The organism is Pontibaca methylaminivorans, assembly GCF_900156525.1.
GTDB classification, from domain to species: Bacteria; Pseudomonadota; Alphaproteobacteria; order Rhodobacterales; family Rhodobacteraceae; genus Pontibaca; species Pontibaca methylaminivorans.
Map to the genome: position 1 here is coordinate 782,371 of NZ_FTPS01000001.1, position 888,283 is coordinate 1,670,653.

Genomic DNA, 888,283 nt, shown 5'->3' on the forward strand with positions numbered 1-888,283 from the left:
GGGTTCTCGCCATAGCGCCCGTCGGTCGGGCGGCGCGAGGGCTGCACATAGGCCGCAGCCCAGGGGCGCGGCCCGAGACTGCGCAGCGTGGTGGCGGGGTGAAAGGTGCCGGCGCCGACCTCCATGTCATAGGGTTGCAGGATCGCGCAGCCGCGCGCGGCCCAATAATCCTGCAACCGCAGCAGGATGTCCTGAAACGAGCGCGGCGCGCCGCTGTTGCTGCTGCTCATCTGGAGTAACCCCCGTTGGATTGTCCGCCGGACCGGGCCGGAACCGGCAGGCCGGGCAAAGGCCCGCCGTGCCTGCGTTTACCTACGCAAGGGCGCGAAAAGGGTCAACGGCGCAACAGGGCCACGCGGTCCGCATCAACGGCCATGGCCAAGGTCCGGCTTTCCTGTTTATCTGCGGCGCGATCCGCCGTCACAACAGGAACCCAGAGGGCCGATGAAATCCGTTCTTGCTTGCCTGATCGTGGCGCTCATGGCGCTGTCGCTTCCGGCCGCGGCGCAGGACAGCCGCGAGATGTCATGGGTGCAGATCGAGGCGCGCCCCACCCTCAGCGAAGCCGAGGCCCGCGCCCGCGACTGGGGGCGCAACCTTGCCGATGTGAACGGTTTTGCGCTGGGATCGGGGTGGTATGCGATCGTGCTTGGCCCCTATTCGCGCGCCGATGCGGAACGCGTGCTGCAGGTCTATCGCACCGAGTCGCAGATCCCGGCCGATTCCTTCATCGCCCGGCCCGGCAGCCTTGGCCAGCGGTTCTGGCCGGTCGGCGCCGCCATGAACAGCGCCACCCTGCCCGACAGTCTCCGCCCCGATCCGGACGCGGCGCAAAGGGATGCGGCGCAACCCGGCGCAACCGCAACCCCGCAGGACCCCGGCGAGACCCCCGAACAGGCCCGTGCCGCAGAGCGGCTCCTGAGCGGCAAGGAGCGGCAGACGCTCCAGCAGGCCCTGCGTGCGGGCGGGTTCTACGCCGGCGCGATCGACGGTGCCTTCGGGGCCGGGACGCGGCGCTCGATGGCCGACTGGCAGGGCGCGAACGGCTATCCGGCGACCGGGGTGCTGACCACGCGCGAGCGCGAGGCGCTGATCGCGCAATACGAGGCGCCGCTGACCGAGGCCGGGATGGAACTGGTCCATGACCGGGAGGCCGGCATCGAAATGCGCATCCCCGGCAATCTGGTCGCCTTCACCCGCCACGAATCGCCTTTCGCGGTTTACGGGCCGGCCGGGGATTCGGGGGTGCAGGTGCTCCTGATCAGCCAGGCCGGCAACGAGGCCACGCTCGCCGCGCTTTACGAGGTGCTCCAGAGCCTGACCATCATCCCGACCACCGGGCCGCGCGACAACAGCGGCAGCCGCTTCGTGATCGAGGGGCGCGATGATGCCTCGGTCGCCCATGCCGAGGCGACACTGGACGACAGAGAGATCAAGGGATTCGTTCTGGTCTGGCCCGCGGGGGACGACATGCGCCGCACCCGCGTTCTGGCGGCGATGCAGGAAAGCTTTACCCGCCGCGACGGGGTGCTCGATTCCGCCATGGCTGCGCCCCTGCCCGAGGATCTGGACCTTGTGGCGGGGCTGGAGACGCGCAAGCCGCGGGTGGGGCATTCGGGATTCTACGTCGATCATGAAGGGCGCGTCCTCACCACCGCCGATGTGGCGGCGAGTTGCTCGCGCCTGACCATCGACGGCCATGAGGCGCGGCTGCTTGCGCAGGACGAGACGCTCGGGCTCGCGCTGATCGAGGCGGAAGAACCGCGCGTCCCCATGGGTTTTGCCCGGCTACGCAGCAGCCCGCTGCCGCTTCGCTCCGACGTGACGCTTTCCGGCTATTCCTATGGCGGGGCGCTGGATGCGCCGGTGCTCACGCATGGGGAACTGGCCGATAACGGGGGGCTCGAGGGCGAGCGCGAGCAACTGCGCCTGTCGCTCAAGACCACGCCGGGCGACGAGGGCGGGCCGATCCTCGATGCCGGGGGCGAGGTCGTCGCCATGCTGCTGCCCTGGGGCGATGCGTCGCGCGAATTGCCCGAAGGCGTGAGCCTGGGCCTCGGGGCCGGGGCGCTGCGCGGATTCCTCGACCGGCATTCGGGCGATACGCAAGAGACCGCCCCGGAGTCGGCGCCCGGGCCGCTCACCCCGGCGGGGTTTGCCCGGCTCGCGAACGGGATGACCGTATTCGTGAACTGCTGGGAATAGCGGGCGGGCGCGCCGCACAACCTTTCAGGCGCGCCAGAAGGCCGGCGTCAGCATGACATAGACGGTCATGAGCTCGAGCCGCCCGACCAGCATGGCGAGGATCAGGATCCCTTTCGCCGAATCGTTCAGCCCGGCGAAATTGCCGCTCGGCCCGATCAGTTGCCCAAGCCCGGGCCCGGTATTCGTCATGGCCGTCGCCGCCCCGGAAAGCGCGGTCACGAAATCGAGCCCGGTCAGCGACAGCGCCACCGAGAACAACCCGAGCGACACGAAAAAGAACACGAAGAACACCATGACCGAATTCAGCGTCTCGGGCGGCACCGGCTTTCCCTCGTAACGCGGGGTGAACAGGCCATGCGGGGTGCGAATGCGCTGCAACTGCACCCGGATCGACGAAAACAGAAGCTGATACCGGAAAATCTTGATCGAACAGGTGGTCGAACCGGCACAGCCGCCGATCAGCGCGACGAAAAAGAACAACGCGATGAAGAACGGCCCCCAGCGCATGTAATCCGCGCTCGCATAGCCGGTGCCGGTGATAATCGAGGTCAGGTTGAACAGCGATTCGCGCAGCGCCTGCTCAAAAGGGTGCGAGTGGCTGCGCATCAGGGCAAAGACCACGACCGCGACCAGAACCGCCAGCATGCCGACAAACACCCGCACCTGGCTGTCGCGCAGCAGCGGCCGGCCATTGCCGTTCACAAGCTGCACGTAACGCACGAAGGGAAGCACGGCGAGGATCATGAACAGCACCGCGACATATTCCGCCGGGCCCGTGAACCTGCCGAAGGACATATCGTAATTCGAGAACCCGCCGGTCGAGATGGTGGTGAAGGAATGCACCGTCGCGTCGAAGAACGACATGCCGATCAGGACATAGCAAAGCATGCAGGCCAGCGTCAGAAAGATGTAGATCACCGAGATCTGCGCCGCGATCTCGGTCGCCCTCGGCAGGATCTTTCCCATCGTGTCGAAGGCCTCGGCCCGGAAGATCTGCATCCCCCCGACCCTGAGTTCCGGCAGGAAGACCATGGCCATGACCACGATCCCGATGCCGCCGAGCCATTGCAGGATGCCCCGCCACAGCAGGATCCCGCGCGCCATGCCGTCAAGCCCGGTGATCACCGTCGATCCCGTGGTGGTGAGCCCCGACATGGCCTCGAAATAGGCGTCGAGCAGGCGCAGTTCGCTCTCGCCCAGCATCAGGGGCAGCGCCCCGAACAGCGGCAGGACGACCCAGACCCCGCTGGTCAGCAGGATGGTTTCCGGAATGTTCAGCCCGGCCCGCAATCCGTTCGAACAGGACAGCGCGATCAGCCCGCCCGAAAGCATGGTTATGACGCTGCTTTCCAGAAAGACGCTCCAGTGTCCGCGCCCCTCCGCCAGATCGACCAGCATGGGCAGGATCATGGTCGCGCCCAGGATCGCGATCAGCAGGCCGATGACATAGCCGATGGGGCGCAGATCAAACATGACGCGCAGCGTTGGCGCCCCGGTGCGAAGCTGTCAAGCCGCACGGGCGGCGCGCGCCGGGTGGGCCCGCGTCCGCCCGATGGTCAGCCGACGTGGAACATGCTCGGGAAAAGGCGCGGGTCGATGCTGCCCGAGGCGAAGGTATCGCCCTGCACCAGCATGCTCACCGCGTCGTGGCTGTGCAGGCTTTCCTGGTGGCTGGCCACCACGCGGAAATCGCCGATCCGGGGATCCCGCTGAAGCTGTTCGCAGAACAGCCGCACCGCATCCTCGACAAAGATCGGATTGGCCGCGTTCAGTTCCGCGAATGCCTGCTCGTCCTCGCGCTTGACCATGACCTGGGTTTCGGTCGGAACCGCGCGGCGGCAGGCCTCGATCAGATCCTCGAACCACATGCAGGGCCCGTCCGGCACCAGCGCAACCGAGACCCGCGCCACCGACCGCTGCGAATGCGGCGTCGCAAGCTGTCCGCGGGCCGAGCGCGCATGTTCCGAAAGCTCGAGCGAACAGGGGCAGGTCGAGGAATAGACGTAATCCAGGTGCATGATCTTCTGGCGCTGCCCGTCGCTTTCAACAAGTTCGAGCGCGATATCGTAATACTGATACCCCTCGAGCCCCGACCGCAGGCTGGTCATCTTGACCGGAAACGAAAACCGCATCTGGATCCGCGCATCCAGGCTTTCGAGATCGGATTTGTAGTCGTCCAGCGCCCCCTCGATCACCTCGAAGCTGAAGGTGCGCTCGCTATGGGTATAAAAGCTGCGCATGATCCGGGACATGTTGATGCCCTTCTTCTCGGCCTCGAGGCTCACCGTGCCGGTGACCGAGGTCTCGAGCGTCAGATCCGCCCCGTCGCGGCGGTGAAAGCGGATCGGCAGGCGGAAATTCGATATTCCCACGTGCTGAATCTGTTCGCGCGCGCCCAGAATAAGGCTCGCCGGGCCGTTCTGCAGATCGGGAAGCTCGGCCCGGTATTCGGGATCGACGATGAAGTCGGCCGGATACTCCCGGGAAAAGGCCGGGTAAGGCGAGGCCGGATCCGGCTCCGCAAGGCTGCGGAGCGCGGGATCGAGTCCCGCCAGCTGTTCGGCGCTCGCCCGCCGCGCCCAGGCGCGCAGCAGTTCGAGCGCCGCCCTCGCCTCGGTATCTTCCGGAGCCCGGTCCAAGGTCGGATTCTGGATGTTCATCAAAGATCCCCCTTCTGGCATCTGGCGCCTATGTAGGCAGTCCGGCAGGGGATTGCCATGACCGCCCCCCGGCGGCAAGCCCCCTGCCCGCCCGGCCTCTCAGCCCGCCGCGTTCCGTGCCGCCGCAAGGCCCGTCCGCATGTCCTCGATCAGATCGGCCGCATCCTCGATTCCGGCCGAAAGGCGCAGCAGCCCCGGCGTGATTCCCATCCGCTCGCGCTCGCCGTCACTCAGCCGCTGGTGGGTCGTGGTGGCGGGGTGCGTGACGATGGTCTTGGCATCACCGAGGTTGTTCGAAATGGTCGCGATCTTCAGCGCGTCGAGAAAGGCGAATGCCGCCGCCTTCCCCCCCGCAAGGTCAAGCGTCACGATCGTGCCCCCCGATCCCATCTGCGCCATGGTCAGATCATGCTGGGGATGGTCCGCAAGCCCCGGATAGACTACCCGCGCAAGCCCCGGCTGTCCCTGCAGCGCCTCGGCCAGCGCGAGCGCATTCTCGGCCTGGCGCCGCACCCTGAGGTCGAGCGTCTCGAGCCCCTTCAGCATGATCCAGGCGGTAAACGGGTTCATCGCCCCGCCGGTGTGCTTCATGTAGGGTTCGACCACGTCGTGAATGAACTCCCGCCGCCCGAGGATCACGCCGCCAAGGCTGCGCCCCTGGCCGTCGATATGCTTGGTCGTGGAATAGGCCACCACATCCGCCCCCTGCGCGATCGCCCTGGAGAACACCGGCGAGGCAAACACATTGTCCACGATCACCACGGCCCCCGCGGCATGGGCCAGTTCCGACACCGCGGCGATGTCGACCACCTCCAACGTCGGGTTGGACACCGCCTCGAAAAACACCGCCTGCGCGCCGCCCGCAAGCGCCTCGCGCCACTGGTCCAGATCGGTGCCGTCGACCAGCACGATCTCGACCCCGAACCGGCCGAGCACGTTTTCCAGCACATAAAGACAGGAACCGAACAGCGCCCGCGCGGCCACCACCCGATCCCCAGCCTTCAGCATGGCAAGCAGTGCCCCGCTGACCGCCGCCATGCCGCTTGCCGTGGCAAAGGCGGCCTCGGCCCCCTCGATCAGCGCGATCCGCTCCTCGAACATGCGCACCGTCGGGTTGTTGTAGCGCGCATAGACGAAATCCTCCGGCCCCGGAGATTCAAACCGCGCCTCCGCCGCTGCGGCGCTCGGATAGGCAAAGCTCTGCGTCAGAAAGATCGCCTCGCTCAACTCGCCATACTGGCTGCGGCGGATGCCGCCGTGAACCGCCTTCGTGCGCACGCTCCATTTTTCGTCCATCATTCTCTCCATTCATCATCACCCGGGCGCGCGCGAACAAAAAACCCCGGCGCGGTCAAGCGAGCGGGGTTCTCTCCTGACCTTTTAGCGGAGTCATTTAACGTGGCCCGCAATCCGTCACAAATCGCCACGACAGAATCTGCTTAGCGCGCTGCGCGCCCCGTGGTCAACACACCGCCGGCCCGGTGCTCTTCCCATGCCTTCTTCTGGGCGGAAATATCCCGGGGGTGCGGGGGCAGCGCCCCCGCCGGCCCCCCGCCGGCCCGGTGTCACGTGTCATCCCCGGACTCGATCATGTAGGGCTGCAGCGCCATGATCTGCCACCATAGAAAGACGAACAGGATCAGCGGAAAGCCGAAGGTCTCGACCTTGACCCAGAGATCGGTGGACACGGAGCGCCAGAGCACCTCGTTGCCGACCGCGAGCAGCGCAAAGACGAGGCAGAGCCGCCGGGTCAGGATCATCCACCCCTCGCGGCGCATGGGCAGGGCCTCGGCCATCACATAGGCAAGCCAGCTCTGCCCGCGCAAAAGCCCGATCCCGAGCAACAGCGCCATCAGGCCGAAAACGATCGTGGTCTTCATCTTGAAGAACCGCTCGTCGTTCAGCCAGGCGGTCAGCCCGCCGAAGACCACGACCAGCACGGCGGTCAGGATCTGCATGCGGCTCAAGGTTCCGGACAGGCGCCAGAGCAGGGCCATCGCCAGAAGGAGGATCGGAATGAACGCGACCGTGGCCACGATGAAGCCGGAATATTCCGTTCCGGCAAAGACATAGCTTTCGTCGCGCAGCCAGATGTAAAGCACGAAGAACAGCAGGGGCGGGCCAAGTTCCAGCACCTGTTTCAGCACCGGGCTGATCTTTCCCGGCCGCTCTTCCGATCCGTCACCCTGTGTCATCCTGCCTCCTGTCCGCCGAATCCTACTATCATCGCCCCCAGGGCGATCAAGCCCATCAGCACGAGCCGGCGCATCCCCACCGGTTCGCGCAGCACCAGCCAGCCGATCAGCGCCGCAAGGACGCTCGAGGTCTCGCGCAGGACCGCCGCCTGTCCCACCTTGTCGAACCGCGTCGCGAGCATGATCGCCCCGAAGCTCAGCAGCGCCACCGCACCACCCGACACCCCGCGCAGAAACAGCGGGCCGAGCGCGGGGCGCGGCTCGAGGGCAGGCCAGCGCAACGCCGCGATCACCGGCATGGCAAACCCGTCGATCATGAAGAACCAGGCCAGGAACGTGAAGGGATCGCGGGGCGACCGCACCCCATGCGCATCCCATGTCGTATAAAGCGCCACGAAAAACCCGGTCGCCAGCGCCAGCAGGATCGCGGCCAAAAGCGTGCTGCGCGCCGCCCGCTCATGGCGCAGGTTGTAAAGCGCAAGCCCGAAAATCCCGGCCAGCAGCCCCATGACCCCGAGCCACTGCAGGGCTGTGAAGGTCTCGGAAAACAGTACCCAGGCACCCGCCACCGCGAACAGCGCCCCGGTGCCGCGGGTGATCGGATAGACCACCGTATAGGCGCCGCGCACATAGGCCCCGGCTTGCAGGAGCTTGTAAACCGTGTGGATGACGAAGGCGACGCCAAGGATGGGCCAGAGATGCGGCTCCGGCCGGGGCACCAGAAACAGCGCAACCGGCGCGGCCATCAACCCATAGCAGAGGTCGATCGCCCCGCGCGACAGCCAGGGGTCGTGGCGCCCCTTCTGCAGCGCACCGAACACGGCATGAAGAAACGCCGCCGCCAGCGCGAGCCCGAGCGCCAGCCAATGCCCGGCCGGCGTGCCCTCGAAGGAAACGAGCCAATCACCCATGGCGGCGGCTTCGCAGCCCCTCGGCATCTGCGCAAGTGGAAAACACGGGCGGGAGAACGGTCGGAACGACAGGCAGGACAGCGGGCGGGCGGTGCGGTCAGGCGGCCTCGAGTTCGAGCCCGGTCAGCGCGGCGGCGAATTCGGCCGGATCGAAAGGCGCAAGGTCGTCGATCTGTTCGCCCACGCCGATCGCATGGATCGGCAGGCCGAACCGGTCGGCCAGCGCCACCAGAACCCCGCCGCGCGCGGTGCCGTCGAGCTTGGTCATGACCAGCCCCGTCACATCGGAAATTTTCGCGAAGATCTCGACCTGGCTCAGCGCGTTCTGCCCGGTGGTGGCGTCGAGCACGAGCAGGGTGTTATGCGGCGCGGTTTCGTCCTTCTTGCGGATCACGCGGACGATCTTGGCCAGTTCCTCCATCAGATCCGCCCGGTTCTGGAGCCGCCCGGCCGTGTCGATCATGAGAAGGTCGACGCCCTCGGCCTCGGCCCGCGTCATGGCATCGAAGGCAAGGCTGGCCGGATCCGACCCTTCCGGCGCGGTCAGCACCGGCACCCCGGCGCGCTCTCCCCAGACCTGAAGCTGTTCGACCGCCGCCGCGCGGAAGGTGTCGCCGGCCGCGATCATCACGCTCTTTCCGGCCGCGCGGAACTGGCTCGCGAGCTTGCCGATGGTGGTGGTCTTGCCCGATCCGTTCACCCCGACCACCAGCACCACCTGCGGGCGCCTGGGGTAAAGCGGCATGGGGCGGGCCACGGGTTCCATGATGCGGGTGATCTCGTCCGCGAGCAGCGTCTTGATCTCCTGCGCGGACAGCTTCCGTCCAAGCCGCCCCTCGGCCATGTTCGCGGTGACGCGCAGCGCCGTCTCGACCCCCATGTCGGCGCTGATCAGCAGCTCCTCGAGCTGTTCGAGCATGGCATCGTCGAGCGTGCGGCGCGCGACCTCGCCGGTGCCCCGGCGCAGCAGGCGGTCGAGCAGGCCCTTTCCGCCCGCCGGATCCGGTTGTTCCGGCGGAATCGGCAGCGGCTCGGGCGTGGGCTGCGGATCGGGCTGCGGCGGCACGCCGACCGGCTCGGGATCGGGTTTCGTATCGGGCGGCTGCGGAACCGGGGTCGGTTCGGGCGCCGGCACCGGATCGGGGGCCGGCTCGGGCGCCGGCGGGATTTCGGGCGGGATCCCGTTGGCGCCGTTGCCTTCATCCTCCCCGCCCTCGCCGACGATGGCGTCAAGGCCCTCCTCGAGGCGCGATGAGGACTTGAACAGCCGGTCCTTCAGCTTGCGGAAAAAGGCCATGTCGCTCCTTTTCGGCGCGCCGTGGCGCGCCGATGTTCCTGCGGTCAGACTTCGTCGGGGAAGTACTTCATGACCAGCTTGATCGGGTTCGGCGCCGCCTGTCCGAGCCCGCAGATGCTGGCATCAATCATCACCTTGCCCAGATCGTCGAGCAGGTCCCTGTCCCACTTGTCGGCCTTCATCAGCTTCACCGACTTTTCGCAGCCGACCCGGCAGGGCGTGCACTGGCCGCAGCTTTCGTCCTCGAAGAACCGCAGCATGTTGAGCGCCGCATCACGCACGCTGTCCTTGTCGGACAGCACCACGATCGCCGCCGAGCCGATGAAGGTGCCGTATTCCTGCAGCACGTCGAAATCCATCGGCACGTCGCCAAGCGACGCGGGCAGGAGCCCGGCCGAGGGGCCGCCCGGCTGGAACGCCTTGAATTCGTGCCCGTCGAGCATGCCGCCGGCAGCCTCGATGATGTCGTGCATGGTGCTGCCGGCGGGCAGGACATGGACACCCGGATTCTTCACCCGGCCCGAAACCGAGAAGCTGCGCAGCCCCTTGCGGCCGTTCTTCTCGATCGAGTTCAGGATCTCCGGGCCCTCGCGGCAGATGCGCGTGACCCAGTGCAGCGTCTCGACGTTATGCGCAAGCGTCGGGCGGCCGAAGATGCCGACCTGCGCCACATAGGGCGGGCGGTTGCGGGGATAGCCGCGCTTGCCCTCGATGCTTTCGATCATCGCGCTTTCCTCGCCGCAGATATAGGCGCCCGCGCCGCGGCGCAGGTCGATATATCCGGGCTCGACGATGCCGGCTTCCTCAAGCTTCCTGATCTCGACCTCGAGCAGCTGGATCACCGCCGGATATTCGTCGCGCATGTAGATGAAGCAGGTCTCGGCCTCCATCGCCCAGGAGGCGATGAGCGCGCCTTCGAGGAAATAATGCGGCTCGCGTTCAAGGTAATAGCGGTCCTTGATGGTGCCGGGTTCGCCCTCGTCCCCGTTCACGGCCACGTAGCGCGGCCCGGGTTCGGCCCGCACAAAGCCCCATTTCCGCCCCGACGGGAAGCCCGCGCCGCCAAGCCCGCGCAATCCGGCCTCGAGCAGCGTTTCCTGCACCTGTTCCCAGTTGCCCTCCCGGCGCAGCCGTTCGAGTGCCTCATAGCCGCCCCTGGAGCGGTAGGTCTCGAAGGTTTCGTAATCGGGAACATGGGCGTGGATGTCGCCGGCCTTGATGGCCGCCTGCACCTTTTCAACGGTGGCATGGTCGATGTGATTCTTGCCGAGTTCGAGCGTCGGCGCCACGTCGCAGCGGCCCATGCAGGGCGCGCGCAGCACGCGGACCTCGCTCGGGTCCATGTCGCGTTCGAGCGCGGCCTGAAGTTCGGCCGACCCGGCCATTTCACAGGCGAGCGAATCGCAGACCCGGATGGTCAGCGCCGGCGGCGGCGTCTCGTCTTCCTTCACCGGATCGAAATGGGCATAGAAGCTTGCGACTTCCCAGACCTCGATCATGGGCACGTTCATCTCGTCGGCGAGGGCGCGCATGTGGGCGGCAGAAAGATGGCCGTACTTGTCCTGAATGAGATGCAGGTATTCGATCATGTAATCGCGACGCCGGCTCCGGTCGCCAAGCAGTGCACGGACCTCTTCGAGCGCCTCCGGATCAAGCTGCCGCCCCTTGGGCGTTCCGCGCCCCTTGCCGCGAGCCGATTTCCATACGCCCGGTTCTTTCGTTTCTGCACTCATCGCGGTGCCTCCTAATCCTCGTCGCCTTGGTCTATAGCTACATTTTCGCGCGGCGTCAGGGTGAAAAGGCGAAAACCCGCTTTGCCTCATACATCGCTGGCGCGCTGGCGCCTGTCTCGGATCTGTCGCGAGCGGCCCATGCTGTCAACAGGCTGGCGCAGCAGGTCCGATTCTGCCAGAGTTCCCTCCATGTTCAAAGCAATTTGCCGCACCCTGCCGCTGCTTGCCCTGCTTGCCGTCCCGGCGGTGCCCCCGGCGGCCGCGCAGGAGGCCATGACCGGCGCGGGCTTCGACAGCTACACCCGCGGCAAGACGCTGTTCTATGGCCTCGCCGGCGAAATCTACGGGGCGGAGCGCTACCTCGAGGGGCAAAGGGTGGTCTGGTCCTTCCTCGACGGCCACTGCAAGGCGGGGCGCTGGTATGAACGGGGCCGGCAGATCTGCTTTGTCTATGACGACCAGCCCGAGCCGCAATGCTGGAGCTTCCGCCGCAGCGCCGGCGGGCTGAGCGCGCGTTACGAGAACGACGCCGCCGCCCCCGAACTTTACGAGGCCGAGAACACCGGGCGGGACATGGTCTGCACCGGCCCCGACGTGGGCGTCTGACGCGATCCGCGCCGGTCACCGGCCCTGCGCCGTGCGCCCGCCATCGCCCTCAGAACAGCGAACCCTGATCGGGCGGCGGTTTCTTCGGCGCGGCCGCGGCCGCCGGGCCCGGATCCGGGGCCGGGGCCGGATCGGGCGCGACCTCGAGCCGGCCATCGGCGAACTGAAGCTCGAGCCGGCGCGCGCCTTTCGCCGCCGCCAGCGTGGTGACGGGCCGGCCCTCGCGCCGCACCACCGCGTAGCCGCGCCGCAGCGTCGCCTCGTAGCCGAGCGTGGCCAGAAGCCGCCCGTGGGACTCGATCCGGGCGTGCAGGCTGGCAAGCCGCGCCGCGCGGTCGCGGGCAAGGCGCAGCTCGATCACGGTCAGGCGCTCGCGCTGCCGGGCGATCCGCTCGGTAAGCGGGCGGGGCACCAGCCGCGCGGACAACCGCCCCCATGCCTCGCGCTGCCGGCAAAGGCCGCGCCCGAGCGCCGGCGACAGGCGCCCGCCAAGATCGTCAAGCCGCGCGCGCCGATGCGCGATCCGCCCCGCCAGAACTGCCGGGCGCAGGCTGCCGGAAAGCTCGAACAGGCGCAGGCGGCGACGCTCGACCGCGCGGATCAGCGCCCTTGGCAGGCGTTCGGACAGGATGTCGAGGCGCTGGCGCGGCCCGTCGAGCAGCGTCTCCCGCCGCGGCAGCCCGCGCGCGAGATCGCCAAGCCGCTGCCGGCGATGGCCCAGCGCATTGCGCAGGCAAAGACGGATCCGCGCCTCCTGCGCCTCGATCGCGGACAGCAGGTCGAGCCGCACAGGCACGGCAAGCTCTGCCGCCGCGCTCGGGGTCGGGGCGCGCCGGTCGGCCGCGTAGTCGATCAATGTCGTGTCGGTCTCGTGCCCGACGGCGGAGATCAGCGGGATCGCGCTTTCGGCGGCGGCGCGGACCACGATTTCCTCGTTGAAGCCCCAGAGATCCTCGATCGAGCCGCCGCCGCGCGCGACGATGATCAGGTCGGGGCGCGGCAGCGCGCCGCCCGGGGTGAGCGCGTTGAAGCCGCGGATCGCCCGCGCGACCTCCGCGGCACAGGCAGCGCCCTGCACCGCCGCCGGCCAGACCAGAACCCGGCGCGGAAAACGGTCGCGCAGGCGGTGCAGGATGTCGCGGATCACCGCCCCCGAGGGCGAGGTCACGACCCCGATCACCCCGGGCAGGAACGGCAGCGGCCGCTTGCGGGCGGCATCGAACAGCCCCTCGGCGGCCAGCGCCTGCCTGCGCTTTTCAAGCAGCGCCATCAGCGCCCCCTGCCCGGCCACCGCGACCTCGTCCACGTTCAGGTTGTATTTCGACTGCCCGCCGAAGGCGGTGAGCCGCCCGGTCACCACCACTTCGAGCCCCTCTTCGGGTTCGACCGAAAGCGCGCCGACCTGCCCCCGCCAGGTGGTGCAGGCCAGCACGTTGCGCTCGTCCTTGACGTCGAAATAGAGATGGCCCGAGCGCGCCCGGAACACGCGCCCGACCTCTCCGCGCACGCGCACCCGGCCGAATTCGCCCTCGAGCGTGCGCTTCACCGCACCGGAAATCTCGGAAACGGTGTATTCGGGGAGGTTCCGCCCCGGGGCGGGCTCGTCGATCAGGTCGGACATCACGGCACCTTGTTTCGCCAATCCGCGCAGCCTAGAACGCCGCGAAGGCAAGGCCAAGCAGATCGGAGCGCCAGCATGAACATCCTGATCCTCGGTGGCGGCGGGCGCGAGCATGCGCTGGCCTGGGCGGTGTTGCAGAACCCGAAATGCGACCGGCTGATCGTCGCCCCCGGCAACGCCGGCATCGCGCAGATCGCCACCTGCGCCGCGCTCGACATCGAGGATTGCGGCGCCGTGGCGACATTTGCCGAGGCAAACGCGGTCGACCTCGTGATCGTCGGGCCCGAAGCGCCGCTTGCCGCGGGGGTGGCCGACCGGCTGCGGGCCGCCGGGATACCGGTGCTCGGCCCGTCGGCAGCGGCGGCGCGGCTTGAATCCTCCAAGCGCTTCACCAAGGAAGTCTGCGATGCCTGCGGCGCGCCGACTGCGTCTTACGCCCATTTCACCGATGCCGATGCGGCCCGCGCCCATGTCCGTGCAAAAGGCGCCCCCATCGTGATCAAGGCCGATGGTCTTGCCGCCGGAAAGGGGGTGGTCGTCGCCACCACGTCGGCCGAGGCCGAGGCCGCGATCGATTCCATGTTCTCGGGCGATTTCGGCGCCGCCGGGGCCGAGGTGGTGATCGAGGAGTTCATGGAGGGCGAGGAAGCCTCGTTCTTCGTGCTCTGCGACGGGACGGACGTGCTGCCGATCGGTTCGGCGCAGGATCACAAGCGCGCCGGCGAGGGCGACACCGGCCCCAACACCGGCGGCATGGGCGCCTATTCCCCGGCGCCGGTCCTGACCCCCGACATCACCCGGCAGGTGATCGCCGAGATCGTCGAACCTGTCGTGGCCGAGATGGCGCGACGTGGCACGCCCTATCAGGGGGTGCTGTATGTCGGGCTGATGATCCAGGAGGGCCGCGCCCGGCTGGTCGAATTCAACGCCCGCTTCGGCGACCCGGAGGCGCAGGTTCTGATGATGCGGCTCGGCGCGCAGGCGCTCGACCTCATGCAGGCCGCGGCCGAGGGGCGGCTGGGCGCGATGCGGGTGAACTGGGCCGCCGACCACGCGCTGACGGTGGTGATGGCGGCGCGGGGCTATCCCGGCGCCTATGAAAAGGGCGGCGAGATCCGCGGGCTCGAACACCTGCCCGAGACCGCCGCCGAGATCTGCTTTCACGCCGGAACCCTGCGCCGCGACGGCCGCTTTGTCGCCAACGGCGGGCGGGTGCTGAATTTCACCGCCCGCGGCGATACGCTGGCCGAGGCCAGGGCGCGCGCCTATGCCATGGCCGATGCCGTGGACTGGCCCGGGGGCTTTTATCGTCGCGATATCGGCTGGCGGGCCCTGTCGGAATGATCGTCGGGCGGCGCAAGAAAAGTTCGATCGAACTGCTGTTTTCGCTGCGCGGCTCGGTCGTCCCGCACATCCTGCCCTGGATCGCGGTGATGACGCTGGCCGCGGCGCTGGTCGTCCTGGTGGACACCACGCTGTTTACGCTGCCGCTGGCCAATGCCGGCGCCTTTGCCGTGTTCGGGATCGCGCTCTCGCTGTTCCTGGGCTTTCGCAACAACGCCGCCTATGAGCGCTGGTGGGAGGGTCGCAAGCTCTGGGGGCAACTGATTGCCGACAGCCGTGCACTCGCGCGCGAACTCGAACTGTTCCTGCCCGACGACCGCGAGACCCGCGACCAAATCATCCGCCTGATGCTGGCCTTCGTGCATCTGCATCGCGCCAACCTGCGCGAGATGCCCCCGGACGAAGCCGCCCGCACCTGGGCCGGCCCCGAACTGGGCGAGGCGCTGATCGCATCGCCCCAGCCCGCCTGCGCGGCGCTGAACCGGATCGCCGCCCTGCTGACGGAGGCCCGGAGCGCGGGGAAGCTGGACGGGTTCGGCGCCCGCGCCCTGGCCCGGCGGCTTGACGAGATCACCCGGGCGCAAGCCGGCTGCGAGCGGATCGCGACCACGCCCCTGCCCTTTGTCTATTCCCTGCTGATCTACCGGACTTCGGTGCTTTACTGCCTGCTGGTGCCCTTCGGGATGGTCGAGGTCGCCGGCTGGATGACGCCGCTCCTTGTCGCGGTGATCACCTATGTGTTCTTCGGCCTGGCCGAAGTGACCGAGGAGCTGGACCGGCCGTTCCTGGTGTCCGCGAACGGGCTGCCGCTCGACGCGCTGTGCCGGGTGATCGAGATCAGCATGAGCACGCATCTGGGACAGAAAGCGCCGCCACCGCTGCTGGCGGTCGATTCCTATCTGAGCTGATTTGACCTGATCGGGATCGCCCGCCGGATCAGAGCTGTTTCTCCGGCATGGTGACGACCAGCCCGTCGAGTTCATCCGATACCCGAAGCTGGCAGGTCAGGCGCGACAGCACCGGATCGGGCTCATAGGCGAAATCCAGCATGTCCTCTTCCATCTCTTCCTTGGGCGGAAGCCTGTCGATCCAGGCCGCATCCACATAGACATGACAGGTCGAACAGGCGCAGGCGCCGCCGCAGTCGGCCTCGATCCCGGGGATGCCGTTGTCGCGCGCCCCTTCCATCACGGTGAGCCCGGTCGGGACATCGACCACATGCTTTGTGCCGTTATGCTCGATATAGGTGATCCTTGCCATGTTCCGCCCCTGTTCCTGCGATGCCGACTCTCTAGCCAACGTGCCGGAAAGGCGCCACCAGTATTTTCACGCGCCGCCTTCCCTGCCCCTTCGCCCCGGGAACCGGCACCGGGGGCGAATGGTTCTGCCATGGATATGACTGAATGAGGTAGCGTCATGGGAAAATTCAAGGTGGGCGATCACGTGACCTGGAATTCCGAGGCCGGTCACGTCAGCGGCCGGATCATCAAGGTCCATACGCAGGATTTCGACTATAAGGGACACACGCATCGCGCGTCGAAGGAGTCGCCGCAATACGAAATCAAAAGCGACAAGACCGACCATATCGCCGCGCACAAGGAAAGCGCCCTCAGCCACAAGTGACGCCGCAAGTGACCACGCAACCGACGCCGCCGCCGTTTTTCACCATCGGCCATTCGAACCGCCCGCTGTCGGAGTTTCTGTCCATGCTGACGGACGCCGGAGTGCGCAACGTGGCGGACGTGCGCCGCTTCCCGGCATCGCGGACTTTTCCGGCCTATAACGGCGAGGCCCTGCGCGCGGCGCTCGGAGCGGCGGGCATCGGCTATGCCCATTGTCCCGAGCTTGGCGGGCGGCGATCCAAACAGGGGGCGGAGCGCGACCCGAGGAACGGCTGGTGGGAGAACACGAGCTTTCACAATTATGCCGATTACGCGCTCGGCGACGGGTTCCAGCGGGCGCTCGGGCAACTCATCAAGCGCGGACAAGCTGACGGGCCGCTCGCGCTCATGTGTTCCGAGGCGGTCTGGTGGCGCTGCCATCGGCGCATCATCAGCGATTACCTGCTCGATCGCGGCTGCCGGGTCGTGCATCTCATGGGCGTTGGCCACCAGGAAGAGGCGCATCCGACCAGGGGGGCCCTATCCGCAAGCGACGGGCGGCTGATCTATCCGCCGCAGACGTAAAGCCACGGATCGGAAATCCACCGGACCGGCCCCACGACATGCAGATGCGGCCCCGGAGAGCCCCGCGCGCCGCCTATCTGTCGCCCGGGCCGGGCGGCGGAACGGCATTTGCGTCCGTATCGGGGTCGGGCAGCGGGCCCTCGTCATCCCTGAGGATCGAGCGTTTGGCCCGCGTGAAGCGACCGCGGTTATGCGGCAGGAACGCATAGATGCAGATCCCGACCGACAGGGCGATCAGCACGATCAGCCCGATCATCCTGGTCAGTCCGAAAGCCGTCTCCTGAACAACTGCGACGATCATGTTCCGGTCTCCCTCTCTCGCTGTCTGTCCCGTTGCGCCGGTGATTTTCTCTCCGGGTTCCTGCTACATAGGTATGCCGGCAACGACGCGCGGCAAGCTCGGGCACGGTCGGGCGGCGGACGGGGACATGAAACGGACAGCGCAGGCAGAGCAGATGCAAAAGGGGCAGGCGATGCTGCCGGCGGGCGGCGGGGCCGGATCGAATCCGGCCGGGACGACGCCGGCGGGGCCGGCCGACCTGCTGGTGATCGGCGGCGGCGCGAACGGCTGCGGCATCGCCCGGGACGCCGCCGGCCGCGGAATGTCGGTCACGCTTGCCGAGATGGGCGACCTCGCCTCGGCGACCTCCTCGGCCTCGACCAAGCTGTTTCACGGGGGCCTGCGCTATCTCGAATATCTCGACCTGCCGCTGGTGCGCGAGGCGCTGGCCGAACGCGACATCCTGCTGCGCTCCATGCCGCATGTGAGCTGGCCGCTGCGCTTCGTCATGCCGCTCGGGGCGGACATGCGCTTTGCCGCGGAATCTCCGGTCTCGCGCATTCTCGGCCGCGTCATGCCCTGGACGCGGGGCCGCCGGCCGGAATGGCTGATCCGAAGCGGGCTCTGGCTTTACGACCATCTTGGCGGGCGGCGCCCCGTCCTGCCGCGGACAAGGGCGCTCGACCTGAAACACGAGGCGGCCGGCATCCCGCTCAGGGACGGAATCACGCGGGGATTTGAATATTCCGACTGCTGGGTCGATGATTCGCGCATGGTGGCGCTTTGCGCGCGTGACGCGGCCATGCGCGGGGCGCGGATCCTGACCCGCACGAAAGTGACCGGCGCGCGGCGTGAAGGCGGGCTCTGGCAGGTGGAACTGACCGATATCGCCACGGGACAGGTCAGCCGCCATGCGGCACGCGCCCTGGTGAACGCCGCCGGCCCCTGGGTCGAACAGGTGCTGCGCCGGGTCACCGCGACCCCGGGCCCTGAGGGCGTGCGGCTGGTGCGGGGCAGCCATATCGTGACCCGGCGCCTGTTCGATCACGACCGCTGCTACATCCTGCAGGGATCGGACGGGCGCATCGTCTTCGCGATTCCCTATGAGCAGGATTTCACCCTGATCGGCACCACCGACGAGGATCACCCCTCGCCCGATATCGCTCCCGAATGCACCCGCACCGAATCCGATTATCTGCGCAGCGCCGTCAACGCCTGGTTCCGCAGTCCCGTGGCGCATGAGGATGTTGTCTGGAGCTTTTCGGGGCTGCGCCCGCTTCATGACGATCATGCGGCCTCGGCCACGGCGGTGACGCGGGATTATGCGCTGGTGCTTGACGCGCCCGCCGGCCTTGCGCCGCTGCTCAGCGTCTTCGGCGGCAAGATCACGACCCATCGCCATCTGGCCGAAGAGGCGCTGCACCGGCTCGCGCCGCTCATCGGCAACAGCGCCCCCGACTGGACCCGGCGCGCGCATCTTCCCGGCGGGAATTTCCCGCTTGACGGATTTGCCGATCTCGATGCGGCCTTGCGGGCGCGCCATCCGTTCCTTGACGACCCATGGCGGCGGCGGCTTCTGCGGGCCTATGGCACCGATGCGGAAAAGATGCTGGCCGGCGCAGAAAGCGCCGAAGATCTGGGAGAGCATTTCGGCGCGACCCTGACCGCGCGCGAGGTGGACTGGATGACGCGCCACGAATTCGCCCGGACCGCCGATGATGTGCTCTGGCGGCGTTCAAAGCTCGGGCTGCGGCTGTCCGGCGACCAGGTGGCGCGGCTTGCGGCCCATATGGGCGGGCGCGGGTGAGCGGTCAGGTCAGGTATTGAACAGGAAGTGCATCACGTCCCCGTCCTGCACCACATATCCCTTGCCCTCGGCGCGCATGCGCCCGGCCTCTTTCGCGCCCTGTTCGCCGCCCAGCGCGATGAAATCGTCATAGGCGATCGTCTCGGCCCGGATGAAGCCCTTTTCGAAATCGCCGTGAATCACCCCGGCGGCCGCGGGGGCAAACGTGCCTGCCGGGACCGTCCAGGCGCGGGCCTCCTTGGGGCCGACGGTGAAATAGGTCTCGAGATGCAGCAATTCGTAGCCGGCGCGGATCAGCCGGTCGAGCCCGGCCTCGGCCAGCCCCATTTCCTCGAGGAACAGCGCCGCCTCCTCGGGGTCGAGCTGGGCGATCTCCTCCTCGATCCGGGCGCTGATGACCACATGGGCGTTGCCCTGCTCTGCCGCCATTTCGGCGACCCGCGCGGTCATGGCATTGCCCTGCGCCGCGTCCTCTTCGGCGACGTTGCAGACGTAAAGCACCGGTTTCGTGGTCAGAAGCTGGAGCATCCGCCAGGCCTTCGCATCCTCCGGCGCGACGCTGACCGACCGCGCCGGGCGCCCCTCGGCCAGGGCCTCCTGCGCGGCCGCCAGCAGGCGGTCCTGGTCCTTCGCCTCGCGGTCGTTGCCCTTGAGCTTGCGCACCAGATTCGCGCGCCGCCGCTCGATCGATTCGAGATCGGCAAGCATCAGTTCGGTTTCGATGGTCTCGGCATCGGCCACCGGGTCGATCTGCCCCTCGACATGGGTGATGTCGTCGTCCTCGAAACAGCGCAGCACATGGGCGATGGCATCGACCTCGCGGATATTGGCAAGGAACTGGTTGCCGAGCCCCTCGCCCCGGCTCGCGCCGCGCACGAGCCCGGCGATATCGACGAATGTCATGCGGGTCGGGATGACCTGCCGGCTTCCGGCGATTTCGGCCAGACGGTCGAGCCGCGCATCGGGCACCGCCACCTCGCCCACGTTGGGTTCGATGGTGCAGAAGGGAAAATTCGCCGCCTGCGCCGAAGCGGTGCGGGTCAGCGCATTGAACAGGGTGGATTTCCCCACGTTGGGCAGGCCCACGATGCCCATTCTGAAACCCATGACGTTCTCCATTGCCGCAGCCTGATATGCCTGACTGCGGCTTCTACTGGTCAGCGTCCGCCCCCGCAAGCCACGAGCGGGCGAGCTTTGCGTTGCCCGCCGGCGGCAGGCCCGCTATGACGATGCAGACGCATTTCAACAGGCATCCCGATGAAACCGATCCGAGACTTTCCGCTCGTCGCCGCGCTGCTTGCCGCGCTCCTGGTCCCGTTTGCGGCGCCTTCCGCGGCGCGGGCGCAGGAACTGGTCCTTGGCCTTGGCTACACCAGCTATTCGGACGAGCACACGCGCGACGCGCCGCTGTTGACGCTCGATTACAATTTCCGTCCGTTCCATTCGCAGGGGCGGTTCGAGATCGGCTGGGGTGCCGCGCTTGAAATCGACACCCGGGGCGACGCCTTCGCCGGTGCCGGCCTCGTGCTCACGCAAGGGCTTGGCGATCAGTGGTTCGTGAATGCAAGCGTCATGCCCGGTCTCTACCGCCATGCCGGATCGTATAACGATCTGGGCAGCACCTTCGAGATCCGCAGCCTTGTCGGCATCGGCTATCGGCTTTACGACGGCAGCAGCATCGCGCTGGCCCTCAGCCACAAGTCGAACGCGTCAACGGCAAGCCGCAACCCGGGTATGAATGCGCTTACGCTGCGCTGGCACAAGCCGTTCTGATCACCGTTCCTGACCGTCGTTTCCGACCGTCGTTCTCTCACCGGCAAGGAGAGCCCCATGTCCCGCATCGACGCCCAATTCGCCAAGCTCAAGGCCAGCGGCCGCAAGGCTTTCGTATCCTATACCATGGCCGGCGACCCGGATTACGACACCTCGCTGGAAATCCTGCGCGGCCTGCCGGGCGCGGGGGTGGACATCATCGAACTCGGCCTGCCGTTCACCGACCCGATGGCTGACGGGCCGACGATCCAGCTGGCCGGTCAGCGCGCGCTCGAGGCCGGCATGACGCTGCGGCGCACGCTCGATCTTGCGCGCACGTTCCGCGAACAGGACGATGCGACGCCGATCGTGCTCATGGGCTATTACAACCCGATCTACAGCTACGGGGTGGAGCGTTTCCTCACGGATGCGAAAGACGCCGGGATCGACGGGCTGATCGTGGTCGATCTGCCCCCCGAAGAGGATGACGAGCTTTGCATTCCCGCGCAGGCCGCCGGGATCAGTTTCATCCGCCTCGCTACGCCCACCACCGATGACGCCCGCCTGCCCCGCGTGATGCAGAACACCTCGGGCTTTGTCTATTATGTCTCGATCACCGGGATCACCGGCGCTGCCGAGGCCGAGGCCGGGGATGTCGCGCCCGAAGTCGCGCGGATCAAGGCTGCGGGCGATCTGCCCGTCGTGGTCGGCTTCGGCATCCGCACCCCCGAGCGCGCAAGGGCGATCGCCTCGGTCGCCGATGGTGCGGTGGTCGGCTCTGCCATCGTGTCGCGCATTGCCGAGGGCGCATCGGTCGCTGAGGTGCTTTCCTTCGTGCGCGATCTTGCCGGGGGCGCCCATTCGGCCTGAGGCGCCGCCCGCCGGCACCGCGATTGATCGGTGTTCGCGGCAACGCTGATCCGGGCATGCCACAGGCGCAAAAAAGGCCGGAAGGCATGCCCGTCACCACCAGGCCCATCATCATCGAGATCGCGGATCTCCAATGCCTCTGTCACCGCCGCGTGCCGCGGATGTTCGACGATTGATTATACGGAAAGCGGCGATCCGCGGCATCCGCTCGGGGCAGGACATGCTGAAGGCGCTTGCCATGGGGGCGAAGGGCACGTTCATCGGGCGCGCCCTTGTCTGCGGGCTCGGCGCCATGGGCGAATCGGGGGTGACATGCGCGTTCGAGGTGATCCGGCGCGAGCTTGACCTGACCATGGCGCTTTGTGGCGAGCTTGACCACGCCGCGCTCGAGCGGCGCAACCTGCTGATCCCGAGGATTTCGAGGGCCACTGGCAGCCGGCATAGGCGCGCGCCCTCTTTTCAAGCGCGCAGAGCTGTTCTATAGGCTCGGACCTCATGCGGGGTTACAGCCTTGGAGGAGCCCCGCCCCATCAGAATCGGAGACTATCATGGCCAAGGAGATCGACGATCTTCATGCCCAGGAACGGACGGGGACAGGCAAGGGCGCCGCTCGTCATGCACGCCGCGACGGCATGGTTCCGGGTATCGTTTTCGGTGGCGAGCAAGACCCGCTGCCCATCAACATTCCCTTCAACGAACTGTTCAAGCGGCTGAAGGCCGGACGGTTCAAATCGACCCTGTTCAACCTCAAGGTCGATGGCCATGAGGACGTGCGGGTGATCTGCCGCGACGTGCAGCGCGACGTGGTCAAGGATCTGCCGATCCACGTCGATCTCATGCGCCTGCGCCGCGCGACGCGCATCAACCTGTTCATCCATGTGAACGTCGAGGGCGAAGAGGTCTCGCCCGGGCTGAAGCGCGGTGGCGTGCTGAACCTTGTGCGCCCCGAGGTGGAGCTCGTCGTGACCGCGGGGGACATTCCCGATCACATCACCATCGACGTGTCCAAGCTCAATATCCATGACAGCGTGACGATTTCGGACGTGACCCTGCCGGCGGGTGCCAAGCCCACGATCGACCGGGATTTCGTCATCGCCACCCTGACCGCGCCGTCGAGCCTGCGCTCCGCCGGGGAGGATGAAGAGGACGAGGCCGCCGCCGACGAGGTGCCGACCACCGCCGGGGAAGAGGGCGCCGAAAAGCAGGAATGACCGCGCAGCCGGATCATTCGCCAGCATCATCGGACAGGGCCCCGCGCGGGCCCTGTTTTCGTTCCGGCCGATGCCGGCCGATACCCGCAGCACCACAGGCGCCGCTTTCATTCCCGTCGGGTTGCGGGCATGTAGGGACCGCAGCAAGGACCAGAAGCGAGGTGCGCCATGAGGCTCTTTGTCGGACTGGGCAACCCGGGTGCGCAATATGCACATAACCGGCACAATATCGGCTTCATGGTGCTGGACCGGATCGCCGCGGACCACGGCTTCACCCCCTGGCGGGAAAAATTCCAGGGAAAGATCGCCAGTGGCACGCTTGGCGGCGAAAAGACCCTGCTGCTGAAACCGGAAACCTACATGAACCGGTCGGGTCAGTCGGTGGGCGAGGCCATGCGCTTTTACAAGCTCGGGCCCGGGGACGTCACCGTGTTCCATGACGAGCTTGACCTTGCCCCCGGAAAGCTCCGGGTGAAGCAGGGCGGCGGCCATGCCGGGCATAACGGGCTGCGCTCGCTCCACTCCCATATCGGGGAGACCTATGCGCGGGTGCGGCTCGGCATCGGGCACCCGGGCCACAAGGACCGGGTCACGGCGCATGTTCTCGGCGATTTTTCAGGCAGCGATCAGGGCTGGCTCGACGATCTGATGCGCGCGGTATCAGGCGCTGCGCCGCATCTCGCCGGCAATGATCCGCAGCGGTTCATGAGCGCGGTCGCGCAGGCCATGCCCCCCGGGGACGAGCGCGCAGCGGCGCCGCGCGGCGAAAAGGCCGGCGGCAGCGCGAAGGCTGCGGGCACAAGGGAACAGCCGGGCGCAACGGACCCTGCGGCACCGGATGAACGCAGCCCCCTGCAGCGGCTCGTGGACCGTTTCCGCTGACGGCAGCCGGGGCGACATGAAAGACAGAAGGAATAACCATGACACCGGATGAAAGCGTCAATGTTCTGGGCACCGCGCTCGCGCCCTGTTCGCGCCGGCCGCTGACCGGGTTCTTTCGCGACGGGCATTGCAACACCTGCGATCAGGATCCGGGCAGCCATACGGTCTGCGCGGTGATGACCGACGAATTCCTCGCCTTCTCGAAATATGTCGGCAATGACCTGACCACGCCGCGCCCGGAGTATTACTTTCCGGGACTGAAGGCGGGCGACCGCTGGTGCCTCTGCGCGGCACGGTTCCTTCAGGCGCATGACGAGGGCTGCGCACCCCGCGTCATGCTGGCCGCAACCCATGCCCGCGCGCTCGAGACCGTGCCGCTTGAAATCCTGCGTGCCTGCGCAATCGACGCGGAAAGCGACTGAAGGGACGGACCCGAGCGGCCCGGTCAGACCGCGTCGCTCATGTCAAATCCCAGCGCCCGTGCCACGGTGAAGATATCCTTGTCGCCGCGCCCGCACATGTTCATGCAGATCAGGTGATCCTTTGGCAGATCGGGCGCGATCTTGATCACATGCGCCAGCGCGTGACAGGGTTCGAGCGCGGGAATGATCCCTTCGAGCTTGCAGCAGATCTGGAACGACTCGAGCGCCTCTGCATCGGTGGCATAGACATATTCCGCCCGGCCGGTTTCGTGCAGCCAGGAATGTTCGGGGCCGACCCCCGGGTAATCGAGCCCGGCCGAGATCGAAAAGCCTTCGAGGATCTGCCCGTCGTCATCCTGCAGCAGATATGTGCGGTTGCCATGGAGCACGCCCGGCCGGCCGCCGGTGAGGCTCGCGCAATGTTCGATCCGCTCGTCCACGCCCTTGCCGCCAGCTTCGACGCCGATGATCCGCACCGACGTGTCGTCGAGGAAGGGGTGGAACAGCCCCATGGCATTGCTGCCGCCGCCGATCGCCGCAATCACCGTATCGGGCAGACGGCCTTCGGCGGCCTGCATCTGCTCGCGCACTTCCTTGCCGATGATGCTCTGGAAATCGCGCACCATGGCCGGATAGGGGTGCGGCCCGGCCACCGTGCCGATGCAGTAATAGGTGTCGCGCACGTTGGTCACCCAGTCGCGCAGCGCCTCGTTCATCGCATCCTTGAGCGTGCCGCGCCCGGCAGTGACCGGCACCACCTCGGCCCCCAGAAGCCGCATGCGGAACACGTTCGGCGCCTGGCGCTTCACGTCATGGGCGCCCATGTAGACGATGCATTTCATCCCGAACTTGGCACAGACCGTGGCGGTCGCGACCCCGTGCTGGCCGGCGCCGGTCTCGGCGATGATGCGGGTCTTGCCCATGCGCCGCGCAAGGATGATCTGGCCCAGCACGTTGTTGATCTTGTGCGCGCCGGTGTGGTTCAGCTCGTCACGCTTGAAATAGATCCTGGCGCCGCCCAGGTGCTCGGACAGGCGCTCGGCATGGTAAAGCGGGCTCGGGCGGCCGACATAATGCGTCCAGAGATCGTGCATCTCGGCCCAGAAGCTGTCGTCGCTTTTGGCGGTTTCATATTCCTTTTCAAGGCTCAGGATCAGCGGCATCAACGTCTCGGACACGAAGCGCCCGCCGAAATCGCCGAACCGGCCGCGTTCATCCGGGCCGGTCATGAAGGAATTGATCAAGTCTTGCGCCATGGCATCCTCCGCATGGGGTCGGGATGGTTATAGCCTGTCGCGGTCCGGGGTAAACCCGGCCTGCGCATTCCCGGCATCGTGCGCGGCCCTGACAAAGGCATGGATCCGTGCGGGATCCTTGACGCCGGGGCTGCTTTCGACCCCGGACGAGACATCGACCATGCGCGCCCCGGTCAATTGCAGCGCGCTCGCCACATTCGCGGGATCGAGCCCCCCGGCCAGCATCCAGGGCAAGCCCCACTCGCGCCCGGCGATCAGGTCCCAGTCGAAGGCCAGCCCGTTGCCCCCCGGCAGCGCCGCGCCCGGCAGGGGTTTTGCATCCACCAGAATGCGATCGGCAACCGCCAGATAGGCATCGAGCCCGGCCAGATCATCGGCGGTGGCGATGCCGACCGCCTTCATCACCGGCAGGCCGAAACGCGCGCGAATCGCCGCGACGCGCCCGGGGCTCTCCTGTCCGTGCAACTGGAGCATGTCGAGCGGCACGCTCTCCACCAGCCGCGCCAGACTTTCGTCATCGGCATCGACCACGAGCCCGACGCGGGTGATACCTTCGGGGGTCGCCCCGGCCAGCGCCGCGCCTTCCGCAAGCGTGACATTGCGGGGCGAGCGCGGGAAGAACACGAAGCCGACATAGGCCGCCCCGGCTGCGGTTGCCGCCTCGACATCCTCGATCCGCCGCAATCCGCAGATCTTGACCTCAACCATGTTCGATACGCGCCGGCACCGTGTCGTCGAGTATTGCAAGAACCTCGTCCTTGCCGCGGTGCTTTTCTTCCTTGAGCTGCCCGACCTCCTGTTCAAGCTGGCGCAGCTCGCGTTCGCGCGTGCTGGCCCGGCGCCGGTGCTTGTATTCGCGCATCCACTCCCAGAAGAACCCGAGGATCAGCCCGATCATGATGCCGCAGAGGATGGCAAGAAACAGCGGCAGGGTCAGCGAGGGATTGAACCCGATCAGCCCGCCCAGCGCATCGGGCAGCAGGCGGACCGTGACCAGATCGCGGTTCGCGATGGAGATCGACACGATGACGACTGCGAGCAGCACGAGCAAGGCATAGCGAAGGTAGCGCATTCTTCTACTTTCCGTTCAGGCGGTCGCGCAGCAGCTTGCCGGTCTTGAAGAAGGGAACGTGCTTTTCCTCGACCTGGACGGTCTCGCCGGTGCGGGGATTGCGCCCGGTTCTTGCGTCGCGTTTCTTGACCGAGAAGGCACCGAAGCCGCGCAATTCGACACGATCGCCGCGCGCCATGGCGCTGGTGATCTCTTCAAAGATCGTGTTCACGATCCTTTCGACATCGCGCTGATAGAGATGCGGGTTCTCATCGGCGATCTTCTGGATCAGTTCGGAACGGATCATGGTCAGGCTCCTCCCGTGGCGGCTCTTATGCCGGCCAGCAAAGGGATTATAGGAGGAATTTCGCCGCTCGGAAACCGGAACCATCGGAGTTGGCAGGATATTTCCTGCACCGGCCCGGGGTTGCGCGGGTTGACAGGCAGAACGGCCCCGCATCGTTCATGCGGGGCCGCCATTGGTGATCGGAAATCAGCGGGTCAGAATGACCCGATCAATCCCGCTCTTTCAGCGCAGCGCCAAGGATGTCGCCAAGGCTCGCGCCCGAATCCGAGCTGCCGTATTGTTCGACCGCTTCCTTTTCCTCGGCGATCTCGCGGGCCTTGATCGACATGCCGAGGCGGCGGGTCTTGCTGTCCACGTTGGTCACGCGCACATCGACCTTGTCGCCGACGCTGAAGCGCTCGGGGCGCTGTTCGGCACGGTCGCGCGACAGGTCCGAACGCCGGATGAAGGATTTCATCCCCTCGTATTCGACCTCGATGCCGCCGTCCTCGATCGCGCTCACGCTCACGGTCACGACCGAGCCGCGCTTGATGCCGCCGACCGCTTCGGAGAACTTGTCGCCGCCGAGCGCCTTGATCGAAAGCGAGATACGCTCCTTCTCGACATCGACCTCGGTCACGACCGCCTGCACGATGTCGCCCTTGCGATAGTCCTGGATCGCCTCTTCGCCGCGCTGGTCCCAGCTCAGGTCGGAAAGGTGAACCATGCCGTCGATGTCACCCTCGAGCCCGATGAACAGGCCGAATTCGGTGATGTTCTTGACCTCGCCCTCGACTTCGGTGCCGGAGGGATGGGTTTCGGCAAAGACTTCCCACGGATTGCGCATGGTCTGCTTGAGGCCGAGGCTGACGCGGCGACGCGTCGGGTCGATCTCGAGCACCATGACCTCGACTTCCTGGCTGGTCGAGACGATCTTGCCGGGATGCACGTTCTTCTTGGTCCAGGACATCTCGGAGACGTGAACCAGGCCCTCGACACCGGGTTCGAGCTCCACGAAGGCGCCGTAGTCGGTGATGTTGGTCACACGGCCCTTGTGGACGCTGCTCAGCGGATATTTCGCGCCGACCAGTTCCCACGGGTCTTCCTGAAGCTGCTTCAGGCCGAGGCTGATGCGGTGCGATTCCTTGTTGATCTTGATGACCTGCACCTTGATCGTCTCGCCGATCGAAACGATTTCGGAGGGGTGGTTCACCCGCCGCCATGCCATGTCGGTGACATGAAGCAGCCCGTCAACGCCGCCCAGATCGACGAAGGCACCGTATTCGGTGATGTTCTTGACCACGCCGTCGACGGTCTGGCCCTCCTGCAGGTGGGCAATGACCTCGGCGCGCTGCTCGGCACGCGATTCTTCGAGAATGGCACGGCGCGAGACGACGATATTGCCGCGGCGGCGGTCCATCTTGAGGATCTGGAACGGCTGCTTGAGGCCCATCAGCGGGCCGGCATCGCGCACCGGGCGCACATCGACCTGACTGCCGGGCAGGAAAGCCACGGCACCGCCCAGATCGACGGTGAACCCGCCCTTGACGCGGCCGAAGATCGCGCCCTCGACACGTTCCTCGTCGGCATAGGCTTTTTCAAGCCGGTCCCAGGCCGCTTCGCGGCGGGCCATTTCGCGGCTGATCACGGCTTCGCCGCGCGCGCTTTCGGCGGCGCGCAGATAAACCTCGACCTCGTCGCCCACGTCGATGTCGGGGGCTTCGCCGGGGTTTGCAAATTCCTTGAGATCGACGCGGCCTTCCATCTTGTAGCCGACGTCGATGATGGCCTGGCCCGCCTCGATGGCGATCACCTTGCCCTTGACGACAGAGCCTTCTTCCGGCGTGTCGATTTCGAAGCTTTCGTTCAGGAGCGCTTCGAACTCCTCCATGGATGCGTTAGCGGTCATATATCGGTCATGTCCTATTCTTCACTTGCATTTTCCGGCCACGCGGTTGTCTCCGCCGGTCTTTCAGGATGCTGTCATGATGGGCGCAAAACAAAGAGGGCCGGATGTTCCGACCCTGCCCGACCTCTGCCCCGCGGTGTTGCCCACCTGTTTGACGCGCTGCATATAACGCGTTCACGTGTTCGGCACAAGTCCCCGTTGCGCCGCAGCCCTTGCCACAGCCCTTGCCGCAGCCCTTGCCACGGGCCCGCGGTCGTGGGACCACACCGGACGACCCTGAAGGAGCACGGACATGCAGACAACCCCGGCCCTCGCGCTCGGCGTCGTGCTGATCGGCGGCATGATGATCGCATTCCAGGCGCCGATCAACGCAATGCTGGGGCGCGGTCTCGGCAGCGCGCTCGGCGCGGCGGCGGTTTCGTTCCTGGTCGGGACCGTGGCGCTGGTCGCGCTGGTCCTGCTGCGCGGCGAAGGGGGCGCGTTCCTGCGGATCGACGACATCCGGCCCTGGCTGCTGATCGGCGGCGCGCTCGGGGCGTTCTATGTCTGGGCCGCGCTCTGGGCCGTGCCGGTGCTTGGCGCGCTCACCACCATGTCGGCGGTCATCTTCGGGCAGTTGCTCGCGGCGCTCGTGATCGACCATTTCGGCCTGCTCGGCCTGCCGGTGCGCGAAATCGGCCTGACGCGGATCGCGGCGGCGGCGCTGGTGGCGGCTGGACTCGTGCTGTCGCGTTACTGATTGCCGTCCTGCTGGCCCGAGGGCAGCGGATAGCCGCGTGCGCGCATGCGCTGCTCAACCGCTTCGGTCGCGGCGGCGACGGCCTCGGCAATGCTCATCGCGGAGGTGTCGATCATCACCGCATCCGGGGCCGGCCGCAGCGGTGCCTCGGCGCGCGACATGTCGCGCTCGTCCCGGGCGTGGATTTCGGCGAGCACCGCATCAAGCGTCGCGCCCTGCCCGCGCTCCAGAAGCTCGGCGTGACGGCGCTCCGCGCGCACTTCGGGGCTTGCGGTGATGAACAGCTTGGCCTCGGCCTCGGGGCAGATCACCGTGCCGATGTCACGTCCGTCAACCACCGCCCCGCCCGACCGAAGCGCGAAGGCGCGCTGGAAATCGACCAGCGCGGCACGGACATCTGCGATCACCGCGACCTTGCTCGCCGCATCGGCCACCGCCTGCCCGCGCAGCGCCCCGGCGTCGAGATCGGCCGCCACCAGCGCCCGCGCGGCGGCGATCGGGTCGGTCCCGTCCAGCGTGCGCGCCCCGACCGCCCGATACAGCAGCCCCGTATCGAGATGGGCAAACCCGAAATGGTCGGCCACGGCCCGGCTGATCGTTCCCTTGCCGGCAGCCGCCGGCCCGTCGATTGCGATGGTAAATGCCATTCTGCCTCCCCGCCCTGCTCCGCTCCTATTGTACATCCTCGCGCCGCATGTTCGCGCCGAGCCCCGTCATCAGCGCCTCGAACTGCGGGAACGAGGTGGCGATGGGGCTGCCGTCATCGACGCGGACCGGCTCCTGCGCCGCAAGCCCGAGCACCAGGAACGACATGGCGATACGGTGGTCGAGATGGCTTTTGCAAAGCCCGCCGCCACGAACGCCACCCGGCCCGCGACCCTCGACCGCGAACCAGTCGGCCCCTTCCTCGACCATCACGCCGCAATCGCGCAGCCCCGTCGCCATGGCGTCGATCCGGTCGCATTCCTTGACGCGGAGCTCGGCCACGCCACGCATCATGGTGCGCCCGCGTGCATTGGCCGCAACCACCGAAAGGACGGGATATTCGTCGATCATGCTCGCCGCGCGCGCCGGGGGCACCTCGATCCCGGTCATGTCGGGCGAATAGCGCGCGCGCAGATCCGCGACCGGCTCCCCCCCCTCTTCGCGCATGTTCTCATAGGTCAGTTCCGCGCCCATCTCGCGCAGCGTCTCGTAAAGCCCGGCGCGGGTCGGGTTGAGCCCGATGCCCGGCACAAGGATATCCGACCCCGGCACGATCAGCGCGGCGCAGACCGGAAAGGCGGCGCTTGACGGGTCGCGCGGAACGGTGATCGCCTGCGGGCGCAGTTCGGGGCGCCCCTTGAGGGTGAGGATGCGACCGCCTCCCGTTTCCTCGATGGTCAGGTCGGCGCCGAAAGCCTCGAGCATCCGCTCGGTGTGATCGCGCGTCGCCACCGGCTCGACCACCACGGTTTCACCGGGCGCGTTCAACCCCGCGAGAAGCACCGCCGACTTGACCTGCGCCGACGGCATGGGCAGTTCATAGCGCACCGGCAGCGGATCGCGTGCCCCGATCAGCGTCATGGGAAGCCGCCCGCCGCTGCGCCCGACCGCCTGACAGCCGAACAGCGCCAGCGGGTCGGTGATGCGGCCCATGGGGCGCGAATTCAGGCTCGCATCGCCGGTAAAGGTCGCGGTGATGGGCGTGGTCGCCATGGCCCCCATGATGAGCCGCACCCCGGTGCCCGAATTGCCGCAGTCGATCACCCGGTCCGGTTCGGCAAAACCGCCGGTGCCGACGCCGTGGACCGTCCATTCGCCGCCGCCGAGGTGGTTCACCTCGGCCCCGAAGGCGCGCATGGCGCGGGCGGTGTCGATCACGTCCTCGCCCTCCAGCAGCCCGCTGATGCGCGTCTCGCCGACCGTGAGTGCCCCGAGAATGAGCGCCCGGTGCGAGATCGACTTGTCGCCCGGAATCCCGGCAGTGCCGGACAGCGGCGCCCCGGCCTCAGAGCGCATCGGGATCACGGCGGGCTGTGTCGGCATGGGTTTTCCTTTCTCGCAAGCCCTCCTGCGCTTAGCCAATTGCCGCCCGCCGGTCCAGTCGCAAAACTGTGCGAAAGCCGGCGCACCGGCGGGGCATCGACCCGTCCGCCCCGTCACTCAAGGCGGCGGAAGGTCAGGTAGTGAGGAACGCGACCTTCGCGCAGCGCTTTCTGCTCGTAACGTGTGGACAGCCAGTCGTCCCAGGGCTCGCGCCAGTCACGAGGGCGCTCGGCCAGCCACTCGAACCCGGCGGTCGGCACCTGTTCAAGCGTCTGGCGCACATAGTCGGGAATATCGGTCGCGACCCGAAGCACCGCCCCCGGCGCCATGGCGCGCGCAAGCGGGCCAAGATGTTCCGGCGTGACAAAGCGGCGGCGGTGGTGGCGCCGTTTGGGCCAGGGGTCCGGGTAAAGCAGGAACGCACGCGCAATCGACGCCTCGGGCAGCACATCCATGAGGTCGCGCGCGTCGCCCGGATGCACGGCAAGATTCGTGACCCCGGCGCGCTGGATCTTGCCCAAAAGCGCCGCGACACCGTTGATATAGGGCTCGGCGCCGATGATGCCGACATCGGGATTGCGCGCGGCCTGGTGCACCAGATGTTCGCCGCTGCCGAATCCGATCTCGAGCCAGACCGGCCGCCCCGCGAACAGCGCCCCGAGATCGAGCGGGCGGCGCTGCGGGTTTTCCTCCCAGCCGACCGCGCCGGGCGAGAGGCCCGCAAGTTCGTGATCCAGCCGCGTCTTCTGCGCCGGGCGAAGCTGCTTGCCCTTGAAGCGGCCATAGAAATTGCGATGGGGGCGGTCGCGCGTTTCGCTCATCGGTGGTGTCGCCTGTCGCTCTGGAATGGTCCCGCGCGGCGGGTCATGGCCGGCACGGCCTGCCCGGGTTCCGGGCCATGGCGGCGATGGAGCGTGCCGCCGGAACGCTGCGCGCCGGCCGCCCCGCTGAGGGGCGCCCGGCGCGCATGATCATCCCGCGATCAGCCCGGCAGGGGCGTGTTCGACGACAGGCGGATATGATCGCCGACCGCGACCATGTCGGCCAGCACCTTGACCGCGCTGTCGATCACGTCGGGTTCATCGGCCGCGTTCTCGCGCGCCGTCTCGACCGCGGCCTGCGCCTCGGCGATCATCTCGTCGAGGTGCTCGCGGGTCATCTCGTCAACCGGGATTGCCCGCTCGGCCAGAACAGTGACGCCACTGGCATTGATCTCGGCAAAGCCGCCGCTCACCACATATTCGGTGGTGCTGCCGGCCCATTCGGCCCGGAGCACGCCGGGGCGCAGGATGGTAAGGGTGGGCGCGTGGCCCGCCATTACCGTCATGTCGCCCTCGGCCCCCGGAACCTGCACCGAAACGGCCTCGTCGCTCGAGGCGAGCCGCCGCTCGGGGCTGACCAGGTCGAATTGCATCGCATCTGCCATCGGATTCTCCTCAGGCGGCGTCCGCCGCCATGCGCTCGGCCTTGGCCTTCACGTCCTCGATGCCGCCGACCATGTAGAACGCCCCTTCGGGCAGGTGGTCGTATTCGCCGGCCGCCACCGCCTTGAAGCTGGCGATGGTTTCCTCGAGCGGCACCTGAACGCCGTCAGAACCGGTGAACACCTTGGCCACGTCGAAAGGCTGGCTGAGGAAGCGCTGGATCTTGCGGGCCCGCGCCACGGTCAGCTTGTCCTCCTCCGAAAGCTCGTCCATGCCGAGAATGGCGATGATGTCCTGCAGCGACTTGTAGCGCTGGAGGATCTCCTGCACCTGGGTGGCGACGCGGTAATGCTCTTCGCCGACGATCGCCGGGTCGAGCAGGCGCGAGGTCGAACCGAGCGGGTCCACCGCCGGGTAGATGCCGAGTTCGGAAATCGCGCGGTCAAGCACCGTGGTCGCATCAAGGTGGGCAAAGGACGTGGCCGGCGCCGGGTCGGTCAGGTCGTCCGCAGGCACATAGATCGCCTGCACCGAGGTGATCGAGCCCGAGCGGGTCGAGGTGATGCGCTCCTGCAGCGCGCCCATGTCGGTCGCGAGCGTCGGCTGATAGCCCACCGCCGAGGGGATGCGCCCGAGCAGCGCCGAAACCTCGGAACCGGCCTGGGTGAAGCGGAAGATGTTGTCCACGAAGAACAGCACATCGGTGCCCGACTGGTCGCGGAACTGCTCGGCCAGGGTAAGGCCGGTCAGCGCCACGCGCGCCCGCGCCCCCGGCGGTTCGTTCATCTGGCCATAGACCAGCGCCACCTGCGATTCCGACAGGTTGTCGGGGTTGATCACGCCGGATTCGATCATCTCGTGGTAAAGGTCGTTGCCCTCGCGGGTCCGTTCGCCCACGCCGGCAAAGACGGAATAGCCCGAGTGCACCTTGGCGATGTTGTTGATCAGCTCCATGATCAGAACCGTCTTGCCGACGCCCGCACCGCCAAAGAGGCCGATCTTGCCGCCCTTGGAATAGGGAGCCAGCAGGTCGATCACCTTGATGCCGGTGACGAGAACCTCGCTTTCGGTGGACTGTTCGGCGAATTCGGGAGCCTCGCCGTGGATCGGACGGGTCTCGGACGCGTCCACAGCGCCCTTTTCGTCCACCGGCTCGCCCACCACGTTCAGGATCCGCCCGAGCGTCGCATCGCCGACCGGAACCTGGATCATGCCGCCGGTGTCGGTGACTTCCTGCCCCCGCACGAGCCCCTCGGTCGCGTCCATCGCGATGGTGCGCACGGTGTTCTCGCCAAGGTGCTGCGCGACCTCGAGCACGAGGCGCTTGCCGTTGTTGTCGGTTTCGAGCGCGTTCAGGATCGCGGGCAGGTCGCCCTCGAACTGAACGTCCACCACGGCGCCGATGACCTGCGTCACCTTGCCTTTCGCTTGTGCCATGTTTCTGTCTCCGGTTCCCTCTAGAGCGCCTCGGCGCCCGAAATGATTTCGATCAGCTCGTTGGTGATGACGGCCTGGCGCGAACGGTTGTACTGGATCGTCAGCTTGTCGATCATCTCGCCGGCGTTGCGGGTGGCGCTGTCCATGGCGGACATGCGCGCGCCCTGCTCCGAGGCGCCGTTCTCGAGCAGCGCCGCGAAAATCTGCGTCGCCACCCCGCGCGGCAGGAGATCGGCAAGGATGCGCTCCTCTCCCGGTTCGTAGTCGTAGATCGCGCCCGCATCCGCCGCGCCCTCCCCGGTTGCCTCATAGGCGGCGGGGATGATCTGCTGCGCCTGCGGCTCCTGCGTGATCACGTTCACGAAGCGCGAATAGAAGATCGTCGCCACGTCGAACTCGCCCGCGTCGAAACGGGCGATGATGTCGGCGGCGATCGCCCGGGCGTCCGCATAGGCGACGTTCTTGACCCCGCTCAGATCCACGTGGTCGATGAAATGGTCGCCATAGTCACGCCGCAGCGCGTCGCGCCCCTTCTTGCCGACGGTGATGATCTTGACGGTCTTGCCGGCGGCGAGCAGTTCCTCGGCGCGCCGGCGCGCGAGTTTGGCGATATTGGCGTTGAAGCCGCCGGCCAGCCCGCGTTCCGATGTCATCACCACCAGAAGGTGGGTCTGGTCGCTGCCGGTGCCGGTGAGCAGCCGCGGCGCCGAGGTCGAATCACCGACCGACGCCGCAAGCTGCGCCATCACCGCGTTGAACCGTTCGGCAAAGGGGCGCGAATGCTCGGCCGATTCCTGGGCGCGGCGCAGTTTCGCCGCCGCGACCATCTGCATCGCCTTGGTGATCTTGCGCGTGTTCTTTACGCTGTCGATCCGGTTCTTGAGATCCTTGAGGCTTGGCATCGGTCAAACCCCTCTCAAGCGAAATCGGTGGCGAATTCGTCGATTGCCGCCTTCAGCCTGGCTTCGGCCTCGCCGGCGATCTTGGGGTCTTCCTCGGTGATGAATTCAAGAATATCGGCTCGCTTGTTGCGCAGATGCGCCAGCAGCCCCGCCTCGAAGCGCCCCACATCGGCCACCGCCAGCGAGTCGAGATAGCCATGCGTCCCGGCATAGATGATGCAGACGATCTCGGCATTGGTGAGCGGCGAATACTGCGGCTGCTTCATCAGTTCGGTCAGACGCGCGCCGCGGTTCAGCAGGCGCTGCGTCGCGGCATCGAGGTCCGAGCCGAACTGCGCGAAGGCGGCCATCTCGCGGTATTGCGCAAGCTCGAGCTTGACCGGCCCGGCGACGGATTTCATCGCCTTGGTCTGCGCCGAGGACCCCACGCGGCTGACCGACAGCCCGGTGTTCACGGCCGGGCGGATACCCTGGTAGAACAGCTCGGTCTCGAGGAAGATCTGCCCGTCGGTGATCGAGATCACGTTGGTCGGGATATAGGCGGACACGTCGCCGGCCTGGGTCTCGATGATCGGCAGCGCGGTAAGCGAACCCGAGCCGAAGTCCTCGTTCAGCTTGGCCGAACGCTCGAGCAGGCGGGAGTGCAGGTAGAACACGTCGCCCGGATAGGCCTCGCGCCCCGGCGGACGGCGCAGCAGCAGCGACATCTGGCGATAGGCCACGGCCTGTTTCGAAAGGTCGTCATAGACCACGAGCGCATGGCGGCCGTTGTCGCGGAAATGCTCGGCCATGGCGGTCGCGGTATAGGGCGCGAGATACTGCAGCGGTGCGGGCTCGGAAGCGGTCGCGGCGACGACGATGGAATAGCCCATCGCGCCGTTTTCCTCGAGCTTCTTGACCAGCTGCGCCACGGTCGAACGTTTCTGGCCGACGGCGACATAGACGCAATAGAGCTTCTTGCTTTCGTCGTCGCCCGCGGCCTCGTTATAGGTTTTCTGGTTCAGGATCGTGTCGAGCGCGAGCGCGGTCTTGCCGGTCTGGCGGTCGCCGATGATCAACTCGCGCTGGCCGCGCCCGATCGGGATCATCGAATCGACGGCCTTCATGCCGGTGGCCATGGGTTCATGCACCGACTTGCGCGGGATGATGCCCGGCGCCTTGACGTCGGCGATGCCGCGCTCCGAGGTCTCGATCGGTCCCTTGCCGTCGATCGGATTGCCGAGCCCGTCCACCACGCGACCAAGCAGCGCATCCCCGATCGGCACGTCGACGATCGAATTGGTGCGCTTGACGATATCGCCTTCGGTGATGCCGCGGTCGGAGCCGAAGATCACGACGCCGACGTTGTCGCTTTCGAGGTTCAGCGCCATGCCGACGATACCGCCCGGGAACTCCACCATCTCCCCGGCCTGCACGTTGTCGAGCCCGTAGACGCGGGCGATCCCGTCACCGACGCTGAGGACCCGGCCGACCTCGGCCACTTCGGCCTCCTGGCCGTAGTTCTGGATCTGGTCCTTCAGGATGGCAGATATCTCTGCTGCTTGGATACCCATTTATCCGACCTCTTTCATTGCATTCTGGAGGGACGCGAGCCGCGCGCGAATCGATGTGTCGATCATCTTGCTGCCCATCTTGACGACAAGACCACCGATGAGTTCCTCGTCGGTGGTCGCATGGATGGTAACGGTCTTGCCCATGTTCCGGCTGAGCGCCGCGGCAAGCTTTTCGGTCTGTTCGGACGAAAGCGCGCGGGCGCTCGTGACCTCGGCCACGACCTCGCCGCGGTGGTCCGCCAGCAGGTCGCGCAGCGCGGCGAGCAGCGCCGGCATGGCGAAGAGGCGGCGCTTGTCCGCCATCAGCGCCAGCGTGTCGCGCAGCACCGGTGCCACCTTCATCGCCTCGGCCACGGCCCTGATGGCATCGCGCTGTTCACGCCGGGCCAGCAGCGGCGAGGCGATCAGCTTGCGCAGATCCTCGCTTTCATCGAGCGCGGCACCCAGGTCCGCGACACCCTTTTCGAGCGCGTCCAGTTCACCGGAGTCCTCTGCTATCTCGAAAACCGCAGTTGCATAGCGCGCGGCAATACTTCTTGAGATCGAAGCTGTCTCTGACACGTCCGCCCTTCCGCTCTTGGCCCGATGCGCTGCGAAACTGCAATCCCCGGGCGTATTGGACAACCCCGCAAGACGGCGGAGCATGGAAATCTGCGCCGATGTAGCAAAGGTGTTCCGATACCGCAACATACTCTGGTGCATTGGAACACCTTGGGGAACATCCCGGTTTTGGCGGCACATACCGGCATGTTCTGTCAGGCCGGGCGCGTCACGCCCTTGAGCGCTCCGACCGGCTGGCGCCGCCGCTCGGCCCGGATCCGCCCCCCCGGCGCCGGCAGGCGCTTCATCGCCTCGACCATCACGACGCCGCCGGCGAGCATCGACGGCAGGCAGCGCCCGAGCCGCTCCATCAGCCCCTGCGACCGCAACCAGAATCGCCGGCCGGTGGGCGGCAGGAACAGCGCCGAACGTGCGGTTCCAAGGGTAAACCCGTGGCGCTTCAGCAGGATCTCGAGCTGCCCGGGCGTGTAGGGCTGGCCATAGCCGAACGGCGTCGCATCGCTGCGCGACCAGAGCCCGCCGCGGCTCGGCACGATAAACACCGCCCGCCCCCCCGGGCCCAGCGCGCGCCAGCATTCGGCCAGCAGATCGGAGGGATGTTCAGACCCCTCGAGCCCGTGCAGCAGCACCAGCTTGTCGAGGCGCCCGGTCTCGATCGGCCAGCGCGTCTCTTCGGCCAGGACCGAGACATTCGGCAGCCCCGCGGGCCAGTGCATGACGCCCTGCGGCGCGGGCATGAGTGCGATCACCCGCCGCGCCTCGGACAGATAGGGCGTGAGCAGCGGCACGGCAAAACCGAATCCGGCGACGGTCTGGCCCTTGGCCTCGGGCCAGATCTCCAGCAGCCGGTCGCGAATCGAGACCTGCGCCGCCCGCCCGAGCGTGCTGCGGTAGTAGAAGCTGCGAAGATCCTGCACATCCTGATGCATTGCGCACGCCTGCCCGTTGCGCCAGTCTCGACCGGCGAAGTCTATCAGCGAAAGGACGAAACGCCATGCCCTTGCAGGTTCTGACGATTCCCTGCCTGTCCGACAACTATGCCTTTGTCGCCCATGATCCCGAAAGCGGCGAAACCGCCGTGATCGACGTGCCCGAGGCCGCGCCGATTCTCGCGGCCCTGCAGGACCGGGGCTGGCGGGCGGATCACGTGTTGCTGACCCATCACCACGCGGACCATGTGCAGGGGCTGGACGAACTGCTCGCGGCCCATCCGGCCCGTGTTGTCGGGGCGCGCGCCGATGTCCACCGCCTGCCGCCGCTCGACCTTGCGGTGTCCGAGGGCGACGAGGTAATGATCGGCGCGCAGCGGGGCACGGTGATCGCGGTGCCGGGCCATACACTCGGCCATGTCGCCTTTCATTTTCCGCAGAGCCGCGTGGCCTTTACCGGCGACAGCCTCATGGCGCTCGGCTGCGGGCGCGTCTTCGAGGGCACCATGGCGCAGATGTGGGAGAGCCTGTCCAAACTCGCCGCCCTGCCCGCGGATACGCTGATCTGTTCGGGTCATGAATACACGGCCGCCAACGGCAGGTTCGCGCTTTCGGTCGAACCGGGGAATGCGGCGCTGCAAGCCCGTGTGGGGGACATCACCCGGGCCCGCGAAGATGGCCGCCCGACCGTGCCGTCGGAGCTTGCGCTCGAACTGGCGACCAACCCGTTCCTGCGGGCCGCAGAGCCGGCGCTTGCCGGCGCGGTCGGGCTCGGCGCGGGCACGCCGGCGGCCGAGGTGTTTGCGGAGCTGCGCGGGCGCAAGGATCGCTTCTGATCCGCAGCCCCGGCGGATGCGGCACGCAGGATGCGGAACAGGGTGCGGAGCAGGATATATTGGCGATAACGGCAAATGTGACCGGTTCGGGAAAGAAAACACTTGAAGACGCGGCCCGATCAACCAAACTCTAATTCATATAAGATCAAGTTGGCCGCGGAGCTGGCCAAGAAGGGTCCATCCCTTTCCACGCCCTCCCCCAACGCAGAAGAGAGGAGCACGCCGTGCCTTCATTTTCGAGCACACTTGAACAGGCGATCCACGCCGCGCTCGCACAGGCGAACGAGCGGCGGCACGAATTCGCAACGCTGGAGCATCTGCTTCTGGCGCTGCTGGACGAGCCCGATGCAACCCGCGTGATGAAAGCCTGCAGCGTCGATCTCGGCGCGCTCCGCACCGTGCTGAGCGAGTTCGTCGAGGACGATCTCGGCAATCTCGTGACCGACATCGACGGCTCCGAAGCGGTGCCGACCGCCGCCTTCCAGCGCGTGATCCAGCGCGCCGCGATCCATGTGCAATCCTCCGGCCGCACCGAAGTGACCGGGGCCAATGTGCTGGTCGCGATCTTTGCCGAACGCGAGAGCAACGCCGCCTATTTCCTGCAGGAACAGGGCATGACCCGCTATGACGCGGTGAATTTCATCGCCCATGGCGTCGCCAAGGATCCCGCCTATGGCGAAAGCCGCACGGTGAAGGGAGCCGAGGAGATCGAGGAAGAAGAGGCCGAGGTTTCAGCCGTGAGCGACGACAAGGAAAGCGCGCTTGGCAAATACTGCGTCAACCTGAACGCCAAGTCGCGCACCGGCGACATCGACCCGCTGATCGGGCGCGAGGCCGAAGTCGAGCGCTGCATCCAGGTGCTGTGCCGGCGGCGCAAGAACAACCCGCTGCTGGTCGGGGATCCGGGCGTCGGCAAGACCGCCATCGCCGAGGGGCTGGCGCGCAAGATCATCGCCGGCGAAACCCCCGAGGTGCTGTCCAAGACCACGATCTATTCGCTCGACATGGGGGCGCTGCTGGCCGGCACCCGCTATCGCGGCGATTTCGAGGAACGGCTGAAGGCCGTCGTGACCGAGCTCGAGGCGCATCCCGACGCGGTGCTCTTCATCGACGAGATTCACACCGTGATCGGCGCCGGCGCGACCTCGGGCGGGGCGATGGATGCCTCGAACCTGCTGAAACCCGCGCTGCAGGGCGGCAAGCTGCGCTGCATGGGTTCAACCACCTACAAGGAGTTCCGACAGCATTTCGAAAAGGATCGCGCCCTGTCGCGCCGGTTCCAGAAAATCGACGTGAACGAGCCCTCGATCCCGGATTCGATCAAGATCCTGAAGGGGCTGAAACCCTATTTCGAGGATCACCACCGCGTGCGTTATACCGCCGATGCGGTGCGTTCCGCGGTCGAGCTTTCGGCGCGCTACATCAACGACCGCAAGCTGCCCGACAAGGCCATCGACGTGATCGACGAGGCCGGCGCGGCACAGCATCTGGTGGCCGAATCCAAGCGCCGCAAGACCATCGGCACCCGCGAGATCGAGGCCGTCGTGGCCAAGATCGCCCGCATCCCGCCGAAGAACGTCAACAAGGACGATGCCGCGGTGCTGAAGGATCTGGAAGGGTCGCTGAAGCGCGTGGTGTTTGGCCAGGACAAGGCGATCGAGGCGCTTGCGAGCGCGATCAAGCTGTCGCGCGCGGGTCTGCGCGAGCCGGAAAAGCCGATCGGCAACTACCTGTTCGCCGGCCCGACCGGCGTCGGCAAGACCGAGGTCGCACGCCAGCTTGCGGATACGCTCGGGGTGGAGCTTCTGCGGTTCGACATGTCGGAATACATGGAGAAACACGCGGTTTCGCGCCTGATCGGCGCGCCTCCGGGTTATGTCGGCTTCGATCAGGGCGGCATGCTGACGGATGGTGTCGATCAGCATCCACACTGCGTGCTGCTGCTGGACGAGATCGAAAAGGCGCACCCCGATGTCTACAACATCCTGCTGCAGGTGATGGACCACGGCCGCCTGACCGATCACAACGGGCGCACGGTCGATTTCCGCAATGTGGTGCTCATCATGACCTCGAACGCCGGCGCGGCAGAACTGGCCAAGGCGGCGATCGGTTTTGGCCGCAACCAGCGCGAGGGCGAGGACATGGCAGCGATCGAGCGCACCTTCACGCCCGAGTTCCGCAACCGTCTGGATGCGATCATCTCTTTCGCGCCGCTGCCGCGCGAGGTGATCCTGCAGGTGGTCGAGAAATTCGTGCTCCAGCTCGAGGCGCAGCTCATGGATCGCGGCGTCAGTATCGAACTGAGCGACGAGGCTGCGGAATGGCTGGCCGACAAGGGCTATGACGACCGGATGGGCGCGCGCCCGCTGGGCCGCGTGATCCAGGAATACATCAAGAAGCCGCTTGCCGAAGAACTCCTGTTCGGCAAGCTCGCCAAGGGCGGTGTGGTCAAGGTGGCGGTCGAGAACGGCGAACTCGTTCTGCAGATCGACGGCAAGGACCAGCCGCGGCTCGCCGGGCACAAGCCCCCGCTCCTGACCGCGGAGTGATCCGGGCCTTTTGAACCGAACCCCGCCGTGAACATCACGGCGGGGTTTTTCATGTCATGTTTTGCGTGTCATGTTCGGTCGTGCCGCTTCCGGTGTTCCCCCGCTGCCCGGGGGGGGCGATTCACTTCTCGGTCAGCTTGAGTTCGATCCGGCGGTTCTGTGCCCGGGCCTCCGCCGTGTTCGACGAATCAACCGGCTGGAATTCCCCGAACCCGTTGGCCGACAGCCGGCCGGGCGGCAGGCCCAGCGGGCCGCTCAGATAGCGCACGACCGAAAGCGCCCGCGCCTGGCTCAGTTCCCAGTTGTCGGAATAGCGCCCGCTGCCGCTCAGCGGCGTGGTGTCGGTATGGCCATCGACGCGGATCACCCAGTTCAGGTCGGAGGGGATGTCGTCGATGATGCCGCGCAGGATGCCGGCCACCCGCGCCACCTGCTCGCGCCCTTTTTCCGACAGGTCCGCGCTCCCCGAGGGGAACAGGACTTCGGACGAGAACACGAAACGGTCGCCCTCGATGCGCACGCCTTCCTGACCGCTCAGCAGTTCGCGCAACTGGCCGAAGAACTCCGATCGGTAGCGCTCCAGATCCTCGGCCTGGCGGCGCAGTTCCTCGGCCTCCTTCGCCAGCCGTTCGCGCTCGGATTCCTCGAGCATGCGGCGCCGGCGTTCTTCCGATGCCGCGCGGGCCAGCGCCGCGTTCAGATCCTGCCCGAGGTTTTCGATCTGCGCCTGCGCCTCCTGGTCGCGCTCTTTCGAATCGTCGAGCAGCGCCTGCAACTGGCCAAGCTGGCGGCGCAGCGCCGCGACCTGCTGGCCAAGCTGCAGCCGGCGCGCCTCGGCCCTGGTGGCGATCCCTTGCTGTTCGGCCAGCCGGGCCTGCGCCTCGACCTCGCTTTCGCGCTGCGCCTCGTCCGCCGCCTGCAGGGCCTGTTCCTGCCTTGCGCTCAACTCCTCGGCGAGGGCAAGCCGGTCGAGGGCCCGCGCCAGATCGGTCTCGAGCTCTTCCTGCGTGGCCTCGGCGAGCGCCACCTGCCCGGCGAGTTCGTCCTCCAGCGCCTGCGCGCGGTCCTCGGCTGCCGTGCGCAGCGCCTGCAGGCTGACAAGTTGGCTGTCCTGCTGTTCAAGCTTCCCCTCCGCCAGCGCCAGCGAATCAGCCAGCGTGCCGAGCCGCGCCTCGAGATCGCTTGCCCGCCTGCGTTCGAGCCCGAGCGCCTCGGACAGCGTGCCAAGCTCGCCGCTCAGGGCATCCAGTTCGCTTTCCTGCCCGCTCACCGTTTCACGCAGGACGAAATGCGCCACCATGAAGATCGTCAGTAGAAAGATCAGCACCAGGAGAAGCCCGGTCATGGCATCCACGAAACCCGGCCAGATCGACGTCTGGAAACGCTGGCCGCTGCGCCGCTGGAGCGCCATGGTCTAGCGCACCTCTTCCCGCCCCGGGATGACGGGGCGGGATTGCGCGACCACGCGCAGCATGTGTTCGATATCCTTGCGCATCTCGGCCAGGCTTTCCTGCCGCCCGACGGCGATTTCCTCGAGGATGCGCAGCATCTGCACGTCGATCGAACGCAAACGCATCCGGCTTTCGGCATCGAGCCCCTCACCGGTGGAGCGTTCCTGCAGCAGGTCGAGCAACTGTTCCTGCGACAGCGCAATCCGCATGAGCGCATCCGCCGTCCCCCGGGCGGCCGTATCGTCGTGACGGGGCGACATGGCGGCCAGCGATTCGCTGATCGCGCCCAGCCGGTTCACGAGTTCGGCCCGGTCGGCCGTGGCCTGCGCCGCCATGGAGTCGATCCGGCCGGCGATCTGGTCGAGCAGGAAAACCATCACCTCGCCGCTGCCGGTCCCTTCCTCGCCGGCGGCGATCCCGACACGGGTGAAAGACGACAGCCATTCCTCGAGTTCGCGATAGAACCGGTTCTGCCCGTGCCCCGCGAACAGTTCGAGCAGCCCGACGATCAGCGAACCGGCAAGCCCCATCAGCGACGAGGCAAAGGCGATGCCCATGCCGCCAAGCTGGGATTCGAGCCCGCCCATCAAACGGTTGAACACCGCGAGCGCCTCTTCCCCCTCCTGCGGAGAAAGGTTGCGTATGGTATCGACCACGGCGGGCACGGTGGTCGCGAGCCCGTAAAACGTGCCGAGCAGCCCGAGAAAGATCAGGACATTGACGATATAGCGGGTGATCTCGCGTTCCTCGTCGATCCGCGTGGCGACGGAATCGAGAATCGAGCGGGCCGAGGCGGCACCAAGCTGCGTCGCCTCCGAGCGCTGCCCCAGCAGGGCCGCAAGCGGCGCCAGAAGCTGCGGAACCGCGCGCTGTTCGTCGCGATAGCCCTCCACGAACCTTTCGATCCAGGACACCGAGCGCGCAAGCTGGCTCACCTGCCAGAAACAGGCAAAGACCCCGATGACAAAGACGAAAAAGATGAATCCGTTGAGATAGGGGTTGGCCTCGAACACCGGCAGGATACGCGGCAGCACGAGGGTGATCGCACCGCCGGCAAGAAGGAGGACGAGGATCATCGACAGGATCTGCCGGACCGGCTGAGTGAAATGTGCCCCGTTCCTGTGGTGTGTTTGCGCCATGTGGCTTTTCCCGACAGGTTTCTGCTCGCGCGCAGCCTATCGGAAACGGGACGTTGCGGCCATGGGTTTATCCGGGCTGCGCGGGTATGAGCAGGCGCACGCGCTCGCTCAGCCAGTCGAGGTCGGGATCGCTGAGCCCCGCCTCGGCCAGATGGGACGCGGTATTGAACAGGTATTCGGTGTTCGGGCCGCTCTTGCCGACGGCACGGGCGATGATATGCGCCTGCTCTTCGAGCGTCAGATCCCGGCAGTATTGCTGGTGATCGGGGTCGATCACATAGGTGACGGCCCGCACCTCGCGCCCGTCGGCAAGCGTCACGTCGAGATCGCGCTCGAGATACGCCGAGGAGATCAGTTCGCGCTCGCGCAGCATGTCGAGCGTCGCCGCCTCATGGCCCTGCGCGACCGCGAGCGCCATGCCCCTGCATTCCGCCCCCGCCGCCGCTTCAAGCGCGAGCACGAGCCCCGGATCATCCGTGGTGCCGCGGTAGTGGATCGAGCGCATGCAGAAGGAACGGCGGTACCCCGCAAGCCGCGCGACCTCGCGCGCCGCAACCGGGAACCCCGGCCGCCACAGCAGCGAACCATACCCGAAAACCCACATGGTCATCTCATCCGCCCTCGTCCTGCCCTCTGTCCGGTCCGGCGGCCTTTTGCCGGGACACGCTCCTGTAAAACGCAAGCTCCGCCGGAAGAAAAGAGGTTGGCGGGAAAACCGCAGGCCACCGCGCCGTTGCGGGCGGAAACCGGCGCCGGTATTCCCGCGCCGGCCGTCATGCGGTCAACAAGCCCGAGCTGCCCGTTCAGCCAGGGAGCTTCACCTTGCGCAGATAGGGCAGGACGGTTTCGACCTCACCGTATTTCCGCTTTGCGTCCTCGTCGCTCAGGGTGCCGGGAATCACCACGGAGTCGCCCGGGTTCCAGTTCACCGGAATCGACACGCCTTCGCCGGTCGCGGTCTGCAGCGCGATCAGCGCACGCAGAACCTCGTTGAAGTTGCGCCCGACATTCATCGGATAGACCATGATCAGCTTGAGCTTCTTGTCCGGCCCGATGATGAAGACGTTGCGCACGGTCGCGCTGTCGGCGGGGGTGCGCCCGTCGGGCAGATAAGCGTCGGCGGGCAGCATGTCGAACGCCTTGGCGATCTTCAGATCCTCGTCGGCGATGATCGGGAAATCGGCCTTGCAGCCCGCGACCTTCTCGATATCGGTCTTCCAGCCCTTGTGTTCCTCGACACCATCCACGCTGATGCCGATCACCTTGGTGTTGTATTTCGCCCAGTCACCGGCCATCTGCGCCGTGGCGCCGAATTCGGTGGTGCAGATCGGCGTGAAATCCTTGGGATGGGAAAACAGGATTGCCCAGTTGTCCCCGATCCAGTCGTGAAAGCGGATCTCGCCCTGATCCGTCTGGGCGGTGAAATCGGGCACCACATCGTTGATGCGCAGGCTCATGGCACATTCCTTCCATTCTTGATTGTTCGACTCGATATCTGCGGCCAATCTAAACCTTTGACGAAAGCCTTTCATCCCCTCCGCTTGTCCGGGGGGTGGGTCAATGGCATATTGTTCCTGCTTCACAGCCGGTGGCGGAACATCATTCCAGATACGGAGATTGCGCTCCATGATCGAGAAACGCTCTTTCTACATAAACGGGAAATGGGTCTCGCCGCTCGACGGGAAGGAGCATCACGTGATCGACCCGAGCCGGGAAGAGCCCTGCGCCGTGATCATGCTTGGCGGGCAGGCCGATACCGATGCGGCCGTCGCCGCCGCGCGCGCGGCGCTGCCGGACTGGATGGCGACGCCGCCGCAGGAGCGGCTCCGCCTGCTCGAGCGGCTGATCGACATCTATCGCACACGCGGCGAGGATCTGGCGCAGGCGATCAGCACCGAAATGGGCGCGCCGATCGAGTTGTCCCGCAGGTCGCAGGTGGCGGCCGGGCTCTTTCACCTGACGAACTATCTGCGTGCGGCGCAGGGTTTCGTCTTTGACGGGCCGCTCGGCGACTGGGCGCCCGATGACCGCATCCTGCACGAGGCGATCGGCGTCACCGCGCTCATCACCCCGTGGAACTGGCCCATGAACCAGATCACGCTCAAGGTCGGCGCGGCGGTGGTGGCGGGCTGCACCATGGTGCTGAAACCGTCCGAGGAAAGCCCGCTGAGTGCGCTCATCTTTGCCGAATGCATGGACGAGGCGGGCTTTCCGCCCGGTGTGTTCAACCTCGTGAACGGCGACGGAACGGGCGTCGGCACGCAGCTTGCCGAACATCCGGGGGTGGATATGGTGAGCTTCACCGGATCGACCCGCGCCGGGCGCGACATCTGCCGCAACGCCGCGCAATCGCTGAAAAAGGTGCATCTGGAGCTTGGCGGCAAGGGTGCGAACCTGATCTTTGCCGACGCCGATCAGGAGGCGGTGAAGCGCGGGGTCTGCGACGTGATGTCGAATTCGGGCCAGTCCTGCAGCGCGCCGACGCGGATGCTGGTGCAGCGCGACATCTATGACAGGACGGTCGAATCTGCCGGGCTGCTTGCCGGTGCGGTCGCGGTCGGCAGTGCGCACGAGGGCGGAAACCACATCGGCCCGGTGGTGAACGAGCGGCAATGGGACCGTATCCAGACTCTGATTCAAGCCGGTATCGACGAGGGCGCGCGCCTTGTGACCGGCGGCACGGGGCGCCCCGAGGGGCTGAACAAGGGCTATTTCGTGCGCCCGACCGTATTCGCCGACGTGACCAACGACATGACCATCGCGCGCGAGGAAATCTTCGGCCCGGTGCTTTCGATCCTTCCCTTCGAGACCGAAGACGAGGCGCTTTCGATCGCGAATGACACCGATTACGGGCTCACGAACTATGTACAGACGCAGGATCCCGAACGCGCCCGGCGGCTGGCGCGCGGCCTGCGCTCGGGCATGGTCGAGATGAACGGGTATGACCGCGCCCCCGGCGCGCCTTTCGGCGGCATCAAGCACTCCGGCACCGGGCGCGAAGGCGGCGTCTGGGGCATTCGCGAATTTCTCGAGGTGAAATCGGTCTCGGGCTGGCCGCGCGGCTGAACGCCCGCGCCGGCGCGGAAGTCAGAACGGGGCGGGCCGGCTGAACTCGCAGGGTGCGCCCCCGTCCGGGTGACGGAAGCCGAGCGATTGCGCATGCAGCATGAGACGGGGCGCCCCGGCCGCGGCGCCGGTCGCATAAAGCGGATCGCCCAGGATCGGATGGCCGAGCGCGCGCATGTGCAGGCGCAACTGGTGACTGCGCCCGGTCGCCGGGTGCAGCCGCACGAGGCTGCTGCCGTGGTCCGCGGCAAGCACCCGCCACGCGGTCTGCGCCGCGCGCCCCGTGGCAAGGCAGATCTTCTGGCGCGGGCGGTCACTCAGGTCGGCGATCATCGGCAGGTCGATCCGCCCGGAGGACAGCCCCGGCCGCCCGGCGATCCGCGCGACATAGGTCTTTTCCACCCGCCGCTTTTCGAACTGGCGGCCAAGGTGGCGCTGGGCGCGGCGGTTGCGCGCAAAAACCATCACCCCCGACGTGTCGCGATCGAGCCGATGCACGAGCAATATATCGGGAAACAGCGCCCGCAGCCGCCCGATCAGGCAATCAGACAGCGCCGGCCCCTTTCCCGGCACGCACAGCAACCCCGAGGGCTTGTTCACCACGACAAGGCTGTCATCCACATGCAGCAGATGCACCGGCCCCGCGGGCGGTGCGTAATCCGCCCCGGGAAGGACAAGGCGCGGCTTTGCCATCGTTATGTCAGGCTCTGCCACGGTTCAGCCATGTCTGCGCCACGTTTTCGCCATTTTGTCGCCATGCCTCAGCCCCGCATGCGCCGCGAAGCCGGATCATAGAAGGGCCGCAAGGACGCCATCGCCGCCACGCGCCGGCCCGCCACGTCGATTTCATAGCTCGAGGCCAGCAGATCGGCCGCGCTTTCGCCCCCAGCGGGCACATAGCCCATTCCAAGCGCCGCGCCGAGGTGATGGCCATAGGCGCCCGAGGTCAGATAGCCGACGATGTCGCCATCGCGCAGAATCGGCTCGTGGTGGTAGAGCAGCGGCTCGGAATCCTCGAGGCGGAACAGCATGAGGCGGCGTTCGAGCCCCGTCTCGCACTTGCGCAGCACTGCGTCGCGGCCGATGAAATCCGGCTTGTCCATGGCGACGGCAAAGCCGAGCCCCGCCTCGAGCACATGGTCCTCGCAGGTGATGTCATGGCCGAAATGGCGGAAGCCCTTTTCCATGCGCGCACAATCCATCATGTGCATCCCGGCGAGTGTCAGCCCGAGGCCCTGCCCCGCCTCCCACAGTGTTTCAAAGACATGCACGGCCATGTCGGCGCTGACGTAGATTTCCCAGCCGAGCTCCCCGACATAGGACATCCGGTGCGCCCGGGCGATCGCAAGGCCAAGCTCGATCTCGCGCGCGGTGCCGAAGGGAAAGCCGACGTTCGAGAAATCGTCAGGCGACACCGCCTGCATGAGTTCACGCGCCCCCGGGCCCATCACCGCCAGCACCCCCTCGCCCGCAGTCACATCGGTGATGGTGGCCCGGTGTTCGCCCAGATGACGGCGCAGCCAGGTTTCATCCGCAAGCCGGGTCGCCGCCGGGGTGACGACGAGAAAGGCCGATTCGGACATGCGCGTGACGGTCACGTCCGCCTCGATCCCGCCGCGATGGTTCAGGAACTGCGTATAGAGGATCCGCCCGACCGGAACCGCCACATCGGCCCCGCAGACGCGATCGAGGAACCGCTCCGCCTCCGGCCCTTCGACGCGCAGCTTGCCGAAGGAGGACATGTCGTAGATGACCACCCCGCTGCGCAGCGCGGCATGTTCCCGCGCGACGTTGTCAAAGAAATTCTGCCGCCGCCAGCTATAGCGGTATTCGCGCGCCTGCCCATCGCGGGCAAACCAGTTCGCGCGCTCCCAGCCCGCGACCTCGCCGAACACCGCGCCGCGTGCGGAGAGTTCGGCATGAAAGGGGCTGCGCCGGATGCCGCGCGCGCTCTGCTTCTGGCGGAACGGGAAGTGATCGGCATAAAGCAGGCCGAGCGTCTCGCTCGCGCGTTCGCGCAGATAGCGGCGGTTGCGCTGGAACGGCTGCGCCCGCGCGATGTCCACGTCGCTCAGGTCAAAAGGCTTTTCCCCGTCCTCCATCCATTGCGCGAGCGCCATGCCGGCCCCGCCTGCGGACTGGATCCCGACCGAGTTGAACCCCGCCGCGATCCAGACGTTGTCGGCCTCGGGCGCAAGCCCCAGGTGATAGGCATTGTCGGGCGTAAAGCTTTCGGGTCCGTTAAAGAACGTGTGGATTCCGGCCTCCCCCAGCATCGGCATCCGGTTGACCGCCATTTCGAGGATCGGCTCGAAATGGTCGAAATCCTCGGGCAGCTGGTCAAACTCGAAATCCGGCGGGATCGGCCCCCAGGGCTTGGCATGGGGCTCGAAAGCGCCGAGCATGATCTTGCCCGCGTCCTCCTTGTAATAGGCGCATTCGTCCGGCACCCGCAACACCGGCAGCGCGCCGAGCCCGGGGATGGGTTCGGAAACGATGTAGAAATGTTCGCATGCCTGCAGCGGCACGTTCACCCCAGCCATGCGCCCGACATCGCGCCCCCACATGCCGGCACAGTTCACGAGTGCCTCGCAGGCGATGTGCCCGCGCTCGCCCCCCGGCCGCTGCCAGTCGATGCCGCTCACGCGCCGCCCCTTGCGGGTGATCCCGGTCACTTCGGTCTGCTCAAAGATCACGGCGCCGCGCTGGCGCGCGCCCTTTGCCAGCGCGAGGGCGATATTCCCGGGATCCCCCTGCCCGTCCCGGGGCAGGAACACGCCGCCCCGCACGCCGTCGCGGTTCAGGTGCGGATAACGCGCGCCGATCTCGTCCGGCGTGATTTCCTCGATCTCGACGCCGAAACTGCGCGCCATCGCCGCCTGGCGCTGGAGTTCCTCGAGCCGCTCCGCGGTCAGCGCCACGGTGATCGAACCGACGCGGCGAAAGCCGGTCGCAAGCCCGGTTTCGGCCTCGAGTTCGCCATAAAGTTCCTGACTGTAGCGGGCGAGCCGGGTCATGTTGTCGGTCGCCCGAAGCTGCGCGATCAGCCCGGCGGCATGCCATGTGGTGCCGCTGGTCAGCCTCCGGCGCTCGAACAGCACCACCTCGCGCCAGCCAAGCCGGCACAGGTGATAGGCAAGCGAACAGCCGATGATGCCGCCGCCGATGATGACGACCCGGGCGGTTTCGGGGACTGGCTTCATGGGGTCTTCCTCGTGTCTCGTTCGGTCCGGCGCGGAGTCCGGGACGATCCTGCCCCATCGGCCGCGGATATGGCAGGTCCGATATGGCCGAAAACGCGGCGGCATGTCCGCGGACACCTTCCGGTAAGATTCTCGCGCTAGGCTTTTCGCGAACCATCACGCAAGAGGAGCATCGCAGTGCCTTTAAGCAGTATCGACCGGGGCGGGATCCGCATCGTGCGGGTCGAATCCACGCGAATCGATGCCGCCGGCGTGATCCGCTTCAAGGAAGCGATGCGGGCCTGTATCGGCGATGCACCGGATCTGGTGATCCTCGACCTGGAGCAGGTCGAATTCATCGATTCGAGCGGGCTCGGCGCGATCATCGCGACGATGAAACAGCTTGGCGAAACGCAGATGGCGCTGGCCGGGCTTGGCACGCTCGTCGAAAAGGTGTTCCGCCTGACGCGCATGGACAGCGTCTTTGCGATTTACCCGACCGTGAACGATGCCCTGCGTGCCGCCGGAAAGTGACCTGCGGGCGCGTGCCCGGGGCGGTTTTGCCATGACGATTCCGCCGACCGCGCCCGATGCGCGCCGATTGCTCGTGCAGCTTGCGCTGTGGCTGCCCCGGGCGGGGGTCGGGGCCGATGACGGCGATGCGCTTCAGATCGTGCTTGCCGAGGCGGTGAACAACATCGTGGAACACGGCTGCTGCGGCATGGGGGAGGCGATTTCGGTGCGGATCGCCCCGGTCGGGCGAAGGCGGCTTTTCATCGACATTCACGACCGCGGCCGGAAAATACCGCAGGCCGCCCTTGCCTGCCGCCCCGCTCCGCCCTGCGCGTCGGGCGGGCCGGACGGCCGGCTTTCGGAGGGGGGATTCGGCTGGCAACTGATCCGGGCCCTGGTGCGGGGCGTGCATTACGGGCAGGACGGGACCGGCAACAGGCTTTGTCTCATTCTCGAAATCCGGGGCACCGGCCGTCGGAGGGCCTCGCCAATGTCATGAAAGCGCCATGGAATGCGCCGATAACAATCCTGTTGCCACGGGCTGGCGGCTCTCCCGGCATCGCGCGCAACAGTCCCCAGCGGTGCGATGCCGGGTTCGAGCGCCCGGAATTTTGCGAGTTGCGGCACAACACACGTCTGGCGCGAATCGGACCTCCGCCATAACCTGCACCCGACCGCCCCGGCACCAGGGGACCGCGGCGCGCCGCAGGCAAGGTGGAACCCGGGAAACGGTTATACCGCAAGCCGGTAGGGGCCGCCGGAAACCCCGTGCCGCCGGGCGGGCGAAGCGGGGGCTTGGAGAACGCGCCGCGATAATGCCCGAACGGCCCGCAAACGAGAGGCCGCAACAGCAACCGATCCGGTGCGGCAATCGGCCCGATATGAATATTCAAGGAGCGCGAGATGAGCGAGACATGGCTGGAAACCCTGATCACCCCCGATCCGCAGGCGGGGTATGACCTTGCGGTCAAGCTGGCGCGTGTCGCGGTCAAGCTGACCCAGGGCGATGCCCGGGTTCGCGACGAGTTGCGCAAGGATTACGAAGCGAATGCCGATTCGCTGATCGCGGTGTCCGCCGTGGTGGCCACGCATTTCCAGACCGTCGCCGCCGCGAACAACTACTGGCGCTGACCGTTCCTGCAGGCGCTGTTTTGCGCAGGAGCGGGTTCCGCCGGCTGCCTGTCGCCTGTCGCGCCACGTGCGATCGGGAACGACCGATGCCGGGCTGTCCCGTTTTCCGGCAGCGGCGCCCTCGCCGAAACCATCGGACCTGCCGCCCCCGGTCGAGCGCCGCTTTCACCGGACCGGCCGACATCGCGCGGTGCACCGCGACGCGCGCCTGGCGTAAGGGCGGGAGCGGCACAGGCTTCCCCCTCGCGCAAATCCCGCATCATATCACCCGAGCGTCGCTACCGCGAACAACGTGTCGTCGCGCAGGGAACGCATTACATTTCCGTCACATGACCGCCGGCACATACAGCCCGCGCAATCGCCGGTTCAGCGGGTGTCACGCCCCCTGCCGGTCTTGCCGTCCGCAGCCGCACCAAAGCCGCCCGCGCTCGCGAAGCCCGCAAACAGCACTCCGCTGCAGCGGGCGAGCAGTTCGCCATATTCGCGCGCATCGGTCGTCATCCGCTCGAGCGAACCGCGCTGCCATTCGGACAGCACCTCGATCACGTTCTGCGGGTTGCCCGATCCGCTGCCGGCCAGCTTCTCGCAGGCATGAACCGCGGCCTGCGTGGCCTCGTTGCGGCGACGGAACCAGGCTCTGGCGAAGGTCTCGGATTCGGCCAGGATCCGTTCCTGCCGCTCCCAGAACTCGCGCGCCTGAATCCCCGCGGCCGGCGTCGCTTCCATCATGTCGCGGGTGCTTTGAAACAGTTCCGCAATGCCCTGCGGCCTGCGGTCATCGTCTTTTCGGGCCATCCTTCTCTCCTTGTCCGATGTCCCCCGCCCCGTACGAGATCCGTTCAGGTTCCTTTGCCTCATTCCTGCAGGACATAGCTGCCCGGCGCATCCATGAGCGGCGGCAAGGCCCGGCTGCCCATGGGTGGCGGCGCGACGGGAGCGCCGCTCCGGCGGGCCAGCCAGTCGCCCCATGCCGTCCACCAGGAGCCCTCGTTGCGCTCGGCGGCAAGCAGCCAGTTTTCGGGATCGAGATAGGGCTCGCTGCGCAGGGTTTCCCTGATCCGGTAGTGGCGTCGCGGGTGGCCGGGCTCGGACACGATCCCGGCGTTATGCCCTCCGCTGGTCAGCACGAAGGTCACGTCGCTTTCGGTCAGCAACTGCACCTTGTAGGCCGACCGCCAAGGCGCAACATGGTCGGTTTCGGTGCCGACGGCAAAGATCGGCATGCGGATGTCGCTCAGCGCCACGGCGCGGCCATCGACATGATAATTGCCCATCGACAGGTCGTTGTCGAGGAACAGGCGGCGCAGATATTCGCTGTGCATGCGATAGGGCATGCGGGTCGCATCGGCGTTCCAGGCCATGAGATCGAACATCGGCGCCTTTTCACCCAGCAGGTATTCGCGCTGGAGCCGCGACCAGATCAGGTCGTTCGAACGCAGCAACTGGAAGGCGCCCGCCATCTGCTCCGAAGCGAGGTAGCCCTCGCTCCACATCATGTCCTCAAGGAAGGCGACCTGGCTTTCGTTGATGAAAAGCATGAGCTCGCCCGCCTCGCTGAAATCGGCCTGCGCGGCCAGCAGTGTCATGGTGGCGAGGCGGTCATCGCCATCGCGCGCCATCGCCGCGGCCGCGATCTGCAGCAGCGTGCCGCCAAGGCAGTAGCCGACCCCGTGCAGCCGGTCCGCGCCGGTGATCTCCTGCACCGCGTCGAGCGCCTCCATCACGCCGAGCCTGCGGTAATCCGCCATGCCCAGGTCGCGATCATCGCCATCGGGATTCTTCCAGGACACCATGAACACCGTGTAGCCCTGCGAGACCAGCCAACGCACCAGCGAATTCTGCGCGCCAAGATCAAGGATATAGTATTTCATGATCCAGGCCGGCACGATCAGCACCGGTTCGGGGTGCACGGTGCCGGTCGTGGGCTCGTACTGGATCAGTTCGATCAGACGGTTCTGCAGCACGACCTTGCCCGGAGTGGTGGCAAGGTTCTCTCCCACGCGGAAACCCTCGGTCCCGGCGGGCGGCTGGCCGACCAGCGCGCGTTGCCAGTCATCCAGAAACGCCTGCCCGCCGCGCAGCAGGTTGGCGCCCCGTTCCTCGACCGTGCGTTCCAGAACCTCGGGATTGGTCGCGAGGTAATTCGACGGCGAAAACATGTCGAGAATCTGGCGCGCGGCAAAGGACACCGCGTTTTCATGCTGCCGTGAAAGGCCGCTGATTCCGGTCGTGGCGTTGTGCCACCATTGCTGGGTCAGCAGGAAATTCTGATAGATCAGGTTATAGGGCGGGCGCTGCCAGGCCTCGCCCGAAAAGCGGCGGTCCTGCGCCAGCGGCTCGATACAGGCCGGGGTGTGCCGGTGCCCGACGGCCCCGCAGCGGGTCGCATAGTGCCAGAGCCGCGCCTGTTTGCGCGCGGCCTTCGCGGCCAGTTCCATCTGCTTGCCCGGCGATGCGGCGAGGTGCAGCCCCCAGTCGGACCAGGCGCTCCAGAGCGCGGCGGGCGACAGCCCGAGCGTCATGCGGGCCAGCGCGGCATGGGCGGTGCGGTCGATGAGACGGGCGAGATCCCCGGCCTCCAGCCGGTCGTGGGCCGCGTCGTCGGTCTCCGCCCCCGCCTTGAACGACCGGGCGCAGGAACCGCCCGCAGCGTTCGAATCGCGCTGCTTCGCTTCCTTCGAGACGCTGTCCTTCGCCATTCATGTCCTCCGGCTGGCGGATCGGCTCCCCTGTTCAAAGATCGGGTCCGCGAGGCGAGAGTTCAAGCCCGCCCCGGCCGGCCGTGACCGAGTCGCGGGACCGGCTGAAAAATCGCCGAATAAGGATCTCCATGTCGCGCCGGCGTGAATTTCGGAATGTTGTTCTCTATTTCCCGCCCCAACGAAACGCACGCCCTTCCGGCATTTCGGGCGCGGAACGGCGTTCCCGTATCCGCATCGCGTCAGACCGGCACCGCCCTTGTTTCGGGGCCTGCCGGGTGGCACTTCGCGTCACGTATATCACGGAGGATTTCTTCCATGACCTTTCCGTTCAGCCTCACCGCCGCCGCTGTCGCGCTCGCCCTTGGGCCGACCCTTGCCGCAGCAGCGGATTTCGGGCCGCTCGTCACCCCGCAGGAGCTTTCCGCGCTGGTCGGGAAAGACGCGGCGCCACTCGTGCTCGATATCCGCGGCGAAGGTGAGGACGGCTATGGCGGCGGCCATATCGCGGGTGCGGTGAACGCGCCCTATCAACTGTTCCGCGGCCCGGCCGAAAATCCGGGTGCCGTGCCCGATGACGCGACGCTGACCAGCAGGTTCCGCGAACTCGGCATCAGCCGCGAACAGCCGGTGGTCGTGGTCCACCAGGGCAGCGACGACACCGATTTCGGCGCTGCAGCGCGGGTATACTGGACGCTGAAATCAAGCGGCGTGAGCCAGCTTGCAATCCTGAACGGCGGCGTCAACGGCTGGAAGGAAGCGGGATTGCCGCTCAGCACCGAGGCCGTGACCCCGAACCCGAGCGACATCGAGGTGACCCTTTCCGACCAATGGCTTGCCGATGCGGGCGATGTGCAGGCGGCGATCGACGGCGAGTCCGGCGCGCTGCTGCTTGACGCGCGCCCCGAAAGCTTCTGGAAGGGCGAGGAGGCCCACCCCGCCGCCGCGCGTCCGGGCACGCTGCCCGATTCGCGCGATCTGCCCCATTCCAGCTGGTTTCAGGGCGATGGCGCGCTCATCGATGCTTCGGCCGCCGCAGGAATCGCGCAGGACGGAGGCATCGCCCCGGACACCGAGGTCGTTTCCTTCTGCAACACCGGCCATTGGGCCGCGACCAACTGGTTTGCCCTGAGCGAGCTTGCCGGGGTCGAAGGCGTGAAGCTTTATCCCGAATCCATGGTCGGCTGGTCGCAGGATGAAAACCATGCCATGAGCAACGTGCCGGGGCGGCTCCAGAACCTCTGGAACCAGATCAAGGGCAACTGATTTCTGAGGCAGGCATGAGCGACCAAACGCTTTCGGCGCCCGTATCCGGTGGTTTTCTCAAGCGCACGGCCCTGATCGGGGCCGCGCTTTTCGTCTGCCTCGCGGTCGCCCTGTTCGCGGGCGCGCGATTCGGGCTGCTGCTGGCGGTCGGGCTCGGCTTCGGCATCACGCTCGAAGCGTGTCGCTTCGGCTTTGCCGGGCCGTGGCGGGCGATGATCCTTCGCCGCGAACCGGCCGGCATTCTGGCGCAACTGGTGGCCATCGCGCTGGTCGCGATCATCGCCTTTCCGCTGCTCGATTCGCGCCCGGACGAGATGATCGGCGCCATCGCACCGGTCGGCTGGGCCATGGTCGGCGGCGCCTTCGTGTTCGGCGCAGCCATGCAGGTCGTGCTCGGCTGCGGTTCGGGAACGCTGGTCAACGCCGGCAGCGGCAACCCGATCGGGTTTCTTTCGCTGCCCTTCTTCGCCATCGGGAGCTTTTTCGGCGCCAGCCATCTGCTGTGGTGGACCTCGCTCGGCTCGGCGCCGGTGGTGGCCTTTACCGGGACAAGCGGGCTTGTCGTCACGCTTCTTGCGCTTGCGGCGGTGGCGGCGCTGCTGCTGGCCATCGCCGCCCCCGGGACGCGCCGGATTCCGCGCCGGATGTGGATCGCGGCCGTCCTGATTGCCGTGTTCGCGCTGGCCAACCTCGCGATCGCGGGCCAGCCCTGGGGCGTGGTCTACGGGCTCGGCCTCTGGGCTGCGAAGGGGGCGGTCGCGCTTGGCGCCGACCTCAGCCAGAACGCGTTCTGGGGAACTGCGGGCAACAGTGAGCGGCTCGGGGCGAGCATCCTGACCGACGTGACCTCGCTCACCAATCTCGGCATCATCGCGGGCGCGCTGCTGGTCGCCGCATGGCGCGGCGGGCTTGCGCAGAAGCTGCCGCACCTGCCGCTGCGCGCCTGGGTCGCGGTGATCGTCTCGGGTTTTCTGCTCGGCTATTCCTCGCGCCTTGCCTTCGGCTGCAACGTGGGTGCCTTTTTCAGCGGCATTTCAACCGGATCGCTGCATGGCTGGGCGTGGTTCGCCGCCGCTTTCGCCGGCAGCGCGGCGGGCCTCCGGCTGCGGCCCCTGCTCGGGCTCGAACGCCGATGATGCGCGGGAGCCGATACCTCGTCGCGCTCGCGATGCTGCTTTTCATCGGTGGGCTGATGCTGCTCGACGTCGCGACGAGCGCCGCGCCGAACCCGTTCCAGGCGCCGCCCATGCTCGCGCTTGGCTCGGGGCAGGCATCGGGCGGCGCACATTGCGCAAGCCTGCCGACCGACTGAGCCCGCCCGACGCCCACTTGCCATTGCCCGGGCAAAGATGTTGTCCTTCGCCGGCCTGATCCCGCCCGGAGGCCCGCACCCGTGCCGCCATTCCGCCGCTACGCCGTCTATGTCCTGCCCGATCCCGCGCGCGCGCCTTGGGCGCGGCTGGCCACTGCCTGGCTTGGCCGCGACGTTCTGCAGGACGTGTCGCTTGCGCATCCCGACTGGCCCGCCCTGCCCCGCCCGCCGGCCGAAATCACCGCCCGCCCGCGCCGTTACGGCCTGCACGCGACCATCAGGGCGCCATTCCGCCCGGCCCGGGGCGTGGACGAAACCACCCTCTGCGCGGACCTCCGGGCGCTCGCGGCCCGGCTTGCCCCGGTCGGCGTTCAGGGGCTGCGGCTTGCGCCGCTGGGGCGGTTCCTCGCCCTTGTGCCCGGCCCCGAGGGCGGGACACAGGCCACCGCGCTTTCCGATCTTGCCGCCGAGGTGGTGCGCGGGTTTGACCATCTTCGCGCGCCTGAGGACGCGGCGGACCTTGCGCGCCGGCGCGGCGCCGGGCTCGACGCGCGGGGCGAGGAGCTGTTGCAGCGGTGGGGCTATCCGCATGTGATGGAGCGGTTCCGCTTTCACATCACGCTGACCGAACGCCTTGCGCGGAACGATCTCGCCGCGGTCCATGAGGTTCTCTCCGCCCGGCTCGGCCCGCTTCTGCCGGCGCGGTTCACCGTCGATACGCTCTGGCTGCTGGGCGAGGACAGTGCCGGGCTGTTCCACCCGGTCTGCCCGGCCCCGCTCGGCAGGCCGCGCGCGTCACTCGACTGAGCGCGCCTCGATCGCCTCGGCCATGGCATCGGCCTGTTTCAGCATCCTGACTACCAGCGGCACCACAAGCGCGACCAGATTGCGATCAAGACCGCGCGCCCGCTGCGCCTGCCGGACCTCTTCGGCAACGCTGTTCACCAGCGGGATGAACCGCAGGCTGAGTGAAATCACCAGCGCGATACGCTCCTTCGGCACGAAGGCCGGCGCATGTTTCAGCGCCGCCTCGATCCCCTCGACGAATTCGCCCGCCGTGGTGGTCAGGGTGACGAGCGCCGCCGCAAGGATCATGAGCGCAAAGCGGGAGATGACGAAGGCGGCCTCCTGCGGACCGGCCAGCCAGACCTGGGCGGCAAAGATCGCGGCCAGCACCCAGAGCACCGGGCGCAGCACCGCGAAAACCGCGCGCAGCGGCAGGCGCGCGGTGACGATGCCGGCCGCGACCAGAGCCGCAGCCGCCGCAATGACCGCCCAGTGGCTGATCAGGAACACCGTGGTGCAGAACACCACGAGCGCCGCGATCTTGACCAGCGGCCGCGCCCGGTGCAGCGGGCTGTCGCCAAAGACATAAAGACCGCCGCCTAGCATTTCGCCCCCGCGACGTACTCCGCGATCACCGCCGCGGGCGGACCGTCGGCCCGGATGCCGCCCTCCGCGATCAGCAGCACGCGGTCGAAATCGGCCAGAAGATCGAGGTCATGGGACACCATCACCACCTGCTGATCAAGCGCCCGGATCGCCTCCATGAAGCGGCGCTTGTTGCAGAGATCAAGCAGCGTCGTCGGCTCGTCGAGCACGATCACCCGCGGATCCATGACCATGACGCCCGCAAGCGCGATCATCTGCTTTTCGCCCCCGCTCAGTTCATGGGTCAGGCGGTTGCGCAGATGACTGATGCCGAAACGGTCAAGCACCGCGTCGATCCGCGCCCGCACCTCTTCGGCGCCAAGCCGCAGCCCCTTGAGGCCAAAGGCCAGATCTTCATGCACGATCGGATAGACGATCTGGTTGTCGGGATTCTGGAACACGAATCCCACCTGTCGCCGCAGCGCCTTGCCGCCGGCCTTCCCGTCGAGCGTGACCCGGCCCCGCGTTGGCGCCTCGAGCCCGTTCAGAAGCCGCGCGAGCGTGCTCTTGCCCGAACCGTTGCGCCCGATGATGCCGATGCGCCGCTCGGCCAGAGCAAGGTCGATGCCCGAAAGGATTTCGCGCTCGCCCCGGGTTACGCCAACGCCCTGCAATTCGATCATGGGGCGCCCCTTCAGCGCGAAATCACCGGATACGACCGGCGCACGGTCATGATCACGCTCGCCGCGATCAGGCATTTCACGATGTCGCCCGGAATGAACACGAGCGATCCGGTGAGCGCCGCAAGCGGAGAGATCCGCGCCGAAACCGCGATCCACGGAACACCGAACGCATACAGCACGAGCACCCCGCCGCCAAAGCACAGAAGCGCCGCCAGCGGAAAACCGAGCCGGTTCCAGAACCGCTCGACCAGCAGGCCGGTGACGAAGGCCGCCGGAACGAATCCGATGAGGAACCCCGCGGTCGGCCCGAAAAAGACGCCAAAGCCCCCGTGCCCCCCGGGCAGCAGCGGCAGGCCGATCGCGACAAGGCCAAGAAACAGCAGAATCGCCGCCGCCCCCCGCCAGGCGCCAAGCACCCCGCCCGCGAGCATCACACCCATGGACTGCGCCGTGATCGGAACGCCGATCATCGGCAGGGTGACCGGCGGAAACACGGCAAGCGCGCCCATGATCGCCGCGAACAATGCGATGAAAACCATGTCACGGGTGGTCATGGCGGTTCCCTCTGGTTCTGCTTCGTCCAGACCCCTTACGCCGGAACGGACCCTTTTTCCAGCTTGCTCATGGTGAAGGGATCGGGGCGTCGTCAAGCGATGCTGGGGACCGCCCTCGCGAACATCGGTCGTTTCTCGGCATGGCTCATGTGCAGGTTTCGCGCGGCAGGCCTCCCCGCATGATCCGGAGTGGCCGCCGGCTCATGCCGGGGCCGAGAGCAGCTTGCGATTGCGCCAGCCGAGCCAGACAAGGGCGAGAGCGGCCAGGCCGAGCCAGGGCAGCAACAGCAGGTTCATCATTTGCCAGCCAAAGACCTGGAGCAACGCGGCGGCGCCGAAGGAACAGACAAGGCCGACAACGAAGATGGTCATGTCGTTGGTCGCCTGCGCCTTGCCGCGCTCAATCGGCGCATATGTTGTCGTCAGCAGCGCCGTGCCCCCGATATAAAGAAAGTTCCAGCCCACCCCAAGCAGGACCAGCGCACCGGCAAAAGAGCCGAAGCCGGTGCCGGTCAAGGTCAGCACGACATGGCCGGCCAGGACAAGGACGCCGATCAGCATCACCTGAAGCACGCCAAAGCGGGCAATCAGCGCCCCGGTGAAGAAGGACGGCAGGAACATTCCCAGCACATGGAGCTGGATGACCGTCGCGGCCGCCGACAGGTCGTGATGGTGGTGCACCATAGCAAGCGGCGTCGCGGTCATGGCGAGGATCATGATGCCATAACCGGTCGCCGCGCCGAACAGCGCTACCAGATAGGCCGGCTGCAGGACGATCGCCGGCAGGGGGCGGCCGGCCCCTGCGGCTGCGGTCTCCGCTTTCGGAGCCGGGATGCGAAGCCCGAGCAGCACGCCCGCCCCGCCCATCGACACCAGCGCCACGAGCAGGAAAGAGCCGGCATATTCGGCGGAAAGCAGGTTCGCGCCATAGCGGCCGACCAGCGGCCCGGCGAGCGCCGCCACGACGCCCCCGCCATCACCAGCGAGATCGCGCGCGGCCGGAAGGCGTCATCCGCTACCTCGCCCGCGGCGAAACGATAGAATTGCGCGAATGCCTGGTAGGCGCCGACAAGGAAAGCACCAAAAGACAGGAGCAGCAACGAACCGGCCCAGATGCCGGCCGCGCCGGACATGCCACCGACCACCCCGAGCAGCGCGCCGAGCACGAAGCCGGCCCGCCGCCCGACGCGCGTCATCCACATCGAGGCCGGGAAGGTCACGACGGCAGTGCCGAGGAACATGGCCGCAATCGGCAGCGTCGCAAGCTCCGGCCGCGCGGCGATCTTGGCGCCGGCAAGCGCCCCCACCGTCATGACGAGCACCGATACCGTCTGAAACAGCGCCTGCGCGCTGGCGAGCAGGAAGACCTGTCCATGCATCGAGGCGCGCGCCATCAGACGACCGGCCCCCTGGCGGCGATCATGGGGGCGGCGGCCGGGTCGCCCATGGCTCCGCGCCGGGCGCAGCTTGTCATGGTGGCATCCGGCGCTGTCCGGCCTGCCCCGCATGCACGGGCCGGCTGCGGGACGTCGCGGCAACGCCCGGTCTTGCGGGGCGGATCATTGAGAACGCGGCGCGTGGTCACGATGGCGTTGCCCCTCCCCGGGGCGTCGTGCTATTTTACATTCAATAATTTCATTGAGCGAACTAGCGTCGATCCCTCCACCATGTCAATCCGCAACCCGAAGCACACCCTCTACGACCAGTTCGCTATCGTGGCGAAGGCGTTCGGCAATCCCCTGCGGCTGGAACTGGTCGAACACCTGGCGCAGGGGCCGCGCAGCGTCGATGCGCTGGCGACCAGGCTCGGCCTGCCGATCGCCAATGTTTCGCAGCATCTCCAGGCGATGCGGCGGGCGGGACTCGTGAGGTCGCAACGCGATGGCAAGTTCGTCAACTATCATCTGGCGGACGACAGCGTGCTTGCCGCATTCGCCGCGATTCGCACGGTCGCCGAGCGCCATTCGGCCGAAGTGGACCATGTGATCCGCGACTGGTTCGACCGCCGCGACGATATGGAGCCGGTCTCGCGCGAGGAACTGGCCGCACGCATGGAGGACGGCATCGTCACCGTCATCGACCTGCGGCCCCCGGACGAATTCGCGCTCGGCCATCTGCCCGGGGCGATCAACGTGCCGCTGTCCGAACTCGACAGTCGCGTGGCCGAACTCCGCACCGGCCGCGAAATCGTCGCCTATTGCCGCGGTCCCTGGTGCATCATGTCGTACGAGGCCGTCGCGCAACTGCGCAAACGGGGCCTGGCCGCACGCCGCCTGGCAGACGGCCTGCCCGAGTGGCAAGCGGCGGGAATGACGGTGGAGCGATCCTGAACGCGGCTGGCCTGCCCCGGCAGAGGGAGCAACGATTTGGCATTGGAAACCCAAAAATCAGCCAGTCAATCAAAGGGGGTTGGAGTAAATGGCGCGCCGCGCTGGGTGAAGATGACAGCTACATCTACGCTATAGCCCTATAAAATAGATGGTCGAAGGCCAGCCGGAATCCATTGAAATCACGCCGGATTTCCGACCGTTTCCATTTCGTGGCGCCTTTCCAAGGTTCAGACGGTCCCGGCGCTTTCGCGCCGGGGCTTTGTCACTGGCGGCCCTCCGGCTCACTACAGCGCAATGTGGAAGCGCGTTCGCCTCCAGGCCGGCGCGGCTGCTGCCGCGTTACCTCTCCTTGTTCGATAGATATCTAAAGACCGCCTCGCGGGGCCAACAGCAGTTGGTCGGTATAGCTGCGCGTCTGGCCGAAATGCACGACCGCTTCTTGACCGCGATCGCAGGGATGCGGGCTGAGCACAGGGGACACGGGCGTCATCAACAATGCTCTCAGGGTTCACTCGATATATCGACAGCGGTTTTGGCCTACCGTGATAAGGTTTTCTAAGTTGAATCATTGAGCAAGCGTCTGTGGGAAAACATGTCCAGAATTGGTGTCATTGACGAAGCGCGTTTACGTCATCTGCCTGAGAAATATCATGCAGCACATGAGTTTTGCTTTCATCTGCATGACCAGATGGCTGCCCTTCTGGTCGAGATGGAATCTACGGGAGCAAACGAGGTTTCGGTTTCGCTATCAGACGAATCCGAAAGGGACCTCCTTGAGTCAAGCGAGAGCGTCATCGATTTTCTGAATAGCACTGGGCGATCTAAATTCGCAGATCGTGCAATACTAAATACCATTAACATGGTTCTATTTTCTGACATGCTTCATTTTCTTTATGAAGCTCTGATATCTCTAGAAAAGAAGAAATTCACAGTAGCATTGTCGCTTATGCGAAAGCCTCTCAAAGAGGGTTTCATATTGGCTTCGTGGATTTGTGCTGACGAAGCTGAATTCCTCGAAAATCTGAAGTTGGACCCCGCAAAGACGTTTGATCAAGGAGAAATCTCCCCCGAAAAGAAGATTTCTCTAATTGAAGGAGCGAAGGGAAAATGCAAGGGATCCGATTTCATTGCTTCTGATCAGATATATAGCATCATCTATGATCGGAAGAACGAATATGGGCTGGCACCTCTGTTTGATAAGGCAACTCACCTTGTCACAAGAAACCCACACATAGCGACTGAACAGCTAAATATAAATTTTATATTTAAGAATCCTCTTGATAATGATATATATGAGAATATTTATGCCGATTTGGCAAAAACACTCATGTTTATGAATCTCATTCAGATCGAACTCTACAGCCGAATGGGTGCGGTTAAAGAAAAATATAAGAATTGGTTATTGCTTACATCATTGGGAGTTTATGGAGCTATTTTCCTTAAAGGAAGACCTCCGCTTTTGAGATTCGTAAATTCGACGATGAAGGAATTTATGAATTGTCCGGGATGCGACACGGCTTTTAAGATCAGGAAAGCCGAGGCACCTAGCTTCTTTATTCGAGAGACTGTTACCTGTCGGGAATACGGGATGGAACATCATTTTCCACTCGGCTGGCTACTCTCAAAGGTTGAGTGGACTTTAGAATAGGCGGATATGGCGAGAGCGAAGGATCGAACCCTTGCCCGAATCTCGCTAGTCGATCCCTAAGCCTTCAGCGAATTAACGCGGCCGACGACAGTTTCATTCCGCCCGATTAGTCGGTGCGGCGCGAGGTAATGCATTACGTGTTCGCGGGCCTAAGCTGCATCAAATATGCGTCAGATCGGCGCCAATCCGGTAGCCGTTTTGCAGAGCGACAGCCGCAACTATGCGCCTTTAGCGGAGGATTTCTCAGCAGCGTTCATGCGAGAAATGGGCGTGTTCAGTGTAAAATCGGGAACCGGCCTTATGGGCGAAAGAGACGGATTTTACGAGGGCAAGATTACAGAAGACGGCACCATATCGGGCCGCTTCTGGAAATTATTGTTGTCTGCACACTGGTTAGGCGACCGATTTCGGCACCATGGTTTTGAGGGGCGGCGTGCCGCGATTTTGCGCAAAGCTCTGGCTTTGCTGGGTTTTGAGCGGCACCATAGGCCCATATTGGCCTGTTTTCGGTGGTTTTGGCCAAAACCTCATATAAGCGCCAACGTCGATACGGAGATGATGGAGAGCAAGACGCCGCCGTTGCGCGCCGCCACGGACGGCGAGAACGTCAGCGGCAAGTTCGCCGTGGTCGTGAAATCCCATGAGTTCACCCTTGTCCCTTAGCGGCTGGTCAATGCCGCGAGGTTATGGGCATCGTGCGAGGTGGTGGCGTGGCAGTTGTGGCGGCAGAGGGGCTGGGCATCTAAGTGACACCCTCATGCCTCAAACCTCGACGAGATAGTTCACACTCATTTCGGTCTTGCCGGAGGGAACAATCTCTGGCCTGGCGTCACCCACCTGTTCAAATCCCGCGTTGAGAAGAACCCTCTCCGATGCAGGGTTTTCTTGAACCGTTCGAGCACGGAGCTTTCTCAGGCCCAGCTTACGGGCCATTTCTACGGCCAGCGTGAGGGCGCGGCCCGATACCTTTCGGCCACGATGCTCAGGCGCGACCCAATAGCCAACTTCCGCATCATCCGGCTTCACGTCAAAGATCACTAGACTTCCGAGAAACGAATTCGAGCTTGCGTCCGAGATCGTCAGGACGGCCAAGGTTCCGTCGCGCAATCCGTCTGCAATCACGCCTTGGATCATGTCACGAACGATCTGCGGCGTATATTCTGTCAATGGCAGATGCGCGAACTGCCTGACCAGTGCATCGGTCGTTCCGGTAGCATAGGCTTCTGCGTCCGCGTCCGACATGGCCCGGATCGTCACCACGCCGTCTGAGATCGGCAAAACTGCAAGGAAACTTCGATCTACGGAACTGCCGAGGGCATCGTTTGGATTGCTCATTCTTGCTTCCGTTGTTGTGTCGATTACTTCCATCTGCGGCACGATGCGGCGTCGGCTATCGTGGCGCGGCGTTCCGACAGACTCGCCATACCGCACTATAGATCAATGGCCTTTGACTCGAACAGTGTTTGAGTGATAGAGTAGTGCACTAGGACGCGCTCGACTGTCAAGTTTACGGGAGGCGGGAATGGCAAAGAACGGGCGATCAGGAACGGATCGCGGTTCCTCAACGATCTGGCTGAAACCGGCCAAACGTGCGCGCGACGTTCCGGCGCTGACGCGGGATCGTATCGTCCAAGCCGCTGTCGAGATTCTGGACATGCTGGGCCAAGACGGCTTGACGATCCGCAAACTAGCGGAACATCTGAACGCTGGCGCCGCATCCCTCTACTGGCATGTCGAGACACGCGACGATGTGCTCGAACTCGCACTGGACAGCGTCCTTGGTGAAATCCCCCTGCCAACAGAGCCGTTGGAATGGGAGAAGGAGGTGGCCCGCTTCCTGACCGAATGGCGGCAGACGCTTTTACGGCATCCTTGGTCAACTAGTCTGTTTGGCTTCCGACCGCTGCTCGGCCCCAATGCCTTGGCCCGATCTGAGCATCTTCGTGCGACCCTCAAAAGGACAGGTTTGCCGGAGGTCGATGTTGTCCATGCGGGATATACATTGTCAAACTTCATGCTCGGTTCGGTTGCTACGCAGGTAGCGTGGCAAGCCGGAAATGAAGCAGAAACGCGGGCGCGCGTTACCTCCTTCCTTCGGGAAAATGCGGCAGAATATCCAGCCCTTTCATCCCAGATCGAGAGTGAACCCGATGACTGGGACGAGAGCTTTTCTCGCGGGCTAGGCTGGATAATTCGCTCCCTCGCTATCTTATAGGTGGCGGGAAGATGCGGCGGCGACATTCAGCACCAATGATCGACCGTCAACGGGGAGTGCCAACCGCGCTCGGTTCACGCATCCCGCCCGTATCCTTGATTCAGACGTTGGCAGTCGCCGAATATCTGAACTTCCGCCACGCCGCCAACGCGCTCGGCGTAGCGCAATCCAGCGTCAGCGCCCGCGTGAAGGCGCTGGAAGAAGACCTTGGCATCCTCCTGTTCGAGCGCCACGCTCGGGGCGTCCGATTAACCGAAGCCGGATGTCAATTCGTTGAGCGGATATCTCCAAGCCAGCGCCCTTCGATATTGTCGTGGTGCATAGCTTCTCGCGTTTCTTCCGCGATCACTTCGAGATGGAGTCTATGTCCGGAAGCTCGCGAAGAATGGCGTCAAGCTCGTGTCCATCACGCACAAGATGCCACTGGCGGCATAAAGCGAATGTTCTGCTTGGGCTTCTGGTCGGTGGCAAAAGCGAGAATGCCCATAAGCTCGCCGCGCAGTTCGGCATGAACCTCGCCCCGCTTTGGGCCGGGGGTCAGAACGATCTCGCCGATGAGCGAGCGCAGCGCCTCGGCTGCTTCCCTGCCGCCATCGGGATCGTTGAGGGCTTCGGTGAACCGCTCCACGTTCCTGCGATAGACGTTGGCGATGTTGGGATGCACGTCCGGCACATCGGCGGGTGCCTGCGCCATGCGGGCGATGATCTCGGCCTTATCGCGCTCAAGCTCGTTCATCCGCGCTTTCATCGACGGCTGATACAGCCCGTCCTCGATAGCCGCCATGATGCCGGCAATGGCGCGCTCGATCTTCTGTAGCGCCTTCTGGCCCACGTCCGCCTGCGCGCGGCGGTCACGATTGAGCCGGTTGGTTTCCTTGGCATAGGCGCACACCGCTTCCGCGACGGCTTCGGACGACACCAGTTTCTCTTTCAGCCCCGCCAGCACGCGCGCCTCGATCTCGTCGCGCCGAATGGTGCGTGCGTTGTCGCAAATGCCTTTGCGCAGATGGTTGCGGCAGGCATAGCGGTCGGTCATCACCATGCTGATCCTGCCGCCGCAGCAGCCGCAGGTGAGCAGGCCGGAAAGAAGGGTGACGGGCCGGTTGGTCAGATGCAGCCGCTTGGCGCGGCCCTCGCGGGTGTTGGCAAGGTTGGGGCCGAACAGGGCCGATATGCCGCGCTGGCGCTCGCGTACCGCCTGCCAGAGCGCATCGTCCACGATCCGCAGATGCGGAACCTCGGCCCTGATCCATTCGCTTTCGGGATTGATGCGCGATATGCGCGTGCCGGTCTCGGGGTTCTTGATGAAGCGCTGCCGGTTCCATGCGAGAACCCCGGCATAAAGCTCGTTGTTGAGGATGCCGGTCCCGGCGACGGGATTGCCCCGGATCATTGCGTCGATCCACGGGCGTTTCTTGGGACCGGGGACGCCCTCGCGGTTCAACTGAAACGCGATCTCCTTGGGGCTTCGGCCGCTGGCGTATTCGCGGAAGATGCGGCGCACCACCTCGGCCTCGTCCTCCACGATAGCGCGTTCGCCCCGGATCGGCTCGCCGTTGGCGTCAAGCTGGTGGACGACGCGATAGCCATAAGCGGCCTTGCCGCTGCCCGCCTTTCCGGCCTCCACGCGCCCGCGCTGACCGCGATGGGTCTTGATGGCGAGGTCTTTGATAAACAGGGCGTTCATGGTGCCTTTGAGGCCGACATGAAGCTCGTTGATCTCGCCTTCGGACAAGGTGACGATGGAGACGCCGGCGAAGCGCAGGCGTTTATAGACGGCGGCCACGTCCTCCTGATCGCGGCTGATGCGGTTCAGCGCCTCGGACAGCACCATATCGAATCGCCCCGCCTGCGCGTCGGCCAGCAGCGCCCGGATGCCGGCGCGGAACATGGACGACCCGGAAATGGCCCGGTCGGAATAGCTCTCCACCACGGTCCAGCCCTCGCGCTCGGCGCGTTCGCGGCACTGGCGCAACTGGTCCTCGATGGAGGCGTCACGCTGGTTCTCGGACGAATAACGGGCGTAAAGGGCAATGCGGATCATTCTTGTTGTTCCTTCTACTGATCGGTCATTCGCTCTGCGCGGTATCCAGAGCGTCGATAATGGTCTTGAATGGCAGGATCAGGCTAAGCGGGCTGCTGTCGAGCAACGGCATTGCGCCAAAACGCTCGTACCAGTGCGCGGCCTTCTCGTCCTTGGCGTCGATAGCCAGCGCCACCCCGCCGACCTGTGCCGCCACGGCAAGCGCCCTTGCGCCCGCCGCCAGCAAAAGATCGCCGCCAAGTCCCTGACCTTGCATCGGAAGCGATACCGCCAGACGGGCGAGCCGATACACGGCAACCTCGTAGCGCCCTAATCCCTTCGTGAGCGTGGCGGGGACTTTCGCGAAGGCAATCGAGGCCGGACTGATGGAATAGTAGCCGAGAATGGCTTCGGGCGCTGTCGGGGACACCGCCACGAAGGTCTTGGAGCCCCCGCCCTCATGGTTCTGGCGGGCGTGCCGGCGCAGATATTCATTCAGTTCCGGCGTGCCGCAATCGAACGCCTTGCGGTCATGGTGGCGTCCGATGGCTTCTTCCCGCCAGTCAAGCACTCTTGCCGCCTCGGGCGATACGGCGGCGCGCGGCGGCAAGCAGGGCCGGCGTCGGGGCCGGCGGGTTTTCCAGAAGATCAAGCACGCGCAGGGAATCCCGCTCCGAAAGCGAGATGCGTTCGGCGTTCTCGACCACATCGCGCGCGGCCGGCAGGACAGCGCGCATGATGAAGCTGGTCACGTCTAGCCGCTCATGGGCGGCGGCGGCGGTGAGAAGCCGCTTTTCGTCGCGCGTGGTGCGCAACTCGATGCGGTCGTCACGATTGGGAAGTATCTGGGCCATAGCTGCCTCCTTCATGTACGGATATTACCCGTACCAATTAGGAAGATCAAGATGGCTCCTGCTCGTTGTCGGATTTCGGCTTGTTGTCATTGGCAGCGCGCATGGCCTTCTCGAAGTCCTCGCGGGCCATGCGCCTGCCGATCAGGCGGGCGATGGACAGCACCACCGCGTCCAGCCGCTCCGACGCATCGACCTCGCGCCCGGCCTCCTGTCCATCGGGCGGGCGGTTGTCGTTCGCCGGTCTTTGCTTCTCCCTGTCGTCCCTGCGATCAGAAGTCATAGAAGTCGAACTCGCCGCGCGGCTTCCACCCGGCAGGGTAGGCGATCCAGCGATTAATGTCGGATTCATGCCAGCCCGCGCCGTTGGCGCTGATCTTCATCTGGCGTGGGAAGGTGCCTTCGGCGATCTTGCGGTAGATGGTGGACCGGGACAGGCCAGTTCGGGCAAGAACGGTTTTCATGCGGATGATGCGGTCTGGCTGGCGCATGGTCCTGCTGCCTCCTACTGGTTGTTTCTGACGATTGCAGAGACCAGTGAGCGCAACGAATTATCGTTGTGCAACAATTATTTAGGTGCCTTAGTAGTATAGCGTAGAAACGGCGGTAAATAGGATGGTTTTACGCTCTACAATCCGATGCCTCGGCCTCTGCCAAGGCCGTGACTGAGGGCAAGTTGACGCCCGAGCCTCATACCTGAGTCGAAATCCATGTCGATGCCGAGCTGCTTCTTGCGAATTTCAAGCAGGGATTCCATCTGCGGATCGCGTTCAAGGCTCATCGCCATTTTGCCCATTTCAGCGCGGGCAGCCCTGTAGCCGGAATAGTTGCCCGCCGCATATTGGCGTTCGCTGGCCCGGTCGAGCTTGTTGAAGCGTTCCACGAAATGGTCCGCGCGCAGGTCGGGGTTCCTGCGCATTTCGGCTTCCATGCAAATGGCTCGCTTGACAGGCGCGGCGCGGTCGGGATCGCCGGATGCCGCCTCCATCGCAAGCTGGGGATTCCGCTTGTAAACAGCCTCGGCATCGCGCGCGCCGTCTGGCCTCAGGTCATTGAAGGCCGCGCGGGCTTCGTGCAGGTCTTGCACCTGCTGGGGCGTTTCGGCCCTGCCCTGATCCTGGGCCATGAAGATCGCGTCCACCACACGGGCATGGCGGATAAACGCCTGCTCCTTGCGCATGCGGTGCAGGAGCTCCTCCGGTTCCATCCCGGCCTCCTGCGCAACCTTCTCGACATTCCGCTGCACCTCCTGCCGCGCCGCCTCCCGTTCCGGCCCAGCCACGAGTGCAGGTTCGCCGGGCGCGCGCAGGCTGTCGATGAAGCCGTCCAATGCATCGCGCACGCGCTCGGGCATCAGCTTGCGCATGATCTCGGCGACACGGGCGCGGAAGGGGATGCCGCGCCGCTCGGCATAATCCTGCGCCGGGTCGATCTGTTCGTAGTCAGTCGCCATGTCCTTGGCCCGATCACGCGACAGGGTGTTGATGAGCTTGTCCTGATTGGCGAAGTCGTCGCGGCCGTAATGCAGGTCCATGCCGTCGCGGTGGCGGGACAGGGCGACATAGCTGCCGTGCGTGTCCATGCCGGGAGTCGCCAGAACATGCGTGCGATCCACGGTCATGCCCTGCGCCTTGTGGATGGTCACCGCATAGCCGTGGTCGATGCGGTTGTAGTCCTTGAGGTCGAAGGCAATGGAGCGGCCATCGTCGGTCTGCACGGTCATGCTTTGCGCGCTGACCTGTTCGATAGTGCCGAGGGTGCCGTTCTTCACGCCAAGGTCGCGTTCGTTTTGCAGAAACATGACGCGATCCCCGGTAGCGAAGCTGCGTTCGCCGCGTTCGACCGTCACACGCACGTCCTCGCCAAGATCGCCAGCATCCCGCATCCTGTCGCGGGCGGCTTCGTTGAGTTCCCGCACCTCGGCATTGGTGTGGGTGAGGATAATGCGGCTCGCGTCCGGTGACGCCTGCCGGTCTCGGTCCCAGCGGTCGATCAGATCGTCGCGGGCCTGCTCGCGGGTCTGGGATTCATGCACCATGTCATGACTGTCATAGGCGCTGATCGCATCGCCGGTCCTGCCGGTCGCCAGATCGCGCGTGGCGTTCCGCTGCCAGTCCTCACGCTGGCGGCGAACCTCGCCGATTTCCGCGCCGCCGTGGCGCTCGTGAATCGAGCGGAACGCCGCGCCTGCTTCGATGGATTGAAGCTGCTGCGGATCGCCGACTAATACGACCTTTGCGCCAGCCTCGGCGGCATGAGACAGCACACGCTCCAACTGCCGCGTGCCGACCATGCCCGCTTCGTCGATAACAAGCACATCGCGGCTGGTGAGCATGTCGCGGCCATTCTTCCAGCCGTGTTCCATGCTGGCGATGGTGCGGGACGCGATGCCCGATCCGCTTTCCAGATTCTCCGCCGCGATGCCGGATAGCGCCACGCCTCGGACTTCAAAGCCGGACGCCTCCCAAGCCTCGCGCGCCACGCCCAACATGGCGCTCTTTCCCGTTCCGGCGTAACCGACGACAATGCCAAGGTCGCGCCCGTCCGTGACATGCGCCAGCGCATCGGCCTGCTCGCCGGACAGGACAAGGCCGCGCTGCTCGGCGCGGGCAAGGGCGTCGAGTCTGTCTTTCTCGCTGACTTCGTGCCGCTCCTTTTCGGCCATTATTTCCGCCGCGCGATGCAGGCGCTGTTCCGCCTCGATCATGTCGCGGGTGGTGAACCGATCCTCGCCGCGTCCGTCCTACCCAAGCTCGACCAGATCGGGCGAACCACGCATCGCGCCCACCACCTCGTTGAACTGGTCGATGCCGTCGCTGTGCCGGTGCGAACATCGCCATGTCGCGCCGCGTGAAGGTGGATTGTTGATGTGTGATCGCGTCCAGCGCCACCGATGGGTCGGCGATGATGCGCTCGCCGTTGTTGCGGGCGATCTCGCGGTGCATTTCCGCGCGGTCGGCGGCCTCGATCCCTTCACCCTCGATCCGCTGCGCAGGTGCGCCGATCTGGCTTTGCGGCTCCAAGGCGATGCCCTGCGCCTCAAGGCTGCGATGGTCGATGCGGGCGTCAATGTCGAGTTCGGCCAGACGTTCGTTGACATGCTCGGCCCAGCGTTCGCGCCACCGCTCCACCATCTCCGTGCGGTTCCAGTCCCGCACCTTCTGGCCGAAGCCGTTCTCGTCCACGCTGCGCATGGTGAGCATGACATGGGCATGGGGCTTCGGCATCCCGTCCTCGCCGATGTCCCAATGCACATTGAGGTCGGCGATCATGCCCTGATCGACAAACTCCGACTGTGCGAAGTCGCGGGCAAGTTCGATCCCCTGCGCCTGCGTCATCTCGCGCGGAATGGCGAACTCCACCTCGCGGGCAAGCTGGGCATCCTTCCTGACCTCGAAGGCTTCAACATCGTTCCAGAGCCGTTCGCGGTCGCCAAGGTGTTCGGGCGCATTGTCCGGCAGCAATACCTCGGAATGAACGACGCCGCGCTTGGCGGAAAAGTCCTGAACGCGGTCGATGCGCTCATCGCGCATGCTGGCAAGCCCGGCCCATGCGCAATTCGGCTTCGGCCGCATCGTCTATGACCCGAGCAACTATGCGCAGAACGTGCTCACGGCAGCGCGCACGCTGGAGCAGATCAATAACCAGATCACCAGCCTTCAGAACGAAGCGCAGATGCTCATCAACCAGGCGCGCAATCTGGCGAGCCTGCCATATTCCTCGCTCCAGCAACTCCAGCAGAATGTCAGCCGGACGCAACAGCTTCTCGGGCAGGCGCAGAATATCGCCTTCGAGGTCGGCCAGATCGACCAGGCGTTCCAGAGCCAATACGGCAACGTCTCGCTTTCGACCACCGACGCCCAACTTGTCGCCGATGCGCGCAGCCGTTGGGAGAACACGGTCGGCGGCTTGCAGGACGCCATGCGCGTTCAGGCGGGCGCGGTCGGCAATATCGACAGCAACCGTGCCGAGATGGCGGCGCTGGTCGGCCAGAGCCAGGGCGCGACCGGCGCATTGCAGGCCACGCAGGCGGGCAACCAGCTTCTCGCGCTGTAAAGCCAGCAGCTTTCGGACTTGATCGCGGTCATCTCGGCCAATGGCCGGGCAAACGCCTTGTCGGAGGCAGAGCGCGCGACCGCCGCCGAACAGGGCCGCATCCAGCGCGAGCGGTTCCTGACACCCGGCGCCGGCTACCAGCCGGGCAATGCCCAGATGTTCAACAACGGCAACAACTGACCGGGAGGCTCGCCATGGACGGCAAGATGCTGGCCCGCCTCGGGGCCGTGGTGTTCGTCGCCATTGCCGTCACGGCGACCGCAATCGACATGGCGCGGAAGGACGAACCTTCCGCGCCGCCCCCGGCGTCGGTCTTCCAGTCCCCGGCCGATCCCCTGCGCGCAACCCTGCGCCGCTGCCAGCAGCTCGGCGAGGCAGCCGCCAGCGATGCCGGCTGCCTCGCCGCCTGGGCTGAATCCCGCGAACGCTTCCTCGGCCGTGACAGCAGCGCCCGCCACACCGCAATCCAGCGAAGGGCGCTGAGATGGGGAACACCGGCGTCATCGACAGTTTCCTTGGGGTCTTCACCTCCTACATCGACTCGGGGTTCGGCCTGCTCGGCGGCGAAGTCGCCTTCATTGCCACCACGTTGATCGTCATCGACGTGACGCTCGCCGCGCTGTTCTGGGCCTGGGGCGCGGATGACGATATTATCGCCCGGCTGGTGAAAAAGACCCTGTTCGTGGGCGTCTTCGCCTACATCATCGGCAACTGGAACAACCTCGCCCGGATCGTCTTCGAGAGCTTCGCCGGCCTCGGCCTCATGGCGTCGGGCACCGGCCTTCATGGCCGAAAAGGTGCTTGGCAACGTGGTGTCTTCCGGCATCAAGGTTCTGGTGCTCGCCGTCATCATCGGCATCGGCTCGACGCTGTTCTCACAGTTCACGGCCGGGTTCGGCGGGGCAACCCCGACCATCGACGACGCCATGGCGATTGTGCTCGCCGCGCTGTCGCTGCTCGGCCTCGGCATCTTCGGCCCCGGCATAGCAAACGGCATCGTTTCGGGCGGCCCGCAGCTCGGCGCGGGTGCTGCCGTGGGAACCGGCCTCGCTGCGGGCGGCATGGTGCTTGCGGGCGGTGCGGCGGCTGGCGGTGGGGCCATGCTTGCCGCGAAGGGCGGCGCTGCTGCCCTGCCCGGTGGAGCCGCGGCCGTTCGGGGAGGCGCGACCGCCGCGGGCGCGGCGACCGCTGCCTATAGCCTCGGCTCGCTCGGCCAGACCGGGGCGGCGGGCGTTGCCTCCGGCCTCGGCGGCGTCGCCCGAGCGGCAGGCTCGGCCGCCGTCTCGCCGCTCAAACGTGCAGCCTCCAGCGCAACATCCCAAGCAAGCGAAAGCATCAAATCCAGCTTTTCCGCTGGCGCAAAGGCCGGCTTCGGCGCGTCGGGTGGCTGCTCGACCATGGGCACGGTCGGCGGCGCAAGCGCCGATCCCGCAGCCGCGCCGTCCAGCCCGGCCGGCAGCCCTCCGGCTTGGGCGCAGCGAATGCAGCGCCGGCAGGCCATGAACCACGGCACCACCATGACCGCACATGCCGTCCGCTCCGGCGACAGCCACGGCTCCGGTTCCTCCGTCAACCTTTCCGAAAGTGACCGCTCATGAGCATCTTCAAACGACCAGCAACCCATTACGGCAAGACGCCGGAATCCGATGATGACGCCCGCGCGTGTCTCCAGCGGCCCGACCCTGCTGACCGGCATTTGCTTCTGCGCCAAATGCGGGGGCGCGATGACGCTTCGCACCGGCCGAGGTAGCGCAGGGCAGACATACCGCTATTACACCTGCTCGACCAAAGCGCGGCAGGGCAAGACTGGTTGCAAGGGCCGCACGATCCCGATGGACAAGCTGGACCATCTGGTCGCCGATCATATCGGGGAACGTCTGCTCCAGCCCAAGCGGCTGGAAACCGTGCTCGCCAGCGTCATCGACCGGCGGCAGGAGCGCACCGAACGTCGCCGAGAGCATCTTGCCGAGCTTCAAAGGCGAATCGCGGAAGCCGACCAACGGCTCGGCCGTCTCTTTGACGCCATCGAAGCCGGCATGGTGGACAAGGACGATGCGATGGCGAAGGAACGCATGGCGAGCCTCAAGGCGTTGCGGGATCAAGCCGCCGCCGAGGCGGAGCGCACGCAGCTCGCCCTCGACAGTTCAGGCAATCAGGGCGTCAGCCCCGACATGCTCAAGGGGTTCGCCCGCAAGGCTCGTGAGCGGATACGCCTCGACGGTGGAGGCTACCGCCGCGACCACCTGCGCGCGCTGGCGCAGCGCGTCGAGGTCGCGGATGACGAGGTTCGCATCATGGGATCGAAGTCGGAGTTGCTGCGAACGCTGGTTGCCGCTTCAAGCGGGAAACCGGCGGCGTTCGGCGTTCAGAGTTCTGTTCTGAAATGGCGCACCCGACAGGATTCGAACCTGTGACCTTCGGCTTCGGAGGCCGACACTCTATCCAGCTGAGCTACGGGTGCCCGGCCCGCGCGACGGGTCGCGGGGCATGAACGCGTCGTCCGGCCTGCCGGCCCTGCGTCGGGGCCGGATGGTCGTGGCAACGGTCATGGGGGCGGGGTATAGCCGCAAGCTGGGGGCGGTGCAATCGTCAATGCGCTCAGCCCAGCAGATCATTGGCCAGTTCGAGCGCATCGACCAGCGCATCGACCTCCTCGCGCGTATTGTAAAGCCCGAAGGAGGCGCGGCAGGTCGCGTTCAGCCCGAGGAAGGCCATCAGCGGCTCGGCACAGTGATGCCCGGCACGCACGGCAACGCCCTTCTTGTCGAGGATCGTCGAAATGTCATGGGCATGGGCGGCGCCGTTCAGGGTAAAGGAAAAGATCGCCGCCTTGTCGGGCGTCGTTCCCTGCTGGTTGAGCCAGTTCAGCCCGTCCAGGCGCTCGCGGGCATAGTCACGCAGGCCGCCTTCGTGCGCGGCGATATTGTGCATGCCCAGATCCATCAGATATTCGAGCGCCGCGCCAAGCCCGATGATCTGCACGATTCCCGGGGTCCCGGCTTCGAACTTTAGCGGTGGATCGGCATAGGTCACGCGCTCTTTCGTGACTTCGCGGATCATGTCGCCGCCGCCGATGAAGGGGCGCATCTCGGCCATGCGTTCCGATTTCACATAGATCGCGCCCGACCCCGACGGGCCATAAAGCTTGTGCCCGGTGATGGCGTAGAAATCGCAGCCGATGTCGGCCACGTCGACCGGCAGGTGAACCGCGCCCTGACTGCCGTCGACCAGCACCGGCACGCCCGTTGCATGGGCGCCTTCGGTGATCGCCTTCACGTCGACGACGGTGCCGAGCACGTTCGAACAATGGGTCACCGCAACCAGTTTCGTGCGCGGCCCGATGGCGTCGATCACCTTTTCCGGGTCGAGCGCCCCGGTCGCATCCGCATCCACCCATTTCAGCACCACGCCCTGACGTTCGCGCAGGAAATGCCAGGGCACGATATTGGCGTGGTGTTCCATCACCGACAGCACGATCTCGTCGCCCGCCTGCATGCGCGGCATGGCCCAGCCATAGGCGATCATGTTGATCCCCTCGGTCGAGCCCGAATTCATGACGATCTCGTGTTCGTCCGGGGCCTTCAGGAACCGCGCGATGGTGCCGCGCACGGCTTCGTATTTCTCGGTCGCGATGTTGGAAAGGTGATGCAGCCCGCGATGGACGTTGGAATATTCCTCGGCATAGCCGCGCAACACGGCGTCGATGACCGCCTGCGGCTTCTGGGCCGAGGCCCCGTTGTCGAGATAGACCAGCGGCCTGCCGTTGATCTCGCGCGACAGGATCGGGAAATCGGAACGGATCTTGTCGATGTCATACATGAACCGGGGCCTCCAGAATCGAGCTGCCAACCACGCTGAGAAGCAGGGACACCGCCAGAAGGCCGACGAGGGCCGACACGATCAGCACTCCGGCCGCCCGCAGCAGCGAGCCGAATCCATGGGCCTGGTTGATGAAATGCAGCATGATGAAGATGCCGTAGAACAGCGCGGCAAAGACCACCAGCGCCGAAAGCGGCGGAACCGCCAGCGCCAGCACCAGCGCCAGCACCTGCACCCCGAGGCGGAGCGCCTGAAGCCAGACCACGAGCACGAGAATATCCTCGAGCGTGCCCGTTCCCCCGATCATCCGCCCGGCGCGATGCACCGCCACCACGCTCAGCACCAGCGTAACGGTGACGATCAGCAGGAAAAAGAACGGTGACGGCAGCATTGCCGCGAATTCCGGCGGCGGCGGCAACAGCACCCCCGACAGGGCAAACAGGAAGGCATTCAGCACCGCGACGAGGAACAGCGCCGTCCACAGCACCATTGGCGCAAGGCGCAGCCCGATCAATGCCTTCGCCGCCTCGGCCGGGCGGGCGAGCGTCTGCAGGATCAGCATGTTCCAGTTGATCGCGATCATCACGCCGCCCCTTTGTCAGTCCGCCGTTCCGCCTCGACCAGCGACGAAATCCAGAACCACGCAAACACCAGCCACCAGAGAATGCCAACCCCCGAAAGCGCGGGGCCGGGGCCGATGAACCCCGCCACCAGCCCGTGCAGCAGCAGCAGCGGCGTCGAGGCGAGCAGCGACCAGAACAGCGCGAGCCGCGCTCCGAACCAGCTTCCCCTGCCGCCGATGACGCGTGCCACCACATGCGAGAGCGCCGCCACGCCGTAAAGCGCAAGCGGGGCGATGAACACGAGCCCGAGCAGCGCGCTGCCCATCAGCATGTTCAGATCCTCGCCGCCAAGATGGGCCTCGCGGGCAAGACGCGGCATCTGCGCGACAAAGACCAGGACGCAGGCGCCCATGAGAAAGACGAGCGCGCGATCCTCGCGCTCGCCCATCGCAAGCAGCCGCCCCATCACGCGGCGCGGCGCGCCGTAAGTGGCGACAATATCGCGCGTGACCGCCATTCAGCGGCGCCGGTCGAGCCAACCTTCGAGACACGTGACCACGTCCTCGGAGAGACGCTCGTCCTCGATCTCGTCGACCGCCTCGCCCAGGAAGGCCAGCGTCAGAAGATCGACCGCCCGCGCCTCGGGCACCCCGCGCGACCGCAGGTAGAACAGCCCCACCTCGTCGATGGCGCCGCTCGTGCAGCCGTGGGAACAGGCCACGTCATCGGCGTGGATCTCGAGCTCCGGCTTGGCCAGGAACTGGCTGTCGTGATCCAGCATCAGCGACTGGCTGAGCTGATAGGCGTCGGTCTTCTGCGCATCGGGCCGCACCAGGATCTTGCCCTGGAAGACGCCCACGGCACCGTTGCGCAGCACCTTCTTGAACACCTGGCGGCTTTCGCAATGGGGCGCGCTATGGGTGATGAACACCGTGTCGTCGTGGTGAAAATCGCCATCACCCACACAGGCCCCGGCGATATGGGTCAGCGCATCGCGTCCGGTCAGTTCCACCACCGTCTCGTTGCGGATCAGATGCCCGTTCAGCGTCATGGTGAAGGACTTGAAGACCGATCCCGTGCCCAGTTGCGCAAAGACATGGGTGGCGGCGCTGCGGTCGTGATCGCGCCCCTGCGCGCGCACATGGTGCAGTTTGCCCCCGTCGGCGATGTCGATCTCGGTGCAGGAACTGAACCGCGCCCCGCCGGCCCCGTTTTCGAGCACGGTCACCTCGGCCCCGGCATCCACCCGCACGATATGATGCAGCATCGGGTCGGAGCTTTCGGATTCATGGCGATAGATGATTCCGATCGGCTTTGACGGGGTCGCCATCACATGGATCAGGGCACCGTCGGTTGCAAAAGCGGTGTTCAGCGCCGCGAGCGGACGGGCGACGGGGCTCTGACCGCGCTCTTCGAGCGTGCCGTAAATGTCCCGTGCCCAGTGAATATCCGCTGCGGCGGTCTCGGCCAGGCGTTCGATCCGCACGCCCTCAAGCGCAAGGTCATCCGAAGCCTCGGCATCGAACACCCCGTCCACGAAGACGATGCGAAGCTGGTCGATCTCCTCGAAGGGCATGGCGTCGGCGCCGGCAAATGCGGCCGCCGCGGGCGGCGTCGGCTGCACCAACTGTTCGGGCCGCGTGAAGCGCCAGTATTCGTCGCGCCGCCAGGGCATCCCCATCCGCTGCACCCGCTCGAGCGCGGCCCGCCGTGCAGGCGCGCTCCAGCCGCCTTCGGGTAAGGTGAGCGCGGCAAGCCGCGCGTCGGTCGCGTTCTGCTTGATCTCGGGAAGTGCCATGTCACGCCACCTCGGCCAGGATATCGGCGTAACCGTTGTTCTCGACCTCGATCGCGAGTTCCGGCCCGCCCGATTTCACGATCCGCCCGTCGGCCATGATATGCACCACGTCGGGCTGGATGTGATTGAGCAGCCGCTGATAATGGGTGATCAGAAGAAAGCCGCGCTCGGGGCTGCGCAGGCTGTTCACGCCATCCGCAACCAGCTTCATCGCGTCCACATCAAGCCCCGAATCGGTCTCGTCGAGGATGCACATGCGCGGCGCGAGCATGGCCATCTGCAGGATTTCGTTGCGCTTTTTCTCGCCTCCCGAAAATCCGACATTGACCGGGCGCTTGAGCATCTCGGCGTCGATCTTCAGATCCTTCGCATGTTCGCGCACCAGCTTGAGGAAATCGGCCGAACTGAGCTCCGCCTCGCCGCGTGCCTTGCGCTGTGCATTCAGCGCGGTGCGCAGGAATGTCATGTTGCCGACGCCCGGGATTTCGACCGGATACTGGAAGGCAAGGAACAGCCCCGCCGCGGCGCGGTCCTCGGGATCGAGGTCCAGAAGATCGGTCCCGTCGAGCGTCGCGCTGCCCGACATCACCTCGTAACCCGGCCGCCCCGAAAGCACATAGGCGAGCGTCGATTTACCGGACCCGTTCGGCCCCATGATCGCATGCACTTCGCCGGCCCCGACATCAAGGCTCAGCCCCTTGAGGATGGCCTTGTCCTGCTCGGCAAGCTCGACGTGCAAATCCCTGATTTCAAGCATAATCCCGTTCCTTCCTGCAACGCCAGAGGCGTCGTTTCCATTCATCCGCACATCCGTGCGCTCATCTATCTGCCCGCCGGAGTCAGCCTGCGGGCGGGTCTTCCGGCTCCGCCGCCCCGTCGCGCCCGGCGCTTTCCGCACCCGCTCGCACCGCGGCGGTGCGGCGCAGCTCCCGCGCCTCGACCAGCCACACCACCAGCGCCGCCACAAGCCGCCCCGCAAGCGCACCGAGCCCGATCCCGAGAATCGGCGAGGCATGGGCGCTCGCATTGACCCAGAAGATCCCGAGCAGCCCGCCGAGCCCGGTCAGCCCATAGACCGGCAGCGCCCGGCTCCAGCGAGACCGGTCCGCTGTCCCGTCAGCCAACCGACCCCTCCAGCGAGATCGCCACCAGTTGCTGCGCCTCCATGGCGAACTCCATCGGCAGGGCCTGAAGCACATCCTTGCAGAAGCCGTTCACCACCAGCGCCACCGCGTCTTCCTCGCTGACGCCCCGGGCGCGGCAATAGAACAGCTGGTCCTCGTCCACCTTCGAGGCGGTCGCCTCGTGCTCGATCCGGGCCGAGTTGTTCTTCGCCTCGATATAGGGCACCGCATGGGCACCGCATTTGTCGCCGATCAGCAGGCTGTCGCACTGGGTATAGTTGCGCGCATTCTCGGCCTTGGGATGAACCGACACCAGCCCGCGATAGGTGTTCTGCGACTGTCCGGCGCTGATCCCCTTCGAGACGATGCGCGAGCGGGTGTTCTTGCCAAGATGCTGCATCTTGGTGCCGGTATCCGCCTGCTGCCTGTTGTTGGTGATCGCCACCGAATAGAATTCGCCCTGGCTGCCGTCACCGCGCAGGATGCAGGAGGGGTATTTCCAGGTGATCGCCGATCCGGTCTCGACCTGCGTCCACATCATCTTGGCCCGGTCGCCCCGGCAGTCGGCGCGCTTGGTGACGAAGTTGTAGATCCCGCCCCGGCCCTCTTCGTCGCCCGGATACCAGTTCTGGACCGTGGAATATTTCACCTCGGCGTCTTCCTCGACGATGATCTCGACCACCGCCGCATGCAGCTGCGCCGTGTCGCGTTTGGGCGCGGTGCAGCCCTCCAGATAGCTGACGTAAGAGCCCTTGTCGGCGATGATCAGCGTGCGCTCGAACTGTCCGGTGTTTTCCGCGTTGATGCGGAAATAGGTCGAAAGCTCCATCGGGCAGCGCACGCCCGGCGGCACATAGACGAAGGATCCGTCCGTGAACACGGCCGAGTTCAGCGTCGCATAATAGTTGTCCGACATCGGCACCACAGATCCGAGGTATTTCTTCACCAGTTCCGGGTGCTCGCGGATCGCCTCGCTGATCGGGCAGAAGATCACGCCCGCCTTTTTCAGGTCTTCCTGAAAGGTGGTGCCGATCGACACGCTGTCGAAAACCGCGTCCACCGCGACCCGGCGCCCGTCGGCCGGCACCGCCTCGGCCCCCTCGACCCCGGCCAGAATCTTCTGTTCCTCGAGCGGAATGCCGAGCTTGGCATAGGTCGCCAGCAGCTTGGGATCGACCTCGTCGAGCGACTTCGGCTTGACCATCATGCTCTTGGGACGGGCATAGTAATACTGATCCTGAAAGTCGATCTCGGGATAGTTCAGCATCGCCCAGGCCGGCTCTTCCTTGGTGAGCCAGCGCTCATAAGCCTTGAGCCGCCACTCGGTCATCCACTCCGGCTCGTCGTTCTTCTCGCTGATCAGGCGCACGATATCGGCATTCAGGCCCTTGGGCGCGAATTCCATCTCGATCTCGGTTTCCCAGCCGTGCTTGTAGGTGCCGGCATAGTCCTGGACCGCCTTCACCGTGTCCTGATCGACGCCTTCCTTGACCTGAATATCCTGGTCCAGTGCGGTCATTTGATCCTCCTTGCAATCGCGCCCTGCGGCGCCTACGCCACCCGGGCGCGGTATCTGCTTTCACACGCCAGCCAGCTTTCGGCAAAGCGCATCACGTCATCTTCATCCGTATCGAGCCCGAGCGAGATTCGCAGCGCGCTGCGCGCCACGTCCTCCCCGAGCCCCATCGCCCGCAGCACGGCGCTCTCGCGCACCTTGCCGCTCGAACAGGCCGAGCCGGCGCTGACGGCAAAACCGGCAAGATCCATCTGCATCACCTGTGTCTCGGACTTCCAGCCCGGCCGGGCGACACAAAGCGTGTTCGGAAGCCGGCGCAAACCTTTCCCGATAGAAATAGTCAGCTTCGAGCCGCCGACAAGGGCCTCCTCCAGCCGATCGCGCAGGAAAGACACTCTGTCCCACCTGCCCGCCGCAAGATCCCGCGCCGCCGCCTCGGCCGCGGCCCCGAATCCCGCGATTCCGATCAGGTTCTCGGTCCCCGCACGGCGCCCCATCTCCTGCCCGCCGCCGCGCAGCCGTGCCGCCGGATCGCTGCCGCGCCGCATCACCAGCGCCCCCACGCCCTTGGGCCCGCCGAGCTTGTGTGCGGAGACCAGCATCATCCCGGCCCCCGCCCAGTTGAAGGCAAAGGGCAGCTTGCCGAACGCCTGCGTCGCATCGCAGACCGCCAGCCCCTCCGGCAGTTCCTGGATGATGCCGGTCTCCGAATTCGCAAGCTGCAGCACCGAACGCGCCGGATCCCCGATCCGCACCCGGCCCTGCGCATCCACAGCAAGCGTCGTGTCGACCCAGGCGGCCACCGCCGGATGTTCGATCATCGCACCCGAAAGCCCGCGCCCCGCACAGGCAAGCGCCGCCGCCTCGGTAGCGCCGGAAGTAAACACCACATCCGCCCCGTCCGCGCCAAGCGCCGCCGCCACCTGGGCACGGGCCCGCTCGATCAGCCCCCGCGCCGCCCGTCCCTCGGCATGGACCGACGAGGGATTGCCGACCACATCCATCGCCGCGATCATCGCCGCGCGCGCCTCGGCCCGCAGCGGGGTGGTGGCATTGTGATCGAGATAGACCCGTCCCATCACATACCCTTTCCCGGGCCCTGTCCCCGGTCATTCTTCTGGCGAGAAATATCCCGGGGGGACTCGCCGCAGGCGAGGGGGGGCAGCGCCCCCCTTGTGGTCCTCCTGCCGCCCCGCTCACTCATCGTCCACCACCGCGAACAGGTGCGGCACCGCCGGACAGGGCGCCAATTGGTTGCCCACCACGTCGGACAGGCGCGCCTGGTGCAGGTAGACATAGACATGGGCGCTCAGCCCTTCCCACAGACGGTTGGTCAGCGACTGCGCCCGGCTCCCCGAGGAGCCCCCCGAGACGCCCGCGCCACGGTGCATCGCATCCACGGTCTCGTCCACCGCGGTCAGCACCTCGACCACGCGGATCTCGGTCGAGGGCCGCGCCAGGCGATAGCCCCCGCCGGGGCCGCGCACCGATGTCACGAGGTCAGCCCGGCGCAGCTTGACGAACAGCTGCTCGAGATAGGGCAGCGACACATTCTGCCGCTGTGCGATCTCGCCAAGCGTCACGAGGCTCCCCTCCGGCTGCAGCGCAAGATCCGCGAGCGCGACCATGGCATAGCGCCCTTTCGTCGACAGTTTCATTGCACGCCTCCCGGCCGTCCCGCCCGCACGACGCGGTTCCCGGCGCAAATCATTGACGTTTTTCGCGCCAATCCCTATGTGCCAGATCAGCGCGGTCCCCCGCCACCACCCGTTTAGAAAGCTTCTAAGGTGTCTTACCGAACTCGTCAAGATTGTTCCGGCACACCGCTGCACAGGATTTGTCGCATCCATGCCCGAGGTCATTTTCCCCGGTCCCGAAGGTCGGCTCGAAGGCCGCTATCACCCGCAGAAGGAACGTAACGCCCCGATTGCCATCGTCCTGCATCCGCATCCGCAATTCGGCGGGACGATGAACAACAAGGTCGTCTACAACCTGCATTACGCCTTTCACAACCTCGGCTTCACCGTGCTGCGGTTCAATTTCCGCGGCGTCGGGCGCAGCCAGGGCGAATACGATCAGGGCGTGGGCGAACTGTCCGATGCGGCCGCCGCGCTGGATTATCTCCAGTCCATGAACAACAGCTTCAAGCACTGCTGGGTCGCGGGGTTTTCCTTCGGCGCCTGGATCGGCATGCAGCTTCTGATGCGCCGCCCCGAGATCACCGGTTTCGTCAGCGTCTCGCCGCCGGCGAACATGTATGATTTCTCGTTCCTCGCCCCCTGCCCTTCCTCGGGCCTCATCATCAACGGCGACGCCGACCGGGTGGCGCCGCCCGCCGATACCCGCGCGCTCGTGACCAAGCTGCACGAGCAGAAGGGCATCACCATCACCCACGAGGAACGCGAGGGCGCCGACCACTTCTTCCAGGATCCGCATATGGAGCCGATGATCGCGACCGTGAGCGATTACGTGAAGCGCCGCCTGACCGAGACCACCCGTTAAGGCGATCCGCGCCGCGCCGGGATGCGCGCTTCCAAGCCCCGGCGAGACAGGCTAATGAACGCCACAGGCCAGGTTTCGGGCCAAATTTCGGGCCAGGTCTCGCAGCAGGACAGGAAAAGGGAGCGTCTCATGACAGCCGTGACATCAAGGATCAAGGTCGAGAATCCGGTCGTCGAACTCGACGGTGACGAGATGACGCGGATCATCTGGTCGTTCATCAAGCAGAAGCTGATTCTGCCCTATCTCGACGTCGATCTGAAATATTACGACCTCGGCATCGAATCCCGCGACGCGACCGATGACCAGATCACGGTGGACGCGGCCGAGGCGATCCGGGAACACGGCGTCGGCGTGAAATGCGCGACCATCACCCCCGACGAGGCACGGGTCGAGGAATTCGGCTTGAAGCGCATGTATCGCAGCCCGAACGGCACCATCCGCAACATTCTGGGCGGGGTGATCTTTCGCGAACCGATCATCTGCCGGAACGTGCCGCGCCTCGTGCCCGGCTGGACCCGGCCGATCGTCGTCGGGCGCCACGCCTTCGGCGACCAGTATCGCGCCACCGACTTCCGCTTTCCGGGCAAGGGCAGGTTGACCATCCGGTTCGTCGGCGAGGATGGCGAGACCATCGAACACGAGGTGTTCCAGTCGCCCGGCGCGGGCGTCGCGATGGCGATGTACAACCTTGACGACTCGATCCGCGATTTCGCGCGCGCCAGTTTCAACTACGGGCTCCAGCGCGGCTATCCGGTCTACCTGTCCACCAAGAACACGATCCTCAAGGCCTATGACGGCCGCTTCAAGGATCTGTTCCAGGAGGTGTTCGACGCGGAATTTTCCGATTCGTTCAAAAAAGCCGGGCTCACTTACGAACACCGGCTGATCGACGACATGGTGGCCAGCGCGCTCAAGTGGTCGGGCGGCTATGTCTGGGCCTGCAAGAACTATGACGGCGACGTGCAGTCCGACACCGTGGCGCAGGGATTCGGCAGCCTCGGCCTCATGACCAGCCAGTTGATGACGCCGGACGGGCGAATCGTCGAGGCCGAGGCCGCCCATGGCACCGTCACGCGCCATTACCGCCAGCACCAGCGCGGCGAAGAGACCTCGACCAACTCGATCGCCTCGATCTTTGCCTGGACCGGGGGCCTGCGCCACCGTGCCAAGCTCGATGAAAACGAGGCGCTGATGACCTTTGCCGCGACCCTTGAGCGGGTCGTGGTCGAAACGGTCGAGTCGGGCTTCATGACCAAGGATCTGGCGCTGCTGGTCGGCCCCGATCAGAAGTGGCTGACGACGATGGGTTTTCTGGAAAAGGTGGACGAAAACCTCGGCCGCGCGCTGGCCGGATAAGGCGCGGGCCTGCGCATCCGGTACGCCTCCGGGCCCGCGGGCCAGCGTCACAGGCCGCTTCCTGCCGATGTGTCGAAACGGCCACGACCCCCATGATTTGCGCGACCGCACGTTGCCGGAAAAATGAGGTCGCGCTATATCCGATTTCACGTCTTTCGATCGCAACAAAGGGCATGACAGCAGTGAACCAGAATGCCCGTCATAAATTGGAGCATAACATGAAGCATCTCCGCTATGCGGCCGCCATCCCGGCCCTTCTCCTCGCGGCGCCCGCTTTCGCCGGCAACCTCGAAGAGCCCGTTGTCGAGCCCATCATCGCGCAGCCCGTCCAGGTGCAGCCGATCTCCGACTGGACCGGCTTCTACCTCGGTGCCCAGGCCGGCTATGGCACCTCGGACATCGACAATGTCGATGTGGAACCCGATGGGGCTCTTGGCGGTGTCCATGCCGGTTACCTTTATGACCTCGGCCAGTGGGTCGTCGGCGGTGAGCTCGACTACGACTGGGCCAACATGAAGGAAAGCGTTGGTGGCGACGAAGCCAAGATCGACAATATCGCCCGCGCCAAGGCGCTGGTCGGTTATGACCTTGGCGACGGCCTGCTCTATGGTACCGTTGGTGCATTCCGCGCCGAGACCAGCGTATCCGGCGCTGTCTCCGCCGACGACACCGACAACGGCTGGCTGGCCGGCATCGGCTACAAGCACAAGTTCACCGAAAACTGGATCGGTGGTGTTGAAGCCCTCTACCACAGCGGCGTCGACTTCCTTGGCATCGACGGCCTCGACACCGATATCACCACGATCACCGCACGGATCTCCTACAAGTTCTGATCCTCGCAGATTGTGACACCAAAGAAACGCGGCGGCTCTGCCCGCCGCGTTTTTCTTTGCGGAACAGGGTTTTCAAAGGCGCGAATCCCCCTTCCGCCGGACGGCGCGTAACGATGTGACATGTTTGCAACCACCCTGTGCCCTTTATCCCCGTTCGGTTGCTCTGACCGCCCTTCGCTTTTACAAGAAACCCGAGCGCAACAATCATTGCCATTCAAACTCTGAAGGAGAATCCCATGAAACACCTTCGTTACGCAGCCGCAATTCCGGCTCTCCTCCTCGCGGCTCCGGCATTCGCCGGCAACCTCGAAGAGCCGGTTGTCGAGCCCGTGATTGCCGCGCCCGTCGAGGTGCAGCCGATCTCTGACTGGACCGGTTTCTACCTTGGTGCCCAGGCCGGTTATGGCGACAACTCGAAGACCAGCGCGGTTGGTCTGGCCCCGGGTGACCGACTCAGCCCCGAGGGCGGCTTTGCCGGTATCCACGGCGGATACCTCTATGACCTCGGCCAGTGGGTCGTGGGTGGCGAGCTTGACTATGACCGCACCAACATCAGCGACGATGGCGGCCCCTTCGGCAAGATGAAGCTCAAGAACATGGCCCGCGCAAAGGCGCTGGTCGGTTATGACCTTGGCGACGGCCTGGTATACGGCACGGTCGGTGCGTTCCGCGGCGAACTGCGGGACAATGGCGCCGGCTGGCTCGGCACCCCCGATGAAAAGCACACCGACAACGGCTGGCTGGCCGGCCTCGGCTACAAGCACAAGTTCACCGAGAACTGGATCGGTGGCGTCGAGGCGCTGTACCACAAGAAGAGCGATTTCGATGACACCGGCTTCGACATGAAGCTGACCACCATCAGCGCGCGGATCTCCTACAAGTTCTGATCCCCGGCAGATCGTGACACCAAAGAAACGCGGCGGCATTGTCCGCTGCGTTTTTCGTCGCTCATGGCTGCGCAAAGACCGGATCGCGAACGGGGTTTCCGCAGTGACCGGCTTCGGCTAGAACGGATCGCAACATGCAGTGCACGCACCCGCGCGCCCTGCTCCTATTACAGCCGCGGAGCCCGCCCATGTCGTCCCATTACCTCTTTCTCATGATCGCGGTGCTGTTCGAAACCATCGGGACCAGCGCGCTCGAGGCAAGCCAGCAATTCACGCGGCCCTGGCCCTCGGCCCTCGTGATCGTGGCCTATGCCATTGCCTTCTACATGCTGTCGATGACGCTGCGGGTGATGCCGGTCGGCATCGTCTATGCGCTCTGGTCCGGGTTCGGGATCATCTTCATCGCGCTGATCGGCTTCGTGGTGTTCAAGCAGCGGCTCGACCTGCCGGCGATCCTGGGGCTTGCGCTCATCATCATCGGCATCGTGGTGATCAACGTCTTTTCCAAATCGACCACGCATTGATCGCCTTTATCGACGCCGGCTCTGGTCGCGGGCGTCCACATGCCTTATGCGCATGTCCGGGGCGTTCCGTCCCGCCATCCCAAATCCGAGGCAAGACATGGATCTGCGCAATATCGCAATCATCGCTCACGTCGATCATGGCAAGACCACGCTCGTCGACGGGCTGCTGAAACAGTCCGGCACCTTTCGCGACAATCAGGAAACCGCTGATCGCGCGATGGATTCGGGCGATATCGAGCGCGAACGCGGCATCACGATCCTGGCCAAGGCCACATCGGTCGAATGGCAGGGCGCGCGCATCAACATCGTCGATACGCCGGGCCACGCCGATTTCGGCGGCGAGGTCGAACGGATCCTGTCAATGGTCGATGGTGTGGTGCTGCTGGTCGATGCGGCCGAGGGGCCGATGCCGCAGACCAAGTTCGTCACCCAGAAGGCGCTTGCGCTCGGGCTGCGCCCCATCGTGGTGGTGAACAAGGTGGACAAGCCCGACGCCGAGCCCGACCGCGCGCTCGACGAGGTGTTCGACCTGTTCGCAAGCCTCGACGCGAGCGACGAGCAGCTTGATTTCCCCCATCTCTACGCGTCGGGGCGCGCGGGCTGGGCGGACCCGTCGCTCGAGGGGCCGCGCGAGAACCTGGATGCGCTGTTTCGCCTGATCCTCGACCACGTCCCTGCCCCGGCCCAGCTTGCCGCGCGCGACGAGCCCTTCCGCATGCTGGCGACCACCCTTGCCGCCGATCCGTTCCTCGGGCGCATCCTGACGGGCCGGGTGGAAAGCGGCACGCTCAAGGCCGGCACCACGCTCAAGGCGCTCTCGCGCGAGGGCAAGCCGGTCGAGACCTTCCGCGTCAGCCGCGTGCTGGCCTTTCGCGGCCTGACCCGCCAGCCGATCGACCTGGCCGAGGCCGGCGACATCGTGTCGCTTGCCGGCATGTCGAAAGCCACCGTCGCCGACAGCCTGGTCGCGCCCGAGGTCGAAGAGCCGCTCCAGGCCAAGCCGATCGACCCGCCGACCATCAGCGTGACCTTCGGCATCAACGACAGCCCGCTGGCCGGCCGCGATGGCAAGAAGGTGCAGTCGCGGGTGATTCGCGAACGCCTGATGAAAGAGGCCGAAAGCAACGTCGCGATCCGCGTCTCCGACACACCGGGGGGCGAGGCCTTCGAGGTCAAGGGCCGCGGCGAACTGCAGATGGGCGTGCTGATCGAGAACATGCGCCGCGAGGGGTTCGAGCTTTCGATCTCGCGCCCGCGGGTGCTGCTGCGCGAGGAAAGCGGCGAGACGCTCGAACCCATCGAGGAGGTCGTGATCGACGTCGATGACGACCACGCCGGCGTCGTGATCGAAAAGCTGACCGGCACGCGCCGGGGCGATCTGGCGGAAATGAAACCCTCGGGCCAGGGCAAGACCCGGATCATCGCCCTTGTGCCCTCGCGCGGGCTGATAGGTTATCACGGCGAGTTCCTGACCGACACGCGCGGCACCGGCATCCTGAACCGCGTCTTCCACGGCTGGGCTCCCCACAAGGGCACCATCGAAGGACGGCGCGAAGGCGTGCTGATTTCAATGGAGAACGGCGTGTCGGTTGCCTATGCGCTCTGGAATCTCGAAGAGCGCGGCCGCCTGTTCATCGGCGCGCAGGAACAGGTCTATACCGGCATGATCATCGGCGAGCACAGCCGCGAGAACGACCTTGAGGTGAACCCGCTCAAGGGCAAGAAGCTGACCAATATCCGTGCCTCCGGCTCCGACGAGGCGGTCCGCCTCACGCCACCGGTGCGCATGTCGCTGGAAGAGGCGATCGCCTATATCAACGACGACGAACTGGTCGAGGTCACGCCGAACGCGATCCGCCTGCGCAAGCGTCACCTGGATCCGCATGAACGCAAGCGCGCCGCGCGCAGCACCTGACCCGGACGGGCGGGGTGTGGCCACGCACCCCGCTCCCGCATTGCAGATCTCCGCGCGGGGTCAGTCCGCGGTCTCGACGATGACGAGGTCGCGTTCGGAGGCGCCGCGTGCGTGGGACAGCGCCTGCTGGTAAAGATCAGAGCGGTAGCAGGCTTCGGCCGTTTCCAGATCGGGGAAACGCACGACCACATGGCGTGGGCGCTCCTGCCCCTCGAGCTGGACATAACGCCCCCCGCGCACGACGAATTCACCGCCATGGGCGGCGATCGCCTCGACCGCGAGCCTTGCATATTCGCGGTAGGGGGCCTCGTTGCTGACCGAAACCTGTGAAATCCAGAGTGCGCCCATCTTTCAACCTTTCAGAATCGCCTGCGCCGCGCTGATCGCAGCCTCGGCATTGGCAATGTCGCGCCCGCCCCCCTGCGCCAGGTCGGGGCGGCCGCCGCCACCCTTGCCGCCAAGCGCCGGCACCGCAGCCCGCACCAGATCGACGGCCGAAACCCGGTCAATAAGGTCGCCCGTCACCCCGGCCGCAACGGCGGCCTTGCCGTTCGCATCCGCAATCAGCAGCACCGCACCACTGCCGAGCCGCGCCTTGTGTTCGTCGACAAGGCCGGGCAGATCCTTGCCGCTGACGCCGCTCAGAACCTGCGCGATCATGCGGATCCCGTTGATCTCGACCGGCTCCGGCCCGGCGCTGCCGCCGCCCGACATGGCCAGTTCGCGACGAAGCTGCGCAACCTCGTTGGCCAGCGCCCGCCGCTCCTCCATCAGCGCCCCGAGCCGCCCGGGCAGATCCTCGGCCCGGACCTTCAGCAGCCGCGCCGATTCGGCCAGCAGGTGATGCTCGCCGGCCAGATGATCGAGCGCCGCCTGCCCGGTCAGCGCCTCGACCCGCCGCACCCCGGCGCTCGACGCGCTGTCGCCCAGCAGGACGAAAACCCCGATATCGCCGGTGCGGCGCACATGCGTGCCCCCGCACAGCTCGATCGAATAGGTATCGCCGCCGGCGCCGCGGTTCGCCCCCTCCTGGCGACCCATGGACACCACGCGCACCTCGTCGCCGTATTTCTCGCCAAACAGCGCCTGCGCGCCGATGGAGCGCGCATCATCCGGCGTCATGATCCGGGTTTTGACCGGCGCGTTCTGGCGGATCATGGCGTTCACGTCCGCCTGCAGCTGTACAAGATCGGCCTCGCTCAGCGCCGCGTTGTGGCTGAAGTCGAAACGAAGCCGCTCGGCATCGTTGAGCGAACCGCGCTGCGCCACATGCGCCCCCAGCCGCTCGCGCAGCGCCTGGTGCAGCAGGTGGGTGGCCGAGTGATTGGCGCGGATCGCGCTGCGGCGCGCGTGATCGACCTCGAGTTGCGCCGCGCTGCCTTTCGCGATCTCGCCCTCGGTCACGTCGGCGATATGGATGAAAACCCCGGCGCTCTTGCGCGTATCCACCACCCTTGCGGTGCCGGTATCGGTGCGGATCAGGCCGCTGTCGCCGACCTGCCCGCCGGATTCGGCATAGAACGGCGTCTGGTTCAACGCGATCTGGACGGTGTCGCCGCGCCGGGCGGTTTCGATTTCTGCACCATCACGGACCAGCGTCACGATCTGCCCTTCGGCGGTTTCGGTGTCATGGCCCAGAAACTCGGTCGTGCCGTTTTCCTCTGCCACATCGAACCAGACCGTGGCATCGGCCGCGTCGCCCGACCCGGCCCAGGCGGCACGCGCGGTGGCCTTCTGCCCGGCCATGGCGGCATCGAACCCGGCGACATCGACGCCGCGGCCCTGTTCGCGCAGCGCATCCTGCGTGAGATCGAGCGGAAACCCATAGGTGTCGTAAAGCCGGAATGCCGCCTCGCCCGGGAGAACCGCCCCCTCGGGCAGGGCAGAGAGTTCGTCCTCGAGCAGGCGCAGGCCGCGGTCGAGCGTCTGGCGGAACCGCGTTTCCTCGAGCCGCAGCGTTTCCTCGATCAGCGCCTGCGCGCGGGAGAGTTCGGGATAGGCCGCCCCCATCTGCTGCACGAGCGCCGGCACCAGGCGATACATCAGCGGATCCGCCGCGCCGAGCAGATGGGCGTGTCGCATGGCGCGGCGCATGATGCGGCGCAGCACATAGCCCCGCCCCTCGTTCGAGGGCATGACCCCGTCCGCAATCAGGAACGAGGTCGAGCGCAGGTGGTCGGCGATCACCCGGTGATGCAGCCGCCCCGGCCCGTCCGGCTCGGTGCTGGTGGCATTGGCGCTCGCCTCGATCAGGGCGCGCATGAGGTCGGTTGCGTAATTGTCGTTCGTGCCCTGCAGCAGCGCCGCAACGCGTTCGATCCCCATGCCGGTGTCGATGCTGCGCGCCTCGAGGTCGCGGCGCGTCCCGTCGGCCATCTGTTCGTACTGCATGAACACGAGGTTCCAGATCTCGACGAAACGGTCGCCGTCTTCCTCCGGGCTGCCCGGAGGGCCGCCCCAGTATTTCTCGCCATGGTCGAAGAAGATCTCGGAACAGGGGCCGCAGGGGCCGGTCGGGCCCATGGTCCAGAAATTGTCGTCGGTGGCGATGCGCAGGATCCGCTCGTCCGGCAGGCCGCTCACCTTTTTCCAGATTGCGGCGGCCTCGTCGTCGGTGTGGAAGACCGTCACCCAGAGCCGGTCGGCGGGAATCCCGAATTCGCGCGTTATGAGTTCCCAGGCGAAGGGAATCGCCTGTTCCTTGAAATAATCGCCAAAGCTGAAATTGCCCAGCATCTCGAAAAACGTGTGATGCCGGGCCGTATAGCCCACGTTGTCGAGATCGTTGTGCTTGCCGCCGGCCCGCACGCATTTCTGCGCTGTGGTGGCGCGGCTGTAATCGCGGTGCTCGACCCCGGTGAACAGGTTCTTGAACTGCACCATGCCCGAATTCGTGAACATGAGGGTCGGGTCGTTTCGCGGCACGAGCGGGCTCGAATCGACGACCTCGTGCCCCTGCCTCGCGAAATATCCGAGAAATTGCGAGCGGATTTCATTCAGCGTCAGCATGGGCCTGCCCCGGGTGTTGGAGATCGGATCGGATGCCGCTCACATATCCACGCGGCGCCCCCCTGTCCACCGGGAGCGCGCGCCGCGCCGCGTGCAGAGCTCGGGGTGCCGCGGCTGGCGGGCCCGGGTCTATGCGGCGATGGCCGGAATCTTCCGGGGGTCGAACGTGATCGCCCGACCGTCCTTTGGGGGCAAAGCCCGGTGCGCGCGGGCTGCGCCGGCTCATCGCTGCTTTCCTGTCCGCGCTGAAACCCGGTGCCGCGTGGCCGGCGGACCCCGGCGCGCGGGGCTCAGGCTTCGAGAATATCCTCGGAACCACCCTCGTCGGGGGCCGAGAATTCCAGCCCGTGAGCGGCGCGGATCCGGTCCTCGATTTCAAGCGCGAGGGCAGTGTTTTCGCGCAGGAACTGCTTGGCATTCTCGCGTCCCTGGCCGATGCGCTCGTCGCCATAACTGAACCATGCGCCAGCCTTGTCCACGACACCGGCCTTGACCCCGAGATCAAGCAGTTCGCCCATCTTCGAGATCCCCTCGCCGAACATGATGTCGAATTCCACCTGCTTGAAGGGCGGCGCGACCTTGTTCTTGACGATCTTCACCCGCGTCGCGTTCCCCACCACCTCGTCGCGGTCCTTGATCGAACCGATCCGGCGGATATCGAGCCGCACCGAGGAATAGAATTTCAGCGCATTCCCGCCCGAGGTGGTCTCGGGGCTGCCGAACATCACGCCGATCTTCATGCGGATCTGGTTGATGAAGATCACCATGCAGTTCGAGCGGCTGATGGAACCGGTCAGCTTGCGCATGGCCTGGCTCATGAGCCGCGCCTGCACGCCGACGCTGCTGTCGCCCATGTCGCCCTCGAGTTCCGATTTCGGGGTGAGCGCGGCGACCGAATCGACCACCACCATGTTCACCGCCCCCGACCGCACCAGCGTGTCGGTGATCTCGAGCGCCTGCTCGCCCGTGTCGGGCTGGCTGATCAGCAATTCGTCCACATCGACGCCCAGCTTGCGCGCGTAATGCGGGTCGAGCGCATGTTCCGCATCGACAAAGGCGCAGACACCGCCGCGTTTCTGCTGCTCGGCGATGCAATGCAGCGTGAGCGTGGTCTTGCCCGAACTTTCCGGGCCGTAGATCTCGACGATGCGCCCCATGGGCAATCCGCCGATGCCAAGCGCGATGTCGAGGCCGAGCGAGCCGGTCGAACTGGCCTCGACCTGCTGGATCGAGCCCTCATCGCCAAGCTTCATGATCGAGCCCTTGCCGAACTGGCGCTCGATCTGGGCCAGCGCGCTCTCGAGCGCCTTCTGCTTGTCAGCGTTCTTCTTCGTGTCCATCATCAAGAGATCCGCCATATCCTGTCTGCCCTTCTTCTTGACACAGCCGCGCATTCCCGGCAATTGCCACTTTGTTCTCCTGATGTTCCATATTGGGGAGAATCGAGAACATTGCAATGGCTTTTCGTCCACCCCATGATCGGGCGGAACAGGTTAAGAAGTTGCTGACGCCGGCAGGCTGCTCAGCGGAGGTTGCGGAACATGCTCGTATTTTTCAGGGAACGGCTGGTATTCCTTGCCGTGCCCAAGACCGGGACCACCGCCTATCAGAGGGCGCTTGCGGGTCGGGCAGACATGGTGATCACCGACCCGCCGGAACTGAAGCACGCGCCGCTCTACCGCTACAACCGCTTCTTCCGGCCCATGTTCCAGAAGGTCTGCAACGCCGAGATGGAAACGCTCGCGGTGATGCGCGAGCCCATAAGCTGGCTCGGAAGCTGGTATCGCTATCGACGCCGCCCCTTCATGAAGGGCCAGCCGAACGCCACCCACGGCGTCAGTTTCGACGAGTTCGTCCGCGCCTACCTGGAAACCCCGACGCCGGGATTCGCCAATGTCGGCAGTCAGGCCCGGTTCCTTGAGCCGCGCCCGAACGGGACCGCCATCACGCATCTGTTCCGCTATGAGGAACCGCATCGGCTCGATGCCTTTCTCGAGGAACGGCTCGGTGTGACGCTTGCCCTGACGCGGGAAAACGTGTCACCGGTGATGGAGCTTGCGCTTTCGCCCGAACTGGCGCGCGCCTGTCGCCGCCACTGCGCGCCCGAATTCGAGCTTTACGAATCAATTTCCGCGGGCGGGCTCAATTCAACTGCTGGTGCACCGTCTCGGTCAACTGGTTGAGCGAAAACGGCTTGGGCAGGAACACCGAATTGGGCAGGGTCGGGCCGCATTCCTCGAAGGCGCCCTCGGCATAGCCCGACATGAACACCACCCGCACGTCGGGGCGCGTCACCAGCGCCTTGCGCACCCAGCTCGGCCCGTCGAGCCCCGGCATGACCACATCGGTGACAAAGGCGTCGATTTCGAGTTCGGGCTCGTCCAGCATGCGCAGCGCCTCCTCGCCGGATTCGGCCTCGAGCACGGTATATCCGCGCAGGCGCAGCGCCCGGGCGGCAAAGGCGCGCACCGGCGCCTCGTCCTCGACCAGGAGCACGACACCTTCGCCATGGCGGGGCGCAGGCAGCGCGGCGGGCTCTTCGCGGCTGCCCCGGACTTCGCCGCCGTTGTCATGGGCCGGGAAATAAAGGGTAAACACCGTGCCGTTGCCTTCGGTGCTGTCCACGAAAATGAAACCGCCGGTCTGCTTGATGATGCCGTAGACCGTCGAAAGGCCAAGCCCGGTGCCCTCGCCGGTGCGCTTGGTGGTAAAGAACGGCTCGAAGATCTTCGACATCTGGTCGGCGGGAATCCCGACACCCTGATCGGCGACCTTCACCACCACGTATTCGCCCGGCGCGACCGTGGCACGATCCCGCTGCAGGGGCGCATCAAGGCGGCGAACCGCGGTCTCGATGCGGATCTCGCCGCCACCCGGCATGGCATCGCGCGCATTCACCACGAGATTCATCAGCACCTGCTCAAGCTGGCGCTTGTCGGCCTTTATGTGCCGCAAGAGCGGTTCATGGCTCAGCGTGAGCGAGACCCGCTCGCCCACCAGACGGTTCAGCAGATGGGTAAGGTCGGACAGCGTATCGCGCAGGTCCACCGGCTCGGGGCGCAGGGTCTGCTTGCGTGAAAACGCCAGAAGCTGGCTCACCAGGGCCGCGGCGCGGTTTGCGTTCTGGCTGATCTGGATCAGGTCGCCGTAATCCTGATCGCCCTGATCGTGGCGCAGCAGCAGCAGGTCGCAATGGCCGGAAATCGCCGTCAGCAGGTTGTTGAAATCATGGGCGATGCCCCCGGCAAGCTGCCCGATCGCCTGCATCTTCTGGCTCTGGACGAATTGCGCCTCGAGCGTCTTGAGCTCGGTCGCATCGTTCAGCACGCCGATCAGGCACCGCTGCCCGCCGTCGGTGATGGTGCTGAGCGTGACCTGCACGAACACCTCGCGATCGGGACGGGCAAGGCGCAGAAACTCCGAACGCTGCGCCATCCGCCCGCCCAGCGCCTCGCGCAGCCATTCGGCCACCGGACGGCCAAGCCCCTGCATCACGCTTTCCAGCGGCACCCCGGGCCGCAGCCGCTCCCCGGCAAGGCGGCGGGCCTCGCGGTTCGCCAGCAGGATGTCGCCGTCCGGGGCGATCTTGACCAGCGCGACCGGCAGGCGGTCGAACAGCGCCTGCTGGCGCGCCGCGCCCGCCGGCCCGAGCGGAAGAAAGAGGATCTCCCGCTGCCGCGCAACGGTATCGCGTTCGGCAACGATCACCTCGACCGGGCCGGTCCTCGCGTGCAGCACATTGACGACCCCCGTCACCAGCGGCAGTTCCGCGAACAGATCTTCCAGCCTCCGGCTGCGAAGATCGAGCAGCCCGCGCGCTGTCGCGTTCATCTGAAGGATGGTGCCGGTCCGACCCAGGGTGAGGGCGCCGAAGGGAAAGTCGCCCTCCTCATTGCTCGCCTGCGGCTGGTCGGGCATCCGCTCGACCCGCCAGAGGCAACGCTGCCCGTCCAGCCAGCGGGCCGAGATCCGCATGTGCCCGCCGCGCGCCACCACGTCCTCCTGGGCGACACCATCGAGCCGCGCGCGCCACTGCAGCCGGTAAAGCACCGCCGAGGGATTGGCGAACAGGCTCCGCAGCACTTCGGAGAGCGTGGGCGCGTCGCTGCCGGCGAATTGTTCCCGCGCGGTGACATTCGCGGCCTTGATCATGCCCTCGGTATCGGTCACGAAACTTGGCGTTGCATCGGCCCCGATCAGCCCGGTGACGGCCGTGTCGAGCCGACGGCGCAGATGATGCGCATAGGCAAGGCGCAGCCCGTGGAACGCTGCCACCAGCAGGATGGCAAGCCCGGAAACGATCAGCATCCGCACCCCGATGCCGCCGGGCGCCAGCAGCACCCCGGCCCCCATCATGACGGCGCCAAAGACGATCAGGGTGCAGAAACGCACTTTCCCCGAGATCGGGGGCAGTATCTGATGGGGCAGATCGGCGGTCCGGTCCGACATGAACATTTCGACTCGTGAAACAAACGCTGGGCCTCGGCGCCGATTTTAAACCCGAGTCAAGCGCAAAATGCACGCATAAGTTGTTCAGTCTGTGGTTTTTCGGTCAAACTGTGCGAGAAAAAACCCATCTGTCCCGTCGAGCAGCGACCAGGACCGGCAGGAGAGTCGCCGCCAACCGGAGTTCTCGTTCAGAAAACGGTCGGCCTGCGCGCTGTTTTCGCAGTCGAGAACCGAACAGGTCATATAGGCCAGCACCCCGTCCGGCGCCGTGAGCGACGCCGCCTCGCGCAGGATCGTGGCCTGGATGTCGCCAAGCTCCGCCAGCCGTTCGGGCGTGAGCATCCATTTCCCCTCGGGGCTGCGCCGCCAGGCACCACTCCCCGAACAGGGAACATCGCACAGCACGAGGTCGAAGGGTCCGTGCTCACCGGCCCGGCCCGGTGCAAGCAGGTCAACCTCGAGTCGCGCCCGCCTGGCCCGTTCCGGCAGATCGCGCATCCTTGCCGCATCCGCATCGTGGGCGAACAGGGCAACCCGCGCCCGCGCGCCCATGGCCAGCGTCTTGCCGCCGCCACCGGCGCAGAAATCGAGCACCCGCATGCCGTCGCGCAGCGGCAGCGCCTCCACCGCCGCCTGGCTGGCACCGTCCTGCAGTTCCACCAGTCCTTCGCGATAGGCGCGCGTGCCGCGGATGCGGCGGGCGCCCTCGTGCACCTCGAGCGCCGTATCGGCAGCCGGGTGCGGCGTGGTCAGGATGCCCTCGTCGCGCAGCAGCCGCTCGGCGGCCTCACGATCCGCAAGCAGCGTATTCACGCGCAGATGAACCGGCGCGCGCTGCTTGAGGATCCGCGCCACGGACGCGGCCTGCGCCCCGAGCGAGCGCTCCATCAACGGCAGCAGCCAGTCCGGCAGGTCGAGTTCCTCTGCCCCGGGCGCGGGCGGGCGGCCGCCCGCGCGTTCCTGCCCGGACAGGGGCGGCGGGGCATGGCGCGCGCCGGTGAACAGCGCCTCCGGATCCTGTTGCGCCGCCCGCAGCGCGCCGAGCATCAGCGCGCGCCCGCTCATCGTCCCGCCCAGCGCCGCGAATGAGCGCAGATTGCGCAGGGCGCTGAACACGTGGTCGCGCACCGCCGCACGATCGCCCGAACCCGCGTAGCGGCTGCGCCGCGCCCAGCCGGTCAGCAGCGGCTCGACCGCACCGCCGGCAAGGTAGTCGTCCAGAATCTCGATCGCCGTCTGGACCCGGGCCGCCGGGGTCATGCGCGCCCCCGCTGGCCCAAGGCCGGCCATGCGGCGGCAAAACGGCCGGCAGCGGCGCTCGCCGCGGGACTGAATACCGCCGCAGTCACGCCCGCCGGCGCCTTGCTCCGCTGCGCCCGGCGCGGCGAACGGTGTCTTCTCCCGGCAGCGCGGGCGGCTTGTTGAACCGGATCCAGGCCGAGCCATGGGGGTCGTTGTCGGTCAGGAAATTCGCGGCCCGGATCGCCTCCATCTCGCTGCCGGCACGCGCCTTGGTCGAGCCCATGCCGAACAGGGTGACGAAGGTTTCGTCATCCATGTCATCGGGCAGGATCACGCCCGCCGCAGCGATCGCCTCGCGCCGGGCGGCGATCACCGAAGGCTTCACCGGCAGGGCGATCGGGTTCATGATCGCGCTGGTCATGCCGGCGGCGATCGCCATGGGCAGGAACGCATTGTTGATCCCGTGCCGGTTCGGCAGGCCGAAGCTGATGTTCGAGGCGCCGCAGGTCGTGTTGACCCCGAGTTCCTGACGCAGGCGCCGCACCAGCGCAAAGACCTGTAGCGCCGCCGTGCCCATGGCCCCGACCGGCATCACCAGCGGATCGACCACGATGTCATGGGGCGGGATGCCGTAATCGGCGGCGCGCTGCACGATCTTCTTCGCCACCTCGAAGCGCACGTCCGGGTCTTCGGAAATGCCGCTGTCATCGTTGCTGATCGCCACCACCGGGACGTTGTACTTCCTGACCAGCGGCAGGATCTTTTCAAGCCGCTCCTCCTCGCCCGTGACCGAGTTCAGAAGCGGGCGCCCCTCGCAGACCTCGAGCCCCGCCTCGAGCGCCGCCGGAACCGAGGAATCGATGCAGATCGGCGCATCCACGGTTTCCTGCACAAGCCTGATCAGCTTGACCATCAATGGCGGTTCGGTCTGGTTCGGGTCGGGGTTCGAGTTGTAGACCACCCCCGCATTCACATCGAGCACATTGGCCCCGGCGGCGACCTGCGCCAGGGCGTCCTCGCGCACGCTGCCGAATTCGCCGGCCTCAAGCTCGGTCGCGAGCTTCTTGCGGCCGGTCGGATTGATGCGCTCGCCGATCACGCAGAACGGATGATCGAAGCCGATGATCTCGGTCCGGCTGCGGCTTTCGACTGTGGTCCGGGTCATGGCGTGCGGTCTCCTGCGGCGGCAGCAGCGGGTTGAGCGGAATCTCCGCCATGGGCACTGGCCCAGCGGGCCGCGGCGGCAATGCCGCCGAGCGGAAAGAAATGCAGCCGCGCGATATTGCTGTCGGGATGCGCGGCCCGGTAGGCGGCGAGCGCCTCGACCACCTCGGTCGGCTCGTAGGGCTTGACCAGCCGCGTCACGTCCATGGCGCGTTTCTGCAGCACCTTGAGCGACGGCCCGACGCCGCAGGCCATGGCATAGCGGATCAGGGTCTGGAGCTTGGCCGAACCGGCGATACCGACATGCACCGGAAGGGTGATTCCCGCCTCGCGCAGCCCCTCGGCCCAGGAAATCACCGGCGCGGCGTCAAAGACGAACTGGGTGGTGATCGCCATCTCGGCGTCGGTGCGCTCGGAAAACGCCTGTTTCCAGCGCAGCGCCTCGTCGACAAGGGCCGTGCCGCCATCGGGGTCGATGTCCCGGTTGCCCTCCGGGTGGCCTGCCACATGCAGATGCGTGAAGCCCGCCTTGTCGAACAGGCCGCTTTCCATCAGTTGCATGGAGCTGTCGAAATCGCCCAGCGGAGTTGTCACGCCGCCCGCCAGCAAAAGCGCCTGCTTCACGCCCGCCTCGCCCTGATAGCGCGCGATCCAGTCGTCGAACATGGCCCGGTCAGCGATGATCCGGGCCGGGAAATGCGGCATGACGGCGAAACCTTCGCTGGCCAGACGTTTCGCCGTGGCCACCATGTCCTCGATCGGGGTGCCCTCGATATGGGCGATATAGACGCGCGTGCCTTCGGGCAGCAGGGCGCGGAAATCCTCGACCTTGGCCGCGGTGCGCGGCATCACCTCGATCGAAAAGCCGTCGAGCAGCGCCTCGACCTCGGTGCCCGCGCCGGCCCCGGTGCCGCGCGCCGGGTCCTGCCCCGGGTCGCGCCTGCGGAAATTCAACAATGCCATGAGGCCCTCCCAGCCAGATCTGAAACTCACGCCCAACCTTCGTTTGCTATGAGCGCCTTGAGGCGCGTGCGGTCATATTCGGCCTCGAGGCGGGCGGCCTCGGCCGCGGCGATTTCGTCGGCCGTTCCCGCGCCTTCCCCCGCCGGAACCGTGTCGCGACGCCACTCCGCCAGATAGGATTCGGTGTCGCGGGCCTGGCATTTCATCGCCGCGCGCCCGATGGCCTGTTCGAACCGGTCCGGCAGTTCGCGCTTGGCGCGGTTGCGCCCCCGCCCGACGATGACCTGGGCCGGAATATCACGCCAATAGACGATCGTGACCTCGGTCATGGGCGTTCCTCCTTCTCGGATTCAGATGTAGCCGATCCGCATGGGTGCAAGCGGCCTGATATCGACAGAACGCGCTCCGTCCGCGACGCGCCGCCGGCCGGGCGGCCGGCATCACGGCCCCGTTCCCGCCCTGCTACCGCCGGGCAAAGGCGGACGCAACGTCACCTTCCGCGATCCATTGCGGGGCATCTTGCGATATCGGAGCAGCGCCCCTATTCTCGGTCCAACTCGAAATCGGAGGGCGTGGTCATGGCGCCCAGGCGTCCCAGAGGTGCGGGCGCGTTTCCGAAAACGGTCGAACAGCCCGTGCCAACCCTGCCCGATCCGGGCACGCTTTATGCGGCGCTGGATCTCGGCACGAACTGCTGTCGCATGCTGATTGCCCAGCCAAAGGGCAACGGATTCAAGGTCGTGGACAGCTTTTCCAAGACGGTGCAGCTCGGCTCGGGGCTCGAGCGGACGGGCCGGCTGTCGCGCGCCTCCATGGCGCGCACGGTGCATGCCATGCATATCTGCCAGCAGAAGCTGCGCCGCAACAACGTGAAACGCATGCGCCTCGTCGCGACCGAGGCCTGCCGGCGCGCCGGCAACAGCCGGGAACTGCTCCAGCAGGTGCGCCGCGAGACCGGGTTGCGCCTCGATATCATCCAGCCCGAGGAAGAGGCCCGGCTCGCGGTCATTTCCTGCGCCTCGCTGGTCAGCCCGCAGACCGAGCAGCTTCTGGTGGTGGACATCGGCGGCGGCTCGACCGAACTGGTCTGGATCGACATTTCGGCCGTGCCGGCGGCCGAGCGCCCGCGCGCGATCATGCGGCTGGAACAGGGGTTCCTGACCGGCTGCACCGGCGTTTCCGCGGCGCGGGTGGTGGACTGGATCAGCGTGCCGCTCGGGGTGGCGACACTGCGCGACCAGTTCGTCGACGTAGAGGACGATTCGGCGCGCTACGCGCTGATGAGCTGGTTCTTCGAGGAAAACCTGGCCAGCTTCGCCCCCTACCGGGACGGCACGCTGCGCAACGGGTTCCAGATCGTCGGCACCTCGGGCACCGTCACCACGGTGGCGGCCAGCCACCTCGGGCTTCGGCGCTATGACCGCACCAAGGTGGACGGGCTGCGCATGACCAGCAAGGAAATCGACCTGGTGATCCGGCGCTATCTGGAACTCGGCCCGGCCGGGCGGCGGCGCGACCCCCGCATCGGGGCCGACCGCCACGCGCTCATCATGTCGGGTGCGGCGATCCTGCAGGCGTTGCTGCGCTGCTGGCCGACCGACCGGGTCTCGGTCGCCGACCGCGGGCTGCGCGAGGGGCTGCTTTATACGCAGATGAGCGCGGATGGCGTTCTGCAGGACGCGCCCTGCTGACGGGCTGACGGGGGTGCGGGGTCGTCGTGGCGCCGAACCGACGCGGGGCAAGATATGAGAACAGACGGGCGAAAGGAGCCAACGAGTGGCACGAAACACTTCCGGGCGCGGACAGCGCGATCTGAAGGTGAAGGTGCGGACCGCCCGCGGGCGCAAGGCGAGCTCCACCCGCTGGCTGCAACGGCAGTTGAACGACCCCTACGTCAAGCGCGCCCGCAGCGAAGGCTATCGCGGCCGCGCCGCCTTCAAGCTGATCGAGCTTGACGACCGATTCCGCTTTCTCGTGCCGGGCGCCCGCGTAGTCGATCTCGGCTGCGCGCCCGGGGGATGGCTGCAGGTTGCGGTGCAGCGGGTGAATGCGCTCGACGAGCGGCCGGGCAAACCCGCAGGAAGGGTGCTCGGCATCGACCTGCAGACGGTCGAGCCCATTGCAGGAGCCGAGATTCACCAGCTCGACTTTCTGGACGACGGGGCGGACAGGCAGTTGCGCGACTGGCTCGGCGGGCGGGCCGATGTGGTGATGTCGGATATGGCCGCGGCCTCGACCGGGCACAAGCAGACCGACCACCTGCGCATCATGGCGCTGTGCGAGGCGGCGGCGCATTTCGCCTTCGATGTGCTGGAACAGGGGGGCACCTTCGTCGCCAAGGTGCTGGCCGGCGGCGCCGAAAGCGGGTTGCAGACGCTGCTGAAACAGCAATTCGCCCATGTCGCCAACGTGAAACCCCCCGCCTCGCGCGCCGACAGTTCCGAAAAATACGTGATCGCCACCGGATTCCGCGGCCCAGGCGGCGCCGAGGACACCACCCAAATGCCCTGACCGCCGCCCAGGGGCGCCCAAAGACCGGCAGACCGGCGAAGAAGATTTCCCCAAGCGGTTGCGCAGACCGCGCGAGAAATGCAACATCGCGACGCCCGCCATCGCGGGCAGGACCGCGACACCACAGCCGAAAGGGCCGTTCATGCCGCCGCCGACACCCGGCTCCGAGCCCGGCCCACACAAGGGGGCCGGCCCATGAGCCCCAAGCACGAAGAGCCGGGCCCCGCGACCATGGTCCGGGCCATCCGCGACGGTCTGATGGTCGGTGTGCTGGCGGTGAGCCTGCTGTATTTCGGGGCCGGTTTCCTGATCCCGCTGGCGCTGGCGTTTTTCCTCTATGTTCTGATCATCGCCGTCAGCAACCGGTTCAGCGCGCTGCCGCTGGTCGGCCCCTACCTGCCGGGGTGGCTCACGCTTGCGCTCGGCATCGTGGTCGTCATGGCCGGCATGTTCGCGGTGATGTATGTGCTGGCCGACCAGGCGACGCGGTTCCTGTTGAAGCTGCCCGGATACGGGGACCGGCTCGAACAGATCCTGACCCGGGTCGCGGAACTGGTCGGCAGCCAGATTCCGGACGTGATCCGCGATCAGCTCGCGTCGCTCGACGTGTCACTGATCGCCTACAGCGCCTTCGGCGGCGCGCGCTCGTTCCTCAGCACCTTCCTGCTGATCAGCCTCTATGTGATCTTCATGCTGGCGGAGCGCGGCGTCATCGCCCGCAAGATCGAACTGGCCGCGACCGATCCCGAGCTCAGCCGCGAGTTGCGCCGGATCATGTCCGACATCTCACTCAGCCTGCAACGCTATGTGGGGGTCAAGACCTTCATCAGCCTGCTGACCGCGATCGTCTGCTACGGCGTCTACCGCGCGCTCAACCTCGAGTTCGCCGAGACCTGGGCGGTGCTGACCTTTGCGCTGAATTTCATCCCCGCGATCGGCTCGATCATCGCGGTGCTCCTGCCGGCGCTGGCGGCGCTCGTTCAGTTCGACACGCTCGGCCCGTTCCTCGTGGTTCTGCTCGGCACCGGGATCGTGCAGTTCTCCATCGGCAATTTCCTTGATCCGGCGCTGATCGGGCGCAGCCTCAACCTCTCGACCCTCATGGTCATTCTCGCCCTGACCTTCTGGGCCGGCATCTGGGGAATCATCGGCGCGTTTCTCAGCGTGCCGCTGACGGTCTGCCTGCTGATCGTGTTCTCGAACATCCCCGCCGCGCGGCCGATCGCCATCCTCATGTCGAAGGAAGGCACGCTGATGAGCGGGCAGAGCACGCGCGCGCCGGACGACGCGGCCCGGCCGGAAACCGCCCCGGATCATCCGGGCGAGGACCGGAAACCCACGGTTTCATCCGTGCCGCCGCGAACCTAGACTCCCCGGCCAGTTCTGCCCGACCACGAGGACAAGACACCATGTGGGTTTTCCTGAGCAGTCTTTTTGCAACCTCGCTCTATGCGGCGGCCGTGTTCTTTGCCTGGCGGGCGGCGGCGACGGCGCGCACGCCGCAGGGCTCGGTCGCCTGGGTCGTGTTCCTGCTCGCCCTGCCCTTCGTCGCCGTGCCGCTTTACCTTTATTTCGGCGACCACCGGTTTCACGGCTACCGCACCGCGCGGCGCGAGGCAAAGCAGGTCATCGCGCGGATCCGCAGCGAGGCCATCCTTCACGCGCCGGTCGGCGACAGCAGCAGCATCAATTTCGCCCCCTTCGAATATTGCGCGCACCTCAAGGTCATGCGCGGCAACGACATGCGCCTGCTGATCGACGGACCGGAGAGTTTCGAGGCCATCTTCGAGGCGGTGGATACGGCGCAGTACTACATTCTTGCCCAGTTCTACATCCTGCGCAACGACGGGCTCGGGCGCGAGTTCCAGCGCCGGCTCTGTGCCGCCGCGCGGCGCGGCGTGCATGTGCGCCTGCTGATCGACGCGGTGGGCAGCATCGGCCTGCCCGAGCATTACTGCGACCTGATGCGCAAGGAAGGGATCGAGGTGATCGACCGCCGCACCGCGCGCGGCCCCCGCTTCCGATTTCAGCTGAATTTCCGCAATCACCGCAAGACGGTCATCGTCGACGGGCACAGGGGCTTTACCGGCGGGGTGAACGTGGGCGACGAATACATGGGCCGCTCGCCCTCCTTCGGCTACTGGCGCGATACCTTCGTCGAGCTGTCCGGCCCCGTGGTGCCGCAATTGCAGCTGATCTTTGCGGAGGACTGGCACTGGGCCACCGGCAAGCCGTTGATCAACGCGCTCAACTGGACCACCCCGCCGGCGGGCCGCGATGCGAACGGGCTGATCGTGGCCACCGGGCCGGGCGACCTGAGCGAGACCGGCAACCTGCTTTATTTCTCGGCCATCGCCGCCGCGCGCGAGCGGATCTGGATCGCCACGCCCTATCACGTTCCGGGAATCGACATCGTCACCGCGCTGTCCCATGCGGCGCTGCGCGGCGTGGATGTGCGCATCATCGTCACCGACGCCTTTGACCACATCATCCCCTGGCTCGCCGCCTTCGCCTATTTCGACGAGTTGCGCGAGGTCGGCGTGCGGTTCTATCGCTACACGCAGGGATTCATGCACCAGAAGGTGTTCCTGGTCGATGACGAGCTTGCCGCGGTCGGAACGATGAATTTCGACAACCGCTCCTTCCTGCTGAACTTCGAGACCATGGCGCTGTTCTTCGACCGCGACTTCGCGGGCGAGGTGGCGGAGATGCTGGAGCGCGATCTTGCGGACAGCTACGAGATGGTGATGAGCCTGCGCGAGCAGCCGGCCTATATCCGCTTTGGCGCGCCGCTCGCGCGGCTGCTGTCACCGCTGCTCTGAACGTCCCGTTTGCGCATTCCCCATGCAGCGCTCGTAATACGCCCGATAGCGGTCGAAACGGCGCTGCTCGTCACCGCCGCGCGGGCCGCCGCCCCAATGGCCATGGGTCGATGATCCGTTCAGCCCGTGGCTGACGCCGAATGCGGCCGAGCCGCTCAGGCGGAAAGTGACATTGCCGACCGTTCCCATGACCGGGGGCGCCCCGCGATAGCCGCTCTTGCGCGCGGCCTGCGTGTGGCAGACGTCCCTGACCGGATCGGCCCGCAGGGATCCGGGCACCGTCACTGTGAGCGCAAGCGCAAGTGCGAATGCGAGTGCCGCCGGACTCGCCGCAAGCGCCATGTTCAATCGCTGTTGCAATCGCTCTCTCCCTCTCGTGCCGATACAGCCTATCAGATCCCGCGCCCGCCGCCACCCCGGAGCCTGCGCTTTCGTCCCACCGCGCAACGAGGTAACAGGGCCTGACACAGGTTGATCGCGAGGCCGGCCCCGATGCTGCTTGAGATCCAGTCCCTCACCAAGCGCTATCCCGGCAGCGACGGCGCCCGCCCGGTGCTGCGGGATGTGTCCCTGTCGCTCGACGCGGGCGAGACGCTTGCGCTGACCGGCGAAAGCGGCAGCGGCAAAAGCACGCTTCTGCACCTGATCGGGGCGCTTGACGACTTTGACGCGGGCGAGATCCGGCTTGCCGGTCAGGCCCTGTCCGGGCTGGGCGAATCCGCGCGCGCGGCGCTTCGGCGCGATGTGGTGGCGCTGGTATTCCAGCAGTTCAACCTTGTGCCGTCGCTGACCGTGGCACAGAACCTCGCCTTTCACGCACGGCTCGCCGGGCGGCTCGATGCGGCCTGGGTCCGGGAACTGACCGGGCGGCTCGGGCTCGATGGGCTGGAAACGCGCTGGCCCGAGCAGCTTTCGGGTGGACAGCAGCAGCGGGTGGCGATCGGGCGCGCGCTGGCCATGCGCCCCCGGCTCCTGCTTGCGGATGAACCGACGGGCAACCTCGACGAGGCCACGAGCGACATGGTGCTTTCGCTCATGCTCGATCTGGTGGAGCAAAGCGGCGCGGCGCTGTTTCTCGTCACCCATTCCGAACGTATCGCGGGCCGGGTCAGGCGGCGGGCGCATCTCTCGAACGGCACGATTGCATGAATGCTGCGGGTTTCATGGCGCTATTGTCGCACTGGCGCCGCCAGCCGGTTCAGCTTCTGACGCTGCTTGTCGGGCTCGCGCTCGCGACCGGGCTCTGGTCGGCGGTGCAGGCGATCAATGCCGAGGCCCGCGCGAGCTATGCGGCAGCCGATGCGCAGCTCGGCCGCGCCGACTACCCGGCGCTGACCTCTGCCCGCGACCCGATTTCGCGCGATACCTATGTTGCCCTGCGCCGCGCGGGATGGAAGCTCGCCCCGGTGCTCGAAGGCCGGGTGCGGCTCGGAGCGGAGCGCGTCACGCTGGTCGGGGTCGATTTCCTGTCCTACCCGGTCCCGCCCGAGGCCGAGCCCGGCACGCCCGATATCACGCCCGAGCAGGTCTTTGCCGGCCCGGGCGTCCTGTTCGCGGCACCCGAAACCGCCGCACGACTTGCCGGCGCGCCGCAACTGCCGCCGCTCGTCCGCAGCGATGACCTGCCCGCCGGCATCGTCATGACCGACATCGCGGTGGCCGAGCGCCGGCTTGACCGCATAGGCGAAATCGACCGGATTCTCGTGCTGCCCGACCAGCCCATGGGGCTTGTGCCGCTGGCGGATCTTGCACCGGACCTCACCCTTTCACCGCCCAGACAGCAGACCGACATGGGGCAGCTGACCGACAGCTTTCACCTCAACCTCACCGCGTTCGGGCTGCTGGCGTTCGTGGTCGGGCTGTTCATCGTCCACGGCACCGTCGGGCTGGCCTTCGAACAGCGCCGCGCCATGTTCCGCACCCTGCGCGCGCTCGGCCTGCCGGTGTCGCGGCTGATGGTGCTGCTGCTGGCCGAACTGGGGCTGATCGCGCTCGTCGCCGGCGGGCTCGGCCTTGTGCTTGGCTATGTCGTCGCGGCAGCCCTTCTGCCCGATGTGGCCGCCACCTTGCGCGGGCTTTACGGCGCATCCGTGAGCGGGAGCCTGACGCTGCGCCCGCTCTGGGCGATAAGCGGCCTTGCCATCGCCGCGCTCGGGGCGGGCGTGGCCGGGGCACAGGGGGTCTGGCAGCTTCGCTCCATGCCGCTGCTGGCGGGCGGCCAGATCCGGGCCTGGGCCGGGCTTTCGGCGCGGCATGCCCGGCTGCTGGCCGGTGCCGGTGCCGCGCTGCTGCTCGCGGGGCTCGGAATGTTCCGGCTTTTCCCCGGCCTCATCGCCGGATTTGCGCTCATGGCAGGGATGATGCTCGGCGCGGCGCTGATGCTCCCGGTGCTGCTCGACGCGGCGCTCGCGCTTGCGCTGCGGCGCGCGCGCGGTCCCCTTGCACAGTGGTTCTGGGCCGACATGCGCGCCCAGCTTCCGGGGCTGTCGCTTGCGCTCATGGCGCTGCTGCTGGCGCTTGCGACCAACATCGGCGTTGGCACCATGGTGTCGAGCTTTCGCCTCACCTTCGTCGACTGGCTGGACCAGCGCCTGACGGCCGAGCTTTACGTCACCGCCCGCAACGATGAACAGGGCGCGGCCATCGAGCGCTGGCTGGCCGACCATACCGACCGCGTGCTGCCCATTCCGGGGATCGAAACCACGGTCGCGGGCCGCAAGGGCGAGGTGTTCGGCATGCGGGTCGATGACACCTATCGCGACAACTGGCCCCTCATCGCCGCGATGCCGGAACTCTGGGAGCGGCTCGAATCGGGCGCGGGCGTCATGATCAACGAACAGCTTGCGCGGCGCGAAAATCTCTGGCCGGGCGCGCGCATCCCGATCGGGCCGGACTGGTCGCCAAGGGTCGCCGGCGTCTATGCCGATTACGGCAATCCCGAAGGGCAGGTCGTGGTCGGGCTCGACACCTTGCGCAGCCGCTTCGACGACGTGCCCCGCCGCGCGCTGAGCGTAAGGGTCGCGCCCGAACGTGTCGCCGAGGTGATCCGCGAGATTCATGACAGTTTCGATCTCCCCGCGGGCGCGGTGATCGACCAGAGCGGGGTCAAGGCGCGCTCGCTCGGCATCTTTGAAAAGACCTTCGTGATCACCGGGGCGCTCAATGTGCTGACGCTCGGCGTCGCCGCATTTGCGATCCTCACGAGCCTGCTCACACTCTGGCGGATGCGCCTGCCCCATCTGGCCCCGGTCTGGGCGCTCGGGGTGACGCGGCGGCGCCTTGCGGCGCTTGAAATCCTGCGCTCGGCCGCATTGTCGGGCATGGTGGCGCTGATCGCGCTGCCGCTCGGGCTCATGCTTGCCTGGGTGCTGCTTGCGGTGATCAACACGCGTGCCTTCGGCTGGCGCCTGCCGATGTATCTGTTCCCCGGGCAATGGCTGCTGCTTGGCGTGCTCGCCGTCCTTGCCGGTGCCCTGGCCGCGGTCCTGCCCGCACGCCGGTTGCACCGTTTCCCGCCCGCCGATCTGGTCAAGGTCTTTGTCAATGAACGCTAGGTTTCTTTCGCTGCTGCTCTGCCTGCTTGCAGGCGCGGCCCAGGGTCAGGGTTTCGCCGGGCTCGGCACCACGGCCGAGGGCTTCGCCATTCCGCAGCGGGGTCACATGCTGACCTTTCCGACGGACCACGGCGCCCACCCCGAATTCCGCATCGAGTGGTGGTATCTGACCGCGACGCTCGACGGCGAGGACGGGCGGCAATACGGTGTGCAATGGACCCTGTTCCGCTCGGCCCTTGCGCCGGATCCGGGTGACAACGGCTGGGCGACGCCGCAGCTCTGGATGGCGCATGCGGCGCTGACCACACCCGAAACCCACCATTTCGACGAGCGCCTCGCCCGCGGCGGCATCGGCGAGGCCGGGGTGACGGCGGCCCCCTTCCATGCCTTCATCGACAACTGGGACATGAAGGGCGAGGCCGGCAAGGGCATCTCGACCCTTGACCTGCGCGCAAGCGGTCCCGATTTCGCCTATGACCTGCAGCTTTCGGCCACGCTCCCGCTCGTCCTCCATGGCGAGGGGGGCTATTCGGTGAAATCCCCCGCCGGACAGGCCAGCCACTACTATTCGCAACCCTCCTACGAGGTCACCGGCACGATCACCCTGCCCGACGAACGGGTCGTGGCGGTTACCGGGCAGGGCTGGCTCGACCGCGAATGGTCCAGCCAGCCGCTCGCCGAGGATCAGAGCGGCTGGGACTGGTTCTCGCTTTCCTTCGAGTCGGGGGCGCGCATGATGGGCTTCCGGCTGCGGGACCGGGGCGCGGGCTTTACCGCCGCCACATGGATCGCGGCGGACGGGACGGCAAGCACGCTTGACGACAACTCCCTGCGCCTCACACCGCTCGCGACGGCGGAGGTGGCCGGGCGCAAGGTGCCGGTGCGCTGGCGGGTCGAACTGCCCGCGCGGAACCTCGACGTGACCGTAAGCGCACTCAATCCCGACGCCTGGATGGGAACGTCGTTTCCCTACTGGGAGGGGCCGGTCAACGTCACCGGCAGCCACGGGGGCCGCGGCTACCTGGAAATGACCGGTTATTGAACGCCCTCAGCCGCGCCGGTAATTGGGGCTTTCGCGCGTGATCTGGACGTCATGCACATGGCTTTCACGCAGCCCGGCGCCGGTGATGCGCACGAAACGGCAGTTGCGGCGCATCTCTTCGACCGTGGCGCAGCCCGTGTATCCCATGGCCGCGCGCAAGCCCCCGACCAACTGGTGCAGGATCGCGGTCACGCTGCCGGCATAGGGCACCTGACCCTCGATCCCCTCGGGCACGAGCTTGTCGCTCGCCGCGTCCTTCTGGAAATAGCGGTCGGCGCTGCCGCGCGCCATGGCGCCAAGGCTGCCCATGCCGCGATAATGCTTGAAGCTGCGGCCCTGATAAAGGATCACCTCGCCCGGGCTCTCGTCGGTGCCGGCGATCATGCTGCCGACCATGGCGCAGGACGCCCCGGCCGCGATCGCCTTGGCGAAATCGCCCGAAAACTTGATGCCGCCATCGGCGATTACCGGCACATCGCCCGCGGCCTGCGCAGAATCCATGATCGCCGAAAGCTGCGGCACGCCGACGCCCGCGACCACCCGCGTCGTGCAGATGCTGCCCGGCCCGATCCCGACCTTGATCGCATCCGCCCCGGCCCCGATCAGGGCGCGCGTCGCCTCGGCGGTCGCGACATTGCCGGCGACGACCTGCACCTCGTTCGACAGTTTCTTGACCCGTTCGACCGCCGCCGCGACACTCTCCGAATGCCCATGCGCCGTGTCGATCACCAGCAGGTCGACCCCGGCGTCGATCAGGGCCTCGGCGCGCTCGAACCCGGCATCGCCGACAGTGCTCGCCGCGGCCGCCCGCAGCCGCCCGAGCCGGTCCTTGCAGGCGGTCGGGTTGAGCACCGCCTGCTCCATGTCCTTCAGCGTCAGCAGCCCGGTCAGCCGCCCCCCGTCATCAGTGATCAGCAGCTTCTCGATCCGCCGCGCCTTCATGAGCGACAGCGCCTCGTCCCGGTCCGCGGGCTCGTGCAGGATCGCCAGGTCGTCCGAGGTCATCATCGTCCGCACCGGGGTCGAATCGGCGCTCGCAAACCGCATGTCGCGATTGGTGACGATGCCGACCACGCGCCCCGCATCGTCGACCACCGGAAAGCCCGTCACCTGGTAGCGCACCGCCAGGGCCTTGGCATCCGCAAGGGTCTGGTCCGGGCGCAATGTCACGGGATTGTAGACGATGCCGCTCTCGAAGCGCTTGACCTTGCGCACTTCCTCGGCCTGCTCCTCGACATCAAGGTTGCGGTGAATGACGCCGATGCCGCCGGCCTGCGCCATGGCGATGGCCATGTCCGATTCGGTGACCGTATCCATCGCGCTCGACAGGAGCGGAATGTTCATGGTGATCTCACGGGTCACACGGGTGCTCGTGTCGGCCGTGGAGGGGAGCACCGACGAAGCCGCCGGAACCAGCAGAACATCATCAAAGGTCAGTGCTTCGCGAATTTCCATACCCGTCCTCACGCCCGTATTCCCATGCCCGTCCGGCAGCCACCCTATCGCATCAAAATCAGGCCGATGAAAGCGCACATCAACCACCCCTCCCGCATTTTCGCGCCCGTGCCGTCTTCTGGCCGGAAATATCCCCGCCGGAGGCCCCCGCCCGCCCAGGCAAAGCAGCCGCCCGAAAAAGGGGCGCGGGCGCCGCAATGACGCCGGCGGCGACAGACCCGTCGCTTACCGTCCGGCGCGCCGCCCCGCAGGCGCCTAGACTGGACGTGCGAAAACGGTCACAAGGCGGGCATCATGGGCAAGGATCCCCTCGTCATCTTCACCCCTTCCGGCCGGCGCGGGCATGTCGCGCCCGGAACGCCGGTGCTGACGGCGGCGCGCCAGCTCGGCGTCGATCTCGATTCGGTCTGCGGCGGGCGCGGCATCTGCTCGCGCTGCCAGATCACCCCCGCCTACGGAGAGTTTCCCAAACACGGCATCACCGTGCATGACGACGCGCTCTCGGAGTGGAACGCGGTGGAGCAGCGCTACGAGGACAAGCGCGGGCTGAAACCCGGGCGCCGCCTCGGCTGCCAGGCGCAGGTCATGGGCGATGTGGTGATCGATGTGCCCCCCGAAAGCCAGGTGCACCGCCAGGTCGTGCGCAAACGCGCCGAGGCCCGCGATATCGTCATGAACCCGGCGGTGCGGCTTTATTATGTCGAGGTGGCCGAACCCGACATGGCGCACCCCTCGGGCGATTTCGAACGTCTGCGCTCGGCGCTGGCGGAACAGTGGGATCTGCCCGGCGTGCATATCGACCTGCCGGTGCTCAGCGACATGCAGCCGATCCTGCGCAAGGGCGAGTGGAAGGTCACCTGCGCGGTGCATCTCGGCGACGCGGCCGCCCCGCCCCGGATCATGCGGATCTGGCCCGGGTTCCACGAAGACCGCATCTTCGGACTCGCGGTCGATATCGGCTCGACCACCATCGCCGCCCATCTCTGCGACCTGCAAAGCGGAGAGGTCGTCGCCTCCTCGGGCATGATGAACCCGCAGATTCGCTTCGGCGAGGATCTGATGAGCCGGGTCAGCTACGGCATGCTGAACAAGGGCGGCGCAGGCGAGATGACCGCTGCCCTGCGCGAGGGGCTGAACGCCCTGTTCACAGAGGTCGCAAGGGAAGGCGGCGCCGAGACCGATCACATTCTCGATGCCGTCTTCGTCTGCAACCCGGTGATCCACCATCTGTTCCTCGGCATCGACCCGGTCGAGCTCGGCCAGGCGCCCTTCGCTCTTGCCTCCGCCGGCGCGATGAATCTCATGGCGCGCGACCTTGACCTGACGGTGCTGCCACCGGCGGCACGGGTCTATGTCCTGCCCTGCATCGCCGGACATGTGGGCGCGGATGCGGCGGCGGTCACCCTGTCCGAGGCGCCGGACAAGTCCGAGGACCTGGTGCTCCTGGTCGATGTCGGCACCAATGCCGAGATCCAGCTTGGCAACCGCACCCGCGTGCTGGCCTGTTCCTCCCCGACCGGCCCGGCTTTCGAGGGGGCGCAGATCTCGTCGGGCCAGCGCGCCGCGCCGGGCGCGATCGAACGGGTCGAGATCGACCCGGCCACCAAGGAGCCCCGCTTCAAGGTGATCGGCTGCGATCTCTGGTCGGACGATCCGGGCTTTGCCGCCGCGACCCGCGCAAGCGGCATCACCGGGATCTGCGGCTCCGGCATCATCGAGATCATCGCCGAGATGCGCGCGGCCGGGATCGTCGATGCCTCGGGCCTGATCGGATCGGCCGAACAGACCGGCAGCAGCCGCTGCTTTCTCGACGGGCGCACCCATTCCTACCTGGTCTGGGACGACAGCGCCCAGGGCGGCCCCCGCATCACCGTCACCAACCGCGACATCCGCGCAATCCAGATGGCCAAGGCGGCGCTGTTTTCCGGGGCGCGGCTGCTCATGGACCGTTTCGGCGTGGACCGCGTGGACCGGATCGTGCTGGCCGGGGCCTTCGGCGCCCATATCAGCCCGAAACACGCCATGATCCTCGGCATGATCCCGGATGCCCCGCTCGACAAGGTGACTTCGGCCGGGAACGCCGCCGGGACCGGCGCCCGCATCGCCCTGCTGAACCGCGACGCCCGGGCCGAAATCGAACGCACCGTGCACGAGATCCACAAGGTGGAAACCGCCGTCGAGCCCCGCTTTCAGGAGCATTTCGTCAATGCCTCGGCCATCCCGAACGCGGTCGAAGCCTTCCCCGAACTGGCGAAAATCGTGACCCTGCCCGACGTATCCTTCAACCAGCAGGACGAAGAAGCGGGCGAGGGCGCGCATCGCCGGCGGCGCCGGCGGCGCTGACCGTCACCTGCGGGCGGCGCCGCGCCCGAAATCGGGCGAATCCGTATCCTGCCCGGCCTCGATGATTCCGCGGCGGATCGCCCGGGTGCGGGTGAAATAGGCATGCAGGTGGTCGCCGTCGCCGGTGCGGATCGCCCGCTGCAGCGCAAAAAGCTCTTCGGTGAAACGCCCGAGAATCTCGAGCGTCGCATCCTTGTTGGCCAGGAACACGTCACGCCACATGGTCGGATCGCTTGCGGCGATGCGGGTGAAATCGCGGAATCCGGCCGCCGAATACTTGATTACCTCGCTGTCGGTTACCCGACGCAGATCATCCGCGACCCCGACCATCGTATAGGCGATGAGATGGGGCGCATGGCTCGTCACCGCGAGCACAAGGTCATGATGCTCGGCGCTCATGCAGTCCACATTCGCCCCGAGCGCCTCCCAGAAGGCGCGCAGACGCGCAACCGGCTCGGGGTCCGTGTCTTGGGTCGGCACGATCAGGCACCAGCGATTGTCGAACAGCTCGGCAAAGCCGCTTTCGGGGCCCGAATGCTCGGTCCCGGCAAGCGGATGGGCGGGAACGAAATGCACCGCCCCGGGCAGATGCGGCGCGACCGCCGCGATCACCGCCCCCTTGACCGAACCGACATCGGTGAGCGTGGCGCCCGCCTTCAGCACCGGCGCGATCTCGGCCGCGACCAGTCCCATCGCCCCGACCGGAACGCAGAGCACCACGAGATCGGCCCCTTCGGCCGCCTCGGCCGCGCTCTCGCAGATGTGATCGCAAAGCCCGATCCGGCGCGCGGTCTCGCGCGTGGCTCGCGTGCGGGCGTAGCCCGTGACCTCGCCCGCCACCCCGGCCCGGCGCATGGCCCAGAACATCGACGAGGCGATCAGCCCGAGCCCGATCAGCGCCACCCGCCCGTAGATCGGGCCGCTCATGCGCTCCACTCTCCACCGGTCTCCCTGAATTCCCGGATCGCGACGGCAATCCGACGGCAGGCGCTCTCGTCCCCGATGGTGATGCGCAGCGCCGCGGGCAGACCGTAGCCCGCCACCCGGCGCACGATCAGCCCCCGGCTCTGCAGATGCAGGTCGCAGGCCTCGGCCTCGGCCCGGCTGCCGAAACGCGCAAGGATGAAATTCGCGCGCGATTCATCCGAAGGCACCCCGATCTCCGCCAGCGCCTCCGACAGCCAGCCGCGCCAGCGCGCATTCTCCGCCCGGCAATGCTCCGTATACTCCACATCCGCAAGCGCCGCCTGCGCCGCCGCAAGCGCGACTGACGAGACGTTGAACGGACCCCGCAGCCGGTTCAGCACGTCGATGACGGCCTCCGGCGCATAGGCCCAGCCGATCCGCAGCCCGCCAAGCCCGTAAAGCTTGGAAAAGCTGCGCGTCATGACCACGTTCCCGCGCCCGGACACGAGCGAGGCCCCGCCGTCGAACCCTTCGACATATTCCGCATAGGCCCCGTCCAGAACCAGGAGCGCCTGCGCCGGAATCCCCTCCGCCAGCCGCGCCACCTCCTCCTCGCCGATCATCGTGCCGGTCGGGTTGTTCGGATTGGCGATGAACACAAGGCGCGTGCGCGGCGTGCACCCGGCCAGCAGCGCATCGACGTCGGTCACCCGCTCGCGCTCGGTCACCTCGACCGGGCGCGCCCCGACCGCCTGGGCCGATATGCGATACATGGAAAACCCGTGCTCGGTGAACAGGACCTCGTCGCCCGGCCCGGCATAGGCGCGGCAGAGCAGCGAAATGATCTCGTCGCTTCCCGCGCCGCAGATGATCCGCCCGGGTTCGAGCCCATGGGCCGCGCCCAGCGCCGCGCGCAGCGGCGCATGGTCGCTCGAGGGATAGCGATGGCTCTGCGGCGCCAGGTCCCGCATCGCCTCGATGGCGCGCGGGCTCGGCCCGAACGGGTTCTCGTTCGACGAAAGCTTGACCGCATCCTCGACCCCGGCCACCCGGGCCGCGCCGCCCTGGTAGGGCGCAATATCCATGATCCCGGAGCGGGGCATTATCCTGTTCATCGCATGCTCTCCTTGCCCGCGCCTTCATAGCCGTGCCGGCCGGCGCTGAAAAGCATTCATGGCCATTCCCCGGCCAGAGGTCTTCTTCTGGCGGGAAATATCCCGGGGGTGTGGGGGCAGCGCCCCCACAAGGAAGACCACAAGAAAGGCCCGGCAAATCCTTGCCGGGCCGGCCTGCGGCGGCGGCGGCGGCGCCCCGGGGCGGAGCCGTCACCTCTTCAGGCGCGAAACAGGGCTCAGTTCACCGACCCCGCGAGCGCCGGGCGCTCGCCGCTCGTGATCTCGATACGGCGCGGCTTCAACGCCTCGGGCACTTCGCGTTTCAGGTCGATATGCAGCATGCCGTCCAGGTGGCTGGCGCCCATGACCCGGATGTGATCGGCAAGCTGGAACCGGCGCTCGAAGGCGCGGGTCGCGATGCCGCGGTGAAGATAGCTGCGCCCGTCCTCTTCCTCGGCCTTGCGGGCCGACACGACGAGGCTGTTTTCCTTCACCTCGACCGACAGGTCCGATTCGGCAAAGCCCGCGACGGCGATCGAGATGCGATAGGCATCGTCGGCGGTCTTTTCGATATTATAGGGCGGATAACCCGACTGATGGCCGTCATTCGCCATCACCCGGTCCAGCATCTCGGCAATCTGGTCGAATCCGACGGTGGCCCGGTGCAGCGGGGAAAGATCAAAGCTTCGCATGTTCGTCATCCTCATCTGAGCGATTTACGAGTGTTTTGCCCTCCGCCATGCGGACGGGCGGCTCCGAACCGGGCCCCATGTCGTCATCGGCGGCCCGGCAAGGCTGAAATGGGAAGGAAGCGGATGGTTTCAAGATCCGCCGCATCCGCCGAAGCGCCTCACGGCCGCGAGCCGGAAATCCCGCTCCCGGATCAGTTGCGGTGATAGGGTGTCCCCGCCAGGATCGTCGCGGCGCGGTAAAGCTGTTCGGACAGCATGACCCGCACCAGCATGTGCGGCCAGACCATCGCCCCGAGCGAAAGGGAGAAATCCGCGCCGTCGCGCAGCGCCGGGTCGAGCCCGTCGGCGCCGCCGATCAGCAGCGCAAGCTCCCCCCGCCCCTGATCGCGCCAGTCCGCGAGCCGCCCGGCAAGTGCCGGGGAGTCAAGCGTCCGGCCGCGTTCGTCCAGCACCATAATCAGCGCGCCGTCGGGAATCGCCCGCCGCAGCAGCGCGGCCTCGCCCGCCATGCCGCCGCCCTTGCGCTCGTCGACCTCGACCACCCGCGCCGGGCCAAGCCCGAGCAGACGGCCGGTGCGTTCAAAACGGGCCAGATAATCGTCAACAAGGGCCTTTTCCGGCCCGGCCCGCAGCCTGCCGACCGCGCAGATCGTGACCCGCACCGGCCGGGCTCAGGTATCGGTCCCGGCGCTTTCCGCCGGCATCCACATCTTTTCCAGCTGATAGAACTCGCGCACCTCGGGGCGGAAGACATGCACGATCACGTCGCCGGTGTCGATCAGCACCCAGTCGCCCGCATCCCGGCCCTCGACCCGCGAAAGACGCCCGTGGTCCTGCTTGAGCCGTTCGGTCAGCTTGTCGGCGATGGCGCTTACCTGCCGGCTCGACCGGCCGGAGGCGATCAACATGTAATCGCCGATCGCGCTGCGCCCGCGCAGGTCGATCCCGACGACATTCTCGGCCTTTTCGGCCTCGAGCACGGAAACGATGTAATCCCGCAGCGTTTCGCTGTCCGGTTGCGGGCGGGCCCCGTCATGACGCATGCGGTCATGGGCGGCGAGTGCCGTTTCGGCGTCAGATACCAGGACGAAATCCTCCTTGCTGTCATATGTCCGCGCGGCTACGATTGCCGTCACGTCTCTCGTCAAAGTTAGCAACTGCTGATCGGTATTTCAATTCACAGCCGGCGGATGTTCCAGAAACCCTGGGGACCTCGCGCACGGTTGACCCGGAGAGCTGCGCCAGCATCCCCGAAAACACCACCAGCTCGCCAGAGCTCCGCTCCGAACAGGAAATGATGCCGAAGATCTTCTATACCGCGGGTCCGGGAGACGCTTTCCAGTCGTTCAACGAATGGAAAGCCGGTCGTCGCGATCTCATCAATTCCCATGTCGGATACTCGCGTCAGGTGATGGATGCCTGCGCCCGGCATGATGCCGAAGCCCTTATCACCTGCTCGCACCACCGCACCGCCGACCAGAGTCACGACGGCATCTCGCTCGTGTATCGCCCGGATCTTTCCGAGGGAAAGTCCGGCCTGGGCTTCTATCGCAGCTTTCGGGAAAAGGCCAAAGCGAACATGCGGGACGCGCTGGATTTCGGCGCCGATCTCGTCATTGTCGGCGAAGACAACATCCCGATGCTCTATGAGCCGCTTCGCCGGCGCGGAATAACCGTGGTGCAGGCATTGCACTCCAGGTTGTGGCAGGAAGGCCGCCCGCTGCGCATCATGCAGCGGTTGCGGCTGCATGATTTCCGCAAGAGTTACGCCAGCGGCAGCACACCGGTGCTGAGCGCGTCCCACGCCGTCACCGCACAGGTCGAGCAGCTTGCGGGAAAGGGCCGCACGCCCATCCTCGAATTTCTTCCGCTCTACGAACAGGAACATTACGGCGGCCTGCCTCCCGCAGATACGAGTTGTGACGTCCTGAACATTGCGTTCATTGGCCGGATCGAGGCCGACAAGGGGGCGCTGGACCTGATCGCCATCGCCGATGCCCTGCGCTCCATGAAAGAGGCGGTCCGGTTCCAGATTTGCGGCGTCGGCGGAGCGTTCGACCAGATGGTGGCGATGGCGCAAGAGGCCGGACTCGGCGATCAGTTCGTCTTTCATGGATGGTGCGACCGCAGCAAGCTGCGACAGGTATTGACGTCGTGCCAGATCTCGATCGTGCCGACCCGTCCCGAATTCATGGAGGGCTTCAATCAGGTCGTCATCGAATCGGCGCTTGCCGGTCGTCCGCCGGTCGCATCGGATGCCTGTCCGGCGGTTGCCTACGCAGGCGACGCGGTCGAGGTCGTGCAGGCGGGCGATCTGCAGGGCTATGTTGCGGCGATCGCCGCGCTTGCCCGGGACAAGGAACGCCTTGCCCGCCGGATTGCTGCCTGCGCGGGGATCGGGCAGCGGTTCACCGATGACGGAAATTCGTTCGGAGCGGCCCTGAACGAGATATTCGCAGCGCAGCGTGAAAAGCGGCCGGTTCATGACCGCCGCATCGCGCTCAGCGAGCCCGCGCCATAGGGGGACTGTCCGGCCTCCGGGCGGGATGCGTTAGCGCAAGAGCCTTGAAACCCTTGCCGGCGCCGACCGCCATGCCTTTTTCGGGATTGTCCAAAGCATCCTTGCAGGAGCGCGGCAGGCGCTATATCTCATCTCCATGACCCGCGTTTTCGACATGGACGATCATGCGCGCCTCCCGTGGCGGTTCCACGGGATGATTCTGACGGTGACCGCCCGTCTATGATGCGCCTTTCCCGCGCAGCTGCCCCTTACATTTCACGCCATTGACCCCGGGAGAGGACCATGTCCCCCAAGACGCTCTATGACAGGATCTGGGATGCCCATATCGCCCACGAGGCCGAGGACGGCACCACCCTTCTCTATATCGACCGCCACCTCGTCCACGAAGTGACAAGCCCGCAGGCTTTCGAGGGGCTGCGCATGGCCGGCCGCAAGGTTCACGCGCCGGACAAGACCATCGCCGTTCCCGATCACAACGTGCCCACCACATGGGACCGCGAAAAGGGCATCGAGAACGAGGAATCGCGCATCCAGGTCGATGAACTCGACCGCAACGCGCGCGAATCCGGCATCCATTATTATCCGGTGAATGATATCCGCCAGGGCATCGTGCATATCGTCGGCCCCGAACAGGGCTGGACCCTGCCGGGCATGACCGTGGTCTGCGGCGACAGCCATACCGCCACCCACGGCGCCTTCGGCGCGCTCGCCCACGGGATCGGCACGTCCGAGGTCGAACATGTGCTGGCCACGCAGACGCTCGTGCAGAAGAAATCGAAGAACATGAGGGTCGAGGTCACCGGCCGCCTCGCACCCGGCGTCACCGCCAAGGACGTGGTGCTGGCAATCATCGCCCGGACCGGCACCGCCGGCGGCACCGGCCATGTGATCGAATACTGCGGCGAGGTCATCCGCAACCTGTCCATGGAAGGGCGCATGACCATCTGCAACATGGCCATCGAGGGCGGCGCGCGCGCCGGGCTCATCGCCCCGGACGAGACCACCTTCGCCTATGTGAAAGGCCGCACCCACGCCCCAAAGGGCGACCAGTGGGAAACCGCGCTCGCCTGGTGGAAGACGCTGAAATCCGACGACGATGCCCATTGGGACAAGGTCGTGACGATCCGCGGCGAGGACATCGCCCCGACCGTCACCTGGGGCACGAGCCCCGAGGACGCGCTGCCCATCACCGCATCGGTGCCCGACCCGGACAGCTTTGCAGGCGGCAAGGTGACGGCGGCGCAGCGGAGCCTCGATTACATGGGGCTGACGCCGGGCACGAAGTTCACCGATATCCCGATCGACGTGGTTTTCATCGGTTCCTGCACCAACGGGCGGATCGAGGATCTGCGTGCCGCCGCCGAGGTGCTGAAGGGGCGGAAGCTGGCCGAAGGCGTGCGCGGCATGGTGGTGCCGGGCTCGGGCCTCGTGCGGCTGCAGGCCGAGGAAGAGGGGCTCGACCGGATCTTCCGCGATGCGGGATTCGACTGGCGCCTTGCGGGCTGTTCCATGTGCCTTGGCATGAACCCGGACCAGCTCGCCCCGGGCGAGCGCTGCGCGGCGACCAGCAACCGAAACTTTGAAGGGCGGCAGGGCTACAAGGGGCGCACCCACCTCATGAGCCCGGCGATGGCCGCCGCCGCGGGGATCGCGGGCCACCTTGCGGATGTGCGCGACTTTATGGCGCAGCCGGCGTAACATCGAACGACGCGCAGCAGACCGCGCGGCGATCCGGCATGTCCGCCGAAAGAGAGGCAGAAACGATGAGACCCTGGCTGAAATGGCTGATACTCGGCATCCTTTCGGTGCTGTTCGGGATTTTCGCGCTCGGCAACGCGGTGGCGGCCTCGCTCGCCGTCACCACCGTCACCGGGGTGATCTTCGTGGTGATCGGGATCATCCAGATCGTCGCCGCGTTTTCCGAGACCCGCACCGCCAGCAAGGTGCTGTCGATCCTGCTCGGGGCGCTGATCGCGCTGATCGGCCTGTCGTTCCTGATCAACCCGATCGAAGGCACGGTTTCGCTGGCGCTGCTGGTCACGGTTCTGGTCGCGGCCAGCGGCATCGTCCGGCTCGTCTTTGCCTGGCGCATGCGCGAGACGCGGTTCTTCTGGCCGATGCTGGTGACGGGCGCGCTTTCGATCCTGCTTGCCGTCTATATCCTTGCGAATTTCTCGGTCGCCTCGATCACGCTGCTTGGCATCCTTCTCGGGATCGAGCTGCTGTTCAACGGCGCGGGACTGATCGCATTCGCCCTGTCATTACGTGCCCACCTGCGCGGGGACCGCTGAGCCCCGGCCCGTGCGCAGAGACATCGCATTTTTCAGGAGGTCCGCACCCATGGACAAGTTCGAGAAGCTGACCGGCATCGCCGCGCCGCTGCCCATGATTAACGTCGATACGGACATGATCATCCCCAAGCAGTTCCTCAAGACGATCAAGCGCACCGGCCTGGGCATCAACCTGTTCGACGAGATGCGCTATGACCGCGACGGCAACGAGATGCCCGATTTCGTGCTGAACCGCCCCCCCTATCGCGAGGCCGAGATTCTCGTGACCGGGGAAAACTTCGGCTGCGGATCGTCGCGCGAACATGCCCCCTGGGCGATCAAGGATTTCGGCATCCGCTGCATCATCGCGCCGAGCTTTGCCGACATCTTCCACAACAACTGTTTCAAGAACGGGATCCTGCCCATTTCCCTGCCGCAGGAACAGGTGGACGTGCTGATGAAGGATGCCGAAAAGGGCGGCAATGCGCGCATCAGCGTCGATCTCGAGGCGCAGACCGTGACCGGCGCCGAGGGCGACGTGTTCCATTTCGAGATCGACCCGTTCCGCAAGCACTGCCTGCTCGAGGGGCTCGACGATATTGCGCTCTCCATGCAGCAGATGCCGGCCATCGAAAGCTATGAGGCACGGCTTGCGCAGGATCGTCCCTGGGTCTGAGCCGGGCACGCGGATGCCCCGGCGCGGCAGGCGGCCGGTGTTTTCGGCCGCTGCGCTTTTGCTGCTGGGCTTTCTGCTTCTCGGGCCGCTCCCCGGCGGGGCCGAAACCATCCGCGTCGCCACGTTCAACACCGATCTGACCCGCGCGGGGCCGGGGCTGATGCTGCGCGACATAGCCGGGGGCAAGGACGCGCAGGTCGCCGCCGTGATCGAAGTGATCAGCACCATCGCCCCGGACATCCTCGCGCTGCAGGGGGTGGACTGGGATCACGACGGCGCGGGGCTCGGGGCGCTCGCAAAGGCGCTCGCGGCCGCGGGCATGGATTACCCGCATCGCTTTTCGGCCCGGCCCAACAGCGGCTGGGCCACCGACCTCGATCTTGACGGCGACGGGCGGCGCGGCGGGCCGGGCGATGCGCAGGGATACGGCGACTTTACGGGGCAGAAAGCCATGGCGGTGCTGTCGCGCCACCCGATCCGCGAAAGCGAACTGCGCGATTTCTCGGCCCTGCTCTGGCGCGATCTGCCGGGCGCGGTGCTGCCGCAGCACGAGGACGGCTCGCCCTTTCCCTCGGCCGGGGCGCAGGCGATCCAGCGCCTTTCGGACACCGCTCACTGGGTGGTGCCGGTCGAGCTTCCCGGCGGCCGGGTGCTGTCGCTGCTGACCTTCTATGCGACGCCCCCTGTGTTTGACGGGCCGGAGCGGCGCAACGCCCTGCGCAACCGCGACGAGATCGCGCTCTGGCTGCGGCTGCTCGACGGCCGGCTTGGCGAGGTGCCGCAGAACGTGGTGCTGGCCGGGGCGGCGAACCTTGATCCCATGACCAGCGACGGGGATCGCGGCGCAATCCGGGCGCTGCTCGACCACCCCCGCCTGCAGGATCCGCGGCCCCGCAGCACGGGCGCGGCCCCCGGCGGCGGGGAGCGCGCCGGTGCGGAGGCGCTTGCCACGGTGGACTGGCCGCGCGTCGGGCGGCGGCGTGTCGATTACGTCCTGCCGGGGCGCGAATGGCGGGTGCGCGGTGCCGGTGTGTTCTGGCCCGCAGAAGGCGAGGCGGGCCATGACACCGCCCTTGCCGCAAGCCGGCACCGTCTGGTCTGGGTCGATCTGGAGCCCGCGCCGGCCGGGGCACCGGGCGATATTGACGCCCCTGCCCCCGCGCGCTAGGCGAAACCGCATTCCCACCGAACGGAGTCCCGTCATGTCCAATCCCTCGCTCCTCATTCTGCCCGGCGACGGGATCGGTCCCGAAGTCATGGCCGAGGTGCGCCGCATCATCGACTGGTTCGGCGCCCGGCGCGGGCTGACCTTCGACGTCTCCGAAGACCTGGTCGGCGGTGCGGCCTATGACCGGCACGGCACGCCGCTGCATGATGACACCATGGCCCGCGCGCAGGCGGTGGACGCGGTTCTGCTCGGCGCCGTCGGCGGGCCGCGATACGACGGGCTCGATTTCTCGGTAAAGCCCGAGCGCGGCCTCCTGCGGCTGCGCAAGGAGATGGACCTGTTCGCCAACCTGCGGCCGGCACAGTGTTTCGATGCGCTTGCGGATTTCTCGTCGCTGAAACGCGAGGTGGTCGCCGGGCTCGACATCATGATCGTGCGCGAACTGACCAGCGGCATCTATTTCGGCGAACCGCGGGGCATCTTCGAGGAAGGTGGCGAGCGTGTCGGCATCAACACCCAGCGCTATACCGAGCGCGAGATCGACCGGGTGGCCCGCGCGGCTTTTGATCTGGCCCGCAAGCGCGGCGGCCGGGTCTGTTCGATGGAAAAGGCCAATGTGATGGAAAGCGGCATCCTCTGGCGCGAGGTGGTGCAGGCGGTGCGCGATGCGGATTACACCGATATCGAGCTTTCGCACATGTATGCCGACGCGGGCGCCATGCAGCTTTGCCGCTGGCCCAAACAGTTCGACGTGATCCTGACCGACAACCTGTTCGGCGACCTGCTGAGCGACGCGGCGGCGATGCTGACCGGGAGCCTCGGCATGCTGCCCTCGGCCAGCCTCGGCGCGCCGATGGCCAACGGCCGCCCAAAGGCGCTTTACGAGCCCGTCCACGGCTCTGCCCCCGACATCGCGGGCCAGGGCAAGGCCAACCCGATCGCCTGCATCCTGAGCTTTGCCATGGCGCTGCGCTATTCCTTCGATGAAGGAGCCGAGGCGGACCGGCTCGAGGCGGCGGTGGAACAGGTGCTGGCCGAAGGGCTGCGCACGCCCGATCTTCTGGGCGAGGACGGGCGCGGTCCGGTCTCGACCCGCGGCATGGCCGATGCGATTCTCGTCGCGCTCGACGCCAGCCTCTGACGCCGGCGCGGGCCGGGTGTCCTTGGGCGCGGCGGGCGAGCGCGATTTTCGCAAATGCCCCTTGCGCCCGCGCGCCCGACGGCCTAATTAGCCCGCGCGTTGGGGTGTAGCCAAGCGGTAAGGCAGCGGTTTTTGGTACCGTGTACCGTAGGTTCGAATCCTACCACCCCAGCCATTCCATTCCCCCTGTCCGGCCGTTGACCTGGCCCGCGATGCGCGGGCGATCCACCCTGCTCCGCGACATCCGAAAACAACGGGTCGCGCCGGCGCCCGGACCGGGCGACTGATCCCATGGGGCGGGAATCCCGGAATAATATGGCGGCCCGCCCTGTTTCGGGCGGGCCGCCATGTGGCCACGGGTCCGGCGGTCAGGATGCCGGGATCTGGTTGTCGCGGATCAGCGCCTTCCGCTCGTTGATCAGTCCCGTGATGATCGCCCAGCAGGCGCCCAGCAGCACGATCGTGAAGGGCAGCCCGGTCGACACCGCCATCGCCTGCAGCGACGTCAGCCCGCCGCCGAGCAAGAGCGCGATCGCGACCAGCCCCTCGAAGCTGCACCAGAAGACGCGCTGCGGCAGCGGCGAGTGGACCTTGCCGCCGGAGGCCACCGTGTCGATCACCAGCGACCCGGAATCCGACGAGGTCACGAAGAAGACGATGACCAGCACGATGCCCACGAAACTCGCGATTCCGGTCAGCGGCAGTTGCGACAGCATCTGGAACAGCTGCAGTTCCAGCGCCGCATCCGCAATGCCCGAGAACCCGCCGAGCGTGGCCGAAATGGCGGTGCCGCCGAAGGTGGTCATCCACAGGACCGAGATGATCGACGGCACCAGCAGCACCGCGACCAGGAACTGCCGCACCGTGCGCCCCCGGCTCACCCGTGCGATGAACATGCCGACAAAGGGCGACCAGCTGATCCACCAGGCCCAGTAGAACGTCGTCCAGCCGTGCCGGAAATTGTCGTCGGTGCGCCCGAAGGGATTGGACAGCGGAACGATATTTTCAACGTAGGAGCCCAGATTGCCGAAGAACCCGGTGATGATCTGCCATGTCGGCCCGAACGCGATCACAAAAAGCAGCAGGAGAAGCGCCAGACCCATGTTGAGTTCGGAAAGCCGCTTGACGCCCTTCTCGACGCCCAGAATGACCGAACCGGTCGCGACGGCCGTGATGGCGACGATCAGGATGACCTTCGAGGTCGCGGAGGCCTCCCAGCCGAACAGGAAATTGAATCCGGCCGACGCCTGCTCGGCCCCGATGCCGAGCGAAGTGGCCAGCCCGAACAGCGTCGCCATCACCGCCAGCACGTCGATGACATGACCGGGCCAGCCCCAGATCCGTTCGCCGAACAGCGGATAGAACACCGAGCGCAACGTCAGCGGCAGGCCCTTGCTGAAGGAAAACAGCGCCAGCGCCAGCGCGACCACCGCATAGATCGCCCAGGGGTGCAGCCCCCAGTGAAAGATCGTCGCGGCCATGGCCAGACGGCGTGAGGCAAGTTCGTCACCGGCCGCACCGTTCAGCGGCGCCCAGTCGGTCCGCACGCCGTTTTCAAGAACCGGTCCATCCATGGCGGCGGTGAAATGCCCGAGCGGCTCGCTCACGCCGTAGAACATCAGTCCGATGCCCATGCCGGCGGCGAACAGCATCGCGAACCAGCCCATCAGGTTGAAATCCGGCGTGGCATCCGGCCCCCCGAGCCGGATCGAGCCCAGCGGCGACAGGATCAGCCCGATGGCGACCAGGACAAAGATGTTCCCGGCAAGCAGGAAAAACCAGTCGAACCTGCTCGTGACCAGGCCGAGCAGAGCATCGAACAGCGGCCCGAGCTGGGTCGGAAACAGCAGCGTGACCGCCGTGAACAGCACGACGACGCTTGCCGAAATCATGAAGACGGGGTTGTGGATGTCGAACGCCACCGGGTGGGCGCGTTCGATATTGTCCTGCCCCACCGAATAGCTGGTCTTGATGACATCGGTACAGCCTTCTGGCTCTGGCAGGGCCTCGACACTCGTTTCCGGATCCTGGTGTCCGGCCAACGCCTCGCGGGCCGGATCCCTGTGCTTTGCATTCTCGGGGGTCCGGTCGTCAGGATCCTCCGGCGGGGATGTTTGTGACATATGTCCCTCCCATTGGTCGTTGTCAGGCGCCTGGCCTGGATATGCTTGAGGGAGGAATAGTTTCACATTCTCGTCAGAATTGCCACCGCTGCGGCGGAACGGCCACGAAACCCGTCGATCGGGCGCGCCTCAGCGCAGGAAGCCGCGGAACCGGCGCAGCGCCAGCCGGAACAGCACCGTGCCGATCACGGCGAGCGCCAGAAACTGCGGCCAGACGGTTTCGATCCCCGCGCCCCGGAACAGGATCGCTTGCGAAAGCAGGATGAAATGCGTGTTCGGCGCGGCCAGCATGATGGTCTGGATGATCTCGGGCATGGATTCGCGCGGTGTCATCGCCCCGGACAGCACCTGCAGCGGCATCAGCACCAGCATCATCAGCAGCGCGAATTGCGGCATGGTCCCGGCCACCGTCGCCATGAAGATGCCGAGCGCCGTCATCGCAAAAAGCATCAGCACCGCCCCGGCCAGGAACAGCAGCACCGAGCCCTGCACCGGCACCGCCAGCAGCCCCTGAACCACCACCACCAGCGCAAAGCCCGACCCGAGCAGCACCACAAGCCCCATCGACCAGATCTTGGAGAGCATGATCTCTGCCGCCGTGACCGGCATGACCAGCAGGTGTTCGACCGTGCCATGTTCCTTTTCACGGATCAGCGCCGCCCCGGTCAGCACCAGCGACAGCATGGTGATCGACTGGATCACGCTGGTGATGGCGCCGAACCAGCCCGGATCGAGCGACGGGTTGTAGCGCGCCCTGAGCGCAAGCTCCACCGGCGGGTCCGGCGCGCTGCGATATCCCGCGACGTATTCCGACACTTCGGCGGTCACGATCTGCTGGATATAGCCGCCGCCGGTGAAGGCCTGGCTCATCCGGGTGGCGTCGATGCTCAACTGGACCGCCGGGGTCTTTCCGGCCAGAACGTCGCGCTCGAAATCCGGAGGAATGTGCAGCGCGAAGGTGTCCTGCCCGGCGTCCATCCGGCTGTCGATCTCGGCCGCGGTGATCATCGTCGGCGGCACGAACCAGGGCGGATAAAAGGATGACACGATGCGCGAGGACAGGTGCGACTGATCCTCGTCCACGATCGAAAGCGCGGCATTAGCCAGCGCCTCGGGTGCGGCGTTGGACGACGTCCAGATCGACAGCGAAAAGGAATAGACGATCAGCACCAGCATGATCGGGTCGCGCAGAAGCCCGCGCAGTTCCTTGATTCCGAGGATCAGGACGGTCCTGGCATTCATGGATCACACCGCCTGTTTGCGCAGGAACAGGGCGGCGGCGCCGATGATGGCCGGCACCGCGATTCCCATCGCCAGCATGGGCCCGACCATCTCGGCGATGCCGAACGCCTTGGAGAACGCGCCCCGCGCCGCGGTCATGAACCACGACGTCGGATAGATCGCGCCCATCACCCGGCCGAACCCCGAGAGCGACGAGACCGGGTCGATCAGCCCCGAATAAGACACCGCCGGGATCATGGTCAGCAGCGCCGTGGCGAACAGCGCCGCCACCTGGCTGGCGATGAAGACCGAAATCAGCAGCCCGAGTGCCGTGGCGGCGCTCACATAGATCAGCGCCGCGAGGCTCAGCCCCGGAAAACTGCCGGTAAAGGGCACGGCGAACAGCGTCACGGCCACGGCCATCATCAGCAGGTAGTTCAGCATCGCCAGCGCAACATAGGGCAGTTGCTTGCCCAGCAGGAATTCCAGCCGCGTCACCGGCGTGACATAGAAATTGATGATCGAGCCCAGTTCCTTTTCACGCGTCACCGACAGCGTGGTCAGGATTGCGGGGATCATCATCAGCAGCATGGGGATGATTGCCGGCACCATGGCGATGATGCTTTTCACGTCCGGATTGTATCGGTAGCGGGTGACCAGCTCGAAACTGCCGGCAGGGACCGCGCCGGAGGTCTCGCGCCCCTTGCGCATGATCCAGTCGGCGTGCATCCCCTGCACATAGCCCTGCACGGTACCGGCCCGGCTGGGATTGGCCCCGTCGAACCAGGCCCCGACCTCCGCCGCGCGGCCGCGCGCGGCATCCGCGGCAAAGCCGGGCGGAATCTCGATCGCTAGGCTCAGCTCGCCCGAGCGCATCCGCGCATCCAGATCGGCATGACCCGCAAGCGGCGGATGTTCGGTGAAATACCGCGAACCGGCGATGTCCTGCACGTAATCGCGGCTGGTGGTGGTCTGGTCATGGTCGAGCACGGCGAAACTCAGATCCTCCACATCCATGTTGATGCCCAGCCCCATCACCACCATCAGCAGCAGCGACCCGACCAGCGCCATGGTCAGCCGGATCGGGTCGCGGCGCAGTTGCAGGCTTTCCAGCCGCGAATAGCTGAGCAGGCGTTGCCAGCTGAACCCGGCCCGCTGCACGGGCGCGGCCACATGCGCCGCGGGGGGCGCGGTGACAGGTTCGGGCGGCCCCTCCTCGATGGCTTCTTCCAGATAGGCGATGAAGGCGTCCTCCAGCGTTGCGCAACCGCGGGATGCCTTGATCGCCTCTGCCGTGTCGCTGACCAGAACCCGGCCGGCATGCATCAGGGAGATGCGGTCGCACCATTCGGCCTCGTTCATGAAATGGGTCGAGACGAAGATGGTGACGCCATCCTTGCGCGACAGTTCCCCGAGAATGCGCCAGAACTCCCTGCGCGCGACCGGATCGACGCCCGAGGTCGGCTCGTCGAGGATCAGGATTTCCGGGCCGTGGATCATCGCCACCGCCAGCGACAGGCGCTGCCGGATACCAAGCGGCAATGCGGCGGGCAGGCTGTCCATCGCATCGCCAAGCCCGAACCGCGCCACCATCGCCGCGACGCGGGGCGCGATCGCGGCTTCCTCCATCGCGAACAGGCGCGCGTGCAGTTCCAGGTTCTGCCGCACCGTCAGTTCGGAATAGAGCGAAAACGCCTGCGTCATGAAGCCCACGCGCCGCCGCACCGCCATGTCGCTTGCGTCGACCTCCTTTCCGAACAGGCGCGCGCGGCCCTCGGTCGGTTCGAGCAGCCCGGTCAGCATCTTCATGGTCGTGGTCTTGCCGCAGCCGTTCGAGCCGAGGAAGCCGAAGATTTCCCCGCGCCGGATGCGGAAACTGACGTTATCGACGGCGGTGAAATCTCCGAACCGCTGGGTCAGGCCCTCGGCCTCGATGGCAATGTCGCGGTCGCCCGTCTCGCGCGGCGGGATCGCCAGCGGCTCGGCGACGGTCCCGGCCTGCCCCGGCAGCAGCGCGATGAAGGCATCGTCCAGATTGGCCGTGCCGGTGCGTTCAAGCAGCGCCGCCGGCGTGCCGGTGGCCAGCACCCGGCCCGCATCCATCGCCACCAGCCAGTCGAACCGCGCGGCCTCCTCCATATAGGCGGTTGCGGTGATCACGCTCATCTGCGGGCGGGCATGGCGGATGCGGTCGATCAGATCCCAGAACTGGCGCCGCGCCAGCGGGTCGACACCGGTGGTCGGCTCGTCGAGAATGAGCAGGTCGGGGTCGTGGATCAGCGCGCAGCAGAGGCCCAGCTTCTGTTTCATCCCGCCCGAAAGCTTGGCCGCCGGGCGGTCGCGAAACGGAAGCATCCCGGTCGCCGCCAGCAATTCGGTGCCGCGCCGGTCGCGCTCCGCCCGGTCATGGCCAAAGAGCGCGCCGAAGAAATCGAGGTTCTCCTGCACTGACAGCGTGGGATAAAGGTTCCGGCCCAGCCCCTGCGGCATATAGGCGATGCGCGGACAGACCCGCCCGCGATGGGCCGCATCGCGCATGTCGCCGCCAAGGACGCGGATATCGCCCGCCTGCATCACCCGCGCCCCGGCAAGCAGCGACAGCAGGCTGGACTTGCCGACACCATCCGGCCCGATCAGCCCGACCATGCGACCGGCGGGAATGTCCAGCGTCACGTCATCGAGCGCCGTGACGCGGCCGTAACGCAGCCCCAGCCCTGCAACGCTGGCGACCGGCGCCGCCGCCCCGGTCATTTCACCACATTGCCCAGAAAGGCCGGCCATTCCGCATCCGGGTCCAGCCGGATATAGGCCATGCCCGGCAAGCCGGTCTTGACGTATTCGAGATAGCGCGTGAGCAGGGCGGGGTCGATGCGGGTGCGGATGCGGAACATCAGCTTTTCGCGCTCGTCGGCGGTCTCCACCGTTTTCGGCGTGAACTGCGCCACATCGGCGACATAGGACACGGTGGCGGGCAGCACGAAACCGGGCGCGGCATCCATCACCAGCCGCGCCTCGGACCCGACCTGCACCCGCCCGGCCTGCGAGGTCGGCAGGAAGATCGTCATATAGACATCGCCCAGATCGACGAGACTGAGGATGCGCCCGCCCGAGCCGACGACCTCGCCCTCCTGCGCAATGAGATACTGGATGCGCCCATCGCGCGTGGCCGTCAGGGTGGCATCGTCGATCGAAGCCTCTATCGCGTCGATCATGGCCGCTGCCGCTTCGACCGCAGCCTCGGCATCGACGACCTGCGCCCTTGCCGAACTGATCCCGGCGACAGCCGCCGCATGCGAGGCCTCGGCCGAAGCGACGCCCGCCCTGCCCTGCCGGGCCCGGGCGCGATCATCGTCGAGAACCTGCTGCGAGACCGCATTGCTCCCGGCAAGCTGCTCGGATCGGGCCAGCCGCTGCGCCGCCGCTTCCGCCACCGACGCGGCCTGATCCACCGCCGCCAGAGCGGCACGTTCCTGCGCCTCGGCCTGGGTGACCAGTGCCTGCGCGGTCTCGACACCGATCCGCGCGCGACTGAGCTGTGCCTCGGCCTGACGTTTCTGGGCATTCAGCTGCGCCAGATCCATCTGCACCAGAACATCGCCGGCCCGGACGAAATCGCCCTCGGCAACGGTGATCTTCGCGATCCGGCCGCCGGTGAGCGCGGCCACGTCGATCTCGGTCGCCTCGATACGGCCATTGCCGGCGGCGAATCCCTCGGGCAGGCCGGGCGCCTGCATCCGGGTCCAGCCGTAGTATCCGGCCAGCGCAATGAGCAGGATGATGACCGGCAGGACCTTCTTCGCCCTCGATTTCCACATACCCGACTCCCGCCCCGCAACAATGTCCGCACATGATGGTCATGCGGAGGAAAACCGGTGCCCTGCGAACAGGTGGCACGGCACATCGCGATCAATGCAACGCGGGTTCGGGATGTCAACAGAGGCCGGGCAGCAAGTTGTCGCACAGGGGCAGGACGACCGCGGCGCACCGCTACTTCGCGCCCCCCTAGCGGGCGGCGGCATGCCGGCGCAGATTTGCGGGCATGCGTACAGGGATCACCCGCGGCGGGGGCGGCAGCACCGTTTTCGCTTTGGTGCTGCCGGTTCTCCTGCCTTCAGATCACCACCACGTCCAGCGGCGGAAAGCCGTTGAACCCGACCGAGGCATAGGTCGATGTATAGGCGCCGCAGCTTCGGATCACGACGCGGTCGCCGGCCCGCAGCCCGAGCGGAAGCGCCACCGGGCGGCGCTCGTACAGCACATCAGCGCTGTCGCAGGACGGCCCGGCGAGGATGCAGGGGCCGGTTTCCTCGTGGTCGCGGCCAGTCAGGAACTGGTAGCGGATCGATTCATCCATCGTTTCGGCGAGCCCCGAGAACTTGCCGATGTCGAGATAGACCCAGCGGCACAGATCGCTGTCGGACTTGCGCGCGACCAGAAGAACCTCGGCCGCGATCATCCCGGCCTCGGCCACGAGGCCCCGGCCGGGCTCGGCCATGACATGGGGCACGTCGCCGAAGCGGGCGCGCACCATTTCCATGACGTTTGCGGCATAGGCAGTCGGCGCCTCGATCTCTTCCTCGTAGAAGGCCGGGAAACCGCCGCCGATGTTCAGCAGGGTGAGGTCGTTGCCGGCCTCCTGCGCCGTCCACCAGATGTCGGCCACCTGATCGAGCGTCTGTTCCCACATGCCGGCGTGGCGCGTCTGGCTGCCGACATGGAACGAGAAACCGACCGGATCGAGCCCGAGCGCGTGCGCGAGGTCAAGAAGCCGCAGCGCCTTGTCGGGCGCGCAGCCGAACTTGCGCGACAGCGGCCAGTCCGCCCCGGTCGCGTCGACCAGAAGCCGGACATAGACCTGCGCACCGGGGGCGTTATCCGCGATCTTTTCCAGCTCTTCCTCGGAATCGGCCGCGAACAGCCGCAGGCCGACCTGATGCGCGAAGGCGATGTCGGCGGTACGCTTGATCGTGTTGCCGAAGGAAATGTCCTCGGGCCGGGCCCCGAGCGAGAGGCAAAGCTCGATCTCGGCACGCGAGGCGGCGTCGAAACCGGACCCGAGCCGGACGAGTTCCTCGATGATGGCGCGTTCGGGGTTGGCCTTCACCGCATAGTGAATCCGCGCCGGGCCGAGCCCGGCGGCAAGCGCGCGATACTGCTGCGTGACGCCGGCAAGGTCGATCACCAGCGTCGGGCGGTCGAAATGCGCCGACTGCAGAAAGGTCAGGATGCGGTTTTCAGCGGTTCCGGCGGGCGCAATGCTGCCTGCCGCCGAGAGGCCGGTTACGTAGGCGTTCATTGGTCATCTCCAAAAGACCCGGCCATTCAAGGCCGTCGATACCATCAGAGACGTTACCGTCGCTACATAACCAGGGGTTCGAGCCCTTGGGGTAGAGGCGCGTACGTTGGCGTCTTGGCCGCGCATCTGGGGCAAATCGCTTCGGCTTTCAAGAGGGAAATGTTCTCTTGGGCGCGAAATCAGGATTTGTTGATCGGTGCCCGCCGTTCAGATGGGGACATGGAAACACCGCTTCGGCCGCTGTCCGCGCGGCGCCCTGGTCTCGGCACCGCATGTGACGCAATGCCAGCGGCTTTGCCCGGAATCATCGGGAAATTCGCGCCAGCGGCAGGCGCGTGTCGCGGGACGGGAAAAGACCATCACGAGAATCAGGGCGACCCCGATGGCGATGACCGCGATCATCCCGAATGCTCCCTCCTCCTGCCGTGCAGGTCAGTCAGCCGGACACGGCACCCGGCGGACAGGGCGGCCGCGTCGCCGCCATGTCCCGAACCCTCGTCCGGCACTCGCCGGGATGTTCAGTCCTCGGCCCGGCTGCGGGGCCGGCCGGTCTTGTCCCGCGTGGAACCTGCGCTGCCATCGCGGATCTGGGTCACGCCCTGGGTGAAATAGGCCAGCGATTCGGTGAGGATGCGCAGGGCTTCCTCGGCGCTGATCCTGGAGGGGCGGGCATATGCAGTCGTCATGTCGTGCCTTCTTTCTGCTGCTCTTGTCTTGCTGCAACAGATGGGGGCAAAGGGCCGCGATGACATCCCCCGTTTCCTGCAAGGGGATATGCACGTGCCACAAGGGAAGTAACGTCAAGGTAAAGCAACGGCCATCACCGGCGGGCACCGCCCGGGCGGAATCCGCCGCCGGGGCCGGCCTTCACATGGCTGCCGTCACATGGCTGCCGTCACACCTGCCGGTCCACCAGCATCCGCTTGATCTCAGCGATCGCCAGTGCCGGGTTCAGCCCCTTGGGACAGGTCTTGGTGCAGTTCATGATGGTATGGCAGCGGTACAGCTTGAACGGATCTTCGAGGTAATCGAGCCGCTCGCCCGTCGCTTCGTCCCGGCTGTCGATGATCCAGCGATAGGCATGCAGCAGCGTCGCCGGCCCGAGATAGCGATCCGGGTTCCACCAGTAGGACGGACAGGCGGTCGAGCAGCAGGCACACATCACGCATTCGTACAGACCGTCGAGCTTGTGACGGTCCTCGATCGACTGCAGCCATTCCTTCTGCGGCGGGTTGCTCTCGGTTTCGAGCCAGGGCTTGATGCTGGCGTGCTGGGCATACCAGTGCGTCAGGTCGGGGATCAGATCCTTGACCACCGGCATGTGCGGCAGCGGATAGACGCGGACGTCGCCCTTGACCTCGTCGATGCCGTAGATGCAGGCAAGATGATTGCCGCCGTCGATGTTCATCGCGCAGGACCCGCAGATCCCCTCGCGGCAGGAACGGCGGAAGGTCAGGGTCGGGTCGATATCGGTCTTGATCTTGATGAGCGCATCCAGAACCATCGGGCCGCAGTCATCCATATCGACGAAATAGGTATCGACCCGCGGATTCTCGCCCGTGTCCGGATCCCAGCGATAGATGCTGAACTTGCGCAGATTGGTTGCGCCTTCGGGCTTGGGCCATGTCTTGCCGACGCGGATCTTCGAATTCCTGGGCAGGGTCATCTGGACCATGGTTTTGCCTCCTCGGGCAGTTGGGCTTTCGGCGCGGGCCCGGGTGTTGTCCGGGCCGCGCCCCGTTCGGGAACGGAAATCAGTAGACGCGCGCGCGCGGGGCGATCTTTTCGGGATCGACACCGCCCTCCGCGGGGCTCGTGAGCGGATCGATGACCACCGGCCGGTAGCTGAGCGCAACCGAGTTGCCATCGACCCGGGCGAGCGTATGGACACGCCAGTTCTCGTCGTCGCGGTCAGTGAAATCCTCGCGCGCATGGGCGCCCCGGCTTTCCTTGCGGGCCTCGGCACCGACGATCGTCGCAAGCGCATTCGGCATGAGGTTGGTCAGCTCGAGCGTCTCCATCAGATCGGTGTTCCAGATCAGGCTGCGGTCGGTGACGTGGAGATCATCGAGCTTGCCCGCGACCGCGGTCATGTTGGTCACGCCCTCGGACAGCGTTTCCGCGGTGCGGAACACCGCCGCGTCGGCCTGCATGGTCTTTTGCATCTCGAGCCGCAGCTCGGCCGTCGGCGTGCCGCCGCTCGCGTGGCGCAGCGCATCGAAACGCGCAAGCGCGCGGTCCACCTGTTCGCGGTTGGTCGCGGGCACCGGCGCGTCGCGGTCGATCACCTCGCCAGCGCGGATCGCGGCGGCGCGGCCGAACACCACGAGGTCGATCAGGCTGTTCGAGCCAAGCCGGTTCGCCCCGTGCACGCTGGCGCAGCCGGCCTCTCCGACCGCCATGAGCCCGGGATAGACCCGCTGCGGATCGTCCTCCGACGGGTCGAGCACCTCGCCAAGGTAATTGGTCGGAATGCCGCCCATGTTGTAATGCACCGTGGGCAGCACCGGGATCGGATCGCGCGTCACATCGACGCCGGCAAAGACGCGCGCGGATTCGCTGATGCCGGGCAGGCGCTCGTGCAGCGCCTCGGGCGGCAGGTGCATGAGGTTCAGATGGATGTGATCCTTGTCCCTGCCGACGCCGCGTCCCTCGCGGATCTCCATGGTGATGCAGCGCGACACCACATCGCGCGACGCCAGATCCTTGTAATGGGGCGCATAGCGCTCCATGAACCGCTCGCCCTCGGAGTTGGTCAGATACCCCCCCTCCCCGCGCGCGCCCTCGGTGATCAGGCAGCCCGAACCATAGATGCCGGTCGGGTGGAACTGCACGAATTCCATGTCCTGGAGCGGCAGGCCGGCCCGGGCCGCCATGCCGCCGCCGTCGCCGGTGCAGGTATGGGCCGAGGTGCAGCTGAAATAGGCGCGCCCGTAGCCGCCGGTCGCCAGCACCACCATCTTGGCATTGAAGACATGGATCGTGCCGTCGTCGAGCTTCCAGCACACCACGCCGGTGCAGGCGCCGTCGGTGATCACGAGGTCGATCGCGAAATATTCGATGTAGAATTCGGCCTTCTGCTTCAGGCTCTGACCGTAGAGCGTATGCAGGATCGCATGCCCCGTGCGGTCGGCCGCGGCGCAGGTGCGCTGCACCGGCGGGCCTTCGCCGAATTCGGTGGTGTGGCCGCCGAAGGGGCGCTGATAGATCTTGCCTTCTTCGGTGCGCGAAAACGGCACGCCGTAATGTTCAAGCTCGTAAACCGCCTCGGGCGCGGCGCGGGCGAGATATTCCATCGCGTCCATGTCGCCGAGCCAGTCGCTGCCCTTCACCGTGTCGAACATGTGCCACTGCCAGTTGTCCGGGCCCATGTTCGACAGGCTTGCGGCAATGCCGCCCTGCGCGGCCACCGTGTGGCTGCGGGTCGGGAACACCTTGGTCACGCAGGCCGTGCGCAACCCCTGTTCGGCCATGCCGAGCGTTGCCCGCAACCCCGCGCCGCCGGCGCCCACCACCACGACATCGAATTCGTGGGTTTCGTATTCATAAGCTGCCATGGGTTCCCTTCCTCAAAGCGCGATTCTGACCAGCGCGAACAGCCCGGCGGCGATCAGCGCGTAGGCAATGGCCGTCACGCTCATGATCATCACCTTGGCGGTCACGCCCTGCCAGTAATCCTGAATCATCATCTGGGCGCCCTTGCGGAAATGCACGAGCCCCACCACCAGCACCAGCGCCGTGAGGATCGCGACCAGCGGGTTGGAAAAGGTCGCAAGCACCTCGTCGTGGCTTTTCCCCAGAGAGCTGCCGACGATATAGACAAAGGCCGGCACGATGAGGGCAAGGCCGAAGGCACTGACCTGCATGAACCAGTGATGCGCGGTGCCCGAGCGGGCCGAACCGTCGTGCAGCGCGCGCTTGCGGTCGGTAAGATAACGCATGGTCTGCCCCTTTCTCAGATCACGATAATGGTCAGGACGGTCAGCAGGACCGAACCGATCACGACCGCCCATCCCAGCCGCTCGGCGGCGCGCAATTCCATTCCGCGACCGGTATCCCAGTAGAGATGCCGCAGCCCGGCCAGGTAGTGATACCAGAGCCCCCAGGCCGTGAGCGTCATCACCACATCCCCGATGATGCCGGTCAGGATGCCGTCCGCGCGGGCAAAGGCCTCGGGCGAGGTCGCCGCCGCCAGCAGCCACCAGACGAACAGGATCGCGCTGATCCCGAGCGCATTGCCGGTGATCCGCGTCACGATCGAGGAGAACGACGTCATCTGGATCCGGTAGGCGCTGCCGAGCATGAACGGCGAGAGCGGGCGTTCAACCCTTTTGGCTTCGGACATTGAAAGCTCCTTTCGCTGGGATTGACCCCGGGTTAAGCATTTTTCCGGGCCCTGTCACGCAGGATCCGGCGCCCGGGGCGCGGCCGATCAGCGCTCTGTTCCGGGCGGGCCGGCGCGCAGCGCACTTGCCCTGCGTGCCCTTGACGTCTAGCTGATGAAAGGCACGAACCGGGGACCAGGGCGGCGCGAACCGCCCGTGTATCGCCCCGGCGCACGGACCGAAAACGGGAGGGAGACCGTCATGCGCACCACCAGAGACCGCATTCGCCATGCCATCCTCTTCGAGGTGATCGGGCTTTTCGCCTTCACCCTCTTCGGCATGGTGGTCTTTGGCCATTCGGTCGATGAAATGGGCGTGCTCGCCATCGTAGGGGCCACCATGGCCATGGCGTGGAACTATCTTTACAATCTTGCCTTCGATCATGCCAAGCTGCGCCTCACCGGTACGGTTGCCAAGACGGTCCGGGTCCGCGTGCTGCATGCGATCCTGTTCGAACTCAGCCTCATGCTGGTGCTGCTTCCCTTCATCATGTGGTATCTCGGCCTCGGCCCGATCGAGGCGATCGTGCTCGACGCGGGCTATGCGATGTTCTTTGTCTGCTATGCCTTCGTCTTCAACTGGGGCTATGACATCGTCTTTCCGATTCCCGGCCAGCGCAAACGCGGTCAGAGCGGGATCAACGCCCAGTAATCGAGATCGAGCAGCACCTCGGGCAGGTATTTCCCGTTCTCGCCGCGCAGGCGGAACGGCGCGCCCCCCTTGGTCGCCACCAGCCGCAGGCGCAGCGCCCCGACGCCCGGCGCCGCGGTCTCGGCCTTGTCGAGCACCTCGGACCAGGCCCGGATCGTGTCGCCCGCGAAGCAGGGGTTCGCATGGGCGCCCCCGTTCAGCGCCACCACCACCTGCGCATTGGCCAGCCCGTTGAACGACAGCGCCCGCGCCATGCTGATGACATGGCCGCCATAGATCAGCCGGCGGCCGTCCTCGCGCTGGGTGGCGTCGAAATGCACCTTGGCGGTGTTCTGCCAGAGGCGGGTCGCCAGCATGTGCTCGGCCTCTTCCACCGTGACCCCGTCCACATGGTCGATGGTCTCGCCGATCTCGTAATCGCCGAACCGGTGCGGCTCGCCGGCCAGCGCAAAGTCATAGCCGGAGAAATCGAGCCCCTCGGGGATCACGAGCTGATCGGGAGTGACGGCCTCCTGAAGGTCCGGGATCACGGGCTCGGGCGCGGGGCGTTCGAGGTCGCGCTTGCGCACCATGGCCCAGCGCACATATTCGATCACCACGTCGTCGTGCTGGTTGAACCCTCTCGTGCGCACCCAGACCACGCCGGATTTCCCGTTCGAGTTCTGCTTGAGGCCGATCACCTCGGATTCCGACCGCAGCGTGTCGCCGGGCCAGACCGGGCGCAGCCAGTGCCCCTCGGCATAGCCGAGATTGGCCAGCGCATTCAGCGAAATATCCGGCACCGTCTTGCCGAACACCACGTGAAAGGCCGCGATGTCGTCGAGCGGGCTGGCCGGCAACCCGCAGGACTGCGCAAAGGCATCCGAAGACGCAAGCGCATGGCGCGCCGGATAAAGCGCGTGATAAAGCGCCCGCTCGCCCCCCGATACGGTGCGCGGCACCGCGTGGACGATCACTTCGCCCAGCGTGTAATCCTCGAAGAAACGGCCCGGATTGGTTTTTGCCATCACTGTTCCCCCAGCTTCATGTCGGGGCTGTAGCTGCCCGCGATTTCCTTAGTCACCGCCTGACCGCAGCGCATCACGCCGGCCCCGGCATCATAGGCATAGGCGGGACTGCCGTGCAGGTCCCAGCCCTTGCTCAGCGCATCGCTGACCTTGTGGCAGAAAGCCGAGGTGTCTTCGGCGCTCAGGAAACGGTAGATTTTCATGGTGTCATCCGAACGGGTCATAACCAAGCCAGCCATGCAGCCAGGCGATCAGGGCATAGACGACGAGCGTCGCGATCACGGCGGCGATCTCGCGGTGGCGCGGCGCGGGCGGAAGAACGTTGCGCGGTCCGGCACGGTTGATCACGATCACCGACACCACGGCCCAGGCCAGCAGCCCGCCGAACAGGACGAAGGACGGCAGATCGCCGTTCACCAGCAGATGCGCAACCGCCCATGTCTTGACCGCCGTCAGCTGCGGATGGCGGATCACCCGCGCGAGTCCGGTGCGCAGATGGCTCACCGCGAACAGATAAACCGCGAAAAGCATCAAAAGGTCGGCGATGCCGGTGGTGGCCGGGTGGCGCCCCCAGTAGATCGTGCCGGGATCGGCGGCGCGGTAGCCGATCACCATCAGTACCAGCCCGGCCAGCACCCCGAGCGCGACCAGCCCCTTGCCCGGCATCCCGAGCGCCTGGCGCTGCCGGGGCAGTATCCGCCCGAACAGATGCGCGCCGCTCCAGAGCAGAAGACCAAGGATCAGATACAGCATATCGTCACATTCTCCGGTAAGGAGCCTCCAAATCCTCGCCACCCGTCGCCGCCGCCCCAGATGCGGCCGGTGTGGTCGCTGCGGGTCCGGGACATTCGCAACAAACCCGGCCGCGGCCCGATCAATCGGCGCGGCGCCGACATGATCTTGCCCTGCAAAGGCCATTTCTGGCAGAAAAGTTCAAGCGGAAAAGCCTGCAGGCCCCTTTGGGCCGCCCTTGCAAGGCTGCCCGGCGCACACTACGCATGAGAAACAGTTTCACCGGATCGGAGACCAACCCATGGCCAGACCCAGGATCGCGCTGATCGGCGCCGGCCAGATCGGCGGCACGCTCGCCCATCTCGCCGCCATGAAGGAACTCGGCGATGTCGTACTGTTCGACATTGCCGAAGGCACCCCCGAGGGCAAGGCGCTCGACATCGCCGAGAGCGGCCCCGTCGCCGGGTTCGACGCGGCGCTCAAGGGCACGCAATCCTATGCCGACATCGCGGGCGCGGATGTCTGCATCGTCACCGCCGGCGTTCCCCGCAAGCCGGGCATGAGCCGCGACGACCTGCTGGGCATCAACCTCAAGGTCATGAAGGCGGTGGGCGAAGGTATCCGCGACCATGCGCCCGATGCCTTCGTGATCTGCATCACCAATCCGCTCGACGCCATGGTCTGGGCGCTGCGCGAGTTTTCCGGCCTGCCGCATGAAAAGGTCTGCGGCATGGCCGGGGTGCTGGATTCGGCGCGGTTCCGCCATTTTCTCAGCCTCGAATTCGGCGTCTCCATGCGTGACGTCTCGGCTTTCGTGCTGGGCGGGCATGGCGACACGATGGTGCCGCTCGTGCGCTATTCGACGGTTGCGGGGATTCCGCTTCCCGATCTGGTGGAGATGGGCTGGACCACGCAGGACCGCCTTGATCACATCGTTCAGCGCACCCGCGACGGCGGCGCCGAGATCGTCGGCCTGCTCAAGACCGGCAGTGCGTTCTACGCTCCGGCGACCTCGGCGATCGAGATGGCCGAAGCCTATCTCAAGGATCAGAAGCGCGTCCTGCCCTGCGCCGCCTGGGTGGACGGGGCGCTCGGCCTCGACGGGCTTTACGTGGGCGTGCCGACCGTGATCGGCAGCAAGGGGATCGAGCGCGTCGTCGAAATCCGCATGGCGGGCGAGGAACAGGCGATGTTCGACCAGTCGGTCGAAGCGGTCCGAAGCCTGGTCGCGGCCTGCCGCGAGATCGACCCCACGCTGGCCTGAGGGCTGCGCGGGGGAATCACCGGCGATCCGGCGGGAAATCCGTCAGGAAACCCGACCGGCAACAGGGGCGCGCTGCGGTGCGCCCTTTTCGTTGCTGCATTGCAGCAACAGTCGATGCCAATTTGTGATCACAGCATGAAACTGCGTGATCACAAATCCCGCGTTATCGGCTGCAATCCGTCGATCCGCGAAGTTTCCGTTTAACTTGCCCTGTGGCGGGCCATATATTCCGGTCTGGCAGGTTGAACGACAGGCGGAGCGCGGCAGGATGAACATTCACGAATATCAGGCAAAGGCGCTGCTGCGCAGTTTCGGGGTGCCGGCGCCTGCCGGACGGGTGGTGCTGCGGGCCGAGGACGCCAAGGCCGCGGCGAGCGAGATCGACGGCCCCCTCTGGGTGGTCAAGGCGCAGATCCACGCCGGCGGACGCGGCAAGGGCCGCTTCAAGGAGACCGACGCAGGCGAAAAGGGCGGCGTGCGCCTGGCAAGCTCGGTGAGCGAAGCCGCCGCCGAAACGCGCCGGATGCTCGGGCGCACTCTTGTCACCCGGCAGACCGGAGAGGCCGGAAAGCGCGTGCACCGGGTCTATATCGAGGAAGGCAGCCGTGCCGAGCGCGAATTTTACCTTGCGCTGCTGGTCGACCGGCAAAGCAGCCGCATTTCCTTTGTCTGCTCGACCGAGGGCGGCACCGACATCGAGGAGGTCGCCGCAACCACGCCGGAAAAGATCCTCACCTTCGCCGTCAATCCGGTGACCGGCTACCAGCCCTTCCACGGCCGCCGCATCGCCCGCGCGCTTGACCTTTCGGGCAAGCAGGTCAAGCAATGCGTCACGCTGATGGACCAGCTTTACCGCGCCTTCATCGCCAAGGACATGGAACTTCTGGAGATCAACCCGCTGATCGTCACCGAAGCGGGCGACCTGCGCGTGCTCGACGCCAAGATCGGTTTCGACGACAACGCGCTTTACCGGCACGGCGACATCGTGGACCTGCGCGACGAGACCGAGGAAGACCCCAAGGAACTCGAAGCCGGCAAATACGACCTGAACTATATCGCGCTCGACGGCGAGATCGGTTGCATGGTGAACGGCGCCGGGCTGGCCATGGCGACCATGGACATCATCCAGCTTTGCGGTGCGAAGCCGGCGAATTTCCTGGACGTGGGGGGCGGCGCGACGAAGGAAAAGGTCGCCGCCGCCTTCAAGATCATCACCTCGGATCCCAACGTGAAGGGCATTCTCGTCAATATCTTCGGCGGCATCATGCGCTGCGACGTGATTGCCGAAGGGGTCGTTTCGGCGGTGCGCGAAGTCGGGCTCAAGGTGCCGCTCGTGGTGCGGCTCGAGGGCACCAATGTCGAGAAGGGCAAGGAAATCATCAACAGCTCCGGCCTCGATGTGATCGCCGCGACCGACCTGCGGGACGGGGCGGAAAAGATCGTCGCGGCGGTGAAGGCATGATGCAACAACTTGCTCAAGGTGATATCGTGGCGCATCGGTTTGGATTTAATGACTTGATGTCGGCCGAAGATGCTCGCCGTGCAGCTATTCAGCACGGAATCTCTATCATAGGAATCCACGGTGCAATATGGCCCGCACAAGATCAGGGCTTTTGCGAGATGATATGTAAAAGACTTATAGATGAGTTAGTTGCATTCTCAATTTATGCACGCCGATTCATGGAAATCAGCAACGAAAAAGTTGAAATTTCTGGTTCTCTACACAAGCCTAAACCGAATGTATCCGCGTATGAATTTGAAACCGACCTTTGGAAAGCCTTAAATCTAATCTTGCACTCTCGCTATCTCCAAGCGCTGATGTTTGATGCGGATCCAGCAACCAGATTTTCAAACCTCGGTGACCGATATATTTCATTCGTTGAAGTGCGCTCAGATAAAGAGCCGGAAAAGCTCAGCTATATCTGCCCAACGGGCCTAGTTGTAGCTTTCTTTTCCACCGACAGACACTTCCCCACTATTGGCGTAGGAGAAGCTGATGGCCATTCTCGTTGACAGCAACACCCGCGTGATCTGCCAAGGGCTGACCGGCTCGCAGGGGACGTTTCACACCGAACAGGCGATCGCCTATGGCACGCGGATGGTCGGGGGCGTAACGCCGGGAAAGGGCGGCAGCGAACATCTGGGCCTGCCGGTGTTCGAATCGGTGCACGAAGCGCGCGAGGCGACCGGGGCGGATGCCACCGTGATCTATGTGCCCCCGCCCTTTGCCGCGGATTCGATCCTCGAGGCGATCGACGCCGAGATCCCGCTCATCGTCTGCATCACCGAAGGCATTCCCGTGCTCGAGATGATGAAGGTGAAGGGCGCGCTCGCCACCGGAAAATCGCGTCTGATCGGCCCGAACTGTCCCGGTGTCATCACCCCCGAGGCCTGCAAGATCGGCATCATGCCGGGCTCGATCTTCCGGCGCGGATCGGTCGGGGTCGTGTCGCGCTCGGGCACGCTGACCTATGAGGGCGTCAAGCAGACCAGCGAGGCCGGGCTTGGCCAGTCCACGGCGGTCGGCATCGGCGGCGATCCGATCAAGGGGATGGAACATATCGACGTGCTGGAAATGCTGCTGGCCGATGACGAGACGAAAAGCATCCTCATGATCGGCGAGATCGGCGGCACGGCCGAGGAAGACGCGGCGCAGTTTCTGGCCGACGAACGCCGGCGCGGCCGCTGGAAGCCGACCGCCGCCTTCATCGCCGGACGAACCGCGCCGCCGGGCCGGCGCATGGGGCACGCGGGCGCCATCGTCTCGGGCGGACAGGGCAGCGCGGAGGCCAAGATCGAGGCGCTGAAATCCGCCGGCATCACCATCGCCGACAGCCCCGCCGGGCTTGGCGAGGCGATGCTCGAGGCGATCGGATGATGCGTCCCCGTCCCCTTTCCGTCCTCCAGCGCTCCCGTTCCGGTCCCATTTTCCGCGAGGTAGCGAGATGACCGACCAGTCCCCCAACAACGACCAGTTCCGCGCTTCATCCTTCATGCAGGGGCAGAATGCCGAATATCTTGAACGGCTCTATGCCCGCTATGCCGGCAACCCCGAGACGGTCGACGAGAACTGGGCCGCGTTCTTCCGCAGCCTCGGCGACAGCGAACGGCAGATCCGGCGCGAGGCCGCCGGGCCCTCCTGGGCGCGGCGCGACTGGCCGCCGCTTCCCGACGACGAACTGACCGCCGCCCTGACCGGCAACTGGCCGGCGGACGAGGCCCACGCGGTGGCCGAGGTGATTGCCGACAAGGCCGACACCGCGGGGGTCGCGCTCGACGCGGAGGATGTGAAACGCGCCGTTCTCGACAGTGTGCGCGCGCTCATGCTGATCCGTGCCTACCGGATCCGCGGACATCTGATCGCCGATCTCGATCCCCTGCAGATGCGCGACGAATCGCATCACCCGGAGCTGGACCCGAAAAGCTATGGCTTTACCGAGGCCGACATGGATCGGCCGATCTTCATCGACAATGTGCTCGGGCTGGAATTCGCCTCGCTGCGCGAGATCATGGAGATCGTCAAGCGCACCTATTGCGGCACGTTCGCGCTCCAGTTCATGCATATTTCCGACCCCGATCAGGTCGCCTGGCTGAAGGAGCGCATCGAGGGCTACGGCAAGGAAATCCAGTTCACCCGCGAGGGGCGCCGCGCGATCCTGAACAAGCTCGTGCAGGCCGAGGGGCTGGAGAAGTTCCTTCATGTCAAATACATGGGCACCAAGCGCTTCGGGCTCGACGGGGGCGAGGCGCTGATTCCGGCGCTGGAACAGATCATCAAGCGCGGCGGTGCGCTCGGCGTCACCGACATGGTGATCGGCATGCCGCACCGCGGCCGGCTGGCGGTGCTCGCCACCGTGATGAACAAACCCTATCGTGCGATCTTCAACGAATTCCAGGGCGGGAGCTTCAAGCCCGACGACGTGGAGGGCTCGGGCGATGTGAAATATCACCTGGGCTCGAGCTCCGACCGTGAATTCGACGGCAACGTGGTTCACCTTTCGCTCACCGCGAACCCGAGCCACCTCGAAGCGGTGAACCCGGTCGTCCTGGGCAAGGCCCGCGCCAAGCAGGACCAGAACCACGACAGCGATCGCACCACGGTGCTGCCGGTGCTGCTGCACGGCGACGCGGCCTTTGCCGGACAAGGAGTCGTCGCCGAATGTTTCCAGCTTTCGGGGATCCGCGGCCACCGCACCGGGGGCACCATCCATATCGTGGTGAACAACCAGATCGGCTTTACCACCACGCCCCATCTCAGCCGCACCTCGCCCTATCCGACCGACATCGCACTGATGGTCGAGGCGCCGATCTTTCACGTGAACGGCGACGATCCCGAAGCCGTGGTCCACGCCGCCCGCGTCGCCATCGAATTTCGCCAGAAATTCAACAAGGACGTGGTCATCGACATGTTCTGCTATCGTCGCTTCGGCCATAACGAGGGCGACGAGCCAATGTTCACGAACCCCCTGATGTACAAGAACATCAAGTCCCACAAGACCACGCTCAGCCTTTACACGGAACGGCTGGTGGCCGACGGGCTGATCCCCGAGGGCGAGATCGAGGACATGAAGGCCGCGTTTCAAGCGCATCTGAACGACGAGTTCGAGGCCGGCCGGAACTATCGCCCGAACAAGGCCGACTGGCTCGACGGGCGCTGGTCGCATATCGGCTGGCAGGCCGACGAAGACCACGCCCGGGGCGAAACCGCGATCCGCCCCGAGACGTTTCAGGAAATCGGCGAGGCCCTGACCCGCGTCCCCGAGGGCTTTCCGCTTCATCATACGGTCGAACGTCTGCTGAAGGCCAAGCGCGCGATGTTCGAGACCGGCGAAGGCTTCGACTGGGCGACCGGAGAGGCGCTTGCCTTCGGCAGCCTGCTGACCGAGGGTTTTCCCGTGCGCCTGTCGGGTCAGGACAGCACGCGCGGAACCTTCAGCCAGCGCCATTCCGCCTTTGTCGATCAGGAAACCGAAGAACGTTACCACCCGCTCAACAATATCCGCCCCGGACAGGCCCATTTCGAGGTGATCGATTCGATGCTGTCGGAATATGCGGTGCTCGGTTTCGAATACGGCTATTCGCTGGCCGAACCCAATGCGCTCACGCTCTGGGAGGCGCAGTTCGGCGATTTCGCCAATGGCGGGCAGATCATGTTCGACCAGTTCATCTCGGCCGGCGAGAGCAAATGGCTGCGCATGTCGGGTCTCGTCTGCCTGCTCCCGCATGGCTACGAGGGCCAGGGGCCGGAACATTCGAGCGCGCGGCTCGAACGGTTCCTGCAACTCTGCGGGCAGGACAACTGGATCGTCGCCAACTGCACCACTCCGGCGAACTATTTCCATATCCTGCGCCGCCAGCTGCACCGCGACTTCCGCAAGCCGCTCATGCTGATGACGCCGAAATCGCTGCTGCGTCACAAGCTGGCCGTCAGCCGCGCCGAAGAATTCACCACCGGCTCGGCCTTCTACCGGGTGCTCTGGGACGATGCGGAGCTTGGCAATTCAACGACCCGGCTCCAGCCCGACGCGCGGATCCGGCGCGTGGTGCTCTGCTCGGGCAAGGTCTATTTCGACCTGCTCGAGGAACGCGACGCGCGGGGCATCGACGACATCTATCTGCTGCGCGTCGAACAGTTCTATCCCTTCCCCGCGCTCAGCCTCGTCAAGGAACTCGACCGCTTCAAGCAGGCCGAATTCATCTGGTGCCAGGAAGAACCCAAGAACCAGGGCGGCTGGAGCTTCATCGAGCCGAACATCGAATGGGTGCTGAACCGGATCGAGGCCGACCACCGCCGCCCGCGCTATGTCGGCCGCGCCACCTCGGCTTCGCCGGCCACGGGGCTCGCGAGCCAGCACAAGGCGCAGCAGGATGCGCTTGTCGACGAGGCGCTGAGTTTTGGAGAAGACTGACATGACCACCGAAGTCCGCGTGCCCGCCCTGGGCGAATCCGTGACCGAAGCGACCATCGCCACCTGGTTCAAGAAACCGGGCGATGCGGTGGCCGTCGATGAAATGATCTGCGAGCTTGAAACCGACAAGGTAACCGTCGAGGTGCCAAGCCCGGTCGCCGGACAACTGGCCGAGATCATCGCCGCCGAGGGCCAGACGGTGGAGGTCGGCGCCTTGCTCGCGACGATCTCCGATGCCGCCGCCGATGCCCCCGCGCAGCCGGACCGGGGGAACGCAGCAGAGCCCGCACAGCCGGCCCCCGCCGCCGCCCCGCCGTCGGAGCGCGAAAACCTGACCGCCGTCACCGTGCCCGCGCTGGGCGAAAGCGTGACCGAGGCAACCGTGGCCAACTGGTTCAAGAAGGTCGGCGATGACGTGAAGCAGGATGAAATGCTCTGCGAACTCGAAACCGACAAGGTGAGCCTCGAGGTGCCCGCCCCCGCCGGCGGCGTCCTGCGCGAAATCAGCGCCGCCGAGGGCGCGACCGTCGCACCGGGCGACCGGATCGCCATGATCAGCGGCAGTGCCGACGGCATGGTCGAACCCGCGCTGCGCCCGCAGGAAAGCACCAAACCCGATCCCGCGGAAGCCGCCGCCAGCCGCCGCGACACCGAGGATTCCCCCGCCGCCCGCAAGGCCATGGCCGAGGCGGGGATTTCCCGCGATTCCGTGACCGGCAGCGGGCGCGACGGGCGCATCATGAAGGAAGACCTGGCGCGGTCCTCGCCGGCCGCGCCGGAGCCCGCGCCGCCAGCCGCGGATTCCGCGCCGCCCGCCGCCCCCGCGCGCGCGCCCTCTCCGGCCGAGGATGCGGCACGCGAGGAACGCGTGCAGATGACCCGCCTGCGCCAGACCATCGCCCGGCGCCTCAAGGAGGCGCAGAACACCGCCGCCATGCTTACCACCTACAACGAGGTGGACATGAGCGCGGTCATGGATCTGCGCGAGCAGTACAAGACCCTGTTCGAGCGCAAGCACGGGGTGCGGCTCGGCTTCATGTCGTTCTTCACCCGGGCCTGCTGCCACGCGCTGAAGGAGGTGCCCGAGGTCAATGCCGAAATCGACGGCACCGAGGTGATCTACAAGAATTTCGTGCATATGGGCATCGCCACGGGCACTCCCTCGGGGCTGGTCGTGCCGGTGATCCGCGACGCCGATTCGCTCTCCTTCGCCGAAATCGAAAAGGCGATCGCGGAAAAAAGCCTGCGCGCCCGCGACGGCAAGCTGTCCATGGGGGAACTCCAGGGCGGCACCTTCACCATCTCGAACGGCGGCGTCTATGGTTCGCTCATGTCCTCGCCGATCCTGAACCCGCCGCAATCGGGCATTCTCGGCATGCACAAGATCGAACAGCGCCCGGTGGTGGTCGGGGGCGAGATCGTGATCCGCCCGATGATGTATCTCGCGCTCAGCTACGATCACCGCATCGTCGATGGCAAGGGGGCGGTCACCTTCCTCGTGCGCGTGAAGGAGGCACTCGAGGATCCGCGCCGCCTGCTGATGGATCTGTGACCCGAAGGGGGAGGATCGCGATGCAATCGCCCGCCGAAGGACTGGCCCGCTGCCGGCAGGCGGATGCGCTCGGCATCGCCCCGCCTGCCCCGGGCAATGCACGCCAAACGCATTGCCGCGCGGCCCCGACACCGGCCTTCCGGCACCGTCCCGCCAGCGCCCCGCAACGCAAGGGGCCGCCACATGAAGGACGGTGTCGCGAGAACGTTTCCCCCATCCCCTCCACCGCGATGCCCGCCGCACCGACCACCCGGGCCGGCAGTTCCATCGCCCCGACCCGCGGAGCCCGCGCCGCATCATGACCCCCGAACTTGCTGTCCTCGCTCTTGCCGCGCTGCTCCAGATGCTGCAACTCGCGCTCTATGCGCCCGTTGTCACCCGCGATCTCGGCGCCGGCTACACCATGTCCGCCCGCGACCTGCCGCCGCCGCGGCCGGTTTCGCCGCTCGCAGGCCGGCTCAAACGCGCGCTCGACAACCATTTCGAGGGGCTCATCCTCTTCACCATCGCCTGCCTGGTCACGGTGCTTGCCGGCAAATCGACGGCCTTCACCGCCGGCTGCGCCTGGACCTACCTGGGCGCGCGCATCCTCTATATCCCCGCCTATGCCCTTGCGCTCGCACCGGCGCGCTCGATCATATGGGGCATCGGCTTCCTCGCCACCCTGCTCATGCTGCTCTCCGCCCTCGTCTGACTTCTTCTGGCGGAAATATCCCGGGGGAGTCGCGCGCCCCGCGCGACGGGGGCAGAGCCCCCTCCCCGGCCCAAAACAAGGGACAATGACCATGGCCAAATATGACGTCATCATCATCGGTTCGGGCCCCGGCGGCTATGTCTGCGCGATCCGCTGCGCGCAGCTTGGCCTCAGAACCGCCTGCGTCGAGGGGCGCGAGACGCTGGGCGGCACCTGCCTGAACGTGGGCTGCATCCCCTCCAAGGCCCTGCTTCACGCCTCGCAGATGCTGCGCGAATCCGAAACCACCTTCGCCGCCATGGGGCTCGAGGGCGCGGCGCCCGTGGTGAACTGGGAAAAGATGCTCGCTTACAAGGCCGACACCATCGCCGCCAACACCAGGGGCATCGAATTCCTGTTCAAGAAAAACGGGATCGACTGGCTGAAGGGCTGGGCCAGCATCCCCGAGCCGGGCAAGGTCAAGGTGAGCGACGAAATCCACGAGGCCGCGCATATCGTCATCGCCTCGGGGTCGGAAAGCGCCACGCTCCCCGGTATTGTCATCGACGAAAAGACCATCGTCACCTCGACCGGGGCGCTGGAACTCGGCCGCATCCCGACATCCATGGTCGTGATCGGCGCGGGGGTGATCGGGCTGGAACTCGGCAGCGTCTATTCCCGCCTCGGCAGCAAGGTCACGGTGCTCGAATATCTCGACCAGATCACCCCCGGCATGGATGGCGAGGTGCAAAAGACCTTCCAGCGCACGCTCAAGAAACAGGGGCTCTCTTTCACCCTCGGGGCGGCAGTCCAGTCGGCCGAAGCGACCGATGGCGGTGTGCGGGTCGCCTACAAGCGCCGCAAGGACGACAGCGACCACGCGATCGAGGCCGAAGTGGTGCTGGTCGCGACCGGGCGCAGGCCCTTTACCGAAGGACTCGGGCTCGAACCGCTCGGGGTCGGGCTGTCGGAGCGCGGCCAGGTTCTGGTGAACGAGCGCTGGGAAACCGCCGTGGCAGGCATTCATGCGATCGGCGACTGCATCGAGGGGCCGATGCTTGCCCACAAGGCCGAGGACGAGGGCATGGCCGTGGCCGAGGTGATCGCCGGCAAGAGCGGGCGGGTGAACTATGGCGTGATCCCCTCGGTGATCTACACTCATCCGGAGGTCGCCGCCCTGGGCGAGACCGAGGAATCGCTGAAACAGCAGGGTCGCGCCTACAAGGCCGGCAAGTTCTCCTTCATGGGCAACGGCCGCGCCAAGGCCAATTTCGCCGCCGACGGATTCGTCAAGATCCTGGCGGACAAGGACACCGACCGCATTCTCGGCGCCCATATCATCGGTCCCTCGGCGGGCGAACTGATCCACGAGATCTGCGTCGCCATGGAATTCGGCGCCTCGGCCGAGGATCTGGCGCTGACCTGTCACGCGCACCCGACCTATTCCGAAGCGGTGCGCGAGGCGGCGCTCGCCTGTGGCGACGGGGCAATCCACGCCTGACGGGATGCCGACGCGGGACACGCAAGCGCGCCCCCCTTAATCAGCCTTCGGGGGCGCGCCCGCCGCGCGCTTCCTCCAGCAGCGCATCGCTTTGCGCCTCGATGCGCTGTTCAAGGGTGGCCATGAAAGCCGCCCGCTCCATCCCCGGCGGGATCGGTTCCAGAAATTCGACCACCGCCGTTCCGGCGTGGCGCGTGATGCCCCTGCGTGGCCAGAACAGCCCGACATTGGTCGCCGCCGGCACGCAGGGCTGGCCAAGCTCGCCATAAAGCACCGCGCTGCCGCCCTTGTAGGGACGCCGTTCGCCGGGGGGCACCCGGGTGCCCTGCGGATAGATCACGAGCTGCCCCGGGTCGGCGGCGCCCCGCAGCACCTCGTCGACCATGCGGGCAAGCGCCGCGCCCCGCTTGCTGCGATCGACCGGCACGCAGCCCACCCGGCGCGCATAGAGCCCGAGAAACGGGGTCCAGAGCAGTTCCTTCTTCATGATGAATTTCGGGCGCGGCAAGGCGTCGAAGAGAATGAGAATATCAAGGAACGACTGGTGCTTGGCCGCCACCAGGACCTCGCCCTCGGGCACCTTGCCGCGAACCTCGCAGCGCAGGCCGAGCATGACCCGGGCGCTGAACAGCACCCAGCCCGAATAAAGCTTTGCCGCGCGCAGCGCGCCCGCGGATGACACCAGCGCCCAGGGCGCAAAGGCGATCCCGAGCAGCGCCATGGCAAGATACATCTGCAGGATGAACAGCAGCGAAAGGATCCAGCGCAGGCCCCGCCGCATCAGCCGAGTTCCCGCAGGCGCCGCCGGGCGGCGGACCGGGTCGCCGCCCAGGCAACCGCCCCGGCCAGCAGCGGGATCAGCAGCGGCAACAGCCAGCCCGCCCCCCGAAAGCCGAGCCCGGTCAGAAATCCGCCCTCCTCCGAGGCAGGCGGCAGCGCCAGGATCGCCAGAACCCCGAGCACCGTTCCGGCCGCTGCCCCGGCCGCCGCGCGCAGGGTAAAGCGGCGCACGAACGCCTGCGCGATATAGCCGTCCCTCGCCCCGACCAGCCGCAACACGGCGATCAGCTGCGCATTGGCCGCAAGCGCCGCGTTGGCGGCAAGCGTGATCATGGCTGCGGTCGTGCCTGTGATCAACAGGATCGACAGCCAGCCGAGCCGGCGCAGCGCCTGCGCCGCATCGACCAGCGGGCGGCGAAAGCGCGAATGATCATCAAGCACCGCTCCCGGCACCTCGGCTTCAAGCCGCAGCCGCAGCCCCTCGATGTCATAGGGCGGATCGGCGGCGATGATCTCGATCAGTCGCGGCACCGGCAGCATTTCGAGCGAGACCTCTTCCCCGAACCAGGGCGCCAGCAACTCCGCCTGCTCTTCTGCGGTCAGCGCGCGCGCCTCGGCCACGCCGGGCGTCTGGTCGAGCACGGCAAGCGCGGTGCCGACCCGCGCCCCGAGTTCCTCGGCCGGGCCGCTGATGCGCAGCGTGGCCGCCCCGGCGAGTTCCTCCCCCCAGCGGTCCGCAAGCCGCCCCGAAGCCAGCGAAAGCGCGAGCGCAAAGACCGCAAGGAACGCCATCGCCCCGGCCGCGAACACCGTGAGATGCGCGGTAAATCCGCTTGGCGGCACCATCCGCGCCGCCTGGACATCGCCGAGAACCAGCCGGCGCAGCGAGATCGTCTTCACAGGTCGGCCCCCGCAAGGTGCAGTTCACGGTTCGAGATCCTGAGCACCCGCGCCTGCACCTGGCTTTTGGCGGCGCGGATCAGCGCAAGGTCATGGGTCGCGACCAGCACCGTCTTGCCCATGCGGTTGAGTTCGATCAGCAGATGCAGCAGGCGTTGCGACATTTCCCAGTCCACGTTGCCGGTGGGTTCGTCCGCAAGGATCATGTCGGGCGACAGGATCACCGCCCGCGCCAGCGCCGCGCGCTGCCTCTCGCCCCCGGAAAGTTCGGGCGGCAGGGCGCCGGCGCGTTCGGACAGGCCGACCCACGAAATCAGTTCGTCAAGGTTCGCGCGTTCCTGCGTCATGTCGAAACCGGACACGGTAAGCGGCAGCGCGATGTTGTCGAGCAGCGGCAGATGATCGATGAAACGGCAGTCCTGGTGCACCACCCCCACACGCCGGCGCATCAGCGCCAGTTGATCGCGGTCGAGTTCGCCCATCTCGCAATCGAACAGCCGCACCTGCCCGCCGGTCGGCAGCAGCGCCCCGTAACAGAGCCGGATCAGCGTGGTCTTGCCCGCCCCCGACGGGCCGGTCAGGAAATGGAACGACCCCGGCGACAGGCGCAGGGAGACGTCGCTGAACAACTTGTCGCCACCGTAGCTGTAGGCGACATTTTCGAACTCGATCACAGGCACCCCCCGGTCACGCCGGATCTTCTTTGCCCGACACGGAATGCAGTTTCAATGGCGCCCGCATCGGTGCCGGGCGATGTTCATTGTTTCTTTGCGCTTTTTGCATAAACGCATAGGGTGACGGAAAACAGACCCGACGAGTGAACGGGAACGGATAGGGCCTGATGCGACTGATTTGCCCCAAGTGCCCGGCGCAATACGAGGTGCCGGAGGATGCGATTCCGCCCGCGGGCCGGGATGTGCAGTGCTCGAATTGCGGCCATATGTGGTTTCAGCGCCCCGCCGACGATACAGTGGAAAGCACCGCTCCCGCCACGGCCTCGACCAACACCCCCGCTCGTCCGCGACGGCCGCTCGACCGGGCGGTGGCCGATATATTGCAGGAAGAGGCGGCACTTGAAACGCGGCTGCGGCGCGCCGAGGAACAGGGCGTTCTGGAAACCCAGCCGGATCTCGGGCTCGACGCGGCGCCGCCCATGCCGGCGCGGGCGGCATCCGCTTCCGGTGACACGACCCCGGCCGCACCCGCCCCGGCCGCGCCCGAATCCGATGTCGCCGAACCCATTGCCGCCGGCCCCGCTCCCGCCGATCCCGGCCAATCCGATCCCGTCCAGCCCGATTCCGCTCGCCCCGAACCGCGTTCGGCAGAGCCGCCGGTGCCCGCGCATCGGCGCAACCTTCTGCCCGCACGCCGGCCCGCTCCGGGGCATAACCTCGTGCCCGATCAGGAAGAAGTGCGGCTCAGCCTCGGCACGCCCATCGTGCTCTATTCCGCCCCCGTGCCGCAGACGCCGGAAAAGCAGCCGGGTCACAGCGGTTTCCTGCTGGGTCTGGCGGCCGCCGTCCTGCTGGCGGCCGGGCTTTTCCTGATCTACGGTCAGGCCGGCCCGATCGCGCGGGCCCTGCCGCAGGCCGCACCGGTGCTCGACAGCTATACCACCGCCGTCAACAGCACCCGGGACTGGATCGGCGCGCTTGCCGCCGACCTTGCGCGGGACTGACCGCCCGCCGCGGATTTCCGCAATCACCGGAATCTCCCGTCAGAACTGATCCAGCAGCCGGTCGAGATAATCCCGCTCGGCCTTCGGGCGCTCTCCCTCGCCCGAGCGGCGACGGATTTCGTCAAGAAGCTCGCGCGCCCGATCGTAAAGGTTCTCGCGCCCGAGCATCGGCCGGTCGCTGTTCGCCGCGCCGCGCCCACCGATGTCGCGGCCAAGCGGATCACGGTTTGCACGCCGTTCTCCGCCTGCCTCGCCGCCCTCTTGCGGATCCTGCTCTCCCGAGCGGGCGTTTCGGTTGTCGTCAAGCGCGCGCATCCCCTCCCGCAGGGCTTCCATCGCCTCGGACTGGCGGTCGATCGCGCGGCCGAAATCCTCGCTCCGCAGCGCCTCTTCGGCTTCGCGCATGGCCTGCTCCGCGCGCCCGAGCGCATCGCCCGCGCTCTCGCCCTCCCCGTCTTCCTCGCCACCTTCGCCGCGCCGCTGCGCCGGCATGTCGTTGCGCTGGCCGCCAAGGCGTTCGCGCAAGTCGCGCTGTTCGTCGGCCAGCCCGCCGCGCGCGTCGCTTTCGCCCTCCCGCCCGCTGCCCGTTTCGCCCCGCTCGCCGCGCGGATCGAAACGGTCCTGGAAATCGCGGAAGGCACGGTCCGACAGGCGCTGCTGATCGCGCAGCGTCTCTGCCAGCCCCTCCATCGCGCCCTGCCCGCCGGTTCCATCGCCCGGCGCACGGCTCACACGCATGTTTTCCATGAGCCGCTGCAGATCCTGCAGCGCCTGTTCGGCCTCGGCCATGCGCCCCTGTTCCATCAATTCCTGGATACGGTCCATCATCGCCTGCAGGTCACCCTCTTCCATCCGCAGGCTGTCTTCTTCGCTGAGTTGTTCGCCATCATCGCTGTCCTGCTCGGCCAACTGGCGCAGGTAGTCCCGCGTCGCATCGCGCAGGTCCTGCATCAGATCCGCGATCTCGCGATCCGAGGCGCCGTTCTTCATCGCCTCGCTCAACCGCTCGCGCGCCCGGTTCAGCCGCTCGAGCACATCGCCAAGCTCGCCCTCCTCGATCATGACCGCCAGATCCCAGAGCGCCGCCGCGATGCTGTCGCGCCCGGAATCGTCAAGCCCCCCGCCCATCGCGGTTTCAAGCCGGTGCAGCACGGCGCGCAGGCGCAGGTAGCTCGCCGGCGAGGGGAACAGATCGTCATCGGGGCGGTGCGACACGGCGCGCAGGATCTGCGCGACGCGCGGGGCGTTTTCGCGGTTCCACAACAGGTCGCGGCGCTGCTCGGCCAGTGCGGCGGCCATCGGATCAAAGAAACGCCGCCCCGGCAGACGGGTCGAAAGCGGCGCGCTTTCGCCGCTGTTGCCGGCCGCATCCCGGACGCGCAGGGTGATCGTGACCGGCAGATGCGCGAACAGATGGCGCGAGAGATCCTCGACCAGGGTTTCGGTGAACTCGGCCCGCCCGCCGCTGATCGGGAGCGGCAGCGGCAGGATGACCGGCGCCTGCGGCTCGGGATCGGCGGCAAGCCCGTGGCGGCGCTCGACCGCATCGAGGTCAAGCTCGATCCGCGCCTCGCCCCCGGTCACGCCGTAATCGTCCCGGGCCGTGAACGCCAGGGCCATGGCCCCCCCGGCCCCGTCGCGCGGCGGGCCGTCGATCGTGACCTGCGGGGCGTGGTCGGGGATCATCCGCACCTGCCAGCTTTGCCCCTGCGGCCCTTCGACGGCCAGTTCTCCACCCTGCACGACGGTGATTTCCGGGGCGGTTGCATCGCCCGTTTCTGCGCCACCCGAGACGGATTCGGCGAGGCTCAGCGCCCCGGGATCGCCATAGAACCGAAGCAGGATCCGGCTGCCTTCGGGCAGCACGAGCTCGGGGCCCTTCTGGTCCGCAAGGTAAAGCGCCGGGCGCCCGGTATATCGCGGCGGCTCGATCCAGCCTTCCCATGCCGGGCCGCCCGCGACCGCATTGCCGCCACCTGCGTTCAGAAAACCCGTATCATTGATCCGCCCCGGCGTGCCGAGCGCGACCCCGAGCAGCAGGACCAGCAGCGCCATGAAACGCAGCGCGAAAGGATCCTGCCGCGAAAGCCGCAGGTCCGGGCGCACCGCCCGGGCCGAGACGGCGCGCGCGGCCATGCGTCGGCGGTGCGCCTGCCAGAGCGCCTCCGACCCGCTGTCGCCGCCGCCGATCGCCTGCGCATCCATAAGCGCCGCGATGGGCCGCCCGGGCAGCGTCGCATCCAGCCGCGAAAGCGCCTCGGCCCGCGCCGGCCAGCGCAGGCGGCGCAGGCCATGGAGAAAGGCGGCGAACAGAAGCACCGCACCCGCCCCCAAGGCAATCCGGCCGGGCAGGTGGTCGAGAACGCCGAGCATCACCGCCCCGAGCAGCGCCATGACAAGCGTCATCAGCGGCCAGAAGGCCCGCAAAAGCCGCTCGGCCACCATTCCGGCCCGGGTGAGGGCAATCACCCGGCGCAGGGAATGCAGGCTGGTGGATGCGTTGCCCGGATCGGCCATCAGCTTTCTCCGTCCGGCTGCTTGCGGTTCCGCACCCGGCGAGGAAGCGCCGGGGCCTACAGCCACGCGGGCATGGTATCGCGTTTCAGCATTTCGTCAAAGCTCGGGCGCGCGCGGATCACGGCGAAGCGATCACCTTTGACCAGCACCTCGGGGATGAGCGGGCGCGAATTGTATTCGCTGGCCATGACCGCCCCATAGGCCCCGGCACTGCGGAAGGCGACCAGATCGCCCGCCGCCAGCGGCGGCAACGGCACGGCGCGCGCGAATGTATCGCCGGTTTCGCAGACCGGGCCGACCACGTCGAGGGGGGCGCGCTCGATCCCGGGGCGGGGCTCGGTCACGGGGACGATCTCGTGCAGGGCGTCATACATGGCCGGGCGCACGAGGTCGTTCATCGCCGCGTCCACGATCAGGAAATCGCGCCCCTCGCCCTGTTTCAGATAGATCACGCGCGAGACCATGATGCCCGCATTGCCGGCAATAAGGCGTCCGGGCTCGATCTGGATTTCGCAGCCGAGATCCCCGACCACGCGCTTGACCATGGCCCCATATTCGACCGGCAGCGGCGGCGCCTCGTTGGTGCGGTCATAGGGAATGCCGAGCCCCCCGCCGAGGTCGAGCCGGCGGATGTCATGCCCCTCGGCGCGCAGCTTGCGGGCCAGCGCGGCGACCTTGGCATAGGCCTGCTCGAAAGGGGCAAGATCGGTCAGCTGGCTGCCGATATGCACGTCGATCCCGACCACATCGAGCCCCTTGAGCGCGGCGGCCCGGGCATAGACGGCGCTGGCGCGCGCGATCGGAATGCCGAACTTGTTTTCCGCCTTGCCGGTCGAGATCTTGGCATGGGTGCGCGCATCCACATCGGGGTTCACCCGCACCGTGACCGGCGCCACCTTGCCCATCTCGAGCGCGACGGCGTTCAGCGCCTCCATCTCGGGTTCCGATTCCAGGTTGAACTGGCGGATTCCCCCGGCAAGGGCCACGCGCATTTCATCAGCGGTCTTGCCGACGCCCGAAAACACGATCCGTTCGCCCGGAACACCGGCGGCGCGGGCGCGCAGATATTCGCCCTGGCTGACCACGTCCATCCCCGCCCCGGCATCGCCCAGCGTCTTGAGAATCGCGATATTGCTGGCCGCCTTGACCGCATAGCAGACAAGGTGGTCGGTGCCGGAAAGCGCCTCTTCGAACAGGCGGTAATGGCGCAGCAGCGTCGCCGTCGAATACAGGTAGAACGGCGTGCCGATCTCGGCCGCGATCTCGGCAACGGGCACGTCCTCGGCATGAAGCGCGCCGTTCTGATACAGAAAATGATCCATGAGCCGGAGTTAAGAGAAAGCCCGCGGCGGATCAAACGGAATCACGCGGCGGGCGTGTGCGCAGGAACAGGTAAAGCGGCAGCGCCGCGCCGGGCCCGAACAGGATCAGCACCGGAATGGCCGTGAGCGCCTCCCAGTTGCGGCGCACCGCGACCTCGGCACCGCACCAGAGCGCAAGCACAAGCCCGAGCATCACGAAATCGGCCCCAAACGGCCCCCGCGGCCATGCCCAGTTCAACATCTGCAGGTCATGGCCCGACGCAAGCCGCAGAAAGCGGTAGAGCGGCGGCAGCGCGCCGAGCAGCGCCAGCGCCAGATACGCCCGGCGCAGATGCGACATCAGACGCCGAGATGCAGCGACACCGGCGAGCGATGCAGCCCGATGCTGCCGCCGGTATGGATGCGCCCGCCCGAAGAGATGCCGACCCCCGCGCCCACGCTCGGGCGCACCGGCTCGCCATCCACCCCGCAGGCGGCAAGCGCAAGCGCGGCAAGCACCAGCAGGACGAGCTTGTTCATGGCATGGCCTCCTGCCGCATCATGCGCTCAACCGAGGCGCTCGCGCCAGCGCGCGATCTGCTCGCGCACCCGCACCGGCGCCGTTCCGCCGTAGGACAGCCGCGAATTGACCGAGTTCTCAACGCCGAGCACCTCGAACACGGTGTCGTCTATGCCGCCGTGGACCGCGCGCATGTCCGCAAGCGAAAGATCGGGCAGGTCGCACCCCCTCTTTTCGGCCAGCGCCACCAGCGCACCGGTGACGTGATGCGCCTCGCGGAACGGCAGGCCGGGCACCCGCACCAGCCAGTCGGCAAGGTCGGTCGCGGTGGAAAACCCGGCCCCCGCCGCCGTCGCCAGCGATTCGCGATTCGCGCTCATGTCGCGCACCATGCCATCCATCGCCGCCAGCGCCAGCATGAGCGAATCGGCGGCGTCAAAGACCTGTTCCTTGTCTTCCTGCATGTCCTTGGAATAGGCGAGCGGCAGCCCCTTCATCACCATCATGAGCGCCGTATTGGCGCCAAAGATGCGCCCGATTTTCGCACGGATCAGCTCCGCCGCATCCGGGTTCTTCTTCTGCGGCATGATGCTCGAACCGGTCGAGAACCGGTCCGACAGCGCGACAAAGCGGAACTGCGCGCTCGACCAGATCACGAGTTCCTCGGACAGGCGCGACAGATGCATGGCGCAGATGCTGGCGGCGGACAGGAATTCGAGCGCGAAATCGCGATCGCTCACCGCATCAAGGCTGTTTGCCGCCGGCCGCACAAAACCGAGCGCGCGCGCGGTCATGTCGCGGTCGATGGGAAAGGAAGTGCCGGCCAGGGCGGCCGCGCCGAGCGGGGATTCGTTCATCCGCGCCCGCGCATCGCGCATCCGCGACAGATCCCGGCCGAACATCTCGACATAGGCCATCATGTGATGCCCCCAGGTGACCGGCTGTGCCACCTGCAGATGGGTAAAGCCGGGCATCACCCAGTCGGCCCCGGCCTCGGCCTGGGTCAGCAGCGCGCGGATGAGCGCGACAAGCCCCGCATCCGCCGCGTCGAGCTGGTCGCGCACCCAGAGCCGGAAATCGGTCGCCACCTGGTCGTTGCGCGACCGCGCCGTGTGCAGCCGCCCGGCCGGTTCGCCGATCAACTCGCGCAGCCGCGCCTCGACGTTCATGTGGATGTCCTCGAGCGCGGCGGAAAAGGCGAATCGGCCCGCCTCGATCTCTGACAAGACCGTGACCAACCCTTCCCTTATCGCGTCGGCGTCGCTATCGCTGATGATGCCCGTCGCGGCGAGCATCGCCGCATGGGCCTTCGAGCCCGCGATGTCCTGGGCCGCCATCCGCTGGTCATAGTCGATCGAGGCGTTGATCTTTTCCATGATCGCGTCCGGGCCTGCGGCGAAACGGCCCCCCCACATCTGGTTCGAGGTTTTTTCTGCCATGTTCTGCCCCCGGGAGAATGGAATGCGCCTGTTTCGACTTCTGACCCTTTATATTGCGCTTGCGCTCGGTGCAAATGCTGCGCTTGCCGACACCGCCATGCTGGCCGGCCTGCGCGAAGGCGACATGAAAAAGCTGGTCCTGCACGACAGCCCCAAGCCGGTCTCGGAAAAGACCTTCACGCTGGCCGATGACGGTGGCGAGGCGACGCTTGCCGACTGGCAGGGCAAATGGGTGCTGCTGAACTTCTGGGCCACGTGGTGCGCGCCCTGCCGCAAGGAAATGCCCGAGCTTGCCGCCCTGCAGGATGCCTTTGGCGGCAATGATTTCGAGGTTCTGACCCTCGCCAGCGGGCCCAACAACTCGACCCCGGCCATTCGGAAATTCTTTGGCGAGATCGGCGTCGACAACCTGCCCGGCCATCAGGATCCGAACCAGGCCGTGTCGCGCGACATGGGAGTTCTCGGCCTGCCGGTGACGGTGATCCTGAACCCCGAGGGCGAGGAAATCGCGCGCCTGACCGGCGATGCCGAGTGGAATTCCGAAAGCGCGCAGGCGATCATTTCCGCGTTGCTCGACGACGCGGACGAATGACGCGGCCAGAGGAGGCGGGCGCACTTCCGGCGGCGACGCGCCGGAACCGCCGCGCCTGCTCATGCGTTGTTCGCAGTTGTGCCGGATTCGGCGGAGTTCTGCTCACCGGCGCGGCCCCCAGCGTTTTTCATTGAACGAACACGCCCGAATCCCGGATACCCACGGTCATTCTGACAAGGAAAGCACGAGGGGCCGATGTTTCCGAGATTGCTGACATTCGTCGTTGTCACGCTGATGGGGATGGGCTGCGCCACCGCCTATGCGTCGATCAGTTCGACCGTGGATGCGCAGGGGTATCTGCGCGAACCCTTCTTCCTGATCCCGCTCGGCTACCTGTTCCTGCTGGCCGGGCTCGGCGGCATCGTCTTTACCCTGCTGCGGGCGGCGATCCTGCGGCTGGTGGAACCCCACCCCAATTCCTGACCCGCTTCACCAGTGAGCGCCCTCTCGGGGGCCGCGATCCCGGTGCGTCCTGGGACGTGCCGGGTCTTGTCATGCCGGATCGGGTCATGCCGCGGCGTGCCCTCTGCCCTGCGGCGCCCTTTCGGTTGCTGACCTCGCGGCATTCCAGTAATCAGGAAATTGCGATCAGCGCATCAGCGCCTGCATCTTTCGATCTCAGCCGGCAGAAGGACAATCTTCATGACGAACGTAGTTATCGCTTCCGCAGCCCGAACCGGGGTCGGAAGTTTCCTCGGCAGTTTCGCCAATACCCCCGCCCATGACCTTGGCGCGGCGATGCTCGAAGCGGTGGTCGCACGCGCCGGCATCGACAAATCCGAAGTCAGCGAGACCATCCTCGGGCAGGTGCTGACCGCGGCGCAGGGGCAGAACCCGGCGCGCCAGGCGCATATCAAGGCCGGCCTGCCGCAGGAAAGCGCCGCCTGGCTGGTCAATCAGGTCTGCGGCTCGGGGCTGCGCTCGATCGCGCTGGCCGCCCAGCACATCCAGCTTGGCGATGCCGAAATCGTCGCCGCCGGCGGGCAGGAAAACATGTCGATGGCCCCCCATGCCGCCAATCTGCGGCAGGGCCAGAAGATGGGCGACCTGAAATATATCGACACGATGATTCGCGACGGGCTCTGGGACGCTTTCAACGGCTATCACATGGGCAACACCGCCGAGAACGTGGCCGGCCAGTGGCAAATCAGCCGCGAACAGCAGGACGAATTCGCCGTCGCCAGCCAGAACAAGGCCGAAGCCGCCCAGAGCGCCGGCAAGTTCAAGGACGAGATCGTCCCCTTCACCATCAAGACCCGCAAGGGCGACGTGGTGATGGAAAGCGACGAATATATCCGTCACGGCGCCAATATCGAGGCCATGCAGAAGCTGCGCCCGGCCTTCACCAAGGAAGGCACCGTCACTGCCGGCAACGCCAGCGGCATCAACGACGGCGCGGCCGGAGTGCTGCTGATGAGTGCCGACAACGCCGAAAAGCGCGGGATCGAACCGCTGGCGCGGATCGTGTCCTACGCCACGGTCGGGCTCGACCCCTCGATCATGGGCGTCGGTCCGATCGGTGCCAGCCGCAAGGCGCTGGAAAAGGCCGGCTGGAAAGCCTCGGACCTCGACCTGGTCGAAGCCAACGAAGCCTTTGCCGCGCAGGCCTGCGCCGTCAACAAGGACATGGGCTGGGATCCCGAGATCGTGAATGTGAACGGCGGTTCGATCGCCATCGGGCACCCGATCGGCGCCTCGGGCGCGCGCATCCTGAACACGCTGCTGTTCGAACTGAAGCGGCGCAACGCCAAGCGCGGCCTCGCCACGCTCTGCATCGGCGGCGGCATGGGCATCGCCCTGTGCGTCGAGCGCCCCTGATCCCGACCGAGACCGGCATCTGTCCGTCCGATCCGGGGCCCCGCGCCCCGGATCGGGCAGGCAAGGTGCCCGCAACATTGTTGCGCATCCCTGGGCGTGTCGGTAACGTCCTTGCGAATCCCTGACCCTTACCTGGAGAGTAACATGGCACGAACAGCACTCGTCACCGGCGGCAGCCGCGGCATCGGTGCGGCGATCTCGAAGGCATTGAAGGCAGCCGGCTACAACGTAGCGGCCACCTATGCCGGCAATGACGAGGCCGCTGCTGCATTTACCAGCGAAACCGGCATCAAGACCTACAAATGGAACGTCGCCGACTACGATGAAAGCAAGGCCGGGATCGAAAAGGTCGAAGCCGAGGTCGGCCAGATCGACATCGTGGTGGCGAATGCCGGCATCACCCGCGACGCGCCGTTCCACAAGATGACCCCGGAGCAGTGGAAGGATGTCGTCGACACCAACCTGACCGGTGTCTTCAACACCGTTCACCCCGTCTGGCCCGGCATGCGCGAGCGCAAGTTCGGCCGCGTCATCGTCATCAGCTCGATCAACGGGCAGAAGGGACAGTTCGCCCAGGTCAACTATGCGGCGACCAAGGCCGGCGATCTCGGGATCGTGAAGTCGCTTGCCCAGGAAGGCGCGCGCGCCGGCATCACCGCCAACGCGGTCTGCCCGGGCTATATCGCCACCGACATGGTGATGGCGGTTCCGGAAAAGGTCCGCGAAAGCATCATCGCGCAGATTCCGGCCGGGCGCCTTGGCGAACCCGAGGAAATCGCCCGTTGCGTGGTGTTCCTCGCCTCTGATGACGCGGGCTTCATCAACGGCTCGACCATCAGCGCGAACGGCGCGCAGTTCTTCGTCTGATCCGCGCCGGAACGCGACAGGTTCAATCAGGGCCGGCCATCCCAGGCCGGTCCTTTTGCTGCGGGGCTTTCGATGGAGCAACAGCGCGCCACCATGATCGGCTTCGGAGCGGTCCTGCTCTGGTCGCTGCTGGCGCTGCTCACCGTCTGGTCGGCCCCGGTGCCGCCGCTCCTGCTGAACGCAATCTGCTTTGCGATCGGCGGGACGATCGGCATCCTCTGGTGCCGCGCCACCAATTCGCTGGCCGAGCTGCGCCGGGTGTCATGGCGGGTCTATGTCTTCGGCACGCTCGGGCTGTTTGGCTACCACGCGCTCTATTTCTCGGCCCTGCGGCTTGCCCCGGCGGCCGAGGCCGGACTCATTGCCTATCTCTGGCCGCTGCTGATCGTGCTGTTCTCGGGCCTGCTGCCCGGCGAATCCCTGCGTCCCGGGCATCTTGCGGGTGCCCTGCTCAGCTTTGCCGGGGCGGCGCTGATCCTGACCGGCGCCGGTGATCTCGGCTTCAGGGCGCAATATCTGCCGGGCTATGGGCTCGCGCTGCTCTGCGCTCTCACCTGGTCGGGTTACTCGGTGCTTTCGCGGCTCGTCGGCCATGCGCCGACCAGTTCGGTCGCGGTGTTCTGCCTGCTGAGCGCATTGCTGTCGCTGCTGCTGCATCTCGTCTTCGAGCCGACCCGCTGGCCCGACGGCGCAACCGGGTGGCTTGCCACGCTCGGCCTCGGGCTCGGCCCGGTCGGGCTTGCGTTCTATCTCTGGGATGTGGGGGTGAAACGCGGGGATATTCAGCTTCTCGGCACCAGTTCCTATGCGGCGCCGCTGCTGTCCACGCTCATTCTGGTTCTCGCGGGCGTTGCCAGCGCCTCGTGGACGCTGGCTGTCGCCGCGCTGCTGATAACCGCCGGCGCCGTGGTCGCGGCCCGCGCCCGCCGGCGGGATTGATCTGGCGGCCGTCCTAGTGGGACAGGCGCTCGATCTCTTCCTTGAGCTTCAGCTTTTGCTTCTTGAGTTCAGTCACATACAGCCCATCCGTGCCCGGCGATCGTTCGGCCTGCTCGACCTCGTTGCTCAGCAGGCGATGCTTACGCTTCAGTTCCGTCAGATGCGCGTTCAGGCTCATGGCAAACCTCCTTCTGAACCAGATGCAGACTCAGTTGAACACATCTTCCCGAGTCTGTCACCAGCGATCCGGATCACATGGCTGACAACGTATGAATCCCGCCGCGGGTCCTCATGCCGGCCAGGGCAACGGCGCGCCGTCCCGCAGCACCGCCGCGATGTCCGGGCGGTAATCCTCGCGGCTCGTGCGGTGCGTGCCCTCGTGCAGTACGAGCGGCCAATGCTGGCGGAATGCCGCCCGTCCGCCCTTGCGGGCCCGCAGGATGGCCAGTTCGGGCTCCCGCCCCGCGCGCGCCGAAAGCGGCAGCAGTTCGACCGACCCGAGCCGCGCCTGCGCACAGGCCGCAAGCAGTTCGGGCAGCCGCGCAACCCGCTGGATCACGTGGAAACAGCCCCGCGCCGCCAGCCGCCGTGCCGCCGCCGCGACCCAGGCGCCAAGCTCCTCCCCGCCGCCGAGCGCCAGCGCCCGCCCCTCGTCGCGCGCACGGCTGTGGGCACCTGCCCTGAAATACGGCGGATTGGCGATCACATGGTCGAACTCCGCCTGCCGCAGCGGCGCGGGCAGGGCCGAAAGGTCAGCGACATGGACCATGGCGGGAATGCCGTTTTCTGCGGCATTGCGTCGCGCAAGCGCGGCATAGGCCGGCTGGATCTCGACCCCGACAAGGCAGAGATCCGGAACGCGCGCCCCAAGGCACAGCATCGCCGCCCCGGCCCCGCAGCCGAGGTCAAGCACCCGCTCTCCGCTCCGCGCCGGGATGCTGGCCGCCAGCAGGACCGGATCAGCCCCCGCGCGATAGCCCTTGCACGGCTGCCGCAGCCGCAGCCGGCCGCCAAGGAAACCATCACGGCTCAGCGCGTCCTCGGCAAAACTTTCGATCATCATCCGGCGGGCAGGATGTCATTGTCGCGCAGCACCGAAAGCGCGCGGTCGAAATCGGCCTCGCGCACCATCATGCGCCGGGGCAGAATTCCGATGCCACCTTCGAGGATGCTCATGTTTACGTCGAATTCAAAGCAGTCTATATCCTCGCCCCGAAGGAGAACGGATGCAAAGGCCATGACCGTCGGATCGGTGCTGCGCAGAAGTTCCTTCATGACTTCAGGATGTAAGGGCAAGTCAGCCGAAATGTCGAGCCGGGAAACGGACGCATGATGGACAGTATTCTCTCTCCGACGCCGCTTGACCGTCTCGCCGCCGAACTCGGCAGCGACATGGAAGCGGTCAGCACCCTGATCCGCAAGCGGATGGTGTCGCGCCATGCGCCGCGCATCCCCGAAGTGACCGCCCACCTGGTCGAGGCCGGCGGCAAGCGGCTGCGGCCCATGCTGACTCTCGCCGCGGCCCGGATCTGCGGCTACGAGGGGCCCTGGCATGTCCACCTCGCCGCAACGGTCGAATTCATCCATACCGCGACGCTGCTGCACGACGACGTGGTCGATGAAAGCGCCCAGCGCCGGGGCCGCCCCACCGCGAACCTGCTCTGGGACAACAAGTCGAGCGTGCTGGTCGGCGACTACCTGTTCGCCCGCAGCTTCCAGCTCATGGTCGAGCCCGGGAACCTGCGCGTGCTCGGGATCCTTTCGAACGCCGCCGCCACCATCGCCGAAGGCGAGGTGCTGCAGCTTTCCGCCGCGCGCGATCTCGCCACCGGCGAGGATACCTATCTCCAGATCGTCCGCGGCAAGACCGCGGCGCTGTTCTCGGCCGCGACCGAATCGGGCGCGGTGATCGCCGGCGCGCCGGAGGACCACGCCCGCGCGCTGTTCGAATACGGCGACGCCCTCGGCATCGCCTTCCAGATCGCGGACGACCTGCTCGACTACCAGGGTAACAGCAGCGCCACCGGCAAGAACATCGGCGACGATTTCCGCGACCGGAAACTCACCCTTCCCCTGATCAAGGCGATCGCCGCCGCAAGCCCCGAAGAACGCAGCTTCTGGAAACGGGTGATCGAGACCAGCCGGCAGGAAGAGGGCGACATCGACACCGCACTTGCGCTGATGGAGCGTCACGGCGCCCTTGCCGCGACCCGCGAGGACGCCCTTCGCTGGGCCGAACGCGCGCGCGACGCGCTCCGCACGCTCCCCGACCATCCGGTGCGCCACATTCTCCACGATCTAGCGGATTACGTCGTCGCCCGCCTCCTCTAGCCGAAGGCCAGGGCGGCAAATCCCGCGCCAAAGCCTTCTTCTGGCTCTAAATATCCCCGCCGGAGGCCCCCCGCCGCCGCAATCAGGCGCCAAGCTTGGCGTGGAGTTCCTCAAGGTCGATCTCGCCCACCGGCATCTTGTTGCCCGGATTTCCGGCATCGTAACGGAACAGCTCGAAATCCTGCTTGTAGATCTCGTAAACCAGATGCATCGAAAGGTCGTCGAAATACGCCTCGACCGGATGGGCACGCGTCGGCCCGTGGCCCTCGCTTTCGTTGAAGCGCGGAACCGCCGCCAGATCGACCGGGTGGCGCATCTCCATATTGGCCAGCACCTGCGTCATGCCCTCCTCGAAGGCTTCGGTCCAGATCACGCGGTCATAGGTGCCGCCATTGGCGATGAACGTGCCCACATGGCCCGACATTGCCGACCAGTGGATATCGGGCTCCATCGGGCGGCGGAAGCGGATCGTGTCACGGGCAAACAGCAGAAAGCGGCGGAACGAGCGGATCTGGTCGAACTCCTCCTGCCCGTCCTCGCCGCCGACCTCGATCCCGTAATTATAGATCAGTGACGGCACCAGATTGCCGCGATAGCGCCGCCCGTTGCGCTGGATACCGCAGATCTTGTCGAAGAACGACGAAAGGATCCGCGTATAGGGGTTGCGCACACAGGTAAAGCTGTAGCTCTCGTGCCCCAGCACATTGCGCCGGATCGGCTCCTGGCTGGTTTCGAAGGCCCATTTGTGCAGGCCCGTGTCGGCGTCGTGGATATCCCCGTCGAAGAACCGGCCGTGATCCGAATAATAGAGAATCTGGCCGATGGTCGAACAGGCGCATTTCGGCACGACCCGATAAACGACGCTGCCGCTTTCGGTCATCCAGGTACCGGGAAAATTCATACTGCACTCCTTGTGCGGCGCCACAGCACAGGCGCACCGCTCCAATCGAGAGAAAGCAGAGAAAGCCGGTTTATTCAATCGGCCATGGGCACTATCAAGCCCCTGTGTGTCGTTGAACAGTGTCGTTTTTTTCCATGGCTCGAATTGCCTATATCCTGCTCTGCCACAAGGATCCCGATACCGTCATCCGCCGGGCCCGGCAGCTGACCGCCGCCGGCGACTGCATGGCGATCCATTTCGATGCCCGCGCCAGCCGGTCCGATTACCGCCGCATCCGGGCCGCGCTCGACGGTGATCCGAACGTGAGCTTCGTGCGCCGGCCCGTGAAATGCGGCTGGGGCGAATGGTCGCTGGTCGAGGCGACGCTGCGGGCCACCGCCGCCGCGCTCGACGCCTTCCCCCGCGCCACGCATGTCTACATGCTCTCGGGCGACTGCATGGCGATCAAGTCGGCGCAATACGCCCATCGCTTCCTTGACGACATTGATGCCGACTTCATCGAAAGCTTCGACTTCTTCGAAAGCGACTGGATCAAGACCGGCATCCGCGAGGAACGGCTGATCTACCGCCATTTCCTCAACGAACGCCGCCACAAGCGCCTGTTCTATGCCTCGCTCGCGCTGCAGCAGGCGCTCGGCCTGCGGCGGCGGATCCCGGCCGATCTCGATATCCGGATCGGAAGCCAGTGGTGGTGCCTGCGGCGCCGCACGGTCGAAAGAATCATCGCCATGACGCAGGAGCGCCGCGACGTGATGCGCTTCTTCCGCACCACCTGGATCCCGGACGAGACCTTCTTCCAGACCCTCGTGCATCACCTGGTGCCCGAGGAGGAGATCCGCAGCCGCACCCTCACCTTCCTGATGTTTTCCGACTACGGGATGCCGGTCACCTTCTACAACGATCACTATAACCTGCTGCTGTCCCAGGATTATCTCTTCGCCCGCAAGATCAGCCCCGAGGCGCATGACCTGCACGAACGGCTCGGGACGCTCTATGCCGCACGCGACGCGGCGTTCCAGATCTCGAACGAGGGAACCAGCATCTATCGTTTCCTGACCGGGCGCGGCCGCATGGGGCGCCGCTTCGCCCCCCGGTTCTGGGAAACCGAAAGCTCGCTCGGGCGCGAGCGGGAACTGATGATCATCGCCTGCAAGAAATGGCATGTGGCCAAGCGCCTGGTGGGGCGGATCCGCACAACGGCCGGCCTGCCGGCGGTCGATTACCTCTTCAACGAGGAAACCACCCCCCTGCCCGACCTCGGCGGCATCCAGAAGACGCTCGAGAAACGCACCCGCCACCGCCGCGCATTGATGCGGATGCTGTTCGACTGGTTCGGGACCGACCGGCTCGTCATCTGCATGGATACGGCCAGTCTCGATCTCATGCATGATTTCTTTTCCGACCGCTCCGTCACCCGCCTGCTCGAGATCGAATGCCTCTATTCCGACGATTTCCTGAGCGGCCACGCAAAACGCATCGGGCTAGCCGGCGAACAGACCGATGCCGAGGCGCTCGACCGGCTGTTGCCGACGATCCGCAACGCCATCAATGACGAGGCCGACCTGATACGCGACGCCGGCTTCGCCCGCCACGGGCGCATCAGCGAAACCGCCTCGGTCGCGGCCAACGCGGCGGTGCTTGCCGAATTCCTGACCATTCCCGAGGCCACCGCGCTGGACCTCCTGCAGGGCGGCGACCTGTTCGACTGAGCGGCCCCGGGCGCAGGGCCCGGGAATCCTCCTTGCCCGGCGGCGCCAAAGCCATACCTTGAGAACAGTCCACGAGAGAACCCCCATGATCGCAAGAACCACCGATCTCGCCGCGCTGCTCGCCGACCCCGACCTGCTGGCGGACTGCGCCTATATCGACGGGCAATGGGTCGAAGGCGACGACGGCCGCTTCGACGTGCAGAACCCGGCCCGCGGCGATGTCATCGCCCGCGTCGCCGACCTGAGCCGCAGCCAGGTTGCGGGCGCCATCGCCCAGGCCGAGGCGGCACAGAAGGAATGGGCGCGCTGGACCGGAAAGGAGCGCGCCTCGGCGCTGCGCCGCTGGTTCGACCTCATGACGCGCCACCAGGACGATCTCGCCACGATTCTCACCGCCGAACAGGGCAAACCCCTTGCCGAGGCGAAAGGAGAAATCGCCTATGGCGCCGGTTTCGTCGAATTCTTCGCCGAAGAGGCCAAGCGCATCCGCGGCGAGATCCTGCCCGCCCATGCGCGTGACAAGCGCATCTCGGTGATCCGCCAGCCGATCGGCGTCGCCGCCGCGATCACGCCCTGGAATTTCCCGAACGCGATGATCGCGCGCAAGGCCGCGCCGGCGCTGGCCGCCGGCTGTTCCTTCATCGCCCGGCCCGCAGGCGCGACCCCGCTGTCGGCCCTTGCCATGGCCGTTCTGGCCGACCGCGCCGGCATCCCGGCCGGGATCTTCAACGTCGTGACCTCCTCCGCCGCCGGCGAGATCGGCAAGGAATTCTGCCGCAACCCATCCGTGCGCAAACTGAGCTTCACAGGCAGCACCGAGGTCGGGCGCATCCTGCTGCGCCAGGCGGCGGAACAGGTCAAGAAATGCTCGATGGAGCTTGGCGGCAATGCCCCCTTCATCGTCTTCGACGATGCCGACGTCGATGCCGCGGTCGAGGGGGCGATCCTCTGCAAGTTCCGCGCCAGCGGTCAGACCTGTGTCTGCGCCAACCGGATCTATGTGCAGGAGGGCATCCACGACAGCTTCGTGGAACGGCTGACGGCCCGGGTCGCAGAACTCAGGATCGGCGACGGGCTCGACCCGGGGGTCGACCTCGGCCCGCTGATCGACAGGGCGGCGGTCGAAAAGCTGCAGGGCCACATCGCCGATGCCCGGGAAAAGGGTGGCGAAGTGATCCTGGGCGGGGACACCGCCGACACCTCCGGCAGCTTCTTCCCCCCCACCATCCTCACCGGCGCCACCTCCGACATGCTGTTCGCGCAGGAGGAAATCTTCGGCCCGCTCGCCCCGATCTTCCGCTTCAGGGACGAAGACGAGGTGATCGCGCTCGCCAATGACACGATCTTCGGCCTCGCCTCATATTTCTACGCCCGCGACCTCGGGCGGGTGACACGGGTGGCCGAAGCCCTCGAATACGGGATCGTCGGCATCAACACCGGCCTCATCAGCACCGAGCTCGCCCCTTTCGGCGGCATCAAGCAATCCGGCCTCGGGCGCGAAGGCAGCCATCACGGCATCGACGAATATCTTGAACTGAAATACATCTGCACCTCGGTCTAGGGCCCGCACTCCGCCATCCCCTGCAGTTTCCGCATTCCACGCCTTCTTCTGGCCGGAAATATCCCGGGGGTGCGGGGGCAGCGCCCCCGCCAGCCACGCCACAATCGTCATGGCGGAAAAAAACAGGGCCATGCGCCGGCATGACCCTGTTGCTGTCTCCATCCCCGCGAGGGGTGGCGCGACCGGTTCCCCGATCAGTTCTTGGCGTAGAATTCGACGACCAGATGCGGCTCCATGATCGCCGCATAGGGCACGTCGCCCAGCGAAGGCGTGCGCACGAACCGCGCGGTCATCTTGCTGTGGTCCGCCTCGACGTAATCCGGCACGTCGCGCTCGGCGAGTTGCACCGCCTCGAGCAGCACGGCAAGCTGCCTGGACTTTTCGCGCACCTCGATCACGTCGCCCTCGCTCACCCGGTAGGAGGCGATATTGACGCGCTGCCCGTTCACCAGAACATGGCCGTGGTTCACGAACTGGCGGGCGGCAAAGATGGTCGGCACGAACTTGGCGCGATAGACCACCGCGTCCAGGCGCCGCTCCAGCAGGCCGATCAGGTTTTCACCGGTGTCGCCGCGCATGCGCTCGGCCTCGGCAAAGATGCGGCGGAACTGCTTTTCCGGCACGTCGCCGTAATATCCCTTGAGCTTCTGCTTCGCGCGCAGCTGGGTGCCGAAGTCGCTCATCTTGCCGCGGCGGCGCTGCCCGTGCTGGCCGGGGCCGTATTCGCGGCGGTTCACCGGGGACTTGGGGCGTCCCCAGATGTTTTCGCCCATGCGGCGATCGATCTTGTATTTGGCAGACGTGCGTCTGGTCACGGCTGATCTCCTTCAATATGGTCCCGTGCATCCGGCACGGGAGTGAAGGGCGTTGTCCTCTGGCACCGCGCGGGCCGACAGCACCATGTGATCCACTTGCATCACGTGACGCGGCAGCGTGCGGAACCTGACAGGAATCCCCTTGCGGGGGCCACCAACACCAAGTGGTCCGCGCTTACAGGCAGGCCCGGCAACTGTCAACGGCAAGCCGGCAGATGACGCCGTCAGATCGCCTGCATGAGTCGCAGCGCATCATGGATCGCGGCATGGATATTGCGCGAGGACACGGCATCGCCGATGCGGAACAGCCGGAAAGTGCCCTCCGGGTTCCGGACCATCCGCTGCGCCCGGCCCGAAAGCAGTGCCTCGTGATCCACCGCGCCGCCGTTCACGGACAGCGGCTTCAGCTCGAAATACAGCTCGTCCAGCGGCTGCGTGCCGTAATTCAGCACCACCATGTCATAGGTGGCCCGCTCGACCGCGCCGCCATAGTCGCTGCCGATCACCGCCTCGATCCGGTTGCCGGCCCGCGCAACCCCCAGCAGGCGGCGCCCGAGCGTGAAACGCACCTCCCGCCCCTGCAGCGCCCGCATGTAGGGTACGAGGTTCATCCCCATCACCTCGGGCGCAAGCGTGCGGTCGGGGGTCATCAGTTCGACCCGCGCCCCGGCCTCTGCCGCGATTTCGGCGGCCTGAAGCGCGGGCGGATCGCCGCTTTCGTCATGGATCAGCACATCGCCCGCCGGTTTCACGTCGCCGGCGATGATATCCCAGCAGGTGACAAGCTCCGCCTGCTCGCTGCGCTGCTCGAACAGCCGCGTCTGCGGCATCCCGCCCGTCGCCACAATCACCACGTCCGGGGCGCAGGCGGTCACGTCATCCGCTTCCGCCCAGGTGGAAAAGCGGAACTCCACGTCCCGTGCGGTGCATTGCTCCATGCGCCAGTCGATGATGCCGATCATCTCGCGCCGGCGCGGGCTCTGCGCCAGCAGCCGCACCTGGCCGCCCGGCGCGGGCGCGGCCTCGAACACGGTCACCTCATGCCCCCGGCAGGCCGCGACCCGCGCCGCCTCGAGCCCGCCGGGCCCGGCGCCCACAATGACGATGCGCAAAGGGTCGGACGCCGGGCCGATCACATGCGGAAGCGACAGCTCCCGCCCCGTCGCGGCATTATGGATGCAAAGCGCCTCGCCCCCCTGATAGATGCGGTCGAGACAGTAATTCGCGCCGACACAGGGGCGGATGTCCGCTTCATGCCCGCCGATGATCTTCGCGACGATATGGGGGTCGGCGATATGGGCCCGCGTCATGCCCACCATGTCAAGCAGCCCCTCGCCCACCGCGTGGCGCGCGGTCGCCACATCCTGAATCCGCGCGGCATGGAACACCGGCAGGGCCGTCTCGCGCCGGATCCGGCCGGCAAAGTCCAGATGCGGGGCGCTTTTCATCCCCTGGATCGGGATCACCTCCGTCAGGGCCGGATCGGTATGGATGCGCCCGCGAATCACGTTCAGGAAATCGACCAGCCCCGATGCGGACAGGCGGCGGACGATCTCGAGCCCCTCGGCCGCGTCGATCCCGCCCGGCGCGGCCTCGTCCGCCACATGGCGGATGCCGACGATGAAATCCTTTCCCACACGGGCGCGGATCGCTTCCAGAACCTCGACCGAAAACCGCATCCGGTTGTCAAGCGCATCACCGCCGTAAGCACCGTCCAGATCGTTGGTCAGCGGCGACCAGAACTGATCGAGCAGGTGGCCGTAGGCTTCGATTTCGATGCCGTCCATGCCGCCCTGCTGCATGCGCTCGGCCGCGTCCGCGAAATCGGCCTTGATGCGCTCCATGTCCCAATCCTCGATCAACTTGGGAAAGGCGCGATGCGCGGGTTCGCGGTGGCGGGACGGGGACAGCGAGGGCAGCCAGTCGCCGGTGTCCCAGCGCGTGCGCCGCCCCAGATGCGTAAGCTGGATCATCACCGCCGCGCCGTGCTCGTGACAGGCATCCGCAAGCCGGCGGATCCAGGGCACCACCTCGTCGCGATAGGCCAGGATATTGTTGAAGGCCGGCGGGCTGTCGCGGCTGACCGAGGTCGATCCCGCCGTCATGGCAAGGGCGATGCCACCCCGCGCGCGTTCGGCGTGATAGGCGATGTAACGCTCCATCGGCAGGCCGCCCTCGGCATAGGCGGGCTCATGCGCGGTGGTCATGATCCGGTTCCTGAGCGTCAGATGCTTCAGCCGGAACGGCTGCAACAGCGGATCCCCCGTCATCGGGCCCTCCCCGGATTCGTCGCTCTCATGCAGGCTCTCATGCCGGACAGTCTGCCCCGTAGCCCCCGGGCGGCGTCAAGCGGGTTTGCGGCGCCGGAGATAGGAAATGCGACCGCAACGCTCCCTTGCCTGCGGGGTCAGAGCCGCGCGCCGGGCGCCACCGGAAAGCCGCGCAGGAAATCCCCGGCTGCCTGCGGCCCCTTCCCGGCACGTTGCAGCCGGGTCAGCGCAAGCGCGCCGCTCCCGCAAGCGACGATCAGTTCGTCGCCCCCCGCCAGCACCTCGCCCGGCGCCGCGCCGCGTTGCGCGTGATCCGAAACATGCGCCGCAAGCAGCTTGACCCGCTGTTCCCCGATCATGCACCAGGCGCCCGGGAACGGCGACAGCCCGCGGATCCGCTGCCCGACCTCGTCGGCCGGCCGGGTCCAGTCCACGCGGGCCTCGGCCTTGTCGATCTTTTCGGCATAGGTGACGCTCGCCTCGGGCTGCGCCATCGGCACAAGCCGGTCGAGCCCGGCCAGCGCCGTCACGATCAGCCGCGCCCCGAGCGCGGCCAGCCGGTCATGCAGGCTGCCGGTCGTGTCATCCGCACGGATCGGCACTGCCTCGGTCAGCAGGACAGGTCCGGTATCGAGCCCCGCCTCCATCTGCATGATGGAAACGCCGGTTTCGCTGTCGCCGGCCATGATCGCGCGATGAATCGGCGCGGCCCCCCGCCAGCGCGGCAGAAGGCTTGCGTGGATATTGAGACACCCGAACGCCGGCGCGGCCAGCAGTTCGGGCGGCAGGAGCAACCCATAGGCCACAACCACCGCCACATCGGCGCCCAGCGCGACGAAATCATGCTGGACGGTGGCGTCCTTCAGCGACGGGGGATGGCGCACGCAAAGCCCGAGCACCTCGGCACGCTCATGCACCGGGCTCTTGCGGTCGCGCTTGCCGCGGCCGGCCGGGCGGGGCGGCTGGCAATAGACGGCAACGATCTCGTGCCCGTCCTCCGCCAGCGCATCGAGCGCCGGCACGGAGAAATCGGGCGTCCCCATGAAGATGACGCGCATCAGCCGCCTGCCCCGGCGCGGGCCCGTTCAGGCACGGGCCTGTTCACGCTTCAGCTTCTGCATCTTGCGGGTGATCATCTGCCGCCGCATCGGCGTCAGGTAGTCGATGAACAGCCGCCCGTTCAGGTGGTCGATCTCGTGCTGGACGCAGGTCGCCCAAAGCCCGTCGAAACCGGCCCTCCGCTCGCGCCCGTCGCGGTCGATCCATGTCACCTCGACCTCGGCCGGGCGGGTGATCTCGGCATATTGCTCGGGGATCGAAAGGCAGCCTTCCTCGTACACGCTCGTTTCCTCGGACGTGGCCGTCACCTCTGGGTTGAACATGATCAGCGGGCGCGGCTCCGCGCCCTCTTCCTTCACGCAGTCCAGAACGATCAGCCGCGAAAGCACCCCGACCTGCGGCGCGGCAAGCCCGATGCCCGGCGCGTCATACATGGTTTCAAGCATCTCGTCGGCAAGCCGGCGCAGCTCGTCGTCAAGATCGGCAACCGGCGCACAGAGCTTTTTCAGGCGCGGGTCCGGGTGGATCAGGATGGGGCGTATCATGGGGTTGATTTAAGAGATCGCCGCGCAGCCTTCAACGCCCCTTTGCCCCGCCGCGGGCCTGCGTTAGCTTCGCGCCCGGAAGCGGAAGGAACAGACCATGGATTTCGACACTCCGATCGAGCGGCGCGGCAGCCATTGCATCAAATGGGACCAGATGGAGGCGCGCTATGGCGTGCCCGCTGATGATGGCCTAGCGATGTGGGTTGCGGACATGGATTTCCACATGGCCGGGGTGGTGCAGCGGGCGCTGCGCGAACAGGTCGATCACGGCATCCTCGGCTATCCCGATCTCGATACGCGCTACCGCGAGGCGATCTGCTGGTGGATGAAGCACCGCCATGGCTGGCAGGTCGCGCCGGAGTCGATCTTCACCACCACCGGGCTCGTCGCCGGGGTGGCGCTGTGTCTTGATGCCTACACCGAACCGGGCGACGGGGTGGTGCTGTTCACGCCGGTCTATCACGCTTTTGCCCGTGCCATCAGGAGCGCCGGGCGACGGGTGGTCGAATGTCCGCTGATCAACGACGCCGGGCGTTACGAGATGGATTTCGCCGCGGCCGATGCGGCCATGGACGGGTCGGAGCGCATGGTGATTCTCTGCTCGCCCCACAATCCCGGCGGGCGGGTCTGGACGCGCGAGGAATTGCGGGGGCTTGCCGATTTCGCCCGCCGTCACGACCTGATCCTGATCTCGGACGAGGTTCATCACGATCTGGTCTATCCGGGCCATGTCCACCTGCCGATGGCGAATGCCGCGCCCGAGATCGAAGAGCGCCTGCTCATGCTGACCGCGCCCTCCAAGACCTTCAACATCGCCGGGCTGCACAGCGGCAACGTGATCATCCCCGACCCCGGCCTGCGGGCGCGTTTCGCCGCGCGGATGGAGGCGCTCGCGATCTCGCCGAATTCTCCCGGCCAGGTCGCGACCATCGCCGCCTATTCGCCCGAAGGGGCTGAGTGGGTTGACGGGCTGATGCGCTATCTCGACGGCAACCGGCAGGTTTTTGACGCGGCCGTCAATGCGGTTCCGGGGCTTGCGTCGATGCCGCTCGAGGCGACCTATCTGTCCTGGGTGGATTTCTCGGGCACCGGGATGGCGCCGGCCGAGTTCATTGCCCGGGTCGAAAAAGGCGCGCGCATCGCCGCCAATCACGGCGAGTCCTTCGGTGCGGGAGGCGGAAATTTCCTGCGCTTCAACATCGCCATGCCGCGCCGGCGGATCGAGGAAGCCGCCGCCCGGCTGCAGGAGGCTTTCGCCGACCTGCAATGACCCTGCCCGGCGGGCACGGACAACCCATAGCCGGGCCTGTTCTTACCCTCGCGTCAGGAGCCCCGCCGGGGCCTCTTCGGCGCGGCAGAAATCCGCGGGGGCGTGATCGGACACGGCGGTGCTGCGCTTGAATTCATAGCGCATCTCGCCGTCTTCGGCCTCGGCGGCGATGACGAGGCACTGATAGATCGGGCGCGCGCCCTCCAGCAGTTCCACGAGGCCGCGCAGCGGCGGCGTGGTTTCATCCTCTACCGCGAAACCGTTGCGCCAGAGCCGCAGCACCGGATAGCTTGCGCCGTCGGCCTGCACGCGCAGGCGGCTTTTCTTCTTGAGCCCGGCACGCCGGGCGGCGTGGAGCCGCTCCTGCAGCTCCTCGGGCAGATAGGTGGTCATGCTGCTCCCCCCATTTGGCAGATCATGATCGCAGACAAATGAAAGGATGGCCCATGGCGCCATGGAATCAAGAGATTCGATGCAAGCGCCCGCAGATTTCCGCCGCCCCGCGCGATGCCTGCGGCATTCAGCGCTGGGTCGCGTAATGTTCCACCATGGCCGCCAGATCCTCGGGCGGGGTGCGGCTCTGGACATAGGCACAGGCGTTGGCGCTGTGGGCAAAGATCGAGCCGTCGGAAAAGAAGCTGGTGTTGGTGACGAAGATCACCCGCGCCTCGGGGCGGCGGTAGCTGGCGAAATCCGAAATCGCGAGCGCGCTGCCGTCGCCAAGCACGAGGTCGAGCACGATGATTTCGAAATCGCTGCGGCACAGCGCCAGAATCGCCGCTTCCTGATCGTGGACAAGCGTCACCAGCGCGCCCTGCCGCTCCAGGTGGCGTTGCCACAGCCGCCCAAGTTCGGGCTCGCTTTCGACGATCAGGACCTGCATCACATCACCCGGGTCACGGCCGTCTGACTGCCGGCTCTCTCTCACCTTATATGGTGAGGCGGAGATAATCGCTAATCATTTCTCAAGCTAGGTAAACGGCTCTGCCGCTTTCATCGGGCTATTGCAGATCGGTTTACGATCCGCTTGAACCGCACGGGATTGTTAGCCGGAGTTCGCTGCCATGCCGCCTGTCCGCCCCGTTCCGCGCCCCCTGCCGCCGGTGCCGCGATGAGCACCGGCCTGCCGCTGTTCCTTGCGCTGATTCTCGACGCCATGTTCGGAGAACCGGCCTGGCTCTGGAGCCGCGTGCCGCATCCGGCGGTGCTGCTCGGGCGGCTGGTCGGGGCGCTCGAACGGGCGCTGAACCGCGGCGCGGGGCGGCGCGGCAAAGGTGTCCTCGCGGTGGCGGCGCTTGGCGCGGGGGCGGTGCTTGCCGGGCTGCTGATCGCGCAGGCCGGGCCAGTGGTCGAGGCGCTGGCCGCCGCGATCCTGCTGGCGCAGCGCTCGCTGGTTCAGCACGTGCAGGACGTGAGCGCGGCGCTGCGGCGCTCGACCGCGGAGGGGCGCACCATGGTTGCGCGAATCGTGAGCCGCGACTGCAGCGCCATGGATGATGCAGAGGTTGCCCGCGCGGCCATCGAAAGCGCGGCCGAAAACCTTTCCGACGGAATCGTGGCGCCGGCCTTCTGGTTCCTGATCGGCGGCTTGCCGGGAATGCTGCTCTACAAGGCGGTGAACACGGCCGACAGCATGATCGGCTATCGCAACGAGCGTTTCGAGCGGTTCGGCTGGGCGGCGGCGCGGCTTGACGATCTGCTGAACCTGATCCCTGCCCGGCTGACGGGGTTCATGCTGGCCGCCCTGTCGGGGCAACTGCGGCACTGGCGCGCCATCGCCGCAGATGCGGGTGTGCAGCGCTCGCCCAATGCCGGCTGGCCCGAGGCGGCGATGGCGCGCGCGCTTGGCGTCGCGCTCGCCGGGCCGCGCAGCTATGACGGGCAGAAGCGCGACCTGCCCTGGGTGAACGGCGGCGGGCGGCGCGAGATCGGCGCGGCGGATATCGACCGCGCCGTTGCCCTGCTCTGGCGTCCCTGGGGCCTGCTGCTCGTGTTTGCGCTGGTGGTCGGCCTGACCGACTGGTTCTGAGCCAGGTGTCAGGCGCCGGCGAAGAAGCGCGCGCCGACCGGACCTGAAAGATACGTGAGGACGCCCCCCGCCATCACCGCCGCGACCCGGCGCGTTTCGCGATCCAGCACCAGCAGATCGGCCCGTTTCCCCGGCTCGAGGCTGCCCCGGTCCCCGAGCCCCAGAACCCGCGCCGGCCCGGCCGAGACGAGGCTCCAGGCCTGCTCCAGACCGCAAAGCCCCAGATCGGCAAGCAGGAGCGCCGCGCGGCGGGGCGAGGGATAGTGGTAATCCGACGCCAGCGCATCGCAAAGCCCGGCCGCGACAAGGTCGCGCGCGCTCACGTTGCCCTCGTGCGAGGCACCGCGCACCACATTGGGGGCGCCAAGAACGATGGAATCGCCGCCTGTGCGGGCGGCCTCGGCCGCATGGCGGGTTTCGGGAAACTCCGCGATGCGCACACCGCGCCGGCGCCATTGCTCGCGCGTTGCGGCGTCGGCGTCGTCATGGCTTCCCATCCGCACCCCCTGCGCCACCAGCCGCGCCGTCAGGCGGTCGAGCGCGTCCGGCACCTCGGCACGTCGGGCATGAAGCGCCTGCATCAGGGCAAGATGGCGCTCGGGGTTGCGCCCGGCCTTCAGCGCCTGCCCGGCAAGGCGCGCGGGGCGGCGCCCATCCGCGAGGCGCGCATGTGGCAGATGATCGTTGAAAACAAGGTAGCGCACTCCGAAACCGGCAAGCAGGTCGGGAAGGCGCTCGAAATCGTCGAGCATATGCGTCTCGAAACGCAGCTGCGGGATCAGGTCGGTTGCAAGCCTGGGGCGGGCCTCGTGGATCGCCCGCAGGATGGTGGCGGCGAATTCCGGGCTGCGCAGCCCGCCTTCCCAGCTGTGGAACTGCGCCAGCACGGCCGTGGTGATGCCGTTCGCGGCAAGCTCGGCCTCGGTTGCGACGATGCCGGCGCGGGGGTCGTTCATCGCGCCCCGGCGTGGCGCCACGTGGCGCTCGAACCCGTCGCCATGAAGATCGACAATGCCGGGCAGGATCAGATATCCGGAAAGATCGACGCGCCGCCCTGCGCGTTCGCTCTGGATCACGCCATCGGCGATCGACATCCGCCCGCGTTGCAGTCCCCCGCCCGGGCGGAGAACCTCCGCCCCCTCGAGGTCAAGCGCGAGCGCGCTCACGGGCCGCGCCCCGGAAAACGGGTTTTGCATGTGTCGCACATGGGGAATGTCGCGGGCCGTGGTCGCATGACCCGGGCATAGGCCGTTTGCACACGGCTGGAAAGAGCCGCCATCCGCCCCCGCCAAGGATGAAACGGCCGCCAAAAGAAAGGGGCCGCCCCGAAAGGACGGCCCCCGATGTCGCGACAGGCGTAGCGGATTACATCATGCCGCCCATGCCGCCCATGTCACCCATGCCGCCGGCACCGGCACCGGCGCCATCCTTCTGCGGCTTGTCGGCGACCATGGCTTCGGTGGTGATCAGCAGGCCGGCGATCGAGGCCGCGTCCTGCAGTGCGTGGCGCACCACTTTGGCCGGGTCGATCACGCCGAACTTGAACATGTCGCCATATTCTTCGGTCTGCGCGTTGAAGCCGAACTTCGGATCGTTGCTTTCGTGGATCTTGCCCACGACCACCGAACCATCGACGCCGGCGTTTTCGGCGATCTGGCGCAGCGGCGCCTCGAGCGCCTTGCGCACGATGCCGATACCGACGTTCTGGTCGTTGTTCTCGCCCTTCAGGCTTTCAAGCGCCTTGCCGGCCTGGATCAGCGCCACGCCGCCGCCGACGACGATGCCTTCCTGCACGGCCGCGCGGGTGGCGTTCAGCGCGTCATCGACGCGGTCCTTGCGCTCTTTCACCTCGACCTCGGTCATGCCGCCGACGCGGATCACGGCCACACCGCCGGCGAGCTTGGCGACGCGCTCCTGCAGCTTCTCGCGGTCGTAGTCGCTGGTGGTGTCCTCGATCTGCTGGCGGATCTGGGCGACGCGGGCCTCGATCTCCGACTTGGCGCCGGCACCGTCGACCACGGTGGTCTCGTCCTTGGTGATCGACACTTTCTTGGCCTGGCCGAGCATGTCCATGGTGACATTCTCGAGCTTCATGCCCAGCTCTTCGCTGATCACCTGGCCGCCGGTCAGGATGGCGAGATCCTGCAGCATGGCCTTGCGGCGGTCACCAAAGCCCGGCGCCTTGACCGCTGCGATCTTGAGACCGCCGCGCAGCTTGTTGACCACGAGGGTCGCGAGCGCCTCGCCCTCGACATCCTCGGCGATGATCAGGAGCGGTTTCTGGCTCTGGATCACGGATTCAAGCAGCGGAACCATGGGCTGCAGGCTCGAGAGCTTCTTCTCGTGCAGCAGGATCATGCAATCCTCGAGCTCGACGGTCATCTTGTCGGCGTTGGTGACGAAATAGGGCGAAAGATAGCCGCGATCGAACTGCATGCCCTCGACCACTTCGGTCTCGGTCTCGAGGCCCTTGTTCTCCTCGACGGTGATCACACCCTCGTTGCCGACCTTCTGCATCGCGTCGGCGATCTGACGGCCGATCTCGGCCTCGCCGTTGGCGGAAATGGTGCCGACCTGCGCGACTTCGGCGCTGTCGGACACGTCGCGGGCAGCCGTCTTGATCTGCTCGACCACGGCGGTGGTGGCAAGGTCGATGCCGCGCTTCAGATCCATCGGGTTCATGCCGGCGGCAACCGATTTCAGCCCTTCGCGGACGATCGCCTGGGCAAGAACGGTGGCGGTGGTGGTGCCGTCGCCGGCCTCGTCATTGGTGCGCGAGGCGACTTCCTTCACCATCTGCGCGCCCATGTTCTCGAACTTGTCCTCGAGTTCGATCTCCTTGGCGACCGAAACGCCGTCCTTGGTGATGCGCGGCGCGCCGAAGGAACGGTCGATCACCACGTTGCGGCCCTTGGGGCCGAGCGTGACCTTGACCGCATCGGCCAGGATGTTGACGCCTTTCAGCATCCGGTTGCGGGCGTCGGTATCAAATCTTACGTCTTTTGCAGCCATTTTCGATATGCTCCTCGAATTCAGCCGAAGGTTGAGGGATCAGGAAAGGGGCAGTGTTCAGGCAGCTTTCGCAGCCTTGCCGCCACCGATGATTCCCATGATGTCGCTTTCCTTCATGATGAGCAGTTCTTCACCATCAAGGTTGATCTCCGTGCCCGACCACTTGCCGAACAGGACGCGATCGCCTTCCTTGACATCAGGCGTGATGCGCTTGCCGCTTTCGTCGCGGGCACCTTCGCCCACGGCAACCACGACGCCCTCGGCGGGCTTTTCCTTGGCGGTGTCGGGAATGATCAGCCCGCCGGAGGTCTTTTCTTCGCTTTCCACGCGACGGACCAGCACACGGTCATGAAGGGGAGTGAATGCCATCTTTGCAGCTCCTTGGCTCAAAGGTTGTTAATCTCCTGGCGCCCTGTTTCCAGCGGCGCTGTTAGCACTCTCCGCATCAGAGTGATAACAGGTTTTCGCTTACGCAAGATCACCGCTCCTGTCAAGCATCCGGTCGGGCAATTTGCCCCTGTTTTCCGCATGAAGCGCGCCCGCCGCCCCTGCCCGCATGTTGCCTGCCCGCAACGACCGGTGACGACCCCGTGACAAGGCGCCCGTGACAAGGCGGCGGCGGCTTTCTATAAGGCGCAGAGTTTCAGTCACGAGGGAAACCCGCCCATGACAATCCTGGTTTTCGGCCACAAGGCACCCGACACCGATTCCACCGGTTCGCCGCTGATCTGGGCCTGGTATCTGACCGAGGTGAAAGGCACCCCGGCCCGCGCCGTGCTGCTTGGCGCGCCGAATACCGAGGCGGCCTTCATGCTGGATCACTGGGGGCTCGAAAAACCGGAAATCGTCACGGATGTGGCGGATGGCGCTGCCTGCGTGGTGGTCGATACCAACAATCCGGGGGAACTTCCCGACAACATCAACAACGCCGACGTGCAGGCGATCATCGACCATCACAAGCTGGCCGGCGGGCTGGTGACGAAGGGGCCGATCGACATCACCATGCGCCCGCTCGCCTGCACCGCGACCATCATGCACGACCTGATCGGCCCCGGGGACATGGCGCGGATGCCGGATGCGCTCAAGGGCGCGATGCTGAGCTGCATCCTCTCGGACACGATGCATTACCGCTCGCCCACCACCACCGATCACGACAGGACGGTGGCCGAATCGCTCGCCGCGGATCTCGGCATCGACGTCGATGATTACGTGGCGCGGATGTTCGCTGCGAAATCCGACGTGTCGCGCTTTTCGGATGCCGATCTGCTGAAGATGGATTCCAAGAAATACGAGGTCGGCGGCAAGACGTTCCGGGTCTCGGTTCTGGAAACCACATCGCCCGACACGGTGCTGGCGCGCAAGGCCGGGCTGATCGGCGCCATGGGCGCGGTGGCGGCGGATGACGGCGCCGACGAGGTGCTGCTGTTCGTGGTCGATATCCTGAACGAGCAGGCCACGCTCCTGATCCCGAACGACGTCGTGCGCGGCTGTGCGGAAAAGAGCTTTGGCGTGCAGGTCGAGGGCGACGCCGTGCTGCTGCCCGGAATTGTCAGCCGCAAGAAGCAGATCGTTCCCGTTCTCGCGCTCTGAGGAACCGGCTCAGGCCGCGGCCCTGCCCTGCGCCCGGCCGCGGCGCGACAGGCGGTTTTCAAGCTGTACGAAGGCGTCGTGGATCAGCACCGCGAACAGCCCGACGATCAGCCCGCCCTGAAGCACATAGGCCGTGTTGTTGGTCAGCAGCCCGGCGATGATCGGCTCGCCCAGGGTGCGCGCGGCCACGGTCGATCCGATGGTCGCCGTGCCGAGCGAAATCATCACCGACACGCGCACCCCGGCCAGGATCACCGGCGCGGCAAGCGGCAGCTCCACCTGAAAAAGCCGCTGCATCCGGTCCAGCCCCATGCCGCGCGCGGCCTCCATGGTGCGGGGCGGCAGCGTCGTGAACGCGGTCAGCGAATTTTCAAAGATCGGCAACAGCCCGTAGAGGAACAGCGCCACCAGCGTCGGCCACGCGCCAAAGCCGAGCGCCGGGACCGCAAGCGCCAGCACCGCCACCGGCGGAAAGGACTGGCCGATATTGGTGATGGTGCGCGACAGCGGGCGGAAGGCGGCACCCGACGGGCGGGTCACGAACACCGCGAGCGAAACCGCGACAAGCGTCGCCGCAAGGCTTGCCAGCGCGACCAGCAGCAGGTGGTTCAGCGACAGCGACAGGATCGAGGTGCGGGCATAGATCGCCGCCTCGGGCCGGGGCGCGAAGGGCGCGAACAGCCAGGTGAACCCGTCCGGCGCCAGCACGAGCCCGAGCAGGAACACAACCAGCGCCATGCGCAGGATATTCGCCGGGCGCAGCAGTCGGCGCGGCGGCGCGGGGGCGGCGGTTGCGGGCTCAGACATGCTGTTCGACCCGGTGGCGGATCGCCTCGAGCGTGACCCGCCCGACGCAGCGCCCGTCGCGCTCGACCGGCACGGCGCTGCGCCCCGACCAGAGGCAGGCGGACAGCGCATCGCGCAGGCTTGCGGTTTCGGGCAGGGTGTCGCCCTCGGCCCGGCCGGGCTCGGTCAGGTCGGCGACCGGGATCAGCGACAGCAGGCGCATCGGCCGTTCGGCATCGCCCACCATGTCGGCGACAAAACCGGTTGCGGGGCGGGCGACGATCTCTTCGGGCGTGCCGTATTGCACGAGCCGCCCCTGATCCATGACGCCAACGCGGTCGCCAAGGCGGATCGCCTCGTCCATGTCATGGGTCACCAGCACGATGGTCGAGCCGAGATGGCGCTGGATGCCCCGAAGATCCTCCTGCGCGCGGGTGCGGATGATCGGATCGAGCGCGCCGAAGGGTTCGTCCATGAGCAGCAGATCGGGCCGCGAGGCCAGCGCGCGCGCCACCCCCACGCGCTGCGCCTGCCCGCCCGAAAGCTCCTGCGGATAGCGGTCGCGGAACCCGGCCGGGTCCATGCCGAACAAGGTCAGAAGCTCATCCACCCGCGCCTCGATCCGGGCTGCCGGCCAGCCGAGCAGGCGCGGCACGGCGGCGATGTTGCGCGCCACCGTCTGATGCGGAAACAGCCCGTGGCCCTGGATCACGTAACCGATGCGCCGGCGCAGCAGATGCGGGGCGATGGCGCGCGTCGGCTCGCCGTTGATGCGCACCTCGCCCGCGCTGGGCTCGACCAATCGGTTGATCATGCGCAGAAGCGTGGTCTTGCCCGACCCCGAAGTGCCGACAATGGCCGTGATGGTGCCGGAGTCGATCACCATGGAAACGGAATCCACGGCTTTCACGGCGCCGTAAACCCTGGTGATGCGGTCGATCTCGATCCGGCTCATGTCGGCCTCACTCCCGTTTCATCCGCGGCTGCGCAAGCTCCACGACGATATCCATGACCACCGCCGCCACCAGCGCCATGAGCACCGTCGGCAGCGCCCCGAGCAGGATAAGGTCGGTCGCGCTCTGGTTCAGGCCCTGAAAGACGAAGGTGCCGTAACCGCCGCCGCCGATCAGCCCGGCGATGACCGCAAGGCCGATGTTCTGCACCAGCACGATGCGCAGCCCCGCGAGGATCACCGGCAGCGCGAGCGGGAATTCGATGATGCGGAACCGCTGCCAGCGGGTCATGCCCATGCCGCGCGCGGCCTCGATGCTGGCCGGCGGCACCGCGCCGAGCCCGGCGACCGTATTCGCCGCGACCGGCAGCAATGAATACAGCAGCAGCGCAAAGAAGGCGGGGGCGAAACCGATGCCCGAAATCCCGAACTGGCGTGCACCGGGAATGCTGAGCGCGACCCAGCCAAGCACCGGGATCATGATCCCGAACATGGCAAGCGAGGGAATCGTCTGCAGAAAGCTGAGCAGCGGGAGCACCATGGCCCGCAGCCGCGCGTGGCGGAATGAAAGCGCGCCAAGGGGAAAGCCGATCAGCGCCGCCGCCGCGAGCGAACCAAGCGAAAGCTCTGCATGGCGCAGGGTCGCGCGGCGGAAATCATCGGCCCGGCCCTGATATTCCTGCATCGGCGACAACTGGTCGAGCGCCCCGGACCAAAGCAGCGCCCCGAGCGTCCCGAGCACGGCACCGAGGATGACAAGCCGCGGCCAGGGCCCGGGCCGCATCGCGGCAAGCGCATCCGCCATGAGCAGCACCGCCGCCGCCAGAAGGCACCAGAACCCGGCCGCCGGCGACACCCGCGCAAGGTCATCCGCCCCGTCAAGCAGCCCCCGCGTCCCCGCGACCAGCAGCAGCACGAGCCCGGCAAGGGCGACAAGGCTCGCCCCGAGCCGCAGCGAAGCCGGGCGCGGCAGCACTCCGCCGAGCAGCCCGGCGCCGATCCCCAGCAGCGACAGCGCAACCGGCAGCGATCCGGCGACATCCCAGGGGGCAACGCCCTCGCCCGCGACGATACGGTTCGCGCGCAGGGTCAGGAACGGCAGCAGCAGCGCCCCGGCACCGAACAGGGCAAACAGCACCCCCGGCGGCGAAAGCGCGGACGCGCGCCCCTCCGCGCCGGCGGCGGGGGCGGCGTCAGTCAAGAACCCCGATCTGAACGAGATGGTCCCGCGCCACCGCCTCGGCCCCCTCGCCACCGACCTGGATACGCCCGTTCAGCTCCTGCAGCACTTCCATGTCGAGCGTCTCGAACACCTGGCCGAGCACATCGGCAATCGCGGGATATTCCTCGAGCACCTCGGCCCGCACGACCGGGGCCGGCGCATAGACCGGCTGCACGCCCTTGTCGTCCTCCATCACCACGAGCCCGGCCGGCGCAATCCCTCCGTCGGTGCCGTAGACCATCGCCGCATTGACACCGGAAGTGCCCTGCGCCGCTGCCTTGATGGTTGCGGCCGTATCGCCGCCCGAAAGGATCACGACCTGATTTTCGCCCAGATCAAAGCCATAGACCTCCTGCATGGCGGGCAGAACCGCGGGCGAGGAGACGAACTCGGCCGAGGCCGCAAGCCGCACGTCGCCCCCGTCGGTCACCCATTTGCCGAAATCGCTCATGGTCGAGAGCCCGTTTTCCTCGGCGACCGCTCCGGTCGTCGCGATGGCCCAGGTGTTGTTCGCCGGGGCCGGCGTCAGCCAGACGATGGCGTTCTGCTCCCCGTCCAGATCGCGGACACGTTCATAGCCCTTGGCCGCATCCTTCCAGATATCGCTGTCGTCTTCGTTGAAAAAGAAAGCGCCGTTGCCGGTATATTCGGGATAGATGTCGATCTGGTCGGCAAGGATCGCCTCGCGCACCACCTGCGTGCCGCCAAGCTGCAGCCGGCGCTCGACCGGCAGATCGGCATTCTCGAGCGCAAGCGCGATCATGTTGCCAAGCAACCCGCCTTCGGTGTCGATCTTCGAGGATACGGTGATGTCGGCCTGCGCGGCCGTCGCGGTGACGACGACAAGGCCGAAGGCGGCGGCGATTCTGGATCGGGTCATGGGTGCTCCTCTATCTCGATCTGATCCGGCGCTCGGAGACGACGGGTTCCCGGATCCGATGGTGCGCGCGCGGCCTCCAAAAGAAAACCCCAAATCCCGGCCCCCGGTTCCCTCGGGGGTTGTCCGCGCCGACAACCGGAAATGCCGGCCCGGATCCGGGTTGGCCCGGAACAGGTATTTACAATACCGGTTATCGGCCCTACTATCCGGCACAGGAGCATTGCTCCGGCCCGCAAAGGCGCCAAGTCCGAGCGGGCGCAGGAAAGCCGTCGTGCCCGCTGGTGAGCAAGAAGGGCGCGGCGGCTTTCGTTACCCGCAACCCGGCAGGAGAGTGATCGGTGGCAGCGCAGACAGTCAAGGCAGTTCATGGCTACAGCGCCGAAAAGCGGGCCCAAATCCGCGAATCTGCTGCGGAAATCGGGATTGACGAGCCCTATCTTTCGACGCTGGTTGACGAATTCTATACCCGCATCCGCGCCGATGCCCGGCTCGGCCCGATCTTCGACGGTGAAATCGGCGACGGCTGGGATGCCCATCTCGTGCAGATGAAGGCGTTCTGGGCCTCGGTGGCGCTGAATGCGGGGATCTATTCCGGCCAGCCCATGCCCGCGCATCTGAAACTGGTGGGCGTCGGGGTGACGCCGGAGGATTTCCGCATCTGGCTCGGCCTGTTCCGGGCCACGCTCGAAGACACCGCGCCGACGCCGCAGGCGGTCGATTATCTGATGATCCGGGCCGAGCGGATCGCGCGCAGCCTGCAGATGGCTATGTTCGGGCGCGACCCGGCCGGGGTGCCAGCCTTCGGCTGACGGCCACGCATGCCCCGCCCCTTCCCGCGCCCCCCCGGGCCAGGTCCAGCATCGCCCGCCTTGGGGACGCCGACGTTTCACGCTAAGCCATTATCATGAAACCCAAGATCCTGACCACGCTGGCCCGCTATGACGGCCGCCAGTTCGGCGCCGACCTGATCGCCGGGTTCACGGTCGCCATGGTCGCGCTGCCGCTCAGCCTGGCCATCGCCATCGCCTCGGGGGCCGAGCCGGCCGACGGGCTCATGACGGCGATCATTGCCGGGTTCCTGATCTCGCTGCTCGGTGGCAGCCGGGTGCAGATCGGCGGGCCGACGGGTGCCTTCATCGTCGTCGTCTTTGGCGTGATCCAGCAGCACGGTTACGACGGGCTGGTGCTCGCGACCTTCATGGCCGGAGGCATCCTGCTGCTGGCCGGGTTCCTGCGCGCCGGGAACCTGATCGCCTATGTGCCAGAGCCGGTGGTGAACGGCTTTACCATCGGCATCGCCATCATCATCGCCGCCAGCCAGATCGAGGATCTGTTCGGCTTCACCCTGGCCGAGGCGCCGGCGAATTTCCTCGAAACCGTCACCGGGCTCTGGGCCGCGCGCGCGACCTGGAGCGGGCCGGCAACCGCCATCGGCCTTTCCACGCTGGTGCTGATCGTCGTCCTGCGCCGCGTCGCGCCGCGATTTCCGGGGCTGATCCTCGCCATCGCGGCGACCTCGCTCATGGTGGCGCTGGCCGGGCTGCCGGTGGACACGATCATGAGCCGCTTCGGCGCGCTGCCCTCGCGCCTGCCGATGCCCGCCCTGCCCGCGCTTTCACCCGGCCGGATGATCGAACTGCTGCCCTCGGCGCTGGTCATCGCCTTCCTCGCCGGGGTCGAATCGCTGCTGTCGGCCATGGTCGCCGACCGCATGATCGCGGGCCACCACCGCCCCAATGCCGAGGTGCTGGCGCAAGGGGCGGCCAATATCGGCTCGGCCCTGTTCGGCGGGCTGCCGGCGACCGGGGCCATTGCCCGCACCGCGACCAATATCCGCGCCGGGGGGCTGACGCCCGTGGCCGGGATCACCCATGCGCTGGTGATCCTGCTGGTGATGCTGTTCGGGGCGGATCTTGCCGGGCACCTTGCCATGCCCGCGCTTGCCGCGCTGCTTGTGCTGACCGCCTGGAACATGAGCGAGCCCGGCAAATGGGGCCGCCACCTTCGGGCGCGGCGTTCGGATCAGGTGCTGCTCGGGCTGACGCTCGTGCTGACGGTGCTTGCGGATCTGACCGTGGCCATCGGCGTCGGGGTCGGGCTCGGGCTTGCACTGCGGCTGCGCCGGCGGGACGAGCGTCCCCCGGAATGGAGCCCGCCCGAGCGTTGAACCGAATATGCGACGGCGCCGCTTGAGCAGGCTAGAGCGGCGGGCGTTTCGTGTAATCCACGGCGCTGCAGCTCAACACATTTCCCGCCTGGTCGGCAGTGATGCGCAACCGGCGCCGGGGTGAAAAGAACGTCACACGCAGGCGGCCCTTATCCTCGCCCTCGCCCCGCTCGAAGCGGCTCGTGATGGTGCCCTCGCGCATCCCCTCGCGGAGCGCCTCGGCGTCGATATGCAGCCCCTGGGCGACGGTTTCGGCATCGACCTCGATCCGTCCGTCGGAAATTGCGATCCGGGTCATGGCTGTCTCCTTCTTGCTGCCGGTCAGGCGGGCTCCGCGCTCCAGGCGCAATCGCTGATGGTGCCGCGGTCCAGTTCGTCGAAGAACGCCTCGCGGGCCGCGGCAAGACGGGCCCGCAGGCGGCAGCCGGAGCGCAGCACGCATTCGCCACCGTCAGCGCGGAAACATTCGACCAGCGCGAAGCGGCGCTCGAGATGCCGCGCCACCTCGCCCAGCCGGATGCTCTGCGCATCCCGCGCCAGCATCAGCCCGCCGCCGCTGCCCCGCTGCGTGGTGACGAAGCCGCCCCGGGCGAGGTCCTGCGCGACCTTGGTCAGATGATGCTGCGACACCTGGAACTCGGCGGCGAGCTCGGCGGTGCTGAAGCGCCGCTCCGGCGAATGGGCAAGCCGCATGAGGATGCGCAGACCGTAATCCGTGAAAGCCGCAAGACGCATGACCGATCCTCGAAACATTGACGTGACCAATCATAAGATGTGAAATCGGTGTTGCAAATACCTATTCGAAGCGCCGCCCCCCGGATCCTTGCACCCATGCTTGCGCGGCAATGCTTGCACGGCAATGCTTGCATGGTGCCGGCCGCGTGGCCGCGATCGTCCGGGCGGCATCAGCCGGAGGCATCCCCCGTATTGCCCGCTGTGGCCCCCCTGTCCCGGACCGGCAGCCCGCGCACCAGTTCGATGCGCTGGCAGGGCCCGGCGCGGCCGGTTTCGCGCAGGGCGGCGTCGATCAGGCCATAGACCTCGTCCCGGCAATCCGTGTCCCGCTCGAACCGTGTCAGCCAGTAGCGCACGGCATAGGTGATGCCATCGCCGTCATAGGCACGCACGCGCACGTCGGGCGGCGGATCCTGTTCGATCAGTTTCGCCTCCCGCAGCGCCTCGAGCATCAGGCGGCGGGCCTCGGCGATCGCCAGCGCGTGATCCAGGGTGATTTCGATCTGCGCGCGGTATTTCGGCTTCGGGGCGGAATAGTTGGTGATGCGCTGGCGCGCGATCTGGCTGTTGGGCAGGATCGCATAGACCGAGTTCCGGGTCAGGATGCGCGTCGTGCGCCAGCCGATCTCGATCACGCGCCCCCGCACCACGCCGTCGATCTCGATCCAGTCGCCGATGCGGAACGGCCCCTCGACGCCCAGCGCGATCCCCGAAAGCGTGTCCGCCACCACGTTGCGGATCGCGAAACCCAGCATGGCGATGACCAGACCCGAACCGGCCAGCGCCCCGAAGCCGCCCTTTCCCAGGAACAGCGAAATGGTGGCGACGAGCGCAATGAAGAACAGGATCGCCGCGATCAGATCGGTCAGCAGGCGCGGGTAACGCTTGGCCCGGATCGGGGTCTGGTCGAAGACCAGCGCGAGAATCCGGCTGAGCAGCCAGGCCGCGGCGAAATAGGACAGCGCGGTGATGCCGAGCATCACGAATTCGCCCTGCTCGAACGGATGCGCCAGCCGCTCGCGGTTGAACATGAGCCCGATCGCAAGCACCATGAGAGCACCGGGCCAGGCCAGTCGGCGAAGATTTTCCTTGGCGCTCATCGGGATCCTCCTGTAACCGGCCGGGCACGACCGCCCGCGAAGGCGGAACGCGCGATGGTCCCCGCCTTATCTCATTTCCTTCCGCGATGGTGCAGAATCTTTCCTGTGGCAGGGCCGCGAAAGGCGCTGTCGGCGCACGGCCGCGCCCGATCCGCAGGCCGCCGGGTGCAGCGGTTGAGACGGGCCCCGGGGGCTTGCCTCCTGCGGGTGAAAGATCTTTGGGGAAACCAGCTTGACCTGCTATTCTAACGGATACTCCAGGCGTCGCAAGCCCGCTCCATTCCGGCTCCGGGAACGGCGTCCTGCAACAGGAGGGAACATCACAATGACCCGGAACACGACAAACCGGAACAGACCCGAAGATCCGAAACGGCGCCAGTTCATGCAGACCGCAGGGGCGGCCGGCGGCCTTGTCACGCTCAGCACGACATTCGGCACCCCGCTCTGGGCGCAGAGCGCGCCGCCGCAGGTGCCGATCGGCCAGGTGGTGGCCTTTACCGGCTCGGCCGCCGAATACGGGAATTTCTATCGCGATGCGGTCGGGCTTGCGCTGATGCAGGTGAACGAGGCCGCGAAAGAGGTCTTCGGCGGGCCGATCGTCTCGAAACACATCGCCGAGGATTCCAACACCCTGCCGACCCCGGCGATCGAGGCCGCGCGCAAGCTGGTCGAGGCCGACGGCGTGCCGGCGATCGTCGCCGCCTGGTCGAGCGGCGTCACCGTGGCGGTGGCGACCTCGGTCACGATTCCGTCGGGGGTGCTGCAGGTCGGCAACGGCACCACGTCGCCGCTGGTTTCGGTGCTGCCCGAGGATGAGGGCGCCGACCTTCTGTTCCGCACGAGTCCCTCCGACCTCTTGCAGGGTGTGGTTGCCGCCGATCTGGCCGCAGGCAACGTCATGGAGGATTACAAGTTCGCGACGGCCGCGACGATCTATATCAACAACCCCTATGGGCAGGGGCTGTCCAACGCCTTCGCGGATGCGTTCGAAAAGCGCGGCGGCAAGGTTCTGGCGCAGGTTGCCCACCCCGAAGAGGTGCAGCCGACCTATCGTTCGCAGCTCTCCGCCGCCCTGAAGGACAAGCCCGACCTCTTGTTCCTGCCGACCTATCCGGCACATACGGCCGCGATCCTCAAGGAAAGCCGCGACATCTTCCAGTTCACGAGTTGGCAGTTCACCGATGCGAACCGCTCGAGCGAAGTTCTGGATGCCGTGGGCGGCGCGGAACTGGCCGGCAAGCTCGGCACGGTGCCTTCGGCCGACCCGGAATCGGAAAGCTACAAGAGCTTCGTCGACTCCTACAAGGCGGCGTTCAGCCACGACCGTATCCCGCCCTTTACCGAAACCACCTATGATGCCGGCATGGTGATCGGGCTGGCACTCGCCAAGGCCATCGCCGACGGGATCACCGATGCGTCCGAGATCACCGGTAGGGTGCTCGCCGACCAGTTGCGCCCGATCGCGAATCCGCCGGGCGAGCGGATCATCGGCGGCAGCCAGGCGGAAATCACCAAGGCGCTGCAGATGATCAGGGACGGGCAGGACATCGACTATGTGGGCGCCGGCGGCTCGGTCGATTTCGACCAGAACGGCGACGTGAAGACCCCCGTCGCGATCTGGAAGTTCACCGAGGACGGCGACGAGACGGTGATGATCGTCAAGGCGGAAGACATCCCCGAGGAATAGGCCACGGGTGGGCAATCGTCCGTATCAGGATCGGGAAAGGGCGCTCTGGATCGGGGCGCCCTTTCCATGTCGGCGGCTGCGCCGGCCATCTGCCCGCATCAGTCGCGGGGGATGAAATCCGAGACCCGCTTGCGTTCGCGCAGGATCCCCTGCGGGCGGAACAGGACGATGGCCGCAAGCATGATCGCCACCAGGATCCAGCGCAGATAGGCGCCGCGCGACGGCAGATCGGGCGAGATCGCCTGCAATGCCGGGCTCGCCATGTCGATCATGAAGGCCGCGCCGCTCCAGACACCCCAGACCGCAAAGGCCCCGAGGATCGCGCCCTTGTTGTTGCCGCTGCCACCAAGCATCAGCATCACCCAGATGATGAAGGTCGCAAACAGCGGGTTGAAATGGCTGTAGTCGATGCTGACCACGAAATGCGCGTAGACGGCGCCGCCCACCCCCATGATGAAGCTGCCGACGACAAAGGATTCGATGCGCCGCAGCGTCACGTTCTTGCCGTTCATGGCGGCGGAGGCTTCCTCGTCGCGCACGGCGCGCAGCATCCGCCCCCAGGGCGCGCGCGAGATCCGCTCGAGCGCGAGATAGGTCACGGTGACGACGAGCGCCACGACGACCAGATAGAAAAACACGTAATCGCGCGGGCTGAGCGGTGACAGCCACTCGGCCACACGGCCCGGCAGCCAGGAACAGACCGGATCCGTGAACAGGCAGTCGAGCGGGCGTGGAATGCCGCGCATGGGCTGGGGACCGTTCGCGAGCCAGCGCTCGTTCTGAAAGATGAACCGGATCACCTCGGCGATGCCGAGCGTGGCGATGGCCAGGAAATCGGTGCGCAGCCGCAGCACGGGAATCGCGATCAGGAACCCGACCACCGCCGACACCGCTCCGCCCATGAGAACCCCGGCCAGGAACGGCCATTCCAGCCCGAAGGCCTGCTGCGAATAGGCCGCAAGCGCCCCCTCCGGCATCGAGGTCGTGAACAGGGCCGAGGTGAAGGCGCCGACCGCGAAAAAGCCGGCGATGCCGAAGTTCACATGCCCCGTCAGCCCCCACTGGCTGTTCAGGCCAAGACTGAGGATCGCGTAGATCCCCGCCATGGTCGAAAAGGATGCAAGATAGGTCAGCATCCCCCGCGGCACGGCCATCGGCAGGATCAGCGCCACGGCGGCGGCCAGGATCACCGCGATCACGAAACGCACGACCGGGCGCCCCGGGATCACGAGAATGGCAAACAGCAGCAGCGGCAGGAAGAGGAAGGCGGCGCGGGCAAGGTCGATCGGCTCCATGTCAGATCCCTCCCCGCCCGAACAGGCCGCGCGGCTGCAGCACCAGCACCACCACCAGCAGCACGAAGGCGACCCCGGGCCCGTAGGCCGGGTTGATGAAGGACGATGAGACCTGCTGGGCAATGCCGATGATCACCGCCCCCGCGATCGCGCCCATGGGGCTCCCCAGTCCGCCCATGATCGCGGCGGCGAACATGGGCAGCAGCAGCCAGAAGCCCATCTCGGGGCGCAGTTGCGAGGCAAGCCCGTACATGACACCGCCAGCCGCGGCGAGGCTTGCTCCCAGGATCCAGGTCCAGGCGATCACCCGCTCGGTGTTGATGCCGCGCACCTGCGCAAGGTCGGGGTTGTTCGATGTGGCGCGCATCGCCTTGCCCATGCGGGTGCGTTCGAGCAGGAACCAGGTGAGCGCGACCAGGATCATGGCCAGGACGAAAACGAAGATCTGATCCGCCTGCAGCCGCAGCCCGAAGGGCAGATGCAGCGCCGGGTTCGAGCGCCCGGGATAATAGAACAGGAAATCGGGCCCCCAGATCAGATAGATTGCGCTGCGCAGAAAGAACATCGCCGCCAGCGAGGCCATGGCCAGCAGCACGAGCGAGGCATCGCGGCGGCGCAGCGGACGGAACAGCACCCGGTCGACCGCAAGCGCGATCAGCGACACCACCGGCATGGCCAGAACCATCGCGGCCAGAAGTTCCCAGCCAAAGGAAAACGGCAGCAGGATCGGCCCCTGCGGCAGGTAGGATGCGATGGTAAAGGCCGCATAGGCGCCAAGCGTGACCAGCGCCCCGTGGGAAAAGTTCGGGAATTTCAGCACCCCGTAAACCAGCGTGAGCCCGATCGCCCCGAGCGCGATGATCCCGCCAAGCATCACGCCCCAGACCGTGAGCGACAGCAGGTCCGCCCCGGATGCGCCCTGCCGCCATCCCAGCAACCAGAACAGGACGAGGGTGAGCGCCAGCACCACGGCAAGCGTGGCGCGGCTGCGCAGCATCGAGCCGATGCGCTCCCCAAGGGAGCGGTCGTCGGCAGAGCGGTGCAGCGCGCTGTCCGGCGTGTTCTCCATGCTCATCCTTGCTCCTCCCTTCTGGTCATGTCCGCCCGTGCATGTCCCGCCCCGCGTCAGCCGCCGAGATAGAGCCGCGCCACCTCGGGATCGCTCAGCAGTTCCTGGCCCGTGCCCTCGAAGCGGTTCTCTCCGCTTGCCAGCACATAGCCGCGATCCGACATCCTGAGTGAAAGCTGCGCGTTCTGCTCGACGATCAGGATCGCCGGGCCGGAATCATTGATCTGGCGGATCTGTTCGAAGATCACGCCGACCATCTTGGGCGAAAGCCCGGCCGAGGGTTCGTCCATCAGCACGAGTTTCGGGTCGAGCATGAGCGCGCTGCCCATGGCGACCATCTGGCGCTCGCCCCCCGACATCTTGCCTGCCCGCTGGTGGCGGCGTTCCCTCAGACGCGGGAAATAGTCGTAGATACGCTCCTTGCGGGCCTCGATATCGCCCTTTTTCGCGAGGAACGCCCCCATCTCGAGATTTTCGGAAACGCTGAGTTCCGTGAACACGTTGGCCACCTGCGGCACATAGCACATGCCGCGCTCGACGATGCGATAGGGCGGCAGCGCCGAGACATCCTCGCCATCGAAAACGACCTTGCCCCGGCGCGGGTGCAGCAGGCCGAACACCGTCTTCATCAGGGTCGATTTACCGGCACCGTTCGGGCCGATGATCGAGACGATCTCGCCCGCGCGCACCTCCATCGACACATCGCGCAGGATCTCGGTGTCGCCATAGCCCGCCGTGATCGACTGGACCTCAAGCAGCGCCATGGCGCCCTCCGTTCCCCCCGCCGTCGCGGGCCCCGTACTGGCCGCCGAGATAGGCTTCGAGCACGCGGGGATCGCTGCGCACGTCTTCGGGATGGCCCTGCATCAGGTGGCGGCCTTCGCTCATCACGATCACCGGATCGCAGAGATGCATCACCAGATCCATGTCATGTTCGATCAGGAGAAAGGTGATGCCCCGCTCGCGGCGGAGATATTCGATGTTCTCGGCCAGCTTTTTCATCAGCGTGCGGTTCACCCCCGCCGCCGGTTCGTCCAGCAGCACGAGACGCGGCCGGGCCATGAGCGTGCGGGCAAGCTCCAGCAGCTTTTTCTGCCCGCCCGACAGCCGCCCGGCATATTCGTCCGAGAGCCGGGCGAGATCGACGAATTCGAGCACCTCCATGGCGCGGTCGCGGATTTCACGCTCCTGCCTGCGCACGAGCCCGGGGCGGAACCAGCAGTTCCAGAACCGCTCTCCGGCCTGGTCGGGGGCGACCAGCATCAGGTTTTCGAGCACCGTCATGGTGCCGTGTTCACGCGGGATCTGGAACGTCCGGCAGATGCCGCGCCGGAACACCCGGTGCGGCGGCAGGCTGGTGATGTCGTGCCCGTCCGTCAGAACGCGCCCGGAGTCGGGGCGGAAGAACCCGGTGATCGCATTGAAAAGCGTGGTCTTGCCAGCCCCGTTGGGACCGATCAGCCCGGTGATCGTGCCTTCCTCCACGGACAGGGAACAGCCGTCGAGCGCGCGCAGACCCCCGAATTTCTTGCGGAGATCCCGGACCTCGAGAACCGGCGGACGAGCGCCTGCGTGTTGGTTGGCCGTCTCGTGCTGCATGGCTCTCCCCGTTTGAAACATCTTGACCGGGCGATTTTTCAAAATCAATAGCGAGCACCCGCTGACGCAGCGACAGGGGTGCCGGCACCGGGCGGAGGGAAAGCGGTGGCCGTCACCGTCGGCCCGGCCGCCGGCATTGACGGTCCCCGGGCAAGCCGCTAGGCGAAGGGGCGCCTGCCCGCTTCCCATTGTCCAGCCAGGATTCCGCAGCCGATGGAGATCGTCTTTCACCCCGGCGTTCATCACACCGAAGAAGATCGGCTGATGAAATCCCTGCTGCGCAACAAGGATGATTTCCACCGCGCGGGTATCTCCGTTCCGGGGCCCGGACGTTATCGCACGCTGCTGAAAGAAACCTTCCGCGCGCTCGAGACCGGGCCGCTGGCCGAGGGGGCGCGCGAGGTGCTGCTGGATGCGATCCTGGACCAGGACCAGCCCCGCCGGCTCGTGCTTTCCAACCCGCATTTCTTCGGCTCGCCGCGCCTGACGCTCGATCAGGGCCGGCTTTATCCGCTGGCGGCGCAACGTATGGCGCAGATGCGCGCGGCGTTCGGCCCCGACCGCATCCTGCTGTTCATGGCCATCCGCAACCCGGCGGCGCTGCTGCCCGCGCTGCTCGGGAAATGCCCGGACGACGAGATCGAGGCGCGGCTCGGCGGGCGCGATCCGCGCGAACTGCGCTGGTCGGACACGGTGATGCGGATCCGGGACGCGGCGCCGGATGTGGCGATCACGCTCTGGTGTTCCGAGGACGCGCCGCTGATCTGGGGCCGGATCCTGCGGGCCTTTGCCGGGCTCCCGGATGATGCGATGGTCGCGGGGGAGACGGACCTGCTCGGCGCCATCATCTCGGAAGCGGGGACGACGGAGGTGCGCAGCCGCCTGCGCGCAGCGCCGGCAGCCGAGCGGGAGGGCATCATGGCCGGGATCATGGAGCGCCATGCGCTCGAGGACAGGTTTCACGAGGAGCTCGACCTGCCCGGCTGGACCCCCATGCTGGTCGAGGAGATGAGCGCGCTTTACGAGGCGGACATGGAGCGCCTGCAGCGGATGCCCGATCTGCAGATCATCGCGCCCCGTCCCATCGCGGCCTGACTCATCGCACCCTGACTCATCGCGCGCTGACCGTATGGCGGCCGCGGGCGGGACCTGTGTGGATGGCGGGACGGATCGGACCGGCGCGGCCGGGGCTCTGCCCCGGACCCCGGGATATTTCCGGCCAGAAGACAGACCCGGGCGGGGTCAGGATGCGGTTCGGGGTCGGGAAGAGGCGAGACAGGTCGGCGCAGGGACGGGCCGGAGCCTTACTTGATCTTGCCTTCCTTGTATTCCACGTGCTTGCGGACGACCGGGTCGAATTTGCGGACCGTCATCTTTTCGGTCATCGTGCGCGCGTTCTTCTTGGTCACGTAGAAATGTCCGGTACCCGCGGTCGAGTTCAGACGGATCTTGATTGTGGTCGGCTTCGCCATGGTTGCTCTCCTGCGTCGAAAGGCCGGCGCTGGAGGGCATGGCCCCGGACGACTGGTCTTTCGTGAATTCCCTCGGGGGGCTTGTAACCGGCGCAAGGCGCGAGTCAAGGACGATTCATGATGCGCGGAGGGCCTGTAAGCCGGATTCTGTCCAGGGGGCGAACCCCTCTGGGCGACCATTCCTCTAGGGCGCGCGTTGCCGCGGGCCTCTGGCTGCCAACCCGATCCCCCGGCTGAAGCGGGCCCTGCGGCGCGGGCCGCGCGGGGATCCTATTTGGCATTGCTCCCGGTGGGGCTTGCCGTGCCGCCCCTGTTGCCAGGGGCGCGGTGGGCTCTTGCCCCACCGTTTCACCCTTGCCCCGAAGGCTGCCCCCGGGGCGGTCTGTTTTCTGTGGCGCTTTCCGTCGGGTTGCCCCGCCCGGGCGTTACCCGGCACCGCTGCTTCAGGGAGTCCGGACTTTCCTCTCGTGCGCAATTGCGCACCAGCGGCCGCCCGGCCCTCCGCGCATCAGGGATATGCGATGCCGCTTGCGCCGCGTCAATGGGTGCGCGCGTCCCGCTTGCCGGCGGAAACGCTTTCGTGTCAGGCTGGCACGTTCAAGGCATCTCCGCTCATGAGGACCGCGATGGCCAGGCGCTCCGCAATACCGCGCAGGGGCCGCTTTCACAGCGGCAGCTACCGGCCCGGCGCACCACCGGGGTCGCTGGCGGCGCCGCCCGGGGACGCCCGGGCGCCGATGCCCCCGGCGCGCGTCGACATGCTGAGCTACGGGGCCGACATGCTGCGCGAGGACCGCGATACCCGGCTTGCCGATTGCCCCATGCCGCCGGCGGATGCGGCCGGGGTCAGGTGGATTCATCTTCGCGGGCTGCCGACGCCGGCGCAGCTTGAGACGCTGGGGCGCGATTTCGGCCTGCATCCGCTGGCGCTCGAGGATGTCCTGCATCGCGAGGGGCGGGCCAAGGCCGAATCCTACGGCGCGCAGCAGTTCGTGGTGCTGGACCATGTCCACCGGGCGGACGGGACCGGGCTTCGGGCCGATCCGGTCAGTTTCTTTCTCGGGCCGAATTACCTCATCAGCATCGACACCATTGGCGCGGATCTGTTCGAGCCGGTGCGCCAGCGCATCCGCAGCGGCAGCCGGATCCGCACGCTCGGTTCCGATTACCTGCTTTACGCGCTGCTCGACGTGATCGTGGACGAGGGTTTTCCGCTGCTCGAACAACTGGGCGGAGAGCTTGAGGAACTGGAAGATGCGATCCTCGACAACCCGGATGCCGAAACCCGCAACCGCATCCATTACATCAAGCGCGAGCTTCTGCTCATGCGCCGCGCCTGGTGGCCGCAGCGCGAGATGATCGCCGAACTCATGCGCCACGACGGGACATTCGTCTCGGAGATCACCCGCCTGCATCTGCGCGACTGCCATGAACATGGCGTGATCGCCCTCGAACTGGTGGAAACCTATCGCGAGATGGCCTCGAGCCTGCTCGATACCTATCTCTCGGCGGTGAGCCAGCGCATGAACGACATCATGAAGACGCTCACCATCATCGCCACGATCTTCATGCCGCTGTCCTTCGTGGCCGGGCTTTACGGGATGAATTTCGACACCGAAAGCCCGTGGAACATGCCCGAATTGCACTGGCGGTTCGGCTATCCCTATGCGCTCGGACTGATGGTGGCGGTGGTGGTCGGGATGCTGGCCTATTTCCGTCACAAGCGTTGGTGGTAAGGGCAGCGGTCAGATCTGCGATGAAGGCAGGGCGCGGGCGAAACCGTCGATCGCCGCCATGTCGGCGATGGCAAGCGGGCCGCGAGCCGAGGGGCGCAGACGCAGGCGCACCGCCGCGAGCAAATCCGCATCCGCCGCCGGGGCGGTGAATCCCGCGCTCTGCGCAATATCGCGAAACCGCGCCGGATCGGGCGGCAGCGCCCGGCCGGCACGGGGCGCAAGCGCGAGCCCGCGGCGCGCAAGCCGGGCCCAGTCGAAGCGCGGGCCCGGATCCTGCTTGCGCCCGGGCGCCATGTCGGAGTGACCGATCACGCCCGCAGGCGGAATGGAATGGCGCCGCATCACCCCGGCCAGCAGATCTTCCAGCGTCGTCATCAGCGGTTCGCTGAACGGGTGATCACCGCCGTTGTCGAGTTCGATCCCGATCGAGCGCGAGTTGACGTCGCCCTGCCCGGACCATTCCCCCTGCCCCGCGTGCCAGGCGCGGGCGGCTTCATCGACCAGCGGCCAGAGCCGTCCGTCACGACCGATCAGGTAATGCGCCGAAACCTCGGCGGCCGGGTCGCAAAGCCGGGCACGGGCGGCTTCGGCGCTTTGCATCGCGGTGTAATGCAGCACGACGAGATGCGCCCGGAGCCCGTCGCGGCGCGCGCCGAAATTCGGCGAGGCCGGCCGACAGGGCGCGCATGGGGCCTCAGTCACTCTGTGCGTGCACGGCCTGCCGGAACGGGCCCGGATCCCAGTCGCAGGCGAAACCGTCGCCGTCGGGGTCGAGCCCGAGCTTGTCGCGCTCCGGGCCGCCCTTGGCGAGGAAGGCAATCTGCGCCTGATCCGCCGAAGGATAGGCAGCGCAGCGCGATTCGACCTTGGCACCCAGACGGATTGGCGAGCGCGGATACATCTTGGTGCCGCGCTGATGCCGGGTGTTCAGGGCATAGCGCACGATGTCGGGCTGGGCCTCGCTCGGGCGGGGCTGGAGCGGGGTCGGCTCCACCACCTGGTACTGGGCGCGGGTGCGGGCGATGCGTTCGGCGTCGCTTTCGATGGTGCGGCTTTCCGACACCGCGTCAAAGTCGTTCTCGCGCGAGATGCCGAACTGGTTGACGCTCGGCACCGGAAGGGTCTGCGACGCGCCGGGCGCCATGATCGAAGAACCCGGAACGGCCGAGGGGGGCTCGCCGGTTTCGATCGGATTGATCCCTGCGCCGCCTGCTCCCGCGCCCGAGCTCGCGGCGAGCGCGGCAGCGGTCTGGGCAGCGATGTCGGAGGGAGAATCGCTCCCCCCCGGCAGCGGCGCGGTCGAAACCTGCGGCAGTTGCATCGACTGGGTGCCGGTCAGTTCCTGCTCGCGCGCGGAATTGGGGCCGCCGAAGCCCGCGCCGCGATCATCCGGATAATCACAGGCGGCCAGGAGCCCGAGGGCCAGAATGCAGATGGCTGCACGCATGGGTGATGTCCTGTTTCTCATACGAGTTGGCAGTGAATTTACCACCATCTTTCCGGCTTGGCCACAAATCCCGCCCCGGCCTCGAGCACGAAGGCGAGATTCAGCAGATCGTCCTCGGCCCAGGGGCGGCCGATCAGTTGCAGCCCGAGCGGCAGCCCTGCGCCATCCTGTCCCCCCGGCAGCGAGATCGCGGGCAGGCCGGCGAGGTTCGCGGGCACGGTGAACAGATCGTTCTCGAACATCTGCACCGGATCGTCGCCCGTATGCGCGCCAAGCGCAAAGGCCGCCGAAGCGGCGGTCGGGGTCAGGATCGCATCGACACCGCCGGCAAAGGCCGAATCGAAATCCCCGCGCACGAGGCGGCGCAGTTTTCGCGCGCGCTCGTAATGGGAGTCATAGCATTCGGCGCTCAGCATATAGGTGCCGAACATGAGGCGGCGCTGCACCTCGTGACCGAATCCTTCGGCGCGGGTCTTGTCATACATGTCGTTCACGCTGTCGCCGGGGGCGAGCCTTGCGCGATAGCCAAAGCGCACCCCGTCGTAACGCGCGAGGTTCGACGAGGCCTCGGCCGGGGCGATCACGTGATAGGCGGGCAGCGCATATTGCGTATGGGGAAGCGAAATCTCGACCACCTTCGCGCCCGCATCCCGCAAAATCGCCGCACCTTTCTGCCAGAGCTCGTCAACCTCGCCGGTCAGGGAATCGGTGCGATATTCGCGCGGAATGCCGATTGTGCGGCCAGCGACCGAGGCGCCGAGCGCGGCTTCGTAATCGGGCACCGCGCGGTCGGAACTCGTGCTGTCCTTGGGATCGTGCCCGGCCATGGCCGCAAGCATGATCGCCGCATCGCGCACGGATTTGACCATCGGCCCGGCCTGGTCGAGGCTCGAGGCGAGCGCGATCATCCCCCAGCGCGAGCAGCGCCCCCAGGTCGGCTTGAGCCCGGTAATGCCGCAGAACGCCGCCGGCAGGCGGATCGACCCCGCCGTGTCGGTGCCGGTCGCCGCCAGGCAGAGATCCGCCGCGACCGCCGCCGCCGAACCGCCCGAGGATCCCCCGGGCGACAGCGCCTCTGTGTCGCCGCCGCGCCGCCAGGGACTGACGACCGGTCCGTGCACGCTCGTCTCGTTCGAGGCGCCCATGGCGAATTCATCCATGTTCAGCTTGCCGAGCATCACCGCGCCCGCATCGGCGAGCTTCTGCGTGACGGTGGATTCGTAATCGGGGACGAATCCTTCAAGGATGCGGCTGGCCGCCTGCGTCGGCACGCCCTTCGTGCAGAACATGTCCTTGACCCCGATCGGCACGCCGCAGAGGTCGGGCGCGTCGCCCTGTGCAAGCCGCGCGTCGGCGGCGCGGGCACGGTCCAGCGCGATTTCGGCACTGAGATGGGCAACCGCGTTCAGCGCGCCCGCCGCCTCGATGGCGGCAAGGCAGGACCGGGTCAGATCAACCGCGGTCGCATCGCCGCGCTTCAGGGTATCGCGGGCCTCAGAAAGCCCGAGCCGGTTCAGATCGTTCATCATTCCACCATTTTCGGAACGGCAAAAAAGCCCTCGCGGGCATCGGGGGCATGGGCGAGAACCGCCGTCTGGCTGTCACCCTCCGTCACCTCGTCGGCGCGCATCGCAAGGCGCTGCACCTCGGGCGCCGTCATCGGCTCGACACCGTCCACATCGGCGCTGTTCATCCGGCTGACGAAGTCGAGAACCCGGTTGAATTCGGCAAGCAGCAATGGCGCGGATTCTTCGGTGACGCGGATCCTTGCGAGCGCAGCCACCCGTGCAAGCGTGTTCTGGTCGATCGCCATGGGTGCACCCCCTGATTTCACCTGTTCCGGTCCTGCCTGTGCGTTTATCCCTCTCGCGGGAACCCCGCAAGTCTTGGCCACGCAGGTTTTCGCCCGCCGGCCCGCATTTTCGGCGGTGTGAATCCCGGGACCGGGCGTGCTACGCTGCGCCGAAATCCTGCATGTGGAGGACATGACACATGAAACTGACCTGGCTCGGCCATTCGGGCTTTCGCCTCGAGACCGGCGACCTCGTGATCCTGATCGACCCCTGGCTTTCGGGCAATCCGATGCTGCCGGACAACCAGCACGAGGCGGCGGTGCACGGCGCGACCCATATCCTGCTGACCCATGCCCATTTCGACCACATGAGCGACACCCTGCGCCTTGCGCGCGAGAACGGCATCCCGGTGATCGGGCAGTTCGATCTCATGAATCTGTGGAGCGAAACCGAAAAGATCGAAACCATCGGCTTCAACAAGGGCGGCACGATCACGCTCGACGGGATCCGGATCTCGATGGTGACGGCGCAGCATTCCTCGACCATCCAGGACGAAACCGGGCTGCGTCCGGCCGGGTCCGAGGTCGGTTACATGATCGCGGCCGAGGGGCAGACGATCTATGTGAGCGGCGACACCGACATCATGGCCGACATGGAATGGTTTGCGGATTACTACAAACCCGATATCGGTATCCTCTGCGCGGGCGGCCATTTCACCATGGACATGGACAAGGTCGCCTATATCGCCCGGCGCTGGTTCAATTTCCGCACCATCATCCCCTGCCATTACCGCACCTTCCCGGTGCTCGAACAATCCGCCGCGGAACTGGTCAAGAGCCTGCCCGGAATTGCGGTGATCGAACCGGACGTGATGCGGCCGATTCCGCTCTGAGGCCGCAATGCTGGTGCTCGAGAACATCATCAGCGACCGGGGCTCGAAATACGCGGTCGCCGGGGCGCCCTGCGAATCGGAAGACCAGGCGCGCGCCCTTCTGGGGGAACTGCGCCGGCGCAAGAAATTCGCCCGCGCCACGCACAACAGCTGGGGCCTGCTGCTGAGCGGGGCCGGACCGGTCAAGAACGACGATGGCGAAAGCGGCGCCGGGCAGGTGATCCTGCGCATGCTGGAACGCGAGGATCTGCGCGATCACCTGATCGTCGTCACCCGCTGGTTCGGCGGCAGGAACCTGGGCGGCGACCGCTTCCGCCACATCCAGGAGGCGGTGCGCATCTACCTTGAGGAACTGCGCCACTAGACGTCCGCGCGGCGACCGGCAAAGAAATCCCGCAACAGCCGTTCCGATTCGACGGCTGCGATACCGTCGTAGATCTCGGGGCGGTGATGGGCCTGCGGATGTGCAAACACCCGCGCCCCATGGGCCACCCCGCCCGATTTCGGATCCGCCGCCCCGTAATAGAGCCGCGCGATCCGGGCCGCCGCGATCGCCGCCGCGCACATGGCGCAGGGTTCGAGCGTGACATAAAGGTCATGCCCGCCAAGCCGCTCGGACCCGACCATCGCGCAGGCCATGCGAATCGCCAGAATCTCGGCATGGGCGGTCGGATCGGCCAGTTCGCGCGTGCGGTTTCCGGCCGCCGCGACCGGATGCCCGCCGGGCGAAATGATGACCGCGCCGACGGGAACCTCGCCGCGCTCTGCCGCCGCCCGCGCCTCGTCAAGCGCCGCCTGCATGTGGGACCGGAACACCATTTCGGGACGGTGCCCCGCCATGGCGGCTTTCGCAAGCCATGCGCTTGGGTTATCGCAGAGCCATGAGCACCCCTCCCCCTCCCGGCGAGCGTATCGCCAAGGTTCTGTCGCGCGCGGGCGTCGCCTCGCGCCGCGAGGCCGAACGCATGATCGAGGCCGGCCGCGTGCAGGTGAACGGGCAGCGGATCGGCAGCCCGGCGCTCAACGTCACCGGCGCGGACCGCATCACCGTGGACGGCAAGCCGCTTGCGCCGCCCGATCCGCCGCGGCTCTGGCTTTATCACAAGCCGGCGGGGCTCGTGACCAGCGCGCAGGACGAAAAGGGGCGCCCCACGGTGTTCGACAACCTGCCCGAAGGCCTGCCGCGGGTGATGAGCATCGGGCGGCTCGACCTGACATCCGAGGGGCTTTTGCTGCTGACGAATGATGGCGCGATCAAGCGGCGGCTCGAGCTTCCCTCGACCGGCTGGGTGCGCAAATACCGCGCCCGCGTGAACGGCCGCCCGCAGGACGCGGATTTCGCCCCGCTGCGCGCGGGGCTTGTGATCGGCGACGAGAAATTCCAGCCGATGCAGGTCACGCTGGAGCGCCAGCAGGGCGCGAATGCCTGGGTCACGGTCGCGCTGCGCGAGGGGCGAAACCGCGAGGTGCGCCGCGCCATGGAGGCGGTGGGCCTCGTGGTGAACCGGCTGATCCGCATTTCCTACGGGCCGTTCCAGCTTGGCGATCTGGGGCCCGGGGCGGTGCGCGAACTGCCCCGCCGGGTGCTGCGCGACCAGCTTGGCGAGGATGCGGTTCCCCGCGCCGAACCGGGCGGCCAGCGCGCGGGCACGAAGCGCCCCGGCGGGCCCCCGAACCCCCCGCCCGGCAAGGGTGGAAAGGCCCGCGCGGGCGGCACCGCACCCGGTCCGGCCCCGGCGCCGCGCGGCAAGCGGCGCACCTGATGCGATGGGCATTCTTGCATCCGCCTCTGGCAAGCGGCGGACATATCCCCTAGATCTCCCCGATATCCACGGCGGGGAGACTCATGCCATGCTTGGGCCCACGGTCCGCAAGATTGCCTATGCCGGCCTCGTCATCCTGCTGTTTGGCGTGACCAGCGGCCTCATGGGAGTCTGATCCAATGGCCGAACGATACGGCGGAAAATACAGCCCCGGACCCGCAGGTGACGATCCCCGGCCCCGCCCCCTGGCAAGGCAGCGCGATCCGGTTGGCTTTGCCGCGAATCTCATGTTTGCGCCACCCGTTCTGCTGTTCTTCGTCTCGCTGTTCCGGGGTCCGGTCGGGCTCCTGTTCGGGATCGGCGGTGCGGCGCTGCTCGGGCTCGCGGCGTGGCTTTTGCGCGGCGGGCTGCGGGCCGAGGCCGCGTTCGATGCGCGCAAGGTCGCACGCCGGCCGGCGCTCCCGCGCAAGATCATGGCCGCCGCGCTCACCGGGCTCGGGGTCTGCGCCGCCGTCGTCGCGCAGAGCGGCGGACATCTGCCCGGGGCGGCGCTTTACGGGGTCGCGGCCGGGGTGCTGCATCTTGCGGCCTTCGGCATCGACCCGTTGCGCAGCAAGACCGGCGCGGGCGGGGACGCCTTTCAGCAGGCCCGGGTTTCGCGCGCGGTCGACGAGGGCGAAGCCTACCTCGACGCCATGGGGCGCGAGATCCTGCGCGCCAATGATCGCCGGCTGGTGGCGCGGGTCGGGCGTTTTCAGGCGGCGGCGCGCGACCTTTTCCGCAGTGTCGAGGACGATCCGCGCGACCTTTCGGGGGTGCGCCGCTACATGACCGTCTATCTCATGGGGGCGCGGGATGCGACCGCGCGCTTTGCCGACATCTATGCCCGCAGCCGCGATTCGCAGGCGCGCGAGGATTATCTTGCCCTGCTCGATGATCTGGAACAGAATTTCGCCGCGCGCACGCGCCGGATGCTGAGCGAGGACCGCAGCGATCTCGGCATCGAGATCGACGTGCTGCGCGAGCGCCTGAAGCGCGAAGGCGTGGAGCCGGACTGAAACCGCCGGCGGCGGGCTGGAGAAACCCCGGGCAGGTCGATACCCGAACGAGCAAAGGACCAATGATGTCTGAAGAAATGTCCAGGGAGGCGCGACGGAGTTCCGCCGAGATCGAAGAGATCGCCGCGAAGGCTCTGCCCGAACCCGAGCCCGAGGTTCCCTCGCTGCAGGATACCGATACGGAAAAGAGCGCCGAAATCCGCCGCCGCATGAATGAAATCGACCTGCGCGACAGCGGCTCGATCATGGGTTTCGGGGCCGGGGCGCAGACCGAGCTGCAGGCGATCAGCCAGTCCATGCTGGCGGACGTGCGCAACAAGGATGCCGGTCCGGCGGGAAATTCGCTGCGCGAGATCGTGACCACGCTGCGCGGCTTTTCGGGGGCGGAGCTGGACCTGAACCGCGACCGCTCCTGGTGGGAGCGGCTCATCGGCCGCGCCACGCCGATCGCGAAGTTCACCGCCCGGTACGAAGAGGTGCAAAGCCAGATCGACCGCGTGAGCGACGAGCTTCTGAAACATGAGCACACCCTGCTCAAGGACGTGAAGGCGCTCGACCTGCTTTATGAAAAGACGCTCGGGTTCTACGACGAACTCGGGCTTTACATCGCCGCCGGGGCGGAGCGGCTGCGGATTCTGGACGCAGAGGAGATCCCGGTGCTGGCCGCCGAGGCCGATGCCGCACCCGAGGACGCGAAGGTGCTGAAGGCGCAGGCGCTGCGCGATCTGCGCGCGACGCGCGACGACCTCGAACGGCGCGTGCATGATCTGCGCCTGACCCGGCAGGTCACCATGCAGGCGCTGCCAAGCATCCGCCTCGTGCAGGAAAACGACAAGGCGCTGGTGGCGCGGATCAACTCCACCCTGGTGAACACGGTGCCGCTCTGGGAAACCCAGCTTGCCCAGGCCGTCACCATCCAGCGCAGCGCCGAGGCAGCCGGCGCGGTGCGCGCCGCGAGCGATCTCACCAACGAACTGCTGACGCAGAACGCCGCCAATCTGCGCGAAAGCAACCGCATGATCCGCGAGGAAAGCGAACGCGGCATTTTCGATATCGAAGCAGTGAAACAGGCCAATGCCGACCTTATCGGCACGATCGAGGACAGCCTTCGCATCGCCGACGAGGGGAAGGCGCGGCGCGCCGCTGCCGAACAGGATCTGGCCGCGCTCGAAGCCGAGCTTCGCGACACCCTTGCAGCGGCCAAGGGGCGCACGCAGCAGGCGGCGAACCCGCCGGGCAATTGAACCCGCGACAATGGAAAGGGCCTGCCAACCATCGTGGTTCCTGACCCGGCTCCTGCCGCCGCTCCTGCTGCTGGGCGCCTGCAGCCCGCAGCCGTCGGGGCCGTCGGTGACATCGCCGCCGACCCGGCCCGACGGGCTTGCGCAACTGGCCCGGCCCGCGGTGACCGAGCCTTCGGAGAAAAGCCGCGAGTTGCAGGATTACTATCTGCAGGTGCAGGACGACCTGCTCGCGCGGGGGTTGCTGCGCATTGACGGGGGTGGTGCGGATACGTCGTTCTCGCCCCGCGACCTCGTGCGCAATTTCGAGGAAATCGCCTTTTCCGGGGAATATTCGCGCGGCGGCGGATATTCCGCGTCGGGGGCCGGGCGCGGGCTCAGCCGCTGGTCGGAGCCGGTGCGCATCAGCACCGTGTTCGGCGCCAGCGTCCCGCTCGATCAGCGCCGCCGCGACCAGGCGGCCATCAACGGATATGCACAGCGGCTGGCGGCGATCACCGGCCATCCGGTCCAGAGCGTGCCTTCGGGGGGCAATTTCCACATTTTCATCGTCGGCGAGGACGATCGCGAACACCTCCTGTCGCGACTCGACCGGGAGGCGCCGATGATCGGCGCGACCGAACGGGGAATCCTGCGCAATCTGCCCCGATCGTTCTATTGTCTGATGCTCGCGGTCTCGAAACAGGACGATCCCCACGACTACGCCCGGGCGATCGCCCTGATCCGCTCGGAACATCCCGACCTCGTCCGCCTCGCCTGCATCCACGAGGAAATCGCCCAGGGGCTCGGCCTGCCCAACGACAGCCTTTCGGCGCGCCCGTCGATCTTCAACGACGACGACGAATTCGCCCTGCTCACGCGCCATGATGAAATGCTGCTCCGAATGCTTTATGATCCGCGTCTCAGACCGGGCATGACCGTCGAGGAGGCGCACCCGATCGCGCTCCGCATCGCGCATGAGCTCATGGATGCCACATCGTGACCGCCTTTCGCTGAAGGATCTGCATATGGGAATTCTGGACTTTCTTTCCGGCCAGTTCATCGATGTCATTCACTGGACCGACGACACCCAGGACACGATGGTCTGGCGGTTCGAGCGCTATGGCTACGAAATCAAATACGGCGCCAAGCTCACCGTGCGCGAGGGGCAGATGGCCATCTTCGTGCATGAAGGACAGATCGCCGACGTGTTCGCACCGGGGCTTTACATCCTAGAAACCAACAACATGCCGGTGATGACGTCGCTCCAGCACTGGGATCACGGATTCCGCAGCCCGTTCAAATCCGAGATCTATTTCGTCAGCACGACCCGGTTCAACGATCTGAAATGGGGCACCCGCAACCCGATCATCTGCCGCGACCCGGAATTCGGCATGGTGCGGCTGCGGGCCTTCGGAACCTATTCGGTGCGCGTGACCGATGCGGCGCGGTTCATGCGCGAAATCGTCGGCACCGACGGCGAATTCACCATGGACGAGATCAGCAACCAGTTGCGCAACATCATCGTGCAGGAGTTTTCGCGCGCGGTGGCGGCGTCGGAAATCCCGGTGCTCGACATGGCCGCGAATACCGGCGAACTCGGCAAGCTGGTGGCCGGGCGTATCGCGCCGACGCTCGAGGCCTACGGCATCACCGCGCCCGAGCTTTACATCGAGAACATCTCGCTTCCCCCGGCGGTCGAGGAGGCGATGGACAAGCGCACCTCGATGGGAATCGCGGGCGATCTCGCGGCCTATACGCAATATTCCGCCGCCGAGGCGATGACGGCGGCCGCAAGGAACCCGTCGGGCGGCGGCATGGCGGCGGGGCTGGGCGCCGGGATGGGCATGGCGATGGGCGCGCAGATGGCACAGGCCGGCCCCTGGGGCGCGGCCCCCGCCCAGGGCGCGGGGCAGAGCGCGCCGCCGCCGGCACCCCCTGCAGCATCCGGCGGCGCCGCGGCGACCCCGCCGCCTCCACCGCCCGGCGGCGATCCCGTCTGGCACCTGGCCGAGAACGGCGAGACGAAAGGCCCGTTTTCCGAAACCGACCTTGCCGGAATGGCGGCTCGGGGCGGCTTCGGGCGCGAAAGCTGGGTCTGGAAGGCCGGGCAGGACGGCTGGAAGCGCGCGGCTGAGATCGACGAGCTCGCGCCCCTGCTTGCGACGCTTCCGCCACCGCCGCCGGAAGGATAAGCGCGGATGCCCGATGTCACCATCCGGGCGGCGCAGCATCGCCGGCCGCCGCTCTCTGCACCCGATCCTGCCCGAGCGACGACCGACTGATGGCCGAGACAAGCGCCCCGCCTGCCCCGCTGGAACACCGTTTTCCCTGCACGAACTGCGGCGCCGATTACCGTTTCGATCCCGCGACCGGGATGCTGCGCTGCGATCACTGCGGCCAGACCGAGGCCATCACCGCCACCACCTGGGAAAGCGCCGGGCTGCGCGAGCTTGACCTCGAACGCGCCCTTTCGCAGGAACTGCCGGCACCCGAACTGGTCGAGGTCCGGCTGGTGTCCTGCCCGAACTGCGGCGCGCAGATCGAATTCGCCCCCGACAGCCATGCCAGCGAATGCCCGTTCTGCGCCACCCCCGTGGTCACCGACACCGGTGCCCAGCGGCGGATCAAGCCGCGCGGGGTCATGGCCTTCGCGCTTGACGAGCCGTCGGCGCGCCAGGCCATGACCGGTTGGCTCGGGCGGCTCTGGTTCGCGCCGAACGGGTTGCGCGAATTTGCCCGCAGCGGGCGGCGGATGCAGGGCGTCTATGTGCCGTACTGGACATTCGACGCCGACACGCGATCCTTCTACGACGGCGAGCGCGGGACGGTTTATTACACCACCCGCACCGTGACGCGGAACGGTCGCCGGGTCGAGGAGCGGGTCGCCAATGTGCGCTGGAGCCCCGCCTCGGGGACCGTCACGCGGTTCTTCGACGATGTGCTGGTGCTCGCCTCGCACAGCCTGCCGAAACGCTATACCGACGCGCTTGAGCCATGGGATCTGGAGGCGCTTGCGCCCTACCGGCCGCAGTATCTCGCCGGGTTCCACGCCGAGGGCTATACGGTCGATCTGGGCGACGGCTACAGCGAGGCGCGGGCGAGAATGCAGCAGGTCATCGAAAGCGACGTGCGCCACGACATCGGCGGCGACCGCCAGCGGGTGCACCGCATCGAAACGCAGATTTCCGACGCGACCTTCAAGCATGTGCTGCTGCCGGTCTGGATGGCGGCCTACAAATACCGGGGAAAGACCTATCGCCTGGTGGTGAACGGCCAGTCCGGCCGGGTGCAGGGCGAACGCCCCTGGTCGGTGGTCAAGATCCTGTTCGCACTGCTTGCGGGGGCGATCCTGCTCGGGATTTTCGCCTATTTCGGCAACCAGTAGACGGGATTCGGCAAGAAAGCGGAGAAACCATGCGTGCCCTCATCCAGCGTGTCCAGAGCGCAAGCGTCAGCGTCAGCGGCGAAACGATCGCCGGGATCGGCAGCGGCGCGCTGATTCTCGTCTGCGCCATGGCCGGCGACGACGAGGCGCGGGCCGCGCAACTGGCGGCGCGGATTGCCAAGCTGCGCATCTTCCGCGACGAGGCGGACAAGATGAACCGCTCGCTGCTCGATCTGGGCGGCGAGGCGCTGGTGGTCAGCCAGTTCACACTGGCCGCGGATACATCGCGCGGCAACCGTCCCGGCTTTTCCGGCGCCGCTCCGCCCGCGCTTGCCGAGCGGCTTTACCTGCACCTGGCAGAGCAGCTTCGCGCCGCCGGGCTGAAGGTGCAGACCGGGCGATTCGGGGCCGATATGGCGGTTTCCCTGATCAATGACGGGCCGGTCACGATCTGGCTCGATCACTGACAGGTGACGTTGCGTTGACTGCCCGGTTCAACCTTTCGGGTTGTCAGACGGGCCGAAATAGGCAACCCTTTGGGCAACAAGATCAGAAATGACGCAAAGTCACCAAGGGGGGAACTCACATGAAACAACGGATCAAGCATTACGCCCGAGCGGTGGTGCGCGGCGGCATGAGCCGGCGCGAATTCATGGGCCGCACGGCCGCGCTCGGGGTGTCGGCCACCGCGGCGAGCGCTCTTCTGGGCTCTGCCGTCCACGCCGAGGGGCCCAAGAAGGGCGGTCACCTCAAGATGGGGCTCGGCGGGGGTGAAAGCTCGAATTCGCTCGATCCGGCCCTGACGCTGAGCCAGGCGCCCTACAACGTGCTCGCGCAGATCGGCGAGACGCTGCTCCAGGTGGATTTCGACGGCGGGCTCGAGCACCGCATCGCCGAAGAGTTCAGTTCGACCCCCGATGCGAAGGTCTGGTCCTTCAAGATCCGCAAGGGCATCAAGTTCCACGACGGCAGCGACCTGACGGCCGAGGACGTCATGAGGACGATGCAGCGCCACTCGGACGAGAAGGCCACTTCGGGCGCGCTCGGCCTGATGAAGGGCATCGAGGAGATGCGCGCCGAGGGTGACGTGTTCGAGGTCACGCTGGACGAGCCGAACGCCGACCTGCCCTATCTGTTGACCGACCCGCATCTGCGCATCCAGCCGGGCGGCGGTTTCGACGATCCGGCTGGCGGCATCTTTTCCGGCCCCTACCGCATCGTGGTCAACGAACCCGGCGTGCGCCACATGATGGAGCGTTTCGAGGATTACTGGGACGATTCGCGGGGCCATTTCGACAGCACCGAAGTGCTCATCATCAATGACGTGACCGCCCGCGTCTCGGCGCTGCAGTCCGGACAGGTCGACATGGCGAACCTGATCAGCCCCAGGCTGGCCGACCTGCTGGACCGTGCGCCGGGCATGGTGCTGGAACGGACCCAGGGGCGCGGCCAGAACGTCTTTGTGATGATGGTGGACCAGGCGCCCTTCGACAACAACGACCTGCGGCTGGCGCTGAAACACGCGCTCGACCGCGAGGAAATGGTCGAAAAGATCCTGCGGGGCTATGGGACCGTCGGCAACGACATCCCGGTGAACGCCACCTATCCGCTGTTCGACGGCAGCCTGCCGCAGCGGGAATTCGATCTCGACAAGGCGGCGGAATATTACAAGAAATCCGGCCATGACGGCAGCCCGATCGTACTGCGCTGTTCGGACGTGGCCTTCCCCGGCGCCGTGGATGCGGCGCAGTTGTTCCAGCAGAGCGCACGCAAGGCCGGCATCCCGCTCGAGCTCAGGCGTGAACCGGGTGACGGCTACTGGTCGGAGGTCTGGAACAAGAGGCCCTTCTGCGCCTCCTACTGGACCGGGCGGCCGACCCAGGACCAGATGTATGCCACCGCCTATCTGTCGACCGCGGACTGGAACGACACCCGTTTCAGCAACGAGAAGTTCGACAATCTGCTGAAAGAGGCCCGCGCCACGCTGGACGATGCCAAGCGCACCGAGATGTACAATGAAATGAGCATGATCGTGCGCGACGAGGGCGGGCTGATCATGCCCATGTTCAACGATTTCCTCGATGCGCGCTCGGAACGCATCGCCGGCTGGAAGCCCCACCCCAACGCCGACATGATGGACAACTCGGCGGCGGTCTTCTGCTGGATGGCGTAAGGTGCTGCCGGTCGTCAAACTCGTTGCCCAGCGCGTCGCCCTCGGCCTGCTCCTGCTGCTGGCCACATCGCTCCTGATCTTCGGCGGCACGCTGCTGCTGCCGGGCGACGTGGCGCAGGCGATCCTCGGGCAGTCGGCGACGCCGCAGGCGCTGGCCAACCTGCGCGAGGAAATGGGGCTGAACGATCCGGCCTGGCAACGCTATCTGCAATGGCTGCTCGGCATCCTGCAGGGCGATCTCGGCACGTCGCTTTCCAACGGGCGCGATATCGCGACGCAGATCGGCGCGCGGCTCGGCAATACGCTGTTCCTCGCTTTCTGGGCGGCACTGGTGGCGGTGCCGCTCGCGATCTTTCTGGGTCTCCTGTCGGTGCGGTATCGCGACCGCTGGCCCGACAAGCTGATCTCGGCCTTCTCGCTCGCCTCGATCTCCTTCCCCGAATTCTTCCTCGGCTATGTGCTGATCTACTTCTTCGCCGTGCAACTGCACTGGTTCCCGTCGATCTCGACCATCTATGACAGCATGAGCTTCGGCCAGAAACTGCAGGCCATCGTGCTGCCGGCGGCGGTGCTGACCATGGTGATCCTGGCCCACATGATGCGCATGACCCGGGCCGCGATCCTGAACGTCATGCAGTCGGCCTATATCGAGACCGCGGAGCTGAAGGGGCTGACCACCTTCCGGGTGATCTGGAAGCATGCCTTCCCGAACGCGATCGCGCCGGTGGTGAACGTGGTCATGCTGAACCTCGCCTATCTGGTGGTCGGGGTCGTGGTGGTCGAAGTGGTCTTTGTCTATCCCGGCATGGGGCAGTATCTCGTCGATCACGTCAGCAAGCGCGACATCCCCGTGGTGCAGGCCTGCGGGCTGATCTTCGCCGCGGTCTATATCGGGCTGAACATGGTGGCCGACATCGTCTCGATCCTTGCCAACCCGAGGCTGAGGCATCCGCGATGACCAGAGCGACCCCATATCCCCCTGCCGCCGCCCGTCGCAAGGAGGGCCCCGCGTGAGGAACATCCCCATCTCCGCCCTGATCGGGATCTTTCTGACCGGGCTTTTCTTTCTGGCCGCCATATTCGCACCGCTGATCGCCCCCTACGGGATGGCCGAGATCGTCGGCGACGTCTGGGCGCCCATGTCGGCCGAACACTGGCTCGGCACCGACAGTATCGGCCGCGATCTGCTCAGCCGGATGATCTATGGCGGGCGCATGACGATCTTCATCGCCACGCTCGCGACGCTGCTCAGCTTTTTCACCGGGGCGGTGCTCGGGCTCATCGCCGCGGTGATGGGCGGCTGGATCGACCAGATCCTGAGCCGCTTCATCGACCTCATCATGTCGATCCCGACGCTGATCTTCGCGCTGGTGGTGCTGTCGGTGATGCCGGTCACGATCCCGATCCTGATCCTGGTGATGGGGCTGCTCGATTCGACGCGGGTCTTCCGCCTCGCCCGTGCCGTGGCCGTGGACATCAACGTCATGGATTTCGTCGAGGCCGCCCGCCTGCGCGGCGAAGGCCGCATCTGGGTGATCTTCCGCGAGATCCTCCCCAATGCGCTCTCGCCGCTCGTGGCCGAGATGGGCCTGCGCTTCATCTTCGCGGTGCTGTTCGTCTCGACCCTCTCCTTCCTCGGCCTCGGGGTGCAGCCGCCGCAGGCCGACTGGGGCGGGATCGTCAAGGAAAACAAGGATGGCATCGTCTATGGCGTCCCGGCGGCGCTGCTGCCGGCGCTCGCGATCTCGCTGCTGGCGATTTCGGTCAACCTCGTGGCCGACTGGGTGCTGAACCGCACCACCAGCCTGAAAGGAGGCCGCGGATGAGCGACGACACCCCCTTCCTGCGGGTGCGCGACCTCAAGATCGGCGCCACCGCCTATGCCCCCGGAGAGCCGCCGCGCTGGGTCGAGATCGTGCATGGCGTGTCCTTCGACCTGGAAAAGGGCAAGGTGCTCGGCCTGATCGGCGAAAGCGGCGCCGGGAAATCGACGATCGGGCTTGCGACGCTTGCCTATGGACGCGGCAGCATCCGCATTTCGGGCGGCGAAGTCTGGCTCAACGGACGCGATATCCTCGCCTGCTCGCGCCGCCAGTTGCGCCGGCTGCGGGGAAACGAGGTCACCTATGTCTCGCAATCCGCCGCCGCCTCGTTCAACCCGGCGAAGAAGCTCATGGAGCAGGTGGTCGAAAGCACCGTGCGCCACGGCCGCAGTTCGCGCCGCGAGGCCGAAAAACGCGCGATCGGCCTGTTCCGCAAGCTCGGCCTGCCCGATCCCGAACATATCGGCAACCGCTACCCGCACCAGGTCTCGGGCGGGCAGCTGCAGCGGGTGATGACCGCCATGGCGCTCTGCCCAGAGCCCGACCTCGTGATCTTCGACGAGCCGACCACCGCGCTTGACGTGACCACCCAGATCGACGTGCTGAAGGCGATCAAGGAAGCCATCGCCGATACCGGCGTCGCCGCGCTCTACATCACCCACGACCTCGCGGTGGTGGCGCAGGTGGCGGATGACATCATGGTGCTGCGCATGGGCGAGATGGTCGAGTACGGCACCACCGACCGGATCATCAACGCCCCCGAACAGGATTACACCCGCGCGCTGGTCTCGGTGCGCTCCATCGACCACGAGGAAAAGGCGCCCGCCGGCGATCCGGTGCTGAGCGCAAGCAACATCACCGCGCGCTACAGCGGGACGAACTTCGACGTGCTGCATGACATCAGCGTCGATGTCTATCCCGGCCAGACGCTCGCCGTGGTCGGGGAAAGCGGTTCGGGAAAATCGACGCTGGCGCGGGTCATCACCGGGCTGCTGCCGCCACGCGAAGGGCGGATCGACTTTTCCGGGCGCAGCCTTTCGCGGGATCTGAAGGGGCGCAAACGCGAGGATCTGCGCGAATTGCAGATGATCTACCAGATGGCCGACGTGGCGATGAACCCGCGCCACACCATCGGCACCATCATCGGCCGGCCGCTCGAGTTCTACTTCGGCCTCAGGGGCGCGGCCCGGCGCAAGCGGGTGAAGGAACTGCTCGACCAGATCGAAATGGGCAAGGGCTTCATCGACCGCTACCCGGCCGAGCTTTCCGGCGGACAGAAACAGCGCGTCTGCATCGCCCGCGCCCTCGCCGCCGACCCGAAGCTCATCATCTGCGACGAGGTGACCAGCGCGCTCGACCCGCTGGTCGCGGATGGTATCCTCAAGCTCCTGCTCGACCTGCAGAAAGCCGAGAACGTCGCCTATCTCTTCATCACCCATGATCTGGCGACCGTGCGGGCGATCGCCGATTCCATCGCGGTCATGTATCAGGGCGGGCTGCAGCGCTACGGGGTGAAATCGACGGTGCTCTCGCCGCCCTTCGACGATTACACCGACCTGCTGCTGGCATCGGCACCGGAGATGCGGCTCGGCTGGCTCGAAGAGGTGATCGAAAGCCGGCGCATGACCAGCGCCGGGAACTGACACCCCGCTTGCTTCCCGGAAACCGGCCGCGCCTTCTTCTGGCAGAAATATCCCCGCCGGAGGCATGAAGAGTCTTCGCCACGGCGCCCGGATGCGGCGGGCCGGCCGCCACGGGACCACCGCCAATCCGCGCGCATCACTCCGCCCAGGTCCAGTGCGTGGTGAAGCTGTCGAGCACGGCGGCAACCTTCCCCGCATCCGCGCCGCTGCGCCGGACCCGCGCCACGAGCCCCCGGCCCGGGTCTTCCTCGACCACATCGACCCGCGCCGCGAGGTCCGCGGCCATGAGCGCCTCGTCATAGACCCGCATGATCGCGCGCTTGCGCAGGGCCGGCTTGTAGATCTTGCCGACGGCGGTCTTGGGCAGATCCTCCAGGATCTCGATATGCCGGGGACGCGCCGCGCGCTCAGGCACCGTGGTCTCGCAATGCGCCATGAGCTCCTCCGCCGTGACCGAGGCATCGCGCACAAGCTCCACATAGGCACAGGGCACCTCGCCCGAATAGTCATCGGGCTGGCCGACCGCGCCGGCAAAGGCCACCGCCTCGTGGGCCAGCAGCGCCTCTTCGATCTCGGCCGGGTCGATGTTGTGCCCGCCGCGGATGATCAGATCCTTGGCGCGGCCGGTGATCCAGAGATAGCCATCCGCATCGATGCAGCCGAGGTCACCGGTGCGCAGGAACCGCCCGTCGACGATCAGGTCGCGGTTGCGCTCCGCCTCGCTGTAGACGCCGGCAAGGTTCACTCCCGGATTGGCGACACAGATCTCGCCGACCGCGCCGACCGGCATGTCGCGCGGCCCCTCCGCCTCCATGCGGATGATCCGCAGATCGGTATAGGGAAACGGGATACCGACCGAGCCCACCTTCTTTTCGCCCTCGACCGGGTTGCAGGACACAAGGCAGGTCGCCTCGGTCAGGCCGTAGCCTTCGATGATGGTGACGCCGGTCGCCTTTTCGAAGCGGCGGAACAGCTCCAGCGGCAGCGGCGCCGAGCCCGAGAACAGCTTTTTCACGCTCGACACATCCGCATCCACCCGGTGCTGCATGGTGGCGGCGATGGCGGTCGGGACGCTGATGATGAAATTGGTCTTCCAGCGTTCGTTCAGCTTCCAGAAATTGTCGATCACTCCCTCGCCGCGATACCCGGCCGGCGTCGGAAAGATCACATGCGCCCCGCCGTAGACCGCCGACATCAGGATCACGTGGCAGGCGAAGACATGGAACAGCGGCAACGGGCACATGATATTGTCGCCCGCCCGCAAAAGCAGCGTTCCGCCAAGCCAGCCGTTATAGACCACGCCGCCATAGGTGTGGCGCGCGAGTTTTGGCATGCCGGTGGTGCCGCCGGTGTGGAAATGAAACGCCACGCGGTCGCGCCCGCCGTCGTCGAAATCAAGCCCGGTCCGCTGCCGCGCGAGCATGCGGTTGAAATTGTGATAGGCCACCCCCGCCGGGCGGCGCAGGCGCGGACGGATCAGCGGAACGAGCCAGGATTTCGGCGCATCGAGATAGCGCCTGAAATCGACCTCGAGCACGGTATGCACATCCGGCGCCCCGGCCAGCGCCTGCGCGAGTTTCTGTGCGATGTCGGTCCTGGGAAAGGAACCCAGCGTCACCACCACCCGCGCGCCGGTCTCGCGCAGGATCGAGGCGATCTGTTCGGGGGCAAGCAGCGGATTGATCGGGCTGACGATGCCCGCGACCGCACCACCGAGGACGGCAAGGACCATTTCGCTGCAATTGGGCAGGACACAGGCCACGACGTCACCTTCGGTGATGCCGAGCGCGCGGAACAGGTTGGCCGCCTGGTTGACCCGGACAAGCAGTTCGGCCCAGGTGAAGGTCTCGGCCTTTCCGTCGGGCGTTGCAAACATCTGGAAGCTGATCGCCGCATGATCGGAACAGGTCCTGGCCGTGCGTGACAGCATCTCGTGCAGGGTTGCCGGAACGTCGCGTTCGCTCCACGGCATTTCATTCTCGATCGCATCGCGCCCGGCGCGGTTCACATAGGACATGGGGCCGCTCCCTTACCTTGCGTCAGAGAATGGGCAGAAATGCCGGTGCGCGCAAGCGGCCTGAGCGTTTTCGCAGACAGGACAGATGGTTATTCGGCGGCGATGCCATCCGTGAACTGAAGCCGGGCCAGACGCGCATAAAGCCCGCCCTGCGCGACCAGATCCTCATGCGTGCCGGTCGCGATGATGCGCCCGTTTTCGAGCACGACGATGCGGTCGGCCTTCTTCACGGTGGCAAGGCGGTGCGCGACGATCAGCGTGGTGCGGTCCGAACTCAGCCGGTCCACCGCCTGCTGCACGGCGCGTTCGCTTTCGGCGTCAAGCGCGCTCGTCGCCTCGTCAAGCAGCAGCACCGGCGCATTGCGCAGGATCGCGCGGGCGATGGCGATTCGCTGTTTCTGCCCGCCGGAAAGCATCACGCCGCGTTCGCCGACGTAGCTGTCATAGCCCTGCGGCAGGGCCATGATGAAGTCATGGGCAGCGGCGGCGCGCGCGGCCGCCTCGACCTCGGCATCCGACGCGTCCGGCCGGCCGAAGCGGATATTGTCGCGCGCGCTGGCGCCGAAGATCACCGGATCCTGCGGCACGAGCGCCATTTCGGAGCGGAAATCGCGCCGCGCCATCTGCCCGAGCGGCACCCCGTCCAGCAGGATCTCGCCCCGGTCGGGATCATAGAACCGCTGCAGAAGCTGGATGATCGTGGTCTTGCCGGCTCCCGAGGGCCCGACAAAGGCCACCGTTTCGCCGGGACGGATATCGAGGCTCACCCCGTCGAGCGCGGCGATTTCGGGGCGGGCCGGATAATGGAAGGCCACGTCGCGGAAGGCGATCTCGCCGCGCACCGGGCGCGGCAGCGCCACGGGCTGCGCCGGGTCGCGCACCGTGTCTTCGGCCTGCAGCAGTTCGACCAGGCGTTCGGTCGCCCCGGCAGCGCGTTGCAATTCGCCCCAGATCTCGGACAGTGTCCCGACCGATCCGGCCACCAGCACCGCATAGATCACGAACTGGACCAGCGCGCCTTCGGACATGCTGCCGCCGCGCACGTCGTTCGCCCCCATCCAGAGGATGCCGACGATCCCCGTAAAGACGAGAAAGATCACGATCACCGTCATCACCGCGCGGGTAAAGATGCGGCGGCGCGACACGTCATAGGCGGTCTCGGTCATGGTGCCGAAATTCCGGCGGCTGACGGATTCGTGGGTGAAGGCCTGCACCGTCTGCGCCGCCATCAGCGCCTCGGACGCATTGCCCGACGAGGTGGCGATCCAGTCCTGGTTCTCGCGGCTCAGCACCCGCAGGCGGCGCCCCATGGTCAGGATCGGCACGATCACCACCGGCACCAGCAGCAGCACGAGCCCCGTCAGCTTGGGCGAGGTCAGCAGCATGAGCCCGAGGCCGCCGATGAAAAGCAGCGCGTTGCGCAGCGCCAGCGAGATGGAGGACCCCAGCAGCGACTGGATCAGCGTCGTATCGGTGGTGATCCGGCTCAGCACTTCCCCGGTCATGATCTTTTCGAAGAATTCGGGGCTCATGCCGATCATGCGGTCGAACACCGCCTTGCGGATATCGGCCACCACCCGCTCGCCGAGCTTCGTGACCAGCGCATAGCGAAGCCCGGTCCCGATCGCCAGCAGCGCCGCGATCACCAGCGCGACAAGGAAATAACGGTTGAGCAGCGCGGCATCATCGGTGCGGAAATTGTCCACCACCTCGCGCACGGCAAGCGGAAGCGCCAGCGACACCGCCGCTGTCAGCACCAGCGCCAGGGTGGCAAGGATCATCAGCGACCGATAGGGGCGCATGAAGGGCCACAGCGCCACGAAGTTGCTCATCCGGCGCGAGGTCGGCCGCTCCTTCGAGTTGCCGGCCGCAATGACATCGGCCTCTTGTCGAAAGCTCGCCATCTGCTGAAGTCCTTCGCTGCCGCCAGGGATGTCGCCCTGACGCCGCTTATTCGCAATGCAGCGCTGCGGGGTCAAGCGTCGCATTGCCACGCGGGGGGATGGGACCACCGCCGGCACCACACAGTCCCGTTACCCGCAAGCCCGTCACCGCCAAAGAAGCCCTGCTACCGGGAACGGCTGGAGCGGGCGACGGGAATCGAACCCGTATCATCAGCTTGGAAGGCTGAGGTCTTACCATTACACAACGCCCGCATGCCGCGCATGAATAAGCGAGCATGCGGTCATGGTCAACATCCCGTAACGTCCGCAGGAAGCGGTTGCACGAGGGGCGGCGCGGATGCAGGCTGTATGGCGGGCACCCTGCAGGACCGGACGGATGACGGAAAGCCCCGACACCGAAGACCACGACATCATCGTCGTCGGCGCCGGCATGGCCGGGGCCTCGGTCGCGGCCGAGCTTGCCGATGCCGGGCTGCGCGTCGCCCTGCTCGAGCGTGAAAGCCAGCCGGGCTATCATTCGACCGGGCGTTCCGCCGCGCTGTACAGCCAGACTTACGGGCCGCCGCTGATCCGGGCGCTGAGCCGGGCGTCCTCCGCCTGGCTGCACGAGCCGCGGCCCGGAGCGGCCCCGGCGCCGTTCCTTCATCCCCGCGACGTGATCTATATCGCCCGCGCGGACCAGACCGGGGCGCTTGATGCGCTGCGGCGCGCCCTCGGCCCCGCGGTCGCGCCCATGGCGGTGGCGGACCTTGAATCCCGGGTGCCGCTGCTGCGCCCGGGCCACGTGGCCGCGGCGCTGGCCGAGGCATCGGCCGCCGACATCGACGTTCACGCGCTGCATCAGTTCTATCTGCGCCGCTTTCGGGCCGCCGGGGGCACCCTGCACGGCAATGCCGGGGTGCTCGGCCTTGCGCGCCACAGCGGGCGCTGGCGGGCCGACACCCCGCGCGGCGCGTTTTCGGCGCCGGTCGTCGTGAATGCCGCGGGCGCCTGGGCCGATGAACTGGCCGCCCTGGCCGGTGTGCGGCGGATCGGGCTCACCCCCCGGCGCCGCACGGCGGTTCTGGTCGAGCCGCCCCGCGGCTGCGACGTCTCCGGCTGGCCCATGATCATCGACGCCGAAGAGCAGTTCTATACCAAGCCCGAGGCCGGGCAGCTGCTGATCTCTCCCGCCGACGAAACGCCGTGCCCGCCCTGCGACGCCCAGCCCGAAGAGCTGGACGTGGCCATCGCGATCGACCGTTTCCAGGCGGCCTTTGCCATGGATCTGCGCCGGATCGAACATAAATGGGCCGGCCTGCGCAGCTTTGTGACCGACGGCGAACCGGTCGCCGGCTATGCGCCCGACTCGGAGGGGTTCTTCTGGCTGGCCGGACAGGGCGGTTATGGCATCCAGTCGGCCCCGGCCCTGGCCCGCAGTGCGGCGGCGCTGATCCGGCACCGGCCCCTGCCCGGCGACGTGCTTGACGAAGGCGCAAGCGTGGCCGCCCTGTCGCCCGCCCGCCCATCGCTCGCCGGCGGGGACGGGCCGGGGTGACGGACTCCGCTTCCCTCTCGCAAGCCCCGGACAGGCGCGCTATAGGCAGGGGAGAAACGCCCCGGAACAGACAGACGGTTGCTTCATGTCCCAGTTGTCGCCCCAATATCAGGAAATCGCGCGCTCCTCGCTGCTGCTGCGCAGCCTGCCGGCCGAACTGACCGAGGAACTTCTCGGGCAGGCCGCGTTCCGCACCGCCGAGCGGGGCGAGACCCTGTTCCTGCAAAGCGAGACCGCACAGACGATTCACGTCGTCCTGGACGGCTGGATCAAGCTTTACCGGATCGCCTCGAACGGGAACGAAGCGGTGGTGAACGTGTTCACCCGCGGCTCGAGCTTTGGCGAGGCGGTGGCGCTGCGGAACATGGAATATCCCGTCTCGGCCGAGGCGGTCACCGATTGCGCCCTGCTGCAGATCCCCTCGGCGGGATTCGTCTCGATGATGAAGCAGAACCCCGAAATGGCGGTGTCGATCGTGGCTTCGACCTTTCAGCACCTGCATGCGCTCGTGTCGCAGATCGAACAGATCAAGGCCCAGACCGGCGCACAGCGGGTTGCGGAATTCCTGCTCGACCTCTGCAGCGCGCCAAGCGGAAGCTGCGTCGTCACCCTGCCCTATGACAAGGTGCTGATCGCCGGGCGTCTCGGGATGAAGCCCGAAAGCCTGTCGCGCGCCTTTGCCCGGCTGCGCAACTCCGGCGTGCGCATCGCCCGCAATCACGCGCTGATCGAGGATGTGGAGCGGCTGCGCGATTACGCCGAAGAGGATTCGGCCGCACCCTGGAACCGCGCGCTGTGAGCCGCCTCGACGCCGTGCTTGCGGCCATCGACGCCGCCAATGCCGCCGACCCGGACCGTTCAGAAGGCGAACCGGCCGCGCGGCTTTACGGGCTCCGCATGAGCGATGAACTGTCCCGGCTTTATCCCGGCGCCGGCGAAACCCTGCGGATCGCAGCGCGCGGCCAGCATATAGAACGCTGGGTGCTTGCCCGTGCCGATTATCCCGAAGGGCGCACGGGTTACCTCACATGGCGGCGCGACCTTGCCCGGCACCACGCGAATCGGGTGGGCGAGATCATGCGCGCCCATGACTATGACGAGGACGCGATCCATGCGGCCGGGCGGATGCTGCGCAAGGAGGGGATCAAGCGCGACCCCGATGTGCAGGCGCTGGAAGATACCGCCTGTTTCGTGTTCCTGCGCCATTATTTCGCGCCGTTTTCAACGACCCAGACGCCGGACAAGCTGCGCACCATCGTCGAACGCACCGCGCGCAAGATGTCGGAACCGGCCCGCGCCCGGGTGCTTGCGGAATTCGACCTGCCAGAAGACCTCGCCGCCGGCTTCCGGGTGTGATTGCGTCCGGTCAGAGCATGACCGGAACAAGGTAAAGCCCAAGGAACAGCAGGCAGGACAGGGCCAGCCCGATGTTGAATCCGCGCGCCCAGAACGGCGCCTGCGCCAGCCCGAGATAGCGTTGCAGGATGATGCGCGCCTTGAGCCAGGCCAGGGTAAGGATCGCGACGCCGGCCGCGGCCTTCCAGTCGGGCGCGATGCCCCGGAGCGACAGCAGCGTCGAGCCGGCGCTGAACACCAGCAGGACGATCCAGGCCCGCAGCAGAAGCGCCGGTTGGCTCATCGCGCTCTTTCCGCTCATCGCCCGCCCTCTTTCCTTGCACCGTTCATTGCAGCAGATAGACCACCGGGAACAGGATCACCCAGACCAGATCGACCATATGCCAGAACATGGCGCCGGCCTCGATGTTGCGGGTGTCGTCGCGCCAGGCCACGAGCAGCAGAAGCAGAATCCCCGCCGCCACATGGGCCGCATGGAACCCGGTCAGCATGTAATAGAACGTGAAGAACGGGTGGGTTTCCCAGTTGATCCCGGCCTGCGCCTTTTCGACATATTCCGCGATCTTGATCGCCATGAACACGACGCCGAGCAGCGCCGCGCCAAGCAGCGCGAGGCGGGCGCGCAGGCGCTGGCTGTTCTCGCGCCACCAGAGCGCCATCGCCGCAAGGAATCCGCTGCTGACCAGCACCGCCGTGTTCACCGCAGCCGCGGTGCGGTTCAGTTCGTTCTGCGCCGCAAGAAATCCTTCCGGGTCGCCGATGCGCAGCGACAGGAACACCGCAAGCCCGGCGCCGAACACCAGCAGTTCGCTCACGATCAGAACCCACATCAGGAGTTCACCGGGAAGTTCGTCGAAGGCGGACGTGTCGCTCATGCCCCCACCAGTTCGCGATAAATCTGCGGCAGCGCCACGGTCAGCTTGTCCGGATGCGGGATGACCTGAAAGGCGCCGCGCCCGAACAAGCGGGGGAACCAGCTTTTCGAATGGCGGTCGATCGTGACCCCGAACACCGCGTGACCCATCCGGCGCGCCTCGCGCACCGCCATGGCGGTATCCTCGATCCCGTGGCGGCCCTCGTAATGGTCAAGGTCGTTCGGCTTGCCATCGGTGATGACAAGCAGCAGGCGCCGCTTCTTGCCCTGCTGCGCGAGCCCGGCCGAAGCATGGCGGATCGCGGCGCCGAGCCTGGTGTAGAACCCGGGGCGCAGGGCGCCGATGCGATCCTCGACAAGGCTGGTCATGGGCTCGCCGTAATCCTTGCAGGTCTGGATATAGACGCGGTCACGCTTGAGCGAGGAAAAGGCATGGATCGCAAAATCGTCGCCGCAGGCATCAAGCCCCCAGGCGAGTGCCGCGAGCGCCTCGCGTTCGATGTCGATCACCGCGCGCCCCGTGACCGCGCTTTCGGTCGAGCGTGATATGTCGAGCAGGATCGACACCGCCAGATCGCGCGCCTGCGGCTGGCTCTGCCGCCAGATGCGGTTGCTGGCGCTGCCGTTGGCGCGGATATCGACCTGCGCGCGCACCAGCGCCTCCATGTCGAGCTCCTCGCCGTCAAGGCAGGCCGGAACGATCACGCGCCCCGGGCGAAGCGCCTCGAACTGGCGCCTGACCTGCCGGATGCGGCGCAGGGCCGCCGGATCCTCGCGGAACGAGGGGATGTCCTCGCCCGGCTCGACCATGGTGGAAAGCACGCGCACGTGATCCGGGAGGTAGCTCCCGGCACGGGCGTCCCATTCGGGATAGGTGCTGACCCCGGCGAGGCGTTCGCGGTCCACGTCCTCGGGCGCGAGGTCGAGATGCAGCTTGAGCCGCGTCGCCGGCGCCTTGGAGATCTGGCCAAGCCCGATCTCGTCGTGATCATCCACCGCCTTGCGGGCGCTGTCGTCCTCGTCATCCTCGATGCGGCGGTTCAGGTTCAGGAATTCGGCCCAGCTCAGCATTCCCTCGAAGACATGGAGGATCAGGCTGTCGCGGCGGTCGGCCTGATCGGCCTTGCGGCGGCGGGCCCGCACCATGCGGGCATCCTCGGCGCCGCTCTCTTCGGGCGGGCCCTCGGTGTCGCGGCTCTCGACCGCATCGGGTGCGCTGAAGGTGAGCGCGCGCAGATCGGGCCAGAGCGGAACCGGCAGGAACGGGCGGTAATCGCGCGGCGCGACCAGTGCCGCAAGGTCGGCGCGGGCAAGCCCTTCGGCCGCCGCGGAAAGCGGCGCCGGATCGCCCAGCGCATGGCGCACCAGCCGCTCGACCAGCGCTTCCTGTCCCGAAAGACGGGCGGTCCGGCGGAAATGCAGCAGCGCCGCGCAGAGCGTCTCGTAAAGCCCGGCAAGACCGGGCGCGGATTCGAGTGTCGCCGCCACCATCGCCTGCGCGCGGCGCAGCATGGCCAGATCGGCGCGCAGCGGGTCGCGCTCGGCAAGGATCGCCGGGTCTTCGGCCGGGGCGTGGGCCGCCGCCGCCGTCAGCCAGAGATAAAGCGCGCCATTCGCCTCGCGCGTCGGAAACACGGCGAGCTTCTGCGGCAGGCGCAGCACCTCGCCGTCGAAACTGGCGCGCGGCAGGGTCTCGGCATCGGCCACCAGCCGACGGCGCCAGGACAGGCGGTGATGGCTGGTTTCGCCGCCGGTGCCGCGGATCTCGACCGCGTGGGCGCCGCCGAGACCGCGGAAAAACACTGCCAGCCGCCCCGCGATCTCGGAGAGATCGACGCTGGCCCCTTCATGCGCCTGTGGCGCACCGAGACGGCTGGCAAATTCGTGCCAGAGTTTCCCGACGGTTTCCTCGGGTTCCCATGGCTCGAATTCGATCCTGCCCATGCCGTGCCTCACCCGAAGACGGCAGTGACAAGATCAAGGAGCCCGCGTTTCACATCCGCATCGTCGGTCAGCGGTTCGATCATCGCCGCCTCGACCGCGCGGTCGACCTTCATGCCCTGGGCGATCAGCGTCGCCGCATAGACGATGAGCCGGGTCGAGACACCCTCTTCCAGATCCTGCCCCTTGAGCGCGCGCAGCTTGCCGCCAAGCCGCACCAGCGGCCGGACCCGCTCGGCATCGAGGCCGCTTTCGCGGGCGACGATCTCGACCTCGGCCTCGGGCGGCGGAAAGTCGAATTCGAGCGCAAGGAACCGCTGCCGGGTCGATGGCTTCAGGGTTTTCAGGATATTCTGGTAACCGGGGTTGTAAGAGGCCACCAGCATGAAGCCCGGCGCCGCCTCGATCTCTTCTCCGGTGCGGTCGATCGGCAGGATCCGGCGGTCGTCGGTCAAGGGGTGCAGGACGACGGTCACGTCCTTGCGGGCCTCGACCACCTCGTCGAGATAGCAGACCGCGCCTTCGCGCACCGCGCGGGTCAATGGGCCGTCGACCCAGACCGTCTCGCCGCCCTTGAGCAGGTAGCGCCCGATCAGATCGGCCGCGGTCAGGTCGTCATGGCAGGCCACCGTATAGAGCGGCCGGCCGAGCCGCGCCGCCATATGGGCGACGAACCGTGTCTTGCCGCAGCCGGTCGGCCCCTTGAGCAGCACCGGCAGGTCATTGGCGGCGGCGGCCTCGAACAGGGCGATCTCGTCGCCCTGCTCGATGTAGAAGGGGGCGGCTGCCGCCCCCTCCTTGGCTATCGTGGCGGAGCGGTTCATTCGGCGGCCACCGATGCGTCATGCGAGATGATCTCGCGCCGCGGAAGCAGCACGGCATAGAGATACATCAGCACCCCGAGCAGCACCGCGACGCCGGACCCGAAACGCATCCAGTAGAACACGCCGAGCGCATCCTGCACATCCATGTAGTAGTCGCCGATCACCCGCTGCATGTGGGTTTGGACCGTGCCGGCGAAGGTCAGGGTAAAGGTCATGAAGGCCATGCCCCCCGCCATCAGCCAGAAGGACGCCATGCTGAGCACCTGGTTATAGGGCTCGCGGTTGCGCAGGAGCGGCATCGCATAGGCGATCATCGCCAGGTTCAGGCAGACATAGGCGCCGAAGAACGACAGGTGCCCGTGCGCGGCGGTGATCTGCGTGCCGTGGGTATAATAGTTCACCCCGTGCAGCGTGTGCATGAAGCCCCAGACGCCGGCACCGAAGAAGGCGAGCACGGTGCAGCCGAGGCTCCACAGCAGCGCGGCCTGGTTCGGATGCTCGCGCCGTCCCTTCCACACCATGATGAAGGCAAAGGACATCATGGCGAAGAACGGCACCACCTCGAACACCGAAAAGAGCGAACCGACCCATTTCCAGTAACCCGGCGCACCGATCCAGAAATAATGGTGCCCGGTGCCGAGAAGCCCCGAAAACAGCGCGGTGGCGATGATGACGTAAAGCCATTTCTCGACGATCTCGCGGTCGACGCCGGTGAGCTTGAGCATCAGGAACGCGAGGATCGAGGCCATCACCAGTTCCCAGACGCCCTCCACCCAGAGGTGCACGACATACCACCAGTAAAGCTTGTCCAGCGACAGGTTCGCCGGGTTGTAGAAGGCGAACAGGAACAGCAGCGCCAGCGCCCAGAGTCCGATCAGCAAGACGTTGGTGATCGCGGTCTTGCGCCCCTGCAGCACAGTCATGGTGATGTTGTAAAGGAATATGAGCGCCCCGACCACGATGCCGATCTTGACCCAGGTGGGCTGTTCGAGGAACTCGCGCCCCTGCATGCCAAGCAGCCAGTGCCCGTGGAACAGGTCGAACACATAGGTCACGACCGCCCCGAGCGTGCCCACCACGAAGATGATGAGCTGCAGATAGGCCAGCATGGGCGAATGGATCTCGCGCTCGGCCTCCTCGGGGATCAGGAAATAGGCGGCGCCGAAGAACCCGAGCAGCAGCCAGATGATCAGCGCATTGGTGTGGACCATGCGAATGATGTTGAACGGCGCAAGCTCGGACAGCGTGTTGGGCATCACATAGACCCAGCCGGCCAGCAGCCCGATGAGGACCTGCACCGCGAACAATGCCAGCGCGACCCCGAAATAGGAAAGCGCGATTTTCTGTGTCTGGTATTTCATCTCTCTGTCATCCTCTCCGGCTCAGCCGGCCTCGTTGGGCGGCCAGCCCTGGGCATCGGTCCTGTTGACCCACAGCAGGAAATCCGAAAGGCCGCGGTATTCCTCGTCCGTCAGGTCGAAATAGGGCATCTGGCGCCGCCCCTCGATGCCGGTCGGCATGGCTTCCATCCAGCCCTTGAGAACCTCGAAGGCGGCATCGGGATCGTCCTCGATACCCCAGCGGGCCATGACGTTCATGAGCTCCGGGGCGTAATAGGCGCCCTCTCCCATGATCGTGTGACAGTTGACGCAGGCGTTGCGCTCCCACACATGCTTGCCGAGGACGACGCTTTCGGTCAGCCCCTCGTGGTCGGTGGACGTATTGACCATATAGCTGTGCGTATGCGCGGTCAGCCCGATGAAGATGACGATGAAAAACAACGAGCCGCCGAAAAAGATGTTCCGGGCCATGCTCTTTGTCATGACTTCGCGCATTGCGCTCTCCTTTGCGCTGCGTTGCAGATAGTATCGTGAATGCGTCATGAGCGTTCCGCCTGCCTTAACAAAAGTCAAGGGAAGCCGCCGAGGCCGGACGGATATTCTTCCGCCGCGTCACCTTTGGCGCGGATTTTCACCTCGCACCGTCCGCTCCGGCCGGGTGGTCGCAAGCACCGGCCCGAGCGACACCGTGAACAGGGCAAAGGCCACGGTCCAGCAGGCGCCGGACAGCAGCATGGCGCCCCATTGCCCGGCGGGCGGCAGCAGCATCGCGGCCCAGCGCAGGATCGCCGCCCCCGCGACCAGCCCGTAGGCGGCAGCAACCGGCGCAGGCGCGATCTGCTCGCGCCCGGCATGGCCCAGGATCGTGCGGCTCATGACCGCAAGCGTCATGCCTCCGATCGCCCCGATCCCGAGGACATGAAGCGCCGCGATCTCGTCGCCCAGCCCGAGCAGCGCCAGCCCCCAGAGCACGAAACCCGCGCCGAGCATGGTGACACCCATGTGCAGCGCCCAGAGAATCGGCTCGTGCCGGCTGGCGAGGGGACGCCAGAACCAGGACAGCCGCAGATGCGCGACCCCCGCCGCGACCGCGAGCGTCCCCAGCACCGAATCAGGCAGAAACAGAAGCTGCCCCGCCGGAAGGGCTGCGACCAGAAACAGCGCGGGGCGTTCGATCCAGGCCGGGCTGCGCGGCCAGAGCCGGGCACCGGCACCCGTGCGTTTCATGCTGTTGCGGGTGAAACCGGGCGTGAGCCGCCCGCCCAGCACCGCGATCAGCGCGCAGAGGCCGAGAATACCGAGCCTCAGCCCGCCAAGGGCGGTGATCGCCACCCCGTTCCACTCAAGATGAACCAGCAGATTCCCGATCCAGATCGTGGCGATCGCGGCCAGGAACACCCGGTTCTGGCCCTTGGGCCGACGGATGTCACGGGCGATGATGACCCCGGCCAGCAGCAGCAGAAAGGCAAGATCCGCAGCCGCCACCAGAACCGGCGACAGCAGCGGCGAGAACCACAGCGAAATCCGCCCGAGCAGCCAGAGCGCGAAGGCAAGCGCAAGAAACCCCTGCGGCGCGCCCCGCACGAAAGGGGGCGGCGCCATCAGGAGATAACCGCCCAGCGCGGCCACCCCGTAGCCGAACACCATCTCGTGCCCGTGCCAGAGCGGCGGCAGCGCGATCCCGTTTCCGAAGGCGGCGCTCCCGAGCATCGCCTCCGCAAGATGCAGCTCCCAGACCAGCATGGCGAAAGTGCCGAACAGGCCGGCGGCCAGGAAGAACACGCGATGACCCGCGCCGAACAGGTTCCAGAGCGGCGTCAACCTGCCACGCCGGGGGGTGCAGGTGCTGCTGCCGGCGGCTTCTGCGGGGTGCGGCTGCGGCGGCGACGGATCAGCACGGGGCAGGTGTTGTCGTCAAGCATGATGACCTGACAGCGCAGGCAAAGCACGCATTCGTTCGGGTTGATCCGCCCGAGCGGGTCGATCGCACCGACCGGGCATCTGGTCTCGCACAGCCGGCATTCGCGCCCGCATTGCGGCCGGCGGCGCAGCCAGTCGAAGATCTTGAGCTTGGCCGGAATCGCAAGCCCCGCCCCCAGCGGGCAGAGATAGCGGCAGTAGAACCGTTCGATGAACAGCCCGGCGCCGACCAGGATCAGGACGAAAAGAACGAACGGCCATGCGCGTATCATACGCATGGAAATCGCGGTCTTGAAGGGCTCCGCCTCGGCCAGGACGAGCGCGTCCTTCATCGAATAGAACGACAGGGCAAGGATGGCCACGAAAAGCGTGTATTTGATGATCCAGAGCCGTTCATGCAGCGGCGCCGGCAGGGCGATCTGGCGCAGTCCGAAACGGCGGGCGAGAAGGTTGCTCAGTTCCTGCAACGCCCCGAAGGGACAAAGCCAGCCGCAGAACACGCCCCGCCCCCAGAACAGCAGGCCAAGCGCCACGCCCGACCAGAGGGTGAAGATCACCGGCTCGATCAGAAAGGTCTCCCAGCGGAAATCCGTAAGCAGCGCATGGGCAAAGGCCACCACCTGCACCACCGAAAGCTGTCCGTTGAGCAGCCAGCCGAGCCAGACCAGCGTGAGCGACAGGAAGGCGATCCGCACCCCCATGTAAAGGCGCGCCCGGCGCACGAGCCATTCCTGCGCCAGCAGGATCAGGGTGAGCGTGCCCATCATCGCCGCCACCGTGGCGACGGCGAACCATTTGCGCTCCCAGGCCCGGACCCAGAGCGGCTCGGCCTCGGCGGGCGGGGCGAGGATGAAACCCTCCGGCAGTTCGTAAGGCAGGCGGAAGGTCAGGCCCTGTTCGCCGTCCCCGGTCGGGCGGGTTGCGGTCAGTTCCAGCGTGAAAGGAAGCGTCGGATCGAAGGCCGCGCCGCCCTCGCCTGCGCCGATCACGAACAGGCTGCGCTCCTTGAGGTCGGGCGCCTGCGGCGCGGCCAGCCGGTCGAGCCGGGTATAACCCGATTCGGCAAAATGGAAGCGCTCACCCTCCTGCACCAGGGTCAGGCGCTCGAAGACACCGCTTTTGCGCCATTCAAGCCCGCGATGCGACTGCAGTCCGCGCGAGCCGACAAACAACAGCGCCTCGCCCGGGGCAAGCGCTCCGGCCGCGATGGTATATTCCTGCTGGCCAAGGATATTGCGGCCGATGGTCGGCGGATCGGCAAGCGCGGCGAAAAGTTCGACGAAGGGCGCATCGCCCTCGGGGATGGGCGGCACCGCATCCGGCATCTGTTCGCGCGCCTGCGACAGCGTGACCTCGCCGCGCCGGATCGCCCCGGATGCCAGCAGTTCGGGCCAGTCGGCGGATTCATAGCCGACCCGGTCGATCCCCCCGCCCGCCAGCAGCCCGCGCCCCATGGCAAGCGTGCGCGCGGTGCGCAGGATCGAATCGCGAATCACCCCGGTCGAGACCGTCGCGCGCGAGATCACATCGGGGAGATCCGCTTCGGCGGCGGAACCTGCCGCCAGATCGACATCGGAAAATCCTCCCACGTAGCGAGCGATGTCGCTGTCCGAAATTCCGAGCGTCAGGATCGGTTCCGAATGCTGCATGAGCCGCGCCCCGATGATGCGCGCCTGCGGGTCGATCGCGACCAGCACGTCGAGCGGCTGGCCGGAATAGCCGGTGGAGCGCGAAAGCTCCCAGGTCGAGGCGATATGGCCGACAAGCTGTCCGCCGCGCTCGACCGACCAGCCGGGCACCGGCCCCTCCTCGCGCATGAGCACCGGCATCGGGCCGGGGCCGAACAGCGCCTCGGCAATGGCGACGGTCGGCGGGTTGGGCCGGGCCTCTTCCCCGCCCACGAAGCGCAGGTCGCGCGCCGCGAGCGGCAGCGCCGCCAGCACCAGCAGCGCGGCGGCGAACAGGAGGGCAAGACCGGAAAGGCTGCGGCGTGTCATGGGCCCGATCCTTGGCAGCGGCCGGGGATGGCGGCATTGACACAAGTCAAGGATTCGTGAGCGCGTTCCTGACAATGTTCCGATGCCTCACCAGCAAACGGAGTATATCTACATGAGACCCAAATTCGCCAGCCGGCGGATATCGCTTCTGGCAAGTGCCGCCGTTGTGCTCGGCCTTGCGGGAGGCGGTGTCTGGGCCCAGGACGATGCGACGGAGCAGGACGAATCCTCACAATCGGTCGAGGAGCAGGCCCGCGAAGACGCGCTGAAAGAGCACGCGACCACCGCCGGGGGCATGTATGTGCCTTCGATGACGACGCTTGCGGAAATCGACGTCGAGATCCCCGGGCGCAGGCCCGACGATCCGGTGATGTCCGACGAGGAATTCCAGGCTTCCACCAAGATCTACTTCGAGCGCTGCGCCGGCTGTCACGGCGTGCTGCGCAAGGGTGCGACCGGCAAGGCGCTGACCCCCGACATCACCCGCGAAAACGGTTTCGAGTATCTGCGCGACTTCATCACCTACGGTTCGCCCGCCGGCATGCCGAACTGGGGCACCTCGGGCGACCTGACCGAGGACGAAGTGGACATGATGGCGCGCTATGTGCTGCTCGAACCCCCTGCCCCGCCGGAATTCGGCATGAAGGAGATGCAGGAGACATGGGTGGTCCATGTCGCGCCCGAGGACCGTCCCACCGAAAAGATGAACGACTGGGACATCGACAACCTGTTCTCGGTCACCCTGCGCGATTCGGGCGAGATCGCCCTGATCGACGGCGCCACCTACGAGATCAAGAAGATCCTGGAGACCGGCTATGCCGTGCACATCAGCCGGATCTCGGCCTCGGGGCGCTATCTTTTCGTGATCGGGCGTGACGCCAAGATCAACATGATCGACCTCTGGATGGAGGATCCCGATACTGTTGCCGAAATCAAGATCGGCTCCGAGGCGCGCTCGGTCGAGACGTCGAAGATGGAGGGTTTCGAGGACAGATACGCCATTGCCGGGGGCTACTGGCCGCCGCAATACGTGATCATGGACGGCGCCACGCTCGAACCGCTGCGGATCCAGTCCACCCGCGGCATGACCTATGACGAGCAGGAATATCACCCGGAGCCGCGCGTCGCCGCGATCCTGGGCTCGCACTACAACCCCGAATTCGTCGTCAACATCAAGGAAACCGGCAAGATCCACCTGGTGGATTACTCGGATCTGGACAGCCTCAAGATCACCGAGGTGAACGCCGAACGCTTCCTGCATGACGGCGGGCTTGATGCGAGCAAGCGCTATTTCCTGACCGCGGCCAACGCCCGCAACAAGATTGTGGTGCTCGACACGAAGGAAGGCACGGTCGACGCGATCGTGGAAAGCGAGGGACTGACCCCGCACCCCGGGCGCGGCGCCAACATCAACCATCCGACCTACGGGCCGGTCTGGGCAACCTCGCACATGGGTGACGAGACCGTGGCGCTGATCGGCACCGATCCCGAAGGGCACCCGGACAGCGCCTGGAAGGTGGTGCAGCAGCTCGAGGCGCTGGGCGGCGGATCGCTCTTCGTCAAGACGCACCCCGAGTCCGAGCATCTTTACGTCGATGCGACGCTGAACCCCGATGCGGAAATCTCGGGTTCGGTCGCGGTGTTCAAGGTTCCGGACCTGGCCGGGGAAGAGCCCGAATTCACGACCCTTCCGATCGTCGAATGGGCCGGCATCGCCGAAGGGCAGCCGCGCATCGTCCAAGGCGAGTTCAACAAGGACGGGAACGAAATCTGGTTCTCGGTCTGGAACGCCAAGGATCTGGAATCCGCCATCGTGGTCGTGGACGACAAGACGCTCGAGATGAAGCACGTGATCAAGGACGAGCGCCTGGTCACGCCGACGGGCAAGTTCAACGTCTATAACACCCGCGCCGACGTCTATTGACGCAAAGGCACCGGCCCCGGAGGCGGCAGCCCGCCTCCGGGACTCCGATCCACCCCGAGTTCATGAAGCCCGAGGGGCCCCGAAGGAGCCAGCACATGACCCGAGGCAAGGTATATCTGATCGGCGCCGGCCCCGGCAGTGCCGATCTCATGACGCTGCGCGCGCTGCGCATGCTGAACGCGGCCGAAGCGGTGGTCCATGACCGGCTGGTGTCGCCCGAAATCCTCGCGCTCGCGCCGCGGGGGGCGCGGATGATCCCGGTCGGAAAGGCGCCGGGACATCACAGCGTTCCGCAGGAGCGCATCAACGAAATCCTTTTCGAACTGGCCACGCAGGGCCTCGCGGTGGCGCGGCTCAAGGGGGGCGATCCGCTGATCTTCGGCCGCGGCAGCGAAGAGGCCGCCTATCTCGCTGAGCGCGGCATCACGGTCGAATACGCGCCCGGCATCACCGCCGCGCAGGGCATGGCCGCCTCCTGCGGCGTGCCGCTCACCCATCGCGGACTGGCCACCGGTGTGCGCTACGTCACCGGCCACCGCGCCGCCGACCAGAGCCTGGACCTCGACTGGGACAGCCTCGCCGATCCGGAAACCACGCTCGTGGTCTATATGGGCGCGGCCAATATGCCTGAAATCGCATTGAAACTGATCCGCGCCGGCATGCCGCCCGACCTGCCGGTGATGGCCGTTGCCTCGGCCACCACACCGCGCGAAAGGCGGCTCCTGTCCCGCCTCGACCGGATCGGGCTCGATATCCGCGCGACCCCGCTCAAGGCGCCGGTCCTGTTCGTAATCGGCCATGTGGTGTCGCTCCATGCCGAATATGCAGACGTCTCCGGCGCGGTGCAGCCGGAGGGGATGGCGGCCGTTGCCGGTGAATAGGCTGCTTGTGATACTGGCGCTGCTTGGCGGCGCGGCCCGGGCGGGAGAGCCCGTTTCCGATGCGGTCGCGCTGGAACGGCTGGTGCGGCAGGACTGCGGATCCTGCCACGGCCTTACCCTCAAGGGCGGGCTCGGCCCCGACATCCGGCCGCAGGCGCTCCGGCATTACGACACCGAAACCCTGTCCGAGGTGGTGCTCGACGGCATTCCGGGCACGGCCATGCCGCCCTGGCGCCCGCTGCTTTCCGAATCCGATGCGGAATGGATCGCCGATTATCTGCTGAACGGAGAACCCGAATGAAGTTCCTTGCTCTCGCTGCCGCGCTCCTGCTCGCCCCGCCTCTGGCGGCCGAGCCGACCGGGGCGCTCGGCCTTGTGGTGGAACGCGCGAACGGCTCGCTGCTGGTGGTCGATCAGGGCAAGCGTGCCAGCCTCGGGCGCATCACCGGACTTGGCGATCTCTCCCATGCGTCGCTCGTCTATTCGCCCGACCAGCGCTTCGCCTATGTGTTCGGGCGCGACGGCGGGCTCACCAAGGTCGATATCCTCGCAAGGGAGGTCGTGAACCGCGTGATGCAGGCCGGTAATTCGATCGGCGGGGCCATCTCCGACGATGGCACGCTGGTTGCCGTGTCGAATTACGAACCGGGCGGGGTGCGCGTCTTCGATGCCGGCACGCTCGAAATGGTGGCCGACATTCCGGCCGAATCGAAAACCGTGGGCCTTGTGGACATTCCGGGGCGGCGCTTCGTCTTCAGCCTCTGGGACAAGGGCGAGACATGGATTGCCGATTTCTCCGGCGATGAGCCCGAAATCACCCGCATCCCCGGCATGGGCGAGAACCCCTATGACGCGCTCGTGACCGCCAACGGGCGTACCTATATCGCCGGGCTGTTCGGTGCCGACCACCTGAGCGCGCTCGACCTCTGGGAGGACGAACCGCAGCCGCGTGCGATTCTCGACGGCTATGCCGAGGAGCGCGATAAGCTTCCGGTCTACAAGATGCCGCATCTCGAAGGCTGGGCGCTCACCGGCGAGGAATTCGTGCTCCCCGCGGTCGGCCAGCACGAAGTGCTCTGGGTCGATGCCCGCGACTTCACCGAAACCGGGCGCACGAAAACCCACGGCCAGCCGATCTTTGCCATTGCCCGCCCCGACGGGCGGCAGGTCTGGGTGAATTTCGCGCCCCCCGACAATGACACGCTGCAGGTGATCGACACGGCCACCAAGGAGGTCATCCACGAACTCAAGCCTGGCCCCGGCGTGCTGCATATGGAATTCACCCCGCGCGGGCATGAGGTCTGGGTTTCGGTGCGCGATGCCGGCAAGGTGGTGGTCTATGACACCCAGACCCTGGAACCCCTGCGCGAAATCGAGGCCGACAACCCCTCGGGCATCTTCTTTACCGCCCGCGCGCACCGGCTGGGGCTCTGAGCGATGGAACGGATCTCCGACCCCCTCGCACAGGCGCTTCTGGACGACTGGCAGCGCGATTTCCCGCTGGTGGCCCGGCCCTTCGCCCATATGGCGGAGCGGCTTGGCGTGACCGAATCCGAGGTGATCGCCGGGCTCGGGCGGCAGATGGGCGCGGGGCGCATTTCGCGCATCGGCGCCACATGCGCCCCGAATACCGTCTCGGCCAGCACCCTCGCCGCGATCGCCGCGCCCGATGATCGCATCGAAGAGGTCGCGGCGGTCATCGGGGCCGAGCCGGGCGTGAACCACTCCTACCTGCGCGAGCACGACTGGAATCTCTGGTTCGTCGCCACCGGCCCCGATCGCGCCCATGTCGATGCGGCCCTTGCCCGTATCGGGCACCGCACCGGGCTCCGGGTGCTCGATCTGCGCCTTGTGCGCCCGTTCAACGTCGATCTCGGCTTTGCCCTGCGTTCGGGCGGAGAAAGCGCCCGGCCGGCACGCGGCCCGGTCGATCGCAGCGCATTCCGTGATTCGGATCGCCCGCTTCTGCAGGCGCTGCTGCGGGGGCTCGAACTTGTGCCGCGTCCCTGGCTTGCCCTGGCCGGTCTGCTCGGCTGCGCGGAGGAAGAGGTGCTCGCCCGCACCGCCACGCTCGTGCGCGCCGGAATCATCGCCCGGCTCGGGGTGATCGTGCGCCACCGCGCGCTCGGCTGGCGGGCGAATGCCATGGTGGTCTGGGACATGTCGCATGAGGCGATCACCACCGCCGGCCCGCTGCTGGCGCGGCAGCCCGGCATCACGCTCTGTTACGAGCGCACGACCGTAGCCGGGTTCTGGCCTTACCGGCTTTATTCCATGATCCATGCGCGCAGCCGCCCGGATGCCATGGCCGTGCTCGACCGGGTCTGCGCCCTGCCTGAATTCGGCGACATTCCGCATGTGCCGCTGTTTTCGCTGCGCTGTTTCAAACAGACCGGCGCCACGGTGCTTGCCTCGCAAAAGGAAACCGCATGATGCTCGATTCCACCGACCGCGCCATCCTGAACCGCCTGCAGGACGGATTCCCCATTGCGGCCGAACCCTTTGCCGAGGTCGCCCGCGAACTCGGCATCGCCGAAGCCGACCTGATCGCGCGCCTTCAGGCGATGAAGGACGCCGGCGTGATCACCCGGTTCGGCCCGTTCCTTGATGCGGCGGCCATGGGCGGGGCCTTCTGTCTGTGTGCCATGGCGGTGCCCGAGGCCGATTTCGACCGGGTGGCGGAGATCGTGAACGCCCGCGCGGAGGTTGCACATAATTACCGCCGCAGCCACGCGCTCAACATGTGGTTCGTGCTCGCGACCGAGACCGAGCCCGAGATCGCCCGCGTCGCCGCCGAACTGACGCAGGCCAGCGGCCACGAGGTGCTCTGCTTTCCGAAACTGCAGGAATTCTTTGTCGGCTTCCGGGTGGCGGCATGAGGGTCGACGCAACCGATCGGCGCATCATCAAGGCAACGCAGGCCGGCCTGCCGCTGGCGCCGCGCCCCTATGCGGCGGTCGCCGCCCGGCTCGGCATGGAGGAGGCAGAACTGCACGAACGCCTGCGCGCGCTCAAGGCGCGCGGCGTGATCCGGCGCATCGCGGTTGCGCCCAATCACTACCGGCTAGGTCTTGTCGCGAACGGTATGTCGGTCTGGGACGTGGACGACCAGCGCATCACGGAGCTCGGGCAGCGGATCGGTGCGCTTGATTTCGTCAGCCACTGCTATGAACGCCCGCGCGCCCTGCCGCACTGGCCCTACAACCTGTTCGCGATGCTGCACGGCACGACCCGCGAGGAGGTCGAGGCCCTGCGTGGCGAAGTCGCGGCGATTCTGGGCGACGCCTGCCGCGGCAACGACATTCTTTATTCGACCGAGATCCTGAAAAAGACCGGGCTGCGCCTGCGGCCCGAGAAAGGATGAACCGATGTTCCGCCTCTCCGAATACATGGAGCAACTGACGCACCCGACCCCGGTGCGCACACGTCGCGGCAAGGGGCCGGTCAAGCCGGTGGTGATCTGGAACCTGACGCGCCGCTGCAACCTGCGCTGCCGGCACTGCTACACCGTGTCGTCGGATGTGCATTTTCCCGGCGAACTCAGCCACGAACAGGCCATGGCGACGCTCGACGATCTCGGCGCGTTCGGTATCCCGGCGCTGATCCTCTCGGGCGGAGAGCCGCTCGACCGTTTCGACCTGTTCGAGATCGCGGCCCGCGCCCGGTCCATGGTCCGGATGCTGGCGCTGTCCACCAACGGCACCAAGATCCAGGGTGAAAATGCCGACCGGGTGGCCGAGGCCGGTTTCGATTACGTCGGCATCTCGATCGACGGGATCGGCGCCACCAATGACTGGTTCCGCGGTGTTGACGGTGCGTTCAACGACGCGTTGCGGGGCGTACGCGAATGCAAGGCACGCGGCATCAAGGTCGGGCTGCGCTTTACCGTAACGCGCGACAATCACGCGCAACTCCCGGATCTGATCCGGCTTTGCGACGACGAGGGAGTGGACAAATTCTATCTTTCGCACCTGGTCTATGCCGGGCGCGGCGACAAGCACCGCGGCGAAGACAGCGAACATGATCACACCCGCGCCGCGCTCGACCTGCTGATTGCCCGCGCCTGGGACAGCGCGCGCGGCGCCGCGCGGCGCCTCGACATCGTGACCGGCAACAACGACGCCGATGCGGTCTATTTCCTGCGCTGGGCCGAGCGGAATTTCGACGCCGCCCGCGTTGCCCATCTGCGCGACCATCTGGAGGCATGGGGCGGCAATTCATCGGGGCTGGGCGTGGCCAATATCGACACGCAGGGCAATGTGCATCCCGACACCTACTGGTCCGACTATACCATCGGTTCGGTCAAGGAGACCCCGTTTTCCGCACTGTGGACCGGAAATGACCCGATGCTTGCGCAGTTGCGCCGCCGGCCCCGGCCGCTCAAGGGGCGCTGCGGTGCCTGTGCGTTCCAGGCGGTCTGCGGCGGCAATACGCGCATCCGCGCCCTGCAACTGACCGGCGACCCCTGGGCCGAAGACCCGGCCTGTTACCTCGACAACGACGAAATCGGCATCGACGAGGCGGGCGAACGCCTGACGGTCACGCCCTTCCGCGGGAAATCCCATGATCCGGCCCATCGCTTTTTCTAGCCTGCTGCTTCTCGCCCCTGCTGCCCTTGCCGATCCCGCGCAGGATTACGGCGAACACTGCGCCACCTGCCACGGCGAGACCCGCCTTGGCGGCAGCGGTCCCGCGCTCATTCCCGAAACGCTCGGGCGGATGCGCGGCCCCGATCTGGAAGCCGTGATTGCAGAGGGGCGCGGCGCGACCCAGATGGAGGGTTTCGCGGATCGGCTGACCCCCGAAGACATCGCGGCGCTGGCCGGCTGGCTTGAACAGCCGCTCGATACGGTGCCCGACTGGACCGAGGCCGAAATCGCTGAAACCCGCGAAATGAACCCGGATTACGTTCCCACTGATGCCCCGGTGTTCGGCGGCGATCCGATGAACATCACGCTTGTGGTGGAAACCGGCGATCATCACGTCAGCGTTCTGGATGGCGACAGTTTCGATGTGCTCGACCGGTTCGAGACGCCCTTCGCCGTGCATGGGGGCCCTAAATTCTCGCCGGACGGGCGCTTTGTCTTCATCATGTCGCGCGATGGCTGGGTGCAGAAATACGACATCTGGACATTGCAGGAGGTCGGTCGCGCGCGCGCCGGGCTCAACAGCCGCAATATCGCGCTGAGCAAGGACGGCAGGCATCTGGCGGTCGCGAATTACCTGCCGATGACGCTGACCATCCTCGCCACCGATGACCTGAGCGTCGAGCGGGTCGTTCCCGTTGTCTCGCTCGGCGGGGAAACAAGCCGCGTCTCGGCCGTCTATCAGGCCCCTGAACGCAACAGTTTCATCCTCGCGCTGAAGGACGCCCCCGAAATCTGGGAGGTCATGACCGATCCCGACGCGCCCCCGATCGAAGAAGGCGACGCCGAAGAACGCGGCCTGATCCGTCGCGGCCCGCCCGAAGAGGGGCTGTTCGCGCGCCGGCGCATCGAGATTGCCGAGCCGCTCGACGATTTCTTCTTCACCCCCGATTACCGCTTCCTGATCGGCGCCGCCCGCGACGGCGGGCGCGGCGTCGTGGTCAACCTGAATGTCGGGCGCGAGGTGGCGGAACTGCCCCTGCCCGGCATGCCGCATCTCGGTTCGGGGATCTCGTGGATGCGCGACGGGCGGCGGGTCATGGCCACGCCGCATCTGCAGGAGGCACGGCTTTCCGTGATCGACACGCAGGACTGGTCGGTGCTGCGCACCATCGACACCGCCGGCCCCGGTTTCTTTCTGCGCAGCCATGAAAATTCGCCCTATTTCTGGGCCGACGTGTTCTTCGGGCCGAACAAGGACGCGGTGCATGTGATCGACAAGGAAAGTCTTGAAATCGTCAGGACATTGCGCCCGGTTCCCGATGCCACGGCGGCGCATGTGGAATTCACCCGCGACGGGCGCCATGCGCTGCTGTCGATCTGGGAGGACGAGGGCGCGGTCATCGTCTATGATGCCGAGACACTTGAAGAAATCCGCCGCCTGCCGATGCGCAAACCTTCGGGAAAATACAATGTCTGGAACAAGATCACCTTTTCCGAAGGCACCAGCCACTGACCGCCGCACCGATATGGTGCTGGTCAGCCACGGCCAGCCCTCCGATCCCGCACCGGCCGAGCAGGAGCTTGCGGCGCTGGCCGCAGAGGTCGCGGCGCTCCTGCCCGGCCACCGGGTGCTGAGCGCAACGCTCGCGGCACCGGGGACGCTGGAGGCGGTGCTTGAAACCTGCGCGGGGGTGCCGTTGGTCTATCCGGTCTTCATGACCGATGGCTGGTTCACGCAGGCCCGGCTGCCGGAGCGCATCGGCGCCCGTGCAGCGCGGCTCCTGGCGCCGCTCGGGCGCGAGGCGGGACTGCCGCGCCTGGCCCGCGACCATCTGGCCGGGGTGCTTGAGGCAAAAGGCTGGGAGGCCGCCGAAACCACGCTGCTGATCGCGGCCCACGGTTCGGGTCGCAGCCGCAAATCGGCCGAGGCGACCCATGCCTTTGCCGAGGCGCTCGGGCAGCTTGCCGGGTTCCGGGACATCCGGGCCGGATTCATCGAGGAGCCGCCCTATATCGGCGATCTGGCCTTCGAGGTGCCACCGCAGAGCATCTGCCTGCCGTTCTTTGCGGCAAGCGGCGAACATGTTACCGATGATGTCCCCGAGGCGCTCGACCTTGCCGGATTTCAGGGGCCGCGCCTTGCGCCGCTGGGCACCCTTTCCGGCATCGCGGCGCTGATCGCCGAGCGGCTGGGCACGGAACTTTCCGAGAGGAGCACGACCTGAATGGCTGAAGATCGCGCGGTGCCACGGTTCGAGCGGCTTTATGCGCTCCTGTTCATCCCCACGGCAGGGGCGGTCGCGATCAACCTTTTCATGCTGGCGCTGATTGCACGGGCTTTCGGCTGGCCATCGCTGTCGCCCAACATGACGCTGCTGCTGTCGGTGCCGATCGCCTTGCCGGTCAACTGGGTGGCCACGCGCTGGATTCGGGGCCTGATCCGCAAGGCCGAGGAAACCCGCTGATCCCGCAGGCACCCGAAAGGAAAACGCCCCGCCATTCGGGCGGGGCGCGGTATCAGGTACCGGATAGGGTCACTCTTCCGAATCGGAATTGTCGTCTGCGCCGTCGGGCTCATCGCCCGAATGGTCCGCTTTCACGGCGGCGGGGTCGGAAAACTGTTCGAGGTAGGCGATCACGTCGTCACGGTCTTCTTCTTTCTTGAGCCCGGCAAAGGCCATCCTGTTCTTGGGGACATAGCCCTTCGGATCCGCAAGATATTCGTGCAGATGCTCGTCGTTCCAGACCATCCCCTCCTCGCCGGCTTCCGTCATGGCGGCGGAGTATTTGAAGCCCTCCACGGTGCCGGCGGTGCGGCCGATGATGTCGTTCAGAACCGGGCCAGTGGGGGTGCTCCGGGCATCGTCCCCGACCTGGTGACAGGCCTGGCATTTCTTGAAGACTTTCTCGCCCTTGTCCGCGTCGCCGGCGGCAAGAGCGGGCGTCGCCAGCGCAGCCAGCGCGACAACCCCGATGAAAGACCGTTTGAACATGGTTTCCTCCTCATTTTCGGTCCGGCACAACGCCGGACGAGCAACACCCGTCATCATATCCCGGCGAAGCTGGGGCCGGGATATGCATACACGTTATGGTCATGCAGAACACCTCTGACGGCGGGATATTTGGTTCAACAGCCGCCACTGTCCAGTGGTTTTCGCGTAACCGGCGGCAGGCGTGGCCATTTTACGCAGTCTGCCCGCCGGCTCAAGACCCATGGCCGACATCCGCCATCAGGCGCGCGACATCGAGCATGCGGCACGAGAAACCCCATTCGTTGTCATACCAGCCGAACACCCGCAGCAGCCCCCCGGCGGCCAGCGAGGTTTCGCGCCCGCACATGATGACCGACTCGGGCCGGGCGCGCAGATCGGTCGAGACGAGCGGCTCCGTCGTCCAGCCGAACACCGGGCTTTGCCGGGCTGCCTCGCGCAGCAGGTCGTTCGTCGCCTCGACACTGGCCGGCTCGCGCGTCCGGATGATGAGGTCCACCGCCGAAACGCTCGCGGTCGGCACCCGCACCGCATGGGCCGCGATACGCCCTTTCAGCGCGGGCAGGATCCGCCCCAGGAGCTTGTCGGCGCTGGTGGTGGTCGGCACCATGGACAGGGCCGCCGCGCGGCTGCGTTCGAGCGGCCCGCGCGGCTTGTCCACCGTCGGCTGGCTGCCGGTGTAGCAATGCACCGTGGTGATGTGACCGCTTTCGATCCCGAAGGCGTCGTCCAGCAGCCGCGCCAGCGGCGCCAGCGCATTGGTGGTGCAGGAGGCGTTCGAAACGATGCGCTGCCCGGCGAGTTCGCCCTCATTCGCCCCGAGCACGATGGTCCGGTCCGCCTCGGAGGACGGCCCCGAAACCAGCACCGACTGCGCCCCGGCAATCAGCCCCCGCTCGGCCACGGCACGCTTTCCGGCCATGCCGGTGCATTCGAGCACGACATCGACGCCGCCGAGGTCGAGCGCGGACAGATCCTCGACACCGTGGAAGGGAATCGCGCGGCCATCGACCACAAGCGCGCCCTCGCGCGTCTCGACCGTTCCGGGCCAGGGGCCATAGATGCTGTCGTAATGGAACAGATAGGCGCAGGTTTCGAGCGTCTCGATCTCGTTGATCAGCACCAGCTCGAAATCATCGCGCTTGAGAAGCAGGCGCAGGATGGTGCGCCCGATCCGTCCGAATCCGTTGATCGCCACCCGGGGTCTGATTGCCTGTGTCATGGGCCGCTCTCCTTGTTAGCTGCGCCTTCCTGCGCGCGCCGGGCGGGGCGATGCAACCGCAATCGGCACGACGCAACACCGCCGGCGGGCCGGCGCGGGCGCAGATTCGCGATCCGTTTCAATGCTGGGCGCGCAGATAATCCATGACCGCCGGGCGCACCGAGGTCTCGCCCGCGTCGCGCGCCGCCTCCATCACCGCCCGCAATTCGCCAAGGTCGGTGCGCAGCAGCAGGCTCTTGACCGGGCCGATCGAGGACGGGCGCATGGACAGGGCGCGGAAGCCGATGGCGGCAAGGCAGATCGCCTCGATCGGGCGGCCGGCATCCTCGCCGCAGAAGGACAACGGCGTATTGCTGCGCAGGCAGCGCCCCACGATCATCTCCAGGAAATCCAGATAGGCGACGCTCAGCGTGTCGTAGCGGCGGCGCACCCGCTCGTTCTCGCGGTCGGCGGCAAAGAAGAACTGCTTGAGATCATTGCCCCCGATCGAGAGGAATTCGACCTCCTGGAAGAAACGCTCGGGCGCCCAGGCCAGCGAGGGGGTTTCGAGCATGGCGCCGACCTCGACCGAGGCCGGCAGCGCGTGGCCGAGGCGGCGTTCGATGGCGAGGGTTTTCTCGACCTCGCCGCGCGCGTCGCGATATTCCTCGTACTGGCTGATGAAAGGGAACATGATCGCCAGCGGCCGCCCACGGGCACCACGGATCAGCGCCTGAAGCTGCATCCGCATGACGCCGCGCTTGTCGAGTCCGATGCGGATCGCGCGCCAGCCGAGCGCCGGGTTCGGCTCGTCGGCGGGCTTCATGTAGGCCAGCACCTTGTCCGAGCCGATGTCGAGCGTGCGGAACACCACCCGTCGGCCCAGCGCCGCGTCAAGCACATGGGAATAGGCGCGGGCAAGCTCGGTGCGGCGCGGCATCGTGTTGCGCGCAAGATACTGAAGCTCGGTGCGGAAAAGGCCGACCCCCTCGGCGCCCGAACTCTCGAGCGAGGGCAGATCCGCCATCAGCCCGGCGTTCATGGTCAGGGCAATCCGCGCCCCGCAGCGCGTGACCGCCGGCTTGTCGCGGATCGAGCGATAGCGTTCCTGCGCCTTGGCGTTCATCGCGATCTTGTCGCGAAGCGCATTGACCACGGTTTCCTCGGGCCGCAGATGCACGACCCCCTGGTCGCCATCAATCATGATCTGGTCGCCGTTAATCGCCTCGACGACGATGCCTTCGGCCCGCACGACGAGCGGAATGGCCAGCGCCCGGGCAACGATGGCCGCGTGACTGCCGACCGATCCTTCCTCGAGCACGATGCCCCGCAGCGACCGGCCATATTCCAGAAGCTCGGCCGGGCCGATATTGCGCGCCACGAGAATGGCATCCGCCGGGATCTCGGCATCGCTGTCGACTCGGCTCTGCCCCGTCAGCAGGCGCAGCAGCCGGTTCGAAAGGTCGTCAAGATCGCTCAGCCGCTCGCGCAGATAGGCGTCCTGCACCTGCCGCATGCGCGCGCGGGCCTCGGTCTGTTCCTTTTCGACCGCCCCTTCGGCGCTCAGCCCGGCGGCGATGTCGGCCTCCATCCGCCGCAGCCAGCCCTTGGAGTTCGCGAACATGCGATAGGCTTCGAGCACCTGGATCTGTTCCTGGTCGCCGCTGCGGTTGCGGGCCAGAAGCTGGTCGACGCTGACCCGCAGCTTGTCGACCGCCGCGTTCAGCCGTTCGATCTCGGCGGCCGGATCCTCGGCGATCAGATTGGTCACCACCACGCGGGGCTCATGCAGCCAGACATGGCCCTCGGCCGTGCCCTCCTGCCCCGAGAGGCCGCGAATCAGAACCGCCTGCTTGTGGCGCGCGGGCAGTCCCGTGCCATCGCCGACAAAGGCGCCAAGCTCGGTCATCTCGGCCAGGAGCATGGCCACGATTTCCAGCGCATAGACCTCGTCGGCGGTGAACTGCCGCGCCTCGCGCGACTGCACCACCAGCACCCCGAGCCGCTCGCCCACCCGCTGGATCGGGATGCCGAGAAAGGCGCGGAACGCTTCCTCGCCGGTTTCGGGAACATGCCGGAAACCCCAGACCGATTGCGCATCAAGGGTGTTGATCGGCTTGCCGCTGCGCGCGACCCGCCCCACGAGCCCCTCGCCGATGCGCAGCCGGGTGCGATGCACCGCCTCGCGGTCGAGCCCGACCGTGGCGCAGAGTTCGAGCGTCTCGTTGTCGCGGAACAGATAGATCGCGCAGACCTCGGCACCCATGCTGTCGGCAATCAGCGCCGTGATCTGGTCAAGCCGCGCCTGCCCGGCCACTTCATGCGCCATGACATCTCGCAGGCGCACAAGCAGCTTGCGACTTTCACTTTCAGTGCTTTGCGGCATGGCCCCCGATCGCGGTTCTTGCAGCGGCACCGGACCGGAGCTCAGGCAGCCTTGTCCAGTTCGAAGGCATCATGCAGCGCCTGAACCGCAAGTTCCATGTATTTCCGTTCGATCAGGACGGAAATCTTGATTTCCGACGTGGTGATCACCCGGATATTGATGCCCTCGTCCGCCAGCACCCGGAACATCTTGGCAGCCACCCCCGATTGGCTGCGCATGCCGATGCCGACCACCGAGACCTTGGCCACGTCACGGTCGAGCGCGAGTTCGCTGAAATTCACCGCGCCGCCGTCCCGCAGGGAAAGCATGGCCTTCTCGGCCCGTTCGACCTGGGCGATCGGGCAGGAAAAGGTCAGGTCGGTGCGGCCGTCGGCGCTGATGTTCTGCACGATCATGTCGACGTTCACGCCCGCTTCGGACAGCGCGTTGAAGATCGCCGCGGCCACGCCGGGGCGGTCGGCCACCGAAAGCAGCGTGACCTTGGCCTCGTCGCGCGAACAGGCGACACCGGCGACAACATTCGATTCCATGATTTCCTCCTCGTCGCAGACCAGTGTTCCGGCGCTGTCGCCCGGCTCGTCGAAACTGCTCAGCACCCGCAGCCGCACCTTGTTGCGCATGGCAAGCTCGACCGAGCGGGTCTGGAGCACCTTGGCCCCGAGGCTCGCAAGCTCCAGCATCTCCTCGAAGGCGATGCGTTCGAGCTTGCGCGCCTTCGACGTGATGCGCGGATCGGTGGTGTAAATCCCGTCGACATCGGTATAGATGTCGCAGCGTTCGGCCTCGAAACAGGCGGCGAAGGCGACGGCCGTGGTATCGCTGCCGCCGCGCCCCAGCGTCGTGATGCGCCCCTCGGCGCTCACCCCCTGGAAACCGGCGATCACCGCGACCTGCATGCCCTCGTCGAATTTCGCCATGAGGTTGTCGGTCGGAATGTCCTCGATCCGGGCGGCGGAGTGAACCCCGGAGGTGCGCACCGGCACCTGCCAGCCCTGCCAGCTTCGCGCGGGGACTCCCATCTCCTGCAGGGTGAGCGCGAGCAGCCCCGCGGTCACGTTCTCTCCCGAGGACACCACGGCGTCGTATTCGCGCGCGTCGAACATGGGCGAGATTTCCTCGACCCAGCCGACCAGCTCGTTGGTGCGCCCGGCCATGGCCGAGACGATCACGATCACCTTGTAACCCTTGGCGACCTCGACCCCGACCCGCTTGGCGGCCCGGCGGATCCGGTCGGGATCGGCGACCGAGGTGCCGCCGAATTTCATCACGAGTATGGGCACGCGGGCTTTGCTCCCTCAAGGCGGCATTCCGCCCCGCGTCATAAGCGAGCACCCCGCCAAGAGCAAGCGAGTCGCGCGCTGCGGTCAGTTCGCGTCGCGGTGGATACGGAACGGAAGCGGGGCGATCTCGACCCCGTCCTCGATCAACTGGCGGGCGTCATCGGGACGCGCCTCGCCATAGATGGCGCGCGAGGGGGCAGAGCCCTCGTGGATCGCGCGCGCCTCGGCGGCAAAGGACAGGCCGACGTAATCGGCGTTTTCCTCGACCCGGCGGCGAAGTTCCGCAAGCGCCTTTTCGCGCTCATTCGCAGGTTCGCTCAGCGGGCGCTCGATCTCCCGCGCGGCGGGTGCGGTGCTGACCCTTGGGGCCATGATCGCCTTCTCCACCGATCCGCCACCGCAGACGGCGCAGGAAATGCGCCCGCTCCGCGCCAGCCGTTCATAGGCCTCGGCAGACTGGAACCAGCTTTCGAACGCGTGGCCGTCGGAGCATTTCAGGGCATATCGGATCATGAAGGGTTCGCCTGTTCTGACTGTTCAGGATATTGCAAAGCACCCGGAGTTCAACGGCTCACGACAGGGCACCCGGATCGAACCCGCCGATGATCTGCGCCAGCGCCGCTTCCCTGACCCGCAAGGCGGCCTCCGGCAGAGAAAACCAGTCACGCCGGCGCTGGCCCTTTTCGGGGAAATCCTCCCGCAACTCGCCGACCCGCACCGGATAGACCATCACGAGGCAGGGCACCGCCGCCCCGTCCGCGACCTTCTTGGTATAGGAATAAAGCCCGAGGCATTCCTCTGCGGGCGTGCCGATCACGCCGGCTTCTTCCCAGGCCTCCTGCGCGGCAGAGGCGGCCGGCGTCATCCCGTCCATGGGCCAGCCCTTGGGCACGATCCAGCGCCCGGTGCCGCGCGTGGTGATGAGCAGGATCTCCGGCGCATCGCCCTGCAGCCGCCAGCAGAGCGCGGCGAACTGGCTGCGCACGTCGCTCTTGTGACAGGCATTCAGAGAAATGGGCAACTGCCGGATCATCGGATCATAACCCTTCGGGGCGTTTCGTGCCACAGACCGGTAAATATTCAATATATTCGGGAAACCGGGCCCGGGCAACGGTCCGGCCGCTTCGGCATCTATCTGAGCGCCGGGCGCATCCGCATTTCGAGCCGGGCGACAAGCTCGTCATGCGGGACGCCGGAGTTGATCGCAAGCTGGCGCAGGCCGAAATGCACATGCGCAACCTGCTGGTAATAATTCGTATAGACATAGTTGGACGTCGCCCCGGCGAGCGCCCCGAGCACCGGCACCGACTGCGCCGCGAGCTTCTGGCCAAGCACCGCGGCAAGGCGCGGCGCGACCGTGGCGATCATGCGCTGGATATTGCCGCCCGTGAGCGCAAGGCGCAACGACAGGAACCCCGTGTCCGCCCCGTCATCCATCGCAAGCGGGCCGGCCGCCGCAAAGACGCGCATGCAATCGAATTTCACGTCTTCGGCACCCGGGTCGAACCCGTATTCACAGGCCACGCCCTGAATCGCACGCAGCAGCACCGTGGTCGTGACAGGAAGCTCAACCAGCGCCGCCGGAAAGCCGCCAAAGCCGCCCGCCGCGCCGAAAGCGGTGGTCACGGCCGTATTCACCCAGGGCCGCTGATCGGGCAGCCGCTGCCGCGACCGGTCGGCCGTGTGCATGGCCAGCCGCAACGCCTGTTCGGTGGCGCGGTCGAGCTGCGCATGCACGCGCTCCGGCAGCCGCTCGAGAAGGCCCTCCGCCTTGGAGCCAAGCAGGTTCAGCAGTTGCAGGCCGATCCCCGAGGCACCCCGGTAACGCGCCGCCAGAAGGTCGAGTTCGGCCTCGATATCGACGGGCTCGACGGTGGTGATGTCGTTCATCTGCCTCTCCTCATGCGGCTCAAGGCAAGATTGGTCCGCCGGCCCGGAATTTCAATGACAAGATGAATCCCAGCGCTCGACCGGACCCGCGATCCCGTCCCAGCCACCCTTGGCAAGGGCAAGGCCAAGCACCCGTTCCGGGTTCGTCGGCGGCGGCATGAGCACCCCGTCGAGGCGCGTGAAACCGAAGCGGCTGTAATAGGGGGCATCGCCCACCAGCATGACCCGGGTCCAGCCAAGCCGGCGCGCCACGCCCAGCGCATGGCGGATCAGCGCCCCGCCAAGCCCCTCGCCCTGCCGGGTCGGATGCACCGCGACCGGACCGAGCAGCAGCACCGGGCGGCCCGCGACCCGCACCGGCCAGAAACGGATCGCCCCCGCCAGCACCCCGCCCGCGTCGCGCGCCACCAGCGAAAGCTCGGCCAGCGGCTCGATCCCGTCGCGCAGGCGATAGGAGGACAGCGCCTCGCGGCCCGGCGCAAAGCAGAGGTCGAACAGCGCTTCGACCTCCCACCAATCAGCGGCTGTTTCCGGCTGCAGCTCGACCACCTGCCCGCGCATCCCTGCATGTCACCAGACGCGCCTAGCACGGGTGCGCCGCCACGGCAAACCGCTGACCGGCAGGCGCCGCATCACCGCAACACCGCGCCCGGATTCATGATGCCCATGGGGTCGAGCGCCGCCTTGATCGCGCGCATGGCATCAAGGCGCACGGGGTCGCCATAACGCTCCAGCTCGCGCACCTTCAGCCGCCCGATCCCGTGTTCGGCGCTGATCGAGCCCCCCATCTCATGCACGAGATCATGCACCGCATGCATGATCTCTTCGCGCCTTGAATCGTATTCCGCCCGGACATGTCCTGGTGGCGGGAACACGTTGTAATGCAGGTTGCCGTCGCCGAGATGACCGAAGCAGTTGATCCGGTAGGCGCCCGGCCGCCCGATCCGCGCGGGTGCCGCGGCAATGAACCCGGCCACCGCCCCGAGCGGCAGGGAAATGTCATGGCTCGAGATCGAACCGATCCGCCGATTCGCTTCCGGGATCGCCTCGCGCAGCGCCCAGAGCCCGGCCCGCTGCGCCTCGCTCCGGGCGATCACCCCGTCGCTCACGAGCCCACGCGCCTGCGCGGCAGCGAACAGGTCCTCGAGCGCCAGTTGCGGATCATGCCCGGCGGCAAGTCCGAGATCAACGAGCACCGACCATTCCGGCGGCGGCGCGATCGGCTGGCGCAAGTCGGGGAGCGTCTCGGCCAGGAACGCGAGGCTCTGGCGATGGATCAGTTCAAACGCGCTCACCCCCTCGCCCAGCCGCTCCCGCGCGAGCCCGAGAAGGTCGAGCGCCGCTTCGGGCGAGGCCACCACCAGAAGCGCGGTGCCCTGCCCCGACGGGATCGGCGCAAGCTTCAGCGTCGCCGCGGTGATCACCCCGAGCGTGCCCTCGGCCCCGATCAGCAGGCCGCGCAGATCATAACCCGTGTTGTCCTTGCGCAACCGGCTGAGCCCGTTCCAGACCCGCCCGTCCGGCAACACCGCCTCGAGCCCGAGACAAAGATCACGCGCATTGCCGTAACGCAGCACATTCACCCCACCCGCATTGGTGGACAGGATCCCGCCGAGCCGCGCCGATCCGCCCGAGGCAAGCGACAGCGGAAACAGCCGCTGCGCCGCCGCGGCGGCCGCGCGCAGATCGTCAAGGATCACCCCTGCCTCGGCAATCAGCACGTTTTCGAGCGGACAGACCCGGCGGATCCGGTTCATGCGCTCAAGCGACAGGATCAGGGGCGCCGGCGCATCGGGCTTCACCTGGCCACCGACAAGCCCGGTGCCGCCGCCATAGGGCACGACCCCGACCCGCGCCTGCGCCGCCGCGGCAATGATCGCGGCGACCTCGCCGCTCTCGCGCGGGCGCGCGACCAGGCCGCCGCGGCCGTGAAACCGCCCGCGCGGCTCTTCCAGGATCGCCCCTTCGGCCGGGCGAAGATCGAGCCGGGGCAGCCGGGCCCGTAAAGCGTCGGCAAAATCCCGGTCGGCATCCCTCAGTGTCATGTCGGCTCCTTTCCGCCCCCGGTCCTTCTTCTGGCCAAAAATATCCCCAGGGGGAATCGCCGCAAGGCGATCGGGGGCGGGACGCCCCCGGGCAAGGAGTCATCCGACGGCCATCGCCTGCGTTGCCGGGCCGGTCACCGCTCCTGCCCGCTCGTGGTCCGGCCGCGGCGGTCGTGGCGCAGCGCCGCGTAAAGCACGTGATTGCGCCAGCGCCCGGCGATCTGAAGATAGGCCTGCGCGACGCCCTCGTATTTGAACCCCGTGCTTTCCAGCAACCCGCGCGAGGCCACATTCTCGGGCAGGCAGGCGGCCTCGATACGGCTCAGGTCCAGCCGCTCGAACGCATGATGAACCAGCGCATTGATCGCCTCGCGCATGAATCCCTGCCGGGCATGGGTCTGGCCGGTCCAGTAGCCAAGCGTTCCCGCCTGCGCCGGGCCGCGGCGGATATTGTCGAGCGTGATCGCACCGATCAGCACGTCATCCTCGCGGCGCAGCAGGAAAAGCGGCACCGCCGTGCCGTTGCTGATCGACCGATGCGCCCAGTAGACCCGGTTGGCAAAGGCCTTGCGGTGCAGGTGATCGTCCGACCACGCCGGTTCCCAGGGCACGAGGAAATCGCGGCTCTGTTCGCGCAGCGCGCTCCAGGGGCGGAAATCCGAATGGACCGGCGGGCGCAGCGTCAGCCGTTCGGTCTCGATCCGGAACCTGCGGCGCCCGAGGATCATCGCACCGCCATCAGGCCGCCCGCCGCCGCTGCAAGGCGGCGAAATCCGGCGCGCCCGACACGGGCCCGTAAAGGGCAAGCGCCGCCGGGGCCTCGGCAGCGAGGCGGGCGGCGAATTCGCGCACGTCGCCCGTGGTCACCGCGTCGATCCGCGCGATGATGTCCTCAAGCGGCTGCACCTCGCCCCAGATCTGCACGAGCCGCGCCAGCCGTTCGGCGCGGTTGCTCGGGCTCTCGAGCCCCATGAGCAGCCCGGCCTTCATCTGCGCCCGCGCCCGCGCGACTTCCTCGGGGGAAATATCATCCGCCGCGCGTTTCATCTCGTCGATGGTCACATCCACGAGTTCCGAAATTCCCTCGGCGCTGCTGCCGGCATAGATCGTCGTGGCGCCCGTGTCGTCATAGGATCCGGCTTGGGCAAAGATCGTATAGCAGAGCCCGCGGCGCTCGCGGATCTCCTGGAACAGCCGGCTCGACATGCCCCCGCCGAGCACGCAGGCATGGATCTGCGCCGTATAGACCGATTCATCGCGATAACCCGGCCCCTCGAGCGCCAGCGCGAAATGCGCCTGTTCCAGCGCCTTCTCGCGCCGGATCTCGCCGCCGGTGAACCGCGCCGGCAGCATGATACCGCGCGGGCGCGGGGCCATGTGGCCGAATATCTCCTCGGCGGCGCGCACCAGCGCATCGTGATCGACCGCACCCGCCGCCGACAGGATAAGTTCACCCGGTCCGTAATGTTCGGCCACGAATTCCAGCAGATCCTCACGCCCGAACCCGGCAACCCGCGCCGGCGGGCCGAGAATGGGGCGCCCGAGCGGCTGGTCGCCGTAGCTCTGCTCCTGCAGCCAGTCGAAGATGACATCGTCGGGCGTGTCGGCGCTCTGGCCGATTTCCTGCAGGATCACGCCGCGCTCCACCTCGATGTCACTGGGCGTAAAAACCGGGTTGAGGATGATGTCGCCCAGCACGTCGAGCGCGAGCGGCACGTCTTCCTCCAGCACGCGGGCATAATAGGCGGTGGTCTCGCGGCTGGTATAGGCGTTGATATAGCCGCCCACATCCTCGATTAGTTCGGCGATCTGCAGGGCGCTGCGCTTTTCCGTGCCCTTGAAGGCCATGTGCTCCAGGAAATGGGCGACCCCGTTCTGTTCGGGGCGCTCGTGGCGCCCGCCGGCGGCGATCCAGATGCCGATGGCCGCCGAGCGCAGACCCGGCATCGGTTCGGACACGACCCGGAAGCCGTTCGCAAGTTCGGTGACCTCCACACTCACCTCTGCACATGCTCCCTGATATGGGCCTTGAGCGCCCCGAGATCGTTGCCGATCCGGGTGACCCGCTCGGGCCGCTCGAAAAGATCCTGCATATGTGCGGGCAGCGGCGGGCGGATACCGCTTGCCTGCTCGACCGCATCGGGAAACTTGGCCGGATGCGCGGTGGCAAGGGTGATCATCGGCACATCGGGATCGCGCAGTTCCTCGGCGACCTTCACCCCGACCGCGGAATGAGGGCAAAGCAGTTCGCCGCTTTCCTCGCGCACACGCCGGATCGTGGCGAGGGTCTCCTGCTCGCTCGCGCGGCCCGAATCGAACTGCTCGCGCAGATATTCGAGCGCCCCCTGGCTGACGTCGAAACCACCCAGCGAAAGCTCTTCCATGAGCTGCGCCACCGCTTTTCCGTCGCGGCCATAGGCATCGAACAGCGCCCGCTCGAAGTTCGAGCTTACCTGAATATCCATCGAGGGGCTGATCGAGGGCACGACCTGCCCCTTGTGATAGCCCTGCCCCGAAAGGCAGCGATGCAGGATGTCGTTCTGGTTCGTCGCCGCCACCAGCCGGTCGATCGGGAGCCCCATGCACCGCGCCACGTGGCCGGCAAAGATGTCGCCGAAATTCCCCGTCGGCACGGTGAAGGACACCGGGCGATGCGGCGCACCAAGCGAGAGCGCGGAAGAGAAATAATAGACCACCTGCGCCAGCACCCGCGCCCAGTTGATGCTGTTCACCCCGGCAAGGCGCACCTCGTCGCGGAAGGCGAAATCGTTGAACATGGCCTTGAGCGCGCCCTGGCAGTCGTCGAAATCGCCATCGACGGCGAGGGCGTGCACATTGGCCTCGGCGGGCGTGGTCATCTGGCGGCGCTGCACCTCGGAGACGCGCCCGTGCGGAAAGAGGATGAACACATCCACGTTGTCGAGCCCGCGGAACGCCTCGATCGCCGCCGAACCGGTGTCGCCGCTGGTGGCGCCGACAATGGTGACGCGTTCGCCGCGCCGCGCCAGCACCGCCTGGAAAAGCTGGCCGATCAGCTGCATGGCGAAATCCTTGAACGCCAGCGTCGGCCCGTGAAAGAGTTCGAGCAGGAAATGATTTGTATCAAGCTGCACCAGCGGCGCCCGGGCCACATGATCGAAACCGCTGTAGGCGCGGGCAATGAGGTCGGTGAGTTCGGATTCGCCAAAGCTGTCGCCGATGAACGGCGTCATGACCCGCAGCGCCAGATCCTCGTAGGACAGCCCGCCAAGGGCCGCGATTTCGGCAGACGTTAGCTGTGGGATCGCGGCCGGGACGTAAAGCCCGCCATCCCGGGCCAGCCCGGTCAGCATGGTGTCGTCAAAGGGGAGTTCCGGCGCGGCGCCGCGTGTCGAGATATATCTCATCGCCTCAACCTGTCTTGCGGGCGCGGCTGCGCCACAGAAGAAGAATGCTCATTCCGGCCCAGATCGCTGCCAGCGAAAACCAGGTGACGGCATATTGCAGATGATCGTTCGGAATGCCATGCGCATCCACCGGCAATGGCCGGATTCCGGGATCGGTCGCGCTGCGGGCCACCAGCAGAACCGGCTCGGTATCAAGCGCGCTGGCCATCGCCGGCACGTCCCGCGCATACCAGATATTGGCGTCGATCTCGGCCTCGGGCGTGAAGCTGTCGGTCTCCTGGGGCCAGTGCAGGTTGCCGGTGACGGTTGCCGGGCCCGGTTGGCGCGGCTGGTCCCTGTTTTCGCTGCGCACGAATCCGCGGTCGATCAGGATGCGCCGGCCGCCGCGGGCCGCATCATCGGTCGCGGCATCGACCAGAAAGGGCGCGATGATCCGATAACCCGCGCCGGCATCCCGGGTCGAGACCAGCACGTGAATCTCGCCCGCCTCGATGGTGCCGGACAGCCTGACCGGCAGATACCTGTCGCGCTCCGGGTCGGGATCGGCCGGCAAGGCGGCGGGCGGCGCGGCGATCCGGCTTTCGATCTCGGCCAGGATCTCCTGTTTCCAGGCCAGCCGCCGGACCTGCCAGACCCCGAGCCCGGCCAGCAACGCGGTGCCGACGGTGCCGAAAATGATGAGGATAAGGATGCGCCGCATGGATCAGCCGGATTCCCCGCGGAAATTCATGAAAAAGGCGCGCGGCAATCCGCGCGCCTGTTCTCGTGTTACGTCCCGGACGCGGTTTTTCAACCGGAATCGTCCGGGTCAGGTCAGCATGGCCGACGCCCAGATGTAGATCGAGAAGAACAGGAACAGCCAGACCACATCGACGAAATGCCAGTACCAGGCCGCGGCCTCGAGCCCGATATGGCGCTCCGGCGTGAAATCGCCCTTGATCGCGCGCACCAGGCAGACCGCAAGGAAAATCGTGCCGACGATCACGTGAAAGCCGTGGAAACCGGTGATCATGAAGAAGTTCGAGAAATACTCGCCCCCGCCGAAGGTCCAGCCGTGATGCAGCAGAAGCTCGCCGTATTCATAGGCTTGCAGCCCGGTGAAGGCGATCCCGAGCACGATCGCGATCGCCAGCCCGGTGATCAGCCCGCGCCGGTCGTTTTCATGCGCAAGCGCGTGGTGCGCCCAGGTCACGGCACAGCCCGACAGCAGCAGCACCAGCGTGTTGATCAGCGGCAGGTGAAAGGCATCGACGGCAAAGATCTCGGGCTGTTCGTATTCGGTGCCCGGATAGGTCCACATCGGGTAAAGCGCATGTTTGAAGAACGACCAGAACCAGGCCGCGAAGAACATGACCTCCGACGCGATGAAGAGAATCATCCCGTAGCGCAGGCCGATGCGCACGACCGGCGTGTGATCGTTGGTGCGGCTTTCGCGCACCACGTCGGCCCACCAGCCATACATCGTGTAAAGCACGCCGACCACGCCCGCCCAGAACACCCAGGGTGTTATCGAGTGCATGTAGAGCACACCGCCGAGCAGCATGACAAAGCCGGTGACCGCGCCGAGAAACGGCCAGATCGACGGCGGCAGGATGTGGTAGTCGTGGGTTTTCGCGTGTGCCATGTTCAGTTGTCCCTCACCTTTCGGCGCATCTTATTTCAAAGCGATCCCTTGTCGTCCTGCACCGCGGCGTAATCGTCGGGCAGGTCGATTTCGTAGAATGTATAGGAAAGAGTGATCTTGTGAACGTATTTTCCCTTGCGGTCGGTGACGATCTCCGGGTCGACGTAGAATGTCACCGGCATCTCCACCCGCTCTCCCGGCTGGAGAACCTGTTCGGTGAAGCAGAAACATTCGATCTTGTTGAAGAATCCGCCGGCCTCGTAGGGAAAGACGTTATAGCTGGCCTGCCCCGCGACGGGATGATCGGTCGGGTTGTAGGCCTCGTAGAAGGCAAGCCCCGTCTCGCCGATCTTCAACTCCATCTCGCGCTGCATGGGGCGGAAGGTCCAGGGCATGTTGCGGTCAAGCGATCCGTCGAAGCGGACCTTGATGGTCTGATCCAGCACCTCTTCCGACCCCGCCTCGACCTTGGCGGTGGTTCCGGCAAATCCCGTGGTGCGGCAGAACCAGTCGTAGAAGGGAATGGCCACCCAGGCCATGGCCGCCATGAAGACGACAGCGCCGACAAGCATGAGCGCGGTCTTTTTTGGTCCCTGCATGGTTACTCCGTCACCTGTTCTTCTGCCGGCACGTCCGCCGAAATATCCGCCGGCGCCTCGTCGAAACCGCCGGTTGCGATCTTGACCACCGTCATGCCGAAGATGATCACGATAAAGGCGGCCAGCACCAGCCCCAGCCCCATATTGCGGCCGCGCCGGCGGCGATGCAACTCGTGCGTGACTTTCGGAAGGCTCATCCCCAGCCCCCCAGCCCCCAGTGCGCGAGCAGGGCCTCGGCGAGAATCGCCCCGAAATGAAGGAACAGATAAAGGAGCGACAGGCGGAAGAATCCCCGTTCGACCGCGAAGTTGTCGCCTTCGGACATGGTCTCGTCGCGGCGCCAGATGCGGAATGCCCCGCGCAGGAAGGCAAGGTTCAGCACCAGCGCAAGCGCCATGTAGACCGGCCCGCCGATCGCCGTGAACCCGGCGGCAATGGAGAGCGCGGCCAGCAGCACCGTATAGATCAGGATATGCCGCCGGGTGGCCCGGCGCCCGTGGGTCACGGTCAGCATCGGCACCCCGGCATCGTCGTAGTCGTTGCGCATGAACAGCGCGAGCGCCCAGAAATGCGGCGGTGTCCACATGAAGATGATCGCGAACATGAGCCAGGGCTCGACCGCCATGGTGCCGGTCGCCGCCAGCCAGCCGATCACCGGCGGAAAAGCCCCCGCAGCGCCGCCGATCACGATGTTCTGGGGCGTGATGCGCTTGAGCCAGATCGTGTAGATCACGACATAGAAGAAGATGGTGAAGGCGAGCATCGCCCCGGCCAGAAGGTTCGTCGCAAGACTCAGCATCAGGACCGAGATGCCGGCCAGTGCGAAGCCGAGCGCGCGCGTGTCCTCCTCGCTGATCTTGCCGGCGGGAATGGGGCGCTTGCGGGTGCGGCGCATGAGGCGGTCGATATCCGCATCCCACCACATGTTGAGCGCCCCCGAGGCGCCGCCGCCAAGGGCAATGAACAGGATCGCGCAGAAGCCGATCACCGGGTGCACCGGGACGGGTGCGGCCAGCATGCCGACCAGCGCCGTGAACACCACCAGCGACATGACGCGGGGCTTCAGCAGTTCAAGGAAATCCCCGAACTGCGCCTCGCCCTCCTGGGGGCGGGCATCGACGCCCGAATCATAGCCGATGTCGCTCATCGTCTGCTCCTGCAGGGGCGGGCGGCGCCGGAACGCGCCGCGCCGGTCCCGTTCCTATCGTGCGGCCACCTGGAAATCGCGCGGCTGGCCGGCGAATTCTTCCTGGGCCTCGTCGAGCCAGCGCTCGTATTCCTCTTCGCTCACCGCCCGGACCGTGATCGGCATATAGGCGTGATCCTTGCCGCAGAGCTCGGAACACTGGCCGAAATACAGCCCCTCGTCATCGACCTTGAACCACAGTTCGGCAAGGCGCCCCGGAACGCCGTCCTGCTTGACCCCGAAGGAGGGCACGGCCCAGGAGTGGATCACGTCGGAGGCCGTCACCTGCATGACCACCACCTTGCCGACCGGAACAACCACCGCGTTGTCGGTCGCCAGCAGGTATTCGTCGTCCTCATAGCCGTTCTCGGCTAGTTCGTCCCGGCCGAGCATGAAACTGTCGAAGCCGAAGTCGTGATCGACGTATTCGTAGCTCCAGTACCACTGGTTCCCGGTCACCTTGATGGTGATGTCGCCGTCGGGAATCTCCTGCTGCTTGAACAGGACCGGCAGCGAGAAGGTGCCGATGAACATCAGGATCAGGATCGGAACCACCGTCCAGGTGATCTCGAGCGGGGCGTTATGTGCGAACCGTGCCGGCACCGGGTTGGAGCGGCTGTTGTAGCGCAGGATCGCATAGATCAGGAGCACCGTGACCAGCACGCAGATCCCGGTGATGATCACGAGGATCAGCCAGTCGAGCCATTGCTGATCGCGCGCAAGTTCGGTCGCCGCATGGGGAAAACCCATTGCGCCGGACATGGGCTTGCCGATGATTTCGGGTCGCTCCTGCGCAAAGGCCGGCAGCCCGCCCAGAGCGGCGAAGAGCGCGGTAAATGTGAAAGTCTTCTTCATTTCATGTCCTGACCGATTGATCTCTGTCCCGTGTCTGGCCCGTATGGCGGGCGGGGCCGACACGCAATTTGCGCCGCCCCGTTGTCATCGGCTCCATTAGTAATCATGTTCGTTACGTCAAATAAAGGCTTCTGATGATGTCACCATGACGTTTTTTTGATCTGCATCAAGTCCCGAGGCTGCTTCCCATGGCCGAATCGCCGTTCCGACCCTTTGAACACGACCTTCCGCTGGACGAGGCTCTCGCGGTGCTGCGCGATGCCACGAGCGGCGCCGATGACGGGGAGATCTTTGCCGAGCGGCAGCGCTCCGAACTGCTGAGCTTTGACGACGGGCGGCTGCGCAGCGCCAGCTACAACGCCGCCGAGGGGTTCGGGCTGCGCGCCGTGCGCGGCGAGGTGTCTGGTTACGCGCATTCGACCGAACTGTCGCTGCCGGCGCTGCGCCGCGCCGCCGAAACCGCGCGCCTTGCCGTCGGCGACGGGGGCGGAACATGGGCCGATGCCCCCCGCGCCACCAACCAGCACCGCTATGGCGATGCGGATCCGATCGACGGCATCGCCTTTCCGGTCAAGATCGACACGCTGCGCGAGATCGACGCCTTTGCCCGCGCACTCGATCCGCGTATCGTGCAGGTCTCGGCAACCATCGCCGCATCGCTGCAGGAGGTCGCGATCCTGCGCCCCGACGGGGTGCATCTGCGCGACACCCGCCCGATGAGCCGGGTCAACGTCTCGGTCATCGTCGAGGAAAACGGCCGGCGCGAAAGCGGTCACGCGGGTGGCGGCGGGCGCATCGGGCTCGGGGGGCCGATCTCGGCCGGCGACTGGCAGGACAAGGCGCGCGAGGCGCTGCGCATCGCGCTCGTCAACCTGCGCGCCGAGCCCGCACCGGCCGGCGTGATGGAGGTCGCGCTCGGCCCCGGCTGGCCCGGCATCCTGCTGCACGAGGCGGTCGGGCACGGGCTCGAGGGCGATTTCAACCGCAAGGGTTCGAGCGTCTTTGCCGGGCTCATGGGACAGCGCGTCGCCGCGCCCGGCGTCACGGTGGTGGACGACGGCACCATTGCGGACCGGCGCGGCTCGCTCACTTTCGACGATGAGGGCACGCCCTCGCGGCGCAACGTGCTGATCGAGGACGGCATTCTCGTCGGGCTGATGCAGGACCGCCAGAACGCGCGCCTGATGGGGACCGAGCCCACCGGCAACGGGCGGCGCGAAAGCTTTGCCCATGCGCCCATGCCCAGGATGACGAATACCATCATGCTCGGCGGCGATGCCGATCCGGGCGACATCGTGGCCGGGATTGGCGACGGGATCTGGGCGGTCGGATTCGGCGGGGGGCAGGTGGACATCACCAACGGCAAGTTCGTCTTTTCCTGCACCGAGGCCTATCGCGTCAGGAACGGCCGGATCGGCGCCCCGGTGAAGGGCGCGACGCTGATCGGCGACGGGGCGACCGCGCTTCGGCATATCCGCGCGCTCGGCAATGACATGGCGCTCGATCCGGGAATGGGCAACTGCGGCAAGGCCGGCCAGTGGGTGCCGGTCGGGGTCGGCCAGCCCACGGTGCTGATCGACGGGCTGACGGTCGGCGGTTCCGCCACCTGACCGCGCCGCCTGGAGCCGGGGATTGGGCGAACGGGGCCGGCCGCGGCACGGCGCGCCGCGCCTTCCCGTTCGGGTTCACGATCCGTTAACCTTTCCCGCGCTAGACAGGTCCGGCAATCAGGCGGAGTTACGGATGATCGAGGGACAGTTTTCTTCCAGGCCCCCCCCACTCCCACCGATGGCCGACGAAGAAAGGTTTTCGTGGCTTCGCCTGTTGCGCTCCCGCCGCGTGGGGGTGGCCACGTTCCACCGCCTGCTGGCCGAATACGGCAGCGCAGAACAGGCACTTGCCGCTTTGCCCGAAATCGCCCGCGCGGCGGGAGTCCCCAATTACGAGATCTGTCCCCCGGGCGTGATCGAGGCCGAAATCAGGGCCGCGCGCGCCGCCGGGGCGCGGCTTCTGTGCCTGAACGACCCGTTTTATCCCGCCGCGCTTGCCGGCATTGACGAGGCCCCGCCCCTGCTCTGGGCGATCGGCCGGATCGACCTGCTGGGGCGGGCTATGCTTGCGATCGTGGGGGCGCGCAACGCCTCTTCGCTCGGCACGCGGATGGCGCGCGGCCTTGCGCGTGAACTTGGCGTGCAGGGCTTCGTCACCGTCTCGGGGCTGGCGCGCGGCATCGACGCCGCCGCCCATGGCGCAAGCCTCGACAGCGGAACCATCGCCGTGGTGGCGGGCGGGGTCGATACGGTCTATCCGGCAGAAAATGCCAGGCTGCGCGAGGACATCGCGCGCGAGGGGCTCATCCTGTCCGAACAGCCCATGGGCATGGCGCCGCAGGCGCGTCATTTCCCGCGCCGCAACCGGATCATCTCGGGGCTCGCGCAGGGGGTGGTGGTGGTCGAGGCGGCGGCGAAGTCCGGCAGCCTCATCACCGCGCGCGATGCGCTGGATCAGGGGCGCGAGGTGCTGGCGGTGCCCGGCCACCCCTTCGACGCCCGTGCCGCGGGCTGCAACATGCTGATTCGCGACGGTGCGCAACTGGTCCGCAACGCCGCCGACGTGATCGCCGCCGTGGCCGTGCAGCCGGCGGCGCCCGCCGCCGCCGAAGCCCCGCAGGAAGAAACCCCGCAGGAAAAGACCGCAATTCCTGCGCCCCCGCCGCCACGGCGCAGCCTGCGGGAAACCGCGGCCCTGCACCGCGCGATTCTTGCCCGGCTCAGCCCCTCGCCCCTGGCCGAGGATCAGTTGATCCGCGACATGGCCATGACCGCCGGCGAACTTGGCGTGACGCTTGTCGATCTCGAGATCGAGGGGCGGATCCAGCGCCAGCCGGGCGGGCTCATCTCGCTTGGGCGATAGCCACCCGCCTGCCCGGCGCGGATGATTGCGGCCCGGCGGGCGCCGGGCGCAGCGACCACCCCGAGAAAGATCCGGGGCGATCCGGGCCGAAAATACGGCGCATTGACATTCCCGCCAGCGCTCCACACATGTGGGGCAAAATTGCTCGCGGTATGTCCACCGCAGGAGGTCAGCCACTAAATGCCCGTCGTCATTGTCGAATCTCCGGCCAAGGCCAAGACGATCAGCAAATATCTCGGCCCGGGCTATACGGTTCTGGCATCCTACGGCCATGTGCGCGACCTGCCGGCCAAGGACGGCTCGGTCGAGCCGGACCAGGATTTCGACATGAAATGGGAGGTCGCGGGCGACAGCCGCAAGCATGTGAAGGCGATCGCCGATGCGCTGGCCGAGGACGGCGAACTGATCCTCGCCACCGACCCCGACCGAGAGGGCGAGGCGATCAGCTGGCACCTGCAGGAGGCGCTGACCAAGCGGCGCGCGCTGAAGAAGGACACGCCCGTTTCGCGCGTCACCTTCAACGCCATCACCAGGGATGCGGTGACGCGGGCGATGGAGAATCCCCGCCAGGTGGACATGCCGCTGGTCGAGGCCTATCTCGCCCGGCGCGCGCTTGACTATCTGGTCGGCTTCAACCTGAGCCCGGTGCTCTGGCGCAAGCTTCCCGGCGCGAAATCGGCGGGGCGGGTGCAATCGGTGGCGCTGCGCCTGATCGTCGAGCGCGAGATGGAGATCGAGGCCTTCCGCGCCCGCGAATACTGGAGCGTGAAGGCACTGCTTTCGACGCCGCGCGGCCAGGAATACGAGGCCCGGCTCACGGTTCTCGCCGGCCGGAAGCTCGACCGCTACGACATCGAAAACGCGACCCAGGCCGAGCTGGCCGTGCAGGCCATCACCAGCCGCGACCTTGCGGTGAAATCGGTCGAGGCGAAACCCGCAAGCCGCAACCCGGCCGCGCCCTTCATGACCTCGACGCTCCAGCAGGAGGCCAGCCGCAAGTTCGGCATGGGCGCACGCCAGACCATGAGCGCCGCCCAGCGCCTCTACGAGGCCGGGCACATCACCTATATGCGGACCGACGGCATCGACATGGCGCCCGAAGCCGTCCATGCGGCGCGCGATGCGATCCGGGCGCGCTTTGGCGACGATTACGTTCCGAAATCGCCGCGGATGTACAAGAACAAGGCCAAGAACGCCCAGGAAGCGCATGAATGTATCCGCCCGACCGTGATGGAAAAGGATGCGGCGGCCTTGCGCCTGTCCGACCCCGACCAGCGCCGGCTTTACGATCTGATCTGGAAGCGCACGCTGGCCTGCCAGATGCAGAGCGCCCGGATCGAGCGCACCACCGTCGATATCGCCAGTGGCGACGGCGAGGTGGAACTGCGCGCAACCGGGCAGGTGATGCTGTTCGACGGGTTTCTGCGCATCTACGAAGAGGGGCGCGACGACAGCGACGGCGCAGAGGATGAAAAACGCCTGCCCCAGATCGCCGAGGGCGAGCCGGCCGAAAAGCGCGGCATCACGCCGGAGCAGCATTTCACCCAGCCGCCGCCGCGCTTTACCGAGGCGACGCTGGTCAAGCGCATGGAGGAGCTCGGCATCGGCCGGCCCTCGACCTATGCCAGCATCGTCACCACGATTCAGGATCGCGGCTATGTCCGCAAGGACAAGAACCGCCTGTTCCCCGAGGACAAGGGGCGGCTGGTGACGGCATTTCTGGAAAACTACTTCCGCCGCTATGTCGGTTACGATTTCACCGCCGCGCTCGAGGATCAGCTGGATCACATCAGCGCCGGCGACGCCGATTACAAGGAAGTGCTCGCGAGCTTCTGGCGCGATTTCTCGGCCGCGATCGCGGAAACCAGCGAATTGCGCATCACCGAGGTGCTGGAAAAGATCAACGAGGTGCTGGAGCCGCACCTGTTCCCCCCGACCGGGGACGGCAGCGATCCCCGCCTCTGCCCGCATTGCGGCAAGGGGCGGCTGTCCATGCGCACCGCGCGGTCGGGCGGGGCCTTCATCGGCTGCTCGAACTACCCCGAATGCCGCTATACCCGCCCCTTCGGCCCGCCGGGCATGGAAGAAGACAGCGCGATCCCGCCCGAAGGCAAGCTTCTTGGCCATGACGAGGGCGATGCGATCCGCGTCTTCAAGGGCCGTTTCGGCCCCTATGTGCAGCGCGGCGAGGCGACCGAGGACAACAAGAAACCCCCGCGCCAGTCGATTCCCAAGGACTGGTCGCCCGAGGAGATCGAGCTTGACCGCGCGCTCATGCTGCTGTCGCTGCCGCGCCCCATCGGGCCGCATCCCGACGACGGGGTGATGATCTGGGCCAATATCGGCCGTTACGGTCCCTATCTCAAACATGCCGAAAGCACATCGGAACGCGGCGGAACGAATGCCAATCTCGAAAACATCGACGAGGTGTTCACCGTCGGCATGAACCGCGCCGTGCAGCTTCTGGCCGAGAAGGTCGCAAGCCGCGGCGCGCGCGGACGGGGCGGCAAGACGCTGCGCGAACTGGGCGAACACCCCGAGGCCGGCGGCGCCATCAGCCTCATGGATGGCCGCTATGGCCCTTATGTCAAATGGGGCAAGATCAACGCGACCCTGCCCAAGGACACCGCACCCGAGGCCGTGACCGTGGAGATGGCGGTCGAACTGATCGCGGAAAAGGCGGCGAAATCGGGCAAGAAGGCCCCTGCGGCGAAAAAGGCCCCGGCCAAGCGCGCCTCGACCCGCAAGACGGCGGCCCCGAAAAAAACGGCGGCGAAAACGGCGGCAAAAAAGACCCCGGCCAAGCAGACGGCGGCCAAGGCCACGACGAAGAAGGCTGCGGCCGGTTCGGGCGAGGGCTGAACCGGCCGCCGCGCCCGGCATCCGGTTGACACCGTTCCATGGCGGCGGCACGATCACCGTGACCGCATTTCCAGGGGGTGATCCATGAAGAAGGTCTATGATACCGCGGCCGAGGCGCTCGACGGGCTGTTGCATGACGGCATGCTGATCGCGGCCGGCGGCTTCGGCCTTTGCGGTATTCCCGAACTGCTGATCGCGGCGATCCGCGATGCGGGCACAAAGGATCTGACGGTTGCCTCGAACAACGCCGGGGTGGATGATTTCGGCCTCGGCGTGCTGCTCCAGTCGCGCCAGATCCGGAAGATGATTTCCTCCTACGTTGGCGAAAACGCCGAATTCATGCGCCAGTATCTGAGCGGCGAGCTTGAACTCGAATTCAACCCGCAGGGCACGCTGGCCGAACGCATGCGCGCCGGCGGCTCCGGCATTCCCGGTTTCTATACCAGGACCGGCGTCGGCACGGTGATCGCCGAGGGCAAGGAGCACAAGGAATTCGACGGCGAGACCTATGTGATGGAACGCGGCATCGTTGCCGACCTTTCCATCGTCAAGGCATGGAAGGCCGACGACACCGGCAATCTGGTGTTCCGCAAGACCGCGCGCAATTTCAACCCGCCGGCGGCCATGTGCGGGCGCGTCTGCGTGGCCGAGGTCGAGGAAATTGTGCCCCGCGGCAGCCTTGACCCCGACCATATCCACCTGCCGGGCATCTATGTGCACCGCCTGATCCAGGGCGAACACGAAAAGCGCATCGAACAGCGCACCACCCGCAAGCGTGAGGAGGCGTGACCATGGCAAAGGATGCCACCGTTGCCGGCAAGGGCTGGGACCGCAACCAGATGGCCGCCCGCGCCGCCGAAGAGCTTGAGGACGGCTGGTATGTGAACCTCGGCATCGGCATTCCGACGCTGGTCGCGAATTACGTCGGCGACAAGGACATCACCCTGCAATCCGAGAACGGCATGCTCGGCATGGGGCCCTTCCCCTACGAGGGCGAGGAAGACCCCGACCTCATCAACGCCGGCAAGCAGACAATCACCGAACTGAACCGCACCGCCTATTTCGACAGCGCCACCAGTTTCGGCATGATCCGGGGCGGCAAGATCGCGGCGGCGATCCTCGGCGCGATGGAAGTGTCCGAAAGCGGCGACCTCGCCAACTGGATGATTCCGGGCAAGCTGGTCAAGGGCATGGGCGGGGCGATGGACCTGGTTGCCGGCGTGCCGCGCGTGATCATCGTCATGGACCATACCAACAAGCACGGCGAGCCGAAACTGCTCAGGACATGCACGCTGCCGCTCACCGGCGTCGGCGTGGTCAGCCGCATCATCACGAACCTCGGCGTGCTCGACGTGGTCGAGGGCGGGCTGAAGATCGTCGAGACGGCCGAAGGCGTGACCGAAGACGAAATCCGCGCCGCCACCGAGGCGACGATTGTCTGAGGCGTTCACCATCCGCCATCAGGCGGACGATGCGCGGGGGCGCTATTCGATCGACCTCGGCCCCGCGCAGGCGGAACTCACCTATCGGGTTCTCGCGCCCGACCTGATCTCGGCCGATCACACCTTCGTGCCGCCGGCCATGCGCGGAACCGGGGCCGCGGCGGCCCTTGTGGAACGGCTGGTCGCGGATGCCCGCGCCGATGGCCGGCGCATCCGTCCGCGCTGTTCCTATGTCGAGGCCATGCGCAGGCGTCGCCCCGAATGGGCGGATGTGTTCGCACCCTGACCCGGGGGCATCAGTTCATCGCCACGAAGACGCAGCCATCGCTCACCAGTTGCGGGCGCGTCTGGCACAGCCCGCTTGCCACCCGGAACGCCGCCAGAACCTTCGGCACGTAATCGCGCGTTTCGGCAAAGGGCGGCACGCCACCGTAACTGCGCACGCTCCCCTCGCCCGCGTTGTAGCCCGCAAGCGCAAGGATGGGGTCGTTGTCGAACTCCCCCAGCAGCCAGTCGAGGTATTTGACCCCGCCGGCGATATTGGATTCGGGCACGAAGCTGTCGGCGACGCCGAACCGCCTGGCCGTCGCCGGCATCAGCTGCATGAGACCCTGCGCCCCCGCATGGCTGACCGCATCGCTGCGCCCCCCCGATTCGACCGCGATCACCGCCAGCACGAGCGCCGGTGAAACTCGCGTGCCGATGGTCGAGCGCAGGATGTCCCCCCCGCGGGTCCGCGCGATATCCTGTAACTGCTGCAGGCGCGGCGCCCTGACCCGGTCGGACGCGGCGAGCACCGAAAGCGCCGCATCAAGCCGCCCCGCCCCGGCCCTCGCACGCCCCGGCGGAATCTGTTCCCAGAACCATGCGTAATGCCCGATGGGGGTTTCGCTCAGCGGCCCGAGGGGCGATTCGACCCATGGCTCGGGCTCCGGGCGCGGGATGATGGGCCCGGGCTTTTCGTTCGGGTCGATCTGCACCGTGATTCGCCTTGTCGTTCCCGGCGCGGGGGGCTTGATGCGTTTTGCCGAAAAGTCGCGGTACACCACCGGCTCCGCCCGCGGACGGTCAGGCGCCGCGGCCGGTGCGCTGCTGACCGGGGCCGGTTTTTCGTCCGACACGTCCACCATGACGAGGCGCTGCACCTCGGCCCTGGCCCCCGGCTGCGGGACAACCATCAGGGGAATCACCAGAGCCCAGAGCGCCGCCCTGCGCAGATACCGCTGCATACTCGATACTCACTGCCCGTTCTTTTGGTCGAGCCTTTCCCGAATCGGGGCGCATGACCAGTGCAGAGCGATGATTCATGGCAGATTTGCCGCAATTGCGGCCCTGCGGCCTCGCCATTCCTGCGTTATTGGTAAAATCCGGGTCAATTCCCGCAGGGAATCGGCCTGTTCCCGATCAGTATTACCAAAAAGTTAAAATTGGGCAGCGAAATCCTTTTTCTGCCCAATTTCTGCCACCGCTCGCCGGCTAGATGCACTCATACCGCACAGGCCACGGCCCATTCGGAACATGAGGGTTCGCAGGCAGCGCGGTCGGCAAGGCAGTTTCATTATCTGGAAAGGAAAATATCATGATCAAGTTCTTCAAGCGCTTCGGCAAGGACGAAGACGGCGCCGTCACGGTCGATTGGGTGGTGCTGACCGCCGCCGTGATCGCCCTCGGTGGTGTGGCTTATACCGGCATCAGCCGGGGCACGAACTCGCTTTCGGGTGCTGTCGGGGACTCGCTCGACAATGCAACGGTCGCAATGCCCTATAACAACTGATTTCGGACCATGATCGAAATCCGCACAAGGCCGCGCCGTGTTCCGGCGCGGCCTCATTCTTTGGTGGCCCGTGACCCGCAAAATTTGCCCGGTCTTAATCTTTCGCCTGCATGACTCGAATCCGAAGACCACGAACCCGATGGAAATGACCCTATGCGTGCAATTTTCGGCCTGGTGCTGATCGTCGGTATCGCCCTTGCAGGCGGTGCGGTGGTGATGGCGAAAAACTATCTCGCCGGCATGGAACAGGCCCTGCAGGCGGAACGGCAGAAGGATTCGGTTCCCACCACCACCGTCATGGTCGCGACCCGGGCGCTGCGCTATGGCGAGCCGCTGACGCAGGACGCGGTGCGAATGGTGCGCTGGCCCGTGGATGCCATCCCCGAAGGCGCCTATCCCGATCCGGGGACGCTTTTCCCCGCCGATGAAAGCCGCGAAAGGATCGTGCTGCGCGCCATCGAAAAGGACGAAGCCGTCCTTGCGCCAAAGGTCACGGCGCCGGGAGAAGATGCGGGAATCACCTCGCGCCTTGCGAGCGGGACGCGCGCGCTTGCGATTCGCGTTGACGTGACCTCGGGCGTTTCCGGCTTTCTGCGCCCGGGCGACCGGGTCGATGTCTACTGGACCGGGACGCCGCGCGATTCCGAGGGCGACGTGACCCGCATGATCGAGCCCGGCGTGCAGATCGTGGCCGTGGACCAGAGCGCGAACAGCGACATCGACACGACCATCGCCCGCACGATCACCGTGGCCGTGCGGCCGGAACAGGTGGCCGCGCTCACCCTCGCGCAGAACACCGGAAAGCTGACGCTCGCGCTGGTCGGCATCGACGACGGCAACCCGGCCGAGGGCGGCCCGATCGAGATAAACCAGCGCGCCCTGCTCGGCCGCGGCGCCGCAGAGCCCGCACCACTGCCCCGCAGCGAAAAGACCTGCACCATCCGCACCAGAAAGGGGACAGAGATCACCGACGTGACCATTCCCTGCACCAACTGACCACCCCCCGCCCGCCCCGCCCCACCGGTATCGGCCCCGAGGGAAGGCCGGCTTCGGCCCCGCGGCGCGGAGCGGTCTTGTTGCCGATTATCCACAGGGACCGGAGGTTGAGCATCCCGCCGGCTTGGCAGGCGTGCGGAGAGCGCGCAGTATGCATTCAATTGGGCGAAAAGACCCCAAGTGTAATGCGTATGCGAGAAGGCAGGTTTGATGAGTGTGGGTATTTTCGTGAGGACGGCCCTCGCGGGCTGGGTATTGGCGCTTTTCGCGATGTCGGGAGCAGCCGGCGCACAGGGCCTACGGGAAGTGAAGCAGGGCATCGCCTCCACCCTGGAGGTGCCGATGAACCGGGCCGTGGTGGTGGAAAGCGACACGCCCTTTGCCGAACTGACCATCGCCAATCCGGGCATCGCCGATATTTCGTCGCTTTCCGACCGCAGTATCTACGTGCTCGGCAAATCGCCCGGCCTGACGACCATGACCCTGCTTGATGAATCGGGCACGCTGATCACCAATGTCGATGTGCGGGTGGCCGCCGATGTCACCGAATTCAAGGAACGCCTGCGCCAGATCCTGCCCGGCGAACAGATCGAGGTGCGCACCGCCAATGACGGGATCGTGCTGTCGGGCGTGGTCTCCAGCAGCTCTCACCTGCAGCGCGCGCTCGATCTGGCCGAACGCTATGCGCCGGATCGCGTCTCGAACCTCATGAGCGTCGGCGGGGTGCAGCAGGTGATGCTGAAGGTCCGCTTTGCCGAGATGCAGCGTTCCGTCTCGAAATCGTTGAGTTCCTCGATCGGGCTCAACCATTCGCCGCATGGTTCGGGGCTGAGCGGCAGCGCCGGCACCGGCACCACGAACACCTCGGGCGGGGTTGCGAACAGCCTCTCCGGCAACATTCCCGGCAGCAACGAAAACGTCGGCGCGGTGCTGTTCGGTTTCAATGTCGGGGCGGTGCAGGTCGGGCTGCTGCTCGAGGCGCTCGAACGCAAGGGGGTCGTGCGCACCCTGGCCGAGCCGAATCTCACCGCCCTCTCCGGCCAGGAGGCCAAGTTCCTCGCCGGCGGCGAGTACCCGGTGCCGGTGGCGCAGGAAGGCGGGGTTTATTCGGTCGATTTCAAACCCTTCGGCATCCAGTTGAATTTCGTTCCCCGCGTGGTCGACAAGGATTTGATCAATCTGGAACTGAACGCGGCCGTGTCGGCCATCGACCGCAGCAACGAAAGCACCGTGAACGGCGCCAGCATCGTCTCTTTCACCCGGCGCGAGACCTCGACCACGGTCGAGATGCGCGACGGCGAGAGCTTCGCCATCGCCGGGCTGATCGAGGACCAGTTTCTCGACAATGCGTCGCAACTGCCGTGGCTTGGCGACGTGCCGGTCCTCGGCGCACTGTTCCGCAGTTCGGATTACCGCCGCAGCCAGACCGAACTCGTGATCATCGTTACCGCCCATCTCGTGACCCCGACCCGCGGCGAGGCCTTCATGCTCCCCACCGACCGGATCAGCCCACCAAGCGAAGCGGACCTGTTCCTGTTCGGCAAGACGAGCCGCAACCGCTCGGCAGCGGCGGGAGAGGTCGCGCGGCAGGGATTCAGCGGCTCCTACGGCTATGTAATGGATTGAGGACCGGTCAGATGTCGAAAGTTTTCGCAATCCTGAAATCGGCCACCGCCACCGCCATCGCGGCGACGATTACGGCGGCCCTGCTGGCGGGCTGCGCGCAGGAGGCCGGCCAGATGCTGGACGGGGGGTCCTTTGGTGATGCCACGCTGAACAACACCGAGATGATGAACGGCGAGCGGCAGTATACCGTGCAACTCGCCCGGCGCTTCGCGCAGGAAGTGCCGGCGACCGTGCATTTCGCCTTTGACAGCGCCGCACTCGATGCCGAGGCGCGCCGGATTCTCACTCTCCAGTCGGGCTGGATCCGCCAGTTTCCCGAGGCCCGCTTCCGCGTCTACGGCTTTACCGATCTCGTCGGCAGCGACGCCTACAATCGCCGCCTTGGCCAGCGCCGCGCCGATGCGGTGGTCGCTTTCCTCACGTCGCAGGGCATCAGCCGCGCGCGGCTCGAGGGGGTGGTGTCGCTGGGCAAGACACGCCCGGTCGTGAACACGCCCGGCCCGGAACGGGCCAACCGCCGCGCCATCACCGAAGTGACCGGCTTTGTCGCGCGCCATCCGACCCTGCTCGACGGGAAATATGCCGAGGTGATCTATCGCGAATATATCGCGAGCGCCGTTCCCGCCGGAGCCGTCGAAGAAGCCAGCCCGCAGGATCTGGCAACGCAGTGAGCGGCGCGGGCGGGATCCGCTGATCGTTCGCGTTTTCCCCACAATCGGAGCTTTTCAGCCCCAATATTGCCGCAGTTCCCCGGGAGATTTCCTCGCACGGGCCAGGCGCCGGTTTCTTGGCGCAGTCCGCTCAGGCAATTTCCACTATCGCCGCGGGGCATCGCCCGGGGCGACGCTCACGGCCGGGGACAAGGCAATGGACGAACAGCAGCCTCAGGCGGATCCGGATCCGTTCCTCGCCTGCACGATCAGCCGCGATATCCGGCGATTCGATCTTCTGATCGAGGATATGGAGTCCGTCATGGGGCCGCGCTGGGGCGAGCTCGGCTTTACCGAGGCGCTGTCGTTCCTCGACCAGCCGGAGGCCGGCAACCTGCAGTTCGTCGCGATCGCGGTCGGCCGGGAGGACGAGGCCGACCTTTCTCTCGCCGGCGCCGTCGCGGCCCGCGCCCGGGCCCGCGGCATCGGCGTGATCCTGATCGCGGCCGAGCTTTCGCCCGCCGCGCTCCACCGGCTTCTGCGCAACGGGGCCGCCGAATTCATCCCCTATCCGCTTCCCGAGGGAGAATTGCAGGACGCGGTTGCGCGCCTGCGGACGGCAGCGCCGCAGGCGCCGCATGACACCGCCAACCCCCACAGCCTGCACCCCGGTTCCACCCGCGAAGGGGCGGTGATCGTGGCGCAGGGGCTGGCCGGCGGCGTGGGCGCGACGACGCTCGCCACCAACCTCGCCTGGGAGCTTGCCCTGCTGTCACCGGAGGATGCGCCGCGGGTCTGCCTTGTCGATCTCGGGCTGCAGTTCGGCTCGGTCTCGACCTATCTAGACCTGCCGCGGCGCGAGGCCGTTCTCGACGTGCTGATGGACATGGCCCAGATCGACGAGGACAGCCTCGGCGCTGCGCTGACGAATTACGGGGATCGCCTGCAGGTGCTGACCGCCCCCGCCGATCTGGTGCCGCTCGACCTCATCACGCCCAATGATGTGCAGCGGCTGATCGACATGGCCCGGCAGCATTTCGATTACGTCGTCATCGACATGCCGCAGACGCTCATGCAGTGGTCCGAAACCGTGCTGCACGCGGCCCATGTCCATTTCGCGCTGATCGAGCTCGACATGCGCTCGGCCCAGAACGTGTTGCGGCTGAAACAGGCGCTGCAGGCCGAGGATCTGCCGTTCCACAAGCTGCGCTTCGCCCTGAACCGGGCCCCGCGGTTCACCGATCTGAACGGCCGCAGCCGGGTCCGTCGCATGACCGAATCACTTGGCATCAACATCGACCTGCTGCTCCCCGACGGCGGAAAACAGGTCGCGCAGGGCTGCGACAACGGCACGCCGCTGGCCCGCTCGGCAGCCCGCAACCCGCTGCGCCGGGAAATCATGAAACTCGCCCGTTCGCTCCATGCCATCGGGCAGGGTGCCGAAAAGGCCGCATGAAGAAAGGGGCAGGCCGTGTTCTCGCGCTACAGGAAACCGACGCCGCAACAGCCGGCAGCAGCACCTCCGGCGGAGCCGCCGACGGGGCCGACCGCGACGGGCGGCCCGCAGGCGGGTGCAGCGGCCATGCGGCCGCGCACCCCCTCGCCCGAGGCGGCAATGGGCCCGGCCCGCACGGCAGAGCCCTTTGCCGCGGACAAGGGGCGCCGGCGGCGGGAGCGCATGGCCGAACTCAAGCTCGATCTGCACCGCGCCCTGCTCGACAACCTGAACCTCGCCGCGCTGGAACATGCGAGCGAAAAGGATCTGCGCGCCGAGATCGCGGCCATCGCCGGTGAAATCCTCGACGAAAAGGGCATCACACTCGGCCGCGAAGACCGCCAGCAGCTCAACAGCGAACTTTATGACGAGGTCACGGGGCTCGGTCCGCTGGAGACGCTGCTCAAGGACGATTCCATCAGCGACATTCTCGTGAACGGGCCGCATCAGGTCTTTGTCGAGCGCGGCGGGCGGCTCGAACTCAGCGACATCGGCTTCAAGGACGAACGCCACCTGCTGCGCATCATCGACAAGATCGTCTCGGCGGTGGGGCGGCGGGTGGATGAATCCAACCCCTATGTCGACGCCCGCCTCGCAGACGGGTCGCGGTTCAATGCCATGGTTCCCCCGGTCGCGGTGGACGGCAGCCTGGTTTCGATCCGCAAGTTCCGCAAGGACAAGCTCGGCATCACGGACCTCGTGCGCTTCGGGGCGTTTTCGGAGGCCATGGCCGCCTATCTTGAGGCCGCTGTCGCCACCCGGCTCAACATCATCGTCTCGGGCGGAACCGGTTCGGGCAAGACGACGACGCTCAATGCGCTTTCCTCGTTCATCGACCACACCGAACGGATCCTGACCATCGAGGACACGGCCGAACTGCAGTTGCAGCAGATTCACGTGGGCCGCATGGAAAGCCGCCCGCCGAACGTCGAGGGCAAGGGCGAGGTGAGCGCGCGCGATTGCCTCAAGAACGCGCTGCGGATGCGCCCCGACCGCATCATCGTCGGCGAAACCCGGGGCGAAGAGGTGATCGACATGCTTCAGGCCATGAACACCGGGCATGACGGTTCCATGACCACGATCCACGCCAACAGCGCCCGCGATGCGGTGTCGCGCCTTGAAAACATGATCGCCATGGCCGGGATCGAGATGCCGATCAAGGCGATGCGCAGCCAGATCGCAAGCGCCGTGCACCTGGTGGTCCAGGCCAGCCGGCTTCAGGACGGAACGCGCCGCATGACCTCGATCACGGAAATCACCGGCATGGAGGGCGACATCATATCCATGCAGGAGATTTTCCGCTTTCAGCGCACCGGCCTTGCGCCCGACAACCGGATCATCGGGCATTTCACCGGCACCGGCGTGCGCAGCCATTTCTCCGAACGCTTCCGCATGTGGGGCCATGACCTTCCGGGTTCGATCTATGATCCGGTCCAGCCGGGGCAGTTCTGATGCAGATCGGTTTCGGACCCGTCCTCTACGGATTGATCTTTGTCAGCGTGCTGGTGCTGGTCGAGGGCATCTATCTTGTCGCCTTCGGCCGCTCGATCAGCCTTAACAGCCGGATCAACCGCCGCCTTGAAATGCTCGACAAGGGGGCGCGGCGCGAAGAGGTGCTGGAACAGCTGCGCAAGGAGATCGGCCGGCATTCCCGCGCCCGCACCATCCCGTTCTATTCCCTGCTCGCCGAGCGGGCGCAGAAGGCCGCGATCGCCTTTTCACCGCGGCAGCTCATCCTGATCATGGCGGGGCTGAGCGCGGTGGCCATGATCGGGCTCAGCCTGCTGACAGGGGCCGAACTGCCGGTTCGCGTCGCGACGGCGCTGGCAATGGGTATCGGCGGCGTCTTTGTCTGGGTCAGCTTCCGGGCGAAAAAGCGCATGGCCCTCATCGAGGAACAGTTGCCCGATGCGATCGAACTGATCGTGCGCAGCCTGCGGGTCGGGCATCCGTTTTCTTCGGCCATCGCCATCGTCGCCGACGAGATCGAGGATCCGCTCGCCACGGAATTCGGCGTGATTGCCGACGAAAGCGCCTACGGGCGCGACGTGGGCGAGGCGCTCAAGGAAATGGCCGAGCGGCTCGACATGCAGGACATGCGCTTTCTCGCCGTCGCGGTCACGATCCAGCAGCAGTCGGGCGGCAACCTGGCCGAGATCCTGGCCGGCCTGGCCAAGGTCATCCGCGCACGGTTCCGCCTGTTGCGGCGGGTCCGCGCCATCACCGCCGAGGCCAAGTGGTCCGGCAAGTTCCTGTCGGCCTTTCCGTTGTTGTGCCTGCTGTTCATCACCGTGAAGGATCCGCATTACTATGACGAGGTGATCGACCATCCCTGGTTCATCCCCGCCTGCTTCGTGGTCGGGATCCTGCTCTGCCTCAACCTGGTCGTCATGCGGGTTCTGACCAACATCCGCGTTTGAGGGGAATGCCATGGACCTTGCGAACCGCGTCTCTGCCCTGCTGACGGATCTGCTCGGGCCGCTTGGGCCGTTGATCGCGCTTGGCGGATTCGGGGCGCTGCTGATATTCGTCACGCTGCCGCTCATGCTGCTGCTCCGGCGCGAGGATCCGCTGAAGAAGCTGCAGCGCACCACCCGCGAAGCCGCGCCGCGGCGCCCGCAAAAGGAATCCCTGCGCCAGAACGGCCGCAGCGAGCAATTGCAGCGCTTTGCCGGGTTTCTCGAGCCGAAGAACGAAAAGGAACTCAGCGCGATCCAGCTTAAGCTGCGCCAGGCCGGGTACCAGTCCCGCGATTCGGTGCGCCTGTTCCATTTTTCGCAGTTCGCGCTGGGGATCGCCGGGCTCGGGCTCGGGCTGCTCTACGCCTTCGGCCTGTCCGAGGCGGCGGGCCATGACATGCAGATGCGCCTGCTTTATGTCGTCTTTCTGGCTGGCGCCGGGTATTTCCTGCCGCGGTACTGGATCACGCGCCGGATCGCCACCCGCAAGGACCAGATCATCCGCGGCTTTCCCGATGCGCTCGACATGCTGCTGGTCTGCATCGAGGCCGGGCAGTCGCTGGATCAGGCCATCGTCCGCGTGGCGGCCGAACTGCGCACCGCCTATTCCGCGCTTGCGGAAGAATTCGAGATCGTCGCCTACGAGATGAAAGCCGGAAAGGACAAGGCCACGGTGCTGCGCGACATGGGCGCGCGCTGCGGCGTCCCGGATATTTCCTCCTTCGTCACGGTGCTGATCCAGTCGGCGAGCTTTGGCACCTCGATCGCCGATGCGCTGCGCGTCTATGCGGCGGAAATGCGCGACAAGCGGGTGATGCGCGCGGAAGAGGCGGCAAACAAGTTGCCAACCAAGATGACCCTCGCCACAATGATGCTGACGGTGCCGCCTCTGCTGATCATCCTGGTCGGGCCGTCGGCCAACAGCATCGCCAATCTGGGTAACATGGGCAACTGACAGGATGTTTCGGCGTGACCGGGGCGGAAATCGGCGGGTTGGCCGGCTGGCATGGCCGCTGCTGACCCTATGCCTCGCGGCATCGGGCTGCGGAGCCGGCTTTTTCCCGGGCAATGCCGGGCGTTTTGCCGATACCGGCCCTTTCGCGCCCGGCACGGATCCGAAAGGCGCCGCCGTTGATGGCGTTACGGTGGGCAACCGCCTGATGGCTGCGGGCGAGCACGAACTTGCGCTGCGGGCCTTTACCCGCGCGGCGCTCGATCAGGGGATGACCGCCGAGATCACGGGCGGGCTCGGCACCGCCAATCTCGGGCTCGGGCGGCTCGGCCAGGCCGAACCGCTGCTGCGCCGCGCGGTCGAGATGGAACCCGACTGGCCCGAGGCGTGGAACAACCTCGGGGTTCTGCTGATGGAACGCGGCGCGACGGGCGAGGCGGCGCTGACCCTGCGCAAGGCCTATGCGCTCGACAGCGGCCGGACCGATTCGATCCGCGAAAACCTGCGCCTTGCGCTCGCAAAGCGCGACGCATCTGATAAGACCGGGCCGGAGGCGGCCGGCTATATATTGATGCGGCAGGGCAGCAGCCAGTATCGTATCAGCCGGGCGCCGTGACGGGGACAGCGTGAAAAGCGCAAAGCGCTGAATGTTTGACGAGTGGAGTTGTTGATATGTTTCGGTTGTTCACGGGCCCGCTGGCCCTCGGCTGTCTCCTGATCCTCGCCGCCTGCGCCGACAAGGGGGAACGGGCGGTCGACGAGGCATTCGCCGACCTCAATGTGATCGACGAAAGCAACCTGAGCGATGTCATGCTGACCGTTGCCGATCCCTCCGAGGCGGTCAGCTATTTCCAGCGCGCCACCCGTGAAAAGCCCGACCGCATCGACCTGCAGCGGGGGCTCGCCCGCTCGCTGACCCGCGCCAGGCGCAACGCCGAGGCGGTCTCGGCCTGGAGCAGGGTCACCGCGATGCCGGGCGCGAACGAACAGGATTCGGTCGACCTTGCCGATGCGCTGATCCGCGGCGGCGACTGGGACCGGGCAAAAAGCACCCTGAACGGCATCGCCCCGACCTTCGAGACCTTTCAACGCTACCGGCTCGAAGCCATGGTCGCCGATGCGAACAAGGAATGGGCCAAGGCCGACAGCTTTTACGAAACCGCCGTCGGGCTGACCACGCAAAGCGCCGGAGTGCTGAACAACTGGGGTTATTCCAAGCTGACACGCGGCGCCTATGGCGATGCCGAACGCCTGTTCGCCGACGCGCTGCGCCAGGATCCGACCCTGTTCACCGCAAAGAACAACCTGATCCTCGCACGCGGCGCCCAGCGCAACTATACCATGCCGGTGTTTCCCACCACCCAGACCGAGCGGGCACAGCTTTTGCAGACGCTTGCGCTCACGGCGGTGAAACAGGGCGATGTGGAGACCGGCAAGGGGCTCCTGCGCGAGGCCATCGCCACGCATCCGCAGCATTTCGAAGAGGCGGTGCGCGCCCTGCGCGCGCTCGAGGCCGGCTGATCCATGCTGGTCGAGGCCAAGGCCGCGTTCTGGTTCCTGCCCTTCGTGCTGCCGATCTGCTGGCATGCCGCCTATACGGATCTGCGCGAGATGCGCATCTCCAACCGCTCGGTGCTGCTGCTTGCCGGGGTGTTCCTGCTGATCGGGCCCGTGGTGCTGCCGCTGGCGGATTACGGACAGGGGCTGGTGCAGATGGCCGCGATCCTCGCCATCGGCTTTGCGCTCAACGCGGCGGGGGCGGTCGGGGCGGGCGATGCGAAATTTGCGGCTGCCGCCGCCGGATTCATCGCGCCCGGCGATCTGCGGTTCCTGCTGGCGCTGCTCGCCGCCATGCTGCTTGCCGGCGTCGCCACCCACCGCCTTGTCCGCAGCACGGGGCTGCGCGATCTGGCACCCGGCTGGACCAGCTGGGAGCGGAAGCGAAAGTTCCCGATGGGGCTCAGTCTCGGGGGAACGCTGGCACTTTACCTGATCCTCGGGGCGCTGCTCGGACAGTGATATCCGCGCGCCTTTACCGGATCGAAAGACCCATGCGCGAGCATCAAGACGATTCGCAGCTACAGGGCTCGTCCGATGAATCTCCCGCTCGGTCCGTCTCTGGCCCCTTCCCCGCCGCGCAAGCTGGCGGAGATGCGCCTTTCGACAGTTCTCATGCGCGACATCGTTCTCAAGACGATGTTCCGCAAGAACATCGAATCCGTTGCCATACTCGCCCGGGCGATCTGCCTGCCCCTGCCGATCACGCAGGAACTTCTGGACATTGCCCGCGGTCAGAAGCTGATCGAGGCAATCGGCCATCGCGGCGGCGAAACGACCCGGGAAATGGGCTATCGCCTGACCGAATCGGGCCGGGCACGGGCCCATGATGCACTGGCGCAGTCGGCCTATTTCGGCGCCATGCCCGTGCCGCTCGGCCAGTATTGCGATCAGGTCAAGCGGCAGTCGATCCGCCGCCTTCAGATGAGCCGGTCCCGGCTGGAACAGGCGATGGCGCATCTCGTCCTGCCGCCCGGGCTGCTCGACCAGCTTGGCCCGGCGGTGGGGGCCGGGCGTTCGGTGCTGCTGTACGGCCCGCCCGGCAACGGCAAGTCCAGCATTTCGAACGCGATCCGCGATGCGCTCGGCGATCACATCCATGTTCCGCGCGCCATCGAACATGCCGGGCAGGTGATCCCGATTCATGATCCGATCGTACATGACCAAGTGCCGGAGGCCCCGGACGACCCGCTGGCGCTGCGCCTGAGCCGGCATCGCGACAGCCGTTACCTGCTTTGCAAGCGGCCCTGCGTGATTACCGGCGGCGAACTGACCCTGTCGATGCTCGACCTGACCTATGATCCGATCGCACGCACCTACCAGGCGCCGCTGCAACTGAAATCGACCGGCGGCATCTTCATCGTCGATGATCTGGGCCGCCAGGCCGATTCTCCGCAGGCGCTGATCAACCGCTGGATCGTACCGCTCGAGGAGGGGCGCGATATCCTCACCTTCCAGTCGGGCGAAAAGTTCGAGGTGCCCTTCGACACGCTGGTGATCTTTTCCACCAACCAGCACCCGGGCGCGATCTTCGATCAGGCGGCATTGCGGCGCATCTTTTTCAAGATCCGCATCGACGGACCGGGGCGGGCGGATTTTCTCAGGATCTTCTCGCAGATCGCGCGGCAGAAGGGGCTGCCGCTCGACGAGGTGTCGCTTCTGCATCTGCTCAAGGTGAAATATCCTATGATCGGCAACGTCTATGCCAGCTACCAGCCGGGCTTCCTGATCGACCAAGTGATCTCGATCTGCGATTTCGAGGGCATCCCGCGGCAGATGAGCCCCGAACTGCTGGACCGCGCATGGAGCAACATGTTTGTCCAGGGCAATGATGCTCCGCCCTGACGGCCACCGCCGCGCCGGAGCGGCGCCAGCAAAGGGGATGTTTGCGCGAAAGCGGCCCTGCACTCTTTCGTTCGCCGGCGAATCCCCTATGCTCGGCGGCAAACATGCAGAGGCTCGGAATGACGCGCGAGATCGACTACGGAAACCTGATGCACAGGGCCATGCGCGGCCTGATACGATCCGTGCTGGAGGATATCGCCGCCCATGGCCTGCCCGGCGCACATCATTTCTTCATCACCTTCGACACGGGCCATCCCGACGCGGCGCTCGCCGACTGGCTGGCCGAGCGTTACCCCGGCGAGATGACCGTCGTGCTGCAGCACTGGTACGACAATCTCGATGTCGGGGAAGACGGGTTCGCTGTAACGCTGAATTTCGGCGATTCGCCCGAGCCGCTCTATATTCCCTATGATGCCATCAAGACCTTCGTCGATCCCTCGGTCGAGTTCGGCCTGCGCTTCGAGAGCACCACGGACGACGACGAGGACGACGACGAAGAACCGGCCGAGGCGATCAACACCGACCATGCCCGCGACAGCGACGAGGACGGCAACAAGCCCGAGGCCGAGATCGTCTCGCTGGACAGCTTCCGGAAATAATCCCCTTTCCAACCCTGTGCCGACACGCCCGATTGCCCTGAGCGGCGCCGGGCGCTAGAGCGTTATGCAACGCAGCGACAGAACGGAGATCAGAGATGGCAGCGACCCGGACGGAAACCGACAGTTTCGGCCCGCTGGAGGTGCCGGCGGACAGATACTGGGGCGCGCAGACGCAACGCTCCCTGCAGAATTTTCCGATCGGCTGGGAGCGCCAGCCCGTCGCCGTCTTCCGCGCGCTCGGCGTCATCAAGAAAGCCTGCGCCCAGGCCAACATGGAGCTTGGCCGGCTTGACGAAACCCGGGGCAAGGCGATCATCGAGGCCGCGGGCGAAGTGATCGAGGGCCGGCTCGACGATCATTTCCCGCTGGTGGTCTGGCAGACCGGATCGGGCACGCAGTCGAACATGAACGCGAACGAGGTGATCTCGAACCGCGCGATCGAGATCCTGGGCGGCCGGCTCGGCTCGAAGGATCCGGTGCATCCGAACGACCATGTGAACATGGGCCAGTCCAGCAACGACACCTTCCCGACCGCCATGCATATCGCCACCGCCACCACCGCGCGCGATGTCCTGCTGCCGGGGCTGGAAAAGCTGAAGGCCGGGCTCGAAGCGAGGATCCGCGATTTCGACGGCATCATCAAGATCGGCCGCACTCATACGCAGGACGCCACGCCGCTGACCCTTTCGCAGGAATTTTCGGGCTACGTTCACCAGGTCGACATGGGAATCGCGCGCGTGCGGGACGGGCTCGGGCGGATATACGAGCTTGCGCAAGGCGGGACCGCCGTGGGCACCGGGCTCAACACCCCGCCGGGCTGGGCGGAAAAGGTCGCCGCCAACATGGCCGCGATCACCGGCCTGCCCTTCGTCACCGCGCCGAACAAGTTCGAGGCGCTGGCCGCCCATGACGCGATGGTGGAAATCTCGGGGCATCTCAGGACCGTTGCGGTCAGCCTCTACAAGATCGCGAACGACATCCGCCTGCTCGGCTCCGGGCCGCGCTGCGGGCTGGGCGAACTGATCCTGCCCGAGAACGAGCCGGGCAGTTCGATCATGCCGGGCAAGGTGAACCCGACGCAATGCGAGGCACTGACCCAGGTCTGCGTCCATGTCATGGGCAATGATGCGGCGGTCGGCTTCGCCGGCTCGCAAGGGCAGTTCGAGCTCAATACCTACAAGCCGATGATGGCCTATAACGTGTTGCAATCCATGCAGCTTCTGGGGGACGCGGCGAGCGCCTTCACCGACAACCTGATTGCGGGGCTGCGCGCCGACCGCGACCGCATCGAACGCCTGCTGCATGAATCGCTCATGCTGGTGACGGCGCTTGCCCCCGAGATCGGCTATGACAAGGCGACCGAGGTGGCAAAGACCGCCCACAGGAACGGCACCACCCTGCGCGAAGAGGCGATCCGCCTCGGTTTTGTCGATGGCGAGACATTCGATCGCGTGGTGCGCCCCGAACTGATGGTTGGCCCCCGCTGATGGCCGAGGTCGTGAACCTCAACCGCGCCCGCAAGCAGCGGGCGCGGGCGGCGCGAAAGCAGCGTGGTGACGAAAACGCCATGCGTTTCGGGCGCGGCAAGGCCGGGCGTGCGCTCGACCATGCGCTGCAGGACCGCGCGGCGCGGGCGCTTGACGGGCATCGGCTTGAGCAGGATCACGCCGGCGATCACCCTGCCCGGCGCCGGTCCGGCGAGGAACGGCCCGAAGAATGAGCCGGCCCCGCAAACGTTCGCTCACCCTGCGCGGCCACCGGACCTCGGTTTCGCTCGAGGATGAATTCTGGACCGCGTTTCGTGAAATCGCCGCCAAGGACGGCCGGGCGATAAACGACCTTGCGGCCGAGATCGACGCCGCGCGCTCGCCCCACTGCGGCCTTGCCTCGGCAATCCGCCTCTTTGTCCTGAGCCGGCTGCGCAACTGACAGGTTCGCCGCCCGCCGGTCTCAGGCGATATGTTCGAGCCGCGCCCCCTTATGCAGCGCAAGGGCGCGGTCGATCGCCGTTTGATCCGTCATGCTGCAGAAGGCGGTCGAGAGCGCATCGGCAAGTGCGGCCGTGCCTGCGCTGACCGAAACCAGCCGGCGCGCCGTGGTCGGCCGGCCGGTTGCCGGGTCGATGATATGGCCGACCCGCCCCTCGGAATCGAGTGTCGTGCCAAGCGGCGCCGATGTCGCCAGCGCACGGTCATCCAGCACGAGACGCCCGACGAGTTCGCCCTCCGGTGTGGCGATGCCGGCCTCCCACGGCCCGCCGCCCGGGCGCTCGCCGCGCGCCACGATTTCGCCCATGTCGATCAGTACATCGCCCAATCCCTGCGCCCGCAGCAGCGCCGCGATCCGGTCGGTGATATAGCCCTGCGCGATACCGTTCAGCGTGAGCCCCATGCCGGGCCTGGAAAATTCGACCAGATCCGGCGCGAGGCGCAGATCCGCCCAGCCGACATGCGCGCGCGCCGCTTCGCGCGCCCCCTCCTCCGGCCGGCCCCGGCTTTCCGCATAGGCCGCCCAGAGCGGCTGGACGGTCGGATCGAAGGCGCCATCGGTGCTGGCATGGACCGCGCCGGCGAGCGTCAGCAGTTCCAGCATCTCCGCCGGCGGTTGGGCGAGGTGCCCGTCGCGGTTCAGCCGCACCAGCGCTGAATCGGGGCGGTAAAGGCTGAAGATCGCCTCGAGCCGCGCAACCTCTGCCTCGACCTTGCGGAACACATCCTGCGCGGCGGCGCCTTCGAGCCCGGCCAGCTTCATCGTCGCCCCGGCGCCCAGCGCCGTTCCGCGCCATTCGGCCACCGGAAGCTGTGCCTGTGCAAACCGCGGCATCAGCGGCAGGACCAGCGCGCTTGCGGAAATCGTCAGAAAGCGGCGGCGGTTCAGGGGGCGTGTCATGACGGCTCCTCCAGTTGCATGTCCAGATCGACGGGGGCGAAAGCCGCCTCGGGCGGAACCTCGTCGAGCGGCATCGCTCCGCCCCCGTAACGGGCGATGAAGGCCTCCGCATCCTCGACCTTGGCAAAGGGCACGATCTCGGGCGCGCCCATGCCGCCGCGCACCGGGGCGCCGACGACAAAGACGGCATCGGTGGCGTCGATCCAGTTCATCGCGCCGGGTTCGCTCCATGCCTTGGCCGCGCCCATATCGCTGACATAGGTGGCGGTGATCCGCGCGTCGCGTTCGGGTGCCTTGAGATAGGCAACCATGTCGCGCACCTGCGCAAAGAACAGCGGATCGGGATAACCCTCAAGGTGGATCTGCCCCTTGGGCCCGCCATGTTCGGCGATGTTCATCTGGCAGAAATGGGCAATCGTTTCCTCGTTGAAGGCAACCGGATCCGGCATCTCCGCGTCGTCTTCGCGGCAGGCGGCCAGCAGGAGGACCAGCAGCAGCGCACGCTTCATGGTTCGACCCTCGCCAGTGCAAGCCGCGCAAGCCCGAGCCCGATCAGCGGCCAGAGCAGCGCCGAGAGCGGCGCCGCCCAGACCGGCAGGCCCTTGGCCGCTCCCGCCATGCCCGAGGCAAGCGCAAGGTTTTCTGACGCGGCGAAGTTCCAGAGCCGGAACGCATCCGCCGGATTCGCCATCATGAGCCAGGGGAAAACCCGCTGCGTGAACGTCCCGCCCGCATCCAGCACCACCGCCCCGAGCAGGCCGAGGTCGTAAAGCACCACCAGGACCAGCCAGGCCCCCGCGGCAAGGCCGGCCGCGACGGTGGCGCTGCCCGAAAGCGCCGAAAGCGCATAGCCGATGGCAAGGAACCCCGCGCCAAGGATCACGGATGTCACGATCAGCCGCAGGAGCGCGATCAGGCTTTCACCGCTCGCATCGCCCATGGCCGCGGCCACAGCGCCCGCGGTGCCGAAACCGACGGTCATGGCAAAGGCCAGCGCGCCGGTATGGGCAAGGAATTTTCCAAGCAGCAGTTCGGCGCGGCTGACCGGATAGGACAGCAGAAGCGCGAGGCTGCCGCGCTCGGCCTCGCCCGCGACGGCGTCGAACGCGATCATGAGCGCCAGCAGCGGCGCGAGATAGACCGAAAGCGTGGTCATCGACGCCACCGCGACCGTCAGCAGATCGACCCCGAGCGTTCCCGTCGGCGCGCTGCCGGCAAAGGTGAGCGCGAGCGCGAACAGCACCATGATCAGCGTCGCCACGAACACCCAGCGGTTGCGCAGCGCGATCCGCGCCTCGGTCGCGGCCACGGCGAGGATACGGGTGATCATTGCGCCTCTCCCTCTGAATAATGGCGGTAGAGTTCTTCAAGGCGCGGCGCGATCACATCGACATCGAGCACCCCATCGCCCAGCGCCGCGATCCGGCGCAGTTGTTCCATCTTCTGCGACGGCGGGCAGACCAGATCCACCCGCGCTCCGTTCATCCGCGTGCCGTCGAGCTTGGTCGCGATCAGGTCGGCGCTCTCCCGCGCCGCCTCGACCCGGATGCGGATCGGCAGGCGGGCGGTTTCGGTCAAGCGCGCAAGCGTGTCGTCCGCGACCACTTCGCCCCGGCGCATGATGGCGATGCGATCGGTGCGGGCCTCGACCTCGGTCAGGGAATGGCTGGCGATCAGCACCGCCGTGCCCTGCCCGGCCAGTTCGTCGATGATGGCGTAAAGGTCGTGGCGCGAAATGGGATCAAGTCCGCTGGTCGGCTCGTCGAGCAGCGCAAGCTTCGGGCGCCCGAGCAGCACCTGCGCAAGCCCGAGCCGCTGGCGCATCCCCTTGGAATAGGTGCCGATGCGCCGGTCGGCCGCCCCGGCCAGCCCGACCCGTTCCAGCAGCGCGGCGCAGTCGTTGCGGCCGACACCGGCAAGGCGCGCAAACAGCACGAGCTGTTCGCGCCCGGTCAGGGATTTGTGAAAGGCAACCGATTCCGGCAGATAGGCGATCTTGCGGCGTGCCTGTGCGCTTCCCGGCGCGGCGCCGTCGATACTGATCCGCCCCCCGCCGGTGCGGGTCAGACCAAGGATCGCCTTCATCAGCGTGGTCTTGCCCGCGCCGTTGTGGCCAAGCAGGGCAACGCGCTCTCCCGCCGCCACGTTCAGGTTCACGCCGCGCAGCACCTGCGCTTTGCCGCGCCATTTGTCGATGTGTTCGATGGTCAGGATGTCGCACATTATCCCTGGCCTCCACCTTCGGGGATCACGGCTGCCGGCGGGCGCATCAGCGGCGCGCTGTCCTGCACCCCGCCCGGCAGCAGCGCCGGAAAGGCCGACTGCGACCAGCGGACAAGCTGCATCGCCGGCGAGCCGAGCAGCAATTTCGCCGCCGGCTGGGTCCAGAGCACGTGATCCATGCTGTCATTGGGACGATACGGCATGTCGGCGATGCCGTCGCCATCCACGTCATAAGCGGCGAAATCGCTCCAGTAGTTGCCGCGCCCGTCCTCGGACCACTCGACCCAGGTGGTCGCCACATATTTCACCTGGTTGCGATTGCCGATGAACGCGTTTTCCGTGACCGTGTTGCGCTCGGACCCGGCGGTGAAATGGATGCCGATGCCGCAGCCTTCAAAGCGGTTTCCCGAAATCAGGTTCTTGTGGGCGTTATAGACGAACAGGCATTTTTCCTGCACGTTCTGCACGATATTCCCGGTGATCTCGGCATGGTTGGCATAGTTCAGCAGCACCCCGTGTTCGCGGTCGTTCCGCGAAAGGTTGTCGCGCACCCGCACCCGGTCCGAGAACATGATCGCATAACCAAGGTCATTGCCGATCGAGCGGTTTCCCGAGACCTCGGAATTGTTGGCGTACATGTAATGGACGGCAAAGCGCAGGTCGCGGAATGTGTTGTCGCGGAAGCTGTTCTGCTTCGACGTGTTGATGAAGATCCCGTCGCGCCCCCACATGATGTCATTGCCGACCACCTGCGCGCCCGGCGCGTTCCAGACATAGACACCGTTGCCGCGCCGGTTCATGTGCCGGTCGCGCCGGCCGCGGATGATGTTGTCCTGCACGATCGACTCCTTCGCGCCGTGAATATCGACGCCATAGAGATTGCCGAGCAGGACGTTGTTCTCGACCACCGCACGATCCGCGGTCTTGGTCAGTTGCACACCGGAATCAATGGTTTCGTGGCTCGATCCCGAGCCGCTGATGATCAGCCCGCGCACGACCACATCGGGGCCGGTCACCGTGATGGTGCTGCCGTCGCCGGTTCCCTGCAGCGTGGCGCGGCCGCCCCCGTCGAGCGTCACGGGGTGATCGAGCACAAGCGATTCACGGTAAATACCGGGGCCGAGGCGCAGCGTATCGCCCTCGTCGGCCCCGGCAAGCGCCGCCGCGATGGCCCCCTCGCCCGGACTCACGTCGATCACCGCCGCCGCCCCGAAGGACGGCAGCAGGACCAGCGCACCAAGAGCAAGAAGGCCGCGCATCGGCTCAGGCCTCCGCCGGTTCGACCAGCATGCGGCCGCGCATTTCCATGTGCAGCGCATGGCAGAACCACTGGCAGTAATACCAGTGCACGCCCGGACGGTCGGCGGTGAAGGTGACCGAGGCGGTCGCCTGCGGCCCGACCTCCATGGCGACACCATAGTTGTTGATGGTGAAACCGTGGGTCAGGTCGTCGATGTCGTCCATGTTGGTGATATAGACGGTCACTTCGTCGCCCTGTTTCACCGTGAACTTTTCAAGGCTGAACTGCGGCGCCACCGAGGACATGTAGACCCGCACCTTGTTGCCGTCGCGGATCAGCTCGTCATGGCCCCAGTCAAGGTCGACCCCGTCGGCCTCGGCCTGCTTGCGGGCCTCCTCGAACATCGGATCCTCGCGGTCCCAGACATCCACGGGGTTGATGATGTCGGCACGCACGATGGTGACGTCATGGGGCTCGGCAAAGGACGGCCCGTCATGCACGAGCTTCATCTCGTCGCCCGAAATGTCGATCAGCTGGTCGTTCTCGGGCTTGAGCGGCCCCACGTTCAGGAACCGGTCTTTCGAGAACTTGTTGAGCGACAGCAGCCACTTGCCATCGGCATCCTTGGTTTCGCCCATGGAACTGTGGTTGTGGCCCGGCTGATAATGCACGTCGAGCTTCTGGATGATCGGATCCACGTCCTCGCCTGCATGGGCACGGATCGCGGCGTCGATGTTCCATTTGACGATCTGGCTGTCGATGAACAGCGTCGTGTAGGCGTTGCCGCGGCCGTCAAACGCGGTGTGAAGCGGCCCGAGCCCAAGCTGGGGTTCGGCGACGATGGCGCTGCTCGGGTCGGCGTCTTCCTCGAACAGCGCATCGAGCTTGCGCACGTCGATCACCGAACAGGTGGGCGAAAGCTTGCCTGCGGCGATGACGTAATTGCCGTCGGGCGAGGTGTTGCAGCCATGCGGGCTGTTGGGAACCGGAATATAACGGGTGTATTTCTTGTTCTGCCCCTTGCGCCCGTCGATCACCGGCACGCCGTTCAGCACCTCGACATCGCCGGATTCGACACCTTTCTCGATCTCCTTGACGTTGAAAACGACGACGTGGTTCACCTCCTGCTCCGACATCTCGGCCAGGTTCATCCCGTTCTGGTCGTTATAGCTGGTCGAGAAGAAGTATTTTCCCTGATAATCGGTCGAGGTGTTGTCGAGGTTGCCCGAGACGATCACCTGCCAGGCGACCTTCATCTCGTCACCGTCCACGGCGGTGAAGAAGCTCACGTATTTTTCCGGCTCGTCCAGCACCGAACCGTCGTTGACGATCGGCGTCTCGAATTCGCCGTTGCCGATGACATAGCCGGTGCGCGGGTAGCGCTGCACCCGCAGGCCGTGGATGGTGGCGGCGTTCGGGATCTCGATGATCTTGTCGCATTTCATCACGTCGCAGCGGATCCGCGCGATACGCGTGTTCGCCTTGTCGTTCACGAAGATGTAACGCCCGTCATAGACGCCGTCGGTAAAGGACATGTGCGGGTGGTGCAGGTCACCGTTGTCGTAGGTTTTCTTGCCCTGCTTGGCGAGGAACTCGCGGGTCTCGGGCAGCAGGCCTTCGGTCAGCACCTTGAGCGATTCATTGGTCTGGCCCCAGCCCGTGGCCGAGCAGCGGTTGAACACCGGAATGCGCACGAGTTCCCGCATGGTGGGGAATCCGAGAATCCGCACCTCGCCGGTCTGGCCGGACGAGGCGATGCAGTAGTAATCGTCAAGCTCTCCGGGGGCGAGCTCGAATTTCTGGCCGTTCGCCTGCGCGCTGGCGCTGCGGGCGCCGAGCATGGTGCTTCCGACTCCGGTCGAGGCCAGCACCGCTCCTGTGGCGGTTGCGCCGAGCATGCCGCGTCGCGTCATGACCAGCTTCTTGAACTTTTCGGACATTGGTTTGACTCTCCTATTCCTGGTCGGGCTTGTGAAGCGGCTCAACCGGCCGCCCCTTTCTGAAGTAAATCGTCGCTCACCTTTCCGACCGAGGCGCGGCGGCGCAGCCGTCGGATGACCACCGGGCATTTGACCGGCGACTGATAAAGCACCTGGCAATGCAGGCAGTGGATACATTCGTTGGGGTTGATCTCGCCCGTGGGGTGGATCGCCTGCACCGGGCATTCGTTGGCGCAGGTCTGGCAGGGATTGCCGCATTCCTTGTAGCGGCGCAGCCAGTCGAACATGCGGATCCGGGCCGGAATGGCCAGAGCCGCGCCCAGCGGACACAGATAGCGGCAGTAGAACCGTTCGATGAACAGGCCGATCACCAGCAGCACCAGCGCATAGACGACGAAGGGCCAGTCGCGCAGGAACTTGAGGATGATCGCCGTCTTGAAGGGTTCGACCTCGGCCAGCCGCTCCGAAAGCGTGACCGAATAGAGCGAGGCCCCGAACAGCCCGAGGAACAGGATGTATTTCACCGGCCAGAGCCGCTCGTGCAGGCTCCAGGGCAGGGTCCATTGCGGCACCTTGAGCGCCCGGGCGATCTGGTTGCTGAGTTCCTGCAGCGCCCCGAACGGGCAGAGCCATCCGCAATAGGCCCCCCGGCCCCAGAAGATCAGCGAGGCGGCGACCGCGAACCACTGGATGAACACCAGCGGGTCGAGCAGGAACGCATCCCAGGTAAAACCGCTGCGCAGCGAAGCGCCTAGCGCGATCAGGTTCACCACCGAAAGCTGCGCCGTCGCATACCAGCCGATGAAGAACAGCGTCATGGTCAGGAACGACATGCGCAGCCAGTAGAACAGCCGCTCGTGCCGGGTGATCTGGAACTGGAAGAAAAAGCCCCCCGTCAGCGCCAGGAGCATCGCCACCAGCACGCCGATCTCGACCGCGCGATCCTTCCAGATGCGCTGCCAGAGCGCGCGCTTGGCGGCGGCCTCTTCCTCGCTGACCTCGAGCGCGGTGGCCGGGGTCTCGACCGTGACCGGCGTCAGATAGTCCTCGGGCAGGCCATAGCCCAGATTGAAGGTCAGGAATGACTTGTCGACGGGTCCGACCTCGCGCGATACCAGAAGCTCGATCTCGAACGGCTCGGTCGGGTCGAACCCCTCGTCGGCGCGGATCTTGAACAGGTCCATCTCGCGGAAGCGCGGCGCATCCGCCGGCGCGAGCCGGCTAACCCGGCGGTGCTGCCGGTCATGGAAGCGGATCGTCTGGTCGCCCTGGTGCAGGCTGATGCGATCGAAAATGCCCCCGCGCACATAGCCCGAGCCCTTGAAGGAATACCGCCCGCTTCCGGTCACGAGTATCGCCTGCTCGCCCTCCTCCAGCCAGTTGGCAAGGTTGCGATAGTCGTTTTCCGAAAGCAGCGCCTTGCCGATCGCCGGCACGCTGACCAGCGCCACATTCATGTCGACAAAGCTGTCGTCCGGCTCGCCCCGCTCGGGCCGGGCGGCGGCGCGCTCGTCGCCGGTTTCCTCGAAGGCCTCATTGATCTGTCCGACATCGAGCGTGAGACGGCGAACGGTGCCGTCGCCAAGAAGCTCTTCCCAACTGTCGGGGGCCTCGGCGGAAAGGTCGATTTCACGCTCCGGCCCCGCGGCGGTGCCCGATGTCGAAAGCCCGCCCAGCCCCAGCGTCCGCGCAACCCTGACCCCGGCCCGCAGAAGCGAATCGTCGATCACCCGCACCGTTACGGTCGCACCCGAGATGATATCAAGGTCATGGGCCACCTCGCCCGCCGCCTGCGCCTTCAGATCGGTGCCGGTGTAGCCCCGGATCATCGTCACGACCTTCGATTCCGGGATGCCGATCAGCACGATGGGTTCACCATGTTCGACAAGCTGGGCGCCGGTGATGACCGCATCGGGCGACACGGCAGCGGCGACATGGATCGGCCGCCCCGAATAGCCGGTGGTGCCGACGAAATCGGACGTGACGAAGACCCAGCCGATGGTGTCGCTGCCCTTGAGCAGCGGCGCGACCGGGGCGTCCTTGCTGACCGGGCCGATCCCCGTCGCATCGGGTGCGAGTTCGGTCGGGTCGATACGCGGCATCAGCCGCTCGAGTTCGCTCGCGCCAGCCGGCAGCATCGACAGCAGCAGAAGCGCGAGGACCGCGATGCAGTAACGAATGGCCGGAATCGGTTCTCGCAAGTGAGCTTCTCCAATCTTCTTGCCGGTGCGGCTTGTCGTTGGCGTCTTCCTAGTTGTCGTGCCCCGCTGTCGCCTTGACCGAAATCAACCCTGCGCCCTCCTGCCGCAGCCGCACGTCAACGTGACCCCGGCCGGGTTCCCGCATCGCCCCGAGCACAGGGAACGCACCTCAAAGCGCGCTGCGTCTCAGGTGATCGGCTCGCGGCTCGCGCCGAGCGGCAGAATGATGCGAAAGACCGTACCAGTCTCGCTCGTGCGTTCAAGTTCCAGCCGCCCGCCATGTCCGCGCACGAGTTCCGCCGCGATCGCGAGGCCAAGCCCGGTGCCCCCCTTGCGCGCACCGCCCTGAAACGGGGTGAACAGGTTTTCCTGCGCCTTGCGCGGCAGCCCGGGGCCGGTATCGGCGATGCGGATCACGCAGTTTTCGCCCTCCTCGCGCGCGGTGATGGTGATCATGCCCCCGGTTCCACCCTGTTCGATCGCTTGCCGGGCATTGCGCACCAGATTGGCAAGCACCCGCAGCAACTGTTCGGGATCGGCGCGCAGCATCATCCCGACGGGGACATCGGCAACAAGACGGATGTCGGATTGTTCCGACATCGCAAGGCGTTCGCTGTCGAAAACGTCATCGACGATCTCGCCCAGGTGCAGCCGCAGCAGACGCGGCGGCGGTTCTTCGGCCCGGCCATAGGCCAGCGTCGCCTCGGTCAGGTTCACCGCGCGGGTGATCGAATGGACCAGCTTGGGCGCAAGGCGGCGCACCGCCGGATCCTCGCTGCTGCCGATGCGGTCGACGATCAACTGCGCGCTGCTGAGGATGTTGCGCAGATCATGGCTGATCTTCGCCACCGCCGCGCCAAGCTGGGCCAGCCGGTCCTTCTGCCGCAGCGCCTGGGTGATCCGGGTCTGCATGGCCAGCATCGCCTCTTCGACCTCGCGCAGTTCGGTCAGGCTCGAACTCGGCTGCACCAGTCCGCGGATGTCCTCGGGGGCGGCGGCATAGCGGCGCATGGTCTCGACGCCGCCCCGGATCGGGCGCAGCAGGAACCGGCGCACGGCGATGAACAAAAGCAGCGCGGTAAAGAACGACGTGACCGCCGAAAGCAGCAGGATGCGCAGCCCGTATTCGATCATCGCCCGGCGCAGGGGCGCGGTCTCCATGGTGATCTCGATCAGAAGGCCCGCCTGCCGCACCGGCGCGTCGATGACCCGGATAATGCGGTTTTCCGGCGTCATCAGCACCAGCATGGCATCGCGGATCAGCGAAAGGGTGCCCGGATCGCGCAGGTCATAGGTGGCCGAGATCGGCTTGGGCAGCGGCGAATCAAGCGCAAGCTGGCGCACCTCGTTGCGGCGGAGTACGACATTGAACACCTCGGCGTTCTTCAGCAGCTCGGCCTCGAGCGAACTGTCCAGTTCAAGCTGCGGATCGGCCAGCAGCGCAAGCGAGGCGATCTGCGCCCGCTCGAGCCGGCTGCGCAGGTAATCCTCGCGAAAGCGCGACACCGACGGCACGAAGATCAGCACCTCGGCCAGCACCACGAAAACCGTGGTCAGGATCAGGAACCGGCCCGAAAGGGTGTTCAGCATGTCGCCTCTTATCAGGTTGTTCCCCGCGCGCGGCTGATCACAGAGGTAGCAGACTGCGGCACCGGATTACAGAGTCCGCCGCATCGCCCATGGCCGCGGGGTGGCGTCCGCCTGCCGCGATCGGCGCCCGTGGCGCGCCGCGGCGATCAGGGCCCCGAAAGACGCCGGAAACATGGCACAGGGTTTGACTTGCGCCCGGCGGCGGCGTAAGTGACGGGACTCGAAACACCCTCATTCCGGGAGGCGGATCCGCCGTTCCCGGTCGAACCATTGGAGACGGAGCGATGAAACGCACCTATCAGCCCTCGAATCTGGTCCGCAAGCGCCGTCACGGTTTTCGCGCGCGCATGGCCACCAAGGCCGGGCGCAAGATTCTGGCCGCCCGCCGCGCCCGTGGCCGGAAGGTTCTGAGCGCCTGAGCCGGACGGCCGGGACATGACCCATCAGCCGGCAGCAGAGGCAACCGCGACCGCCCCGGCGGCGATCGCGCCGTTCCGTGCTGCGGCACACCCGACCATCACCGTGCTGACCCGGCGCGCCGATTTCCTGCGCGCCGCACGCGCCCGGCACCATGCCCGCCCCGGCATGATCGTGCAGGGCCGCAAGCGTCGCGCGCAAGAGCCGGCGACCGGCATCCGGGTCGGGTTCACCTGTTCGAAAAAGGTCGGCAATGCGGTGGCCCGCAACCGGGCCAAACGGCGCCTGCGCGAGGCCGCCCGGCAGATCCTGCCCGAAGCCGGCAGATGCGGCTGGGATTATGTCCTGATCGGACGGCGCGACGTGACCGCGACGCGCGCTTTCGAGGCGTTGCTTGACGATCTGCGCCGGGCGCTCGCGTCCCTGCACGGAAGCGACCCGCGCGAGCCGCACGAGGACAGCCCGGCCGGGTCCGCTTGATGAGCCCGCTGGCCCGGATACTCGCCCTGCCGGTGCGGGCCTATCGGCTGCTGCTTTCGCCATGGGTCGGGTTCAACTGCCGCTATCAGCCGACCTGCAGCGCCTATGCGCTCGAAGCACTTGAAACCCACGGTGCGTTCCGGGGCGGCTGGCTGGCGCTGCGGCGCATTGCCCGCTGTCATCCGCTCGGCGGCTGCGGCCACGATCCGGTGCCGCCGCCCGCGCCCGCGCGCGCATCCCTGCAATCGCACCCCGACAAAGGAGCAAAGCGATGACATCCGCCTATGTCCCCCCCGAAGTCTGGACCTGGGAGCAGGAAAAGGACTCGGGCGGGCGGTTCGCCAGCATCAACCGCCCGGTTGCCGGGCCGACCCATGTCAAGGCGCTCCCGGTCGGGACGCATCGTTTCCAGCTGTATTCGCTTGCCACCCCGAACGGCAACAAGGCCGCGATCATGTTCGAGGAACTGCTCTCCGCCGGCCATTCCGCAGCCGAATATGACGCCTGGCTGATCCAGATCGGCGACGGCGACCAGTTCTCCAGCGGCTTTGTCGAGGTCAATCCGAACTCGAAGATCCCGGCGCTCATGGATCACGGCACCGAACCCCCGACGCGGGTGTTCGAATCCGGCGCGATCCTGGTTTACCTTGCCGAGCAGTTCGGGGCCTTTCTGCCGCAGGACGCTCCCGCCCGCACCGAATGCCTGTCGTGGCTGTTCTGGCAGATGGGCAGCGCCCCGTTCCTGGGCGGCGGTTTCGGCCATTTCTATTCCTATGCGCCGGAAAAGCTCGAATATCCGATCAACCGCTATGCGATGGAAGCCAAGCGCCAGCTTGACGTGCTCGACCGGCATCTGGCCGGCAGCGCATATCTCGCGGGCGATGCCTACACCATCGCCGACATTGCCACATGGCCCTGGTACGGGCAGCTTGTGCTTGGCCGGCTTTACGATGCCGCTACCTTCCTTGATGTGGAAAGCTATGAAAACGTGCTGCGCTGGGCGCAGGAGATCGACGCCCGCCCGGCCGTGAGGCGCGGCTGCATGGTGAACCGCACCTCGGGCGATCCGGCGGAGCAGTTGCATGAGCGTCACGATGCCTCGGATTTCGAGCTGCGCACCGAAGACAAGCGCGACGGCGGCAAAGCCTGACGCAACGGGAACCAGCACAACCGGACGGAAAGATCATGCAGCGCAGGCCGGAAGATTCCGCCATCCATCCGCTTTTCGAGGGGGCGCCGGCCACCACCGAATTCCGCAAGCTGCGCAAGCGCATCGTGCGCCAGACCCGCGAGGCGATCGACCAGTATGCCATGGTCGATCGCGCCGCGGACGCGCCCCGCGCGCGCTGGCTGGTCTGCCTTTCGGGCGGCAAGGACAGCTATACGCTGCTTGCGGTGCTGCATGAACTGCAATGGCGCGGCCTGCTGCCGGTGGACCTGCTGGCCTGCAACCTGGATCAGGGTCAGCCCGGATTCCCGGCCACGGTGCTGCCCGATTTCCTGCGCAAGACGGGCGTCCCGCACCGGATCGAATATCAGGACACCTATTCGGTGGTGGTCGACAAGGTGCCGCAGGGGCGCACCTATTGTGCGCTCTGCTCGCGGCTGCGGCGCGGGAATCTTTACCGGATCGCGCGCGAGGAAGGCTGTTGCGCGGTGGTGCTCGGGCATCATCGCGACGACATCCTTGAAACGTTCTTCATGAATCTTTTTCACGGCGGGCGGCTGGCCACCATGCCACCCAAGCTGTTGAACGAGGCCGGCGATCTTTTCGTCTTTCGGCCGCTCGCCCATGTGGCCGAGGCCGACTGCGACCGCTTCGCCCGCGCCATGGGCTATCCGATCATCCCCTGCGATCTCTGCGGCAGTCAGGACGGGTTGCAGCGCCAGCAGGTAAAGGCGCTGATCGACCAGTGGGAAGCGAACCGCCCCGGCCGCCGGCAGATCATGTTCCACGCGCTCATGAACATCCGGCCAAGCCATATGCTGGACCCCGGCCTGTTCGATTTTGCCGGCCTCATGCGCCAGGCAGAAACGGGGGATACGGGAGATACGGGGCAAATTAATGAAAATGCTGCGGAAATTCCGGTCTTGCGTTAAGATCCCGGTGACGATCGGATCCTAGCCTCGTCCCCGACACCCATGTTGTCGAGGAAAGGTGCCGCCATGACGTTCTTCGCCGGTCCGATGACCAGCAATCGGTTGCGGCCCCTGTCGTTTCTTGCGGATCCGCTGCTGCTCGCCTTTCTGCCGGCGCTGATCCTCGGCGCCTACTGGATCGGCGGCGAACGGGCGCTGCTGCTCAGCGCGCTCGGCGCTCCGCTGATCGTCGCCGTGCGGCTTGCCCTGCGGCCGCCCGGGACACTGATCCTCCGCGACCGGGTGACGGGTTTCCTCCTTGAGGACGGGTTCGATGCGGCCTTGCGCGATCTTTACGCCGAAACCGGGGAGAGCGGGCTGCGTTCCGCCTGTTTCGCGCTGGAACTCGGCGATCTTTCCGATCTTCGCGCCCTCCACGGCGAGGCGGCGGTCGATCTCGCGCTCGCGCGTTCGGGGGAACGGATCCTCTCGGCGCTGCGCGACGGCGATCTGATCGCGCGGCTCGGGGACAACCGCTTTGCCATCGCGCTCATGCCCGGGCATCAGCTTGACCTTGAACTCTGCATCCAGCTTGCCGGCCGGCTCCAGACCGCGGTGGAAGAGGCGATCGCGCTCGATGGCTGTTCGATCCACCTGTCCTGTTCGATCGGCTTCTGCCTGCGCAGCCGCGCCCCGAGGGGCGATGCCGACGACTGGTTTGACGCGGCAACCGCCGCGCTGGAGGAGGCCCGGCAGGGGGGCAACTCGGCGATCCGGGCCTATGCGCCGGACATCCAGCGCAGCACCCGCCTGCGGCACGACATGCAGAATGAGGTGACCCATGCCCTCATGAACGGACAGATCCTGGCCTGGTTCCAGCCCCAGATCTCGACCGACACCGGCCATATCACCGGTTTCGAGGCGCTCGCCCGCTGGCAGCACCCGTTGCGCGGCATGATTGCGCCCGACCGTTTCCTGCCGGTCCTGCTGGAAACCGGCCAGATCGAGCGGCTTGGCCACATGATGCTGCGCCATGCGCTCATGGCGCTGCGCGGCTGGGACCGCGCCGGGCTGAACATCGCGCGGGTCGGGGTGAATTTCACCAGCCGGGAGTTGCGCAATCCCGACCTGGCCGACCGCATCGCCTGGGAACTCGACCGCTTCGATCTGGCCCCCGACCGGCTCGCGGTGGAGATCGTCGAGACCGTCGCCAGCTATGCGCCGGACGAGGTCGTGATCCGCAACATCGCCCGTCTCGCCGAACTCGGCTGCGCGATCGATCTTGACGATTTCGGCACCGGCCATGCCTCGATCCGCCGGCTTGCGATCTCGCGGATCAAGATCGACCGCAGCTTTGTTTCCCGCATCGACCGCGACAGCGGGCAGCGCCGTCTTGTCGCGGCGATCCTCTCCATGGCGCAGCAGCTGGAGCTCGAAACCCTGGCCGAAGGGGTGGAGACGCCGGGCGAACATGCGCTGCTTGCGCAAATGGGCTGCGACCATGTGCAGGGCTTCGGCATCGGCCGCCCCATGCCGTTCGAGCAGACCTTCGACTGGATCGCCGCGCATGAACGCTCGATCGTCGCCGTGCCCGCGATCAGGACCATGGCCGGCCCGGAGCCGCGCGGGCCGGATCCGTTCCGGGCCGCACCCCCATAAGCCCGCAAAAGGGGGAATCTGCTTGACGTTTGGGGCCACACTCGTTTGAACCCCATCTGTCATTGCATGCACCAGGTGGCCGTTCCCTCATGGACGACAAGAACAAGAACCTCATCCTCGCGACAGCGCTCTGCCTTCTCGTGATCATCGGCTGGTATTTTCTTTTCCCGCCCGAGAAGCAGGCTCCGTCACCCGAGCCGGCCACGAACACGCAGCCCCTGGCGGACCCGACCCCCACAGCCGAGGAACCCGCCCCCGAAACCGTGACCGCGACCGGAACGCCGGATTCGCAGCAGCCCGGGCGCAACCCGGCGGACGAACCCCGCGTAAAGGTCGATACCCCCAATCTCGTCGGGTCGATGTCGCTGATCGGCGGACGCATCGACGACATATCGCTGCGCAAATACCACACCGGTCTCGACGACAGTTCCCCGATCGTCGCGCTGTTCGAACCGACGGGAAGCGATGCGCCCTATTACGCGGTGCACGGATGGGCGCCCGGCGGCGGCCTGACCGCGGCGGACGTGCCGGGGTCCGACACCGAATGGCAGGTTGAAAAGGGCGAGGTCCTGGGCGTTGACAGCCCGGTCACGCTGGTTTGGGACAATGGCAAGGGGCTGACCTTCCGCCGGGAGATCTCGGTGGACCGCAACTTCATGCTCACCATCACCCAGTCGGTCGAGAACAATTCCGGCGCCACCGCAAGCCTGGCCCCCTATGGCCTGCTGCGCCGCCACGGGAAGCCGACGGAACTCAAGAATTTCTTCATCCTGCACGAGGGCATGATCGGCGTCGCCGACGGCAAGCTTTCGGAAGTCAGCTACAAGAAGATGGCCGACCTGCCGGAAAGTGGGGGCGACATCCGCTCCGAAACCACCCGCGTCGAAAGCAATGGCTGGATCGGCTTTACCGATCATTACTGGATGTCGACGCTGATCCCGCAGCCGGGCGCGTCCTTCCGCTCGGTCGCCCGCTACGATCCGGGCCGCGACATCTATCAGACCGAAGCGGTGCTGCCCACGGTCAGCGTCGGCGACGGCGCGACCGAAACGGTCACCACCCGGCTGTTCGTCGGCGCCAAGCAGTGGGAAACCCTGCGCGACTATGAACGCGACGGGATCGCGGATTTCATCAACAGCATCGACTGGGGCTGGTTCTTCTTCCTGACCAAGCCGATTTTCTGGCTGCTGCACCACCTGCACCAGCTGATCGGCAACATGGGCATCGCCATCATCAGCCTGACCCTCATCATCAAGGCGCTGCTGTTCCCGCTGGCCTACAAGTCCTACGTGTCGATGGCGCGGATGAAGGAACTCCAGCCGCAGATGCAGAAGCTGAAAGAAGCCGCCGGCGACGACCGCCAGAAGCTGCAGCAGGGCATGATGGAGCTCTACAAGAAGGAAAAGGTCAATCCGGCGGCCGGCTGCCTGCCGATCCTGATGCAGGTTCCGATCTTCTTTTCGCTCTACAAGGTGATCTTCGTCGCCTTCGAACTGCGCCACGCGCCGTTTTTCGGCCCGTTCCAGGATCTGAGCGCCCCGGACCCGACCTCGATCTTCAACTTCTTCGGCCTGTTGCCCTGGGGCGCGCCGGAGCCCGGCACGCTGATGGCGACGATCTTCATCGGCATCCTGCCGCTTCTGCTCGGGATTTCCATGTGGCTGCAGCAAAAGCTGAACCCGGCCCCCGCGGACCCGACGCAGCAGATGATCATGGCCTGGATGCCCTGGGTGTTCATGTTCATGCTGGGAACCTTTGCCAGCGGGCTGGTCCTTTACTGGATCACGAACAACACGATCACCTTCTCGCAGCAATACGCCATCATGCGGCTTCAGGGCTACAAACCGAACGTTTTGGGCAATATCCGGACCGGCTTTTCGCGCAAGGCCAAGGCTGAAAAGAAATGATCATCGCACAGCGCCCGGGCGCGGCACCGGGCCGGGGCGCTCGTGATCGCAGCGCATGGACAACGCCATGGTGATGCCCTTTCCGCTTGCCGAAGACCCCGACGAGGCGATGCTTGCGGCCGGAAGCCGGATGTTCGCGGGACCGGTCGATTTCCTCAAGGGCGTGGTGGCCATGGACGGCCTGCCCGCTGCCGACCGGGTCGAGGTCTGTTTTGCCGGGCGCTCAAACGTGGGCAAGTCGAGCCTGATCAACGCACTCACCGGGCGCAAGAGCCTCGCGCGGGCCTCGAACACGCCGGGGCGGACGCAGGAGATCAACTTTTTCACCGTTGGCGACAGCCATTACATCGTCGATCTGCCGGGATACGGCTATGCCAGTGCGCCCTTGCCCGTGGTGGAGAAATGGCAGCGTCTGCTGCGGCGCTACCTTTCCGGGCGGCCGACCCTGCGGCGCGTCTTTGTCCTGATCGATTCCCGCCACGGCATAAAGAAGGTCGATCAGGAGATACTCGCCCTGCTCGACAGTTCGGCCGTCACCTTCCAGGTCGTCCTGACCAAGATCGACAAGCTCCGCAACGATGCGGAGCGCGAGCGCGTCCTCACCCAGGTGCGCGGGGCGCTGGCGCCGCATCCGGCGGCCTTTCCCGAACTCGTGCTGACCTCCTCCGAAAGGGGGGATGGAATCGCGACATTGCGCAGTATAATCGCGAGCCTCGCCTGACAGCGGCCGCCCGCCGCATCTGCCACCGCCCGAAACCCGAACGGACCCCGCATGAAGACCAGAGACCAGAGCCGCAACTGGATCGCCGCCGCCAAGACCCTGTCGAGCGCCCTTCCCTATCTGCAGCGCTATGATGGCGCCACGGTGGTGATCAAGCTTGGCGGCCATGCCATGTCGAGCGACGAGGCGATGGACCTTTTCGCGCGCGACGTGGTGCTGATGCAGCAGGTCGGCGTGAACCCGGTGATCGTTCACGGTGGCGGCCCCGCGATCAATGCCATGCTGGAGCGGCAGGGGGTCACCTCGCAATTCGTGAACGGGCGGCGCGTGACCGACGCGGCCACGATCGAGGTGGTGGAGATGGTGCTCTCGGGCCTCGTCAACAAGCGCATCGTGCAGGCGGTGAACCGTCAGGGCGGAACGGCGGTCGGGATCTCGGGCAAGGACGGGGGGCTGATGACCGGTGTGATCACCGATCCCGCGCTCGGATTCGTCGGCACGCCGGTCGAGATGAACCCCCGGCTGCTGCATACGCTGTTTGCCAGCGACATGATCCCGGTGATCGCGCCGGTCGGCGCCGGCCCCAATGGCGAGACGCTGAACATCAACGGCGACAGCGCCGCCGGCGCCATTGCCGCCACGCTCAAGGCCGATCGCCTGTTGCTGCTGACCGATGTCGCCGGCGTCAAGAATGCCGACGGCGAGGTGCTGACCGAACTCACGGCCGATCATATCCGCCAGTTGACCGAGCAAGGCGTGATCACCGGCGGCATGATCCCCAAGACCGAGACCGCGCTCGAGGCGATTGCGGGCGGCGTGCGGGCCGTGGTGATCCTGGACGGGCGCGCGCCGAATGCCTGCCTGCTCGAACTTTATACCGAGCACGGGGCGGGAACGCTTATCCGCCCCGACACGCGATGAGCACCGCCCCGCTTTACGACGACATCGAGCGGACCGCCCTGGCCGAGGGGCTGATCGTGATGGGGGCCCTGCATCCTGCCCGCGTGGAAGCCCGCGGCGTGGATCACGGCACGCTGATCCTGCTTGGCGCCGGCCGGGACTTCTGGACAGCCTTTTCCGCCGCGCCGGAGGCCGGTGACGGCGCGCCCGATCCGGTCGATCGCTGGTCGCTGCGGGTGGTCGGGGCGCTTGCGCGGCGTTTCGGCGGACAGGCGCTGTTTCCCTTCGGCGGGCCGCCCTATTCGCCCTTCATCGACTGGGCGCTGCGGTCGGGGCGCGCCTTTTCAAGCCCGGTCGGAATGCTCGTGCACGATACGGTCGGGCTCATGATCTCGTATCGCGGTGCCCTGCATTTCGGAGACGAGATCGCGTTCCCCGCGCCGCCCGCCGGGTCGCCCTGCACGACCTGCGTCGAAAAGCCCTGCCTTGACGCCTGCCCGGTCGGCGCCCTGGGCGCAGGGCACGGCTACGACCTTGACGCCTGTCACGGCTATCTGGACAGCGACCCGGGCCGCGACTGCATGGAGCGGGGCTGCGCGGTGCGCCGTGCCTGCCCGCTGAGCGCCGGCGCCGGACGATCCGAGGCGCAGTCGGCGCTCCATATGCGGGCGTTTCACAAACCGCCCGCTCAGCGGAACGGCGGCGCGTAAAGCAGCCCGCCATCCTTCCACTGCGCGTTCAGCCCGCGCGGCAGGCCAACCGGGGTTTCCTCGCCGATGTTCTTGGCGAAAATCTCGCCATAGTTGCCGTTGACCTTGATCGCACGCACGGCCCAGTCCGCATCCAGATCGAGCATCCTGCCAAGGTCGCCCGCATTGCCCAGCAGGCGATTGATCTCGGGGTTGTCGGTGCCTTCGGCCATTTCCCTGATATTGGCCGAGGTGATTCCGTATTCCTCGGCAGCGATCAGCGCGAAAAGCGTCCAGCGCACCAGATCGCCCCATTCGCCGCCGTCATGGCGGATCATCGGGCCGCGGGGCTCTTTCGAGATCAGTTCGGGCAGCAGGACGTGATCCGGCGAATTGCGGAACGTCGCCCGCGTTGCGGCAAGGATCGAGGCGTTGCCGGTATAGGCCTCGCATTCGCCGTCGAGATATTTCTTCTGGGCGTCAAGGCTGCTTTCGGCAAGGACCTTGTCATAGTCCATGTCGTTCAGATGAAAATAATCGTCGAGCGCAAGCGCATCCGCCGTGCCGGAGCGCACGCAGATCCGCGCGCCCTCGAGATCGCGGACCGAGGAAAACCCGCGCTCCTTCGGCACCATGAACCCTTGCCCGTCGTAATAGGTGACGCCCGCGAAATCGAACTTGTCGCCGACATCCCGGGCGAACGACCAGGAGGTGGTGCCGACCAGCAGGTCGATCCGGCCGTCGGCCAGTTCGCCGAAACGGTTTTCCGCCGAGGTCGGAATGAAGTTCACCGCCATCGGATCATCAAGAATGGCCGCCGCCAGCGCGCGACAAAGCGCCACGTCGAACCCCTGCCAGACGCCATTGGTGTCGGGAGCGGCAAAGCCCGGGATACCGGGCGCGGTCTCTCCGGTGCCTCCCTGCACAACGCCGCAGTTCAGCGCAGCCCGCTCGCGAACCCGGTCCAGCGTGGCGGCTTCCGGCGCGTCGGCATCTTCCGAAAGTCCGCCCTTTTCCAGCAGGCCAGTCACGAAAGACGTGTCGGATTCGCCCGGGGTGCTTTCGGCAGAAGCATTCGTAACCAGCAAGGCCACGAAAACCGCGCCCATGAGTGCGGATCGTCCCATCTTGACCTCATACACCGGCCCCGTTTCCCGGAGCACTCTGCTCGGCGCATTTCCGGTTCGAGCCGGATTATGCCACGCCTCATGATATTATTCGCCAGAGTGTGGTCGGATTCATCAAGCAAGGTCAAGGCTTAGATCATCGGCGAATGCCCTCTGCGACGCTTTTGCAGGGCATTTGCGGCGCAGGTTCAGCACATGTCGAAGAAATCCCGTGCGTGCCGGAATGCCGCCTCCCGCATGGCTTCGCGCGCGATCTCCTCGGAATCGGCGCCCCATTGCGCCTGCTGCCAGTGTTCATCCACGAGCGAGCGGCGCCAGATATCATCGGCATCGCGCCAGTCGAGCGCCGCCGCCAGGCCGAGCACCAGCGATCCGGTGAGGCTGACAAGATCGTGAAGCGCCGCCAGCCGGAACGCATCATAGCCGTGCACCCGCCCCGAAAGCGCATCGAGCGCCGCCTGCGGCTGCGGCGCATGGATGACGCCCGTCCGGGGTTCAAGCGCGGCGCCAAGCGTCTCGGCCGCCCAGAACAGCGGCGGATCCCATGCCTCGCTCTGACGGCGGACCAGTTCCTCGGGCGCCTCGGCGCGGTAACAGAGAAGATCCGCATCGCCATACGCGGCGATGAGCGCGGCCACCTCCTCGCGCTGCACCGCCACCTTGTCGATGGCGGCATTGGCGCTTCGGGTGACCGGCATGGTCAGCGGCGCGATGATATCGCCCTGCGCCGCCCATTCGCCGGCGATCGCCAAGGCCATGCGCCGGGTCGGCACCAGCAGCGGGCGTTTCGCCGGCGTGTTCACCCGTCGCCCGTCAAGCTCGATCAGATAGCCGTCCGGCGCCCCGGTCACGGTCGCGTTGTCCCAGAACCGCTTGCGCGTCCAGCCGCCGCTCATGACTCGTCCGCCGCGAAGGGATCCTCGGGCACGTCCTGCTCGTCCCACTGGAACAGCTGCCATGTGCGGCGCATATGATCGGGAAGCGGCGCCACGACATGGAGCGGCGCTCCCGTCACCGGATGTTCGAGGCTGATCGCCCGGGCATGGAGATGCAGCTTGCGGCTGACCTCGCCGCCCAGTTGCGCCCCCCAGCCATCGCCCGGGTTGTCCTGCCCGGAGCCGCCGTATTTGCCATCCCCGATGATCGGATGCCCCAGTTCCGCCATATGCGCGCGCAACTGGTGGGTGCGGCCGGTGACCGGCACCAGCGCCATCCAGGCGCAGCGGCGCGCCGCCGCCGTCAGCACCGCGTAATCGGTCACCGCATGTTTCGCACCCTCCGTAGCGGGCACCATGTCGGGAAGGATGCAGCGCATCTTTTCGCCCTCGCCGCCCGGCCCGTGCCCGCCGGCCTTGACCAGACCATAACGGATCGTTCCCATTCGCGGCATCGGCACCCCGGCGACGAGCGCCCAGTAGATCTTGCGCGTGCGGCGATCGCGGAACCGCTGCATCAGGGCGGCGGCGCTCATCCGGCTGCGCGCGAGCAGAAGCACGCCTGAGGTATCCTTGTCGAGCCGATGCACGAGGCGCGGCGGTTCGTCCCGGTCGAACTGCAGCGCCGGAAGCAGCCCGTCCACATGAATCTCCTGCCCGCTGCCCCCCTGCACCGCAAGCCCCGCCGGCTTGTTCAGCGCGATCACGTGGTCGTCGCGATGGATCACGCAGGCGCGGATCATCTCCGCATCGGCCTCGCGGATCCGCATCGTCGCCGGCGCCGGCGCCGGGCGGCGGTCGGCGGCGGGGAGCGGCGGGATGCGCACTTCCTGCCCCTCTGCGAGGCGGGTCGCCGGCTTGACGCGGCCGCCATCGACCCGCAGTTCGCCCTTGCGGCAAAGTTTCTCGATACGCCCCTGGGTCACATGCGGAAACATCCGCCGCAGCCAGCGGTCGAGCCGCTGATCGCTCTCGCCCGCGCGGACCCTGATCCGCTGCACCCCACCGCTCATGACAGCACCCCGCGCGACAGCACAAGGCCAAGCGCCAGCGCGCCCAGCGACAACCCGACCGAAAGAAGAACGTAAGCCATGGCCTCGAACAGGGCGCCGCGCTCGATCAGGGTGATGGTTTCCAGCGAGAACGACGAAAACGTGGTGAACCCGCCAAGCAACCCGACCGCCACCAGCGGGCCGAGATGGGTCAGGCCCCGCTGCGCCGCCAGCACGACGAACACGCCCATCAGGAACGAGCCGAGGATGTTCACCCCCATGACGGCAAGCGGAAAGTCCTGCGGCCCGGTCAACCGGAACACGGCGACCCCGGCAAGATAGCGCAGCATTGCGCCGACGGCGCCGCCAAGCGCAACGGAAGCGAGCGAAATCATCATGGCGAGGATGTCGCGCGGGCGCCGCATCGAGTCAAGATGCCGCGCACCCGTATCAGGTATCGCGCTGGCTGCGCAGCCTTGCGAAATACTCCACCCGCTTCTTCAGTTCGCGCTCGAATCCGCGTTCGACCGGGGAATAGAGCACCGGGCGTTTCACGTCCTCGGGGAAATAGTTCTGCCCCGAAAAACCGTCCTCGGCATCGTGGTCATAGGCATAGTCCTTGCCATAACCCTGGTCCTTCATGAGCGAGGTCGGCGCGTTCAGGATATGCTTGGGCGGCGGCGCGCTGCCGGTCTTGCGGGCAAGTTTCCGTGCCGCCTTGTAGGCGACGTAACCCGCGTTCGACTTGGGTGCGAGGGCCAGATAGGCCACCGCCTGCGCCAGCGCCAGTTCACCCTCCGGGCTGCCGAGGCGCTCGAACACTTCCCAGGCATGAAGGCAGAGCGTCTGCGCCTGCGGATCGGCAAGGCCGATGTCCTCGATCGCGATCCGCGTGATGCGGCGGGCCAGATAGCGCGGATCCTCGCCGCCTTCGAGCATGCGCGCCAGCCAGTAAAGCGCCGCGTCCGGGTCCGAGCCGCGCACCGATTTGTGCAGGGCCGAAATCAGGTTGTAATGTTCGTCGCCCGACTTGTCGTATTTCGCCGCGCGCCGCATCAGCCGCGTGGCCAATGCCTCGGCGTCAAGGGGGGCGTCGGTTTTCCAGGCCATGACCTGCTCGATCAGGTTGAGCAGCGCCCGCCCGTCGCCGTCGGCCATCTCCTGCAGGGCCTCGCGCGCCTCGCCGGTGAGGGGCAGCGCACGGTCCAGTTCCCGTTCGGCACGCTGCGTCATGAGTTCGAGATCGGCCAGCCCGAGCCGCTCGAGCACCAGCACCTGCGACCGGCTGAGCAGCGCGGCATTCAGCTCGAAAGACGGGTTTTCGGTGGTGGCCCCGACCAGCAGGATCGTGCCATCCTCCATATAGGGCAGGAATCCGTCCTGCTGCGCCTTGTTGAACCGGTGGATCTCGTCAACGAAAAGCAGCGTTCCCTGCCCGTTCTGCACCCGGATCCGGGCCGCATCAAACACTTTCTTGAGGTCGGCAACGCCGCTGAAAATGGCACTGATCTGCACGAAGTGAAGGTCGCTCGCGTTCGCAAGCAGCCGCGCGATGGTGGTCTTTCCAACCCCGGGCGGCCCCCAGAAGATCAGATTGCCAAGCTGCCCCGCCGCAAGCATGGCGCCAAGCGGCGCCTCGGGGCCAAGCACCTGCTGCTGGCCGATCACCTGTTCGATGCTCCGGGGCCGCAGCCGGTCGGCAAGCGGGCGATTGGGCGCCGGCGGCGCGGCCTTCGGGTCGCTGTCGAACAGATCGGCCATCAGAGTCGGAACCGCAGTTGCAGCGGCTGGCCGCGGCGCAGCACGTCCATCACCATCCAGCGCCCGCGCGCCTCAAGGGCCCGGGCTGCGGCCGCGCTGGTCTCGACCGGGGCCCCGTTCACCCGGGCAATCACATCGCCCGTGCGCAGGCCGGCCCGGGCACCATAGGGGCCGGGCTCGGTCACGATCACGCCCTGCGTCGAAAGTGGCAGGTCGAGCCGCGCGATCAGCGCCGGATTGACCCGGGCGAGCGCAAGCCCCGGCAAGGCACTGTCGCGCGGCAGGCGGCGCTCGTCCGCCTCCGGCGTCTCGGGCGGGCGGATCATGGCCACATCGGCCACCTGTTCCCTGCCCTCGCGCATATAGGCGACATGCGCGCTGGCGCCGACCCCCGCCACCGACATGCGGAACAGCATCTCGGAGGGCGAATCGACCGGCTGCCCGTCCACATGGGTGACGACGTCGCCAACCTGCAGGCCGGCACCGGCAAAGGGGCTTTCCGCGTGCAGATCCGAGACCAGCACACCGCCCGGCACGGAAAGGCCGAGCGAGGCGGCCATGTCGGCCTCGACCGGCTGGCCCGTCATCCCGGCCCAGGGCCGCTCAAACCGTTCGTTCCCGGCGCGCGCCTGCTCCACGAATTGCCCGACAAGGTTCGAGGGAATGGCGAAGCCGATCCCGTTCGACCCGCCCGAACGGCTCAGGATCGACGTGTTGATGCCGATCAGCGCCCCGTTCACATCGACCAGCGCGCCACCGGAATTGCCGGGGTTGATCGGCGCATCGGTCTGAAGAAAATATCCCCGCACCTGCCCCGTCAGCACGCCGGATCGCGCAAGCCCGGAAATGATGCCGCTGCTTACGGTCTGTCCGACGCCGAAGGGATTGCCGATCGCAAGCACAAGCTCACCCACCTCGACCCGGTCGGAATCGCGCAGCGCGAGATGCGGCAGTTCCTCCGGCACGTCGAGCTTGAGCACCGCAAGGTCCGATTCCTCGTCGCCCAGAATGACGCGCGCGCCGAATTCGCGCCGGTCCTTCAGCACCACGCGGATGTCGGTCGCGGCGCCGATCACGTGATAATTGGTCACGACGATTCCGTCGCCCGAAAGGATTACGCCCGAGCCAAGCGAATTCTGCACCTGCGGCCGCATCTGGCCGATATCGCCGAAAAATTCGCGAAAGAACGGGTCGTCCATGAAGGGGCTCTGACGCGTGGCAATGATGCGGCGGGCGTAGATGCTGACCACCGCCGGCGCGACCTCCTTGACCACCGGGGCAAAGCCAAGCCCGATCTCGGCCCGGTCCCGCGGCACGCGCGCCTCCGCATGGGCCGGCACGGCGGGCACGGCAAGGCCAAGCATGAGCGCGGCGGTCAAAGGGCGGATCAGGCGGGTCATGGTCAAGAGATATGCGAGGCGACCCCGCAGATTGCAAGCGGTCGCGCAGCCGGACCGCAAGAATGAAAACCCCGCCCGGATGGGGCGGGGCTGACGCTCCGTGCCGCTCTGGCGCGGGCTCATTCGTCGGCGTCGGCCTCTTCGGCAGCGACGCGGGCCTTGTCGGCCGCGCCCTTGGCGTCGCGGTCGCGGTCCACGAATTCGATGATCGCCATCGGCGCCATGTCGCCGTAGCGGAACCCGGCCTTGAGCACGCGCACATAGCCGCCGTTGCGCTCCTTGTAGCGGGGGCCCAGCACCTCGAACAGCTTGGCCACATGCTGATCCTGCTTGAGCCGCGATGCGGCCTGACGGCGCGCATGCAGGTCGCCGCGCTTGGCCAGGGTGATCAGCTTGTCGGCGATCCGGCGCAGTTCCTTGGCCTTGGGCAGGGTGGTCTTGATCTGTTCGTGTTCGATCAACGACCCGGCCATGTTGGCGAACAGCGCGCGGCGATGTTCATGGGTGCGGTTGAGGCGGCGGTATCCGCTTGCGTGACGCATGATGTCGTTCCTTTTGCAGGGTTATGCTTTGTCTGGCGGCCGATGCGCGCCGGCCGCTCTCCTTGGGGCAGATGCCCGGTTGTTCCCCGGATCAGCCGGGCATTGTTTCCAGGAATGCGCTGTTCAGAACGCATCCTCGAATTTCTTGGCCAGTTCCTCGATATTCTCGGGCGGCCAGTCCTCGACCTCCATGCCGAGGTGCAGCCCCATGCTCGAAAGCACTTCCTTGATCTCGTTCAGCGACTTGCGGCCAAAGTTCGGCGTGCGCAGCATTTCGGCGTCGGTCTTCTGGATCAGATCGCCGATATAGACGATGTTGTCGTTCTTGAGGCAGTTGGCCGAGCGCACCGAAAGTTCAAGCTCGTCCACCTTCTTGAGCAGCAGCGGGTTGAATTCGAGCCCGTCGTCCTCTTCCTGGCGCGTGGCGCTTTCCGGCTCCTCGAAGTTGACGAAGATGCTCAGCTGATCCTGCAGGATGCGCGCGGCAAAGGCCACGGCATCGTCGGGCTTGATCGAGCCGTCGGTCTCGACCTTGAGCGTGAGCCGGTCGTAATCCAGCACCTGCCCTTCGCGGGTCGGCTGCACGTCATAGCTGACCTTGCGGACCGGCGAAAAGATGGCGTCGATCGGGATAAGGCCGATCGGCGCATCCTCGGTGCGGTTGTTTTCGGCGGCGACATAGCCCTTGCCGCTGGTCACGGTCAGTTCCATGAACAGTTCGGCGCCGTCATCAAGGTGGCAGATCACGTGTTCGCGGTTCAGGATCTCGATGCCGTTGCTTTCGCTGATGTCGCCCGCGGTCACGACGGCCGGTCCCTTGGCGCTGATCGAAAGGCGCTTGGGCCCCTCGACTTCCATGCGCAGCGCCACTTCCTTCAGGTTCAGGATGATGTCGGTGACATCCTCGCGGACCCCGGCGACGCTCGAGAATTCGTGCAGCACGTTGTCGATCTGCACGGCGGTGATGGCCGCACCCTGCAGGCTGCTCATGAGCACGCGGCGCAGCGCGTTGCCAAGCGTAAGGCCGAAGCCGCGCTCCAGCGGTTCGGCCACCAGCGTCGCCTGACGGGCCGGATCTCCGCCCGGCCGCAGGTCGAGCTTGTTCGGCTTGATGAGTTCGGCCCAGTTCTTGTGGATCATGTATCCCTCCATACCTGCCCGTATCCCATGTCCAGGAAGATGCGGACGCCCGAGGTTTCAGATGGCGGGGCCCCGCCGCACGGCGCGGCCCCTGGCAAGAATGGCCGTCCTCAGACGCGGCGGCGTTTGGGCGGCCGGCAGCCGTTATGGGCGATCGGGGTCACATCGCGGATCGAGGTGATGTTGAAACCGACCGCCGCCAGCGCGCGCAGCGCCGATTCGCGCCCGGAACCCGGCCCCTGCACCTCGACCTCGATGGTCTTGACGCCATGTTCCTGCGCCTTGCGCCCGGCATCCTCGGCCGCCATCTGCGCGGCGAAGGGGGTCGATTTGCGCGATCCCTTGAATCCCATGGTGCCCGCCGAGGACCAGGAAATCGCATTCCCCTGCACGTCGGAAATCAGGATGGTCGTATTGTTGAACGAAGAGTTCACATGCGCCACGCCGGCGGCGATGTTCTTGCGTTCGCGGCGTTTCGTGCGTGTCTTGTCGCGTGCCATTGTCCGCCCCCCTTATTTCTTCTTGCCGGCGATGGGCTTTGCGGGCCCCTTGCGCGTGCGTGCGTTGGTATGGGTGCGCTGCCCACGAACCGGGAGGTTGCGGCGATGGCGCAGACCGCGGTAGCAGCCGAGATCCATGAGACGCTTGATATTGATCTGGGTTTCGCGGCGCAGATCGCCCTCGACGGTGAAATTCGCGTCGATATGTTCGCGGATCTGCAGGACTTCGCTGTCGCTCAACTCGTTGATGCGGCGAGCCGGGTCGATGCCCACGGCCTCGCAGATGGCTTCGGCGCTCGCGCGGCCGATCCCGGTGATATAGGTGAGGGCGATGGGAACCCGCTTGGCTGTCGGGATGTTTACGCCGGCAATACGTGCCACGTGTCGCTTTCCTTTCGTTGCGGGTCCGTAATGCCAGACCCTTTTTTCACAACGCCGGTGCAGGGAAGCCCCGCGATCCGGCCACGCTTTGGATGAGGTGATCCGGCCGCGCGCAGGGCGCCGCCAATGATTCCCGCCGAGATAGCGCTAGCTATGGGGAACTGTCAAGGCCGTCAACCCCCGGCAGACAGTCCGGGCGACAGCGCGGCAGAGCGGCGTCAATGCCGCGCTACCGGCGTGTCGGGCTGCGGCGCTGCCGTTTCTTGTCGCCCCCGCGTCCGCGCAACTGGGACCGTTCGATCAGCCCCTCATACTGATGCGCAAGCAGGTGGCTCTGGGCCTGCTGGATCGTATCCATGGTGACGCTCACCACGATCAGCAGCGAGGTGCCGCCGAAATAGAAGGGTATCGCGAACTGGTCGCGCAGGATTTCCGGCATCACGCAGACTGCGGCCAGATAGGCCGAGCCGAGCACAAGCACCCGGTTCACCACATATTCCAGATACTCGGCCGTCTTCTTTCCGGGGCGGATGCCCGGCACGAAACCGTTCTGGCGCTTGAGGTTGTCGGCCACGTCGTTCGGCTTGAACGAGACGTTGAACGTGTAGAAATAGGTGAAGAACACGATCATCGCCACGAAGAACAGCAGATAGAGCGGCTGCCCCGGCCCGAAGAAGGCCAGCAGCCAGGACATGACCGGCCCGGTTGCCGCACCCGAGGAAAAGGTCGAGATCGTCGTCGGCAGCAACAGCAGCGACGAGGCAAAGATCGGCGGGATCACCCCCGACGGGTTGATCTTGACCGGAAGGTGCGACGATCCGCCGTCATACATCTTCATGCCGACCTGCCGGCGCGGATACTGGATATGGATCTTGCGCAGCGCACGCTCCATGAAGACGACGAAAGTGATGATGGCAAAGACGCCAAGGATCACGCCGACAATGATTGCGGGGCTGATCGCGCCCGACCGGCCCGACGCAAGGAACTGCGCCAGCGCCGCCGGAATCTCGGCAATGATGCCGACGAAGATGATCAGCGAGATACCATTGCCGATGCCGCGCTGGGTGATCTGTTCGCCCAGCCACATCAGGAACATGGTGCCGCCGACCAGGGTGATCATGGTGGACAGGCGGAAGAACATGCCCGGATCGGTCGCCAGATCACCGGCCTCGAGGCTGACCGCGAGCCCGTAGGCCTGCGCGGTCGCGAGCGCGACGGTGCCATAGCGGGTATATTGCGTGATCTTCTTCTGGCCCTGCTCGCCTTCCTTCTTGAGCTGCTCCAGCATCGGAACCATGGAGGTAAGCAGCTGCACGATGATCGCGGCCGAGATATAGGGCATGATGCCGAGCGCAAAGACGCCCATCCGCCCCAAGGCTCCGCCGGTGAACATTGACACCATGCCGCCGATGCCCTGCCCGGCCCCTTCCATGAACTCGCGCAGGGCCGCGCCGTCGATTCCCGGCACGGGAATGAAGGTGCCGATCCGATAGACGATCAGAAGACCCAGCGTGAACAGGATGCGGTTGCGCAGGTCGGTGGCCTTGCCGAGCGCCGCCCAGCTGGTGTTGGCGGCCATCTGCTCTACTGCTGATACCATGAGGCGCTTTCTCGAAGAAGGTCGCCCGCGACCCGGTTTCCGGCGCGGGCGATTTCGGTGAGTTGCAGACTATGTAGGCGACGCGGGCGTCGCTCACAAGCCATTATTCGGACGTATCGGCCGCCGCTGCCGCCGCTGCCGCCACCTTGAGCGAACCGCCGGCTTTCTCGACCTCGGCAATCGCGGCTTTCGAAGCCCCGGTGACCTCAAGGCTCAGCTTTGCCGAAAAATCGCCCTTGGCCAGAACCCGGACGCCATCCAGCCGGCGCCGCACCGCGCCGCTTGCCACCAGCGCATCCTCGGTCACGGGCGCGCCCGAATCGATCTTGCCGGCATCGACGAATTTCTGGATCGTGCCCAGATTGATCACCGCATAGCTCTTGCGGTTCGGCTTGTTGAAGCCGCGCTTGGGCAGACGCTGATAGATCGGCATCTGGCCGCCTTCAAAGCCCTTGATCGCCACGCCCGAACGGGATTTCTGGCCCTTGATGCCGCGCCCGCCGGTCTTGCCGAGGCCCGACCCGGCACCGCGGCCGACGCGCTTCTTGGTCCGGCTCGCTCCGGGATTGTCGCGCAGTTCGTTCAGTTTCATGTCGCTTCTCCTCTGCCGGATGCGGCCCCCAAGCGACGGGAGCGGCCGAACGCGGCGTTACATGTCTTCGTCAGTCATCGGCGGGCAGGGTGCCGCGCCGCTTGCCATGTATCGCCGGCAGCGATCCTTGGCAAGCGGTTGCAGCGGCCTGTTCGCGCCGAAAACGGAGCCACCGTGCTGCTACGCGGGCTCCGGCCAGACGAAATCGGGTTTCAGACCGTCATAGACCGGCAGTCCGTCGTCGGGCTTCGGATAGCCTTTGGTTTCGTCCCAGAAGGCGTGATAGGTGACCTTCGGGAAATTCGCGTCGTCAAACCCCATCAGATTGGGCACCTCCACCCGGATCCGGCGCTGTTTGTCGTCGACCATCAGGGGCGAGCCGCACTCGGCACAGACGCAGAGCTCAAGTGGCCCGTCGGGATTGTCCTTGTTATAGGGCATCCTCTTCATGCGGTCGGAATGGTCCACCGTCACATCCGCATATCTGAAAAAGGCACAATGGGTCGATTGCTGACCCGTCACGTCCTTGCACACGTTGCAGTGACATTCATGATTGTCATAAGGCTCGGCATCGGCGGACACTTTCACATGTTCGCAACCTCCAACATACTTTGCAGCCATGGTGTTTCCTCCGTGGTTCGCGCCGGCCTTCGGGGCCGCGCCCCGCACCGGCAGGCCTGGCCTGATTACCACGAAATCGTTGGCGGACAAAGACCGGATGAGGATTCCCGCCCCGCCACCGGGCGGCGTCACTCGACCGGCGGCTCCGCCGGCGGGGGTGCGCCCGATTCCGCGCCTTCCGGCGCCGTCACGAAACCGACGAGCCCCACGGTCCGGTTCGGCCCCCACTTGCGATATTTCAGCATGCCGTTCACGATATAAAGATCGCGAATGTCATAACGGCCCCAGGCCTGATCGTCCGCATCGCGGATGCGGATATAACCGGCCTTCGCTCCCGGTCGACCGGCGGAATAGACGAAATAATCCTCGTCCGCGTATTGCGCCATGTCGGCCATGATCGCATCGACGCGGTCGTAATCGGTTATGCGCTCGTCGACGAGGAAATAACATGCGCCTTCGAGCGCGCCGATCCCGACCGCGGCCGCGGCGGCGGCGGTAACGGTCGCCGGCGCGGCGATGATCGCGCCCACCGTGCTGAGCACGCCGCTGCCGCCGATGATGCTGACGGCGCCGGCCGCGGCCGAGCCCGCCGCGGTCGAACTGAGCAATGACGATCCGGTGACGGCATGGGTCAGGGTATAGACGCCGGCTTCGCCCATGCTGCGGCCGGCCCCGGACAGCGCGGCCCTGCCGCCATCCGAAATGGCAGTCCCGGCGCCGCTCAGAAATGTGCTTGGGCGGTATTGGCAGGCGCCTGCATGGGCGGCCCCGGCCATGACCGCCAGGCTGGCGGCGATCAGCAACGCGTGGCGCATCAGCCTATCCAATGCAAACGCATCAATGTTGCCCCCCCGCAAGGCGGGAAGGCAGTCTCATTCGCACGGCAGGCGTCAGCCGCGCTCCTCGACGATCTCGACGAGATGCGGGATCGCGTTGATCATGCCGCGCACGCTGGGCGTGTCTTCCAGCTCGCGCGTGCGGTTCATCTTGTTCAGTCCGAGCCCGATCAGCGTCTGGCGCTGCTTGGCGGGGCGGCGGATCGGCGAGGCGATCTGCCGGACGACGATGGTCTTGGCCATGGGTCTCAAGCCTCCTCGGCAACCTGATCGGAACTCTGCGCCGATTCATCGCGCCGGGGCAGGATGTCGGCGACCTTCTTGCCGCGGCGCTGCGCCACGGAACGCGGCGACGCCTCGAGCCGGAGCCCGTTCATGGTGGCGCGGATCATGTTATAGGGGTTCTGCGTGCCGATCGACTTGCTGACCACATCCTTGACGCCCAGCATCTCGAACACGGCCCGCATGGGACCGCCGGCGATGATGCCGGTCCCTTCGGGCGCGGTGCGCATGATGATCCGGCCGGCGCCATGACGGCCTTCCATGTCGTGATGCAGGGTGCGGCCCTCGCGCAGCGGCACGCGGATCATGCTGTGGCGCGCGGCTTCGGTCGCCTTGCGGATCGCCTCGGGCACTTCCTTGGCCTTGCCCTTGCCGAAGCCGACGCGGCCCTTCTGGTCACCGACCACCACGAGCGCCGCAAAGCCGAAACGCTTGCCGCCCTTCACGGTCTTGCTCACCCGGTTGATCGCGACGAGGCGATCGGCGAATTCCGGGGTCTCGTCGCGGTCGCGGCGCCCTCCCCGGCGGTTGTCTTCTCTTGCCATGTCGCTCTCCTCAGATCTTCAGGCCGCCGTCACGCGCGGCATCGACCAGCGCCTTGACCCGCCCGTGAAACAGAAAGCCGCCCCGATCGAAATAGGCCTCGTCGACACCGGCCGACCTGGCCCGTTCGGCGATGGCGCTGCCGACCTTGGCAGCGGCCTCGACGTTGTTCTTGCCCACGACGCCGAGCGCCTTTTCCAGCGTCGAGGCCGACGCCAGCGTCACGCCCTTCACATCGTCGATCAGCTGCACGCTGATGTTCTTGCCGGAGCGGTGCACGCTCAGGCGCGGACGCCCGGCATTCACCTTGCGAAGCTTGTTCCGAACGCGCAGACGGCGTTTGAGGAACATGGTTCTCGTGCTTTGTGCCATTGCCTTTTGCGTCCTTACTTCTTCTTGCCTTCCTTGCGGAAGACGAACTCACCCTTGTAGCGGATGCCCTTGCCCTTGTAGGGCTCGGGGCGGCGCCACGCGCGGATATTCGCGGCCACCTGGCCGACCCGCTGCTGATCGATTCCCTCCACCGCGATCTCGGTCTGCTTCGGTGCGACGATGGTCACATCCTCGGGCGCGTCAAAATTGACGTCATGGCTGAAGCCGACGTTCATCTTGAGCGTATTGCCCTGCATCTGCACACGATAGCCGACCCCCTCGACCTCAAGCTCGCGCTTGAAGCCGGTGGTGACGCCGGTGACGAGGTTGGCGATCATCGAGCGGCTCATGCCCCACTGCTGACGCGCGCGCTTGGACTTGCCGCGCGGCGTCACGGTGATCGCGTTGTCCTCGACCGTGATGGTCACATCGTCGGTCGCGTTGAAGCTGCGGGTGCCCTTGGGCCCCTTGACCTCGACGGTCTGGCCCGAGACGGAAGCGGTGACACCGCTCGGCAGCTCGACCGGTTTCTTGCCAATTCGAGACATCGGGCCCTCCTCAGAACACGGTGCAAAGAACCTCGCCGCCAACATTCTGGCTGCGGGCATTTGCATCCGACATCACCCCTTTCGAGGTGGAGATGATCGAAACGCCAAGACCCTGGCGCACGCTGGGGAGATCCTTGACGTTCATGTAGACGCGGCGGCCCGGCTTGCTGATGCGCTTCAGCTCGCGGATCACCGGGGTGCCGTCGAAATATTTCAGGCTGATTTCCAGCGCCGGGTGCCCATCGCTCCCGGTCATGGATTCATAGCCGCGGATATAGCCCTCGTCGGCCAGCACATCCAGCACCCAGGCGCGCAGCTTGGACGCCGGCGTGATCACGGTGGACTTGCCGCGCATCTGGGCGTTGCGGATGCGGGTGAGCATGTCTGCGATCGGATCGTTCATGACAGTCCCTCCCTTACCAGCTCGATTTCACGAGGCCGGGGATCATCCCGGCCGACCCGAGATCGCGCAGCGCGATCCGCGACACCTTGAGCTTGCGGTAATAGCCGTGCGGGCGTCCGCTCAGTTCGCAGCGATTGTGCAGCCGCACGGGCGAGCTGTTGCGCGGCAGCTTGGCAAGCTCGAGCCGCGCCTTGAAGCGCTCTTCCATGGGGCGGGTTTCGTCATTCGCGATCTCTTTCAGCGCGGCGCGCTTGGCGGCATACCTGCGCACCAGTGCCTGACGCTTCTTTTCGCGTTCGATCATAGATTTCTTGGCCATGGTGTTCCTCTCCGCGCTCAGGCTCTGAAGGGCATGTTGAAATGCTTCAACAGCGCCAGGGCTTCGGCGTCGGTCTGCGCCGTGGTGGCGATCACGATATCCATCCCCCAGGTTTCATCGACCTTGTCGAAGTCGATCTCGGGGAACACGATGTGTTCCTTGAGGCCCATGGCGAAATTGCCCCGGCCGTCAAAGGACCTGGCCGAAAGGCCACGGAAATCGCGCACTCGCGGCAGGGCGATGGTGACGAGACGATCAAGGAATTCGTACATGCGGCTGCCACGCAGCGTCACCTTGGCGCCAAGCGGCATTTCCTCGCGCACGCGGAAACCGGCGATCGACTTGCGGGCGCGGGTGATGACGGCGCGCTGACCGGCGATCAGGCTCAGGTCGTCCTGCGCCGATTTCGCCTTCTTGCTGTCGCGCACCGCCTCGGCGCCGCAGCCGATGTTCAGCACGATCTTGTCGAGCCGCGGGATCTGCATGTCGTTCCGGTAGCCGAACTCTTCCTTGAGCGCGGGCTTGATGCGCTCCTGGAATTCGGCCTTGAGGCGCGGGGTGTAGGTTGCGGAATCAAGCATCGATCACGTCCCCCGTGGTCTTGGCATAACGCACCTTGCGCTCGCCCTCGACGCGGAACCCGACGCGGGTCGGCTTGCCGTTCGCGTCGAGCAGCGCGAGATTGCTGAGGTCGATCGGCATCGACTTCGGGATCCGGCCGCCGGGGTTGGTCTGGCTCTGGCGGGTGTGGCGGATGACGGTGTTCACACCCTCGACCACGGCCTTGCCGGCTTTGGGGTCGACCGACGCGATGGTGCCTTCCTTGCCGCGGTCGCGACCGGTCAGCACGATCACCTTGTCACCCTTGCGGAGTTTCGCAGCCATGTCACAGCACCTCCGGGGCCAGCGAGATGATCTTCATGAAGTTCTTGGCCCGCAGCTCGCGCACGACGGGGCCGAAGATCCGCGTTCCGATCGGCTCGTTGTTGTTGTTGAGGATGACCGCCGCGTTGCGGTCGAAGCGGATCGCGGAGCCGTCCTCGCGGCGCACTTCCTTGGCGGTGCGCACGACGACGGCCTTGCGGACATCGCCCTTCTTGACGCGCCCGCGCGGAATCGCTTCCTTGACCGAGACGACGATGATGTCGCCTACCGAGGCGTATCTCCGCTTGGAGCCGCCCAGAATCTTGATGCACTGAACACGGCGCGCGCCGCTGTTGTCAGCAACATCCAGATTGGTCTGCATCTGGATCATTGGGTCTCTCCCGACCTTTGGGGCAGCGCATCAGCGGCTGCGCCCCAGGGTTTCGCTCGAGCCGGAAAGTGGTGTCGGCCTAAGCCTCCAGCACCTCCCAGCGCTTGGTTTTCGATCGCGGCGCACATTCGATGATGCGCACGATGTCGCCGATCTTGTATTTGTCGGCCTCGTCATGGGCGCGATACTTCTTCGACTTGCGGATGGTCTTGTCCATCAGCGGGTGCTTGAAGCGGCGCTCGACCAGAACGGTCACGGTCTGCTTGTTCTTGTCCGAAGTCACGGTGCCTTGAAGAATACGTCTGGGCATCTTTCGGCCTCCGTCACTCTGCGGCCGCTTGCGCGGCCTTCTGGTTGAGAATGGTCTTGATCCGCGCAATGTCGCGGCGCGCGCTGCGGATGCGCGCGGGGTTCTCGAGCTGCCCCGTGGCCTGCTGGAAGCGCAGGTTGAAGTTTTCCTTCTTGAGGCGGATCAACTCGTCACGAAGCTGATCGGGCGTCTTGTCACGCAGTTCGCCGGCGTTCATCGCCATGGTCCTTTCCACATCACCAGCGGGCCCGCTCTTGCCGAGCGGTCACCCCGAATCTGGTGGAGATCACATCATCCGCTGCCCATACGCCGCATCGCGCGGCAAGGCAAGCAGCTTACCAGTCCTCGCGCACCACCACGCGGGACTTGAGCGGCAGTTTCATCGCAGCCAGCCGCAGCGCCTCGCGCGCGATGTCTTCTTCGACACCGTCAAGCTCGAACATGATGCGGCCCGGGTGGACGCGGCAGGCCCAGAAATCGACCGAGCCCTTGCCCTTGCCCATCCGCACCTCGGCCGGCTTGCCCGAGACCGGCACATCCGGGAAGATCCGGATCCAGATCCGGCCCTGCCGTTTCATGTGGCGGGTCATGGCGCGGCGCGCGGCCTCGATCTGGCGCGCGGTCACCCGCTCGGGCTGAAGCGCCTTCAGCCCGTAGGTGCCGAAGTTCAGGTCGCTGCCGCCCTTGGCCTCGCCATGAATGCGGCCCTTGTGCTGCTTGCGGAACTTGGTTCGTTTCGGTTGAAGCATCTTTCCGTCTCCTTACCGGCGGGGGCCGCCGGCGCCACGGGGCGCGGGGCCGTCCTGAAGCTCCTGCGCCCGGCGATCGCGCGCGGACGGGTCATGCTCCATGATCTCGCCCTTGAAGATCCAGGTCTTGATCCCGATGATCCCGTAGGCGGTTTCGGCCTCGACATGAGCATAGTCGATGTCGGCGCGCAGCGTGTGCAGCGGCACCCGGCCCTCGCGATACCATTCGGTGCGGGCGATCTCGACACCGCCGAGGCGGCCGGCGAGGTTGACCCGGATACCGAGCGCACCCATGCGCATGGCGTTCTGCACCGCACGTTTCATCGCCCGGCGGAACGACACCCGCCGCTCGAGTTGCTGCGCAATCGATTCACCGACCAGCTGCGCATCAAGCTCGGGCTTGCGCACCTCGACGATGTTGAGGTGCAGCTCGCTGTCGGTCATGTTGGCGATCTTCTTGCGAAGCGCCTCGATATCCGCGCCCTTGCGGCCGATGATGACCCCGGGACGGGCGGTGTGGATCGTGACGCGGCACTTCTTGTGCGGACGCTCGATGATGATGCGCGAGACGCCGGCCTGCTTGCATTCCTTGCGGATGAATTCGCGGATCTTCACGTCCTCGAGCAGCAGATCGCCGAAATCCTTGGTGTCGGCATACCAGCGGCTGTCCCAGGTGCGGTTCACCTGAAGGCGCATCCCGATCGGATTGACCTTGTTTCCCATCAGACTTGCTCCTCGACTTGGCGAACCTTGATCGTCAGCTCGGAAAACGGCTTGGTGATCCGGCCGAACCGCCCACGCGCCCGCGGGCGGCCGCGCTTGAGCGTGAGGTTCTTGCCGACCCAGGCCTCGGCCACGATCAGCTCGTCCACGTCCAGATTGTGATTGTTCTCGGCATTGGCAATCGCGGACTGGAGGCACTTGCGCACGTCACCCGCGATCCGCTTGTTCGAGAAGGTCAGATCGTTCAGGGCGCGCTCGACCTTCTTGCCGCGGATCATCGCCGCAACCAGGTTGAGCTTCTGCGGGCTGACGCGCAGCATGCGCAGCTTTGCCATCGCCTCGTTATCGGCAACGCGGCGGGGGTTCTTTTCCTTGCTCATGGCTTACCTCCGCTTCGCCTTCTTGTCGGCGGCATGGCCGTAATAGGTCCGCGTCGGCGAATATTCACCGAACTTCTGGCCTATCATGTCCTCGCTGACCGACACGGGCACGTGCTTCTTGCCGTTGTAGACACCAAAGGTGAGGCCGACGAACTGCGGCAGGATGGTGCAGCGCCGCGACCAGATCTTGATCACTTCGCTGCGGCCGGATTCGCGGGCTGCCTCGGCTTTTTTCAGCACATAGGCATCGACGAACGGACCTTTCCAGACGGAACGTGCCATGGTCAGCGCCCCTTCTTCCGGGCGTGCCGTGCTCGCAGGATGAGCTTGCCGGACGCCTTGTTGCGGTTGCGGGTGCGGGCACCCTTGGTCGGCTTGCCCCAGGGGGTCACCGGATGGCGCCCGCCCGAGGTCCGGCCCTCACCACCACCGTGGGGGTGATCGACCGGGTTCATGGCGACGCCGCGCACCGAGGGGCGAATCCCCTTGTGGCGCATCCGGCCCGCCTTGCCGAAGTTCTGGTTCGAGTTGTCGGGGTTCGAGACCGCGCCGACCGTGGCCATGCATTCCTGGCGCACGAGGCGAAGTTCGCCGCTGCTGAGCCGGATCTGCGCATAGCCGCCGTCGCGGCCGACGAACTGCGCATAGGTGCCGGCGGCACGCGCGATCTGGCCGCCCTTGCCGGGCTTCAGCTCGATGTTGTGAACGATGGTCCCGATCGGCATGCCGGAAAACGGCATCGCGTTCCCGGGCTTGATATCGACCTTCGCCCCCGCAATCACCCGGTCGCCCACGGCAAGACGCTGGGGTGCGAGGATATAGGCGAGTTCGCCATCGTCATAGCGCAGCAGCGCGATGAAGGCGGTGCGGTTCGGGTCATATTCCAGCCGTTCGACAACGGCGCCGACATCGGTTTTCCGGCGTTTGAAATCGACCACGCGATAAAGACGCTTGGTGCCGCCGCCAATGCGGCGCATCGTGATCCGTCCGGTGTTGTTGCGGCCGCCGTTCCGGGTCAACCCTTCGGTGAGGGTCTTTTCGGGACGGCCTTTCCACAGTTCCGAACGGTCGATCAGAACCAGCCCACGCTGGCCCGGCGTCGTCGGCTTGTACGACTTGAGTGCCATGCTTTCTGTCTTCCGTCAGCAGATGCGAGGCCCGGCGGCCTCGCGAGAGTTCCGGCGGGTTGCCCCGCTCTGAATATCGGGCCGCGAATGGCCCGGATGGCTTTGCAACCCCGAGGGTCGCGCGCGATGACCGTGCCTATTAAAAGCCGGTCGTCACGTCAATCGTGTTTCCCTCTTCGAGGGTGACATAGGCCTTTTTCACGTCCTTGCGGCGGCCCTGCTGGCCCCGGAACCGCTTGACCTTGCCCTTGGTGATCGTGGTGTTCACGGCCTTCACCTTGACGTCAAAGACCGATTCCACCGCGTCGCGGATCGTCGCCTTGTTGCTGTCGATCGCGACCTCGAAGACGACGGTGTTCGCCTCGCTGGCCATGGTGGCCTTCTCGGTGATCACCGGCTTGCGGATCACGTCGTAATGTTCGGGCTTCGCGCTCATTTCAGCCGTGCCTCCAGTGCTTCCAGCCCCGCCTTCGTGAGCACCAGGGTGTCACGGCGCAGGATGTCGTAAACATTCGCACCCGCCGAGGGCAGAATGTCGAGCCCCTCGATATTGCGTGCGGCGCGGGCGAATCCCTCGTGGACCTCGGTTCCGTCGATGATCAGCGCCCGCTTCCAGCCGAGCTTGGCCACCTGCTTTGCCAGCGCACCGGTCTTGCCATCGGATTCCGCCGCCTCGATCACCACGATCTCGCCGGCCTTCGCCTTGGCGCTCAGCGCATGAAGCAGGCCGAGCCGGCGGAACTTCTTGGGCAGGTCATGGGCGTGGCTGCGCGGGGTCGGGCCGGCATAGACGCCACCGCTGCGGAAGATCGGCGCCGAGCGGGCGCCGTGGCGGGCGCCGCCGGTGCCTTTCTGGCGATAGATCTTGCGGGTCGAATAGCTGACCTCGGAGCGGGTCTTGACCTTGTGCGTGCCGGCCTGGGCGCGGGCGCGCTGCCAGCGCACGACGCGGTGCAGGATGTCGGCCCGGGGCTCGAGCCCGAACAGAGCGGCGTCGAGCTCGATATCGCCGACCTTGTCACCGTCCAGTCTGATGACGTCGAGTTTCATTCTTCGCCTTCCTTCTTCTCGGCGCCGGCATCACCGTCTCCGGCCTGCTCGGCGGCGATCTCGGCCTCGGCCTCCTTGAGCGCCTCTGCCTCGGCAGCGGCCTGCTCCTCGGCAAGACGCTGTGCTTCGGCTTCCGCCTCGGCTGCGGCGGCGGCCGCGGCCTCCTCGGCTGCCTTCGCGGCGGCCTCGGCGTCGGATCTCAGCGCCGCGGGCAGAACGGCCCCCTCGGGGAACGGTTTCTTCACCGCATCGCGGATCGTCACCCAGCCGCCTTTCGATCCGGGCACCGCGCCCTTGACCATGATCAGGCCGCGCTCGGAATCGGTGCGCACCACCTCGAGGTTCTGGGTCGTGACCCGCACCGCGCCCATGTGACCCGCCATCTTCTTGCCCTTGAACACCTTGCCGGGGTTCTGGCACTGGCCGGTCGAGCCGTGCGAGCGGTGCGAGATCGACACGCCGTGCGTGGCGTGCAGCCCGCCGAAATTGTGCCGCTTCATCGCACCGGCAAAGCCCTTGCCGATGGTGGTGCCGGCGACATCCACATATTGCCCCGCGAAATAGTGATCCGCGGTGATTTCCTCACCGACCTTGATCAGGTTCTCGGGATCGACGCGGAATTCGGCGATCTTGCGGCGCGGTTCCACGTTGGCGGCGGCGAAATGGCCGCGCATGGCCTTGCTGACCCGCTTCACGCGGGCGGTGCCGGCACCAAGCTGGACCGCGGTGTAGCCGTCCCGCTCCGCCGTGCGCTGAGCCACCACATGCAGCCCGTCAAGCTGCAGCACGGTCACCGGGATCTGCTTGCCGTCCTCAAGGAACAGCCGGGTCATGCCGACTTTTTTTGCGATAACGCCAGAGCGCAACATCTGTCTGCTCTCCTCGCTTACGATTGCAGCCTGATCTCGACATCCACACCGGCAGCGAGGTCGAGCTTCATCAGCGCGTCCACGGTCTGGGGGGTCGGATCAACGATATCCAGCAGGCGCTTGTGCGTGCGGATCTCGAACTGGTCACGGGATTTCTTGTTGACGTGCGGGCTGCGCAGAACGGTGAATTTCTCGATCTTGTTCGGCAGCGGAATCGGGCCACGCACCTTGGCGCCGGTCCGCTTGGCGGTGTTGACGATTTCCAGCGTGCTGGCATCCAGCACGCGGTAATCGAACGCCTTGAGCCGGATACGGATGTTTTGGCTTTGCATGTCTTCAGTCTTTCAGGCGCATTGTGATTGGAGAAGGAGCGACGCCCGGCGCCGCTTTCCCGGACCCGACTGGCGCGCGCTTGGGGCGCGCGCCATTGGCGGTTACTTGATGATCTTCGACACCACGCCGGCGCCGACCGTACGGCCGCCTTCGCGGATCGCGAAGCGCAGGCCCTGCTCCATCGCGATCGGCGCGATCAGCTCGACCTCGAACTTCAGGTTGTCGCCCGGCATCACCATCTCGGTGCCCTCGGGAAGCGTCACCGTCCCCGTCACGTCCGTCGTGCGGAAGTAGAACTGCGGGCGGTAGTTCGCGAAGAACGGCGTGTGCCGGCCGCCCTCTTCCTTGGTCAGGATGTAGGCCTCGGCCTCGAACTGCGTGTGCGGCGTCACCGAGCCCGGCTTGCACAGCACCTGGCCCCGCTCCACGCCCTCGCGGTCCACGCCGCGCAGCAGCGCGCCGATGTTGTCGCCCGCCTCGCCGCGGTCCAGCAGCTTGCGGAACATCTCCACGCCCGTGCAGGTCGTCTTCTTGGTGTCGCGGATGCCCACGATCTCGATCTCGTCGCCCACGTTGATCACGCCGCGCTCCACCCGGCCCGTCACAACCGTGCCGCGCCCCGAAATCGAGAACACGTCCTCGATCGGCATCAGGAACGGCTGGTCAACCGCGCGCTCCGGCGTCGGGATCCACTCGTCCACCGCCGCCATCAGCTCGCGGATCGCGTTCTCGCCGATCTCGGGATCACGCCCTTCCAGCGCCGCAAGCGCCGAGCCCTTGACGATCGGAATGTCGTCGCCCGGGTAGTCGTAGCTGCTCAGAAGCTCGCGGATCTCCATCTCCACAAGCTCGAGAAGCTCCTCGTCGTCCACCTGGTCCACCTTGTTCATGAACACGACCATGGTCGGAATCCCGACCTGGCGGCCCAGCAGGATGTGCTCGCGCGTCTGCGGCATCGGGCCGTCCGCCGAGGACACCACCAGGATCGCGCCGTCCATCTGCGCCGCGCCCGTGATCATGTTCTTCACATAGTCCGCGTGGCCGGGGCAGTCCACATGCGCATAGTGGCGGTTCTCGGTCTCGTATTCCACGTGGCTCGTCGAAATCGTGATCCCCCGCGCCTTCTCCTCAGGCGCGCCGTCGATCGCGTCATAGGCCTTGAAATCACCAAAATACTTCGTAATCGCCGCCGTCAGCGTCGTCTTCCCGTGGTCAACATGACCGATCGTGCCAATGTTGATGTGCGGCTTGTTACGTTCAAACTTCGACTTTGCCATGATGGCCTCCTGTTATCTCTCGGGTGGCGGGATGGCCCCTTCCGGCGCCTGCCGGAAAGGGCCTGCCGCCGGACTCATGCGTATTTCGCCTGGATTTCGTCGCTGATGTTCTGCGGCACCGGGTCGTAATGATCGAACTGCATGGTGAAATTCGCCCGTCCCGAGCTCATCGACCGCAGCGTGTTGATATAGCCGAACATGTTGGCCAGCGGCACCATGGCGTCGATCATGATCGCGTTGCCGCGCGGCTCCTGCCCGGTGACCTGCCCGCGGCGGCTGGTCAGGTCACCGATGATGCCGCCGGTATATTCCTCGGGGGTTACCACCTCGACCTTCATGATCGGCTCGAGCAGCTTGGCCCCGGCCTTGCGCATGCCTTCGCGCATGCACATCCGCGACGCGATCTCGAAGGCAAGGACGCTCGAGTCCACATCGTGGAACTTGCCGTCCACCAGCGCCACCTTGAAGTCGATCACCGGGAAGCCCGCGAGCGGGCCGGAATCCATCACCGACTTGATGCCCTTTTCCACGCCCGGGACGTATTCCTTGGGCACGGCGCCGCCGACGATGCGGGATTCGAAGGAGTAGCCCTCGCCCGGCTCGGTCGGCGCGATCTCGAGCTTGACCTCCGCGAACTGGCCCGAACCGCCGGTCTGCTTCTTGTGCGTGTAGGTGTGCTCGACCAGCTTCGAGATCGTCTCGCGATAGGCCACCTGCGGCGCACCGATGTTGGCCTCGACCTTGAATTCGCGCTTGAGACGGTCAACCAGGATGTCGAGGTGCAGTTCGCCCATGCCCTTCATGATGGTCTGGCCCGATTCGATGTCGGTCTCGACCCGGAACGACGGATCTTCGGCCGCGAGCCGCGCAAGGCCCTGGCTCATCTTTTCCTGGTCGGCCTTGGTCTTGGGCTCCACCGCGATCTCGATCACCGGATCGGGGAAGGTCATGGTTTCGAGCACGACCGGAGCCTTGGGATCGCAGAGCGTATCGCCGGTGGTCGTGTCCTTCAGCCCGGCCAGCGCGATGATGTCGCCGGCAAATGCCTCGTCGATTTCCTCGCGGTTGACCGAGTGCATCATCATCATGCGGCCGATGCGCTCTTTCTTGCCCTTGGTCGAGTTCTGCACCGTGTCGCCCTTTTTCAGGACGCCGGAATAGATGCGGGTAAAGGTAAGCGAACCGACGAAGGGGTCGTTCATGATCTTGAAGGCAAGGCCCGAGAACGGCATCGAATCATCGGCGCGGCGCGCGATGTTGCGGGTCTCGGTCTCGTCATCGGGCGCGAAGCCCATGTAATCGACCACGTCGAGCGGGCTCGGGAGGTAATCGACCACGGCGTTCAGCAGCGGTTGCACACCCTTGTTCTTGAAGGCCGAACCGCAGAGCACCGGAACGAAGGAAAGCGACAGCGTGCCTTTGCGGATCAGCTTGCGCAGGGTCGGGATGTCGGGCTCTTCGCCCTCGAGATAGGCCTCCATGGCGTCGTCGTCCATCTCGACCGCGGTCTCGATGAGCTTGCCGCGCCATTCCTCGGCAGTGGCCTTGAGGCTGTCGCGGATCGGGCCGCGGGTCCAGCTTGCGCCAAGGTCCTCGCCCTTCCAGATCCACTCTTCCATGGTGACGAGATCGACGATGCCCTCAAGCTCGCTCTCGGAGCCGATCGGAATCTGGATCGGGGCCGGGGTCGCGCCGGCGCGGTCCTTGATCATCTTCACGCAGTTGAAGAAATCGGCGCCGACCTTGTCCATCTTGTTGACGAAGACGATGCGCGGCACCTTGTAGCGGTCGGCCTGGCGCCAGACGGTCTCGGTCTGGGGCTCGACGCCGGCGTTGGCATCGAGCACGGCAACCGCACCGTCGAGCACGGCAAGCGAGCGCTCCACCTCGATGGTGAAATCGACGTGGCCGGGCGTGTCGATGATGTTCATGCGGAACTTGGTGTCGGACGTGCCTTCGCGCGTCGGATCTTCCTGCCACTGCCAGAAGGTCGTGGTCGCGGCCGAAGTGATGGTGATGCCGCGTTCCTGCTCCTGCTCCATCCAGTCCATGGTGGCAGCGCCGTCGTGGGTCTCGCCCAGAACATGGCTCTTGCCCGTATAGAACAGGATCCGCTCGCTGGTCGTGGTCTTGCCGGCGTCGATATGCGCCATGATACCGAAGTTGCGATAGTGATCGAGCTGATAGTCACGTGCCATGATCGAGTGCCTTCTGGAAAATCGTCGGGGTCGCCGGTGGGGTTACCAGCGGTAATGGCTGAAGGCGCGGTTGGCCTCGGCCATCTTGTGGATGTCTTCGCGCCGCTTGACCGCAGCACCGCGCGATTGCACCGCGTCGAGCATCTCGGCCGCGAGGCGTTCTTCCATGGTGTGTTCATTGCGGGCCCGGCTGGCCTTGATCAGCCAGCGGATCGCCAGGGCCTCGCGGCGTTCGGGGCGCACCTCGACCGGAACCTGATAGGTGGCACCGCCCACGCGGCGCGAGCGGACCTCGACGCTGGGCTGGATGTTTTCGAGCGCCTCGTGGAAAATCTCGATCGGGGAGCGCTTCACCCGCTGCTCGACCCGGTCCATGGCGTTGTAGACGATGCTTTCCGCGACCGACTTCTTGCCATCGACCATGAGGTTGTTCATGAACTTGCTCAGAACCTTGTCGCCATATTTGGCGTCAGGCAGAATTTCGCGCTTTTCCGCGGCGTGACGACGAGACATCTCGCTCTCTCCTTATTTCGGACGCTTGGCGCCGTATTTCGAACGGCGCTGCCTGCGGTCCTTGACGCCCTGGGTGTCGAGCACACCGCGCAGGATGTGGTAGCGCACACCCGGAAGGTCCTTGACGCGACCGCCGCGGATCAGCACCACGGAGTGCTCCTGCAGGTTGTGGCTCTCGCCGGGGATGTAGGAAATCACCTCATAGCCGTTGGTCAGACGCACCTTGGCCACCTTCCGCATGGCCGAGTTCGGCTTTTTCGGCGTGGTGGTATAGACCCGCGTGCAGACACCGCGTTTCTGCGGGCACTGCTCGAGGTGCATCGACTTTGATCGTTTGACTTTCGGCTGCCGCGGCTTGCGGATCAGCTGCTGGATCGTTGGCATTCCGGTTCTTTCCCCGTCTCAACAGCACATCGGTGCACGCATCGGCGTGCGGGTTCAATCTGGCGTCCTGCCATCGGCAATCGGCCTTACGCCCCTGCTTCCAGCGACGCCAAAAAGCCGCCTTCGCCCCTTGCCCAAGGAACGACGCGGTGGGTATCCAGAGGATCGGGCCGTTTTACAGACCGGATCTTGACCACTTCAATTCTGAAGCCGGCAAGGGAGAGTCCCCGCAGCCGGGATAGCCGGCGTATAAAAGGAGTCGCGGGGAGTGTCAACCGTCCGCCCGGCCGGAAAATCCGGGGTTCTTCCGAAATCCGCAGCGAGAGCGAGACCGGGGCCCCGCACTGTCAGCGGGCCGGCTGATCGCCCCCGATCGCGTCTCCGATTCCGCGCCCGATCGCCTCGAGTTCAGAGATGCCGAAGCCGAAGCGGTGCCGCAACTCGGCCTCGATCGCGTCGGCATCCATCTGTCGCGTCAGGCCCATCTGCGCCGGGTCCGATTTGTTGTCGCGGTGGATCGTGCGGATGAAGGCCGGCTCGGAAATATCGGTGAAGGTGCTGAAATGCTGGGCATATTTTCGGTGATTGAAGCGATAGGGGTTGTGCGGAAAGCCCGCCGGCGCCACCAGTGCCGCCCCGGTCGACAGCGGCGCGCGCTCGGTGGTGTCGAAAACTTCGGTCTCCCGCCCGGCGGCGCGCAGATAAAACCCGCGGTTCTGCGCAATGATGAACGGGGTCTGCGGGCCAAGCACCGGAAGCAGCCCCTCCGCGAGCCGGCGCAGGCGCGCGATGAACCCGCGATCCAGCGCATCGTCATCGTCAAGCCGGAACATGACCCGGTGGCCCGCCCCCTCCAGCGGAACGGATTCGTATCCGCGCCGCAGCAACCCGTAATGCCGCCCCTCGCCAACGGCGCGGAAATGCAGATTCGGATAGGGTTCGAGAATCGCCCGGAGCCGCGAGCGGAACCTTTCGGGCATGGCGCGCGCGGTCAGCACCACGGCGTCGAAATCCGGGTCGCTCTGGGCCACGAGCGACGGCAGGCACAACCGCTCGAACAGGTGAAAACGCAGCGCCATCCGCTCGGGCGAGAAAAGATGCGCCGCCACCGCCTCGAGCGAATCGAAACGCTCGGTGTTGTAGGTTGGCGCCAGGATGGAAAACCGCAGGAGCCCGACGATCCTGATCCGGTCGGTCATGCGTTCCTCCCCCGCGCGCCCGGCACCCTCTTGTGACAACTGCCCCCGCGCGGTTGCGGCGCGGGGGCAGTCCGTTTGCGTCAGGCCGCCAGTCGGCGGATCACTCGCCGCTGTGCGGCATGTCCATCAGGTCGGCCGGGTCCGTGACCGGCTCCGCACTGTCATCCGGCGCGGCGAGCGCGGCGGCAGCCTCGGCCTCGGCACGGCGCACCGAGATCACCTTGTTGTCACGCTCGGCGGCAATGCGGCGGATGCGCCGCATGGCGCCGCCGGTACCGGCAGGGATCAGGCGCCCGACGATCACGTTCTCCTTGAGCCCGACAAGCTCGTCGCGCTTGCCGTTCACCGCCGCCTCGGTCAGCACCCGGGTGGTCTCCTGGAAGGAAGCCGCCGAGATGAAGCTGCGGGTCTGCAGGCTCGCCTTGGTGATGCCAAGCAGGATCGGTTCGCCCTGCGCCGGGCGGTTGCCCTTGGCAAGCGCCTTCTCGTTGGCCGCGTCGAACTCCTGCTTGTCCACATGCTCGCCCTTCAGGAGCGTGGTATCGCCGCTGTCCTGGATCTCCCACTTCTGGAGCATCTGGCGGACGATCACCTCGATGTGCTTGTCGTTGATCTTGACCCCCTGGAGCCGATAGACCTCCTGCACCTCGCGGACCATGTAATCGGCCAGCGCCTCGACCCCCATGATGGCGAGGATGTCATGAGGGGCCGGGTGGCCGTCCATGATGTAATCGCCCTTGTGGATGAAGTCGCCTTCCTGCACCGGGATGTGCTTGCCCTTCGGCACCTTGTATTCCACCGGCTCGAGGCTGTCGTCCGCGGGTTCGATGGTGATGCGGCGCTTGTTCTTGTAGTCGCGCCCGAAACGCACATAGCCGTCGATGTCGGCAATGATCGCGTGATCCTTGGGCCGGCGCGCCTCGAACAGTTCGGCCACCCGCGGCAGACCCCCGGTGATGTCCTTGGTGCGGGCACCCTCGCGCGGGATCCGCGCCACCACGTCGCCGGCCTGGACCTGCGCGCCGTCCTCGGCCGAAAGGATCGCATCCACCGACATCGGATAGGTGACCGGGTTGCCGGCGTCGTTGCGGACCGGCTCGCCATCCTCGTCCACGAGGATGATCTCGGGCTTGAGCTCGCTGCCGCGCGGAGCGATGCGCCAGTCGACCACGATCTTCTGGGTCATGCCGGTGGCGTCGTCGGTCTCCTCGCGCACGGCGATGCCGCTGAACAGATCGACGTATTTCACCGTGCCGGCCTTTTCGGCGATGATCGGCAGGGTGTAGGGATCCCATTCGAACATCTTTTCGCCGCGCTTGACCTGGTCGCCTTCCTTGAAGAACAGGCGCGTCCCGTAGCCGAGCTTGTGGCTCGCGCGTTCCTCGCCGCTCTCGTCCCGGATCACCAGCTTCATGTTGCGGCCCATGACCAGCACGTAGCCCGCCGAGTTTTCAATCGTCTGCGCGTTCTCGTAGCTGACCACGCCCTCCTGGTTCGCCTCCATGAAGGATTGCTGCGCGCCCTGCGCGACCCCGCCGATATGGAAGGTGCGCATGGTCAGCTGCGTGCCGGGCTCGCCGATCGACTGGGCGGCGATGATGCCGACCGCCTCGCCGGTGTTCACCAGCGTGCCGCGGGCCAGATCGCGCCCGTAGCAGGTGGCGCAGATGCCGTCCTCCGCATCGCAGGTGAGCGGCGAACGGATGCGCGCCGACTGCACATGCAGCGCATCGGCCGCGTCGGCCATATGCTCGTCGATCAGGGCCCCGGCCGGGATCAGCACATTGTCGGTGCCCGGCTCCAGCACGTCGTCGGCCGCCACGCGCCCGAGCAGACGCTCGCCCAGCGTGGCAATGACCTCGCCGTCGTTGATGGCGGGGCTGACGGTGATGGCGCGGTCGGTGCCGCAATCGTTCAGGCGCACGATGCAGTCCTGCGCCACGTCCACCAGCCGCCGGGTCAGATAGCCCGAGTTCGCCGTCTTGAGCGCCGTATCCGACAGGCCCTTGCGCGCCCCGTGGGTCGAGTTGAAGTATTCAAGGACGGTCAGCCCCTCCTTGAAGTTCGAGATGATCGGCGTCTCGATGATCTCGCCCGAGGGCTTGGCCATCAGGCCGCGCATGCCGCCGAGCTGCTTCATCTGCGTGACCGAACCCCGCGCGCCCGAATGGGCCATCATGTAGATGCTGTTGGGTTCGAGTTCGGCGCCGTTCTCGTCGGTCTCCACCGCCGAGATCGAGCTCATCATGGCCTCGGTCACCCGGTCGTTGCACTTGGACCAGGCATCGACGACCTTGTTGTATTTCTCGCCCTGGGTGATGAGCCCGTCCATGTACTGCTGCTCGAAATCCTTCACCTGGCCACGGGTCTGTTCGACGATGTCCCACTTCCGCTCGGGAATCACCATGTCGGCCTTGCTGAAGGAAATTCCGGCGCGGAACGCCTCGCGGAAGCCGAGCGCCATGATCTGGTCGCAGAAGATGACGGATTCCTTCTGGCCGCAGTAGCGATAGACGGTGTCGATGACCTGCTGCACCTCCTTCTTGCGCAGAAGGCGGTTCACCAGATCGAACGGCGTCTTGATGTTCATCGGCAGGAGCGCCCCCAGCCGGACACGGCCCGGCGTGGTCTCGTAACGCTTGATCGTCTCTTCGCCGTTCTCGTCAAGCTGGGTCACGCGCGCGGTGATCTTGGCGTGCAGGTGCACCTCGCCCGCGTCGAGCGCGTGCTGCACCTCTTCGAGCGAGCCGAAGACCTTGCCCTGCCCCTTCATGCCTTCACGCGCCAGCGTCACGTAATAAAGGCCAAGCACCATGTCCTGGCTCGGCACGATGATCGGAGACCCGTTCGCCGGCGAGAGCACGTTGTTCGTGGACATCATCAGCACCCGCGCCTCGAGCTGCGCCTCGAGGCTCAGCGGCACGTGCACGGCCATCTGGTCGCCGTCGAAGTCGGCGTTGAAGGCCGAACAGACCAGCGGATGAAGCTGGATCGCCTTGCCTTCGATCAGCGTCGGCTCGAAAGCCTGGATGCCGAGCCGGTGCAGGGTGGGCGCGCGGTTCAGCAGCACGGGATGCTCGCGGATCACCTCGTCCAGGATGTCCCAGACTTCGGAGCGTTCCTTTTCGACCAGCCGCTTGGCCTGTTTCACGGTGCTCGACAGGCCCTTGGCCTCGAGCCGCGAATAGATGAACGGCTTGAACAGTTCCAAGGCCATCTTCTTCGGCAGCCCGCACTGGTGCAGCTTGAGTTCCGGCCCGGTGACGATGACCGAACGGCCCGAAAAGTCCACGCGCTTGCCAAGCAGGTTCTGGCGGAACCGCCCCTGCTTGCCCTTGAGCATGTCCGACAGCGATTTCAGCGGGCGGCGGTTCGCACCGGTGATGACGCGGCCGCGGCGGCCGTTGTCAAAGAGCGCATCCACCGATTCCTGCAGCATCCGCTTTTCGTTGCGCACGATGATGTCGGGCGCGCGCAGTTCGATCAGGCGCTTCAACCGGTTGTTGCGGTTGATCACCCGGCGATAGAGGTCGTTCAGGTCGGAGGTCGCGAAACGGCCCCCGTCCAGCGGCACCAGCGGGCGCAGTTCGGGCGGAATGACCGGAATCACGGTCATCACCATCCATTCCGGGCGGTTGCCGGATTCGAGGAAGGCCTCGACGACTTTCAGCCGCTTGATGATCTTTTTCGGCTTGAGCTCGCCGGTCGCTTCCTTGAGGTCCGCGCGAAGCTGTTCGGCCTCGGCCTCGAGGTCGATGGCGGCCAGCATCTCGCGGATCGCCTCGGCACCGATATTGGCGGTGAACGCATCGGCGCCATAGGCGTCCTGCGCGTCCATGTATTCATCCTCGGACAGCATCTGCCCGTAGGACAGATCGGTAAGCCCCGGCTCGGTCACGACGTAGTTCTCGAAATAAAGCACGCGCTCCAGATCGCGCAGCGTCATGTCGAGCATGAGGCCGATGCGGCTGGGCAGCGATTTCAGGAACCAGATATGTGCAACCGGCGCCGCCAGTTCGATATGGCCCATGCGTTCGCGCCGGACCTTCTGCAGCGTCACCTCGACGCCGCATTTCTCGCAGACGACGCCCTTGTATTTCATGCGCTTGTACTTGCCGCACAGGCATTCGTAATCCTTGATCGGGCCGAAGATGCGCGCGCAGAACAGCCCGTCACGCTCGGGCTTGAAGGTGCGGTAGTTGATCGTTTCCGGCTTCTTGATCTCGCCATAGGACCACGAGAGGATCCGCTCGGGGCTGGCGAGCGACATGCGGATCTCGTCAAAGGTCTTGATCGGCGCGACCGGATTGAACGGGTTGTTGATCAGTTCCTGGTTCATCTTGATACCTCGATTATAGACGGGGAGGGCAGCAGGCGGGCGCGGTCATGCCGCGCCCCGCCACGGGCCGGAAACGCGGGACAGCCCCGCTGGCACCGGCCGGCTATTCGCCTTCCTCCGCATCCAGGAGTTCCATGTTGAGGCCGAGCCCGCGCACTTCCTTGACCAGCACGTTGAAGCTTTCCGGCACGCCGGCCTCGAAGTTGTCCTCGCCCTTGACGATCGACTCGTAGACCTTGGTGCGCCCGGCCACGTCGTCGGATTTGACCGTCAGCATCTCCTGCAGCGTGTAGGCGGCGCCGTAGGCCTCGAGCGCCCAGACCTCCATCTCGCCGAACCGCTGACCGCCGAACTGCGCCTTGCCGCCGAGCGGCTGCTGGGTGACGAGGCTGTAGGGCCCGGTCGAGCGCGCGTGGATCTTGTCGTCCACAAGGTGATGGAGCTTCAGCAGATATTTCATGCCGACCGTCACCTTGCGCGCGAACTGCTCGCCGGTGCGCCCGTCGAACAGAACCTCCTGCCCCGAACTGTCGAAACCAGCGCGCTTCAGCGCATCGTCCACATCGGATTCCTTGGCGCCGTCGAACACCGGTGTCGCGATCGGCACGCCGCGGGTCACGTTGCGCGCTGCTTCGACAAGGTGGTCCTCATCCATGCCGGAGATGCCTTCCTCGAAGACGTCCTCGCCATAGGCATGGCGCATCGCCTCGCGCACGGGACCGAGATCGCCGGAGCGGCGGTAATCCTGCAGCGCCGCGTCGATATCGAGCCCGAGACCGCGCGCGGCCCAGCCCATGTGCGTTTCAAGGATCTGGCCGACGTTCATCCGCGACGGCACGCCGAGCGGGTTCAGGCAGAAATCGACCGGGGTGCCATCCGAAAGGAAGGGCATGTCCTCCATCGGCACGACCTTGGACACCACGCCCTTGTTGCCGTGACGGCCGGCCATCTTGTCGCCGGGCTGGAGCTTGCGCTTCACCGCGACGAAGACCTTGACCATCTTCATCACGCCCGGGGGCATGTCGTCGCCACGGCGGACCTTTTCGACCTTGTCCTCGAAACGGGCATCGAGCGCGCGTTTCTGCGCCTCGTACTGCTCGTTCAGCGCCTCGACGATCTTGGCGTCGCCCTCTTCTTCCAGCGCCAGTTGCCACCACTGGCCGCGGCTCAGCCCGTCAAGCAGATCCTCGGTGATCTGGCTGCCGGCCTTCACCCCGCGGGGGCCTTTGACCGCGGTCTTGCCGAGGATCAGATCCCGCAGGCGCGCATAGATGTTGCGGTCGAGAATCGCGAGTTCGTCATCGCGGTCACGGGCAAGGCGTTCGACCTCCTCGCGTTCGATCTGCAGCGCGCGCTCGTCCTTTTCCACGCCGTGGCGGTTGAAGACGCGCACTTCGACCACGGTGCCGAAATCGCCGGGTTTCACCCGCAGCGACGTGTCGCGCACATCGCTGGCCTTTTCGCCGAAGATGGCGCGCAGAAGCTTTTCTTCCGGCGTCATCGGGCTTTCGCCCTTGGGCGTGATCTTTCCGACCAGAATGTCGCCCGGCTCCACGTCGGCGCCGATATAGACGATGCCGGCCTCGTCGAGGTTGCGCAGCGCCTCTTCGCCCACGTTCGGAATGTCGCGGGTGATTTCCTCGGGGCCAAGCTTGGTATCGCGGGCTGCCACCTCGAATTCCTCGATATGGATCGAGGTGAACACGTCGTCGCGGCTGATGCGCTCGGAAATCAGGATCGAGTCCTCGAAGTTGTAGCCGTTCCACGGCATGAAGGCGACGAGCACGTTCTTGCCAAGGGCCAGTTCGCCCATGTCGGTGCTGGGCCCGTCGGCGATCACCTCGCCCTTCCGGACCTGCTGGCCGACCTTCACCAGCGGGCGCTGGTTAATGCAGGTGTTCTGGTTGGAGCGCTGGAACTTGCGCAGTCGATAGATGTCGACGCCGGCATCGCCAAGCTCCAGATCCTCGGTGGCGCGGATCACGATCCGCTGCGCATCAACCTGGTCGATCACCCCGGCGCGGCGCGCCATGATGGCGGCACCTGAATCGCGCGCGACGACCTCTTCCATGCCGGTGCCGACCAGCGGCGCCTCGGCCCGCAGCAGCGGCACCGCCTGACGCTGCATGTTCGAGCCCATCAGCGCCCGGTTCGCGTCGTCGTTTTCAAGGAAGGGGATCAGCGCCGCCGCAACCGACACCAGCTGCTTGGGCGAGACGTCGATCAGATCGACGCTGTCCACCGGCGCAAGCGTATAGTCCCCGGCCTGACGGGTGTTCACGAGTTCGTTGATGAACCGGCCGTCGTCGCTCAGGGTCGCGTTGGCCTGGGCGATGGTGTGGCGCATTTCCTCGGTGGCCGAGATGTAATGCACCTCGTCCGTCACCTGCCCCTCCTTCACCACGCGATAGGGGGTTTCGATGAAGCCGTACTTGTTCACCCGGGCAAAGGTCGCAAGGCTGTTGATCAGGCCGATGTTCGGGCCTTCGGGCGTCTCGATCGGGCAGACGCGGCCGTAATGGGTCGGGTGCACGTCGCGCACCTCGAACCCCGCGCGCTCGCGCGTCAGCCCGCCCGGCCCCAGCGCCGAAAGCCGCCGCTTGTGCGTGACCTCGGACAGCGGGTTGGTCTGGTCCATGAACTGCGAAAGCTGGCTCGAGCCGAAGAACTCGCGCACGGCGGCCGCCGCCGGCTTGGCGTTGATCAGGTCCTGCGGCATCACCGTGTCGATCTCGACGCTGGACATGCGCTCGCGGATCGCGCGCTCCATGCGCAGCAGACCGACCCGATACTGGTTCTCCATCAGTTCGCCGACCGAGCGCACCCGGCGGTTGCCCAGGTGGTCGATGTCGTCGATCTCGCCCCGGCCGTCGCGCAGATCGACCAGCGCGCGGATGCAGGACACGATATCCTCGCGGTCGAGCGTGCGCTGGGTGTCGGGCTTGTCGAGGTCAAGGCGCATGTTCATCTTGACCCGGCCGACGGCGGAAAGGTCGTAACGTTCGGCGTCGAAGAACAGCGTTTCGAACAGGGCGCTGGCCGATTCCACGGTGGGCGGCTCGCCCGGACGCATGACGCGATAGATATCCATGAGCGCGGTTTCCCGGTTCATGTTCTTGTCCACGGCCATGGTGTTGCGGATGTAGGGGCCGACCGTCACGTTGTCGATGTCGAGCACCGGAATGTCCGTGATGCCCGCATCCAGAAGCTCCTTGACGGTGCCGCCGGTCAGTTCGCCGTCCTTGTCATAGTCCAGCGTGAGCTCGTCCCCCGCCTCGACATAGATGGCGCCGGTTTCCTCGTTGATGATGTCGCGCGCGACGAACTTGCCGTCGATATGATCGAAGGGCACGAGAAGATCGGTCACCTTGCCTTCGTCGAGCAGCTTTTTCACGAGGCGCGGCGTGACCTTCTTGCCGGACTCGGCGATCACCTCGCCGGTGGCCGCATCGACCAGGTCATAGGTCGGGCGGGTGCTGCGCACGCGCTCGGGAAAGAACGGCGTGACCCAGCCGCGGTTCTTTTCCAGCCGGTAGGAAACCGTATCGTAATAGGCATCCATGATGCCTTCCTGATCGAGCCCGAGCGCATAAAGCAGCGTCGTCACCGGCAGCTTGCGCCGGCGGTCGATCCGTGCGTGCACGATGTCCTTGTGGTCGAATTCGAAATCGAGCCAGGAGCCGCGATAGGGAATGATCCGGCAGGCGAACAGAAGCTTGCCCGAGCTGTGGGTCTTGCCGCGGTCGTGGTCGAAGAACACGCCGGGGCTGCGGTGCATCTGGCTGACGATCACCCGTTCGGTGCCGTTGACGATGAAGGTGCCGTTCGGGGTCATGAGCGGCATGTCCCCCATATAGACATCCTGCTCCTTGATGTCCTTCACCGATTTGGCCCCGGTGTCCTCGTCGACATCAAAGACGATCAGGCGCAGCGTGACCTTGAGCGGCGCGGCATAGGTCATGTCGCGCTGCTGGCATTCCTCGACATCGTATTTCGGCTTTTCGAGCTCGTATTTCACGAATTCGAGCACACTGGTCTCATTGAAATCCTTGATCGGAAAGACCGACTGGAACACGCCCATGATGCCTTCGCCGTCGGTCGGCTGGGGCTGGTCGCCGGAATCCAGGAACAGGTCGTAACTGGCCTTCTGCACCTCGATCAGGTTCGGCATCTCCAGCACTTCGCGGATCTTGCCATAGAATTTGCGAAGGCGTTTCTGGCCAAGGAAGGATTGCGCCATGTCAGGGGTCACCTTTTCAGTTTCTCACCGGACAGGAAAACCGTCGGGCCTCGGCTTCCTGCCCATCCGAGAGGGCGGGTTCGGATCAATTCATGATCGCCGTCCCGGCCGGCGATCTCCCGATCCTGCGAACCTCGCCTGGGAAAACGCCCCTGCAAGGGGGCCCTTTCGCAGACAGGTTCGGCCGGAACCGGATATGCTCCGGTTCCAGCCCTTGTCTCATGCGCCACGCAGGGCACGAATATCCGGCTCAGGCCAGTTCGACCTCGGCACCGGCTGCTTCCAGCTTGCCCTTGATCTCTTCGGCCTCCTCCTTGGGAGCGCCTTCCTTGATCTTGCCGCCGGCCTCGACCAGTTCCTTGGCTTCCTTGAGGCCAAGTCCGGTGATGGCGCGGACTTCCTTGATCACGTTGATCTTGGACGAACCGGCGTTCTTGAGGACGACGTCGAATTCGGTCTTTTCCTCTTCGGCTGCGCCGCCGGCGTCGCCGGCAGGGCCGGCCATCACCACCGCACCGCCTGCAGCGGGCTCGATGCCGTATTCGTCCTTGAGGATGGTTTTCAGCTCTTGTGCTTCCAGCAGGGTCAGACCGACGATCTCTTCTGCCAGTTTTTTCAGATCAGCCATTCTATCAGCTCTTTCCGTTTGCTCTATATGTGTCCCGGTGCCGCGGTTTCAACCATCGGCCGGTCTTGCGTTGCTCAGGCGGCCGCCTTGTCCTCGATGGTGGACAGGATGGACGCGATGTTGCTTGCAGGTGCGCCAATGGCCCCGGCGATGTTCGAAGCGGGTGCGCCGATGCTGGACACGATCTGAGCGATGAGCTCTTCGCGCGACGGCATCTTCGCCACGGCCTCGACTCCGGCCTGGTCCAGAGCGTTCTCGCCCATTGCCCCGCCAAGGATCTGGAACTTCTTGTTGTCCTTGGCAAAACCCGAGGCCACCTTGGCGGCGGCAACCGGGTCTTCGGAATAGGTAAGAACGGTCATGCCCGAAAGGAGCGATGTGATCGATTCACATGGCTTGCCCTCAAGGGCGATCTTGGCGAGCCTGTTCTTGGCAACACGCACGGATCCGCCTGCTTCGCGTGCGCGGGCACGCAGATCCTGCATCTCGGCAACTGTCAGACCGACGTAGTGGGCAACCACCACGACACCAGAGCTTTCGAAGATCTGGCCGAGTTCCTCGACCACTTTCTCTTTCTGGGCTCTATCCACAGTTTCACTCCAAAAATGGGGGTTTCCCCCCGGCTCTCGTTTTGCCCCGGCAGTGCGGGACATCGGGTCCGGTTCAGGGTCCGGAGCCAAAATCACCCGAAGGCATTTGTCTCGTTTCCCATCTCGGGAAGGAATTATTCACCCCGTGCGACCTGGCGCCCGGTGCGAACCCTCCGTCTCGGACAGGACAGGGCCGTTTCCGGCCCTGCCGACCGCCAGCATCCGCGATTTCCCGGATGCTGGCGGATTCCTCATGGCCGGAACATCCCGGCCGCGACCCATGGAAGGCGGAAACCGCCCTCCGGGGATCATCACTCGGCGGTGGCCTCGGCCACGTCCAGGGTCACGCCGGGGCCCATGGTCGAGCTCAGCGCGATCTTTTTCATATAGGTGCCCTTGGCGCCCGTCGGCTTGGCGCGGGCAACGGCACCGATGAAGGCACGCACGTTCTCGGCCAGTCTGGCCGCGTCGAACGAGACCTTGCCGACACCGGCATGGATCACCCCGGCCTTTTCGACCTTGAACTGCACCTGACCGCCCTTGGCATCCTTGACCGCCTGCGCGACATCCATGGTGACGGTGCCGACCTTGGGGTTCGGCATCAGGTTGCGCGGGCCGAGCACCTTGCCCAGCCGTCCGACGATCGGCATCATGTCGGGCGTGGCGATGCAGCGGTCGAACTCGATCGTGCCGCCCTGGATGGTCTCCATCAGGTCTTCGGCGCCGACGATATCGGCCCCGGCCTCTTTCGCCTCGTCGGCCTTGGGGCCACGGGCAAAGACGGCGACGCGCACGTCCTTGCCGGTGCCGTTGGGCAGCCCGACCACGCCGCGCACCATCTGGTCGGCATAGCGCGGATCGACGCCGAGGTTCATCGCGATCTCGACGGTTTCGTCGAACTTGGCGCTGGCGGCCCCCTTGATCAGGGCGATCGCCTCCTCGACCGAAAGGTTTTCCTTGCCGGCGAAGGATTCGCGGGCCGTGCGGATACGTTTTCCAACTCGTGCCATCTTACTTCACCTCGATGCCCATGGACCTGGCCGAGCCAAGGATGATCTTCATTGCGCCCTCGATGTCGTTGGCGCTCAGATCCTGCATTTTCGCCTCGGCGATCTCGCGCACCTGCGCGACGGTGACGCTGCCTGCGGTGCCGCGCCCGGGGGTCTTGCCGCCCGACTTGAGCTTGGCCGCCTTCTTCAGGAAATACGCCGCCGGCGGCGTCTTGATGTCCATGGTGAAGGACTTGTCCTGATAGTAGGTGATCACGGTCGGACAGGGCGCGCCCGGCTCCATGTCGGCGGTGCGGGCGTTGAACGCCTTGCAGAATTCCATGATGTTGATCCCGCGCTGACCCAGGGCAGGGCCGACGGGCGGGCTCGGGTTGGCTTGCCCTGCAGGAACCTGCAGCTTCAGCGAGCCGACGATCTTCTTGGCCATGGGGCCGTCTCCTCTTTCTTCTCACCGGCGGAGCCTGCTCCGCCCCCGCCCCCGGAACGCGATCCGGTGGCTGATGTCGCGTGGTGCGGCAAGCGGCACGCGTGCCGCCGGCCTCCCACGAATGATCGGCACCCGAAGGCACCTTGCGGGATCCGCCCCCGCCTGCTTCGCCTCAGGCCTGTTTGGTGACCTGGGTGAATTCCAGCTCGACCGGCGTTTCCCGGCCGAAGATGGTCACGGCAACCTTGAGCCGCTGGTTTTCCTCGTCCACGTCCTCGACCAGGCCATCGAAATCCTCGAACGGCCCGTCGTTCACCTTGACCTTTTCGCCAACTTCGAAATGGATCAGCGTGCGCGGGGCTTCCTCGCCCTCCTGAACGCGGTTCAGGATATGGTTCACCTCGGCATCGCGCATCGGCATCGGGCGCCCCTGGGGGCCGAGAAACCCGGTCACGCGGTTGATCGAGTTGATCAGGTGATAACCCTCGTCGGACATCTCCATCCGCACGAGCACATATCCCGGCATGAAGCGGCGCTCCGCCTTGACCTTCTTGCCGCGGCGCACCTCGATCACCTCTTCCGAGGGCACGAGAACCTCTTCGATCTGGTCGGACAGGCCGCGTTCGGCCGCCGAGGCGCGGATCTGCTCCGCAACCTTCTTCTCGAAGTTCGAGAGAACGCTGACCGAATACCACCGTTTCGCCATGATCCCTGTCGCCCCTTGTCCAGCTCGGCCCCGTGATCTGACGCCGTTTGTCTTTCTTGCCACAGCGGGCAAAAGCCATCATCGCCTGAATGAAAAGCGGCGCGCGGCACGAATCACCACACGCCCGCATCTGGCTGTTGTCCTGCCCTAACCTGCCCGCCTGCTCAGATCAAGGGGCCGCGGCCTCACATCTAGCTGAAGAATCCGAGCAGAAGCTGCAGTCCGCTGCGGATCGCAAGGTCGATCAGCGCGAAGAACACCGCCGCGAGCGCCGCCATGACGAACACCATGACGGTGGTCAGAATCACCTCGCGCCGCGTCGGCCAGACGATCTTGGAGATCTCGGCACGGGTCTGCTGGATGAACTGGATCGGATTTCCCAGGGCCATGGCGGTTCGTCTTTCGGTGCTTGTCGGCTTGCGGCCGTAACGGTCTCGGGCGGCGATGCGGGCCGCAACAGTCCCGGCGAATGGTCGCGGCGCCGGACGTCATCGGGATAGCCGTCCCGCGGCCCGGTTTCAAGCCGCTTCCACGACCTGGAACGCCATCGCCTGCCCTGGCCCGTGACGGCGCCGCCGGCTGATCCGGCATTGCGTCATGTTATTGCGTCATGTTCTGGCAGGGGTTGAGGGACTCGAACCCACGACCTTCGGTTTTGGAGACCGGCGCTCTACCAACTGAGCTAAACCCCTGCGACGCGCTCTCTCCTATTGGAGCGGCGCGCGATACTCAAGCGGAATCTCCCCCGCGCAGCCGCCTGGTCCGCCCCCGCAGGCAGGGCCCGCAGCGCAGGGAAACATTGCGCCGCCGCCGGTTTGCGGTATGAGAGGCCCCCGCAACAACCGGTCAGGAACGAGGATCATCGCGTGAGCCTGCGAAAGAAGATTGCGAACAGCGCCTGGTTCAACCGGTCGGTCGAGGGGCTCGTCGCCGGCTGGATCCGCCTGAGCGGCGGCACCACCCGATGGGAGCGCACGGGGTTCGGGCCGCTGCACGAACTGCTGGGCAGCGGCGAGCCGGTCATCATGGTTCTCTGGCACCAGAACCTGGCGATGGCGCCCTACATGTTCGACCTTTCCAGGGGGCCGCTCTGCACGCTCACCTCGGCGGCGCGGGCCGGGCGGCTGGTCGGGCAGGTGCTGGCCCGCTTCGGCTTCGACACCGTGCCGATGTCGCTCGACAAGCGTCACGTCACCCTGTCGCGCGCGGTGCTGCGCAAGATCCACGAAGGCAAGTCGATCGGCATCGCCATCGACGGGCCGAACGGTCCGGCACGCAAGGCCTCGGCGATCCCCCTGATGTGGGCGCGCACCTCGGGCTGCCGGATCTTCTGCGTCTCGTATTCCGCGCATCGGGCGATCCGGCTGCCCACCTGGGACCGCACCATCCTGCCCCTGCCCTGGACGCGGGGTGTCATGCTCTGCCGCGAGTGGGAACAGGCGGTGCCGCGCAAGGCGGGCCCGGAACAGATCGAGGCCCTGCGCCTCGATCTCGAAGCGGCCCTGAACGACGTGGCCGACGCCTGCGATCGCGCCACCGGACAGCTACCGCGCCAGCCAGACAACTGAAGCCTGATGAACCACTGAAGCCCGAATCATGAAAAACCCGCCGGCCGAAGTCGGCTGGCGGGGAATTTCACAGCCGGGGCTGCCCGGCCCGGCGGGCCCGGCGCTTATTCGCGGTTGCCGAAAAGCTGCAGCAGGAACATGAACATGTTGATGAAGTCGAGATAGAGGCTCAGCGCGCCCATGATCGCGGCCTTGCCGAGCCATTCCTGATCGGCGGCCTGGGCATGGGCGATATACTCGGTCTTGATCCGCTGCGTGTCATAGGCGGTGAGCCCGGCGAAGATCAGCACGCCGAGGATCGACACGGCGAACATGATCGCCGGCGACTGCAGGAACAGGTTCACCAGCATCGCCACGACCAGCCCGATCACCCCCATGACCAGGAAGGTGCCCATGCCGGAAAGATCCTTCTTGGTCGTGTAGCCGACCAGCGACAGCCCGGCGAAGGCGATCGAGGTGATGAGGAACACGTTGGCAATCGAAAGCCCGGTGAAGGCCACGAAGATCCACGCCATCGACAGGCCCATGACCGCGGCGAAGACGTAGAAGAACAACTGCGCCCCGGCGGCCGACAGGCGGTTCAGCGCGGCACCGAAGGCAAACACCATGATGAGCGGCGCGAACATGACGATCCAGCCAAGGATGTTCGGCCGCAGCGTGACCGGATCGCGGAAGATGGAGAGAAGCTCGGGCGAGGTCCCCACGGCCCATGCAACCAGGAAGGTCAGCAGCGTGCCGACCGACATGGTCGCGTAGACCTTGTTCATGTGCGCGCGCAGCCCCGCATCAATTGCGGCACTGCGCGCCCCCACCGCTCCATGGGTGGCATTCCGGAGTGTGTCGAATCTGGCCATATGTCGTTTCTCCATGCTGGCAATGCGGGGGCGGATCCTGCCGCCGCTGGCTTTGCAGTGAATATCGGAGAGGAAAGGGCTCAGTTCAAGGCGGAATTCCGCTGTTTGCGGCATATTTTCGTGAGTGTCCCCCGATGGATGCGACAAGATGTCCCGGCCGGGGCCGTCCGGGTGTGATCGCGGATCCGGGCGCGGCGCTCTGAACCTGCGGGGGAAACCTGCCGGGGCGGGCCGGTCTTGACGGCGGGGACGAGGGGCGCTGCCCCTCGCGCTCCCCGGGATATTTCCGGCCAGAAGATGGCCCCGGGGACTCGGGGTGCTGGCGCGCGGTCATGTGCCCGGACCGCGTCCCGGATGGCGATCCCGACCGGTTCAGGGGCAGATCACAACCTTTCCGGTCGCGGTGCGGCTGCGCAGGAGTTCCAGCCCCTCGGCCGCGCGATCGAGCGGCAGGACATGGCTCACATGGGGCCGGAGGCGGCCCGCCTCGTACCAGTCGAGCAGCCGCTCCATGCTCGCGCGCAGCACCTCGGGCCGCGCCTTGAGCAGACCGCCGATGTAGAGCCCCATCACCGTCAGGTTCTTCACAAGAAGGTGATTGGCCGGGATCTGCGGCACCTCGCCGCTGGCAAATCCGATCGGCAGGATGCGTCCTTCGGGGCGGCAGGCCCGGAAGGCCGCCTTGAACACCTCGCCCCCGACCGCGTCATAGACCACATCGACCCCGCCGAGATCGAGAAGTTGCCGGCGCAGATCGCCGCTGTCGGCCTCGATCAGGTGATCGGCGCCGGCCCTGCGGGCGACCTCGAGCTTGTCCGCGCCGCGCGCATGGGCGATCACCCGCGCCCCCATGAGCTTGCCGATCTCCACCGCCGTGAGCCCGACCCCGCCGGCGGCCCCGGTCACCAGCAGCGTTTCGCCCGGCTGCAGGCGCGCACGGTAATCCAGGGCCAGGTGGCTCGTGCCGTAGGCGATCTGGAAGGCGGCGGCATGTTCGAAGCTCATGACCTCGGGAATGGGGATCGCCCGCGCGGCCTCGAACACGCCGCGCGTGGCCAGACCACCCTGCCCGCCATAGATCATCACGCGATCGCCCGGCGCGAATCCCTCGACACCCTCGCCCAGCGCGCGAACCGTTCCCGCCGATTCGAGCCCGAGCGTGAAGGGCGGCTCGGGCGTATCCTGATAGTTTCCCTTTACCATCAGCAGATCGGCAAAATTCAGCCCGCAGGCGCGAATGTCGATTTCGATCTCTCCGCGGCCGGGTGGCGCCAATGTCACGTCGCGCAGTTCCGGCTCTGCACCCGGGGCCGTGACCTGATATGCTCGCATGATGTTTCCTTTCACGGCTGGCTACTTACGCGAACCTGTCCGGCAGGGAAAGCCGCAGGTTTCGCGGTCGCGATGCGGGCGCCCTTTTGCCGGCATGACCGCAGGTTCACCATGTCTGCCACCGGGCGACAAGCGGCACTCCGCACAACCTGCGGCAACATTCAGCCGACCCCGGACAACTACATTGATAAATAGTTAACGGAGCCGGATAGTCATAATCAGGTGACCAGAATACGCGGATGCGTGCAGTTCCGGCGCGATGCGGGGCGGGCAGCAGATGTCCGGCCGGCCGCAGCGGTGCGGGAACATATCGGACAAGAGAGGAGTGCACCACATGAGCCACCCCGTAGATGTGCATGTTGGCAAACGCGTGCGACATCGCCGCTGGCTGATCGGCATGACGCAGCAGCAACTCGCCGAACAGGTCGGGATCAAGTTCCAGCAGATCCAGAAATACGAGACCGGCGCGAACCGCATCAGCGCCTCGCGTCTGTGGGACATCGCCGATGCGCTTGAAGTCCCGGTCAGCTTTTTCTTCGAGGGGTTGAAAGAGACCGGCCAGGGCGCCCGCAAGAGCGATGTTCCCGACGACCTGATCGGCGACAAGGAGGCGCTCGACCTCGTGCGCTCCTATTACTCGATCCCCGAACACCAGCGCCGCCGCCTGTTCGACCTGGCGCGGGTTCTGAGCGACGACGCCGCCTGACCGGCCGCGGCCCGGTCCGCCGTGCCGGCTTGCGCAAGGCGACGCAAGTTGGCACATGGCGGACCATGACGAACCAGCTTTCAGACCCCGCCGCCCATGACCGCACCCTTTCCGACGTCGAGCTGGCCCACCGGCTCGCCGATGCCGCGGGGGATGCGATCCTGCCGCATTTCCGGCAGCCGGAGCTGTCGGCGGTGAACAAGCTTGCCGCGCCCGGTGCCAGCGGCTTCGATCCGGTGACGGCAGCGGATCGCGCGGCCGAAACCGCGATGCGCGAGATGCTGGCCCGCCACCGGCCGGACGATGGCATCTGGGGCGAGGAATTCGGCCGCATCCCCGGCACCAGCGGCCGGGAATGGGTGCTGGACCCGATCGACGGCACCCGCGCCTTCCTGAGCGGAGCGACCACCTGGGGCGTGCTGATCGCGCTGGGGGCCAGTAGCGGCCGGCCGGAACTCGGCATCATCGACCAGCCCTATACCGGCGAGCGCTTCATCGCCACCGATGGCGTTGCACAGTTGCAGGCCCCGCGCGAGGAGCGCCGGCTTGTCACCCGCTCCACGGCGGCTCTTGACCGCGCGATCCTGTTCTCGACCTTCCCGGGCATCGGCACCGCGGATGAGCGCGCCGCGTTCGACCGCGTGAGCGCGCGGGTGATGCTGACCCGCTTCGGCATGGATTGCTATGCCTATGCGCTGCTCGCCGCCGGCCATATCGACCTCGTGATCGAGGCCGGGCTCAACGCCTATGACATCCAGGCCCCGATCGCCCTGATCGAGGCCGCCGGCGGGATCGTGACCGACTGGGCGGGCGCGCCGGCATGGGGCGGAGGACAGGTGCTTGCGGCGGCCAATCCGCGGCTCCATGCGGCGGCGCTCGACCTGCTGCGGGCGGGCGACTGACGCAGCCGGCGGAACGCCGCTTTCACCGGGCATGCGGGGCTGTTATACACCGCATCATGAGTGATCACGACATCGACACGGAAAAGGCAGCGGCGCGCAAGGCGGCCCATGCCCGACGGGCCGAGGCCCACGCCCGCTCCGAACCGGACGCATCGCGGCTGCTTGCCTCGACGCTCGCCGAATACCGCGGCCTGCCGCTTTCGGGCTATCTCGCGATTCGCAGCGAGATCGACCCGCTGCCCGCCATGAGCGAGGCCGCCGCTTATGGTCCGGTCGGGGTGCCGGTGATCCCCGGGCCGGCGCAGCCACTGAAGTTCGCCCGCTGGACGCCGGAGACGGAGCTCGTCAAGGGCACCTTCGGGGCAATGGTCCCGGCCGATCCCGAATATTTCGAGCCCGAAGTCGTGATCGTGCCGCTTGTGGCTTTTGACGCGCGCGGCGGGCGGCTTGGCTATGGCGGCGGCTTCTATGACCGCACACTCGAGCTTTTGCGCTCGCGCCGCCGCACCATTGCCATCGGATTCGCCTATGACGAGCAGCAGGCGGGCTCGATCCCGCTCGAACCGACGGATCAGCCGCTCGACCTGCTGGTGACGCAAAGCCGGATCCTGCGGTTCTAGGAAAAGCGGCAAACACCCCGGAACTGGCGAACCGCTCCGGGGCGGATCACGTGCAGCCGCCGGCATGAAAGCTGCTCTCACCGTTCCCGCGGGACATGAACGACCGCGCCCTGCCCGCGCTAGCTGGCGTGGCCGAAGCGCCGGCGATATTCTCCCGGGGTCAGCCCGATGAAACGGGCAAAGATCTTGCGGAACGCGCCCGGATCGGCATAGCCGACCTCCCAGGCGATCTGTTCGACCGTCTTGGCGCTGAACTGCAACAGTTCGCAGGCCCGGCCGACGCGCAGCCGCTGCCCGTATTCCGAGGTCGTCATGCCCGTCGCCGCGCGGAAGCGGCGCAGGAAGGTGCGCCGCTCCAGCCCCGCCTTCGCCGCCAGCCTTTCCAGCGAAATGTCCCGGGCCTCGGTGTCCTGCAGCCAGCGCTGCACCGCGAGCACGGCAGCATCGCCATGCCCCGTCCGGGGCGAAAAGATACGGTAATAGCGCTGTTCCCGCCCCGGCGGATCGACCAGCAGGAAGCGGGCGGTCTGGGTCATCACCTCGGCCCCTCGCAGCCGCTCGACCAGGCGCAGGCAGAGATCGGTCCAGGACATGACGCCGCCCGCGGTCAGGATCTGCCCGCCGTCGATCAGCAACCGGTCCACATCGACCGGCACATGGGGAAAACGGGCGCGGAACTGGTCTTCCAGGAACCAGTGCGTTGTCGTTGGCCGCCCGTCCAGCAGGCCGGTTTCCCCCAGCAGGAACGCACCGGCACAGACCGAGGCCAGGATGGTGCCGGCGGCATGACGATCGCGCAACCAGTCGAGATAGGGCGCCGCGATCGCGGCTGTGGCGGGTGAATCGAGGCTGGGCGGCAGGATCAGGACATCGGGCCCGGTTTGCGTGGGGGGATGGGTCTCGTGGACACGGCGCGGCGGGCCGTCCTCGGTCTCGATGCGCCAGTGGCTGACGGCGATCCGGTCCTGCCCCTGCGCGATCCGCGGGGCCGAAAACCGGTTGGAGACGATGAAAAGGTCTGTCATCGCGAGGACCGCGGACATCTGCACCCCGGGATAGATCAGGATCCCGACCTCTGCCTTAACGGCCATTTGTCACTATTGCCCTCGATTATGTCGATACCGCCAATGGGCATAGGGTGTTGCCCTGCATATTGTCCAGTCAACGCAATCTGAGCAGCCAAAGAAAGGGCAAGCCATGAGCAAACGCGCCATCGTGGTCGTCGATCTCCAGAACGATTACTTCCCCGGCGGAAAATATGAACTTGTCGGCATCGACAAGGCCGCCGCGAACGCCGCCCGGGTGATCGAAGCCGCCCGCAAAAAGGGCGACCGGGTGATCCATGTCCAGCATATCTTTCCCAGCCCTGATGCGCCCTTCTTCGCCCCCGATTCCGACGGTATCGCGATCAACCCGGTCGTGGCCCCGCACGAGGGCGAGACGGTCGTGGTCAAGAATTATCCAAACTCCTTCCTCAAGACCGACCTGAAGGACATTCTGGACGCCGACGGCGTCAGCGATGTCGTGGTCGTCGGCGCCATGAGCCATATGTGCATCGACGCCACCACCCGCGCCGCCAGCGATTTCGGCTACAAGACCACCGTGATCCAGGATGCCTGCGCCACCCGCGACCTGGAACACGAGGGCGTCACCGTCCCGGCGGCCTCGGTCCATGCGGCGATGATGTCGGCGCTCGGCTTCGCCTATGCGACGATCACCGATACCGATGCCTACATCGCGCGGTAGTCGCCCTGGCCGGCCCGGTGATGGCCGCAATCACCGGGCGCCCGCATAAACGACACCCGTCGGCCGGGGCACCGGCAATGCCCCCGGCCGATGGCGCATCGGCTTGCGACGCCAGGTGCGCCGGCCATGCGCCGGTGCCGACGCCCGAAAATGCCCAGAGCTATCCCTACACGCCGCAGGAACGGCGGATCATTGGCATGTAGGACGAAAGCGAAAGTCCGGATTGGGCTTTCGCCGCCTGTCGCGTCGTTAGGGAAATTCACGCGGCCGCAGCCGGCCGCATCTCGGTTTCATCTATACAGCAGAACCGGTATTTTCACCGACCTGATCATCGCCGTGGTCGTGGAGCCGATAATGAGGCTCCTGATCCTGCCATGGCCATAGGCGCCCATCACCAGAAGGTCGAACCCCTCTTCGGAAACCAGCTTGTTCAGGGCGTCTTCGACTTCACCCGTCGCGATGCGAGAGGACGCCGTGATACCGGCCGCATGAAGCGTCGCGACCGCTTCACCTGCCACTTTTCGCGCATGCGTACTGTCCTGCGCCGCAGTGAGCACGCAGACATCGAGATCCGCGAAAACAGGGCTGGCCGCCATGCGCTCGATTGCGACCTTGGCGCTTGCGCTGCCATCATAGGCCACGAGAACCTTCGAAATTGGGCGGAATTCCCGCGATGCCACGAATACCGGCACCCTGGAGCTGCGCACGATCCGTTCAAGGTTCGACCCCAGGTGACCCGAGGCGAAATCGGCCCCTTCCCCGCGCTTGCCGATGATGATTGCACGACTTTCGTCTTCAAGCTCGCGAACCGCTTCCAGAAGATCACCCTTCTTGAGACGTAGAGTCACATCTGGAATCCCGTCTTGCTCGAGGATCGCTTTTGCATCTTCCAGAATGGCATGGCCCTTCGCCTGGGCAAGCTTTGCGCGCTGTTCGTCCAGCGCGGAAAGCTCTTCCAGAAGTGCGGTTCTGGCGCCCAGACCCAGCGCACCCGAAAAATCCGCCGTAACCGCGCCTTCGCGGCGGCCCAGAACATGCATGGCCTCCACGCCGGCGTTGAGCCTGCGCGCGATCCATGCCGTATGCCGGCAGACACTCCTGGAATAGGCCGAGCCGTCCAGCAATGCCAGTATCCTGCACATGATGGTCCTCCCTCAAGGCCCCGCCAACCCGTCGAGCGCACCGGGCCTGTCATGAATGGCAAGCTTGTCGACGAGCGTTTCAGACGCCTCGTTCATGCCGATCACCTGGACTTCGACACCTTCGCGGCGGAACTTCAGAATTGCCATGTCCAGCGCCTGAACAGAACTGATATCCCAGATATGCGCGCGGCTCACGTCGATGGTGACGCGATCCAGAACCTCGCTGAAGTCGAAGGCATTCGCAAAATCCTCGGCCGAGCCGTAGAAAAGCTGCCCTTCAAGCACATATGTCCGCTCGCGCCCGTCATCCGAAAGCGTCGAGGACATGCGGAACAGTTGCGCAATCTTCCCTGCAAAGAAGATCCCTGACAGCAGCACGCCGACCAGAACGCCAATGGCAAGGTTGTGCGTGTAGACCACTGTAACAACCGTCGCGATCATCACGATAGAGGACGAACGCGGATGGACTTTGAGGGCCTTGATCGAGGACCAGGAGAACGTCCCGATGGAAACCATGATCATGACGGCAACCAGCGCCGGCATCGGGATGCGGGCGACAAGATCACCCAGCCCCACGACGAGGGTCAGGAGCACGACGCCGGCTGTAAAGACCGAAAGCCGGCCCCGCCCCCCGGATTTCACGTTGATGATCGACTGGCCGATCATGGCGCAGCCTGCCATGCCGCCGATGAACCCGGTGCAGGTGTTTGCAATGCCTTGACCGATGCACTCCTGGTTCCGGTCGGACCGGGTGTCGGTCAGGTCGTCCACGATGTTCTGTGTCATCAGGCTTTCCAGCAGCCCCACGACGGCAACCCCGAGGGAATAGGGAAAGATGATCAGCAGCGTTTCAAACGTCAGCGGAATATCCGGGATGAGAAAGACAGGCAGCGTATCGGGCAGCGCGCCCATATCGCCCACGGTCCGCACGTCCCAGCCCAGAGCGACCACCAGCGCCGTCAGCACGACGATCGTGACCAGCGGCGAGGGCACCGCGGTGGTGATGCGCGGGAACAGATAGATGATGGCCAGCCCCGCGGCCACCAACGCGTAGGTAAGCCATGTGACTCCGGGATTGCCGGGATTCAGTTCGGGCAGTTGCGCCATGAAGATCAGGATGGCGAGCGCGTTCACGAAACCCGTCATGACGGATTTGGACACGTAACGCATGAACCGTCCGAGCTTCAGAAGACCGGCCCCGATCTGCAACAGTCCCGCCAGAACGGTGGCTGCCAGCAGATACTGAAGCCCGTAATCCTTCACGAGCGTGACCATCAGCACGGCGGTGGCTGCCGTTGCGGCCGAGATCATACCCGGGCGCCCGCCAGTAAAGGCGATCAGCACCGCAATGGAAAAGGAGGCGTAAAGACCCACCTTGGGGTCCACGCCGGCGATGATGGAGAAGGCGATGGCTTCGGGAATCAGGGCCAGCGCCACGACGATACCTGCAAGGATATCGCCGCGAATGTTACCGAACCATTGCTGTCGGTAATCGGAAACTGAAATCATGTGAACAGTCCAATACCCTATGTCGAATGCCTCTTCCGAGACGATCCGGCATTGCAGTTTGGGCTTGTCTTAAGGGTTATCCGGCGGATCAGCGGCCGGAAGAGCCACCCGGGCTTTCACCGGGTCCAGACGTTATCGAAGGTGCGTAAACCCTACCGGCAGGAAGAAATCAACCGCTATCGCTGCTGTTCGCATCGCGTGGCCGGGCCACTTGCCGCGTGGCAGGGCCTCGCGCGGCGGATGCTGGTAAGACGTTGCCCTCTGGCGGCGGGGAAATGCCGCGGCACCCGGCATGTCGTGACCCGAACGGCAAATGCCTGACTGGCGACAATGGCCGATCTGGTCGGAGTGAGAGGATTCGAACCTCCGGCCCCTGCCTCCCGAAGACAGTGCTCTACCAGGCTGAGCTACACTCCGACACGAGGCGTGGGATAGCCCCACGAGCGGAGGCTGACAAGAGCGATTTTCGCGGCCGGCCGCGGAAGGACGCCCGCTTGCCGGCCGGTGGTCACACCACCGAAACGCCCGGCGCGCCGCTGCTTTCGCGGACGGTTCCGACCGGGGCCGCCTCTGCGAATCCGGCGCGCGCGAACAGCTCCATCACATCGCCCAGAACCTCGGGCCGGCAGGAGACCAGCAGCCCGCCGCTGGTCTGCGGATCGCTGAGCAGCGCCTGGTCCGCCGCGGCAAAGCCGTCGGGCAGCGTTACCCCCGTGCCATAGCTTGCAAGGTTGCGCCCCGACGCACCGGTCACGATACCCTCGGCCGCAAGCGGGCGGGCAGTTTCGAAAACCGGCACCGCCTGCCAGTCGATATGCAGGTCGCAGCCCGATCCCCGCGCCATTTCAAGCGCATGACCGCCCAGCCCGAAACCGGTCACATCGGTGATCGCATTCACCCCGTCGAGCGCGGCCAGATCCGGCCCCGGCCGGTTCAGGCGGGTCGTGCTCGCGATCAGTTCTTCATAGGCCGCCTCGCTCAGCACGCCCTTCTTCAGCGCCGCCGAGAACACGCCGATCCCGAGCGGCTTGCCCAGCACGAGGCAATCCCCGGGCCGCGCGCCGCTGTTGCGCTTGATGCGATCCGGGTGGACCAGTCCCAGCGCGACAAGGCCATAGATCGCTTCGACCGAATCGATTGTATGGCCACCGACGACCGGGATGCCGGCTTCGCGGCAGATCGTGGCCCCGCCTTCGAGGATCCGCCCGATCGTGACGGTGGAAAGACGATTCACCGGCATGCCGACCAGCGCCAGCGCCATGATCGGCGTGCCGCCCATGGCATAGACATCCGAAAGCGCATTTGCCGCCGCGATACGGCCGAAATCGAAAGGATCATCCACGACCGGCATGAAGAAATCGGTAGTGGCGATCAGCGCCTGTTCGCTGTTCAGCCGATAGACCGCGGCATCGTCCGAGGTTTCGAGCCCGACCAGCAGGTCTTCGGGAACGGGCATGGCGGCGGTATTGCGCAGGATCTCGGACAGCACCGCCGGCGCAATCTTGCAGCCGCAGCCGCCGCCGCGGGACAGCGAGGTCAGGCGCGGTTCGGCATCGTGTTCCGTGGTCTTCATGGCGGTTCCTGTCATGAATTCGGGCCCCGCCTGCAGCGGGCCGGTCGCGGGCAGTCATAGACCCGCAAAACCGGAAGGCGCAAGATCATGGCGCCTCCGCGCCAGGCCGGCAGGGCGCCCTAGACTTCGGGCACGAGTTCCCGCTGCCGGGGCAGGAATATGGTCAGCAGGCCGAGCAGCGGCAGGAACGAACAGAGGTGATAGACGAAATCTATCCCCCGGCGGTCGGCAATCACCCCGAGCACCGCCGCGGCGATTCCCGCCATGCCGAAGGCGAGGCCGAAGAACATGCCCGCCACCATGCCGACCCGGCCGGGGACCAGTTCCTGCGCAAAGACCACGATGGCCGGAAAGGCCGAGGCCAGGATCACCCCGATCATGATCGACAGCGCCCCGGTCCAGAACAGGTTGGCATAGGGCAGCATGAGCGTGAACGGCAGCACGCCGAGGATCGACACCCAGATTACCGTGAGCGATCCGACCCGGTCGCCGATCATGCCGCCGATCGCAACGCCCAGCGCCATCGCCCCGAGATACAGGAACATCATCAACTGCGCCGCCTGGGTCGAAAGGTCGAACCGCTCGATCAGGAAGAAGATGTAATAGCTCTCCATGCTGGCGATATAGATGTTCTTGGTAAAGACGAGCAGCGTCAGGATCACCAGCGCCCAGACCACCCGCCGCCGCGAGAGCTGGATCGTGGGCCGCGTGCGGGTGGCCGCCTGCCGGCGCTGGAGCCGGGCATACCAGTGGCTGACACGCGACAGGATCATGATGCCGAGCAGCGCCGCGATCGAGAACCAGACGATGCTGCCGCGACCAAAAGGCACGACGATGAAGGCCGCGAGCAGCGGCCCGACCGAGGTGCCGAAATTGCCGCCGACCTGGAACAGCGACTGCGCCATCCCGAACCGCCCGCCCGAGGCAAGCCGCGCCACGCGCGAGGCTTCGGGGTGGAACACGGAAGAGCCGAGCCCGATCAGCGCCGCCCCCGCCAGCAACAGGGAATAATGATGCGCGCTGGCCAGCAGGATCAGCCCGACCATGGTCGATCCCATTCCGATCGGAAGCGAATAGGGAAAGGGCCGGCGGTCGGTCGCAAGCCCGATCAGCGGCTGCAGCAGCGATGCGGTGAAGCGAAAGGCAAAGGTCATGAGCCCGATCTGCCAGAACTCCAGCGCGAATTCGTCGCGCAGCAACGGATAGATCGCCTGCAGAAGCGACTGGATCACGTCGTTCAGCATGTGACACATGCTGATGCCGAGAATGATCAGCCAGGCAGTGCCTTCCTGTTTCCGACTTTCGGGGTTGGTCATGAAGCTCCTCATTGACCGGAACGCGACCATGGGCCGCGCACCCGGTTCCCGAGGCGGCAAGCGGCGGGACGGAAAACATCACCGCCCCGCCGGCCGCTCATTCGTTCCAGGCGCGGTCGCCCTGTTCGTCGCGCACCCGTGTCGGCAGTCCGATCCGGTCAAGCACGGTGAAGAACGGCTTGGGATCAAGATCCTCGACGTTCTTCATTTCCTTCGCGTCCCATGGCCCCTCGGCGATCAGCAGGGCCGCGGCCACGGCCGGAACCCCGGCGGTAAAGGAAATCCCCTGGCTGCCGATCTCGGCATAGGCTTCCTCGTGGTCGGCGACGTTATAGACAAAGACCTCGACCTCCCGGCCATCCTTCACGCCCTTGACCAGATCACCGATACAGGTCTTGCCGGTATAGCCGGGCGCAAGGCTCGCCGGGTCGGGCAGAACCGCCTTGACCACCTTGAGCGGCACCACCTCGAGCCCCTCGGCGGTGGTCACGGGATGCTCCGACAGCAGGCCAAGGTTGTTCAGGACGGTGAACACGTTGATGTAGTGATCGCCGAAGCCCATCCAGAAACGCACATCGGCATCGGGATAGCGCGCCGCGAGACTGTGAATCTCGTCATGGCCGCAGAGATAGGCGCGCCGTGTGCCGACGACCGGCAGATCCCAGTCGCGCCCGACCTCGAACATCCTGTTTTCCTGCCACTTGCCGCCCTGCCAGGTGTAGACGGTGCCGGTGAATTCGCGAAAGTTGATCTCCGGGTCGAAGTTGGTCGCGAAATAGTGGCCGTGGCTGCCGGCGTTCACGTCGACGATGTCGATGCTTTTCACCTCGTCCATGAATTCATCGACGGCAAAGCGGGCAAAGGCGTTCACCACGCCCGGATCGAACCCGGCGCCAAGGATCGCGGTCACGCCACGCTCGGCGCAGATGTCGCGTTTCTTCCATTCGTGGTTCGCATACCAGGGGGGCGTTTCGCAGATCTTGTCGGGTTCTTCATGGATCGCCGTGTCGATATAGGCCGCGCCGGTCTCGATACAGGCATCGAGCACCGTCATGTTGACGAAGGGCGAGCCGACATTGATCACGATTCCCGCGCCGGTGTCGCGGATCAGCCGCGCCACCGCCGCGCTGTCCATGGCGTCGATCCGATGCGCCTGCAGCACCCCGTCCGCGAGTTTCAGCGCGGATTTCTCGCGCACCGAATCAAGGATCGCCTCGCATTTGAAAAGCGTCCGGCTGGCGATATGGATGTCGCCCAGAACATCGTTGTTCTGGGCGCATTTATGCGCCACGACCTGCGCGACACCGCCCGCGCCGATGATGAGAACATTGCGTTTCAATCAAGTAACCCCCTTGTCCCTGAAGGTTGCATCACGAGAGAGCAGCGGCAAAATCCGCATAGGTGAAATCGCGCACGCTGTGCAGGGTTCCATCGAGCTCGCGCAGCACGATCGCCGGCATCGCAACCCCGTTGAACCAGTTTTTCTTGACCATGGTGTATCCGGCCGCGTCCTCGACCGAAAGCCGGTCTCCGACCCGCAGCGGCGCCGGAAAGCGGAAGGTGCCGAACACGTCCCCGGCCAGGCAGGACTTGCCGCAGATCATCCATTCCTCGGGGCCCTCATCGGGGCGCATCTTCGCCGATTCCCGATAGATCAGCAGGTCGAGCATATGCGCCTCGATCGAGGCATCGACCACGGCAAGGTTGCGCCCGTTGTAAAGCGTGTCGAGAACGGTGACCTCGAGCGTCGTCGAATTGGTGATCGCGGCCTCGCCGGGCTCCAGATAGACCTGCGCGCCATATTCGCCGGCAAAGCGCCGCAGGCGCTCGGCAAGGCGCTCGATCGGATAGCCCTCGCCGGTGAAATGGATGCCCCCACCCAGACTGATCCACTCCATGCCCTTGATGACATGGCCGAACCGGGCCTCGATCCTCGACAGCATGGCATCGAACCGGTCGAAATCCGCGTTCTCGCAGTTGTTGTGGAACATGAGCCCGCTGATGCGGTCGCGGTTCCGCTCGATCACCTTCGGGTCGTGCTCGCCCAGCCGGCTGAAGGGGCGCGCCGGGTCGGCCAGATCGAAATCGCTGCTCGAAACGCCGGGATTGACCCGCAGGCCGCGGATATGGCCGCGGCTCGCGGCGTCGAAGCGGTCGAGCTGGCTGGCGGAGTTGAAGATGATCTTGTCGCTGTTCGCCAGCGCCTCGTCGATCTCGTGATCGGCCCAGGCAACCGAATAGGCGTGGGTTTCGCCCGGAAAATGCTCGCGCCCGAGCTTTACCTCAAAGAGCGAACTCGACGTGGTGCCGTCCATGTACTGCGCCATGAAATCGAACACCGACCAGGTGGCGAAACACTTGAGCGCCAGCAGCGCGCGTGCGCCCGACTGGTCCCGCAGCCACGCGATCTTTTCCAGATTGGGCAGCAGGCGGGATTTGTCGATAAGGTAGAACGGCGTCTGCATGGCGAATCCCGGCCCCTGGAACGCATGAAAATCGCCCTATAGAGCCTCAACCACCCTGCTGCAAGCACCCTGTCCGCCGGTCCGGCGCCCGGCCTGCCGGGTTCTCAGAAGGCGTTGAAGGTGATGGTGGTCACGGTGCGCTCGATATCCTCGATCGTCAGCAGGTGATCGTTGATATACTTGCCGATGTCTTCGTTCGGGGGAACGTAGAGCTTCATCAGCAGGTCATAGTTTCCGCTCGTGGAATAAAGCTCGGAATGGATTTCGCGCAGGGCGATGTCCTCGGCCACCTTGTAGGTGGTGCCGGGCTTGCAGCGGATCTGGACGAAGACGCAGGTTGTCATGGAATGCTCCGTAAGCGTCGGGACCGGGCGCAGGCTGACACGGGCGGCGCGCCCTTGCAATCCCTGCCGGACCTGCCCCTGCCGGAACTGCCGCACCCGCGGCGACATGGCGGAACGTGCCGACTGGAAAGCGCCGCCCCCCTGCTGTAAGCAGGCGCAAACCGCGAAGGAGGGCGCGCCATGCGCAAGGGCCGGATCAGCCGCAAGACCGCCGAGACCGAAATCAGCGTCGAGATCGACCTCGACGGCAGCGGCACCTATGACAACGCGACCGGTGTCGGTTTTTTCGACCACATGCTCGACCAGCTTGCGCGCCATTCGCTGATCGACATGACGGTGCGCGCCAAGGGCGACCTGCATATCGACGATCACCACACGGTCGAGGATACCGGGATCGCGCTCGGCCAGGCGCTGCGGGCGGCGCTTGACGACAAGCGCGGCATCAACCGTTACGGCTCGTGCCTGCTGCCGATGGATGACGCACTGGTGCGCGCGGCGCTCGATCTTTCCGGGCGGCCCTATCTGGTCTGGAACGTCGATCTGCCCGCATCCCGGATCGGCACCTTCGACAGCGAACTCGTGCGCGAATTCTTTCAGGCATTCGCGACCCATGGCGGCATCACGCTGCATGTCACGGCGCTCGACGGGATCAACTCGCACCACATCGCCGAGGCCACGTTCAAGGCGGTGGCGCGGGCGCTGCGGGTGGCGGTAGAACCCGACCCGCGCCGGTCGGACGCGGTGCCATCGACCAAGGGCGCGCTCTGACGCGCCCTTTCTTCCGGCCAGCAAGTGAAAGGGCCTGCGGATGATCCTTTATCCCGCGATCGACCTCAAGGACGGACAGGCGGTGCGCCTCGTGCAGGGCGAAATGGAGCGCGTGACCGTCTTCAACGACGATCCGGCCGCACAGGCGCGCAACTTTGTCGAGGCGGGTTGCGAATGGCTCCACCTCGTCGATCTGAACGGGGCCTTCGCCGGCGAGCCGGTGAATGCCGCCTCGGTCGAGGCGATCCTCGCCGCCACCGATGTGCCGGCGCAGCTTGGCGGCGGCATCCGCGACATGAAGACGATCGAGACCTGGCTCGCCAAGGGACTCGCGCGGGTGATCCTCGGCACGGTCGCGGTCGAGAAACCGGATCTCGTGCGCGAGGCGGCCCGTGCGTTTCCCGGGCGGATCGCGGTCGGCATCGACGCGCGCGAGGGCCGCGTTGCCACGCGGGGCTGGGCCGAGGAAACCGACGTGCTGGCGACCGACCTCGCGCGGTCCTTCGAGGATGCGGGCGTGGCCGCGATCATCTATACCGACATCCTGCGCGACGGGGCGATGAAGGGCCCGAACGTGGATGCGACGGCGCATCTTGCCCGCGCCGTCTCGATCCCGGTCATCGCCTCGGGCGGCGTGTCGTCGCTGGATGATCTTGTCGCCCTGCGTGACTGCGGGGTTGCGCTTGACGGCGCGATTTCGGGCCGGGCGCTTTACGACGGTGCGCTCGACCTCGCGGCGGCGCTCGCAACGCTCAGGGGCGGCACCTAGGCCGCAAGCGGATGCGTTTGGGCGGGCCCCTCATCCCGCGCGAGCGCATCGCGCTCGAAGGTGATCCAGACCTCCCCGTCCGGCCCGGCCTCGATTGTCGCGTCGAGCACGATCCCGGCGCGGTCCGAGGGGCGCGGCCGGAACCGGACCCATCCGCCCTCCGCATCAAGCACCTGCGCACCGTTTTCCTTCAGCGCGCAGGTCAGCATGCGCAGGCTGCTGCGCGCATCAAGGTCGGAACGCAGCGCCTCAAGTTCCGCCGTGGCGGGGTTCGCCATCACGGCAAGGGCGGTATCGGTGATCAGATCCTTCATGGCTGCTCTCCTCAATCTGCTTACGGGTGAACGCATATCGGAGCGGGCGAGTTCCGGATGAGCCGGCAAAGCCAATTGCGCGATGCCCGGAAAACGCATAAACCGGCGCCGAAAGGGGCACTCCATGCATGATATCACCCGAAAGATTCGCATCATTCCCTGCCTCGACATGGCCGGTGGCCGGGTCGTCAAAGGCGTGAACTTCGTCGATCTCGTGGACGCGGGCGATCCGGTCGAAGCCGCCCGCGCCTACCAGGAAGCGGGGGCGGACGAGCTCTGCTTTCTCGACATCAACGCCACCAATGAAAACCGCCCGGCCATGCTCGATGTGGTGCGGCGCACGGCCGAAGTGTGCCACGTTCCGCTGACCGTCGGCGGCGGGGTGCGCAGCGCCGAGGACGTGCAGGCGCTGCTGGACGCAGGCGCGGACCGGGTGTCGCTGAACTCGGCGGCCGTGAACGACCCCGACCTGGTGGCGCGCCTCGTCGAGCGATTCGGCGGCGAGCGGATCACCGTCGCCATCGACGCAAAACCGGCCGGCCCCGGAAAATGGGAGATCGTGACCCATGGCGGACGCAAGAGCACCGGCATGGACCCGGTCGAATTCGCCCGCACCGTGGCCGCGAAAGGGGCTGGCGCGATCCTGCTGACCTCGATGGAGCGTGACGGGACGCGCGAGGGATTCGACCTTGCGCTGACGCGCGCGGTCGCGGATGCGGTCGACCTGCCGGTGATCGCCTCGGGCGGTGTCGGCAATCTCGACCACCTGGTGGACGGCGTGCGCGAGGGCCATGCCAGGGCGGTGCTCGCGGCGTCGATCTTTCACTTCGGTGAATACACGATCCGGCAGGCGAAGGAACATCTTGCCGCTGCGGGACTCCCGGTAGACCTGCCGTGACGGTGCTGGACGACCTCTGGCGAACGATCGAAACCCGCAAGAGCGCCGATCCCGATACCAGCTGGACCGCGGCGCTGCTGGCGCGCGGGCCGGAGAAATGCGCCGAGAAATTCGGCGAAGAGGCGATCGAGGCGATCATCGAGGCCACGCGCGGCGACCGCGACGCGCTGGTGTCGGAGGCGGCGGATGCGCTTTATCATCTGCTGGTCATGCTCGCGTCGCGCGATGTGACGCTTGATGCCGTCCTTGCCGAACTCGGGCGCCGGCAGGGGCTCTCGGGCCTTGCGGAAAAGGCCGCGCGCCGCAATCCCTGACCGAAGAAAAGGGCGCCCAAGGAGAACCTTGAGCGCCCAGTACGGAACGAGGGACAGTGATGTATCCACGAGGGTTCCGGCCCCGTGGTGAAACATCATCTAATACCCCTTCGAGAAAGAAAAAGGGCGCTCGCGGATGTGTGATCAAAATCCCGCTTACGGCCTATCATGCCTCTTGCCGACGCGGAATTCGGGCGCCTTCCGACGATTCTCACGCCCGGCTGCCTACCCTCTCCCGCCAGTCCGCATGGTGGCGTAAAGCGAAATCGCCGCCGCATTCGACACGTTGAGCGATCCGAACCCGCCGGCAGCCGCGATCCGCACCAGCTGATCCACCGTCTCGCGGGTGCGCGGCCGCAGCCCCGGCCCCTCGGCCCCGAGCACGAGCGCGACGGGCTGGTCGCCCCGCCCCTCGAGCGCGGCCTCGATAGTCATGGGCGCCTCGCCGTCAAGGCCGAGCACGAGATAGCCCATCTTCTGCAGGACGAGTATCGCATCGGAAAGGTTGCGCACGCGGATATAGGGCTGCCGCTCGAGCGCGCCGCTCGCGGCCTTGGCCAGCGCGCCGGTCTCGGGTGCGGCGTGGTGGCGCGTTGCGATCACCGCCCGCGCGCCCAGCACCTCGGCCGAGCGCAGGATCGCCCCCACGTTATGGGGGTCGCTCACCCGGTCGAGCAGCAGCAGACGCGGCGATCGGGTTCCCGGCGCGCAGACCTCCTCGAGCGAGCCCCAGGCCAGCGGCCGCACCTCGAGCGCCGCGCCCTGATGCACCGATCCCGGATCGAGCGGCGCGGCAAAGCGGCGCGGATCCGCGATCTCGGGCGTGATGCCGGCCGCGCTGATCGCACCGGCCAGCCGGTCCTGCGCATTCGGGGTCACCACCAGGCGCAGTTTCTCGCGGCGCGGGTTCAGCAGCGCATCGCGCACCGCGTGCAGCCCGAACAGCCACACGGTCTCGGCCGCGGAGGCGCGCTTTTCACGCTCTTTCCTGATGATCCACTCGGGTTTTCTGGTCTTTGCGCCCACGTCTCCGCTCCTGCTTCCGCGTCGCGCCGGCCGGGGGACCGGCCTGCGGGTTTTTCCAGTTGACGCCCCAGATGGCCGCTTGTAAGCACGCCTTGGCCTCGGGCGCAACGTGCCCGTTGCCGCAAGATATGGGCGACAGGCCGCAAGGTGTGGCAGGGGACTGTAAATCCCTCGCGGAGACGCACGCCTGGTTCGATTCCAGGGTCGCCCACCATTTCTTCCGAAAAATCAGGCCGCAGCGCCACGGTGGCGTGCTGGCGCATCCGGTAGCCGCCGATTCACGGGTCCGCTGGGCAGCCGGCCGGCCGGGCCGGTGCCGGTCAGATGTCGATCTCGTTGCTTTCCGGGGCTTTCAGCGGCGGTTTCGGCATGCTGCGGTCCGGCTTGTCATCCGGTTTTTCGGGAAGTTTCGGCGCATCGGGCTTGCGGCGGATGATGATGTCGCCGTTCGGCAGGATCTCGGGCTTTTCATAGGCGCTCCAGTCCTTGACCTGCCCCAGCAGATCCTTGAACGCGGGCCCCATCTCGGACAGGAAACTCTGCATCGCAGGGCCGAATTCCTCGGTCAGGCTGCGCAGGCTTCTCACCGCGGGGGAGACCTCGTCGTTCAGCCCCTTCAGGAACAGTTCGATCCCGCGCTCCATCAGGCTGCGCCCCTGCTCGGGGTCGCGCTCCTGCGCGGCGAGCGGCGCGGCGGCAAGGGAAAGACAGGTCAGAAGAGCGATTACGTGACGCATGCCCGATCATATAGGCAGAGCGCGCGGGCGATCAATGAAAAGGCGCCTGCGACGGCGCGGATTGCGGCCGCGGGTTGAGACGCGCATCAGGCGCTCTGGGCCTCGATCTCCCGCCAGGCTCGGTTGATATCGACCAGCCGCTTGCCCGCGAGCCGGATCGCCTCGCGCGGGACGCCTCGTGCGATCATGCGGTCGGGGTGGTTTTCCCGCACCAGTCGGTGCCAGACCTTGCGGATCTCGGGAAGCGGCATATCGGGCGGCACGCCGAGCACCGCATAGGGATCCGGCGCGGAATCGGGTGCGAAACGGGCACGGAGCGAGCGGAACTCGGCCTCGGAGAGGCCGAATATCCGGGCCACATCGGACAGGAAACTGTCCTCGGCGGCATGATAGTCGCCATCGGCCAGCGCGATGTGAAACAGCCCCTCCATGAGGTCGCAGAGCATCGGATGACTGCCGGAAAACATCCGCGCGATCTTGCGCGCGTAGGCGCGGTAGCCGGCAATATCCTGCCGCGCGAGGTTGAACACGCGTGCCGCGCCGGCCTCGTCCTCGGGCGCGATCAGGAACACCTCGCGGAAGGCCGCCACCTCGTTGCGTGTCACGCGACCGTCGGCCTTGGCCATCTTGGCACCAAGCGCGATCACGGCAATGGCAAAGGCCACGCTGCGTTCGGGGCGCTGGCGCAGGCGCTCGAACACCGAACCGAGGCTTTCGCCGTTGCCGAGCGCCGAAAGCGCATCGAGAATTCGCGACCAGAGAGACATGCGCCCTTCTAGCCGCTCAGCGCGCCGGTGTCAGCGCCAACCACGCCGTTCCGTGCACCGCCCGCGTCAGAAGAACCAGACGAACCCGGCCCAGAGCGCGGCAAGGATCGTCGGAAAGGCGGTCGCCGCAGACCCGAGCGCGCGCAGGAAGGGCGAGACATGCGCGCCGATCCAGAACACGAGCCGCGCCGCCAGGAAGCTGCCGCCGAGCGCAAGAGCCAGCGCCCCGCCCTGCACCATGGCCACGAGCGGCCAGAGCAGCAGGGCCAGAACCGCCTGCGCGGCGGTATCGTTCAGCACCCGCAGGTCGGTGTCCCCGCGGCTGCCGGGCGCCATCATGAGATCCGCGCCCTGCCGCCCGAAAGCGCGCCGCAGGCCGACAACGCCGAGCAGGAGCGCAATGGACAGCGCCGGGCCCAGCCAGGCACCCGGCAGCGCCACCGGCGCCGCCAGGTAACGCAGCCCGGCGGCTTGCATCCCGAACACCAGCACCAGCGCCCAGACCACGCCCAGCGCCGCGCCAAGCCAGATCTGCGTGCGCGGCCTCATCAGCTCCGTGCCTGGCGGATCAGCCGCAGGATGTCCTGCGCCGCCGTCGGGATATTGGTGCCCGGGCCGAAGATCGCAGCGACCCCCGCCTTCTGCAGGAAATCGTAATCCTGCTGCGGGATCACGCCGCCGCAGATCACGAGGATATCCTCGGCACCGGCGGCCTTCAGCGCCTCGACAAGCTGCGGCGCCAGCGTCTTGTGGCCGGCAACCTGGCTCGAAACGCCGATCACGTGCACGTCGTTGTCGATCGCATCCTGCGCCGCCTCTTCGGGGGTCTGGAACAACGGCCCCACATCCACGTCAAAGCCGATGTCGGCAAAGGCGGTCGCGATCACCTTGGCACCCCGGTCGTGACCGTCCTGCCCCATCTTGACCACCAGCATGCGCGGCCGGCGGCCCTCGTCCTGCGCGAATTCCTCGACCGCCTTCTGGATCGCGGAAAAGCCCTCGTCGCCTTCATAGGCCTTGCCGTAAACGCCCGAGAGGGTCTTTACCTCGGCGCGGTGGCGGCCGAATTCCTTTTCCATTGCCATGCTGATCTCTCCAACAGAAGCGCGGGCCCGCGCGGCCTCGACCGCCGCGGCAAGCAGGTTGCCCCCCTCGCGCGCGCGGCGGGTGATCTCGTCAAGCGCCGCCTCGCAGGCTTTCGCGTCGCGGCTCGCGCGGATCTGCTCCAGCCGCGCGATCTGGCTTTCGCGCACCTTGACGTTGTCGATGTCGAGAATGTCGAGCGGGTCTTCCTTGTCCTTGCGATACTTGTTGACGCCGACGACGACCTCTTCGCCACGGTCCACCATCGCCTGCCGGGTGGCGGCGCTTTCCTCGATCCGGAGCTTGGGCATGCCGCTTGCGACCGCCTTGGTCATGCCGCCCATCTCTTCGACTTCCTCGATCAGCTCCCACGCCTTTTCGGCAAGGTCATGGGTGAGCCGTTCGATGTAGTAGGAGCCCGCCAGCGGGTCGATCACATTGGTGATTCCGGTCTCTTCCTGCAGGATCAGCTGCGTGTTGCGCGCGATCCGGGCCGAGAAATCAGTCGGCAGTGCGATCGCCTCGTCCAGAGCGTTGGTATGGAGCGACTGGGTCCCGCCCAGCACCGCGCTCATGGCCTCGTAAGCGGTGCGCACGACGTTGTTGTAGGGATCCTGTTCCTGCAGGCTGACGCCCGAAGTCTGGCAATGGGTGCGCAGCATCTTCGATTTCGGGTTCGTGGCGCCGAATTCGGTCATGATGCGATGCCAGAGCAGGCGCGCCGCGCGCAGCTTGGCGATCTCCATGAAGAAATTGACCCCGATCGCAAAGAAGAACGACAGCCGCGGCGCGAAATGATCCACCTCGAGCCCCGCATCCAGCGCCGCCCGCACGTATTCGCGCCCGTCCGCCAGCGTATAGGCCAGCTCCTGCACGAGGTTCGCACCGGCCTCCTGCATGTGATAGCCGGAAATCGAGATCGAGTTGAAACGCGGCATCTCGTTTGCGGTATATTCGATGATGTTGCTGACGATCCGCATGCTGGGTTCCGGCGGATAGATATAGGTGTTGCGGACCATGAACTCCTTGAGGATGTCGTTCTGGATCGTGCCCGACAGCACCGAGCGGGAATGGCCCTGCTCTTCGCCGGCGACGATGAAGTTCGCCAGCACCGGAATCACGGCGCCGTTCATGGTCATGCTGACGCTGACCTGATCCAGCGGGATGCCGTCGAAGAGGATCTTCATGTCCTCGACCGAATCGATCGCAACGCCGGCCTTGCCCACATCGCCCACCACGCGCGGGTGATCGCTGTCATAGCCGCGGTGGGTCGGCAGATCGAAGGCCACGCTCACCCCCTGCTGACCGGCCGCGAGGTTGCGGCGGTAAAAGGCGTTCGATTCCTCGGCGGTCGAATAGCCGGCATACTGGCGGATGGTCCAGGGACGCCCGGCATACATGGTCGCCTTTACCCCGCGGGTATAGGGTTCGAGCCCCGGATAACCGCCAAGGTGCCCGACGCCCTCCAGATCCTCTTCGGTATAGAGCGGCTTGACCGGGATGCCCTCAAGCGTCTGCCAGGTCAGATCCTCGAGCGGGCGGCCGCGCAGTTCCTTTTCGGCCAGCGCCTGCCAGTCCTTCTTTTGGGTCATGGTATTCTCTTCCTCTTTTCAGGTCGCTGCCGGACAGGCACCTGCCTGTTGCCGGAGGGCATTCATGCCCGTCCGTTCCCGGGCAGACGTGCGAAAGGTGCGAAAACAGCGGTCGCATTCGGACCGGGCATGTTTATATTCTGGCTGTCAGGAGTGCTCATGAAAAACATATTATTGCTTGTCCTTGCCTTGCTGACCCCGCAGGCCCTCCATGCGCTCGACGCCGGTGGGGATGACGAAACCGAACTCATCCGCCCGGCCGGGGAAAACGACCTTGCCGAATTCCTCTGGGTCGCGCGGCCGATCATCATCTTTGCCGACAGCCCGTCGGATCCGCGCTTTCTTCAGCAGATCGAATATATCGAGGCCGATTCTCCGGCGCTGCTCGCGCGCGATGTGGTGGTGCTGACCGATACCAATCCGGGCGCCCGCCTGCCCCTGCGCCAGCAACTGCGCCCGCGCGGTTTCATGCTGGTGCTGATCGACAAGGAGGGCGCCGTGACCCAGCGCAAGCCCCTGCCCTGGAGCGTGCGCGAGATCACCCGCGCGATCGACAAGACGCCCGAGCGCCGCCGCGAGATCGACGAACGGCGCGGCCGGCACTAGGGCATCAGGCGATGATGAAGGCGCGGCGCCCATGGGGGGTTACTCGAACTCCATGATGATTTCATCGACGGCGAGGCTGTCACCCGCTGCCACATTGATCGCGCTGACCACGGCCTTGCGTTCGGCGCGCAGCACGTTTTCCATCTTCATCGCCTCGACGGTGCAGAGGCGCTGCCCTTCCTGAACCTCGTCGCCCACTTCGACATCGACGTTCACGATCAGGCCCGGCATCGGACAAAGCAGCATCTTCGATGTGTCGGGCTCGACCTTTTCCGGCATCAGCGCGGCCAGTTCGGCGGCCCGCGGCGTGCGCACATGCACGTCAAGATCGGCGCCCCGGCTGCGGATGCGGAAACCGCTGCTGATCGGGCCGACCTTCAGCACGAGTTCCTCGCCGTCGACATCGAAAACGCCAAGCTGGCACCCCGGGGTCCAGTCGCTGGCGACGCGATGCGCGGTCCCGTCGGCAAAGCGCACCGTCGCGCCGGCCCGGTCGGCATCGACCACCGTCGCGTAATCCTGCCCCTGGAGCGTCACCACCCAGTCGCGGCCGACCTTGCGTTCGTGGTTGTCCATCCGCCCCGAGACGCGCGCGCGCCGGATTTCGACCACGCGGTGCATGGCAGCGGCCGCGGCGGCGATCCGCCGCAGTTCCGCGTCGGGCAGTTCGACCCCCTCGAACCCTTCGGGGAATTCCTCGGCGATGAAGGCCGTGGTCATCTCGCCGGCGATGAATTTCGGGTGATCCATGACCGCCGAAAGGAACGGAAGGTTATGGCCGATCCCCTCGACCTCGAAACTGTCGAGCGCCACCCGCATCTGCTCGATCGCCGCTTCCCGGGTCGGCGCCCAGGTGCAGAGCTTGGCGATCATCGGGTCGTAATACATGCTGATCTCGCCGCCCTCGTAGACGCCGGTATCGTTGCGCACCGCCGCCTCGCCGCGTGGCGCGTCGCCATGCCATCTGTCGTTTTCCGCAAGCGGGCCGGCGGCGATTTCCTCGGGCGGGCGGTAGCGCGTGAGCCGCCCGATCGAGGGCAGGAAGTTGCGATAGGGATCCTCGGCATACAGGCGGTTCTCGATCGCCCAGCCGGTGAGGGCCACGTCTTCCTGCGCAAGCGCCAGTTTCTCGCCATTGGCGACGCGGATCATCTGTTCCACGAGATCGACCCCGGTGATGAGTTCGGTGACGGGATGTTCGACCTGAAGGCGGGTGTTCATCTCGAGGAAATAGAAGTTCCTGTCACCATCGACAATGAATTCCACCGTGCCGGCGCTGGCGTAGCCGACCGCCTTGGCCAGCGCGACCGCCTGTTCGCCCATGGCCCGGCGGGTGGCCTCGTCAAGGAAGGGGCTCGGCGCCTCTTCGACCACCTTCTGGTTGCGGCGCTGGATCGAACATTCGCGTTCGCCCAGATAGACGCCGTTGCCGTGCCCGTCGCACAACACCTGAATTTCGATGTGGCGCGGCTGGGTGACGAATTTCTCGATGAAGATGCGGTCGTCGCCAAAGCTGCTCGCGGCCTCGTTCTTCGACGACTGGAACCCCTCGCGCGCCTCCTCGTCGTTCCAGGCGATGCGCATGCCCTTGCCGCCGCCGCCGGCGCTGGCCTTGAGCATCACCGGATAGCCGATCTCGCGGCTGATCCTGACGGCTTCTTCGGCGTCCTCGATGATGCCCATGTAGCCCGGCACGGTAGAGACGCCGGCCTCCTTCGCGATCTTCTTCGAAGTGATCTTGTCGCCCATGGCCTCGATCGCGCCAGAGGGCGGGCCGATGAAGGCGACCCCTTCCGCCGCGAGCGCCTCGGCGAATTTCGCGTTCTCCGAAAGGAACCCGTATCCCGGATGCACCGCTTCGGCCCCGGTCGCGCGGATCGCCTCCATGATCTTCTCGATCACGATATAGGACTGGTTCGCCGGCGGCGGGCCAATATGCACGGCTTCATCCGCCATCTCGACATGCAGCGCATTGCGGTCGGCATCGGAATAGACCGCGACGGTCTTGATACCCATCTTGCGGGCGGTCTTGATGACCCGGCAGGCGATCTCGCCCCGGTTCGCGATCAGGATCTTCTTGAACATGGATCGTCCTTCGGCTGGATTTGGAAAAAGCGCGAAAAGCCGCACCCGGCGCCTCTGCCGGATGCGGCCTCATTCGATGAGAATATGTCGTTGCCCCCTGCGCGAGGCAGGGTCAGCCTGTTGCGGTTGCGCGCGTGATCAGCACTTCCGGCCGGGGCGGCTCTGGCAATACAGCGTGTTGCCGGCGGCACCGATGGCTGCGCCCGCAAGAAGGTTGCCGTCCAGAACGGCAGCCGTCGCCGCACCTGCACCGGCGCCGATGACAGCCTGTTGCCCCATTGTGTCGCCGCAGGCCGTGACAGTGGCCATGGCGGCAAGAAGCGCTCCGATTTTGACGAGACGCATGATCCTGCTCCTTTGTTGAGAAACATGCCCACCAGCACAACACGTAATGCGGGCATCCGGTTCCATGACGGATATAGCCGGATCGGCCCGGAACCGGCAAGGCGCCACGCAGGGCGGGCAGCGGAAAGAGCGGGCTTTTGCCTTGCCGCACGGGCGAGAACCGCACGGACCGGCAGCAAGAAAAAAGCGGGCAGGACGGGCAACGAGGCCCGATCCCACCCGCGTAAGGAAGGGGTACGGAATAGATGGTGTGTAGCAGGCACCCGAAGCCGGATGTCGCCCACGGCGGCCACCGTGGCGCCGTTCACGTCCGGTACCAAGCGGGATCGCCCGACATGATCGCGGTCGGCCGGATGCCGCCGGTTTTTCGCGGCCGCCTGCGGATAAATGCCGAGCATCACCGGAAGACCTCCGGGAAAGCGAGTCGTGCCACCGGTACGTCGATGCGCAGGCGCGCGTCATAGCTTTCCGGGTCGAACGGATCTTCAGCGGCGATCACCTCGCGCCCGAACAGCCACCCGAGCCGCCCGGCATCAAGATTGCCCCGCACGAACTCCGCCTCGCCGAAATGCTCCCAGAGCGCAGCCATGAACGCCAGGTCGGCGCGGCGATCCTCGGGGCGGCGGTCGGCATGGCGCCGGCGCGCGACCAGCGGGGTCGCGCCCTTCGGATTGGCGCGGCGGATGAGGAACTGGAAATCCGTTCCCGAAAGCCGGCTCGGGAAGCCGCGATGCTTCAGCATGGCATCGCCCCCGTCGCCGGAGGGCCGTGAACCGGGGCCGGAGGTGTTCCCGGCCCCGCGGAGGCGTAATCAGTATTTGCTGGTGTAGACCGGCTCGGACGAGACCGGGCTGGACACGACCGGCTCGGCCGGCTGCTGTTGCTTGCTGCATGCGGAAACGGCCGCAGCGAACGCAACCAGACCAACGACTGTGACGATTTTTGCCATCGGAGGCTCCTGACTGTCGGTTTCAAGGACGCAGGGCCAAACGACCCTGCCTGCCCCTCGGGGGGCAGGGTTGATGCGACACAACCGCGCGTGACCATAGCCGAATTCAAGGGGCCGGCAACTATTCTTGTGCGGCAAACCGAAGATTTTGCCATAAGGGGCACCGGGCACACATTTTCGCGCAACATCTTCAGAGTCCTTCCCAGATGCAATCAGACGATTGGGGAAGAAAGCTTTCAAAAAGCTGCGCAATTCCGGAAGCGGGCTCACCGAAAGGGGTTTCGATTTCGGAAAAGGAAATCACGATGCGCGCGGGGTCGAGCCCGTAGGCGGCCATATAGGGCAGCGCCACCTCCTTGCAGAGAAACGCCGTGTCGGCGGCAGAGTCCTCCGCATCCGCCGCCCCCATTTCAGGGGCAATGAAACGAAACCGCAGCCAGAGTTCGCCGGGCGCATCATCCGTCAGCACCTCGTGCAGCTCGACCGGCTGGCCGGACGGCACGGCATAGGGCCCGGAAGCCATCGCCGCCGGTGCCGCCAGCAGAACCGCCAGGACCGCCGCCGTCGAGACAGCGGAAGCCGCAACCGACACCAGCGCGGACGCCGAAGCCGGGACAGCCGTCAGAGCGGAATATTGTCGTGCTTTTTCCACGGATTGCTCAGCTTCTTGTTGCGCAGCGAGGCAAAGGCGCGGCAAACGCGCTTGCGGGTCGAGCGGGGCTGGATCACCTCGTCGATAAAGCCGCGCTCGGCCGTCACGAAGGGGTTGGCGAAGCGTTCTTCATAGCTCGCGGTATGCTGCGCGATCTTTTCCGGGTCGCCAAGGTCGGCACGGTGGATGATTTCGGTCGCGCCCTTGGCGCCCATCACCGCGATTTCCGCCGTGGGCCAGGCATAGTTGAAATCGCCGCGCAGGTGCTTGGAAGCCATCACCACATAGGCACCGCCATAGGCCTTGCGGGTGATGACCGTGACCTTCGGCACCGTCGCCTCGCCATAGGCATAAAGCAGCTTGGCCCCGTGCTTGATGACGCCGCCATGTTCCTGACCGGTGCCCGGCAGGAAACCCGGCACGTCGACGAAAGTGAGGATCGGAATTTCGAACGCATCGCAAAAACGCACGAAACGCCCGGCCTTTCGCGCCGAATCGATGTCAAGGCAGCCGGCAAGCACCATCGGCTGGTTGGCGACGACCCCGATGGTGCGCCCTTCGAGCCGGATGAAACCGGTAATGATATTCTTGGCGAATTCGGCCTGGATTTCGTAGAAGCTGCCCTCGTCGGCGACCTTCTCGATCAGTTCCTTCATGTCGTAGGGCGTGTTCGCATTGCTCGGAATGAGCGTGTCGAGGCTCGGCTCGATCCGGCCGGGATCGTCGAAGAACGGACGGATCGGCGCCTTGTCGCGGTTGTTGAGCGGCAGCAGGTCGATCAGCCGGCGCACCTCGGCCAGCGCCTCGACGTCGTTCTCGAACGCCGCGTCGGCCACGCTCGACTTGCGGGTATGGGTCGAGGCCCCGCCGAGTTCCTCGGCGCTCACCACCTCGTTCGTCACCGTCTTGACCACGTCGGGGCCGGTCACGAACATGTAGGACGTGTCCTTCACCATGAAGATGAAATCGGTCATGGCCGGGGAATAGACTGCCCCGCCGGCACAGGGCCCCATGATGACGCTGATCTGCGGCACGACGCCGCTGGCCATGATGTTGCGCTGGAACACCTCGGCATAGCCGGCAAGGCTGGCCACGCCCTCCTGGATCCGCGCGCCGCCCGAATCGTTCAGCCCGATCACCGGGGCGCCGTTCTGCACCGCCATATCCATGATCTTGCAGATTTTCTGCGCATGGGTTTCCGAAAGAGAGCCGCCGAAGACGGTGAAATCCTGGCTGAACACATAGACCATGCGCCCGTTGATCGTGCCCCAGCCGGTAATCACCCCGTCCCCGTAGGGGCGCTGTTCGTCCATGCCGAAATCGGTGCAGCGATGGGCGACGAACATGTCGAATTCCTCGAAACTGTCGTCGTCGAGAAGCAGCTCGATCCGCTCCCGCGCGGTGAGCTTGCCGCGCCCGTGCTGGGCGTCGATGCGGCGCTGGCCGCCGCCGAGCCGCGCCTCGTGGCGGCGATCTTCGAGCTCCTGCAGAATGTCTTTCATGGCATAGGCCCCCTGTTCGGTTTGCGCGCACATTATGCGGAGGCCGCACGGAACCAAAGGGGAAATGGGCAAATTTGCAAATTCATGCAAATCAGGATATTGCAAATCGCAAATATGCAAATTACACAACCGCGGGCGCTGCCGCCCAAGCCCGGACCGCAGCCACCGCGGGAATGCCAATGGCCGTTCAGAAACTCTATGCCGGTGCGCGGCTGCGCGAGATGCGTGGCCAGTTCCAGCTGACACAAAAGGATTTCGCCGCCAAGCTCGGCGTCTCCCTGCCCTATCTCAACCAGATGGAAAACAATCACCGCCCGGTCAGCACCACGGTGGTTCTGGCGCTGGCGCGCGAATTCGGCATCGACGTGACCGAACTGTCCACCGGCGACAGCGAACGCATGGTCAGCGATCTGCGCGAGGCGCTGGCGGATCCGGTGTTTGCCGATGCGATGCCCCCGCTCGCGGACCTGCGGCTTGCGGCATCGAACGCGCCGGCGCTCGCGCGGGCCTTCATCGAACTGCACCGCGCCTACCGCCAGACCCACGAGCGCCTTGCCTCGCTCGATGAGGCGCTGGGGCGCGAGGATACCCGCCTGCAGCCGAGCCCCTGGGAAGAGGTGCGGGATTTCTTCCATTACTGCGACAACTATATCGACGCGGTCGACCGCGCCGCCGAAAGCTTTGCCCAGCGCGCCGGGCCCGACATCCGCGCCGGAACGCTGCGCCATCTCGCCACCAGCGGGGTGAGCGTCGTCTTTGCCGAGACCGGCCGGCTGCGAAGCTATGACGCGGAAAGCCGGGAATTGCGCCTTTCGGCCCGCACCGCGCCCTCGACCCAGCTGTTCCAGATGCTGCTGCAAAGCGCGCTGCTGGATCAGGACAAGCTGCTCGAGGCAACGCTCGACCTTGCCCGGTTCCAGAGCGATGCGGCGCGCTCCATCGCCAAGCTGGGGCTTGCCAACTATTTCGCCGGCGCGGCGCTCATGCCCTATGGGGCCTTTCTCGAGGCCGCCGAAAGCTGCCGTCACGACCTCGAGATCCTCGCCACCCGTTTCGGCGCCTCGATCGAACAGGTGGCGCACCGGCTTTCGACGTTGCAGCGCCCCGGCGCCAAGGGGATCCCGTTCTTTTTCGTACGCGTCGATCAGGCCGGCACGATCACCAAGCGCCACAGCGCCACGCGGCTGCAATTTGCGCGCTTCGGCGGCGCATGCCCGCTCTGGAACGTGCATCGCGCCTTTGAAACGCCGGGGCGTTTCCTGCGCCAACTGGCCGAGACGCCGGACGGGGTGCGCTATATCATCCTTGCGCGCAACGTGTCCAAACCGGGCGGCACATGGGGCGCGCCGGTGCGGCGCTATGCGATCTCGCTTGGCTGCGAACTGCGCCATGCCTCGTCGCTGGTCTATGCCGATGACCTTGACCTCGGCAATACCGCGGCTTTCGAGCCGATCGGCATTTCCTGCCGCATCTGCGAGCGGACCAATTGCCATCAGCGCTCGGTGCCGCCGCTGGAGCGGCGCCTGTCCATCGACGCCAATGAACGCGGCGTGCTGCCCTACCGGATCGAATGAGGCACCGGTCAACGCCTAGCGCTGCGAGATTTCCCAGTCCGGGTTGATCCAGGGCTCGTCATTGGCACGCGGCAGCGGCGCGCGCTCCAGCAGATGATCCGACATCTTTTCGCCCACCATGATCGAGGGTGCGTTCAGGTTGCCGTTGGTGATGCGCGGAAAGATCGAACTGTCGGCGACGCGCAGGCCCTGCACGCCGATCACGCGGCCCTCGGGATCGACCACCGCATCCGGATCGTCGGCGCGACCCATGCGACAGGTGCCGCAGGGGTGATAGGCGCTTTCCACGTTGTCGATGAGGAAGGCATCGAGATCCTCGTCGCTCTGCAGCGCGCTGCCCGGCTGGATCTCGTGCCTGATGTAAGGCGCGAACGCCGGCTGGGCGAAGATTTCGCGGGTCAGGCGGATGCAACTGCGGAAATCTTCCCAGTCGTCGGGATGCGACATGTAGTTGAACCGGATCACCGGCGAGTCCGCCGGATCATTGCTGCGCAGGGTGACGCTGCCGCGGCTTTTCGACCGCATCGGCCCCACATGCACCTGGAACCCGTGCCCCTCGGCCGCGGCCTGCCCGTCGTAGCGCACCGCGATCGGCAGGAAATGATACTGGATGTCCGGGTATTGCACCCCGGCGCGGCTGCGGATGAAGGCGGCGCTTTCAAACTGGTTCGACGCGCCGAGCCCCGACCTGGTCAACAGCCACTGCAACCCGATCCGCCCCTTGCCGAACAGGTTCCAGTGCTTGAACAGGGTGATCGGCTGGCTTGCGGCCATCTGGATATAGATCTCCAGGTGGTCGTGCAGATTGGCGCCGACGCCGGGACGGTCGGCCAGCACCTCGATCCCGTGTTCGCGCAGCTGCATCTGCGGGCCGATTCCCGACAGCATCAGCAGCTTGGGCGAATTGATGGTGGATGCGGCAATCACCACTTCGCGGTTCGCGCGGATCACGCGGCGCGTGCCGCCCAGGTCGATCTCGACCCCGACCGCGCGCCGGTCCTCGAACATCACGCGGGTCGCGAGCCCCCGCACAAGGGTGCAGTTGCCGCGCTTCAGCGCCGGGCGCAGATAGGCATTCGCCGCCGACCAGCGCCGCCCGTTCCAGACCGTCTGCTCCATCGGGCCGAAGCCCTCCTGCTGGCGCCCGTTATAGTCGCCGGTGACCGGATAGCCGGCCTGCTTCCCCGCCTCGACGAAAGCCGCGAAAAGCGGGTTGCTGCGCGGCCCGCGCGTCACATGCAGCGGTCCGTCGCTGCCGCGCCATTCGGGATCGCCGCCATGGCCGCCGCTGTGCCAGCTTTCCATGCGCCGGAAATAGGGCAGCACATCGGCAAAGGCCCAGCCGCTCGCGCCCGTTTCCTCCCAGTGGTCGTAATCGAGCGCATGGCCGCGCACATAGACCATGCCGTTGATCGAGGACGATCCGCCGATCACCTTGCCGCGCGGGCAGACCAGCCGGCGCCCGTTCAGATGCGGTTCGGGCTCGGAGACGAAGCCCCAGTCGTAGCGCGGCATGTTCATCGGATAGCTGAGCGCCGCCGGCATCTGGATCAGGGGCCCGGCGTCGGAGCCGCCGTATTCGATCACGATGACCGAAGCGCCGGCCTCGGACAGGCGGTAGGCCATGGCGCTGCCGGCGCTGCCGGAGCCGATGATGACGAAATCGGCGCTCTCGGTGCCCTTGCTCATGTGTCGTTCCCCTTTCACGTTCGGGGCCGGAAACTTCATGCCTCCGGCGGGGATATTTCCGGCCAGAAGAAGGCCCTTACTCGCCCCGCGGGAAGCGTTGCGCCTCTTCCAGCGTGTTCAGGTTCATGTGGTTGCGCATGTAGCGTTCGGATGCCCGCTGCAGCGGCTGGTAATCCCAGGGGTAATGCCCGCCCTGCCGCAGGGCCTCGTAGACCACGCGGCGGCGCGCCTGGCTGGCCCGCACGTCGGCGTCGAAACGCGCGAGATCCCAGCGCCGGTCGCTTTCGGCGCGCAGCGCCGCAAGGGTTTCGGCATGGGCCGGGTCGGTCGCCAGGTTGACGGCCTCGTCCGAATCTGTGTCGAGGTCGAAAAGCTGTTCGGGGTCGGCGGCGCAGCGGATGTATTTCCAGCGTCCGCGCCGCAGGCATACCATGGGGGCGACCGAGCCTTCGGCTGCGTATTCCATCGCGACCGGGGCCTCGCGCGCGGCGCCCCGGGCCAGCGGGCCCAGATCGCAGCCATCGGTCCAGGGCGCGATGTCGTCGAGGGGGACGCCGGCGAGCGCGGCAAGGGTCGGCGTCACGTCAAGGGTCGACACCGGGGCGTCGATGCGCCCCGAAGGCAGGCCGGGAGCGGCGATCATCAGAGGAACCCGCGCCGCGCCTTCGCGGAAAGACATCTTGAACCAGAGGCCGCGCTCGCCGAGCATGTCGCCATGGTCGGAGGTGAAGATCACGACCGCCTCCTGCCGGGTATCGTCGAGCACCTGCAGGATCTGGCCGATCTTGTCGTCGACATAGGAGATATTGGCGAAATAGCCGCGCCGGGCGCTCGCAATGTCGGCATCGCCGATGTCAAATTCGCGCCAGTCGCAGGCATCGAGCAGGCGCTGCGAGTGCGGATCCTGTTCGTCATAGGGAAGCGCCGCGGTGCGGGGCGCAAGATGGCCGCAGTCGGCATAGAGATCCCAGAACCGGCGCCGCGCCACGTAGGGATCATGCGGATGGGTAAAGCTGACCGTCAGGCACCAGGGCCGCGCATCATGGCCGCGCGCGAGATCATAGAGGCGCGACATGGCATGGAAGGCCACCTCGTCGTCATATTCCATCTGGTTGGTGATTTCCGCCACGCCCGCGCCGGTGACCGAGCCGAGGTTGTGATACCACCAGTCGATCCGCTCATGCGGGCGGCGGTAATCCGGGGTCCAGCCGAAATCGGCCGGGTAGATGTCGGTGGTCAGGCGTTCCTCGAAACCGTGCAGCTGATCGGGGCCGACGAAATGCATCTTGCCCGACAGACAGGTGTGCCAGCCGGCCCGGCGCAGGTGATGCGCATAGGTCGGGATCTCGCTGCGGAACTCGGCTGCGTTGTCATAGACGCCGTTGCGCGACGGCAGTTGCCCGGACATGAAAGCCGCCCGCCCCGGGGCACAGAGCGGGCTTGGCGTATAGGCATTGGCAAAGCGCGTGCTGCGGGCGGCAAGCCGGCGCAGGTTCGGCGCATGGAGCCAGTCGGCGGGCCCGTCGGGAAACAGCGTGCCGTTCAGCTGATCCGCCATCAGGATGAGGATATTCGGCGCGCTCATGGTGTCCTCCGCAGCATGGCGAGCACGCCGAGCGCATGGTCGACCGCGGCTTCGGGCGTGTCGGGATGGTTGAGCGCCGCGCGGATATAAAGCCCGTCGATCAGCGCCGAAAGCGTCATCGCGGCGGCGCGCGGATCGGCGCAATCGGGGCGCAGCGCGTGGACCAGGTTGCTGCGCAGGCGGCGGTGATAGACACGCCAGAGCCGCAGCGCCTCGGGATTCCTTTGCGCAAGCACATAGAAGGTCATCCAGGCGCTGATGGTTTCGGGGCGGAAGCTGACCGGGGCAAAGGACGCGCGGATGATCGCCTCGGCCCGCTCCCCCGCATCCGCATGCGCGAGTTCCTCGCGCACCACGGCGCCGAAATCCGACAGGATCCGGCGCATGGCGGCCAGGAATATCTGCTCCTTTCCGCCGAAGTAATGATGGGCGAGCGCGCTGGACATGCCGGCGCGGCGGGCAATCTGCGACACGGTCACGTCAAGCGTGCCGGCTGCGCCGATCTCGGCGATGGTGGCCTGAACCAGCGCCTCGCGGCGCCGCGGCTCGGCTCCGGTTCTCGGCATGATGCCCTCCCCCAAGGTTCACACCCTGAAGGTTAGAAAAAGTTTATTGACTGGTCAATCAACTTTTCTGGCGGCGGCAGAACGGAAAACCCCCGACCGGGGCGCGCGGCCCGGATCGGGGGTTCAGGGTGTGGGGCGGGAAATCCCGCCGGATGGCCGCTCAGAGCTGTGCCATCACCTCGTCGGGGGCTTCGAAATTGGTGGTGACGCGCTGCACGTCGTCGTCATCCTCGAGCGCCTCGATCAGCTTCATGAGCTTCTGCATGCTCTCGAGGTCCATCTCCGTCGTGGTCACGGGCTTCCAGACGAGGCGGGTCGCCGTGCTTTCGCCCAACTGCCCCTCCAGGGCCGAGGAGACGTCGTTGAGGTCGCTGTCCGCGCACCAGATGAAATGGCCGTCCTCGCTGCTTTCGACATCTTCGGCCCCTGCCTCGATCGCCGCCATCATGATGGTATCGGCATCGCCGGCCTCGGCCGGATAGACGACCTCGCCCTTGCGCTCGAACATGAAGCCGACGCTGCCGGTCTCGCCCAGGTTGCCGCCGTTCTTGGTGAAGGTCGAACGCACGTTGCTCGCGGTGCGGTTGCGGTTGTCGGTCATCGCCTCGACGATCACGGCAACTCCGTTCGGGCCGTAGCCCTCATAGCGGATTTCCTCGTAATCGTCGCCCTCGCCCGCCTGCGATTTCTTGATCGCGCGTTCGATCACGTCCTTGGGGACGGAATTCGCCCGTGCCTCTTTCACCGCAAGGCGCAGGCGCGGGTTCTTGTCGGGATCCGGGTCGCCCATCTTGGCCGCGACGGTGATTTCCTTGCCGAGCTTGGAAAAAAGCTTGGCGCGCACCGCGTCCTGACGCCCCTTGCGATGCTGGATGTTTGCCCATTTGGAATGGCCGGCCATACGTCGATCCTTGTGCTGTCTGGCTGCTCGCGGCTCATATAGTCCCCTGCGGGCCGGCGGATCAAGAGAGCCCGCGCAACGCTCACAATGGCCAGATCAGCGGAATGATGGCCGAGGCCAGCAGCCAGATACAGATATTGAGCGGGATGCCGATGCGCAGGAAATCGGAAAAGCGGTAGCCGCCGGGACCATAGACCATCATGTTGGTCTGATAGCCGATCGGCGTCGCGAAGGAGGTCGAGGCCGCGCTCATCACCGCCACCACCAGCGGGCGCGGATCGAACCCCATGGCATTCGCCAGCCCGATCACCACCGGCGTCATGATCACCGCCACCGCGTTGTTGCTGACCAGTTCGGTCAGGATCGAGGTCAGCAGATAGACCGCCGCGACCACAAAGAAGGGTGGCAGGCTTTTCAGGACGGGCGCCACCGAATCGACGATCATCTGCATCGCACCGGAACTTTCGAGCCCCGCCCCCACCGCGAGCATGGCAAAGATCAGCACCAGAAGCGGCCCGTCCACGAAGGAGAACGCCTCGTCCGCGTCGATGCAGCCGGTGACCAGAACGAGCGCCACCGCCAGCACCGACAAAAGCAGGATCGGCGCCACGTTGAGCGCGGCGAGCGTCACAACCCCGATGATGGCCGCCAGCGCGATCGGCGCATGTCCCCGCCGGTAGGCGCGTTCCGAGGGGCGCGAGACCTCGACCATGTCCATGTCGCTTGCGAGGCGTTCGATATCCGCCGGCGCGCCTTCGAGCAGGAGCGTGTCACCGACCCGCACCACGATATTGTCCATCTGCGTGCCGATGTTCTGATTGCGCCGATGCGCCGCCAGCAGATAGACCCCGTAGCGCCGCCGCAGCCGGAGCGAGCCGAGCGTGCGCCCCACCATCTTGCAGCCCGGCGTGATCAGCACCTCGACGGTCGATGTGGGCACCGCCGACACCTGGTCGATGCGGCGCAGCTCCTTGTTGCGCTGGAGCGAAAGCAGTTCCGCCATCTGCGTGCGCAGCACCACCCGGTCCCCGACCTGGAGCCGCACCGCTTCCAGGTCGCGCCGCAACGACTGGTCGCCCCGGATCACGTCGATCAGACGCACGCCTTCACGCTTGAACAGCTGCACCCCGGTCACTTCGCGCCCGATCAGGTTGGAATCGGGGGGGATGAACGCCTCGGTAAAGAATTTCATCTTCGAGCGGCTCGACAGCAGCGCCGCCATGCTCGGCCGGTCGGGCAGCAGACGCGGTCCCGCAAAGACGAGATAGATCATCCCGAACGCAAGCAGCGCAAGGCCAAGCGGCATGATCTCGAAGATCGTGAAAGGTTCAAGCCCCTGCGCCCGGGCCACCCCGTCCACCAGCAGGTTGGTCGAGGTGCCGATCAGCGTCAGCATGCCCCCGAGAATCGCGCTGTAGCTCAGGGGAATGAGCAGTTTGCTGGGGGCGATGCCAAGCGATCGCGCAACCTGCACGAAGACCGGCATCATCACCAGCACCACCGGCGTGTTGGCGACGAAGGCGGAAATTATCGCGACAAATCCCATCAGCATGACGATGGCGAGCCTTGGGCGCACCAGTGCCTGATGCTCGGCCAGTGTGGTGAAGGCATGGAGCGCCCCGGTGCGCACCAGCGCGCCCATGATCACGAACATCGCCGCGATGGTCCAGGGCGCGGGGTTTGCCAGCACTCCGACCGCGACCTCATAGGGGAGGATGCCGCTGATCAGCATGGCCGAGGCGCTGACCAGCGCGACCACCTCGGCCGGGAGCGATTCGCGCAGGAACAGCAGGAACATGGCCCCGACGATGACCAAAGCGAGAACCGCGCCGAAACTGTCGGAAAGCTGGAAAAGGGTCATGATGCTCGCATTCCGCCCGTGCCCGCGGCCCGGTGTTCCGGCCAGAACGCAGTTAGACCGATCGGGAGACCTTGCGCAAGCGGCTGAAACAGGTGCGCGCGGACGATCCGCACCGTGCGCCGATCGGCCTCCTGCACCGGCGGTTCAGGGGCCCGAAGGCTCGAGCCGGCCGCCGATGCGCACCATGCGCAGCGCGCGCGCCATGCCGGTCGCATCATCGGTTTCGACCAGGATGCCGGAAAGCGTCGCCTCGCCCAATGCGGGGGAAAACCGCCCCTTCGGCATGCCGGTGATGAAGCGGCGCATGGGCTCTGCCTTGTCCATGCCGATCACGGAATTGTAGTCGCCGCACATGCCCGCATCGCTCTGATAAGCGGTGCCTGCGGGAAGGATCTGCGCATCCGCCGTCGGAACATGGGTGTGGGTGCCGACCACGAGGCTTGCGCGGCCGTCGCAGAAATGCCCCATCGCCATCTTTTCCGAGGTCGCCTCGGCATGGATATCGACAATCACGGCATCGGCCTGCCCGCCCAGCGGATAGGTCTTGAGAACCGGCTCCACCGCCGAGAACGGATCATCGAACTGGCGGTTCATGAAGACGCGGCCCAGCGCCTGCAGCACCAGCACCTTGCGCCCGGTCCGGGTCTCGAACAGGCGCGCGCCTCGGCCGGGTGCGGCCTTGGCAAAGTTCAAAGGCCGCAGCACGCGGTGCTCGGTCTCGATGAACTGCATCATGTCGCGCTGGTCGAAGGCATGGTCGCCAAGGGTGACGCAATCGGCCCCGGCCTCGAGGATCAGCTTCGCGTGGTCCCCGGTCAGGCCCATCCCGCCGGAGGCGTTCTCGCCATTCACCACCACGAAATCGAGCCGCCATTCCTTGCGCAATTGCGGGAGGCGGTCACGAATCGCGGCCCGGCCGGCACGGCCCACCACATCGCCCAGAAAAAGAAGTCTCATTCCGCCCTGTTACGGGGGATGGTTCCGCGCGGCAAGGCCGGGTTTCCCGCGGCCCCGGACCGGCATCAGGCCGAGGCAACCACCCAGTCCGCCATCTGCGGCAGGACCGCGTTCAGCACCGTCTGCAACGCGGCCGCGATCGCCGGAGCGCCGTCATCCTGCGACGGGGCGGCATGACGCCAGATGCGGCTTGCGATCACCTGCTGGTCGGCATCGCGCAGCAGCGTCAGGGTCATGTCGAGAACGACCCGCACCTGATCACCCACAAGTTCGGCCTGGAACCCGTCGATCCGCGTCAGCAGGGCCAGATCGGGAACCGGCCCGCCGTCACCGCCGCCGACATAGGCGATGCGCCCGGTCCCGGCGATCGAGCGCACCAGCAGCGACTGTATCAGTTCGGGCAGTTCATCCGACCAGCGCGATTCCCCGAGATAGGTGACCGCCTGCGGCGCCGGCTTGATCATGATCCGGTCGCCCGCGATCGCCGCAGCGGCATCGGGGCGCGCCACCACGAGCGTCCGGCCGCTGCGCCGCCCCGTGGCGGAACCGCTCGCCGGCAGGAGGTCATAGATATTACGCGCCGGCGTATTGAGCGCCGACAGCGCGCTGCAGCCGCCCAGGCTTGCGGCGGCGCCGAGAATGGCGAAACGGCGGGTCATGGTCATGGGTTGCATCCTGTCATCTCCGGTATTCGGGAACACGCTCATTCAGCAGGAACTGGGTCGGGTTGCGCTCGATCCGCCGTATCAGCCGCTCGAGCGAACGCAGAAGGCTGCGCCCCTCGCTGCCCAGGCGTGCGATCTCGGGCAGGCCGGTGCCGGCGAATTCGCGCACGCCAGGCGCCGAGGCGGCGACGGTGGACTGCACGTCGGCCACGACCGCATCGGCCCGTGCGATCAGCGCCTTCAGATCCTCGGTGACGCCCGGCAGGTCGTCGGACACGCGATTCGCGGCCGCTGCCACCCGGTCGCTCGCCGCGCGCAGATCGTTCAGCACCGGGTCGAGATCGGTGGCCATCACCCCGGTCGCGGTGTCAAAGGCGGTCTCGGCCGAGGCCAGCGCCCGGTCGCCGGCGGCAAGCGAGCGGTCGAGGTTGTCCATCGTCTGTCCGGCGCGATCAAATGTATGCCGGACCGATGCGAGCGTCTTTTGCGCGCTCTCGACCAGCGGGTCGAGCCGGCCGGTGGTGCTGGTCAGGTCGTTGGCGACACGTTCGATCGCGGCGCGGGCGGTGGTCACGCCCTCGCGGATGTCGTCGACCACCACCGGCACGTCCTCGTCGATCACGGATTCGATCGAGGCGATCGCCGCGCGCGCCTCGGCCACCAGCGCCTTGCCGTCGCCGCGAATGACCTCGTCAAGCCCGCCCGAGGCCGAGGACACCGCGGCAAAGGCGCTGTTCGCCTCGTCCAGCGTCGTTTCGAGCTCGGTCAGCCGCGCATTCATGAGCGCCGCCGTCTCGTCGAAGTTGTCGATCGTGCCGCTTGCCTTGGCGGCGATCTCCCGCACGCCGTCGTTGAGCGCGGTCACGGTTTCCGTGATCCGGGCAACGATGATCGGCACCTGGCCGGTTATCAGTTCCTCCACCTGCGCGAAGGCGGTCCTTGCACTTTCGATCGCATCGGTCGAGGCGGTGATGGTCTTTTCCGCCGCCTCGAATGCGCCGGTGGCCGATTCAAGCGTCTCGTCCGCATAGACGAGCGTGGTCTCGGCCGAGGCCGCGACCGAATCGAGCCGGTCGGTGAACAGGCTGATCTGCTTGGTGGCCTCGCTCACGACGCCGGTGATGCGGGAAAAATCGCTGAGCGCCTGGTCGAGCCCGCCCGAGGCATGTTCGATATTGCTGAGGATGTTCTCGACATGGGCCTGGTTGCGCGGCCCGGCGATCCGCTGGAACTGCCGCAAAAGCTTGGTCGCCTCGGTGATCATGTCGGGCGCGTCCTCGACCAGTTGCTGCACGGTCGAGCGGCGCGAAGGAATGAGCGGAAGCTCCCCCGGCTCTGCGGTCAGCGGCTCGGCCTCGCTCTGGCGGTTGGTGAGCGAGATATAGGAAACCCCGGTGACACCCGAGGAACTCAGTTGCGCGATTGTGTCCTCGCGCACGGGGGTGTCCGCGGCCACCTGGATTTCGACATAGACCTTGGACGGATCCTCGTCGGAGATGCGCAGATCGACCACATGGCCGACCGAGATCCCGTTATACAGCACATCGCCCGAGGAACTGAGCCCCGAGACATCCTCGAACAGGATGCCATATCTCGCGTATTGGCGGTCGAACTGAAAGCTCGCGAGCCAGATCATGAAACCGAGCGCCCCCAAGATGCCCAGAAGCGTGAAGGCTCCGATCAGGACGAAATTCGCGCGGGTCTCCATCACCGTTTTCCTTTCGTATCCAGCGCCGCCCGCGCCCTTGGCCCGTGGAAATACTCGCGCACCCAAGGGTGGTCGATTTCCATCATTTCGTCCATGGTCCCGACCGCAAGCACCCGTTTCTCCGCCAGCACCGCGATCCGGTCGCAGATGGCAAAGAGCGAATCCAGATCGTGCGTCACCATGAAGACGGTCAGCCCGAGCGTCGCCTGCAGCCGCGCGATCAGCTTGTCGAACTCGGCCGCGCCGATCGGGTCGAGCCCGGCGGTCGGCTCGTCAAGAAACACAAGCTCGGGGTCGAGCGATATGGCGCGCGCAAGCCCGGCGCGCTTGCGCATCCCCCCCGACAGATCCGACGGGAATTTGTCATGGGCATTCTCCGGCAGGCCGGCCATGCGCACCTTGATCCCGGCAAGCGTCTTGCGCAGGTCGTCGGGCAGGGACAGTTGCTCGCGCATCGGGGCCTCGACGTTCTGGCGCACGGTCAGCGACGAAAACAGCGCCCCGTCCTGAAACATCACCCCCCAGCGGCGGCGCAACTGGCGATAGGCATCGCCCGACGTGTCGCGCACGTCCTCGCCGAACACCTCGATCTCGCCGGCATCCGGTTTCAGAAGCCCGACGATCTGGCGCAGGAGCACCGACTTTCCCGTGCCCGAACCACCGACGATCCCCATGATCTCGCCCCGGCGCACGTCAAGGTCGAGCCCGTCGTGAACCGTATGCGTGCCAAAGCTCTTGACCAGCCCGCGCACCCGGATGATGGGGTCTGACGATTGCTCCGCCATCATATCCCCACCAGCGCGAAAAAGACCGAAAATATCGCGTCCACCACGATCACCATGAAGATCGCCAGGACCACCGAGGTCGATGTCATCTGGCCGAGCGATTCCGCATCGCCCCCGACCTTCATCCCCTCGTAACAGCCGATGATGCCGATGATCACGGCAAAGAACGGCGCCTTGATCAGCCCGACCAGGAAATGCGACACGTCGGTGTTGCTGACCAGCCGGGTCTGGAACACCGAAGGCGAAACACCCAGTTCGATCCAGGACATGATCGCGCCGCCGATCAGCCCCGAAAAATCCGCGATCACCCCGAGCACCGGCAGCATCAGCATCAGCGCCAGCACCCGCGGCACCACCAGCACCACCGTCGGGTCGAGCCCGAGCGTGCGCATGGCGTCGATCTCCTCGCGCATCTTCATCGAGCCGACCGCGGCGGTAAAGGCGGACCCCGAGCGCCCGGCGATGATGATCGCGGTCAGCAGGATGCCAAGCTCGCGCAGCACCGAAATCGCGATCAGGTCGACCACGAACACCTCGGCCCCGAACTGACGCAATTGCGAAGCGCCCTGAAAGGCCAGCACCACCCCGATCAGAAAGGCCATCAGCGCAACGATGGGCACCGCGTTCCAGCCGACCTGCTGCATGTGATGCACCAGCGACGTCATCCGCATCTTGCGCGGATGGATGACCAGATAGCCAAGCGTCGCGATCACCTCGCCGAAAAAGCTGACGAGTTCGAGCCCGATGCGCCCGGCATTGACCGTCTTGCGCCCGAGCCGCTCCAGCCAGTCGATGAAGCTGATCGGGCGTCCGGCTGCCCCGGCGTCCTCGGGCGGCATGTTGGCTTTGATCGTGTCGAGAAGGTCGCGTTGCGGCTGGCTTGCTCCCTCGATCGGAACATCGCCCTCCGCAGTCGCGCCAAGATGCTTGCGCAGGTCGAGCAGGAACCACGCACCCGCGGAATCCAGGTGCTCGACATCGCTTATGTCGATCCGGCGGATGTCGCCCTGTTCACGGTCGAGCAGCGCAATGGTGCCGATTCGCAGATCACCCGACAGGCGGTAGCACCCCTCCTCGAGGGTCGCCCGCAGAGCCGCGGTGCCGGCCTGATTCGCTTTCCTCCGCGCGCGGTTCATCCGATCCTCATGCAGCGCCGTCATCGGTGCGGCCCGGTTTGCCGGGCCATGCGGACGTTCATATCCGCAGTTCCCGACCGTATCCATCGGAGAAACCGGAATTTTCCCGACCGTATCCCGCCTGCCCCATCGACGCGGCCCTCTGCATGGGCGCCAAACCGCGATAACTTGACCTGAATTAAAGACAGGCGGACAATTCCACGTTATGCTGACGTTGCGTCAAATCATGGAGTGCAACGAGATGCCCTTTTGGGACAAGCGCCAGGTGGCACCGGGTGTCCGGCTGCAATGGGGAGCATTCTCCTTCCCACCTGTCATCGGCTGGCTGAGCATGCGTAACGCCATCGTGGACGAGGCGGAACAGTATTACGCGGGCTGGCTGAAGCGCCAGCAGAGCTTTGCCGAATATTCCGCACATACCGGGATAGAATTCACGCTGAGCGCGGCCGCCGACCCGGCCCATGCCCTGCAGCTGATGGGCGCTTATCAGAAGGCCGGGGTCGAACACCTGACCGAGGACCTGCGCGAACGCATCGAAGCAGCGGCGCGTTGCTTTGCCTGCCTGTGCCCGCCGGTCGTCGATACGCCTGACGACACCGCCCCGGATGCGGAACCGGCGCCGCCGGAAATCCCACGCGCCGCTTGAGCGGACTGCGCGCACTCGCCTGAATACCCGTGCTGCGGCCGTGGACGGCCGGGGCACGGGAAATGGATCCACGACGCGGGGTTCTGGGCAATCCGCCGCCCCGTCGAACAGCGCCGCGCGCCCTGCCCTGAGCAAACGCGCGACGCTGTTTCCTTGCCTCCATGACAGCAGCGGCCGGCCCGCGCCCTGACTCCGGGCGGGGCGGCTCGCGGCCTGCCGGAACGTCGGTTTGCAGTCGCAATCCCGGCCCCGACCCATTAAAGCGGGGCTGAATCCTGCCGGTTTGAACGATCCATCGAGGTAACAGCCCATGCGCGATGCCAGCACGCAGTCGGAACGCCAGATTCCCGATGCCGATGCCGCTCCCGACATCGTCGAAGCCTTCCTTGGCACGGCGCACCGGGTCGATATCGCCGCATGGCTTGCCGACCTGCCGCGACGCACGGCGCTCGAATACCTGTCCGCCATGGGGCTTGACGAACGCACCGAGGTTTTCAGCTTCATGCCGCTGAACGCCCAGGTCGATTTCGCAACCGCGATCGCCCCGAGCGAGCTGGCGCAGATCGTCACCGTGATGGACGCCGACGACCGCGCCGACCTGTTCAACGAGCTGGACGAGGACTTGCAGAACCGGCTGATGCGCCACCTCGCCCAGTTCGAGCGCGAGGACATCCGCCGGCTGGCCGGCTATGCCGAGGCCACCGCCGGCGCGATCATGACGACCGAATATGCGACCCTTCGCGCCGACATGACCGCCCAGCAGGCGATCACCGAACTGCGCCGCGCCGCGCCGGAAAAGGAAACGATCTATCGGTCCTATGTCCTTGACGACGGGCGCCGCCTGATCGGCTCGGTGCGGCTGCACGAACTGATCCTCGCCCCGGCCGAGAGCCTGATCGGAACCATCATGAACGATGCCCCCGTGTCGGTGCGGCTCGACAGCAGCCAGGAAGAGGTCGCCAACACCATCGCGCGCTATGACCTGCTGGTGCTGCCCGTGCTGGACAACGAGGGGCGGCTCATGGGGATCGTCACCCATGACGACGCCATGGACGCGATGCAGGAGGAAACCACCGAGGACTATCAGCGGATCTCGTCGGTCCTGCCCTTCACCGAAAGCCTGCGCGACGCCGGCATCGCGGTGCTGTATTCCCGCCGCGTGGTCTGGCTCGTGCTGCTGATCTTCGGCAACCTGTTCTCGGGCGCGGGCATCGCCTATTTCGAGGAAACGATCCTTGCCTATGTGGCGCTGGTGTTCTTCCTGCCGCTGCTCATCGACAGCAGCGGCAACGCCGGATCGCAATCGGCGACGCTCATGGTGCGCGCGCTGGCCACCGGCGAGGTCACCCTGCACGACTGGCGCAACCTGATCCTGCGCGAACTGATGATCGCCGGGGCGCTCGGCGCCACCATGGCCATCATTGTCTATCCGCTCGGCGTCTGGCGCGGCGGATATGACGTGGCCCTGGTCATCGCCCTGACGATGTTCCTGGTCGTGCTCGTCGGCAGCATGGTGGGGATGTCGCTGCCGTTCCTGCTCAGCCGGCTGAAGCTCGACCCGGCCACCGCGAGCGGCCCGCTGGTGACGACGATCGCGGACGCCGCCGGCGTGATCGTCTATTTCTCGATCGCGACATCGCTGCTTGCGCTCTGACCGCCGGGTCGGACACCGGAAACGAACGCTTTGAAACAGGATTGATCCCATGCTGGAAACTGCGCTGCTCATATTGTCGATCGGCACCGGCGACACGGTGCAGATGAGCCTTGCCCGAACCGATTCGCCGGCCGCCTGCCTCGAGCGGGCCGATGCCCTGGCCGAGGTGCTGACCTCGGCCGGATATACCATCGCCGGGATGCGCTGCGGCGAAAGCCCGCTCGCGCTCACGCCATACGAACATGGCCATGACGAGGGTGATCTGCGCTGGCACTATCACGTCACGCTGAAGGGGTCGGACACCGGCGACGGCTTCACCTTCGAGCCCGTTGCAGAGGGCACCTGCGAAGCCGTGGCCACGAACGAGTTCTGCGCCGTCTCCGCCCAGCAGCCGACCGGAGAGTGATCCCGCACCCGCCGATTCATCGCCGCCCGCGCCGCCGCACGGCAAACCGCATCGGCCGGCACCATGTCCGCACAGAAAACAGCACATGTGCCGACAAGAAAGGCCGCCGTCCCGGAGACGGCGGCCTTTTTCATGTCAGACCCGGACCCGACTGGCGCGCGCTTGGGGCGCGCGCCATTGGCGGTTACTTGATGATCTTCGACACCACGCCGGCGCCGACCGTGCGGCCGCCTTCGCGGATCGCGAAGCGCAGGCCCTGCTCCATCGCGATCGGCGCGATCAGCTCGACCTCGAACTTCAGGTTGTCGCCCGGCATCACCATCTCGGTGCCCTCGGGAAGCGTCACCGTCCCCGTCACGTCCGTCGTGCGGAAGTAGAACTGCGGGCGGTAGTTCGCGAAGAACGGCGTGTGCCGGCCGCCCTCTTCCTTGGTCAGGATGTAGGCCTCGGCCTCGAACTGCGTGTGCGGCGTCACCGAGCCCGGCTTGCACAGCACCTGGCCCCGCTCCACGCCCTCGCGGTCCACGCCGCGCAGCAGCGCGCCGATGTTGTCGCCCGCCTCGCCGCGGTCCAGCAGCTTGCGGAACATCTCCACGCCCGTGCAGGTCGTCTTCTTGGTGTCGCGGATGCCCACGATCTCGATCTCGTCGCCCACGTTGATCACGCCGCGCTCCACCCGGCCCGTCACAACCGTGCCGCGCCCCGAAATCGAGAACACGTCCTCGATCGGCATCAGGAACGGCTGGTCAACCGCGCGCTCCGGCGTCGGGATCCACTCGTCCACCGCCGCCATCAGCTCGCGGATCGCGTTCTCGCCGATCTCGGGATCACGCCCTTCCAGCGCCGCAAGCGCCGAGCCCTTGACGATCGGAATGTCGTCGCCCGGGTAGTCGTAGCTGCTCAGAAGCTCGCGGATCTCCATCTCCACAAGCTCGAGAAGCTCCTCGTCGTCCACCTGGTCCACCTTGTTCATGAACACGACCATGGTCGGAATCCCGACCTGGCGGCCCAGCAGGATGTGCTCGCGCGTCTGCGGCATCGGGCCGTCCGCCGAGGACACCACCAGGATCGCGCCGTCCATCTGCGCCGCACCCGTGATCATGTTCTTCACGTAGTCCGCGTGGCCCGGGCAGTCCACATGCGCGTAGTGGCGGTTCTCGGTCTCGTATTCCACGTGGCTCGTCGAAATCGTGATCCCCCGCGCCTTCTCCTCAGGCGCGCCGTCGATCGCGTCATAGGCCTTGAAATCACCAAAATACTTCGTAATCGCCGCCGTCAGCGTCGTCTTCCCGTGGTCAACATGACCGATCGTGCCAATGTTGATGTGCGGCTTGTTACGTTCAAACTTCGACTTTGCCATCGCCTTTGCGCCCTTTTTGCCATGGTCGGGTCGTGCGGCGACCCGGTTTGCTTCACCGCGCGCCACATATTGAGTTCAGGAAGGAAAATCAAGCACCGGATGCGCCTGTTTCGGGGCCGGCCCCGCCCTCGGGCGCGTCCCCCTCGCGATGGTCGAACCAGCCTTCTTCGCGGTGCTGCTGTTCGAGCCATTTTCCGATCTGGTCCATCGCGTTCTCGGCCAGCCCCTGCATCTGTTCCTCGCGCGTGCGATGACGCCCCGAACCGCCGATCGCGGTCTCGGGAGTGGTGCTCTCCAGCACCTGGAAGGTCTTCGGCTTTTCGTTCAGCTTCTTCCCGGCCGCATCGTCCCAGACGGTCAGGTTGATGATCAGCATCGAGCGCGGGTTGAAGAGCAGCGGCACGCCCTTGGGTGCGAGCATGTATCCCTCGACGCTCATGCCGAAGTGATAGAGCTGGCCACCGTCGAACCCGCCGAAGCGGCGTTCGACCGCGTCCTGCAGCACGTCCACCCATTCTTCCGCCGTCGCATCGCGCGACACCGGCCCCTGGCGCATCTTGCTGGCGATGACGATATTGTGGCCGAGATGGAATTCGCCCAGATCGTCAGGCGGCTCTCCGGCATCGGGATTGGCGCAGGCCCCGGCGAGCACCAGGAGGGCGAGGAAGGCAATGATGCGCGTCATGGCTGTCTCCGGTTCAGGCGGGCCGGCGGTCGGGACAGACCGCCCGCCGCTGCGGCATCGGGGGCTGCCGCCCCCGCCCGCCTGCGGCGGACTCCCCCGCGGATATTTTTGGCCAGAAGAATGACGCTCACGGGTCAATCGGCCGATCAAAACGGTTGTCGCGCGGGAAGCCGTGAGGCGGGCGCTTGCCGACGCTGCCGCGCTTTCCCAGCCAGTCGGTGAGGTCGCGTTCATGGCGCCGGCGTCCGCCGCCCATGGGCCAGTCGAGCCCCGCCTCCCAGGCGAAGGTGGCGATGTCGGAGAGCCCGCCATCGAGTTCGAAGGTGCCCTGCTTGCCGCGCGCCATGTTGTATTTCTGCAGGCGCACTCCCTTGCCCCGCGTCATCTCGGGCAGTTCGGCAAGCGGGAACACGAGAAACCGGCTGTTGCGCGACACCACGGCCACGTGATCGTCGCCGCTTTTGAGCGGGCGGCAGATCACCGCACTCGCCGCATCGCCGAGATTGAGCACCTGCTTGCCCGCGCGGGTCTGCGCCACGACCTCGTTCTCGGGGACCACGAACCCGTTGCCGGCCGAGGAGGCGAGCAGGAGCCGGCGGCCCGGCACATGGGTGAACAGCGCCACGATCATGGCCTCGTTCGGGAGGTCGACCATGAGGCGCAGCGGCTCTCCGAGGCCGCGCCCGCCCGGCAGATTGGCCGCGCCGAGCGTATAGAACCGCCCGTTCGAGCCGAAGACCAGCAGCCGGTCGGTGGTCTCGGCATGAAAGACGAAACCCGGCCCGTCGCCGTCGCGGTATTTCAGTTCGCGGTCAAGGTCGATATGCCCGCTCATGGCGCGGATCCAGCCCATGCGCGAACAGACGATGGTGACCGGCTCGCGCTCGATCATGGCCTCGATCGGCACTTCACGGGCCTCTTCCGCTTCGGCAAAGCGGGTGCGCCGCGCGCCGCCGGGGCTGTCGGGGCCGAATTGCCGGCGCACCTCCTTCAACTGCTCGCTGATGTGCGTCCATTGCAGCGCCGGATCGCCGAGCAGATCCTCGAGCGCCGCCCGCTCGGCCATGAGGCTTTCCTGTTCGCGCCGCAGTTCGAGCTCCTCGAGGCGGCGCAGCGAGCGCAGGCGCATGTTGAGGATCGCATCGGCCTGAACCTCGGACAGCGACAGGACGGCAGCGGGCTCGGGCGGCACATAATCGGCTTCGTCCCTGGCGCGAGGGTGGCTCCGGCTCCAGTCCTCGCGCATGAGTGCGGCGCGCGGATCCTCGTCGTAGCGGATGATGTCGATCACCCGGTCCAGGTTGAGAAAGGCGAGGATGAACCCTTCCAGCACCTCGAGCCGATGGTCGATCTTGCCGAGACGGTGGCGCGAGCGGCGCAGCAGCACCTCGCGGCGGTGATCGAGAAAGGCACGCAGCACCTCGCGGAGCGAACAGACCTTCGGTGTCACCCCGTCGATCAGCACGTTCATGTTGAGCGAAAAGCGCAGCTCGAGTTCGCAGTTGCGGAACAGCATCTCCATCAGCACGCCGGGCTCGACGTTCCTGGAGCGCGGTTCGAGAATCAGGCGGATGTCGTCGGCGCTTTCATCCCGCACATCGGCGAGGATCGGCAGCTTGCGGCTCTGGATCAGTTCGGCGATGCGCTCGACCAGGCGCGATTTCTGCACCTGATAGGGGATCTCGGTGACCACGATCTGCCACTGGCCGCGCCCCAGATCCTCGGTTTCCCATTTGCAGCGCAGCCGGAAGGAGCCGCGCCCGGTGCGGTAGCTCTCGGCGATGCTTTCGGGCGGCTCGACAATGACGCCCCCGGTCGGAAAATCGGGTCCGGGCACATATTTCAGCAGCGTGTCGTCGCGCGCATCGGGATGGGCGATCAGGTGCCGGCAGGCGTCGACAAGTTCGGCGATGTTGTGGGGCGGGATATTGGTCGCCATGCCGACCGCGATTCCCGCCGCGCCATTCGCGAGCAGGTTCGGAAATGCCGCCGGCAGCACCACCGGTTCGCTGAGCGTGCCGTCATAGTTGGGGCGGAAATCGACCGCATCCTCGCTCAGCCCCTCGAGCAGCGCCTCGGCGGCGGCGGTCATGCGCGCCTCGGTGTAACGCGGCGCCGCCGGGTTGTCGCCGTCGATATTGCCGAAATTGCCCTGTCCGTCCACGAGCGGATAGCGCACGTTGAAATCCTGCGCGAGCCGCGCCATCGCGTCATAGATCGCGGCATCGCCATGAGGATGGTAGTTGCCCATCACGTCGCCGCTGATCTTGGCTGACTTGCGGAACCCGCCATCACTCGCAAGCCGGAGTTCGCGCATCGCGTAAAGAATGCGCCGATGCACCGGCTTCAGCCCGTCGCGGGCGTCGGGCAGCGCGCGGTTCATGATGGTGGACAGCGCATAGGTCAGGTAGCGCTCGCCTATGGCACGGCGCAGCGGCTCGGCAAGTTCATGGCCGCCACCCGGGGCGAGGTCGTCGCTCGTATCGCTCATGGAGGGTGTGATACGACGGTCGCGCGCAGCCGTAAAGCCGCGCGCTCCGTATTCTTCTGGCGCTCGTCCGTCATTCTTCTGGCGAGAAATATCCCCGCCGGAGGCCCCCGCCGGTGCCCCTTGCCTTGAACGCCGGGCGGCGCCATAGCAGTGGCAACCTGTCGTTACCTGGTTTGTCCGTGCAGAAATCCATCCTCATCACCGGCTGCTCCTCGGGGATCGGCGCCGATGCGGCCCGCGGGCTGGCGGCGCGGGGATGGCGGGTTTTCGCCTCGTGCCGGCAGGAACGGGATTGCGCCCATTTGCGTGCCGAGGGGTTCGAAAGCCCGCGTATCGACTATTGCGACGAGGAGTCGATACGCAGCGGGCTGGCAGAGGTGCTTGCCGCGACCGGCGGGCGGCTCGATGCGCTGTTCAACAACGGCGCCCACCAGCTGGCCGGGCTGGTCGAGGATCTGCCCCGCGACGGCCTGCGCGCGATTTTCGAGGCCAACCTGTTCGGCTGGCACGACCTCACGCGGCGGGTGATCCCCATCATGCGCGAACAGGGGCAGGGGCGGATCGTTCAGTGTTCCTCGGGGCTCGGCCTCGTGGCGCTGCGCTGGCGCGGCGCCTATGTGGCGACGAAATTCGCGCTTGAGGGGCTCACCGATACGTTGCGGGCCGAACTGTCGGGCAGCGGCATCCATGTGGTCCTGATCGAGCCCGGCCCGATCACCACCATGTTCCGCGAAAAGGGCATCCCCCATTTCGAGCGTTACATCGACTGGAAGGGCTCGGTCCGGCGCGCGGATTACGAGGCCAGCCTGATCCCGCGCATGTACCGTCCCGGCGGGCGCGACATGTTCGAACTTGCACCCGCGGCGGTCACGGCAAAGCTTTTGCAGGCGCTCGAGGCGCGGAACCCGCGGCCCCGCTATTACGTGACCGGGGCCACCTATATCGGTGGCTACCTGCGCCGCGTTCTCTCCACCCGGATGATCGACCGCATCGTGACCCGGCTCTGAAAAAGCGGATCGCTTTTGCGCGCGTCATGCGCTAGACCCCGTCGCAAAGACAGCAAATGACAGCGGGCGCGCGATGGACGACCCTTTCTTCTTTGTCGTGGTGGGGACGGTCGTCTTGACCGCCATCGTCCTGATGATCGGTCTCGGCGCATTCACCCGCGGCGGCGAATTCAACCGCAAATACGGCAACCTGCTGATGCGCCTGCGCCTGCTGGCGCAGTTCATCGCGGTGGTGCTGATCGCGCTATACGTCTGGATACACGGGTTTGGAGGCTGAACGCATGGTGGTCCTGAACAAGATTTACACGCGCACCGGCGACAAGGGGCAGACCGCGCTCGGCAATGGGGCGCGGGTCGAGAAGTATTCGGCCCGCGTTGCCGCCTACGGCACCACGGACGAGCTCAATTCCTTTGTCGGCGTCGCCCGGCTCGAGGCCGCGGGCGAGACCGCGAACGCGCTGTCGCGCATCCAGAACGACCTGTTCGACCTCGGCGCCGATCTCTGCCGCCCCGGGATGGACAAGGATGCCGAGGCCGAATACCCGCCGCTGCGGGCGGTGCCGGAAATGGTGGACCGGCTCGAAGCCGAGATCGACGTCATGAACAAGAGCCTCGACACGCTGCGCAGCTTCATCCTTCCGGGCGGCAGCGCGCTCTCGGCGCATCTTCATGTCTGCCGCACCGTTGCCCGCCGCGCCGAGCGCCACGCGGTCGAGCTCGCCGCATCCGAGGACGTCAACCCGGTCGCGATCCGTTACCTCAACCGGCTGAGCGACTGGTTCTTCGTCGCCGCGCGCATGGCGAACAACGGCGGCAAGGACGATGTGCTCTGGGTTCCCGGCGCAAACCGCTGAAAACGACGCTTTTCGCACAAGAACGGGGGCATTTTGCCCTGTTTCCACCGCTCCGGCGCGGCTATCAGATGCGTCGGAGATTCTGGAATCGAGTCGGGGGCGGCTCGGCAACACGAGGAGATAACCGCAGATGAAGGTATTGGTGCCTGTCAAGCGTGTGATCGACTATAACGTGAAGGTCCGTGTCAAGGCGGACGGGAGCGGTGTCGATCTGGCCAATGTCAAGATGTCGATGAACCCGTTCGACGAGATCGCCGTCGAAGAGGCGATCAGGCTGAAGGAAGCGGGCCAGGCCGAAGAGATCGTCGCGGTCTCGATCGGGGTCAAACAGGCGCAGGAGACGCTGCGCACGGCGCTCGCCATGGGGGCCGACCGGGCGATCCTGGTGGTTGCGGCCGATGACGTGCACCAGGACATCGAGCCGCTCGCCGTGGCCAAGATCCTTGCCGGGGTGATCGAGGACGAACAGCCGGGCCTCGTGATCGCGGGCAAGCAGGCGATCGACAACGACATGAACGCCACCGGCCAGATGCTGGCGGCGCTGCTCGGCTGGAGCCAGGGCACCTTCGCGAGCAAGCTCACGATCGAGGGCGATCACGCGCTGGTCACGCGCGAGGTGGACGGCGGGCTGCAGACGGTGAAGGTCAGGATGCCGGCCATCATTACCGTCGATCTGCGCCTGAACGAGCCCCGCTATGCCTCCTTGCCGAACATCATGAAGGCCAAGAAGAAGCCGCTCGAGGAAAAGACCGCGGGCGATTACGGGGTCGATGTCTCGCCCCGGCTCGAGGTGGTCGGCACCACCGAGCCGCCCGAGCGCGCGGCCGGGATCAAGGTGGGCTCGGTCGACGAACTGGTTGCGAAACTGAAAGAAAGCGGGGTTGTCTGATGGCTGTTCTTCTTCTTGCCGAAGTGAGCGATGGCGAACTGGCGCTGGATGCGACCGCGAAGGCGATGACCGCGGCGGCCCGGCTGGGCGATGTGACGGTGCTTTGTGCCGGGGCGAATGCCGCCGCCGCGGGTGATGCCGCGGCCCGGATCGCCGGAGCGAAAAAGGTGCTGGTGGCCGAGGATGCGAGCCTCGGGCATCGGCTTGCCGAGGCGACGGCGGCGCTGATCGTGAGCCTTGCGGGTGACTACGACCACATCGTCGCCCCCGCCACCACCGATGCCAAGAACGTGCTGCCGCGGGTTGCGGCGCTGCTTGACGTGATGGTGATCTCGGACATTTCGGGCGTGGTCGACGGCGACACGTTCGAGCGCCCGATCTATGCCGGCAACGCGATCCAGACGGTGCGGTCGAAAGACGCGAAGAAGGTGGTCTCGATCCGCACCTCGACCTTCGATGCCGCCGGCGAACAGGATGCGGTCACGGTCGAACCCGTCGCGGTTCCGGCCGATCCGGGGCTGTCGGAATGGGTCGAGGACAAGGTGGCCGAAAGCGACCGCCCCGAACTGACCAGCGCCGGTGTCGTGGTGTCGGGCGGGCGCGGCGTCGGGTCGGAAGAGGATTTCGCCCTGATCGAAAAGCTGGCCGACAAGCTCGGCGCGGCGGTCGGCGCCTCGCGCGCGGCGGTCGATTCGGGCTTTGCCCCGAACGACTGGCAGGTGGGGCAGACCGGCAAGGTGGTGGCGCCCGAGCTTTACGTCGCGGTCGGCATTTCCGGCGCCATCCAGCACCTTGCGGGGATGAAGGATTCGAAGGTCATCGTCGCGATCAACAAGGACGAGGAGGCCCCGATCTTCCAGGTCGCCGATTACGGTCTGGTCGCCGACCTGTTCACCGCCGTCCCCGAACTGATCGAAAAGCTCGGCTGACGCCCCGTCCCTTACGACAGCCGTCACAGCAACGGCCCGCCGGAACCGGCGGGCCGTTTGCCGTTCATCTGCCGCAGCATCGGTTCCGCCAGCAGGCGCGTGGCGATCGCCCGGTGCATGGCCGGGCCGATCAGCCGCTCCGCCACGGCCAGCCGGAACGGCGGGCAGGTCATGCCGGCAAGTTCCCCGGCTGCCGCCGACGACATGACCGGGATGTCCAGCAGCCGCGCGCCGCCCGCCGCGTCGAGCATGCCCCGCGTGAGCGGCACGAGGTCGCCGGGCGGCTCTGTTCCATCTGCGCCGGACACCTGCTCGTAACGCAGCCAGAGCAGCAGGGCCGGCACATTGATCGCCTTGACCAGGTTGCGCATCCGCGCGGTCCAGGTCCGTTGCAGCTCGGCCCGCACCTGCGCGAAACGCTCGGGAGAGACCCGGTTCAGCCCGGCCAGAAGATGGTTGATGAAGTGGAACTCGGTGAAGTCCACCTCGGGGAACAGCGCCATCAGCCCCGGTTCGGCCATCAGGAAACGATCGTTGCGCCGCGGATGCACCCGGTAGAACCGGTTGCCGAGATTCTGCGCGGCCAGCGGCTGGATCACCACCAGATCCGCCGCCCCGGCCATGGCCAGCAGATCCTCGTCGTGAAGATAGGCATCAAGCCCCCCGTTCACGCAGCCGAGATTGACGCAATCGCGCCCGAGGCCGCTTTCCACCAGGGTGACGAAAGGTTCGGGGACGAAACGGCCGAAGGTCTCGTCCCCGCCGAGAAAGGCGATATACCCCGGCGCCGGGCGGCGCAGCGGCCCGCGGCACTGCAGGCGCGAGGCGCCATAACGGCAGGAGATGTCCTCCGCCGCCGCCGTATCTCTGCTTTCAAAGCTCATCGCGCTCCACCTGCCACCGTCACTGGTTGGTGCAATCTCGCGCCCTGAACGTTGCGATTCGGTCAATCCGGGGATTTATGAAAAATTCGCGGCATTCCCGGCCCTTGTGACCTGCCCCGCATGACCTGTAAGCTGCATCCGGACAGGACGGGAGCACTGCTGATGGACGTTCGGACTATCGGGGTGATCGGCGCCGGACAGATGGGCCACGGCATTGCCCATGTGCTGGCGCTGGCAGATTATGACGTGCTCATGACCGACATCAGCCCCAGCGCGCTCGATCAGGCGATGACGCAGATCGAGGCCAACATGGGCCGGCAGCTTCGCCGCGAGATCATCACCCGCGGCGACATGGAAGCGGCACTCCGGCGAATCCGCACCACCCACAAACTGGCCGATCTCGGCCCCTGCGACCTGATCATCGAATCGGCGACCGAACGCGAGAGCGTGAAGCGGGCGATCTTCGAGGATCTGCAGCCGCACCTCGGGCCCGGCACGATCCTGACGTCGAATACCTCGTCGATCTCGATCACGCGGCTTGCCAGCGGCACCGACCGGCCCGAGCGGTTCATCGGCTTTCATTTCATGAACCCCGCCCCGGTCATGCGGCTGGTGGAGCTTGTGCGCGGCATCGCGACGGATGAATCCACCTTTGAAACCTGCCGGCGGGTGGTCGAGCGCCTCGGCAAGACGGCGGCCCCCGCCGAGGATTTCCCGGGGTTCATCGTCAACCGCATCCTGATGCCGATGATCAACGAAGCGGTCTATACGCTTTACGAGGGCGTCGGCGATGTGCTGTCGATCGACAAATCCATGCGGCTTGGTGCGAATCACCCGATGGGACCGCTGGAGCTTGCGGATTTCATCGGGCTGGACACCTGCCTTGCCATCATGAACGTGCTGCATGACGGGCTGGCCGACACGAAATACCGCCCCTGTCCCCTGCTGGTGAAATATGTCGAGGCCGGATGGCTCGGGCGCAAGACCGGGCGCGGATTCTACGATTATCGCGGCGATGCGCCGGTGCCGACACGCTGAGGCGGGCAGGATGCCGCGCCGCCCGGATCGGCCCCGAGCGAAAGCGTGTGGCCGCGCAGCCAGACCATGAAACTGCGTGGTTTTTCAAGTCGCTCCATGTCCCCTGCCGCAAGCGGGCACCCGATCACCGGGGTCTGCGGCCTGCGGCGCGCGCGCACGACTTCATGCAACAGCAGCCCCTGCCGCAGCACCGGAGAGACCTGCGCGGCGATCTGGTAAAGGCGCGAATTCTGCCCCGGAAAGAACACCGGCACGACGCGCGCGCCGGAGCGGCGGATCAACTGCGCGGTGAACACGTTCCAGTCGCGCTCGACCGCGGGACCGAACCAGTTGTCCGACGACATGACCACACCGGCTGGAAACAGCGCGACCAGCCCCCCGGCAGCAAGATGGTCCAGCGCCTCCGCCCGCATCGCAACCATCCTGCGCTGCGCATCCGGGTCATGGGCGAACGGCACCGGGATCATGAAACGGCTCGCCGTCGCATCAAGCCCGGTCAGCACCGAACGCGCAAGGATCCGGTAATCCTCGCGCACCCGCCCGATCAGGTCGGCAAGGACCATGCCATCGACAAGACCATGAGGATGATTCGCAACCACGATCACCGGCCCTTCGGCCGGGATATTGGCAATCTGCGCGGCCGGTGTCCGCACCTCGATCCCCATGGTTTCCAGCGCAAGGCGCCAGAAGTCCGGCCCCTCGCGCATCCCGCCCCGGCGCTCGAAATCGCGCACCATGCGCAGGAGCGCGGGCTTTCCGGTCAGCCATTCGATCGTGCGGATGGCAAACGCCCGGTTCGGGTCGTCAAAGGTGCGCGCATAGCTCAGCGCCCGCCGGTCATAGGAATCCTGCGCCCTGCCGCCGCGCTCGCAATCCCCGTGCTGGAAATGCCGCGGCCGGGCGCCGGAGATGGTTATCGAGTCAGTATTTTTCACCGAACCGGTCCGCAACGAGCCGCTCCAGCGCATCCGCCAGCGCCGCCGCATCGGGGCCGCTGGTCTGGACCTCGATCAGGCATCCGCGCGAGGCGGCCAGCATCAGGAGCCCCATGATACTGTCGCCCGACGCCGAAAGCCCGTCGCGCATGACCTCGGCATCGGCGTCAAAGCTTTCGACCACCTCGACCAGCTTGGCCGACGCCCGCGCATGCAGCCCCTTTTCGTTGACGATCTTCAATGTGCGACGGATCATGGCGCTCATTCCCTCCCTCCCCTTCCCGGTTATTGGCAGTCATTCGCCAGTCATTCGGCGCAGATATTGCGGGTGTTGATGTATTTGCGGCCCGATTCCATGGCCATTCGCGCGGCTTCGGCAACCGGCAGATGGCGGCTCTTGGCCAGTTTGATCAGCATCGGGAGATTGGCGCCGAACAGGATGCGGCGGTTGTCGACCCGGCAGGCCTTCATGCTGAGGTTCGACGGCGAGCCGCCGAACAGATCCGTGACCAGAACCACACCGTCGCCGGTGTCGACCGAATCGGCGGCGCGGGCGATCTCGCATTCCTTGGCGGCACGGTCGTGATCGGCCTCGATCGACACGGCGGCCATGCCCGGCTGCCGGCCGACCACGTGCTCGATCGCGGCAAGGTATTCCCTTGCCAGCCCGCCATGGGCGACAATCACGATTCCGATCACACCGGCCCCTTACCCGTTTCACGGCGCTCCAGTTCACGGTGCCTTATTGACACCTGCCGTCCGTCCTGCGCAAGCGCCTCGGCGAGCGCCTCGGCCATGACGACCGAACGGTGTTGCCCGCCGGTACACCCGAAGGCGATGGCGAGGTGCGATTTGCCTTCTTCCATGCAGGCGGGCAGCAGCAGGCGCGTGAGGTCGAGCACCCGTTCGAAGAACGGGGCGAACATCGGATCGCGCCGCACATGGTCGCGCACCCCGCCGTCGCCCCCGTCGAAGGGGCGCAGGGCCTCGACCCAGTAGGGGTTGGACAGGAAGCGGCAGTCGAACACCATGTCGATGCCGCGCGGCAGCCCTCGCTTGTAGGAAAAGGAGTGCACCGAAACCGCCAGCGGACGCCCCGAGCGGGCGGCATAGTGATGTTCGATCTCCTCACGGAGCTGGTGCACATTCAATTCCGACGTGTCGATCAGCGTATCCGCCCGCGCCCGGATCGGCGCCAGCAGGTCGCGTTCGCGCATGATGCCCGTTTCGGGGCCTTCTTCGGGCGCCATGGGATGGCGGCGGCGGGTTTCGGAAAAACGGCGCAGGAGGATGTCGGTGCGGCTGTCGAGATAGAGAACGCTCAGGGCCGTTTCCGGGTGATGGGACAGGCGGTCGATCAGGTCAATAAGCGCGGCGGTGGAGAAATCGCGGTTGCGCGTGTCGATCCCGAGCGCCATCGGCCGCAGCCGCTCGGCCCCCTCCAGAAGCCGCGGCACCAGATGCAGCGGCATGTTGTCGATCGCTTCGAAATCAAGGTCTTCGAGCGCGCGGATCGCAGTGCTCCGCCCGGCACCCGACGGGCCGGTCACCAGCACCAGCCGCGTCTGCACCGGTGCCCGCGCATCGCTCATGTCTCGTATCGCCCTGCCTTGAGAAGTTGCATCAGCATTGATGCGAAATGTATGTTTTCAATACGGTAAAGCAAGGGGATCTCGTGTCCGAGAAGGGCCAGGCGCCGCGGCGGCGGCATCCGGTCGGGCTCCGTCTGGTCGAGATCGACGACAAAGCGAACCGGCGCCTCCTGCGCCCAGGCGGCCTGCAGAAGGCCCATGCCCCGCGCCTCGATCAGCCCGCGCAGCGGCGGCGGGGCGCTGGCGACGAGGTGGTCGCCCCGACAGGCCAGAACGACACGGTCATCCGCGACAAGCTCCGCTCCGAGCGCCATCAGCGCCAGCGCAAGCGAGGATTTGCCGCTGCCGGACCGCCCGCGAAGCAACAGGCCACGCCCAGAGGCCGTGATGCAACTTGCGTGCAGGATCTGCGGATCGGTCATGCGGGCAACCCGACGACGAAGCGTGCGCCAAGCGGTTCCGAGGTCGGGTCGGCGTCGGTCGGGCGGATGTTCTCGGCCCAGATCACCCCGCCATGCGCCTCGACAATCTGGCGCGAGATGGCGAGCCCGAGCCCGGAATTGTCGCCGAAGCTCTGCTCCGGGCGCTGGGAATAGAAACGGCGAAAGATCATGTCGAGCGCCTCTTCGGGGATGCCGGGGCCGGTGTCCTCGACCACCACCAGCACGCGGCTCTGGCGTTCGCGCACCCAGACCCGGATCGCGTCGCCCGGTTCGCAGAAGGAAATCGCGTTGGTGATGAGGTTGACGAAGACCTGCGCCAGACGCGCCTCGAGCCCGTGCAGCATGATCGGCCCGGCGGGCAGGTCGGTGATATAGTCGATCTCGCGCAGGGCCGCGGTTCCCGCCAGATGGGTGTTCAGGTTGCCGAGCATCTGCAGCAGATCGAAACTTTCCTGGTCTTCCTTCACCAGTTCCGCATCCAGCCGCGAGGCGTTGGAGATGTCGCTCACCAGCCGGTCGAGCCGGCGCACGTCATGTTCGATCACCTCGAGCAGGCGTTCGCGCTGGTCGGCGCGCTGGATGCGGCGCAGGGTGCCGACCGCGGATTGCAGGCTGGCGAGCGGATTCTTGATCTCGTGGGCGACGTCGGCGGCGAATTGTTCGTTCCCCTCGATCCGGTTGTACAGCGCGGCGACCATGCCGCTCAGGGCCCGGCTCAGCCGGCCGATCTCGTCGGCACGGGCGCTCAGGTCGGGGATCCTGACCCGCCCTTCGCCCGTGCCGCCCAGGTTGCGCTCGCGCCCGAGTTCGGCGGCCTCCGCCAGCCGCGCGAGCGGATTGGCGATGGTCGAGGAGAGCACGAGGCTGAGCCCGACCGAAACCGCAAGCGCGACCACGAACATCTGCAGCACACGTTCACGCTCCCCGTGCACGAGCGCGTCGATTTCGCCCGCCGGGCTCGCGACCGCAACCACGCCGAGCGCCGCGCCCCCGTGACGGATCGGCGCCGTGGCCGAAATGACCGCGCCGCCCGCCGTGTCGAGTTCGGTGCGGATCACGGTGCCCTGCGCCAGCGTGCGCTGGACCAGGGTGCGCAGCCGCTCGTCAAGCGTGGGCGACGACCGGCGCGAGGCGGGGGTGAACAGCCCGGCGATCCCGTCCCAGACGAAGGCGATGGCGTTGCTGACCGGGGTGCGCCGCGCCGGCTGTTCGCCGAGCACAGCCAGCGATGCGCCGGCCCGGCTGCCCCGGGTCTGCCCGAGCAGCCGCCGCCCGTCGTCGAAGATGAACACCTCGATCCCGTTGCGCAGGCTGAGCGATGCGAGCGACGCCGCGACGGCGCCTTCGTCCGCAAGCAGGGCCGACGGGCCGGGCGCCTGCCGCATCCGCGCCTCGAACACGTTGGCGATAAGCTCTGCCTCGGCCACCAGGGCCGCCGCGCGCTGCACCACGAGGCTTTCGCGCGTGGCATTGAGATAGAAGATGCCCGCCACCATCACATTGAGCGCGATCAGGTTGATGATGATGATCCGGCGCGTCAGCGGAGAGTTCACCAGCGAGTGGCGCGCACGGCCCGCCGCCCGGCGGATGCCGCGCATCCCGCCATGGCCGGCACCCGGCAGGTCCGGCCCCTCCGCGGGCGGAAGATGGAATGTGCCTTCCTGCACTCCGGCTCCTTTCATCGCCCGTTTCCGCGGGGGGCGGACAGGTCAGGTTTCATTGTATCTGTAACCGATGCCGTAAAGCGTTTCGATTGCCGAAAATTCCCCGTCTACCGCGCGCATCTTCTTTCGCAGGCGCTTGATGTGGCTGTCGATCGTGCGGTCATCCACATAGACCTGATCGTCATAGGCCACGTCCATGAGCTGATCCCGGCTTTTCACGAAGCCGGGGCGCTGGGCAAGCGCCTGAAGCAGCAGGAATTCCGTGACCGTCAGCGCGACGTCGCGGCCGTCCCAGGCGACCGCATGGCGCAGCGGATCCATCCGCAACCGTCCGCGCACCATCACCCGCGCCTCTTCGCTGTCGCCGTCCTGGTCCGCAACGTCCTGCCGGCGCAACAGGGCGCGGATGCGTTCGACCAGAAGGCGCTGCGAAAACGGTTTCTTCACGTAATCGTCCGCGCCCATGCGCAGCCCCAGAACCTCGTCGATTTCCTCGTCGCGAGAGGTCAGCAGGATCACCGGCATCCGGGTCTTCTGGCGCAGCCGCTGCAGTAGATCCATCCCGTCCATGCGCGGCATCTTGATGTCGAGCACGGCCATGTCCGGCATGCGCCGGCTGAAGGCATCATAGGCGGCCTGCCCGTCGTTGTAGGTCTCGACTTCGAAACCCTCGGCCTCGAGCGTCATCGAAACCGATGTCAGGATGTTCCTGTCATCGTCAACCAGCGCAATCCGCGACATCGGCAGCCCCTTTCGCTCGGTTCCCGCATCCTTTTGCCGGGCTGTCGGCAACATCCGTTGCCCGGGGCGAATCGCCCGCCGGCCCGCCTCCATTCAGGCGGAAAATCCTTATCAAGCGCTGAATGGTCATAATTCCGCCCAGACTCCCGGCGATGTCGGAGAGGTGGTTGCGCTAACCTGAAACTGGTTGCGCTAACTGCCCCGAAGCAGCCTGTTAGCGGTCCGGACATGGTGTTAAGAGCAAGTCATGGCGCCCCCGCGAGGCGAGGTCCTCGGCGGGGTCGTCATTGTCATACGGATATGCCGGAACAGGAGACGAAAGCATGACATCCGGACGGGTCAACCCGCAGTTCCGCCTTGAGGACCAGGGCATCGCGGGGCTGGGAAATGTCTACTACAACCTGCTTGAGCCGGCACTTGTCGAGGCGGCGCTGACACATGACGAAGGCACGCTCGGACTCGGGGGCGCGCTGCTGGTGACCACCGGCAAATACACCGGCCGCTCGCCCAAGGACAAGCATGTGGTCAGGACCGAGACCACCGCCGACACGATCTGGTGGGATGAAAACGCCGCCATGTCGCCGGCCGGTTTCGATGCGCTTCATGCCGACATGCTCGAACATATGAAGGGGCGCGACTATTTCGTGCAGGATCTGGTCGGGGGCGCCGATCCGGCGCATTCGATCAACGTGCGGATGGTCACCGAACTGGCCTGGCACGCACTGTTCATCCGCCACCTTCTGCGCCGCCCCGACGGAGAATCGCTGCAGGATTTCGTCGCCGATTTCACCATCATCAACTGCCCGAGTTTCCTGGCCGACCCGAAAAGGCACGACTGCCGCTCGGAGACGGTGATCGCGCTCAATTTCGACAAGAAACTCGTGCTGATCGGCGGCACCGAATATGCCGGCGAGAACAAGAAATCCGTGTTTACGCTGCTGAACTACCTGCTGCCGGAAAAGGGCATCATGCCGATGCACTGCTCGGCCAACCACGCGCCCGGCAATCCGGTCGACACGGCCATATTCTTCGGGCTTTCGGGCACCGGCAAGACCACGCTTTCCGCCGACCCGGAGCGGATCCTGATCGGCGACGACGAACACGGCTGGTCGGATCGCGGCGTGTTCAACTTCGAGGGCGGCTGCTATGCCAAGACCATCCACCTGAGCGAGGATGCCGAGCCCGAGATCTACGCGACCACGACCAAGTTCGGCACCGTGATCGAGAACATGATTTTCGATCCCGATACGCTCGAACTCGATTTCGAGGATGACAGCCTGACCGCGAACATGCGCGCGGCCTATCCGCTCGAATATATCTCGAACGCCTCGCCGGTCGCCATGGGCGGGCACCCCAAGAACGTGATCATGCTGACCTGCGACGCCTTCGGCGTGCTGCCGCCGATCGCGCGGCTGACCCCGGCGCAGGCGATGTATCACTTCCTGTCGGGGTTCACCTCCAAGGTGGCGGGAACCGAACGCGGCGTGACCGCGCCCGAGCCGACATTCTCCACCTGTTTCGGCGCCCCCTTCATGCCGCGCCGGCCCGAGGTCTACGGCAACCTGCTGCGCGACAAGATCGCCCAGCACGGCGCAACCTGCTGGCTGGTCAACACCGGCTGGACCGGGGGCGCCTATGGCACCGGGTCGCGCATGCCGATCCACGCCACCCGCGCCCTGCTGAGCGCGGCGCTCGACGGCACGCTGGCCGAGCGCGAGTTCCGCCACGACGAGAATTTCGGCTTCGAGGTTCCGCTTACGGCGCCGGACGTGCCCGAGGTGCTGCTGAACCCGCGCCGCACCTGGGATCGCGCCGATTCCTACGACCGCCAGGCGGCGCGGCTGATCGAGATGTTCGCGAAGAACTTCGAACAGTATCTGCCGTTCATCGACGACGACGTGAAGGCAGCGGCGATCGGCTGACGCAAAAGCGGGGCGCCCGGATCAGGCTTCGGAGCGCCCCGCCTCCTGCGTCGCGCCCGCGCAACTATAGAACCGCAGCGCCGGCAGCCCCGCATTTATGTTGCGCTGCGCCTGCATAATGTCTAGGACCGGCCTCGTGCAACGGCACGGCAGCCGCGCGACCCTCTCACAACGGACAGGATTCGACCATGACAGACACCGCAACCCAACCCATCCTGCCGGATCTGCTGAAACTGACCGGCGCCAGCCTCGAACCCGTGCACCGGGTTTTCGACCTGGCGCGCGAGCGGCTGCGCGAGCGGGTGGTGAAGGACGGGCGGGTTTCGGGGGCGCTGGTCGAGGCCAATCAGGCGCCTGCCCACGGGCTTGCCTGGCTCGAGACCTACCGCCAGAGCCTCGTGCAGATGCAGGCCTGGGCCGAGCAACTGGAAAGCGAGGGCCGCTTCGGCGAAATCGAGCAGCTTCTGCTGCAGATCGCCTTCGGCGAGTACCTCTCGCAGATCGCAGGCGGCATCCTGATGAGCCAGAACGAGATCATCCGCCTGCACGACCTCGGCATCACCGGCGAGGAGGCGCGCGCGCTGATGATCGATGCGGTCGCGACGCTTTCCGTGCAGGGCAACAGCCAGGACGCCAGGACGCGGCTTGTCGTGCTGATGCAGGAGCAGAGCGCGAACGCCACCTTCGGCGCGACGGGGCTCGACGAAGAACTCGAGATGATCCGCGACCAGTTCCGCCGCTATGCCAGCGAAAAGGTCGAACCCTTTGCCCATGACTGGCACCTCAAGGACGAACTGATCCCGATGGAGGTCATCACCGAACTGGCCGAAATGGGCGTGTTCGGTCTGACCATTCCGGAGCAATACGGCGGGCTCGGCCTGTCCAAGGCATCCATGTGCGTGGTGAGCGAGGAACTCTCGCGCGGTTATATCGGTGTCGGCAGCCTCGGCACCCGCAGCGAGATCGCGGCCGAGCTCATCATCTGCGGCGGCACCGATGCGCAGAAGGAAAAATGGCTGCCGCTCATCGCCAGCGCCGAAGTCCTGCCGACGGCCGTGTTCACCGAACCGAACACCGGATCCGACCTTGGCAGCCTGCGCACCCGGGCCGTGCGCGACGGCGACGACTATCGCATCACCGGCAACAAGACCTGGATCACCCATGCGGCCCGCGCCCATGTGATGGCGCTGCTCGCGCGCACCGATCCCGACAGCAGCGACCATCGCGGCCTGTCGATGTTCATCGCCGAAAAGACGCCCGGCACCGACGAGACCCCCTTCCCGACCGAGGGCATGACCGGGGGCGAGATCGAGGTGCTCGGCTACCGCGGCATGAAGGAATACGAGATCGGCTTCGACAATTTCCGCGTCAGCGGCGAGGGCCTGCTCGGCGGCGAGGAAAACAAGGGCTTCAAGCAGCTGATGGAGACCTTCGAATCGGCCCGCATCCAGACCGCGGCGCGGGCGATCGGGGTGGCCCAGTCGGCGCTGGACGTGGCGATGCAATATGCGATCGACCGCAAGCAGTTCGGCAAGTCGCTGATCGCCTTCCCGCGCGTGTCGGGCAAGCTGGCCATGATGGCGGTCGAAATCATGGTGGCGCGCCAGCTGACCTATTTCAGCGCCCGCCAGAAGGACCGGGGCGAACGCTGCGACCTCGAGGCCGGCATGGCCAAGCTGCTGGGTGCGCGCGTGGCCTGGGCCGCGGCGGACAACGGGCTGCAAATCCATGGCGGCAACGGTTTTGCGCAGGAATACAAGATTTCGCGCATCCTTTGCGACGCCCGCATTCTCAATATCTTCGAAGGCGCGGCCGAGATTCAGGCGCAGGTGATCGCGCGCCGCCTGCTCGGCTGACCCGCAAGGTCACAGCCGGCGCGAGAACACCTCGACAAAACGCGCCCGCGCATCGGGCAGCGGATGGTCGCCCTGCGAAGGCGCCAGATGCTGCGCAAGGAAATGCCCGGTGACCCGCAGCCCGGCAGCGATTTCGCTGTCGGGCGCGGGGCCGATGCCGCGCAGGCAGTCGGGCAGCGGCAGCAGGCGATCCGCCCATTCCCCCGCACCGGCCCGCGAGACCGCCCGCCCGCTGCGCGGCGAGACATAGGCCAGGTCGTCGCTCGCCCCCGTCACCGCGCAGCGCGCAAGGTCAAGCCCGAAGCCGGTTTCCTCAAGCAGCACAAGCTCCCAGCGCAGATAGGCAAGCGGCCAGACGTCATCCTGCCCGAGCAGATCAAGCAGCCGCTCGCTTTCCGCGTAAAGCCGTTCATGCGCCGCGCGTTCCGGCAGGCAGAAGGACAGCAGCGCCGTCACCGCATTGAGCCCGGCCAGCGCAAGCCGGCTGTCCATCACCAGCCCCGCGCGGCTGCGCATCGGCTCCACCCGATAGGTGCCGAGCTGGGCGGGGAGCCGTGCCCGCCAGGTGACGTCAAGCTGCGTGCCGGGCTGCAGCAGCGGCGCGAACCGCCGCCCCGCACCGCCGCGCACGAGCCCCGCATGGCGGCCATGGCCAGCGGTGAACACGTCGATGACGGCGCTGCCCTCACCGTGCCGACGCGTGGCAAGCAAGATGCCCAGGTCACGCCATTCCATGCCTGCCCTCCGCTTGCCTGCGCCCGCTGCCGCAATCCGGTCGCCGCCTAGTCGAGCCCCGGCTCGTCCAGAAGGTGGCGCCCCTTCCGGTCCTCGACCTCGATCACCCAGAGATCGGGATCAACCGCGCGCTGGCAGGCGATGGTGCCGTCGATGTCGCCCTCGCCGCCCTCGGCCAGAAGATCCCAGCAGCGCGATCCGCTTGCCGGGTCGAACCCACGCTGGAAAAGCCGCGCCTGTCCGTCAAGCGTATTCGACTTGACCATCACCGCCCCGGCGGTGTCGTCACCATGGGACACCACATAGGCCGGGATATGGGCAAGGCGCAGCCGCGCAAGATAGGCCTGCACCCAGAACTGCGCCGCAAGACGGGGCTCGGCGCTCATGCGCCGTCCTTGAAGTCGAGCCCCATCTCGGAATAGCGCTCGGCCTCTTCAAGCCAGTTCGGCCGCAGCTTGACCTGCAGGAACAGATGCACCTTGCGTCCGAGAAATTCGGCGATCTCCTCGCGGGCGGCGCGCGACACCGCCTTGATCGTCTCGCCCCTGTGCCCGAGCACGATGCCCTTGTGGCCGTCCCGCTTCACATAGATCACCTGGTCGATCCGCACAGAGCCGTCCTTGCGCTCGTCCCAGTTCTCGGTCTCGACCGTAAGCTCGTAGGGAAGCTCCTGATGCAGGCGCAGGGTCAGCTTTTCGCGCGTCGTCTCGGCCGCGATCATGCGCAGCGGCAGGTCGGCGATCTGGTCCTCGGGATAAAGCCAGGGGCCTTCGGGCAGCGCGTCGGCCAGCCACCCGCGCAAACGATCGACCCCGCTGCCCTTCAGCGCCGAAATCATGAAGGTCTCGACAAAGGGGAAGCGCGCGTTCAGATCCTCGGCAAGCCCCAGCAGGGCCTCGGGCCGCACCCGGTCGATCTTGTTGATCGCAAGCGCGACCTGCCGCCCCCCGGCGATCTCGGAGAGCCGCTCGACGATCTGTGCGACCTCCTCGGTCACGCCGCGATGCGCCTCGACCAGCAGCACGATGACATCCGCATCCGCCGCACCGCCCCAGGCGGCGGCGACCATGGCCCGGTCAAGCCGCCGGCGCGGCCGGAACAGCCCCGGCGTATCGACGAACACGACCTGCGTCGCGCCCTCGATGGCGATGCCCCGGATGCGCGCCCGGGTGGTCTGCACCTTGTGGGTCACGATCGACACCTTGGCGCCCACCATGCGGTTCAGCAGGGTCGATTTCCCGGCGTTGGTGGTCCCGATCAGGGCCACGAATCCCGAACGTGTGGTCATATGTCCTGCCCGATCCTTGTCAGCAGTTCCTGCGCCGCATCCTGTTCCGCCCGGCGCTTGGAGCCGCCGCTCGCCTGCGCCTCGCGCCCGTCCTCGAGCCGCGCGGCAATGGTGAACACCGGCGCGTGATCCGGGCCGCTGCGGGAAAGCTCGACATAGGCGGGGGGATTGAGCCCGCGCGCCTGCGCCCATTCCTGCAACGCGGTCTTGGGATCGCGGGCATCGTCATCGACCTCGGCAATGCGCGCGCCCCAGAGCCGCAGGATCATGTCGCGCGCCGCGCCGAAGCCCCCGTCGCGATAGACGGCGGCAATCACCGCCTCGATCGCGTCGCCCAGCAGCGCCTGCTTGCGCCGCCCGCCCGAGAGCATCTCGGAGCGGCCGAGCTTCAGCACCATGCCAAGGTCGATCTCGCGCGCGATCTCAGCGCAGGTCTCCTTGCGCACGAGCGCGTTGAAGCGCGGCGCAAGCTGCCCCTCGGCGGCCTCCCTGTCCTGCTCGAGCAGCGCCGTCGCCATCACCAGCCCAAGCACCCGGTCGCCCAGAAATTCAAGCCGCTGGTTGTCCTTGCGCGCCGGCGTCGTCACCGAACCGTGAGTCAATGCCCGCACCAGAAGCTCGGGCCGCTCGAACCGGTAGCCAAGCCGCGCCTCGAAGGATTCGAGTTCCGCCGAAAGCCTCACTCGATCCTCTTGAAGAAGCGATCCGGCCGCCAGGTCCAGAAGAACAGCATCGAACGCCCGGCCGAGGAAAACATCACCCGATCCGCCCGGCCGACCAGGTTTTCATAAGGCACGAAACCGACGCCGCCGACCGATTGCGGCAGGCGGCTGTCGCTGGAATTGTCGCGGTTGTCGCCCATGAAGAAATAATAACCCTCGGGCACCACATAAACGCCGGTGTTGTCCGAACTCTGGTTGCCGATGTTCAGGATCGCGTGTTCGGTGTCACCGGGCAGGGTCTCGATCATGCGCTCCTTGAGGCATGCCCCGCCTTCACCGACCGGGCCATTGGCGCAGCGCGGATAGCTTCCCTGCGGCCCCTGCGCCTCATAGGTTTCCTCGAAGATGCCCGCTTCGCGCAACTGGACCGGCTGATCGTTGATCTGCAGCACGCCATCCTTCATCCGGATGCGGTCGCCCGGCAGGCCGATCAGCCGCTTGATGAAATCACGCCCGGTGACGGGGTGGCGGAACACCACCACGTCGCCGCGCTCGGGCTCGCTGCCGAACAGGCGCTTGTTGTCGTTCTTCAGGAATCCGCAGACATCCTCGGCGTCGATGTCGATGCCGAGACTCGGCAGCATCAGGCTCGGGCAGGAGGCATAGGAATAGCCATAGGCCATCTTGTTGACGAACAGGAAATCGCCGATCAGCAGCGTTTCCTTCATCGAACCGGACGGAATCCAGAACGGCTGAAAGAACAGCGTGCGGAACACCCCCGCGATCAGCAACGCATAGACGATGGTCTTGATCGTCTCGACGAGCGCGCTTCCCTTCTTCGCACTGCTGGCCATGCGGCCCTCCGCTATCCTTGGGGTCCGGCGCTACATGCGGGGCGGCTGCGCCGGTGTCAAGCCACGCTCTGGGGCGGTCTCGCCCGGCCTGCGCGCCTCGATCACGACGACGGCATGGGCCCAGGGATGATCGTCGGTCAGGGTGACATGGATGATCGCCTCGTGGCCCGGCGGAGTCATTTCGGCCAGCCGGTCCGCCGCCCAGCCGGTCACCTGCATCACCGGCTGGCCGCTGTTGATATTGGCCACCGCCATGTCCTTCCAGGCGATCCCCATGCGCAACCCGGTGCCCAGCGCCTTGGAGCAGGCCTCTTTCGCGGCCCAGCGCTTGGCATAGGTCTCGACCGCCCGGGCGCGCCGCTCGGCGGTCGCCTGTTCGACGTCGGTGAAGACACGATCACGGAAACGATCCCCGAACCGGTCGAGCGTGCGCCCGATCCGCTCGATATTGCAGAGATCCGTGCCGATACCGAGGATCACGGATGCGCTTCCGGCGCCCGCGCCGCATCCATCAGGCGACGCATCTCCCCGATCGCCGGACCGAGGCCGCGAAAGACCGCCTCGCCGATCAGGAAATGACCGATGTTGAGCTCGCGCAGCTCGGGAAAGCCCGCCAGCGCCTGCACCGTATCATAGCCGAGCCCATGGCCGGCATGGACCTCGAGCCCGCTCTCATGCGCAAGCCGCGCCGCGCGGGCCAGACGGTCGAGTTCGGCTTTGGCCCCGGCATCATTCCGGGCCACAAGGTCGCAATAGGGGCCGGTGTGCAGTTCGACCACCGCAGCCTTTACCCGGACAGCGGCTTCGATCTGGGCCGGATCGGCGGCGATGAACAGCGACACGCGGCAGCCCGCCTCGGAAAGGGGGGCGATGAAATCGGCAAGGCGGCTTTCGTCGGCGGCGACGTCCAGGCCGCCCTCGGTGGTGCGCTCCTCGCGCCGCTCGGGCACCAGACAGACGGCATGGGGCCGGTGGCGCAGGGCGATCTGCTGCATTTCCTCCGTCGCGGCCATCTCGAAGTTGAGCGGCAGGCGCAGTGCCTCCATCAAGGCGGCGATATCCTCGTCGCGGATATGGCGCCGGTCCTCGCGCAGATGCGCGGTGATGCCGTCGGCCCCCGCCTCCTGCGCAAGAAGCGCCGCCCGCACGGGATCGGGAAGCGATCCGCCGCGCGCGTTCCGGAGCGTCGCGACGTGGTCGATATTGACCCCAAGGCGCAGCCTGTCATCTGCCATGGTTCATCCTTTCACAACTGACCCGCGCCAGCCTATCGCCTTTGCCCGCGGGGTTGAACTGCCATGCGCCGCCCGCATCCACAGCGCCCGGTTCTGTCGACCGGCACCAGAACACCGGCTTCCACCACCGGGTTTGCCTCGCGTTCAGGGAAAAACCCGGTCGAGTGCCCCCGATGAAATCAGGCTGTCGGTCGTGACGATGGACTGGTCGGCAAGGGTGTTGGCCCAGCAATCATTGAAGGACAGTTCATAGCGGCAGTATCTGTGGCCCTCCAGGACCGCGCGGAATTCGTGATCCAGGTCCTCCGGCCCGGTGGCAAGCTCACGAAGCCGGACCGGAGCACCCAGAACGACGCCGGCGTTCAATGCGCTCTCGTAAGCCAGTTCCGCATTGTAGAACTTCCCGTCCCCCAGCAGGAACCAGTCATCGAAGGGCGCTCCGTAAGAGATGGTCAGGGCCAGCCGCACCAGCGGCCCTGCCGTCATCTGCGCATCCGTATCGTGATCGAGACCGCGCACCCGATAAACCGCATAATCGTCGGCAGACAGGCCTTCGACATAGGCATAGAGCATTTCCTCGCTCACGCCATCCGCCTGGTCGACATAGACCACGCGCGGGCCGCCGCTGCTGGCCCGCAGAATGCCGACCGATTCCCACCGAAGACCGAAGGCACGTTTTGTCACACCATCGATATCATTGATCCCGTCACGGAAAATCAGATCTCCGGGGCGCCAGTCCCACGCTGCCTCGGCCATGATCTGGGAGGGAGCGGGTTCCTGCGCGAAACTGGAAGAACCGGTGAACGCCACCATGACCAACATGAGGTGAAAAAGGATGCGGTGCATGGGATCTGCTCTATTGTTTCTTCTTGAGTCGACCATCGGCCCTGTTTCCGGCAAGGGCAAGCTGAAGCCCTGATTTTATGGAAGGGCACGTCACGCATGGCGGGTAGGCATGCATACCCGGCACAGACGATCGTCCCCGGCTATTCCCCGCGCGCGGGATGGTCCGGGGGCCGGTCCGGCGCGGTGTCGGACACGGGCTCGGGCGCGGTGGGCGCCGTTTCGGCCTGACGCTTGATCGCCTCGAATTTCTTGCGGATCCGGTTCAGCCGGCGGCGTTTGTAGGCGCGGATCGCCGGCAGCGTCAGGTAATAGCAGGCCACCCCGACCACCGCCCCGACCACAGCCCCGCCGATCAGGTAGGGAAAGAAGATCGTGTCGTAGAAAATGCGCAGCCCGTGCCAGTCGGCGGGACGGGCCGCGAAAAGCGTCAGGAAATTGTCCCAGAGGTCGCTCCAGGCATCGACGAACTTGCCGCCGAAGGACCGTTCGGTGCCCTCCGCAAGCGGCTTGCCAAGCAGGAAATGCCCCGTCTTGAGCGCGGCGACGCCGATCGGAACATAGGTCAGCGGATTGCCGAAGAACGTGCCGAGCAGCGCCGCGATGATATTGCCCCGGACGGTCTTGGCGATCAGGGCGGCAATGATGAAATGCATCCCGTAGAACGGGGTGAAGGTGGTAAACACCCCGGCCGCGATGCCGCGCGCGATGCGCTCGGGCGTGTCGGGCAGCCGCCGGAGCCGGTGCGTCACATAGTAGAACGCCCGTGTCCAGCCGCCGCGCGGATAGACGAAGTCGCTGGCCATGCGGCCCCAGCTTCGCTGTTCACGGCGTCGGAACATCAGCGACCGCGCTCCCCGATCCGTGCCGCGCCGTCAAGCCGCACCCTCAAACCGCACCGGCCACGGCCGGAAGCTGCTCGCGGAAGCGTTCGACCGCGGCGACATCGTTGTCGGCCTCAAGCGCCAGCATCAGGGAATGAAGCTGCTCCACGTCGCGCAGTTCGACCGTGATCAGCAGCCGGTAGAAATCCGGCTTGCGATCGGTGAATTTCAGATCTCCGATATTGGCCTTGCGTTCGCCGATCAGGGTGCAGATCCGCCCGAGCACCCCGGCATCGTTGCCGATGGTCATGTCGAGCGTGACCCCGTAGGCGGGCGGATGGGTGCCGGCATGCCAGCGCAGATCCACCCAGCGTTCGGGCTGGTTCTCGTATTCGCCAAGCTGGTCGCAGTCGATCGCATGCACGACCACGCCCCTGCCGCGAAAGGTGATGCCGATGATCCGCTCCCCGGGCAGCGGCTGGCAGCAGGGAGCGCGCTCAAAAGACTGTCCGTCGGACAGGCCGATCACCGCGCCGCCGGGGGCGATCTCGTCGCCGGTGTCGGGGGCGAGATCGGGATAGACCGCCTGCACCACGTCATGCGCGGTCAGTTCGGCGCTGCCGAGCCGCGCAAGCAGTTCGCGCCGCCCCCCGGTCAGCCGCAGCCGGCGCGCGGCGGTGTCCAGAACCTTGTCGGTCGCCTTGCGCCCCACATGTTCGAACGAGGCGCGCGCCAGTTCCTGCCCGAGCTTGACGAAGCGGTTGCGGTCGATTTCGCGCAGCGCGCGGCGGATCGCCGACCGTGCCCGCCCGGTAGTCGCGATCTCGAGCCAGGCGGGCTGCGGCATCTGCCCCTCGGCGGTGATGATCTCGACCATCTGGCCGTTCTTCAGCCGGGTCCAGAGCGGCACCCGCAGCCCGTCCACCTTGGCGCCGACGCAGGCATGGCCGACCCTTGTGTGAATCGCATAGGCAAAATCGATCGGTGTCGCCCCCCGGGGGAGCTTTTCCACATCTCCCTGCGGGGTGAAGCAGAACACCTGGTCGGCATACATCTCGAGCTTGACCGTCTCGAGGAAATCCTCGTGGTCGCCGTCCTTGTCGAACTGGTCGGTGAGCGAGGCAAGCCACTGCGCCGGATCGACGACAAAGGGGTTCCCGCTGCGCACCCCGTCGCGATAGGACCAGTGCGCGGCCACCCCGGTTTCGGCCACGTCATGCATCTGCTCGGTGCGGATCTGCACCTCGACCCGCTTGCCGTCGCGCCCCGATACGGTGGTGTGAATGCTGCGGTAACCGTTCAGCTTGGGCTGGCTGATGTAATCCTTGAACCGGCCCGGCACCGCGGTCCAGCGGCGGTGGATCGCCCAGAGCACACGATAGCAGTCCTCTTCGCTGCGGGTGATGATGCGAAAGCCGTAGATGTCGGAGAGGCGCGAAAACGCGAGATCCTTTTCCTGCATCTTGCGCCAGATGGAATAGGGCTTTTTGGCGCGGCCGAATACCTCGGCCTCGATCCCGGCCTTTTCCAGCACCCCGCGCATGTCGCCGCTGATGTGGTGGATCACGTCGCCGCTTTCGCCCTGCAACGTGATGAACCGGCGGATGATCGACTGCCGTCCCTCGGGGTTCAGCACCCGGAACGAGAGATCCTCCAGTTCCTCGCGCATCCACTGCATCCCCATGCGCCCGGCGAGCGGGGCAAAGATGTCCATGGTCTCGCGCGCTTTCTGCACCTGCTTCTTGGGACGCATGGCGCGGATCGTGCGCATGTTGTGGAGCCGGTCGGCCAGCTTGACCAGAATGACCCGCAGGTCGCGGGACATGGCCATCAGGAGCTTGCGGAAATTCTCGGCCTGCTTTGCCTCGCGGCTGGACAGCTGAAGGTTGGTGATCTTGGTGACACCGTCCACCAGCGTCGCGATCTCGGTGCCGAACATGCGTTCGACCCCGGCATAATCGGCGCGCGTGTCCTCGATCGTGTCATGCAGAAGCGCGGTGATGATGGTCGCATCGTCCAGGCGCTGCTCGGCCAGGATCGCCGCCACCGCAACCGGATGGGTGAAATAGGGTTCGCCGGAATAGCGATACTGGCCCTCGTGCATCTTCTGGCCGAAGGCATAGGCCGCAGCGATCTGTTCGGCGTTGGTCTTGGGATTGTAGCTGCGGACCAGCGCAATCAGATCTTCGGCTGAAATCATCTGGCCCGCACTTTCAGACGCGATCGGTTCAGCCCCGGCTCTGGGCCTCCATGAGCTGGCGCAGCAGTTTCTCCTCGGACATGTCGTCCTCGGCGGGGCGGTCAGGCTCGGCCCCCATTAGCACGGCCATCTGGTCCTCTTCGGGTTCGTCGACCTCGATCTGATACTGGTTCGCCTCGATCAGGCGCTCGCGCAGGTCGGCCGCGCTCTGGGTCTCGTCGGCGATCTCGCGCAGCGCGACGATCGGGTTCTTGTCGTTGTCACGATCGACCGTGATCGGCGCCCCGGCCGAGATTTCGCGGGCCCGGTGGGCTGCCAGCATGACCAGATCGAACCGGTTCGGAACCTTGTCAACGCAATCTTCGACCGTCACGCGGGCCATGAGCGCACCCCTCTTCCATGCGATTCATTCGGGAATGGCATAAGCTAATGTTCTTTTTACCGCTTGACAAGGTGCGAAACAAGACACCGCCCGGCACAGGGGCGGCCGGTTCAAAGCGGGCGCACCTGTTCCAGATCCTTGGGCGGCAGCGCCGCGCACAGGCTCGCCACATCGCGCCCGAGCAGCGGATGCACCCAGCCCGGCATGATGTCGCGCATGGGCACCAGGACAAAGGCCCGCTCCTGCAGGCGGGGATGCGGCAGGACGAGTTGGTCCGGGGCGATCTCGGCCTGCTGCCCCGGGGGCAGTTCGCGCCACCGCCGCTGCACCGCGGCATCGGGGAGCACGGCATCCCCGACCGCCAGAAGATCGAGGTCGATGCTGCGCTCTCCCCAGCGCTTCTCGCGCACCCGGCCAAGTTGGCGCTCGATCGCGTGCAGCCGCTCGAGGATCTCGCCCGGTGGCAGGGCGCTTTCGACCGCGACCACCGCATTCACGAAATCGGGCCCGGCCCCGGCCGGAAAACAGGGCGTGTGAAAGAACCGGCTGACCGCGCGCAGCCGCAGGCCCGCCGCAGGCATGGCCCGGATCGCGGCGATCAGTGTTTGAGCAGGCGGACCCACCGGCGACGGCAGGTTTCCGCCGAGCGCAATCACGGCAACTGAAGCAGAAGTGATCAATCGTGACTCATTCTCTGCGGAATGTTAATATTGCAGATTATCAGGGGCAGTATATTTCAGGTGCAGCCGTTTCGCCAAGTAAGCACGTGAGCACACGTGAAAACAATTGCGAAATGGCTCACTGGAAGGAATTCTCATGTTTTACAAGGACGAACGGCTTGCGCTGTTCATTGATGGGTCGAATCTTTACGCGGCTGCCAAAGCCCTGGGCTTTGATATCGACTACAAGCTCCTGCGGCAGGAATTCATGCGCCGCGGCAAGCTCCTCCGGGTGTCATATTACACCGCCCTGCTCGACAGCGACGAATATTCACCGATCCGCCCGCTGGTGGACTGGCTGCATTACAACGGCTTCACCATGGTGACCAAACCGGCCAAGGAATACACCGACAGCATGGGCCGGCGGAAGATCAAGGGCAACATGGATATCGAACTGACCGTCGATGCCATGGAGCTTGCGCATCGCGTCGATCATATCGTGCTGTTTTCGGGCGATGGCGACTTCCGCCCGCTGGTGGTCAGCCTGCAGCGGCAGGGGGTGCGGGTCTCGGTGGTCTCGACCATCCGCAGCCAGCCGCCGATGATCTCGGACGAGCTGCGCCGGCAGGCCGACAATTTCATCGACCTCGAGGATCTGCGCGACGTGATCGGCCGCCCGCCGCGCGAACAGGCCGACCACCATCAGCACGACGCCGCGAGCTACGACGCCGCAAGCAACGGCTAGCGCCCGCCCGGCGCCCTGCCGGACGGACCGCCCCCCCCGCGCCAGTTGTCGGTGCCGCGGGTGGTGGGCGGGCGGCCCGGTGCATGGAGCACAGAGCCGCCGATTTTCGCGCCGCCTCTGGACGATTTCCGCACAAGGCCCTAGCCCTTGGGACGGACGCAGGAGTTTTCAGACCGATGGATCCGATCGACAAGCCGCCGCTCACCCTTTTCCTTGCCGCGCCGCGCGGATTCTGCGCCGGGGTGGACCGGGCCATCAAGATCGTCGAGATGGCGCTCGAGAAATGGGGCGCCCCGGTCTATGTGCGTCACGAGATCGTGCACAACAAATTCGTCGTGGACGGCCTGCGCGCCAAGGGGGCGGTGTTCGTCGAGACGCTGAGCGAATGCCCCGAAGACCGCCCGGTGATCTTTTCCGCCCACGGGGTGGCGAAATCGGTCCCGGCCGAGGCCGAGCGACGCAACATGATCTATGTGGATGCCACCTGCCCGCTGGTCAGCAAGGTCCATATCGAGGCCCGGCGCCATGCCGAAAACGGCCTTCAGATGATCATGATCGGCCATGCCGGCCACCCCGAGACCATCGGCACCATGGGCCAGCTTCCCGACGGGGAGGTGCTTCTGGTGGAGACCGTCGAGGACGTGGCGGATGTCGAGGTGCGCGACCCCGCGCGGCTGGCCTTCGTCACCCAGACCACGCTCAGCATCGACGACACCGCCGATATCGTCGCGGCGCTCAAGGCGCGGTTTCCGGCCATCGTCGGCCCGCACAAGGAAGACATCTGCTATGCCACCACCAACCGGCAGGAAGCGGTGAAGGCGATTGCGCCGCGCTGCGAGGCCATGCTGGTGGTGGGCGCGCCCAATTCGTCGAACTCGCGCCGGTTGGTCGAGGTAGGCGCCAAGGCCGGCTGCCCCTATGTGCAGCTCGTGCAGCGGGCCGCCGACATCGACTGGCGCGCGCTCGAGGGAATTGCGAGCCTTGGCATCACCGCCGGGGCGAGCGCCCCGGAAGAGCTGATCGACGAGGTGGTGGACGCCTGCCGGGCGCGGTTCGCGCTCACTGTCGAGATGGTCGAGACCACGGTCGAGCGTGTCGAGTTCAAGACGCCGCGCATCCTGCGCACGCCGGCCTGATGCGCATTCCTGCCGCTCCGCTCCTGTTCGGCCTGCTGCTTGCCGCCCCGTTCCTCTGGGGCGCCGCAACGCTTCTGAGCGGCGATCTGGCGCGCTGGGGCGCGGCGCGGATCGGCGCGCCCTATATCGGGCCGAACCTGCAGCTGTTCCTGGCCCCGGTGGTGCTACCGTTCATGGCCGGGGCGCTCTGGGGGCTGGCGGCCCGCACGAGCGGGGCCCGGGCCCTGGTCGCCATGCTTCTGGCGGCGGCGCCGGCGCTCTGGATGTTCCTGATGGGCGGGGGCGGCGCGGCGAGCCTCGGGGTCAACCTGATCTTCGGCTTTGCCGGGGTCCTGTTGCTCGATTTCGCCTTTTCGCGCTGGGGGCTCGCGCCGCCCTGGTGGCTGGCGCTGCGGCTCTGGATCAATCTTTCGGCCATCGCCGCGCTGGCGCTGACAGTCGTGTGACAGGCATGGCGGAGGCAACCCGGATCCTCGCCTATACCGACGGCGCCTGTTCCGGCAATCCCGGCCCCGGCGGCTGGGGGGTGCTGCTTTGCGCCATGCGCGGGGAGGAGACGCTGCGCCGGCGCGAACTGAAGGGGGGCGAGGCCGAGACCACCAACAACCGGATGGAGCTCATGGCCGCGATCATGGCGCTCGAGACGCTGACGCGCCCGAGCGCGATCATCATCATCACCGACAGCCAGTATGTGAAGAACGGGGTCACGGGCTGGATTCACGGCTGGAAGCGCAACGGCTGGAAGACCGCGGCGCGCAAGCCGGTGAAGAATGCCGAACTCTGGCAGCGGCTCGACCTTGCGCAAGGCCGCCACGAGGTGCGCTGGGAATGGGTGAAGGGCCATGCGGGCCATCCCGAGAACGAACGCGCGGACGAGTTGGCCCGCGAGGGGATGCAGCCGTTCCGCCAGCCCCGCCGCCGTGAGGGGTGAGCGAGGGACGGGTCCTGGCGCGGAGCCGGGGCTTTGCCCCGGACCCCAGGATATTTCTGCCAGAAGAAGGCCCGCGGAAAGAGACTCTGGCGCGAACCGGGGCAGCCTTCAGGACAGCAGGCCCGCGTGGCGCAGGGCGCGGTCGATCGCGGTTTTCGTTTCCTGCGCCACCGGAGTGAGTGGCAGGCGCAGCTCATTGCTGCAGAGGCCGGTGCGCGACATGGCATATTTCACCCCGGCCACGCCCGGTTCGATGAAGATCGCCTCGAACAGGGGCATCAGGCGGTCCTGATAGTCGAGCGCCAGCGCGAAATCGCCATCCTGCATCGCTTTCTGGAATTCGGCGCAGAGACGGGGCGCGACATTCGCCGCGACCGAGATGCAGCCGACGCCGCCATGGGCGTTGAAGGCAAGCGCGGTCGCATCCTCGCCGGAGAGCTGGATGAAATCCCGGCCGCAGGCGGCGCGCTGCTGGCTGACGCGCTCGATCTTTCCGGTCGCGTCCTTGACGCCGATGATCCGCGGCAGCCGCGCCAGTTCGCCCATGGTGGCGGGGGTCATGTCCACGACCGAGCGCGGCGGGATGTTATAGATGATGATCGGCAGATCGCAGCAGTCATGCAGCGCGGTGAAATGGGCGATCATGCCCCCTTGCGTCGGCTTGTTGTAATAGGGGGTGACCACCAGCGCCGCATCGGCGCCGACCTCGGCCGCATGGCGGATCAGGCGCATGCCCTCCTGCGTGCTGTTCGAACCGGCGCCCGCGATCACCGGGATCCGGCCCGCCGCCGCCTTGACCACCTCTTCGATCACCGTCTCGTGTTCGCTGTGGCTGAGGGTCGGGCTTTCGCCGGTGGTGCCGACCGGGACGATGCCGCTCGAGCCTTCGGCCACGTGCCATTCCACCAGCCGCTTGAGCGTGTCGAGATCCAGTTCGCCGTTGCGGAAGGGGGTGACGATGGCGGGCATCGAACCTCTGAACATGGAAACCTGTCCTCTGGTGCGGGCGGTGTCCTGCCGCGGTGAGTGGCGGTGCCGGCACCTCCCGGTGGGAAATGAGTTGATCCCGCATCTGCAGGCGGTATCGTTGCAGGCTCTAGCCTCGCTTGATCGGGATTGGCAAGGGATGACGCGTGTTCTGGCACTGTTGATCCTGCTCTGTTCTTCCGCCGCGCTCTCCGTGGCGGCGGCAGAGCCCGATGGCGCGCATCTGTCGCGCGCCATGGCGCTGATGCGCAAGGGCGACTGGGGCGAGGCGATTCGCGCCGCCGGCCCCGACCGGTCGATCGCCAACGACATCATCGAGTGGCACCGGCTGCGGGCGGGGCGGGGCAGCGCCGCGCAGGTGCGCGACTTTCTGTCGCGCCGCAGCGACTGGCCCGGGCTCGAGTGGCTGCGCCGGCGCAGCGAACCGGCCTTTGCCGGGCAGCCGGCCGAGGAGATACTGGAATTCTTCGGCGACGACCTTCCGCAGACCGCCGAGGGGGCGCTCACGCTGTCGTCGGCGCTTGCGCGCGCCGGGCGCAGCGGCGAGGCCGAGGCCGGGATCGTGCTGGCCTGGCGCACCCTTCCGATGGGCAGCACGATACAGGCGCTTTACCTTGCCGCCCATGCCGATCTGCTGGCGCCGCACCATGTGGCGCGGCTTGACCGGATGCTCTGGGACGGGGAGCTTGAAGACGCGCGCCGCATGCTGCCGCTGGTGAGCGAGGGGCAGCGGGCGCTGGCCCGGGCGCGCATGGCGCTGCGCGAGGAAGCGCCGGGGGTCGATGCGCTGATCGAGGCGGTGCCCGTGGCGCTGCGCGATTCCGCCGGTCTGGCCCATGACCGGTTCGAGTGGCGCTGGCGCAAGGGGCGCCATGACGACGCCGCGGCGCTGCTTCTGGAGCGCTCGAAATCCGCCGAGGCGCTGGGCGAACCCGAGCGTTGGGCGGGGCTGCGCGAGCGGCTGGCGCGGCGCGAGATGCGCGAGGGGGACGCCGCCCGCGCCCATGCGCTCGCCGCGCGGCATTTCCTGGGCGAAGGGTCCAGCTTTGCCGAACTCGAATGGCTGGCCGGTTACATTGCCCTGCACCGCCTGAACGATCCCGCGGCCGCGCTTGCCCATTTCACCCGTTTCGAGAACGCCGTGGAATCGCCGATCTCCCGCGGGCGGGCCGGATACTGGCTTGGCCGGGCGCATGAGGCGCTCGGGAACGGCCCGCAGGCGCAGGCGGCCTATGCGATGGGCGCCCGCCACCAGAGTTCGTTCTACGGGCTGCTCGCGGCCGAGCGGGCCGGGCTGCCTTTTGACCGGGATTTCGTGCACCCGCCCGCCATGGAGCCCTGGCAGAACGCTCCTTTCGCGTCGTCGAGCGTCCTTGCCGCCGGGCGGATGCTGCTTTCTGCCGGCGAGGACGAACTCGGCACCCGGTTCCTGACCCATCTGGTCGAAAGCCAGGATGCCGCGGCCGCGGCGCAGCTTGGCGAGATGGCGATCGGGATGGAGCGCCCGCATCTCGCGCTGATGATCGCCAAGCGCGCGGCGCAACGGTCGATCGTGCTGCATTCGGCCTATTACCCGCTGCATCCGGTGGCGCAGGAAGCCCTGCCCATGGCGCCCGAGATGACGCTGGCGATCGCCCGGCGCGAAAGCGAATTCGACCCGGCTGTGGTCAGCCATGCCGGGGCGCGCGGGCTGATGCAGGTGATGCCCGCGACCGCGCAGGCCATGGCCAGCCAGCTTGGTCTGCTTGCGCGTCACGATACCGCGCGCCTCACGCGCGAATGGGATTACAATGCCCGGCTCGGGGCAAATTATCTGGCCACGCTCGCCGGGCGTTTCGGCGGCAATGTGGTGATGATGGCCGCTGGCTATAACGCCGGCCCCGGCCGGCCGGCCAGGTGGATGGAGGAACGCGGCGATCCGCGGCGGGGCGACGTGGATATGGTGGACTGGATCGAGCAGATCCCCTTTGACGAGACCCGCAACTATGTCATGCGCGTGACCGAGAGCCTGCCGGTCTATCGGGCGCGGCTCGGGCTCGAACCGCTGCCGGTGCCGTTTTCGCGGGAGCTTGCCGGCTCAACCCTTGACTCGTTCGCGCCATAGGGTGAACAGCCCCGCCGCCACGATCAGCGCCGCGCCGACCACGACCCCCATGCGCAGGACATCGCCGAAGATCCAGATCCCCATGAGCGACGAGAACATGAGCTGGAAATAGGCAAAGGGCTGGACGGCGCTGGCCTCGGCCACCTCGTAGCAGCGGATCAGAAGCCAGTGGCCGGTCACGCCGGTGATGCAGAGCAGCAGCATCCAGCCCCAGTCGGCGGCGGTCATCGGCTCCCAGAACCAGAGGCCGATCAGGGTGATCACCACCGCGCCCGAGACACCGGTATAGAAAAAGCTGGTGGCAGCGCGATCCTTCCGCGCGACATAGCGCGTCAGCAGGCCGTAGACCGCAAACATGAAGGCCGCGAGCAGCGGCACCAGCGCCGCCGGATCGAACACGCCCCGGCCCGGCTGGAGGATGATCATCACCCCGGCGAACCCGACCCCGATCGCCACCCAGCGCCGCCAGCCGACATGTTCGCCCAGAAGCGGCCCGGACAGCGCGGCGATGAGCAGCGGATAACTGATGAAGACGGCGGTGGATTCCACGAGCCCGAGCAGGACAAAGGCAAGGATGGCCACGCAGATCTCGCCAACCAGAAGCACGCCGCGCAGGATCTGCAGCCAGGGCTGGGCGGTGCGGACGGCGCCGCGCAGCCCTCCGCGGCTGCGGGCCGCCAGCGCGATGACGAAGGCGGCGAAGAACCAGTAGCGGATCATCACCACCATCAGCACGTTGTATTCCTCGGCCAGGTGGCGCGACAGGGCGTCCTGCCCCCCGAACACCATGGTCGTCAGGATCATCAGCGTGATGCCGAGCGGCACGTTGTTGCCCTGCCCGTTCACGGCAGCACTGCCCGTGTCATGTGGCGCTTGCCGCCGTGGCCCTTTTCGCGGCTGACGCGGAATCCCGCGCTTTCGAGCCCCCGCCGCACGAAGCCGGCGGCGGTATAGGTTGCGGCGGTCCCGCCCGGGGCGGTGTGGCGCGCCACCTCGCGCATGAGGCCGGGCTGCCAGAGTTCGGGGTTGCGCGCCGGCGCGAAGCCGTCGAGATACCAGGCATCGGCCCGGCACCGCCATTCCGGCAGGGTCTGCCGCGCATCGCCCCTGATCACCGTCAGCACCGCCGGCCCGATATCGAGCCGCCCGCCCGCGCCGTTCCAGCGGGCAAGCAGCGCCTCCGCCTGCGGGGCAAGGCAGGGAAAGGCGCCGAGCGCCCGCGCCATGTCGTCGCGCGCCATCGGCCAGGCCTCGAAGCTCGTGAAACGGAACCGCCCGCGCCGGCCGCTGTCCTCCCATGCCCTGAGCGTGGCCAGGAAATTCAGCCCCGTGCCGAAGCCGAGTTCGGCGATGTGGAATCCGTCGCGGAACCTTGCGGGAAGGTCGTTGCCGGCGAGAAAGACATGGCGCGTTTCGGCCAGCCCGCCGGCGAGGCTGAAGAACGGATCATCGAACCGGGTCGAAACCGGCACGCAGCCATCGCGCCATTGCAGTTCCGCAGCGGTCATGAAACCATCTCCGAAAGACATACCGCATCGAGAGTGGAGAAAGGCCGCAGCCTTGGCAATGCCGGACATCACCATCCGCGGCGCCGGCATCTTCGGGCTTTCGATCGCCTGGGCCGCCGTGCAGCGGGGCGCGCGGGTGCGCGTCATCGACCCGGCGGGGCCGGCGAGCGGCGCGAGCGGCGGCGTCCTCGGCGCGCTCGCCCCGCATGTGCCCGAAAACTGGAACGACAAGAAGGCGTTCCAGTTTGACAGCCTTCTGATGGCCGAATCCTTCTGGGCCGGGGTCGAGGCCGCAGGCGGGGGGTCATCGTGCTATGCGCGCAGCGGGCGGCTGCAACCGGTTGCCGACGCTGACGCCCGCGACCTTGCCGCCATGCGCGCCGCAAATGCCGCACGCCTCTGGCAGGGCCGGGCCGAATGGCGGCTGCGCAGCGCCGCTGATTTCGGCCCCTGGTGCCCGGAAACTCCCACGGGGCTGGTGGTCGAGGACACGCTGAGCGCGCAGATTCACCCGCAGCGGGCCTGCGCGGCGCTGGTCGCGGCGCTCGGCGCGCGGGGTGTTGCGGTGCTGGCCGAGGGGGCGGATTCGGGACAGGTCGTCCATGCCGCGGGGTGGCGCGATCTCGACCGGATCAGCCGGCAGCTCGGGATCGCCTGCGGAAACGGGGTCAAGGGTCAGGCGGCCCTGCTGCGCCACGATGCGGGCCGGGGCCGGGCGCAGATCTTTGCCGGGGGGCTGCATATCGTTGCCCATGGCGACGGCACGGTGGCTGTTGGTTCGACCAGCGAACGCGACTGGTCGGATCCGTCCATGACCGACGGGCAGCTTGACGCGCTGATCACCCGCGCCCGCGAAGCCCTGCCCGTGCTGGGCGATGCCCCGGTGGTCGGCCGCTGGGCCGGCATCCGCCCCCGCGCCCGGAGCCGCGCGCCGGTGCTCGGCCCCCATCCGCTGCACAAGGGCCAGTTCATCGCCAACGGCGGGTTCAAGATCGGCTTTGGCATGGCGCCGAAGGTCGCGCAGGTCATGGCCGATCTTGTGCTCGAAGGGATCGACGCCATACCCGAGGGATTGCGCGCCTCCGCGCTGCTCCGGCCGCGGAGCGGATGAGGCGGGACAGCGGGCGGCGATCCTGAGGTCCGGTGACAGGGGCCGGATCGCGGGGGCTCTGCCCCCGTCGCCTGACGGCGACTCCCCCGGGATATTTCTGCCAGAAGAAGGCGCGGCGGCGGTTTTCAGGGGCCAGGGCAAGGTCGCGGGCGAATGGCGCCCCCGAGGCGCGCGATCATCGCCAGGAGCGGCCCGGCGCGCACCCGAGTGCGGGGCCGCGCATGTCGCCCCTGTGCGAGAATGGCGTTCCGTCCCGCCAGGTGTCAGCGCTCGGGCGCAGGACAGGCGGCCCCGTCCTGCGCAAGGGTCGTCGGGCCGGATCAGACGTGAGGGATGATGACGATCTCGACCCGGCGGTTGCGGGCCTTGCCCTCGGCGGTCTGGTTCGAGGCGACCGGCTGGTTTTCGCCCATGCCGACCGTCACGAGGCGTCCCTGCGGCACGCCGCCCTGCGCCAGCACGCTCGACACGGCGCGCGCGCGGCGCTCCGAGAGATCCTGGTTGTAGGATGCCGCGCCGGTGCTGTCGGTGTGGCCGATGATCTGCACATCCGAATTCGGATAGCGCTGCAGATGCGCGGCGACCCGCATCAGATCCGCGCGCAGCCCGTCACGCACGGTAAAGCTGTCGGTGGCGAAGGTGATGCTCTGCGGCAGGGTCACGATCAGTTGACTGCCGGTGTTGGTGATGGTGATGCCGTCATTCGCAAGCTGCTGGCGCAGTTCGGCGGCCTGCCGGTCGAGCTGGCTCCCCAGGGCACCGCCGGCCGCGGCGCCGATCGCCGTGCCGAGCAGCACCTTGCTGCTCTTGCCGCCGGCCGCGGCGGCGAGCCCCCCACCGGCGAGCGCACCGATCAGCGCACCCTGCTTGGTGCTGCCATAGGGGTCTCCGCTCGCCACGTTGTCGATGGACGTCGGGTCGGTGCAGGCTCCAAGAACGAATGCGCTGCCCACCAGGGCACAAAGGGTGATCTTCAGGGTCATCGTGTTTCCAGCCTCATGTTCGTGAGCCCCGGCAAGAGGCATCATCCCTTTTCTATAGCATGACTGCGGGGGGCGGGCTCAAGCGGGGAAATCCCTGGCTTCGGCGAATCGCTGCCGGGGGGCGCTTGCGGGAAAGCGGCATCCTGCCGTGCACCCTCGAACGCGAGCATCGCCCGCTTGAGCGGCAGTCCCCATTCATATCCGCCCAGCGCGCCGGATTTGCGCAGCACGCGGTGGCACGGGATGAGCCAGCTGAGCGGATTGCGCCCGATCGCGCTGCCGACCGCGCGCACCGCCCGCGGGTTGCCGATCGCGCGCGCGACCTCGGAATAGGTCGTGACCTCGCCGGGCGGCAGGGTCAGCAGCGCCTCCCAGACCTTGATCTGGAACGGCGCCCCGATCAGTTGCAGGCGGATCTCGCCCCGGCCGCCGAACACGGCCTGCGCAAGCGGGGCGATCGCGTCCGGATCGGCATGGAACCGGGCCTCGGGCCAGCGCGCGGCCAGGTTCGCGGCGATTGCCTCGCGCCCGGAATCGCCGGCAAAGCCGATGGCGCAGAGGCCGCGGTCGCTCGCCATCAGCAGCGCATCGCCGAAGGGGCTTTCCACCCAGCCGTGGCGGATCACGAGCCCGGCCCCCTTCCGGGCATAATCGCCGGGGGTCATGGCCTCCCAGCGCAGGAACAGATCGTGGAGCCGCCCGCTGCCGGAAAGCCCGACCGCCTGCGCGACCTCGAGCGTGGCCTGGTTGCCGCGCAGAAGCTCCTTCGCATAGCCGAGCCGCAGATATTGCTGATAGCGCTTTGGCGACACGCCGGCCCAGGCCGAAAAGACGCGCTGGAAATGCGCGGCGCTCATCCCCATCCGGGTGGCGAGTTCGTCCAGCGACAGATCCTCGCCCCCTGCGTCGATCTCTTCGATCGCGCGGCGGATGACACCGTAATGATAATTTCCGCTTTCGGCGGGGCCGCCGGTGACGGGTTTCGGGGTCTGGTTGATCTGGTTCATGGCGCGAATATAACCCGCCCGCATCCGCATGCGACCCGAATCCTGCGCATAGCGCGACTCCGGGACCGAAAGCCGAGTGCTGCATGTCCGGCGCCGTCTTGCCCTGCGCGGAAGAGACGGGCATAGCTGCGTCATGGCCCGGGAACTCGACTACCACGCGATCCGAGAGATTTTTGACCGCTTCCGCGCGAGCAATCCCGCGCCGAAGAGCGAACTTTGCTATACCAATCCCTATACGCTGCTGGTCGCCGTGGTGCTGAGCGCGCAAGCCACCGATGCCGGGGTGAACCGGGCCACCGAAGCCCTGTTCCGCGTGGCCGATTCGGCGCAGAAGATGGTGGATCTCGGGCTGGAGGCACTGACCGGACATGTCAGGACCATCGGCCTGTTCCGCCAGAAGGCGAAGAACGTGATCCGCCTGAGCGAAATCCTGGTCGCCGAACACGGCGGCGAGGTGCCGAAATCGCGCGCCGCGCTGCAGGCGCTGCCGGGCGTCGGGCGCAAGACGGCGAATGTGGTGCTGAACGTCTGCTGGCACTATCCGGCGCAGGCGGTCGATACCCATATCTTCCGTGTCGCGAACCGCACCGGGATCGCGCCGGGCCGCGACGTCCTGATGGTCGAGCGGGCCATCGAGGACCGGGTGCCGGTCGATTTCCAGGACTATGCCCATCACTGGCTGATCCTGCACGGCCGCTATACCTGCAAGGCCCGCAAGCCCGCCTGCCCGGCCTGCCTTATCCGTGATCTCTGTCTCTACGAGGACAAGACCCTATGAAGACCTATCATCTTGTCGGGATCGGCAACGCCGTCGTCGATATAATCGCCCAGGCCGATGACGCCTTCCTGGCGGAAATGGGCATCGAAAAGGGCATCATGCAACTGGTCGAGCGCGAACGTGCCGAAGACCTGTATTCCCGCATGGAGGCAGGTGTGCAGATGCCCGGCGGATCGGTCGCGAACACCATCGCCGGGGCCGGGGCGCTCGGGCTCGACACCGCCTTCATCGGGCGGGTGCGCGACGATGCGCCGGGGCGGTTCTATGCCGATGCGATGAACGATGCGGGCATTGATTTCGTCAATGCGCCGGCACTTGATGGGGCGCTGCCGACGTCGCGGTCGATGATCTTTGTCTCTGCGGACGGCGAGCGGTCGATGAACACCTATCTCGGGATCTCTGCCGAGCTCGGCCCCGGGGACGTGCCGACAGCCGTGACGGAACGCGCCCAGATCATGTTTCTTGAGGGCTATCTTTTCGACAAGCCGGCGGGAAAGGCCGCGTTCCTGGAGGCCGCCCGCCAGTGCCGTGCCGGCGGCGGCATGCCGGGAATCGCGATTTCCGATCCCTTCTGCGTGGACCGCCACCGCGAGGATTTCCTGTCGCTGATCGAAAACGAGATGGATTTCGTGATCGGCAACGAGGCCGAGATCCGCGCGCTTTATCGCAACGGCGACCTTGAATCCGATCTGGCGCAGGTCGGGGCGATCTGCCCCCTGGTGATCTGCACCCGCTCGGGCGACGAGGTGTCCATCGTCTCCGAAGGCAGCCGCATCGACATCCCGGTGGAAAAGGTCAAGCCGGTCGATGCCACCGGTGCCGGCGACCAGTTCGCCGCCGGCTTCCTTTACGGCATGGCGACGGGGCGCGATCTCGAGACCTGCGCGCAGATCGGCATCATCTGCGCCCGCGAGGTGATCTCGCACGTCGGGCCGCGGCCCGAAGCGGATCTGCGCGTGCTCCTGCGCGAACGCGGTTTGATCGCCTGAACCCGCGGCCAATGCGGCCCGGGATCCCGTAATCAGGTTTCGGGGGCGATCAGGGCCGAGAACCGGGCGAGGACGGCACGATAGACCTCGCGCTTGAACGGCACGATCATCTCTTCGAGCCGCTCTGCCGGATACCACCGCCAGGCGGTGAATTCGGGGTGTTCGGTGGCGATGTCGATCTCGTCGTCCCGGCCGAGAAACCGCATCAGGAACCAGGTCTGCTCCTGCCCGCGGTAATGTCCGCCCCAGGTCCGCGCCACCAGATGCTGCGGCAGGTCATAGTGCAGCGCCTGCGGCAGTTCGGCCAGAATGCGGACCTGGCGCGCCGGGATGCCGGTTTCCTCCTCCAGTTCGCGCAGCGCCGCCGCGCGCGGCTGTTCGCCGGAATCGATTCCGCCCTGCGGCATCTGCCAGGCTTCGACCGAGCGGTCCCGGCGCTGCCCCAGAAAGACGTGGCCGTCGCGGTTCATCAGCATGATGCCGACGCAGGGACGATAGGGAAGCCGCGCGATATCGTCAGGAGTGAGGGGGCTGGTCATGGACATCTTCCGCTGCCGGCCCGTAGCAGGCCATTGCACCGCAATTACAGCCTCGGGCATCGAAAGAAAACCACCCGCCGCGGTTTGCCTTGACGCAATGATTCCACGCCGTTCCCGGTATTGTCGCAGCCTTGCCGTCTTTTTGCCCTGATGGAGAACAATACGGAACCCCGAACCGGATTTGCGATCAGGGCGGAACGATGGACAGGCTGGCGGCAATGGAAGCTTTCATCAACGTGGTGGATCAGGGCGGGTTTACCCATGCCGCCCGCAAGATGGGCGTGTCCAAATCCGCCGTGTCGAAACATATCGCGGCGCTCGAGGGGCGGCTTGGCACGCGCCTGCTGGACCGGACCACCCGCCGCGTCGATCTGACCGACATCGGGCGCGCCTATTACGAACGCGCCCGGCGCGCGCTCAGTGCCGCCGATGCGGCCGATTCGATCATCACAGCGCTGCAGGCGCCGCCCTCGGGCCTGCTGCGCGTGAGCGCGGGGCGCGATTTCGCGACCCACACCATTGCGCCGCTGCTGCCGGGCTTCATGCAGGCGCATCCCGGTGTTTCATTCGAATTCCTGCTTGCGGAGGCTGCGGCAGAGGGTTGCGTCGATGGGGCCGACCTTGCGCTCTGCATCGGCGACGTGCCCGGGCATGGCGCACATGCGCGGCGGCTGGGGTCGAGCCGGTGCCGGCTGGTCGCGGCGCCCGCCTATCTGGACCGGCACGGGCCGCCCGGACGGATCGAAGACCTTGACCACCACGCCCTGCTGCGCCGGCAGGCGGACCCGCCCGATCCGTGGCTGCTTGTGACGCCGGCGGGGGAGGTGCGGGTGCAGCGCGGCACCGGCCGGCTCGGCATGGATGACGGGCGCGCGCTGCGCGATGCGGCCATTGCCGGGCTCGGGATCGCCTTCCTGCCGGATTACATCTGCGATGCGGCGCTGCGGGAGGGGCGGCTGGCCGAGGCCCTGCCCGGGATCGGGGGGCCGGAGCTCGGCATCCACGCGCTCGGCCCGCCGGCACCGTTGCTCACGCCGGCCGCGCGGGCCTTTGTCGACCACCTGGCCGGGCCGCTTGGCGGGAACGGGTCCGAGCCGCCCTGAACAAGGGGATAACGGCGCCGGAAGGGAATGGATATTTATGGCCAGAAGAAGACCCTGGTTCGGGGACAGGCAGCAGAGGTCAGCCCGGCGCCAGCAGCACCGCCTCGACCCGGCGGTTGAGCGCCCGCCCCTCGGGGGTGAGGTTGGAGGCCCGGGGCGCAAGCGGCCCGACCCCTTCGGCCAGAACGCGGTCGTCCGCCACCCCGGAGAGATCGAGCAACCGGAGGCGCACCGCCTCGGCCCGGCGGCGCGACAGGGCCAGATTGGCGGCCTGCGCCCCGGTGTTGTCGGTATGCCCGACCAGCGCGATCCGCAGGCCGGCATCCTCGCGCAGGGCGCGGGCCAGATCGTTGAGCGCCGCATGGGGTCCGGTGCCGAGCCGGTCGGCGCCGCTCGCGAAATCGAGCCCGTCGAGCACGACGTGACCCGTTTCCGCGAGCCCCGTGGCGAGGTCGCCCCCGGTCGGGAACCGCGATGCGTCGGCCACCGGGGCGGCGGGTGCATCGGCCGGGGAAACCGCGATCATCTGAACGAACGCGGCGCCCTCGCCACGGCTCACCAGAAGCGAGATGGCATCGGCATCGCGGCGGGCGGAGAGAAAGCGGAAATCGTGCAGGTCCACATACATGCCGGGCGCCGGGATGACCTCGATCGCGAAGCGGAAGTCGAACCCGCCGCAGTTCCGGTCGCGGCACTGGAAGAGGATGTCATAGCCGCCGCTCTCCAGCCGGGCGCGCAGCGGCGCCAGGATCTCGAGCGTCGTCCCGCCGCCCGGGAGGCGCCAGCTGCGGCGCGTGATCCGCCCTTCGAGTTCCTCGGCCGGCACCGTTCCGCGCGAATAGGCGCCGACCGGCAGGGCGTGGCTGCCAAGCGGGCTGGACCGGGCGGTGAGCGGCTCGGCGGCGGCGGGAAGGCGAAGATCGAAGGCGGCCAGCGGCGCTGCCGCCAGCGCGGCGAAAACCGCGAGCGCCCCGCGCAGCAGGCTGTTGCGCGCGCGGCTCATGCCCGCCCCGGTCCCGTCGTGCCGGAGCCGAGGCGGTAGTGAAACCCGCCGAGCGGGCGCAGGCCGAGCGCCTCGAAAAAGGCATCCGCCCCGTGGCTGTTTCCGCGATCTTCATCCATACCCCCGGCGGTGAGCGCAAGCAGCAGCCGCGCCCCCTGCCCGCGCGCCCAGCGCGCCGCGGCGCGCAGCATCCACCCCCCGATACCCCGCCCCCGCAGCGCCGGCAGGACCGTCAGCGCATGGATCATGCCCATGCCCCCGTGGACGGCCACGAATGCCGCCGCCGCCGGGCGGTTTCCGTGCCGCCCGAGCAGCCCGGTCCGGGGGCCCGCGACCCGCGCCATGATCGCCTGTTGCGCTGGACCGATCCCGGCGCGGGTCCAGATGTCGCGCATGATCGCGAGGGGCTCCTGTACCGCGAACACCGTGAGGCGCGGCAGCGCCGCGGCGAGCCGCCCGGTCCGGCAGGCGCGGATCAAGACCTGTCCGCCGTGTCCGTAGCCCCGCGCCGCGAGCAGCCCGTCGAGCCCGTCATCCCCGGGGCGGAGCGCAAAGACCGGGCGCTGCCCCATGCCGCGCATGGCGCGTTCGGCAGCCACGACCATTGCGGCATCCGGCACGTCGCCCGGGCGCGCGAGCGTCGCTGCGCAGACGCGCGGCCCCCCGCCCTGCCCGTCGCGCAGTATGAAGGGACCGCAGCGCAAACGCCGGGCCGCCGGCCAGGTCGCGTCGATCACGTCGCACAGCGGCGCCGGCGCGCTCACAGGCCAAGCTCGCGCCCGAGCCGGGCGATGGCGGCCTGCAGCCGCGCGCCGTCCGCCCCGCGCACCACCACGTTGGAGCAATAGGCCCCGTCCTGCTGGTAGGGATAGCACCCGATCGAGAGATCCTCGAAGTCGCGGGCAATATCGGCCAGCATTCCGGCGATGTCGCCCTCGCCGCGCTGCACCCGCAGGTTCTGCGACAGCAGCGGCGTGCCCCCGGTCAGCCGCGGCAGGACGCTGGCCACCATCGCCTCGAAGATCGCCGGCACCCCGGCCAGCACATGCACGTTCCGGATGCTGAAACCGGGTGCGGCGGAGACCGGATTTTCGATCAGCTCCGCCCCTTCGGGAATGCGCGCCATGCGCAGCCGGGCGGGGTTCAGGTCAAACCCGGTCGCCTCGTAATGGGCCTTGAGCAGATCGCGCGCATCCTCGCGCACGTCGATTCCGACCCCGAAGGCGGCCGCGATCGCATCGGCGGTGATGTCGTCATGGGTCGGCCCGATACCGCCGCTGGTAAAGACATGGTCGTACCCCTGCGCCAGCGCGCGCACCGCATCCTGGATCATTGCGGTGTCGTCGCCGACCATGCGCGCCTCGGCAAGGTCGATCCCGGCCTTGGTCAGTTCCTGCGCAAGGTGATACATGTTGGTGTCGCGGGTGCGCCCCGACAGGATCTCGTCCCCGATCACCAGAATTGCGGCGGTTGGATTGGCCATGACAGGGAACCCCCGGTTGCAGATCCGCGCTGCGTCTTGCCTCACGATATGTGCAGGTATATGGCCCGGAGGATGCGCTTTCAAACCCCTCTCGTCCCGGCGCGGCTGATCCGGCGCTATAAACGATTCCTCGCCGACTGCCGCCTTGAGGACGGGCGCGAGGTGACCGCGCATTGCCCCAATCCCGGTGCCATGCCGGGGCTGGCCGAACCGGGGCTGCGGCTCTGGCTCGAGCCGAACGCGGACCCGCGGCGCAAGCTGGATTTCGGCTGGCGGCTGGTCGATCACGAGAACGGCCATTTCACCTGCGTCGATACGGGCCTCGCCAACCGCGTGGTGGGCGAGGCGCTGCGGCGCAAGGCCATCGCGCCCCTTGCCGGCCATGGAACGATACGGGCCGAGGTCGCCTTCGGCGACCGCAGCCGCGCGGATTTCCGGCTGCAGGAGCCGGGGCTTGCCGCCACCTGGGTCGAGGTCAAGAGCGTGACGCTCTCGCGCGAACCGGGGCTTGCCGAATTCCCCGACTGCGTGACCGCGCGCGGCGCGAAACACCTGGGGGAACTTGCCCGCGCAGCGGCGGGCGGAGAGCGCGCGGTGCTGCTTTATCTGGTGATGCGCAGCGATGCCGCGCGCTTCGCCATCGCCAACGACATCGACCCGGCCTATGGCGCCGCCGCGCGGGCGGCCGCTGTCGCCGGGGTTGAAACGCTGGTGTTCGGCACCAGCATAAGCCCGGCGGGGATCGACCTGACCGCGCCTCTGGTTTCGCCGGTCGAAACGGGTTAGAGCCTTGCCAGAACCAAGCTGATGGAGCCAATGGTGAACGACGCCCACACCGGCCGCCTGACGAAAGACGGAATCCGCATCTACGACCCCGCAAGCGACTTTCCCGGCATGCACACCGCCGGGCGGCTGGCGGCGCGCATCCTCGACGACATCATCCCGCATGTGGAGGTCGGGCAGACCACCGCCGAGATCGACCGCATCATCACCCGCATGGTCGAGGATGCCGGGGCGACATCGGCGACGATCGGATACCGCGGTTTTCAGCATGCGAGCTGCATTTCGGTCAACCATGTCGTCTGCCACGGCATTCCGGGCGAAAAAGTTCTGCAGAACGGCGACATCCTCAATATCGACGTCACGGTGATCGTCGATGGCTGGTTCGGAGACAGCAGCCGCATGTATGTGGCGGGCAAGCTGTCGCGCAAGGCCGAACGGCTGATCGAGATCACCCACGAGGCGCTGATGCGCGGGATCGAGGTGGTGAAGCCCGGCAACACCTTCGGCGATATCGGCCATGCGATCCAGAGTTTTGTCGAATCGCACCGCATGAGCGTGGTGCGCGATTTCTGCGGCCACGGGCTTGGCCGGGTGTTCCATGCGCCGCCCAATGTGCTGCATTACGGCCGTCCGGGCACGGGGGCCGTGCTCGAGGAAGGGATGCTGTTCACGATCGAGCCGATGGTGAACCTCGGCCGCGCCGAGACCAAGACACTGGCCGACGAATGGACCGCCGTGACCCGCGACAAGTCGCTTTCGGCGCAGTTCGAACATTCGATCGGGGTGACGGCGGAGGGTTGCGAGATCTTCACGCTCTCGCCTGCGGGAAAATTCTACCCGACCTGGTGAGCCGCGCGCAGCAGCGTCACATGCGTGTCGCCATATCGGCGCTGATCCTCGGGAACAAAGCCCTCCGGCGGCGGCATCGGCGCGCCTTCTTCCCAGAGCACGAGCGCCCCGTCCCCGATCCAGCCGCCGGCCCGCGCGCTTTCAAGCGCCCGCGCCCCGAGCCCCTTTCCGTAGGGCGGATCCAGAAACACGAGGTCAAACCCCGCGCCCCGGTTCGGCGGCAGCCGCGTCGCATCCGCGCGCAGCAGGCCGCTCTCGGCCTCGACGGCGAGCGCGGCCATGTTGCGCGCGATCAGCCGCTGACCGGCGCGGCCGCTTTCGACGAACAGGGCATGGGCCGCGCCGCGCGACAGCGCCTCGAAGCCAAGCGCGCCGGTGCCGGCGAACAGATCGAGCACACGTGCACCAGCGATGGCAGCGCGGTGTTCCAGCATGGAAAACAGGCTTTCGCGCACGCGGTCCGGGGTCGGGCGCAGATGCGCGGCGCTGTCACCGCGCCCGAGCGCCGCCAACGGGTGGCCGCGGAAACGTCCGGCGATGATTCTCATGCGCGCAGCAGGGTCTTGAGGTCGGTCGCCGGATCGGCCACCAGCGCGGGATCGGCGCTTTTTCCGGCGTCGATCAGGCGCTTGCCGACCATATAGGCGCGCGGCGCATTCATCGCATCGACCGCAATCAGGCGCTCGCCCCGGTAATACCAGAACGAGGCCGAGCGCCCCTCCTCCGGGCGCGGCACAACCCGGTCGTAACCCGCGTTCAGCCCCGCAATCTGAAGCTTCACGTCATACTGGTCCGACCAGAACCACGGTTTCGCCACATAGTCGCAGCCGGCGCCCAGCATGTTCGCGGCGACACATTCGGCCTGGTCGATGGCATGAGGCACGCATTCGAGCCGCAGCCGCCCGCCGTTCCAGGGAAAGCTCGTGCAGTCGCCCGCGGCCCAGATCAGGGGATCCGAGCTGCGCCCCTGCGCATCGACCCGGATGCCGTTTTCGATCACAAGCCCCGCCGCCTCGGCCAGTGTGGTTTCGGGCGTGATGCCGATGCCGGCAATGACGAAATCCACCGAAAGCGTGGTGCCATCGGCAAGCACGGCGCGCGCGACGCGGCCGCCTTCGCCCTCGAGGCGGTCAAGCCCCGCGCCTTCGCGAATATCGACCCCGTGTTCGCGATGCAGGGCGCGGAAATAATCCGCCGTTCCGGGCGCGGCCACACGTTTCAGGATGCGGTCGGCCTGCTCGATCAGCGTGACCTCGACGCCAAGGCTCGCCGCCACCGCCGCGGCCTCGAGCCCGATGTAGCCCCCGCCCACGATGAGCGCCCGCGCGCCCTTGCGGAAGGCGGGTTCCATCACGTCGATATCGGCGAGCGTGCGCACCGCATGCACCCCCCCGAGATCGCCGCCGATCATTGCCGGCAGATGACGCGGACGCGCACCCGTGGTCAGGGCAAGCTGATCATAAATGATGCTCTCACCGCCAAGCAGAACCCGCTGCGCTGCGCGGTCGATGGCGAGCACCGGCTGGCCAAGCTTCAGCGTGATCGCGTGTTCGGCATAGAAGCTCTCGGGGCGCAGGAACAGCCGCTCGCGCGCCATCTCGCCCAGAAGATAACCCTTCGACAGCGGCGGGCGCTGATAGGGCGGGAACGGTTCCGCACCGATCAGCGTGAGCGGCCCGTCATAGCCCTCGCCGCGCAGCTTCGCCACCAGCGAGGCCCCCGCCTGCCCGCCTCCGATCACCACTATCCCGACCATTCTGATCCGCTTTTGCTGGCTTCGTTCCGGGCAAAGCCTATATCCTTGAAGCAGTCACATGCAATTCCAAGCGGAGCGACAACCATGACCATCTCGAAGGGCGACACATTGCCGGACGCAACCCTGCTGCGGTTCGGAGAAGACGGGCCCGAACCGGTGCAGCTCGGCGAGCGGCTCAGGGGGCGCAAGGTGGTGATCTTTGCCGTTCCGGGCGCCTTTACCCCGACCTGCCACCTGTCCCACCTGCCGAGTTTCGTGAAGAACCGCGACCAGTTCGACGCCAGAGGTGTTGACGAAGTGATCTGCATCGCCGTCAACGACCCGTTCGTGATGAATGCATGGGACGAGGCGAGCGGCGCGGGCAAGGCGCGGATCACCATGCTGGCCGACCCGGAAAGCGAATTTACCACCGCCATCGGGATGAATTTCGATGCCGCCGCGCTCGGCCTGCTCGCGCGTTCGCAGCGTTACGCCATGGTGGTCGAGGACGGAACGGTGACGCTCCTGCAGAAAGAGGACGACCCATCCGTCTGCGACGTGTCCGGCGGCAAGGCGCTGCTCGACGCGATGTAACCGGCCCGGGCGGCATGAAAGGGCGCGTCGCGGCGCGCCCTTTGGGGTCACTCCGCCAGCCCGTCCATCTTGCGCGCGAGTTTCGCGTCCAGCGCGCTCAGCCCGCCGGCGTCATGGGTGGTCAGCACCACATCGACACGGTTGTAGACATTGCTCCATTCCGGGTGGTGATTCCATTTCTCGGCCCAGATGGCGGCACGGGTCATCCAGCCGAAGGCATCGACGAAATTCCCGAACTTGAAGGTCTTGCGCAGCGCGTCGCGCTCGCTATCCAGTTCCCAGCCGTTTTCCAGCAGCGGGGCAAGAAGCGTTTCGCGCGTTTCCTCGGACAGCCGTTCGCTCATTGTCGTTCCTCTCCCATGGTTTTCCTGAAGGGGCCGAAATCGGTCAGGATCTCGATCTCCTCGTCGATGGCTTCCTTCTCTGCTTCCAGATAGCGCGCGACCGCTGCGGAAAAAGCCGGATCGCGAATCCAGTGCAGGCTGTGGGTGTGCACCGGGAGGTAGCCGCGCGCGATCTTGTGTTCGCCCTGCGCGCCGGCCTCGACCCGTGTCAGACCCGTCAGAATCGCGTATTCGATGGCCTGGTAATAGCAGAGCTCGAAATGCAGCGCGGGGTGGTATTCCGTGCAGCCCCAGTAGCGCCCGTAAAGCGTGTCGCGGCCGATGAAATTCAACGCTCCGGCGATCCATTCGCCATCCCGGCGCGCCATGACCAGCAGGATGTCGTCACGCAGCGCGGCCTGCGCCTCGTCAAAGAAGGCCCGGGTCAGATAGGGTCGGCCCCATTTGCGTGCTCCGGTGTCCTGATAGAAGCGCCAGAAGGCATCCCAGTGCTCGGCCCGCAGGTCATCGCCGGTAAAATGGTGAATCGTGCCGCCAAATCCCTGCGCCTGCGCCCGCTCGCGGCGGATCGCCTTGCGCTTGCGCGACGAAAGCGCGGAAAGGAACCCATCGAAATCGCCGTAACCCGCGTTGAGCCAGTGATACTGCTGCGACTGGCGCGCAAGCAGGCCCTGCGCCGCGCCGGCGGTGACCTCTTCGGCGGTGCAATAGGTTACATGCAGGGACGAAAACGCATTGTCATCGACCAGTTGGACCGCCGCCGCGATCAGCGCCGCGCGGCCTGCCTCCGCATGGTCGGGACGCACGAGAAAGCGCCGCCCGGTTGCCGGGGTGAAGGGCACGGCGATCTGAAGCTTGGGATAGTAACTCCCGCCCGCACGCTGATAGGCGTCGGCCCAGCCGAAATCGAATATATATTCGCCCTGACTGTGGGTCTTTGCGTAAAGCGGCGCGCAGGCGATCAGGTCGCCGCCAAGCCAGAGCGTCAGATGGCGCGGATGCCAGCCGGTTCCCGGCCCGACCGATCCCGACCGCTCCAGCGCCAGCAGGAAACGATGGGTGGTGAACGGATCAAGCGGACGGCCGTCGCGCGCCTCGGGGCAGGCGCAGGCATCCCAGGCCCCGGCCGGAACCTCGGCAAGCGATTCGATGATCCGAATCTCGATGTCCGGCTGATTGGCGTTCGTCATTCCGTGTCTTCATCTGGGCCCGGTTGCCCCTGGTTCAAGCCCGGCAGGCGGGGGCGGTAACCCTCGAAGGTGATGTTGTCCGCCAGGCGCCGGGCGCGGATTTCAGCAGCTTCGGACCGGATCGTCCAGCAGAGCACCGGCACACCGCGGCGGCGCAGATCCTGCACCCGCCCGCGCCGCAGGTCACGCGCGTCATGGCTGAGGAACCCCGCGCCCACCGGTCCGAAATCGCGGATCGCACGCAGCCAGGCGCGCCGTGCCGCCGGCAGCGGCCAGTTGCGCGCCCGGAACGCACAGGTCACCAGCCCGCGCGGCAGATCCGGGGCAAGGTCGCGGATCCGGGCGATGGAATGGGGGTTGAAGGACATGACCGCGCAGGGCCCGGAATACCCCTTAAGCGCCACAACCACCGCGCGCTCCATCCGCCCGTCGCCATCGCCGGGCGCGAGCGCGCCGCTCTGATCCTTCAGTTCGATCAGCAGCGGCACCCGCCCGCGGACGAGGCCGAGGATTCCCGCAAGCGTCGGAATCGTCCCGGCGCCCCCACCGGCAAGAGGAATGGCGCCGGCCTCGGCCGCCTCCAGATCGCGGACCAGCCCCCGCCGGCCGGTCAGGCGGAACAGGTCCGCGTCGTGAAACACGAGCGGCACGCCATCGCGCGAAAGCTGCAGGTCGATCTCGATGCCGTAACCGGCGGCCACGGCGGCGCTCACCGCGGCGCGGCTGTTTTCCGGCCGGCCGCTGCCGTGCAGACCGCGATGGGCGATCGGCCGGCCGAGAAAGACAGCCGGCAGCGCCGGGCTCATCTGATGCGGAAGATCCCGTCGATCTCGACCGCGACGCCAAGCGGCAGGCTGGGCGAGGAGACCGCCGAGCGGGCGTGCCGGCCCGCATCGCCCAGCACCTCGACCATGAGGTCGGATGCGCCGTTGATGACCTTTGGCTGATCGGTGAAATCATCGGTCGAGTTGACAAAACCCGTCAGCTTGACCACCTGCACCAGCCGGTCGAGATCGCCGCCGCAGGCCGCCTTGACCTGCGCCAGCAGGCTGATCGCACAGCGCCGCGCGGCGGCGGCGCCCGCCTCGACATCCATGCCGGCGCCGAGCTTGCCCTTGATCAACCCGTTTTCATCGGCGGAAATCTGACCGGCGACATAGAGCGTGTCGCCATCGCGTACGAAAGGCACGTAATTCGCTGCCGGCGCGGCGGCCTCGGGAAGGTTGATGCCAAGCTCGGCCAGTCTTTTTTCGATCGTCATCTCGAATGTCCATCTGTCAGTGTCCGGGCAGACGCTACCGCCCGCCGACCGGCTCGGAAAGGTTCTTTTTCAGCTTTCGCGCAGGGCCTGGACGAAATAATCGGTCAGCGGCTTGACCAGATAGGTGATCGGCGCATGATCACCGGTGCGGAAATGCACCTCGACCGGCATGCCGGGCAGCAGCGGATGCGCCTGCAGCAGCGCCGCGCTCCGCTCATTGTCCTCGAGATGCAGCTCGACGCGGTAAAAGCTCGCCCCGCCCTGTGCGTCCTCGAATATGTCGGCGGAAATGCGCATCACGCGCCCCGAAAGATCGGGCGTGTGATGCGCATCCAACGCCGGAAAGCGCAGCATGGCCGGCTGGCCCGGAAAGATCCGGTCGATCCGCGTCGGTGCGATGCGCGCCATGATCACCAGCGGACGGTCCTGCGGAACGATATGGAGGATCGGCTCGGCCGGACGGATCACGGTCTGCACCGCCGCAAGCTGCATCCCGTGCACCCGGCCCGCGACCGGCGCGCGGATCTCCATCCGCGCGATCCGCTCGCGCAGGGCACGGGCCTGCTCGGCGGCCTCGCGTTCGGTGAACGTGAGGTCGCGCAGCTGCGCGATCGCCTCCTCGCGCCGTGCCGTCACGAGCTTCAGGCGTTCGATGCCGATTTCGGTGATGCGGCCTTCGGCCTGCGCCAGCGCCGCCGCCAGTTCGCCGAGCCGGCCATCCATCTCGGCCTCCGTGCGCTCGAGACGAAGCACCGCGACCGCCTGCGCCAGCCCCTTGTCCAGCAGCAGCCGCTGGTTTTCGAGCTCCTGCCGGACCAGCGCGATCTGGCGGTGCAGCGAATCGCGCTGGGCCCGGATGCCGCGGATCTGGTCGCGGATCTGGCCCTGGCGTTTCGCCATCTGCTCGGTCTCTCGGCGCAGGCCCGCCCGGCGCGCCGCAAACAGGGCGCGCTGGCCCTCGATCAGATCGGCCACAGAGGGGTGATCGGCGCCGGCTGCGATCAGGGCCGCGTCGAAGTCCGGCGTCCCGAGCCCGTCACGTTCGGCCAACAGCCGCGCGCGCCGCGCGGCAAGCTCCCGCGCCTGGTCCTCGACCAGCGAAAGTTGCGAGCGCTGTTCCGCGGCATCAAGCCGCAGCAGCGGTGTGCCGGCCGCGACAAGGTCGCCCTCCCGCACCAGAACCTCCGCCACCGCGCCGCCCTCGGGGTGCTGCACGGCATGGCGGTTCTGCTCGACCTCGATGCGCCCCTCGGCCACCACCGCGCCGGCGATCCGCCCCGCAACGGCCCAGCCGCCGGCCCCGAACACCAGCAGCGCCAGCGCCACGAGGCCAAGGACGAGCGGCCGGCGAACGGCGAGGGCGGCGTCCGGCATGTCAGGCACCCGCTGCGGCAGGCCGGCGCGCAGCCGGGCGCGGAATCAGCGATTCGCGCGGGCCGAAAGCCTTTTGCCGGCCGGCCTCCAGCATCAGGACCAGGTCGCATTCGCCGATCAGCGCCCGGTTGTGGGTCATGAGCAGCACGGCACCGCCCCGGGCGCAGGCAAGGCGGATCGCGCGCACCACCCCGGCGAGCCCCTCGCCGTCCAGATGCGCATCGGGCGCATCCAGAACGACGAGCGCCGGATCGCCACAGATCGCCCGCGCGAGCGCGATCCGCTGCATCTGCCCAAGGGACAACCCCCTGCCGCCCGCGCCAAGGCGCGTGTCGTAGCCGGCGGGAAGGCCCAGGATCATTTCGTGCACGCCGGCCTGATCCGCCGCAGCGACGACGGCACCGTCCTTGATGCCCGGATCGAACCCGGCGATGTTTTCCGCGATCGTGCCCTCGAACAACCGCACGCGCTGCGGCAGGCAGCCGACCAGCCGCCCGACCCCGTTCGCATGGGCCGGATCGAGTGCCGCGCCGCCAAGCCGGATCGCGCCCTCGCGCGGGCGCCACGCACCGCTGATCGCCTGCGCAAGAGCCGTCTTTCCAGCGCCGGCGGCGCCGATCGCTCCGATCACCTGCCCCGGCTCCGCGCGGAAAGAGAGCGGGCCGGCCAGCGGCGCGACCGTGCCGGGCAGCGCCACCACAAGCCCGCTGACCTCGAGCCGCGCCTCGGGCCGCGGCAACGCAAGGCCGGGCCGCTCGGCCGGCTCCTCCCGCAGCAGCGCCGCCAGCGCGTGCCACGCCCGCACCGCGCCGTGCAGAAGCGGGTATTGCCCGGCGATCATCTCGACCGGGGCGAGCGCCCGCCCGAGCAGGATCGAGGCGGCGACCATCACCCCCCCGGTCACCTCGCCCCGCAGCACGAGCCAGGCCCCGAGCCCCAGCATCGCCGATTGCAGGAACAGGCGCAGGGCACGGGTCGCGGCGGCGAACCCGCCGCCCAGGTCGCTGGCTCCGAGCATTGCCGCCTGCGCCTGCCCGCGCAGGCCGGTCCAGCGCCCGAGCAGGGCCGGGCCCATGCCGAGCGCGCGGATCGTTTCCGCCTCGGCGGCGATTTCCCCCGCATCCCGTTCCGCGCGTTGCGCGGCGATGGATACATGCGCTGCCGGTTCCCGCAGGGCGCGATGGCCGAGCAGGGCGAGCGCGATCAGGATCCCCCCGCTCAGCAGGCCGAGCGCCCCGAGCCAGGGATGAAACAGCGCGATCGCGATCAGAAAAAGCGGCGTCCAGGGCAGATCGAAGGCGACCGTCATCAGCGGCGATTCGATGGCGCGCTGCAGCAGCTGCAGCTCGCCCGGGCCGGGGCCGGTCCCGTCACCGCGGCGCAGCGCCGCCGCAAAGACCCGCCGGTCCAGCGCAACCTGGAACCGCGCGGCGATACGGGCCATGATCCGTCGCCTTGCATGGTCGAGCAGCGCCATGATGGCGCAGAGAAACGCGAGCAGCAGGGTGAGCGCGACCAGCGTCGCCTCCGACCGGCTGCTCAGCACCCGGTCATAGACCTGCAGCATGTAAAGCGGCCCCGCCAGCATGAGCAGATTGGCGAAGAAGCTGAACAGGCCGACCGCGCGCAACAGGCCCCGGCTCCGGCCGAGGGCCTGGCGCAGTTCGTCCCGTCCCCCGCATGAGGTCATCGCAACCGGCCCTTTCATCCTGCAGCGCAAATGGCGCATCACCGCGCCGAAACCGGCGCTCCGGGCGATACTCTGTTTCAAAACTGCGACGAATTCGTTAAGGCGTTTCGCAGTAATGTCGGCCCTGCGCCGCCCGCTGCCCTGTCCATGTGTCGTGGCCACGTGCCGCCGCGCCAATGCTGCCACGCTCCAGTTTCCGGAACCGATGACCATGACCTTGAAATCGCGTGTCTCGATGATCCTTGCCGCCATCAGCGCCGTTCTGCTCGTCGCTGGCTGTTCGGTGCCCGCCGATTCCGATCGGGGGGGAATCCACGATCCGCATGAAACCACCAACCGCGGCGTCCACCGGTTCAACGTGGGGCTCGACCGGGCCCTGTTCCGCCCCGCGGGCCGTGCCTATACCAAGGTCGTTCCCGACCCGATCGAAGACAGCTTCAACCACTTCGCCCACAACATCTCGAAACCCGGGGACGTGGTGAACTTCCTGCTTCAGGGCCGGGTCAAGGAGGCGGGGATCTCGCTCGCGCGGTTCGTGGTCAACACCACCGTCGGCTTTGCCGGGCTCGCCGATCCCGCCACCGAATTCGGCATACCCGCGCAGAGCACCGATTTCGGCGAGACGCTCCATGTCTGGGGCGCCAAGGAGGGCGCCTATATCGAACTTCCCGTGCTCGGGCCCTCGACCGAGCGCGATGCGGTCGGGCGGGTCGTCGACATATTCACCAACCCGCTCGGCTATACCGATCCGATCGGCGACGAACATATCCGCGTCTATACCTATGCGCTCGACAGCCTGAGCAAGCGGGGGCGCTACTCCAGCACGGTCGATTCGGTGCTTTACGAAAGCGCCGACAGCTATGCCGCCGCGCGGTCGGTCTATCTGCAGAATCGCCGCTACAAGCTGGAAGGCACGGGGGAGGACTCCTATATCGACCCCTACGACGACCCTTACGAGAACTTCGACGCCGATACCGGCAGCACCATCGACCCATATGAGGATCCTTATGCCGATTGACCTGCTTCCCCGTCGCCAGTTTCTGATTTCCGGCGCGGCCGCCTTTGCGGTTGCCGCTCTCGGCCCGCTTCCCGCATTGGCCCTGACCGAGGCCCAGGCACGGCAACTGGTCGATTCGGCGGTGGCCGACATCAACCGCGTGATTGCCTCGGGGCAATCCGAATCCGCGATGATGCCGGAATTCGAACGTATCTTCGCCACCTATGCCGATGTGCCGGTGATGGCGCGCTATGCGCTCGGCGCCGATGCCCGCGCGGCCAGCCCCGGCCAACTGCAGGCCTTCACCCAGGCGTTCCAGCGATATATCGCGCGCAAATACGGGAAACGCTTCCGCGATTTCATCGGCGCACAGATCGTCGTGAACTCGGCCCGCCAGATCAAGAACGGCTACGAGGTGCGCGGCACCGCGAAGCTGCGCGGAGAATCGCCGGTCGAGGTCGTTTTCCTCGTGTCCGACCGCTCCGGGCGCAACCTGTTCTTCAACCTGTTCGTCGAGGGCGTGAACCTGCTTCTGACCGAGCGCACCGAGATCGGCGCCATGCTGGACCAGCAGGGCGGCAATATCGACAATCTGATCGCGGCGCTCCAGCGCGCGGGCTGACTGGATAGATGCGCAGACCTTCCGCGGCCGCGACCCGGAACACGGACAAGGGGCCCCGCAGGGCCCCTTTTTTCACGGCTTGCGCCCCGCTTCCGGGGCCGCCCGCACAGTCAGCCTAGCCGCCGAAGATGTCGCGCAGCACCTGGTCCACCACCTGCCCGAGCCCGCCACCGCCACGGCGTTCGGGCGCTGCCGCCTGCGGCTGGCCGGGCTGGGGATATTGCTGCTGGTACTGTGGTTCGGGCTGGGGCGGAGCGCGCATGGGCAGTGGCCGGGGCTCCAGCCCGTCATGCACCCGCACCATGGTTTCGCGCCAGATCTCGGCCGGCAGCCCGCCCCCGGTCACGCCGGTGAGCGGCTTGTTGTCGTCATTGCCCATCCAGACCCCGGCGACGTAATCGGCGGTAAAGCCGATGAACCAGGCGTCGCGGGCGGACTGGGTGGTGCCGGTCTTGCCCGCCGCCTGCCAGCCCGGAATCGCGGCGCGCCGCCCGGATCCGTCGCTGATGACCTTTTCCATCATCCAGATCAGCTGTTCGGCGGCATCCTCGCTGATGACGCGCTTGCCGATACCGCCTTCCTTGCCCATGAGCGGCGTGTCATCCCCCAGCAGGCGCAGTTCCTCAACCCCGTAGGGCATGACCGCCGAGCCGCCGTTCAGGATGCCGGCAAAGGCGCCGGTCATTTCGACCAGCGTGCTTTCCGAGGTGCCGAGCGCCAGCGCCGGCCCGTCGGCAAGGCTGCTGCGGATGCCGAACCCGGTCGCAACCTTGCGCACGAGGTCGCGCCCCACGTCCTCGGAGACCTTGACCGCCGGCACGTTGAGCGAATCCTTCAGCGCATGGGTCAGCGTCACCCGGCCATAGTGATTGCGCGTGTAGTTGTCGGGACACCAACGCCCCGAACCGGGAATGTTCAGGCAATAGGGTTCATCCACCACGGTCGCGAGCGGCGAGTGTCCCAGATCCAGCGCCGCCGCATAGACGAAGGGCTTGAAGGCCGAACCGGTCTGGCGCAGCGCCTGCGTGGCGCGGTTGAAGGCGCCCGCGACGCGGGTCTCGCGCCCGCCCACCATGGCCCGCACGGCACCGTCCGCCGACATGACCACGATCGCCGCCTCGGCCTTGGAACCTTCGCGCACCTTGGTTTCGAACACATGCTGCATCGCAGCCTCGGCGGCTTTCTGCACGCGCCGGTCGAGCGTGGTGCGGATGATCACGTCCTCGGTGGTGTTGCGGGTGAAATACTCCGGCCCGCTGGCCATCACCCAATCCGCGAAATAGCCCCCGGCGCGATCCGAGGCGGCCTGCGATAGCTGTGCCGGATGTTCGCGCGCCTCGCTGGCCTCGGCCGCGGTCAGATAGCCCTGCTGCTCCATGAGCCCGACGATCACATTCGCCCGGCGCTGCGCCCGTGCGAGGTCGTTCGTCGGCGCGAAATGGGACGGCGCCACCAGGAGCCCCGCCAGCATGGCCGCCTCGGCCGGGGACACGTCCGAGGCGGATTTGCCGAAATACCGCTGCGCCGCCGCCTCGAACCCGCGCGCACCCGCGCCAAGGAAAGCGCGATTCATATAGATCGTCAGGATCTGGTCCTTGGAATAACGCGCTTCCATCGCCATCGCATAGATCGCCTCGTCGATCTTGCGCCAGATCGTGCTGCGGCGGCATTCGGATTCGTATTCGCGCTCGGTCATCCCGCCGGTGGCATCGAAGGCCTTGCCGAAACACAGAAGCTTTGCCGTCTGCTGCGTCAGGGTCGAACCGCCATGCCCCGACAGCGCCCCGCGGCCCTCGGAGAGGTTGATGCGGATCGCGCTGGCGATGCCGCGCGGGCTTACGCCGAAATGCCGGTAGAAACGCCGGTCCTCGGTGGCGACGATGGCGTTCTTGAGATAGGGCGACACGGTTTCGGTGGTCACGACGCCGCCGAACTGATCGCCCCGCCAGGCAAAGACATCGCCCCTGTCGTCAAGCAGCGTCACCGACCCCCGCGCGCGCCCGTCGAGCAACCGGTTCACCTCGGGGAGGGTGGAATAATAATAGCCGACCGCGATCGCGATCGCGACCACGAGCAGGACTCCGACCCGCCAGGTCAGGCGCCAGATCACCTGTGCAATGAACGACAGCAGCCCGCCGATGAACGAGCGCGGGCCACCACCGCCCCTGCCGCCGCCGGCGCTGCGTTTCTTCGGCTTCGGCGCGCCTGGTTTCAGAAAGCCGAACCACCCCTGCCGGCGCGACGACGTCTTGCGCCGGGGCTGCCTGCGGGTGGTGCCCGCCGCCGGTTTGCGCCCCGTCGCGCGCCGGTCAGCCACGAGAGGCGGTTTCTTTCCCGATCTGTTGCTCATGCCCAGCCCTGCCCGGCCTCGTTTCCCGCACCATAGCGGCCCAGTTGCGATTTGTTGAGAGGCGATCCCCGCCCCCTCATCCGTCAGCCCCGGTCCGCCCGTCCCCGGTCGGTCGCCCCATTGCCCGGGACCGGTTTCAATCCGCGTCTCCGGTGGCTGCGGCAAGCGTTGCGAAGGCCCCCCACTCGGCCCATGACCCGTCATAAAGCGCATGATCCCGCTTGCCGATCCGTTCAAGCGCAAGCGAAAGCACCGCCGCGGTCACGCCGGAACCGCAGGTGGTGATTGCAGGGCGCGAAAGATCGACGCCGGCCGCCTCGAACGCCGCCCGCAGCGCCGCCGCGTCCTTCATGGTGCCGTCCGGGTTCAGCAATTCGTGATGCGGCAGGTTGCGCGCGCCCGGGATATGGCCACGCCGCAATCCGGGGCGCGGCTCGGGCGCCTCGCCGCGGAACCGCTCGGCCGGACGCGCATCAATAATCTCGTGATCGCGCAGCTTGACCGCATGGGCCACCTGCGTCACGTCGCAGACCAGGGCGGGCTGCAGCTTTGTCGTCATGTGGCGATCACGCAGCACCGGCAGCGTGTCCTCGACCGCATGGCCCTCGGCCCGCCATTTCGGAAGACCCCCGTCCAGCACCGCGACCGCGGTCTTGCCCATCAGGCGGAACAGCCACCAGACCCGCGCCGCCGACATCAGCCCGGCCCCGTCATAGACCACCACCTGATGCCCGTCGCCGACCCCCATGGAACGCAGCCGCGAGACGAATTTCTCGGGCGGCGGGGCCATGTGCGGCAGGGCCGAGCGATGGTCGGAAATATCATCGATGTCGAAAAAACGCGCGCCCGGAACATGCGCGGCCTCGTATTCCGCCCGCGCGTTGCGCCCCGTTTCGGGCAGATACCACGAGCCATCGAGCACGCGCAGATCGGGATCGCCGATGCGTGCCGCCAGCCAGCCGGTCGAGACCAGCGTTTTCGGATCGTCCTGCATCATCCGCAATCGGCCCTTTCATGCCCCGCACGATGCGCGGGATTACGAAATGCCACATGGCGTTGCAACCCCGGCACCGGAATCAGCGGTTGTCCTTCATCAGGCGCTGCTTCTGCCGGGACCAGTCGCGGCGCGCCTCGGTCTCGCGCTTGTCATGCAGCTTCTTGCCCCGCGCGATGCCGATCTTCACCTTGGCGATGCCGCGGTGATTGAAATAGAGCACGAGCGGCACCAGCGTCATGCCCTTGCGCTGGGTGGCGTTCCACAGATGGGCAAGCTCGCGCCGCGACACCAGCAGCTTGCGCGGGCGGCGCTCGTCATGGCGGAAGGTGCGCGCCTGCTCGTAAGGCGCGATATGCGAGTTCACGAGCCACAGCTCGCCGTTTTCCACGGCCGCATAGCTTTCGGCGATATTGGCGCCGCGCGCGCGCAGGGATTTGACCTCGGACCCCTCGAGAATGATCCCGCATTCGAGATCCTCCTCGATCTGGTAATCGAAGCGCGCGCGCCGGTTCTCGGCAACGACCTTGTAATTCGGGTTCTGGTTCGCCTGGGCCATGCAGCGATCATCTAGGCGGTCGGTGGTTCCTGCACAAGGCGCGAGCTGTCGGCGCTCCCGAGCGTCACCGCATGTACCCACCAATCGGGGTTTTGCACCGCAAGCGTGCCAGCGGCCTGTTTCGCGGCCTCGTTTGTGGCAAAAAGCCCGAAACAGCTTGCCCCCGAGCCGCTCATCCGCGCCAGCAGGGCTCCATTCGCATCCAGCGCTGCAAGGCAATCACCGATCATCGGAACACGCGCACGCGCCGCCGGCTCGAGGTCGTTGCGCTGGTGACGCAGCCAGCGCGCGCAATCCTCGACCCCCGAAAAACCCGGCACCGGCCCGATCGGGGCAGCGAACGCCCCGGCGATCGCGCCGAACACGGTCGCCGTGGCAAGGCTGATCCCCGGGTTCACCAGCACCGCCGGCAGGGGCGGAATCCCGCCAAGCGGGACGATCCGTTCGCCGATCCCCGACATGCGCGCCGCCCGCGCCGCCATGCAGACCGGCAGATCCGCGCCGAGCGCCAGCGGATCGGGGTGCTGCATCCCCCAGTGCCCGAGCACGCGCAGCACCGCCGCCGCGTCCGTCGATCCGCCGCCAAGGCCGGCCCCGGCGGGAATGTGCTTTTCCAGCATGATCGCCACATCCCGCGCCCCGCTTTCCAACGCCGCGCGCAGGGCGAGATTATCCGGCCCGTCGGGAACCCCGCGCGCCTGCGGGCCGCTGACCTGGATACCGGCCCCGGCGCCGCGGCGCAGCACCAGCCGGTCGCCCATATCGGCAAAGACCACGAGCGAATCGAGCAGGTGATAGCCATCCGCCTGCCGCCCCGTCACATGTAGCGCAAGATTGACCTTGGCCGGGGCAAAGGCGCGGAGTTCACTCCCCGCCATTGCCCGTGTCATCGCCTATGTCATCATCCGTGTCATCGCCCGAATTGCCGCCCGACGGGGACTCGTCCGGCTGGATATCGCCGGGGCGATCGCCGGAATGCAGCGGCGGCGCGCCCTCCTCGGCCAGCACCGCATCCAGCCCGGCCTCGAGCTTGCGGCGAATGCGGTCCGGGTCGATGTCGGAATCGCTCGTTTCCTCCTCGGAAGCGGTGGCGTAGTAGGAGAGCGCCCGCTTCCACTGAAAGCGGGCCTCGCGCGTGCGCCCGACCGCCCAGTAGACATCGCCCAGATGGTCGTTCACCACCGGATCGACCGGCATGAGCCGCACCGCTTTTTCCATGTGGCCGACCGATTCGTCATAGCGGCCAAGGCGGAACAGCGCCCAGCCGAGCGAATCGACGATATAGCCGCTGTCCGGCTCGGCCTCGACCGCGCGTTCGATCATCTCGAGCGCCTCGTCGAGGTGCTCTTTCTGCTCCACCAGCGAATAGCCGAGATAGTTCAGCACCTGCGGCTGGTCCGGCTGCAGTTCCAGCGCATGGCGGAAATCCGCCTCGGCCTCGTCCCAGTGCTTCAGCCGCTCATGGGCGATGCCACGGGCATAATAAAGGAACCAGAGGTCGCGCGAATCCTCGTTGGTGTGGGTGATCGCCCGGTCATAGGCGGCCACGGCCTCTTCCCAGTTTTCCTGCCGCCGTTCGAGATCGCCAAGCGCCGACTGCACCGAACCGAGAGCAGGATACCGCTCGGCCAGCGCCTTGAGCACATCGAGCGCCTCGTCCAGCCGGTCGGCCCGGCGCAGCGAATCGGCGCGCCCGAGTTCGGCGGCGAAATGGCTCGGGTCCTCGGTCGGCACGCGGGAAAAGCTTTCCTCGGCCAGGTCGTATTGCCCGAGCCGGTCCAGCAGATCCGCGGTCATGAGCAGCGCATCCACGTTGCCCGGGCGCAGGAACGCAGCCATCCGCGCATAGATCAGCGTATAGGCATCGGCCGTATCTCCGGCGAGCGCCTGCGCAAAGGTCAGGAACACCTCGGCCATGCCGTCCTCGACCGAGCGCACATGGCTGAACGGAACCTGTTCGCCGGATTCGAGCCGCGACGCCAGATTCGCCAGCGCGGGGTCGAGTTCGCTGCCGAAGGCGTCGTGGATCAGCGCAAGCGCCTCTTCGTTGCGTTCAAGCTGGGAAAGGATCTCGGCCCTTGCCATGGTGGCGCGGCGCGACACCTGCCCGAGCGCCCCTTCATCGGCCGAGAACAGCGCCTCCGCCCCCTCGAAATCCCCGACCGAGGCCAGCGCCATCGCCTTGTGATAAAGCGCGATCCCGCGCAGGCCCTTCTGCTTCGCGACCCGGTCGAACTGTTCCAGCGCCTGCGCGACCGAGCCGGCACCCATATGCGCCCAGGCGTTGATCAGCCCGTCGATCAGCGGCCCGATGCCGTATTCGCGCCCCGAACGTTCAAGCAATGCATCGTAATTTCCGCTCGCGATCAGGTGCCCGGCCACCACCATATGCGCGCCCTGGCTCGGGATGCCGAGTTTTTCCATCCGCTGCGCAAGCGGCAGCGCCTCTTCGACCGCGCCCAGCGAAAGCTGCGAAAGGACCAGGTTTTCCATCAGTTCGGGATTGTCGCTGTCGCCGGCCAGCGCGCGCTTGTAATAACGCGCCGCCGCCGCGAAATCGCTGCCGATGACCGCCTGGCGCGCCGCCAGATAGGCGCCCGCATCCTCGTCGATGCCGGGCGCGGGTCCCGGGGCACCGTCCTGCGCGCCGGCGGGAAGCGCGAGCGCGACCGCCGCTGCGACAAGAACCGCCCGTGAAAAACTGATGCGCGCCAATATCCCGCCTCGTCCCGTGATTTGCGCCACAAGCTATGGTGTCCGCCGGGGGGGCGCAATGGCGCAACCGCGAATGCCGGCGCGCTGCGCGACGGGTTGCGATCACATGTTCGGGTAGTTCGGCCCGTCGCCCCCCTGCGGCGTGGTCCAGTTGATGTTCTGCGGCGGATCCTTGATATCGCAGGTCTTGCAGTGCACGCAGTTCTGGAAATTGATCACGAAGCGCGGCTCCTGCCCCTCTTCCTGCACGAATTCATAGACGCCCGCCGGGCAGTAACGCTGCGACGGCCCGGCATATTTCGCCAGCCCCACCGTCACCGGCACAGCGGGATCCTTCAGCTTCAGATGCGAGGGCTGGTTCTCGTCATGGTTGGTAAACGAAAACGCGACGTTGGTCAGGCGGTCGAACGACAGCTTGCCGTCGGGTCTGGGATAGGCGATCGGCTTGTGCCGGTCGGCCGGTTCGGTGGCTTCGGCGTCGGTCTTGCCATGGCTCATGGTGCCGAAGAACGTCATGTTCGCGGTGTTCATCCACATGTCGAGCCCGCCGAGCGCGAGGCTCGGGAGCAGGCCCCATTTCGACCACATCGGCTTGACGTTGCGCACCTTGCGCAGATCCCGGCCGATCGGGCCGCTGCGCACGTCGGTCTCGTAATCCGCAAGCTCGTCGCCGGCGCGCCCGGCCCGGATCGCGGCATGGGCCGCTTCGGCGGCGGCCTTGCCGGAAAGCATGGCGTTGTGATTGCCCTTGATGCGGGGAACGTTCACCATACCGACCGAACAGCCGAGCAGCGCAACACCCGGCGCCACCATTTTCGGCATCGACTGGAACCCGCCTTCCGAGATCGCGCGCGCCCCGTATGCCACGCGCTTTCCGCCCTTCAGCAGGTCAGCCACCATCGGATGATGCTTGAAGCGCTGGAATTCCATATAGGGATACAGATAGGGGTTGGCATAGTTCAGGTGCACGACGAAGCCGATGAACAGCTGATTGTCCGAGGCATGATAGATGAAGGAACCGCCGCCGGCGTTGCGGCCAAGCGGCCAGCCCATGGTGTGGGTGATCGTGCCCTCGCGGTGCTTTTCGGGGTCGATCTCCCAGATTTCCTTCATGCCGATGCCGTATTTCTGCGGCTCCTTGCCGGCGGAAAGATCGTAACGCGCGATCACCTGTTTCGACAGCGACCCGCGCACCCCTTCGGCCAGAAAGACATATTTGCCGAGCAGTTCCATCCCCGGCTCGTAATTCGGCCCCGGGGTGCCGTCCTGCGCGCGGCCGAATTCGCCCGCGACCACGCCGCGCACCTCGCCGTTTTCGCCATGCACCAGTTCCGAACAGGCCATGCCGGGGAAGATTTCAACGCCGAGTTCCTCGGCCTGCTGCGCCATCCAGCGGCAGACATTGCCCATGGAGACGACATAGTTGCCGTGGTTGTTCATGAGCGGGGGCATCGGCCAGTTCGGCACCCGCATCTGCCCCGCCTCGCCCAGGATATAGAAGTTGTCCTTGCGCACCGGCACATCGAGCGGCGCCCCGCGCTCTTTCCAGTCGGGGATCAGCGCGTCGAGCCCGCAGGGATCGAGCACCGCGCCGGACAGGATATGCGCGCCGACCTCGCTGCCCTTTTCCAGCACCACGACCTCGAGATCCGCATCGAGTTGCTTGAGCCGGATCGCCGCGGCAAGCCCGGCCGGGCCGGCACCGACGATGACCACGTCATATTCCATGGATTCGCGTTCGATCTCGGCCATGGCAGCCTCCCCCAAGAAAACTCTTCGCGCTTGGCTAAACCACGCGCCCCTGCAATGCAATCTTCAGGACCGGAAAGCGCGTGCTCCGACTCTCCGCATGCCCGCGCCGCGCCCGGCGGACTGCGCTTTCCTGCCGCAAGCCGCCGGAAGCCTTGCAATCGGCCGGAGCTTTGAGTCAGGTATTACCCAAACCAGCGACTGCAACGCCGGAATCATGCCGCCGGGCGGCATGGCCGGCTTCCGTCATTCATGGACCAGGATAAATGGAAAAGATTCCGATGACACCCCGGGGGCACTCCGCCCTCGAAAAAGAATTGAAACAGCTCAAATCGGTCGAGCGGCCGGCGATCATCTCCGCCATCGCCGAGGCGCGCGAACATGGCGACCTGTCGGAAAACGCCGAATATCACTCGGCGCGGGAAAAGCAGTCCTTCATCGAGGGGCGCATCAAGGAACTCGAGGGCGTGCTCGCTCTGGCCGAGGTGATCGACCCCGCGAAGCTTTCCGGCGCGATCAAGTTCGGGGCCCGCGTCACCGTGGCGGACGAGGACACCGACGAGGAAAAGACCTGGCAGATCGTCGGCGAACACGAGGCCGATATTGAAAACGGCATGCTGAACATCATGTCTCCGATCGCCCGGGCCCTGATCGGCAAGGAAGAAGGCGACAGCGTCGAGGTGCGCACCCCCGGGGGCGAGCGCTCCTATGAAATTCTGAGGATCGACTATTCGTGATCGAACACAAGCCCGACCCGACCGCACCCGGAGCGCCCTTCCGCCAGCCGGCAGCGCCGCCGCCCCTGCTCGGGGTCGGGCGCGGGGCGCTCGGGCTCGGGCTGCTCTGGCTGTTGGTGGCCGGGCTGTTCCTGCTGTTCGCCCCTTCCGGTGAGGGCGCGGAGCGCGGATTCGACGGGCTGCGCTTTCTTTCCGGGGTGGTCGGGCTGTTCGTGCCGGTGGCGGTGATCCTGCTCGGCGCGGCGTTGCGCCACGACATCCGCGGGTTGCGCGACGACAACGCCCGGCTTGCCGAGATGATCGAGCGGCAGCGCGCGGCCAGCCCGGCGCAGCAGAGGTCCGCGCCGCGCTCCACCGCCGCTGCTCCTGCCCATCCGGCCCCGGCCGCCCGGCCGGCCAGCTTTTCCAGCAGCAGACGCGCCCCGTCCGCAGCGCAGTCAGCGCCGCCGCGCAACACCGATCAGGAGGCGCTTCCGCTCAGCGCCGGTCAGGGCACATCCGGCCCGCCGCTGGCCCGGGCCGAATTCATCCGGGCGCTCAATTTCCCCGATACGGCCGATGATGCCGAAGGGTTCGCCGTGCTGCGCCGGGCGATGCGCGACCGCGCCTCGGCGCAGATGATCCAGGCCAGCCAGGATGTCCTGACCCTGCTGAGCCAGAGCGGGATCTACATGGACGACCTGGCCCCCGACCGCGCGCGCCCCGAGGTCTGGCGCCAGTTCGCGCAAGGGATACGCGGGCGTGCCATTGCGCCGATGGGCGGCATCCGCGACCGCGAGAGCCTGGCCGAAATCGCCGAGCGCATGAAACAGGACGCGATCTTCCGCGACGCGGTGCATCATTTCCTGCGTCTTTTCGACCGCAGCTTTGCCGCCTTCGAACAGGAAGCGGATGATGCGGACATTTCGGCGCTGAGCGATACGCGGACCGCACGGGCCTTCATGCTGCTCGGGCGGGTGGTCGGCACCTTCGACTGATTCGGCACGCGCGGGCGGCCCGGCCTCCGGGCACGGTGCCGCATGCGGACAGGGCCCGCCACCGATCAGCCGCAGGGAACCGGGCGCGCGGAAACCGCCGCCGATTCAGTGAATTGCCGATTCAGTGGGTCCAGGTGCTGCCGCGCCGGTTGCTTGCGAAATTCTCGCCATAGCCGGCCGGGCGGACGACGAAGCCGCGCTTTTTCGGCTCCAGAACCTGCGCGTCGATCCCCTTGGCGGCGGCGTATTCCTCGGCCGCCTCGCGGGTCGGAAAGCGCAGCCGCACCTGGCTCTGGGTATCGTCCGACGAGGTCCAGCCCATCAGCGGGTCGATGCGGCGCGCATCATTGGGCGCGAATTCCAGCACCCAGTCACGGGTCTTGGCCATGCCAGACGACATGGCGGTCTTGGCGGGTCTGTAGATCCGGGCACGCATGTTCAACGCTCCATATCCTAGGCAAGTCTCGTGACCTGTCCGATATATCGGAAATTTCGCCGCAGGGAACAAGGCGCGAAATGGGCCGGGACGTTTTTGCAGCAGCCCCTGACCTTGCGTTTCCGCGCGCCGGGGCCTTGACTGGCGGCGACAAGTGATCACCTGCGATCCAGCAGCAGTGGAGCCCGTCGATGCCCTATGTCCATTCCGATACCGCCACCATGAGCGAGGAAATCCCCGACACGCCCCGGGTCAAGCCCAAGCTCGAAGGCGGCAGGCGGCTGGTCATGCGCAGCGAATTCAGCGCCGCCGGCGACCAGCCGGCCGCCATTGCCGAACTGACACAGGGCATCGACACGGGCGAGCGCAACCAGGTGCTGCTTGGTGCGACCGGCACCGGCAAGACCTTTACCATGGCGCGAATCATCGAGGAAACCCAGCGCCCGGCGATCATCCTTGCCCCGAACAAGACGCTCGCAGCGCAGCTTTACGGTGAATTCCGCAACTTCTTTCCCGACAACGCGGTCGAATATTTCGTGAGCTTCTACGATTATTACCAGCCCGAAGCCTATGTGCCGCGCTCGGACACCTATATCGAGAAGGAATCCGAGATCAACGACCAGATCGACCGCATGCGCCACTCGGCCACGCGGGCGCTGCTGGAGCGCGACGACGTGATCATCGTCGCCTCGGTCTCCTGCATCTACGGCATCGGCAGCGTGGAAACCTACGGCGCCATGACGCAGGATCTGGTGGTGGGCGAATCCTATGACCAGCGGCAGGTGATCGCGAATCTGGTCGCGCAGCAATACAAGCGCAACGATCAGGCATTCCAGCGCGGCACCTTCCGTGTGCGCGGCGACAGCCTGGAAATCTTTCCCGCCCACCTCGAGGACCGCGCCTGGCGGCTTTCGTTCTTCGGCGAGGAACTGGAAAGCATCACCGAATTCGACCCCCTGACCGGCGAGCGCACCGACCGGTTCGAGCAGATCCGCGTCTATGCCAATTCGCACTATGTCACGCCCAAGCCCACCATGCGGCAGGCGATCAAAAGCATCCGCGAGGAACTGAAACAGCGCCTGCGGCAGTTCAGCGACGAGGGCAAGCTGCTCGAGGCGCAGCGGCTGGAACAGCGCACGAATTTCGATCTCGAGATGCTCGAGGCAACCGGCGTCTGCAACGGGATCGAGAACTATTCCCGCTATCTGACCGGGCGCGCACCGGGCGAACCGCCGCCCACCCTGTTCGAGTTCATCCCCGACAACGCCATCGTCTTTGCCGACGAAAGCCACGTCAGCGTGCCCCAGATCGGCGGCATGTATCGCGGCGACTACAAGCGCAAGTTCACCCTGTCGGAACACGGCTTCCGCCTGCCCTCCTGTATGGACAACCGCCCGCTCAAGTTCGAGGAATGGGACGCCATGCGGCCGCAATCGGTGTTCGTCTCGGCCACCCCCGGCAAGTGGGAGCTCGACCAGACCGGCGGCGTCTTTACCGAACAGGTGATCCGCCCGACCGGGCTTCTGGATCCGCAGGTCGAGGTGCGCCCGGTGACGACGCAGGTCGATGACCTGCTGGATGAAATCCGCCGGGTCAGCGCCGGGGGCTATCGCACGCTCGTGACCACCCTGACCAAGCGCATGGCCGAGGATCTGACCGAATACCTGCACGAACAGGGCATCCGCGTGCGCTACATGCACAGCGACATCGACACGCTGGAACGCATCGAGATCCTGCGCGATCTGCGGCTCGGGGCCTTCGACGTGCTGATCGGCATCAACCTGCTGCGCGAGGGGCTCGACATCCCGGAATGCGGGCTCGTGGCGATCCTGGACGCCGACAAGGAAGGCTTCCTGCGCTCGGAAACCTCGCTGATCCAGACCATCGGCCGCGCGGCAAGGAACGCCGAGGGGCGCGTCATCATGTATGGCGACCGCACCACCGGCAGCATGGAACGCGCGCTGGCCGAGACCGAGCGGCGCCGCCAGAAGCAGATCGCCTATAACGACGAGCACGGCATCACGCCCGAAACCATCCGCAAGAATGTCGATGACATCATGCAGGGGCTCTATCGGGGCGACGTGGACATGAACCGCGTTACCGCGAAGATCGACAAACCCATGGCCGGGGCGAATCTGGCCGCGGTGCTGGACGGGATGCGGACCGAGATGCTGAAGGCGGCCGAGAACCTCGAATTCGAAGAGGCCGCGCGGCTGCGTGACGAGATCAGGCGGCTCGAGGCGGTGGATCTCGCGGTGGCGGACGACCCGCTTGCGCGCCAGCAGGCGGTCGCCCAGGCCGGCGAGGAAGCCACGCGCGGGCGCGGGCGCTCGACCGCCGGGCGGCCGGGGCAGCACGGGGGCAATGTGGCGCGGCGCAAACGGTCCTGATCGCCCCTTCCGCTTTTAGGCCCTCAGCGCAGGATCGGCGGGCGCGCGGGATCGCGCCCCGGTGCGGCCGGGGATTTGTCGTGACCGTCCTGCGGCGGCTCGGGCAGGTCGATCCGCAAGCCCTGCGCGGCCAGCCGCTCGACCAGCGGATCGCCACCCGCAAGGAATGCGACGTCGAGCGCCCCCGCCTTCAGCCCGGAAAAGACCAGCGCCTCGTTCAGCGCCTGCGCAAGCGCGGTCTCGGCCCCCTTCTGCGCATCAATGATGGCCAGCATATGGCCGCGCCGCCCGGCCTCGTCGGTGGTGCCGACCAGATAGGCCCGCCGCGCCCGCCCCGCCATGAGCGCAAGCTTGGCATCGAGCGCATGCAGCAGCGCCTCGGGCAGGCCCGCGGGCGGCGACACGGCCGCGATCTGCGCCTCGACCCGGGCCGGCCCCTGCGCAAGGATGGTTTCCAGCCAGGTCACCGCCTCGGGACCGAGCAGGATCGACGAGGGCGCGACCTCCAGGTTGACCGCCATCCCGAGATCCCGCCCCGAGAGCATCCCGACCAGCACGCGCCCCGACATTGCCGCATAGGGCACGGCGCGGCCGGCAAACCGCGACAATCTTTCCTCGCGGTCGAAAACCAGCACGAAACGCCCGGCCGCGAGATCGAAGATCTCGGGTGACACCGAATCCCCGGCCGGTTCGGCGGCCAGCATCAGGAACAGTTCGTTGTCGCAGAGCCGCGCGAAAAAGCGCAGCCGCGCCGCATCGTCGTCGGGGCTTGCCTCCATCGCCGCATGGGCGCGGTCAAGCGCGGTGGTCTCGTTCATCCAGAACCTCGCGGACACGGGAGCGCAGCACCGGCAGAAGGTCGGTCTCGAACCAGGGGTTCTTCTTCAGCCAGGCGGTATTGCGCCATGAAGGGTGCGGCAGCGGAAAGATGCGCGGCGCGTGGTCGCGCCAGTTCGACACGGTTTCGGTCAACGACCCCCTGGCGTCAAGATGCCAGCGCTGGGCATAGCTGCCGATCGCCACGATCAGCCGCAGATCGGTGAGTTCGGCCATCACGTCGCGGTGCCATGTCCCGGCACAGACCGGCGGCGGCGGCAGGTCCGAGCTCTTGTCGTTGTAGCCCGGAAAGCAGAAGGCCATGGGCACGATGGCCACCCGGTCGATGTCATAGAACTCGGCATCGGTCATGCCCAGCCATTCGCGCAGCCGCACGCCCGAGCGGTCGTTGAACGGCTTGCCCGTGTCGTGCACGCGGATGCCGGGCGCCTGCCCGGCGATCAGGACGCGCGCGCCGGGGCGAAACCAGACCACCGGGCGGGGCGCGTGATGCGTGGCGGTGGCGGCAAAGCGTTCGGCACAGATGCGACAGGCGCGGATGCGTTCGACAAGCGGCGGTTTCGGGGGCTGGAACATGCGCCCTATCTAGGTCGCCACCGCGTCCCGCGCCAGTGTCGCACCAGTGCCGCGCCCGCATGTCGCGGGTGGAAGGCGGGCACTTTCGCCACCCGGCGGCAACGCATCCGCGCGGCTTTCCATCTGCAGCGAAACTCGGCTATGAAAACTGCGCCCCCTGCTGTTAAAGGGGCGGGCCACCAGTGCTGGCATGGTTTTACGAGTTTCCGCCCGTCGCGCGATGATAGAGTTTGAAAACGTCAGCAAATCGTTCTGGACCGGAACGCGCCACAAGGTGATCCTTGACCGCGTGTCGTTCCGCGTCGAACTCGGCAATTCGCTGGGCATCCTCGCGCCGAACGGGACCGGCAAGACCACCCTCATCAACATGATGGCCGGACTCGAAAAGCCTGACGAGGGCGAAATCCGGCGTAGCTGCAACGTGTCGTTTCCGCTCGGCTTCCGCGGCGGGGTGGTGACCCGCATCTCGGCGGTGGAAAACAGCCGCTATATCGCGCGGCTTTACGGGCTCGACCCCGATTATGTCGAAGCCTACTGCCGCTGGCTCTGCAACCTCGACGAATATTTCGATCAGCCGGTGGGCACTTATTCCTCGGGGATGCGGGCGCGGTTTTCCTTTGCGCTGATGCTTGCGCTCGATTTCGACATCTACTTGATCGACGAGGGCATGCCGGGCACCACCGACGCCGAATTCAACCGCAAGGCATCCGCCATCCTCGCGGAACGGCTGCGCACCACCACCATCGTGATCGTCTCGCACCAGGCCGAGATACTGAAGAAATACGCCCGCTCCGCCGCCGTGCTGATGGATGGGCAGTTGCACATGTTCGACACTCTGGAAGAGGCGAAACGGCTTTATGACTATGAAACCCAGGGTTAGAAAATTCCGCATCCGGCGCAGCGGCACCGGCGCGGACACGGCCACCCCGTCGGAAGCCGCCGAAAGCGCCGCCGCCGTCCTGGCCGAGATCGAGGCGCTGCGCAACGAGGGGCTGACCACCCGGCAATTGCGCATGGCGCGGCGGGTGGCCGAGCGGCACGGGATCACGGCGGCCTCGGACCTGGATGCGGTGCGGCTTCTGCGCCGTCAGGGCATCGACCCCTTCGCCCAGTCGAACATGCTGGAACTGATCGCGCCGGGGCGCGGCGGCGATGGTCACGACGACAGGCCGTCGGGGGCCGGCCTTCCGGTCCGCAGCGGGGGCCATGATGCCGGGGCGCTCGCCCGGCGGGAGCGCGGCCCCGAACCGTCCGCCGGGGATGGCTCGCCTGCGGCCCGGATCCGCGAAATCTCGGAAATCCAGCGCGACATCGCCCGCCGGCGCCAGCGGCGCCTGCGCGCGCTCGCCGCCCGGCTCGGGGTCTTCGTCGCCCTGCCGACCTTTCTTGTCGGGCTTTATTTCCATGTTTTCGCGACCCCGATGTATGCGACGAAATCCGAATTCCTGATCCTTCAGGCGGACAATGCCGGCGGCGAAGGCATCGGCGGGCTGCTGCGCGGCACGCAATTCGCGACCAGCGCCGATTCGATCGCGGTGCAATCCTACCTGCAATCCAAGGATGCGATGCTGCGGCTCGACCGCGATGCGGGGTTCAAGGCGCATTTTGCGCAGGAACAGGTCGATCCGGTGCAGCGGCTTGGTGCGGGCGCCTCGAACGAAGAGGCCTACCGGCTGTATTCCCGCTACGTGAAGATCGGCTTCGACCCCACCGAGGGCGTGATCCGCATGGAGGTCACCGCCGCCGACCCTGCCGCCAGCACGGATTTCTCGGAGCGGCTGATTTCCTATGCCGAGGAACGCGTGAACGCCATGAGCCAGCAGAAGCGGGGCGACCAGATGCAGGATGCGCTGGACAGCTTCGAACAGGCACAGGCCGAGCGGCGCACCGCGCAGGAAGAACTGGTCCGGTTGCAGATGGAGGGCTCGATCCTCGACCCCGAGGGGGTGATCACCGGGCTGCGCGCCCAGATCAACGAGGTCGAGACCATGCTGCGCGAACGCGAACTTCAGGTGGCCTCGCTGCTTGACAATCCACGTCCGAACGAGGCCCGGCTCGCCGGCGCGCAGGGCGACGTGCGCCGCCTGCGCGAGACGCTCGAACAGTTGAACGCGCGGATGGTGGACGCGAGCAAGGGCGAAAACTCCCTCGCGCAGCTCACGGTGCGGCTGCAGATGGCGCAGGCCGATCTTGCCGCCCGCGACATGGTGCTGCAATCGGCGCTGCAGCAGGTCGAACAGACCCGGATGGAAGCCAACCGGCAGGTGCGCTATCTGACCACCTCGGTGCGTCCGGTGCCAAGCGAAGATCCGACCTATCCGCGCAAGTTCGAAGGTACTATACTGGCATTTCTCATTTTTGCCGGGATTTATCTGATGATCTCGCTGACCGCTTCCATCCTGCGCGAACAGGTGACCTCTTGATTCAAGTCGAACTCGACGGGCTGCGCATCGGCAACGACCAGCCCCTGACCATCATCGCCGGCCCCTGCCAGCTGGAAAGCGCCGCCCATGCCCGGATGATCGCCGAACGGCTCCGGGATGCCTGCGCGGCGGCCGGGGCGCAGTTCATCTTCAAGGCCAGTTTCGACAAGGCGAACCGCACCTCGCTCAGCGGCCGGCGCGGTCCGGGGATGGAGGCGGGGCTCGAGATGCTGGCCGAGGTGAAGCGCGCCGTCGGCGTGCCGGTGCTGACCGATGTGCATGACATCGCCCAATGCGCGCCCGTGGCGGCGGTCTGCGACGTGCTGCAGATCCCGGCGCTGCTCTGCCGTCAGACCGACCTGATCCTTGCCGCCGCCGAAACCGGCGCCGCGATCAACGTCAAGAAGGGCCAGTTCCTCGCGCCCTGGGACATGGCGAATGTGGTCGCCAAGATCGAAAGCGCCGGCAACCGCCGCATCCTGCTGACCGAACGCGGCACGACGTTCGGCTATAACGCCCTTGTCGCCGACATGCGCGCCCTGCCGCAGATGGCGCAGACCGGCTATCCGGTGGTGATGGACGCCACCCATTCGGTGCAGCAGCCGGCGGCGCTTGGCGGATCGACCGGCGGGCAGCGGGAATTCGCCCCGGTCATGGCCCGCGCCGCCGTGGCGGTGGGCGTGGCGGCGGTGTTCATGGAAACGCATGAGGATCCCGACAATGCGCCCTCGGACGGGCCGAACATGATTCATCTCGACCGGATGCCGGGGCTGATCCGCACCCTGATGAAATTCGACCAGCTCGCCAAGGCCGAGCCGATCCCGTTCTGAATCCCGTCAGGTCACTCCATGCAGAAACCCGCCGCCACCGTCATGCCCAACACCTGGAGCTTTCTGCGCGATCCGATGATCGCGCCGACCGGGTTCCGCGAATATGATGCGCGCTGGAAATACCCCGATGAAATCAACCTGCCCGGCGTGACGGCGCTCGGGCTCGGGCTCGGTACGCAGATGCACCGCCGGGGCATCCGCCCGGAAATCGCCGTCGGAAACGATTATCGCGACTATTCGCTGGCGATCAAGCAGGCGCTGGTTCTCGGGCTGGTGCAGGCCGGGGTGCAGGTGCGCGACATCGGCCCGGCGCTGAGCCCCATGGCCTATTTCGCGCAGTTCCACCTTGATGTGCCGGCGGTCGCCATGGTCACGGCAAGCCACAACCCGAACGGCTGGACCGGGGTCAAGATGGGGTTCGACCGTCCCCTGACCCACGGCCCCGAGGACATGGCGGAATTGCGCGGCATCGTGCTGGGCGGCGAGGGACAGCCGCGCGATGGCGGCGGCTGGAACTTCACCGACGGCCTGCGCGAGGCCTATCTTGACGATCTGGCCGGCGACTTCCGCATGAGCCGGCGGCTGCGCGTGGTCTGCGCCACCGGCAACGGCACGGCGGGCGCCTTTGCCCCAGAGCTGCTGGAGCGGATCGGCGTCGAGGTCGTGCCAAGCCATAACCGCCCCGATTACACGTTCCCCCATTACAACCCGAACCCCGAGGCGCTCGAAATGCTGCGCGACATGGCGCAATCGGTGCACGATTCAGGCGCGGATTTCGCGCTCGGCTTCGACGGTGACGGCGACCGCTGCGGCGTGGTCGATGACGAGGGCGAGGAAATCTTTGCCGACAAGATGGGCGTGATCCTTGCCCGCGACCTGATCCGGCTGCACCCGAATGCGACCTTCGTCGCCGATGTGAAATCGACCGGGCTTTTCGCCAGCGACCCCGAACTTCAGGCCCATGGCGCCCAAACTGATTACTGGAAAACCGGCCATTCCCACATGAAACGGCGGGTCAGGGAGATCGGCGCGCTGGCGGGGTTCGAGAAATCGGGGCATTACTTCTTTGCCGAGCCGCTGGGGCGCGGCTATGACTGCGGGCTGCGCGTCGCGGTCGAGATCTGCAAGCTGATGGACCGCAACCCCGGCAAATCCATGTCCGATCTGCGCCGTGCGCTGCCGCGCACCTGGTCCACCCCCACCATGTCGCCATATTGCCCGGACACCGAGAAATACGCGGTGCTCGGGCGGCTGGTGGACCGGCTGACCGCGCTGGCCGACAGCGGCGGCACGCTGGCCGGGCGCCGGATCGACCAGGTCATCACCGTGAACGGGGCGCGGGTCATGCTCGAGAACGGCGGCTGGGGGCTGGTGCGCGCATCATCCAACACGCCCAATCTGGTGGTGGTCTGCGAAAGCCCCGAAAGCGAGCACGAGATGCGCGCGATCTTTGCCGATCTCGACGCGATCATCCGCACCGAACCATTGGTCGGGGATTACGACCAGACCATCTGAGCACGGCCGGGCCGCCCAATTCTACCGGTCGCCGAACAGCTTGAGCAGCCCCTTCCTCGCCTCGTCCTCGAGCCGGTCTTTCAAGGCATCGACCGGGTCGCGGTTGTCATCCGGCTGCATCCGCAACTCCTTTTCCAGCTTTTCGCGCAGCTTGTCCTTTGCCCTGGTTTCAAGCTCCTCGCGGCTCATCCCGGTGCCCTGCTCGATCACCGCCTTCACATCGGGGCGGATCTTCGGATCGTCCCAGGACCCCTTGAACCGGATCGGGATGCGCAGCCCCTCGCCCGCGTTGGCCCGCAGCGCGATCGGGGTGATGACATAATCAAGGTCGCGCGCGCCGATCCCGATGCGCCCTTCGCCCTCGGTGCGGTAATTCGGCAGGTTCAGTTCCAGATCGTCGTTGAACAGATCCCCGTCGCGGATGGTGAAGCTTGCGTTCAGCGAATCGAACACGGTGGTTCCGCTGCCCGGATCGCCGCCGCGGGTCAGCCGGTCGAGGTCGAACCCCGAAATCACCCCCTCGGCCATGGCGATGCTGCCTGATCCCGAAAGCGAATTCATGAGCGCGGCCTCGCTGCTGCCGCTCGCCAGAACCTCGATCCGCGCCTCGCCGCGCCCGGAAAGCCGCTTGACCCCGGCCAGATCCCGAAGCGCCTTCTGCATGTCGATCCGCGAGGCGGCGACATCGGCGCGCAGGGAAAATCCGCTGCGATTGTTGGCAACAAGCTGCCCCGTCACGATCCCGTCGAACACCTGCGCCTCGGCGATATCCAGCACCGCGCGCGCGTTCTCGAGCGCAAGCCGCCCCCGCAGCCGCCCGATATCGGTCGTGTCGGTGCGAACCCCCTCGGTACTGAAGTCGAGATCGGCATCCACAAGCGAAAGCGCCCCCGCGTCGATCCTGTCCTGCGACCAGCCCCCGGACTTGTCCTTCTGCCCGGTATCGGCGCCCTCATCGCCGCCAGTGCCCAGCCCGCGCAGGTCAAGCACTCCGGTCGCAATCTGACCCTTGATGCGCGGTCGCGCGCCCAGCACCACGTCAAGCGACCCGGAAAGTGAGGTGCCGCCCAGATCGGCCACGATCTGTTTCAGCCCGATCCGCCCCTCGGGGTGATAGCTGACATCGGCAGCGATCCGGGCGCTGTCCCCGAGCATCCGGGGCAGTTCGCCCCCCTCTCCGGCAAGCGCGGCGAGCAGGCGCGCGGTATCCCTGGCGTCGATGCTCAGATGCCCCGCCGCCGCACCCGACATCCGGGCCCGCCCGTCGAAACCGATCGTGCCGTCGGCAGTCTCGGCCTGCAGCGCGAGCGGCGTTTCCTCGCCGGTCAGAAAACGGTCGAGCCGCTCGATCTGTGCCTTCAGCGAAACCATGGTGCCATGCGGATAGAGCACCGCCCGAATCTGCGCCGGGCCGCTCTGGTCCGGCCAGTCGAGCGCCAGATCCGTGCCGTCGAGAACGACCCGCTCCCCGTCCGCCGGCGCCCAGGTGATGCGCGCATCGGCAAGGTTCAGCTTTTCCAGCACCGGAAACGCGACCGCCCCGCCGCCCCCGGATGCGGAAGGCGTCGTTTCAGCCGCGCCCGCGGATCGCTCCGCGCCGAATTCCCAGTTGCCGCGCCCGTCCTCGCGCGTCGCGAGGTTGAGCACCGGCCGCGCGGCCGTGATCTCGGTGATGCGAACCACACCGCGCAGCAGGTCGGGAGCCGACAGGCCAAGCGTCAGCGCATCGGCGCTCAGCATCGGCTCGGCCCCGGCCCAGTCGGCATTGGCAAAACGCACCGGCCCCGTGGTGACGCCGAGAACCGGCCAGTAGGTGAAGGAGACATCGCCCGCGATCGACAGTTCGCGCCCGGTGCGCGCGCGGATCTGATCGACCGCGATCCGCGCCACCTTCTCGCCCGGCAGAACGAACGGCAAGGCAACAAGCCCCGCCCCGAGCAGAAGCACCGCCACCAGCAGCGCCCCGATCAGCCGAACCAGTAACCGCATTCATGCTCTCCCGGCGAAACCGGCGCCAAGGTACCCCCGCCGGCGCGATGTGCAATGCTCTATCACAGGGAGTCTTGCTCTTGGTATCAGGAACGGCCTCTCAGGCGCGGCGATCAGTCGCCGATGGCGGGTCCATTCCGAGTTCGTGCAATGCCAGGCGCGTTTCCGGCCCGGCGCCTGCTAGTTCCGCGCGAACCATGGCGGCAGTTCGAAAGACGAATCCCGATACAAGTCCGGAGCGACCAGCGCCGCAGGGTCTTCAGGGCCTCGCAACTGATAGAACAGATGCGGCAGGCCGAGCGACGCATCTAGCGTCGCGTCCGGATAGGGTACTGCTGCCTGCCATTGCGGATGATAGCGAATTGTCCCCGAGACGCTGCGATAAGGTATGTCACACAGAAGGTGTGCGATCTTGCGATTCTGTTCCGTACCGCCCGGCCCGGCCGTACCTCCGGCGACTGCTGCGGCGATAGCATAATGTTGTACGGCGTTATAGGTCTGACAACCGACCTCGGGGGTCGACGCTGCTCCGAACCGTGCTTTGTACCGACGGAAAAATGCCCAGCCGATGTCGTCCCGCGGCAAACCGATGACGGTTCCGACGATCACACCGCGGCCCTTTTCGCCGACCATCTCGGAAAAGCTGCGGTGCAATGCACCATACTGCAGATAAAGCAGAACGGGCAGCGGATCCTCAGAGAATTGCAGGTGGAATCGCGCAAGATCGCCCGCATGGAAATGCGTCAGGGCGAGCACCGAAGGGTCGGTCGAGCGGATTTCCTCCAGCAATGGTCTCCAGTCGGTTGGCAGGCGGCGAAGGATCCGAGGCGGGAAAACGGGACGCCAGCCGAATTGATGTGCTGCCTGATGCATCGCATTGGCGATGACGATGCTGTAAGGCTTGGGCCCTGAAACGATCGCGATGCGGTCGCTTGGCGGCTGCCACTGACCGCTGTCGCGTAGCCAGGACAGGAACTTGATGAAGCCCTGTCCGTACCAGTATTCCGCGGGATCGGCCATGAAGCAGCCAAAGTAACGTGCGGGATCGCTCATTACCGTGTCATGGTGCTGGAGCAGCGTGTTGCAGTGAATATAGATGATACCGGCATCGGCGATCGGTTCGTATTCCGAATTCTGCGGGCCGATGTTGTAGCCGGCAAAGATCGCATGCACGCCTTGCGAGATCAGGTAGCGGGTGGCACGGATCGTCTCGTGCGCGGTCTGGAGTCCCGTGTCCAGGAATATCGGTTCGAGCCGCTGCCCGAGGATACCGCCGCGTTCGTTGATCTCCTCGCAGGCGAGCAGGACACCATTGCGGAACTCGCGCCCGTCCGAGGCCGCAGAGCCGGTTAGCGGCACGATCGCGCCGATAGGTATCGGCCGTTCGTCCATCATGACAATTCCGGCACCAGTTCCGGCTCAAACAGGATGTTGTGCATGATCACGCGCAGGCTTGGTGGACTGACGGGCTTGATTAGCACCGGAAACCCCTGTGCGCGGATCGAGGCGATCAGCTCCGGTCCGGTATCGGCGGTGATCACGATCGCGGGACAGGGCAGTTCCAGCGTGTCGTTGATCTGGTGCACGATGTCGGTGCCGCGTACCCCGCTGCGCAGGCGGAAATCGGTGATGATGATGTCCGGCGGCTGGGGAAGGGCAGCGAGCGCAGCCGGAACATCGTCGAACCGTTCGAGGATCTGCACCTCGATCCCCCAACGTTGCAGCAGCGCGATCACCGCGTCGCGCAACATGCGATCATCCTCCAGCACGAGACAGCGCAACCCTGCGAATTCACCTCCGAGGCGCTCGTTGATCTCGACCTCGCCCATTGACGAATGCCAGACATCGCCGAGCGGGACTTCTATCGCGAAGGTCGATCCCCTGCCTGGCGCCGACCGCAACGAGACCCGGTGGCCCAGCACTTCGGCCAGCCGGCGCGAGATGTTCAACCCGAGGCCAAGACTGTGGCGCGCCGGTTGTTGTTCTGCAACACGGAAGAATTCCTCAAACACCTTTTCCTGATGCTCCGGTTCGATGCCGATGCCGGTGTCATGCACCTCGATCCGCAGGCTCCGGCCATGTCGGCGGCAGCCGATCAGAACACGGCCAAACTCGGTGTAACGGATGGCATTACCGACAAAGTTCGAAAGGATCCGTTCCAGCAGGGCGCGGTCGGTCCGGATGGCGGCCCGTGACTGCGCGATACGCAGGTCGAGCCCCTTGTCTCGCGCCGCCTGTCCAAACTGGATGCGCAATCGTTCGAACACGGTCGAAAGCTGGAAGGTCTGGACGCGGGGCTCGACCTTGCCGGCGTCGAGTTGACCGATGTTCAGGAGGGCGCCGAGCAAATCCTCTATGATCGAGACGGAAACATCCATCGCGTGCAGCGTCTCCTGACGCTCTTGCTCGGTTTCGGCCTCCATACAGGAATAGATCAGGATCTTCAGCGAGGCGAGCGGCTGGCGCAGATCGTGATTGGCCGCCCGCAGGAATCGCGATTTGCTCTGGTCGGCATGGGTGGCCTTGTCGCGGGCGCGCTCCAGGCCGCGCTGCGCGCGCCAGGCCTCGGTGATGTCCGAAAACAGGCTGACCCGTCCCCCGCCCGGCATGGGCCAGCTCTCGGCCTGAAGCACCTGCCCATCAGTGAAGACGAGCGCGCATCCTTCCAGATCAAGCAGGCCGCTTTGCGGCAGTTGCACCAGCAGACCGGACGTTGCGAGTGCGGAAATGAAATCCACCTGCGTGAGCGGCTGCGCAACGTGTTCCGTCACTCTGCCAAATCGGCACTGAAATGCCGGATTGCCATGAAGAAGACGGGCCTGCGCATCCCAGACCGCCACCGCACAGCCGATCGCGTCCAGAGTCGCACGATCATCCGCTCCGCCGCCCTTATGTTGCGGCGTGCACGACGTCATTTGACTGCGAGCGCCTGTTGCAGCTGTGTGGAATTTTCGACCGCCAGCCGGATCACTGCCTCGCGCGTAGGCGTGGCCAGTTTCTTCATCGCGTTGCCCAGATGCACACGGACCGTCTGCCGGCTGATATCGAGCATATCGGCGATGTCTTGCAACGCCTCGCCCCGGCCGAGCGCCGCCAGAACTTCTGTTTCTCGGCGGGTCAGGAGCCTCAGATCCGCCTGGGGTTCGACCCGAGCCGGCTGCCGGGTATCGGGGCGCTCCGCCTCGGGAGTTACATGCGCACGGGCGAGAATGTCGCGTGGAAAGCTGACCTCCCCCGCGATCACCCGGCTGAGTGCCTGCTTGATCTGGGCTGCGCCCGCCGATTTGGGGATATAACCCACCACCCCGTGCCGGATCGCCTCCAGCACGTGCTCCGGATCCTCGTAGACCGAAATCACCACCACCGGGATCGCCGGAAAACGGCTGCGGAGTTCTTGCAATCCGGGAAAGGCCGCTGCCCCCGGCATCATCAGGTCGATCACCACAAGCCCGATCGTCGGATTGCGCTCCAGCACTGCCAGCGCCTCATCGAAACTCGATGCTTCCTCGATCTCGTTCCAGTTACGCAGGGTTCGCGCAACATGTTTGAGCGACTCTCGCACGACCCAGTGATCATCGGCGATTAAGATCGAAACCGGCGTTCCGATTCCGGAGGTTTCCACCTCCATGGACAGGGCAGAGCTCATGATCCCTCGAACAGTTCATTCGCTCCCGGCCAAGTCGCCGGAGCATCCTCTGCCAACTTATCTAGTCTGACCGGCCAGAGATGACAACGTCTACATCCATGCCAGCCTCTGCCTGCATGGATGTCGTAGCCGTCTCTACGGCTTAAGATATTATCTCTTCCCCGCTTCTTCTCCAAATCTCTCGCCCCTCACTACATCTAGACGCTCCTAAAGCATGCTAGACGATAACTTATAATTACTTTTATTTTATCGTTGACAGATATTACTTAGGTCGATCATAAATATCTATACAAAAGAATAATATATTGGCCGATTCGCTATCGTTACATCTAGACTTTGCCTGCGAATGCGGCTCCAACATGGGAAACGATCATGATCAAGGACAAGGCTCCTGGCCTGCGCCGGCCGCGACGCTATACCCGGCGCACCACCCTCCAGATCGGTGTCGCCGGAGCAGCGATGACGCTTGCCGCACCGGCGATTTCGCAAGGGCGCGCCGACAAGATCCTCATCGGTGTGCCGTCCTCGCTCTCGACGCCCTACGGCGTGGCGGATGACAGCGATCACCTTAACGGCACCACCTTTGCAGTCGAGCAGATCAACGCTGCAGGCGGAATTCTGGGCCGCGAGATTGAACTGTTCGTGCCGGATGTCGACAAGCTGTCACCCGAAAGCGCACGCCAGGCAATCGCCGCCTGTATCGACAAGAAGGTGATGGCGATTTCCAATTCGTTCCTGTTTGCACCGATCCCGGCGCTGGACGAATCCGCAAAGTACAAATGCCCTTATGTGAACGGCAATGCGCAGCGGCTGCCGACAGAAGCCTATCGCGCCGATCCGGTGAAATACAGCCATGTGCTGCAAACCTGCCCGGCCGAAGTCAACTATGGCTGGACCTATCCTCTGTGGCTGAAAAGGATGGAAGAATCTGGCGCCTGGAAGCCCAAGAACCGCAAGGTCCACGTTGTGGCGGAGCAGGTTGGCTACTGCCAGACCATCTTGCGCGCGCTGCGCGAGGCGATGCCAAGATACGATTTCGAACTCACCGAGGTGACCGATATCCAGTATCCGGTGAATGATTGGACACCGGTGATCCAGCGGCTGAAAGATGTCGATGCCGGCGCAATCATGATCGACCACTGGGTGGCAGCCGAATATGCGGCTTTCTGCAAGCAGTTCCGCGCCAACCCGGTGCCCGATTCACTGGTCTATCTGCAATACGGACCATCGCAACCGGAATTCCTGGAACTGGGCGGCCGCGCGACGGAAGGGTTCTGCTGGTCGACGACGGTCGGCCTTTATGGTGATGCACGCGGACAGGAATACCGGAAAGCCTATCTGGATCGCTTCCCCGAATTCGAGGGCAATATGGGGCTCGTCTATACCGGTAACGGTTACGACATCGTCCAGTATCTGAAGCTCGCCTGGGAGGCGACAGGCGCACCGGAGGATTTCGCCGCCAATGTGGACTGGATTCGCAACAATCCCTATCGCGGCGTTTGCGGCATGATGAACATGCGGAACGATCTGCAGGAGGCATTGCATTATCCTGACAACGGCTTCGGCAATCAGGCGACCGAACTCGAGCAGGGCATGGCACAGCTCTTCGTGCAGGTGCAGGATGGCGGCCACAAGATCATCTGGCCAAACGAGATCGCCGAATCCACCCTGAAACCCGCACCGTGGTGGAGCCGAGCATGACCGGAGCGAAAGCTGCTCCGATCTTCTGCGCCGAGAATCTCTCGCTCGACCTGGGGGGACGGGAGGTTCTGCGCAGGATCGGGTTCAAACTCGGAGCGGGCGAGGTACTTGGTATTATCGGGCCCAATGGGGCAGGCAAGACCAGCCTGCTCGAAATCCTCTCGGGCCGCTATCAGCCAAAGACTGGCAAAGTGGTCTACAAGGGTCGCGACATTACCAGGTTGCCGCTGTTCGAGCGTGCGCGGATGGGCCTCGGGCGGACATATCAAACCCCGATCGTCTGTGAAGACCTGACCGTGGGCGAGACATTCAAGGCCGCACGCCAGGCCTATAAACCCTATCTGACGCGGTTCGATGCGGAGTATGGCGCGAATCTCGTGCAATTCCGCACGCCGCAGGACCGGCCGAACAGTCAGCTCAAGACCTTTGAGCGGCGCAAGCTGTTGCTGGCCAACCTGCTGATGCGACGGCCCGAGGTGCTGCTGATGGACGAGCCCGCAGCTGGATTGATCAATGCCGAGATCGACGAGATCGACCAGATTCTGCGGATGTTATCGAAGGAAATGAACATGGCGGTGCTGATCGTCGAGCACCGGATGGAGTTGCTCGACTCCATCGCGGACAGGGTGATCGTGATGGATGCGGGTGAGATCATCGCAGAGGGCAAACTCGCCGATATCATCGACAGCCCGGCGGTTCGCGCCGCCTATTTCGAGGCGCATTAGGCGCCTGAGGAACATGGAAATGACAGATGTTTTGCGAATAGACGGCCTGTCGGCCGGCTACGGGCCGCTGCGCGTGATTCATGACCTCGACCTGGTGATCAAGCCTGGTGAGAGACTCGGCATTGTCGGACTGAACGGTCATGGCAAGACCACGCTGATCTATGCGATCGCGGGACTGACGGGCTGGCAGCGCGGCTCGATCCTGCTCAACGGCACCCAGATCGGCCGCATACGCAGCCAGGGGCCCGGGCGTTACACCCACCAGATCGTGCGCAGGGGCCTGGCGCTGATGCCGCAGGGGGATGAGATATTCACCGGCCTGACGGTCGAAGAGCATCTCGATTCCGGTGCGTTTACTCATGACGCCTGGCGCGACCGCAGGGTCCGCAAGGAACGTGTGCTCGACCTGTTCGAGCCACTGCGCAAGCTGATGAAAACCCCTGTCGGCCGGTTGTCGGGCGGCGAGCGGCGGATGGTTTCGCTCGGGCGCGGGCTGATGACGGATGCGAAGCTTTACCTTGTCGATGAGCCTTCGCTCGGCCTCGCACCGAAGATCGGACAGAGCGTGATGGAAGCGCTCTTCGCGCTCGATCTCAAGGACAGCGCCATGTTCATCGCAGAGCAGAACGTTGCCCTGCTGGAAGGACGGGTTGACCGCGTCATCGGCATGCATGCGGGAAAACTCAAGGGCGAGGCTTCGGCCGGACTTAGCTTTAACTGAAGGGACGGACATGGAACTGAGCTTCATCCTGACCAACGCAATCGTAGTGGCCTCGATCTACGGTTTGATAGCCGTCGCGGTCTCGATCACCTGGTCGAGCCTGGGGTTGATCAATCTCGGCTATGGCTTCGTCTTTTCCTTCGCCGGCTATTGTGCATGGCTGACGGCGCAGAACGTCTCGGATTGGTCGCCCGTCGTTGCGGCAGCGGGAATCCTCGGCGGCGCTCTTGGGGGGATCCTGATCTGCCTCCTGGTCTTCATCCCGCTGCACGACAAGCCGAATTTCACCACGCGCGGGATGATCGGCACCTTGGCGATCTCGCTTATCGGTTCGCAGGCACTGCTAATGCAGTTCGGCCCGCGGGCGAAATCCCTGCCCGAGATCTTCGGTTTCTGGCAGGTCGATATCGGTGGCGTCATTCTGACGTCGGACAAGATCGGCATCGTGATCTGCTCGATCCTGATGCTGGGCTTCGTCGTGATGTGGATGCGCGGATCACGGCGCGGACTGGAGATCCGGGCGATGATGATGAACCCGCACGCGGCCTCGATCGTCGGCATCGGCATCCGCTCGACCGGGATCTATGTCATGGCGATGACGGGAGCGATGGCGGGGCTTGCCGCGGTGCTCCTGTCGCAGACCTATTACATTGCCCCCTTCAGTGGACTGACGCCACTGATCAAGGGCGTTTCGATCGCGCTGTGCGGCGGCCTTGGCTCGGTGCAGGGCGCGGTGATCGCCGCCGTCCTCCTGGGCCTGACCGAGGCCACGACCTCGCGCTATCTCGGCGGACAATATGTCCTCATTACCCAGTTCCTCGTCATCATCCTGATCCTGATCATCCGGCCGCGCGGCATCTCGGGACTGCTGGACAAGGCTCGTGAACAATGACCAGACCATCCCTTACCCAGATCAACTGGCACAACCCGCTTACCCCTTGGGGCGCGAAGACCACCGATATCCCCACCATTGCAGCTCCCGACTGCAGCGAGGTTTGGGATGCCAATACCGAATACAAGGCAAAGACCTACAAGGTCGGCCGGCTCAAGCACTACATCATCTGGCCAAACCACGGCCAGAAAATCTGGGACCGGCTGCGCTGGTGGCCGACGCGGCGCAACCTGCTGCACGTCAGGGGCATCTATAACCGCAAGACACTTGCAGCCGAAAAGAAGATCCTCGACCGGCGACCAGTCTACTGGGCACTGTGCCTGCTGCTGATTGCCCTGGGGCCGTTCCTGTTCCCCGGCGCCATGTACAACACGCTGCTGTCGGCGGGCACGATCTTCTGCATTTTCGCTGCCGTCAACGTCTGCTGGACGCTGATCCTCGGCACTGCCAGCATCTTCAGCCTCGCGACCTATGCCGTGGTGGGCGTCTCGGCTTTCGTCACCACCTACGCTTCGATCCAGATCGGCCTCCCCTGGTTCACCCTGCCGATTCTCGGCGGGTTCCTGGGTCTCGCCATGGGTGGGCTGATCGCAATTCCAGCACTTCGGCTTGACGGATTCTACTATGCGCTGCTGACGCTTGGCCTGAATGAACTGTGCCGGGTGTTCTTCACCACGTCGAAACAATTCGGCTCGGCGTCGGGGGGACTTTACGGAGCGGACTCGTTCCTGCCCGCCTCGTGGTCGCCAGCGGCACAATCACTGCTATCCTATTACAGCGCCTTCGGCTTGCTGATCGCGGCCCTGTTCCTGTTCCGCTTCATCAATGGCAAGCGGCTCGGGCGGATCCTGCGGATGGCGCCTGAAAAGCGCGAGGCATTCGCCGCTACCTGCGGAGTCGACTACCGCACGGCACGGATCACGATCTTCGTCGTCACCTCGGCAGCGCTCGGCTTCATCGGCGGCTTCTATGCCACGCTCTATGGCGGCACGGCCTTCTCGATCTTCAGCTTCGAGACCGTGCTCCTCGGTCTTGCGATGGTAACGATCGGCGGTATCGGCAAGGCGGAGGGCGCAATCCTCGGCACACTGGTCGTGACCTTCCTGGATCGGGTGCTGATCAGCTGGGGACCGACGCGGATGTTCCTGATCGGCATCATCATGCTGGCTGTCGTATTGTTCCTCAACACCGGCTACTTCGGAATCAAGAAGCAGTTCAATGCCTGGCGTGACAAGAAACGCGGCGAATGGCGCTCCATGCGCACGGAAAAGGGCGGTGAGGCCCTGCCCGAAGAAGCGACCGAGCAGGACGACAAGGACGTGCTCTACTTCCTGCGCTTCGACAAGATGCAGCGCGATTACCTGAAGACGCTGATTTGCCCCGAAATCATCGAGGAACACCGCCGTCAGCCCCTGGGGCAGCACAGCGCGGCGCTGGAACGACTGCTGATGTATTTCCGCCGTGCACCGATGGACGACAAATACGCGCTTCACCGCAATAGCGCGACGGGCAAGTTCAAGATCATCGCCTTCTCCGGCGAACGTGGGGTTTCGCCCCGGGTCGTCGAGGATCGCGAATACGACAGCATCGGCGACGGCTACCACGCCATCTTCATGCGCCGCGTGCATGACCTGCTGGAGAGCTGATATGGACGACATGCCAATCATCCCCCGCGATGCCGGGGCCGACGTACGGGCCTATTTCGACGCCAGGACGCGGCAATACCTGAAGCATGTGATCAACGATGAGGTCATCGCGGAACACCGTCGCAATCCGCATGCGCAACACCGCAGCGAACCGCTTGGTCGACTGCTGTTCTATTTCAAGAACCTTCCGATCGAGAAACAGTACGCACTGCGCCGCACGACCAGCAGCACCTTTCGCATCACCACGATTCCGCGGCCGGGCCATGCCCCCGTCGAGGTCGACCCCACCGACTTCCCCGACCAGCTTGCCGGCTTCCATGGAATATTTTTACGTAAAATCAAAGACTTGATGGAAAATAACGATGGCTGAACAGAAGATCTTCGGATATGCTGACCGGTTCTCGGTCAAGGAAGGCGAGCAGATCAGGTTCTATGTGAACTGCGATGGCTCGGACATCGCCGAGGCTCAGCTGGTGCGCCTCATCCACGGAGACGACAACCGCGACGATGGTCCCGGCTATATCGAGGAAGAAATTGCCCATCCGGCGAACGGTTCCTGGCAGGTGAAGAAACAGTTCACGCAGCTTGGCAATTTCCTCAAGGTGGACGATCCCGAGAACCGGCTCAAGGTCGACGGTTCGCTGTCGATGATGGCCTTCATCTGGCCGTCGATGCCGCAAAATGGCGTGCGCCAGACGATCATGGGCCGCTGGGACACCTGCACCAATGAAGGTTTCGCCTTGGGCATCAACCCGGAAGGTTATTTGCAGTTCTGGGTCGGTGACGGCAAGGAGGTCGATTATGTCACCGCGGAAATGCCACTGTTGAAACATGTCTGGTATGCGGTGGGCGTGAGCTTCGACGCAGGAACTGGCACCACAACACTTTACCAGGAAAGTGTACTGAACCGCTATAATTCGCTAATCGGTCCGGCGGTGCCCTATGATTATGCCAGCCATGTTCGAACGAGGCTGCGTTTTCGCCAGTATAACCGACCCGACATCCCCTTCCTGATCGGCGGCGCACGTGACAATCATGTCCTGCGCGGCGATTTCGTCTCGGATCTTTACGCGGGCAAGATCGACCGGCCGTTCATCACCGATGCGGTCCTGCCGCGCGAGGCGATGGACCGGGTGCGCAAGGGCGAAGCGCCCGAACCAGGCGGACTGCTGGCCTATTGGGACACGGCGGCCGGCTATACCGAGAACGGCATCGGCCATGACGTGGCTGAAACCGGACCATGGAAGCTGCATACCCGCGGCGTGAACCATCCGATCCGCGGCATGACGGGCTGGAACTGGAACGGCAAGAACGACTGTTTCCGTCTTGCACCTGACGAATTCGGCGGGATCGAGTTCCACCCCGACGCAATCACCGATTGCGCTTGGGATGAGACCCGGACGATCGAGATCCCGCATGGATTGAAGAGCGGCGCCTATGCGATCCGGCTGCGTGTCGGTCCGGGCCGGGGCATTGCCGAGGAATACATCGTCTTTATCGTGCGCCCCGCGCAACCAAAGGCCAGGCTTGCCTTTCTCGTGCCGCTGGCAAGCTATCTCGCCTATGGTAACGAGACGCTCAGCTTCGACGCCCAGATCGTGCAACCGATGACGGGCCAGCCACCGATCATCTCGGATGTCGAGATCGAGACCTATGAGCATCGCGAATACGGATTGTCGACCTACAACCATTTCGAGGACGGTGCCGGGGTCTGCTTCAGTTCGTTAAAGCGGCCGCTCATCAACATGCGGCCGAAGTTCCGCAATTCGTGGATGGGCGTGCCCTGGCAGTTTCCGGCGGATCTGTCGATCGTCGCCTGGCTTGAGCATTTCAATTACGACTGCGACTTCATTTCGGACCTCGACGTCCATCGCGAGGGAGTCGAAGCACTGGCACCTTACAAATGCGTGCTGACCGGCACTCATCCGGAATACGTCTCGGAAAGGATGCTCGATGCCCAGGAGGATTTCGTCGCGCAGGGCGGGCGGCTGATCTATACCGGCGGCAACGGCTATTACTGGTGCGTGAATTTCGACCCCGAGGAAGATGCCGTGATGGAGGTGCGCAAGCTCGATAGCGGAATGCGGGCCTGGGCGGCAAAACCGGGCGAGCATTATCTGCAAACCACCGGCGAAAAGAGCGGCCTTTGGCGCAACCGGGGTCGCGCGCCGCAAAAGCTGCTGGGCGTCGGAATGATCGCCGAAGGGTTCGAGACCTGCGAAGCCTATCGCCGAATGCCTGACTCCTGGCATCGCACCGTGTCCTGGATCACCGAGGGCATTGACGGCGAACTGATCGGCGACGAGGGGCTGGCCTATGGCGCCGCCGCGGGGGTGGAGGTCGATCGCTATGACCTGTCCCTAGGCACGCCCCCACATACCAAGATCATCGCGTCATCGGGCGGGCATACCGACAACTATGTGCTTGCGACCGAAGAGATCCTCTATGCTTATGCCGGGATGGTCGGGACGCTGGATTATCGTATCCGGGCGGATATGATCTTCTACACCAGTTGGAATCACGGCGCAGTGTTCAGTACAGGCTCGATCGCCTTCGGACAGGCGCTTCCCGCGAAGGGGTTCGAGGGAACAGCCTCGAAACTGTTGCGCAATGTGGTGGATGCCTTCATCAAGGATGGCCCCCTACCCGGTCAGAAATGGTCGCTTGAAGAAAAGCAGTGGCGCTGAATCCGGGTGACAAAGCCAGCCTCGTGACCGGTGGAATATGGACCGAGAGGGGCCACCCTCAGCCCCTCTCATGTGGGTGGAAGGCGCGGCCCTGCGCACGTGGCCCCGGACCACCGATCCGCGGCGTCGGTCGCGATATGCTGGCATCCATCCAGATGTAGCCGCGCAGGGCGAAAACGCACCCATCATGTTCCGACGGAGTGCGGAGCAAGACTTCATAACGTTCTACAAATGCGCAAAACGCTTGCGGGTGCCATGGCGGGGTTTATATGCAGCGCCATGAGCATGAACCCCGCCGCCGAGCGCCCGGACCTTGCGCCGAGGCCGAAATCCCTCCGCACCGGGCGCCCGGGCCAGCCGAGGATCGGCATGGTCTCGCTCGGCTGCCCCAAGGCGCTGGTGGACAGCGAACGCATCCTGACCCGGCTGCGGGCCGAGGGCTACGGCATCTCGTCAGACTACGGCGGCGCCGACGCGGTGATCGTGAACACCTGCGGTTTTCTCGACAGCGCCAAGGCCGAATCGCTCGACGCGATCGGCGAGGCGCTGGCCGAGAACGGGCGCGTGATCGTGACCGGCTGCCTGGGCGCGGAGCCGGATTACATCCGCGCGCATCACCCGCGCATCCTCGCCGTGACGGGGCCGCATCAATACGAACAGGTGCTGGACGCGGTTCACGCCGTGGTGCCGCCGGACCCCGACCCCTTCATCGACCTTCTGCCGGCGGCCGGAGTCAGGCTCACGCCGCGCCATTACAGCTATCTGAAGATTTCCGAAGGCTGCAATCACAAGTGCCGCTTCTGCATCATTCCCGCAATGCGCGGCCCGCTTGCGAGCCGCCCGGAACGCGCCGTGCTGCGCGAGGCCGAAAAGCTGGTCGAAAGCGGCGTGCGCGAATTGCTGGTGATCTCGCAGGATACCTCGGCCTATGGCACCGACCGCAAGGATCGCGACGAGAAATTCCCCATTCTTGCGCTGGCCCGCGATCTTAGCACAATGGGGGCATGGGTGCGGCTTCATTATGTCTATCCCTACCCGTTCGTGCGCGATCTCGTGCCGCTGATGGCAGATCCAGACAACGGGCTGCTTCCTTATCTCGACATTCCGTTCCAGCACGCGCATCCCGACACGTTGCGGCGCATGGCGCGGCCGGCGGCGGCGGCACGCACGCTCGATGAAATCGCCGCTTGGCGCGCGATCTGCCCCGAGATCACCCTGCGCAGCACCTTCATCGTCGGCTATCCGGGCGAAACCGAAGAAGAGTTCCAGACCCTGCTCGACTGGCTTTCCGAGGCGCAGCTCGACCGCGTGGGTTGTTTCCGCTATGAAAACGTCGCCGGCGCGCGCTCGAACGCGCTGCCCGGGCAGGTGCCGGAAGAGGTCAAGCAGGAGCGCTGGGAACGGTTCATGACCCGCGCCCGGGCGATCTCCGAAGCGCGGCTTGCCGCGCGGGTCGGGCGCAGCCTCGAGGTGATCGTCGATGCGGTGGACAGCGAGGGAGCGACCTGCCGCACCATGGCCGATGCCCCGGAGATCGACGGCAATCTGTTCATCGACGAGGGCTTCGAGCACCTTGTCCCCGGCGACATCGTCCGGGTGACGGTGGACGAAGCCGGCGATTACGATCTCTGGGGCCGGTTGACCGCCTGACAGATCGCCCCGAGGGCCGTGTGGAATGCGCCTGAAAAACAGGCAGTTCCGACCGGGCTCTGGCGGAAAATGCCCCATGCATATGCAGGACAGCCCGGCAAAGGCGGATACCCGCCTATGCCCTCCGGTTGTGCTTACGTGACCGGAGCACCGTCTCACGTTGTGACTGGACTCGGCGATGTTGCACTGGGTAACATGAAGCAATGGCGGAGGGTGGTAAGAAGTTCCCCTTTGTTTGTTTCCTCCGTCAGATCACGTCGATTTACTTCCCTCCACAGGTAGATCACCGGCCGCATGAGCTTTTTGCTTATGCGGCTGGCCTGTGGCATCCCACCATGGCAACGGCTGGGCTGCCCGGGGCGGGCTCAGCGTCTGAGGTCGGCCACGGTGCGGCGCACGATGTCCACCCTCGCGCTGTTGGGCGGATGGGTGCCGAGGAACCGGTCGCCCGGATCGCTGATGCGGCTGAAATATTCGGCGCCGACCAGCGGATCATAACCGGCGCGCCAGGTGATGATGGTGCCGAGCCGGTCGGCCTCCAGCTCGAAATCCTTGGAATAGCTCCGCGCGCCGATACCGGCGCCCAGCCGTGCCGCCGTCTCGACCGCCTGCGAACCGCCTCCGGTCAGGCTCGCGAGCCCGCCGAAAATCTCGGCCCCGAGCGAGGCATTCACCTGCTGGCGGTCAAGGTGGTGCGAAATATGATGCGCCGCCTCGTGCCCCATGACGAAGGCAAGCTCGTCCTCGTTCGCCACATCCCCGACCATGGCGACGGTAAAGGTCAGCACCGGGCGGCCATCGGTGGCGCGGCTCTGATAGGCGTTCGGGGGCTGGCGCGGATCGGGATCGACCCGGATGACGAAGTTGCAGTTCAGATCGGGCGACCGGCGCCGGCATTCCTGTTCGGCCACGGGGCGCACGCGCTCGACCACGGTCGAAAAGTTCCGTGCCGCCTGTTCGGGCGTCGGAAGCCGGGGCTGCGCGGCACTTCCCGGCGCCGGCACGGGCGGCGCGGTCGCCATGTCGATATCGCAGCCCGCGAGAGCGAGAACCGCGACCATGGCCGCGAGCACTCCTGTCAAGCGCATGATGAATCCCTATCGTGGACCCGGACGCCAGCGCGTCCGTCGCGGGACATTAGCACAGCCGCCGCGCCGCGCCAGCCGGCAATGCGCGGGGTCCGCCGGCGCGCAGGATCACGCTTGCAACATGCCCCGGGCGGGCGCAGCATGACTCCCATGTTCAGCATCGAGCACGAATTCGAGGCGACGGTGATCACGCTGGTGGACGAAGGCCCGCCGCCGCTGCAGGAGGACGTGGTGATCGACGCATTCGCCGACCGCGTCACGCTGCGCCAGTTCGACCCCGAGCGCCGGGCCATGGTAACGGTCACGATCTCGCCGGCGCAGTTGCGGGATCTGGCCGCGGCGATCGACCTGCCCGAGGGCGTCTATCATCTGGAGGCGCCCGCCGCGAAGGGGCCGTCGGGAAAACCGCCTGGCTAGGCATTCATCCCGAGTATGAAATCACCTTGTCGCGTCCCCGGTGCCCGCGCCGGATTTCAAGGCAGGAGGGGGCAACCCCCATGGCCTGCGCCAGCAGGCGCAGCACCGCCGCATTCGCCGCCCCGTCCGCCGGCGGAACCGTCACCGCTATGCGCACAAGGCCGCCCTCGCGCGTGACCGCGGCCTGCCGCGCGCCCGGTGTCACGCGAACGGCGATCTCGGCGCCCGGCCGCGCCAGATCGGAAAGGTCGGGAACATCCCGCAGTTTTGCCCGTGCCATGGCCCGACCCTGCCAGAGCGTGCCGCGCGCCGCCAGCCCTGTCGCAGCGCCCGCATTTCCGGCGGCAACGACGTCGCACAAGGCCCGCGCCTTGATTCCCGGCGCTCTGGGGCCGAAATAGCGCCGGACAGCAACGAGAGGTTCGCACGATGACATCCAGTGATCCCGGCAACGGCCCGGCCCGCACCACCGCCCTCAATCCGGAGGCGTTGGAGTTCCTCCTGACCCGGCGGTCGCGTCCGGTGCGAAGCCTGTCGCTGCCGGTGCCGGACCGCGCCGCGCTCGAAATGATCCTGACCGCCGCCGTGCGCAGCCCCGATCACGGCATGCTGGTTCCCTGGCGTTTCATCGTGCTGCAGGGCGGCGCCCTTCCCCGGCTTGCCCGTGCGGTGCAGGACCGCGGCGAATCGCTCGGGCTCGACCCGGGCCGGATCGACAAGGGCCGGCGCCAGTTCGACGAGGGCAATCTTGCGGTGGCGGTGATCGAGGTCCAGCGCGACTCGGAAAAGATTCCCCCGGTCGAACAGACCCGCTCCGCCTCGGCGGTGTGTCTGTCACTGCTGAACGCGGCGCTTGCGGCGGGCTGGGGCGCGAACTGGCTGACCGGCTGGGCGGCCCATGACGCCGATTTCGGGCGCGACGCGCTCGGCCTTGCGCCGAACGAAAGCATCGCCGGCTTCATCCATATCGGCACCGCGGGAAGCGTGCCGCCCGAGCGTTCCCGACCCGATATTTCCGAAATCACCCGCTGGGTCGATGAATGATCGCCCGCGCCTTTCTGCGGGCGCTCGCGCAGCTTGGCGACCGCCGGTTCCGCCGGGTGTTCTGGCTTGGCATCGGGATCACGCTCGCCGCCCTGTTCGCGGCGCAGGTCGCGGTGCTCTGGCTCGTGCGCTGGCTGGTCGGGAGTGATGCCAGCCTGCCGCTGATCGGACCTCTGCCATGGCTTGGCGATGCGCTCGGCTGGTCATCGCTTGCGCTCATGATCGTGCTTTCGGTGTTTCTCATGGTGCCGGTCGCCTCGGCGGTGATTTCGTTCCTGCTGGACGACATCGCGCAGGCGGTTGAGGACCGCCATTACCCGGCGCTGCCCCCGGCCCCCGGCGTGCCGATCACCGAGGAAATCCGCGACGCGCTCGGCTTTTTCGGAGTGCTCGTGGCGGCGAACCTGCTTGCGCTCGTCGTGGCCGGTGCGCTGTTCCTGGTGTTTCCGCCGGCCTGGGCGGCGGTGTTCTGGGGCGTGAACGGCTATCTGCTGGGGCGTGAATATTTCACGCTCGTCGCCATGCGCCGCATCGGGCGCGCCGAGGCCCGGCGCCTGCGGGCCGAACATGCCGCCCTGATCTGGCTCGCCGGGCTGCTCATGGCGATACCGCTGACGATACCGGTGATAAACCTCGTGGTGCCGATTCTCGGCGCGGCGGTGTTCACCCATATCTTCCACGGCCTGCAGGGCACGCGCCCGGGCCCGGGCCCGGATCAGTGAAAACCGCCGGTCGGCCCCATGCGGTGGAAGATGTCGAAATCGCTGATCGCAAAGACGTCGAGCAGGATCACCGCGACGACGATTCCCCATATCACCAGCGCGACGGCGGTGGTGATCAGCGCCTTTTTCTTCAGATGGTGCACCTCGGGGGCGCTGGAATGGGTGCCTTCCTCGACCTTTCCGCTTTCGCCCTGCGTCTGCAGCCGAAGCGGGAGGAGGATGAAAAAGACCAGGGACCAGATCATGACCAGCATGACCACGGCGGCTGCAAGGCTCATGACATTGCCTCAGGCTTGTTCCAGTTCGATCAGGCAGCCGTTGAAATCCTTCGGATGAAGGAACAGCACCGGCTTTCCATGGGCGCCGATCTTCGGCTCGCCGCTGCCGAGCACACGCGCCCCGGCGGCCTTGAGCTGGTCGCGCGCGGCGAGGATGTCCTCGACCTCGTAACAGACATGGTGCATCCCGCCCGACGGGTTCTTTTCCAGGAATCCGGCAATCGGGCTGTTTTCACCCAGAGGATGCAGAAGCTCGATCTTGGTATTCGGCAGTTCGATGAAAACCGCCGTCACGCCATGATCGGGCTCTTCCTGCGGCGCACCGACATTTGCGCCCAGCGCATCCCGATAGCGGGCGCAGGCGGCGTCGAGGTCGGGCACGGCGATGGCGACGTGGTTCAGGCGACCGATCATCTGTTTCTCCTTTCGGACATGCAAGGGCCGGTTATGCGAGCCGGGCCCGCAAAGGGCAAGGGGCCGCGGCGGCGTTTACCCGGTATTAGCACGCTCTTTCTACGCTTTCTTCATCTGCTCACGAAGGAAACGTCATGGATGATTCGAATGCCTGTGCCGTCAACCTGACCGCCGCCCCCGGCCAGCTGCCGCTGCTGGGGCTGACCGTTCTCGTGGTCGAGGACAGCCGTTTTGCCAGCGACGCCATGCGGATGCTCTGCCTGCGCAGCGGCGCCAGAATCCGCCGTGCGGACCGCCTTGCGGCGGCGCGGCGCCACCTCAAGACCTATCGCCCCTCGGTTCTGGTGGTCGATCTCGGCCTGCCGGACGGCTCGGGGCTCGACCTGATCGCCGAGGCGGCGGCGGCCGTGCCGCGCATCCGGGTGATTCTCGGCACATCCGGCGATCCCGCCGCCGAGGCCGCCGTCATGGCCGCCGGCGCGGACGGGTTCCTGCCGAAACCCGTCACCTCCCTGCACCGCTTCCAGGAGGCGATCCTTGCCCATGCCGCGCCCGGGCGGGTGGCGGCCGCCGCACCGGACCGGACGCATATCGACAATCCGGTGGAGCCCGATCCGCTCGCCTATCTCGACGACATGCTGCAGGCGGCCGAGATCCTGTGCGAGAGCACCGACGAGGTGATGCTTGACTACGTGGCGCAGTTCCTTGCCGGCGTGGCGCGCATTGCCGATGACGCGGCGCTGGCCGAGGCGGCGAGTGAACTCGCCCGCATCCGCGCAAGCGGCGGGCCGGCGGCCTCGGGAACGGCGCGGGTCGCCGGGCTGGTGCAGGAGCGCCTGCGCGACCGCGGATCGATGCTGTGATCATGGCCGAGATGTTCCTTCTGGCCGGGCTCAGCCTTGCGATCGTGCTGCGCCTGCAGGCCGGCCGGGCCCGGCGCGACGCCGGCCTGCCGCCGGCAATCAGGCAGGCGCAGGCGCCGGGGCAGGCGAGTGCGGGCAAACGGCCCGCTGTCGGGGCCGGGCGCGGATCGGAAGATAGCTGACCGCACGCCAGTCAGGACAGGGCGGGATCGCGCGCCGCAAGCAGGGGCGCCGTCAGCCCGGAAAGGGCCTCGCGCTGGCGTCCGCGATCGAAATTCGCGGGGTCGAGCCAGTGCCGGTGCGCGGCGGCAAGCGCCGGCCATTCGCTGTCGATCACCGAGAACCACGCGGTGTCGCGATTGCGGCCCTTGACCACCATGGCCTGCCGGAACACGCCCTCATGACTGAACCCGAGCCGCTGCGCCGCCCGGCGCGAGGCGATGTTCAGCGCATCGCATTTCCATTCGCAGCGCCGGTAGCCCGCGGCGAACGCCTCTCGCATCATCATGGAAAGCGCCTCGGTCGCGGCGGGCGTGCGCTGCAGCGGCGGCGCAAAGCAGAGATGCCCGATCTCGATCGAGCCGGCCTCGGGCTTGATCCGCAGATAGCTCGCGATTCCCGCGATCGCGCCCCCGCCGCCACCGTCTTCGTCGCCCCCAACGATGCGCAGGGCAAAGAACAGCGGATCATCGCGACTGCTCATGGCTTCGGTCCAGCCGCGATAATCCTCTTCGGTCGCGAACGGGCCATAGCCCATGTAGGTCCAGAGGTTGTCATGCCCGCGCCAGGCGCGGAACAGCGCCCCGGCATGCGCCCCGGCCGAGAGGGGCTCGAGCCGCACATGGGCGCCCTCCAGCACCCCGTGCGCCGGGCGCGGCGGCGGGCGCCAGTCGGGCAGCCTTGCGGCCGGATCATATGCGCGAGCCCCGATCATGGAACAGTCTAGGCACGCGATCTCCCCGCTGCCAACCGGAAATCCGCCCCCTTGTGCGGGAATCGCAACCATTCCGCCACGGATGCCAAACGAAAAAGGGGCCGCCGATGCGGCCCCTTTCCGGGCAACAGGACAGCGACCTGCCGGCCGACCGCCTCTTATTCCTGGTATTCGGGCAGTTCCTCGAGCTGATCCCTGGTCATGTCCACATAAAGGCGCGGCGTGTTGTCGTTCTGGTCCTCGACGCTCGTCATCAGGCGGATCTGGTCAATGTCGAGCGCCACCGGCTTGGCACCGATGCCGAGGAATCCGCCGACATCCACGACCACCGTCTTGATGCCGCCCTCCTCGTCCAGAACGAGATCCTTCACATCGCCTATCTTGTCCTCGTCGGGGCCATAGACCGGCGCGCCCTCGATGTCGCTGGCCTCGTAATCAGCGATGTCAGCCTCCTGGAGCCCCTCTTCGGTCCGGCCGTTCTCGCTGAAGACCTGATCCCAGTCGACCTTCCTGCTTTCGGACAGCGGTGCCGGATCGGCGCGATAGACGACGAAGAAATCGTCCTCGCTGTCGCTGTCGCGCACAAGGCTCAGATCCTCCATGGCCACGCGAACGTCATGATCGCCAAGGTCGAAAAACCCGCCGACGTCGATCACGACTCCGTCGACGTGCCCTTCCGCGGTGATCAGAAGGTCGTCGATATCGCCCAGTTCCTGCCAGTCGTCCGGCGCCTCGGTCAGATCGTCCCGGGCGCTGAGCGTGGCGGCGTCCTCGTCGGAAAACCCGCCTTCACGGGCATAGACCTTGTGACCGATCAGCTTGCTGCCGCGAACGCCCGCGAGGCCCAGCGCCTGATCCGGGTCGTTCATGCCGGCCTCGGCCTCGCTCGCGGATTCGGCGGTCGCCGGGCTGGTGGTGTCGACCTCGCTCTGGGCCAGGACGGGGCCCGTCAGCAAGGCAATCATCGCGGTCGTGGTCAGAAATGTCTTCACGGCTTTCTCCTCATGTTCCTCCGCATGCCCGGTGCGGGCTGCTGCAGTCTGGACAACTCGCATGGCGGGAACAGGTTTCACCGGTTCTGCAAAAACGTGGCGTCACGCGAGGCCCGGATGCGCGGCCCCTGGGGCCGCCGCTTGCTGCGCCCGACATGCGGAGACGGCTGGCGGAACCCTCGGGCCGGCGGGTGGTTGAGACAGAAGGTGAAGAGGAGAAATGCAATGGTGAACACAGGCGGATACGCAGGAATAACCGGGCTCGTCATTCTGGCGCTCGACATCTGGGCAATCGTTTCGATCATCGGCTCGAGCGCATCGACGGGGGCCAAGGTGCTCTGGACGTTGCTGGTGATCGTCCTGCCGCTGGTCGGCTTCATAATATGGCTGCTGGCCGGGCCGCGTTCCTCGGGGCGCGCGGGCTAGGCACAGAGGATTGATCTGACTGCGAAAATCCGGTTGTCAACCGACAACCGGATTATCTTTTTTCGCAGCGATGTCCGAACCGCATCAGCGCCGGCGCTCACGCCGCTTGGCCGCGGAGCCGGCCTCCATCCCGTAAAGAAACGCCTGCGCGAGCGGCGGCATACCGGACGGGGGCGCATAGGACGGCGGCCTGTCGTGTTCCGGCACATGGGGCGTGTGATGACGCGATCCCATCGCGCTTGCCGCCGCGATCAGAATCGCCCCGAGCGCGAGATAGGCAAAGCCGATCAGCAGGGCCGCCGCCAGCGTGCTTGCCGCCTCGGCCATGGCGATCCATGCGGCCGCGGTCAGAAAGGCAAGACCGACCAGAAAGGCAATCGCCGCCACGGCCCCGAGGGCCGAGCGGCGTGCCGCCTGCGCCACCTTTCGTTCGACGGAGCGGAACAACATCAGCGACGCGACGTCATCAGGCCGACCAGGAACCCGAGCCCCGCAGCGATGCCCAGCGCCATTGCCGGCTGCTGGGCAACGAAGTCGCTGGCCTGATGCTCGAGCTGATGGGCGCGGGCGCGGGCCGCCTCCATCCCGCTATGGGCAAGCTGCTCGGCACGGTCGAGGTTCTCGCGCGCCGCGTCGCTCAGCCGGGCACCGCTGGCACGGCCAAGCTCTCCCATGGTCTTGGTGAGCTTGTTCATGTCGGAGCGCAGCTCTTCCAACTGCTTGGCGAGTTCTTCCGAACTCGGGCTGTCGGAGGTCGAGGTTTCGCTACGGGCCATCTCTCTGCATCCTTTGCTGCTGTGAACGGAAATCAGGTCATGTCATGTGCAACACGCAAGCCGCCCTTCGGGTTCCCTCTGCCTTGCCCGCCGGGCGGTTTTGCCGTGCCCTGCCCCGGCTCAGGTCTTGAGCGTCTCGGTCGAGGAAAAGAACATCGCCTGGCTTACCGCCGAGCGCACCTGGTCCTCGCTGTAGGGTTTGGAGATCAGGAAGGCCGGTTCCGGCCGCTCCCCCGTCAGGAGCCGCTCGGGAAAGGCGGTGATGAAGATGACGGGCACGTCGCCCAGGGTCTTCAGCAGTTCCTGCACCGCCTCGATGCCCGAGGAATTGTCCGCAAGCTGAATATCCGCAAGGATCAGGTCGGGCCGCTCGGCGCTGCCCAGCTTGACCGCGCTGGTGTGGGTGCGGGCGATCCCGACCACCTCGTGCCCCATGTCGGCAACGAGCGCTTCGAGGTCCATGGCGATGATCGCCTCGTCCTCGATGATCATGATGCGGCCGGACACCGCATCGCTCATTTCCTTGCGGGCGCGATCGACCAGGTATTCGGCCTCTTCGGGGCTGATCTGCATGATCCGCGCGGTATCGTCGTGGCTGAAATCCTCGATCGTGTGAAGCAGCAGCGCCTCGCGGGTGTTCCTTGTCAGCCGCGCCAGATGCGCCTGCGCCCGCAGTTCGATCGGGTTTTCGCCCGTCTCGCCGCTCGGGGCGCCGGTGGTTACCCAGATTCCGTGGAAAATCCTGAACAGCGAGACCTTCACGGCGGCTTCGCTTCCGAACACGGTCGGATCCTCGAGAATCGCCTCGAGCGTCGCGGCGGCATAGGCATCGCCCGATTCCTGACTTCCGGTCAGGGCCCGGCCATACCGGCGCAGATAGGGCAGATGTCGCCCCAATTCTGTCGCAAGATCGCCACCCCGTGCATCATTCTTCATTCCATTGCCTCATTTTCAACACCAGGGGAACTCAACGTGCCCTGTATCGTTGAGTTCCCGTGGATTTCGTGGCCTTCACGTGAATATACAGCCACTGGCAAGGTGGCGGCAACCGTGGCGGCAATCAAGGCGGAAGAGATGGCAACCAGAAAAAAGAGCAGCAACAAGATGCAGATCGATGAAAATCTGAGACGAGCCTATCAGGATGTGCTCGACGACGAGATTCCCGAACGCTTCAGGGAGCTCCTGGCACAGTTGCGGGCACAGGACCATGACCGCCGGGCAGATCGGGACGGGGATGGCGACCGCAAATGAGCAGTCCCAGTCCGAAGGATGAACTCGTCGAGCATATTCCCGCCCTGCGAGCCTTTGCCATCAGCCTCAGCCACAACCGTGCCACCGCCGACGACATGGTGCAGGACACCCTGGTGAAGGCGTGGACCAACATCGACGACAAGTTCCGCCCCGGCACCAACCTGCGGGCGTGGCTTTTCACCATCCTGCGCAACACCTACTATTCGAACCGCCGCAAGATGAAGCGCGAGGTGGCGGATGTGGACGGCGTGTTCACCGAACGTCTTGCCGTGAAGCCGTCGCATGATGGAAACCTGCAGATGTCGGATTTCCGCGCGGCCTTTGCCCAGCTTCCCGACGAGCAGCGCGAAGCGCTGGTTCTGGTCGGGGCGCTCGGATTTTCCTATGAGGAAGCCGCCGGCATGTGTGAGGTCGCGGTCGGAACCGTCAAGAGCCGGGCCAACCGGGGCCGGGCGCGTCTGGTGCAGCTTCTTGACCTGAACGAAGACGAATCCATGGAGCTGACCGATGAGGCGACCATGGCGGTGATCACGTCAAATGGCCCGTCGTCTCTATGATCCGGGCCCGGTGAAGCGGGCGTTGCGCTCGCTCGGGGCGCGGGTGGTTCTTCTGCTGACCGTCGCGCTCCTGCCGATCGGCGCGATTGCGCTTTACCAGACCCACGAGGTGCGCCAGCAGGCCGAGTTGCGCGTGGCGCTGGCGCTGCAGGCACTGACCGAAAGCGCCGTGCGCAACGAACGCACCATGCTGCAGAACGCCGACGGGGTGATGGCCCATGCCGGCGCGGCCATGGCGCTGATGGCCGATGACCCGGTCACCTGCACCCAGTTGATGCAGCGTTTTCTGTCCGGCAATCCGGAATTCGTCTTTTTCGCCTTCAGCCGGACCGGGGAGCGGTCCGACTGCATGTCGTCGGCCGATCCCGACATGCGCGGAATCGCCCAGATCGAATCCTCCTTCTGGGACAAGCCCGAACGCAATGTGACCGCGGATTTCCGTGGCCGCGGCGGAGAACCGCTCATCATCATGACCTATCCGGTCACGCGCAGCGACCGCATGATCGGTGCGCTGCGCCTCGCGATCACGCTGAGCGCCCTGCAGGCGCCCAGCAATTCGCTCGAAGAGGACGGCGAAGGGCCGGTGGAACTGATCACCTTCAACCGCGAGGGCACGGTGCTCACCTCGACCACCGGGCTTGCCGATGTTGCGGAAAAGCTCCCCCGGGACGACCGGCTTGCGGATTTCGTCGGGCAGAACGCATTTTCCTTTACCGGCGACAACAACAAGGGCGAACGCCGCGCCTTTGCGCTGGTGCCGATCCTGCCCGGCACGCTTTATGCGCTCGGCGCCTATGGGGGGTCGACGGCATCGCTCGGGCCGGTGGGAATGCCGGTGCCGGCCTGGGTGTTCCCGATCCTGATGTGGGTCGTGTCGCTGATCGTGGCCTATACGGCGATCGAACATCTGGTGATCCGCCACATCCGGCGGCTGCAGCGCGAGATGCTCGAATTCACCAAGAACCGGCGCCCGCCGGAACCGTCGCACGCCCCCGACAAGCCACAGGAACTGCGCGACATCGACGCGGCCTTCCTGACCATGACCGAAACCCTGCTGCATGACGAGGCAGAGATGGAAAACGCCATGCACGAGAAAATCGTGCTGCTGCGCGAGGTCCATCACCGCGTCAAAAACAACCTGCAGCTGATTTCCTCGATCATGAACATGAAGATGCGCAAGACCTCCGACCCGGAGACGATCCGCATCCTGAAGCGGCTGCAGAAGCGGGTGCTCGGGCTGGCGCGGGTTCATCAGGGGCTGTACGAGGCGCAGAATTTCAACTCTCTCGACATCACCGACCTCGCGAACGCGATCCTCGAAGAGATGGAGCAGATGACCGCCGACAGCCGCAAGCCGGTGCAGATCATCCGCGAGATCAACCCGGTCGCGCTGTTCCCCGATCAGGCGGTGCCGCTGTCGCTGCTGCTGTCCGAGGCGACCACCAACGCGATCAAGTTCGCCGATGCCCCCGAGGGCGATACCCCCTGGATCAAGGTCGAAATCTATGCCGACGAACCCGATCACGCCTGCCTTGTGATCAGCAACTCGATCGACATGACCACTCCCGAGACCGCCGGCAACCGCGGGCTCGGGCGGCAACTGATCACCGCCTTCAATTCCCAGCTCGAGGGCGAACTGAACATCACCCGCGAAAACGGCGTCTACAAGGTGGCGGTCCGCTTCAAGGTCGCGAGTGTCGTGCCGGCACCGCGGGATTACTGAGCGCCGGTCCACGCGCCCCTGTCCTGCATCCTGTCCTGCACCCGGAACCTGTCGGGCCTTCGGGCGTTCATCTCTCACCACATGTCGTGAGTGACACGCAAAAAAGGAGCACCGCCATGAACTGGGACGAAGTCAAGGGAAAGTGGAAGCAGATGAAGGGCGACGTAAAGGTCAAGTGGGGCGAACTCACCGATGACGACCTGGATCAGATCGACGGTCACCGCGAAAAGCTGATCGGCAAGATCCAGGAGCGTTACGGCAAGGCCCGCGACGCCGCCGAGCGCGAAGTGGACGAATGGTCCACCCACTGACAGGCACCCGAAGGGGCTGAGCGCCCCGGGTCGAGGCGATCCGTAAGGAATGAATGCCGAAACTGTCCAGAGAGGGCCCCCGTCGCACCAGCGCGGCGGGGGCCTTGTCCGTTTCCAGTTCGCGAAGCGGACAGGGACAAGGGCCACCCGCGAAGGCCGGGCCCTGCGTATCCCGACAGCGGCGCCATGTGCCGGGGCAAAAGCCGCGCGCCTCGTTGCGGCGGAACCGGGGCGCCTGCCCCGGGCTCAGCGCCGTTTCAGCGTGTCGCCATAGGTGACCACCGGTTCGAGCGTCACGTGATTCTCGACCTCCTGCGGCGGGTCGGCCAGCCTTGCGGCAATGATGCGCGCCGCCGTCTGGCCGATTTCGCGGCGGCAGGAATCCATGGTCGCAAGCCGGCGCGGCAGCCCCTCCAGCAGATCGAGCCCGTTGAAACCCGCAAGCCCGATCTGCCCCGGCACATCAATGCCCTGTTCAAGCAGGTAAAGCAGCCCGCCCGCACCGATCATGTCGTTTGAATAATAGAGGAAATCCAGTTCGGGCGAGCGTTCGAGCATGAGCTGCGTCATCTCGCGCCCCTTGGCCAGCGCCGAGCCGCCGGAATAGAATTCGCGGTCCTCGATCTCGACCCCTTCGCGGGCCAGCGCCTGGGTGAACCCCTCGAACCGCTTGCGCGCGCGGTGATCGAGCGCCAGTTGCGTGCCCATGAATCCGACATGGCGATAGCCGAAACGCAGGATCGCTTCGGCCATCTTGCGCCCGGCGCGGCGCTGCGAAATGCCCACCATGGCGTCGATCGGCTTGCCGTCGGAATCCATAATCTCGACCACCGGGATCCCGGCCGCGGTCAGCATGTTGCGGCTTGCGTCGGAATGTTCGACCCCGGCGATGATGACGCCCGACGGCCGCCACGAGAGCATCTCGTAAAGAACCCGCTCTTCCCGTTCGGGCTGGTAGCCGGTGACGCCGACCACCGGCTGCAGGTCGGTTTCGTCAAGCACGTCGTTGATGCCGCTCAGCACCTCCGGGAACACCAGATTCGACAGCGACGGGATGATGACCGCGATCAGGTTCACCCGGCTCGACGCCAGCGCCCCGGCGATGCGGTTCGGCACATAGCCAAGCTCGCTCGCCGCCTCGAGCACCTTGGCCCGGGTGGCTTCCGAAACATCACCGCGCTGGCGCAGCACCCGGCTCACCGTCATCTCGGACACCCCCGAAGCTTCGGAGACATCCCGCAACGTGAGCGGACGTTTATCCTTTTTCGACACTGGCAGCACTCCCCCCAAGACCGAGCCGGCACGACGTTACCGCGAACCGGGCGGGCTGATCAACTCTGTGCGGAAAACGGTGACAAGCCGGCCAATCCCTTCTATGAGACGGTCGGCGCGGCCCCGTGGCTCAACAGGATAGAGCAGCCCCCTCCTAAGGGGCAGGTTGCAGGTTCGAGTCCTGCCGGGGTCGCCAGTCATCCCAGCAATCAGTGGATGGTGGATCGCGGAGCGGAGGCGCAGCGCCGCATGTCGATGTCCCGTTCTCTTCCCGACCAGAGGAGACGCGGGCCGGTTCCCTCAATTCCGGGACGTGCAGCGTCGGTCGGCAGGGACATGTTGCGCAAGGCGAACCGCCCTTCCGGGTGCGGCGGTGATCGCCGGGAACAGCGCCGGTATCCGGCGTTCAAAGTGCGCGCCACCACCTGTCCGCAGGACACGCAAAACGATTCGCAAATCGGGAAGTGTTGCGGATTTGCCCGGTTCCTCGGCGGAAAAAGGACAATGATCACAAAAATTTGCAATCTTAACGGGCAGGCGCCTAGAAATTTGTTACAAGTTACGCATGTGCGGCGCCAAAATTCGGCTCGCGCAGATTCTGGAGGGAAAAATGAAGAAACTTGTTCTTGCTGCTGCTCTTGCCGGTGCCGCGTCCACTGCCGTCGCCGGAAATATCGAAGAACCCGTGGTTGAAGCGCCGGTGATCGTCGAGGACACCCAGAGCTCTTCGAGCGGCATCATCCTGCCCCTGGTTCTTCTGGTTCTGGTTGCAGCGGCCGTCGCGGCCAACTGAGCCACAACGCCGGTTTCGCCGCCGGAGGGGGCTGGCATCTTCTGCTGCCTTTTGCCCGCCCCGCCCCGCGGCCGGACACGGCGCCGAGAAACGGTATCGGGCGCATGATCGCCGTCCGATACCGTGCCTTTGGTCGCAGCCGCGACCGTGGCCCTATTCGACCCAGCCGCCGAGGTTTTCCCGGATCACCGAGGCGATCGCCGTGATATGCGCGTCGTCGTCGTTGAGGCAGGGAATGAAGGTGAACTGCTCGCCACCCGCGTTTTCAAAGCTTTCGCGGATCTCGTCGTTGATCTCTTCGAGCGTCTCGACGCAATCGGCGGCAAAGGCCGGCGCGCAGATTGCAAGCCGCTTTTTCCCGGCCTGCGCGAGCCGCGCGACCTCTTCGACCGTGTAGGGTTTCACCCACTCCTCCTTGCCGAACTGCGACTGGAAGGTGGTCACCAGTTCGCTCTCCGGCCAGCCGAGCCGTTCGCGCAGCAGGCGGGTGGTTTTCACGCAGTGGCAGTAATAGGGGTCACCCTCGTGCAGGTAACGTTCGGGCAGGCCATGGTATGAACAGACCAGCACGTCCGGGCGCTCCGCAACCTGCGCATAGGCGCGCTCGATCGACTGGGCAAGCGCCTCGATATAGTCGGGATGAACGAAATAATGGCTGATGGTACGCGCGGCGGGCTGCCAGCGCTCCTGCATCAGCGCGCGGAAGAAATGGTCGTTCGCCGTGCCGGTGGTCGCGCCCGCATATTGCGGATAAAGCGGCACGAAGAGGATCCGCCGGCAGCCGGCCTCGACCATCGCCCGCACCTTCGAGCGGGTCGAGGGGTTGCCGTAGCGCATGCAGAAATCGACCATGACCTGATCGCCGTATTCCTCGGCCATGGCCTTTGACAGCTTGGCGACCTGCTGTTTGGTGATGGTCAGCAGGGGGCTTTCGTTCTCGGCCTCGTTCCAGATCGACTTGTAGGCCTTGCCGCTGGAAAACGGGCGCTTGGTCAGGATCACGAGTTGCAGCAGCGGCTGCCATTTCCATGCCGGATAGTCGATCACCCGCTTGTCGGAAAGGAATTCGCTCAGATACCGGCGCAGCGGCCAGTAATCATAGGAATCGGGCGTGCCGAGATTGCCGATCAGGATTCCGGTCTTTTCGACCGCAATCCGGGGGTGATCCGCCGGAGCGTGCTCCGGGCGACTGGTGGCCATGTCTTTCATAACCGGATCCTCAACATCTGTTGGCGCCCTCGGAGCAAGGCAGATAAAGGGTTTTGCTGCCGGGTCAATCCGGCAGCGGGGTCTCCTGCGTCTGCAGCGCATCGGCCAGCCGCACCCGGGCGGAACCGGGGCGCAACGGCTTGGGCTGGTTTTCGGCCGGCGCCCAGCCGGTCAGGCAGATGAATTCGAACCGCGCCGGAATGCGCCCGTCGGCCCGGCCGTGTTCCGCATGGTAAAGCTCGGCCGCGCGGGCAAAGATCGCGCGCCGGGTCGGATGACGCAGCCGCTGCGCGAGCGCATTCGTCTCGCCCATGGCGCGCAGGTCGTGCATGAGGTGGGCGAGGTCGCGATAATCGGCCGTGACATCGAAGCTGTCCGCGACCGGCAGCGCCAGGCCCGCCCGCTGGAGCAGGCCGCCCAGATCGCGGATTTCGGCCATCGGCGAAACGCGGGGCGACAGCCCCCCGGTCACCTCCGACTCGGCCCGGGCAAGCACCGCGCGCAATTCGGAAAGCGTCCCGCCCCCGAGCGCGACAGCAAGCAACAGCCCGTCCTCGCGCAGGGCGCGGCGGCACTGGATCAGCTGCCCGACCGGATCGTTCGCCCAGTGCAGCCCCATGGCATGAACCACAAGGTCATGGGAGTCCGGCGCAAGGTCGAGCACATCGGAATCGGGGATGCAGGTCGCATTGGCAAGATCCGCCGCAAGTTCCCGGCGCCAGACATCGGGAAACGGCGTCACAAGGGCCGGTTTCGTAAACTCCCTGTTAACGGCTGCGAGGCGATCCTGAACGTCCTGCATGGCCAGACGGTGCAGGAACAGTTCGTTCGGATCGGCCCGCCGGCGGCGCGCGGCAAGCGCGGCCCTGTCGAACATGGGGAGAGGAGTGTTCATGCGTGCAAACTAGGCGCTTCCGGGACAGAGTTCAAACCGCCGTCGGGCTTTTGTATCCGCCGCGCTGTCTTGGCTGCGGCACGCTGGTGGCAAGCGATTTCGGGCTTTGCGGCCCCTGCTGGCGCGACACGCCGTTCATCGCCGGCACGGTCTGCGATTCCTGCGGCGTGCCGCTTCCGGGGGCGGCGGACGGGGACCGGCTCGAATGCGACGACTGCATGGCGCAGCCGCGCCCCTGGTCGAAGGGCCGGTCCGCCCTGCTTTACGAGGGGCGCGCGCGGCGCATGGTGCTTGCACTCAAGCATGGCGACCGCGGCGAACTCGCCCGGCCGGCTGCGCTCTGGATGGCGAATGCCGCGCGCCCGCTGCTGCGCGAGGGGATGCTGATCGCGCCGGTTCCGTTGCACTGGCTGCGCCTTGCGGCGCGGCGCTACAATCAGGCGGCGCTGCTTGCGCAGCATCTGGCGGGGCGCACGGGGCTTGCGCAGTGCCCCGACCTGCTGCGCCGGATACGGCGCACGCAGCCGCTCGGACACAGGACGGCACAGGAACGGTTCGCCGATCTGGCCGGGTCCATCGCGGTCCACCCCGGTCGGGCGCACCATCTGGCCGGGCGCGATGTGCTGCTGGTCGATGACGTGATGACATCGGGGGCAACGCTCGCCGCCTGCGCCGCTGCCTGCCGCGAAGCGGGTGCCGGCGAAATCTTCGTGATTACGCTGGCACGCGTGGCAAAGGCGGCCTAGATCTGCACCGGCGCGGGCACCCATGCCATGAAACGTGCAGGAAACAGGCGCAAGACAGGGATCATTGCATGAAACAGGTCGAAATCTATACCTCGCCGCTCTGCGGTTACTGCCATGCGGCCAAGGGGCTGCTGAAACGCAAGGGCGTCAGGTTTACCGAGATCGACGTGCTGAGCGATCCCGATCGCAAGCCCGAGATGATAAAGCGCGCCGGCGGGCGGCGGACCGTGCCGCAGATCTTCATCGGGGAGACCCATGTCGGCGGGTGCGATGAGTTGCACGCGCTCGAACGCGCCGGAAAGCTCGACCCGCTGCTGGCCGAATGAACCTGCGTGCCGCTCTCGTTCAGCTGAATTCGGGCGACGACCCGGACCGGAACCTCGCCGTTACGGCGGAACTGGTCGAACGCGCCGCCAACAGCGGCGCCGGGCTGGTGCTGACGCCCGAGATCACCAATTGCGTGTCGAGCGACCGCACGCATCAGCGCGCCGTGCTGCACCCTGAGGACGACGACCCGACGCTTGCGGCGCTGCGCGAGCAGGCGGCGCGGCTGCGGATCTGGCTGCTGATCGGGTCGCTTGCACTCAAGTCCGGCGACGCGGACGGGCGGCTTGCGAATCGGTCCTTCCTGATCGACCCCGACGGCGCGGTGGTGGCGCGGTATGACAAGATCCACATGTTCGACGTCACCGTGAGCAGCAACGAATCTTATCACGAATCCGACGCGTTCCGCCCCGGAAATCGCGCCGTGGTGGCGCAGACGGCCTTCGGGAAGGTCGGGCTCAGCATCTGCTATGACCTGCGCTTTCCCGGTCTTTACCAGGCGTTGGCGCGTGGTGGTGCGCAGATCCTGACGGTGCCGGCCGCCTTCACCGCCGTCACCGGGGCCGCGCATTGGGTGCCGCTGCTGCGGGCGCGCGCGATCGAGACCGGCTGTTACGTGCTGGCCCCGGCCCAGACCGGACGCCATGGCCTGCACGACGGGCGCGAGCGGCGCACCTTTGGCCACAGCCTTGCCGTGTCGCCCTGGGGCGAGGTGCTGGCGGACGGGGGCGAGGCCGTCGGCACGTTTCCGTTCGAGATCGACCTTGACGAGGTCGCGGCGGCGCGCCGGCGCATCCCCGCGCTGATCCATGCCCGCGATTTCGAGGGCCCGTGATTCAGAAGTTCGCGGACTTTCGCGGCCGGCCCATGGCGAACGGTGGCAACCCGGCCCGGATCACTCCGGGCGGGTGCTGGCGGTGACGTAGTTCACGCCAAGATCGCGCGCCGAGATGCGCCAGTCGCGCAGCAGCGGGTTGAACACGAAACCCTTGCGATCGACCGGCACCAGCCCGGCACCGCGCAACAGGTCGAAAAGCTCGTCCGGGGTGATGAATTTCGCCCAGTCATGGGTGCCGACCGGCAGCCACCGCATGATGCGCTCGGCCCCGATGATGGCAAGCGCATAGCTGCGCGCGGTGCGGTTGATGGTCGAGCAGAGATGCAGCCCGCCCGGTTTCAGAAGATCATGACAGGCGCGCAGGAAACCGGCCGGATCCGAAACATGTTCGATCACCTCCATGTTCACCACCACGTCGAAACGCTCGCCCAGATCCGCCAGCGCCTCGGCCGTGCTGTGGCGGTAGTCGATCATCAGGCCGGACTGTTCGGCATGGACGGCGGCGACGGGGATGTTTTCCGCGGCGGCATCCGCCCCCACGACCCCGGCCCCGAGCCGCGCCATGGGTTCGGACAAAAGCCCGCCGCCGCAGCCGATATCGAGGATCCGCAGGCCCTCAAGGGGATCGGGCGCGGCAAGGTCGCGGTCGAACTGGGCGGCGATCTGGGCGGTCACGTAATCAAGGCGGCAGGGATTCATCATGTGCAGCGGCTTGAACTTGCCATGCGGATCCCACCATTCCGCCGCCATGGCAGCGAACTTGGCGACCTCCTGAGGGTCGATGGTTCCGGGTTGCGCTTGCATTCCGCTCTCCCTGTGATTTTCTGGTCGCTGGTTTATATTGGACTCCATCATGGACAGATATATTGATCACACGCAAAGGCGCGAGGCCGATCCGCTGCATCCGCCGGTAGAACCCTTCGACCAGCGGATGCTGGATGTCGGCGATGGTCATCTGATCTATGTCGAGCAGTCCGGCAACCCCGACGGGCGGCCGGTGGTGGTGCTGCACGGCGGGCCCGGCGGCGGGTGCAGCCCCGGAATGCGGCGTTATTTCGATGCCGAGGCCTATCGCATCATCCTGTTCGACCAGCGCGGCTGCGGGCGGTCGCGGCCTCATGCCTCGGTCGATTACAACACCACCTGGCACCTCGTGGCCGATATCGAGCGGATCCGCGAGGCGCTCGATATCCCGGCCTGGTGCGTCTTTGGCGGAAGCTGGGGTGCGACACTTGCGCTCATCTATGCCCAGGCCCACCCCGAACGGGTCGCGCACCTGATCCTGCGGGGCGTGTTCCTCATGACCCGGGCCGAGCTCGACTGGTTCTATGGCGGCGGCGCGGGGCGATTCTGGCCCGATACCTGGCAGCGTTTCATCGACCCGATCCCGGAAGAAGAACGCTCCGACCTGATCCGGGCCTATAACAAGCGCCTGTTCTCGGGCGACCACGACGAGGAAATCCGCCATGCGCGCGCCTGGTCGGCATGGGAAAACGCGCTGGCCTCGATCACCTCGAACGGCAATTCCGGGCCCTGCCCCGGCAGTTACGCCCGTGCCTTTGCCCGGCTGGAAAATCACTATTTCATCAATCAGGGCTTTCTGGATTTCGACGGGCAGATCCTTGCGCGGATGGATCGCATCGCCCATGTTCCCGGCGTGATCGTTCAGGGCCGCTATGACATGATCTGCCCCCCCGAATCGGCGTGGAAACTGGCGCAGCGCTGGCCCGCCGCCGAACTGAGACTGGTGCGCGACGCGGGCCATGCCCTGTCGGAGCCCGCCATCACCGCCGAACTGGCACGGGCGATGGACCGGATCGCCCGCGAAACCCCGCCATGACCCGGCTCGACCGCCGCCTTCTGTTCACCTCGGGCGCCGCCGCCGCCCTGCTGGCCGCGGCCGGGCTTGCCCCCGAGCGCGCCCCGCGCAGCGGCGGGCGGCTGCGGATCGCGGTGCCGCGCGACGATTCGCTTGCCGCGGTGGAAAGCGGCGCGATCTTCGAGCGGCTGACCGAGGTCGCCCCCGACGGCAGCCTGCGCCCCGAGCTTGCGACCGCCTGGAAAGGAAGCGAGGACGCGCGGCGCTGGCAATTCACCCTGCGCGACGGCGTGCATTTCCACGACGGCCGCCCGCTGACCGCTGCGGATGCGGTCGAATCGCTCAGGTCGCGGCCGCTGCCGGAACAGGTGCTGAGGCTCGAGGCCACCGGCAGCAACCGGATTCTGGTGGAACTTGCCGCGGGCAACCCCGACCTTCCCTACTGGCTGGCCGACCCCGGCCTTGTCGTCACGCCGGAGGGCGGGGATGGCAGCGCCGGAATCGGCACCGGCCCCTATCGCCTGCGGGGCCGGCGCGCCGGGCGGCAGTTTCTGGGCGCGCGGGTGCCGCATCATTACAAGGACGGGGAAGCCGCCTGGGCGGAATCGGTCGAGGTGATCGCGATCCCCGATGCCGGCGTGCGGGCCGAGGCATTGCGCGACGGCTATGTCGATATCGCCGCCCTGCCCCGGCCCGAGGGGCTGCGCGGACGCGGCGGCTTTGTCTATCATCCGGGCGAGGACCGCATCGCGCTGGCCGCGCGTGCGGGAGTCGGCATGCCTCGCGTGGTCGGGTCGCGCAGCGCGCTGGACGATGGCCGCATCGCCCTGCGCTGGTGGCTTGCATGAGCGGCGAAACAGGCTTGCGCAATGGCGGGCGCTTGCCTATATGGGGCGTTGACAGCGGCGCGTCGGGCTCCTGCCGGACGCTCCACCGGAGAATGACAACGGGCCGCGGGCCCGTTTTTTTGTGCCCATTCTTGATGCGCCGGACAGATGCAAGCAGCAGGTGGGAAGATGACGAACGACCTGATTGCCAAAGCCGCGATCGACCGCAAACTGGCCGAGATCATCACCTCGGTGATCGAGGGCATGGGATTCGAGCTCGTGCGGGTGCGGCTCATGGCCGGCAAGGCCACGACCCTGCAGATCATGGCCGACCGCCCCGAGGGCGGCATCGACGTCGATGAATGCGGCGAGATCTCGAACGCGGTGAGCGCGGTGCTGGATGTCGAGGATCCGATACTCGATGCCTATACGCTCGAGGTGTCGAGCCCCGGCATCGACCGGCCGCTGACCCGGCTCAAGGATTTCGAGGAATTCGAGGGCTACGAGGCAAAGCTCGAGACCGAGGAACCGATCGACGGGCGCCGCCGCTTCAAGGGCGTGCTGGCCGGGGTCGAGGGCGACGAGGTGCTGATCAACGTTACCGAGGGCACCATCGGGCTCCGCTTCGACTGGCTGTCCGAGGCGAAGCTGGTGCTGACCGAGGACCTGATCCGGGAAATGCTGCGCCAGCGCAAGGCGGCGGAGACGCTGGACGAAGAAAGATACGACACGATCGAGGTTGACCGATCCCACGAGGAGAACCACTGATGGCCATCACATCCGCAAACCAGCTCGAGCTGCTGCAGACAGCCGAAGCCGTGGCCCGCGAAAAGATGATCGAACCGGGCCTCGTCATCGAGGCGATGGAGGAAAGCCTCGCCCGTGCGGCCAAGTCGCGTTACGGGGCCGACATGGACATCCGCGTCGCGATCGACCGCCGGACCGGTCGCGCCAGCTTTACCCGTGTGCGCACCGTGGTCGAGGATGGCGAGGTCGAGAACTACCAGGCCGAGATGACCGTGGAACAGGCGGGACAGTATCTTGACGCGCCCAAGGTGGGCGACACCTTCGTCGAGGAAATCCCGCCGGTCGAACTCGGCCGCATCGCCGCGCAGTCGGCCAAGCAGGTGATCCTCCAGAAGGTCCGCGAGGCCGAACGCGACCGCCAGTACGAGGAATTCAAGGACCGCGCCGGCACCATCATCAACGGCCTCGTGAAACGCGAGGAATACGGCAACATCATCGTCGATGTGGGCGCGGGCGAGGCGGTGCTGCGCCGCAACGACAAGATCGGCCGCGAAAGCTATCGCCCGAACGACCGCATCCGCGCCTATGTCAAGGATGTGCGCCGCGAGGCGCGCGGCCCGCAGATCTTCCTGTCGCGCACCGCCCCCGAATTCATGGCCGAACTGTTCAAGATGGAGGTGCCGGAGATTTACGACGGCATCATCGAAATCAAGGCCGTGGCCCGCGACCCCGGCTCGCGCGCGAAGATCGCCGTCATTTCCTATGATCACAGCATCGACCCGGTGGGCGCCTGCGTCGGCATGCGCGGCTCGCGCGTGCAGGCGGTGGTGAACGAGCTTCAGGGCGAAAAGATCGACATCATTCCCTGGAACGAGGACATGCCGACCTTCCTCGTCAACGCGCTGCAGCCGGCCGAGGTGTCGAAGGTGGTGCTGGACGAAGAGGCCGAGCGCATCGAGATCGTCGTGCCCGAAGACCAGCTTTCGCTGGCGATCGGCCGTCGGGGGCAGAACGTGCGCCTTGCCAGCCAGCTGACCGGCATGGATATCGACATCATGACCGAAGCCGAGGAATCCGAGCGCCGCCAGCAGGAGTTCGAAACCCGCACGCAACTGTTCATGGATTCGCTCGACCTGGACGAATTCCTGGCCCAGCTTCTGGTGTCCGAAGGCTTCACCAGCCTTGAGGAGGTCGCCTATGTGGAGCGCGACGAACTGCTGGTCATCGAAGGCGTGGACGAGGAAACCGCCGACGAATTGCAGGCCCGCGCCCGCGATGTGCTCGAGGCGCAGAACCGGGCGGCGCTGGAAAATGCCCGTGCGCTCGGCGTCGAGGACAGCCTGGTCGCCTTCGACGCGCTCACCCCGCAGATGATCGAGGCGTTGGCCAAGGACGGAATCAAGACGCTCGACGACTTCGCCACCTGCGCCGACTGGGAGCTTGCCGGCGGCTACACCACCGTTGACGGACAGCGGGTCAAGGATGACGGGCTGCTCGAACCCTTCGATGTCTCGCTCGAAGAGGCGCAGAACATGGTCATGACCGCCCGCGTCCTGCTGGGCTGGGTCGACCCGGAAGATCTGGCCGGGGCGCAAGACGAGGATGACGAGGGCGACGGCGAAAGCGACGAGGCGGACGAAAGCGGCGAAGTCGCGGCGGCCGGAACGGGTGAAAGCTGATCGAGGACACCGAAGGAACAGTGATGACCCGTGGGCGCGCCCAGAGAATCAGGCCGGAGAGCCCCGAGCGCAAATGCATTGCATCCGGCGAAGTGCACCCTAAATATGGGTTGATCCGCTTCGTTGCCGGACCGGAGGGGCAGGTCGTTCCCGATATTCTGGATCGTCTGCCCGGTCGCGGGGTCTATGTCGCGGCCGACCGGCAGGCACTTGAACGGGCGATTGATCGCAAGCTTTTTGCGCGCGGCCTGAAGCAGCCGGTCACGATTGCGCCGGACCTTGCCGCCGAGGTCGAACGCCAGCTGGCGCGGCGGGTTGTCGATCTGATCAGCCTTGCCCGCAAGTCCGGCCATGCGGTCGCCGGCTATGAAAAGGTCAAGGACTGGCTTTCAAAGGAAGAGGCGCGGGTTCTCATACAGGCAAGCGATGGCTCGCCCCGGGGGAAGTCCCGCCTCAGCACGCCGCATTTCGGCGATTACATCGGCTGGTTGAGTGCCGATGAGCTCGGGATGGCTTTCGGGCGGCAAACCGTGATACATGCTGCGCTCGCCTCTGGCGGACTCGGGCGCCGTGTTGTAGAGGAAGCGCAACGGCTGCGAGGCCTGCGCGCTAGGACCAGAGGCGGCGATGACCGCCTGGAAGGATAAAGAGCTTAATGAGCGATTCTGACGGCAAGAAGACACTGGGCGTTCGTGGTGGCTCCCGTTCCGGGAACGTGAAGCAAAGCTTCAGTCATGGGCGCACCAAGAATGTCGTTGTGGAGACCAAGCGCCGGCGGGTGGTCGTTCCCAAGAGCGGCGCGGGCAAGGGGGCGGATCTTCCATCCGCCGCCAAGAACGTGTCGCGTCGCCTTGCCGGAGTCTCCGATTCCGAGATGGAGCGCCGGCTGAAGGCATTGCAGGCCGCCAAGGCCCGCGAGGCCGACGAAGCTGCGGCCCGCGAAGCCGAAGAGGCAGCCCGCGCCGAGGAACGCGAACGCCGCCGCGCCGAAGCGGAGGAGCGCGAACGCGAAGAGCGCGAGCGCGACGCGGCGCTGAAGGCCCGCGCCGAGGAAGAGGCCCGCCAGAAGCGCGAGGCCGAAGCAGCCGTCGCGCAGCGCGAAACCGCAGAGCCGGCCGAACCGCGCCGCGCGACCCCGCACCGCGGTTCTTCCCAGCCGCCGCGCCGCGAGGAAACCGAGGCGGATTCCCGTCCGCGCAGCCGCGGCCGCGAGGACAGCCGCCGTTCGGGCAAGCTGACCGTGAATCAGGCGCTGCGCGGGGCCGAAGGCGGCCGTCAGCGATCCATGGCCGCGATGAAACGCCGGCAGGAGCGCGACCGCCAGCGCGCCTCGGGCCATCCGCAGGAACGCGAAAAGATCTCGCGCGAGGTGCAGCTCCCCGAAACCATCGTTGTCAGCGAACTTGCCAACCGGATGGCCGAACGGGTCGCCGCCGTGGTCAAGGCGCTGATGAACAACGGGATGATGGTCACCCAGAACCAGGTGATCGACGCCGACACGGCCGAGCTCATCATCGAGGAGTTCGGCCACAAGGCGGTGCGCGTCTCGGATGCCGACGTCGAGGATGTGATTCTCCAGATCGAGGATGACGAGAAGGATCTGAAGCCGCGCCCGCCGGTCATCACCGTCATGGGCCACGTGGACCACGGCAAGACCTCGCTTCTGGATGCGATCCGCAACGCCAAGGTGGTCTCGGGCGAGGCCGGGGGCATCACCCAGCATATCGGCGCCTATCAGGTGCAGGCCGATGGCGGGCAGGTGCTGACCTTCCTCGACACGCCGGGCCACGCCGCCTTTACCTCGATGCGGTCGCGCGGGGCGCAGGTCACGGATATCGTGGTGCTGGTCGTCGCCGCGGACGATGCGGTGATGCCGCAGACGGTCGAGGCGATCAACCACGCCAAGGCCGCCGAAGTGCCGATCATCGTCGCGATCAACAAGATCGACAAGCCGAGCGCGAACCCCGACAAGGTGCGCACCGACCTGCTCCAGCACGGGATCGTGGTCGAGGGCATGTCGGGCGACGTGCAGGACGTGGAGGTATCCGCGCTCAAGGGCACGGGGCTTGACGAACTGCTCGAGGCGATCCTGCTGCAGGCCGAGATCCTTGAACTCAAGGCCAATCCCGACCGTCCCGCGCAGGGCGCTGTCATCGAGGCACAGCTCGACGTGGGCCGTGGCCCGGTGGCGACCGTCCTCGTGCAGAACGGCACGCTGCGGCAGGGCGACATCTTTGTCGCCGGGGAACAGTGGGGCCGCGTGCGCGCCATGGAAAACGACAAGGGCAAGCGTCTCAAGGACGCCGGGCCCTCGGTTCCGGTCGAGATCCTCGGCCTTCATGGCACGCCCGAGGCGGGCGATGTGCTGAACGTGGTCGAAACCGAGGCGCAGGCCCGCGAGATCGCCGAATACCGCCAGCAGCTTGCCAAGGACAAGCGCGCCGCCGCCGGCGCCGCCACCACGCTGGAACAGCTCATGGCCAATGCCAAGGCGGACCAGAGCGTCAAGGAACTGCCGATTCTGATCAAGGCCGATGTGCAGGGCAGCGCCGAGGCGATCGTGCAGGCCATGGAGAAGATCGGCAACGAAGACGTCCGCGTGCGCGTCCTGCATTACGGCGTGGGCGCGATCACCGACACCGACGTCGGCCTGGCCGAGGCCAGTGGTGCCGCCATCGTCGGGTTCAACGTGCGGGCCAATGCGAGCGCCCGTGCCAGCGCCAACCAGAAGGGCGTCGAGATCCGCTATTATTCGATCATCTACGATCTGGTCGATGATGTGAAAGCGGCGGCGAGCGGCCTTCTGGGCAGCGAGATCCGCGAACATTTCATCGGCTATGCCCAGATCAAGGAAGTGTTCAAGGTCTCGGGGGTCGGCAAGGTCGCGGGTTGTCTGGTGACCGAAGGCGTCGCCCGCCGCAGCGCCGGCGTTCGCCTGCTGCGCGACGACGTGGTGATCCACGAAGGCACGCTGAAGACGCTGAAGCGCTACAAGGACGAGGTGCCCGAGGTGCAGTCCGGCCAGGAATGCGGCATGGCCTTCGAAAACTACGACGACATCCGCGAAGGCGATGTGATCGAAATCTTCGAGCGTCAGGAGGTCGAGCGCACGCTTGAATAACCCTGCCGGCCCGGCGCACGACGGGCGTCGTTTCCTATATGATCGGCGCGGCCATCAGGGATGGCTGCGCCGTTTTCATGTCGGAGAAACCGTTCAGGGCAGCCAGTCGCGCAGGATCGGGATCAGCGGCAGATCGGCCGGCGGCATCGGATAGTCGCGCAGCTGATTCGCCCGCACCCATTTCAGCGCCTGCCCTTCGCGCGGCCGCGGAATGCCGTTCCATTTCCGGCAGGCGAACAGCGGCATCAGCAGGTGGAAATCCTCGTAGGCGTGGCTGGCGAATGTCAGCGGCGCAAGGCAGGAGGCCCAGGTGTCGATGCCGAGTTCCTCCTGAAGTTCGCGGATCAGGGCCGCTTCGGGGGTTTCGCCCGCGTGGATCTTGCCGCCGGGAAACTCCCAGAGCCCGGCCATCGGCTTCCCCTCGGGCCGCCGGGCGAGCAGGATCCGCCCTTCCACGTCGATCAGCGCCACCGCCGCGACCAGCACCATCCGCGTGGCGTCAGGAGCGGTAATCGGCATTGATGTCGATGTATCCATGGGTCAGGTCGCAGGTCCAGATTACCGCCTGCCCGTCGCCGATGCCGAGATCGACACTTATGACAAGCTCTTGATTCTTCATGTATTCGGCGGCCGTTTCTTCGCGATAACCGGGACTGACCCAGCCGTTTTCCGCCACCGGGATGTCGCCGAAACGGATGCCGAGGCGGTCGCGGTCGGCCGCGGCGCCGGATTTGCCGACGGCCATGACGATGCGGCCCCAGTTCGGATCCTCGCCGGCGATGGCGGTCTTTACCAGCGGCGAATTGGCGATCGAGCGTCCGTGCACCCTCGCCTCGGCATCGCTCTGCGCCCCGCTCACGCGGATTTCGACGAATTTGCTGGCGCCCTCGCCGTCGCGCACCACCTGATGCGCGAGGTCGAGCATGACCGCATGCAGCGCCTCGGCGAAGGATTCGCTTTCGCCCGCGTCCACCCCCGCAGCGCCGGTCGCGCAGAGCATCAGACTGTCCGAGGTCGAGGTGTCGCTATCGACGGTGATGCAGTTGAAGGTGCGCTCGTTCAATTCCGACAGCAGCGCCTGGAGCCGCTTTTGTTCGACGCGCGCGTCGGTGAAGATATAGACCAGCATGGTCGCCATATCGGGCGCGATCATGCCCGACCCCTTCGCGATCCCGGCAATCGACACTGTCCGCCCGTCGATTTCGACGGTGCACGACGCGCCCTTGGCGAAGGTGTCGGTGGTCATGATCGCCCGCGCCGCCGGCTCGATCGCCCCTTCGTCCAGCGATGCGGCCAGATCGTCGATCACGGCAATGATGCGGTCGTGCGGCAGCCGCTCGCCGATCACGCCGGTCGAGGCGGTAAAGATCCGCTCGACCGGCAGTCCGGTCGCGAGCGCAGTCGCGGCGCAGATCGCCTGCACCGATTGCTCCCCGCGCGCCCCGGTAAAGGCGTTGGAATTGCCCGAATTGACCAGAATCGCGGCCCCCGCCGCGTCCGCCCCGCCCGTATGGCGGAGCTTTTCCTGACAGTCGAGCACCGGCGCCGAACGGGTCGCCGAGCGGGTAAAGACGCCGGCGACCGTGCTCCCCGGGGCGAGCAGGGCCAGCATCACGTCGTCGCGCCCCGCATAGCGCACCCCCGCCGCCGTGCTGGCAAAGCGCACGCCGGAGATGACGGGAAGCTCGGGGAAACGCGCCGGCGCGAGCGGCGAACGCGGCAGGGTGCCAGCCATGATCAGTCTCCGAGCAACTCGGACTTGTTCAGCACGTCCGGGTCGAACCCTTCGATCTCCGGCCGCTCCACCTCGGCTCCGGCGGTCAGTTCCTCGATCCTGGCCTCGACCGCGGCCCGGCGCAACTGGTCCGCGATCTCGTCGCGCACGGCATCGAGCGGCGGCGCATCGGCCTCGCGCTTGTCGTTCAGCTTGATGATGTGCCAGCCGAACTGGCTCTGCACCGGATCCGAGACGTCGCCGGGTTCGAGCGATTCGACCCCGTTCTGGAACTCGGGCACCATTTCGCCGTCGCGGAACCAGCCGAGATCGCCACCGTTGGCGCTCGATACGTCGCTCGATTCCGCCTCGGCCAGCTTGGCGAAATCGGCGCCTTCATCAAGTTGTTCCTTGAGCGCCTGCGCCTCGTCTTCGGTATCGACAAGGATATGCGCGGCATTGTATTCCTGCCCGCCCTTCCCGTCGGCAAACCGCTTGTCATAGACGGCCTGAATTTCTTCGTCCGTCGCGGCGTCCTTCATCACCGATTCCAGCATGTCCGCCGCCAGCAGTTCGCGCCGCTCGTTCTCGAGCGTGAGTTCCACCGCGCGCGGCACATCGCCGGTGCGGGCCTGAACCAGCGCGCTTTGCTGGATCAACTGCTCGCGCAGTGCATCGAACAACTGATCGGCCGGGATCTGGCGATATTGCGGCGGCAGCGATCCATAAGCGACGATCATGTGGCCAAGCGTGATCTCTTCGCCGTTCACCCGGGCCACGACCGTATCGGCATCCGGCTCGCTCGCCGCGACCGGAGCAACGGCAAATGCCACCATGGCCGTCAGGGCCGTCAGGAAACCGGGAGTTCTGGGCATTCATCCATCCTGTTGAAAAGATTTACTCTGCTGAAAGATCGCGACCGTGCGCAACGTTGACACTTATTCCACCGGCCCTTACATCGCCTTGTGGCCCGCAACACGGCATTATCGCGCCCCTCGTTTCTACGGGTTGTTACCGGGGCGGGCAAGCCCGCGATGTTCAATGCGGGTGCGGGAAACGCGCCGGAACAGAACAATCCGTTGGAGTAAGCATGCTGGGTATCGGAACTCTTGCCAAAAAGGTGTTCGGCACACCGAACGACCGCAAGATCAAGGCGGTCCGCCCGCTGGTCGCGCAGATCAATGCGCTCGAGCCCGAGTTCGAGAAGCTCGACGACGACGGACTGAAGGCCAAGACCGAGGATCTGCGCCGGCGCGCGCTCGACGGCGAGGATCTGGACAAGCTGCTTCCCGAAGCCTTCGCCAACGTGCGCGAGGCCGCGCGCCGCGCGCTGGGGCTGCGGGCCTTTGACGTGCAGCTGATGGGCGGGGCCTATCTGCATCAGGGAAACATCGCCGAGATGCGCACCGGCGAGGGCAAGACGCTGGTGGCGACCTTCCCGGCCTATCTCAACGCGCTGACCGGCAAGGGCGTGCATGTGGTGACGGTGAACGAATACCTCGCCCGCCGCGACGCCGAATGGATGGGCAAGGTCTTTGCCATGCTCGGCATGACCACCGGGGTCAACGCCTCGGACCTGACCAGCGCGCAGAAGCAGGAAGCCTATGGCGCCGACATCACCTATGGCACGAACAACGAATTCGGGTTCGATTACCTGCGCGACAACCTGAAATCGGACCTCGCGGATATTTTCCAGAAGCATCATAACTTTGTCATCGTCGACGAGGTGGACAGCATCCTGATCGACGAGGCGCGCACGCCGCTGATCATCTCGGGCCCGTCGGAGGACCGCTCGGACCTTTATCTCGCGATCAATGCCGCCATCCCGCTGCTGACCGACGAGCATTACGAAAAGGACGAAAAGACCCGGGTCGTTTCCCTGACCGAAGAGGGCAACGAATTCCTCGAGACGGAACTGCACCGGCAGGGCCTCCTTCCCGAGGATCAGTCGATGTACGACCCCGAAAGCACCACGATCGTGCACCACGTGAACCAGGCGCTGCGGGCGCACAAGATGTTCCAGCGCGACAAGGATTACATCGTGCGCGGCGACGATGTGGTGCTGATCGACGAATTCACCGGCCGCATGATGTCGGGGCGGCGGCTTTCGGACGGGCTGCATCAGGCGATCGAAGCCAAGGAAGGCGTGCCGATCCAGCCCGAGAACGTGACGCTCGCCAGCATCACCTTCCAGAACTACTTCCGCCTTTACGACAAACTGGCCGGCATGACCGGGACCGCCGCGACCGAGGCCGAGGAATTCCAGGAAATCTATGGCCTTGGCGTGATCACGGTGCCGACCAACAAGCCGGTTGCGCGGATCGACGACGACGACAAGGTCTATCGCACCACGACCGAGAAATATGAGGCGATCATCCGCGAGATCGAGGAGGCCCATGCCCGCCAGCAGCCGGTTCTGGTCGGCACCACCTCGATCGAGAAATCCGAGGAACTGAGCAAGCTGCTGAAAAAGGCCGGGATCGCCCATAGCGTGCTGAACGCGCGCCAGCACGACAAGGAGGCCGAGATCGTCGCCGATGCGGGCCGTCTTGGCGCTGTCACCATCGCCACCAACATGGCCGGACGCGGCACCGACATCCAGCTTGGCGGCAATGTGGACATGCGCGTGATGCAGGCGCTCGCCGACGATCCCGAAGCCGACCCGGCTGCGGTGCGCAAGGCGCTCGAGGCCGAACACGGCGCCGAAAAGGAAAAGGTGCTGGCGGCCGGCGGGCTTTACGTGATCGCCTCGGAACGTCACGAAAGCCGGCGCATCGACAACCAGCTTCGCGGGCGGTCCGGCCGGCAGGGCGACCCCGGGCGCACCGCTTTCTATCTGAGCCTCGAGGATGATCTCATGCGCATCTTCGGCTCCGAGCGGCTCGACAAGGTGCTGCAGAAACTCGGCATGAAGGAAGGCGAGGCGATCATTCACCCCTGGGTGAACAAGTCGCTGGAACGCGCGCAGGCCAAGGTCGAGGGGCGCAATTTCGACATGCGCAAGCAGGTGCTGAAATACGACGACGTGATGAACGATCAGCGCAAGGTGATCTTTGAACAGCGCCGCGAGATCATGGCCGCGCAGGATCTGTCAGAGATCGCCCGCGACATGCGCCATCAGGTCATCGACGATCTGGTGACCGCCCACATGCCGCCCAAGACCTATGCCGACCAGTGGGACACCGAAGGGCTGCAGGCGCAGGCGACCGAATTGCTTGGCGTCGACGTGCCGATTGTCGAATGGGCCGCCGAAGAGGGGGTCGACGACGAGGACATCCGCGAACGGCTGTCCCGGGCCGTCGACGAGAAAATGGCCCAGAAGGCCGCCGCCTTCGGCCCCGAGAACATGCGCAACATCGAAAAGCAGGTTCTGCTTCAGACCATCGACAGCAAATGGCGCGAACATCTGCTGACCATGGAACATCTGCGCTCGGTCATCGGATTCCGCGGCTATGCCCAGCGCGATCCGCTGAATGAATACAAGTCCGAGGCGTTCCAGCTGTTCGGCTCGCTTCTGGACGACCTGCGCGAAGAGGTCACGCGGCAACTGGCCCGGATCCGCCCGCTGTCCGACGAGGAACAGCGCGAGATGCTGACCCGGCTGGCCGCCCAGCAGGCCGATCTGAACCGGCAGGCCGCCGCCGCGCGCGCCCAGCAGGAGAACGTGGGCGAGGCACAGCCGGGCGCCGCGGATGACGCCGCCATGAACGGCTTTGACGCGGACGACCCGGCCACATGGGGCAACCCGGGGCGCAATGACCGCTGCCCCTGCGGCAGCGGCCGGAAATTCAAGCACTGCCACGGGCGCCTGAACTGATCCGCAAGGGGTGAGGCACCGGCGGAAGCTGCGTGCATTCCGGCCTTCCGCTGAACGACGCGGATGGATGGCCCGACCGTCGCCAGGCCGCATAAGGCGAAATGCACGAGGTCGGGCGCATGTTCCTGATCGCGACCGGCCCTGCCCCCTTCCCCGCGATGCGCCCGGGCGGTTTACAGATAGCCCTCCGCGCGGAAGCTCAACTCGCGGGATTTCCCGATGATGAGGTGGTCGTGCAGGGTGATGCCCAGCACCTCGCAGGCGGCGCGGATCCGCTCGGTCATGTCGATGTCAGCCGTCGAGGGGCTTGGATCGCCGGAGGGATGGTTGTGAACGAGGATGAGCGCCGAGGCGTTGAGTTCCAGCGCGCGCTTGGCGATTTCGCGCGGATAGACGGGAACATGGTCGACCGTGCCGCTTGCCTGTTCCTCATCGGCAATAAGCCGGTTCCTGCGGTCGAGAAACAGCACCCGCACCTGTTCGGTTTCGCGATGCGCCATGGCGGTGTGGCAGTAATCGAGGATCGCATCCCAGCTTGAAATAACGGGGCGCTGCATGATCCGCGCCCGCGCCATGCGCTGCGCCGCCGCCTCCAGAATCTTGAAGTCGGTCACCACCGCATCGCCGATGCCGCCGACCTCCCGCAGACGTTCCGGCGGGGCGGTGATGACGCGGTTGAAATCACCGAACACATCCAGCAGGGCCCGCGCGAGCGGCTTGACGTCGCGCCGCGGAATCGAACGGAACAGCACAAGTTCAAGAAGTTCGTAATCCGGCATGGCCGCTGCCCCGCCGTCGCGGAACCGCTCGCGCAGGCGCTGGCGGTGGTCGGCGATATAGGAGGGCAGGCGCCCGCCGGCCGGCGCCGCAACGGGTGCCGCATCATGGGCAAAGAGCGAGGGCGCGGCATCGGAAAAGGCGGATCGGCGGCTCATCATGCGCGCAGCGTCGCACACCACACCTGAACGAAGGGTTAACCTCCGCCGCCACGCCATCGCGCTGCCGCACCCGGGTCAGCCCTTCATGCTGTCCCAGAAGGATTTGACCGACGAAAAGAAGCTTTTGGATTCGGGGTTGTTGTTTTCGCCCATGGCATCGAATTCGCGCAGCAGTTCCTTCTGCCGTGCGGTCAGGTTCACCGGGGTCTCGACCGCGAGTTCGATGAACATGTCGCCGACACCGTTCCCCCGCAGGGGCGGCATTCCCTTGCCGCGCAGCCGCATCTGCCGGCCCGACTGGCTGCCGGCCGGGATTTGCATCCGTCCGCGCCCGCCGTCGATGGTCGGCACCTCGATCGTGCCCCCGAGGGCGGCGGTGGTCATGCTGACCGGCACGCGGCAGTAAAGGTTGATCCCGTCGCGCTCGAACAGTTCGTGGCGCGCGATCTCGACAAAAATGTAAAGGTCACCGGGCGGCCCGCCGCGCATCCCGGCCTCCCCCTCGCCCGAAAGACGAATCCGGGTGCCGGTCTCGACACCGGGCGGAATGTTGACGTTGAGCGCGCGGTCGCGTTCGACCCTGCCCTGCCCGCCACAGGTGTTGCAGGGGTTCTTGATGATCTGCCCCATGCCCGAACAGGTCGGACAGGTGCGCTCGATGGTAAAAAAGCCCTGCTGCGCCCGGACCTTGCCCATGCCGGAACAGGTCGGGCAGGTGGCGGGTTCGCCGCCGCCCTCGGCGCCGGTGCCGTTGCAGGCCGAACAGGCCACCGCCGTCGGCACATTGATGGTCTTCTGGATGCCCGAGAACGCCTCTTCCATGGTGACGCGCAGGTTGAAGCGCAGGTCGGCGCCGCGGGTTGCCCGCCGCCGCCCGCCCCTCTGGCCCATGAAATCGCCGAACAGATCGTCGAACACATCGGAAAAGGCCGACGAGAAATCGCCGCCGCCGAAACCGGGCCCGCCGCCCCGGCCGCCCATGCCCCCTTCAAAGGCAGCATGGCCGAAACGGTCGTAGGCGGCCTTCTTTTCGGCGTCCTTCAGAACTTCGTAAGCTTCGTTGACTTCCTTGAACTGCGCCTCGGCATCGGGATTGTCACTGTTGTGATCCGGGTGCAGAGCTTTTGCCTTGCTGCGATAGGCACGCTTGATCTCGGCCGCCTCGGCCCCGCGCGATACGCCCAGAACCTCGTAAAAATCGCGTTTTGACATGGTTTGTCCCTCTCGCCGGAACGAAGAAGGCCGGCCCCGTCGCGGGGCCGACCGTTGTCAGATCAGGTGGCGCGCTCAGTTGCGCTTGTCATCGTCCAGATCCTCGAACTCCGCATCGACGATGTCGTCGTCGCCGGGGCCCTGGGCATCCGGCTCGTCTGCCTGCGCCTCTTCCTGGCTGGCCTTGTAGATCGCCTCGCCCAGCTTCATCGCGGCTTCGGTCACGTTCTGGATCCCGGCCCGGATCTTGTCGGCCTTGTCGGTCTCCATTTCCTCCTTGAGCGCGGCCACGGCGAGTTCGATCGCCTCGACGGTGCTCGGATCGACCTTGTCGGAATGCTCCTCCAGCGATTTCTCGGTCGAGTGGATCAGGCTCTCGGCCTGGTTGCGCACATCGACCAGCTCGCGGCGGGCCTTGTCGGCTTCGGCGTTGTCCTCGGCCTCCTTGACCATGCGCTCGATGTCCTCGTCGGAAAGCCCGCCCGACGCCTGGATGGTGATCTTCTGCTCCTTGCCGGTGCCCTTGTCGGTCGCGGCGACCGAGACGATGCCGTTGGCGTCGATATCGAATGTCACCTCGATCTGCGGCATGCCGCGCGGCGCGGGCGGGATGTTTTCAAGGTTGAACTGGCCAAGCAGCTTGTTGTCGGCGGCCATCTCGCGCTCGCCCTGGAACACCCGGATCGTCACCGCGTTCTGGTTGTCCTCGGCGGTCGAGAAGATCTGCGACTTCTTGGTCGGGATGGTGGTATTGCGGTCGATCAGGCGAGTGAACACACCGCCCAGCGTCTCGATCCCCAGGGACAGCGGCGTCACGTCAAGCAGCACCACGTCCTTCACGTCACCCTGCAGCACGCCGGCCTGGATCGCGGCGCCCATGGCCACGACCTCGTCGGGGTTCACGCCCTTGTGCGGCTCCTTGCCGAAGAATTTCTTCACCTCGTCCACGACCTTGGGCATCCGCGTCATGCCGCCGACGAGAACCACCTCGTCCACGTCGCTGGCCGAAAGCCCGGCATCCTTGAGCGCAGCCTTGCAGGGGGCGAGCGAATTCGCGATCAGGTCGCTCACGAGGCTTTCAAGCTTGGCCCGCGTCAGCTTCATGACCATGTGCAGGGGCGAGCCGTCCTTGCCCATGGAGATGAACGGCTGGTTGATCTCGGTCTGGTTCGTGCTCGACAGCTCGATCTTGGCCTTCTCGGCGGCTTCCTTGAGCCGCTGCAGCGCCATCTTGTCCTTGGTCAGATCGACGCCGTTCTCTTTCCTGAACTCGTCCGCCAGGTAATTGACGATCCGCATGTCGAAGTCTTCGCCGCCAAGGAACGTGTCCCCGTTGGTCGATTTCACCTCGAACAGCCCGTCGTCGATTTCCAGGATGGTGATGTCGAAGGTGCCGCCGCCCAGGTCATAGACCGCGATGGTGTGGCTTTCGGTCTTGTCCAGCCCATAGGCCAGCGCCGCGGCGGTGGGTTCGTTGATGATGCGCAGAACCTCGAGCCCGGCGATCTTGCCGGCGTCCTTGGTGGCCTGCCGCTGCGCGTCGTTGAAATAGGCGGGAACGGTGATGACGGCCTGCGTCACCTCTTCGCCAAGATAGCTCTCGGCGGTCTCCTTCATCTTGCCGACGATGAAGGCGGAAATCTGGGAGGGCGAATATTTTTCCCCGCGCGCGGAAATCCAGGCATCGCCATTGCCGCCGTCCACGATGTCGAAGGGTACGAGCTTCTTGTCCTTTTCGACCGCCGGGTCGCCGATGCGCCGTCCGATCAGGCGCTTGACGCCGAAGATGGTGTTTTCCGGGTTGGTGACTGCCTGCCGTTTCGCAGACTGGCCGACCAGGCGCTCATCCTCGGCGAAGGCGACGATCGAGGGGGTGGTGCGCGCGCCCTCGGAGTTCTCGATCACCCGCGGCTGGCTGCCATCCATGATGGCCACACAGGAGTTGGTGGTGCCGAGGTCGATACCGATAACTTTAGCCATTCCTTTTGATCCCTTCACTTTTCAAGGCGATAACCCGAAGCCCGAGCCCGTTTTGGCGCCGGGGCCCCGCTGACATTGCCGATCCGGTGCCATGACCCTCCGGCATCCCGGCGTATATAAGAAGCACATTCTCCTGCTGCAACCGTTCTTGCCGGCACTCTCTGCGCAAGTGCCGCCCGCCCGCCGAAAGCGCCGCGCGCGGTTCTGCCGGGCCGGGCGCAGGCCCGCGCGCACCCGGCGCCCGACGGCTTCCCAAGGGAATCGCTCTCGGTTATGGCTCACCCCATGAGCACGCTCGCCGCCCTCTATGAAACCGCCCTGACCGAAGGGCGCCTGACGCGCGACCCGGCGCAGCTGGCCGTCCTGCCCGAATTCGAGCGCCTGCGCGCCGCACTCGCGCAGCCCCGCAAACGCGGCCTGTTCCGCAGGCGCGCCGCGCCGCCCAGGGGGCTCTATCTCTGGGGCGGGGTCGGACGCGGTAAATCCATGCTCATGGATCTCTTCGTCGGATCGCTCGACACCATCCCGGCGCGGCGGATCCATTTCCATGCCTTCATGCAGGATATCCACGCGGCCCTCGAATCCGCCCGGCAAAGCGGGACACCGGATGCGCTCGTCCCGGTCGCGAACCGGATCGCCGCTGAAACCCGTCTGCTCGCGCTCGACGAAATCCAGATCACCGACATCACCGATGCCATGATCGTCGGCCGCCTGTTCCAGGCCCTGTTCGACGCCGGCACCGTGATCGTCACCACCTCGAACCGCCCGCCCGACGACCTTTACAAGGACGGGCTCAACCGGCACCTGTTCCTGCCCTTCATCGACCTGCTGAAGGAGCGGATGGAAATCCGCGAACTGGCCAGCCCGACCGATCACCGCCTCGGCCGCACCGCCGGGGCGCAAAGCTACTTCACCCCCGCCGATGCAAGGGCGCGCGCCGCGATCGACACGCTCTGGCAGGATCTCACGGGCGGCGGCAGCGCCCCCCGGCGGATCGCGGTGCAGGGGCGCGACATCGTGCTGCCCGAATTCCGCGACGGCATCGCCCGCGCGAGCTTCTACGATCTCTGCGCCAAACCGCTCGGTCCCGCCGACTACCTCGCCATCGCCGAATCGGTCGACCTGCTCATCCTCGAGGACATCCCCTGCCTGTCGCGCTCGAACTTCAACGAGGCCCGGCGTTTCGTCACCCTGATCGACGCGCTTTACGAGGGGCGCCGGCGCCTCGTCGCCTCGGCCGAGGATGAACCCGAATCGCTCTACCGCGAAGGCGAAGGCGCCTTCGAATTCCAGCGCACCGTCTCGCGGCTGCGCGAAATGCAGGCCGACGACTGGCCCGGTTGACTTCCTGCCCCGGGCCATCTTCTGGCCGGAAATATCCCGGGGTCCGGGGCAGCGCCCCGGCCCGACCCGGGCAACCATGACTGCCGCTCAGATATTCTCGCGCAGCACCGAACCGGCCAGGTAAAGCGAGCCGCAGATCAGGATCCGCGCCGCGGGGTCGCGCCCGTGCAGCAGCCTGAGCGCCGCGCGCACATCCGGCGCGACCTCGGCGTCAAGCCCTTCCGCACGGGCGATCCCCGCCACCTGCCCGGCCGGCAGGCTGTTCGGCTCGCCCGGGATCGGCACCGCCACGAGCCCCGCCGCATGAGACACGAAGGGGCGCAGGAAACCGCCGCTGTCCTTGGTGTTCAGCATGCCGCAGACCAGCCAGGTCGGGCGCGGCGGCAGTTCCGTGAGCAGGGCGCCGATCGCCTCGCCCGCGGCCGGGTTGTGCCCCCCGTCCAGCCAGAGCTCGTTTCCCGGCACCATGTCGACCAGCGCGCCGCCGGTCAGATGCTGCATCCGCGCCGGCCATTCGGCCCGCGTCACTGCCGCCTGGACCGCATCCTCCCCGAGGCCGAGCACCTCGAGCGCCGCGACTGCCATGCCCGCGTTGCCGATCTGATGCGGCCCGCGCAGATTGGGGATCGGCAGCATACGGCTGCCCCGGGGGCCGCGATAGACCACATGGTCGCCCTCGCGCGCCACGTGCCAGTCGCGCCCCTGGACCAGAAGCGGCGCGCCGATCTCGGCCGCGCGCGCCTCCATCACGGCAAGCGCCTCGGGCACCTGGGCGCCGATGACGCAGGGAACGCCCGGCTTCATGATGCCGGCCTTTTCTCCCGCGATCGCGGGCAGCGTGTCGCCAAGGAACTGTTCGTGATCCATGGACACGGGCGCGATGATGGTCAGGCGCGGCGCGGGGATCACGTTGGTCGCGTCGAGCCGCCCGCCCAGCCCGACCTCGAGCAGCGTGTAATCGGCCGGCACCCGCGAAAATGCGAGCATCGCGGCGCAGGTCGTGATCTCGAAAAAGGTGATCGGCACGTCGCCGTTCGCGACATAGCATTCCTCCAGCACCGCCATGAGATCGGGCTCGGAAATCAGCTTGCCGGCCAGACGCACGCGTTCATGGAACCGCGCCAGGTGGGGCGAGGTATAGACATGCGGAAGAAGCCCCGCCCCCTCGAGTCCGGCGCGGATCATCGCGAGGGTCGAGCCCTTGCCGTTGGTGCCGGCGACATGGATCACCGGCGGCAGCCGGTCCTGCGGATTGCCGAGCTCCCCGAGCAGCCGCCACATGCGATCCAGCGTCAGGTCGATGATCTTGGGATGCAGCGTCATCATCCGCTCAAGAATGAGATCGGAGCTTGCATCAACGGGTGCGTTCATGTCGCCTTGCCTTTCCGGGCCGCGGCCGGAGCCGGGGCAGAAACGGTGGAGTCCGGCCCGGCATCCGCAGCGGCGGTCTCTGCCTCGCCGTCGCCGGGCGCGGGCAGATCGCCGCGCACCGGGGGCGGCAGCCTCATGAGGATGCGGGTGATCGTGATCAGTTCCTCGCGCAGGTCGTTGCGATTCGTCACCCGGTCGAGCATCCCGTGATCCAGAAGATATTCCGCCCGCTGGAATCCGTCGGGCAGGGTCTCGCGGATGGTCTGCTCGATCACGCGCGGGCCGGCAAAGCAGATCAACGCGTTCGGCTCGGCGATCTGCACATCCCCGAGCATGGCGTAGGATGCGGTCACGCCGCCGGTGGTCGGGTGGGTCAGCACGACGATATAGGGCAGGCCCGCTTCCTTCAGCATCTGCACCGCGACGGTGGTGCGGGGCATCTGCATGAGCGACAGGATCCCCTCCTGCATGCGCGCCCCGCCGGCGGCCGAAAACAGCACCAGCGGCGATTTCTGCTTCACCGCCGCCTCGGCCGCGGCAATGATCGCATTGCCCACATACATGCCCATGGATCCGCCCATGAAGCTGAAATCCTGTGCGGCGGCGATGATCGGCGTGCGCCCGATCTCGCCACTGGCGACCAGCATCGCCTCTTTCTCGCCGGTGGTCTTCTGGGCGTTGCGCAGCCGCTCGGGATATTTCTTCTGGTCGCGGAACTGGAGCGGATCGGCCACCGGCAGCGGCACCCTGATCTCGGTGAACACACCCCCGTCGAACAGCGCCTCGAACCGCTTGCGCGGGCTTATCTGCATGTGGTGCCCGCAGTTGGTGCAGACGTTCAGATTGTCGCTCAACTCGCGGTGAAACAGCATCGTGCCGCAGGAATCGCATTTCTGCCACAGGTTCTCGGGCGTATCGCGGCGACGGGAAAAGATCGAGTTGATGCGCGGGCGGACGTAATTGGAGATCCAGTTCATCTTCGGGCCCCTGTGCGGCAAAAGACGGCTCCAGTTACTCCCGCAGCGGCGGGAATGCAATCAGCGACGGATCGCAACCCGCGCCGCCAGCCAGGTCAGGACCACCACCGCGAAGTCGCCCACCAGCCCCTGGCGCAGAAATTCCGCGTCGGCCATGCCGTAGGGCACCACGTAAAGCGCAAGCCCGTTCATGCTGTCGGGCAGCGACACCAGCAGCAGCGCGGTGGCATTGTTGACGAAATGAACCGCGATCGCCGGGCCGAGCGTGCCCGCCCGCGCCGTGAGATCCGCCATCAGGAGTCCGAAGATCCCGGCCCAGAGCACGATCGGCCAGGCATTTCCCCCGGCCACCGCGGGCTGGTAATGGCCCAGCGCAAACAGCACCGTGGGCACCGCCATCCAGATCAGCGGGCTGGCGAAACGTGCCGCCAGCATCTGCTGCATGTAGCCGCGGAACAGGATTTCCTCGGCACTGGCCTGCACCAGCACCACCAGAAGCGAAAACGGCAGCAGCGCGAGCCAGCGCCCAGGCGGCAGGTTCTGCGCCAGTTCCTGCGTCTGATAGGGCGGCAGCACCGCGATTGCCGCGCCAAGCAGAAGCATCGCCATGATGACCGCCCGGAACTGCCGCAGCGCCGGCGGCAGCGGGCCCAGGATACCCGGCAGCCGATACCCGTGAACAAGGCGCAGCGCGATCCAGACCCCAATGGTCACGAAGCCGAAGCTTCCCAGCATCACCAGAAGCGGGAGCGGCGCGTTTCCCGGCCCTCCGATCAGGGCCGCGCTCCAGAAGGGCTCGTCCAGGGCCAGCAGCAGCGTCAGAAGGCCCCGGTTCAGCGCGAAGGTGACCGCCCCGATCAGCCCGAGCCCGAGCAGGAACCGCCATATCTGCGCGCGGGGCCGCAGCGGGGCGGTCAGCCGGTCATGCGCGCCATAGGGCCTGCTGCGGGCCATCGGTCATTCCTTTCCCGTGCTCCTCGCGCCGGTCCTGTGACAATAGGGCACCGGGCGCGTTTCATCGACCTGCGTTAACTGGGGGGCGGATGCCCGGCCGTCAATCCTGAGGGCCGATGCCTGCTCATTCGCGCCTTGTGCGGCGCGGGGGGGAGGGCTATTGCAGGGCCAGTTGACGACAAGGGGGAGCGATGATGCTCAAGCGGGATTTCGACAAAAGCAAACTGCCCAGCCGCCACGTGACCGAGGGGCCGGAACATGCTCCGCACCGCTCCTATTACTACGCCATGGGCCTCAGCGAGGAAGAGATCCATCAGCCCTTTGTCGGCGTCGCCACCTGCTGGAACGAGGCCGCCCCCTGCAACATCGCCCTGAGCCGCCAGGCCCAGGCCGTCAAGATGGGGGTGAAACAGGGGTTCGGCACGCCGCGCGAATTCACCACCATCACCGTCACCGACGGGATCGCCATGGGGCACGAGGGAATGCGTTCGAGCCTCGCAAGCCGCGATGCCATCGCCGATACGGTCGAACTGACCATGCGCGGGCACTGCTATGACGCGCTGGTCGGGATGGCCGGCTGCGACAAGTCCCTGCCGGGGATGATGATGGCCATGGTGCGGCTCAATGTGCCCTCGGTGTTCATCTATGGCGGCTCGATCCTGCCTGGCCGGGCGCCCGACATGCCGGGTGTGATCCCGGACGAATACATCGGCCGCGACCTGACCGTGCAGGACCTGTTCGAGGCCGTGGGCCACCAGCAGAACGGTACCCTCTCGGAAGCGGCGCTCGCCATTCTCGAGCGGGTCGCCTGCCCGAGCTCCGGGGCCTGCGGCGGCCAGTTCACCGCCAACACCATGGCCTGCGTGTCGGAGGCGATGGGGCTTGCGCTCATGAACAGCTCGGGCGCCCCCGCCCCGTATGAGAGCCGCGACCAGTATGGCGAGGCGTCGGGGCGCGCGGTGATGACCCTGCTGGAAAAGAACATCCGTGCCCGCGACATCGTGACCCGCAAGGCGCTGGAAAACGCTGCCCGGGTCGTGGCCTGCACCGGCGGTTCGACCAATGCCGGGCTGCACCTTCCCGCCATCGCCCATGAGGCGGGAATCGACTTTTTCCTCGGCGATGTCTGCGACATCTTCCATGACACGCCCTATTTCGTCGATCTGAAACCGGGCGGACAATATGTCGCCAAGGATCTGTTCGAGGCCGGCGGCGTTCCCGTCGTCATGAAGGAACTGCGCCGCGCCGGTCTGCTGCATGAGGATTGCCTGACCGCCTCGGGGCGCAGCATCGGCGAAGAGCTCGACATGATCGAACGCGAGGCCGACGGGCGGGTGATCCATCCCGTCGACAAGCCGCTCAGCAAGACCGGCGGTGTCGTCGGGCTGAAGGGCAACCTTGCGCCCGAAGGGGCCATCGTCAAGGTGGCCGGAATGAACCCGGCCGAAACCGTGTTTACCGGCCCGGCGCGCGTGTTCGAATGCGAAGAAGACGCCTTCGAGGCGGTGAAGCAGCGCGCCTATGAACCGGGCGAGGTCATCGTGATCCGCAACGAGGGCCCGGCCGGCGGCCCCGGCATGCGCGAGATGCTGGCGACCACCGCGGCGCTGTCCGGCCAGGGCATGGGCAAAAAGGTCGCCCTGATCACCGACGGGCGCTTTTCGGGGGCCACGCGCGGGCTCTGCGTCGGCCATGTGGGGCCCGAGGCCGCGCAGGGCGGGCCGATCGCCCTGCTTCGCAACGGCGACGAGATCACCATCGACGCGGTCAAGGGCGAGATCAGCGTCGCCCTGTCGGAAACCGAACTGGCGGCGCGCAAGGCCGACTGGAAGGGCCCGCGCGAGACCCTCTATGCCAGCGGCGCGCTGTGGAAATATGCCCGGCTTGTCGGCCCGACCTATCAGGGCGCCGTGACCCATCCCGGCGCGGCCGAGGAAAAACACATCTACATGGATCTCTGACCCCGACGGTCCCCGCACGGTTCCGAGGGCCGGGTCCGGCCCCGGAACACCCAGTTATCTGTTCCTGTCCAGAGTGATCAGCCGCGATGAACCGGGCACTGGATAAGTTGTTTTACAAGCGGGAATTGCGGCGCTGGCGTCGGGCCGCAAAACATGTGCCCCGTGTTCCGCTTTCCGAACTGAACCGGCGGCAGGCCGCCGCGCGCCGTCTGCGCGCCCAGCTTGACCGCCTGCTGTGCCGCTCCGAAGAGGGCCTCGCCGCGCTTGGCTTTGACGCGCTGCAGCCGCCGCTGCCGCACGGGACCGACTGGTTCTGGCGCCCGGACCCGTGGCGCGCCCCGCTCGAAATCGCCGGACTGGTCGCGAGCCCGACCGGAACCGGCTTCGGAAACGGGATCACCCTGTTTCACGACTGTCCGGAGCCCGAATTTTCCCTGCGCCAATTGCGCCACCCTGACGGCGAGGGCCGCGCTCCGTTCGGGCTGCAACTGGATATATTCGGTTTCGGCGGGACATTTCTGTCGCTGGTGGTCAACCTGCCCGAAAGCGCGGCCCGCAATCTTGGCCGCAACCATCTTGTCCGCATTGAGACAGCAATCGAGTCCGAGCAGCCGCTGCGCATCTTTGCCCGGCTCAATATCCGGCACGGGCCCAATATCGAGCAGATCCTCCAGGAACTGCCCGCGGAAGGGGCGGAAAAATGCGCCGAATTTGACCTCGCCTATTCCCGGATAAACGAAAAACGGGTCGAGGAGCTCTGGCTCGACCTGATATTCGAATCACCGGCGATGAACGGGATCGCCATTCCGGACCTGTCCATGTCCCGGCATCGCAGGGCGGCCCTATGACCGGAGAAACCCGATGTCGACGCTGAGCCTGACAAAGATTTGCCTGCGCAACGGTGTCTGGGAGGGGCTGATCGAGCGGGCGCCCGAGGATCGCCCCCCCCGACATCCGCGTGGTGCACCACGGTCGGCCCGTCGATGGCGTGTCGCTTTCTGCCGGCAAGGCCGCCGGAGAATGGCATCTGGCGATCCGCATTCCGCCCGCGGCCCTTACCTCCGGCATCCAGACTTTTTTGATTCTCGACGCCAAGGATAATACCCCGCTCGGCGATTTCGTCATCATCGCGGACCCGCCCGAAGCGGAGAGCCTGAAAGCCGAGGTCGACCTGCTCCGGGCCGAACTGGACCTGCTCAAGCGCAGCTTCCGCCGGCACTGCACCGGGTCGCGCGGTTGACGGCATCACAAGTCCTCGATCCGGCTCCCGGCGGCACGGAACACGACGCAGCCCTTGCCACACATTTCGCGCCATCCGCCAAAGGCAGGCGTTCAGTTTCGGAAATATCTGCTCGATGGGATTCGGGTCGGGCGAGCAACGCTGCAGATGGGAGATCCCGCCGGCACTGTTGTCATCCTCGACAATTTTGCCACTCACCATAACAGGAAAGCCGCGCACGTCTTGCACGCCCAGGGCGGCTGGTCTTCGGGCCCAGAATGTTGCGAATGCAGGCATCAAAAGGCCGGTCCATTGCGCCCTTGATGACCCACGGATCAATGCGCGTTGCATCGGGTCGCCAAGTCTGTGCCCCCAACCGCGAAAAGGCGCGCCCAGGGCAGGCAGGGACCTTGCCGGACGTCCAGCGCAGGCGGATCGGCTTTGCTGGGCGAGCGGTTGCATCGACCTGTCCCGAGGTGCCGGAACAAAAGAATACCGGTCAACCTCTGTCAGCACGGCGAACCGCCTTGGCCAGCCAATGGGCCACCGGCCACCCCGTTTCGCAGTCGGTGAACGACGGCATTGCTTACCGGGGCGCACTTCCTGGCCATGCGATACTGGTTCGCCCCTTTGGGCGCGCGGCCGGTCACTTGCTCGACCCGCCGACAACCGGTCCGATTGCTCCATCAGCCGACCGATCCAACATTCCCGGCCGTGTAACGATGCGATCATGTTTTCTGTCGGCGGGCCGACCGACAGAGGCTTTTGGCCGACCGGAAGATGAAGCGTATAGCCGTTCCGGCTCAAGGCGCTCGGCCGATCCGTCCGGACCGAAACCAACCGGGCAGCCTGTCCCCGAGGGCCTGTTCGTTTCGGCTGCTGGCCTGCCGGACCAGCTTCTTGGCACATGCCGGGTCGATCCAGCCATCCTGCTGCGGCAATCACGGCGCGGGGGCCCGCGCGCGGTGCCTTGTTGCGGCAGGAGGAGAGCGGCGCCGGGATCATTCAGTAGCCGCGCAGAAGGATCAGGCTGTTTGCGGCGGGGGAGGCCGCCATGGAGGCGGATTTGACTTGCGAAAGAGCCAGGAACCGCGTGGTCAGGCGCTCCCGCGCCTCCGGCTCGGCGAATTGTGAAATGCTCGAATCACCCATGAACCTCGCCATCTTGTCCTTGAAGGTGTCCAGTTGCCTGTCGATATCAAGCTTGCCAAAGGCCGCCGGAAGGCCAAGAGCGGTCTCGAACATCTTTCGCAGCGGCGGCGACCCCATGACCGTAAACCATTTTGCGTTTTCACTGATCGGCGCAGCGGAAATATCGGCAAGTTCACGCTCGGCGAAAAGCGCGATCCTCATGACATCATCCACATTGCCAACGGCAGATTCGAACCGCTCCATGCGATAAAGACTGATGATCTCTGCCATCGCCTCGGGATCGGAGGTCCGGACCGATTCTCCTGGACCAAAGCCGAAGGCCGCGCTCAATTTGTTGTAACGCCCGTCCATCAGTCGATTCGCCAGGGAATCTTCGGCCTTCGTTCCGTCCTCAAGCACCTTCTGGATGAAATACCGGTTATTCAGGTCGTTTTCCAAACCGAAGGCGCTCAGGGCCACTGACAGAAGCCGCCGGTTGCCCACCAGATCGGCGGCAGTCGTGATATTTCCGATCTCTTCCTTGAAATAGTCGAGGTCGCGAACCACCGCCGACGACTTTTTGAAGGCAGAGAACTGTGCATCATATGTGCGCTGGAGAAACTTCCAGCCTGCAATGCCGGTGCCGGCTATGACGGGCTGATAAGTCATGGCCGCACGCCCGTCGCCATCAGGCGCTGCTCGCGGGGAAGAAGCCTGCGCAACGCCTTGAGACAGCCATAATAATTGTCCTCGGTCAGGGCATCCGTGGCGCCCGAAAGGGCGGTGCGGCTGTCCGGATCCGTGAAGACCTGGCTCAATTCCTCGATCTGCCGCAGCACCGGCAACCGGCCCGCCTGCGGATCCGTGTCGCCGGACAGGACAAGTTGCACCGCATAGCAGGCGCGCCGGACGGGGGTGTTTGCATCGTCCGGGTGGATCGCGTCGCGCATCCGCAGGATATTCACGCGGGGCGAAAGGACCGAAATGCGGCTGCGCCTGTCGCCGTTCTCGATCACGGCGCCGTTGACCAGCACACGCTCTTTCGGAGCCAGAGTAAGAACAAGGCCGCTCATGCTGCTTCCCCCTGGCCGCGCAATCCGGCCATGATCGCCGCGTTGACGTCGAGCAGCGGGTCCACCTCGGCTTCGCCGGCAAGGATCCGGCTTGTATGGGTGCGGGTGAACTCGGCGAGATAGAAAATCCGTCCCTTCAATTCCGCCGGAAGGGCATTATCGGCATCCGACACGGCGGCGGCAAAAATCGTCCAGAGCGCGTTGTTGTCGTAAAGCGCCTGAACCAGACCGGCGAAATCGTTCTGCATGGTGCCGGCCGCCTGCCGAAGGCGGTTCGTGACACGTGCCACGACCTCGTATTCGACGGCCCGCGGTGTCTTGGTCGGCGCCGCAGTCGATGAATAGGCGGTCCGTGCCTGGGAAATTGCGTTCACGTTTCGTCCTCACTTCTTCTGAACAAGGAAAGAGCGGGGCGCCCGCGAGCGCCCCGCCTCAGGTTCAACGGAACAGCGACAGGATCGTCATCGGCGCCTGGTTGGCGATCGACAGCGCCTGAACGCCCAGCTGTTGCTGGGTCTGGAGCGCCTGGAGACGCGCCGAGGCGGCCTCCATGTCGGCATCGACCAGCGCGCCGATACCGGACTTCATGGCATCCATGACCTTGCCGACAAAGACGTTCTGGTTGTTGATGCGCTTTGCCGCGGCACCAAGGGCAGCGGCCCCGTCGATTGCCGTCTGGATATGCGCTTCCAGCGCGACGATCGACTGACGCGCCGCATCAGCATCGGAAACGTCGACATCGCTCAGGTCGAGCGAGGCCTCGAAATCGACACTTTCGACCGTGATCGTTGCCGCGGTGACGGTTCCCGATCCGTCACGGTCGATGGACGACAGAACCTCCAGATCGCCGCCGGCCGTGTTCAACAGATTCTTGCCATTGAACTGCGATCCGCTGATGATCGATTCGATCTCGCTTTTCAGCTTCTCGACGTCGGTGTTCAGCTTCCCGTGATCGACGTTGTCGCCGGTGGCGGCAACGACCTTCTCCTTCATCTCGCTGAGGAGTTCTTCGATACGTTCCGCTCCGGCAGAGGCGACGGCAACGGTGGATTCGCCAAGCGAAAGCGCCGAGGACACGGCCTTGAAGCCCGAAATATCGGAGCCCATGACCTTGGAAATGGCCCAGATGGCAGAGTTGTCCTTTGCCTGGGCGATATCCTTGCCGGTGGAGATCGCGTTCTGCGTCTTCGTCAGATCGTTGTTGATTGCCTTCAGGGTCTGAAGAGCAACCATTGCGCCGTTGTTTGTCAGAATACTCGACATGATTCAGTCCTTTCAATAGGTGATTTTCACCGGTTTCGCCCTGACCGGGGCGGTCTCATGTCATTCTGACAATTGCGATGACCTGTCGGAATCGCGCCACTCGATCATGAGTGCTCTCGACAGTCCGACATTAGAGCGATCCGCCCTCTGCGCAAAATTGAAACTACCTTGCTTTTTCATAAAATCGGTTATGAACGCTTTTCCACGGACCTTGCGGTCACGGAAATATTCTGCATTTTCTTCCCCGTGTGGTCATAGGTTTTCAGGCCGCTGCGCACATCGGCCATCGCACCCATGCGCCTGGCAACATCGCGGATACCGTCAGCGACCTGCTGAAGCAGAACATCGTTGCGCGCGGCCTTGCGCCGCAGCTCGGCAAGGCGCGGAGAGTCACTCAGCGTGGCTGTTGAATTTTCAATCAGATCAAGCTTTTCCATCGCAATTCCCTCCAGTCTTTCGAGTTCTCCCGCCAGGATCACCGCCTTCTCCTGGTCAAGCAGAGCATCCAGCCGAAAAATCACTTGATCAGGTCCAATTTTCGTCATGATTGCGCCCCATCATTTGTTGGAAAATGGATTCGGCCAGGCCGATTCCGCCGTTTTGCGCAATATGTTCGGCCTGCGCGCGCACAAGGACGGAACGGAACTGCTCTTCTCCGGCGCCGCCGCCCAATGCGTCCCGGGCCTCGCCAAAGCCTGCCGATTCGAGCATTTCGGCAAGAAACAGGGCCTCGAGTGCCGCGGCCGCCTCCCGAAGCGCTGGAGCCTTGGGAGCGGGCGGTGGAGAGAGCGCGGTCAAGGATACGGAAACAGTCATGCTTTGCTCCAAATTTTTCATATATTCGGAAACTTCTCTGTCAGCGGTTAAAATATCGGTAACTCCTGACCGCCATCATGCCGATAATCATTCAAAGGGCGCGATATGCTGGCACTCGCAATAAATTTGATTGGCGATAATTCAGCAGCGGGGAGCGGCCAGCCTGCCGATATGTCCGATTCTCCGCCTGAAATGCCGTTCGAGCTGATCCATGCGGAAGCCGAACCGGTCGAGACCGAGGACATGGCCGCCGCCGATCAGGACATGCCGGAGGTCGAGGGCGAATTGGCAGCCGAGGCGCCCGGCGAGCCGCCCCCGCCGATAGGGGCGGGACGCGACGTTATGGCGAACACGATGGCGAACACGGCAAGCGGGCAGACCCCGGCGGAGACCGGACCGAATGCCGCCGGATTGCGAAGCGTCCCGGAAGATCCCTCCGGGGAGCCGGATATCAGGGCGCCGGCGGTACACTCCACGCGGCCGGAACCCGAAGCCCCCACACCGCCGGCCCGCAACACCACCGGCGCCACGCCCACTGTGGTCACGGTTACGGGTGCGGAGGCCGAGCCCGCGGTGGGTGCAAGGCCGGCGGACGCATCCCCTGCTCCAGGCGCTGCGCCTGCCGCGGCCGATCCGCCCGACATGGCGGCCCGTCCAGCCGCGCTCCGGCAGACCGTGCAGGCCATCGAGATACTCATACGCCAGCCGTCCCGCAGCATGGAGATCACCCTCAATCCGCAGGAACTCGGCCATGTGCGGATGACGATCACCCATAACGGGAGCGGAGTGAATGTTTCGGTCCTGGCGGATCGCCCGGAAACGCTCGACCTGCTTCGCCGCCATGTCGATCAACTGGCGGCGGAATTCCTGGAGCTTGGCTATGCGGAGGTCGGTTTCAGCTTTGGAGCGGATCCGCGAGAGGGCCGCCGCGGAGAGGATGCGTTCCCCGACCGCCCGCCACCGGCACCGGACGAGGCGCCAAAGGTTTTCACATTCATCCGCCCGTCGGCTGACGGGCTCGACCTGAGGCTTTGATTCCATGATTTCACCCGACGCGATCGCCAATGTATCGAATTCCGCCTATCCGCGCGGAACCGGCACCGGCAGCGACGAAAGATCGGATACGCTCAGCGCGGATTTCGAGACCTTCCTGAAGATGCTGACCACCCAGGCGCGCTATCAGGATCCGCTGAAACCCATCGATTCGACGGAATATGCCGCCCAGCTCGCGCAGTTTTCCATGGTTGAACAACAGCTGCGCACGAATGATACGCTGGACGCCCTTGTCAGCCAGATGGCGGTTGCGAATCTCGCCGCGCTTGGCGGCTGGGTCGGGATGGAGGCACGCAGCGCAAGCCCGGTCCGGTTCGACGGCAGCCCGATCACGCTCTTTCCCGATCCGCCGCAACTGGCCGAAGAGGCGTTCCTTGTCGTCCGTGACGCGCAGGACCGCGAGGTCCAGCGGGTTGCGATTCCCACCACGGGCGAGCCGGTACAATGGGCCGGCGTCGATGAAAACGGCGAGCCGCTCCCCCGCGGCACTTACCGGTTCACGGTCGAAAGCCATCGCGGCGGCGAGGTGATCGCATCCGACCCGGCCGAGACCTTCGGCCGCGTCGTCGAGGCGCAGATTGACGGGGGTGACGTGTATCTGCTCCTGGACAATGGGCAGACGGTGTCGTCGCATTCGATCACCGCCCTGCGCGCCCCGGGCTGACCGGCACCGGCCCGCAGGCCCGGCGGCAATGATCGCGGATGTCGTAGGCACGGGCCCGGGCACCCTTTCCCGTGGCCGCGCGCCGGGGCGCAAGGACGGTCATCCGCCTGTGCAGCCCTCATTACCGGCCGGATTACGGCGCATTCTCCGCTCCGTTTGACTGTTTTCCCCTGCGCGACAGCAGCGCGTTCGTTCTGCGGCGGCCGGATCGACCCCTTGCGGGAACAGCCGGCGCGGGCTCCCGGCGGTTCGCTCGCCGCGCGCGAAATCGAAACGTTGCGAAAACCGGGCGCGAAATGACCCCATATGCCGACGCCCCGCCCGGGAGCGGTCAGCCGCATCGCACATCCCGGGGCCCGCGCACCGCATTCCAGCCGGAACCGGAAACGAATCGGGCGGTGTCCGAGGGCCGCCCGGAACCCGCATCGGTGTCTATGGAGCATCGGAGCTGACACCTTTCAGCGCGGGGATGTGCCCACTTGGCGGCATGCCTGCCGGAACAGCATCGGGCCGACAGTCGTGCAGCGAAGGCGGGAAGCGCGGAGACCTCATCTATCGCAGCGCTTCCCGCCTTCGCGGTTGCTCCACATCGGCATATCGAGCGGAAAGCCGACAGCCACGGCAGGGCGCGCCGGCACTGTTCGTTTCCGCACACAGGACAGCATCCGCGCCCCCGGCCCCTTTCCTGCGGGCGGCGCGAATTGCGGTTCAACCTCCGCGCATCCGGGGTTAGAACCAGCCTGATCTTTTCGCAACCGGAGCCGATGAATGAGCGCGCCGAAACCTGTTGTCCTGTGCATCCTCGACGGCTGGGGCATCGCGGCACCCGGCCCCGCGAACGCGCCCTTCATGGCGCGGACACCGAATTTCGATGCGATCATCGGCAAGGGGCCGAGTGCGCAACTGGTGACGCACGGGCCGGACGTGGGCCTGCCCGAGGGGCAGATGGGAAATTCCGAGGTCGGCCACATGAACATCGGCGCCGGCCGGATCGTGCTGATGGATCTGGGCCGCATCGACCAGGCGATCGCCAGCGGCAGCTTCTTCGAGAATGCCGCCCTTGCCGATTTCATCGACCGGCTCAGGGTCAGTGGCGGGCGCGCGCATCTTCTGGGCCTGATGTCCGACGGCGGCGTGCACGGGCACATGGGCCACATGATCGCCGCCGCCCAGGCGATGGAGCGCGCCGGGCTTCCGACCATCGTGCATGCGGTCACCGACGGCCGCGACGTGGCGCCGAAATCGGCCCTCGCCTATCTCGACCGGCTGCAGCAGGGGCTGCCGCAAGGGGCGAGGATCGGCACGGTGCTCGGCCGCTACTACGCGATGGACCGGGACCGGCGCTGGGAGCGCGTCATGCGCGCCTTCGACGCTATCACCCGGGCGATCGGGCCCTGCGCACCCAACGCGCGCGCGGCGATCGAGGCCGCCTATGAGCGGGGCGAGACCGACGAGTTCATCGCGCCGACGGTGATCAAGGGCTATGACGGGCTTGCCGCGGGCGAGGGGCTGTTCTGTCTCAACTTCCGCGCCGACCGGGCCCGCCAGATGCTCGCGGCGCTCGGCCAGCCGAGGTTCGACGCCTTCGAAACCGGCGAGCGCCCGCGCCTTGCCGCGCTCATGGGCATGATGGACTATTCCGAGGATCACATGCGCTACATGACCTCGGTGTTCCGCAAGGCCGAGGTGCCGAACACGCTCGGAGCCTGGGTCGCCTCGCACGGGTTGCGCCAGTTCCGCCTCGCCGAGACCGAGAAATATCCCCACGTCACGTTTTTCCTCAATTGCGGACGCGAAGAGCCCGCCGCCGGAGAGGACCGCTGCATGCCGCATTCTTCCAAGGTCGCGACCTATGACCTGAAACCGGACATGGCCTCTGCCGAAGTCACCGAGCATCTCGTCGCCGCGATCAATGACGGCTATGACCTGATCGTGACCAATTACGCCAATCCCGACATGGTGGGGCACAGCGGCCGGACCGAGGCGGCGATCGCCGCCTGCGAAGCGGTGGACCGCTGCCTTGGAAAGGTTCTGGCCGCGCTGGAAAAGGCCGGAGGCGCGATGATCGTCACCGCCGATCACGGCAACTGCGAAATGATGGTCGATCCCGTGACCGGCGGGCCGCACACCGCGCATACGCTCAACCCGGTGCCGGTGGTGCTCGTCGGCGGTCCGCCGGGGGCACGGCTGCGCAACGGGCGGCTTGCCGACCTGGCGCCGACGCTCCTGCATCTCATGGGTCTGCCGAAACCCGCCGAAATGACCGGGCAGAGCCTGATCGAATGCGACTGATCGCGGCCGCCCTGCTCGTGCTGGCCACGACCGGGGCGCTGCAGGCGCAGGGCGACGGGGATCCCGGGCGCGATGCCCGTCTGGCCATGGAACAACTGGAATCGGCCATCGGCCGGCTGGAAAAGGCATCGAGCGCGAGCGACCGCGTGCGCGCCCTGACCGGAACCGTGCGCGCCTTTGAATCCGGCCTTGGCGCCCTGCGGGACGGATTGCGCCGCACCACGGCGCGCGAACGCGCGCTGACGCAGGAGCTTGCCGCGCGCGACGCCGAAATCGGCCGGCTGCTCGGCGTGCTGCTCGCCATCGAAACCGCGCCGCCCCCCGCCCTGCTGCTGCACCCGGCCGGGCCGCTCGGCAGCGCCCGCAGCGCCATGATGCTGACCGAGGCGACGCCCGCGCTTCACGACCGCGCCGCCGGGCTGCGCCGCGACCTGGACGAGGTGCAGACCCTTCAGCTTTTGCAGCGCAAGGCCGTCCGCACCCTTGAAGAGGGGCTAGCCGGCATCCAGCAGGCCCGGGCCGAACTCAGCCAGGCGATCACCGGCCGCACCGCCCTGCCGCGCCGCTTTACCGAGGATCCGGTGCGCACCGCGATCCTGATCTCATCGACCGAAACGCTCGGTGCCTTTGCCGACGGCCTGTCGGAGATCGCCAGGAACGGCGATATCGCCGCAAGCCGCGCGGACATCTCGGCACAAAAGGGCACGCTTCCCCTGCCGGTGGAGGGCAACCTGCTGCACGCGGCCCGCAGCGCGGATGCGGCCGGCATCACCCGCGACGGCATCGTGATCGCCACGCAGCCGCGGGCGCTCGTCGTTTCGCCGGTCGCGGCCACGATCCGCTATCGCGGCCCGCTTCTTGACCTCGGCAACGTGATCATCCTTGAACCGCAGGCCGGTTTGCTTTTTGTTTTGTCGGGTCTCGCCGAAGTCTACGGCGATACCGGCGAAATCGTCCCGGCCGGAACTCCGGTCGGGCTCATGGGCGGGGAGGCTCCACAACCCGGCTCGTTTCTGTCACTAAGCGGTGAGTCCACTGGAACCGGATCTTCGGAATCGCTCTATATGGAAGTTCGAGAGAACGGCGAGCCGGTGGATCCCGAGAGCTGGTTCCGAACCGACAAGGATGGATAGACGGACATGAAAAAACTGGTAATGGCCGCTCTGGGTGGCACGCTGGCCGGGATCGTTGCCACGACGCAACTGGTCGGGCCGCTGGTCGCCCAGGAGGAGGCCGAAACGTCGAGCGTTTACGAGCAGCTGGATCTGTTCGGCGACATTTTCGAGCGGATCCGTGCGCAATATGTCGAGGAAGTCTCTCCATCCGATCTGATCCGCGCCGCGATCAACGGCATGTTGTCGTCGCTCGACCCGCATTCCGGCTATCTGTCACCCGAGGATGCCGACGCGATGCAGGTGCAGACCAAGGGCGAATTCGGCGGGCTCGGCATCGAGGTCACGCAGGAAGAGGGCTTCGTCAAGGTGGTCTCGCCCATGGACGGCACCCCGGCGGCCGAAGCCGGAATCGAGGCCGGCGACTATATCACCCATGTGGATGGCGAAAGCGTGCTCGGGCTCACGCTCGACAAGGCGGTCGATCTGATGCGCGGCCCGGTCGGTTCGGAAATCGAGATCACCGTGGTGCGCGAGGGCGAGACCGAACCCTTCGACGTCAAGCTGACCCGCGACACGATCAAGCTGAATGCCGTGCGCGCCCATCGCGACGAAGATATCGTGGTGCTGCGCATCACCACCTTCAACGATCAGACCATGACCGATCTGGAGGCCAACCTGAAGGAACAGGTCGAGGAAGCCGGCGGCATGGACAATGTGAAGGGCTTTGTCATCGACCTGCGCAACAACCCGGGCGGGCTGCTGACGCAGGCGATTTCGGTGTCGGATGCCTTCCTTGACGAGGGCGAGATCGTCTCGACCCGGGGGCGCGAGGCCGATGACGGGGAGCGTTTCAATGCCACCCCGGGGGGGCGACCTGACCGAGGGCAAGCCGATCGTGGTGCTGATCAATGGCGGATCGGCCAGCGCCTCGGAGATCGTCGCCGGCGCCCTGCAGGATCACGACCGGGCGGTCGTCGTCGGCACCAAGAGCTTCGGCAAGGGGTCGGTCCAGACCGTGATTCCGCTGCGCGGCGCGGGGGCGATGCGCCTGACCACCGCGCGCTATTACACCCCCTCGGGGCGCTCGATCCAGGCACTGGGCGTCGCGCCCGACATCATCGTCGAGCAGCCGCGCCCCAAGCCCAGATCGGAAGAAGAAGAAGCGGAAGAGGATATCTCGGCCCGCATCCGGTCCGAGGCCGACCTTCGCGGGCGGCTGATGAACGACAGCCTCTCCGAGGACGAGCTGCGCCAGATCGAGGAAGAGCGCGAACAGGCCGAGGCCGCGGCGCACCGCCGCATCCAGGATTATCAGCTGGCCTATGCCATCGACATCCTGAAGGGGCTCTCGGCCTTCGAGCCCCGCCAGTAAAAGCGGATATCGCGCGGGCGGGCCGGTGCCGGCCCGCGCGGATGTCGGGACCGGTCACGGATGGGCCGTCTTGCCCGCCCGACGCAGGATCAGTTCGAGCCGGGCAAAGCTGCTCTCGATCCCCTCCGGGTCGGGGCGGGCGAAGAACGCGTCGAGTTCGGGCCAGACCAGCACCGCCCGGTCAAGCAGCGCATCGGCCCCTTCGCTGTAAAGCCCGGCCTTGATCATGACCTCTGACCGCTCGTAAGCGCCAAGCAGCCGCCTGACCTCGGCGATCATCGTGTTTTCCCCGGCACTCGCCGCGTCCGGCAGGCAGCGCGAGACCGAGCGGTTGACGTCGATCGCGGGAAAACGGCCGCGTTCGGCGATGCCGCGATCCAGCACCACATGCCCGTCAAGAACCCCGCGCAAGATGTCGGCAACCGGTTCGTCCATGTCCGACCCGGCCACCAGCACGCTGAACACGGCCGTGATACTGCCCTGGTCCTCCGCCCCGGGGCCGGCGCGCTCGCAAAGCCCGGTGATCAGCGGCGTGAGCGAGGGCGGAAAGCCGCGCATGGCCGAACTCTCGCCGGCGGCGACGGCGATCTCGCGATGCGCCTCGGCAAACCGCGTGACCGAATCCGCCAGGAAAAGGACGTTGCGGCCGCGGTCGCGGAAATATTCGGCCACCGCCATCGCCGCCCAGGCGCAGCGCCGCCGGACCAGCGCCGACTGATCCGACGTCGCCGCGACCACCACCGAGCGCTTCATCCCCTCCGGCCCGAGGGTGCGCTGGACGAAATCGTTCACCTCGCGCCCGCGTTCTCCGATCAGGGCCATCACCACCACATCCGCCGCCATATGCCCGGCGAGTTGCGCGAGCAGCCGCGACTTGCCGACGCCCGAGCCCGCGAAGAGCCCGATTCGCTGCCCTTCGACGATCGGCAGAATCGTGTTCAGAACGGACAGCCCGGTGGGGATTCGCGCGCCGAACGCGCCCCGCGACACGGCGGCGGGCGGCATGGCGGTCACATCGACTCCCTGCGCACCGGACGCGAGCGGGCGGCCGTCGATCGGGCGCCCATAGGGGTCGATCACGCGCCCGATCCAGTGCCGCGACGGCGCAAATTCAGGCACCGGCCGCAGGATCGCCCGGTCGTTCAGCGCCACCCCGTCCGGCGCGCTTTCGGGCAGCATCGCAACATGATCCTGTCCGATCCGCAGCACCTCGCCCTCGAGCGGCACCCCCGACATGCGCGTCAGAATCACCTGGTCGCCGACCCGGGCGCAGGCCGTCAGCCCCGAGATCTGCACCACGCCCCCGCTCACCCCCATGACGCGGCCCAGCGGGCGCATCAGCTGCGCCGTTTCGATCTGCCGGCGCAGCAGGTCCAGATCCGTCACCATGATGCGAACGCTCCATAAATCTCCTGACAAGAGTTTCTAAACGAATCGGAGTTAAGCCTTGATTGAACCGAAACAGGGAAAAGCCCGATGTTCAGCGAACTCGACATCTTCAGGACCGCCCATGCCATGGCCAGCCACGCCGGCCGGCAGCAGGAGGCCATCGCCCGCAACATCGCCAACTCCGACACGCCCGGCTATCGCACGCGGGAGGTTCCCTCGTTTTCCGAAATCCTCGACGGCGATAGCGGGTTCGCCATGCGGCGCACGCGGCCGGGCCATATCGCCCCCGACCCTGCGGAGCCAGTGACCGGCATCGGCCGGGCAACAGGAAATCCGGTCTCCATCGAAGAGGAAATGCTCAAGGCCACGGGCGTCGCGCGCGATCACGAGCGGGCGCTGGCGATCTACCGTTCGTCCCTCTCGGTCCTGCGCAGCAGTCTCGGCCGGTTCTGAACAGGAGTGTCCACGACATGAACGACTTTACCCAGGCGCTCACGGTTTCGGCGAGCGGGATGCGCGCGCAGTCGGCCCGGCTGCGGCACCTGTCGGAAAACATCTCGAATGCCGACACGCCGGGCTATCGACGCAAGCTCATCGCGTTTGAAACCGTCCGCGACCGCGAAACCGGCGCCAGCAAGGTCGTCCCCGGCCCGGTCCGGCTCGACCAGACCGAACGGCAGCGAATCTTCGATCCCTCGCATCCGCTCGCGGACGGCACCGGGCACTATACCGGGTCGAACGTGAACCTGCTGATCGAGATCGCCGACGCCAGGGAGGCGCAGCGAAGTTACGAGGCCAATCTCAAGATGTTCGACCAGGCCCGGCAGATGTCGGCGGGCCTCATGGATCTGCTGCGCAAGTAAATCGACACTCAGGAGAACACCGAATGGATATACACGGTCTTTCCGCCCTGCAGGGCTATGGTGCCGCGCGCCCCGCCACGAGGCCCGATCCGGCCGGACAGGCGGCCGACGGGGCGCGGGCGCTGTTCCGCGATTTCGCCGAAACGCTGCAGAACAGCGAACAGACGGCCATGGCAGCCATGACCGGCGACGCCGATCCCCATGCGCTGGTGCAGGCGCTCGCCCAGACCGAACTCGCGGTCGAGACGGCGGTCACCATTCGCAACAAGGTGGTCGAAGCCTATCAGGAAATCCTGAGGATGCCGGTCTGACATGCTGCTTGAGGGGCTCCTTTTCGACACGCTGCGGCAGGGTCTCTGGGTCGCCGTCCTGATCTCGCTGCCGATCCTCGCGGTCGCGCTTTTGACCGGAGTGACGATCGGCCTGTTCCAGGCGCTGACCTCGATCCAGGAGATGACGCTCACCTTCGTGCCCAAGCTCGGCGCCATCGTCATCGTTTTCTGGCTCTCCATGGGGTTCATGTCGCAGATGCTCGTCTCGTTCTTTCACGACCAGATCCTTCCCCTGATTGCCGGAGGTTCCTGATGGATGCTGCCGCCTATGTCACGCTGTCCCGCCAATCCGGGCTGATGCAGGAAATGCGGGTGATCGCGAACAACATCGCCAACTCCGCCACCACCGGATTCCGCCAGGAGGGGGTGATCTTTTCCGAATATGTCCGCGCGATACCCGATCAGCCTTCGCTCTCCATGACCCGCAGCCAGGTGCGCAACACCTCGCAGGAACAGGGGATGCTGACGCAGACCAACGGCCGCTTCGACCTTGCGATCCAGGGCGACGGCTATTTCCTGATCGAGACACCGGCGGGCGAGCGCCTGACCCGCGCGGGGAGCTTTACCCCGAATGCGCAAGGCGATCTCGTGACGGCGGACGGCCACTTTCTGCTTGATGCCGGCGGCGCGCCGGTCTTCGTGCCGCCCGATGCGGGCGACATCGGCATTTCGAGCGACGGAACCATCAGCAGCGACGGCCGCGCCCTGGGGCAGATCGGCCTGTTCCAACCGGTCGATCCGCTCACGATGCAGCGCGAGGACGGGGTGATGTTCCGCGCCGGCAGCGGGGTCGAGCCCGCCGGCGGCGCAGCAATCCTTCAGGGATATCTGGAATCGTCGAACGTCAGCGCGATTCTCCAGGTCTCGCGCATGATCGAGGTCCAGCGCGCCTATGAGGCGGGGCAGAACCTGCTCAATGCCGAGGACGAGCGGCTGCGGAATGTCATCAAAACTCTGGTCAGGTGAACGCCAGGAGAAAGGAACGGAAATGCGGGCTCTTCAGATTGCCGCCACCGGCATGAGCGCACAGCAGATGCGCGTCGAAACGATTTCGAACAACCTCGCGAACATGAACACGACCGGCTACAACGCGCGGCGGGCGGAATTCGCCGATCTGCATTATCAGCAGGTCGTCCGCCCCGGCACGGTGAACGCCACCGACGGCACGATCCTGCCGACCGGCGTTCAGCTCGGGCTCGAGGTGCGCCCCGCTTCGGTCACGGTGATGCTCGCACAGGGCACATCGCTGCCGACCGGGAACGACCTCGACCTTGCGATCGAGGGCAGCGGCTATCTCGAAGTGCTCCTGCCCTCGGGGCAGTCCGCCTATACCCGCGACGGCAGCCTGAAACGGTCGCCCGACGGGGTGATCGTGACCTCCGACGGCTTCCCCGTGGTGCCGGAGATCACCATTCCCGAGGACGCGCGCAGCATCTCGATCAACGCCGCCGGAGAGGTCTATGCCTATTTCGACGACACTGCCGAGGCGCAGCTCCTGGATCAGTTCACGCTGGCCGGCTTCACCAACGAAAAGGGGCTCGAGGCACTGGGGAGCAACCTCTTTGCCGAAACCGAAGCCTCCGGCCCGGCGATGGTGTCGGAACCCGGCGAGAACGGGCTCGGCACATTGCGCCAGAGCTATCTCGAAAGCAGCACGGTCGATGCCGTCCGCGAGGTGACGCAGCTGATCGAGGCCCAGCGCGGCTATGAAATGAACGCCAAGGTCATCACCGCCGCCGACCAGATGATGGCCGTGACGACGCAGGTCCGCTGATGAAACCGGCGCTCGCCGCCCTGCTGATCGGCGCCGCATCGCAGGCGGGCGCGGATGTGGTCGTCCCGGCGCGCACGATCCGCGCAAAGGAGATCATCGCGGCCGACGACCTGCTGGTGGATCCGGCCACCATCCCCGGCGCGATCGACGATCCGCGCCTCGTGATCGGACAGGAGGCGCGGGTCGCGCTTTATCCGGGGCGCGCGATCCAGCCGGGCGACATCGGTCCCCCCACGCTCGTCGAGCGCAACGACCTGGTCACGCTCACCTTCCGCCGCGGCGGCCTGCACATCATCGCCGAGGGGCGCGCGCTCGGCCGCGGCGCGGCCGGAGAGTCCGTGCGCGCCATGAACCTGTCATCGCGCAACACCATCACCGGACAGGTCCGCGAGGACGGTTCGATCGAGGTCCGATAATGAAACGTCACATCATCCTGCGCGGCGCGGCTCTCGCATCGCTCGTCATTGCGGCCGGATGCAGCAGCCGGGATCACCTCGGCAGGCCGCCGAGCTTCAGCCCCGCGACCGAGAACGTCGAACATGCGGCGATGCTCTGGCCCGGGCTGCCGCTGCACAGCCAGCCGCAGCGCAATGTCGATCAGGCCTCGCTCTGGAGCGGCGGGCGGCGCTCGCTGCTTGGTGACCGGCGCGCCATGACCAAGGGCGACATCCTGACCATCGTCATCGAAATTGATGAAAAGGCCGAGATCTCGAACGACAGTTCGCGCTCGCGCTCGGGCTCGGAAAGCCTCGGCATTCCGCAACTGATCGGCCTGCCGCAGCGGATCGACCGCCGGCTTCCCGATGGCGCCACCATGGCGGATTCGGTCAGCATCGGATCGAACAGCGCCTCGGGCGGCAAGGGGTCGGTCAAGCGCAAGGAAAAGCTGACCCTGCGCGTCGCCGCCACGGTGGTCGATGTGCTGCCGAACGGCGTGCTCGCGGTATCCGGCAGCCAGGAAGTGCGGGTGAATTTCGAACTGCGCGAGCTTCTCGTTTCGGGCTTCGTGCGCCCCGAGGACATCTCGCGCCAGAACGAGATCACCTATGACAAGATCGCCTCGGCGCGCGTGTCCTACGGCGGGCGCGGCCAGATCACCGATGTCCAGCAGCCCCGCTACGGGCAGCAGATCCTCGACGCCGTGCTGCCGTTCTAGGGAAGATCATGCCGAAACGTTTCCTCCCGTTCCTCCTGATCCCGCTCGGCATCCTGTCGGGGGCCGGTGCCGCGGTCTTTCTGGCGCCGCCGGAGGACGACGCGCAAGCCGCAGTGCCCGACACGGACGAAGCGGCCGAGGACGGGGATGTTCCGGCTGCCGGGCTGGAATATGTCAAGCTCAACAACCAGTTCGTCATCCCGGTGGTGTCGCGCGACCGGATCAGTTCGCTCGTCGTGCTCTCGCTCAGCATCGAGATCACCGCCGGCCAGCGCGCGCGCGTCTTCGAACAGGAACCGAAGCTGCGCGATGCCTTCCTGCGCGTCCTGTTCGACCACGCCAATATCGGCGGCTTCAACGGCCCCTTCACGCAGGAGGACCGGCTCGGCCCGCTGCGGACAGCGCTGCGCGACGCGGCACGGAAGGAATTGGGAAAAGACGTCAGAAACGTGCTGATCGTGGATATCCTGCGCCAGGATCCCTGACCTCCCTGCCCCGCAAGCGGCGGGGCATATCACCGCCGGCTGCGCAGCCGTTTCTGTTCGGCCATGGCACGCTCGATCAGCTGGCGCACCGCCTCGTTGCGGCCGAAGGCGCCCCGGAGCCGGTCGAGCGCGGCAAGCTTCTGCGCCCGCACCTGTGCCAGTTCCATTCCAAGGTCGCGCAGCGAACGGTCGCGCCAGGCCTCCCAGGCCAGATCCGCGCCGATCGCCTGCATCTGCCGGTCCCCGTAATGGCTGCTCTGCGCGCGCAGCCGCGAGATGCTGGCCTGCAGCGCCGCCTCGCGCGTGAGGATCTCCTGGATGCGGCGGTGTTCATCCATGTAAAGCGCCTCGGTCACGGCGCCGAGCTGCCGGATCCGGTCCGCGGTCATGTTGCACCGGCCCGCGCCCGGGCGCGCATCGCCTCGGCGAACCGGATCGCGGCGGCCACCGGGCGATAATATTCCTCGGGAATCTCGCGGCCCAGCGCCACGGTGGCATGGATCGCCCGTGCGGTCGGCGGATCGCTGTGGATCGGGACGCCCGCCTCCATCGCGTGGCGCCGGATGGCCGCGGCGACCTCGTCCACGCCCTTGGCAACGCAGACCGGCGCGGCGCCGGCCTTGCGGCTCCATTTCAGCGCCACGGCATAATGGGTCGGGTTGACGATGACCACATCGGCGGTCGGGACATCGGCCATCATCCGGTTCATGGCGATCTCCTGCCCGCGCTGGCGGCGCTGCTGCTTGATATGCGGGTCGCCCTCGGAGTCCTTGTGTTCGTCCATCACCTCCTTGCGCGACATGCGGTTCTTGCGCAGGTGGTCGTGGTGCTGCCAGATCATGTCGAGCACGGCGATCACCGCCGCGACGAGCAGGGCAAGCGACATGAACTCGATGCAGAGCCGCGCCATGAGGGCGATCCCCGCCCGCACGTCCGAGGCCATCACCCCGACCATCTCGGACAGACGCGCCCGCAGGAACAGCCCGAGGCAGGCGGAATAGACCAGGAGCTTGGTAAAGCTCTTCGCGAATTCGAACAGGCCCGAGCGGCCGAACTTGTTCTTCGCATTGCCCAGGATCGAGATGCGCGACACCTTGGGCGCGATCTTCGAGGGCGCAAAGACAAAGGCACGCTGGGCCAGCAGCGAGAGGACCACCGCGCCGGCCGGCAGCACGTACCACGGCAACAGCGCACCGCCGATTGTCTGCATCATGCCGCCGGCCGGGATCCGGGCGGGCTCGTCGAAGAACAGCGGCGCAAGGCGGTCGGGGCGCTCGAGCAGCGTCACCAGCGCCGATCCGAACCCGTTGATCGCGCCCGTCCCGAACACCGTGGCGGCAAGCAGGATCCCGCCGTAGGCCGCCGCCACCGACACATCTGTCGATTTCGCGATCTGCCCCTTTTCGCGCGCACGCTGGAGCTTCTGCGGCGAGGCCTCATGGCTCTTTTCGCTGTCGTCATCGCCCGCCTCGCTCATCGCGGCACCGCCATCGGATCGGCCATGAAGGCCGAGAGGCCATTCACCCAGACCGTCAGCAGCAGCGGCGCGCTGACAAACAGCAGAAGCAGCCCGCCGAAGGTGATGAGCGGGGCACCGACAAAGGCGACCATAAGCTGCGGCATGGCGCGGTTGATGACGCCGAGCGTCAGGTTATAGATCAGCGACGCGATCACGAAGGGGATCGCAAGGCCGAGCGCGAGCGAAAACGCCCGCGCGATCCGCGCCACGCCCCAGGCCGAGAGATCCGCAGCGGCAGGCACGAATCCCGCCGGAAAGACCTGATAGGACTCGATCAGCAGGCGCGCCGCCTGCACATGGAGCCCCGCCGTCACCGCAAGCGCCAGCCCGGCAACCATCAGCAGATGCCCCATGGCCGGGATCGGCTCGACCCCGGCACCGCCCAGCAACTGGGCGAGCGAGGTCGATTGCGCGGCGATGGATCCGGCCGTCTGCAGCGCGATGACAAAAAGGCGCACGCCGATGCCAAGCGCGAGGCCGATCAGCGTCTCGGTCAGGATGAAACGCAGAAGCCCCGGGCCGGCAGCCGCACCATCGGCGATCAAAGGAGCGACGGCGGGGGCGATCGTCGGGGCGACGACCATGGTGAAGACGAGCGCGATGCAGAGCCGGACCCGCATCGGCACCGACTGTTCGCCGAAGGCCGGCAACAGCGACACCAGTGCGGCAACCCGGAAGAACACGATCGCCGCCTGCCAGATCTGCAGCGCGAGGTAGGATTGCAGCTCTGGCGGCAGGGTGATCATGCGGCCACGGTTCCGATCAGTGCCGGGCGCGCCTCGAGCCCGATCTCCTCGAATGAGAGCACCGGATTGGTGAGCCCGCGGGCGTGCATGATCGTGCGCAGGAAGCGCCGCCGCCGCGCCGATGTGACCAGCGCAGGGACCAATCCCGATTCGCTGCCCTGGTTCATCTGTTCCGTCAGCCCCTCGGACAGGCGGTTGAACAGGTCGGGCGGCAGGGCGACATCCATGCTGCCGGCGCTGCCCTCGACCTGGTAGGCGGAGAAGGTTTCCTCCCATTCCGGCGCAAGCTGGATCAGGGGAATCGTTCCGTCGACGCGTTTCATCCCGGCCACGATCTGGAAGCCGAGCCGCTGGCGGACCTGTTCGCAGATCGCCTCCGGCCGGGTCGAGACCAGCCGCGCCTCGGCGATGGTTTCCAGTATGAGCGGCAGGTTGCGGATCGAAACACGTTCTTCCAGAAGAAGGCGCAGGACCGCGTGCAGGGTGTTCATGGGCACCTTGTCGGGGATCAGGTCGTCCAGCAGGCGGCGGTTTTCCTCGGCCCGGGCGGGATCGGACAGCCGGGTCATCTCTGCAAGCAGGCGGCGCAGGGACTTGAGCGTCAGCAGCCGGGCGAAATTCTGCTTCATGATCTCGAGCAGGTGGGTCGCGAGGATCTCGGGCGGCGTGACCACGGTCGCGCCGGACAGGGCGGCGGCATCCTGGTCCCGCGGCGTGATCCAGCGCGCCGGCGCGCCATAGACCGGCTCGCGAACGTCGTTGCCCGCCGGCATCCCGCCGCCGCCCTCCGGGAGCAGCGCCATCACCATATCGGGGCGGAGCGTTCCGCGCGCATGTTCGACGCCCTGGATGCGGATGACATAGGTGCCGTCCGGCAGGCCGGGCTGATCGGTCAGGCGGATGTCGGGCAGCACGAGGCCAAAAACCATCGCCACGTGGCGCCGCATGTTGGCGATCCGCACATCGAGCCCGGTGCCGGGATCGAGCACCATATTCACGAGATCCGGCGCAAATTCCACATGCACGTCGTCGAGGTCGAGCACATCGCCAAGCAGGTCGCGCGCCTCGGGGGCCGGCTCGGCCGTCCTGGCCGGTTGCAGGTCCTGCGCCTCGCCGCGCTTTTTCATCCGCCAGGCCAGATAGCCAAGCAGCACCGCGCCGGCAATGAAGGGCACGAAGGGCAGGCCGGGCACCAGCGCGAACAGCGCCATCAGCACCGCAACCGTCGCCAGCGCCGAGGGATAGCGGCCAAGCTGGTCGAACAGCGCGCGATCGGTCGCCCCGGTGATGCCGCCCCGCGACAGCAGCAGGGCCGAAGCGATCGAGATGATGACCGCCGGGATCTGGGTCACGAGCCCGTCGCCCACCGTCAGGATCGCATAGGTCTCGAGCGCCGATGCAAGCGGCATCTTGTGCACCACGATCCCCATCACCAGCCCCATCACGAGGTTCAGCAGCGTGATCAGCAACCCCGCAACCGCGTCGCCCTTGACGAATTTGGACACCCCGTCGAGCGAGCCGAAGAAGGTCGTCTCCTGCTGTTCGCGCTCACGCCGCTCACGCGCCTGCTGATGGTCGATCGCGCCGGCGGACATGTCGCTGTCGATGGCAAGTTGCTTGCCCGGCATCCCGTCGAGCGCGAAACGCGCCCCGACCTCGGCCATGCGCGCCGCGCCCTTGGTGATGACGACGAAATTCACGATCAGAAGCACGCCGAACACCACCAGCCCCAGAAAGACGCTGCCGCCCATCACGAATTGCGCAAAGGCCTGGATCACATGGCCGGCCGCACCGGTCCCGGTGTGCCCCTGCCCGATGATCAGCTTGGTCGACGAGATGTTGAGCGACAGGCGCAGCATCAGCGACGCGAGCAGGATTGTCGGAAAGGACGAGAAATCGAGCGGCCGCTCAATGAAGAGCGTGACCGTGAAGATCAGGATCGCGAGCCCGAAGGAGAACGCGAGCCCCGTGTCGAGCACCCAGGCCGGCACGGGCAGGATCATCATCACGATGACCGCCATGAGGGCCATCGTCAGCAGCACCGTGGGGCGGAACAGGGCTTTCATCGACATGGAGTTCATTGCGCGCCTTCAGTTCAGGAACAGGAATGCCGGACGGTCGGCGGTGTCGGGCGCTGGGCCCGCCCGGGGCCCGAGCGGAACCAGCGAGCCCATGACCGGCGCACCGCCGCCGATGAAGGGCAGCGGGTCGGTGCCGGCCAGCGCCACGATCACCCCCGGCGCCTCGATACCGCCGCCGCGATCTGTGTCCCGCGGACGCGCGCCGGCCGCTCCCATGGTGCTGCGGATCCGGGCGAAGCGGGCCGTATAGCTGCGTGCATGGCTCGGCGTGCGGGAATGATAGGCGCCGGCGGCAGCCGACCAGTCACCGAGTTCGCGGTACAGCTCCATCAGGAATTTGGCCGCGTAGCGCGCATTGAGTTCGGGGTCGAACATCTCGTCGATGGAGCGGAACGCGTCCCCGTGCCAGCGGTAGTTGATCTGGAAACAGCCAACATCAAAACTGCGCGCCCCGGCCTTGAACCGGGCAAAGACAAAGGCGCGGGCAGCGTCCCTTGTCTCGAACCAGTGGCCGGTGCCTTCCATGTTCACGGTCCAGGGCCAGGGTTCGAGTTCGCCGCCGCGCATCCGGCCGGTTTCGGCCCGGGTGATCGCCCGCATCACGTCGAGCGGAACGCCATGTGCCCGCGACGCACGGTGAGCCACCTTGTCGCAGACGGCCGCCACCATGGAGGGGCGCGATGCCGCCGGTGCCGCCGATGCGGGAGCCGCCGGCAGCACGAGCAGCGCCACCGGCAACAGGAGCATCAGCAGACCATGCAGGGCGCGCCGTTGCTGCGCGCTGCGGGCAGTGGAAATCGGGTTGTCGGGCATGAAGTTCGGCCCCGGTGGCGAGTCACATCGGGCCCACGATGGACAGCAGCCGTTTAGAATCTATTATCGCGTTTCGAGAATCACGCTTGATTCCGCGCCGGCTCTGTGGCGATTTGGCCCTGTCTCCGGCTGCGCGCAACCGGAACCGCCAGTCGGCCGACACGCCGGCGCGTCGAGGAAACGGCGACAGGAAACGAAGAATGATCTTGACAACGCGACGGCAAAGGCGTGTTGACCCATAAGAAAAATAATTAAACATTGGGAATAAGACGGGGAGAGTGACACGCGGTGGCCGTGATCCGACAGCGACACGACAGGAAGGCCGGCAGATGCCTTGTGCATCGCGCCATCTCTGTTGTCGTCTCCGGCCGGCCGGCGCCCTGTCCGCCCCCTGCTTATCGTCCGCCCGCTGCGGCACTTGACCGAAGGGGCGCCGGATGCCCCTTGGCGGCAGAATGATCCGATAAAAATCCAACCGAACTCAGACCAGGAGCGACAACAGAATGGCCATGAAGTCCGATATTCAGATCGCACGCGAAGCCAGCAAGAAACCCATTCAGGAAATCGGCGAGAAGCTCGGCATCCCTTCCGACGAACTGCTGCCCTACGGGCATGACAAGGCGAAAGTCAGCCAGAAATTCATCAACCAGGTTCGCGGCAACAAGGACGGCAAGCTGATCCTCGTGACCTCGATCAACCCGACCCCGGCGGGCGAGGGAAAATCCACCACCACCGTGGGCCTCGTCGATGGTCTGAACCGTATCGGCAAGAAGGCCGCCGTCTGCATCCGCGAGGCATCGCTCGGACCGAACTTCGGCATGAAGGGCGGCGCCGCCGGTGGTGGCTATGCGCAGGTCGTTCCCATGGACGACATGAACCTGCACTTCACCGGCGACTTCCACGCGATCACCTCGGCGCACAACCTGCTGGCCGCGATGATCGACAACCACATCTACTGGGGCAACAGCCTCGAGATCGACACCCGCCGCGTGACCTGGCGCCGGGTCATCGACATGAACGACCGCGCCCTGCGCCAGATCACGGCCAGCCTGGGCGGCGTTTCCAACGGCTTCCCGCGCGAGGCCGGCTTCGACATCACCGTGGCGTCCGAAGTCATGGCGATCCTGTGCCTTGCGAACGACCTCAAGGATCTGCAGGAACGCCTCGGCGCCATGATCGTCGCCTATCGCCGCGACAAGTCGCCGGTCTATGCCCGCGACATCAAGGCCGACGGCGCCATGACCGTCCTGCTCAAGGACGCGATGCAGCCGAACCTCGTGCAGACGCTCGAGAACAACCCGGCCTTCGTCCACGGCGGCCCCTTCGCGAACATCGCCCACGGCTGCAACTCGGTCATCGCCACGACCACCGCGCTCAAGCTGGCGGATTACGTCGTCACCGAAGCCGGTTTCGGTGCCGATCTCGGCGCCGAGAAGTTCATGGACATCAAGTGCCGCAAGGCGGGTCTGCACCCGGCCGTCGTGGTGCTGGTCGCCACCGTGCGCGCGATGAAGATGAACGGCGGGCTGGGCAAGAACGAGCTCGACCACGAGGATGTCGAGGCCGTCAAGAAAGGCTGCCCGAACCTCGGCCGCCACATCGAGAACGTGAAATCCTTCGGCGTGCCGGTCGTGGTGGCGCTCAACCACTTCGTCCACGACACCGAGGCCGAGATTCAGGCGGTCAAGGATTACGTCAAGACCATGGGTGCGGAAGCGATCGTCTCCAAGCACTGGGCACAGGGCGGCGAAGGCGCGGTTGACCTTGCCACCCGTGTCGCCGAGGTCGCGGACGAGGATCCGGGCAACTTCTCGCCCATCTATCCCGACGACATGGGGCTGTTCCAGAAGATCGAAACCATCGCCAAGCGCATCTACCGCGCCGACGAGGTGCTGGCCGATCAGAAGATCCGCAACCAGCTCAAGGAATGGGAAGAGCAGGGCTACGGCAACCTGCCGATCTGCATGGCCAAGACGCAGTACAGCTTTACCACCGACCCGAACCGCCGCGGCGCCCCCACGGGCTTTGGCGTGCCGGTGCGCGAGGTGCGCCTGAGCGCCGGCGCCGGTTTCGTGGTGGTGATCTGCGGCGAGATCATGACCATGCCGGGCCTGCCGAGCGTGCCTTCGGCCGTGAACATCAAGCTGGACGCCAATGGCGACATCGAAGGTCTGTCCTGACGACCGGCCGATCAGCTAACGGGGACGCGGGGCAGACAGCCTCGCGTCCCCTTCCCGCATCAGGCGGAAACCCAATGTAACGAAATCAAGCAGGAGCGGCATGTCATGGCGGCGACGGTGATTGACGGAAAGGCGTTCGCGGCAAAGGTGCGCGGACAGGTGGCAGAACATGTGGACCGGCTGAAATCCGGCCACGGCATCACGCCGGGTCTGGCGGTCGTGCTGGTGGGCAGCGATCCGGCCTCCGAGGTCTATGTCCGCTCCAAGGGCAAGATGACCGTCGAGGTCGGCATGAAATCCTTCGAGCACAAGCTTTCGGCCGACACGTCGGAAAAGGATCTTCTGGACCTGATCGACAAGCTGAACAACGATCCCGAGGTGCACGGCATCCTGGTGCAGCTTCCCCTGCCCGACCATCTTGACGAGGATCTGGTGATCAACTCGATCACGCCCGCCAAGGACGTGGACGGATTCCACATCTCGAACGTCGGACTCCTCAGCACCGGCCAGAAAAGCATGGTGCCCTGCACGCCGCTCGGCTGCCTGATGATGCTGCGCGACCATCACGGCTCCATCTCGGGGATGGATGCGGTGGTGATCGGACGCTCGAACATCGTCGGCAAACCGATGGCCCAGCTGCTGCTGCGCGACAGCGCGACCGTGACCATCGCCCACAGCCGCACCAAGGATCTGCCCGAGGTGGTGCGCCGCGCCGATATCGTCGTGGCGGCGGTCGGCCGGCCGGAAATGGTCATCGGCGACTGGATCAAGCCCGGTGCGACCGTCATCGACGTGGGCATCAACCGTATCGAGCGCGACGGCAAGACCAAGCTGGTCGGTGACGCCGATTATGAAAGCTGCGCCAAGGTCGCCGGCGCGATCACCCCGGTGCCGGGCGGCGTCGGCCCCATGACCATCGCCTGCCTGCTGGCCAACACGCTGACCGCCTGCTGCCGCGCAAACGGGCTTGATGAACCGGAAGGGCTGACGGCGTGACCACCGATTCCCGGAACAACCATCGCCTGATTCACGGCAAGGTGGTCGCGGACCGCATCCTTGGCGAGGTCAAGGAATATGTCGATGCCGCGGGCGGCGGCGACAAGGTCGGCCGGCTGGTCTCGATCAGCATCGGCGAAAACCCGGCGGTCGCCGTTTATGTCCGCAACCAGGCGCGCAACGCGGCAAAGGTCGGGCTGCGCTTCGATCAGCAGCTCTGGGGCGAAGAGGTCAGCCAGGAAGAGTGCAAGCAGCTCATCCTCGAGATGAACGACGATCCCAATGTGCTGGGCGTCATCCTGCAGCGCCCGCTGCCCAAGCACATCAACGTCCGTTCGCTGCAATCGGCGATTCACCCGCTCAAGGACGTGGAGGGGATGAACCCCTCCTCGATCGGCAATATCGTCTATTCGGACATCGCGCTCGCGCCCTGCACCGCGGCGGCCTCGGTCGAACTGCTGAAGGAGACCGGCCTCGATCTCAAGGGGCTCGAGGTGGTGATGATCGGACATTCCGAAATCGTCGGCAAGCCGGCGGCCTTCCTGCTCATGGCCGAGGGCGCGACCGTAACCGTCTGCCATCACATGACCCGCGCCCTGGCGATCCATTCGCGACGCGCCGATGCGCTGGTGGTGGCGGTCGGAAAGCCGCATTTCATCGGCCCCGACATGATCAAGCCGGGCGCGGCGGTGATCGACATCGGCATCAACCAGGTCACCCATGTGGACGGCTCGACCAAGATCGTCGGCGACGTGGATACCGATGCGGTGCTGGACGTGGCCGGATGGGTTACTCCGGTTCCGGGCGGTGTCGGGCCGGTGACGGTCGCGATCCTGATGCGCAACGCCATCGTTGCCCATCAGCGCCAGAAGAACGCCGGCTGGCTGGACTGATTCCCGGCGGGCGCGGGGTTATCTCCGCGCCCGTTAACCGCCCCTTCATGCGGCCCGGTCACCGTGACGCGGGAAGGAGCACACCGCATGATCGACTGGGGCCGGATCCGGGACTTGCGCCACGACGTCGGCGCGGGAAATTTTACCGAAATCCTCGATCTTTTCCTGCAGGAGGCCGACGATCTCCTGCGGCAGCTTGCGCAGGCAGCCGACAGCGCCGCGCAGGGCGACATCCTGCATTGCCTTCGCGGCAGCGCGCTTTCCCTGGGTTTTTGCGATCTGGTCCGGCTCTGCTCCGATCCCGCAATCGTTCCGGGCGCGGGCCCGCCCGACACGGCCAACCTCCGCGCGGCCTTCGAGCGGGAGCGCGACGCGCTTCTTGCCGGGCTTGGCGCGCCCGGCCACCCCTCGCCCACCGAGGGCGGGGCCTGATCCGTTCAGACCGCGGCAACCGGGGGGCGTTCAGATCACGAACTGGGCCAGGGTCTCGTCGTTGGTGATGTCGGTATAGACGAATCCGCTCGCGTCCAGATCGTCGAACAGGCGGCGGAAATTCTCGGGGTGGTCGGTCTCGATCCCGATCAGGACCGAACCGAAATTGCGCGCCGATTTCTTCAGGTATTCGAACCGTGCGATATCGTCCTCGGGGCCGAGGATCTCCAGGAAATCCTTCAGCGCGCCGGGGCGCTGCGGCAGGCGCAGGATGAAGTATTTCTTCAGGCCCGCGTAACGCTGCGCGCGCTCCTTGACCTCGGGCAGGCGCTCGAAATCGAAATTCCCGCCCGAGGTGACGCAGACCACGCGCTTGCCGCGGATCCGGTCGGTCAGATCGCCAAGCGCCTCGATGGACAGCGCCCCCGCCGGTTCCAGCACGATGCCCTCGACATTCAGCATCTCGATGATGGTGGCGCAGACCCGATCTTCGGAGATCACCAGCGAATCGGCAGGCGCCACGTCGCGCAGCACCGAAAACGGCCGCTCGCCGATCTGGCCGACCGCCGCCCCGTCAACGAAGGTATCGACCCGCTCAAGCGGCACCGGGCGGCCGGCGTTCAATGCCTCGCGCAGGCTCGCACCGCCGCGCGGCTCGACATAGACCGGGTGCGTCCGTCCGGCGAACCAGAGCGTGACCCCCGCTGCCATGCCGCCGCCACCGACCGGGAGCACGACGAAATCCGGCAGCGCGTCAAGTTCGCGCTCGATTTCGAGCGCAAGCGTCGCCTGCCCCTCGATCACGTCGTCATCGTCGAAAGGCGCAAGGAAATGGCCGCCGTGTTCGGCGCACCAGCGCTGCGCTTCGGCCAGCGTGTGATCGAAATAGTCGCCGACCAGGTTGATCTCGATATGGTCGCCGCCAAAGGCCCGCGTCTTGCGGATCTTCTGCTGCGGCGTCGTCACCGGCATGAAGATCACCCCGCGCACGCCGAATTGCCGGCACATGAAGGCAACCCCCTGCGCATGGTTCCCGGCGCTGGCGCAGACGAACAGATCCTGCCCGTTCTGCTTGCGCATCGCATTGAGCGCCCCGCGCAGCTTGTAGGAGCGCACCGGGCTCAGATCCTCGCGCTTGAGCCAGATGTCCGCATCGAACCGCTGCGAGAGATGATCGTTGCGCAAAAGCGGGGTCGGCGGGAACACCTTGCGCATTTCGGCTTCGGCCGCGCGCACCCTGTCGTGGAATCCGGTCATCAATACTCCTTGCCGCAGCTTGCCGGCCGGTTCAAGCGCTGGCCGCTTGCCGAGATATGCAAAACCCGTTACGCCGCTGGCAAGTTGCGCACAAGGAACGTTTGTCATGTCCACACCCAAGAAAGTCGTTCTCGCCTATTCGGGCGGCCTGGATACCTCGATCATCCTGAAATGGCTCCAGACCGCCTATGGCTGCGAGGTCGTGACCTTCACGGCGGATCTTGGCCAGGGCGAGGAGCTGGAGCCCGCGCGCAAGAAGGCCGAACTTCTGGGGATCAGCCCGGACAACATCTATATCGAGGATCTGCGCGAGGAATTCGTGCGCGATTTCGTCTTTCCCATGTTCCGCGCCAATGCGGTCTATGAGGGGCTTTACCTGCTGGGTTCGTCGATTGCGCGGCCGCTGATTTCCAAGCGCCTGATCGAGATCGCCGCCGAAACCGGCGCCGATGCGATCGCGCACGGGGCCACGGGCAAGGGCAACGATCAGGTGCGGTTCGAACTCGCGGCCTATGCGCTCAATCCCGACATCAAGGTGATTGCGCCCTGGCGCGAATGGGATCTGACCAGCCGCACCCGGCTGCTGGATTTCGCCGAAAAGAACCAGATCCCGATCGCGAAGGACAAGCGTGGCGAGGCCCCGTTCTCGGTCGATGCGAACCTGCTGCACACCTCGTCCGAGGGAAAGATCCTCGAGGATCCGGCGGTGGATGCACCGGATTACGTCTATCAGCGCACGGTGAACCCCGAAGACGCCCCCGACACGCCCGAATTCATCGAGATCGGTTTCGAGCGCGGCGATGCGGTCAGCATAAACGGTGAGGCACTGTCCCCGGCCACGCTGCTCACGCGGCTCAATGACTATGGCCGCAAGCACGGGATCGGGCGGCTTGACCTGGTCGAGGGGCGCTTTGTCGGCATGAAATCCCGCGGCATCTATGAAACGCCGGGCGGTGCGATCCTGCTCGAGGCGCATCGCGGGATCGAGCAGATCACGCTCGACCGCAATGCCGGGCACCTCAAGGATCAGCTGATGCCGCAATATGCGGAAATGATCTACAACGGTTTCTGGTTCAGCCCCGAACGCGAGATGCTTCAGGCGCTGATCGACAAGAGCCAGGAACATGTGACCGGAACCGCGCGGGTCAAGCTTTACAAGGGGCTTGCGCGCACGGTGGGGCGCTGGTCCGATCAGTCGCTTTACTCGGAAGAACACGTCACCTTCGAGGATGACGCCGGCGCCTATGACCAGAAGGACGCGGCCGGCTTCATCAAGCTCAACGCGCTGCGGCTGCGCCTGAACGCGATGCGCGCCCGCAAGGCCGGGAAGTGACGCAAGGCTTCGACGCCGGGGATTTCATCGCCGCCCAGAACCGGGTGTGGGATGACGTCCTCGGCGAATTGCGCAAAGGGCAGAAACGCAGCCACTGGATAAAGGGCAGAAACGCAGCCACTGGATCTGGTTCGTCTTTCCCCAGCTTGCCGCGCTCGGGCAGTCATCCATGTCGCAGCGCTACGGCCTGCGCGATCCGGCAGAGGCCCGCAGCTATCTGGCCGATGAGACCCTGCACGCGCGTCTGGTCGAGGCCGTCGGCATCCTGACGGGTCACGAGGACAAGAGCGCCGAGGACATTCTCGGACCTCTTGATGCGCTCAAGCTGCGATCATCGCTGACGCTGTTTGCGGCGGTCCCGGGGGCGCCCGAGATATTCGGGCGCGCCCTTGCGCAGTTCTTCCAGGGCAGGAGATGCCCGAAAACGCTGGACCTGATCGGTTGAGTCAGGCGGCCTGCGGTTCAGGCCAGCTTGTTCAGGAACTCGTCGGGGTCATAGGTGCGGGACAGCTTCGGCGCGGTGAAATCCACATGCACGATGCGCTGGCGCTGCGCCGGGCCGGAAAAGCGGCGGAACAGGAATTCCGTGTCGCTCATGTTGCCGCGGATCATGAGCCAGCGCGCGATCTGTGCCGTCAGCCCGCGATAGGGCACGATGAAATCCATGATCCAGAGCCGATCGCCCCCGACCCATTCATCGGGATAAAGATATTCACCCGCGATCATCCTGCGTTCGCTTTCGCGCGTAAGACGGGCCCAAGTATACATGCCCCGCGGCACATCATCGAAACGATAGACGCGGAACTGCCCGGTCTCGATCGCCGGTTCCAGCGAGGCCCGCAGTCCGCCCACGCTCAACCGGGTGTGCCGGCCGCTGCGGAAGGCGAGGAACAGCGCGTCGCCATAGACGCGAAGCTTTTCCGCCGATGGCAATTCCACCGGCGGAAGCTCTTTGCCCGTGCTGTCACGCGGGGTGCTGTCGGGCAGCGTTGGTGCCTCGTTCACGCCTCGGCGGCCCCGTCAAGGAGCATCCGCGCCTCCCACGGGCGCAGCGACCGGCGGGCGGCCTTGCCCTGGCCGCGCACATCGGCCAGCGCCGGGAACAGCGACAGGATTTCGTCGCGCACCGCCCGGTCCAGCGCGTTGAGGGAATATTCCTGCGGGTGGAAGCTTTCGGTCGGCAGCCCCTCGGTCAGCATGATCTGGTGCGTATCGAAGAGGATATGGAAATACTCGACCTCTTCGGCAGCGGCATCAATGCGGATCGTTTCGTCATTGACCAGTGCCTTGGCGGGCGCGAGCACCTCGTTCTCACCGAACAGGAGCTCGGCGCGCCAGCCGCCAAGCAGGACGCGGTGCTGGGGCGAAACCAGCAGATCACGCGCCGGGCGGTTTTCACCGAGCGCCCCGGCCCGGATGCGCACCGGGCGCAGATGCGGGCGGGCGGCAAGTTCGGCCCCGCCGACCCTGCGCGAGCCGATCCAGCGCACCGCCTGCGCAGGCCCGTCAACCGTATCGACCAGATCGCCGACCGCCAGCGACTCGACCGGAACCTCGCCGTCCGGCGTCGCGATCCGGGTGCCGCGCGCAACGCAGATCAGCAGGTTGATATAAACACCGTCCGTCTCGCCCCGCACGCCGTTGCGGATCGGCGTCACGTGGAAATATGCAAGCTGGTCATAGCCGCTGGCCAGCACCGCATCCCAGTCGGCGACGAAGGTATAGGTTCCGTCGGCAGAATTCGTGGTCAGGGTGCCGAACGGCCAGTTGTCGGCCGCGATCATGTTGTTGTTCGCTTCCGGCCCGTCGGCGCCATAGGCGCTGAAGCCGATGCCGCTGAATTCATAGGTGATGTTCCCGGCGTCACCAGTGTCATGACCCTGGTTAAAGACGTTGAAATCGCCGGTTATCTCGTTTGCGTCGGATAGCCGAAGGTCGAGAGTCGCCTTCCAGATGTCATTGTCGCCGGACGGGTTCGTCGTATCCGTCCCGACATCCCGGATATCATAGTTTGTGTGGAACCCCATGCCACTCGTCTCCTCAATGCACTATTTACCAAACAGCAGGCGCAAGTTAACTCCTCATACACCAGTTTCCCGGCACCGGGAACAGGATTCTTCACCGGCCTGCGGGCCTCGGGGCGCACCGGCAACGGATATGCCCATGGTTTCATCTTTCGCCGGTCGGGCGGGCTTTGTAAGGTCGCGCCGGTCCCGTGACGTGGAGGTTCCGTGAGCAACGTGACGCCGATGATGGCGCAATATCTCGAGATCAAATCGGCCCATGCGGATGCGCTGCTGTTCTATCGCATGGGCGATTTCTACGAGATGTTCTTTGACGACGCGGTCGCCGCCGCCGAGGCGCTCGACATCGCGCTGACCAAGCGCGGCAAGCACGACGGCAAGGACGTGCCCATGTGCGGCGTGCCGGTCCATTCGGCCGAGGGCTATTTCCTGACCCTGATCCGCAAGGGCTTTCGCGTCGCCGTCTGCGAACAGATGGAAAGCCCGGCCGAGGCCCGCAAGCGCGGCGCGAAATCCGTGGTTCGCCGCGAGGTGGTGCGGCTCGTGACGCCGGGCACGCTGACCGAGGATTCGCTGCTCGAGGCCCGGCGGCACAATTTTCTGGCCGCATGTGCGATCCTGCGCGGTGATCACGCCCTGGCATGGGCCGACATATCGACCGGCGCCTTTCACGTGATGCCGCTTTCGCCGGCGCGGCTCGGGCCGGAGCTTGCGCGGCTTGCTCCGTCCGAACTGATCGTCTGCGACGGCACAGAGCGCGACATCGCCGCCACGGCAGAGGACCTTGGCATTCCGCTCACGCCGCTCGCGCCGGCGAGTTTCGACAGCAGCAGCGCCCGGCACCGCCTTTGCGCGCTGTTCTCGGTCGGCACGCTCGAAGGGTTCGGGCATTTCGGCCGGGCGGAGCTTTCGGCCATGGGGGCGCTGGTCGATTACCTCGACATCACCCAGCGGGGCAAACTGCCGCTGCTGCGCCCGCCGCGCCGCGAATCGGCGGAACGGGTGATGCAGATCGACGCGGCGACGCGGCGCAACCTCGAACTGACCCATGCGCTCGACGGCGGGCGCCGGGGTTCGCTGCTGGCGGTGATCGACCGCACGGTGACGCCGGGCGGCGCGCGGCTTCTGGAGCGGCGCCTTGCAAGCCCCTCGCGGGATCTCGACGAGATTCATGCGCGTCTTGCCGCGGTGGATTTCGCCCATGCCGAGACCGCGCTCGCCGCCGATCTGCGCGACCATCTGCGCAAATGTCCCGATCTTGACCGGGCCCTGTCGCGGCTTGCGCTCGACCGCGGCGGCCCGCGCGATCTGGCGGCGGTGCGCGGCGGGCTGGAACAGGCCCGGCAGATCGCCGCCCTGCTGGCGGGTCAGGCGCTGCCGCCGCTCATCGCGAAGGCGGCCGAGGCGCTTGCCGGCTTCGACACCCTGCCTGCCCTGCTTGATGCGGCCCTGATCGCGGAGCCGCCGCTCACCCTGCGCGATGGCGGTTACATAGCCGCCGGTTTCGACCCCGAGCTGGACGAGGCGCGCAAACTGCGCGACGAGGGGCGCTCGGTCATCGCCTCGCTGCAGAAGCGCTATAACGAGGCGACGGGGGTTTCCTCGCTCAAGATCAGGCACAACAACGTGCTCGGTTATTTCGTCGAAACCCCGGCGACCCACGCAAGCCGCATGCAGGCGCCGCCGCTCAGCGAGACCTTCATCCACCGCCAGACCACCGCCAACCAGATCCGTTTCACCACGGTGGAACTCAGCGACCTTGAAAACCGGATCCTGAACGCGGGCAATCGCGCGCTGGAAATCGAGCGGCAGCAGTTCGGGCATCTCTGCGCCCGGGTGCTGGAACAGGCCGCCGCGATCGGCGAGGCGGCGCGGGCGCTGGCCGAAATCGACCTTGCCACGGCGCTTGCGGATCTTTCGCATGCCGAGGACTGGTGCCGCCCCGAAGTGGACACGAGCCGCGCCTTCGCCGTCGAGGGCGGGCGCCACCCGGTGGTCGAACAGGGCCTGCGCCGGCAGGAAGGCGCGCCGTTCATCGCCAATGACTGCGACCTGTCCGCCCGGGACGGCGCCGCGATCTGGTTGCTGACCGGGCCGAACATGGCCGGGAAGTCGACCTTTCTGCGCCAGAATGCCCTGATCGCGCTGCTGGCGCAGATGGGATCCCACGTGCCGGCGCGATCCGCGCATATCGGCGTGGTAAGCCAGCTTTTCAGCCGCGTCGGCGCCTCGGACGACCTGGCGCGCGGGCGCTCGACCTTCATGGTCGAAATGGTCGAAACCGCGGCGATCCTCAATCAGGCGGATGAACATGCGCTGGTGATTCTCGACGAGATCGGGCGCGGCACGGCCACCTATGACGGGCTCTCGATCGCCTGGGCGACGCTTGAGCACCTGCATGACACGAACCGGTGCCGGGCGCTGTTCGCGACCCATTATCACGAACTGACCGCGCTGTCCGGCACGCTGCCGGGCGTCGAGAACGCGACCATCGCGGTCAAGGAATGGCAGGGCGCGGTGATCTTTCTGCACGAGGTGCGCAAGGGCGCGGCCGACCGCTCCTACGGGGTGCAGGTCGCGCAGCTTGCCGGGCTGCCGGAATCGGTGGTGGAGCGGGCACGAGTGGTGCTCGATGCGCTGGAACGGGGCGAACATGAAGGCGGTGCCGCGCGCGCCGCGATCATCGACGACCTGCCGCTGTTTTCGGCCGCACCGCCACCTGCCGCGCCAGTCCCGTCCGCATCGTCGCCGCTGGCCGGGATGCTGGATGCGGTGCGGCCAGATGAGCTCAGCCCGCGCGAGGCGCTCGACCTGATCTATCGCATGAAAGAGGCCACGGACGGCTGAGCGCGCCCGACCCGGCCCGGTCAGAGGATAGTGCCGATCCCGCCGCCGCGCAGCTCCGCAAGCGCCCCGGCCTCCGCGCCGCTGTCGCTGATCAGCACCGATATGCTGTCGGCCTCGCAATACCGGACCCGGCTCGGGCGGCCGAGCTTGCTTGAATCCGCAAGCACCACGGCCTGCTGCGACCGTTCGATCATCGCGGTCGCGACCTCGGCCTCGTGCAGAGCGAAATCGTAAGCGCCCCGCTCATCAACCGACACCGGCCCGACAAAGGCGAGATCGGCCGTGAAGCGGCGAATTTCGGACAGGGTCAGTTCGCCATAGGTCGCCGGCACATCGGTCAGCAGATAACCCCCGAGCAGCAGCAGTTCGATGTCGCTCTCGGCCGCCTGAAGCGTGTTCGCGATGGTGAGCGAATTGGTCACGACCATGATGCCCGAAATCCGCGCGAGTTCCTCGGCAAAGGCGGCGGTGGTCGACCCCGCGTCGATCATGAGGCACTGCCCCGGCTTGACCAGCGACACGGCCTTGCGGGCAATTTCGCGCTTGGCGCGGCGCTGGGTGGTCACGCGCTGGCGGAATGGCGCCTCGGGCGCATCATCAGGCCGCACCGCCCCGCCATGCACGCGTCGCGCGAGCCCCTCGTCTTCGAGGTCGAGCAGGTCGCGGCGGATCGTCTCGCGCGATACGCCGAGCAGATCGCCGAGGTTCTGCGTGCTGACCTGACCGCTGCCCTCGAGCATGGCGAGGATGCGGCGGCGACGCTCCTGCGACCACATGTCAGACGCCGCGCCCGCGCCGGCGTCCGGACCAGTAAAGCGCCCCCTTCATCAGCAGCAGCGCGACCACGACCACCAGCATCACGCAGGCCGAAAACGCCGCGGCCTGAGAGGTGCGCCCCGAATCGTCCAGCCGCAGGATCGCGACCGCGGCGACGCTCAGATCCGGCGTCGAAAGGAACACCACCGCCGAAAGCGTCACCATCGAGCGCATGAACAGGAAGAACAGCACCGATACCAGCATCGGTGTCATGAAGGGCGCAACCACGTCGCGCGCGACCCGCCCCATCCCCGCGCCAAGGCTGTCGGCGGCTTCTTCCAGCGCGCCGGGAAACTGGCGGAACCCGGTCTGCACGGTCAGGAACGCCTGGGTGTGATAGTGATAGAAGTTCACGATCGCGATCAGCGTCGCGGTCCCGTACAGCAGATAAAGCGGCGTCGAGGTGGAGTTGAACGTCATGATATAGGCAAGGCCGAGCACCAGCCCCGGCACCGCCGCCGGCATCGCCGCGAGCACCTGCAGCGGCTGCGTGATCAGCCCCGACGCATGGCGCATCCCGAAGCCGAGCGCAAAGACGGCCAGCGTCCCGCCCACCGCCGCACCGATCGAGATCGCGATGGTGATCCAGAGCGAGGAATAGCCACCGGCAAGTTCGAGCTGGTAGTGCCTGAACGAGAGCGCGAAATTGTAGGGCCAGAGCGTGACGAAGCTCGCATAGATCACGATCCCGATCACGGCGATAATTCCGGCGGCGATGACAAAGCTGATCACCGCGATCGGAATGTCGCGCGCCGCGGTAAAGGAGGGGATGAACGGCTGAATGTCGGAAGTGCTCTTGTTGCTCATGCGGCGCGAGGTCTGGCGCTCGATATAATAGGACAGCACCGTCGGCAACAGCAGCATGATTCCGACCACCGCGCCGAGGTTGAAATTGCGCTGTCCGACCACCTGGCTGTAGATTTCCGTGGCGAGCACCGAATAGTCGCCCCCGATCACCGCTGCGTTGCCGAAATCGGTGATGGTGATGGTAAAGACGACGAAGGTCGCGCTCAGGATCCCGTATTTTGCCGCAGGCAGCGTCAGGTCGCGGAACTGGCGCAGGGGGCGGGTGCCCAGCACCTCGGCCGCCTCGTAAACCCGCGCGTCGAGCAGCACGAGCGCCGCGCCGATGATCATCACCGCCTGCGGCAGCGCATAGAGCGTGTTGGCGATCAGCAGGCCCCAGAAGCCGTAGATGTCCATCTCGGTGCCGAAGAACCGATTGACGAGCCCGTTGCGCCCGAGCAGGAAGATCAGCCCGAGCCCCTGCACGAGCGAGGGCGCGAGCAAGGGCAGAATGATCGCGCCGCGGATGATCCATTTGCCGCGAAAGCTGCAGCGATAAAGCCCGAGCGCGATGAGGAACCCGGCCGCGACCGACACCAGCGTCGTGGCCCCGGTCATCACCAGCGAATGCTGTGTTGCACGCCAGAAGCCCCGGGTCTGGAGCACCTGCACATAGTTCCCGATTCCGTAGGAGCCGTCGGGCTGGGTGATGGAGCGCAGGAACACCACCGCCATGGGATAGACGAAGAACAGCACGAGCCCGATCAGCGGGATGCCGATGCAGACCATGACGAAAAGCCGGTTGGCGTCGAACCCCCGGCGCGGGCGCGGAGCCCCTGTGGGCGCGGTTGCGTCAGTCATGCCGCAACCCCGCTCGTGTCGTCCTCCACCCAGGAACAGTCCTCCGGCGCGATCTCGAGCCGCACCCGCTCGCCCGGCGCCAGATCAATGCGGCCCGAGACCTCGGCGACCAGATCACCGGCCGGGCTTTCCAGCCGGATGCGACGCAGGTTACCCAGAAACTCGACCGCGGTGATGCGCGCCGGTCCCTCCGCATCGCGCGAAAGCGCAATCTGCTCGGGGCGGATGCAGGCCAGGTGCTGCCGTCCCGTTTCCCTGGGCTGGCCGGCCAGAAGCTCGGGCGCGACAAGGCGCAGCCGGTCGGGCGCGATCAGGTTACTGATTCCCATGAAATCGGCCACGAAACGCGTGTTGGGCCGCAGGTACAGATCCTCGGGGCTCCCGGCCTGCACGACCTTGCCCGCATTCATGCAGATGATCTTGTCGGCAAGTGCCAGCGCCTCTTCCTGATCGTGGGTGACCATGAGCGTCGGCAGCCGGAGTTCGCGCTGCAGGCTGTGAATCTCGGTGCGCAGGTCGGTGCGCACCTTGGCGTCGAGCGCCGAGAGCGGCTCGTCAAGCAGCAGCACCTCGGGATCGACCGCGATCGCGCGCGCCAGCGCCACACGCTGTTGCTGCCCGCCCGAAAGCTGGCCGGGATAACTATCGGCGATATGCGGCAGCTTGATCATCTCGAGCAGGTGATCGACCCGCCTGCGCACGCTCTGCGCATCGCCGCCGCGAATTTTCAGGCCGTAGCCCACGTTCTGGGCAATCGTCATGTCAGGGAACAGCGAATAGGACTGGAACACGATGCCAAAGCCGCGCTTGCGGGTCGGCACCATCGAAACATCCTTTCCCTTCAGCATGATCTGCCCCGAATCGGGGCGGGTCAGTCCGGCGATCAGCCGCAGGAGCGTGGTCTTGCCGCAGCCGCTCGGCCCGAGCAGGCAGACGAATTCGCCCTCGTCGAGCGACATCGAGACCTGATCGAGTGCCGTGAAACTTCCGTAGGTCTTGGTGGCGTTGCGAACGTCTAGATACATGGGGAATCAATCAGCCTGTCTGCGGCCATCCCGCCCGCCGGGCGGTGCGGGATGGCCTTGGTTCGTTTTCAGGCCGCCAGGGGCCCGTCGCGCATCAGCGCCCGAATTTTTCCTTCCAGGTCGTTTTCACCTCGTCCTGCTGTTCGGCGGACTTGGGGAAATCAATGTCGGCAAGGATCGACTGCACGTCCTCGGGAACGCCGGCGTCGATCGCGGATTGCGCGGGCGTCGTGCCGGGCGCGGCGATCAGGATCTTGTAATCCTCGTAAAGCGCGATCGCCTCGTCCGTCAGCAGCCAGTCCATGAAGCGCTTGACGTCCTCCTTGTTGTCGGACGCCTTCATGAGCCCCGCGGCCTCGAGTTCATAGCCGCTGCCCTCCTCGGGGAAGACAGCCTTGACCGGATAGCCCTGCTCGACCGACTGCGCAGCGGTGATCGCAAGCGAAATGCCGACCGTATATTCGCCCGAGCGCACCGATTTGCAGGGCTTGGACCCCGACGAGGTGTATTGCGCGATATTGGCATCGACCCGTTCGAGCTGCGCCCAGCCTTCTTCCTCGCCAAGCTCGTGCAGCAGGGCGATCACATGCAGGTAACCCGTCCCCGAGGACGTCGGGTTGGCCATGATGATTTCACCCTTGAAGGCCGGATCCTCGAGATCCTTCCAGCTTGCCGGCATCGGCAGCCCCTTCTGTTCGAGCCGCGCGGTGTTGACGCAGAACGTGCCCATGTAACCGGTCGGCGCGAACCAGCGGTTTTCGGGATCGCGATACCGCTCGTCCAGCGCATCCGCCCCCTCGGCCTCGTAGGGCTCGAGCTGGTCGAGGATTTGCGGATCCATGGTCGCGGTGATGGCCTGACCCCAGAGCATGTCGGCCTGCGGATTGCCCGCCTCGGCAATGAGGCGCGCCGCCAGCGTGCCGGTGGACAGGCGCAACACGTTGATCTTGAGATCGGGAATCGCCTTTTCGGCAGCGGCGACATAAGACGCGATCTCGTCTTCCTCATAGGCGGTATAGACGGTGATCTCGCCCGCGAATGCCGGCAGGGCAACCGCCATCGAAAGCACGGACGCACCGAGCAGTTTCACAGAATTCTTCATCGATTCCTCCTCTGTTGTCGCAGCCCGGCTTGGGGTGCCGGGTCGTTGCCGGACAATCCGGCATGTGTTTATTTATGTAGAATTGCATTTTTCTGGCGTTTGTCTAGACTCTTTTGCAACATTCGCAACAGCCCAGCCTGCGCGACCGCCTCAAACGCAACTTTTCCGGGATCCAGACCATGCCGACCACGACCGCTCCCATTGACATTGCCGCGCTCGAATCCTTTGCGAACGAGCTTGCCGACATGGCCGTTCCGGCCAGCCTCGAGCTGTTCCGCCATCCGCTCGACATCGAGCGCAAGGAGGATTCCTCGCCGGTGACCATCGCCGACAAACGCATCGAATCGATCCTGCGCGAGGCGATCGCCGGACGCTACCCGGATCACGGCATCTTCGGCGAGGAACACGGCGCGGAGCATCTGGACCGGCGGCATGTCTGGGTGGTGGATCCGATCGACGGCACCAAGAGCTTCATCTCCGGCTGGCCGCTGTTCGGCACGCTGATCGCCTGTCTCGAAGACGGAAAACCGGTCGTCGGCGTGATCTCGATGCCGGCCATCGGCGAACGCTGGAGCGCGCGGCGCGACGGGCAGGCGCGCTTTGCCGGCAAGCCCTGCGCGGTCAGCCGCTGCACCCGCCTGGCCGAGGCGCGCATCTATACCACCTCGCCCGACGCCTTTGACGACGCGGAGCGTGCGCTTTACCTCGACATTTCGTCCCGCGCCGCGCTGCGCCGCTTTGGTGGCGACTGCTACAGCTACGGCCTGCTGGCCTCGGGCCATGTGGATGCGGTGATCGAGATGCAGCTACAGCCTTACGACTACATGGCGCTCGTGCCGGTGATCGAGGCCGCCGGGGGCATCATCACCGACTGGAACGGGCAGCCGCTCACGCTCGACTCCGCGGGCCGGGTGGTGGCGGCGGCAACCCGGGAGCTGCATGCCGAGCTTCTGGCGCTGCTCGGGACGGATGCGCCGGCCAGGGCCTCCTGAGCGCCGGCGCGCCCGGCCCGGTCAGACGAACTTGCGGAACAGGCGCGTCGTGTCGAAGAGCTCGTCCAGACGCTCGTAACGCTCGCGGGTCTCGGGCCAGCGGCGCTCCTGCACGCCGGCGATCATCGCCTCCAGCAGCATCATGGTGGCGATGTTCGAATCCCAGGCCGAGGGGATTTCCACCCAGCAGTTGAAAACGAAATCCGCCTGCGCCGACACCGGAGAGCCCCACTGGTCGGTGATCAGGATGATGCGGACGCCGCGCTTCGTGGCCAGTTCGGCCAGCCGCTCGAGGTTGGTTTCATAGCGGCGGATGTCGAACATGAGCAACGTCTCGCCCGGCTTCATGTCGAGCACGTAATGCGGCCAGGTGCCCGACGACGACGTCATATGCGTGATCTTGGGACGCACCGCCTGCAGATGGGTGAACCCGTAATCCGCCAGCGCCCGGGTGATCCGCCCGCCGACGATGTAAAGCCGCTGCGCCGTGTCGGCCATCAGCCGCACCGCGCCGTCAAAACAGCCGGTGTCGATATTCGCGAAGGTCTGCTCGAGGTTGCCGGTTACGGCCTGGGCAAAGCGATTCAGAAGATGGGCCTCGGGCGCCTCCGACGCCCATTGCTCGCGCCGCTGCGCCGGCCCCGATCCGGCGGCCTCGAGCTCGTCCAGCAGCGCGCGCTGGAACTGCGGATAGCCGCGGAACCCGAGCTTTTGCACCAGACGGGCAACGGTCGGGGTGGAGACGTCCGAATTCTTCGCCGCCGCCGTGATAGAGGCGAGCCCCGCCGCCGGATAATTCGCCAGCAGCGCCTGCGCGAATTTGCGCTCTGTCCGCGTGAGCGCCGGATAATGCTCGCGGATCGTGTCGCGTACCGTGGGCCGCGATGTCATGGAACTGTCCCCCGTCCTGTCAATCCATACCATAAAACCTGCTTTGAAGAGATATTGACAGATGCCTCCGAACATGAAAGCATTTTTTCAACAAGGGGGAGGACGGCTCAGGTGGATCAGCAAGGATCTGCACGGAACGATATTGGCGTCGAGATCCGCAACCAGAACGGGGCGGGCGATGTCGTGGTTCTGTGCGAACATGCCTCCAACGACATTCCGGCACGCTACAGCGGGCTCGGCCTCGCACCGCAGGACGTCCAAAGCCATGCGGCCTGGGATCCGGGCGCGCGCGCCGTTGCCCTGCTGCTGGCGCAGGCGCTCGATGCGCCGCTCGTCGCAAGCCGCGTGTCGCGCCTCGTCTATGACTGCAACCGCCCGCCGGAATCGCCGGGCGCCATGCCCGCCCGTTCCGAACTGATCGAGGTGCCCGGAAATCGCGACCTGACCGACGAACAGCGGCAGGAGCGGGTCGACACCATCTATCGCCCCTTTACCGACGCGGTTTCCGATCTGCTGGAATCGCGCCGCACCACCGCTTCGGTATCCGCGCTGATCACCGTTCACAGCTTTACCCCGGTCTATTACGGAAAACCGCGCGAGGTGGAGATCGGCATCCTGCACGACAGCGACACACGCCTTGCCGACCTCATGCTGGCCGAAGCCGGGCGCCTGCCGCACCGGGTGATCCGCCGCAACGACCCCTATGGGCCCGAGGACGGCGTGACCCATACGCTCAGGCTGCACGGCATCCGCAACGGTCTGCCGAACGTGATGGTCGAGATCCGAAACGATCTGATTGCGACGCCGCAGGGACAGGAGACGCTTGCCGGGGAGATGCTGCAACTGATCCGCCCGGCGCTGCACGGGCTGCAAGAGGAGGGCCGGTGATGCAGAAAGCAATGCTTGCCTACATTCATGTCGTCGACGGCATGAACCGGTTCATCGGGCGCATCGTCATGTATCTCATCTTCGTGATGATCGGCGTGCTGCTCTGGTCCACGAGTTCCAAGGTTTTCCTGACCCCCGCGAACTGGACGCTGGAAACCGCCCAGTTCCTGATGGTCGCCTATTTCATTCTCGGCGGTCCCTATTCGATCCAGATGGGATCGAACGTGCGCATGGACCTTTTCTATGGCGACTGGTCGCTCAGGACCAAGGCCTGGGTGGATGCCTTCACGGTGTTCTTCCTGATCTTCTACCTGGCGATCCTGCTGGTCGGCGGGCTTGGTTCGCTGGCCTATTCGCTCGGTTATTTCGGGCCCGAGCCGTTCCAGTTCCTCGGGTCGCTGATCTGGACCTTCGTCACCGAAGGAAAGGGCGCGGCGCAGGAGATGCTCGGCTATCTCGAACGCAGCCCGACCGCATGGCGGCCGGTGATGTGGCCGATCAAACTGCTGACCTGTATCGGAGTCTTCCTGATGATCCTTCAGGCACTGGCCGAATTCTTCCGTGATGTGACCCGTCTGCGGGAGGTGGCCGACTGATGTCCTATGAAGTGATCGCCCTGCTGATGTTCAGCACCATGATGCTGATGCTGATGACCGGACAGCGGGTCTTTGCAGCCATCGGTTTCGTCGCCACCGTCGCCGGTATCCTGCTCTGGGGCGTCGGCGGCGAGGACATCCCGTTCTCGGCGGCGATGAAGCTCATGAAATGGTATCCGCTGCTCACGCTGCCCATGTTCATCTTCATGGGTTACGTGATGTCGGAAAGCCGCATCGCCGACGACCTTTACCGCATGTTCCACGTCTGGATGGGCCCGGTGCGCGGCGGGCTTGCCATCGGCACCATCGCCCTGATGGTGCTGATCTCGGCCATGAACGGCCTGTCGGTCGCCGGCATGGCGATCGGCGCCACCATCGCCCTGCCGGAACTGCTGCGGCGCAATTACGACAAGATCATGGTCACCGGGGTGATCCAGGCCGGGGCCAGTCTCGGGATTCTCGTGCCGCCTTCGGTCGTGCTCGTGCTTTATGCCATGATCGCACGCCAGCCGGTCGGGCAGCTCTGGCTGGCCGGGGTGCTGCCGGGGCTGATGATGGCGGCGCTGTTCGTGATCTACGTCTATCTGCGCTGCCTGGTCCAACCCCAGCTCGGACCGGCCATGTCGCAGGAAGAGCGCGAAGAGGTCACCATGGCCGAGAAACTGCGCCTTCTGCGCGCGGGAATCCTGCCGATCGTGATCTTCGCCGTGATGATGGTGCCCTTCGTCAAGGGCTGGACCTCGCTGGTGGAAAGCTCGGCCATCGGCGCCATCGCCTCGTTCATGGCTGCCGTGCTCAAGGGGCGCATGACACGCCAGGTGTTCGAGGTCTCGGTGCGCCAGACGCTCGGCATCAGCTGCATGTTCATGTGGATCATTCTTGCCGCCATGGCCTTCGGCGCGATCTTCGACGGGCTGGGCGCGGTGAACGCGATCCGCAATCTGTTCACCGAACAGATGGGGCTGTCGCCCTGGACGATCCTGATCCTGATGCAGCTCAGCTTTCTCGTCATGGGCACGTTCCTCGACGATACGGCGATGCTGGTGATCGTGGCGCCGCTTTATGTGCCGCTGGTGGATGCGCTCGGCTTCGATCTGGTCTGGTATGGCATACTCTACACGATCACGACCCAGATCGCCTACATGACCCCGCCGTTCGGCTACAACCTGTTCCTGATGCGGGCCATGGCGCCGCCGTCGATCAACATGCGCGATATCTATCGCTCGATCGTCCCCTTCGTGTTCGTGATGATCCTGGCGCTGGCGCTGGTGATGATCTTCCCCGACATCGCCATGTGGCTGCCCAATTACGTTTACGGAAAATAACCGAGAGAGCGCCGCAAAGGCCCGAAATTCAGACAAGGAGAAAGAAAGATGACCACCAGACGCAAGTTCCTGACCACCGCCGCGGCCGGCGCGGCCACGGTGCCGCTGGCGGCGCCGGCGATTGCCCAGTCCACGATCAAGTGGCGGATGCAGACCTATGCCGGTTCGGCGCTTGCCGCCCATGTGGCCAAGCCCGCAATCGACAAGTTCAACGCCATCGCCGGCGACCGGATGCAGATCGACCTTTACAGCGCCGACGAACTGGTGCCGACCAACGAACTGTTCCGGGCGATGCAGCGCGGCACCATCGACGCGGTGCAGTCCGACGACGACTCCATGGCCTCGCCGACCGAAGTGACCGTGTTCGGCGGGTATTTCCCGCTCACGCTGCGCTACAGCCTCGACGTGCCGGTGCTGTTCAACCGCTACGGGCTCGACGAGATCTGGAAGGAAGAATACGAAAAGGTCGGTATCCGCCATGTGAGCGCCGGCGCCTGGGATCCGTGCAACTTCGCCACCCGCGAGCCGGTGAACAGCCTCAAGGATCTTGAGGGAAAGCGCATCTTCACCTTCCCGACCGCAGGCCGTTTCCTCGCACAGTTCGGCGTGGTGCCCGTCACCCTGCCCTGGGAAGACATCGAGGTTGCGCTCCAGACCGGAGAGCTCGACGGCGTGGCCTGGTCGGGCATCACCGAGGATTACACCGTCGGCTGGGCCGAAGTGACCAAATATTTTGTCTCCAACCCGATTTCCGGCGCCTGGATCGGCCATTTCTTTGCCAACATGGACCGCTGGAACGAGCTTCCCGACGACCTGAAGCTGCTGTTCGAGGTCTGCTGCGAGCAGTCGCACTATTACCGCCAGCACTGGTACTGGGGCGGCGAGGCCTATCTGCGGGTGCATGGCGACAAGCTCGAACTGACCTCCATCCCAGACGAGGAATGGGCCCAGGTCGAGGATGCCGCCGAAAAGTTCTGGGACGAGGTGGCGTCGGAATCCGACACCAAGGCGAAGGTGGTCGAGATCTTCAAGCAGTACAACGCCGACATGCGGAAGGCCGGAAAGCCGTACCGCTACGAAAGTGCCTGAATCACACCCGTCCCGGCACCGGCCGGGACGGCCCGACGATGACCGGCAAGGCTCCGACACGGGTGCGGAGCCTTGCCCCTTCGACCTAACGAGGAGTCTCCACAGATGACCAGCGCGCTGACCTTCGACGATCTCAAGGCCCAGGTGGACCGGGGCGAGATCGACACGGTTCTGACCTGTTTCGTGGACATGCAGGGGCGCCTGCTGGGCAAGCGGTTCCTGGCGCGCCATTTCGTCGATGGCGGCCATGAGGAAACCCATTGCTGCAACTATCTGCTCGCCACCGACCTCGAGATGGAGACGCCCGGCGGCTTTGCCAGCGCGGCGTGGCAGACGGGTTACGGCGATTACGTCATGAAACCCGATCTTTCCACCCTGCGCCGGGTGACCTGGCTGGAGGGGACGGCGCTGGTGCTCTGCGACGTCCTGGACCACCACACCTACGAACCCGTGCCCCATTCCCCGCGGGCCATGCTCAAGCGGCAGCTTGCGCGGCTCAGGGATCTGGGTTTCGACGCCGTCATGGCGACCGAACTGGAATTCTACCTGTTCGAGAAAAGCTTTGACGAGATCCGCAAGAGCGGCTTCCGCGATCTCGAGCCGATCAGCGGCTATAACGAGGATTACCACATCCTCCAGACCACCAAGGAAGAGCACGTGATGCGGCCGCTGCGCAACCTGCTCTATGCCGCGGGCATCCCGATCGAAGGCACCAAGGGCGAGGCCGGGCCCGGGCAGGGCGAGCTGAACATCCGTTATGCCGAGGCGCTGCTGACCGCCGACCATCACACCATCGCCAAGCACGCGGTCAAGGAAATCTGCTGGCAGCAGGGCCATGCGGTCACCTTCCTGTCCAAGTGGCACCCCGGCTGGTCCGGCAGTTCGAGCCACGTGCACCAGTCGCTGTGGAAGGATGGCCAGCCGGCGTTTTTCGATGCGGATGATCCGCTCGGCATGTCGGATCTGATGAAGCACTACCTTGCCGGGCTGCTTCGGTACGGGCCGGATTGCACCTATTTCCTTGCGCCCTACATCAACAGCTACAAGCGGTTCCAGAAGGGCACCTTCGCGCCCACCCGCACCATCTGGTCGGTGGACAACCGCACCGCCGGTTTCCGGCTCTGCGCCCCGGGCACCAGGGCGGTGCGGATCGAGAACCGCGTCGGCGGCTCCGACCTGAACCCCTATCTCGCCATGGCGGCGCAGCTTGCCGCAGGGATCAAGGGCATCGAGGACAGGCTCGACCTCGCGCCGCCCGCCGAGGGCGACACCTACGAGGGCGAAACCGGCATGCTGCCCGACAATCTGCAGGATGCGCGCATCGCGCTTCTGGAGTCGGCAATGCTGCGCGAGGCAATGGGCGATGCGGTGGTCGAACACTATGCCCGCGCCGCCGAGGTCGAGCTTGAGGATTTCAGCCGCAACATCACCGATTACGAGATCGCGCGCGGGCTCGAACGTGCGTGACAGCCGGCGCGGCCGGGGGACACCAGCAACGGGCGGACGCCCAAGAGGATGACATGACAACCACTTTGACCTGTATCTCGCCCATTGACGGCTCGGTTGTCGCCGAGCGCGAGGCGATCTCGCTCGACGAGGCACGCAAGGCGGTCGAACGGGCCCGCAAGGCGCAGCCGGCCTGGGCCGCGCGTCCCATCAACGAACGCATCGAGCTCGTTACCGCGGCCGTGGCCGCCGTCGGCGCCATGAACGACGAGGTGGTGCCGGAACTCGCCCGCATGATGGGCCGGCCGGTGCGCTACGGCGGCGAATTCCGCGGCTTCGAGGAACGCGCGAGCCACATGGCCCGCATCGCCAAAGAGGCGCTTGCCGATATCGAGGTCGGTGACGATGCCGATTTCAAACGCTACATCCGTCGCGTGCCGCACGGGGTCGTCTTTGTGGTGGCGCCCTGGAACTATCCCTACATGACCGCGATCAACACGATCGCGCCGGCGCTGATCGCGGGCAATACGGTGATCCTCAAGCACGCCACCCAGACGCTGCTGGTCGGCGAGCGGCTGGCGCAGGCGTTCCGCTCTGCCGGCATCCCGGAGGACGTGTTCCAGAACCTGTTCCTGGACCACGACACCACCTCGGCCCTGATCGCCGAGCGTTCCTTCGGCTTCGTCAACTTCACCGGCTCGGTCGGCGGCGGGCGGGCCATGGAACATGCGGCCGCCGGCACGTTCACCGGCATGGGGCTGGAGCTTGGCGGCAAGGATCCGGCCTATGTGATGGATGATGCCGATCTCGACGCGGCGGTCGACGGGCTCATGGATGCGGTCGTGTTCAACTCCGGGCAGTCCTGCTGCGGGATCGAGCGAATCTATGTGCACGAAAGCCTGTTCGACGCCTTCGTCGAAAAGGCGGTCAAGGTGGTCGGGGGGCTGCGCCTCGGCAATCCGCTCGACAAGGACACGGACATCGGCCCGATGGCCAATATCCGTTTCGCCCGCGAAGCCCGCGCCCTGATCGACGAGGCGGTGAAGGACGGCGCGACGGCCCATGTCGCGACCCGGCCCGAGGACGACGGCGGCACCTATCTTACCCCGCAGATCCTGACCGATGTCACCCATGACATGCGCATCATGCGTGAGGAAAGCTTTGCTCCCGTGGTCGGCATCATGAAGGTCTCGGGCGATGACGAGGCGGTCCGGCTCATGAACGACAGCCAGTTCGGCCTGACCGCGAGCCTCTGGACCGCCGATCTGGACCGCGCCGAGGCCCTGGGCGAGCGGATCGAGACCGGCACCGTGTTCATGAACCGCGCCGATTACCTCGACCCGGCCCTGTGCTGGACCGGCTGCAAGGACACCGGGCGCGGAGGCGGGCTTTCGGTGATCGGCTATCAGAACCTGACCCGCCCCAAATCCTACCATCTCAAGAAGGTGACGAAATGACTCTGACTGGAAACTGGTCCTATCCGACCGCGATCCGCTTTGGCGCCGGTCGTATCAAGGAACTGCCCGAAGCCTGCGCACAGGCCGGCATCAAGAAACCGCTGCTGGCCACCGACCGCGGGCTTGCGGATCTGCCGATCACGAAGGCGACGCTCGACATCATGGAGGCGGCCGGGCTTGGTCGGGGCCTGTTCAGCGAGGTCGATCCGAACCCGAACGAAAAGAACCTCGATGCGGGAATTGCGGCCTACAAGGCCGGCGGGCATGACGGCGTGATCGCCTTCGGCGGCGGTTCGGGGCTCGACCTGGCCAAGATGATCGCCTTCATGGCCGGTCAGACCCGACCGGTCTGGGATTTCGAGGACATTGGCGACTGGTGGACCCGCGCCGACGCGGATGCGATCGCCCCGATCGTTGCCGTGCCGACCACCGCCGGCACCGGATCCGAAGTCGGGCGCGCGAGCGTCATCACCAACTCCGAAACCCATGTGAAGAAGATCATCTTCCACCCCAAGGTGCTGCCGGCGGTGGTGATCTGCGACCCGGAACTCACCGTGGGCATGCCGCCCGCGATCACCGCCGGGACCGGGCTCGACGCTTTTGCGCATTGCGTCGAATCCTTCTCGAGCCCGCATTACCACCCCATGAGCCAGGGCATCGCGCTCGAAGGAATGCGGCTGGTCAAGGATTACCTGCCGCGCGCCTACAAGGACGGCAACGACATCGAGGCGCGCGCCCAGATGATGAGCGCGGCGATGATGGGCGCAACGGCGTTCCAGAAGGGCCTTGGCGCGATCCACGCGCTGAGCCACCCGGTCGGCTCGCTGTTCAACACCCATCACGGCACCACCAACGCGGTGTTCATGCCGGCGGTGCTTGAATTCAACGCCGACGCGATCCGCGAGCGGTTCGACCATGCGGCCGCCTACATGGATATCAAGGGCGGTTTCGACGGCTTCCGCGCCTTCGTGCAGGATCTGAACGACGAGCTCGGCATTCCGCGCCGGATTTCCGAATTCGGCGTGACCGAGGACCGCATCGCCGAGATGGCGGCCATGGCGGTCGAGGATCCGAGCTGCGGCGGCAACCCGGTGAAGCTCACGGTCGAGAACCTGACCGGACTTTACAAGGCCAGCCTCTGACCGGATCGCCAGTCGATTTACGGCCAATGCGCCCCGCCGCTCCTCGCGGCGGGGCTTTTTATTGAGCACGATTCATAATCATCTGAAGGATTATGAATTTGCTCCCATGGCGGGCTTCTCATAGGCATGGTCGCAGATCTTTCACCGCATGGCCGAGCATATGAAACTTTTTACCCTGCCCCGATCCGCCGCATTCGACACCCTGCAGAATGAGGCGCGCAAGCGTATCCTGATGCTCGACGGGGCCATGGGGACGATGATCCAGGCGCAGAAACTGGACGAGGATGCCTTTATCGGCGCCGGCCTGCCCTGCGACACCGACAAGCCGCAGCGCGGCAACAACGACCTCTTGAGCATTACACAGCCCGATGTGATCGAAAAAATCCATTTCGATTTCGCCATGGCCGGGGCCGACATCCTCGAGACCAACACATTTTCCTCGACGCATATCGCGCAGAAGGATTACGGGCTGGAAACGGCGGTGGATGCGCTGAACGAGGCCGCCGCCCGGGTGGCGCGCCGCGCGGCCGACCGGGCCGAGGCCGAGGACGGGCGCCGCCGCTTTGTCGCCGGCGCGGTCGGGCCGACCAACCGCACCGCCTCGCTCAGCCCCGACGTGAGCAACCCGGGCTATCGCGCCGTCACCTTCGACGATCTGCGCATCGCCTATGGCGAACAGATCCGCGCCCTGATCCGGGGCGGCGCCGACCTGATCCTGATCGAGACGATCTTCGACACGCTGAACGCCAAGGCCGCGATCTTTGCCGCGTTCGAGGCATTCGCCGAACATGGCACGCGGCTGCCGCTGATGATTTCGGGCACCATCACCGATGCGTCGGGGCGCACCCTTTCGGGGCAGACCCCGACCGCCTTCTGGTATTCGGTGCGCCATTCGCGCCCGTTCTCGATCGGGCTGAACTGTGCGCTCGGCGCCGAGGCGATGCGCCCCCATGTGGCCGAGATTGCCGGGGCCGCGCCGGAAACGCTGGTCTGCGCCTATCCCAACGCCGGCCTGCCCAACGCCTTCGGCGAATATGACGAAAGCCCCGAGAAGACCGCCGCGCATCTGGCCGGCTTTGCCAGCGAGGGGCTGCTCAACATGGTGGGCGGCTGCTGCGGCACCACCCCCGAACATATCCGCGCCATCGCCGACGCGGTGGCATCATTCGCCCCCCGGGAGGTCAAGAATGTCTGAACGTCTGCTGCGCCTTTCGGGTCTCGAACCCTTCGTTCTGACCGAACAGATCCCCTTTGTGAACGTGGGCGAGCGCACCAACGTCACCGGCAGCGCCCGTTTCCGCAAGCTGATCAAGAACCGCGATTACAGCGCCGCGCTCGAAGTGGCGCGCGACCAGGTGGAAAACGGTGCCCAGATCATCGACGTGAACATGGACGAGGGCCTGATCGATTCGCAGGCCGCCATGGTCGAGTTCCTGAACCTGATCGCGGCCGAACCCGACATCGCGCGGGTGCCGATCATGCTCGATTCCTCGAAATGGGAAATCATCGAAGCCGGGCTCAAATGCGTGCAGGGCAAGGCGGTGGTGAACTCGATCAGCCTCAAGGAAGGCGAAGAACCGTTCCGCGAACATGCGAGCCTGTGCCTGGCCTATGGCGCCGCCGTGGTGGTCATGGCCTTTGACGAACAGGGCCAGGGCAGCACCACCGAACGGCGCATCGAAATCTGTTCGCGCGCCTATCGCATCCTCACCGAAGAGGTCGGCTTCCCGCCCGAGGACATCATTTTCGACCCCAATATCTTTGCCGTCGCCACCGGTATCGAGGAACACAACAACTACGGCGTCGATTTCATCGAAACCACGCGCTGGATCCGCCAGAACCTGCCGCATGTGCATGTGTCCGGGGGCGTGTCGAACCTGTCCTTCAGCTTCCGCGGCAACGAACCCGTGCGCGAGGCGATGCACGCGGTGTTCCTGTATCATGCCATCCAGGCCGGGATGGACATGGGGATCGTGAACGCCGGGCAGCTTGCGGTCTATGACCAGATCGACCCGGAACTGCGCGAAGCCTGCGAGGACGTCGTGCTGAACCGCGATCCCGACGCCACCGAGCGGCTGCTCGAGATCGCCGAGCGGTTCCGCTCGGGCCCGCGCGAGGAAAAGGTCCGCGACCTCGCCTGGCGCGAATGGCCGGTGGAAAAGCGGATCGAACATGCGCTGGTGAACGGCATCACCGAATTCATCGACGACGACACCGAAGAGGCGCGTCAGAGCGCCGAGCGCGCGCTCGACGTGATCGAGGGGCCGCTCATGGCCGGGATGAACGTGGTCGGCGACCTGTTCGGTTCGGGCAAGATGTTCCTGCCGCAGGTCGTGAAATCGGCCCGGGTGATGAAACAGGCGGTGGCGCTCCTCCTGCCCTATATGGAAGAGGAAAAGCGCCGGTCGGGCGTGGAATCGCGCGAAAGCGCCGGCAAGATCGTCATGGCCACGGTCAAGGGCGACGTGCATGACATCGGCAAGAACATCGTCGGCGTCGTTCTGGCCTGCAACAATTACGAAATCATCGATCTGGGCGTGATGGTCCCGCCGCAGAAGATCATCGAGACCGCGCGCGAGGTGAATGCCGACGCGATCGGGCTTTCGGGGCTGATCACGCCGTCGCTCGATGAAATGGCGAACATGGCGCGCGAACTCGAACGCGAGGGGTTCGACATTCCGCTGCTGATCGGCGGCGCGACCACCTCGCGCGTGCATACGGCGGTCAAGATCGCGCCCGGCTATACGCGCGGCGCGGCGGTGCATGTGAACGACGCCAGCCGAGCCGTCGGTGTCGTCTCGCGGCTGCTGAGCACGGAGCACAAGGCCGATTACGTCGAAAGCATCCGCACCGAATACAAGGAGCTTGCCGAGAAATTCGCCCGCGGCGAACAGCAGAAATCGCGCCTGCCGCTGGCGCAGGCCCGCGCCAACGCGATCAAGATCGACTGGTCGGAATTCACGCCGGTGCGGCCCCGGTTCACCGGGATCAAGGTGATCGAGGGGCTTTCGCTTGGGGAGATCGCCGAATACATCGACTGGACCCCGTTTTTCCGCTCATGGGAGCTGCGCGGCGTCTATCCGCAGATCCTCGATGACGAGAAACAGGGCGAGGCCGCACGCACCCTGTTCAACGATGCGCAGGTGCTGCTGCGCCAGATCATCGACGAAGAATGGTTCAGCCCGCGCGCGGTGATCGGGTTCTGGCCGGCGAATGCGGTCGGTGACGATATCCGCCTTTATACCGACGAAACGCGCGAACAGGAGCTGGTGATGCTGCATACGCTGCGCCAGCAGACCTCCAAGCGCGCGCCGCGTCCCAATGCCGCCTTGGCCGATTTCGTCGCCCCCGAGGGCACGGCCGAGGACTGGCTGGGCGGCTTCGTGGTGACCGCCGGCCCCGAGGAAATCGAGATCGCGAAGGGCCTCGCGCGCAAGAACGACGATTATTCCTCGATCCTGGTCAAGGCGCTGGCCGACCGCTTTGCCGAGGCGCTGGCCGAGATGATCCATGCGCGGGTCCGGCGCGACCACTGGGGCACCTCGCCCGACGAATCCTTCAGCCCGCAGGAGCTGATCCCGGAACCCTACAAGGGCATCCGCCCGGCGCCCGGCTATCCGGCCCAGCCGGACCATACCGAAAAGCGCACCCTGTTCGCGCTGCTCGACGCGGAAAAACACACCGGCGTGCATCTGACCGAAGGCATGGCCATGTGGCCCGGAAGCTCGGTCTCGGGGCTCTATTTCGGGCATCCGGACAGCTATTATTTCGGCATCGGCAAGATCGAGCGGGACCAGGTGCTGGACTACGCGGCCCGCAAGGGGATGGAACCGGCCGAGGTCGAACGCTGGCTGGCCTCGATCCTGAACTATGTGCCGGGCGAACAGGAGGTCGTGGCCGCCGAATAAGGCGGCGCAGCGGCGCACATCCGGGCGCGCAGCAACCGCGCCCGGTTCCGATCCGCATCCATCAAACAGGGCCGCAAGCCGCAGGTCCGGGGCGGCCCTGCCGGGCGCGATTTCGGCCCGCGGACAATCAGGGCTTCTCGCATGAGCGCGATCGCGCTATGCAGTGATCGGTTAACCAGTTCGGATTTTACGATCACCCCATGTCAGTGCCGCGCATCCTCATCCGCCGCCTCTCACCGCAAATTCTGGACCTGACGGAAGGATCCTCCGCTCTCCCGGCGGTCCCGTTGCGGTTTCTCGACGTGGTGAGCGACACGGACAGCGGGCGCGTGTTCCATTTCCTGCGCCGGGGCACGACACGGCAAGTGATCCGCAAGCATCTGCCGGGCCCCTGGCTTTCCCAGTCGATGATTCATGGCGCTCCGGTCCTTGTTGCCGCCGACGCCGCCGAGGGGCTTGTCCCCGCCCCCGCCGAGCCGGACCGGCTTGCCGGGCTGAACGTGGCCATCGCGACCCGCAACGGCGAGGCGGCCGCGATCATCGCCGACTGGCTGATCCATCATTACCGCCACTTCGACATGCAGGGCGCGGTCATATTCGAACGCGCACCCGAAGACGAAGCCGGCAATCCCTGGCCCGAGGTCGCGGCGGCGCTGGCCGATGCGGCGGCACCCATGCGTCTGGTGGTGGTGCATGCCGGCACTCCGCTCGGCATTGCGGACATGCCGCCCGAATCGCATCCCTGCTGCGTGGCCGAGGCACCCGGGCGCGACCGCATGACGCCGCCGCCGGCCGACCCCTGGCGCGCGCCGCTACAGGAAACCGCGATCTGCGAAATCGCACGGCGCCGCTTTCTTGCGCGCGCCCGGGCGGTTGCGCATCTCGACCTCCATGACCTGCTGCAACCCTCGGAGCGGGGCACGCCCTTCGACATGGCGGCGGACAACCCCGGCCGGGTGATCGAGCTTTCCGGGCAGCATTGTTATCCTTGGCGGGTGCGGCGGGGCGCAACGCCCTCACACCGCGATCATTCCTGCGTGCAGTTTGACCGCCCGCGCTTTGTCCGCCGCTGGTGCGCGGCGCCGGCGGGCCTTCCTGAAAGCGCGCGCTTCGCCATCAGCCGGATCGCCGGCGCGCCCCGCATTCCGGGCAGCGATTTCTTCCGCTGCATGGCGGTGCGCCACCCTGGCCACCGCGCCGGGCAGATCGTGCCGAAATCAAGCCTGGTCGAAAGCGCGCCGCTGGTCGCGCTGGTGGTGCAATCGCTTGCGGCGGACCCGCTGCGCCCGCCCGCGCGGGAACGGATCGCACCCGCCGCCGCAGGCCCCGGGCGCACGGTGATCCTTGCCCCCATGCGCAACGAGGGGCCCTTCATCCTGGAGTGGCTTGCCTATCACCGCGCGATCGGGGTTGATGATTTCCTGATCTATACCAACGACTGCACCGACGGGACCGATGACCTGCTGCGGCTGCTGGACCGCAAGGGCCTTGTGCAGCACCGCGACAACCCGTTCCGCGAAATGGGGCTGCGCCCGCACCACGGCGCGCTGCAATCCGCCGCCGGCGAACCGGTGATCCGCGATGCCGGCTGGATCATCAGCATGGACGCGGATGAATTCATCAACGTCAAGGTGGGCGACGGTCGGCTTGCCGATCTTTACGCCGCCACGGATGGCGCCAACATGATCTCCTGCACGTGGCGGCTGTTCGGCAATTCCGATATCGACGAATTCCGTGATGAATCCACCATCGCCCGCTTTACCGCCTGTGCCGAGCCTTTCTGCCCGCGGCCGCACCAGGCATGGGGTTTCAAGACCCTGTTTCGCAATCTCGGCCTGTTCCGCAAGCTCGGGGTGCACCGGCCCAAGGGGCTGAACCAGCAGTTCCTGAACGAGATCCGCTGGGTGAACGGATCGGGAGAGCCGTTCCCCGCCAGGGAATACCGCACCGCCTGGCGCTCGACCGTCGGAACCTTCGGATATGATCTGGTTTCGCTCAATCACTACGCGGTGCGCAATGCCGAAAGTTTCCTGGTCAAGCGCGACCGTGGCCGCGCGAACCATGCGGACCGCGATCAGGGGCTGCATTACTGGTTCCGCATGAACAACAACACCACCCGGGATCATTCGATCCAGCGCCATGTGCCGAAGATGGAACAGGCGCTTTCCACCCTGCTTTCCGACCCCGAGATCGCGGCGCAGCACGCCCGCTGCGTGGCGGCGCACCGCCGGCGCATCGACGAACTGAAGGCCGATCCGCGCCAGAGCGCCTTTTATCGCCAGTTGACCGGCACGCGGATGAAAAAACTGTCGCGGATGCACCGCCATTTCGGCAACGACGTGTTCCTTGCCGGGCCCTGCGCGGTGCCCGATGCCATCATCACGGAGGACCACCCGGAAGATTTCATCTTCTCGCTGGGAACATCTGCGGCCGCCGAATAGAGCCCGTCCTGGAATGAAATGCGCACAAGGAAGGCGGCGAGCCTCCCCGGCCCGCCGCCTTGTTGTCAAATGATGCTGTCAGGCACCGGCCGCCGTCAGCCCTGCGTTTACGGCGCAACGTCCGAAACCAGCGCCGTCGCATCGCCTTCGCAGGCGGAAATCACGGCTTCGATATCCGCATCGGTGTCGGCGTCTGCGCCGGCGTCCGCGCTCAGGTCGGTGTCGGCACCTGCGTCGCCTTCCATGGTGGTGACATCCCCGCCGGTATCGGTGTCGGTGTCAGTGCTCATGTCGGCACCGGTATCCGTATCGGCTCCGGCATCGGCATCCGCACCCATGTCGGCGCCGGCGTCGGCCTCTGTGTCGGTGCTGCTGTCCGACGCCTTCAGCTGATCCAGAACGTCGCGCTGTTCGTCGGCGCTCAGCGTCACGAAATCGGCGCAGGTCACGGTTTCAGGATCGGGCGCGGTATCGGTTTCATCCTGTGCCAGTGCAGCGCCGCCGAGCGACGCGACAAGACCGGCAATGCTGACGGTATAGGCAAGATATTTCATGTTTCCCTCCAGATACAGATTTCCCCGCAGCTGGTCTTTCGGCCGCTGCACCTGACCAACAGGAAGGTCGGGCGCTGGTTCACGCAAAAAATTCCGCGGACGGAAACAGGCGGATTGCTGCCGAAAGGCGGGTAATCGTCAGCCGGTTTTCGCGCAGACGCTGAGCGGGGCCTGCGGCGGCCGTGCCTTGCGCGGCGGTTCATCGCGGTCCGGCCGGAACAGCAGCAGCCGCAGCGCGTTCGCCGTCACCAGCACCGTCGCCCCGGTATCGGCCAGCACCGCAAGCCAGAGCCCGGTAAAGCCGAACACGGTCGTGACCAGGAATATCCCCTTGAGCCCCAGCGCAATGGCCACATTCTGGCGAATGTTGCGCATGGCGGCACGGGCCAGCGCGATCATCGCCGCCACGTCACCGACCCGGTTGCGCAGCACCGCCGCGTCGGCCACTTCAAGCGCCACGTCGGTCCCCGATCCCATCGCCACGCCAAGATGGGCCGCCGCAAGCGCGGGCGCATCGTTGATGCCGTCGCCGACCATCATCACGGGGTCGCGCGCCGCCATCTCGCGGATCGCGGCGACCTTGTCTTCGGGAAGCAGCCCGGCCCGGTGGTCGATGCCCAGCATCCCGGCCATGGAACCCGCCGCGCGGGCATTGTCGCCGGTCAGCATCACCGATCTGATGCCCATGTCCGCAAGCCGCGACACCCCCGCCGCCGCATCGCCGCGCAGCCCGTCGCGCAGGGCGACAAGGCCAAGGGCACGGCCTTCGCGCAGCACGACGACCACGGTCTTGCCCTCGGCTTCGAGCGCCTCGACCCGCGCGTCAATGTCCGGCCCGGCCGCGCCGATTTCAGCGGCATGGCGGGGAGACCCCACAGTGATCTCGGCGCCATGGACAACAGCCACCGCACCCATGCCCGGAATGGCCCGCGCGTCTGACGCCGGTGGAATGGCAACTCCATCGGCCTCCGTCCGCGCGATGATGGCAAGGCCGAGAGGATGGCTCGACCCTTGCTCGACCGCCGCGGCGAGCGCCAGCAGATCGCTTTCTTCCCCGGCAAGCGCAACCACGTCGCTGACCTCGGGCCGGCCCATGGTCAAGGTGCCGGTCTTGTCAAAGGCGACCCGGCGCGTGCGGGCTGCGGCCTCGATCACCGCGCCGCCCTTCAGCAGCAGCCCGCTGCGGGTGCCCGCGGTCAGCGCCGAGGCGATGGAGGCCGGCACCGAGATCACCAGCGCGCAGGGGCATCCGATCAGCAGCAGCGCAAGCGCACGGTAAATCCACGTGCCCCAGTCCTGCCCGAACCCGAGCGTCGGGACGAGCGCCACCAGCAGCGCAAACCCCACCACGGCGGGCATGTAGATACGGCTGAAACGGTCGATGAACCGCTCGGTCGGGGCGCGGGCGCTTTCGGCCTCTTCGACAAGGCGGATGATGCGGGCGATCGTGTTGTCGGCGGGCGCTTTCGTCACCTCGACCACGAGCACCGCTTCGGTATTGACCGAACCGGCAAAGATCGCGGCGCCCGGCTGTTTCGTGCTGGGAATGCTCTCGCCGGTCACAGGGCTTTCATCGACGCCCGAGATTCCCTCGACCACCACGCCATCCGCCGGCACCCGGGCGCCGGGGCGCACCAGAACCTGTTGTCCGATGCGCAGGTCGGCCGCCGGAATTTCGCGCAAAGCGTCGCCGTCCTTCAGCAGCGCGCTGCGCGGAACAAGCCGGCCGAGCGCCCGGATCCCGTGGCGTGCGCGATCGGCCGCGACGCCTTCCAGAAGTTCTCCGACCGCAAAGAGGAACACGACCACCGCGGCCTCTTCCGGGGCGCCGATCACCAGCGCGCCCACGGCGGCAATGCTCATCAGCATTTCGATGGTAAAGGGCATCCCGGCACGCAGCATGGCGAAGGCACGGCGCGCGACCGGGATGATGCCGGCAAGCGTGGCAAGGACGAATCCCCAATAGGCGATGTCCCACGGCAGCAGGAACCGCGCCAGCGTCGCACCGGCAAGCAGCAAGCCGGTCCCGATCACGAGCCGCCCCTTCGCGCCGGAATACCAGCGCGCGGAGGGCTGCGCGGCATCAGCCCCGGGGCTGCCGTCCGGCCCTGATGCGCCCGGTTCGACCGGTTGCGAAATCGTGTAGCCAAGCGCGCGCACCGCATCCTCGACCACGGCGGGCGGGGTGCGGGTCGCGTCCAGATCGACCCGGAGGCGTTCGCTCATCAGCGTGACCTCGACCATCCCCGCGCCCGGGAGCCGCTCGACCGCGCCCCGGACCTTGGCCGCGCAGGAGCCGCAGTCCATGCCGCCGATCCGCCACTCGATCGTGGTTCCAGCCTGTTCGCGCATCAGAAATACCCCTCTCGGCCGGCGACACCGGCCCCGCCTGTCAGCAACCTAATCATGCGACGGGCAAACCGGAAGCCTTCGGGGCGTAAACCGCGGGCGGCCCGGATCAGACCTTGGGATCGGGGTTTTCGGTATGCCCGTCCACGGCGATGATCTGCCCCGAGACGAACCGCGCCGCATCCGAGGCCAGAAACACCGCCATCTGCGCGATGTCCTTCGCCTCGACAAAACTGCGCATCGAGGTGCCGCTCGCATAACCGGCATAGATGGCGTCGCGCGTCGTGCCCTTGGCCGCCGCCTCGCGTGCGAGCACCCCCTCCATCCGCGGCCCCTCGACCGAGCCGGGACAGATCGAATTGGCGCGGATGCCGAAGGGGCCAAGCTCCATCGCCGCAGTCTTCATCAGCCCGTTCACCGCCCATTTCGCGGCCGAATAGGGCGCGCGATTGGGATAGCCGAACATCCCCGCGGTGGACGAGGTAAAGATGATCGCGCCGCGTTTCGCCGCCTTCATCAGGGGCGCCGCCGCGCGGGTGAACAGAAAGGCGCCCTCAAGGTTCACCGCAACGCAGCGGCGGAACCCGTCGGGCGGCTGATCCTCGATCAGCGCGGTCGGCCCGGCGACGCCGGCATTGGCGCACAGAACATCCAGCCCGCCCCACTCCGCCCGGAGCCGGGCAAAGAGATCGGCAACCGAAGCCTCGTCGGTCACGTCCAGACGGTCGCGGCGCCACTCCTGCGGGCAGGTGCCCAGCGCCTCGGCATCCGAATCGACCACCCAGACCCGGGCGCCGGCCTCGGCGAAGGCATCGGCCATGGCCCGGCCGATGCCGCTTGCCCCGGCGGTGATGAGCACGTTCTGCATGACCATTGCCCTCAAGCAGTCGTAAACGGAAAACCGGGCGACGAAATCGCGCCGCCCGGTTGCTTGTGTCGGGTCAGGCCATCACGCCTTGAGCCAGCATTTCACCGGCGCGAGCGCATTCATCAGCGGGAAGTTCGGGTCGTCGTGCCAGCCCTCGACCTGATCCGAGATCGCATCGACGAAATTGCTGAACATCGGGCAGATCACGCCGCCTTCGTCGCGGATGGTCATGGCAAGGCGGCGATACATGTCGGTGCGCTTGTCCACGTCAAGCTCGCCCCGGGCCTCGGCCAGCAGCTTGTCGAAGTCGGGATCCGAAAACTTGGTCTCGTTCCAGTCGGCACCGGTCTGATAGCTGGTCGAATACATCATGTCCTGGGTCGGGCGCCCGTTCCAGTAGGAGTTGCAGAACGGTTCCTTGTTCCAGACCTCGGTCCAGTATCCGTCACCCGGGCTGCGCACCACGTCGAGCTGGATCCCGGCCTGGGCCGCGCTCTGCTGGTAAAGCTGCGCCGCGTCGAGCGCGCCGGGAAAGGCCACGTCCGAGGTGCGGAAGGTGATCGGCCCCTCGTGACCGGATTTCTTGTAGTAATGGGCCGCCTGCTCGGGGTCGTATTCGCGCTGTTCGATATCGTCGGAAAACAGCGGATAGGCTGCGTTCACGGGGATGTCGTTGCCGATGGTGCCGTGGCCGAACAGCACCTTTTCCAGAAGCTCCTCGCGGTTCATGGCGAGTTTCAGCGCCATGCGCAGGTCGTTGTTGTCGAACGGCGCGGTATTGCAGTGCATCACATAGACGTAATGCCCCCGGCTCGGCACGGATTTGACCGAGACATTGGGAACGTTCTCCATCCGCGCGGCAAGGCGCGGCGGCACGCGGTTGATCATGTGCACCTGACCCGACTGCACCGCCGAGACGCGGGCGGAGTCGTCGTTGATCACCAGCGCCTCGATCTGGTCCACGTGGCCGCGTTCGTCGTCCCAGTAATCCTCGTATTTCTCGAAGACATAGCGCACGCCGGCATTCTCGACCGCGACGCGGTAGGGGCCGGCGGCGATGCCCTCGGATGGGTTGTCCTTGCCGCCGTTCGGCTGGATCACGAGGTGATAATCCGCCATCACATAGGGCAGGTCGGCGTTCGGTTCCTTCAGTTCGACGATGAATTCGTCGCCCTCGGCCCGCATCCGGTCGATGCCCGCCATCAGGCCCAGCGCGCCCGACTTGCTGCTTTCGTCGGAATGGCGCTCCATGGTGGCCATGATGTCTTCGGGCGTGACGGTCTTGCCGTTGTGAAAGGTCACGCCCTTGCGGATCTTGAAGGTCCAGATCTGCGCATCGGGCGAGGATCCGTGATCCTCGGCCAGCCGGTAGACGAGTTCCCCTTCGGGCGAGACCTCGAACAGCTTTTCGCCGAAGAACGACATCATCGCGTTCGGAGCCTCGTTGGACGAAAGCGCCGGATCGAAACTGTCGGTGCTCTGACCGCCGCCGAGCCCGACCCGCATCACGCCGCCCTTGACCGGGCCCTGCGCGCGGGCAGCCTTCGCAAGCATCGTGCCGGCAAGCGTGCTTGTAACGCCAAGCGCGGCGGCGCGGCCCAGAAAAGCCCGCCGGTCGAGCCGGCCCATCGCTGCGAGTTTTCCGAGATATTTCAATTCGTCAGACATCGATTCCTCCCCGTCGGTTCTGGTGCCGATTCCTTCCGGCCGCAGCCGATGGAATAGCGGTTCGCAGGGCGCAGTCTCGGCCATCCGCAACGCACTGTCACGTCAATTCCGACATTATCCGGTCTGTTCGCGACTGAATTTACTGTGCGATTGCACCCGCGCCGGCAGGGCGACCGGGCGGCATCCTTGCACATGCGGGCGGGATAGGCGAACGTCGTTCCTCATGACGATCCTCTGGTTCCTTGTCCAACTGGCCGGGGCGGTGATGCTCCTGCTTTATGCGGTTCGCATGGTGCGCACCGGGATCGAACGCGCGTTCGGCCCCTCGTTCAAGCGGGTGATGACCCAGCGCAGCAACCGTCTGGGCGCTGCCGGAATGGGGCTGGTCTTTGCCATCGTCCTGCAAAGTTCATCCGCCGTTGCCCTGCTTGCGGCCAGCTTTGCCGGCACCGGGGCGCTCAGCTTTCCGGCCGGGCTGTCGCTGATCCTCGGGGGCAATCTCGGCTCGGCGCTGCTGATCCAGATCCTGTCGTTCCCGCTCGGCTGGCTGGTGCCGGTGCTGCTCGCGCTCGGGGGCGGGCTGTTCCTGCGTTCGGAGCGGCGCGGCGTCCGGCAGGCGGGGCGCATCCTGATGGGGATCGCCTTCATCCTGATCTCGCTGCGGTTCCTGCGCGAGACGATGGAGCCGATCTCGGACAGCGATTTCCTGCCCTTGATCGCGGGATACCTGGAAAGCGACTATGTGACCGCGGCGCTGGTCGGGCTGGCGCTTGCCTTCATCATGTTCTCGTCGGTGGCGGTGATCCTGCTTTGCGTCACGCTGGTGCAGATCGGGGCGATTCCGCTTCTCGCGGGGGTGTCGCTGGTGCTCGGCGCGAACATGGGTTCGGCGCTGATCCCCGCCTGGCTCGCGCGGGGGATGCCGCCCATGGGGCGGCGGGTGCCGATGGCCAGCATGGTGCTGGCCTGCGGCTTCGCGGTGCTCGCGCTGGTCGGCGTCAATCAACTGCCGGTCCTGCCGCTGATCGAGGGGCACAACACCGGGCAGACGCTGGTGAATGTCCATGTCCTGTTCAATGTGCTGCTGTTGCTCGTCGGCCTGCCGCTGGTCGGGCTTGCCGACAGGATCTCAAGGCGGCTCGTGCCGCCGGCCCCCACCGTGCACCCGGAGGCCCTGCCCGAAAGCCACCGCAGCGTTCTGGACGAAAGCGTGCGCGACAATCCCCGGCTCGCGCTTGCGGATCTGCGCCGCGAGGTGCTGCGGATGCTGCAGATCGTCGAGAGCCAGATGCGCCCGGTGATGGAGCTTTACCAGGAATTCGACAAACCCCGCATGCAGGCGCTGCGTCAGGTGGACCAGGTGGTGAACGAGGCGCTGGACGGGATGCGCCGCTACGTGGCCCGGATCAACCCGGAAAGCTTTGGCGAAGACGCCTATGAGCAGGCGCGCAACCTGCTGGAATACGCCATCGCCATCGAGGCCGCCGGCGACATCGTGGTCAAGCAGCTGCTGCCGATCGCACAGGAGCGCAGCGAGCGGCGCATCCGCTTTTCCGACAGCGGTTTGAAGGAACTGCTGTCCATGCACGAGCAGATCATCAGCAACCTGCGGCTCGCGCTCAGCGTGCTGATCTCGGACGACCTTGAAAGCGCGCGCCTCCTGGCCGAGGCCAAGGACGAGATTGCCCGCACCGAGCGGCGCAACCGGCTGGCCCATCTGCGCCGACTGAGCGAGGGCACGGAGCTCAGCTTTCAGTCGAGCGACGAACATCTCGAGACGCTGCGCGCCCTCAAGGAATTCAACAGCCGGATCGCCTCGGTCGCCTACCCGATGCTGGAACACGAGGGGCAGCTTCTGGCGACGCGGCTGGTCTAGGCCAAAAAATGGGGCGACAGCGCTGCCGCTGCCGCCCCGGGGGGGGAAGGTCGGCCGCGTTGCGGCCGACGATGGTCCCGCCTGCGCGGGATTACAGGATTACTGGTCGAGCATCGGATCCGAGGCCGGCTCGTCGCCCATTCCGTCACCGCCGGCGTCCGACTGCTGTTCCTTGGCGCTGACGAACTCTTCCGCCGCTTCAAGGTCGGCGCGGGTCGCGCTGGTGGTCAGTTGCGTGTTGCCATTCTCGTCCGTGGTGACGTCGAGCTTGTCCATTTCGATGGCGACCAGCTTCTTGCCGATGCCAAGGAAACCGCCGACCCCGATCACCACGCCCTGAATGCTGCCCTCGTCGAGGTTGATGATGAGGTTCGAGATGCTTCCCACCGCCTCGTCACCGCTGGCGGTATAGACCGTGGAGCCGATCAGATCCTTGCCGAGTATCGTATCCTCGCTCTGCATGATGATCTGCCCTTCGACCGGCGCGGCGGCTTCTTCCGCATCGGTCTCGTCACCCGTGACCACGTCGCCGGTGCCGTCCATGTCGTCTGTCGTGCCGTCTGTCGTGTCGTCAAGCCCGTCATCCATGGTCGCGTCAGGCGCGGTATCATCCATGGTGCCGTCGGGGGCCGTGTCGGGAGCGGTGTCGTCCATGGTGCCGTCGGGCGCGGTATCCATGGTGCCGTCCTCGGCCGGTGTCCCGGTGCCGTCGGCGGGTTCATCCAGCGTCTGGGGCGCGTCGGTGCCCGTTGTGTCGTCTTGTGCATAGGCAGCCAAGGGTGCGGTCGCGAGCATGGCGACCGCGGCCAGAATGCTTGTGGAGCGGAACAAATTCGACATCATTTTCTCCTCCGTGAAACGTGTTTTCCGGCAGCCCAACGCAATAGGCCGCGTTCGGTTCCGAAATCCCGTTCCGGGTGCCGAACGCCCTGGTCGAGACCGAACCATTTTTCGCGAGCGGCTTCATTCCTGCCGATCGGGCCTTATATGTAAGTAACGGGTGCCGTTCTTTTGCCGAGAGGAGTGTGCGCCATGCCCGATGTGACCATGTCTGATGTCACCGAAAATCACCCGAACATCCCGGAAATCGACCAGTCCGACCGGATCGTGCCGATCAACCTGCGCCAGTCGGGGCGCACGCCGGTCGAAATGCTGATTTCGACCCGGGTGCGCAAATCGCCCTTCTGGCACCTGTCGATCGAATCCGGCTGCTGGCGGGCGACCGTGTATAACCGGATGTATCACCCGCGCGGATATGTGAGCATGGAGGAAGGCGGGCCCTCGGCCGAATACCAGGCGCTGGTCAGCGGCGTCACCATGTGGAACGTGGCCGTCGAGCGCCAGATCCGGGTTCAGGGCCCCGATGCCGAAGATTTCGTCAACACCGTCATCACCCGCGATGCGACGCGTATCAAACCGATGCACGGGAAATACTGCATCCTCTGCAACGACAAGGGCGGAATCCTGAACGACCCGGTGCTGCTGCGCCTTTCCGAGGACGAATTCTGGTTCTCGCTGTCCGACAGCGACATCCTGCTGTGGTTCCAGGGAGTGAACGCGCGCCGCGACTGGGATGTCGAGATCGACGAGATCGACGTTTCTCCGCTGCAGATCCAGGGACCGCTCTCAATGCTGCTGATGCAGGATCTGGCGGGGCCGGCAGTGGCCGATCTGCCCTATTACGGGCTCATGGAGGCCGAGATCGGCGGCTGTCCGGTGGTGATCAGCCAGACCGGCTTTACCGGCGAAAGCGGCTACGAGGTCTACGTGCGCGACGCCACCCTGACGGCGGAAAAGGTCTGGTATGCGATCCGCAGCGCCGGCACCCGCTATGGTCTGAAGGTGATCGCCCCGGCCCACCAGCGCCGCATCGCCGCCGGAATCCTGAGCTGGGGGCAGGACATGGATGCCGAAACATCGCCGTTTCAGGTCAACCTCGGCTATCAGGTGCCGCGCAGGAAAACCCGTGACTATATTGGCAAGGCCGCGCTCGAGGCCCAGCGCACCCGGATCGAATCCGGCGATTTCCCCTTTGCGCTCACCATGGTGGGGCTGCGCTTCGGGGGCAGGCCGATCACCGATTATGCCCCGGATTTCTGGCTTGTTTCCGATCGCGAGCGGCGGCGCTGCGGCTACGTGACCTCGCCGTGGTATTCCCCGGAACTCGCCACCAATATCGCGCTGGCCTTCGTTCCCCCGACCATGGCAGAGCCGGGCACGCAGCTTCTTGTGGAACTGCCCGAAGCCTACAGCGAACGCGGCGGCGAGCCGGCGCAGGCCGTGGTCTGTGAGGTGCCCTTCCGGGAGTCGGTGCACCCGAGCGCACGCGAGCAGGTCAGGACACGCGGGTTCGACAACGCCGAATGACCGAAGTGACGTTGCGTCCGCAACGGATGCCGTGGCAACATGCCACGGCATTTCGATTCCATCAGGGTCCACACCACAATGAGCGTTCTTCTGGGAGAGACCGCGCCTTTTGTGGCGCTCGCGATCCTGTTCCTGCTGTTTGTCATCTTCACGCTGGAAAAATATCCCCCGGACGTGGTGGCAAGCGGAGCGGCGGCGCTTTTCATTCTGCTCGGCCTCGTTCCCTACGAGGATGCGATGGCGGTTTTCTCGAACTCCGCCCCGATCACCATTGCCGCGATGTTCGTGGTCTCGGGCGCGCTGGTGCGCACCGGGGTTCTGGACACGCTCGCCAACTTCGTGGTGTCCCGCGCCAAGGAACGCCCAAGGCTTGCCACGACGGTGTTCCTGCTCGCCGCAATGGTCGCATCGGCCTTCATGAACAACACCCCGGTGGTCCTGGTTCTGATCCCGGTGGTGATCCGCCTCGCCCGCAGCCTTGGCCTTGCCGCCACGCGCCTGCTGATTCCCCTGTCCTACATGGCGGTTCTCGGCGGCACGCTCACGCTGATCGGCACCTCGACCAACCTGATCGTGGACGGGATCGCACGGCAGAACGGCATGGAGCCGTTCTCGATCTTCGAAATCACCCCGGTCGGCCTTGTCGCATCGCTGGCCGGTGCGCTCACCCTGTTGATCCTCGGGCGCTGGCTGCTGCCCGACCGCCAGGGCGACGACGGGGCCGCGGAGGACGCCGAAATTCCCTACCTCTCGGAAATCCTGATCCTCGACACCTATGCGGGTATTGGGGAACCGCTGGGCGAGATGGCCGATTTCAAACGCGACGGTGTGCGCGTCCGGGGGGTGAAACGCGGGCGCGACATCAAGCGCGGCGACCTGAACGAACATGTCCTCAGGAAGGGCGACAGCATCGTCGTCATGGCCACCACGTCAGAGCTTTTGACCCTTGTCGAACACGAGGGGCTGCGGGTCGGGATGCTGCCCACGTCGGAGCCCGACAAGGAAGCCGAGCTTCGCGTGGTCGAGGCCATCGTCACCCCGAACCGCCGAAATGTCGGGCGGCGCATCGCGGATCTGACGCTCGGGCGGACGCGGGGCGTGCGGGTGCTCGGCGCCTTCCGGCAGGGCCATATCGCCGGCGTCGACCTGTCCAACGTGCGCCTGCGCCCGGCGGACAAGCTGCTGCTCGAGGGGCCGGCCGAGGGGTTCCGGGTGCTTGCCGAAGCCGGCGACGTGGCGTCCATCACCGAACCGGCCGGGCGCGCCTATCGGCGGCGCCAGGCCCCCATCGCCATCATTGCCCTGCTCGGAATCATCGCCCTTGCCAGCCTGAACGTCATGCCGATCAGCATCCTGTCGCTGATCGCGGTCGCGGCGATCCTGGTGCTGCGCTGCATCGACAACGACGAGGCCTGGGCCGCCATCGACGGGTCGATCCTGGTGCTGATCTTTTCCATGCTGATCGTCGGGGCCGGGCTTCAGCAAAGCGGGGCCATCACCATGATCGCGGATGTGCTGGCCCCGATTCTGAGCGGGCTGCCACCATTCCTGGTTCTGCTGACGGTCTTTTATACCGCGTCTTTCCTGACCGAGATCGTGACCAACAACGCGGTTGCCGTGGTGTTTACGCCGATCACGATCGCGCTCGCGGCCGAGCTCGGGGTCGATCCGCGTCCGCTGGCCGTCACCGTGATGATCGCCGCGAGCGCAAGCTTTGCCACCCCGATCGGCTATCAGACCAATACGCTCGTCTACGGGGCGGGCAATTATCGCTTTGCCGATTTCCTCAAGATCGGGATTCCGATGAACCTGATCGTCGGGCTGAGCACGTCCCTTGCAATCAGCATGTTTTTCCCGCTTTAAGCCGGCCATGAAGATCATCCGCGACAAATCCGCCCTGCGCGCGCTCGTCAGCGACTGGCACCGGCAGGGGCATCGTATCGGCGTCGTTCCGACCATGGGTGCGCTCCATGCCGGGCACCTTGCCCTTGTGAAGGCCGCGCGAAAGACCGCGGATCGGGTCATCGTCACGCTGTTCGTCAATCCCCGCCAGTTCAACGACCCGACAGACCTGGCGAATTATCCGCGCAGCGAGGACCGGGACGCAAAGGCGCTCGCCCCGCTCGGGCCCGATGTGCTTTATGCACCGGATCCCGACCAGATCTATCCCGAAGGCTTTGCAACGACCATTACGGTCGCCGGAATCAGCGATGTGCTGTGCGGAGCCTCGCGCCCCGGGCATTTCGACGGGGTGGCGACGGTGGTGACCAAGCTTTTGCTGCAGACCGGGGCCGACATCGCCTTTTTCGGCGAAAAGGATTTCCAGCAGGTTCAACTGATCCGCAGGCTGGTGCGCGATCTTGACCTGTGCACCGAAATCGTCGCCTGCCCGACCCAGCGCGAAGCGGACGGGCTTGCGCTGTCCTCGCGCAATCTGCGGCTTTCGCCGGAGGCCCGCGCCACCGCGCCCGCGCTGCATCGGATCATGGCCGAAACCGCCGCCGCGATCCGGCAGGGCACGGCACCGGATGCGGCGCTCGCCAGCGGCCGGGCGGCATTGCAGGCCGCCGGATTCGGCCCGGTCGACTATTTCGATCTGCGCCACGAGGACGATCTTTCGCCCGCAACCGCCGCCTCTGCCCCGGCCCCTGCCCGCCCGGCGCGGATCTTTGCCGCGGCATGGCTCGACGGGGTGCGGCTCATCGACAACCTGGCGCTTGCAACCTGAGGCAGCGCCTGCCAGCACATGTTTGCCGAGGTCGCCCCGCCTGTGCAGGAGGAGTGGACGCCCGCCCGCAAAGCGATTAGGCAGGGGCAAACGGGACAGACATGAATCTGCGCCCTTCCCGAGCAGGAGCATCAGACGAGGCGTGCAACAACAGCAAAGCACCAGTAAAAACGCATTTACAAGCGTCGGAGCCGTCCAGTTCCGGGGCCGGTTCCTGACTGCGGTCGCCCTGCTGCTGGAGGGCATGCCGGATTCCGCGTTCTATGCCGGGCTTGACAGCCAACTGGAGCGGATGCCGCACTTCCTGACCGATGCGCCGCTGATTCTCGACATGGCGCAGGCGCCCGACCTTGACGGCACGGTGATGCGCGACCTGCGCGCGGCGCTCGAACAGCGCAAGCTTGCGCCCTTCGGGGTGCAGAATGCCAGCCCGCGCCAGATCGAAGCCGCGGCCGAGGCCGGACTGATCCCGATCAAGGCCGGCCATGACGTTCCCCAGCGCGCACCCCGCCCCGAACGCCGGCCCGAGCCGCAGCCGCGCGAACAGTTCGTCGCCCCGCGCCGCGAGGTGCCGCAGGAAAGCCGGCTTATTACCAGCCCGGTGCGTTCCGGCCAGTCGGTGGTGGCGGAACACGGCGACCTGATCGTAACCGGACATGTCGCATCGGGCGCCGAACTCATTGCGCGCGGGAATATCCATGTCTACGGCATCCTGCGGGGCCGGGCCCTGGCCGGCGTGCACGGCGACGAAACCGCGCGGATCTTCTGTCAGAGCCTCGATGCCGAACTGGTCGCCATTGCCGGGCTCTACCGCACCAGCGACAATATCGAGCACGCGGTCAGGAAACGCAGCGTGCAGATCTACCTCAGCGAACAAAGGCTTTGCATGGAGACGCTTGCATGACGACCGAGATGAAACAGGAACACCCCAGGCAAAGCAAGGTCATCGTCATCACCTCGGGCAAAGGGGGCGTCGGCAAGACCACCTCCGCCGCCGCGATCAGTGCCGGACTGGCGCAGAAGGGTTTCCGCACGGTGGTGATCGACTTCGACGTGGGGCTGCGCAACCTCGACATGATCATGGGTTGCGAACGCCGCGTCGTGTTCGACTTCATCAACGTGATCCAGGGCGATGCGAGACTGAAACAGGCCCTGATAAAGGACAAGCGGCTCGAAAACCTGTCGATCCTGCCGACCTCGCAGACCCGGGACAAGGACGCGCTGACCAAGGAAGGCGTGGAAAAGGTTCTGGACGAACTGCGCGAGGAATTCGACTATATCATCTGTGACAGCCCCGCCGGGATCGAACGCGGCGCGCAACTGGCCATGTATTTCGCTGACGAGGCAGTCGTGGTCACCAACCCCGAAGTGTCCTCGGTCCGCGACAGCGACCGGGTGCTCGGGCTTCTCAGCAGCAAGACCCGCCGGGCCGAATCCGCCGAGTCGGAGCCGATCAAGGCGCAGGTGCTGCTGACCCGCTATGATCCGCAGCGCACTTCGGGCGGCGACATGATGTCGGTGGAGGACGTGCTGGAAATCCTCGCCGTGCCGCTGCTCGGGATCATCCCGGAAAGCCACGCGGTGCTGCGCGCGTCGAACGTCGGCTCGCCGGTTGTGCTGGACGGGCCCTCGAATGCCGCCGCCGCCTACAAGGACGCGGTGGCGCGGCTCGCCGGTGATCAGGTCGAGATGCGCATCGAAGGCGAGCGCAAACCCGGCCTGTTCCAGCGGCTCTTCGGACGGACGGCCTGATCATGTTCGGTTTCTCCTTTCGCCCCCGCAAGGCCAGATCGGCCGAAACAGCCCGCGACCGCCTGCAGATCCTGCTGGCCCATGAACGCAGCGGCCCCGGCCCCGATTGCCTGCCCGAACTGCAGCGCGACATACTCGCCGCGATTCGCCGTCATCTGAAGATCGAAGATAACGCGGTCGATATCCGCATGGATCGCGGTGATGAGCTCTCGAGCCTCGAGATCAACATAGAGTTCCCGGCCACGCAGCAGCGCTAACGCGTTGCGGGGCGCCCCCGCCCCGGAAACTGAAAACGGGCACGCCGCAATGCCGGCGTGCCCGTTTCTGTTTCACGATAGAACTTCGGTTGCCCGGAGCGGTCAGCCGGCCTGTTCGGTCTGTTCGGCCTGAATCTGCTGCATGCGCTCGGCAATGCGGCGGGTCAGGTCTTCGTCCATCGTCGCGGCCTGATCGATCTCGAGGTAATCTTCGATGGTGATGTTATCCATCCCCTCGATGGCGGCGCGGATCTCGGTGTCCGCTTCCTGAACCAGCTGCTGCTGTTCGGCCTCGTCCTCGACGCCTTCAAGCTGCTGCGCATATTTCTGCTGGATTTCACCAACCTTCAGCGCCGCATTCGCAAAGGCGTCGATCTGCGCATCGTCGAAATCGGGCGTGGGCGTCGCGGCCGGGGCCTCGGGTGCCGTTTCGGGCGCTGCTTCCGGGGCTGCTTCGGGCATGGCTTCGGTCCCTTCGGGAGCAACGCCTTCCTGAGCAACGGCAAAGGACAGCGGTGCGGCCATGAGAGCGGCGGCGAGCGTCGCAGCGGTAATCTTGTGACGTGGGAGCATGACGGTTCCTTCTCTGCTCTGGTTTTGCGTCCGGCAACGGCGGCTCCGCGACCGGTCGACGCAAAACTAGGCGCGGGCGCCCCCACATGCAAAACCGCCAGCGGGATCTTGCGTTTCGGGCCAATTCACCCGGCACAGACCCGCCGGATCCGCGCAGATTCAGGTTTTCCGGTGGAACCAAAGGCCCGAACGTGGATCTGCGCATCGTCTGCAGGGGAAAGCGCCCGCGAAACGGGGCTTTTCCGGGCGAACCGGTGCCTGTTACGGAAAATTGAGCGGAAATTTCAGGCGGAACGACAGGCCGGCTTCGTCGAATTCCGATTCCGCCGTGCCGCCCAGCTGAAGCTCGGCCTGACCTTTGATCATGGTAAACCCAAAGCCGCTGCCCTTGACCTCGGCCGCGGGCGGGGGGCCGTCGCGTTCGATCCAGAGCAGGGTGAGTTCTCCGGCCTCTTCGCTCCAGGAAATGGTGATCTTCCCCTCCGGGACGGACAGCGCCCCGTATTTCACCGCATTGGTCGCCAGTTCATGCAGGATCATGCTGATCGCAAGCGCCTGCTCCTGATCGAGCCTGATAACCGGGCCGCTGATCGCGAACCGTTCGCCCTCATAGGAACTGCGCTGCATGGCGAGGATGTCGCGCAGGGAAACCGCGCTCCAGTCGCTCTGGCTGAGCAGGGTATAGGAGCCGGCCAGATTGCGCAGCCGCGGAAACAATACCTTGCGGATCTCTGCGATCGAGCCGCTGTGCGCGAGGGTCGATTTCACCACGCCGAGCGCCACCGTCAGCATGTTCTTGACCCGATGATTGAGCTCCGCGATCATGGCCGCCTGCTGTTCCTCGGCCTCGGCCATCCGGGTGACGTCGATGAAGGTCAACACGACGCCCTGAATCTCGCCTTCGAAGTCGCGATACGGGTTCAGCCGCACAAGGTGATGCAGGCCATTTTCATCGCGGTCGAGTTGCCGCTCGCGCATTTCTCCCGATCGAAGAACCTCCTGGGCCTGCGGCTCGAACTCGGGATAATCGGGAGTGCCGGACAGCTCGGCATAGGGGCGGCCCACATCGCCGGGGCGCAGATTGAAGGTGGCGGCAGCCGTCGGGGTAAAACCGCGCAGCGTCAAGTTCCGGCCCAGAAACAGCACGTTGAGCCCGACCGAATCGCACAGATTGCGAAGGTCGCCATGGCTGCGCTCGAGCATCCGCTTCGTGACTTCAAGTTCTTCCTGCGCGATCTCGTATTTCCGCGCGATAAACTGAAACCGCCGGCGCAAGTCCTCGTCCGCCGTTTCCGCCACGGCAGCGGAAGCAACGGGCAGGATCCCGGCCCGCTCGAACAGAACGAGCAAGAGCGGCTCTGGAATTTCGCCGCTCAGGGGCTCGATGCGCAAAAGGACGGATTCGCCGCGCTCAAGCCGCCCGTGAAACAGCCTTGGCGCCTGCTCTTGTGCGGACTCCTGCAACAGCGTTGTCAGGCTCGGCTCCTGCGCGGGCTGAATCATGTCGAAGATGCGGCCGGACGTTTCGTTCCAGGAAACTTCGAGAAAGCGGGCGGCGGTCTTTGACAGACAGACCACATGGCCGTCAGTGCGCAGCACCGCATAGGGCGGCGCATGACGATCGAGGATCTGCCGCTCGGCCAATCCGGCGGGGCTCCGGGCGGCACCGGGCGTTGGCGCAGGGCCGGCGCGCGAGCGGCTGCGCTCCTCGATCAGCGCACCGAGCCTTGCGCCGATCTCCCGCGCCGGCAAAAGAAACTCGGCCAGATCCGGCGCAATCGGGCCATTGATGACCGCACCATCGGCGGCGGCAAAAGTCAGCCCGCCGCTGTTCCTGACCTGCCGCAGACCCTCGACCCCATCGTTGCTGCCAAGGGACAAGACGACCGCGGCGGCGTTGTCCCGCTGCGCATCGGCCAGCGACAGGAAAAATCCGTCCAGCACGTGGCGCACATCGCCGTTCCCGCTTGCGTCCACATGCAATCGTCCGTTCCGCAAAAGCAACGCCGACCCCTCCGGCCCGACAAGGATCCGGCCGGGGTGAATCTCGGCCCCGTCAACGGCCTGTTCAACCGGACGGCCGGCCACCATGGCGAGCGATGTGCAAAATTCATTGCCAGCCAAGGCGCCGTCGCAAAGAGCAACGACCACGGCAAGCGGCCCCGAAGCGGGAAGCCCGGCAAGGAACGCGCTGAGCAACTCGAAATTGCCGGGCCCGGCGCAGACGCCGACAATGAGAAAAGTTGGTTTTGTCATCGCAACTCAGCGCAGAGCGTCCATCCGGGCCATTTCTGCGGACTATTGCGTGATCACAACGGATAGGCAAGCGACCTGACCTTCAAGTCACCCTGTCACCGTGATTTTTTGGAACATGCCGGCCCGGACCGATGCAAACGGGCGGGCGCGAGGGCGCCCGCCCGGAACACGCGGCGCATGGAAAACGGCGCCGCGCCGGGATGCCGTGCTGCCGAGGTCAGGCAGCGGGGGTGGAGGAAACCCCGACCTGCGCCGGTCGCAACAGCCGGTCGTGAAGCTGGAAACCCTCGGTCGAGACCTCGATGATATCGCCGGCGCGGGTGCCGGGAACCGGGGCCTCGAACATGGCTTCGTGCAGGTTCGGGTCGAAACGCTCGCCGACTTCCGGCGCGATGCGGGTAATTCCGTGGCGCGCGAATATGTTCAGAAGCTCGCGCATGGTAAGATCGACGCCCTCGAGCAGTGCAGCCGAAGCCGGGCTCTGCTCGTCCCCCGCGGACTGGAGCGCCCGCTTCAGGTTGTCGTAAACCGACAAAAGATCACGGGCGAGCCTGGAGCCGCCGTATTGCTCTGCCTCGCGGCGGTCGCGCTCCGACCGCTTGCGGGCGTTTTCGGCATCGGCAAGCGCGCGCATGTAGCGGTCGCGCAACTGGTCCCGCTCGGCGCGCAACTCGTCAAGCGCCACCGCCTCGTCGGTGATCTCTTCGCCGGTTCGGGCCAGTTCTTCCGCCTCGGCCTCGGCAAGGTCGTCGAGAAAGTCGTCGTTCTTCGGCTCTGCCATGTTTTACCTCTAGCTCCGGTCGGCGATCAACCGACCCACCAGTTGCGCCGTGTAATCCACAATGGGCACGATCCGCCCATAATTCAGGCGCGTGGGTCCGATCACGCCGATCACCCCAATCACCTTACGATCTGCGTTCATATATGGGGAAATAACCAGAGAGGAACCCGAAAGTGAAAAAAGTTTGTTCTCCGAGCCGATGAAGATACGCACCCCGTCGCCCTCTTCGGCCAGTTCGAGAAATTCGGCGATGTCGCGCTTGCGCTCGAGGTCGTCGAACAGCAGCCGGATCCGTTCCAGCCCGTCCTCGTCGCCGCCCTCCAGCAGATTCGAACGCCCCCGCACGATCAGGCGGGCCGAATCCACGTCGTCGCCCTCCCAAGCCGCAAGCCCGCTTTCCACCATTTCATGGGCCAGGCTGTCGATTTCCTGCCGGCGTGCGGCAATCTCGCGCTGCATCATGCGGCGTACCTCGGCCAGGGTCTTGCCCTCGATCAGCGCATTGAGGAAATTCGCCGCCTCGCGCATCGAACTCGGCGTCTGGCCGGGGGGTGGCTTGAACAGACGGTTTTCCACGTGACCATCCGAGAACACCAGCACCACCAGCGTCCGGTCGGGCCCGAGGCTGACGAATTCGATATGGCGGATCGCGGTCTCGTATTTGGGGCTGAGCACCAGCGATGCGCCCCGGGTCACGCCCGACAGCGCCGCCCCCACGCGATCCAGCATCGCCCCCACATCGGCGGTGTTGCTGGAAAGCGTCTCGTTGATCTTCTGCCGGTCGGTCTCGTTCAGGTCGCCGACCTCGAGCAGCCCGTCAACGAACATCCGCAGCCCCATCTGGGTCGGCACCCGCCCCGCGCTCACATGCGGGCTGTCGAGCAGGCCGAGGTGTTCGAGATCCTGCATCACGTTGCGCACGGTCGCGGCGCTGATCTTTTCGCTCAGCGTCCGGGTAAGGGTGCGGCTCCCCACCGGGTCGCCGCTGTCGAGATAGGCTTCGACCACCCGGCGGAATATCTCGCGCGAGCGCTTGTCGAGCTCTCCCAGCAGGCTCAGCGTGTCAGTCATGGCGGATTTCCTCCACAAGGCGCCATTAAATTCCGCTGGCCTTCAAGGTCAATGCTTGCATCGCTCCCGCAGCGGACGCTATCCCGTGGCCAAATTCCACAAGGATATCAGATGCGCCCTTCAGGACGAGATTTAAGCGAAATGCGCCCGATTTCAATCGAGACGGGCATCACGAAACACGCCGAAGGATCCTGCATGATCCGTATCGGCGATACGCATGTTCTTTGCACCGCCTCGATCGAAACCCGCGTGCCGCCCTTCATCAAGGGATCGGGGCTCGGCTGGGTCACGGCGGAATACGGGATGCTGCCGCGTTCCACATCATCGCGGATGCGGCGTGAGGCGGCGACGGGGCGTCAGGGCGGACGCACGGTCGAGATCCAGCGCCTGATCGGGCGGGCCCTGCGCGCGGGCGTGGATCGCAGCGCCCTGGGCGAGCGCCAGATCACCATCGACTGCGACGTGATACAGGCCGACGGCGGCACCCGCTGCGCCGCGATCACCGGCGGCTGGGTCGCGCTGCGCCTTGCCGTGAACCGGCTGATGGCGGCCGGCGAAATCCTGTCGGATCCGCTGCTGGATCCGGTCGCGGCGGTGTCCTGCGGGATCTACGCCGGGCAGCCGGTGCTGGACCTCGATTATCCCGAGGACAGCGAGGCCGGCGTTGACGGCAATTTCATCATGACCGGCTCGGGCCGTCTGATCGAGGTGCAGATGTCGGCCGAGGGAACGCTGTTCAGCCGCGATCAGATGGACCAGATGCTTGATCTGGCAACAAAAGGCGTGGGCGAACTGGCCGCGGCGCAACAGGCAGCGGTGCAATGACCGGGCGGCGGATCGGTGACCGGCTTCTGGTCGCGACCCACAACCGCGGCAAGCTGGAAGAGATTGCGCATCTTCTCGAACCCTTCGGCGTGTCGGTCACCGGCGCGGCGGAACTGAACCTGCCGGTGCCGGAGGAAACCGAGACGAGCTTTGCCGGCAATGCCCGGCTCAAGGCCGAAGCCGCCGCGCGCGCGACCGGCCTGCCCGCCCTTGCCGACGATTCCGGGCTCGAGGTCGAGGCACTGAATGGCGCGCCCGGCGTCTATACCGCCGATTGGGCCGAGACACCGCAAGGCCGCGATTTCGACATGGCCATGACACGGGTCTGGAACGAACTCGAAAGCCGGGCAGCCGCCGAGCCCCGCCGCGCCCGCTTCTGCTGTACCCTGGCCCTGGCCTGGCCGGACGGGGGCTGCGAGATTTTCGAGGGGCACGTGGCGGGGCGCATCGTCTGGCCCATGCGCGGGACGCAGGGGCACGGCTACGACCCGATCTTTCAACCCGACGGCCATGCGCAGACCTTTGGCGAGATGGATCGCTGGGACAAGAACCACATCAGCCACCGGGCGCGGGCCTTCGAGAAATTCGTGGCGGACTGCTTTGGCTGAAGACTGGCAACAGGGCGGATTCGGGCTTTATGTGCACTGGCCGTTCTGCGAATCGAAATGTCCCTATTGCGATTTCAACAGCCACGTCGCCCGCGACCGCGTCGACCATCCCCGCTGGGCCGCTGCCTTTCGCCGTGAAATCGCCCGGCTCGGCGCCGAAACGCCGGGGCGCGTGCTGAATTCGATCTTTTTCGGTGGCGGCACCCCCAGCCTCATGCAGCCCGAAACCGTCGCGGCCGTGATCGAGGCAGCGCAGGAACACTGGGTTTTCGCCAATGACATCGAAATCACGCTCGAGGCCAACCCCGGCTCGGTCGAGGCGGGCCGCTTTGCCGGCTACCGCGATGCCGGGGTCAACCGGGTCTCGCTCGGGGTTCAGGCGCTTGATGACGATGCCCTGCGCCGTCTCGGCCGCCTTCACAATGTCGCCGAAGCCCGCGCCGCCCATGATATCGCGCGCCGGCAGTTCGAACGTATAAGCTTTGACCTGATCTATGCGCGTCAGGGCCAGGATCTGGCCGCCTGGCGCAAGGAACTGACCGAGGCGCTGGCCATGGCGGCGGATCACCTGTCGCTTTATCAGTTGACCATCGAACCCGGCACGGCCTTCGGCCAGCGGTTCGCGCGCGGGCAGTTGCGGGGCCTGCCGGACGAGGATCTTTCGGCGGACATGTATCAACTGACCCAAGAGCTTTGCGCGGCAAAGGGCCTGCCGCGATACGAAGTGTCGAACCACGCGCGGAAGGGGGCCGAATCCCGCCACAACCTGATTTATTGGCGTTACGGCGATTATGCCGGCATCGGCCCCGGCGCGCATGGGCGCCTGACCGTGACCGGGACGCGGCAGGCAACCGAATGCCACAGTTCGCCGGGGTTGTGGCTTGCAGCGGCGGAAAACGGCAGCGGCGAGGTGCCGCGCCACCCGATCCCGGCCGAGGAACAGGCCACCGAATACCTCATGATGTGTCTACGGCTCACGGAACCTCTAGACGTTGACAGATTCAACGCGATGTCACCACTTCGCCTGAACCTACGCAGTCGCCGGATTTTGGCCGAATCCGGCATGATCCACGACGAGGGGCACGAAATTTCAGTGTCGGATTCGGGCGTACTCGTTCTGAATGCGATCATCGCCGAGCTACTGGCTGATTGACGGCGGATCGACGGCCGGTCACTTGCCGCTGAGCAAGCGGCAGAGCGTGTCAAGTTCCTCAAGATTGCTGTAGCGGACCACCAGTTCCCCCGTCTCCTGCCCGACTCGATGGTTCAGGGCGACCTTCATGCCGAGCCCCGCCGAAAGATCCGCCTCGAGCGCGACGGTATCGGCATCTTTTTCCGTTGCTCGCCGCTCGACCCCCGGGCGCGCTTCCCCGTCTTTCTCCACACGCCGCACCAGTGCTTCGGTCGCCCGGACCGACAGCCCGCCGCTCACCACCTTGCGCGCGAGATCCGACGGCGCGCGTGTCGCGATCAGTGCCCGCGCATGGCCGGCGGTCAGCCGTCCCTCCTGCAGCATCTCCTGCACATCCGGCGGCAGATTGAGCAACCGCAACAGATTGGCGATATGGCTGCGGCTTTTGCCCAGTGCCTCGGCCATTTTTTCCTGCGTATGGCCGAAACTGTCCATGAGCTGCCGATAACCGGCCGCTTCTTCGATGGCATTGAGATCCGCGCGCTGGATATTCTCGATGATCGCGACTTCGAGAACCTCGACATCGTCCAGTTCGCGCACAAGAACCGGGAGTTCGTGCAACTGCGCCTGCTGCGCCGCCCGCCAGCGACGTTCGCCCGCAACGATCTCATACTGGTCATCAAGGGTCTTGCGCACGATCAGCGGCTGGATCACCCCCTTTTCGCGGATCGACGCGGCCAGATCATCAAGATCTTCCTGCGCGAATCGGCGACGCGGCTGGTTCGGATTGGGCCGCAACTGTTCGATCGGCACCATCATATCCGGTCGCGCCGGGGCCTGTTCCGGTCCGGCATTGATCGTCACATCGGCCATGAGCGCCGACAATCCCCGCCCCAGCCCGCGCGGGCGCGCCTTGTTTTCCGTCATGCTTTCCTCCCCGAAATTCAGGCCACCACCTGGTGACGCTCCGCCATTTCCTTCGCAAGCGCCCTGTAGGCTTCGGCGCCCTGCGATTTTGGATCGTAGTTCAGAACCGGCATGGCGAAGGATGGCGCCTCGCTCAGGCGGACATTGCGCGGGATGATGGTTCGAAACACCAGATCGCCAAGGTTCTCGCGGGCGTCCTGTTCGACCAGTTGCGACAGGTTGTTGCGCCGGTCGAACATGGTGAGAAGGATGCCCTCGATCCGCAGGTTCCGGTTTGCGGTCTGGCGCACCTCCCGGATCGTCAACATGAGTTGCGACACCCCTTCCAGCGCGAAAAACTCGCTCTGAAGCGGAATCAACACCGAATCCGCCGCAACCATACCATTCACTGTCAGCAGATTCAGCGAAGGCGGGCAGTCGATCAGCACATAATCCAGCCCGAGCCCGGCAATTTCGTCCCGGTCAAGCGCGTCGCGCAGAAGAAAGCTCCGCCTTTCGGCGCCCATGAGTTCCATATCCGCGGAACTGAGATCCATATTCGCCGGAACGATAGCCAGGTTTTCCACAGAGGTTGCGCGCAAGGCCTCCGTCAGCGGGAGCTTTTCGACCAACAGATCATAAGTCGTGCGGTCACGCAGATCCGGGTCGATGCCGAGCCCGGTCGAGGCATTTCCTTGCGGATCAAGGTCGATCACGAGCACACGCGCCCCCGCCTCGGCCAGCGCGGCGCCCAGATTTATGGTGGTCGTGGTCTTGCCGACGCCGCCCTTCTGGTTCGCAATCGCAACGATCCTGGGCCCCTGCGGAGATAAAGAATCAACCAATTGATGCCCCGTCAATCTTCAGGATGACCGCGTCCTGGTCCGTTACGCTCGGAATCGCCTCATACTGGAATGTCTGCGTGCGTCGGGCTTCGGCAATCTCGTCTCGCCAACTCTTTCCCTTCGGGAACAGGCCCGTGCCTTCCGGCGCAAGGTGGCGCCCGGCAAGACCCAGAAGCTGGAGAAGCGGCGCAAGCGCCCGTGCCGAAAGGATATCCGCCCCGAGCGATGCCACGGCCTCGGCCCGCTCTGCCAGAATTTCGCAATTGAGCCCAAGCTCCTGTGTGGCGACCCGCAGAAAACTTGCCTTCCGCTTGTCGCTCTCGACGAGGACAAAGCGCAGGTCTGGTGCCTCCTCAACCGCGAGAATGGCGCAGATCAGCCCCGGGAACCCTCCCCCCGTGCCGATATCAACCCAGAGGCCGGATGGTTGGGCGCACCGGAACACCTGGATCGAATCGCGAATGTGGCGCTCCCGCAGGACGTCCATGCTTGATGCGGAGATGAGATTGATCCTTGGATTCCAGCGCCGGATAAGCCTTTCGAAGCTCTCCAGCCGCTCGGATGTTTCACGTGAAACATCCGGCAGAGTTTCATTTTCCGCGATGGTCATGCGCTCCTGACCTTTTCAAGTCGCTGAAGTCTTGCCAGAATAAGCGCAAGAGCCGCCGGTGTCATCCCATCAATAGCCCGCGCCTGGGCAAGATTGCGCGGCTTTTTCACCATCAGCTTGCTACGAAGCTCGTTCGACAAGCCTTGCAGCGCGGAAAAATCGAAATCCTCCGGGATCTCCCGGGCCTCATCCCGACGCAGCACCTCGAGTTCACGGTTTTGACGCTCGATATAATACATGTAAATCGCGTCGTTCTTGAGCTGCTGCCGGATCGGCTCGGGGACTGCTTCAAGCTCCGGGAACACGGTGCAAAGGTCGGAAACCTCGATTTCCGCCAGGGACAGCAACTGGATCCCGCTCCGGCGCGGGCCGTCCGCCTTCACCGTAATGCCGTGGTCGCGCAGCTTATGAGACGAGAACTCCCGGCTTCCGAGCAAATCGCGCGCCCGCTCCAACTGCTCGATCTTGGCCTCAAATCTGTGCTGTCGCTCAGGTCCCACGCAGCCAACCGCGATCGCAAGCGGAGTCAGCCGTTGGTCGGCGTTATCCGCCCGCAGGCTCAGCCGGAACTCCGCGCGCGAGGTAAACATCCGATAAGGTTCCGTCACTCCCCGCGATGTCAGGTCGTCGATCATCACGCCGATATAGCTGCCGGACCGGTGAAAATTGAATACATCCCGGCCAAGAGCGGCAAGCGCCGCGTTCAGCCCCGCGCAAAGCCCCTGCGCCGCCGCCTCTTCATATCCAGTCGTGCCGTTGATCTGACCGGCCAGGTACAGCCCAGGCAAATCGCGGACCCGCAATTCATGCGTCAGGGACCGGGGATCGACATAATCGTACTCGATCGCATAGCCCGGCTGCAGGATTTCGGCATGTTCAAGCCCCGTGATACTGCGAACAAAGTCGCGCTGGATCTCCGCCGGCAGCGAGGTGGAAATGCCGTTTGGGTATATCACATCGGTCCCGAGCCCTTCGGGTTCGAGAAAAATCTGATGCGAGTCCTTGTCGGCAAAGCGAACCACCTTGTCCTCGATCGACGGACAATATCGGGGGCCGGCGGCCTCGATCTGACCGCCATACATGGCCGATTGAGCCAGATTTTCGCGGATCACCTCGTGAGTTGCCGGGCCGGTGTGGGTAATTCCGCAGGAAATCTGCGGGAGATCGGGCCGGTCCGAGAGAAAGGAAAACAGCGTCGGGTCGTCGTCGCCCGGCTGCATTTCCAGCCGGTCCCATGCGATGGTTTTGCCGTTCAGACGCGGCGGTGTCCCGGTTTTCAGGCGACCAAGCTCCAGCCCGAAATCGGCAATCCGCTCTGCCAGCGCAGTCGAGGCCTGCGCCCCCATGCGGCCCCCGGCGCGTTTTTCCATTCCGATGTGCATCACGCCCCGCAGGAACGTGCCGGTCGTCAGCACGGTGGAGCGCGCGCGAACTTCACTCCCGTCTCCAAGGATCACCCCGGACACCCTGCTATCGTCAACGATCAGGTCGCGAACCTCGGCTTCGAAGATCGACAGGTTCTCAACCGCTTCCAGTTCCGCTCGCATTCTGCGCCGATACACATCGCGATCGCTCTGGGCTCTCGGTCCTTGCACGGCCGGACCCTTGCGGCGATTGAGGAGTCGAAACTGGATTCCCGCGCAGTCGGCGACGCGGCCCATAAGCCCGTCAAACGCGTCGATTTCCCGGACAAGATGTCCCTTACCAAGGCCCCCAATGGCCGGATTGCAGGACATCACGCCGAAATCGCTGCGTTTAAGCGTAACAATCGCCGTACGCGCCCCCATACGCGCCGCAACATGGGCTGCTTCCGCCCCGGCATGTCCGCCACCAACGACGACCACGTCGAAATCAAATTGTTTCACGTGAAACATTCCTCATTTTCCCAGGCAGAAGCTCGCGAAGATTTCCGACAGCAGATCCTCCGTATGGATCCGCCCCACCAGGGATTCGAGCGCAAGCACCGCGTGGCGTATCTCGGCCGCGAGAATATCATAATGATCCGGGCCGCGAAACAGGACTTCGGCAGCGATGCCAAGGGACGCATCCGCAGTTTCCATCGCCTTGCGATGACGGGCACGAATCGCCAGCCCGACGTCGGAACTGCGGGCACTCAGAATCTCCTGAACCCGTGCGACCAGTTCGTCCAGCCCCTCTCCGGTCAGGCCCGAAACCGCGCCTGCACGATCCTTCCGCGTGTCGGCCTTGGGGCGCAGAATGATATCCTCCGGCCCCGCCTTGATGTCGAAGCTTTCACCCGGCTCTGCCAGAAAGATCCGCAAATCTGCCGCTTCGGCGCGCGTCTTCGCGAGAGAGACGCCCATTTTCTCGACTTTATCCTCGGTTTCGCGCAGCCCCGCGGTGTCCAGCAGCGTGACCGGAAGGCCGCGCAGATCCATGCGGACCTCGATCACATCGCGCGTCGTTCCTGCGTATTCCGACGTCAGCGCTGCCGGACGGCCGGCCAGTGCATTCAGGAGCGTCGATTTCCCCACATTCGGCGCACCGACAATCGCGACCTCAAATCCGGAACGGATCCGCTCTGCGATTCCGCTCCCGGAAATCTGCCGCTGCAGGTCGGATCGCACGGATTCGAGAATGTCGGAAACCTCGGGTGACACATCCACCGGCACATCTTCATCGGCAAAGTCTATCGTTACCTCGACCAGCGCGGCGGCGCGAATCAGCTTTTCCCGCCAGCTTCGCGCCAGATTTCCCAGTTCACCGCTGAAAACTCGTTGCGCCTGGATACGTTGCTGTTCGGTTTCGGCGTCGATGAGGTCGGCAAGCCCTTCGACCTGGGCCAGGTCGAGCCGCCCGTTTTCCAGCGCCCGGCGGGTAAATTCACCGGGTTCGGCCATACGGGCATCGGGAAAATCGCTCAGGCAGGCCAGAAGGGAATCGATCACCGCGATGCTGCCATGGGTCTGGAATTCGACGATATCCTCGCCGGTATAGCTTTCGGGCGCCGAAAAGCTCAGCACCAGCGCATGGTCGAGGATCGCCCCGATTTGGTTGCGCAAGACGCGAAGGGACATACCGCGCGGCGGCAGCGTGGCCCCGGTAATCGTTTCGGCGATGGGAAAGGCGGCCGGCCCGGAAAGGCGAACCACAGCGACGCCTGCCTTACCAGCGGCGCTGGCCAGGGCAAAGATTGTATCCATGGCACCTCTCCTTGAGCGGACAGGTCACTCAGGTATTCATCGAATCGAAGAACTCGGAGTTGGTCTTGGTTTGCTTCAGCTTGGTGAGCAGGAATTCGACCGCGTCCGTGGTCCCCATCGGGTTCAGGATCCGGCGCAGAACAAAGGTTTTCTGCAGCTCGCCCTTGTCCACCAGAAGATCCTCTTTCCGGGTGCCGGATTTCAGGATGTCGATGGCCGGGAACACGCGCTTGTCGGCGATCTTGCGATCCAGCACCAGTTCCGAGTTGCCGGTGCCTTTGAACTCCTCGAAGATCACCTCATCCATACGGCTTCCGGTGTCGATCAGGGCCGTGGCGATGATCGTGAGCGACCCGCCTTCCTCGATGTTCCTTGCCGCCCCGAAGAACCGCTTCGGCCGCTGGAGCGCATTCGCATCGACACCACCGGTCAGGACCTTGCCCGACGATGGAACGACCGTATTGAAGGCCCTACCAAGTCTTGTGATAGAATCCAGAAGGATAACAACATCTCGTTTATGTTCAACCAGACGCTTGGCCTTTTCGATGACCATTTCGCTCACCGCGACGTGACGTCCGGCGGGTTCGTCGAAGGTCGAGGAAATCACCTCTCCCTTGACCGAACGCTGCATGTCGGTGACCTCTTCGGGCCGCTCGTCGATCAGCAGGACGATCAGATAGCACTCGGGATGGTTCTTTTCGATCGAGTTGGCGATGTTCTGGAGGATCACCGTCTTCCCCGACCGCGGCGGCGCGACGATCAGCGACCGCTGCCCCTTCCCGATCGGAGCAACGATGTCGATCACCCGCGCCGTTTTGTCCTTGATGGTCGGATCCTCGATCTCAAGCGTCAGGCGCTCGTCGGGATAAAGCGGCGTAAGGTTATCGAAAGCGATCTTGTGCCGGGCCTTGTCGGGTGATTCGAAATTGATCAGTGTCACCTCGGTCAGCGCGAAATAGCGTTCGCTGTCATCCGGGGCGCGGATGACCCCCTCGATCGTATCGCCCGTGCGCAGGGAATGCTGCCGGATCATGTCTGGCGAGACATAGATATCGTCCGGACCGGGGAGATAGTTCGCCTCGGGCGAGCGCAGGAAGCCGAACCCGTCCTGCAGCACCTCGATCACCCCGTCGCCCGAGATCTGCCAGCCCTCGTCCGCCCGCTCGCGCAGGATCTGAAACATGATCTCGCCCTTGCGCATGGTCGAGGCGTTCTCGATCTCGAGTTCCTCGGCCATGGCCAACAGGGACTTCGGGCTTTTTGCCTTGAGATCGGAGAGATTGAGCGTTTCGATGGTTTCGACGGTTTCGGCAGTCATGAGCATGCAACCTTCGTGCGGTCCCCGGGATTTGGGGTGGGTGATGCTGGAACGGGGAATTCGGCCGCCCGGCCGGGCGGTTTGGCCGCCTCGGTATCGCAGACGGACGGCAAAGTCAAATCCTCAGAAGCGCAGCACCACCGCGACCACGATCACGACCATCAGCACGGTCGGAACCTCGTTCATCAGGCGATAGCGGCGACCGCTGAGCGTCGCCCTGCCCGCAAGCAGAAGCCGCCGCTGCCCGGCAAGCCAGAAATGGAACCAGCTCATCGCCAGTACCCCGCCGGCCTTGACCCAGGGCCAGGCCAGGCCCCAGTCAACGATGCCGGGTGTAAAGACCAGTGCAAGACCGAACAGCCATGTCGTGATCATGGCCGGGTTCATGATCATCTTCAGCAGCTTTTCTTCCATCATCGCAAAGACGCTGCCGAGCCCCGCGACATCCGGTCCCTGCTCCACGTGGTGAACGAACAGCCGGGGAAGATAGAACAGCCCCGCCATCCACGAGATCACAGCCATGATATGGATCGCCTTGGTCCAAGGGTACAGCGCGCTCAGGACATCGCCCATGTGATTTTCCGCATTGAGTGGCTCTCATGTAAATAAGTTTTTAAGAGAAAGTATGTTGGTTTTATAGAGGGCGCCCGCCCTGTGGATCCTCGGCTTCCCCCGTCTCTGTCCACAGGTGGAAAATTCTGTCCCGGGTTCGGGCCGCGTCAACGGGAAACGAAGCTTTCATATTTGTTAACAGAAGGTTAACCTGACATCGGGCGGCAGGCCCCTGTGGATAAGAGCGGGGAATCCCCTGCGGGAGATCGTTCGTCCCGCGCCGCGACTTGTCCTTTCGCACAGGGTATAAGGGCAGGTCGCGCGGAATGTAAGTTTGCCGTTTCGGGGAGATTGCCGGCTCATGCCCAAATGCCGCACAAAGCGCGCTCCTTTTGTCGCAAGGTTGTCCACATGGTTGTTCCGCTGATCCTCGCCTCGGGCTCTTCGATCCGTGCCGCGCTGCTGCGGCAGGCGGGGCTTGTGTTCACGGTGGTGCCCGCGGAACTGGACGAAGCGCGGATAAAGCGTGGCCTGGTCGGGCAGGACGCTGCGCCGGCCCGGATCGCGGCGACGCTCGCCACCGAAAAGGCCCTGGCGGTGAGCCGGCAGCATCCCGATGCCCTCGTGATCGGGTGCGATCAGGTGCTTGACCACGGCGGGCGGCTTCTGTCCAAGCCGGCCGATCCCCGTGAAGCGCGCGAACAGCTGACAACCCTGCGCGGGACGCAACATCGGCTGACGACCGCCGCCGCAGTTGCCTGCGGTCAAAAGGTGATCTGGACCCAGATCGGCGAGGTCGGCTTGCATATGCGGCTGCTCTCGGACAATTATCTTGACGATTACATTGCCCGCAACTGGCACAGCATCCGCGAGGCGGTCGGCGCATACAAGCTCGAGGAAGAGGGCGTGCGCCTGTTTACGGCGATCCGGGGGGATTATTTCCATATCCTCGGACTGCCTATGCTCGAACTGGTCGGTTTTCTCGTTGACGAAGGGGTGATCGAACAATGAACGAGACCCGGATTCCTCTGGCCGGCGTGATCGGTGATCCGATCGCGCATTCGCGTTCGCCGCAGATCCATCTTCACTGGCTGCAAAAGCATGGCATCCGGGGCTATTATGTGCCGATGCCGGTCAGGGGCGACGATCTTGCCGAGGTTCTGCGCACCCTGCCGCGCATGGGTTTCGTCGGTGTGAACGTGACCATCCCGCACAAGGAGGCGGCGCTTGCCATCGCCGATCAGGTCAGCGACCGGGCCGCGCTGATCGGTGCCGCCAATACCCTGAGCTTTGACACTGACGGGCATATTCATGCCGACAATACGGACGGCTACGGGTTTATCGAAAACCTGCGCAGCGGCGCGCCCGGCTGGCGGGCCGACAGCGGCGATGCCGCGGTGCTGGGCGCGGGCGGCGCGGCGCGGGCGGTGCTGGCGGCGCTCATAGATGCGGGTGTGCCGAAAATCTGGCTGATGAACCGCACCCGGGCGCGTGCCGAAAGCCTGCGGGCCGAACTGGGCGAGCGTATCGAGGTCGAGGACTGGGCCGAGGCCGGAAACGTGATCGAGGACTCGGCGCTTGTCGTCAACACGACGTCGCTCGGCATGACCGGACATGCGCCGCTGCGGGTGCCGCTCGACGGGCTCGGCCCCGATCATGTGGTGACGGACCTTGTCTATGCGCCGCTGCGGACCCGCCTGCTGGACGAGGCCGAGGAGGCCGGCGCTACGGTCGTCGATGGGCTCGGCATGCTGCTGCATCAGGCCGTTCCCGCGTTTGAGCGCTGGTTCGGCATCCGCCCCGAGGTGGACGAGGCCGTGCGCCGGGCCGCGCTCGCATGAGCTATCGTCTGGGGCTCACCGGTTCGATCGGCACGGGAAAAAGCACCACAGCCGCGTTCTTTGCCGAGGAAGGCTGCGCCATCTGGGATGCGGATGCCGCGGTGCATCGCCTTTACGCCGAGGGTGGCGCGGCGGTCACGCCGATGGCCGCGGCCTTTCCCGAGGCGGTGCGGGACGGCGCCGTCGATCGTGCCGAATTGCGCCGGATCATCGCCGGCGACCCCGGCGCCCTGAAGCAGGTGGAGGCCATCGTTCATCCGCTGGTGCGGCAGGACCGCGCCGGGTTCGCGCCGGATGCCGCGATCATCGTCTATGACATTCCGCTGCTTTACGAGACCGGCGCCGAGCAGGAGATGGACAGCGTCGTCTGCGTGCTTGCACCCCCCGAGGTCCAGCAGCAGCGCGTGCTTGCACGGGGCACCATGACCCTTGAAGAATTTCACCAAATCCGGGATGCGCAGCTTTCGGCCGAGGAAAAATGCGCCCGGGCGGATCATGTGGTCGTGACCGATACGCTCGAACATGCGCGCGAACAGGTCCGGCGGATCCTGCATGACATAAGGACAACCACTGCCGATGCGTGAGATCGTTCTTGATACCGAAACCACCGGGCTCGACCCCTTTACCGGCGACCGGATCGTCGAGATCGGCTGTATCGAGCTGGTGAACCATGTGGCGACGGGGGCGAATTTTCACGTTTACGTGAACCCCGGGCGCTCCATGCCGGAAGAAGCCTTCGCGGTGCATGGTATCAGCGACGAATTCCTGCGCGACAAGCCGCCTTTTGCCGAAGTCGGTGCCGGGTTTCTGGAGTTCGTCGGGGAATCACCGCTGGTCATCCACAACGCTGCCTTCGACATGAAATTCCTGAATGCCGAGCTCGAATGGATGCAGCTTGCGCCGCTGCCGCTGACGCGTGCGGTCGATACGCTCGACATTGCGCGGCGGCTTTATCCCGGCGCGCAGAATTCGCTTGATGCGCTTTGCCGCCGCTTCGGCATCGACAATTCGGCCCGGACCCTGCACGGGGCGCTGCTCGACGCCGAAATTCTCGCCGAGGTCTATCTGGAACTGATCGGCGGGCGGCAGCCGGGCTTTGCCCTGTCGGCATCGCGCGGGCGCGGCACGGGAGTCGGCATTGACTGGCGCCCCATGCCGCGCCCGACACCGCTTCCGCCCCGAATCACCGAAGCGGAGCGCATCGCCCATGCGGCGCTGGTGGAAACGCTTGGCGAAAAGTCGCTCTGGTAGCGGTATCAGGCGTCGGGCCGCCGCTCTGCCGCTTGCCGCCGTGCCACTTCGTTTCGATAAAGCTGCAGGAAATCAATGGTTTCCAGATTGAGCGGCGGATAACCCCCGTCGCGGGTCACGTCGCTGACGATCCGGCGCAGGAACGGGAACAGCATGCGCGGACATTCGATCAGCAGGAACGGGTGGATCTGGGATTCGGGCACGTGTTCGATTTCGAACACGCCGACATATTCGATCTCGAGCAGGAACAGCGTTTCGTCGCTGCCCTTGCCCTTGGATTCGATGGTCAGCTTGGTCGCGACCTCATAGCGATTCTCTTCCGGCCGTTTCCGGGCATCCAGATTGACCTGCACGTTGATGTCGGGCTGCACCTCGCCGGCACTGCCCTTCTGGGCCATGACGTTCTCGAACGACAGGTCGCGCACGAACTGGCCGAGAATGCGCATCTGCGGCTGTTGCGGAGGCTGCGCCTGTTCCGCCGGGTTGCTGGTCTTGTCCTCGCTGTTTTCGCTCATGTCCTGTTCCTTGCAAGATGCGGGCATTTTCGCCTTATCAGCTTGCCGGGACCGGCTCAATGGCATCAGCCGGGGCGTCGGGGTCCCTTGACCCAGCCCGAGGGCGCATCCGGGTCACGCCGGGGCCGCACCACCTCGTATTCGCCGTCGATCACCTGGTCGCCCTGCCGCCCCCGGAACTCGGTCACGATCATTCGGGCCCGCAGCCAGCGGAGCAGCGCCATCCGCACCGGCGGCAGCAGCAGCAGAAAGCCGACCATGTCGGTAAAGAACCCGGGCACCACCAGCAGGATCCCGGAAACAAGGATCGTCGCCCCCGTGGCCAGCGGCTCGGTCGGGTCGGTCATCTCGTCAAAGGACCGCCGCAGCCGCGCCAGCGCATTGCGCCCCTGGCTGCGGATCATGACGATTCCGGCCACGGCGCTCAGCACAACGAGCGCGAGCGTCGGGAAAAGCCCGATCAGATCGCCGACCTGGATGAACAGCGCGATCTCGACGAAGGGGACCAGCACGAATGCCAGAAACAGATATACCATGAGCGCCTTGTCCTTGGTTCTGGACGGTGGACTTGACACCGCCGCTCACCTACATAGTGCCGTGTACGGATCGTTACAAAGCCTGTCGCCGCGACGTGAGGTAAAAATGAACTCACCCATCATCCAGCTTCTGGTTCTGGCTGGCATCGCGATTTTTCTGATCTGGCGCCTGCGCAATGTGCTCGGGACGCGCGAAGGCTTTGAAAAGCCGGCTGTTCCGCAGAAGCCGGCGCATAGCGATCCGCGCCCCGAATTCGAGGTGATCGAGGGCGGGCCCGACCGCGACATCACCGATCACGTGGCCGAAGGCAGCCCCGAGGCCGAGGCGCTCGCCCAGATGAAACGCGTCGAGCCCGCCTTTTCCGTGACCGATTTCGTGCAGGGCGCACGCAGCGCCTATGAAATGATCGTGACCGGGTTCGACAAGGGCGATCTGGACGGCCTCAAGCCCCTGCTTGACGAGGATGTCTATGCCTCCTTCGCGGAAGCCGTGCGCGCCCGCGAGGAACAGGGGCTGAAGATCGAATCCGAATTCGTCGGCGTACGTGAAACCGTGATCCGCGAGGTCAGCTTCCAGCGCGACAGCAACCTCGCCGAAGTCACCATGCGCTTTGTCGGAGAGCTGACCTCGGTGGTGCGCAACGCCGAGGGAGACATCGTCGAAGGCAGCCCGAGCGCCATCAAGCGCCAGACCGATGTCTGGACCTTCGCCCGCACCATGGGCGCAGCCGATCCGAACTGGCGCCTTGTTGCCACCGGCAGCTGATGGCGGGCGGGTTGATGAGTGATGGCCCGACGTCTTTCACAGGAAGAACTGGATCTCTGGCGCCGGATTACCCGCGCGACCGAGCGCCTGCACCCTGAAACATCGCTCCCGGCGGTCGAGGCCGCGCGCCCCCGCCCACCGCTCAAGGCCGAGCCGATCACCCCGTTCCGCCCGGGCAGCCGGGTGCCGCGTCCGCTTCCGGCGGTCGATCTGAACCAGCCGATGCCCGAGCGCCTGAAAGACGCGGCACTGCAGATGGACCGCAAGCTTCATGCAAGGATGAAACGGGGCAAGCTCGTGCCCGAGGCGCGGATGGACCTGCACGGCATGACGCTCGCGCGGGCGCATGGGGCGCTTACCAGCTTCATCCTCGGGGCGCAGGCCAGCGACCGGCGGCTGGTGCTTGTGATCACGGGCAAGGGAAAGCGTTCACGCGATGACGGTCCGATCCCGACGCCGCGCGGGGTGTTGCGCCATCAGGTGCCGCAATGGCTCATGATGCCGCCGCTTGCCCAGGCCGTGCTTCAAATAACGCCGGCGCATGTGAGCCATGGCGGCGAGGGCGCCTATTACGTCTATCTGCGCAAGCGCCGCTGACCCGCGTCCGGCACGCTGTCAGAGAACATAACGGCTCATGTCGGCGGTTTTCAGCAATGCGCCGAGATTGGCATCGACGAAAGCGGCATCAACGGTGATTGTGTCGCCGCTGCGGTCGGGGGCGTTGAAGGACAGTTCCTCGAACACGCGTTCCATCACCGTATAAAGCCGGCGCGCGCCGATGTTCTCGACACTCTGGTTGACCTCGGCGGCGATCCGCGCAAGGGCGGCGATGCCGTCCTCGGTGAATTCGACCGTGACGTTCTCGGTCTCCATCATCGCCGCGTACTGGCGGGTGAGCGCGTTGTCGGTTTCGGTCAGGATGCGAACGAAATCCTCTTCGGTCAGCGCGCGCAGCTCGACCCGGATCGGCAGGCGCCCCTGAAGTTCGGGCAGCAGATCCGAGGGCTTGGCGATATGGAAGGCGCCCGAGGCGATGAACAGGATATGATCGGTGCGCACCGCCCCGTGCTTGGTGGAAACCGTGGTGCCTTCGATCAGCGGCAGCAGATCGCGCTGCACGCCTTCGCGGCTCACATCGCCGCCGCGCGCATCCGAGCGGGCGCAGACCTTGTCGATCTCGTCCAGGAACACGATGCCGTCCTGTTCGACCGATTCAAGCGCGGTGCGGGTTACGGTCTCGTCGTCCAGAAGCTTGTCGGCTTCTTCGCCGATCAGCACGTCATAACTTTCCGCAACCGTCATGCGCTGGCGTTTCGTGCGCCCGCCAAAGGCTTTTCCAAACATGTCGCCAAGGTTCATCATCCCCATGTTGGACCCCGGCTGCCCCGGAATTTCCATCATCGAAAAGGGGTTCGAGCTGTCGGTGACCTCAAGTTCGATCACCGTATCGTCCAGTTCCCCGGCCTTGAGCTTCCTGCGGAACATGTCGCGGGTGGTTTCGCGCGCGTCCTTGCCGGCGATGGCCGTGACCACACGTTCCTCGGCGGCCTCATGGGCACGGGCCTTGACCTCCTCGCGCATGTATTCCCGGGTCTGGGCGATGGCCGCGTCCATCAGATCGCGGATGATCTGCTCCACGTCGCGCCCGACATAACCGACCTCGGTGAACTTGGTCGCCTCGACCTTGATGAAGGGCGCGCGGGCAAGCCGGGCCAGGCGGCGCGAGATCTCGGTCTTGCCGACCCCGGTCGGGCCGATCATCAGGATGTTCTTGGGATAGACCTCGTCGCGCAGATCCGAGCGCAGATGGCGCCGCCGCCAGCGGTCGCGCAGGGCCACCGCCACGGCGCGTTTCGCGTCCCTTTGGCCGATGATGAACCGGTCGAGTTCGGAAACGATTTCGCGCGGGGTAAGATCGGTCATGCCCTGCCTCCTCGTGCTGGGGTGAGGTCTATTTCGAGATCGTCTCGACCGTCAGGTTGCCGTTCGTATAGACGCAGATATCGGCGGCGATCGCCATGGCTTCGCGGGCGATGGTTTCGGCATCCTTGTCGCCCGTCATCAGGGCACGGGCGGCGGCAAGCGCATAATTCCCGCCCGAGCCGATCGCCGCGACGTCATGTTCGGGTTCGAGCACGTCGCCCGCGCCCGTGATCACGAAAAGATCCGCCCCGTCCGACACGATCAGCATCGCCTCGAGCTTCTGCAGATACTTGTCGGTGCGCCAGTCCTTGGCCAGTTCGACCGCCGCGCGCTGCAACTGCCCCGAGGCGGCCTCGAGTTTCGCTTCGAGCCGCTCGAGCAGGGTAAAGGCATCGGCGGTCGATCCGGCAAATCCGGCCAGCACCTCGCGCCCGGCGCTGTCAAGCCGCCGCACCTTGCGCGCGGTGCCCTTGATCACGGTCTGGCCGAGCGTGACCTGCCCGTCACCCGCGATCACCACCTTGCCGTTCTTGCGCACGCCGATGATCGTGGTGCCGTGCCAGCCCGGAAAGCTGTCCTGGCTCATGTGGGCCTCCTGTCGCGGCGCCGGGCGGCGTGGGTCATGCAATGGCTTCGTCGATCCAGCTTTGCAGGGCGGCCTTGGGGGCTGCGCCGGCCCGGTTCGAGATCACCTCGCCGTCCCGGAAGATGAACAGCGCCGGGATGCCGCGCACGCCAAGCTGTGCCGCAACGCCCGCGTTGCTGTCCACATCGACCTTGGCGATCTTGATCCGGCCGGCATATTCGCTGGCCAGTTCTTCAAGTGCGGGACCGATCTGCTTGCAGGGGCCGCACCATTCGGCCCAGAAATCGACGACGACGGGAATGTCCGCATTCTTCACTTCGGCATCGAAGGTTTCGTCCGTGACGGCGACGGTGGACATGGTTTCTCTCCTGACAATATCGGTGTGCCGGGGAACCTATGAACGCCGGGGGGCGCCGTCAAGGCAAGTGGCGCGGGCAAGCGCCCCGGACAGCAATTCCGCCGGGAGTGTCATGAGCGTTGCGCTCCGCGTCCAGAGGATCGCCGCCTGCACCGTATGGTCCGGGTAGATCGCGGCCAGCGCCGCCGCATAGGCGCCCATCTGCCGCAACAGCCCCTCCGGCACCTGCGCTGGCGTGGCCGGAACCAGGGCGTTCGACTTGAAATCGACTGCGAGCACCTGCCCGGGCGTCACCAGCAGCCGGTCGATCACCCCGTGAAACCGCTGCCCGCGGATTTCGGCGGTAAGGGCCACCTCGGCAAGCGCCTCGCCCGCAAAGAGCGGTGCGAGCGCAGGTGCATCCAGCACCGCGATCGCCTCGGCCAGCAGGGCGGAACGCTCCGCCGCGTCCAGATCGGGAAGAAGGTTCCCGGCCGCGCCCGCCCGTTCCGGTGTTAGGACAAGCGGGAGGTGTTCCAGCAGCAGGTGCAGCCGCGTGCCCCGCAGCATGGCGGCGGCCTCGTCCAGCCCCGATTCTCCGGGCAGCGCCTTAGCCCCGCCGAGATCCGAGGGGTTGACCGGCTCAGACGGCAGGACAGGGGCCGGCGCGGGGGTGCGGAACAGGTCGGGGAGCGGTTCGGGCCTCTGCACAACCGGGGCCTCGTGCCGGAGCGGCAGACCTTCCCAGTCGCCGTGGGAAAGGCGCAGGCAATCCATGCCGTCGATCCGCAGCGACGCCGCGTTATCGGCCTTCATTGCCGCCTCGATCGGCCGATACCAGCCCTCTTCGTCCTTGCCGGCATCGCCGGCGGCGGCAACGATCAGCCATTTCTCGGCCCGCGTCATCGCCACGTAAAGCAGCCGCTGCCGCTCGGCCGCGTCGCGTTCGCGTTCCACTTCATGCGCATCGGCCATCAATGGCGGCTGGCTGTCGGCCGGCATCCGCCAGAGCGGCACCCCGTCGGCCAGCAGGATCTCGCCCCGGCGGGGGTTCCGCGGCGGGCAGGTGTCGGGCAGGATCACGATCGGCGCCTCGAGTCCCTTTGCGCCATGCACCGTCATCACCCGCAGAAGATCGCCCGCGCTGCCGGTCTGGCGCTTGATTTCAAGCTCGTCAGTCTCCATCCAGGCAAGGAATCCGGTCAGGCTCGGGATGTTCGTGGCCTCGTAGGCGAGCGCCTGCGACAGAAGCGCGTCGATGCCATCCTCGGCCTCGGGGCCGAGCCGCGCGAGCAGCTTCTCGCGGCCACGGTGGCGGGTCAGCGCGCGTTCGATCAGCTCGAAGGGGCGCAGGAAATCCGCCCGGTCGCGCAGGTCGTGCAGCATGGCAAGGGTCTCGGGATGCTCGGCGCCGGCGTGGCGCAGCGCCTGCCAGAGATAGCTTCCCTCGGGGCGGTGATGGGCGAGCGTGAACAAATCCTGCTCGCTCCAGCCGCCGAGCGGGGATTTCAGCACCGTGGCCAGGGACAGATCGTCCTCGGGCGTGGCGAGAAAGGCCAGCAGCGCGCCAAGATCGCGCACCGCAAGTTCCGCCCCGACCTTCAACCGGTCGGCACCGGCAATCGGCAGGTCGGCCGCCTTGCAGGCGCGGATGATCTCGGCGAAAAGCTCCGACCGCCGCTGCACCAGGATCAGGAAATCGCCCGCGCGCACCGGGCGGCGATGCGCGCCGCCGGGCGCGGGGCCGTCCACGGGGATGGTTTCGCCGCCGTCGATCATGGCGCGGATCCGCGTGGCGATGCGGTCGGCAAGGATCACGTTGTGATGGCGCTCGCCGGGTCGGTCAACGGGGTCGGTCCAGTGGCGGTCGTCCTCCTTTTCCGCCTTTTCGACCACCGGCCAGAGATCGACACGACCGGGCAGGTCGGCCTTGAAGGCACGGTGCAGCGAATCGCGGCGAAACCCGGCGCTGTCCTGCCCCTCGAACACCAGATCCACGAGCCGCAGGATCGCCGGCGAGGAGCGGAAGGAATATTCCAGCTCGAGATCCTGAAGCGGCTTGCGGATTGCCCCAAGGCGCCGCGAAAATTCGGCCTGCATGCGGTCGAAGGCATCGGGGTCGGCGCCCTGGAAGGAATAGATCGACTGTTTCTTGTCCCCGACCACAAAAATCGTGCGGGTCATGTCGCTGCGTGCGCTCCTGCCCGAGGTGAATTCCTGCGCCAGCCTTTCGATCACGTCCCACTGTTCGGGGCTCGTGTCCTGCGCCTCGTCCACGAGGATGTGATCTATGCCGCCGTCCAGCCGGTAAAGCACCCATGAAGCAACCGCCGGGTCGGTCAGCAATGCCCGCGCCTTCAGGATCAGGTCATCGAAGTCGAGCCAGCCGTGCAACTGCTTGCGCCGCGCATATTCGGGCAGGAAGGCGCGCGCGAAATCATGGAGCGCGGCCGACTTTTCCGCCGCTGCCAGCGCGATGCGGCTTTCGCGCCCCAGTTCGACACGTCGCATCAGGGCTTCGAGTTTGTCCATCACGGGCGCAAGCGTGCCCTCGCGCAGCGGCTTGGTCGGAAAGGCGCCGATCTTGGCGGCAAAAGGGGCCTTGGCGCCCGCGCCGTAAAGAAGAGGCCCCTCCAGCAGTCGAAGGCCGCCGATATCGGCCCCGTCAAAGGCGGCAAGGATATCGGCGGCCTTTGCATCGTTCTTGCCGCTTGCCTGCAGTGCCGGAACGATGTGGCGGATCAGGTCGGCCTCGCCACCGACGAAGACATCCGCAACAAGCCGCGCCTCGTCATAGCCCTCGGGCAGGCCGAGCGCGCGCCAGAGATCCGCGCGGGACAGGGGCGGGGCAAAGGCGCTGCGGTGGCCGACGACTGCATTCGTGATCTGCTCGAAATCGCTCCCGCCCAGGTGCCGGGCCAGCGCGTCGATCAGCGGTGCCTCGGGGCCTTCGGCGAAATCGCCGATGATCTGGTCGCGCAGTTGCGCGGCCGCGCGGTCCTCGATCTCGGTGAATTGGGGGCTGACCCCGGCCTCCAGCGGAAACCGCCGCAGAAGCGCCGAACAGAAGGCGTGGATGGTCTGGATCTTGAGACCACCGGGTGCCTCGATCGCGCGCGCGAACAGGGTTCGGGCATTGGGCAGATCCCCGGGGCAGATCCCGTCTTCGCCAAGTTCGGCAAGTTCGTGCAGAAGCGCGGTTTCCTCCAGCATCGCCCAATGGCCGAGCCGCGCGAAAAGGCGGTTCTGCATCTCTCCGGCGGCGGCCTTGGTATAGGTCAGGCAAAGGATCCGCTGCGGCTCCACCCCCGCCAGCAAAAGCCGCGCCACCCGGTCCGTGAGCACCCGGGTCTTGCCCGATCCCGCATTGGCGGCAAGCCAGGTCGAGACATCGGGGCGCGCCGCCTGCGCCTGGCGTTCGCTCGCTTCGCTGCGCAAGGGTGCCGGCCTTTCGCCGCGCGGGTTCATGTCAGCACCTCGGTGGTTGCCGCGCTCGTGCGGTTCCATTCCCCGAACCGGGCAAGCTGGTCGTAATCGCCCGGGTCGCTGTCCTTCTGCATCGCGAGCCGCGCGGTAAAGCCCTGCCGGGGGTCGAGATAGGCGGTGATCAGTTCGCGGAACTCGTCAAGTACCTGTGCGGGCGGCTCTTCGTCCAGCGGTGCGGCGCTGGTCTTGAACTGCGTTCCCACCCCGACAAAGGCGGCGGCACTGACCGGGGCGGGTGCGATCCCCTCGAACCCGCCGTGTTCCGCGATCACGGCCGCAAGCAGGAGCTGCTTGTCGAAACGTCGCTGCACCGGGGCGGTCGGCGGGTTGCCGGTCTTGTAATCGTAAATCACGAGGCTGCCGCCCGCGCTGCGGTCGATCCGGTCGGCCCGCCCGGTCAGGGTAAAGCCCGGCGGTGACAGTTCGAGCCGCGCACGGATTTCGAGCCCTGCCGGCGTCGCGGTCTCGCGCTGCGCGCGTTCATGGGCAAGGAACGGTTCGGCAATGCCTTCAAGCCGCCTGTGCCACAGCCGCCGCGCGGCCGGCCAGGCCACATGTTCCGAAAGCACCTGCCCGGCCAGGGCAAGGAAACCGTCGCGCGCAAGCACGCCCCGATCCTCGAGGCTCGTGCGGATCAGGCGTTCCAGAAAATCATGCACCGCGATTCCGCGCAGCCGGGCATCGGGCGTCTTGACCAGCGGATCGAGCGGGCGCAGCCGCAGCACATGGCGCGCATAGATCGCGTAGGGGTCGCGGATGAGGGTGCGGATCTCGGTGATCGAAAGCCGGCGCGGGCGCGCAATGAGCGGCGGGGCAGGGGCCGGGCGCGGGGCCGGCGCCTGTCGCGCGACCGCCTCGAGCGCCGTGACACGGTCGAGCCAGCCGCGCCCGCGGGCGCGCATCCCCTCGAGCGCCGCGCGCCCGCCCGCTTCGGGCAGCCCGTTCAGCAGGTTCACCAGCCGGTTCAGCCAGCGCGAAGGCACGCTGTCGGCATCATTCGTGCGCGTCGCCCGCGTGAGCCAGACTTCGGGCGCGGCGATGGCCTGCTGGAAATCATGCGCGGCAAGGCCGATGCGCCGTTCGGGCAGAAGCAGCCCGGCCTGCATCCGCAGCGCACGGTTCAGCCAGGGATCGGGGCGCGCGGCATCGGGCCAGATGCCCTCGTTCAGGCCGCCGAGGATCACCACCCCGGCCCCCTGAACCCGCGCCTCGAGCGTGCCCCAGATCATCACGTCGGGACGGGGCGCATCGCGGTCGCGCACCTCGCGCGCGGCAAGCAGCGTGCCGAGCAGGTTGCCGAAATCCGAGGCCGTCATCGCTCCGCCGTGATCCGCCTCGGCGGCAAGCGATTCGACCACCTCGAGCGCCTGCTGCCCCGCGTTCCGGTCCCAGAGCCCCCCGCTGCCGGCAGCGCCGGCCCCCGCCGCAATAGACTCGGCGACGGCGCGCAGGCGGGCGACCCAATCCGCAAGCGGGGCCTCGCCCGCAATGTGCTGTCCGCAGATCCATTCACCGATCCAGCGTCCCCATCGCTGCGTTTCGGGCGAATCGCCGCATCCGGCGGCGATTCCCGTTGCGTCGGGAAAGGCCGGGCCGCGGCTGCGCAGGAAGATCTCAAAGTCGCGCGCAAGGCGCAGATGGTCGCCGCGCCCGTCACCGCTGTGGGTCAGCGGATGTTTCAGCAGGGCAAGCAGCGCCTCGCAGCTCAGCCGTTCGCGGAACAGGCCGGCCACCTGGCGCAGGAACCGCCCCGGCGGTGAAAGCTGAAGCGGCATTCCCGCGCTGTCGTCGGGCAGGATCTCCCAGCGTTCGAGCGCCGCCGTCACCTGCCGCGTAAGCAGCCGGTCGGGGGTGATGAGCGCGGCGCTTTCGCCGTTCTCCACCGCCTGCCGCAGCCGGAGCGCGATTGCCAGCGCCTCGGCCCGGGGAGAGGGCGCCTCGACCAGCGTCATCGCGCCCGTTGCGCCGGCCAGATCGGACAGCGCGGGCCCCTCGGACAACCAGGCATCGGTCACCGGCGCGGGGCGCAGCGCAAGCGACACAAGGCGGTTGCGCGCGGGCGAAGGAGGCCGGGCCGCGGTCCAGCGGCGGATTGTATCGGGTGCGATGTCAAGATCGCGCATCAGGCGGCGAAAGCGGTATTGCGGGTGATCCTCGGCCCCCGGCCTTTCGCCCTGCGGGTCGAGCGCATCCCATATCCCGGCGGGCAGATCGAAATCGAAACCGGGCAGGACGACCGCCCCCTGCGGCAGCCGGGCAACCGCACGCATGAGCATCGCCGTGGTGCCGCGCGAACCGGTCGATCCGGCAAGGATCACCGGATGCGCGGGCGGGACCTGTTTCCACCGCGCGGCGAGCGATTCCACAAGACGCCGCTGCCGGGCCTGCGGATCCAGCCCCCTGGCCCCGCTTTGGGCGAGGAAAGTCGCGGCGATGTCGAAAAAGGCGAGCGCGCGTTCCCAGTGGCCCGACATGTCCTCGACCCGGAGCGCGCGGATCGCGTCGATGCCGACCCCTTCGCCCTGCATTTCCTCCATGAGATCCGCAAGCGAATCCGCCAGATCGAAGGCCGAGGCGCGGGCGGCAAGGTCGGGCTGGCGTTCCAGCAGGCGGTGAACCAGTTGGGCCAGCTCAAGCCGGCGGCGCAGCGGCGGAACCGGCGGCGGCAGCGGCGCGCCGAGCGGTGCAAGCGCCAGATCCTCAAGCAGCAGGATCCGGGGCAGAAGCCGCGCCGGCCCCCTATCCAGAATCGCGCGCAGGCGGCGGGCCATGCGCCTTGTGTTCACGATCAGATGCACCCGCGCCAGCGCCTCGGGCGGCCCCTTGCTGCGCCCCAGCAGCCCGGCGACAAGCTCGGCCGGGAAATCCACCCCGCAGGGCAGGGCGAAGACACGCGCCTGTGCGGCCGGTTCAAACATTGCCGTGTTCCAGCAGGTTTTCGGCCAGTTGGATGCCGGCGGGCGTGCCCACATCGCACCATGCGCCCGGATAGACATGCCCAAAAAGCCGCCCCCGCGCGAGCATCCGGTCCCACAGCAGGTTGAGCGAAAATGCGGGCCGGTCGATTTCGGCAAGGTCGCGGGTCACGAGCATCTGCGCCCCGCCATAGACAAGGTCGCCACCGCGATGCAGGCGGCCCTCCGCGTCCATGCCGAAATCGCCCGGGCCCTCGCGTCCGGCCACCCTCGCGCCGGGCACGCAGATCAGCAGCGCATCCATGCGGGCCGGATCCCATTGTTTCTGCAACAGGTGCAGCGGATTCGGCCCCGACCAGATGGCATCGGTATTCAATGTGAGCACCGGATCCGCCCCGAGCAGAGGCAGTGCCGCGCGCAGCCCGCCGCCGGTTTCGAGAATATCGGGGCTCTCATGCGAGATCCTGACCCCGAACGGGGCAAGATGGGCCCGCATCATCGCCGCGCGGTAGTGGATATTGGCGACAATGGGTGCTGCGGCGGCGTCATGCGCAAGGTCGAGCGCATGGTCGATCAGGGGCCGCCCGGCGACGGGAACCAGCGGCTTGGGCCGATCGGCGGTCAGCGCACCCATGCGCGTGCCGAAACCGGCGGCGAACAGCATCAGCGGGTGCGTCACGGCCGGCGGCTCAGCTTGGCAACGGCCTGCGGCGAGGGCTGGGGGATTTCGCGCCAGAGCGTATCCGCCACCCCGGCCAGCGCCGGATGGTCGAGCCCGCGCGCAAGGTGCTTCCATACCCGGGGCAACAGGTCGAGATAGCGGGGCTTGTCCCGCTCGCGCGCAAGCCGGGCAAAGACGCCGAGGATGCGCAGGTTCCGCTGCACCCCGAGCACGGCGCAGGCGGTTGCAAGGCGCTGCGGGTCGCTGCCCGTCCGGGCGATATAATGGGCGATGGTGGCCTGTTCGATCGCCGGCGAGACATCCCGGCGCGCATCCTGCAGCAGCGACACGAGATCATAGGCCGGATGCGTCAGGATCGCGTCCTGAAAATCGAGCAGCCCGACCCGGGCCGCGCCCGCCCGCCGCTCGAGCCAGAGAAGGTTTTCGGCATGATAGTCGCGCAGCGCAAGCACCGGAGCGGCACTCAGGACCTCGCCCAGAATATCGGCAAAACGGCTCTGGAACCGCTCCATCACCATTTCGTCGCACGGCCCGGTGATCGCGGCGGCGTAATGGGTAAAGGCAAGGTCGGTCATCGCCGCAAGCTGCTGCGGCGTCGGGGTTTCGAGCGCGGGCGCGGGATGGCGCTGCAGTTCGACCAGGACGTCGGCGGCGGCACGGTAAAGCGTCTCTTCCTGTTCGGGGGCCTCGGCGGTGCGGCGGATGAACAGTGCATCGCCCAGATCCTCGATCAGCAGCAGCCCGGCTTCGGCGTCCGAGGCAAGGATCTCCGGTGCGCTCAACCCCATGTCGCGCAGGTGGCGCGCAAGGCGTTCAAAGGGGCGCACGTCCTCGCCGGGCCCGGGCGGGGCATCCATGAGCACGGCAGTCGCCCCGCTTTCGGGATCGCGCAGGCGCTCGTACCGCCGGGGGGAGGCATCCCCGGCCAGCGGGGCGCGCTCGGCACCGGCCCAGGGGGTGGCGGCCAGAAAGGCGATGATCCGGGCGGCGCGGTCAGGCATTGCTGATCTCCGGGATGCGGCCGCTCCAGCGGGCGTCGCTCCAGCCGAAGGAGATGCACCGCACCTCGGCGGCGCCGTCATCGGCGGCGAAGGTCACGCGCAGCGCATCCTGGGGCGCAAGCGGACCCAGGCGGTCCGGCCACTCAACGATGCAGATCGCCGATTCGAACGCCTCGGGCAGGCCGAGCTCCTCGATCTCGTCCGTTCCCGTCAGCCGGTAGAGGTCGGCGTGGAACAGCGGCCCGGCCGTGGTGTCGTAGCTCTGCACCAGGGTATAGGTCGGCGAGGGCACGTCCTCGGGTGTGGGCAGCAGGCTCTGGATCAGGCCGCGTGCGAAATGGGTCTTGCCCGCGCCGACCGGTCCATCGAGCAGCAGGCAGTCGCCGCCGCGCAGCGTCGCGGCGAGCCGGGCGGCGACTTCCGCGGTCTCGGCCGGCGAATGGCTTTTCAGCGTGACGGAGGTTGCATTCATGGCGTCAGAATGACCAAGGCCCGCTCCGGCTGCAAGTGCCGGCTGCAACAATCGCCGACCCGGGGGCCGTAACGCCTGGCCGGGATTTTTCAGGCCAGGGCGATGCGCTTTTCGGCCGGGGGCAGGGCGCGGCGATGCCCGAGCACTGATGGCTCGAACGTGACCATGGTGGCGCCGCCGTCCACCGGATGGATGCGGCAGATCATCTCGCGTCCGCTGTTCAGGCGGAAATCGCCGCTCCAGAAGGTGCGGTTGCCGCGCATGGCGGCGAAATCACGGATCTGCCCCCAGAGCGGGGTGGCGCGGCAGTGACCCTGCCAGAGCCGCGTGGCGTCGGTGATGGTGGTCGGCACCAGGCATTCGTCGGGGTCGGTGCACCACAGCCGGCGGTAGGCGGTGTTCGAGATGCCGAGCGTTCCGTCGGCTGCAAAGACTGCGATGGCACGGTCAAGATGATCGAGCACCGACTGCACCAGTTCAAGATCGGCCCGGAACCGGCGGGTCAGGGTGATTTCGGCGCTGATGTCCTCGAACAGGAACGCGATGGCACCATCCGGGTGCGGACGGCCGGTGACCGAATAGACCGACCCCGAAGGCAGGGTCCAGGTCTCGGCATACTGACCGTCGCTGGCGGCGGCGACGAGGTCGGTCATCTGCTGCCGCCAGCTTTGGTAATCGCGCGGCTCGGGCATCATGCGCTGATCGCGCAGCCGATCGAAAAACGACAGAAGGTTCGGGCGCGCGCTCAGGAAATCGACCGGCAGTGCAGTCAGGTCGGTCAGCGCCGGGTTGAACATGACGAGCTGGCGGTTGCGGTCGAAGATCGCGAGCCCGATCGAAAGATGCGCGAATGTCTTGGCCAGCGTCTGCACGAAATTGCGCTGTGCGGCCTCGGCCTCGACCTCTGCGTTCACATCCAGCGCAAAACAAAGGTGTCCCGTCCCGTGCGGAACCACCGAGACATCGAACCAGAGTTCGCGGGTGCCTGCCGCAAGCGCGCGCCGCATGCGGGTGCCGTCCGACGGATCGGTGGCGGCGATGGCGAACAGCGGCTCCCCGGGTGCGGGCGACCCGTCCCGGACCCGGTCCCGCAGGCGCTCGTGGGCGCCGTTTTCCCAGCACAGCCGGCCCCCGGCGTCGAGCCACCAGGCCGGATAGGGCGCATGGTCGATGGCCGAAAGGGGCAGGCCCTGCACGCCCTGCGCGGCATCGGGTTCGGCATGTCCGGGGCGGCGCGGGTTCATCTGCACGCGGATCATCTCGTCGAGCCACTCGCAGGTGACCTCCATCGGATCCTCGTCCTCGATGGGATCCACCACGAGCGCGCGCCCCGGATCCTCCCGCGTTTCGGGAAAGCCCGGAAAGCGCAGGCGCAGAGAGGCGCGCAGATCCGACCAGTTGCCGACAGGGCGTTCCGCCGGGTCGAGCAGGCGGGCCGCGCGGCTCATGTCGATCAGGATCTCGCCCTCGAACAGCCAGACCGGCCCGCTGTCCTGCGCCGCGCGGAACAAGGGCGATTCCTCTGTGTCAGCCATGGCCGGGCAGCGCATGAACCAGACGGATCCAGCCGCGGCGATCACGCACATGGCGCCGAGTATCAGCCACTCCCACATCATCCTTCGCACTCCGCCCGACTCGTTCACCGCTACGCAAGGATCCTGGCGCACCAAAGGTTAACCGCGGTTTAATTCGGGCCGGATCGGAGATTTTGCCGCCGCGCCCGGCAAGAATCCGCCGCTGACGGAAGAAAGCACCGTGGAATCGATCCGTTGGCATTTGTCCGGTGCCAGATTCCGGCATCAGCTCTTCGGTTGGTGCGGGCGGGGGTGCCGGGCGGGGCGGGCCTCGATCCGTTCACGCGGCGACCAGACCACCTCGACCACGGCGCCGTGGCGGCTGCCCCGGCTCTCGGAGGCATGGGCCGGATCCGAGCCGTTGGCGAATCGCAGCCGCGCGCCGGTGCGTTCCAGCAGCGTCTTGGCGATGAACAGCCCGAGCCCCATCCCGTCATAGGCCGGACGCATCCGCGCACCGCTTGCGCGGCCGCGCATGAAAGGTTCGCCGATCCGCCCGAGCAGCGCCGGCGCAAACCCGGTGCCGTCGTCCATGATCCGCACGGCGATGCGGGTTTCGCTCCAGCGGGCCTCGATCCAGACATTCGCGTCGGCGAAATCGACCGCGTTCTGGATCAGGTTGCGCAGCCCGTGAATCAGTTCGGGCTTGCGCTGGATCACCGGCTGCGGCTCGCGTGCCAGCGGGAACTGTTCGAAATGCAGGGTCTTGCCCCGGCTTGCGTGGGGTTCGGCCGCCTCTTCGAGCACGGCGCCGAGCGGCACCTGCCGCAGGTGCGGATCGTCCTCGCCGGCGCGGCCCATGTTGCGCAGGATGTCGCGGCAGCGGTCGGCCTGCTGGCGGATCAGCGCCGCATCCTCGCGCAGTTCGGGGTATTCGGAAAGCTCGTCCACCAGTTCGGAGCTGACCAGCTTGATGGTGGCGAGCGGCGTGCCGAGCTCATGGGCCGCCGCCGCGACGACGCCGCCGAGGTCGGTCAGCTTCTGTTCGCGCGCAAGCGCAAGCTGGGTCGCGGCAAGCGCGTCGTACATGCTCAGCATCTCGGAACTGATGCGCCAGGAATAGGCCCCCATGAACAGGGTGGCGATGATGATCGCAGCCCAGATGCCGAGCCGGAACGTCTCGGGGATCACGAACTCGGCCCCGCCTGCGGTGGTCAGCGGGATGTTGAACAGCGCCAGCAGTGTCACCAGCACGATCGCCGTCGCGCCGATGACCAGGGTAAAGCGCAGCCCCATCATACCGGGCGTTATCGTGACCGGAGCAAGCAGCAGCATGGCGAAGGGATTGTTCAGCCCGCCGGTCAGATAAAGCATGAATGCAAGCTGCAGCAGGTCGAACATCACCATGGGCAGCGCCTGCGATTCAGACAGCCGCTTGTTCTCGGGCAGGACCGTCATGGCGACGAGGTTGAGGATGATCGGCGCGCCGATCGCGACCGAACACAGCCCGAAGGGGATCCGTATGTCGTAGATCAGGTAGACCCCGGCGATTGCGGCGATCTGCCCGAGGATCGCCCCCCAGCGCAGCAGGATCAGCGTGCGCAGCCGGATCCAGTGACGCGGCGCCGAGCCGCTCAACAGGGCAGAGGTGGCTTCGGGCATGACAGAGCCTTGATCAGCGGCGGTGTTGTAACCGCCGCCCGAATTGATAGGAAGATGATCGCGGGCGATCAACCGTCCAGCCGCTGCGGAGAACTTCCATGAAACCGATCCATGCCATTGCCGTCGCCGTCGTTCTTGTTGCCCTCGCGATTGCCGGCGTGGCCTGGTGGCAGATCAGCGGAAAGGCGGGCGGGGACCGCTTTGCCCAGTGCCGCGGCAGCCAGGTCGCCGGCGGCGCGGCACAGATCGGCGGTCCGTTCGAGCTGGTCGATTCGCAGGGCCGCACCGTGACCGACAAGGACGTGATCACGCAGCCGGCGCTGATCTATTTCGGCTATACCTTCTGTCCCGACGTCTGCCCCATCGACGTGGCGCGCAATGCGGTTGCGGTCGATCTCCTGAAGGAGCAGGGGCATGCGGTCACGCCGGTGTTCATCTCGATCGACCCCAGGCGCGACACGCCCGAGGTGGTGGGCGAATTCGCCGAGGCGATCCATCCCGACATGGTGGGGCTGACCGGATCGCCCGAACAGGTCAAGGCGGCGAGCCAGGCCTACAAGACCTATTACCAGGCGCAGCCCTCGGATGACGAATATTACCTCGTCGATCACACAACCATGTCCTATCTGGTGCTGCCGGATGAAGGCTTTGTCGAGTTCTTCCGCCGCGACACCGGCCCCGAGGAGCTTGCCGGGCGCGCCGCCTGTTTTCTCGATGCCGCCGGGATGTGATCCGGGTTTGACCTTTCCCCGGCATATGCACATATTGCGAACAGGACAAAACGACCTGAGGTAGGCATGACCGACGAGGCGTCAATGCTCGAAATCGGGCCGGACAGATCGCTTCTTCTGGTCGATGATGACGAAGTGTTCCTGCGGCGGCTGGCCAAGGCAATGGAGAAACGCGGCTTCGACGTGGAAACCGCCGATACCGTCGCAGTAGGATGCGTGCTGGCCCGGAGCCGGCCACCGGCCTATGCGGTGGTCGATCTGCGGCTCGAGGACGGAAACGGGCTCGACGTGGTGGAGGTGCTGCGCACGAGCCGCCCCGACTGCCGGGTGGTGGTGCTCACCGGATACGGCGCGATCGCCAGCGCCGTCGCTGCGGTCAAGATCGGTGCCACCGATTATCTTTCCAAACCCGCCGATGCCGCCGATGTGACCCATGCGCTGCTTGCCGGGCCGGACGAACTGCCGCCGCCGCCCGAAAACCCGATGAGCGCCGACCGTGTGCGCTGGGAACATATCCAGCGGGTTTACGAGCTTTGCGACCGCAACGTGAGCGAGACCGCGCGCCGCCTGAACATGCACCGGCGCACCCTGCAGCGGATCCTGGCCAAGCGCAGCCCGCGCTGAGCGGCGGCCCAATCGGTTCAGCCGCTTCCTTCCGGGGCGAATCCGGGCCAGTAAAAGGCGTCATTGGTGGGGCGCGGGCCAAAGATCGCCTGCCCGACCCGCACAACATCGGCGCCCTCTTCGATCGCCAGTTCGTAATCGCCCGACATCCCCATGGAGAGCTGCGCAATCTCGGGATGAACCGCCACCGCCTTGTCGCGCAGATCGCGCAGAAGGCGGAAGCAGGTCCGCACACGTTCGTGATCACTGCTGAACACGGCAAGCGTCATCAGCCCCTTGGGGCGCAGACGCGGGTAATCGGGCAGGCGTTCGACAAAGGGCAGGAGCGCATCGGGCGCGAGGCCGAACTTGCTGTCCTCGCCCGAGGTGTTCACCTGCACGTAAACGTCGAGGTCGCGCCCCTCCTGGTCCAGCCGGCGGTTCAGCGCCTCGGCAAGCCGGATACTGTCGAGCGCGTGGAATTCGGCGGCGAAGCGGACTAGATATTTCACCTTGTTGGTCTGCAGGTGGCCGATGATGCACCAGCGGATCGCAAGATCGGAAAGCGCCGCCTGCTTGTCGCGGGCTTCCTGCAGCTTGTTTTCGCCAAAGTCGTGCACTCCGGCGGCGTGGGCCAGGCGCAGCACATGGGCCGGCACGGTCTTGGTCACCGGCAGCAGCCGGACCGAATCCGCCGCGCGCCCGCTTTGCCGGCTGGCCGCGTGGATGCGGTCCTGCACCCTCGCAAGATTGGCGGCAAAGCTGCGCCCGGGATCCTCACCGAAGCGGGCGATGTCCTCGGGCGAAAGCGCCTGTTCGGAAGTCGTGGTCATGTCGGTATCATCCTTCGCAGGGGATCGGGGCGTCCTGCGTCTTCAGGGGGTCACGGGCGCGGGTGGCGGTAATCCAGCACGGTCCCGGCCGCATCGACATCGCAGATATGCAGCCGGTCGCCATCCCGGGCCTCGACCTGGGCCCGTCCGCCGGTTTCGGACACCCGGCGCGAGGTGATGGCTTCGGGCGGCTGCCTGATGTGTTCCGTGATCGCCGCGGTACAGGCGGCCTCCTGCCGGGCTCTCAACCCGTCGTCGGCCGGATCACCGGCCGGTTCCGTCCCGGAACAGGCCAGCAGCGGGACGAGCAGGACTATACCAAGGGCGGGGCGCATGGCGGTCTCCTGAATGCGGGGTCTCTTGCCGGTGAGGATAGGGGCATCCCGAAGCCGCTGTAAAGCCGTGGGCCCGCCGTCAGCTAGATCTGCGCCATGAGCGCGCCGTGCCGCCCCAGATAGGCCGCGCGCACCTGCGCGGGCGGCCGCAGCGTGATCCCGAGCCCCTCGGTCAGGCCGGGCGGGGGCTTGCCGAACAGGCGGTTCGCCTCCGGCAGCGAGAAACCGGCGATCGCCGTGGCCTCTATCCAGGCGCTGATCCGGTCGGCCTGCTTGATCTGGCGCCGTATCGGCGCCGGAAGCACCGCCGGCAGGCCGAAGCGCAGGTGGATCGCCGCGGCAAGCCGCTGGTCGAGATCCTCATAGGCGGGGCCGACCGCTGCCTTGACCGGAGAAATCATGTCTCCGATCACATATTCCGGCGCGTCGTGCAGCAGCGCGGACAGGCGCCATTTCGGCCCTGCTTCCGGGCTGATGCGGGCAAACAGCGTCTCGACCAGAAGCGAATGTTCGGCAACCGAATAGGCGTGATCGCCCAGTGTCTGCCCGTTCCAGCGCGCGACAAAGGCAAGGCCGTGGGCGATATCCTCGATCTCGATATCGACCGGCGTCGGGTCCAGCAGGTCGAGCCTGCGTCCCGAGAGCATGCGCTGCCAGGCGCGGGGCTGTTTCATCGCGTCGTCCGGGTGCGGGTCCCAAAGGGTTTCCGGCCTCGATAATTCCCCGGCCCCGCGGTGTAAACCCGCATGGATTGTGCCAGCCCCCGCAGGGTGATAGAGCGGCGCAAACAGCTGGAGTGGACCCCGTGAGCACAGATTATATCGTCAAGGACATTTCGCTGGCCGAATTCGGTCGCAAGGAACTCGACATTGCCGAAACCGAAATGCCGGGCCTCATGGCGCTGCGCGCGGAATACGGCGCGGCAAAGCCGCTCAAGGGCGCGCGGATCGCCGGCAGCCTGCACATGACGGTGCAGACGGCGGTGCTGATCGAGACGCTGACCGCGCTCGGGGCCGAGGTGCGCTGGGCGTCGTGCAACATCTTCTCGACCCAGGATCACGCGGCGGCGGCGATTGCCGCGACGGGCGTTCCGGTCTTTGCCGTCAAGGGCGAGACGCTGGCCGAATACTGGGATTATGCCGACCGGATCTTTCAGTTCGACGGCGGCGCGAACCTGATCCTCGACGACGGGGGCGATGCGACGCTCTATATCCTGCTCGGCGCGCGGGTCGAGGCGGGCGAAGAGGATCTGATCGCGAACCCCACCAGCGAAGAGGAAGAGGCGCTCTTTGCCCAGATCCGCAAGCGCATCGCGGAAACTCCGGGCTGGTTCGCCCGTCAGCGCGACCAGCTCCGCGGCGTGTCCGAGGAAACCACGACCGGCGTGCACCGGCTTTACCAGATGGTCGAGAAGGGGCAGCTTCCGTTCCCGGCGATCAACGTCAACGACTCGGTCACCAAGTCGAAGTTCGACAACAAGTACGGCTGCAAGGAAAGCCTGGTCGACGGCATCCGCCGCGCCACCGACACGATGATGGCCGGCAAGACCGCCGTGGTCTGCGGCTATGGCGATGTCGGCAAGGGGTCGGCGGCCAGCCTGCGCGGGGCCGGCGCGCGTGTGAAAGTGACCGAAATCGACCCGATCTGCGCCCTGCAGGCGGCGATGGACGGGTTCGAGGTGACGACGCTCGAGGATGCGGTTTCCTCGGCCGATATCTTCGTCACCGCGACCGGCAACCGCGACGTGATCCGGGTCGAACACATGCGTGCGATGAAGGACATGGCGATCGTCGGCAACATCGGCCATTTCGACAATGAAATTCAGGTGGCGGCGCTCAAGAACCACAAGTGGACGCCGATCAAGGACCAGGTGGACATGATCGAGATGCCGGGCGGCAACCGTATCATCCTCCTGTCCGAAGGGCGGCTTCTGAACCTCGGCAACGCCACCGGCCACCCGAGCTTTGTCATGTCGGCCAGTTTCACCAACCAGGTGCTGGCGCAGATCGAGCTGTGGACCCGTGGCGATGCCTATGAAAACAAGGTCTATGTGCTGCCCAAGCATCTTGATGAAAAGGTCGCGCGGCTGCATCTGGACAAGATCGGGGTCAAGCTCAGCACGCTGAGCAGCGAACAGGCCGCCTATATCGGGGTCGAGGCCGAGGGGCCCTTCAAGCCCGATCATTACCGTTACTGACCGGGTTTCGACCCATATGCACAAGAGCCGGGCACCAGCGGGGCCCGGCTTTTTCAGTTCGGGATCACGGTTCAGGCGCGCTGTGATGCCCGGCGCATCCGCAGGCTGTTGCGCGCGAAGGCGATCAGGAAACAGCCGGTCAGGATCAGCACCACCGTCGGCGCCGGCGCGCTGTCGATGAAGAAGCTGAGATAGACACCCGCGAAACTGGCGCCGAGGCAGACCAGCGCGGCAACGGCCAGCATCCGGCCGAAGCTGCGGGTGATAAGAAAGGCGATGGCGCCGGGGGCGATCAGCAGCGCCACGGCCAGGATCAGCCCGGCGGAGGTCATCGCCGCGACGATGGTCAGCGAAAGCGCCGTCAGCAGCCCGTAATGCAGCAGCCCCACCCGCAGCCCCGAGGCCCGCGCCTGCGCCGGATCGAATGCGTGCAGCATCAGGTCGCGCCATTTCAGCAGCAGAAGCGCCGAAACCACGGCGGCGATGGTGCCGGCGGTCCACAGATCCTGCGTGCTCACCCCGAGCATGTTGCCGAACAGGATATGGTTCAGGTGCACGTCCGAACTGATCCAAGTGTAGATCACGATCCCCAGCCCGAACATGCCCGAAAACACCACCCCCATGACGGTGTCCTGCTTGACGCGGCTGTTCTCGGCCAGATAGCCGGTGGCGAGCGCGGTCACCATCCCGGCACCGAACGCGCCGAGGATCAGCGGCAGCCCGAGGATATAGGCCAGCACGACGCCCGGCAGGATCGCATGGCTGATCGCATCGCCCATCAGCGCCCAGCCTTTCAGCACAAGGAAACAGGACAGTAGCGCCGTCGGCACCGCCACGATGGCCGAGATCAGGAAGGCATCCCGCATGAAGGGGAACTGGAACGGCAGAAGGATCTGGTCGATCATGGCCGCACCCCTTCGTCCCTCGATGCCTGCCGTGCCCGGGCGCGGGCCGCCAGCAGCCCGTGTTTCGGCGCCCAGACAAAGGCCGCCAGAAAGATCAGCGTCTGCAGGCAGACGATGATGCCGCCGGTTGCGCCGTTCAGGAAATAGGACAGGTAGGCGCCGAGAAAGCTGGTCAGCGTGCCGATCAGCACCGCGAGCAGGATCAGCCGCGGAAAGCGGTCGCAGAGCAGATAGGCCGTGGCCCCCGGCGTCACCACGAGCGCGATGACCAGAAACGCCCCGACCGTCTGCATCCCCGCCACGACGCAGGCCGACAGCAGGGTGAAGAACACGGCCTTGAGCAGGCGCGGGTGCAGACCGATCGAGCGCGCGTGGTTTTCATCAAAGAACACCACGAGCAGATCCTTCCACTTGGCCAGCAGCACGGCCAGCGAGGTCAGCCCGATGATGGCCAGTTGCAGCGTATCCTGCGGCGTGATCGCAAGGATGTTGCCCATGGTGATGGTCTGCACCGAAAATCCCATGGGCCGGATCGACACCATGAACAGGCCGAGCCCGAAGAACGCCGAAAAGATCAGCCCGATCACCACGTCGGTCTTGAGCCCGGACCGGTTCGACAGGAACAGCATGGCCGCCGCCGCAAGCCCGCCCGAGATGAAGGCGCCAAGCGCGAAGGGCAGCCCCAGCATATAGGCGCCCGCCACCCCCGGCACCACCGAATGCGAAAGCGCATCGCCGATCAGCGACCAGCCCTTGAGCATCAGAAAGGCGGACAGGAAGGCGCAGACGCCGCCGACCAGCGCCGAAACCCACATGGCATTGGTCATGTAGCCGTAGCTGAACGGCTCAAGCAACGAGGTCACGGCCCGCCCTCCTGCGTATGGATGCGATCGGCATAATGGACCAGCGGCCGTTCGTCGTCGCTGTAGATGGTGACGCGGCGGCGGTCGTCATCCTCGTGCAGGGCCTCGCCGCCCAGCGTGAACTGGCGCAGCACACCGCCGAAGGCGCGTTCGAGGTTGGCGCGGGTAAAGGTCGTCCCGGTCGGGCCATGGGCCAGCACCGTGCCCTTGACCAGCACCACCCGGTCGCAGAATTCGGGCACCGAGCCGAGGTTGTGGGTCGAGACCAGCATCACCCGCCCCTCGGCCCGCAACTCGCGCAGCAGGGCGATGATCTGTTCCTCGGTCTTGACGTCCACGCCGGTGAAGGGCTCGTCAAGCAGGATCACCCGCCCCTCCTGCGCGAGCGCGCGCGCCAGAAAGACCCGCTTTTTCTGACCCCCCGAAAGCTCGCCGATCTGGCGGTGGCGATAGTCCTGCATGTTCACGCGGGACAGCGCCGCATCCACCGCCGCCCGGTCGGCTGCCGATGGGCGGCGCAGAAAGCCCATATGCCCGTAGCGCCCCATCATCACCACGTCCTCGACCAGCACCGGGAAGGACCAGTCCACCTCTTCGGCCTGCGGGACATAGGCGACGAAATTCTGCCTGAGCGCCTCGCGGATCGAGCGCCCGAGCAGGCGGATTTCCCCTTTTGCAACCGGCACGAAGCCCATGATCGCCTTGAACAGGGTCGATTTCCCGGCTCCGTTGACTCCGACCAGGCCGGTGATGGTTCCCTTCGGAATCGCAAAACTGGCGTTGCGCAGGGCGGTGTGCCCGTTGCGATAGGTCACGGTCACGTCCCGCGCGGTGATTCCGCCGCCGGGCGCGTCTTCGCCGGCCCGGGGCCGCGGGGCCGTCTGCATCGAGCCGGGGCTTTCACGCGTCATCTTGCATCCTTTTCGGCGCCGGAAAGCCCTCTGGCGATGGTTTCGGTCGTGACCCGCAGCAGGTCGAGATAGGTCGGCACCGGACCGTCCGGTTTTGACAGGCTGTCCACATAGAGGATACCGCCAAAGGCCGCGCCGGTTTCGCGCGCGACCTGCTTCGCCGGGGCGCTGTTCACCGTGCTTTCGCAGAACACGGCCGGGACATCGTGTTCCCGCACGCCGTCGATCACCTGCTTGACCTGTTTCGGCGTGCCGGTCTGGTCGGCATTCACCGGCCAGAGGAACAGCTCCTGCATGTCGAGGTCGCGGGCCAGATAGCTGAAGGCCCCCTCGCAACTGACCAGCCAGCGGTTTTCCTCGGGAACCGCGGCGATGATCGCCCGCAGCGGGTCGAGCTCGGCCCGCAGCTTTTCCTTGTAGGCATCGGCGTTGGCGGCATAGGCTTCGGCATTGTCGGGGTCGTTCGCGGCAAGGGCGGCCTGCATGTTGTCGACATAGATCACCGCGTTTTCGAGCCCCATCCAGGCATGGGGATTCGGCTTGCCGTCGTATTCCCCGCCCGAGATCGAAAGCGGCTCGATTCCTGCCGACACCTCGGCCGAGGGCAGGTCGCCAAGCTGATCCAGGAACTTCTGGAACCAGCGTTCCAGGCCCAGCCCGTTCGACAGGATCAGATCTGCATCCTGCGCCCGCACGATGTCGCGCGGCGTCGGCTCGTATTCGTGAATCTCGGCCCCCGGCACCGTGATCGAGACCACATCGGCCGCGTCACCGGCCACATTCCTTGCCATGTCGGCCAGAACGGTAAAGGTCGTGACCACCTTCATGCGCGACTCGTCCGCCGCAGCCGGCCCGGCCAGCATCGCACCGGCGGCCACCGTTCCGAGGAAATGCGCAAATCTTGACGACATGGGGGATCCTTCCCGTTTTCCACTGACAGATAGAGCATGTAAATGCAACTCATTCTCAATCGTCAAGCGAAATGCGACTCGTTTGCAAAACATTCTGGCCGGACCGGTAACTGGCGCGGTGCCGGATCCGCAGCGGACCGGCGGTCATTCCTCTTTCAGCGGCCGGGCAAGCAGCCTCGCCATCGCATCCGCCGGCGTCACCCGCCGGTCGAGCAGGGCCACGACCGTATCGGTGATCGGCATGTCGAGCCCCAGATCCGGGGCCCGCGCCGCGACCGCCCTTGCGGTTGCCGCCCCCTCGACGGTGATGCCGGAGTCGAACTCCCGCCCCCCGCCGATGGCGAGCCCGAGGCGATAGTTCCGCGACTGTTCGGACGTGCAGGTCAGGACCAGATCCCCGAATCCCGAAAGCCCGGCAAGCGTGCGCGTCCGTGCCCCCATCGCCCGCGCCATGCGCTGCATTTCGGCATAGCCCCGCGTCATCAGCGCCGCCCGTGCGCTGGCGCCGAGCCCGGCCCCGATCGCCGCGCCGCAGCCGATCGCCACCACGTTCTTGAGCGCCCCGCCAAGCTCGGCCCCGATCACGTCCGTCGTGCGATAAAGCCGGATATTGCGGGTCGAAAGCCGCTCCTGCAGCCGGCGGCCCTGTGCCGCATCACTTGCCGCGAGCGTCAGCGCGGTCGGCAGGCCGCGGGCGATGTCACTGGCAAAGCTCGGCCCGGTGAGCAGGGCGTGGGGAGCACCGGGGAGCGTGTCGGTGATCACCGACAACGGGCCGGCACCGCTGCCGAGCTCGATCCCCTTGCAGCAGGCCACCAGCACCGCCCCGTCGAGGGCCTCTGCGCGTTCGTTCAGAACCCCGCGCAACTGCTGCATCGGCACCGCCAGCAGCATGATCGCATGTTCGGACCCTTGCGGGAAATCGGCGCCGACCTCCAGCCCCGGCGGGAAGGCGATGCCGGGCAGGTAACGGGCGTTTTCGCGCCGCTCCTGCATCTCGCGGGCCTGCCCGGCGTCGCGCGCCCAGAGCCGCACCGGCCCCTTCGCCGCGAGCGAGATCGCCAGCGCCGTGCCGAAGGCGCCCGCACCGATCACGCTGATGTTCATGCCCGTGCTCCTTTCCGGCCACTGCCCAGCATGGGCGGGGCCCTGCCGTCGAGCGGCCAGCGCGGCCGCGCCGAAAGCGTCATGTCGTCATGCGCCCCGGCAAGATGGCGTTCGATTCCGGCATAGGCGATCATGGCCGCATTGTCGGTGCAGAGCGCAAGCGGGGGTGCAAGAAATTCAACCCCCGCCCCGGCGCAGGCTTCTTTCAGCGCCGCGCGGATCACGCCGTTCGCCGCCACCCCGCCGGCCACGGCCATGATCGGGGCGGCGGGCGCAAGCGCGGTATAATGGGCAAGCGCGCGGCGCGATTTCTCGGCCAGAACATCCGCGACCGCCTGCTGAAACCCCGCGCAGAGGTCGGCGCGGTCCTGCCGCGTGATGCCGCCCTTTTCGCGCACGATCAGGTCACGCTGGCGCAGCAGCGCGGTTTTCAGCCCGGAAAAGGACAGATCGCACCCGGGCCGGTCAAGCAGCGGGCGCGGAAAGGCGAATCGCGCCGGATCGCCCTTCCGGGCTTCGGATTCGACTGCGGGGCCGCCGGGCTGCGGCAGGCCGAGAAGGCGCGCAACCTTGTCGAAGGCTTCGCCCGGCGCATCGTCGATGGTGCCGCCGAGCCGGGTGAAATCGTCATGTCCCCGCGCGATCAGGAACTGGCAATGCCCGCCCGATACCAGCAGAACGAGGTAGGGCCAGGCAACCTCGTCGGTCAGGCGCGGGGTGAGCGCATGCCCGGCCAGATGGTTCACCCCGATCAGCGGCAGGCCGGTCGCGGCGCAGATGCCTTTCGCGCACATCACCCCGGCGAGCACCCCGCCGATGAGCCCGGGGCCCGCCGTCACCGCGACCGCGTCAAGATCGCCAAGGGTCACGCCCGCCTCGGCCAGCGCCCGCATCACGCAGAGATCCAGCTTTTCCGCATGGGCGCGCGCCGCGATCTCGGGCACGACGCCGCCGTAACCGGCATGAAGCGCATCCTGTCCGTGAACCACCGAGGAAAGGATCCGTGCCTTGCCGGACGTTCCACGCACCACGGCGGCGGCGGTGTCGTCACAACTGCTTTCCAGCCCCAGAACCGTTACCGTCATCATCCTGTGCGGGGCATCTGCCCGCCCGTTGCAACCCGATTGCTGCGCAGGTAACATCCGCAACGCTCGCAAACAATCCCGAGAGGGGCGCCGCGATGGCGAAACCCACCTTGCTGATGACCCGCCCCCCGGCCGCGAGCGAACGGTTCGTCGCCGCGCTGCCCGCCGTGCTGCGTGATGGGCTCGCGGTGCATCACTCTCCCCTGCTGCGGATCGTGCCGCTGACGCCGAGGGTCGAATTTGGTGATGCGCGCGGTATCGTGTTCACATCGGAAAACGGCGTTGCCACCGCGTCGGGCCTGACAGAACGGCGCGATCTGCCGGTTTACTGCGTCGGTGCCTGGACCACGCGAAAGGCGCGCGAGGCCGGGTGGCAAGCGGTAATGCTTGGTGAAAACGCGGCCGAGATGATCGCCGCCATGCAGGCCGACCCCCCGGAGGGGCCGCTTCTGCATCTGCGCGGACGCCATGGCAGCGCCGACATCGCCGGGGCGCTCGCGCCCATCGGCTGCGAACTCCGGGTGCAGGTGATCTACGAGCAGGAGCTTCTTGAACTCGACCACAGGGCGCAGGCGCTTCTTGCCGGGCCGGGCGTGGTGATCGCGCCGCTTTTCTCTCCGCGCACCGCGCAGCAATTCGTCCAAAGCGCGCCGGCAAGGGAGGGCTCGGCCGGGGCTCTCCGGCTCGCCGCGATCAGCGAGGCCGCCGCCCGCCCCTTGCGCGCAATGAAGCCGGAGCAGCTTGTCATCGCCACCCGCCCGACCGCCGGGGCGCTTGCCGATGCAGTCAGCCGGCTGGCCGGGATGGCGCAAATTCCATAGGCAGGGTTGAGGCTTGCCGGGGTGCGAAGTAAGGTCTCCGAAGGCAGCAAGCAATATCCGGGTCAGGACCAGGAAGGACCAGCAAGGTGGCCGACAAGACCGACTCTGAACCCAATGGCAACGACAAGGCCGAGAACGAGACGGACACAACCGCAAAACCCGCTGAATCCCCCCGGCCCGATGCCCGCGCAACACCGGACGAGACGAACGACTCCGGTGCGGAGGTGCCTCGCCCCGATGTGTCGCCCGCGGTGCCGGTCACGGATGGGGGCGGGGATAACGGTGCGGATGACGCGACGCCCGGCGGGGACCTGCCCGATCCGGAGACGCCCGACCGGCCCGCAACGCCGGGCAGCTTTGACGGTGCCCGGAAATCCGACCCCTGGGCAACGGGTGCGGCCGGTTCCACGCCGCCGGCGCCCGAATCCTCTGCCGAATCTCCCGCCGAATCCCTCATCGACGACAGGCCGGAGGACGCTGCGGACAAGACCGCAGCAGACAAAACGGACGTGCCCGGTGCCCTGCCGGGGCTGGACACACAGGACGAGCGAGCCGCCGGGCAGCGGCGCGGCGGGTTTCTTCCGGCGCTTCTTGGCGGGGTTCTCGCGGCGCTTCTCGGCTTTTTCGCCGGTCGGGCCGATCTGATCGACCGTTTCCTGCCCGAAGACCTCCGTTCCTCTGCGCAAAGCGGCGACCTGGCCGATCTGCGCGGCGAAATCGCCGCCCGGGACGAGGCCATCCGCGACCTGCGGGCCGGGATCGACAGCCTTCAGGCCATGGTCGGAGAGGACAATGCCGATGACACCGGCCCCGACATGTCCGCGCTGACCGAGCCGCTTTCCGACCAGATCGCCGAACTTTCCGGTCGGCTTGATGATACCGACACGGCCATCGCCGCGCTCGACGAGCGTATCGAGCGGCTGGGCAATCGCCCTGCGGGCGCCGCCCCGGATGAACTCGCCGCGGATTGGGAAGTCAGGCTCGACACGCTGCGCGAAACCATGTCGGACCAGGTGGCCGAGCAGATGTCCGACCAGCGGGCCGAGATGGAAACCCTGCTGGCCGAGGCACGGCGCATCGACGCCGAGGCCCGTGCCCGCGAAGCGGCGGCCGAAAGTGCCGCGCAGGCGGCCACCGGGCGCGATGTGCTGGCGCAGATCCGGGCGGCGCTCGATTCCGGGCGTCCCTATGCGGACCAGTTGCGCATGCTGGACGGGACCGGACTTTCGCCCCCGCCAGCACTTGCCGGAAGCGCTGCCGAGGGGGTCGCGACGCTGAATGCGCTTCAGTCCGAATTCCCGCCTGCCGCGCGCGAGGCGCTGGCTGCAGTGCGGGCGCAGGATGACGGCTCGCGCAGCTTCGGCACCTTCCTGCAGCGCCAGCTTGGTGCCCGCTCGGTCGCCCCGCGCGAAGGTGACGACCCCGACGCGATCCTGTCGCGCGCCGAGGCCGAACTGAACGGCGGCAACCTCGAAGCGGCGCTGGAGGAACTCGACATGCTTCCCGAGACAGCAGAACCCGCCCTTGCGGAGTGGCGCGCCCGCGCCGAGGGCCGCCTTGCCGCCATCCGGGCCGCCGACGATCTGGCGCAGAGCCTGAACAGCAACTGAAGGACATGCAATGCTCTGGTCGCTGATCAAGATCCTGTTGTTCATCGCCGTCATCGGCGCGCTTGCGCTCGGGGCGAGCCACCTCATGGACATCGAAGGCGGCGTGCAGGTCACCATGGCCGGCACCGAATATACCTTCGGCCCGCTGCACACGGTGATCGCGCTGCTGCTGCTGGTTGTCGCGGTATGGCTTTTGCTGCTGGTGCTGTCCGGGCTGGTGGCGCTGTTCCGTTTTCTCAAGGGGGACGAGACCGCGCTGTCACGCCGCTTCGAGCGCAAGCGCGAGAAACGCGGGCTGCGGGCGGTGACCGAGGCGGTGCTGGCGCTGGCCTCGGGCGAGGGGCGCGCCGCGCTGAAGGAAGCGCGCCGGGTCGAGAAATACCTTGACGATCCGGCGCTTGCCGAACTGCTCAAGGCGCAGGCCGCCGAGCTTTCCGGCGAGACCGCGCTTGCCGCCGAAAGCTATCGCAAGCTGATCGAGAATGATCACACCCGTTTCGTCGGCGTGCGCGGCGCATTGCGGCAGCGGCTTGCGAAGGGCGATCGCGAGACGGCGCGCAAGCTGGCGGAACGGGCACTGGCGCTGAAGCCCGCCCATGAGGAAACGCAGGACATCCTGCTGCGGCTGCAGGCGCAGGCCCATGACTGGGCGGGCGCCCGCCAGACCCTGAGCGCGAAGCGCCGCTCGGGCACGATCCCGAAGGACGTCTATACGCGGCGCGACGCGGTGCTGGCGCTGTCCGAAGCGCGCGACGTGATCCGGACCGATGCGGGGGTTGCGGCACAGGAAAGCGCGATCGAGGCGAACCGGCTGTCGCCCGACCTGATCCCGGCGGCGGTGATGGCCGCGCGCGCCTATATCGCGCAGGACCAGCAGCGCAAGGCGGCAAAGGTGATCCGCAAGGCGTGGGAGGTCCGCCCGCACCCCGATCTGGCCGCCGCATTCGCCGAAATCCGCCCCGCCGAGACCCCGCAGGAGCGGCTTTCGCGCTTCGAGGCGCTGACCCGCACCCATCCCTATCATCAGGAAACCCGCCTGTTGCGGGCCGAACTGAATATCGCCGCCGAGGATTTTCCCGAGGCGCGCCGCGCGCTCGGCGATCTGACGGACGGTGACGGCGATGCGCGGGCCTTTACCCTGATGGCGGCCGTCGCGCGCGGCGAAGGCGCGTCGGATGCGGTGGTCGAGGGCTGGCTGACCCGTGCGCTGAACGCGCCGCGCGGCCCGCGCTGGGTCTGCGAGAACTGCCGGCATGCCCATGCGGAATGGGCGCCGATCTGCAGCAACTGCCAGAGCTTCGACACTCTGAGCTGGAAAGCGTCCGAATCCCCGCGCCCGGGCGGCGACGTGCCGGCAAGCGTGGTGCAATCGAGCCTCCTGCCACTGATCGTCGGCCGCGATCCGGGTCCCGATATCGACCGCGATCCGGGGGAAGGGCCGGACCCGGAACCCGGCCCCGGCGGTGCCCCGGACCTGGGCCCGATACCCGAGGCCAATCTTGTCGATCTGCCGCGCGCCGGCGATCCCGATCAGGGCGGCACGGACAAAAGCGGCGACGCGGCGCGGAAATAACGCTTTCCAGAGCGCCGCACCGGTGCTATCAGCGCTGCGCGCGACGCCGCCGGCGGCGCACGCGCACACGGGGCCGATGTAGCTCAGCTGGTAGAGCAACGCATTCGTAATGCGTGGGTCGGGGGTTCGAGTCCCTTCATCGGCACCATTCCTCACGACGATGATCCGACATGTCAGCCAATGCCGAGGGACAGGCGTTCAATGTCCGGCGCCATCTTTTCGGCGCTTGGCATCGGGCTCGCGCGCATCAGGCAACGGGCAGTCACCAATTCTTGATCTTCAATCGACAAGAGGCAAAACTGCTTCGGGAGTGACATGGCCCGTGCTGGAGACGTGAATGAGAGTTGTTACACTTGTGCTTGTTGGTTCATTGACATTTGCCAGCCCCGTCATTGCCTGGCCATGGGGCGGCGACAAGGAGCTGGATTTCTCGTCTGTTGAAACGATGCAGAAATCCGTGGACGCGGTGACAAGGGATATGTCACCCGACGACAAGAAGGCATTCGGGCAAGCGCTTCTGGCGATCCTGATGGAAAGGAATCCCGTCACGGGCGCAGCCGAGCCGGGCTTTCCTCAACTCATGGCCATGGGGCAACTGGGCGACAGCTTCTATGACGGGATGAACGTCTGGATGTCGGGGGTTACGGTCGATGAAGTAAAGGCGAAGGCAACCGCCCTTGCGGCACGGGACGCGGCCCAGGCGGATGCGGCCGCGACCGCAGAAGCCGAAAAGCAAAGGAAGGCCGAGGCGCTTGCAGCCCAACAGCAATGCCTGAATGACCGGATCGCCCTTTCCAATGTGCGGGTGGAAAAAGGCGCTTATTCACACAACCTGACCTTTGATATCACCAACGGCCTTTCCTTTGCCATCAGCGGGGTTCAATTCGAATATGTGGTGAGGCAGGACGGCAGGTCGGTTCCGATCAGCAAGGACAAAAGCTCGTTTTCCATTTCCGGCGGTGTCGAGCCCGGCGAGACGAAATCCCTGTCCTACCATTACTCCGGCCCGGCGGGAGAGGCCGGAAAGACGTTCGTCGAAACCCGGATGATAAATGCGTTCGATGCCGTCGAGCGTCCGTTGCTGGACACGAACACAATGTATATGGGCAGACCGGAAGGGTTTTCCGACCAGACATGCGAGTGAGCGCCGGGGCGGCCCGACAGATTTCCCGGCAGCGCCCCCGCCCGGCGACCCTGCATGGCACAATGTGCGGAAAATCCTGCTTTTTCGGCGGGCCGGATCGTGGCAGCATCCGGTCAGGCGCCGAGGACTCCCTTGCGTTGGGAACGGGTCCGGGCATGAGTGGTTGGCAGCCTTGCTCTGCCGGGGCTTGATCGGGCAGCTCGGCCTCGTGTGACGACACGACATTTGCGCCGGAGGGGCGATATGCTGCGAATTGGTTTCTTCATTCCCGAATTTCCCGGGCAGACCCATATATTCCTTTGGCGTGAACGTCAGGCGCTGGCCGAACTGGGGATCGAAACCGACCTGATTTCCACCCGGCTGCCGCCGCGCGCCGTGACCTCGCATGCCTGGGCGGCCGAGGCGCAGCGCCAGACCCGTTACCTCCTGCCGGTCGGGATGGCGGGGATGGCCGCCGCCCTGGCCGAGATGCTGCGCAACCCGGCCGGCGCCCTGCGCGGGATTGCCGCCGCCATGCGGGCGGAAACGACGGGGGGTGCGAAACAGCGGCTGCGCATGCTGGGCCTGCTGCTCATGGGGGCGCGGCTCAAGCGGATCGCGCGGCAGCAGGGCTGGAATCATGTCCATACCCATAGCTGCGCCGACAGCCTGAACATCGCCATGCTGGCCGAGCGCCTGGGCGGTCCCGGTTACAGCCTCACGCTGCATGGCCCGACGCTCGAGGGCTACGGCGTCAATCAGCGGCAGAAATGGCGCCATGCACGCTTTGCCACGATCATCTCGCGGGTGCTGATGCGCGAGGCCGAGCGGCAGATCGGCGTGGACCTTCCGTCGGTCATCAACCTGGCGCCGATGGGGGTGGACCTTGAGCAGATCCGCCGCGCAACGCCCTGGCAGGCGCCGGACGCCACCGGTCCGATACGGATCTTTTCCTGCGGGCGGCTCAACGCGGTGAAGGGGCACGACGATCTGGTCGAGGTCATATCGCTGCTGCGGGATCGCGGCCTTGACGCACGGCTCGAGATTGCGGGCGAGGACGAACAGGGCGGATCGGGCTATCGGCGCGAACTAGAAGCCCTGATTGTGCAGCGGGGGCTTGGCGATCAGGTTCGGCTGCTGGGCGCAGTCAGCGAAACCGTGGTGCGCGAATCGCTGGAGCGGGCGCATATCTTCGCTCTGGCCAGCCTGAACGAGGGCATCTCGGTCGCGATCATGGAGGCCATGGCGATGGAGATGCCGGTGGTCGTGACCGATGTCGGCGGCAATCACGAACTGATCGACAGCGGCCATGACGCGATTCTCGTCCCCGCCTCGGATCCGGCGGCGATGGCCGACGAAATCGCGGGGCTGATCGCAGATCCGGGGCGCGCCGCACGGCTGGCCCGGGCGTCGCGGGCGCGAGTCGCGGCCGATTTTCATCACCGGCGCAGTGCCGAAGCGGTGGCCGACGGCCTGGCCCGAACCCTCCCCGGCGCGCCGTCTCTGGCTCCCGCGCCCGCGACACCGGGGGTCTGACGCCGCGGTCCGTCAGCCGCCGATACGCGTTTCTATTGCCCGCTCCAGCAGGCTCGTGTGCATTTCCTGCCTTATCTTCTCTGCAACGTCATTCACCCATGAGTTGTCCGGGTAAAGCGCCAGCGACTTTTCGATATACAGGTGAACGTCCCGCAGGGCGGCTTCGATGCTTTCGGTTTCGTCGGGTTCGAATTCGACATCGGACAGGTAATCGGACGCATTGCGGGCAAATTCCGAAACCTGCGCGGTCTTGCGGATGATTTCGTCCAGGCTTTTCGGCTCCATGACCTCCTCCGTTACGCGCGCCGGCGATTGCGGCCGGCCTCTCTCCCGATTCTAGGCCGCCGCCCGCCGTCTCCAAGTGCCGCTGTCAGGGCAGGCGCCTTTCCGCGCGGGGCATATCCGCAGAACGGGCGGTGTTTGCGGCGCCGACGGGCGGGCCGGGCCGCGCTCTCCGGCGCCAGAACCGATCCACGATTTCCCGGGTCCAGCCGATGGTGCGGGCCCGGTTCGGGCGCAGCCAGGCCCAGTTTATCATCCCCGCGGGCACGCCGATGACCAGGCCGATCACCCCCGCCCAGACAAAGGTCCAGACGTTGATTTCACCCATCGCAAGCCCCGCCGTCATGGCGACGCCGGCAACACAGGCCACCCAGAGATGAATCAACAGGATGCGAAGCAGCGGAACCATGGTGTCCTCCTTTACCGATCGTTTCGGTCCCCGGCCCGGCGGGCGAAAACGGCCCGCCTGCGGTCGCGGCCTGGTGTCGCACCTGCGACGGCGGGGCCGGGGCTACATGACATCAACGCCCGCATTGTCGTCTTGTTCCCCGAAATCATGGTGGTCCGCCTGCAAATCCTTGGAAAACCGCGAATGATCGTGGCAGGAGGAGCCATGCCGCCGATCCGCCGCCGCCATCTGCCCTCGCTCGTGTTCAAAGGCCGTCGGGACGATTGGATGATATCGCGTATCGCGCGGCGGCTGCCTGTGCATCGCGGGCCGGCGGCCTGATCGGTGATCCAGCCGGATCCGGGTGCGCTGGTGCGAATGCCGCGCGCGGGACGAATGAGCGGACGCCGGCGCTGACGGGCCCCTGTCCGGTCAGTCGCGAGGTGGGGTAAAGTGCGCCCGCTGCACCGGCGGCAGGGTCGGATCCTCCTTGGTGCGGTCGCGCCGCAGCGCTGCGCGCCCCAGCGTGATCAGCGTCGCCGGGGTCGTGGCCACCACCAGCACCACGATCACCAGCTCATGCAGGACCACGCGCCCGCCGAGAAAGGAAAACAGCAGCGCCGAGGCCATCGCGATCAGCGTCACCCCGAGCGTCGTGCCCAGCGTCGGCGCATGCAGGCGCTGATAGAAGGACTGCAGGCGGATCAGCCCGACCGCGCCCAGAAAGGCAAGGGTGGAGCCGAGGATCAGCAGCACCGCGACCAGCACCAGCACAAGAGGGGGAAGGGCGTCGAAACGGCTCATTCGATCACCTCGCCGCGCATGAGGAATTTTGCCAGCGAAACCGTGGTCACGAAACCAAGCAGCGCGATCACCAGCGCCGCCTCGAAAAAGAACGGGCTGGCATAGCGCATCCCCAGAACGATGATCAGCAGGAGCGCGATGAAATACATCGTGTCCATGCCCAGCACCCGGTCCTGCGCCCGCGGGCCGAGCATCATCCGCCAGCAGGCCAGCACCAGCGCCGCCCCGAGCGCGACCTGCGCATAGACAAAGGCGATCTGCAGGAACAGCAGGCTCATTCGAAGATCTCCAGCAAAAGCGCCTCGTAGCGTTCGTGGATCTGCCGGGTGAGATAGGCCGCGTCGATCAGGTCGAGCACATGCAGCATCAGCCGGCCGCTTTCGGGGTCATATTCTACCCAGGTCGTGCCCGGTGTCGAGGTGATGATCACCGCCAGCACGGTCAGCGCATGGCGGTCGCGCAGGGACATGTCCAGTTCGAGAAAGCTCGCCCGCGCGGCACAGGCGTCGGGCCCGGACAGGATCAGCCGGACCACGGCGATGTTCGAGCGCACGACATCGACGGAAACGATCCCCAGAAGCCGGATCACCTTGGTCCAGTTGCGGATGCGCACCGCTGGCATGCCGAGCGGCGCCATGGCGAGCCCCGCGATCAGCGCCACCGCCGCCCCGAGCAGCGCCATGCCCACCGAAAACCGGGTCAGCAGCAGCCAGGCAAGCAGCAGCGTGGCCGACATCAGCGGATGGGGCACGAGGCGGCTCATGGGGCTTCCCCGCTGCCGCCTTCGGCTTCCCGTTCCGCGGCTGCCTCGGCCTTGGCCGGGTCGGCGGTCGGGGTCGAGGTCAGAACGGAATCGGCATAGGCCGGGGGCGCAAGCAGGTCCGCGGCCGTCTGTTGCGTATAGCGCATCGCCTGGTTTCCCTGCACCGTCAGGTCGACCAGCACCACCAGCAGGATGATCACCGGCGCGCTTTCCAGTGCCAGCACCGGGATCCGGTCGCCGGGCGCCACCCAGAACCGCGCGATGCCGAATCGCAGCAGCGCGACCAGCACCGCGAATCCCGATGTCAGCAGGACGGCGATGAAGATCCAGGCGATCACGGGCACCGACCCCGTCGGCCCCGAGGCGCCGGTCACCACGCCCGAGATCATGGCGAACTTGCCGATGAAGTTGGAAAAGGGCGGCACTCCGGCCAGCACCCCGGCCAGCATCATGAACGACACCGCCAGACCGATGGTCGAGGCGGAAAGCGTTATGGCCGGCGCGTCATCGTCCTCGACCGTGTCCATGCCCATCGGTCCCCAGAAATGTTCGGGCTCTTCCGGTTCGGCCTGGGTGTCGGCCTCCTTGTCGTCGGGGGCCTCGCGCGAGAGGGGCTCGGCCAGCAGGAAAAGCGCACTGATCGCAACGGTCGAGCCGAACAGGTAGTAGAGTGCCCCGCCCAGCATCTGTTCGCCGCCGCCGTTCAGTGCAAAGCCGGTGATCGCGACCACCGTTCCCGACGAGATCAGCGTGATATAGCCGGCCTTCAGGGCGAGGCGCGGCACCGAGAGGACGCCGAAGGCGCCGTAAGCCATGGTTGCCATGCCGGCGATGGCCAGTGCCGGGCCCCCGAACCCCTCGATCCCGCCCGAGCCGGGCGCATAGAACAGCATCGACAGCCGCAGGATCGCGTAGGCCCCGACCTTGGACATGATCGCCATCATCGCCGCAGCGGGCGGTGCGGCGGCGGCATAGGTGCGCGGCAGCCAGAAACAGGCGGGCCAGATCGCCGCCTTGACCAGAAACGCCAGCACGAGGATCCCCGATCCGGTCAGGAACAGCGGCCGCTGCTCCATCTGCAGGTCGGACAGCAGGCGCGAGATCTCGGCCATGTTCAGCGTTCCCGCCACGCCATAGATCAGCGCGACCCCGATCAGGAACAGCAGCGAGGCCGCGAGGTTGATCGCGATGTAAAGCAGCCCGGCCTTGATCCGCTCGGGCCCCGACCCATGCAGCACGAGCCCGTAGGACGAGGCGAGCATGATCTCGAAGAACACGAACAGGTTGAAGATGTCGCCGGTCAGGAACGATCCGTTCAGCCCGACCAGGAGGAACTGGAACAGCGAATGATAATGCTGCCCCTTTCCCTGCCAGCCCGCCGCCGTGTAAAGCAGCGCCGGCAGGGCCAGCACCGCGGTCAGCATCACCATCATCGCCGACAGGCGGTCGAGCACCAGCAGGATTCCCATGGGCATCGGCCAGTTGCCCAGCAGGTAAAGCCGGATGTCGCCCTCGCCCCGCATCCGCTCGAGCAGTTCGACCGAAACCCAGAGCATCGCCAGCACCGAGGCGAGCCCGATCCCGAGCTTCAGCCAGCGGCGGCTGTCGCTGTAGAACAGCATCAGCGTGCCCGCGAAGAACGGGATCAGCAGCGGCAGGATCAGCAGATGCTCGGGGCTGGCGAGGATGGTGGTTTCAAAGGAAATGTCCGGGGTCATGTCTGGCCCCCCTCGCCCGGTTCGCGCACCCTTGCGCTTTCGACGCCATCGACGTGATCGGTGCCGGTCGCGCCGCGCGCGGCCATCAGCACCACGAGGAACAGCGCCGTGGTGGCAAAGCCGATCACGATCGCCGTGAGCACCAGCGCCTGCGGCACCGGGTCGGAATAGGCGGTCGGATCGACGAAGCCGCCCTTGGGCATGACCGGCGGCGCGCCGATCCGGGGGCGGCCCATGCCGAAGATGAACAGGTTCACGCCATAGGACAGCAGGCAGAGGCCGATGATCACCTGATAGCTGCGCGGCCGCATCAGCAGCCAGAGCCCCGATCCGATCAGCACGCCGATTGCAATGGCCAGGATCAGCTGCATGTCACACCGCCTCTTCCCGGGGTCCGCCCGCTCCGGCCGGTTCGGGCCCGGGCTCTTCGGGGTCCACATCGGCCAGCGCGACGCCGCTGCCCTTGCGCACCCGCAGCGACTGGTGGGCGATGGCGATCAGCATCAGCACCGTCGCGCCGACCACCGTGGCAAAGACGCCGAGGTCGAACAGCAGCGCCGTCGCCGCCGGGGCACGGCCGATCACCGGCAGGTCGACATATTGCGCGTGCTGGGTCAGGAAGGGATAGCCGAACAGCCAGGCCCCGACCCCGACCAGCATGGCCAGCGTCAGCCCCGCCGCCATCCAGCGCACGGGAAGGACGATGATACGTGCCTCGACCCAGCGGACGTCGCGGGCGAGATATTGCAGCAGAAGCCCGATGGCCAGTGTGACACCGGCAGCGAAACCGCCCCCGGGCAGGTCGTGGCCGCGGAAGAACAGGTAGGCGGAGGCAAGGACCGTCGCGGCAAAGACCCAGTTCATGATGATCGCGGTCACATACATGAAATCGGTGGATCCGCCGCTGTCCATGATCCGCTGCGAATTGGGGACGCCGGCGCTCGCCGGGGCGGGGCGGAAGCGGCGCAGCAGCACGAAGACCGTCAGAGCCACGATGCTGAGAACGGTGATTTCCCCGAACGTGTCGAAGGCGCGGAAATCCACCAGGATGACATTGACGACATTGGTGCCCCCGCCCTCGTCGTAGGAGTTGCGCAGGAACCAGTCGCCGACGGTCAGCCCCGAGGGCATCGCCATCACCGCATAGGCCATCGCCGTCATGCCCATGCCGCCCAGGATCGCGATCAGCAGGTCGCTGCCGCGGCGGATTCGGGCCCGCATGTCGCGGTCGCCCGGGATGCGCTCGTTGCGCTGCGGCAGCCAGCGCAGCCCGAGCAGCAGCAGCACCGTGGTCACGATCTCGACCAGAAGCTGGGTCACCGCGAGATCCGGCGCCGAGAGCCACACGAAGCTCACGCAGGTGACCATCCCCGCCCCGCTCATCAGGATCAGCGCGGCGAAGCGGTGATACTTTGCCTGCCAGGCCGCGCCGATCGCGCAGGCGCCGCCGACCAGCCACAACAGCGCGAAGAGCACTTCCGACAGGCCGATTTCCGGGGTCCGCGGCCACCAGCGGGTGCCCGGCAGCACCAGGATCCCGATCAGCGCCGCAAGCAGCACCAGGATGCGCAGCTGGACCTGCACATGGGTCGTGCCGAACGCCGCGGTCAGCATCTGCGGCAGGGTGCGGGTGGCGACCTGCAGCAGGCGCTCGAACATGGCGACGGCGTCGATGCGCACCATCACGCGCGGCTCCTGCGGTCTGCGGCGCAGAAGGACGTAAAGCAGGGCGCCGCCGCCATAGGCCGCGAGGCTCATCATCAGCGCCGGGGTCAGCCCGTGCCAGAGCCGGATGTGCAGTTGCGGCGCAAGCGGCCCGATGATCGCCGAACCGACCGAAAACAGCAGCCGTTCGGTGGCGCCGGGAAACAGCCCGATGGTCAGGCAGCCGGCGGCCAGCACGGCAACCGGCAGCCACATCAGCGGGCGGGGGTCGTGCGGCTTTTCAACCGGCAGATCGTCGGGCGGCGGGCCGAGAAAGGCGCCGATCGCCAGTTTCAGCGAATAGGTCACGCCGGCCGCCGCTCCGATCACGGCCAGCGCGATGAAGATCTGGCCGGGCCAACCGTTCGCACCCAACTGATGGGCGGCATCGAGAAACATCTCTTTCGACAGGAATCCGTTCAGGAACGGCAGCCCCGCCATGGCCGCGGCGGTGAGCGCCGTGAGCAGCGCGGTGATCGGCATCAGCCGGACCAGTCCCGACAGGCGGCGCAGATCGCGCGCGCCGGTTTCGTGGTCGATGATGCCGGCGATCATGAACAGCGCGGCCTTGAACATGGCGTGGTTGATGATGTGAAACACCGCGACGGTGATCGCAAAGGGCGTTCCGATCCCGGCCAGGGCGGTGATCAGCCCGAGGTGGCTGATGGTGGAATAGGCCAGCAGTTCCTTGAGTTCGGAGCGGAACATGGCGATGACCGCGCCCATCGTCATGGTGATGATGCCGGTTCCCGCGACCAGCCAGAGCCACCAGTCGGTGCCCGCCAGCGCCGGCGCAAAGCGCAGCATCAGGAACACCCCGGCCTTGACCATCGTTGCCGAATGCAGATAGGCGCTGACCGGCGTCGGCGCCGCCATGGCGCCGGGCAGCCAGAAATGGAACGGGAACTGCGCCGATTTGGTGAAGGCGCCCAGCAGGAACAGTATCAGCACCGGCAGATAAAGCGCGTGTTCCCGGATCTGCTCCCCCGCTTCCAGCACGGATTCGATTTCGTAACTGCCGGTGATCTCGCCCAGGAGGATCATCGCCGCCAGCAGGCAGAGCCCGCCCGAGGCGGTCACGATCAGCGAATGGCGCGCCCCGTCGCGGGCCTCGGCCTTCTGGCTCCAGTAACTGATGAGCAGGAACGACATGTAGGTCGTCAGCTCCCAGAACACGACCAGCATGATGATGTTGCCCGAAAGCACGATCCCCGACATCGCCCCGGTAAAGCCGAGCAGGCTGGCATAGAACCGCGGGGCCGGGTCTTCGGACGAAAGATAGCAATGGGCAAAGGTCACGACCAGCAGCCCGATCCCCGCCACCAGCCCGATGAACAGCGCCGCAAAGGCGTCGATCCGGAACCGCAGGTTCAGGCCGATCGTATCGACCCAGTCGATGCTGCGGATGATCGGGCCGTTCGAAAGCTCGGGCGCCAGAACCGACAGGATCGCCAGCATCAGCACCATGGTCATCCCGGCAAGCCATGCCCCCGCGTTGTGGGCGCGCGCATGCAGCGTCACTACCGCAACCGCCATCAGAAATGGCAGGATGACGAGAGTGATCAGCAGGCTTTCATAATTCATCCGCTCAGGGCTTCCCGGCTAGGTTGCGGAGTTTTCTTATAGGGCGCGTCTCGTTTCAACACAACGCGAGCAAGGGCGAAAAGTTGTAACAGTTCAGTCAGGTGGAAGATTTTTGCCTGTCCCGCGCGGTTTCTGCCCGGGGTTGCGGCGCGACCGGTCCGCTCCGGTCCCGGCTGCGCGTGTGGCCGCCTTCGCCGGCGCCGTCTCGCACCGGCCCGCGGCGCGCTGCGCCCGCTCAACCCTGGCGGCATCGCGCCCGGTGCGCTGCTCGTGAAATGCGGGACGGGCACCGGTCGGCCTTGCGCTCCGGTAGCGATTGCGGAACTCTGCGGGACAGGGACGGGCGTTGCAATTCGTTGCAATTCCAGGAGGGGAGCGCGGGGATGAATTCGATCCGGGCCGTGTTCGCGGCATTGCTTGTGGCATCGCTTCTGCCCGCGCCTGCGGCAGCCGCGCCCTGCACGACGCCGGATCCGTCGGGGCAGGTCGTGGCGCAGGTGATCCGGTCGATCAACACGCTGCGCCTGCAGGCCGGGCTCGTGCAGCTCCGGCCTTCTGCCGCACTGGCCCGGGCGGCGCAGGATCACGCCTGCGACCTGGCGGCACAGGGCCGGATTTCGCATGTCGGCAGCAACGGGAGCCGCCTTGCCGACCGGCTGGCCCGCACCGGGCAGGGCTTTGGAAGCGCGCGGGAAAACGTCGCGCAGGGGCCGCCCGGTCATGATGTCGTCGCGTCATGGATGGGGTCGCGGGGACATCGGGCCAATCTTCTGGCAGGAGATCTGCGCGAGATCGGGCTCGGCGCGGCGCTTGGTGCGAACGGGCATGTCTTCTGGGTGATGACCGCCACCGGCCCCTGAGCCGGCGCGGACACGGGCGGAGTCCGCCCCTTGCCGATCTGCTCGTAAACTCTTTGCGTGCGATAACAAATCCGTTACGCTCCTCCACCAGCGGCCGGCCGGCCATGCGAAACGGGGTGCGCCGGACCATTTGCGGACCGGTCGCGCTGCAGGTGCAAACAAGTGTAAAAGGTGTGTTCCATGGAACATCTGCATAATGCGGTCAGCTGGCTGAACGATCTGGTCTGGGGCATTCCCATGATCGTCCTGATCCTGGGAACCGGCTTTTACCTGCAGGTGCGGCTGAAGTTCATGCCGCTCGCCAAGATCATCTACGGCTTCCGGATGATCTGGCTCAGCCGCAAGCCCGGCGCCGAGGCCGAGGGGCAGATCACCCCTTTCGCGGCGCTGATGACCGCGCTGTCGGGGACCATCGGCACCGGGAACATCGCCGGTGTGGCGACCGCGATCACCTTTGGCGGGCCGGGAGCGCTGTTCTGGATGTGGGCCACCGCCTTCGTCGGCATGGCAACCAAATATGCCGAGGTCGTGGTCGCTGTGAAATACCGCGAGGTGGACGACCGGGGCGAACATTCGGGCGGGCCGATGTTCGCGATCCGGAACGGACTGGCGCGGCGCTGGCACTGGCTGGGCTTTGTCTTCGCGCTGTTCGGCGGGCTTGCCGGGTTCGGCATCGGCAACATGGTGCAGGCCAACAGCATTTCGGAGGCGATGGGCAAGGCCTTTTCCATGCCTCCCTGGGCCACCGGCGTGATCCTGACCCTTCTGGTCGGGCTCGTGGTTCTCGGCGGGATCAAGCGCATCGGCGCGGTCGCCGAAAAGGTCGTGCCGACAATGGCGATCTTCTACATCCTTTGCGTCCTGGTGATTCTCGTCCTCTTTGCGGATCGGGTGCCGGGCGCCTTCGCGACCATCTTTTCCGATGCCTTTACCGGCACCGCCGCCGCCGGCGGTTTTCTTGGCTCGACCGTGCTGATGGCGATCCAGCGCGGCGTGGCCCGGGGCATCTTTTCCAACGAGGCGGGGCTTGGCACCGCGGGCATCGCCCAGGCGGCCGGTTCGACCTCGGACCCGGTGTTTTCCGGCGTGGTCGGGATGATGGGCACCTTCATCGACACGATCATCGTCTGCACCATGACCGGGCTTGCGATCATGGTGACCGGGGTCTGGGTCGATGGCGAGACCGGTGCCGCGCTGACCTCGACCGCGTTCGAGACCGCCCTGCCCGGCTTCGGCAGCTATCTGCTGGCCTTTGCGCTGGCGCTGTTTGCCTTTACCACGATCCTTGGCTGGGCCTATTACAGCGAGAAATGCTGGGAGTTCCTCTTCGGCACCGTTTCGACAATGCCGTTCCGCGTCGTGTTCACGATCATCGTGTTCTTCGGCGCGACCCAGAGCCTCGATTTCGCCTGGCTGGTTGCGGATACGCTGAACGCGCTGATGGCGATCCCGAACCTGATCTCGCTGCTGCTGCTCAGCCCGCTGGTCGTGAAGCTTACCAACGAATATTTCGCCAATCCCCCGCATCGGTGAACCGGGCGCCATGACTCGGGCGCCTGTCCCGGGCAACCTGTCCCGGGCGGCCCTGTCTCTTGCACCCGCCGTGAAAATTGTGTTCCATAGTATACATTGCAGTGACGCCGCCCCGGCCGTGCAGGACTCCCATGCGACAGCACGCCGCCAGCCGGACCGGTCGCCACGAGGAGCAGGCCCGAAGCAGGAGAATCGCGATGCCAGGCACGTCCCGAGCCCGCCCGCTGGATGAGGCGCCAGGTCCCGCCTGGAGCCACCACGACACCGTCTGGATGCTGAGCCTGTTCGGAACCGCCGTCGGCGCCGGCATCCTGTTCCTGCCGATCAATGCCGGGCTCGGCGGGTTCTGGCCGCTGGTCGCCATGGCGCTGCTGATCGGGCCCATGACCTATTATTCGCATCGCGGGCTGTCGCGTTTCGTCTGTTCCGGCAGCAGGCCGGAAACTGACATCACCGAGGTCGTCACCGAACATTTCGGCCCCGCCGGCGGGCAGATCATCACCATTCTCTATTTCCTGGCGATCTATCCGATCGTGCTGATCTATGGGGTCGGCATCACCAATACGGCCGGCAGCTTTCTGGTCAATCAGCTTGGCATGGCCCCGCTGCCGCGATGGCTCCTGTCGGGGGTGCTGATCGCGGGGATGATGCTGGTCATGATCGCCGGCGAAAAGGCGATGCTGGTGGTGACGCAATGGCTGGTCTATCCGCTGGTGGCGATCCTGATCTTCCTGTCGCTTTACCTGATCCCCGAATGGAACCTCGCGGCGGTGCGCGAGACCACGCCGGTTTCCGAGGCCCTGCCGGTGATCTGGCTGACGCTGCCGGTGCTGATCTTTTCCTTCAATCATTCGCCGGCGATCTCGCAGTTCTCGGTGGCGCTGCAGCGCGAATATGGTGCCGCCGCGCCGCAGAAGGCCGGGCAGATCCTGCGCTACACCGCTGTGATGCTGGTCGGATTCGTGATGCTGTTCGTGTTTTCCTGCGTGCTCGCGCTCTCGCCCGAGCAACTGGCCGAGGCCAAGCAGCAGAACCTGCCGATCCTGTCCTATCTGGCCAATGTCCACGCCAGCCCCTTCATCAGCTATTTCGGGCCGCTGATCGCCTTCACGGCCATCGTCTCGTCCTTTTTCGGGCATTATCTGGGCACCGCCGAGGGGCTCAAGGGCATCCTGCGCGGCTTTCTGGTCAGTGACCGCTTTGCCGCCACGCGACGGATGGATTACCTGATCGCGGGCTTCGTGTTCTTCACCACCTGGGGCGTCGCGATCCTGAATCCGTCGATCCTCGGCATGATCGAGACGCTGGCCGGCCCGGTGATCGCGGCGATCCTTTATCTGATGCCCATGTATGCGATCCACAAGGTACCGGCGCTCGCCCCCTATCGCGGTGCGGTGTCGAATGCCTTTGTGACGGTGGCGGGGATTGTCGTCATCAGCGCGATCTTCTACGCGCTGGTCTAGCGCAACTCGCGCGCGGCCGCGCCGCAGTCCGCGTTCCCGCAAGGAGCCACCGAACCACCATGCGAGCCACCCTGATCGAGCGCCCGCAAAAGCGCCCCGGAAATCCCCGGTTTTCCTCGGGTCCCTGCGCCAAGCGGCCGGGGTTTCGGCTCGACGGTCTTCGGGGCGCGCCGCTCGGGCGCAGCCATCGCTCCGACATCGGGCGCGAGAAGTTGCGCACCGCACTTGATCAGAGCCGTGAAATTCTTGGCATTCCCGACAGCCACCGCATCGCCATCCTGCCCGGATCCGACACCGGCGCGTTCGAGGCGGCCATGTGGAACCTGCTCGGTCCGCGTCCGCTCGAGGTGCTGGTCTGGGACGAATTCGGCGCGCGCTGGGCCGAGGATGCGGCGCAGCAGCTTGGCCTTGAACCCGAAATCCGGCGCGTTCCCTATGGTGACATCGTCGATCTCGCCGCCGTGAACTGGGATCGCGACGTCTGCTTCACCTGGAACGGGACTGCCTCGGGGGTGCGGATACCGGAAAGTGCGGAAATCCCGGCCGGGCGCGGGGGGCTTGTGCTTTGCGATGCGACGAGCGCGGCCTTCGCCATGGACCTGCCGTGGGAGCGGCTCGATGCGGTGACGTTCTCCTGGCAGAAGGTGCTGGGTGGCGAAGCGGCGCACGGGATGCTGGTTCTTTCGCCCCGCGCGGTTGCGCGGCTGGAAAGCCACCGCCCGCGCTGGCCGGTGCCGCGGCTGTTCCGCCTTACCCGCGACGGGCACCTGATCGACGGCATCTTTCGCGACGAGACCATCAACACGCCCTCCATGCTTTGTGTCGAGGATTACCTGCAGGCGCTGTGCTGGGCGCGCGAGATCGGCGGCCTGCCGGCGCTGGTCGCCCGGGCGGAGGGGAACGCCCGCACGGTCTGGGAATTCTGCGAAAGCCGCGACTGGATCGAGAACCTTGCCCGCGATTCCGCGACGCGTTCGACCACCAGCGTCTGCCTGCGCCTTGTCGATGCCCGGATCCGCGATTCGCGCGCTTTCGTGCAGAATCTGACCGCCCGGCTCGAATCCGAAGGAGTGGCCTTTGATATCGGCGCCTATCGCCATGCCCCGCCGGGGTTGCGCATCTGGTGCGGGGCGACGGTGGAAAAAGCCGATGTCGAGGCGCTTCTGCCCTGGATCGAATGGGCCTATGAAAGCGAAATCGCCGCGCTCAGGTGACCTGGGCGATCCCGAACCCCGCGGCCGCCCCGATCAGCAGCGCAAGCATTGTCGCCAGAACCAGCAGCGGCCAGCGCCGCCGTCGCCGCACCGGCGGGGGAGGCGGGCCGGCCTCGCGCATCAGCGCCGCCTCGACCATCCCCGGCAGGCGCGGACCGAATCGCGCCATGACGCGGGCGGTGCGGGCAAGATCGTTCATCAGCGCACGCGGGCCGATGGATTTCTTGATGTAATCCTCGACGACGGGGCGCGCCACATGCCAGATGTTCATGTTCGGATTGAGCGAGCGCGCCACGCCCTCGACCACCACCATGGTGCGCTGCAGCAGGATAAGTTCGGTTCGGGTCTGCATGCCGAACCGTTCCGTTACCTCGAACAGATAGGCCAGCAGCCGCCCCATCGAGATGCGCGAGGCATCGCGCCCGAAGATCGGCTCTCCCACCGCGCGGAGCGCCCGGGCGAATTCATCCACGTCGCGGTCCGGCGGCACGTAACCGGCGGCGAAATGCACTTCGGCGACCCGGTGATAGTCGCGGCGGATGAAACCATACAGGATCTCGGCATAGACCCGGCGGGTATATTCGTCGATATGCCCCATGATGCCGAAGTCATAGGCGATGATGTCCCCGTTCGGCGCGACCTTGAGATTGCCCTGATGCATGTCCGCGTGAAAATAGCCGTCGCGCAGCGCATGTTGCAAAAACAGCCGCAGCACGCGTTCCGACAGGGCCACGCGGTCATGGCCGGCGGCGTCGATCGCGGCATTGTCGCCAAGCGGCACGCCCTCGGCCCAGCCGAGCGTCATCACCCGGCGCGACGACAGGCTCCAGACGATCTCGGGCACGGCGAACCCCGGGTCATCCGCCGTATTCGCGGCAAATTCCGAGGCAGCCGCGCTTTCCAGCCGCAGGTCGAGTTCGCCCTGCACCACCCCGTCAAAATGGGCGATCACGTCCATCGGCCGCAGCCGCCGCGCGCCGGGCGCAAGCCGTTCGATCATCTGCGCCGCAAGGTAAAACGCATCAATATCCTTGCGGAACGCCCTTTCGATCCCCGGGCGCAGCACCTTGACCGCGACCTCCTGCCCGGTGGCGGCAAGGCGCGCATGGTGAACCTGGGCGATCGAGGCGGCCGCGATCGGTTCGCTGAACTCGGAAAACATCGTCGCGAGCGGCTGGCCAAGCTCTTTCTCGACCTCGGCCCGGGCAATCTCAAGCGGGAAGGGCGGCAACTGGTCCTGCAGCACCCGCAGCTGCGTGGCCAGGCTGTCGCCGACCACATCGGGCCGGGTGGAAAGAACCTGCCCGAACTTGATATAGGCCGGGCCCAGCGCCGTGATCGCGCGGGTCGCCGGCGGCATGGCGGGGTCGCCCCTGTAGCCAAGCCACCTGAAGGGCTTGCCCAGCGCATGGGCGACGAAGCGCAGCGGTTTCGGCGCATCGAAAGCGTCGAGCACCACGTTCATCGCACCGCTGCGCTCAAGCGTCGCGCCGGTGCGGATCAGGCGCCAGATGTTGTGAGGCCCGCGCATCTCAGATCTTCCAGCCGGAATGCAGCGCCGCTATGCCGAGACTGAGATTGCGATAGGATGCGTTTTCGAATCCGGCGCTTCGGATCATGGCCAGGAACGTCTCCTGATCCGGGAAGCGGCGGATCGATTCGACCAGATACTGGTAGCTGTCGCGGTCCTGGGCGATCACCTGCCCCATGCGCGGAATCACGTTGAAGCTGTAGAGATCGTAAAGCCGTTGCAGCGCCCGGTTCGGGATCTGCGAGAATTCGAGCACCATGAGCCGCCCGCCCGGGCGCAGCACGCGGAACGCCTCGGCCAGCGCATCCTCGGGGCGGGTCACGTTGCGGATGCCGAAGCTGATCGTGTAGACATCGAAACTGTTGTCGGCAAAGGGCAGCGCCATGGCATCGCCCGTCAGCCAGTCGAGGCTGTCGGCCATCTGCGCCGCCTCGGCGCGCTTGCGTCCCTCGACCAGCATCGATTCGGTCAGGTCGACCACCGTCACATGGCCCGATCCGGCGCGTTTCAGGAAGCGGAAGGCGATGTCGCCGGTGCCGCCCGCCACGTCCAGCAGGCGCTGCCCCGGCCGCGGCGCGAGCCAGTCCATCATCGCGTCCTTCCACAGGCGGTGGATGCCGCCGCTCATGACGTCGTTCATCACGTCATAGCGCGACGCGACCGAGGTGAAGACGCCGCGCACGCGCCCGGCCTTTTCGCTTTCTGGAACGGTCTGATAGCCGAAATGCGTGGCCTTGTCGTCGTGTTCGGGCATCCGGGGATCCTGTCGCCTGGCGGTGTCGTCCCTGTTATAGAGTGCCTGCGGCTGCGCACAATGCGCCCCCTTCGCCACAGGAGCCCCCATGCCCGAACTGCCCGAGGTCGAAACCGTTCGCCGCGGCCTTGCGCCTGCCATGGTCGGACAGGTGATCGAAAGCGCCGAGATCCGCCGCCCCGACCTGCGCTGGCCGTTCCCGCCCCGCATGGCCGAACGCCTTGCCGGGCAGCGGGTGGACAACCTGCGGCGGCGGTCGAAATACCTGCTTGCGGATCTTTCGGGCGGGGAAACGCTGCTTGTCCATCTGGGAATGAGCGGGCGGATGACGGTTGCGGGGCTTGCGCCCGGCACCTTCCACCACGGGCAGGGCGGCGCGCCGAAACACGATCATGTCGTGTTCCATATGGAAAGCGGTGCGCGCATCACCTTCAACGACCCGCGCCGTTTCGGCATGATGGATCTGGTCGCGCGTGAAGAACTTGAGGCGCATCGCCTGCTCGCCGGGCTCGGGCCGGAGCCGCTCGGCAACGGGTTTCACGCGGATTACCTTGCCGCCGCGCTGCGGGGGCGGCGCAGCTCCATCAAGGCGATGCTGCTCGATCAGCGCATCGTTGCGGGGCTTGGCAACATATATGTCTGCGAGGCGCTGTTCCGGGCCGGCATCTCGCCCGTGCGGCAGGCGGGGCGGATTTCAGCGCTGCGCATCGGGGCGCTTGTCCCGGCGATCCGCGAGGTGCTGGAACAGGCGATCGCGGCCGGCGGGTCGAGCCTGCGCGACTTTCGCCAGGCCGACGGGGCGCTTGGTTACTTCCAGCACAGTTTCGACGTCTACGGCCGCGAGGGACAGCCCTGCCCGCACCCGGATTGCGGCGCTGCCATCCGGCGGCAGGTGCAGGGCGGGCGATCAACCTTCTACTGCCCGGCCTGCCAGCGTTGACGCCTGCCGCGCCGCCGGTCCCGGGCGCGCGAGAGAGCTTGAAGATGAGGGCCCGCGTGCTAAGGACTCTCGGCTGAGGCAACAACCGAAGGGCCCGTTTGATGGCATTCGAGACGATCACCGTTGAAATCGAGGATCACGTGGCGCTGATCCGGCTCGACCGGCCGGAGGCGCTGAATGCTCTCAACCGGGAGCTTGCCGGCGAGCTGTGTCAGGCGCTGCGCGAGGCCGACGCCAACGACAAGGTGCGCTGCATTGTCCTGTCGGGATCGGAAAAGGCCTTTGCCGCCGGGGCGGATGTCAAGGAAATGGCCCGGCTGCGCTATGTCGAGGTTTTCGGAGACAACCTCTTCGCCGGCCTGAACGACCAGTTCGCCGCCACGCGCAAGCCGATCGTCGCCGCCGTTGCCGGTTATGTCCTTGGCGGGGGCTGCGAACTGGCCATGGCCTGCGATTTCATCATCGCCGCCGATACCGCGAAGTTCGGCCTGCCCGAGATCAACCTCGGCATCATTGCCGGAATCGGCGGCACGCAGCGGCTTGTCCGCGCGGTCGGCAAGGCCAAGGCCATGGACATGAACCTGACTGGTCGGTTCATGAACGCCGACGAGGCCGAGCGCGCCGGGCTGGTGAGCCGCGTCGTCCCGGCCAAGAAGCTGATGGAAGAGGCTATGGGCGCGGCCCAGAAGATCGCCGAGAAATCCCAGATCAGCGTCATGGCCGCGAAGGAGGCGGTGAACCGCAGCTTCGAGACCACGCTGGCCGAGGGCATCCTGTTCGAGCGCCGCCTGTTCCATTCGATGTTCGCCACCGAGGACCAGAAAGAAGGAATGGCCGCGTTCCTGGAAAAGCGGCAGGCGCAGTTCCGCGACAAATAGTCCGCCCGGCAGGGCTATCCGTGCCGGATCTGGTGCCGGATTCGCGCCGGGACAGGCCGGTCTGCGACGTTTCGCCCCGGATTCGGTTGCAACCTTCGGGAAATACGGGTATGCGCCGCGCCAGACATGCGCGCGCGGCCCGCTTTGGCCTGAAACGAAATCGCCGTATCCGGTTGGCACGGATCCGCGTTGCGCCTGAAACCGTATATATTGCAACGCTCCGCAGAAAGGTCAGCCCTTATGGCAAATACGCTTCAGTCCCGCAAACGGGTCCGCCAGATCGAATCCCGCACCGCCGTCAACAAGGCGCGTCGTTCGCGCATCCGCACCTTTATCCGCAAGGTCGAAGAGGCAATCGCCTCGGGCGACAAGGATGCGGCCAGCGCGGCCCTGCGCGCGGCCCAGCCGGAACTGATGCGCGGCGTGACCCGGGGCGTCTTTCACCGCAACACCGCGGCCCGCAAGATTTCGCGGCTTTCGGCCCGCATCAAGGCAATGGGTTGATCCGGGGCTGTCCGCGCCCCTGATCACAACCATGACGGGACAACCGTGACAGGCGCCGCCCCCTTGGGGCGGCGTTCCTGTTTTCATGATCGGAAACATGCCGATTTTCGGGTTGTCTGGATTCGTTCCGCGCAAAGCGCGAGTCAATGGGATAGTTTCATTGCCGCGTGATGGAAGAAGTTGCTAGGACATGGGGCAGCGATTCACTCGCCTGGGGGACAGGCTGCCAGCCGGCCATTTCCGATCCGTTCGGGCATGGCCACCAGCAAGGCCACGATAACCGGTGCTGCGCCGGGGATGTGGCACGCCGTTCACGGCCGTTCGGCCAGTGAGTGGCCTGTCGTGAAAGATGATAGCGTCCGGCCATTGGACGCAACGAGTATGTGTTGTCATGCAACGCAGGGTTGATGTGCTGGCCGGATGTTTTGCCCGTTTCGTGCGGGCACCGCAAATCCTTTACGGGTCTGCGATCCCTATCCCCGTGCCGTGAGTCCGAAAACCGGGAGCGATTCCCGGGCGAACAAGGATCAAGATTTGCCGGAGAGCCGGCGACTGGCTTGTCTAGGGGCACTGCATGATACGGGAAAAATGGGACGATCTGAGGGAAACGCTGCTGCGGACCGTAGGAGAGAACAATTTCAGGACCTGGATCGAACCGCTCCGGGTCGTCGAGGTGCAGGACGGGATTGCGCTTTTCGACGTGCCGACCAATTTCATGGGCAACTATGTGGCGCAGAACTTTTCTGACGCCATCCTGCATGTCCTGAACACGAACGGCGAATCGGTTCAGCGGCTGTCGTTCCAGGTTCCGGCCGAATTCGGCGAGCGCACGTTGTCGAATACGATGCCCAATCCGGCCCCGACCGTGCGCCGCGAAGCGCCGACCGCCACGCCGGCGAGGGCAGGAGATGCGATCCAGACCGCCCCGCTTGAACCGCGTTTCACCTTTGACAGTTTCGTGGTCGGCAAGCCGAACGAGCTTGCCCATGCGGCGGCGCGGCGGGTGGCCGAAGGCGGTGCCGTCACCTTCAATCCGCTGGTGCTTTACGGCGGGGTCGGGCTCGGCAAGACGCATCTCATGCACGCGATCGCCTGGGAGCTGAAGGCGCGCAAGCCCGAGCTGAACGTGCTCTATCTCTCGGCCGAGCAGTTCATGTATCGCTTCGTGCAGGCGCTGCGCGAGCGCAAGATGATGGATTTCAAGCATCTGTTCCGCTCGGTCGATGTGCTGATGGTCGATGACGTGCAGTTCATCGCCGGCAAGGAATCGACGCAGGAGGAATTCTTCCATACGTTCAACGCGCTGGTGGACCAGAACAAGCAGATCATCATTTCCGCCGACCGCGCGCCGGGCGAGATCAAGGAACTTGAGGACCGGGTGAAATCGCGCCTGCAATGCGGGCTGGTGGTCGATCTGCACCCCACGGATTACGAGCTTCGCCTCGGCATCCTGCAATCCAAGGTTCTGCAGTATCAGGACAGCTATCCGGGACTCGAACTTGCCCCCGGCGTGCTTGAATTTCTAGCCCAGCGCATCTCGACCAATGTGCGCGTGCTGGAAGGGGCGCTGACGCGGCTTTTCGCCTTTGCGTCGCTGGTCGGGCGGGAGATCGACATGGACCTGACGCAGGATTGCCTCGCGGACGTCCTGCGCGCGGCCGAACGCAAGATCACGGTCGAGGAAATCCAGCGCCGGGTGTCGGAATATTACAACATCCGCCTCAGCGACATGGTGGGCCCCAAGCGGCTGCGCTCCTTTGCGCGGCCGCGGCAGGTGGCCATGTATCTGTCCAAGCAACTGACCAGCCGGTCGCTGCCCGAGATCGGGCGCCGCTTCGGCGGACGCGATCACACCACCGTCATGCACGGCGTGCGCCGCATCGAGGAGTTGAAGCAGACCGACGGCCAGATCGCCGAGGACGTGGAAATGTTGCGTCGCACGCTGGAAGCGTAAACAGCGGCTTGCCGGCCTTGCCCCCTGTCCGGGTGCCGAATTTCCATGCTTCCCTCTTGACGGGCCTGCGTTTCATGCGAAGAAATCTACAACTCATCCGCCCGGGCCGGGCGCTGCATGTGGGCCGGGGAAGGCCAGGGCTGCCCCGGACGCAGGCGGAGAAAGGACAGAGATGAAGATCAGCATCGAACGCAGCGCGCTGTTCAGGGCCGCGTCCCAAGCCCAGTCGGTGGTGGAACGGCGCAACACGATCCCGATTCTGGCGAATGTGCTGATCGAGGCCGAAGGCGATGCGGTCCGGTTCCGCGCGACCGATCTGGATGTCGAGGTGGTGGATACCGCCCCCGCCCAGGTCGAACGCGCCGGCGCGACCACCGTTGCCGCGACCCTGCTGCATGAAATCGTGCGCAAGCTGCCCGAGGGGGCGCTGGTCACGCTGGCCCATGACGGCGCGTCGGAGCGCCTGCTGATCGAGGCCGGGCGGTCGAGCTTTTCGCTCGCCACGCTGCCGCGCGAGGATTTCCCCGTCATGGCCTCGTCGGAATATGAAAGCGAATTCGCCATTCAGGCGGCGGTGCTGCGGCGGCTTTTCGACAAGTCCCGCTTTGCCATTTCGACCGAGGAAACCCGCTATTACCTGAACGGCGTCTACCTGCATGTTTCGGATGCCGACGGCGGCAAGGTGCTGCGGGCCGTGGCGACGGACGGGCACCGCCTGGCGCGGGTCGATGCCGACCTGCCGTCGGGCGCGGCAAACATGCCGGGCGTGATCGTGCCGCGCAAGACGGTGCTGGAACTGCGCAAGCTGCTCGAGGATGACGAGGCGGAAATCCGGGTCTCGGTCAGCGAGACCAAGGTGCGCTTTGCCATGCCCGCGATCACCCTGACGTCAAAGGTGATCGACGGCACCTTCCCCGATTACAGCCGCGTGATCCCGCAGGGCAATCCGCGCCGGCTCGAGGTCGATGCGGCGGAATTCGCCCGCGCGGTCGATCGGGTCGCCACCGTGTCATCGGAACGCGCCCGGGCGGTCAAGCTGCAGCTTGAAGAGGACCGGATGGTGCTTTCGGTGAACGCCCCGGACAGCGGCGCCGCCGAAGAGGAACTCGCCGTGGCCTATGGCGACGAGCGGCTCGAGATCGGCTTCAATGCGAAATACCTGCTGGAGATCGTGGCGCAGGTGGATCGCGAGAATGCGGTGTTCTTTTTCAACTCGGCCAGCGACCCCGCGCTCATGCGCGAGGGGAACGACGCGAGCGCGATCTATGTCGTGATGCCGATGCGGGTCTGATCCCGCGCGGCCGGGGCCGGTTGCGGGACGGATCGGGGCGTGCGTCCCGGAGATGAATGACCGACGATTCGCATCAGAGCGGCGACAGGCCGGCGCAGGCGGCGGCGCTGCTTGAACTCGGCCTTCTGCATTTCCGCTCGCACGGGGCTGCGCGGCTTGCGCTCGACACCCGTCCGGTGGTGCTGTTCGGGCCGAACGGGGCCGGCAAGACCAATCTTCTCGAGGCGGTGTCGCTGCTGTCGCCGGGCCGGGGGCTGCGGCGCGCGACGCCCGGTGAGATTGCGCGCCGCCCCGATGCGCCGGGCTGGGTCGTGCGGGGAACGGTCCGCACGCAGGCGGGGCTGCGCGAGGTCGAGACCCGCTCCGAGCGCGGCGCATCGCGCGAGGTTCGGATCGACGGCAAATTGGTGCCGCAACTGGCGCTCGGGCGGTTGCTGCGGATCCTGTGGCTGATCCCCTCCATGGACCGGCTCTGGATCGAGGGGGCCGAGGGGCGGCGGCGCTTTCTCGACCGTGTGACCATGAGCTTTGTCCCCGATCACGCCGGCGCGACGCTGGATTACGAAAAGGCCATGCGCGAGCGCAACCGCCTGCTCAAGGATCAGGTGACGGATCCGGGCTGGTATGAGGCGCTCGAGGCGCAGATGGCGCGGGCGGGCACACAGATCCATCAGAACCGGCTTGCGGCGCTCGGCCATCTGCGCGCGGCGCAGGAAGGGGCCGAAACCGCCTTTCCGGCCGCCGGGCTTGCGCTCGATAACGGCACTGGCGGCTGGGACGGCGCCGAGGGGACCTTGCGCGAGATGCTGGCGCAGGGGCGCGCACGCGACATGGCCGCGGGGCGCACGCTCGCCGGGCCGCATCGTGCCGACCTGCTTGCCCATTACGCGGCCAAGGGCATCAATGCGCGGGACTGTTCGACCGGCGAACAGAAGGCGCTGCTGCTGTCGCTGATTCTGGCCAATGCGCGTGCGCTCGCTGCCCTGGGTGGCGAAGTCCCGGTGCTGCTGCTCGACGAGGTGGCGGCGCATCTGGATGCAGGCCGCCGGGCGGCGCTTTACGACGAGATCTGCGCGCTTGGTGCACAGGCCTGGATGACCGGAACGGAGCGGGCGATCTTTGACGACCTGGGCCGGCGCGCGCAATTCATCCATGTCGGCGAGGCCGCGGGACTCTCGACACTGGACCCGGACTGACAGCGCCCTGCGGTCTTTGGCGGAATCGGGGCAAGCGCGTGACAATCCGTGCCGGAAGTCCTATAGAGAGGCCACAATCGCAAAGGATTAGTGGATGGCTCAGGACGCACAGGCGATCGAGAATTACGACGCTGATTCCATCAAGGTTCTCAAGGGGCTGGACGCGGTGCGCAAGCGCCCCGGCATGTATATCGGCGACACCGACGACGGCTCGGGCCTGCACCACATGATCTATGAGGTGGTCGACAACGGCATCGACGAGGTGCTGGCCGGCCATGCCGACGTGGTGAGCGTGACCATCCATGCGGATTCCAGTGTGTCGATTACCGACAACGGGCGCGGCATCCCGGTCGGAATCCACGAGGAAGAGGGCGTCTCGGCCGCCGAGGTCATCATGACCCAGCTGCATGCAGGCGGGAAATTCGACCAGAACAGCTACAAGGTGTCGGGCGGCCTGCACGGGGTCGGGGTGTCAGTGGTGAACGCGCTGTCCGACTGGCTCGAACTGCGCATTTTTCGCAACGGCAAGGAACATGTTGCCCGTTTTGAACGCGGCGAAACGGTCGAACACCTGCGCGTTGTGGGCGACGCGAACGGGCGCAGCGGCACCGAGGTGCGTTTCCTCGCCTCGACCGAGACATTCTCGAACCTGAACTATGATTTTCAGACCCTGGAAAGGCGCCTGCGCGAACTGGCCTTCCTGAACTCCGGCGTGCGCATCCACCTGGCCGACGAACGCCCCGAGGAACCCGTCCGCGTCGAGCTGTTCTATGACGGCGGGGTGCGTGAATTCGTCAAGTACCTTGACCGCTCCAAGTCTCCGATCCTGTCCGAGCCGGTTCATATCGTGGGCGAGCGCGACGACATCGTGGTCGAGGTGGCGCTCTGGTGGAACGACAGCTATCACGAGACGGTGCTTCCCTTCACCAACAACATTCCCCAGCGCGACGGCGGGGCGCATCTGGCCGGGTTCCGCGGCGCCCTGACGCGCACGGTGAACAACTACGCCCAGTCGAGCGGCATCGCGAAAAAGGAAAAGATCGCGCTGTCGGGCGACGATGCCCGCGAGGGCCTGACCTGCGTGCTTTCGGTCAAGGTGCCCGATCCCAAGTTCTCCAGCCAGACCAAGGACAAGCTGGTTTCCTCCGAGGTGCGCCCCGTGGTCGAGGCTCTCGTCGGCGAGAAGCTGGCCGAATGGTTCGAGGAAAACCCGAACGAGGCGCGGCTCGTGGTCGGCAAGATCGTCGAGGCGGCCGTGGCGCGCGAGGCGGCGCGCAAGGCGCGCGACCTGACCCGTCGAAAATCCGCCATGGACGTGAATTTCCTGGCCGGCAAGCTCAAGGACTGTTCGGAAAAGGATCCGTCCAAGACCGAACTGTTCCTGGTCGAGGGCGACAGCGCCGGCGGCAGTGCCCAGACCGGGCGGGACCGCGGCACCCAGGCGATACTGCCGCTGCGGGGCAAGATCCTGAACGTCGAGCGGGCCCGGTTCGACCGGATGCTGTCCAGCCAGGAGATCGGCAATCTGGTGATGGCGCTCGGCACCGGGATCGGGCGTGATGAATTCGACATCTCGAAGCTGCGCTATCACAAGGTCATCATCATGACCGACGCCGATGTGGACGGTGCCCATATCCGCACGCTGCTGCTGACGTTCTTCTATCGCCAGATGCCCGAACTGATCGAGCGGGGGCATCTCTATATTGCACAGCCGCCGCTTTACAAGGTGACGCGCGGGCGCTCCGAGGTCTATCTCAAGGATCAGGCGGCGATGGACGATTACCTGGTCCGGCAGGGGATCGAGGGCAGCGCGCTGCGCCTTGGCAACGGCGAAGAGATCGGCGGACAGGATCTTCTGCGCGTGGTCGAGAATGCGCGCCAGCTTCAGCGCGTGCTGGAGGCGTTCCCGACCCACTATCCGCGTCATATTCTTGAACAGACGGCGATCGCGGGCGGTTTCGCCGCCGGGGCGGTCGAATCGGATCTGGAGGACGTGGCGGCGCGGATCGCGGCGCGGCTCGATCTGGTGGCGCTGGAATACGAACGCGGCTGGGAGGGCCACGTGACCGAGGAGGGCGGCATCCGCCTGACCCGCATGTTGCGGGGGGTGGAGGAACTGCGCCTGCTCGACGGGGCGATGCTGCGCTCGCCCGAGGCCCGCCGCACCGGGACACTGACCCGCAACCTGCAGGATATCTATGCCGCCCCGGCAAGCCTTTTGCGCAAGGACCGGCGCGAGCCGATCCACGGGCCGCTCGAACTGCTGGCCGCGATCCTCGAGGAAGGCGAACGGGGAATTTCGGTGCAGCGCTACAAGGGGCTCGGTGAAATGAACCCGGATCAGCTTTGGGAGACCACGCTCGATCCCGATGCGCGCACCTTGCTGCGGGTCAAGATCGACGACGTGGCCGATGCCGACGACCTGTTCACCAAGCTGATGGGCGACGAGGTCGAGCCGCGCCGCGAATTCATCCAGCGCAATGCGCTGAGCGTCGCCAACCTCGATTTCTGAAACATCCGGCCGGGGCAGAGGGCGCGGCCGGGATCGCTGCGGTTACTCCTGCTCCGGCTGTTCCGGGCCGTCCTCGCCCTCGCTCTCGTCCGCGTCCTCGGTGGAGTGGCAGTCGCGGGGATTGTCGGGGTCGGACAGATCGGTGAGCGTCGCCGATGACCCCTTGGTCCACCATTCGTATTCGCCCGAGACATAGCGCGCGCCCGATGCCGCGATCACGTTGACGAAAATGCGGTCCTCGCCGTCGATCGGCACCAGAGCAAGCGAATTGCCACCCGCATTCACATATTGCACCGCATAGGTTCCATCCGGGTCGCACTGATACTCCATGGACAGGATCGTCGTCTCGGCATCCGGTTCGAGCGGCAGCGAGACGTTGACGCCGGCGAGGGCCGGCAGCGAAAAGGCGGCGAGCAGGGGAACCGCCGCGGCAAGATAGGTCTTCATCGGTCACTCCGTCTTTGGTGCGGGGCACGACACCGCCCGGGCGGCCCGGAGTCAAGGGACCATGGTGCGCCGCCCGCCCGGAGCCCCGGCAGGGCGGCAGTTGCAGCCGGACCCGCGCCCCGTTATCATCCGTCCGCCCGAGACCTGTCGAAAGGATTTGCCGTGAGCACCGTTGTCGCAACTAAATCCTTGAGTGTCATGGATATTCGCGCCCGCAAGGGCGGCGTGCCGCTGGTCTGCCTGACCGCCTATACAACGCCGATCGCGCGCATCGTGGACAAGGAATGCGACCTTGTTCTGGTCGGTGACAGCGTCGGCATGGTGCTGCACGGGTTGCCCTCGACGCTTCCGGTCACGCTCGACATGATGATCATGCACGGGAAGGCCGTGGCGCGGGGGCTCGAACATGCGCTCATGGTGGTTGATCTGCCTTTCGGCAGCTACGAGCAGGGTCCGCAGCAGGCATTCGCGAGCGCCGCGCGCATCATGGCGGAAACCGGCGCCGCGGCGGTCAAGCTGGAAGGCGGACGGCGGATCGCCGGGACGATCCGCTTTCTGGTGGAGCACGGCATCCCGGTTCTTGCCCATGTCGGCATGACCCCGCAATCGGTGAATGCCTACGGCGGCTATCGCGTGCAGGGCAAGGGCGAGAGCGCCGACGAGATCCATGCCGATGCCCGCGCCGTGGCCGATGCGGGCGCATTCGCCGTGGTGCTGGAAAAGATGCCCGCCGGGCTGGCCGACCGGATCACGGCCGATCTTGCCATTCCGACGATCGCCATCGGCGGCTCGGCCGGTTGTGACGGCCAGATTCTGGTGATCGACGACATTCTGGGCCTGTTTGATGATTTCAAACCGAATTTCGTCAAACGCTATGCGCATCTCGCGAAGGACGCCGCCACCGCCGTCGCGGCCTATGCGGACGACGTGCGCAACCGCAGCTTTCCCGAGGACGAGCACGTGATCCGGGACAACTGAGCGGACGGCACCCGCGCCCGCCCGCGCGTGGCCGGAGCGGTGCCTATTCGGCGGCTTCGCGCGCGGCAGGAATGGTGCGGTCGCGGTAAAGATAATCGCGCGTCAGCGGCACCACGTTGCGTTCCTGCCCGATCTGAAGCTGGAACACACCAAGCCGGCCGACCTCGAAGGTGACGATGCAGGCGATCAGGTAGAAGCGCCACATGCGGATGAACCGCTCGTCATACATCTTGCGCACATCCTCGATCCGGGCGTCGAACCGTTCGAGCCAGTGGCGCAGCGTCATGGCATAGTGCAGGCGCAGGATCTCGATATCGAGATACCAGAGCCCGGCATTTTCCACCGGGACCGCGAGTTCGGAAAGCGAGGGGATATAACCGCCCGGAAAGATGTATTTGTCGATCCAGGGCGAGGGCACGTCGGGCGGCGCATTGCGTCCGATCGTGTGAATGAGCGCGACCCCGTCAGCGGTGAGCAGCTTGCCGACCTGGTTGAAATATTCGGCGTAATGGGGCGCTCCGACATGTTCGAGCATGCCGACCGACACGATGCGATCGAACGACTCGGACAGTTCGCGGTAATCCTGCAGGCGGAAATCAAGCTGATCCTCGAGCCCGGCCTCGCGGGCACGGGCCTTTGCGGTGGCAAGCTGGTTCTTCGACAGGGTAACCCCGGTCACATGGGCGCCGAAATCGCGCGCGAGCGTCAGCGCCATGCCGCCCCATCCGCAGCCGATGTCGAGCACGCGCATCCCCGGCTCGATCTGGAGCTTGCGGGCGATATGCGCCTTTTTCGCGGCCTGTGCCTCGGCCAGCCCGGTTTCCGGGGTCTCGAAATAGGCGCAGCTGTATTGCATGTCCTCGTCGAGAAACAGACGGTAAAGATCGTCCGAAATGTCGTAATGATGGGCCACATTGGCGCGGGCGCTTTTGCGGGTGTTGCGCATGAGCGGCCCGCGCAGAACATAGCGCCCCCATTCGACCGCGCGCACCCAGAGCGGGGCGAAATCCGTTGAAAGGTTGCTCATGAGAAGGCGCAGCAGCGTGTCGAGATCGTCGCCCTCGATCACGATGCGCCCGTCCATGTAGCCCTCGCCCAGGGCGAGTTCGGGGTTCATGCAGAGCGCGCGCAGCGTGGCGTCGTCCCTGACGGCGATATCGGACTCGTAACCGCCTCCCGGTCCGTAGTCCCGGCGGGATCCGTCCGGCATCGTGACTTCCAGCCGCCCGCTTCGGATCAGTCGCGACGCCATCTTGTCGAAAACGGTCTGCCACATATCCGCACTCGCCTCCCGCATTCCCTATGATCTGCGCGATCGACGCCTTCGCGCGGCGCATAGCTTAGGTCAATCAGAAATGAAGGGAAACCGTTAATCCTTTCGCGCGGACCGGGCGCAACCCTTGACTTTGACCCCCCGGCACGGTGTATCGGCCCGATACGTTCCGCCGGTTTTCACCCGCCTGCTTTACCTGAAGGACAAAGCTCATGCATGCCTATCGCAGCCACACCTGTGCCGATCTTCGCGCCGCGAATGTCGGAGACACGGTCCGCCTTTCCGGCTGGGTGCACCGGGTGCGCGATCATGGCGGCGTGCTTTTCGTCGATCTGCGCGACCATTACGGGCTGACGCAGGTGGTGGCGGACGGCGACAGCCCCGTTTTCGCCGAGATCGAAAAGCTGCGCAGCGAATGGTGCATCCGCATCGACGGCAAGGTGCTGGCGCGCGACGAAAGCCTGGTGAACCCCAAGCTGCCGACCGGCGAGATCGAGGTCTATGCCAGCGCCATCGAGGTTCTGGGCGCGGCCCGCGAACTGCCGCTGCCGGTGTTCGGTGATCAGGACTATCCCGAGGAAACCCGCCTGCGCTATCGCTATCTCGACCTGCGCCGCGAGGCGATGCAGAACAACATGAAGCTGCGCGCCGATGTCGTCGCCTCGATGCGCCGGCGCATGTGGGACAGCGGCTTCCGCGAATATCAGACCCCGGTCATCACCGCCTCGTCGCCCGAGGGCGCGCGCGATTTTCTGGTGCCTTCCCGCCTGCATCCCGGAAAATTCTACGCGCTGCCGCAGGCGCCGCAGCAGTTCAAGCAGTTGATCATGGTGTCGGGGTTCGACCGGTATTTCCAGATCGCGCCCTGTTTCCGCGACGAGGATCCGCGTGCCGACCGTTCGCCCACGGATTTCTACCAGCTCGACATGGAGATGTCCTTCGTCACGCAGGACGATGTGTTTGCGACGATCGAGCCGGTGCTTTCCGGCATCTTTCACGAATTCGGCGCGGGCCGTGTGGTCGATGCCGACTGGCCGCGCATCCCCTATGCCGAGGCGCTGCTGAAATACGGCACCGACAAGCCCGACCTGCGCAACCCGATCGAGATGCAGGATGTGTCGGACCATTTCCGCGGCTCGGGTTTCAAGATCTTCGCGAAGCTGCTCGAACAGGAAGGCACCGAGATCCGCGCCATCCCCGCCCCCACGGGCGGCTCGCGCCGGTTCTGCGACCGCATGAACGCCTATGCCCAGAAAGAGGGCCTGCCGGGGATGGGTTATATCTTCTGGCGCGAAAGCGAGGGCGCGATGGAAGCCGCCGGCCCGCTGGCCAAGGCGCTCGGCCCCGAGCGGACCGAGGCGATCCGCGCCCAGCTTGGCCTTGGCACTGGCGATGCGGCCTTCTTCCTCGGCGGTCACGCGGCGGAGTTCGAAGGCTTTGCCGGCCGCGCCCGCAGCGAGATCGGGCAGGAACTGGGGCTGATCGACGAGAACCGGTTTGCCTTTGCCTGGATCGTCGATTTCCCCATGTACGAAAAGGATGCCGAGGGACGGATCGACTTTTCGCACAACCCGTTTTCCATGCCGAAGGGCGGGCTCGAGGCGCTGTCGGGCGATCCGCTTGCGATCACCGGCTATCAGTATGACCTGGCCTGCAACGGCTACGAGGTGCTGTCGGGGGCGATCCGCAACCACCGCCCCGAAATCATGTTCCGCGCCTTCGAGATCGCCGGCTACGGCGCCGACGAGGTGCGCGCGCGCTTCGGCGGCATGGTCAACGCGTTCCAGTATGGCGCCCCGCCGCATGGCGGCTGCGCGGCCGGGATCGACCGCATCGTCATGCTGCTGGCCGACGAGGAGAACATCCGCGAGGTCATCATGTTCCCCATGAACCAGCGTGCCGAGGATCTGATGATGAACGCCCCGTCCGAGGCCGGCGCGGAACAGTTGATGGAGCTTGGCCTGCGGCTCATCCCGCAAGACAAGGGCTGATGTTCGAGCGGCTGCGCGAGGCGGGTTTCGACGTTGCCGCGCGCAACCATGCCGAGGCGATCCTCGCGGTCGATTTCCCGGACGAAATGCGGGAACTGGTCGCCGCCCTGCTGGAGGTGCGGATTCCCGTGGCCGAGCTTATCGCTTCGGGCGGGGGTGAGGCGCGCTCCACCCAGCGGCTGCGCCGGGTGCTCGACGCCGCCGGGTGGGGCAAGCACAACTTCCGCATCGAGACCACCGTTGACGGCGTTCCGCTCGGTGACGGCACCAGCCACGAGATCGACCACGTGCGTCAGGCGGTGAACGGGCGGATCGCGCTTGAAATCGAGTGGAACAACAAGGATCCGTTCTTCGATCGCGACCTAGAGAGTTTCCAGCGCCTGCATGCGCAGTCGGTGATCTCGGTCGGCATGATCGTGACCCGCGGTGCGGCGCTTCAGGCGGCGATGCAGGAACTTGTCGCCGGTTTCCTGACCGCGGCCGGTATCGACGACGAAGAACCGCTGCGGGCCATCGGCATGAAGGACCGCACCGCCCGCCAGCGCGAAAGCGTGCGCCGCGCCATGGACGCCGGGCAGGATTTCGCGCCCGCCTTTGCCCGCAGCTTTGTGGCCGACAAGTTCGGCATGGCCACCACCCATTGGAAAAAGCTGACCGACCGGGTGAACCGGGGCGTCGGCAATCCCTGTCCGCTTCTGCTGATCGGCCTGCCGCGCAGGACGGTGCTGCCCTATTCGGCGGCGACGCCCGAGTTGTAGGAATAGGTTTTCCAGTCGGGCTTGTAATCGGCATCGGCCTGGTTGCCCCAGACCGTCCAGCCCTCGCGGACGCCGCGGCCGAACAGTTCCAGATAAGGCCCCCAGGAGCAGCTTTCGATCAGGTCGTATTGCTCGTCCGGCTTGCGTGAATGTTCGCGTTTGCGGGTCTGGAGCATGTTCACCTGCCGCCGCCCCGGCGCCAGCGTGCGCGCGTTGGTGCCCTTGGTGCCGAACAGCAGGATTTCGGTCACGTTGCGGAAATAGAACCCGACGCCCCGCCCGTCGCTGCCGCCGTCCTTGCGAATCTTGTGCCAGATGATGTTCGACTTGTAGTCGAACCCCCAGGCCGCGAGCACCCGCAGCCCCTCGGGCAGCAGCGCATTCGGCACCCAGAGATAGCAATGCGCCCGCTCCTCGAGGTGATCGGCAACCGGCAGGGCGCAGATCTCGTCAAGCGTCATGGTCGGATAACGCGACAGGCGCTTGTGCTCGGGCGCGACCTTGCCGGTGCGATTGGTGAACCGCCACGGCGGATCCGCCATGACGGTTGCAAAACGGTCGCGTCCGAGGAAATCGGACAGATCCTGGCTGGCAGCATGTCTCATGCCCGGCATATTGCGGTATCCGTCCTGACTTGTCACCTGGGTCTTGTCACCCGGTCCCGGGGGCGCTCGCGGAACAATATGCGAACATTCCACGAATGACAAGCATCGGGGTTGCGCGCCATGCTATCCTGTGCCGAGACATGCGAACCCTGCCGGAGGCGGCGATGAAATTCGATGCGAATGACCGCGAAACGCTGCTGCGTATCCTGCGCTGGCGCCGCGATGTGCGCCATTTCCGCACCGATCCTGTTGCGCCCGCGGTGATCGCGCGGCTGCGCGCGGCGATGGATGCTGCGCCATCGGTCGGCAATGCGCGGCCCTGGCGGGTGCTTCGGGTCGAGGATCCCGCCATACGCGCCCTGATCCGGGCGAATTTCGAAGCCTGCAATGATAGGGCAGCGCAGGGCTATGACGGGGTGCAGGCGCGCGAATACCGGGCGCTGAAGCTCGCCGGGCTCGACCGCGCGCCGCTGCAGCTTGCCGTATTCACCGAAACCGATCCCGAGGCCGGGCACCGGCTGGGGCGCGCCACCATGCCGGAAACGTTGCGGCAATCCACGGCGATGGCGATCCATACGCTCTGGCTGGCGGCGCGGGCCGAAAATATCGGCATGGGCATGGTCTCGATCCTTGAACCCGAGGTGGTCGAGCGCGCGCTTTCCGTGCCGGGCAACTGGGAGTTCGCCGCCTGGCTCTGCCTTGGCCATGCCGAGTTCGACGACGATACGCCGCTTCTGCACCGTGAAGGCTGGCAGGAAAACAGCGCGACGGAATGGGAGCGGCGCTGACGCTGCCGCCTGGCCCTAGCCCAGTTGCGCCAGCAGCTCGCGCGAGGGCTCTCCCGTGACCGCGATGCCGTTGCGGCGCTGCCAGGCGCGGATCGCCTCCTGCGTCTTTGCGCCGATCACACCGTCCGCATCGCCCGCGTCGAATCCGGCCGCGTTCAGCCGCCGCTGGAGCGCAACCCGGTCGTCTTTCGTCAGCCCGTGGCGATCCGGTGGAAAGCGCGCCTGCAGCGGCCCCGCGCCCCGGATCCGGTCGGCAAGATGCCCGACGCCGATGACGTAATTTTCGGCGTTGTTGTAGCGCGTGATCACGGTGAAGTTGCGGAACACAAGGAATGCCGGGCCGCGCGTCCCCATGGGCATCAGGATCGACCCCGCGCCGTGATCGGGAAGCGATCCGCCGGCAACGGGCCGCACGCCCATCCCGGCCCAGGCCGATGTGCCGCGCGTCGTGCCGCGCCCCGCAAGCGCCGGGTTGAACCCTTCGGGCAGGGCGACCTCGATGCCCCAGGGCTGCCCGCGGGTCCAGCCGGACCGCCTGAGATAGGCGGCGGTCGAGGCCAGCGCGTCCGTCGGGTCGTCCGACCAGATGTCGCGCCGCCCGTCGCCGTCGAAATCGACCGCATAGGCCAGATAGGATGTGGGAATGAACTGGGTGTGCCCCATGGCGCCGGCCCAGCTTCCGGTCATGCGCTCGGGCGTGGTGTCGCCGGACTGGAGGATCTTCAGCGCCGCGATCAGTTGGCTTTCAAAGAACGATCCCCTGCGCCCGTCATAGGCCAGCGTCGAGACGGCCGAGATCACCGGCGCGTCGCCGCGCCGCTCGCCATAGCGGCTTTCGAGCCCCCAGACGGCGGCAACGACCGGGGCATCGACGCCATAGCGCGACTCGATCGCCTGCAATGTCGCGTTGTGGCGCTGGAAGGCGGCGCGCCCTTTCGAGATGCGTTCGTCCGAGGCGGCGATGGACAGGTAATCTTCGAGCGTGCGGGTGAATTCGGTCTGGTTGCGGTCGCGTTCGATCACGCCGGGCAGGTAACCGGCACCGCGAAAGGCGCGGTCGAGCGTGGCGGCAGAGATGCCCTGCGCCTGCGCGCGCGGGCGGAAGGCCGCAACCCAGGTATCAAAGCCGGGGTTCGGCTCGGTTTGCCAGGTCTCGCCCGCGGGCGACAGACGCAGCGCACCGCCGCTGCAGGCGGCCAGCATCCCGGCCGCGCCCATGAGGATCGTGTTGCGTCTGGTGAATGTCATCGCTGCTCGCTGCCCCGTATTTCGGCCTGTGTTTTCTATTTCGGCCTGTGTTTTCTGCTTTTCGCAACAGTCTAGCGGCCGCGGCAGCAGGGGCAAAGCGGGGATTTGCGGCAAGGCCGGGTTCTGCCGATGCCGGGCGGTGTCAGCCGGCGGCGGGCAGGTGGGTTTCGCCGCGCGCGCGGGCCAGTGCGATCTGGCGGCGCCGTTCGCGGAAGCGCGCCTTGTCGCTGGCGCTGGTCTCGTCATGGCAGTGATGGCACGAAACGCCGGCCTCGTATTCGGGGCGCGCCCTGTCCTCGGGCAGGATCGGGCGGCGGCAGCCGTGGCACAGCAGATGCGGCCCCCGCTCCAGCCCGTGGCCGACGCTCACGCGGTTGTCGAAGACGAAACAGTCACCATGCCAGAGGCTGTCTTCGGCCGGCACCTTTTCCAGATAGTTCAGGATGCCGCCCTTCAGGTGGAACACCTCCTGTTCGCCCTGGCCAAGCAGCCAGTTGGTCGATTTCTCGCAGCGGATCCCGCCGGTGCAGAACATGGCGATGCGCTTGTTGTGGAACCGCGCGCGGTTCTCTTCCCACCAGGCCGGGAAGTCGCGGAAACTTTCGGTGCCGGGGTCGATCGCGCCCTCGAAACTGCCGATCGCCACCTCGTAATCGTTGCGGGTGTCGATCACCACCACATCAGGGGCCGAGATCAGCGCGTTCCATTCCTCGGGCTCGACGTAATGGCCGACCCGGGCGCGCGGATCCACGCCGGGTTCTCCCATGGATACGATCTCGCGCTTGAGGCGCACCTTGAGCTTGCCGAACGGGGCGCCGGGGCTGGTCGCTTCCTTCCATTCGAGGTCGCGGCAACCGGGCAGCGCCCGGATATGGGCAAGCACCGCGTCGATGCCGGCCCGCGGCCCGGCGATGGTGCCGTTGATCCCCTCCTGCGCAAGCAGCAGCGTTCCCTTCACCCCGCCGGCCTCGCAGACGGCGAGAAGCGCGGGCTCCAGCGCGCCGGGATCATCGAAGCGGGTGAAATGGTAAAGCGCGGCGATCACATGCATGGTGGCGATCTACGCAGGATGAGCGGGTCACGCAAGAGTTCCGCGCGTGAGCGTCGCATTGACGCAGACACCGGCGCACCCTACCCATTTGCGAGGTTCAAGAAACGGGAGGTTCCCTGATGACCAGCGCCCTGCTCGTGATCGACATCCAGAACGATTTCTGCCCCGGCGGCGCGCTCGCCGTGCCGGAAGGCGACCGGATCGTGCCCCGCATCAACGCGATGATGGCCGAACACCGCGCGGTGATCCTGACCCAGGACTGGCATCCGGCCGGGCACCGGTCCTTCGCATCGAGCCACGCCGACCGGCTGCCTTACGAAATGATCGAGATGCCCTATGGCCCGCAGGTGCTGTGGCCGGATCACTGCGTGCAGGGAACGAAAGGGGCGGAGTTTCACCCCGAACTCGATATGGACCGCGCCGACATGATCATCCGCAAGGGTTTCCGCCCGGAGATCGACAGCTATTCCGCGTTCTTCGAAAACGACCGCAAGACGCCGACCGGGCTCGAGGGCTATCTGCGCACGCGGGGGATCCGCGACCTCACGCTTGCGGGGCTCGCCACCGATTTCTGCGTGCATTATTCTGCCGTGGATGCGGCGCGCCTTGGCTTCAGCGTGACCGTCTGCACCGAAGCAAGCGGTGCGATCGACCTCGACGGGTCGCTCGCCGCCGCGCTTGCGGCAATGAAAGAGGCGGGCGTGCGGCTTTAGCCGCTTCAGGCCGCGGACCGACAGGAGAGCACCCTCATGGTCGATATCGCCACCCGCGTTTATAACCACAAGTGGAAGATCGACCCGATCGTGCGCTCGCTGATCGACACCGATTTCTACAAGCTGCTGATGTGCCAGTCGATTTTCCGAAATCGCCCTCATACGCGCGTCACATTCAGCCTGATCAACCGGTCGACCCATGTGCCGCTCGCCGAACTGGTTGATGAGGGAGAGCTGCGCGAACAGCTTGACCATATCCGTTCGCTTTCGCTTTCGCCGGGCGAAAGCACATGGCTGCGCGGCAACATGTTCTATGGCAAGCGCCAGATGTTCCGCCCCGATTTCATGGAGTGGTTCGAGAACCTGCGCCTGCCGCCCTATCACCTCGAGCGTCGCGGCGATCAGTATCACCTGAGCTTCGAGGGATCATGGGCCGAGGTGACGCTTTGGGAAATTCCGGCGCTCGCGGTGTTGATGGAACTGCGCAGCCGCGCGGTCCTGAACCGGATGGACCGGTTCGAACTGCAGGTGCTCTATGCCCGCGCCATGACCAAGCTCTGGGAAAAGGTCGAGCGGCTGCGCGGTATCGAGGGGCTCAACCTCGCCGATTTCGGCACCCGGCGGCGGCATTCCTTCCTCTGGCAGGACTGGTGCGTTCAGGCCCTGCGCGAGGGGCTCGGGGCGGCCTTTGTCGGCACCTCGAACTGCAAGATCGCCAAGGATCGCGAGATGGAGGCGATCGGCACCAATGCGCACGAACTGCCGATGATCTATGCGGCCCTTGCCGACAGCGATGCCGAACTGGCCCGCGCCCCCTATGACGTGCTTTCGGACTGGCACGAGGAACACGACGGCAACCTGCGGGTGATCCTGCCCGACACCTACGGCACGAAGGAGTTTCTCGACAAGGCGCCGGACTGGCTGGCAAGCTGGACCGGCATCCGCGTGGACAGCGGCGACCCCGTAAAGGGCGCGGAGCTTGCCATCGAGTGGTGGAAATCCCGCGGCGAGGATCCGCGCAAGAAGCTCGTGATCTTTTCCGACGGGCTCGAAGTGGACAATATCATCGCCCTGCACCGCCGGTTCGCCCATCGGGTGCGGCCCTCCTTCGGCTGGGGAACGCTGCTGACCAATGATTTCCGCAGCCTCGTGCCCGGTGATGCGCTCGCGCCGTTTTCGCTGGTGTGCAAGGCGGTCTCGGCCGACGGGCGCCCGACGGTCAAGCTTTCGGACAACCCGGAAAAGGCCATGGGGCCGCGGGACGAGATTGCCCGCTACAAGCGCGTCTTCGGCATCGGCGAACAGGAGCGGATCCCGGTCACGGTCTGATCCGGCCGGGCGCGAAACAAAACAGGGGGCGGCATGGCGCATATCCTTGCGATCGACCAGGGAACCACGTCGAGCCGGGCGATCCTGTTCGACGCGCAGATGAAACGGTGCGCGCTGGCGCAGCAGGAGTTCGCGCAGCACTTCCCCGCCGCCGGCTGGGTCGAACACGACCCCGAAGAGATCTGGTCAACCGTGCTTGCCACCGCGCGCGGGGCGCTGGACCAGGGCGGCATCGCGGCGCGCGATCTGGCAGGCATCGGCATCACCAACCAGCGCGAAACCACGATCCTGTGGGAGCGCGACAGCGGACGCCCGCTCGCCCCGGCGATTGTCTGGCAGGACCGGCGCACCGCGGCGATCTGTGCGGAACTGCGCGACAGCGGTCATGCGGAACGGGTAAGTGCCCTCACCGGGCTCGTGATCGACCCGTATTTTTCCGCCACCAAGGTGAAATGGATCCTTGACCGCGATCCGGGGTTGCGGGCCCGGGCGCTGCGCGGCGAAATCCTGTTCGGCACCGTTGATACATTCCTGATCTGGCGGCTGACCGGCGGAAAGGTGCATGCAACCGATGCGACCAACGCCGCGCGCACCATGCTGTTCGACATCCATGCGGGGTGCTGGAGCGCCGCGCTTTGCGATCTGTTCGGCGTGCCCATGGCGATGCTGCCCGAGGTGCGCGATTGCGCCGGCGATTTCGGCGTGACCGACCCGGACATCTTCGGTGCAAGGGTGCCGATCCTTGGTGTTGCCGGCGATCAGCAGGCGGCGGCCATGGGGCAGGCCTGTTTCACGCCCGGCATGATCAAGGCGACTTATGGCACTGGCTGTTTTGCCCTGCTGAACACCGGGGCCGAGCCGGTCGCCTCGCGCAGCCGGCTGCTCACCACCATCGCCTGGCAGCTTGACGGGGCGCGGGCCTATGCGCTTGAAGGATCCATTTTCGTGGCCGGCGCCGTGGTGCAATGGCTGCGCGACGGGCTTGGCCTGATCGACAGGGCCGAAGACAGCGGCGCGCTTGCCGCGGCGGCCGACAGCGAACAGGATCTGGTGATCGTGCCGGCCTTCACCGGGCTTGGCGCGCCGCATTGGGCGGCCGAGTGCCGCGGTGCCGTGTTCGGGCTCACCCGCAATTCCGGCCCGGCCGAGTTCGCCCGCGCGGCGCTTGAAAGCGTGGCCTTCCAGACCCGCGACCTCTGGGAAGCGATGCGCGCCGACTGGGAGGGGGCGGGCGAAACCGTGCTGCGGGTCGATGGCGGCATGTGTGCAAGCGACTGGACCATGCAGGCGCTGGCCGACACGCTGGGTGCGCCGGTCGATCGCGCCCTGGTGCTCGAGACCACGGCGCTGGGCGCGGCCTGGCTTGCCGGGATGGCCGCCGGGATTTATCCGGGGATGGCCGAGTTCTCGCAAGGCTGGGCCTGCGAGCGGCGTTTCGAGCCGCGGTCCGGGCCGGAGCTGCGCGAGCGGCGCTACCGGCGCTGGCAGCGCGCGGTCCGGGCGGCGATCAGCGTCTAAGGCGTGGCGGCGGTGCCCTCGCGGTTCACCTCGCTCCAGCAGGGCAGGATGTCGCCGGGGGCGGGGCGGGCCAGCCAGACCCCCCGGGCGATGGCGCGGGCCAGGCACAGCGCCGCCGCATGGCCGATCTCCAGCAGATCGTCGCGCGATGCGGGGTGCAGGTCCGTTGACAGCGCGAACACCAGATCGCCGTCATAGGGCGTATGCGAGGGCACGACCGCGCGGGCGATCCCGGCGTGCGCAGCGATGGCGAGCCGCTGGCAGCCGGCCTTGTCGAGCGTCGCATCGGTCGCGACGATGGCGATCGTGGTGTTCGCGCGCATGTCGCGCTGCTGCATCGCCTCCCATTTGATGCTGTCGATCCGGTGCCCGATGCCGCTGGACGGGTCCGGGCCAAGGCCGCCGAACTCGGCGCCGATCTCGAACGGGGCGGCCCAGAAATGGCGCCGCCCGGGCGTGGTCACGCAGCCGACCGGATTGACCGCGACAAGGGCGCCGACCGAAATGCCGCTGTCCAGCACGACGGAGGCCGAGCCGAGCCCGCCCTTCAGTGTCCCGCTCAGCGCGCCGGTGCCGGCGCCGCTGCTGCCGAGCGTGAAATCGGGGGCTGCAGCGTGAAAGGCGCGTTCGCCCAGCGCCCGCCAGGGGTTTTCGGGCCAGTTCCTGTCGCCCCCGTTCAGCAGATCGAACAGGATCGCCCCCGGCACGATCGGCACGCATACATCGCCCACGCGGTAGCCCCGCCCCGCCTTGCGCAGCGCATCGGCGACCCCCGAGCAGGCATCGAGCCCGAAGGCCGAGCCGCCGGACAGCACCAGCGCATCGACCCCGGCAACGGATCGGTCCGGCGCCAGCAGGTCGGTTTCCCGCGTGCCCGGGGCCCCGCCCATCACGTGCACGGCGGCGGTAAAGGGCGAATCGGCAGTGAGCACGGTGGTGCCCGATTTCAGCACCGCATCACCCGCATTGCCGACCCGCAGGCCCGTAATGTCGGTGATGAGGTTGCGCGCGCCCGGAATCATGCCGGCCGCCGTGCCCCTGTCCGGCCGCGGGGGCCTCCGGCGGGGATATTTTTTCGCCAGAAGAAGACGGGGCGTCCGGTCATTTCGGAGGTCATTCTTCGGAGACGGGGCCGCGCAGCGTCTTGATCCGGCTGCGGGCGCGTTTGGTGTCGAGGCGGCGGCGTTTCGAGGCCAGTGTCGGGCGGGTCGGGATGCGCCGCTTTGGCGCGACGAGCGCGCGGCGGACGAGGTCGGCCAGCCGTTCGCGGGCGATGTCGCGGTTTCGCGCCTGGCTGCGGCTTTCGCTGCACTGGATGATGATGGCGCCCTCGCTGTTCCAGCGCCGCCCGGCGATGCGTTTCAGCCGTGCCTTGACCGGCGGTGGCAAGGACGGCGAGCGCGCCGCCTCGAACCGCAGTTCGACCGCGGTTGCGACCTTGTTCACGTTCTGCCCGCCCGGGCCCGACGCCTGGATGAAGCTTTCGGTGAGTTCCCAGTCTTCGAGAGAAATCTCGTCGGTAATCCGCAACATGGGTGGATGTTAGCGCGTGCCGCGCGACACAGGAAGGGCCGCCCGTTGCGCGGACGGCCCCGAAAGCTTTCGGAAGGCGGTGCCGGTCCGACACCTGTGCCGGATCAGACCGGATACCGGATGCCCGGGGCTGCCCTAGCGCCCGGCCTCCGTACCTGTTCCGACACCACGTTCCATTATCTTTCTCGACACTGGACCACCTCCTTTTCTTGCTGTTGAACCTGCGGGCAGGGTGCCATGGACCGGCGCAAATACCAAACGATATTTCAGGCAGTCCGCAGATGGCGGCCGAACCGCGCGACGATCATGCGGAAGGGGACGAGCGCGAGGAGCGCGAGCGCGAGCTTGACCATCCAGTCGGCAAGCGCGAGCGATACCCAGAGCGGCAGGGCCGGGCCGAGCCCGAGCAGCGGCAGCACCTCGTTCGCCCAGGCGATGTCCGCGCCGGGATCAATCATCGCGAGCCGGGCCGAGAAGGCGATGGTGAAGAAAAGCACCGTGTCGACCATCGAGCCGAGCAGGGTCGAGACCAGCGGCGCCTGCCACCAGCTGCGCCGCCGCAGCGCCGCGAAGATCGCGACATCGAGCATCTGCGCGGTGAGGAAGGCGGTGCCCGAGGCGAGCGCGACCCGCAGCGTGACGATCGGCCCCGATATGCCCATGATCTGCGTGCCGATCAGCGAGCAGGCGACGCCGGTCAGGAACCCCGCGAACACCACGCGCCGGGCCGCCGCAGCGCCATGGAAGCGGTTGGTGAGGTCGGTCACCAGGAACGCCAGCGGATAGGTGAAGGCCCCCCAGGTGAGCCATTGCCCGAACAGGAACTGCACGAGGATGTTCGAGGCCACCACGATGGCGGCCATGGCGATGATGCCGGGGAGATAGCGACGCATGTGCCGGGTCCGTTTTGACAAGGTTGCGGAAACTTGGCCCTCCGGGGCGGCTGCGGGATAGCGCGGGCAGGCGCGGCATGCAAGCGCCCGCGGCGCTAGTCGGGCAGCCGGTATTCCACAAGCTCGGTGCGCTGGAGAAAGAAGAAATTGTCATCCGACACCATGGTGGCGCGCAGCCGGCCCCTGTCGTCGCGCCAGATGGCGACGCCTTCGAGGTTGTCATGGGTGCCGGTCGCGGTTTCGAGCAGGGTTTCCTCGTCATGGGGCCGGTCGCCGTCGATACGCCAGCGGCGCAGCCGGCTTTGGAACCCGAGCGGCGGATTGAAGGCGCGCTCCAGCACATAAAGCCGCCCGTCGGGGCCGAAATCCGCGCCCACGGGAACGAAGCGCCCGCGCGGCGGCAGGGTGAAGGGCACGGACCATTCCCTGCCGTCCCAGCGGAAGACCGGGATCGCGCCGCTGGCGTCGCGCCATTCCTCGGGCATCGTGTAAAGACGGCCCCGGTCGTCGATCGCAAGCGATTCGAGCGAACCGTTCCGGGGCATCTCGCGGAACGCCGGAGGGCGGGGCAGCACATGGGCCTTGCTGTCGGGGCGATCATAGCGAACGACGCGCGTGCGCCCTTCGAAGGAGACGTAGATCGTGCCGTCCCCGGCGATGGCGAGTCCCTCCGAATCGGCCCCCGGGCCTTTCAGGCGCCTGCCGACCGCCGATTTCAGATGTGCGGGCTCGCCGGTCGCGATCGCGGCGATCCGGCCGTCTTCGCGGGTGACGCGCGTGCGCAGCAGCACGCCCTCGTCGCTCAGCACCGTCATTTCGATGCCGTCGGCCGATATGTCGATGCCCGACCAGCCGCCGAACCATGGCTCGTCGATCTGCCAGCGCGCACTGTGCAGATGCACCCCCGCCGGGTGGCCGGCGGCGGCGGGAACGCAGACGAGCGCAAGCGCGAGGATCAGTTTTGTTGCAGGACGGAAACGCATTGCGCGGGCAGGTCGGCGAGGGTGTATTCCCGCTTGGGCTGGGGTTTGGGCGCATTCGGATCAGGCGGCGGCGGGTTCAGGATGTTGTTGACCCATTGCTGTGCCTCGGCGCAGCCGTCGCCGGGGGGCGGCGGATCCTGATCGACGCAACCCGCAGCGCCTTTGGGGCAATTGAGCCGGACGTGGAAATGGGTCTGGTGGCCCCACCACGGGCGGATCTTGCGCAGCCAGTCGCGGTTGCCGGTGGCCTCCTGGCAAAGGCGCACCTTGGCCCCGGGAAAGATGAAGATGCGGGCGACGCGCTTGTCCATGGCGGCGGCGCGCAGGATCAGGTGATGCGCCGCGCTCCAGTTCTCGTTGACGAAGGCGCCGTTCGGACTGCTGAGTGAGATCGAGGAGATATTCTCGCGCTGCTGCGGCGTGAGGTCGAGCCGGGTCGCCGGCAGCAGCCAGATGTCGGCGTCGAGCCCGATCTGGTGACTGGCATGGCCGGTGCGCATCGGTCCGCCGCGGGGCTGGCTGATGTCACCGATGTAAAGCCCGCTCCAGCCGGGCTGCTGCGCGGCATAGGCGCTGAGCCCGGCAAGGAAGTTCAGCGTCTCGGGGTGGCCCCAGTTGCGGTTGCGCGACAGCCGCATCGCCTGCCATGTGGGGCCGGTTTCGGCAAACTGCATCGCCCCGGCGACACAGCCGCGCGAATAGCCCCCGAAAGCGGCCGGCTGATGCGGCGATCCATTCCGCACCGCGCCGAAAAGCTGTTTGGCGAGCGGTTCGGCGCTTGCCGGCAGGGCAAGGGCGATGACCATCAGGCAGGCTGTGACGATGCGTCCCATGTGCGATCTCCGTCAGGTTTGACCCAGGTTAGCAGGAACAGGCCCGCAAGGAACAGCAGGATCAGCGGCGCGACGCCCAGTTGCTGGCTGCCCGTGGCCCAGGTGGCGATGCCGATCGCGAGCGGGGCAAGGAACGACGTGGCCTTTCCCGAAAGCGCGTAAAGGCCGAAGGCTTCGGTCATGCGGGCGGGATCCGCCTGCCGCACCATCATGGTGCGGCTTGCCGCCTGCAGGACGCCGCCGGCGGCGCCGATCGCCATGCCGACCACGTAAAACAGCGCATCGGGCAGGACCGACCCCGGCGCGACCGCGATCCCGAACACCGACTGACGCGAAATGAACAGGATCGCGCAGGCCACCAGCAGAAGCAGCAGGTTGCAGGCCACGATCACGGGCTTCGGCCCGAGCGCACTGTCCGCCCGGCCGCCGATCCAGGCGAAGACCGCGCCCGAGACGATGGCCAGGATGCCGAAGATCCCGGTGTCGGTCACGCTCCAGTCCAGCACCCCGGCGGCGTAGATGCCGCCGAAGACATACATGCCGTTCAGCGCATCGCGGTAGAACATGGACGAGGCCAGATAGGAAAACAGGCTGCGTTCCCGCGGCAGGCGGCGCAGGGTCCGGCCGAGATCGCGCAGCGCCGCCGCCGTGGCTCTGCCGGGAGCCGGCGCCGGGCCGCGCTCGCGCATCCAGAGGAAGAACGGCACCATGAAAAGCGCATACCAGAGGGCGACGAAGGGGCCGACGAAACGGGTTCCCTCGCGCGCCTGCGGATCAAGGCCGAACAGCGGCTCGATCCCGGCAAGGGTGCGTCCGGTCGCCGGGTTTTCGGCAAACAGGGCCAGCATGATCACAAGCGCAAGCAGCCCCCCCACATAGCCGAAGGCCCAGCCGTTGCCCGAGATCCGCCCGATCTGCTCCGGCGGGCCGAGATCGGGGAGCATGGCATTGGTAAAGATCGTCGCGAATTCCATCCCGATCAGGCCAAGTGCAAAGAAGGCAAGCGTCAGCACGAGGTGGAAATCGTCGGGCCTTGCCTGCCAGAGCCCGAGGCTCCCGATCAGGTAGAGCACCGAAAAGGCGAGGATCCAGCGCATCCGGTGCCCGCCCGTGTCCGCAAGTGCCCCGAGCACCGGCGCCAGCAGCGCGATCACCACCCCGGCCAGCCCGACGCCGAACCCCCAGGCGCTTTGCGCGCCCGCACCGCTGCCGAGGATCTCCTTGACATAGGGCCCGAAGATGAAGGTCAGCAAAAGCGTGTTGTAGGGCTGGCTGGCAAAGTCGAAAAAGAACCACCCCCAGATGCGCCGGCGCGGCGAAATCACTTGCATGGCTGTCCCTTCCCTGGCCGGCCGCGAAGATGGCGGGCTTTACCCCGGCGATCAAGCCGCAACCCGCTGTTGCGGCCTTGTCCTTTTGCGCTTCTCCGCTTAGGTCAGGGGCGTTCGCAGACGGAGAGGCACGATGCAGTCCCTGTTTCAGATTCTGATGCTGTTGCTCGATGTCGTCTGGTTCATCGTCATCGCCCATGTGGTCATGAGCTGGCTCATCAATTTCCAGGTGCTGAACCTGCGCCAGCCGCTGGTGGCGCAGATCTGGCAGGGGCTGTCCCGCCTGCTCGAACCGCTCTATGCGCCGCTGCGCCGCATTCTGCCGCCCATGGGCGGGCTCGACCTGTCGCCGCTGGTGGTCCTGCTCGGCATCTTCGCCCTGCGCATCATCCTGATGAACAATAGCGCCGCCTTCTACTGATGGCGCCCGCCGCCACCGCGATCCTGCGCGAAACCTTCGGGTTCGACGATTTCCGCGCCGGCCAGGCCGAGATCATCGAGGCGGTGAGCCGCGGCGAGAACGTGCTGGCGATCATGCCGACGGGCGGGGGAAAATCGCTCTGCTACCAGATCCCGGCGCTGATGGGCGAGGGGCTTGCGGTCGTGATCTCGCCGCTGATCGCGCTCATGCGCGACCAGGTGTGCGCGCTCAGGGAAGCCGGGGTCGAGGCGGGGGCGCTGACCTCGGCCAACAGCCCCGAGGAAACCGATGCGGTCCTTGACGCGATCGGCGCCGGGCGGCTGAAACTGCTTTACATGGCGCCCGAGCGGCTGGCCTCGGCGGCGGCGCTGTCGCTCCTGCGGCGGGCGGATGTGCGACTGATCGCCGTGGACGAAGCCCATTGCGTGAGCGAATGGGGCCATGATTTCCGCCCCGATTACCTGCGCATCGGCGACCTGCGCCGCGCGCTCGACGTGCCGCTGGCGGCCTTTACCGCCACCGCCGACGAGCAGACCCGCGAGGAAATCGTGGCGCGCCTGTTTCAGGGCCATGCGCCGCGCATTTTCCTGCGCGGGTTCGACCGGCCGAACATCCACCTTGCCTTTGCCGTCAAGAACAGCCCGCGCCGCCAGATCCTTGCCTTTGCCGAGGCGCGCCGCGAACGCGCGGGCATCGTCTATTGCGCGACCCGTGCCAAGACGGAAGCGCTGGCCCGCGCGCTGCAAGAGGCCGGCCATGCCGCCTGCCATTACCACGGCGGCATGGAGCCCGATGCGCGGCGTCTGGTCGAGGAACGTTTCGCGCGCGAGGACGGGCTCATCGTCGTGGCCACGGTCGCCTTCGGCATGGGGATCGACAAGCCCGACATCCGCTGGGTCGCCCATGCCGATCTGTCCAAGAGCATCGAATCCTATTACCAGGAAATCGGCCGTGCCGGGCGCGACGGTGCCCCGGCCGAGACGCTGACCCTGTTCGGCCCCGAGGACATCCGCCTGCGCCGTGCCCAGATCGACGAGGGGCTTGCCCCGCCCGAGCGTCGCGCGATGGATCACGGGCGGCTGAATGCACTGCTCGGACTGGCCGAGGCGCAGGAGTGCCGCCGCATCACGCTGCTCGGGTTTTTCGGCGAAAGCGCGGCGCCCTGCGGCAACTGCGATCTCTGCGATGCGCCGCCGCAACTGTTCGATGCGACGACCGCCGTGCGCAAGGCGCTCTCGGCGGCGTTGCGCACGGGCGAGCGTTTCGGCGCGGGCCATCTGATCGACGTGCTGACCGGGAACGCGACCGAGCGCCTGCGCGGGCTTGGCCACGATGCCTTGCCGACCTTCGGCGTCGGGCGCGAATTTTCCCGCAGCGAATGGCAGGGCCTGTTCCGGCAGATGATGGGGCACGATCTGCTGCGCCCGGACCCGAGCCGCCACGGTGCGCTGCGCATGACCGAGGCGGCGCGCCCGATCCTGAAGGGCGAGGCAGCGATCACTCTGCGCCGCGACACGATCGCGAGCATTGAGCGCCGGCCGGTGGTGCGGGCGCTGGTGCGTGACGAGGATCAGCCGCTGTTTTCGGCGCTGCGGGCCAAGCGGCGCGCGCTGGCCGAGGCCGCATCGGTCCCGGCCTATGTGATCTTTCCCGACCGCACCCTGATCGAGATGGCCGAAAACCGTCCCGCCGACATGGACGCCATGGCGCGGATCAGCGGCGTCGGGGCGAAAAAGCTGGAGCGTTACGGCGCGGCCTTTCTCGAGGTCATCGCGGGCGAGGTGGCGCCGCTGCACCCGGCACGGCGCAGGCTTGCCGGGGGCGAGGCCGGGCCGATATACGACAGGCTGATGGAGGCGCAGGCCGAGCTGGCCCGGGGACCGGGCGGAACCGGCAAACCGCTCAGCTGCTCGCATGCGCAGCTCGCGCGGGTGGCCCGGCTGGGGGCGGCCGATGCGGATATGCTCGAGCGGCTTCTGGGAGAGCGGCGCGCCGAGCGTTTCGGCGCGGCATTTCTGGAAATCCTGCGCGCCGGTGACTGAAGGCGCGCGGCGCAAGAAAGGGGAACGGCCATGCTCGTGGTGATTTCGCCGGCGAAGAAGCTCGACTGGAGCGAGCGCGACATCGTGACGACGCAGCCCGCGTTCCTGGCCGAGGCGGACGAGCTTGTCGGGGTCGCGCGCGGGCTCGGGGTCGGGGATCTGCGCCGGCTGATGAAGATCAGCGAGAATCTGGCGCGGCTCAATCACGGGCGGTTCCGTGACTTTGCCCCGGCGCCTGCGCCCGAAGACACGCGCCCCGCGGCGCTGGCCTTTGCCGGTGACACCTATCAGGGGTTCGACGCGGCCAGCATGGATGCCGACGAATGGCACTGGGCGCAGGATCACCTGCGGATTCTGTCCGGGCTTTACGGGCTGTTGCGCCCGCTCGACGCGATCCAGCCCTATCGGCTTGAAATGGGGAGCCGCCTTGCCACGGCGCGGGGAAAGTCGCTGTACGATTTCTGGGGCGACCGGCTGGCCGAGGCGCTGACCGAAACGGCGGCGGCGCTCGGCACCCGGGTGCTGGTGAACTGCGCGAGCGAGGAATATTTCCGCGCCGCCGATCGCGATGCGCTCGGGCTCGATGTCGTGACGCCGGTCTTCATGGAGGAGCGCGACGGCAAGCCCGTGATCATCAGCTTTCACGCCAAAAAGGCGCGCGGCGCCATGGCGCGCTTCATCATCCGCCACCGCCTGAGCGACCCGGAGGCGTTGCGCGATTTCGACAGCGGCGGCTATGTCTGGAACGCCGCGCTTTCGGGACCGGGGCGCCCGGTGTTCCTGCGCGCGGGCTGAGCACCCCTTATTCTGCGGCCAGCAGGATCGGCATGGCATCACCCGGGCAATATTCGGCGATCTGCCGGATGATCCGGTCCTTGCGCAGCGGTTTGGCCATGTACTGATCAAGCCCGGCGGCGAGTATATCCTCGATATCGCCGTCCATGGCATGGGCGGTCAGGGCGATGATCGGCACATGGGTGTCGGTTTCGCGCTCCTGCCGGCGGATTTCGGCGGTGGCGGCCTTGCCGTCCATCCCGGGCATGGAAATATCCATGAAGATCAGGTCGGGCCGGAAATCCGCAAACAGCGCGAGCGCCTCTTCGCCATTGGCGGCCATGCGCAGGTCGATCGGCAGATCCTTGACCATGCTGCGGAAAACCAGCTGGTTGGTGCTGTGGTCTTCCGCCGCGAGCACGCGCATGCGCCGGGCGAGGTCGGGCGCCGGTCCGGCCCCGGTGTCGCTGGTCCCCGGGCGGGCCGGGCAGCGGGCGCCCGCATCCGCCACGTCCCCTGCCGGGCCGCAACCCGACAGGAGGGCAAGGCAGGAAAGCAGGTCGCTGCGCAGATACGGAACCGGCAGGATGTCGCACGGATGATCCGCCATCGCGGCCCGGCGCGACCCGGCCGGGTCGGGGCTCAGCAGGATCAGCGGCGGCGCATCCGCCCCGGCCAGGGCGCTGCCGGCGCTCTCTGCCATGGCCAGCGGGGCGACGACCAGATCGGGTGCGTCATTCACCCCGGTGCCGGTCTCGTCGGTCGTGACCTCGATGCCCAGCCGGGCAAGCTGGCGTTCGAGAATATCGCGCCCTGCATCCGCCGGGCCCGCGACCAGAACCCGGCGCAGCCCCCCGGGCAAGGCTGGCACCGCCGGATCCGCCTGCCCGGGCGGGGCGGGGACAAGCGGCAGGCGGCAGGTAAAGACCGAGCCGCGCCCGGGTTCGCTTTCCACCGCGATGGTCCCGCCCATCATCCCGATCAGACGCTTGCAGATCGCAAGGCCAAGCCCGGTGCCCGGGAATTCGCGGTTGCGGTCGGCGTCGATCTGGTTGAATTCGCCGAAGATGTGGTCGAGCTTGTCGGCGGCGATGCCGATGCCGCTGTCCTCGATGCCGAGTTCGATGCCGTTCCCGTCATCGGCCGGGGCGACGCGGATCATGACGTGGCCCTTGCGGGTGAACTTGATCGCGTTGCCGACAAGATTGGTCAGCACCTGCCGGATTCGCCCCGGATCGCCGATGAACCGCCCCGGCAGGAACATGTCGTAATCCACAAGCAGCGCCAGCCCCTTGTCGGCTGCCGCCTGCTGAAGCAGCAGCACCACCTCGTGGATGCAGCGTTCAAGGTCGAAGGGTTCGGGGTGCAGGGTGAGCCGGTCGGCCTCGATCTTGGAATAATCCAGGATGTCGTTGATGATGACCAGAAGCGCCTCGCCCGAATTGCGGATCGTGTCCGCGTAAAGGCGCTGCTCCTCCGACAGGGCGGTTTCCGACAGCAGTTCCGCCATGCCGACCACCCCGTTCATGGGGGTGCGGATTTCATGGCTCATATTGGCGAGAAAGGTCGATTTCGCCCGGTTCGCGGCCTCCGCACGGCTGCGCGCGGCCCGGAGTTCGGCCTCGTGGCGCACCGTTGCGGTGATATCGAGCGCAAGCGTCACCACGTCGCCCTCGTGGCCGCGCCGGTCGATCAGCTTGACGTAGATGTCGTTCCAGAACCGCAGCACGACCGGTTCGGGCTCGGGCTCGTTCCAGCGGTGGATCATCATCGCCCGCCAGTCGGCCGGGGCGAGCGCGCCGGTATCCACGAGCCCCTCGTCGGTCATGAGCTGGAGGATACGGGTATAGTGAACGCCCGGGCAGACTTCCTCGAGCCCCTCGAAAACCTCGAAATAGGCGCTGTTCGCCCCGACCAGCAACCCGTCGTCGTCGAACACGGCGAAACCGTCCTGGATGGTCTGGATCGAATGCCAGAGCCGCCGCTCGGCGATGGCGACGCGGGCATTGGCCACGGTGAGATCGGATTTCACCCGCGCGTTCTCGTCGCGCACATTGGCGACCTCGGCCTGGGTCTCGCCGATGCGGCGGGTCAGGGCGAGCGCGTGGCGGCCGAGCTTGCGGTTCGCCGCCAGAAGCTCGGCCTGCTTGAGCTCAAGCAGGCGCTCGGCCGCAAGCCGTGCGCGCCGTTCCTCGGCCAGCTTGGTGGCAAGACTCATGGGGCTGACCTCATGGCGGGCTCCGACTCGCGTCATCCGGTGCATGGGGTCAGCATCAGCCGCGCCGGTAAACAAGCGCTTAAGCCCCGCGCATGGAAATTCTTGTAAAGCGGCCCCTGCTCGGGCAACCATGAGCGCCAGCAAGAGGGAGACGGTGATGCGGCATCTTGGCCTCGTGGTGCGGATCTGGCTGTGTGCGCTGCTTGGCGCCGGCGCGCTTCAGGCGCAGGAGGCCGTGCCCGATTTCCGCTATCTCGTATCGCGCGATACGGATTTTCACGGCACCGACCTGGATGCCCTGTTCGACACCGATCTTGAATCCTGCACCCGTGCCTGTTCCGCCAATGCGGGCTGCGAGGGGTTCACGTTCAACAGCCGCTCGCGCGCCTGTTTTCCGAAGACCTCGATAGACCGGCGCAGCGACTTCGCCGGCGCCGTTTCCGCCATGCGTGTCGCCACCGAGCCGCAGGTGCTCCAGCAGCAGGAGCGGCGGCGCGGGACGCTCGATTTCCTGCGGGCCGAGGATTTCACCCGTGCGGCGGAGCTGGCGCGCGATCTTGGCTTCCGCCATCCGGCGGCGGGGCATGATCTTGACCAGGCGCTTGCCTCCCGGCGCAGCGAGGAATCCGCCGGGGCCCATGCGTCCGCGCTCGAATGGGCCGGCATCGCGGTTTCCCTGTCCGACCGCAGCGACCTCTGGGCCGATTATTCCCGCCTTTCGCTGTTGCGCGCCGAAGATGCCGACCGTCCGCGCCCCCTGCGCGAGCGGGCGCTGTCAGCCGCGGTCAGCGCCTATATGCGCGCCGAAGGCGATGGCGCGCGGGCGAGCGCGCTGGTGCAGATGGCGAAGGCGCTCGAAAGCCTTGATCGCGGCGCGGTCATGATACCGGCGCTGCGGCTGGCCAATGATCTCCAGCCCCGGGCCGAGACCGGGGACGCGCTGGAAGCGGCCATCGGCAAATACGGCTTCCGCGTCAGCGACACGGTGGTCGAGAGCGACAGCGCCGAGCCGCGCATCTGTGCCGAGTTTTCCGAGCCCCTGCGCACCTCCGGCGTCGATTACGAAAACTTCGCCCGCCTGCCCGAATCCGGCCTGACGGTCACGAGCGAGGACAGCCGGCTTTGCGTCGAGGGTGTCGAACATGGCAAGCGCTACCGCGTGACCCTGCGCCGGGGCCTGCCGGCCGCGAGTGGCGAGGAACTCGTGAAAGACGTTGAAATCGCGCTTTATGTGCGCGACCGGGCGCCGGCCGTGCGCTTTCCGGGGCGGGCCTATATCCTGCCGAAGGCGGCGGATGCGGCGCTCCCGGTCGAGACGGTGAATGCCTCGACGCTTGATCTCACGCTGCGGCGGATCAGCGACCGCAACCTGCTCCGCAGCATGCAGGAACAGCTTTTCGCGCGGCCGCTGTCCTACTGGCAGGAACAGACCTTTGACGAGAACATCGCCGAAGAGGTCTGGTCCGGCACGGCCGAGGTCATGCAGGAGCTGAATGAGGACATGACCACGCGCCTGCCGCTCGGTGACATGATCGGGGATCAGCCGCCCGGCATCTATGCGCTGACGGCGCGGATTCCGGGGGCCGACCCTTACGACAAGCCGGGCGCGACGCAGTGGTTCGTGCTTTCGGATATCGGCATCAGTACCATGTCGGGCACGGACGGGCTGCATGTGACGCTGCGTTCGCTTGCCGATGCAGGCCCCATCGCCGGAGCCGAGGTGAGCCTGGTCTCGCGCGCGAACGCGGTGCTGGCCCGCGCGGTGAGCGACGCAGAGGGGCGCGTCACCTTCGATCCGGGGCTTGTGCGCGGGCTTGAGGGCGCGGCACCCGCGCTCGTTCTGGCCGAGCGGGGCGGGGATCAGGACGCGAAACAGGGCGGGCATGATTTCGCCTTCCTGTCGCTGCTCGACCCGGCGTTCGATCTTTCCGACCGTGGCGTGTCCGGCCTGCCCCCGGCCGGGCCGATCGACCTGTTCCTGACCACCGACCGCGGCGCCTATCGCGCCGGGGAAAGCGTTCATGCGACCGTGCTGGCCCGCGACGACAAGGCGGCGGCGCTCGACGACCTGACCCTGACCGCGGTGCTGAAGCGCCCCGACGGGGTGGAATATGCCCGCGAGGTCTCGCAGGGGGGATATGCTGGGGGCCATGTGTTCGGCTTTGATACCGGTGCCGACGTGCCGCGCGGAACCTGGCGGCTCGATATATATTCCGACCCCGAGGCGCCCGCGCTTGCGAGCCAGCCGCTGCTGGTCGAGGATTTCCTGCCCGAGCGGATCGACTTCGATCTCGAACTTCCCGACGAGGGGCTGCGCCTTGGCGAGGTGGCGATGCTCGGGATCGAGGCGCGTTATCTTTTCGGTGCGCCGGGCGCGGATCTCGAGATCGAGGGCGAGGTGAACCTTGCCGCGGCCGAAAACCTTGAGGGCTGGCCCGGCTACAGCTTTGGCCGCGAGGACGCGCGCGGCTCGACCACGCGCAGGGAATTCGGCGGCGAACAGACCGATGCCACCGGCCATGCGACCATTCCGCTCGACCTGCCCGAACCCGATGTGACGGGCCAGCCGCTCGAAGCGCGGATCGTTGCCCGGCTGAGCGATGGCTCCGCCCGCCCGGTGGAACGCGACCTGACCGTCCCGGTGCGGTCCGAATCGCCGCTGATCGGCATAAGGCCGCTATTCGAGGATGTGGTGCCCGAAGGCGGCACCGCGGCCTTTCAGGTGATCGCGCTCGATCCCGACCTCGCTCCCGAGGCCACGGACCTGCGCTGGACCCTGAACCGGATCGAGACCCGTTATCAGTGGTATGAGCTTTACGGCGACTGGAACTGGGAGCCGATCACCCGCCGCAACCGCGTCGCGACCGGCACCATCGAAAGCGGAACCGCGCCGGTCCGGCTTGAAAACGGGGTGGACTGGGGCGAATACGAACTGGTGATCGAGCGTGCGGATGGCGCCTATGCCGAAACCTCGCTACGCTTCCATGCGGGCTGGTATGCGGGCGGCGATTCCACGGCAACGCCCGACCGGCTCGAGATGTCGCTCGACCGGCCGTCCTACAGCCCCGGCGACACCGCCCGGCTGCGCATCAATGCGCATTTGGACGGCGAGGCCGAAATCGCCGTCCTGTCGAACCATGTGATCGACCGCCGCGCGGTGACGCTCGAGGAAGGCGAGACCGTGATCCCGCTCGAAGTGACCGAGGACTGGGGCACCGATGCCTATGTGAGCGCAACCCTGATCCGGCCCATGGACGTGCAGGAAGGCCGGAATCCGGCCCGCGCAGTCGGCCTTGCCCATGCGCAGATCGAACCCGGCGACCGGCGGCTCGAGGTCGCGATCAAGGCTCCCGATTCGGTGCGGCCGCGCCAGACACAGGCGATCGACCTGGAGATCGCCGGCGCCGCGGAGGGGGAAGAGGTCTGGCTGACCCTCGCGGCGGTGGATCTCGGCATCCTGAACCTCACCGGTTTCGAGCCGCCGGATCCGGAAGGGCATTATTTCGGGCAGCACCGGCTCGGGGTCGAACTGCGCGATGTCTACGGGCGGCTGATCGACGGCATGAACGGGGCGCTCGGCATCATCCGTTCGGGCGGCGACGCGGGGGCCGGGCTGCGCCGGCAATCGCCGCCGCCGACGCAGAAGCTGCTGGCGCAGTTCAGCGGCCCGGTCAGCGTCGATGAAAACGGGCAGGCTTCGGTCGATATCGACCTGCCCGATTTCAACGGCACGGTGCGGCTGATGGCGGTTGCCTGGTCGAAACGCGCGGTCGGGCAGGCGAGCCGCGACATGACCGTGCGCGATCCGGTGGTGGTCGCGGTCTCGACGCCGAATTTCCTTGCCCCCGGTGACGAAAGCCGCGTGCGCCTTGACGTGACCCATGCCGACGGCCCTGCGGGCGCGGTCTCGATCGCGCTCGAACCGCGCGGAGAGGGGATCACCTTCGGCGATACGCCCGGAGAATTCACCCTTGCCGATGGCGAGAAGCGCAGCTTTTCGGTGCCGGTTCAGGCCGGTGCCCCCGGTGATCCGGGCTTTGACGTGGTGCTGACGGGCCCCGATGGCGAGACCCTGCGCCAGAGCTTCACCCTGCCGGTGCGCGCCAATGATCCGGTCGTGGCCCGGACGCAGCGGATCACGCTTGATGCGGGCGGAACCTTCGATTTCACCGGGGATGTCTTTGCCGGCCTGCGCCCGGGTGGCGCGCAGGCGATGATATCGGCCGGGGCGCTGGCGAAATTCGACGTGCCCGGCCTGCTTTCCATGCTGGACCGCTATCCCTATGGCTGCACCGAACAGCTCGCCTCGCAGGCGATGCCGCTGCTTTACCTGTCGTCGGTCGCGCAGGAGATGGGGCTCGGCAGCCAGTCCGCGCTTGCGGCACAGGTGGACCGGGCGATTGCCCGGGTGCTGACCCGGCAGGCGCCGAACGGGGCCTTCGGCCTCTGGAGCGCGGAATCGGGCGATTTCTGGCTTGATGCCTATGTGGCGGATTTCCTGTCGCGCGCCCGCGCAAAGGGCCATGACGTGCCCGACCGGGCCTTTTCCATGGCCATGGACAACCTGCGCAACCAGGTGAATTACGCGCCCGATTTCGACGAAGGGGGCGAGGCGCTGGCCTACGGGCTGCTGGTGCTCGCCCGCGAGGGCGCGGCGGCGATGGGCGACCTGCGCTATTATGCGGATGTGAAGGGCGATGCCTTTTCCACTCCGCTTGCCGCCGCACAGCTTGGCGCCGCGCTTGCGGCCTATGGCGACCAGACGCGGGCCGATGCCATGTTCGCCCGCGCCGGGCGGATGATCGAGGCCCGCCGCGAGGATACCGCGCTCTGGCGCGCCGATTACGGCACCGACCTGCGCGACAGTGCCGGGGTGCTGACCCTGCTGACCGAGGCCGGCAGCCAGGCGGTGGATCGCGAGGACCTTGTGACGCGCATCGCCGCCAGCGACCGTCCGCGCTCCACGCAGGAGGCCGCCTGGAGCCTGCTCGCCGCGCAGTCGCTGGTGCGCCAGTCCGAGGATTCCGGGCTCCGGCTGGACGGGGAGCCGGTCAGCGGCCCCTTCGTGCAACTGCTTGCCGGGGACACGCCGGGCGCGGGCCACAGGATCACCGCCGCCGGCGGGCGCGCGGTCGAGCTGACCCTCACCACCATGGGCGTGCCCGAGACGCCGCCCGCGCCGGGGGGCACCGGCTACGCGATCGAGCGGCAGTTCTATTCGCTTGATGGCGACCCGATCGAGATGGACGAGCTTTCCGTCGGCACCCGTTTCGTCACGCTGCTGAAGGTCACGCCGTTCGAGAACACCGGCGCGCGCCTCGTCATCGACGACCCGCTGCCGGCGGGGGTCGAGATCGACAATCCGAACCTCCTGCGTTCTGGCGACATGAGCGCCTTTGACTGGATCGACCCCTCTGATGCCGAACATGCCGAGTTCCGCTCGGACCGGTTCGTCGCCTCGGTGCTGAACAGCGGCGGAAACGAGGTGCGGCTGGCCTATATCGCCCGCGCGGTGAGCCCGGGCCGGTTCCACCACCCGGCCCCGTCGGTCGAGGACATGTATCGCCCGGCGTTCCGGGCGCGCGGTGAAACCGGCAGCCTTGCCATCACGGAATGAAACGGCTCTGGCTGTTCGCGCTGGTCGCCCTGCTGCTTGCGGGTGCCCTGCTGCGGGACGGGTTCGACCGCTGGATCGCGGCGACAACCCTGCCGCCGCTGCCGGCGGCAACCTCGGCCGAGATGCGCGACCAGAGCGGTTCCCTGCTGCGCGCCTGGCAGGTCGAGGACGGGCGCTGGCGGCTTTCGCCGGGGCCGGTCGATCCCCGGTTCATCGAGATGCTGGTGGCTTACGAGGACCGGCGCTTTCGTGAACATGGCGGCATCGACCTGCGCGCCGCCGCTCGCGCCGCCTTGCAGGCGCTGCGCCATGGGCGCGCGGTCTCGGGCGGCTCGACCCTTTCCATGCAGGTCGCCCGGCTGATCGAGGACGGCACGACCGGGCGCTGGGCGGGCAAGCTGCGCCAGATCCGGGTGGCGCTGGCGCTTGAGCGGCGGCTCGGAAAGGACGAAATCCTGCAGCTTTATCTGACCCATGCGCCCTATGGCGGGAACTTAGAGGGGGTGCGCGCCGCGTCGCTTGCATGGTTCGGCAAGGAGCCGCGTCGCCTTACTCCGGCGCAATCCGCGCTCCTGGTGGCGCTGCCGCAGGGGCCGGAATCGCGCCGCCCGGACCGCCACCACGACCGCGCGACCCGCGCCCGCGACCGGGTGCTGATGCGGGTGGGCGCGCGCGGCCTGCTCGACCCCGCGCAGGTCGATGCGGCAAAGGCCGAGCCCGTGCCCGGACGGATCCGCCCCTTTCCCCGGCTTGCCGCACATCTTGGCGAGCGGCTGCGGCGTGCCGATCCGGGCGCCATGCGTTTCGATACGACGCTCGACGCCGGCGTGCAGGCCAGGGTGGAGGCGCTGGTGGCACGCGCCGCGCGCGCTGCCGGGCCCGGGATTTCCGCGGCGGCGGTGGTCGCGGATCACCGCAGCGGGGCGATCATCGCCACCGTCGGTTCGCCGGGCTTTGACGAACGCGACGGGCGGCGGGGGTTCGTTGACATGACGCAGGCGCTGCGCTCGCCCGGTTCGACGCTCAAGCCGCTCGTCTATGCGCTTGCCTTCGATCAGGGCCTTGCCCATCCCGAAACGCTGATCGCGGATACGCCGGCGGCTTTCGGGCGCTATGCGCCGCAGAACTTCGACGGCCTGTTCCGGGGCGAGGTGCGGGTGCGCGAGGCGCTGCAACTGTCGCTGAACATCCCCGTGGTGCGGCTTTTGCAGGAGTTGGGGCCGGCGCGGATGATGGCGGCGCTGCGCCGTTCGGGGGCGCGCCCCGTGCTGCCGGGCGGACGCCCCGGGCTGGCCATTGCGCTTGGCGGGCTCGGGATCACGCTCGAGGATCTGGTGCAGCTTTACGGCGCGCTTGCCGCTGGCGGGCAGGGGCCGGTGCTGCATGCGCTGCAGGATGACGGACAGCCGGAGCCGGGGCGGCGGATCGTGTCCGAAAGCGCGGCCTGGCAGGTCGGGAACATCCTGGCCGGGCTCATGCCCCCGCCCGAGGCGCCGCGCGGGGTGCTGGCCTACAAGACCGGCACCTCCTACGGGCATCGTGATGCGCTTGCGGTCGGTTATGACGGGCGGCACGTGATCGGCGTCTGGATGGGGCGCGCCGACGGCACTCCGGTGCCCGGTGCCTTCGGCGGCGACCTTGCGGCGCCCGTGCTGTTCGAGGCCTTCGGGCGGCTCAAGACCCGGTTCGACCCGCTGCCGCCACCGCCGCCCGCGACGCTGATCGTCGCGAACGCGAAACTGCCCGCGCCGCTGCGCCGCTTCCGCCCCCGCGAGGCAAGCTTCAGCCCGGCCACGGGCGCCCCCGAGATCGCCTTTCCCCCCGACGGCGCGCGGCTTTCCGGCACGGGCGAGCGCGTCACCATCAAGCTGCGCGGTGGCACGGCGCCCTATATGGTGCTTGCCAACGGGCGCCCGCTTGCTGCGCATCTGCGCGCGGGCGAGGCCGAGATCCCGAGCCCCGGGCGCGGCTTTTCCACACTGGTCGTGATCGACGCGAACGGGAAATCGGACCGGGTGCGGCTCGAGCTTGACTGAACCTGCTCAGCGCCGCCCCTCGCGCAGCCACCCGGCAAGGATCAGCCCGCCCGCGAGCAGCAGCATCGCCCAGGGCGGCAAAAGCGGGTGCTGGCGCAACTCGGTCGTCTCGTAGGCGCCGCGCGGGGTCAGGCCGATCCAGCCGCGCCCGGCCGCCGCCGCGCCTTCGCGCACGTCCCGGATCCGGGGCAGCCCGTCCTCGAGCCGCAGGATGCCGCCGCGCATCGGGGCAATCACGGGGTCGAGCACCTCGCCCGTGGCGATGGTCTGTTCGAATTCCTTCGGCGCTTCCGGGCCAAGGCCGATCACGGCCTCCTGTTCGCCCTCGCGCAGCCGGTAAAGCCCGATCTCCGCACCCTCGTAATCCGCCTCGAACCGCCCGGGCGCCACCTGTTCGAGCGTGACCTGCGCGCTTTCGCCGCCGGGGGCCGTGACCGTCACCGCGCCGACCCCGTCGCCCAGTGTGCGGCGGGTGATGCGCATGTGCTGGCCGGTGGCCTGCGCGGTCAGCGCCTCTTCCTCGAGCTCGGGCTCCTTCATCAGCCAGTGCGCCAGCCGGCGCAGCAGGTCGAGCTGCGGCCCGCCGCCCTTGTAGCCCCGCCCCCAGAGCCAGGCCTGATCCGATGCGAGCAGCGCCACCCGCCCGTCCTCCACCCGGTCGAGCACCAGAAGCGGCAGGTCGTTCGCCCCCTCCATCAGCACTTCGCCGGAATCGGGGCTGACCTCGATCTGGCGCAGCCAGGGGCCCCAGGTTCCGGCCCCCTCAAGCCCCTCGGTGACCGGGTGACGCGCCCCCGTGTCCGAGATCGCGGGCCGGAAGCTGCGTTCGATCACCCGCGCCGTCGGCCCGGCCGGCAGGACCGCCCCGAGCGGCGAGCGCCAGATGCTGTCCGGCCCGGCAAATTCCGGCCCCGCGGCCACCAGCACGGCGCCGCCGTTGCGGGCATAATTCGCCACATTGGCAAAATAGGCGGGCGGAAGGATGCCGCGCCGCTTGTAGCGGTCAAAGATGATCAGGTCAAAATCGTCGATCTTTTCCATGAACAGTTCATAGGTCGGAAAGGCGATCAGGCTCAGTTCCTCGACCGGGACGCCATCGTGCTTGTCGGGCGGCCGCAGGATGGTGAAATGCACAAGATCGACCGAACTGTCGGATTTCAGCAGGTTGCGCCAGGTGCGCCCGCCAGCGTGGGGTTCGCCCGAAACCAGCAGGACGCGCAGCCGGTCGCGCACACCGTTGATCTGCACAATGCGGGTGTTGTTGCGCGCGGTGAGCTCTCCGGGCACCTCCGGCGTGCGGAGTTCGATCACGTTGCGTCCGCCCCGCGCCAGCGTGACCGGCACCTCGATGTCCTCGCCGACGGGAAGATTGAAACGGCGCGGTTCGCCGCCGTTCAGCGAAATATCGACCGGGGCAGAGCCCGCCCCCTCGGGCGCGGCGCCGCTGTCCTCGACCCTTAGCCGCATCCTGACCGGCTCGCCGATGATGGCGAACGACGGCGTGTCCGAGACCGCAAGCCGGCGGTCCCAGTCATCCGCGTGACCGGTGAGCAGAAGATGGAGCGGCGCCGGCAGCGGGGGCGCGCGATCGGCGTCATGCACCTGTCCGTCGCTCAGCGCGATGATCCCGGCGATCCGGCCGCGTGGCAGTTCGGCCAGCGCCTGCGCGAGCGCGCCCATGAGCAGCGTGCCCTCGTCCTCGCCCTGTTCGCCGTCCCCGTCGCCCACGGTGATGCGGCGCAATTCGGTGTCGGGGCGCGCCTCGATCCGCTCGGCAAGCTCCTGCGCCGCTGCTCCGGTCTGCTCGCTGCGGTCGGACAGGCCCTGGCTTGCGCTTTTGTCCTCGATCATCACCACGATATCGGGAAGCGGGCGGCGATCCTCGCTGCGCCAGGATGGTCCGGCGAGCGCGCCAAGCAGTGCAATTGTCGCAAGGCCGCGCCATGCCCAGCCGGACAGCCCGCGCCAGAGCGCGAACAGCACCGCGCCCAAAGCGATCACCCCGAGCACGGCGATCACGGGCCAGGGCAGCAGCGGGTCGAAATGGACCGACCCGTTCATTGGCCGAGCCGCTCCAGCAGCGCCGGCACGTGGACCTGATCGGATTTGTAGTTCCCGGTCAGCACATGCATCACCAGATTGACGCCGAAGCGGTCGGCCAGTTCGCGCTGCCGCTCGCCCGCGCTGCCGCGTCCGACCGGCACCAGCACACGGCCATTCCGGTCGACCGCCCAGGCGGCGGCCCAGTCATTGCCGCCGATCACCACCGGCGTCACCCCGTCGTTGAGGTTGCGGAACGGCATGCCCTCGGCCGCATCGCCGCCGGTGGCGGCCTCGACCCAGATGTCGCGCCCGTCGTGGCGGCCGGGAAAGTCCTGCAACAGGTAGAAGCTGCGGGTCAGCACATGATCCTGCGGCAGCGGTTCGAGCGGCGGAATATCAAGCGGTGCCGCCAGTTCGCGCAGCTTGCGCCCGTTCGGGCTGGCGCTGCCGTAATCCGCCACATCGGCATCGCGGGTGTCGAAGAGGATCAGCCCGCCATTGCGCAGATAGTCGTTGAGCCGCGAATAGGCCTCGCGCGAGGGGCGCGGCTGATCCGGGGTGATCGGCCAGTAGAGCATCGGGAAAAAGGCGAGTTCATCCGTTTCCAGGTCAACCCCGATCGGCTGTGCCGGCTCGACCGAGGTGCGGAAGAACAGCGTATCCGAAAGCCCCCTCAGCCCGGCCTGCGCGATGTCATCGACGCGGGAATCGCCGGTCAGGACATGGGCAAGGGCCAGGTTGCCGCTGGCGCGGGCGGCAAAGTCATCCGCTTCGTCCGCCTGCACCGGATGCGAGGCAAAAAGGCAGGCCAGAACCAGAACCGCCGCGCCGCCAATGGGCCGCAGCCGCCCCGAAACCGCAAGCGCCGCCAGCACGTCGATCACAAGCAGGCCGAGCGCGAGCGCAAGCAGCACCCCGCCGAGCGGGCGCTCGGGCGCGGCGGCAAGGGATGCAACCGGCACATCGCGCGGCCATGCCGAGGGGGTGAGCACCGCGTCGGCGGTCAGCACATTGCGTGCGATCCGCCTGTCACCGCCTGCGTAAAGCCCCGGACGCAGGTCCGGGCCGGGCGGTTCGGTCGCGAGCATCGCGCCATCGACGCCGGGCAGTGTGTCGGCCTCGGAAAGCATGCCGAAGCCGTCCATCACCTGCAGCGGCTGCCAGACGGTGCCGGCCAGATCATCGGGCCCGGGCGCCGCGCCGCCGGCGGAAATCGCCAGGCGGTCCAGCATCTCGACGAACAGGCCCGAAAGCGGCAGGCTCGACCATTCGGCATTGGCGGTGACGTGGAACAGCACCACCCGTCCCTTGCCGAGCGCCTTGCGGGTGACAAGCGGCGTTCCGTCGGCCAGCGCCGCGATCGTGCGCGCGGACAGATCCGGCCCCGGCTCGGCCAGCACCTGCGCCGATACGGTGACCTCATCCGGGGGGGTGAGCCCGGCAAAGGGCGAGTCCTCGGCAAAGGGCGCAAGCCGGCGCGGCTCTCCCCAGCTCATGGCGCCGCCGATGCTGCGCCCGCCACTGCGCAGCCGCACCGGCAGCAGCGGGTCATCCTCCTGCCGTCCGGCCTCGCTCGCGGCAAGGCGGGGGCCGGCAAAACGCAGCAGCATCCCGCCCGCTTCGACCCATTCGCGCAGGGCCTCCGCCTCGGGAGGGGGGAGTGCGGCCACATCGGCAAGCACGACCACATCGGAATTGGCCGCGATCAGCTCGCGGAGCGGGCCTTTCAGCAGTTCCGCATCGGGCGCGAGCGCCTGTTCGAGGAAATGCAGCGGCGACAGCAGCGCCAGCGCCTCGCGCCCCTCGCGCCCGGCAACAAGCGCGACCTTGCGCTGCGCCAACCCGTCATCGGCAAGCACCACCGCCCCGGCCGAGCGCGCGCCATTGATCGAAAACCGCGTGACGCGCGCGGCGAGTTCGCGCGGCAGCGACAGTTCGGCCCGCGCCTCAGCCTCGCCCGGGCCGAATTGCGCCTGCGTGGTGGCCAGCCGGCGCATTGTGCCGCCGGGATCGCGCCCTTCGGCGCTGATCGTGACATCGCGCGCGGCATCGTTCCCGGTGCGCAGGATGCGGAAGCTCAGCACGCCGTCCTTGCGTTCCGGCGGTGCGAGGGCAAGAACCTCCTGACCCGGCACCACATGCAGGCTGCCGCGGGCGCGCAGGGCCGCGACCAGCGACTCGCGCCCCGGATAGGCCAGCCCGTCGTCAAGCCAGATCGTGTCGAACCGCCCCTCCGCCGCGTTGATCGCGTCGAGCGCGGCTTCGATCTGCGCCGTGTCCGGGAGGAAGGGCTCGGGCGCGAGGCTGGCAAGGCGGCTGCGCTGGGCCTCGGCGGGCTGAAAGGTGATCTCGTCCGGGGCCGTCAGCGGCAGGAGCGCGACGCTGCGACCGGCCCGCGCCGCCCGCACCAGCGCGGCGTCGAGCTGTTCCATCCGCCCCCGCCAATGGGCCGCCCCGGCCCAGCCGGCGTCCAGCACGACAAGCAGCGGGCCGCGCGCGGTGTCGGGGGTCTGCGGGTTCAGGACCGGGCCGGCGAAACCGACGATCATCGCCGCCGCCGCCACCGCCCGCAGCAGCAAAAGCCACCAGGGCGTGCGTTCGGCAATGCTTTCGTCGTCGCGCAGGCCCAGCAGCAGCGCGACCCCCGGAAAGCGCCGGCGGATCGGCGCGGGCGGCAGGGCGCGCAGCAGCAGCCAGAGCAGCGGCAGCGCGAACAGCCCGAGCAGCAGCCAGGGCGCGGTAAAGCCGATGCTGCCGAAAGCGATCATCGCGCCCCCCGCCCGAGCGCGCGCCAGATCCAGAGCAGCGCCGCCTGTGCGCTTTCGTCGGTGCGATGCAGCCCGACCTGCCAGCCGCTCGTGCGCGCGAGCCGGTCAAGCTCGTCCCGGCGTTCGGCAAGGCGCGCGTCATAGCGGCTGCGCAGATCCTGCGCCTTCAGCGTCTCGTGGCGCAGGCTGCCGGCCATGCTCTGGAACAGGGTGCGGCCGCGATAGGGGAAATCCTCCTCGGCCGGGTCGAGCACCTGCAGCAGGATGCCCTGCATCCGCCGCCCGGCTGCCTGCGCGAGCATGTCGCGTAGCGTTTCAAGCGGGCCGAGGAAATCCGAAATCAGCAATGCACGCCCGCCGAAGGGCAGCACCACCGCTTCGGGGCTGGCGTGGTCGCCCGCGGTTTCGGGCAGGAATGCCGCCGTCAGCCGCTCGACCTGCTGGCGACCGCGGGCGGGCGGCAGCGCGGGGCCAAGCAGCCCGACCCGTTCGCCCCCGCGCAGCAGCAGGATCGCGCAGGCCAGCGCCAGGAGCCGCGCGCGCTCCCCCTTGTCCGGCAGGCCGGAAGCCGAGGAAAACCCCATCGACGCACCCCGGTCGACCCAGAGCATGACCGATTGCGCCGTCTGCCATTCCCGTTCGCGCACGAAATGCTGATCGCCCCGGGCGGAGCGGCGGTGGTCGATCATGCGGCTGCTGTCGCCCGCGCCGGCAAGACGATACTGCCAGAAGTCATCGCCCCGCCCGGCCCGGCGGCGCCCGTGTTCGCCCAGTATCAGCGTCCCGGCAAGTTGCTCGGCATGGGCCAGGAGCGGCGGCAGGGATGCGGCGGCGCGCTCGGCCGATTCTCGCAAGGCAAGGTGGTCATTCACGCCGCGGCCTCGCTCCGGGTGATGCGGGCGGCGGTGGCCCGGATCAGGTCGGGCAGGCTTTCGCCCCGCGCGCGGGCCGCAAAGCCGAGCGCCATGCGATGGATCAGCACCGGCACCGCCATTGCGGCCACGTCCTCCACATCCGGCGCGAGCCGCCCGCCAAGCAGGGCCCGCGTGCGCACCGTCAGCATCAGGGCCTGCGTCGCGCGCGGCCCCGGCCCCCAGGCAACGCTGTCGCGCAGCCTGTCACCGGCCTCGGGCGAGTCGGGGCGCAGGGCGCGCACGAGATCAAGGATGGCCTCCATGACCGAGTCGCCGACCGGCATCCGCCGCAGAAGCCGTTGCGCGGCCAGCAGTTCGGGCGCGCTGAAGACGGTGCCCACCTCGTCTTCGGTCGCGCCGGTGGTCGCGATCAGGATCGCGCGTTCGGTGTCGCGGTCGGGATAGGGCACGTCGATCTGCACCAGAAACCGGTCAAGCTGCGCCTCGGGCAGGGGATAGGTGCCCTCCTGCTCGATCGGGTTCTGGGTCGCGAGCACATGAAACGGCGCGTCGAGCGGACGGTCCTCGCCGGCGATCGAGACGGTGCGCTCCTGCATCGCCTGAAGCAGGGCCGACTGGGTGCGGGGGCTTGCGCGGTTGATTTCGTCCGCCATCAGCAACTGGCAGAACACCGGCCCCGGCACGAAGCGGAAATGCCGCCGCCCCGCGGCATCCGTGTCCAGCACTTCGGAGCCGAGGATATCGGCCGGCATGAGGTCGGGGGTGAACTGGATGCGGTTCCCCGAAAGCCCCATCACCATCGCGAGCGTCTCGACAAGGCGCGTCTTGCCAAGCCCCGGCAGCCCGATCAGAAGCCCGTGGCCGCCGCAGAACAGCGTCGCAAGCGCCAGATCCACGACGCTTTCCTGCCCGATGAAACGGCGTGTGATTTCGGCACGTGCGGCTGCAATTCGCACTTCGAGCGCTTCGATTTCCGCAAGCAAGCTGTTATGATCTGCCATAAAATCGCCCCCGGCGGTCGTGATCCCTGCCGGTGAGTCTAACCTGTTTCGAGGTGATCGCAAAAGCAATGAACAGACAAATGAACGTGACAACAACGGCCGAAGGCATCGCGGCGGCTGCAAGGGCGGCGAGTCGCGAATCCGGCGGTCTGCCGCCGGTTCATCTCTGGGATCCGCCTTATTGCGGTGACCTGGACATCAGGATCGCCCGCGACGGAAACTGGTTCTATCTTGGCACGCCGATAGGGCGGCCGGAAATGGTGCGGCTGTTCTCGACCATCCTCAAGAAGGAAAAGAGCGATTATTTTCTGGTGACCCCGGTGGAAAAGATCGGCATCACCGTCGATGACGCGCCGTTTGTCGCCGTCGATTTCACCGCGAAGGGCAAGGGCCGGAAACAGGTGCTGACCTTCACCACCAATGTGGGCGACAGCGTCACCGCCGACGATGAACACCGCATCCGCGTCCATCGCGACAAGAGCGGAGAGCCCTCGCCCTATGTGATGGTCCGCGGCGGGCTTGAGGCGCTGATCGACCGCAAGAGTTTCTACCGCCTGATCGAGCGCGGCTCGCACAAGGACGGCTGGTTCGGCATCTGGTCGAGCGGGAGCTTTTTCCGCATCATTCCCTCGGACGAGCTGCCGGAGGGCGAATAGGCGCCGATCAATGCGCCTGGGCCCAGTTCGGGCCGCTGCCGGCGTCCACGGTCAGTTTCACGTCAAGGTGAACCACCGGATCGGCGGCGTTTTCCATCACGTCGCGGGCGCGGGAGATCACCTCGTCAACCGCGCCTTCGGCCACCTCGAACAGCAGTTCGTCATGCACCTGCAACAGCATCCGCGCCGGCAGCCCCTTGATCGCCGCCGGCATGCGGATCATGGCACGGCGGATCACATCGGCGGCGGTGCCCTGAATCGGCGCGTTGATCGCGGCGCGATAGGCCAGCCCCGAGCGCGGCCCCTTGGCATTGATTTCCGGCGTGCGGATGCGGCGCCCGAACAGCGTCTGCACATATTCATGTTCGCGGGCAAATGCCTTGGTCCGCTCCATATAGTCGCGGATGCCGGGGAAGCGTTCGAAATAGCGGTCGATGAAACCCTGGGCCTCGGCCCGGGGGATGCGCAGGTTGCGGGCAAGGCCAAAGCCCGAAATGCCATAGATCACGCCGAAATTGATCGCCTTGGCCTGGCGGCGGATTTCCGGCGTCATCTGGTCGAGCGGCACGTGGAACATCTCGCTCGCGGTCAGGGCATGGATGTCGAGCCCCTCGGCAAAGGCCGCCTTCAATTCGTCGATGCCGGCGATATGGGCAAGGATGCGCAATTCGATCTGGGAATAGTCGAGGCTGACCAGCAGGTTGCCTTCCTCGGCCACGAAAGCCTCGCGGATGCGCCGCCCCTCTTCGCTGCGCACCGGGATGTTCTGGAGGTTCGGATCGGTCGAGGCCAGCCGCCCGGTGTTCGCGCCGGCGATGGAATAGCAGGTATGCACCCGCCCGGTCTCGGGATTGATATGGGTCTGGAGCGCATCGGTATAGGTCGATTTCAGCTTCGAGATCGCGCGCCAGTCCAGCACCCGGCGCGCCAGGTCGTGCTCGGTGGCAAGGTCTTCGAGCACGTCCACATTGGTGGAATAGGCGCCGGTCTTGCCGCGCTTGCCGCCGGGCAGGTTCATCTTGTCGAACAGGATTTCGCCAAGCTGCTTGGGGCTGCCGATATTGAAGGTCTCGCCGGCAAGGCCGTGAATTTCGGCCTCGAGCCCGGCCATTTTCTGCGCGAATGCGCTCGACATGCGCGAAAGCGTCGCGCGGTCGACCTTGATGCCGTTCATCTCCATCTGCGCCAGCACCGGGATCAGGGGCCGCTCCAGCGTCTCGTAAACGGTCGTGACCCGTTCACGGTGAAGCTGCGGCTTGAACGCCTGCCAGAGCCGCAGGGTGACGTCGGCATCCTCGGCCGCGTAGGGCAGCGCATCGTCAACCGTAACCCGGTCGAAGGTGATCGCCGATTTGCCCGCGCCGAGCAGCGGCTTGATCGGCAGCGGCGTATGCCCGAGATAACGCTCGCAAAGCGTGTCCATGCCATGCCCGTGCAGCCCGGCATGAAGCGCATAGGACAGCAGCATCGTGTCGTCGATCGGCGCGATGTCGATGCCGCAGCGGGCAAGGATCTTGGCGTCATACTTGATGTTCTGCCCGATCTTGAGGATCGCCGGATCCTCGAGCACCGGTTTCAGCAGCGCGAGCGCCTCGTCCACCGGCATCTGCCCCACGGCAAGGCTGTCGTCGGCGAACAGGTCGCTGCCCGCGCCCGGCCGGTGGCGCAGGGGCAGATAGGCGGCATGGCCCGGCTCGACGCAGAGCGCGACACCGACCAGTTCGGCCTTCATTTCGTCAAGCGAGGTGGTTTCGGTATCGACCGCCACATAGCCCCGCGCCCGGATCCGCTCGATCCATTGCGCAAGCGTTGCGGCGTCGCCGATGCGTTCGTGTTTCACGTCGTCGAACCCGGGTGTCTCCGGGGCCGCGGTCGCGGTCGCTTCGGGTTCGGGGATCGCGGGGGCTTCGACGCCCAGATGTTCGGCAATGCGCCGGCTCAGGCTGCGGAATTCCATCTCGGCCAGGAACGGCAGCAGCACATCGGGGTCGTAGTCGCGCACCGCGAGATCGTCGAGCGAGAAATCGAGCGGCGTATCACAGTCGAGCCGCACCAGTTCGCGGCTCAGTTCGATCTGCACGCGGTGTTCGATCAGGGTCTGGCGGCGCCGGGGCTGGGGGATTTCTCCGGCGCGGTCCAGCAGGGTGTCGAGATCACCGTATTCGTTGATGAGCAGCGCCGCGGTCTTGATGCCGATGCCGGGAGCGCCGGGGATGTTGTCGACGCTGTCGCCGGCGAGCGCCTGCGCGTCCACCACCCGTTCGGGCGGCACGCCGAAGCGTTCCTCGACCGCTGCGGCGTCGATGCGCCGGTTCTTCATCGGATCGAGAAGTTCGACGCCTCCGCCGACCAGCTGCATCAGATCCTTGTCGGAGGACAGGATCGTGACCCGCCCGCCGCGGTTGCGCGCCTCGCAGGCGAGGGTGGCGATGATGTCGTCGGCCTCGTAGCCCTCGATTTCGTGGCAGGCGATGTTGAAGGCTTCGGTCGCCCGGCGCGTCAGCGGGATCTGGGGACGCAGATCCTCGGGCATCGCCTCGCGGTTGGCCTTGTAGAGATCGTAAAGATCATTGCGGAAGGTGTGACCGCTGTGGTCGAAGATCACCGCCGCATGGGTCGGGGCATCGCCGCCGTTGCTGTCGAGCACATAGCGGTGCAGCATGTTGCAGAACCCGGCAACCGCACCGATCGGCAGCCCGTCGGATTTCCGGGTGAGCGGGGGAAGGGCGTGATAGGCGCGGAAGATATAGGCCGAGCCGTCGATCAGATGCAGATGACATCCCTTGTCAAAGGCCATGGCCGTCCTCCCTGGCTGGTTCCGGGGTCTGTTCCGGGCGCACCCCGGGCAAGGCGGTTCGCTGCCCGTGCCCCGATGCAGGACAGGGGCGCATGGCGGCGTGGATCAGACCTCTTTCCCCATGCCGCCGACACTGGCCTTATCGACGCAGTCGCGGTGCACGAAGCGCGCATCGCAATAGCCGCATTCGACCCAGCCCCGCTCCGGCGGGATCCTGAGCCAGACGCGGGGGTGGCCGAGCGCACCCTCGCCGCCATCGCAGGCGACCCGCCAGCTGTTCACGATTCTGGTCTCCGGCGCCTCGACGGTCATGCTCTGACGATCCTTCTGGTTGTCGCCTGGATGGGCTTGCATTAGGTGCTTTATGAGCCATGGGAAAAGCAGGGGCAAGAGGCGGCAATGACCGAGGATGCGATCCGGATCGAGGGGTTGACCAAGATCTACCGCGCCCAGCGCAGCCAGCCGCCCAAGCATGCGCTGAAAGGCGTCGATCTGACCATCCCGCGCGGCTCGGTCTTCGGGCTGCTGGGGCCGAACGGAGCGGGGAAATCGACGCTCATCAACATCCTTGCCGGGCTCGTCATCAAGACCTCGGGCCGGGTGACGATCTGGGGCTTCGATCAGGACCGCAACCCGCGCCAGAGCCGCGCCGCGATCGGCGTGATGCCGCAGGAGCTGAACCTCGACCCGTTCTTCACGCCGCGCGGGGCGCTCGAGGTGCAGGCCGGGCTTTACGGGCTGTCGCGCAAGCAGCGCCGCAGCGACGAGATCCTGGAAATGGTCGGGCTTGCCGACAAGGCCGAAGCCTATGCGCGCACCCTGTCGGGCGGCATGCGGCGGCGGCTTCTGCTGGGCAAAGCGCTTGTGCACAGCCCGCATATCCTGGTGCTGGACGAGCCCACCGCCGGGGTGGACATCGAATTGCGCCAGATGCTCTGGCAGAACGTGCGCCGGCTGAACCGCGAGGGCATGACCATCATCCTCACCACCCATTACCTGGAAGAAGCGCAGGAGATGTGCGACGAGATCGCGATCATCGCCGACGGCGAGGTGGTGGCGCGCGACAGCACCGGCAGCATGCTGGGCCGGCTTGACGCGCGGGCGATGATCATCTGGCCCGACGGGCCGGTCGGGGAACTGCCGCAGGCCGAGGGCATCGAGGCCGAGTTGCGCGGCGACGGCGCGATTGTGCTGAGCTACCGCAGCCGCCAGACCAGTGCCGAGCGGGTGCTCGAGGTGGTGCACGGGGCCGGGATCCGCATCCGCGATGTGCAGACCCAGGAGCCCGATCTTGAGGATGTGTTCCTCGCGCTCACATCGAGGCGGCAGCCGGGGGCTCTGCCCCCGGACCCCCGGGATATTTCCCCGCCAGAAGAAGATGCCGGGGCGGGACGCCGGCGCGGTTGAGGCGGGCCGCTCTTGCGCGGGGCCGCCGGCGGCGCCATAGTCCGGTTTTTCGCGCAGAACAGGAGCGGCGCCCATGGCGAAGGGATATATCATCGGTCATATCACCGTGCGGGATCCGGAGGCCTACAAGGACTATGTCGCGCTCGATACGCCGATCCTCGAGCGGCTCGGCGGACGGTTCGTGGTGCGGGGCGGACAGGCCGAGGTGGTGGAAGGTGAGACGAACGAGCGCCATGTGGTGATCGAGTTCCCGAGCTACCGCGCCGCGCTCGATGCCTATAACGACCCGGATTATCAGGCGGCAGCGGCGATCCGCCGCCGCGCGGCCGAAACCGTGATGCTGGTGGTCGAGGGGGTCTGAACCCGCCTCAGCGCAGGCGCTCGAGCAGTTGCGGCGAGGCGTAGCCGTCGGGCGCCATCCCCTGTGCGATCTGGAACGAGCGCACCGCCGAGACGGTGCGCGGCCCGATCTGCCCGTCCACCCCTTCGGTGTCGAATCCGAGCGCGGTCAGGCGTTCCTGCATCTCGATCTTTTCGTCGCGGGTCAGTGCGCGGTCATGGCGTGGCCACTCGGCCCGGATCGGGCCCTTTCCGCGCAGCCGGTCGCTCAGGTGGCCGACGGCGAGCGCATAGGAATCGGCGGCGTTGTAGCGCCGGATCACGGAAAAGTTGTCGAAGATCATGAAGGCCGCGCCACGCCCGCCCGCCGGCAGCAGAATCGCCGCCTGCCCGTGATCCGGCACCTTGTGCCCGTTTGTGTCGCGGATGCCGAGGCGGGCCCAGTCCGAGGGCATGCGGGTGATGTCGCGGTCGGCCAGGCGATAGTCGAAGCCGCGCGGCAGCGTGACCTCGACCCCCCAGGGCTGGCCCTTTTTCCAGCCGAACCGGGCGAGATAGGCGGCGGTCGAGGCCAGCGAATCCGCCGGATCGTCGGACCAGATGTCGCGCCGCCCGTCGCCGGTGAAATCCACCGCGTGTTCAAGGTACGAGGTCGGCATGAACTGGGTATGCCCCATCGCGCCGGCCCAGCTTCCGGTCATGCGGCGGGGCGGGATGTCGCCGTGCTGGATGATCGTCAGCGCGGCGATGAGCTGATCCTCGAAGAAGGCGGCGCGGCGCCCGTCATGGGCGAGCGTGGCCAGCGAGGTCACGATGTCGCTTTTGCCGCGGTGGCTGCCGTAGGAGGATTCGAGCCCCCAGATCGCCGCGACGACCTCTTTTTCCACGCCGTAGCGGGATTCGATTGCCGCCAGCGTGCGGGAATTGTCCTGGATCGCCGCCTTGCCGTTGCGGATCCGCGAATCAGAAACGGCGCCGTCCAGATATTGCCAGATCGTGCGCGAGAATTCGGACTGGTTGCCATCGCGGGCGACGATGTCGGGGTCGGGGCGCACGCCGTCGAAGGCCGCGTCGAAGGTGCGGGCGCTGATCCCTTTGCTCAGGGCGCGCTGGCGGAAACTGCCGACCCATTCCCGGAAATCGCGGATGATATCGTCGCCTGCCTGTCTGGTCATGACCACCTGCCGTGCCGCCGGGCGGAGCGACTGCGCGAGCGTCGGGCCGGGCATCGCGACGCGGATGGCCTGCGGCGGGCGTGTCTCGGGGCGAAGCGATTGCTCGACCGCCCCGGCCGGCATGCCATGGATGAGGAACACGCCGAAAAGCGCGGCGCCTGCCTGTCGTTTCATGTCTGTCCCCGGTTTTCCGGTTTTTCTGCTCGCGGGCAGCATAGCGCCGAATCGCGCGGACACCAAAGGGTTTGAGCAGGCCCGGCAGCGATTTCAGCGGCGCTTGCGGAGCACCTTGCGCTTGTGCTTTTCGGCCTTGCGGGCGGCATGGACGGGTTTGCGCCGGGGGGAGCGCCCCTTCGGGCCGGCAGGGCGGGGCAGCGGTTTTCCATCGAGGTCGAGCAGTTCGAATTCGAGCCCCCCGCTCACCGGCGCCGCCTGCACGAGCCGCACGGTGACGCGCTGACCGATAGCGATCACAGCGCCGCTGTCGGCCCCCATGAGCGTCCCGTTCCGCGCATCGAGGTGGAAATACTCATGCCCGAGCGAGCGCACCGGCACCAGCCCGTCGGCGCCGGTCTCGTCCAGGGTGACGAACAGGCCGAAACGGGCGATGCCGCTGATCCGGCCCGGAAAATCGGTTCCGAGCCGTTCCGAGAGATAGGCGGCAAGGTAGCGGTCCGTGGTGTCGCGGTCGGCCATCATCGAGCGCCGCTCGGTGTCCGAGATATGGGCCGCGACCTGTTCCAGCCGCTCGGCCTGTTCGGGGGCAAGCGCGCCCCGGCCCCAGCCATGGGCCGTGATCAGCGCCCGGTGCACGACGAGATCGGCATAGCGGCGGATCGGCGAGGTGAAATGGGCATAGCGTGGGAGGGCGAGCCCGAAATGGCCGAAATTCTCGGGCGAGTAATAGGCCTGCGTCATGGCCCTGAGCGTCGCCATGTTGATGAGGTCGGCATCCTCGCGCCCCGTGGCTTGCGACAGCAGCGCGTTCAGGTGCCGCGTCTGCAGCACCTGTCCTTTCGCGAGGGTAAGGCCCGAAGCGGCAGCGGTTTCGCGCAGCGCGTCGATCTTTTCCGGTGCCGGTTCCTCGTGTACGCGGAACAGCAGCGGCTGGCGGCGCGCGATCAGCGTCTCGGCGGCGCAGACATTGGCGAGCACCATGAATTCCTCGATCACCCGATGCGCATCGAGCCGCTCGCGGAAGTTGACCGAGGTGACCTTGCCTTCGTCCGAGAGCATGATCCGCCGCTCCGGCAGGTCGAGGTCGAGCGGCTGGCGCCGGTTCCGCGCCGCGTCGAGCGCGCGCCAGGCGGCAAAGACCGGCTCCAGCACCGGGGCGAGCAGCGGCTCGGTGCGTTCGCTCGTCTCGCCGTCGATGGCGGCCTGCACCTCTTCGTAGCTGAGCGAGGCGCCCGAACGGATCAGCACCCGGTGAAAGCTGTGGGCGACCCTGTTGCCCTCGGCGTCGATGCGCATCTGCACGGCGATGGCGGGGCGCGGTTCGCCCTCGATCAGCGAGCAGAGATCGGCCGAGAGGCGCTCGGGCAGCATGGGCACGACACGGTCGGGAAAATAGGTCGAGTTGCCCCGCTCCAGCGCATCGCGGTCCAGCGCCCCGCCGGTATGGACATAGGCGGCGACATCGGCGATCGCGACCCAGATCACATGTCCGCCCTTGTTGTCGGGCGCCTCGTCCGGCCAGGCGCAGCAGGCATCGTCATGGTCACGGGCGTCCGCGGGGTCGATGGTCACAAAAGGCAGCGCCGTCAGATCCTCGCGCCCGTCGGGTCCAAGCGGCAGCAGCGCCTCGGCCTCGGCAAGGGCGGCTTCGGAAAAGCGGTCGGGGATGCCGTGCTGGTGAATCGCAATCAGCGACACGGCCTTCGGCGCCGTCGCATCGCCGAGCCGCTCGAGCACCCGTGCCTTCGGCAGGCCGAGCCGATCCCGGCGCCCGGACAGTTCCGCCTCGACCAGTTCGCCGTCGGTCGCCCCGCCGGCGGCTTCGAGCGGCACGATCCATTCCTTGTGCCGGCCCTTGTCGATCGGCACGATCCGTCCGCCTTCGGCCCCGGTGCGGTAGATGCCGAGCACGGTTTCCGGGCTGAAGCCGATGCGGCGGATCACCCGCGCCTCGTAGTTGTGATCTTCGGCATGAACCACCGAAAGGCGCGCGAGGATCCGGTCGCCCTCGCCCAGCGCCGGATCCGAGTCGCGCAGGCGCAGCAGCACGATGGGCTCGACCCCCTCGCCGCGCCATTCGAGCGGACGTGCGAAAAGGTCGCCCTCGGCATCGGGCGCAAGCACCTTCAGCACGCTCACCGGTGGCAGGCGCTCGGGGTCGCGATAGCTCTTGCGGCGTTTTTCCAGGTGGCCCTCGTCCTCGAGCTCGTGCAGCACGCGCTTGAGGTCGATGCGGGCCGCGCCCTTGATTCCGAACGCCTTTGCGATCTCGCGTTTGGAGGCGAGCGAGGGATTCTCGGCGATCCACTCGAGGATCTCGGCCTTGGTCGGGATACGCGTCATGACGCTTCCCTACCACGGCCGCGCGGGCGCGTCATGAGCAAAGTCGAGCCCCCCATCCGGGTGGGGGCGCTATCAGCCGCCGGCCCCGTTCGTCCCGGTTCCGGCATCCTCGGGCGCGCCGTCGAAGAACGGTGTCATCTGCGCGACGATCACCGCGTTTTCGTCCATGGCGCGCTGCATCAGCGCCGCCTCTTCGCTGTCGATCTCGTGACCCAGTGCCTCGCGTTCCGCGCGGGTGCCGTAGCCGGTCACGTCAAGCGGCGCGGTGCCGGCCTGTTTCAGGACGGCGACCGTTTCGCGCACCGCTTCGGCCTCGTCCACGCCCGAGGCATAGACCATGAGCGCGGCCCCGGTCGCCTTGTCGGGCAGGCCGTCGCCCGGTTTGCGCCCGAGCTGAACCAGCAGGGTGAACACCTGCTGGCGCGAGCCCGAAGCGGTTTCCGCCCGTTCGGCCATGACAACGCCCCGCGCCGTCAGCGTGAAATGGCGCGCCAGCCCCAGATCAGCAGGCAGGCCCCGACCAGCCCGACGATCAACTGAGGAATCCAGGCGTTGGCGGCGTAGATGCCGACGATACTGAGTATCCCGTTCAGCACCACCGCGCCGACGATGCCGAGCACGATGTTGAGCAGGATCCCGGTGTTCGCGCTCATGATCATGCTGGCGATCCAGCCGGCGAGCCCGCCGACGATGATCGCTCCGATAAAGCCGATGCCCATTCTGCGTTCCTTCCCTGACTGTTTGCGGCCGCACTGATGTTCGTGCCTCTTCCGGCTATAAGCGCGCAGCGTGCCCGAGGCAATCATGGCCGTGTCGAACGCGCCCCGGCCGGCGGCGAGAGCACCGGCTGCGCAGCCCCGTGGCGCAGATCGGTGACGGGTGTTCGGTGATGGGGGCCCGTGACGGGGCGGTGATTGGGGCCCCTGATGGGGGTTGAAGGCATGCGGGCGATGGGTCAGGAATGAACGCATTGAAACGCAAGGATCTGCGATGAAAGACGACCGCCGGAGCCGCTTCCGCGATGCCCATTCCGACCGGCAGGCTGCCGGCGGAGTGCCAGACACGCCCCAGACGCGCAGCCCGGCCTATCGGCTGGCCTTTGCCGATGACGATTTCCTCTGCCGCAAGGAACTGCGCCCGGTGCGGCTGCAGCTTGAACTGCTCAAGCCGCAGATGGCGCTTGACGAGATGGGCATCAACAGCACCATCGTGCTGTTCGGCGGCGCCCGCGTCCCCGCGCCCGAGCTTCGCCACGAAGCCCGCACGCCGGTGCTGGCCTCGCTCGCGGAATATTACGAGGAGGCGCGCATCTTCGCCCGCCGCATCACCCAGCGATCCCTTGCCGAGGGAGGGGCCGACAACATCATCTGCACCGGCGGCGGACCGGGCGTCATGGAGGCCGGAAACCGCGGCGCGGCCGATGCGGGCGGGATCTCGATCGGGCTCAATATCGTGCTGCCGCATGAGCAGGCCCCGAACGCCTGGGTGACGCCCGATCTGGCCTTCAACTTTCACTATTTCGCCATCCGCAAGATGCATTTCCTGATGCGGGCGCGGGCGATCTGCGTGTTTCCTGGCGGATACGGCACCCTTGACGAGACATTCGAGAGCCTCACCCTGATCCAGACCGGCCGCATGGAACGGATTCCCTTCCTGCTGTTCGGGCGCGAATTCTGGGAACGGATCATCAACTGGGAGGCGCTGGCCGAGGCCGGCACGATCTCGGACGAGGATCTCGACCTGTTCCGCTTCGTCGAATCGGCGGAAGAGGCGATCTCCCTCATCGACAACTGGCCGGACAGCGGCGAGCGGCGCTCAAGCATCCCCGACCTGCCCCAGTCCTCGCCGACCGGCGGGGCCTGACGAGGGGGTCAGCCGGTGGTGGTGCCGGTCTCGGCGGCGATCTGCGCCCGGCTCTTGCGGGCGCGTTCGGTCGCGGATTTGAGCTGCCCGCAGGCCGCCATGATGTCCTCGCCGCGCGGCGTGCGGATCGGGCTCGCGTAGCCGGCCTTGTAGATGATGTCGGCGAATGCGCGGATGCGTTTTTCGGGCGAGCGGCGATAGGGCGCGCCCGGCCATTCGTTGAACGGGATGAGGTTGATCTTGGCCGGGATCCCCTCGATCAGGCGCAGCAGCCGGCGTGCGTCCTCGTCGCTGTCATTCACCCCGTCGAGCATGACATATTCAAAGGTGATGCGTTCGGAATTGGACAGTCGCGGATAGGTTCGCAGCGCGTCGAGCAGCGCGGCGATGTTCCATTTGCGGTTGATCGGCACCAGCGTGTCGCGCAGCTCGTCAGTGGTTGCGTGGAACGACACCGCCAGCAGGCAGCCGATCTCCCGCGCCGTGCGCTCGATCTCGGGCACGACCCCGCTGGTCGACAGCGTGATGCGCCGGCGCGAAAGCTGGATGCCCTCGGCATCCATGGCGATCTTCATCGCGTCGCGCACGTTCTCGAAATTGTAAAGCGGCTCTCCCATGCCCATGAGCACGATGTTGGACAGGAGCCGCGTTTCGTCCTTGGGCGCGCCGGGGGTCGGCCATTCGCCCAGGTCGTCGCGCACCACCATGACCTGGCCGATGATCTCGCCCGCGGTGAGGTTGCGGACGAGCTTCTGCGTGCCGGTGTGGCAGAAGGAGCAGGTGAGGGTGCAGCCGACCTGGCTGGAGATGCAGAGCGTGCCGCGATCCGCCTCGGGGATATAGACCACTTCGACCTCATGCCCGCCGGCGATCCGCACGAGATACTTGCGCGTGCCGTCGCCGCTCAACTGCCGGCTCACGACCTCGGGCAGGGCGATCGTGAACTGTTCGGCAAGCCCGGCGCGGTAATCCTTGGCAAGGTTGGTCATCTGCGCAAAGTCGCGCACGCCCCACTGATAGATCCACTGCCAGATCTGGCTGACGCGCATCTTCGCCTGCCGCTCCGGCGTGCCGGCGGCGATCAGCGCATCGCGCATCGCCTCCCGCGTCAGGCCGACAAGGTTCACGCGCCCCTCGCTCTCCGGCAGCTTGCGGGGGAAGGTCACGACATCCTGCGTGATCGGGGCGGTTGCGGACATGGCGTTACCTGTGCGGTTCGGGGGCGCGGGGCTCCCGGGGCATATGGGGCGCTCTGCCCCCTTGTCCAAGGTGGCGGTGCTCCGGTTGCTGGTGCACCCGGCCTATTTCGAGCAGCGCGCCTGCGCGTCATCGACCGCCGCGGTGAACCCCATGAGCGAGAACGTGTCCCTGGTCTGGGTGCCCCGGCTCGACCGCGCGGTCAGCACGGCATCGCTGCCCCGTTTCATGGCGGCGACGATCTTTGCATCGTCATCCGGGCTTGCCGGCCAGGCCCATTCGCCATCGCTGAACAGTTCGAAGGACTGGCTGCCCACCTTCAGGTCCACGGTCGATCCGCTGGCGAACGGATAGCCGCCGGTGAATGTCACCTGACCCTTTACCCCGGCGGTCGGACGATAGAACACGAACAGCAGGATATCGCCGCGCCGGACCTCGACCGCGCGGCCGTCGCGGGTGTTTTCGGTCTTGGTGGGGGCGGAAACGCTCCAGCATTCGGTGGGATTGTCCTCGACGAAGACGCTCCAGTCCGATTTCCCGGCCACCCGGTTCGTGCTCTGCTGCTGTGCCGGCAGCGCGGTGGCTGCGACAACCAGCGCGAGGCCCGCGGCCATCCCACGGACGAGTGATGATTTCATGTATTCAGCCTCCAGACTGTCCTTGACCTCAATTCCCCCGGAAAACGCCTTGCGAGCCTTGCCGGCCGTCTGAAAATGGCGCTGCCGCATGGATGCCGGTAAGGCAGCCACGGGCAGCACCCTAGCGCATCTAGCATTTCCGTTGAAAGAGCGGAAGGACGCAATCTCGCCAAGTTGTGAGGCGACCCGCCCCGCGCGGATTCAACCCCGTGGTGGTCGTTGCGGCCGATGAAATGTGTGTCCTGGGCAACAGCCTGCCGTCATCGGTGCGGCGCAGGCGCGGTCCGGACCCGCGCCCGGTGCTTGACGTTGCCATGATCCGAGGTGCGCTGTAATGGCATATGGCAAAGACTCACTCGGGGTATGACATGACACGTCTGCTTTCTCTTTTCCTGGTCCTCATTCTTGGTCTGTCAGCCTGTTCCGGGCTGGAGCCGGTGCAGCTTGGGCCGGATGGAAAGCCGCTGCCGCGCCCCTATCAGATCCGGCCGGGCGACACGTCGCGGATCCAGTTCGGGCTGCTCGATTCGGTCAACTCCCTGCGGAGCGCGGCCGGCCGGCCCGAGGTGCAGCTGAACGCGCGCCTGAACGCCGCCGCCGAAACCCATTCGCGCGACATGGCGAATCAGAACCGGCCCTGGCATTTCGGGTCGGACGGATCCTCGCCCTTCGACCGCGTACGTCGCGCCGGCTATGAGGGGCGGATGCTGGGCGAGAATATCTCGGAAAGCTACGAGACCGAGCACCAGACCCTGAGCGCCTGGATGGAAGATCGCAGCACCCGCGACGTGATCCTTGACCGGCGCGCCCGCGATCTGGGCTTCGGCTGGTATCAGGAATCGGGCGGCAAGATCTGGTGGACGTTGCTCATGGGCGGCTGAACCCGCCCGCACCAGCGCACTTGCCTGCTCCGGCTTGCATTTGTCCCGCTTCGGCCGGATATGTGGGTCGCCTGAACGGGACGTGACCCGTTGATGACGGGGCGGCCACAGGGGCCGCCCGATCCGGTGCCTGACCTTCAGGGCATCAGAAAGACCGGCGTGCCGTCGCGCACCATGGCGTAAAGCTGCTCCATCTCGCGATTCTTCACGGCGATGCAGCCCGCGGTCCAGTCGCGGCGGCTGATCGCGCCGGCGTTCGGCTCTCCGTGAATGAAGATGTCGCCGCCAGGGCTGCGGTTGAAGGCGCGCGCCGCCTCGATATCCGCCGGGCTCGGATAGGAAATCCCGAGCGACAGATGATAAAGGCTGTTCGGATTGCGCCGGTCGATGAAATACAGCCCCTCGGGGGTTCTTCCGTCCCCTTCGAACTGCTTGTGGCCGACCGGGGCAAAGCCGAGGTCGAACTCCACATCCTTGATGACCTGATCGTTGTTCAGCAGATACATCCGCCGCTCGCCCTTCTTGATGATGACCGATGTCACCTCGGGGCCGTTGTAGGTCTGGAACTTGGTCGGCTTGCGGCTGCAAGCACCAAGGGCGAGCGCCGTTGCGGCGCCCAGTGCGAAATGTCTCCGTTTCATTTTTTTACTGTCTCTGCCTCGTTCTATCCTTGGAATACAAGGGCCCGGACAGAAATCAAAATCAAATTTGTTACGGAACGGTGAATGCCGCCGGACATCATGCCGCGCGGGTGAAGCTCGCGACCAGCTCGACATGGGTCGACCAGCGGAACTGATCGACGATCCGCACCCAGTCCAGCCCGTAGCCCGCATCGCGGAGCTTGCGGGCATCGCGCGCGAAACTGACCGGGTTGCAGGAGACATAGGCGATGCGCGGAATGGCGGAGTCGCCGAGCGCCATGGCCTGCGCAATGGCGCCTGCGCGCGGCGGGTCGAGCACGGCGGCATCGAACCCGCGAAGCTCGCCACCCGCGAGCGGTGCGCGGAACAGATCGCGCGCCTCGGTGGTGACGTGTTTCAGCCCCGCGGCATGACGCCAGCCCTCGTCAAGCGCGGCCAGCATCGCCGCGTTGCCCTCGACCGCGTGAACCCGCGCATCCACGGCCAGCGGCAGGGAGAACGTGCCGCAGCCGGCGAAAAGATCGACGATCCGCGCGGCGCCATGCACCACCTCGCGCACCGCCTCAAGCAGCGCCGATTCGCCCTCGCGCGTCGCCTGCAGGAAGGCACCCGGCGGCGACGTGACCCGGGCCGGGCCAAAGACCTGCCCGGGCCGCGCGGCCAGGGCGACGGTTTCGCCCTCCCATGTGAGGCGGGCAAGGCGATGGCGCGCAGCGATGGCACCCAGCGCGGCCCGCAGCGGCCCGTCAGCCGGCTTGCCGCCCTTCACCGCCACATCGAGCCCGTTTTCCGAGGCGGTGACGGTCACCGCAAGCGCGCTCTTGCGGCTCGCCCCGACAAGTGCAAGGTCTTCGGCGCCGCCGCGCCCGGCCAGCACTTCGGGCAGCAGCAGATGGCAGTCGGGAATCGCGGTGATCGCATCCGAGGCCCGGCCGTGAAACCCGGCGAGCGCCCCCTTGCGCGTGCGCCGCACCGCGAATGTCGCCCGTCGGCGCGAACGGGGCGGCGACGTGACGGTCGGGCGCAGCACCGTCGCAAGCCCCTGTGCCGCGAGCGCCTCCTGCACCACCTCCTGTTTCCAGCGGGCGGTGAAATCGTCACTCGCGTGCTGCAACTGGCAGCCGCCGCAGGTGTCGTAATGCGGGCAGGGCGGCGTGATCCGCTGCGGCGACGGCGACATGATCGCGATGTCGCGCAGGCGCTCGCCCTCGCGCCGCCCGCTCACGGTTTCGCCGGGCAGGCAGCGCGGCGCAAAGATCGGCCCCGGCGCGATCCCGTCGCCCAGATGGCCGAGCCGCTCGATCAGCACGGTTTTGCGCGTCATTCGGCCGCTTCGGCGCGGATGAACCCGCCCGACTGCCGGTTCCAGAACCGCGCGTAAAGTCCGCCGAGTTCCAGCAGTTCGTCATGGGTGCCGCTTTCGGCGATCCGCCCGTGATCCATCACCACGATGCGATCCATCTCGGACAGCGTCGAAAGCCGGTGCGCGATGGCGAGCACCGTCTTGCCCTCCATCACCCGGTGCAGGGCGGTCTGGATGGCCGCCTCGACCTCGGAATCGAGCGCGCTCGTGGCTTCGTCCAGCACGAGGATCGGCGCATCCTTGAGGATCGTCCGGGCAAGGGCGATGCGCTGGCGCTGGCCACCCGAAAGCTTTACGCCGCGTTCCCCGAGATGGGCCTCATAGCCGCGCCGGCCCTTGTGGTCCTCCATGAGTTCGATGAAATCATGCGCCTCGGCCTTCTGGGTGGCCTCGATCATCTCGTCATCGGCGGCGTTCGGGCGACCATACAGGATGTTGTCGCGGGCCGAGCGGTTGAACATGGCGGTTTCCTGCGTGACCACGCCGATCTGGCGGCGCAGGCTTTCCTGCGTGACCCGTTCAATATTCTGCCCGTCGATGCGGATCTCGCCCGATTCGGGGTGATAGAGCCGCAGCAGCAGCGAAACCAGCGTCGATTTCCCGGCCCCCGAAGCGCCGACAAGGCCAAGCTTTTCGCCCGGGGCGATCACCAGATCCAGATTGTGAACGCCCCCGATGCCGCGCCCGTAGGTAAAGGACACGTTGTCGAAGGCGATCGCGCCCCGCGGCACCTCTAGCTCGGGCGCCGCCGGGACGTCACGGATGCGGCGCCTCGGCGTCAGCGTCTTCATGCCGTCCTCGATCTCGCCGATGTTGGAATAGATCGCCATCAGGGTGAAGCTGACCCAGCCGGTCATCTGGGCGATGCGGATCGCGATCGTGCCGGCGGCGACGATATCGCCGGTGCTGGCCTGCCCCCGCTGCCAGAGCCACAGCGTCGCGCCGATCAGCAGCACCGGCAGGGCCCCGGACAGGATCGTGAGGCAAAGCCGGAACAGGGCCGAAATCATGCCGAAATCGAGCGCCCGACCGCGATAGTATTCCATCGCATCGAGCGCCTCGCGGTCCTCGTGTTCGTCATGGGCGAACAGCTTGACCGTGCGGATATTGGTGATCGTGTCCACCACATGGCCCGACACCATCGCCCGCGCCCCTGCGCGAGATCCGGCGCGCTTGCGCACCCGGGGCAGGAAGAACGAGATCAACAGCCCATAGGCGCAGAGCCAGCCCAGGAACAGCAGCATGGTGGCCGGCTGGATCGCGGCAAGAAGCAGAAGCGCCCCGGCCAGCGATGCCAGCGAATAGGCGACCACGTTGATGACCTCGGCCGCCACGTCGGTCACGGCGCGTGCGGTCTGCATCTGCTTCTGGGCGATGCGCCCGGCGAAATCGTCCTCGAAAAACGCCACCGCCTGCCCGAGCGTCCAGCGATGCAGCCGCGACAGCACGAGCGGCAGCACGTTCGGCTGGACGATGGCCGAGTTCGACGTGGCCGAAAGCCCCGAAAAGATCGGGCGCAGAACCAGGAAGAACGCCGCCGCCCCGACCAGAAGAATCAGGTTCGAACCGTCGAAAAACTCCTCCGGGCCGCTGGCCTGCGTGGCGTCGATCACCCAGCCGAGGATCAGCGCCGTGGCGGCCTCCAGCGCGCCCGCTGCCCCCGAGAACAGCGCCGCGAGCCAGAGCGCCGGCCAGCTTCCCGACAGGCACCAGCGCATGAAGGCGGACAGCGTTTGCGGCGGCGGCCCCTTGGCGGGGCGAAAGGCGTCGATCAGGTTTCCATATTTCATGATGCCGTCACTTTTCTGCCGGGAACCGTGCCCGGGGCATGTCTGTCCGCCTCCCACGCCGCCCCTTGTCCACGGTTTTGCCGGCTTCAACAAGCAGGCAGTGGATGCTGTCACGCAAGCGCAAGGAGCGCCTCGCGATCCAGCGCGAAATCCGATGCGATCCAGCGTCGTTCGAGCGTTTCGAGCCGCGCACCCAGGTCGGGCCCGGAGAACCGCGGCATGAGATCCCTTGCCGCGACCGGGAAGTCCTGTTCCGCGCCGCGGACAAGGGCGGCTTTCCAACCGTCCGGCAGATCGGCGCCGCTCATGGCCGCCCGCAGCAGCAGCGCATCGCGCCCCGCCTCCGGGCCGTGCCGATAGCCAAGTTCCGCCGCGCCCATGGATCCGGTGGCGGCGTCGCGCATGACGGCCATGCGCCGCCGGTCGCGCCGCGCAAGCCGGAGTTCCGCGAGTTCCGCCCCCCACCCGAGTGCCGCAAGGCGGCGCAGCGCGTCCGGCTCCGCCCCGGCCTCCTGCTCGAGATGCACAAGCGGTGCGAGCGGCGCGTCATCGGCACCGGGCAGCACCGCGCGCAGCACACCGCAGGCGCGCATGGCCGCGCAGGACCGCACCGGATCGGGCGCCGCCAGCAGTTTCAGGATCTCGGCGGTGATGCGTTCGCGCGACAGCCGTGCCAACCCGTCGAGATTGCCCGCGATTGCTGCCAGCGCCTCCGGGTCCGGGCCCTGATCGGCGTCACCATACCAGGCGTGCAGGCGGAAATAGCGCAGGCTGCGCAGGTAATCCTCGCGGATGCGGGCCGCTGCGTCGCCAATGAAACGCACCCGCCGCGCGCGCAGATCCGCAAGGCCCCCGAGCGGGTCGATCACCTCGCCGTCCGCGCGCGCGTAAAGCGCATTCATGGTGAAATCGCGCCGCGCCGCATCCTCGGCAAGGCTGCCCGAATAGGCCACCACCGCGCGCCGCCCGTCGGTGGCAAGGTCGCGGCGGAAGGTCGTCACCTCATGCGCGTGCCCCTTTGCAACGAGCGTCACCGTTCCATGCGCAAGCCCGGTCGCCACCGCCTTGATCCCCGCCGCACGGGCGAGGCGTATCACGTCTTCGGGCCGCGCGTCGGTGGCGATGTCGATGTCGCTGACCGCAAGCCCGAGCAGGGCGTTGCGCACGCAGCCGCCGACGAACAGCGCCTGGGCGCCCTGGGCCGCGAGCGCCCGCATCACCGCCTGCGTGCCCGGATGCACGAGCCATTCGCCCGCGACGCGCGTCACGGTGCCATCCTTTCGGCGAGCGCCCGCAGCATCCGCGCGGTCGCGCCCCAGATGTAATAGGGCCCCCAGGGAACGATGAAATAATGCCGCCGCACCCCGCGCCAGAGCCGCGATTCGATCAGGTAGTTCGCGGGATCGAGAAGGTGCGAAAGCGGCACCGAAAAGACCTCCTCGACCTCGCCGGGTTCGGGGATGATGGGGAAATCCTCGCGGATCACCGCGACCACCGGGGTCACGCGGAAACCGGTCACCGTCTCATGCGCAGGCAGGTGGCCCAGCACTTCGGCGCCCATCTCGGGCAGGCCGATTTCCTCGCGCGCCTCGCGCAGGGCGGCGGCGGTCACGTCGGGGTCGCTTTCGTCCTGCTTGCCGCCCGGAAAGGCGATCTGCCCCGGATGGTGCCGGAGCAGGGACGAGCGTTTGGTCAGGATCACGCGCGGCGCGGCCCCGTCCAGTTGCACCGGCACCAGCACGCCGGCAGGGCGCAGGATGCGCCCCGCCTCGAGCACGGTTTCGGGGTTCAGGTCGAAATCCGACGAGGGCGCACCCGGGCGGGCAAGCGCGCGGCGCAGGGCCGATGCGGTATCGTCACTCAGCAGAGCCGTCATGGTCGAATCCGACCGTTGCCGGATCAAGCTCGTAATGGGCGCCGCAGAACTGGCAGTCGGCGGTCACGCGCCCCGCATCCGTGGTCATGCGGCCGATGTCGCGGGCCGAATAGATCGACAGGCTCTGCCGCACGCGGGCCTCGGAACAGGTGCAGCCGAAGCGCACCGCCTGCGCGTCGAAGGCGCGCGGCTGCTCTTCGTGGAACAGGCGCACCAGAAGGTCGGTCGGCGGCAGGTCCGGGCCGATCAGTTCGTCGCGCTGCACCGTATCGAGCAGGATATTGGCGCGGTTCCAGTTCTCCATCGCATCGCCATCCAGGAGATCCTGCGCCGAGACGAGCCCGCCGGTGCCCTCGCGACTGGCCATGAGCGGCGAGGCCTTGGGCATGTGCTGGAGCATCACGCCCCCGGCGCGCCAGTTTCCGCCCTCGCGTCCGAAGCTCAGCGCGAAACGCGTCGGCAACTGTTCGGACTGGGCGAAATAGGCCTCGGCCGAATCCTTGAGCGAAGGCCCGACCAGCGGCGTGATGCCCTGATAGGGGCGCATGTCCTCGCCCTGATGGATCAGGATCGCGAAATAGCCCTCGCCAAGCTGGGCGAAGGGTTCGTTCCCGCTCAGGCGGTCGGCGTCGAAACTGGCATAGGCGCGGATATGGGCGGCCTCGCCCTCGCGCTCGGGGGCGAAGTAATCGGTCGCGATCATCCGCACCGCGCCCTTGGTCTGCACCTGCAGCGAAAGCTTCCAGCGCAGTTTGACGGTCTGGCCGATCAGCGCCGTGAGCAGCGCCATCTCGGCCACCAGCGCCTCGACCGGCGCGGGATAGGCGTGTTGCGCAAGAATTTTGCCCAGCGCGCCGTCAAGCCGCGCCACCCGGCCGCGGATGTCGGAGGCGTCGAGTTGAAAGGGCAGAACGCTGTCGTCCCATGCGAGTTTTGATCCGAAAGTCATGGAAATCCTTTTTGCCGCTGAAATGGCATTTGGTCGCTATATAGGCAGCGCACGCGCCGTTGAAAGAGGCGCGTGGCAGAGCCGCGGGGGTCAGCGGCCGATGCGCGGCTCGGTCCCGGCGGCAAGGCGGGCGATATTGGCGTGGTGGCGCCCGACCACGAGCGCCGCCAGTAACAGCGACAAAAGGAACATGTCACCGGGGCCGAGCAGCAGCACCCAGAGCGGCGAGGCAACCACCATCGCCAGCGCCCCGAGCGAAGAAATCCGCGCGATCAGCACCGTGACGAGCCAGGTGGCGCAGCAGACCACCCCGACCGGCCATGAGAGCGCCAGCCAGACGCCGATGAAGGTCGCGACCCCCTTGCCGCCGCGGAACCGCGCCCAGACCGGCCAGCAATGCCCGACCAGTGCCGCGAGCGCGGCAAGCTGCGCCGCCGCCTCGCCGGCGAATGCGGCCGCCAGCCAGACCGCGACCGTGCCCTTGGCTGCGTCGAGCAGCAGCGTCGCCGCCGCCGCACCCTTGCTGCCGGTGCGCAGCACATTGGTCGCGCCGGTGTTGCCGGAGCCGATCGCGCGAAGGTTGCCGAGCCCGAGCATGCGCGTGAGCAGCAGACCGAAGGGCACCGAGCCGAGCCCGTAAGCGATCAGCCCCCAGAGGATCAGTTGCAGAAGGGTCGCATCCATCACGGGCATGGCATTACCGGCATGTCAGGGCCTCTGATAGACGGTGCGGCCGGCGACCAGCGTCGCAAGCACCCGCCCCTGCAGGCGCGCCCCGTCAAAGGGCGTGTTGCGCGATTTGCTGTGCAGCGTCTCGCGGTCCAGGACGAAGGGCGCGTCCGCGTCGAACACCACAAGGTCCGCAGGCGCACCGCTCGCAAGCCGCCCCGAAGGCAGCCCGAGGCGGCGCGCCGGATTGAGCGCCAGCGCCCGGAACAGCGCCGGCAGGGAAATCTGCCCGCCATGGACAAGGCGCAGCGCCGCCGGCAGCAGCGTTTCCAGCGCCACCGCGCCGCTTGCGGCCTCTTCATAGGGCAGGCGCTTGGATTCCTCGTCCTGCGGCGTGTGCATGGAACTGATGATGTCGATCAGCCCCTCGCGCAGCGCCTCGACCACGGCAAGACGATCGTCTTCCGCCCGCAGCGGCGGCTTCAGCTTGAAGAAGGTGCGATAGTCGGCCACGTCGAATTCGTTGAGCGTCAGGTGATGAATGCCGGTGCCGGCGGTGATGTCGAGCCCGTTTCGCCGGGCGCGCGCCAGCGCGGGCAGGGCGCGGGCGGTGGTGATCTGGTCGGCGTGATAGCGCGCGCGCGTCATCTCGATCAGGGCGATGTCGCGGTCGAGCCCCATGCGCTCGGCCATGGGCGAAACGGCGGGCAGGCCGTAGAGGCTTGCGAACTTTCCCGAGGTGGCGGCGGCGCCGCGCGACAGGCCGGGTTCCTGCGGATGGGCCATGACCAGCGCCCCGCAGGAGCGCGCATAGGCGAGCGCCCGCGCAAAGACCCGCGTGTCGGAAACCACGTGGTCGCAATCGGTAAACGCCACCGCGCCGGCATCCATGAGAAAGCCGATCTCGGTCATCTCGCGCCCCTGCCGGCCCTTGGTCAGCGCGGCCATGGGCAGCACATTGACCGGGGCGGCGGCATTGGCGCGCCGGCGCACGAATTCGAGCGTTTCGGGCGTGTCGATCGCCGGGATCGTGTCGGGCCGGGTCACGATGGTCGTGACCCCGCCCGCCGCGGCGGCAAGCCCGGCCGAGCCGTAGGATTCCTTGTGCCGCTCGCCCGGTTCGCAGACCTTGACGCCGATATCGACGATCCCCGGCGCAAGGCAATGGCCGGCGCAGTCGATAATGGTGGCGCCCTCGGGCGCGGGGTCTTGCGGCGCGCCCCGGCCCTCGATCAGGCCCCCGCGCACAAGCAGGCTGCCCAGGGTGTCGCTTCCGGCCTCGGGGTCGATCAGGCGGGCGTTGCGGAACAGGATCGGCGCGCTCATTGGCCGGCCTCCGCTTCCGCTCTGGCGCCGGCGCGCAGGTTGCGGGCCAGCAGTTCCATTGCCGCCATGCGCACCGCGACCCCCATTTCGACCTGATCCTTGATGACGCTGCGGTTGATGTCGTCGGCAAGCGTGCCGTCGATCTCGACGCCCCGGTTCATCGGCCCCGGGTGCATGACGATGGCATCGGGTTTCGCCAGCGCAAGCTTTTCCGCATCAAGCCCGTAACGGTGATAATATTCGCGCTCGCTCGGGATGAAGCCGCCGTCCATGCGTTCCTTCTGCAGGCGCAGCATCATCACCACATCGACCCCGGCAAGCCCCTCGGCCATGTTCTCGAACACCTCGACCCCGAATTCGCCGATCCCGGCGGGCATGAGCGTCGGCGGGCCGATCAGGCGGATGCGGTTTTCCATCTTGCCGAGCAGGAGGATATTGCTGCGCGCCACCCGCGAATGGGCGATGTCGCCGCAGATGGCGACGCTCAGACGATGCAGCCGCCCCTTGGCGCGGCGGATCGTGAGCGCATCCAGCAGGGCCTGCGTCGGATGTTCGTGCCGCCCGTCGCCGGCGTTCAGCACCGCGCAGTTCACCTTCTGCGCCAGCAGATCCACCGCTCCCGACTGCGGATGGCGCACCACCAGCAGATCGGGGCGCATGGCGTTCAAGGTCAGCGCCGTGTCGATCAGCGTTTCGCCCTTCTTCACGCTGCTGGCCTGCATGGCCATGCTCATCACGTCGGCGCCAAGGCGCATCCCGGCGAGTTCGAAACTCGCCTGGGTGCGGGTCGAGTTTTCGAAGAACATGTTGATCTGGGTGAGCCCGGCCAGCACGTCCGAATGTTTCGCGGGCTGACGGTTCAGCGTCACATATCGCTCGGCCAGGTCGAGAACCGTCACGATGTCATCCGGGGAAAGGTGCTCGATCCCCAGAAGATGGCGGTGGGCGAAGGTCATCCGAAGGGCTCCGGCGCGGGCTTGCGTCATCCGCGGTTATAGGAACGGGCGCCTGACGGGGCAATAGGGCGCACCATTCCCGGCACCCGCGCGCGGCCCTGCCGCTTTCCGAGCGCGCAAGGCAGGGCTATCATGACGGGTATGGAATCGAGACTCGACCCGGAAATCGCGCGCGCGCTGCTGGAATGGCAGTTCGACATGGGCGTTGTCGATGCGATCGGCGACGCGCCGATTGATCGTCGCGGCCTGCCCGGGACGCCCCCCGGGGCCGCGCGGTCCGGCCCAATCGCCGCCGCCCGGCCGCCCGCCCGCGATCCGGGGCCTGCCGCGGGGGACGAGCCCGCGTCCGAATCCGAAACGTCGCCGCTGGCGGTGGCGGAACGTGCCGCCGCGGATGCGCGCAGCCTCGATGACCTTCGCGCGGCGCTTGCGGCTTTCGAGGGTTGCGAGTTGAAGAAAGGCGCGCGCAATCTTGTCTTTGCGGACGGGACCGCGCCGGCGCCGGTGATGATCGTCGGCGAGGCACCGGGGCGCGACGAGGACCGCGAGGGCCGCCCCTTTGTCGGTCAGGCCGGAAAGCTTCTCGACCGGATGCTGGCCGAGATCGGGCTGTCACGGCAGGAAAACGTCTATATCACCAATGTCCTGCCCTGGCGTCCGCCGCAGAACCGCACCCCGACCCGTGAGGAAATCGCGATGCTGCTGCCCTTTCTGCGCCGCCATGTCGAACTGGTCGCGCCCGAGGTGATCGTGGCGATGGGCAACACCAGCATTCAGGCGCTGCTGGGCAAGACCGGCATCACCAAGCTGCGCGGACAGTGGACCGAGGCGCTGGGCCGCCCGCTGCTGCCGATGCTGCACCCGGCCTATCTGCTGCGCAATCCGATCGCCAAGCGCGAGACCTGGGCCGATCTGCTGTCGCTGTGGGCGCATCTGCACGGCGCCTGAACACGGAACACCGAAAGGAACACGAATCCATGGCCGGACTTGACGAAAGCCGCCCCTTCATCCCGGTGCGCATTGCCGTGCTCACCGTCTCGGACAGCCGCGATCTGGCGCAGGACCGCTCGGGGCAGATCCTGGCCGACCGGCTGCAGGCGGCGGGCCATTCGCTGGCCGACCGCCGCATCATTCCCGACGAGCGCGAAGAGATCGCGGCGCAGCTTCGCGCATGGATCGCGGATCCGGGGGTGGATGCGGTGATTTCGACCGGCGGCACCGGGCTGACCGGGCGCGATGTCACGATCGAGGCGCATCGCGACGTCTATGAAAAGGAGATCACGGCCTTTTCCGTCGCCTTCACCGTGATCTCGATGGAAAAGATCGGCACCAGCGCGATCCAGAGCCGCGCGACCGCGGGCGTTGCCGGGGGCACCTATCTGTTCGCGCTGCCCGGCAGCCCCGGCGCCTGCAAGGATGCCTGGGACGGGATCCTCGCGCGGCAGCTCGATTACCGGCACATGCCCTGCAATTTCGTCGAGATCATGCCGCGGCTTGATGAAAAACTGCGACGGAAATAGCCGGCTGCTGCGTTAAGACAGGTAGCAGGGCCCGCGAACGCGGGCGCGAGGGGCAGATCTGCGGGCGAATCCGGCATGCGTTTTCTGAGACAAGGCCTGTTTGGCGTTTTTCTGGCGGGGCTTGTGCTCGCGCTGCTGCTGTTTGCCGGACAACTGGTGGTGGGCGCGATCCAGAGCCGCCTGTCGGCCACGCCGCATCAGCCGCCGTCGCGCGAACGGGAATTCACCGTGAATGTGCAGACCGCCGCTCTGGGCGACGCGGTGCCGATCCTGCGTGCCTATGGCGAGGTGCAGAGCCGCCGCACGCTTGAACTGCGCACCGCCGTCGGCGGGCGGGTGATCGAACTGGCCGATGCTTTCGAGGAAGGCGGCGCGGTCAGGGCCGGGGAGGTTCTGCTGCGTATCGACCCGGCCGATGCCCAGGCCGAGGTCGATCGCGCCGAAAGTGACCTGATGGATGCGCGCTTCGAGGTGCGCGACGCCGAGCGCGGGCTTGAACTTGCCGAGGCCGAACTCGCCGCCGCCGAGGATCAGGCAGAGTTGCAGAACCGGGCCGCCGACCGGCAGCGCGACCTGCAGGAACGCGGCGTCGGCAGCACCGCGCAGGTGGAGGCCGCCGATCTTGCCGCCGCCGCCGCGCGCCAGTCGGCGCTGGCCCGGCGCCAGGCGCTGGCGCAGGCCGAGGCGCGGATCGACCAGGCGCAGACGCAACTGTCCCGCAGCGAGGTCGCCCTTGCCGAGGCGCAGCGCAACCTGCGCGAAACCACGGTGAGCGCCGGCTTCGACGGCACGCTTTCGGATGTGACCCTGGTCGAGGGGCGGCTCGTCACCGCCAACGAACAGCTTGCGATGCTGGTGGACCCGGATGCGCTCGAGGTCGCCTTTCGGGTCTCGACGGCGCAATACGCGCGCCTGCTCGACGATTCGGGCCGGCTGATTGCCGCCCCGCTCACCGTCGCGCTCGAGGCGGCGGGGGTGGAGCTTACGGCAAGCGGGCAGATCAGCCGCGACGGCGCGGTGAGCGGCGAAGGGCAGTCGGGGCGGCTGCTTTTTGCCCGGCTCGACGATCCGCGCGGTTTCAAGCCTGGCGATTTCGTCACCGTCCGGGTCGAGGAGCCCGCGATCGCGCAGGTCGCGCGCCTGCCGGCCTCGGCCTATGACGCGGCAAGCCGCACGGTGCTGGTGCTTGGCGACGACAACCGCCTGCAGGCGCTCGAGGTCACGCTGATGCACCGGCAGGGCAACGAGGTGCTGCTCGCGGGTGCGGAACTGGACGGACAGGAGGTCGTCATCGGGCGCACGCCGCTGCTGGGCGAAGGAATCCGGGTGCGGCCGCTGCGCGACAATGGCGCCGACCCGTCCGGGGATGGCCGCGAACAGGCCATGCTGGAGTTGAGCGCCGAGCGGCGGGCCGAGCTTGTCGCCATGATCGAGGCCGATGCCACATTGGCCGAGGACGATCGCGCCCGGCTTCTCGCGCAGCTTGACGCGCCCGCGGTGCCGGCCGCGGTGGTGCGGCGCATCGAGCGCGAACGGGGAGGCTGAGAGCTTTGATGCGCGATCTACCCGACCGGGCGCAGGGCCTGTTTTCCTATTTCACGCGTCACCGCACCGCCGGCAACCTGCTTTTGATGCTGATGCTGGTGCTTGGCGCCGTGGCGATCCCGAACATGCGGGCGCAGTCGCTGCCGGACGTGGTGGTGAATACGGTCTCGGTCGGCGTGACCTGGGAAGGTGCGGGCCCCGAGGACGTGGACCGCGCCATCGTGCAACTGCTTGAACCGGCGCTGCAGGCGGTCGATGGCGTTGCGGAAACCCACGCCACCGCGCGCGAGGGACGGGCCAGCATCACGCTTGATTTCGAGCCGGGCTGGAACATGATGCAGGCCTCGGACGATGTGCAGGCGGCGGTGAACGCGGTCACGGACCTTCCCGAAGAAGCCGAGGTTCCGACGGTGCGTCGCGGCACATGGTGGGACCGCGTCACCGACGTGGTGATCACCGGCCCGGTGGCGCCGCTTCAGCTTGGACAGTTTGCCGACGAGATGGTGACGCGGCTGTTTGACGCCGGGATCACCCGCACCACGATCCAGGGGCTGGCCGCGCCCGAGACCCTGATCGAGGTTCCGACCGTGCGGCTGATGGAACATGACATCGCCATGAGCGATATCGCCGCCGCCATCCGCGCCGAGGTGGATGCCGCGCCGGCGGGCGAGGTCAAGGGCGCCAATGCGCGGGTGCGCACCGGGATCGAGCGGCGCTCGCCCGAGGCGCTGGCCGAGATCGTCCTGCGGCGCAACCGCGACGGCACCACGCTCACCATTGGCGACGTGGCGGATATCCGCGTCGAGGGGGCGGACCGCGAGCGCGCCTATTACGTGAACGACGAACCCGCCATGGCGATCCGGGTCGAGCGGTCGGCACAGGGCGATGCCGTGGCGATCCAGCGGCAGGTCGAGAGCATCGCCGCCGACATGCGGGCCAGCCTGCCGCAGGGCGTCACGGTCGAACTGGTGCGCACCCGGGCCGAGGAAATCTCGGCGCAGCTCAGGATGCTGCTCACGAACGGCATCGAGGGGCTGGTTCTGGTGCTGGTGCTCCTGTTCCTGTTCCTCAATGCGCGCACCGCAATCTGGGTGGCGATGGGAATCCCGGCCTCGCTCTTTGGCGCCATCGCGGTCATGTATGTGACGGGGATGACCTTCAACACCATGTCGCTGTTCGGGCTCATCATCGTGCTCGGCATCGTGGTGGATGATGCGATCGTGGTCGGTGAATATGCCGACCAGCGTGCCCGCAGGCTTGGCGAATCGCCAACCGCAGCGGCGGAAAACGCGGCCCGGCGCATGGCCATGCCGGTGATGGCGGCGACGCTCACGACGATGCTCGCCTTTCTAGCGCTTTATGCGGTGGGCGGACGTTTCGGGGACATGATCCGCGACGTTCCTTTTGCCGTGATTGCGGTGCTTGCGGCCTCGATGGTCGAATGTTTCCTGATCCTGCCCGGCCACATGCGCCATGCGCTGACCCATGCGGCGCAGGATCACTGGTACGACTGGCCGAACCGGATCGTGAACCGGGGCTTTCGCCATGTGCGCGACCACCTGTTCCGTCCGCTGGTCGGCTGGATCGTCACCTTTCGCTATGTGGTGCTTGCGGGGATCGTCCTTGCGCTTGCGAGCCAGCTTGCGCTGCTGGTTTCGGGTGAGCTGCCCTGGCGGTTCTTCAACGCGCCCGAGCAGAACTCGGTCGCCGGCGATTTCGCCATGGTCGAGGGGGCGAGCCGGGCCGATTCGCTCGAGATGATGGCCGAGATGCAGCGCGCGGTGGACGAGATCGGCGCCGAATACGAGGCCCGCTACGGCAGGAACCCGGTGCGTTACGTGATGGCCCAGGTCGGCGGCACGGCGGGCTGGGGCCTTGCGGGGGCCGACAACAAGGAACCCGACCTGCTGGGCGGCATCAGCGTCGAACTGATCGACGCCGACCTGCGCCCCTATTCCAGCTTTGCCTTCGTCGGCGACCTGCAGGAGCGCGTGCGCCAGCACCCGCTTGCCGAGATCGTCAGCTTTCGCGGCGCCCGCATGGGACCGGGGGGCGATGCGCTCGATGTGCAGTTCTACGGCGCCGAGGTGGGCGTGCTGAAACGCGCGAGCCTCGAATTGCAGAACACGCTCATGCGCTATCCCGAAATCTCGGGGCTGAACGACGACCTGCCCTATGACAAGGAAGAGCTGATCCTCGATCTGACGCCCCAGGGCGAGACGCTCGGGTTCGACATGGCCGGGCTGGGGCAGGTGCTGCGCGCGCGGCTGAACGGGATCGAGGCCGCGACCTATCCTGATGGGCGGCGCAGCGCGGAGATCCGGGTCGAACTGCCCGAATCCGAACAGACGGCGGATTTTCTCGACCATACCTATCTGCGCACCGGTTCGGGGAGCTATGTGCCGCTTGCCGATATCGTGACCGTCACGCGCCAGACCGGGTTTTCCACCGTGCAGCGGGAAAACGGGCTGCGGGTGATTTCGGTGACCGGCGACATCTCCGAAGACGATCCGGCGCGGGCGCAGGACATCATGCAGACGCTCGAATCCGAGATCCTGCCCGCCATCGCCGCCGACCTTCAGGTGGACTGGCGCCTGTCGGGGCTGAAAGAACAGGAAAGCGAATTTCTGGGCGATGCGACGACCGGGCTCATTCTCTGCCTCACCAGCATCTACCTCGTGCTGGTCTGGGTGTTTTCGAGCTGGACCCGGCCCTTCGTGGTGATGGCCGTGGTTCCCTTCGGGCTCGTCGGTGCGATCTGGGGGCACTACATCTGGGATATGCCGCTCAGCATGTTTTCGGTGGTCGGGCTGCTCGGGCTGTCGGGCATCATCATCAACGATTCGATCGTGCTGGTCAGCACCATCGACGAATATGCGCAGACAAGGGGGCTGCGGCCGGCGATCATCGACGCGGTGGCGGACCGGCTGCGCCCGGTGTTCCTGACCACGGCGACGACGGTTCTGGGGCTTGCGCCGCTGCTTTACGAAAACAGCCGCCAGGCGCTGATGCTGAAACCGACGGTGATCACGCTGGCCTATGGCCTTGGCTTCGGGATGGTCCTCGTTCTGCTGCTGGTGCCGGCGTTGGTGGCGATGCAGCATGACCTGATGCGCCCGCTGCGCTCGCTGCGGCGGGGATTGCGCAGCCCGCTCACCCGCAATCCGCTGCGCCTTGCCGCGCTGCTGGTGATGCTCTGGTTCGGGATCACCATGCTCTGGCCGGCGCTGTCCGGGGCGCTGCCCGCCGGGATCGCATGGCTTGCGCCGCAGCTTGCGCCGCTCACGGCGGGGCTGATCCTGTTCGTCATCGGCTCGGCGCTTCTGGTCGGCGGGGTTTACGGGGCCGCCGTGTCGCGGCTTGCCGGTCGGGAAAGCTGATCGATGCGGGCAAGCGCAAGCATTGCCAGTTCCTCCACCCGGTCGCTGGCGGGGAGCGCGCCCGCCCGCAGGTCGCCGGGTGTGACGAAGGCGGCGTCGAGCGCGTCATCCGCCGCCACCGGCTCGCCCGCTTCGCAGCGGCAGAGCACCGCCGCCAGCAGGTAATGGGCGGTGAGCGTGCCGCCGGGATCGCGGTGGATCACGTCGATATTGGTCAGATATTCGACCGCCTCGCCGCGCAGGCCGGTTTCCTCGCGCAGTTCGCGCACCGCGGCGGCAAGCGCGGTTTCGCCCGGTTCCACATGACCGCCGGGAAAGCCCCACCGCCCCGCGTCGGGCGGATTGCGCCGGCGCACCAGCAGCACGCGCCGCCCGCGCACCACCACCGCGAGCGCCGCAAGCCGCGGCATCGGCAGCGCCGGGGTCATTCCCCGCTGCAGCCCCGGATGTCGGCGGCCTGCGCACCGCCGAAGACGGTGATGCGGATCTTCGAGCGGTCGAGTGCGAGCCCCTCGCCCGTCTCGTCGATGAATTCGGTCGAGGTGACAAGCTGCGGGCCCTCGCGCCGGGTCTCGGCCTGCCCGGCCCAGACGCCGGGGACACCGGGTTCGATCACCGCGACCTCGCTGCCGGTGGAGGGCGGCGGCAGGTCGATGCGCGCGGTCAGGCGGATGCCGTCCTGCGTCGGCTGCATGGAACAGCTTGCCCCGGTCACGCCCGCCTCCCGGGCGGTGGAGGGGCGGTCGGCCAGTGCGGCGACGATCTGCGGGTCGCGCGGAGCGGCCGCGTCGAGCGCCTGGTCGAAGCTTACGTTGCCGGGGATGCAGATGTCGCTGCACAGGCCCAGATCCATCCGCCCGGCAAGGCGCACGTCCTGATCCGCATGTTCCGGCGTGATCTCGACCGGCAGCACCAGCCGGTCGGCATAGCCGAAGGAGCGATAGCCGCTTTGTTCGAACACCATCGGAGTCGGCCAGTGGATCTGCACCTGGCCGAGATTCTGCGATCCGCTCCAGTCGAAGCGCGGCGGAATCCCGGCCTCTCCCGGGCTGCGCCAGTAGGTTTTCCAGCCCTCCGCCAGAGTGAGTTCGAGCGCTGCCATCCGCGTTCCCTCCGCGGTGGTGCCGCCGTCGAGAACGCGCAGGCGCACCAGCCGATCCGGGTCGGGAATCGCGGATTGCGCCGCGGCCGGGGCGGCGGTGAGCAGCAGCGCGAGCACCATGACAAACGACGCGGCAAAGGCCATGACGGCGGGGAAAGCCGGCGATGCGGTCAGCGCGGTCGCGGGCGTGTGTCGGGGAGCAGGTTCTGTCATGACGCCATTGATGCGCCCGTGCCCGGACCGGAGCAAGTCACGTTCGGGTCATGGCATCGTGTCGCGCGACATGCCCCTTGCACGGGACAGCCGGCACCGCCATGCTGGAGGCGCGGTAGAATTCAGGCAGGAAAGATGGATCTCAGCGGAAAGCTTCTGATCGCGATGCCGACGCTTGGCGACAACTGGTTCCAGCGTTCGGTCGTGCTGATGTGCCGCCACTCGGATGAGGGCGCGATGGGGCTCATCATCAACAAGCGCGCCCGCGACCTGCAGCTTTCGGACCTGCTCGAACAGTTCGAGATCACGCCCGATCCGCCCGATTTCAACATGCCGGTGCATTTCGGCGGCCCGGTCGAAACCGGGCGCGGCTTTGTCCTGCACTCGGGCGAATACAAGTCGCAACTGCAGACGCTCGAAGTGACCGGCGCGCTCGGCATGACCGCGACCATCGACATTCTCGAGGATCTGGCGACCGGCAAGGGACCGGAGCGCGCGCTTCTGATGCTCGGCTATGCCGGCTGGGGGCCCGGTCAGGTCGAGAACGAGATCACCATGAACGGCTGGCTGACCGTCGATGCCGATGCCGATCTGATCTTTGCCCGTTCCGACGGCGAGAAATGGGAAGCGGCGCTGGGACGGCTCGGGGTCAATCCGCTCACGCTTTCGGCAGCGGCGGGGCGCGCCTGAACCGCCTGCGGCTCGTGCTGCGGCAGATGCACGGCACGGATGCGGGCCTCAGTCGCGCGGCGCGGCGGCGCGGCGCAGCCGGTCGTTGATCGCCCGCCCGATCCCTTGGTCGGGGACCGGCGCCACCGCGATCGGCCGGCCGGTTTCATCAAGCCGGTGCAGATGCCCGAACAGCATTGCCGCAGCCTCGGCCAGATCGCCCGCAGGCGAAAGGTTCAGGTCGCATTCCATGTCACCGAAGCCAAGCAGGACCTCGCCCGGCGCGGCGCTTTCGGCATTCAGCCGCAGCGGCGCGCGCGGCGCATAATGCGAGGCAAGCTGCCCCGGAGAACGGGGCCGCGCGCCGGCGGGCACGGGTGGGCGGGGCGACAGCACCGGACCGGTCAGCGCCTCGATCATTTCCACCGGGGTGCCGCCCGCGCGCAAGAGCCGGGGCGGGCCGGAGAGGTCGAGAATGGTCGATTCGACCCCGACCGCGCAGGGCCCCGCGTCGATCACGGCGGCGATGCGCCCGCCGAGGCCGGCAAGAACATGGGCCGCAGTGGTCGGGCTGATCCGCCCCGAGGGATTGGCCGAGGGCGCGGCGACCGGCAGCCCGGCCGCGCCGATCAGCGCCTGCGCCACGGGATGCGCCGGCACCCGCACCGCGAGCGTGTCCAGCCCCGCCGTCACCAGCGGCGATATCCCGTGCCCGTTGGCCAGCGGCAGCACGAGCGTGAGCGGCCCCGGCCAGAACGCCGCCGCAAACCGTTCGGCGGTATCGGACCAGCACACATGGCGGCGCGCCGCATCCGCATCCGCCACATGGACGATGAGCGGGTTGAACGACGGCCGCCCCTTGGCCGCATAGATCGCGCCGACCGCCGCGTCGTTTCCTGCATCGGCGCCGAGCCCGTAAACCGTTTCGGTCGGAAAGGCGACGAGGCGCCCCGCGCGCAGGAATTGGCCGGCGCGGGCGATGTCTTGGGGCGCGGTGCCCAGCACCTCGGTTTCCGGCTCCGGCATGGGGCGATATGCCCTTTCGGCATATGGGCGGCCGGGCTGGTATCGCGGCCCGGCTCTCTGATATAGGGCTGAAGGTCTTTAGCCCGGCTGCCCCCCGGTTGCCAAGCCTGCCCGGGCGGATCAGGAGCCCCGTTGATGTTTCATGCGCCGCTCGAGGATTACCGCTTCATCCTGCGCCACGTCGCGGGTTTTGATCGTAACGGTGGCCCGTCCGCCGCCGTCGATGCAGAGACGCTCGACGCGATCCTGACCGGGGCCGGGCAGCTTTGTGAGGGGGTTCTCGCGCCGCTGAACCGCGCCGGTGATGTGCATCCGGCCCGCCTTGAGGACGGAATCGTGCATGCGCCGCCCGGCTTTGCCGAGGGCTATCGCATGATCGCCGATGGCGGCTGGATCGGGATCAGCGCCCCGCCCGGATACGGGGGCATGGGGCTGCCGCTCGCGCTGTCCGCCGTGGTGCAGGAAATGATGGCCGGCGCCTGCCTGTCGCTGCAACTGCTACCGGTGCTGGCGCGCGGCGCGATCGAGGCCATTGCCCGCCACGCAGGCCCGGACTTGCGCGACCTTTACCTGCCGCGCCTCATCAGCGGCGAATGGACCGCGACCATGAACCTGACCGAGCCGCAGGCGGGCAGCGACCTTGGCGCGATCCGCTGCCGGGCGGAGCCGCGGTCCGACGGAACCCACGCGATCACCGGCGAAAAGATCTTCATCACCTGGGGCGACCACGATCTTGCCGGCAACATCATCCACCTGGTGCTGGCCCGGCTGCCCGGCGCGCCTGCGGGGGCGAAGGGCATCAGCCTGTTCCTGGTGCCGAAACATCTGCCCGATGCAGACGGGAACGCCGCCGCGCGGAACCGGGTCGAGGCGGCGGGGATCGAGCGCAAGCTCGGCATCCATGGCTCGCCCACCTGCACCATGCGCTACGATGGCGCGACCGGCTGGCTGGTCGGCGGGGAAAATGGCGGGCTTGCTGCCATGTTCACCATGATGAACAACGCCCGGCTCGGCGTTGGCGGGCAGGGCATCGGCATGGCTGAAGCGGCCTATCAGCAGGCGCTTGCCTATGCGCGCGAGCGGGTTCAGGGCAACCACGCGGGCAGCACCATCATCGACCACGCCGATGTGCGCCGCATGATCCTGACCATGCGTGCCGAGATCTTCGCGATCCGCGCCATCGCGGTCGCCGCCTCGGCGGCCGGCGATCTGGCTGCCGCAGGCGATGACGGGGCGGCGGCGCGGGTCGCGCTGCTCACGCCGATCGTCAAGGCGCATGGCACCGATATCGCCACCGAGGTCGCCAGCGCGGCGCTGCAGGTTCACGGCGGACTCGGCTATATCGAGGACACCGGCATCGCGCAGCTGGTCCGCGACGCCCGCGTGCTGCCGATCTACGAGGGCACGAACGGCATTCAGGCCATGGATCTTGCGGGGCGGAAGCTCGCGGACGGGGGCAGGGCGGCCTTTGCCCTGCTCGACGAGGTGGAGGCGGCGGCGCGGCAGGCGGTGCTTTCCGACCTTGCCGCCCCGCTGCTGCAGGCGGTGGCGAACCTGCGCGGGGCGACCCGCTGGATGGTCGGGCGCGAGGACGTGCAGGATCGCCTTGCCGGCGCGGCGCCCTACCTGCGGGGTTTTGCCCGTGTGCTCGGCGCCGGTTGCCACCTGCGCGCGGCAGAAGCGGCGCCGGGCGGCGCGCGCGAACATCTCGCGCGGTTCTTCATCGCCGCGATCCTGCCCGAACATGAGGCGCTGCTTGCCCGGGCGCGGCTCGGGGCGGACGTGCTGTTCGCGCATCCCGTGGATGAGCTTTGAAAGGAAACGGTCATGGACGGAGCTGACATCGGCGCGCTGCGCTATCCCTGGACCGAACCGCCCGCGCCCGGAGAGGCGGTCGAGGTGGCGGATGGCGTGCTCTGGATGCGCCTGCCGCTGCCGATGAAGCTTGACCATGTGAACATCTACGCGCTGGATGACGGCGACGGCTGGTCCGTCATCGACACCGGCTTCGACAGCCGCCGCAGCCGCGAGGCATGGCAGACCCTGCTTGCCGGGCCGCTTGCCGGGAGGCCGGTGCGCCGGGTGATCGTGACCCATCACCACCCGGATCACGTCGGGCTTGCCGGCTGGTTCCAGCGCGAACACGGGGCGGAACTGGTGATGACGCGCGCCGGCTGGCTGTTCGCGCGGATGCTGACGCTTGATGTGCAGGAGAAATGGCCGGAAGAGACGCTCGCCTTCTATCGCGGCGCCGGGATGGAGCGCGAGTTCTACGCGCGCCGGGCCAAGGATCGTCCCTTCAACTTCGCCGATGTGGTCGCGCCCATGCCGCTTGGCTTTTCCAAGGTGAAACAGGATGACCGCATCCGCATCGGCGGGCGCGACTGGGTGGTGCATACCGGCGGCGGCCACGCGCCCGAACAGGCGACCTTCTGGAGCACGGACGACAACCTCGTGCTGACCGGCGATCAGGTGATTTCGACCATCAGCCCGAATATCGGCGTCTATGCGACCGAGCCGCTGGCCGATCCGCTGACGGAGTGGCTGGAAAGCTGTGCGCGGCTGTCCCGCCATGCCCGTCCCGATCAACTGGCGCTCGCGGGGCACAAGCTGCCGTTCATCGGCCTGCCGCATCGCCTGCGGGCGCTGGTCGAGAACCACGAAAGCGCCCTCGCGCGGCTGCTTGAATACCTGGACCGGCCGCGCTCGGCCGGGGACTGTTTCCAGCCGCTGTTCCGGCGCGGCATCGGCACCGCCGAATACGGCCACGCGCTGGTCGAGTCCGTGGCGCATCTGAACCACCTTTATCACAAGGGGCTCGTGACGCGGGTGGCGGACCCGGAAACCGGGGCCTGGATGTTCCTGCGCTCTGATCGGGCGTGAATGACGGGGCTGCTGCATTTTGCCGGGGTGACAGGATTGGGCGCATCGGTTATCCAGTAGGCAATTGCTGTATAAACGGGACGACGGGACATGGCTGGACCTCATGGGCAGATGGACATTATCGAACAGGAACGGACATTTCGCGGCTTTGTGAAATGGGTCGTCTGGTCGATCATCCTGACGGCGCTGCTTCTGATCTTCCTGGCTGTTTTCGCTGCCTGAGCAGGCGCTCCGACTCCGGTGCACCGCGTCCTGCCCTGGCTTGCAACGCTGCTGCTGCTGGCTCTGCCGGGCTGCGCGGAGCGTGCGCCCCGTGCCGATGATGCAACGCTGCGCGAGGTGGCCTGGCGCGAGCCGGGGCCGGCCTCGCTTACGCTTTACACGATGGTCAACAACCGCACCGGCAAGGGCGCGCATTCGTCGATCCTGATCAATGCCTCCGAACGGGTGATCTTCGACCCGGCCGGTTCCTTCCAGTCCGACCTGGTGCCGCAGCGCGACGATGTCCTGTTCGGCATCACGCCACGAATCGAGCGGGCCTATCGGTCGAGCCATGCGCGCAGCACCCATCACGTTCTTCGCCAGAAGATCGAAGTGACCCCCGAACAGGCCGAGGCCGCCTATCGCGCGGCACTTGCCTACGGCCCGGTGCCGGGCGCCTTTTGCGCTGCTGCCGCCTCGCGCGTGCTGGCGGGGGTGCCGGGCCTTGGCGGAATGATCCGGCCGACGATGTTCCCGGCCCGGCTTTCCGAACATGTGGGGGCGATTCCCGGCGTGCAGGAAGACCGCTACCGCGAGGACGGGGAGGATGGCCTTGCCCAAAGTCTGGCCCGCGCCAACCGCGACCTTGCCGCAGCGCAGGTTCAGGCTCAGCCCAGCAGATAGAGCAGCCCGTAAAGCGTGGCCGCCCCGGCAAGGATCGCGATCAGGACGCTGCGGCTCAGCCAGCCGGCCATGATGGTCGCGCCCGCCGCGATAAGACGTGGCAGATCCGGCGCTCCGCCGGTGGCCGCCGGCCAGAGCACCGCTGGCGTGACCAGCGCCGGCAGGATCGCGACCCCCGTATAGCGCAGGTGCCGCAGCAGCCATTCGGGCATGGTCCGGCTGCCGATCATGCCGAGAAAGACAAAACGCAGCAGGAAGCTCCCGACCGCAAGGCCGACGATGATGGTCCAGAGCGCGAGCGGTGCAGGCGGGGTGCTCATGGCCCGTGCTCCCGTGTGGCGAGGCGCCGTTCCGTTTCCGCCCCCGCGATCATGCCGAGCGTGCCGGCGACCAGCAGCCCGAGATTCCAGGGCAGGACGCCCCCCGGGATCGAGACCAGCGCTCCGGTCAGCGCGGCGGCGACATGAGCGGGTGTGCGCAGCATGGGGGCGATCATGGCCAGAAAGGTGATCGGCAGGGCGAAATCGAGCGCCCAGGATTCCGGGATGGCCGCGCCGAGCGCCGCACCCGCCCAGGTCGACGCCGCCCAGACCGGCGCCATCAGCATCGACGCGCCGGTATAGAAGGCAAGGCGCCCGCCCACGGAAAGGCGGGGGTTCGCCTCGTAATGCAGATGCGCGACCGCATAGGACTGATCGACCAGGAAGAACGCCACCAGCGCGCGCTGCCAGAGCGACGCCGTCCCGAGCCAGGGCGTGAGCGAGGCCGAATACATGGCAAGCCGCAGGTTGACCGCGAGCGATGACGCCAGGACGACGAGCGTCGGCGCCTGTTCCTGCATCAGTTGCAGCGCCGTGAACTGCGACGCGCCGGCAAAGACGGTGACGGCAAAGATCATGGTTTCAACGATGCTGAACCCGGCTTCGGTCGCCAGAACCCCGAACAGCATCCCGAAGGGCACGACCACCAGCACGAAGGGCGCGCCCGCGAGCAGGCCGGCACGGAAACTGGAATTGTGGATGGTGGTTGCCATATGTTGCTCGTAGAATAGGCGCAACAGGCGCAGTATCGCGCGACGGCATGGGGTGCAATTGGCGAAGCTCGAGGAAACCGGCGATTACCTGATCGCTCCCGACCCGAAATCGCCGCGGCTGACGCGGGCCATCGAGGGCGTGGACCAGTCGGGCGAGCGGGTCATGCTCCCCGTGGTCGAGGAACGGCCGCTCACGATCTATCTGAATTCGCAGGAGATCGTCACCGCCATGACCATCGGCGATTATCCCGAATATCTGGCGCTCGGCTTTCTGCGGAACCAGGGTATGTTGCGCGACGACGACGAGATCACGGGCGTCGATTACGACGAGGATCTCGAGGTCGCGGTGGTGCGCACCACGCGCGAGACGAGCTATGAGGACAAGCTGAAGAAAAAGACCCGCACCAGCGGCTGCGCGGTCGGCACCGTGTTCGGCGACATGATGGAGGGGCTAGAGGGGCTGCGCCTGCCGGCGGCGGAGCTGCGCACTTCGTGGCTTTACGAACTTTCCGCGCGGATCAACCGCACGCCCTCGCTCTACCTCGAGGCCGGGGCGATCCACGGCACGGTGCTGTGCCGCGAAAACCGTCCGTTGATCTATATGGAAGACGTCGGGCGCCACAACGCGGTGGACAAGATCTCGGGCTGGATGCTGCGGGAACGTGTCGATCCCGGGGATAAAATCCTTTACACCACCGGGCGGCTGACCTCGGAAATGGTGATCAAGACGGCGCTCATGGGAATTCCGGTGCTGGCGTCGCGCTCGGGCTTTACCGCCTGGGGGGTCGACATCGCGCGCGAGGTGGGGCTCACGCTGATCGGGCGGATGCGCGGGCGCCGCTTCACCTGCCTCGCGGGCGAAGAGCGCCTGATCCGCGACACCGACCCCGAAACCATCCCCGAGGAAGACCGCAAACATCGCCGCAAGAGCGCGGAAGGGTAAGTCATGCAGGATATGGAACAGGGCGCGGTGAATGCGCCGCTCGGGGTGATCCTTGCCGGCGGGCAGGCGCGCCGCATGGGCGGGGGCGACAAGGGGGAGCTTGACCTCGGCGGGCAGAGCCTGCTTTCCCGTGTCATCGGACGTCTTGCGCCGCAGGTGGATGCGCTCGCGCTGAATGCGAACGGCGACCCGGCCCGCTTTGCCAGATACGGGCTGCCGGTCCTGCCCGACAGTATCGGCGGCTATGTCGGGCCGCTGGCCGGGGTGCTGGCGGGGATGGACTGGGCCGCCGCGCGGGGCGCCGACGTGATCGTGACCGCGGCCTGGGACACGCCGTTCTTTCCGCGCGACCTCGTGGCGCGGCTTTCGGCGGCGGCGCAGGGCATGGACCATCCGCTGGTGCTGGCCGCGACCGATGACCCCGAACGCGGTTTTACGCGCCATTCGGCCTTCGGGCTCTGGCCGGTGGCGCTGCGCGAGGATTTGCGCGCGGCGCTGGGCGAGGGGCTGCGCAAGATCGTGCTCTGGACCGAGCGCCACGGCGGACGCTTTGCCGAATTTCCGCGCGGCGCCATTGATCCTTTCTTCAACGTGAACACGCCCGGGGATCTCGAGGCCGCCGCGGCTGTGCTGGAGAATGATCCATGAAGGTTTACGGCATCACCGGCTGGAAGAATTCGGGCAAGACCGGGCTGGTGGAGCGGCTTGTGACCGAGATCGCCGGGCGCGGGCTGTCGGTTTCGACGATCAAGCACGCCCATCACGCCTTCGACGTGGATCAGGAGGGCACCGACAGCTGGCGTCACCGTCACGCCGGGGCGCGCGAGGTGCTGCTGGCGTCGGGCCGCCGCTTCGCGCTCATGCACGAATTGCGCGGCGCGCCGGAGCCGGCGCTTTCCGATCTGCTGGCCCGCCTTGCTCCGGTCGATCTGGTGCTGATCGAGGGCTACAAGCGCGAGGCCCACCCCAAGATCGAGGCCCATCGCGCCGAAACCGGCAAGGCCCTGATCGGGCGTGACGATGCCTCGGTGCGCGCCGTGGCGTCGGATGTGCCGCTCGACTTCGACCGGCCGGTGTTCGATCTGAACGACACACAGGGAATCGCCGACTTCATCCTTGGCGAGACCGGGCTTGCGACCACCGACAGGGAGGCGATGCGCCATGACGCCTGACACCGTGCCCCCCGGCCTGCCGGTCCCGCCGCCCCTGCGCAACGACTGCTTTTCGCTGCCGGCCGGCGTGGACTGGACCCCGGTGGATGAGGCGCTTGCCCTGCTGCGCGAGCGGCTGCATCCGGTCTGCGCTTTCGAGCGGGCGCCCGCCACGGCGGCGCTTGGCCGGGTTCTGGCCGAAGACGTGATCGCGCGGCGCGCGCACCCGCCGCGCTCGAACTCGGCGGTCGATGGCTACGGCTTTGCCGGCCCCGTGCCCGAGGGCGCCCATGTCCTGCCGCTGGTCGAGGGACGGGCTGCCGCCGGGGGGGATTTCGCCGGCGCGGTGCCGGCGGGCCATGCGGTGCGCATCCTGACCGGGGCCGCCGTGCCGGAAGGGGTGGACAGTGTCGTGCTCGAGGAGGACGTGAGCCTTCAGGGCGGCCAGATCGCCTTTCGCGGGCCGCTGAAGGCCGGCGCGAATGTGCGCCCCGCGGGCGAGGATGTCGCGGCCGGGGCGGTCGCGCTTTCCGCCGGGCGGCAGATCACGCCGTCGGACCTTGCCCTGCTTGCCGCGATTGGCGTTGGAGAGGTCACGCTGCGCAAGCGGCTTCGGGTCGGGGTGATCTCGACCGGGGATGAACTGGTCGAGGCGGGAACCGATGCCGGGGTCGGAAAGATCCCGGATGCGAACCGGCCCATGCTGCTGGCGGTGCTTGAACGGCTGGGGCACGATCCGGTCGATCTCGGGCTCCTGGGCGATGACCGTGCTCTTCTGCGCGAGGCGCTCGATGAGGGCGCGGCGCGGGTCGATGCGATCATCACCAGCGGCGGCGCCTCGGCGGGGGACGAGGATCACGTTTCGGCGCTTCTGAACGAGGCCGGCGCGATGCAGCAGTGGCGCGTCGCGATCAAGCCCGGGCGCCCGCTCGCGCTCGGGCTCTGGCAGGGTGTGCCGGTGTTCGGTCTGCCGGGCAATCCGGTCGCGGCCATGGTCTGCACGCTGGTCTTTGCGCGCCCGGCGCTCGCGCTGCTGGCCGGTATGGGCTGGGTCGAGCCGCAGGGCTTTGACCTTCCGGCAGGGTTCGGGAAACGCAAGAAACCGGGGCGGCGCGAATTCCAGCGCGCGCGGGTGCGCGATGGCCGGGTTGAACCTTTCGCATCCGAAGGATCGGGGCGGATCAGCGGGCTGAGCTGGGCCGAGGGGCTGATGGAGCTTGGCGACGGTGAACGCCACGTCCGCCCGGGCGATCCGGTGCGGTTCATTCCCTGGGGCGGATTCGGGCTCTGACGGCCGCTGCGCGGGTCAGAAATCGGGCTCGACCCCCGGAAGCTCCAGCGCCCTGATCATGTCGCGCAGTTCCTGCCGGGCGGCCACGTTCGAGATGTTCAGTTGCTTCACCCCGATGTCCTTGAGGTCGAGCAGGGTCAGGCCGCGCGGGAACAGTTCGCGGAAGATCACCCGCTCGCTGAAGCCCGGGGCGACGCGAAAGCCGATGCGGCTTGCCAGCCGGTCGAGCGCGCGTTCCATCTTTTCCTTGTTGACCATGCGCTGCGAGCCAAGCCGATTGCGCATCACCACCCAGTCGATCGCCTTCAGTCCCGCCTGCGCCCGTAGCTGGCGCGCGTTCCAGACCATTTCGGAATAGACCGAGGGGCCGAGGATTTTCTCCCCGCCCGCATCGGTCCGGGCCAGAAGGTCGAAATCGATAAAGCTGTCGTTCAGCGGTGTGACCAGCGTATCGGCCAGCGAATGGGCGACCTGGCTCAGCCGTGTGTGCGAGCCGGGACAGTCGATCAGGATGAAATCCGCGTCCGGTTCCAGTTGCGCGACGGCGGCGGACAGGCGGTGGTCATAGACATTCTCGCCCGGATCGAGGTTCGTGGCATCGACCTCGGGCAGTTCGTGAAAGGCCGGGGTGGGCAGGCCAAGCCCGGCCATGGCGTCAAAGTTCGCCCGGTTTTCGATATAACGGCCAAGCGAGCGCTGCCGCAGGTCGAGGTCGAGCGCGCTGACCTTGTGGCCAAGCCGGGCCAGCGCCGTGGCCAGGTGCATGGAAACGGTGGACTTTCCCGCACCGCCCTTTTCGTTCCCGACGACGATGATATGCGCCATTCTGCTCCCTTTCCTGCACGGCGTCCTGCACGGTCCGCCGTGATGTCGCGCAGTCTATGTTGCTGATTCGCGCAAGGAAAGGATGAACGGGGCGGATAATCCTTCTGTCTGTGACGGATGTGCACGCGTCCGGGAAACGGAAAACGCCGCCCCTGACAGGGCGGCGTCCGATCCTTGGGATCCGGTCTTTCCGGGTTGCCGGAAGGTCGTCAGAATCCGAGACCCTCGTACTTCTTCTTGAAGCGCGACACGCGCCCGCCGGTGTCGAGCAGGCGGCTCGTTCCGCCGGTCCAGGCCGGATGCGACGAGGGATCGACATCGAGCGAAAGCTGGTCGTCGGCCGCGCCCCAGGTCGATTTCATCTGCACCACGGTGCCGTCGGTCAGCTTGACGTTGATCAGGTGGTAATCGGGGTGAATGTCTTTTCTCATCTGCTCGCTCCTTCAGGATTTGGCGGTCGAGAGCGGCTTGTAGCGCGTATTCTCGGCGATACGGGCGGATTTCCCGCGGCGGGTGCGCAGGTAATACAGCTTGGCGCGGCGCACGCGGCCCCGGCGCACCACGGTGATGCTGTCGATATTGGTCGAATGCAGCGGGAACACACGCTCGACCCCTTCGCCAAAGGAAATCTTGCGCACGGTGAAGGCGCCGGCGATGCCGTTGCCGTGATTGCGGCTGATGCAGACGCCCTCGTAATTCTGGACACGGGTGCGGGTGCCCTCGGTCACCTTGTAGCCGACGCGGATCGTGTCGCCGGCCTTGAAGTCGGGAATGTCCTGCCCGAGTTCGGCGATCTGTTCCGCCTCGATCTGTGCGATCAGGTCCATCGCATTGCTCCTTGAGATGCTCGTGGTTCTTCCACGAAGATTTGCGCGGCCGAGAGCTCCTGGTCTTCATCGGGTTCCGGCAGCGGCCAGCCCGCCCGAGATCGGCACGTCTTTCCTCTTGGTGGCGGCATCACCCGATGCGGTGGCGGACCGAAGAAAGCCCTTTGCATCGTCGGCGGCAATGACACCATCACCCGATAGCGGCAGTCCACCCGGGTTGTCGAGCGTCTAGGCCAAAGGCCGGCCCGGATCAAGAGGCATCAAGGCCCTGTTTCGCGCGGTGGCGCGCCCAGAGGTCGGGGCGGCGGCTGCGGGTCAGGTCTTCGGCCCGGTCGCGGCGCCAGCGGGCGATTCGGGCGTGATCGCCCGACAAAAGCACCTCGGGGATCGGGTGGCCGTGCCAGAGCGCGGGCCGGGTATACTGCGGATATTCCAGCAGATCGCCGGCAAAGCTTTCGTCGACCGCCGATTCGGGGTTGCCCAGCACATCGGGCAGCAGCCGCACCGTGGCGTCGATCAGCGCCTGGGCCGCGATCTCGCCGCCGGTGAGGACGAAATCGCCGAGCGAGAGTTCCTGCACCGGGTAGTGTTCGAAAATGCGCTCGTCCAGGCCCTCGAAACGGCCACAGATCAGGGTGACGCCCGGCCCGGCGGCAAGGTCGCGCATGAGCGCCTGGTCCATGACCCGCCCGCGCGGGCTGAAGCAGAACAGCGGCAGGGCGGGTGCCCGGGCCGCTGCCGCCTCGATCGCGGCGCCGACCACATCGGCGCGCAGCACCATGCCCGCGCCGCCGCCCGCCGGCGTGTCGTCGACGTTGCGATGCCGGCCGATGCCGAAGTCGCGCAGGTCGATGGCATCAAGCCGCCAGCGCCCGTCGCGCAGCGCCTTTCCGGTCAGGCTTTCGCCAAGCACCCCGGGAAAGGCATCGGGAAAAAGCGTGATGATGCGCGCGCACCACGGATCCGCCCGCACCGTCATCCGCGCCCCTTGCCGGGGGCGGGAAACAGCCCCTCCGGCGGATCGGCAACGACACGCCCCTCGCGCAGATCGACCAGCGGCACGGCCGCGCGGGTAAAGGGCAGAAGCACCGTATCCCGCAGGCCGGACCCGTGAATTTCCAGAAGATCGCCCGCACCGTGGTTCAGCACCGCGCGGACATGGCCAAGCAGCGTGCCGCCCGGGTCATGCACCGCGAGCCCGATCAGATCGGCGTGATAGAATTCGTCCTCGGGCAGATCGGGCATGCGCGCGCGGGGCACGAACAGCCGCAGGCCGCGCAGGGCCTCGGCCTCTTCCCGGGTGCGGATACCGGAAAGCCGCGCCGTCAGCGCATTGGCCGCCCGCCCGGTCAGGGTCACGTCAAAGCGGCGCGTGCCGCTTTCGTCGCTCAGGGGCGCATAATCGGCGATGGCCTCGGGCGTGGCGCAGAAGCTCTTGAGCCGCACTTCGCCCCGCACCCCGAACGCCCCGGCCAGCGCGCCGACGCAGACCAGATCGTCCATGGCATCCTTACCCGTCCCGGTGCTCATGCCGGCACCCGCAAGCGGATTCCATAGCCGACGGATTGCGGCAGGGCGCCACCGGGCGCGGCGGCAGGCGCCGCCCGCGCCGGGAGCGCCGCCGCCGCCCGGATGGCCGGTCGGCCGGACCCTGCAAGCCGGGGTTCTTCGCGCGCGCCCGCCACGGGCCTATTCGGCTGCGGCGTCTTCGGGGGCGGCGCTGGCCTCGGCAGCCTTCGCGGCCTTTTCCTCGGCGCGTTCCTTGGTCTTCTTGCTCGGCTCGGCCTTCTGCGGGTTGTTGCGCGCGGTCTTTTCGCGCAGGCCGGCGGCCTCGAGCATGCGGGCGATGCGGTCGGTCGGCTGGGCGCCCTGGGCGAGCCATTGCTGGATGCGGTCGAGATCCATCTTCACGCGCTCCTCGCTGTCCTTGGGCAGGAGCGGATTGTAGGTGCCGAGCTTTTCGAGGAAGCGCCCGTCGCGCGGCATGCGGCTGTCGCAGGCGACAATGCGGTAGAAGGGGCGTTTCTTGCTGCCCGCACGGGCGAGGCGGATTTTCAGGGCCATTTATGGATTCTCCTCTGGATGGCTTGCTGTTTGTCGTCGGGCGGGTTTCCGGGCCGCCCATGGGTCTTGTGGCTCAGGATCGTTGCCGGCGGTGGTGGCGGATCACCTCGGCAATGATGAAATTCAGCACCTTGCTGGCGAATTCCGGGTCGAGGTCGGCCTGTTTCGCCAGATCGCGGAGCCGCTCGATCTGGGCGGCCTCACGGTCGGGATCGGACGGGGGCAGGCCGTGTTCGGCCTTGAGCTGCCCGACCGCCTGGGTGTGCTTGAACCGCTCGCCCAGGGTGAAGACGAGGATCGCATCCAGCCGGTCGATGCTGGCCCGGTGATTTTTCAGAAGCTCGGCGACATCGGTCATCTGCGGGCTCCGCCTGGAGGGTCCGGAAAGCGGGAGCCGGAGAGCCGGGGGCCGGCCCCCGGACCCCCGGGATATTTCCGGCCAGAAGAAAGCTCGGGAGAAGGCGTCGTCCGGGCGGGGGCAGAGGGGGCGTGCGTCATTTCCGTTTGCGCCCCAGCCCGGAAAGACCGGCGGGCAGGTTGGCGCCACCCTGCCCGGGGAGGGTTCCGCCCATCTGGCGCGCCGCGGCCTCGAGCGCCTGCGGATCCATCTGCGAGGGGTCCATTCCGCCCTTGCCGAACATGCCCTTCATGGCCTGTTTCAGCATCTTGCCTTTGCCCATCTTCCCCATCTTCTTCATCATGTCGCCCATCTGGCGATGCATTTTCAGAAGCCGGTTGAGATCGGAGACCTCCATTCCGGCGCCGGCGGCGATGCGCTTTTTCCGGCTGGCCTGGAGAATCTGGGGATTGGCGCGTTCGCGTTTCGTCATCGAGCGGATCAGGGCGATCTGTTGCCGCAGCACACGGTCGTCGAAGCCGGCATCCTCGACCTGTTTCGCCATCTTGCCCATGCCGGGCATCATGCCGAGCATGCCCTGCATGCCGCCCATCTTGAGCATCTGTTCGAGCTGCATGGAGAGGTCGTTCATGTTGAACTGCCCCTTCATCATGCGCTTCATCATCTTTTCGGCCTGTTCGGCCTCGATGGTTTCCTGCGCCTTTTCCACCAGGGCGACGATGTCGCCCATGCCGAGGATGCGCCCGGCGATGCGTTCGGGCTCGAAGGTCTCAATGGCGTCCATCTTTTCGCCGAGCCCGACGAAGCGGATCGGCTTGCCCGTCACCGCGCGCATGGAGAGCGCCGCGCCGCCGCGCCCGTCGCCGTCCATCCGGGTGAGGACGACGCCGGTCACGCCGATCTTGGCGTCGAATTCGGTCGCGACGTTCACCGCGTCCTGCCCGGTCAGCCCGTCGACCACGAGCAGGGTCTCGCGCGGGTTGGCGACATCGCGCACCGCCGCGGCCTGACGGATCAGTTCTTCGTCGATATGGAGCCGCCCGGCCGTGTCGAGCATATAGACGTCGTAACCGCCAAGGCTGGCCTGTGTCCTGGCCCGGCGCGCGATGGCGACCGGGTCTTCGCCCTTGACGATCGGCAGCGTATCGATGCCGATCTGGGTGCCGAGGATCGCGAGCTGCTCCATGGCGGCGGGACGGTTGGTGTCGAGGCTGGCCATCAGCACGCGCTTGCCGTCGCGTTCGGTAAGCCGTTTCGCGAGTTTCGCCGTTGTGGTGGTCTTGCCCGACCCCTGCAGCCCGACCATCAGGATCGGGGCCGGCGGATTGTCGATCTTGAGCTTGCCGGGGTCGCCTTCGCCCTTCAGCACGTCGATCAGCGCGTCATGGACGATCTTGACCACCTGCTGACCCGGCGTCACCGATTTCGTGACCGCCTGGCCGGTGGCCTGTTCCTGCACCCGGTTGACGAAATCCCGCGCCACCGGCAACGAGACATCGGCTTCGAGCAGGGCGACGCGCACTTCGCGCAGCGCGGTCCTGACGTCATCCTCGGAGAGCGCGCCCTGTCTTGTCAGCCGCTCGAAAACGCCCGAGAGACGTTCGGAGAGGTTTTCGAACATGGGCGATCTTGCTCCGTTCCTGTGCCGGCTGGCCGGGGGCGGCCGGGCGGCGGTCAATGCGCGAACGCCCCCACGGGCGCGACGCGCTGGTGGAGGGCGATCCCGGGCACGCCCGGGACCGGAAGGGGCGGACCTCCCGGAGAACAGGCAGGCAGTTAACGGCGCGATGCCCGGTTGTCAAGATGTTCGGGGCCCTGGGCGCGCGATTCCGGAGCTGGACCTAAGTTCGGGGCGCCGGTATTTTCCGGTTGCGTCGGTTCCGTGCCGCAGGCGATCACTGCCGGGACGCGGAACGGCATGCGGGCGGGGAACGTAATCAATGCGCAGCATCATCTATACCATCGGCCTGGTGGTCATCGTCCTGTTCGTCCTGCGCCTGGCCGGGGTGCTCTAGCCCGAGTTCGGCGGCGAGGAAGCGTTCGAAGGCGTCGAGATCGACCGGTTCGAACAGGCCGAAGCCCTGCATCCAGACCGCAGCGGGGCGGAGCGCGTCGGGCTCCAGCCGGCACCATTTCACGCGGCCGCGGCGTTCCTGGCTGATCAGACCGGCGCGCGCCAGAACCGCGAGATGTTTCGATATGGCGGCAAGCGACACGGCAAAGGGTTCGGCGACATCGGTCACCGCCATGTCGTCCTCGAGCAGCATCGCGAGGATCGCCCGGCGGGTCGGGTCGGCAAGTGCGGCGAACACGGTGTCGAGCGGAGCGGCCATGGGCGCGCGATAGGCCGAAATCCCCGCAATGGTCAACCGCAAGGTTGAACATGCTGGTGCGGGGCGGCGCCGGGCCGGGCCGGCCGGTTGATGCGGTGGGGCGAAAATATCACTTTGCGAACAATGGTCTGGCCGGAACTTCCGGGATGACGGGCGGGAATTGACTCTGCGCGCGGGGCGCTCTAGCACATCAGCGACCTTTCGAGGGGGCAGTGCGGTGTCGGACGACGACCATAGGCAGCGCCTTGCGCAGCTTGAGGCGCAGCTTGACGCCGCCCGGGCGGCAAACGCGCCGAAGCCCCATACGGAGGAAAGCTATTCCCAGGCACATCTTGCCTGGCGGATGGTGATCGAACTGGTTTCCGGTCTGATGATCGGATTCGGCATCGGATACGGGCTCGACCGTTTGTTCGGGACGCTCCCGATCCTTCTGGTGCTGTTCACATTGCTGGGGCTCGCAGCCGGGATCAAGACCATGCTGCGCAGTGCCCGCGAAATTCAGGCCGGCCGCACGGGCACCGGCGACGAGGCGGGCGACAGGAAAGAGGAGCGGGCTAGTGGCGACTGAAGCACAGGGCGAAAGCAGCGGCGGTCTGGTGTTCCACCCGATGGACCAGTTCCAGGTCCGGCCGCTGTTCGGTGGCGATCACGTGGCCTGGTATACGCCGACCAATGTGACGCTCTGGATGGCGATCACCATTCTGGCCGTGATCCTGCTGCTGATCGTCGGCAGCTCGCGCCGCGCCATGGTGCCGAACCGGCGCCAGTCCATCGCCGAACTGGCCTATGGCTTCGTCTACAAGATGGTCGAGGACATCTGCGGCAAGGACGGGGTGCGCTATTTTCCCTATGTCATGACCCTGTTCATGTTCATCCTGTTCGCGAACATGCTCGGGCTCATCCCGATGTCCTTCACCACCACGAGCCATATCGCCGTCACCGGACTGCTGGCGCTCATGGTCTTTGTCACCGTCACCGTGCTTGGCTTCGTGCTGAACGGGGCGGCGTTCCTCGGGCTGTTCTGGCCGCGCGAGGCGCCGCTGGCGCTGCGGCCGGTGCTCGCTGTGATCGAGCTGATTTCCTATTTCGTGCGCCCGGTCAGCCACTCGGTCCGGCTTGCCGGGACCATGATGGCCGGCCACGCGGTGATCAAGGTGTTTGCCGCATTCGCCGCGGTCGCGCTGATCTCTCCGCTGTCGATCCTGGCGATCACCGCCATTTACGGGCTCGACCTCCTGGTGGCCTTTATTCAGGCCTATGTCTTCACGATCCTCACCTGCGTCTATCTCAAGGATGCGGTGAACCCCGGACACTGACGAATCGAAATCGGGCGGGCCCCCCGGCCTGCCTGCAAATCCTATCACCCGTTCCATCGTAAGGAGATGAACAATGGAAGGCGATATCGTACAAATGGGCGCATATATCGGCGCGGGACTGGCCTGCATGGGGCTGGGCGGCGCGGCGATCGGGGTCGGCAACGTGGCCGGCAACTATCTTTCGGGGGCCCTGCGCAACCCCTCGGCAGCGGCCAGCCAGACCGCCATGCTGTTCATCGGCATAGCCTTTGCCGAAGCGCTCGGCATCTTCGCCTTCCTCGTGGCGCTGCTGCTGATGTTCGCCGTCTGAACCTTTCGGACACCGGGTTTGCGCCCGGGCCCCAGGGCCTGGCGCAGCATCCTGCCTGAAAGGGCTTCCGAAGGGAGATCGCGATGGAATCTGACGCACTCGACACCACCGCGCAGGGCGCCGCCGATAGCGGGGCCGGGCTGCCGCAGCTGAACTTCGAGCATTTCGGCAACCAGATCTTCTGGCTGCTCGTCACGCTGGTGGTGATTTACCTGATCCTGAGCCGGGTCGCCCTGCCCCGGATCGCAGCGATCCTTGCCGAGCGGCAGGGGACGATCACCCACGATCTGGCCTATGCCGAAGAACTGAAGACCAAGGCCAGGGCCGCCGAGGACGCCTATGAAAAGGCGCTTGCCGATGCCCGTGCCGAGGCACAGGAAATCGTCGGGCAGGCGCGGGCCGAGATCCAGGCCGAGGTCGACGAGGCGATGAAGCGCGCCGATGCCGAAATCGCGGCCCGTACGGCAGAATCGGAAAAGGCGATTGCCGAAATTCGCGCCGGGGCGATGGAATCGGTGCGTGAGGTCGCAGGCGAGACCGCCGCGGCGCTGGTCACGGCGCTCGGCGGCAAGAGCGACGAGGGCGCCATCAGGGCGGCCGTCGATCGCCGGGTTGAGGGATAAGCCATGCGCAACAGGATGATCCTTGTCACGGCTGCGTTCGCATCGTTTGGCGCCACCCCGGCGCTCGCGGCGAGCGGGCCCTTCTTCTCGCTTTCCAATACCGATTTCGTGGTCAGCATAAGCTTTCTGCTGTTCGTCGCGATTCTGCTTTATTTCAAGGTGCCGGGTATTATCGGCGGCATGCTGGACAAGCGTGCCGACGCCATCCGTGGCGAACTGGCCGAGGCGCGCGCCCTGCGCGAAGAGGCGCAGAGCCTGCTGGCCTCCTACGAGCGCAAGCAGAAAGAGGTGCAGGCGCAGGCCGAGCGCATCATCGCAACCGCGCGCGAGGATGCCGCCGGGGCAGCCGAACAGGCCAAGGCCGATATCGCCCATTCGGTCGAACGTCGTCTGGCGGCGGCGGATGACCAGATCGCCTCAGCCCGCGACAAGGCCATGCGCGAGGTGCGCGAACGCGCGATTTCGGTCGCGGTCGCCGCGGCGGGCGAAGTGGTGTCCGGGCAGATGACGCCCGAACGTGACGCGGCGCTGGTCGATACGGCGATCGAAACGGTCGAGTCGCGGCTGCACTGATCCTTGCCCGGGGGCCGGTCCGGCCCCGGAGCCCGGACAGGGAGACGCCCTTGCTGGCGCTTTCCTGCCCCGCGGGACGGGAAAGCCCTGATTCGGGCAATGCGGCTCGTCGATTGACTTGACGGGCCCGGGCGCGCAGACTCCGGCCATCGCGCCCCTGGCGCGTCCGTGATGCCCCAGGACGGGAACCCGCCTTGCATTTCTCCAGGCTGAGACTGACCGGATTCAAGAGCTTCGTCGATCCGACCGACCTCGTGATTGCGGAAGGATTGACCGGCATCGTCGGCCCCAACGGCTGCGGGAAATCCAACCTCCTTGAGGCGATGCGCTGGGTCATGGGTGAAAACCGCCCCTCGACCATGCGCGGCGCGGGGATGGAGGACGTGATCTTTGCCGGCGCCGCCAGCCGCCCCGCCCGCCATTTCGCCGAGGTGACGCTGCATATCGACAACTCCCGCCGCCTTGCCCCGGCCGGGTTCAACGACAGCGATACGCTCGAGGTGGTGCGCCGGATCACTCGCGATGCCGGCAGCGCCTACAAGGTGAACGCCAGGGAAGTCCGGGCCCGCGACGTGCAGATGCTGTTTGCGGATGCCTCGACCGGGGCGCATTCGCCGGCGCTGGTGTCGCAGGGACAGATTTCCGAACTGATCCGGGCCCGGCCCAAGGCGCGGCGCCGTCTGCTGGAAGAGGCCGCCGGCATTTCCGGCCTTTATCAGCGCCGCCACGAGGCCGAACTCAAACTGAACGCGGCCGAGGCCAACCTGGCCCGCACCGATGACCTGATCGACCAGCTGGCGACGCAGCTTGCGCAGCTTGAACGGCAGGCGCGGCAGGCGGCGCGCTACCGGATGATCGGGCAGGATCTGCGCCGGGCCGAGGCGATGCTGCTGCTGCGCCGCTGGGCCGATGCCGCCGCAGCAGACAGCGCCGCCGCAGCCGGGCTGCGCGAACAGCGCGCGGCGGTGACTGCGACCGAAACCGCCACCCGCGCCGCCGCGCAGGCGCGGCAAGCGGCCGAGGCGGCCCTGCCGGCCCATCGCGAGGAAGAGGCCATCGCCGGCGCGGTGCTGCAGCGCCTGCTGGTGCAGCAGGAGGCGCTCGACGACGAGGAAACCCGCGCCCGGAGCGCGATCGACACCTTGACCGCCCGGCTTGACCAGTTGAACCGCGACCTGGAGCGCGAGGCGGGGCTGAATCGCGACGCGGACGAATCGATGGCCCGGCTTCGGGCCGAGGCAGCCGACCTTGCCGCCGGCGCCGAGGGCCACGGCGAACGGCTTGCCGAAGCGGCCAGCAAGGCCGACGAGTCGGCCGCGATCCTTGCATCGCGGGAGGCCGGGTTCTCGCGCCAGACCGAGGAACTGGCACAGCTTCGTGCACAGCATCACGCGGCCCGCCGGCGGGCCGAGGACAATCAGCGCATGGCGGAGAAATCCGAGGCCGAAGCCGCCGCCGCCCGCCGCCGCCTTGACGAGGCGCGCGAGGCGCAGAACCGCGCGGCGGCCGAGCTGGACCAGCTTCGCGCCGATGATTCGCAGGCACAGCGCATGGCCGAGGCGGCCGAGGCGGTGCTCGCAGGGGCCGAGGCGGAGCGTGCCGCGCTCCAGACCCGCGAGGGCGAGGCGCGCGCGGCCCGCTCGACGGCGGAGGGCGAGCGCGACGCGCTCGCGGCCGAGGTTGCCGCTCTTGCGCGGCTGCTGGAACGGGATGGCGCGGGGACCGGGCAGATCCTCGACCGGCTGCGGGTCGAGCCCGGCTTTGAAAAGGCGCTGGGGGCCGCGCTGTCCGAGGATCTCCAGGCGCCCGAAGCCGCAAGCGCGCAAGACTCGGGCTGGGTGACGCTCGCGCCCTATGCGCAGGTGCAGCCGCTTCCCGACGGGGCCATGCCGCTTGCCGCACATGTCGAGGCACCCGCGGTTCTGACCCGGCGGCTCGCGCAGGTCGGGATCACGGATGCGGATGCGGGGGCGCGGCTGCACGGGCAATTGTTGCCGGGGCAGCGGCTTGTTTCGCGCGAGGGCGATCTCTGGCGCTGGGATGGTCTCTGCACCCGCGCCGGGGATGCGCCGAGTGCAGCCGCCGCGCGGCTTGAACAGCGCAACCGGCTTGAAACGTTGCGCGGCACGCTGGATGCGGTGGAAACCCGCCGGAACGAGGCAGCCGAGGCCCATGCGGCGCTGGCCGAATCGCTTTCCCGCGCGGCAGCCGCGGAACAGGAGGCCCGCGATGCGCGCCGCCGGGCCGACCATGCGCTGAGCGAGGCGAGCCGCGCGCTTTCCCGTGCCGAGGCCGAAAGCAACCTGACCGAAGGGCGGGTCGAATCGCTTGAACTTGCGCTTTCCCGCCACGAGGAGGCGCTGACCGCGGCCCGTGCGGAACTGCGCGATGCGCAACATGCGCTGGCCGCGCTCGGCGATCCGCAGGCGAGTGAAGCCCGCGTCGAAGAGCAGCGCATCGCGCTCGAGGCGGCGCGGATCACCATGATGACCCACCGTTCGGCCCACGACGAATTGCGTCGTGACGGCGAGGCGCGCGAGCGGCGGTCAGGTGCGGTCGCGCGCGACCTGGAAAGCTGGCAAAGCCGCCACGCGACGGCGGACCGCCGGATCGCCGAACTGGACCAGCGCCGCGCGGAGGCCGAAGCGGCGCTTGCCGCGGCGGCCGGTGCGCCCGACGAGATCGCCGCCCGGCGCCAGACGCTTGCGGGAGAGATCGACCGGGCAAGGGCGCGTGCCGATGCCGCGCGCGAGACGCTTGTGGCGGCCGAAGCGGCGGTGCAGGAGGCGCTGGCTTTCGAGCGCGACCGGGAACGCGCCGCGTCCGAGGCCCGCGAGGAGCGCGCCCGCGGCGAGACCCGGGCCGAGGCGGCGCGCCAGGCGCTCGACGAGGCGGCAAGCCGGATCGACAGCGAACGGAGCATGTCGCCGGAACGCCTGCAGCAGGAACTCGGGGTCGAGCCGGGAGCGCTGCCCGGGATGGACACGCTGGAGGCTGAGGTGCAGCGGTTCCGGCGTCAGCGCGAGGCGCTCGGGGCGGTGAACCTGCGGGCCGAAGAGGATGCGGCCGGGGTGCGCGAGGAACATGACACTCTTCTGCGCGAAAAAGGCGATCTTGAAGAAGCGATCGGCACCCTGCGTAGCGCGGTTTCCAGCCTCAACCGCGAGGGGCGCGAGCGGCTGCTCGGTGCCTTCGAGCAGGTGAACCGCAATTTCGCCATGCTGTTCCAGCATCTTTTCGGCGGCGGCGAGGCCAATCTCGTCATGGTCGAAAGCGACGATCCGCTGGATGCGGGGCTGGAGATCATGTGCCAGCCGCCGGGCAAGCGGCTTTCCACGCTATCGCTTTTGTCGGGGGGCGAGCAGACCCTGACCGCGGCGGCGCTGATCTTTGCCGTGTTCCTGGTCAATCCGGCGCCGATCTGCGTGCTGGACGAGGTGGACGCGCCGCTTGACGACGCGAATGTGACGCGCTTCTGCGACCTGCTGGACGAGATGTGCGCGCGCACGGCAACGCGGTTCCTCATCATCACCCACCATGCCGTCACCATGAGCCGGATGGACCGGCTGTTCGGCGTGACCATGGGGGAAAAGGGCGTGAGCCAGCTTGTCTCGGTCGATCTGAAGAAGGCCGAGGCCCTGGTGGCCTGAACGGGATGGCCAGAAGCCCGGCATCATGCCGGGCGTGATGGAAAACTAGCGCTCGGCCCGGCTGCGGATCCGGTTGACGTGGCCCATCTTGCGCCCCGCGCGCACCTCGGCCTTGCCATAGAGATGAAGCGCCACGCCCGGCTCGCCTGCCAGTGCAGGAAGCTGATCCATGTCGTCGCCGATCAGGTTTTCCATCACCACATCCGCATGGCGCTGCCCGTCGCCGAGCGGCCAGCCGGCAATGGCGCGGATATGCTGTTCGAACTGATCGACGGCGCAGCCGTTCTGGGTCCAGTGGCCGGAGTTGTGCACCCGCGGCGCGATCTCGTTCACCAGAAGCCCGCTTTCGGTCACGAAGAGTTCGACCCCGAGCACGCCGACGTAATCGAGCGCGTTCAGGATCTTTCCGGCCAGCAGAACCGCATCGCTGCGCCTCGCGATGCTGAGACGGGACGGAACCGTGGTGCGGCGCAATATGCCGTCCCGGTGTTCGTTCTCGCCGGGGTCGAAACAGGTCACCGCGCCGTCAAGCCCGCGCGCGGCGATCACCGAGACCTCGCACTCGAAGGGAACGAACCCTTCCAGAACGGCCGGGGCGCCGGCCAGCAGCGCGAGCGCGTCGGCGGCCTCTTCGGGCTTGCCGATCCGCATCTGTCCCTTGCCGTCATAACCGAAGCGGCGGGTCTTGAGGATCGCCGGGGTGCCGATGCGCGACAGCGCCTCTTCGAGGCTCGCGAGCGTGGTGATGTCGGCATAAGGCGCGGTTTCAAGCCCCAGATCGCGCAGGAAATCCTTTTCGACCAGCCGGTCCTGGCTGACGCGAAGCGCCTCGCGTCCGGGGCGGATCGGGCGGTGCTGCTGGAGCATGTCCAGCGTGGCGGTCGGGATATTCTCGAATTCATAGGTGATGACATCGACGCTTTCGGCGAAGGCCGCGAGCGCCGCTGCATCGTCCCAGGACGCGGTCGTGGTGCGGGCCGCCACCTGGCCGGCAGGCGGATTGGCGCCCGGCTCGAATATATGCGCCGTAAAGCCGAGCCGTGCGGCCGCCACCGAAAGCATGCGGCCAAGCTGTCCGCCGCCGAGGATGCCGATGGCCGCGCCGGGTTGCAGGGGGTCAGTCATCGCTTGGCTCCTCGGGGATGGACTCGGAAAGGGCGGCGCGCCAGGCATCGAGCCGTTCGGCCAGCGCGCTGTCGGAAAGGGCAAGGATCGCGGCCGCCATGAGCCCGGCATTCGCCGCGCCCGATGCGCCGATCGCCATGGTCGCGACCGGAAAGCCGCGCGGCATCTGCACGATCGAGTAAAGCGAATCGAGGCCCGAGAGCGCGCGGCTCTGGATCGGCACGCCGATCACCGGGATCCGCGTCTTGGAGGCCATCATGCCCGGCAGATGCGCCGCCCCGCCGGCGCCGGCGATGATCACGCGCAATCCGCGGCCCGCGGCGTCCCGCCCGTAGTCCCAGAGCCGGTCGGGCGTGCGATGGGCCGAGACGATGCGCCGCTCATGCGCGACGCCGAGATCGTCGAGGATCATCGCCGCCTCTTTCATCGTCGGCCAGTCGGACTGGCTGCCCATGATGATGCCGACCCGGATGTCGTTTTCGCTGTTCATTTTCGGGTGATGCCCCCCTCGCAGACCCGTGCACTATAATGCGGGGGCCGGGCGGTGCAATGCGAAGTGGAATGCGCAAGGGCCGTCGCGGGCGGAACCGGGCGGTCAGGCGATGATGTCGGGAATCAGCCGGTCCTCGATGCGGGTGATCATGTCCTTCAGCTGCAGCTTCTGCTTTTTCAGCCGCCGCACGGTCAGCTGGTCGGCGGTGCCGCGGTCCTCGAGCGCACGGATCGCCTCGTCGAGATCGCGGTGCTGCCGGCGCAGCACTTCGAGTTCGAGCCGCAGGACCTCGTCCGATTTCATCGACAGATCCGAGGTCGCATCCATGTTGCCGGTCTCCGAAACAGTCACGGGAACGCCGCGCGCGGGCGGCGGCCGCCGCATGATACAGCGGGGCGATGTTTTCGCCTAGATCTTGTTGCGGCGGGATTTCTTTCCCATATTCCTGTCAGGCGGCTGCCGTAACGGGGCCGCGCGAACACGTCGCTTTACTGACAAGGACGAAACCCGTGTCGAAACTTACTCTTGCCTCCTACCCCCATATGCTGGGGTTCGAGCAACTGGAACGCCTGCTCGAGCGGTCGGCCAAGGCCGGATCCGATGGCTATCCGCCCTATAACATCGAGCAGACCTCGGAGAATTCCTATCGGATCACCCTGGCGGTGGCCGGATTCTCGCGCGACGATCTCTCGATCACCATCGAGGACCGTCAGCTCGTGATCCGCGGCCGGCAGGAAGACGACAGCGAAGGGCGTGTGTTCCTGCACCGCGGCATCGCTTCGCGCCAGTTCCAGCGCATGTTCGTGCTGGCCGATGGCGTCGATGTCGGCGAGGCGGTGATGGAAAACGGGCTGCTGCATGTGGATCTCAGCCGCGCAGCGCCCGAGCCGGTGGTTCAGACGATCAGCATAAGGAAGGGGTAAGCCATGAATACGCCGCAGAAATTCGAAAATGACGAAAACCGCATCGTCTATGTGAAGACGGTGAATGTCGCCGACCTGCCGCAGGAGGTTCAGGCCGAGGCGGGAGATCTGAACCGGCTCTATGCGCTGCATGACGCGCAGGGGCAGCAGCTTGCGCTGGTCGCGGACCGCCGTCTGGCCTTCGTGCTGGCGCGTCAGCATGACATGTCGCCGGTCGCGGTGCACTGAACACCGCGGGAGGATGCGACGAGGCGGACGAGGGGCGCTGCCCCTCGCGCTCCCCGGGATATTTCCAGCCAGAAGAAGACCCTGGGAAAGGAAGAAGCCGGGCCCTTGCGGAGCCCGGCCCTGTGCGGTCCGGTCAGGCGGTGAGCAGGCCCGTGCTTTCCAGCTTCAGCAGGATCTGATGGGCGCAGGTGTCCACGTCGTTGGTTTCTGTATCGACGCGCAGCTCGGGCGATTCGGGCGTCTCGTAGGGGTCTGAGATGCCGGTGAATTCCTCGATCTTGCCTTCGCGGGCGAGTTTGTAGAGCCCCTTGCGGTCGCGGCGTTCGCATTCCTCGAGGCTGGTGGCCACATGGATTTCGATGAAGGCGCCGTAATCCTCGATCATCTCGCGGACCGCGCGGCGGGTTGCCGTATAGGGCGCGATCGGAGCGCAGAGGGCGATGCCGCCGTTCTTGGTGATTTCCGAGGCGACGTAGCCGATGCGCTTGATGTTGATGTCGCGATGTTCCTTCGAGAAGCCGAGTTCGCTCGAGAGATGCTTGCGCACGATGTCGCCGTCGAGAAGGGTGACCGGGCGGCCGCCCATCTCCATCAGCTTGATCATCAGCGCATTGGCGATGGTCGATTTTCCCGAGCCCGAGAGCCCGGTGAAGAACACGGTGAAACCCTGTTTCGAGCGGGCCGGGCGGGTGCGGCGCAGTTCCCTGACCACTTCGGGAAAAGAGAACCATTCCGGGATTTCCAGCCCTTCGGCGAGGCGCCGGCGCAGTTCGGTGCCCGAGATGTTGAGCACGGTCGCGCCGTCCTCGATCTCGTCGGCGGGTTCGTACTGGGCGCGTTCCTGCACGTAGACCATGTGCTTGAACGGGACCAGTTCGACGCCGATTTCGGCCTCGTGCTTGCGGAACAGTTCCTGCGCGTCATAGGGGCCGTAGAAGTTTTCGCCCTGGCTGTTCTTTCCGGGGCCGGCATGGTCGCGGCCGACGATGAAATGGGTGCAGCCGTGGTTCTTGCGGATCAGCCCGTGCCAGATCGCCTCGCGCGGGCCGCCCATGCGCATCGCGAGGTTCAGCAGCGACAGCGCCGTGGTGGCGGCCGGATATTTGTCGAGCACCGCCTCGTAGCAGCGCACCCGGGTGAAGTGGTCGACATCGCCCGGTTTGGTCATCCCGACAACCGGGTGGATCATCAGGTTGGCCTGCGCCTCGCGGGCGGCGCGGAAGGTCAGCTCCTGATGCGCGCGGTGCAGCGGGTTGCGGGTCTGGAAGGCGACGATGCGCCGCCAGCCGAGCTTGCGGAACATGGCCCGCAATTCGTTCGGCGTGTTGCGCCGGGCGCGGAAATCGTAATGCGTCGGCTGCTGGATGCCGGTCACCGGCCCGCCGAGATAGACCTTGCCCGCGGTATGGTGCAGGTAGTTCACGCTCGGGTGGGCAAGGTCGTCGGCGCCGAATACCTTGGCGGCCTCGTTGCTTTTGTCAGGCACCCATTTGTCGGTGACGGTCATGGTGGCGAGGATCACGCCCTCTTCGTCGCGCAGGGCGATGTCCTCGCCGATCTCGATGCGCTCCGCGAAGGTTTCGGACACGTCGAGCGTGATCGGCATCGGCCAGAGCGTTCCGTCGGCAAGGCGCATGTTTTCGACCACGCCCTCGTAATCCGCCTGGCCGAGGAAGCCCTTGAGCGGGTTGAAGCCGCCGTTCATCAGCAGTTCAAGATCGCAGATCTGACGCCGGGTGAGGTCGTGGCTCTTCAGGGTGCCGGCTTCGAGCTTGAGTTTCTGCGCCGAGTCGTAGGAGACGAAGAGCTCCGGAATCGGAGCCAGATTGCTGAGCATGGACATACGATCACTCTTATGGTTCTGGAACGGCCTGGGGACGGATCCCGGTGCCGCCATAGACCCGCCGCGGCGTGAATGTCCAGCCATCGGCCGCGCGATCGGGGAAAAACGGCAACGGTGCGGCCCCCTGGCCGGCCGGGAGGGTGTCAGGCCGTGGTTGCACCCACGTCCTGCGCCACCGTATCCGTATCCGCACCCGTGCCAAGCGCATCCTGTTCGGCGAGGAACCGCTCCGCGTCGAGCGCCGCCATGCAGCCCATCCCGGCGCTGGTCACGGCCTGCCGGTAAATGTGGTCGGTCAGGTCGCCGGCGGCGAAGACGCCGGGGATGCTGGTGCGGGTGCTGCCCGCTTCGACCTTCACATAGCCGCCGGCATGGGTGTCGAGCTGGTCCCTTACCAGTTCGCTCGCCGGGGCGTGGCCGATGGCGATGAAGACGCCTTTGGCCGGGCGCTCGGAGATCGCGCCGGTTTCGACGTGCCGCAGGCGAACGCCCTCGACCCCGAGCGGATTTTCGGTGCCGGTGATGTCGTCGAGCACGTGGTCCCAGATGATTTCCACCTTCGGGTTCTTTTTCAGCCGTTCGATCAGGATCTGTTCGGCGCGCAGCCGGTCGCGACGGTGCACCAGCGTGACCCGGGAGGCGAAATTCGTCAGGAACAGTGCCTCTTCGACCGCGGTGTTGCCGCCACCGACGACCACGACCTCCTGCCCGCGATAGAAGAACCCGTCGCAGGTGGCGCAGGCCGAGACGCCGAAGCCCTTGAACTTTTCCTCGGATGCCAGGCCGAGCCATTTCGCCCGCGCCCCGGTCGCGAGGATCACCGCATCGGCTGTATAGGTGTCCCCGCTGTCGCCGCGTGCGGTGAAGGGGCGCTTCGAAAGGTCGAGCGCGGTGATCACGTCGCCGATCACCTCGGTGCCGACGGCGCGGGCATGGGCCTCCATCCGGGTCATGAGATCGGGGCCCTGCACCTCGGTATCGCCGGGCCAGTTCTCGACCTCGGTGGTGATGGTCAGCTGGCCGCCGGGCTCCAGCCCCTGCACCAGAACGGGTTTGAGCATCGCCCGGCTTGCATAGACCGCCGCCGTATAGCCCGCGGGGCCCGACCCGATGATCAGAACTCTGGTGTGGTGCGTCTTGGCCATCTGAGCCGCCTCCGAACATGCTTGCGTTCCGTGGGATATAGGGGTCCGGGCGCGCCGCTGGCAAGCCATGCCGGGCCATGCGCGGTATCCTCTAGCGGGGGAGGATAACGCGATGGCGGCACGGCCGCGGGATCATTCCATTTGTTGCGCTGGCGGGGAACATAATTGCCAGCTTCGCAGGGCTGCTGTAAGAAAAGAAAAATCACGGAGCAGCGGATGATCTCAGCACGACTGGACCCGATTGATCGCCATATCCTTGCCGAATTGCAGGCGGATGGGCGGATGACCAATGTGGAGCTTGCCAAGCGGGTCGGAATTTCGGCGCCACCCTGTCTGCGACGGGTGCGCGCTCTTGAAGAGGCCGGGCTGATCCGGGGCTATCATGCGCGGCTCGACGCGCGGGAGCTGGGCTTCGAGGTTCAGGTCTTCGCGCTGGTGGGGCTGGAAAGCCAGGCCGAATCCGAACTCAGCGCCTTCGAGGCCCGCTGCCGCGAATGGCCGCTGGTGCGCGAATGCCACCTGCTGAACGGAGAGGTGGATTTCATCCTGAAATGCATCGCGCCCGATCTCAGCACCTTTCAAAGCTTCCTGACCGGCGAGCTTCTGACATTCCCCAACGTGGGCAGCGTCAAGACGTCGCTGGTGATTCGCCAGGCCAAGGGCGAGCCCGGAGTGCCGTTCGACGTGCTGGAAGAGCGGTTGCAGCGCAAGCCGTAAGCCGCGCCCCAAGCGGCCGCGGGGCAGGTCAGAGCCGGATCGCCGAGATCAGCCGCCCGTAATCGGCCTCGTTCGCGCGGGTGGCGCGGCGATGGGAAAAGAAGCGGTCGGGGTCGCTGTGGGTGCAGTGGCGGGTCCAGTCCGCCAGCCCGACGCCGGCTTCGCGCAGCCGGTGCAGCCCGTATCCCGGCAGGTCGAACATCAGCCGGTCGCCTTCGCCATTGGCGAAGAAGCGCACGTTCGCCGGATCCTCGACCATGAAATCATCGAAGAACTCGGGCCCGACCTCATAGGCGCGCTGGCTGATTGCCGGGCCGATGATCGCGACCGTATCGGCGCGCCGGGCGCCGAGCGCCTCCATCGCGTCGAGCGTCGCTTCAAGCACCCCTTCGAGCGTGCCGCGCCAGCCGGCATGGGCCGCGCCGATCACCCCGGCGCCGGTATCGGCGAACAGCACCGGCTGGCAGTCGGCGGTGAGCACCGAAAGCGCGAGTCCGGGCGTGTTCGTCACCATGGCATCGGCGCGGGGGCGCTCGACCAGGGGCGAATCGATGCTCACCACATCGGCCGAATGGACCTGGTGCACGCTTACGAGCGCGTCGGGGGACACCTCCATCGCCGCGGCGACCCGGGCGCGGTTGATCTGCACGCTGTCGCGCTGATCGGACGAGCCGCTGCCGCAGTTCAGCCCGGCGAACACGCCCGACGAGGCGCCGCCGCGGCGCGTGAAGAACCCGTGGCGCAGCCCGGACAGATGTTCGGAGACGAGGATTTCGAGGGTCATTGCTCCAACCCCGGTGGCGGAGATGCGGAACCCGGGAACAGCCCGAGCACCTTGAACAGGGTTCCCATTTCCTCGGGGTGCGTCAACCGCCGATGTGCGGCGACGAGTTCGTCCAGTGCCCCGCCGCTCAGGTTGCGGGCCAGTGCCTGCGCCCGGGCGGTGATGCCGAGACGTTCGAGAAACAGGCCCTGACCGACAAGCGGCGCCGTATGGGCGCCGGCACGGCGGGCGGTCTGCGCGAGCGGTTCGAAATCGACATGAGCGGTCAGGTCGGCGTCGCCCGGGCAGTCGAGGATCCCGACCGGCTGATGCGCGCGCAGCGCCTGCAACGTATCCCCGAGCGAGCGCCAGTCGCCATAATCGACGATCAGCGCCGCGCCGCCGTGCTTCGCGATGCGGCCGGCGATCTCGGCCATAATCGGCACGGCCGCAGGGCAAAGCTCGACCACGTCGCCCGGCCGCGTATCCGCAAGCCGATGCGCAAGCGCGGGCACCTCGGCCGGGGCGGACAGGGCGAGCGCAAGGCGGTCGTGTTCAAGCGCGACACGGCGTTCGGCCCAGCCCGTGGTCTCGCGCTGGAACTGGCGCAGGGGCAGGGCATCGAAAAATTCGTTCGCGATCAGGAAAAGCGGCGCCTCGGGAAGCTGCGCGGCGGATTCGATCCAGCGGGGCGCGTGGTCGGCAAGGCGCGCCCGCTGCGCCTTGCGCAGCACCGGCGAGGCTTCGATCAGCGTGACCTGCGCGGCATCATGAAACCCGGCCACACCACGGGTTGCGCGCAGCAGATCGGCCATCAGCGTGCCGCGTCCGGGGCCGGGCTCGGCCAGGGTAAAGGGTCTTGGCCGTCCCTGTGCGATCCAGGCCTGCGCCAGCGCAAGGCCGATCAGTTCGCCGAACATCTGGCTGATCTCCGGGGCGGTGATGAAATCCCCTTTGGCGCCAAAGGGGTCGCGGGTCGCGTAATAGCCGTGCCCGGGGTGCAGCAGGCAATCGGCCATGTAATCGGCGATGGTGATGGGGCCCTCGGCCCGGATGCGCGCCGTCAGCAGGTCGGTCAGCGCCGTGGTGGTGGTCACGCCGGCACGCGCCTTGCCCGCGCGATCAGCCAGAGTCCGATCAGGATCATCGGCAGCGACAGGATCTGCCCCATGGTCAGCCCGTAACCGCCGAGATGCAGCGCAAGCCCGAGCGGATTTCCGGGGCCGGTGAACTGCGCGTCCGGCTGGCGGACGAATTCGACCGCGAACCGCGCCAGCCCGTAGCCGGTAAAGAACAGGCCGGTCACATATCCGGGCGCCTTGAAGGCGCCGCGCCGCCAGGCAAGCCACAAGAGCAGCGCGCCGAGGATCAGCCCTTCGAGCGCGGCCTCGTAAAGCTGCGAGGGATGGCGCGCGCAGAGCCCGGCCACGCCGGGGCAGTCCTGCGCCGCCGTGCCGGGAAAGATCACGCCCCACGGCAACTCGGTCGGACGGCCCCAGAGTTCCGCATTGATGAAATTCGCGAGCCGCCCGAGCAGCAGCCCCGGCGGCACCGCGCTCGCGATCAGGTCGGCGAGCGACAGGATCGGGATGCCCCGGCTCAGGGCAAAGATCAGGCTCGACAGCACCACGCCGAGCAGACCGCCGTGGAACGACATGCCGCCCTGCCAGACCATCAGGATTTCGAGCGGGTGGGCGAGGTAATAGGCCGGCTGGTAGAACAGCACGAAGCCGAGCCGCCCGCCGAGGATCACGCCTATGATGATCCAGGTGAGCAGGCTGTCGATTTCCTCGCGCCGCATGGGCGCAAGGTCACCCGGCCAGAGGTGCGGGCGGCGCAGCGCGGCGGTCACCAGCCACCAGGCAATCAGGAATCCGGCGATATAGGCCAGCGCATACCAGCGCAGGGCGAATTCCATGCTGCCGATCGTGATCGAGAAGATCTCGGGCGAAATGTCGGGGAACTGGATGGATGCGCGCATGAGGCCCATTGCCCGCGAATCCGCCGGAAAGTCAACCTTGCGCCGGTCTTTCCCGGCACCATATTGTATGAAACCCAGCCGGAGAAAGCACACATGCACACGCGTAACAAGATATTCGACGACATCTCGCAGCTCATGACCAGCGCCGCCGGCGTGGCGCAGGGCGCGCGCGAAGAGGCCGAGACGGCGATGAAATCGCTGATCGAACGCTGGCTGGCCGATCGCGACCTGATCACCCGCGAGGAATTCGAGGCGGTGCGCCTTATGGCCGAGAAGGCCCGCGAGGAAAACGCCCGGCTCGAGGCCCGGATCGCCACGCTCGAAGCGCGGCGCTGAGACCCGCGTTCCGCCCCTGTGCCGCCCTGTTCCCGGGCCGTTCGGCAGAGGGCGGCATACGATATATCGGCCCAATGCGCCTTCTATCCACAACTTATCGTTGCTTCCCCCAGTTTTGGGGGTTGCCAGAAGCAACATTGCGGCCCACCATATATTGTATGGCTGTGGGTCGAGCCCTCGGCAGTTAGCGATTGTAGCCAGTTCTGGGGTGATACCGGTCCCGTGCAACTGGCGAATGGGGAGGTTGCAGCATGGCCTTGTATGAATCCTATATCGAATCGGAATTTCATCCGATCGACATTGCCGAGCAGATGGCCGCGCAGCAGGAGTGGCAGTTCGAGCGGCTGGGCGACGACCAGATCGCGATGGTGATCGAGGCGCAATGGCGCAGCTATTCGATCACGCTCGACTGGTCCGCCTGCGAGGAAAGCCTGCGCCTGGTCTGCAGCTTCGAGATGGACCCGCCCGAAGAGCGGCTCGGCGGGCTGAACGAATTGCTGAACGGGATCAATTCGACCTGCTGGAGCGGCACCTTCAGCTACTGGGCGGCCGAGCGGCTCATGGTCTATCGCTATGGCCTTGTGCTGAGCGGCGGGCAGGTGGCGAGCCCCGAACAGATCGACACCATGATCCGTGCCGCCGTGCAGAGCGCCGAGCGCTATTATCCGGCGATCCAGCTTCTGGTCTGGAGCAACCGTTCACCGCGCGAGGCGATGCAGGTCGCCATGGCCGAAGCCTACGGACACGCATGATGGGCATGGATGATATCGCCCGGCGCGGGCTGGTGCTGTTCGGCTGCGGCCATATGGGCTCGGCCATGCTGAAGGGCTGGCTGGCGCGCGGGCTGGCACCGCAGGCGATCACGGTCATCGACCATAACCCCTCCGACTGGCTGCAGGCGCAGGAGGTGCGCCTCAACGGCGCGCTGCCCGAGGATCCGGCGGCTGTGGTGATCGCGGTCAAGCCGCAGGGCATGTTCGATTCACTGCCGGCGATCGCGCGCTATGGCGCGGCAGAGGGGGCGGGGCGCAGCCTTGTGATCACGGTCGCCGCCGGGATTCCGCTGGTGGCCTACGAGCGGGCGCTGGGCGCGGAAACGCCGCTGGTGCGTGCCATGCCGAACATGCCGTCGTCGATCGGGCGCGGCGTGACCGCGATCATCGGCAATGCGGCGACCGACGCGGCGGGGCTTGGCATGGCCGAGGCGCTGCTGGCGGCGGTCGGGGCCGTGGTGCGGCTCGAGGATGAATCGCAGATGGATGCGGTCACGGCGGTGAGCGGTTCGGGCCCGGCCTATGTGTTCCATCTGATCGACACGCTTGCCGCTGCGGGCGAGGCCGAGGGGCTGTCGCGTGACCTTGCGCTGCAACTGGCGCTGGGCACGGTCGCCGGCGCCGGGGAACTCGCGCAGCGGGCCGATGAAAGCCCGGCGGAGCTTCGCGCCGGTGTGGCCAGCCCGGGCGGGACGACCGAAGCCGCGCTTCGGGTTCTGATGGACGACGAAGGCGGGCTTGGGCCGGTGATGAAACGCGCGGTCGCCGCGGCGGCCCGGCGCAGCAGGGAACTGGCGGATGGCTGAAATTTCCTTTGACGATTTCCTCAAGATCGATGTGCGCGTGGGCGAGATCACCCGCGCCGAGCCCTTTCCCGAGGCGCGCAAACCCGCGTTCAAGCTCTGGATCGACTTCGGCGGCGAAATCGGCGAGCGGCGGTCGTCGGCGCAGATCACCGCGCATTACACGCCCGAGGCGCTGGTCGGTAAGCAGGTGCTTGCGGTGGTGAATTTCCCGCCGCGCCAGATCGGCCCGGTGCGGTCCGAGGTTCTCGTGCTGGGGCTGCCGGATCAGGCCGGCGAGGTGGTGCTGGTCGGGCCCGACGGCCCGGTGCCGATCGGCGGGCGGCTGCACTGAACCACCCGCCCTTGCTGCGCCGGCCCCGGACGATCAGCCCTGCAGCGCCTTTACCCCCACGTTGCCCTCGGCCTGGGCCTTGATCGCCAGCGCGGCCGCATGGCTTGCGGCGGCGGTGGTGAAATAGGGGATCTTGTCGTAAAGCGCGACCGAGCGGATACCGCGTGAATCCTCGACCGCCTGCGCCCCTTCGGTCGAGTTCATCACCAGTTGCACCTCGCCGTCCTTCAGCATGTCCACGATATGGGGGCGCCCCTCGTAGACCTTGTTGACGGTGCCGCAGGAAATGCCGTTTTCGGCCAGCCATCCCTGCGTGCCGCGTGTCGCGACGAGTTCGAAGCCGAGCCCGGTGAGGATGGTCGCCGCCTCGAGCATGAGCGCGGTCTTGTCGGCGTCCCGAATCGAGATGAAGGCGCGCCCGCCGGAGGGCAGAGGCATGCCCGCAGCCATCTGCGCCTTGAGAAAGGCGCGGGGGAAGTCGCGGTCCCAGCCCATGACCTCGCCGGTCGAGCGCATCTCGGGGCCGAGGATCGTATCCACGCCGGGGAAGCGGGCAAAGGGCAGCACCGCTTCCTTGACCGAAAACCACGGCATGTCGGGATCGGCGAGCGTCATCGGATCGGCGAGCGGCAGCGGCGTGTCGTAATCCTGATCGGTCGCATAGGGCGGGCGCATCGGGAAATCGGCCAGCTTTTCCCCGGCCATGATGCGCGCGGCGATGGCGGCAATGGCGCTGTCGGTCGCCTTGGCGACGAACGGCACGGTGCGCGACGCGCGCGGGTTGACCTCGATCAGGTAGATGTCGTCGTCCTTGACCGCGAATTGCACGTTCATGAGCCCGACCACGTTCAGCGCATGGGCCAGCGCCTCGGTCTGGACCTTGATGCGGTCGATGATGTCGCGCGGCAGCGAATGGGGCGGCAGCGAACAGGCGCTGTCGCCCGAATGCACGCCGGCCTCCTCGATATGCTGCATGATGCCGGCGACATGAACGTCCGTCCCGTCGCAGAGCGCATCCACGTCAAGTTCGACCGCGCCCGAAAGATAGCTGTCGAGCAGCACCGGGCTGTCGCCCGAGACCACCACCGCCTCGTCGATATAGCGTTCGAGCTGGGCACGGTCGCGCACGATCTCCATGGCGCGCCCGCCCAGAACGTATGAGGGGCGGATCACCAGCGGGAAGCCGAGCCCCTCGGCGATCTCGAGCGCCTGCGCATGGCTCGACGCGATGCCGTTGCGGGGCTGTTTCAGTCCCAGATCCTGCACGAGTTTCTGGAACCGCTCGCGGTCCTCGGCAAGGTCGATCATGTCGGGCGTGGTGCCGAGGATCGGGATGCCCTCGGTCGCGAGCGCCTGCGCGAGCTTGAGCGGGGTCTGGCCGCCGAACTGCACGATCACCCCGTGCAGGGCGCCGCGTTCCTGTTCGACCCGCAGGATTTCCATCACGTGCTCAAAGGTCAGCGGCTCGAAATAGAGCCGGTCCGACGTGTCGTAATCGGTGCTGACGGTTTCCGGGTTGCAGTTGACCATGATGGTCTCGAACCCGGCCTTGCTGAGCGCGAAACAGGCGTGGCAGCAGCAATAGTCGAACTCGATCCCCTGGCCGATCCGGTTCGGGCCGCCGCCGAGGATCACGACCTTCTTGCGCTCGCTCGGGCGGGCCTCGCATTCGACATCGCCCCCGCCGTCCGCCCCGGCGCTGATGGCCGGGGTCTCATAGCACGAATAAAGATAGGGATTCTGCGCCTCGAATTCGCCGGCGCAGGTGTCGATATGCTTGAACACCGCGTGGATGCCGAGCGCGCGGCGGGCGCGGCGGATGTCGCCTTCCTGCTGCCCGCCGAGGCGGGCGAGGCGGGCGTCGCTGAACCCCATCTGCTTGAGCGCGCGCAGGCCGGCCTCGTCCTGCGGCAGGCCGGTCTCGCGGACCCGGTCCTCGGTCTCGACGATTTCGCGCAGCCGGGCGAGGAACCACGGGTCGAACATGGTCACGTCGTGGATTTCGCTGTCGGAAAGCCCGTGGCGCATGGCCTGGGCAATGGTGCGCAGCCGCTCGGGCGTCGGCACCGAGATCGCCTTGATGATCGCGGCGCGGTCGGGCGCGCCGGGGATGTCGACCTCGTCGAGCCCGGTCAGGCCCGATTCCATCGACACCAGCGCCTTCTGCAGGGATTCGTGGAAGCTGCGTCCGATCGCCATCACCTCGCCCACCGATTTCATCGAGGTGCTGAGTTCGGGCCTGGAGCCCGGGAATTTCTCGAAGGTGAACTTCGGGATCTTGGTGACGACATAGTCGATCACCGGCTCGAAGCTGGCCGGCGTGACCCGGGTCATGTCGTTTTCAAGCTCGTCGAGCGTATAACCGACGGCGAGCTTGGCCGCGATCTTGGCGATCGGAAATCCGGTCGCCTTGGAGGCCAGAGCCGAGGAACGGCTGACGCGGGGGTTCATCTCGATCACCACCATGCGTCCGTCGGCCGGGTTTACCGCGAACTGCACGTTCGACCCGCCGGTTTCGACCCCGATCTCGCGCATCACCGCGAGCGAGGCGTCGCGCATGATCTGGTATTCCTTGTCCGTGAGCGTGAGCGCGGGGGCGACGGTGATCGAATCGCCCGTATGCACGCCCATCGGGTCGATGTTCTCGATCGAGCAGATGATGATGGCGTTGTCCGCCTCGTCGCGGATCACCTCCATCTCGTATTCCTTCCAGCCGAGCAGGCTTTCGTCGACCAGGATCTGCCCGGTGGGCGAGGCATCCATGCCGCCCCGGCAGTAATAGAGATAGTCGTCCCGGTTATAGGCCACGCCGCCGCCGGTGCCGCCGAGGGTGAAGGCGGGGCGGATGATCGCCGGCAGGCCGATCTCGTCGAGGATTCTCGTGGCTTCGGCGAGCCCGGTGTCGAGATCCTTGCGCCCGTCGGGGCGGGTCGGGGCCGTGACGATGGTGGCGCGCGGATTTTCGAGCCCGATGCGCTCCATCGCCTCGCGGAACAGCTTGCGGTCTTCGGCCTTCGCAATCGCGTCGCGGCGCGCGCCGATCAGTTCGACCCCGTATTTCTCGAGCACGCCCATATCGTCGAGCGCCAGTGCCGTGTTCAGCCCGGTCTGCCCGCCCATGGTCGGCAGCAATGCGTCGGGACGTTCCTTTTCGATGATCTTGGCGACGATTTCGGGCGTGATCGGCTCGATATAGGTGGCGTCGGCCAGTTCCGGGTCGGTCATGATCGTGGCCGGGTTCGAGTTGACGAGAATCACCCGATAGCCCTCTTCGCGCAGGGCCTTGCAGGCCTGGGCGCCGGAATAGTCGAATTCGCAGGCCTGGCCGATGACGATGGGGCCTGCACCGATGATCATGATCGACGTGATGTCGGTTCGCTTCGGCATGGCGCGGCCCCTCCTGATCCGGTTGCGGGCACGTGGCTGCGCCCGGGCTGGCTGCGTTATATGCGCGAGGCGCAGAGGTGCAAGGGGTTCCGTTCGGGCAGGGCGCGGCAGGGGCGTTCCGGCGCGGCGCCCCGATGCGGCTGGATCCGGGATGCGGATCGGCCTAGATTCGGCCCCGTCCGCCCTGGTTTTTCGGGTCCGGTGGTCCGGGGCGGCCGGTGCGGGAGGGACGCGAGATGGAAATTTCTCCGCAGAAGGTGGTGCAGGTGGCGCTCATGGCGCGCGAGATCGGACGGTCGGAGCCGGAGCTGCGCGCCTTTATCGAACGTATGGACGAGGACGAGCAGGCCGAGCTTGTCGCGATCATGTGGATCGGGCGCGGCAGTTTCGATGCCGATGAACTGGACGAGGCGATCACGACCGCGCAGCAGGAGGCCACCACGCCCTGCGCGGATTACCTTCTGGGGAGCCCGCACCTTCCCGATCACCTGGAAAACGGGCTCGATGCGCTGGGGATTTCCCCGGGCGACGAGGAAGATGATCTGATGTAGCGCCCCGGCAGGCGGACGGGCCGATTCTTCATGCCTCCGGCGGGGATATTTCCCGCCAGAAGAAGACCGCTTCCGCTGCGGCCCTAGAAATGGGTGCGGGCGAAATGGCGGTCGGGCAGGCCGAGATGGGGCACGGAGTTGAACAGCACCGGCGAGAGCACGGCGCCGATCGGCAGCAGCCGGTGCATCGAGGTGTTCATGATCGAAAGCGCAAGCCGCGCCGTGGTGGCGATGTTGAGGTCCATCATCAGCCGCATGGCGATGGCGATCACGCCGCCCGAGGTGACGACGAGGGCGGGCCCGTTGCCGGCGGCGATGTCGTCGAGCGCCTCGCGCACGCGGGACTCAAACGCGGCAAAGGTTTCGGGCGCGCCCTCGATGATGCCGTCATGCCAGGCGGTGAAGACCTGCGGCAGGTGGGCGATGAAATCCTCGCGCGCGGCCGGCAGGGGCAAATCGTGCTGTTCCTGCATGAGGCGCGAGAGGGTGAAATATTCGAGTTCGTTCAGCCGCGGATCGGCGATGCTGTCGGCGGCGAGCGCCATGCTCCCTGCGGTCTCCAGATGGCGCTGCATCGAGCCGGTGTAGAACCGGGGATGGTCGTGGTCCGAGTCGCGCAGGTGGTCTCCGAGCCAGCCGGACTGCCGGTGTCCGAGTTCGCTCAGGCGGTCGTATTCGACTTCGTCGCGCGCCTGCGTATTGGCTTGACCATGACGCACGAGCGTGATGTGGAACATGTCGTGAAGCTCCTGTTCCGGTGCACATGATCCGGATCGGATATGCCGCTTACCAGAAGTGCGGGGGGTTTGCCATCTGCGATCGCGGGAGAGTGAGCGCATACGGTCCGTGAACGGGCCGGAATGGGCTCGCATCCCGGTGCGGTATTGTATACAACAGGCGGCAAGAAGGGAGACGCCAATGTCCGAGTCGATTACATTCACGCTGGATGGAAAAGAGGTCACGGCTCAGCCCGGTGAGACGATCTGGGAGGTCGCCAACGGGCGCGGCCTGATCATTCCGCATCTGTGCCACCGCCCCGAGCCCGGCTACCGCCCCGACGGCAACTGCCGTGCCTGCATGGTCGAGATCGAGGGCGAGAGGAATCTTGCCGCTTCCTGTATCCGCGAGCCGGTCGAGGGAATGGTGGTCACCACCGATTCCGCTCGTGCGGCAAATGCGCGCAGGATGGTGATCGAGCTTCTCGCCGCCGACCAGCCGGCGCGCGAGGAAGCCCGGGACCGGTCCTCGCATTTCTGGGACATGGCCGACATGGTTGATGTCAGCGAGAGCCGTTTCCCGCCGCTCGAGCCCGAACGGGTTCCGCTGCTCGATGCCAGCCATGTCGCCATGCGCGTCAATCTGGACGCCTGCATCCAGTGCGGGCTTTGCGTGCGGGCCTGCCGCGAGGTTCAGGTGAACAACGTCTTCGGCATGGGCGGACGGGGGCATGACGCGCTTCCCGCGCTCGATTTCGACGACCCGATGGGCGAATCGACCTGCGTTGCCTGCGGCGAATGCGTGCAGGCCTGCCCGACCGGTGCGCTGCTCGAATCCAGCATCATGGACGAGCATGAGCACGGCGACAGCAAGGATTATGACCGCGAGGTGCAGAGCGTCTGTCCGTTCTGCGGCGTCGGCTGCCAGATCAGCATCAAGGTCAAGGACGACAAGATCCGCTATATCGACGGCGCGAACGGGCCGAGCAACCAGAACCGGCTTTGCGTCAAGGGACGGTTCGGGTTCGATTACCTCCAGCACCCGCACCGGCTGCTGAAGCCGCTGATCCGCCGCGAGGATGCGCCGGAAAAGGGGCTGAACGTCGATCCGGCACACTGGCAGACCCATTTCCGCGAGGCCAGCTGGGAAGAGGCGCTCGATTTCGCCGCCAGCGGGCTGCGCCGTCCGGGGCGTGAAGTGGCCGGCTTCGGCAGTGCGAAATGCACCAACGAAGAGGCCTATCTGTTCCAGAAGCTGATCCGCCAGGGGTTCGGTCACAACAACGTCGACCACTGCACCCGCCTTTGCCATGCGTCCTCGGTCGCGGCGCTGATGGAAAACGTCGGCTCGGGCGCGGTCACGGCCACGTTCAACGAGATCGAAAACGCCGATGTGGCGATCGTCATCGGTGCAAACCCGATCGAGAACCACCCGGTTGCCGCCACCTATTTCAAGCAGTTCGCCAAGCGCGGCGGAAAGCTGATCGTGATGGATCCGCGCGGGGTCGGCCTGCGCAGGTTCGCGTCGCACATGCTGCAGTTCCGCCCGGGTGCCGACGTGTCCATGCTGAACGCGATCATGCATGTGATCGTCGAGGAAGAGCTTTACGACCGCCAGTATATCGAGGCCTACACCGAGAACTGGGAAGCCGAGAAAGCGCACCTGAAGGATTTCAGCCCGGAAAAGATGGCGCCTCTCTGCGGCATCGAGCCCGAGGTTCTGCGCGATGTCGCCCGCACCTTTGCCGGCGCGCGCGCCGGGATGATCTTCTGGGGCATGGGCGTGTCGCAACATGTGCACGGCACCGACAATTCCCGCTGCCTGATCGCGCTGGCGCTCATGACCGGCCATGTCGGACGGCCGGGCACCGGCCTGCATCCGCTGCGGGGGCAGAACAATGTGCAGGGTGCCTCTGACGCCGGGCTGATCCCGATGTTCCTGCCCGACTACCAGAGCGTGAAGGACGACGGGGTGCGCAGTGCCTTTACCGAGGTCTGGGAATCCGGCGATTTCTCGTCCGAACCGGGGCTGACGGTGACGGAGATTATCGACGACATTCACGCCGGAAATACCACGGCCATGTATATCATGGGCGAGAACCCGGCCATGTCCGACCCCGACGTGGATCATGCCCGCGCGGCGCTGGCCAAGCTCGACCATCTGGTGGTTCAGGACATCTTCCTGACCGAGACGGCCAACTATGCCGACGTGATCCTGCCGTCGAGCACCTTCTTCGAGAAGTCCGGCACCGTGACCAACACCAACCGCCAGGTCCAGATGGGCCGTCCGGCGGTGCCGCTGCCGGGCGACACGCGACTCGACTGGGAAATCACCGTGGACCTGGCCAATCGCCTTGGCCTTGGCTGGACCTACGAGAGCCCGGCGGATGTGTTTGCCGAGATGGCGCTCAACATGCGGTCGCTCGACAACATCACCTGGGACCGGGTGGAGAACGAGGGGTCGGTGATCTATCCGTCGCTGTCGCCCGAGGATCCGGGGCAGCCGATCGTCTTTGGCGACGGTTTCCCGCGCGAAGGCGGGCGGGCGCGGTTCGCTCCGGCCAATGTGCTGCCGCCGGACGAGGTGCCGGATCAGGAATATCCGATGATCCTGACCACCGGCCGCCAGCTCGAGCACTGGCACACCGGCGCCATGACGCGGCGTTCGCGGGTGCTCGATGCGATCTAGCCCGAGGCGAACTGTTCGCTGCACCCCTCCACCCTGCGCAAGCTCGGGGTCGAGCCCGGCGATCTGGTGCGCCTGACGACCCGGCGCGGTTCGGTCAGCGTGATGGCGCGGGCCGATCGCGCGGTGGCGCCCGACATGGTGTTCCTGCCCTTCGCCTTCGTCGAGGCGGCGGCCAACATCCTGACCAACCCGGCGATCGACCCCTACGGGAAGATCCCCGAATTCAAGTTCTCTGCCGTTCGGGTGGAGCCGGTCGAGAAGCAGATCGCGGCCGAATGATTGCGAATGACGGCGGCCCTGACCGGGCCCCGTGACAGCAGTTGCGAAACGAATCACCGGCGCCGGAGCTTTCCGGCGCCGGTTTTCATTTCAGGGGCGGCTCCCCCTTGGCCCGTTCGGTGCCGGTGCGGCGTTGTCCGGTCGGGAACCGGGCGCCCCAATGCAAAAGGCCGCACCCGAAGGCGCGGCCTTTGCCTGAAGAACCGGCGGCGGTTCAGCCCTGACGGGCCTTGAAGCGGCGCTGGGTCTTGTTGATCACGTAAACGCGGCCCTTGCGACGCACCACACGGCAGTCGCGATGGCGGTTCTTGAGCGAGCGGAGCGAATTTCGAACCTTCATGCCTGTCTCTCCTGTTCCTGTGGCGCGGGTCCGGCGCCTGATGCTGCGGGCGTCCCGGCAGGCCGGAACAGTGAATCCATGGTGGGCGATACAAGGTTCGAACTTGTGACCCCTTCGATGTCAACGAAGTGCTCTACCGCTGAGCTAATCGCCCATGAATACCTGCGCTCGCCCTTGTGAACCCCGATGAGGGGGCTGCTTGCGGGCCATGCGCCGGCATCGGGTCTATAAAAGGAGTTCCCGGGGTGATCAAGGGCTTTTGGCGCGGCGGCGTTCCGGTCTATGCTCGCCCTGCACAGGAGAGTTCATGAGCACCGCCGCATTCCACCTGATTCAGCCGGTTCATCTGCGCACGGGCGTGGTGTTCGCCTCTCCTCACAGCGGCAGCACCTATACGGCGGAGTTCCTGCGCGCAAGCCGGCTGGATGAACATGCGATCCGCTCCTCCGAGGATGCTTTCGTCGATCGTCTTTTTGCCAGCGCGCCGGAGTTCGGCGCCCCGCTGCTGAGCGCCGCCATGCCGCGCGCCTATGTCGATCTGAACCGCGCGAGCGATGAACTCGACCCGGATCTGATCGAGGGGGTTCGCCGTTTCTGGCACAATCCGCGCGTCGCGTCGGGGCTCGGGGTGATTCCGCGCGTGGTGGCGAACGGGCGGGCGATCTACAGCCGCAAGATTTCTCTCAAGGAGGCGGGCGCGCGGATCGAGCGCTACTGGCACCCCTATCACGCACAGTTGCAGGCATTGCTGACCGCGGCCCAGGCAAGGTTCGGCCAGGCGATCCTGATCGACTGCCACTCGATGCCGCACGAGGCCATGGACGGGGCCGTCCGGCCGGATCAGCGGCGGCCGCAGATCGTTCTTGGCGACCGTTTCGGCGCCTCGGCCGACGGCGGGATCGTGGACCGGATCGAGGCGGCCTTTGTCCGCGCCGGCCTGGCCGTGACGCGCAATGCGCCCTTTGCCGGAGCATATGTCGCGCAGACCTACGGCAATCCGCAGCTCCGCCAGCATGTGGTGCAGATCGAGATCGATCGCGCGCTTTACATGGACGAGCGGTCCATCCGCCCGAATGCGGATTTCGACGGGTTCTGCAACCTGCTGCGCGGCGTGATCGGGGACATCACCCGCATCGGCCGGGACGAGATGCCGCTGGCTGCCGAATGAGCATGGCGTGAGCACAGGTTGAGCACCGGGGCGGTCCGCTTTCAGGGCAGGCCGCGGCCCTTGCGGATCGCGCCCGGGCCGAAGCGGTCGCGGATCGAATCGCTGGCCCGTTCCGCGCGGCACCGCTGCGCCGCGCCGGGGTCGAGCAGATCGCCCGACTTGTCGGCCTGATCCGCCGGGACGAGATCGGAAAGCCCGCAGCCAAGCAGCCGGAACGGTCCCGGATCCCCGACCTGATCCAGCAGATGCCGCGCCCGGCGATAGATCGTGTCGGCCATCTGCGTCGCCTCTTCCAGCGACTGGCGCCGGGTCAGGATCGAATGATCGGCGCGCTTGAGCTTGAGCGTGACCACCCGGCCCGCAAGGTCGCGCGCCTTGGCCCGGTCGCTGACCTTTTCCGCCATCTTCCAGAGATGCCCGTCAAGAATGTCGCGCGCGCCCGTGTCTGCGTCGAAGGTGGTTTCGTTCGAGATCGACTTGATCGGCGCATCGGCGCGGACCGGGCGCGAATCCTCGCCCCGCGCCAGGTGCCAGAGCCGGTTGCCCGCCGCTCCGAACCGGGCGACGAGTTCGCTGCGGTCCCAGCGCAGGAGGTCGGCGAAATCGCGGATGCCGGCGCGGTCGAGCGCGGCCTGCGTCGCCGGGCCGACGCCCCAGATCAGGCTCACCGGCCTGTCACGCAGGAAACCGGCGGTCTCGGCCTTCCCGATCACGGAAAATCCATGCGGCTTGTCGAGGTCCGAAGCGATCTTGGCCAGAAACTTATTGTGGCTGAGCCCGATCGAGCCGGTGACGCCGAGCTCCTCGCGCATGCGCCGCACGAGCTGCGCCAGCACCACGGCGGGCGGCGCGCCGTGCAGGCGGCTGGTGCCGGTCAGGTCCAGAAACGCCTCGTCCAGCGAGAGCGGCTCGACCGCGGGGGTGAGCGCGGCCATCATGGCACGGATTTCGCGGCTGACCTCGGCATAAAGCGCCATGCGCGGTTTCAGCACCACCGCATCGGGGCAGAGCTTTCGTGCGCGGAACATCGGCATGGCCGAGCGGACACCGCGGATACGGGCCACATAGCAGGCGGTCAGCACCACGCCGCGATTCCCGCCGCCGATGATCACCGGCTTGTCGGCCAGGGCGGGATTGTCGCGCTTTTCGACCGACGCATAAAAGGCGTCGCAATCCATATGCGCGATGCCGAGTTCGAACAGTTCGGGATGACGCAGGACACGGCGGCTGCCGCAGGCCGGGCAACGCGGGCCGGTCGCCGAACAGTCGAAACAGTCGCGGCACAGGGACTGCATGGCAGAAGCGATCCGTCAGGTGATTGCTGGCTGTCCTTTACCACGGGGACCAGCCGCGGAACAGTGGCGCCACGGGGGGCGGGCCTGGGCTGGCGGGCAAAGAAAAGACCCCCCGCAATATCGCGGGGGGCGACGGTTCCGGTTCGGGAGCCGCCGAAAGGGAAATGGAGTATCTGATGAATCCAGCCTGCACATCCGGCACGGGCTTGCAAAGCACGGAATGCCCGGATGGGCAGTAATTCCGGTTATTGTTCCCCCGCAGGCACGGAAATTCAATCAGGGGCTGATCGCATCTCGTCCAGGATCTGCCGGGCGGCGGCACGGGGGTCGGGCGCCTGCCAGACCGGGCGGCCGACGACGATGTGATCGGCCCCTGCCGCGATCGCGTCTGCCGGCGTCGCCGTGCGCTTCTGATCACCCTTGGCACTGTCGGCGGGACGCACTCCGGGGGTGACGATGAGCCGGTCCCGCGCCAGCGGCAGGGCGCGGATCAGGGCGGCCTCCTGCGGTGAGGCGATGACCCCGTCGGCCCCGGCGGCAAAGGCGCGCCCGGCGCGTTCGCAGACCAGATCCCCGATCGCGCCGGGGCGGATCATGGCCGCGTCGAGATCGGCCCGGTCGAGCGAAGTGAGAATGGTCACCGCGAGGATCTTCATGTTGCTGCCCTCGGCGCCCCGCCTTGCGGCCTCGACCACATGCGGATCGCCGTGGACGGTCAGGAAATCCAGATCGAAACCGGCCAGTCCGCGCACCGCCGCCTCGATCGTGGCGCCGATGTCGAAAAGCTTCATGTCGAGGAAGATACGCTTGCCGTGCTCCTGCTTGAGTTCGTTGGCGAGCGCGAGCCCGCCGCCGGTCAGCATCCCGAGCCCGATCTTGTAGAAGCTGCAGGCATCGCCGATCCGCTCGACCAGCGAAAGCGCGCGGAGCGCATCCGGCAGGTCAAGGGCGACGATCAGGCGCTCATCGGTCATGCGCGGGCTCCGTTTCCTGTTGTGCGGTTTCCTGTCGTGGTGCGCACAGCACTAGGCGCGAGGGCAGCGCTTGTCCATCACCGCCGCCGGGGGCGAAAACGGAGCATGCGGATCTTGAATGCGGGGCCATTCCGCCCAGATTGATCGGTGAGGCCCCTGCCGTCATGTGCCGTCCTCGGGCATGGGAAGGGGCGCTTGCGAGAGGAGAAAATACATGGACTTGAACAAGTTCACCGAACGGGCGAGGGGATTCGTGCAGGCCGCGCAGACCATCGCCATGCGGGAAAACCATCAGCGGCTGGTTCCCGAACATCTGCTGAAAGCATTGATGGATGACGATCAGGGCTTTGCCAGCAACCTGATCACCCGTGCCGGCGGCGCGCCCGAGCGGGTGCGCGAGGCGGTCGAGGTGGCGCTGAGCCGCATCCCGCGGGTGAGCGGCGATGCCGGGCAGGTGTTTCTGGACAGTGCCACGGGCCGGGTGCTCGACGAGGCCGAATCGCTTGCGAAGAAGGCCGGTGACAGCTTCGTCCCGGTCGAGCGCGTGCTGATGGCGCTTTGCATGGTGAAATCGCAGGCGAAGGACGCGCTGGATGCCGGCGAGGTCAATGCGCAGAAGCTCAACGAGGTCATCAACGATATCCGAAAGGGGCGCACCGCCGATTCGGCAACCGCCGAAGAGGGTTATGATGCGTTGAAGAAATACGCGCGCGACCTGACCGAGGCCGCGGCCGAGGGCAAGATCGACCCGATCATCGGCCGTGACGAGGAAATCCGCCGCGCCATGCAGGTGCTGTCGCGCCGCACCAAGAACAACCCGGTGCTGATCGGCGAACCGGGCGTCGGCAAGACCGCCATCGCCGAGGGGCTCGCGTTGCGCATCGTCAACGGCGACGTGCCCGAATCGCTGCGCGACAAGAAGCTGATGGCGCTCGACATGGGTTCGCTCATCGCCGGTGCGAAATATCGCGGCGAATTCGAGGAGCGGCTGAAGGCCGTGCTGAATGAAGTGACCTCTGCCGCCGGCGAGATCATCCTCTTTATCGACGAGATGCATGTGCTGGTCGGGGCCGGCAAGGCCGACGGGGCCATGGACGCGGCGAACCTTATCAAGCCGGCACTGGCGCGGGGCGAGTTGCATTGCGTCGGCGCGACCACGCTCGACGAATACCGCAAGCATGTCGAAAAGGATGCCGCGCTCGCCCGGCGGTTCCAGCCGCTTCTGGTGCAGGAGCCGACGGTCGAGGATACGATCTCGATCCTGCGCGGCATCAAGGAGAAATACGAACTGCACCACGGGGTGCGGATCACCGACAGCGCACTGGTGACGGCGGCGACGCTCAGCCATCGCTATATCACCGACCGTTTCCTGCCCGACAAGGCGATCGACCTTGTGGACGAGGCCGCATCGCGCCTGCGCATGGAGGTGGACAGCAAGCCCGAGGAACTTGACGCGCTCGACCGCCAGATCCTGCAGATGCAGATCGAGGCCGAGGCGCTGCGCCGCGAGGACGACACCGCCAGCAAGGACCGGCTTGAACGGCTGGAGCGGGAGTTGTCCGAGCTTCAGGAGCAATCCGCCGAACTGACTGCCCGCTGGCAGGCCGAGCGCGACAAGCTTGCCTCGGCCCGCGATCTGAAGGAGCAGCTCGACCGGGCGCGGATCGAGCTTGATAATGCCAAGCGCGCGGGTGACCTCGCCAAGGCGGGAGAGCTTTCCTATGGCGTGATCCCGGGGCTGGAGAAACAGCTTTCCGAGGCGGAGGCGGCCGAGCAGGACGGTGTCATGGTCGAAGAGGCCGTGCGCCCCGAACAGATCGCCGCCGTGGTCGAGCGCTGGACCGGCATCCCGGTCGCGAGGATGCTCGAGGGCGAGCGCGAAAAGCTGTTGCGGATGGAGGACGAACTGCACCGTCGGGTGGTCGGTCAGGACACGGCCGTGCGCGCGGTCTCGAACGCGGTGCGCCGCGCGCGGGCCGGGCTGAACGATGAGAACCGCCCGCTGGGGTCGTTCCTGTTCCTTGGTCCGACCGGCGTCGGCAAGACCGAACTGACCAAGGCGGTGGCCGAATTCCTGTTCGACGACGACCAGGCCATGGTGCGCATCGACATGTCCGAATTCATGGAGAAACATTCGGTCGCGCGGCTGATCGGCGCGCCGCCGGGTTATGTCGGCTATGACGAGGGGGGCGTGCTGACCGAGGCGGTCCGCCGGCGCCCCTATCAGGTCGTGCTGTTCGACGAGGTCGAAAAGGCGCATCCCGATGTGTTCAACGTGCTGCTCCAGGTGCTGGATGACGGCGTGCTGACCGACGGGCAGGGCCGGACGGTGGATTTCAAGCAGACGCTGATCGTGCTGACATCGAACCTCGGCAGCCAGGCCCTGAGCCGCCTGCCCGAAGGCGCCGATGCCGCGGACGCCAAGCGTGACGTCATGGACGCGGTGCGGGCGCATTTCCGCCCCGAGTTCCTGAACCGGCTGGACGAGATCGTGATTTTCGACCGCCTGTCGCGCGACAACATGGACGGCATCGTCGATATCCAGCTGCGCCGGCTCCAGAATCGCCTGGCGGGGCGCAAGATCGCGCTGGAACTGGACGAGGCCGCGCACAAGTGGCTGGCGGACGAGGGTTACGACCCGGTGTTCGGTGCCCGCCCGCTCAAGCGCGTGATCCAGCGCTCGCTGCAGGATCCGCTGGCCGAACTGCTTCTTGCCGGGGATGTGACGGACGACAGCACCGTTCCGGTGACAGCCGGAGCGGAGGGGCTGGTGATCGGGAACCGGATCACGCCCCCGGGCGGGCACCCGCCCCTGAACGCGGTCGTTCACTGAATATCGGAAAAGACCCGCCCCTCGGCGGGTCTTTTTCTGACCGCCACGGCAGAATCGGGGATGCGGCGGGGAATCGAGGCGGAATCAGCGCCGCGATTCTCCTCCGAATCCCGGGATTCGCGGCGAAAATCACGGAATCGGCCCTTTCGAATCGAGACAGACGCGCCGGTAACGCTGGAAAACCGCGGCACGACGATGGCCAAGGATAAAAGATGTGTTCAGTAACCTATTGAATTTGCTAGGTTATGCATGATTTTTCCGGGAAAAGTTAATATCGGTGGAAATAGGGCTTGCAGATGTCGGCACCCAAGCCTAAATACCCCCTCACCGGCGGCGCACAGACGCACCGACGGGACGCCGAGCGGGCCAGACGGAACGCGGAGCGGACACACAGAGGCAGATCAGGCGGGGCGCGCCGAAGAAGATAAGGGCGCATCCTGTTAAGTTTTGTCGCTACGCTCTTTGAAATTGATAGTATCTGAAGAGATATGTGGGCGGTTTGGTTCGTTTCGATGGATCAACTTCCTGTATATCACGCTCATAGGGGCAACCCGATGATTGAGTGTCAGCTTCACTGTTTGGACGGTTTCTTGTTTTCTTATGAAAACCTGAAGCACAACAAACAGAGACTGCCCCGGTTCCAACGCCGGGGCGATGTGCAGGGGTTCGAACGTCAAGGATAAGCTGGCAACAGCTTTTCAACTTGAGAGTTTGATCCTGGCTCAGAACGAACGCTGGCGGCAGGCCTAACACATGCAAGTCGAACGAAGCCTTCGGGCTTAGTGGCGGACGGGTTAGTAACGCGTGGGAACGTGCCCTTCTCTACGGAATAGTCCCGGGAAACTGGGGGTAATACCGTATACGCCCTTCGGGGGAAAGATTTATCGGAGAAGGATCGGCCCGCGTTAGATTAGATAGTTGGTGGGGTAACGGCCTACCAAGTCTACGATCTATAGCTGGTTTGAGAGGATGATCAGCAACACTGGGACTGAGACACGGCCCAGACTCCTACGGGAGGCAGCAGTGGGGAATCTTGGACAATGGGGGAAACCCTGATCCAGCCATGCCGCGTGAGTGACGAAGGTCTTAGGATCGTAAAGCTCTTTCGCTGGGGAAGATAATGACTGTACCCAGTAAAGAAGTCCCGGCTAACTCCGTGCCAGCAGCCGCGGTAATACGGAGGGGACTAGCGTTGTTCGGAATTACTGGGCGTAAAGCGCACGTAGGCGGATCAGCAAGTTAGGGGTGAAATCCCGGGGCTCAACCCCGGAACTGCCTCTAAAACTGTTGGTCTTGAGTTCGAGAGAGGTGAGTGGAATTCCGAGTGTAGAGGTGGAATTCGTAGATATTCGGAGGAACACCAGTGGCGAAGGCGGCTCACTGGCTCGATACTGACGCTGAGGTGCGAAAGTGTGGGGAGCAAACAGGATTAGATACCCTGGTAGTCCACACCGTAAACGATGAATGCCAGTCGTCGGGCAGCTTGCTGTTCGGTGACACACCTAACGGATTAAGCATTCCGCCTGGGGAGTACGATCGCAAGATTAAAACTCAAAGGAATTGACGGGGGCCCGCACAAGCGGTGGAGCATGTGGTTTAATTCGAAGCAACGCGCAGAACCTTACCAACCCTTGACATCCTGTGCTACATCCAGAGATGGATGGTTCCCTTCGGGGACGCAGTGACAGGTGCTGCATGGCTGTCGTCAGCTCGTGTCGTGAGATGTTCGGTTAAGTCCGGCAACGAGCGCAACCCACATCTTTAGTTGCCAGCAGGTCAAGCTGGGCACTCTAAAGAAACCGCCCGTGATAAGCGGGAGGAAGGTGTGGATGACGTCAAGTCCTCATGGCCCTTACGGGTTGGGCTACACACGTGCTACAATGGTGGTGACAGTGGGTTAATCCCCAAAAACCATCTCAGTTCGGATTGGGGTCTGCAACTCGACCCCATGAAGTCGGAATCGCTAGTAATCGCGGAACAGCATGCCGCGGTGAATACGTTCCCGGGCCTTGTACACACCGCCCGTCACACCATGGGAGTTGGGCCCACCCGAAGGCGGTGCGCCAACCTCGCAAGAGGAGGTAGCCGACCACGGTGAGCTCAGCGACTGGGGTGAAGTCGTAACAAGGTAGCCGTAGGGGAACCTGCGGCTGGATCACCTCCTTTCTAAGGATGTTTCCGCCATCACGGGGCTTGCCCCTGATATGGAAACACTTAGCAGAAGGCCGGTTCTCAAGCCGGCCACATCAGGGCCAGACCGTCCTCATGTCTCTTCAGAACGAAACGCGGGCCACCGCCCGTATGGGTCGGTAGCTCAGGTGGTTAGAGCGCACGCCTGATAAGCGTGAGGTCGGAGGTTCAAGTCCTCCTCGACCCACCATCGGTTTTCGTCAGGGCCATATTCGGCGTCGGCGCAAGGATTTGATCTGTTGCCCGCTCTGGCCGGGCGACGACGAGTTCGGGGCCTTAGCTCAGCTGGGAGAGCGCCTGATTTGCATTCAGGAGGTCAGGAGTTCGATCCTCCTAGGCTCCACCAAATGCCCGATTTGATCAGCAAGCACCGTTTTTTGGTTCTTGCTCATCCAATCGGATGATTGATGCGGTCCAGGATCGCATCGGATTGATATCGTGAAGAGAGATACATAACGACACTGTTTGGTCGTCCGAAGTAGCGGATGACCTCTGTCGGTGCCCTTCGGGGCGAGCGGTAGGACAGGTTGCTTCCTCGACCTCTCGACCGTATGCCGGCCGAAACGAACAGTGTTGTCCAAGTCAAGTACACTAACCCAGGCGGTCGCAAGATCGCCAATGTCCGCGCCTTCGGGTGCGGGCGGGAAAGTATGCTTTTGATCCGGAATAAGGGCGATGGTTGTTACCAGCTTCCATGGCCGCGAAAGGCGCAAGTCTTTCTTTTTCTGGATCAGATCAAGCGCGAGAAGGGCGTTTGGTGGATGCCTTGGCAGTAAGAGGCGATGAAAGACGTGATACTCTGCGATAAGCCATGGGGAGCTGAGAATAAGCTTTGATCCATGGATTTCTGAATGGGGAAACCCACCTGACACTCTGTTATTGTCAGCCGCAAGGTTTTCGATAACGGTGTGAACCAGGTATTTATGACCTGAATACATAGGGTTATAAAGGCAAACCCGGGGAACTGAAACATCTAAGTACCCGGAGGAAAGGAAATCAATAGATACTCCCTCAGTAGTGGCGAGCGAACGGGGACCAGCCGAGCCGTGATGACGACCGGAATGATCTGGAAAGATCAGCCATAGTGGGTGACAGCCCCGTATGGGAAGTCTGAGCGGACGTATTAAGTAGGGCGGGACACGTGAAATCCTGTCTGAAGATCGGGGGACCACCCTCGAAGGCTAAGTACTCCTTACTGACCGATAGCGAACCAGTACCGTGAGGGAAAGGTGAAAAGCACCCCGACGAGGGGAGTGAAACAGTACCTGAAACCGAGCGCCTACAAGCAGTCGGAGGGGCCTTGTGCCCTGACGGCGTACCTTTTGTATAATGGGTCATCGACTTGGTCTCACGAGCAAGCTTAAGCCGATAGGTGTAGGCGCAGCGAAAGCGAGTCTTAATAGGGCGTCAAGTTCGTGGGATCAGACCCGAAACCGAGTGATCTAGGCATGGTCAGGCTGAAGGCAAGGTAACACTTGCTGGAGGGCCGAACCCACTTCTGTTGAAAAAGAACGGGATGAACTGTGCCTAGGGGTGAAAGGCTAATCAAACTCGGAGATAGCTGGTTCTCTGCGAAATCTATTTAGGTAGAGCGTCATCCGAATACCCCGGGGGGTAGAGCACTGGATGGGTAATGGGGCCCCACAGGCTTACTGATCCTAACCAAACTCCGAATACCCGGGAGTACTAGATGGCAGACACACGGCGGGTGCTAACGTCCGTCGTGGAGAGGGAAACAACCCTGACCTACAGCTAAGGCCCCCAATTCATGGCTAAGTGGGAAAGCAGGTGGGACGACCAAAACAGCCAGGAAGTTGGCTTAGAAGCAGCCATCTTTTAAAGATAGCGTAACAGCTCACTGGTCTAAACAAGTTGTCCTGCGGCGAAGATGTAACGGGGCTCAAGCCATGAGCCGAAGCTTAGGATGCCGCAAGGCATGGTAGCAGAGCGTAGTGTGACATAACGCCCTGCGTCTTGAATTCCTTCGGGAACTCCGGACGCAAGACGTTTTCTGTGAAGCCGGCGCGTGAGCGATCCGGTGGAGAGATCACTAGCGAGAATGATGACATGAGTAGCGATAAACAGTGTGAGAGACACTGTCGCCGAAAGTCCAAGGGTTCCTGCTTAAAGTTAATCTGAGCAGGGTAAGCCGACCCCTAAGGCGAGGCCGAAAGGCGTAGTCGATGGGAACCAGGTTAATATTCCTGGGCCAGATGGAAGTGACGGATCATGAAGGTTGTCCATCCTTATCGGATTGGATGGGCTGCTGATTGGTCCCTGGAAATAGCTCCATCATCAGATCGTACCCTAAACCGACACAGGTGGACCGGTAGAGAATACCAAGGCGCTTGAGAGAACGATGTTGAAGGAACTCGGCAATCTACCTCCGTAAGTTCGCGAGAAGGAGGCCCAGTTTCTGCGCAAGCATTGGCTGGGGGCACAAACCAGGGGGTGGCGACTGTTTACTAAAAACATAGGGCTCTGCGAAGTCGCAAGACGACGTATAGGGTCTGACGCCTGCCCGGTGCCTGAAGGTTAAAAGGAGGGGTGAGAGCTCTGAATTGAAGCCCAGGTAAACGGCGGCCGTAACTATAACGGTCCTAAGGTAGCGAAATTCCTTGTCGGGTAAGTTCCGACCTGCACGAATGGCGTAACGACTTCCCCGCTGTCTCCAACATCGACTCAGCGAAATTGAATTACCTGTCAAGATGCAGGTTTCCCGCGGTTAGACGGAAAGACCCCGTGCACCTTTACTACAGCTTCGCACTGGCATCAGGATTGTGATGTGCAGGATAGGTGGTAGGCTTTGAAGCAGGAACGCTAGTTTCTGTGGAGCCACCCTTGAGATACCACCCTTCACACTCTTGATGTCTAACCGCGGTCCGTTATCCGGATCCGGGACCATGCGTGGCGGGTAGTTTGACTGGGGCGGTCGCCTCCTAAATCGTAACGGAGGCGCGCGAAGGTTGGCTCAGAGCGGTCGGAAATCGCTCGTTGAGTGCAATGGCAGAAGCCAGCCTGACTGCGAGACTGACAAGTCGAGCAGAGTCGAAAGACGGCCATAGTGATCCGGTGGTCCCAAGTGGGAGGGCCATCGCTCAACGGATAAAAGGTACGCCGGGGATAACAGGCTGATGGTGCCCAAGAGTCCATATCGACGGCACCGTTTGGCACCTCGATGTCGGCTCATCTCATCCTGGGGCTGGAGCAGGTCCCAAGGGTATGGCTGTTCGCCATTTAAAGAGGTACGTGAGCTGGGTTTAGAACGTCGTGAGACAGTTCGGTCCCTATCTGCCGTGGGTGTAGGATACTTGAGAGGAGTTGCCCCTAGTACGAGAGGACCGGGGTGAACGTTCCACTGGTGGACCAGTTGTCGTGCCAACGGCAGTGCTGGGTAGCTATGAACGGACAGGATAACCGCTGAAGGCATCTAAGCGGGAAGCCCCCCTCAAAACAAGGTATCCCTGAGGGCCGTGGTAGACCACCACGTCGATAGGCCGGAGATGTAAGCGCAGCAATGTGCTCAGTTGACCGGTACTAATTGCCCGATAGGCTTGATCTGATCTGGAAAAAGGCAGACTTGACGCTCGCGTCAAATCGGCCGGATCGAAAGCATGCACATGGTGTGCGACTTGGACAGAACGGAGCGCTTTTCCGGTTTGGTGGTCATAGCGCAAGTGAAACACCCGGTCCCATCCCGAACCCGGCCGTTAAGCACTGTAGCGCCGATGGTACTGCGTCTTAAGGCGTGGGAGAGTAGGTCGCTGCCAAACCTGATAAGCGCTCCGTATCCCGTATCTCTCGCTCACGATCCCCTCCCTACAAAATCTGCACGACATGCGGCGCAACGTGCCCGCATCCCGGCGTTTCTGCCGGGGCTTGGCCTGTTTTACGGGCCTGGGGCTCCGTAGCCGCGTGCCGAAACGGGTGCTGCGGCGGGGACTGCCGCAACGGCAAGGGGGTGGTCGCCCCTACACTTTCCGCTCCCGCGTGATAGATGGCTTGCAATGCTGCTGACGGCAGCCGGAGAAATCCGCGCGCCGTGCCACTGCAAGTCTGCCGGCCGTCAGTTTCCGGCCCAGCCTGGACAGGAGAAAATTGCCCATATCCCCCGGTCAAACGCAATCCGAGGATACACCCACCCCGGAGACAGAGGTCAAGCGGTGGCGGATCCTCGCGATCCTGCTCGCCGCCATCACCATGTCGCTGATCAGCGTCGGTATCGTGAACGTGGCCCTGCCTTCGTTGCAGCGCGACCTTGGCGCCACCGAGTCCGATATCCAGTGGGTGCTCTCCGGCTATGCGCTCACGTTCGGGGTGGTCCTTGTCGCGTCCGGCCGGGCCGGCGATCTGATGGGGCGGGGTGGCCTGTTCCTCGTGGGGGTCACCGTCTTTACCCTGTCCTCGATCGCCGCGGGCCTTGCGCCCGATGCAAAATGGCTGAACGCGGCCCGGTTCGTTCAGGGGTTCGGCTCCGGCCTTCTCAATCCGCAGGGGATCGGGATGATCCAGCAGTATTTCCGCGGCGCGGAGCGCGGGCGCGCCTTTGGCTATTTCGGCACCATGGTCGGCGTGTCCCTGGCCGTCGGGCCGGTTCTGGGCGGGCTTCTGATCGAACTTGGCGGGCCGGGGATCGGCTGGCGGCTGACCTTTCTCGTCAACGTGCCCTTCGGCATCGGCGCCTTCGTTCTGGGCCTGCTCTGGTTTCCAAAGCCGCTGATCACGCGGATTCCCGGTAATCTGCGGACCGAGCTGGCCGCGCTCGATCCGGTCGGTTCGATCCTGCTGGGGCTTGCGGTTCTGGCGGTCCTGTTCCCCTTTGTCGAGGCGCGCAGCGTCGCGCTGACCTGGCTCCTCCTGCCGGTGAGCGGGCTGCTGCTGTTCGCCTGGATCAAATGGGAGCGCCATCACGCAAGGCAGGGCCACAGCCCCATGGTGGATTTGCGGATCTTCGCGACCCGCAGCTTTACCAACGGCACCATCATCATGACGCTTTATTTCCTCGGCATGACAAGCATCTGGGTGCTGGTCGCGCTTTATGTGCAGGAGGGCAACGGCAAGACGGCCTTCGAATCGGGGCTGTTCGGCGTGCCCTCGGCGCTTCTGTCTGCCTATGCGGCCCATTGGGCCGGCAATCGGGTGGCGCGTTACGGGCGCAAGGTGGTCATCGGTGGGCTGCTTCTGGTGCTGGTCGGGCTCGCGATGAACATTGCGGTGATCTTCCTTCATGAAACGGCGGGGCTGAGCATCTGGTGGCTCATGTTTTCGCTCTGTTTCGTCGGGCTGGCGCAGGGCTCGGTGATCAGCCCCAACCAGACCCTGACGCTCGAGGATGTGCCGCTGGATTATGCCGGCAGTTCCGGGGCCATCATGCAGACCGGTCAGCGCATCGGCGCCGCGGTCGGGATTGCGGTCATCACTGCGGCGACCTTCATCACGCTGTCGGTCACGGACTGGGCCTGGGCGGTGTCGGTCGGCTTTGGCCTGATCTGGCTGGTGATGCTGCTGGCGCTCGGGGTTGCGATCAAGGACGAACGCGACCGCAGACCGGCGCGGCGCGACTGATCGCCTGATCTGTCATGACCGGCGGTTTCGGGTGCTTTAGCTGCCAAGCCGCCGCGGGCGGGGCGCCCCGCGCAGCAGCAGCGTATCAAGGAGCCGCCGGCGCAGCGATCTGACCGGCAGGATCTCGAAGTCGCGCTCCCAGGTGGTTCCCGAAATGTCGGGGTCATGCCACAGCGCCAGGTTCACGCCCCAGCGCGCGGCGACTTCGGGGGGCGTTCCGTCTTTGACGCCCATGGTGGTGGCAAGCGCGCCGGGCATCCAGTTGTTGATCACGATCCCCGGAAAGCGGTCGCAAAGATCGCTGACCATGGCGCGGGTGAGGATGCGGCCCGCGCCTTTCGAGACGCTGTAGGCGCTGCTTGCGGGCAGCGGATCGACGCAGGCGAATGTGGAAACGTTCAGGATCCGGCCGCGCCCGACCTCCACCATGTCCTGCAAGGCGCTATGGCTGCAGTTGACATAGCCGCACAGGTTGATGCGGACCGTCTCGCAGAAACTTTCGGGGGTTTCTTCCAGGAAATCGAGGCGCGGATAGACCGCCGCGTTGTTGATCAGAAGCTCGATCCGCCCGAGTTGGCGGATGCGGGCGAAACTGTCGCGCACCTCGTCCGGGTGCGACACATCGCAGGTGAATGCGTGGAACGCACCCGCCGGGCTGGCGCGGGCGGCGGTTTCGGCCAGCGCATCGGCATGGCGCGCAAGCCCGGCAACGGTCGCGCCCCGCGCCACCAGTTCGAGCGCGATCGCCTGCCCGAGCCCGCGGCTCGCGCCGGTGACGACAGCCACCCCTTCTGAAGTCAGTGTGGTCATGAATGATGCTCCATCCGGTGCGCGACGCGCAGGGCGTTCGCGGCGATGGTCAGGCTCGGGTTCACCCCCATCGAGGTGGGCATGAACGAGGCATCCACAACCCACAGGTTGCGCATTCCATGCACCCGGCAGTCGGGGTCGAGCACGCTGTCGGTGCTGTCCCTTCCCATCCGCAGCGTGCCGCAGGGGTGGCCGAGATTCGGCTCGGGATCATATGTCAGGAACATGTTCCGCTGGCCCTTCAGCGCCTTGTGGATCAGGTGGCGGAACAGCTTTCTCCGCTCCAGCAGTTCGGCAGAGAAATCGTATTCGATCAGGATGTGCCCGGGCCGGTCGGGATTCGGGCGCACGCGGTTCTCGCGATAGGGCAGATCCTCGAGCAGGCCGACAAAGACCTTGGCCTGACCGAGTATCCGCGCCGCGGCCGCGGCAGGCAGATGCATGAACTGGCGGCTTCCGGGCAGGTGGTGCAGGTAGGAGCGCGCAAGCCGCAGCCTCAGATATTGCAGGATCTCGTTCTTGCCGACATTGAGCCCCATGGACTGCACCATCCCCAGACGCCGTCCCTGAACATGATAGAGATCGCGGAAGCCGATGGATTTCGCGCTTTCGGTAAAGGCTTCGCCGCGCCGGGGCCAGATCGCGAAGATCTCGTTGAAATGGAACATGAGGTTGCGCCCGGCGAGCCCGTTGCGGTTGCCGAGACCCTCCGGCCAATGCTCGCCGCGCGAGGTCAGAAGCAGCCGGGGCGACGACAGGGCGCCGGCCGCCAGGATCACGCGATCGGCCGTGAAATCAAGGGTTTCATTCCCTTTCCGGGCGCGGATCCTTGTCACGCTGTCCTGATCCGCAACCAGCTCCGTCACTTCGCACTGGTCGATGACAGCCGCCCGTCCGGTCGCGAGCGCGGGCTCTACCCCGGCGGTGCGGCCGTCCATCTTGCAGCTTTGCGGGCATTTGCGCCCGAAGCAGAAGCCGCAGCCCTCGATATGGCGAAAGGCGCAATGCAGTTGATAGGGATGCAGCCCGGCGGTCCGCATGTGCGCCATCATCTGCGCGTCTCCCCGGCCGAGCGGAAGCGGCGGGCGCAGGCGCGGGCTGGCCGCGCTGGCAAGGGGGTCGTCCTCGCCACAGACGGAATACAGCGCTTCGGCCTCGTCATACCAGGGCAGCATCGTCGAATAGCTGACCGGCCAGCCGCCAAGCGGATGCGGACGGGTTTCACTGTCGTCAAGGTCGTGCGGCTCGGGCCGCTCCAGCGTTCCGGCATAGAACACCGAAGATCCCCCGACCCCGGCACCGATCGGGATATAGGCCGTGCTGTCCCGCCCGTTCAGGCGCAGCCGGACCGGATCCGGCCAAGCGCCCCGCAGCGAGCGTGCTATCGGATCGGTATAAAGGTCCCCGCTCAGCCCGTTTCCCTCGCGGCGGTGCCCGGCCCGCCCCTTTTCGAGAAACAGGACCGACAGTCCCTGTTCGGCCAGTCGCCGTCCGATAGTGCCGCCTCCGATTCCGGTGCCGATCACGATGGCATCCCAGTGCCGCCTGTGCATGTCGCCGGTCATGTCCTGCGCTCCCTTTCAGGGATTGTGAAGAACTGGCCAAACAGTCCGCGCAGTTGGAGCGCCCCGTGATTGGTAAGATGATTGTTGTCGAAGTAGAGCGCCTGCCCATCCTCGATCCCGATGCAGTGTCCCTCCTGGTGGGCTTCGGAACAGAGTCTGCCCCATGGATCAATCAGCCGCAGACCGCCGTTTTCGACAAGGGTGCCGATTGCCGCATCGGCGGCGGCATTGCGCTCGTGCAGGTCAACCCGGGAAATACGGGCCAGTTCCAGCGCTTCCGGGGCGCTGATGCGGCCATGTGCCAGCCTGCGGGCAAGCGCGGGGCTGTCGAAGCGGGGAAGCTCGGGCACCTGCCGCAGCAGGAACACCTCGGGAATATGCCGGTGAAGTTCCTGCACGGTCCTCTGCAGCGCCGCGGCAAACAGCGCCTCCTGCGGCGCGGTGGGCAGATCCGTCCCGGCCGTGGGGGCGAGAGTGATAAGGTTGTGGGCATCAAGGCCGATACCGTCGCCGTCGGCGTAATAGGCCCAGCGCCCGACCAGAAGAATCCGCCGGATGTTCGGCATCTCTGCCACCGCCTCGCGGATCCGGGCATTGGCGCGGCTGCAGGCGCGGTCCTGTTCCGGGGTGGCCGCGGTTTCGTGCTTGTCGATGCCGAACAGCGGCGGGCAGCCAGCGTGCCAGATGATCGCGCCCGGGCGCGCGTTTTCATCCGCGGCCGCGCCGAGCCCCTGCATCAGGGCCCGCAGATGGCTGTCGCCCCAGATCAGGACTTCGGGATCGCCTTCGGGGCCGATGGCGCAGGTCTCGATCCCGGACAACGGGCCGTTGGTGGCATGGCTGCAGCGGCTCCAGTCCTGGAAGAAATCCGCCGAGGCGGTGATATAGGTCTGGGCCGGTCCCGAAAAACGGCTTGCCCAGCCGCTGCTTGCATAAAAGCTGGCGCCGGCCGCTATGGTCGCCGCGCTGGCCAGCGCCGCTCCCCCGACGAGGATCCGCGGCGGCAGGCGATAGCGGAAGACCTGCCCGTGGCGGACCGGCTGTTCGACCCAGCGCCAGCTTGCGCTGGCCAGCACGAGGCAGAGCAGCAGCCAGAACCCCGTTTCGACCGGGCCGGAATAGCCGTCGCGCCAGTAATGCGACAGAACCAGCACCGGCCAGTGCCAGAGATAAAGCGAATAGGAAATCAGCCCGGCGAAAATCATCGGGCGCAGCGACAGGAACCGGGCCGCCGGATTGGATTGGACCCGGGCATTGGCGGTGCCGGCGATGATCATGACGGTTCCCGCCACCGGAAGCGCGGCCTGCCAGCCGGGAAAGCCGCTGCTGCGCACCAGCAGGATCGCACCGGCAACAAGCGCAAGCCCGCCCCATGACAGGAGCCCGGAAAGACGGCGGCCGAACCCGTCCGCGGGCAGCAGGATCGCCAGCAGAACACCGCTCAGAAGCTCCCAGGCGCGATAGGGGAAAAGGTAGAAGCTCGCCGCCGGGTGCTCCGGCGTCATGATGACGCAGGCCAGCAGGGACAGCACCCAGATTGCGGCGAGCAGCCCGGCGATCAGGCGACGGCCGCCGCCCAGCGCGGTCACGAGCACGAGAAAGACAGGCAGGGCGATGTAGAACTGTTCCTCGACCGCAAGCGACCAGCTGTGCAGCAGCACCCGGTTGCCCGCGTCGATGTCGAAATATCCGGCGCCGCGATAATAAAGGATGTTCGAGAGCCAGGTGCTCGCCGCGATCAGCTCCTTGCCGAATTCGCGGAATTCATAGGGCAGCAGGATGAACCATGCGGCAACGGTGCTGGCCGCCGCCATGGCGAAGAAGGCCGGGGCAAGGCGGCGGATGCGCCGCAGATAGAACCGCCCGAGCGCGATCCGCCCGTGACTGCCAAGTTCGCTCCAGAGGATGCCGCCGATCAGGAACCCCGAGATGACGAAGAAGACATCGACCCCGACGAAACCGCCCGGGAGCCCCGCTGCGCCGAAATGATAAAAGACCACACCGGCCACCGCGATGGCGCGCAGCCCGTCGATTTCGGGGCGATAACGCATGAAGAACCTGCAATCAGGAAATGGCGCTAAATCAATTATACCTGACAACTGTTAGGCGATCACCTGCTGCGGGCAAGCCCTTTTTCGGGGCTGGCGGAACGGGCGGCGGTCATCGCGACAAAGGGGGCGGTCTGGAGGCGAGTACCGGAATCGAACCGGTGTACACGGATTTGCAATCCTGCCTCGCACATTGAAAACATTAGCGAAGCCTGTAAACGGACCCCGTTTGTTCACGGTCCTAAATCAAGCACTTACGAGCCGTCTGTAAACGAAAACGGGCTGGTGGCAAACGAAAACCCCGGCGCAGGTGGTGCTGCAACCGGGGCTGAACATTCGAGCGATGGGAATAGCTGCTCTGCGGGCGAGTATATCCCGACCCTCGGCAGCGGCGCAACAGGCCATGTGAAGCCCGGCCATCGGCGCACGGCCCGCGCGCTTGAGTTCGCGCTTACGCTCGGCGATGCCGACGCATGGTCGGACTTCGCCGGGCTTGCGGCGCACCACCTGACGGAAGCCGAACGCGCGGGGCTTGCCTTCGCTGCACTGGCCCGCCTTGCGCCGGAACAGGCTGAACGGGTTGCGTGCTTGGCTCTGGGGGCCGCTGGTGCGCCGCTGCCGGCCTTTCTGGCCGTAATGGACGAAGCGCGCCTCTGGGCGTCTCTGGCGAGCCGCGCGGAGCGCAAGGCGTATACGCTCGCGGCCTTCGAGGCCCTGGGCGGGAGTGACCGCGCCGCCTTCCTGCAACACGTCAGCGGGAGGGCAGCGGCATGATCACGCAACGCCTTGAGCGGCCGCTTTCCGGTATCCTCGATCCGGCCGAACTGCTGGATCATGTGCGCGGGACCGACGATGACCTGCCGGCGCTCACGCGCATGGCCATCGCAGCGGCCGGCGACTTCGAAGATTATGCCCAGGTCGCGCTGCGGCGGCAGGCTGTTCGGGTAACGTGGAATGCTTGGCCGCATTCCGGTTCGCTGAAGCTGCCGGTGTGGCCGCTGGTTCTGCCGCAGAGCGTCACGCTGGAAATTGCCGGGGTTGAGGTCGAGGACTTCGAGACAATCGACGGTCGCCGCCCCGAGCTAACGCTGACCGGCCCCCGACCGCGCGGGCCGGTGCTCGTGGAATACATCGCCGGCTTCGGCGAGAGCGGCACAGACGTGCCCGAGGACATCCGGCATGCGCTGCTAGATCAGGTCGCGGCCTACTTCGATGCCCGCGGTGCGGCGGATCGTCAGACGGTCACGCTGTCACCCCACTTCGCACGCCTCTTGGCGCGCTATCGCGGGGTGCGGGCATGACCGGCTACGAGCTTGACGAGATCATGACTGTTCGCTGGCCGCTGATCATGCGCCGCGTGATGGCTGATGGCTCGGACAAATGGCTGATGGGCTTTGTCCGCAGCATTGCGCGACACGCCAAGCGCCCATCGTGGCGACCCACCCCGAGACAGGAACAGGTCATGCGCCGGCTGGTGGTCGAAATGAGCACCATGCCCGGCATGGGCGGTGAGGTGATCGAGAGAGGCTGACCACGTGGCCCCGCGCATGACGGCACGCGGGGGAAGGATCAGGGGGCGGTATGACCAGACGCTGGCCCTGATCCGGATGCGCCCACCAGGGGGCGGAGCCATAGGCAAGGGGAGCCCGAAAGGCGGAACCCCGGCTCCCGGCAGCGCGACCATGCTGCCGCAAGTAGCCGCTGACGAACAGGCGAAGGTCGCACGCACTGTTCGGCCCGAAGCGACGGCCCGGCTCCGGCCAGCAAGATCGCGAGGGTATGGGGACCACCCGGCCAGATGGCGGGGCTGGTCGCCCTATGCCCTACGCTCTGAACCCTCACCAACCAGCAAGAGGGCTCGAAAGGAAACGAGAGGTTGAGATGAAGCGAACCACGAACCACCGCAAGCGGCTGACCAAGATCGCCAAGCGCCACGGCGTCGAGGTCGCGCATGTCAGCAACTGGTACCAGTTGGCCGATCGCTTGACCGATCACTTCGGACTTGCCGGCCGCGCCGACCGCAGCGCGAAACGGTTCTGCTATGAAGTCGCGGAGTGCCTTGGCTGGATCCCCCGCCGCGCGCCCGAACAGAACGAGGCACGCTCATGAGCACGCGCGACCTGTTCGGGGATGGTCCCAATGCCGGCGAAACGTTCGGATCGCAGGACCGGGGGCAGACTGTTCATTTCTCGCTTCTGGAAAAAATCCGGGGAAAGTCGCCGGCGATGCGGGCGATTTCGTTTCTGCGGCAATTGCGGGTGCCCGAGGGCAAAATGGCCGGGAAACCCCTGAAACTGGCCGGGTTTCAGCGGAAATTCATCAAAGGCGCTCTGGCCCCGAAAGTCATGGTCGGCGTGTTGTCGATCGGGAGAGGGAACGCCAAGACCGCGCTTTCGGCCGGTCTGTCGCTCGGCGAGCTGGTCGGCGCTTTTGACGAGGATCCGCAACCGCGCCGCGAGGTGATCTTCGCTGCGAGGAACCGCGACCAGGCGCGCATCGCGTTCGAGTTCCTTCTCGGCTTCATCGCCGGCCTGCCGGAGGCGGATCAGGAGCTGTTCACGATCCGGCGCGGCAGCAAGCTCGAGGTCGAATTCATCGACGGCAGCCTTGCACGCTGCATTGCGGCTGATGGCAAATCCATTCTGGGCGGTGCCCCGACGCTGGCGGTGCTTGACGAGCGCGCCGCATGGGAGCCCGAGAAGGGGGACAATCTTGAAAACGCGATCCTGTCCGGGCTCGGCAAGCGCGATGGCCGGGCGCTGATCATCAGCACCAGCGCGCCGAGCGACAGCAACACGTTCAGCCGCTGGCTCGATGAACCGCCGCCGGGCACATTCGTTCAGGAACACCGCCCCGCCCCTGGCCTGCCGGCCGATGATCTGGACAGCCTGCTTGAGGCGAACCCCGGCGCGGTCGAGGGCATCGGCTCAAGCCCTGAATGGCTGGTGGCCCAGGCGGAACGCGCCATTGCGCGCGGCGGATCGGCGCTTTCCTCTTTCCGCAACCTGAACCGCAATGAGCGCGTCAGCACCGAGGATCGCTCCGTTTTGATCACCGCTGACGAGTGGTTGAGCGCCGAGGTCAACCCCGACGATCTGCCACCGCGCGACGGGCCGGCGATCTTGGGCGTCGATCTGGGCGGTTCGCGCTCCATGTCGGCGGCGGCGTTCTACTGGCCCGAGACCGGGCGGCTGGAAGCGCTCGGCGTGTTCCCGGCGAAGCCCGGCCTTGCGGATCGCGGCGCGGCCGATGGCGTCAGCGATCGCTATGAGCAGATGCACGCGCGCGGCGAGCTGCTGACCATGGGCGAAAACACCGTGCCGACCGGGCCTTTCATGGCCGAGGTTGTGAGGCGTCTCGAGGGTCAGGCTCCGGCGTGCATTGTCGGGGACCGGTTCCGACATGCCGAGTTCATTGAGGCCATGGAAGCGGCCGGCCTGTCGCGCGTGCCGTTCCTCTGGCGCGGCTTCGGCTGGAAGGACGGCTCGGAAGACATCGAGCGGTTCCGCCGCGCGCTGTTTGACGGTGACGTAAAAGTGGCCCCTTCGCTGCTGCTGCGCTTCGCCTTCGCGGATGCGGTGACGCTGGTCGATCCGGCCGGGAACCACAAGCTGGCGAAGGCCCGCAGCCTCGGCCGGATCGACGCGGCGGCGGCATCGGTGCTGGCGGTGGCGCAGGGTGCGCGGATGCTCGCCGCCCCGGCCAGAAAGGCACGGGTCACATGGGCATGACGCATCATCGCCATTCCAAGCGCGTCACCGCGACAAAGCGCTGGCAGGTTCTGCGCCATGCGATCCTCGAGCGCGACGGCTACAAATGCCGCGCCTGCGGCACAAGGCGCGCGCGGCTCGAGATCGACCACATCAAGCCGGTGCGCAGCCACCCGCAGGGCGCGTTCGATCCCGAAAACCTGCAAGCGCTCTGCCCGTCCTGTCACACGAAAAAGACCCGGATCGAGTGCGGACACCCCGCGCCGATCCAATCGCCCGAGCGTGATGCCTGGGCGCAAGCCGTCGCCAGTCTGGCGGCACCACGCAGCAAGCATGAAAAAGGAAAAGACAATGCTTGACAGTATCAAGATCGCCCGGCGGCAAAGCGAAATCCGCCAACAACTGGCCGAGCTTGTCGGCAAGGACAGCCCTTCCGAGGACGAAACCCGCTCGATGGAAACGCTCGATGCGGAATACCGCAGCAATGAGACCCGCTATCGCGCGGCGCTGATTGCCGAGGATACCGAGCGCCGCGAGGCCGGGGCCGAGCTCGAGACCCGTGAGGGCCGGCAGTTTGCCGAACTGGTCGGGCAGTTCGAGTTGCGGCAGGTGGCCCTGTCGCTGGACGAGGGCCGGGCGCTGGACGGCGCGACCGCCGAGGTCGTGCAGGAAATGCGCAGCAAGGGCGGTTATCAGGGCATCCCGATCCCCTTCGCGGCGCTCGAGACCCGCGCGGGCGAAACGGTGGCGGGTGACCAGATCAACCCGAAGGCCATCCGCCCGGTGATCGACCGCATCTTTCCGGGCAGCGTGGCCGAACGTCTGGGGGTTCAGCGCATCAATATCACGCAAGGCGAGGTTGCCTTTCCGGTCGCGACCGATGGCGCGGTGTTCGGCTGGGCGACAAGCGAACTGGGCAATGTCGGCGCGGCGTCCGAATACAAGACCAGCGAACGCAGTCTGAACCCGGATCACACCGGCGGGGCGCAGATGACCATCAGCCGCAAGGCGCTGAAACAGGCGGGCGACGGCCTAGAGGCAGCCATCCGGCGCGATCTGTCGGCGGTCATTGCGACCGAGCTTGACCGCGTGGTGATCAACGGCAGCGGCACGAGCGGCGAGCCTCTGGGCATCATCCCCGGCGCGGGCACCTATGGCATCGCCAGCACCGCCGCCAGCGGCGCGGATTGGGCCGCGTTCCGGGCCGAGATCGTGAGCTTCATGGAAGCCAATGCGATCACGTCGCCGGGCGGCGTCAATCTGGCGCTGACCCCGGCCATCTGGGCTGCGCTTGACGATGCGCTGATCGACGGCACCGCCGTGTCCGAATGGGACCGCCTGACCGGTCATATCGGGCAGCCGGCAACATCGACGGTCATCCCCGACGAAACCGCCATCCTGGCCGCGAATGTCCAGGGCGTTCCGCCCGGCGTGCTCGGCCTCTATGGCGGCGTCGATCTGATCCGCGATGTTTACACCAAAGCGGCATCGGGGCAGCTGGTGCTGACCGGGCTGGTCACGGCGGATTTCACGGTTCCGCGCGGCGTGCAGACCCGCATCCTGACTGACATTGCGGACGGTTCGTGATGCTCTGGGGCGCGGCAATCGGTGGCCTCGAGGTCAGGTCCGAGGGCGGGGCAACCCGCCTTCGGGCAACCTTCCCCTATGGCACAACCGCCGATCTGGCACCGGGCCGGGCCGAGATGTTCGCCCCTCGTGCCTTCGCCGCCCGCATCGAGGCGGGCGAGGAAATCCATCTGCTGGCCGGGCATTCCTATGACCGCCCGCTGGCTTCGACCACGGCGGGCAACCTGATCCTGCGCGACGGTGACGAGGCGCTGACCCTTGAGGCGACGATCGAAGGCGGCACGTCCTGGGCGCGTGACTTCCTTGCGGCGCATGAGGCGGGCTTGATCCGGGGGCTGTCGCCCGGTTTCCGCGTCGATCAGGGCGGCGAGCGGATCGAGCGGCGGAGGAACGGCGTGTTGCGCACGATCACGGCGGCATCGCTGTTCGAGGTCAGCGCCGTCACCCGCCCGGCCTATCCGCAGGCGCAGATTGAGGCCCGCGCATGGGAAACCCATCAGGACCGGCAGCCCGTGCGCGGCCCGGCCTATCATCTTAACAGGTGGCGCGCATGAGCATCCTTGACCTATTCCGTCGCAAGCAGCCGGTCGAGACCCGTGCGAGCGGCACGGGCTACACCGCCGCGCTGATAGCCGCTCGGGAAGGGTGGATCAGCGGCAGCACCGGGCTTGCCGAGTTGACCGGCGCGGTTCAGTCAGCCGTATCCCTCTGGGAAAGCGGGCTGTCCCTGGCCGATGTGAAGGGCACCGACCTGCTGACGCGGCGCACGCTGGCGCTGGCGGCGCGGTCGCTCGCGCTGCGCGGCGAAGCGGTGTTCCTCATTCGTGACCGGCTGATCCCCGTGACGGATTGGGATTTGTCCACCCGGAACGGTGAGCCACACGCATACCGGCTCGGCATCCCCGAGGTCGGCGGCGGGCGCGATGAAACGGCGCTCGCGGGCGAGGTGCTGCACCTGCGCATCGGCTGCGATCCGGCAACCCCCTGGGCGGGCCGCTCGCCGCTGTCACGCGCGAGCCTGTCGGCGCAATTCCTGCACGAGATCGAAACCGCGCTGCGCGACGTGTTCCGCGATGCACCGCTCGGGAGCCTGATCGTTCCGCTGCCCGAGGGCAGCGCCGACGACATGGAAAACCTGCGCCATGCCTTCCGGGGCCGGCGCGGGGCGAGCCTTGTCATCGAGGGCGTGGCGCAAGCGACCGCAGCGGGGTTCAACCCGAGCATCGGCCAGCGCTCGGACCAACTGTCGCCGCACCTGGACAAATCGCTTGCCGACAAGCTGCTGACGGATGCGCGCGGCGCGGTCTGGGCGGCCTTCGGCATCCTGCCGGGGATGATGAACCCGGCGACCACCGGCCCGATGGTGCGCGAGGCGCAACGGCACTTGGCGCAGGTGGTGCTGCAACCCATTGCCGACCTGATCGCCGAGGAAGCCAGCGACAAGCTGGGCGCGAACGTCACCCTCGACGTGGTGCGACCGATGCAGGCGTTCGACCACGGCGGCAAGGCGCGGGCCTTCGGCGCGATGCTGCAGGCCTATGCCACCGCCAAGGAAGCCGGGCTCGACGCGGCGACCCTCGAGGACGCGCTCGCGTTCGTGGACTGGCAGGAGGATTGACGAGACAGGGCCGGGATGCGCCCTGCGGCTCCCCCGCAAAAAGCGTCTGGGATCAGACGGCGAGTGCCCGGCGACCGACATGCCGAAAACCCCGTCATGGCGCGGCCCTTGACGAACTCTCCGAGGGCGCGGCGCAGGCTGCCACGGCGACACCGGGGGCAGCACCACCCGGCGGAGAGGCCGGGTTCAGCCCGCGTTCGGGCAGGGGGCCGGAAGGCATCGGGATGATGCGCCGGCCCCGATTATAGCGCTGTGAACCATATAATTCCGCGTAAAGCTGCGTATAATACTGCCGTTGCACCAATCAACATCAAAAAGGCTAGGCACCATAACAAAATTGGGGGCCAAACTCTTTGTGGGATCATCTGAATCGTTTTCCCCATACCATGCTTCCAACGCACATTAAGCACATATGGAAGCTCTCTTATTGTATCTATCATTGATAAAGTAAAAACCTCATGGCCCGATAAGTTTGGAATTGAAATAACGAGCCGGCCATCCGAGAGGTTGGAAGTAGTATACTGCCTAGGACTCCATATTTCAAAATGTTGTGGAGGATAGTTTAGCACTATTTCAAGGTCTTCGATTGAGGCGCGTCCAGAGTTCTGAAACCAAATTTGCTGCGTGAGGACTGGGAATCTGCCATCCCCACCTAGATTTGGCATTTGGTATTGGTGCTGATGTGATACCGACCAAATAAGCTTGCCGCGGGCAGTCAAGAGCCTTCCTGCGATAGCGGTAAATACCGCAATAATAAGCGCTTGCCCCAAGCCAGTGTTTAGGGTTTCTATAGCCCACTCCATTACTACCCCTTCCGCGCTTCTATCAATTTTCTAATGAACTCGGGCCGCGATGGCACTGGGTCGAGTTTCGCTCGTTCAGCATCTACCCACGCGAGAAGATCGGGCGGCAGTCGGAGCGTGATCGGAGTTGAATTGACCGGTGGTCGCCCCATCCGCTTCTTCTGACTTTCTGGCATTACAAAGTCCTTGACCGCATCAACTAAATGATGGCAGAAAGTAAGCGGGCCGACAAGGTGCAGCAACACCCGGCCGGCCCTGACCAGAAACCGTTCGATAGGAGGAACGATTCCATGGCTATCCAAGCCAATAACACGGGCGCGCTGCCCGTCGCCAGACTTCATGAAATCCACGATTGCCTGAGCCTCGTCCTGGACGCGACCGAGCGGCCGACCCGCTATAGCCAGGCCGAGCGCGAGGCGCGGAGCTATACCCGTGCCGCCCTGCGCCACGTCGAGCGGATGATTGGAGGTGCAGCATGAACCGCCGTTCCTTCCTCGCGGCCGCGCCGGCTGCTGCTGTCACCGGCGCGCTGCCCGCATCGGCCGAGACCGACACGCCGGTGATGCGGTTGTTTCGTGAGTGGCAGCGTCTGGAATCTGCCGCTCATGCTGCCGAGGGCGATGAGTATGAACGGCTTCACGACCTTCGCTGGGAAAATGAAAAACGCATGATCCGCGAACCCAGCCGCAGCGCGCTCGATGTGCTTCTCAAGATCACGGCTTGGACAGGGTTCGGCGAGGGGGACTTGGAGCATGACAGCCCATACATCCCGATCATTTGGGAAGAGGCTCGGGCGTTGGTCAACTCGACGCCACAACGATGAAGTTCACAACTATCCTCTTGCCCCGTCCAATTACCCATGATACCTGTTGTGTGAGACAAGAGGATTTATGCCATGATCACCCCCCATTCTGCCCGTACGAAACTCGCCTGCCAGATCGCTGCGGTTGACCCCGACCGCTTCAACGAGGCCGTCCATGCGGGGAACTACCCATGTGCGCCGCAGACCGCGCGCGGCTCTGCCCGCGTGTTCGACATCGAAGATATGGTTGCCTTGCGCGTTTACAGCCGCTTGCTCAATCAGGAGATTCCCCCGCGCCGGGCCGGCCATATGGCCTGCGGCATCCGGGATGTGCTTCGCCAGCATCCGGGGGCGAACCGTGTCGTTGAAATCATCCTGTCGATGGGCAGCCCCTACTACCTTCGCGCCGAAGACTTTGACTGCGATGCAACGCATATGAGCGGCTTGGACATCATGGAGGTTCGCGAATTTCGCCTGGATTTGATCCGAGAATGCATTGTTCGCGACCTGCATGCGGAAGCCGGGATCATCGGAGAAGAGTGATTCCATGCGCCTGCACCCTCACATTGTTCAGATGATCGGCTTGATCCCTGCTGAGGATCTGGCGGCTTCGTGGGGCTATGCGGGTGCGAACAACGCCTTTCGGGACTTCTGCGTCAAGATGGGCATCAAGCCGGTTCGCCCCGGCTGGTACGACCCGCACCACGTCCGGCACCGGCTGGACGCGGCGCAGGCGATAACCCCGCCTGTGGCTACGACGAGCGCCCCGGCACTGTCACTGGTCGAGCAACGGAGGCTTCGCATTGGCACGCGCTGATCTGCCAAAACACGCTCACCGTGTGAAGCGCATGACCAAGGCGGGCGCGCGCTATCATTTCTATGCATGGCGTGGCGGTCCGAAGTTCTGGACTGACACCCATCGACACCCCACCGACCCGGCGTTTTCCGTTGCCTACGCCGAAGCGGTGAGACGGCCTAAGCAAGACACCTACATGACGCCGCAAATGGTGGACGAATTCCTGTCGAGCGCCGAAATGCCGAAGGGCGCGCGGACCCGCGAGGACTATCGCCTCTGGGCACTGCGATTCGCGGAAGCCTTCAAGGATGACCCGGCCACGATGTTCGAGGAACCGGAGGCGCGGGGCGAGGTGAACAGCTGGCGGGCGAAGTGGAAGCACTCGCCGCGGCAGTATGATTACGCCGGAACCGTGGTGACGCGCATATTGAACTGGGCCTGGAAGGACGCGGGCAAGCTGCGGGTGCACCACTGCGACGGATTCCGCAAGGTCTATGAGGTGGATCGGTCGGAAATCGTCTGGACCCCGGCCTACCGGGAAGTTTTTAACGCGATAGCGCCGGAATGGGTCCGCCGCATTCTCTGCGCAGGCTGCGAAACTGGCTTGCGCCCGGCTGACTTGATCAAGCTGGCATCGACCCATGTCGAGCAGACTCCGCGCGGCCGCCGCCTTCGCGTCAGGACGAACAAACGTAAGCGGCTGGCACATATCCCGATCACGCCCGCGCTTGCCGAGGTGATCGACACGACCCCGCCGGACCGGTTGCTGATCCTCACGAATGCCAACGGCAACCCCTTGACACCGCATCGCGCGTCCGAGGCCGTCCGCCAGTGGCGCGATAAGGCCAAGCTGCCCGATAATCTGCGCCTGTCCGATACACGCGGGACGGCTGCAACGCGCCTGCTGAATGCGGGCCTGTCCCTTGCCGAAATCGCCAATCACATGGGCTGGTCCGTCCGCTATGCGGCGAACGTGATCGAGCATTACGCCCGCGTCTCGCCCGACGAAACCGACGCGGTTCTGGTCAAACTTGCCCAAGCAAAAGGGGGTGTTGCATGAACAAAACTGTAAACGCTGCTGTAAACGGATCAGCCCGCGCACGCGCTGGCGTCATGCAAGTGCTTGAAAGTAAATGGAGGCGAGTACCGGAATCGAACCGGTGTACACGGATTTGCAATCCGCTGCGTCACCACTCCGCCAACTCGCCTCTCGTGGTGCCCGGCCGCATCCGCTGGCAGGTCGCCAGCCACGGCAGGAGGCCGGTTTCGGGGGTCTTCATGGCTTGTTTTGTCCGGGGTCGCAAGCGCTTTCTGAGCGCCGGCAGGTCCGGGAACCGGCGCACCGCGACCGACCGCGCGGGAAAGGCGCGGCGGCGCCTCGGGGGCGCTGCGGCGGAACCGGCATCGAGGTGCGCCGGGCGTTGCCGAAACGGCGGCGATGTGTCAAAAGCCTGAGTCAAGTGACAGCATGGACGGGCCTTGGACAGATGACGGATTTTGCAGAGCGCCGCAACGTGATGGTCGACACGCAGGTGCGGCCTTCGGATGTCACCCGCTTCGGGATCATCAGCGCCATGCTCGAGATGCCGCGCGAGCTTTTCGTGCCGATCAGCCGGCGCGAGGCCGCATATGTGGGCGAAAATCTGCACCTGGGGGGCGGGCGCGTTCTGCTCGAGCCGCGGACCTTTGCCAAGATGCTGGAGGCGCTGGCGCTCGGCCCGGCGGATCTCGTGCTCGATCTGGGGTGCGGCTATGGCTATTCTTCGGCCGTGGCGGCGCGGCTTGCACAGGCGGTCGTCGGGGTCGAATCGAACGAGGAAATGGCCGGCGAGGCGCCGGAAATCCTGGCCGAGACGGGCGCGGACAACGTGGTGATCCAGCAGGCCAACCTTGCCGAGGGGGCGCCGGAACACGGCCCCTATGACGCGATCATGATCCAGGGCGCGGTCGAGCAGGTGCCGGGGCCGATCGCCGAACAGTTGAAAGAGGGCGGACGTATCGTCTGCCTGTTCATGGAAGGCGCGCTCGGCACGGTCCGGCTCGGCATCAAGTCGGGCGGCATACTGGCCTGGCGGCACGAATTCAATGCCACCGCGCCGGTGATCGAGGGCTTTGAAAAACCGCGGGAATTCGCGCTTTGAAGGCGTGAACCCGTCAGAAACAGAACAGGGCAGGCCCGCAGAGGCCGGACGGCAGAAAAGGCAGCGACATGAGCGGATCATTCGGCGCGGGAATGGCGAAAATCACGGGCGTTCTGGCGACGATGGCGCTCCTGCTGGCGGTGCCGCTCCAGGCGCGGGCAGAGAACCTTACCGACGCCATGATCGGCGCTTACAACACCAGCGGGCTGCTTGAACAGAACCGGGCCCTTCTGCGGGCCGCCGACGAGGACGTGGCCGAGGCGATCTCGACCCTGCGCCCGGTGCTCGAATGGAGCGCTTCGGCCTCGCGGTCGCTGTCGCGCTCGCTTTCGGATGTGAGCCCGGATGTCGTCAAGCGGAACATGTCGAATGCCTTTGTCGGTCTGACCGCCGATCTTCTGCTGTTCGACAGCGGCGGGCGGCGCCACGCGATCAATGCCGCCAAGGAAACGGTGCTGGCCACCCGGCAGACGCTGATCTCGATCGAGCAGGATGTGCTGCTGCGTGCGGTCGCGGCCTATTTCAACGTGGTTCTTCAGCAGCAGATCGTTTCGCTGCGGGAAAACAACCTCAACCTGCTGGACGAGGAATTGAGCGCCACGCAGGACCGGTTCGAGGTCGGCGAGGTCACGCGCACCGACGTGGCGCTGGCCGAATCGCGCCAGGCGGCGGCCCGCAGCAACCTGGTCGCGGCGCGGGGCGATCTGGACAACGCGCGCGCCGAATATCTGGCGGCGGTCGGGCACGAGCCCCAGAACCTGGTTCAGCGCCTCGATCTGCCGGGAGCGCCGGCCAGTTCTGATGCGGCAACCGCGGTGGCGGTCCGGAGTCATCCCGACATTCTGGCCGCGCAGCGGCAGGTGACCGCTTCTGAGTACAATGTGCGCCGCGCCGAAAGCGCCATCGGCCCCAAGGTCGCGCTGCGGGGTGATGTGGGCATGCGCGAAAACCTTACCGGCTCCGGCTATGAGCGCGACGCGACGGTTTCGCTCAATCTCAGCCAGCCGATCTATCAGGGGGGCGGCCTGAACGCGCAGGTGCGCCGGGCGATGGCCACCCGCGACAGCATCCGTGCGAGCCTGCTTACCGCGCAGGAAAATGTCGCCCTGAACGCGACCAACGCCTATGTCCGCTTCGATGTCGCGCGGTCGAGCCTGAGCGCCACGGGCGAGCGTATTCGTGCCGCGCAGGTGGCCTTTGACGGCATCCGCGAAGAGGCGCGGCTGGGCGCGCGCACCACGCTTGACGTGCTGCAGGCCGAACAGGAACTGCTCGACGCCCGGACCGAACAGCTTTCGGCACGGGCCGAGGAATCGATCGCGGCCTATCAGCTTCTGGCGGCACAGGGGCTTCTGACGGTCGATCATCTGAACCTTGCGGTGCAGGTCTATGACCCGACGCTTTATTACAACATGGTCAAGGATGCACCGAGCCGGATTTCGAAACAGGGGCGCGACCTGGATCGCGTCCTGAAGGCGCTCGGCAAGGAATGACATCCGCGAGGATGGTCCTGGGGACGAGTGCGTCCAACGATTGTGCGGCCGGGGCGGATTGATTACACTTCGCCGCGCCGGAGACAGGGCGGCGGCCGAGGGGAAAGCGATGTCCGATCCCGCGAAACAGACCGAGATCGAGGATGTGCTGTCCTCGATCCTGCGCCTTGTCTCGGACGATCGCGAACCGCCGGCCGGGCCGCCGGAGCAAAAGCTGCTGCTGACCCCGTCGCTCCGCGTCGCCGCGGAGCCGGGCACGGAAGCGGGGGCCCAAGAGGTGGCCGGGCAGCCGGAAGAAAGGTCATCCCTGCTCGCGGCGACGGCGGCGGCCATCGAGGTCGCGCTTTCCCAAGGCGACGATGCGGAATGGGAACCTGACGACGCCGGGGCCAATCTGCGGGCGCGGATCAATTTCGGCACCACCCCCGAAGACGACTCCCGGGCCGCGCAGGCGCTGGGCGGAACAGGCGATGCGGTGCCGGAGATCGACCCGGACGCGCTCCGCCCGCTGGTGGCGGAGATGCTGCGCGAGGAATTGCGCGGCGCGCTGGGCGAACGGATCACCCGCACCGTGCGAAAGCTCGTGCAGCAGGAGGTGCACCGGATCCTGACGGCGCGCGGCCTGGACTGAGGCGCGCCCGAGCGGTGGACGGATCCACGACGCCCTGAAATGCCCTCGCGATGCTTGATGGGGGTGCCGAATATACGGAAAGCGCGCCACAGGCGCGCTTTTCCGATCTGCAGGCGTTGCTGACAGGTGCCTTTGGATCAGGCGGCTGCGGCTTCTTCCTGTCTGGCGGCCATGCGCCGTTCGCTTTCCTCGCGAGAAAGCGCAACCGAGGTGCGGACACCGCGTCCGACAAAGGCCATCAGCCCCGAGACCACGCGTTCGTTCGGGTCGATCCCGGCACAGGACAGGATTTCGCGCCCGTCGCGCGACCGTGCCCAGCGGGCGATCTGCTCGGGCCCGTTGCCGTATTTCTTGTCGTCGGCAATCGCGTCGTCGAGAGCTGCCAGAACCACGGCAGCAAACAGTTTCCGGGCACGGTTCCCCTGTTCGTTGTTAAAGGCCGTGCCATCCACGAAATCAGTCATCGTGTTTCCCTTGTCATTATTGCTCTTGTTATTTCTGCTTTTCGCCTCTTATGGCGGATGTGGAGCGATTCGGATACCCCGCACACGAATAGCCCCCATGCGTCAGACGCATGGGTTTCTGCGTGCGCAGCACGAGATGGGCGTATTGCTACAGCCCGGTCAGCCATATATAGCTGCGGCATATTCGATATCAAGATTCTGACAAGGTGAATGAATGGCCAAGATCAACGGAAACGAGATTCGGCCCGGCAACGTTCTTGAACATAACGGCGGTCTCTGGGTTGCGGTCAAGGCCGAGCATGTGAAGCCCGGAAAGGGCGGGGCCTTTGCCCAGGTGGAGCTGCGCAATCTGCGCAACGGCAGCAAGCTCAACGAACGCTTCCGCAGCGCCGACAAGGTCGAGCGCGTGCGGCTCGAACAGCGCGACATGCAGTTCCTTTACGAAAACGACGGCATGCTGATCTTCATGGATGCTCAGACCTATGACCAGGTCGAACTCCCCAGCGACATCCTGGGCGAGCGCCGGCCGTTCCTGCAGGACGGCATGACGATCCAGGTCGAATTCCACGAACAGGAAGCGCTGAACGCCACCCTGCCGCAGAAGGTGACCTGCCGGGTGGACGAGACCGAACCCGTGGTGAAGGGGCAGACCGCCGCCAACAGCTTCAAGCCGGCGACGCTCGACAACGGCATCAAGATCATGGTTCCGCCCTTCGTCGGCCCGGACGAGGACATCGTGGTCAACACGGAGACCATGGAATATTCCGAACGCGCCTGAACCGCTGCCGCCCGCCGGACGCGGGGCCGGAATTCAGGCGCGCAGGCGCAGGGCGGGTTCGGCCTCGAGCGAGCGGGCAAGCGAGCGGAAGCGTGCCTCGGCCGCCTCGCCGTAAAGGGCGCTCGCGGCGCGGGTCAGATGCAGTTCAAGCACCCGCTTGCGGGGAAACCAGCGCAGCGCGGCCATGGGCGAATCCTTCTGCATCCAGAGCATGGCGCCGAAGCGCATCGCCTTGCCGAGGATGACCGCTTCGCGGCGGCCCCGTTCGTCCAGCAGATCGCAGAGCCGCTCAAAGCGGGTGCCTTCGCTCTTGTTCGAATAGCGATACAGCAGCGCCATGCCCAGAAACACGCGCTCGGAATGGTCGAGCCCGCCAAGGTTGGCGCGGGTCGCGTTGTCGAAACAGACCTCGGCGCGATAGTTCGGATGCGCCCGCCAGCTCACGTCATGCAGCAGACAGGCGGCCTTGATCAGCCGGATGCGCGATTCGGGCACGGATTTGAACAGCGGCATGACGAAGTTGAACAGGGTCTTGCCGAAACCCGGCATGCGCGCGTCCTTGGCTTCGGAGAAGTGGCAGGATTCGATCAGTGGATCGCGCTCGCGGATATGCTGGGGCATATGTTCGTAAAGCAAACCCTCGCGGATGCCGTAGCTTGAAATCGCCACGTCGCGGGGGCGGAATTCGCGCAGAAGCCGGATCAGCACATCCATGGCGATCGGCACCAGCGCGAGCCGCGCCGCGGAAACACCGCTCAGGCGCCGCAGCCGGTCGGGGGCGGTTTCCTCGATGAAACGCTGGGTCTCGCGCAGGGCGCGCGTGCTCATGCGGTATTCATGCAGCACCGGCAGGGGATAATTACGCCGCGCCATGTCGATCTGGGCGATGGCGCGCCAGCTTCCGCCGACCAGGAACAGGCGGTCCCGCTGCGGCCCCATATGTTCGGCCATGGCCCGCACCAGCGTCTTGATATGGGTCTCGCGCCCCTTGCGCCCGCCCGGCAGATGGGTGAGGCGAAGCGGGCCGAGCGGCGCCGAAAGCCGCTTGCCGATGCGGCCGGCGTTCACCTCGGCCAGTTCCATCGAGGCGCCGCCAAGGTCGCAGACGAGCCCGTGCGCCCCCGGCCAGCCAAGCAGCACGCCCTGCGCGGAAAGCCGGGCCTCTTCGTTGCCGTCGATGACCCAGAGCCGGATGCCGGTCTCGCGCAGCACCTCGTTGCGGAATTCGGCACCGTCGCTCGCCTCGCGAACCGCGGCGGTGGCAACGGCGGTGAGCGGCGGCAGCCCGATCCCCTCGGCCAGTTGCTGAAAGCGGCGCAGCGCCCCGAGCGCCCGCAGCTTTCCCTCGGGGTTCAGCAGGCCGCTTTCCGCAAGCCCGGCGCCAAGCCCGCACATGACCTTTTCGTTGTAGAAGAATGCCGGCGACCGCGCCGCCCCGTCAAAGATGACGAGCCGCACCGAGTTCGAGCCCACGTCCACCACCCCGACCCGCGACAGCGCGCGTGCGCTTGGCGAATCGAACAGCGCATGACCGAACGGATCCCATCCCGGCGTCGCCGCTTGCGCCTGGTCATTCATGTCTTGCTCACCCCCCGGTGATCCGTGCGCAGAATGCGAAATTGGCGGGCATCACGCAAGCGTTGTGCTCAGTCCGCCGCCGGGGTCAGCCGCGGTACATCCGCCGCGCCCGCCGATCCGCGCCCGGACAGCGAAGGATGCTCCATGAAGAAGCGATGGCAGTTGAAGGCCGATTCGGAGCAGGGCGGGCGGCGAAAGCTGCCATCCGGCGCCATCACCCAGCTTTGCGCCACGTCGGAGAGATTCGCCGCCATGATCTGCCCGACGATCTGTGCCCGCACGGTGGGGTTCTCGATCTCGACCATGGCTTCGACCCGGCGCGAGAAATTGCGCCCCATCCAGTCGGCCGAGGACAGGAACACCCGGGCCCGCCGCCCCGGCAACCCGTATCCGTTGCCGAAACAGATGATGCGGGAATGTTCCAGAAACCGCCCGACGATGGACTTGACGCGGATGTTCTCGCTCAGCCCCCTGATGCCGGGGCGCAGCCCGCAGATGCCGCGCACGATGAGCGAGATCCTGACGCCTGCGTTGCTGGCGCGGTACAGCGTGTCGATCACCTCGGAATCGATCAGCGCGTTCATCTTGGCCCAGATCTCGCCCGGACGCCCGGCTTTTGCATGGGCAATCTCGATCTCGATCAACTCGAGCAGGCGCGATTTCAGGTCGATCGGCGAAATGGCGAGGTTTTCCAGCGCCTCGGGCTCGGCATAGCCCGAGATGAAGTTGAAGACTCGCGTGAGATCCCGCCCGATCGCCCGGTCGCAGGTGAACAGCGAAAGGTCCGAATAGATGCGCGCGGTGATCGGGTGATAATTTCCGGTGCCGAAATGGGTGTAGGTGACAAGCTGATCGCCCTCGCGGCGCACCACGGTCGAAAGCTTCGCATGGGTCTTGAGGTTGATGAACCCATAGACCACATGCGCTCCGGCGCGTTCCAGGCGGCGCGACTGGCGGATGTTCGCGGCCTCGTCGAAGCGCGCCTTGAGCTCGATCGAGGCGGTGACCGACTTGCCGTTCTCGGCCGCTTCGCAAAGCGCGCCGACGATCGGGCTTTCGTGCGAGGTGCGATAGAGCGTCTGCTTGATCGCCACCACGTCCGGGTCCCGCGCCGCCTGCTGGAGGAACCGCACCACCATGTCGAAGCTTTCGTAGGGGTGGTGCAAAAGCATGTCCTTCTGCCGGATCGCGGCAAAAAGGTCGCCCTCGTGATCGCTCACCCGTTCGGGGATGCGCGGGCTGAACGGCGGCCAGAGCAGGTCGGCGGGGCCGGCCTGCACCAGTTCAGCCAGGTCCGATATGCCGAGCATCCCCTCGAATTCGACCAGTTGCCCGGCGCCCACGTCAAGCTGCTGCATGATGATCGCCAGCAGCCGCGCCGGTGCGCCGGCGGTATGGGTCATGCGCACCACCTTGCCGCGGCGGCGGCGCTTGAGCGCGATCTCGAATTCCCGCACGAGGTCTTCGGCGTCTTCTTCAAGTTCCAGGTCGCTGTCGCGCAGCACCCGGAAGGCAAAATGCGCCTGCAGCCGATAACCGGGGAACAGCTCGCCGAGCTTGAGCAGCAGCAGCCGTTCGAGCGGAAGGAAGCGGCGCCCGGCCCCGTCCCGCGGCAATTCGATGAAACGGTCGATCTGTCCCGGGATCGGCAGCAGCGCCTGCAGCGGGTGGTTGTCGCGGATGCGCTCAAGCTGCAGCGCCAGCGCGAACCCCGCATTCGGGATGAAGGGGAACGGATGCGCCGGGTCGATGGCCAGCGGCGAGAGCACCGGAAAGACGCGTTCGACGAAAAGCTCGTCGAGATAGGCCAGTTCGGGCTCGGTCAGCGGGCCGCTCTGCAGCAGCGAGATGCCGTTGTCCTCCATCTCGGCGGCGAGGCGGGTCAGGCTCTGCTGCTGGGCCTGCATGAGGCGGCGCGCCTCTTCGTCGATCAGGGCAAGCTGCTCGGCCGGGGTGAGCCCGTCGGCGGCCGGGGTGACGTGGCCGGTGCGCGCAAGTTCGCGCAGGCCGGCCACCCGGACGGTATAGAATTCGTCGAGGTTGCTGGCCGAGATCGACAGGAACCGCAGCCGCTCGAGCAGCGGCACGCGCGGGTTGTCGGCCTCTTCCAGCACCCGCCAGTTGAAGCCGAGCCAGCTCAGTTCGCGGTTGTAGAACCGCCCGGGCCCGGCGATGTCGAGGTCGGGCAGGCTGACCGCCTCGGGGAAGGGATGTTCGAGAAAATCCGCCTCAGTCATGCCTTATGCGCCTGCCCGGGTAGTGATTGATGATTGCCGCGGTGCCAGCCTAACTGCCGGAGGGACGGGCGCCAAGCAGTTGCACCGCCAGCGCCCGCCCGACCGGGCGCCCGCTTGCCAGTGCCGCGCGGTCAAGCGCCGCGACCATCTCTGCCGCCGCGGCAAAGGAGCGGTCGATACGCGTCACGAGATAGGGGATGAGATCCGGGCGCGGGGTGATCTGCCGATCCGCGAACAGCTTGGCCAGCACCGCCGAAAGCAGCGCATCATCGGGTGCCATGAGCGCGGCCAGCGGTGCGGCCTCGAGCCGGCTTTGCAGGTCGGGCAGGACAAGCCCCCAGTCGCGCGGCGCGCCCCGCCCGGTGACGAGCAGCCATTGCCGCCCGGCAAGCAGCAGGTTGTGAAGGTGGAACAGCGCCTCTTCGGCGGCACGGTCGCCAGCGGCCTCCGGTGCGTCCTCGATCACGGTCGCGCCGGTGGCAAGGCTGGCGATGTCCTGCCCGGCCAGGTCGCGCGCGGCAATGATCCGCGCCGCGGCAGGCCCCGCCCAGACATGGGCAAGGTGGGTCTTGCCCGACCCCGCCGGCCCCGACAGCACGAGCTTGCCGCCGTCGGTCCCGGTGGCGCGGTCGATCATCGCCACGGCAAGCGCGTTTGCCGGCGAGACGAAGAAATCGCTCCGCCCCAGCGCCGGCTTCGCGGGCAGGTCGAAAGGCAGTTGCTGCGGCATGTCAGGGCGCGTCCTGCTCCGGCAGGACGGGCGGGGACAGGGCGGAATCTTCCGTGCCGAGTTCCGGGTCGGTGGGCCCGAGATAAAGGCTGCTGGTCAGGTATTTCTGCACGAGGAAGCGCACGATCACCCCGAGCGCCGCCATCAGCGGCACCGCGACCACCATCCCGGCAAAGCCGAACAGCGCCCCGAATACCGAGATCGACAGCAGCAGCCAGACCGGGTGCAGCCCGACCGAATCCCCGACCAGCTTGGGCGTGAGGAAATTGCCCTCGACCGCCTGGCCGATGACGAAGATCACCGTGACCGCCGCCACCCAGCCCCAGTCGCCCCAGAACTGGAACAGCGCCAGCCCGATCGCCAGGATTCCGCCCAAGATCGTGCCGAGGTAGGGGATGAAGGTCAGGATGCCGGCGATGAACCCGACCACCAGCCCGAAGGACAGTCCGACCGCCGTGAGCGCGATCGCGTAATAGGTGCCGAGGATCAGACAGACCAGCCCCATGCCGCGCAGGAAGCCGGCCAGCGACCGGTCGATTTCATGTGCAAGCCGGCGCAGCACCGGCGCATGTTCGCGCGGCAGCAGGTCGTCGATCCGCGCGACCATGCGATCCCAGTCGAGCAGCATGAACACCGCCACCACCGGCGGCACCACCAGCAGGATGCCGATGCCGACCACCGAACCGACCGAGCCGATCACGGTCTTGAACAGCTCGGGGCCCTGTTCCTTCATCGCCTCGCCGACGGAATCGAGCGCATCGCGCAGCGGCCCGCCCTGGTCGAGCGCATGGGGGAAGCGGGCCTCCAGCCCGCTCTGGAGCCGGGCGATGAGCTCGGGCGCCGTCGTCACCAGTTCGGCCGCCTGCGCGATCAGCGTCGGCAGAAGCAATCCGCCCGCGACCAGCAGGATCACCACCGCCACGATGGTGATCACCGCCGTCGCCAGCCCGCGCGACAGCCCCCAGGCCTCCAGCCGGTCGGCGAGCGGGTCGAGGAAATAGGCGATCGCAAAGCCAAGGGCGAAGGGCAGCAGCACATTGCCGAGCAGCCACAGCACCAGCACCAGCAGCAGCGCGCCGATGCCCCAGTATTTCAGTTGATCGCGCGCCGAAAGAGCCATGCCGATCCAATCCATTTGCGGTCTGGTCACTTTGCCCAAAGGCGGGAAGGTTGCAAGTGCGCAGGCGCGCGGGCGGGCCGAGCGCTGCGGGAAAGCATCATGTTGCGGCCGTCCGATTGCGCGATTGCCTGCCTGTGCGCTTTCGCATAGATCCGGGCCACCACGAACAGCCCCGAAAGGTTCCGCCCGCGATGCGCCTCACCCGCTATTTCCTGCCCGTGCTGAAGGAGACCCCCTCCGAGGCGCAGATCGTGAGCCACCGTCTGATGCTGCGTGCCGGCATGATCAAGCAGGCCGCCGCCGGAATCTATTCCTGGCTGCCGCTCGGCTACAAGGTGTTGCGCAACATCGAACGGATCGTCCACGAGGAGCAGATCCGCGCCGGCCATATCCCGATGCTGATGCCGACCCTGCAATCAGCGGAGCTCTGGCGCGAATCCGGGCGCTATGACGACTATGGCGAAGAGATGCTGCGCATCACCGACCGCCACGGGCGCGACATGCTTTATGGCCCCACCAACGAAGAGCTGATCACCGACATCTTCCGCAGCCATGTCGGCAGTTACCGCGACCTGCCGCTGACGCTTTATCAGATCCAGTGGAAGTTCCGCGACGAGATCCGCCCCCGCTTCGGCGTCATGCGCGGGCGCGAATTCCTGATGAAGGACGGCTACAACTTCGACCTGACGAAGGACGACGCGCTTCACGCCTATAACCGCCACATGGTCAGCTATCTGCGCACCTATGAACGCATGGGCCTGCGCGCGATTCCGATGCGCGCGGATTCGGGGCCGATCGGGGGCGAGAACACCCATGAATTCCTGGTGCTGGCCGAAACCGGCGAATCCGAGGTGTTCTATGACGCCGCGATCCTGAACCTCACCCTTGGCGAACGCAGCGTCGATTACGACAGCCGCGAGGAATGTTCCGAGATCGTGCGCGAGTGGACCTCGCCCTATGCCCGCACCGACGAGACCCACGATGCGGCCCTGTTCGAGCGCATCCCCGAAGCCCGCCGCCGTCAGAGCCGGGCCATCGAGGTGGGGCAAATCTTCTATTTCGGCACCAAGTATTCCGAACCCATGGGCGCCGTGGTGCAGGGGCCGGACGGCCAGCAGGTTCCGGTGCACATGGGCAGCCACGGCATCGGCGTGTCGCGCCTTCTGGGGGCGATCATCGAAGCGAGCCACGACGACAATGGCATCATCTGGCCCGAAGGCGTCACGCCGTTCCATTGCGGCATCATCAACCTGCGGCAGGGCGATGCCGAGGCCGACGCCGCCTGCGAGCGCATCTATGCGGCGCTGGTGGCGGCGGGGCTCGACCCGCTTTATGACGACCGCGACGAGCGCGCGGGGGGCAAGTTCGCCACCATGGACCTGATCGGCCTGCCGTGGCGCATCACCGTCGGCCCGCGCGGGCTCAAGAACGGCGTGGTCGAGCTCACCTCGCGCCGCAGCGGCGAAAGCGAGGAACTTTCCCCCGAAGAAGCCGTGCGCCGGGTGGTGGAGATTTACGCACGACCGGGTGAACAGGCGGGCCGGTGAACAGGCGGGCACCTTTCCCCGTTCCGCAGCGGGGCGCCCGCTCCGGGGCCATCCTGCGCGGATGAAACGTCCCGGGGGCTGCCCGCGCCGGGCCGGCGTGGGGCTTTTTCAAACCGGTCAATGATGTCATGGTCCGGGCGCACCGGTTCCCCGTGGGGTCGAAGGCGCTGCATCACCGGCGGGGCCGCGACCGGCTGACCTCTCGGACTGCCAGGGGATGGCCCGCGGCTTGTGCGGGATGGCGGGCTTGTCGGCATGGTGCCGCCGGCGGCGGAACTCGGCACCGATCGCCGAGTTATCCGGCTTGACCGCGCTGCGCTGTCGCCGCAGGTAGGCACGGATAAAGCCACCAGCACCGCCACCATCCGAGGCACGATCTGCCCCATGTCGCCCATGTCCCGCACACCACCCCCCTTTGCCCGTTTCGAGTGGATGATCGCCTGGCGCTATCTGCGGGCACGCCGGGCCGAGGGTGGCGTCAGCGCCATGACCTGGATCAGCCTCATCGGCATCACGCTTGCGGTTTTCGCGCTGATTGCCACGCTCGCCGTGCGCTCGGGGTTCCGCGCGGAATTCGTGAACACGATCCTCGGCGCGAATGCGCATGTGACCGTCTACAGCGCCGGGCAGGTGGATGAACAGGGCCGGGTCAGCCGCACCATCGCCGATTACGGCGATTGGGCGGAACGGGTCGCGGCCGTGCCCGGAGTGACCCGTGTCGCCCCGCTCGTGAAGGGCCAGGTGATGATCACCGCGCAGGGGCGCAACGCCGGGGTCGAGGTGTTCGGCATCCAGGCGGACGACCTGAAAAGCCTGCCGGGCATTGCCGGAAGCGACGAGGCGCAGGGCGATCTGGGCCGCTTCGACGAAGGCATTGCCATCGGCACCGGGGTCGCGCGCGAACTCGGCGTGCGGGTCGGGGACCGGATCAGGCTGATTTCGCCCGACGGGGTCAAGACCGCCTTCGGCACCAGCCCGCGCATCAACGCCTATGAGGTGGTCTATATATTCTCGGCCGGGCGCTACGACATCGACCGCACCCGCGCCTATCTGCCCTTTGCCGAGGCGCAATCCTATTTCAACCGCGAGGGCGTCGCGGACGAACTCGAGGTCATGGTGCAGGATCCCGAGAACGTCGAGCCGATCGCGCTTGCGATCCAGCGCGCGGCGGGCGGTGATGCGCTGGTCTGGACCTGGCGCGATGCCTCGGGCGGATTTCTGCGCGCGCTCGATGTCGAGGACAACGTGATGTTCGTGATCCTTTCGATCCTTGTGCTGATCGCCACCATGAACATCGTTTCCGGGCTGGTCATGCTGGTCAAGAACAAGGGCAGCGACATCGGCATCCTGCGCACGATCGGCCTTTCCGAGGGGTCGGTGATGCGGGTGTTCTTTCTCTGCGGGGCGCTGACCGGGCTGGTCGGCACGCTGATGGGCGTGATTCTGGGCTGCCTGTTCGCGATCTATATCGACCCGATCTTTTCCTTCGTGAACTACGTGATGGGCGGAGGGGTCTGGGATCCGTCGATCCGGGGCATCTACAACCTGCCGGCGGAACTGCGGGCGGGGGATGTGCTTTCGGCGGTGGCGCTGTCGCTCGGGCTGTCCTTCCTCGTCACCATCTTTCCGGCGCGGCGCGCGGCGCGGCTCAATCCGGTGGAGGCGCTGCGCTATGAATGAGCCGGTCCTGAGCATCGAGGGTCTGGAAAAGACCTATAACCGCGGCCGTCCGGGCGAGGTGGCGGTGCTGCGCGGCATCGACCTGTCGCTTGCGCGGGGCGAGGTCGCGGCCCTGGTCGCCCCGTCGGGGGCCGGGAAATCGACATTGCTGCATATCGCCGGGCTGCTTGATGTGCCCGATTCGGGGCGCGTGATGATCGGCGGGCAGGACATGGCGCGCGCGAGCGGGCGGGTGCGCACCGGGGTGCGGCGGCGCGACATCGGATTCATCTATCAGTTTCACCATCTCCTGCCCGAATTCAGCGCCGTCGAGAACATCATGCTGCCGCAGCTTGCCGACGGGGCGGCCCGGGGGGAGGCGCAGGCGCGGGCATTCGATCTGCTTGAAAGCGTCGGCATCCGCAATCGTGCGCAGCACCGCCCCGCGGCCCTGTCCGGGGGCGAGCAGCAGCGTGTCGCCTTCTGCCGCGCGCTTGCGAACCGCCCGCGGCTTCTGCTTGCGGACGAGCCGACCGGAAACCTTGACCCGGCGACCTCGGACCAGGTGTTCGCGGCGCTCATGGAACTGGTGCGCGGCAGCGGGCTCGCGGCGCTCATTGCCACCCACAACATGGACCTTGCCGCGCGCATGGACCGGGTTCTGCGGCTCGAGGCGGGCGTTCTGGCCGAGTGAATCCCGCATCCGCGCCAGCCCGGTTCAGTCGCAGATGCCGCCGACCTCGGCCCCGCTCCAGGGAAGCAGCACGTCATGTTCGCGCGCGCCGGGCAGATCCGAGACCGGGAAGGCGCGGCTCAGCATCTCGTGCAGGCGCTGTGTGCGCGCGGCCTTCGGGGCGAGGGCGCGGCAGCAGATATATTCCTCGACCACCGCGCCCTGCTGCTCGAAGCCGTAATCGAGGAAATCCGGCGTGCCCTCGATCTCGAACAGATAGGGGTCTTCGGTGGTGCGATGTTCGCGCAGGGCGGCAAGCGGGCTGTATCCGGTGCGGGACCGGTTCTGCCACTGCCAGACATGGGTCAGTTCGTGGCCGAGCAGCATCGCCTGAACAAGGTCGATCATGCCGGGGTAATCCGCCATGAAGTCGTCGGAATACCATTCGCGCGTGAACAGCACATGGTTGAAAAGCGTCATCGCCGCCGGCTTGGTGGTCACGTATTCCCGGGTGACGGGCGGAAGCATGCGCTCGCGGCAGGTGGTGCGCGGGCGCTGCGGATAGCGGAACGTGACCGGAGCGAGCGGCGCCCCCCTGACCAGGCGCACCTTGCCGGTATCAAGGCCGCTGCCGTGGAGCGCCCGGGCGAAATCGGTCTCATTCGGCGTCAGTTCACGCCCGCAAGCGGCAAGGACCATGAGCGTCACAATGAAAAGGGCGGTCCGGGCCATGATCGGGCAAATCCTGCGGCGGGTGTAAAGCGGCTGCCCTTCGGTGCCTGCCCGGCGCGGCGCCGTCAAGCGCGCCGCAGAAGCCGCGGGGCGGGGTGCCGGTGCCGCGCAGGAATTTTCATGCCTCCGGCGGGGATATTTCCTGCCAGAAGAAGCAGTGGGGGCAGTTTCACGGCAGGCCTGCGGCGCCGGGGTCGCTTGATATTCGTCAAGCCCCGTGGCAGGGCGATAGTCTAGAGATTTGGTCGGAATGCAATCGGGGGAGTAACCCATGGCCGAGGCTCGTTTCCGGACATCGCGTGACGCAGGCAGGCGGGGCGGGGTTTTCCTTTCGCTCGGCTTCCGCCCGTTCTTTTTCGCGGCGGGGCTGTTTGCGGTGCTTGCCATGGCGGTCTGGATCCTTGCCTGGCACGGGAGCGAGGTGATCGCCCCGTCCATGGGAACGCGCAACTGGCATGTTCACGAGATGATCTTCGGCTATGGCAGCGCCGTGGTTTCCGGCTTCCTGTTCACGGCGGTGCCGAACTGGACCGGGCGCCCGGCCGTGTCCGGGAGCGCGCTTGCCGGGCTGTTCCTGCTCTGGCTGGCGGGGCGCATCGTTCTGCTGTTCCCCCTGCCGCCGGTCTGGGTAGCGGTGATCGACGTGATCTACCTGCCGGTGATGGCGCTGGTTCTGGCGCGCGAAATCCTCGGGGCCGGGAACCGCCGAAATCTGGTGGTTCTGGCGCCGCTCCTGCTGTTTGCGCTTGCCAATATCCTGTTCCATGTCGAGGTGGCGCGGCAGGGGGTGTCCGGCATCGGCATGCGGCTCGGGCTTGGGGGGCTTGTGTTCCTGGTCATGGTGATCGGCGGGCGGATCATCCCGGCCTTTACCCGCAACTGGCTGCTGCAGCGGGGCGCGGCCCGGCAGCCGGCGGCTCCCGGCCGGTTCGACCTTGGGGCGCTGCTTCTGGGGGGCGCGGCGCTGCTGTTCTGGGTGGTGCAGCCGATGGGATGGCCTGCGGCGGCGGTTCTCGGCCTTGCCGGCGTTCTGCATCTTGTCCGTCTGGCGCGCTGGTGCGGGTTCGCGACGCTTCCGAGCCCGCTGCTTTTCGTTCTGCATCTGGGCTATGCCACGGTTCCGGCGGGGCTTTTGCTGCTGGCGCTGGCGGCGGTGCAGCAGGATTTCGTGACCGAGGTCGCCGCGCTTCACATGTTCGGGGTCGGGGTGATCGGCGCCATGACGCTGTCGGTGATGGTGCGCGTCTGTCTTGGCCATACCGGCCGCCCGCTGCGTTCGGACGGCTGGATGAATGCGGCCTTCGGGCTGGTCTTCGGCGCGGCGCTGGTGCGGGTTCTCGCGCCGCTGACCGGGTTCGAGGGGCCGATGATCGACCTTGCCGCCCTGCTCTGGATCGTGGCTTTTGCCCTGTTCCTGCTGCGGATCGGTCCGCTCCTGTTCCGCCCCCGGCTTGGAGGACAGGGCTGATGGGGGGCTGGGGCGAGTTCATCGCTGCATTCGCGGCCTTTTTCGCAAGCCATGTCATTCCCATGCGCCCCGCGATCCGCAGCCGGCTGATGGCGCGGATGGGGGTGCGCGGCTATTTCATGGGGTTCAGCGCGTTGTCGGTGGCGGTGCTGATCTGGCTGATCATCGCGGCCCATGGCGCCCCCTATGTCGAGATTCTGCCGCCCTGGCGGATCTGGCGCTGGGCGCCGGTTCTGGTCATGCCCTTTGTGGTGGCACTGGTGGTGGCGGGGATGATGCGGGTCAATCCGCTGTCGTTCGGCGGCGTCGGGCGGCGCCCGTTCGATCCGGCCGATCCGGGGATTCTGGGGTTCACCCGCCATCCGATGCTGATCGCGCTGCTGCTCTGGTCGGTCGCGCATCTGCTGGCGAACGGGGATCTTGCGCATGTGATCCTGTTCGGGATGTTCGCGGGATTTGCCGTCATGGGCATGGCGCTGACCGACCGGCGCAAGCGGCGCGATCTTGGCGCCGAGGCCTGGGCCGACCTCGCGCGCAACACGGGGTGGTTTTCGCCGTCGCGTCTGGCCGGGCTGCGGCCGGATCCGCGGGCCACGCTGCTTGTGCTGCTGACATTCGCGGTGTTGCTCTGGCTGCACCCGCTGGTGATCGGGGTCTCGCCGCTGCCGTGAGAGCGCGTCAGATCCGCCGGAGGGTCGCATCCCCGGCCTGCATGTCGCCCCCCGCGCGGTCGAAGCGCAGATAGGCGATGGCGGTGTCCCCGGCTCGGGTATGCAGCGTTCCGGCCGGCTTCCCCCCGCTCGTGATCCCGGCACCCGGGCCTGCGTCGCCTTCGACCCGGACCCGCACGAACCCCTTGCGCAGTTCGGTCTTGTGGCGCATCCGCGCGGTGACTTCCTGCCCGACATAGCAGCCCTTGCGGAAATCGACCCCGTTCAGCCGGTCGAACCCGGCTTCGAGGATATAGCTGTCGGGGGTGAGCTCGATCCCGCTTTCGGGAATGCAATGCGCAACGCGGATCGCGTCCCAGTCGCTGCCGTCGTCGCTTTCGGGGGCGGCGCTGTAGGCGCGCCAGCCGAGCGCTTCGTGACGCGGATCGGGCCATGCGCCGGCGGGCGCCGGGCCGGTGCCGCGCTGCAGGTTGAGCCCCGATTCGGCGATGTCCACATCGGCACGCAGCTTGTACATGCGCAGCCGCTTCAGCAAGTCGTCCGCGAGCGGCGCAGCCACATCAAGCAGCACCGCATCATCCGGCGCATCGGGGGCAAGGAAGAAATCGGCGATATACTTGCCCTGCGGCGTCAGCAGCGCGGCATAGACAAGGCCCTGCGCCAGTTTGCCGACATCATTGGTGACAAGCCCCTGCAGGAAATCCCGCGAATCGCGTCCCGTGATGCGGAAGATTCGGCGCGTGGTCATGGTCGCCTCCTGATTTGTCCGGCTCCCTGATAACGCGGGAGCGGGACGGATGACAGGGGCGGCTGCGCTTTCAGCCGAGGAACCGCGCGGTGAGCCGGCGCAGCAGGCCCGGACGGGGCTCGGACGGTGCGGGCAGCATCGGCGGCGGGGCCGGAAGCTCCGGCGCGGCCGTGTCCCGGCCGGGGTCGGATTGCGCGCGGTAGAGATCGGCATAGATGCCATCGCGCGCGAGCAGCTCCTCATGGGTGCCGCTCTCCGCGACCCGACCGCGATCCAGCACCAGAATCCGGTCGGCATTGCGCACGGTCGAAAGCCGGTGGGCGATGACCAGCGTCGTTCGTCCGCCCGAAAGCCGGTCGAGCGCCGTCTGCACGATCTTTTCCGACTGGGTGTCGAGCGCGCTGGTGGCCTCGTCGAGCAGCAGCACCGGCGTGTTGCGCAACAGGGCGCGGGCGATCACGACGCGCTGGCGCTGCCCGCCCGAAAGGGCCGAGCCGCGCGGCCCGACCAGCGTGTCGAGCCCGGCGGGCAGGTCCTTCACGAAATCGCTCACATGGGCGGCGTCGAGGATCGGCACCAGTTCCTCATCGCTCACATCGTCGCGCCCGAGCAGGATGTTTTCGCGCAGGGTCTCGTCGAACAGGAGTGCCTCCTGACTGACCACGGAGAAAAGACCGCGCAGCGTTTCCAGTTCGATCCGGCCGACGGCGACACCGCCGAGCAGCACCTCGCCGGCCTGCGGATCGACAAGACGCGTCAGCACGTTGAAGATGCTCGACTTGCCGGCCCCCGAAGGCCCGACCAGCGCCGTGGTCTTGCCTGCCTCGGCATGGAGGCTCAGATCGTTCAGCACGGTCGCCTCGCCATAGCGCAGGGTCACGTTGCGGAAGGTCACGTCGGGCAGCCCCTCGGGCGGTGCGACCGGATCGGGGGGCGACAGCAACAGGATCGGCGCGTCGAGAAGCTCTTTCAGCCGCTCGAGCGCGGCGGCGGCGGCCTGCCAGGCCGCGCTCATGCCGGCCAGGCGGCGGACCGGATCGAAGGCGAGGCCGATCGCGGTAAAAAAGCTCATGAAATCGCCGACGGTCTTCTTGCCCTCGATGATCTCGGCACCGCCGAGCAGCAGCACCGCCATGAAGCCGAGCCCGGCCATGATGTCGACCACGCCGGTCACCGCCGCCGTGCCGAAGGCCGAGCGGACCTCGGAGCGCACGAATGTGTCGGTGTGTTTCTCGAACTGTGCGGTCTGGTAGTCCTCGAGATTGTTCAGCTTGATCGGCACCATGCCGTGAAAAATCTCGTCCAGCCGCTTGGCCAGCGTCGCGCCCAGGTCGCGCGCCTGCGCGGCCTTCTTGCGCACGTAACGCTGCCCGGCCCCGATCGGCAGCAGGGCGATCGGGGCGCCGATCAGCATCACCGCCGTCCAGCGCCAGTCGATGTTGATCGCGACCCCGAGCAGCACGACCAGCGATATGAAATCGCGGCCCGTCGTGGTGATGATGGTGCGCCAGACGGTGTTGATCGACCCCACATCTGACTGGATGCGCTGGATCAGCACGCCGGGCGGGTGCGCCTGGTGAAACGCGCTGTCCTGCCGGATCAGCCGCCGCAGCAGATCGACCCGCAACTGGGCGGCCGTTTCCTGCGAGATCTTGGACAGCAGCACCTGCTGCACCACGCCCGCGCAGCCGCGTGTCGCAAACACCACAAGAAAGACGACACTGACCCAGGCCAGCATCTGCGCGTTGCCCTGCACGAAGACGCTGTCGAACATCGGCTTCATCATGTAGCTGATCGCGCCGGCCATGCTGCCTTCGAGCACCATGAAAAGCACGGCGATGGACAGCACGCCGACGTGACGGCGCAGATAGCCATGCCATAGCCAGCCGAGCAGTTCGCCGGCCGACTTGTGCCGTTTTTGCCGTGTCCGGGCCTTGACCTTCATGAATCCTGCTCTTGGAATCCAGTTGTCGCCGGGCGCGGAACGGTCCGCCTGACCGGGTTCATCTACATCCCGCATTCGGACCGGGATGGGAACCCCCTGCGGCGCCGGGGGTCCGAGATCGCGGGGGCAGTTCTCTGCAGGCAACACCTGCGGGACCGGATCGCAGGATTGACATTCCAGCCGCGAAACCGGGGAATGGTTCCGTAATTCGGGAAACCGTCAGGAGGAAAAGCGGCCAATGCGGGATTTTTTCATTCTCTGGCTCGAGCGGATCATCAACATCGCGATCATAATCGGGGCGGTTGCCGTGTTCATCGCGGGACTCGCGGCGATGCTGACCGGCGGGCATGGTGCAGGCATGGGTGCCGGTTTCGCCATGGGCATCGGCATCTGGATCGGCGGGGCGCTTTACCTCGTGGTGATCGGCGGCCTGGCCTATCTGGGGCTTGGCATCTACAACAACACGCTGCGCACGGCGAACGCGGTCGAGCGTCTGGCCGCGCAGGGCGACGACGCGCCGTCTCAGGCGTCGGGGCGCGTCACCACGTAAAGCCCTGCCCCCGAAAGCGCGACCGCCTGGATGGTCAGGATCACCCAGTTGAACCCCATGAAGATGCTGGCGACGAAGGTCAGCGCCATGACTGAAACGGCGAGGATCTTGGCCCTGCGGGGAATGGCGCCGCGTTCTTCCCAGTCGCGGGTCAGGGGGCCGAAGATGCGATGCGCAAGCAGCCATGCCCGCAGCCGGGGCGAGCCCTTGCCGAACATATAGGCGGCCAGCAGCACGAAAGGCGTGGTGGGCAGCACCGGCAGCACCACCCCCGCCGCACCGAGCGCAAGCGCCCCCCAGCCGCCGACTGTCCAGAGCCAGCGGCTGACGGCTGGACGGGATGGAGGCTCTGGGTCGTCTGCGGACATTGATGTTGCCTTTTCCGGGCCGGCCGGCAGCGGCGCTATTCCAGTTCGCGCAGCCGCGCCATGGCGTCGTTCAGCTTCGCGGCCTCGGCCTCCCGGGCGGCAAGGTTCGCCCGGGCTTCCTCGACCACCTCCTCGGGGGCGGAACGGGCGAAATTCGGATTGCCGAGCCGTCCGCGCAGGCCCGAGATTTCCTTTTCCAGCTTGCCGAGGCTCTTTTCCAGCCGCGCCCGCTCCTCGGCGATGTCGATGATTCCGGCAAGCGGCAGGCCGAATACCGCGCCGGGGGCGGCAATGGTCACGGTTCCCTTGGGGAAGACCTCGGCATGGGTCAGCGATTCGATCCGGGCAAGCCGGCGGATCAGCGCCTCGTTGCGCTCCCAGGCGTGTTTGCCGGCGGCGTCGATCTCGCGCACGATCAGCGGCAGGTGCAGCCCGGCCGGAACGTGGATCTGCGCCCGTGCCGAGCGGATGTTCTCGATCAGGGTGATGGCCCAGTTGATCTCGTGATCGGCATCGCGGTCCAGCAGATCCTCGGGGCGGTAATCGGGCCAGTCGGCATGGATCAGCATCTTGTCCCGCCGGCCGGACAGCGCCCAGAGTTCCTCGGTGATGAAGGGCATGATCGGATGCAGCAGGATCAGGCACTGATCGAGCACCCATTTCATGGTCGCGCGGGTCTCGTCGCGCGCGCCCGCGTCACTCCCCTGAAGCAGCGGCTTGGAAAATTCCAGGTACCAGTCGCAGACCTTGCCCCAGACGAAGGCATAAAGCGTGTTCGCCGCATCGTTGAAGCGGAAATTCTCAAGTGCGTCATCGACCTCGGCGCGGGTGCGGGCGACCTCGCCCAGAATCCAGCGGTTCAGCGGCTCGCGCGGGGCGGGGCGCTTGCTGCCGTCGACCGCAAAGACCTCGTTCATCTCGGCAAAGCGCATGGCGTTCCAGAGCTTGGTGCCGAAGTTGCGATAGCCGGCGATGCGCTGGGTCGACAGCTTGAGGTCGCGCCCCATGGCCGCCATGGCGGTCAGGGTGAACCGCACCGCATCGGCGCCGTATTCGTCGATCAGTTCAAGCGGGTCGAGCACGTTGCCAAGGCTTTTCGACATCTTCTTGCCCGACGCGTCGCGCACCAGCGCGTGCACATAGACCGTGTCGAAGGGGCGTTGCCCGACCACCGCATATTGCATCATCATCATGCGGGCGACCCAGAAGAAGATGATGTCGAATCCCGTGACCAGCGTATTCGTCGGGAAATAGCGGCGCAGTTCCGCGGTATCGTCGGGCCAGCCGAGCGTGCCGATAGGCCAGAGCCCCGAGGAAAACCACGTGTCGAGCACATCGGGGTCGCGCCAGACCGGATAGACCAGCCGGGTCGGATCCTGATCGAATTCGTATTGCGCAAGGCTCTCGGCCAGGCGGTGGATGGCCTCGTGGCGGTCCTTCACCTCGATGACCATGGCGCGGCTGATCGGGATCGGCGTATCCGCGATTTCGCCCTCGAACGCCTCGCGTACCTCGTCGAAACTCGCCGCGCAATGCTGCACCGCCCCGGCATGGAGCATCCCGCCCCTGATCAGCAGGCGGTGCATTTCCACCAGGTCGAGCGCGCCGTCGCCCTCGTCGTCGCGGAATTCCGGCGCAGACAGATCGAAACCATACCAGACCGGGATCTGGTGCCCCCACCAGAGCTGTCGCGAGATGCACCAGGGTTCGATGTTTTCCAGCCAGTGGAAATAAACCTTTTCGTCCCGTTCGGGCAGGATGCGCACCTCGCCGCTGCGCACCGCCTCCAGCGCGGGGCCGACGATGGCGCCGGTATCGACGAACCACTGATCGGTGAGCATCGGCTCGATCACCACTTTCGAACGGTCGCCGAAGGGCTGCATGATCGGCCGGTTCTCGACCAGCGGCACCGGGTCGCCGTTCTCGTCCTCGGTCATCACCGCGAGTCCCTCGTCGGTGATGTCGAAGACGATGCGCTTGCGCGCCTCGAACCGGTCGAGCCCGCGATAGTCCTCGGGCACAAGGTTGATCTGGGTCGCGTCCGCCGGGGCCTCCTCGCGCCCTTCGGCGATCGCCTGCGCCCAGGCGGCGGCCTCCTCATAGGGCAGGCCGTCCTCGCGCAGGGCGCCTTTCGCGTCCATCAGCACATAAAGCGGGATGCCGTTGCGCAGGGCCACGGCATGGTCGTTGAAATCATGCGCGCCGGTGATCTTGACCGCGCCCGAGCCGAAATCGGGATCCGGGTATTCGTCGGCGATGATCGGGATCTGGCGCCGCTGCGCCTTCGGCCCGACCGGAATTTCGCACAGCTTGCCGATGATCGGCGCATAGCGGGGATCATCCGGGTGCACCGCGATGGCGCCGTCGCCCAGCATGGTTTCGGGCCGGGTGGTGGCGATGCTGATATAGTCGCGGGTCTCGCGCAGGGTGACGTTGCCGTCGGCGTCGCGTTCGACATATTCGTAAGTTTCGCCGCCCGCGAGCGGGTATTTGAAATGCCACATGTGGCCGGGCACTTCGATGTTCTCGACCTCGAGATCGGAAATCGCCGTCTCGAAATGCGGATCCCAGTTCACCAGCCGCTTGCCGCGATAGATGATGCCCTTGTTGTAGAGATCGACAAAGACCTTCAGCACCGCGTCATGGAATCCCTTGTCCATGGTGAAGCGGTTCCGGGACCAGTCGCAGGAGGCGCCGAGACGCTTCAACTGGTTGATGATGGTGCCGCCCGATTCTTCCTTCCATTCCCACACCCGCTCGATGAAGGCATCGCGGCCCATTTCGCGCCGGGTCTCGCGCCCTTCTTCGGCAAGCTGGCGCTCCACCACCATCTGCGTGGCGATGCCGGCATGGTCCTGTCCCGGCTGCCAGAGCGTGTCAAAGCCGCGCATGCGGTGCCAGCGGATCAGGATGTCCTGCAGCGTGTTGTTGAAGGCATGCCCCATATGCAGGCTGCCGGTCACGTTGGGCGGCGGGATCAGGATGCAGTAACTGTCGTCGCGCGAGGCATTGGCGCCGGCGCGGAAGCATCCGGCCTCTTCCCAGGCGCGGTAGAGGCGGCTTTCGGCCGCAGCGGCATCAAAGGTCTTTTCCATCGCCATCGTGGGATCCTCTCCATCTGGAGAGTCCTCTAGCGAATGGGGCGCGCAAGGGGAAGATCCGCGGTGGAATTTGCGCCCTGCCCGCCGCGCGATGCAAAAAAATGCCCCGCTCCGCCATGGTGCGGCGTCGGGGCGGGGCAGGGCTTTCATGCGACGGGTGGCGGACGGGCGGCGCGTTCCCTCAGGCGACTTTTTTCAGCGGCCGGCGCGGGGTCACGCCGATGGCATGGCAGACGTCGCGGGTCAGCTCGGGCCGGTTCAGCGTGTAGAAGTGCAGCTTGTCCACCCCGCCCGCGATCAGGTCGCTGCAGAGTTCCGCACAAAGCGCGGTGGCAAGCAGGTCTTCCTCGTCCTTGTTGCGGGCGTTGCCGAAGGCGTCCTCGACCCATGCGGGGATATGCGTCCCGCAGTTGCGGGCAAAGTTGCGCGCGCCCTTCCAGTTCTCGATCGGCAGGATGCCGGGCGTGATCGCATGGTCGATCCCCGCCTTCGCGCAGGCGTCGCGGAAGCGGAAGAAGGTCTCGGCCTCGAAAAAGAACTGGGTGAGCGCCTCGCTGGCGCCGGCGTCGAGCTTGGCCTTCAGCCAGTCGATGTCGGCCTGCGCGTTTGCGGCCTCGGGGTGCTGGTCGGGATAGGCACCGACGCGGATCGTGAAATCACCGCTTTCCGCCAGCGCCGTAATCAATTCGACCGAATTCGCGAACCCGTCGGGATGGGGCGCGAACGGCCCGCTGCCCTTGGGCGGGTCGCCCCGCAGCGCCACGAGTTCCTTGACCCCCGCCTCGGCAAAGCCGCGGGCGATGCCGAGCGTTTCCTCGCGGGTCGCGTTCACGCAGGTCAGATGCGCCGCGACGCGCAGGCCGGACGACCTGTGCAGTGTCGCCACCGCGTCCCGGGTCAGGTCGCGGGTGGTGCCGCCCGCGCCATAGGTGACCGAGACGAAACGCGGTGCGAGCGGGGCCAGAACCTGAACCGTATCCCAGAGCCGGAACGATGCCTCGAGCGTCTGGGGCGGGAAGAATTCGAACGAAATCTCTGGACGTGTCATGGCGGCTTATCCTCTGATTTCGACCCTTGTCGCATAGAGCGTATTGTGAGACAAACTCATAATACTCAAGAACAACATGAGCGGGCTGATGAATGCACCTTGAATTTCGCCATTTGCGCACGATCAAGGCGATCCATGAATATGGCGGACTTGGCCGCGCTGCCGAGCAGCTTCATATCACCCAGAGCGCGCTCAGCCACCAGATCAAGGGGCTTGAGGACCAGGCGGGGGTGGAGCTTTTCATGCGCCGCTCGAAGCCGATGAAGCTGACGGCGGCCGGCATGCGGCTTCTGCATCTTGCGGAACAGATCCTGCCGCAGGTCGAAGCGATGCAGGCGGAATTCGCCAATCTGCGCGACGGTGAAACCGGGCGGCTGCATATCGCGATCGAATGTCATGCCTGTTTCGAATGGCTGTTTCCGGTGCTCGAACGGTTTCGCAAGATCTGGGGCGACGTGGACGTGGACATCCGCCCGGGGCTTGCCTTCGATGCGATGCCCGCGCTCGAAAAGGAGGAAGTCGATCTCGTGGTGTCCTCCGACCCCGAGGATCTGCCCGGAATCGATTTCATCGAACTGTTCGATTACGCCCCCGTCTTTGTCGCGTCCTCGCACCATCCGCTGGCGGAAAAGCCCTGGGTCGAGGCGGCCGATTTCCGCGGTCAGACCCTGATCACCTATCCGGTCGAGCGCTCGCGCCTCGATGTGTTCAGCCAGCTCCTGACCCCGGCCAAGGTCGAGCCGGCCGCGATCCGCCAAGTCGAGCTCACGGCGGTGATCCTGCTGCTTGTCGCGTCGAACCGGGGGGTCGCGGTGCTGCCCGACTGGGTGGTGCGCGAGGTGAAATATTCGTCGGATTACGTCACCCGCCCGCTGACCGAGAACGGCGTCACCCGCCGGCTCTATGCCGCGGTGCGCCGCGACGACCGCGAAAAGCCCTTCATGCGCGATCTGATCGAATTTGCCCGCGCCGAGGCCCGGCGCCTGCAGACGGCATGACATTCATGACGTCGCGCACGCCTTGGCAAGCGGCGGCGCCTTGCCTATAGACGCGCATCCCGGAACAGGAGCAGGACATGGCCTTCAGCGCGAATCTCAACATCATGCTCAAGGCGGCACGCAAGGCGGGGCGTTCGCTGGTCAAGGATTTCCGCGAGGTCGAGAACCTGCAGGTTTCGATGAAAGGCGCGGGCGATTTCGTCAGCCGCGCCGACATCGCGGCGGAACGCATCCTCAAGGAGGAACTGCTCGGCGCGCGCCCGACCTATGGCTGGCTTGCGGAGGAAGGCGGCGGCATCGACGGCGACGATCCGACCCGGCGCTGGATCGTCGATCCGCTCGACGGCACGACGAACTTCCTGCACGGGCTGCCGCACTGGGCGATCTCGATCGGGCTCGAACACAAGGGCCAGATCGTTGCCGGCGTGATCTATGACGCGGCCAAGGACGAGATGTTCCTTGCCGAACGCGGCGAGGGCGCCTGGATGAACGACACCCGCCTGCGGGTCTCGGGGCGCACGCGCATGATCGAAAGCATCTTCGCCACCGGCGTGCCCTTCGGCGGACGGCCCGACCTGCCCGATACGCTTGGCGATCTGGGCCGCTTGATGCCGGTCTGCGCCGGAGTGCGGCGCTGGGGCGCGGCGGCGCTCGACATGGCCTATGTGGCGGCCGGGCGCTACGAGGGGTTCTGGGAACGCCACCTGCATGCCTGGGATATCGCCGCCGGCACGATCATCGTGCGCGAGGCCGGCGGGCTTGTCGAGGCGCTCGACCCCGGTGCCGACCTTCTGGAAACCGGATCGGTGATCTGCGCGAACGGGCGGATCTTCGATACCTTCGCCAGGGCGATCCGCGGATAGGCGCGGGGTTCAGCGCCGCGGCACGCGGGGAATTCGCGTCGGGCTGGAGCTTGGGTCGCCCGAGCCCGCCCCGACGCGCTCACCAAGCGGAATGCGCCAGAAGGCCGGCCCGCCGAGGCGCAGCCAGAGCGGCACCGTCAACAGGAATCCGACCGCGAAACCGCCGGTATGCGCCCAATAGGCCACGCCGCCCGCATCCGGATTGCTGCCGAGCCCCGAAATTGCCTGCAGGGCGAACCAGAACGCCAGCATGACCCAGGCCGGCATGGGAAAGATGCGGATGAAGACGATCAGGATGATCAGCACATCCACCCGGGCGCGCGGATAAAGCAGCAGATACCCCCCGAGCACTCCGGCAATCGCGCCCGAGGCGCCGAGTGTCGGCACCGTGGAACCGGGCGCCGTCAGCACATGGATCAGCCCGGCGCCCATGCCGCTTGCCATGTAGAACCCGAGGAACAGCGCATGCCCCATGCGATCCTCGAGATTGTCGCCGAAGATCCACAGAAACAGCATGTTGCCGCCGATATGCAACAGCCCGTCATGCAGGAACATCGAAGTCAGGAGCGTATGATAACCGCTGCCGGCCTCGATCCGCGCCGGGATCAGCGTCCAGTTGTAGTAAAAGCGGCTCATCGCGGAATAGGATTCGAACCCGCCGAGGTTGGCGAGGAACACCAGCACGTTGATCGCGATCAGCGCATAGACGACATAGGGCGTGCGCCCCGAGGGGTTGTGATCGCGGATCGGGAACATGGCCCGACGCTGCGGGCAAACCCCGGCGGCGTCAAGCGCGAAGCCGGTATCGATATGCTCAGGCCAGCCGCCCGAGCAGCGCGGCATTGCCCCCGGCGGCGGTGGTATCGACGCAGATGTGGCGCTCGGCCAGCACATGGGCGGGCTCGGGCAGGCCGGGGATCAGCGGCAGGATCGGCCCTTCACGCCGGGCCAGCGCCTGTTCGCAGCGCCGCGCGGTGTCCTCGTCACCCCACCAGAGCACGCCGGAAATCGCCGGGAACGTCCCGAGCGCCTCGGGCGCGGGCGGCTCGTCCGGGGCGACTGCCTGACCGCCGAGCGCATACACCGCCGCCATCTGTGCGCGCGTTGCTGCCTCGCCGGGCCCGAGGCAGAGCAGCGGCAGGCGCGGGTGCAGTGCCAGCCGGTTCGATTCGCCCGTCGGTCCGGGCAGGGTGATCGCATCCGGTCCGGTGCGGGTGGGCGGGACGGGCGGCGGGGCCTCGGCCAGACGGCGGTCGCGGGCGCAGAAGCGTTGCAGGTAATGCGGCCCGCCGGCCTTGGGGCCGGTCCCCGAAAGCCCCTCGCCGCCGAAGGGCTGGCTGCCGACGATGGCGCCGATCTGGTTGCGGTTCACATAGATGTTGCCGGCGTGCAGCGCGTCGGTCACCTGCTGCACCCGGTCGTCGATCCGGGTCTGGAGCCCGAAGGTCAGCCCATAGCCGGTCGCGTTGATCGCCCCGATCACGGCGTCGATCTCGGTTGCTTTGAAGCGCGCCACATGCAGCACCGGGCCGAACACCTCCTGCCCGAGCGCGGCGATGCCCGGCACCTCGATCAATGTGGGCCCGAGAAAGGCGCCCCGCATGGGGGCGGGCATCTCCTTCAGGATCCGGCCCTGGCTGCGGGCGCGCTCGATATGGGGCAGGATCGCCGCGCGCGCCTCCGCGTCGATCAGCGGGCCGATGTCGGTCGAGACATGCCAGGGATCGCCCAGGCGCAGGCAATCCATCGCGCCCATGAGCATGGTGAGCACCTCGTCGGCGATGTCCTCCTGCAGGTAGAGGCAGCGCAGGGCCGAACAGCGTTGCCCGGCGGATTGAAAGGCGCTCTCAACAATGGCCTGCACCGCCTGTTCGGGCAGCGCGGTGCTGTCCACGATCATGGCGTTCAGCCCGCCGGTTTCCGCGATCAGCGCCGCGCCGGGGCGCAGGTGGTCGGCCATGGCGCTGCGGATATGGCGCGCGGTTCCGGTCGAGCCGGTAAAGGCCACGCCATTGATGCGCGGATCCGAAACCAGCGCGGCCCCGACCTCGCCGGCGCCCGGAAGCAGCTGCAGCGCGCTGGGCGGCACCCCGGCCCGGTGCAGGAGGGTCACGGCCAGATGGGCGATGAGCGGGGTCTGTTCGGCCGGTTTCGCCAGCACCGCGTTTCCGGCCGCAAGCGCCGCGGCGATCTGTCCGGTGAAGATCGCCAGCGGAAAGTTCCAGGGCGAGATGCAGGTGAACGTCCCGGCCGGTTCTCCGGCGGGGATGTTCGCGCCGTAGTAGCGCAGGAAATCCACCGCTTCGCGCAGTTCCGCAACCGCATCGGGCAGCGTCTTGCCGGCCTCACGCGCCAGCAGGGCAAAGATCTCGCCATGGGCGGCCTCGTAGAGATCCGCGGCCCGGCTCAGGATCCGGTGGCGGTCCGGCGCCGTGCCCCGCCACGGTCGCGCCCCGGCAAGGGCGGTTTCGATGTCCTGCATGCTCGCGAAGCGGACCATGCCGGCACTGTCGTCAGGAATGGCCGGATTGCGCGAAACATGTGGCGCGCCGGGGGCGGCATCGCCGGCAAGCAGCGGTGCGGCCTGCCGGCGATGGGTGGCGAAACGCGCGCGGGCGCCATTGATGCGGGCAAGCGTGCGGGCGTCGGCAAGATCGAAGCCGCGCGAATTGATCCGCTCGGGCAGGAACAGCCCGGCGCCGGTCGCCAGCGGCGGGATTGTGGTGGCAATCCGGGCGAACGGATCGGCGGCGACCGTTTCGGGGGCGATGCGATCATCCACGATCTGGTTGACGAAGGATGAATTCGCACCGTTCTCCAGCAGGCGGCGCACGAGATAGGCCAACAGGTCGCGATGCGCCCCGACCGGTGCATAGATCCGGCAGCGGGTTCCGTGGCGCTCCGCGACGAGGCGGTGCAGCGCCTCGCCCATGCCGTGCAGGCGCTGGAATTCGAAACGCCGCCCGTCGCCGGCCATATGGAGGATCGCGGCAACCGTATGGGCGTTATGGGTCGCGAACTGGGGATAGATCCAGTTGGTCAGGCCCAGCAGCTTGCGTGCATTGGCGATATAGGAAATGTCGGTCGCGGCCTTGCGGGTGAAGACGGGAAACCCGGCAAGCCCCTTGACCTGCGCGAGCTTGATCTCGCTGTCCCAATAGGCGCCCTTGACCAGCCGCAGCATGAGCGGCCGGCGGTGGCGGCGCGCCATGTCATGCACCGCGTCGATGACCTGCGTTGCCCGCGGCGAATAGGCCTGCACCACCACGCCGAAGCCGTGCCAGCCCGCGCAGTCCGGGCCGGACAGGGCCGGATCCGCAAGCACTTCGTCGATCACCTCGAGCGAGAGCGCGAGCCGGTCGGCCTCTTCGGCATCGACGTTCAGCCCCATGTTCGCGCGCGCCGCCTGCCGCGCGAGGGTGCGCAGGCGCACCACGAGGTCGCGCATCATCCGGCTGCGCTGGGCGGGCTCGAACCGTGGGGAAAGCGCCGAGAGCTTGACCGAGATGCCGGGATTGTCGCGGATGTCATCCGCCTGCGCCGCATCCGAAAGCGCGGTGATCGCATGGGCATAGGCGGCCAGGTAGCGGGCGGCATCGGCCTCGGTCCGCGCGGCCTCGCCCAGCATGTCATAGGAATGGGTGAAGCCCTTTGCCTCGTTCGCCCGCGCCCGCACCGCTGCCGCTGTGATAGTCTCGCCCAGCACGAACTGACGGCCCATTTCCTTCATCGCCCGCAGGGTGGCGGCGCGGATCACCGGCTCGCCCAGGCGGCGCAACGCTCCGCGCAGGGCCTGCACGGGGGCGGGCCGCTCATCATCCAGCACGCGCCCGGTCAGCATCAGGGCCCAGGTCGAGGCATTCACCAGCGGCGAGGCCGAGCGCCCGAGGTGATGCGCCCAGTCGCCCGGCGCGATCTTGTCCTCGATCAACGCGTCCATCGTCACCGCGTCGGGCACCCGAAGCAGGGCCTCGGCCAGACACATCAGCGCAATGCCCTCGTCGGTCGAAAGCCCGTATTCGGCAAGGAACACTTCCATCATCCCGGGCCGTGCCCCGGTGCGGATCGCGCGCACCAGTTCCGCGCCGTGTCGGGCGATCTGTTTGCGTTCATCGTCGCCAAGCGCCGCAAGCCCGATCAGCCGCGCAATGGCAGCGGATTCGTCGCCGGGGATGCTGTCGCAGCGTGACAAGAGCCTGATCCTCCCGCCGGTTGTCTGCGGACAGTATAACCGCGGAATGGCACGGCGCGACACCGAAAGAGGAGCGTTGCCAGCGTCCCCATGCGGCGCTAGACGACAGGCAAGCCATGCGGACGTGGCGAAATCGGTAGACGCAGCAGACTTTGGAATTGGAGTGCCCGCGGGGAAATCCGCGGAGTAGAACCGCTCAAAGTCGGGGAACGCTAACGGGCACTGCCCCAGGCCGATCCCGAGCCAAGCCCCGGAAAAGGGGAAGGTGTAGAGACTGGACGGGCGGCGCCTAAAGCCTTCGGGCCATGGCGAAGGGACAGTCCAGACCACGAACGCCACATGGCGGCGGCGAAAGTCGAAGTGGTACGAAAATCTGCTTCTCTTATGAGAGTACGGGTTCGAGTCCCGTCGTCCGCACCATGGCCAACGCCCCGCATTCGGTCGGGGCCGGCAGGGGATCCCCCCTTTCCGTTCTCCAGGTGGATCAATCGCGGTGCCGCATCGCCTCGACGAAGGTGACGAAGGCTGGCGATGACAGCCTCCGGTTCGGATAGTAAAGGTGGTAGCCGTCCCAATAGGGGGACCATCCTTCCAGCACGCGCTGGAGCCGACCCCTCGCGATATGTGGCAGTGCGATTTCCTCCGGCACATAGCCAAGACCGTGACCGGCCAGCGCCGCATCGAGAACATGGAAGATGTTGTTGAAGACGAGCTGGCCGTCGACATTCACCTTGATCTCGCGGCCTTCCCGATCCTCGAACTCCCAGACATAAAGCCCGCCCGACGAGGGAAAGCGATAGTTGATGCAGTTGTGCTGCATGAGTTCCTGCGGCTTCTCCGGTATCGCGCGGCCCTTGAAATAGGACGGCGATCCCACGACGGCGAAGCGGAAATCAGGCCCGATCCGGGCCGAGATCATGTCCTTGGCCAGTTGCTCGCCCATGCGGACCCCGGCGTCGAAGCGTTGGGTGACGATGTCGGTCAGGCCATTGTCGAGCAGCAGCTCGACCTTGATATCGGGGTATTTCGGCATGAAAAGCCTGAGCTTCGGCCACAGGATGCTGCTGATGGCATAGTCGGGTGCGTTGACGCGGATCGTGCCGGCGAGCTTGTCCCTCAACTCGCTCAGCGCGTCGATCTCGATCTCGATCTGGTCGAAATGCGGCCCGATGCGCTCAAGCAGCCGCTCCCCGGCTTCTGTCGGCGCAACCGAACGCGTGGTGCGGGTGAGCAGGCGGATGCCGAGCCGCGCCTCCAACTGGCGGACGGTATGGCTTAGCGCCGATTGCGAGAGGCCGAACCTTGCGGCCGCCCTGGTAAAACTGCCCTCCCGCGCGACCGCCAGAAAGGCGAGCAGATCATTGATGTTCTGGCGCGTCACCCGCGAATTCCCTTCATATCGGCGGGGACCATCATACCCGCAAGGCAATACCCATCAATCGACCCGTTCGATCCGCAGGGCGATGGGGCCGGGCCGGTCGAAGATCGAGACGTCGCCCGTCACCTGCCCCAGCACGACGATACCGGGCCGGGGCACCCGCCCGTCGCGGTAATAGATGACGAAATCGCCCGAACTCCACAGGCCAAGGGTGCCGGCGGAAAAATCCTGCTGGCGGGGCAGGTCGGGCAAACCCGATGGCAGCCTGCCGGTCTTTTCCTGCCGCAGATGGTCGCTCATCTCGATGTTCAGCGGCAGCATGTCGGCCAGGGCACTTGCGGCCTTGTTGTCTGCCAGTTCGGCGGTGACTTCGCCCCAGTCCGAGGAAATGCGGATGCGTTCTTGTGCCATGGCGGCTCCCGCCAGTCCCAGTGCAAGGATGGCCGCGCTTAATAGCGGTTTCAACATGCGATGGTCCCCTGTCTGATCGGAAACGACGGGCCTGACCGCGCAGGCAGGCCCATCGCAATCTCAGGCGGCGAGGTGTTCGTTGAAGAAGCCGGCCAGCCTGTCGAACGGAATCTTGTCCATCTGATCATAGAGATCGACGTGATCCGCGCCCGGCACGATCAGCAACTCCTTGGGATCGGGGGCCGCCTTGATGACATCTTCCGAGTAATAGCGCGAATGCGCGTTCTCGCCCGCGATCAGCAGGATCGGGCGGGGAGAGGCCATCTCGATATTCGCATACATCGGAAAGCCGAAGAACGCCATCGGGGTCGTGGCCGTCCAGGCCGTCGTCGAGTTGATGCTTCTGGGGTGGAAGCCGCGCTCCGTCCTGTAGAAGTCGAAGAAGGCGGCCAGAACCGGATCGGGGTTTTCGGGCAGTTCTTCGGGAAGGATGCGCTGCCCCTCCACCAGATTGCCGCTTTCATCGAACGGGACTTCATGAAGGCCGAGGGCATGGGTGCCGTTGTCCACGTCCGCCCAACGCTTCTGGCCGAGATAGTCGAGAACCGCATGGCGCTGTTCGATCGTGTAGCTGTCCTGATGGCTGCGGCTGATGCTGCGCGAATCGCTGGTGATGGCCGTCAGGGCCATGCCGGCAAAGCCGCAGATCCCGATGATGCCGATGCGGTCGCGATCCACGTTCGGCTGCAGGCCCAGGCAATCCACGGCGGCACTGAAATCTTCGGTATTGATGTCCGGTGAAGCCACATGGCGCGGCTCGCCGCCGCTTTCCCCGGTATAGGACGGATCGAAGGCGAGCGTGACGAAGCCGCGTTCCGCCATGGTCTGCGCATAGCGGCCCGAGGATTGTTCCTTCACCGCGCCGAAGGGGCCGCTGACGGCCAGCGCGGGCAGGCGGTTTTCACCCCGGTTCTTCGGCAGGTAGAGATCGCCCGCGAGGGTGATGCCGTAGCGGTTCGTGAACGTGACCTTCTGATGGTCCACATTCTCGCTGCGCGGGAAGGTCTTGTCCCATTCGTCGGTCATGGTCTGTGCCTTTGCAGTGGAAGCGTTGAATGTTGACGCTGCGCCAAGGGCGGCGATGCCGGCCCCGGTCAGCTTGAGCATGTTGCGGCGGTCGAGGCCGGCTGTCTGCCGATCGGCGGCAGGTTCGGTCTGGATAGGCTGGGTCATGGCAGGTTCTCCTTGTGGGGTTAAACATAAAGAGCGCCGGTTTCAGCGATTAGCCCGCCTGTGTCGCATGTGGTCATGAGTTGGATTCATGAATTGATCTGGCCGCACCGCGCGCATGGAGGCGTTATATCGCCGGTGGAATTCATGAATCCGATTCATGAGGTCATGCAATTTGCACCGGCTAGTTGCTGGTTCGCGCCTTGCCTAGGTTCAGGCGCAGGACTGATCCGACATGGGCAGCATCATCGCACGCCCCGCACCACCGGATTCTGCCTGCCCGACTCCCGCAACCCCATGAAAGCGAAACGACATGGCCGCCCGATCAACCGCGATTCCAACTCAGGAACGGCAAGCCAACTGGGGCGGAGTCCTTGCGATGTCGCTTTGCGTCTTTGCGCTGATCGCCTCGGAATTCATGCCGGTCAGCCTGCTGACCCCCATTGCGTCCGAGCTGAACATCACCGAAGGGCAGGCCGGGCAGGCCATCGCCATCTCCGGTGCCTTTGCGGTGCTGACCAGCCTGTTCATCTCGACCATCGCCGGCAGCCTCGACCGCAAGACCCTGCTGCTGGCGCTGACCGGGGTGATGGCGGTGTCGGGAACCATCGTGGCCATTGCTCCGAACTATCTGATCTTCATGTTCGGCCGGGCGCTGATCGGTGTCGTCATCGGCGGCTTCTGGTCGATGTCGGCGGCGACGGCGATGCGGCTGGTGCCGGCGGCGCAGGTGCCGCGTGCGCTGGCGATCTTCAACGGCGGCAACGCCTTGGCAACCGTGGTGGCGCCGCCGCTCGGCGCGTTCCTGGGGTCGATCATCGGCTGGCGCGGCGCTTTCTTCACCGTCGTTCCGGTCGCGGTGATCGTGTTCGTCTGGCAATGGGTCAGCCTGCCCCCGATGAAAGCCGGCCGCCAGCCGGGATCGGGCAACGTATTCAAGTTGCTGAAGCGGCCTCTGGTCGCGCTGGGCATGGGTTCGGTGGCGCTGTTCTTCATGGGACAGTTCGCGCTGTTCACCTACGTGCGCCCCTTTCTGGAGACCGTCACGCGGGTCGATGTCTCGACGCTTTCCCTCATCCTGCTGGGCATCGGCGTGGCCGGTGTCGTCGGCACCAGCCTGATCGGCATCTTCCTGAAGGACGGGCTTTACCGCACGCTGGCCGTCATCCCGGCCGGCATGGCCCTGATCGCGGTCATCCTGATCGCTTTCGGCTACAGCCTTCCCGTCACGGCCGCCGTGCTTGGCATCTGGGGGCTGATCGGCACGGCGGCGCCCGTCGGCTGGTGGACATGGCTGGCGCGTTCGCTGCCGCAGGATGCCGAGGCGGGCGGCGGGCTGATGGTCGCCGTCATCCAGCTTGCGATCACGCTGGGCGCGGTCACCGGCGGGTTGCTGTTCGACATGAGCGGCTACCGCATGACCTTCATCGCCAGCGCCGTGCTGCTGCTGGCGGCGGCGCTGCTGACGATGCGGACCGCGAGAGAAAGCTGAAACAGGTGCAGCCGCTGAAGGATGGCAGCCTGTGGCTGCGCCATGCGGTGGAACGGCCCGCGATGGGGGCCGATTCATCGGCGGCTGGGTGTGTGGGGATAATATCCCTTGCTTGCGCGCCTCGCCGGGACAGGCGTTCCGCCTTTCGCGCCGAAATAAGAATGGGGGGAAATTGTTTCCGCTTCGGCCTTGGCATAGATACTGCATCAAGCCCGCCGTCATGTGCGGGGCATCTCATTTCCCGGATAGAAAGGTTGGAACATGGCCAGACTTGCATTGCGAGATATCGACAACGCGCCCGAAGACTCGCGTCCCCGGGTCGAAGCCGCGCAGAAGAGCAACGGCTTTCTTCCCAACCTGATCCGCGTGCTGGCCAATGCGCCGGTGGCGCTTGAAACCTATCAGACGGTCTCGGCGATCAACGGGCGTGCCTCGCTCAATCTTGCCGAGCGCGAGGCGGTCCAGATCACGGCGGCCGCGACTCACGGCTGCGGTTTCTGCGTCGCCGGTCACACCGCCGTGGCCGAGAAGAAGGCAAAGCTCGACGCGCCGGTGATCGAGGCGCTGCGTGGCAAGACGGATGTGCCGGATCCGAAACTGGATGCGGTCGCGCGTTTCACCGAAGCGGTGATCGCCACCCGCGGCGCGGTCGCGGACGAAGACCTGTCGGCCTTCAAGGCAGCCGGTTACGACGATCAGGCCGCGCTCGAGGTGGTCCTTGGCGTGAGCCTCGCGACGCTCTGCAATTTCAGCAACAACCTGGCCCAGCCGGCGCTGAACCCCGAGCTTTCGGCCTATGAATGGAGCCCCGCAGGCCAATGAGCATCACCCTTCCACAGGATCTGTCCGGCTGGCTGGCCGATTCGGCGCAGGGGCTCGACCTTGGCGAGATCGGGGCGGAGGAGATTCTTCCCCGGCTCGCATCGGCCGGGCTCGCCCGTATCGGCGTGCCCGAAGCAGAGGGCGGCAGCGGCGGCGATGTCGTCGATGCCGTCGGTGCGGTCGCGGCGGTGGCGCGCGAAAGCCTTTCGGCGGCGTTCATCCTCTGGGGGCACCGCAGCTATATCGAATTTCTGCTTCACAGCGACAACGCCGCCCTGCGCGGGCGGCAGTTGCCCGACCTTCTGGAAGGGCGCACCGCGGGGGCCTCGGCCCTGTCCAACGTGATGAAGTCGCTCGCCGGGCTCGAACCGCTCAAGGTCCGGGCGAAAAGCGAAAACGGGGCGCTGGTCGTTGACGGCAAGCTGCCCTGGGTCACCGATCTGCGCCGCGACGGGTTCCATGTCGCGGCCGCCGCCGACGGGGCCGAAAGCGGTGCGCCGATGATTCTGGCGATCAGCCATGACGATCCGGGGCTTGAACGCAGCGCCGATCTCGACCTCATGGCGATGCGGTCGAGCGACACGGCCGCGCTGACCTTCACCGGCCTGCGCCTGCCCGAAGACCGTATCATCACCCGCGACGCCCGGAACTGGCTGCCGCGCGTGCGCCCGTCGTTCATGGCCCTGCAATGCGGCATGTCGATCGGGCTTGCGGCGCGTGCGATCGACGAGGCCGAGGCGAGGGCGGATTCCGGGCGCGGCGTGCTCGGCCCCGACATCCGCGCCCTGCAGGCTGACCTTTCCGATGCCCGGTCCGCGCTTGCCGCCGGGCTGCGCAGCCAGGCTTTCGTCCGGCGCCCCGCGGCGCTGTTCGACCTGCGCATCCGCCTTGCCGGCATCGTCTCCGATGCCGTCGAGCTCGAGCTTCAGGCCGGGGGCGGGCGCTGCTATCTGCGCGGGCCGGGGGCCGATTTCGCCCGCCGCTGGCGCGAGGCGGCCTTCATCCCCGTCATCACCCCGAGCATCGTGCAGCTTCGCACCGAACTCGCCGCGGCACGGCAGGCGGCATGAGCGCCCCGCGCCCGGCATCGGTGCTGAGCGCCTCGGACGTGGCGCTGCGTTATGCGGATGCGCCGCTGCCGGTGCTGGCGGGTTTCAGCCTTGAACTTGCGGCCGGGGAGATCGTCGCGATCCTGGGCCCGAGCGGGGTCGGCAAGTCGAGCCTCCTGCGCGTGCTGGCCGGGCTGCAGGAGCCGGATTCGGGCCGGGTCGCTTTCGAGGGAGAAACCCTGTCGGGCGTGCACCCGCGCCTTGCCGTCGCCTTTCAGCAGCCCGGGCTGCTGCCCTGGCTCGATCTTGAGCATAACGTGGCCTTCGGGCTCGATTTCAAGCGCCAGCCCGAACTCGACCGGGGCGAACGGGCAGGGCGGGTCGCGCGCGCGATTGCCAAGGTCGGCCTGTCGGATGCGCGCAAGATGCGCCCCTCGGCCCTGTCCGGGGGCATGGCGCAGCGCGCCGCGCTTGCCCGCTGCCTGGCCCGCCAGCCGCGCGTGCTCCTGCTGGACGAGCCCTTCGGGGCGCTTGACGAGATCACGCGCGCCGGGATGCAGGATCTGCTGGTCGAGGTGGTGCGGGACTACGGCACCGCGGCGGTGCTCGTGACCCATGACATCGACGAGGCGCTTCTCGTTTCGGATCGCGTCGTGCTGCTTGGCGGCGCACCGGCGGGGGCGCTTGGTGAATGGCGGATCGACCTGCCGCGCCCGCGCGGCGATCACCTGGCCGAGCTTGGCCGGATCCGCGTCGATATTCTTGAACATCTGCGCCGGGCCACACGGCCGAACTGAGCCGGTGCCGGAAAGGGAACCGCCATGCCATATGAAGACAGCCTTTTCTCGCGCCGCGACATCCTGCGGCTCGCCACGCTTCTGACCGCCGCCGGCGCCGCGCCGCTGCTGCAGGCCCGCGCCGCCCGCGCGGATGAACCGGACGCGCCGGTGCGGATCGGCTATCTGCCGATCACCGATGCGACCCCGCTTCTGGTCGCGCATCATCAGGGCATGTTCGAGGACGAGGGGCTGCAGGTCGAAAAGCCGATCATGTTCCGCGGCTGGTCGCAGATCCTCGAAGCCTTCCTTGCCGGGCAGGTCAACGTGGTGCATCTGCTGTCGCCGATCACGGTCTGGGCGCGCTACGGCAGCCGCACCCCGGCAAAGGTCGTCGCCTGGAACCACACATCGGGTTCGGGGCTGACGGTTGCGAACAATATCGAAACGCTGGCCGATCTGGCCGGCACCACGGTCGCGGTTCCGCACTGGTATTCGATCCACAACGTGGTGCTGCAGAAGCTGCTGCGCGAAAACGGACTCAAGATCACCATTTCCGGCAAGCCGGCCAAGGACGAGGTGAGCCTTGCGCTGATGGCGCCTTCGGACATGGTGCCGGCGATCGCGGCGGGCAGCATCAGCGGCTATATCGTCGCCGAGCCCTTCAACGCCGCCGCCGAGGTGAACGGCGTGGGCAAGATGCTGCGCTTTACCAGCGACGTCTGGAAAGACCACGCCTGCTGCCTTGTCTTCATGCATGAAAGCGATCTCGAATCGCGGCCCGAATGGTCGCAGAAGGTGGTGAACGCCATGGTGCGTGCCCAGCTCTGGACCCGCGACAACCGGGCCGAGACGGCGCAGCTTCTTTCGTCGTCGGATCCGCAGAGATACACGCCCCACACGCCCGAGATCCTGGGCCGGGTTCTGGCCCCCTCCGAGGCGGAGACCGAGGAATATGTCGCGTCAGGCGTGATCCGTCACCCCGAATGGCGCGAACGCCGGATCGACTTTCAGCCCTATCCCTTCCCGTCCTACACGACCGAACTGGTCCGGCTGCTGAAGGAAACCGAGGTCGTGGGCAATCGCTCGTTCCTTGACGAACTGGAGCCGGACTTCGTCGCCGGCGATCTGGTCGAGGACCGTTTCGTGCGGCAGGCGGTCGAGGCGGCAGGCGGGCTTTCGGCCTTTGGCCTGCCCGAATCATGGACCCGCGAAGAGGTGATCGAGACATGAGCGCAGTTGCTTCGGAATGGGCGCGTTCGAGGTCGCGCCGTGGGGCCCGCAACAACCGGCCGCGCGACAGCCGTCGCGGCGGTATCGGGCGTGGCAGCGTCATTGTGCAGGGTGCGCTGGGGCTTGTGGTTCTGGTTCTGCTCTGGTGGGTTGCCAGCGACATCCTCGCGCCCGAGCAGGGCTTCGCGCGCCGGTTCTCCCCCGTGGATGCCTTTCCCGCGCTTCTGCGCCTGCTGGCCGGGCCGGACATCTGGGTGCATATGGGGCTCAGCCTGCGGCGGGTTCTGGTCGGGCTCGCCATGGCGCTGGCGATCGGGGTGCCGGTCGGCCTCTTGATCGGGATCGTCCGCCGGGCCGAGGTCATGACCACGCCGGCGTTCCAGTTCCTGCGCATGATCTCTCCGCTGTCACTGATGCCGGTTGCCGTGCTTCTGTTCGGGGTTGGTGATGCGCCGATCTATTTCCTGCTGGCTTTCACCACGCTCTGGCCGATCATGCTGAATACCGCCGCCGGCGTGCACCGGCTTGATCCGCAATGGCTTCTGCTGGCGAAAAGCCTGGCCGCGACCCGGCGCGAAACCCTGTTCCTGGTGATCCTGCCGGGCGTGATCGGGCAGGTGCTGACCGGGCTGCGGCTGGCCATCGGCATTGCCTGGATCGTGCTTGTCCCCTGCGAGATGCTGGGCGTGCAGGCGGGGCTCGGCTATTTCATTCTCGATACCCGCGACCGGCTGTCCTATGACGAACTCATGGCGACGGTGCTCGTGATCGGGGTGGTCGGCTATCTGCTCGACATGGTGGCACGCGCGATGATCCGGCGCTTTTCCCCGCCGGCCTGAGCCGCTGACAGCCGCGTCACCATGGGCGCGGCGGGGCTGCCCTTCACATATGTCCCCACGAGCCGGGCCCGGCGGCTGTCGCGGAAAGGGCCCGTCGTCCGTGTGTACGGTTTCCGAACGGCAGGGGCGGGAATGATGCCCGCCTTGCCCGGCCCTGGGCCATCTGCCTGCCCCGAATGCATGAAAGCCCCCGCGGAGGGGGCTCCTTGCGTTATAGGCAGCGGAGTGGCGGCAAGCTGGCGGATCAAGCTAGGCTGGTGGACCGGCGGCAAAGTCTCCCCGCGATGCCGCGTGATCGGTCCGCGATTCCGCGCCAAGGTGTCGAGCGGAAGAAAGGTGGGAAGAAAGGTGGATCGGGCGCGTTGGGGAGGTGGGATACGCGCCCGATCCGGCAGGGCTACTACCGGCGGCCCTGATTCATGAAGGCAGCATATGCCTCGCGTGCGCTTTCGGTGCCGTATGTGTCACCCCGTCGCGGCAGCCGCACCAGCGGTGCGCCTGATCTCCGGTAGCGCGATTCGGGTGCCATCCGGTGCGGCCGTCGGTCGCTCGGGCCATGGGATGACCGCCGGTTGCGGAACGCCCAGATCGCGGCCGAGGTTATGAGCGCCATGTTGCCCGCGAGGACATAGGCGCCGATGATCGACCAGAAGGACGCGCCCAGAATGGCGGCGATCACGGCGGCCAGCAGGCCGAAGAACGCCCCGATGATGATGAATGCGATGATCATGACCGGAGCCCCCTAGGCTGCGGCCGACGACGCATGCGACTGGCCTGCCGTATGCGGCAAGGGCATGTCGCCGGCGAGCGCCTGCTCCATCTCGGGGGTCGCGAACACGTCGCCGCTGATGCCGGCAAAGGCGCGCAGGCGGTTGATCCGCTCGTCCGAGCAGTCAAGCAGCGCGGCGAGCGCCGAAGTCTTGCCCATGGGGGTGGTGCGTCCGATGTAATCATAAGGCGCGCAGTCGGAACGCTTGAGCACGCGATCCATGATCGGGTCGATCACGGTCACGATGTCGGCAATCCCCGCATCCTGCGCATATTCCAGGGATCCCACCATCAGTTCGCAGGTCGCATAGCTGACCGAATTGCGCGAACGCCCGCGCCCGAGCGCGGCGGTATCCACGCAGAAACGGGTCGATTCCCAAAGCGTTGCACTGCGCAGCGGCGGTTCGCCGTCCAGGATTTCGTGGAACACATCGGCCAGCATGTGCGGACCGGTGGTCTGAAGCGCGCGAACGCAGGACACCACGTGCCCCTCGTCGTTCAGGCCGATTACATAGGCCGGATCGAGCGCGTCGAACATGTCGATCTCTCGCCCGTTCACGACATCGACATCCCAGCCCAGACGCTCACCAAATACACGGGCACGCAAAGCAAACATTTCGTCAAGCAGACGGCCATAGCGGCCACGGTTAATTCCATCCACAACGATGATCATTTCTCTACTCCCCTCGAATAGATGACATGACCAGTATCATGCGGATGTCGCAGTTTTGGCTATTGGGGAAATCCCGTAGGCGGAATTAAGCCATTTGAATCAAATTCTTGAGCGGGATTCGCCGGCATTTCGCCGGTTTCGGCCCGGATCCGGGGCCAAAGAATCGGTCCCTTCCGCCGGTTCAGGCCGGGTAGATGAGGCCCCGCGCAATGGCGCGCCCGATGGCCTGGGCCGTGGTCAGCGCCGCCAGCTTTTCCCGCGCCGAGCGCAGGTGGACCTCGATCGTGCGGGGCGAGATCGCAAGGATCTCCGCCGCGTCCTGCTGCGACTTTCCGGCAGCGATCCATTGCAGGATCTCGACCTCGCGCGAGGACAGCGACGGCACCGCCAGAACCGATGTCAGCGTATCCGACTGCACCACATGGTCATGAAGGTGGACGGCCGCCTGCTGCAGATCGCCGATGACCTTGGACTTGAGCAGGCGCCATTCATGCGCCGAGCAACTGCGGCTCACGCTGAACAGGCCGATGTCGCCGAACGGGCCGCGCACCGGGATCGTCAGCCCCTGGTCGGGAACGCCGTAATCATGCGCGGCGCGGAATATGGTGTCGAATGCCGGCTCGCCCCGGATTCTGCCCCAATCTACCGGGGCAACGCTGCGGCTGGCCACATGCAGCGCCGGATCGCGATTTTCGAAATGCTGCGAAACGTAATGTTCGCGCCATTCACTTGGATAGTTGACGACGCCATGAAACGTCTGGGCGACCGGATTGGTGCCGGCATAGGCCGCAAAGTCCAGCTCATGAGTCTGGCATATCGAATCCAGATAACCCTCGAGATCTTTCTCCGCATCGGGGAACGTGCTGAGATCTATTACGGCCATGAGCAGGTTTTCTCAATAAATTCTTGTGGTTACCTATCAACTTGTAACGCCTTCGGTTGCGGTCCGATGGGCCTGAAAACAACGGCATGCGCCGGATCGGGATGAACAAATGAGAACTATGGAAACATTTTCGTTACCGCGATCGCCATTGGCGGTCACTCTGTCCCAGGCTCATACGGATTCCCGGTTGATCAAGGATATGACTGCCTGACACAAGGGAATCTGACATTGAAAACAATAATGTCAAACGGAGTTTGGTTAAAAGCGGTCAGATAATCGGGGACCGTCTCCTGCTTGTCGGGCGCCGCACAGAGTGATTCGGGAGGGCAAATCGGAGTTGTTCATGCACTCGCGCGGCAGGGTCGTGTCAACAGGAGAAATGTGCCCCGAGCCCGTGTTTTTCCATGCCATGGCCCCGCGGATGACCGCCCCGGGAGTGTCCTTTCGCCGCTCGCGGATCAGGTGCCGGTAAAGGCGGGCGGCGGCACCGCAAGGCCCGCGCGCAGCTCGCGTTCGTGGAATTCCCGCTCGGAATCCCCGGTCATGCGGCCGAGCGCGCGCGCCAGATCGAAGAACCCCCGCCGCGGCATGCCCCCGGCCCCGCGCCCCACCACCCGGGCCGCGATGAAGGGGCGCCCGGTCACGCTGTCCTCGCGCATCAGATCCTCGAGCGCCGCCGTCACCTTGCGGACCGAACCGGGCGCGTACATGCCAAGCCCGCGTGCAAGCTGGCCATAGGTGATCGGGATCGCGCCCGCCGGCAGGGTTTCGAGATAGGCGCGCACCTCGCGCGGGAAGGTCAGCGCCGCCTGCTCTGCGGGGGAAATCTCCCGCGGGGGCGGCACTTCGCGTGCGCTCCCGTCGGGGAGGACATCGGCCGCCCATGCGCGGTCGCGGCTGCGCGCGACCACCCGGGTCTGGTCGGAATAGGGCGCCGGGCGCGCCTGCGAACTGATGATGATCGAGCCCGCCGCAAGCCCCGCGTGGAGCGCATCCGGCGTCAGCCCCAGACGCGGCGCAAGGTAATCCGGGTCGATCACCAGTTCGCCGTCTTCCCAGCCGATGTGGTCGGGCGGAATCGCGCGGTGGAAGCTCGGGCTCTGGCCGGTGCTGCTCTTGTAGAAGGGGTTCTCGCCGCTCGCGTGGTCGGTGATGTCGACGATCTCGGCGATCTGGGGCAGGGCCGCGCGCAGGATGGTCTCGACCCCGCGCCGCAAAGTCAGCGCCGACGAGGCGCAACCCTGGCAGCCGCCGCCCATGCGGATATAGACATTGCCGTTCTCGACGCTTTCGGCGGTGACTTCGCCGCCGTGGCTTGCGATCGAGGGGTTGGCCTTGCTGTCCAGCAGTTCGTTTACCGCCCGCAGCAGGGCCGCGTCGCTTTCCTTTGTGTGGGTCGGCGCCTGCACGCTGCCGAGCGGCTCACCGGTCGCGTCCAGCACATGCCGCAGCGCCGCAGCGATCGGCGCCTTGAGTTCGTCCCAGTCGCGGCGCGAGGTCCGCGTCACCAGCACGGTTTCCCCGCTCACCTGCACCCGGCGCACGCCGTCGATCGCGAACAGCGCCTGCGCAAGCGGCGCATCGCTTTCGCCGTTCTCGAACAGGGCCGAGCGGCCCTCCTGCACCGGCGCCTCGAGGATGAAGCGCATGAGCAGGGGCTGGCCCGGGCTGCCCTGGGCGCGGATGCGGCGGCGCGCGGGTTCAGACATCCTCGGCCTCGACACTGTCGAGTTCGCGCAGCGCCGGCCAGGTGTAGATGCTGGAGTTGTGGCGGTCGCTGAAGGCCACGCCGATCGCGTAGTTGCCGACGCTCCAGATCCGAGTCGGCGCAACGTCGAGCGGCACGAGCTTCGGATCGACGAGCCGCTTGCCGCTCAACTCGTCCCGGCAGGCTGCGCAATGGCAGGCAAGGCGCAATTCGCGCGGGTCAATGGTCTGCGACTGCCCGTCCGACCAGTGGATCGTGAGCCCGGTCGGGTCGTAATCCAGCGCCATGGGCCGCTCGGCCGCGCCATGGGTGGCCGGGTCGGGCTTTCCCTTGCCGCTGGCAATATCCCAGTCGAAGGGGATGGCGATGCCGCCCGCGTTTTCCACCCCGCCCGACAGCATCTCGGCGATCGAGCGATAGGCCTCGGCGGCGGGGCTGTTTGGTGCGATTTCGATCACCGGCCTGCCGCTGTCGCCGCTGTCCACGATCGCCGGGTCGAGCGGGATCGCCCCGAGAAACGGAACGCCGAGGTTCTCCGCGATCTTCCGCCCGCCGCCGTGGTGAAAGATATGCGTGACCTCGCCGCAGCCCGGGCAGGTAAAGCCGCTCATGTTCTCGATGATGCCGAGAATCGGCACCTTGACCTGTTCCATCATGCGCAGCCCGCGCCGCGCGATCTTGAGGCTGACGTCCTGCGGGGTGCTGACCACCACTGCCCCGGCCAGCGGAAAGGCCTGCGCCAGCGTCAACTGGATGTCGCCCGTTCCCGGCGGCAGGTCCAGCAGCAGCATGTCAAGCTCGCCCCAGTTCACCTGGGTGACGAACATCTGCAGGTATTTCGCGACCATGGGGCCGCGCATGATCGCCGGGCGGTCGTCGGCGGTCAGCATCCCCATGGAGATCACCTTGACGCCATGCGCCTCGGCCGGGATCACCTTGTGATCCGGTGTCATCTCGGGGGGCTGGTTGCCGGGCAGGCCGAGCATTCCCGGAATCGAGGGGCCGTAGAGGTCGGCATCCACGAGCCCGACCTTCAGGCCCTGTCGCGCCAGCATCACGGCGAGGTTCGCGGTGACGGTCGATTTCCCGACGCCGCCCTTGCCGCTGCTGATCGCGATCATGCGCCCGAGTGACGCAAGCGGGCTGGATTGCGTATCGGATTGAGAAGGTTTGCTGGTGGCCAAGCTGGACTCCTGTCAGTCTGGTTCGCGGGTGGCCCTGCGCATATGGCGCCGGGCCTCCTGAATCGCAAGTTTCGCGTCACTCACTCTGCTGCGGCTTCAAGCACGCCGCAGGCGATGGGCAGGGTGACATGTGCGGGCACATCGCCAAGCGATTGCACCGTATCGGGCAGATCGGTGCCTTCGGCAACCCCGTGGAGGAACACGACCCGGCGCCCGAAATCAAGCTCCTGCCCGGGGAAGGCTTCGGCAAAGGCGGCCTCGAGATCGGGAAGCGAGACCTCCTGCTCATAGCTGTAGGCGCCCTCGTCATCGGCGGTCGGGTATCCCTCGGCCTCGATCGCCATGCTGGCCGGGTCGCCGTGGAAGGGCACCATGGTGGTGCCGGCGGCCGGTTCGGTCTCGATCAGGTCGATGATGCCGTCGTCATTGGTGTCGGCATCGAGCCCGGGGCAGGTCGAGCTTTCGTCGCCTTCGGCAAAGCCGTGGAAATGCTGGAGATGCACGATCCCGGGCGTGGTGCCGGTGGCGTCGACGCGGATCGTGAGCGTATCGCCCGCAGCCGTGAGCGTGGCCGTGCCTGCGGCCTCGCTGCCGGCGGTATCGGCATTCATGGGCATGAACTCGACGGTCCAGGTGCCGTCCTCGGCGGATGCCGCGCCGGCGGCGAGAGCGAGCGCCCCGGCGGCGGCAAGGGTGGTCAGCATGCGGGTCATGGGTCTTTCTCCTTGTTGATTTCCTTGTTGATTGACGTGGTGAATCCTGCTGCGGCTGCTCTGCCCCGGTTGCTGTCAGCCCTTGTGGTCAGCCCTTGTTCGCGGCCTTTTCGATCTCGTCCAGCGCCAGCGCTGAATGGGCATAGGCGCCGCCCGCGCGCATCTCGGCAGCGACCCAGATCGCCTCCATGATCTGGGCATCCGTGGCGCCGTGGCGCAGCGCCGATCTGGTGTGGCCGCGAATGCAATAGGGGCACTGGGTCACATGGGCCACGGCGACGGCGATCAGTTGCTTGGTGGTCGCGTCAAGCGCGCCATCGGCAAAGACGGCCTTGCTGAAATCCGCAAACGCCGCGCTGGCCTGCGGCGTGAGTTCCCGCCGCGTCCTGCCGAGTTCGCCCGTGTTGCCGGGAAAGATCGTATCCGACATGGTCGCTCCTTTCCGAATGACTGCCCGGACCCGCCCTTGATTCTCGGTGCGCCGGGACTGATCACCGCACCATTCCGGCAGGCGCGGGGGCCGCGACGCGGGGCCTGCCGCCGTCGTCCAGTTCCACGCGCGTGTTGCTGTCGGCGGCAAAGAATACGGGAAGGGCGCGGTTGTCCTGATCGCCGTCGCCGCGTTCGAACCAGTGCGAAATCGCCCCGGTATGCAGCCTTGTCTCGAATTCCTCGGCGGTGGTGCCGAATGCTTCGGCAAGTGCTGCGGTGTCGATCACGGTGCGGCCATCGGCCATGAGTGTAAAGGACATCTGCATCCCTCCTGCGCCGCTTCGGGCGACCACGACACGGGTTGAAATATACAGCGCACAAACAGGTATTGCAAATGCCTAAACCGGGTCGCCCCGCCGGTTTGCGGGGGTCGGAACTGCGGCGCGATGCGGCCGCCGCCGGCCCCTGTTGCGGTGCAGTTGTGCATCCCGCGCACTGCCGATAAGCATGGGGCAGGCAATGCGCGAGGGAGCACCATGAGCCTGCTCGGAGATCTCCTGAATACCGTGTTCGAGCGGCGCTACGCGGGCGCCAGCGGCGATGATTCACGTCCCATAGACCGGCTTGCCCGGGATCTGCTCGAGGCCGGGGACGAGATGACCGAACTCGAACTCGCGCGGCGCATTCTCGACCGTTATGGGCGTATGGACGACGGTGAGCGGCTGGCATTCTTCAGCTTTCTGGCCGATGATTGCGGCATCGACACCGGCGAGCTTCGCGAGGCGCTGGATCGTTACGAGGCCGAGCAGGGCATCAGGAACTATCGCGCGCTCATGGCCGCGGCAGAACCCCCCCGGCAGGAACTGTTCCGCCGCCTGAACCGGGTGCCCGGCGCCACGGCCAAGCTCGTGCAGATGCGCGGCGATCTGCTGCGCGTCACCCGCGACCATCCGTCGCTCAAGCGGCTCGATACCGATCTGCGCCATCTGCTGCGGTCGTGGTTCAATCGCGGCTTTCTGGTGCTGCGCCCGATCAGCTGGGAAACGCCGGCCAATGTGCTGGAAAAGATCATCCATTACGAGGCCGTGCACGCCATCCACAGCTGGGAGGATCTGCGCCTGCGGCTCGAGCCGCCGGACCGGCGCTGCTTTGCCTTTTTCCACCCGGCCATGCCTGACGATCCGCTGATCTTTGTCGAGGTGGCGCTGACCCGCGGCGTGCCCGGAGCGATCGACGATCTGCTGACCGGCACGCGCAAGGCGCTTCAGCCGGGCAAGGCCGACACGGCGGTGTTCTATTCGATTTCCAACTGCCAGCGCGGGCTGGCCGGGATCTCCTTCGGCAATTCGCTGATCAAGCAGGTGGTGGCGGAGCTTTCGGCGGAATGTCCGCAGCTTCGCACGTTCGTCACCCTCTCGCCGATTCCCGGGCTTGCCGTCTGGATGGCCGAGCAGGGGGTGACCCTTACACCCGAGGACGATGATGCCGCCGCGCGACTGCCGCGCATCGCCGCACGCTATCTGCTCGGGATGGAGGGGCAGCGCCCGAAGGATCCGGTGGCGCGGTTCCACCTCGGCAACGGGGCCGAGATCCACGACATCCACGTGGCTGCCGATCTGTCCGAATCGGGCCGCCGGCAGTCGCACGGGGTGATGGTGAACTATCTGTACGACCCCGACCGCATCGCCCGCAATCTGGCCGGGCTCGCGGCGGGACGCCCGGCAGCGAGCCGGCGCGTGCAGGGGCTGGCGCGGCAGGCCGAGAAGAAAGAGCCGTCATGAACCCGCTCCACGACATGCTGTTCGCGCAGCATGAGCGCCGCGACAGCCCGTTCCTGCATCTGCCCTCCGGCGAGACGATCAGCCACGGGGCGTTCATGGAGCGCGTGCAGCGGATCGGCGGCGCGTTGCGGGCCATGGGGCTCGAACCCGGGGACCGGCTTGCGGTGCAGGTCGAAAAATCCCCGGATGCCATCGCGCTTTATGGCGCCTGCGCGGCGCAGGGCATCATCTTCCTGCCGCTCAACACCGCCTATACCCCGGCGGAGCTTTCCTATTTCGTGACCGATTCCGGCGCGAAGCTGCTGCTGGCCGATCCCGGCCGCGCGGCCGCGCTGTCCGATATGGCGGCCCGTGCCGGGGCGCGGTTCGAGACGCTCGGGGTCGCGGGCGATGGCAGCCTTGCCGAAGCGGCCCTGACCGCCGATCCCGCCCCGCCCGTGCCGCGACGGGAAGGCGACCTTGCGGCGTTTCTCTATACATCCGGCACCACCGGGCGTTCCAAGGGGGCCATGCTGACGCAGGGCAACCTGCTGTCGAATGCGCGGGCGCTGGTGGATAGCTGGCGCTTCACGGCGGATGACGTTCTGGTTCATGCGCTGCCGATCTTTCATTCGCACGGGCTGTTCGTGGCGATCAACGTGACGCTGCTTGCTGGCGGGTCGATGGTGTTCCTGCCGCGGTTCGACGTGGATGCGGTGCTCGCGGCAATCCCGCGGGCGAGCGCGATGATGGGGGTGCCGACCTTCTATACCCGGCTGCTGGCGGACGAGCGTTTCGACCGCGCGCTCGGCGGGCACATGCGCGTCTGGATCAGCGGCTCCGCCCCGATGCTCGAGGAAACGCACCATCGTTTCGAGGCCCGCATGGGGAGCCGGATTCTCGAACGCTACGGCATGACCGAAACCAACATGAACACCTCCAACCCCTACGCGGGCGAACGCCGCCCCGGCACCGTCGGCCTGCCGCTGCCGGGGGTGGAACTGCGCATCTGCGAACCCGGCACCGAGACCGAAGTCGCCACGGGCGCGACCGGGATGATCGAGGTGCGCGGCCCCAACGTGTTCCGGGGCTACTGGCAGATGCCGGAAAAGACCGCGGCGGAACTGCGCGCGGACGGCTGGTTCATCACCGGGGATCTCGGGCGGCGCGCCGAGGACGGTTACGTGACCATTGTCGGGCGGGAGAAGGATCTGGTGATCTCGGGCGGCTACAACATCTATCCGCGCGAGATCGAGGAACTGATCGACGCCGTGCCGGGGGTGCTCGAATCAGCGGTGATCGGGGTGCCGCATCCCGACATGGGCGAGGGGCTCGTCGCCGTGGTGGTGCCCGAGCCGGGCCGTGTCCCGGACGAGAGCGTCATCCGGGACACGCTCGCGCAGCGGCTGGCCCGCTTCAAGCAGCCGCGCCTTTACGTCATGGCCGGGGAACTGCCGCGCAACACCATGGGCAAGGTGCAGAAGGCCGAATTGCGCCGCCGCCACGGCGCCGCCTTTGCGGAGGGCGCGCGCTAGCGCCAGGTCCGCGCAACGGATCATCAACAGGGAAGGTTCACCATGAAATTGCTGCGTTACGGAGAAACAGGAACCGAGAAGCCGGGGCTGCTCGATCAGGATGGCCGGATCCGCGATCTGTCGGGCGAGGTTGCCGACATCACCGGTGCGACGCTGGACGAGGCGACGCTGGCGCGGCTGCGCGCGCTCGATCCGGCGGACCTGCCGCTGGTCGAGGGCAATCCGCGCCTTGGTCCCTGCGTCGGAAATATCGGCAAGTTCCTGTGCATCGGCCTGAACTATTCCGATCATGCGGCCGAGACGGGGTCCGAGATCCCCGAATATCCAATCCTGTTCCTCAAGGCGAATTCCGCGATCTGCGGGCCGAACGACACCGTGAGCCTGCCGCGCGAATCCCGCCACGCCGACTGGGAGGTCGAACTTGGCGTGGTGATCGGCAAGGCCGGGAAATATCTCTCCGAGGCCGAGGCGCTCGACCACGTGGCGGGCTACTGCATCGTCAACGATGTCAGCGAACGCCGCTTCCAGAGCAAGCTGAACGGCCAGTGGACCAAGGGCAAATCCTGCGACACCTTCGGCCCGGTCGGTCCCTGGCTGGTCACGCGCGACGAGATCGCGGACCCCCAGAAGCTGGGCCTCACCTCGGACGTGAACGGCCGGCGGATGCAGGACGGCAACACCGGGAACATGATCTTCAGCGTTGCGCGGATCATCTCGCACCTGTCGGAACTGATGACGCTGCACCCGGGCGATCTGATCGCGACCGGCACGCCCTCCGGTGTCGGCATGGCGCAGAAACCCAGCCGCGTGTTCCTCCGCGCCGGGGACGAGATGGTGATGCGCATCGAGGGGCTGGGCGAACAGCGCCAGAGCGTCGCCCAGGACGGCTGAGCCATGTGCCTCCGGCAGAACGACCGTCCCGGTCCCGATTCCAGCCACGAGGCCGCGTTGCGGCAGCGCGGCTTTCTGCGCATCGCCGGGGTGGACGAGGTCGGGCGCGGGCCGCTCGCCGGGCCGGTGACGGCGGCGGCGGTGGTGCTCGACCTTGCTGCGGTTCCCGACGGCATCGACGATTCCAAACGGCTGACCGCGCGGCGGCGCGAGGTTCTTGCCGCCGAGATCGCGGCCTGCGCCACCGTTTCCGTCGCCCATGCGGATGTGGCCGAGATCGACACGCTCAATATCCTGCGCGCAAGCCACCTTGCCATGATCCGTGCGCTTGCGGCGCTGGATCCCGCGCCCGATTTCGTGCTGATCGACGGCCGCATGTTGCCCGACGGGTTGGCGCTCCCGGCGCGGGCGGTGGTCGGCGGCGACGGGTGCTGCCTGTCGATCGCCGCCGCCTCGATCATGGCCAAGACCTGCCGCGATCGGCTGATGGCGGATCTGGCGCAACAGTTTCCGGGCTATGGCTGGGAGACCAACATGGGATATGGATCAAAAAGCCACAGAGAAGCGCTTCGAGATCTTGGCGTGACCCCACACCATAGGCGATCTTTCGCTCCCGTCCACAAGATGTTGTATCAAGAAAAATCCATAAGCGCCTGATTCAAAAAGAAATTGACCCGGATTCCGGTTTGACTCATCCTTTGCTCAACCACAGGGCACAAATCGCCCGATAATGAGGCAGTGAATGACGATGACCAGGGTCAAGGGCGCAGAGGCGCTCCCGCTTAACCGTATTCTCGATGGCGATTGCATCGAGGTGATGAATTCCCTGCCGGCCGAGTCGATCGACCTCATTTTCGCGGATCCGCCCTACAACCTGCAGTTGCGCGGCACGCTGCATCGTCCCGACAACAGCCTTGTGGATGCGGTTGACGACGACTGGGACCAGTTTTCTTCCTTCGCGGCTTATGACGCCTTCACCCGCGACTGGCTGAGCGCCGCGCGGCGGCTGCTGAAACCGCAGGGAGCGATCTGGGTGATCGGTTCCTATCACAACATCTTCCGGGTCGGGGCCGCGCTGCAGAATCAGGGGTTCTGGATCCTGAACGATGTGGTCTGGCGCAAGTCGAACCCGATGCCCAATTTCCGCGGCAAGCGCCTGACCAACGCGCATGAGACAATGATCTGGGCCAGCAAGTCCGAGGGCGGGAAATATACCTTCAACTACGAGGCGCTGAAGGCCCTGAACGAAGGGGTCCAGATGCGCAGCGACTGGGTGCTGCCGATCTGTTCGGGGCATGAGCGGCTCAAGGACGAAAAGGGCGACAAGGCGCATCCGACGCAAAAGCCCGAATCGCTTCTCCACCGGGTGCTGGTCGGCACCACCAACCCGGGCGACGTGGTGCTCGACCCGTTTTTCGGCACCGGCACCACGGGTGCCGTCGCCAAGATGCTCGGCCGTGAATATATCGGCATCGAGCGCGAGGAATCCTATCGCCGGGTCGCCGAAAAGCGCCTTGCGAAGGTGCGCAAGTTCGACCGCGAGGCGCTCGAGGTCAGCGCGTCGAAACGGGCCGAACCCCGCGTTCCCTTCGGTCAGTTGATCGAGCGCGGAATGCTGCGCCCGGGCGAAGAGCTTTACTCCGCGAACCGCCGTTTCAAGGCCCGGCTGCGCGCCGACGGCACGCTCGTCGGCGCCGATGTGAAGGGTTCGATCCACCAGGTCGGCGCCCATTACGAGGGCGCGCCAAGCTGCAACGGCTGGACCTACTGGTGTTTCAGGCGTGACGGGCAACTGGTGTCGATCGACGTGCTGCGCCAGCAGATCCGCGCGGAAATGCAGGGATAATCCGCAACCTCACACGACATTGCAGGACAGTCTACCGCCGGGCGCCCGCTGTCTCGGGCTGCCCCACCTTGGCCCCGCCGTTTCCGGCGGGGCCTTTTTCGTCGGCCAGCGCATGGGCCTTGCGCATCAGGGTCGGCAGGTCGGCCGGCCGGAAATCCTCGCCGGCGACGAAGAATCCGCGCGTGGGCCTGGCATCCGCAGGGAGCGTCGCGACCTGAACCGCAAGGATCAGGTGGAAATGTGTGAAGCTGTGGCGCACCTCTTCCGCGAGCAGTTGCCACTCGGCCGCGGCCGGCGGGACATGGCCGGCGGCTTCCGGGTCGTCCCAGTCGGAGCCCGGCCAGCCGAGCATCCCGCCGAGCATTCCGTTCTCGCCCCGCCGCTCGAGCAGCCAGGCCCCGTCCTCGCGCCGGCCGATATAAACGGTGCCGCGCCGCGTCGGTTTCGCGCGTTTCGGCAGGCGCCGCGGCAGGCTCGCGGGATCGCCGGCGCGAAATCCGGCGCAAGGCCCGCGCAGCGGACAGATGCCGCAGGCCGGCGCGCGCGGCGTGCAGATGGTCGCGCCGAGATCCATCATCGCCTGCGCGTGATCGCCCGGACGCTGCTGCGGGGTCAGCGTGGCGGCCCGTTCGCGCAGCAGCGGCTTCACGCCCGGGAGCGGGGCGTGAATGTCGAACAGCCGCGCGATGACGCGCTCGACATTGCCATCGACGACCGTTTCCGGCCGGTCAAAGGCAATCGCGGCGATCGCCGCCGCCGTATAGGGGCCGATGCCCGGCAGGGCGAGGAGGGCGGCATGGTCGTCCGGGAACCGCCCGCCATGGTCGCGCACCACCATGCGCGCGCATTTCAGCAGGTTGCGCGCCCGCGCGTAATACCCGAGCCCCGCCCATTGGGCCATGACCTCGCCCTCCTGTTCCGCCGCCAGCGCATGGATGTCGGGCCAGCGCGCGGTGAACCGCTCGAAATAGCCCCGGACGGCGGCGACAGTGGTCTGCTGCAGCATGATCTCCGACAGCCAGACGCGATAGGGGTCCGGGCGGATGCCCTTGGCCCGCGCCGCGGGGCCGACCCGCCAGGGCAGGGTGCGCGCATGGTCGTCATACCAGGCAAGCAACAAGGCGCTGATCCGGCTGTTACACATTTTCTTTATGCGCTGCTTTCTGCTGGCACTGGTATCCCTCCACCCGATCCCTAGAATGACTGCGAGAAACAGGAAAGGCACGATCAGGACACGATGGCGCAACGGCGGGCGACAACGCGCGGGTTCAAGCGCACCTCGGCGCTTCTGGGCGAACAGATCCGCCGTGTGGGCGAAAGCCGGGGCTTTGCCGTGTCGCGGCTGCTCACCCATTGGGACGAGATCGCCGGCCCCGCAATCGCGCCGGTCGCGCGCCCGGTCAAGGTAACCTATGGACGCGGCGGGCTGGGCGCAACGCTCACGCTGCTGACCACCGGCCCGCAGGCGGTGATGCTGGAGATGCAGAAGGAACGGCTGCGCGAAAAGGTGAACGCGGTCTACGGCTATAACGCGATCAGCCGCGTCCGTATCACCCAGACCGCGCCCACCGCCCTGGCCGAGGACCAGACGCCCTATGCGCCGCCGCCGCCCGCCGATGGCCGCGCGGCGCCGGGAGTTCCCCCCCGGGAGCCCGCACCGGAGCTGTCCGCACGCGCGCGCAACGTAGCAGACAGCGTGCAGAATGAGCCGCTGCGCGCCGCGCTCGAACAGCTTGCCTGCAATATATTGTCCAGAACGAAACCCTGAAAGTGAGGCTGAAATGAAGCGAATGACAGCGGTGATCGTCACCGGCGCCCTGCTGGCGCTGGGCGGCTACCTGGCGTTGAGCCCGAAAGCCGGCGAGGAGCCCGCCCTGATCGGCGCCGCCATGGCCCAGGAGGAGGCGGCAGAGTCCGAAGCCGGCGCAACCGCAGCCGAGGATCCGGCGACGGAAGAGACGGCCGCCGATCAGGCGCAGGAAGAAACCGCTGCCGGGGACAGCTCGGCACAGATTCACGAGATGGTTCTCGGGGCCGAGGATGCGCCGGTCGAGGTCATCGAATATGCCTCCTATACCTGCCCGCATTGCGCCGCCTTCACACAGGGGCCGTTCAAGCAGATCAAGGAGAACTACATCGACACCGGCAAGGTGCGCTGGATTCACCGCGAGGTCTATTTCGACCGTTTCGGTCTCTGGGCCTCGATGGTCGCGCGCTGCGGCGGCGAGGACAAGTTCTTCGGCATCAACGACCTGATCTTTGAAAAGCAGGATGAATGGGTTCCTGCCCCCGGCCCTGACGAAGTCATGAATGCATTCGCTGTTGACCAGTTGCGCAAGATCGGCCGCGTCGCGGGGCTGGACGACGCGCAGCTTGAAGCCTGCCTTCAGGATGGGGACAAGGCGCAGGCGCTGGTGGAATGGTATGATGACAATCGCGACAGGGACGAGATCGAGAGCACCCCGAGCTTTGTCGTCAACGGCACGCTGGTCTCGAACCAGTCCTACGAGGATTTCGCCAGGCTGCTCGACTCCGAGCTTGAAAAAGCCGGCGAATGATCCGGCTTCCCCGTCTCATGCAGGCGGGGGCGCGGCCTTTCGCAGCAGCGCAAGCAGCGGTTCGGGCTCTTCGATCCCGAGCCGCACCGGCAGGGTGATCACCTTCATGCGGAAGGCGGGCGGCAGGCGCACCGCGTCCTTTTCGGTGGTCACCATCTGCGCCCCGAGCAGCATCGCCTCATTTTCGAGCCGGGCCATCAGCGCCGGCGACAGCGGCTGGTGATCGTCGAGCGCCTCGGCCCGCCGCAGATCGGCGCCAAGCCCGCGCAGGGTGGCAAAGAATTTCTCCGGCCGCCCGATGCCGGCAAAGGCGAGCACCGGCGTGCCCTCCCATGTCATGCCGGTCCTGAGCGGCGCGAGCGCCCCGGTCACATGCGGGACGCGGATTTCCGCGCCCCAGCGGGCCGTGAACTGGTCCTGCGCCGGCGCGGGGCCGATCGAAAGCAGGGCATCGGCCCGGGCAAGCCCCGCCGCGACCGGTTCGCGCAGCGGCCCGGCCGGCAGGCAGCGCCCGTTGCCAAAGCCGGTTTCCGCATCCACCACCAGCAGCGCGAACGATTTCCCGAGTGCCGGATCCTGAAAGCCGTCATCCATCACCAGGACGCTGGCTCCGGCTGCGGCCGCGGCACGGGCGCCTGCCGGGCGGTCCCGGGCCACCCAGGTGCGGGCAAAGGCCGACAGCAGAAGCGGCTCGTCCCCGACCTCGGCCGCGCTGTGGCGCCGCGGATCGACCTCGAGCGGGCCGGTCGCGCTGCCGCCATAGCCGCGCGAGAGCACATGCGGCGCATGGCCCATCCGGGCGAGTGCCTCGCAAAGCCAGATCACCGTCGGCGTCTTGCCGCTGCCGCCCGCGTTCAGATTGCCCGCGCAGATGACCGGGATGCCGGGGTCAAAGGGCGCGCCCCCCGCGATCCGGCGTGCGGTCGCCTTGGCATAGACTGCGCCGAGCGGCGCCAGCGCCCGCGCCTGCCAGCCGGGCGCATCCGGTGGATTGTTCCAGAAGTCAGGCGCGCGCATGGGGCACGCTCCCGGTATCCAGCGTCTCCTGAACCAGGTCCAGCAGCCGGTCGGTCGCCTCCGCGCTTTCGGTGATCACCCGCCAGCCGGCAAGGGCGAGTTCCGACGCCTGATCGGGTGGCGTGAGCTGAATGATCGCTGAGCCGAGCGACAGGCCGTCATTGACGATCCGGGCGGCGCCGGCGGCGGCGAAACGTGCATAGCTTTCCTGGTGGTCGCGCACGTTCGGCCCGTGCAGGATGGCCGTGCCGAGCGCGGCGGCCTCGAGCGGGCAGATGCCGCGCATCCCGGGCGCGAGCGATCCGGCGAGAAAGGCAACCGGCGCCGCGCGATACCAGAGCCCGGTGCCCGCACCGCCATCGGCGATCAAAACCTGCTTGTGATCCTCGATCGCGGGGCCGTCGCTCCAGGCGGCAAAGCGCAGATTGGCCGCGGCCAGCATCGGCCGAAGCGTTTCGATATCCGTTTCGCGTTCCGGGAGGATCACCAGCAGCAGCCGGTGAACAAGCCGCAGCGCGATCAGGTGCGCCTCGATCACGGCGGAGAATTCCTCGGCCTTCACATGGGCGGCCAGCCAGACCGGGCGGCTCGACAGGGCCTGGGTGAATGCGGTGAGATCGGTCTCGGGGCAGGGGGGCGGCAGCACCGAGGGGCGCAGCCGGCTCATGATCGTGATCCGCTCGTCCGTCACGCCAAGGCGGCGCATGGCCGCGGCCGCGCCGGCGCTTGTGGTCAGCACCCGGTCGAAGGTGGCGAGCTTGCGCCGCGTATGGTCGATGAACCAGCGCCGCCGCCGCTCGGGCAGGTCGGCCTCGCCCACATCCAGCAGCACGAGCGGCGCCCGTGTCGCCGCCACCGCCGCGATCACGTTCGGCATGAGGTGCCCGCCGAGCCAGAGGCACAGGTCGGGCGGCCAGCGCCCCGCCGCCCGTTCCAGCGGCGCCAGGCGGTCCCCGTCGAGGATCACCAGCCGGGCGACATCGCTGTCGCGCAGCGCGGCCAGGCCGGGGATGCGCCCCTGTTCGACCGTGATCAGAAGGTCGACGTCGCCGCGCTGGGTCTGCAGGCGCTGGCCGAGTTCATGCAGCACGGCAAGCCGGGCGCTGCTGGTGGCATGGGCCCAGACCAGTTCGCGGCCATCCTTGCGGCGGTCGGCCGCACCGGGGCGGCCCCCCGGGAGCGCATCCGGCGGCATCCGCGGTGGCTGCCGCCATCCCGCCGTGAAGCCATGCCGCACGGCCATGGGTTCAGCCGAGCTCCTCGGTCGGCGAGGCCTCGGTCGCTTCGTCGCGCAGCCGGTGGATATGGGCGATGAAGTAGCGCATGTGTGCATTGTCCACGGTGCGCTGGGCCTCGGCCTTCCAGGCCGCATGGGCGCTTTCGTAATCGGGAAACATGCCGACGATATGAATGTCGTTCACATCGCGGAACCGCGTCTGCGAAGGGTCGATCAGTTCGCCGCCAAAGACGAGATGCAGTCGTTTGGTCATGGGTGCTCCTTCAGGGTCGCAGATATGCCCGCAACCTACGCCAAGCGGGTCACGCGTCAAGCGGCGTCAGGGTTCGCGCAGGGCGGTGCGGATCTGGCCGTGCAGCGCCGCCGCCCCGGCCACCACCCCGTCGGTCTGCGGCACGGGATTGTTGAACCGCAGGCCATGCCCGCGCCGGTCGGTGCAGAGCGCGCCCGCCTCGCGCAGGATCAGATCGCCGGCGGCGATGTCCCATTCCCACGCCGGGTGCAGGGTCAGCATGGCATCGAAACGCCCCTCGGCCACCAGCGCCATGCGCCAGGCCAGCGACGGCCGGTGCGCGCGGCGGAAATGCGGCACATGGCCGCCGCGCCAGTTTCCGGGCTCCATCACCCGCCGCGCCGCGAGGATCTCGGCATGTTCCAGGTCGCTCTGCGGAGAGGGGGAAATCGGCCGGCCGTTCAGAAAGGCGCCGCCGCCCCGGCTGGCGTGGTAAAGCAGGTCGAGGCGGGGAAGGTAGATCACCGCCGTCTCGACCTCGCCGCCGCGGGTGATGGCCAGGGCATGGGCCCAGGACTTGTTGCCGTCGATATAGCAGCGCGTCCCGTCGATCGGATCGACGATGAAGGCACGCTCCTGCCCGAGCCGCGCCGGATCGTCGGGCGATTCCTCGGACAGCCAGCCGTAATCCGGGCGCGCCCCGCGCAGGCGGTCCTCGAGCAGGTCGTTCACCGCCAGATCGCCGGCGCTGACCGGTCCGGCGCCGCCCGGCTTGTCCCAGTGGCGCAGCGACGGCCCCGCCATGCCGAGCGCGACCTCACCCGCGGCACGGGCGGCTTCGGTCAGCAGGGCAAGGTCGTTTTCAGCTTCCGGCAATGGTCATTCCCTCGACAAGGAGCGAAGGCACCACGCGCGACAGCCAGGGGCGCGCATCATCGGCGGGTTGCAGGCCAAGCAGCATCTCGCGCAGATTGCCGGCGATGGTGCATTCGTTCACCGGGCCGGTGATCTCTCCGTCCTCGACCCAGAACCCCGAAGCGCCCCGTGAATAATCGCCGGTGTTGGGGTTGATGGTCGCGCCGATCAGCGACGTGACCAGAAGCCCCGTGCCCATGTCGCGGATCAGATCCCCGCGCGTGCGCTGTCCCTGGGTGAGCGCAATGTTCCAGTTGCCGGGCGACGGCGGCGAGGAGATGCCGCGCACGGCGTTGCCGGTCGGCTCCATGCCGAGCTTGCGCGCGCTTGCAAGGTCGAGCGTCCAGCCGGTCAGCCGGCCCGCATCGACGATGGCGCGCCGCCGTGTCGCAAGCCCCTCGCCGTCGAACGGACGCGAGCCGCTCACACGGGGACGGTGCGGGTCCTCGATCAGCGACAGCCCCTCGGGCAGCACCGGCTTGTCGAGCGCATCCGCAAGCCAGGACGCACCCCGCGCCACCGCAAGGCCGTTCGCGGCCCCGAGAAGATGACCGATCAGCGACCCGGCGACCCGCTCGTCAAACAGGACCGGATAGGCTCCGGTGCGGGGCCGGCGCGCCCCAAGCCGCGCCACGGCCCGCTCGCCCGCGCAGGTGCCGATTTCTTCGGGGCTGCGCAGGTCGTTCTGCCAGATGCGCATGTCGCCGTCGTGGTCGCGCTCCATGCCGGTTCCGCTCCCGGCGATGGCGACGCAGGCGGTGGTGCGCGCGGTGCGGCGATAACCGCCGGAAAATCCGCTGCTCGCGGCCAGAAAGACCTCGCTCGACGAATAGGCGGCACTGGCCACATCGACCTGGCTGACCCCGGACACGGCCTGCGCCGCCGCCTCCGCGCGCCGCGCGTCCTGTTCCAGCTGCGCCGGGGTGGGTTCCGGTGCCGGATCGGCGAGCTCAAGCGGCGCGGCGTCACGTTCCGCCGCAAGTTGTCCGCGCTCCGCAAGGCCGGCATAGGGGTCTTCGGGCGCCTCGCGCGCCATGGCGATCGCACGCAGGGCCATGGCGTCGAGCGTGTTCTCGCGGGTGTCCGAGGCGGAAACGATCGCCTGCCGCCTGCCGACAAAGACCCGCAGCCCGATATCCACCGATTCCGAACGCTCCGCCTGTTCGAGCGCACCCGAACGGATGTCGATCGAAACCGACCTGCCCGCGATCAGGATCACGTCCGCATCCTCGGCGCCGGCGGTCCGGGCACGGGTCAGGGCCGCCCCGGCGATATCTTCGAGCCTTCGGGTCATGGGAACCTTTCAAACAGAATCGCTGCGCCTTGCAGGTAGCTATCGCCCGCCCCTCCTGCAAGGCGTGGGCCGTGCAATCCGGCGCGGCGGGTCTTGCGCGGACGAAAAAGGGGCGGCACCACGGCCGCCCCCACGATCAAACCCGCGATCATCAGGGCGCGGGCATGTTCAGCGCAGACGCTGCCCGTTCGCCAGGACATGGCCTTTGTCGTTCACCTCGATGGCGGATGTCACCGTATCCTCGCCCTCGCCGGGGACCGAGAACATGCTCAGCATCATGCGGAAGCCCATGGCGCTGTCCTTGTCGAGGAAACCGCCTTCGATCAGCCGGTCCAGCAGCCCGTTCGCCCCGGTGATTTCGATCTCGGCTGTGCCTTCAGGGCGGGGAAAGCCGTCGAAGGTCTGGGTGTCCTCGTTATGGAACGTGAAGGCACCCTTGCCGGTCAGCCTTGCGCCCAGCATCGACACCAGCAGGTTGTCGATGTTGATTTCCTCGATCTCGCCCGGCGCTTCGCCCGATTCCTCGAGTTCGGCGGCCACTTCGGGATTCAGATAGTCGAACAGCAGCTTCGCCCGGCCGCTCAGGTCGAGCGCGATATTCGCCGGATCGCGGGGCAGCGTCTTCTTTTCGTCGAACAGCGCCCAGACGGATTCGGCCATGATGAAATCCTTGAGCCGGGCCGAGAGCGAGAAATCCTGCGCTTCCTCGGCCTTGGTGAATGGCATGTCGAGCCGCAGCGCCGCCTCTTCGATCTCGATCGTGACAGGCATCGGCAGGCTGCTGGACGAGGCATCGACCGTCAGCCCCTCCTGCGCCAGTTCATATCGCAGGTGGCCGTCCTTCATGGCGAAGGACAGCGCGCCGTCGCGGGACGAGGTCTTGAGGTTGAAATATTCGTCCTCGTCCTTGCCGCTTGCTTCGTTCGATGCCGACAGGAAGGAAAGCGTGCCCTCGAAATCCGCATCGCGGTTCATCAGGCCGGCCAGATCGGCAGCATTGACCCCGGCCGGGAAGCCGCCCGCCCCCGTGAAGCGGACGCCACGCATTTCGCCCTTGAGCGCGACGTCTTCACCGGAATCGGGGGCCGTATAGGCGACATCATACGTCAGCCGGTCGGCTTCGGTGGATTGTTCATAGTCGCGTTTGTCGCCCTGCTTCATGGTGGTGTGGCTGGTCACGGTATCGAGCGCCAGCTTGCCGCTCGCGGCATCGGCAGGCAGCGCCTCACCGTCGATTTTCGCCTCGACGAGTTCGAGCGTTATGCCCGTGGCGCGAAAGACATAGCGCGTGTCGCCGGGATCGCCCGAAGCGAACATGCTGCTCGCGTCCAGCCGGTATTCGACCGAGAGCGCGAAATCCTTGTCGTCCTCGGTGCGGCCCTCGAACTGCATGGGAAAGGACTCGGGCAGGCCGATCTCGACACTGCCGTCGCCCTGCTCGGAAAATTCGAGCGTGGGCATGGTGATCTCCACGCCGCCGGAGGAGTCCGGCAGCTCGAGCGACATGCGGACATCCGTGACCGTCAGCTTCCCGCCCGAGGCGGATTCCTCGCCCGTGACCTCATAGCCCGAATCTTCCATATAGGTGCGCCAGTCGTCCCAGACCTGCTGAGCGCTCAGATCGGCGTGGGCGGCCGTGGCGAACGCGGAAAGCGCAACGGCGGTCGTGATCCCACGCCAGGGCGAGAATGCAATTGTCATGAATGCAACCTTTCGTACAACGACGCGCCGCATGCTGTTCGCTCGCCGCCCCCGCGTCAAGGGCGCGGGGACTGGACCTGAACGATTTGCGGCACTACGACAGGAGGCACGGGCGCGAACCGACACGAACGGGCGGAGAGGACAGGCGATGCCGGCAGGACAAACCGTGCTGATTACCGGCGCCAGCCGGGGCATCGGTGCCGCTGCCGCGCGGGTTTTCGCCGCCGCGGGCGCGAATGTGGCGCTGCTTGCGCGCAGCCGCGACGACATCGAGGCGCTGGCGCGTGAAATCGACGCGATGAAAGACGCGGGCGAGGCGCTCGCGCTGGCCTGCGACGTGGCGGATCATAAGGCCGTGACGCAGGCGGTGGAGTCGGTGCTCGCGCGATTCGGCAGGCTCGACATATTGATTGCCAACGCGGGCGTGATCGGCCCGATCGCATCGCTGGCGGAGGCCGACGCGGATGCCTGGGGCCGGGGCATCGACATCAACCTGAAGGGCGTCTTTCACGCGATCCGCGCCGCGCTGCCGCCCATGCTCGCGGCCGGGCGCGGCACGGTGCTGACGATCAGTTCGGGCGCGGCCCATGCGCCGCTCGAGGGCTGGAGCCAGTATTGCGCCGCGAAGGCCGGGGCTTTGATGCTGACCGCGAGCGTTGATGCCGAGCTGCGCGAACGTGGCATCCGCGCGATGGCGCTGAGCCCCGGGACGGTCGCGACCGACATGCAGCGCGAGATTCGCGCCTCGGGCGTCAACCGGGTGAGCCGGCTCGACTGGTCCGACCATGTCCCGCCCGAATGGCCGGCGCGGGCGTTGCTCTGGATGTGTTCCGCAGCTTCTGATCCGTATATCGGGCAGGAAATCTCGCTGCGCGACCCCGAAATCCGCCGCCGCGCGGGGCTCGCATGATCCGGCTTGAGAAAGAAGGCGGGCTCTGGATCGTCACGCTGGACCGCCCCGACAAGGCGAATGCGCTGACACCCGCGATGCTGGCGCGCCTGGCCGACATTGCCGAAAGCGCAACGCAGGCACGGGCGCTGATCCTGACCGGAGAGGGACGCGTGTTCAGCGCCGGCGCCGACCTGGACGCGGCGCGCGCGGGCATGACGCTTTCGCCCGACTGGGAGCGGCTGTCGAATGCGCTTGCGGCGCTTCCCGCGCTCAAGGTCGCGGCGCTCAACGGCACGCTTGCGGGCGGGGGGGTGGGCATGGCGCTTGCCTGCGACCTGCGCATCGCCGTGCCGGGGGCGCGGTTCTTCTATCCGGTGATGCGCCTCGGCTTTCTGCCGCAGCCGTCGGATTGCCGCCGCCTTGTCGCGCTGGTCGGTCCGGCGCGGGCGCGGCTGATCCTGATGGCGGGGGCAAGGCTTGATGCTGACGAGGCGTTGGCGATCGGGCTGATCGACCGCATCGTGCCGGCGCAGGATCTGATGGCCACCGCGCGCGAACTGGTCGCGGATGTGCTGGCGGCGGATCCCGACATCGCGCAGGGCATCGCGCGGCTCTGCTCCTGAACGGCGCGGCGGGCATGGGGCCGGACGGCGGGCATCCCCCCGCGCTGGTGATCGGGGGCGGGCCGGCGGGGCTCATGGCGGCCGAGGTCCTGGCCGGGGCAGGACTTTCCGTCATCCTGGCCGAGGCCATGCCGACGCCGGCGCGCAAGCTGCTCATGGCCGGGAAGTCGGGGCTGAACATCACCCGGGACCAGCCGCTGGAGGACATGCTTGGCGCTTATGACGAGGCGGCGGAGTGGCTGCGCCCGATCATCACGGCGTTTGATGCGCAAATGGTGCAGACCTGGGCGCGGGGGCTTGGGCAGGATCTGTTCACCGGCAGCACCGGGCGGGTGTTCCCGCGGGCGATGAAGGCGTCGCCGCTGCTGCGGGCCTGGCTTGGCCGGCTCGACCAACTGGGTGTCCGGCGCCGCATGCGCTGGCGCTGGCGCGGCTGGGACGGCGCACAGGCGGTTTTCGACACGCCGGATGGCCGGCGGGCCGTGACGGCCTGGGTCACGGTGCTGGCGCTGGGCGGGGCGAGCTGGGCGCGGCTCGGGTCGGATGGAGACTGGGCGGCGATCCTGCGCGCGGCAGGGGTCGGGGTTGCGCCCTTCGCGCCCGCGAACGCGGGTCTTGCAATCGACTGGTCACCCCATATGCGCCCGCTGTTCGGCCAGCCGCTCAAGAACGTGGCCTGGCGCGCCGGCGATTGGCACAGCCGGGGCGAGGCGGTGATTTCGGCCCGCGGGCTCGAGGGCGGGGGGATCTATGCGATCTCGAAGGGGGTGCGGCTCGGCCATGTGCCGGTGGTCGATCTGATACCCGACCGAGACCCGTGCGATGTGACGGCAAGGCTCGCGCAGCCGCGGGGCAAGGCAAGCCTGTCCAATCATCTGCGCAAGGCGCTGCACCTTGATCGCACGCGCCTGGCGCTGCTGAACGAATTCGGCCGCCCGCTGCCGCAGGAGCCCGGACCGCTTGCCGCGCTGCTGAAGGCGCTGCCGCTGCGGGGCGCGGGCTTGCGCCCGCTGAACGAGGCGATCTCGGTCGCGGGCGGGGTGACGCGGGACAGTCTTGATTCGGGGCTCATGCTGCATGCGCGCCCCGGCGTGTTCTGCGCGGGCGAAATGCTCGATTGGGAGGCGCCGACCGGGGGTTATCTTCTGACGGCCTGTCTTGCGACCGGGGCATGGGCCGGACATGCGGCGGCGCGCCATGCGCTCAGCGCCGTGCGCGCGCCATCGTCGCCAGACGGATCAGGGTGCGGCTGACGACCGCCATCGCCGGCGCGGTCTGCCCGGCGGACCGCAGTGCCAGATCTGTATCGGTCAGTTCGCAAAGCGCCACCTCCAGACGCTCGGCGGACCAGAGCCGCAACTGACGCTCGAAATTCTCGCGCCGCGCGCCGAACACCGGGGAACGCATCCGTTGCAGTGCGGTGCCGATGCCGCCCGGGGCGCTTGCCAGCGTGTAAAGCTGGCGGAAATGCCGCGCCGCACCGATGCAGAGCGTGGTCGCATTGGTCCCCTGCGCTTCCATGCGCGCAAGCAGCGGTCCGATCCGCCCGCTGTCGCCACCGGCAACCGCGTTCAAGAGGTCATCCATGGCGACATCGCTGCCGAGGGGGGCCGAGAGCGCGATTTCCTCTGGGGTGAGCGGGGCATCGTCGCCAAGCTTGTAAAGCGCGATCTTTTCCAGCGTCTGCGCGAAATCGCCGGGGCCGAGCATGGCCGCAAGCCCCGCCAGTGCTTCGAAGGCGTCGGGTGCGAGACTGGTCAGCCCGGCGGCGGCAATGGCGCGTTCCAGTTCGGCGCGCGAGGGCGGATCGTCGTAAAGGCCGATCGCAAGCGCATTGCGGTGCCCCTCGAACAGCTTGCGCAGTTTCGAGCCGGCCTTCAGCGCACCGGCGCTCACGACCAGCAGCGCATCGCCTTCGCGCCATTCCCCGAGCGCGGCTTCGAGCGCGGCGGCGGTTCCCTCGCCCGCGCCCTCGACATGGATCACGCGCAGTCCCGGAAAAAAGCCGATCGCCTGCATCGCTTCGAGCAGCAGCGCCGGTTCGCTGCGCAACTCGGCCGCCGAAAGACGGGTCAGGCGCATTTCCTCTTCGCCATCGGGGCCGATCAGCGCCGCGATCACCTGCTGGCGGCGCAGCGCGACCCGCATCCCGTCCGGCCCGTAAAGCAGCACGCCGGCGCGCCCGGGGTCGGGGCGCGCGAAATAGGCCTCGGCCTCGCGCTTGCCGGCCTTCATTGCCCGAGGTCGGCCGTCGCCAGCAGCCGCGCCATGATCTGATCGGCCAGCATCACCATGAGGCGTTCATGCGCGTCGCGCTCGGCCGCGAGGGTCTGCACCGTGGTGGCGTTCAACTGCCCGAGAAGCTGGCCGCTGTCGTCCCGCACGTCGCGTTCGAGCCCGGTGGCCGAGTAGCTGGCGAAATTGGTCACGCTGCCCGAGGCGACAAGCGCATTATCGGACAGCCGCCGCAGCGCGTAATCGACATCGCCGACCACGGAATAGCGGGTGATGTCGCCGCTGCGCTTGATCGCCTGTCCTTCCTCGCGGCTCTCGACCTCGAGCGACAGTTCATATTCGGGCGAGATGGCGCGGCCGAGCCGGTCCTCGAGGTTCTCGACCAGCCGATAGCCGTCCTCGGTTGCCGGGGCGTCGATCGCGACCCGCCCCCGCAGCGCGGAACCGCTGCCGCCGGGGCCGTAGACCGGGGTAAAGCCGCAGGCGGCCAGCGCGAGCGCCAGCGGCATCAGCAGGACGGTCCGGCGCTCAAACCACGACATTGACGATCCGACCCGGCACCACGATCACCTTTTTCGGGACTGCTCCGTTCAGGGCTTTCTGCACCGTTTCGACGCCAAGCGCCAGCGCCTCGATTTCGGCCTGCGCCATGTCGCGCGGCACGCTGATCTCGCCCCGGCGCTTGCCGTTGACCTGGATCGGCATGGTGATCGCCTCTTCCGCGAGCATGGCCTCGTCCGCCACGGGCCAGGGTGCGGTGGTGACGAGACCCTCGCCGCCCTGCGCCTCCCAGATGGCTTCGGCGATATGCGGGGTCACGGGCGCCATGAGCTGCGCCAGCACGAGCATCGCCTCGCGCTGGGCCACCCTGCCGGCACCGGATTTCCCGAGCACCGCGGCAAAGGCATAAAGCCGCGCGATGGCGGCGTTGAACCCGAAGCTTTCGATTCCCTGCGTCACATCGTGAATCGCGTGGTGCATGGCGCGGCGCAGGGCCGCGTCGGCATCGCCGCTGCCGGTGCCATCGGGCATGGCGGCGATCTTTTCACTGAGGTTCCAGACCCGGGCCAGGTGGCGATGCGCGGCCTCGGCCCCGGCGGCGGTCCATTCCACGTCCCGTTCCGGCGGGCTGTCGGAAAGCACGAACCAGCGCGCCGTATCGGCCCCCCAGGCCGAGATGATCGTGACCGGATCGACCACGTTCTTCTTCGATTTCGACATCTTGGCCGAGGAAATCACCTCGACCCGGGTGCCGTCGGCAAGCTTTCCGTCCTGCACATCCTCGGGCAGATGATAGACCGGGCGTCCGCGCGCGTCGCGGGTCTGGTAGATCTCGTGCGTGACCATGCCCTGGGTGAACAGGGCGTTGAACGGCTCGATCGCGGAGTCCGGCAGGTGGCCGGTGCGGTGCATGGCGCGGGCGAAGAAGCGCGAATAGAGCAGATGCAGGATCGCATGCTCGATCCCGCCGATATACTGATCGACGTTCATCCAGCAGGCGGCGGCCTCGGGGTCGGTCGGTGTCTGTGCATGCGGGGCGGTGAAGCGCGCGTAATACCAGCTCGAATCGACGAAGGTATCCATTGTGTCGGTTTCGCGCCGCGCCGCGCCGCCGCAGGCCGGGCAGGTCGTGTCGGCCCAGGTCGGGTGCCGGTCGAGCGGATTGCCCGGCTGGTCAAAGCTCACGTCGTCGGGCAGGCGGACCGGCAGGTTTTCCTTTTTCTCGGGCACGATGCCGCAGGCCGCGCAGTGCACCACCGGGATCGGACAGCCCCAGTAGCGCTGCCGCGACAGCCCCCAGTCACGCAGGCGGTAATTGATCGTCCCGCGCCCGAGCCCGCGGGCCTCGGCCCAGTCGATGGTGGCGTCGATGGCAGCCTCGCCCGTGGCCTCGGTCACGCCGGCGGGCTGGTCGATCCAGCGCACCTTTTCCGTCTTGGCGGGCACGAAGGCCGTGTCCTGCACCCGCGCGTCGCCCTCGAGCGGCACGAAGGCGTCGATCACCGGCAGCGCGTATTTGCGTGCGAAATCAAGGTCGCGCTGGTCATGGGCCGGCACACCGAAGATTGCACCGGTGCCGTAATCCATCAGCACGAAATTCGCGATCCAGACCGGCAGGGTCCGGTCCGCGTAAAGCGGATGGTGCGCCTTCAGCCCGGTGTCGAGCCCCAGCTTTTCGCCGGTCTCCATCTCTGCCTCTGATGTTCCGTGCTTGCGGCAGGCGGTGTTGAACGCCCGCACATCGGGGTTTTCCGCCTCGAGCGCGCGGGCAAGCGGATGATCGGGCGACAGCGCGACGAAGCTTGCCCCCGCGAGCGTGTCGGGACGGGTCGTGAAAACGGTGATCGCATCCGTGCCGGCCGCCGGTGCGGTCAGCGCGAAATCCATCTCGAGCCCGCGGGATTTGCCGATCCAGTTCGCCTGCATCAGCTTGACCTTGGCCGGCCAGTCGTCGAGCCCGTCAAGCGCGGAAAGCAGTTCCTCCGCCATGTCCGAAATGCGGAAGAACCACTGCGTCAGCTCGCGCCGCTCGACCTCGGCGCCCGAGCGCCAGCCCTTGCCGTCGATCACCTGTTCGTTGGCCAGCACGGTCATGTCCACCGGATCCCAGTTCACCACCGCGTTCTTGCGATAGATGAGCCCGGCCTCGAGCATGTCGAGGAACAGCGCCTGCTGCTGGCCGTAGTATTCCGGGTCGCAGGTCGCGAATTCGCGGCTCCAGTCGATCGACAGGCCAAGCGGCTTCATCTGCGCGCGCATGTCGCTGATGTTGGAATAGGTCCAGTCCTTCGGATGCCCGCCGCTGGCCATGGCGGCGTTTTCGGCCGGCATTCCGAAAGCGTCCCAGCCCATCGGGTGCAGCACGTCATGGCCGGTCGCGATCTTGTAGCGCGCGATCACGTCGCCCATGGTATAGTTGCGCACATGGCCCATGTGGATGCGCCCTGAAGGATAGGGAAACATCTCCAGCACGTAATACTTGGGCCGCCCCGCACGGCGCGTGGCGCGGAAGATGCCGGCCTCGTCCCATGCCTGTTGCCATTTCGCTTCGATCAGGTCGGCCGCGTATTGCGACATGCCGGCGCCTCCTCAGGTGAAACGCTCAAGTGGAAACGCCGGGCGGGGCCCGGCGCGGAAACCTGGCTGCTGCCCGGCGGCTTCAGAGCTTGCCGTCACCGACCCGCAGCTGCCTTGCGCGGGCAAGGATCGCATCTTCGACCGCGCGCGCGGTGGCGGCGCTCGCCGGGCCGCTTTGGGTCTGCAGCGCCACGTTCAGCGACCGCGCCTCGAGCGCCGGATCCTTGATATGCACCGTGGCGCGATAGGCCGGCCCGCCACCCGGCGGGGTGCCATAGCCGGTCACGATCACACCGGTGAAGGGATCGACCGACTGCACCGGCAGGAAATCCAGCACGTCGAGCGATGCGGCCCAGAGATAGCGGTTCACCTTGACCGTCTGTTCGGTCGTGTTGGGGCCGAACACGTCCCAGATCGAGGATTTCGCCTGCACCGCGGCCGAGGTGTCGGGGTTGCTGTGCGGTCGTGCGCTGGATGGCGTATCCCCGCCGCCGCAGGCCGCGAACCCGAGGCAGAGCAGAAATGCGGATGCCGGCTTCAGCATTTGTCGAAACATCATGTCGCAATCCCGAACCTGTTTGACGAATGTCCTAACCAAGCCGGCCCCTCCGGGCAAGCAGTTATCTGGATTCGGGCCCTGGTGCGGCCCCATCCGCACCCGCATCGTCCCCGTTCCGGCACATGGGCGGCGTGGGGGCGCTGAGGTATTATCATGTGCGCGGCGCGCAAGGCCGGTTGCGGCCAATTCGCGCGATTCACCCCGTCCGATCCCGATTCGCCGGGGGTTTCCTATGTTCAGCGCATACAGGCGGCGGCGGTGCTGTGCGGGAACGGGGCCGCAGCGCCACGCGGTTTCGCGCAATCAGCGGGCGAGCGGCGGTGGCGGATGCGCGGACTGTGGCAATGCTGCACCAACGCTCACGACTTTGGGAATGGAGATCGGCAGAAGCTTGCCAAGTTCCACCCCGGCAGGCGAAACCCTTTCACATACCCAATCCGGAATTCCCCGGTTTGGGGGGGAAGCACTGGAAACCGAGGGATACAGTCATGAAAAAGGTTCTCTTCGCCACCACGGCGCTGATTGCCACCGCGGGGGTGGCCGCGGCAGACGTCACGATCAGCGGCTATGGCCGCTTTGGTCTGGACTACAACAACGCGAACGCGAACACTGGCGTCAACAAGTGGGGCTATGCGGCGACCGGCGCCAGCAAGACCAACCTGACCAGCCGCCTGCGCCTGAACTTCGACATGTCCACCGAAACCGACGCGGGCGTGACGCTGGGTGCGCAGTTCCGCGTTCAGGCCGACAGCGACAACGGCGAAGCCGGCACCGGCGGCTGGAACGGTGCGCGCTTTTACGCCTCTTACGGCGGGTTCGAACTGGGCGTCGGCAACATCTACGGCGCGATCGAATGGGCGCCGCTGGTTTACCTCGACACCCGCTCGTCGGGCGTTGGCATCACCGGCATGAACGATGCTCATGCCGTGATCAACGTGAACGCAGAAAATGGTGCCGGTGGTGGTGAATACTACAACTGGGATTACTACTCCTCGACCGGCAGCGGCGCGAATGGCGTCGAAGTGATGTATTCGGCGGGCGGCTTCTCCGGTCACCTGTCCTATTCCGAGCAGAACGATGAAGTCATCGGCGATCCGGCAGTGCTGGTCGAAGAAGGCACCCGCCGCACGGCAGCCTTCGTCTCCTACAACTGGAGCAACTGGATCGTCACCCTCGCGGCGCAGGATTCGAACCAGGAATGGGAAGACAAGCTGTTCTTCGCCATCCAGGGTGACTTTGGCCAATACTGGGCCAAGGCCGCGATCGCCGACAACGACGGCATCAAGAAATACGGCCTTTATGGTGGTATGGACTTCGGCGCCGCCAGCAGCTTGGTGCTCTGGGTGAACCACGAGGACAAAGTCAGCTCGAGCGACGTCGCAAACGGCCGTTACAACAACGACCGTGCCGTGAACGCGGACGGCACCGCCGGCACCGCCTACGGCGTGAACTACTCCTACGATCTGGGCGGCGGCGCCTCCTTCGAGGCCGGCGCACAGCGTCTGCCGAACAAGCAGACCCAGGTTCAGGCCGGCGTCTACTTCAGCTTCTGAGGCTGAAACACCGGCACAGACCGGATCGGGCGGGCCTGTCATGGCCCGCCCTTTTCTTTTGCGCCGCCCCGTGCTTCCTTGCCCGGACAAACGGGTGCAGATGGAAAGACGAAGGGGCGCTCATGTCGCTTGAGGACATCACCACGCGGATCGCGAAAGCCGAACAGGGCGCCGGGCGGGCCGCGGGATCGGTCACGCTGATCGCCGTTTCCAAGATGCAGCCCGATGAACGGGTCGAGGCCGCGCTGGCCGCCGGTCATCGTCATTTCGGCGAGAACCGCGTGCAGGAGGCCGCCGGCAAATGGCCCGGTTTCCGCGACCGTTTCGACGGCATCACCCTGCATCTGATCGGCCCGCTTCAGACCAACAAGGCGCGGGAGGCGATGGAGCTTGCCGATACGATCCATTCGGTGGACCGCCCGCGTCTTGCCAATACGCTGGCTCGGCTGGCGCAGGAACTGGGCCGCTGTCCCGACCTTTTCGTGCAGGTGAACACCGGCGAGGAACCGCAGAAGGCCGGCATCCTGCCCGCCGATGCGGACGGTTTCATCGCCGAATGTGTGCGGCTCGACCTGCCGCTGCGCGGGCTCATGTGCATCCCGCCCGTGGACGAGGAGCCGAGCCTTCATTTCGCGTTGCTGGCAAAGATAGCCGCGCGCAACGGGCTTTCCGGCCTGTCCATGGGCATGAGCGGCGATTTCGAGCGCGCGATTGCGCTCGGCGCGACCCATGTGCGGGTCGGTTCGGCGATATTCGGCGACCGCGCCGACGCTTGACCTAGCCGCAAAGACCGTGAGGCACGATCAGCCGCGTTCCGGGCGGGGCAAGGCGCGCGATTGCCCGCGCGTCACGGCGCGAAAACGCGATGCAGCCCTCGGTCGGCCGGCCGGGGCCGCGCCATTCATGCAGGAAGATCGCCGAGCCGCGCCCCGGAACCGCGGCAAGATTCCAGTCGGTGAGCAGGATCACGTCATAAAGCGGATCCGTGCGGTGCAGGCATTCGTGGCTGAACCCGTGCGGCGCGCTGACCCTGCGGTTATAGGCCGGATCATTCGGGTCATCCGACCAGAGGTCGCCTTCCGCGATCGGGCGCGCCCAGGGGGCGGGGCGGGGGATACGGTCGGCGCGGTACAGCAGCCCGGTGATGCGGTGGCGCCCCGCGGGCGTTGCGCCATCGCCCTCGCGCTTCTGCGCCGACACGCCGCCGCGCCCGATGGTGCAGGGATAGAGGTGGCCGCGAAACCGCAGCCCGTGCCCCGATCCGCGCCCCGATCCGAAGCCGGTCAGCACCATGGTGCCGCTCACGGCAGATGGCCGGATTTCGCGATCTTGGTGGCAAGATAGGCGCGGTTGAATTCGCCTTCGCCCACATGCAGCGGCACGCGTTCCGTCACGGTGATGCCGGTCTGTTCCATCATCGCGATCTTGGCCGGGTTGTTGGTCAGCAGCCGCACCGAGCGAAAGCCGAGCGCCTTGAGAATATCCGCGCCGATGCGGAAATCGCGCTCGTCGTCCTCGAACCCGAGGCGGTGATTGGCCTCGACCGTGTCGAAACCCTGGTCCTGCAGGCTGTAGGCGCGCATCTTGTTGGCAAGCCCGATACCGCGCCCTTCCTGATTGAGGTAAAGCAGCACCCCTGCACCCTCGGTCCCCATCTGCGCCATGGCCGCGCGCAACTGCGGGCCGCAGTCGCATTTCAGGCTGCCGAGCAGATCGCCGGTGAAACAGGCCGAATGCAGCCGCGCCAGCACCGGGGCGTTGCGGTCCGGGCGGCCGATCTCGACCGCGTAATGTTCCTCGCCGCCGTCGTCGGGACGAAAGATATGCAGCCGCGTGTTCAGCGCCGCCTCGGTCGGCAGGTGCGCGCTCACCACCTCTTCCATGGCGCGCCGTTCCGACAGGTGCGGCCAGGCGCTGGCGGCCTCGATCAGCGTGAGCCGGTTTTCCGCGGCGAATCCCCGCGGATCGGCCAGCCCCTGCACCAGCGCGGCGGGCAGCAGGCGGGCCGATTTCGCCAGCGTGATCGCCAGCCGGTGCAGCCCGGCCGACCCCTCGCGGGCGCTGACGAGCGGCCCCTTCATCGGCGCGCGCAGATCGTCGGCCGGATCGGCCACGGCGCGCACCCAGTCGCTGTCGGCATCAGCGGGCAGCAGGATGCGGGCCAGATCGCCGTCATAGGGCCGCGCCTTGAGCGTTTCGGCCCGCCGGGCCGTGATGGCCAGCGCGGGCGTGCCGTCCAGCGCGCGCAGATCGGCAAGCCGGCCGGAGCGCAGCGTCTCGGCCGCGAGCATCAGCGCACCGCCCTCCGCGCCCTCGCCGGACAGCACCACCGGCACCCCCATGCGCAGGTCGGCGCGGGCGCGTGCAAGCAGTTCGGCGATGTCGGGCTCAAGGCTCATGGGCCGGCTCTTTCCAGCGGATTTGACCCGGGCGCGGGCCGGGGTTCGCGTCTTTCCTACGCGCTATCGGAAGGAATGTGAAACATTTCCCGTCTTCCGGACACGAGGCCGTGAACACCATGCGGCAACCCTTGCCGCAACCCGGGGTTCGGCGCATCTCAGATACAGGAACGATGGAGGTATCACCATGGCACAGCTAAAGAAAATTCTGCTGGTCGACGATGATGACGATCTCCGCGACGCTCTGGGCGAGCAGCTCGCGATGACCGAGGAATTCGACGTGACCGAGGCCGCCGACGGGCGTGCCGCGCTCGATCGCGTGACAGAGGCGCAGTTCGACCTGGTGATCCTCGACGTCGGGCTGCCGGACACCGACGGGCGCGAGCTGTGCCGGGTGATGCGCAAGCAGGGGGTCAAGGTGCCGATCCTGATGCTGACCGGACAGGACAGCGACGCCGATACGATTCTCGGGCTTGATGCCGGAGCGAACGATTATATCACCAAGCCGTTCAAGCTGGCGGTGCTGCTGGCCCGGATGCGCGCGCAACTGCGCCAGCACGAACAATCCGAAGACGCGGTGTTCCAGATCGGCCCCTACAGCTTCCAGCCGTCGCGCAAGATGCTGATCGGCGAGGGCGACCGCAAGATCCGCCTGACCGAGAAGGAAACCAACATCCTCAAGTTCCTCTATCGCTCGGGGAAAACCACGGTCGCGCGCGAGGTGCTGCTGCACGAGGTCTGGGGCTACAACGCCGGCGTGACCACCCATACGCTTGAAACCCACATCTACCGCCTGCGCCAGAAGATCGAGCCCGATCCCTCGAACGCGCAGATTCTCGTGACCGAAAGCGGCGGATACCGGCTTGCGGCCTGAGGCGCGAGTGACGGCTTGACCGAGGTCAAGGAGCGGGCGACCGGCACGGACTAGTTTGGTCCTGCGCGTGTCGCGCGCACCTTCCTGTTGGAACTGGCCGGGCCTTGTGCCCGGTTTTTTCCGTCGCGCCGTTTCTGTCCCGCCCGGTCCTGCATCGCGACACGCGCCCGCTTTGTGGTGTCCGCGCGCCGGGCGGGTTAGGTTGCGCGAAACGGGGAAACCGACACGCAAACAGACAGGAGCATGCGGACATGGCCTTTACCCTCGCCACCTGGAACATCAATTCGGTGCGGCTGCGTGCCGGGCTGGTCGGCCGCCTGCTGCAGGAAGAGGCGCCCGACATCCTTTGCCTGCAGGAATGCAAGTCGCCGGTCGACAAGATCCCGCTCGATGCCTTCGCGGCGCTGGGCTATCCGCATATGATCGCGCGCGGACAAAAGGGCTATAACGGTGTCGCGATCCTGTCGCGCCTGCCGATCCGCGAGGTCGGGGCGCAGGATTTCGCCACGCTCGGCCATGCGCGTCATGTGGCCGGCGAACTCGAAAACGGGGTGGTGATCCACAACTTCTACGTGCCGGCCGGCGGCGATGTGCCCGATCCCGAAGCGAACGAGAAATTCGCCCAGAAGCTGACCTATCTGACCGAGATGCGCGACTGGTTCCATGCCGACCGCCCCGGGCGGGCGATCCTGGTCGGCGATCTGAACATCGCCCCGCGCGAGGATGACGTCTGGTCGCACAAGACCATGCAACGGATCGTCAGTCACACCCCGGTCGAGGTCGAACATCTTGCACAGGCGCAGGATGCCGGGGCCTGGGTCGATATCACCCGTCAGGACATCCCCGAGGGGCAGCTTTACAGCTGGTGGTCCTATCGCGCCCGCGACTGGGACGCAGCCGACAAGGGGCGGCGCCTCGATCATGTCTGGGCCACGCCCGACATCGCCAACGCCGGCCATTCGAGCCGCATCCTGCGCACCGCCCGCGGTTGGGAAAAGCCAAGCGACCACGCCCCGGTCTTTGCCAGCTTCGACCTTTGAAACTGCGCCCCCGATTCCGCTGCTGCGGGGTTGGTTTTCGGGCCCCTGGCTGCATATAAGAGAACAGACTCGCAGGAGATTGAACATGTTCGAACTATCGCCACAGGGCGGTGCCGCGGCCGGGGATCCGGTGATGGACGGGACCGAGGCCGGTTTCATGGCCGACGTGATCGAGGCCAGCAACGAAACCCCGGTGATCGTTGATTTCTGGGCCCCTTGGTGCGGGCCCTGCAAGACGCTGGGCCCCATGCTGGAAGAGGCGGTGCGCGCCGCAAAAGGCGCGGTGCGGATGGTCAAGATCAACGTGGACGAGGCGCAGATGCTGGCCGGGCAACTGCAGATCCAGTCGATCCCGACCGTCTATGCCTTTCACAAGGGCCGCCCCATCGACGCGTTTCAGGGGGCGCTGCCGCAATCCGAAATCAAGGCCTTCATCGACCGGGTGATCGCCGCGGGGGGCGGCGGCAGTGCGCCGGCCGATCCGCTCACGGAGGCGATCGCGGCGGCCGAGGAGATGCTGGAAGAGGGCGCGGCGAGCGATGCGGCGCAGACGTTTTCCGCCATCCTGGCCGAAGACCCGAACCACGCGGCCGCCTATGCCGGGCTCGTGCGGGCCTATCTTGCCATGAACGAGATCGAGCAGGCCGAGGCGATCCTGAACGGTGCCCCGGCGGACATTTCCGCGGCGCCCGAACTCGAAGCGGCACATGCCCAGCTTGAACTCGCACAGCAGGCCGCGCAGGCCGGGCCGCTTGCCGATCATCTGGCCCGGGTCGAGGCCGACCCCAACGATCATCAGGCGCGGTTCGACCTTGCGCTGGCGCTTCATGCGAACGGCCGCACCGGAGAGGCGGTCGATCAGCTTCTGACGCTGTTCGCAAGGGACCGCCAGTGGAACGACGAGGCGGCCAAGACCCAGCTTTTCAAGATTTTCGATGCGCTCAAACCCAATGACCCCGTGGTACTGGAGGGGCGCCGGCGGCTGAGTTCCCTGATCTTTACCTGACATGGGACAGGGCAAGCGACATTGGGAACGGATCCCGGCAGCCGACCTGCCGGACAGGATCCCGGTGTTTCCGCTGGCGGGGGCGCTGCTCCTGCCGCGGTCGCGCCTGCCGCTCCATGTGTTCGAGCCGCGCTATATCCAGTTGGTCGATGATGTGCTGAAGACCTCGCAGCGGCTGGTCGGCATGGTGCAGCCCAATCCGCGCCCGGGCGGCGAGGACACGGGCGAACCGGCCCTGCATGCAATCGGCTGCGCCGGGCGCATTACCCAGTTTTCCGAGACCGAGGACGGGCGCTATCTGGTCACGCTGGCGGGACTGTCGCGCTTTCGCATCCGCCACGAGATCGAGGGGTTCACCCCCTATCGCCGCTGCGCGGTGGACTGGGAGGATTTCTCGGTCGACCGGGCCGGCGGCGAGACCGATCCCGGGTTCGACCGCCGCGCGTTTCTGGATCTGCTCGAGCGGTATTTCAATGCGCGCGGGCTTTCGACCGACTGGCAGACGCTCAGGGCGGCCGAGGATGAATTGCTCATCAACGCGTTGTCGATGATTCTCGAATTCGCCCCCGAGGACAAGCAGGCGCTGCTCGAGGCGCCCTCGCTGACCACGCGGCGCGAGACGCTGGTGACCTTGATCGAATATTCGCTGCTCGGCGGCGACGACGGAGACGAGAGGGTGCAATGACCGAAGCTGCGACCAATCAGCCCCATTCGGGAGAATTCGACCGCCACATGCTCGAGGTGCTGGTCTGCCCGGAAACTCACGGCCGGCTGGAATATGACGCCGCGCGGCAGGAGCTGATCTCGCGCGCGGCCGGGCTGGCCTTTCCGATCCGCGACGGGATCCCGATCATGCTGGTCGACGAGGCGCGCCGGCTCGACTGAGGTTCGCGACCGGAATAGGCGCGGCTAAAGTGGCTGTCCCCGCATCAGGCGCGGCAGATCGCCGGTCAGCCCTGCCGCCTCGCGGATGAAGCCGCGCCGCAGGCCAGGGGTTGCGTTTACCAGCCCGAGCCCGAGATGACGCACCGTGCGCAGCACCGGATTGTCATTCGAGAACAGCTTGTTGAACATGTCGGTCGCAAGGGCGAGCGCGTTCGAATCGAACCGCCGCCACTGCGCGTAACGCTCGAGAACCTGCGCAGCGCCGATGTCCTCGCCGCGCCTTGCTGCCAGAACCAGCGTTTCGGCCAACGCGGCCACATCGCGCAGCCCGGCGTTCAGCCCCTGGCCCGCGATCGGATGCACCCCATGCGCCGCATCGCCGATCAGGGCCACCCGCGCGGCGATCATGGATTCGGCCATGGTCAGGTTCAGCGGATAGGTGAACCGCTTGCCTTCCAGCTCGATCCGGCCGAGGAAATCCCCGAACCGGGGGCGCAGCGCCTCAAGGTATCCGGCATCATCCAGCGCGTTGATCTCATGGGCGCGCGCATGGCTTTCGGCCCAGACGATCGAGGATCGGTTGCCCGGTTGCAGCGGCAGGATCGCCAGCGGACCGGCGGGCATGAAGAACTGGTGAGCCGTGCCCGCATGGGGCTTTTCATGGCGGATCGCGCTGACGAGCGCGGTCTGCCCGTAGTCGTGACCGGTGCGCCGGATGCCGGCGCGCAGGGCGGTGCCGCTTTTGCGCCCGTCGGCCCCGACCAGAAGGTCGCCGTCCAGCGTCGTGCCGTCGTCAAGCCGCACCAGAACCCCGCCCGCGCTGACCTCCTGCGCGATCACGCGCCGCCCGCTCAGCATGGTGAGCCGATGCGTCTGGCTGTCCATGGCGTCGAGCAGGGCGCGGCGCAGGTAGCGGTCCTCGACCATGAAGCCCATGGGGCCTTCTTCAAGCTCGGCATGGTCGAAATGCATGTGGAACGGCGAGGCGCCGCGCCCGGCGTGGCCGTCGCTCACCTTGATGTCGAGGATCGGCTGCGCCTGCTCGCGGATCTGCGGCCATAGTCCGATTGCCGCCAGCAGGCGTTGCGAGGCCAGCGCCAGCGCATAGGCGCGCCCGTCGAAGGATTCCGCCCGCAGCAGATCGGGGGTCATGGCGTCAATCACCGTCACGCGCAGCCCCGCGTGCGCCAGCGCCAGCGCAAGCGCCGGCCCGTTCAGTCCGCCGCCGGTGATGATGACATGTGCTCGCGGCCCGTTCATGGGGTTCACTATGACGGCGCGCGCCAGTTTGTCCATGGGAACCGGTTGCGGGCCTCTGTCCTGCGGGGATTCTCAAGGCGCGCACAACTCAAGCGTGTTTGTTGCACCTGTCGCGCCCGGCGTGTTTGCAGGCAAAGCTGTGGCTTTACAGACTCTCCTTGACCCGAAAGCCACAATTGCAGCGTGTTGCGGCGGCTGCACTGGACGGGGCGCGGGCGCCTCTGTAACGTGGCGGACAACGGGGCGTTCATGATCCCGGACTTGAGGCAATTCGATGATGTTTTCCGACCGGTTCCCGGATCAGCCGACTCATGCGTTTCCGCCTCGGCGGACAGGATTCGGCCGCCATCGGCCGCAGGTGGCGATGCCATATGCGATGATCGACAGGGAATTCCGCCCGGGCGTCGGCCCGGATGCACCGGTCGCGCAGCCTGCCCGAGGGCCGGTGCGCAGGTATCTGCCGCAATCCGATCATGCGACCCCGCGAAGGAATCATATCCGGGCCGCCCTTGTGGCCCCAAGAAACGGGATGCAGCGCGCGGCCAGGCAAGGCCGCCCCTGCCCGCAGGACTGAGGACGGTTTTTCATGGCATATCATTCACGCAGCCGCGACCCATTCCTTGATGCCGGCATGCAGGAGGCGATCGAGAAACGGGGCCGGGAACTGCTCGGCCTTCTGCTGCTTGGCCTCGGGCTTGCCGTGGCCGCGATGATCGGCTCCTATACGCCCGAAGATCCGAACTGGCTGGTCTCGACCGATGCGCCGGTGCAGAACTGGCTGGGCCGCACCGGGGCCTCGATCGCGGCGCCGCTGATCATGGTGGTCGGGCGCGGTGCCTGGATGATCGCGCTGGTTCTGGTCATATGGGGCGGGCGGCTTGCGCTCCATCGCGGGGCCGAGGGCGCGTTCGGCCGCGTGGTCTTTGCCCCGATCGTCATCGCGCTTGCCTCGATCTATTGCGCCTCCTTGGTCCCGGGATCCGCGTGGCAGGCCAGCCACAGTTACGGGCTGGGCGGGCTGTTCGGGGATACGGTTACCGGCGCGCTGCTTACCTTCCTGCCGCTCAACGCGCATGTGGCGATCAAGCTTCTTTCGCTTGCGAGCGCGCTTGCGACCTTCGGGGTCGGCGCCTTCGTGCTTGGCTTTGACCGGAATGCGCTGCTGCGGGCAGGCCGGATCGCGCTGTTCGGCATCATCATGTGTTACGGGGCGCTGATGACGCTGCTTGAGCGCGGCGCGGCAAGCGGCATGGGCAATCTGCGCGAACGCCGCGAACGGATGGCGCAGCGGCGCGAGCAAAGCCGCGCGGCGCAGGCCGAGGCGCAGCTTGACGACGAAATCCATTTTGAACCCGACGTTGCGGATGACGCGCTTACCGAGCCGGACTGGCCCGAGCCCGAGCCGCATCACGCAACCGAGCGCGGCGGCCTTTTGGCCCGCGTTCCGGCCCTGATCCGCCGCAGCGAGCCGCAGGAGGACGCTGCCATCACCGGGATCGACGACACCTCCGACCCCTATGCGCAGGACATGGAGGCGGTTGAGACCGCGGAGGAAACGCCGCCCTCGATCAGCGCCCGTATCGCCGCCCGGATCAGCGATGTGATCCATGCCCGCCGCCAGGCCGACCTCCCGCCCGAGCCGGACCCGACGCGGCCGCTGACCAAGGGACGCGGGCGCGGGCCGGATCCCCTCATTCTCGATACGCGGCCGCTGATCCGCCCGGAACCGCCGCTGGTCGGCCAGCCGATGCCGGACGAGCAGCCGGAGACGGCGGCGTTTGCTCCGACCACGGCCCCGGCCGAGGACATCGCGCGCGACGAATATGACGAACCTCATGTCGAGGACGCGCCCCTGTCGCATCACGACGCACCCCCGGCGCAGATGCCCGCGGCGCCGCCGGCGGCCCCCGCCGCGGCACCCCGCGCGGCAGCCCCCGCACCGGCCCCGCGCCGGATGCCCGTTGCTGCCGCCGAGACCGAGGCATTCGACCTCCCGCCGCTCGACCTGCTGACCAGCCCCGGGACCATCACCCGCCATCGCCTGAGCGACGAGGCGCTTTCCGCCAATGCGCGGCAGCTTGAAACCGTGCTCGACGATTACGGCGTCAAGGGCGAGATCGTGAGCGTGCGCCCGGGGCCGGTGGTCACCATGTACGAGCTTGAACCCGCGCCGGGCCTGAAGGCGAGCCGCGTGATCGGGCTGGCCGACGACATTGCGCGCTCCATGTCGGCGCTTTCGGCGCGGGTCTCGACGGTGCCGGGACGTTCGGTCATCGGGATCGAACTGCCCAACGACAACCGCGAGATGGTGGTCCTGCGCGAGATCCTTTCGGGGCGCGAATTCACCGACAGCCCGCTCGGCCTTCCGCTGGCGCTGGGCAAGGACATCGCCGGCGATCTGGTGGTGACGAACCTTGCCAAGATGCCGCACCTGCTGATTGCGGGCACCACCGGTTCGGGGAAATCGGTGGCGATCAACACCATGATCCTCAGCCTGCTTTACAAGCTCACGCCCGAGGAGTGCCGCCTCATCATGATCGACCCGAAGATGCTGGAGCTTTCCGTCTATGACGGCATCCCGCACCTTCTTTCGCCGGTGGTGACCGACCCGAAGAAAGCCGTGGTCGCCCTGAAATGGGTCGTGGGCGAGATGGAGGACCGCTATCGCAAGATGTCCAAGATGGGCGTGCGCAATATCGAGGGCTACAACAGCCGCGTGCGCGAGGCGCTTGCCAAGGGCGAAACCTTCAGCCGCACGGTGCAGACCGGGTTCGACGACGAAACCGGCGATCCGGTGTTCGAAACCGAGGAATTCGCGCCCGAGACCATGCCCTTCATCGTCGTCATCGTGGACGAGATGGCCGACCTGATGATGGTCGCCGGCAAGGAAATCGAAGCCTGCATCCAGCGCCTTGCGCAGATGGCGCGGGCATCCGGCATCCACATGATCATGGCGACCCAGCGTCCCTCGGTCGATGTCATCACCGGCACGATCAAGGCGAACTTCCCGACCCGGATCAGTTTCCAGGTCACGTCCAAGATCGACAGCCGCACGATCCTGGGCGAGATGGGGGCCGAACAGCTTCTGGGGCAGGGCGACATGCTCTACATGTCCGGGGGCGGGCGCATCATCCGCTGCCACGGGCCCTTCGTTTCCGACGAGGAAGTCGAGGAAGTGGTGAACCACCTCAAGGCCTTCGGCCCGCCGGAATATGTGAACACCGTGCTTGAAGGGCCGGCTGACGATCGCGAAAGCGACATCGACCTTGTGCTCGGGCTTGGTGGAAACACCGACAGCGAGGACGCGCTTTACGACACGGCGGTGCAGATCGTCATCAAGGACCGCAAATGCTCGACCTCCTATATCCAGCGCAAGCTTTCGATCGGCTACAACAAGGCCGCGCGGCTGGTGGAGCAGATGGAGGACGAAGGCATCGTGTCGGCCGCGAACCATGTCGGCAAGCG

Annotated in this window: 856 protein-coding genes, 12 tRNA genes, 3 rRNA genes, 1 other RNA gene, 8 pseudogenes, 1 riboswitch and 1 other annotated feature (2 of these 882 running past the window's edge); of the genes and pseudogenes, 391 read left to right on the forward strand and 489 right to left on the reverse strand. The window is 66.3% G+C overall.

Annotation, left to right across the window (positions count from 1 at the left end; translation table 11 throughout):
• Positions 1-230, reverse strand: partial view of a glycine--tRNA ligase subunit alpha gene (locus B0B01_RS03800; protein ID WP_076647624.1) — the 5' portion only. It extends 703 nt beyond the left edge of the window; 230 of the gene's 933 nt are visible here — the first part of the coding sequence; it begins with the start codon at positions 228-230; its stop codon lies off the left edge, out of view.
• 214 nt (positions 231-444) lie between these two features.
• Here B0B01_RS03800 and B0B01_RS03805 point away from each other — a divergent pair, with 214 nt between their 5' ends.
• Positions 445-2,205 (forward strand): serine protease, encoded by a 1,761-nt coding sequence (locus B0B01_RS03805; protein WP_076647629.1) that lies wholly within the window; start codon positions 445-447, stop codon positions 2,203-2,205.
• A gap of 24 nt (positions 2,206-2,229) precedes the next feature.
• On the opposite strand, the gene B0B01_RS03810 is transcribed toward B0B01_RS03805, so the two are convergent.
• From B0B01_RS03810 to B0B01_RS03840, 7 genes are all read right to left on the reverse strand, one after another.
• Positions 2,230-3,678: a TrkH family potassium uptake protein gene (locus tag B0B01_RS03810; RefSeq protein ID WP_076647632.1), complete on the reverse strand. Its 1,449-nt coding sequence runs from the start codon at positions 3,676-3,678 to the stop codon at positions 2,230-2,232.
• An 83-nt stretch (positions 3,679-3,761) separates the two neighbouring features.
• Entirely contained in the window at positions 3,762-4,865 is a 1,104-nt protein-coding gene (gene folE2, locus B0B01_RS03815) for a GTP cyclohydrolase FolE2 (RefSeq protein WP_076647635.1), read from the reverse strand.
• A 99-nt stretch (positions 4,866-4,964) separates the two neighbouring features.
• Positions 4,965-6,161, reverse strand: a complete 1,197-nt coding sequence (gene metZ / locus B0B01_RS03820; protein WP_076650039.1) for an O-succinylhomoserine sulfhydrylase — start codon at positions 6,159-6,161, stop codon at positions 4,965-4,967.
• Positions 6,162-6,225: 64 nt separating this feature from the next.
• Positions 6,226-6,302: riboswitch (SAM riboswitch) on the reverse strand.
• Between the two features lie 128 nt (positions 6,303-6,430).
• Positions 6,431-7,060 (reverse strand): inner membrane-spanning protein YciB, encoded by a 630-nt coding sequence (locus B0B01_RS03825; protein ID WP_076647638.1) that lies wholly within the window; start codon positions 7,058-7,060, stop codon positions 6,431-6,433.
• Positions 7,057-7,971, reverse strand: a complete 915-nt coding sequence (locus tag B0B01_RS03830; RefSeq protein ID WP_076647641.1) for a DMT family transporter — start codon at positions 7,969-7,971, stop codon at positions 7,057-7,059. The genes B0B01_RS03825 and B0B01_RS03830 overlap by 4 nt, the downstream gene beginning before the upstream one ends.
• Before the next feature lie 97 nt (positions 7,972-8,068).
• Positions 8,069-9,268: a signal recognition particle-docking protein FtsY gene (gene ftsY, locus B0B01_RS03835; protein WP_076647644.1), complete on the reverse strand. Its 1,200-nt coding sequence runs from the start codon at positions 9,266-9,268 to the stop codon at positions 8,069-8,071.
• 44 nt (positions 9,269-9,312) lie between these two features.
• On the reverse strand, positions 9,313-11,001 hold the full coding sequence (locus tag B0B01_RS03840) for an NAD(P)H-dependent oxidoreductase subunit E (protein ID WP_076647647.1): 1,689 nt from the start codon (positions 10,999-11,001) through the stop codon (positions 9,313-9,315).
• Between the two features lie 189 nt (positions 11,002-11,190).
• Here B0B01_RS03840 and B0B01_RS03845 point away from each other — a divergent pair, with 189 nt between their 5' ends.
• Entirely contained in the window at positions 11,191-11,607 is a 417-nt protein-coding gene (locus tag B0B01_RS03845) for a hypothetical protein (RefSeq protein ID WP_076647650.1), read from the forward strand.
• A 49-nt stretch (positions 11,608-11,656) separates the two neighbouring features.
• Here the strand turns inward: B0B01_RS03845 and xseA are convergent, their stop codons facing one another.
• Entirely contained in the window at positions 11,657-13,228 is a 1,572-nt protein-coding gene (gene xseA, locus B0B01_RS03850; RefSeq protein ID WP_076647653.1) for an exodeoxyribonuclease VII large subunit, read from the reverse strand.
• 75 nt (positions 13,229-13,303) lie between these two features.
• Here xseA and purD point away from each other — a divergent pair, with 75 nt between their 5' ends.
• Together purD and B0B01_RS03860 are read left to right on the forward strand one after the other, a co-directional pair.
• Complete coding sequence (gene purD / locus B0B01_RS03855) at positions 13,304-14,572, forward strand: phosphoribosylamine--glycine ligase (protein WP_076647656.1); 1,269 nt, start codon at positions 13,304-13,306, stop codon at positions 14,570-14,572.
• Positions 14,569-15,480: a bestrophin family protein gene (locus B0B01_RS03860; protein ID WP_076647659.1), complete on the forward strand. Its 912-nt coding sequence runs from the start codon at positions 14,569-14,571 to the stop codon at positions 15,478-15,480. The genes purD and B0B01_RS03860 overlap by 4 nt, the downstream gene beginning before the upstream one ends.
• A 28-nt stretch (positions 15,481-15,508) precedes the next feature.
• Here the strand turns inward: B0B01_RS03860 and B0B01_RS03865 are convergent, their stop codons facing one another.
• Positions 15,509-15,832 (reverse strand): 2Fe-2S iron-sulfur cluster-binding protein, encoded by a 324-nt coding sequence (locus B0B01_RS03865; RefSeq protein ID WP_076647661.1) that lies wholly within the window; start codon positions 15,830-15,832, stop codon positions 15,509-15,511.
• Between the two features lie 156 nt (positions 15,833-15,988).
• On the opposite strand from B0B01_RS03865, the gene B0B01_RS03870 reads away from it, so the two are divergent.
• Both B0B01_RS03870 and B0B01_RS03875 read left to right on the forward strand, forming a co-directional pair.
• Positions 15,989-16,195, forward strand: coding sequence for a hypervirulence associated TUDOR domain-containing protein (locus B0B01_RS03870; protein WP_076647664.1), 207 nt, complete (start codon positions 15,989-15,991; stop codon positions 16,193-16,195).
• Positions 16,196-16,203: 8 nt separating this feature from the next.
• Positions 16,204-16,758 carry a DUF488 domain-containing protein gene (locus B0B01_RS03875; RefSeq protein ID WP_076647667.1) on the forward strand — a complete coding sequence of 185 codons (555 nt, stop codon included), beginning with the start codon at positions 16,204-16,206 and terminating at the stop codon, positions 16,756-16,758.
• Between the two features lie 73 nt (positions 16,759-16,831).
• Here B0B01_RS03875 and B0B01_RS03880 read toward each other — a convergent pair whose 3' ends face one another.
• Entirely contained in the window at positions 16,832-17,059 is a 228-nt protein-coding gene (locus tag B0B01_RS03880; protein ID WP_083946027.1) for a cbb3-type cytochrome oxidase subunit 3, read from the reverse strand.
• 127 nt (positions 17,060-17,186) lie between these two features.
• On the opposite strand from B0B01_RS03880, the gene glpD reads away from it, so the two are divergent.
• On the forward strand, positions 17,187-18,845 hold the full coding sequence (gene glpD / locus B0B01_RS03885) for a glycerol-3-phosphate dehydrogenase (protein ID WP_234967699.1): 1,659 nt from the start codon (positions 17,187-17,189) through the stop codon (positions 18,843-18,845).
• A 9-nt stretch (positions 18,846-18,854) separates the two neighbouring features.
• Here the strand turns inward: glpD and ychF are convergent, their stop codons facing one another.
• Positions 18,855-19,952: a redox-regulated ATPase YchF gene (gene ychF / locus B0B01_RS03890; protein ID WP_076647673.1), complete on the reverse strand. Its 1,098-nt coding sequence runs from the start codon at positions 19,950-19,952 to the stop codon at positions 18,855-18,857.
• A gap of 150 nt (positions 19,953-20,102) precedes the next feature.
• Between ychF and B0B01_RS03895 the strand changes: the two genes are divergently transcribed.
• From B0B01_RS03895 to B0B01_RS03920, 7 genes and pseudogenes are all read left to right on the forward strand, one after another.
• Complete coding sequence (locus tag B0B01_RS03895; protein ID WP_076647676.1) at positions 20,103-20,618, forward strand: acyloxyacyl hydrolase; 516 nt, start codon at positions 20,103-20,105, stop codon at positions 20,616-20,618.
• 57 nt (positions 20,619-20,675) lie between these two features.
• Entirely contained in the window at positions 20,676-21,467 is a 792-nt protein-coding gene (gene trpA / locus B0B01_RS03900; protein WP_076647679.1) for a tryptophan synthase subunit alpha, read from the forward strand.
• A 23-nt stretch (positions 21,468-21,490) separates the two neighbouring features.
• Positions 21,491-21,643, forward strand: a complete 153-nt coding sequence (locus B0B01_RS13390) for a hypothetical protein (protein WP_234967700.1) — start codon at positions 21,491-21,493, stop codon at positions 21,641-21,643.
• A 23-nt stretch (positions 21,644-21,666) separates the two neighbouring features.
• Positions 21,667-21,911, forward strand: a pseudogene (locus B0B01_RS03905) (alpha-hydroxy-acid oxidizing protein); the annotation flags it as partial.
• Between the two features lie 104 nt (positions 21,912-22,015).
• Complete coding sequence (locus B0B01_RS03910) at positions 22,016-22,678, forward strand: 50S ribosomal protein L25/general stress protein Ctc (protein WP_076647682.1); 663 nt, start codon at positions 22,016-22,018, stop codon at positions 22,676-22,678.
• Between the two features lie 168 nt (positions 22,679-22,846).
• A complete protein-coding gene (gene pth, locus B0B01_RS03915; protein WP_076647685.1) occupies positions 22,847-23,560 on the forward strand; it encodes an aminoacyl-tRNA hydrolase in 714 nt (237 codons plus the stop codon).
• A gap of 38 nt (positions 23,561-23,598) precedes the next feature.
• A complete protein-coding gene (locus tag B0B01_RS03920) occupies positions 23,599-23,982 on the forward strand; it encodes a DUF2237 family protein (RefSeq protein ID WP_076647688.1) in 384 nt (127 codons plus the stop codon).
• Between the two features lie 23 nt (positions 23,983-24,005).
• On the opposite strand, the gene trpB is transcribed toward B0B01_RS03920, so the two are convergent.
• From trpB to rpsA, 5 genes are all read right to left on the reverse strand, one after another.
• Complete coding sequence (trpB, locus tag B0B01_RS03925) at positions 24,006-25,238, reverse strand: tryptophan synthase subunit beta (protein ID WP_076647691.1); 1,233 nt, start codon at positions 25,236-25,238, stop codon at positions 24,006-24,008.
• 27 nt (positions 25,239-25,265) lie between these two features.
• Positions 25,266-25,946: a phosphoribosylanthranilate isomerase gene (locus B0B01_RS03930; RefSeq protein WP_076647694.1), complete on the reverse strand. Its 681-nt coding sequence runs from the start codon at positions 25,944-25,946 to the stop codon at positions 25,266-25,268.
• Positions 25,939-26,310, reverse strand: a complete 372-nt coding sequence (locus B0B01_RS03935; RefSeq protein ID WP_076647697.1) for a LapA family protein — start codon at positions 26,308-26,310, stop codon at positions 25,939-25,941. The genes B0B01_RS03930 and B0B01_RS03935 overlap by 8 nt, the downstream gene beginning before the upstream one ends.
• A 4-nt stretch (positions 26,311-26,314) precedes the next feature.
• The gene (gene ihfB / locus B0B01_RS03940) at positions 26,315-26,596 is read right to left on the reverse strand and encodes an integration host factor subunit beta (RefSeq protein WP_076647700.1); all 282 of its coding nucleotides are present in this window, start codon (positions 26,594-26,596) and stop codon (positions 26,315-26,317) included.
• A gap of 208 nt (positions 26,597-26,804) precedes the next feature.
• Positions 26,805-28,484 (reverse strand): 30S ribosomal protein S1, encoded by a 1,680-nt coding sequence (gene rpsA, locus B0B01_RS03945; protein WP_076647703.1) that lies wholly within the window; start codon positions 28,482-28,484, stop codon positions 26,805-26,807.
• Positions 28,485-28,776: 292 nt separating this feature from the next.
• Between rpsA and B0B01_RS03950 the strand changes: the two genes are divergently transcribed.
• Positions 28,777-29,223, forward strand: a complete 447-nt coding sequence (locus B0B01_RS03950; protein ID WP_076647706.1) for a DMT family transporter — start codon at positions 28,777-28,779, stop codon at positions 29,221-29,223.
• Here B0B01_RS03950 and B0B01_RS03955 read toward each other — a convergent pair.
• From B0B01_RS03955 to B0B01_RS03995, 9 genes are all read right to left on the reverse strand, one after another.
• Positions 29,217-29,870, reverse strand: coding sequence for a (d)CMP kinase (locus B0B01_RS03955; RefSeq protein ID WP_076647709.1), 654 nt, complete (start codon positions 29,868-29,870; stop codon positions 29,217-29,219). The two genes, B0B01_RS03950 and B0B01_RS03955, sit on opposite strands and share 7 nt — an antisense overlap.
• A gap of 25 nt (positions 29,871-29,895) precedes the next feature.
• Complete coding sequence (gene aroA, locus B0B01_RS03960) at positions 29,896-31,251, reverse strand: 3-phosphoshikimate 1-carboxyvinyltransferase (protein ID WP_076647712.1); 1,356 nt, start codon at positions 31,249-31,251, stop codon at positions 29,896-29,898.
• A 113-nt stretch (positions 31,252-31,364) separates the two neighbouring features.
• Positions 31,365-32,072, reverse strand: a complete 708-nt coding sequence (gene trmB, locus B0B01_RS03965) for a tRNA (guanine(46)-N(7))-methyltransferase TrmB (protein WP_083946028.1) — start codon at positions 32,070-32,072, stop codon at positions 31,365-31,367.
• Between the two features lie 161 nt (positions 32,073-32,233).
• Positions 32,234-32,677: a F0F1 ATP synthase subunit epsilon gene (locus tag B0B01_RS03970; protein WP_076647718.1), complete on the reverse strand. Its 444-nt coding sequence runs from the start codon at positions 32,675-32,677 to the stop codon at positions 32,234-32,236.
• 10 nt (positions 32,678-32,687) lie between these two features.
• On the reverse strand, positions 32,688-34,112 hold the full coding sequence (atpD, locus tag B0B01_RS03975; protein ID WP_076647721.1) for a F0F1 ATP synthase subunit beta: 1,425 nt from the start codon (positions 34,110-34,112) through the stop codon (positions 32,688-32,690).
• 20 nt (positions 34,113-34,132) lie between these two features.
• Positions 34,133-35,014, reverse strand: coding sequence for a F0F1 ATP synthase subunit gamma (locus tag B0B01_RS03980; protein ID WP_076647723.1), 882 nt, complete (start codon positions 35,012-35,014; stop codon positions 34,133-34,135).
• Between the two features lie 14 nt (positions 35,015-35,028).
• The gene (gene atpA / locus B0B01_RS03985; RefSeq protein WP_076647726.1) at positions 35,029-36,567 is read right to left on the reverse strand and encodes a F0F1 ATP synthase subunit alpha; all 1,539 of its coding nucleotides are present in this window, start codon (positions 36,565-36,567) and stop codon (positions 35,029-35,031) included.
• Positions 36,568-37,128, reverse strand: a complete 561-nt coding sequence (locus B0B01_RS03990) for a F0F1 ATP synthase subunit delta (RefSeq protein ID WP_076647729.1) — start codon at positions 37,126-37,128, stop codon at positions 36,568-36,570.
• Between the two features lie 194 nt (positions 37,129-37,322).
• Positions 37,323-38,057: a class I SAM-dependent methyltransferase gene (locus tag B0B01_RS03995; protein ID WP_076647732.1), complete on the reverse strand. Its 735-nt coding sequence runs from the start codon at positions 38,055-38,057 to the stop codon at positions 37,323-37,325.
• 65 nt (positions 38,058-38,122) lie between these two features.
• On the opposite strand from B0B01_RS03995, the gene gloB reads away from it, so the two are divergent.
• Positions 38,123-38,893, forward strand: coding sequence for a hydroxyacylglutathione hydrolase (gene gloB / locus B0B01_RS04000; protein WP_076647735.1), 771 nt, complete (start codon positions 38,123-38,125; stop codon positions 38,891-38,893).
• Positions 38,894-39,117: 224 nt separating this feature from the next.
• A complete protein-coding gene (gene clpA, locus B0B01_RS04005; RefSeq protein ID WP_076647738.1) occupies positions 39,118-41,442 on the forward strand; it encodes an ATP-dependent Clp protease ATP-binding subunit ClpA in 2,325 nt (774 codons plus the stop codon).
• A 121-nt stretch (positions 41,443-41,563) separates the two neighbouring features.
• Here clpA and B0B01_RS04010 read toward each other — a convergent pair whose 3' ends face one another.
• The 4 genes from B0B01_RS04010 to B0B01_RS04025 all read right to left on the reverse strand — a co-directional run bounded on the left by B0B01_RS04010 (position 41,564) and on the right by B0B01_RS04025 (position 45,489).
• A complete protein-coding gene (locus tag B0B01_RS04010; RefSeq protein ID WP_076647741.1) occupies positions 41,564-42,853 on the reverse strand; it encodes a peptidoglycan -binding protein in 1,290 nt (429 codons plus the stop codon).
• A gap of 3 nt (positions 42,854-42,856) precedes the next feature.
• Entirely contained in the window at positions 42,857-44,032 is a 1,176-nt protein-coding gene (locus tag B0B01_RS04015) for a biopolymer transporter ExbB (protein WP_076647743.1), read from the reverse strand.
• A 67-nt stretch (positions 44,033-44,099) separates the two neighbouring features.
• On the reverse strand, positions 44,100-44,642 hold the full coding sequence (locus tag B0B01_RS04020) for a gamma-glutamylcyclotransferase (protein WP_076647746.1): 543 nt from the start codon (positions 44,640-44,642) through the stop codon (positions 44,100-44,102).
• Positions 44,643-44,835: 193 nt separating this feature from the next.
• A complete protein-coding gene (locus B0B01_RS04025) occupies positions 44,836-45,489 on the reverse strand; it encodes a peroxiredoxin (protein ID WP_076650041.1) in 654 nt (217 codons plus the stop codon).
• Between the two features lie 169 nt (positions 45,490-45,658).
• Between B0B01_RS04025 and B0B01_RS04030 the strand changes: the two genes are divergently transcribed.
• Positions 45,659-47,098, forward strand: coding sequence for an aldehyde dehydrogenase family protein (locus B0B01_RS04030; RefSeq protein ID WP_076647749.1), 1,440 nt, complete (start codon positions 45,659-45,661; stop codon positions 47,096-47,098).
• 21 nt (positions 47,099-47,119) lie between these two features.
• Here B0B01_RS04030 and B0B01_RS04035 read toward each other — a convergent pair whose 3' ends face one another.
• Positions 47,120-47,791 carry an RluA family pseudouridine synthase gene (locus B0B01_RS04035; RefSeq protein WP_076647752.1) on the reverse strand — a complete coding sequence of 224 codons (672 nt, stop codon included), beginning with the start codon at positions 47,789-47,791 and terminating at the stop codon, positions 47,120-47,122.
• A 68-nt stretch (positions 47,792-47,859) separates the two neighbouring features.
• Positions 47,860-50,301 carry a GcvT family protein gene (locus B0B01_RS04040; RefSeq protein ID WP_076647755.1) on the reverse strand — a complete coding sequence of 814 codons (2,442 nt, stop codon included), beginning with the start codon at positions 50,299-50,301 and terminating at the stop codon, positions 47,860-47,862.
• Between the two features lie 177 nt (positions 50,302-50,478).
• Between B0B01_RS04040 and B0B01_RS04045 the strand changes: the two genes are divergently transcribed.
• The 3 genes from B0B01_RS04045 to B0B01_RS04055 all read left to right on the forward strand — a co-directional run bounded on the left by B0B01_RS04045 (position 50,479) and on the right by B0B01_RS04055 (position 51,924).
• Positions 50,479-50,814 (forward strand): STAS domain-containing protein, encoded by a 336-nt coding sequence (locus B0B01_RS04045; protein WP_076647758.1) that lies wholly within the window; start codon positions 50,479-50,481, stop codon positions 50,812-50,814.
• 31 nt (positions 50,815-50,845) lie between these two features.
• The gene (locus B0B01_RS04050; protein WP_159438954.1) at positions 50,846-51,292 is read left to right on the forward strand and encodes an ATP-binding protein; all 447 of its coding nucleotides are present in this window, start codon (positions 50,846-50,848) and stop codon (positions 51,290-51,292) included.
• A gap of 404 nt (positions 51,293-51,696) precedes the next feature.
• Positions 51,697-51,924 (forward strand): hexameric tyrosine-coordinated heme protein, encoded by a 228-nt coding sequence (locus B0B01_RS04055; RefSeq protein WP_076647764.1) that lies wholly within the window; start codon positions 51,697-51,699, stop codon positions 51,922-51,924.
• Positions 51,925-52,290: 366 nt separating this feature from the next.
• Here B0B01_RS04055 and B0B01_RS04060 read toward each other — a convergent pair whose 3' ends face one another.
• The gene (locus B0B01_RS04060) at positions 52,291-52,719 is read right to left on the reverse strand and encodes a phasin family protein (protein ID WP_076647766.1); all 429 of its coding nucleotides are present in this window, start codon (positions 52,717-52,719) and stop codon (positions 52,291-52,293) included.
• 59 nt (positions 52,720-52,778) lie between these two features.
• Positions 52,779-54,623: a PHA/PHB synthase family protein gene (locus tag B0B01_RS04065; RefSeq protein WP_083946030.1), complete on the reverse strand. Its 1,845-nt coding sequence runs from the start codon at positions 54,621-54,623 to the stop codon at positions 52,779-52,781.
• A 318-nt stretch (positions 54,624-54,941) separates the two neighbouring features.
• On the opposite strand from B0B01_RS04065, the gene B0B01_RS04070 reads away from it, so the two are divergent.
• The 4 genes from B0B01_RS04070 (at position 54,942) to B0B01_RS04085 (ending at position 58,008) form a co-directional block, all read left to right on the forward strand.
• Positions 54,942-55,889, forward strand: coding sequence for a sulfurtransferase (locus B0B01_RS04070; RefSeq protein ID WP_076647769.1), 948 nt, complete (start codon positions 54,942-54,944; stop codon positions 55,887-55,889).
• 14 nt (positions 55,890-55,903) lie between these two features.
• Positions 55,904-57,025 carry a YeeE/YedE thiosulfate transporter family protein gene (locus B0B01_RS04075; RefSeq protein WP_076647772.1) on the forward strand — a complete coding sequence of 374 codons (1,122 nt, stop codon included), beginning with the start codon at positions 55,904-55,906 and terminating at the stop codon, positions 57,023-57,025.
• A complete protein-coding gene (locus B0B01_RS04080; protein WP_076647775.1) occupies positions 57,022-57,201 on the forward strand; it encodes a hypothetical protein in 180 nt (59 codons plus the stop codon). Before B0B01_RS04075 ends, B0B01_RS04080 begins: the two co-directional genes overlap by 4 nt.
• An 81-nt stretch (positions 57,202-57,282) precedes the next feature.
• Positions 57,283-58,008, forward strand: a complete 726-nt coding sequence (locus B0B01_RS04085) for a DUF1045 domain-containing protein (protein WP_076647778.1) — start codon at positions 57,283-57,285, stop codon at positions 58,006-58,008.
• On the opposite strand, the gene B0B01_RS04090 is transcribed toward B0B01_RS04085, so the two are convergent.
• From B0B01_RS04090 to B0B01_RS13255, 4 genes are all read right to left on the reverse strand, one after another.
• On the reverse strand, positions 57,997-58,593 hold the full coding sequence (locus tag B0B01_RS04090) for an energy-coupling factor transporter transmembrane component T family protein (RefSeq protein WP_076647781.1): 597 nt from the start codon (positions 58,591-58,593) through the stop codon (positions 57,997-57,999). The genes B0B01_RS04085 and B0B01_RS04090 overlap by 12 nt on opposite strands.
• Positions 58,587-59,255 carry an energy-coupling factor ABC transporter ATP-binding protein gene (locus tag B0B01_RS04095; RefSeq protein WP_076647783.1) on the reverse strand — a complete coding sequence of 223 codons (669 nt, stop codon included), beginning with the start codon at positions 59,253-59,255 and terminating at the stop codon, positions 58,587-58,589. Before B0B01_RS04095 ends, B0B01_RS04090 begins: the two co-directional genes overlap by 7 nt.
• An 11-nt stretch (positions 59,256-59,266) precedes the next feature.
• Complete coding sequence (locus B0B01_RS04100) at positions 59,267-59,809, reverse strand: biotin transporter BioY (protein WP_076647786.1); 543 nt, start codon at positions 59,807-59,809, stop codon at positions 59,267-59,269.
• Between the two features lie 201 nt (positions 59,810-60,010).
• Positions 60,011-60,772, reverse strand: a complete 762-nt coding sequence (locus B0B01_RS13255; RefSeq protein ID WP_200805404.1) for an MFS transporter — start codon at positions 60,770-60,772, stop codon at positions 60,011-60,013.
• A gap of 80 nt (positions 60,773-60,852) precedes the next feature.
• On the opposite strand from B0B01_RS13255, the gene B0B01_RS13395 reads away from it, so the two are divergent.
• The 3 genes from B0B01_RS13395 (at position 60,853) to B0B01_RS13010 (ending at position 64,450) form a co-directional block, all read left to right on the forward strand.
• Positions 60,853-62,139, forward strand: a complete 1,287-nt coding sequence (locus B0B01_RS13395; protein WP_234967701.1) for an ArsR/SmtB family transcription factor — start codon at positions 60,853-60,855, stop codon at positions 62,137-62,139.
• A gap of 688 nt (positions 62,140-62,827) precedes the next feature.
• Positions 62,828-63,787, forward strand: coding sequence for a hypothetical protein (locus tag B0B01_RS13005; protein ID WP_143733008.1), 960 nt, complete (start codon positions 62,828-62,830; stop codon positions 63,785-63,787).
• Positions 63,788-63,952: 165 nt separating this feature from the next.
• Positions 63,953-64,450 carry a hypothetical protein gene (locus tag B0B01_RS13010; RefSeq protein ID WP_076647793.1) on the forward strand — a complete coding sequence of 166 codons (498 nt, stop codon included), beginning with the start codon at positions 63,953-63,955 and terminating at the stop codon, positions 64,448-64,450.
• A 99-nt stretch (positions 64,451-64,549) separates the two neighbouring features.
• Here B0B01_RS13010 and B0B01_RS04120 read toward each other — a convergent pair whose 3' ends face one another.
• Positions 64,550-65,122, reverse strand: coding sequence for a GNAT family N-acetyltransferase (locus tag B0B01_RS04120; protein ID WP_076647796.1), 573 nt, complete (start codon positions 65,120-65,122; stop codon positions 64,550-64,552).
• Positions 65,123-65,309: 187 nt separating this feature from the next.
• Between B0B01_RS04120 and B0B01_RS04125 the strand changes: the two genes are divergently transcribed.
• Both B0B01_RS04125 and B0B01_RS13535 read left to right on the forward strand, forming a co-directional pair.
• Positions 65,310-66,002 (forward strand): TetR/AcrR family transcriptional regulator C-terminal domain-containing protein, encoded by a 693-nt coding sequence (locus B0B01_RS04125; protein ID WP_076647799.1) that lies wholly within the window; start codon positions 65,310-65,312, stop codon positions 66,000-66,002.
• A gap of 35 nt (positions 66,003-66,037) precedes the next feature.
• Entirely contained in the window at positions 66,038-66,514 is a 477-nt protein-coding gene (locus B0B01_RS13535) for a helix-turn-helix domain-containing protein (protein ID WP_327082980.1), read from the forward strand.
• On the opposite strand, the gene B0B01_RS04135 is transcribed toward B0B01_RS13535, so the two are convergent.
• The 7 genes and pseudogenes from B0B01_RS04135 to mobQ form a co-directional block, all read right to left on the reverse strand.
• Positions 66,409-68,046, reverse strand: a complete 1,638-nt coding sequence (locus B0B01_RS04135) for a recombinase family protein (RefSeq protein ID WP_076647802.1) — start codon at positions 68,044-68,046, stop codon at positions 66,409-66,411. The genes B0B01_RS13535 and B0B01_RS04135 overlap by 106 nt on opposite strands.
• Positions 68,047-68,071: 25 nt before the next feature.
• Positions 68,072-68,596, reverse strand: coding sequence for a GNAT family N-acetyltransferase (locus B0B01_RS04140; RefSeq protein ID WP_076647805.1), 525 nt, complete (start codon positions 68,594-68,596; stop codon positions 68,072-68,074).
• Positions 68,589-68,879, reverse strand: a complete 291-nt coding sequence (locus B0B01_RS04145) for a type II toxin-antitoxin system TacA family antitoxin (RefSeq protein WP_076647808.1) — start codon at positions 68,877-68,879, stop codon at positions 68,589-68,591. The genes B0B01_RS04140 and B0B01_RS04145 overlap by 8 nt, the downstream gene beginning before the upstream one ends.
• A gap of 46 nt (positions 68,880-68,925) precedes the next feature.
• Positions 68,926-69,159, reverse strand: a complete 234-nt coding sequence (locus B0B01_RS13260; protein WP_076647811.1) for a hypothetical protein — start codon at positions 69,157-69,159, stop codon at positions 68,926-68,928.
• A complete protein-coding gene (locus B0B01_RS04155; protein ID WP_076647814.1) occupies positions 69,149-69,367 on the reverse strand; it encodes a helix-turn-helix transcriptional regulator in 219 nt (72 codons plus the stop codon). The genes B0B01_RS13260 and B0B01_RS04155 overlap by 11 nt, the downstream gene beginning before the upstream one ends.
• 137 nt (positions 69,368-69,504) lie before the next feature.
• Entirely contained in the window at positions 69,505-71,583 is a 2,079-nt protein-coding gene (locus tag B0B01_RS04160; protein ID WP_234967702.1) for an AAA family ATPase, read from the reverse strand.
• A gap of 331 nt (positions 71,584-71,914) precedes the next feature.
• Positions 71,915-72,451 (reverse strand): annotated as a pseudogene (gene mobQ / locus B0B01_RS13400) (MobQ family relaxase); the annotation flags it as partial.
• Here mobQ and trbJ point away from each other — a divergent pair.
• The 4 genes and pseudogenes from trbJ (at position 72,393) to B0B01_RS04180 (ending at position 75,346) form a co-directional block, all read left to right on the forward strand.
• Positions 72,393-73,112, forward strand: a pseudogene (trbJ, locus tag B0B01_RS04165) (P-type conjugative transfer protein TrbJ). The pseudogenes mobQ and trbJ sit on opposite strands and share 59 nt — an antisense overlap.
• A gap of 14 nt (positions 73,113-73,126) precedes the next feature.
• Positions 73,127-73,415: pseudogene (gene trbK-alt / locus B0B01_RS04170) on the forward strand (putative entry exclusion protein TrbK-alt).
• Position 73,416: 1 nt separating this feature from the next.
• A pseudogene (locus B0B01_RS04175) lies at positions 73,417-74,530 on the forward strand (type IV secretion system protein).
• Between the two features lie 48 nt (positions 74,531-74,578).
• A complete protein-coding gene (locus B0B01_RS04180; protein ID WP_083946034.1) occupies positions 74,579-75,346 on the forward strand; it encodes a recombinase zinc ribbon domain-containing protein in 768 nt (255 codons plus the stop codon).
• On the opposite strand, the gene B0B01_RS04185 is transcribed toward B0B01_RS04180, so the two are convergent.
• The 10 genes from B0B01_RS04185 to iscR form a co-directional block, all read right to left on the reverse strand.
• Positions 75,317-75,393, reverse strand: a tRNA-Arg gene (locus tag B0B01_RS04185). The two genes, B0B01_RS04180 and B0B01_RS04185, sit on opposite strands and share 30 nt — an antisense overlap.
• Before the next feature lie 137 nt (positions 75,394-75,530).
• On the reverse strand, positions 75,531-76,751 hold the full coding sequence (locus B0B01_RS04190; RefSeq protein WP_076647817.1) for a cysteine desulfurase: 1,221 nt from the start codon (positions 76,749-76,751) through the stop codon (positions 75,531-75,533).
• Entirely contained in the window at positions 76,744-77,334 is a 591-nt protein-coding gene (locus B0B01_RS04195; RefSeq protein WP_076647820.1) for a YIP1 family protein, read from the reverse strand. The genes B0B01_RS04190 and B0B01_RS04195 overlap by 8 nt, the downstream gene beginning before the upstream one ends.
• The gene (locus B0B01_RS04200) at positions 77,334-77,831 is read right to left on the reverse strand and encodes a YIP1 family protein (RefSeq protein ID WP_076647824.1); all 498 of its coding nucleotides are present in this window, start codon (positions 77,829-77,831) and stop codon (positions 77,334-77,336) included. Before B0B01_RS04200 ends, B0B01_RS04195 begins: the two co-directional genes overlap by 1 nt.
• A complete protein-coding gene (locus B0B01_RS04205) occupies positions 77,832-79,112 on the reverse strand; it encodes a SufB/SufD family protein (protein ID WP_076647828.1) in 1,281 nt (426 codons plus the stop codon).
• Between the two features lies 1 nt (position 79,113).
• Positions 79,114-79,869, reverse strand: coding sequence for a Fe-S cluster assembly ATPase SufC (gene sufC, locus B0B01_RS04210; protein WP_076647832.1), 756 nt, complete (start codon positions 79,867-79,869; stop codon positions 79,114-79,116).
• Positions 79,870-79,951: 82 nt separating this feature from the next.
• Complete coding sequence (locus tag B0B01_RS04215) at positions 79,952-80,236, reverse strand: hypothetical protein (RefSeq protein WP_076647835.1); 285 nt, start codon at positions 80,234-80,236, stop codon at positions 79,952-79,954.
• Positions 80,229-81,755 carry a Fe-S cluster assembly protein SufB gene (gene sufB, locus B0B01_RS04220; protein ID WP_076647839.1) on the reverse strand — a complete coding sequence of 509 codons (1,527 nt, stop codon included), beginning with the start codon at positions 81,753-81,755 and terminating at the stop codon, positions 80,229-80,231. Before sufB ends, B0B01_RS04215 begins: the two co-directional genes overlap by 8 nt.
• Before the next feature lie 32 nt (positions 81,756-81,787).
• Positions 81,788-82,831: a cysteine desulfurase family protein gene (locus tag B0B01_RS04225; RefSeq protein WP_076647842.1), complete on the reverse strand. Its 1,044-nt coding sequence runs from the start codon at positions 82,829-82,831 to the stop codon at positions 81,788-81,790.
• A gap of 117 nt (positions 82,832-82,948) precedes the next feature.
• The gene (iscR, locus tag B0B01_RS04230; protein WP_076647845.1) at positions 82,949-83,410 is read right to left on the reverse strand and encodes a Fe-S cluster assembly transcriptional regulator IscR; all 462 of its coding nucleotides are present in this window, start codon (positions 83,408-83,410) and stop codon (positions 82,949-82,951) included.
• Between the two features lie 190 nt (positions 83,411-83,600).
• Between iscR and B0B01_RS04235 the strand changes: the two genes are divergently transcribed.
• The 6 genes from B0B01_RS04235 to typA all read left to right on the forward strand — a co-directional run bounded on the left by B0B01_RS04235 (position 83,601) and on the right by typA (position 89,769).
• Positions 83,601-84,254, forward strand: coding sequence for an alpha/beta hydrolase (locus tag B0B01_RS04235; RefSeq protein WP_076647848.1), 654 nt, complete (start codon positions 83,601-83,603; stop codon positions 84,252-84,254).
• A gap of 129 nt (positions 84,255-84,383) precedes the next feature.
• A complete protein-coding gene (locus B0B01_RS04240; RefSeq protein WP_076647851.1) occupies positions 84,384-85,610 on the forward strand; it encodes an NADP-dependent isocitrate dehydrogenase in 1,227 nt (408 codons plus the stop codon).
• A gap of 218 nt (positions 85,611-85,828) precedes the next feature.
• Positions 85,829-86,443 carry an outer membrane protein gene (locus B0B01_RS04245; RefSeq protein ID WP_076647854.1) on the forward strand — a complete coding sequence of 205 codons (615 nt, stop codon included), beginning with the start codon at positions 85,829-85,831 and terminating at the stop codon, positions 86,441-86,443.
• A gap of 236 nt (positions 86,444-86,679) precedes the next feature.
• Positions 86,680-87,330, forward strand: a complete 651-nt coding sequence (locus B0B01_RS04250; protein ID WP_076647857.1) for an outer membrane protein — start codon at positions 86,680-86,682, stop codon at positions 87,328-87,330.
• Positions 87,331-87,518: 188 nt separating this feature from the next.
• Positions 87,519-87,854, forward strand: coding sequence for a DMT family transporter (locus B0B01_RS04255; RefSeq protein ID WP_076647860.1), 336 nt, complete (start codon positions 87,519-87,521; stop codon positions 87,852-87,854).
• A 97-nt stretch (positions 87,855-87,951) separates the two neighbouring features.
• Positions 87,952-89,769: a translational GTPase TypA gene (gene typA, locus B0B01_RS04260; RefSeq protein ID WP_076647864.1), complete on the forward strand. Its 1,818-nt coding sequence runs from the start codon at positions 87,952-87,954 to the stop codon at positions 89,767-89,769.
• A 60-nt stretch (positions 89,770-89,829) separates the two neighbouring features.
• Here the strand turns inward: typA and B0B01_RS04265 are convergent, their stop codons facing one another.
• The 3 genes from B0B01_RS04265 to recA form a co-directional block, all read right to left on the reverse strand.
• The gene (locus tag B0B01_RS04265) at positions 89,830-90,117 is read right to left on the reverse strand and encodes a DUF1330 domain-containing protein (protein WP_076647868.1); all 288 of its coding nucleotides are present in this window, start codon (positions 90,115-90,117) and stop codon (positions 89,830-89,832) included.
• A gap of 3 nt (positions 90,118-90,120) precedes the next feature.
• Positions 90,121-92,778 carry an alanine--tRNA ligase gene (alaS, locus tag B0B01_RS04270; protein ID WP_076647871.1) on the reverse strand — a complete coding sequence of 886 codons (2,658 nt, stop codon included), beginning with the start codon at positions 92,776-92,778 and terminating at the stop codon, positions 90,121-90,123.
• 290 nt (positions 92,779-93,068) lie between these two features.
• The gene (gene recA / locus B0B01_RS04275; RefSeq protein ID WP_076650043.1) at positions 93,069-94,136 is read right to left on the reverse strand and encodes a recombinase RecA; all 1,068 of its coding nucleotides are present in this window, start codon (positions 94,134-94,136) and stop codon (positions 93,069-93,071) included.
• 183 nt (positions 94,137-94,319) lie between these two features.
• Here recA and B0B01_RS04280 point away from each other — a divergent pair, with 183 nt between their 5' ends.
• A complete protein-coding gene (locus tag B0B01_RS04280; protein WP_076647874.1) occupies positions 94,320-94,961 on the forward strand; it encodes a sulfotransferase family 2 domain-containing protein in 642 nt (213 codons plus the stop codon).
• On the opposite strand, the gene B0B01_RS04285 is transcribed toward B0B01_RS04280, so the two are convergent.
• The 5 genes from B0B01_RS04285 to B0B01_RS04305 all read right to left on the reverse strand — a co-directional run bounded on the left by B0B01_RS04285 (position 94,921) and on the right by B0B01_RS04305 (position 100,925).
• Complete coding sequence (locus tag B0B01_RS04285; protein ID WP_076650044.1) at positions 94,921-97,227, reverse strand: hybrid sensor histidine kinase/response regulator; 2,307 nt, start codon at positions 97,225-97,227, stop codon at positions 94,921-94,923. The two genes, B0B01_RS04280 and B0B01_RS04285, sit on opposite strands and share 41 nt — an antisense overlap.
• 84 nt (positions 97,228-97,311) lie before the next feature.
• Complete coding sequence (locus B0B01_RS04290; protein ID WP_076650045.1) at positions 97,312-98,487, reverse strand: RsmB/NOP family class I SAM-dependent RNA methyltransferase; 1,176 nt, start codon at positions 98,485-98,487, stop codon at positions 97,312-97,314.
• An 85-nt stretch (positions 98,488-98,572) separates the two neighbouring features.
• Positions 98,573-99,634: a methyltetrahydrofolate cobalamin methyltransferase gene (locus B0B01_RS04295; RefSeq protein ID WP_076647877.1), complete on the reverse strand. Its 1,062-nt coding sequence runs from the start codon at positions 99,632-99,634 to the stop codon at positions 98,573-98,575.
• The gene (locus tag B0B01_RS04300) at positions 99,631-100,596 is read right to left on the reverse strand and encodes a methylenetetrahydrofolate reductase (protein ID WP_076647880.1); all 966 of its coding nucleotides are present in this window, start codon (positions 100,594-100,596) and stop codon (positions 99,631-99,633) included. Before B0B01_RS04300 ends, B0B01_RS04295 begins: the two co-directional genes overlap by 4 nt.
• Before the next feature lie 26 nt (positions 100,597-100,622).
• Complete coding sequence (locus tag B0B01_RS04305) at positions 100,623-100,925, reverse strand: virulence factor (protein WP_076647884.1); 303 nt, start codon at positions 100,923-100,925, stop codon at positions 100,623-100,625.
• Between the two features lie 249 nt (positions 100,926-101,174).
• On the opposite strand from B0B01_RS04305, the gene B0B01_RS04310 reads away from it, so the two are divergent.
• The 4 genes from B0B01_RS04310 to cls all read left to right on the forward strand — a co-directional run bounded on the left by B0B01_RS04310 (position 101,175) and on the right by cls (position 105,929).
• Entirely contained in the window at positions 101,175-102,287 is a 1,113-nt protein-coding gene (locus B0B01_RS04310) for a Ppx/GppA phosphatase family protein (RefSeq protein ID WP_076647887.1), read from the forward strand.
• A gap of 85 nt (positions 102,288-102,372) precedes the next feature.
• Positions 102,373-103,107, forward strand: a complete 735-nt coding sequence (locus tag B0B01_RS04315; protein ID WP_076647891.1) for an RlmE family RNA methyltransferase — start codon at positions 102,373-102,375, stop codon at positions 103,105-103,107.
• A gap of 195 nt (positions 103,108-103,302) precedes the next feature.
• Positions 103,303-104,475, forward strand: a complete 1,173-nt coding sequence (locus B0B01_RS04320; protein ID WP_083946036.1) for an AI-2E family transporter — start codon at positions 103,303-103,305, stop codon at positions 104,473-104,475.
• Positions 104,476-104,516: 41 nt separating this feature from the next.
• Positions 104,517-105,929 (forward strand): cardiolipin synthase, encoded by a 1,413-nt coding sequence (cls, locus tag B0B01_RS04325; RefSeq protein WP_076647897.1) that lies wholly within the window; start codon positions 104,517-104,519, stop codon positions 105,927-105,929.
• On the opposite strand, the gene B0B01_RS04330 is transcribed toward cls, so the two are convergent.
• Complete coding sequence (locus tag B0B01_RS04330; protein WP_143733009.1) at positions 105,915-106,289, reverse strand: hypothetical protein; 375 nt, start codon at positions 106,287-106,289, stop codon at positions 105,915-105,917. The genes cls and B0B01_RS04330 overlap by 15 nt on opposite strands.
• 132 nt (positions 106,290-106,421) lie before the next feature.
• Between B0B01_RS04330 and B0B01_RS04335 the strand changes: the two genes are divergently transcribed.
• Genes B0B01_RS04335 through B0B01_RS04345 form a run of 3 tightly spaced genes read left to right on the forward strand, consistent with a single transcriptional unit; the run spans position 106,422 to position 110,525 of the window.
• Complete coding sequence (locus B0B01_RS04335; RefSeq protein ID WP_076647903.1) at positions 106,422-107,078, forward strand: ABC transporter ATP-binding protein; 657 nt, start codon at positions 106,422-106,424, stop codon at positions 107,076-107,078.
• Entirely contained in the window at positions 107,075-109,483 is a 2,409-nt protein-coding gene (locus tag B0B01_RS04340; RefSeq protein ID WP_076647906.1) for an ABC transporter permease, read from the forward strand. The genes B0B01_RS04335 and B0B01_RS04340 overlap by 4 nt, the downstream gene beginning before the upstream one ends.
• Complete coding sequence (locus B0B01_RS04345; RefSeq protein WP_076647909.1) at positions 109,473-110,525, forward strand: lipocalin-like domain-containing protein; 1,053 nt, start codon at positions 109,473-109,475, stop codon at positions 110,523-110,525. Before B0B01_RS04340 ends, B0B01_RS04345 begins: the two co-directional genes overlap by 11 nt.
• Before the next feature lie 6 nt (positions 110,526-110,531).
• Here the strand turns inward: B0B01_RS04345 and guaB are convergent, their stop codons facing one another.
• Entirely contained in the window at positions 110,532-111,980 is a 1,449-nt protein-coding gene (gene guaB, locus B0B01_RS04350) for an IMP dehydrogenase (RefSeq protein ID WP_076647912.1), read from the reverse strand.
• Between the two features lie 294 nt (positions 111,981-112,274).
• Between guaB and B0B01_RS04355 the strand changes: the two genes are divergently transcribed.
• Complete coding sequence (locus B0B01_RS04355; RefSeq protein ID WP_076647915.1) at positions 112,275-114,323, forward strand: ASKHA domain-containing protein; 2,049 nt, start codon at positions 112,275-112,277, stop codon at positions 114,321-114,323.
• A 3-nt stretch (positions 114,324-114,326) separates the two neighbouring features.
• On the opposite strand, the gene B0B01_RS04360 is transcribed toward B0B01_RS04355, so the two are convergent.
• The 5 genes from B0B01_RS04360 to rsfS all read right to left on the reverse strand — a co-directional run bounded on the left by B0B01_RS04360 (position 114,327) and on the right by rsfS (position 118,079).
• Complete coding sequence (locus B0B01_RS04360) at positions 114,327-115,250, reverse strand: prephenate/arogenate dehydrogenase family protein (RefSeq protein ID WP_076647919.1); 924 nt, start codon at positions 115,248-115,250, stop codon at positions 114,327-114,329.
• A complete protein-coding gene (hisC, locus tag B0B01_RS04365; protein WP_076647923.1) occupies positions 115,247-116,344 on the reverse strand; it encodes a histidinol-phosphate transaminase in 1,098 nt (365 codons plus the stop codon). Before hisC ends, B0B01_RS04360 begins: the two co-directional genes overlap by 4 nt.
• A 236-nt stretch (positions 116,345-116,580) precedes the next feature.
• On the reverse strand, positions 116,581-117,036 hold the full coding sequence (locus B0B01_RS04370) for an Hsp20 family protein (RefSeq protein ID WP_076647926.1): 456 nt from the start codon (positions 117,034-117,036) through the stop codon (positions 116,581-116,583).
• Positions 117,037-117,227: 191 nt separating this feature from the next.
• Complete coding sequence (rlmH, locus tag B0B01_RS04375) at positions 117,228-117,698, reverse strand: 23S rRNA (pseudouridine(1915)-N(3))-methyltransferase RlmH (protein ID WP_076647930.1); 471 nt, start codon at positions 117,696-117,698, stop codon at positions 117,228-117,230.
• 9 nt (positions 117,699-117,707) lie between these two features.
• Entirely contained in the window at positions 117,708-118,079 is a 372-nt protein-coding gene (gene rsfS / locus B0B01_RS04380; RefSeq protein WP_076650046.1) for a ribosome silencing factor, read from the reverse strand.
• 17 nt (positions 118,080-118,096) lie between these two features.
• On the opposite strand from rsfS, the gene B0B01_RS04385 reads away from it, so the two are divergent.
• The 7 genes from B0B01_RS04385 (at position 118,097) to B0B01_RS04415 (ending at position 124,987) form a co-directional block, all read left to right on the forward strand.
• Positions 118,097-119,557: a glycosyltransferase family 4 protein gene (locus B0B01_RS04385; RefSeq protein WP_143733010.1), complete on the forward strand. Its 1,461-nt coding sequence runs from the start codon at positions 118,097-118,099 to the stop codon at positions 119,555-119,557.
• Between the two features lie 282 nt (positions 119,558-119,839).
• Positions 119,840-121,255, forward strand: a complete 1,416-nt coding sequence (leuC, locus tag B0B01_RS04390; RefSeq protein ID WP_076647936.1) for a 3-isopropylmalate dehydratase large subunit — start codon at positions 119,840-119,842, stop codon at positions 121,253-121,255.
• A 65-nt stretch (positions 121,256-121,320) separates the two neighbouring features.
• On the forward strand, positions 121,321-121,848 hold the full coding sequence (locus tag B0B01_RS04395; protein ID WP_076650047.1) for an HdeD family acid-resistance protein: 528 nt from the start codon (positions 121,321-121,323) through the stop codon (positions 121,846-121,848).
• 49 nt (positions 121,849-121,897) lie between these two features.
• The gene (gene leuD, locus B0B01_RS04400) at positions 121,898-122,503 is read left to right on the forward strand and encodes a 3-isopropylmalate dehydratase small subunit (protein ID WP_076647939.1); all 606 of its coding nucleotides are present in this window, start codon (positions 121,898-121,900) and stop codon (positions 122,501-122,503) included.
• 37 nt (positions 122,504-122,540) lie between these two features.
• Positions 122,541-123,671 (forward strand): endonuclease/exonuclease/phosphatase family protein, encoded by a 1,131-nt coding sequence (locus B0B01_RS04405; RefSeq protein WP_234967703.1) that lies wholly within the window; start codon positions 122,541-122,543, stop codon positions 123,669-123,671.
• 34 nt (positions 123,672-123,705) lie between these two features.
• Entirely contained in the window at positions 123,706-124,812 is a 1,107-nt protein-coding gene (leuB, locus tag B0B01_RS04410; RefSeq protein ID WP_076647946.1) for a 3-isopropylmalate dehydrogenase, read from the forward strand.
• Positions 124,813-124,912: 100 nt separating this feature from the next.
• A tRNA-Gln gene (locus tag B0B01_RS04415) sits at positions 124,913-124,987 on the forward strand.
• 193 nt (positions 124,988-125,180) lie between these two features.
• On the opposite strand, the gene B0B01_RS04420 is transcribed toward B0B01_RS04415, so the two are convergent.
• The 11 genes from B0B01_RS04420 to sdhC form a co-directional block, all read right to left on the reverse strand.
• Positions 125,181-126,935: a BCCT family transporter gene (locus B0B01_RS04420; RefSeq protein ID WP_083946039.1), complete on the reverse strand. Its 1,755-nt coding sequence runs from the start codon at positions 126,933-126,935 to the stop codon at positions 125,181-125,183.
• Between the two features lie 129 nt (positions 126,936-127,064).
• Positions 127,065-128,177: an ABC transporter permease gene (locus B0B01_RS04425; protein WP_076647952.1), complete on the reverse strand. Its 1,113-nt coding sequence runs from the start codon at positions 128,175-128,177 to the stop codon at positions 127,065-127,067.
• A gap of 3 nt (positions 128,178-128,180) precedes the next feature.
• Entirely contained in the window at positions 128,181-130,907 is a 2,727-nt protein-coding gene (gene rbbA / locus B0B01_RS04430) for a ribosome-associated ATPase/putative transporter RbbA (RefSeq protein WP_143733011.1), read from the reverse strand.
• Positions 130,904-131,971 carry an HlyD family secretion protein gene (locus B0B01_RS04435; RefSeq protein WP_076647958.1) on the reverse strand — a complete coding sequence of 356 codons (1,068 nt, stop codon included), beginning with the start codon at positions 131,969-131,971 and terminating at the stop codon, positions 130,904-130,906. The genes rbbA and B0B01_RS04435 overlap by 4 nt, the downstream gene beginning before the upstream one ends.
• Positions 131,972-132,267: 296 nt before the next feature.
• A complete protein-coding gene (locus B0B01_RS04440) occupies positions 132,268-133,452 on the reverse strand; it encodes a type III PLP-dependent enzyme (RefSeq protein ID WP_076647961.1) in 1,185 nt (394 codons plus the stop codon).
• A 207-nt stretch (positions 133,453-133,659) separates the two neighbouring features.
• Entirely contained in the window at positions 133,660-133,854 is a 195-nt protein-coding gene (locus B0B01_RS04445; RefSeq protein ID WP_076647965.1) for a hypothetical protein, read from the reverse strand.
• Positions 133,855-133,970: 116 nt separating this feature from the next.
• Positions 133,971-134,138: a hypothetical protein gene (locus B0B01_RS13155; protein WP_159438955.1), complete on the reverse strand. Its 168-nt coding sequence runs from the start codon at positions 134,136-134,138 to the stop codon at positions 133,971-133,973.
• Positions 134,139-134,347: 209 nt separating this feature from the next.
• Positions 134,348-135,127, reverse strand: coding sequence for a succinate dehydrogenase iron-sulfur subunit (locus tag B0B01_RS04450; protein WP_076647970.1), 780 nt, complete (start codon positions 135,125-135,127; stop codon positions 134,348-134,350).
• A 79-nt stretch (positions 135,128-135,206) separates the two neighbouring features.
• Complete coding sequence (gene sdhA / locus B0B01_RS04455; RefSeq protein WP_076647974.1) at positions 135,207-137,009, reverse strand: succinate dehydrogenase flavoprotein subunit; 1,803 nt, start codon at positions 137,007-137,009, stop codon at positions 135,207-135,209.
• Positions 137,010-137,021: 12 nt separating this feature from the next.
• Entirely contained in the window at positions 137,022-137,393 is a 372-nt protein-coding gene (gene sdhD, locus B0B01_RS04460) for a succinate dehydrogenase, hydrophobic membrane anchor protein (protein ID WP_076647977.1), read from the reverse strand.
• Between the two features lie 14 nt (positions 137,394-137,407).
• Positions 137,408-137,797 (reverse strand): succinate dehydrogenase, cytochrome b556 subunit, encoded by a 390-nt coding sequence (sdhC, locus tag B0B01_RS04465; RefSeq protein WP_076647979.1) that lies wholly within the window; start codon positions 137,795-137,797, stop codon positions 137,408-137,410.
• 241 nt (positions 137,798-138,038) lie between these two features.
• On the opposite strand from sdhC, the gene B0B01_RS04470 reads away from it, so the two are divergent.
• Entirely contained in the window at positions 138,039-138,488 is a 450-nt protein-coding gene (locus tag B0B01_RS04470) for a PACE efflux transporter (RefSeq protein WP_076647982.1), read from the forward strand.
• On the opposite strand, the gene B0B01_RS04475 is transcribed toward B0B01_RS04470, so the two are convergent.
• From B0B01_RS04475 to B0B01_RS04485, 3 genes are read right to left on the reverse strand one after another with little or no spacing between them, the layout of a single operon-like run.
• Entirely contained in the window at positions 138,464-139,495 is a 1,032-nt protein-coding gene (locus tag B0B01_RS04475) for a MaoC family dehydratase (protein WP_076647985.1), read from the reverse strand. The two genes, B0B01_RS04470 and B0B01_RS04475, sit on opposite strands and share 25 nt — an antisense overlap.
• Positions 139,495-139,698, reverse strand: a complete 204-nt coding sequence (locus tag B0B01_RS04480; RefSeq protein WP_076650048.1) for a DUF1737 domain-containing protein — start codon at positions 139,696-139,698, stop codon at positions 139,495-139,497. The genes B0B01_RS04475 and B0B01_RS04480 overlap by 1 nt, the downstream gene beginning before the upstream one ends.
• 4 nt (positions 139,699-139,702) lie before the next feature.
• The gene (locus B0B01_RS04485) at positions 139,703-140,248 is read right to left on the reverse strand and encodes an NnrU family protein (RefSeq protein WP_076647988.1); all 546 of its coding nucleotides are present in this window, start codon (positions 140,246-140,248) and stop codon (positions 139,703-139,705) included.
• A gap of 280 nt (positions 140,249-140,528) precedes the next feature.
• Here B0B01_RS04485 and mdh point away from each other — a divergent pair, with 280 nt between their 5' ends.
• The 8 genes from mdh (at position 140,529) to lpdA (ending at position 151,126) form a co-directional block, all read left to right on the forward strand.
• A complete protein-coding gene (mdh, locus tag B0B01_RS04490; RefSeq protein WP_076647991.1) occupies positions 140,529-141,491 on the forward strand; it encodes a malate dehydrogenase in 963 nt (320 codons plus the stop codon).
• 268 nt (positions 141,492-141,759) lie between these two features.
• Positions 141,760-142,953 carry an ADP-forming succinate--CoA ligase subunit beta gene (gene sucC / locus B0B01_RS04495; protein WP_076647994.1) on the forward strand — a complete coding sequence of 398 codons (1,194 nt, stop codon included), beginning with the start codon at positions 141,760-141,762 and terminating at the stop codon, positions 142,951-142,953.
• The gene (locus B0B01_RS13020) at positions 142,950-143,504 is read left to right on the forward strand and encodes a hypothetical protein (RefSeq protein ID WP_143733012.1); all 555 of its coding nucleotides are present in this window, start codon (positions 142,950-142,952) and stop codon (positions 143,502-143,504) included. The genes sucC and B0B01_RS13020 overlap by 4 nt, the downstream gene beginning before the upstream one ends.
• Positions 143,488-144,369 (forward strand): succinate--CoA ligase subunit alpha, encoded by an 882-nt coding sequence (gene sucD, locus B0B01_RS04500; protein ID WP_076647997.1) that lies wholly within the window; start codon positions 143,488-143,490, stop codon positions 144,367-144,369. The genes B0B01_RS13020 and sucD overlap by 17 nt, the downstream gene beginning before the upstream one ends.
• A gap of 67 nt (positions 144,370-144,436) precedes the next feature.
• Positions 144,437-147,400 carry a 2-oxoglutarate dehydrogenase E1 component gene (locus tag B0B01_RS04505; RefSeq protein ID WP_076648000.1) on the forward strand — a complete coding sequence of 988 codons (2,964 nt, stop codon included), beginning with the start codon at positions 144,437-144,439 and terminating at the stop codon, positions 147,398-147,400.
• A 1-nt stretch (position 147,401) separates the two neighbouring features.
• Positions 147,402-148,952: a 2-oxoglutarate dehydrogenase complex dihydrolipoyllysine-residue succinyltransferase gene (gene odhB / locus B0B01_RS04510; RefSeq protein WP_076648004.1), complete on the forward strand. Its 1,551-nt coding sequence runs from the start codon at positions 147,402-147,404 to the stop codon at positions 148,950-148,952.
• 298 nt (positions 148,953-149,250) lie between these two features.
• Entirely contained in the window at positions 149,251-149,646 is a 396-nt protein-coding gene (locus tag B0B01_RS04515) for an MAPEG family protein (RefSeq protein WP_076650049.1), read from the forward strand.
• 91 nt (positions 149,647-149,737) lie between these two features.
• Entirely contained in the window at positions 149,738-151,126 is a 1,389-nt protein-coding gene (gene lpdA, locus B0B01_RS04520) for a dihydrolipoyl dehydrogenase (protein WP_076648007.1), read from the forward strand.
• A 40-nt stretch (positions 151,127-151,166) separates the two neighbouring features.
• Here lpdA and B0B01_RS04525 read toward each other — a convergent pair whose 3' ends face one another.
• Genes B0B01_RS04525 through B0B01_RS04535 form a run of 3 tightly spaced genes read right to left on the reverse strand, consistent with a single transcriptional unit; the run spans position 151,167 to position 153,480 of the window.
• The gene (locus B0B01_RS04525; RefSeq protein WP_076648010.1) at positions 151,167-151,907 is read right to left on the reverse strand and encodes a lysophospholipid acyltransferase family protein; all 741 of its coding nucleotides are present in this window, start codon (positions 151,905-151,907) and stop codon (positions 151,167-151,169) included.
• On the reverse strand, positions 151,907-152,752 hold the full coding sequence (locus B0B01_RS04530; RefSeq protein WP_076650050.1) for a cell division protein FtsX: 846 nt from the start codon (positions 152,750-152,752) through the stop codon (positions 151,907-151,909). Before B0B01_RS04530 ends, B0B01_RS04525 begins: the two co-directional genes overlap by 1 nt.
• A gap of 50 nt (positions 152,753-152,802) precedes the next feature.
• On the reverse strand, positions 152,803-153,480 hold the full coding sequence (locus tag B0B01_RS04535; protein ID WP_076648013.1) for a cell division ATP-binding protein FtsE: 678 nt from the start codon (positions 153,478-153,480) through the stop codon (positions 152,803-152,805).
• A gap of 167 nt (positions 153,481-153,647) precedes the next feature.
• On the opposite strand from B0B01_RS04535, the gene B0B01_RS13265 reads away from it, so the two are divergent.
• The gene (locus tag B0B01_RS13265) at positions 153,648-154,484 is read left to right on the forward strand and encodes a zinc-ribbon domain-containing protein (protein WP_076648016.1); all 837 of its coding nucleotides are present in this window, start codon (positions 153,648-153,650) and stop codon (positions 154,482-154,484) included.
• 39 nt (positions 154,485-154,523) lie between these two features.
• Here the strand turns inward: B0B01_RS13265 and B0B01_RS04545 are convergent, their stop codons facing one another.
• Genes B0B01_RS04545 through argH form a run of 5 tightly spaced genes read right to left on the reverse strand, consistent with a single transcriptional unit; the run spans position 154,524 to position 160,261 of the window.
• Positions 154,524-157,001 carry a TIGR02302 family protein gene (locus B0B01_RS04545; protein WP_076648019.1) on the reverse strand — a complete coding sequence of 826 codons (2,478 nt, stop codon included), beginning with the start codon at positions 156,999-157,001 and terminating at the stop codon, positions 154,524-154,526.
• Positions 157,002-157,057: 56 nt separating this feature from the next.
• Positions 157,058-158,323: a diaminopimelate decarboxylase gene (gene lysA, locus B0B01_RS04550; protein ID WP_076648022.1), complete on the reverse strand. Its 1,266-nt coding sequence runs from the start codon at positions 158,321-158,323 to the stop codon at positions 157,058-157,060.
• 31 nt (positions 158,324-158,354) lie between these two features.
• On the reverse strand, positions 158,355-158,663 hold the full coding sequence (locus tag B0B01_RS04555) for a DUF2834 domain-containing protein (protein ID WP_076648027.1): 309 nt from the start codon (positions 158,661-158,663) through the stop codon (positions 158,355-158,357).
• On the reverse strand, positions 158,663-158,842 hold the full coding sequence (locus B0B01_RS04560) for a hypothetical protein (RefSeq protein ID WP_076648030.1): 180 nt from the start codon (positions 158,840-158,842) through the stop codon (positions 158,663-158,665). The genes B0B01_RS04555 and B0B01_RS04560 overlap by 1 nt, the downstream gene beginning before the upstream one ends.
• A 27-nt stretch (positions 158,843-158,869) precedes the next feature.
• Positions 158,870-160,261: an argininosuccinate lyase gene (gene argH / locus B0B01_RS04565; RefSeq protein ID WP_076648033.1), complete on the reverse strand. Its 1,392-nt coding sequence runs from the start codon at positions 160,259-160,261 to the stop codon at positions 158,870-158,872.
• 22 nt (positions 160,262-160,283) lie between these two features.
• Between argH and B0B01_RS04570 the strand changes: the two genes are divergently transcribed.
• The 5 genes from B0B01_RS04570 (at position 160,284) to yddG (ending at position 164,477) form a co-directional block, all read left to right on the forward strand.
• The gene (locus B0B01_RS04570) at positions 160,284-160,853 is read left to right on the forward strand and encodes a TlpA family protein disulfide reductase (RefSeq protein ID WP_076648036.1); all 570 of its coding nucleotides are present in this window, start codon (positions 160,284-160,286) and stop codon (positions 160,851-160,853) included.
• Positions 160,854-161,048: 195 nt separating this feature from the next.
• Positions 161,049-161,276: a DUF3955 domain-containing protein gene (locus B0B01_RS04575; protein WP_143733013.1), complete on the forward strand. Its 228-nt coding sequence runs from the start codon at positions 161,049-161,051 to the stop codon at positions 161,274-161,276.
• 219 nt (positions 161,277-161,495) lie between these two features.
• Complete coding sequence (locus B0B01_RS04580; protein WP_076648039.1) at positions 161,496-162,671, forward strand: acetyl-CoA C-acetyltransferase; 1,176 nt, start codon at positions 161,496-161,498, stop codon at positions 162,669-162,671.
• A gap of 144 nt (positions 162,672-162,815) precedes the next feature.
• Positions 162,816-163,538 (forward strand): acetoacetyl-CoA reductase, encoded by a 723-nt coding sequence (phbB, locus tag B0B01_RS04585; protein ID WP_076648043.1) that lies wholly within the window; start codon positions 162,816-162,818, stop codon positions 163,536-163,538.
• A 72-nt stretch (positions 163,539-163,610) separates the two neighbouring features.
• Positions 163,611-164,477, forward strand: coding sequence for an aromatic amino acid exporter YddG (gene yddG / locus B0B01_RS04590; RefSeq protein ID WP_076648046.1), 867 nt, complete (start codon positions 163,611-163,613; stop codon positions 164,475-164,477).
• A 13-nt stretch (positions 164,478-164,490) separates the two neighbouring features.
• Here the strand turns inward: yddG and B0B01_RS04595 are convergent, their stop codons facing one another.
• From B0B01_RS04595 to B0B01_RS04605, 3 genes are all read right to left on the reverse strand, one after another.
• Positions 164,491-164,655, reverse strand: a complete 165-nt coding sequence (locus tag B0B01_RS04595) for a YdcH family protein (protein ID WP_076648049.1) — start codon at positions 164,653-164,655, stop codon at positions 164,491-164,493.
• A gap of 111 nt (positions 164,656-164,766) precedes the next feature.
• The gene (locus B0B01_RS04600) at positions 164,767-165,540 is read right to left on the reverse strand and encodes a tRNA1(Val) (adenine(37)-N6)-methyltransferase (RefSeq protein WP_407675220.1); all 774 of its coding nucleotides are present in this window, start codon (positions 165,538-165,540) and stop codon (positions 164,767-164,769) included.
• On the reverse strand, positions 165,537-165,752 hold the full coding sequence (locus B0B01_RS04605) for a putative signal transducing protein (protein WP_076648052.1): 216 nt from the start codon (positions 165,750-165,752) through the stop codon (positions 165,537-165,539). The genes B0B01_RS04600 and B0B01_RS04605 overlap by 4 nt, the downstream gene beginning before the upstream one ends.
• 57 nt (positions 165,753-165,809) lie before the next feature.
• On the opposite strand from B0B01_RS04605, the gene B0B01_RS04610 reads away from it, so the two are divergent.
• Positions 165,810-166,808, forward strand: coding sequence for a polyprenyl synthetase family protein (locus B0B01_RS04610; RefSeq protein ID WP_143733058.1), 999 nt, complete (start codon positions 165,810-165,812; stop codon positions 166,806-166,808).
• Positions 166,809-166,890: 82 nt separating this feature from the next.
• Here the strand turns inward: B0B01_RS04610 and B0B01_RS04615 are convergent, their stop codons facing one another.
• A complete protein-coding gene (locus B0B01_RS04615; RefSeq protein ID WP_076648058.1) occupies positions 166,891-167,709 on the reverse strand; it encodes a sulfotransferase family protein in 819 nt (272 codons plus the stop codon).
• Positions 167,710-167,843: 134 nt separating this feature from the next.
• Between B0B01_RS04615 and B0B01_RS04620 the strand changes: the two genes are divergently transcribed.
• Entirely contained in the window at positions 167,844-169,418 is a 1,575-nt protein-coding gene (locus B0B01_RS04620) for a DUF5928 domain-containing protein (RefSeq protein ID WP_076648061.1), read from the forward strand.
• Positions 169,419-169,503: 85 nt separating this feature from the next.
• On the forward strand, positions 169,504-170,979 hold the full coding sequence (locus tag B0B01_RS04625) for an NAD-dependent succinate-semialdehyde dehydrogenase (RefSeq protein ID WP_076648063.1): 1,476 nt from the start codon (positions 169,504-169,506) through the stop codon (positions 170,977-170,979).
• Positions 170,980-171,173: 194 nt separating this feature from the next.
• On the opposite strand, the gene rpsD is transcribed toward B0B01_RS04625, so the two are convergent.
• The 4 genes from rpsD to def form a co-directional block, all read right to left on the reverse strand.
• A complete protein-coding gene (rpsD, locus tag B0B01_RS04630) occupies positions 171,174-171,794 on the reverse strand; it encodes a 30S ribosomal protein S4 (RefSeq protein WP_076648066.1) in 621 nt (206 codons plus the stop codon).
• Positions 171,795-172,018: 224 nt separating this feature from the next.
• The gene (locus tag B0B01_RS04635; protein WP_076648069.1) at positions 172,019-174,064 is read right to left on the reverse strand and encodes an oxidoreductase; all 2,046 of its coding nucleotides are present in this window, start codon (positions 174,062-174,064) and stop codon (positions 172,019-172,021) included.
• A gap of 137 nt (positions 174,065-174,201) precedes the next feature.
• Complete coding sequence (gene fmt / locus B0B01_RS04640) at positions 174,202-175,122, reverse strand: methionyl-tRNA formyltransferase (RefSeq protein WP_076648072.1); 921 nt, start codon at positions 175,120-175,122, stop codon at positions 174,202-174,204.
• Between the two features lie 27 nt (positions 175,123-175,149).
• Positions 175,150-175,668, reverse strand: a complete 519-nt coding sequence (gene def, locus B0B01_RS04645; protein WP_076648077.1) for a peptide deformylase — start codon at positions 175,666-175,668, stop codon at positions 175,150-175,152.
• Between the two features lie 97 nt (positions 175,669-175,765).
• Between def and B0B01_RS04650 the strand changes: the two genes are divergently transcribed.
• On the forward strand, positions 175,766-176,938 hold the full coding sequence (locus tag B0B01_RS04650; RefSeq protein ID WP_076648080.1) for a MalY/PatB family protein: 1,173 nt from the start codon (positions 175,766-175,768) through the stop codon (positions 176,936-176,938).
• A 42-nt stretch (positions 176,939-176,980) separates the two neighbouring features.
• Here the strand turns inward: B0B01_RS04650 and B0B01_RS04655 are convergent, their stop codons facing one another.
• Together B0B01_RS04655 and B0B01_RS04660 are read right to left on the reverse strand one after the other, a co-directional pair.
• Positions 176,981-177,331: a hypothetical protein gene (locus tag B0B01_RS04655; RefSeq protein WP_076650053.1), complete on the reverse strand. Its 351-nt coding sequence runs from the start codon at positions 177,329-177,331 to the stop codon at positions 176,981-176,983.
• Between the two features lie 127 nt (positions 177,332-177,458).
• Positions 177,459-177,821, reverse strand: coding sequence for a response regulator transcription factor (locus B0B01_RS04660; RefSeq protein ID WP_076648084.1), 363 nt, complete (start codon positions 177,819-177,821; stop codon positions 177,459-177,461).
• A gap of 228 nt (positions 177,822-178,049) precedes the next feature.
• Here B0B01_RS04660 and cbiB point away from each other — a divergent pair, with 228 nt between their 5' ends.
• Complete coding sequence (cbiB, locus tag B0B01_RS04665; RefSeq protein WP_076648087.1) at positions 178,050-178,967, forward strand: adenosylcobinamide-phosphate synthase CbiB; 918 nt, start codon at positions 178,050-178,052, stop codon at positions 178,965-178,967.
• Between the two features lie 8 nt (positions 178,968-178,975).
• Here the strand turns inward: cbiB and B0B01_RS04670 are convergent, their stop codons facing one another.
• From B0B01_RS04670 to B0B01_RS04680, 3 genes are all read right to left on the reverse strand, one after another.
• The gene (locus tag B0B01_RS04670; protein WP_234967704.1) at positions 178,976-180,163 is read right to left on the reverse strand and encodes an alpha-D-ribose 1-methylphosphonate 5-triphosphate diphosphatase; all 1,188 of its coding nucleotides are present in this window, start codon (positions 180,161-180,163) and stop codon (positions 178,976-178,978) included.
• A gap of 169 nt (positions 180,164-180,332) precedes the next feature.
• The gene (gene groL / locus B0B01_RS04675) at positions 180,333-181,979 is read right to left on the reverse strand and encodes a chaperonin GroEL (protein WP_076648090.1); all 1,647 of its coding nucleotides are present in this window, start codon (positions 181,977-181,979) and stop codon (positions 180,333-180,335) included.
• A 57-nt stretch (positions 181,980-182,036) separates the two neighbouring features.
• A complete protein-coding gene (locus B0B01_RS04680) occupies positions 182,037-182,348 on the reverse strand; it encodes a co-chaperone GroES (protein ID WP_076648094.1) in 312 nt (103 codons plus the stop codon).
• A gap of 297 nt (positions 182,349-182,645) precedes the next feature.
• Here B0B01_RS04680 and B0B01_RS04685 point away from each other — a divergent pair, with 297 nt between their 5' ends.
• Positions 182,646-183,569 carry a manganese-dependent inorganic pyrophosphatase gene (locus B0B01_RS04685; RefSeq protein WP_076648097.1) on the forward strand — a complete coding sequence of 308 codons (924 nt, stop codon included), beginning with the start codon at positions 182,646-182,648 and terminating at the stop codon, positions 183,567-183,569.
• Positions 183,570-183,578: 9 nt separating this feature from the next.
• On the opposite strand, the gene B0B01_RS04690 is transcribed toward B0B01_RS04685, so the two are convergent.
• From B0B01_RS04690 to osmF, 4 genes are read right to left on the reverse strand one after another with little or no spacing between them, the layout of a single operon-like run.
• Entirely contained in the window at positions 183,579-184,376 is a 798-nt protein-coding gene (locus B0B01_RS04690; RefSeq protein WP_083946043.1) for an ABC transporter permease, read from the reverse strand.
• Positions 184,369-185,310: an ABC transporter ATP-binding protein gene (locus B0B01_RS04695; protein ID WP_076648100.1), complete on the reverse strand. Its 942-nt coding sequence runs from the start codon at positions 185,308-185,310 to the stop codon at positions 184,369-184,371. The genes B0B01_RS04690 and B0B01_RS04695 overlap by 8 nt, the downstream gene beginning before the upstream one ends.
• Before the next feature lie 7 nt (positions 185,311-185,317).
• Positions 185,318-186,508 (reverse strand): ABC transporter permease, encoded by a 1,191-nt coding sequence (locus tag B0B01_RS04700; protein ID WP_076648103.1) that lies wholly within the window; start codon positions 186,506-186,508, stop codon positions 185,318-185,320.
• Positions 186,501-187,409, reverse strand: a complete 909-nt coding sequence (gene osmF / locus B0B01_RS04705) for a glycine betaine ABC transporter substrate-binding protein OsmF (protein WP_076648105.1) — start codon at positions 187,407-187,409, stop codon at positions 186,501-186,503. Before osmF ends, B0B01_RS04700 begins: the two co-directional genes overlap by 8 nt.
• Before the next feature lie 338 nt (positions 187,410-187,747).
• Here osmF and B0B01_RS04710 point away from each other — a divergent pair, with 338 nt between their 5' ends.
• Positions 187,748-188,218, forward strand: coding sequence for a group III truncated hemoglobin (locus B0B01_RS04710; RefSeq protein ID WP_076648108.1), 471 nt, complete (start codon positions 187,748-187,750; stop codon positions 188,216-188,218).
• A 95-nt stretch (positions 188,219-188,313) separates the two neighbouring features.
• Positions 188,314-189,576: a SulP family inorganic anion transporter gene (locus B0B01_RS04715; protein WP_076648111.1), complete on the forward strand. Its 1,263-nt coding sequence runs from the start codon at positions 188,314-188,316 to the stop codon at positions 189,574-189,576.
• Positions 189,577-189,607: 31 nt separating this feature from the next.
• Here B0B01_RS04715 and B0B01_RS04720 read toward each other — a convergent pair whose 3' ends face one another.
• From B0B01_RS04720 to B0B01_RS04730, 3 genes are all read right to left on the reverse strand, one after another.
• Complete coding sequence (locus tag B0B01_RS04720) at positions 189,608-189,874, reverse strand: DUF6522 family protein (protein ID WP_076648114.1); 267 nt, start codon at positions 189,872-189,874, stop codon at positions 189,608-189,610.
• Positions 189,875-189,897: 23 nt separating this feature from the next.
• Positions 189,898-190,311 (reverse strand): RrF2 family transcriptional regulator, encoded by a 414-nt coding sequence (locus B0B01_RS04725; protein WP_076648118.1) that lies wholly within the window; start codon positions 190,309-190,311, stop codon positions 189,898-189,900.
• 170 nt (positions 190,312-190,481) lie between these two features.
• Positions 190,482-191,411 (reverse strand): mechanosensitive ion channel family protein, encoded by a 930-nt coding sequence (locus B0B01_RS04730; RefSeq protein WP_083946045.1) that lies wholly within the window; start codon positions 191,409-191,411, stop codon positions 190,482-190,484.
• Between the two features lie 382 nt (positions 191,412-191,793).
• On the opposite strand from B0B01_RS04730, the gene B0B01_RS04735 reads away from it, so the two are divergent.
• Positions 191,794-193,098 (forward strand): ABC transporter substrate-binding protein, encoded by a 1,305-nt coding sequence (locus B0B01_RS04735; protein ID WP_159438957.1) that lies wholly within the window; start codon positions 191,794-191,796, stop codon positions 193,096-193,098.
• 98 nt (positions 193,099-193,196) lie between these two features.
• Here the strand turns inward: B0B01_RS04735 and B0B01_RS04740 are convergent, their stop codons facing one another.
• The 4 genes from B0B01_RS04740 to B0B01_RS04755 are packed head-to-tail and all read right to left on the reverse strand — an operon-like array spanning position 193,197 to position 197,061.
• Positions 193,197-194,393: a branched-chain amino acid ABC transporter permease gene (locus tag B0B01_RS04740; RefSeq protein WP_200805405.1), complete on the reverse strand. Its 1,197-nt coding sequence runs from the start codon at positions 194,391-194,393 to the stop codon at positions 193,197-193,199.
• Position 194,394: 1 nt separating this feature from the next.
• Positions 194,395-195,468, reverse strand: coding sequence for a branched-chain amino acid ABC transporter permease (locus B0B01_RS04745; RefSeq protein WP_083946047.1), 1,074 nt, complete (start codon positions 195,466-195,468; stop codon positions 194,395-194,397).
• A gap of 50 nt (positions 195,469-195,518) precedes the next feature.
• Positions 195,519-196,226, reverse strand: a complete 708-nt coding sequence (locus B0B01_RS04750) for an ABC transporter ATP-binding protein (protein WP_076648127.1) — start codon at positions 196,224-196,226, stop codon at positions 195,519-195,521.
• Entirely contained in the window at positions 196,213-197,061 is an 849-nt protein-coding gene (locus B0B01_RS04755; protein WP_076648131.1) for an ABC transporter ATP-binding protein, read from the reverse strand. The genes B0B01_RS04750 and B0B01_RS04755 overlap by 14 nt, the downstream gene beginning before the upstream one ends.
• 213 nt (positions 197,062-197,274) lie before the next feature.
• On the opposite strand from B0B01_RS04755, the gene B0B01_RS04760 reads away from it, so the two are divergent.
• The gene (locus B0B01_RS04760) at positions 197,275-198,156 is read left to right on the forward strand and encodes a hypothetical protein (protein WP_076648134.1); all 882 of its coding nucleotides are present in this window, start codon (positions 197,275-197,277) and stop codon (positions 198,154-198,156) included.
• 209 nt (positions 198,157-198,365) lie between these two features.
• Here the strand turns inward: B0B01_RS04760 and rpmG are convergent, their stop codons facing one another.
• The gene (gene rpmG, locus B0B01_RS04765; RefSeq protein ID WP_076648137.1) at positions 198,366-198,533 is read right to left on the reverse strand and encodes a 50S ribosomal protein L33; all 168 of its coding nucleotides are present in this window, start codon (positions 198,531-198,533) and stop codon (positions 198,366-198,368) included.
• Between the two features lie 120 nt (positions 198,534-198,653).
• Positions 198,654-199,038, reverse strand: an RNA gene (rnpB, locus tag B0B01_RS04770) — RNase P RNA component class A.
• Positions 199,039-199,159: 121 nt separating this feature from the next.
• Here rnpB and corA point away from each other — a divergent pair.
• On the forward strand, positions 199,160-200,269 hold the full coding sequence (corA, locus tag B0B01_RS04775) for a magnesium/cobalt transporter CorA (protein ID WP_159438958.1): 1,110 nt from the start codon (positions 199,160-199,162) through the stop codon (positions 200,267-200,269).
• Positions 200,270-200,278: 9 nt separating this feature from the next.
• On the opposite strand, the gene B0B01_RS04780 is transcribed toward corA, so the two are convergent.
• The 4 genes from B0B01_RS04780 to gatC are packed head-to-tail and all read right to left on the reverse strand — an operon-like array spanning position 200,279 to position 203,529.
• Positions 200,279-200,971: an N-acetylmuramoyl-L-alanine amidase gene (locus B0B01_RS04780; RefSeq protein ID WP_076648143.1), complete on the reverse strand. Its 693-nt coding sequence runs from the start codon at positions 200,969-200,971 to the stop codon at positions 200,279-200,281.
• Positions 200,964-201,716, reverse strand: a complete 753-nt coding sequence (locus B0B01_RS04785; protein WP_076648146.1) for a hypothetical protein — start codon at positions 201,714-201,716, stop codon at positions 200,964-200,966. The genes B0B01_RS04780 and B0B01_RS04785 overlap by 8 nt, the downstream gene beginning before the upstream one ends.
• Before the next feature lie 38 nt (positions 201,717-201,754).
• On the reverse strand, positions 201,755-203,242 hold the full coding sequence (gene gatA, locus B0B01_RS04790; RefSeq protein WP_076650058.1) for an Asp-tRNA(Asn)/Glu-tRNA(Gln) amidotransferase subunit GatA: 1,488 nt from the start codon (positions 203,240-203,242) through the stop codon (positions 201,755-201,757).
• Positions 203,242-203,529 (reverse strand): Asp-tRNA(Asn)/Glu-tRNA(Gln) amidotransferase subunit GatC, encoded by a 288-nt coding sequence (gene gatC / locus B0B01_RS04795; protein WP_076648149.1) that lies wholly within the window; start codon positions 203,527-203,529, stop codon positions 203,242-203,244. The genes gatA and gatC overlap by 1 nt, the downstream gene beginning before the upstream one ends.
• 179 nt (positions 203,530-203,708) lie before the next feature.
• On the opposite strand from gatC, the gene B0B01_RS04800 reads away from it, so the two are divergent.
• Positions 203,709-204,401 (forward strand): metal-dependent hydrolase, encoded by a 693-nt coding sequence (locus tag B0B01_RS04800; protein WP_076648152.1) that lies wholly within the window; start codon positions 203,709-203,711, stop codon positions 204,399-204,401.
• Positions 204,402-204,408: 7 nt separating this feature from the next.
• Positions 204,409-204,765 carry a YigZ family protein gene (locus tag B0B01_RS04805; RefSeq protein ID WP_076648155.1) on the forward strand — a complete coding sequence of 119 codons (357 nt, stop codon included), beginning with the start codon at positions 204,409-204,411 and terminating at the stop codon, positions 204,763-204,765.
• Here B0B01_RS04805 and B0B01_RS04810 read toward each other — a convergent pair.
• Positions 204,762-205,220 (reverse strand): nucleoside deaminase, encoded by a 459-nt coding sequence (locus B0B01_RS04810; RefSeq protein WP_076650059.1) that lies wholly within the window; start codon positions 205,218-205,220, stop codon positions 204,762-204,764. The genes B0B01_RS04805 and B0B01_RS04810 overlap by 4 nt on opposite strands.
• Positions 205,221-205,282: 62 nt before the next feature.
• Between B0B01_RS04810 and B0B01_RS04815 the strand changes: the two genes are divergently transcribed.
• The 11 genes from B0B01_RS04815 (at position 205,283) to B0B01_RS04865 (ending at position 217,469) form a co-directional block, all read left to right on the forward strand.
• A complete protein-coding gene (locus B0B01_RS04815; protein ID WP_083946053.1) occupies positions 205,283-206,164 on the forward strand; it encodes a pseudouridine synthase in 882 nt (293 codons plus the stop codon).
• Positions 206,165-206,343: 179 nt separating this feature from the next.
• Positions 206,344-207,222: a 5-bromo-4-chloroindolyl phosphate hydrolysis family protein gene (locus B0B01_RS04820; protein WP_076648158.1), complete on the forward strand. Its 879-nt coding sequence runs from the start codon at positions 206,344-206,346 to the stop codon at positions 207,220-207,222.
• Between the two features lie 65 nt (positions 207,223-207,287).
• On the forward strand, positions 207,288-208,466 hold the full coding sequence (locus B0B01_RS04825; protein WP_076650060.1) for a toxic anion resistance protein: 1,179 nt from the start codon (positions 207,288-207,290) through the stop codon (positions 208,464-208,466).
• 10 nt (positions 208,467-208,476) lie between these two features.
• Positions 208,477-209,445 carry a DUF2927 domain-containing protein gene (locus B0B01_RS04830; RefSeq protein ID WP_076648161.1) on the forward strand — a complete coding sequence of 323 codons (969 nt, stop codon included), beginning with the start codon at positions 208,477-208,479 and terminating at the stop codon, positions 209,443-209,445.
• Between the two features lie 25 nt (positions 209,446-209,470).
• Positions 209,471-210,637 (forward strand): SPFH domain-containing protein, encoded by a 1,167-nt coding sequence (locus B0B01_RS04835; RefSeq protein WP_076650061.1) that lies wholly within the window; start codon positions 209,471-209,473, stop codon positions 210,635-210,637.
• An 89-nt stretch (positions 210,638-210,726) separates the two neighbouring features.
• Positions 210,727-211,830, forward strand: coding sequence for a TFIIB-type zinc ribbon-containing protein (locus B0B01_RS04840; RefSeq protein WP_076648165.1), 1,104 nt, complete (start codon positions 210,727-210,729; stop codon positions 211,828-211,830).
• Positions 211,831-211,859: 29 nt separating this feature from the next.
• Positions 211,860-212,297 carry a D-aminoacyl-tRNA deacylase gene (gene dtd, locus B0B01_RS04845; protein WP_076648168.1) on the forward strand — a complete coding sequence of 146 codons (438 nt, stop codon included), beginning with the start codon at positions 211,860-211,862 and terminating at the stop codon, positions 212,295-212,297.
• Positions 212,298-212,416: 119 nt separating this feature from the next.
• The gene (locus B0B01_RS04850; RefSeq protein WP_076648171.1) at positions 212,417-214,003 is read left to right on the forward strand and encodes an ABC transporter substrate-binding protein; all 1,587 of its coding nucleotides are present in this window, start codon (positions 212,417-212,419) and stop codon (positions 214,001-214,003) included.
• Between the two features lies 1 nt (position 214,004).
• Positions 214,005-214,961: an ABC transporter permease gene (locus B0B01_RS04855; protein ID WP_076648174.1), complete on the forward strand. Its 957-nt coding sequence runs from the start codon at positions 214,005-214,007 to the stop codon at positions 214,959-214,961.
• Positions 214,962-215,013: 52 nt separating this feature from the next.
• Positions 215,014-215,829: an ABC transporter permease gene (locus B0B01_RS04860; protein ID WP_076648177.1), complete on the forward strand. Its 816-nt coding sequence runs from the start codon at positions 215,014-215,016 to the stop codon at positions 215,827-215,829.
• On the forward strand, positions 215,826-217,469 hold the full coding sequence (locus B0B01_RS04865) for an ABC transporter ATP-binding protein (RefSeq protein ID WP_076648180.1): 1,644 nt from the start codon (positions 215,826-215,828) through the stop codon (positions 217,467-217,469). The genes B0B01_RS04860 and B0B01_RS04865 overlap by 4 nt, the downstream gene beginning before the upstream one ends.
• Before the next feature lie 136 nt (positions 217,470-217,605).
• On the opposite strand, the gene B0B01_RS04870 is transcribed toward B0B01_RS04865, so the two are convergent.
• The 3 genes from B0B01_RS04870 to B0B01_RS04880 all read right to left on the reverse strand — a co-directional run bounded on the left by B0B01_RS04870 (position 217,606) and on the right by B0B01_RS04880 (position 221,642).
• A complete protein-coding gene (locus B0B01_RS04870; RefSeq protein ID WP_076648183.1) occupies positions 217,606-219,486 on the reverse strand; it encodes an acyl-CoA synthetase in 1,881 nt (626 codons plus the stop codon).
• A gap of 89 nt (positions 219,487-219,575) precedes the next feature.
• A complete protein-coding gene (locus B0B01_RS04875; protein WP_076648186.1) occupies positions 219,576-221,390 on the reverse strand; it encodes an ABC transporter transmembrane domain-containing protein in 1,815 nt (604 codons plus the stop codon).
• Between the two features lie 178 nt (positions 221,391-221,568).
• Positions 221,569-221,642, reverse strand: a tRNA-Gly gene (locus tag B0B01_RS04880).
• A 124-nt stretch (positions 221,643-221,766) separates the two neighbouring features.
• On the opposite strand from B0B01_RS04880, the gene B0B01_RS04885 reads away from it, so the two are divergent.
• From B0B01_RS04885 to B0B01_RS04895, 3 genes are all read left to right on the forward strand, one after another.
• Positions 221,767-222,927, forward strand: a complete 1,161-nt coding sequence (locus tag B0B01_RS04885) for an NAD(P)/FAD-dependent oxidoreductase (RefSeq protein WP_076648189.1) — start codon at positions 221,767-221,769, stop codon at positions 222,925-222,927.
• 85 nt (positions 222,928-223,012) lie between these two features.
• Positions 223,013-223,726, forward strand: coding sequence for a Crp/Fnr family transcriptional regulator (locus tag B0B01_RS04890; RefSeq protein ID WP_076648192.1), 714 nt, complete (start codon positions 223,013-223,015; stop codon positions 223,724-223,726).
• Positions 223,723-224,283, forward strand: a complete 561-nt coding sequence (locus B0B01_RS04895; RefSeq protein WP_076648195.1) for a DUF4202 domain-containing protein — start codon at positions 223,723-223,725, stop codon at positions 224,281-224,283. The genes B0B01_RS04890 and B0B01_RS04895 overlap by 4 nt, the downstream gene beginning before the upstream one ends.
• 10 nt (positions 224,284-224,293) lie before the next feature.
• On the opposite strand, the gene B0B01_RS04900 is transcribed toward B0B01_RS04895, so the two are convergent.
• From B0B01_RS04900 to B0B01_RS04935, 8 genes are all read right to left on the reverse strand, one after another.
• A complete protein-coding gene (locus B0B01_RS04900) occupies positions 224,294-224,584 on the reverse strand; it encodes a hypothetical protein (protein ID WP_076648198.1) in 291 nt (96 codons plus the stop codon).
• Positions 224,585-224,609: 25 nt separating this feature from the next.
• Positions 224,610-225,158: a cytochrome c oxidase subunit 3 gene (locus tag B0B01_RS04905; RefSeq protein WP_076648201.1), complete on the reverse strand. Its 549-nt coding sequence runs from the start codon at positions 225,156-225,158 to the stop codon at positions 224,610-224,612.
• Entirely contained in the window at positions 225,155-227,101 is a 1,947-nt protein-coding gene (locus tag B0B01_RS04910; protein ID WP_076648204.1) for a nitric oxide reductase activation protein NorD, read from the reverse strand. The genes B0B01_RS04905 and B0B01_RS04910 overlap by 4 nt, the downstream gene beginning before the upstream one ends.
• 8 nt (positions 227,102-227,109) lie before the next feature.
• Entirely contained in the window at positions 227,110-227,922 is an 813-nt protein-coding gene (locus B0B01_RS04915; RefSeq protein ID WP_076648207.1) for a CbbQ/NirQ/NorQ/GpvN family protein, read from the reverse strand.
• On the reverse strand, positions 227,919-229,283 hold the full coding sequence (locus B0B01_RS04920) for a cbb3-type cytochrome c oxidase subunit I (protein ID WP_076648211.1): 1,365 nt from the start codon (positions 229,281-229,283) through the stop codon (positions 227,919-227,921). Before B0B01_RS04920 ends, B0B01_RS04915 begins: the two co-directional genes overlap by 4 nt.
• 21 nt (positions 229,284-229,304) lie before the next feature.
• Positions 229,305-229,757 carry a c-type cytochrome gene (locus B0B01_RS04925; RefSeq protein WP_076648215.1) on the reverse strand — a complete coding sequence of 151 codons (453 nt, stop codon included), beginning with the start codon at positions 229,755-229,757 and terminating at the stop codon, positions 229,305-229,307.
• 117 nt (positions 229,758-229,874) lie between these two features.
• A complete protein-coding gene (locus B0B01_RS04930; protein WP_076648218.1) occupies positions 229,875-231,083 on the reverse strand; it encodes an NnrS family protein in 1,209 nt (402 codons plus the stop codon).
• Positions 231,080-233,179: a NosR/NirI family protein gene (locus B0B01_RS04935; RefSeq protein ID WP_076648221.1), complete on the reverse strand. Its 2,100-nt coding sequence runs from the start codon at positions 233,177-233,179 to the stop codon at positions 231,080-231,082. Before B0B01_RS04935 ends, B0B01_RS04930 begins: the two co-directional genes overlap by 4 nt.
• 112 nt (positions 233,180-233,291) lie before the next feature.
• Here B0B01_RS04935 and B0B01_RS04940 point away from each other — a divergent pair, with 112 nt between their 5' ends.
• From B0B01_RS04940 to B0B01_RS04990, 11 genes are all read left to right on the forward strand, one after another.
• Entirely contained in the window at positions 233,292-235,103 is a 1,812-nt protein-coding gene (locus tag B0B01_RS04940; RefSeq protein ID WP_076648224.1) for a nitrite reductase, read from the forward strand.
• 95 nt (positions 235,104-235,198) lie between these two features.
• The gene (gene cobA, locus B0B01_RS04945; protein WP_076648227.1) at positions 235,199-235,984 is read left to right on the forward strand and encodes a uroporphyrinogen-III C-methyltransferase; all 786 of its coding nucleotides are present in this window, start codon (positions 235,199-235,201) and stop codon (positions 235,982-235,984) included.
• Positions 235,977-236,285 carry a c-type cytochrome gene (locus tag B0B01_RS04950; protein WP_076650062.1) on the forward strand — a complete coding sequence of 103 codons (309 nt, stop codon included), beginning with the start codon at positions 235,977-235,979 and terminating at the stop codon, positions 236,283-236,285. The genes cobA and B0B01_RS04950 overlap by 8 nt, the downstream gene beginning before the upstream one ends.
• Positions 236,282-237,418 (forward strand): cytochrome D1 domain-containing protein, encoded by a 1,137-nt coding sequence (locus B0B01_RS04955; protein ID WP_076648230.1) that lies wholly within the window; start codon positions 236,282-236,284, stop codon positions 237,416-237,418. Before B0B01_RS04950 ends, B0B01_RS04955 begins: the two co-directional genes overlap by 4 nt.
• Before the next feature lie 3 nt (positions 237,419-237,421).
• Complete coding sequence (ahbB, locus tag B0B01_RS04960) at positions 237,422-238,417, forward strand: siroheme decarboxylase subunit beta (RefSeq protein ID WP_076648233.1); 996 nt, start codon at positions 237,422-237,424, stop codon at positions 238,415-238,417.
• Positions 238,414-238,863 carry an Lrp/AsnC family transcriptional regulator gene (locus B0B01_RS04965; RefSeq protein ID WP_076648236.1) on the forward strand — a complete coding sequence of 150 codons (450 nt, stop codon included), beginning with the start codon at positions 238,414-238,416 and terminating at the stop codon, positions 238,861-238,863. Before ahbB (B0B01_RS04960) ends, B0B01_RS04965 begins: the two co-directional genes overlap by 4 nt.
• Positions 238,860-239,348: a siroheme decarboxylase subunit beta gene (ahbB, locus tag B0B01_RS04970; RefSeq protein ID WP_076648239.1), complete on the forward strand. Its 489-nt coding sequence runs from the start codon at positions 238,860-238,862 to the stop codon at positions 239,346-239,348. The genes B0B01_RS04965 and ahbB (B0B01_RS04970) overlap by 4 nt, the downstream gene beginning before the upstream one ends.
• A gap of 4 nt (positions 239,349-239,352) precedes the next feature.
• Positions 239,353-240,573 (forward strand): heme d1 biosynthesis radical SAM protein NirJ, encoded by a 1,221-nt coding sequence (gene nirJ, locus B0B01_RS04975; protein WP_076648242.1) that lies wholly within the window; start codon positions 239,353-239,355, stop codon positions 240,571-240,573.
• On the forward strand, positions 240,548-242,086 hold the full coding sequence (locus B0B01_RS04980; RefSeq protein ID WP_076648246.1) for a cytochrome D1 domain-containing protein: 1,539 nt from the start codon (positions 240,548-240,550) through the stop codon (positions 242,084-242,086). Before nirJ ends, B0B01_RS04980 begins: the two co-directional genes overlap by 26 nt.
• Complete coding sequence (locus tag B0B01_RS04985) at positions 242,043-242,798, forward strand: CbiX/SirB N-terminal domain-containing protein (protein WP_234967705.1); 756 nt, start codon at positions 242,043-242,045, stop codon at positions 242,796-242,798. The genes B0B01_RS04980 and B0B01_RS04985 overlap by 44 nt, the downstream gene beginning before the upstream one ends.
• Positions 242,799-243,038, forward strand: coding sequence for a hypothetical protein (locus B0B01_RS04990; protein WP_076648251.1), 240 nt, complete (start codon positions 242,799-242,801; stop codon positions 243,036-243,038).
• A gap of 69 nt (positions 243,039-243,107) precedes the next feature.
• Here the strand turns inward: B0B01_RS04990 and B0B01_RS04995 are convergent, their stop codons facing one another.
• The 18 genes from B0B01_RS04995 to coxB form a co-directional block, all read right to left on the reverse strand.
• Complete coding sequence (locus B0B01_RS04995) at positions 243,108-243,566, reverse strand: c-type cytochrome (protein WP_076648254.1); 459 nt, start codon at positions 243,564-243,566, stop codon at positions 243,108-243,110.
• 211 nt (positions 243,567-243,777) lie between these two features.
• On the reverse strand, positions 243,778-244,785 hold the full coding sequence (locus tag B0B01_RS05000) for a type I glyceraldehyde-3-phosphate dehydrogenase (RefSeq protein WP_076648257.1): 1,008 nt from the start codon (positions 244,783-244,785) through the stop codon (positions 243,778-243,780).
• A 118-nt stretch (positions 244,786-244,903) separates the two neighbouring features.
• A complete protein-coding gene (gene ptsP / locus B0B01_RS05005; protein WP_076648259.1) occupies positions 244,904-247,150 on the reverse strand; it encodes a phosphoenolpyruvate--protein phosphotransferase in 2,247 nt (748 codons plus the stop codon).
• 41 nt (positions 247,151-247,191) lie between these two features.
• Positions 247,192-248,430: an aspartate kinase gene (locus B0B01_RS05010; protein ID WP_076648262.1), complete on the reverse strand. Its 1,239-nt coding sequence runs from the start codon at positions 248,428-248,430 to the stop codon at positions 247,192-247,194.
• Positions 248,431-248,514: 84 nt separating this feature from the next.
• Positions 248,515-248,943, reverse strand: coding sequence for a DUF1178 family protein (locus tag B0B01_RS05015; RefSeq protein ID WP_076648266.1), 429 nt, complete (start codon positions 248,941-248,943; stop codon positions 248,515-248,517).
• A gap of 58 nt (positions 248,944-249,001) precedes the next feature.
• Positions 249,002-249,451: an NUDIX hydrolase gene (locus B0B01_RS05020; RefSeq protein ID WP_327082981.1), complete on the reverse strand. Its 450-nt coding sequence runs from the start codon at positions 249,449-249,451 to the stop codon at positions 249,002-249,004.
• A 110-nt stretch (positions 249,452-249,561) separates the two neighbouring features.
• Positions 249,562-250,320, reverse strand: a complete 759-nt coding sequence (locus B0B01_RS05025; protein ID WP_076648272.1) for an EcsC family protein — start codon at positions 250,318-250,320, stop codon at positions 249,562-249,564.
• A 51-nt stretch (positions 250,321-250,371) separates the two neighbouring features.
• Positions 250,372-250,881, reverse strand: coding sequence for a GNAT family N-acetyltransferase (locus B0B01_RS05030; RefSeq protein ID WP_076648275.1), 510 nt, complete (start codon positions 250,879-250,881; stop codon positions 250,372-250,374).
• 71 nt (positions 250,882-250,952) lie between these two features.
• Positions 250,953-252,365, reverse strand: coding sequence for an FAD-binding oxidoreductase (locus B0B01_RS05035; RefSeq protein WP_076648277.1), 1,413 nt, complete (start codon positions 252,363-252,365; stop codon positions 250,953-250,955).
• A 134-nt stretch (positions 252,366-252,499) separates the two neighbouring features.
• A complete protein-coding gene (locus tag B0B01_RS05040) occupies positions 252,500-253,093 on the reverse strand; it encodes a GNAT family N-acetyltransferase (RefSeq protein ID WP_076648280.1) in 594 nt (197 codons plus the stop codon).
• Between the two features lie 10 nt (positions 253,094-253,103).
• Positions 253,104-254,366: a M16 family metallopeptidase gene (locus B0B01_RS05045; protein ID WP_076648283.1), complete on the reverse strand. Its 1,263-nt coding sequence runs from the start codon at positions 254,364-254,366 to the stop codon at positions 253,104-253,106.
• Positions 254,363-255,751: a threonine synthase gene (gene thrC, locus B0B01_RS05050; RefSeq protein WP_076648286.1), complete on the reverse strand. Its 1,389-nt coding sequence runs from the start codon at positions 255,749-255,751 to the stop codon at positions 254,363-254,365. The genes B0B01_RS05045 and thrC overlap by 4 nt, the downstream gene beginning before the upstream one ends.
• 4 nt (positions 255,752-255,755) lie before the next feature.
• Positions 255,756-256,451 (reverse strand): SURF1 family protein, encoded by a 696-nt coding sequence (locus tag B0B01_RS05055; protein WP_076648289.1) that lies wholly within the window; start codon positions 256,449-256,451, stop codon positions 255,756-255,758.
• Positions 256,452-256,559: 108 nt separating this feature from the next.
• Positions 256,560-257,375: a cytochrome c oxidase subunit 3 gene (locus B0B01_RS05060; protein WP_076648292.1), complete on the reverse strand. Its 816-nt coding sequence runs from the start codon at positions 257,373-257,375 to the stop codon at positions 256,560-256,562.
• Between the two features lie 35 nt (positions 257,376-257,410).
• Positions 257,411-257,974: a cytochrome c oxidase assembly protein gene (locus tag B0B01_RS05065; RefSeq protein WP_076648295.1), complete on the reverse strand. Its 564-nt coding sequence runs from the start codon at positions 257,972-257,974 to the stop codon at positions 257,411-257,413.
• Between the two features lie 2 nt (positions 257,975-257,976).
• Entirely contained in the window at positions 257,977-258,171 is a 195-nt protein-coding gene (locus B0B01_RS05070; RefSeq protein WP_076648297.1) for a hypothetical protein, read from the reverse strand.
• Entirely contained in the window at positions 258,168-259,121 is a 954-nt protein-coding gene (gene cyoE, locus B0B01_RS05075; protein ID WP_076648300.1) for a heme o synthase, read from the reverse strand. The genes B0B01_RS05070 and cyoE overlap by 4 nt, the downstream gene beginning before the upstream one ends.
• A 54-nt stretch (positions 259,122-259,175) precedes the next feature.
• Positions 259,176-260,015 carry a cytochrome c oxidase subunit II gene (gene coxB / locus B0B01_RS05080; RefSeq protein ID WP_076648303.1) on the reverse strand — a complete coding sequence of 280 codons (840 nt, stop codon included), beginning with the start codon at positions 260,013-260,015 and terminating at the stop codon, positions 259,176-259,178.
• Positions 260,016-260,203: 188 nt separating this feature from the next.
• On the opposite strand from coxB, the gene tldD reads away from it, so the two are divergent.
• From tldD to B0B01_RS05110, 6 genes are all read left to right on the forward strand, one after another.
• Entirely contained in the window at positions 260,204-261,625 is a 1,422-nt protein-coding gene (tldD, locus tag B0B01_RS05085) for a metalloprotease TldD (protein ID WP_076648306.1), read from the forward strand.
• A gap of 133 nt (positions 261,626-261,758) precedes the next feature.
• Positions 261,759-262,928 carry a DNA-processing protein DprA gene (gene dprA, locus B0B01_RS05090; protein ID WP_076648309.1) on the forward strand — a complete coding sequence of 390 codons (1,170 nt, stop codon included), beginning with the start codon at positions 261,759-261,761 and terminating at the stop codon, positions 262,926-262,928.
• A 180-nt stretch (positions 262,929-263,108) separates the two neighbouring features.
• Positions 263,109-265,790, forward strand: a complete 2,682-nt coding sequence (gene topA / locus B0B01_RS05095; protein WP_076648312.1) for a type I DNA topoisomerase — start codon at positions 263,109-263,111, stop codon at positions 265,788-265,790.
• Between the two features lie 84 nt (positions 265,791-265,874).
• On the forward strand, positions 265,875-266,579 hold the full coding sequence (locus B0B01_RS05100; RefSeq protein ID WP_076648315.1) for a CoA transferase subunit A: 705 nt from the start codon (positions 265,875-265,877) through the stop codon (positions 266,577-266,579).
• Positions 266,580-266,581: 2 nt separating this feature from the next.
• Positions 266,582-267,232 (forward strand): 3-oxoacid CoA-transferase subunit B, encoded by a 651-nt coding sequence (locus B0B01_RS05105; protein WP_076648318.1) that lies wholly within the window; start codon positions 266,582-266,584, stop codon positions 267,230-267,232.
• On the forward strand, positions 267,225-267,518 hold the full coding sequence (locus B0B01_RS05110) for a GNAT family N-acetyltransferase (protein WP_076648321.1): 294 nt from the start codon (positions 267,225-267,227) through the stop codon (positions 267,516-267,518). Before B0B01_RS05105 ends, B0B01_RS05110 begins: the two co-directional genes overlap by 8 nt.
• Before the next feature lie 10 nt (positions 267,519-267,528).
• Here the strand turns inward: B0B01_RS05110 and B0B01_RS05115 are convergent, their stop codons facing one another.
• A complete protein-coding gene (locus B0B01_RS05115; protein ID WP_076650063.1) occupies positions 267,529-268,362 on the reverse strand; it encodes a lytic transglycosylase domain-containing protein in 834 nt (277 codons plus the stop codon).
• Positions 268,363-268,811: 449 nt separating this feature from the next.
• Here B0B01_RS05115 and B0B01_RS05120 point away from each other — a divergent pair, with 449 nt between their 5' ends.
• From B0B01_RS05120 to B0B01_RS05195, 16 genes are all read left to right on the forward strand, one after another.
• Positions 268,812-269,006 carry a Flp family type IVb pilin gene (locus B0B01_RS05120; RefSeq protein ID WP_076648324.1) on the forward strand — a complete coding sequence of 65 codons (195 nt, stop codon included), beginning with the start codon at positions 268,812-268,814 and terminating at the stop codon, positions 269,004-269,006.
• A 153-nt stretch (positions 269,007-269,159) separates the two neighbouring features.
• Positions 269,160-270,002, forward strand: a complete 843-nt coding sequence (gene cpaB / locus B0B01_RS05125) for a Flp pilus assembly protein CpaB (protein ID WP_076648327.1) — start codon at positions 269,160-269,162, stop codon at positions 270,000-270,002.
• Positions 270,003-270,212: 210 nt separating this feature from the next.
• Positions 270,213-271,628 (forward strand): type II and III secretion system protein family protein, encoded by a 1,416-nt coding sequence (locus tag B0B01_RS05130; RefSeq protein ID WP_076648330.1) that lies wholly within the window; start codon positions 270,213-270,215, stop codon positions 271,626-271,628.
• Positions 271,629-271,639: 11 nt separating this feature from the next.
• Positions 271,640-272,299, forward strand: coding sequence for an OmpA family protein (locus B0B01_RS05135; protein ID WP_076648333.1), 660 nt, complete (start codon positions 271,640-271,642; stop codon positions 272,297-272,299).
• Positions 272,300-272,495: 196 nt separating this feature from the next.
• Positions 272,496-273,734 (forward strand): AAA family ATPase, encoded by a 1,239-nt coding sequence (locus tag B0B01_RS05140; protein ID WP_076648336.1) that lies wholly within the window; start codon positions 272,496-272,498, stop codon positions 273,732-273,734.
• A 15-nt stretch (positions 273,735-273,749) separates the two neighbouring features.
• Positions 273,750-275,225 carry a CpaF family protein gene (locus B0B01_RS05145; RefSeq protein ID WP_076648339.1) on the forward strand — a complete coding sequence of 492 codons (1,476 nt, stop codon included), beginning with the start codon at positions 273,750-273,752 and terminating at the stop codon, positions 275,223-275,225.
• Positions 275,225-276,193 carry a type II secretion system F family protein gene (locus B0B01_RS05150; RefSeq protein WP_076648342.1) on the forward strand — a complete coding sequence of 323 codons (969 nt, stop codon included), beginning with the start codon at positions 275,225-275,227 and terminating at the stop codon, positions 276,191-276,193. Before B0B01_RS05145 ends, B0B01_RS05150 begins: the two co-directional genes overlap by 1 nt.
• 10 nt (positions 276,194-276,203) lie before the next feature.
• The gene (locus tag B0B01_RS05155; RefSeq protein WP_076648345.1) at positions 276,204-277,187 is read left to right on the forward strand and encodes a type II secretion system F family protein; all 984 of its coding nucleotides are present in this window, start codon (positions 276,204-276,206) and stop codon (positions 277,185-277,187) included.
• A 205-nt stretch (positions 277,188-277,392) separates the two neighbouring features.
• The gene (locus tag B0B01_RS05160; RefSeq protein ID WP_407675221.1) at positions 277,393-277,800 is read left to right on the forward strand and encodes a tetratricopeptide repeat protein; all 408 of its coding nucleotides are present in this window, start codon (positions 277,393-277,395) and stop codon (positions 277,798-277,800) included.
• Between the two features lie 56 nt (positions 277,801-277,856).
• Complete coding sequence (locus B0B01_RS05165) at positions 277,857-278,705, forward strand: tetratricopeptide repeat protein (protein ID WP_076648351.1); 849 nt, start codon at positions 277,857-277,859, stop codon at positions 278,703-278,705.
• Positions 278,706-278,708: 3 nt separating this feature from the next.
• Positions 278,709-279,203 (forward strand): prepilin peptidase, encoded by a 495-nt coding sequence (locus B0B01_RS05170; RefSeq protein ID WP_076648354.1) that lies wholly within the window; start codon positions 278,709-278,711, stop codon positions 279,201-279,203.
• A gap of 75 nt (positions 279,204-279,278) precedes the next feature.
• Positions 279,279-280,586 (forward strand): ATPase, encoded by a 1,308-nt coding sequence (locus tag B0B01_RS05175; RefSeq protein ID WP_076648357.1) that lies wholly within the window; start codon positions 279,279-279,281, stop codon positions 280,584-280,586.
• A 119-nt stretch (positions 280,587-280,705) separates the two neighbouring features.
• Complete coding sequence (locus B0B01_RS05180; protein WP_076648360.1) at positions 280,706-281,185, forward strand: SspB family protein; 480 nt, start codon at positions 280,706-280,708, stop codon at positions 281,183-281,185.
• A 95-nt stretch (positions 281,186-281,280) separates the two neighbouring features.
• Positions 281,281-282,672: a class II fumarate hydratase gene (gene fumC / locus B0B01_RS05185; RefSeq protein ID WP_076648363.1), complete on the forward strand. Its 1,392-nt coding sequence runs from the start codon at positions 281,281-281,283 to the stop codon at positions 282,670-282,672.
• Entirely contained in the window at positions 282,672-282,905 is a 234-nt protein-coding gene (locus B0B01_RS05190; protein ID WP_076648366.1) for a DUF4169 family protein, read from the forward strand. The genes fumC and B0B01_RS05190 overlap by 1 nt, the downstream gene beginning before the upstream one ends.
• Positions 282,902-283,114, forward strand: coding sequence for a ribbon-helix-helix domain-containing protein (locus B0B01_RS05195; protein ID WP_076648368.1), 213 nt, complete (start codon positions 282,902-282,904; stop codon positions 283,112-283,114). Before B0B01_RS05190 ends, B0B01_RS05195 begins: the two co-directional genes overlap by 4 nt.
• 21 nt (positions 283,115-283,135) lie before the next feature.
• Here the strand turns inward: B0B01_RS05195 and B0B01_RS05200 are convergent, their stop codons facing one another.
• The 8 genes from B0B01_RS05200 to B0B01_RS05235 form a co-directional block, all read right to left on the reverse strand.
• A complete protein-coding gene (locus tag B0B01_RS05200) occupies positions 283,136-284,074 on the reverse strand; it encodes an FAD:protein FMN transferase (RefSeq protein ID WP_200805406.1) in 939 nt (312 codons plus the stop codon).
• A complete protein-coding gene (locus B0B01_RS05205) occupies positions 284,071-284,583 on the reverse strand; it encodes a nitrous oxide reductase accessory protein NosL (protein ID WP_076648370.1) in 513 nt (170 codons plus the stop codon). Before B0B01_RS05205 ends, B0B01_RS05200 begins: the two co-directional genes overlap by 4 nt.
• A complete protein-coding gene (locus B0B01_RS05210) occupies positions 284,580-285,401 on the reverse strand; it encodes an ABC transporter permease (protein ID WP_076650064.1) in 822 nt (273 codons plus the stop codon). Before B0B01_RS05210 ends, B0B01_RS05205 begins: the two co-directional genes overlap by 4 nt.
• A complete protein-coding gene (locus B0B01_RS05215; RefSeq protein ID WP_076648371.1) occupies positions 285,401-286,297 on the reverse strand; it encodes an ABC transporter ATP-binding protein in 897 nt (298 codons plus the stop codon). The genes B0B01_RS05210 and B0B01_RS05215 overlap by 1 nt, the downstream gene beginning before the upstream one ends.
• On the reverse strand, positions 286,297-287,556 hold the full coding sequence (locus B0B01_RS05220; protein WP_076648374.1) for a nitrous oxide reductase family maturation protein NosD: 1,260 nt from the start codon (positions 287,554-287,556) through the stop codon (positions 286,297-286,299). Before B0B01_RS05220 ends, B0B01_RS05215 begins: the two co-directional genes overlap by 1 nt.
• Before the next feature lie 4 nt (positions 287,557-287,560).
• Positions 287,561-289,477, reverse strand: coding sequence for a TAT-dependent nitrous-oxide reductase (gene nosZ / locus B0B01_RS05225; RefSeq protein ID WP_076648376.1), 1,917 nt, complete (start codon positions 289,475-289,477; stop codon positions 287,561-287,563).
• 41 nt (positions 289,478-289,518) lie between these two features.
• Positions 289,519-291,615, reverse strand: a complete 2,097-nt coding sequence (locus B0B01_RS05230; RefSeq protein WP_076650066.1) for a NosR/NirI family protein — start codon at positions 291,613-291,615, stop codon at positions 289,519-289,521.
• Positions 291,616-291,864: 249 nt separating this feature from the next.
• Complete coding sequence (locus tag B0B01_RS05235; RefSeq protein ID WP_076648378.1) at positions 291,865-293,268, reverse strand: sensor histidine kinase; 1,404 nt, start codon at positions 293,266-293,268, stop codon at positions 291,865-291,867.
• 284 nt (positions 293,269-293,552) lie between these two features.
• On the opposite strand from B0B01_RS05235, the gene rpmH reads away from it, so the two are divergent.
• From rpmH to B0B01_RS05285, 10 genes are all read left to right on the forward strand, one after another.
• Positions 293,553-293,687, forward strand: coding sequence for a 50S ribosomal protein L34 (gene rpmH, locus B0B01_RS05240; RefSeq protein WP_076648380.1), 135 nt, complete (start codon positions 293,553-293,555; stop codon positions 293,685-293,687).
• Positions 293,688-293,703: 16 nt separating this feature from the next.
• Positions 293,704-294,165, forward strand: coding sequence for a ribonuclease P protein component (gene rnpA, locus B0B01_RS05245; protein ID WP_083946057.1), 462 nt, complete (start codon positions 293,704-293,706; stop codon positions 294,163-294,165).
• On the forward strand, positions 294,165-294,440 hold the full coding sequence (gene yidD, locus B0B01_RS05250; RefSeq protein ID WP_076648382.1) for a membrane protein insertion efficiency factor YidD: 276 nt from the start codon (positions 294,165-294,167) through the stop codon (positions 294,438-294,440). The genes rnpA and yidD overlap by 1 nt, the downstream gene beginning before the upstream one ends.
• Complete coding sequence (gene yghU, locus B0B01_RS05255) at positions 294,437-295,315, forward strand: glutathione-dependent disulfide-bond oxidoreductase (RefSeq protein WP_076648384.1); 879 nt, start codon at positions 294,437-294,439, stop codon at positions 295,313-295,315. The genes yidD and yghU overlap by 4 nt, the downstream gene beginning before the upstream one ends.
• Positions 295,316-295,350: 35 nt before the next feature.
• Positions 295,351-296,265 (forward strand): tRNA 2-thiocytidine(32) synthetase TtcA, encoded by a 915-nt coding sequence (gene ttcA / locus B0B01_RS05260; protein ID WP_076648386.1) that lies wholly within the window; start codon positions 295,351-295,353, stop codon positions 296,263-296,265.
• A 66-nt stretch (positions 296,266-296,331) separates the two neighbouring features.
• On the forward strand, positions 296,332-297,903 hold the full coding sequence (locus B0B01_RS05265; RefSeq protein ID WP_083946059.1) for a putative bifunctional diguanylate cyclase/phosphodiesterase: 1,572 nt from the start codon (positions 296,332-296,334) through the stop codon (positions 297,901-297,903).
• A gap of 89 nt (positions 297,904-297,992) precedes the next feature.
• Positions 297,993-299,810 carry a membrane protein insertase YidC gene (gene yidC, locus B0B01_RS05270; protein WP_076648388.1) on the forward strand — a complete coding sequence of 606 codons (1,818 nt, stop codon included), beginning with the start codon at positions 297,993-297,995 and terminating at the stop codon, positions 299,808-299,810.
• Positions 299,811-299,877: 67 nt separating this feature from the next.
• Positions 299,878-300,531 carry a ribosome biogenesis GTP-binding protein YihA/YsxC gene (yihA, locus tag B0B01_RS05275; RefSeq protein WP_076650069.1) on the forward strand — a complete coding sequence of 218 codons (654 nt, stop codon included), beginning with the start codon at positions 299,878-299,880 and terminating at the stop codon, positions 300,529-300,531.
• 51 nt (positions 300,532-300,582) lie between these two features.
• Complete coding sequence (gene argB / locus B0B01_RS05280; protein WP_076648390.1) at positions 300,583-301,452, forward strand: acetylglutamate kinase; 870 nt, start codon at positions 300,583-300,585, stop codon at positions 301,450-301,452.
• The gene (locus tag B0B01_RS05285) at positions 301,449-302,141 is read left to right on the forward strand and encodes a ferredoxin (protein ID WP_076648392.1); all 693 of its coding nucleotides are present in this window, start codon (positions 301,449-301,451) and stop codon (positions 302,139-302,141) included. The genes argB and B0B01_RS05285 overlap by 4 nt, the downstream gene beginning before the upstream one ends.
• On the opposite strand, the gene B0B01_RS05290 is transcribed toward B0B01_RS05285, so the two are convergent.
• From B0B01_RS05290 to B0B01_RS05525, 48 genes are all read right to left on the reverse strand, one after another.
• Entirely contained in the window at positions 302,120-303,247 is a 1,128-nt protein-coding gene (locus B0B01_RS05290; RefSeq protein ID WP_234967709.1) for an amino acid ABC transporter substrate-binding protein, read from the reverse strand. The two genes, B0B01_RS05285 and B0B01_RS05290, sit on opposite strands and share 22 nt — an antisense overlap.
• Positions 303,248-303,435: 188 nt before the next feature.
• Positions 303,436-304,143, reverse strand: coding sequence for an ATP12 family chaperone protein (locus B0B01_RS05295; protein ID WP_076648394.1), 708 nt, complete (start codon positions 304,141-304,143; stop codon positions 303,436-303,438).
• Positions 304,140-305,195 (reverse strand): RluA family pseudouridine synthase, encoded by a 1,056-nt coding sequence (locus tag B0B01_RS05300; protein WP_076648396.1) that lies wholly within the window; start codon positions 305,193-305,195, stop codon positions 304,140-304,142. The genes B0B01_RS05295 and B0B01_RS05300 overlap by 4 nt, the downstream gene beginning before the upstream one ends.
• Positions 305,192-305,599, reverse strand: a complete 408-nt coding sequence (gene crcB / locus B0B01_RS05305; RefSeq protein WP_407675222.1) for a fluoride efflux transporter CrcB — start codon at positions 305,597-305,599, stop codon at positions 305,192-305,194. The genes B0B01_RS05300 and crcB overlap by 4 nt, the downstream gene beginning before the upstream one ends.
• A 25-nt stretch (positions 305,600-305,624) precedes the next feature.
• Positions 305,625-306,935, reverse strand: coding sequence for a replication-associated recombination protein A (locus tag B0B01_RS05310; RefSeq protein WP_076648398.1), 1,311 nt, complete (start codon positions 306,933-306,935; stop codon positions 305,625-305,627).
• Positions 306,935-308,335 carry a trypsin-like peptidase domain-containing protein gene (locus B0B01_RS05315; protein WP_076648400.1) on the reverse strand — a complete coding sequence of 467 codons (1,401 nt, stop codon included), beginning with the start codon at positions 308,333-308,335 and terminating at the stop codon, positions 306,935-306,937. The genes B0B01_RS05310 and B0B01_RS05315 overlap by 1 nt, the downstream gene beginning before the upstream one ends.
• Positions 308,336-308,454: 119 nt before the next feature.
• A complete protein-coding gene (gene rplQ, locus B0B01_RS05320) occupies positions 308,455-308,877 on the reverse strand; it encodes a 50S ribosomal protein L17 (protein WP_076648402.1) in 423 nt (140 codons plus the stop codon).
• A gap of 123 nt (positions 308,878-309,000) precedes the next feature.
• The gene (locus tag B0B01_RS05325) at positions 309,001-310,017 is read right to left on the reverse strand and encodes a DNA-directed RNA polymerase subunit alpha (RefSeq protein ID WP_076650072.1); all 1,017 of its coding nucleotides are present in this window, start codon (positions 310,015-310,017) and stop codon (positions 309,001-309,003) included.
• Between the two features lie 110 nt (positions 310,018-310,127).
• Positions 310,128-310,517 (reverse strand): 30S ribosomal protein S11, encoded by a 390-nt coding sequence (gene rpsK, locus B0B01_RS05330; RefSeq protein WP_076648404.1) that lies wholly within the window; start codon positions 310,515-310,517, stop codon positions 310,128-310,130.
• A gap of 12 nt (positions 310,518-310,529) precedes the next feature.
• Complete coding sequence (gene rpsM / locus B0B01_RS05335) at positions 310,530-310,898, reverse strand: 30S ribosomal protein S13 (RefSeq protein ID WP_076648406.1); 369 nt, start codon at positions 310,896-310,898, stop codon at positions 310,530-310,532.
• Positions 310,899-311,127: 229 nt separating this feature from the next.
• Positions 311,128-312,498 carry a preprotein translocase subunit SecY gene (secY, locus tag B0B01_RS05340; RefSeq protein ID WP_076648408.1) on the reverse strand — a complete coding sequence of 457 codons (1,371 nt, stop codon included), beginning with the start codon at positions 312,496-312,498 and terminating at the stop codon, positions 311,128-311,130.
• Positions 312,499-312,601: 103 nt separating this feature from the next.
• Positions 312,602-313,090 carry a 50S ribosomal protein L15 gene (gene rplO / locus B0B01_RS05345; protein WP_076648410.1) on the reverse strand — a complete coding sequence of 163 codons (489 nt, stop codon included), beginning with the start codon at positions 313,088-313,090 and terminating at the stop codon, positions 312,602-312,604.
• Positions 313,091-313,270: 180 nt separating this feature from the next.
• Positions 313,271-313,711, reverse strand: coding sequence for a GFA family protein (locus B0B01_RS05350; protein WP_076648412.1), 441 nt, complete (start codon positions 313,709-313,711; stop codon positions 313,271-313,273).
• Between the two features lie 128 nt (positions 313,712-313,839).
• Complete coding sequence (locus tag B0B01_RS05355) at positions 313,840-314,526, reverse strand: hypothetical protein (RefSeq protein WP_076648414.1); 687 nt, start codon at positions 314,524-314,526, stop codon at positions 313,840-313,842.
• A 75-nt stretch (positions 314,527-314,601) separates the two neighbouring features.
• Entirely contained in the window at positions 314,602-314,790 is a 189-nt protein-coding gene (gene rpmD, locus B0B01_RS05360) for a 50S ribosomal protein L30 (protein WP_076648416.1), read from the reverse strand.
• Between the two features lie 5 nt (positions 314,791-314,795).
• The gene (gene rpsE, locus B0B01_RS05365; RefSeq protein WP_076648418.1) at positions 314,796-315,374 is read right to left on the reverse strand and encodes a 30S ribosomal protein S5; all 579 of its coding nucleotides are present in this window, start codon (positions 315,372-315,374) and stop codon (positions 314,796-314,798) included.
• A gap of 10 nt (positions 315,375-315,384) precedes the next feature.
• The gene (gene rplR / locus B0B01_RS05370; protein ID WP_076648420.1) at positions 315,385-315,744 is read right to left on the reverse strand and encodes a 50S ribosomal protein L18; all 360 of its coding nucleotides are present in this window, start codon (positions 315,742-315,744) and stop codon (positions 315,385-315,387) included.
• Between the two features lie 14 nt (positions 315,745-315,758).
• On the reverse strand, positions 315,759-316,292 hold the full coding sequence (gene rplF / locus B0B01_RS05375; RefSeq protein ID WP_076648422.1) for a 50S ribosomal protein L6: 534 nt from the start codon (positions 316,290-316,292) through the stop codon (positions 315,759-315,761).
• A 10-nt stretch (positions 316,293-316,302) separates the two neighbouring features.
• Positions 316,303-316,695: a 30S ribosomal protein S8 gene (rpsH, locus tag B0B01_RS05380; protein WP_076648424.1), complete on the reverse strand. Its 393-nt coding sequence runs from the start codon at positions 316,693-316,695 to the stop codon at positions 316,303-316,305.
• 13 nt (positions 316,696-316,708) lie between these two features.
• Positions 316,709-317,014 carry a 30S ribosomal protein S14 gene (rpsN, locus tag B0B01_RS05385; protein ID WP_076648426.1) on the reverse strand — a complete coding sequence of 102 codons (306 nt, stop codon included), beginning with the start codon at positions 317,012-317,014 and terminating at the stop codon, positions 316,709-316,711.
• Between the two features lie 17 nt (positions 317,015-317,031).
• Complete coding sequence (gene rplE / locus B0B01_RS05390) at positions 317,032-317,595, reverse strand: 50S ribosomal protein L5 (RefSeq protein WP_076648428.1); 564 nt, start codon at positions 317,593-317,595, stop codon at positions 317,032-317,034.
• The gene (rplX, locus tag B0B01_RS05395; protein WP_076648430.1) at positions 317,588-317,899 is read right to left on the reverse strand and encodes a 50S ribosomal protein L24; all 312 of its coding nucleotides are present in this window, start codon (positions 317,897-317,899) and stop codon (positions 317,588-317,590) included. The genes rplE and rplX overlap by 8 nt, the downstream gene beginning before the upstream one ends.
• A gap of 1 nt (position 317,900) precedes the next feature.
• Positions 317,901-318,269: a 50S ribosomal protein L14 gene (gene rplN, locus B0B01_RS05400; protein ID WP_076648432.1), complete on the reverse strand. Its 369-nt coding sequence runs from the start codon at positions 318,267-318,269 to the stop codon at positions 317,901-317,903.
• A gap of 79 nt (positions 318,270-318,348) precedes the next feature.
• Positions 318,349-318,579: a 30S ribosomal protein S17 gene (gene rpsQ, locus B0B01_RS05405; protein ID WP_076648434.1), complete on the reverse strand. Its 231-nt coding sequence runs from the start codon at positions 318,577-318,579 to the stop codon at positions 318,349-318,351.
• 13 nt (positions 318,580-318,592) lie between these two features.
• Entirely contained in the window at positions 318,593-318,796 is a 204-nt protein-coding gene (gene rpmC / locus B0B01_RS05410) for a 50S ribosomal protein L29 (protein WP_076650073.1), read from the reverse strand.
• A gap of 118 nt (positions 318,797-318,914) precedes the next feature.
• Positions 318,915-319,328, reverse strand: coding sequence for a 50S ribosomal protein L16 (gene rplP / locus B0B01_RS05415; RefSeq protein WP_076648436.1), 414 nt, complete (start codon positions 319,326-319,328; stop codon positions 318,915-318,917).
• Between the two features lie 12 nt (positions 319,329-319,340).
• Positions 319,341-320,051 (reverse strand): 30S ribosomal protein S3, encoded by a 711-nt coding sequence (rpsC, locus tag B0B01_RS05420; RefSeq protein WP_076648438.1) that lies wholly within the window; start codon positions 320,049-320,051, stop codon positions 319,341-319,343.
• On the reverse strand, positions 320,051-320,431 hold the full coding sequence (rplV, locus tag B0B01_RS05425) for a 50S ribosomal protein L22 (protein WP_076648440.1): 381 nt from the start codon (positions 320,429-320,431) through the stop codon (positions 320,051-320,053). Before rplV ends, rpsC begins: the two co-directional genes overlap by 1 nt.
• A 3-nt stretch (positions 320,432-320,434) precedes the next feature.
• Positions 320,435-320,713, reverse strand: a complete 279-nt coding sequence (gene rpsS / locus B0B01_RS05430) for a 30S ribosomal protein S19 (protein ID WP_076648442.1) — start codon at positions 320,711-320,713, stop codon at positions 320,435-320,437.
• A gap of 2 nt (positions 320,714-320,715) precedes the next feature.
• Positions 320,716-321,558, reverse strand: a complete 843-nt coding sequence (rplB, locus tag B0B01_RS05435; protein ID WP_076648444.1) for a 50S ribosomal protein L2 — start codon at positions 321,556-321,558, stop codon at positions 320,716-320,718.
• A gap of 139 nt (positions 321,559-321,697) precedes the next feature.
• Positions 321,698-321,994 carry a 50S ribosomal protein L23 gene (locus B0B01_RS05440; RefSeq protein ID WP_076648446.1) on the reverse strand — a complete coding sequence of 99 codons (297 nt, stop codon included), beginning with the start codon at positions 321,992-321,994 and terminating at the stop codon, positions 321,698-321,700.
• Positions 321,991-322,608, reverse strand: coding sequence for a 50S ribosomal protein L4 (rplD, locus tag B0B01_RS05445; protein WP_076648448.1), 618 nt, complete (start codon positions 322,606-322,608; stop codon positions 321,991-321,993). Before rplD ends, B0B01_RS05440 begins: the two co-directional genes overlap by 4 nt.
• The gene (gene rplC, locus B0B01_RS05450; RefSeq protein WP_076648450.1) at positions 322,605-323,477 is read right to left on the reverse strand and encodes a 50S ribosomal protein L3; all 873 of its coding nucleotides are present in this window, start codon (positions 323,475-323,477) and stop codon (positions 322,605-322,607) included. The genes rplD and rplC overlap by 4 nt, the downstream gene beginning before the upstream one ends.
• A 17-nt stretch (positions 323,478-323,494) precedes the next feature.
• Positions 323,495-323,809, reverse strand: a complete 315-nt coding sequence (gene rpsJ, locus B0B01_RS05455) for a 30S ribosomal protein S10 (protein ID WP_076648452.1) — start codon at positions 323,807-323,809, stop codon at positions 323,495-323,497.
• 102 nt (positions 323,810-323,911) lie between these two features.
• Positions 323,912-325,087: an elongation factor Tu gene (gene tuf / locus B0B01_RS05460; protein WP_076648454.1), complete on the reverse strand. Its 1,176-nt coding sequence runs from the start codon at positions 325,085-325,087 to the stop codon at positions 323,912-323,914.
• A gap of 74 nt (positions 325,088-325,161) precedes the next feature.
• Positions 325,162-327,285 carry an elongation factor G gene (gene fusA, locus B0B01_RS05465; RefSeq protein WP_076648456.1) on the reverse strand — a complete coding sequence of 708 codons (2,124 nt, stop codon included), beginning with the start codon at positions 327,283-327,285 and terminating at the stop codon, positions 325,162-325,164.
• Between the two features lie 42 nt (positions 327,286-327,327).
• Entirely contained in the window at positions 327,328-327,798 is a 471-nt protein-coding gene (gene rpsG / locus B0B01_RS05470; protein WP_076648458.1) for a 30S ribosomal protein S7, read from the reverse strand.
• A gap of 12 nt (positions 327,799-327,810) precedes the next feature.
• Positions 327,811-328,182: a 30S ribosomal protein S12 gene (rpsL, locus tag B0B01_RS05475; RefSeq protein WP_043846677.1), complete on the reverse strand. Its 372-nt coding sequence runs from the start codon at positions 328,180-328,182 to the stop codon at positions 327,811-327,813.
• Positions 328,183-328,529: 347 nt separating this feature from the next.
• Positions 328,530-329,381 (reverse strand): glycosyltransferase, encoded by an 852-nt coding sequence (locus B0B01_RS05480; protein ID WP_076648461.1) that lies wholly within the window; start codon positions 329,379-329,381, stop codon positions 328,530-328,532.
• A gap of 100 nt (positions 329,382-329,481) precedes the next feature.
• Positions 329,482-333,720: a DNA-directed RNA polymerase subunit beta' gene (gene rpoC / locus B0B01_RS05485; protein WP_076648463.1), complete on the reverse strand. Its 4,239-nt coding sequence runs from the start codon at positions 333,718-333,720 to the stop codon at positions 329,482-329,484.
• Positions 333,721-333,823: 103 nt separating this feature from the next.
• On the reverse strand, positions 333,824-337,960 hold the full coding sequence (gene rpoB / locus B0B01_RS05490) for a DNA-directed RNA polymerase subunit beta (RefSeq protein WP_076648465.1): 4,137 nt from the start codon (positions 337,958-337,960) through the stop codon (positions 333,824-333,826).
• A gap of 250 nt (positions 337,961-338,210) precedes the next feature.
• Positions 338,211-338,588, reverse strand: a complete 378-nt coding sequence (gene rplL, locus B0B01_RS05495; protein ID WP_076648467.1) for a 50S ribosomal protein L7/L12 — start codon at positions 338,586-338,588, stop codon at positions 338,211-338,213.
• Positions 338,589-338,662: 74 nt separating this feature from the next.
• Positions 338,663-339,178 carry a 50S ribosomal protein L10 gene (gene rplJ, locus B0B01_RS05500; RefSeq protein ID WP_076648469.1) on the reverse strand — a complete coding sequence of 172 codons (516 nt, stop codon included), beginning with the start codon at positions 339,176-339,178 and terminating at the stop codon, positions 338,663-338,665.
• A 311-nt stretch (positions 339,179-339,489) separates the two neighbouring features.
• The gene (rplA, locus tag B0B01_RS05505; RefSeq protein WP_076648471.1) at positions 339,490-340,188 is read right to left on the reverse strand and encodes a 50S ribosomal protein L1; all 699 of its coding nucleotides are present in this window, start codon (positions 340,186-340,188) and stop codon (positions 339,490-339,492) included.
• A 1-nt stretch (position 340,189) separates the two neighbouring features.
• The gene (gene rplK, locus B0B01_RS05510) at positions 340,190-340,615 is read right to left on the reverse strand and encodes a 50S ribosomal protein L11 (protein WP_076648473.1); all 426 of its coding nucleotides are present in this window, start codon (positions 340,613-340,615) and stop codon (positions 340,190-340,192) included.
• Between the two features lie 172 nt (positions 340,616-340,787).
• Positions 340,788-341,321 carry a transcription termination/antitermination protein NusG gene (gene nusG / locus B0B01_RS05515; RefSeq protein WP_076648475.1) on the reverse strand — a complete coding sequence of 178 codons (534 nt, stop codon included), beginning with the start codon at positions 341,319-341,321 and terminating at the stop codon, positions 340,788-340,790.
• 191 nt (positions 341,322-341,512) lie between these two features.
• Positions 341,513-341,710, reverse strand: coding sequence for a preprotein translocase subunit SecE (gene secE / locus B0B01_RS05520; RefSeq protein WP_076648477.1), 198 nt, complete (start codon positions 341,708-341,710; stop codon positions 341,513-341,515).
• A 227-nt stretch (positions 341,711-341,937) separates the two neighbouring features.
• A tRNA-Trp gene (locus B0B01_RS05525) sits at positions 341,938-342,013 on the reverse strand.
• A gap of 174 nt (positions 342,014-342,187) precedes the next feature.
• On the opposite strand from B0B01_RS05525, the gene B0B01_RS05530 reads away from it, so the two are divergent.
• Positions 342,188-342,889 carry a lysophospholipid acyltransferase family protein gene (locus tag B0B01_RS05530; RefSeq protein ID WP_076648479.1) on the forward strand — a complete coding sequence of 234 codons (702 nt, stop codon included), beginning with the start codon at positions 342,188-342,190 and terminating at the stop codon, positions 342,887-342,889.
• Positions 342,890-342,993: 104 nt separating this feature from the next.
• Here B0B01_RS05530 and B0B01_RS05535 read toward each other — a convergent pair whose 3' ends face one another.
• Together B0B01_RS05535 and B0B01_RS05540 are read right to left on the reverse strand one after the other, a co-directional pair.
• Positions 342,994-343,743 (reverse strand): Bax inhibitor-1/YccA family protein, encoded by a 750-nt coding sequence (locus B0B01_RS05535; protein ID WP_076648481.1) that lies wholly within the window; start codon positions 343,741-343,743, stop codon positions 342,994-342,996.
• A 372-nt stretch (positions 343,744-344,115) separates the two neighbouring features.
• Positions 344,116-345,075, reverse strand: a complete 960-nt coding sequence (locus B0B01_RS05540; protein WP_076648483.1) for an NADPH:quinone oxidoreductase family protein — start codon at positions 345,073-345,075, stop codon at positions 344,116-344,118.
• A 334-nt stretch (positions 345,076-345,409) separates the two neighbouring features.
• Between B0B01_RS05540 and B0B01_RS05545 the strand changes: the two genes are divergently transcribed.
• The 3 genes from B0B01_RS05545 (at position 345,410) to B0B01_RS05555 (ending at position 347,303) form a co-directional block, all read left to right on the forward strand.
• Positions 345,410-345,781, forward strand: a complete 372-nt coding sequence (locus tag B0B01_RS05545) for a helix-turn-helix domain-containing protein (RefSeq protein ID WP_076648485.1) — start codon at positions 345,410-345,412, stop codon at positions 345,779-345,781.
• A gap of 65 nt (positions 345,782-345,846) precedes the next feature.
• Positions 345,847-346,683 carry an inositol monophosphatase family protein gene (locus tag B0B01_RS05550; RefSeq protein WP_076648487.1) on the forward strand — a complete coding sequence of 279 codons (837 nt, stop codon included), beginning with the start codon at positions 345,847-345,849 and terminating at the stop codon, positions 346,681-346,683.
• Positions 346,684-346,739: 56 nt separating this feature from the next.
• A complete protein-coding gene (locus B0B01_RS05555) occupies positions 346,740-347,303 on the forward strand; it encodes a 5-formyltetrahydrofolate cyclo-ligase (protein WP_076648489.1) in 564 nt (187 codons plus the stop codon).
• Positions 347,304-347,422: 119 nt separating this feature from the next.
• On the opposite strand, the gene B0B01_RS05560 is transcribed toward B0B01_RS05555, so the two are convergent.
• On the reverse strand, positions 347,423-348,394 hold the full coding sequence (locus B0B01_RS05560) for a GlxA family transcriptional regulator (RefSeq protein ID WP_076648491.1): 972 nt from the start codon (positions 348,392-348,394) through the stop codon (positions 347,423-347,425).
• A 106-nt stretch (positions 348,395-348,500) separates the two neighbouring features.
• Here B0B01_RS05560 and B0B01_RS05565 point away from each other — a divergent pair, with 106 nt between their 5' ends.
• Positions 348,501-349,049 (forward strand): cysteine hydrolase family protein, encoded by a 549-nt coding sequence (locus tag B0B01_RS05565; RefSeq protein WP_076648493.1) that lies wholly within the window; start codon positions 348,501-348,503, stop codon positions 349,047-349,049.
• A gap of 290 nt (positions 349,050-349,339) precedes the next feature.
• On the opposite strand, the gene B0B01_RS05570 is transcribed toward B0B01_RS05565, so the two are convergent.
• From B0B01_RS05570 to B0B01_RS05605, 8 genes are all read right to left on the reverse strand, one after another.
• Complete coding sequence (locus B0B01_RS05570; RefSeq protein WP_234967772.1) at positions 349,340-350,194, reverse strand: universal stress protein; 855 nt, start codon at positions 350,192-350,194, stop codon at positions 349,340-349,342.
• Between the two features lie 9 nt (positions 350,195-350,203).
• Positions 350,204-351,700, reverse strand: a complete 1,497-nt coding sequence (locus B0B01_RS05575) for a SulP family inorganic anion transporter (protein WP_076648497.1) — start codon at positions 351,698-351,700, stop codon at positions 350,204-350,206.
• A gap of 74 nt (positions 351,701-351,774) precedes the next feature.
• Positions 351,775-351,830, reverse strand: a sequence feature (sul1 is cis-regulatory element that is thought to sense ions involved in sulfur or methionine metabolism; They are found in Alphaproteobacteria).
• A gap of 210 nt (positions 351,831-352,040) precedes the next feature.
• Positions 352,041-352,117, reverse strand: a tRNA-Pro gene (locus tag B0B01_RS05580).
• A 91-nt stretch (positions 352,118-352,208) separates the two neighbouring features.
• On the reverse strand, positions 352,209-353,273 hold the full coding sequence (gene selD / locus B0B01_RS05585; RefSeq protein WP_076648499.1) for a selenide, water dikinase SelD: 1,065 nt from the start codon (positions 353,271-353,273) through the stop codon (positions 352,209-352,211).
• Positions 353,274-353,392: 119 nt separating this feature from the next.
• A complete protein-coding gene (locus B0B01_RS05590) occupies positions 353,393-354,589 on the reverse strand; it encodes an MFS transporter (RefSeq protein WP_076648501.1) in 1,197 nt (398 codons plus the stop codon).
• A gap of 97 nt (positions 354,590-354,686) precedes the next feature.
• Complete coding sequence (locus B0B01_RS05595; RefSeq protein WP_076648503.1) at positions 354,687-355,928, reverse strand: saccharopine dehydrogenase family protein; 1,242 nt, start codon at positions 355,926-355,928, stop codon at positions 354,687-354,689.
• A 31-nt stretch (positions 355,929-355,959) separates the two neighbouring features.
• Positions 355,960-357,054 (reverse strand): carboxynorspermidine decarboxylase, encoded by a 1,095-nt coding sequence (locus B0B01_RS05600; protein WP_076648505.1) that lies wholly within the window; start codon positions 357,052-357,054, stop codon positions 355,960-355,962.
• A 104-nt stretch (positions 357,055-357,158) separates the two neighbouring features.
• Positions 357,159-357,398 carry an Lrp/AsnC family transcriptional regulator gene (locus tag B0B01_RS05605; RefSeq protein ID WP_076650074.1) on the reverse strand — a complete coding sequence of 80 codons (240 nt, stop codon included), beginning with the start codon at positions 357,396-357,398 and terminating at the stop codon, positions 357,159-357,161.
• Between the two features lie 180 nt (positions 357,399-357,578).
• On the opposite strand from B0B01_RS05605, the gene hisB reads away from it, so the two are divergent.
• Positions 357,579-358,166, forward strand: a complete 588-nt coding sequence (gene hisB, locus B0B01_RS05610; protein ID WP_076648507.1) for an imidazoleglycerol-phosphate dehydratase HisB — start codon at positions 357,579-357,581, stop codon at positions 358,164-358,166.
• Positions 358,167-358,206: 40 nt separating this feature from the next.
• A complete protein-coding gene (gene hisA, locus B0B01_RS05615; RefSeq protein WP_076648509.1) occupies positions 358,207-358,935 on the forward strand; it encodes a 1-(5-phosphoribosyl)-5-[(5-phosphoribosylamino)methylideneamino]imidazole-4-carboxamide isomerase in 729 nt (242 codons plus the stop codon).
• Here the strand turns inward: hisA and B0B01_RS05620 are convergent.
• Positions 358,932-359,249 (reverse strand): hypothetical protein, encoded by a 318-nt coding sequence (locus tag B0B01_RS05620; RefSeq protein WP_076648511.1) that lies wholly within the window; start codon positions 359,247-359,249, stop codon positions 358,932-358,934. The two genes, hisA and B0B01_RS05620, sit on opposite strands and share 4 nt — an antisense overlap.
• A 124-nt stretch (positions 359,250-359,373) precedes the next feature.
• Here B0B01_RS05620 and hisF point away from each other — a divergent pair, with 124 nt between their 5' ends.
• Positions 359,374-360,147, forward strand: a complete 774-nt coding sequence (gene hisF / locus B0B01_RS05625; protein ID WP_076648513.1) for an imidazole glycerol phosphate synthase subunit HisF — start codon at positions 359,374-359,376, stop codon at positions 360,145-360,147.
• Positions 360,144-360,461 carry a phosphoribosyl-ATP diphosphatase gene (locus B0B01_RS05630; RefSeq protein ID WP_076648515.1) on the forward strand — a complete coding sequence of 106 codons (318 nt, stop codon included), beginning with the start codon at positions 360,144-360,146 and terminating at the stop codon, positions 360,459-360,461. Before hisF ends, B0B01_RS05630 begins: the two co-directional genes overlap by 4 nt.
• 225 nt (positions 360,462-360,686) lie before the next feature.
• On the opposite strand, the gene rlmB is transcribed toward B0B01_RS05630, so the two are convergent.
• Positions 360,687-361,487 carry a 23S rRNA (guanosine(2251)-2'-O)-methyltransferase RlmB gene (gene rlmB, locus B0B01_RS05635; RefSeq protein WP_076648517.1) on the reverse strand — a complete coding sequence of 267 codons (801 nt, stop codon included), beginning with the start codon at positions 361,485-361,487 and terminating at the stop codon, positions 360,687-360,689.
• Positions 361,488-361,617: 130 nt separating this feature from the next.
• On the opposite strand from rlmB, the gene B0B01_RS13165 reads away from it, so the two are divergent.
• Positions 361,618-361,701: transfer RNA gene (locus B0B01_RS13165), tRNA-Tyr, on the forward strand.
• Between the two features lie 106 nt (positions 361,702-361,807).
• Here B0B01_RS13165 and B0B01_RS05640 read toward each other — a convergent pair.
• The 4 genes from B0B01_RS05640 to scpA all read right to left on the reverse strand — a co-directional run bounded on the left by B0B01_RS05640 (position 361,808) and on the right by scpA (position 365,666).
• Positions 361,808-362,224: a hypothetical protein gene (locus B0B01_RS05640; protein ID WP_076648519.1), complete on the reverse strand. Its 417-nt coding sequence runs from the start codon at positions 362,222-362,224 to the stop codon at positions 361,808-361,810.
• An 86-nt stretch (positions 362,225-362,310) separates the two neighbouring features.
• Positions 362,311-362,991, reverse strand: coding sequence for a molecular chaperone DjiA (locus B0B01_RS05645; RefSeq protein WP_076648521.1), 681 nt, complete (start codon positions 362,989-362,991; stop codon positions 362,311-362,313).
• A 66-nt stretch (positions 362,992-363,057) separates the two neighbouring features.
• On the reverse strand, positions 363,058-363,540 hold the full coding sequence (locus B0B01_RS05650) for a hypothetical protein (RefSeq protein ID WP_083946067.1): 483 nt from the start codon (positions 363,538-363,540) through the stop codon (positions 363,058-363,060).
• Positions 363,540-365,666: a methylmalonyl-CoA mutase gene (gene scpA, locus B0B01_RS05655; protein WP_076648525.1), complete on the reverse strand. Its 2,127-nt coding sequence runs from the start codon at positions 365,664-365,666 to the stop codon at positions 363,540-363,542. The genes B0B01_RS05650 and scpA overlap by 1 nt, the downstream gene beginning before the upstream one ends.
• A gap of 159 nt (positions 365,667-365,825) precedes the next feature.
• On the opposite strand from scpA, the gene B0B01_RS05660 reads away from it, so the two are divergent.
• On the forward strand, positions 365,826-366,272 hold the full coding sequence (locus B0B01_RS05660; protein ID WP_076648527.1) for a DUF4174 domain-containing protein: 447 nt from the start codon (positions 365,826-365,828) through the stop codon (positions 366,270-366,272).
• A gap of 39 nt (positions 366,273-366,311) precedes the next feature.
• On the opposite strand, the gene B0B01_RS05665 is transcribed toward B0B01_RS05660, so the two are convergent.
• The 6 genes from B0B01_RS05665 to B0B01_RS05685 form a co-directional block, all read right to left on the reverse strand.
• Positions 366,312-368,357 (reverse strand): acetyl-CoA carboxylase biotin carboxylase subunit, encoded by a 2,046-nt coding sequence (locus B0B01_RS05665; RefSeq protein ID WP_076648529.1) that lies wholly within the window; start codon positions 368,355-368,357, stop codon positions 366,312-366,314.
• 138 nt (positions 368,358-368,495) lie between these two features.
• Entirely contained in the window at positions 368,496-368,702 is a 207-nt protein-coding gene (locus tag B0B01_RS05670) for a hypothetical protein (RefSeq protein ID WP_076648531.1), read from the reverse strand.
• 397 nt (positions 368,703-369,099) lie between these two features.
• Entirely contained in the window at positions 369,100-369,444 is a 345-nt protein-coding gene (locus tag B0B01_RS05675) for a hypothetical protein (protein WP_076648533.1), read from the reverse strand.
• A gap of 69 nt (positions 369,445-369,513) precedes the next feature.
• Positions 369,514-369,651, reverse strand: a complete 138-nt coding sequence (locus B0B01_RS13170; RefSeq protein ID WP_159438959.1) for a hypothetical protein — start codon at positions 369,649-369,651, stop codon at positions 369,514-369,516.
• Between the two features lie 190 nt (positions 369,652-369,841).
• Positions 369,842-370,348 (reverse strand): DUF6497 family protein, encoded by a 507-nt coding sequence (locus tag B0B01_RS13405; RefSeq protein ID WP_234967710.1) that lies wholly within the window; start codon positions 370,346-370,348, stop codon positions 369,842-369,844.
• Entirely contained in the window at positions 370,273-371,805 is a 1,533-nt protein-coding gene (locus tag B0B01_RS05685) for an acyl-CoA carboxylase subunit beta (protein WP_076650075.1), read from the reverse strand. Before B0B01_RS05685 ends, B0B01_RS13405 begins: the two co-directional genes overlap by 76 nt.
• 179 nt (positions 371,806-371,984) lie before the next feature.
• Between B0B01_RS05685 and B0B01_RS05690 the strand changes: the two genes are divergently transcribed.
• A complete protein-coding gene (locus tag B0B01_RS05690; RefSeq protein ID WP_076648535.1) occupies positions 371,985-373,379 on the forward strand; it encodes a helix-turn-helix domain-containing protein in 1,395 nt (464 codons plus the stop codon).
• A 15-nt stretch (positions 373,380-373,394) separates the two neighbouring features.
• Here B0B01_RS05690 and betA read toward each other — a convergent pair whose 3' ends face one another.
• From betA to B0B01_RS05740, 10 genes are all read right to left on the reverse strand, one after another.
• Positions 373,395-375,068, reverse strand: a complete 1,674-nt coding sequence (gene betA, locus B0B01_RS05695) for a choline dehydrogenase (protein WP_076648537.1) — start codon at positions 375,066-375,068, stop codon at positions 373,395-373,397.
• Between the two features lie 76 nt (positions 375,069-375,144).
• Positions 375,145-376,653: a choline-sulfatase gene (gene betC / locus B0B01_RS05700; RefSeq protein WP_076648539.1), complete on the reverse strand. Its 1,509-nt coding sequence runs from the start codon at positions 376,651-376,653 to the stop codon at positions 375,145-375,147.
• Entirely contained in the window at positions 376,650-377,219 is a 570-nt protein-coding gene (gene betI, locus B0B01_RS05705) for a choline-binding transcriptional repressor BetI (RefSeq protein WP_076648541.1), read from the reverse strand. Before betI ends, betC begins: the two co-directional genes overlap by 4 nt.
• A 160-nt stretch (positions 377,220-377,379) precedes the next feature.
• The gene (locus tag B0B01_RS05710) at positions 377,380-378,120 is read right to left on the reverse strand and encodes a YebC/PmpR family DNA-binding transcriptional regulator (RefSeq protein ID WP_076648543.1); all 741 of its coding nucleotides are present in this window, start codon (positions 378,118-378,120) and stop codon (positions 377,380-377,382) included.
• An 82-nt stretch (positions 378,121-378,202) separates the two neighbouring features.
• Positions 378,203-379,981, reverse strand: a complete 1,779-nt coding sequence (locus B0B01_RS05715) for an SLC13 family permease (RefSeq protein WP_076648545.1) — start codon at positions 379,979-379,981, stop codon at positions 378,203-378,205.
• Between the two features lie 144 nt (positions 379,982-380,125).
• Positions 380,126-380,938: a TIGR00282 family metallophosphoesterase gene (locus B0B01_RS05720; RefSeq protein WP_076648547.1), complete on the reverse strand. Its 813-nt coding sequence runs from the start codon at positions 380,936-380,938 to the stop codon at positions 380,126-380,128.
• 65 nt (positions 380,939-381,003) lie between these two features.
• The gene (locus B0B01_RS05725; protein ID WP_234967711.1) at positions 381,004-381,603 is read right to left on the reverse strand and encodes an ABC-type transport auxiliary lipoprotein family protein; all 600 of its coding nucleotides are present in this window, start codon (positions 381,601-381,603) and stop codon (positions 381,004-381,006) included.
• Positions 381,604-381,616: 13 nt separating this feature from the next.
• The gene (locus tag B0B01_RS05730) at positions 381,617-383,311 is read right to left on the reverse strand and encodes an MlaD family protein (RefSeq protein WP_076648551.1); all 1,695 of its coding nucleotides are present in this window, start codon (positions 383,309-383,311) and stop codon (positions 381,617-381,619) included.
• Positions 383,311-384,096, reverse strand: a complete 786-nt coding sequence (locus B0B01_RS05735; RefSeq protein WP_407675279.1) for an ABC transporter ATP-binding protein — start codon at positions 384,094-384,096, stop codon at positions 383,311-383,313. Before B0B01_RS05735 ends, B0B01_RS05730 begins: the two co-directional genes overlap by 1 nt.
• A complete protein-coding gene (locus tag B0B01_RS05740) occupies positions 384,096-385,232 on the reverse strand; it encodes an ABC transporter permease (RefSeq protein WP_083946241.1) in 1,137 nt (378 codons plus the stop codon). The genes B0B01_RS05735 and B0B01_RS05740 overlap by 1 nt, the downstream gene beginning before the upstream one ends.
• A 205-nt stretch (positions 385,233-385,437) precedes the next feature.
• Here B0B01_RS05740 and B0B01_RS05745 point away from each other — a divergent pair, with 205 nt between their 5' ends.
• The 3 genes from B0B01_RS05745 to B0B01_RS05755 all read left to right on the forward strand — a co-directional run bounded on the left by B0B01_RS05745 (position 385,438) and on the right by B0B01_RS05755 (position 387,938).
• Complete coding sequence (locus B0B01_RS05745; protein WP_076648555.1) at positions 385,438-385,878, forward strand: hypothetical protein; 441 nt, start codon at positions 385,438-385,440, stop codon at positions 385,876-385,878.
• Positions 385,879-386,188: 310 nt separating this feature from the next.
• Positions 386,189-387,532 carry a magnesium transporter gene (gene mgtE / locus B0B01_RS05750; protein ID WP_076648557.1) on the forward strand — a complete coding sequence of 448 codons (1,344 nt, stop codon included), beginning with the start codon at positions 386,189-386,191 and terminating at the stop codon, positions 387,530-387,532.
• Positions 387,533-387,581: 49 nt separating this feature from the next.
• A complete protein-coding gene (locus B0B01_RS05755; RefSeq protein WP_076648559.1) occupies positions 387,582-387,938 on the forward strand; it encodes a hypothetical protein in 357 nt (118 codons plus the stop codon).
• A 184-nt stretch (positions 387,939-388,122) separates the two neighbouring features.
• On the opposite strand, the gene tuf (B0B01_RS05760) is transcribed toward B0B01_RS05755, so the two are convergent.
• The 3 genes from tuf (B0B01_RS05760) to B0B01_RS05770 form a co-directional block, all read right to left on the reverse strand.
• Positions 388,123-389,298, reverse strand: a complete 1,176-nt coding sequence (gene tuf / locus B0B01_RS05760) for an elongation factor Tu (protein ID WP_076648454.1) — start codon at positions 389,296-389,298, stop codon at positions 388,123-388,125.
• Positions 389,299-389,386: 88 nt separating this feature from the next.
• Positions 389,387-389,983 (reverse strand): hypothetical protein, encoded by a 597-nt coding sequence (locus B0B01_RS05765; protein ID WP_076648561.1) that lies wholly within the window; start codon positions 389,981-389,983, stop codon positions 389,387-389,389.
• A 127-nt stretch (positions 389,984-390,110) separates the two neighbouring features.
• A complete protein-coding gene (locus B0B01_RS05770) occupies positions 390,111-392,474 on the reverse strand; it encodes a DNA topoisomerase IV subunit A (protein ID WP_076648563.1) in 2,364 nt (787 codons plus the stop codon).
• Between the two features lie 179 nt (positions 392,475-392,653).
• On the opposite strand from B0B01_RS05770, the gene B0B01_RS05775 reads away from it, so the two are divergent.
• From B0B01_RS05775 to B0B01_RS05795, 5 genes are all read left to right on the forward strand, one after another.
• Positions 392,654-393,481, forward strand: coding sequence for an SDR family NAD(P)-dependent oxidoreductase (locus B0B01_RS05775; protein WP_076650078.1), 828 nt, complete (start codon positions 392,654-392,656; stop codon positions 393,479-393,481).
• 73 nt (positions 393,482-393,554) lie between these two features.
• A complete protein-coding gene (locus B0B01_RS05780) occupies positions 393,555-393,758 on the forward strand; it encodes a twin transmembrane helix small protein (RefSeq protein ID WP_076648565.1) in 204 nt (67 codons plus the stop codon).
• Between the two features lie 4 nt (positions 393,759-393,762).
• Entirely contained in the window at positions 393,763-394,335 is a 573-nt protein-coding gene (locus B0B01_RS05785; protein ID WP_076648567.1) for a cob(I)yrinic acid a,c-diamide adenosyltransferase, read from the forward strand.
• Between the two features lie 130 nt (positions 394,336-394,465).
• The gene (locus B0B01_RS05790; protein WP_076648569.1) at positions 394,466-395,224 is read left to right on the forward strand and encodes an electron transfer flavoprotein subunit beta/FixA family protein; all 759 of its coding nucleotides are present in this window, start codon (positions 394,466-394,468) and stop codon (positions 395,222-395,224) included.
• The gene (locus B0B01_RS05795) at positions 395,224-396,153 is read left to right on the forward strand and encodes an FAD-binding protein (protein ID WP_076648571.1); all 930 of its coding nucleotides are present in this window, start codon (positions 395,224-395,226) and stop codon (positions 396,151-396,153) included. Before B0B01_RS05790 ends, B0B01_RS05795 begins: the two co-directional genes overlap by 1 nt.
• Before the next feature lie 23 nt (positions 396,154-396,176).
• On the opposite strand, the gene B0B01_RS05800 is transcribed toward B0B01_RS05795, so the two are convergent.
• Positions 396,177-397,037, reverse strand: coding sequence for a DUF6473 family protein (locus B0B01_RS05800; RefSeq protein WP_076648573.1), 861 nt, complete (start codon positions 397,035-397,037; stop codon positions 396,177-396,179).
• A 162-nt stretch (positions 397,038-397,199) separates the two neighbouring features.
• On the opposite strand from B0B01_RS05800, the gene B0B01_RS05805 reads away from it, so the two are divergent.
• Complete coding sequence (locus tag B0B01_RS05805) at positions 397,200-398,075, forward strand: 3-hydroxybutyryl-CoA dehydrogenase (protein ID WP_076648575.1); 876 nt, start codon at positions 397,200-397,202, stop codon at positions 398,073-398,075.
• Here the strand turns inward: B0B01_RS05805 and B0B01_RS05810 are convergent.
• The 7 genes from B0B01_RS05810 to B0B01_RS05840 are packed head-to-tail and all read right to left on the reverse strand — an operon-like array spanning position 398,042 to position 403,450.
• On the reverse strand, positions 398,042-399,010 hold the full coding sequence (locus B0B01_RS05810; protein ID WP_234967712.1) for a lysophospholipid acyltransferase family protein: 969 nt from the start codon (positions 399,008-399,010) through the stop codon (positions 398,042-398,044). The two genes, B0B01_RS05805 and B0B01_RS05810, sit on opposite strands and share 34 nt — an antisense overlap.
• Positions 398,997-399,266 (reverse strand): HPr family phosphocarrier protein, encoded by a 270-nt coding sequence (locus tag B0B01_RS05815; protein WP_076650079.1) that lies wholly within the window; start codon positions 399,264-399,266, stop codon positions 398,997-398,999. Before B0B01_RS05815 ends, B0B01_RS05810 begins: the two co-directional genes overlap by 14 nt.
• A 50-nt stretch (positions 399,267-399,316) precedes the next feature.
• On the reverse strand, positions 399,317-399,709 hold the full coding sequence (locus B0B01_RS05820; protein ID WP_076648577.1) for a PTS sugar transporter subunit IIA: 393 nt from the start codon (positions 399,707-399,709) through the stop codon (positions 399,317-399,319).
• Entirely contained in the window at positions 399,706-400,602 is an 897-nt protein-coding gene (gene rapZ / locus B0B01_RS05825) for an RNase adapter RapZ (protein ID WP_076648579.1), read from the reverse strand. Before rapZ ends, B0B01_RS05820 begins: the two co-directional genes overlap by 4 nt.
• Positions 400,599-401,024, reverse strand: a complete 426-nt coding sequence (locus B0B01_RS05830; RefSeq protein ID WP_076648580.1) for an HPr kinase/phosphorylase — start codon at positions 401,022-401,024, stop codon at positions 400,599-400,601. The genes rapZ and B0B01_RS05830 overlap by 4 nt, the downstream gene beginning before the upstream one ends.
• The gene (locus tag B0B01_RS05835; RefSeq protein ID WP_076648582.1) at positions 401,021-402,712 is read right to left on the reverse strand and encodes a sensor histidine kinase; all 1,692 of its coding nucleotides are present in this window, start codon (positions 402,710-402,712) and stop codon (positions 401,021-401,023) included. Before B0B01_RS05835 ends, B0B01_RS05830 begins: the two co-directional genes overlap by 4 nt.
• Positions 402,713-402,754: 42 nt before the next feature.
• Positions 402,755-403,450, reverse strand: a complete 696-nt coding sequence (locus B0B01_RS05840; RefSeq protein WP_076650080.1) for a response regulator transcription factor — start codon at positions 403,448-403,450, stop codon at positions 402,755-402,757.
• A gap of 323 nt (positions 403,451-403,773) precedes the next feature.
• On the opposite strand from B0B01_RS05840, the gene B0B01_RS05845 reads away from it, so the two are divergent.
• Together B0B01_RS05845 and B0B01_RS05850 are read left to right on the forward strand one after the other, a co-directional pair.
• Entirely contained in the window at positions 403,774-405,372 is a 1,599-nt protein-coding gene (locus B0B01_RS05845; protein ID WP_076648584.1) for a phosphoenolpyruvate carboxykinase, read from the forward strand.
• Positions 405,373-405,560: 188 nt separating this feature from the next.
• Positions 405,561-407,228 (forward strand): acyl-CoA dehydrogenase family protein, encoded by a 1,668-nt coding sequence (locus tag B0B01_RS05850; protein ID WP_076648586.1) that lies wholly within the window; start codon positions 405,561-405,563, stop codon positions 407,226-407,228.
• 9 nt (positions 407,229-407,237) lie between these two features.
• Here B0B01_RS05850 and recO read toward each other — a convergent pair whose 3' ends face one another.
• The 12 genes from recO to folK form a co-directional block, all read right to left on the reverse strand.
• Positions 407,238-407,963, reverse strand: a complete 726-nt coding sequence (recO, locus tag B0B01_RS05855) for a DNA repair protein RecO (RefSeq protein WP_076648588.1) — start codon at positions 407,961-407,963, stop codon at positions 407,238-407,240.
• A 47-nt stretch (positions 407,964-408,010) separates the two neighbouring features.
• Entirely contained in the window at positions 408,011-408,349 is a 339-nt protein-coding gene (locus tag B0B01_RS05860; protein WP_076648590.1) for a DUF1491 family protein, read from the reverse strand.
• Positions 408,346-409,251 (reverse strand): GTPase Era, encoded by a 906-nt coding sequence (gene era, locus B0B01_RS05865; protein ID WP_076648592.1) that lies wholly within the window; start codon positions 409,249-409,251, stop codon positions 408,346-408,348. Before era ends, B0B01_RS05860 begins: the two co-directional genes overlap by 4 nt.
• A complete protein-coding gene (gene rnc, locus B0B01_RS05870) occupies positions 409,248-409,934 on the reverse strand; it encodes a ribonuclease III (protein WP_076648594.1) in 687 nt (228 codons plus the stop codon). The genes era and rnc overlap by 4 nt, the downstream gene beginning before the upstream one ends.
• On the reverse strand, positions 409,931-410,767 hold the full coding sequence (gene lepB, locus B0B01_RS05875; protein ID WP_076648596.1) for a signal peptidase I: 837 nt from the start codon (positions 410,765-410,767) through the stop codon (positions 409,931-409,933). The genes rnc and lepB overlap by 4 nt, the downstream gene beginning before the upstream one ends.
• A gap of 30 nt (positions 410,768-410,797) precedes the next feature.
• Positions 410,798-411,247, reverse strand: coding sequence for a holo-ACP synthase (acpS, locus tag B0B01_RS05880; RefSeq protein ID WP_076648598.1), 450 nt, complete (start codon positions 411,245-411,247; stop codon positions 410,798-410,800).
• Complete coding sequence (locus tag B0B01_RS05885) at positions 411,244-412,002, reverse strand: pyridoxine 5'-phosphate synthase (RefSeq protein WP_076648600.1); 759 nt, start codon at positions 412,000-412,002, stop codon at positions 411,244-411,246. The genes acpS and B0B01_RS05885 overlap by 4 nt, the downstream gene beginning before the upstream one ends.
• A 144-nt stretch (positions 412,003-412,146) precedes the next feature.
• Positions 412,147-412,884: a peptidoglycan peptidase gene (locus tag B0B01_RS05890; RefSeq protein ID WP_143733014.1), complete on the reverse strand. Its 738-nt coding sequence runs from the start codon at positions 412,882-412,884 to the stop codon at positions 412,147-412,149.
• Positions 412,885-412,988: 104 nt separating this feature from the next.
• Entirely contained in the window at positions 412,989-413,690 is a 702-nt protein-coding gene (locus tag B0B01_RS05895; RefSeq protein WP_076648604.1) for a DUF2062 domain-containing protein, read from the reverse strand.
• Between the two features lie 43 nt (positions 413,691-413,733).
• Positions 413,734-415,869: a RelA/SpoT family protein gene (locus tag B0B01_RS05900; RefSeq protein WP_076648606.1), complete on the reverse strand. Its 2,136-nt coding sequence runs from the start codon at positions 415,867-415,869 to the stop codon at positions 413,734-413,736.
• 28 nt (positions 415,870-415,897) lie between these two features.
• On the reverse strand, positions 415,898-416,251 hold the full coding sequence (gene rpoZ / locus B0B01_RS05905; RefSeq protein ID WP_076648608.1) for a DNA-directed RNA polymerase subunit omega: 354 nt from the start codon (positions 416,249-416,251) through the stop codon (positions 415,898-415,900).
• Positions 416,252-416,361: 110 nt separating this feature from the next.
• Positions 416,362-416,907 carry a 2-amino-4-hydroxy-6-hydroxymethyldihydropteridine diphosphokinase gene (folK, locus tag B0B01_RS05910; protein ID WP_327082991.1) on the reverse strand — a complete coding sequence of 182 codons (546 nt, stop codon included), beginning with the start codon at positions 416,905-416,907 and terminating at the stop codon, positions 416,362-416,364.
• A 160-nt stretch (positions 416,908-417,067) separates the two neighbouring features.
• Between folK and B0B01_RS05915 the strand changes: the two genes are divergently transcribed.
• From B0B01_RS05915 to rnhA, 4 genes are all read left to right on the forward strand, one after another.
• The gene (locus B0B01_RS05915) at positions 417,068-417,655 is read left to right on the forward strand and encodes a LabA-like NYN domain-containing protein (protein WP_076648612.1); all 588 of its coding nucleotides are present in this window, start codon (positions 417,068-417,070) and stop codon (positions 417,653-417,655) included.
• Positions 417,656-417,840: 185 nt separating this feature from the next.
• A complete protein-coding gene (gene ispH / locus B0B01_RS05920) occupies positions 417,841-418,791 on the forward strand; it encodes a 4-hydroxy-3-methylbut-2-enyl diphosphate reductase (RefSeq protein WP_076650081.1) in 951 nt (316 codons plus the stop codon).
• Positions 418,791-419,237: a DUF3429 domain-containing protein gene (locus B0B01_RS05925; RefSeq protein WP_076648614.1), complete on the forward strand. Its 447-nt coding sequence runs from the start codon at positions 418,791-418,793 to the stop codon at positions 419,235-419,237. The genes ispH and B0B01_RS05925 overlap by 1 nt, the downstream gene beginning before the upstream one ends.
• Before the next feature lie 5 nt (positions 419,238-419,242).
• Positions 419,243-419,722 carry a ribonuclease HI gene (gene rnhA / locus B0B01_RS05930; RefSeq protein ID WP_076648617.1) on the forward strand — a complete coding sequence of 160 codons (480 nt, stop codon included), beginning with the start codon at positions 419,243-419,245 and terminating at the stop codon, positions 419,720-419,722.
• 108 nt (positions 419,723-419,830) lie between these two features.
• Here rnhA and dapA read toward each other — a convergent pair whose 3' ends face one another.
• The gene (gene dapA, locus B0B01_RS05935) at positions 419,831-420,706 is read right to left on the reverse strand and encodes a 4-hydroxy-tetrahydrodipicolinate synthase (RefSeq protein WP_076648619.1); all 876 of its coding nucleotides are present in this window, start codon (positions 420,704-420,706) and stop codon (positions 419,831-419,833) included.
• A gap of 142 nt (positions 420,707-420,848) precedes the next feature.
• On the opposite strand from dapA, the gene B0B01_RS05940 reads away from it, so the two are divergent.
• Positions 420,849-422,813 carry a lytic transglycosylase domain-containing protein gene (locus B0B01_RS05940; RefSeq protein WP_076648621.1) on the forward strand — a complete coding sequence of 655 codons (1,965 nt, stop codon included), beginning with the start codon at positions 420,849-420,851 and terminating at the stop codon, positions 422,811-422,813.
• Here the strand turns inward: B0B01_RS05940 and B0B01_RS05945 are convergent.
• Together B0B01_RS05945 and mnmD are read right to left on the reverse strand one after the other, a co-directional pair.
• On the reverse strand, positions 422,787-423,659 hold the full coding sequence (locus tag B0B01_RS05945) for a DMT family transporter (protein ID WP_076648623.1): 873 nt from the start codon (positions 423,657-423,659) through the stop codon (positions 422,787-422,789). The genes B0B01_RS05940 and B0B01_RS05945 overlap by 27 nt on opposite strands.
• Entirely contained in the window at positions 423,656-424,321 is a 666-nt protein-coding gene (mnmD, locus tag B0B01_RS05950) for a tRNA (5-methylaminomethyl-2-thiouridine)(34)-methyltransferase MnmC2 (protein ID WP_076648625.1), read from the reverse strand. The genes B0B01_RS05945 and mnmD overlap by 4 nt, the downstream gene beginning before the upstream one ends.
• Before the next feature lie 58 nt (positions 424,322-424,379).
• Between mnmD and B0B01_RS05955 the strand changes: the two genes are divergently transcribed.
• On the forward strand, positions 424,380-425,432 hold the full coding sequence (locus tag B0B01_RS05955; RefSeq protein WP_076648627.1) for an NAD(P)/FAD-dependent oxidoreductase: 1,053 nt from the start codon (positions 424,380-424,382) through the stop codon (positions 425,430-425,432).
• A gap of 320 nt (positions 425,433-425,752) precedes the next feature.
• Here B0B01_RS05955 and B0B01_RS05960 read toward each other — a convergent pair whose 3' ends face one another.
• Positions 425,753-426,415 carry a YiaD family glycine zipper/OmpA-like lipoprotein gene (locus B0B01_RS05960; RefSeq protein ID WP_076648629.1) on the reverse strand — a complete coding sequence of 221 codons (663 nt, stop codon included), beginning with the start codon at positions 426,413-426,415 and terminating at the stop codon, positions 425,753-425,755.
• 41 nt (positions 426,416-426,456) lie between these two features.
• Entirely contained in the window at positions 426,457-427,422 is a 966-nt protein-coding gene (locus tag B0B01_RS05965) for a bifunctional helix-turn-helix domain-containing protein/methylated-DNA--[protein]-cysteine S-methyltransferase (RefSeq protein ID WP_083946247.1), read from the reverse strand.
• A gap of 133 nt (positions 427,423-427,555) precedes the next feature.
• On the opposite strand from B0B01_RS05965, the gene nth reads away from it, so the two are divergent.
• Both nth and B0B01_RS05975 read left to right on the forward strand, forming a co-directional pair.
• The gene (gene nth, locus B0B01_RS05970; protein ID WP_076648633.1) at positions 427,556-428,200 is read left to right on the forward strand and encodes an endonuclease III; all 645 of its coding nucleotides are present in this window, start codon (positions 427,556-427,558) and stop codon (positions 428,198-428,200) included.
• Positions 428,197-429,189, forward strand: a complete 993-nt coding sequence (locus B0B01_RS05975; RefSeq protein WP_076648635.1) for an adenosine kinase — start codon at positions 428,197-428,199, stop codon at positions 429,187-429,189. Before nth ends, B0B01_RS05975 begins: the two co-directional genes overlap by 4 nt.
• Before the next feature lie 32 nt (positions 429,190-429,221).
• Here the strand turns inward: B0B01_RS05975 and B0B01_RS05980 are convergent, their stop codons facing one another.
• Entirely contained in the window at positions 429,222-429,728 is a 507-nt protein-coding gene (locus B0B01_RS05980; protein WP_076648637.1) for an RNA pyrophosphohydrolase, read from the reverse strand.
• Positions 429,729-429,946: 218 nt separating this feature from the next.
• Here B0B01_RS05980 and B0B01_RS05985 point away from each other — a divergent pair, with 218 nt between their 5' ends.
• Positions 429,947-430,831: a LysR family transcriptional regulator gene (locus B0B01_RS05985; RefSeq protein WP_234967713.1), complete on the forward strand. Its 885-nt coding sequence runs from the start codon at positions 429,947-429,949 to the stop codon at positions 430,829-430,831.
• Positions 430,832-430,910: 79 nt separating this feature from the next.
• Here the strand turns inward: B0B01_RS05985 and B0B01_RS05990 are convergent, their stop codons facing one another.
• Genes B0B01_RS05990 through B0B01_RS06000 form a run of 3 tightly spaced genes read right to left on the reverse strand, consistent with a single transcriptional unit; the run spans position 430,911 to position 433,317 of the window.
• On the reverse strand, positions 430,911-431,834 hold the full coding sequence (locus B0B01_RS05990) for an OmpA family protein (protein WP_076648641.1): 924 nt from the start codon (positions 431,832-431,834) through the stop codon (positions 430,911-430,913).
• Positions 431,831-432,598 carry a GNAT family N-acetyltransferase gene (locus tag B0B01_RS05995; protein ID WP_076648643.1) on the reverse strand — a complete coding sequence of 256 codons (768 nt, stop codon included), beginning with the start codon at positions 432,596-432,598 and terminating at the stop codon, positions 431,831-431,833. Before B0B01_RS05995 ends, B0B01_RS05990 begins: the two co-directional genes overlap by 4 nt.
• Positions 432,595-433,317 (reverse strand): competence/damage-inducible protein A, encoded by a 723-nt coding sequence (locus tag B0B01_RS06000; RefSeq protein ID WP_076648645.1) that lies wholly within the window; start codon positions 433,315-433,317, stop codon positions 432,595-432,597. The genes B0B01_RS05995 and B0B01_RS06000 overlap by 4 nt, the downstream gene beginning before the upstream one ends.
• 72 nt (positions 433,318-433,389) lie before the next feature.
• On the opposite strand from B0B01_RS06000, the gene sfsA reads away from it, so the two are divergent.
• Together sfsA and map are read left to right on the forward strand one after the other, a co-directional pair.
• A complete protein-coding gene (gene sfsA, locus B0B01_RS06005) occupies positions 433,390-434,103 on the forward strand; it encodes a DNA/RNA nuclease SfsA (RefSeq protein ID WP_076648647.1) in 714 nt (237 codons plus the stop codon).
• 30 nt (positions 434,104-434,133) lie between these two features.
• The gene (map, locus tag B0B01_RS06010) at positions 434,134-434,949 is read left to right on the forward strand and encodes a type I methionyl aminopeptidase (protein ID WP_076648649.1); all 816 of its coding nucleotides are present in this window, start codon (positions 434,134-434,136) and stop codon (positions 434,947-434,949) included.
• On the opposite strand, the gene rsmD is transcribed toward map, so the two are convergent.
• Positions 434,934-435,497, reverse strand: coding sequence for a 16S rRNA (guanine(966)-N(2))-methyltransferase RsmD (rsmD, locus tag B0B01_RS06015; protein ID WP_076648651.1), 564 nt, complete (start codon positions 435,495-435,497; stop codon positions 434,934-434,936). The two genes, map and rsmD, sit on opposite strands and share 16 nt — an antisense overlap.
• On the reverse strand, positions 435,494-436,705 hold the full coding sequence (locus B0B01_RS06020) for an NAD(P)/FAD-dependent oxidoreductase (protein WP_076648653.1): 1,212 nt from the start codon (positions 436,703-436,705) through the stop codon (positions 435,494-435,496). Before B0B01_RS06020 ends, rsmD begins: the two co-directional genes overlap by 4 nt.
• An 84-nt stretch (positions 436,706-436,789) precedes the next feature.
• Between B0B01_RS06020 and B0B01_RS06025 the strand changes: the two genes are divergently transcribed.
• Positions 436,790-437,278 (forward strand): peroxiredoxin, encoded by a 489-nt coding sequence (locus B0B01_RS06025; protein WP_076648655.1) that lies wholly within the window; start codon positions 436,790-436,792, stop codon positions 437,276-437,278.
• 47 nt (positions 437,279-437,325) lie between these two features.
• On the opposite strand, the gene B0B01_RS06030 is transcribed toward B0B01_RS06025, so the two are convergent.
• From B0B01_RS06030 to B0B01_RS06055, 6 genes are all read right to left on the reverse strand, one after another.
• On the reverse strand, positions 437,326-437,622 hold the full coding sequence (locus B0B01_RS06030; RefSeq protein ID WP_076648657.1) for a 4a-hydroxytetrahydrobiopterin dehydratase: 297 nt from the start codon (positions 437,620-437,622) through the stop codon (positions 437,326-437,328).
• Positions 437,619-438,812: a GNAT family N-acetyltransferase gene (locus tag B0B01_RS06035; RefSeq protein ID WP_076648659.1), complete on the reverse strand. Its 1,194-nt coding sequence runs from the start codon at positions 438,810-438,812 to the stop codon at positions 437,619-437,621. The genes B0B01_RS06030 and B0B01_RS06035 overlap by 4 nt, the downstream gene beginning before the upstream one ends.
• Entirely contained in the window at positions 438,809-439,618 is an 810-nt protein-coding gene (locus B0B01_RS06040) for a glycerophosphodiester phosphodiesterase family protein (RefSeq protein ID WP_076648661.1), read from the reverse strand. Before B0B01_RS06040 ends, B0B01_RS06035 begins: the two co-directional genes overlap by 4 nt.
• A complete protein-coding gene (locus tag B0B01_RS06045) occupies positions 439,615-440,073 on the reverse strand; it encodes a RidA family protein (RefSeq protein ID WP_076648663.1) in 459 nt (152 codons plus the stop codon). The genes B0B01_RS06040 and B0B01_RS06045 overlap by 4 nt, the downstream gene beginning before the upstream one ends.
• A 69-nt stretch (positions 440,074-440,142) precedes the next feature.
• Complete coding sequence (locus B0B01_RS06050; protein ID WP_076648665.1) at positions 440,143-441,447, reverse strand: HlyD family type I secretion periplasmic adaptor subunit; 1,305 nt, start codon at positions 441,445-441,447, stop codon at positions 440,143-440,145.
• 1 nt (position 441,448) lies between these two features.
• Positions 441,449-443,137, reverse strand: a complete 1,689-nt coding sequence (locus tag B0B01_RS06055) for a type I secretion system permease/ATPase (protein WP_076648667.1) — start codon at positions 443,135-443,137, stop codon at positions 441,449-441,451.
• Between the two features lie 211 nt (positions 443,138-443,348).
• Between B0B01_RS06055 and B0B01_RS06060 the strand changes: the two genes are divergently transcribed.
• Together B0B01_RS06060 and B0B01_RS06065 are read left to right on the forward strand one after the other, a co-directional pair.
• Positions 443,349-444,155, forward strand: coding sequence for an MlaA family lipoprotein (locus B0B01_RS06060; RefSeq protein ID WP_076650082.1), 807 nt, complete (start codon positions 443,349-443,351; stop codon positions 444,153-444,155).
• Positions 444,145-444,756: an MlaC/ttg2D family ABC transporter substrate-binding protein gene (locus B0B01_RS06065; RefSeq protein WP_076648669.1), complete on the forward strand. Its 612-nt coding sequence runs from the start codon at positions 444,145-444,147 to the stop codon at positions 444,754-444,756. The genes B0B01_RS06060 and B0B01_RS06065 overlap by 11 nt, the downstream gene beginning before the upstream one ends.
• A gap of 115 nt (positions 444,757-444,871) precedes the next feature.
• On the opposite strand, the gene B0B01_RS06070 is transcribed toward B0B01_RS06065, so the two are convergent.
• From B0B01_RS06070 to B0B01_RS06095, 6 genes are all read right to left on the reverse strand, one after another.
• Positions 444,872-447,106, reverse strand: a complete 2,235-nt coding sequence (locus tag B0B01_RS06070; RefSeq protein ID WP_076648671.1) for a transglycosylase domain-containing protein — start codon at positions 447,104-447,106, stop codon at positions 444,872-444,874.
• A 136-nt stretch (positions 447,107-447,242) separates the two neighbouring features.
• The gene (sseA, locus tag B0B01_RS06075; protein ID WP_076650083.1) at positions 447,243-448,100 is read right to left on the reverse strand and encodes a 3-mercaptopyruvate sulfurtransferase; all 858 of its coding nucleotides are present in this window, start codon (positions 448,098-448,100) and stop codon (positions 447,243-447,245) included.
• Positions 448,101-448,182: 82 nt separating this feature from the next.
• Positions 448,183-448,659, reverse strand: a complete 477-nt coding sequence (gene smpB, locus B0B01_RS06080; protein WP_076648673.1) for an SsrA-binding protein SmpB — start codon at positions 448,657-448,659, stop codon at positions 448,183-448,185.
• A gap of 11 nt (positions 448,660-448,670) precedes the next feature.
• Complete coding sequence (locus B0B01_RS06085) at positions 448,671-449,549, reverse strand: 4-(cytidine 5'-diphospho)-2-C-methyl-D-erythritol kinase (protein ID WP_234967714.1); 879 nt, start codon at positions 449,547-449,549, stop codon at positions 448,671-448,673.
• The gene (locus B0B01_RS06090) at positions 449,524-451,377 is read right to left on the reverse strand and encodes a tetratricopeptide repeat protein (protein ID WP_407675280.1); all 1,854 of its coding nucleotides are present in this window, start codon (positions 451,375-451,377) and stop codon (positions 449,524-449,526) included. Before B0B01_RS06090 ends, B0B01_RS06085 begins: the two co-directional genes overlap by 26 nt.
• Before the next feature lie 99 nt (positions 451,378-451,476).
• Positions 451,477-453,126 (reverse strand): electron transfer flavoprotein-ubiquinone oxidoreductase, encoded by a 1,650-nt coding sequence (locus B0B01_RS06095; RefSeq protein ID WP_076648679.1) that lies wholly within the window; start codon positions 453,124-453,126, stop codon positions 451,477-451,479.
• Between the two features lie 263 nt (positions 453,127-453,389).
• Here B0B01_RS06095 and greA point away from each other — a divergent pair, with 263 nt between their 5' ends.
• Positions 453,390-453,860: a transcription elongation factor GreA gene (gene greA, locus B0B01_RS06100; RefSeq protein WP_076648681.1), complete on the forward strand. Its 471-nt coding sequence runs from the start codon at positions 453,390-453,392 to the stop codon at positions 453,858-453,860.
• Entirely contained in the window at positions 453,857-454,837 is a 981-nt protein-coding gene (locus B0B01_RS06105; RefSeq protein WP_234967715.1) for a hypothetical protein, read from the forward strand. Before greA ends, B0B01_RS06105 begins: the two co-directional genes overlap by 4 nt.
• Positions 454,838-454,958: 121 nt before the next feature.
• Here B0B01_RS06105 and B0B01_RS06110 read toward each other — a convergent pair whose 3' ends face one another.
• Positions 454,959-455,273, reverse strand: a complete 315-nt coding sequence (locus B0B01_RS06110; protein ID WP_076648683.1) for an ETC complex I subunit — start codon at positions 455,271-455,273, stop codon at positions 454,959-454,961.
• A 191-nt stretch (positions 455,274-455,464) separates the two neighbouring features.
• On the opposite strand from B0B01_RS06110, the gene uvrB reads away from it, so the two are divergent.
• Positions 455,465-457,663, forward strand: a complete 2,199-nt coding sequence (gene uvrB, locus B0B01_RS06115) for an excinuclease ABC subunit UvrB (RefSeq protein WP_076648685.1) — start codon at positions 455,465-455,467, stop codon at positions 457,661-457,663.
• Between the two features lie 23 nt (positions 457,664-457,686).
• Here the strand turns inward: uvrB and B0B01_RS06120 are convergent, their stop codons facing one another.
• Both B0B01_RS06120 and B0B01_RS06125 read right to left on the reverse strand, forming a co-directional pair.
• Positions 457,687-458,481, reverse strand: coding sequence for an SseB family protein (locus tag B0B01_RS06120; RefSeq protein WP_076648687.1), 795 nt, complete (start codon positions 458,479-458,481; stop codon positions 457,687-457,689).
• On the reverse strand, positions 458,459-459,076 hold the full coding sequence (locus tag B0B01_RS06125; RefSeq protein WP_076648689.1) for a uracil-DNA glycosylase family protein: 618 nt from the start codon (positions 459,074-459,076) through the stop codon (positions 458,459-458,461). The genes B0B01_RS06120 and B0B01_RS06125 overlap by 23 nt, the downstream gene beginning before the upstream one ends.
• Before the next feature lie 220 nt (positions 459,077-459,296).
• Between B0B01_RS06125 and B0B01_RS06130 the strand changes: the two genes are divergently transcribed.
• From B0B01_RS06130 to B0B01_RS06145, 4 genes are read left to right on the forward strand one after another with little or no spacing between them, the layout of a single operon-like run.
• Positions 459,297-459,956 carry an ABC transporter ATP-binding protein gene (locus B0B01_RS06130; protein WP_076648691.1) on the forward strand — a complete coding sequence of 220 codons (660 nt, stop codon included), beginning with the start codon at positions 459,297-459,299 and terminating at the stop codon, positions 459,954-459,956.
• Complete coding sequence (locus tag B0B01_RS06135) at positions 459,934-461,499, forward strand: KpsE/RkpR family capsule polysaccharide export protein (RefSeq protein ID WP_076648693.1); 1,566 nt, start codon at positions 459,934-459,936, stop codon at positions 461,497-461,499. The genes B0B01_RS06130 and B0B01_RS06135 overlap by 23 nt, the downstream gene beginning before the upstream one ends.
• Entirely contained in the window at positions 461,496-462,329 is an 834-nt protein-coding gene (gene kdsA / locus B0B01_RS06140; RefSeq protein WP_076648695.1) for a 3-deoxy-8-phosphooctulonate synthase, read from the forward strand. Before B0B01_RS06135 ends, kdsA begins: the two co-directional genes overlap by 4 nt.
• Before the next feature lie 18 nt (positions 462,330-462,347).
• A complete protein-coding gene (locus B0B01_RS06145) occupies positions 462,348-463,844 on the forward strand; it encodes a phosphomannomutase/phosphoglucomutase (protein ID WP_076648697.1) in 1,497 nt (498 codons plus the stop codon).
• Positions 463,845-463,865: 21 nt separating this feature from the next.
• Here B0B01_RS06145 and B0B01_RS06150 read toward each other — a convergent pair whose 3' ends face one another.
• The 4 genes from B0B01_RS06150 to B0B01_RS06165 form a co-directional block, all read right to left on the reverse strand.
• Positions 463,866-465,833 carry an AsmA family protein gene (locus B0B01_RS06150; protein WP_076648699.1) on the reverse strand — a complete coding sequence of 656 codons (1,968 nt, stop codon included), beginning with the start codon at positions 465,831-465,833 and terminating at the stop codon, positions 463,866-463,868.
• Between the two features lie 180 nt (positions 465,834-466,013).
• On the reverse strand, positions 466,014-467,228 hold the full coding sequence (locus B0B01_RS06155; protein WP_234967716.1) for an ABC transporter substrate-binding protein: 1,215 nt from the start codon (positions 467,226-467,228) through the stop codon (positions 466,014-466,016).
• Complete coding sequence (locus B0B01_RS06160; protein WP_083946069.1) at positions 467,225-468,748, reverse strand: ATP-binding response regulator; 1,524 nt, start codon at positions 468,746-468,748, stop codon at positions 467,225-467,227. Before B0B01_RS06160 ends, B0B01_RS06155 begins: the two co-directional genes overlap by 4 nt.
• Positions 468,745-469,479, reverse strand: a complete 735-nt coding sequence (locus tag B0B01_RS06165) for a response regulator transcription factor (RefSeq protein ID WP_234967717.1) — start codon at positions 469,477-469,479, stop codon at positions 468,745-468,747. Before B0B01_RS06165 ends, B0B01_RS06160 begins: the two co-directional genes overlap by 4 nt.
• Before the next feature lie 372 nt (positions 469,480-469,851).
• Between B0B01_RS06165 and B0B01_RS06170 the strand changes: the two genes are divergently transcribed.
• From B0B01_RS06170 to rimO, 8 genes are all read left to right on the forward strand, one after another.
• Complete coding sequence (locus B0B01_RS06170; protein ID WP_076648707.1) at positions 469,852-471,180, forward strand: ABC transporter substrate-binding protein; 1,329 nt, start codon at positions 469,852-469,854, stop codon at positions 471,178-471,180.
• Complete coding sequence (locus B0B01_RS06175; RefSeq protein WP_076648709.1) at positions 471,177-471,905, forward strand: ABC transporter ATP-binding protein; 729 nt, start codon at positions 471,177-471,179, stop codon at positions 471,903-471,905. The genes B0B01_RS06170 and B0B01_RS06175 overlap by 4 nt, the downstream gene beginning before the upstream one ends.
• 19 nt (positions 471,906-471,924) lie before the next feature.
• Positions 471,925-472,626 carry an ABC transporter ATP-binding protein gene (locus tag B0B01_RS06180; protein ID WP_076648711.1) on the forward strand — a complete coding sequence of 234 codons (702 nt, stop codon included), beginning with the start codon at positions 471,925-471,927 and terminating at the stop codon, positions 472,624-472,626.
• Between the two features lie 10 nt (positions 472,627-472,636).
• Complete coding sequence (locus B0B01_RS06185) at positions 472,637-473,518, forward strand: branched-chain amino acid ABC transporter permease (RefSeq protein ID WP_076648713.1); 882 nt, start codon at positions 472,637-472,639, stop codon at positions 473,516-473,518.
• The gene (locus tag B0B01_RS06190) at positions 473,515-475,164 is read left to right on the forward strand and encodes a branched-chain amino acid ABC transporter permease (protein ID WP_076648715.1); all 1,650 of its coding nucleotides are present in this window, start codon (positions 473,515-473,517) and stop codon (positions 475,162-475,164) included. The genes B0B01_RS06185 and B0B01_RS06190 overlap by 4 nt, the downstream gene beginning before the upstream one ends.
• A 1-nt stretch (position 475,165) precedes the next feature.
• Positions 475,166-475,534 carry a hypothetical protein gene (locus B0B01_RS06195; RefSeq protein ID WP_076648717.1) on the forward strand — a complete coding sequence of 123 codons (369 nt, stop codon included), beginning with the start codon at positions 475,166-475,168 and terminating at the stop codon, positions 475,532-475,534.
• Entirely contained in the window at positions 475,527-477,851 is a 2,325-nt protein-coding gene (locus B0B01_RS06200) for a N,N-dimethylformamidase beta subunit family domain-containing protein (protein ID WP_076648719.1), read from the forward strand. The genes B0B01_RS06195 and B0B01_RS06200 overlap by 8 nt, the downstream gene beginning before the upstream one ends.
• A 279-nt stretch (positions 477,852-478,130) precedes the next feature.
• Positions 478,131-479,501: a 30S ribosomal protein S12 methylthiotransferase RimO gene (gene rimO, locus B0B01_RS06205; protein ID WP_076650085.1), complete on the forward strand. Its 1,371-nt coding sequence runs from the start codon at positions 478,131-478,133 to the stop codon at positions 479,499-479,501.
• 365 nt (positions 479,502-479,866) lie between these two features.
• Here rimO and B0B01_RS06210 read toward each other — a convergent pair whose 3' ends face one another.
• Positions 479,867-480,589, reverse strand: coding sequence for a M48 family metalloprotease (locus B0B01_RS06210; RefSeq protein WP_076648721.1), 723 nt, complete (start codon positions 480,587-480,589; stop codon positions 479,867-479,869).
• 150 nt (positions 480,590-480,739) lie between these two features.
• Between B0B01_RS06210 and B0B01_RS06215 the strand changes: the two genes are divergently transcribed.
• Entirely contained in the window at positions 480,740-481,006 is a 267-nt protein-coding gene (locus B0B01_RS06215) for a hypothetical protein (protein ID WP_076648723.1), read from the forward strand.
• 4 nt (positions 481,007-481,010) lie between these two features.
• Here the strand turns inward: B0B01_RS06215 and B0B01_RS06220 are convergent, their stop codons facing one another.
• The gene (locus B0B01_RS06220) at positions 481,011-481,286 is read right to left on the reverse strand and encodes a DUF167 domain-containing protein (RefSeq protein ID WP_076650086.1); all 276 of its coding nucleotides are present in this window, start codon (positions 481,284-481,286) and stop codon (positions 481,011-481,013) included.
• A gap of 149 nt (positions 481,287-481,435) precedes the next feature.
• On the opposite strand from B0B01_RS06220, the gene B0B01_RS06225 reads away from it, so the two are divergent.
• Positions 481,436-482,050 carry a nitroreductase family protein gene (locus B0B01_RS06225; protein ID WP_076648725.1) on the forward strand — a complete coding sequence of 205 codons (615 nt, stop codon included), beginning with the start codon at positions 481,436-481,438 and terminating at the stop codon, positions 482,048-482,050.
• Positions 482,047-482,772, forward strand: a complete 726-nt coding sequence (locus tag B0B01_RS06230) for an EI24 domain-containing protein (RefSeq protein WP_076648728.1) — start codon at positions 482,047-482,049, stop codon at positions 482,770-482,772. Before B0B01_RS06225 ends, B0B01_RS06230 begins: the two co-directional genes overlap by 4 nt.
• On the opposite strand, the gene B0B01_RS06235 is transcribed toward B0B01_RS06230, so the two are convergent.
• On the reverse strand, positions 482,766-483,050 hold the full coding sequence (locus tag B0B01_RS06235) for a DUF1467 family protein (protein WP_076648730.1): 285 nt from the start codon (positions 483,048-483,050) through the stop codon (positions 482,766-482,768). The two genes, B0B01_RS06230 and B0B01_RS06235, sit on opposite strands and share 7 nt — an antisense overlap.
• Before the next feature lie 9 nt (positions 483,051-483,059).
• Positions 483,060-483,464, reverse strand: a complete 405-nt coding sequence (mce, locus tag B0B01_RS06240; RefSeq protein WP_076648732.1) for a methylmalonyl-CoA epimerase — start codon at positions 483,462-483,464, stop codon at positions 483,060-483,062.
• Positions 483,465-483,598: 134 nt separating this feature from the next.
• Between mce and B0B01_RS06245 the strand changes: the two genes are divergently transcribed.
• The gene (locus tag B0B01_RS06245; protein WP_076648734.1) at positions 483,599-484,327 is read left to right on the forward strand and encodes a response regulator; all 729 of its coding nucleotides are present in this window, start codon (positions 483,599-483,601) and stop codon (positions 484,325-484,327) included.
• Between the two features lie 2 nt (positions 484,328-484,329).
• Positions 484,330-484,509: a hypothetical protein gene (locus tag B0B01_RS06250; protein ID WP_076648736.1), complete on the forward strand. Its 180-nt coding sequence runs from the start codon at positions 484,330-484,332 to the stop codon at positions 484,507-484,509.
• A gap of 11 nt (positions 484,510-484,520) precedes the next feature.
• Here B0B01_RS06250 and B0B01_RS06255 read toward each other — a convergent pair whose 3' ends face one another.
• The gene (locus tag B0B01_RS06255) at positions 484,521-485,261 is read right to left on the reverse strand and encodes a GNAT family N-acetyltransferase (protein ID WP_076648738.1); all 741 of its coding nucleotides are present in this window, start codon (positions 485,259-485,261) and stop codon (positions 484,521-484,523) included.
• Positions 485,262-485,419: 158 nt separating this feature from the next.
• Entirely contained in the window at positions 485,420-486,253 is an 834-nt protein-coding gene (locus tag B0B01_RS06260; protein ID WP_076648740.1) for a PRC-barrel domain-containing protein, read from the reverse strand.
• 225 nt (positions 486,254-486,478) lie between these two features.
• Here B0B01_RS06260 and B0B01_RS06265 point away from each other — a divergent pair, with 225 nt between their 5' ends.
• Entirely contained in the window at positions 486,479-486,679 is a 201-nt protein-coding gene (locus tag B0B01_RS06265) for a PLD nuclease N-terminal domain-containing protein (RefSeq protein ID WP_076648742.1), read from the forward strand.
• Positions 486,680-486,763: 84 nt separating this feature from the next.
• On the opposite strand, the gene B0B01_RS06270 is transcribed toward B0B01_RS06265, so the two are convergent.
• The 3 genes from B0B01_RS06270 to B0B01_RS06280 all read right to left on the reverse strand — a co-directional run bounded on the left by B0B01_RS06270 (position 486,764) and on the right by B0B01_RS06280 (position 488,391).
• Complete coding sequence (locus B0B01_RS06270) at positions 486,764-487,129, reverse strand: phage holin family protein (RefSeq protein WP_076648744.1); 366 nt, start codon at positions 487,127-487,129, stop codon at positions 486,764-486,766.
• The gene (locus tag B0B01_RS06275; protein WP_076648746.1) at positions 487,129-487,455 is read right to left on the reverse strand and encodes an ElaB/YgaM/YqjD family protein; all 327 of its coding nucleotides are present in this window, start codon (positions 487,453-487,455) and stop codon (positions 487,129-487,131) included. Before B0B01_RS06275 ends, B0B01_RS06270 begins: the two co-directional genes overlap by 1 nt.
• Before the next feature lie 120 nt (positions 487,456-487,575).
• Entirely contained in the window at positions 487,576-488,391 is an 816-nt protein-coding gene (locus B0B01_RS06280) for a response regulator (protein ID WP_076648748.1), read from the reverse strand.
• A gap of 36 nt (positions 488,392-488,427) precedes the next feature.
• Between B0B01_RS06280 and B0B01_RS13540 the strand changes: the two genes are divergently transcribed.
• The 4 genes from B0B01_RS13540 (at position 488,428) to B0B01_RS06300 (ending at position 491,297) form a co-directional block, all read left to right on the forward strand.
• Positions 488,428-488,706: a NepR family anti-sigma factor gene (locus B0B01_RS13540; RefSeq protein WP_327082983.1), complete on the forward strand. Its 279-nt coding sequence runs from the start codon at positions 488,428-488,430 to the stop codon at positions 488,704-488,706.
• On the forward strand, positions 488,703-489,263 hold the full coding sequence (locus tag B0B01_RS06290; RefSeq protein WP_076648752.1) for an RNA polymerase sigma factor: 561 nt from the start codon (positions 488,703-488,705) through the stop codon (positions 489,261-489,263). Before B0B01_RS13540 ends, B0B01_RS06290 begins: the two co-directional genes overlap by 4 nt.
• Entirely contained in the window at positions 489,244-490,986 is a 1,743-nt protein-coding gene (locus B0B01_RS06295) for a sensor histidine kinase (RefSeq protein WP_076648754.1), read from the forward strand. Before B0B01_RS06290 ends, B0B01_RS06295 begins: the two co-directional genes overlap by 20 nt.
• Before the next feature lie 116 nt (positions 490,987-491,102).
• Positions 491,103-491,297: a CsbD family protein gene (locus B0B01_RS06300; protein WP_076648756.1), complete on the forward strand. Its 195-nt coding sequence runs from the start codon at positions 491,103-491,105 to the stop codon at positions 491,295-491,297.
• Between the two features lie 246 nt (positions 491,298-491,543).
• On the opposite strand, the gene B0B01_RS06305 is transcribed toward B0B01_RS06300, so the two are convergent.
• The gene (locus B0B01_RS06305; RefSeq protein ID WP_076648758.1) at positions 491,544-492,569 is read right to left on the reverse strand and encodes a LacI family DNA-binding transcriptional regulator; all 1,026 of its coding nucleotides are present in this window, start codon (positions 492,567-492,569) and stop codon (positions 491,544-491,546) included.
• A gap of 119 nt (positions 492,570-492,688) precedes the next feature.
• Between B0B01_RS06305 and B0B01_RS06310 the strand changes: the two genes are divergently transcribed.
• Positions 492,689-492,765, forward strand: a tRNA-Arg gene (locus B0B01_RS06310).
• 414 nt (positions 492,766-493,179) lie between these two features.
• Complete coding sequence (locus B0B01_RS06315) at positions 493,180-493,362, forward strand: hypothetical protein (protein WP_076650087.1); 183 nt, start codon at positions 493,180-493,182, stop codon at positions 493,360-493,362.
• A 153-nt stretch (positions 493,363-493,515) separates the two neighbouring features.
• On the opposite strand, the gene hemH is transcribed toward B0B01_RS06315, so the two are convergent.
• Both hemH and B0B01_RS06325 read right to left on the reverse strand, forming a co-directional pair.
• A complete protein-coding gene (gene hemH / locus B0B01_RS06320; RefSeq protein WP_407675225.1) occupies positions 493,516-494,562 on the reverse strand; it encodes a ferrochelatase in 1,047 nt (348 codons plus the stop codon).
• Positions 494,563-494,635: 73 nt separating this feature from the next.
• Complete coding sequence (locus B0B01_RS06325) at positions 494,636-495,448, reverse strand: methyltransferase domain-containing protein (protein WP_234967718.1); 813 nt, start codon at positions 495,446-495,448, stop codon at positions 494,636-494,638.
• Between the two features lie 104 nt (positions 495,449-495,552).
• Here B0B01_RS06325 and B0B01_RS06330 point away from each other — a divergent pair, with 104 nt between their 5' ends.
• From B0B01_RS06330 to B0B01_RS06340, 3 genes are all read left to right on the forward strand, one after another.
• The gene (locus B0B01_RS06330; protein WP_234967719.1) at positions 495,553-496,212 is read left to right on the forward strand and encodes a ComF family protein; all 660 of its coding nucleotides are present in this window, start codon (positions 495,553-495,555) and stop codon (positions 496,210-496,212) included.
• A 68-nt stretch (positions 496,213-496,280) separates the two neighbouring features.
• The gene (gene grxC, locus B0B01_RS06335; RefSeq protein ID WP_076648766.1) at positions 496,281-496,538 is read left to right on the forward strand and encodes a glutaredoxin 3; all 258 of its coding nucleotides are present in this window, start codon (positions 496,281-496,283) and stop codon (positions 496,536-496,538) included.
• A gap of 2 nt (positions 496,539-496,540) precedes the next feature.
• Positions 496,541-497,371 (forward strand): carbon-nitrogen hydrolase family protein, encoded by an 831-nt coding sequence (locus B0B01_RS06340; protein WP_076650088.1) that lies wholly within the window; start codon positions 496,541-496,543, stop codon positions 497,369-497,371.
• 60 nt (positions 497,372-497,431) lie between these two features.
• On the opposite strand, the gene ubiG is transcribed toward B0B01_RS06340, so the two are convergent.
• Positions 497,432-498,178: a bifunctional 2-polyprenyl-6-hydroxyphenol methylase/3-demethylubiquinol 3-O-methyltransferase UbiG gene (gene ubiG / locus B0B01_RS06345; protein ID WP_076648768.1), complete on the reverse strand. Its 747-nt coding sequence runs from the start codon at positions 498,176-498,178 to the stop codon at positions 497,432-497,434.
• 49 nt (positions 498,179-498,227) lie between these two features.
• Between ubiG and pip the strand changes: the two genes are divergently transcribed.
• From pip to infB, 6 genes are all read left to right on the forward strand, one after another.
• Complete coding sequence (pip, locus tag B0B01_RS06350) at positions 498,228-499,214, forward strand: prolyl aminopeptidase (protein WP_076648770.1); 987 nt, start codon at positions 498,228-498,230, stop codon at positions 499,212-499,214.
• Positions 499,211-500,041: an ABC transporter substrate-binding protein gene (locus B0B01_RS06355; protein WP_076648772.1), complete on the forward strand. Its 831-nt coding sequence runs from the start codon at positions 499,211-499,213 to the stop codon at positions 500,039-500,041. Before pip ends, B0B01_RS06355 begins: the two co-directional genes overlap by 4 nt.
• Positions 500,042-500,209: 168 nt before the next feature.
• On the forward strand, positions 500,210-500,788 hold the full coding sequence (gene rimP / locus B0B01_RS06360; protein WP_076648774.1) for a ribosome maturation factor RimP: 579 nt from the start codon (positions 500,210-500,212) through the stop codon (positions 500,786-500,788).
• Positions 500,788-502,446: a transcription termination factor NusA gene (nusA, locus tag B0B01_RS06365; RefSeq protein ID WP_076648776.1), complete on the forward strand. Its 1,659-nt coding sequence runs from the start codon at positions 500,788-500,790 to the stop codon at positions 502,444-502,446. The genes rimP and nusA overlap by 1 nt, the downstream gene beginning before the upstream one ends.
• A gap of 23 nt (positions 502,447-502,469) precedes the next feature.
• Positions 502,470-503,093 carry an RNA-binding protein gene (locus B0B01_RS06370; protein ID WP_076648778.1) on the forward strand — a complete coding sequence of 208 codons (624 nt, stop codon included), beginning with the start codon at positions 502,470-502,472 and terminating at the stop codon, positions 503,091-503,093.
• Between the two features lie 8 nt (positions 503,094-503,101).
• Positions 503,102-505,567, forward strand: a complete 2,466-nt coding sequence (infB, locus tag B0B01_RS06375) for a translation initiation factor IF-2 (RefSeq protein ID WP_076648780.1) — start codon at positions 503,102-503,104, stop codon at positions 505,565-505,567.
• A 93-nt stretch (positions 505,568-505,660) separates the two neighbouring features.
• Here the strand turns inward: infB and B0B01_RS06380 are convergent, their stop codons facing one another.
• The 3 genes from B0B01_RS06380 to B0B01_RS06390 are packed head-to-tail and all read right to left on the reverse strand — an operon-like array spanning position 505,661 to position 508,156.
• Positions 505,661-506,086, reverse strand: coding sequence for a (deoxy)nucleoside triphosphate pyrophosphohydrolase (locus B0B01_RS06380; RefSeq protein ID WP_076648782.1), 426 nt, complete (start codon positions 506,084-506,086; stop codon positions 505,661-505,663).
• Complete coding sequence (gene argJ, locus B0B01_RS06385; protein ID WP_076648784.1) at positions 506,067-507,302, reverse strand: bifunctional glutamate N-acetyltransferase/amino-acid acetyltransferase ArgJ; 1,236 nt, start codon at positions 507,300-507,302, stop codon at positions 506,067-506,069. The genes B0B01_RS06380 and argJ overlap by 20 nt, the downstream gene beginning before the upstream one ends.
• 2 nt (positions 507,303-507,304) lie before the next feature.
• Positions 507,305-508,156, reverse strand: a complete 852-nt coding sequence (locus B0B01_RS06390; RefSeq protein WP_076648786.1) for a peptidylprolyl isomerase — start codon at positions 508,154-508,156, stop codon at positions 507,305-507,307.
• Positions 508,157-508,371: 215 nt separating this feature from the next.
• Between B0B01_RS06390 and secA the strand changes: the two genes are divergently transcribed.
• Positions 508,372-511,098 carry a preprotein translocase subunit SecA gene (gene secA, locus B0B01_RS06395; RefSeq protein WP_076648788.1) on the forward strand — a complete coding sequence of 909 codons (2,727 nt, stop codon included), beginning with the start codon at positions 508,372-508,374 and terminating at the stop codon, positions 511,096-511,098.
• A 173-nt stretch (positions 511,099-511,271) separates the two neighbouring features.
• On the opposite strand, the gene radC is transcribed toward secA, so the two are convergent.
• The 3 genes from radC to dnaK form a co-directional block, all read right to left on the reverse strand.
• Positions 511,272-512,033: a RadC family protein gene (gene radC, locus B0B01_RS06400; protein WP_076650089.1), complete on the reverse strand. Its 762-nt coding sequence runs from the start codon at positions 512,031-512,033 to the stop codon at positions 511,272-511,274.
• A gap of 78 nt (positions 512,034-512,111) precedes the next feature.
• Positions 512,112-513,248 carry a molecular chaperone DnaJ gene (dnaJ, locus tag B0B01_RS06405; protein ID WP_076648790.1) on the reverse strand — a complete coding sequence of 379 codons (1,137 nt, stop codon included), beginning with the start codon at positions 513,246-513,248 and terminating at the stop codon, positions 512,112-512,114.
• Between the two features lie 75 nt (positions 513,249-513,323).
• Entirely contained in the window at positions 513,324-515,228 is a 1,905-nt protein-coding gene (dnaK, locus tag B0B01_RS06410) for a molecular chaperone DnaK (RefSeq protein ID WP_076648792.1), read from the reverse strand.
• A 285-nt stretch (positions 515,229-515,513) separates the two neighbouring features.
• Between dnaK and zapE the strand changes: the two genes are divergently transcribed.
• The gene (gene zapE / locus B0B01_RS06415) at positions 515,514-516,572 is read left to right on the forward strand and encodes a cell division protein ZapE (protein ID WP_076648794.1); all 1,059 of its coding nucleotides are present in this window, start codon (positions 515,514-515,516) and stop codon (positions 516,570-516,572) included.
• An 87-nt stretch (positions 516,573-516,659) separates the two neighbouring features.
• Here the strand turns inward: zapE and B0B01_RS06420 are convergent, their stop codons facing one another.
• The 3 genes from B0B01_RS06420 to B0B01_RS06430 are packed head-to-tail and all read right to left on the reverse strand — an operon-like array spanning position 516,660 to position 519,874.
• The gene (locus B0B01_RS06420) at positions 516,660-517,943 is read right to left on the reverse strand and encodes a bifunctional folylpolyglutamate synthase/dihydrofolate synthase (RefSeq protein ID WP_076648796.1); all 1,284 of its coding nucleotides are present in this window, start codon (positions 517,941-517,943) and stop codon (positions 516,660-516,662) included.
• Positions 517,940-518,920, reverse strand: a complete 981-nt coding sequence (gene accD / locus B0B01_RS06425; RefSeq protein WP_076648798.1) for an acetyl-CoA carboxylase, carboxyltransferase subunit beta — start codon at positions 518,918-518,920, stop codon at positions 517,940-517,942. Before accD ends, B0B01_RS06420 begins: the two co-directional genes overlap by 4 nt.
• A gap of 60 nt (positions 518,921-518,980) precedes the next feature.
• A complete protein-coding gene (locus B0B01_RS06430; RefSeq protein ID WP_076648800.1) occupies positions 518,981-519,874 on the reverse strand; it encodes a CPBP family intramembrane glutamic endopeptidase in 894 nt (297 codons plus the stop codon).
• A 194-nt stretch (positions 519,875-520,068) separates the two neighbouring features.
• Here B0B01_RS06430 and ilvD point away from each other — a divergent pair, with 194 nt between their 5' ends.
• From ilvD to B0B01_RS06445, 3 genes are all read left to right on the forward strand, one after another.
• Entirely contained in the window at positions 520,069-521,835 is a 1,767-nt protein-coding gene (gene ilvD, locus B0B01_RS06435) for a dihydroxy-acid dehydratase (protein ID WP_076650090.1), read from the forward strand.
• An 86-nt stretch (positions 521,836-521,921) separates the two neighbouring features.
• Positions 521,922-522,683: a DUF6478 family protein gene (locus B0B01_RS06440; protein ID WP_076648802.1), complete on the forward strand. Its 762-nt coding sequence runs from the start codon at positions 521,922-521,924 to the stop codon at positions 522,681-522,683.
• A gap of 110 nt (positions 522,684-522,793) precedes the next feature.
• A complete protein-coding gene (locus tag B0B01_RS06445; RefSeq protein ID WP_234967720.1) occupies positions 522,794-523,075 on the forward strand; it encodes a hypothetical protein in 282 nt (93 codons plus the stop codon).
• Between the two features lie 984 nt (positions 523,076-524,059).
• On the opposite strand, the gene B0B01_RS06450 is transcribed toward B0B01_RS06445, so the two are convergent.
• The 6 genes from B0B01_RS06450 to B0B01_RS06475 form a co-directional block, all read right to left on the reverse strand.
• Complete coding sequence (locus tag B0B01_RS06450) at positions 524,060-524,854, reverse strand: DUF1217 domain-containing protein (RefSeq protein ID WP_076648804.1); 795 nt, start codon at positions 524,852-524,854, stop codon at positions 524,060-524,062.
• Entirely contained in the window at positions 524,851-525,258 is a 408-nt protein-coding gene (flbT, locus tag B0B01_RS06455; protein WP_076648806.1) for a flagellar biosynthesis repressor FlbT, read from the reverse strand. The genes B0B01_RS06450 and flbT overlap by 4 nt, the downstream gene beginning before the upstream one ends.
• Positions 525,255-525,632, reverse strand: a complete 378-nt coding sequence (gene flaF, locus B0B01_RS06460) for a flagellar biosynthesis regulator FlaF (protein ID WP_076648808.1) — start codon at positions 525,630-525,632, stop codon at positions 525,255-525,257. The genes flbT and flaF overlap by 4 nt, the downstream gene beginning before the upstream one ends.
• 64 nt (positions 525,633-525,696) lie before the next feature.
• Positions 525,697-526,521 (reverse strand): flagellin N-terminal helical domain-containing protein, encoded by an 825-nt coding sequence (locus B0B01_RS06465; protein ID WP_076648810.1) that lies wholly within the window; start codon positions 526,519-526,521, stop codon positions 525,697-525,699.
• Between the two features lie 188 nt (positions 526,522-526,709).
• Positions 526,710-527,066 (reverse strand): hypothetical protein, encoded by a 357-nt coding sequence (locus tag B0B01_RS06470; protein WP_076648812.1) that lies wholly within the window; start codon positions 527,064-527,066, stop codon positions 526,710-526,712.
• Entirely contained in the window at positions 527,047-527,358 is a 312-nt protein-coding gene (locus B0B01_RS06475; protein ID WP_083946071.1) for a rod-binding protein, read from the reverse strand. The genes B0B01_RS06470 and B0B01_RS06475 overlap by 20 nt, the downstream gene beginning before the upstream one ends.
• 150 nt (positions 527,359-527,508) lie before the next feature.
• On the opposite strand from B0B01_RS06475, the gene B0B01_RS06480 reads away from it, so the two are divergent.
• The 5 genes and pseudogenes from B0B01_RS06480 (at position 527,509) to B0B01_RS06500 (ending at position 533,833) form a co-directional block, all read left to right on the forward strand.
• Positions 527,509-528,372, forward strand: coding sequence for a flagellar hook-length control protein FliK (locus tag B0B01_RS06480; RefSeq protein ID WP_143733016.1), 864 nt, complete (start codon positions 527,509-527,511; stop codon positions 528,370-528,372).
• 4 nt (positions 528,373-528,376) lie between these two features.
• Positions 528,377-529,054, forward strand: coding sequence for a flagellar hook capping FlgD N-terminal domain-containing protein (locus B0B01_RS06485; RefSeq protein ID WP_076648818.1), 678 nt, complete (start codon positions 528,377-528,379; stop codon positions 529,052-529,054).
• Between the two features lie 768 nt (positions 529,055-529,822).
• Positions 529,823-531,346, forward strand: coding sequence for a 2,3-bisphosphoglycerate-independent phosphoglycerate mutase (gpmI, locus tag B0B01_RS06490; RefSeq protein ID WP_076648820.1), 1,524 nt, complete (start codon positions 529,823-529,825; stop codon positions 531,344-531,346).
• Positions 531,337-532,479: a murein hydrolase activator EnvC family protein gene (locus tag B0B01_RS06495; protein ID WP_076648822.1), complete on the forward strand. Its 1,143-nt coding sequence runs from the start codon at positions 531,337-531,339 to the stop codon at positions 532,477-532,479. Before gpmI ends, B0B01_RS06495 begins: the two co-directional genes overlap by 10 nt.
• Before the next feature lie 6 nt (positions 532,480-532,485).
• Positions 532,486-533,833, forward strand: a pseudogene (locus tag B0B01_RS06500) (S41 family peptidase).
• Between the two features lie 54 nt (positions 533,834-533,887).
• Here the strand turns inward: B0B01_RS06500 and B0B01_RS06505 are convergent.
• On the reverse strand, positions 533,888-535,222 hold the full coding sequence (locus B0B01_RS06505) for a FliI/YscN family ATPase (RefSeq protein ID WP_076648824.1): 1,335 nt from the start codon (positions 535,220-535,222) through the stop codon (positions 533,888-533,890).
• Positions 535,223-535,309: 87 nt separating this feature from the next.
• Between B0B01_RS06505 and B0B01_RS06510 the strand changes: the two genes are divergently transcribed.
• The 9 genes from B0B01_RS06510 to B0B01_RS06550 are packed head-to-tail and all read left to right on the forward strand — an operon-like array spanning position 535,310 to position 539,832.
• A complete protein-coding gene (locus B0B01_RS06510) occupies positions 535,310-535,675 on the forward strand; it encodes a FlgB family protein (RefSeq protein WP_076648826.1) in 366 nt (121 codons plus the stop codon).
• Positions 535,676-535,692: 17 nt separating this feature from the next.
• Positions 535,693-536,085 (forward strand): flagellar basal body rod protein FlgC, encoded by a 393-nt coding sequence (gene flgC, locus B0B01_RS06515; protein ID WP_076648828.1) that lies wholly within the window; start codon positions 535,693-535,695, stop codon positions 536,083-536,085.
• Between the two features lie 23 nt (positions 536,086-536,108).
• On the forward strand, positions 536,109-536,396 hold the full coding sequence (gene fliE, locus B0B01_RS06520) for a flagellar hook-basal body complex protein FliE (RefSeq protein ID WP_076648830.1): 288 nt from the start codon (positions 536,109-536,111) through the stop codon (positions 536,394-536,396).
• A gap of 1 nt (position 536,397) precedes the next feature.
• Complete coding sequence (locus B0B01_RS06525; protein ID WP_076648832.1) at positions 536,398-536,670, forward strand: flagellar biosynthetic protein FliQ; 273 nt, start codon at positions 536,398-536,400, stop codon at positions 536,668-536,670.
• Positions 536,670-537,383: a flagellar hook-basal body complex protein gene (locus B0B01_RS06530; protein ID WP_076648834.1), complete on the forward strand. Its 714-nt coding sequence runs from the start codon at positions 536,670-536,672 to the stop codon at positions 537,381-537,383. Before B0B01_RS06525 ends, B0B01_RS06530 begins: the two co-directional genes overlap by 1 nt.
• Positions 537,384-537,405: 22 nt before the next feature.
• A complete protein-coding gene (gene flgG, locus B0B01_RS06535) occupies positions 537,406-538,191 on the forward strand; it encodes a flagellar basal-body rod protein FlgG (RefSeq protein ID WP_076648836.1) in 786 nt (261 codons plus the stop codon).
• The gene (flgA, locus tag B0B01_RS06540) at positions 538,191-538,607 is read left to right on the forward strand and encodes a flagellar basal body P-ring formation chaperone FlgA (RefSeq protein ID WP_076648838.1); all 417 of its coding nucleotides are present in this window, start codon (positions 538,191-538,193) and stop codon (positions 538,605-538,607) included. Before flgG ends, flgA begins: the two co-directional genes overlap by 1 nt.
• The gene (gene flgH, locus B0B01_RS06545; protein ID WP_076648840.1) at positions 538,607-539,347 is read left to right on the forward strand and encodes a flagellar basal body L-ring protein FlgH; all 741 of its coding nucleotides are present in this window, start codon (positions 538,607-538,609) and stop codon (positions 539,345-539,347) included. The genes flgA and flgH overlap by 1 nt, the downstream gene beginning before the upstream one ends.
• Before the next feature lie 8 nt (positions 539,348-539,355).
• The gene (locus B0B01_RS06550) at positions 539,356-539,832 is read left to right on the forward strand and encodes a flagellar basal body-associated FliL family protein (protein WP_076648842.1); all 477 of its coding nucleotides are present in this window, start codon (positions 539,356-539,358) and stop codon (positions 539,830-539,832) included.
• Between the two features lie 29 nt (positions 539,833-539,861).
• On the opposite strand, the gene B0B01_RS06555 is transcribed toward B0B01_RS06550, so the two are convergent.
• From B0B01_RS06555 to B0B01_RS06575, 5 genes are read right to left on the reverse strand one after another with little or no spacing between them, the layout of a single operon-like run.
• Positions 539,862-540,221, reverse strand: coding sequence for a hypothetical protein (locus B0B01_RS06555; protein WP_076648844.1), 360 nt, complete (start codon positions 540,219-540,221; stop codon positions 539,862-539,864).
• Positions 540,218-541,309 carry an EscU/YscU/HrcU family type III secretion system export apparatus switch protein gene (locus tag B0B01_RS06560; protein WP_076648846.1) on the reverse strand — a complete coding sequence of 364 codons (1,092 nt, stop codon included), beginning with the start codon at positions 541,307-541,309 and terminating at the stop codon, positions 540,218-540,220. Before B0B01_RS06560 ends, B0B01_RS06555 begins: the two co-directional genes overlap by 4 nt.
• Complete coding sequence (locus B0B01_RS06565; RefSeq protein WP_076648848.1) at positions 541,306-542,097, reverse strand: flagellar biosynthetic protein FliR; 792 nt, start codon at positions 542,095-542,097, stop codon at positions 541,306-541,308. The genes B0B01_RS06560 and B0B01_RS06565 overlap by 4 nt, the downstream gene beginning before the upstream one ends.
• Positions 542,094-544,178, reverse strand: a complete 2,085-nt coding sequence (gene flhA / locus B0B01_RS06570; protein WP_076648850.1) for a flagellar biosynthesis protein FlhA — start codon at positions 544,176-544,178, stop codon at positions 542,094-542,096. Before flhA ends, B0B01_RS06565 begins: the two co-directional genes overlap by 4 nt.
• A gap of 9 nt (positions 544,179-544,187) precedes the next feature.
• Positions 544,188-544,991 (reverse strand): transglycosylase SLT domain-containing protein, encoded by an 804-nt coding sequence (locus tag B0B01_RS06575; protein ID WP_076648852.1) that lies wholly within the window; start codon positions 544,989-544,991, stop codon positions 544,188-544,190.
• A 503-nt stretch (positions 544,992-545,494) separates the two neighbouring features.
• Here B0B01_RS06575 and B0B01_RS06580 point away from each other — a divergent pair.
• The 4 genes from B0B01_RS06580 (at position 545,495) to B0B01_RS06595 (ending at position 549,492) form a co-directional block, all read left to right on the forward strand.
• Positions 545,495-547,171, forward strand: coding sequence for a formate--tetrahydrofolate ligase (locus B0B01_RS06580; RefSeq protein ID WP_076648854.1), 1,677 nt, complete (start codon positions 545,495-545,497; stop codon positions 547,169-547,171).
• Positions 547,172-547,276: 105 nt separating this feature from the next.
• Positions 547,277-548,167, forward strand: a complete 891-nt coding sequence (folD, locus tag B0B01_RS06585) for a bifunctional methylenetetrahydrofolate dehydrogenase/methenyltetrahydrofolate cyclohydrolase FolD (protein WP_076648856.1) — start codon at positions 547,277-547,279, stop codon at positions 548,165-548,167.
• Positions 548,164-549,060, forward strand: a complete 897-nt coding sequence (locus tag B0B01_RS06590) for a bifunctional 5,10-methylenetetrahydrofolate dehydrogenase/5,10-methenyltetrahydrofolate cyclohydrolase (protein ID WP_076648858.1) — start codon at positions 548,164-548,166, stop codon at positions 549,058-549,060. Before folD ends, B0B01_RS06590 begins: the two co-directional genes overlap by 4 nt.
• 87 nt (positions 549,061-549,147) lie before the next feature.
• A complete protein-coding gene (locus tag B0B01_RS06595) occupies positions 549,148-549,492 on the forward strand; it encodes an Hpt domain-containing protein (protein ID WP_076648860.1) in 345 nt (114 codons plus the stop codon).
• Positions 549,493-549,522: 30 nt separating this feature from the next.
• On the opposite strand, the gene ilvA is transcribed toward B0B01_RS06595, so the two are convergent.
• Positions 549,523-550,749 (reverse strand): threonine ammonia-lyase IlvA, encoded by a 1,227-nt coding sequence (ilvA, locus tag B0B01_RS06600; protein WP_076648862.1) that lies wholly within the window; start codon positions 550,747-550,749, stop codon positions 549,523-549,525.
• 106 nt (positions 550,750-550,855) lie between these two features.
• Here ilvA and B0B01_RS06605 point away from each other — a divergent pair, with 106 nt between their 5' ends.
• From B0B01_RS06605 to B0B01_RS06610, 3 genes and pseudogenes are all read left to right on the forward strand, one after another.
• Positions 550,856-552,082, forward strand: coding sequence for an argininosuccinate synthase (locus tag B0B01_RS06605; RefSeq protein WP_076648864.1), 1,227 nt, complete (start codon positions 550,856-550,858; stop codon positions 552,080-552,082).
• Positions 552,079-552,126: pseudogene (locus tag B0B01_RS13545) on the forward strand (hypothetical protein); the annotation flags it as partial. The gene B0B01_RS06605 and the pseudogene B0B01_RS13545, both read left to right, overlap by 4 nt.
• Before the next feature lie 80 nt (positions 552,127-552,206).
• Positions 552,207-552,527: a DUF1810 domain-containing protein gene (locus tag B0B01_RS06610; RefSeq protein ID WP_327082992.1), complete on the forward strand. Its 321-nt coding sequence runs from the start codon at positions 552,207-552,209 to the stop codon at positions 552,525-552,527.
• 17 nt (positions 552,528-552,544) lie between these two features.
• Here B0B01_RS06610 and B0B01_RS06615 read toward each other — a convergent pair whose 3' ends face one another.
• Together B0B01_RS06615 and B0B01_RS06620 are read right to left on the reverse strand one after the other, a co-directional pair.
• Positions 552,545-553,087, reverse strand: a complete 543-nt coding sequence (locus tag B0B01_RS06615) for a toxin-activating lysine-acyltransferase (RefSeq protein WP_076648866.1) — start codon at positions 553,085-553,087, stop codon at positions 552,545-552,547.
• Positions 553,084-554,109 carry a Hint domain-containing protein gene (locus tag B0B01_RS06620; RefSeq protein WP_076648868.1) on the reverse strand — a complete coding sequence of 342 codons (1,026 nt, stop codon included), beginning with the start codon at positions 554,107-554,109 and terminating at the stop codon, positions 553,084-553,086. Before B0B01_RS06620 ends, B0B01_RS06615 begins: the two co-directional genes overlap by 4 nt.
• Positions 554,110-554,313: 204 nt before the next feature.
• Here B0B01_RS06620 and mutS point away from each other — a divergent pair, with 204 nt between their 5' ends.
• Positions 554,314-556,953 (forward strand): DNA mismatch repair protein MutS, encoded by a 2,640-nt coding sequence (mutS, locus tag B0B01_RS06625; protein ID WP_076648870.1) that lies wholly within the window; start codon positions 554,314-554,316, stop codon positions 556,951-556,953.
• A gap of 20 nt (positions 556,954-556,973) precedes the next feature.
• Here mutS and B0B01_RS06630 read toward each other — a convergent pair whose 3' ends face one another.
• From B0B01_RS06630 to B0B01_RS06645, 4 genes are all read right to left on the reverse strand, one after another.
• Complete coding sequence (locus B0B01_RS06630; RefSeq protein WP_076648872.1) at positions 556,974-557,729, reverse strand: DeoR/GlpR family DNA-binding transcription regulator; 756 nt, start codon at positions 557,727-557,729, stop codon at positions 556,974-556,976.
• Position 557,730: 1 nt separating this feature from the next.
• Entirely contained in the window at positions 557,731-559,416 is a 1,686-nt protein-coding gene (locus B0B01_RS06635) for an ABC transporter permease subunit (RefSeq protein WP_076648874.1), read from the reverse strand.
• A complete protein-coding gene (locus B0B01_RS06640) occupies positions 559,413-560,441 on the reverse strand; it encodes an ABC transporter ATP-binding protein (RefSeq protein WP_076648876.1) in 1,029 nt (342 codons plus the stop codon). Before B0B01_RS06640 ends, B0B01_RS06635 begins: the two co-directional genes overlap by 4 nt.
• A gap of 94 nt (positions 560,442-560,535) precedes the next feature.
• A complete protein-coding gene (locus B0B01_RS06645) occupies positions 560,536-561,543 on the reverse strand; it encodes an ABC transporter substrate-binding protein (protein WP_076648878.1) in 1,008 nt (335 codons plus the stop codon).
• Positions 561,544-561,722: 179 nt separating this feature from the next.
• Between B0B01_RS06645 and hisN the strand changes: the two genes are divergently transcribed.
• Complete coding sequence (hisN, locus tag B0B01_RS06650; protein WP_076650091.1) at positions 561,723-562,535, forward strand: histidinol-phosphatase; 813 nt, start codon at positions 561,723-561,725, stop codon at positions 562,533-562,535.
• Positions 562,536-562,556: 21 nt separating this feature from the next.
• Here hisN and B0B01_RS06655 read toward each other — a convergent pair whose 3' ends face one another.
• A complete protein-coding gene (locus B0B01_RS06655; protein ID WP_076648880.1) occupies positions 562,557-563,426 on the reverse strand; it encodes a MurR/RpiR family transcriptional regulator in 870 nt (289 codons plus the stop codon).
• 111 nt (positions 563,427-563,537) lie between these two features.
• Between B0B01_RS06655 and B0B01_RS06660 the strand changes: the two genes are divergently transcribed.
• The 10 genes from B0B01_RS06660 (at position 563,538) to B0B01_RS06705 (ending at position 577,718) form a co-directional block, all read left to right on the forward strand.
• Positions 563,538-564,314, forward strand: a complete 777-nt coding sequence (locus B0B01_RS06660) for an N-formylglutamate amidohydrolase (RefSeq protein ID WP_076648882.1) — start codon at positions 563,538-563,540, stop codon at positions 564,312-564,314.
• On the forward strand, positions 564,314-564,910 hold the full coding sequence (locus tag B0B01_RS06665) for a TRAP transporter small permease subunit (protein ID WP_076648884.1): 597 nt from the start codon (positions 564,314-564,316) through the stop codon (positions 564,908-564,910). Before B0B01_RS06660 ends, B0B01_RS06665 begins: the two co-directional genes overlap by 1 nt.
• On the forward strand, positions 564,910-566,235 hold the full coding sequence (locus B0B01_RS06670) for a TRAP transporter large permease (RefSeq protein ID WP_076648886.1): 1,326 nt from the start codon (positions 564,910-564,912) through the stop codon (positions 566,233-566,235). Before B0B01_RS06665 ends, B0B01_RS06670 begins: the two co-directional genes overlap by 1 nt.
• Positions 566,236-566,283: 48 nt before the next feature.
• Entirely contained in the window at positions 566,284-567,324 is a 1,041-nt protein-coding gene (locus B0B01_RS06675; RefSeq protein ID WP_076648888.1) for a TRAP transporter substrate-binding protein, read from the forward strand.
• A gap of 105 nt (positions 567,325-567,429) precedes the next feature.
• The gene (locus B0B01_RS06680; RefSeq protein ID WP_076648890.1) at positions 567,430-568,791 is read left to right on the forward strand and encodes a glutamine synthetase family protein; all 1,362 of its coding nucleotides are present in this window, start codon (positions 567,430-567,432) and stop codon (positions 568,789-568,791) included.
• 53 nt (positions 568,792-568,844) lie between these two features.
• Positions 568,845-570,227 (forward strand): aldehyde dehydrogenase family protein, encoded by a 1,383-nt coding sequence (locus B0B01_RS06685; protein WP_076648892.1) that lies wholly within the window; start codon positions 568,845-568,847, stop codon positions 570,225-570,227.
• Positions 570,224-571,369 (forward strand): iron-containing alcohol dehydrogenase, encoded by a 1,146-nt coding sequence (locus B0B01_RS06690; protein WP_076648894.1) that lies wholly within the window; start codon positions 570,224-570,226, stop codon positions 571,367-571,369. The genes B0B01_RS06685 and B0B01_RS06690 overlap by 4 nt, the downstream gene beginning before the upstream one ends.
• Positions 571,370-571,529: 160 nt before the next feature.
• Positions 571,530-572,564, forward strand: coding sequence for a homocysteine S-methyltransferase family protein (locus tag B0B01_RS06695; protein ID WP_076650092.1), 1,035 nt, complete (start codon positions 571,530-571,532; stop codon positions 572,562-572,564).
• On the forward strand, positions 572,557-575,277 hold the full coding sequence (gene metH, locus B0B01_RS06700; RefSeq protein ID WP_076648897.1) for a methionine synthase: 2,721 nt from the start codon (positions 572,557-572,559) through the stop codon (positions 575,275-575,277). Before B0B01_RS06695 ends, metH begins: the two co-directional genes overlap by 8 nt.
• Before the next feature lie 287 nt (positions 575,278-575,564).
• On the forward strand, positions 575,565-577,718 hold the full coding sequence (locus B0B01_RS06705; protein ID WP_143733017.1) for a glycosyltransferase family 2 protein: 2,154 nt from the start codon (positions 575,565-575,567) through the stop codon (positions 577,716-577,718).
• A 107-nt stretch (positions 577,719-577,825) separates the two neighbouring features.
• Here the strand turns inward: B0B01_RS06705 and B0B01_RS06710 are convergent, their stop codons facing one another.
• From B0B01_RS06710 to B0B01_RS06725, 4 genes are all read right to left on the reverse strand, one after another.
• Positions 577,826-578,272, reverse strand: a complete 447-nt coding sequence (locus B0B01_RS06710; protein WP_143733018.1) for an HdeA/HdeB family chaperone — start codon at positions 578,270-578,272, stop codon at positions 577,826-577,828.
• Positions 578,273-578,410: 138 nt separating this feature from the next.
• Positions 578,411-580,624 carry a heavy metal translocating P-type ATPase gene (locus B0B01_RS06715; RefSeq protein WP_083946078.1) on the reverse strand — a complete coding sequence of 738 codons (2,214 nt, stop codon included), beginning with the start codon at positions 580,622-580,624 and terminating at the stop codon, positions 578,411-578,413.
• 106 nt (positions 580,625-580,730) lie between these two features.
• Positions 580,731-581,489, reverse strand: a complete 759-nt coding sequence (locus B0B01_RS06720; protein ID WP_200805407.1) for an SDR family oxidoreductase — start codon at positions 581,487-581,489, stop codon at positions 580,731-580,733.
• An 81-nt stretch (positions 581,490-581,570) separates the two neighbouring features.
• Positions 581,571-583,157 (reverse strand): ABC transporter substrate-binding protein, encoded by a 1,587-nt coding sequence (locus tag B0B01_RS06725; RefSeq protein WP_076650095.1) that lies wholly within the window; start codon positions 583,155-583,157, stop codon positions 581,571-581,573.
• 223 nt (positions 583,158-583,380) lie between these two features.
• On the opposite strand from B0B01_RS06725, the gene B0B01_RS06730 reads away from it, so the two are divergent.
• The gene (locus tag B0B01_RS06730; RefSeq protein WP_076648903.1) at positions 583,381-585,033 is read left to right on the forward strand and encodes a Na/Pi cotransporter family protein; all 1,653 of its coding nucleotides are present in this window, start codon (positions 583,381-583,383) and stop codon (positions 585,031-585,033) included.
• A gap of 99 nt (positions 585,034-585,132) precedes the next feature.
• On the opposite strand, the gene B0B01_RS06735 is transcribed toward B0B01_RS06730, so the two are convergent.
• Positions 585,133-585,876, reverse strand: coding sequence for a PRC-barrel domain-containing protein (locus B0B01_RS06735; protein ID WP_076648905.1), 744 nt, complete (start codon positions 585,874-585,876; stop codon positions 585,133-585,135).
• 189 nt (positions 585,877-586,065) lie between these two features.
• On the opposite strand from B0B01_RS06735, the gene B0B01_RS06740 reads away from it, so the two are divergent.
• The 6 genes from B0B01_RS06740 (at position 586,066) to minE (ending at position 592,137) form a co-directional block, all read left to right on the forward strand.
• Entirely contained in the window at positions 586,066-587,400 is a 1,335-nt protein-coding gene (locus tag B0B01_RS06740; RefSeq protein WP_234967721.1) for a glycine cleavage T C-terminal barrel domain-containing protein, read from the forward strand.
• A 78-nt stretch (positions 587,401-587,478) separates the two neighbouring features.
• Positions 587,479-589,263, forward strand: coding sequence for an SLC13 family permease (locus B0B01_RS06745; protein WP_076648907.1), 1,785 nt, complete (start codon positions 587,479-587,481; stop codon positions 589,261-589,263).
• A 7-nt stretch (positions 589,264-589,270) separates the two neighbouring features.
• Positions 589,271-590,128 carry a pantoate--beta-alanine ligase gene (gene panC / locus B0B01_RS06750; protein ID WP_076648909.1) on the forward strand — a complete coding sequence of 286 codons (858 nt, stop codon included), beginning with the start codon at positions 589,271-589,273 and terminating at the stop codon, positions 590,126-590,128.
• A 244-nt stretch (positions 590,129-590,372) separates the two neighbouring features.
• Positions 590,373-591,032 carry a septum site-determining protein MinC gene (minC, locus tag B0B01_RS06755; protein WP_234967722.1) on the forward strand — a complete coding sequence of 220 codons (660 nt, stop codon included), beginning with the start codon at positions 590,373-590,375 and terminating at the stop codon, positions 591,030-591,032.
• Positions 591,029-591,880: a septum site-determining protein MinD gene (gene minD / locus B0B01_RS06760; RefSeq protein WP_076648913.1), complete on the forward strand. Its 852-nt coding sequence runs from the start codon at positions 591,029-591,031 to the stop codon at positions 591,878-591,880. The genes minC and minD overlap by 4 nt, the downstream gene beginning before the upstream one ends.
• 2 nt (positions 591,881-591,882) lie before the next feature.
• On the forward strand, positions 591,883-592,137 hold the full coding sequence (gene minE, locus B0B01_RS06765; RefSeq protein WP_076648915.1) for a cell division topological specificity factor MinE: 255 nt from the start codon (positions 591,883-591,885) through the stop codon (positions 592,135-592,137).
• Between the two features lie 102 nt (positions 592,138-592,239).
• On the opposite strand, the gene B0B01_RS06770 is transcribed toward minE, so the two are convergent.
• The 4 genes from B0B01_RS06770 to hrcA all read right to left on the reverse strand — a co-directional run bounded on the left by B0B01_RS06770 (position 592,240) and on the right by hrcA (position 596,818).
• On the reverse strand, positions 592,240-592,710 hold the full coding sequence (locus tag B0B01_RS06770; protein ID WP_083946082.1) for a DUF4168 domain-containing protein: 471 nt from the start codon (positions 592,708-592,710) through the stop codon (positions 592,240-592,242).
• A gap of 261 nt (positions 592,711-592,971) precedes the next feature.
• Positions 592,972-594,966, reverse strand: coding sequence for a chemotaxis protein CheB (locus B0B01_RS06775; protein WP_076648919.1), 1,995 nt, complete (start codon positions 594,964-594,966; stop codon positions 592,972-592,974).
• A 217-nt stretch (positions 594,967-595,183) separates the two neighbouring features.
• Positions 595,184-595,747 (reverse strand): nucleotide exchange factor GrpE, encoded by a 564-nt coding sequence (locus B0B01_RS06780; RefSeq protein ID WP_076648921.1) that lies wholly within the window; start codon positions 595,745-595,747, stop codon positions 595,184-595,186.
• 9 nt (positions 595,748-595,756) lie between these two features.
• Complete coding sequence (gene hrcA, locus B0B01_RS06785; protein WP_076648923.1) at positions 595,757-596,818, reverse strand: heat-inducible transcriptional repressor HrcA; 1,062 nt, start codon at positions 596,816-596,818, stop codon at positions 595,757-595,759.
• 111 nt (positions 596,819-596,929) lie between these two features.
• On the opposite strand from hrcA, the gene rph reads away from it, so the two are divergent.
• The 3 genes from rph to hemW are packed head-to-tail and all read left to right on the forward strand — an operon-like array spanning position 596,930 to position 599,404.
• Entirely contained in the window at positions 596,930-597,643 is a 714-nt protein-coding gene (rph, locus tag B0B01_RS06790) for a ribonuclease PH (RefSeq protein WP_076648925.1), read from the forward strand.
• Complete coding sequence (gene rdgB, locus B0B01_RS06795) at positions 597,640-598,251, forward strand: RdgB/HAM1 family non-canonical purine NTP pyrophosphatase (RefSeq protein WP_076648927.1); 612 nt, start codon at positions 597,640-597,642, stop codon at positions 598,249-598,251. The genes rph and rdgB overlap by 4 nt, the downstream gene beginning before the upstream one ends.
• Positions 598,244-599,404, forward strand: coding sequence for a radical SAM family heme chaperone HemW (gene hemW, locus B0B01_RS06800; protein WP_076648929.1), 1,161 nt, complete (start codon positions 598,244-598,246; stop codon positions 599,402-599,404). Before rdgB ends, hemW begins: the two co-directional genes overlap by 8 nt.
• Positions 599,405-599,422: 18 nt before the next feature.
• On the opposite strand, the gene B0B01_RS06805 is transcribed toward hemW, so the two are convergent.
• The 7 genes from B0B01_RS06805 to B0B01_RS06835 form a co-directional block, all read right to left on the reverse strand.
• On the reverse strand, positions 599,423-600,310 hold the full coding sequence (locus tag B0B01_RS06805) for a ParB/RepB/Spo0J family partition protein (RefSeq protein WP_076648931.1): 888 nt from the start codon (positions 600,308-600,310) through the stop codon (positions 599,423-599,425).
• 17 nt (positions 600,311-600,327) lie between these two features.
• On the reverse strand, positions 600,328-601,134 hold the full coding sequence (locus B0B01_RS06810) for a ParA family protein (protein ID WP_076648933.1): 807 nt from the start codon (positions 601,132-601,134) through the stop codon (positions 600,328-600,330).
• Positions 601,127-601,744, reverse strand: a complete 618-nt coding sequence (gene rsmG, locus B0B01_RS06815; RefSeq protein WP_076648935.1) for a 16S rRNA (guanine(527)-N(7))-methyltransferase RsmG — start codon at positions 601,742-601,744, stop codon at positions 601,127-601,129. Before rsmG ends, B0B01_RS06810 begins: the two co-directional genes overlap by 8 nt.
• Complete coding sequence (gene mnmG / locus B0B01_RS06820) at positions 601,741-603,618, reverse strand: tRNA uridine-5-carboxymethylaminomethyl(34) synthesis enzyme MnmG (RefSeq protein ID WP_076648937.1); 1,878 nt, start codon at positions 603,616-603,618, stop codon at positions 601,741-601,743. The genes rsmG and mnmG overlap by 4 nt, the downstream gene beginning before the upstream one ends.
• A gap of 3 nt (positions 603,619-603,621) precedes the next feature.
• Positions 603,622-604,908, reverse strand: coding sequence for a tRNA uridine-5-carboxymethylaminomethyl(34) synthesis GTPase MnmE (mnmE, locus tag B0B01_RS06825; protein WP_076648939.1), 1,287 nt, complete (start codon positions 604,906-604,908; stop codon positions 603,622-603,624).
• A 28-nt stretch (positions 604,909-604,936) separates the two neighbouring features.
• Positions 604,937-606,226 (reverse strand): transcription termination factor Rho, encoded by a 1,290-nt coding sequence (rho, locus tag B0B01_RS06830; RefSeq protein ID WP_076650097.1) that lies wholly within the window; start codon positions 606,224-606,226, stop codon positions 604,937-604,939.
• Positions 606,227-606,349: 123 nt separating this feature from the next.
• Positions 606,350-606,799, reverse strand: a complete 450-nt coding sequence (locus B0B01_RS06835; RefSeq protein ID WP_076648941.1) for a CopD family protein — start codon at positions 606,797-606,799, stop codon at positions 606,350-606,352.
• 390 nt (positions 606,800-607,189) lie between these two features.
• On the opposite strand from B0B01_RS06835, the gene B0B01_RS06840 reads away from it, so the two are divergent.
• The 4 genes from B0B01_RS06840 to dnaQ are packed head-to-tail and all read left to right on the forward strand — an operon-like array spanning position 607,190 to position 609,870.
• A complete protein-coding gene (locus B0B01_RS06840; RefSeq protein ID WP_076650098.1) occupies positions 607,190-607,789 on the forward strand; it encodes a Maf family protein in 600 nt (199 codons plus the stop codon).
• Positions 607,786-608,619, forward strand: coding sequence for a shikimate dehydrogenase (locus B0B01_RS06845; protein WP_076648943.1), 834 nt, complete (start codon positions 607,786-607,788; stop codon positions 608,617-608,619). Before B0B01_RS06840 ends, B0B01_RS06845 begins: the two co-directional genes overlap by 4 nt.
• Entirely contained in the window at positions 608,616-609,203 is a 588-nt protein-coding gene (gene coaE / locus B0B01_RS06850) for a dephospho-CoA kinase (RefSeq protein ID WP_076648945.1), read from the forward strand. The genes B0B01_RS06845 and coaE overlap by 4 nt, the downstream gene beginning before the upstream one ends.
• Complete coding sequence (dnaQ, locus tag B0B01_RS06855; RefSeq protein ID WP_076648947.1) at positions 609,196-609,870, forward strand: DNA polymerase III subunit epsilon; 675 nt, start codon at positions 609,196-609,198, stop codon at positions 609,868-609,870. The genes coaE and dnaQ overlap by 8 nt, the downstream gene beginning before the upstream one ends.
• A gap of 5 nt (positions 609,871-609,875) precedes the next feature.
• Here the strand turns inward: dnaQ and secB are convergent, their stop codons facing one another.
• Together secB and B0B01_RS06865 are read right to left on the reverse strand one after the other, a co-directional pair.
• Positions 609,876-610,385 carry a protein-export chaperone SecB gene (gene secB / locus B0B01_RS06860; protein ID WP_076648949.1) on the reverse strand — a complete coding sequence of 170 codons (510 nt, stop codon included), beginning with the start codon at positions 610,383-610,385 and terminating at the stop codon, positions 609,876-609,878.
• Positions 610,386-610,450: 65 nt separating this feature from the next.
• Positions 610,451-610,921: an FxsA family protein gene (locus B0B01_RS06865; protein ID WP_076648951.1), complete on the reverse strand. Its 471-nt coding sequence runs from the start codon at positions 610,919-610,921 to the stop codon at positions 610,451-610,453.
• Positions 610,922-611,027: 106 nt separating this feature from the next.
• Between B0B01_RS06865 and B0B01_RS06870 the strand changes: the two genes are divergently transcribed.
• Together B0B01_RS06870 and B0B01_RS06875 are read left to right on the forward strand one after the other, a co-directional pair.
• The gene (locus B0B01_RS06870; protein ID WP_076648953.1) at positions 611,028-611,687 is read left to right on the forward strand and encodes a Tim44/TimA family putative adaptor protein; all 660 of its coding nucleotides are present in this window, start codon (positions 611,028-611,030) and stop codon (positions 611,685-611,687) included.
• 18 nt (positions 611,688-611,705) lie between these two features.
• Entirely contained in the window at positions 611,706-612,284 is a 579-nt protein-coding gene (locus tag B0B01_RS06875) for a Smr/MutS family protein (RefSeq protein WP_143733019.1), read from the forward strand.
• 18 nt (positions 612,285-612,302) lie between these two features.
• Here B0B01_RS06875 and hslU read toward each other — a convergent pair whose 3' ends face one another.
• The 10 genes from hslU to regB all read right to left on the reverse strand — a co-directional run bounded on the left by hslU (position 612,303) and on the right by regB (position 626,265).
• Entirely contained in the window at positions 612,303-613,610 is a 1,308-nt protein-coding gene (gene hslU, locus B0B01_RS06880; protein WP_076648957.1) for an ATP-dependent protease ATPase subunit HslU, read from the reverse strand.
• A 28-nt stretch (positions 613,611-613,638) separates the two neighbouring features.
• Positions 613,639-614,196, reverse strand: coding sequence for an ATP-dependent protease subunit HslV (hslV, locus tag B0B01_RS06885; RefSeq protein ID WP_076648959.1), 558 nt, complete (start codon positions 614,194-614,196; stop codon positions 613,639-613,641).
• A gap of 34 nt (positions 614,197-614,230) precedes the next feature.
• Positions 614,231-614,554 (reverse strand): thioredoxin, encoded by a 324-nt coding sequence (trxA, locus tag B0B01_RS06890; protein WP_076648961.1) that lies wholly within the window; start codon positions 614,552-614,554, stop codon positions 614,231-614,233.
• A gap of 36 nt (positions 614,555-614,590) precedes the next feature.
• Positions 614,591-618,001 carry a double-strand break repair helicase AddA gene (gene addA, locus B0B01_RS06895; RefSeq protein ID WP_076648963.1) on the reverse strand — a complete coding sequence of 1,137 codons (3,411 nt, stop codon included), beginning with the start codon at positions 617,999-618,001 and terminating at the stop codon, positions 614,591-614,593.
• Positions 617,998-620,937 carry a double-strand break repair protein AddB gene (gene addB / locus B0B01_RS06900; RefSeq protein WP_076648965.1) on the reverse strand — a complete coding sequence of 980 codons (2,940 nt, stop codon included), beginning with the start codon at positions 620,935-620,937 and terminating at the stop codon, positions 617,998-618,000. The genes addA and addB overlap by 4 nt, the downstream gene beginning before the upstream one ends.
• The gene (locus B0B01_RS06905) at positions 620,930-621,598 is read right to left on the reverse strand and encodes a nucleotidyltransferase family protein (protein WP_076650099.1); all 669 of its coding nucleotides are present in this window, start codon (positions 621,596-621,598) and stop codon (positions 620,930-620,932) included. The genes addB and B0B01_RS06905 overlap by 8 nt, the downstream gene beginning before the upstream one ends.
• A gap of 11 nt (positions 621,599-621,609) precedes the next feature.
• Positions 621,610-622,617 (reverse strand): aminoglycoside phosphotransferase family protein, encoded by a 1,008-nt coding sequence (locus tag B0B01_RS06910; RefSeq protein ID WP_076648967.1) that lies wholly within the window; start codon positions 622,615-622,617, stop codon positions 621,610-621,612.
• Entirely contained in the window at positions 622,610-623,089 is a 480-nt protein-coding gene (gene tsaE / locus B0B01_RS06915) for a tRNA (adenosine(37)-N6)-threonylcarbamoyltransferase complex ATPase subunit type 1 TsaE (RefSeq protein WP_076648969.1), read from the reverse strand. Before tsaE ends, B0B01_RS06910 begins: the two co-directional genes overlap by 8 nt.
• 89 nt (positions 623,090-623,178) lie before the next feature.
• Positions 623,179-624,705 carry a PAS-domain containing protein gene (locus B0B01_RS06920; RefSeq protein ID WP_234967724.1) on the reverse strand — a complete coding sequence of 509 codons (1,527 nt, stop codon included), beginning with the start codon at positions 624,703-624,705 and terminating at the stop codon, positions 623,179-623,181.
• A 183-nt stretch (positions 624,706-624,888) separates the two neighbouring features.
• Positions 624,889-626,265: a sensor histidine kinase RegB gene (gene regB, locus B0B01_RS06925; protein WP_076650101.1), complete on the reverse strand. Its 1,377-nt coding sequence runs from the start codon at positions 626,263-626,265 to the stop codon at positions 624,889-624,891.
• Between the two features lie 98 nt (positions 626,266-626,363).
• On the opposite strand from regB, the gene B0B01_RS06930 reads away from it, so the two are divergent.
• Together B0B01_RS06930 and B0B01_RS06935 are read left to right on the forward strand one after the other, a co-directional pair.
• Complete coding sequence (locus tag B0B01_RS06930; RefSeq protein WP_076648971.1) at positions 626,364-626,996, forward strand: SCO family protein; 633 nt, start codon at positions 626,364-626,366, stop codon at positions 626,994-626,996.
• A 66-nt stretch (positions 626,997-627,062) separates the two neighbouring features.
• On the forward strand, positions 627,063-627,620 hold the full coding sequence (locus B0B01_RS06935; RefSeq protein ID WP_076648973.1) for an ActR/PrrA/RegA family redox response regulator transcription factor: 558 nt from the start codon (positions 627,063-627,065) through the stop codon (positions 627,618-627,620).
• 17 nt (positions 627,621-627,637) lie between these two features.
• On the opposite strand, the gene B0B01_RS06940 is transcribed toward B0B01_RS06935, so the two are convergent.
• The 3 genes from B0B01_RS06940 to B0B01_RS06950 form a co-directional block, all read right to left on the reverse strand.
• Positions 627,638-628,432: a YggS family pyridoxal phosphate-dependent enzyme gene (locus B0B01_RS06940; RefSeq protein WP_076648975.1), complete on the reverse strand. Its 795-nt coding sequence runs from the start codon at positions 628,430-628,432 to the stop codon at positions 627,638-627,640.
• Between the two features lie 50 nt (positions 628,433-628,482).
• Positions 628,483-628,767, reverse strand: a complete 285-nt coding sequence (locus B0B01_RS06945) for a hypothetical protein (protein ID WP_076648977.1) — start codon at positions 628,765-628,767, stop codon at positions 628,483-628,485.
• 83 nt (positions 628,768-628,850) lie between these two features.
• On the reverse strand, positions 628,851-629,441 hold the full coding sequence (locus B0B01_RS06950) for an HD domain-containing protein (RefSeq protein WP_076648979.1): 591 nt from the start codon (positions 629,439-629,441) through the stop codon (positions 628,851-628,853).
• A gap of 131 nt (positions 629,442-629,572) precedes the next feature.
• Between B0B01_RS06950 and ahcY the strand changes: the two genes are divergently transcribed.
• On the forward strand, positions 629,573-630,964 hold the full coding sequence (ahcY, locus tag B0B01_RS06955; protein ID WP_076650102.1) for an adenosylhomocysteinase: 1,392 nt from the start codon (positions 629,573-629,575) through the stop codon (positions 630,962-630,964).
• Between the two features lie 71 nt (positions 630,965-631,035).
• Here ahcY and B0B01_RS06960 read toward each other — a convergent pair whose 3' ends face one another.
• The 6 genes from B0B01_RS06960 to tsaD form a co-directional block, all read right to left on the reverse strand.
• The gene (locus B0B01_RS06960) at positions 631,036-631,869 is read right to left on the reverse strand and encodes a metal ABC transporter permease (protein ID WP_076648981.1); all 834 of its coding nucleotides are present in this window, start codon (positions 631,867-631,869) and stop codon (positions 631,036-631,038) included.
• Positions 631,866-632,732, reverse strand: coding sequence for a metal ABC transporter permease (locus B0B01_RS06965; RefSeq protein WP_076648983.1), 867 nt, complete (start codon positions 632,730-632,732; stop codon positions 631,866-631,868). The genes B0B01_RS06960 and B0B01_RS06965 overlap by 4 nt, the downstream gene beginning before the upstream one ends.
• Positions 632,729-633,619, reverse strand: coding sequence for a manganese/iron ABC transporter ATP-binding protein (locus B0B01_RS06970; protein WP_143733065.1), 891 nt, complete (start codon positions 633,617-633,619; stop codon positions 632,729-632,731). The genes B0B01_RS06965 and B0B01_RS06970 overlap by 4 nt, the downstream gene beginning before the upstream one ends.
• Before the next feature lie 20 nt (positions 633,620-633,639).
• The gene (locus B0B01_RS06975) at positions 633,640-634,554 is read right to left on the reverse strand and encodes a metal ABC transporter substrate-binding protein (RefSeq protein ID WP_076648987.1); all 915 of its coding nucleotides are present in this window, start codon (positions 634,552-634,554) and stop codon (positions 633,640-633,642) included.
• Between the two features lie 144 nt (positions 634,555-634,698).
• On the reverse strand, positions 634,699-635,661 hold the full coding sequence (locus tag B0B01_RS06980; protein WP_076648989.1) for an NAD(P)H-dependent glycerol-3-phosphate dehydrogenase: 963 nt from the start codon (positions 635,659-635,661) through the stop codon (positions 634,699-634,701).
• Positions 635,658-636,749: a tRNA (adenosine(37)-N6)-threonylcarbamoyltransferase complex transferase subunit TsaD gene (gene tsaD / locus B0B01_RS06985; RefSeq protein ID WP_407675234.1), complete on the reverse strand. Its 1,092-nt coding sequence runs from the start codon at positions 636,747-636,749 to the stop codon at positions 635,658-635,660. The genes B0B01_RS06980 and tsaD overlap by 4 nt, the downstream gene beginning before the upstream one ends.
• 92 nt (positions 636,750-636,841) lie before the next feature.
• Here tsaD and B0B01_RS06990 point away from each other — a divergent pair, with 92 nt between their 5' ends.
• From B0B01_RS06990 to epsE, 6 genes are all read left to right on the forward strand, one after another.
• Positions 636,842-637,567: a uroporphyrinogen-III synthase gene (locus B0B01_RS06990; RefSeq protein ID WP_076648991.1), complete on the forward strand. Its 726-nt coding sequence runs from the start codon at positions 636,842-636,844 to the stop codon at positions 637,565-637,567.
• A gap of 86 nt (positions 637,568-637,653) precedes the next feature.
• Complete coding sequence (locus B0B01_RS06995) at positions 637,654-639,177, forward strand: hypothetical protein (RefSeq protein ID WP_076648993.1); 1,524 nt, start codon at positions 637,654-637,656, stop codon at positions 639,175-639,177.
• A 10-nt stretch (positions 639,178-639,187) separates the two neighbouring features.
• Complete coding sequence (locus B0B01_RS07000; protein WP_076648995.1) at positions 639,188-640,750, forward strand: heme biosynthesis protein HemY; 1,563 nt, start codon at positions 639,188-639,190, stop codon at positions 640,748-640,750.
• A 72-nt stretch (positions 640,751-640,822) separates the two neighbouring features.
• Positions 640,823-640,898, forward strand: a tRNA-Thr gene (locus B0B01_RS07005).
• Positions 640,899-641,087: 189 nt separating this feature from the next.
• Entirely contained in the window at positions 641,088-641,894 is an 807-nt protein-coding gene (locus B0B01_RS07010; protein ID WP_143733020.1) for a hypothetical protein, read from the forward strand.
• Positions 641,895-642,137: 243 nt separating this feature from the next.
• Positions 642,138-643,409 (forward strand): exopolysaccharide biosynthesis GT4 family glycosyltransferase EpsE, encoded by a 1,272-nt coding sequence (gene epsE, locus B0B01_RS07015; RefSeq protein WP_076648999.1) that lies wholly within the window; start codon positions 642,138-642,140, stop codon positions 643,407-643,409.
• A 12-nt stretch (positions 643,410-643,421) separates the two neighbouring features.
• Here the strand turns inward: epsE and B0B01_RS07020 are convergent, their stop codons facing one another.
• The 8 genes from B0B01_RS07020 to B0B01_RS07055 all read right to left on the reverse strand — a co-directional run bounded on the left by B0B01_RS07020 (position 643,422) and on the right by B0B01_RS07055 (position 650,652).
• Complete coding sequence (locus B0B01_RS07020) at positions 643,422-643,694, reverse strand: hypothetical protein (RefSeq protein WP_076649001.1); 273 nt, start codon at positions 643,692-643,694, stop codon at positions 643,422-643,424.
• Between the two features lie 85 nt (positions 643,695-643,779).
• Positions 643,780-644,100 (reverse strand): hypothetical protein, encoded by a 321-nt coding sequence (locus B0B01_RS07025; RefSeq protein ID WP_076649003.1) that lies wholly within the window; start codon positions 644,098-644,100, stop codon positions 643,780-643,782.
• A 411-nt stretch (positions 644,101-644,511) separates the two neighbouring features.
• On the reverse strand, positions 644,512-644,883 hold the full coding sequence (gene mnhG, locus B0B01_RS07030) for a monovalent cation/H(+) antiporter subunit G (protein WP_076649005.1): 372 nt from the start codon (positions 644,881-644,883) through the stop codon (positions 644,512-644,514).
• Positions 644,880-645,161, reverse strand: a complete 282-nt coding sequence (locus B0B01_RS07035) for a K+/H+ antiporter subunit F (RefSeq protein WP_076649007.1) — start codon at positions 645,159-645,161, stop codon at positions 644,880-644,882. The genes mnhG and B0B01_RS07035 overlap by 4 nt, the downstream gene beginning before the upstream one ends.
• Positions 645,158-645,646, reverse strand: a complete 489-nt coding sequence (locus B0B01_RS07040) for a Na+/H+ antiporter subunit E (RefSeq protein ID WP_076649009.1) — start codon at positions 645,644-645,646, stop codon at positions 645,158-645,160. The genes B0B01_RS07035 and B0B01_RS07040 overlap by 4 nt, the downstream gene beginning before the upstream one ends.
• Entirely contained in the window at positions 645,643-647,364 is a 1,722-nt protein-coding gene (locus tag B0B01_RS07045) for a monovalent cation/H+ antiporter subunit D (protein WP_076649011.1), read from the reverse strand. Before B0B01_RS07045 ends, B0B01_RS07040 begins: the two co-directional genes overlap by 4 nt.
• Positions 647,361-647,735: a Na+/H+ antiporter subunit C gene (locus tag B0B01_RS07050; protein ID WP_076649013.1), complete on the reverse strand. Its 375-nt coding sequence runs from the start codon at positions 647,733-647,735 to the stop codon at positions 647,361-647,363. Before B0B01_RS07050 ends, B0B01_RS07045 begins: the two co-directional genes overlap by 4 nt.
• A 1-nt stretch (position 647,736) precedes the next feature.
• On the reverse strand, positions 647,737-650,652 hold the full coding sequence (locus B0B01_RS07055; protein ID WP_076649015.1) for a monovalent cation/H+ antiporter subunit A: 2,916 nt from the start codon (positions 650,650-650,652) through the stop codon (positions 647,737-647,739).
• Positions 650,653-651,035: 383 nt separating this feature from the next.
• Between B0B01_RS07055 and B0B01_RS07060 the strand changes: the two genes are divergently transcribed.
• From B0B01_RS07060 to B0B01_RS07075, 4 genes are all read left to right on the forward strand, one after another.
• Positions 651,036-651,512: a CAP domain-containing protein gene (locus B0B01_RS07060; RefSeq protein WP_159438962.1), complete on the forward strand. Its 477-nt coding sequence runs from the start codon at positions 651,036-651,038 to the stop codon at positions 651,510-651,512.
• A gap of 180 nt (positions 651,513-651,692) precedes the next feature.
• Positions 651,693-653,045: an alanine/glycine:cation symporter family protein gene (locus B0B01_RS07065; protein ID WP_076649017.1), complete on the forward strand. Its 1,353-nt coding sequence runs from the start codon at positions 651,693-651,695 to the stop codon at positions 653,043-653,045.
• A gap of 197 nt (positions 653,046-653,242) precedes the next feature.
• A complete protein-coding gene (locus B0B01_RS07070) occupies positions 653,243-654,508 on the forward strand; it encodes an SLC5/6 family protein (RefSeq protein WP_076649019.1) in 1,266 nt (421 codons plus the stop codon).
• Between the two features lie 59 nt (positions 654,509-654,567).
• Positions 654,568-655,722: a phosphoserine transaminase gene (locus B0B01_RS07075; protein ID WP_076649021.1), complete on the forward strand. Its 1,155-nt coding sequence runs from the start codon at positions 654,568-654,570 to the stop codon at positions 655,720-655,722.
• On the opposite strand, the gene ubiB is transcribed toward B0B01_RS07075, so the two are convergent.
• On the reverse strand, positions 655,715-657,253 hold the full coding sequence (gene ubiB, locus B0B01_RS07080; RefSeq protein ID WP_076649024.1) for a 2-polyprenylphenol 6-hydroxylase: 1,539 nt from the start codon (positions 657,251-657,253) through the stop codon (positions 655,715-655,717). The genes B0B01_RS07075 and ubiB overlap by 8 nt on opposite strands.
• Before the next feature lies 1 nt (position 657,254).
• Positions 657,255-658,007: a bifunctional demethylmenaquinone methyltransferase/2-methoxy-6-polyprenyl-1,4-benzoquinol methylase UbiE gene (gene ubiE / locus B0B01_RS07085; RefSeq protein ID WP_076649026.1), complete on the reverse strand. Its 753-nt coding sequence runs from the start codon at positions 658,005-658,007 to the stop codon at positions 657,255-657,257.
• Positions 658,008-658,095: 88 nt separating this feature from the next.
• On the opposite strand from ubiE, the gene mutM reads away from it, so the two are divergent.
• From mutM to gyrB, 7 genes are all read left to right on the forward strand, one after another.
• Positions 658,096-658,947, forward strand: coding sequence for a bifunctional DNA-formamidopyrimidine glycosylase/DNA-(apurinic or apyrimidinic site) lyase (gene mutM / locus B0B01_RS07090; RefSeq protein WP_076649028.1), 852 nt, complete (start codon positions 658,096-658,098; stop codon positions 658,945-658,947).
• 101 nt (positions 658,948-659,048) lie between these two features.
• Entirely contained in the window at positions 659,049-659,825 is a 777-nt protein-coding gene (locus B0B01_RS07095) for an enoyl-CoA hydratase-related protein (RefSeq protein ID WP_076649030.1), read from the forward strand.
• A 240-nt stretch (positions 659,826-660,065) separates the two neighbouring features.
• Positions 660,066-660,329, forward strand: a complete 264-nt coding sequence (rpsT, locus tag B0B01_RS07100) for a 30S ribosomal protein S20 (RefSeq protein WP_076649032.1) — start codon at positions 660,066-660,068, stop codon at positions 660,327-660,329.
• A gap of 574 nt (positions 660,330-660,903) precedes the next feature.
• The gene (gene dnaA, locus B0B01_RS07105; protein ID WP_076649034.1) at positions 660,904-662,283 is read left to right on the forward strand and encodes a chromosomal replication initiator protein DnaA; all 1,380 of its coding nucleotides are present in this window, start codon (positions 660,904-660,906) and stop codon (positions 662,281-662,283) included.
• Between the two features lie 172 nt (positions 662,284-662,455).
• Positions 662,456-663,574: a DNA polymerase III subunit beta gene (gene dnaN / locus B0B01_RS07110; protein ID WP_076649036.1), complete on the forward strand. Its 1,119-nt coding sequence runs from the start codon at positions 662,456-662,458 to the stop codon at positions 663,572-663,574.
• A 56-nt stretch (positions 663,575-663,630) separates the two neighbouring features.
• Complete coding sequence (recF, locus tag B0B01_RS07115) at positions 663,631-664,770, forward strand: DNA replication/repair protein RecF (RefSeq protein WP_076649038.1); 1,140 nt, start codon at positions 663,631-663,633, stop codon at positions 664,768-664,770.
• A gap of 94 nt (positions 664,771-664,864) precedes the next feature.
• Positions 664,865-667,282: a DNA topoisomerase (ATP-hydrolyzing) subunit B gene (gyrB, locus tag B0B01_RS07120; protein ID WP_076649040.1), complete on the forward strand. Its 2,418-nt coding sequence runs from the start codon at positions 664,865-664,867 to the stop codon at positions 667,280-667,282.
• Between the two features lie 42 nt (positions 667,283-667,324).
• Here gyrB and B0B01_RS07125 read toward each other — a convergent pair whose 3' ends face one another.
• Complete coding sequence (locus B0B01_RS07125; protein WP_076649042.1) at positions 667,325-667,729, reverse strand: MliC family protein; 405 nt, start codon at positions 667,727-667,729, stop codon at positions 667,325-667,327.
• Between the two features lie 198 nt (positions 667,730-667,927).
• Here B0B01_RS07125 and panB point away from each other — a divergent pair, with 198 nt between their 5' ends.
• Entirely contained in the window at positions 667,928-668,707 is a 780-nt protein-coding gene (gene panB, locus B0B01_RS07130; RefSeq protein WP_076649044.1) for a 3-methyl-2-oxobutanoate hydroxymethyltransferase, read from the forward strand.
• A 43-nt stretch (positions 668,708-668,750) separates the two neighbouring features.
• On the opposite strand, the gene B0B01_RS07135 is transcribed toward panB, so the two are convergent.
• Positions 668,751-669,983 (reverse strand): SAM-dependent methyltransferase, encoded by a 1,233-nt coding sequence (locus B0B01_RS07135; RefSeq protein ID WP_076649046.1) that lies wholly within the window; start codon positions 669,981-669,983, stop codon positions 668,751-668,753.
• A 209-nt stretch (positions 669,984-670,192) separates the two neighbouring features.
• Here B0B01_RS07135 and aspS point away from each other — a divergent pair, with 209 nt between their 5' ends.
• Both aspS and B0B01_RS07145 read left to right on the forward strand, forming a co-directional pair.
• Positions 670,193-671,971: an aspartate--tRNA ligase gene (gene aspS, locus B0B01_RS07140; RefSeq protein WP_076649048.1), complete on the forward strand. Its 1,779-nt coding sequence runs from the start codon at positions 670,193-670,195 to the stop codon at positions 671,969-671,971.
• The gene (locus B0B01_RS07145) at positions 671,971-672,729 is read left to right on the forward strand and encodes a BglII/BstYI family type II restriction endonuclease (protein WP_076649050.1); all 759 of its coding nucleotides are present in this window, start codon (positions 671,971-671,973) and stop codon (positions 672,727-672,729) included. The genes aspS and B0B01_RS07145 overlap by 1 nt, the downstream gene beginning before the upstream one ends.
• Here the strand turns inward: B0B01_RS07145 and B0B01_RS07150 are convergent.
• Entirely contained in the window at positions 672,702-673,334 is a 633-nt protein-coding gene (locus B0B01_RS07150) for an MT-A70 family methyltransferase (protein WP_076650105.1), read from the reverse strand. The two genes, B0B01_RS07145 and B0B01_RS07150, sit on opposite strands and share 28 nt — an antisense overlap.
• 164 nt (positions 673,335-673,498) lie before the next feature.
• On the opposite strand from B0B01_RS07150, the gene bluB reads away from it, so the two are divergent.
• Positions 673,499-674,122, forward strand: coding sequence for a 5,6-dimethylbenzimidazole synthase (gene bluB / locus B0B01_RS07155; protein ID WP_076650106.1), 624 nt, complete (start codon positions 673,499-673,501; stop codon positions 674,120-674,122).
• Between the two features lie 15 nt (positions 674,123-674,137).
• On the opposite strand, the gene B0B01_RS07160 is transcribed toward bluB, so the two are convergent.
• Positions 674,138-675,370, reverse strand: a complete 1,233-nt coding sequence (locus tag B0B01_RS07160) for a lytic murein transglycosylase (protein WP_076649052.1) — start codon at positions 675,368-675,370, stop codon at positions 674,138-674,140.
• 142 nt (positions 675,371-675,512) lie between these two features.
• A complete protein-coding gene (trhO, locus tag B0B01_RS07165) occupies positions 675,513-676,421 on the reverse strand; it encodes an oxygen-dependent tRNA uridine(34) hydroxylase TrhO (RefSeq protein ID WP_076649054.1) in 909 nt (302 codons plus the stop codon).
• A gap of 119 nt (positions 676,422-676,540) precedes the next feature.
• On the opposite strand from trhO, the gene pncA reads away from it, so the two are divergent.
• The 3 genes from pncA to glpK are packed head-to-tail and all read left to right on the forward strand — an operon-like array spanning position 676,541 to position 679,981.
• Entirely contained in the window at positions 676,541-677,134 is a 594-nt protein-coding gene (gene pncA, locus B0B01_RS07170) for a bifunctional nicotinamidase/pyrazinamidase (protein ID WP_083946088.1), read from the forward strand.
• Positions 677,135-677,170: 36 nt separating this feature from the next.
• Positions 677,171-678,463: a nicotinate phosphoribosyltransferase gene (gene pncB, locus B0B01_RS07175; RefSeq protein WP_076649058.1), complete on the forward strand. Its 1,293-nt coding sequence runs from the start codon at positions 677,171-677,173 to the stop codon at positions 678,461-678,463.
• A gap of 33 nt (positions 678,464-678,496) precedes the next feature.
• Positions 678,497-679,981 carry a glycerol kinase GlpK gene (gene glpK, locus B0B01_RS07180; RefSeq protein WP_076649060.1) on the forward strand — a complete coding sequence of 495 codons (1,485 nt, stop codon included), beginning with the start codon at positions 678,497-678,499 and terminating at the stop codon, positions 679,979-679,981.
• Here the strand turns inward: glpK and B0B01_RS07185 are convergent.
• From B0B01_RS07185 to B0B01_RS07210, 6 genes are all read right to left on the reverse strand, one after another.
• Positions 679,978-681,003, reverse strand: coding sequence for a P1 family peptidase (locus B0B01_RS07185; protein WP_076649062.1), 1,026 nt, complete (start codon positions 681,001-681,003; stop codon positions 679,978-679,980). The genes glpK and B0B01_RS07185 overlap by 4 nt on opposite strands.
• Positions 681,004-681,094: 91 nt before the next feature.
• Positions 681,095-681,514 carry an alternative ribosome rescue aminoacyl-tRNA hydrolase ArfB gene (arfB, locus tag B0B01_RS07190; RefSeq protein WP_076649064.1) on the reverse strand — a complete coding sequence of 140 codons (420 nt, stop codon included), beginning with the start codon at positions 681,512-681,514 and terminating at the stop codon, positions 681,095-681,097.
• 266 nt (positions 681,515-681,780) lie between these two features.
• Entirely contained in the window at positions 681,781-682,407 is a 627-nt protein-coding gene (locus tag B0B01_RS07195; RefSeq protein WP_076649066.1) for a queuosine precursor transporter, read from the reverse strand.
• A 95-nt stretch (positions 682,408-682,502) separates the two neighbouring features.
• Positions 682,503-683,390, reverse strand: coding sequence for an esterase-like activity of phytase family protein (locus B0B01_RS07200; protein WP_076649068.1), 888 nt, complete (start codon positions 683,388-683,390; stop codon positions 682,503-682,505).
• Positions 683,363-684,223, reverse strand: a complete 861-nt coding sequence (gene mepA, locus B0B01_RS07205; RefSeq protein ID WP_076649070.1) for a penicillin-insensitive murein endopeptidase — start codon at positions 684,221-684,223, stop codon at positions 683,363-683,365. The genes B0B01_RS07200 and mepA overlap by 28 nt, the downstream gene beginning before the upstream one ends.
• Positions 684,196-685,554 (reverse strand): MFS transporter, encoded by a 1,359-nt coding sequence (locus B0B01_RS07210; RefSeq protein WP_076649072.1) that lies wholly within the window; start codon positions 685,552-685,554, stop codon positions 684,196-684,198. The genes mepA and B0B01_RS07210 overlap by 28 nt, the downstream gene beginning before the upstream one ends.
• Before the next feature lie 133 nt (positions 685,555-685,687).
• Here B0B01_RS07210 and B0B01_RS07215 point away from each other — a divergent pair, with 133 nt between their 5' ends.
• The 3 genes from B0B01_RS07215 to yaaA are packed head-to-tail and all read left to right on the forward strand — an operon-like array spanning position 685,688 to position 688,812.
• Positions 685,688-685,975, forward strand: coding sequence for a YggT family protein (locus B0B01_RS07215; protein WP_076649074.1), 288 nt, complete (start codon positions 685,688-685,690; stop codon positions 685,973-685,975).
• Complete coding sequence (gene recQ, locus B0B01_RS07220) at positions 685,975-688,017, forward strand: DNA helicase RecQ (protein ID WP_076649076.1); 2,043 nt, start codon at positions 685,975-685,977, stop codon at positions 688,015-688,017. Before B0B01_RS07215 ends, recQ begins: the two co-directional genes overlap by 1 nt.
• Before the next feature lie 30 nt (positions 688,018-688,047).
• The gene (yaaA, locus tag B0B01_RS07225; RefSeq protein WP_076649078.1) at positions 688,048-688,812 is read left to right on the forward strand and encodes a peroxide stress protein YaaA; all 765 of its coding nucleotides are present in this window, start codon (positions 688,048-688,050) and stop codon (positions 688,810-688,812) included.
• Positions 688,813-688,819: 7 nt separating this feature from the next.
• Here yaaA and B0B01_RS07230 read toward each other — a convergent pair whose 3' ends face one another.
• Positions 688,820-691,009, reverse strand: a complete 2,190-nt coding sequence (locus B0B01_RS07230) for a PAS domain-containing hybrid sensor histidine kinase/response regulator (RefSeq protein ID WP_076649080.1) — start codon at positions 691,007-691,009, stop codon at positions 688,820-688,822.
• Positions 691,010-691,166: 157 nt separating this feature from the next.
• On the opposite strand from B0B01_RS07230, the gene B0B01_RS07235 reads away from it, so the two are divergent.
• Positions 691,167-696,626, forward strand: a complete 5,460-nt coding sequence (locus B0B01_RS07235) for an alpha-2-macroglobulin family protein (RefSeq protein WP_076650107.1) — start codon at positions 691,167-691,169, stop codon at positions 696,624-696,626.
• The gene (gene pbpC / locus B0B01_RS07240) at positions 696,623-698,662 is read left to right on the forward strand and encodes a penicillin-binding protein 1C (RefSeq protein WP_076649083.1); all 2,040 of its coding nucleotides are present in this window, start codon (positions 696,623-696,625) and stop codon (positions 698,660-698,662) included. Before B0B01_RS07235 ends, pbpC begins: the two co-directional genes overlap by 4 nt.
• A 6-nt stretch (positions 698,663-698,668) precedes the next feature.
• Here pbpC and B0B01_RS07245 read toward each other — a convergent pair whose 3' ends face one another.
• The 4 genes from B0B01_RS07245 to B0B01_RS07260 are packed head-to-tail and all read right to left on the reverse strand — an operon-like array spanning position 698,669 to position 705,349.
• Positions 698,669-700,723: a hypothetical protein gene (locus tag B0B01_RS07245; RefSeq protein WP_076649085.1), complete on the reverse strand. Its 2,055-nt coding sequence runs from the start codon at positions 700,721-700,723 to the stop codon at positions 698,669-698,671.
• A complete protein-coding gene (locus B0B01_RS07250) occupies positions 700,720-703,473 on the reverse strand; it encodes a DUF4159 domain-containing protein (protein ID WP_076649087.1) in 2,754 nt (917 codons plus the stop codon). Before B0B01_RS07250 ends, B0B01_RS07245 begins: the two co-directional genes overlap by 4 nt.
• The gene (locus tag B0B01_RS07255) at positions 703,470-704,345 is read right to left on the reverse strand and encodes a DUF58 domain-containing protein (RefSeq protein ID WP_076649089.1); all 876 of its coding nucleotides are present in this window, start codon (positions 704,343-704,345) and stop codon (positions 703,470-703,472) included. The genes B0B01_RS07250 and B0B01_RS07255 overlap by 4 nt, the downstream gene beginning before the upstream one ends.
• Positions 704,342-705,349, reverse strand: coding sequence for an AAA family ATPase (locus tag B0B01_RS07260; RefSeq protein WP_076649091.1), 1,008 nt, complete (start codon positions 705,347-705,349; stop codon positions 704,342-704,344). Before B0B01_RS07260 ends, B0B01_RS07255 begins: the two co-directional genes overlap by 4 nt.
• An 80-nt stretch (positions 705,350-705,429) precedes the next feature.
• Here B0B01_RS07260 and B0B01_RS07265 point away from each other — a divergent pair, with 80 nt between their 5' ends.
• Positions 705,430-706,005: a DUF1285 domain-containing protein gene (locus B0B01_RS07265; protein WP_076649094.1), complete on the forward strand. Its 576-nt coding sequence runs from the start codon at positions 705,430-705,432 to the stop codon at positions 706,003-706,005.
• Positions 706,006-706,012: 7 nt separating this feature from the next.
• Here B0B01_RS07265 and polA read toward each other — a convergent pair whose 3' ends face one another.
• Positions 706,013-708,802, reverse strand: coding sequence for a DNA polymerase I (gene polA / locus B0B01_RS07270; protein WP_076649096.1), 2,790 nt, complete (start codon positions 708,800-708,802; stop codon positions 706,013-706,015).
• A 105-nt stretch (positions 708,803-708,907) separates the two neighbouring features.
• Positions 708,908-709,114, reverse strand: coding sequence for a zinc-finger domain-containing protein (locus B0B01_RS07275; RefSeq protein WP_076649098.1), 207 nt, complete (start codon positions 709,112-709,114; stop codon positions 708,908-708,910).
• Positions 709,115-709,201: 87 nt separating this feature from the next.
• On the opposite strand from B0B01_RS07275, the gene B0B01_RS07280 reads away from it, so the two are divergent.
• On the forward strand, positions 709,202-710,209 hold the full coding sequence (locus B0B01_RS07280) for an ABC transporter ATP-binding protein (RefSeq protein WP_076649100.1): 1,008 nt from the start codon (positions 709,202-709,204) through the stop codon (positions 710,207-710,209).
• A 73-nt stretch (positions 710,210-710,282) separates the two neighbouring features.
• Positions 710,283-710,570, forward strand: a complete 288-nt coding sequence (locus B0B01_RS07285) for a DUF1330 domain-containing protein (RefSeq protein ID WP_076649102.1) — start codon at positions 710,283-710,285, stop codon at positions 710,568-710,570.
• A gap of 7 nt (positions 710,571-710,577) precedes the next feature.
• Here the strand turns inward: B0B01_RS07285 and B0B01_RS07290 are convergent, their stop codons facing one another.
• From B0B01_RS07290 to B0B01_RS07305, 4 genes are all read right to left on the reverse strand, one after another.
• Positions 710,578-711,897, reverse strand: a complete 1,320-nt coding sequence (locus tag B0B01_RS07290; protein WP_076649104.1) for a lytic murein transglycosylase — start codon at positions 711,895-711,897, stop codon at positions 710,578-710,580.
• Between the two features lie 93 nt (positions 711,898-711,990).
• A complete protein-coding gene (rnr, locus tag B0B01_RS07295; RefSeq protein ID WP_076649106.1) occupies positions 711,991-714,243 on the reverse strand; it encodes a ribonuclease R in 2,253 nt (750 codons plus the stop codon).
• Between the two features lie 72 nt (positions 714,244-714,315).
• Positions 714,316-714,699: a hypothetical protein gene (locus tag B0B01_RS07300; protein ID WP_076649108.1), complete on the reverse strand. Its 384-nt coding sequence runs from the start codon at positions 714,697-714,699 to the stop codon at positions 714,316-714,318.
• Between the two features lie 17 nt (positions 714,700-714,716).
• The gene (locus tag B0B01_RS07305) at positions 714,717-714,962 is read right to left on the reverse strand and encodes a GlsB/YeaQ/YmgE family stress response membrane protein (RefSeq protein WP_076649110.1); all 246 of its coding nucleotides are present in this window, start codon (positions 714,960-714,962) and stop codon (positions 714,717-714,719) included.
• A 271-nt stretch (positions 714,963-715,233) separates the two neighbouring features.
• Between B0B01_RS07305 and B0B01_RS07310 the strand changes: the two genes are divergently transcribed.
• Complete coding sequence (locus B0B01_RS07310) at positions 715,234-716,106, forward strand: LOG family protein (protein WP_076649112.1); 873 nt, start codon at positions 715,234-715,236, stop codon at positions 716,104-716,106.
• A gap of 8 nt (positions 716,107-716,114) precedes the next feature.
• Here B0B01_RS07310 and rlmN read toward each other — a convergent pair whose 3' ends face one another.
• Complete coding sequence (rlmN, locus tag B0B01_RS07315) at positions 716,115-717,305, reverse strand: dual-specificity RNA methyltransferase RlmN (RefSeq protein ID WP_076649114.1); 1,191 nt, start codon at positions 717,303-717,305, stop codon at positions 716,115-716,117.
• Between the two features lie 102 nt (positions 717,306-717,407).
• Complete coding sequence (locus B0B01_RS07320; protein WP_076650108.1) at positions 717,408-717,941, reverse strand: invasion associated locus B family protein; 534 nt, start codon at positions 717,939-717,941, stop codon at positions 717,408-717,410.
• A gap of 368 nt (positions 717,942-718,309) precedes the next feature.
• On the opposite strand from B0B01_RS07320, the gene dalA reads away from it, so the two are divergent.
• Complete coding sequence (gene dalA, locus B0B01_RS07325) at positions 718,310-718,822, forward strand: divisome-associated lipoprotein DalA (protein ID WP_076649116.1); 513 nt, start codon at positions 718,310-718,312, stop codon at positions 718,820-718,822.
• Positions 718,823-718,959: 137 nt separating this feature from the next.
• On the opposite strand, the gene B0B01_RS07330 is transcribed toward dalA, so the two are convergent.
• The 9 genes from B0B01_RS07330 to B0B01_RS07370 form a co-directional block, all read right to left on the reverse strand.
• On the reverse strand, positions 718,960-719,463 hold the full coding sequence (locus B0B01_RS07330; protein ID WP_076649118.1) for a L,D-transpeptidase family protein: 504 nt from the start codon (positions 719,461-719,463) through the stop codon (positions 718,960-718,962).
• Positions 719,464-719,560: 97 nt separating this feature from the next.
• On the reverse strand, positions 719,561-720,787 hold the full coding sequence (locus tag B0B01_RS07335) for a class I SAM-dependent RNA methyltransferase (protein ID WP_076649120.1): 1,227 nt from the start codon (positions 720,785-720,787) through the stop codon (positions 719,561-719,563).
• The gene (locus B0B01_RS07340; protein ID WP_076649122.1) at positions 720,784-722,616 is read right to left on the reverse strand and encodes an ABC transporter ATP-binding protein; all 1,833 of its coding nucleotides are present in this window, start codon (positions 722,614-722,616) and stop codon (positions 720,784-720,786) included. The genes B0B01_RS07335 and B0B01_RS07340 overlap by 4 nt, the downstream gene beginning before the upstream one ends.
• Before the next feature lie 110 nt (positions 722,617-722,726).
• Complete coding sequence (locus tag B0B01_RS07345) at positions 722,727-723,884, reverse strand: CCA tRNA nucleotidyltransferase (RefSeq protein WP_407675241.1); 1,158 nt, start codon at positions 723,882-723,884, stop codon at positions 722,727-722,729.
• Positions 723,881-724,492 (reverse strand): CoA pyrophosphatase, encoded by a 612-nt coding sequence (locus tag B0B01_RS07350; protein WP_083946090.1) that lies wholly within the window; start codon positions 724,490-724,492, stop codon positions 723,881-723,883. Before B0B01_RS07350 ends, B0B01_RS07345 begins: the two co-directional genes overlap by 4 nt.
• Positions 724,473-725,441, reverse strand: coding sequence for an Hsp33 family molecular chaperone HslO (gene hslO / locus B0B01_RS07355; protein ID WP_076649124.1), 969 nt, complete (start codon positions 725,439-725,441; stop codon positions 724,473-724,475). Before hslO ends, B0B01_RS07350 begins: the two co-directional genes overlap by 20 nt.
• Before the next feature lie 90 nt (positions 725,442-725,531).
• On the reverse strand, positions 725,532-726,134 hold the full coding sequence (gene plsY / locus B0B01_RS07360) for a glycerol-3-phosphate 1-O-acyltransferase PlsY (RefSeq protein WP_076649126.1): 603 nt from the start codon (positions 726,132-726,134) through the stop codon (positions 725,532-725,534).
• A gap of 15 nt (positions 726,135-726,149) precedes the next feature.
• The gene (gene pyrC / locus B0B01_RS07365) at positions 726,150-727,436 is read right to left on the reverse strand and encodes a dihydroorotase (protein WP_076649128.1); all 1,287 of its coding nucleotides are present in this window, start codon (positions 727,434-727,436) and stop codon (positions 726,150-726,152) included.
• Positions 727,433-728,392: an aspartate carbamoyltransferase catalytic subunit gene (locus tag B0B01_RS07370; protein WP_076649130.1), complete on the reverse strand. Its 960-nt coding sequence runs from the start codon at positions 728,390-728,392 to the stop codon at positions 727,433-727,435. Before B0B01_RS07370 ends, pyrC begins: the two co-directional genes overlap by 4 nt.
• Positions 728,393-728,533: 141 nt before the next feature.
• On the opposite strand from B0B01_RS07370, the gene B0B01_RS07375 reads away from it, so the two are divergent.
• The 4 genes from B0B01_RS07375 to B0B01_RS07390 all read left to right on the forward strand — a co-directional run bounded on the left by B0B01_RS07375 (position 728,534) and on the right by B0B01_RS07390 (position 734,837).
• The gene (locus B0B01_RS07375) at positions 728,534-729,340 is read left to right on the forward strand and encodes a uracil-DNA glycosylase (protein ID WP_076649132.1); all 807 of its coding nucleotides are present in this window, start codon (positions 728,534-728,536) and stop codon (positions 729,338-729,340) included.
• Positions 729,341-729,369: 29 nt separating this feature from the next.
• A complete protein-coding gene (gene moaB / locus B0B01_RS07380) occupies positions 729,370-729,912 on the forward strand; it encodes a molybdenum cofactor biosynthesis protein B (protein ID WP_076649134.1) in 543 nt (180 codons plus the stop codon).
• A 75-nt stretch (positions 729,913-729,987) separates the two neighbouring features.
• Positions 729,988-731,457: an efflux RND transporter periplasmic adaptor subunit gene (locus B0B01_RS07385; protein ID WP_076649136.1), complete on the forward strand. Its 1,470-nt coding sequence runs from the start codon at positions 729,988-729,990 to the stop codon at positions 731,455-731,457.
• A gap of 5 nt (positions 731,458-731,462) precedes the next feature.
• A complete protein-coding gene (locus tag B0B01_RS07390) occupies positions 731,463-734,837 on the forward strand; it encodes an efflux RND transporter permease subunit (RefSeq protein WP_076649138.1) in 3,375 nt (1,124 codons plus the stop codon).
• On the opposite strand, the gene B0B01_RS07395 is transcribed toward B0B01_RS07390, so the two are convergent.
• Both B0B01_RS07395 and B0B01_RS07400 read right to left on the reverse strand, forming a co-directional pair.
• Positions 734,795-735,265, reverse strand: a complete 471-nt coding sequence (locus tag B0B01_RS07395; protein ID WP_076649140.1) for an NUDIX hydrolase — start codon at positions 735,263-735,265, stop codon at positions 734,795-734,797. The genes B0B01_RS07390 and B0B01_RS07395 overlap by 43 nt on opposite strands.
• Positions 735,262-736,152 carry a protein-disulfide reductase DsbD domain-containing protein gene (locus B0B01_RS07400; RefSeq protein ID WP_234967726.1) on the reverse strand — a complete coding sequence of 297 codons (891 nt, stop codon included), beginning with the start codon at positions 736,150-736,152 and terminating at the stop codon, positions 735,262-735,264. The genes B0B01_RS07395 and B0B01_RS07400 overlap by 4 nt, the downstream gene beginning before the upstream one ends.
• A gap of 135 nt (positions 736,153-736,287) precedes the next feature.
• Between B0B01_RS07400 and B0B01_RS07405 the strand changes: the two genes are divergently transcribed.
• Positions 736,288-736,842, forward strand: a complete 555-nt coding sequence (locus B0B01_RS07405) for a YqgE/AlgH family protein (protein ID WP_076649144.1) — start codon at positions 736,288-736,290, stop codon at positions 736,840-736,842.
• A 48-nt stretch (positions 736,843-736,890) separates the two neighbouring features.
• Here the strand turns inward: B0B01_RS07405 and B0B01_RS07410 are convergent, their stop codons facing one another.
• Positions 736,891-737,847: an L-threonylcarbamoyladenylate synthase gene (locus B0B01_RS07410; protein WP_076649146.1), complete on the reverse strand. Its 957-nt coding sequence runs from the start codon at positions 737,845-737,847 to the stop codon at positions 736,891-736,893.
• A 132-nt stretch (positions 737,848-737,979) separates the two neighbouring features.
• Here B0B01_RS07410 and B0B01_RS07415 point away from each other — a divergent pair, with 132 nt between their 5' ends.
• The 4 genes from B0B01_RS07415 to B0B01_RS07430 all read left to right on the forward strand — a co-directional run bounded on the left by B0B01_RS07415 (position 737,980) and on the right by B0B01_RS07430 (position 741,615).
• A complete protein-coding gene (locus B0B01_RS07415) occupies positions 737,980-739,662 on the forward strand; it encodes an acyl-CoA dehydrogenase (RefSeq protein ID WP_076649148.1) in 1,683 nt (560 codons plus the stop codon).
• Positions 739,663-739,674: 12 nt separating this feature from the next.
• Positions 739,675-740,730, forward strand: coding sequence for an MBL fold metallo-hydrolase (locus B0B01_RS07420; protein ID WP_076649150.1), 1,056 nt, complete (start codon positions 739,675-739,677; stop codon positions 740,728-740,730).
• 90 nt (positions 740,731-740,820) lie between these two features.
• On the forward strand, positions 740,821-740,952 hold the full coding sequence (locus B0B01_RS07425; protein WP_076649152.1) for an aa3-type cytochrome c oxidase subunit IV: 132 nt from the start codon (positions 740,821-740,823) through the stop codon (positions 740,950-740,952).
• A gap of 18 nt (positions 740,953-740,970) precedes the next feature.
• Entirely contained in the window at positions 740,971-741,615 is a 645-nt protein-coding gene (locus B0B01_RS07430; RefSeq protein ID WP_076649154.1) for a hypothetical protein, read from the forward strand.
• On the opposite strand, the gene B0B01_RS07435 is transcribed toward B0B01_RS07430, so the two are convergent.
• Both B0B01_RS07435 and B0B01_RS07440 read right to left on the reverse strand, forming a co-directional pair.
• Entirely contained in the window at positions 741,600-741,935 is a 336-nt protein-coding gene (locus tag B0B01_RS07435) for an AzlD domain-containing protein (protein WP_076649156.1), read from the reverse strand. The two genes, B0B01_RS07430 and B0B01_RS07435, sit on opposite strands and share 16 nt — an antisense overlap.
• Positions 741,932-742,648: an AzlC family ABC transporter permease gene (locus tag B0B01_RS07440; protein WP_076649158.1), complete on the reverse strand. Its 717-nt coding sequence runs from the start codon at positions 742,646-742,648 to the stop codon at positions 741,932-741,934. The genes B0B01_RS07435 and B0B01_RS07440 overlap by 4 nt, the downstream gene beginning before the upstream one ends.
• Before the next feature lie 52 nt (positions 742,649-742,700).
• Here B0B01_RS07440 and B0B01_RS07445 point away from each other — a divergent pair, with 52 nt between their 5' ends.
• The 4 genes from B0B01_RS07445 to B0B01_RS07460 are packed head-to-tail and all read left to right on the forward strand — an operon-like array spanning position 742,701 to position 746,033.
• Positions 742,701-743,591: a formate dehydrogenase accessory sulfurtransferase FdhD gene (locus B0B01_RS07445; RefSeq protein ID WP_076649160.1), complete on the forward strand. Its 891-nt coding sequence runs from the start codon at positions 742,701-742,703 to the stop codon at positions 743,589-743,591.
• Positions 743,592-743,618: 27 nt separating this feature from the next.
• Positions 743,619-744,239 carry a molybdenum cofactor guanylyltransferase MobA gene (mobA, locus tag B0B01_RS07450; protein ID WP_143733067.1) on the forward strand — a complete coding sequence of 207 codons (621 nt, stop codon included), beginning with the start codon at positions 743,619-743,621 and terminating at the stop codon, positions 744,237-744,239.
• Entirely contained in the window at positions 744,236-744,763 is a 528-nt protein-coding gene (gene mobB / locus B0B01_RS07455) for a molybdopterin-guanine dinucleotide biosynthesis protein B (RefSeq protein WP_076649162.1), read from the forward strand. Before mobA ends, mobB begins: the two co-directional genes overlap by 4 nt.
• Entirely contained in the window at positions 744,753-746,033 is a 1,281-nt protein-coding gene (locus B0B01_RS07460) for a molybdopterin-binding protein (RefSeq protein WP_076649164.1), read from the forward strand. Before mobB ends, B0B01_RS07460 begins: the two co-directional genes overlap by 11 nt.
• A 15-nt stretch (positions 746,034-746,048) precedes the next feature.
• On the opposite strand, the gene B0B01_RS07465 is transcribed toward B0B01_RS07460, so the two are convergent.
• The 9 genes from B0B01_RS07465 to B0B01_RS07505 all read right to left on the reverse strand — a co-directional run bounded on the left by B0B01_RS07465 (position 746,049) and on the right by B0B01_RS07505 (position 752,440).
• Positions 746,049-746,858: a division plane positioning ATPase MipZ gene (locus B0B01_RS07465; protein ID WP_076649167.1), complete on the reverse strand. Its 810-nt coding sequence runs from the start codon at positions 746,856-746,858 to the stop codon at positions 746,049-746,051.
• Positions 746,859-747,067: 209 nt separating this feature from the next.
• A complete protein-coding gene (gene rpmE / locus B0B01_RS07470; protein WP_076649169.1) occupies positions 747,068-747,289 on the reverse strand; it encodes a 50S ribosomal protein L31 in 222 nt (73 codons plus the stop codon).
• 12 nt (positions 747,290-747,301) lie between these two features.
• Positions 747,302-747,685: a 50S ribosomal protein L19 gene (rplS, locus tag B0B01_RS07475; RefSeq protein ID WP_076649171.1), complete on the reverse strand. Its 384-nt coding sequence runs from the start codon at positions 747,683-747,685 to the stop codon at positions 747,302-747,304.
• Positions 747,686-747,935: 250 nt separating this feature from the next.
• On the reverse strand, positions 747,936-748,664 hold the full coding sequence (gene trmD / locus B0B01_RS07480) for a tRNA (guanosine(37)-N1)-methyltransferase TrmD (RefSeq protein ID WP_076649173.1): 729 nt from the start codon (positions 748,662-748,664) through the stop codon (positions 747,936-747,938).
• Positions 748,661-749,188 carry a ribosome maturation factor RimM gene (gene rimM, locus B0B01_RS07485; RefSeq protein ID WP_076649175.1) on the reverse strand — a complete coding sequence of 176 codons (528 nt, stop codon included), beginning with the start codon at positions 749,186-749,188 and terminating at the stop codon, positions 748,661-748,663. The genes trmD and rimM overlap by 4 nt, the downstream gene beginning before the upstream one ends.
• A 186-nt stretch (positions 749,189-749,374) precedes the next feature.
• The gene (rpsP, locus tag B0B01_RS07490; protein WP_076649177.1) at positions 749,375-749,749 is read right to left on the reverse strand and encodes a 30S ribosomal protein S16; all 375 of its coding nucleotides are present in this window, start codon (positions 749,747-749,749) and stop codon (positions 749,375-749,377) included.
• A 73-nt stretch (positions 749,750-749,822) separates the two neighbouring features.
• Entirely contained in the window at positions 749,823-750,107 is a 285-nt protein-coding gene (locus B0B01_RS07495; RefSeq protein WP_076649179.1) for a chorismate mutase, read from the reverse strand.
• Positions 750,108-750,243: 136 nt separating this feature from the next.
• Positions 750,244-751,728, reverse strand: a complete 1,485-nt coding sequence (gene ffh, locus B0B01_RS07500) for a signal recognition particle protein (RefSeq protein ID WP_076649181.1) — start codon at positions 751,726-751,728, stop codon at positions 750,244-750,246.
• A gap of 316 nt (positions 751,729-752,044) precedes the next feature.
• Positions 752,045-752,440 (reverse strand): ArsR/SmtB family transcription factor, encoded by a 396-nt coding sequence (locus B0B01_RS07505; protein ID WP_076649183.1) that lies wholly within the window; start codon positions 752,438-752,440, stop codon positions 752,045-752,047.
• 217 nt (positions 752,441-752,657) lie between these two features.
• Here B0B01_RS07505 and B0B01_RS07510 point away from each other — a divergent pair, with 217 nt between their 5' ends.
• From B0B01_RS07510 to smc, 6 genes are all read left to right on the forward strand, one after another.
• Positions 752,658-753,008, forward strand: coding sequence for an AtpZ/AtpI family protein (locus B0B01_RS07510; protein ID WP_076649185.1), 351 nt, complete (start codon positions 752,658-752,660; stop codon positions 753,006-753,008).
• The gene (locus B0B01_RS07515; RefSeq protein WP_076649187.1) at positions 752,998-753,756 is read left to right on the forward strand and encodes a F0F1 ATP synthase subunit A; all 759 of its coding nucleotides are present in this window, start codon (positions 752,998-753,000) and stop codon (positions 753,754-753,756) included. The genes B0B01_RS07510 and B0B01_RS07515 overlap by 11 nt, the downstream gene beginning before the upstream one ends.
• Positions 753,757-753,829: 73 nt before the next feature.
• Positions 753,830-754,066, forward strand: a complete 237-nt coding sequence (locus B0B01_RS07520; RefSeq protein ID WP_076649189.1) for a F0F1 ATP synthase subunit C — start codon at positions 753,830-753,832, stop codon at positions 754,064-754,066.
• Positions 754,067-754,149: 83 nt separating this feature from the next.
• Complete coding sequence (locus B0B01_RS07525) at positions 754,150-754,689, forward strand: F0F1 ATP synthase subunit B' (RefSeq protein ID WP_076649191.1); 540 nt, start codon at positions 754,150-754,152, stop codon at positions 754,687-754,689.
• A 3-nt stretch (positions 754,690-754,692) separates the two neighbouring features.
• Positions 754,693-755,262: a F0F1 ATP synthase subunit B gene (locus tag B0B01_RS07530; RefSeq protein WP_234967727.1), complete on the forward strand. Its 570-nt coding sequence runs from the start codon at positions 754,693-754,695 to the stop codon at positions 755,260-755,262.
• Positions 755,263-755,456: 194 nt separating this feature from the next.
• Positions 755,457-758,912, forward strand: coding sequence for a chromosome segregation protein SMC (gene smc / locus B0B01_RS07535; RefSeq protein ID WP_076649193.1), 3,456 nt, complete (start codon positions 755,457-755,459; stop codon positions 758,910-758,912).
• A 45-nt stretch (positions 758,913-758,957) separates the two neighbouring features.
• Here the strand turns inward: smc and B0B01_RS07540 are convergent, their stop codons facing one another.
• The 3 genes from B0B01_RS07540 to B0B01_RS07550 form a co-directional block, all read right to left on the reverse strand.
• A complete protein-coding gene (locus tag B0B01_RS07540) occupies positions 758,958-760,037 on the reverse strand; it encodes a 5-(carboxyamino)imidazole ribonucleotide synthase (RefSeq protein ID WP_076649195.1) in 1,080 nt (359 codons plus the stop codon).
• Positions 760,030-760,527 carry a 5-(carboxyamino)imidazole ribonucleotide mutase gene (purE, locus tag B0B01_RS07545; RefSeq protein ID WP_076649197.1) on the reverse strand — a complete coding sequence of 166 codons (498 nt, stop codon included), beginning with the start codon at positions 760,525-760,527 and terminating at the stop codon, positions 760,030-760,032. The genes B0B01_RS07540 and purE overlap by 8 nt, the downstream gene beginning before the upstream one ends.
• A 105-nt stretch (positions 760,528-760,632) precedes the next feature.
• Complete coding sequence (locus B0B01_RS07550; RefSeq protein WP_076650113.1) at positions 760,633-760,857, reverse strand: YdcH family protein; 225 nt, start codon at positions 760,855-760,857, stop codon at positions 760,633-760,635.
• A 182-nt stretch (positions 760,858-761,039) separates the two neighbouring features.
• On the opposite strand from B0B01_RS07550, the gene B0B01_RS07555 reads away from it, so the two are divergent.
• Both B0B01_RS07555 and B0B01_RS07560 read left to right on the forward strand, forming a co-directional pair.
• Entirely contained in the window at positions 761,040-761,453 is a 414-nt protein-coding gene (locus tag B0B01_RS07555) for an Hsp20 family protein (RefSeq protein ID WP_076649199.1), read from the forward strand.
• A gap of 3 nt (positions 761,454-761,456) precedes the next feature.
• Complete coding sequence (locus B0B01_RS07560; protein WP_076649201.1) at positions 761,457-761,681, forward strand: DUF1150 family protein; 225 nt, start codon at positions 761,457-761,459, stop codon at positions 761,679-761,681.
• Between the two features lie 133 nt (positions 761,682-761,814).
• Here the strand turns inward: B0B01_RS07560 and B0B01_RS07565 are convergent, their stop codons facing one another.
• Together B0B01_RS07565 and trxB are read right to left on the reverse strand one after the other, a co-directional pair.
• The gene (locus B0B01_RS07565) at positions 761,815-763,524 is read right to left on the reverse strand and encodes a bifunctional sulfate adenylyltransferase/adenylylsulfate kinase (RefSeq protein ID WP_076649203.1); all 1,710 of its coding nucleotides are present in this window, start codon (positions 763,522-763,524) and stop codon (positions 761,815-761,817) included.
• Positions 763,525-763,667: 143 nt separating this feature from the next.
• Positions 763,668-764,669, reverse strand: coding sequence for a thioredoxin-disulfide reductase (gene trxB, locus B0B01_RS07570; protein WP_083946094.1), 1,002 nt, complete (start codon positions 764,667-764,669; stop codon positions 763,668-763,670).
• A 216-nt stretch (positions 764,670-764,885) separates the two neighbouring features.
• Between trxB and B0B01_RS07575 the strand changes: the two genes are divergently transcribed.
• Positions 764,886-765,386 (forward strand): Lrp/AsnC family transcriptional regulator, encoded by a 501-nt coding sequence (locus B0B01_RS07575; protein ID WP_076649205.1) that lies wholly within the window; start codon positions 764,886-764,888, stop codon positions 765,384-765,386.
• A 28-nt stretch (positions 765,387-765,414) separates the two neighbouring features.
• Here B0B01_RS07575 and pgeF read toward each other — a convergent pair whose 3' ends face one another.
• The 3 genes from pgeF to lgt are packed head-to-tail and all read right to left on the reverse strand — an operon-like array spanning position 765,415 to position 768,130.
• Positions 765,415-766,170, reverse strand: coding sequence for a peptidoglycan editing factor PgeF (pgeF, locus tag B0B01_RS07580; protein ID WP_076649207.1), 756 nt, complete (start codon positions 766,168-766,170; stop codon positions 765,415-765,417).
• Positions 766,167-767,246: a class I SAM-dependent methyltransferase gene (locus B0B01_RS07585; protein WP_076649209.1), complete on the reverse strand. Its 1,080-nt coding sequence runs from the start codon at positions 767,244-767,246 to the stop codon at positions 766,167-766,169. The genes pgeF and B0B01_RS07585 overlap by 4 nt, the downstream gene beginning before the upstream one ends.
• Positions 767,243-768,130, reverse strand: coding sequence for a prolipoprotein diacylglyceryl transferase (gene lgt / locus B0B01_RS07590; protein ID WP_076650114.1), 888 nt, complete (start codon positions 768,128-768,130; stop codon positions 767,243-767,245). Before lgt ends, B0B01_RS07585 begins: the two co-directional genes overlap by 4 nt.
• Before the next feature lie 93 nt (positions 768,131-768,223).
• Here lgt and B0B01_RS07595 point away from each other — a divergent pair, with 93 nt between their 5' ends.
• From B0B01_RS07595 to B0B01_RS07610, 4 genes are all read left to right on the forward strand, one after another.
• Entirely contained in the window at positions 768,224-768,466 is a 243-nt protein-coding gene (locus tag B0B01_RS07595; protein WP_076649211.1) for an accessory factor UbiK family protein, read from the forward strand.
• 251 nt (positions 768,467-768,717) lie between these two features.
• Positions 768,718-769,218: a type III secretion system chaperone family protein gene (locus B0B01_RS07600; protein WP_076649213.1), complete on the forward strand. Its 501-nt coding sequence runs from the start codon at positions 768,718-768,720 to the stop codon at positions 769,216-769,218.
• The gene (gene proC, locus B0B01_RS07605) at positions 769,218-770,045 is read left to right on the forward strand and encodes a pyrroline-5-carboxylate reductase (RefSeq protein WP_076649215.1); all 828 of its coding nucleotides are present in this window, start codon (positions 769,218-769,220) and stop codon (positions 770,043-770,045) included. The genes B0B01_RS07600 and proC overlap by 1 nt, the downstream gene beginning before the upstream one ends.
• Positions 770,038-770,376, forward strand: a complete 339-nt coding sequence (locus B0B01_RS07610) for a tRNA-binding protein (RefSeq protein ID WP_076649217.1) — start codon at positions 770,038-770,040, stop codon at positions 770,374-770,376. Before proC ends, B0B01_RS07610 begins: the two co-directional genes overlap by 8 nt.
• Positions 770,377-770,409: 33 nt before the next feature.
• Here B0B01_RS07610 and carB read toward each other — a convergent pair whose 3' ends face one another.
• Positions 770,410-773,763, reverse strand: a complete 3,354-nt coding sequence (gene carB / locus B0B01_RS07615) for a carbamoyl-phosphate synthase large subunit (protein WP_076649219.1) — start codon at positions 773,761-773,763, stop codon at positions 770,410-770,412.
• 236 nt (positions 773,764-773,999) lie between these two features.
• On the opposite strand from carB, the gene B0B01_RS07620 reads away from it, so the two are divergent.
• A complete protein-coding gene (locus tag B0B01_RS07620) occupies positions 774,000-774,314 on the forward strand; it encodes a DUF3775 domain-containing protein (protein WP_076649221.1) in 315 nt (104 codons plus the stop codon).
• Between the two features lie 83 nt (positions 774,315-774,397).
• On the opposite strand, the gene B0B01_RS07625 is transcribed toward B0B01_RS07620, so the two are convergent.
• Positions 774,398-775,051, reverse strand: coding sequence for a histidine phosphatase family protein (locus tag B0B01_RS07625; RefSeq protein ID WP_076649223.1), 654 nt, complete (start codon positions 775,049-775,051; stop codon positions 774,398-774,400).
• Between the two features lie 181 nt (positions 775,052-775,232).
• Between B0B01_RS07625 and fdhF the strand changes: the two are divergent.
• Positions 775,233-777,998, forward strand: a pseudogene (fdhF, locus tag B0B01_RS07630) (formate dehydrogenase subunit alpha).
• A 214-nt stretch (positions 777,999-778,212) separates the two neighbouring features.
• Here fdhF and ykgO read toward each other — a convergent pair.
• Complete coding sequence (gene ykgO / locus B0B01_RS07635; RefSeq protein WP_005850168.1) at positions 778,213-778,338, reverse strand: type B 50S ribosomal protein L36; 126 nt, start codon at positions 778,336-778,338, stop codon at positions 778,213-778,215.
• A gap of 79 nt (positions 778,339-778,417) precedes the next feature.
• Positions 778,418-778,492 (reverse strand) — tRNA-Val (locus tag B0B01_RS07640).
• 153 nt (positions 778,493-778,645) lie between these two features.
• On the opposite strand from B0B01_RS07640, the gene B0B01_RS07645 reads away from it, so the two are divergent.
• The gene (locus B0B01_RS07645) at positions 778,646-779,506 is read left to right on the forward strand and encodes an N-formylglutamate amidohydrolase (protein WP_076649225.1); all 861 of its coding nucleotides are present in this window, start codon (positions 778,646-778,648) and stop codon (positions 779,504-779,506) included.
• Between the two features lie 41 nt (positions 779,507-779,547).
• Here B0B01_RS07645 and B0B01_RS07650 read toward each other — a convergent pair whose 3' ends face one another.
• A complete protein-coding gene (locus B0B01_RS07650; protein WP_076649227.1) occupies positions 779,548-780,801 on the reverse strand; it encodes a DNA polymerase IV in 1,254 nt (417 codons plus the stop codon).
• Between the two features lie 272 nt (positions 780,802-781,073).
• Complete coding sequence (gene pyrF / locus B0B01_RS07655) at positions 781,074-781,775, reverse strand: orotidine-5'-phosphate decarboxylase (protein ID WP_076649229.1); 702 nt, start codon at positions 781,773-781,775, stop codon at positions 781,074-781,076.
• Positions 781,776-781,989: 214 nt separating this feature from the next.
• On the opposite strand from pyrF, the gene clpB reads away from it, so the two are divergent.
• Positions 781,990-784,608 (forward strand): ATP-dependent chaperone ClpB, encoded by a 2,619-nt coding sequence (clpB, locus tag B0B01_RS07660; protein WP_076649231.1) that lies wholly within the window; start codon positions 781,990-781,992, stop codon positions 784,606-784,608.
• On the opposite strand, the gene B0B01_RS13030 is transcribed toward clpB, so the two are convergent.
• Positions 784,602-784,811, reverse strand: a complete 210-nt coding sequence (locus B0B01_RS13030) for a hypothetical protein (protein WP_143733022.1) — start codon at positions 784,809-784,811, stop codon at positions 784,602-784,604. The genes clpB and B0B01_RS13030 overlap by 7 nt on opposite strands.
• Positions 784,812-785,307: 496 nt before the next feature.
• On the opposite strand from B0B01_RS13030, the gene B0B01_RS07665 reads away from it, so the two are divergent.
• The 6 genes from B0B01_RS07665 (at position 785,308) to B0B01_RS07690 (ending at position 792,363) form a co-directional block, all read left to right on the forward strand.
• Positions 785,308-786,774: ribosomal RNA gene (locus tag B0B01_RS07665) — 16S ribosomal RNA — on the forward strand.
• A gap of 137 nt (positions 786,775-786,911) precedes the next feature.
• A tRNA-Ile gene (locus B0B01_RS07670) sits at positions 786,912-786,988 on the forward strand.
• 80 nt (positions 786,989-787,068) lie between these two features.
• Positions 787,069-787,144 (forward strand) — tRNA-Ala (locus B0B01_RS07675).
• 387 nt (positions 787,145-787,531) lie between these two features.
• Positions 787,532-790,360: ribosomal RNA gene (locus B0B01_RS07680) — 23S ribosomal RNA — on the forward strand.
• A 96-nt stretch (positions 790,361-790,456) separates the two neighbouring features.
• Positions 790,457-790,571: ribosomal RNA gene (gene rrf / locus B0B01_RS07685) — 5S ribosomal RNA — on the forward strand.
• Together the 16S, 23S and 5S rRNA genes with 2 tRNA genes alongside form the textbook arrangement of a ribosomal RNA operon.
• A 325-nt stretch (positions 790,572-790,896) precedes the next feature.
• On the forward strand, positions 790,897-792,363 hold the full coding sequence (locus tag B0B01_RS07690) for an MFS transporter (RefSeq protein WP_076649233.1): 1,467 nt from the start codon (positions 790,897-790,899) through the stop codon (positions 792,361-792,363).
• Between the two features lie 36 nt (positions 792,364-792,399).
• On the opposite strand, the gene B0B01_RS07695 is transcribed toward B0B01_RS07690, so the two are convergent.
• Genes B0B01_RS07695 through B0B01_RS07705 form a run of 3 tightly spaced genes read right to left on the reverse strand, consistent with a single transcriptional unit; the run spans position 792,400 to position 796,789 of the window.
• Positions 792,400-793,173, reverse strand: a complete 774-nt coding sequence (locus B0B01_RS07695; protein WP_076649236.1) for an SDR family NAD(P)-dependent oxidoreductase — start codon at positions 793,171-793,173, stop codon at positions 792,400-792,402.
• Entirely contained in the window at positions 793,170-794,738 is a 1,569-nt protein-coding gene (locus B0B01_RS07700; RefSeq protein WP_076649238.1) for a GMC oxidoreductase, read from the reverse strand. The genes B0B01_RS07695 and B0B01_RS07700 overlap by 4 nt, the downstream gene beginning before the upstream one ends.
• Positions 794,735-796,789, reverse strand: coding sequence for an acyltransferase family protein (locus B0B01_RS07705; protein WP_076649240.1), 2,055 nt, complete (start codon positions 796,787-796,789; stop codon positions 794,735-794,737). The genes B0B01_RS07700 and B0B01_RS07705 overlap by 4 nt, the downstream gene beginning before the upstream one ends.
• A 282-nt stretch (positions 796,790-797,071) precedes the next feature.
• Between B0B01_RS07705 and B0B01_RS07710 the strand changes: the two genes are divergently transcribed.
• The 14 genes from B0B01_RS07710 to B0B01_RS07780 all read left to right on the forward strand — a co-directional run bounded on the left by B0B01_RS07710 (position 797,072) and on the right by B0B01_RS07780 (position 807,162).
• Positions 797,072-797,560, forward strand: coding sequence for a hypothetical protein (locus B0B01_RS07710; protein WP_143733024.1), 489 nt, complete (start codon positions 797,072-797,074; stop codon positions 797,558-797,560).
• On the forward strand, positions 797,557-798,087 hold the full coding sequence (locus B0B01_RS07715; protein WP_076649244.1) for a head-tail connector protein: 531 nt from the start codon (positions 797,557-797,559) through the stop codon (positions 798,085-798,087). The genes B0B01_RS07710 and B0B01_RS07715 overlap by 4 nt, the downstream gene beginning before the upstream one ends.
• Complete coding sequence (locus tag B0B01_RS07720) at positions 798,084-798,317, forward strand: hypothetical protein (RefSeq protein WP_076649247.1); 234 nt, start codon at positions 798,084-798,086, stop codon at positions 798,315-798,317. Before B0B01_RS07715 ends, B0B01_RS07720 begins: the two co-directional genes overlap by 4 nt.
• 350 nt (positions 798,318-798,667) lie before the next feature.
• Positions 798,668-798,895 carry a hypothetical protein gene (locus B0B01_RS07725; RefSeq protein WP_076649249.1) on the forward strand — a complete coding sequence of 76 codons (228 nt, stop codon included), beginning with the start codon at positions 798,668-798,670 and terminating at the stop codon, positions 798,893-798,895.
• Positions 798,892-800,517, forward strand: a complete 1,626-nt coding sequence (locus tag B0B01_RS07730) for a terminase large subunit domain-containing protein (RefSeq protein WP_143733025.1) — start codon at positions 798,892-798,894, stop codon at positions 800,515-800,517. Before B0B01_RS07725 ends, B0B01_RS07730 begins: the two co-directional genes overlap by 4 nt.
• Complete coding sequence (locus tag B0B01_RS07735; RefSeq protein ID WP_076649251.1) at positions 800,508-800,855, forward strand: HNH endonuclease; 348 nt, start codon at positions 800,508-800,510, stop codon at positions 800,853-800,855. The genes B0B01_RS07730 and B0B01_RS07735 overlap by 10 nt, the downstream gene beginning before the upstream one ends.
• Positions 800,848-802,083: a phage major capsid protein gene (locus B0B01_RS07740; RefSeq protein ID WP_076649254.1), complete on the forward strand. Its 1,236-nt coding sequence runs from the start codon at positions 800,848-800,850 to the stop codon at positions 802,081-802,083. The genes B0B01_RS07735 and B0B01_RS07740 overlap by 8 nt, the downstream gene beginning before the upstream one ends.
• The gene (locus B0B01_RS07745; protein WP_076649256.1) at positions 802,083-802,637 is read left to right on the forward strand and encodes an HK97 family phage prohead protease; all 555 of its coding nucleotides are present in this window, start codon (positions 802,083-802,085) and stop codon (positions 802,635-802,637) included. Before B0B01_RS07740 ends, B0B01_RS07745 begins: the two co-directional genes overlap by 1 nt.
• Complete coding sequence (locus B0B01_RS07750) at positions 802,634-803,701, forward strand: phage portal family protein (RefSeq protein ID WP_076650116.1); 1,068 nt, start codon at positions 802,634-802,636, stop codon at positions 803,699-803,701. The genes B0B01_RS07745 and B0B01_RS07750 overlap by 4 nt, the downstream gene beginning before the upstream one ends.
• A 1,093-nt stretch (positions 803,702-804,794) precedes the next feature.
• Entirely contained in the window at positions 804,795-804,983 is a 189-nt protein-coding gene (locus B0B01_RS07760) for a hypothetical protein (RefSeq protein WP_076650117.1), read from the forward strand.
• Positions 804,980-805,327, forward strand: coding sequence for a hypothetical protein (locus B0B01_RS07765; RefSeq protein WP_076649266.1), 348 nt, complete (start codon positions 804,980-804,982; stop codon positions 805,325-805,327). The genes B0B01_RS07760 and B0B01_RS07765 overlap by 4 nt, the downstream gene beginning before the upstream one ends.
• A gap of 72 nt (positions 805,328-805,399) precedes the next feature.
• Entirely contained in the window at positions 805,400-805,849 is a 450-nt protein-coding gene (locus B0B01_RS07770) for a hypothetical protein (RefSeq protein WP_076649267.1), read from the forward strand.
• Between the two features lie 4 nt (positions 805,850-805,853).
• Positions 805,854-806,123 (forward strand): hypothetical protein, encoded by a 270-nt coding sequence (locus B0B01_RS07775; protein WP_076649268.1) that lies wholly within the window; start codon positions 805,854-805,856, stop codon positions 806,121-806,123.
• Positions 806,110-807,162, forward strand: a complete 1,053-nt coding sequence (locus B0B01_RS07780; protein WP_234967728.1) for a tyrosine-type recombinase/integrase — start codon at positions 806,110-806,112, stop codon at positions 807,160-807,162. The genes B0B01_RS07775 and B0B01_RS07780 overlap by 14 nt, the downstream gene beginning before the upstream one ends.
• 74 nt (positions 807,163-807,236) lie before the next feature.
• Here the strand turns inward: B0B01_RS07780 and B0B01_RS07785 are convergent.
• Positions 807,237-807,310, reverse strand: a tRNA-Cys gene (locus B0B01_RS07785).
• A gap of 279 nt (positions 807,311-807,589) precedes the next feature.
• Between B0B01_RS07785 and B0B01_RS07790 the strand changes: the two genes are divergently transcribed.
• The 3 genes from B0B01_RS07790 to B0B01_RS07800 all read left to right on the forward strand — a co-directional run bounded on the left by B0B01_RS07790 (position 807,590) and on the right by B0B01_RS07800 (position 810,367).
• Positions 807,590-808,243, forward strand: a complete 654-nt coding sequence (locus B0B01_RS07790; protein ID WP_076649269.1) for a protein-L-isoaspartate O-methyltransferase family protein — start codon at positions 807,590-807,592, stop codon at positions 808,241-808,243.
• Positions 808,244-808,311: 68 nt separating this feature from the next.
• Positions 808,312-809,736, forward strand: coding sequence for a TolC family outer membrane protein (locus tag B0B01_RS07795; protein ID WP_083946098.1), 1,425 nt, complete (start codon positions 808,312-808,314; stop codon positions 809,734-809,736).
• A 109-nt stretch (positions 809,737-809,845) separates the two neighbouring features.
• Positions 809,846-810,367: a hypothetical protein gene (locus B0B01_RS07800; RefSeq protein ID WP_076649271.1), complete on the forward strand. Its 522-nt coding sequence runs from the start codon at positions 809,846-809,848 to the stop codon at positions 810,365-810,367.
• 137 nt (positions 810,368-810,504) lie between these two features.
• Here B0B01_RS07800 and B0B01_RS07805 read toward each other — a convergent pair whose 3' ends face one another.
• A complete protein-coding gene (locus B0B01_RS07805; protein WP_076649272.1) occupies positions 810,505-810,831 on the reverse strand; it encodes a DUF6280 family protein in 327 nt (108 codons plus the stop codon).
• A gap of 214 nt (positions 810,832-811,045) precedes the next feature.
• Between B0B01_RS07805 and efp the strand changes: the two genes are divergently transcribed.
• Positions 811,046-811,609, forward strand: coding sequence for an elongation factor P (gene efp, locus B0B01_RS07810; RefSeq protein ID WP_076649273.1), 564 nt, complete (start codon positions 811,046-811,048; stop codon positions 811,607-811,609).
• A gap of 33 nt (positions 811,610-811,642) precedes the next feature.
• Here the strand turns inward: efp and B0B01_RS07815 are convergent, their stop codons facing one another.
• From B0B01_RS07815 to B0B01_RS07830, 4 genes are all read right to left on the reverse strand, one after another.
• On the reverse strand, positions 811,643-813,187 hold the full coding sequence (locus tag B0B01_RS07815; RefSeq protein ID WP_076649274.1) for a Ppx/GppA family phosphatase: 1,545 nt from the start codon (positions 813,185-813,187) through the stop codon (positions 811,643-811,645).
• Between the two features lie 68 nt (positions 813,188-813,255).
• Positions 813,256-815,424, reverse strand: coding sequence for an RNA degradosome polyphosphate kinase (locus tag B0B01_RS07820; protein WP_076649275.1), 2,169 nt, complete (start codon positions 815,422-815,424; stop codon positions 813,256-813,258).
• A gap of 49 nt (positions 815,425-815,473) precedes the next feature.
• Positions 815,474-816,154, reverse strand: a complete 681-nt coding sequence (locus tag B0B01_RS07825) for a P-loop NTPase family protein (protein ID WP_076649276.1) — start codon at positions 816,152-816,154, stop codon at positions 815,474-815,476.
• A gap of 1 nt (position 816,155) precedes the next feature.
• Positions 816,156-817,274: an AI-2E family transporter gene (locus tag B0B01_RS07830; protein WP_076650119.1), complete on the reverse strand. Its 1,119-nt coding sequence runs from the start codon at positions 817,272-817,274 to the stop codon at positions 816,156-816,158.
• A gap of 191 nt (positions 817,275-817,465) precedes the next feature.
• On the opposite strand from B0B01_RS07830, the gene proS reads away from it, so the two are divergent.
• The 3 genes from proS to B0B01_RS07845 all read left to right on the forward strand — a co-directional run bounded on the left by proS (position 817,466) and on the right by B0B01_RS07845 (position 821,174).
• Entirely contained in the window at positions 817,466-818,821 is a 1,356-nt protein-coding gene (gene proS / locus B0B01_RS07835) for a proline--tRNA ligase (RefSeq protein ID WP_076649277.1), read from the forward strand.
• A 393-nt stretch (positions 818,822-819,214) separates the two neighbouring features.
• On the forward strand, positions 819,215-820,501 hold the full coding sequence (locus B0B01_RS07840; RefSeq protein WP_076650120.1) for a lipoprotein-releasing ABC transporter permease subunit: 1,287 nt from the start codon (positions 819,215-819,217) through the stop codon (positions 820,499-820,501).
• Positions 820,494-821,174: an ABC transporter ATP-binding protein gene (locus B0B01_RS07845; protein WP_076649278.1), complete on the forward strand. Its 681-nt coding sequence runs from the start codon at positions 820,494-820,496 to the stop codon at positions 821,172-821,174. The genes B0B01_RS07840 and B0B01_RS07845 overlap by 8 nt, the downstream gene beginning before the upstream one ends.
• Positions 821,175-821,198: 24 nt before the next feature.
• On the opposite strand, the gene B0B01_RS07850 is transcribed toward B0B01_RS07845, so the two are convergent.
• Entirely contained in the window at positions 821,199-821,885 is a 687-nt protein-coding gene (locus B0B01_RS07850; protein WP_076649280.1) for a hypothetical protein, read from the reverse strand.
• A gap of 271 nt (positions 821,886-822,156) precedes the next feature.
• Here B0B01_RS07850 and B0B01_RS07855 point away from each other — a divergent pair, with 271 nt between their 5' ends.
• Positions 822,157-823,353, forward strand: a complete 1,197-nt coding sequence (locus tag B0B01_RS07855; protein ID WP_076649282.1) for an NnrS family protein — start codon at positions 822,157-822,159, stop codon at positions 823,351-823,353.
• Positions 823,353-824,024 (forward strand): NnrU family protein, encoded by a 672-nt coding sequence (locus B0B01_RS07860; protein WP_076649283.1) that lies wholly within the window; start codon positions 823,353-823,355, stop codon positions 824,022-824,024. The genes B0B01_RS07855 and B0B01_RS07860 overlap by 1 nt, the downstream gene beginning before the upstream one ends.
• 7 nt (positions 824,025-824,031) lie before the next feature.
• On the opposite strand, the gene ygfZ is transcribed toward B0B01_RS07860, so the two are convergent.
• Together ygfZ and B0B01_RS07870 are read right to left on the reverse strand one after the other, a co-directional pair.
• Entirely contained in the window at positions 824,032-824,772 is a 741-nt protein-coding gene (gene ygfZ / locus B0B01_RS07865; RefSeq protein WP_076649284.1) for a CAF17-like 4Fe-4S cluster assembly/insertion protein YgfZ, read from the reverse strand.
• Between the two features lie 70 nt (positions 824,773-824,842).
• Positions 824,843-826,717 (reverse strand): ABC transporter ATP-binding protein, encoded by a 1,875-nt coding sequence (locus B0B01_RS07870; protein WP_076649285.1) that lies wholly within the window; start codon positions 826,715-826,717, stop codon positions 824,843-824,845.
• Positions 826,718-826,955: 238 nt separating this feature from the next.
• On the opposite strand from B0B01_RS07870, the gene B0B01_RS07875 reads away from it, so the two are divergent.
• Positions 826,956-827,267 (forward strand): hypothetical protein, encoded by a 312-nt coding sequence (locus B0B01_RS07875; protein ID WP_076649286.1) that lies wholly within the window; start codon positions 826,956-826,958, stop codon positions 827,265-827,267.
• Here the strand turns inward: B0B01_RS07875 and B0B01_RS07880 are convergent.
• The 3 genes from B0B01_RS07880 to metF form a co-directional block, all read right to left on the reverse strand.
• Positions 827,240-827,635 (reverse strand): YbaN family protein, encoded by a 396-nt coding sequence (locus B0B01_RS07880; protein WP_076649289.1) that lies wholly within the window; start codon positions 827,633-827,635, stop codon positions 827,240-827,242. The two genes, B0B01_RS07875 and B0B01_RS07880, sit on opposite strands and share 28 nt — an antisense overlap.
• Positions 827,636-827,670: 35 nt before the next feature.
• Positions 827,671-830,736, reverse strand: coding sequence for a valine--tRNA ligase (locus B0B01_RS07885; RefSeq protein ID WP_076649290.1), 3,066 nt, complete (start codon positions 830,734-830,736; stop codon positions 827,671-827,673).
• Between the two features lie 181 nt (positions 830,737-830,917).
• On the reverse strand, positions 830,918-831,784 hold the full coding sequence (metF, locus tag B0B01_RS07890) for a methylenetetrahydrofolate reductase [NAD(P)H] (protein ID WP_076649291.1): 867 nt from the start codon (positions 831,782-831,784) through the stop codon (positions 830,918-830,920).
• Between the two features lie 92 nt (positions 831,785-831,876).
• Between metF and B0B01_RS07895 the strand changes: the two genes are divergently transcribed.
• Positions 831,877-832,782 (forward strand): LysR family transcriptional regulator, encoded by a 906-nt coding sequence (locus tag B0B01_RS07895; RefSeq protein WP_076649292.1) that lies wholly within the window; start codon positions 831,877-831,879, stop codon positions 832,780-832,782.
• 77 nt (positions 832,783-832,859) lie between these two features.
• Positions 832,860-833,645, forward strand: coding sequence for an inositol monophosphatase family protein (locus B0B01_RS07900; RefSeq protein ID WP_076649293.1), 786 nt, complete (start codon positions 832,860-832,862; stop codon positions 833,643-833,645).
• 9 nt (positions 833,646-833,654) lie between these two features.
• Here B0B01_RS07900 and B0B01_RS07905 read toward each other — a convergent pair whose 3' ends face one another.
• From B0B01_RS07905 to B0B01_RS07925, 5 genes are all read right to left on the reverse strand, one after another.
• A complete protein-coding gene (locus B0B01_RS07905; protein WP_076650121.1) occupies positions 833,655-834,401 on the reverse strand; it encodes a rhomboid family intramembrane serine protease in 747 nt (248 codons plus the stop codon).
• Positions 834,402-834,459: 58 nt separating this feature from the next.
• Entirely contained in the window at positions 834,460-837,837 is a 3,378-nt protein-coding gene (gene putA, locus B0B01_RS07910; protein WP_234967729.1) for a bifunctional proline dehydrogenase/L-glutamate gamma-semialdehyde dehydrogenase PutA, read from the reverse strand.
• Positions 837,838-838,321: 484 nt separating this feature from the next.
• Positions 838,322-839,218 (reverse strand): LysR family transcriptional regulator, encoded by an 897-nt coding sequence (locus B0B01_RS07915; RefSeq protein ID WP_076649295.1) that lies wholly within the window; start codon positions 839,216-839,218, stop codon positions 838,322-838,324.
• Between the two features lie 54 nt (positions 839,219-839,272).
• Positions 839,273-839,626: a cyclophilin-like fold protein gene (locus B0B01_RS07920; protein WP_200805409.1), complete on the reverse strand. Its 354-nt coding sequence runs from the start codon at positions 839,624-839,626 to the stop codon at positions 839,273-839,275.
• Positions 839,627-839,746: 120 nt separating this feature from the next.
• On the reverse strand, positions 839,747-840,859 hold the full coding sequence (locus B0B01_RS07925; protein WP_076649299.1) for an alpha/beta hydrolase: 1,113 nt from the start codon (positions 840,857-840,859) through the stop codon (positions 839,747-839,749).
• Positions 840,860-841,169: 310 nt separating this feature from the next.
• On the opposite strand from B0B01_RS07925, the gene B0B01_RS07930 reads away from it, so the two are divergent.
• The 6 genes from B0B01_RS07930 to B0B01_RS07955 all read left to right on the forward strand — a co-directional run bounded on the left by B0B01_RS07930 (position 841,170) and on the right by B0B01_RS07955 (position 847,067).
• Positions 841,170-842,348 (forward strand): MFS transporter, encoded by a 1,179-nt coding sequence (locus B0B01_RS07930; RefSeq protein ID WP_076649301.1) that lies wholly within the window; start codon positions 841,170-841,172, stop codon positions 842,346-842,348.
• A 261-nt stretch (positions 842,349-842,609) separates the two neighbouring features.
• A complete protein-coding gene (locus B0B01_RS07935; RefSeq protein ID WP_076649302.1) occupies positions 842,610-843,170 on the forward strand; it encodes a carboxymuconolactone decarboxylase family protein in 561 nt (186 codons plus the stop codon).
• Positions 843,167-844,240, forward strand: coding sequence for an acyl-CoA dehydrogenase family protein (locus tag B0B01_RS07940; protein ID WP_076649303.1), 1,074 nt, complete (start codon positions 843,167-843,169; stop codon positions 844,238-844,240). The genes B0B01_RS07935 and B0B01_RS07940 overlap by 4 nt, the downstream gene beginning before the upstream one ends.
• The gene (locus B0B01_RS07945) at positions 844,237-845,016 is read left to right on the forward strand and encodes an ABC transporter ATP-binding protein (RefSeq protein ID WP_076649304.1); all 780 of its coding nucleotides are present in this window, start codon (positions 844,237-844,239) and stop codon (positions 845,014-845,016) included. Before B0B01_RS07940 ends, B0B01_RS07945 begins: the two co-directional genes overlap by 4 nt.
• A 24-nt stretch (positions 845,017-845,040) precedes the next feature.
• Complete coding sequence (locus tag B0B01_RS07950) at positions 845,041-846,228, forward strand: ABC transporter substrate-binding protein (RefSeq protein WP_076649311.1); 1,188 nt, start codon at positions 845,041-845,043, stop codon at positions 846,226-846,228.
• Positions 846,225-847,067, forward strand: a complete 843-nt coding sequence (locus tag B0B01_RS07955; RefSeq protein WP_083946102.1) for an ABC transporter permease — start codon at positions 846,225-846,227, stop codon at positions 847,065-847,067. Before B0B01_RS07950 ends, B0B01_RS07955 begins: the two co-directional genes overlap by 4 nt.
• A gap of 400 nt (positions 847,068-847,467) precedes the next feature.
• Here the strand turns inward: B0B01_RS07955 and B0B01_RS07960 are convergent, their stop codons facing one another.
• The 8 genes from B0B01_RS07960 to B0B01_RS07995 form a co-directional block, all read right to left on the reverse strand.
• The gene (locus B0B01_RS07960; RefSeq protein WP_076649313.1) at positions 847,468-847,797 is read right to left on the reverse strand and encodes a hypothetical protein; all 330 of its coding nucleotides are present in this window, start codon (positions 847,795-847,797) and stop codon (positions 847,468-847,470) included.
• A gap of 12 nt (positions 847,798-847,809) precedes the next feature.
• Complete coding sequence (locus B0B01_RS07965) at positions 847,810-848,508, reverse strand: acyl-homoserine-lactone synthase (protein ID WP_076649315.1); 699 nt, start codon at positions 848,506-848,508, stop codon at positions 847,810-847,812.
• A 181-nt stretch (positions 848,509-848,689) separates the two neighbouring features.
• Entirely contained in the window at positions 848,690-849,391 is a 702-nt protein-coding gene (locus tag B0B01_RS07970; RefSeq protein WP_076649317.1) for an autoinducer binding domain-containing protein, read from the reverse strand.
• A gap of 458 nt (positions 849,392-849,849) precedes the next feature.
• Entirely contained in the window at positions 849,850-851,100 is a 1,251-nt protein-coding gene (locus B0B01_RS07975; RefSeq protein ID WP_076649319.1) for a NifU family protein, read from the reverse strand.
• On the reverse strand, positions 851,093-852,283 hold the full coding sequence (locus B0B01_RS13575; RefSeq protein ID WP_076649321.1) for a P-loop NTPase: 1,191 nt from the start codon (positions 852,281-852,283) through the stop codon (positions 851,093-851,095). Before B0B01_RS13575 ends, B0B01_RS07975 begins: the two co-directional genes overlap by 8 nt.
• A gap of 80 nt (positions 852,284-852,363) precedes the next feature.
• A complete protein-coding gene (locus B0B01_RS07985) occupies positions 852,364-852,996 on the reverse strand; it encodes a hypothetical protein (RefSeq protein WP_200805410.1) in 633 nt (210 codons plus the stop codon).
• A gap of 88 nt (positions 852,997-853,084) precedes the next feature.
• On the reverse strand, positions 853,085-853,426 hold the full coding sequence (locus tag B0B01_RS07990) for a carboxymuconolactone decarboxylase family protein (protein WP_076649323.1): 342 nt from the start codon (positions 853,424-853,426) through the stop codon (positions 853,085-853,087).
• A 61-nt stretch (positions 853,427-853,487) separates the two neighbouring features.
• Entirely contained in the window at positions 853,488-853,748 is a 261-nt protein-coding gene (locus tag B0B01_RS07995) for a DUF6522 family protein (RefSeq protein ID WP_143733026.1), read from the reverse strand.
• A gap of 216 nt (positions 853,749-853,964) precedes the next feature.
• On the opposite strand from B0B01_RS07995, the gene B0B01_RS08000 reads away from it, so the two are divergent.
• The 5 genes from B0B01_RS08000 to B0B01_RS08020 all read left to right on the forward strand — a co-directional run bounded on the left by B0B01_RS08000 (position 853,965) and on the right by B0B01_RS08020 (position 859,460).
• Complete coding sequence (locus B0B01_RS08000) at positions 853,965-855,209, forward strand: malonyl-CoA decarboxylase (RefSeq protein ID WP_076649326.1); 1,245 nt, start codon at positions 853,965-853,967, stop codon at positions 855,207-855,209.
• Positions 855,206-856,723 carry a malonate--CoA ligase gene (locus B0B01_RS08005; RefSeq protein WP_076649327.1) on the forward strand — a complete coding sequence of 506 codons (1,518 nt, stop codon included), beginning with the start codon at positions 855,206-855,208 and terminating at the stop codon, positions 856,721-856,723. Before B0B01_RS08000 ends, B0B01_RS08005 begins: the two co-directional genes overlap by 4 nt.
• A gap of 42 nt (positions 856,724-856,765) precedes the next feature.
• Positions 856,766-857,614, forward strand: a complete 849-nt coding sequence (locus B0B01_RS08010) for a fumarylacetoacetate hydrolase family protein (RefSeq protein WP_076649328.1) — start codon at positions 856,766-856,768, stop codon at positions 857,612-857,614.
• Between the two features lie 3 nt (positions 857,615-857,617).
• Entirely contained in the window at positions 857,618-858,271 is a 654-nt protein-coding gene (locus B0B01_RS08015; protein ID WP_076649329.1) for a ribonuclease HII, read from the forward strand.
• A gap of 85 nt (positions 858,272-858,356) precedes the next feature.
• Positions 858,357-859,460, forward strand: coding sequence for a site-specific DNA-methyltransferase (locus tag B0B01_RS08020; RefSeq protein WP_076649330.1), 1,104 nt, complete (start codon positions 858,357-858,359; stop codon positions 859,458-859,460).
• A gap of 31 nt (positions 859,461-859,491) precedes the next feature.
• On the opposite strand, the gene B0B01_RS08025 is transcribed toward B0B01_RS08020, so the two are convergent.
• Positions 859,492-860,604: an A/G-specific adenine glycosylase gene (locus B0B01_RS08025; protein WP_083946105.1), complete on the reverse strand. Its 1,113-nt coding sequence runs from the start codon at positions 860,602-860,604 to the stop codon at positions 859,492-859,494.
• Positions 860,605-860,697: 93 nt separating this feature from the next.
• On the opposite strand from B0B01_RS08025, the gene B0B01_RS08030 reads away from it, so the two are divergent.
• Positions 860,698-861,228 carry a DUF721 domain-containing protein gene (locus B0B01_RS08030; RefSeq protein WP_076649332.1) on the forward strand — a complete coding sequence of 177 codons (531 nt, stop codon included), beginning with the start codon at positions 860,698-860,700 and terminating at the stop codon, positions 861,226-861,228.
• Positions 861,229-861,241: 13 nt separating this feature from the next.
• Positions 861,242-862,018, forward strand: a complete 777-nt coding sequence (locus B0B01_RS08035) for a DsbA family protein (protein WP_234967730.1) — start codon at positions 861,242-861,244, stop codon at positions 862,016-862,018.
• Between the two features lie 15 nt (positions 862,019-862,033).
• On the opposite strand, the gene lpxK is transcribed toward B0B01_RS08035, so the two are convergent.
• From lpxK to B0B01_RS08065, 6 genes are all read right to left on the reverse strand, one after another.
• On the reverse strand, positions 862,034-863,035 hold the full coding sequence (lpxK, locus tag B0B01_RS08040) for a tetraacyldisaccharide 4'-kinase (protein WP_076649336.1): 1,002 nt from the start codon (positions 863,033-863,035) through the stop codon (positions 862,034-862,036).
• Positions 863,022-864,278 (reverse strand): 3-deoxy-D-manno-octulosonic acid transferase, encoded by a 1,257-nt coding sequence (locus tag B0B01_RS08045; protein WP_159438964.1) that lies wholly within the window; start codon positions 864,276-864,278, stop codon positions 863,022-863,024. The genes lpxK and B0B01_RS08045 overlap by 14 nt, the downstream gene beginning before the upstream one ends.
• 4 nt (positions 864,279-864,282) lie before the next feature.
• Positions 864,283-864,525, reverse strand: a complete 243-nt coding sequence (locus tag B0B01_RS08050; RefSeq protein WP_076649340.1) for a DUF4170 domain-containing protein — start codon at positions 864,523-864,525, stop codon at positions 864,283-864,285.
• A 66-nt stretch (positions 864,526-864,591) separates the two neighbouring features.
• Positions 864,592-865,380, reverse strand: a complete 789-nt coding sequence (locus B0B01_RS08055) for a 3'(2'),5'-bisphosphate nucleotidase CysQ (protein WP_076649342.1) — start codon at positions 865,378-865,380, stop codon at positions 864,592-864,594.
• Positions 865,367-866,713, reverse strand: coding sequence for a TldD/PmbA family protein (locus B0B01_RS08060; protein WP_076649344.1), 1,347 nt, complete (start codon positions 866,711-866,713; stop codon positions 865,367-865,369). The genes B0B01_RS08055 and B0B01_RS08060 overlap by 14 nt, the downstream gene beginning before the upstream one ends.
• Positions 866,714-866,881: 168 nt before the next feature.
• Complete coding sequence (locus tag B0B01_RS08065; protein WP_076649346.1) at positions 866,882-868,414, reverse strand: DUF2125 domain-containing protein; 1,533 nt, start codon at positions 868,412-868,414, stop codon at positions 866,882-866,884.
• A gap of 148 nt (positions 868,415-868,562) precedes the next feature.
• Here B0B01_RS08065 and B0B01_RS08070 point away from each other — a divergent pair, with 148 nt between their 5' ends.
• Genes B0B01_RS08070 through B0B01_RS08080 form a run of 3 tightly spaced genes read left to right on the forward strand, consistent with a single transcriptional unit; the run spans position 868,563 to position 871,182 of the window.
• Positions 868,563-869,324, forward strand: coding sequence for an SDR family oxidoreductase (locus B0B01_RS08070; protein ID WP_076649348.1), 762 nt, complete (start codon positions 868,563-868,565; stop codon positions 869,322-869,324).
• The gene (locus B0B01_RS08075; protein WP_076649350.1) at positions 869,321-869,929 is read left to right on the forward strand and encodes an enoyl-CoA hydratase/isomerase family protein; all 609 of its coding nucleotides are present in this window, start codon (positions 869,321-869,323) and stop codon (positions 869,927-869,929) included. The genes B0B01_RS08070 and B0B01_RS08075 overlap by 4 nt, the downstream gene beginning before the upstream one ends.
• A gap of 14 nt (positions 869,930-869,943) precedes the next feature.
• The gene (locus B0B01_RS08080) at positions 869,944-871,182 is read left to right on the forward strand and encodes a TIGR03862 family flavoprotein (protein WP_076649351.1); all 1,239 of its coding nucleotides are present in this window, start codon (positions 869,944-869,946) and stop codon (positions 871,180-871,182) included.
• Here B0B01_RS08080 and holA read toward each other — a convergent pair.
• From holA to B0B01_RS08100, 4 genes are all read right to left on the reverse strand, one after another.
• Positions 871,133-872,164, reverse strand: coding sequence for a DNA polymerase III subunit delta (holA, locus tag B0B01_RS08085; protein WP_076649352.1), 1,032 nt, complete (start codon positions 872,162-872,164; stop codon positions 871,133-871,135). The genes B0B01_RS08080 and holA overlap by 50 nt on opposite strands.
• Positions 872,161-872,706: an LPS assembly lipoprotein LptE gene (lptE, locus tag B0B01_RS08090; RefSeq protein WP_076649353.1), complete on the reverse strand. Its 546-nt coding sequence runs from the start codon at positions 872,704-872,706 to the stop codon at positions 872,161-872,163. Before lptE ends, holA begins: the two co-directional genes overlap by 4 nt.
• Complete coding sequence (gene leuS, locus B0B01_RS08095; protein WP_076649354.1) at positions 872,693-875,242, reverse strand: leucine--tRNA ligase; 2,550 nt, start codon at positions 875,240-875,242, stop codon at positions 872,693-872,695. The genes lptE and leuS overlap by 14 nt, the downstream gene beginning before the upstream one ends.
• Before the next feature lie 82 nt (positions 875,243-875,324).
• The gene (locus tag B0B01_RS08100; protein ID WP_200805439.1) at positions 875,325-875,798 is read right to left on the reverse strand and encodes a DUF3576 domain-containing protein; all 474 of its coding nucleotides are present in this window, start codon (positions 875,796-875,798) and stop codon (positions 875,325-875,327) included.
• A 491-nt stretch (positions 875,799-876,289) separates the two neighbouring features.
• On the opposite strand from B0B01_RS08100, the gene B0B01_RS08105 reads away from it, so the two are divergent.
• The gene (locus B0B01_RS08105) at positions 876,290-877,354 is read left to right on the forward strand and encodes a porin (RefSeq protein WP_076649356.1); all 1,065 of its coding nucleotides are present in this window, start codon (positions 876,290-876,292) and stop codon (positions 877,352-877,354) included.
• A gap of 122 nt (positions 877,355-877,476) precedes the next feature.
• Positions 877,477-878,130, forward strand: a complete 654-nt coding sequence (locus B0B01_RS08110) for a YggS family pyridoxal phosphate-dependent enzyme (RefSeq protein WP_076649357.1) — start codon at positions 877,477-877,479, stop codon at positions 878,128-878,130.
• Between the two features lies 1 nt (position 878,131).
• On the opposite strand, the gene B0B01_RS08115 is transcribed toward B0B01_RS08110, so the two are convergent.
• On the reverse strand, positions 878,132-878,647 hold the full coding sequence (locus tag B0B01_RS08115) for a L,D-transpeptidase family protein (RefSeq protein ID WP_076649359.1): 516 nt from the start codon (positions 878,645-878,647) through the stop codon (positions 878,132-878,134).
• Between the two features lie 8 nt (positions 878,648-878,655).
• Positions 878,656-879,753 carry a GTP cyclohydrolase II gene (gene ribA, locus B0B01_RS08120; RefSeq protein WP_076649361.1) on the reverse strand — a complete coding sequence of 366 codons (1,098 nt, stop codon included), beginning with the start codon at positions 879,751-879,753 and terminating at the stop codon, positions 878,656-878,658.
• 187 nt (positions 879,754-879,940) lie between these two features.
• Here ribA and B0B01_RS08125 point away from each other — a divergent pair, with 187 nt between their 5' ends.
• The 5 genes from B0B01_RS08125 to B0B01_RS08145 all read left to right on the forward strand — a co-directional run bounded on the left by B0B01_RS08125 (position 879,941) and on the right by B0B01_RS08145 (position 883,558).
• Positions 879,941-880,627 (forward strand): response regulator transcription factor, encoded by a 687-nt coding sequence (locus tag B0B01_RS08125; protein WP_076649363.1) that lies wholly within the window; start codon positions 879,941-879,943, stop codon positions 880,625-880,627.
• A gap of 251 nt (positions 880,628-880,878) precedes the next feature.
• On the forward strand, positions 880,879-881,667 hold the full coding sequence (locus tag B0B01_RS08130; RefSeq protein WP_076649366.1) for an exodeoxyribonuclease III: 789 nt from the start codon (positions 880,879-880,881) through the stop codon (positions 881,665-881,667).
• An 85-nt stretch (positions 881,668-881,752) separates the two neighbouring features.
• On the forward strand, positions 881,753-882,673 hold the full coding sequence (gene trxA, locus B0B01_RS08135) for a thioredoxin (protein ID WP_076649369.1): 921 nt from the start codon (positions 881,753-881,755) through the stop codon (positions 882,671-882,673).
• Between the two features lies 1 nt (position 882,674).
• Positions 882,675-883,358: an LON peptidase substrate-binding domain-containing protein gene (locus B0B01_RS08140; protein ID WP_076649371.1), complete on the forward strand. Its 684-nt coding sequence runs from the start codon at positions 882,675-882,677 to the stop codon at positions 883,356-883,358.
• Entirely contained in the window at positions 883,355-883,558 is a 204-nt protein-coding gene (locus B0B01_RS08145) for a Trm112 family protein (RefSeq protein ID WP_076649373.1), read from the forward strand. The genes B0B01_RS08140 and B0B01_RS08145 overlap by 4 nt, the downstream gene beginning before the upstream one ends.
• Before the next feature lie 24 nt (positions 883,559-883,582).
• Here the strand turns inward: B0B01_RS08145 and B0B01_RS08150 are convergent, their stop codons facing one another.
• On the reverse strand, positions 883,583-884,854 hold the full coding sequence (locus B0B01_RS08150) for an FAD-dependent monooxygenase (RefSeq protein WP_076649375.1): 1,272 nt from the start codon (positions 884,852-884,854) through the stop codon (positions 883,583-883,585).
• Between the two features lie 550 nt (positions 884,855-885,404).
• On the opposite strand from B0B01_RS08150, the gene B0B01_RS08155 reads away from it, so the two are divergent.
• Positions 885,405-888,283 carry the 5' portion of a DNA translocase FtsK gene (locus B0B01_RS08155; protein WP_076649377.1) on the forward strand. The gene runs 28 nt beyond the window's last position, so 2,879 of the gene's 2,907 nt are visible here — the first part of the coding sequence; the start codon lies at positions 885,405-885,407; its stop codon lies off the right edge, out of view.

What these genes read in the sequence shown, in the direction of transcription:
- B0B01_RS05890 (WP_143733014.1), bottom strand. Translation starts at nt 412,884, where the DNA reads ATGGTCGACTCAAGAAGAAACAATAGAGCAGATCCCATGCACCGCATC.
- argJ (WP_076648784.1), bottom strand. Translation starts at nt 507,302, where the DNA reads ATGGCTGGCACCCTGCCGCGTTCGCCGCTCGCGCCGGCGCGTTTCCCC.
- rlmN (WP_076649114.1), bottom strand. Translation starts at nt 717,305, where the DNA reads ATGTCCGCAACCGCCCCGATCACGCAGGATGTCGTGACCTTCCCCCGC.
- sufB (WP_076647839.1), bottom strand. Translation starts at nt 81,755, where the DNA reads ATGACCGCACTGGACCAGGATATTCAGGTCAAGGAAGGCGTCGATCAG.
- B0B01_RS04695 (WP_076648100.1), bottom strand. Translation starts at nt 185,310, where the DNA reads ATGAGCCGGATCGAGATCGACCGCATCACCAGGGTTTACGGCGCCGTG.
- yghU (WP_076648384.1), top strand. Translation starts at nt 294,437, where the DNA reads ATGACATCCGCCTATGTCCCCCCCGAAGTCTGGACCTGGGAGCAGGAA.
- B0B01_RS07795 (WP_083946098.1), top strand. Translation starts at nt 808,312, where the DNA reads ATGAGCGGATCATTCGGCGCGGGAATGGCGAAAATCACGGGCGTTCTG.
- B0B01_RS07820 (WP_076649275.1), bottom strand. Translation starts at nt 815,424, where the DNA reads ATGACTGAGGCGGATTTTCTCGAACATCCCTTCCCCGAGGCGGTCAGC.
- B0B01_RS03845 (WP_076647650.1), top strand. Translation starts at nt 11,191, where the DNA reads ATGTTCAAAGCAATTTGCCGCACCCTGCCGCTGCTTGCCCTGCTTGCC.
- accD (WP_076648798.1), bottom strand. Translation starts at nt 518,920, where the DNA reads ATGAACTGGATCTCCAATTACGTCCGCCCGCGCATCAACTCGATCTTT.
- B0B01_RS04685 (WP_076648097.1), top strand. Translation starts at nt 182,646, where the DNA reads ATGACAATCCTGGTTTTCGGCCACAAGGCACCCGACACCGATTCCACC.
- B0B01_RS05015 (WP_076648266.1), bottom strand. Translation starts at nt 248,943, where the DNA reads ATGATCCGATATGCCCTGAAATGCTCCGACGGCCACGCGTTCGAAAGC.
- B0B01_RS05685 (WP_076650075.1), bottom strand. Translation starts at nt 371,805, where the DNA reads ATGAAAGACATTCTGCAGGAGCTCGAAGATCGCCGCCACGAGGCGCGG.
- B0B01_RS04200 (WP_076647824.1), bottom strand. Translation starts at nt 77,831, where the DNA reads ATGGCGGTCACGCGCGATATTGTCGCCACTTACGGCGCGCCGCGCCGC.
- trpB (WP_076647691.1), bottom strand. Translation starts at nt 25,238, where the DNA reads ATGGCGCAAGACTTGATCAATTCCTTCATGACCGGCCCGGATGAACGC.
- B0B01_RS04440 (WP_076647961.1), bottom strand. Translation starts at nt 133,452, where the DNA reads ATGAACGCCTACGTAACCGGCCTCTCGGCGGCAGGCAGCATTGCGCCC.
- hisC (WP_076647923.1), bottom strand. Translation starts at nt 116,344, where the DNA reads ATGAACAGGATAATGCCCCGCTCCGGGATCATGGATATTGCGCCCTAC.
- B0B01_RS04265 (WP_076647868.1), bottom strand. Translation starts at nt 90,117, where the DNA reads ATGGGCGCACTCTGGATTTCACAGGTTTCGGTCAGCAACGAGGCCCCC.
- B0B01_RS07850 (WP_076649280.1), bottom strand. Translation starts at nt 821,885, where the DNA reads ATGGCCCGGACCGCCCTTTTCATTGTGACGCTCATGGTCCTTGCCGCT.
- B0B01_RS05755 (WP_076648559.1), top strand. Translation starts at nt 387,582, where the DNA reads ATGCTGGAAACTGCGCTGCTCATATTGTCGATCGGCACCGGCGACACG.
- B0B01_RS05140 (WP_076648336.1), top strand. Translation starts at nt 272,496, where the DNA reads ATGGACGAACAGCAGCCTCAGGCGGATCCGGATCCGTTCCTCGCCTGC.
- B0B01_RS04100 (WP_076647786.1), bottom strand. Translation starts at nt 59,809, where the DNA reads ATGACCACCCGTGACATGGTTTTCATCGCATTGTTCGCGGCGATCATG.
- pyrC (WP_076649128.1), bottom strand. Translation starts at nt 727,436, where the DNA reads ATGAGCGCGCCGATCCTGTTCCGCAACGCCCGCCTGATCGACCCCGAG.
- rimO (WP_076650085.1), top strand. Translation starts at nt 478,131, where the DNA reads ATGAGCATGAACCCCGCCGCCGAGCGCCCGGACCTTGCGCCGAGGCCG.
- lptE (WP_076649353.1), bottom strand. Translation starts at nt 872,706, where the DNA reads ATGTCGTGGTTTGAGCGCCGGACCGTCCTGCTGATGCCGCTGGCGCTC.
- B0B01_RS06695 (WP_076650092.1), top strand. Translation starts at nt 571,530, where the DNA reads ATGAAACTTTTTACCCTGCCCCGATCCGCCGCATTCGACACCCTGCAG.
- glpK (WP_076649060.1), top strand. Translation starts at nt 678,497, where the DNA reads ATGGCGCATATCCTTGCGATCGACCAGGGAACCACGTCGAGCCGGGCG.
- B0B01_RS05765 (WP_076648561.1), bottom strand. Translation starts at nt 389,983, where the DNA reads ATGACGCGCATCATTGCCTTCCTCGCCCTCCTGGTGCTCGCCGGGGCC.
- B0B01_RS06045 (WP_076648663.1), bottom strand. Translation starts at nt 440,073, where the DNA reads ATGACGATCGAAAAAAGACTGGCCGAGCTTGGCATCAACCTTCCCGAG.
- sucC (WP_076647994.1), top strand. Translation starts at nt 141,760, where the DNA reads ATGAACATTCACGAATATCAGGCAAAGGCGCTGCTGCGCAGTTTCGGG.
- minE (WP_076648915.1), top strand. Translation starts at nt 591,883, where the DNA reads ATGTTCGGTTTCTCCTTTCGCCCCCGCAAGGCCAGATCGGCCGAAACA.
- B0B01_RS06035 (WP_076648659.1), bottom strand. Translation starts at nt 438,812, where the DNA reads ATGACGAACGCCAATCAGCCGGACATCGAGATTCGGATCATCGAATCG.
- ribA (WP_076649361.1), bottom strand. Translation starts at nt 879,753, where the DNA reads ATGAGCCTTGAGCCCGACATCGCCGAACTGCTTGCACGCGCCCGCGCC.
- tuf (WP_076648454.1), bottom strand. Translation starts at nt 389,298, where the DNA reads ATGGCAAAGTCGAAGTTTGAACGTAACAAGCCGCACATCAACATTGGC.
- B0B01_RS06390 (WP_076648786.1), bottom strand. Translation starts at nt 508,156, where the DNA reads ATGCCCAGAACTCCCGGTTTCCTGACGGCCCTGACGGCCATGGTGGCA.
- B0B01_RS06525 (WP_076648832.1), top strand. Translation starts at nt 536,398, where the DNA reads ATGCTGCTTGAGGGGCTCCTTTTCGACACGCTGCGGCAGGGTCTCTGG.
- B0B01_RS05355 (WP_076648414.1), bottom strand. Translation starts at nt 314,526, where the DNA reads ATGCGCCACGCGTTGCTGATCGCCGCCAGCCTGGCGGTCATGGCCGGG.
- B0B01_RS07985 (WP_200805410.1), bottom strand. Translation starts at nt 852,996, where the DNA reads ATGACCCGCATGCTGACCACCCTTGCCGCCGCCGGGGCGCTCGCTCTC.
- B0B01_RS06975 (WP_076648987.1), bottom strand. Translation starts at nt 634,554, where the DNA reads ATGTCGTCAAGATTTGCGCATTTCCTCGGAACGGTGGCCGCCGGTGCG.
- B0B01_RS05915 (WP_076648612.1), top strand. Translation starts at nt 417,068, where the DNA reads ATGTTTTACAAGGACGAACGGCTTGCGCTGTTCATTGATGGGTCGAAT.
- B0B01_RS05980 (WP_076648637.1), bottom strand. Translation starts at nt 429,728, where the DNA reads ATGACCAGCCCCCTCACTCCTGACGATATCGCGCGGCTTCCCTATCGT.
- hrcA (WP_076648923.1), bottom strand. Translation starts at nt 596,818, where the DNA reads ATGACTGACACGCTGAGCCTGCTGGGAGAGCTCGACAAGCGCTCGCGC.
- B0B01_RS05600 (WP_076648505.1), bottom strand. Translation starts at nt 357,054, where the DNA reads ATGCAGACGCCGTTCTACCTTATCGACAAATCCCGCCTGCTGCCCAAT.
- B0B01_RS05660 (WP_076648527.1), top strand. Translation starts at nt 365,826, where the DNA reads ATGAAAAACATATTATTGCTTGTCCTTGCCTTGCTGACCCCGCAGGCC.
- B0B01_RS05730 (WP_076648551.1), bottom strand. Translation starts at nt 383,311, where the DNA reads ATGGAGACCCGCGCGAATTTCGTCCTGATCGGAGCCTTCACGCTTCTG.
- B0B01_RS03810 (WP_076647632.1), bottom strand. Translation starts at nt 3,678, where the DNA reads ATGTTTGATCTGCGCCCCATCGGCTATGTCATCGGCCTGCTGATCGCG.
- B0B01_RS13010 (WP_076647793.1), top strand. Translation starts at nt 63,953, where the DNA reads ATGCGTCAGATCGGCGCCAATCCGGTAGCCGTTTTGCAGAGCGACAGC.
- atpD (WP_076647721.1), bottom strand. Translation starts at nt 34,112, where the DNA reads ATGGCACAAGCGAAAGGCAAGGTGACGCAGGTCATCGGCGCCGTGGTG.
- B0B01_RS06935 (WP_076648973.1), top strand. Translation starts at nt 627,063, where the DNA reads ATGACCGACGAGGCGTCAATGCTCGAAATCGGGCCGGACAGATCGCTT.
- B0B01_RS08105 (WP_076649356.1), top strand. Translation starts at nt 876,290, where the DNA reads ATGAAAAAGGTTCTCTTCGCCACCACGGCGCTGATTGCCACCGCGGGG.
- B0B01_RS04345 (WP_076647909.1), top strand. Translation starts at nt 109,473, where the DNA reads ATGAACGCTAGGTTTCTTTCGCTGCTGCTCTGCCTGCTTGCAGGCGCG.
- B0B01_RS07395 (WP_076649140.1), bottom strand. Translation starts at nt 735,265, where the DNA reads ATGACCCCGGCGCTGCCGATGCCGCGGCTTGCGGCGCTCGCGGTGGTG.
- dnaQ (WP_076648947.1), top strand. Translation starts at nt 609,196, where the DNA reads ATGCGTGAGATCGTTCTTGATACCGAAACCACCGGGCTCGACCCCTTT.
- radC (WP_076650089.1), bottom strand. Translation starts at nt 512,033, where the DNA reads ATGAGCCGCCGATCCGCCTTTTCCGATGCCGCGCCCTCGCTCTTTGCC.
- B0B01_RS07040 (WP_076649009.1), bottom strand. Translation starts at nt 645,646, where the DNA reads ATGAGCCGCCTCGTGCCCCATCCGCTGATGTCGGCCACGCTGCTGCTT.
- B0B01_RS05720 (WP_076648547.1), bottom strand. Translation starts at nt 380,938, where the DNA reads ATGAGACTTCTTTTTCTGGGCGATGTGGTGGGCCGTGCCGGCCGGGCC.
- mgtE (WP_076648557.1), top strand. Translation starts at nt 386,189, where the DNA reads ATGCGCGATGCCAGCACGCAGTCGGAACGCCAGATTCCCGATGCCGAT.
- B0B01_RS07025 (WP_076649003.1), bottom strand. Translation starts at nt 644,100, where the DNA reads ATGGTTCCGCTGCTTCGCATCCTGTTGATTCATCTCTGGGTGGCCTGT.
- B0B01_RS04485 (WP_076647988.1), bottom strand. Translation starts at nt 140,248, where the DNA reads ATGCTGTATCTGATCCTTGGTCTTCTGCTCTGGAGCGGCGCGCATCTG.
- B0B01_RS07925 (WP_076649299.1), bottom strand. Translation starts at nt 840,859, where the DNA reads ATGACCCAGCCTATCCAGACCGAACCTGCCGCCGATCGGCAGACAGCC.
- leuB (WP_076647946.1), top strand. Translation starts at nt 123,706, where the DNA reads ATGTCCAATCCCTCGCTCCTCATTCTGCCCGGCGACGGGATCGGTCCC.
- nosZ (WP_076648376.1), bottom strand. Translation starts at nt 289,477, where the DNA reads ATGTCCGAAAAGTTCAAGAAGCTGGTCATGACGCGACGCGGCATGCTC.
- B0B01_RS07715 (WP_076649244.1), top strand. Translation starts at nt 797,557, where the DNA reads ATGATCACGCAACGCCTTGAGCGGCCGCTTTCCGGTATCCTCGATCCG.
- B0B01_RS06300 (WP_076648756.1), top strand. Translation starts at nt 491,103, where the DNA reads ATGAACTGGGACGAAGTCAAGGGAAAGTGGAAGCAGATGAAGGGCGAC.
- B0B01_RS07095 (WP_076649030.1), top strand. Translation starts at nt 659,049, where the DNA reads ATGGCATTCGAGACGATCACCGTTGAAATCGAGGATCACGTGGCGCTG.
- B0B01_RS07150 (WP_076650105.1), bottom strand. Translation starts at nt 673,334, where the DNA reads ATGAGACATGCTGCCAGCCAGGATCTGTCCGATTTCCTCGGACGCGAC.
- B0B01_RS05060 (WP_076648292.1), bottom strand. Translation starts at nt 257,375, where the DNA reads ATGGCACACGCGAAAACCCACGACTACCACATCCTGCCGCCGTCGATC.
- B0B01_RS04080 (WP_076647775.1), top strand. Translation starts at nt 57,022, where the DNA reads ATGATGCGCGGGAGCCGATACCTCGTCGCGCTCGCGATGCTGCTTTTC.
- B0B01_RS05070 (WP_076648297.1), bottom strand. Translation starts at nt 258,171, where the DNA reads ATGAGCCTTCCGAAAGTCACGCACGAGTTGCATCGCCGCCGGCGCGGC.
- B0B01_RS06170 (WP_076648707.1), top strand. Translation starts at nt 469,852, where the DNA reads ATGATCAAGGACAAGGCTCCTGGCCTGCGCCGGCCGCGACGCTATACC.
- B0B01_RS05285 (WP_076648392.1), top strand. Translation starts at nt 301,449, where the DNA reads ATGAGCACCGCCCCGCTTTACGACGACATCGAGCGGACCGCCCTGGCC.
- B0B01_RS06025 (WP_076648655.1), top strand. Translation starts at nt 436,790, where the DNA reads ATGACCATCTCGAAGGGCGACACATTGCCGGACGCAACCCTGCTGCGG.
- B0B01_RS04920 (WP_076648211.1), bottom strand. Translation starts at nt 229,283, where the DNA reads ATGAAATACCAGACACAGAAAATCGCGCTTTCCTATTTCGGGGTCGCG.
- B0B01_RS05965 (WP_083946247.1), bottom strand. Translation starts at nt 427,422, where the DNA reads ATGAACCAGATCAACCAGACCCCGAAACCCGTCACCGGCGGCCCCGCC.
- B0B01_RS07065 (WP_076649017.1), top strand. Translation starts at nt 651,693, where the DNA reads ATGGAACATCTGCATAATGCGGTCAGCTGGCTGAACGATCTGGTCTGG.
- B0B01_RS06775 (WP_076648919.1), bottom strand. Translation starts at nt 594,966, where the DNA reads ATGACAAAACCAACTTTTCTCATTGTCGGCGTCTGCGCCGGGCCCGGC.
- selD (WP_076648499.1), bottom strand. Translation starts at nt 353,273, where the DNA reads ATGAAGACCACGGAACACGATGCCGAACCGCGCCTGACCTCGCTGTCC.
- gatC (WP_076648149.1), bottom strand. Translation starts at nt 203,529, where the DNA reads ATGGCGATCGACCAGAACACGCTTGCACGGGTGGCTGCGCTCGCAAGG.
- B0B01_RS07010 (WP_143733020.1), top strand. Translation starts at nt 641,088, where the DNA reads ATGAGAGTTGTTACACTTGTGCTTGTTGGTTCATTGACATTTGCCAGC.
- B0B01_RS07200 (WP_076649068.1), bottom strand. Translation starts at nt 683,390, where the DNA reads ATGCGTTTCCGTCCTGCAACAAAACTGATCCTCGCGCTTGCGCTCGTC.
- B0B01_RS04425 (WP_076647952.1), bottom strand. Translation starts at nt 128,177, where the DNA reads ATGAATGCCAGGACCGTCCTGATCCTCGGAATCAAGGAACTGCGCGGG.
- B0B01_RS05845 (WP_076648584.1), top strand. Translation starts at nt 403,774, where the DNA reads ATGACATCCGGACGGGTCAACCCGCAGTTCCGCCTTGAGGACCAGGGC.
- efp (WP_076649273.1), top strand. Translation starts at nt 811,046, where the DNA reads ATGGCCAAGATCAACGGAAACGAGATTCGGCCCGGCAACGTTCTTGAA.
- B0B01_RS07930 (WP_076649301.1), top strand. Translation starts at nt 841,170, where the DNA reads ATGGCCGCCCGATCAACCGCGATTCCAACTCAGGAACGGCAAGCCAAC.
- B0B01_RS07975 (WP_076649319.1), bottom strand. Translation starts at nt 851,100, where the DNA reads ATGTCTGAACCCGCGCGCCGCCGCATCCGCGCCCAGGGCAGCCCGGGC.
- B0B01_RS04300 (WP_076647880.1), bottom strand. Translation starts at nt 100,596, where the DNA reads ATGGCATTGTTGAATTTCCGCAGGCGCGACCCGGGGCAGGACCCGGCG.
- guaB (WP_076647912.1), bottom strand. Translation starts at nt 111,980, where the DNA reads ATGGAAATTCGCGAAGCACTGACCTTTGATGATGTTCTGCTGGTTCCG.
- B0B01_RS07275 (WP_076649098.1), bottom strand. Translation starts at nt 709,114, where the DNA reads ATGACCGTCGAGGCGCCGGAGACCAGAATCGTGAACAGCTGGCGGGTC.
- B0B01_RS06315 (WP_076650087.1), top strand. Translation starts at nt 493,180, where the DNA reads ATGAAGAAACTTGTTCTTGCTGCTGCTCTTGCCGGTGCCGCGTCCACT.
- B0B01_RS05545 (WP_076648485.1), top strand. Translation starts at nt 345,410, where the DNA reads ATGAGCCACCCCGTAGATGTGCATGTTGGCAAACGCGTGCGACATCGC.
- B0B01_RS05115 (WP_076650063.1), bottom strand. Translation starts at nt 268,362, where the DNA reads ATGGTGGACGTGTCGGACGAAAAACCGGCCCCGGTCAGCAGCGCACCG.
- B0B01_RS08065 (WP_076649346.1), bottom strand. Translation starts at nt 868,414, where the DNA reads ATGACAATTGCATTCTCGCCCTGGCGTGGGATCACGACCGCCGTTGCG.
- ftsY (WP_076647644.1), bottom strand. Translation starts at nt 9,268, where the DNA reads ATGGCCTTTTTCCGCAAGCTGAAGGACCGGCTGTTCAAGTCCTCATCG.
- rpsT (WP_076649032.1), top strand. Translation starts at nt 660,066, where the DNA reads ATGGCAAATACGCTTCAGTCCCGCAAACGGGTCCGCCAGATCGAATCC.
- lpdA (WP_076648007.1), top strand. Translation starts at nt 149,738, where the DNA reads ATGGCCAAATATGACGTCATCATCATCGGTTCGGGCCCCGGCGGCTAT.
- B0B01_RS04680 (WP_076648094.1), bottom strand. Translation starts at nt 182,348, where the DNA reads ATGGCATTCACTCCCCTTCATGACCGTGTGCTGGTCCGTCGCGTGGAA.
- corA (WP_159438958.1), top strand. Translation starts at nt 199,160, where the DNA reads ATGGCCAGGCGCTCCGCAATACCGCGCAGGGGCCGCTTTCACAGCGGC.
- B0B01_RS06485 (WP_076648818.1), top strand. Translation starts at nt 528,377, where the DNA reads ATGATTTCACCCGACGCGATCGCCAATGTATCGAATTCCGCCTATCCG.
- B0B01_RS05960 (WP_076648629.1), bottom strand. Translation starts at nt 426,415, where the DNA reads ATGACCCTGAAGATCACCCTTTGTGCCCTGGTGGGCAGCGCATTCGTT.
- B0B01_RS04650 (WP_076648080.1), top strand. Translation starts at nt 175,766, where the DNA reads ATGGATTTCGACACTCCGATCGAGCGGCGCGGCAGCCATTGCATCAAA.
- B0B01_RS04095 (WP_076647783.1), bottom strand. Translation starts at nt 59,255, where the DNA reads ATGATCGAATTGCAGGGCGTTGGCGTAACCCGGGGCGAGCGCGAAATC.
- B0B01_RS04865 (WP_076648180.1), top strand. Translation starts at nt 215,826, where the DNA reads ATGAGCGACGACACCCCCTTCCTGCGGGTGCGCGACCTCAAGATCGGC.
- B0B01_RS07215 (WP_076649074.1), top strand. Translation starts at nt 685,688, where the DNA reads ATGCAGTCCCTGTTTCAGATTCTGATGCTGTTGCTCGATGTCGTCTGG.
- B0B01_RS07075 (WP_076649021.1), top strand. Translation starts at nt 654,568, where the DNA reads ATGCGAGCCACCCTGATCGAGCGCCCGCAAAAGCGCCCCGGAAATCCC.
- rnr (WP_076649106.1), bottom strand. Translation starts at nt 714,243, where the DNA reads ATGACGCGTATCCCGACCAAGGCCGAGATCCTCGAGTGGATCGCCGAG.
- B0B01_RS05555 (WP_076648489.1), top strand. Translation starts at nt 346,740, where the DNA reads ATGAGTGATCACGACATCGACACGGAAAAGGCAGCGGCGCGCAAGGCG.
- tuf (WP_076648454.1), bottom strand. Translation starts at nt 325,087, where the DNA reads ATGGCAAAGTCGAAGTTTGAACGTAACAAGCCGCACATCAACATTGGC.
- B0B01_RS05325 (WP_076650072.1), bottom strand. Translation starts at nt 310,017, where the DNA reads ATGATCCACAAGAACTGGGCCGAACTCATCAAGCCGAACAAGCTCGAC.
- hisN (WP_076650091.1), top strand. Translation starts at nt 561,723, where the DNA reads ATGCCGACCACGACCGCTCCCATTGACATTGCCGCGCTCGAATCCTTT.
- carB (WP_076649219.1), bottom strand. Translation starts at nt 773,763, where the DNA reads ATGCCGAAGCGAACCGACATCACGTCGATCATGATCATCGGTGCAGGC.
- B0B01_RS05885 (WP_076648600.1), bottom strand. Translation starts at nt 412,002, where the DNA reads ATGGCAGATGACAGGCTGCGCCTTGGGGTCAATATCGACCACGTCGCG.
- flhA (WP_076648850.1), bottom strand. Translation starts at nt 544,178, where the DNA reads ATGAACTCCATGTCGATGAAAGCCCTGTTCCGCCCCACGGTGCTGCTG.
- B0B01_RS04525 (WP_076648010.1), bottom strand. Translation starts at nt 151,907, where the DNA reads ATGCGGCGGGGCCTGCGCTGGATCCTTTCGCTGCTGTTCATCCTGCAG.
- B0B01_RS06355 (WP_076648772.1), top strand. Translation starts at nt 499,211, where the DNA reads ATGACCCGGCTCGACCGCCGCCTTCTGTTCACCTCGGGCGCCGCCGCC.
- trmB (WP_083946028.1), bottom strand. Translation starts at nt 32,072, where the DNA reads ATGAGCGAAACGCGCGACCGCCCCCATCGCAATTTCTATGGCCGCTTC.
- B0B01_RS06020 (WP_076648653.1), bottom strand. Translation starts at nt 436,705, where the DNA reads ATGGTCGGGATAGTGGTGATCGGAGGCGGGCAGGCGGGGGCCTCGCTG.
- B0B01_RS06265 (WP_076648742.1), top strand. Translation starts at nt 486,479, where the DNA reads ATGGTGAACACAGGCGGATACGCAGGAATAACCGGGCTCGTCATTCTG.
- B0B01_RS06920 (WP_234967724.1), bottom strand. Translation starts at nt 624,705, where the DNA reads ATGATGTGGGAGTGGCTGATACTCGGCGCCATGTGCGTGATCGCCGCG.
- B0B01_RS07815 (WP_076649274.1), bottom strand. Translation starts at nt 813,187, where the DNA reads ATGAATGACCAGGCGCAAGCGGCGACGCCGGGATGGGATCCGTTCGGT.
- leuC (WP_076647936.1), top strand. Translation starts at nt 119,840, where the DNA reads ATGTCCCCCAAGACGCTCTATGACAGGATCTGGGATGCCCATATCGCC.
- B0B01_RS06685 (WP_076648892.1), top strand. Translation starts at nt 568,845, where the DNA reads ATGACAACCACTTTGACCTGTATCTCGCCCATTGACGGCTCGGTTGTC.
- B0B01_RS05795 (WP_076648571.1), top strand. Translation starts at nt 395,224, where the DNA reads ATGGCTGTTCTTCTTCTTGCCGAAGTGAGCGATGGCGAACTGGCGCTG.
- B0B01_RS06215 (WP_076648723.1), top strand. Translation starts at nt 480,740, where the DNA reads ATGTTCAGCATCGAGCACGAATTCGAGGCGACGGTGATCACGCTGGTG.
- rpsG (WP_076648458.1), bottom strand. Translation starts at nt 327,798, where the DNA reads ATGTCTCGTCGTCACGCCGCGGAAAAGCGCGAAATTCTGCCTGACGCC.
- B0B01_RS06175 (WP_076648709.1), top strand. Translation starts at nt 471,177, where the DNA reads ATGACCGGAGCGAAAGCTGCTCCGATCTTCTGCGCCGAGAATCTCTCG.
- B0B01_RS07260 (WP_076649091.1), bottom strand. Translation starts at nt 705,349, where the DNA reads ATGGCAGATCATAACAGCTTGCTTGCGGAAATCGAAGCGCTCGAAGTG.
- B0B01_RS06280 (WP_076648748.1), bottom strand. Translation starts at nt 488,391, where the DNA reads ATGAAGAATGATGCACGGGGTGGCGATCTTGCGACAGAATTGGGGCGA.
- B0B01_RS05135 (WP_076648333.1), top strand. Translation starts at nt 271,640, where the DNA reads ATGTCGAAAGTTTTCGCAATCCTGAAATCGGCCACCGCCACCGCCATC.
- B0B01_RS04725 (WP_076648118.1), bottom strand. Translation starts at nt 190,311, where the DNA reads ATGCGTCTTGCGGCTTTCACGGATTACGGTCTGCGCATCCTCATGCGG.
- B0B01_RS06430 (WP_076648800.1), bottom strand. Translation starts at nt 519,874, where the DNA reads ATGGCCCGCAGCAGGCCCTATGGCGCGCATGACCGGCTGACCGCCCCG.
- B0B01_RS04310 (WP_076647887.1), top strand. Translation starts at nt 101,175, where the DNA reads ATGGCGCCCAGGCGTCCCAGAGGTGCGGGCGCGTTTCCGAAAACGGTC.
- B0B01_RS05590 (WP_076648501.1), bottom strand. Translation starts at nt 354,589, where the DNA reads ATGACCAACCCCGAAAGTCGGAAACAGGAAGGCACTGCCTGGCTGATC.
- B0B01_RS05170 (WP_076648354.1), top strand. Translation starts at nt 278,709, where the DNA reads ATGCTGGTCGAGGCCAAGGCCGCGTTCTGGTTCCTGCCCTTCGTGCTG.
- infB (WP_076648780.1), top strand. Translation starts at nt 503,102, where the DNA reads ATGAGCGATTCTGACGGCAAGAAGACACTGGGCGTTCGTGGTGGCTCC.
- B0B01_RS06135 (WP_076648693.1), top strand. Translation starts at nt 459,934, where the DNA reads ATGACTATGAAACCCAGGGTTAGAAAATTCCGCATCCGGCGCAGCGGC.
- mepA (WP_076649070.1), bottom strand. Translation starts at nt 684,223, where the DNA reads ATGGGACGCATCGTCACAGCCTGCCTGATGGTCATCGCCCTTGCCCTG.
- B0B01_RS04040 (WP_076647755.1), bottom strand. Translation starts at nt 50,301, where the DNA reads ATGAAGCCAGTCCCCGAAACCGCCCGGGTCGTCATCATCGGCGGCGGC.
- B0B01_RS04965 (WP_076648236.1), top strand. Translation starts at nt 238,414, where the DNA reads ATGATGCTCGATTCCACCGACCGCGCCATCCTGAACCGCCTGCAGGAC.
- rdgB (WP_076648927.1), top strand. Translation starts at nt 597,640, where the DNA reads ATGACCGGGCGGCGGATCGGTGACCGGCTTCTGGTCGCGACCCACAAC.
- B0B01_RS07560 (WP_076649201.1), top strand. Translation starts at nt 761,457, where the DNA reads ATGAATACGCCGCAGAAATTCGAAAATGACGAAAACCGCATCGTCTAT.
- B0B01_RS04475 (WP_076647985.1), bottom strand. Translation starts at nt 139,495, where the DNA reads ATGGCAAAAACCAATCCGGGCCGTTTCTTCGAGGATTACACGCTGGGC.
- rplC (WP_076648450.1), bottom strand. Translation starts at nt 323,477, where the DNA reads ATGTTGCGCTCTGGCGTTATCGCAAAAAAAGTCGGCATGACCCGGCTG.
- B0B01_RS05235 (WP_076648378.1), bottom strand. Translation starts at nt 293,268, where the DNA reads ATGCTGAACACCCTTTCGGGCCGGTTCCTGATCCTGACCACGGTTTTC.
- B0B01_RS04575 (WP_143733013.1), top strand. Translation starts at nt 161,049, where the DNA reads ATGTTTCCGAGATTGCTGACATTCGTCGTTGTCACGCTGATGGGGATG.
- mdh (WP_076647991.1), top strand. Translation starts at nt 140,529, where the DNA reads ATGGCCAGACCCAGGATCGCGCTGATCGGCGCCGGCCAGATCGGCGGC.
- minD (WP_076648913.1), top strand. Translation starts at nt 591,029, where the DNA reads ATGACGACCGAGATGAAACAGGAACACCCCAGGCAAAGCAAGGTCATC.
- B0B01_RS05195 (WP_076648368.1), top strand. Translation starts at nt 282,902, where the DNA reads ATGAGCCGGCCCCGCAAACGTTCGCTCACCCTGCGCGGCCACCGGACC.
- B0B01_RS04760 (WP_076648134.1), top strand. Translation starts at nt 197,275, where the DNA reads ATGGAGATCGTCTTTCACCCCGGCGTTCATCACACCGAAGAAGATCGG.
- pip (WP_076648770.1), top strand. Translation starts at nt 498,228, where the DNA reads ATGGACAGATATATTGATCACACGCAAAGGCGCGAGGCCGATCCGCTG.
- B0B01_RS07725 (WP_076649249.1), top strand. Translation starts at nt 798,668, where the DNA reads ATGAAGCGAACCACGAACCACCGCAAGCGGCTGACCAAGATCGCCAAG.
- B0B01_RS07465 (WP_076649167.1), bottom strand. Translation starts at nt 746,858, where the DNA reads ATGGCGCATATCATCGTCGTCGGGAACGAAAAGGGCGGTGCGGGAAAG.
- B0B01_RS07800 (WP_076649271.1), top strand. Translation starts at nt 809,846, where the DNA reads ATGTCCGATCCCGCGAAACAGACCGAGATCGAGGATGTGCTGTCCTCG.
- folE2 (WP_076647635.1), bottom strand. Translation starts at nt 4,865, where the DNA reads ATGAACATCCAGAATCCGACCTTGGACCGGGCTCCGGAAGATACCGAG.
- flbT (WP_076648806.1), bottom strand. Translation starts at nt 525,258, where the DNA reads ATGAGCGGCCTTGTTCTTACTCTGGCTCCGAAAGAGCGTGTGCTGGTC.
- B0B01_RS05785 (WP_076648567.1), top strand. Translation starts at nt 393,763, where the DNA reads ATGGTGGTCCTGAACAAGATTTACACGCGCACCGGCGACAAGGGGCAG.
- ilvD (WP_076650090.1), top strand. Translation starts at nt 520,069, where the DNA reads ATGCTCAAGCGGGATTTCGACAAAAGCAAACTGCCCAGCCGCCACGTG.
- rnpA (WP_083946057.1), top strand. Translation starts at nt 293,704, where the DNA reads ATGACCCATCAGCCGGCAGCAGAGGCAACCGCGACCGCCCCGGCGGCG.
- B0B01_RS05215 (WP_076648371.1), bottom strand. Translation starts at nt 286,297, where the DNA reads ATGTGCGACATCCTGACCATCGAACACATCGACAAATGGCGCGGCAAA.
- rimM (WP_076649175.1), bottom strand. Translation starts at nt 749,188, where the DNA reads ATGGACGATCTGGTCTGCGTCGGCGCGCTGGCCGGGGCGTTCGGGGTG.
- B0B01_RS06440 (WP_076648802.1), top strand. Translation starts at nt 521,922, where the DNA reads ATGAACCGGGCACTGGATAAGTTGTTTTACAAGCGGGAATTGCGGCGC.
- B0B01_RS08005 (WP_076649327.1), top strand. Translation starts at nt 855,206, where the DNA reads ATGAACCCGCTCCACGACATGCTGTTCGCGCAGCATGAGCGCCGCGAC.
- B0B01_RS06725 (WP_076650095.1), bottom strand. Translation starts at nt 583,157, where the DNA reads ATGTCTGACGAATTGAAATATCTCGGAAAACTCGCAGCGATGGGCCGG.
- B0B01_RS04935 (WP_076648221.1), bottom strand. Translation starts at nt 233,179, where the DNA reads ATGACACGCCGCAGCCTTTCCGGTCTTGCCCTCCTGTTCGCCGCCGCG.
- B0B01_RS08115 (WP_076649359.1), bottom strand. Translation starts at nt 878,647, where the DNA reads ATGGTGCTGACCGGCTTCGGATCGGGGCGCGGATCGGGGCACGGGCTG.
- B0B01_RS04600 (WP_407675220.1), bottom strand. Translation starts at nt 165,540, where the DNA reads ATGATGATCGAAAGTTTTGCCGAGGACGCGCTGAGCCGTGATGGTTTC.
- B0B01_RS07230 (WP_076649080.1), bottom strand. Translation starts at nt 691,009, where the DNA reads ATGAGTCTTGCCACCAAGCTGGCCGAGGAACGGCGCGCACGGCTTGCG.
- B0B01_RS06530 (WP_076648834.1), top strand. Translation starts at nt 536,670, where the DNA reads ATGGATGCTGCCGCCTATGTCACGCTGTCCCGCCAATCCGGGCTGATG.
- B0B01_RS07440 (WP_076649158.1), bottom strand. Translation starts at nt 742,648, where the DNA reads ATGGCAACCACCATCCACAATTCCAGTTTCCGTGCCGGCCTGCTCGCG.
- B0B01_RS04125 (WP_076647799.1), top strand. Translation starts at nt 65,310, where the DNA reads ATGGCAAAGAACGGGCGATCAGGAACGGATCGCGGTTCCTCAACGATC.
- B0B01_RS04190 (WP_076647817.1), bottom strand. Translation starts at nt 76,751, where the DNA reads ATGTATGACATCGACAAGATCCGTTCCGATTTCCCGATCCTGTCGCGC.
- B0B01_RS06805 (WP_076648931.1), bottom strand. Translation starts at nt 600,310, where the DNA reads ATGACGGAAAACAAGGCGCGCCCGCGCGGGCTGGGGCGGGGATTGTCG.
- B0B01_RS07650 (WP_076649227.1), bottom strand. Translation starts at nt 780,801, where the DNA reads ATGCAGTCCCTGTGCCGCGACTGTTTCGACTGTTCGGCGACCGGCCCG.
- B0B01_RS04910 (WP_076648204.1), bottom strand. Translation starts at nt 227,101, where the DNA reads ATGGGCAGGATCGAATTCGAGCCATGGGAACCCGAGGAAACCGTCGGG.
- nusG (WP_076648475.1), bottom strand. Translation starts at nt 341,321, where the DNA reads ATGGCGAAACGGTGGTATTCGGTCAGCGTTCTCTCGAACTTCGAGAAG.
- ubiB (WP_076649024.1), bottom strand. Translation starts at nt 657,253, where the DNA reads ATGCGCGGGCCTCACAACATCTGGCGCCTGATCCGCACCGGCGCGACG.
- rplS (WP_076649171.1), bottom strand. Translation starts at nt 747,685, where the DNA reads ATGGACCTGATCGCACAGATCGAGGCGGAACAGATCGCCGAACTCGGG.
- B0B01_RS05220 (WP_076648374.1), bottom strand. Translation starts at nt 287,556, where the DNA reads ATGCGCGGCCTTCTTGCTCTTGGTGCGCTGGTCCTGCTGCCGTCCTTC.
- B0B01_RS07185 (WP_076649062.1), bottom strand. Translation starts at nt 681,003, where the DNA reads ATGATTCCGGGCGCGCGCAACCTCATCACCGACATTACGGGCCTGCGG.
- B0B01_RS04445 (WP_076647965.1), bottom strand. Translation starts at nt 133,854, where the DNA reads ATGATCGCGGTCATCGCCATCGGGGTCGCCCTGATTCTCGTGATGGTC.
- mce (WP_076648732.1), bottom strand. Translation starts at nt 483,464, where the DNA reads ATGATCGGTCGCCTGAACCACGTCGCCATCGCCGTGCCCGACCTCGAC.
- B0B01_RS07525 (WP_076649191.1), top strand. Translation starts at nt 754,150, where the DNA reads ATGGAATCTGACGCACTCGACACCACCGCGCAGGGCGCCGCCGATAGC.
- B0B01_RS06055 (WP_076648667.1), bottom strand. Translation starts at nt 443,137, where the DNA reads ATGACCTCATGCGGGGGACGGGACGAACTGCGCCAGGCCCTCGGCCGG.
- B0B01_RS05150 (WP_076648342.1), top strand. Translation starts at nt 275,225, where the DNA reads ATGCAGATCGGTTTCGGACCCGTCCTCTACGGATTGATCTTTGTCAGC.
- ubiE (WP_076649026.1), bottom strand. Translation starts at nt 658,007, where the DNA reads ATGCCCGAACACGACGACAAGGCCACGCATTTCGGCTATCAGACCGTT.
- B0B01_RS04135 (WP_076647802.1), bottom strand. Translation starts at nt 68,046, where the DNA reads ATGATCCGCATTGCCCTTTACGCCCGTTATTCGTCCGAGAACCAGCGT.
- B0B01_RS06645 (WP_076648878.1), bottom strand. Translation starts at nt 561,543, where the DNA reads ATGAAGAATTCTGTGAAACTGCTCGGTGCGTCCGTGCTTTCGATGGCG.
- recF (WP_076649038.1), top strand. Translation starts at nt 663,631, where the DNA reads ATGACCGACGATTCGCATCAGAGCGGCGACAGGCCGGCGCAGGCGGCG.
- B0B01_RS04800 (WP_076648152.1), top strand. Translation starts at nt 203,709, where the DNA reads ATGAAACTGACCTGGCTCGGCCATTCGGGCTTTCGCCTCGAGACCGGC.
- B0B01_RS04980 (WP_076648246.1), top strand. Translation starts at nt 240,548, where the DNA reads ATGATCCGGCCCATCGCTTTTTCTAGCCTGCTGCTTCTCGCCCCTGCT.
- B0B01_RS07750 (WP_076650116.1), top strand. Translation starts at nt 802,634, where the DNA reads ATGAGCATCCTTGACCTATTCCGTCGCAAGCAGCCGGTCGAGACCCGT.
- B0B01_RS07280 (WP_076649100.1), top strand. Translation starts at nt 709,202, where the DNA reads ATGACCGAGGATGCGATCCGGATCGAGGGGTTGACCAAGATCTACCGC.
- B0B01_RS06030 (WP_076648657.1), bottom strand. Translation starts at nt 437,622, where the DNA reads ATGAGCGAACGGCTGTCCGAGGAAACGCGCGAAACGCTTCTTGCCCCG.
- B0B01_RS05180 (WP_076648360.1), top strand. Translation starts at nt 280,706, where the DNA reads ATGACGCGCGAGATCGACTACGGAAACCTGATGCACAGGGCCATGCGC.
- B0B01_RS05000 (WP_076648257.1), bottom strand. Translation starts at nt 244,785, where the DNA reads ATGACACAGGCAATCAGACCCCGGGTGGCGATCAACGGATTCGGACGG.
- B0B01_RS04610 (WP_143733058.1), top strand. Translation starts at nt 165,810, where the DNA reads ATGGACAGTATTCTCTCTCCGACGCCGCTTGACCGTCTCGCCGCCGAA.
- ptsP (WP_076648259.1), bottom strand. Translation starts at nt 247,150, where the DNA reads ATGCCGCAAAGCACTGAAAGTGAAAGTCGCAAGCTGCTTGTGCGCCTG.
- B0B01_RS07565 (WP_076649203.1), bottom strand. Translation starts at nt 763,524, where the DNA reads ATGTCCATGCTCAGCAATCTGGCTCCGATTCCGGAGCTCTTCGTCTCC.
- smpB (WP_076648673.1), bottom strand. Translation starts at nt 448,659, where the DNA reads ATGGCCCAGGCGAACCAGAACCCGAATTACAAGGTCGTTGCCGAGAAC.
- B0B01_RS05230 (WP_076650066.1), bottom strand. Translation starts at nt 291,615, where the DNA reads ATGCTGCCGGCTGGCGCGAGCGAACTCGAGCGGCTGATGCCGCGTATC.
- rsfS (WP_076650046.1), bottom strand. Translation starts at nt 118,079, where the DNA reads ATGCGTCATGACGGGGCCCGCCCGCAACCGGACAGCGAAACGCTGCGG.
- B0B01_RS07370 (WP_076649130.1), bottom strand. Translation starts at nt 728,392, where the DNA reads ATGACCTTCGCCCACCGCCATCTTCTGGGGATCGAGCACCTTTCCCCG.
- dprA (WP_076648309.1), top strand. Translation starts at nt 261,759, where the DNA reads ATGATCGAGGGACAGTTTTCTTCCAGGCCCCCCCCACTCCCACCGATG.
- uvrB (WP_076648685.1), top strand. Translation starts at nt 455,465, where the DNA reads ATGCCCTATGTCCATTCCGATACCGCCACCATGAGCGAGGAAATCCCC.
- B0B01_RS07335 (WP_076649120.1), bottom strand. Translation starts at nt 720,787, where the DNA reads ATGACGCGCAAAACCGTGCTGATCGAGCGGCTCGGCCATCTGGGCGAC.
- gyrB (WP_076649040.1), top strand. Translation starts at nt 664,865, where the DNA reads ATGGCTCAGGACGCACAGGCGATCGAGAATTACGACGCTGATTCCATC.
- B0B01_RS07825 (WP_076649276.1), bottom strand. Translation starts at nt 816,154, where the DNA reads ATGCCGCAGCAACTGCCTTTCGACCTGCCCGCGAAGCCGGCGCTGGGG.
- B0B01_RS03910 (WP_076647682.1), top strand. Translation starts at nt 22,016, where the DNA reads ATGGCCAAGGAGATCGACGATCTTCATGCCCAGGAACGGACGGGGACA.
- lgt (WP_076650114.1), bottom strand. Translation starts at nt 768,130, where the DNA reads ATGCGCGCATCCATCCAGTTCCCCGACATTTCGCCCGAGATCTTCTCG.
- B0B01_RS08080 (WP_076649351.1), top strand. Translation starts at nt 869,944, where the DNA reads ATGGGGCCGGACGGCGGGCATCCCCCCGCGCTGGTGATCGGGGGCGGG.
- B0B01_RS06450 (WP_076648804.1), bottom strand. Translation starts at nt 524,854, where the DNA reads ATGACTTATCAGCCCGTCATAGCCGGCACCGGCATTGCAGGCTGGAAG.
- B0B01_RS04905 (WP_076648201.1), bottom strand. Translation starts at nt 225,158, where the DNA reads ATGAGCGACACGTCCGCCTTCGACGAACTTCCCGGTGAACTCCTGATG.
- yidC (WP_076648388.1), top strand. Translation starts at nt 297,993, where the DNA reads ATGGACGACAAGAACAAGAACCTCATCCTCGCGACAGCGCTCTGCCTT.
- B0B01_RS03995 (WP_076647732.1), bottom strand. Translation starts at nt 38,057, where the DNA reads ATGCATCAGGATGTGCAGGATCTTCGCAGCTTCTACTACCGCAGCACG.
- B0B01_RS08050 (WP_076649340.1), bottom strand. Translation starts at nt 864,525, where the DNA reads ATGACCAAACGACTGCATCTCGTCTTTGGCGGCGAACTGATCGACCCT.
- aspS (WP_076649048.1), top strand. Translation starts at nt 670,193, where the DNA reads ATGCATGCCTATCGCAGCCACACCTGTGCCGATCTTCGCGCCGCGAAT.
- rho (WP_076650097.1), bottom strand. Translation starts at nt 606,226, where the DNA reads ATGACTGCCGAAACCGTCGAAACCATCGAAACGCTCAATCTCTCCGAT.
- B0B01_RS06230 (WP_076648728.1), top strand. Translation starts at nt 482,047, where the DNA reads ATGATCGCCCGCGCCTTTCTGCGGGCGCTCGCGCAGCTTGGCGACCGC.
- B0B01_RS05035 (WP_076648277.1), bottom strand. Translation starts at nt 252,365, where the DNA reads ATGACACTGAGGGATGCCGACCGGGATTTTGCCGACGCTTTACGGGCC.
- B0B01_RS04580 (WP_076648039.1), top strand. Translation starts at nt 161,496, where the DNA reads ATGACGAACGTAGTTATCGCTTCCGCAGCCCGAACCGGGGTCGGAAGT.
- B0B01_RS07245 (WP_076649085.1), bottom strand. Translation starts at nt 700,723, where the DNA reads ATGAACGGGTCGGTCCATTTCGACCCGCTGCTGCCCTGGCCCGTGATC.
- hslU (WP_076648957.1), bottom strand. Translation starts at nt 613,610, where the DNA reads ATGACCGATCTTACCCCGCGCGAAATCGTTTCCGAACTCGACCGGTTC.
- B0B01_RS07730 (WP_143733025.1), top strand. Translation starts at nt 798,892, where the DNA reads ATGAGCACGCGCGACCTGTTCGGGGATGGTCCCAATGCCGGCGAAACG.
- rplV (WP_076648440.1), bottom strand. Translation starts at nt 320,431, where the DNA reads ATGAGCAAGGAAAAGAACCCCCGCCGCGTTGCCGATAACGAGGCGATG.
- B0B01_RS07420 (WP_076649150.1), top strand. Translation starts at nt 739,675, where the DNA reads ATGGACGGAGCTGACATCGGCGCGCTGCGCTATCCCTGGACCGAACCG.
- B0B01_RS08070 (WP_076649348.1), top strand. Translation starts at nt 868,563, where the DNA reads ATGCCGGCAGGACAAACCGTGCTGATTACCGGCGCCAGCCGGGGCATC.
- B0B01_RS07955 (WP_083946102.1), top strand. Translation starts at nt 846,225, where the DNA reads ATGAGCGCAGTTGCTTCGGAATGGGCGCGTTCGAGGTCGCGCCGTGGG.
- B0B01_RS04335 (WP_076647903.1), top strand. Translation starts at nt 106,422, where the DNA reads ATGCTGCTTGAGATCCAGTCCCTCACCAAGCGCTATCCCGGCAGCGAC.
- B0B01_RS04825 (WP_076650060.1), top strand. Translation starts at nt 207,288, where the DNA reads ATGTCTGAAGAAATGTCCAGGGAGGCGCGACGGAGTTCCGCCGAGATC.
- B0B01_RS04195 (WP_076647820.1), bottom strand. Translation starts at nt 77,334, where the DNA reads ATGATCGCGATCAACTGGAACATGCTGATCCTGCAGACGCTCGCCCGC.
- rplK (WP_076648473.1), bottom strand. Translation starts at nt 340,615, where the DNA reads ATGGCCAAGAAGATCGTCGGCTCGCTGAAGCTGCAGGTTCCTGCAGGG.
- B0B01_RS04830 (WP_076648161.1), top strand. Translation starts at nt 208,477, where the DNA reads ATGGAAAGGGCCTGCCAACCATCGTGGTTCCTGACCCGGCTCCTGCCG.
- panC (WP_076648909.1), top strand. Translation starts at nt 589,271, where the DNA reads ATGAAGATCATCCGCGACAAATCCGCCCTGCGCGCGCTCGTCAGCGAC.
- B0B01_RS08060 (WP_076649344.1), bottom strand. Translation starts at nt 866,713, where the DNA reads ATGACCCGAAGGCTCGAAGATATCGCCGGGGCGGCCCTGACCCGTGCC.
- B0B01_RS06945 (WP_076648977.1), bottom strand. Translation starts at nt 628,767, where the DNA reads ATGCGCCCCGCCCTTGGTATAGTCCTGCTCGTCCCGCTGCTGGCCTGT.
- lpxK (WP_076649336.1), bottom strand. Translation starts at nt 863,035, where the DNA reads ATGCGCGCGCCTGACTTCTGGAACAATCCACCGGATGCGCCCGGCTGG.
- betI (WP_076648541.1), bottom strand. Translation starts at nt 377,219, where the DNA reads ATGCCGAGAACCGGAGCCGAGCCGCGGCGCCGCGAGGCGCTGGTTCAG.
- rplQ (WP_076648402.1), bottom strand. Translation starts at nt 308,877, where the DNA reads ATGCGTCACGCAAGCGGATACCGCCGCCTCAACCGCACCCATGAACAT.
- rsmG (WP_076648935.1), bottom strand. Translation starts at nt 601,744, where the DNA reads ATGACCATCGCGGAAAATGAAACTCTGCCGGATGTTTCACGTGAAACA.
- B0B01_RS04290 (WP_076650045.1), bottom strand. Translation starts at nt 98,487, where the DNA reads ATGACCCCGGCGGCCCGGGTCCAGACGGCGATCGAGATTCTGGACGAC.
- B0B01_RS04030 (WP_076647749.1), top strand. Translation starts at nt 45,659, where the DNA reads ATGATCGAGAAACGCTCTTTCTACATAAACGGGAAATGGGTCTCGCCG.
- B0B01_RS07125 (WP_076649042.1), bottom strand. Translation starts at nt 667,729, where the DNA reads ATGAAGACCTATCTTGCCGCGGCGGTTCCCCTGCTCGCCGCCTTTTCG.
- B0B01_RS07775 (WP_076649268.1), top strand. Translation starts at nt 805,854, where the DNA reads ATGCGCCTGCACCCTCACATTGTTCAGATGATCGGCTTGATCCCTGCT.
- B0B01_RS07035 (WP_076649007.1), bottom strand. Translation starts at nt 645,161, where the DNA reads ATGAGCCTGCTGTTCCTGCAGATCGCCTTTGTCTATGCGCAGGTCGCG.
- fliE (WP_076648830.1), top strand. Translation starts at nt 536,109, where the DNA reads ATGGATATACACGGTCTTTCCGCCCTGCAGGGCTATGGTGCCGCGCGC.
- hemH (WP_407675225.1), bottom strand. Translation starts at nt 494,562, where the DNA reads ATGGCCACCAGTCGCCCGGAGCACGCTCCGGCGGATCACCCCCGGATT.
- B0B01_RS05690 (WP_076648535.1), top strand. Translation starts at nt 371,985, where the DNA reads ATGGCCGTTCAGAAACTCTATGCCGGTGCGCGGCTGCGCGAGATGCGT.
- B0B01_RS07330 (WP_076649118.1), bottom strand. Translation starts at nt 719,463, where the DNA reads ATGAAACGGAGACATTTCGCACTGGGCGCCGCAACGGCGCTCGCCCTT.
- B0B01_RS06185 (WP_076648713.1), top strand. Translation starts at nt 472,637, where the DNA reads ATGGAACTGAGCTTCATCCTGACCAACGCAATCGTAGTGGCCTCGATC.
- B0B01_RS04595 (WP_076648049.1), bottom strand. Translation starts at nt 164,655, where the DNA reads ATGAGCCTGAACGCGCATCTGACGGAACTGAAGCGTAAGCATCGCCTG.
- B0B01_RS05620 (WP_076648511.1), bottom strand. Translation starts at nt 359,249, where the DNA reads ATGAAGGATCTGATCACCGATACCGCCCTTGCCGTGATGGCGAACCCC.
- ygfZ (WP_076649284.1), bottom strand. Translation starts at nt 824,772, where the DNA reads ATGACCACGCGCCGAATCTTCCGCATCACGGGACGCGATTCGCGGGAT.
- B0B01_RS06165 (WP_234967717.1), bottom strand. Translation starts at nt 469,479, where the DNA reads ATGAGCTCTGCCCTGTCCATGGAGGTGGAAACCTCCGGAATCGGAACG.
- dnaK (WP_076648792.1), bottom strand. Translation starts at nt 515,228, where the DNA reads ATGGCTAAAGTTATCGGTATCGACCTCGGCACCACCAACTCCTGTGTG.
- folD (WP_076648856.1), top strand. Translation starts at nt 547,277, where the DNA reads ATGGCGGCGACGGTGATTGACGGAAAGGCGTTCGCGGCAAAGGTGCGC.
- proS (WP_076649277.1), top strand. Translation starts at nt 817,466, where the DNA reads ATGCGCCTCACCCGCTATTTCCTGCCCGTGCTGAAGGAGACCCCCTCC.
- B0B01_RS04885 (WP_076648189.1), top strand. Translation starts at nt 221,767, where the DNA reads ATGACGGAAAGCCCCGACACCGAAGACCACGACATCATCGTCGTCGGC.
- B0B01_RS07860 (WP_076649283.1), top strand. Translation starts at nt 823,353, where the DNA reads ATGGGGGGCTGGGGCGAGTTCATCGCTGCATTCGCGGCCTTTTTCGCA.
- rplO (WP_076648410.1), bottom strand. Translation starts at nt 313,090, where the DNA reads ATGAAACTGAACGAACTGCGCGACAATCCCGGAGCGAGCCGGACCAAG.
- trhO (WP_076649054.1), bottom strand. Translation starts at nt 676,421, where the DNA reads ATGCATGTGATCGCCGCGCTTTACCATTTCACCCGCTTCGATGATCCC.
- B0B01_RS05670 (WP_076648531.1), bottom strand. Translation starts at nt 368,702, where the DNA reads ATGCGTCTCGTCAAAATCGGAGCGCTTCTTGCCGCCATGGCCACTGTC.
- B0B01_RS04715 (WP_076648111.1), top strand. Translation starts at nt 188,314, where the DNA reads ATGAAACCCAAGATCCTGACCACGCTGGCCCGCTATGACGGCCGCCAG.
- B0B01_RS06655 (WP_076648880.1), bottom strand. Translation starts at nt 563,426, where the DNA reads ATGACATCGCGGCCCACGGTACGCGACACGATCCGCGAGCATTATCCG.
- rapZ (WP_076648579.1), bottom strand. Translation starts at nt 400,602, where the DNA reads ATGAGCGATGCGCGGGCACCGGTGCAGACGCGGCTGGTGCTGGTGACC.
- B0B01_RS07790 (WP_076649269.1), top strand. Translation starts at nt 807,590, where the DNA reads ATGACGGATTTTGCAGAGCGCCGCAACGTGATGGTCGACACGCAGGTG.
- B0B01_RS04280 (WP_076647874.1), top strand. Translation starts at nt 94,320, where the DNA reads ATGCTCGTATTTTTCAGGGAACGGCTGGTATTCCTTGCCGTGCCCAAG.
- pgeF (WP_076649207.1), bottom strand. Translation starts at nt 766,170, where the DNA reads ATGACCCTCGAAATCCTCGTCTCCGAACATCTGTCCGGGCTGCGCCAC.
- B0B01_RS05315 (WP_076648400.1), bottom strand. Translation starts at nt 308,335, where the DNA reads ATGACCCGCCTGATCCGCCCTTTGACCGCCGCGCTCATGCTTGGCCTT.
- B0B01_RS04755 (WP_076648131.1), bottom strand. Translation starts at nt 197,061, where the DNA reads ATGCAGCACGAGACGGCCAACCAACACGCAGGCGCTCGTCCGCCGGTT.
- B0B01_RS06040 (WP_076648661.1), bottom strand. Translation starts at nt 439,618, where the DNA reads ATGAGCCCGGCGCTGCCGGCTGTCTTTCTCGGCCGGCCGATCGCCCAT.
- B0B01_RS07895 (WP_076649292.1), top strand. Translation starts at nt 831,877, where the DNA reads ATGCACCTTGAATTTCGCCATTTGCGCACGATCAAGGCGATCCATGAA.
- minC (WP_234967722.1), top strand. Translation starts at nt 590,373, where the DNA reads ATGCCGGATTCCGCGTTCTATGCCGGGCTTGACAGCCAACTGGAGCGG.
- moaB (WP_076649134.1), top strand. Translation starts at nt 729,370, where the DNA reads ATGGCCGGACTTGACGAAAGCCGCCCCTTCATCCCGGTGCGCATTGCC.
- B0B01_RS06575 (WP_076648852.1), bottom strand. Translation starts at nt 544,991, where the DNA reads ATGCCCGACAACCCGATTTCCACTGCCCGCAGCGCGCAGCAACGGCGC.
- hslV (WP_076648959.1), bottom strand. Translation starts at nt 614,196, where the DNA reads ATGAGCCAGGACAGCTTTCCGGGCTGGCACGGCACCACGATCATCGGC.
- B0B01_RS05715 (WP_076648545.1), bottom strand. Translation starts at nt 379,981, where the DNA reads ATGACCCTTTTCCAGCTTTCCGACAGTTTCGGCGCGGTTCTCGCTTTG.
- rph (WP_076648925.1), top strand. Translation starts at nt 596,930, where the DNA reads ATGCGCCCTTCAGGACGAGATTTAAGCGAAATGCGCCCGATTTCAATC.
- cobA (WP_076648227.1), top strand. Translation starts at nt 235,199, where the DNA reads ATGACCCGAGGCAAGGTATATCTGATCGGCGCCGGCCCCGGCAGTGCC.
- B0B01_RS05740 (WP_083946241.1), bottom strand. Translation starts at nt 385,232, where the DNA reads ATGAACCGCGCGCGGAGGAAAGCGAATCAGGCCGGCACCGCGGCTCTG.
- pncB (WP_076649058.1), top strand. Translation starts at nt 677,171, where the DNA reads ATGGTCGATATCGCCACCCGCGTTTATAACCACAAGTGGAAGATCGAC.
- B0B01_RS06835 (WP_076648941.1), bottom strand. Translation starts at nt 606,799, where the DNA reads ATGGGCGATGTCCTGAGCGCGCTGTACCCTTGGACCAAGGCGATCCAT.
- B0B01_RS04160 (WP_234967702.1), bottom strand. Translation starts at nt 71,583, where the DNA reads ATGATCGAGGCGGAACAGCGCCTGCATCGCGCGGCGGAAATAATGGCC.
- B0B01_RS04120 (WP_076647796.1), bottom strand. Translation starts at nt 65,122, where the DNA reads ATGAGCAATCCAAACGATGCCCTCGGCAGTTCCGTAGATCGAAGTTTC.
- B0B01_RS07745 (WP_076649256.1), top strand. Translation starts at nt 802,083, where the DNA reads ATGCTCTGGGGCGCGGCAATCGGTGGCCTCGAGGTCAGGTCCGAGGGC.
- B0B01_RS07530 (WP_234967727.1), top strand. Translation starts at nt 754,693, where the DNA reads ATGCGCAACAGGATGATCCTTGTCACGGCTGCGTTCGCATCGTTTGGC.
- hisA (WP_076648509.1), top strand. Translation starts at nt 358,207, where the DNA reads ATGATCCTTTATCCCGCGATCGACCTCAAGGACGGACAGGCGGTGCGC.
- B0B01_RS04025 (WP_076650041.1), bottom strand. Translation starts at nt 45,489, where the DNA reads ATGAGCCTGCGCATCAACGATGTGGTGCCCGATTTCACCGCCCAGACG.
- B0B01_RS07495 (WP_076649179.1), bottom strand. Translation starts at nt 750,107, where the DNA reads ATGACCGATGTCGCCGAGCTTCTGAAAAATCACCGGGCCAGCATCGAC.
- B0B01_RS04875 (WP_076648186.1), bottom strand. Translation starts at nt 221,390, where the DNA reads ATGGCGAGCTTTCGACAAGAGGCCGATGTCATTGCGGCCGGCAACTCG.
- B0B01_RS06595 (WP_076648860.1), top strand. Translation starts at nt 549,148, where the DNA reads ATGATCGACTGGGGCCGGATCCGGGACTTGCGCCACGACGTCGGCGCG.
- ihfB (WP_076647700.1), bottom strand. Translation starts at nt 26,596, where the DNA reads ATGATCCGTTCCGAACTGATCCAGAAGATCGCCGATGAGAACCCGCAT.
- B0B01_RS05840 (WP_076650080.1), bottom strand. Translation starts at nt 403,450, where the DNA reads ATGTCGCGGATTGCGCTGGTTGACGATGACAGGAACATCCTGACATCG.
- tsaE (WP_076648969.1), bottom strand. Translation starts at nt 623,089, where the DNA reads ATGAATGCAACCTCCGTCACGCTGAAAAGCCATTCGCCGGCCGAGACC.
- B0B01_RS04900 (WP_076648198.1), bottom strand. Translation starts at nt 224,584, where the DNA reads ATGAGCGGAAAGAGCGCGATGAGCCAACCGGCGCTTCTGCTGCGGGCC.
- B0B01_RS05155 (WP_076648345.1), top strand. Translation starts at nt 276,204, where the DNA reads ATGGACCTTGCGAACCGCGTCTCTGCCCTGCTGACGGATCTGCTCGGG.
- B0B01_RS06325 (WP_234967718.1), bottom strand. Translation starts at nt 495,448, where the DNA reads ATGTTCGACAGGGCCGCGCTTGCCGCGCGCCGCCGGCGGGCCGATCCG.
- crcB (WP_407675222.1), bottom strand. Translation starts at nt 305,599, where the DNA reads ATGCGGCGCCCGCGCGACATCCTCGCCATGATGATTTCGCTCGCTTCC.
- B0B01_RS04225 (WP_076647842.1), bottom strand. Translation starts at nt 82,831, where the DNA reads ATGGGACGGGTCTATCTCGATCACAATGCCACCACCCCGCTGCGGGCC.
- B0B01_RS06950 (WP_076648979.1), bottom strand. Translation starts at nt 629,441, where the DNA reads ATGAAACAGCCCCGCGCCTGGCAGCGCATGCTCTCGGGACGCAGGCTC.
- B0B01_RS04340 (WP_076647906.1), top strand. Translation starts at nt 107,075, where the DNA reads ATGAATGCTGCGGGTTTCATGGCGCTATTGTCGCACTGGCGCCGCCAG.
- B0B01_RS13260 (WP_076647811.1), bottom strand. Translation starts at nt 69,159, where the DNA reads ATGACTTCTGATCGCAGGGACGACAGGGAGAAGCAAAGACCGGCGAAC.
- B0B01_RS07600 (WP_076649213.1), top strand. Translation starts at nt 768,718, where the DNA reads ATGGCCTTGTATGAATCCTATATCGAATCGGAATTTCATCCGATCGAC.
- trxA (WP_076648961.1), bottom strand. Translation starts at nt 614,554, where the DNA reads ATGTCCACCGTCGCCGTCACGGACGAAACCTTCGATGCCGAAGTGAAG.
- dnaJ (WP_076648790.1), bottom strand. Translation starts at nt 513,248, where the DNA reads ATGTCAAAACGCGATTTTTACGAGGTTCTGGGCGTATCGCGCGGGGCC.
- B0B01_RS05565 (WP_076648493.1), top strand. Translation starts at nt 348,501, where the DNA reads ATGAGCAAACGCGCCATCGTGGTCGTCGATCTCCAGAACGATTACTTC.
- B0B01_RS08130 (WP_076649366.1), top strand. Translation starts at nt 880,879, where the DNA reads ATGGCCTTTACCCTCGCCACCTGGAACATCAATTCGGTGCGGCTGCGT.
- metF (WP_076649291.1), bottom strand. Translation starts at nt 831,784, where the DNA reads ATGACACGTCCAGAGATTTCGTTCGAATTCTTCCCGCCCCAGACGCTC.
- B0B01_RS04180 (WP_083946034.1), top strand. Translation starts at nt 74,579, where the DNA reads ATGATGACGCCCGCGCGTGTCTCCAGCGGCCCGACCCTGCTGACCGGC.
- B0B01_RS08100 (WP_200805439.1), bottom strand. Translation starts at nt 875,798, where the DNA reads ATGTTTCGACAAATGCTGAAGCCGGCATCCGCATTTCTGCTCTGCCTC.
- B0B01_RS04785 (WP_076648146.1), bottom strand. Translation starts at nt 201,716, where the DNA reads ATGCGTGCAGCCATCTGCATTCTGGCCCTCGGGCTCCTGGCCGCCTGT.
- B0B01_RS04840 (WP_076648165.1), top strand. Translation starts at nt 210,727, where the DNA reads ATGGCCGAGACAAGCGCCCCGCCTGCCCCGCTGGAACACCGTTTTCCC.
- B0B01_RS05190 (WP_076648366.1), top strand. Translation starts at nt 282,672, where the DNA reads ATGGCCGAGGTCGTGAACCTCAACCGCGCCCGCAAGCAGCGGGCGCGG.
- B0B01_RS07940 (WP_076649303.1), top strand. Translation starts at nt 843,167, where the DNA reads ATGAGCATCACCCTTCCACAGGATCTGTCCGGCTGGCTGGCCGATTCG.
- B0B01_RS07575 (WP_076649205.1), top strand. Translation starts at nt 764,886, where the DNA reads ATGATCTCAGCACGACTGGACCCGATTGATCGCCATATCCTTGCCGAA.
- B0B01_RS05265 (WP_083946059.1), top strand. Translation starts at nt 296,332, where the DNA reads ATGACGTTCTTCGCCGGTCCGATGACCAGCAATCGGTTGCGGCCCCTG.
- ahbB (WP_076648233.1), top strand. Translation starts at nt 237,422, where the DNA reads ATGGAACGGATCTCCGACCCCCTCGCACAGGCGCTTCTGGACGACTGG.
- B0B01_RS04870 (WP_076648183.1), bottom strand. Translation starts at nt 219,486, where the DNA reads ATGTCCTATGTGAACCGCGCCGGGCGCGATGCGATCGAGAATGAAATG.
- B0B01_RS06155 (WP_234967716.1), bottom strand. Translation starts at nt 467,228, where the DNA reads ATGATGGACGAACGGCCGATACCTATCGGCGCGATCGTGCCGCTAACC.
- B0B01_RS07135 (WP_076649046.1), bottom strand. Translation starts at nt 669,983, where the DNA reads ATGTGGCAGACCGTTTTCGACAAGATGGCGTCGCGACTGATCCGAAGC.
- trpA (WP_076647679.1), top strand. Translation starts at nt 20,676, where the DNA reads ATGTCCCGCATCGACGCCCAATTCGCCAAGCTCAAGGCCAGCGGCCGC.
- B0B01_RS03920 (WP_076647688.1), top strand. Translation starts at nt 23,599, where the DNA reads ATGACACCGGATGAAAGCGTCAATGTTCTGGGCACCGCGCTCGCGCCC.
- B0B01_RS05350 (WP_076648412.1), bottom strand. Translation starts at nt 313,711, where the DNA reads ATGGCTGCAAAGTATGTTGGAGGTTGCGAACATGTGAAAGTGTCCGCC.
- mnhG (WP_076649005.1), bottom strand. Translation starts at nt 644,883, where the DNA reads ATGAGCCGTTTCGACGCCCTTCCCCCTCTTGTGCTGGTGCTGGTCGCG.
- B0B01_RS07720 (WP_076649247.1), top strand. Translation starts at nt 798,084, where the DNA reads ATGACCGGCTACGAGCTTGACGAGATCATGACTGTTCGCTGGCCGCTG.
- B0B01_RS06095 (WP_076648679.1), bottom strand. Translation starts at nt 453,126, where the DNA reads ATGGCCGAGATCGAACGCGAATCCATGGAATATGACGTGGTCATCGTC.
- rpoZ (WP_076648608.1), bottom strand. Translation starts at nt 416,251, where the DNA reads ATGGCCCGCGTGACGGTCGAAGATTGCGTTGACAAGGTTCCGAACCGG.
- B0B01_RS06270 (WP_076648744.1), bottom strand. Translation starts at nt 487,129, where the DNA reads ATGTTGTTCCGCTCCGTCGAACGAAAGGTGGCGCAGGCGGCACGCCGC.
- B0B01_RS06990 (WP_076648991.1), top strand. Translation starts at nt 636,842, where the DNA reads ATGGCGAAACCCACCTTGCTGATGACCCGCCCCCCGGCCGCGAGCGAA.
- B0B01_RS07250 (WP_076649087.1), bottom strand. Translation starts at nt 703,473, where the DNA reads ATGATCGCTTTCGGCAGCATCGGCTTTACCGCGCCCTGGCTGCTGCTC.
- B0B01_RS04720 (WP_076648114.1), bottom strand. Translation starts at nt 189,874, where the DNA reads ATGACCCGGATCGCAATTTCCGACGGACGGATCGAGGTCGATGCCGAA.
- B0B01_RS13535 (WP_327082980.1), top strand. Translation starts at nt 66,038, where the DNA reads ATGATCGACCGTCAACGGGGAGTGCCAACCGCGCTCGGTTCACGCATC.
- B0B01_RS06980 (WP_076648989.1), bottom strand. Translation starts at nt 635,661, where the DNA reads ATGAACATCAGCGTGATCGGTGCGGGCGCCTTCGGCACGGCGCTGGCG.
- B0B01_RS06495 (WP_076648822.1), top strand. Translation starts at nt 531,337, where the DNA reads ATGCGACTGATCGCGGCCGCCCTGCTCGTGCTGGCCACGACCGGGGCG.
- B0B01_RS07995 (WP_143733026.1), bottom strand. Translation starts at nt 853,748, where the DNA reads ATGTCCTTTACACTCATGGCCGATGGCCGCACCGTGATCGACACCGCA.
- rpsS (WP_076648442.1), bottom strand. Translation starts at nt 320,713, where the DNA reads ATGGCACGTTCCGTCTGGAAAGGTCCGTTCGTCGATGCCTATGTGCTG.
- B0B01_RS07970 (WP_076649317.1), bottom strand. Translation starts at nt 849,391, where the DNA reads ATGGCCGTAATAGATCTCAGCACGTTCCCCGATGCGGAGAAAGATCTC.
- B0B01_RS04050 (WP_159438954.1), top strand. Translation starts at nt 50,846, where the DNA reads ATGACGATTCCGCCGACCGCGCCCGATGCGCGCCGATTGCTCGTGCAG.
- rpmG (WP_076648137.1), bottom strand. Translation starts at nt 198,533, where the DNA reads ATGGCGAAGCCGACCACAATCAAGATCCGTCTGAACTCGACCGCGGGT.
- B0B01_RS07965 (WP_076649315.1), bottom strand. Translation starts at nt 848,508, where the DNA reads ATGATCATCGTTGTGGATGGAATTAACCGTGGCCGCTATGGCCGTCTG.
- era (WP_076648592.1), bottom strand. Translation starts at nt 409,251, where the DNA reads ATGACCACACGTTCGGGATTCGTGGCCCTGATCGGGACCACCAACGCC.
- B0B01_RS08150 (WP_076649375.1), bottom strand. Translation starts at nt 884,854, where the DNA reads ATGGACAAACTGGCGCGCGCCGTCATAGTGAACCCCATGAACGGGCCG.
- B0B01_RS07760 (WP_076650117.1), top strand. Translation starts at nt 804,795, where the DNA reads ATGGCTATCCAAGCCAATAACACGGGCGCGCTGCCCGTCGCCAGACTT.
- leuS (WP_076649354.1), bottom strand. Translation starts at nt 875,242, where the DNA reads ATGTCGCAATACGCGGCCGACCTGATCGAAGCGAAATGGCAACAGGCA.
- B0B01_RS05055 (WP_076648289.1), bottom strand. Translation starts at nt 256,451, where the DNA reads ATGCGGCGCATCCTTATCCTCATCATTTTCGGCACCGTCGGCACCGCG.
- B0B01_RS07845 (WP_076649278.1), top strand. Translation starts at nt 820,494, where the DNA reads ATGAATGAGCCGGTCCTGAGCATCGAGGGTCTGGAAAAGACCTATAAC.
- B0B01_RS06940 (WP_076648975.1), bottom strand. Translation starts at nt 628,432, where the DNA reads ATGACCACGACTTCCGAACAGGCGCTTTCGCCCGAGGACATCGCCCGC.
- B0B01_RS03825 (WP_076647638.1), bottom strand. Translation starts at nt 7,060, where the DNA reads ATGACACAGGGTGACGGATCGGAAGAGCGGCCGGGAAAGATCAGCCCG.
- B0B01_RS04810 (WP_076650059.1), bottom strand. Translation starts at nt 205,220, where the DNA reads ATGGTGTTCCGGTCCCACATGCAGGCGGCGCTTGACGAGGCGCGGGCG.
- B0B01_RS05645 (WP_076648521.1), bottom strand. Translation starts at nt 362,991, where the DNA reads ATGTCTCTCTGGTCGCGAATTCTCGATGCGCTTTCGGCGCTCGGCAAC.
- B0B01_RS07935 (WP_076649302.1), top strand. Translation starts at nt 842,610, where the DNA reads ATGGCCAGACTTGCATTGCGAGATATCGACAACGCGCCCGAAGACTCG.
- B0B01_RS06605 (WP_076648864.1), top strand. Translation starts at nt 550,856, where the DNA reads ATGTCCACACCCAAGAAAGTCGTTCTCGCCTATTCGGGCGGCCTGGAT.
- B0B01_RS05860 (WP_076648590.1), bottom strand. Translation starts at nt 408,349, where the DNA reads ATGAGCGCCGAGCCCCGTCTTGCGGCGCAGTTCTGGGTGCAGGCCTAT.
- rplN (WP_076648432.1), bottom strand. Translation starts at nt 318,269, where the DNA reads ATGATCCAGATGCAGACCAATCTGGATGTTGCTGACAACAGCGGCGCG.
- B0B01_RS06845 (WP_076648943.1), top strand. Translation starts at nt 607,786, where the DNA reads ATGAACGAGACCCGGATTCCTCTGGCCGGCGTGATCGGTGATCCGATC.
- rpsA (WP_076647703.1), bottom strand. Translation starts at nt 28,484, where the DNA reads ATGACCGCTAACGCATCCATGGAGGAGTTCGAAGCGCTCCTGAACGAA.
- B0B01_RS04620 (WP_076648061.1), top strand. Translation starts at nt 167,844, where the DNA reads ATGGCTCGAATTGCCTATATCCTGCTCTGCCACAAGGATCCCGATACC.
- B0B01_RS08010 (WP_076649328.1), top strand. Translation starts at nt 856,766, where the DNA reads ATGAAATTGCTGCGTTACGGAGAAACAGGAACCGAGAAGCCGGGGCTG.
- rimP (WP_076648774.1), top strand. Translation starts at nt 500,210, where the DNA reads ATGACGAACGACCTGATTGCCAAAGCCGCGATCGACCGCAAACTGGCC.
- B0B01_RS06690 (WP_076648894.1), top strand. Translation starts at nt 570,224, where the DNA reads ATGACTCTGACTGGAAACTGGTCCTATCCGACCGCGATCCGCTTTGGC.
- rpsL (WP_043846677.1), bottom strand. Translation starts at nt 328,182, where the DNA reads ATGCCAACGATCCAGCAGCTGATCCGCAAGCCGCGGCAGCCGAAAGTC.
- B0B01_RS04235 (WP_076647848.1), top strand. Translation starts at nt 83,601, where the DNA reads ATGCCCGAGGTCATTTTCCCCGGTCCCGAAGGTCGGCTCGAAGGCCGC.
- argH (WP_076648033.1), bottom strand. Translation starts at nt 160,261, where the DNA reads ATGGCAGAAAAAACCTCGAACCAGATGTGGGGGGGCCGTTTCGCCGCA.
- B0B01_RS06960 (WP_076648981.1), bottom strand. Translation starts at nt 631,869, where the DNA reads ATGATCGACCAGATCCTTCTGCCGTTCCAGTTCCCCTTCATGCGGGAT.
- rpsC (WP_076648438.1), bottom strand. Translation starts at nt 320,051, where the DNA reads ATGGGAAACAAGGTCAATCCGATCGGGATGCGCCTTCAGGTGAACCGC.
- B0B01_RS04090 (WP_076647781.1), bottom strand. Translation starts at nt 58,593, where the DNA reads ATGCTAGGCGGCGGTCTTTATGTCTTTGGCGACAGCCCGCTGCACCGG.
- B0B01_RS06120 (WP_076648687.1), bottom strand. Translation starts at nt 458,481, where the DNA reads ATGAACGAGACCACCGCGCTTGACCGCGCCCATGCGGCGATGGAGGCA.
- pncA (WP_083946088.1), top strand. Translation starts at nt 676,541, where the DNA reads ATGACCAGCGCCCTGCTCGTGATCGACATCCAGAACGATTTCTGCCCC.
- B0B01_RS07160 (WP_076649052.1), bottom strand. Translation starts at nt 675,370, where the DNA reads ATGACATTCACCAGACGCAACACGATCCTCATGGGCGCGGCCGGGATG.
- bluB (WP_076650106.1), top strand. Translation starts at nt 673,499, where the DNA reads ATGAAATTCGATGCGAATGACCGCGAAACGCTGCTGCGTATCCTGCGC.
- B0B01_RS07520 (WP_076649189.1), top strand. Translation starts at nt 753,830, where the DNA reads ATGGAAGGCGATATCGTACAAATGGGCGCATATATCGGCGCGGGACTG.
- B0B01_RS03980 (WP_076647723.1), bottom strand. Translation starts at nt 35,014, where the DNA reads ATGCCAAGCCTCAAGGATCTCAAGAACCGGATCGACAGCGTAAAGAAC.
- B0B01_RS06640 (WP_076648876.1), bottom strand. Translation starts at nt 560,441, where the DNA reads ATGTATCTAGACGTTCGCAACGCCACCAAGACCTACGGAAGTTTCACG.
- B0B01_RS03935 (WP_076647697.1), bottom strand. Translation starts at nt 26,310, where the DNA reads ATGCGCTACCTTCGCTATGCCTTGCTCGTGCTGCTCGCAGTCGTCATC.
- B0B01_RS04250 (WP_076647857.1), top strand. Translation starts at nt 86,680, where the DNA reads ATGAAACACCTTCGTTACGCAGCCGCAATTCCGGCTCTCCTCCTCGCG.
- B0B01_RS03805 (WP_076647629.1), top strand. Translation starts at nt 445, where the DNA reads ATGAAATCCGTTCTTGCTTGCCTGATCGTGGCGCTCATGGCGCTGTCG.
- B0B01_RS05160 (WP_407675221.1), top strand. Translation starts at nt 277,393, where the DNA reads ATGGCTGCGGGCGAGCACGAACTTGCGCTGCGGGCCTTTACCCGCGCG.
- B0B01_RS04690 (WP_083946043.1), bottom strand. Translation starts at nt 184,376, where the DNA reads ATGTCTGAGCCCGCAACCGCCGCCCCCGCGCCGCCGCGCCGACTGCTG.
- rplB (WP_076648444.1), bottom strand. Translation starts at nt 321,558, where the DNA reads ATGGCACTCAAGTCGTACAAGCCGACGACGCCGGGCCAGCGTGGGCTG.
- dnaA (WP_076649034.1), top strand. Translation starts at nt 660,904, where the DNA reads ATGATACGGGAAAAATGGGACGATCTGAGGGAAACGCTGCTGCGGACC.
- B0B01_RS07050 (WP_076649013.1), bottom strand. Translation starts at nt 647,735, where the DNA reads ATGCAGCTGATCCTGGCCATTGCAATCGGCGTGCTGATCGGATCGGGG.
- B0B01_RS04015 (WP_076647743.1), bottom strand. Translation starts at nt 44,032, where the DNA reads ATGGCGCAAACACACCACAGGAACGGGGCACATTTCACTCAGCCGGTC.
- plsY (WP_076649126.1), bottom strand. Translation starts at nt 726,134, where the DNA reads ATGCCCGTGATGGATGCGACCCTTCTGCAACTGATCCTCTGGGGGCTG.
- B0B01_RS07000 (WP_076648995.1), top strand. Translation starts at nt 639,188, where the DNA reads ATGCTCTGGTCGCTGATCAAGATCCTGTTGTTCATCGCCGTCATCGGC.
- B0B01_RS04480 (WP_076650048.1), bottom strand. Translation starts at nt 139,698, where the DNA reads ATGAAAATCTACCGTTTCCTGAGCGCCGAAGACACCTCGGCTTTCTGC.
- B0B01_RS07765 (WP_076649266.1), top strand. Translation starts at nt 804,980, where the DNA reads ATGAACCGCCGTTCCTTCCTCGCGGCCGCGCCGGCTGCTGCTGTCACC.
- B0B01_RS04890 (WP_076648192.1), top strand. Translation starts at nt 223,013, where the DNA reads ATGTCCCAGTTGTCGCCCCAATATCAGGAAATCGCGCGCTCCTCGCTG.
- B0B01_RS04065 (WP_083946030.1), bottom strand. Translation starts at nt 54,623, where the DNA reads ATGGCGAAGGACAGCGTCTCGAAGGAAGCGAAGCAGCGCGATTCGAAC.
- ilvA (WP_076648862.1), bottom strand. Translation starts at nt 550,749, where the DNA reads ATGACCGGATTCCACGACAGGGTGCGCGCGGCCGAAGCCGAAATGCGC.
- B0B01_RS05830 (WP_076648580.1), bottom strand. Translation starts at nt 401,024, where the DNA reads ATGACCGATCCGCAGATCCTGCACGCAAGTTGCATCACGGCCTCTGGG.
- B0B01_RS04660 (WP_076648084.1), bottom strand. Translation starts at nt 177,821, where the DNA reads ATGCAGGTCCTGATCGTCGAAAGCGAGCCCGAACTTGGGCGGCTGTGG.
- B0B01_RS04925 (WP_076648215.1), bottom strand. Translation starts at nt 229,757, where the DNA reads ATGCGCGAAGTCATGACAAAGAGCATGGCCCGGAACATCTTTTTCGGC.
- B0B01_RS05990 (WP_076648641.1), bottom strand. Translation starts at nt 431,834, where the DNA reads ATGAGCCGCGCGCGCAACAGCCTGCTGCGCGGGGCGCTCGCGGTTTTC.
- rpmH (WP_076648380.1), top strand. Translation starts at nt 293,553, where the DNA reads ATGAAACGCACCTATCAGCCCTCGAATCTGGTCCGCAAGCGCCGTCAC.
- xseA (WP_076647653.1), bottom strand. Translation starts at nt 13,228, where the DNA reads ATGTCCGACCTGATCGACGAGCCCGCCCCGGGGCGGAACCTCCCCGAA.
- B0B01_RS07700 (WP_076649238.1), bottom strand. Translation starts at nt 794,738, where the DNA reads ATGACCGGCGACATGCACAGGCGGCACTGGGATGCCATCGTGATCGGC.
- B0B01_RS06210 (WP_076648721.1), bottom strand. Translation starts at nt 480,589, where the DNA reads ATGCGCTTGACAGGAGTGCTCGCGGCCATGGTCGCGGTTCTCGCTCTC.
- alaS (WP_076647871.1), bottom strand. Translation starts at nt 92,778, where the DNA reads ATGCTGACGCTGAATGAAATCCGCTCGCAATTTCTCGGATATTTCGCG.
- B0B01_RS07265 (WP_076649094.1), top strand. Translation starts at nt 705,430, where the DNA reads ATGAACGTGACAACAACGGCCGAAGGCATCGCGGCGGCTGCAAGGGCG.
- secY (WP_076648408.1), bottom strand. Translation starts at nt 312,498, where the DNA reads ATGGTATCAGCAGTAGAGCAGATGGCCGCCAACACCAGCTGGGCGGCG.
- B0B01_RS06420 (WP_076648796.1), bottom strand. Translation starts at nt 517,943, where the DNA reads ATGAACGCACCCGTTGATGCAAGCTCCGATCTCATTCTTGAGCGGATG.
- B0B01_RS07375 (WP_076649132.1), top strand. Translation starts at nt 728,534, where the DNA reads ATGGAATCGAGACTCGACCCGGAAATCGCGCGCGCGCTGCTGGAATGG.
- B0B01_RS06180 (WP_076648711.1), top strand. Translation starts at nt 471,925, where the DNA reads ATGACAGATGTTTTGCGAATAGACGGCCTGTCGGCCGGCTACGGGCCG.
- B0B01_RS04940 (WP_076648224.1), top strand. Translation starts at nt 233,292, where the DNA reads ATGAGACCCAAATTCGCCAGCCGGCGGATATCGCTTCTGGCAAGTGCC.
- B0B01_RS07960 (WP_076649313.1), bottom strand. Translation starts at nt 847,797, where the DNA reads ATGATCATCGCATTCATCATCATCGGGGCGTTCTTCGGCCTGCTGGCC.
- B0B01_RS05710 (WP_076648543.1), bottom strand. Translation starts at nt 378,120, where the DNA reads ATGGCCGGCCATTCCAAATGGGCAAACATCCAGCATCGCAAGGGGCGT.
- betC (WP_076648539.1), bottom strand. Translation starts at nt 376,653, where the DNA reads ATGAGCGCGCCGAATATCCTCATCCTGATGGCGGATCAGCTGAACGGC.
- sdhD (WP_076647977.1), bottom strand. Translation starts at nt 137,393, where the DNA reads ATGCGTTATCTTACCGACCGCAAGCGCGCGCTGCACGACGGTTCGGCC.
- B0B01_RS06930 (WP_076648971.1), top strand. Translation starts at nt 626,364, where the DNA reads ATGAAACCGATCCATGCCATTGCCGTCGCCGTCGTTCTTGTTGCCCTC.
- pyrF (WP_076649229.1), bottom strand. Translation starts at nt 781,775, where the DNA reads ATGACCGATGAGCGCCTGATCGTCGCCCTTGACCTGCCGGATGCGCTC.
- B0B01_RS07045 (WP_076649011.1), bottom strand. Translation starts at nt 647,364, where the DNA reads ATGACCCCGGACATTTCCTTTGAAACCACCATCCTCGCCAGCCCCGAG.
- B0B01_RS07145 (WP_076649050.1), top strand. Translation starts at nt 671,971, where the DNA reads ATGTTCGAGCGGCTGCGCGAGGCGGGTTTCGACGTTGCCGCGCGCAAC.
- B0B01_RS06910 (WP_076648967.1), bottom strand. Translation starts at nt 622,617, where the DNA reads ATGCCTGACCGCGCCGCCCGGATCATCGCCTTTCTGGCCGCCACCCCC.
- B0B01_RS05120 (WP_076648324.1), top strand. Translation starts at nt 268,812, where the DNA reads ATGATCAAGTTCTTCAAGCGCTTCGGCAAGGACGAAGACGGCGCCGTC.
- cyoE (WP_076648300.1), bottom strand. Translation starts at nt 259,121, where the DNA reads ATGAGCGACATCGGCTATGATTCGGGCGTCGATGCCCGCCCCCAGGAG.
- B0B01_RS06465 (WP_076648810.1), bottom strand. Translation starts at nt 526,521, where the DNA reads ATGTCGAGTATTCTGACAAACAACGGCGCAATGGTTGCTCTTCAGACC.
- cbiB (WP_076648087.1), top strand. Translation starts at nt 178,050, where the DNA reads ATGAGCACCGGCCTGCCGCTGTTCCTTGCGCTGATTCTCGACGCCATG.
- rpoB (WP_076648465.1), bottom strand. Translation starts at nt 337,960, where the DNA reads ATGGCGCAATCCTTCCTTGGCCAGAAACGCCTTCGCAAATTCTATGGC.
- B0B01_RS06225 (WP_076648725.1), top strand. Translation starts at nt 481,436, where the DNA reads ATGACATCCAGTGATCCCGGCAACGGCCCGGCCCGCACCACCGCCCTC.
- sfsA (WP_076648647.1), top strand. Translation starts at nt 433,390, where the DNA reads ATGCGCTTTCAAACCCCTCTCGTCCCGGCGCGGCTGATCCGGCGCTAT.
- B0B01_RS08045 (WP_159438964.1), bottom strand. Translation starts at nt 864,278, where the DNA reads ATGGCCGTGCGGCATGGCTTCACGGCGGGATGGCGGCAGCCACCGCGG.
- hisB (WP_076648507.1), top strand. Translation starts at nt 357,579, where the DNA reads ATGCGCAAGGGCCGGATCAGCCGCAAGACCGCCGAGACCGAAATCAGC.
- B0B01_RS04835 (WP_076650061.1), top strand. Translation starts at nt 209,471, where the DNA reads ATGGGAATTCTGGACTTTCTTTCCGGCCAGTTCATCGATGTCATTCAC.
- B0B01_RS05025 (WP_076648272.1), bottom strand. Translation starts at nt 250,320, where the DNA reads ATGAACGACATCACCACCGTCGAGCCCGTCGATATCGAGGCCGAACTC.
- rpmC (WP_076650073.1), bottom strand. Translation starts at nt 318,796, where the DNA reads ATGAACGCCGGCGAACTGCGTGACAAGACGCCCGATCAGCTTCGTGAC.
- B0B01_RS04060 (WP_076647766.1), bottom strand. Translation starts at nt 52,719, where the DNA reads ATGGCCCGAAAAGACGATGACCGCAGGCCGCAGGGCATTGCGGAACTG.
- B0B01_RS06710 (WP_143733018.1), bottom strand. Translation starts at nt 578,272, where the DNA reads ATGAAATATCTTGCCTATACCGTCAGCATTGCCGGTCTTGTCGCGTCG.
- B0B01_RS07920 (WP_200805409.1), bottom strand. Translation starts at nt 839,626, where the DNA reads ATGGCACAAGAACGCATCCGCATTTCCTCGGACTGGGGCGAAGTCACC.
- B0B01_RS04995 (WP_076648254.1), bottom strand. Translation starts at nt 243,566, where the DNA reads ATGTTCAAACGGTCTTTCATCGGGGTTGTCGCGCTGGCTGCGCTGGCG.
- B0B01_RS07305 (WP_076649110.1), bottom strand. Translation starts at nt 714,962, where the DNA reads ATGGGCATCGGCTTTATCGGAGCGATCATCGTCGGCGGGCTCGCCGGC.
- B0B01_RS05800 (WP_076648573.1), bottom strand. Translation starts at nt 397,037, where the DNA reads ATGAGCTTTGAAAGCAGAGATACGGCGGCGGCGGAGGACATCTCCTGC.
- purD (WP_076647656.1), top strand. Translation starts at nt 13,304, where the DNA reads ATGAACATCCTGATCCTCGGTGGCGGCGGGCGCGAGCATGCGCTGGCC.
- B0B01_RS05665 (WP_076648529.1), bottom strand. Translation starts at nt 368,357, where the DNA reads ATGTTCAAGAAGATCCTGATCGCGAACCGGGGCGAGATCGCCTGCCGG.
- B0B01_RS06770 (WP_083946082.1), bottom strand. Translation starts at nt 592,710, where the DNA reads ATGCTCCCACGTCACAAGATTACCGCTGCGACGCTCGCCGCCGCTCTC.
- def (WP_076648077.1), bottom strand. Translation starts at nt 175,668, where the DNA reads ATGATACGCCCCATCCTGATCCACCCGGACCCGCGCCTGAAAAAGCTC.
- B0B01_RS07945 (WP_076649304.1), top strand. Translation starts at nt 844,237, where the DNA reads ATGAGCGCCCCGCGCCCGGCATCGGTGCTGAGCGCCTCGGACGTGGCG.
- B0B01_RS05300 (WP_076648396.1), bottom strand. Translation starts at nt 305,195, where the DNA reads ATGAGCGGTGGGGTGCAGCGGATCAGGGTCCGCGCGGGCGAGAGCGAT.
- lysA (WP_076648022.1), bottom strand. Translation starts at nt 158,323, where the DNA reads ATGGATCATTTTCTGTATCAGAACGGCGCGCTTCATGCCGAGGACGTG.
- clpB (WP_076649231.1), top strand. Translation starts at nt 781,990, where the DNA reads ATGGACTTGAACAAGTTCACCGAACGGGCGAGGGGATTCGTGCAGGCC.
- B0B01_RS07350 (WP_083946090.1), bottom strand. Translation starts at nt 724,492, where the DNA reads ATGACGGCTCTGCTGAGTGACGATACCGCATCGGCCCTGCGCCGCGCG.
- B0B01_RS04075 (WP_076647772.1), top strand. Translation starts at nt 55,904, where the DNA reads ATGAGCGACCAAACGCTTTCGGCGCCCGTATCCGGTGGTTTTCTCAAG.
- B0B01_RS07905 (WP_076650121.1), bottom strand. Translation starts at nt 834,401, where the DNA reads ATGTTCCCGATCCGCGATCACAACCCCTCGGGGCGCACGCCCTATGTC.
- B0B01_RS06475 (WP_083946071.1), bottom strand. Translation starts at nt 527,358, where the DNA reads ATGAAAAATTTGGAGCAAAGCATGACTGTTTCCGTATCCTTGACCGCG.
- B0B01_RS06255 (WP_076648738.1), bottom strand. Translation starts at nt 485,261, where the DNA reads ATGATCGGGGCTCGCGCATATGATCCGGCCGCAAGGCTGCCCGACTGG.
- B0B01_RS04740 (WP_200805405.1), bottom strand. Translation starts at nt 194,393, where the DNA reads ATGGAGCCGATCGACCTTGCCCGCGCCGCCTTCCTCTTCCTGCCGCTG.
- B0B01_RS06970 (WP_143733065.1), bottom strand. Translation starts at nt 633,619, where the DNA reads ATGCAGACGGCCCCGCGGCCCCGGGCCGGCGAAGACGCGCCCGGCGGC.
- B0B01_RS07505 (WP_076649183.1), bottom strand. Translation starts at nt 752,440, where the DNA reads ATGGCCGCTCCGCTCGACACCGTGTTCGCCGCACTTGCCGACCCGACC.
- B0B01_RS08015 (WP_076649329.1), top strand. Translation starts at nt 857,618, where the DNA reads ATGTGCCTCCGGCAGAACGACCGTCCCGGTCCCGATTCCAGCCACGAG.
- B0B01_RS07880 (WP_076649289.1), bottom strand. Translation starts at nt 827,635, where the DNA reads ATGTCCGCAGACGACCCAGAGCCTCCATCCCGTCCAGCCGTCAGCCGC.
- odhB (WP_076648004.1), top strand. Translation starts at nt 147,402, where the DNA reads ATGACCACCGAAGTCCGCGTGCCCGCCCTGGGCGAATCCGTGACCGAA.
- B0B01_RS04320 (WP_083946036.1), top strand. Translation starts at nt 103,303, where the DNA reads ATGAGCCCCAAGCACGAAGAGCCGGGCCCCGCGACCATGGTCCGGGCC.
- B0B01_RS07320 (WP_076650108.1), bottom strand. Translation starts at nt 717,941, where the DNA reads ATGAAATCATCACTCGTCCGTGGGATGGCCGCGGGCCTCGCGCTGGTT.
- B0B01_RS06125 (WP_076648689.1), bottom strand. Translation starts at nt 459,076, where the DNA reads ATGTTCCAGCCCCCGAAACCGCCGCTTGTCGAACGCATCCGCGCCTGT.
- B0B01_RS07620 (WP_076649221.1), top strand. Translation starts at nt 774,000, where the DNA reads ATGGAAATTTCTCCGCAGAAGGTGGTGCAGGTGGCGCTCATGGCGCGC.
- B0B01_RS06190 (WP_076648715.1), top strand. Translation starts at nt 473,515, where the DNA reads ATGACCAGACCATCCCTTACCCAGATCAACTGGCACAACCCGCTTACC.
- B0B01_RS06565 (WP_076648848.1), bottom strand. Translation starts at nt 542,097, where the DNA reads ATGATCACCCTGCCGCCAGAGCTGCAATCCTACCTCGCGCTGCAGATC.
- B0B01_RS06085 (WP_234967714.1), bottom strand. Translation starts at nt 449,549, where the DNA reads ATGACACGGGCAATGGCGGGGAGTGAACTCCGCGCCTTTGCCCCGGCC.
- B0B01_RS07435 (WP_076649156.1), bottom strand. Translation starts at nt 741,935, where the DNA reads ATGAGCACCCCGCCTGCACCGCTCGCGCTCTGGACCATCATCGTCGGC.
- B0B01_RS04360 (WP_076647919.1), bottom strand. Translation starts at nt 115,250, where the DNA reads ATGAGCGGCCCGATCTACGGGCGGGTGGCGCTGATCGGGCTCGGGCTG.
- B0B01_RS06745 (WP_076648907.1), top strand. Translation starts at nt 587,479, where the DNA reads ATGAGCGTTCTTCTGGGAGAGACCGCGCCTTTTGTGGCGCTCGCGATC.
- B0B01_RS07735 (WP_076649251.1), top strand. Translation starts at nt 800,508, where the DNA reads ATGGGCATGACGCATCATCGCCATTCCAAGCGCGTCACCGCGACAAAG.
- B0B01_RS08125 (WP_076649363.1), top strand. Translation starts at nt 879,941, where the DNA reads ATGGCACAGCTAAAGAAAATTCTGCTGGTCGACGATGATGACGATCTC.
- B0B01_RS06550 (WP_076648842.1), top strand. Translation starts at nt 539,356, where the DNA reads ATGCCGAAACGTTTCCTCCCGTTCCTCCTGATCCCGCTCGGCATCCTG.
- B0B01_RS06730 (WP_076648903.1), top strand. Translation starts at nt 583,381, where the DNA reads ATGACGATCCTCTGGTTCCTTGTCCAACTGGCCGGGGCGGTGATGCTC.
- B0B01_RS03955 (WP_076647709.1), bottom strand. Translation starts at nt 29,870, where the DNA reads ATGGCATTTACCATCGCAATCGACGGGCCGGCGGCTGCCGGCAAGGGA.
- B0B01_RS07425 (WP_076649152.1), top strand. Translation starts at nt 740,821, where the DNA reads ATGGCTGGACCTCATGGGCAGATGGACATTATCGAACAGGAACGGACA.
- B0B01_RS05940 (WP_076648621.1), top strand. Translation starts at nt 420,849, where the DNA reads ATGACGCGTGTTCTGGCACTGTTGATCCTGCTCTGTTCTTCCGCCGCG.
- B0B01_RS06865 (WP_076648951.1), bottom strand. Translation starts at nt 610,921, where the DNA reads ATGGTATATCTGTTTCTGGCATTCGTGCTGGTCCCCTTCGTCGAGATC.
- B0B01_RS03830 (WP_076647641.1), bottom strand. Translation starts at nt 7,971, where the DNA reads ATGGGTGATTGGCTCGTTTCCTTCGAGGGCACGCCGGCCGGGCATTGG.
- B0B01_RS05310 (WP_076648398.1), bottom strand. Translation starts at nt 306,935, where the DNA reads ATGGCCGATCTGTTCGACAGCGACCCGAAGGCCGCGCCGCCGGCGCCC.
- B0B01_RS06715 (WP_083946078.1), bottom strand. Translation starts at nt 580,624, where the DNA reads ATGCGCGAACAGGCTGGAACCACGATCGAGTGGCGGATCGGCGGCATG.
- B0B01_RS05540 (WP_076648483.1), bottom strand. Translation starts at nt 345,075, where the DNA reads ATGCGAGCATATCAGGTCACGGCCCCGGGTGCAGAGCCGGAACTGCGC.
- B0B01_RS08030 (WP_076649332.1), top strand. Translation starts at nt 860,698, where the DNA reads ATGGCGCAACGGCGGGCGACAACGCGCGGGTTCAAGCGCACCTCGGCG.
- B0B01_RS04985 (WP_234967705.1), top strand. Translation starts at nt 242,043, where the DNA reads ATGTCTGGAACAAGATCACCTTTTCCGAAGGCACCAGCCACTGACCGC.
- B0B01_RS05040 (WP_076648280.1), bottom strand. Translation starts at nt 253,093, where the DNA reads ATGATCCTCGGGCGCCGCAGGTTCCGGATCGAGACCGAACGGCTGACG.
- grxC (WP_076648766.1), top strand. Translation starts at nt 496,281, where the DNA reads ATGAAACAGGTCGAAATCTATACCTCGCCGCTCTGCGGTTACTGCCAT.
- topA (WP_076648312.1), top strand. Translation starts at nt 263,109, where the DNA reads ATGCCCGTCGTCATTGTCGAATCTCCGGCCAAGGCCAAGACGATCAGC.
- groL (WP_076648090.1), bottom strand. Translation starts at nt 181,979, where the DNA reads ATGGCTGCAAAAGACGTAAGATTTGATACCGACGCCCGCAACCGGATG.
- B0B01_RS04205 (WP_076647828.1), bottom strand. Translation starts at nt 79,112, where the DNA reads ATGGCACTTCCCGAGATCAAGCAGAACGCGACCGACGCGCGGCTTGCC.
- B0B01_RS07070 (WP_076649019.1), top strand. Translation starts at nt 653,243, where the DNA reads ATGCCAGGCACGTCCCGAGCCCGCCCGCTGGATGAGGCGCCAGGTCCC.
- B0B01_RS07540 (WP_076649195.1), bottom strand. Translation starts at nt 760,037, where the DNA reads ATGACTGACCCCCTGCAACCCGGCGCGGCCATCGGCATCCTCGGCGGC.
- iscR (WP_076647845.1), bottom strand. Translation starts at nt 83,410, where the DNA reads ATGAAACTGTCGACGAAAGGGCGCTATGCCATGGTCGCGCTCGCGGAT.
- proC (WP_076649215.1), top strand. Translation starts at nt 769,218, where the DNA reads ATGGGCATGGATGATATCGCCCGGCGCGGGCTGGTGCTGTTCGGCTGC.
- B0B01_RS06145 (WP_076648697.1), top strand. Translation starts at nt 462,348, where the DNA reads ATGCAGAAACCCGCCGCCACCGTCATGCCCAACACCTGGAGCTTTCTG.
- B0B01_RS05575 (WP_076648497.1), bottom strand. Translation starts at nt 351,700, where the DNA reads ATGATTTCAGTTTCCGATTACCGACAGCAATGGTTCGGTAACATTCGC.
- atpA (WP_076647726.1), bottom strand. Translation starts at nt 36,567, where the DNA reads ATGGGTATCCAAGCAGCAGAGATATCTGCCATCCTGAAGGACCAGATC.
- B0B01_RS08140 (WP_076649371.1), top strand. Translation starts at nt 882,675, where the DNA reads ATGGGACAGGGCAAGCGACATTGGGAACGGATCCCGGCAGCCGACCTG.
- nth (WP_076648633.1), top strand. Translation starts at nt 427,556, where the DNA reads ATGGCCCGGGAACTCGACTACCACGCGATCCGAGAGATTTTTGACCGC.
- B0B01_RS04805 (WP_076648155.1), top strand. Translation starts at nt 204,409, where the DNA reads ATGCTGGTGCTCGAGAACATCATCAGCGACCGGGGCTCGAAATACGCG.
- B0B01_RS13265 (WP_076648016.1), top strand. Translation starts at nt 153,648, where the DNA reads ATGCGACTGATTTGCCCCAAGTGCCCGGCGCAATACGAGGTGCCGGAG.
- rpmE (WP_076649169.1), bottom strand. Translation starts at nt 747,289, where the DNA reads ATGAGAAAAGACATTCACCCCGATTACCACCTGATCAACGTCAAGCTG.
- B0B01_RS04820 (WP_076648158.1), top strand. Translation starts at nt 206,344, where the DNA reads ATGGCCGAACGATACGGCGGAAAATACAGCCCCGGACCCGCAGGTGAC.
- B0B01_RS04745 (WP_083946047.1), bottom strand. Translation starts at nt 195,468, where the DNA reads ATGAGCATGGAGAACACGCCGGACAGCGCGCTGCACCGCTCTGCCGAC.
- B0B01_RS04145 (WP_076647808.1), bottom strand. Translation starts at nt 68,879, where the DNA reads ATGGCCCAGATACTTCCCAATCGTGACGACCGCATCGAGTTGCGCACC.
- B0B01_RS03930 (WP_076647694.1), bottom strand. Translation starts at nt 25,946, where the DNA reads ATGGTTGAGGTCAAGATCTGCGGATTGCGGCGGATCGAGGATGTCGAG.
- B0B01_RS03895 (WP_076647676.1), top strand. Translation starts at nt 20,103, where the DNA reads ATGAAACCGATCCGAGACTTTCCGCTCGTCGCCGCGCTGCTTGCCGCG.
- B0B01_RS06220 (WP_076650086.1), bottom strand. Translation starts at nt 481,286, where the DNA reads ATGGCACGGGCAAAACTGCGGGATGTTCCCGACCTTTCCGATCTGGCG.
- B0B01_RS04750 (WP_076648127.1), bottom strand. Translation starts at nt 196,226, where the DNA reads ATGGCGCTGCTTGAGGTCCAGTCGATCACGGCGGGCTATGGCGACACC.
- argB (WP_076648390.1), top strand. Translation starts at nt 300,583, where the DNA reads ATGAAGACCAGAGACCAGAGCCGCAACTGGATCGCCGCCGCCAAGACC.
- yddG (WP_076648046.1), top strand. Translation starts at nt 163,611, where the DNA reads ATGGAGCAACAGCGCGCCACCATGATCGGCTTCGGAGCGGTCCTGCTC.
- B0B01_RS06635 (WP_076648874.1), bottom strand. Translation starts at nt 559,416, where the DNA reads ATGACTGACGCAACCGCGCCCACAGGGGCTCCGCGCCCGCGCCGGGGG.
- B0B01_RS07870 (WP_076649285.1), bottom strand. Translation starts at nt 826,717, where the DNA reads ATGAAGGTCAAGGCCCGGACACGGCAAAAACGGCACAAGTCGGCCGGC.
- B0B01_RS06160 (WP_083946069.1), bottom strand. Translation starts at nt 468,748, where the DNA reads ATGACGTCGTGCACGCCGCAACATAAGGGCGGCGGAGCGGATGATCGT.
- B0B01_RS05805 (WP_076648575.1), top strand. Translation starts at nt 397,200, where the DNA reads ATGGACGTTCGGACTATCGGGGTGATCGGCGCCGGACAGATGGGCCAC.
- typA (WP_076647864.1), top strand. Translation starts at nt 87,952, where the DNA reads ATGGATCTGCGCAATATCGCAATCATCGCTCACGTCGATCATGGCAAG.
- B0B01_RS04020 (WP_076647746.1), bottom strand. Translation starts at nt 44,642, where the DNA reads ATGACCATGTGGGTTTTCGGGTATGGTTCGCTGCTGTGGCGGCCGGGG.
- B0B01_RS05725 (WP_234967711.1), bottom strand. Translation starts at nt 381,603, where the DNA reads ATGACCATGACCCGCCGTTTCGCCATTCTCGGCGCCGCCGCAAGCCTG.
- B0B01_RS07770 (WP_076649267.1), top strand. Translation starts at nt 805,400, where the DNA reads ATGATCACCCCCCATTCTGCCCGTACGAAACTCGCCTGCCAGATCGCT.
- addB (WP_076648965.1), bottom strand. Translation starts at nt 620,937, where the DNA reads ATGTTTGAACCGGCCGCACAGGCGCGTGTCTTCGCCCTGCCCTGCGGG.
- B0B01_RS04615 (WP_076648058.1), bottom strand. Translation starts at nt 167,709, where the DNA reads ATGAATTTTCCCGGTACCTGGATGACCGAAAGCGGCAGCGTCGTTTAT.
- B0B01_RS06195 (WP_076648717.1), top strand. Translation starts at nt 475,166, where the DNA reads ATGGACGACATGCCAATCATCCCCCGCGATGCCGGGGCCGACGTACGG.
- B0B01_RS04295 (WP_076647877.1), bottom strand. Translation starts at nt 99,634, where the DNA reads ATGACCCGGACCACAGTCGAAAGCCGCAGCCGGACCGAGATCATCGGC.
- B0B01_RS05780 (WP_076648565.1), top strand. Translation starts at nt 393,555, where the DNA reads ATGGACGACCCTTTCTTCTTTGTCGTGGTGGGGACGGTCGTCTTGACC.
- coxB (WP_076648303.1), bottom strand. Translation starts at nt 260,015, where the DNA reads ATGAAGAAGACTTTCACATTTACCGCGCTCTTCGCCGCTCTGGGCGGG.
- rpsJ (WP_076648452.1), bottom strand. Translation starts at nt 323,809, where the DNA reads ATGCAAAGCCAAAACATCCGTATCCGGCTCAAGGCGTTCGATTACCGC.
- B0B01_RS03870 (WP_076647664.1), top strand. Translation starts at nt 15,989, where the DNA reads ATGGGAAAATTCAAGGTGGGCGATCACGTGACCTGGAATTCCGAGGCC.
- B0B01_RS05850 (WP_076648586.1), top strand. Translation starts at nt 405,561, where the DNA reads ATGACAGACACCGCAACCCAACCCATCCTGCCGGATCTGCTGAAACTG.
- rpsQ (WP_076648434.1), bottom strand. Translation starts at nt 318,579, where the DNA reads ATGCCCAGACGTATTCTTCAAGGCACCGTGACTTCGGACAAGAACAAG.
- B0B01_RS06235 (WP_076648730.1), bottom strand. Translation starts at nt 483,050, where the DNA reads ATGAGCCTTGCAGCCGCCGTGGTCATGCTGGTCATGATCTGGTCCCTG.
- B0B01_RS05100 (WP_076648315.1), top strand. Translation starts at nt 265,875, where the DNA reads ATGAAGAAGGTCTATGATACCGCGGCCGAGGCGCTCGACGGGCTGTTG.
- B0B01_RS04570 (WP_076648036.1), top strand. Translation starts at nt 160,284, where the DNA reads ATGCGCCTGTTTCGACTTCTGACCCTTTATATTGCGCTTGCGCTCGGT.
- B0B01_RS06555 (WP_076648844.1), bottom strand. Translation starts at nt 540,221, where the DNA reads ATGACCGCGGACCGGATCCGGCAGCTCGGCGCCGTGACCGAGGCGCTT.
- B0B01_RS08020 (WP_076649330.1), top strand. Translation starts at nt 858,357, where the DNA reads ATGACGATGACCAGGGTCAAGGGCGCAGAGGCGCTCCCGCTTAACCGT.
- nusA (WP_076648776.1), top strand. Translation starts at nt 500,788, where the DNA reads ATGGCCATCACATCCGCAAACCAGCTCGAGCTGCTGCAGACAGCCGAA.
- B0B01_RS05650 (WP_083946067.1), bottom strand. Translation starts at nt 363,540, where the DNA reads ATGAGGCCGCGCACGCAGATCTGGCTTGGCGCGGCGCTGGGCGTGGTC.
- B0B01_RS05205 (WP_076648370.1), bottom strand. Translation starts at nt 284,583, where the DNA reads ATGAAGCGTGCGCTGCTGCTGGTCCTCCTGCTGGCCGCCTGCCGCGAA.
- rpsE (WP_076648418.1), bottom strand. Translation starts at nt 315,374, where the DNA reads ATGGCAAGAGAAGACAACCGCCGGGGAGGGCGCCGCGACCGCGACGAG.
- B0B01_RS04545 (WP_076648019.1), bottom strand. Translation starts at nt 157,001, where the DNA reads ATGGCCGATCCGGGCAACGCATCCACCAGCCTGCATTCCCTGCGCCGG.
- B0B01_RS06150 (WP_076648699.1), bottom strand. Translation starts at nt 465,833, where the DNA reads ATGCGGTTACTGGTTCGGCTGATCGGGGCGCTGCTGGTGGCGGTGCTT.
- fusA (WP_076648456.1), bottom strand. Translation starts at nt 327,285, where the DNA reads ATGGCACGTGACTATCAGCTCGATCACTATCGCAACTTCGGTATCATG.
- flgC (WP_076648828.1), top strand. Translation starts at nt 535,693, where the DNA reads ATGAACGACTTTACCCAGGCGCTCACGGTTTCGGCGAGCGGGATGCGC.
- B0B01_RS05105 (WP_076648318.1), top strand. Translation starts at nt 266,582, where the DNA reads ATGGCAAAGGATGCCACCGTTGCCGGCAAGGGCTGGGACCGCAACCAG.
- mobB (WP_076649162.1), top strand. Translation starts at nt 744,236, where the DNA reads ATGAAGGTTTACGGCATCACCGGCTGGAAGAATTCGGGCAAGACCGGG.
- B0B01_RS07595 (WP_076649211.1), top strand. Translation starts at nt 768,224, where the DNA reads ATGCACACGCGTAACAAGATATTCGACGACATCTCGCAGCTCATGACC.
- B0B01_RS07460 (WP_076649164.1), top strand. Translation starts at nt 744,753, where the DNA reads ATGACGCCTGACACCGTGCCCCCCGGCCTGCCGGTCCCGCCGCCCCTG.
- B0B01_RS04370 (WP_076647926.1), bottom strand. Translation starts at nt 117,036, where the DNA reads ATGCGAAGCTTTGATCTTTCCCCGCTGCACCGGGCCACCGTCGGATTC.
- B0B01_RS04155 (WP_076647814.1), bottom strand. Translation starts at nt 69,367, where the DNA reads ATGCGCCAGCCAGACCGCATCATCCGCATGAAAACCGTTCTTGCCCGA.
- B0B01_RS06505 (WP_076648824.1), bottom strand. Translation starts at nt 535,222, where the DNA reads ATGGTGACGGATCTGGACCTGCTGCGCCGGCAGATCGAAACGGCGCAG.
- B0B01_RS06275 (WP_076648746.1), bottom strand. Translation starts at nt 487,455, where the DNA reads ATGGCCCGTAGCGAAACCTCGACCTCCGACAGCCCGAGTTCGGAAGAA.
- yidD (WP_076648382.1), top strand. Translation starts at nt 294,165, where the DNA reads ATGAGCCCGCTGGCCCGGATACTCGCCCTGCCGGTGCGGGCCTATCGG.
- B0B01_RS06050 (WP_076648665.1), bottom strand. Translation starts at nt 441,447, where the DNA reads ATGCCGGACGCCGCCCTCGCCGTTCGCCGGCCGCTCGTCCTTGGCCTC.
- sseA (WP_076650083.1), bottom strand. Translation starts at nt 448,100, where the DNA reads ATGCAGGACGATCCGAAAACGCTGGTCTCGACCGGCTGGCTGGCGGCA.
- pth (WP_076647685.1), top strand. Translation starts at nt 22,847, where the DNA reads ATGAGGCTCTTTGTCGGACTGGGCAACCCGGGTGCGCAATATGCACAT.
- B0B01_RS13020 (WP_143733012.1), top strand. Translation starts at nt 142,950, where the DNA reads ATGATGCAACAACTTGCTCAAGGTGATATCGTGGCGCATCGGTTTGGA.
- mutM (WP_076649028.1), top strand. Translation starts at nt 658,096, where the DNA reads ATGCCCGAACTGCCCGAGGTCGAAACCGTTCGCCGCGGCCTTGCGCCT.
- rnhA (WP_076648617.1), top strand. Translation starts at nt 419,243, where the DNA reads ATGGCGGAGGCAACCCGGATCCTCGCCTATACCGACGGCGCCTGTTCC.
- B0B01_RS06060 (WP_076650082.1), top strand. Translation starts at nt 443,349, where the DNA reads ATGACCTTGAAATCGCGTGTCTCGATGATCCTTGCCGCCATCAGCGCC.
- yaaA (WP_076649078.1), top strand. Translation starts at nt 688,048, where the DNA reads ATGCTCGTGGTGATTTCGCCGGCGAAGAAGCTCGACTGGAGCGAGCGC.
- B0B01_RS04420 (WP_083946039.1), bottom strand. Translation starts at nt 126,935, where the DNA reads ATGTCACAAACATCCCCGCCGGAGGATCCTGACGACCGGACCCCCGAG.
- B0B01_RS05535 (WP_076648481.1), bottom strand. Translation starts at nt 343,743, where the DNA reads ATGGCCAGATTCGACACACTCCGGAATGCCACCCATGGAGCGGTGGGG.
- B0B01_RS04255 (WP_076647860.1), top strand. Translation starts at nt 87,519, where the DNA reads ATGTCGTCCCATTACCTCTTTCTCATGATCGCGGTGCTGTTCGAAACC.
- tsaD (WP_407675234.1), bottom strand. Translation starts at nt 636,749, where the DNA reads ATGATGACGGTAACGGTTCTGGGGCTGGAAAGCAGTTGTGACGACACC.
- regB (WP_076650101.1), bottom strand. Translation starts at nt 626,265, where the DNA reads ATGCCCGAAGCCACCTCTGCCCTGTTGAGCGGCTCGGCGCCGCGTCAC.
- trxB (WP_083946094.1), bottom strand. Translation starts at nt 764,669, where the DNA reads ATGGCCAAGACGCACCACACCAGAGTTCTGATCATCGGGTCGGGCCCC.
- B0B01_RS05790 (WP_076648569.1), top strand. Translation starts at nt 394,466, where the DNA reads ATGAAGGTATTGGTGCCTGTCAAGCGTGTGATCGACTATAACGTGAAG.
- B0B01_RS05175 (WP_076648357.1), top strand. Translation starts at nt 279,279, where the DNA reads ATGAATCTCCCGCTCGGTCCGTCTCTGGCCCCTTCCCCGCCGCGCAAG.
- sdhC (WP_076647979.1), bottom strand. Translation starts at nt 137,797, where the DNA reads ATGTCCGAAGCCAAAAGGGTTGAACGCCCGCTCTCGCCGTTCATGCTC.
- betA (WP_076648537.1), bottom strand. Translation starts at nt 375,068, where the DNA reads ATGAGCAAGGGCACCGAGAGCGCCGATTTCGTCATCATCGGCTCCGGC.
- B0B01_RS04435 (WP_076647958.1), bottom strand. Translation starts at nt 131,971, where the DNA reads ATGTGGAAATCGAGGGCGAAGAAGGTCCTGCCGGTCATCATCCTGCTC.
- B0B01_RS05130 (WP_076648330.1), top strand. Translation starts at nt 270,213, where the DNA reads ATGAGTGTGGGTATTTTCGTGAGGACGGCCCTCGCGGGCTGGGTATTG.
- rpsH (WP_076648424.1), bottom strand. Translation starts at nt 316,695, where the DNA reads ATGAACGATCCGATCGCAGACATGCTCACCCGCATCCGCAACGCCCAG.
- B0B01_RS04305 (WP_076647884.1), bottom strand. Translation starts at nt 100,925, where the DNA reads ATGACCGAGGTCACGATCGTCTATTGGCGTGATATTCCGGCCCAGGTC.
- B0B01_RS07840 (WP_076650120.1), top strand. Translation starts at nt 819,215, where the DNA reads ATGTCCCGCACACCACCCCCCTTTGCCCGTTTCGAGTGGATGATCGCC.
- B0B01_RS05745 (WP_076648555.1), top strand. Translation starts at nt 385,438, where the DNA reads ATGCTGACGTTGCGTCAAATCATGGAGTGCAACGAGATGCCCTTTTGG.
- B0B01_RS05605 (WP_076650074.1), bottom strand. Translation starts at nt 357,398, where the DNA reads ATGACAACCTGCGTCTTCGTCCAGATCCGCTGCAAGCCCGGCACCACC.
- B0B01_RS06110 (WP_076648683.1), bottom strand. Translation starts at nt 455,273, where the DNA reads ATGCGTGCCCGGATCTACAGACCCGCCAAGACCGCCATGTCGTCTGGC.
- rpsK (WP_076648404.1), bottom strand. Translation starts at nt 310,517, where the DNA reads ATGGCACGCGACAAGACACGCACGAAACGCCGCGAACGCAAGAACATC.
- B0B01_RS05200 (WP_200805406.1), bottom strand. Translation starts at nt 284,074, where the DNA reads ATGACACGCCCCCTGAACCGCCGCCGCTTTCTGACGATTTCCGCAAGC.
- B0B01_RS04735 (WP_159438957.1), top strand. Translation starts at nt 191,794, where the DNA reads ATGCAGACCGCAGGGGCGGCCGGCGGCCTTGTCACGCTCAGCACGACA.
- B0B01_RS06740 (WP_234967721.1), top strand. Translation starts at nt 586,066, where the DNA reads ATGCCCGATGTGACCATGTCTGATGTCACCGAAAATCACCCGAACATC.
- B0B01_RS05770 (WP_076648563.1), bottom strand. Translation starts at nt 392,474, where the DNA reads ATGAGCGATACGAGCGACGACCTCGCCCCGGGTGGCGGCCATGAACTT.
- fumC (WP_076648363.1), top strand. Translation starts at nt 281,281, where the DNA reads ATGGCAGCGACCCGGACGGAAACCGACAGTTTCGGCCCGCTGGAGGTG.
- ubiG (WP_076648768.1), bottom strand. Translation starts at nt 498,178, where the DNA reads ATGCAAGCGCAACCCGGAACCATCGACCCTCAGGAGGTCGCCAAGTTC.
- dnaN (WP_076649036.1), top strand. Translation starts at nt 662,456, where the DNA reads ATGAAGATCAGCATCGAACGCAGCGCGCTGTTCAGGGCCGCGTCCCAA.
- B0B01_RS08000 (WP_076649326.1), top strand. Translation starts at nt 853,965, where the DNA reads ATGAGCCTGCTCGGAGATCTCCTGAATACCGTGTTCGAGCGGCGCTAC.
- B0B01_RS07550 (WP_076650113.1), bottom strand. Translation starts at nt 760,857, where the DNA reads ATGGATGCGACCTCGGATCTGTCGATGAAATCGGACGAGGTCCTGCGG.
- B0B01_RS06680 (WP_076648890.1), top strand. Translation starts at nt 567,430, where the DNA reads ATGACCAGCGCGCTGACCTTCGACGATCTCAAGGCCCAGGTGGACCGG.
- B0B01_RS05550 (WP_076648487.1), top strand. Translation starts at nt 345,847, where the DNA reads ATGACGAACCAGCTTTCAGACCCCGCCGCCCATGACCGCACCCTTTCC.
- cpaB (WP_076648327.1), top strand. Translation starts at nt 269,160, where the DNA reads ATGCGTGCAATTTTCGGCCTGGTGCTGATCGTCGGTATCGCCCTTGCA.
- B0B01_RS08025 (WP_083946105.1), bottom strand. Translation starts at nt 860,604, where the DNA reads ATGTGTAACAGCCGGATCAGCGCCTTGTTGCTTGCCTGGTATGACGAC.
- hisF (WP_076648513.1), top strand. Translation starts at nt 359,374, where the DNA reads ATGCATGATATCACCCGAAAGATTCGCATCATTCCCTGCCTCGACATG.
- recO (WP_076648588.1), bottom strand. Translation starts at nt 407,963, where the DNA reads ATGGAATGGCGTGACCTGGGCATCTTGCTTGCCACGCGTCGGCACGGT.
- flgG (WP_076648836.1), top strand. Translation starts at nt 537,406, where the DNA reads ATGCGGGCTCTTCAGATTGCCGCCACCGGCATGAGCGCACAGCAGATG.
- sdhA (WP_076647974.1), bottom strand. Translation starts at nt 137,009, where the DNA reads ATGGCAGCTTATGAATACGAAACCCACGAATTCGATGTCGTGGTGGTG.
- recQ (WP_076649076.1), top strand. Translation starts at nt 685,975, where the DNA reads ATGGCGCCCGCCGCCACCGCGATCCTGCGCGAAACCTTCGGGTTCGAC.
- B0B01_RS05640 (WP_076648519.1), bottom strand. Translation starts at nt 362,224, where the DNA reads ATGCGTCACGTAATCGCTCTTCTGACCTGTCTTTCCCTTGCCGCCGCG.
- B0B01_RS04035 (WP_076647752.1), bottom strand. Translation starts at nt 47,791, where the DNA reads ATGGCAAAGCCGCGCCTTGTCCTTCCCGGGGCGGATTACGCACCGCCC.
- B0B01_RS07990 (WP_076649323.1), bottom strand. Translation starts at nt 853,426, where the DNA reads ATGTCGGATACGATCTTTCCCGGCAACACGGGCGAACTCGGCAGGACG.
- holA (WP_076649352.1), bottom strand. Translation starts at nt 872,164, where the DNA reads ATGAAGGCCGGCAAGCGCGAGGCCGAGGCCTATTTCGCGCGCCCCGAC.
- B0B01_RS04555 (WP_076648027.1), bottom strand. Translation starts at nt 158,663, where the DNA reads ATGTCGCATCTGCGCCGGGCGTATCTGGCGCTGGCGCTGCTCGGCGCG.
- rplE (WP_076648428.1), bottom strand. Translation starts at nt 317,595, where the DNA reads ATGCTTGATTCCGCAACCTACACCCCGCGCCTCAAGGCCGAATTCCAG.
- B0B01_RS04240 (WP_076647851.1), top strand. Translation starts at nt 84,384, where the DNA reads ATGACAGCCGTGACATCAAGGATCAAGGTCGAGAATCCGGTCGTCGAA.
- B0B01_RS04955 (WP_076648230.1), top strand. Translation starts at nt 236,282, where the DNA reads ATGAAGTTCCTTGCTCTCGCTGCCGCGCTCCTGCTCGCCCCGCCTCTG.
- pbpC (WP_076649083.1), top strand. Translation starts at nt 696,623, where the DNA reads ATGAAACGGCTCTGGCTGTTCGCGCTGGTCGCCCTGCTGCTTGCGGGT.
- rplR (WP_076648420.1), bottom strand. Translation starts at nt 315,744, where the DNA reads ATGGCACAAAGCACGAGAACCATGTTCCTCAAACGCCGTCTGCGCGTT.
- B0B01_RS04505 (WP_076648000.1), top strand. Translation starts at nt 144,437, where the DNA reads ATGACCGACCAGTCCCCCAACAACGACCAGTTCCGCGCTTCATCCTTC.
- thrC (WP_076648286.1), bottom strand. Translation starts at nt 255,751, where the DNA reads ATGAGATATATCTCGACACGCGGCGCCGCGCCGGAACTCCCCTTTGAC.
- epsE (WP_076648999.1), top strand. Translation starts at nt 642,138, where the DNA reads ATGCTGCGAATTGGTTTCTTCATTCCCGAATTTCCCGGGCAGACCCAT.
- ttcA (WP_076648386.1), top strand. Translation starts at nt 295,351, where the DNA reads ATGCAGCGCAGGCCGGAAGATTCCGCCATCCATCCGCTTTTCGAGGGG.
- B0B01_RS07950 (WP_076649311.1), top strand. Translation starts at nt 845,041, where the DNA reads ATGCCATATGAAGACAGCCTTTTCTCGCGCCGCGACATCCTGCGGCTC.
- B0B01_RS06870 (WP_076648953.1), top strand. Translation starts at nt 611,028, where the DNA reads ATGAACTCACCCATCATCCAGCTTCTGGTTCTGGCTGGCATCGCGATT.
- B0B01_RS04730 (WP_083946045.1), bottom strand. Translation starts at nt 191,411, where the DNA reads ATGAGCGCCAAGGAAAATCTTCGCCGACTGGCCTGGCCCGGTGCTCTC.
- B0B01_RS07300 (WP_076649108.1), bottom strand. Translation starts at nt 714,699, where the DNA reads ATGGCCGAACGGGCGGAAACCGCTTCGGGCTCGCGCCAGCAGGTGTTC.
- B0B01_RS04010 (WP_076647741.1), bottom strand. Translation starts at nt 42,853, where the DNA reads ATGGCGCTCCAGCGGCGCAGCGGCCAGCGTTTCCAGACGTCGATCTGG.
- B0B01_RS04450 (WP_076647970.1), bottom strand. Translation starts at nt 135,127, where the DNA reads ATGGTCCAGATGACCCTGCCCAGGAATTCGAAGATCCGCGTCGGCAAG.
- secA (WP_076648788.1), top strand. Translation starts at nt 508,372, where the DNA reads ATGCTGGGTATCGGAACTCTTGCCAAAAAGGTGTTCGGCACACCGAAC.
- trmD (WP_076649173.1), bottom strand. Translation starts at nt 748,664, where the DNA reads ATGACGGTGCGGGCGGATCCGTGGTGCGCGCGCATCATCACGCTTTTT.
- B0B01_RS06735 (WP_076648905.1), bottom strand. Translation starts at nt 585,876, where the DNA reads ATGATGTCGAATTTGTTCCGCTCCACAAGCATTCTGGCCGCGGTCGCC.
- B0B01_RS04635 (WP_076648069.1), bottom strand. Translation starts at nt 174,064, where the DNA reads ATGACGGGGGATCCGCTGTTGCAGCCGTTCCGGCTGAAGCATCTGACG.
- B0B01_RS05925 (WP_076648614.1), top strand. Translation starts at nt 418,791, where the DNA reads ATGCGCATTCCTGCCGCTCCGCTCCTGTTCGGCCTGCTGCTTGCCGCC.
- B0B01_RS07400 (WP_234967726.1), bottom strand. Translation starts at nt 736,152, where the DNA reads ATGACAGAACCTGCTCCCCGACACACGCCCGCGACCGCGCTGACCGCA.
- rplF (WP_076648422.1), bottom strand. Translation starts at nt 316,292, where the DNA reads ATGTCTCGAATTGGCAAGAAACCGGTCGAGCTGCCGAGCGGTGTCACC.
- B0B01_RS13155 (WP_159438955.1), bottom strand. Translation starts at nt 134,138, where the DNA reads ATGACGACTGCATATGCCCGCCCCTCCAGGATCAGCGCCGAGGAAGCC.
- ffh (WP_076649181.1), bottom strand. Translation starts at nt 751,728, where the DNA reads ATGTTCGAAAACCTCTCCGAACGTCTCTCGGGCGTTTTCGAGCGGCTG.
- B0B01_RS03970 (WP_076647718.1), bottom strand. Translation starts at nt 32,677, where the DNA reads ATGGCAGATGCGATGCAATTCGACCTGGTCAGCCCCGAGCGGCGGCTC.
- B0B01_RS06250 (WP_076648736.1), top strand. Translation starts at nt 484,330, where the DNA reads ATGGCCGAGATGTTCCTTCTGGCCGGGCTCAGCCTTGCGATCGTGCTG.
- dalA (WP_076649116.1), top strand. Translation starts at nt 718,310, where the DNA reads ATGACACGTCTGCTTTCTCTTTTCCTGGTCCTCATTCTTGGTCTGTCA.
- B0B01_RS04355 (WP_076647915.1), top strand. Translation starts at nt 112,275, where the DNA reads ATGGGCAAGGATCCCCTCGTCATCTTCACCCCTTCCGGCCGGCGCGGG.
- B0B01_RS06070 (WP_076648671.1), bottom strand. Translation starts at nt 447,106, where the DNA reads ATGAGCAACAGATCGGGAAAGAAACCGCCTCTCGTGGCTGACCGGCGC.
- ykgO (WP_005850168.1), bottom strand. Translation starts at nt 778,338, where the DNA reads ATGAAGGTTCGAAATTCGCTCCGCTCGCTCAAGAACCGCCATCGCGAC.
- aroA (WP_076647712.1), bottom strand. Translation starts at nt 31,251, where the DNA reads ATGCCGACACAGCCCGCCGTGATCCCGATGCGCTCTGAGGCCGGGGCG.
- B0B01_RS07020 (WP_076649001.1), bottom strand. Translation starts at nt 643,694, where the DNA reads ATGGAGCCGAAAAGCCTGGACGAAATCATCCGCAAGACCGCGCAGGTT.
- B0B01_RS03950 (WP_076647706.1), top strand. Translation starts at nt 28,777, where the DNA reads ATGCAGACAACCCCGGCCCTCGCGCTCGGCGTCGTGCTGATCGGCGGC.
- B0B01_RS07740 (WP_076649254.1), top strand. Translation starts at nt 800,848, where the DNA reads ATGCTTGACAGTATCAAGATCGCCCGGCGGCAAAGCGAAATCCGCCAA.
- B0B01_RS07385 (WP_076649136.1), top strand. Translation starts at nt 729,988, where the DNA reads ATGCGTTTTCTGAGACAAGGCCTGTTTGGCGTTTTTCTGGCGGGGCTT.
- B0B01_RS05975 (WP_076648635.1), top strand. Translation starts at nt 428,197, where the DNA reads ATGAAGACCTATCATCTTGTCGGGATCGGCAACGCCGTCGTCGATATA.
- B0B01_RS06780 (WP_076648921.1), bottom strand. Translation starts at nt 595,747, where the DNA reads ATGGCAGAGCCGAAGAACGACGACTTTCTCGACGACCTTGCCGAGGCC.
- cls (WP_076647897.1), top strand. Translation starts at nt 104,517, where the DNA reads ATGTGGGTTTTCCTGAGCAGTCTTTTTGCAACCTCGCTCTATGCGGCG.
- B0B01_RS05480 (WP_076648461.1), bottom strand. Translation starts at nt 329,381, where the DNA reads ATGACCGACCGGATCAGGATCGTCGGGCTCCTGCGGTTTTCCATCCTG.
- B0B01_RS07060 (WP_159438962.1), top strand. Translation starts at nt 651,036, where the DNA reads ATGAATTCGATCCGGGCCGTGTTCGCGGCATTGCTTGTGGCATCGCTT.
- rplD (WP_076648448.1), bottom strand. Translation starts at nt 322,608, where the DNA reads ATGAAACTCGACGTCATCAGACTGGACGGTGACAAGGTCGGCGATATC.
- B0B01_RS06840 (WP_076650098.1), top strand. Translation starts at nt 607,190, where the DNA reads ATGGTTGTTCCGCTGATCCTCGCCTCGGGCTCTTCGATCCGTGCCGCG.
- rplX (WP_076648430.1), bottom strand. Translation starts at nt 317,899, where the DNA reads ATGGCTGCGAAACTCCGCAAGGGTGACAAGGTGATCGTGCTGACCGGT.
- B0B01_RS04815 (WP_083946053.1), top strand. Translation starts at nt 205,283, where the DNA reads ATGAGCACCCCTCCCCCTCCCGGCGAGCGTATCGCCAAGGTTCTGTCG.
- rplP (WP_076648436.1), bottom strand. Translation starts at nt 319,328, where the DNA reads ATGCTTCAACCGAAACGAACCAAGTTCCGCAAGCAGCACAAGGGCCGC.
- rpmD (WP_076648416.1), bottom strand. Translation starts at nt 314,790, where the DNA reads ATGGCCAAGACCATCGTCGTCCGGCAGATCGCCTCGCCGATCCGCCGC.
- B0B01_RS07705 (WP_076649240.1), bottom strand. Translation starts at nt 796,789, where the DNA reads ATGCGTTATCGCCCCGAAATCGACGGGCTGCGCGCCATCGCGGTGGCC.
- B0B01_RS13170 (WP_159438959.1), bottom strand. Translation starts at nt 369,651, where the DNA reads ATGGCAAAAATCGTCACAGTCGTTGGTCTGGTTGCGTTCGCTGCGGCC.
- B0B01_RS07410 (WP_076649146.1), bottom strand. Translation starts at nt 737,847, where the DNA reads ATGCCGGAGCCGGAAACCGAGGTGCTGGGCACCGCGCCCCAAGACATC.
- B0B01_RS06470 (WP_076648812.1), bottom strand. Translation starts at nt 527,066, where the DNA reads ATGACGAAAATTGGACCTGATCAAGTGATTTTTCGGCTGGATGCTCTG.
- B0B01_RS06665 (WP_076648884.1), top strand. Translation starts at nt 564,314, where the DNA reads ATGCAGAAAGCAATGCTTGCCTACATTCATGTCGTCGACGGCATGAAC.
- polA (WP_076649096.1), bottom strand. Translation starts at nt 708,802, where the DNA reads ATGGCCTTTGACAAGGGATGTCATCTGCATCTGATCGACGGCTCGGCC.
- secE (WP_076648477.1), bottom strand. Translation starts at nt 341,710, where the DNA reads ATGGCCCTGGGAAATCCGATCCAGTTCATCCAGCAGACCCGTGCCGAG.
- rpoC (WP_076648463.1), bottom strand. Translation starts at nt 333,720, where the DNA reads ATGAACCAGGAACTGATCAACAACCCGTTCAATCCGGTCGCGCCGATC.
- sufC (WP_076647832.1), bottom strand. Translation starts at nt 79,869, where the DNA reads ATGCTTGAAATCAGGGATTTGCACGTCGAGCTTGCCGAGCAGGACAAG.
- dapA (WP_076648619.1), bottom strand. Translation starts at nt 420,706, where the DNA reads ATGTTCAGAGGTTCGATGCCCGCCATCGTCACCCCCTTCCGCAACGGC.
- B0B01_RS05985 (WP_234967713.1), top strand. Translation starts at nt 429,947, where the DNA reads ATGGAAGCTTTCATCAACGTGGTGGATCAGGGCGGGTTTACCCATGCC.
- panB (WP_076649044.1), top strand. Translation starts at nt 667,928, where the DNA reads ATGGATATTCGCGCCCGCAAGGGCGGCGTGCCGCTGGTCTGCCTGACC.
- B0B01_RS08145 (WP_076649373.1), top strand. Translation starts at nt 883,355, where the DNA reads ATGACCGAAGCTGCGACCAATCAGCCCCATTCGGGAGAATTCGACCGC.
- map (WP_076648649.1), top strand. Translation starts at nt 434,134, where the DNA reads ATGGTGAACGACGCCCACACCGGCCGCCTGACGAAAGACGGAATCCGC.
- B0B01_RS06620 (WP_076648868.1), bottom strand. Translation starts at nt 554,109, where the DNA reads ATGGGGTTCCACACAAACTATGATATCCGGGATGTCGGGACGGATACG.
- B0B01_RS03860 (WP_076647659.1), top strand. Translation starts at nt 14,569, where the DNA reads ATGATCGTCGGGCGGCGCAAGAAAAGTTCGATCGAACTGCTGTTTTCG.
- B0B01_RS07235 (WP_076650107.1), top strand. Translation starts at nt 691,167, where the DNA reads ATGCGGCATCTTGGCCTCGTGGTGCGGATCTGGCTGTGTGCGCTGCTT.
- B0B01_RS06630 (WP_076648872.1), bottom strand. Translation starts at nt 557,729, where the DNA reads ATGTGGTCGCAGGAGCGTCGCCGCCGCATCCTCGCCATGCTCGAGGGC.
- B0B01_RS05735 (WP_407675279.1), bottom strand. Translation starts at nt 384,096, where the DNA reads ATGGCGGAGCAATCGTCAGACCCCATCATCCGGGTGCGCGGGCTGGTC.
- B0B01_RS04655 (WP_076650053.1), bottom strand. Translation starts at nt 177,331, where the DNA reads ATGACCACCTATCTGCCCGAGGAGCTGCAGGAGCGGCTCCACGCCGCC.
- B0B01_RS07625 (WP_076649223.1), bottom strand. Translation starts at nt 775,051, where the DNA reads ATGTTCCACATCACGCTCGTGCGTCATGGTCAAGCCAATACGCAGGCG.
- B0B01_RS13005 (WP_143733008.1), top strand. Translation starts at nt 62,828, where the DNA reads ATGGCTGCCCTTCTGGTCGAGATGGAATCTACGGGAGCAAACGAGGTT.
- flgH (WP_076648840.1), top strand. Translation starts at nt 538,607, where the DNA reads ATGAAACGTCACATCATCCTGCGCGGCGCGGCTCTCGCATCGCTCGTC.
- arfB (WP_076649064.1), bottom strand. Translation starts at nt 681,514, where the DNA reads ATGTTGCGGATTACCGACGAGATTTCTCTCGAAGACTGGGAACTCACC.
- rsmD (WP_076648651.1), bottom strand. Translation starts at nt 435,497, where the DNA reads ATGAGAATCATCGCCGGACGTTTCCGCGGCCACCCGTTGGCGGCGCTC.
- B0B01_RS06200 (WP_076648719.1), top strand. Translation starts at nt 475,527, where the DNA reads ATGGCTGAACAGAAGATCTTCGGATATGCTGACCGGTTCTCGGTCAAG.
- flgA (WP_076648838.1), top strand. Translation starts at nt 538,191, where the DNA reads ATGAAACCGGCGCTCGCCGCCCTGCTGATCGGCGCCGCATCGCAGGCG.
- B0B01_RS04560 (WP_076648030.1), bottom strand. Translation starts at nt 158,842, where the DNA reads ATGAACAAGCTCGTCCTGCTGGTGCTTGCCGCGCTTGCGCTTGCCGCC.
- B0B01_RS07805 (WP_076649272.1), bottom strand. Translation starts at nt 810,831, where the DNA reads ATGACTGATTTCGTGGATGGCACGGCCTTTAACAACGAACAGGGGAAC.
- B0B01_RS04530 (WP_076650050.1), bottom strand. Translation starts at nt 152,752, where the DNA reads ATGGTGCCGCCAAGCGGATTTACCGCGCATCTCACGGTGTTCGCGGCC.
- hslO (WP_076649124.1), bottom strand. Translation starts at nt 725,441, where the DNA reads ATGACTTTCGGATCAAAACTCGCATGGGACGACAGCGTTCTGCCCTTT.
- purE (WP_076649197.1), bottom strand. Translation starts at nt 760,527, where the DNA reads ATGAACAGCGAAAACGACATCCGGGTCGGCATCATCATGGGCAGCCAG.
- B0B01_RS05065 (WP_076648295.1), bottom strand. Translation starts at nt 257,974, where the DNA reads ATGCAGGGACCAAAAAAGACCGCGCTCATGCTTGTCGGCGCTGTCGTC.
- B0B01_RS05560 (WP_076648491.1), bottom strand. Translation starts at nt 348,394, where the DNA reads ATGGCCGTTAAGGCAGAGGTCGGGATCCTGATCTATCCCGGGGTGCAG.
- B0B01_RS04990 (WP_076648251.1), top strand. Translation starts at nt 242,799, where the DNA reads ATGGCTGAAGATCGCGCGGTGCCACGGTTCGAGCGGCTTTATGCGCTC.
- B0B01_RS06370 (WP_076648778.1), top strand. Translation starts at nt 502,470, where the DNA reads ATGACCCGTGGGCGCGCCCAGAGAATCAGGCCGGAGAGCCCCGAGCGC.
- B0B01_RS06290 (WP_076648752.1), top strand. Translation starts at nt 488,703, where the DNA reads ATGAGCAGTCCCAGTCCGAAGGATGAACTCGTCGAGCATATTCCCGCC.
- B0B01_RS07695 (WP_076649236.1), bottom strand. Translation starts at nt 793,173, where the DNA reads ATGACCACACTGACTTCAGAAGGGGTGGCTGTCGTCACCGGCGCGAGC.
- B0B01_RS05440 (WP_076648446.1), bottom strand. Translation starts at nt 321,994, where the DNA reads ATGAGCGCGAAGCCCGAACATTACGACGTGATCCGCAAGCCGGTGATC.
- scpA (WP_076648525.1), bottom strand. Translation starts at nt 365,666, where the DNA reads ATGACCCAAAAGAAGGACTGGCAGGCGCTGGCCGAAAAGGAACTGCGC.
- B0B01_RS03880 (WP_083946027.1), bottom strand. Translation starts at nt 17,059, where the DNA reads ATGATCGTCGCAGTTGTTCAGGAGACGGCTTTCGGACTGACCAGGATG.
- B0B01_RS07885 (WP_076649290.1), bottom strand. Translation starts at nt 830,736, where the DNA reads ATGGCGATGGAAAAGACCTTTGATGCCGCTGCGGCCGAAAGCCGCCTC.
- B0B01_RS07340 (WP_076649122.1), bottom strand. Translation starts at nt 722,616, where the DNA reads ATGAAATATGGAAACCTGATCGACGCCTTTCGCCCCGCCAAGGGGCCG.
- phbB (WP_076648043.1), top strand. Translation starts at nt 162,816, where the DNA reads ATGGCACGAACAGCACTCGTCACCGGCGGCAGCCGCGGCATCGGTGCG.
- coaE (WP_076648945.1), top strand. Translation starts at nt 608,616, where the DNA reads ATGAGCTATCGTCTGGGGCTCACCGGTTCGATCGGCACGGGAAAAAGC.
- rpsP (WP_076649177.1), bottom strand. Translation starts at nt 749,749, where the DNA reads ATGGCCCTGAAAATCCGCCTCGCCCGTGCGGGCAGCAAGAAACGCCCC.
- B0B01_RS07875 (WP_076649286.1), top strand. Translation starts at nt 826,956, where the DNA reads ATGCGGGATTTTTTCATTCTCTGGCTCGAGCGGATCATCAACATCGCG.
- B0B01_RS05290 (WP_234967709.1), bottom strand. Translation starts at nt 303,247, where the DNA reads ATGGGACGATCCGCACTCATGGGCGCGGTTTTCGTGGCCTTGCTGGTT.
- trxA (WP_076649369.1), top strand. Translation starts at nt 881,753, where the DNA reads ATGTTCGAACTATCGCCACAGGGCGGTGCCGCGGCCGGGGATCCGGTG.
- gatA (WP_076650058.1), bottom strand. Translation starts at nt 203,242, where the DNA reads ATGAACGATCTGAACCGGCTCGGGCTTTCTGAGGCCCGCGATACCCTG.
- lepB (WP_076648596.1), bottom strand. Translation starts at nt 410,767, where the DNA reads ATGGCCAGCAGTGCGAAGAAGGGAAGCGCGCTCGTCGAGACGATCAAG.
- gloB (WP_076647735.1), top strand. Translation starts at nt 38,123, where the DNA reads ATGCCCTTGCAGGTTCTGACGATTCCCTGCCTGTCCGACAACTATGCC.
- B0B01_RS08110 (WP_076649357.1), top strand. Translation starts at nt 877,477, where the DNA reads ATGTCGCTTGAGGACATCACCACGCGGATCGCGAAAGCCGAACAGGGC.
- leuD (WP_076647939.1), top strand. Translation starts at nt 121,898, where the DNA reads ATGGACAAGTTCGAGAAGCTGACCGGCATCGCCGCGCCGCTGCCCATG.
- secB (WP_076648949.1), bottom strand. Translation starts at nt 610,385, where the DNA reads ATGAGCGAAAACAGCGAGGACAAGACCAGCAACCCGGCGGAACAGGCG.
- rplL (WP_076648467.1), bottom strand. Translation starts at nt 338,588, where the DNA reads ATGGCTGATCTGAAAAAACTGGCAGAAGAGATCGTCGGTCTGACCCTG.
- mnmD (WP_076648625.1), bottom strand. Translation starts at nt 424,321, where the DNA reads ATGACCGCTGCGGAACTGCAATGGCGCGATGGCTGCGTGCCGGTTTCG.
- B0B01_RS06675 (WP_076648888.1), top strand. Translation starts at nt 566,284, where the DNA reads ATGACCACCAGACGCAAGTTCCTGACCACCGCCGCGGCCGGCGCGGCC.
- B0B01_RS07290 (WP_076649104.1), bottom strand. Translation starts at nt 711,897, where the DNA reads ATGAAACGACAGGCAGGCGCCGCGCTTTTCGGCGTGTTCCTCATCCAT.
- gpmI (WP_076648820.1), top strand. Translation starts at nt 529,823, where the DNA reads ATGAGCGCGCCGAAACCTGTTGTCCTGTGCATCCTCGACGGCTGGGGC.
- zapE (WP_076648794.1), top strand. Translation starts at nt 515,514, where the DNA reads ATGAGCACGCTCGCCGCCCTCTATGAAACCGCCCTGACCGAAGGGCGC.
- metZ (WP_076650039.1), bottom strand. Translation starts at nt 6,161, where the DNA reads ATGGACGAAAAATGGAGCGTGCGCACGAAGGCGGTTCACGGCGGCATC.
- B0B01_RS06065 (WP_076648669.1), top strand. Translation starts at nt 444,145, where the DNA reads ATGCCGATTGACCTGCTTCCCCGTCGCCAGTTTCTGATTTCCGGCGCG.
- B0B01_RS06245 (WP_076648734.1), top strand. Translation starts at nt 483,599, where the DNA reads ATGGATGATTCGAATGCCTGTGCCGTCAACCTGACCGCCGCCCCCGGC.
- B0B01_RS05675 (WP_076648533.1), bottom strand. Translation starts at nt 369,444, where the DNA reads ATGCTGAAGCATCGCGGCTTCCCGAGCCGGCTTTCGGGAACGGATTTC.
- B0B01_RS07855 (WP_076649282.1), top strand. Translation starts at nt 822,157, where the DNA reads ATGGCCGAGGCTCGTTTCCGGACATCGCGTGACGCAGGCAGGCGGGGC.
- B0B01_RS07405 (WP_076649144.1), top strand. Translation starts at nt 736,288, where the DNA reads ATGGATCTCAGCGGAAAGCTTCTGATCGCGATGCCGACGCTTGGCGAC.
- fmt (WP_076648072.1), bottom strand. Translation starts at nt 175,122, where the DNA reads ATGCGCGTCATCTTCATGGGGACGCCCGATTTCTCCGTGCCGGCGCTC.
- glpD (WP_234967699.1), top strand. Translation starts at nt 17,187, where the DNA reads ATGAAACGGACAGCGCAGGCAGAGCAGATGCAAAAGGGGCAGGCGATG.
- rbbA (WP_143733011.1), bottom strand. Translation starts at nt 130,907, where the DNA reads ATGACCGGGGCGGCGGCGCCGGTCGCCAGCGTTGCAGGGCTGGGGCTG.
- B0B01_RS06380 (WP_076648782.1), bottom strand. Translation starts at nt 506,086, where the DNA reads ATGCCGATTACCGCTCCTGACGCCACGCGGATGGTGCTGGTCGCGGCG.
- B0B01_RS04285 (WP_076650044.1), bottom strand. Translation starts at nt 97,227, where the DNA reads ATGTCGGACCGGACCGCCGATCTGCCCCATCAGATACTGCCCCCGATC.
- B0B01_RS06560 (WP_076648846.1), bottom strand. Translation starts at nt 541,309, where the DNA reads ATGAGCGAGGCGGGCGATGACGACAGCGAAAAGAGCCATGAGGCCTCG.
- B0B01_RS04850 (WP_076648171.1), top strand. Translation starts at nt 212,417, where the DNA reads ATGAAACAACGGATCAAGCATTACGCCCGAGCGGTGGTGCGCGGCGGC.
- B0B01_RS07210 (WP_076649072.1), bottom strand. Translation starts at nt 685,554, where the DNA reads ATGCAAGTGATTTCGCCGCGCCGGCGCATCTGGGGGTGGTTCTTTTTC.
- ahbB (WP_076648239.1), top strand. Translation starts at nt 238,860, where the DNA reads ATGAGGGTCGACGCAACCGATCGGCGCATCATCAAGGCAACGCAGGCC.
- B0B01_RS04395 (WP_076650047.1), top strand. Translation starts at nt 121,321, where the DNA reads ATGAGACCCTGGCTGAAATGGCTGATACTCGGCATCCTTTCGGTGCTG.
- B0B01_RS07645 (WP_076649225.1), top strand. Translation starts at nt 778,646, where the DNA reads ATGAGCACCGCCGCATTCCACCTGATTCAGCCGGTTCATCTGCGCACG.
- B0B01_RS05900 (WP_076648606.1), bottom strand. Translation starts at nt 415,869, where the DNA reads ATGATTTCAGCCGAAGATCTGATTGCGCTGGTCCGCAGCTACAATCCC.
- B0B01_RS04515 (WP_076650049.1), top strand. Translation starts at nt 149,251, where the DNA reads ATGACCCCCGAACTTGCTGTCCTCGCTCTTGCCGCGCTGCTCCAGATG.
- B0B01_RS06000 (WP_076648645.1), bottom strand. Translation starts at nt 433,317, where the DNA reads ATGGCCAATCCAACCGCCGCAATTCTGGTGATCGGGGACGAGATCCTG.
- B0B01_RS04055 (WP_076647764.1), top strand. Translation starts at nt 51,697, where the DNA reads ATGAGCGAGACATGGCTGGAAACCCTGATCACCCCCGATCCGCAGGCG.
- ychF (WP_076647673.1), bottom strand. Translation starts at nt 19,952, where the DNA reads ATGGGTTTCAGAATGGGCATCGTGGGCCTGCCCAACGTGGGGAAATCC.
- B0B01_RS07310 (WP_076649112.1), top strand. Translation starts at nt 715,234, where the DNA reads ATGAAAGACGACCGCCGGAGCCGCTTCCGCGATGCCCATTCCGACCGG.
- rpsN (WP_076648426.1), bottom strand. Translation starts at nt 317,014, where the DNA reads ATGGCCAAGAAATCTATGATCGAACGCGAAAAGAAGCGTCAGGCACTG.
- sucD (WP_076647997.1), top strand. Translation starts at nt 143,488, where the DNA reads ATGGCCATTCTCGTTGACAGCAACACCCGCGTGATCTGCCAAGGGCTG.
- nirJ (WP_076648242.1), top strand. Translation starts at nt 239,353, where the DNA reads ATGTTCCGCCTCTCCGAATACATGGAGCAACTGACGCACCCGACCCCG.
- rplA (WP_076648471.1), bottom strand. Translation starts at nt 340,188, where the DNA reads ATGGCACGAGTTGGAAAACGTATCCGCACGGCCCGCGAATCCTTCGCC.
- recA (WP_076650043.1), bottom strand. Translation starts at nt 94,136, where the DNA reads ATGGCGGATCTCTTGATGATGGACACGAAGAAGAACGCTGACAAGCAG.
- mnmE (WP_076648939.1), bottom strand. Translation starts at nt 604,908, where the DNA reads ATGGATACAATCTTTGCCCTGGCCAGCGCCGCTGGTAAGGCAGGCGTC.
- metH (WP_076648897.1), top strand. Translation starts at nt 572,557, where the DNA reads ATGTCTGAACGTCTGCTGCGCCTTTCGGGTCTCGAACCCTTCGTTCTG.
- B0B01_RS04670 (WP_234967704.1), bottom strand. Translation starts at nt 180,163, where the DNA reads ATGCAAAACCCGTTTTCCGGGGCGCGGCCCGTGAGCGCGCTCGCGCTT.
- B0B01_RS07195 (WP_076649066.1), bottom strand. Translation starts at nt 682,407, where the DNA reads ATGCGTCGCTATCTCCCCGGCATCATCGCCATGGCCGCCATCGTGGTG.
- B0B01_RS03840 (WP_076647647.1), bottom strand. Translation starts at nt 11,001, where the DNA reads ATGAGTGCAGAAACGAAAGAACCGGGCGTATGGAAATCGGCTCGCGGC.
- B0B01_RS08035 (WP_234967730.1), top strand. Translation starts at nt 861,242, where the DNA reads ATGAAGCGAATGACAGCGGTGATCGTCACCGGCGCCCTGCTGGCGCTG.
- B0B01_RS03865 (WP_076647661.1), bottom strand. Translation starts at nt 15,832, where the DNA reads ATGGCAAGGATCACCTATATCGAGCATAACGGCACAAAGCATGTGGTC.
- B0B01_RS06720 (WP_200805407.1), bottom strand. Translation starts at nt 581,489, where the DNA reads ATGCAGAACGTGCTCATCACCGCCGGGGCAAGCGGCATCGGCCGGGCC.
- yihA (WP_076650069.1), top strand. Translation starts at nt 299,878, where the DNA reads ATGGTGATGCCCTTTCCGCTTGCCGAAGACCCCGACGAGGCGATGCTT.
- B0B01_RS04070 (WP_076647769.1), top strand. Translation starts at nt 54,942, where the DNA reads ATGACCTTTCCGTTCAGCCTCACCGCCGCCGCTGTCGCGCTCGCCCTT.
- B0B01_RS05955 (WP_076648627.1), top strand. Translation starts at nt 424,380, where the DNA reads ATGCCGGACATCACCATCCGCGGCGCCGGCATCTTCGGGCTTTCGATC.
- B0B01_RS04605 (WP_076648052.1), bottom strand. Translation starts at nt 165,752, where the DNA reads ATGAAGGAACTTCTGCGCAGCACCGATCCGACGGTCATGGCCTTTGCA.
- B0B01_RS07610 (WP_076649217.1), top strand. Translation starts at nt 770,038, where the DNA reads ATGGCTGAAATTTCCTTTGACGATTTCCTCAAGATCGATGTGCGCGTG.
- B0B01_RS04915 (WP_076648207.1), bottom strand. Translation starts at nt 227,922, where the DNA reads ATGAACCGCTCCGCCACGATAGCCAAGGAGGGGGCGGCAGCCGCCCCC.
- B0B01_RS04245 (WP_076647854.1), top strand. Translation starts at nt 85,829, where the DNA reads ATGAAGCATCTCCGCTATGCGGCCGCCATCCCGGCCCTTCTCCTCGCG.
- B0B01_RS06510 (WP_076648826.1), top strand. Translation starts at nt 535,310, where the DNA reads ATGTTCAGCGAACTCGACATCTTCAGGACCGCCCATGCCATGGCCAGC.
- B0B01_RS08075 (WP_076649350.1), top strand. Translation starts at nt 869,321, where the DNA reads ATGATCCGGCTTGAGAAAGAAGGCGGGCTCTGGATCGTCACGCTGGAC.
- addA (WP_076648963.1), bottom strand. Translation starts at nt 618,001, where the DNA reads ATGAACCCGCGCGGCGAAAGGCCGGCACCCTTGCGCAGCGAAGCGAGC.
- B0B01_RS06580 (WP_076648854.1), top strand. Translation starts at nt 545,495, where the DNA reads ATGGCCATGAAGTCCGATATTCAGATCGCACGCGAAGCCAGCAAGAAA.
- B0B01_RS07830 (WP_076650119.1), bottom strand. Translation starts at nt 817,274, where the DNA reads ATGGCTCTTTCGGCGCGCGATCAACTGAAATACTGGGGCATCGGCGCG.
- B0B01_RS05815 (WP_076650079.1), bottom strand. Translation starts at nt 399,266, where the DNA reads ATGATCCGTCGCACATTGAAGATCGTCAACGAAAAGGGGCTGCATGCG.
- B0B01_RS07285 (WP_076649102.1), top strand. Translation starts at nt 710,283, where the DNA reads ATGGCGAAGGGATATATCATCGGTCATATCACCGTGCGGGATCCGGAG.
- B0B01_RS05295 (WP_076648394.1), bottom strand. Translation starts at nt 304,143, where the DNA reads ATGAGCGGCGGCTGGACGCGCAAGCGGTTCTGGGACAACGCGACCGTG.
- B0B01_RS06480 (WP_143733016.1), top strand. Translation starts at nt 527,509, where the DNA reads ATGTCCGATTCTCCGCCTGAAATGCCGTTCGAGCTGATCCATGCGGAA.
- B0B01_RS06670 (WP_076648886.1), top strand. Translation starts at nt 564,910, where the DNA reads ATGTCCTATGAAGTGATCGCCCTGCTGATGTTCAGCACCATGATGCTG.
- B0B01_RS06130 (WP_076648691.1), top strand. Translation starts at nt 459,297, where the DNA reads ATGATAGAGTTTGAAAACGTCAGCAAATCGTTCTGGACCGGAACGCGC.
- B0B01_RS04470 (WP_076647982.1), top strand. Translation starts at nt 138,039, where the DNA reads ATGCGCACCACCAGAGACCGCATTCGCCATGCCATCCTCTTCGAGGTG.
- B0B01_RS06295 (WP_076648754.1), top strand. Translation starts at nt 489,244, where the DNA reads ATGGCCCGTCGTCTCTATGATCCGGGCCCGGTGAAGCGGGCGTTGCGC.
- tldD (WP_076648306.1), top strand. Translation starts at nt 260,204, where the DNA reads ATGGCCGAATCGCCGTTCCGACCCTTTGAACACGACCTTCCGCTGGAC.
- dtd (WP_076648168.1), top strand. Translation starts at nt 211,860, where the DNA reads ATGCGTGCCCTCATCCAGCGTGTCCAGAGCGCAAGCGTCAGCGTCAGC.
- B0B01_RS07900 (WP_076649293.1), top strand. Translation starts at nt 832,860, where the DNA reads ATGGCCTTCAGCGCGAATCTCAACATCATGCTCAAGGCGGCACGCAAG.
- B0B01_RS04625 (WP_076648063.1), top strand. Translation starts at nt 169,504, where the DNA reads ATGATCGCAAGAACCACCGATCTCGCCGCGCTGCTCGCCGACCCCGAC.
- B0B01_RS05165 (WP_076648351.1), top strand. Translation starts at nt 277,857, where the DNA reads ATGTTTCGGTTGTTCACGGGCCCGCTGGCCCTCGGCTGTCTCCTGATC.
- greA (WP_076648681.1), top strand. Translation starts at nt 453,390, where the DNA reads ATGGAAAAGATTCCGATGACACCCCGGGGGCACTCCGCCCTCGAAAAA.
- B0B01_RS06905 (WP_076650099.1), bottom strand. Translation starts at nt 621,598, where the DNA reads ATGCTGTTCGCCGCCGGTTTCGGCACGCGCATGGGTGCGCTGACCGCC.
- B0B01_RS05030 (WP_076648275.1), bottom strand. Translation starts at nt 250,881, where the DNA reads ATGCGCGGGCAGGTGGTCGAGCTGCAGCCGGAAACAGCCGCTGATTGG.
- osmF (WP_076648105.1), bottom strand. Translation starts at nt 187,409, where the DNA reads ATGACCCGATCCAGAATCGCCGCCGCCTTCGGCCTTGTCGTCGTCACC.
- B0B01_RS07055 (WP_076649015.1), bottom strand. Translation starts at nt 650,652, where the DNA reads ATGAATTATGAAAGCCTGCTGATCACTCTCGTCATCCTGCCATTTCTG.
- mnmG (WP_076648937.1), bottom strand. Translation starts at nt 603,618, where the DNA reads ATGTTTCACGTGAAACAATTTGATTTCGACGTGGTCGTCGTTGGTGGC.